We start from the raw sequence: 922,746 nt of genomic DNA on the forward strand, positions 1-922,746 counted from the left end.
GGTGGAGTGGCATCTAGGCGCGTCATCTGAGTCGGTCAACAGGAAAAAACAGGAGCGGGCAAATTTCTTCCCATTGGCGCCCAAAACGGCCGAAAAGCGCCACTTTTATCCCTATCCTGCCACCTCGCCCGGCCAGCTTTCAGTGCCAACCTGCGCTTGCGCCTGCGCATTATAACGCCCGCCCGACGCTGCTCCCGGCGGGAACAGGGCATCGACCGCCGCCAGCACATTGGCGGGCAAATCCAGCGTCAGCGCCGCCACGTCCTCATCCAGATGCGCGATGCTGGTCGTGCCGGGAATCGGCACGATAGTGTCGCCCTTCGACAGCAGCCATGCGAGGCAGAGCTGCGCCGCGCTGCACCCCGCCCCCTGCGCCAGCGTCCGCAATCCTTCATAAAGCGTCATATTATGGGCAAGGTGCGGCGGCCGGAATCGCGGCATGTCCGCGCGCAAGTCGCCCGCATCTACCCCTTCCGCTCCAATCCGCCCGGCAAGCAGCCCCCGCCCAAGCGGCGAAAAGGCGACGAAACCGATGCCCAATTCCGCGCAAACATCCAGCACCGCGATTTCCGGGTTGCGCGTCCATGGCGAATATTCGGTCTGCACCGCCGCGATCGGATGCACGGCATGGGCGCGCCTGATCGTCGCCGCCGACATTTCCGACAGGCCGATCGCACGGATCTTCCCCGCCTCGACCGCGCGCACCAAAGCCCCCATCGACTCCTCGACCGGCACAGCGGGGTCCAGCCTGTGCATATAATAGAGGTCGATCTGCTCCACCCGCAGCCGCCGCAATGCCGCTTCCAGCACGCTGGCGATCGCTTGCGGCGATCCATCCAGCCCCCGCTTGCCGTCAATCTCGCCCAGCACGCACTTGCTCGCCAAGGTAAACTCGCCGCGCCGGTGCATCAATGTGCGGCCCAGCAGCTCTTCATTGCGGCCAAAGCCATAGATTGCGGCGGTATCGAAAAACGTCACCCCCGAATCGAGCGCATGCAGCAGCAGCCTCTCGGCCTGGCCGACATCCGGGCGCGGCATATACCCATGGCTAAGGTTCATGCACCCAAGGCCGATCGCGGAAACGGTGAGCGGGCCAATCTGGCGAGTTGGCAGCGTAGTCGGCATGATGGAATCCCGGAAAAATGCGGTTTTCTGATATATATGCCAGCATTCACCATCGCACCCGGGCGCGCAACATTGATCTTGGTGACGGCCTTTTCCCCCTACCACATGCAAATTCAGCATCGATTGCGGATTTGAAGGATTTCTGCGATAGCATTCCCGATTGAGCTTCAACTTGCCGTGCGGGGTCGGAAATGAACGCAGTAGTGAGCCAGATCGGCGATCTGGCCGAGGCCGGCGAAAAGATGGTCGAAAGGCTGCGCCGCAAGGCTTTTCTGCCTGACAGCCGCAAGGAACTCAACGTTCGCTTTGGCATCGCCGAAGCCGCGCAACTGCTCGGCTGCTCCACGAATCGGATTCGCATGGCGGAGGAAGATGGCCGCCTCCCCCCTGCCCCGCCGACCGAAAATGGCCGACGTCCCGGCTATAAGGTCGAGGAACTGCTCAACATGCGGCAGGTGCTGGGCGCCTCGCCGGAACGCGCCCCGCTCGACATTCCCGCGATCATCGCCGTGCAGAATTTCAAAGGCGGCGTCGGCAAATCCACCGTCACCACGCATCTGGCCCATTATTTCGCGGTGCAGGGCTATCGCGTGCTCGTCGTCGATTGCGACAGCCAGGCGACCACGACCACCCTGTTCGGCTTCAACCCGCACTTCAATATTCAGCGGGAAGAGACGCTTTATCCCTATCTGTCGATCGATCCGACCCAGGTCGACCTTCTCTATGCGGTCAAACATACCGCCTGGCCCAATGTCGATTTGATCCCGTCCAATCTCGAACTATTCGACGTGGAATATGAGCTGGCGGCGGCGGGCAGCGACGGCGGCTCCGTCCTGGCGGCGCGGTTCCGCAAGCTGAAACAGGGCCTGATGGACCTCGCCCGCCATTATGACGTGGTGCTGCTCGATCCCCCGCCAGCGCTCGGCACGATCAGCCTCGCGGTGATGCAGGCGGCCAACGCCCTGCTGGTCCCGCTCGCCGCGACGACGCCCGACTTCTGCTCCACCGTCCAGTTCCTCTCGATGATGGATCAGGTCATCAAGCAGCTGCAAACCGCTGGCATAGAGGTCGACTATCAGTTTATCCGCCTGCTCTGCTCGAAATTCGACAGCAATGATCCGAGCCACTCGATGGTCCGCGCAATCATGGAGCAGAGTTTCGGCCCTGCCCTCCTCCCCGTGCCCATCCTCGACAGTGCGGAAATTAGCCATGCCGCGCTGCGCATGATGACCGTGTACGAACTGGAAAAGCCGATCGGCACGCCGCGCACCCACAAGCGCTGCCGCGCCAATCTCGACGAAGCTATGGGCCAGATCGAAGCGCTCGTCCGCCAAAGCTGGGGCCGCGTCGCCCCCGCGCGTGAGGAGGACATCGTCAATGCGGCTTGATTTCACGCGGAGACGCAGAGGCGCGGAGATGTCGCGCCGCGCCGCAGGCAAATTTGCCGATGCAAGGCCTCAGCTTGGCGCTGTCACCTGCGTCGAACAAGGGACTGCGCCGCTCGCACACCCTCTCTGCGCCTCTGCGCCTCTGCGCGAACAAAAATCAACTCTGTCCTACACAGACATGTTCACCATATGTTCCCCGCGAATCGGAGGACAAGCCCATGGCGCGTAAGCAATCGGATTATCTGGCAGCCCTTTTGTCAGACGAGGCGGAAAGTCCCGCCCCCGTTCCAGCGGCCGACAGCCCGCCTGTGGCCGAGGCCGAAGCGTCGCCCCCCTCCCCTGCCCCGGCTCGCCCCGAACGCGCACGCGGCGCGACACTGCTCGGCCGCGAAACCGCGCTTGCCCGGCTCGCCTCAGGCGAGGTGCGGCAGGTCACGCAATTGCTGCTCGATCCGGCAAAGGTGCGTATCTGGCGCGGCAACGCCCGGCTTTACTCCCATCTGACTGAGGACAATTGCCGCGAACTGATCGACTCAATCATCGCGGAGGGCGGGCAAAAAGTGCCCGCCGTCATCCGCCGTGTCGAAGGCGATCCGGACCATGATTATGAAGTGATCGCGGGCACGCGCCGCCACTTCTCGATCAGCTGGCTGCGGGCACACAGCTATCCCGACATGATGTTCGTGGCGCAGGTCGCCCAGTTGGACGATGAAGCGGCCTTCCGCCTCGCCGATCTGGAAAACCGCGCGCGCAAGGACGTCACCGACCTGGAACGCGCGCGCAACTATGCCGAAGCGCTGGGCGCCCATTATGGCAGCCACCTCACGCGCATGGCCGAACGGCTGAAGCTCTCCAAGGGCTGGCTCAGCAAGATGATCAAGGTCGCGGGTATTCCTGACTACATCATCGACGCCTTCCCTTCGCCCGGCGATGTCCAGCTAAAGCCTGCTTATCCGCTGGCACAGGCGCTGGATGATCCTGCTGCTGCCCCGGCCATCAACGCAGAGGCCGCGCGGCTCATCACGACACAACGGGAACGCCGTTACGCGGGCGCAACGCCCCTCCCCGCTGCCGAAGTATTGAAGCGCCTGCTCGACGCGCCGCGCGTAGCCGTGTCGGAACCGAAGGAAGAGCCCTTCACCTGGACCACGCGCTACGGCCGCCCCGCCCTCACCGTGCAGTCGGTCAACCGCCAGGGCATCACCATCCGTTTCCACGCCGGATCGGGTGCGGACATGGCAACGCTGGCGACCGCGCTCCGCGACACGCTCGAACATCTTGAGCGGCAGGGAATGGGTCTACAGCAGTGACAGGCTCGGGGGGGCACAACATCATCGCGACACAGGGGACGGGCATCTTGCTCGCCCTTGTGTCACGCGCTGTTTCCCCGGGGAAACAAGGCCACCCCAGATCGGGCCACCCTCCCCTCTCCTCCCGCAGACTTCATTCTTTCGCACTAATTCCATCCCCGTTTCCCCGGGGAAACACCCTCGCCACCCTGCCCTTGCCAAGGAGCCGCCCATGACGCGCACCGGCAAGGCCGAGCTTACCGATCAGTTCGAGCTGTTCCTCCCCTATATCGCGGACATGCCGCTGCGCGACCAGCGCGAGATGATGGAGCGCCCCTTCTTCAGCCTCGCCAAGTCGAAGCGCGTCAAGCCGATCGATTACACCTCCCCAGATGGCAAAGCCTGGGTCCATGTGTCCGCCAATCCCGATTACGGCATGGCGACCATCTGGGATGCCGACATCCTCATCTATTGCGCCTCGGTTCTGGCCGACATGGCCCGGCGCGGCATCAATGACGTTCCGCGCAAACTGCACCTCATGCCTTATGACCTGCTGCGCGCCATCCATCGTCCGACCACCGGCCGCGCCTATGAATTGCTCGGCCAGTCGCTCGACCGTCTGGTGTCCACCACGATCAAGACCAACATCCGCGCCGAAAACCGCCGCGAAGCGACCTTCAGCTGGCTCGATGGCTGGACCCAGCTTGTCGATGAACGCACCGAACGGTCGCGCGGCATGACCATTGAACTTAGCAACTGGTTCTACGAAGGCGTGTTGATGCAGGGCGGTGTCCTGTCCATCGATCGCGCCTATTTCGACCTGACGGGCGGGCGCGAACGCTGGCTGTACAAGGTCGCGCGCAAACATGCTGGCGGGGCAGGGGAGGGGGGCTTCTCCATCTCCATGCCAACCCTGTTTGAAAAATCAGGGGCAGAAGGCGCCTATCGCCGTTTCAAGTTCGAGATCGCCAAGATCGCCGAACGCGACCCACTGCCCGGCTACACATTATTGCTCGAACAGCCCCAGGGTAAGCGCGAGCCATCGCTGCGCATGAGCCGCCGGTCGGCCGAAGCCCCACGCGCCTCAAACGACGCCCCATCCAAGAAAGTGGGCATCGCACCCAAGGTCGCGGCTCTGAACGGTACGCTCGCTTCCACCAGCAAAAGTCCAGCGGCCGACCCGCATTCCTTGCTCGACGCCGGGGATGTCATCCGCCGCACGGTCACCAGCCTTTCCTCCCGCGCGACCGCTGGCGAACTCACCGACGCAACCCTTGCCACCCTGCGCACCGAATGTCCGGGTTGGGATTATCAGTCCCTCCATCAGGATTTCCGCAACTGGCTCGACGCTGACCCGACGCGCACGCCGGTCAACTACCAGAAAGCCTTCATCGGCTTCGTGCGCCGTTTCCATGAAAAGAACCGCCACCGCCTTTGACGTTTCGGCCCAAAAGGCCCCCTCGTCAGTCCGGCCTTGCTCGTTAGCGCATAAGCGTTCCCGAAGTGTCGGTTGCTCTACAATGCGTTCGGCGCCTGATTTCCCGAAGCTACTGCCGACTTCAATTCATCCACAGCTTTTGAACGACATTAAGCGGCCGACCAATGCAACTGATTCAATCCCTGCTGAAATTCCCACCTTATCCGGACGCCATCGACACTCCGGGAACGGCCAACGCTCCTTCAGGAACGATCCCCCGACACATCAGGAACACCAGCCTCGACACTCCGGGAACGAAAGCCCGACCTTTCGGGAACAGCCCGGTTCGCCCGACTCGCCTATCCTCGCCACTTTTGCCGCATCCCACGCAGGCTTAACTCTCTAACTTTCTACTAAACCCTATAACCAGAAAGAGATTCTTCTAGTTTTTGGAAGGAAGAGAAGAAGCGAGCTGCGACACCAATTTGGTCGCTCCTTGATGGGAGATGCCGAGCAGGCGCGTGATCGCCACCTTGCTCAAACCCGGATAGGCCAGTTCCAACCGCATCAGCAGGGGCGCCTTGCTCCGCTTCGTCACTGGCAGCTCTTGAGGCAGCTTCTTGAGCCGCGCCTCAAGCCGGCTAAGTTCCGCCAACCCTTGCGCCGCCTGTCGCCCGATCATTTCGATCAGCTGTTCCGCAAGGGTCGTTACATCCCTGCCTGGAAAACGGGGCAGATCAACGAAAGACGGGAGCCGCCGCAATGTCAGCCCGGATGCCTCAAGGGCCGCCGGGATGTGCGCCGCCACCACCCATCCCAAATCTGTCCGACGGGGATCGATTTGCAGCCGCCGTCCATCCGCCGTCGTCAGCAATTGCCCCTCGCTCATAGGCGCCGCCAGCCCCTCCCGCGCCGCGATGAGGCGTTCCGCCACCTCTTCCACGCTCGTTGAAGGGTAGGGGGCCTCCACAACCGCTTGAACCGCCCGCCAGACCGGGCCGAAGCGCACCAGATCGTCCGATGCCCAGATTTCCGCCTCTTTCCTGTCGTCCAGCAGCTGGCGTGATATGTTCAGCGTCGCCCGCGCGATCGGATCACGCTCGCCTTCGCTCGCCGAAAGCACGAAATGAACCAGCGCCGCGATCGACAAGGGGTCGTTCAGCCCCTCGCTATGGCGGGGTGGGGGCGTCCGCCCGCAAATCCAGTCCTGCAAATCTCCGACGGAAATGGGCACCGACGCGACACTGGCCAGCGCGGCAGCCCCTTTAAGGCGCGACCGGGCAAGCCAGATGTCGGTGGCCGGACTGTTGGCAAGCCGCCCATCAAGCCTCCCCAGCAAAAGAAAGGCCTGCTCCGAAGACGATGAAAAATCCAGCATTTCCGGGCTATATCAGCATATTTGATGTAACCAAACACATATGTTGGTTACACATGCTTTTCCCCATTCCAAACGCGATTAATTCACCTTCTCATTCATGAATTGAACCCCATCCAGCTTGAAACCCGCCGCTCCCCGCGCCATCTGTCCGGCGGCCAATTCATTGGAGGGCATGAAAGAAACGCCATGACGAACCCGACCGACGCTGCTCCTGAAACCCGTTCCTTCGAAGCTGACGTAGCCAAATTGCTGCACCTGATGGTGCACTCGGTCTATTCGGACAAGGATGTGTTCCTGCGCGAACTCATCTCCAACGCCGCCGACGCCTGCGAAAAGCTGCGCTATGAAAGCCTGAGCAATCCCGCGCTCGCCGCTGGCGGCAGCCCGCAAGTGACGGTCACACTCGACCCCGACGCCCGCCAGATCGCGATCGAGGATAATGGCATCGGTATGAGCGAGGCCGAGCTTGTCGAAGCGCTCGGCACGATCGCGCGCTCCGGAACAAAGGCATTCATGGAACGCGTCGCCAGCGCCAAGGACGCGGAAGGCACGCAGCTGATCGGCCAATTCGGCGTCGGCTTCTATTCCGCCTTCATGGTCGCCGATCGCGTCGACGTCCTGTCCCGCCGCGCAGGCTCGGACCAGGCGGCGCGCTGGTCATCGAATGGCCTTGGCACCTATACCGTCCAGCCCGCCGAAACAGCCGAAGCGCCGGACCACGGCACCCGCGTCATCCTGCATCTTAAGGAAGACGCCGCGTCCTACACCGAACGCTATCGCGTCCAGCAGATCATCAAGGATCAGTCCGGCCATGTGCCCGTGCCGATCTTCCTCAAGGAAAAGCCCGATGCCGAACCCGAGCAGATCGCGGATGGCGCGGCGCTCTGGACGAAGCCCAAGAGCGAGATCAGCGCGGAGGAATATACCGACTTCTACCGCAGCGTCGCTGGTCAGTTCGACCAGCCCGCGCTGACGCTGCACTATCGGGCCGAGGGTCTGCATGAATATTCCGTGCTGGCCTTCATCCCCGAAATGAAGCCGTTCGACCTGTTCGATCCCGATCGCACCGGCCGCATGAAGCTCTACGTCCGCCGCGTCTTCATCACCGACGAGGCCGAGATATTGCCGCGCTACCTGCGCTTCGTACGCGGCCTGGTGGACTCCAGCGACCTGCCGCTCAACGTGTCGCGCGAAATGATCCAGCAAAGCCCCGTTCTGGCGGCGATCCAGAAAGGCGTCAGCAACCGCATCCTCACCGAACTTGAAAAGCTCTCCGCCAATGATGGCGAAGCCTATATCAAATTCTGGGACAATTTCGGCGCGGTGCTGAAAGAAGGGCTGTACGAGGACTTCGCCCGCCGCGAGCAGTTGCTCGGCCTGGCCCGCTTCAAATCCACTGCTTCGACCGATAGCTGGCGCTCTCTGAAGGATTATGCCGAGGGCATGAAGGAGAACCAGACGGCGATCTACTACGCCACCGGCTCTGATCTCGACCGCCTTGCGTCCTCGCCGCAGCTCGAAGGCTTCCGCGCGCGCGGCATTGAGGTGCTGCTGCTTACTGATCAGGTGGACAGCTTCTGGGTCACCGCTGGCGTCGATTATGATGGCAAGCCCTTCAAATCAGTGACGCAGGGCCTTGCCGACCTCAGCCTCGTGCCTCTGACCGAGGGCGAGACGGCCGCGCCCGCTGCGTCGGAGGAAGTCAGCAGCTTCATCGACTTCGCCAAGGATTTGTTGAAGGATCAGCTGTCCGACGTCCGCGTGTCCGAGCGGCTGACCGAAAGCCCGGTCTGCCTCGTCGCGGCCGAACATGGCATGGATCGCCAGCTGGAAAAGCTGCTGGCGGCCGCCGGTCGCGGCGGCGGGGCTTCGGCTCCTGTGCTAGAACTCAACCCGCGCCACAGCCTGATCGTCCGGCTGAGCAACCTCCAGGACGATAATAGCCTGCGCGAAGATGCCGCCTGGCTGCTATTGGACGAGGCCCGGATTGCCGATGGCGAATTGCCCACCGATCCGCGCGCCTTTGCCGAACGGCTCGGTCGGGTCATGGCGAAGGCTGTGGGCTAAGCGCCGTGGATCAGATCGGCCTTACCCCCTGAAGCCGTTCGCCCTGAGCTTGTCGAAGGGCTCTTCTTTCTCCCAAAGAAGTGAAGCGCTTCGACAGGCTCAGCCCGAACGGATTGTGCATTAAGATTCAACACACTCTGCTTTGGTCGCGGTCGGCTGGCCCGGCCTCATCCACCGGGCCAGTGTATATCAGCCGAGCGTCACGAAGATTTCCGCCTCGATCAGCCACTCGTCCCGAAGCTTGCGCCATTTCGCACTGTAGATGCCGGACGCGGTCGGCTCCTGCGCGTCCGCTGCCACACCCTTCCATTCGCCCTGTTCCATCGCGATCGGTTCGATCGGCGAGATGGTGATGCTAGTGGGCATCCGGACATAGATGGTGCGCTCGGCCGACGCGAACTCGCGCTTCCATGCCATCAGCTGCGCCTTCCGGCCGCTGATCACCCCGCTGTCACTGCCGGTCACCAGTATCGCGGCGGGTGACAGCAGGGGGCCTATCGCGCTCAGGTCCATCTCCGCCAACGCCCGGTTGAATGCCGCCCGCCGCATTCGGATCGCAAGGTCACAGGATTGGGTCACTCTTCTATTCCGATCAGCAGTGGCTGTGTCAGCCGCCTATGATCCAGCCCCGTAGCCGCTGCAAGGAAGCAGCATTGGAGTAAACCCGGCCAACACCCACCCCGATGGCACCGACACATCCCTGCGCCTCACGACGCGCCCGGTCGTTAAGCCATTGCAATGAAGATGCAACCGCCGGGATATTGCGGCGTTATAGCTTCATGATTTTGCGGTGCGGTGCGTCTGATCCTGCCTCGGCAGGCGATGGATTTTGTGACTTGATCGATATGCTGACGGCCGTGCTGACGGAGGCATGGTTGAATGACAGGAATTTTTGATCGCGTTTCGACGGGCAATTCAGGGCTCGATCTGGTGCTGGGGGGAGGTCTGCCTGCCCAAAGACTGTATCTTCTCGAAGGCGCTCCCGGATCAGGAAAGACGACGCTCGCGCTGCAATTCCTGCTCGAAGGCGTGGCGGCGGGCGAGCCAGTCCTCTACGTGACGCTGTCGGAAACCAGCGAAGAATTATCGGTCGTCGCTGCCTCGCACGGCTGGGACCTGAACAACGTCAACCTCTTCGAACTTGCTTCTGCCGATTCAGTGCTGGGCATAGGACGGGACCAATCGATCCTGCACAGCTGGGAAATGGAACTGGGCGGCACCATCGAACTGATCCGGGAAGAGGTGCAACGGTTGAAACCCCGTCGCATCGTGTTCGACAGCCTGTCCGAATTGCGGCTTCTGGCGCAGGACCCGCTCCGCTACCGGCGCCAGCTTCTGTTCCTCAAACAATTCTTCGCGCAGATCGACACCACGGTTCTGCTCGTGGACGACCTGACGGGCGGCGCGGGTATCCGCGACAATCACCTGCACAGCCTTTGCCATGGAGTGATAACGCTCGAGCGGCTGACGCTCGATTTCGGCGCGGCGCGGCGGCGCATGCAAATCCAGAAGATGCGCGGCGTCGATTTTGTCGCCGGTTATCACGACATGATCATCCGGAAGGGCGGCATCGACATATTCCCCCGCCTCATCGCTTCGGACCATCACGCGCCGTTCGTCGGCGAACCGATTGCCAGCAAGGTTCCGGAGCTCGACGCCATTCTGGACGGCGGCCCCCAACGCGGTACCAGCACGCTCATCACTGGTCCTGCGGGCGCGGGCAAAACGACGCTGGCCCTGCAATATGTCATCGCCGCCTGCGAACGCGGCGAAAATGCGGTGATATACGAATTTGATGAGCGGATCGGCACGCTCATTACCAGAGCGCGATTGTTCGGAACGGATCTACAGGCTTTGATGGACGACGGCCGTCTTGTCATCCGCCAGATCGATCCGGCAGAGGTCGCGCCCGGCGAATTCGCCGCCATGGTCAGGCAGGAAGTGGAGGAGCGAAATTCACGCATCATCCTGATCGACAGCCTCAACGGCTATCTGGCCGCCATGCCTCAGGAACAGCAGCTGATCCTGCAATTGCACGAACTTCTGTCTTACCTCAGCCACCGGGGCGTCGTGACCTTGCTTGTCAATCCACAGCAGGGGTTCTTCGGGTCGATGCGAACCGATGAGCTGAATGTGTCCTACATCGCGGACATCGTCATCCTACTGCGCTTTTTCGAGGCAGAGGGGCGCATCCGGAAGGCATTGTCGGTCATCAAGCACCGCAGCGGCGCGCATGAAGACTCCATCCGCGAATTCAGGATCGACGCCCATGGCGTTCGCGTCGGCGCGCCGCTCTCCGATTTCAGGGGCGTGTTGACCGGAACGCCGGAATATCTGGGAGCCTCTACACCACTGATGGAGGATCGCGACGGCCGTGCATAAGGCCGCGACATCCTTAACCCTCCGGGTCATCGTCAGCGCACCCTATGGCAGCGACGCCGACAGCGTGACGCGGCTGCTGCGGGGGGAGGGGCATCGGGTCCAAATCTGCCCCACCTTGACGGAGGTGGCCGACGCGATCGATGAGCAGACGGGCGTCGCGCTGGTCACGGAAGAAGCGTTGTTCACTGACCTTGGCCCCCTGCACCGCGCGCTGGATGCGCAGCCTGCATGGTCGGATGTTCCCTTCATACTGCTCGCCGGACGGCAGGCGGGCCGTTTTGCTTCCAGCGAGGCCATCAGACGCCGACTGCCCGATAACGCGCTCAGCGTCATCCTGCTGGAACGCCCGGTCAGCGGGGAATCACTGATCAGCGCTGTCGCGTCGGGCATAAGGGCCCGGCAGAAACAATTGCAGATCCGCGACCAGTTCGCGGCCATCGATGCAGAACGCGGCCGCCTAAATACATTGCTCGAAAATCTTCCGGTCGGCGTCGCGTTCATAAACACCGACGGCAGCACACTGCTTTCCAACCCCGCATTCCGCCGCTTCCTGCCCAGCGGAGACATCCCCGCCCGGCTGCCTGACGGGGAGGACCGGTGGGAAGGCTATGAAGAGGATGGAAGCCGTATCACGCGGGATCGCTTCGCGACGATGCGCGCTCTGAAGGGCGAACAGGTGCGGGGGATCGAGTTTCTGCATCACCCGACAGAAGGTCCTTCGGTCTGGACCCGGGTAAGCGGCGTGCCGTTGCTCGACCCCGGCAGCTCACGGGTCACCGGCTCGATTTCAGTGATTGTCGATCTAGACGAGCAGAAGAGGAGCCAGCAGGCGCTCGCGGAGGCGGCCCAGCGGCTGGAGCAGGAGGTTGATGCCCGCACGCGCGAATTGCGGGAGGCGCTGCTGCGATTGGAAGCCGAGGCGGAAGAACGCGCCCGGGCCGAGGAAGCGTTGCGCCAGGCGCAGAAGATGGAGGCGGTCGGTCAATTGACCGGCGGGATCGCGCATGACTTCAACAATATGCTGACGGGCATCATTGGAGCCATCGACATCCTGAAGCGTCGGATTTCCAGTGGCCGACTGGACGACCTTGATCGCTTCATGGATGCCGCCAGCACGTCGGCGCAGCGCGCGGCGGCGCTGACGTCCCGATTACTCGCCTTTTCCCGGCGGCAATCGCTCGACAGCCGCCCCACCGACGTCTGCAAGCTCATTCATTCGCTGGAGGACCTGCTCCGCCGCACCATGAATGAATCGATCGAGGTGGAAATCCTTTCCTCCCCCCCGTTGCCGACGGCGCTGGTGGACGCCAATCAGCTGGAAAGCGCGATCATCAACCTTGCGATCAATGCCCGCGACGCGATGCCTGACGGCGGCCGACTGACGCTGTCATGTGAAGAGGTGGAGCTGGATGCGGAGTGTTGCGCGCGCAATCCAGGCATCACGCCGGGCCGCTATATCATGGTTGGGGTGTCTGACACCGGCGTCGGCATCGATGACGACACACTGGACAAGGTGTTCGATCCCTTCTTCACGACCAAACCGATCGGGCAGGGCACGGGTCTCGGCCTGTCGATGGTCTATGGTTTCGCCAAGCAGTCGAATGGCTTGGTGCGCATCAATTCGACGGTGGGCGAAGGGACGGTGGTCAGGATATTCCTGCCGGTCGCGGAACAACAAGTTGAAACCGAATCCGTCGAACATGCTGCCATTCATCATGGCGACGGCCAGTCGGTGCTACTGGTCGAGGATGATGACTCCGTCCGGCTCCTCGTGCGCGATGTGCTTGAGGAATTGGGCTACAAGGCGACCGAGGCCGCCGACGGACAGCAGGCGGTGCGCATATTGGAGTCCGGGCGGCGTTTCGACCTTCTGATCTCCGATGTTGGCTTGCCGGGAATGAACGGGCGGCAATTGGCGGAAATCGCGCGAGCGCATTTGCCTGACCTGCCCATCCTGTTTGTGACGGGCTATGCGGAAGGGGCCGCCGTGCGGGGCGGCTTCCTATCCAACAACATGCAGATGATCACCAAGCCATTTCAGATCGAAATGCTCTCCGCTCGCATCCGCGAAATGCTGGAAAGCTAGCCCGTCAACTCCGGGAATGCCCCGTCTGCGACTAATGAGCGGCCGGGACGTCTACCTGATCGGGGCAGGGCTTTGTAGAAGCAGGCATGTCGGCTATCGGCGGGAAAAATCGCCGATTCAAGGCAATCCGCCCGTCTTGTGTTACGGGGCAGTGGCGGGTCGATGCGGTTCATGGCACGTCAGCGGTTTCGACCGATATAGTCGGCTACCGCATTAACGCTATGGCCGACCTTTTCCACCGCTTCCTCCAATTGGCGCCGAGATGTCTGAAAACGCTGAGACCAATATTGCACCTCCATATCCTCCTTCAGCGACACATGTTTCAGGTCGCGGGGAACGGGCGGGGATGTGCTCTCGACTTGAGGTTGCGGACCTATCGTGGACATGGCGATCTATTTTCCTAACGAGAGCTGCGGCTTTCGAACGCGCGGTGGTGTTCCGAAAGCCTGGCCTCGGTGCAGCTATTGGCGCTGGTGCTCTACTCTCTCTGGTAAGAGCGAGCGCGGCAGGATGATGTTCCAGTACCACTGGTAAAGTCCATAACCTGCATTATGCGGCAGGGATTCATCGCGGCTGAGGACAAGTCGGCGGCGGGGCTCCCCTTGGGTCAACAAAAGGAGCAGGCGCCCGATTTATGACGCAAGAAAAGGCGACGCTGCCGCTTCTAAGTATGTTTCCCCATACCTGCTATAGATGACGCGCCTTAACCTGATGCCTTTGTCGAGGAGGCTATGATGAAGAATATTCTTCTCCTGGTACATGATGATGAGGGTCAGGAAGCTCGACTGCAAGCGGCACTGGATTTGACCCGTGCCCTCGGCGGCCATCTTCAGTGCATCGATGTCACGCCATTTCCGGTTATAGCCGGCGATCTTTATGCAGGTTTTGGCGAAACCGCTGTCATGCTTGATGAGCGCCAGAGCGAAGCCCGGAACAAGACAAAGATCAACGCTCGCCTCGCCAAAGAGGATGTGAGTTGGGACTGGGTCGACATCACAGGGGAGATAGCAAGCTGCCTCCTGAAGGAGGCCGCGCTTGCGGACATCGTCGTCCTCAACCGGCAATTGGACAGCTATCCCCTTCCAGACATGCGGACGATCGTCGGTCAGGTGCTGATGCACGCCCGGGTTCCGGTGTTAGCCGCGCCACAGGAGGTCAATGGCTTCAGCATCAAACGGGCATTGCTGGCCTGGGATGGCCATCCTTCATGCATCGCAACGATGCGAGCCTGCACGCCTTTGCTTGCGCTGGCGGAGGAAGTCGAAGTGCTGACCATAAAGGACGGCTCAATTCAGGCTGAACCCAGTGACGCTGCCCGATATCTCTCGCGTCACAATGTGCACGCGAGCATTCGGGTTCTCAACGATCGCCTTCATCCTGCGGACGCGATAATCGAGGAGGAGGCCGAGCAATGGATGGCGGATTATATTATCATGGGCGCCTACGGCCGCGGAAGGATCATGGAAACATTCGGCGGCGTGACACGGCGTCTGCTTACCCGCAGTAAACGGCCTTTGATACTCGGCCACTGAGCTGGTGCCAGCGCCCCATCCTATGTTGCGCGTGGCGTGAAAGTCAGCCGATCGCGATCCAGGCGGCAAGGCTCGCCGCCGCCGCTGCAAGAGCGACGAACAGCGGTATTGCGGCTCTCAAGCCGCCGTGGCCCCAACCGATGCCCACCGTCATGACGGCTTTGGCCAAAGTGTTGGCCAGAACCGCGCCGCCCAGTACGAAGCCAGCGGTTTGATCGTCGATCGCATGTTGGGGGAGCCCCGCCATCGTCATCACGGCTGCATCGACGTCCGATATGCCGGTGAGGGTGAGGACTACCGCCATGCCCTGCTGCCCAAAATGTTCCAATGCCCAACGCGCGGCGAGCGACAATCCCGCGACGAGGGCAGCCAGCAGGAGCGCGGGGGTAAAGCCCAGGGGATTGGCGACTGCGGCTCCGTTGCCGCCCTTGCCGTGGGCACGCCATGCGGTCAGGGCGAAGGCGACAGCTACAAGCGCTGCCGGAGCCATTGTCAGTGCCAGAGACGGCAGCGCGCGGGGAACGAGGACAAGCGCCACCAACTGCACCCTGACGAACATCACGATTGATGCGACCGCAATGCCTGCCGTCAGCAATCCTCGGCCATCGGGTTCGTCGCGGAGCCGCCTGGCATAATCGGCGGTGACGGCGGTGGACGACACGATGGCCCCGGTAAGCGCGACCAGCAACACGCCGCGATCGCGGCCGAAGCGCCTGGAGATAGCATAACCGGCGAAGGATAGTCCCATCACGAAGACGACCACCATCCAGATCTTCCTGGGGTTCCAGGCGTCGTAAGGGCCATAGGAGGCATCTGGCAGTAGCGGCAGGATGACAAGAGACACCAGCAGGAAGCGGGACACACCCTCAATCTCGCTCTCATCCATTCCCCGAAGCAAAGCGTGCATCGATTGCCGTGAGCTCAAGATCGCAAAGATCGCCGCACCTGTGGCCAGGCCCAGGGCAGGGGAGAGGCGCGTGGCGCAGAAACCGGCACCGAAGGTCAGCAGGCCCGCCAGCGTTGTGGTTGCGGACAGATGATCCTGATCGGCGCTTCGGCTGTAGCCGACCGTCAGCACGGCCGCGACGCCCAGGCCCAGGGCAGCGGCGACCATGTCGGGGGCAAGGCCGCCGAGCCCCCCAAGCAACCCGATCAGCCCGAAGGTGCGAAAGCCCGCGACCCGTCGACCCTTGCCGAAGTTCCGCTGTGTCCAGCCGCGCTCCATCCCTACAAGCAGGCCCACTGCGATCGATGCGATCAGGGAAAGATAGGGGTGAGCGATATTGAACATGGGTTTAGCCAGCCTAAGCGCATCGGAGCAGATCGCGATAGGTATAAGTCGCAGTCAGACCGTCTTCATCTTCACCGGAATTTTGAGATAGCGAACGCCGTTGCTTTCCGCTTCGGGGAAATGACCTGCGCGGATATTGACCTGAATCGAAGGCAATAACAGCCGAGGCACGGGCAGCGTCGCATCACGGGCTTCGCGCATGGCGACGAAACTGTCTTCATCCACTCCGTCATGGATATGGACGCTTGCGCGCCGCTCTTCACCGACAGTCGTTTCCCAACGATAGTCATCGCGACCGGGCGCCTTATAGTCGTGACACAGAAACAGGCGGGTCTCATCGGGCAGGCTCAGCAGCCGGCGGATGGAACGGTAAAGAATGCGAGCGTCGCCACCGGGGAAATCCGCCCGCGCCGTGCCATAGTCAGGCATGAACAATGTGTCGCCGACAAAGGCCGCATCGCCGACCAGATAAGCGATGTCCGCAGGTGTATGCCCCGGAACATGCATGACGGTGAAGCGCAGCATGCCCACTGAAAACTGTTCGCCATCTCGAAACAACCGGTCGAAATCTGAACCATCGATCCGCATGTCGTTGAGTCCGAAGACGGGACGGAAGATTTTCTGCACGTCGCAAATATGCTCGCCAATGCCGATCGGCGCGCCGGTCCTGCCCTTGATAAAGGGTGCTGCGGACAGATGATCGGCATGGGCGTGCGTCTCCAGCACCATAGTGATCCGCCAACCCTGCTTTTCCGCAAAGGCCAGCAGCCGCTCGGCTGAGCGCGTATCGACCTCACCGCTGGCAATGTCGAAATCCATCACCGGGTCGATGACTGCCGCCTCCCGGGTTTCGGGGTCAGCGACCAGATAGCTCACCGTATAGGTCGCCTCGTCGAAAAAGGCTTCGATCAGGGGCTTTGTGTCCATGTCGTCCTCCATTGCTCCTTGACAATATATTACATATATCTAAATTAGCAATATCTAATGGAGTGCATGATGATCCGTCCGTTGATGAACCTCGCCACCTTCGAAAAGAAGGCGGGCGAAGTCTCGAACCTGCTGAAAGCGATGGGCAACGTCCGGCGCCTGATGGTGCTGTGCAAGCTGGTCGAACATGGCGAAATGACCGTGGGCGACCTCGCGCAAGAGGTGGGTTTGTCGCAATCCGCCTTGTCGCAGCATCTCGCCAGGATGCGGGAGGAGGGGCTGGTCGCTTTTCGACGGGAGAGCCAGACGCTCTGGTATCGCATCGCCGATGGGCGGACGGAACAATTGCTCGCCAGTCTCTACACCATTTTCTGCAAGGAATGATCCGATGCCGATCACAACCATTACCCCGCACGACGCGGATAAAGCCGTGGCCAAGGGCGCCACGCTCGTCGATATCCGTGGACCTGACGAACATGCCCGCGAGCATATTCCGGGGGCGATCCATGTCCCGCTCGATCGTCTGGCGGAACTGCCACAGGTGGCCGGGCCAATCATCTTTCACTGCAAGTCAGGCATGCGAACGCAAGCCAATGAGGCGGCGTTGCGGGCGGCGGCGGGCTTCACGCCCTGCCATATACTTCAGGGCGGTCTGGACGGCTGGCGCGCGGCGGGATTGCCGACGCGCCTCGATCGGGCACAGCCGTTGGAGATCATGCGGCAGGTGCAACTGGTGGCCGGTGGTCTTGTGCTGCTGGGCGTCCTGCTCGGCTTCCTCGTCGCTCCTGCCTTTTTCGGCCTGTCGGCCTTTGTGGGCGCGGGGTTGATGATGGCGGGGGCGACCGGCTGGTGCGGCATGGCGAAGCTGTTGCAGGCGATGCCATGGAATCGCCGCGCTCTCGGCGCGTAGGCTGATCATGTCTCCGGCCATGATCGTTGCGGCTCTGGCTTCGGGCGGCCTGATCGGGACTGTGTTGGGTCTGGTCGGGGGCGGCGGCTCAATCCTTGCCGTGCCGCTGCTGGTCTATGTGGTGGGCGTGGGGTCTGCTCATGCCGCCATCGGGACGGCAGCGGTCGCCGTGGCCGCCAATGCGGCTTTCAGCCTGATCGGCCATGCCCGCGCCGGTACGGTGAAATGGCCATGCGCCCTCGTTTTCGCGGGAGCTGGCGTCACTGGCGCGGCGATCGGCGCGGAAATCGGCAAGGCTGTAGACGGCCAGCGATTGCTGATGCTGTTTGGCTTGCTGATGATCGGCGTGGGCCTTTCCATGCTACGGACGAAGCGCGCCGCCGACGCGCCCGATGTACGGCTGTCGCGAGCAACCGCTGGTCGATTGTTGCCACGCCTCGTTCCGATCGGCCTTGGAGTGGGATTGGCCGCTGGTTTTTTCGGGATCGGCGGCGGCTTCCTGATCGTGCCGGGGCTGATGATGGCGACTGCCATGCCACTCAAAAATGCAGTGGGAACGTCGCTCGTCGTCGTCACGGCGCTGGGTCTCACCACTGCGTCTTCCTATGCGCTGTCGGGCTTTGTCGATTGGTCACTCGTGGGGGTATTGATCGCGGGCGGTGTCGGTGGGGCGGCTATAGGTATCGCCCTCGGCCGAAAGATGGCGGCGCGCAAAGGGCTGCTGGAGCGGTTGTTCGCCGTCACGGTGATCGCCGTGGGCGCATATGTCGCGCTGCGCGGCGTCTAAGCTTCCTTTCATCGCGGTCGAACGTCGGTTCTGCTGGTTCGGTCGTCCAGGATGACGACGGGGTGAACGGTTCAACTAAGTGGGGCAAGACCCATCTGCTCTGGCTTGATTGCGCTTGCGTCCGCACATGAGGAAGTGGCAGCCCATCTTCTCGTCCGAAGGCAGCGCGGGCTTGTGTTGGCCCGGAGGCTTCCAACCGAGAGGGGGGCGGCCGCAGAAATAGGGCGAACGCGCCGCAAAGTGGGGCACCTGTCCGGCCGAGAGGTTGACGAAGGCGAGGCTTGCCAGCGCCAGCGCACTAAACCGCATGGCTGAACCGCTTTTCCGCTGGTTGCAGATAGCTGTCGAATGCGGCGGCTATGCTGCGGGCGTAGGGGAGCGCGCCGGGTGTCAGTTGCACTCGGCCTTCGCTCAATCGCAATAGGCCAAGTCGCTCGAAGCGCGACAGGTCCGGCAGGGGCAGGGAAGTGCCCACATGCGCTTCGCCCCGGCAGAGGATCGCCTCGATGATCCGGCCACGACGCCGGTCATCGCCCGTGCGCAGCGTGCCGCGAGTGGCGGAAAGCTCGCCGCGCTCCACGCGTTCGCGCCAAGGTCCGGCCTGCTTCTCATTCTGGACGATGAGGTCCGGGAATTGGCTGATCGCACTGGCGCCCAGACCCAAAAGGATATCGGCAGGATCATCGGTAAAGCCCTGGAAGTTGCGGCGCAGCCGTCCGTCACGTGCTGCTATTGCCAGGCCGTCCTGCGGCAGGGCGAAATGGTCGAAGCCGATCGCCGCATAACCAGCGGCGGTTAACATGCGAAAGCCTTGTGCGGCCATGTCGAAGCGCGCGGCGAGATCGGGCAGATTGCTGCCGTCGATGCGGCGCTGGCGAGGCAAGAGTTGCGGCATATGGGCATAGCCGAACAGGGCGACACGGGCGGGTTGCATCGCGATGCTTGCTTCCAAAGTCGCCGCAAGATCGTCGAGGCTTTGGCCGGGTAGGCCGTACATGAGGTCGAAACCGATCGCGATCCCGGCTGCGCGGAGTTGATCGACGGCTCGCTCCACCATGTCGAGCGGCTGAATGCGGCCGATGGCGGCCTGAACATGCGGGGTGAAGGTCTGTACGCCAAGGTTGACGCGGCTGACGCCCATGGCCGCCATGGTGGAAATCCAGGTGGCGTCGAGGCGGCGCGGGTCGAGTTCGACCGAGATTTCGGCGTGACGCGCATCGAAACAGAGCAGCAATTGCTGAAGCAGGCGGACGAAATCGACGAGCGGCAGCGAATTGGGACTACCGCCGCCGAAGGCGATCCGCGCGACGCGTCCGCGTCTGCGCAAGCGCCCCGCGATGGAAGCCATCTCTCGTTCCAGCGCCTCCACATAAGCGGTCAGCCGCTGGGCGCGATTGGCCGCCCCTGTATTGCAGCCGCAATACCAGCATATGTCGTGGCAATAGGGGATATGGACATAGAGGGAGAGGGGCGCGTCCGTTTCCACCCCGTCCAGCCGGGCTGCAAGATCATCCGCGCCCACATCGGCGGTGAACTGCGCGGCGGTGGGATAGCTGGTGTAGCGCGGCACCGGCTGGGCCAGCAGGTCAGGATAGTAGGTCCACATGGCTGAACCGGATCGCATGGGATAGCGCGCACAGCATTGAGCCAGGTCAAATTGCCGCTTGCGCCGGATCAATGCCGGGCGTGCGGCGCCGGGGCAAAGCCATGTCACCGACAACAGGGACGGAGACTTTGGAAATGCACATCAAGACTATCTTATTTGGAGCAGCGGCTGGTTGCGCCGCCATGTCCGCACCCGCGCAGGCTGCGCAAGGCGACGTGCTGGTGCGGCTGCGCGCCATCATGGTTGCGCCCAATGAACGAAGCGGGAGCGTGCTGCCCGCCTTTCCGGGCGAAAAGGTGAAAGTCGATAACAGCGTGATGCCGGAGATCGACGTGACCTATATGGCGACCGACCATGTAGGCTTTGAGCTGATCGCCGCCACGACCAAGCACAGCGCCAGCGGACGCACTGGAACGACCGGGGCGATCGGCCGTTTGGCATCCACTTGGGTGCTGCCGCCGACGCTGACGGCGCAATATCATTTCCTGCCGGAAGCCAAGATCCGGCCCTATGTCGGGGCGGGGGTCAATTATACGCTGTTCTACAATGAAAAGGCGTCGAACGCGCTGGAGGGTGCGGTGGGCGCGACCAGGGTGCACATGTCGGACAGCTTCGGATGGGCGGCGCAGGCCGGAGTTGATGTCGATTTGACGGACAGCATCTTCCTGAACCTGGATGTCAAATATATCGATATCGATACCACGGCTCGGCTCTCGACCACGGCGGCGGGCGTGCAGAAGGTGCGCGTGCATCTCGATCCGCTGGTCTTTGGCGCGGGTGTGGGCATAAAGTTCTGAAACCCTATGCCGCGGCGAGCGCCTTCACCACGAAGGGCAGGCGCTCGCCATCCGGTTCGGTCAGCGTCAGATAGCTGCCGGGCTGAATCGCATGCGCGTCCAGGCGGAAGAGTCGCTCGTCATCCTCCTCACCCGGCTCATAGGACAGCGCCCAGCCGTTGGAAGTCCGTAGCAGCCAGCCATGCCGGTCGGGTTCATTCGGCCAGAAGCGCCGGACGGTGGCGAGTTCGGGTTTATGCCGATATTCCTGCTCGTCGATCAGCCCGTCCTGGCCCAGCGGCAGGCGCATGACATAGCTGCGAGCTGCCGATCCGTTCGGAAAAGCAGGTGTGCGTGCGAGTTCGAGGCGTATCGTTGTCCATGTCATACCACCCAGATCGGGTTTTCGGGGGACAAAGACTATAAGGACTATCCCGGATGGCGGCGGAGGCCGTCAGATCCTAGCCAGCAAGGACAAGTTACGGTTCCTCGGCAGGAGATGTGAGATGAAATCGATACTGCTTCATATCCATGACGATCGAGGCGCGGAAAGCCGCCTGCAAGCGGCGTGCGACATCGCGCGCGCGACGGGGGCGCACATTCGTTGCGTTCAGGTGACGCAAATGCCCGATATGGTGGCCGCGGACATGTATGGCGGCGCGGCGCTGGCGCCTTCCATCATCAACGAACTGCGTGAAATTGATGAGCGAATCAAGGCGCGCACCGAGGAAAGGCTTCGCGCGGAAGGTGTGAGTTGGGATTGGCGGCAACTCGATGGCGATATCCTTCATGGCCTACTGGCCGCCTCGACATTGACCGATGTCATCGTCGTGACCCTGCCTGAAGGGCCGCGCAGGGTACTCACCGATCCACCGCCGATCGCCGCCGAACTGGCCCTGTCAGGGCCGGTGCCGGTGATGGCCGTCCCGCAATCGGCGAAATCGCTGACGGTAACGGGACGGGCGCTAGTCGCCTGGGATGGATCCCAGGAAGCATCGGCGGCACTGCGGGGCGCGGTGCCGCTGCTGAAGCTCGCGCAGGATGTGCACATCGTGACTGTGGAGGAAGCGAACAAAAATGCCTTCCCCGCGACTGATGCCCCAGAATATCTTGCCCGCCATGGAATCAAAGCGGAAGTCCATAGCTGGCCACGGGACGGCCGAGCTGTGGAGGATGCCCTGATGGCTGCCGTCGAAGCGCTGAAGCCCGACTGGATGGTGATGGGCGCCTATGGTCACAGCCGGTTGCGCCAGTTCGTGTTCGGCGGCGTGACCCGAACGATGCTGCGCGACGGACGCGTGCCTGTCTTGCTGGCGCACTGAAGACGGGGCATTGTAACCCGATGGCGGTGGCGGACGACGATGACACGGAAGGCTTGAGCGAGCGCGAGCATAGCCTGGAACAGGCGCTGCTGGGGTCGATCCTCGCGACGGTGCCCGACGCGCTGATCGTCATCGACATGGCCGGGCGGATCGTGTCGTTCAGCGCGGCGGCGCAGCGCATGTTCCAATATGCCGAAACGGACGTACTGGGCGAAAATATCTCCATGTTGATGCCGTCGCCGGATCGGGAACGGCATGACGGCTATATCGACCATTATCTCAGTACCGGCGAAAAACGGATCATCGGCATCGGCCGCCTGACCAGCGCGCGACGGCGGGATGGATCGACCTTTCCGATCGAATTGTCGGTGGGGGAGGTGCATGACCGGGGACAGCGGCTGTTCACCGGCTTCATCCGCGACCTTACCGAACGGCAGCAGGCCGAGCGGCGCGTCGCCGACCTTCAGGCGGAACTGTCGCATGCCAGCCGGGTGACGGCTATGGGGACGCTGGCGTCCGCGCTGGCGCATGAGTTGAACCAACCGTTGACGGCGATCGCCAACTATCTGGAGGCCGGGCGCGACCTGCTGGACGCCGATGGGCCGGTGGATCGCGAGATGCTGCGCGAGGCGATGGACGAAAGCGCACGCCAGGCGCTGCGCGCGGGCGAGATCATCCGGTCGCTGCGCGAGTTCATCAAGCGCGGCGAGACGATGCGCCAGCCTGAATCGCTGCGCGAGTTGCTGGCCGAAGGGGCGGCGCTCGCTTTTATCGGCATGGACAGTCGGGGCATCGACATGGACATCAGCGTCGATCGGCGCGTGAATAATGTGCTGGTCAACCGCGTGCAGTTGCAGCAGGTGATCATCAACCTCATCAAGAATGCGGTGGAGGCGATGGCGAGCAGCCCCGCGCGCATCCTGCGCCTGTCGGCGGTCCCCGCCGAGGATGGGCGGGTGGAGGTGATCGTCGCGGACAGCGGAATGGGTCTGGACCCCGACATGTCACGCACGCTCTTCAACCCTTTCACCACCACCAAGCCGTCCGGCATGGGCGTCGGCCTGTCGATCAGCCAGACCATCGTCGAAGGGCAGGGCGGGCGCATCTGGGCGCAGCCGTCACAATGGGGCGGCACGGCCCTTCACTTCACCCTGGACAGCGCGGACTGAAAGCATGAGCGAACCTTTCCCCATCTATGTCGTCGATGATGACGAGGCGATCCGCCGGTCGCTGTCCTTCCTGCTGAAGACCAGCGGCTATGCGGTGCGGCTGTTCGAGGGCGGCACGGCGTTTCTGAAGGAAGCGGCGGGACTGGAACCGGGATGCGTGCTGCTGGACGTGCGCATGCCCGACATTGACGGGCTGGAGGTGCAGCGGGAGTTGCGCGCGCGCGGCATCATGCTGCCCGTGGTGATCATGACGGGCCATGGCGACATCGACATGGCGGTCGCGGCGATGAAGGCGGGGGCGAGCGACTTCATTGAAAAGCCGTTCGAGAAGGCAGCGCTGCTGGGATGCGTCGAGGCAGCACGGCTGCTGTCGGCGGCCGATCGTGGGGCCGGAGCGCGGGCGGAGGATGCAAGGGCGCGGCTGAATGTTCTGACCGATCGGGAGCGCGATGTGCTTGACGGGTTGGTCGAAGGACTGCCCAACAAGACGATCGCCTTCGACCTGGGGATCAGTCCGCGAACGGTGGAGATTCATCGCGCCAACCTGATGCAAAAGCTGGAGGTGAAGAGCCTGGCCGAAGCGCTGCGGATCGCCTTTCATGCGGGGGTGGGGTGAGGGTATAGCTGTCGTCACCCCGGGCTTGACCCGGGGTCCCGCTACCTTCAGGCGAGCAGTTCGAACATGTCCCCCCAGTTCGGATTGGCGCGCTCGATAAGCGCGAATTTCCACTGACGTTGCCAGCGCTTCAGGCGCTTCTCATGCTCTATGCATGCCGAGATGTCATCGCTCCGTTCGGCCCAGACCAGTCGGTACAAGCGATAGCGCGCGCAGAAATCGGACCCGGTGCCGGTTTTATGCTGGTGGATGCGGGCGGAAAGGTCTGACGTCACGCCCACATACATCGTTCCGCGATATCGATCGCTCATGATGTAAACCCAACCGCCTTCTCGTGCGCGCTCCATGGTTTTGGCATTGAAGAAGCGGGACCCCGGGTCAAGCCCGGGGTGACGGAGGAGGGGATCGCTAGGGAGATTTACGGATAGGTCTGAAACCCGCATGGCGGCATGCAGCGGGCATGGATATGCAATTTGATCTGGCGCAAAAGGCGCCCGGCGGTGCCGCAATGGCGGCGGTGATGACCCCGGCTGCCGGAGGCTGCGGTGCAGGATATTGCGATCGGTGCGAGGTGCGCGATCAGGCGATCTGCGCCGATCTGGACCCGCAGGAGCGCGCGGCGCTCAACCGGATCGGGCGACGGGTGACGTTGCAGGCCGGGCAGACTGTAATGTGGGAGGGCGATGACAGCATGGTCGTTGCCAATGTGATTGAAGGCACTCTGAAGCTGGCCACATCGACCGGCGACGGGCGCGAACAGATTGTCGGCGTGGTCTATGCATCGGATTTCATCGGGCGGCCCTTCGGCGCGCGCACGCCGCATAGCGTAACGGCGCTCACCGACGCGCGGCTGTGCCTTTACCCGCGCGGCGCTTTTGACGGCTTTGCGCGCCAGCATTCGGAGCTTGAGCATCGGCTGCTCCAGCGGACGCTGGACGACCTTGATCGGACGCGAGCCTGGATGCTCCTGCTGGGGCGAAAGAATGCGCGAGAGAAGGTTGCGTCCTTCCTGCTGGACATGAGCCGACGGCTGCGCGCGGACCCCGACGGCGTGATTGACCTACCTCTGTCGCGCCAGCAGATCGCGGACATATTGGGGCTAACCATAGAAACCGTCTCGCGTCAGATCAGCGACATGAAGCGGCTGGGCGTGATCGCGCTGGCGGGGCGGCGCCGGGTGCGGATTTCCGATGTCGACCGGCTGGAGAGCATGGCCGAGGGCGAGTGATAGCGGGTCTTCGGTTCCGACACTTCCCACGGGAGGGGTTAGGGGTGGGCGCGAGCGAAGCGAGCTTCTCGGCTGGCCTTTGAAAATCAGCATGGATGTTGCGCTGGCCCACCCCCCCCCAGCCCCCTCCCGCCTGCGGGAGGGGGAGTATCAGCGACAATCTGCCTAAGGATATTCCCCTACATACCCGCCGCGCCGCCTTTGCCAGAGGTCAGAGCATAGGGGCGGCGACCGGATGAGGGGCGCTGCAAAGACCTTTCGCGGGGAAATCCGATGGATCGATTGTTGTTGAAATCGGGCGGCTGGTTCGCATTGGCAGTGGTCGCCTTGCTGGCGGCGCTGATGGCGGTGGACAGCGGCTTTGCCGTCCATATGGCCATCGCTTGCGCGGCGGCGCTGCTGATGGTTGTGGTGACGATTGGTGGCGCAGATTATGCCGGAATCGCTCGCGGACTGCTAAAGATGCCCGCCGATCAGGGGAAATATGATGACGATCCGATCCGCTGGGGCGTGATCGCGACGGTCTTCTGGGGATTGGCGGGGTTTCTTGCCGGGCTCTTCATAGCCTTGCAGCTTGCCTTTCCCGCGCTGAACCTCGGCATCGAATATACGAGCTTCGGGAGGTTGCGGCCGCTGCACACCTCGGCAGTGATCTTCGCATTCGGCGGCAATGCTCTGATCGCGACCAGCTTCTATGTCGTGCAGCGCACTTGCCGGGCGCGGCTTGCCTTTCCCTCGCTCGCGCGGTTCGTCTTCTGGGGATACCAGCTGTTCATCGTGCTGGCCGCGACCGGCTATGTCATGGGCATTACCGAAGGCCGGGAATATGCCGAGCCCGAATGGTATGTCGATATCTGGCTAACGATCGTCTGGGTCGCCTATCTGATCGTCTTCGGCGGCACGATCCTGCGCCGCAGCGAGCCGCATATCTATGTGGCGAACTGGTTTTACCTGAGCTTCATCCTGACGATCGCGATGCTGCACATCATCAACAACCTGTCGGTGCCAGTCAGCTTTCTTGGTTCCAAGAGCTATAGCGCTTTCGCTGGCGTGCAGGATGCGCTGACACAATGGTGGTACGGGCATAACGCCGTCGGCTTCTTCCTGACCGCCGGTTTCCTCGCCATGATGTATTATTTCGTGCCCAAGCAGGCGGAGCGGCCGGTCTATAGTTATCGGTTGTCCATCATCCACTTCTGGTCGCTGATCTTCCTCTATATTTGGGCGGGTCCACACCACCTTCACTATACGGCGCTGCCCGACTGGGCGCAGACTTTGGGCATGGTCTTTTCGGTCATGCTGTGGATGCCGAGCTGGGGCGGGATGATCAACGGCCTTATGACGCTGAACGGCGCATGGGACCGCATCCGCACCGATCCGATCATCCGCATGATGGTGATGGCGCTGGCCTTTTACGGCATGAGCACCTTTGAAGGGCCGATGATGTCGGTAAAGGCGGTCAACAGCCTGTCCCACTATACCGATTGGACGATCGGCCATGTGCACAGCGGCGCGTTGGGTTGGAACGGGCTCATCACCTTCGCCTGCCTCTATTATCTGACGCCAAGACTGTGGAAGCGCGAGCGGCTCTATTCGCTACGGCTGGTGAACTGGCACTTCTGGCTCGCGACGCTGGGTATCGTTCTCTACGCCGCGTCGATGTGGGTGGCGGGCATCATGCAGGGCCTGATGTGGCGCGAATATGGGAGTGACGGCTACCTCGTCTATGCCTTCTCCGAAGTCGTGAGCGCCATGTTCCCCATGTATGTGATCCGGGCGGCTGGCGGCCTCATGTACCTCGCCGGAGCGATCATCATGGCCTGGAACATCGGCAAGACCATCGCGGGCAGCCCGCTGCGCGCGGAGAAGCCGATGAGTGATGCGGCCTATGATCCGGCGGCGGATCGGCCGCTTGTCGCCCAGCCTGCTTAAGGGACTCCAAGACATGACAAGCAAGACCAAAGCCAAGTTCTGGGACCATGGCAAGCTGGAGCGGAACGTCTCCCTGTTGGGCATCGCGTCTCTGATCGTAGTTGCCATCGGCGGCATCGTGGAGATCGCACCGCTCTTCTGGATCGACAACACGATCGAGAAGGTGGAGGGCATGCGTCCCTATACGCCGCTGGAGCTGGCGGGGCGGAACATTTACATCCGCGAGGGCTGCTACAATTGCCACAGCCAGATGATCCGGCCGTTCCGCGACGAGACGGAACGATATGGCCATTACAGCCTGGCGGCCGAGAGCATGTATGACCATCCGTTCCAATGGGGATCGAAGCGCACAGGCCCTGACCTGGCGCGGGTGGGCGGCAGATATTCGGACGAATGGCATGTCCAGCATCTGAAGGACCCGCGCGCCGTGGTGCCGGAGTCCATCATGCCGGGCTATGCCTTCCTGGCGGAGCGGGAGTTGAAGTCCGGCGACATGGGCAAGGACCTGACGGCGCTGTCCAATGTCGGCGTGCCTTACAGCAAGGATGCCATCGCCAAGGCCAATGACGACCTGAAGGCGCAGGCCGATCCGGATGCGGACGCCAAAGACCTGATCAAACGCTATCCCAAGGCGCAGGCGCGCGACTTCGATGGCGATCCGGGCAAGGTGACGGAGATGGATGCGCTGGTCGCCTATCTCCAGATGCTGGGCACGCTGGTCGATGTGGAAAGCGCCAAGCCGCAGGAGGTCGAACGATGAGCTACGACGCCTTGCGGCATTTCGCCGACAGCTGGGGGCTGGTCTTCATGGGACTGACCTATGCCGTTCTGATCGGCTGGCATTTCCGGCCAAAGGGGCGGGAGCGCAGCAAGGAGGCCGCGCTCGCCATTTTCGAGACTGAGCATGCGGAGGCGGATCATGGCTGATGACAAGCGGATCGACGCCGCCACCGGCACAGAGATCAAGCATCATGAATGGGACGGCATCCAGGAACTGGACACACCCCTGCCGCGATGGTGGCTGTGGACCTTCTACGCGACGATCCTGTTCGCGATTGGGTATGTGATCGCTTATCCCGCCCTGCCGATGATAGATCGGGCGACGGGCGGCGTGTTGGGCTGGTCCAGCCGGGGGGTGCTCGACAAGGAGCTGGCGGCGCGGGAAGCGCAGATTGCGCCGGTTCGGCAGGCGATCGCCGATACCTCCATCGACGTGCTGCCCACGCGGCCGCAACTGATGCAGGCGGCGGTTGAGGGCGGGCGCGCTGCGTTTCGCGTGCATTGCGTGCAGTGCCACGGATCGGGCGCGGCGGGGTCGAAAGGCTATCCCAACCTGAATGATGACGACTGGTTGTGGGGTGGAAATCTGCCTGCAATCGAAAAGACCATCACCGATGGCGTGCGCAATCCCGATCATGCAGCAACTCGCCAGTCGCTCATGCCTGCTTTCGGTAAGGATCAGTTGCTCACCGCTGCGCAGGTCGACGATGTGGTGGCGCATGTGCGGGTGATTAGCGGGCAAGACCGCCCCAGCCCGGCGTCGCAGCGGGGGGGCAGGGTCTTTACCGACAATTGCGCTGTCTGCCACGGACCGGCGGGCAAGGGGAACCGGGACGTCGGTGCGCCGAACCTGAGCGATGCGATCTGGCTCTATGACGGCGATGCCGAGACCATCCATGAGACCGTCTGGAACAGCCGCCATGGCGTGATGCCGCGCTGGGACGACAAGCTGGACAAGGCGACGATCCGCATGCTGGCCGCCTATGTGCACAGTCTCGGCGGGGGTGAGGCTGTGCCGGTGAAGTTTGCGGCTAAGGTGCCGGGCGATGCCGCGCAATAGCAGCCGCCCCTTCTTCGTCACCCCGGACTTGATCCGGGGTCCCGCTGCCCTTTGGAACGGGCGTGGGGAAGAAGCGGAATTCCGGGTCGAGCCCGGGATGACGGGGAGTGTAGTTGTTCCGGGGAGGCGGGCATGCTGATGTCGGACTCCCCCTCGCTCTACGAGAAGCGCAAGGGCGTCTATCTCAAGGCGGTGGACGGCTTCTATCGCCGCCTGAAATGGGCGATTATGGCGGTGACGCTGGGCATTTATTGGGCGACGCCCTGGCTGCGGTGGGACCGGGGGCCTTATGCGCCGGATCAGGCGGTCCTCGTCGATCTGGCGCATCGTCGCTTCTACATGTTCTCAATCGAAATCTGGCCGCACGAATTTTACTATGTCGCCGGGCTGCTCGTCATGGCGGGAGTTGGCCTGTTCCTCGTTACCTCCGCCGTGGGCCGGGCGTGGTGCGGCTATGCCTGTCCGCAGACGGTGTGGACGGACCTGTACCAGCATGTCGAACGCTTCATCGACGGGGATCGCAACGCGCAGCTGAAGCTAGCCAAGGCCCCCTGGAGCGTCGGCAAGCTGGCGCGACGGCTGGGGAAGTGGAGCCTGTGGCTGGCGATCGCCTTCATCACGGGAGGCGCATGGATTTTCTACTTCGCCGACGCGCCCACACTTCAACAGCAGTTCTGGAGCGGCACCGCAGCGCCGGTCGCCTATGGAACGGTAGCGGTGCTGACCGCCACGACCTTCATCCTGGGCGGATTCATGCGCGAACAGGTATGCATCTATATGTGCCCCTGGCCGCGCATCCAGACCGCGATGCTCGACGAGAAGTCGCTCGTCGTCACCTATAAGGATTGGCGCGGCGAAAAGCGTGGGAGCCTAAAAAAGGCGGAGGCGCATCCGGGAGAGTTTGGCGACTGCATCGATTGCAACCAGTGCGTCGCGGTCTGCCCCACCGGCATCGATATTCGGGAAGGGCCGCAGATCGGCTGCATCACCTGCGCGCTGTGCATCGACGCCTGCGACAAGGTGATGGAACAGATCGGACGGCCTCGCGGGCTGATCGATTATTGCACGCAGGACGATGCGGAAGCGGAGAAGAAGGGTGCGGCGCCAAAACCAGTGCTGAAGACATTGCTGCGCCCGCGGACCATCGCCTATTTCGGCGTGTGGGCGAGCATTGGTGCGGCGATGCTGTTCACGCTGGGTGCGCGGACGCGGCTCGACATCAGTGCGCAGCAGGATCGCAATCCGATCTTCGTGCGCCTGTCGGACGGCGCGATCCGCAACGCTTATACGGTGAAGCTGCGCAATATGGAGGCGCGCCCGCGCGACGTGGAGGTGCGCGTTACGGGTCTGCCCGGCGCAAAGATCTGGACCGACGCCGGATCGCGGGAAAAGGCGAGTGATGCGGTGCGCGCAACGGTCGCTGCCGACAGCGTGACCAAGCTGCGCCTGTTCCTGACGATGCCCTCCGCAGGTCCGGCGCGGCAGGATCTCCGTTTCACCGTGCGCGCCCTGGACCGCGAAGGCGGCGGCGAAAGCGAAGACGCTCGTTTCGAAAGGCCCTGAACATGAAACATGCCCGTCCATTCACCGGCTGGCACATGACCGCGATACTCGTCGCGGGTTTTGCCGTCGTCATCGCCGTGAACACGCTGATGGCGACGATCGCCGTGCGATCCTTCGGCGGGACAGTGGTGGAGAATAGCTATGTCGCCAGCCAGAAGTTCAACGGCTGGCTGGCGCAGGCGCGGGCGCAGGAAAAGCTGGGCTGGCGCGACCGGGTGACGCTGGACCCCGCGCGCCATGTGCGGATGGAGCTGAACGTGCGGGGTGCGCAGATGAGCGCGGTGGCGCAACATCCGCTTGGGCGCGCGCCGGATATCATGTTGCGTCTGCATGAGGCCGCGCCGGGACTTTATGTGAGCGATCGCGCCTTGCCCGGTGGCCGGTGGCAGCTGCGCTTCGACATTCGCCATGGCGGCGGAGAAGAACATTTGCTGCGGGAGATCGACTGATGGCCAGCCAGCCTGTTCTCAACGAGGAAGCTTCGGCTGAAGCAAAGGAAAGCCTGTTCGCGGTGCCGGGCATTCATTGTGCGGGGTGCATCTCGAAGATCGAGAATGGCTTGCCGCTGACGCCCGGCATCCACTCCGCGCGGGTCAATATGAGCGCCAAGCGGGTCGCGATCAGCCATGATCCTGCACTGACCCCGCCGGAAATGAAGGCGGCGATCGTCGCGCTCGGGTTCGACGCGGAGCCGCTCGCTGATCCGGGTCAGGATGTCGCGGCGGCAGAGAGCAAGGCGCTGGTGCGCGCGCTTGCCGTGGCGGGCTTCGCGGCGATGAACATCATGCTGCTGTCGGTGTCGATCTGGTCAGGCGCGGAAGGGGCCACGCGGACGATGTTCCACTGGCTATCGGCGCTGATCGCTTTGCCGACCGTCGCTTATGCCGGCCAGCCTTTCTTCCGTTCCGCCTGGGCGGCGTTGCGACAACGGCGGACGAACATGGACGTGCCCATCAGCATCGGCGTGCTGCTGACCACCGCCATGAGCCTTTTCGAAACCATCAGTGGCGGCAAACATGCCTGGTTTGATGGCGCGGTGATGCTGCTGTTCTTCCTGCTGGCGGGACGTTGCCTGGACAGCATGATGCGCGCGCGCGCGAGGGCGGGCGTTGCGGCGTTGCTGAAACAGACGGCGCCGGGCGCGCTGGTGCTGGGCGAAGGCGGCCGCAGCCAGTGGACAGCGGCCAGTGCGCTGCGTCCCGGGATGCGCATGATCGTCGCGGCGGGCGAAAGGCTGGCCGCCGACGGCCGGGTCGTTGAAGGAGAAAGCGGCATCGACATCGCCTTCCTGACCGGCGAAAGCGCGCCGGTTCGCGTGCGCGCTGGCGACATTGTGCAGGCCGGGGCGATGAATGTCGAAGGACCGATCACGGTCGAGGTGACGGCGGCCGGAGCCGATACGGTGATCGCCGACATTGCCCGGCTGATGGAGGAAGCGGGGCAGGGGAAGTCCCGCTATGTCCAGATCGCCGATCGTGCGGCGCGCTATTATGCGCCCTGTGTCCATCTGCTCGCCGCGCTGTCTTTCGCAGGGTGGATGATTGCGGGTGCCGGCGCGCATCAAGCGCTGTTGATCGCGGTCGCCGTGCTGCTGATCACCTGTCCCTGCGCGCTCGGCCTTGCGGTCCCGGCGGCGCAGATCGTTGCATGCGGAGCGCTGATGCGGCGCGGCGTGCTGGTGAAGGACGGGTCGGCGCTGGAGCGGCTGGCCGAGGTGAGCGAGGCGCTGTTCGACAAGACGGGCACGCTGACGCTGGGCCGTCCGGTGCCGCAGGCGCTCGACCGGCTGGAGTGTGAGGATCAGTCGATCCTGCTGGCGATGGCAAGGGTTTCTCGTCATCCGTTGAGCGACGCGCTGCGGCAGGCGCTGGAGGCTCGGCAAGTCGCTCCGGCATCGCTCGACCAAATCCGCGAAATTCCGGGTGAGGGCATATTCGCCGATCATGGCGGCGTGGCGGTGTCGCTGGCCCGGCCACGAAGCGTCGTCAGCCTGTTCGGCCTTGCGAGCGAATATCGGTTCGGCGAGCGTTCGGTGCTGCTGCACTTTTCCGACGCCCTGCGTCCGGATGCGGCCGAAACGCTGAGGGAGATGCGCTCGATGGGCCTCAAGACGTTGATCGCCAGCGGGGATCGCCCCGAAGCTCTGGAAGAGATCGCCCGCGCGACCGGCACGACGGCGATCGGCCATCTGCGCCCGGCGGATAAGTTGGCGCTGGTGGGGCGGTTACAGGCGCGCGGCGAGAAGGTGTTGATGGTGGGCGACGGGCTGAATGACGGCCCGGCGCTCGCGGCGGGTCATGCCAGCATCGCCCCCGCCTCTGCCAGCGACGCGAGCCAGTTGACGGCCGACGCCGTGTTCCTGGGCGACAGGCTGGCGCCCGTGGCAGTGACGGTTCGCGCGGCGCGCCGGACGATCGCCGTGGTGAAGCAGAATTTTGCGCTGGCCATCGGCTATAATGTGATGGCCGTGCCCCTGGCCGTTGCGGGCAAGGTGACGCCGCTTGTCGCGGCGATCGCCATGTCCACATCTTCGCTGATTGTGATCGCCAACGCCCTCCGCCTGAAGGGAGCCGCGAAATGACCGGCCTTGGATTGTTGATCCCGATCGCCCTGTTCCTCGGCCTGCTGGGCCTTGCCGCCTTTTTCTGGGCGCTGCGCAATGGGCAGTTCGATGACAGCGAAGGCGCAGCGGCGCGGATATTGATTGACGAAGATTGACCGCGGGGTGCTTTGGTGCCTTGTCGACCTTTGGCCAAACCGTAGCTTCAAAGTCTGCGTTCCGTCACCCCGGGCTTGACCCGGGGTCCCGCTACTTTTGAAAATATCACAAAGAGAGCGGGATCCCGGATCAAGTCCGGGATGACGACCCCTGAACATGGCGGGTGCGACAAAGGGACCTGGTCCGAATGGATCAGGCCCCTCTTGCTGCCTTCTGTTGAAGCTCAGGAAATGACCATCGCTTCCGGATCAGGATTGCGTGTCCAGTTCCAGTACTCGGCGAGCTTGAACGGGCAGGACACGTAGTTGCGGCCCTTGCTGTTCAGATAATAGCTTTTGGCCTTGGGGTGGGTCCAGACCATCTGCTTCATCTGCTCATCGACCTTCTCGTTCCAGTCGAGATAGGCCTGCTCGGTCGGCTCGATCGCCTTGCCGCCAGCGGCCACGATCTTGTCGAGCGCTTCGACGATATAGTGGATCTGCGCTTCCAGAACCATGTTGACGCCCGCGGCATGATTGGGCGCGCTGTTCGGCCCCAGCGTCATGAAGAAGTTGGGATAGGCGGGAGCCATCACGCCCAGATAGGCGCGCGCCTCGTCCTTGCCCCACGCCGCCGCCAGATCGCAGCCGCCCCGGCCATAGACCTTGAGCGGGCCGAGCGCGGGGGCCAGTTCAAAGCCGGTGGCGAGCGCAATCACATCGACTTCGTAGCGCTGGCCGCTCTTGGTGACGATCGCATTTTCCTCGACATGATCGATGGGGTCGGTTTCCAGCGTGACATTGGGCTTCAGCAAAGTGTCGAGCCAGCCGCCGTCGGCGTCCAGAACGATGCGCTTGCCAAAGATCGGATAGTCGGGAACGACCTTTTCAATGAGGTCGGGACGGCCCGCCAGCTTGCGATGGATATATTGCAGCGCATAGCTGCGCGCGCCGTCATTCTGGGCAGAGATCGAGACGTCCTGGTTGGGCCAGTTCGGGTCCCTCTTCACATTGCCATAGAGGCCGTCGCCGGTGAACCAGTAAACGCGAAAGCGGAACCATTCCTTGTAATGGGGAATGTTGCGCAGCGCGAAGCGAATATTGTCGTTCACCGGTGCGGTGATTTCCGGGTTATTGAGCACCCAATGTTTGGAGCGCTGAAAGATGACGAGGCTGGAGACCTTGTCAGCGATTGCGGGCGCGAGCTGGGCGGCGCTGGCGCCCGTGCCGATCACCGCCACGCGCTTTCCGGTAAGGTCCATGTCCGGGTCCCATCCGGCGGTGTGCATCTTGGTGCCCTTGAAGCTGTCCAGGCCGGGGATATTGGGGAAGGACCAGCGGTTAAGCACGCCATGGGCGAGTAGCACCGCATTCACCACTTCGACCCGTTCCGCGCCCGTCTTCACATCCTGCAAGGTGACGTGCCAGTTGCTGTCCGCATCGCTCCAGCGGGCGGCGAGCACCTTCGTCCCGAACTGGACATGATCGCGTATGCCATATTTGTCAGCGACGCCGGTCAGATAGCTGTGAATCTCCGGCCCCTTCGGATGGTAGCTGCTCCAATCGGGGTTCAGTTCGAAGGAATAGGAGTAGAAGTGGCTGGGCGTATCGACGCCGACGCCGGGATAGCGGTTTTCCAGCCATGTGCCGCCAAGGTCAGGGTTCTTCTCGATGATCGTATAGTCATAGCCCGCCTCGCCCAACTTGATGCCCGCGGCGATGCCGGTCATGCCGCCGCCGATCACCAGCACGCGGAAGCCGGCGGGCGGATGGATGCGGCCGGGCATGTCCTTGCGCGGCACCGGGCGTTCAAAGCCCATCTGGTCGTAAAGCACCGGCATGATCGTGGGATCGACATCTTCGCCGACGCTGACGCCCATCATCCGACGCAGCAGTTCAGGATCGATCGGGCGTTCCACCGGCGGCGTCGGGTTGGTCAGCAGCGCGAAGAGGCGATCCCGCAGATCCTGCGCCATTTCGTCCGGCACGTTCGACGGCGCTTCTGCCGTGTAGATGCCGGTCAGGTAGGGCGCGAAACTGTCCAGATATTCGCGGTCCTGCGCATAGGTCGTGTAAACCATCAGCAGGCTAGGCAGGTTGGCGTCCTGCAGCGCCCAGCGAAGACCATCGCGGTCGGCGATGGGCAGGGGGCATGTGGTCGCCGGATGTGGCTGGCTATGCGCGTTCATCTTCGCTCCTCTCTTGGTGCGCGGCGGCAGAAATGCCGGTTCGCTCAAGATGTGAGTATATACTTACTTGGCGCGAACAAATTGACGTGCGTCAAAATCGGGCAGTGCATGTGACAGCGGCGGAGCGGCCTGAGGGAAGCTCCGCCGCCAATCACTCAGCTATGGGATTTCAGGCCGCAGCCTTGCTGCCGCGCAGGTCCACGGTGGTATGGACGCCGTTGACCCTCTTCTGGAATTCGGCCGCGCGGGCGCGCGGATTGTAGAATTGGCGATACCATAGCCGTCCCTTGTGAAACGGCCCGTCGTCCGGCACCTGAAGGATGTTGATCGCCGCTTCCTTATATTTCCACAGTTCGAAATCCTGTGAGAAGGCGGCGAGCCCTGCCTCATGATAGGCGCGCGCGGTGGCGCGTTCCTCCACGGTCGCTTCGCCGTTCGCAGCGGTCTGCGCCATCACGGCGAACCAGACCCGAACCTCGCCATCCTCGACCGGCGTGTTGCAGATCATCATGAGCGAGGGATGCTTGCCCTCCATGCGGGACAGCAGGATGCCGGGGCCGGTGTACCAGGTGTCGGTTTCCAGCATTCCGCCGCCATCGACCAGCGTACGGTGACCCGACGCAAAGCGCTGGCGCATGATGGGACCGTCAAATTCATTTTCGAAAAAGACATTGCCCGAGGAGCCATGGACCGGCGCGAAATGGGCATAGTCGGTCATGTTGTCGAGGATTTCCTGCGGGTGAATCGGCAATGTGCCCAAATGATCCACCTGCCAGCGGACCCATCCTTCGCCGGTGCGGTCCCATTCGGCGAAGTCGGGCAGGTCATAGTCGGGTTCGCCCCCTTCCATGTCATGCCACATCCAGATGCAGCCTGCCTTTTCCACGACCTTGTGCGACTTGATGCAGGCGGCCTTGGGGATGTTGTGCGTGGAATAGGGGATGTCGTCGCATTGGCCTTCTGGAGTGAAGCGCCAACCATGGGCGGGGCAGCGGATCGAATCCCCCTCCACCTGATTGCCGTCGCGCACGACATAGGATGTGCTGTTGCGCGCGATGTTGACGCGCATGTGCGGGCAATAAGCGTTCAGCAGCACGACGCGTCCGCTCTTGCCACGATAGAGCGCCATGTCCTGCCCGAAGAAGCGAACGGGCTGCGGCTGCGGCGTCACCTCATCTGCGGTCGCCACCATGAACCAGCCACGGGGGAAGGTCAGTTCGCCCAGGCCATATTCGGCTGTCTTTGCCATGATCCGTGCCCTCCTCTCAAATGAAGCTGTCGCTGTTCGGCCCACCGAGCATGACGCCGCCGAAGTTGCGGCCGACCACGCCCGGATTGTTCGCCACATGGGCTCGCCCAGCATGAATGTCGCAGAAGGCGCGGGCGATCGGATTGCCGCGATAAATGGCTTCCGCGCCGCTGGCCGCGAAGATGCGGCCGATCAGCGCGCAGCAGCGGCCGGAAATCTGCGCTGACTGGAACCGGTAGTGCAGCCGGGTTTCAAGGTCTGCCTGCTCCCCTGCGCGCGCCTTTTCGGTCAGATGCGCGAAGTTGCGGAACAGAATGGTCTTCATCTCATCGATCGCCACGCGGGTTTCGGCGATCACCATCTGCACATCGGGGTCGGCCGAGGCGCTTACCCCGCTATTGGCGCTCCTGCGCTTCGCGCCCTTCTCGACGAAGCAGTCGAGCGCGCCTTGCAGCGCTCCGATGGACGAGGAGGATACGGCGCGGACAAAGACCTGCCCGAACGGCAGCTTGTAGAGCGGGCCGGGGTTGACCTTTGCGCCGGGGTTGGTGGAGGCGAAGCCATCCTTCGACCGATGGGTGCGGTAGGCGGGGACATAGGCGTCCTCCACGGTCACGTCATGGCTGCCCGTGCCGCCAAGGCCGATCGTGTCCCAGATCGACAGCACCTTGAAATCGCCCCGAGGGACCAGGAACGTCCAGAAGTCCGGCTCGCCCGTCTCGGGATCGTTGACCAGGCCGCCCAGAAACGCCCAATCGCAATGATCGACGCCGCTGGAAAATCCCCAGCGCCCGCTGATGCGGTATCCGCCCTCGACCGGCGTGACCTGCGCGCGCGGCATGTAGGAGGAGGAGATGAGCGTGCTGTTATCCTTGCCCCACACATCCTCCTGCGCCTGCGCGTCGAAAAGGGCGAGCTGCCAGTTATGCACGGCGACGACGCCCAGCACCCAGGCGGAAGACATGCAGCCTTCGGCGAGCTTCATCTGCACCGCGTAAAAGGTCTCGATGTCCATCTCATATCCGCCGGACCGGCGAGGCTGGAGTATCTTGAAGAAGCCAGCATCCTGGAAATCGCGGATGGTTTCGTCCGGCACCTTGTTGCCCGCTTCGCAGGCGTCGGCGCGTTCGCGCAGGACCGGCACGAGCGCCGCTGCCCGATCGACGAGATCAGCCATGGCGGGCGCGGCGGTTACATTGGCAAGCGTCATATTCCCTCTCCTTATGATCAGGCCGCGTCGGCCAGTTTCGCCTGTTCGTCGGCACCGAAGCCGACACTGAAATCATGGCCCCACAGGCTGGCCGATGTGCTTTCGAAAACGGTGTGACGGTCCCAGTCCATGACCCGCCCGCCGCAGCCATATTCCAACGCGAAGCCGCCGGGCGTTTCGACGTAGAAGCTGATCATGTGATCATTGGTGTGGCGGCCGAGCGTCGCCATCAGCCGCGCTCCGGCGGCCAGCATGCGGTCATAGGCGTGGCCGACCTCGTCGATCGTCGCGACTTCGACCATCAGATGAACGCAGCCCGATGGCACCTCGCCCTCGAACAGCGCGAGGCTGTGGTGGCGGCCATTGGCGCAGTGCAGGAAATCGATCCGCATTTCGGGTCCGCCATCTCCTGCCGGGCGGTGAACCATGAAATCGGACAGGCCAAGGCCGAGTAGGTCTGCCAGGAAGCGACGCGTCTCGACGATGTTGGGGGCGGGCAGTACCGCATGGCCATAGCCAAGGTCGCCCGTGACGAAGCGAACGCCTTGCGGGGAACAGAAGGGCGCGAAGCTACTGACATAGCCATAGCTGATTTCATGGCGGTTGCCCGAAGGATCGCGGAACCAGACCATGTCGGTCACATGACGCAGCGCGCGTTCCGCCTGCGTCGAATGGGTGTAGGCGACGCCGCGTGCGTCCAGGGTCGCCAAGGCCGCGACATATTGCTGTTCGTTGCGCACTTCCCAGCCGCTGGCGCAATAGCCGTCGCGCTCGCCTTCGATAATGAACAGCCGCCCCGCGCGCTCGTCAATACGCAGCGCCAGTCCGCCCGGAAGCGCATGGACGGAAAATCCCGCGACGTCTTCGGCGAAGCGGACCCATTGCTGAAGATCGCGGGACGTAATGATGCTGTAGGCAAGAGCCGCGACTTCCATGTCGTCCTCCGTGAGTAAGGAGGCCATGATGGACCGGGTCGAGCGGGAGGGAATTGACCATCATCAAATTTCAGGAATTTTCGCTTTCGTGAAGCGACGTATCTCCGATAATTCGCGGTCTAAGTGCTAGTTCAGCGACAACTCTCGTTACAAATAGAACAAAATGCTACGCGCATGTTTGAAATTTGACCTGCCTCAAGGCGCGTGAGGCGACTTCGCCTTCCTATCAGGCGGCCGGGCGTGTTCGAGGCTGCGGCAGAGAGGAACAGCATGAACGTCCAATCGACCATACGCGCAAAGGCGGCGCAGACAATCAGCCACGTTAACCTGCACTATCCCCGGCCCGAAGATGGTCCGGCGGCTGCGTTGCTAGTGGAAACCGCCGGGCTCATGAAGACCCAGCAAATGGAACTGCCGCAAGGCGGCATATTTTATCGCTTCACCACCAATGTCCTTGCTCCCAATGGCGGGGACAACATCGTCTATCTCAGCCCGCTACCGGCGGCGACAGCGGCGCTGCTTATCGCGGCGCGCGAAGCGCTGGGGTTGGGCACCGATAGCGAGCATCCCGCTGTTTCAGCCTATCGGGCAGCACAGGCAGCCGATCCCGAATATGATTTTCATGTTGGGTTCCTCCATGCATCGCTTGAGCAGCTGGAAGATCGCTATCTGGCGCTCCAGGCGCTGGAGGCCAATGACGCGCGCTTTGCCGGGCGATTGAAGTTTCTGGTCAATCGCGCTCAGCCGGGCGACGCGGAGATCGACGCCCGGCTTGATGCATCACCAGTCTATCGAGGCGTCACGCGCTACACCTATGGGCGCAATGGCGTGCAAGCTTTTTGCGAGACAGACCTGATCGTCGATGGCCCTTTGGGCGGCGGCGTGGTTCTGGAGTTCGATTACATCTTCCCAGGCCGTGCGGACCACATCCTTGCGGTTTCGGATGCCAGCCGGTGACGCCAGAACTGCCCCCGTGACATGCGCGGGGGCAGTCAGAATCAGGCGCGAACCATGGCCGACGCCATCGCGTCGAAGGCGCCGCCAATGCGCGCCGCCAGATGTTCTTCGACGCCGCAATCCTCCATCGCCTTCCGCATCGCCGACGTCCATTGAACGGCAACGGCATCGGTGATGGGAAAGCGGGCGTGCAGCGTCATCATGCACTTACCGGGGTTGGCCGCGAACCAGTCGCTGTCGCCACCCAGCCAGCCGCACAGAAAACCGCTCAACGAACGCCGCATAGGCGTCAGGTCATCGGCATGCATCGCCCGCAGGTCGCGATAGGCGGGGACGGAGTCGATGAGGTCATAGAATCGATCCACGATCCTGCTGACCCCTGCGCGTCCGCCCACGGCGTGGAAGGGCGGTTGGCCTTCGCTCAATTCCGGTCGCCGCGCATGGCGTCCTGGATGCTGAGGCCGCCCAGAACGAGCATGAACACGATCATCAGGCCAGCGACGAAATGCGGGAAGTAAAGGCCAAACAACTGATCCATTTAATGTCTCCTTTCCAAAGACATTAAATCTTCAGTCCCGGCGACGAATTGACATGCGTCAAAATCAGCGATTTCAGCGGGACTGAGGGTTTGAGTTCTCGTTCATCGCGATCGAATGTCGGTTCCGCTGATACGGCCGTCCAGCATCGATATCTGCACATCGGCTGCGGCAGCGACGTCGGGATCGTGGGTCACGCACACAACTGCGCGGCCCTGATCATGGGCGAGTGCGCGAAACATTTCGACCACGTGGGCGCTGTTCTGGCTGTCGAGATTGCCGGTGGGCTCGTCACAAAGCACCAGCGCGGGATCGTTCGCGATCGCTCGGGCGATCGCCACGCGCTGCCTTTCGCCGCCCGACAGGCGGTTGGGCGTCTTGTCCATCTTCTTGGCCAAGCCGACGGTGGCCATCAGGCTCTGCGCCTTCTCCCGCGCCTGCGCTGGCGACAGTCGGCCCAGTCTGCGCATCGGTAGCATCACATTTTCGAGTGCGGTGAACTCGGGCAGCAGGAAGTGAAACTGGAACACGAAGCCGAAATGCGTGAGTCGGATCTGCGCGCGCTCGTCGCCGTCCAGCGCGTTCATGTCGCGCCCTTCAAACAGTAGGGACCCTTCGGTCGGGCGGTCCAGCAGCCCCAGTAAATAGAGGAGGGAGGATTTGCCACAGCCCGACGGCCCGACGATGGCGACGAAGCTGCCCGGATCAATCGTCAGCGAAACATCGGCAACCAGCGTTACTGGGGGTGTTCCGGCCAGTTCGCGGGAAAGGCCCTGCGCCTGCATGATCGCGCTCATACGGCGCCCCGCAATATGTCGACGGGATCGACCCGTGCCGCTTTGCGCGCGGGAAGCCAGGCCGCGATCACACCCGAAAACAGCGATGCCGCAGCGGCGATCACATATTGCCGGGCCGATCGATCGAGCGGCAGACGTTCATTGTCCCCGCCAATGGGAAAGTGGAGGGAACCCAGTATCGCCAGCAATCCATATCCGAGCAGCCATCCGACAAAGATTCCGACCAGCGCCAGCGCCAACCCTTCGAACACGAAAATCAGTTGGAGGTCGCCTTCGGAAAAGCCGATGGAGCGCATGATCGCAATGTCGCGTCTCTTGTCCGACACACTGTTCGACACGACGGTGTAGATGCCGAAGCTGGCGACCAGCAGGATCGCCGAGACGACACTGTACATGATGACATTGCGGGTCACGAGTAGCGAGAGAAAGTCTGCGGATCGCTCCTCCCAGCTTTCGGCCTTGTAGGCAAAGCGCTCTTCCAGGCGTCGGCTGATGAGCTGCGCGCCATAGGGATCGTCCAGATGCACGCCGATGCGGTTGATGATGAAGGGGCGGCCGAGCAGAGATTGCGCCTCGCGCAGAAGCACATAGCCGAGCGAAGAAGACAGCTGTGTCTGGCCGCGCTTGAACAGGCCGACGATGCGGAGCGAACGGTTGTTGCCCGATGCCGAGGTTGCACCCACGACATCGCCCATGGCAAGGCCGAGCCGCCGCGCCATTTCCTCGCCGATGATGATGCCGCCTTGCGTGCTTTCCAGATCGCGGAGGCGTCCCGTGCGCAGTTTGTCTTCGATGGCGCTGACCTTCTCCTCGACCGCCGGATCGACGCCAACGATCGTCAACGCCTCCTCCCGCCCGCCGCTGCGCAGGGTGATCGCGCCCGTCAAGCTGGGTGAGCCGACCGCGCCGGGCAGCGCATTGACGGCCCGCAGTATCTCCGGCCAGCCTTTCAGCCCGCGCACTTCGTTGCGGACCTTATAATGGCGTAGGTCTATCGCCGCACCTTTATATAATCTGACGCCCGGTTGCGGCGGCGGGCTTCGCAGCTCGTCGGAAATGATGATGTGCGGGGCCGCATCGATCAACGTCTTGATGAAATCATTCTGGCTGCCAATCATCATCGCGGAGACGGCCAGGAAGAAGCCAACGCCTACCGCAACGCCGCTCACAGCCACCAAAGTCTGTCGGCGCCGACCTACCAGATGCCGGGCGGCGATGCCTGCCAACAGCCGGAGTTGCCCGCTCATCGCGTTACCCGCACCCGCATATTGTCCGAAAGTTTGCCCTCGGGCGCTCTCACGACCGTTTCGCCCTGCGATAGACCTGAAAGGATCTGGACATCGCCGGACCCTGCGATGCCAGTCCGCACCGCTCGCGCATGAGCGCGTCCGTCGCGGATGACCCAGACCTTGCCGTCCTCTATTGCGCTCGTCGGCACCAGCAGCGCGCGATCCGCGCGCCGGGTGACGATGTTGACTTCCAACGTCAGCCCGAGCGGCAGCGCCAGAGGCTGGTCGGTAACGATATAAACGCGGAAGGCGCGCTGTTCAGGATCGCCGCCGGGCGTCACTTCGCGGACCTGGCCATGCAGCACCCGACCGGGCCAGGCGTCGCTCGACATCAGCGCGGCTTGGCCTACGCCAATCCTCGGCACGTCGCGTTCATCGACCGTTGTGGTAATTCGGACGCTGGCGGGATCGCCCAGCGTCATGAGCGTGCGGCCGGGGGTTGCGAGATCGCCCGGTTCCACATCGCGGCGCAGGACGATGCCGTTGATGCCTGACCGCACCACCATCTGATCGAGGCGGGCACGCGCGCCTTCCTCCGCCGCCTTTGCACTGTCGGCTGCGGCAACGGCGGAATCACGAGCGGCCCGCGTGATCCATCCTTTGGTGAACAGCGCGAGCGCGCGCCGCTCCTCCTGCAAGGCAACGCGGCGCTGCGCGGTCGCCTGTTGCACTGCATGGCGCTGTTCCTCGTCATCCAGCAGGACGAGCGGCTGGCCGCGCCCCACGCGCTGCGCTTCGTCCACCAGCACCTGACGGACAGGGGCGGTAAGGCGCGCGGATATGGTGACAGGATGTTCCGCCTCGACAAAGCCGGTGGCATAGACCAGTTCGACCGCATCGCCGACACGAACGGGCATGAGAGTGACGTCGTGCGCTCGCCCGGCGAGCATCCAATAAACTGCTGCCGCCGCCAGCAGCGCCAGCGGCAACAGCCAGAGCGCAATGCGTTTCATGCCCCCTCTATAGCATCATGCTGAAATCATTGCGTGCCCGTATCGGTTCAGCAGTCGCGTTCTACTTCGATCCGATCGGGATCTGGTGTGGCTTGCTTGCCTCAGTCGCGAGACGCGGAACGATGACCTTCAGAAGCCCTTTTTCCAGATGCGCACTGGCTTTGTCGGCATCCGCTTCGAAGGGCAGGGCGACCCGCCGCAAGAAGCTTCCCCGGCTGCGCTCGATCAGATGATAATGCTTCTTTTCGTCCTTCTCTTCGCGATCTTCCTTATGCTCGGCCTTGATGGTGAGTATGCCGTCATGAACATCCAGGGACACATCCTTCTCGTCAAAACCAGGCAGTTCGGCGGTCAATTCAAGGCCGCCGTCCGTCTCGGCGACGTCCACCTTGGGCAGGAGAAAGCCATGGCGGTCGCCAGCATCGCTGGTGATCCAGCCGCGGCCGAAGTCATCGGTCAGGCGATCCATTTCCTTGCGCAGATCGGCGAGCGGATCAAATCCGCTGCGAAACATGCCGGTGCGTCCAAAGGGAATCAGCGAACGAAAGTCGGTCATTGTCCTTCTCCTGCTTTTTTGTGCGCGGCGGTTCGCCCCGTCATTGTCTGGGCTGTTGCGGCTTTTCGGAAGCCACCGGGCTGTGCATCTCGCTGCAATGTTGCATGCCGTCGGGCATCTGCTGAGCTGACCCCATGGCCCCCGATGGCGGGTGCATGCCATCGGAGTGCATCCTGTGGCCGTCTTCATCCTTCATCATGGGGCAATCATGCTGGGGCTCCGCTACCGCAGACGGGGCGCTCTCCGCTGCTTCGGCCGGGTGGTGCCCGGCGTGCGGTTGTGCAGTCTGTGCCGATACACCGGCAATGAACATCAGGTTCAAGAAACCGGCACCGGCGATGAAAAAGCGGCGCATGAACAGTCCTCCCTAACAAGACTCCGGGTGGGAGTGTCGCCCTGCGCGCGAAGTGGCGCCATAAGTAGAGTCACGAACTCATGGATCAGGGCACGAGGACTGCGGCACCCTTGATCTTGCCTGTTCGCAACCGTTGCAGCGCGTCATTCGCATCTTCGAGCGAGAAGGTCTCCGTGACGGTGTGAAGGGGGATGTCACCTGCCAGTTCGAAAAAGGAGGTGCCGTCTTCTCGCGTCAGATTGGCGACCGAGCGTATCTGCCTTTCTTCCCACAAGTCGGCATAGGGGAATGAAGGAATGTCGCTCATGTGGATACCGGCACAGATGACGCGGCCGCCTTTCCTGACCGCTTGCAGGGCACGCGGCACCAACTCTCCTGCGGGTGCGAAGATCAGCGCTGCATCAAGTGGCGCTGGCGGATCGTCGGAAGAACCGCCTGCCCATTCGCAGCCCAGCGAACGCGCAAAAGCCTGTCCATCCTCATCGCCATCCTTGGTGAAGGCATAGACGGTGCGTCCCTGATGCCGGGCGACCTGTGCGAGAATATGCGCCGCGGCGCCAAATCCATACAGGCCGATGACCGGCGCAGGGCCGGCCAGCCGCAGCGCTCTCCAGCCGATCAGGCCGGCGCAAAGGAGCGGCGCTGCTTCCACGTCGGAAAAACGATCGGGCAGGTCGAAGCAGTAATGGGCGTCGGCAATCACATGGCTGGCATAGCCGCCGTCTCGCGTGGCGCCGGTGAAGAGCGGTGCGTCGCAGAGATTTTCCTTTCCTGCCCGGCAATAGGGACATCGACCGCATGTATGTCCCAGCCACGGGACACCCACCCGCTGGTCTATTGCAAAACCTTCCAAGCCGACCCCGATCGCTGCGACGCGACCGACGATTTCGTGTCCTGGTATGATCGGATAACGCGCGGGGATCTCGCCATCGAGCACATGCAGATCGGTTCGGCAAACCCCGCAGGCAGCCACTTCGATCAGCAATTCGCCGGGACCCGGATGGGGCACGGGACGCTCGATCCGGATCAGGGGAGTCCGGACGGTTCTGATCTGCATGGCAATCATTGCGCTCATGCACGGCCTCCTAACGCATCGCCACGCGCTTGAGCGCTTCGGCGGACAGCAGGTAAGCGGCAACCAATATGGTCGTGATGGCGACGATGGGAAGGCCTGGCGCGACGAAGCCCAATGCTGGAGCGATCGGTAGAAAGGGTATCGCGATCGCTGTGCACAGGCAAAGTCCGGCGGTCGTCACCAGCAGCCGATGGGGCCGTTGCCGCCATAACGGCACTGCCGTGCGAATGACAAAAACCACCAATATCTGGGTTGCCATTGACTCGATAAACCATGCGGTGCGAAATGTTGGCACATCGACATGGAAAAGCGCGATCAGCGCGGCAAAGGTCGCGATGTCGAACAGCGACGACAAAGGTCCCATGATTAGTGTGAAGCGGACGATGGCCCGCATGTTCCAGCCATGGGGCGCCGCAAGATCGCTGCTCTCCGCACGGTCGAACGGGATGCCCGTTTGGGAGAGATCATAGAGCATGTTGTTGAGCAGGACTTGCACCGGCGTCAGTGGCAGGAAGGGCAGGAACAGGGACGCGAGCGCCATTGTCAGCATGTTGCCGAAATTGGAGCTGGTGCCCATGCGGATATATTTGAGGATATTGGCATAGGTGCGGCGTCCTTCCGCCACGCCGTCGGTGAGAACGGACAAATCAGGCGCCAGCAGGATCATGTCCGCAGCCTCGCGAGCCACGTCGGTGGCGCCATCCACCGAAAGGCCGACGTCCGCTGCCCTGATCGCGGGCGCGTCGTTGATGCCGTCGCCGAGGAATCCGACAATATGTCCGCGCGCTTGAAGCGCATGCACGATCCTCAATTTCTGGTCGGGGGTGATGCGGGCGAAAAGGTCCGTTTCCACGACACGCACCGCCAGCGCCTCGTCATCGAGCGCGGCGATCTGATCGCCGGTGAGGAGGCCCGAAACCGGCCGTCCAAGCGCGGCCATAAGGTGCTGCACGGCAGCGGCGGAGTCCCCTGAGATGACCTTGGTGGCGACGCCTGCCGCCTCCAGCCGTCCGATCGCGGCGGCAGCCGAGCCTTTGGGCGGATCAAGGAAAAGGCAGAAGCCGACAAATATCAGATGGTCGTCATCGTCCGTTTCGATGCGCTCACGGCCCGCCGCCGCTTTCCAGGCGATGCCCAGCAGACGAAGGCCCTGGCTGGCATTATCGTCATGCAGTGCCATGAGCCGCCCCTTCAACGCGGGGTCCAGCGGCACGATCCTGCCATCTGCCGCTTCGGCCTGATCGCAAAGGGCAAGGATCGTTTCCGGCGCGCCCTTGACGATCTCGACCCTCTCGCTCTCCCATTGCGCCAGCACCGAAACCCGCCGCCGTTCGAAATCGAACGGACGCTCGTCGAGCTTGCGCCATCCGGTGAGCGGATGATGTCCCGTGTGCGCGAGCAGTGCGTCGTCCAGCGGGCTCCGCAGGCCACTTTCGAACCGGGCATTGACCGCGGCCAGTTCGAACACGCGTTCACTGTCGGCGCCGTCTATCCCCGGATGGCCGGTCATCATGATCCGTGCCTCCGTGAGCGTACCCGTCTTGTCGGTACATAATATGTCCATCTCACCCAGGTCGTGGATTGCCGAAAGCCGTTTCACCACCACCTTCGCCGCAGCCATGCGCTGCGCTCCGCGCGCCAGACCGATTGTCATGATCATCGGCAGCAGTTCGGGCGTAAGACCGACCGCCAGCGCCATCGCGAACAGGAAGGATTCCACCGGTGGTCGGCCGAGCGCCAGATGAGCCAGGATGACGAACAGGACGAGGAATATCGTCATCCGTACGATCAGCAGCCCCAGCCTGTGGATTCCTCGCTCAAAGGCGGTCGGTGGCTGTTCATCGCCGAGCGACCGGGCGATCCCGCCGAAATGGGTGCGATCGCCCGTCTGGACGACCAGCATCTGCGCGCTGCCCCCGATCATCGAACTGCCGTGCAGCAGAAGGTTTCTTGCCACGGCCATGGACGCATCGGGTTCCACAATCGGCGACTTTTCGACCGGGAAGGGCTCTCCGGTCAGCGCGGCCTGATTGACCTGAGCCGAGTTGGCTGACAGCACGAGTCCATCGGCGGGTATCAGATCTCCCGCCGCGAGCATGACAACGTCCCCCGGCACCAGATCGCGCACGGGCAGAGTGACAGCTGCCCCATCCCGCAGCGTTCGCGCGGTGAGAGCGATCGCTTCCCTGAGCGCTGCGGCGGTAGCTTCGGCGCGTCGTTCCTGCACCGTGTCGAGGATCGTGGACAGCAGGACCATGGCAAGGATCAGCAGGAAGCTCGCCATGTCGCCCATCACGCCCGCGACGGCAGCGGCGGCAAGCAGCATCAGCACCAACGGGTTGCCAAGCCTTCGCGCCAGATCTGCGGCAACGTGGCGCCGGGATCGTTCGAACAGGATGTTGGGGCCAGCGACCGCCAATCTGCGGTTGGCTTCCTCGGAGGAGAGGCCGCCTCCTTTTGCGACGAGCGCGACAAGGCTTTGCTCAACGGGCATCCGCCAATATTCGGCGGCGACCTGGTTCATTGCGCTGTCAGGATTGATGGCGGCGGAAGAAGGATCGCTGCCCGGCCTTTGATGAGCCGCTTGTCGGAACGGCAAGGGAATGGAAAAAGCCATCGCAGCTCCAAAAAACCAGCGGATCGAGCAGGATGACATGACCCATGCTGATCCCGGCTCTAATCCGTTAAGCTACGTAGCTGTCCGAGGTTCGCCCGGTCGAAGGCTCCCGTAAAGTCGACGGGTCTTTCGGACCACGCTGTTCGCAGTCAGGAGCGCGTGGGTGTCGTCGGGACTGGAGGAGGGTATGGCGTCTGCTCGATGGCGAAGCTGGTTTCTCGCGATCCTTATCGCCGCGGGTCTTATCGCCGCCGTCGCCCACTGGGGAGAGGTGAGGCGGTTCGCGGCCCTGCTGCGTGAAGCCGAGCCGGGCTGGATCGGCCTCGCGCTTGTGCTTCAACTGACAACCTATGCAAGCGTGGCAGGCGGATGGGCGGCAGTGTTGCGGCGTGCGCGGACGCCCCAGCCTTTGCGGCCCCTGATGCGAATCGCCCTGACCAAGCTGTTTGCCGATCAGGTTCTGCCCAGCGCTGGCATGGGTGGGAACATCCTGCTGGTAGATCAACTGAGGGCGCTTGGCGTGCCGAAGGGAACGGCGGTGGCCGCTCTCCTTTTGTCCATGATCGGCTTCTATGCGGCCTATGCCTTCTTCGCGCTCGTGACCCTGATCCTGCTCTGGCTTCACGACCGCGCCACACCGCTGATGGCGGGGGTCGTCACGATCTTTCTCCTCGTTGCCCTCGCGATCCCTTCGCTCGCCTTGTGGCTTCGCCGCCGGGGGAGCAGGCCATTGCCGGACCGGATCGAACATATCGACTTCGTGCGCCGGTTGCTCGAAACCGTCGCGCAGGCGCCAGCCGCGCTCTTGCGAGACACGCGGCTCACCCTGACCGTCACGGCGTGCAATGCGATGATCTTCCTGGCCGATGCCGGGACGCTGTTCGCGTGCTTGCACAGCCTCAATCAGCAGGCGGCGTTCGGGACGGCGTTCATTGCCCTGATCATGGCGTCGGTCATCGCAACGCTGGGGCCAATCCCGCTGGGCCTTGGCAGCTTCGAAGCGACATCGGTCGCGATGCTGCATCTCCTTGGTGTGGAGTTGGAGGCAGCCTTCGCCGCGACCATGCTGCTGCGGCTGTTCACGCTTTGGCTGCCGCTCATGCCCGGCATTGTGATGATCCGTGGCGTCGCGAAAAAGCGGTCTGCACGGAGCAGGCAATTTCGATAGCGATGCTGCGGCCTTCAGCCAGGATCGGCCGCCGCCATGCCTTTTCTGGCGATGCGAATGGTTGGATCGTCGGGATCCACGATCGTGATGAAGCCCAGCTCACGCTCCATGCGCAGCGCCGCGTCATGATCGGCGCACTCGACCGATTCAACCATGTCGATGCCTTCCGATTTTGCATAGCTCAGCACATGTTCGAACAATGTCCAGCTTATCCCCTTGCCTTTACTGTCCGTCCGCGTGGTAAGCGCGATTTCCGCCCGGCTGCGGTCGGGGTCCGTCGCCAGCATGGCGATCGCAATGACCTCTCCACCCTCGTCACCGAAGGCCAGGAAGCTGATCGTCCGGACATAGTCCACCCGTGTCATCATGGTGATCTGCTCATGCCGCACCTTGGGGAGGCCCGACATGAAGCGGAAGCGCAGATCTTCGGCTGAAACATGATCGAAGAAGCTTGCTACAGCCGCCTCGTCGTCCGCCCGTACCGGCCGTACATGAAAACGGACGCCATGCTCCGTCACAAGGTCGGAAGCCCAGCCTCCCGGCGGCGCGCGCAGCACGAGGCGCGATTGAGGCGCTGGCTCGGCGGTGATACGCGCCCGCGCATCCAGCGCGATGACGCCCGCCGCGCTCACCAACAGGGGATTGATGTCGAGTTCGAGCAGGTCGGGCATATCGACCGCCATCGCAGACACGGCATCCAGCACATCGGCGAGGCTCTCCACATCGGCGGGCGGCACGTTGCGGTAGCCAGCCAGCATGGCCGAGATGCGTGTTCGCGCGATCAGGGCACGTGCGCCCGCATGGTCGATGGGAAGAAGGTCGATAGCCTTGTCGCGCAGAAGCTCCGTAGCGGTGCCGCCCGCGCCCGTCATGATGATCGAGCCGAATGTCGGATCGGTCGCGATGCCGACTATCATCTCGGTGCCGCTCTCGGCCTTGAACATGTCTTCCACGGCAAAGCCTTGGATGTGCGCGTCCGGGAAATCGCGTTGGATTCGTCGTTCCATGTCTTGTGCGGCCGCAACTGCCGCATGAGCATCGGGCAGGTTGAGCGCCACGCCGCCCACATCCGATTTGTGCGGTAGATCGCGAGAGACGATCTTGACGGCATAGGGCGCGCTCAGCCAGCAGCAGGCTTCCTCCACTGCTTGCGCGGACGCGGCAAAGCGGGTTGGCGCGATGGGGACACCATAGGCTTCCAGCAGCTGCTTCACCTTTAGCTCGGACAGCAGCGTGCATTTGTCCGCCTGTGCGCTGGCGATAATGGCGCGGGCAGCGGCGCGGTCGGCCTTCACCTCGCGCGTTTGCGCGGGTGCATCGGTCAGGCTTCTGCGAATGCGGCGCGCCTGCGCTAGATAGCCAAAGGCGCGCACGGCGTCATCTGGCGTGGAAAAGACGGGGATGCCTGCCGCCGTAAATATGGACCTTACGGCATTGGCGTTTGCGTCGCCGAGCCAGCAGGCAAGGACGGGCTTGCATATGCGCTCTTGTGCCGCCGTGGCGACTTCCCGGCATATCGCCAGCGCCGTCTCGCCTGCTTCGCTGCGTGCCGTGGGGCAGTTCATGACCAGCACTGCGTCGCTTGCCTCGTCCCGCAAGATGGCTCGCAACGCGACGCTGTATCTGGTCGCGTCGGCATCGCCCAGCACATCAACGGGATTGCTGCGTGACCAATCGGCGGGCATGTCCTTCTCAAATATTGCCTGCGTTTCCGGGGTCAGCTCGGCGAGCTGAGCGCCGGTTCGTGCAAGCGCATCGACCGCCAATATACCCGCTCCCCCGCCATTGGTGAGGATCGCCAGCCTGTTGTCAGCGATGGGCTTGCAGGTGCAAAGGATTTCGGCGGCGTCGAAAAGCTCGGTGAGGCTGTCGACCAACAGGATGCCCGCCCTGGCGAAGGCCGCCTCATAGACATCATAGGCGCCGATCATGGCGCCGGTGTGAGACAGCGTTGCCCGGGCTGCGAGCTCGCTCTTTCCAGCCTTGATCGCGATGATGGGCTTGGTGAGCGCCGCTGCCCGTGCCGCCACCATGAATTCAGCCGCCTGGGTTACGCCCTCGACGTAGAGAAGAATGGCATGGGTGTGCGGGTCGGTTGCAAGAAGATCGATGAGGTCGCCGAGGTCAGCGTCGGCCATGTCTCCGGCCGAGATGATGGCGGAAAACCCTACGCTGCGGGTCTGCGCCCAATCGAGCACGGCGGTAATCAGCGCGCCGCTTTGAGATATGAGGCCCAGATGGCCGGGCTTTGCCGGGGTGCGTGCGAAGGTGGCGTTGATCCTGGCATGGGGAGACATGATGCCGAGACAATTGGGGCCGACGATCCGTAGGTCGTGTCGCTTCGCTGCGTCCAGCACCTCGCCGCGAAGGCCGCCAGCATCGGTCAGCCCGGCTGAAAGGATCACGGCGCAGCGCGTGCCGAGCCTCCCCAACTGATCGATGATCGGAGCTACCGTCGATGCTGGTGTCATGACGATCGCTAGTTCAGGCGCCTCCGGGAGGCTGTCGATGGTCGCGAACCATGTCGCGCCTTGTCGGGCGACCGGATGCGGATTGACGACATAGACTGTGCCTTCAAATCCGTCGGCAAGCAGATTGTCGAGCACCAGGGTGCCGACGGCTCCCTTGCGCTCCGATGCTCCGACCAGAACTATGCTTTTGGCATGAAGAAGGGGCGACAGGTTGCGGATCGTCATGGCTCGTACAGCCTTTCACTCAGATGCGCCGCTGGCGCTTGCCTGAGTGATCCTAGGGGATGCGCTGCTCTGGCCGACATTCGTAAATGCCGCAGGCCAATCCCCCCGAACGAGATTTGAAGAAAGGCTACTTACGGGAAGTTGCGAATAGGGAGGCAGCACGCATTTCCTAAAATCGTCTCGAACAGTGTGGAGGCGATGATGCGGGACTCGAGCGACTTAAAGGCTGGCCTATCGAGCCAGGATCTTGCGCGAGAGATCGTTCACGATCTTCGCAACCCGTTCGCCGTGATCACCTCCATCCAGCATCTGCTAATCAAGAAGCTTTCCGGATCGGAACGAGACAAGCTGCTGCGCGCCCTGGGCGCCGCCGCCGTGCGGGGTGGTGAACTGACTTCCCGGTTGCTCTCGAAGAAGGTTCGGGAGGAGCCTCGCCTGTTGGATGTCGGTGCGCAAGTGGCCGATGCTGCTCCCCTTCTCCAGGCCGTCGTTCGCCCTTCCGCCTGTTTGGAGATCGACACGCAGGTAGCCGTACCAGCCGCTCTTGTGAGCGCCGACCCCGCCGACCTTGAAGCGGTGGTGCTGGAGCTTGTCGCGAACGCACGATCTGCTGGCGCGCGCCGAATAGTGCTTCGATGCCGCAGGATCGGCGATTGGATCTGGCTGGTGGTGGCCGACGATGGCCCTGGACTCCTGATGAATGGCAGCATGCCAGAGGCCGGTGCCAGGCAACCGGGCCGCGGAATGGGACTAAACCGAATTCGGCGGGCAATCCGCGACATGGATGGCAGATTGTTGATCCGCGGCAGTGCCGAGGCAGGAGTCGGTACGGTAGTCGCCATGCTTTTGCCGGTGGCGTTCCGCGCCGTCAGCAAATCACGCGCCCGAGAATGGCGCGCATTCCCCCGGGACAAGGAGAGTTGTGATGAAAACCGACGGACAGTTGCAGCGTGACGTCATGGACGAACTTGAATGGGATCCCAGCGTCGATCACGCAGACATCGGCGTGGCGGTGAACGATGGGGTCGTGACCCTGTCGGGCTATGTGACCAACTATGTTGAAAAGATTGCTGCCGAAAAGGCGACGAGGCGCGTCAGCGGCGTCAAGGCCATCGCCGAGGAAATCCAGGTCCGCTTCAAGTCCGAGCCGCACACGGCCGACCATGAAATCGCCAAGCGTATCCTCGACATGTTTTCCTGGAACGTCGCCATCCCTCACGAGAAAATCAATGTGAAGGTGGAGAAAGGCTGGGTCACGCTTTCCGGCACGGTGGACTTCCATTATCAAAGCGACGAGGCGAGGAAGGCGACCGCTAGAATTTCGGGTGTAACAGGGGTCAGCAACCTGATCGAGGTAAAGAAGCTGCCCGTTACTTCGGACATCCGTGAACGGATCATTGCTGCATTCAAGCGCCAGGCGGATCTGGATGCCGCAGGTGTCACCATTTTTACAGACGGCAATACGGTTCGCCTGGGTGGCCGGGTGAAGGCCTGGCATGAACGTGGCGTCGCCGAGCGGGCGGCCTGGGCTGCTCCTGGCGTGACCAAGGTCGAGGATAATATCTTGGTCAGCTACTGATCGGATAGCCCCCGGTGAACCCAATGGCACTATCGATGACGTTCATCGGGGGCTTGTCCATTTTATCCTGCCTTTTGGCTGTCGGCCGAGTTGATGGAGAACATCATGTCTTTCGTGGATCGCTTGCGGCAATCGGTTGACGCCATCTTCCTCACGGCGCTTTTCTTCGGACTCATGATAGCAATCGTTGCCATGATCGTCGCCAAACTGCCGGGATGACAGGCGACTGCAGCGACGCGCGATCCACCCTCAGAAATATGCTTGGCGCGTGCGTGTCGATCCTCCACCGAACTCACATTATGGAGCGCGCGACCCGGCCTCCTTTGGAAACTTGCCTAAGTCGAGCAACGCTCATCTGCCGTGAACGGTAGTGAGTCGATGAGAAGTACAGCCGTCAGTACGAATCCTATTGGAGCAGAAACTTAGAACTGAAAAATAATCATGTTGATTTTCATAATTTTAAATCGGCATTTATCAGTTCGTATTTCTTGGCGAGCCTGGAAGAGATAGCGTCGTATAAGCGAAGTGAATTCCTTCGACAGGTGAGGCAGTGTTCAAACGGATAACCGCGCCCTTGGCTGGCTTTGCGGCGATTGTCCTCGCTGTTGCAATCGCATCGGCGGTGCGGGCGTTATTAGACCCCTGGATGGGCGACAGGTCGGCCTATATGCCATTTATCGTCGCCGTCATGGCCGTCGCGCTGTGGGTGGGTGAAGGGCCGGCAATCCTTGCCACATTGCTCGGCATCGCCGCGAACTTCCTTTTCATGGGCAGGCCCGCAGTCCAAGTGCGCGACATATTCGAAGTGGTCATGTTTGGCGCCACTGCCGCCATCATCATTCTTGTGATCCGTTTCGTTCATAAGGCCAACCTGCGTTTGGAGCGGGCTGAATTGGCGGCGAAGGCCAGCGAACAGATGGCCATGGAACTGAACCTGTTGATCGACGGTGCTCAAGGCCTGGCCATCTACATGCTTGATCCGATCGGTCATGTCACGATCTGGAACCGCGGGGCCGAGCGGCTCAAGGGATGGACCGAGGAAGAAATCCTGGGCCAGCCAAGCGCCCTCTTCTATCCCAGCGAAGCCGTTGCTGTCGGCAAGCCGCAAGCCGACATCGAGCGTGCACGCAAAGAAGGGAGATTCGAGGAGGAGGATTGGCGTCTTCGCAAGGATGGGTCGGAATTCCTTGCTGCCGTCAGCTGGACGGCTCTTTACGGCGAAGGCGGGGAACTGCGGGGCTTTGCGAAGATCATTTCCGATATCACCGAAAAGCGTTCCGCCGAAGACCGGTTGCGTGCCCACGAAAGCCAATTAACCGCCATCTTGTCTACTGTCCCCGATGCCATGGTGGTCATTGACGAAAGCGGTAAGATGCTTTCGTTCAGCGCCGCAGCAGAGGCGCTTTTCGGTTTCAAGGAATCTGAGGTTTTGGGCAGAAATGTGAGGATGCTCATGCCGTCGCCGGATCGAGAGCGTCATGACAGCTATATCCACCGTTATCTGGAAACCGGTGAAAAGCGTATCATTGGCAAGGGACGGGTGGTCTTTGGCCAGCGGGCCGATGGATCGCTCTTTCCGATGGAATTGTACATCGGGGAAGCGCTGCGGGGAAATGAGCGGATATTCACCGGCTTCGTCCGCGATCTTACCGAGCGGCGTATGATTGAGCAGCAGATGGCGACCTTGCAGGCCGAAATCATCCACGTCACGCGGGTCAGTGCGATGGGCACCATGGCCTCAACGCTGGCGCATGAGCTTAATCAACCGATCGCGGCGGTCGCAAATTATGTCGAGGCGGTCCGCGATCAGATGGCCAGCCCCGACAAAAGCGAATGGCCCATGATGCGGGAAGCGCTGGGGGAAGCCGCCAGCGAAGCTTTGAGGGCAGGGCAGATCGTGCGTCGACTTCGGGAATTTGTTTCGCGAGGCGAAGTGGAAAAGACCATCGAAAGCTTGCCTGACCTTGTGAATGAAGCCTCCGTGCTAGGACTCGCGGGATCGAGGGAGATGGGGATTGAGGCGCATTTCGATCTCGATCCCGGTGCGTCACCCGTGCTGGTCGATAAGGTTCAGATCCAGCAAGTTCTGATCAATCTTATTCGGAATGCGTGCGAAGCGATGGCCGATAGCCCGATTAAAAGGCTCACCATTTCGAGCCGTGCCGAAAAGGAAGGTGACATCCAGGTCACCGTATCGGACACCGGTTGCGGCATGGCGCCAGGCGTCGCCAAGCAGTTGTTTACCGCATTTGTCAGCACCAAACCGGAAGGGATGGGCCTGGGTCTGTCCATATGCCGGACGATCGTGGAAGTGAATGGCGGCAAGATATGGATGGATACGCACAAGGGGAAGGGCACCGATTTCCATTTCACCCTCATTCGAGCGCAGGCGGAGGATGTCTATGACCGACAGGAAGCTCATTCACATCGTTGATGACGATGATTCCGTCCGGCGATCGGTCGGCTACATGCTCAGGACCTCGGGCTATGCGGTCGAGACGTGGCGTTCCGGGGCCGCATTTTTGAAGGATTTGCGATCGGTGGAGGCGGGTTGTGTCCTGCTGGATGTCCGCATGCCCCAGATCGACGGTCTGGAGGTACAGCGGACCATGGCGGAGCGCGGGATCACGATGCCTGTCATCATCATGACCGGCCACGGCGAGGTATCGGTCGCTGTACAGGCGATGAAGGCGGGTGCGGTCGATTTTCTGGAAAAGCCGTTTGAAAAGACCGTATTGATCGACGCGATCGGGCGCGCCTTCGGCCGCGTCCGCTTTGCCCAAGGTGCAGCGGCACAGGCCGCCAGTGCCGACGTAATCATCGGCGCCCTGACGGCACGCGAGCGGGAAGTGCTGGAAGGACTTGCTCAGGGCCTTCCCAACAAGACGATCGCCTATGATCTTGGCATATCTTCGCGAACGGTGGAGGTGCATAGGGCTAACCTCATGACAAAACTGCATGTCCACAGCCTGTCAGATGCGCTGCGGATCGCCTTTGCCGCGAGGATGGGACAGAAGGGCCTGACTGGGATCAATACTTAAAGACGTAGCGACGCCGCCGTGCCACCACTTGGGCATGTTGTTGAATCCTGCGGCGCAAGGCGCGAAGACAATGGCCGACCTACCAATCCCCATAGTCATATTGGACGACGACGCGGGATCGAGGAGGTCGATGCAACTCCTGTTGCAGGGACGAGGGTTTAACGTCCGCTCCTTCGCGATACCGGAATTGCTGATCGCCGAGGTGAAAGCGAATAATCCGGCTTGTCTGGTGACCGATTACCTGATGGCGGGGCATGACGGCCTTCAGGTATTGGCTGCGCTCCGCTCGGCGGGATGGAAGGGGCGGGCCATAATGGTGACCGCGTTCGGTTCGACCGAATTGATGCAGAAGGCAATCGCGCACGGCTTTGATGCAGTGCTCGACAAGCCTTGCAAGGAGTCTTCGCTCGTCAATGCGGTTATCGATGCGACGACGCGGGACGTGGGTTCGCAGGTGTGACCATGACGGGCATAACCAAGAAGCAGCCACAGCGACGCTCTTCCGCTGTCGCCCTGGACCTTTTGACGCGGCGCGAGCGTGAAGTGCTTGTGGCGGTCGCCAATGGCCTTACCAATCGGCAGACCGGCGAGTTGCTGGGCATCAGCCACAGGACCGTCGAAGTCCATCGCGCCAGGTTGATGCGCAAGCTGGAAGTGCGATCGGTTGCCCAGCTTGTTGCGCTTTATCTTCTCAAGGGCTTGCCACGCCCAAGCGTCGACAACGCCCTGACCCCATAGCTGTTCTCAAAGGCAGCCGTCTGCTACCATGCCCGGCCCGCCTGACACTTCGTATATTCCCCAATACCTATTGCCACCGATTTCGCGATCATGGTGCCTGAGTCCATTTGATGGCGTCATGGATTGGAGAAAATCATGACCTATGTGTCGGAAGTCATGCATCCGGGAGTCGATCGGGTGGCGCCGGACACCGGCCTCGCCGAACTGGCCCGGATCATGAGGGAAAAGGATATAGGCGCGATCCCGGTGAGCGATGGCGACACGCCGTTGGGGATCGTGACGGATCGGGACATCGCCTTGCGCGGCTTTGCCGGGAACGGACAGGCGAGAGCGATGACAGCCGCAGACATCATGTCGAAACCGGTCGTCTTCTGTCATGCCGAAGACAGCATCGAGGATGCGATCAGGTTGATGGAAAGCCAACAGGTCCGCCGTCTGCCGGTTGTGGATGATCGATCCAACATGGTCGGCATCCTGTCGCTGGGTGACGTCTCGCACTGTGGTCACCGCGATCTTGCGATTGAAGTCATGGCGGCGGTGAGCAGCCATCACGCCTGAGGGAATGACATCCTGACGATGTGAGGAAGAAGATGACCCAGGCAACGATGTTTGACCGCTCGACCACTCAAGCGCCCGATGAGCTTGTCCAGGCTCTCAGGCACCATGCTGAGCCATTGCCCTCGCCTGACAAGGTGGAGGATTTCGGTGCCTGTTTCGATCGGTTCGGAAATGCCAGGGTCATCCTTCTGGGCGAGGCGACACATGGAAGTTCTGAATTTTATCGTGCGCGCGCCGCGATTACCCGTCGGCTGATAGAACGGCACGGCTTCACGGTCGTGGCGGTAGAAGCGGACTGGCCCGATGCCGCGCGCATTGACGATTATGTGCGGCACCAGGCGCCGCGTCCCAGGCGGGGGGATGTATTCATACGCTTCCCGACATGGATGTGGCGCAACCAGGAAGTGCTGGCCTTCGCCGATTGGCTGCGGGGACATAATCAGGGTTTGGCGGAAGCGCGCCAGGCATCATTCCATGGCCTGGATGTCTACAGCCTCAGCGAATCCATCCATGCCGTGCTTGCCTATCTCGACAAGGCCGATCCGGACGAGGCGGAGGACGCGCGCCGCCGCTATGGATGTCTGACGCCATGGCAGGATGAACCCGCGCACTATGGACGGGCAGTCACTCTTTCCGGCGGCAAAGGATGTGAAGATGGCGTGGTGGCGCAGCTTCGCCAGCTTCTTGACCAGCGGCTGGACCTGCTCAAACAGGATGGCGAGGCGTGGTTCGATGCCTATCAGAACGCCCGCATAGTTCGCGCCGCGGAACGCTATTATCGCGCCATGTACCGCAGCTCGACCGAAAGCTGGAACCTGCGCGACCGGCACATGTTCGAAACGCTCCAGGCGTTGATGGCGCATCGCGGTAGTGGAACCAAAGCGGTCATCTGGGCGCATAACAGCCATGTCGGCAATGCAGCTGCAACGGCGATGGGTTGGCAGGGTGAATTCAACATCGGCCAGCTTTGCCGCCTCGCTTATGGCGACGATGCCGTGTCGATCGGCTTTGGGACTGACACCGGACTTGTCGCGGCGGCCAGCGACTGGGGCGGGGCGATGGAGATCAAGTCCGTCCGTCCCGCACGCCCGGACAGTTATGAACATGCGTTCCGGCGCACAGGCGTCGTCCGCAGCCTGACTGACTGGCGGGGACCGGGCAAGGAAGCGCTGCGGGATTTGCTCGGCCACACGCTTTTGGAGCGCGCGATCGGCGTCGTTTATCGGCCCGAAACGGAGCGGCTCAGCCATTATTTCGAGGCTGTGCTGGCGGAGCAATTCGATGCCTGGGTCTGGTTCGAACAGACCTCGGCGGTAACGCCATTGGGTCCGGAACGCCCTTCAGGCGCGCCGGAAACCTGGCCTTTCGGATTATGACCATGACGCAGATATTGGTGAACCGGCAGGATGTGACAATCGGCAGGCATGGGCTGCGGGCCTTCCTCGACATGCCGGATGGCGCGACGGGGTTGGTGATATTCGCTCATGGCAGCGGCAGCGGGCGGCATAGCCCGCGCAACCAATATGTCGCCGCTGGTTTGCATCGATCACAGCTCGCGACTTTGCTGGTCGACCTGTTGACGCCGCAGGAAGAGCTGGACCGACGCAATGTCTTCGATGTGCAGTTGCTTGCGCGCCGGTTGAGGGAGGCTGCTGACTGGGCCGACGGCATGGCGCCGCTCGCCACGCTGCCGTTGGGCTATTTCGGGGCGAGTACAGGCGCAGCGGCCGCGATCATTGCTGCTTCGATGCCGGATGACAGGGCGGCTGCCCTTGTGTCTCGCGGCGGCAGGCCGGACCTCGCGGGGGCTGAAGCTCTGGGCCGGGTTCGTGCCGCGACGCTCCTGATCGTCGGCAGTCTGGACCGTGATGTGCTGAGCCTGAATCATGACGCAAAGGCGCTCATGACGGCGCCCGCGGAACTGGTCATCGTGCCCGGAGCGAGCCATTTGTTCGAGGAACCCGGAACGCTCGATCAGGTCATCAGCCTCGCCAGACGTTGGTTCAACTCTCACCTGAAGGGGGAGACCCGATGAAACCCCAATCCATGCTGTTTCACGATCGTCGTGATGCAGGCGTCCATTTGGCCAAGGCGCTGGCACGTTTTGCGCCGAGCCATCCGTTGGTGCTTGCCTTGCCGCGAGGAGGCGTGCCAGTCGCCTTCGAGGTGGCAAGAGCGCTTGATGCGGATTTGGATCTTCTCTTCGTGCGCAAGCTCGGCGCGCCGGGCTACGAGGAATTGGGCATCGGCGCGGTGGTCGATGGGGCAGAACCGCAACTTGTCCTCAATGAGGAAATCGTGCGGCAGCTGGCCCCCACGCCGGACTACATCCGTACCGAGATGCGCAAGCAGTTGGCTGAAATCGATCGGCGTCGGCGCGTCTATCTGGGGAATAATGAACCCATTCCGGTAGTAGGCCGTACCGTGATCGTGGTGGATGACGGCATAGCGACCGGAGGCACGATCAAGGCGGCGCTGAAGGGCATGAGCAAGGCGCATCCCGCGCGGCTCATTCTGGCGGTGCCGGTAGCGCCTGCGGCGGTGATCGCAGGTCTGCGGGAGGAATGCGACGACATCATCTGCCTTTACGAACCCCATCCCTTCTATGCGGTCGGGGCGCACTATGTGGTATTCGATCAGACGAGCGATGCCGAAGTGGTCAAGCTGTTGGCTGATGCGCGTCGGCAACGAAATACCCAATCAGCGTGATTGGGCCAAATTCAGCCCAGTTCGTGCTGCAATAGCCCGTTCAGGATGATCCATAGCCATTCTCCGCTGATCAATTGGGCGGCCAGGAAGGTAAGGATCAACGCGGCTGCGACTATGGCCAATATCAGCCATAGACGTGTCGCGGGTCTGTCCCGTTGCGTCATGGTTACTCTCCGGTGGGCCTGGAGCGCATGATCCGGCCTCAAGGACTGGTCCGGCTGGCGACCACGGCCGATCCGTCGGGCTGGATCTGGATAAGATGATAAGCCTTATCCTCGCATTGCGCCCTCCAGGCGGCGGACGGCGCGGTGGTTCCGGGCATCGGGCCGCTGTCGATTACTTGCTGGCAAGGCAGGCCAGCATCCCGGATGGCACGGAAAAACGCCGCATCCCGGGCCTCTTTGGGCAATGCCGCGATCTCTTCGACATAGTTCATCGTCGAACCATTCGTCTGGGGCGCGGGCGCTTCCGTCTCGTTCGCCGGTTTGCACGCGCTGATGACCAGCACAGCGGCCAATAGCGGAAGTGTTCGCATTGCGATGCTCCTTCAACTGACAAGATGGAGAAGCCTATTTCCCACGTCCCGGATGCGTCGCCCATCGGGACATATACTTATTCCAGCCGTCGGGAGGGGCGCATAGCCTCACGGGCATGAAGAGGATCGTCACGCTCACGATGAATCCGGCCATCGATGTCGCCTATGAGGCGGATCGGGTCTTTCACACCCGCAAGATGCGGGCGCGCCAGGAACATTATGATCCGGGCGGGGGTGGCATCAACGTGGCTCGGGTGATTGCGCGGCTGGGCGGCACGGCGCGCGCTTATTATCTGTCCGGTGGAGCAACCGGACCTACGCTCGACGGGCTGCTGGATCAGCATGGGCTGGTCCGGTTCCGCATACCCATTGCAGGCGACACTCGCATCAGCACATCCATCTATGAGCGGGAGACGGGTAAGGAATATCGTGTCGTGCCACAGGGGCCAGAGCTGACGGCCGAGGAATGGCAAGCCGCCCTGCATCATCTCGATGGTCCGCAGGCTGACTTCCTTGTCGCCAGCGGATCGCTGCCTCCCGGCGTGCCGGACGATTTCTACAGTCGAGTGTGTCAGCTGGCGCAACGCCACGGCATGCGCCTCATCCTCGACACTTCAGGCAAGGCGCTGCAAGAGGCGGTCAGCGGCGGGGGCCTCTATCTTGTCAAACCGAGCATCGGTGAGTTGCGGCAACTGGTTGGCCGAGCGTTGATGGAGGAAAGCGAAATCTGCGCCGCCGCGCAGGAGATCGTGGATGGCGGCAAGGCGGAATATGTCGCCGTGACGATGGGTCGCGATGGCGCGATACTGGCTAGTCGCTCAGGGACCTGGCGATTGCCTGCCGTCCCTGTGGAAACCAGGAGCGCGGTGGGGGCTGGCGACAGTTTCCTGGCGGCAATGGTTTTCGCACTCGGCTGTGAGCGTGATCCCGTCGAGGCATTCCGTTACGGAATTGCCGCAGGTGGAGCGGCGGTCCTGACGCCCGGCACTGACCTCTGCCATCGCGAGGATGTCGAGCGCTTGTTGGCCCTCGTGCCGTCCATTGCGCCATCACAGGAAACATGCCGGGCCGACGCCCAAGCGTAGTCCCTGCCATAAGGAAGAAGGATGACTGCCATGAAGGCCAGCGACATCATGACTTTGGGAGCGGCCACGACCACGGCTACAAGTTCCTTGGCGGCTGCCATCAAGTGCATGTCCGATCACCGGATCAGCGCTCTCCCGGTCCTTGACGAGGAGGAACGTCTGGTGGGCATCGTCACGGAGGGAGATTTTTTCCGGCAAGACCTTGGGCCTTTCCGGCTCGATGCCCTGGTTAGCGCCGAGGCGGAGGATCGGGCACGCTCGCTGGCCTCCATGACGGTTGCCGAGATCATGTCGACGCAGCCGATCACCGTTGATGGAGGTGAATCGCTGGAGGAAGCGATTGCCATCATGGAAGGGCGGGCAGTGAAGCGTCTGCCAGTCACATCGAACGGCAAGCTGGTCGGTCTGCTCAGCCGCGCTGACATTCTGCGCTTCCTCGTAGAAAGATGATCTAGACCAGCCCGTTGTCGCGCAGCGCGGCGCCGATCAGGGGCGCGAGATGGGCCTTGTTCGTAGGTCCATCGATACTGTCGCTGCTGAAGATAGGTGCGATGCCCTCTGCCTTCATGATCGCAAGATCCTCGGCACTCGCCAGGCAATGCGTCACGATGGCTTCAACCGATGTCGCGCCTGTGTCGTGCAGAAGCCGCGCCGCCTCGATTAACGTCCGCCCGCTGGCAATCATGTCGTCCACCAATATGGCGCGGCGGCCACGAACCGTTTCGATGTCGGGGATCGCAAGCCTGACCTGCCTGTCGCCCAGCCTTTGCTTTGTCGCCACCAGCGTGCTTAGGCCCAGCGGTGCTGCGACAGCCTTGGTCCACTGACGGGATTCACTGTCCGGCCCGATGATGACGGGATCGTCCCGCGCGTCGATCAGGGTAGCGAGAAGGGGCGCGGCGGATAGGCTGATCGCAGGGATGCCGGGAATGACCTCGCTCAGGGCGGCTATGCGATGGAGATGAGGATCGACCGTCACCAGTCCGTCGAAATGGTCCGCTATCAGGCCGCCGATGACTTTCTGGCTGACGGCTTCTCCGGCGCGGAAGGCTTTGTCCTGCCGCATATAGGCAAGGTAAGGCGCGACAAGGATGACGCGTTCCGCGCCCTGATCGCGCGCCGCCGAGGCCGCCAGCAGCAGTTCGATGATCTTGTGGTCGGGATCGTCGAATGAGCGATAGAAGATGGCGGTTCGAGCGGGCGTCGGTACACGGATCAGGCATTCCTGGTCGGGAAATCGGTGAACCTCGACGGCGATCGTCGGTGTGTCCAACAGTGACCCCAGCCTGCGGGCCGGTGCCATGCCATCGTCGAAGGCGAAAAGGACCGCGCTCATCGAGCGACCTCATATCCGGAATCTTCCATCGCCAGATCGCGCGCGAAGCCGAGACCGGTTCGCGACTGGGCATGGATACGGTAAAGCGCTTGCCCCTTGCGGACATCGCTGCCCACCTTGTGCAGCAGGTCGATGCCCGCGCCCTTGTCCATCGGTGCACCGGCAAGCCGGGCGATGCGCGCTATGCGATGGCAATCAATCGCCTGCACCCGTCCGTCATGGGGGGCCTGAATCTCGTGAACATGCTCGCCCGGCGCATGTTTGGCCGTCTGTCGCCCCTGTGCCTCGATCAGCCGTTCCATCGCCGCAAGTGCTTCGCCCGAGGCGAGCAGTTCCATCGCCCGTGCATAGCCTCTGCCACCTCGCAGCGCGGGATCGAAATCGAGCACTCGTCCGGCCAGAAACAGGGCATGCTCGCGAAGGTCCGGCGGAGCATCGCCGTCGTTGCGCAGCACGGCCATGACATCGCGTGCCTCAAGCACCGGGCCGACTCCGCGCCCGACAGGCTGTGATCCGTCCGTGGTCACGATATCGATCACGAGACCGATCTTGTCGGCGACATGTTCGAACAGTTTGCGCAGCCTGACTGCATCATCCTGCGTGCGGACCTTCGCGGTTGGGCCGACGGGTATGTCGAGCACCAGATGCGTGGAACCCGCCGCCAGTTTCTTGGACAGGATGGACGCGACCATCTGGTCGAACGTGTCGATCCGCAAGGGCCGCTCGACAGAGATCAGCACATCGTCCGCTGGCGACAGGTTCACCCGGCCACCCCACGCCAGCACCGCCTTTTCCCGGGCGACGATAGCCCGCATGTCCGCTTCGCACATGTCGACATTGGCGAGCACTTCCATCGTGTCGGCCGTGCCGGATGGGGAGGTGATCGCGCGTGACGAGGTTTTGGGCATGATGAGGCCGTGAGCCGCTACGATCGGCACGACGATCATCGATGTGCGGTTGCCGGGAATGCCGCCGATGCAGTGCTTGTCCACCACGAGCGGGGCTTTCCAATCGAAACGGTTGCCGACATCCGCCATCGCGCAGGTGACCGCCAGCGTTTCCTGCGTGCTCATGAAGCTGGCGCAGGCGACCAGAAAGGCGCCGATTTCCATAGGGGAATAGCGATGCGCGGCGATGTCCCGGATGATGGCTGAAATCTCGTCATCCTGCAGGGTGTCGCCGTCGATCTTGCGACGGACAAATTCCAGGCTGGCCGGGGGCATTGCCTGCGCGATCGCTACGGGCGAACCTTCGGGCAGGCCGAGCCGCCTGAACGCCTGCTCGCCCAGGCCAATCTCTCCCGGCTTCAGCAGTGTCGGCTCATCCACGAGCGCCAGCGTCGCGAGGATTTCGGCACTGTCCCCGCTGACCCGTATCTTGCGCAGCGCCTGAAACTGCTCCGCGGAATAGCCGTTGCTTTGGCGCAGAAGAAAGGCGGTGTTTTCCGGATAGGTGTCGATTGCCAGACGCTTGATCGTCAGCATGGCCTGCCCACCTCATGTCGTTGCCGTTCGCCCATCGGGAATGTCAGCTTCCGTCGCTCGTGCGTGGGGGCAGGGGCGTTCCAAAGAGTTCCTCGGCCACGCGCGCACAGATGCTGGCGGCGCGATCGCGGACCCGCTGGAGTTGGCCCTCGAAAAAGGCGGCGTCCGCGCTTTCCACCACGTCCCCAATATGCAGCGCCTCGGATGATTGCATCGCAAAGGCGCGAAAGAGGTAGGTGCCCGAAAGCGCGCGAAGCGCCTCTGTCTGACCCTGGGCGTCGAGCCAGTCCTCCGAAGCACCAGAGGTCGTGATAGCGCAGAGATGACCTCTGCCGAGCAGTCCTTCACCCGACTTGTTCTGAACCTGACGCACAGTCGTTCCCGCGCCCAGAACGCGATCGATATAACCGACAAGCATGGCTGGCGGCATGCCGAACCAGATCGGAAAGACGAAGACGACCACATTGGCGCCGCGCAATATATCCAGTTCCGCCGTTACGTCGGGAGACAGGTGGTAGCCCTTGCGATCAGGCCGTTCGCCATGCTTCAGCACCGGGTCGAAATTCATGGCGTAGAGGTCGCGCAGGATAGACTGTTGCCCCGCAGCCTCCACAGCCTGGCAATAGGCATGGGCGATGGCGGCGTTGAAGCTGTGGGGATCAGGGTGCGCGAGCACCACTGCATGCCGGATCGGAGAAGGAGCAGCTCGGGGCATCGGAACCTCCATCTTCACGAATGGCGATGTCTCGCCTCCTCATATTCATCAAGTATGCGCCGCATTTGGGCGAGGGCCTCGCGGCGTGCCCGCTCGTTCTTAATGCGGCCGAGATGCTGTTTGAGATGGGTGATAAAGTCGGCATAGTCATTCTGCCAATCCGGCCCGCTAAGCTGTTCCATGTCCACGCGACCTGTCTGGATGCGCTTCGCCTGCGTTCCCGGCTCAAGCGCATAGACCTCGCCGATCTGCGGCGCGACGATATTTGTGGCGGGATCGTCTGCCTGAACGAGGGTCCGCAACGCTGCCACCGCTTCGGGTTCGCCATGATCGAGGAAAAGGCTGCCGGTTATCGGTCGGCGCCCACTGATCCAGCTGTGCAGTTCGTCGCGGTCGGCATGGGCGGAATAGCTGTCGATCCGCCGAATGCGCGCGCGCACATTAACATCCTCGCCGGAGATACGCACACGCTGCGCGCCGTCGAGAAGGACCCGGCCAAGCGTGCCCTTCGCCTGAAAGCCCACGAACAGGACAGTCGATTCCCGCCGGAAGAGATTATGCTTCAGATGATGGCGGATGCGGCCTGCCTCGCACATGCCCGATGCCGCCATGATGATCGCACCCGACATGGTGTTGAGCCGAACGGATTCCGCGACATCCTCGACATAATGGATCGAGGGATGACGGAAAATATCTTCGCCGCCCGTATCCTCCAACTCCGAGGCATGAGCCGCGAACACCTTGGTCGCCCGGCTGGCGAGCGGCGAGTCCACGAAGATCGGGACGTTAGGAATCCGGTTGGCATCGGCCAGCTTGGCAAGGTCGAGGAGCATTTCCTGCGTTCGCTCGAGCGCAAAGCTGGGGATCACGAGGTTGCCGCCGCGGCTCAAGGCATCCTTGATCTCGGCCTCAAGTTGACTGCGGCGCTGCTCGATCGTGAATTTATCCCGCGCGCGATCGCCATAGGTCGCTTCGCAGACCACATGATCGACGCCGGTCGGCGCTTGCGGGTCGGGATGGAAGGCTTTGTTGACCGGCCCCAGGTCTCCCGACATCAGCAGGCGCACGCCCGCCGCCTCGATTTCCACGGACGCCGCGCCCAATATATGCCCGGCATTCCAGAAGCGCGCGCGAAATCCGGGCGCCGGATCGAACCAGTCGCCCAGCGGCACCGGATGGCTGAGCCGCCACGCATCCAGCGCATCCTCTTCGGTGTAGAGGGGCACGAAGAGGCTCTCGCCCGCGCGGTCGCGGCGTCGGTTACGGCGGTCCGCCTCGCTTTCCTGGATCCTGCCAGCATCCGCCAGCATATATTCCAGCAGGTCAGAGGTCGCGGGCGTGCACCAGATTGGCCTCTTATAACCCTGCGCGGCCATTTTGGGCAAAAGACCGCAATGATCGATATGGGCATGGGTCAGCACGACCGCGTCGATCTTGGCGGGGTCGAAGCTGAAGGCGCCGTGGTTCAAGGTCTCAAGCGTGCGCGATCCCTGGAACAGCCCGCAGTCGACAAGGATGGCTCGGTCGCCCAGCCGTAATTCCATACAAGAACCCGTGACCGTGCCCGCCGCGCCGTGGAATGTCAGAGTCAACGCTGAACTCACGCGAACCTCTCCCGCTCATCTTTTTCCCGATCATAACTCAATAGGCCAAAGAAGGAGAGGCGCAGTCCGTAGTTATACGGATGAGGCGGCCCCCATGCCTGTCATCCGTATCATTCCCAATGTTCCTGATGGCATGGCCTCTGCAAACTCCCGCCCCATGACCACCGAAACGCTAGCTGCGCCCCCGCCCGTCAAGGATGATGTGATCGTCTGGTTCGATGCGCTCGGACGCGCCGATGTCGGGCGCGTGGGTGGCAAGAACGCCTCTCTTGGCGAGATGGTCGCCATACTCGGCAAGGCAGGCGTGCAGGTTCCGCCGGGCTTTGCAACAACGGCGTGGGCCTATTGGGCGTTCATCGACCATAACCGCATTGGGGATCGACTCGCTGCCATCGTGGCGCAGTATCGGAACGGGACGATGCCGCTTTATGAAGCGGGTGAGGCAGCCCGCCGCCTGTTTCTGGATGCGGAACTGCCGCCGCAAATCGCCGAACCCATTATCTCCGCTTATCGCGATTTATCGCGCAATGCCTGCAAGCATGAAGTCGCTGTCGCGGTGCGATCCAGCGCGACCGCAGAGGACCTGCCGGACGCCAGTTTTGCTGGGCAACAGGAGAGTTTTCTCAACGTCGTTGGCGAGCGCGCCTTGCTCGACGCATGCCGCCGTTGTTTCGCCTCGCTCTTCACCGACCGGGCGATCGCCTACCGCGAGGCCAAGGGTTTCGACCATCTGCGGATCGCGCTTTCAATCGGCATCCAGATCATGGTGCGATCCGATCTGGCGGGGTCGGGCGTCATGTTCTCGATCGATACGGAGACCGGATTTCCGCGCGTCGCCGTCATCAGCGCGGCTTGGGGGTTGGGCGAGACCGTGGTGCAGGGCCGCGTCGATCCCGACAGCTATCTGATCTTCAAGCCTTTCCTTTCGGACGGGCGACTGAAGCCGATCGTGGAGAAGCGGATCGGGGCCAAGGCGCAGAAGCTGGTCTACGCGACGGGCGGCAGCGCGCGTACCGAACTGGTCGACTGCAGCCGTCACGAGCGCGAGCATCATGTTCTGGAAGACGAGGAGATACTGGAATTGGCGCGTTGGGCCGTGCTGATCGAGCAGCATTATGGCTGCGCGATGGACATGGAATGGGCCAAGGATGGAGAGAGCGGCAAGCTCTTCATCGTGCAGGCGCGACCGGAAACCGTGCATGGCGCGCGATCCGCCACCGCGCTCAAAACCTGGCGGCTGACGGCCAAGGCGCCCGCGCCGCTCGCCACGGGCGCAGCTGTCGGCGACGCGATCGCTGCTGGTTCGGCCTGCATCATTCGCAGCACCGATGACATAGCGAGCTTTGTCGATGGAGCCATCCTCGTCACCGACAACACCGATCCTGATTGGGTGCCCGTCATGCGGCGCGCGGCGGGCATCGTCACGGATCACGGTGGCCCGACCAGCCATGCGGCCATTGTCAGCCGCGAACTGGGCGTCCCTGCGGTCGTGGGAACCGGCGACGCGACGAGCCGCATCGCGGCGGGCCAGGAAATAACGCTCTCCTGCGCCGAAGGCGACCGGGGTCAGGTCTATCCCGGCCGGTTGCCCTTCACAGGCGAAGAAGTGGATACGGCCAGCCTGCCTGCGACGCAGACGCAGTTGATGCTGAACGTCGCCAGTCCCGCCAAAGCCTTCCGCTGGTGGCGGCTCCCATCTCATGGCGTAGGCCTGGCCCGGATGGAATTCATCATCAGCAATCTCATCCGTGTGCATCCGATGGCGCTTGCCCACCCCGATCAGGTGACGGACATCGCCGAGCGCCGCGAGATTGAAAACCTGACCCGCAGCTACGCCAATCCCCGCGATTATTTCATCGAGACATTGGGGCGGGGCATTGGGAAAATCGCCGCCGCGCATCATCCGCATCCGGTGATCGTGCGCCTATCCGACTTCAAAACCAATGAATATGCCCATCTGCTGGGCGGCGGCGCGTTCGAGCCGCATGAAGAAAATCCTATGCTCGGTTTCCGGGGTGCGTCGCGCTATTATCATGAACGCTATCGCGACGGCTTCGCGCTGGAATGCCGCGCCATCCGCTTCGTGCGGGAAACGATCGGCTTTGAGAATGTCATTGTCATGATCCCCTTCTGCCGGACGCTGGCCGAAGCGGACAAGGTCATCACCGAAATGTCGCGGCATGGGCTGATGCGAGGCGAGCGGGGGTTGCAGCTCTACATGATGGCGGAAATCCCTGCGAATGTTGTCCTCGCTGAACAGTTTGCCGCCCGCTTCGACGGCTTTTCGATCGGCTCCAATGATCTGACGCAACTCGTCCTTGGCGTCGATCGTGATTCCGATCTGCTCGCCCCGCTGTTCGATGAGCGCGATCCGGCGGTAATGCAGATGATCGCAGACCTCATTGCTCGCGCGCGAAAGGCTGGCGTAAAGGTAGGAATATGCGGGCAGGCGCCGAGCAACTATCCCGAATTCGCCGAGTTCCTTGTGCGCGAGGGCATCGATAGCATCTCCCTCAACCCTGACAGCTTCGTTGCTACCCTGAAAATAGTTGCCGTAGCGGAGGCCAGGCAGAAATCCTCGGCTGCATGATGTGCGGACGCTGCTGAGTGTCGGCCCCGATTCCAGATAGCCTTAAATGGTCTTCGGGGGGACAGCTTGATCTTGTCGGCCTCTCCGCGTCACAGGCGCGCGAGCAGCTGGCGGAGGATGGCCCCAACGAGCTGCCCCGGCCCAACCGACGGACGCCCCTGCGCATCGGGATGGAGGTGCTGCGGGAGCCGATGTTTGCCATGCTGCTGGCGGCGGGCGTTGTCTATCTTCTGCTCGGCGACCGCACTGAGGCGCTGATCCTGCTCGGCTTTGCTGGCTTGTCGATCATCATCACGATCGTGCAGGAAGCGCGCACCGAACGCACGCTTGAGGCATTGCGAGACCTTTCGGCACCGCGCGCCCTGGTTGTACGTGACGGCGAAACCCTGCGCATCCCCGGTCGTGAGGTCGTAAATGGCGACATCCTGGTGTTGGAAGCGGGGGACCGGATCGCAGCGGACGCACTGGTGGTCGAGGCACGGGAGCTTGAAGCAGACGAGTCGCTGCTGACTGGCGAGGCTGTGCCGGTTCGCAAGCGGCCTGGGCTCGCCGGGGATGCTGAACGGGCGGAGCCGGGGGGTGATGATACCCCTCATCTCTTTTCGGGAGCCATCGTGACGCACGGCGGGGGCATCGCACGGGTGACGGCTACCGGCACGCACAGCCGCATTGGCCAGATCGGACGGTTCCTCGAAACATTGGAGACAGAGGCTCCGCATCTTCACAAGGAAACCACCCGAATGGTCAGCCTGTGCGCGGTCGGCGGAGTCGCCGTCGCGCTGCTGGTGGTCCTGCTGTACGGATGGCTGAGGGGCGACTGGATGGCCGCGCTGCTGGCTGGGATCGCGACGGCGATGTCGTTGCTGCCTGAAGAGTTTCCGGTGGTCCTCACCATATTCCTCGCCATGGGCGCGTGGCGCATTGCACAGGTCGGCGTGCTCACCCGACGGGCTTCCGCCATAGAGGCTCTGGGCGCGGCCACGGTCCTGTGCACGGACAAGACCGGGACACTGACCCAGAACCGGATGACGGTCACTGAATTGTGGCTGCCGTCAGGTGAGGCGGCGGTCCTTGGCGAGGGATTACCGCAAGCGCAATTCCATGACCTGATCAGCGCGGCCGCCCTGGCGAGCGCTCCCGTGCCGGTCGATCCGATGGAGGTGGCATTCCACACCGCTGCTCGGGATGTCCGGGTTCCCGCCCGCGAAGACTGGCTCCTGGTCCACACCAATGGTCTTCAGCCAGACCTCCTGGCGATGTCCAATGTCTGGCGGCCTGCGAACGCCGGGGAGCCATTGCTGGTCGCCGCGAAGGGCGCGCCGGAAGCGATAGCGCGTCTTTGCCGGCTGGACGACAAAGCTTTTTTGGCCCTTGAGCAGGCGGTTCAGGTCATGGCGGCTCGCGGGATGCGCGTTCTGGGTGTGGCTTCTGCCAATATAGCGGAGCCCAATGTCGGGATAGGGCATGAAGCGCACGCGTTCAGTCTTCTCGGGCTGATCGGCTTGTCCGATCCGCTGCGGGCGGGGGTTCCGGAAGCCGTGGCCCAATGCCACACGGCCGGGATCCGGGTGGTCATGATCACCGGCGACTACCCCGCCACCGCGCAGGCTATTGCGCTACAGGCGGGGATCGGCGCAGGCGCGCTCATGACCGGCGGCGACGTCGCGGCAATGTCCGACGCGGAGCTTTGCGCACGGGTGAAGGACGTGGCTATTTTCGCGCGCACCATGCCGGAACAGAAGTTGCGCATTGTCTTGGCGCTCAAAGCGGCGGGTGAAGTGGTCGCTATGACCGGTGACGGCGTCAACGACGCACCGGCGCTCAAGGCCGCCCATATCGGCATCGCCATGGGCAAGCGTGGCACGGATGTAGCACGGGAGGCTGCGGCCATCGTCCTGGTTGAGGATGATTTCGGTGCCATCGTCGTCGCCATTCGGCTCGGCCGCCGCATCTATGACAATATCCGCAAAGCCATCGGGTTCATCTTCGCCGTGCATGTGCCGATCGCAGGGCTTGCTGTTTCGCCACTTCTGCTGGACCTTCCGCTGGTGCTGGGGCCAATCCAGATAGCCCTTCTTGAAATGATCATCGATCCGGTTTGCGCGCTCGTCTTCGAAGCCGAACGGGAAGAAAACCGTATCATGCGCAGACCACCGCGAAATCCGGACGAACGCCTCTTTTCCGGACGTCTGGTCCTGCCGAGCATCGCTTATGGCGGGATTGCCTTCGCGCTGCTCCTCGCTCTCCACGTCTGCGCAACCGTGTGGGGCTATGACCCTGGCCGCGTACGAGCGCTCCTCTTCTTCGGGCTGGTGACGTCCATCATGGCGTTGGTGCTGGTCAATCGGTCCTTCAGTACATCCCTGACGAGCGCCGTCTGGCGGCACAATGTTTCGCTGCGCTATGTCGCGCTGCTCGTCCTGCTGGCTTGCGCGCTGATATTCATGCTGGAACCTCTGCGCCGGGTTCTGGACTTTGCTCCGTTGAAGCTGACGGATTTAGCCCTCCTGATCCTCATGCCCGCCTGCGTTCTCCTTCTGTGCGAACTGCTCAAGGGGCGCATGGGATGGAGCGCAGGTCGCGCCGCGCGCGCGGATTGACGCACGGTCCATCTCCATGTCAGCTTTTTTGGACCCCGCCGCGGATCAATGCTTGCGCACAAACTCGGCGCGAAGGACCAGGCCTTTGATGCCCTCATAACGGCAATCGATTTCCTGTGGGTCGCCGGTCAGCCTGATCGACTTGATCACGGTGCCTTTGCGCAGCGTCTGCCCGGCGCCCTTCACCTTCAGATCCTTGATCGTGATGACGCTGTCGCCGTCCGCCAGAAGGTTACCGGCGGAATCATGCACTTCAACCCGGTCTGCGAGCTGGTCCTTGGCAGCAGCCTCCGCCGCGGAGATCCACTCGCCCGACGCTTCGTCATATACATACTCGTCGTTCGTATCGGTCATTTCAAATCCCCGGATCTGGTGGTTAGTTGAGCCGCTGGGCTGCGGAAGTTGGTGCGAGAATGATTGCCCTTGCGAGGCGGAGGGCGTCGGGAAAATCATCGCTGAAGATGACGCGCCGATCCGCCGGTCCCAGCGATACCCGCTTGAGCATCGCCATGGGTTGTGCCTGAACGCCTGAAACGATGATCTGCGTCCCGGCGGAGGCTGCTTGCCGGACGATTTCCTCGATCGCCGTCACGCCGCTCGCATCAAGCAGGGGCACCTGCCGCAGCCGAAGGATGATGACCTTCGGCGTGGGGCCGACCCGCCGCAGCGTATCGAGCAATTCATTCGCGACGCCAAAGAAGACCGGGCCATCGACACGGAACACCTCGACACCCGGCGGAAGGGCATCACGCTGGTGGATGTCCTCCCTTTCTTCGGGTGGCGGCGTTCCATTGCCGCTGTCGTTCGCAATCTCCACCGTGCGACTCATGCGCATCATGAACAGCAGCGAAGCCAGTGTCACCCCTACGCCGATCGCCACGGTGAGATCGACCAGAACAGTGAGGCCGAAGGTCAGCAGCAACAGGCCCCGGTCGCCATTGGGCATTCGCAGTAGCTGGATGAAGCGATGATGTTCGCTCATGCCCCAGGCGACCATGAACAGGATGGCGGCGAGCGCTGCCAGCGGTACGAAGGCCATGAGATCCGAGGCGAACAGGATGAACAGCAACAGGAACAGCGCGTGCATCATGCCCGCGATGGGCGTGATGGCGCCCGCCTTGATGTTGGTCGCTGTGCGGGCGATCGCACCCGTCGCTGGCAGGCCACCGAATAATGCGGATGCGATGTTGGCGACACCCTGGCCGACAAGCTCCTGATTGGATCGATGCCTTGATCCGATCATGCCATCGGCCACGACCGCAGACAGAAGTGCCTCGATTCCCGCCAGAAACGCGATCGTGAAGGCAGAGGGGACGACTGCTTGAAGCTTGGCAAGAGAGAAATCTGGCAAAGCGGGTACAGGAATTCCGGTGGGCAGGTTTGGAAAGCGCGATCCGATCGTTTCCACCGGCAACTGAAGCAGCGCCGCCAACGCTGCTGCCAATATGACCGCGATCAGAAAGCCCGGCGCCCGTGGCGCCCATTTGCGCAGGGCGATGATCAGCGCCAGCGACCCGGCGCCGATCGCCAAGCTCAGTATCTGGACGCTGCCCAGCGCAGAGAAATAGGCCTGCCATTTAGGGATGAAATCGGCAGGGACACCGCCGTCTATCCGCAGGCCGAGAAAATCCTTCACCTGGCTCGACGCGATAATGACGGCGATGCCTGCGGTGAAGCCGATGACGACGGGTTGGGGAATGAAGCGGACGAGACTGCCCAGGCCTGAATATCCAGCAATGATCAGCATCAGCCCCGCCATCAGCGTCGCCAGGAGCAGTCCGTCATAGCCATGCTGTGCGATGACCCCGAAAACGACGACGACAAAGGCGCCTGTCGGCCCACCGACCTGAACCCGTGAGCCGCCGAGCGCCGAAATCAGGAAACCGGCTATAACGGCTGTGATGAGTCCCTTGTCAGGAGACGCTCCACTCGCGATCGCCAGCGCCATGGCAAGGGGCAGGGCGACAATCGCGACCGTGAGCCCGGCAATGCAATCGCGCCGCAAGCGATCGGCCGAATAGCCCTCGCGCAGGACCGTGATCAGCTTGGGCGTGAAGGCGAGAAGCCGCGCGTTACGATCCATCGTCTTGGGCCGTCTGATCGAATAGCACGGAGGGCACGCGCCGGGGTTGCTGGCCGGACGCTGTCTCCCTCAGGCGGACACCACGTCCCGCGCCATTACTCTGGGCATTCTCGCCGATAATCTCGATCCCTGCCGCTTCGAGCGCGCTGATCACCTTCACCAATGTATCAACGACGCTTCGCACCTGCCCATCGGAAGCTTCCATGCGCTGAATGGTCGGCAGCGACACGCTCGCCAAAGCGGCGAGTTGGCGCTGATCGATTCCGAGCAACGCTCTCGCGGCCCGCATTTGCTGAGAAGTGATCATTGGCCCTCGAATGATGTATAAAACATCAAATTACATTCTTTGAATGTATATATGCAATGCAATAGGTTAAATCTAGATTTCTTTTATCGGATGGCGAGAGCAGACCCACGTCGCAATCAAGACAAACTTAACAGTCCGGACGACCGTCGTCCTTACGCACCAGTTTCGTCCGCATCAGTTTCTCGCACGGGAGGATGAGCAACCCGAAGCCTCACCTCCCACGAAATGCTGGATTAAACGCCGCATCGGATCGGCGCGACAGCCCTCTTTTACCTTGCGGCAAGCTGGGGCGGCGCTATGAAGAGCGCGCCGGATCGCGCCACAGGGGGCTTGCACGGACAGATCCGGCGAGGCTGGGGGGATAGCCTTGGGCGCTATAGGAAATTTCTGTCGGATCTTGGCCGGGCTGGGCGCTTTGGGCCTGTCATCTGCGCTGGTCGCGCAGTCGGAGCTTGACCGGCCGCTGTTGCAGGACAGCTTTCGCATCGGCAGTGGCGGCGGAGCGCTCTGTCAGGCGCAGAGCGTCAACGGCGACCCGGCAAGCCGCACCATGTTCGATCGCGCCTGGGCTGTCGTTTGCCGCGATGCCGCGCGTCCGGTAGGGCGCATCTACGCGTTCCGGCGGAGCGAGGCCGATAGTGAGGCGGCGCTGCTTGAAAGACTGTCGGCATCGCGACGATCTTCCGTGAACTGCGGCGCGCCGGGCGGCATGACCTTGCCCGATATTGGTGCGGTAACAGTCCGCAATTGCTCCAGCGAAGCGGGCGCTTACCGCATCCTGTCCGTCGAACGGGGCAAGACGCTTTATGTGACGCAGGGCTTCGCGCCCTATGACACGGTCCTGGACCTTGGCCTGCGCACCGTCACGTTGGGCCGCACCGTGCCGGGCAAGATCGACATCGTCACGACCGGTGGCAGCAATGCGGCGGCCTTTGCCCGGATGCAGGCAGCGACCCTCGATCCGCAGACCGTGATGGCGGAGGGCTATCGTCGCAACGCTTCCGGCAACTATGCGGAGGCTGCGGAATTTTTCGACAGCCTGACCGATCGCCTTGCCCGTAATCCCGATACGCAAGCCTTAAGCCCCGCCGAACGGGCCAACCGACAACATGAATATCTCGTGAACCACGGTTTGCAATTGTCCAACCTTGGCCTGTTCGATCAGGCCGATGCGGCTTTTGCTCAGGCTCGCGCCGTGCCGACGGCCGACGCTGTCCAGCTCCGCCTGCGCCGTAATTTCGAAGCGGTGCATCACCTTAATCAGCGCGATCTTCAAGGCGCGCTCGCCTTGCTCGATCAGCCGGTGGAAGGCGGGGCGGCGCTTGCCGCTGGCACGGATGGCGCAGTGACCCTGCCGAGCGACGTAGCGGCGGAATTGAGCAGTGGCGCGCCTGAAACGCGGGCACTGGGTGTACGACAGGATACGGCGCTTACGCCGCGTGAGCGGGCGGCCATACTCGATGCGCAAGCACAGCAATTGCGCGGCACCATCTTGCGCCTGTCGGGCAAGCCTCGGGAGGCGCGCACCGTGCTCACCCGGGCGCTCAACGACGTGCAGCGGGTGCGCGATGGCCGTGTGACCTCGATCACCCGGCTGCGCGCGCAACTGCTGGGCGAGATCGCGCTGACGCACGAAGCGGAGCAGGATTATGGCGGTGCCGAGGCGCGGCTCAATCAGGCCGTCAGCCTGATCGCCGCGCAATATCCCGAAACGATGGCCCTCAACGGCGCGCGTGCCCGGCTGGGCGCCTTCCTCGTGCGGCGCGGGCGGACGGATGAGGCGTTGAAGACCTATCGCGCGATCATGACGTCCACCGTGGCCAATCGTGGCACGCTGACGGCGATGGCGAACCAGTTGCAGCCCTATTTCACGCTGCTCACGTCCGAAATGCCCCGGCGCCCCGAACTTGCGGCGGACCTGTTCGAAGCGTCGCAATTGCTGGTGCGTCCCGGTGCGGCCGAGACGCTGGAATTGCTGAGCCGCGAATTGTCGGCGGGCGACGGAGAGGCCGCGCGCCTGTTCCGCCAGTCGACATCTCTCTCGCGCGATATAGAGCGCGGTCGCATCGCCCTCGCCCAATTACGTGAAGCGGGCAAGGGCGACAGCGCGACCCAGGATGAGATTGCGCGGCGACAGGCAGAGATTGACGCGCTGGCGACCGATCAGGCCGCGACGCTGACAGCACTGGCCGCCTATCCCCAATATCGCGCCGTCAGCCCGCAAGCGCTGACCCTTGGCGAAATGCGCGAAACGTTGAAAGCAGGGGAGGGCTATTACAAGCTCGCGCAGCTTGGCGATTCCCTCTACGCCATGTGGATAGACGGGCAAGGGGCAACGGGCTTCCGCCTGCCAATCAGCGCTCACGAGTTGGCGCGCAAGGTCGCGGCGTTGCGCGATACGATTTCGACCGATGTCGCGGGTGTGCAATCCACCTATGCGCTCGACCTGCCGGTGGCGCGCAGCCTCTATCTCGACCTGTTCGGCCCGATCGATGAGCGGCTGAAGGCCGCGCGCCATCTGATTTTCGAGCCGGACGGCGCGATGCTGCAACTGCCGGTCAACCTGCTGGTTGCCAGCCAGCCGGGCGTCGATACCTATGCCGCGCGGCTGGAGAAGGGCGGGGACGAGTTCGACTTTCGCGGCGTCGATTGGCTCGGCCGCGATCATGCGGTGAGCACCGCCTTGTCGGCCCGCGCTTTTCGCGACGCCCGGCTGACGCCGCCATCGGGCGCACCGCAAAGCTATATCGGCTTTGGCGACAATGCGCCGATCGCCGGGCCAAGGCTGGCCGCGCTGACGCGTGGCGCGCTGCCCGGTCAGGCTGACGATTGCAGCTGGTCGCCTGCCCAATGGAGTCACCCCATTCCGGCGGACGAGTTGCGTCAGGCGGCGCAGGCGGTTGGAACATCGGGCAGCGAACTCGTCACCGGCGCGGCCTTCACAGATGAGGCCGTCAAGGCGCGCAATGACCTCAACCATTTCCGTATCCTGCATTTCGCCACCCACGGCCTTGTCACGCCGCCGCGCGCGGGATGCCCGGCCCGTCCAGCCTTGCTGACCAGCTTTGCGCCCAAGGCCGGGTCTGACGGCCTGCTGCAATTTGGCGAAATCTTCGATCTGCGGCTGGATGCGGACCTTGTCATATTGTCGGCCTGCGACACGGCAGGGGCAGCGGGGGCCGAAACGACCCGCGCGGCGGGCCTGTCGGGCAGCGGCGGAGCGCTCGACGGATTGGTGCGCGCCTTCATCGGTGCGGGTGGCCGTTCCATCATCGCGAGCCATTGGCCTGCGCCCGAAGAATATCGCGCGACCGAAAGGCTGATGGCCGGGCTGTTCGCGGCGGCCCCCGACCAACCAGTGGCTGAGGCGCTGCGTCTGGCCCAGATTCAGCTGATGGACGACGCGGACACTTCGCATCCCTTCTACTGGTCCGGCTTTGCCGTCATAGGCGATGGCGCCCGTCCGTTGATCGCCCGGCGCTGATTCCGATGGCGGCGCGGGGCCTGTTGCGCCGGGGCGCGCGCGTCATGCAGGACGCGGGGCGATGGCGGCTTGCCGGGACGGCGCTGTTATTGCTGCTGGCGTTGTTCGTCGCGGGGTGGAACTGGACCAAGCCATTGGGCGCCGCCGGTTCAGAGCGGGAGATGCCGACCGCCGACGCGGAGCGTGGCCTGTATGATTGGCGCGCGGCCACTTTCGCGCCCCGTGTCGAGCAGGACAAGCGCATCCTGATGGTCGTCTATGACGACCAGACATTGATCGCCACACGCAAACGCTCGCCACTGGACCGCGGTCTTTTGGCGCGGGCGCTGCGCAATCTGGACGCGATGGGCGCAACCTCCATCGGCATCGATATATTGTTCGATCAACCGCAGGATGAAGACGCGCAGCTATTGTCGGCGCTGCATGCGATGCGCACGCCGGTCTGGCTCGGCTATGCCAATTTCGGCGATAACCGCGAACAGATCATCTTCGAACAGCAGCAATATCTGGACCGGTTCATCGCTGAGGCGCGGACCTCCAGGGTCAGGCCCGCGAGCATCCGGTTGGAAACGGATTCCGACAATGTCGCGCGCAGCTGGCCAAAGCCAGTGCCGGGCCAGCCACCGCTGCTGTCGCTGGCGATGCACCCGTCGGCACCCTTTGCGCATTATGGCGGCGCTATCCGTTTTCGCATGCCGAACGCCCAGGCGGACGGATCGGAAGAACCCGTGATTCCGAGCCTTCAGATCGACTTGCTCGCCGATCCCTCCATGGCCGCTGCTCTCGCGCCGATGGTGCGCGGTCGGCATGTGCTGATCGGCGGCGACATCGTCGATATCGATCAGTTCGAAACACCGCTGTCCGGACGGCAGGCGAAGTCCACGATGATCGGGCTGGAAGTCCATGCGGCCATGCTGGCGCAGTTGCTTGATCGCGCTCTGTTGCCTGCGGTCCCCGGCTGGGCATTGTGGATCGCGGCGGCGCTGATCATACTGGCCGCAGCGCTGACCAGCCTCGCGGATTTGCGTTGGTTCTGGCTGGTGCCCGCACTTGGACTTCAAGCCGTGGCCATAGCGGGCTTGCCGCTTTGGTTGCAGGCGAGCGGCTGGGACACCAAGGGGCTGCCCGCCGCCGGGTGGGCGCTGGGCTGGGTCGTCACCTTTGCGGCCGTCAGCGCCGCAGCAAGGGCGGTGAATTCGCAGCAGCGCCGCTTTGCGCAGGCGGCGCTGGGAAAATATCTTCCCCGCGACATCGCCGCGCAGATATTGGCCGAGCCAGAAAAGCTGGCGCTGCACGGCGAAAAGCGGCCCATCTTCACCCTCTTCACCGATCTGGAGGGCTTCACCAAACTGAGCCACGCGATCGCGCCGGAAATGGTCGCGCAATTGCTGAACCGTTACCTCGACATGTTAAGCGACGTCGTCCTGGCGCATGGCGGGACCATCGACAAATTCGTCGGCGATGCGGTCGTCGCATTCTGGGGCGCGCCGATCGCGCGAGAGGATGACGGGCGCAACGCCGCGCTGGCCGCCTATGCCATGTGGCAGGCGGGGGAGGCGTTCCGGCAAGATCTGCCGCCCGGCGTCCCGCCGATCGGTCGAACGCGGGTGGGGTTGCACCATGGCGACGCGATCGTCGGGAATTTCGGCGGCGAAGGGCGCATTCAATATACGGCTCTGGGCGACAGCATGAACACGGCCGCGCGGCTGGAAGCGGCGAATAAAGCGCTGGAAACGTCAGTGCTGGTTTCGCGAGAGGCGATGGAGCGGTCGGGCCTCGACTGGTGGCGGCCGATGGGCCGGGTCCGCCTTCGCGGGCGGTCGACGCCCGTCGACCTGTTTGAACCAGCGCCGGATTTCGTGACCGCCGATCGCGCTCGACTGAGCGCCGCGCTTGCCGCCTTCGACACCGAAGATGCGGAGAAGCGGGCGACAGGGCTGGCCGATCTCAAGGCAGTGGCGCAGGAGCATCCGGATGATGCGGCTCTCGCCAATCTGGTGTATCGCTATGAATATATTGGGGACGGAGGAACTTATGGTCTGGGCTAAGGGGGCGGTGGCGCTCGGGATGGCGGTGGCCCTGGGCGCTGGGACGCCTGCATGGGCCGACAGCCTGGTGGTGCGGTCTTCGGGACCCTCGGCGGGCAGCTATGCGCCGGGCAAGAAGCTCGCGGATGGCGGCGCACTGCTGCTCAAGGCGGGGGACGTTGTGACGTTGCTCGATGCGAAGGGCACGCGAACGCTGCGTGGACCGGGCCGTTTCAACGTGACGGCGGCGGCAACAGTGCCTGCTTCCAATGTGACCATGGCGGCGCTGCTTGATACGAAAAGGGTTCGCCGGGCACGCACCGGGGCCGTCCGAGGGACTTTGGGGGATGCGTCAGCGGTGGCGAAGCGGCCCAATCTGTGGTTGGTCGATGTTGCGCAGCCGGGGCCGCTATGCGTGTCCGATCCCGCCGCCGTGCGTCTGTGGCGGGCCGATGCCAAAAAGTCGGCAACCGTTCGCATCAGCGGCGGTGGCGCGCAGGGTACGGCCAGCTTCGCCGCTGGGGAGGCGATGGCGGCATGGCCCGCAGCGCTCCCGGTCAAGGATGGCGCAACCTATCGGGTGGATGCCGATGGGCGTTCCACCGACATTCGCTTCGCCCTACTGGGAGCGTCCGCTGGCGGGATCGACAGCACGGCATCGGCGCTGATCGCGCATGGATGCCAGGCGCAGCTTGATCTGTTGATCGATACGGCGGCACGCTAGGGACTTGATAAGCCGACGGGCGGCGGGCAGAGCGCTTTCACCCGGACGGTCGCAGCGACAGGGACGACAGGCCATATGGCCGCTCCCGTCGCACTTTGGGGGAATGAGACGACTATGGGGTTTCAGGGGGCAGCAACATCCCGCATGACGGGGCGTGCGCATTGGCGGATGGCGTTGGCACTGACTGCCATGGCGCCAATGCCCGCAATGGCGCAGGTCGCGCCGCGCGCACCGACGCGGGAGGAACTGTCCCCGGGGCAGCAGGCCGCCGACGTCGCGGGCGAGGGAAGCCGTCTGACCGTCGAGGGCGGTGTGGAGCGCGCGCCCTGCCCCCTGGCCGATCCGCGCTTTGCCAATGTCACCGTGAACTTCGCCGATGTGCAGTTTGACGGCCTTCGCGGCGTGGACGCAGCCATCCTGAAGGACAGCTGGGGCGATCTGGCCGGGCGGGATGTGCCGATCGCCAGCCTGTGCGAAGTCCGCGACCGGGCCGCGACGGCCCTGCGGCAGCTGGGCTATCTGGCGGCCGTGCAGGTCCCGCCGCAACGGATCGAGAAAGGCGGCACCGTCCATTTCGACATATTGATGGCGCGGCTGGTCGCTATCGAGGTGCGGGGCGACGCGGGCCGGAGCGAGCGGCTGATTGCCGCGCATATGGAAGCGCTCAAGGGGCAACCGCTGTTCAATGTGCATGAGGCGGAACGGCACCTGCTGCTGGCGCGCGACTTGCCGGGCTATGACGTGCGGCTGGCGCTGCGGCCCGCCGGGACGGCGCCCGGCGAGGTCATCGGCGAAGTGCAGGTGGTGCGTCGCCGGGTGGAAATGGACGTCAATGTCCAGAACCTTGGCAGCAACGCGGTGGGCCGCTTCGGCGGCCTCGCGCGGGTGCGCTTCAACGACCTGACCGGGATGGGGGACAGTACGGTCCTCAGCATCTTCAACACTGTGCAACCGAGCGAGCAGACGGTGTTGCAGGTCGGATACAGCATGGCGCTGGGGAGCGACGGGCTGCGGCTGTCCGGCGACTTCACCTATGCCTGGAGCAAGCCGGACATCGACGGGCTGGACCTGTCGTCCAAAACGATGATCGCCTCGGCCGCGCTCTCCTACCCCCTGGTGCGGCGACAGGTGCACACGCTGTTGGCGAGTGGCGGGCTGGATGTGGTCGATCAGGACCTTCGCATCGGCTCTCTGCCCTTGTCGCGTGACCGGCTGCGCGTGCTGTTTCTTCGGCTGGAGGGAGAGGCGATTGATGCCGACAGCCTGGGCAGTACGACCGGCTATTCGGCGAACGAACCTAAATGGCGGATCGGCGGTAATCTGGAGCTGCGCCACGGGCTCGCCGGGCTGGGGGCGAGCGAGCCTTGCGGCAATCAGGCGGCCTGCATTCCGACGGGGCAGTTGGACGGAGACGCCTCCGCTTTTCTGGTGAGGGCAGGGGTGCAGGCGGAATATCGCCCCACCCCGAAGCTGACCTTCGCGCTGTCGCCCCGCGCGCAATATAGCCCGGACCCGCTGCTGTCCTATGAACAGATGAGCGCGGGCAATTATACGGTCGGGCGCGGCTATGATCCGGGTACGCTGACGGGGGACAGCGGCGTCGGGTTCGGGGCGGAGGTCCGCTACGGGCGGATCACCCCGAAGGGTCCGGGCGCGATCGCGGTGCAGCCTTTCCTTTTCTTAGATGCGGCATGGATGTGGCGCCAAAGCAGCGTCTTTGCCGGGCTTGATCCGCAGAAGCTCTATTCGGCCGGTGGCGGGGTGCGAGCGACCTGGTCCAATCATGCGCGGATCGACGTGACGCTGGCAACGCCGCTGCGGCGCGCGGGGTTGCAGACGGAGCGGGGGGACACGCGGTTGCTGTTGTCGGTTAGCACTCGAATTCTGCCGTGGAGGCGGTGAAGTCATGAAGGAATTGGCGAGAAAAACGCGTTTTTCCAAACTGTGTCGTTACGTTAGTGTAACGGCTTTGGCGGCGGGGTGTTGTGTGCCTGCCACGCGGGCGCAGACGGCGTTTCAGGGGAGCTTCATTTCCAGCACCGGGGCGCCATCGATCACACAAGGGACGTTGGGCGGGACGACCGATGTCATCACGGTAAGCAACCCCGAAACGATCATCAACTGGCAGCCCACGGACACATCGGCCCCGGCGGAGATTGATTTCCTGCCCACCGGCAAAACGGCGTCGTTCGTCAACGGCATGTCGGGCGGCGGCGATTATACGGTGCTGAACCGCATTCTGCCGGTCGATGGCAGCGGGCAAACCGTGTCCAGCATCATCGCCCTGAACGGCACGGTGCAGAGCGGCGCGGACGGCAAGATATGGTTCTACGCGCCGGGCGGGATCGTGGCGGGGCCGGGGGCGGTGTTCAATGTCGGGTCGCTGGTGCTCACCAGCAATGACATTGACACCACCGGCGGGCTTTATGGGATCGGGGGCGAGATCCGTTTTCGCGGTCCCACCAACGTCCTGACATCGGTCGAAGTGAAACCGGGCGCGCAGATCAATGCGCTGTCGAGCGGCAGCTATGTCGCGCTGGTGGCGCCGCGCGTGGTGCAGGGCGGGACGGTTAGCGTTAATGGCGCGGCAGCCTATGTCGGTGCGGAGGCTGCGGACATCAGGATCAACGGCGGCCTGTTCGACATCAGCATCAGCGCGGGCACGACCGACGCCAATGGCGTGGTGCATACGGGCAGCACCGAACAGCCAGTGCCTACGATAACTGATCCGCAGCATATCTTCATGGTCGCTATGCCGAAGAATGATGCGCTCACCATGCTGTTGTCCGGTAATATCGGCTATGAGGCGGCAGCGAATGCCGTTCAGCTAGGTAACGCGGTCGTGCTGGCCGCCGGATATGATGTCGTAGATAACGCTATCGGACCACGCAACACCACGGGCGTTGGAGCGGCCAACGTTAGCCTGACGGCTGCGCGTGAGATAACGGTGCATTCCGGTGCGGGCGGCGCAATTGCGGCGACTGGAAGCATGGACCTGACTGCGGGCGAGGCTATTACACTGCGTGTCGATCAGGGCGGCAGCATCAGCGTTGGCGGCGACCTGACCCTAACCGCCAGGATTGGCGGCGCAGGCGGCAAGATCGACCTGCTGACCTTTGGGGGCAGTGGATCCCCGGGGCAGATCGATGTGACGGGCGCATTGCGGCTGGACGCCAGCGCACAGGGGTTGGGGGACATCAACTTGCCCCAGCTGATCGGCGGGGATGCGACGGGTGGCGCGATCAGTGTCGTCGCGGAGGGCGGATCAATCAGTGCCGGCAGCCTACTGGCCTATGCCAATGCGACGGCCGGTGTTGGCAGCGACAGTTCGGGGAACGCAACGGGTGGATCGATCACCGTAGCGGCGCGAACCGCCCCAGGGCCAAGCGGCTCGCTGGCAGGGGCGATCGACTTTGGCAGCATGACGTTGGGCGCCTCTGCCGCGGTGGGAGATAGTTATTATTCTCCGGTGCTGGCCGGTGGCGACGCGACGGGTGGCGCGATCAACGTCATCGCGGCAGGCGGTTCGATCAGCGCGTTTAGCCTGTCCGCTTATGCCAATGCGACCGCCGGGGTCGGCAGCGACAGCGCGGGCAATGCAACGGGCGGAGCCATCACCGTATCGGCACGAACCGCCGCAGGACCGAGCGGGTCGCTGGCGGGGGCGATCGATTTTGGCACCATGACGTTGAGAGCGACCGGCGGGGTCGAATATAGCTATTCCTCCCCACCTGTCACTGGCGGCAACGCGACAGGCGGGACGATCGACGTCTCTGCGGCGGGTGGCGGCATCACAACCGGCTATTTCGACATATATGCCAGCGCGACCGGCGGCGATGCCAGCGGGGTGGCGGGGACCGGCACGGGGGGCAGCATTACCCTGTCGGCAAGTGCCGCAAACGGGCTGCGCGGCAGTTTCGCGGCCGATTGCACCTTTTATTGCAACGTCACCGCAGATGGCCGGGGCGGCTATGGTGCGAACGGGGCGAATGGCACGGGCGGGTCGATCCTGATCCATGCGACCGACGCGAGCTTTGTGGCCGATGGCAGTCTGTATCTGCAGGCGAAAGGCGTTGGCGGCGGCACGGAATCGTTCGATAGCGTCGCTGGCCGAGGGGGCGACGGGCTGGGCGGCAGCATAGCGGTGGAGAGCCGGGCCGGTGCAGCAGGCGACGCGGTGATGCGTTTCGGCGCACTCTATGCTTCGGCTGATGGCGCTTCCACGGAAGGATCGGAGGGCTTGATGGCCGAGTCGAGTTTCGGTGGCTCTGCGTTCAGTTCGGGAGGTTCGGCCTTTAACGAGGGCGATGGCGGGAACGGCACTGGCGGCTCGGTGAATTTCCTGGTCGCGGGCGGCAGTTTCGACGCGGCTAGCCTTTATGCTGGCGCCAATGGGCAGGGCGGGTCTTCCTCCGTCAACTGCCCGTCATGTGGTGACGGCGTCACGCCGTTTCAGGCGGGCAGCGGGCAGGGCGGATCGGTCCAGTTCCTGATGACCGGCGGCACCGCCAACATCGCCAATCTGGAACTGGGAGCGGGTGGCATCGGCGGCGAAGCGGTCGCGGCGAATGCCAGCGATGAAGTGACCAGCCTGGCCGGTACGGGCACTGGAGGCACGGCGATATTGGAGTCGCGCGGCGGCGTGCTGAATGCGGACAGCATTTTGGTTGAGGCCAATGGCGCGGGCGGCGGCCCCGACCCCTATTATTCCTTCTATTCCTCTAACGGACCCAATGGCGCGGACGGCGGCGCGGGCGTCGGCGGCACGGCGCGGTTGCTGATGGGCGCGGGCGGCACCGGCCAGATCGTCGTGACCGGTGAACTGAGCATCCGGGCACAGGGCCATGGCGGCGCTGGTGGTCAAGCAGGATCGGGTTCGCCCGGCGGCCTGTTTACAGCAGGCGTGGGCGGCAATGGCACTGGCGGCACGGCGGAACTGACGCTGGCGAGCGGAGCGCTGACCGCGCCATCGCTGATGGTGTCGGGGGAAGGCATTGGCGGTGCAGGGGGCGACAATAGTAGCGACCTGGCGGGCGGTGCGGCGGGCAACGGCACGGGCGGCACGGCGCGCGTCGCTTATCTGAGCGAAGGCCATATGATCGGCGCGTTGACCGTGTCGGCGGAAGGCAAGGGCGGCCAGGCGGGGATCAACCGCTACATCAGCGGCTTTGATCAAGTCACAGGCGACCCGATCTATGCCTTTGGCCCCGGTCAGGGCGGTGCGGGTGGCACCGGGACGGGCGGCACGGCGGACATGCTGATCGATGTCGATCCCAGCTTTGCCAGCCTGATCGTCAGCGCCGACGGTATTGGCAGCGCGGGCGCGGATAGCGCCAGCAGTGGCGCGGGCGGCACGGGCACTGGCGGCATCGCGGCGCTCAACATCGGTTTTGGCGCGACCAGCGTCAGTGGCGAGTTGCGCGTGTCGGCTTCCGGCTTTGGCGGTGTTGGCGGAACGGCGTTCAGCGGAGCGGCGGGCCGGGGCGGCGATGCCTTTGGCGGCGCGGCGACGCTGGGGCTGACCGGGGGATCAACCTCTCTCGACGCGGGCGACATCGGCGTGCTGGCCGAAGCACTGGGCGGCGCGGGCGGCACTGGCGCATTCCAGAGCGGGCTTGGGCTGGCAGGCGCGGATGGCGGTGACGCGCAGGGCGGGATGGCGCTGTTCGCGGTGAACGCCGGGGCGAGCGCGGTCACTGGCGCGGGACTGGTGTTGAGCGGTGATGCGACCGGCGGTGCGGGTTCGGCCGGGATTGACGGACTTGCCGGTGGCGCAGGCGGTTCGGGCGGTGATGCGGCTGGCGGGTCGGCCACATTGCGGATCGACGGCGGAAAATTGCGTGTAAGCAACAGCTTTTCGACGCTGCCCGCCTACAGCATCACGGCGGTTGGTCAGGGCGGCGCGGGCGCCAATGGCGGCGTTGCGAGCGACCCGGCGCTGGCCGATGGCGCGGGCGGCAACGGCGGAACGGGGGCGGGCGGTGTCGCCTCCTTCGAAGCGAGCGATGGCGATTTCCTGCTGGGGCCGCTTTCCATCGCCGCGGACGGTGCGGCGGGGCTGGCTGGCGTGGGCGGGATCGACGGCCTGACGAGTGGCGGGACGGCTTCCCTCACCAACGGCGGCGGTGTCGCGCTGGGTGCGGGTGTGCAGCGGCAGCTGGCTTCATTGGCGATGACCGCCAATGGCGATGCGGGCGGCCGGATCAGCTTTGCCGACGGCAGCAGCGCGGCGGGCGGCGGCCTGCGCGTGGCCGGGCCGATGACTTTGCATGCGGCGGGCAAGGTAGTGCCGGGCTTCACCGGCATCAGCTTTGCCGCGTCGGGCAATGTGGTGCAGGTCGATGGCGCGGCCGATTTCCTGACGGAAGGACCGCTGTCCTTTGCGTTCAACGGCGGCGGCGCGCTGGCGGTGACGGGCGCGCTGACCGGCTTTTCGGGCACGAGCATCGCGTTCAGCCATACTGGACGGGCGGCAGGCACGGACAGCCTGTCGGCGGCCAGCATTGCCCTCGACACGCCGGGCAGCATCAGCGCGTCGGGCGCATCGCTGCGTTCGGCGGGATTGCTGACGATGCTGGCGCGGGGCGGCGACATCGGCTTGTCAGGCGGCAGCGCGCTGACGGCGGGCAGTGACCTGCGGCTGTTTGCGCAGGGTAGCATCGATGGCGCGGGCGGCGACCTGCTGTCCGGCGGCCGGGTGGCGATCGGGCTGGGTGGCGCGGGCAGCATCACGCTGGGCAACCTGTCATCGGCCGGGCTGCTCGACATGGCGGACGCGAGCGGCAATGCGCTGGGCGGATCGGGCATCGCGATCGGTGGTGACTTTGTGATCGGCGGCGCGCTGACGATCGGCGCTGGCAGCGGGAGTCTGTCGGCGGCACGGATCAACATCGGCACCTTGAATGCGGACAGCCAGACGCTGACCGCGACGGGTGGTTTGCAGATCGGCAATGCGGTTATGAGCGGCGACCTGATCGTGAACGGCAGCCTGCAACTGGGCGGCAGTGACATTGGCGGCCTATTGCAGCAGCGCGGCGCGGTGCTGCAATTTGGCGGGCAGGTGCTTGCCGGGGCAATCGACATTGACGCGGACAGCATCAGCGGCGCCGTGATGACGGCGCGAACGGGTGATCTGCTGCTGCGGTCGATCGGCGGACTGAACATTGCCGATGCGCAGGCTGCCGGCGGCATCTCCATGACCTCCGGCGGTGCGCTGACCATCGGCAATGCGGTGGCGGGCGGCTCGCTGGCCCTGAACGGATCGGGGATCAGCGCGCAGGCTCTGGCTTCGGGTGGAGCTGCGGCGTTGGATGCGGGAGCCGGTGACCTGGTGGTGAACGACCTGCTGGCGCAGGGTGCGATCACGGCGTTGGGCCGGAATATCAGCCTGGGGTCGAGCGGCGGGATGGCGATCGCCAATGCCGTGGCGAGTGGCGATGTGCTGTTGAATGCCGCAGGGCTGGTGGCAGTGAACGGCCGGGTCAGCGGCCAGGCGGTGACGATCGGTTCTGGCGACATCGCGATTTTAGCCAATGGGCAAGTGAGCGCGGTGGGACTGTTGCGCTTCGATGCCTCGGGTGCGCAGGCGTTCATTGGCGGTGGCGATGCGACGGCGGGCTACAGCCTGTCGGCGGCGGAGCTGGGCCGTGTATCGGCAGGCGGCATTGCGATCGCGGGCGCGGGGGATGTGGCCGTGCGCGACCTGACGATCGGGACCAATGTGCTTCCGGGCGGCGGCGTGATGAGCATTGGCGCGGCCGGGCTGTTGCGTGTGCAGGGCGCGGTGGCGATGACCGGGCGAACGGGCGATGGCGGGCTGACGCTGACGGCGGGAGACGCGTTGGAGGTGATTGCGGGGCTTGGCTCCATCGCGATCAGTGACGGCAATGGCGGGCTGGGCGGCGTGCTGACGCTTGACGCGCCGTCCATCTATGTCGCGACGGCGGAGGCGATTGCTGATGTCCGGGCGGCGGATTCGGTGACGGCGCGGGATTTGCGGCTTGGGCAGAATGATGGGCTGGCGCTGGACGCGGGGATGTTGCAGGCGGGGACGATCCGTCTGGCCGCGACCGACGGCATCTTCATCCAGAATAGCGGGCTGTCGACCAGCTTTGCCGACCGACGCGGCTTTACCGCCAACAGCCTGATCATCAGCAGTGGGAACGGAAGTCCCCAGATCGCGATAAACGGGCGGCTGGCGCTGGCTGGCGGGGGCTTTGCAACCGGGCTCGACACGATCCCGCTGGTGGCGATGGATGGACATTATGCTGCGGGATCGAAGATCAACGGCTGCTTCATCTTCGGGTCGTGCACCGCGTTGAGCTTCGACAGCAGGGACACGTTCGACGGCCTGCTCGATCCCACGGTAGCGGTGTCGCGCATCTTCCCGACGGCGTTCATCGCGTTGCGGGATGTCGTGACGGAGGGCTTTCCTCCACTGATCGACGAGCCGGTGACCGGCGCGGGCAACGAGGATCTGTGGGAAGCGCCATGCGGCGGACCGGGGGAACCGGCCTGCGATGCCCAATAAGCGGAAAGATCAAGCGAAACGGGATTGAAAGGGTAGCGCGGACGCGGCTAGAGCGGTCGCGCGCAAGGGGGCGTGTGAATGGGGGGCTTCAGGAGCTACGGAGTGAGCAGGCGGGCGGCTGGCGTGGTAGTGCTGGGCGCGGCGATGCTGCTCGTGCTGCTGCTGTGCGCCTTGCCGGGGAGCGGCCGGGGGGCGGCTGACGCGGCTCCGGTGGCGCGCGGGTTCACGGGTGTTGCCTCCTGCGCGGGCTCCACCTGTCACGGGCGGATGGAAGGCGACGGCAAGGTCGTGCGCCAGGATGAGCTGATGCGCTGGCAGGAGCCTTCCAGCCCCGGCGGCGCGCATAGTCGCGCTTTTGCGGTGCTGAGCGGCACGCGCGGGCGGCAGATCGCGGCGACGCTGGGCTTGGGCGATGCGACGGCGGCGCCCGCTTGCCTTGGATGCCATTCGACTCCGGCGGCGGGCACGCGGGTGCTGGCGAGCGATGGCGTCGGGTGCGAAGCGTGCCACGGCGCGGCGGGCGGATGGATCGCGTCGCACTATGCGGTCGGGGCGAGCCATGCGTCGAACGTCGCGGCGGGGATGATCCCGCTGGACCGGCCCCAGGCGCGGGCTGCGGTGTGTCTCGATTGCCATTTTGGGAGCGACCGGCCGGGGCAGTTCGTCGATCACCGCATGATGGCGGCGGGGCATCCCCGCGTCTCGTTTGAACTCGACCTTTTCTCCTCGATGCAGGCGCATCATGATGAGGATGCCGACTATGCACGGCGCAAGGGGCGGACGGACAGCCTGAAGCTGTGGGCGGTGGGTCAGGCGATGGCGGTGCAGCGCGCACTGACCCTCTATGCGGGCGCGAAGGGGACGGAAGGGGCTTTCCCGGAATTCTATTTCTTCGATTGCCAGAGCTGCCACCGGCGAATCTATGATCAGGCAGAGCGCAGCAAGACATGGGAAGCGAACCCCGGACGGCCGATCCCGGCGGGCATGCCGCCCTTCAATGACGAGAATATGATCATGCTGTCGGCAGCGGCCAAGGTGATCGCGCCGGAAGCGGCGGCGCGGTTCGATGCGGATAGCAAGGCTTTTCATGCCGCCATCGCGCGGGATCGGGGCGCAACTGTCGCAGCAGCAGGCAAGCTGGCGGCGAGCGCGGGGGCGCTGGCGAGTGGCTTTGCGGGGGCAAAGACGAATGGCGACATGGCGTTTGCCATCGTCAGCGAGATTGCGGGGGGAGCGATCAGCCCGCGCTTCACCGATTATGAAGGGTCGGTGCAGGCGGTAATGGCGATCGATACGCTGCTCAACAGCATGGTGAAGTCGGGCCGCGTGACCGTGGGCGCAGCGGCAGGCATCCGGGCGGACGTCAACCGCGCCTATGCAGCGGTCAAGGAGCCCAACAGCTATCAACCCGCCGCTTTCCGCAGCGCCTTGGGCAGTGCGGCGCGCAGTATCGGAGCATTGCGGTGAGCGGATTGCGGCACAGATTGAGCGCGTTCGCGGCGCTGTCGGCGTTGATGCTGGCGTCCTGCGGCGGTGGCGGCGGCAGCAGTGGCGGAAGCGGCGGGTCGCCCACCCCGACCCCGACGCCCACGCCGACGCGCCTCTATGCCGATCCGGCGCAGGAGGCGCTGACCGTCGCCGATGTGGAGAATGTCTTAGCGCATGCGACCGCTGAGGCTCAGGCGCGGAGCCTGCCTGCGGTGATTGCCGTCACGGATCGCGTGGGCAATGTGCTGGCCGTGTTCCGCATGAACGGTGCGCAGGCCACCGCGACGACCAGCGCCGCACCCAACGGGCAGAATATAGACGCGCAGAATCTGACCGTCCCGGCCGAGGCTGGAGCGATCAGCAAGGCGATCACCGGGGCCTATCTGTCGAGCGGGGGCAATGCCTTTTCGACGCGCACGGCGAGCATGATCGTGCAGGAACATTTCCCGCCCGCGCCGGGGACGGTGGGGCTGGAGAGCGGGCCGCTGTTCGGCGTGCAGTTCAGCCAGCTGCCCTGTTCGGACCTGTCGGCGCGCTACATGTCGTCGGGTTCACAAGCGATGATCGGGCCGAAGCGGTCGCCGCTGGGGCTGGCGGCTGATCCGGGCGGCTTTCCGCTTTACAAGAATGGCGTTGTCGTCGGCGGCGTCGGGGTGATGGCGGACGGGGTCTATGGGTCCGACGCGAATGTCACCGACACGGACAATGATCCCGAGGAATATATCGCGCTGGCCGGGACGCTGGGCTTTGAAGCGCCCGACAGCATCCGTGCCAACCGCATCTTCGTGGACGGGACGTCGCTGCGCTATTCGGACGCGGCCTATGCGGGGTTGATGGCGAGCGGGGGCGCGAGTTTTGCGGCGATCAACGGCAGCGCCGGGTCGCTGGTGGCGGTGCGTGGCTATTATGGCGATCCTGCGCCGATGGTGCTGGCGGGCGTTGCCTATGGCAGCGAGCTTTCGGGCGTGCGCGCTTCAAGGGCGGCGGAATTTTCTAATCGCGACGCCTTCGTGCTGACGGACGGGTCGGGGAATAACCGCTTCCCGATCCGGGCGGCGACCGATGCCGGGGATGTCGCGCAGCCGCTGACCGCCCCAGAGGTGACGGCGGTGCTGGAGGAAGCCTTCACCATCATGAGCCGGGCACGGGCGCAGATCAGGCAGCCGCTCGACAGCCGGGCACAGGTGACGATCAGTGTCGTGGATACGCGGGGCGCAGCGCTGGGGATCGTGCGGTCGCCCGATGCGCCGATCTTCGGCACCGATGTGAGCTTGCAGAAGGCGCGCACGGCGGCTTTCTTCTCGGGCGCTCATGCTGGGCCGGACCTGCTGGCGAGCAGCAGCGCGGATGTGGCGGCGTTCGTGGGCAAGGCGCGGACTTTCCTGAATGATCCGGCGGCGCTGACGGGCACCCATGCCTTTACCGACCGCGCAAATGGCAATCTGTCGCGCCCCTATTTCCCCGATGGCGAAGTGGGGCGTCCCAATGGGCCTTTCTCCCGCCCGATCGCGCAGTTCAATCCTTTCTCCACCGGCTTGCAGTCGGCATTGGTGGTGGGCGACCTCGCGGCGCACTTGGCCTACGTGACGGGCGCGAGTGCGACCGACACGCCGCAACGTTGTTCGGCGGTGACGGGCGTGGGCGCAGGAAACCGCATCCAGAACGGCGTCCAGATCTTTCCCGGCTCCGTGCCCATCTATCGCGGCAATGTGCTGGTTGGCGCGATCGGGGTGTCGGGCGACGGCATTGATCAGGACGACATGATCAGCTTCCTGGGCGCGCATAATGGCGGGCAGCGCGGCGGCGGCATCGGTAACGCACCTGCCGCGATCCGCGCGGATCAGATTGTCGTGGACCTGGGCAATGCGTCGGTGCGGCTGCGCTATGTAAGCTGTCCCTTTGCGCCGTTCCTCGACAGTGGGTCGCAAAATGTGTGTCAGGGGCTGTAAGGGTGGGACTTGCCGCTTTCCTGCCGCTCTTTGCGCTGGCGCAGCCGGGCGAGCCCGTGCCGCCGCCTCCGCCCGATAATTGGGAAGAGATTTTGAACGCGCCCGAAGCGGGTGCCGATGATCAATCGATCGAGGGCCGACGCAGGCCCGGCTATGAAGCGCCGCTGCCCGAAGCAGTGACGCAGGATAATGCGGGGGCCGTGCGCGCGCCGCCGCCTGAGGCTTTTCCGGTCGATCAGGTGCCCATCCCGGATCGCTGGCGGCTGATTGAATCGCTGGGCGTGGTCAAGGAACGCTGGTTCGATCCCTACGGGCAGAACACGCTGAAGGGCGACCGGCCGATCGACCGCGAGAAGGCGAAGTGGCTGCCGATAAAGGGCGACGACTGGTTCTTCGTCGCCAATGCGGTGAGCGACACGGTGATCGAGCCGCGCACCTTTCCCATTCCCGTCGGCGTCCAGACGACCGAGCGGCCGGGCAGCATTAATGTGTTCGGCAAGGATGCCAGCTATGTGCTGAGCCAGACCTTCATCGGCGGGGTGGCATTGATCAAAGGATCGACCGCGTTCAAGCCGCCGGAGATCGAATATCGGCTGACGCTGGCCTATAATATCAACCATGTGAATGTGCCCGAACGGCGGGTGCTGTTCGTGGAGCCATCGAAGCCGAGCCACCGGACCGACCATTTTCTGGGGGTGCAAGAAGCCTTCATCGATTACCATCTGGCGAACACGTCGGATCGTTATGACTTCCGCTCGATCCGCGTCGGCATTCAGCCGTTCCAGTCGGATTTTCGCGGTTTCCTGTTTAACGACCAGCAACTGGGCATTCGGCTGTTCGGCAATCGCGACAATAACCGTTTCCAGTTCAACCTCGCGGCCTTCTGGCGGTTGGAGAAGGATACGAACAGCGGTCTCAACTCCGTGGTGCAGTCGCCACGGCGGGACTGGGTGTTCCTCGCTAACCTCTACCGCCAAGACTTCCTGATCCCCGGCCTCACCAGCCAGATCACCGCCGTCTATAATATGAACCGCGAGGCCGGGCGGATCGAGATTGATGACAATGGCTTTCCGGTGCGGCCAGCCCTGCTCGGCGACCTGCGCGGGCGGGATTATGATGTCGTTTATCTGGGCTATAATGCCGATGGGCGGGTCGGGCGGATCAACCTCACGGCATCTGTTTACGGCGCGCTGGGGGAGGATCGGAACAGCTTCTTCACCTCGGAACCTGCGCAGATCAGGGCGTTCTTCGCCGCTGCCGAAGCGAGCATCGACAAGGACTGGATGCGTTTCCGCCTGTCGGGACTTTATGCGAGCGGCGATGGCGATCCCTATGACAATCGCGAAAATGGCTTCGATGCGATTTTCGAGAACCCGATCTTTGCAGGCGCGGACACCAGCTATTGGATCAGGCAGACCATCCCCTTCGCAGGCGGCGGCCGCGTCATCGGCATCAACGGCCGCAACGGCATATTGAACTCCCTGCGCTCCTCGAAGGAGCAGGGTCAGTCGAATTTCAACAATCCCGGCACGATGCTGCTGGGCGCGGGGGCGGATTTCGATGTGCTGCCCGAACTGCGGCTGTCGGCCAATGCCAACCATCTGTGGTTTGAAAATACAGCCATATTGCAGGCGCTGCGCAACGAGGGGAGCATTCCCAAGTCGATCGGCTGGGACCTGTCCACCGCCGCGATCTGGCGGCCAAAGGCTACGCAGAATATCGTGTTTCGCCTGTCGGGCGCGACCCTGCTGCCGGGCGCGGGCTTCCGCGACCTTTTCACCAATAGCGAGCGCAACCGGAATTATTATTCGGTGCTCGGCAACCTGATCCTGAGTTATTGATGCGGCCTTTCTTCGCCTTTCTGTTGCTGATCCTGGCCGCGATGACGGTGCCGGTGGTGATCCTGCACGCGTCGGATGCGGAGAAGCCGGTGGCGCGCGTCTACGCGGTGACGCCGCCTGCGCCCATGAGCCAGACCGCCGATCAGGTCGCGGCCAAGTCGGATGGCTGCTATAGCTGCCACACCAAGACCGACGAACCGTCGATGCACGCAACCCCGGCGGTGATGCTGGGCTGCGTCGATTGTCATGGCGGCGACGCGACGGTGCGCGGCGATCCCGCCCATGGTTTCGAAGATCCCGCCTATGTCGCGGCGCGGGAAAAGGCGCATGTGCTGCCGCGCTATCCGGAAAGCTGGCATTATCCGTCCTCGGCGAACCCGAAGCGGACTTATGCCCTGCTCAACCGCGAGGCGCCGGAGTTCGTGCGCTTCGTGAACCCCAGCGACTATCGCGTGGCGCGGGAGGCTTGCGGGTCGTGCCATATGCAGACGATCGAGGCGGCGGAGCGGTCCCTGATGGCGTCGGGCGCGATGCTGTGGGGCGGCGCGGCTTATAATAACGGCATCGTGCCGTACAAGAATTACATCTTTGGCGAGGCTTATACCAAGGATGGCAAGCCCGCGAAGATCGTCTCGCCCGGTTCGCCCCCCGGCACGCTGACGGCCGAGCAGAAGGCGCGCGGCGCGCTGGCCGAACTCTATCCGCTACCCAACTGGCAGGTGACGCCGCCCGGCGATGTGTTCCGCGTGTTCGAGCGCGGCGGCCGCAATATCGCGACGCAATTCCCGGAGATCGGCCTGCCCAATCCCACCGGCGCCATCCAGCGGCTGGAGGAACCGGGACGGCCTGACCTGAAGCAATCAAGCCGGGGGCCGGGGACGGGCCTGCGCGTGGCGATCCCGGTGCTGAACCTGCACAAGACGCGCCTCAACGACCCCTATATGTGGTTCATGGGGACCAATGATCAGCCGGGCGACTATCGCCATTCGGGCTGTTCGGGATGCCATGTCGTTTATGCCAACGACCGCGAGCCGAGGCATAGCCTGACCTATGCGCAATATGGGCGCGACGGGCAGACGGCGACGGTGGACCCGACCATCGCAAACAAGATGGAACATGGCGCGCTGAAGGGTGCCCATGACGAAACGCCCGATCATCCCATCGGCGCGGTCAAGGAAAGCGGGCATCCGATCCGCCACGCCTTCACCCGCGCGATCCCGACGGCGCAGTGCATGAATTGCCACATGCACCAGCCCAACATCTTCCTGAACAGCTATCTCGGCTACACCATGTGGGACTATGAATCCGACGCGGCGCTGATGTGGCCGGAGAAGCAGAAATATCCGGACGCGGCAGAGGTTCACAAGACGCTGGAGCGGAACCCGGAAGGGGCCGGGCCGAAGGGCAACTGGTCGGACCTCGACTTCCTGCGCAACGTATATGATCTGAACGACAAGGCGAAGGATACGCAGTTCGCCGACTATCATGGCCATGGCTGGAACTTCCGCGGCGTGTTCAAGCGCGACCGTGAGGGCAATCTGCTCGATGCGGACGGCAAGGTCGTGTCGAACGACGATCCGGAGAAGTGGCGGAAGAAAGGCGAGGGCAAGTTCGTCCAGCCCGGCACCAATCCGGGCAAGTCCGTCCACCTCATGGACATCCACGCCGAAAAGGGCCTGCAATGCGCCGACTGCCATTTCGCGCAGGACAGCCATGGCAACGGCTTCATCTATGGCGAGGTGGCAAACGCGATCGAGATCGGGTGCAAGGATTGCCACGGCACGGCTGACGCCTATCCGACGCTGCTCACTTCGGGACCGGCCGCCCCGCCAAAGGGCACCAACCTGGCGCTGCTGCGCAACCCGGACGGCAAGCGGCGGTTCGAATGGTTTTACGATGCGAGCGGGCGGCGCAAGCTGATCCAGCGATCGATCGTCGATCCCAACCTCGAATGGGAAGTGTCGCTGGTGAAGGACAGCGTCGATCCCGCCAATCCGCATTTCAATGCCAAGGCGGCGCGCGCGAAGCTGATGAGCCGGTCAGGCGCGGAGGATGGCAGCTTCGCCTTCGGTCCCGGCGTGGCGAAGGAGGACCGGGCGCATGGCGATGACTCCATGGCCTGCTTCACCTGCCATTTGAGTTGGACGACAAGTTGCGGCGGCTGCCATCTGCCGATCGAGGCGAACTGGAAAACCTCACTCCACCATTATGACGGCGAGGAAACGCGCAACTTCGCCACCTACAACCCGCAGGTCGCGCGCGACGAGATGTTCCAACTCGGCAAGCATATGACGACCAAGGGGAATGAGACGGCCCCGGTCAGATCGACGTCCGCGTTGGTGCTGTCATCGACCAACATCAACCGTGAGCGCATCTATATCCAACAGCCGCCGATTTCGGGCATCGGCTTTTCGTCGCAGGCGTTCGCGCCGCACTTCCCGCATACCGTGCGAAAGACCGAGACGAAGACCTGCTCCGACTGCCACCTGTCGGCGAAGGACGATAACAACGCGATCATGTCGCAGCTGATGCTGCTCGGCACGAACTTCGTGAACTTCGTCGGCCTCAATGCCTGGACCGGCCTCGAAGGCGGGTTCGAAGCGATCCGCGTCGCCGAATGGGACGAACCGCAGGCGGTGATCGGGTCTTACCTCCAGAAATATGCCTATCCCGACTATTGGAAGCTGCATGTCGAGCAAAATGGCCGCGAGCTGAAAAACTGGGTGCGTGGACGTACCTTCGACAAGAAGGCGTCGGGCGAGACGCACCCGATCGAAGAATTCCGCAATGTCGTAAAGGGCACCGCCGATCGCGTCGGCTGCCTGCAACTGCGCGGCGAATATATGTATGTGGCGGAAGGGAAGGGCGGCTTCCGCGTCTATGACGTCGCGTCAATCGCCAACAAGGGCTTTTCCGAGCCGATCCTCAGCGGGCCTTTCTCGAAGCTAGGCCATAATACGGGCGTAGCGTCGAAGAATGCGACCTGCATGGCGCTCCCGACCAATCAGCCGATCAACCCGTTGCGCAGCACGAAGGAGTTGCGCGAGATCAACCAGGAACAGCCCTTCCTGCCAATCTACAGCTATGCGGCGGTGACGGACAGCGTCGAGGGGCTGATCATGGTCAATATCGAGACCATGGCCGATGGCGAGTTTCGCAACAATTTCCTGAAGCGCGCCGTCACCTGGAACCCGGATGGTGTGTTAAACGGGGCACGACATATCCAGCTTGCCGGGCAAGTCGCCTATATCACCGCTGACGTGGGCCTGGTGGTCGTGGACCTTGCCGATCCGCTGCACCCACGCCTCACCGCCGTCCGCCCGCTCAAGGATGCGCGGGCGAGCGCGATCCAGTTCCGCTACCTCTGGGTCACCGACGCCGACGGGTTGAAACTGTTCGACGTGACGAAGCTCACCGATCCGGTGGCCCTGCCATCCGCGACCGTGCCGCTGAAGGATGCGCGCCGCATCTATCTGGCGCGCACCTATGCCTATGTCGCGGCGAAGGCCGAGGGACTGGCGATCGTCAACATCACCAATCCCTTGAAGCCCAGCCTTTATGCCAAGGAGACATTCGGCGGACAGATGACGGACGTGGAGGATGTCATCGTCGGCACCACCAACGCCTCCCTCTTCGCCTACGTCGCGGACGGCCGGAACGGCATGAAGGTGATCCAGCTGACCAGCCCGGCGAGCCAGCCCAATTTCTACGGCTTCTCCCCCGCGCCCAAGCCCGAACTGATCGCCTGGGCGCGTACGCCCACCCCTGCGGTGGCGCTATCCAAGGGGCTGGATCGCGATCGGGCGGTGGATGAGACGGGCGGGCAGATCGCCGTATTCGGACGACTGGGATCGCGGCCCTTCACCCGGACGGAGATGGAGCGGCTATTCCTGACGTCGAAGGGCGTGCCGTACAAGGTCAGCGATGAAGTGGACATGAAGAGCTGGCGACCGCCTTTGCTGCGGTGAGGGGGATGTGGGTCGCGTTTGCCATCGGCTGCATGATCTGTGCGTTAGCCTGGCGAACCGCCACATCGCTTACGGCACCTATGAGCTAAAGAGCGATCCCCACAGTTTCCAGCCCACGCCCAGGGTGAGGCCGATAAGCGCGGTGACAATGAGCACATCGAGCGCTGACAGATCGTCGTCGTTCCGGGCCATTGGCTGGTCTCCTGCTGCCGCCGATCGTGGCGCCGACGACGGCAGCGCGTGAGCCTATCATGCTTCGGGCGCGAATTGCGATGGGGACGATGGAGTAGGGCGAGAGGGTTTCAATGTTTGGCCTTCGGAGGAGATGACAGGCAGAGCGGCTGTTGATGACCATTAGTGGCCATTGAGAACCAACTGCGCTTGCACCAGAAACAGACATAGCTGGGACACCTATTCCCGGCTTTTTGTCAGCCTGTAGGGGCTGTAATCCTCGTTCAATTCATTCACCTCGGCCCGTGTCGCGAGTGCCATAACAATCTGGTCGGCGGTCGATCCTTGCCAGACGAACCGGCATTCCTTTGGACGGTCGATTGCGTCAACGCATAATCTTTCCCCACCGCGAAACGCTTCCGTAATCCAGCGACCCTCATAAACGCGGTAAGCTCGTTGACACATTCCCATCTGCCAGCGCCCGTCTGCGAAGAATGTTTCATATGGCGGACATCCGCCCCGGAACATCGCATTCACCTTTGCGCCGGGATAGGGTTCGTATGTCGTATCGATGACTATGGTGCGGTCTGAAATCATCGCCGTTATTTGTTGCCCAGTCAGTGGTCGCCATTGTGGTTGTGCCAACCTCAGCGGGAGCGTGTGGAACGTGTGTTCGGCGTTGGCCGGTTCTGCCCTAACTGGTGCCAGCCCATCCCACAGCAGGAGCAAGATGATTGCCGACGCGAGAACCGGAGTACGTTTCATAGGAATAGCGTAGACGATAACTCGTCTGCTTTCCAACAGGTGCGGCATACAAGCAGACAGCCCACTAGCCACCCCATCAGGACATGCCCCTCCGCACGTGGAAAGGGTGGCGGAGGGAGTCGGCGAGCCGCTGCAAAGCAAGGCGAATGTTACTTAAGCCCACCCCCGACCCCTCCCGCCTGCGGGAGGGGAGAAAGTCCGCAATCCGCCCTAACTCCAAAGGTCATGCGGATCGACACGGCCCTCATCCAGCCCGTCATCTTGTACAAGTGATGGCGCCCCAAGGGGCGTCCATTCCTCACGCCCTCCCCATCCGGTTGGGCGCAGCGGCCTTGCTCAGATTCTGGCGGACGCCGCCGTCACGCCGGACGTTCATCCATCAGCATGCGGACCAGCGGCTGCATGCTCGCGTCGAACTTTGCCAGCATCGCCTGATCGCCCGCCGTTTCGAAATGCGTGACAAGGCCATGCTCCGTCCAGCGGTGAAGCGCATAGGCGGGCGCGTCGGAGATGATCATCGGCCGGTTGTCCGGGGCGTCCGGGTCCATTGGCCGAAGGTCCAGCGCCAGTTGCGGGGCGGTTGAGGAGCAGATCGCAACGGTCGTGCCCTGCCACGGCGCGGTTATGGTGCGGTGAAGGTGGCCGCAGAGGAGTGCGGCGATGTTGGGGCGGTTTGCGATTGCGGCGGCGAAACGCTGGACCCAGGGTTCGTCCGGGTGGGTGTTCATCCATTCGATCCCAGCTTCGACCGGGGGATGATGCAGGACGATGAGGGTGGGCGTTTCGGCATCCTCGTCGAGACGAGCCGTTAGCCACTCCGCGCGGGCTTCGCAGAAGGCGCCCCCGTGGCGGCCGGGCTCCAGCGTGTCGAGGATCAGGATGCGGCGGTTTTCCAGCGCGATGACATAGTGTACGAATCCGTCCTGCCGCGGGATGTGCGGGAAATGCTGCGCGAAATTGGCGCGGTCGTCATGATTGCCCATGGCGGGCCAGACCGGGAAGGGGCATTGGGCAAAGGCTTCCGCGAGGGCGCGGTAGCTTTCGGTGTCGCCCCGCTCGGTCAGATCGCCGGTCGCGAGCAGCAGGTCCGGGCGGTTGGGGCCGTCGATCAAAGCGCGCAGCACCTGATCGAGCCGCTGGCGGTTAAGCTCCGCCGGATTGCCGGGGTCAAAGCCGAGATGAATGTCGGTGATCTGGGCGATCAGCATGGTCTTTAGCTCCCCCTTACCCGTCGCGGCCGGTGCGCCGTGGCCTGTCCGCCTGATCCCGTCTGACCGCGCGATCGGCGGGCGTCCATGGCGCGCCGTCGCCGACATGATAGCTGTGGCACATGGCGCAGCCGGACGGCACATCGGCCTTCGCCTTTTCACCGCCATGGCAGGTGCGGCAGCTGTCGATGCCGGGCAGCAGCAATTGGCGCGCGTCATGGCTTTTGGGCGCGGCGTGGCAGCTTTCGCAACTCTCGGTAGCGTGCGCCTTATGATCGAACCAGCCCTTCATCATGTAGCGCATGGGCTGGTGGACGGGTGCGACTTGCCAGCTCGTCCCGCCCCCGGTGACGATGTGGCAGTCATAGCAGGCCCCGCCCTTGGAAAAGACCGCGCGGATGGCGTCGTCGGCGCGAGAGGGTCGAGCGGCCGCTGCGCCGAAATAAGCATGATAGACCCGGCCCTGCGCATAGTCGCCAGGGCGGCGACGGGCCATGCCGCCGAGCGAGAGCGGCGCGGCGGGCGCGGTGGAGCGGTAATAGGCGCGCAGGTCCGCTATCACCTGATCGGGCTGACCATGGCGCAGGGTGCGGACGGTGCCGCCGATCGTCTCGAAAGCGAGGCTGTGGCAGGACTGGCAGTCGCGCTCCATATCGACGGGCAGGAAGCGGACGCCATCGGCGGTCGGCCGGTGGCAATCCTTGCAGGCGAGCGCGTCGCCATAGCCCGATTGCGCACCCAGCGTGCGGGCCATGCGGGCGACGCCGCCGGTCTTTGACAGGTGGATGTCGTGCGGGAATTTTAGGCCGCTGTTGTCCATCGGTTTGGCGTCGAGGGAGGCGCGGGTGAAGCTGGGGTGCTTGCCGGGATTATATTGGACGAGCGCGGTGAATTGGGGGTGATCCGTGCCGAAATCGCTGGCGTTGGCGAGCTTCGTGTCCTTCAGCCGATCCTTCAGGCTGCCGTGGCAGTCGGTGCAGAACGCCTGTGGCGCGGGCTGCATCGGGCCTGCGCCTTCATGTTCGCGATGGCAATCGACGCAGGCGCCTTCGGGCGGCTTGCCAAAGGTCGTGGCGACGAGGTTCAGGAACTTGCCGCCAACGCCCGGCTCCGCGCGCGCCATGGCGATGCGGGCGGCGGGGGCGTGGTCGTGGACGGACTTGTGACAGGTCTGGCAGGCGGTATCGCGGACGGACACGAATGCCTTTTGGTGACAGGTCTCGCATTTGCCTTCGAGCGCGTGGTGGGCTTGGCTCAGGGGGCCGGAGGACCATGCGCCGTCGCCCTTCACGCTGTAGATGTTGCGCGTGTCGTCGGCCGGACGGGTGGCGTAGCTGTAGATCGGGATCGCCAGGAAGCCGATGAGGATGGCCAGCACGAGGCCCCAGGCGGTCAGGCGCTTGGGCGGGGCGAGGCGGGCGAGGGAGAAGACGCGGGCCTCCTCCTTTTCCTCCGACGCATCGGACACGGCATCGACGCGGCGGATGGAGAGGATGGTTGCGCCGTCTTCGGCGCTGACGGTGATGCGGTGGCCGCCGAAGCGCAGTTCCGCGCCCTTGGCGGTGTCGATGTCGGCCGAACGGGTGGTGCGGCCTTCGATGTCGAAGCCCAGCGTGCCGGTGGCGCGAACACGGATGGTGCGCGCGTCGATCTGCTCGATCCGCGCGTGATCGGGTTCGAGCGCGAGGTCGGGGAGGTGAATGTCGTTGGTGGAGGCGCGGCCCAACGTGAGCTGCGGCTTTGCGACCGTCGCACTGCGGACGATCTCGCGACCGTCGGCGGTCAGGCTGATCTGGCGGACTGTGAAGCTCATGGCGCTCACCAGTAGAAAAAGACGCTGACGATATGCGCGGTCAGCGCGGCCAGCAGGGCGAAGGTGGCGGGCACATGGAGGTAGAGCCAGATTTCCAGCAGCGCCTTTAGCCGCAGGTGGCGGCGGAGGCGGGCGAGCATCGCCTGCTTGCGTTCGAGCAGGGCATCGACCTTTTCCAGAGGCTCCTTGCCCGTATCCGGATGGTCGCCGGTCCAATGGCGGAGCGACGCCTGCGCGGCGGCGGTGGCGCAGCGTGGGTAGCGGCCCGAGAGGCGGGCGATCAGGCTGCCGCCGAAGGGATCGTCATTAAGCGACTGGCGAACGAGGCTGGCCTGTTCGTGGGGCAGGGGCTGGGCGGCGTCGTGCAACTGCCGGTCGATGGCCCGGATCGCCTCCAGCATCTGCACCTGCGTCATTTCCGCGCGGTTGTTGCTGAGTGCGGTGGGCAGGGTCGCATAGACGATGATGCCGAACAGGCCGGAGAGGATGACCAGCATCATCAGCACATAGGCGAGCGTATGAACGTTCCAGCCAAGCTGGAAGCCGGTGTGCAGCGTGCCGATGACGATGAGGCTGAGGCCCAGATAGACATGCGCGCTCGTCCATGCCTTGAGCGACCAGCGGCCGCGCGTCATGGCGCGCTTGCGCAGGCCCAGCAGGGTGAGCCAGAGAATGAGGCCGACGCCGATGGTGCCCAGCGTGTAGCCGTACCAGCTGCCGCCATTATGATGGGGCGTGACGTCGATCATCAGGTAAGTGGCGATGACGAGCAGGCAGAGAAGGCAAGCGATCTTCAGCCAGCGGAAATTGGCGTGGCGCAGGAACCCGTCATGGAGGGTTTCGCCTTTGACGCGGCGGGTGGAGGTAGCGCGTGTGGCCATCAGAGGATGACCACTTTGGTTTGCAGCGTCATCGTATCGAGATTAGCTCTCCTCCGTTCGCCCTGTTTGAGCGAGCCACCCGTCTCGCTCAAATGTCGAGGCCCCTTACTCTCTTGAAGAAAAGTGAAGCCCTTCGACAAGCTCAGGGCGAACGGAGGTAGGGGATTCCCATTAGCTGGGAGATCGATCCCCGACTGCGGCGGGATGACGGAAATGATGTAGGCAGAGATAGCCATACTCAATTCGCTTGCCCATCAAGACGGGCGACGGTCAGAAAATCCTCCGGCGACACGCGGATCGCAGCGCCGGTCGGGCAAGCGCGCACGCAAGCCGGGCCGCCATCAATCCCCGAGCACATGTCGCACTTGATCGCTTTCTTGGGCTTCTCGACCCCCGGTTCGGCATGTTTGTAGCGCCATTTCTTGGACGGCTCGCCCGGCCCCGGCCCCGCGCCGAAGAACATCCAGCTTAGCAAGCCCGGCTTCTTCGGCGGCACGCTGTCCATGCGGATCACGCCATAGGGGCAGTTGCGCTGGCAATTGCCGCAGCCGATGCAGGTTTCGTCGATGAAGACTTCGCCGTCCGGGCCGCGATGGATCGCGTTGGGCGGGCAGTCGGCCATGCAGTGCGGATGCTCGCAATGGCGGCAGCTCGTCGGCACATGCAGATGCGCGTAGGTGCGCCCCGCCTCCCGGTCGAGGCGCGACAAGCCCTCATGGCTGTCAGCGCACGCCTTTTCGCAATTGTCGCAGCCGACACAGAGATGTTCGTCGATCAGCAGCACGTCGGTCGCCTCGCCGATACCGTTGTCGACCAGGAACTTTGCCGTCTCTGAATACATATCCACGACGGTGGAGAAGCTGTCCTTGCGGCTTTCGATGAAGGCGTTGACGTCCTGCCGCGCGGCCATGTCGCGGCGGGCACGCTCCAGCAAGGCGGGCTTGGCGGCCATCAGCCGGGCGAAGGCGTCGCCGTTCAGCTTGATGACCTCGGACTTCACCGTCGCCTTGACCGTGGCGGTGCGCGGCCCTCCCGCGATCAGCGCCATTTCGCCGACATAGGAGCCGGCAGGAAGGTAGGAGAGGAAGACGTTCTTCCCCCCGATCTTCTTCTCCACGATCATGGAGCCGACACGGATCACATAGATGTCGTTGCCAAGGTCGCCTTCGGTCAGGATCGCCTCGCCCGCTTTGACGGTCTTGATCTCGGCGCCGTCGAGCACTTCGGTAAGGTCAGCAGGCGTCAGCCCCGCGCCGAACATCTGGAGCAATTGCCGCTCGGTCGATATACGGGTGATCGCGCGCTTGGCGGGCGGGTTGGAGGACATGAGCTTCAGCGCCGCCGTGCGCGACACCTCCACCATGATCGAGTCCGTCCCCGCGCGCACGGTCGAGCCGCGGCGGCGGCCTGAGATAAGGCCGACCTCGCCAAAAATGCTCCCCGCTTCGATCGCAACCTCGGTCCCCGGCGCGACCTCGACCAGCGCTTGCCCAGCCGCGATGCCGAATAGCGAGGAGCCGGGATCATGCTTCTCGAAAATCACCTCGCCGGAGCGGTAGGCGCGAACCTCGCTATCCAGCATGAACTCGCGCATCTGGAGGGGAGACAGCCCCTCCAGGATCGACACATTGGTGCGCAGGTATTCCAGCCATTCCGCGACGCCCTTCTGCCCCGGCAGGGCAGCGAATTTGGCGGCGAGGATCGGTTCGTCCGCAGGTTTCAGGTCGCGATTGCCGTTGATATATTCGACAACGTCATAGCCCTGATTCATGCAGTGCTTGATCAGCGGATAGCCCGCCAGCGCGCCGATAACGAAGATGCCGGGCGCGGTGCTTTCGAACACCGGCGACAGCTTCGGGAAGGCCAGCCGGTCGTTGCTCGCAAATTCGACGCCGCAGCTTTCAACGAAGGCGCGCGGCGGTGCCGACCCCATGCGGGCGATGATGCGGTCGCATGGCACCTTCACCTCGCCATCGCGGCTGTCGAGCGTGATGAAGCCCGGCTCGATCTTCGCCGTGGTCGATTCCGTCATGATCGACAGGCGACCGGCTTCGGCGGCGGCCATCAGCGCCTTGACGTTGGCGGGCTTCGCGCTGGCGAACTCCGTGCCCCGATTGAGGATGGTGACGACATTCCCCTGCGCCTCGTCAGCGGCCAGGCCCATGGCATTTTCAATGCCCGCGTCCCCGGTGCCGACGACGAAGATATGCTCGTCATTATAGTCGGCCGGGTCGTCCAGCTGATATTGCACATGGGGCAGATCCGCGCCCGGAACGCGCATCAGGTTGGGATTGCCCTGCGTCCCGATCGCCATGATCACCGCATCGGCAATAATTTCCCGCCCGTCGGTCAGCGTCAGGCGATAGGGTGGGGCGAGCCGCTGGATTTCCTTGGTATCGGTGGTCCCGTCCCGCTTGCGCTCAACGATCTTCTGGACCGATCCGGGGATGGGATCGCCCGTCCCGCTGATCGCCTTCACCTCTGCATTATAAGCGACGTTCAGGCCCTGCTCGGCGGCCTGCTCGTTCCAGCGGCCAAGGATCGCCTCGCGCTTGCCCGCATCGAAATCGCAATCGGACCGCAGCACGAGCTGGCTGGGCGTCGCCATCACATGCTTGCCCTTCTGATATTTGAAGATCGTGTCGGACAGATGGTCCGTCTTTTCGATCAAAAGGTGGGAAATTCCCAGCTGCGCCGCGCGCGCGGCCGCGCTCATCCCCGCCGGTCCCGACCCGACGATCGCGATACGCACGCGCTCAGTCACTTATTGCCCCCCTCTTGCGAGATCACCCGCAGCCCCGGCGATGCCCCTGCCGGTTTATCGTGCGCGGATCAAGTCTTTGGGCACTCTATCAATTCCGCTGCGTCACGCTAGAGAGCAGTTGAGATTATCGGGGGTGTGGAAGTGGCGAAGCTGAGCGTGGGGCGCATGGCTCTCATCGGAGCGGCGGGGCTGGCGATCGTTTCAGTCGGCTATAATGTCTGGCGCGACCGGCCGGAAAAGGCGGAGACAGCATCCGCGTCGGCCCCCTTCGCCGCGCCCGGCCAGCAGCCCTCCGATCCGGAAAGCGTCATCCGCGGCTTGCAGGAGCGGGTCGGCGCCAATCCCAACGATGCGGAAGGCTGGCAGATGCTCGGCTGGGCCTATTTCGAAAATGGCCGCCACGCCGACGCGGCGCGCGCCTATCGCCGTGCGGTGAAGCTCGCCCCGAACAACGCGACCTTCTGGTCATCGCTCGGCGAAGCGGTCGTGATGGCGAGCGAGCATGACCCGATGCCAAAGGAAGCCGCCGATGCTTTCGACAAGGCGGTGAAGCTCGACCCCAAGGAGCCACGCGCGAGATACTTCCAGGCAGTGCGCAAGGACCTCGCCAAGGATCATGAGGGCGCGATCCGCGATTGGCTGGCCCTGCTCGCCGACACGCCGCCCGGCGCGCCATGGGAAGCGGACCTGCGCCGCACGATCGAGCAGGTGGGGAAGATCAACGGCATCAACGTCGAGGAACGCCTGGCCGCAGTAAAGCCCACCGCGCCGCATCCGCCGATCGGCTCGGTCGCGACAGCGGCAATCCCCGGCCCAAGCCGCGAGCAGATGCAGTCGGCGTCGCAGCTTCCCAAGGGCCAGCAGGACGCGATGATCGAGGGTATGGTGTCGGGGCTGGAGGCCAAGCTCAAGGCCAATCCCGGCAATGTCGACGGCTGGATCATGCTGATGCGCAGCCGGATGACGCTCGGCGAAACGGCCAAGGCGCAGGCGGCGTATGAGGCGGCGCGCAAGGCCAATCCGGGGCAGGCCGCAAGGCTGAAGGACGAGGCGCGGCTGCTGGGAGTGCCGGGCGTTAAATAAATCCTCCCCATCGTCAGATGGGGAGGTGGCAGGCCAACGGCCTGACGGAGGGGAAGGGGCGCAACCTGCGTAATTTCTCTCCTCTCGCCTCCAGCGCGGGAGGACTGACGGGTGCAACGGCTCGACCGGCCCTACGCCCTTCCCGCTCCACCTCTGGGCCGATCCCGCCAATCTGGTGACAATCGCCGCTTGTCCCGATGGAGAATCGGGCTGAAATGCACCAAATCGGTTCCACTTCGGGGCCAAATCGCAAAGACATTGCTCTAGGCCCTAATGCTGGCAGGCGCCATTTTCCATGGCGTGGGGCGGCATGGGGCAAATGGGTTTTAACAGGGTTCTGGATGGGCTGAAGGCGATTGTGGCGGCGGTGGCGCTCGTCACAATGGCCGCTCCCGCAGCGGCGCAGATCGCCGGGCCGGGACAGGCCACGTCGGCGCCAGTCATAGACCGGGACAGGGCCGATCGGGTCGCACCGGGCCTTGCCCCTTCCCCTTCCGTGCCTGTCGCCGCGCCCGCCCCTGCGGTCGGAACGGTGGGCAATGCGGCCGAAAGCGTTCGACTGGCGCGGGTGCATTATTTGGGAAGTTCGCTGCCCGCGCCGCTGCTGGACGAGGCGGTGGCTCCGTTGATCGGACGGCCATTGACGCGTGGGACATTGCAGGCGGTGGCGAAGGCGGTAAGCGATGCCTACGCCCGCAGCGACATCGCCTTTTATTCCGTGTCCATCCCGGCGCAGGTGCCCGCAGGGGGACAGTTGATCGTCAAGATCGTCGAAGGACGGGTGAAGGAATATCGGCTGGCGGGCGTTTCCCCCAGCATGCCGATCCGCCTGATCGACGCGCAGATGCGGCGCCTGAAGCGCGATACGCCGCTGCGCAAGGCGACGCTGGAACGCGCGCTGGGCCTGCTGCGCGACATACCGGGCCAAAGCGTCGAGGCGCGAGTGCGCCAAGGCGGGGGCGAAGGCGACCTGATCCTGGACCTGATAGTCAAGCGGGAGCAAGTGCAGATCGGCATCCTGATCGACAATAGCGCCGTCAACAACGTGATCGACGGCGTGCAGGCGCAATTGTCGGTCACGGCCAATGGGCTACTGCGCGAAGGCGACAGCACTCGGATCGCGGGCTATCTGCCCTTCTACCCCGAGCGCTATCAACTCTTTTCCCTAAGCCACTCCACCCCGATCGGCAGCAACGGCACGACCCTGTCCGCCAATATCGCCCATATGAAAAGCCGCGTCCGCGACCGGCCGATCGAAGGAGAAGCGACGCTGGCGGGGCTGACGATCAGCCACGCGCTGGTCCGCTCCAACAAGACCAACCTGACCGTCACTGCGTCGATCGACGGAATCGACAGCAGCAATTATTTCCTCGATGTCCGATTTGGCGACTATAAATCGCGGGCGGTGCGGCTGGGCGCGTCCTGGTCGCACTCCGATCAGCGGCAAGGGCAGGCCCTGTCGGCGGTCGTCAGCCGGGGCGTGGGCATACTGGGCGCGCGGGCCTTTACCGGCTTTTCGGAAAAAATCTTCACCAAGGTCAATGTGCAGGCGGTGGCCGTGCGCACCCTGTCGAAGCGCGTCGCCCTGAAACTGAATGCAAAGGCGCAATATTCCCGCGACAGGTTGCCGGTGACAGAGCGCTTTTCATTAGGCGGCAGCGGCGCTGGCATGGCGTTCCCGTTGGGGATCAGGACCGCCGAACAGGCCATTGCGGGCGGCGCTGAATTAAGCTGGACCCCCGCGCGATCCGGGGTTTTGCAAAAGGCGACGCTCTTCACCTATGCCGATGGCGCGGTCGCGCATGCGGTGGCCCGACCCCAATACCGCCTGCCTGCGGAGGATTTCTCGCTCGCATCGGCTGGTGGCGGCGTGCGCATCGGCATCGGCAGCAAATGGCGGGCGAGCGCGGAAGTTGCGGTGCCGATCAAGCGCGCCGCCAGCGCAGATTCGCGCCGGGCGCGCTTCTTCTTCGGCATCGGGCGCGCCTTCTGACCCCGTTTTGCGTGTACGCAAAGGAAGGCTTAGATCATGAACAATGTGTGGGAAGTGTGGCCGTCGGCACTGACGGCCGCCGAATGCGATGCCATCGTCAAGCGGGCGGACTTCTATGCCGACCAGTCGGCGACGGTCGGCTTTGCGGACAGCAGTCGCGACGATCAGACCTATCGATCCTCCATCATCCGTTGGTTTGATCCGTTGCGGGAGAAGGACATTATCGACCGGCTGATGCAATTTGTCGGCGCCTCCAACCGGACCAATTTCGGCGTGGACATCGTCGCGCCCTATGAAGTGCAGTTCACCGAATATCACGCCACCCAGCAGGGCAAATATGACTGGCATCAGGATGTGTGGCTGGAATCAGGCCGCCCGTTCGACCGCAAGCTGTCGGTCGTGGTCCAACTGTCCGAGCCGGACGAGTATGAAGGCGGCGCGTTCGAATTTTTCTGCGTGGCTCAACCCGGCGCGACCTTCGCGGCGCGGGGAAGTCTGCTGATCTTTCCGTCCTTCCTCCAACATCGGGTGCTGCCGGTGACGGCGGGGGTGCGGCGGAGCCTGGTGACCTGGGTCGAAGGGCCACGCTGGCGGTGAGGCGAGCTGTCATCGAAGCGCTACAGGCCCCTCTCCCCTTCAGGGGTCGGCCAGAGGCACGTGACTCTGGCCGAGGTGCCGAGCGTAGCGAAGGCGGGAGAGGGGACTGAAAGGCGACGTTGCTCCCCTCTCCCCAACCCTCTCCCCTGAAGGGGAGAGGGAGTAAGGCCGCTCGCCTAATCAGTTCCTCTTCCCACGCCCGCAGACTATATCGGACAGATCGAACCATAATGGACAAAGGTGGACAACGTCGCGAAGCCGCCCTTTTGCGCCGTTCAAAGCCGCCCAACCCCCATTTCCCTTATCCTCGCCCCCACTTTCCACCCAAAAACCACACCCTCGCACCCTTTGCGTACCTAACCCCACGCTTCCCACATCCCCTCCCACACCTCTTCGCCTCCAAAACCCCAATCTCACCAAATCGGTGATTTTAGAAGAAGCCGTAAGGGAATGCCGTGCTTAGCCTTGTGGCCTTGCGATGATGTTCGCATTGAACAGGGAGGTTGTAGCATGTCTTTGGTTGGGCCAGCGCGGTCAGGGCGGCGTCTGCTGCTTTGCGCCACGGCGATTCCGCTTTTCCTACTCGGCGCCTGCTCCGATGGCGTGGGTTTCAGTGTCCGCACGGCAGGCGGCAAGACGCCATCAGGGCCAACCGGTCCCAGCGGCCCCAGCGGCCCCGGTGGCCCAACGGGTCCAGGCGGTCCCACGGGTCCGGGCGGCCCCAGCGGCCCCGGTGGCCCAACGGGTCCAGGCGGTCCCACGGGTCCAGGTGGACCCACCGGCCCGAACGGTCCTACGGGTCCAGGTGGTCCGACAGGCCCCGGCGGCCCAACAGGACCGAACGGCCCGACAGGTCCCGCAGGCCCTACTGGACCCGGTGGCCCCACAGGTCCGACCGGCCCGTCTGGACCCAGTGGCCCGACCGGCCCAACCAGCGGCTCGCTGATCGGCGTCAATCTGGGTAACCAGGCGATCACGGGTCCGACAGGCCCCGGATCATTGGTCGGCCTGAATGTCCTGTCGGACGCCTGGAGCGCAACCGGAACCGTTGCCACGGTCAATCTGCTGAATGGAGATGGCACCGTTGTGCAGGCCACCCTGCCGACCACCGTCGCGGGCGTGCAGCAGGGACTGGCGCCGGTGGGTTCGCTCGCCGGAACCTTGCTGGGCGATCAGGCGGGCGGCACCGTCACCCAGTTGACCGATGGCCTCGCGCCCGTCGTGGCAACGGTGACCTCCGCCGCCACTCAGGTAACGGCGCCACTGCTCGACACGCTGAACGGCGCGCTCGCGCCCATCACGGCTCCGCTTGTCGGCAGCGATGGCGCGCTTGCCCCCGTTACGGGGCTGGTTGAAACCGTCGCGGGCGGCCTGACAGGCGTGCTCGGCGGTGGCGGCGCAGCGCCGGGCGGGTTGCTGGGCGGGCCGCTGATCGGCGCCAATGTCGGGGGCGAGGCGGTAACGGGTCCCTCCACCAGCGGCACGCTGGTCGGGGTCAACCTGTTGCCGTCCACCACGGCCCCGGCGCAGGGTCAGCTGCTGACCGCCGACGTGCTGACGCAGGGGACGATCGTCGATGTGGCGGTGCCCACGACCACGGCGGGCGTGGAGGCCGGACTCGCGCCGGTCGGCAATCTCGTCGGCGGCGTGCTGGGGGCGCAAGCGGGCGCTGCGGTCAATCAGGTCGTGACCGGCACCGCGCCAGTCGTCGCCACGGTGACATCGACCGTCGACAGCGTCGCTTCCGTGCTCGATGCCGTCAACGGACTGGCCCCGGCACTGCCCGCAGGCGGTAGCGGCGGCGGGGAATCGCTGCTGGCGCCAGTAACCGGATTGCTCGGTGGCGCTTCGGCTCCATCGACGGGCGAGCAAAGCCCGATCGCGCCGGTTACCGGCCTGTTGGGAGGCTTGTTGGGTCGCTGAGCCTTCCCACGGAGGGGAGAGGAGGCGGTGGTCGCCGCCTCCTCAAACCTTCCCGTCCCTTTCCTTGTGCGCCGGGTTCACTGAAAGGATCTGCCTTTGACGAAACCCCATCAGGCCGAGCATCTGCTCGTCATAAGTCTCAATAACTTTCCTGCGATCGAAGCGGCCTATGGTGCCGATGCCGCCGGTGGCGCGGTCGATCATCTCACCCATGCGGCCCGTCGGCATCTCGGTCGCATCAACCTTCGCGACGTGGAGGGAGGCCAGATCACGCTGACAGCGCGCTATCCGCTCATGCGATCCCTGCCTGTGGGAAGGCTAGGCGAAAGGCTCTGCGAGGCACTCGACAGCGAACCGTTCCGGTACGAAGGCCGCGACATATTGCTGTCCGTTTCCGCAGGCCATGCCGCCACTGGGGAAGGGGAGGCGCGCGCCCGGCTGACGGCCTCCAGCCTTCATCAGGGGGCCATTGCCATCCGACCCGGCGAGGCCACAGCCTTCTACCGCAAAGACATGGCGCAGGCCGCCGCTCTCTTGCATCAGGTGCAGGACGGCACAGCCTTCATCCGCTGGCGTCCGGTGTCGCGGGCAGAGGATAACCGCGGAACCCTATATCATGAAGCGACGCTGACCGGCGACCAAGCCGACTGCGCCACAAGCTACGCCGCGCTGGAGCGGCTCGGCCTGGCCCACTTGATCGACCGATTGCTGGTGCGCGACGTGCTGCGCGAACTGGAAGGCGATCCGACCGCCTGCCTGTCCGTCGCGCTTTCGCCCCAAAGCCTATCGCTCAACCTGCACGGTGAAGCGGCGGGCTGGGGCGAACTGCTCGACCGGCTAAGGCAAGCGCCACAGGTCGCACGGCGGCTGGTGATCGAGATCAGCGACCATAGCGACATCATCCTGTTTCGCGACGCGCTGGCTTTCGTCAGGACCTTGCGCGCGTTGGGCGTCCGGATATCGGTATCGCGCTTCGGCTCGGGCCGCGCCTCGGTCGGGCAGCTGATGGCGCTATCCCCCGATATGGTGAAGCTGGACAGCCCGTTCCTGCACACGGCCTGTGCATCGGAAAGCAACCGGTCGCGCGTCGCCTATCTTCTGGGTCTTGCCCGGACCATGACATCGACCGTGATCGTCGATGGCGCGGAGTCATCCTATGCCGACCCCGCTTTTGCGTACACGCAAAGAAGGCTCCCGCCGCCCCTCACTCGCACCATTACGGACGCAGTCCAGCGGGCGGGGCAAGGCACATGGCGCTAGTGCAGTCCCGGCAATAGAGGATGGATGGAATGGTGGCCTTGATACGGGAGATGATGGCGACGCTGTCCCGCGATGGCAAAATCGGCCGCGCGGCCATGGTCGAGCAGGAGGCGCTGGGTCGCCTGGACGACCGGCTCACCAGCTTTGCCGAGGCCAGGATCGACAGCCGGGCGCCGATGCTGATCCGGCCGGACGAATGCGTGGTCTGGGACGGCAATCCGCGCGATCAGCCGGGCCTCAATCCCGACAGCTGCCGGTCGCTGATCGAATCCATCGCGGCCGAGGGCGGCAACCGCATTCCCGTGCTGGTGCGGTTGAACACCGGCGCGTCGGAGCAGCCCTATCAATTGCTCGTCGGCAGCCGCCGCCGCTTTGCGATCGACTGGCTCAATCATAATGGCCGCCCTGAATTGCGCCTCAACGCGCTGCTGGTCGAGCTATCCGATGAGGAAGCCTTCCGTCTCGCGGATATAGAGAATCGGGAACGGGCCGACATTTGCGAACTCGACCGCGCGCGCAGTTATCAGCAGGCGGTGGATCGCTTCTATGGCGGCGTCCAGTCGCGCATGGCGCAAGCGCTGGGCCTGTCTAACAGCCAGCTCAGCCGCCTGCTCGCGCTTGCCCAACTGCCCGAAGAGGTGATCCAGGCCTTCGCCACGAAGGAGGATCTGAAGGTCCGCTATTCCGAATTGCTGACCCCCTTGCTGCGCAGGAACGAGCAGCGAGCGGACGTGATCGCCGAAGCGCGGATCATCGCGACAGAGCAGCAGGCGCGCGCGGCCGGTGACGGGCCGATGCTGCCATCCGCAACGGTTCTGTCCCGCCTGCGTCAAGCCGCCGCGCGGCGACCCAGGGATATGGGTGAGATCGTGATCCTCGCAGACGGCGATCGCATCGGGCGAGCACGGGTCGCCAAGGGGGCCGTCATGCTGGACGTCAGCGTCGCCAATGATGCCGATCTCGACGCCTTGCTCGCGACCTTGCGCGAAACCATATCGGCCGCGCGGGCGATGGCCTAAGCGGCCACGGCGCATGATTTCGGGCCTACGCAACGTCGGGATGACGCTGGGCGGCCGTTTCTCCAATGCGCAGTATTAAGGGCCGGTTCAAGCTTATTGGCGATAAGTAACTTGCGCGGGCGGATGGCTTTGCGTAAATTATATGGCAGCAGTTATCGTGGTCGGGCTGATCGCCATATGGTTCATATGGGCGAACGGCCCGTCCTGCTACGTCAGGTAGCGAGTGAGAGGATCAAGAAATGGCGACATCGTCGGACTATCGTCTGGGAGACTTCACCTTTCCGCGTGGCTGGTTCATGGTGGGCGAGAGCGCCGAGGCGACGAGCACGCCCAAGGCGATGCGCTATCTCGGTCAGGACATGGTGATGTACCGTGGCGAGAGCGGCAAGGTCTATGTGACCGAAGCCTATTGTCCGCATATGGGCGCGCATCTGGCGAAGAACACGACGAGCTATATCGTGCGCGATGGCGAGCAGGTGGAGGGCGAATCGATCCGCTGTCCCTTCCATGGCTGGCAATATGGCCCCGACGGTCAGTGCAAGAACATCCCCTATTCCGACTTCGTGCCCAAGGCAGCCAAGCTCAAGACCTTCCCGGCGATGGAACGGGCTGGCACGATCTGGATCTGGCATGATCCTGAAGGGCTCGAACCCAATTTCGACCTGCCCGACTTTGGCGGCCATTATGACGCGCCGGGCTGGGTCAACTGGAAGATCGACTATATGGGCGATCTTGATATCCACCCGATCGAGGTGGTCGACAATATGGCCGACTTTGGCCACTTCATCCCGATCCATGGCGCGAAGGATTTCGTCTACTTCGCCAATGAGTTCAAGGATCATATCGTCCATCAATATTATGCCGCCGGGCACCGCACGCTGGTGCAGAATCCCGATGACGTGCTGACGCTCGACACCTGGTACACCGGCCCCTCGATCCTCCAGTCGGAGATGGCGGGGACGTTCGACAGCTTCATCATGATCACCCACACGCCGATCGAGGATGGCAAGATCCGCGTCTGGCACGGCCTGATGGTGCAGGTGAATGACGGCACCGCGCCCATCACCGATGATCTGCGCGCCGCCGCGCTGGAATATCAGGAAGGCAGCCGCCTGGCCTTCGCCCAGGATGTCGAGATCTGGCAGAATAAGAGGGCGTGCCTCAACCCGCTCGTCATCCCCAATGACGGCCCCTATGGCAAGGTGCGCAGCTGGTACAAGCAGTTCTATAACCCGCGCGACAAGACGCCGGACATGCACAAGCGCACCAATGGCCTGCATGTCACACTCGACAAGCGTAGTTCCACGCAGGCGGCATAATGGCGGATCAGGTTGCGCCAACGGTTGCTTGGCGCAACTAACGGCGTTCAGGATGGATGGCCCGATCGGGCGGATTTTCCACGTAATACGGACCGTGTGAGCGGCCGGATCAGGAGACATGAAATGGCGACGTTGGCGGTAGAGGCACAGGATTGCATGCGTTCGATGGGGCATGTTGCCCTATATTATCCGAATGCGGAGGACGGCCCTGTCGCGGCCAAGCTGCTGACGCTTCTGGGCTTCGTGGAAACGCAGATGCTGCCCTTTCCCCAGGGAAACTTCTATCGTTTCGTGGTGCATAACGACAACCGCAGCCGCGGCGATGGCATCTTTTACCTGGCCGCGCTGCCCGCAGCGCAGGCCGCGCTGAACAAGGCCGCGCGCGAAGCGCTGGGCTATGGCACGGACAAGGAACATGCCGCGGTTGCCGCGCTGCGCGAAGCTGTCGACTCCGATCCCGAATATACGTTCCACATCGGAACGCTGGTCGATTCTTTCGAAGTGATCGAAAAGATGACGCTTGCCCTCATCGACGCGAACGAAAATGATCCGGACCTGAAGGGCCGCCTGAAGGTAAAGGTCAATCGCCCCCGTCAGGGCAATGCGGAAATCGACGCGCAACTGGACGCGTCACCCGCCTTCGGCAACGTCACGCGCTATGCCTATGGCCGCAACGGCCTTCAGCTGTTCGTCGAGACGGATTTGCTGACGAGCGGCCAGATCGGCGACACGCTGATCCTGGAGTTCGACTATGTGTGGCCGGGCTTTGACAGCCACATCCTGTCGGTGGTCGAACTCTGATCTACGGGTAGCAAGGGGAGCCTGCTCGCAGTCGCAGATGGCGGCGCGGGCTGCTCCCTCACCCACCATGATCAGCAGATTTATGCGGCAAGCTGCGCCGTCGCAGCCCCATGCCGACGATGCATGTCACCACTCCGGCGACTAGGGCATGATCATGCTTGCGTACTCGTCACCCCGGACTTGATCCGGGGTCCCGCTTCTGTTCTGAGGCTGTCGAGGCAGCGGGACCCCAGGTAAAGCTCGGGGCGACGGAAAAGCAGCCTTAATGCCGATGCTCCCGTCTAAGACGATCACGCTCAGGGTAGATATTGCGTATCCCGTGGCTTTTATCGCAGCGGCGTTGATCATTTCGCTTGGTTGAATGTTTCTAAATGTTGCTGGTTCCGAATGACCAGCGGCAGCAGCATTAGGGACATGATATGGACCGCATCTTCACCGCCATGGCCACCCGGATCGCCTCGGCCGCTGGCCAGCCGCTCAGCTTTGTGTTCGCGCTGGGGCTCATTCTGATATGGGGCGTGACCGGCCCCTTGTTCGGCTATTCGGACACATGGCAGCTGATCATCAACACCGGCACGACCATCGTCACTTTCCTGATGGTCTTTCTGATCCAGAACAGCCAGAATCGCGACGCCGCCGCCATGCAGGCAAAGCTGGACGAGGTCATCCGCGCTCTGGACGCCGCGCGCGAACAGTTCATCGGCATAGAGCATCGCAGCGCGAACGAGGTCGAAGAAATCCGCGCCGCGCTGGAAAAGGAAGTCGGCTGCGACGAAGGGAAAGCCGGTACAGCCGACGATAGCGTCGAACATGTCCTGCGACGGACCTAGAGCTTCGCACTCCAGATCAGGATCGGTTTCCCGCTCGTATGAGTTTACGCGCTAGGCTCCTTTTCCGTCACCCCGGGCTCGACCCGGGGTCCCGCTGCCTCGGCAGCGTCAGAACAGAAGCGGGACCCCGGAGCAAGTCCGGGGTGACGATCATGCAAACATGATCATGCTCTAGCGGACAGGAAGCGGAAAGGGAGAGGGTGGTAAAACCCTCCCCTAAAAACCTCTCACAAACCGCGCTGCGACAGCATCAGACCCCAAAGCCGCCCGACACCGAAATCACCTGACCCGTCACATAGCGGGCGCGTTCGGATGCGAAGAACACCGCCGCCTGTCCAATATCCTCCGACTGGCCCCAGCGCTTGAGGCAGAGCAGCTTCTTGGTCTCCGCGATCCAATAATCGTCGAACACGCCCTGCGCGGTCAGTTCGTGGAACATGCCCGCGTCGATGACGCCGACCAGCACCGAATTGGCCCGGATCTCATATTTGCCCTCTTCCTTGGCGATGCCCTTGATCAGCGCTTCATTGGCCGCCTTAGGGGCCACCGACAGGCCATCGAGCTTGGGCCACCAGTCATGCCCCGCCGATCCCAGATGGACGAACGACCCACCGCCCTTTTCGCGCATGTGCGGGATGAAGGCGCGGGCGGCATTGTAAAAGCCGAACACCTCGACCTCCATCGCCTGGCGGAACTGCTCGTCGCTCCATTCGGCGATCGCGACCTGCGGCACCAGCGGCCCCGCGCCCCACACGACGCTATGCACGCGGCCATGGGCAGCGGTGGCGGACGCGACGACCGCGTCCACCGAAGCGCGATCGCGCACATCGACCTGATGCAGGCTGGCCTTCACGCCCAGCGCTTCGATCGCCTGCGCTGTCGCTTCGGCCACGTCCTTCTTGCTGCGATAGCAGATGGCGACGTCCGTGCCCGACTTGGCGAACTCGACCGCGACGCCCTTGCCGATCCCGCCGCTCCCGCCAAAGATCAGCGCCGCGCCTTCCGGGAAATCCCTGTTCATTTCTATACTATCCTCTGTTCGTTATGAATGTCATTCGGCCGCTGCGGCTGTCGGCGCCTGATCCAGCCCCTTGGTGGCATGGTCGCCATTGGCGCGGCCCTGATGGCCCGCCGCCTGCGCGCGCGGATTATAGAATTGCCGATACCAGGCGCGGTTGCGGTGGAACGGCCCATCGGTCGGCAGGCGCAATATCTGCAACGCGGGCGCCTTCGTCCGCCAAATCTCGAAATCCTGCGAGAAGGCGGACAGGCCAAGCTGCTGATATTGGCCATGCAAGGTCACATCCTCTGCGGAGGGCGGCACCTGCCGTCCCCGCGTGATGATGCCATGCCACACATGGGTCACGCCATCCTCGACCGGCGTATGCAGCACGATCTGCACCGCATCCGTCTCACCCGAAAAGCGCGCGATCAGGATGCCCGGCCCAGTATAATAAGCATCGACGTCCAGCACGCCGCCCTCGCTGGTCATCGTCTCATGACCTCCGCCGGACAGCTGCCGTCCGGTGACGCCGTCGAAGCGCGAGTTGAAATAGGCGAGCCGTTGCCCGTGGACCGGCCCGAAATGCCGCGCATCGACCAGATTGTCGATAATCTCCTGCGGATGGACGGGTATCTGCCCCAGATCATCATAGATGCAGCGCACCCAGGCGGCATCTTCCCATTCCGGCAGGTCGGGCAGGGGATAGTCCGGCTCCATCTGCTCGGGATCATGCCATGCGAACAGGCATCCGAACCGCTCCTCCACCGGAAAAGCGCGCACGCGCGCGGCGGGCGGCAGCGGCCCGTCGAAATAGGGCACATTGTTGCAAATGCCGTCCGGTCCAAAGCGCCACGCATGATAGGGACAACGGATCGAGTCCCCCTCAATCCGCCGCGCGCCCGCGCCGGAACTTTGCTCGGCCGCCAGATGCGCGCCCATATGCGGGCAATAGGCATCGAGCAGCGCCGCCCGCCCGCTTTCCCCGCGATACAGCACCAGATCGCGCCCGAACATGCGCAGCGCGGTGGGCGCGGCAACGGCATCCTCGGCCCGCGCGATCATGAACCAGCCACGGGGAAAAGTGAATTCGCCCAAGCCATAGTCGGCCGTGGTCGCCATCCGTCCATCCTCTCTCTTATCTCGCGCGCATAGTGGGATAAGGACGCCACCGGATCAATTCACGCTTGCCCTCGGCAATCATTATATGATCCCATGCGATCACCTAACGATCGGACTTCGGACATGCCGCAAAATGAAAGCCCCGGTGTCGCCGCCATATTGGCCCAACTCCGCCACGAACTGCGCGTGCAGGGCGTCCGGGTCGCTGACCTCGCCGCCCGCATGGACGTCGCGGAGCCAACCCTGTGGCGTTGGCTGCGGGGCAGGGGGCTGACGCTCGACAATCTCGACCGCCTTTGCCTCGCCATCGGCATCGACGTGCGCGACCTGCTCGCCCGATCAGCCGACAGCGGCGCGGATCGCTTCACCCTGGCGCAGGAGCGCGTCCTCGCCGCCGACCGCAGCCTCGCGCTGCTCTTCTTCCTCGTCCTCAACGGCGCGCAGCGGGCGGAGTGCCAGTCGACGCTCGGCATCGACACGGCGACCCTGGGCGAAGCGATCGAGCGGCTCCGGCGCCTCGGCCTGGTCGACAGCCTGCCCGGCGGACGCCTGCGCCCCCTCACCAGCCGCGCCGTCCGCTGGCGCCCGGGCGGCCCGCTCGACCAGGCCTTCAACCGCGTGGTGAAGCATTTCTTCCTCGGCCCCTCACTGCTGGAGGGGGATGCGCGCTATGTCTCGGACATGCTCTGGCTCGGCCCCAACGGCCGCGACCGGGTGCAAGCCCTGTTCGAGCGGCTACGCGACGACGCCTATCTGATCGCCCGGCAGGAACGCGAAGCCGCAGCCGACACCGGCGACTGGTCCGCGCTGTTCATGCTCGTCCGCCCCTTGGCAATGGCCCGCGTCACCGAAGACCTTTAAGCCCCAAGCCACCACAGCATCCCGGTCAGCGTGATCGACGCCATCGTCGTCGTCAGCATGACCGCCCATGCGCTCAGTTCCATCGCCCAGCGCCCCGCCTTCCCCGCCAGCACAAAGCTCGACGCGCCGCACGGCATCGCCGCCATCAATATCGCGACCTTCGCCCAAAGCGGCGGGATCGGCGGCAGCATCCACAACAGCCCCGCCGTGATCAGCGGCTGCACAAGCAGCTTCAAAGCAACGACCCGCCCGATCGGTCCGGGCGTCGCGCTGCGCCGGGGCAGCGCGATGAAAATGCCGATCGCCGTCAGCGCGCACGGCGCCGTCGCCTGCGCCAGCGTCTGCATCAATATGTCGGCCGGCCCCGTCAGCGGCAGGCGCAGCACCGACCAGACACACCCCAACACCGCCATCAGGATCAACGGATTGCGCACCGTCGATCGCGCCGCCAGCTTCAACCCGGTGCCCACCCCATGGCCCTGGCTTGCCGTCACCTCGCTCATCACTAGACCGACCGTGAACACGATCGCCGAGTAGATCAGCATCGTCACGGACACCGGCGCGACCGCCTCCGGCCCCCAGGCCAGCGTCGCCACCGGCAGGCCGATAAAGCCCGTATTGCTGAAACAGGCGCACAAAGCCGCGATATTCGCATTCGCCCCCGACCGGCCGAACCGCCGCGCAATCGCAAAGGCCAGCGCATAGGTGATCAGCGCGCCCAGCGTCACGGCGATGAACATGCCCGGCACGGCCAGATTGCTCGGGTCCATATGCGCGATCGAACGAAAGGTGAGGATGGGCAGGGTGATGGCGATGACGAAGCGGTTCAGCACCTCGAACGCGCGATCGCCCAATATGTCATAGCGCCCGCACACATAGCCGATCAGGATCAGCCCAAATACCGGGACCAGCGCACCCAGGATCGTCACGGCCATGAAAAGCGCCCCTCATGCTCGACGGCGTCGCTCCCGCCGCGATGCACCTCCTATGACAGGACCGTTGCGGCGGAAACGCCTTTCTGCGCAATCGTCAGTGCATGCAGGACAATCGATCGCATCTGTATCAAGGCTTCCTTTCCGTCACCCCGGGCCTGACCCGGGCTCCCGCTGCCTCGGCAGCATCAGATAAGAAGCGGGAGCCCGGATCAAGTCCGGGGTGACGATCACTCAAACATGATCATGCCTAAAGGATCAGCGGCCAAATTGCGCCACGCTGCTCTCAAAGCTGCGCCGCGCGGCTTCGGTCAGCGGAAGCTGGCGAAAATCATCGGACAGGATTTCCACGCCATAAGGGCCTTCATAACCGGCCCGACCCATCGCGCGGATAAAGCCCGGCACATCAAACTCACCCTCGCCGCACAGTTTGCGATGGCGCATCGTATCTTCCGTGATCTCGCCCTGCATCGCCATCATCGCATCGCACAGTTCAGCGGCGATGATGAAGCGCGCGGGCAGTTGCGCAACCTCGTCCATCGTGCCGCCCGACCGCATCACATGCCAGATATCGACCAGCAGCCCGCCATTGGCCGCATCCGCCGCAGCCACCATCTCCAACGCGGCACCCAGGTTCGGCAGCGTCGAAAAGGGCAGCATCTCCAGCCCGATCATCACGCCATGATCCGCCGCCTGCGCACACAGCACCGCAAACTCGCCAGCCAGATCGTCACCCGCCGGATCGTCGGGCATGAACGGCGGCATCACCTTGATATGGCGCGCGCCCAGCGCGTCGGCGGCGCGGAACAGCTCCACCCGCGCCGCATCCGACCGAGCGCGACGCTCCCCCGATGCAAACCAATCCGCCAGATATTCCAGCTCGACGACCTTCTGCCCGGCATCATCCAGCAGCCGCTTGAGCGAGCCATAGTCCCGCCCACTCGCCTCCCAGGCAAGCAGGTCGCCCAGCCAAAAGCCCGTCCCCGCATAGCCCGCGCGCGCCGCCGCCTCGATCCGCTGCTCCAGAGGAAAGCGGCCCAGATTGTCCGGCCGGTCGGGCCGGACATTGCCTGCCGTGGTCCAGCAGGTGGCGATCAGTTGCGGCGCGCCCACGGCCTTTCCGGATCAATCCATGCGCGGCGTTTCGACACCGGCGTTGCGGCAGGCATAGTCGAGCAGCGCCGAATAATCCTTGTTCGCATAATCCGTCGCCCGCGCGCCACCAAACGCGGCATGCGCCGCCGCGCCCATGGGCAGGCCGACGCGGTTTTCCGCCGCCGCGTTCATCGCCAGGCTCAAATCCTTGAACGCCAGGTCGATGGTGAAGCCCGGCTCCATATCGCCCTTCAGCACCTTGTTCACCATCAGCACATGGAACTGGCCGTTGCGCGCCGTGGTGTTGCCGGTCACGTCATGCATGGTCTGGATGTCGAGGCCCAGCTTCGTACCCAGCGCCAGCGATTCCGCAACGATCTGCGCCGTCGACAGCAGCATGAAATTGTTGATCACCTTCATGCGGCTGCCCATGCCCGGCTTGCCGCAGCGGAAAATGTCGGTGCCCATCGCCTTCAGCGCCGGTTCGACCCGCGCGAATTCGGCGTCCTCCGCGCCGACCATGAACAACGATTCCCCGCGCTCGGCATGCAGCGCCAGACGGCCGATCGGCGCATCGACAAAGCCGATGCCCTTGGCTGCGCAGGCCGCCGCCACCCGGTCCGTGCCCTTTGCATCGATGGTGGAAAGGTCCATCAGCACCGCACCTGCGTCGATGTTGGCCAGCACGCCGTCCTCGCCCAGCACCACCGCTTCGACATGCTGCGTCGCGGGCAGGACGGTGATAACGATGTCCTGACCCCGGCTCGCCTCGGCGACGGTGGCGGCCTTGGCCGCGCCCAGCGCTGCCACCTTGTCCATCTTCTCCGCGTCGATGTCGTACACCGTGACCGCAAAGCCCTTGCGCTGAAGGTTCGATGACATGGGCAAACCCATGGCGCCCAGGCCGATGAAACCGATCTTGGTGGTCATGCTGTAATCCTCTCAAATCTTGGGCCGGGCGTCCCCGGCATGATGAACTGTTATTTCCCGATCTTTCAAGAGCGAAGCGGAAGGGGGGGGCTCGCTCCCTTCGTCACCCCGGACTTGATCCGGGGTCCCGCTACAGGACGCGCCAGAAAAGAAGCGGGACCCCGGCTTTTGCCGGGGTGACGAAGGGGAAGGGGCCATAATCACCGTCCTCCACGTCTCCGCTTGGAAAAAATCAATGCAGCTTTTCGGCAATTACCCCTGCTTCCACAAGGCCCGCTATCTGGCCTTCGGACAATCCCAGCACGTCGCTCAATACGTCGCGCGTATCTTCCCCCGAACGCGGCGGCGCACGGCGGTAATCGGCGGGCGTCTTGGAAAATTTCCCCGGATAGCCCAGCACCTTGACCGGCGTGCCGTCCGACCGAACCATGTCCTTGATGACGCCACGCGCGGCAATATGCTCGTCGGCAAGAATGTCGGGTATCTCATTGACCCGCCCGCCCGGCAGCTTGGCCGCTTCCATCGCGGCGATCAGATCGTCCGACTTCCACTTGGCAATCGCCGGTCCCATCTCGTCCTGCAAAGCCTTGCGGTTGGGCGACCGGTTGCCATTGTCGATAAAGCGCGGATCGTCCGGCAGGTCCGGCCGCCCGATCAGATCGCAGAAGCTGCGGAACTGCCGGTCGTTGCCCAACGCCACCAATATGTCGCCATCGGAACAGGAGAAATCCTGATAGGGCACGGTATTGGGATGCTCATTGCCCAGCCGCCGGGGGATCATGCCGCCATTCATATAGTTGGACGCCTGATTGGCGAGCAGCGCCACCTGCGTGTCGAGCAGCGACATGTCGATATGCTGGCCCTCGCCCGTGCGGTCCCGATGGGCAAGCGCGGCAAGGATGGAGATCGCCGAATACAGGCCCGTCACCAGATCGCTGATCGGGATGCCGACCTTCATCGGCCCGCCGCCCGCCTCACCGTCGGGACGCCCGGTGATCGACATCAGCCCGCTCATGCCCTGGATCAGGAAGTCGTAACCGCCGCGATCCTTGTACGGTCCATCCTGACCAAATCCGGTGATGGAACAATAGATGAGCTTGGGATTGATCGCGGACAGCGACGCATAATCCAGCCCATATTTATTGAGGCCACCGACGCGGAAATTCTCGACCACGATGTCCGCGCCCAGCGCGATCTCGCGGATCAGGTCGGCGCCACGCGGGTCGGCAAGGTTGATCGCAACCGACTGCTTGTTGCGGTTCGCGCACAGATAATAGGCCGCGTCCTTCGACCCGTCGTCCAGGAAGGGAGGCCCCCAGCGGCGGGTGTCGTCGCCTTGCCCCGGCTGCTCGACCTTGATCACGTCCGCGCCCAGATCGCCCAATATCTGCGTTGTCCACGGCCCCGCCAGCACGCGCGACAGGTCGAGCACCTTGATCCCGGCCAGAGGCCCGGTGGCTGTCTGCTGCTCGCTCACTTGTTTTTGAACTCCGGCGCGCGCTTGCCAAGGAAAGCGGCGATCGCTTCATGATGATCTTCGGTGTAATGGGCCAGCGACTGATAGCCCGCCGCCATTTCCAATAGCGTGGTCAGCTTCATGTCGGCCCCTTCGCGCATCAGCCGCTTGGCCATGCGGGTGGAGTGGCCAGGATTGGCGGCGATCTTGCCCGCCAGTTCCAGCGCCCGGTCCATCAGCTTGTCGGCGGGCAGCACTTCGGCGACGAGGCCATATTCCAGCGCGGTCTTGGCGTCGATCGCGTCGCCGGTCAGCGTCATGATATTGGCGCGCTGCGGCCCGATCAGGCGCGGCAACAGCCACCCGCCACCGCCGCCCGGAATGATGCCCAGCTTCACATAGCTTTCGGCGACCACGGCCGTGTCGGCCATCAGGCGGATGTCGCACATGCAACTGATGTCCAGGCCAAGGCCGATCGCCGGGCCATTGATCGCCGCGATGATGGGCACTTCCAGTTCATGGATAGCCGGGCCAATCATCTGCACGCTGGTGCGATAGGCGTTGCGGATTTCATAGGGCGTGCCGCCGAACATGCCGCTGCGCTCGGCCATATATTTGACATTGCCGCCCGCGCTGAACGCCTTGCCATTGCCGGTCAGGACGATCGCGCGCACCGAATTGTCCCGCACCATCTGGCGGCAGAAATCGACGATCTCCTCGCTATGCGCGACCTCGGTGATCGTGTTGCGTTCTTCGGGGCGGTTGAAACGGGCGATGACGACGGGGCCGTCGCGCTCGACGAGAAGAAACGGGTCCAAGCGGGGCTCTCCCAATCCAAACATGAAAAGATCGCAGGACGCTAGGCGCTCGCTTTCTATCAAGCTAATATTGATTTTCGATTGTTCGATATATGGAAGCTATCATGGAACTGCGCCAGCTCCGCTATTTTGTCATGCTTGCCGAAACCGGCAACTTCCACCGTGCAGCGGAGCGGCTCAACATGTCGCAGCCGCCGTTGACGGTCGCCATCCGCAAGCTGGAGGAAGAATTGGGTGCCGCCCTGTTCTTGCGAAGCGCGCGCGGCGTCACGCTGACTGCTGCGGGCCGCGCCTCGCTCGACATGGCGCGGGCGACCCTGGCGCAGGCGGACCGCTTCCGGGAAGCCGCGCGGGAAGGCGCGGCGGGGGAACGCGGTCAGTTGCGGGTGGGCTTTGTCGGGTCGGCGACCTTCGAATTGCTCCCCCGTCTCATCGCCGAATATCGCCGCCGCTATCCCGCCGTCGAACTGGTGCTGGAGGAAGCGACCAGCGCCGACATCGCGCGAAAGCTCGCCGCCGCCGAGCTGGACGTCGGGCTTGTCCGCCTGCCGCTGCTCCAGATCGCGGCCGTGGACACGCAGGTCATCGACCCCGACGAACTGCACGCGGCCTTGCCCGAAGGCAGCTCCTTCGCCGACGCGGACAGCGTGGAATTAAGCGATCTGGCGCAGCAACCCTTCATCCTGCAAAGCCGCATCAGCGTCCTCCATTCGATCACGCTCACCGCCTGCCAAAAGGCCGGGTTCATGCCCATCGTCGCGCAGGAAGCCGCGCAATTGAGCGCCGTCCTCGCTCTCGTCCGCTCCGGCCTCGGCGTCGCGCTCGTCCCCTCCCGCGCGGCAGGCTCGGTGCCCCAAGGCGTCCGCCTCGTCCGCCTCGCCAACAAGGTGCCCGTCCTCACCGGCGTAGCCCTCCCCCGCGACGCAGCGAGTCCGCTCGCCAAAAACTTCGCCGCCATCGCCTCCGATAGCCATTGAATATCGAATAACCGAAATTCGATATTGGACTATAAAGTCACAAAACGCGATCTATTCGCCACTTCCTTAACGGTTTCACGAGGCCGGCTTGTTCGAAACACTGACCCTTTCCACCCTCCCGCCCGAGGATGAGGCGATCCGCCCAGCCCTCCGCGCGCTGATCCAGGAAGCCATCGCCGAACTGCCGGTACACCGCCGCGCCCGATCCTGGCAGGGTTTCGACGCCGCCTTCAGCCGCAAGCTGGGTCAGGCCGGTTATCTCGGCCTCTCGCTGCCCAAGGAATATGGCGGCGTCGGCCGCGGCCCCTTCACCCGCTTCGTCGTGGTCGAAGAACTGCTCTCCGCAGGTGCCCCGGTCGCCGGGCACTGGATCGCCGACCGCCAGAGCGGCCCGCTGATCCTGCATTACGGCACCGAAGAACAGCGCCGCTTCTACCTCCCCCGCATCTCGAAGGGCGAAGCGCTTTTCTGCATCGGCATGAGCGAGCCGGGCTCCGGTTCCGACCTCGCCAGCGTCCGCAGCCGCGCCGATCAGCAGGCCGACGGCAGCTGGCTGCTGAACGGCCAGAAGATCTGGACCACCAACGCGATGCACAGCGATTATATGATCGCTCTCGTCCGCACATCGGGCACCAGCGCCGATCGGCAACAGGGCCTGTCCCAGCTGATCGTGGATCTGAAAGCCCCCGGCATCACGATCCGCCCGATCATCGACCTCACCGGCGACGCACATTTCGCCGAAGTCTTCTTCGAAGACGTCCGCCTCGCTCCCGACGCCCTCATCGGCGCGGAAGGGCAGGGGTGGAAGCAGGTCACGGCCGAGCTGGCCTTCGAACGCAGCGGGCCAGAGCGCATCTATTCCTCCGTCGTGCTGATCGACGCCTGGGTCCGCCATCTCGAAGCGGTTGGCCGCAAGGACAGCGCCACGCTGCGCCTCGTCGGATCGCTGATGGCGCAGCAGGCGGTACTGCGCGAAATGTCGCTGGCCGTTACCGCCCGACTGGTGGCGGGTGAAAGCCCGGTTGTCGAAGCCTCGCTGATGAAGGACCTCGGCACCAGCTTCGAGCAGGCGGTGCCGCAGCTGATCGGTGACGATCTGGCCGCCAATCCGGACGAGCCAGTCGATCCCGAACTCTACCGCACTTTGCTTTACGTCACCCATATCGCGCCCAGCTTCTCGCTGCGCGGCGGCACGCGTGAAATCCTGCGCGGCATCATCGCCCGCGGCCTTGGCCTGCGCTGAAGGGAGCCAATTCATGGACATGTCCGAACTGATCGATCCCTTCGCCCGCCTGATCGAAGATGTCTGCACCCCCGCCGCGATCCGCGAGATCGAGCAGGGCGGTGACAGCAGCGCGATGTGGAATGCCTTTGTCGAATCCGGTTTCCTTGACGCCCTCGTCGCTGAAGAGTCGGGCGGGGCAGGGCTCTCGTTGGAGGACGCCGCGCCACTGATCGCTTTGCTCGGCCGCCATGCCGTGCCGCTGCCGGTCGGTGACACGATGATCGCCCGCGCACTGCTCGCCGCAGCTGGCCTTGATGCGCCCGAAGGTCCGATCGCGATCGCCACCGGCGCAGGCGCAGTGCCCTTCGCCGTAGTCGCCTCCCACATCCTGTCGGGCACCCCGGACGCGCCGGTGCTGACTACCGCAAAGGTCGAGGCTACGGGGGTCCTCCATGACGCGGACGCCTATGCTTCAGGGCTGAACGGGGCTGCATTGCGCCCCATCGCTGCTGTGCTTCGGGCGCAGCTCATTTCCGGCGCGGCTGGCCGGGTCATGGAAATGACCGTCGCCTACGCCAATGAGCGTGTCCAATTCGGCAAGCCCATCGGCAAGCAGCAGGCAGTGCAGCAGCAATTGTCCGTCCTCGCCGAACAGGCCGTAGCCGCCCGCATCGCCGCCGCGATCGGCGCGCGCTCGGGGCTTGAACCCAAGCTCACCGACGCCGCGATCGCCAAGCACGGCACCAGCCTCGCGGCAGGGCAGGTCGCCGCCATCGCCCATGCGGTTCATGGCGCGATCGGCATCAGCGAGGAATATGACCTCCAATTGCTGACCCGCCGCCTGCACGGATGGCGGCTGGCCGATGGCTCGGAAAGCTATTGGGCCGGTGTTCTGGGCGAATTGAGGCTGGCGTCCGCCGCATCGCCGACCGCCGACTTCATTCGCGGGGCCTGAACGGGCCATTCACTGGCGGCTGGGTCTTGTCCCCTCCATGGCGAGAGGGGTAAGAGGCCGCCAACTAATGCGCGCGCAGCTGTCCAGTGGATGTGCTGTGCGGCGCAAGTCGGACCCTGGAGGATCAAGCACATGACCAATTCGACGCCCCGTCCCATCATCGACGGTCAGGAACGCAGCCAAGGTTCGCTCGGCACGATGCAGCTGGTCAACCCGGCGACTGAGGAACTGATCGCGACGCTGCCGTCCTGCGGCGCGGCCGAAGCTGCCGAGGCCGCACGGCTTTCGGTTGAAGGCTTCGCGCAATGGTCCGCCATCTCGCCCTTCGAACGCAGCAAGGTCTTGCGCCGCGCCGCTGACCTGATGCGCGCCGAGGCTGACGAAGCCGCCGCTGAAATGACGCGCGAGGGCGGCAAGCCGCTGGCGCAGGCGCGGGGCGAATGGCTGGGATCGGCCGACCTGCTCGATTGGTATGCGGAAGAAGGCCGCCGCGCTTATGGACGTCTGATCCCCACGCGCGCCAGCGACATGCGCTGGGCGGTACAGCGCCGCCCCGTCGGTCCCGTGGCCGCCTTCACCCCCTGGAATTTCCCGGCCTGGACCGTCATGCAAAAGGTCGCACCAGCACTGGCGGCAGGTTGTTCGGTCATTCTGAAGTGCGCCGAAGAAACGCCGAGCGCCGGGTGGCGCATCGGTCGGGCGCTGCTGGCCGCTGGCCTGCCGCCCCGCGCGATCAGCGTGATCTGGGGTGACCCGGCGGCGATTTCCGCCACCCTTTGCGCTGCGCCGGAAATCCACAAGGTGACGCTGACCGGATCGACCCGCGTCGGCCGCTTGCTTGCAAGCGCCGCCGGGCAGCACCTCAAGAAGGTGACGATGGAGCTTGGCGGACATAATCCGGTGATCGTCGCGCGCGATGCTGATCTTGCCACCGTCGTTCCGCTCGCGACCGAATTCAAGTTCCGAAATGCGGGGCAGGTATGCGTCTCGCCCACGCGCTTCCTGGTTGAGAAGCCGCTCTATGCCGATTTCGTCGCGGGCGTGACCGAAGTGGCCAGCAAGCTGCGCGTCGGTGACGGCATGGCTGCGGACACGCAGATGGGGCCGCTAACGACAGCAGGTCAGCTTTCCAAGATTGAGGCGCTGGCGGCTGACGCGGTACAGCGTGGTGCGAAGATCGAAACCGGCGGGTCCCGGATCGGCAATCGCGGCTATTTCTTCCAGCCAACCGTCCTGTCAGGCATGACGCCCGAAATGGACGCGATGAATGAGGAGCCGTTTGGTCCCCTCATGCTCGTGATGCCGGTCGATGATATCGACGCCGCGCTGACAGAGGCGAACCGGCTGCCCTATGGCCTTGCGTCCTATGCCTTCACCAACAGCATGAGCACCGAACGCAAGATTTCCGAAGGAATCCATGCGGGCATGCTGGGCATCAACCATTTCGCGATGGCGATGCCGGAAACGCCCTTTGGTGGCGTCGGCGACAGCGGCATGGGGTCCGAAGGCGGCAGCGAAGGCATGGAAGCCTATCTCCGGCCCTTCCTCATCTCCGCCAAAATCGGATGAAATAGCCTTCGTGCCCCCGGCGCGAAGGGGCCGCCTAATGCTGATCGAATGATGCTGCCCCGTGCCTGTCAAAAGGTGCGGGGCAGTTTTCGTTCGCCCTGCATTCGGCCCGCCGTCAGCCGCTTCTCTTCTTGACTCGGAAACTGATTGGTTTACCAGTTTCGCCGAACAAAAAAGTGAGGAGAGGACGTCATGAGCGATTCCCAAGGCGCGGGCGCGAATCCGGATCAGCAAAATTCCGCAACCATGCCGCTGGCGCGCGTTCATGGCGTTGGCGACATGCGCGTCGATCAGGTTGCGATACCGGTCGTCGGTCCCCATGATGTGCTGGTGCGCATCAGCGCTACCGGCGTGTGCGGCAGCGACCTGGGATATGTTGCCGCAGGTGGCCTGGGCGGCGGCGCTCCGCTCGCGGAACCCCTGCCGATCGGCCATGAATTTGCAGGCATCGTGGAAAAGGTGGGCACGCAAGTGCACGGCATTCAGCCGGGTCAGCGCTGCGCCGTCAATCCCGACGCGGGGCTGATCGGCGGGGGCGGGCCGACGGGCGCCTTCGCTTCGTTCATCCTTGTGCCCGATGCGCGCGCTGGATCAGACATCTGCCCCATCCCCGACAGCCTCCCGCTTGAAAAGGCCGCGCTGGCCGAGCCCCTGTCCGTGGGCCTGCATGGCGTGAACATCGGCCGGGTGCAGCCGGGCGACAAGGTGGTGATACTCGGCGCGGGTCCGATTGGCCTGTGCACAATCATCTGCCTCCGCCATCGTGGCGTGAAGGACATATTGATCGCAGATTTGTCCGATGCCCGGCTCGAACGCGCTCGACAGCTTGGCGCTGCCGTCACCGTCAATCCCTCGCGCGAACCGCTGGTCGAGGCGATCGGGAAGGCGCACGGAACCGGTGAGAGGTTCGGCATGCCCTTTGTCGGCACGGATGTCATTATCGACGCCGCCGGAGCGCAGCCGCCGCTGGCTGAGTTGCTCGACGTCGCCAAATTCCGCGCGCGGATCGTGATCGTCGCGCTCCACAAAAAGCCGATGCCGGTCAATCTGTGGAAGATGATGGCCAATGAGTTCAGCATTTCCGGGTCGATCGCAACCGACCGCGAGGATGAGTTCAACGAATGCCTCCAGATGCTGGCGAGCGGCGAGATCAATGTCGATCCGCTGATCAGCCATCGTATCGCGTTCGACAAATTGGACGAGGCCTTCCGCATCGCCGCCGACACCGAAGCATCGGCCAAGGTCATCGTCACTTTCCCCCAGACTGCGTGAAGCTGGCTCCAGCCGCGCCAAAGGATCAACAATGAGCGAAACCATGCAGCCCGAGCCGCAGGAAATTCATATCGACGACATGGCGGAGCCGATTGTCACGCCAATGATCGAGGCGGCCCGCCAGGGACCTGCCGACCGGCCCGACCATATGACGGTGGATCAGGTTCTGGCCCAGGCCATCGCCAATTCCGGCGGCCTTGATGATTTCGGTGAGGATCAGAGCTTTCGCGAACGCATGGCGGTGACGCTTCAGGCGTGGGATGAGGATGAAGGCCTGACCCGTGGCGGCCGGATCACCCTGCTCGACCATCTGGTGCGCGTCATGGTGAACCGCCTGCGGATCGAGGATATCGTCAAGCGGCACCCGGAAATCCTCGACATCCAGATCGATCGCCCGCTGTTCATCGCGGGGCTGCCGCGTTCGGGCACGACGCACCTCGTCAACTGGCTCGCTCGCGATGAGCGATTGCGATCGCTGACACTCTGGGAAGCCGAGGAGCCCGTCCAGGTGCGCGAACTTGCGCCCGGCGAAGTTGACCCGCGTATCACCCGCAGTGCCGAACTATGGAGCGCGTTCGAAGCGATGCTGCCCCACATGGCGGCGATGCACGGCATGGATGCAGCATCGATCCATGAGGATAATGAGCTGCTTTACATGGATCTCAACTGCTACAGCTGGGAATTCCAGTCCCGCATTCCGCGTTGGATCGACCATTATTTCGCTCATGACCGCACCCCCAGCTATGCCTATGAAAAGAAGGTGCTGCAGGTGCTGACCTGGCATCGGGGGCCTAATCGTTGGCTGTTGAAATCACCGCAACACATGGAAAATCTGGCCGCGATCAAGGCCGTTTTCCCTGATGCCACGATGGTTATCACGCACCGCGATCCCATTGCTGTTCTGCGCTCGCTGACCACCATGCTAGGTTATAGCGACCGTATCCGCCGCGACCCGATCGATCCGCCTGCGCTCGCCCGCCTGTGGCTGGACCGGATCGAACGGTTGCTGCGCGCCTGTGTCGATCAGCGGGACGCATGGGGGCCGGAACAATCGGTCGACCTGTTGTTCCATGAATATATGGCCGATCAGGAACGGGTGATGCGGGAGGTTTACGCGCTGGCTGGACTGGAATTGACTCCAGAGGTCGAGAATCAGCTGCTTGGCTATCTCAACGAAAATCCGCGGAACAAGCATGGCAAGGTGATCTACGACCTCGAAGGCGTGTTCGGCCTGAACGAAGCCGCCGCGCGGGGACGCTTCGCCTTTTATTATGACCGTTTTCCAGTGCGGCATGAGGCATGATGGGGACGTCCGCAACCGCATCTGCTGAAGTTGAGCCAGTGCCTGTCCCGGCGCGGATAGGCCGGGCAGACCAGACGCTCGCGAAGAAGCGCCGTCTGCTCCAGATCGCGCGCGAGGAGTTCATCCGCCAAGGCTATCGTGCGGTCACGATGGATGCGATCGCACAGGCGGCAGGCGTGTCCAAGCGTTCCCTCTACCTCTGGCATGAAGACAAGGCGGCCCTTTTCCGGGCCTGCCTTGCCGCCGGGGTAGAACGTTTCCCGCTGCCTCAATTTAGCGATCCAGCCGAGCCTGAAGCTGATCTACGGGCTTTTGGCGTTGCGTTGCTGACGGAATTCACCAGGCCATCGACCGTAGACATGGCGCGGCTGTTGATGCGCGAAGCACATGAGTTCACCGAATTCGGACCCATGATCCGGCAGAGCCAGGATGATTATCTCATCCTTCCCTTGGCCAGCCATCTTGAGCGGGCCAGGGTTGCGAAAGGGGACAGTATGGCAGCGGCGAAGTTGCTGCTCTCCATGCTCCTGATGCCGGTTCATAATTATCTGCTGATCGACGCTGCGCTCCCGGATGAAACGGAATGTGCGGCTCATGTCGGGATGGCTGTGCGCACCTTTCTTCAAGGGTGCTCGGGCTGCGAAGGCAGGGTCGCTTGACTCAAAAAGCAGCCCCTATTATCCACAAGTGAGCATTCACTTACAAATATAGTGAGTCGGAGAGGACCCTAGGACGATGGCTGAACATGTGGATGGCGCGGTAATGGCACGGGACTGGCACGATCGCAGCCTGCCGCTTACCGATAGCGAAGAACTGCGCGTCGCGCTGGAGGAAGCGAATATCCAGACGCTGCTGATGGTCTATGTGCATCTGACCCATGACGCGGCGATGCTGGACATTTTCGGCAACTATATCAAACCGCCTTTCTCGGTTCCCAACACCGAAATCCCCGCCGAATATAGCCAGGAACTGCGTACCAAGCTGCTCCACGTGCTGACGACCCCCGGCGCCGCGCGCGAGGACGATCCGTCCGACGCGTTGATGAAGCGGATGATGAGCGTCGGCGTGGGCGAGGAAGTGGCCGACGAATTCCTGCCGCTGCTGTTCGACCAGATCGGTTTTAAACTGCCCAAGCCGCGCAAGGAAATCGAAGGGCGCACGCCGCCGCCGACAGATTTCAAGGTGCTGGTCATCGGCGCCGGCATGACCGGCCTTGCCGCCTCGCTGAAGCTGGAAGAAGGCGGTTACGAGCATATCGTGATCGAAAAGAATCCCGAAGTTGGCGGCACCTGGTACGAAAACCGCTATCCCGGCGTGGGCGTCGATACGCCCAGCCACTTCTATTCCTATTCCTTCGAAATCACGCCCGAATGGTCGCATTACCATCCCAAGGGCGTCGATATGCAGAAATATCTGCTGCACGTAGCCGACAAATATGACCTGCGCCGCAATATCCGCTTCAATACCGAAGTGGTCGCCCTGCGCTATGACGATGCAGAGGCGGTGTGGAACGTCACGGTGCGCGGCAAGGACGGCACGGAAGAAATCATCCGCGCCAATGCCGTCATCAACGCTCACGGCCCAGTGAACCGCTGGAAATGGCCTGATATCCCGGGCCGCGAAGAGTTCCAGGGCAAAATGATGCACACCGCGACCTGGGATCCGTCCGTCCGGATCGAGGGCAAGCGCGTCGGCATCATCGGCACCGGCGCCAGCGCCGCGCAGTTGATCGGCGCGATCGCGGATCAGGTCAGCGATCTCACCGTGTTCATGCGCACGCGCTACTGGTCGATCTACAATCCCGAGATCAATCATGAAGTGTCGCCGGGCATGAAGTTCGCCCTGCGCTACATCCCGCATTTCCGCGAATGGTTCCGCTTCCGCGTTTATTGGTTCGCGGCCGACGGCCTCTACGCCAATGTCGTGAAGGACCCCGAATGGCCGGTCGATAGCCCGTCCGTCTCGGCGGCTAATGAAGGCGCGCGGCAATGGGCGCTGGCCCATCTGGAAGCGAAGTTCCACGACCGTCCCGACCTCAAGGAAAAGCTGACGCCGGACTTCCCGATCTTTTCCAAGCGCATCATCCTGGACGCTGGCTGGTTTGACGCGCTCAAGCAGCCCAATGTCACGCTGGAAGATGGCGGCATCGAATGCTTCACGCCCAAGGGCATCCGCACCAAGGACGGCAAGGAGTATGAATTCGACATCATCGTCTGCGCCACTGGCTTCGACGTCGCCAACATGATGGGCAAGCTGGAAATCCACGGTAAGGGCGGCCGATCGCTGCGCGACGAATGGGGTAAGGACGATCCGCGTTCCTATCTGGGCGTGACCGTGCCGGGCTATCCCAATTACTTCATGACCGTCGGACCCAACAGCGCGCCCAACCATGCTGCGGGCCAGAACCTGATTTCCGAAGCGCAGGTCAACTACATCATCGAATGCCTGGACTGGATCAACGAAAGCGGCGCTCGTGCTGTCGAACCCACACAGCAGGCGTTCGAACAGTGGAACCGGGAGGTCGAGGAACAGATGAAGAATATGATCTGGACCCACCCGCGGGCGAACAGCTATTATAATAACTCGACAGGCCGAGTATTCCTGTCATGGCCGTGGCGACTGGTGGACCTTTGGAACCAGACACGTGGTCCCGCCAAGGATAATTTCGAACTGCACTGATCGCGGGTCGAAAGGAATGACATAGGATAAGAGCCGGTCTGGAAGGACCGGCTCTTATCGCTTCTGCACTTTTCGTATCGATTAGAGCTTCGTGCTTTAATCGGCTCCACCTCTATTAATGCCGTTCGCCCTGAGCCTGTCGAAGGGTTCTACTTCTTTTTAGGAAGAGGAGGGCTTCGACATTTGAACGAGGCAAGTGACTCATTCAAACAAGCCCGAACGGGGTTAGGTGATTCAGATTAAAGGCACGATGCTCCCGGCGGGGGATCAGCCGGAAACTGTGTACCCGCCGTCAACGGCCAGCGTCTGACCCGTGATCCACGCTGCGCCGGGGCTCGACAGGAAAAGGATCGCGTTGGCGATATCTTCGGGCGCGCCCGGTCGACCCAGGGGCGTCCTTGCGAGCGTGGGCGCCATCCAGTCTTCTTGCGCGAAGGTCCCTTCGGTCATGCGGCTGCGCGTCAGCCCTGCCGCGACCGCGTTGACGCGGATGCCGCGCTCCCCCCATTTGACCGCGAGTGACCGGGTCAGGCCGAGCAGGCCGGTCTTGGCGGCGCCATAGCCCGGCACGATCGGAATACCGAAATAGCTGCTCATCGATGCGATGCTGACGACGCTTGCGCCGCCTGCGATCTTGCTTTGTGCCAGCAGGTCCGCGCTCTGCCGCGCCATGCGGAAAGCGCCCACCAGCAGCATGTTGACGGCGCGGGCGAATATCTCGGGCTCATATTCGTCAAGGCCGAGACTGGGCAGCGCCACCCCGGCATTGTTCACCAGAATGTCCAACTCATCGAGGCTAGCGGCCACAGCGTCGATGCTCTTGCCATCCTCTATGTCCATCTGAAGATAGCGGTAGCCGGACAGGTCGCCGTCATAGTCGGCGGCACTGCCGCGCGTGCCGGTAATCGTCACATTCGCCCCGGCTTCAAGATAGGCGGCAGCGGCGGCGGCACCTATGCCGCTGGTGCCGCCGGTGACGAGGACATGCGCCCCGGAAAAATCATAGGATGGGTTCGTCATACTGTCTCCACTTCGATCCAACGGCCTTCCGCCGCCGAAAGGCGCGCGGCATCGAGTACGGCTTGTCCTGCCGCCGCATCATGAAAATCGCCCGCCGGATCAGGCAGGGGCGGCGTGCGCCCTTCGATTCTTGCCTTCAACTGGCGGAACAGCTTGGCATAAGGGGCAACATCGAACCCCTGCGTGTGCCAGCGATCCATTTCCGTCTGGATCAGCTCCGCGACGGCAAAGGGTTCGGGCGCGGGATTGACCAGTTCGGCAGGCATCGGCACCTGCCGCGCGCCGTCCGCATCCTTGATCCACACCTCTTCGGGATCGCCAAAGGCGCTGCCCGACTGGATCCACGCGGCGCCCTTAGTCCCCGCCACCTTGGTCGCCATGACGAAGGGTCCGGGAAAGTTCATTGCGGCCTCGACCACGCCCATGCATCCGCTCGCAGTCCTGAACTGCACATTATAATAATCGTCGGATGTCATAGCGGGGCGGGTCGTGGTCAGCTTGCGCAAGATCGCGTTGACCGCCACGATCTCGCCCAAGGTCGAACGAACCTGATCGATCATGTGCGTCCCGAAGGCGCCCAGGAAGCCGCCGCCCTGCGCCGCATCGGTCCACCAATCGGCCAGCGGTTCTTCCTCGCCCGTGCCCGGCTGCTGGTAGATGCGGCTGAACATCAGTGGATCGCCGATCAGGCCATCCTGCACCACGCGGCGCAGCAACGCCTGCGCGCTGTCGAACCGGAACTCCGCGCCCAGTGCGTGGACGACGCCAGCCTTGTTCGCCGCGTCCAGCATCTCGCGCGCCTGCGCCAGATCGCGCGCAAAGGGCTTCTCGCACATGACATTACGCCCGGCGGCAATGGCCTGCATGACCGGCGTGTAATGCGCATGCGGCGGCGTTGCGACCGTCACCAGTCGGATCGCCGGATCGTCGGCAAGCACCTGTTCCAGATTATCCGACGCCAGCGGGATGCCGAGGGGCGCCGCACGCTCAGCCGTACGTTCCCGGTTGCGCCCGACAATGGCGCGAACCTCAAAACCCGCTTCCCGCAGCGCCCTGACATGCGTGAACAGGCCAAAGCCCGTGCCTACGACCACCGCGCCTATCGGCGTTTCTTCTCCACTCATTATATTTCTCTGGCCTTTCTGATGATGTCGCGGGCTGCTGGCGCCCATGAGGCGATGGCTTCGCCCATCGGCGCTGCACTGGTCGCAGCGGAAAAAATCTCGACCGAAATAGGCGCTGTCGCCTCGATCCGATCGAGCGTGCGGATGAAACGGGTGAGGTCGAAGCTGCCCTGTCCCGGCACAAGACGGGCCGTCATGGTCTCGTGCATCAGGTCCGATTGGGGCTCTGCGGGCGCGTCGTTTATCTGGATGGTGTGGATGCGCGACCCCGGAATGCTCTCCAGCAAGTCGAAGTTCGCTCCGCTCCGGAAGAAATGCCAGCTGTCGAGGGTCAGGCCGCCATTCGGCCTGGCCGCCGCCTGAACGATTGCCCAGGCGCTGGCAAGATCGGAGATGCCGCCAAAGGGAAGGAACTCGATATGCGCCTTCATGCCATGGCGGGCGGCCAGGTCGCACAAATCGGCAAAGGCGTCCGCAGCCTCATCGAGTGACGGCGTGACGCCCATCATCTCCACCGCCGTGACGGAGGGTGACCCGATGCGCGCGGCGGTTTCCACCACGCGGTCGGGCGTCATCGAGCGGAGCAGGGCGGCCATAGGGACATCATCCCCAGCGCTGCGATGGCTGGGCAGCCAGCAGGCCGTGCAATCCATCTCCATGATTGCCAAGCCGTGGTCCGCTATCCGCATGCCGATGTCGGCGGCATTCATCCCCGCCTCTTCCAAAGCCCAGATGTCGCCGGGCATCAGCGATATGGCGGAAAACCCGGCTGCCCGCGCGGGCGCCAGCCGTTCCAGCAGCGGAACATGGATGAAGGGCGGGGCTGACAGGACAAGCATCGGATCGTTCGTCATGTCTGATCCAGACGGAAATTCAGTTCCAGGATGATCCCGTTCCGCTCTTCCACGAATAGTTGGCAGAGGTTAGCGGGCGGATAGTCCTTGCGCACGACGCCAAGGCCTGCGGTTTCCAGCCGTGACAGCATCGTGGGCAGGTCGTCGCATTCCAACGCCACATGATGCACAGCGCCGCTGCCTCGCGCAGGGGTGAAGGGAAACGCATCATCACTGGGATAGCGGCCCTCGACAGGGCCGATATGAATGATCGGACGACCGTCAGGATCGTGTATCCAGCAGCCCTTGTCGATCGACTCCGCCCCCGGCGCGACACCCGCGCGAAGGCCAAGCACGTCGCGGAAAAAGGCGGCCGTTCCGGGCACGTCCGCTGTACGGATGTTCACATGGTCAAGCGTTCGTACGGCCATTGCATCAATCCACAAACTGGCCGGTCAGGATCGCTGCGCCCGGATCCAGCGCGGCCGTGCCCTCTGCTTCCAAGCGCGCAAGCGGCAGGCGCCACAGATTTACTTCCGCGGTGCTTTCTGTCCGCACCAGCCGAAGCCCCCAAATGCCCCGCTCATGCCCATAGCTATTCACCCAGTTGCCGCCGAGGCCGGGATCGCGTTCGGCTATGACGATGCGGACCCGGCCATCAGGCTCTGCAACGAAACGATAATTGTTCACCCATCCGTTGCCATCCTCGAACGTGTCGAGATTTTCCTGCCACATGTTGCAGATCTGGAAGTTCCAATATTCGCACTCAGGCGGCACGAATTCCAGCACCAGCGCTTCGTCCAGCCCCTTTTCCCATCCGCCGAACGCGACGTGGCGATCGGGGACGCCACCGTTCGACAGATATTGCGCGCGGCTATAGTCCAGCCGGTTCAGCTTCGCCGCGAAATTGCCCTGCGTGCCGTTCCACCAGTTGCGCACCAGTTCGGCATAGCCCAACACGCCCTGCGCGGCCCAGGCCAGATTGTTCGCCATCAACGCTGGCGTGATGGGTTCAGGCGCCGCGCCGTCCATTCGCTCGATACGCAGGCCCGGGGCGATTTCCTTTTCCCGGTCGCTCCAGACCAGCCGGATGAGGATGCAGTTGGTATCGGGTTGCAGCTTCAGCCAGTTCTTTCCTTCGCCCGGATCATTTTGCGACATGATGATCTCGAACGTCCCATCAGCCTCGATATGAAGCTGCTGACTGCCCAGGAAGCCGGTGGTTTTGAGGTTGGACGGATCGAACTGCTTCAATCCCTCCACGCCGAGCTGCGCCCAATCACGCGCGCCCAAATCGTCGGGCGCTGGCGCGGTCAATATGGCGAGGACGAAATAGGGTATGGTCCCGCGCGTGCCGATGATCCGGTAATCGCGGGCTTCATCGAACTGGCACATCAGATGGTCCTGATCGACCGTCTGGACGTTGATCGACTGGCGCCATACCATGTCGCGCAGGCGCGGCCGGGTGGGTTCGGCGTTCTCGATCAGCCGCTCGAAGCTCGACCGGGCGACTCGCGTCAGAAAACGATACCATTCGGCCCGGTCGAGATCGGACGGATCATCGCCGAACCGGTCTATCATCCGGCCAGCGACTTTCAGGACGTCGCAAAAATCTTCCCACGACTGGCCCGATAGCAGCCGCTGCGCGGCCTGCGTTTCAATCGCGCGCTTGTCGATCAGTTCTTTCAAGGCGTCAGTCATCGCGCCGCATCCTCTCCTGATTTGAGGCAGGAAGGTGCCACCATCCCTGTCACGCGGCCAGTCAATCTTCTGTCGATACCGTGCCATTATCCTTCCTGTGTGACGCAAAACATCCCGACCGGGGCCGACGGACATTTCCATGCCAACCAGGATTGACGAAAAAGTTATAATACGATAACTTTACAGCGTTCAAAGGTGGATGGAATGATTCGCCCGACGTTTGGAGAGGAGTTGCAAAAATCATGTTGAGCAATGAGCAGAAGCGGCGGTTGTCCGACATGCTGCAGCCTGTTTCCCCGCCTCGTGAGGTAAGCAACGTATATACCGAGGATCAACGTCGGCGGCTGCTGGATGTCGTCCATAGCGGCGCCTGGAAGCTCATCATCGCGCAGCATTTTCCGACGCCGGAATCTCTGATCGCCACCTTCGCGGGCGGTTTTCCGGAAGGGTTCGAGCCGACGCTCGACATGTTCCTGACGCCGACATTCCGCGGCTTCTACGCCAATTATTCGACCTGCATGTACCCGGAGATTCAGGATACCTTCTACAATCCGACGTTCCTGGAATATGCCAAATCCTATTGGAATGCGGACTACGCCAAGCCGCAGATGATGCTGTTCAACGTGAACGGCCCCTGCGGCAATACTGATCCGGGCCATCTGGATTCGCCCAGCTTCCGTGGCGTTCGCTATGAAAACTCGCCCACATGGCTATGTTCGATCATGGGCCGGTCGGGACTGTTCCAGGACTATCTGATCAAGATGGCCCAGGTGATCACCTGGTTCAGCCATGATCCCAATAGCGGCTTCACCTATTGGCCCAAGGGTCCGCTGGAAAAGCCCGCGCGGTTGCAGCCGCCCGTCTATAATCGTGGTGTGGTTGTGCAGAATGAAATGCTCGTCCATCGCGGCGAAGCCAATGGCCCGATCGAGCGCCGCAAGCCGCAGGGCCTGGGCTTTGACTCCCTGTTTAGCGGCGAACCGGGCAACCCCGATGGCTGGCTGGTAAAGACCGGCGACGAAGTCATCGAGCGTTATCATACCGACGATTTGCGCTTCCTCGTCCACTGGTCGGCCGAAGTGTTCGAAGATTATGCCGAGCTTAAGAAGAACATGGATGGGTCTGACAACCTCAGCTATGATCAGGTGTTCGACACGCTGATCAAGGATGTGCGCTCGCGCGGTTTCCAGATCGAGACGCCGACCGATCCGATCAACGATCCGGTTTTCATCAAGGCGCTGAACGCCGCTTATGACTATGGTGGCCCGGCCGAATATCCGGCCGAAGCGCCGCGTGAGCTGGTCGCCGCCTGAGCGCGAGCGGACAGCAAGAGCAGGAAAAAGGGGCGTCCCGTCAGGGCGCCCCTTTTTTCATGGCCTCCGTTCAGGGGGCTGGTTCCATGTCCTCGGGCCCCCAATAGGCCTTCAGGCTGGTGATCTTTCCCTCTCCATCGAACGTGCAGACATCCAGCGACCGGATCAGCAGGCGCGGGCCTTCCGGCGGCTGAAACGTCACATCAAACACGAGCGCGGCCGCATTGGCATGCGATCCCCGGATCGGTGCCACCGGCCGGATATGTGTGTCAAAAGCGATCGTGTCGCTAAACCATGCACGGATTTCCTCGCCCGTCTTGGGCGGAGAACCAACCGGGTCCTCGATCACCGCATCACGCGCGAACAGCGCCAGCACGCCGTCCCGATCGCCCGCGTTGATGCGATCCACATAGGCCTGAAGCGCGGCCCGCATGTGCGTTTGGTCAGGTCCCGGTACGCGGGGTGGAGAGGATTCGGACATATCCTGTTTACCTCGTTATCCATAGAGTCATAACGGCTATGAATCGCGCATTTAACATATGAACTTGCCTTTATAATGATGTTTTGCGTAGAAAGCGGAAGATTTCAAAAAGGCTATAAGCGAGGCTGTGACTCGCCGCATTAGCTGCTAATTTGCCATGGGCAGTGAGAGGATCAAGAAATGGCGACATCGTCGGACTATCGTCTGGGAGACTTCACCTTTCCGCGTGGCTGGTTCATGGTGGGTGAGAGCGCTGAGGCGACGAGCACGCCCAAGGCGATGCGCTATCTGGGTCAGGACATGGTGATGTACCGTGGCGAGAGCGGCAAGGTCTATGTGACGGAGGCCTACTGCCCGCACATGGGCGCGCATCTGGCGAAGAACACGACGAGCTACATCGTGCGCGACGGTGAGCAGGTGGAGGGCGAGTCGATCCGCTGCCCGTTCCACGGCTGGCAATATGGCCCCGACGGCCAGTGCAAGAACATCCCCTATTCCGACTTCGTGCCCAAGGCAGCCAAGCTCAAGACCTTCCCGGCGATGGAGCGGGCGGGCACGATCTGGATCTGGCATGATCCCGAAGGTCTGGAACCCAATTTCGACCTGCCCGACTTTGGCGGCCATTATGACGCGCCGGGCTGGGTCAACTGGAAGATCGACTATATGGGCGATCTTGATATCCACCCGATCGAGGTGGTCGACAATATGGCCGACTTTGGCCACTTCATCCCGATCCATGGCGCGAAGGATTTCGTCTACTTCGCCAATGAGTTCAAGGATCATATCGTCCATCAATATTATGCCGCCGGGCACCGCACGCTGGTGCAGAATCCCGATGACGTGCTGACGCTCGACACCTGGTACACCGGCCCCTCGATCCTCCAGTCGGAGATGGCGGGTACGTTCGACAGCTTCATCATGATCACCCACACCCCGATCGAGGATGGCAAGATCCGCGTCTGGCATGGCCTGATGGTGCAGGTGAATGACGGCACCGCGCCGGTGACGGACGAGCTACGCGCCGCAGCGCTGGAATATCAGGAAGGCAGCCGCCTCGCCTTCGCCCAGGATGTCGAGATCTGGCAGAATAAGCGGGCCTGTTTGAACCCGCTCGTCATCCCCAATGACGGCCCCTATGGCAAGGTGCGCAGCTGGTACAAGCAGTTCTACAACCCCCGCGACAAGACGCCCGACATGCACAAGCGCACCAACGGCCTGCATGTCACACTCGACAAGCGTAGTTCCACGCAGGCGGCCTGAAGGAGAAAATAAAATGGAGAGAAGTGAACGTCCGGTCGCCATCGTCACTGGCGCCAGCCGTGGCGCGGGTCGTGGCATTGCGGTGGCGCTGGGAGAGAAAGGCTATCGCGTCTATGTGACGGGCCGCTCCGTTCGCGAAGGCGATGCGGAACTGCCCGGCACCATCGGCGCGACTGCGGCGCAGGTTGATGCAGCCGGCGGCGAAGGCCGCGCGGTGCAGGTCGACCATGCCGATGACGCAGCCATCGCCGCGCTGTTCGAGCGTGTGCGTGACGAAAGCGGCCGCCTCGACATATTGGTCAACAATGTCGCCGCCCTGAACGACGATCTCGTCAAGCCCGGTCCCTTCTGGGAAAAATCGACCGGGCTTGTGGATATATTGAACGTCGGCCTGCGCTCCCATTATCTCGCCAGCTGGCATGCCGCGCGCATGATGGTTCCGGCGGGCAGCGGCCTTATCGCCTTCACCTCATCCTTCGGGTCGGTCTGCTACATGCACGGCGCAGCCTATGGCGCGCAGAAAGCGGGCGTGGACAAGTTCGCCGCCGACATGGGTGTGGACTTCCGGGGTACGGGCGTTACCGCAATTGCGCTCTGGATGGGGCCGCTGATGACGGAACGCAGCGCGCGGACGCTGGGCGAGCATCCGGAGCAATATGAGAAGTTCATGGCCGATGCCGAGACGCCTGAATTCAACGGCCGGGTCATCGCCGCCATCCATGACGATCCAAACCGGGACGAACTGAACGGCCAGACGCTGATCACGGCAGAGATTGCGCAGCGATATGGCATCACCGAAGCTGGCGGGCGCACCCCGCCATCCTATCGGGCGATGCTGGGCGATCCGCGCATCCCGCACCCCGCCATCGTGGCGTAAAGGAGCTGACGATGGATTTAGGGCGCCGATTTGCAGGCAAGTCGATCATTGTAACCGGAGCCGCATCCGGCATAGGACGCGCCACCGCCATCCGGCTGGCTGTCGAAGGCGGCCGGGTGCTCGCGGTGGACCTGGATGAAAAGGGGCTGGAAACGCTAAGGCAGGAACAGCCCGGCATTGCCATCCGCGCGGGATCGGTGGCTGACGAACCGACCGCCCGCTCGATCGTGGCGCAGTGGGTGGAGGAGGCCGGGCAACTCGACGTCCTCGTCAACATGGCGGGCATCATCCGATCAAGCCATGCGGCAACGACCGACTATGAAGCCTTCATGTCCATCATCGCGGTCAACATGGGCAGCACCTTTCTGATGTGCCGCGAAGCCTTGCCGCATCTGGAAAAGGCGAAGGGCAACATCGTCAACGCCGCGTCCACCTCCAGCCATTTCGGCCATCCATTCCTCACCGGCTACGCCGCCAGCAAGGGCGCGGTCGCCGCCTACACCCAGAGCCTGGCCTGGGAATATGTGAAGCGCGGCGTGCGGGTAAATGCGGTTGCGCCCGGCGGCATCGAAACGCCGCTCGCCAACAGCGTCCAAACCGGCATGGTGGAAGGCGCCGATTGGGAGTTGTATAATCATCTCGGCCCGATCAATGGATTTGCGACCCCGGACAAGATCGCGGGTGTCATCGCCATGCTGGCGAGTGAGGATGGAGGGCACATGAATGGCGCAATCGTGCGTATCGACGGGGGCGTTCACGCCTGAACCATCAGGCGTGGCAGGGGACTGGTTTTCATGACGCCTCCTGAAAATGGCTTTTGCCTGGACCATCTTTCGCTGGTGAACCTCGACGCCCTGACGGTGATCGAGGCGGCCGCCAGCGCAGGCTTCACCGCCGTCAGCCTGTTCGTGACGCCGATCCCGATCAGCCCGACGCCTGACCTCATTCTGGACAAGAGCGCCCGCAAGGCGGTGATTTCCGCATTGCGCGACACCGGCCTTCGAGCCGGCGTCATCGAGCCTTTCATGCTCGATGCCGACCCCGATTGGGGGCTGCTGGAAAGCAGCGCGGAACTGACCGCCGCGTTGGACGGGACTGTCAATATATTGGGTCTCGACCCGGATCATGCACGGCTGCGGGAGTCGCTGGCGCGCATGGTGGAGATTTGCCAGCGGGCGGGTGTTCCCGCCATTATCGAACCCTATCCGCTATCCTCGATCCGTTCGCCTTCACAAGCGCTTGAGATCGCCCATTCCCTGGGCGCTGAGGTGGGCCTGTGCATCGACACGCTCCACGTCATCCGCAGCGGCGGAGGCTGGGACGATGTGGCCTGCCTGCCGCCTGAGCGTATCCGCCATGTCCAACTGAACGACGGCCCGATCGAGCCGCCGCATGACCGGGTCAATGAAGCCGTGTTCGACCGCTTGCTGCCCGGCGAAGGTGAATTCGGCCTTGGGGCGCTGCTCCCGCTGCTTCCGGCCCATGCCACCATAGCCGTGGAAGCGCCGTCGCGGGCGTTGGCGACCGGGGATCCGCACGAACGCGCGGCGCGGCTGATGCAAGCGATGGTGGATTTGTACGCTTCGGGCTAGCCTATCGTCCTATATCAGCACTACAACTACCCCCGTTCGGGCTGAGCTTGTCGAAGCCCTTCTTCTTTAAGAAGTGAAGCCCTTCGACAGGCTCAGGGCGAACGGGGTTGGGTGATGCTCTACAACTGCAACGCAGCGCCACTCAGCCGCTCGCAGCATTCCCGGGCGGAGCGCACTGCCCCGCCCGGACAATCCATCATTCCGCCGCCAGCGTCGCCTGCTCACGGAAATAGGGGATGACCTTCTCGCCGATATTGCGGATGGTCTCCATGATCACTTCATGCGGGATGCCGCCCATCTGGAACATGAAGAGGATTTCGTCGGCGCCCGCATCCTGCAAACGCTTGACCTGCCGGATGCAATCTTCCGGCGTGCCATAGGCGTCTTCGACAACCTCGAAGCTTTCGGTGTGGTGGCCACCGATGGTGATCTTCTCTTCCGACAGCCAGGCCACCGTCTCTTCCTTGTGACGCTGAAGCGCGGCAAGGCTTTCGCTGGCGTCCAGGTCCTCCACATCGGGAGCGGGGCCGCCAGAATACCAGTGGCCCAGCGATTCCACGAAGAAGCGCTGTCCACGAAGCCCGATGCGGCGTGCCTTCTCCCGGTCTTCCAGAACCACGGCGGGGCAAAGCGCCGCGAGATGTTCGGTCGGGCGGTAGCCGACCTGATCCTCGGCCTTCCGGTTCTTGAAAGCCTCACGATAAATGGCGTTCTTCTGCGCGATGTCGCTCGGCCCGGCGAAACCGAGGACCAGTGCGCCGATGCCGCGCGATCCGGCGGTGGTCAGCGTGTCGGCGCGGGTGCAGGCCATGTAGATCGGCGGATGCGGGTCCTGCATCGGGCTGGGATGGATCGGGCGGAAGGGGATCTTCACGAACTGGCCATCATGTTCGATCTCGCCATGCTTCAGGATCTTGGGGATCAGGTACATGCTCTCATCGATCATCGGCGGCAGGTCTTCGAGATTATAGCCGAAGGTGCCCGCTTCCTGCTGCGTTCCGCCCTTGCCCATGCCGAAATGGACGCGGCCATTCGATAGAATGTCCAGCGTGGCGATGCGTTCAGCGACCTTGACCGGATGGTTCATCGCGGGCGGCAGGCAGACGACGCCATGGCCAATGCCGATGCGCGACGTGCGCCCGGCGAGATAGGCCAGGAAAGTTTCCGGTGCGGACATGTGCGCATATTGGGTCAGCGCGGTATGTTCGACGGCCCAGATCGTGTCGAAGCCCATTTCCTCGGCATGGATGGCTTGCTCGATAATGTCGCGGAACACCTGCTGTTCGTTCTGGCGCGACGTGTCCGCCATCTGCGCTTCGTAAATGATCGAGAATTTCATCATCTTCTCCACAAAACTTTCTTTCGTGGAGGCAGGCTAAGCCGAGTGCCGTGCCGCTACATCATCCAAATGGATCAGATTTCAGACTCGCTGCCGATGGAACGTAGCAGCGTAACCAGTTCGACCTGCCGATGTGTGTTGGTCTTGGCAAATATCGCGCGCAGATGGGATCGCGTCGTGTTGTAGGCGATGCCCAAAGCGTCCGCGGCGTCCGCCAACGTGGCGCCCTGCGCCAGATGAACGGCAAGTCCCGCTTCCGCCCGCGTGAGGTGAAAGCGCTCGCGCAACAGCTCTTCCGATGGACCGGCGGGTCGGCTGGGGTCGGCGATGAACAGGGCGATCCATGCCCCGTCGCCATAGGCGGAGGAAGGGATGGCCCGCGCCCGCGCATGCAGCGGCTGTCCGACGGTAGAAGCGATCTCGAACAGGATTTCCTCGCCCAGTGGCGGCGGGGAGGAAAGGATGCGATTGATCGCCGCAGCGCTGGAGCCGGTTCTCGCCTCCAGCTTGCCATGCTGCTCAGCAATGACGCTGCCTTCTTCCAGCATCTGCATAGCGAGCGTGTTGCGGCGCAGAATGCGGCCTTCCCGATCAAGGATCAGGGTCGCTACCGCCAAACCAGCCATCGCGCTGCTGAACAGCTGGCTTTCCGCCTGCGTGCTTGTGAGCCGCGCGTGAAGGTCGAGCGCGATGCGCAGGTGCGGGATCAGCCGTTCGAGCAATTCCCGTTCGGTATCGCCAAATTGCGCTTGGCCTTCGTCCCGCGTCAGGCGCAGCCGGACGGCGATATCAGGCAGACGATGCAGGTCTACGCCCAGAATTTCGCTGCTGCGCGCCACGTCCAGCCAGTCGCGGAAGCGCGCCGGGACATGGCTGACGAAATCACGGAAGGAAACGACTCGCCCCTCGGGCAGGCCGACGAAGGGATCGGCCTGCGAGATGCGCTGATATTCCTGCGTGCGCTCCGGGTCCGCGCCGGGGGTGACATGGGCATCGATCCCGGCGCTCCCCCGACCGATCAGCAGCGTGGCGAAGGTCGTGTCGGTGATGGCCGCCAGCGCCCGCAGGAAATCCTCCCACGGCGGGGACCGCGTCAGCCCGCCGTAGAGCGTCTGCAACAGGTCGGCAAAGGCGGTATCATCGCTCATCATTCAGATTCCCGCCTTCAGCCTCGACGATGGCAGCCACCGTCGAGGCCGTACCCGGTTCAGCGTCGCAGGGCCAGCGTCACGCTGTAGCGACGGGGCGGCGAATAATAAGCCTCCGTAAAGCCGAAGCTGGTCGATGCATCATAGCCCGCCGTGATGATACGGCGATCGGTGATGTTATCGACGCCCACGCGCACCGACACGCCGCTGTCCGCAAAGCGCAGTTCGGCGCTGGCGTTGAGGATCGCATGATCGGGCTGCCGCAGCAGCGGCGTGTTTTCCGCATCGACAAAGACCTGGCTTTTATAGGCTGCGTCCAGCCTCAGCACGCCCTCTACATTGTCGCTGAGCGGTGCTTGATAGACCGCGCTGGCATTGGCCGTGATATCCGGCGCCTGCTTCAGCTTGCGGTTGCTGACGTCGGTCGGCACGTTGTTGATGATCGAAACATATTCCAGATATTTGGCATCCAGCAAGCCGAGCGCGCCGGTAACGGTAAAGCGCGGCGAAACCTTGAACGCGCCTTCCAGTTCGATGCCCTGAATACGGGAACGGCCCGCATTTTCGTTGCGGACGACGATCAGGCCGGTGGGACTGAGGGTGGATACCAATATCTGCTGGTCGCGATATTCGTTGCGGAACACGGCAAGGTTGATGGTAGCGATGCGGCCGAAACCCGCTTTCACCCCAGCTTCGTAAGAGGTCAGATGTTCCGGATCATAGGAACCGATTTCCTCGAGCGACGTAGGCCGCCCGTTGAACCCGCCCGACCGGAAGCCGCGCGAATAGGACACATAGGTCATCAGGTTCGGCCGAAACTTGTAGGAAAGCGAGGCGCGGGGCGTAAAGGCATCCCAGCTTTTTTCCAGCGTATAGCTGGGCGTCCCCGCCAGCAGCGGCTCGCCCGAATAAATGCGCATGGCCGACTGGAAGAAATTCTTCTTCTCCCAGGTATAACGGGCGCCCAATTCCAGCGAGAGGCCGTCGGTCAGCTCATAATTGCCGTTAGCGAACAGCGCGAGATTGTCGGTGCGCTGCCGGTTGCGGAAATCGATGTTGAAGTCCAGCGACGACGCAGGAAGTGACAGGCCGGGTGCGATCGGGAAGGGATCAAGCCCCGCCGCCACCAGCGCGTCATACAGCCCGTCCGCGACGATCAGCCGCGTATTGTCCCGCGTCTTTTCACGATAGGCGAATGCGCCCAGCAGCAATGTGCCGCGTCCGCCAAGATCGAGCGACAGCTGCAATTCCTGACTGATCTGCCGCGCCCGCTCGTCATGAATGTCACCGGCATAATTGACCGTCGACGACGCATCGCCATCACGCCCGAACAGCGCATCGACATAGCGATAGGCCGTGATCGACTTCAACGTCGCCCCGCCAAGCTCCTTTGTCAGCGTCAGCGATGCGTTCACCGCATCGGTCTGATCCTTGTTCAGCTCGGAATTGCTGTCGGTACGGTCGATATCGCCGGGCACGGTGCAGCAGGGCGTCAGGAAGGTCGATTGCAGGAAGGAGAAGAAGGTCGGCGTGAAGGCGATCATGCTATGCGGCGCGCTGTGCTGCCGCCGGTGCAGACCATCGACTTGCAGGACCGCGTCCAGCCCTTCGCCGTCATAGTGCAGCGCCAGCTTCCCCGCGACCACATTGCGGTTGCCGAGATTGTCGCCGGACGGGATTTTCTGCCACCCCTCGCCAAACTCGCCCAGCGCCGCGACGCCCAGCGACCAGCTGTCCGACAGCGGCGTTTCGGCATAGACGCGCCCGCGCACCGTATTGAACGATCCGTATCGCAGGTCGGCTTCGATCTTCTGTTCGCGGCCCGGCACCGCCGACACGATATTGATCGCGCCGCCCACCGTATTCTTGCCGAACAACGTGCCCTGCGGCCCGCGCAGCACTTCGATGCGGTCGATGCCCAGCAATTCGGTCGTCGCGCCAAATGTGCGGGCGACATAGACGCCATCGATATAGACGCCGACCGCAGGATCGGACGTGATGATGAAGTCATTTTCGCCGACGCCCCGGATGAACGGCGCGATGCCACCGCTATTGCCGCCCTGGCCCGGCGTGAACTGGATATTGGGCGCGATCTGGCTGATCTGCGTCACATTGTCGAGGCCCCGGCTGTTCAGAGCCGAAGCATCGACCGCGCTGACCGCGATCGGCACATCCTGCAACCGTTCTTCGCGGCGGCGGGCCGTGACGACAATGTCACTGTCGCTGGCGGCGTCTGCTCCCGCCGCTGCCGTTTGCGACAGCGCAGCCCCCGGTGCGGCCAAAGCGATCAACGATGCGATCGGATATAGCGTCTTGCGCATGCTTTCCTCCCCAAAAAAAGCGTCATTCTGTTATTGCGGGCGACTATAACGCCGCCCGCCTTGTTCTTCAGCAGTCCGCCGCAAAAATGCCGCAGCTGTTGCGTTCATGCATCATTCGTTGGCTCAGGCCGCTTCCCACTCGATCAAATGGCTGATGTCGCTGCGTTCTTCCGGCTTGCGGCCAGCGGTGGCAAGGTGGTGCGAGGTGATTTGCGCGTCGGCGGCCAGCGGGCGGATCATCTCGAACACGCGGTCATATTCCGTGCGCGCGATCTTCCATACGCCATCTTCGCGCCGATAGACGTCGCGGTAAATGGCGCTGCCGATGGTGTGGCTGCTGCGCTCCACGTCGATGAAGATATCCTCCAGATACCAGATCCCTTCGGCGTCATTTTCGCCGGTCAGGGTGATTTCGGGCATATGGCCGTGATGCATGGCAACCGCGCCGGAATGGAAGCTGTTCGCCAGAAACTCCAGCATATTGTCGCGGCCCGCCAGCCGGACGCGATAGGTGCCGCCACGATAATCGACGGTCAGGTCTTCCGTGAACAGGGTGCCGAGCAGCGTCAGATCGGCCGTGTCGATTCCCCGGAAATAACGATGCTTGAGGGTCCGGATATCTTCCAGATCGCTGAGCTGCTGCACAGTGTAAGCCATCAAACCTCTCCATATGTGACGCGATATGCGATTATTATGCGTCCCCTATACCTGATATGCGTAACAATCTGCAATGACCACTGCATTATGTCTGGCGAAGGATGGTGCAGATTGAGTATGGGGCCTATCCATGCGATGCGCCCGCTGCGCATTTCTCGAAAAAGGAAAGGATAGGGCCGTGGGCGAAACGGGAGTTGGCAAGGTTGCGATCGTCACAGGCGGCACGCGCGGTATCGGCGCGGCGATCGTCCGGCGTTTGCTGGCCGAAGGCTATGCAGTAGCGACCTGCGGCCGCACCGCACCGGATGAGCCGATCGGGGCCGATGGGAAAACGGCGGAATTCGCATCCTGCGACATTCGCGATCCTGCGGCGGTGTCGGACTGGATTGCCCAGCTTGTCGCGCGCCATGGCCGCATCGACCTGGTCGTCAACAATGCAGGCGGATCGCCGCAGGCCGACGCTGCGACGGCCAGCCCGCGCTTTTCCGAACGCATCCTGCAACTCAATCTGCTCGCGCCGCTGCATGTCGCGCAGGCCGCCTATCCGCATCTGAAGGCCGTGGGCGGATCGATCGTCAACATCGCCAGCGTCTCCGGCGCACGTCCCTCGCCCGACACGGCGATCTATGGCGCGGCGAAGGCTGGCCTGCTCAGCCTCACCACCAGCCTGGCGCAGGAATGGGGTCCGGAGGTGCGGGTCAACGCGATCATCGTCGGCCTGATCGAGACCGAGACGGCTGAAATGACCTATGGCACGCAGGCGGCGCAGGATCGGATCGCGTCATCGATTCCGCTGAAGCGCATGGGCCGGGGCAGCGACATCGCCGAAGCGGTGGTGTTCCTGGGTTCGCCAGCCGCCGCCTATGTCAGCGGCGCGCGCCTTGAAGTCCATGGCGGCGGTGAACGGCCGCTGTTCCTGGAAATCGTCAAGGAAGAGGCCGCGAAGGCCTGATAAAGAAGGGCCGGGCGAGCCTGAACCCGCCCGGCCTTTGCTTCAGATACCCAGCAGCGCGCGCTGCTGCTCGCCCAGTTCCGGATTGCTCTGTTCCTGGAAGAAGGCAATGCGGCCAGCGACCGCCTGCTCGGTCATTTCCGGCTGGCTCGAAATCCAGAATTTGCGCGCGGCAAGACCCTCTACAAAGACGCGGCAGCCTTCGTCCAGATCCATGCCGTAATTGGCCATCATATGGGCCATCGTCGCACGGTGCCCCGCAGCGCTCTCCGGCTCGCCAACGCCTGCATCGGCGTCAAAGATGCTGGTCTTCAGCATGCCCGGAATGATCGAGCAGACGTTGATCGGCGCCTTGGCGACCTGCATCTCCAGATAGAGGCATTCGCTGAACGACTGGATGGCGTGCTTGCTCATGATATAGGCCGCCTGTGTCGGCATCTGGCCGAAGGAACCGATGGAGGCGAGGTTCGCGATCCATGCTTCCTGACCCACGCGCAGCATGTGCGGAACGAATGCGCGGACGCCATGCACGACGCCATGGATGTTGACGTTCAGCGTCGTTTCCCAACGCGCCGTGGGGATTTCCCAGACATTGCCGATGGTTTCGATGCCCGCATTATTGATCAGCAGGCGAACCGCGCCATGCCGGTCGAACACATCCTGCGCCAGCGCATCGAGCGCTTCGGGCTTTGACACGTCAAGCTGGATCGCCTCCGCCTTGCCGCCCGCCGCGATGATCTCGGCGGCGACCTTGTCGGCGCGGCCCTTGTCGATGTCGGTGACGACGACGGTCATGCCGATCTGGCCGCAGCGGCGGGCAAAGCCCATGCCGATGCCAGCGCCCGCGCCGGTGATGACGGCGACGCCGCCCGAAAAGACCTTTTCTTCTTCAGTCATGTTCAAGTTTCTCCGAGAGGGAAGGAATTACATCGAGGTCAGCGAAGCCGGCGCCGCGGGCAGATAATGGTGATAATAGCCAGCCGCCCAGCCGCCATCGACCGCAAGTTCAGCGCCGCAAATGTAGCTGGCCTCGTCCGAGCAGAGGAACAGGCTTGCGGCGGCGATTTCCTCGGGCTCGCCAATCCGCTGCAATGGTACGCGCTCATAGCCTGCATTCTTCGCTTCACCTTCTAGCGCCTGCGGGTTGCCCATGGCCGTGTTGACCCCGCCCGGATGCACCGAATTAACGCGCACGCCCTGATGGCCAAATTCCAGCGCCGCGCTCTTGGTAAAGCCGCGCACCGCCCATTTGGAACTGCTGTAGAGCGAAACCGAATTGACGCCGCGAAGGCCGTCCACCGACGATATGTTCACGATGGCCCCGCGCTTGGCCGCACACATCTTCGCCCCGACATGCTTCAGCCCCAGCATCGTGCCTTTGACGTTGATGCCCAGAACGCGGTCGATATCTGCAACGGTCAGGTCGATGATCGGGCCGAAAGCCACGACGGCCGCATTGTTGACCAGCGCATCGATCCGGCCATGGCGGGCGATCACGGCATCGACTAGCGCGGTCCAGCTGGCTTCGTCCGACACGTCGAGGCGCTGGAACATCGCGGCATCGCCGATATCGGCGGCTAATGCCTGACCTTCAGCCTCCAGCACGTCGGCGATGACCACCTTTGCGCCCTCGCGCGCGAACAGGCGGATCGTCCCTTCGCCCATACCACGCGCACCGCCGGTGACGATGGCGACCTTGTCTTGCAACCTGCCAGTCATGATTTCTGCTCTTTCTCGCTGATCAAACTTATTGAATAAAGGCCTTGAACGCGCCCCAGGGCACGTCCGAGGTGTAGAGGGCGGCTTCGTCCATCGACCCAGCCGGAATATGGAAACCGCTCGTGTCCATCACTGTATCGAATTGTGCAAGCGCCGTTTCGGGGGTCCAGTCCTTGTCGGTCGCGCGATAGCCCCGGGTGACGCCCGCGAACACGCGCGTATAGCCGCCACCGCCAGCCGTGAACATCTCGCCATTGCACGGCGCACTATCATGGGCCAGCATCGCTACGACCGGCGCAACCGCCCGCGCGGGGAAGTCTCGCTCCATCAGGCCGTGGATTTCCGGTCCCATCAGCTGCGTCATCCGGCTGCCCGCGATCGGCATGACGGCATTGATCTTGACGTCCTTGCCCTGCGCCTGCGTCGCTGCGGCGAGGCCACGCGTCATGGCCCACACCGCACCCTTGGCGGCGGGATAGGGCACCGCGCTGCCCATGCCGAACCATGATCCGGACGAGATGTTGACGATCCGCCCGAAGTTGCGCCCCAGCATTCCTTCCCAGACGGCGCGGCACAGGTAAAAGGTGCCGCTGGCCGACACGGCCATATCCTTGTCCCACTGCTCATCGGTCACCGTCGACAATGTACCCGACGCACTGACGATGCCCGCATTGTTGACCAATATGTCGACGCGGCCCCATCGCGTCAGCGCGTCCTGCACGATCGCTTCCGCGCCTGCCGATGTCGCGACACTGTCGCCATTGGCCTCTGCAATGCCGCCAGCGTCGCGGAGCTCGCGGGCAGCGGCGTCGGCATAGCCCTGATCCTTGCCCTCGCCCTGGAAATTGCCGCCAAGATCGTTGACCAGCACCTTGGCCCCGCGCGCGGCGAGCAGGGCGGCATAGGCCTTGCCCAAGCCACCTCCCGCACCCGTGACGATCGCCACCTTATCGTCGAAACGCAGCTCAGACATCGGCCTCTCCTTTATCTTCCCGATCGCAACAGCGTCAGGCTTTCAAGATCATGTCGGCGGCCTTTTCGGCCACCATCATCGTGGGGACGTTGGTGTTACCGCCGGGGACGCGGGGCATGACCGATGCATCGACGACGCGCAGCCCCGCCACTCCGTGGACACGCAACTGGGGATCGACCACCGCCATCGGGTCATGCCCCATGCGGCAGGTGCCCACGGCGTGAATGTCGGAAATGGCGGTCTCGCGCAGATAGGCGTCCAGTTCATCATCCGACTGGATATTTGCGCCCGGCGCCAGTTCCTCGCCCCGGAAAGGATCGAAGGGAGCCTGCGCGAAAATGTTGCGCACCGCACGGATCGCTGCGCGGCCCATCGCCATGTCGTTGGCGGTCGACAGGATGTTGGGATCGATCGACAGCGGCGCGGACGCATCTGCTCCCGTCAGCTTTATCTCGCCCACGCTTTCCGGGTTCAGCAGGTCGATATGCGCGAAATAGCCATGGTCCATGATCAGCTTGCGCCCCATCGCCTCATAGAGCGCCATGGCGAAATGCACCTTCACATCGGGATATTCCGCGCCCGGCATGGTCTTCAGGTACGCGCCGATCTCCGCCGGAGGACTGGCCAGCGGCCCCTTCCGGAACAGCAGGAAGTTCGCGACCGCCTTGGCCGCGACAACCGGGTGGAAGACGTTGAAGAGGGACACCGGCTGCGTGCAATATTGCTTCACGCTGACCGCCACATGATCGCGGTAGTTCTGGCCGACGCCCGGCAGGTCATGCACCACCTGCACTCCCGTCTGGCGCAGATGATCCGCTGGCCCGATCCCCGACAGCATCAATATCCAGGGCGAATGGATGGCGCCTGCCGACAGAATAACCTCGCGCGTCGCGTTCGCCTGTTCAAGCTGTCCCGCTCGCCGCCAGCTGACGCCGGTCGCGCGCCCGTCCTCCAAGATCACCCGCTCGACATTGGCGCCGGTGATGACGCGCAGGTTCGGCCGCTTGCGCGCAGGTGTCAGATAAGCGCGCGCCGCGCTCCATCGCCGCCCGGCCGACGCGGTGACATCGGCGGGCACCACGCCCTCGCGCTGCGATCCACTGGGGTCGTCATTATAGGGCACGCCCGCCGCGATCGATGCATCGCGAAACGCCTTGGCAAGCGGATTGTGGATGCCCGGTCGCGAGACCAGCACCGGCCCGCCCCGGCCATGATAGCCTTCCTCGCCGCCGGGCTGGAAATCCTCCAGCTTCTTGAAATAGGGTAGCACATCGTCATAGCTCCACCCTTCATTCCCCAGCTGGCGCCAGCCATCATAGTCCGCCGCCGCGCCCCGGTCATAGACCATGCCGTTGATGGAGGAGGAGCCGCCCAGCACCTTGCCGCGCGGCGTGTACATCTGCCGTCCGCCCGCATTGGCCTGCGGCACGCTGACATGCATCCACTGGAACATGCCGCGATACATGATCGGCAGCAGCCCGCCCGGCGCATGGATGAAGACGCTGTTATCCTTGCCCCCGGCCTCCAGCAGCAGCACGCGGTTGCGCGGATTTTCCGACAGGCGCCCGGCCAGTGCGCATCCCGCCGACCCGCCGCCCGCGATGATGAAGTCGTAACTATCGGCCATTATCTCTCCCGCGCGTCATGCTGACGTCTGTTGTGCTGTGCGATGCCGACGCCGCAGGGACTCGGCCGAATATGCCGGTGCAAGCGGGGTCGCATATGATGTCTTGCGTGCTGAATTGGTCAATATGATACGCAGGTCAAGCCGGATTTGCCCGGCCGCCCGCCATTGACCCGCGAACTACCGCTGCTATTGTCTACGCAAACAAACGCGCCATTCAGCGGAATCGGCGGCATTCGCGTCGCCAAAATGCGGTACCACGCTTGCCGGTTTGCACATATCAAGGAGAATAGGATGTCCACCGAAACCCTGACCGCTGATCGCTTCGATCCCTTCAAACTTTATGATCCCGAGACGCTGGTCGCATCCGACCCCATGGAAATCGACGCGCCCGCAATGGTGGTGTGGAAAATCCTGACCGATATGTCGCGTTATGGCGAATGGAATCCCTTCTGCGTCTGGGCGGAATCCACGCTGGAGATGGGCGCGCCGGTTCACATGCGACTCGTCAACTATGCCAATCCCGGCTCGCTGGCGCCCAATTGCGAATATGTCTGCGCGTTCGAACCGGGCCGCCTCCTATCCTGGGAACTGAAGGATAGTGAAGCCTGGCCCTATCCCGCCCGCCGCGACCAGATCATCGAAGAACTTGGGGCCGAAAAGTGCCGCTATCAATCGACCGACGCCTTCACCGGCCCGAACGGCATCCATGTCATGCGTTTCTGCGGCCCATGGGTAACGCGCGCCTTCAACGACTCGGCCAAGGCGCTCAAGGCCCGCGCCGAGGCGATGCACCGCGGCGAAATAAGCTGATCGCCGCTGCCAAGGGGTGAGGATAACCCTCCGCCAGATCGCGGTATTCGAAGCCGTCGCCCGCACCGGCAGCGTGGCGGGTGCGGCTGACGAAATCGGCCTCAGTCCTTCGGCGGCCAGCATGTCGCTCAAGGATCTGGAAACCCATCTGGGCGTGCAGCTGTTCGCCCGTTCCGGCCGCCGCATGCTCCTGACCGATCGGGGCCGCCCGATGCTGGAAATGGCGCGCGGCATATTGGTGCAGGTCGCGGACCTTGAATCCCTGTCCCTACCCGAAGAAGTGCGGGGGCGGCTGCGCATCGGCGCGGCGGTCCCGGTGGGCGACTATGTGCTGCCCGGCCTGTGCGCCGCCTTCATGCGCCTGCACCCGGGCGTTCGCGTCGAAATGCGTATCATGCCCTCCCATGAGGTGATGGAGGGCGTGCGCAACATGGCGCTGGACGTTGGCTTCGTCGGCGCGCCGGTCAATTCGAGCTATCTGGAGGCGGAGCCTTGGCTGCGCGACCGGCTGGTGGTGTGCGCCGCCCCGGACCACCCCCTCGCCGGGCGTCCCACGGTGCCGCTCGCGGACCTTGGCGACCAGCCATGGGCGCTGGAAAAGACGCTCTCCAGCGAACGCATCTCCTTCACGGTTGAGACGCTCAAATCCATGAACTCGCTCAACATCGTGTTCGAAGGCGAAAGCGTCGAAGCGATCAAGCGTATCGTTCGCGACGGCGCGGTACTCGCCTGCCTGTCCAGCCTGACGGTTGCAGACGAATTGGCGCGCGGCGAACTGGTCGAACTGGCCGTCCCTGAACTGCACTTCACCCGCATCATAAGCCTCGTGAATCGCCGCGACACCCAGCAACCTCAAGCCTGCCGCGCCTTTCACGAATTTGCCCGCCAGTGGGGCGAATCAGGAAAATAGCTTCTCCAACCGCCGATCCATCAGTTTTTCTGATGCCATGCGTCGGAATTACGAATTGGTAGCATCGCCTCCAAAGGCCTAAATCAGGTCTCACACGCCCGGTAGGTGTGTTCAAGGAGAGTGATGTGAAAGCCATGATCTGCACCGCGTTCGCGCCGGTCGAAGAGTTGCAACATGGCGATTTCCCCGAGCCTCAAGCAGGGGCGGGGGAAGTGGTGATCGACGTGGCGGCCGTCGGGGTAAATTATCCCGACGTGCTGATCGTGCAGGGCAAATATCAAACCAAACCAGCCCTGCCGTTCGTCCCCGGCAGTGAAGCAGCGGGGCGCATCGCCGCCGTTGGACCTGATGTGACAGGCTTCACTGCCGGGGACCGCGTCATCGCCTTCACCGGCAGCGGCGCCTTTGCCGAGCAGGTGCGCGTCCCCGCGACGCAGGTCTGGCCGGTGCCCGACGGCGTCGATCTGGAGGTCGCGGCGGGCATCTCCATCACCTATGGCACCTCCTATCATGCGCTGAAGGACCGCGCGCAGTTGAAGCCCGGCGAAACGCTGCTGGTGCTGGGCGCGGGCGGCGGCGTGGGCCTCACCGCCGTAGAACTTGGCAAGCATATGGGCGCGCGCGTCATCGCCGCCGCCTCCAGCCCCGAAAAGCTGGCTCTGGCGAAGGCCCAGGGCGCGGACGACCTCATCGACTATGCGCAGGAGGATCTGCGCGAACGCATCAAGCAACTGACCGATGGGAAGGGCGTCGATGTCGTCTATGATCCGGTCGGCGGCCCCATGAACCTGACGGCGGTCAAAAGCCTCGCCTGGGGCGGCCGCCTGCTCATCATCGGCTTTGCGGGCGGCGAAATCCCCTCCATCCCCGCCAATCTGCTGTTGCTCAAAAGCGCGTCGGCGGTCGGCGTCCTCTGGGGCAACAGCGTCCGCGCCGATCCGGTCGCGCAGGGCGAAAACATGCACCAGCTGCTCGCCTGGCTGGCGGACGGCTCACTGAAGCCCGTCATCGACACGCGCTTTGCCCTGCCCGACGCAGTGGCCGCGCTCCAGCATCTCGAAAAACGCAAGGTGAAGGGCAAGGTGCTCCTGACCCTCCAGCCCGCATCCTGAACAGGAAATCGCCCATGTCCGAAACAGTCAGCTTCCACACCCACGGCGCGATTGCCGAAGCGGTGATCGATAACCCCCCGGTCAACGCGACCTCCGCCAGCGTGCGGCAGGGTCTTGCCGAAGCCATCCGCAAGCTGGAATCCGATCCCGGCCTCACTGCGCTCGTCATCCGCTGCGAAGGCAAGACCTTCATCGCGGGCGCGGACATCAAGGAATTTGGCAAGCCCATGGCCGATCCGGGCCTGCCGCTCGTCATGGAAATGATGGACCATTCGACCAAGCCGATCATCGCCGCCGTCCATGGCACGGTGCTGGGCGGCGGGCTGGAAGTCGCTCTCGCCTGCCATTACCGCATCGCCGCACCGGGCACGAAGTTCGGCTTTCCGGAAGTGAAGCTCGGCCTCATGCCCGGCGGCGGCGGCACGCAGCGCACGCCCCGCCTCGCTGGCCTCGCCACCGCGATCACGCTGGTGACGCAAGGCAATCCAATCGGCACGGACGACGCGCTGAAGTCCAACCTCATCGATGCCGTGGCTTCAGGCGGCGATCTCGCCGCCGAAGCACGCAGCTTTGCCGAAAAGCTGGTCGCGGAAGGGAAGGGGTCGCGCAGCTCCTCCACCCTGCCCATGCCCGCCGATGACCCGGCCTTGTTCGAAGAAGCGCGCAAGACCGTCGCCAAGAAGATGCGCGGCCAAACCGCACCCCTGCGCGCGCTGGAAGCCATGCGCCTCGGCTATGAACTGCCCTTCGACGAGGCGGTCAAACAGGAACTCGCAATCTTCCGCGAATGCATGAACGGCTCGCAGTCCAAAGCGCTGCGCCACCTCTTCGCCGCCGAACGCGAAGTCGCCCGCATCCCCGGGCTCGGGCCCGATACCCTGACCCGCAATATCGAGCGAGTGGGCGTCATCGGCCTCGGCGTCATGGGACGCGGCATCGTCATGGCGGTCGTCAGCGTCGGCATCCCCGTCATCGCCGTCGGCCTTGATCAACCGAACATCGACGCCGCGATGAGAGCCATCACCAAAATGTGGTCCTCCTCCGTCGCCAAGGGCAGCATGTCGCAAGAGACGATGGACAAGCGCCTCGCCCTCATCACCACCAGTGCCGATCCGCGCGACCTGTCGCCCACGCAGCTGGTGGTCGAGGCTGTGACCGAGGATCTGGAAACCAAAAAGGCCGTCTTCGCGAAATTGGGTGAGGTGACGCCCGCCGGAACCATCCTCGCCTCCAACACCAGCTTCCTCAATATCGACACGCTGGCCGAGGCGTCAGGCCGCCCCGAAGATGTCTGCGGCATGCACTTCTTCAACCCCGCCAATGTCATGCGCCTGCTGGAAAATGTCCGCGCGGCAAAGACCGACCCCGAAGTCGTCGCGACGATCATGGCGCTGGGCAAGCGCATCGGCAAATTGCCGGTGCTGTCGGGCGTATGCGACGGCTTCATCGTCAACCGCATGCTCTCCAAGCGGTCGCGCGAGGGCTTCTTCCTTGTCGAGGAGGGCGCGAAGCCCGCCGCCATCGACAAGGTGCTGCTATCCTACGGCTTCCCCATGGGGCCTTTCGCGCTGGGCGATCTCGCCGGGCTGGACGTGCAGGCGGCAGCGCGCAAGGCCCGCGCCGCCAGCGCGACGGAACGCGAATTGCGCGCCGACTTCCCCGAACAGATGGTCGCCGCCGGAAGGCTCGGCCAAAAGACCGGCTCCGGCTGGTACAGCTATGACGAAAACCGCAAGGCCAGCGCCAACCCGCTGACCGACGAAATGATCGCCGCCCATGCTGAACGCCACGGTCTCAAACTCCGCGACATCGGCGAGGACGAAATCCGCGAACGCCTGCTCTACGCCATGGTCAACGAAGGCGCGAAGCTACTGAGTGAAGGCATCGTACCCCGCCCGCATGAAATCGACGTCGCGCTGGTGAACGGTCTCGGCTGGCCCAGCTACACCGGCGGCCCGATGCATTGGGCTGACCAGATCGGCCTCGACAAGCTGCTCGCCACCATCGAAAAGTTCCGCGCCGAGCAGGGCGACGCCTATTGGACCCCCGCGCCGCTGCTCGTCCAATATGCGCGTGAGGGCAGGGGCTTCTACGCATGAGCTACGAACCCAACGCGAAGACGGCGGACCTGCTCACCCGCCTGCGCGCCTTCATGGACGCGCACATCTATCCCAATGAGAAAGCCTATTATGAGGAGGTCGCGACCGGCGACCGCTGGGCGCACGTCACGCTGATCGACAGGCTGAAGCCGCTGGCGAAGGAAGCAGGCCTCTGGAACCTGTTCCTCCCCGAAAGCACCCATGGCGCTGGCCTGACGAACCTCGAATATGCCCCACTCTGCGAGGAAATGGGCCGCGTCCACTGGTGCCCCGCCGTCTTCAATTGCGCCGCGCCCGACACCGGCAACATGGAGACGATCGAACGCTTCGGCACGGCCGAGCATAAGGCGCGTTGGCTGGAACCTATGCTCGCGGGCGAGATGCGATCCGCCTTCGCCATGACGGAACCGCAGGTGGCTTCCTCCGACGCGACCAACATCGAAAGCTCGATCGTCCGCGACGGCGATGAATATGTCATCAACGGCCGCAAATGGTGGATTTCCGGCATGGGCGAGGCCGATTGCGCGCTCATGATCTTCATGGGCAAGACTGACCCGTCAGCGCCCAAGCACAAGCAGCAGTCGATGATCCTCGTGCCCCGCGACACGCCCGGCATCACCGTCCTGCGTCCCATGACCGTGCTCGGCTATGACGACGCGCCGCATGGCCACATGGAAATCTTGTTCGAAAATGTCCGCGTGCCCGCCTCCAACATGCTGCTGGGCGAAGGGCGCGGCTTCGAGATCGCGCAGGCGCGCCTCGGCCCCGGCCGCATCCATCATTGCATGCGCATGATCGGCATGGCCGAACGCGCGCTCGAAGCCATGTGCCGCCGCGTGAAGTCGCGCGTCGCCTTCGGCAAGCCGCTCGCCGAACAGGGCGTCATCATCGAACGCATCGCCAATTCGCGCATCATGATCGATCAGGCGCGCCTCCTCACCCTCCACGCCGCCCACCGCATGGATACGGTCGGCAACAAGGTGGCAAAGGCCGACATTGCGATGATCAAGGTCGCCGCCCCCAACATGGCCTGCCAGGTCATCGACTGGGCGATACAGGCCCATGGCGCGGCGGGCATCAGCCAGGATTTCTTCCTCGCCAACTACTATGCCCACGCCCGTAAGATCCGCTTCGCCGACGGCCCGGACGAGGTGCACCGCCACCAGCTCGGCCGCCTCGAACTCGCCAAATATGACTGACATCCGCACGCTCGACACCAGCCGCCTCGGCCCATGGCTCCACGCCCATGTGTCGGGCGCGGACGGCGAGATCGGCGCGGAAAAATTCGCAGGCGGCCAGTCAAACCCCACCTATCTCCTGTCGGTAAACGGCCAACCCCGCTTCGTCCTGCGCCGCAAGCCCGACGGCGTCCTGCTCCCCTCCGCCCACGCGATCGAGCGCGAATATCGCGTCACCGACGCGCTGAAGGACAGCGCCGTCCCCGTCGCCCGCCCGCTCGCTCTGTGTGAAGACGCTAGCATAGTCGGCACGCCCTTCTTCATCATGGACTATGCGAAGGGCCGCAACTTCTGGGACGCCCGCCTTCCAGACCTCACACCCGCCGACCGCGCCGCCATCTATGACGAGATGAACCGCGTCCTCGCCGCCCTCCACGCCATCGACCCGGCGCAGGTCGGCCTCACCGACTATGGCAAACCCGGCAATTATTTCGCCCGCCAAGTCGCCCGCTGGACCAAACAATATCGCGCCACGCAAACACAGCAGCTCGACGCGATGGAGCAGCTAATCGACTGGCTCCCCGCCAACGACCCCGGCGTCGAAGCCAGCCGCATCGTCCACGGCGACTATCGCAACGACAATATGATCTTCGCCGCTGACGAGCCGCGCATCATCGCCGTCCTCGACTGGGAGCTATCCACGCTAGGCCATCCCCTCGCCGACCTCGCCCAGCATCTGATGGCATGGCGCGTGCCCAAGGAAGGCTATCGCGGCCTGTCCGACGCAGACCTCCCCGCGCTCGGCATCCCATCCGAAGCCGACTATCTCCAACGCTATGCAGAGCGCAGCGGCGCGCAGGCCGTCGACCCGGCCCATTGGCGCTATGCCCTCGCCTTCGCCATGTTCCGCAACGCCGCCATCCGTCAGGGCGTCTATCACCGCGCGATCAGCGGCAATGCATCCAGCGAAGCGGCCGCCATCCACGGCGCCCGTGCCGGAGAAATAGCAAGCCTCGCATGGCGGATCGCCCGCGGGGAAGAGGATGCCCATCTATGACAGAGAAACTAATCGACGTAGGCGGCTACCACCTCCGCGCCGTGGAGCAGGGGGAGGGGCCGCTGGTCCTCATGATCCACGGCTTCCCCGGCCTCGCCTGGTCATGGCGGCATCAGATGGAACCGCTTGCCCAAGCGGGCTTCCGCGCCGTCGCCATCGACAGCCTCGGCTATGGCGGCAGCGACCGCCCCACCGATCCCGCCGCCTATGATGCCGACCATATGCAGGCCTATCTCATCGCCCTGCTCGACCATTATGAAGCGGACAAAGCCGTCATCGTCGGTCAGGATTTCGGCGCACAATATGCCTGGAACCTCGCCGTCCGCGCGCCTGATCGGGTGGCGGGCCTCATCGCCACCATCCCCTATGACTATGACATGGCCGGACGCGCCATGTTGGGCAGCGCCCCACGCCTCCCAGCGGATGCGCCCGCCCAGCCAGAAGCATCCTCGCCCGATCGCCTCCCCAGCGAACGCTTCGCCGCCATGGCCGCCGAGCATTTCGTCCACTTCCACTATTTCATGGAAGCAGGCCCCGCCGAACGCGAACTCGCCGACCGAGCCCCCGACTTCCTCGCCCGCCTCTTCTACGCCCTCTCATCAAAGGGCGATCTCTGGAGCTGGAAAACGGTCTCATCGGTAGGCAGCGGTTATCTAGACGTCCTGCCACCCGCGCCGCCGCTCCCCTGGCCCTGGCTCTCCCAGGCAGAGTTCGACCGCTTCGTCAGCGAATATGTCGATGCCGCCCCGATGCTGCGCTTCATCGGCGGCCTCAACAGCTACCGCACCGCCGACGCAAACTGGCGCATCGGCGAAAAATGGGCCGACCATGATGTCGAAACGCCCACCCTGTTCCTCTATGGCGAAAAAGACCCGTCCTTCGGCTTCTTCACCGATTGGGAAGAGCGGATGCGCCAGCGAGTCCCCGGCCTCCGCGACATCATAGCCATCCCGGAAGCAGGCCATTTCGTGCAGCAGGAACAGCCCGCCGCCTTCAACAAGGCGCTAATCGACTTCGCCCGCTCGGTGACCCAATGACCGGCCGCTGGCCCATCGGCGGCCATCTCGGCCTCAGCTCCCCCGACCGGCCGATGCTCGCGCATCTCGCCCGCTCTACCAACTCTCTCGACCAGATCGACGCGCTCGCCGACCATGGCTTTCGCGGCGTGCAAGACCTGTTCATGATGCTACGGCCCGAGGCTGAGCAAGTCGCGATGGCCGACCGGATGGCGAGCCGTGGCCTCGTCCTCTCCAGCTTCAGCGACCTAAAATATTGGAACCAGCCCGTCTGGAGCGCCGAAGATGAAACTGGCCTAGAACATCTACGCAGCAGCGTGGACCTCAGCATCGAGATCGCCACTCGCTTCAACGGCGGCAGCGTCGTCTGCGTGGCTGGCCTCGACAACCAGCGCCCCCGCAAGGCGCAACTCGACGCCATGACGGAAAATCTGAAGCGCCATGCCGAACAGGCCGCACGCAGCGGATTGACGCTGCTCGTCGAACCCATCGCCGCCAGCCGTATCCCCGGCCTCCTGCTCAACCAGCTGGAGGACGCGGTGGAGATGGTCCGCGCCGTCGCCATGCCGTCAGTCCGCCTGCTGTTCGACACCGGCCATGTCGCGATGATGGGCCATGACGTGCCTTCCTCCTTCGCCTCCTGCGCCAAGGAGACCGGCCTTATCCAGTTCGCCGACGTGCCCAATCGCGTCGACCCAGGCCTCGGAGAACTGGACTGGCCCGCGATCCTCCAAGCCATTGGCGGCTATGACGGTATGATCGAACTTGAGTTCGAACCCGCCGACCCGACCGCGACCGGCGAAACCCAAATGCTCGACCGCCTGAAAGCGCTCGGCATCTTCTGACCGGCAGCCCAAAGTCAGTACCAATGTCCTGATCTGCTCCTGATGACGCATTTTGCTCCTTCCCGGCAATAGGCCACCGATCACCGATTTGGTAAAAGGCGGCAACGAAGATCAGGAGAGTCTGCCTCGATGAGAGTGGTTGCCAATCTTGCCCAATGTCAGGGGCACGCCAGATGCGAAGACCTGTGCCCGGAGGTGTTTTCCACCGACGCGATGGAGGGCAAAGTCGTCATAGAACAACCCGAATTTCCCCCGGAGCTTGAGGAAAAAGTCCGGCTTGCCGTGCGTAATTGCCCCGAAGGCGCGCTGCGTATCACAAAGGGGACGGGGGCATGACCGTCACCTATTTCCCCGCCGCGCCAACCCATGTCCCTGAAGACCTGATCCACGACTTCGACTTCTTCGACATGCCCGCCGACATCTCCGACCCGGTGCAGATTTGGCACGGCCTTATCCAAAAAGGTGTGCCGCCCATCTTCTACACGCCGCGCAACGGCGGCCACTGGGTGTTCCTGCGTTACGCCGACATTGCCGAAGCCTATCGCAATCACGAGATTTTCTCGACGCACAAGGCGCAGATTCCGCCGCTGGAACCCTATCCGGTTCTTCAGCCCAATGGCGTCGATCCGCCCCAGCATGACGTGTTCCGCAAATTGCTGGCCCCCATGTTCACCCCGCTTGCCGTCCGCCGGATGACTGACGGATTGCACAGCCGCGCCGAAAGGCTCATCTCCGGTTTCGCCGGGAACGGCGGGTGCGATTTCGTCAAGGATTATGCCGCCAAATTCCCGACCGGCACTTTCCTTGAACTGTTCGGCCTGCCCGAAGAGCGCCTGCCGGAATTTCTCCGCATCTCCGACACCTTCTTCCGCAGCACCGACCCGGATATTCGCGCCGCAAACCTGCTCGAAATCTATGACGTGCTGGAAGAACTCTTCCGAGAGAAGGAGCGCAATCCCGGCAGCGACATAGCCTCTACCGTCGTGCAGTCGCGCGACGCGGACGGCAATCCCTTCCCTTGGCAAGACATCATCAATTGCGGCTTCCTGCTCTTCGTCGCGGGGCTCGACACGGTCACCAACACCATGACCTATGTCTGGCGCTATCTCGCGACATCACCGGACGCGCGGCAGAAATTCCGCGACCGGCTGGACGATCCGTCCGCATTCCTCCTCGCGATTGAGGAACTGATGCGGATCAACGCGGTCTCCAACATTTACCGCCGCGTCACCCATGATTGCGAGTATAAGGGCGTGCAGTTCCGCCGTAACGATCGGGTTGTCCTGCCCAACACAGTGGCCAATCGCGACCCGCGCACGTTCAGCGATCCGCAGACCATCGACCTCGATCGCAAGGTCAATAACCATGTCACCTTCGGCCTCGGGCCGCACCGCTGCATCGGGTCGCACCTCGCCAAGCGGGAAATCATGATCTCGCTACAGGAATGGCTGCGGCAAATTCCCGAATTCGAACTGGACCCGGATCAGGACGCCGAATCCGTCTTCGGCGGCCCGGTCATGGGCTTTACCTCGCTCAAACTGCGCTGGTGAGGAAGGGCGTGGAGGGCTGCGCATCAGCCCTCCGCGCCCTTCAATCCATCAAAGCCGCCGACCGCTGCCGATATTCGCGCGGCGACAATCCCGTCGCCCGCCGAAACGCCCGCGCAAAGCTATTCCCGTGCGAAAATCCGGCTTGCTCCGCGACCTGCTTCATCGGCACATCACCACGCGCCAGCAGCAGCTTCGACTGCTCGATACGATAGGTTTCAATATAGTCCGAAATGGTCTTGCCGGTCAGCGCCAGGAATTGCCGATGCAAATGCCGGGTACTGATCCCGCACAGCGCCGCAAGTTCGGCAACGCCGGGCATGGGCGCACCCGCCTCGATCCGCTCGCGAATACGGCGGAACTGCCATGGGGCAAGGCGGCTCGCCGTCGCAGCACTCGCGGCCTGTTGGAACACCCGGCCCAGTTCCACCCGCACCAGCTGGAAAAACGCCTCCATCGCCTCGGCTGATCGATCCAGCGGATTGATCAACTCCCGATGCGCCAGCCGCATCAGGCTACGCAGCGCGTCGTTACGGATGTTCAGCAGCCCTTGCAGGAATGGCAGCGAAGGTTCGCCCGAGCCGATAATCGCCGCGCCATGCGGCTCATCGAAAACGCACCGGATCACGCGGATCTGCCTGCCTTCCGATCGCCCGCCGATCGCGACGCCCGGATGCCGCACGAACAACGCTCCCATGAAGCAGCGGCGCTCGGGATCAATGTCCGGGAAATAGGCTGAAGCATCGGCGGCCATCGGGGGGAGCGACATTTCCAGCATCAACTGCTGCTCGGTCCGCTCGAAACTGACGATATCGGGCCAATGCCATTCCACCAGTTCGAACCGCCCGCCCGAAACAGGGCAGGATTCGATGATCGTGGCGGTGAAGTCGATCTCGCTCATTGATCTTGGTCCTTAGAACGTCTCTTTCCCGGTTTGAACCATCCGTTCAAGACCACTTTTCCTCCGTTCGCCCTGAGCTTGTCGAAGGGCTCTACTTCTTCATAGGCTTCACGTCAGAGGGGAAGTGAAGGGCTTCGAATAGCTCAGCCCGAACGGAGGTAGGTTATATCCCTCCCCTCACCGCATCAACACCCGCCAGGCCCCAGGCGGCCGCCCAGTCTCGCGCCTGAAGGCAGCGCAAAAAGACGGCGCCCCCGCATAGCCCAACGCCCGCGCAACCTCCTCAATCGACCCCTTATCCTCGGTCAGCATTGCCTTCGCCCGATCGATCCTCCGCCGCCGGATCGCCGCACCCGGACTGATGCCCGTCGTCTGATGAAAGCAGCGGATGAAATGATCCCGGCTGATCCCGCACCGCTCCGCCATCGCATCGATCGACGGTGCATCACCAGGCGCATCGATCATCGCCAGCGCCACCCGCAACGCCCGCGCGGAAAGCCCGCCGCGCCGCCGCCCCGCGCGCTCCGCCGCTTGAGCGAGAAACCGCCGCAAATCGAGCAGGATCAGCGACACCAGAGCCTCTCCAATATCCGCGCTGTCACTTCCGGGATGCTCGACCTCTGCCGCCAGCCGCAGCATCGCCTCCTCAATGGGCGGCGCATGCATGTCGAAACAGGCGCTCAGCGTCGCATCGTCAAAACCGATCCCCGCCAGCGCTGGCGCTATCCGCCGATCCTCAAAGCGAATGCGGAGGGTATCGAACGCGCCCTGCGCGACATGAAACTCCATCGGCACCCCAGCCGGCCGCAGCGCCAGCGCCCCCATGCGCGCGAACGGACGGCGCGGATCACCCGCCTTCCGCCCCTCCGACCCAGTCAGCAGCCGCGAAAGGCCCAACATCAAAACCGACTGCGGCTCGACCATCTGCACCGTTTCTTCCCGCACTTCGGGAAAAGCGCATATTTCAACAACTGCGCCATCAAGCCCAAGCGACCGCCGCACAATGTCGGCGCTCTGCCGCGCCTGCCGGATCGATATGGCATCCATCACCGCCACTTATCACAAAGCGTGAAATATTACGAGATCATGCGACAATCATGCGGCATTCTCCCGACGCTTCTTGAGCCCGCTCTCCCGCACCGGATAGCAATAAAGCCAAGGAGAGTGCCGTCATGAATCGCCCAACCGGACCCATCGTCCCCGCCACCAACACAATCGCGCAGGAAGAAGCGCGCTGGCAGCAGGAGACGCGCGGCCCCGCCATCGATGGGCGGCCGGAGCGCCGCGACCCCTTTGTGACGCAGGCGCTTAAATGGCCGATCAAGCCGCTCTACACGCCCGCCGATCTCGATGCGGTAGGCTTCGACTATAGCGCAGACCTCGGCTTCCCCGGCGAATATCCTTATACCCGCTCGACCCGCCCGAACGGCCATCGCTCCGATTTCTGGACGATGACCCAGGTCACCGGCTTCGGCAAAGGCGAGGACTGGGCAAAGCGCGCCCGCTACATGCTGGATCAGGGCCTCTCCGGCCTCATCCTCGAATATGACCTAGCCACCACCAACGGCTATGACAGCGACGATCCCGTAGTGGAGGGCGAAGTCGGCCGCGCAGGGATGGCGCTCGACAGCCTCGAAGACCTTGAAAAAGCCTTCGACCTCCCCTTCGACAAGCTCAAATATCTGATGAGCGTGTGCAATGCGCCGCAGCCGGTCAACCTAGCCATGATCATCGCCGCGCTGGAGAAAAAAGGCGTCGATCCGCAGGACTTTGTGCTGCACATCGTGAACGGCATCCTGATCGAATATACCTGCGTCGGCCGCTACATATATCCGCCTGAACATGGATTGCGGATCGCCACCGACTGCATCGAATATATCATCCGCAACCATCCCAATTGGGCGCCGATCTCCATCATCTCCGCCCAGCTTCAGCCCGCCAAGGCGAACCCGGTGCAGGAGATTGCCTATTCGCTTAGCATAGCCTGCGCGCATATCGACGCGGTGCTGGAGCGCGGTCTCGATATCGACACGGTCGCGCCCTACATCAATCACTTCGTCGTCAATGTGGACATGGATTTCTTCGAAGGCGTCTGCAAGCTGCGCGCCTTCCGCAAATGCTGGGCGCGGCTGATGAGGGAGCGCTATGGCGCGACCAAGCCCGAAGCGCTCAAAATCCGCATGATGACGTCCCCCACCACCATAGCGCTCACCCTCCAGCAGCCGCTCAACAACATCGCCCGGCTCGGCATCATGGCGACCGCCTGCGCGCTCGGCGGGGCAGGGGAGGCGATGACGACCCCCCTCTATGACGAGGCCCACGCCCTCCCAGCCGAAAACGCCATCCGCGTCGGCGCCGCGATCCAGCATATCGTCGCCCACGAAACCGGCGTCGCCGAGACCATCGATCCGCTGGCAGGCTCCTACTATGTCGAAACCCTCACCAAGCAGATGGAGGATGCCGCCTTCGCCGAAATGGACAAGATCTTCGCCATGGGCGGTGCACTGAAAGCCATCGAAACCGGCTATATCCAGCGCGCGCTCGGCCGCGAACAATATGAGCGCAACAAGGACGTAGAGGAGGGCCGCCGCAAATGGGTCGGCGTCAACCACCTCACTCGCGAGGATGAGGAGCGCGAAATCGAAATCTTCCGCCTCGACGATGCGATGGAGGAAGAGCAGATCCGCAAGGTCCGCGACCTGCGCGCCCGCCGCGACCAGCCCGCCGTCGACGCAGCCCTCAAGAAAGTCCGCGAAGCCGCCCGCACCGGCGCCAACATGGTCCCCCCCTGCCTCGAGGCGGTAAAGCTCTACGCCACGCACGGCGAAATCTGCAACGCGATGCGCGACGTCTTCGGCGTCCACAGCGCCGACAGCCAGTTGATGGGGATTTGACGCGTATGACCACATTCAAGCGCCCCCTGCGCGTCCTGCTCGCCAAGCTCGGCATGGACACGCACACCGTCGGCGTCACCGTCATCGGCCACGCCCTGCGCGAAGCGGGCATGGAGGTCATCTTCACCGGCCTCAAGCAAACCCCCGAAATGGTCTGCGCCGCCGCCGTGCAGGAGGATGTCGACGTCGTCGGCATCTCCACCCTGTCCGCCGGTCACACCCGTAGCCTGCCCAAGCTCGCCCGCCTGCTCCGCGAAGCAGGCGCGGGCGACAAGCTGCTGGTCGCGGGCGGCGTCATCCCCGAAGAGGACAAGCCGATCCTCGAAGACGCAGGCGTCGATCGCATCTTCACCATGGGTTCCGACACGCGCGACATTGTCGCCTATCTCGAAAGCTGGTGGGCGCAGCGACTGGCGGAGGACGCCGCCTGATGCCGCAGGGCGCGGCTGACATAGCCGACCGCCTTCTCGCCGGAGAAGTCGCGGCAGGCGCACGCGCCATCCGCTGGCTGGATGATCGCGACCCGCGCGGCGCGCAAGTGCTGGCCGCCATCTACCCGCACACCGGCCGCGCCCAGCTGGTCGGCGTCACCGGCCCGCCCGGCGCTGGCAAGTCCACCCTTACCGACGCTCTCGTCGCCGAATGGCGCAAGCGCGAACAGCGCGTCGCCGTCATCGCCGTCGATCCGTCCAGCCCCTTCACCGGCGGCGCGATCCTCGGCGACCGCGTCCGCATGAGCCGCCACGCGCTCGACCCCGGCGTCTTCATCCGCTCCCTCGGTACGCGGGGGCAGGCAGGCGGCCTGTCCCGCTCCACCCATGATGCGTGCCTCGTCTTCGACGCCATGGGCTATGACATCGTCCTGGTCGAAACCGTGGGAGTAGGGCAGGACGAAATCGACGTCGTGAACCTCGCCCACACCACCGTCATCGTCGCGGTTCCGGGCCTCGGCGACGAAATCCAGGCGGTGAAGGCGGGCCTTATGGAGGCAGGCGACATCTTCGTCGTCAATAAAGCCGACCGCGACGGCTATGACGCCACCCACCGCCAGATGGAACTGATGCTCCACCTGCGCGCCCAAACCGTCACGGACCAGCGCTGGGACGTGCCACTACTACGCGCCGTCGCCGCAAGAGGGGAGGGGGCGGACGCCATCGCCGACGCCATCGCCACCCATCGCGACTTCCTGCAAGAACATGGGGATTTCACCGCGCGCAGCCGCCTGCGCGCGAGGGAACAGGTCTTCTCGCTAGTCCGCGACGCCCTCGCATCCCGTGCAATGGCGCTATGCGGCGAGACCATACTCGATCAGGTCGAAACGCGGCAGCTTGATCCCTACGCCGCCGCAGAGCAAATTGTCACAGCCCTTTCTGCAAAGAGTGCCGCCGCATGACCAAGTCCATCTGTGCCCTCGCACATAAGCCGGGCACCACTCGCGAAGATTTCCAGCTTTATTATGAGGAAAATCACGCTCCGCTGGCGATCAGCTATTTCCCCTTCTCTGCCTACGCCCGCAACCACGTCACCGCAGACCAGTCATTCGGCTGGGACACGATCAGCGAATTCTGGGCCGACGATATAGAGGCAGCGGCGGCACTCATGGCCGGACCAGTGGGAAAGATCATGGCCGCTGATGAGGAACGCTTCATGAACCGGCCCCTCATCGCCTCGGCTGGGGTCGAAGAAGTCATCCTTTCCCCCGGAGACCCCGCCGGAACCGACGGCCGCCGAACCGCCTTGCTCGTTCAAAATTCCTCCGAAGGCGTCGATCTGCGCTTAACGGTGATGAAGTGGGCGGAGGGATTCGCCAAGGACATGCCCGGCGTTTCGATCGATTTTACGACCAACTGGACCGACCTCGCCTTTCCGGCAAAAGCCGTCCTGTGGCTGCCGGGATGCCAAGCCCAGGCCGCCATTCCGTACGGTCTTTCCACTCAAGCGCTGCTGCTCCGCCATGTCGCAACTCCGGCCGCGCAGTTGCCGGGCGGCCATTCCGCCCCTCGTTAGGCGCTAAGATTGCCGGTGTGCAAATGTGCAACAGCGTAGATATAAACGTCAGATAATACGCAGATTGACGCAATCATCCTTGATGTAAGCGATAATTGCGACTAACGGAGCTGCATCGGACATGTTTATCCATGTTCGGGGTCAACAGGCGCTTTTTCCCGTGTGGCGCATGCAGATAACGATAAAGACCGGGACTGTTGACTAAGAGCAGCATGTGTTTGGGAGGATGTATGAAGTCCATATTGCTTGCGGGGGTTACCGCAATTTTGGTGCCGTTTTCGGTTTCGGCGAACGCTCAGGAACAAAGCGCCGCGCAGGAACCATCGACCACTCTCGGTGACATCGTCGTAACTGCGCGCCGTTCCGCGGAAACGCTGCAGAACGTCCCTGTCGCCGTTACCGCGCTCAGCGGCGACTTCATCGAACGGCAGAACATCTCTGACCCGACCGATGTCCCCAATTTCGCGCCGAACATCACGATCGAACAGCAGCCGTCCAGCCTTTCGGCCGCGACCATCTACATTCGCGGCATCGGCAACAACGAACCTTCGGCCGTGTCTGAACAGGGCGTGGGCGTCTATCTCGACGGCGTTTACCTCGCCCGTGCCGCCGGTGCCGTGTTCGACCTTATCGATCTGGAACGGATCGAAGTGTTGCGCGGCCCCCAGGGCACGCTGTTCGGCCGCAACACCATCGGCGGCGCGCTCCAGCTGATCACCAAGAAGCCTGCCAACGACATGCATGTCACCGCGAAGGCGGGCTACGGCCGCTTCAACGAATGGTATGCCCGCGCGCGGCTGGACACCGGCTATATTCTGGGCGACGTGCTCAAGGCGTCGATCGCCTATCAGCATCGCCAGGGCGACGGCTATGTGAACAACACGCTCACCCCGGCTTCGCAGGACCCCGGCTCACTGAATGCGGATTCGGTCGCGATCGGTTTGCAGGCCGATCTGGGCGACCTGACGGTCAATTACAGCTTCGATTATGACAATCGTAAGGGCACGCCTGCCTTCTTCCAGATCGTCGCTGCCACCCCGTTGGCGCAGGACTATTATTCGCAGTCGCCCAGCTTCGGCGGCGCGCCGTTCCTCGTCAGCCCCGATCGCCAGGGCACGGTTCAGCAGGCGGGCTTCACCGACCGCAACGGCAACTTCCGCTATGGCAGCAAGACGCGCGTTCAGGGCCACGGGTTGACCCTCAGCTATGAAGCTATTCCTGAGCTTACGGTCAAGTCGATCACCGGCTACCGGAAGTTCTTCCAGGACACGATCCTGAACTTGTCGGGTAATGGCGTGCTGCGCGGGCCAGTGGTCAATTTTGGTTCTACAGACGTCACGATCGGTGATGTCGTGCCCTATACGGGTAACAACGCACCGCAGAAGCAATGGCAGTTCAGCCAGGAATTCCAGGCGCTCGGCAAGGTCGGTGATTTAAGCTACCTGCTCGGCATGTATTATTTCTACGAAAAATCGTCGGAATATAACCAGCAGGCGCTGACGGTTCTTACACCGATCGCCGGTCTACCCTTCCTTGGATTTTCGCAGACGGATACCGATCAAATTGCTGCGGCCAATCCAGGCCTCGCTACCGTTGGCGTAAACCTCGCTCCCGTTCAGGCATTCGGCGGCACGTCACAGTCGATGGCTGTGTTCGGTCAGGTTAGCTGGAAGCCGTCCTCGCTCGACGATAAACTGGAAGTCACGCTGGGCGGCCGTCACACCGCTGACGACAAGACCATCTATCTTAATGATGCCATCAATCCGATACAGCGTGGCCGTCGGAGCTTCGACAACTTCTCTTGGCTGGCGTCGGTCAGCTATGAGGTGATGGACGATGTCATGGTCTATGGCCGCGTATCGACCGGCTATCGTTCCGGCGGCATTAACCCGCGCGCCGGTGTCATCAACGGCTTCGATCCTGAAAAGGCGACGTCTTATGAAGCAGGCTTCAAGTCGCAATGGTTCGACAATCGCCTGCGCCTGAACGTCGCTGGCTACATCACCGACTATAACGATCTTCAGGTCCAGCAGTTCGCCGCAGGCAGCGGCGGCGCTACCTCGTTGATCGTCAATGCGGGCAAGGTGCGCCTGTCGGGCTTCGAAGCGGAACTGACGGCGGCCCCCTTCCGTGGCTTCCAGATCGACGGCTCGGTCGGTTATGTGAAACATGACTATAAGACCTTCCTCTTCCGCGATCCGGGCACCAACACGGTGGTCGATGTCGCTGACGAGGCACGGCCGCTCTACACGCCAAAGTGGAATGTCCATGTCGGCGCTGAATATTCGCACCCGATCGGCGGGGGTGACACGCTCGTGCGTCTGCGTGGCGACTATTCCTATCGCACGAAGATCTACTTCAACGCGCTCGACAACACTGCGCCGTTCAACGAACAGATCGTTTCGCCCAGCCAGACCAACGTAAAGGCGCGTCTGTCTGTCGAAGGCTTCGACCTTGGCGGCGGCAAGCTTGACGTAGGCATCTGGGGCGACAATCTGCTGAACCAGAAGCGGCTCGTTTACGGCATCGACTTCGGCGCCCTGGGCTTCGCAGGCGCGACGTTCAACAAGCCGACCTCCTACGGCGTGGATGCCAAGATCGCCTTCTGATCAGACCTCAAAATCCTCCCCGCGCGAAGCGTGGGGAGGGGGACCAGCCGCAGGCCGGTGGAGGGGAAATGGCACGACCTGTGAGATTTCCCCTCCACCCTTCGCTTCGCGAACGGTCCCCCTCCCCATCTCACGATGGGGAGGATCAATGTGCGCAAGCCACCTTTACTAAAGAACTGCCTTGCACTGCTCAGCCCGAACCGGGTCAAATGAACAACTAGAGCGGCGTGCTTTTTATCTGAATCCCTCAACCCCGTTCGGGCTGAGCTTGTCGAAGCCCTCTACTTTCTAAGAAGTGAAGCCGTTGGCTTCGCTGACCTTCGGTTCAACAGGCTCAGGGCGAGCGGTAAAGGGAGGTGGTGCCGATTTAACGCAGCGCGCTCTAAAAGACGCCCCCCTAACTAATCGTCGATCCGCCATCCACCGCGATGCACTGACCACTGATCCACTCACCGTCCCGGCTCGCCAACAACGCGACCATCGCCGCGATATCCTCCACCAGCCCAAGGCGCGGAGACCGCCCTTCCTCCAGCACCTGCTGCTGGAAATCCGTCGGCATCGTGGCGCGAAGCTCGGGCGTGATCACCAACCCCGGCATGATGGCATTGGCGCGAATACCCTGCTTGCCCCAGCCGCTGGCGACATGGCGCACCAGCGCGTTGATCCCGGCCTTCGCCATCGCGTAGCAGGGGCGCACCGGCTCCCCCGCGATCGCCGCGCCCGATGAGGTATAGATCATGGCCCCGCCGCCGCGCTCCAGCAGCTTGGGCAGGGCATGGCGCGTGATCCGCATCATGCCCTTCAAATTGACATCCAATGTGCGCTCCATCACCTCGTCGGTCACGGTCAGCGCGTTGGTGTCGGAAAACAGGATTTGCAGGTCGGCGAAATTGGCATGTACCGCGTCGATCCCGCCATATGTCTTCGCGGCCATATCGATCAGCGCCGCAATCGACGCGTCATCGGTCGCATCGAACGCGCATCCGGTCGCGCGGCTGCCCATCGCGGCGACCTCATCGACCAGGCTGTCGATCTTGTCCTTGTGATTGCCGGGCGCCGCGACGATCAGGGTCGCGCCCTCCGCCGCCAGCCGTAAAGCGGTCCCCCGCCCGATGCCGGTGGACGCGCCCGCAACGACGACGACCTTGTCCACCAGACGGCGGCAACCCATGGCCAAATCCGCGCTCATCCTGCCTCTCCTATTTTATTTCTATCCGTGATGAACTCGCCTCAGCGGCTGATCATCCCCTGCCACCCAAGCCCCAGCGCCTTCTGCACATTGATAAAGCTGACCGTCAGCCCCGCCGCCGCCTGAACCCTCGCCTGCGAAGCCGCCAAGACCAGACGACGTTGCTTCAAATAATCTATTCCTGAAATCGTCCCCGCCTGACTCCGTTGCCGCGCAAGCTCCGCTCCCATTGCCGCCTGCCGTTCGGCCCGCGCCAGATCGGACAGGCTCTCACGCTGCCGCTGAAAACGCGCCAGCGAACCCTCGGCATCCTGCAACGCGTTCAGCACCGCCGCGCGATAATCCGCCGCCGCTTCATCCCGCTGCGCCTCCGCCGCATCGATCCGCGCGCGGGCTTTTCCGAAATCCAGGAAAGACCAGCTGATGCGCGGCACCGCCGCCACCGTGAACTTGTCCAGATCGACCAAATCCTCCGGCGACGACCCGCCAAGCCCGATAAGCCCCAGGAAGCTGATGTGCGGAAAGCGCGCCGCATCCGCCACGCCGATCCGTGCGGTCTGGGCGGCCAGCTTGCGTTCCGCCGCCCTTATGTCGGGACGGCGCTGCAACAGGGCGGCCGGATCACTCACTGCGACCTCAGCGGGGGGCAGCGGCAAAGCAGCCGACGGATCGAGCAAGCTGTCCAGCGTCCCGGGAACAGCGCCGGTCAGCACCGCCAGCTTGTCCTTCAGCGCGTCGATATCGGCCCGCATCGGCGCCAACTGCGCGCGCGCTCGATCCCGGTCGGACTCCTGTTGCAGCAGCTCGCCTCGCGCAATCGTGCCCCGTTCAAAACGTTGCCGGGTGAGGGCGACCTCCTCATCCTGCAAAGCCAACGCCTCGACACCCAGAGACAGGCGCTGCTGCCGATCGCGTAGCTCGACATAGCTTTGCGCGACTTCCGCCGACAGGCTGACGCGGGCGTCGTCCAGCCCTGCCTCGCTCGCCGCGACATCGGCCCGCGTCGCCTCGACGGCTCGGCGGCTGCCGCCGAAAAGATCCAGTTCCCAACTTGCGTCGAAACCGACATTGTACAGGTCGAGCGTGGTGGCGCTCCCATCCTCCGACTGTCCGGGCAAGCGCGCCTTGGCATAGATGACTGAGCCGTTGACCGTTGGCAGCTCTTCCGCCCTCTTTTGGCGCAGGGCCGCGCGCGCCTGCCGGATGCGCGCCGCTGCGGCGTCCAGGCGAGGGTTCCCGGCCAGCGCCTGATCCATCAACTGGTTCAGCACCGGATCGCCAAGGCTCGTCCACCATGGCGCGGCCGCCTCCACTGACCCGGACCCGGCATCTCCCCGGACGAAATGCGGCGGTGGGGCAGGGGCCACGTCCGCAGGGCCGCGATAGTTGGGGCCAGCGGTGCAGGCCGTGGTCAGGAGCAAGGCAAAGGCAAAGGCGGATCGGTTACGCATCGACAATCTCAATGAGCGGCCACAGGCGCGGCATGCTGTGGCAGCGGGCGGAGGAAAAAGACGAGCGGCGCGGTGCACAGGATGGCGATGATCAGCATCCAGAACAGGTCGATAAAGGTCATGGTCAGCGCCTGCGTCTGAATGCCCTGTTCGATAATGCGGAACGCCGCATCGCGGCCGCCCAGCGCGAGCGCCTGCGCATCGACATAATGTTGAAGGTCAAGGCCATTGGCCGCCAGATTCTCCTCCATCCTGCGCGCATGAAGCCACAGCCGCTGGTCCTGCACTACCGCGATGCCAGCCAGCGCAAAGGAGCCGCCCAGATTGCGCGCGGCGTTGTAGAGGCCCGACGCGTCCGCAGCCAAAGACATGGGCACGGAACGGATCGCCGCCTGGTTCAGGAACATCATGACGCAGATGGTGCCGACGCCGCGCATCAACTGGGAATCGACGAAATCGGCGCCTGTGGACACCGACGTCAGTGATGTTTCGATATAGGTGCTGAGGATCAGCAGGACCAATCCGATCAGGACCGAAAGATGGATCGGTATGGTGCGGATCGCCCATGGCATGAACGGCATCATCAGCACCATCGGTACGCCCGACAGCAGTACGATCTGCCCCGACTGCAGCGCATTATAGCCTGCGATCAGCGTGAGGAATTGCGGGATCACATAGGATGTGCCGTAAATCACCATGCCGATCATCATCGCCATGATGAACACTGCGCCAAACTGCCGGTCCAGCAGCAGCCGCAGCCGGATCACCGGCCGTTTCGCCAGCAACTGCCCGGCCAGCAGCATGGCGAACCCCGCCACGGCCGTGATGGTCAGCCATATGATGGTCGATGACTCGAACCACTGCTCCCGCTCGCCCTCCTCCAGCACGACGGTAAGCCCGCCCAGCCCCAGGATAAGGCCGAACACGCCCAACCAGTCCGCCTCGCCGATAAGGTCAAGGCGCGGCCGCTCATAGGGAAGTGCGACCAGCAGCAGAAGCAGCAGAGCGATCCCGACCGGCAGGTTGAGGAAGAAGGCATAATGCCAACTGATATTCTCGGTCAGCCAGCCCCCCAGCACCGGCCCCATGATAGGCCCCAGGATCGCCGTGGCCCCGAACAGGGAATTACCCACAGCTTGCTGATGGCGCGGCAAGCGCGTCGCGATGATGGTCATCGCCGTGGGGATCAGCGCCCCGCCCGTAATGCCCTGACCGATCCGCCCCCCGATCATGACCGGCAATGTCTGCGCCATGCCGCAGATCATCGAAAAGCCCACAAAACCCACGGTGGCGATGAGTAGGAAATTGCGCAGGCCCAAAAGCCGCTGCAACCAGCCCGCCAAGGGAATGATGATGATTTCCGCGACGATGAACGACGTCGCGATCCAGGTTCCTTCCGTCCCGCTGGCGCCTATTTCGCCCTGGATGATCGGCAGGGCGGAATTGACGATGGAAATGTCGAGCATCGCCATCATCGCACCCAGCGTGCCAGCCGCCACCGCGAGCCAGTCCGCGACGCTTGCGCGCTCGGCTGTCTCAGGCTGGCCTGCGGTCACTTGGCGGCTTCCGGCCGAACCTGCTTGCTATTCTTCAGCCGTTCCACTTCTTCGCGGGCCGACCGGGTGTCCACCGAAACCTCCACCGACATGCCGGGCAGCAACAGCTTCTTGATCGACGGGTCGGCATCTATGGCGATGCGCACGGGCACGCGCTGCACGATCTTGGTGAAGTTGCCCGTCGCATTTTGCGGAGGCAGCAGCGAAAATTGCGCCCCGGTGCCGGGCGCAAGGCTGGCGACATGGCCATGCAGCGTCACCCCCGGCAAAGCGTCCACATCGATCTCCGCCGGTTGCCCCTGACGCATCAGGCCCAGTTGCGTTTCCTTGAAATTCGCTTCCAGATAAAGCTGCTCCACCGGCACGACCGACATCAGGCGCAGGCCGGGCTGCACGAACTGGCCGATGCGCGCCGAAAGATCGCCCACCCGCCCGGCGATGCTGGCGCGTATCACCATGTCCCGGACGTTGCGCTGCGCCGCGTCCAGCTGAGCCCGAGCGCTCTGGCCTTGCGCTTTCGCCTGCGCGATCTGGGCGCGCAGGCTGGCGATCCGCCGCTCCGCGCCCTGCGTCGATGCTTTCTGCGCCGCCACATCCTGCGCCGCCTGCGCCGCCTGGGTGCGAAGCGTCGCCAGCTTTTCAGCGGGTTCCGCGCCACTCGCCGCGAGCGGACTGTATCGCACAACTTCGGACGCTGCGTACCGCGCCTTCGTCTGCGCCGCCGCCAGCATCGCCCGCGCCTGCTCGATCGCCGCTTCCTGTTCCCCGATCATCGCTTCCGCATTGGCAGCGTTCGCCTGCGCCAGATTGATCTGCGCTTGCCCCTGCGCCGCCTGCGCCGGATAATCGGGCGCCTCGATCCGCAACAATGGCTGACCGGGCTTCACATCCTGATTTTCACGGACCAGCACTTCACTGACGTAACCGGACACCCGCGCCGAAACGGTGACGCTGTCGGCCTGCAAATAGGCGTCCTGCGTGCTTTGCTGATATTTGCCGTACAGCTGGTAACGAGCAAACCAGAACGCACCGGCTATAAGAACAACCACGGCCGCAATGCCCAGAACCAGGCCCAGCCTCCGCCGCTTCGGGCGGCTTGCCCCTTCGCCAATCGCATCGTCGGGGAGGGGCTCTGCATCGACCGCATCGGCCAACGACCCCTTTGGTTCTTTCATGGAAATCCTACCGTCTGGGCTTCGAAGCGATGACTTAAAGTTTGCCGCAGGCGGAAGGCAAGTTTTTTCCGACGCGGAATCGGAAATGAAATTATGTCAGCAGAAGGATGACGCTGAATCCCACTAGCGCGGACAGGCCGCTGGCCAGGCACAGCAATCGAAATGGACAGAGCAGAAATACCGAGCTGTCAGGTTCCATCCTCTTCCCCATTTTCTTCGGCGGGGTTGGATGGTTTATAGGCGATTTACGACCCATCGCCAAATGATTTGGACGGCCAGCAGTCGCCCTGTCGCGAAAATGGCAGACGGGCTCTTTTGCGCTTTCCTTACCGTCGGGATGGCGGCTATTCCGCTCACTTGACGATAATATGCCGGCAACCGCCCGGTAATGGAGAGATAGATGTCGCAGCCATTGCTCGACCGGATTGCACTACATGATCTGGTCATGCGCTATTGCCGTGGATGTGATCGCCGCGACTTCGCCTTGGTGCGAACGCTGTATCATGATGACGCGATCGACGATCACGGGGCAATGTTTCAGGGAGGTCCCGACGACTTCGTTGCCTGGCTACCCGAAATCACCGCGCATTGGGACCTCACTCGCCACAATATTACGAACAGCCTGTTCGTAATCGATGGCGACCATGCCGAGGGTGAACATTATGTGGAGGCATGGCACCGGACCCACGGGCCGGGCGCAAAGCTGTTCATCGCCCTTGGCCGCTATCTCGATCGATATGAACGGCGGGATGGCGAGTGGAAATTCACATATCGCAGCCTGGTGTTCGATCATGGATCGATCGTGCCGGTTGATGAAGAGGCTTTTGAACGCATGAGCAAGGACGCACCCAATGGCCGCGCGGATCGGGACGATCCCTCCTTCCGTTATCCCCTGCTGGCGGGGTTGAGCGCATGAGGGCCGCAGTCTGGGATGGGCAGTCGCTCTTTGTCAGCGACCAGTTGACGCTTCGCCCCGTCGGTCCGGGCGAGGTGCGCATCCGCGTGCTGCGTTCGGGCATCTGTCATAGCGACATCGCGATGCTCACGCCGCATCTGCCTAACTTGCCGGTCGTCCTGGGCCATGAAGCGGCCGGCGAGATCGCGGAGCTGGGGCCGGGCGTCGAAGGCTGGACCATAGGGGATTACGTCTGCGTGGGTACGCAAACGCCTTGTGGGGAGTGCCGTGAATGCCAGCGTGGCGAGCCGCATAATTGCGACATCAATTGGGGCATGGCACCGGGCTTCCCCTTCACGCTGGATGGAAAGCCCGTTGCGTCCTTTGCCAACGTCTCCTCCTTCGCCAGCGAAATCGTGGTGAAGGCGTCGCAGCTCTTCGCCATCGATGATCTTCCTTTGGATCAAGGCGCGCTGATCGGGTGCGCGGTCTCGACAGGTGTCTGCGCCGCCCGCGTTCTGGGCCGCGTGCGTGCCGGGGACACCGTGGCCGTTTTTGGTGTCGGCGGCATCGGCGTCAACGCGATCCAGGGCGCCGCCCGGAACGGCGCCCATGTAATCGCTGTCGACGCCAATCCTGCGAAGGAAGCGACGGCGCGGCAATTCGGCGCGACCGCCTTTGTCCTCGCAGACCCCACGCAGGACAGTGAGACGGCCGCCGCCGCTTTGGCTGGCAAATATGGCCCTATCGATGTGGTGGTGGAATGCAGCGGCGCAGTCGGTGCCATCAACACCGCCTTGCGCTGCACGAAGCGCGGGGGCCGGGTGGTGCTGATCGGCATGTCACGCCCCGGCGCGGAAGCGGCGCTGCCGCTCGGCAGCTTCGTCATGGGTGGCGAGGTGATCGCAACGATGAACGGCGGCGCGCTGCCCAACCGCGATTATCCCGAACTCATCGCACAGGCGCGCGACGGCCGGTTGAACATCGCCGACCAGATCAGCGGCATCTGGCCGCTCGATCAGATCAACGATGCCATCGCCGCGCTGAAGGCGGGGGAAGTAACCCGCGCCGTCATCGACCACGAAATGTGATTGAGAGCATCCTACTCCCTTCCGTCATCCCGGGCTCGACCCGGGGTCCCGCTTCTTTTCCGACGCTGCTGAGGTAGCGGGACCCCGGATCCAGTCCGGGGTGACGATCATTCAAACCCGACCATGCTTTAGGATGTGTGGGGATTCAGTTCAGGGCGAGGCGAAAATGGTGAATTTCGAGAACCGGCGCGCAGCGTACTTCAGTACGTGAGCACCGGAAGCGCAGAAAGTCGCCATTTGCAGGCCGTCATGGGCTGAATCCCCACACATCCTACGCGTTCAGCATCTGTAGCAACTCAATCCTGTGGCCTTGGGGGTCGAGGATATAGGCCATCCGCAAACCATGTTCGGGTACGTCGGTCGCACCGAGTTCTATCGTCGCACCGGCGGCGGTCGCAACCGCCAGGGTCGCGTGAAGATCATCCACCACGAACCCCGTTGTCGCCTCTCCGGTGGCGGGGCAATTCCGGTTGGGATAGCTGACCAGAATGAAGTTGGGGGCGGGCGGCTGAGCGCCAGCAGTCTTGAGGATCACCTCGTTCATCAACTCTTCGCCTTCGCCAAGATTGATATACCCCACCACCTCAAGGCCGAACAGCTGAGTGTAGAAGCGTTCGGCAGCGGCAAGATCCTTAACGATGATCTTGGTGAAACTGAAGGCTAATGCCGTCATTCCTCAACCCCTTTCATGTTACGCATTTATGTGAGACAATCTCCATATCAGCGCCTGAAAATGGCGTAAACCAATCCATCTAATACGCATATAGGAGAGTATGGTGACCGGACAGGAAGGTGGAGAATTGCGGTTGTCGGCCGTCTGGCGGACTTTCTGCGACCAGCTGGCACAAGCGGGCGACGTTCTGGACCGCCCCAGCGCGCCCGGCACCGCGATCGACCAGGCGGAGGGATTGCGTTATCTTTCCCGGCTCACGCGGTCGGCGCTCAACATGCTGGTCGATTCCAGCGATCCGGATTTTCCGCGCATTTTCCTGCTGACCGATGACGCGATCAAGATTGGGGCCGATAATCCGGACAATCTCTATCAGCAAATCGTCGTCCGGGGTGATCGCGACTATCGCATCACCGGCAAGCGGAACAGCGTGCCCTATTTTTCCATCGGATCGAAGGCAAACCGTTACGCGATCGACGGCACGATGGCCTCCACGGGCGAGATCGAACTTGCCGACATGCAGGTCGGGCCGGATGGCAGCTTCGAGATCATCGTCAGCAAGACGCAAAAGCCCGGCAACTGGCTGCCGATGGCGGACGACACAACGCTGCTGATCATCCGTCAGACCTTCAATGACAAGCGCGCGGAAGTCGCTGCCGATGTGCATATCGAACGGATCAGCGAGGGGCCTGCCGTGCCCGTCATTCTCGCGCCCGAAACGATCGAGGCGCAGTTGAACGGCGCTGCTGCATGGGTGCGCGGAACAGCGAACACCTTCGCGGACTGGTCGCAATGGTTCATGGAACAGCCCAACCGCATCTATGATGGCAAGGAACAGCCTTTTTACCAGCGCGCCGGGGGCGACCCGAAAATCTGGTATGGTCACATCTATTACGACCTTGCGCCTGATGAAGCGCTGGTCATCACAGCCAAGCCGCCCCGCTGCCGCTTCTGGAACTTCCAGATCGACAATTGGTGGATGGAATCCATGGACCATGTGAACCGCAAGGTGTGGGTCAACGGCGCGCAGGCCAAATATGAGGATGATGGCAGCGTCATCCTTGTCTGCGCGGACAAGGACCCGGGCTACGGCAACTGGATCGACCTGTCCGGCCATCGCCAGGGCACCGGCCTTTGGCGCTGGATTGAGGCTGACGAGCATCCGGTGCCGCAATGCAAGGTCGTAAAGCTCTGACCGCCTCGGCCGATCTCGCCGCGCGTATCGCCATCCTTGAAGACCGGGAGGCGATACGCGACCTGATCGCAAGCTATGGCCCGCTGGCAGACGCGGGCGATTGCGCCGGTGCCGCCGCTCTGTGGACCGAGGATGGCGTCTACGAAGTCGGCGGGTTCGGCAGCTACACGGGCCGTGCCGCGATCCAGGCTTTGCTCGAGGGTGAAAGCCACCAGAGCTTGATCCATGGCGGCGCCGCCCATGTCCTTAGCCCGCCGGTCATCGATCTGGACGGCGACAGGGCAACCGCCCGGACCTATTCCGTCGTCTTCCGCAAGGCGGACGACATATGGGAAGCCCATCGCGCCTCCGCCAATAGCTGGCACCTCGTGAGGGTCGGCACGGAATGGAAGGTGGCGCGGCGCATCAACCGCTTGCTTGACGGATCGGCTGAAGCGCGTGCGCTGATCGGCGGACGATAACGGCGGGGGTAACGTCCCGCCGTGGATGTTGAGAGCATCGTGCGCAAAAGTGGGAACCGGTTTTGCGCTTAAAACGATGCGATAACAAAAAACTAGAGCGCGCGATCTGCGTCCGATTAAACGCAGCGCGCTCTAGAGTTTGATCATGCTCAAGGGATCGTCACCCCGAACTTGATCCGGGGTCCCGCTTTATCTGACGCTGTCCAAGCAGCGGGACCCCGGGTCAAGCCCGGGGTGACGGAAAAGGGGCTTTAATACGATGCTTCCGGCTCTAGAGCATGATCCGATCAGATTGGATCGGATCATGCTCTATTTGTCTTTTGTTTCCCGCATTTTCCGAGCCAGCAGATGATGCCATCTGCTTCGAAAATGCTCTAGCCGAAGGGCGGCTCCAGCTTTTCTAGGGCCGCCCTTCGGCTTATGCGGTCAAGCGGTCTGACGGGCAGCCGCAAACTGCTTTTTCGCAAAGGCGCAGGCATCCGCCATCGCCTCCTGCGCGCCCGGCAGGAAACCGATCCATGACACGAACCCATGCACCATGCCGGGATAGCGCTTCACTTGAACTTCCACCCCGGCCTTTTCCAGCACCGGGGCATAGGCTTCCACTGCGTCGCGGATAGGGTCGCATTCGGCGCTGGCGATAAAGGCGGGCGCCAGGCCCTGGTGGCTCGTCGCCTTCATCGGACTGGCGCGAAAATCGTCGTAATCGCTTTCGTCCTTGATGTGCAGTTCCCAGAAATAATGCGCATCTTCCAGGCGCAGCACCGGGCCGTTCGCAAATTCAAGCGCGGACCCCTCTTCCGGGATAGGATGAATGCCGGGGCCATACCAGTTGATCTGCGCCGCGATACGGGGCGCGCCCGCGTCTCGTGCGAGGAGGGCGCAGGCGCTCGCCAGCACGCCGCCCGCGCTATCGCCAGCAACCGCGATCAGGGCGGGATCGCCCCCCAGTTCGGCCGCATTAGCCGCGACCCACTGCGTCGCAGCCCAGCAATCCTCGAACGCCGCCGGGAACTTATGCTCGGGCGCAAGGCGATAGTCGACGGACACCACGATGGTCTCCGCGCCCGCCGCCAGCCCGCGCGCGATCATGTCCTGCGTGTCGAGATCGCCCACCACGAACCCGCCGCCATGGAAATAGGCAGTGACTGGGAAAGGTCCCGCGCCCTCGGGCGTATAGATGCGCACCGGTATCTCACCGTTCGGCCCCGCAATGGTCCGATCGGCGATCGAGGCAAGGGATACAGCAGGGGGCGGAAGCTGGATCGAACTCGACCGCACCGCCTCCCGCAACGCAGCAACCGGAATAGTCCGGATCGGCGGCCATTCCGGCTGATTGGCGAACATGGCCTCAAGTTGTGGGTCGAGCGGCATCCCTATTCTCCTCGTTTCAATTGTGCATCTTCTTCTTTAATTCGAGAGCGCCGCCAGAGCGACGCACTGAATATTCCTCATCCTCTGGGTTCTCTTGGCATAGCTAATCCGCGTTCGGCGATGATGTTGCGCTGGATCTGGTCTGTACCGGCGTAGATGGTATCGGACCGAGACATGAGGTGCATGGTTGTGAGGGAGCCCATGCGTTCGTCGTTGATGCCTATTTCGCCCTCTTGTCCCATGACCGCCATGGCGAGGTCGCCTAGCGCCACGTGCCAACGGGACCAATAGAGTTTGTAGGTATAGGCGGCGCCTGTGAGTTCGGGGTTGGCTTCGCTGCCTGAGAGCATGCGCAGGGCGTTGTAGCGCATGATCTTGAGGCCCGCATGGGCGGTGGCGATCTTCTGACGGATGAGCGGGTCGCTCGCCTTGCCGTTGGCCTTGGCGATGGCGATGATGTCGTCCAGTTCGTTTTTGAACTGCATTTGCTGGGCCAGCGTGGATACCCCGCGTTCGAACCCGAGCAGGGCCATGGCGACCTTCCAGCCTTCGCCTTCTTCGCCAATGCGGTCGATCGCGAGGGCTTCCGCGCCATCGAAGAACACTTCTGCAAACTCGGCCTCGCCGGTCATCTGGCGGATCGGGCGGGGGGTGACCCCGGGCTGGTCCATCGGGACCATGAGGAACGAGAGGCCCTTGTTGCCCACGCTTCCCGGCTGCGTGCGGGCAACGACGAAGCACCAGTCGGCGATCGTGCCCATCGAGGTCCAGATCTTCTGCCCGTCGATGATGTACTTATCGCCTTCGAGGCGGGCTTTGGTCTTGACGTTGGCAAGGTCCGATCCCGCGCCGGGTTCAGAATAGCCCTGGCACCAGATCGCCTTGCCGGTGGCGATGTCGGGGAGGAACCGGGCCTTCTGCTCTTCGCTGCCCATCGCGATCAGCGTCGGCCCGAGCAGCTCGACCCCTAAGTGCCCGGCGCGCGGCGGGCCTTTTGCGCGGGCATATTCCTCGGCGAAGATGATCTGCTGGGCGATCGAGGCACCCCGCCCGCCCCATTGCTCAGGCCAGCCAATGACGCTCCAGCGCGCTTCACCCAGGGCCGCTTCCCAGGCGCGGCGTAGCTCGACATTGTCGACCTGGTTGGTCTGGCCACAAATGGCCTTGAAGGGACCTGCGAGCTGCTCGTTGAGCCAGCTCGCGGCCTCCTCGCGGAAGGCTTTCAGTTCAGGGGCGAAGGCGAGCTGCATGGATCAGGCGACCTCGAACAGACCGGCAGCGCCCATGCCGCCCGCGACGCACATGGAGACGACCACATATTTGACGCCGCGGCGCTTGCCTTCGATGAGGGCATGGCCAGCAAGGCGCGAGCCGGTCATGGCGAACGGGTGGCCGATGGCGATGCCGCCGCCATTGACGTTGAGCTTGTCCGGATCGATGCCCAAGGTGCGCTGGCAGTAGATCGCCTGGTTGGCAAAGGCTTCGTTGAGTTCCCACAGGCCGATGTCGTCGATCTTGAGGCCTGCGCGCTCGAGCAGCTTGGGGATGGCGAACACCGGGCCAATGCCCATTTCGTCCGCGCCGCAGCCTGCGACCTGGAACCCGCGATAGATGCCGAGGATGGGGAGGTTTTCCTTCTGCGCGGTGGCCAGGTCCATGACGACCTGGGCCGAGGCGCCGTCGGAGAGCTGGCTGGCATTGCCCGCGGTGACGTGCTTGCCTTCCTTGATGACCTGTCCGTTCTTGAACACGGGCTTCAGCTCCGCGAGCTTTTCGTAGGTGGTACCCGCGCGGATGCCCTCGTCACGGTCAAGCGTCAGCTCTTCCTTGCCGGTCTCATTGCCTTCCTTGTCGAACAGGGCCTTGGTGACCGTGATCGGGACGATCTCGTCATCGAACTTGCCTGCGGCCTGGGCGGCGGCGGCGCGCTGCTGCGACTGGGCGGCAAAGCGGTCCTGATCCTCGCGGGAGATGCCGTAACGCTCGGCGACGATCTCGGCGGTCTCGATCATCACCATATAGGCGTTGGGATCGCGCGCCTTGATGAACTCGGAGCGGTTGCGGAAGGCGGGATAATGCTTGTCGATGGTGAGCGAGACATTCTCGACGCCGCCCGAGACGGCGCAGTCAATCTCATTGGCGATGATGCCGCGTGCGGCGAACGCCAGCGCATTGAGGCCGGACGAGCATTTGCGGTCCATCGAGAAGCCGCTGGTGGTGTCGGGCAGGACCGAACCGTGGACGGTCAGACGCCCGACATTGTAGCTTTGCGTGTTCCACTGGTTGGCAACGCCCAGATACACGTCATCGACGCGCGCGGGGTCGATCCCGGCGCGGGCGATGGCGGCGTCCACGACGTGCGAGGACATGAACGGCGCTTCGGTGTCGTTGAACGCGCCGCGATAGGCTTTGCCAACGCCAGTGCGGGCGGTCGAGATGATGGCTGCTTCACGCATGGGTAAATGTCCTTGTCTATTTCTATGTTTCGCGCCCGCCGGGAGAAGGTGGGCGGCTTAGAAGCCGTGCATGTTGGTGGGGCCCCAGAAGGCGCGCATTTCAATCACTTCATTGGCGGCGTTGAAGCGGAAGGTGTCGATGACGTCGATGCGCTTGTGGCCGCCATCATAGTTGAGGTTCACCGAGAAGGGGAAGACGGCATAATCGCCTGCCACGCGCACCGGGCCTTCGAGCTTCAATTTCGCGCCGGTCTTCATCGATTGCGCGTAAAAGGCGCGAATGGCTTCGCGGCCCTTGTGGATGGGCGAGCCGATCGGGTCTTCAACGGTTGCATCCTGCGCATAGAGGGCGGCGACCTGGTCGGCGCTGCCCGCTTCGAACGCGGCGACATAGGCGTGGACGGCGGCTTCCATCTTGACGGGATCGGGCATGGTTTTGGCTCCAGCTGGGGTAGCGGCGAGAAGGCTCAATGTGAGGGCGAGGATGGCGCGGGCCAAGGCCGTTATTCCGGAAAATAGCGGTTGATGGTGTCGACCACGCAGGCGGGCTTGTCTTTTCCTTCGATCTCGACGGTGACGCGGATCACCGCCTGGATCGCGCCGCCCTTCACTTCCTCGACCGAGACGATTTCGCCGGTGCCGCGAATGCGCGAGCCAACGACCACCGGATTGAGGAAGCGGGTCCTGTCCATGCCGACATTGACCCCTGCGGAGAAGCGCCGGACCTCGACGATCTGGGGCATGAACAGGTTGACCAGACTGAGCGTCAGATAGCCATGCGCGATGGTCGCGCCGAACGGGCCGTCCTTGGCGCGGACCGGATCGACATGGATCCACTGATGATCGCCGGTGCAGTCGGCAAAGGCGTCGATGCGCGACTGGTCGATGGTGAGCCAGTCGGCGGTGTCGAGCTTGGTGCCTTCCTTGCCGAGCAGGTCGCGGGGATTCTCGAAGATGGTCGCCATCTTACGCCCGCTGGCTGGAGACCGCGACGATCTCGCCGGTCATGTAGGAGGAGAGGTCAGAGGCGAGGAACATCATCACATTGGCGATTTCCCAGACCTCGGCGGGGCGCTTGAACGCTTCCTTCTCGACCAGCTTGTCCAAAGCTTCCTGGGTGGTCACCTTGGCGAGGAAGGGGTGCATGGCAAGGGATGGCGAGACCGCATTGATGCGCACGCCATGTTCGGCCGCCTCGATCGCGGCGCAGCGGGTGAAGGCCATCACCCCTGCCTTTGCGGCGGCATAATGGGCCTGGCCCTTTTGCGCGCGCCAGCCCAGCACCGAGGCGTTGTTGACCATGACGCCCGACTTGTTGGCATACATTGACGGCAGGAAGGCGCGGGTCATGCGGAACAGCGAGGTCAAGGTGACGTCGAACACGCGCGCCCACTGCTCGTCGGTCATATCGACGATGTCGGCCTCGCCGCCCAGGCCCGCATTGTTGATGAGGACATCGACCTTGCCCAATGCGGAGAGCGACGCATCGCGCAAGCCCTGCACGGCTTCCTCGCTGGTGACATCGCAGACGAACAGGGCGGGACGCTCGACCTTCGCCTCGTCAGCGATGCGGTCGGCCGCTTCATTGAGGCGCCGTTCATGGAAGTCGCTGATGAGGAGCTTTGCCCCTTCTTCGGCGGCGCGCTTGGCGGCGGCAAAGCCGATGCCGGTGCCGGCCGCGGCGGTGACGACCACGGTCTTGCCCTTGAGCATGCCCAGCGGGGTGGGATAGGGGGGCACGGGAGAAGTCGGGGTCATGCGGCATCCTTCATGATGATCTGGGCGAGGGCTTCGCGATGCTGGTCGGGGGTTCCGAGCCAGCTGGCGCAAGCTCTGGCGCGCTTGAAATAGAGATGGGCGTGATGTTCCCAGGTGAAGCCGATGCCGCCATGAAGCTGGATGGCGTCGCCCGTGACCGAGCAATAGGCGTCGGAGACATAGGCGCGCGCGGCATGGGCCGCCTCGGCCAGTTCCTCGCCATTTTCATCGATCGCGGCGGCGGCATAATAGGCGGCCGAGCGGGAGGCTTCGACCAGCAACATCATGTCGGCGAGCATATGCTTGTACGCCTGGAAGGAGCCGATGAGGCGGCCGAACTGGACGCGCTGTTTGGCATAGTCGACCGTGGCGTCGAGGCTGTACTGCATGCCGCCGGTCTGTTCGGCGGTGAGCAGGCCAGCGCCGATGGTGAGGGTACGCTCGATCGCGGTCTTGGCGCTGCCGGGCGCGCCGAGGATCATGCTGTCGGTCACTTCGCAAGCGAAGGTCAGCGTCGCAAAGCGGCGGGTGCGGTCGAGCGCGGGCAGGGCTTCGATGACGAGGCCGGGGGTGTCGGCGTCGAGGACGATGAGGCTCTCGTCAGCGGTGGCCACCACGATCAGCTCTGCCACATGGCCGAAGGTCACGAACTGCGCGGTGCCCGTCAGCTTGCCGTTGGTGAGGGTCGGGCGGCTTGCGGTGCCAGCGAAACTCGCGCGCGTGCCCGACGCGAGGCGGGGGAGCAGCGCTGCCTTCTGTTTCTCGCTGCCTGCCGCCAGGATGGCTTGCACGGCGAGCACGGCGGTTTCGAAGAAGGGCACGGGCGCGAGGACCCGGCCGGTTTCTTCGAGGACCAGCGCCATTTCGACCGCGCCCAGGCCCAGGCCACCCAGGCTTTCCGGGATCATCAGCCCGGTAAAGCCCAGCTCGCCAAGGCTCGACCACAGGCTCTCGTCAAAGCCGCTCGTCCCTTCGACGGCGGCGCGGATGACATCCGGGTTGGCGGCGTCGGTCAGGAAGTCACGCGCCGCTTCCTGGATCGCGCGCTGGTCGTCGCTGAGCGCGAAGTCCATCAGGCGGCTCCGTAAACGGGCTTTGCAGGCTCGCGGGTTTGGAGGAGTTTGCGCACGATCGCGTCCATTTCGCTTGGCTCCAGGCGCGCGCCCTTGTCGAAGGCGGGGCTGTCGGTCCAGCCTTGCGAGAGGAAGACCTGCCCGCCCTTCAATTCAAACACCTGGCCGGTCACGCCCTTCGACTGTTCGGAGACCAGATAGGCGACCAGCGGCGCCATGTTTTCCGGCGCGAACAGGTCGAACTCGCCTTCTTTCGCCTCCATGTCGAACGCGCCGGTATTGGTCATGCGGGTGCGGGCATTGGGCGCGAGCGCATTGGCGGTGATGCCCAGGCGGCCAAGCTCGGCGGCCTGCACAAGGGTGAGCGTGGCGATGCCGCCCTTGGCGGTCGAGTAGGCCGACTGGCCGACCGAGCCCTGCAAGCCCGCGCCAGAGGTCGTGTTGATGATGCGCGCATCGACCGGGTTGCCGGCCTTGCTTTGCGCGCGCCAATATTCAGCGGCGTGGCGCGAGGTGCAGAAATGGCCGCGCAGATGGACGCGGATCACCGCATCCCATTCTTCCGGGCTACAGGTGAAGAACATGCGGTCGCGCACGAAGCCTGCGTTGTTGACTACGGCATGAAGCGCCCCAAAGCTGTCGAGCGCCTGTTCGACCATGCGCTTGCCTGAGTCCCATTCAGCGACATCGTCGGTGTTGGCGACGGCCTCGCCGCCCATGGCGCGGATCTCATCGACCACCTGCTCGGCCGCGCCCTTGGTCTCGCCCGCCTCGCCATGGGTGCCAACGCCAAGGTCGTTGACCACGACCTTGCAGCCTTGCGCCGCGAGACCCAGCGCATAGGCTTTGCCCAGCCCATTGCCCGCCCCGGTCACGATCGCAACACGTCCTTCGCAGATACCCACTTGCCTTACTCCTTCATTGCGCTGCGACGGGGATCAGCAGATGCTGGTTCAAGTCCCCAACGAGATCGAGCAGGGAATAATCCCGCCCGGAAAAATGCCATGCCCCGTCCATATAGGTGAAGCTGTCATGATAGCGGCCCGCGCAGATCGCCTGGAGCGGCAGGTCCTGCGTTGCCTGAAACACGGTATAATAGGATCGGCAGGTCGCGGTGCCTGCTTCCTCGTCCACCTCGACGATGGGATTGGTGATGACATGCTTGGTGCGCGGCGTGCCATCGTCATGGATGCGTATATGGGCTTGCCACAGCGCCAGCATCGGCGCTGCGCCTTCGACCATTTCGCCGCCGCCGGCCTTGATCCGGGCGCGCTCGAACAGGGCGGCGACGCCTTCGAGGTCGCCCGCGTCCATCAGTTCGGCATAAAGGTAGAGGAGGTTGGTGATGGCGGTGGCGCTGCTCATGATGTGCCTTTCCGCTGCGCCGCCCGCTGCTCGCGATGCTGCGCGGTGCTGCCCGAAAGGCGCACGGCGATGGCGTCGGAGGCAATGCGCTGCGCCTGCCGCTCGGCGCTGGCTTGGCTGAGCGGCTCTGCCTCGATGAGGTCAGTGAGCGCGGCGCGGGCGAGCTTCTGATACTCCCCCTCGCCATTGTTGCGCCAGGTGACCTGATGCGGCTCGAAGGTCTTGACCACCTTGGCCGGATTGCCGACGACCAGGCTGCGTGGCGGGGTCACCGTGTCGGACTTCACAAGGGCAAGGGCGGCGACGAGATTTTCGTCACCTATGACGGCGTTGTCGAGGATCACCGCGTTCATGCCGATCAGCGCATTCTCGCCAATCTCGCAGCCATGGATGATCGACCCATGGGCGATGGTCGCTCCCCGGCGGATGACCGTGTCGCGCAACTGGTTGGCATGCACCGACACATTGTCCTGGATCGAGCTGTCGCCCTCCACCACGATCCGCCCGAAATCGCCCCTCAGGCTCGCGCCGGGCGCGATGAAGCAGCCCGGCCCGACGATCACGTCGCCAATCAGCGACGCCAGCGGATGGACGTAGCTGGTCGGATCGACAACGGGAACAATCCCCTGATAGGCGTAGGCGGGCATCGGGGCTGGGTCCCTTAGAGCCGCTCGATGATGGTGACGTTGGCCTGGCCGCCGCCTTCGCACATGGTCTGGAGGCCATAGCGGCCGCCGGTGCGTTCAAGGGCGCCCAGCAGCGTGGTCATCAGCCGCGCGCCGGTAGCCCCGATCGGATGGCCGAGCGCGATCGCGCCGCCCTGCACATTGACCTTGTCGTGCGGGATAGCGAGTTCCTTCATCCAGGCCATGGTGACGCTGGCAAAGGCCTCGTTGCATTCGAACAGATCGATGTCGCTGATCGACATGCCCGCCTTCTTGAGCGCATATTGGGTGGCGGGGATCGGGCCGGTCAGCATCCACACCGGGTTGGCGGCGCGGACCGAGAGATGATGGATGCGCGCGCGGGGCTTGAGGCCATGGTCCTTGACCGCCTGCTCGCTGGCGATGAGGAGGGCGGCGGCCGCGTCGCAATTCTGGCTGGCGACCCCTGCGGTGACGATGCCGCCTTCATTGACGGGCTTCAAGGACGCGAGGCCCTCAAGCGAGGTGGTGGGGCGGATGGTTTCGTCGCGGGTGAGGCCCTCGAGCGGTGCGACTTCATGATCGAACCAGCCATTGTCCCAGGCGGCCTGCGCGCGCTGATGGCTGGCGAGGGCGAAGGCTTCCATCGCTTCGCGGCTGATGCCCCATTTGTCGGCGATCATCTCGGCCGACTTGATCTGGTTGACCTCTTCCATGCCATAGCGCTCGACCCAGCCCTTCGACCCGTGGAAGGGGCTGTCGAAGCCATATTGGGCGCCCGCGATCATCGCGGCCATGATCGGGATCTGGTTCATCGCCTGGCTGCCGCCCGCGACCACCAGATCCTGGGTGCCGCTCATCACGCCTTGCGCGGCGAAGTGGACGGCCTGCTGCGAAGAGCCGCACTGGCGGTCGACGGTGACGCCGGGGATTTCCTCCGGCAGGCCTGCGACCAGCCATGCGGTGCGGCCGATATCGCCTGCTTGGCCGCCGATCGTCTCGGTGCAGCCCCACACCACGTCATCGACGCCTGACGGGTCGATGCCGGTGCGCTTGACCAGTTCGCGGATCGGGTGCGCGCCAAGGTCGGCGGGATGGACGGCGGCGAGGCTGCCCTTCTTGCGGCCGATGGGGGTGCGGACGGCGTCGACGATATAGGCTTCAGGCATTTTCAAGCTTCCTGCTTTTGTCCAGCGTCTCTGGCAAAGGTCTGGTCCGGCCCCATGGGCTGGGTGAAGATGCGCGTGGCGATGCGCGCGCGGTGATGGGCGGGGGTGCCCCATGTTTGCGTCAGGGCAAGGGCGCGCTTCAAGAAGAGGTGGACGTCCACCTCCCAGCTGTAACCCATCGCGCCATGCACCTGGATCGAGGCGCGGGCGGCCTTGTCGGCGGCCTCAAGGGCCACCAGCTTGGCATGGCTGACACGGGCGCGGGCTTGCGTGTCGCGCGCGCCGATTTCGGCGGCCGCCGCTGCCACTACGGGCTTGGCGAACTCGATCGCCACCTGGGCGGAAGCCAGATGATGCTTGACCGCCTGATAGCTGCCGATGGGCTTTCCGAACTGCTGGCGTTCCTTGGCATAATCGACGGCGAGGTCGACCGAGCGTTGGGCGAGGCCGAGGCCAAAGGCGGCGTTGAAGAGCGCGGCGCGGTCGAAGGCGAGGTCCCAGTCGGCCTTGCCGAGGGCCGTCGCCTTGTCCTTGCTCCACTCGACCGAGAAGAGGCGGCGGAAGGGATCGATGCTCGGCTGCGCGGTGAGCGTCACCTGGTCGGGCGTGGCGAGATACGCCTCGCCATCGGCATGCAGCAGGATCGCCGCGGCGCTGTCGGCGTTCGCCACATAGGGGTTGGCCGGATGCGCGATCGCGATGGTGGCCATCGGGTCGCTCAGCAGCGCATGATCGGGCGCGAGCGCGGCGAGCATCGGCGCGGCGACGCCTGCGCTCTCGACCAGCGGCTCGGGCAGGGCGACATAACCCGCCTCTTGTGCGATCAGGGCAAAGTCGGTCTCGGCCAGATCGATGCCGCCCGCACTTTCGGGGAGCAGGATGAGGGTGAGGCCGGTCTCGACGATCGAGGCCCAGCGGGCGGGATCGATCGCCTCGCCCGCTTCCATCATCTTGCGCCAATGATCGGGCGTGCAGCTGTCGGCGAACAGGGTGCGCGCCGTTTCCGCAAACATCAGCTGTTCGTCGCTGAGGGTGAAATCCATCTCTTTATTCCCCCTTAGCGTGGCAGGCCGAGCATGCGCTCGGCGATGATGTTGCGCTGGATCTCGTTCGACCCGGCATAGATCGGGCCTGCGAGCGCGAAGATATAGTCGTCGATCCAGTCGACGGGGTTCGCGTCCGGCGCTTCGTGCGTCAATTCCGCCTGCGGCCCCAGGATGTTGAGCGCGGTTTGCGTCAGGTGAATGTCGAGTTCGGACCAGAAGATCTTGTTGGTCGAGGCTTCCGGCCCGATCTTCGCGCCTGCCATCAGCCGCGAGGCGGTCTGGTAGATGTTGAGCGCATAGGCGTCGGCATTCATGTGCGCGCGTACGACATCGGCTTCGAGCGCGGGGTCGGCCGTTTCCTTGTTCGCGGTCCACAGTTCTGCGAGCTTCTTGGCCGCCACCTGGTAGCGGGCGGGCGAGCGCAGCATGAGGCCGCGCTCGAAACCGGCGGTCGCCATGCAGATATGCCAGCCTTGGCCCTCGTCGCCGAGGCGATTGAAGGCGGGGACGCGGACATTTTCCAGGAAAATCTCGGCAAAGCCGACATGGCCGTTGATCTTCTTGATGGCGTTCACTGTCACGCCGGGTGCATCGAGCGGGAAGAAGATGAGGCTCATCCCCTTATGCCGCTCGCTGCCCGGCTCGCGGAACAGGCCGAACGCCCAGTCGGCGAACACCGCGCGGCTCGACCAGATCTTGTGGCCATTGAGGATATAGTCGTCGCCCTCGCGGACGGCGGTGGCGCGCACGCCAGCAAGGTCCGAGCCTGCCATCGGTTCGGACCAGGCCTGCGCCCAGATTTCCTCGCCCGACGCCATTTTGGGGAGGAAGCGCTGCTTCTGCTCATGGGTGCCGAATTCGATGAGCGTGGGCCCAAGCAGGAAAATGCCATTCTGGTTGACGCGGCCGGGCGCGCCTGCGCGATAATATTCTTCCTCGAAAATCAGCCACTGGATGAGGTCGAGGCCGCGCCCGCCATATTCGCGTGGCCAGGTCACCATGCCCCAGTCGCCGGACTTCAAGGTCTTTTCCCATTCCCGGTGCGCCTCGAAACCCTCGCGCGTGGCGTCGAAATGTTCCAGCGGCTCGCCGGGCACATGGGCGTCGAGCCAGGCGCGGACTTCGGCGCGGAACGCCTGCTGCTCAGGGGTATAAGTCAGGTCCATCAGAATTTCGCCGCGCCCTTGTTGTCGACGAAGGCGTCGCGCGCCTTCTGGCTGTCTTCATGCATGTACATTTCGAGCGTGAAGCCCTGCTCGATCCGGTAATGGGCCGAGGGGTCGGTGGGCTCGATGAGATTGAGCGCCTGCTTGGCGATGACCAGGGCCGCGCGGCTCTTGGACGCGATGATTTCGCAGAAAGCGTAGGCCTCGTCCTTGAGCTTCTCCAAGGGCACGACCTTGTGTACCGAGCCGTGGCGATAGGCATCCTCAACCGGGATGCGCCCGCCGGTGAAGAAATTGGCGCGCACCATCTGGACCGGCAGCATGCGGCTCATGAAGGCGGCTCCCCCCATCGCGCCGCGATCGATCTCGGGCAGCGAGAAATAGGCCCCTTCCGCCGCGATCAGCGCGTCGCAGGCGCCCGCGATATTGACGCCGCCGCCGATGACGAAGCCATGCAGCGCGCCGACCACGGGGATCGCGCATTCGCGGATCGCCTTGAAGGTCAGGTAATTATCCTTGTTCAATTTGGCGATGCGCTCGGGATGGGCCTGCATCTCCTTGATGTCGACGCCGCCGCAGAAACCGCGGCCTTCGGCGCGGATCAGGATGCACTTCACATCTTCGTTCGCCGCCGCTTTGTAAACCATGGCCGGGATCGATTCCCAACCCTTGGTGTCGAAGGCGTTGACCGGCGGATGGTCGAACAGGATTTCGGCGATGGCGCCCTTGACGGTCAGCGTAATCGGCATTGTCTTCCCTCTTCTTCAGGCGGCGCTGGCGGTCTCGCGGCCCATCGCGGCGAGCGCGGCCAGGCGCTCATGCGCCTCGGCGACGATGCGATCGACCAGTTCCTGGCAGCTGGGTATTTCAACGATGCGTCCGCCGACCACGCCGGTCGCCATCACGCCATGTTCGATGTCGCCCTCGACCACCGCCTTCTGGATCAGCATCGGCATGGTCGCGGCCATCATCGCCTGCTTGAGCGGCACCTGGCCATGGCCGGTCATGCCCTTGGCCGACTTGATCATGTCGAGCCAGCTGGCCCCGCTCAGCTTCTTCATCGCCGCGCTCGCTTCGAGCGCGCGCAGCCACATGGCGAGCTTTCCGGATTTCTCGATCTTGTCCATCAGGCGGGTGCGCACCATCCGCTGCGGGATGCCGTCGAGCTTGGTCGTGACGACGATGCGGTCGGTCGAGGCCTTGAGATATTCCGCCTTGGCGCTGTCGGGGACCGGGCTTTCCTTGGTGAGGAGGAAACGCGTGCCCATGGCGATGCCGACCGCGCCATAGGCGAGCGCCGCCGCCAGCCCGCGCCCGTCGGCAAAGCCGCCGCTGGCGATTACCGGCACCTTGACCGCGTCCAGCACCTGGGGGAGCAGCACGGTGGTCGGCACGGAGCCTGTATGCCCACCGCCTTCGCCGCCCTGGACATTGACCATGTCAACGCCGAGCTCGACCATCTTCTGCGCATGCTTGACCGCGCCGACGGTGGGGACGCAGAGGATGCCTGCATCCTTGAAGCGGCCGATCATTTTGGCATTGGGACCGCGGCCGAAGGAGACGGCGCGCACCTGATCCTTGTTGGCGAGGATCAGCTCGACGATTGCGTCAGCGCCGGGCTGAAAGCTGTGGAAGTTGACGCCGAAGGGCTTGTCCGTGCCATTGCGCACGGCCAGAATCTTCGCGCGTGCTTCGTCGGGCGTCATCACCGCTGCGCCCAGAAAACCGAACGCGCCTGCATTGCTCGACCCGATCACCAGCGAAGGCTCGGCGACCCAGCCCATCGCGGTCTGGATGATCGGCCAGCGGCAGCCAAGCCGTTCGGTCAATATGGTGTGCAGCGGATCGCCCATCATTCGCTCGCCTGTTTCTTATTGGCTTCCGCCATCTTCTTGGCGTTCAGCCCCGCGATCGAGCTGCCCTGGACGAGGTCATTCTGGGCATGGGCGAAATGGTGCATATGATATTGCGCGTCCATTGCGTTGCGCTTGCCCATCAGCTCCTCGACATGGTTGATCGCCTGCTTGGTAAGCCAGTTGCCAAGGCGGGGTTGGGCCACCAGCTTGGCCGCCATCGCGGCAACCGTTTCGCGCAGCGCCTCGCGGGGCACGATCTTGTTGACCATGCCGAAGCTTTCGGCCCGCTGCGCGCTCATCCGCTCGCCCAGTAGCAGGAATTCCTTGGCGATGCGCGGGGGGAGTTCATAGGCATGGGCGAAATATTCGACGCCCGGGATGCCCATGCGGTTGACCGGGTCCTGGAAGAAGGCGTCGTCGGTCGCGACGATGAGGTCGCACACCCAGGCGAGCATGAGGCCGCCCGCGACGCAGGCCCCCTGCACCATGGCGATGGTGGGCTTGGGCGCATCGCGCCAGCGCCGGCACATGCCGACATATTGCTCCTTCTCGCGGGTGTAGAGCAGTTCGGCCGCGGGCTTGTTGACATGGCCGGGCACCAGCAGCCGGTTCTCGAAATGCTGGTGCACGTCGCGGCCCGGCGTGCCGATGTCATGGCCAGCGGAGAAATGCTTGCCGTTGCCGCCCAGCACGATCGCGCGCACATCGTCATCGTTCACGGCGCGTACGAACGCGTCATCAAGGGCATAGGTCATCTGGCCGTTCTGGGCGTTGTTGAAGCCCGGACGGTTCATCATGATCCACGCGACATGGTCGATCACCTCATAGGTGACCGGCTCATCCGTTTCGTAAACAATGTCGACCTGCTGCGGTTCGACCAGGCGGTCGGTCTCGTTCATCGTCAGGCTGCCCTTCTGTCTCCGGCCGGATTGTCCTTGAACACGGTCGCGCGGACATTATTGGGGTCGATCCTGGCGATCAGCTCCAGCTGCTCGGCCGTTGGCGCGGGCGTGGTGGGGATTTCGCCATCGATTTTTGCCAGCGGGAAGCCGGTATTGTCCTGCACTTCCTCGAACGTCACACCCGGATGCAGCGAGATCACGCGGATCTGGTGATCCGGCCCGCCGAAATCCATCACGCAAAGGTTGGTGATGATGCGGCGCAAGTCCAGGCCCTGGGGCGCAGCGCCATTGCGGTAGCGCGCCGGGTTGTAGCCCGCCATGCACACGAAATCGACCTCGCCTTCCACGAACGCACGCTTGTTGTGGTTGGCAAAGAAGAAGCTGTTGGGATGGCTGATCGAGTTGCCGGGGAAGCCGCGCGCGCCGAGCATCGCTGCCTTGGGCTTCTTATGGTCGCCGATCACCGAGATGTTCGCCTGACCATAACGGTCGATCTGCACCGGGCCAACCAGCGCATGGCGGCGGCCGCTCCAGAGCGCCGAGAAGACGCGGTCATAATTGGCGATGCCTTCAAATTCCGGCTCGGCGGTGCGCTTGCCCGGGCCGACCGGCTCGCTGGTGTACCAGGCCTCGCCATCGGTGGTCTGGATCGCGGGCGCGAAGCTCAGTTTGGCAAGGCCAGCGCCGATGCGGGGGAGGGGGCCGATGCCGGTCGCCATCACTTCGCCATCCTCGCGCCAGACTTCGGCGCAGGCGGCGATGACGAGTTCAGCGAGCGAATAGCTGTTCTGGGTCATGGGTCTCTCGCTTAGTAAATGGGGACGGGGAGCTGCTTGACGGCGTCCGCGCCGCCGATCGCTGCCTGATAATCGGCTTCCGACACGTCGATATATTTCGCCTTATACTCGGCCCAGGCTTCGGGCGAGGCGGCGCTTTCGACATAGGTCTTGATGTGCTTGAGATCGAGCTGATAGTCGGGGTCAGCGCTCGAGGGATGCGCGCCCAAGGGTGCCTCGGCAACGCCGGTGATCATCGCGCGCTCGACGAGGTTGTAGCGGCTGTTCTTCTTCATATCGAGCTCAGCCGTCGGCACGATCTTCTCGACCGTCGCGTAGCTTTTCTTGGCTGCGCGCACGAGCAGTTCATCGAAGATCGGATCGACCGAGAGGGTGAGGATATTGCCGCGCTCGTCGGAACGATGGGCATGGATCAGGGCGATGTCGGGCACCAGCGCTGGCATGGCGACGAATTCCTCGCCATCGGCATAGGGGCTCTTCACGAATTTGAAGTCGAAGCCGTCCTGCGTGATGATGTCGGTGCCGATGCCCACGCGCGTCGGCAGGAAGGGCAGCTTCATCGCGCCTGCGCGCAGACCCCAATGATACATGCCCTCGTCAAGCTCGAGCACCTCGAAGGCGCCCGCCTGACGGGCGTTGCGGAAATGGGGTTCGAGCGGATAATGGTCGAGGCTGGCAAAGGCGAAGACCAGCTTCCTGATCTTGCCGGTGGCGGCGAGCAGGCCGATGTCCATGCCGCCATAGCCCGCCATGACGGTCAGGTCTTTCAGGTTCGAGCGGGCGATGGCGCGGATCAGCGCCATGGGCTTGCGGCGCGTGGCCCACCCGCCGATGCCGATGGTCATCCCGTCGGAAATCTGGTCGACGATGTCGTCGACGCTCATGCGCTTGTCGAGCATAATGTCAGTCATCCTTTTGCGTCAGTCCTGCTCGTGAGCCCATTTATGGCCCCAGTCGCTTACAGAAAGGCTGGTGGTGGGGACCCAGGTCGCCGGGTCGATTACAAGGCCGTTCCAGCCATATTCGATGTCGAAGCCGCCGGGCGTCTGCATGTAGAAGCTGGTCATCTTGTCATTCACATGACGGCCCAGCGTTGCCGAGAGCGGCACCTTGCCCTTGCTCTTCAAAACCCGGTCATAGGCGCGGCCGACATCCTCGAGGGAGCCGACCTCGAGCATCATGTGGACAGCGCCATTGGGGCTTTCGGGCAGCTGGCCAAGCGCCAGGCTGTGGTGGCGCGGGTTGCAGTGCAGGAAGGCAAAGCCCACGCCCGGATCATCCTCGCCCCCGCCCATCAGGTAGAAGCGGCCAAGGTCGGTGTCGCCAAAGCCCATGACCTCTTTGTAGAAGGCGTGGGTCTCGTCGAAATTGGGCGCGGTCAGCACGACATGGCCCATCCCCATGTCGCCGTCCGCGCCATGGGGGCTGCCGGTCACGAAGCGGCTGACGCCCGCGGGCGAGACGAAGGGGGCGTAGTCGACGAAGCGGCCGTAGAAGAGCTCCATCGGGTTACCCGCCGGGTCGGACGAGCGGGCCAGTTCATAGACCTGACGGCCACGCGCTTCCATGACCCCCGCCCGTTCCACCGGACGGCCCGCCGCCTCGAGGCGGGCCAGCACCGATTCGAAAGCGTCACGATTCGCGCATTCCCAGCCTGGCGCCACGAAGCGGTCGGCCGCGCCTTTCTGCACCCGCAGGCGCCAGGGGCGGTCGTCCATGCGGAACAGCGCGACGTCCTCGTCCGGCGAAGGGGCCGCCATCAGTCCTGCGATATTGCAGGCAAAATCCTGCCAGGCGCCCAGGTCCCGCGCCTCGATCACCACATAGCCTAGCGATATCACTGCCATTTCAAGCGCCTCGCCTTCTTTCCTGTCTGCCAGCCATGCTCTGCCGCAGAGCGTTGCAAAATGACCTTCCCCATACGCATATGGCAAGCGCTGCCGCCTGTTTCGCGCTTGGCAAGGAGGGGCAGTTAAGCGCGCTCACGAGCTTATGGCAATTCGTTCCCAATCCGCCTATAAGCAACGGCCCAAATGCGCAAGCCCTGTTTGCCTTGACAGTTTGCGTAATAGCAGTTTACATAAACTACGCATATAGCAAATCTGAAGTAGAGTCGCCTACAATGGAGAAGATCATGACCGGGGCAGTAGCAAGCCGACCCATTGACGAGGCGAATGCCGGGATACCTTCACCCGAAAGTCTGATCGCCAAAGCCAAGGCGATGATCCCGGTGCTGCGCCAGCGCGCGCGCGCCTGCACCATCGCCCATGACGTGCCCCCCGAGACCGTCGCCGAGATGAAGGCGGCCGGCTTCTTCCGCGTGCTCCAGCCCAAGCGCTACGGCGGCTATGAGATGCACCCCAATGTCTTCTTCGAGATCCAGAAGGCGCTGGCCGAAGGCTGCATGTCGACAGGCTGGATCTACGGCGTGCTGGGCTGCCACCCCTATGAACTCGCCCTCTTCCATGACGAGGCGCAGAAGGAAGTGTGGGGCGATGATCCCGACATGCTCGTCTCCTCCACCTATCAGCCGGTCGGCAAGGTGGAGAAGGTCGAAGGCGGCTTCTACCTGTCGGGCCGCTGGGGCTTCTCCTCAGGCTCCTCCCATTGCGGTTGGGTGCTGCTTGGCGCGATCAATTTCGACACCGATGGCGGCCCGCCCGACATGCGCACATTCCTGCTGCCGCGCTCCGACTATCAGGTGATCGAAGGCACCTGGGACACGTTCGGCCTTCAGGGCACCGGCAGCTTCGACATCGTCGTCGAGCGCGTGTTCGTGCCCGAACACCGCACCCACAAGGCCAGCGACGGCTTTGCCGGGACCAATCCGGGCCAGGAAACCAACACCGCCCCGCTCTACCGCATCCCCTGGGCGCAGCTCTTCATCCGCTCGGTCTCCAGCGCCGCCTTTGGCGGCATCCGCGCCGCCACTGGCGCGGCGATGGAAATCATGGGCAACCGCGTCTCGACCAACACCGGCAAGGCGTCCAAGGCCGACCCCAATCTCCACGCCGCCATCGCCCGCGCGATCGCCGAGACCAATGAGATGGAACTCACCCACCGCACGACCTTCAATGAGCTGATGGACTATGCGGGCCGCAATGAGCCCGTGCCGATGGAAAAGCGCGCGCTCTTTGCCTACCAGTCCGCCAGCGTCGTGCGCCGCATGGCCGAACTGGCCGACGGCATGGTCAAGCTGCTGGGCGGCCGGGCGGTCTATATGTCGAGCCCGATCCTCCAGCCCTGGCTCGACCTCCACGCCGCGCGCGCCCATGTCGCCAATGACCCGGCCAACCGCACCAGCGATGTCATCGGCACGATCAATGGCGAACCGCCCGCCTTCACCTTCATCTGAAGCGAGCATCTGACCATCTGACATCTGGACAGCATCGGGCCAGGACAAAAGAGGATATCCATGGGCAGTGAATTGATCCGCAAGACCTATAGCGTTGCGGGCGGATATGAGATTTCGATCGCGGAAATCGCAGGGGCGCAGGCAAACGCCCCCACCGTCATCTTCATCCATGGCAGCGGTCCCGGCGCATCGGGCGCGTCCAACTTCCGCAACAATGCGCAAGATTTTGCCGATGCCGGTTACCGCGTCATCCTGCCCGACCTCATCGGCTATGGCGCCTCCTCCAAGCCCGAGACCGACTATCCCCTCGAGCTGTTTACCCAGACCCTGCTCGATGCCCTCGCGCAGCATGGGATCACCGGCGGCCACCTCATCGGCAATTCGCTGGGCGGCGGCATCGCCCTCCAGATCGCGCTCGACCACCCTGAATTCACCATCGGCAAGCTCGTCCTGATGGCGCCGGGCTGCGTGGCGGAACAGATGAGCTATTTCACCATGCCCGGCATCGCCAAGATGCGCTCGGGCTTTGGTAGCCCTGAATTCAACATCGAGGAACAGCGCCGCCTGATCGGCAACCTCATGCACCCATCCTCGGCGCACCAGGTCACCGACGCGCTGGTCGAGGAACGTTTTGCCGTCGCGCGCACCCAGCCCAAGGATGTGCTCGCGCGGGTCAAGACCCCCGACCTTGGGCCGCGCCTGGGCGAGGTCAAGCAGCCCATCTTCGTCCTCTGGGGCCTCAATGACGAATTCTGTCCCGAAAGCCACGCCCGTCTCTTCCTCGACGCCTGCCCCGACGTGCGCTGCCTCACCTTCTCGCAGACCGGCCATTGGGTGCAGGTCGAGCGGGCGGCAGAGTTCAACCGCTACTCGCTGGACTTCCTGAAGAATGGCTGACGCTGCTCCTGCGCAATCCGTGCCTGTTCCAGAGCCCGTCGATGTCACCGCTGGCCTTAAGGGCGCGATGCGCCGCCTGCCCTCGGGCGTGGCGATCGTCACCGCGCTGGGCGAGGGCAAGACGCCGGTCGGCATGGCCGCGACCTCGATCACCTCACTCACCATGGATCCGCCCGCCGTCCTCGTCTGCGTCAACCAGACAGCGGGCATCCACGCCCATCTCTCGCCCGGCTGTCCGGTCAGCATCAACCTCCTCTCGCGCCACCAGCGCGAAGTGTCGGCAGCATTCGGCGGCGCGGTGGCGCGCGAGGCGCGCTTTGGCGTTGGCAGCTGGACCCCCGATGCCCATGGCCTTCCCATCCTCGATGAAGCGCAGGCCAACCTCTCCTGCACGATCGAGAGCATGACCCCCTTTGGCACCCACAGCATCGTCATCGCCCGGGTCAAGGCGGTGCGCCTGTCCGACGCGGTCGATCCCCTCATCTTCCAGGACGGAGCCTATCTGTGAGCGATAGCCTGAACGAAACATTGGCGGACGAGCTCTACCAGGCGCTGCGCGAGGGGCGCACCGTGCCGCCGCTGATGGCGCGTTACCCGCAGCTTGGCATCGATGACGCCTATGCGATCTCGCTTGGCGCGCTCGAACGCCGCAAGGGTGATGGCGAGCGCGTCATCGGCAAGAAGATCGGCGTCACCTCCAAGGCCGTGCAGGACATGCTGGGCGTGCACCAGCCCGATTTCGGTTTCCTGACCGACCGCATGTATATCGAGGGCGATATCGATGTCGCGGCAAACGGCCTCATCGCGCCGCGCGCCGAGGCGGAGATCGGCTTCATCCTGAAAGACAGCCTCAAGGGGCCGGGCGTCACGGCGGAAGATGTGATCGCTGCGACGGAGAGCATCGTTCCCTGTTTCGAGATCGTCGATAGCCGCATCCAGGACTGGAAGATCGGCATCGTCGACACTGTCGCTGACAATGCCTCCTGCGGCGTCTATGTGCTGGGCGAGGCGCGCGCAAACCCACGCGACCATGACCTCCCCAATCTCCATGTCACCGTCACCAAGAATGGACAGCCCCTGTCGGAAGGCTATGGCCATGCGGTGCAGGGATCGCCAGCGCAGGCGGTCGCCTGGCTCGCCAACACGCTCGGCGCCTATGGGGTAACGCTCGACGCCGGGGATGTGATATTGTCGGGCAGTCTGGTGCCGCTCGAACCGGCGCGGCCAGGCGATATATTCGAGATGCAGCTCCACGGGGTTGGCAGCTGTACCGCGCGCTTTATCTGAATATGAAAAGTGGCGCATCGCTTGCGGGCGATGCCGTGAGGAGTAAGTAATGACGGGCAAGGTCAAGGCGGCGATCATCGGGTCGGGCAATATCGGCACCGACCTCATGATCAAGATGATCAAATATCCGCAGAATATGGAACTGGTGGCCGTGGTCGGCATCGACGAGGCGTCCGAGGGCCTCGCCATGGCGCGCGAGCGCGGCGTCGCCACCACCCATGAGGGGCTGGAAGGCCTCATGAAGATGGACGTCTACCCTGAGATCGGCATCGTGTTCGACGCGACCAGTGCCTATGCCCACAAGGTCCATGACGAAGCGCTGCGCAAGGACGGCAAGCAGGTGGTCGACCTCACCCCCGCCGCGATCGGCCCCTATACCATCCCGACGGTCAACGGCGAAGCCAATCTCGATGCTGGCAACGTCAACATGGTGACCTGCGGCGGGCAGGCGACGATCCCGATGGTTGCCGCCGTCTCCCAGGTCGCGACCGTCCATTATGCCGAGATCGTCGCGTCGGTCTCCTCGCGCTCGGCGGGTCCGGGCACCCGCGCCAATATCGACGAGTTCACCCGCACCACCGCAGGCGCCATCGAAAAGGTCGGCGGCGCGGCGCAGGGCAAGGCGATCATCATCCTCAATCCCGCCGAACCGCCGATGATCATGCGCGACACGGTGTTCACTTTGTCGGAAGGCGCGGATGAAGAGACGATCCGCGCCTCGGTCGAGGCGATGGTCAAGAAGGTGCAGGCCTATGTGCCGGGCTATCGCCTCAAGCAGGAAGTGCAGTTCGAGCGCTTTGGCGACAACAACAAGCTCACCATCCCCGGTCGCGGCGAGTTCACCGGGGTCAAGACCATGATCCTGCTCGAGGTCGAAGGCGCGGGCGATTATCTGCCGAGCTATTCGGGCAATCTCGACATCATGACCGCCGCCGCCAAGGCGACCGGCGAGCTGCTCGCGCAGCGCATCGCCCAGGGCAAGACGGTCGCCGCTTGAAGCGCGCGCCTACGGAGTATCAAGACATGACCAGCACATTCAACGTCGAGGCGGGCGACAAGCTCTATATCCAGGACGTGACGCTACGCGATGGCATGCACGCCATCCGCCACATGTACGGCATCGACCATGTGAAATCGATCGCCAAGGCGCTGGATGACGCAGGGGTCGACGCGATCGAGGTTGCCCATGGCGACGGCCTCAATGGCGCGAGCTTCAACTATGGTTTCGGCGCGCATACCGATTGGGAATGGCTCGAGGCGGTCGCCTCGGTGCTGACCAAATCCGTGCTCACCACGCTGATCCTGCCGGGCGTCGGCACGGTCGAGGAACTGCGCCGCGCCTATGACATCGGCGTGCGCTCGGTGCGGGTCGCGACCCATTGCACCGAGGCCGACGTCTCGAAACAGCATATCGGCATCGCCCGCGATCTTGGCATGGACGTCTCGGGGTTCCTGATGATGAGCCACATGATCGAGCCGGAGAAGCTGGCGAGCCAGGCGGCCCTCATGGAAAGCTATGGCGCGCAGTGCGTCTATGTGACCGACAGCGGCGGCGCGCTCGACATGGACGGGGTCAAGGCCCGGTTCGAAGCCTATGACCGGGTCTTGAAGCCCGAAACCCAGCGCGGCATCCACGCCCACCATAATCTCTCGCTCGGCGTCGCCAACTCTATCGTCGCGGCGCAGTGCGGCGCGGTGCGGATCGACGCCTCGCTGACCGGTATGGGTGCGGGCGCGGGCAACGCGCCGCTCGAGGTGTTCATCGCCGCTGCCGAGCGCAAGGGCTGGAACCATGGCTGCAACGTCATGGCGCTGATGGACGCGGCCGAGGATCTGGTTCGCCCCTTGCAGGACCGGCCGGTTCGGGTCGACCGCGAGACCCTCGCGCTGGGCTATGCCGGGGTTTATTCCTCCTTCCTGCGTCATGCGGAAAAGGCCGCCGAAACCTACGGCCTCGACACCCGCACCATCCTCGTGGAACTGGGCCGTCGCAAGATGGTCGGCGGGCAGGAAGACATGATCGTCGACGTCGCCCTCGACATGGTCAAGGAACGCGAAGCCGCCGCCTGACACGCCGCCGGGCGCGGCCCCCGCGCCCGGTTCACACATAACAGGAGGAGAGGATATGGCCGACAAGCGCCTGTCGCTCGACCATATCACCGTCACCGACACCACGCCCTGGCAGCTTGCCGAAATCGCCGCAGAGGTGGGGTGCGAAGGCATCTGCCCGTTCCTCCATTCCATGGAGGTGCTGCCCGCCATGCCCGCCTATGACCTGGTGCGCGACCCCCAGGCGCTGCGCCAGACCCGCGCCGCGCTCGCCGCCACCGGGGTCACGGTCGACCTTGTCTACCCCTTCACCATGGCGGGGCGCACCAATCCCGCTGACTTCATCCCCGCGCTCGAGGCCGGCGCCGCGCTCGGCGCGCCCCTCGCCAATGTGCTCTGCTACGACCGCGATCCCATCCGCCGCACCGAGAAGCTCGTCGAACTGGCCGAGCTCGCCGCCCCGTTCGACATCGCCCTCGCAATCGAATTTTATCCCCCCTCCCAGGTCCAAACCTTAAGCGCCGCCCTTGAGGAAATAGCCCGCTCCGGCCGATCCGACATCAAGGTCACAGCCGACCTCCTCCACATCATGCGTGGACCCGAACCAGACACCAGCTTCGCCCTCCTCAACCACCCCGCCATCGCCATCGCCCAGATAGCCGACGGCCCAACAACCATCGATCCCGACCAGATCGAACGCGAAGCCGGTATCCAGCGCCAACTCCCCGGACAAGGCGCGTTCAACATCCCCAAGTTCGTCAACGCCCTCAATCCCAACACACCAATCAGCGTCGAAATACCCCAGCAAAACGCCATCGATCAAGGCAGCAACCCGCAAATGCGGGCGCAAATGGCGGTGGATTGCGTGAAGGAAGTGGTGAAAAGAACGCACTGAAAAACAAGAAATAGGAAAATAGGAAAAATAGGAGAGTATGATGCGTGACTTGATCGACCCCACCCTGTTGCCGGGGTTGGAGTTCATGCCGGCGTTGGACATCACGGCCGAGAGTCTGCCCGTGATACGCGAGGGTATGGAGCAGATGACCGCGCTGGCGCCCGAGCCGCAGGATAGTGGTGTCGAATGGCGGGAGGAGCGGATCACCGCGCCCGATGGGCATGAGCTGCTGGTCAGGATCTATCGTCTGGCCGATGCGCAAGGGACTCTGCCCGCGATCCTGCATATCCATGGCGGCGGCTATGTGCTGGGGTCGGTGCGTACCAATCACCTTTCCAACATCGAGCTTACGCTTTCCGCTTCCGCCCTCGTCGTTTCGGTCGATTATCGGCTCGCGCCGGAAACGGTGGCGCCGGGCGCGGTCGAGGATTGTTACGCGGCGCTGCAATGGTTGCATGACGGCGCGGCGCAGCTGGGCGTCGATCCCAAGAGGATCGCCATTCGCGGCGAGAGCGCGGGCGGCGGGTTGGCTGCGGCCCTCGCGCTGCTGGCACGTGACCGGGGCGGCCCGGCGATTGCGCACCAGAACCTGATCTATCCGATGCTGGACGACCGCACCTGCATCACTCGCCAGCCCGAACATCTGGGCGCATTCGTGTGGACGCCGCAGGCCAATGTCTTTGGCTGGCGATCCCTGCTGGGTAAGGAGCCCGGATCGGCGGACGTATCGCCCTATGCCGCACCTGCGCGGGCGGAGAGCCTGGCTGGTTTGCCGCCCGCCTTCATCTGCGTGGGCGCGCTCGATCTCTTCCTGGTGGAGGACATGGATTATGCCCGGCGGCTGATCGAAGCAGGCGTTGCGGCAGAACTGCACGTCTATCCGGGGGCCTATCACGGTTTTGACGTGACGCCCGACGCCGCGCCAGTCCGCCAGATGAAGCGCGACGCGGTCGCGGCCCTTCGCAAGGCGCTGCATCCCGCCGAAACACGGTAGGATGAGCGGCAGATAGCCGCGCAAATTGCGGCGGCATCAGCTTTGACACTGGTGCTGCCCGCAAGTGCGCGCTATTAAACCGGCTACATTTTTGAAGGCGGGGCAAGAATGCAGATCAGAAGCGGGCGGAAAACGACGCCGCCATCGCTGGATACTCTCGATACGAATATCATAGAGATACTCCGGACCAACGGCCGCGCAACCAATCAGGAAATTGCAGAACGGCTGTCCGTTACCGCTGCCACCGTTTCAGCCCGGCTGCAAAAGATGGACGACGGGAAAGCGATGCGCGTTGTTGCCGTCACCGATTTTGCGGCCCATGGCTATAATGTGATCATCGCCTTGGGCGTGAAGGTCCAGGGCCGCAATGTTCAGGAGGTTGGCCGCGATCTGGCCGATCTTCCCGAAGTGCTGAGCGTCAATGTTATGAGCGGCGACCATGATGTGGAATTGCTCGTCGCGCTGAGGGATTTTGGCGAGGTGCAGGAGATGTTGTTCGAGCATATCGCCAGCGTGGACGGGGTCGTTCACATCACATCAGGGGTGGCGGTGGATATCGTGAAATATGAATTCAACGTGGTGCCGCTGTGACCGGGAAGGCCGATTGGGCACGCCTGGACAAGCTGGACCAGGGGATCGTCGAAAAGCTCGCCCGCGACGCGCGCATTTCCAACCGCGCCATCGCCGCCGAACTGGGCGTGACGGAGGGCACCATTCGCACACGCGTCAAGCGGTTGCAGAATGAAGGGCTGATCCAGTTCACCGTCGTCACCGATTTCCGCATGGCGGGATCGCCGAACCTTTGCATGATGGGGATCGATGCCGATCCATCCCATGTGTCGGAGTTGGCGCGCCGTCTATCCGAAATTCCGGAAATCACCTGCGTTATCGTTCTGCTGGGCCGTTACAGCCTGTTGGCGATGGGGCTGTTCACCAATATCGAGCAATTGAACGACCTGGTGACGGAGCGCATTCGGCCCATGCCGGGCGTCCAGCGGGTGGAAACGTCCGTGTCCGTCCATAATTTGAAATATGAGGCTGGCATCGCAAAGATTACGCGAGAAGCGCCCTAAAACAGGCGGGGACGGTCGATCTGTCCAACCGCAGAAAAACGGGGGGAGGTTCAACCCCTGAGGAGAGTATCATGTCGATCAATCTGGAAGAGCTTGCCGCCCGCGTGACGGCATTGGAGGACGTCAACGCCATCCGTCAGTTGAAGGCGCGTTACCTGCGCGCCTGCGACCTGAAGCTGGTGGACGAATTGCGTGAGACGTTTCTGCCGCAGGGCATAAGGCTGGATTACCAGAATTTCCCGCTATTCACGGATCGCGACGAGTTTATCGCCATATTCCAGAAAATGGCGATGGCAGGCGGCGTTTATGACATTCACCATGCGACCAATGCGGATATTGAATTGGTGAGCGCGGATGAAGCGCGTGGGCTGTGGTCGCTCAATTTCCGGACGATCATTCTCGCCACGCGGTCGGTGACCCGGCTTGCGGTGGAATATCAGGATGTCTATCGCAAGCAGGACGGGCGCTGGTGGATCGCGGAGTCGGTGAGCCGCGTCACGTCCATCCTGACCGAAGAGATTGGCGAGGATGGTACGCCGCGTTATCTGGCCTGGGGTGAGATGCCCGCTGCGGCTTGAGTTCGCGAGGGCAGGGGCGCGACCGTTGCTCCTGCACTCCATTTGAGGACTAGAGCGTGATCCGATCAGATCGGATCGGATCACGCTCTATTTGTCTTTTGTTTTCCGCATTTTCCGAGCCAGCAGATGACGCCATCTGCTTCGAAAATGCTCTAGCTGGCACTTCCGAACCGGAGAATTGCAGCTTCTGGCAAATTGGGGATTGTATGGCCGCCTCTGTCAAAATGCAGATCATGCAGATGGCGCGCTATCATGGTTGGGCGACTGAACGCCTTTTGAAGGCCGTGGCGTCGATACCCGACGAACCTTACCATAAGTCATGCGGCCTCTTTTTCGGATCGATCCACGGAACGCTCAATCATCTGCTGCTGACAGACAGCGAGATTTGGTATCCGAGATTTACGCAGGCGCAGACAACGGCTCTTTCCCTCGATGCAGAGTTGGAGAGCAATCGCGCGCTACTCGCGTCCCGCTTGATCGCGGCAACGACCCGCTGGCGCGGCTATGTCGATAATCTGGACGAGGCCGCATTGGCTGACGATCTTCGCTATATAATGACGACGGGGCAGGCTCGCGCGCTTCCGATGTCAAGCGCGCTGCTCCATGTCTTCAATCATGCCACGCATCACAGAGGCCAAATTACCGCTGCGATTTCAATGCTGGGCTTCCAGTATGAACCGCTTGATCTGCCTTTCCTGATATTTTCCGAACAGGTGTAGACGGCGACGAGCTTCGCCTGACCCTGCCACTCGCATGATCGTGTCAGGGCGCCATCCAATGGCCGCCGTTTACGTCCAGCGCCGCGCCGGTGACGACTGCCGCATAATCGGAAAGCATCATCAGTACCGCGCGGGCGCAGTCATCCTGGGGCGGGATGATGCCGAGGGGAATGTCCTTGGTCACGGCCGCGATGACGTCTTCCGCGCTGGTTCCTTCCGTCACGAGGGAGTCGATATAGGCTTGCACGGGCGCGCCGTATATCCAGCCCATGCGGCAGCTGTTCACTCGTATTCCGAACCGGCCGAGATCGGCGGCCATATATTTGGTGAGGACGTTGAGGCCGCCTTTCGACACGGCATAACCCATTTCCATGCCATGTTCGCCGCCAGCGGGCCGAAGCGTGCCGATGGTCGAAACATTGACCACCGCGCCGCCGCCTTTCAGATGGGGCACGCAAGCGCGTGTCAGGCGCAGTGCGCCGAGGCAGTTGACGTCATAGATTTTGGCCCATTGGGCTTCGTCCGCATTGTCAACGAAAGTCCATTCGCCGTGATAATAAGCGCTGTTGATGAGGCCGTGGATGCGCCCGCCAAATGTCGTGGTCGCCTTTTCAGCGAGATCGCGGCATTGCCCTTCATCGCTGACGTCGCATTTAACGGCTATGGCTTGTCCGCCCTGATCCGCGATTTCGGTGCGCACCTGTTCGAGATAATCGATGTTGCGGGCGCCCATGACGACCTTTGCGCCTTCCTGCGCGGCGAGTTTTGCGAGCGCCTGACCCATGCCGGGGCCGACGCCGCTGATCACGATCACCTTGTCCTTCAACAGCATCGCTGCGCCCTCCTTTCCGGGATTTGTGGCGCCTTTTGAGACCAAGGCCCGATTCCGGTTGCCCTTGTTCTTGCGTCGGTTTATCCACGCGTATCAAGATGCCTGCGAAGAAATAACGCCAGAATGCGTATCGCGGTGCGGAAAATTTTTTGGAGAGGCAGGGCGAATGGGCCGTTTGCGGGGTAAGGTTGCGATCATCACCGGGGGCGCTCGCGGCATGGGCGCCGCCACCAGCCGCCTCTTTGTCGAGGAGGGTGCGAAGGTCGCCATCACCGATGTGCTGGACGAGGTCGGCACGCAACTGGCGACCGAACTGGGTAAGGCGGCGCGCTTCTATCATCATGACGTGACGAGCGAGCAGGGCTGGGCCGAACTGGTCGGCGCCGTCGAAGCAGATCTGGGGCCGGTCGACATATTGGTGAACAATGCGGGCATATTGCTGTTCCGCACGCTGCTGGACACCAGCCTTGCCGAATATGAGCGGGTGTTGAAGGTCAATTTGACCGGCGAATTTCTGGGCATCAAGGCCGTTGCGCCGGGGATGATCGCCCGTGGCAAGGGCGCGATCGTCAACATTTCCTCCGTCGATGGGATGAAGGGCGCGAACGGACTTGCCGCCTATTCGTCCAGCAAATGGGGCGTGCGGGGGCTGACCCGTGTTGCTGCGCTGGAGCTTGGTCATCGGGGCATTCGCGTCAATTCGGTGCATCCGGGCGGCGTGGATACGGTGATGACCAATCATGACGGATCGACGCGGGAAAAGGTGAGCGAGCGGTTCGGCAATGTGCCGCTGCAACGTGTCGGCGCGCCGGAGGAAGTGGCGCGCGCGACGCTGTTCCTGGCGAGCGACGAGGCATCCTATCTGGCGGGCGCGGAGATCGCCGTGGATGGCGGCATGCTGACCGGGCAATATTATGCACAATTTCCCGGTGCGCCGGGCGTGGATTGAATAGCGGGCGTGTGAACAACAAGACCGCGACATAAGGAGAAATGCCATGATCCGTATCGACTTACCCGAACAGGATGCCGCCGACCCCTATGGCTATGCATCGCGTAATTATGCGCGTGAGATCATGGGTGCGGCGGGCGGCTTTTCCAAGGCGGTGTATCAGCACAGCCTGTTGTCGCTGCGGGAATTTGAAGGTGCGCGGTCGCGGACGGCGCAGATAAACGGTTGTGTCATCTGCCAGCAATTTCGCGCAGCGCGGGACGTTCAATCGATGTTTGCCGCGTCGGGGCAGCGGCCGGGGCATACGGTCGCCGACAATGGATCAGCGCCGGATGAAGACTTTTATGCGGCGATCGAGAATTGGCGGACGTCGCCTGTCTTCAGTCCTCGCGAGCGGACGGCAATTGAATTTGCGGAGCGCTTTGCGCAGGAGCCGAAGTCGATCGCGCAGGATGAGGATTTCTGGGAGCGGGCGCGTGCGCTGTTTTCCGACGAGGAGATTGTCGACCTGGCGCATAGCGTGGCGGCGTGGGTCGGATTGGGCCGCGTGGCACATGTGCTGGGGTTCGACAGCGTGTGTCTGCCCTTTGCCGAGGTGGCGTGAGGTGAGGGCGCTATCCATTATTTAAACGCTTAAATCCGTTCGTGCAGAGCCTGTCGAAGGGTTTCACATCTCTTTAGAAGAAGAAGGCTTCGACAAGCTCAGCCCGAACGGTGATAGGGAGTGGTGTTGGGCTCAAGCCCTGACTTATCAGCCGAGATTGCCGGGTTCAGCGTGCAGGATCATCGGGTCGCCCGTATGCGCGGCCCAGATCGCGTCGCGGCGGACGATGCGCCAGCCTTCGGCGCGCCTTTCCCACTGATCGACATATTCGCCGTTGGAATCGAAAATGGGTCCGGCGGGGTCGTTCGCCCGCTGGTGCCGGGCCTGCACATAGGATCGGCTCGTCGCGCGGTCGCCATCGACATCGACCAGGATGCTGCCGATGAGATGCTGCGTGCCGCCGCAGCGGTCGAGGAAGCGGCGCATGTTGGCGGTGAGCGCCGCCATACCGTGCTGGTCGCCGCCGGTGCCATAGTCGAAGCTGATGTCCTGCGCGAAGACGTCGCTCAAGCGGTCCCACTGTTTATTGTCGAGGATGCGGGCGAAGCGGGACAGGCCTCGTATGATTTCCCGTTCGTCCAGCAATGCCTGGAGGGTGATGGCGTTGGGCATGTCTGCGCCTTTTTCATCGACCACCAGCATACGCGTTGCCGTGCGGTCGAGGAAGTTTTCCTCATCCTGCGCGATCTGGTTGGCGATGTACTCTTGCGCGGCGGCGGCGGTGAAGCGGTCATAGGCTTCGCGGTCGGCGAGCCAGATTTCGGTGATCACGTCGAAGTCGATCGGCGCGGCGCCCGGAAACAGGAAGGCGCCCTCCAGCTCCACATAGTTGCGCCGATAATCGACTATGCCCGGCAGCAGGCGCCGTATCAGGGGCGCGTGCTGGGTTTCATAATAAGCGATAAAGTCTTCGCGCGAGAGATCCGGCCTGCGTTTCAGTAGTGCGATGCATTTGAACATGGGCGCACCTCCTTGACGATTAGGGCGCCATCCACTGGCCGCCGTTGACGTCCAGCGATGCCCCGCTGACAACGCGCGAATAGTCGGAGATCATCATCAGCACGGCGCGGGCGCAGTCATCTTCTGGTGGGATGATGCCGATGGGGATATTCTTGGTGACGCCCGCGATCACGTCATCACGCTTGAAACCGGCGTCGACCTGCGAGGCGATGAAGCCTTCGACCGGCTCGCCATGAATCCAGCCCATGCGGCAGGTGTTGACGCGGATGCCGTGGCGGCCAAGGTCGGACGCCATATATTTGCCCAGCGTGTTGAGCGCGCCCTTTGCCACCGCATAGGGCATTTCCATGCCGCCTTCGGTGCCATAGGGATTGACCGTCGCCATGGTGGACACGTTCACGACCGCGCCGCCGTCGCGCAGATAGGGGACGCAGGCGCGCGTGAGGCGAAGGGCGCCGAGGCAGTTGACGTCGAACGCCTTGGCGAAGTCGCCCAGGTCGGCATTATCGACAAAGCACCAGTCGCCGTGGAAATAGGCGCTGTTGACGAGGCCGTGGACGCGCCCGCCAAATTCGGCGGCGGCGCGTTCGGCCAGCGTCTTGCACTGCGCTTCATCGCTGACGTCGCAGGGGACGGCGATGGCCTTGCCGCCCTTTGCCTTGATGTCGCTGCACACTTCATCGAGGAAGGCCTGGTTACGGGCGGCGAGCACGACGCTCGCGCCTTCGGCGGCGGCTATCCGGGCCAGCGCCTGACCCATGCCGGGGCCAACGCCACTGACGATCACGACCTTGTCCTTGAGAAGCATCCTCTTTCCTTTCCTGATCCTTTGGCCGCCTGCCCGTCATGCGGGGTGCAGCTTTGGCGCATAGGATAGGTGAAAAAAACAATTGATCAATGCGCTTTTTGCAACGCTGTATGCCATTTACGCCGACATATGCGTAGCAGCGAGCGCGAATGCGCACGAACCGGATCATAGGCGGAGTTGACTGAATTTCCCGCTGAAGGGATAAGGTCGAAAGCATCGGGTCTGATCGGCGCAGCCCGCCGGACCTGAGAATAATATGTGGAAGGAGAGGACGATGCGCTTTCATCTGGGCGAGTCGATGACCGCGATCCAATATTACGCGCCGCTGGCAAAGGCGGCCGAAGCGGCGGGCTATGCAGGGTTCACGGTGCCCGATAGCCTGATCTACCCGCAAAGTTCCGGCACCAAATATAGCTATACCGACGATGGCGGGCGCGAATTCCTGGAGAACAAGCCGTTCCTCGAGTCGTTCATCCATGTGACTGCGATGCTCGCCGCGACGCAGACGCTGGAGGTGACGACCAATGTCGTGAAGTTGCCGGTGCGGCCGCCACTCTATGTCGCAAAGATCGTGGCGTCGATCGAGGCCTTGTTCGACAACCGCTTCAACTTTGGCGTGGGCCTGAGCGTATGGCCGGAAGATTATGCGGTCATGGGCGTGCCGTGGGAAGGGCGGGGCAAGCGGTTCGATGAGTGCATCGATATCGTGCGCGGCCTCACCAATGGCGGCTATTTCGAATATCATGGCGAGTTTTTCGACTTGCCGCCGGTGAAGCTCAATCCCGTTCCGACAAAGCCGGTGCCGATCCTGATCGGCGGCCATTCCGACCCTGCGCTGAAGCGCGCGGCGCGCAATGATGGCTGGATGTTTGCGGGGGGTGGCATGGATATGATGCTGCCGATGTTGGAGAAGCTGGCGGCGTATCGGGAGGAACTTGGGCGCAAGGATGCCCCGTTCCGCATCTTCGGTTCGGCCATGGGGGAGGTCGATCTGGATATGATTCGTCGGCAGGAGGATGCGGGCGTGACTGATGTCGTCGCCTCTTTCCGCAATCTGTACGCGGTGGAAGAAGATAGTCAGCCGTTGCAGGAGAAGATCGACGATCTCAACCGCTTTGCCGAGAAGATCATCAGCCGCTACTGATCGGCGTTTCCCGGCCGCCCTGGCGCAGTTCGCGCCAGCGGCTAGGCGATGATCCTGTCCATTGCTGGAAAGCGCGGCGGAAGGCGCCGGTGTCGCTGAACTGCGTGCGGCGGCCCACTTCGGTGATGGTGAGGCGGGGGTCGTCCAGGAGCCGGGTTGCGAGGGCGCGGCGTGCTTCGGTCTTGAGTTGCACCAGTGATGTGCCTTCATCGGCGAGGCGGCGTTTCAACGTGGCGACGCTGATGCTGAACTGGCGGGCAAGTTGGGACGCGGTTGCGGGCGCCTCGCCACTTCCGAGCATGGCGCTGAACATGTGCTGGATGCGCTCCGACAGGGGCGCGTCCAGCGATTGCGGCTGTTCGACGTCGAAGGGGAAGCGTTCGAGCAGATGCTCCAGTTCATGATGGCTGCGCAGGACCGGGCGGTCGAGATAGCTGGCGGGGAAACGCAGGCTGTTTTCCGGTGCGCCATGCTGCATGGGCACGGGCATGAGATAGGAAATGGTCTGCTCGTCCAGCAGGGGCGGGTAGCGCATCGCCGCACCGAGCAGCGGAATATCCTCGCCGATCAGCCAGCCGAATAGCCGGTAATAGGTGGAGAGGCCCGCAAGGTCGGACACATAGGCGCTGGCGTTCCTGATCTGGCGCGGGGTCGCCATGTCGAGCCGCGCGACGCCGTCATCGACCTTCAGCCGCAGCCGCCCTGCGCGTGGCCCGATAAGCTCGGAAAAGCGATCCGTGCGATCGATCACGTCCGCCAATGTGCGGCAGGTGATGATGCAGTGGCAGAGCATGTCCACCCCCGCCTTGGTCAGAGGCTCGCGTCCTTCCTGCCGGGCTGCCTGCGCATCGAGAGCCCAGGTGCAATGGGCGTAGAGGCGGGTGAAATCATCCTGCGAAAGCCCGCGCTGCGCGGCGGTTCCGCCGATCGGCGGCCCTATGAGGTGGGACAGGCTCGCTTGGCGGAGAAGCTCTGCCGGATCGACGCCGATTTCCGCCACCAGCCGTAGCAGATCGCGGGCGATGGCGACGGGGACACGCGTCGCCACCGGACGCGACAGATGTTTGGTGTTGAGCCGTTTTGTCATGACCTTTGAGCTATTCTGGCATTTCCAGAGGCAGGGAGAAAGGGGAAACAAACGGTCCAAATAGAAAGGATCGAGAGGGTGGCGGACGAGAGCCTGATTGCGCGCATAGACCGACTGGAATCGCTGGATGCGATCCGTCAGCTGGCCGCGAAATATTCGCTGGCGCTGGACATGCGCGATTCCGACGCCTGGGTGAACCTGTTTCCTGAGGATGTGAAGGTCGGCGGCGGCAAGCAGGGGCGCAAGGAACTGCGCGACTGGTTCGACGAAACCCATTCGATGCAGTTTGATGGCACGTCCCACCATATTGGCGGCCACATCATCGATTTCGACGATCCCGACCATGCGCAGGGCGTCGTCTATTCAAAGAATGAGCATGAGACCGGCGCCGAATGGGTCATCATGCAGATGATGTATTTCGATAAATATGAGCGGATCGACGGCCGCTGGTATTTCCGCCGCCGCTTGCCGCTTTATTGGTACGCGACGGACCTCAACAAGCCGCCGATCGGTGATCGCAAGATGCGCTGGCCGGGCGTGCAGCCCTATCATGGCAGTTTCCACGACCTGTTCCCGAGCTGGAAAAGCTATTGGGACCGGCATGGGCAGCCGCATGATGGCCCGGTCGATGCGCCCGCGCCGCTGGAAAAATTCATTGAAACGATGCGGCGCGGCGCTCCGCTGCCCAAGCCGCGCGTACGGAGCTGATTTGCTATGACGGATATTTTCTCGCCCGTGACATTGGGTGACATTACGCTGTCCAACCGGATCGTCATGGCGCCGATGACCCGCGACCGGGCGGGGCCGGGCGACGTGCCGACCGACATCATGGTCGAATATTATCGCCAGCGCGCAAGCGCCGGGCTGATCGTGACGGAGGGAACGCAGCCTTCGCCCGTCGGCAAGGGATATTGGCGGACGCCCGGCATCCATAGCGCGGCGCAGGTCGAAGGATGGCGTAAGGTCGCCGACGCCGTGCATGGCGGGGGCGGAAAGATCGTCATGCAGCTGATGCATGTCGGCCGCGCCGCCGTGCAGGCGAACAAGGATGCGGACGCAGAGACGATTTCGCCGTCAGCCATTCAGTGCCCGGACAAGATCCCCGGACCCGACGGCGTGCCGGTGGAAACGGTCGTGCCGCGCGCGCTGGAAACGGATGAGATTCCCGGCGTCATTGCGGAATATGTGACGGCGGCGCGCAACGCGATCGCCGCTGGTCTGGACGGGATCGAGCTGCATTGCGCCAGCGGTTACCTGCCGATGCAGTTCCTGTCATCGAACAGCAATCACCGGACCGACCGCTATGGCGGGTCGGTGGAGAACCGCATTCGTTTCGTGGTCGAGTTGCTGGAGGCGCTGGCCGACGCCGTGGGTGCGGGCCGGGTCGGCTTCCGTATCTGTCCGGGCGTCAAGTTCAACGGCATGGATGATGCGAACCCGCATGAAACCTATGCGGCGTTGTTGAACGCTATCGACGGCATGGGCCTGGCCTACTGCCATCTGATCCACATTCCGCTCGAAGGGCAGGACGCGCTGGAGTTGGTCCGCGCCAACTGGAGCGGCGCGGTGATCGAGAATGGCGGCCTGAACCTGGAGAAGGCTTCGGCGGTGGTCGAGCAAGGGAAGGCCGAGGCCGTGTCCTTCGGCTATCTCTACATCGCCAATCCCGATCTGGTGGAGCGTTTCCAGACGGGGGCAGCGCTCAACAAGGCCAACAAGGCCAGCTTCTACACGGGCAGTGGCGACGATCGGGTCGGTTATCTGGATTATGCGCTGCTGGACGCATGAGCGGCGGGTAGGGTCACAAGACTATAAGGAGAGGTAATATGGCAAAGCTGCTGGAAGGGCGCACGGCGCTCGTCACCGGGGGTGGGCAGGGTGTTGGTCAGGGCATCGTGCGGGCGCTGGCCGCTGCCGGGGCGAATGTCGCGATCGCGCAGCGCAAGGCTGATCAGGGCGAGGAAGAGGCGCAATATCTGCGCGACACGCATGGGGTTGATGCTTTTTTCATCCGCACCGATGTGACGCAGCGCGCCGAGGTGGAAGCCATGGTTGAGGCCGTGCACCAGCGGTTCGGGCGGCTCGACATATTGGTCAACAATGCGGGCGCCAGCTTCCCCAAGCGGATCGAGAAGCATAGCGACGAGGATATGGAGGGATCCTTCGCCCTCAACTATTATGCTGTGTTCTGGGCCATGAAGGCGGCTTTCCCGATCATGAAGGCGCAAGGCTATGGCCGCGTGATCAACCTGGGATCGCTGAATGGCGTCAACGCGCACATGTTCACCGTGGCCTATAATGCCAGCAAGGAAGCGATGCGGGCGCTGACCCGGACGGCGGCGGTGGAGTGGGGGCCGCATGGCATCACCTGCAACACCATTTGTCCTTCCGCGACGAGTCCGCAGGCTAAGGATTATTTCGCGGCCAATCCTGAGATGACGCAGGCGATCCTGCAACAGGTTCCGGCCGGGCGCTTTGGCGACGCGGAAGCGGATATTGGTCCGATCGCGGTGTTCCTCGCTAGCGAGGGCGGCGGCTATATGAGCGGCAACACCCTCTTTGCCGATGGTGGCGCGCATGTGAACGGCGTCGCCTGGCGTCCTGAAGTAGAGGATTGATCTCCATGGAACGGCTGAAAGGAAAACGCGCTGTCGTGACCGGCGGCGCGCAGGGGATTGGTGCGGCTATTGCGCGGCGCCTCGCTGCCGAAGGGGCGACGGTCGCGATACTTGATCTGGATGCGGCGGCGGCTGGCGCGGTGCTGCCTGCGCCGCATGTGGGGATTGCCTGCAACGTTGCGGACACAGCTTCAGTGGACAGGGCCTTTGCGCAGGTGAAGGAGGCGCTGGGCGGCGTCGACGTGCTGGTCAACAATGCCGGGCGGGGTAGCGCGGCAGGCGACGGCATGGACCGCTATTATGCGGCGCAGGGGGAGCGGGCTGAGCAAATCGCGCGGGGCGAGGCGCCGACGACCTTTGTCGATCAGACGATCCATTGCGGGGATGAGGGCTGGTCCGGCGTGCTGGCCGTGACGTTGGACGGTACGTTCAAATGCAGCCGGGCGGCGGTTCGGTTGATGGCGGAACAGGGGACTGGCGGGAGCATCGTCAACATCGGATCGACGTCTGGCGTGAAGGGCGATGGGCCTATCCCTTATTGCGCGGCGAAGGCAGCAGTGCTGGGCATGACGCGGGCGATGGCGCGGGAGCTGGCGGATCGCGGCATCCGGGTCAATGCGGTTAATCCCGGTGCAACCGAGACGCCGATCTATGCCACTTTGCCTGCGGAGATGAAGGACATGATCGCGGCGGATAGCCTGATGAAGCGGCTGGCCCATCCGGACGAGATTGCGGGCGCCGTGGCGTTTCTGGCAGGCGATGACGGCAGCTTTGCCACGGGCAGCATCGTGACCGTGAATGGCGGGGCCTACTTCACATAATGAGAGTGGATCGGAGCAGGACATGAAGGCACTGGAAGGCAAGGCAGCGATCGTAACCGGCGGCGCGCGCGGGGTGGCCAAAGGTGTGGCGACGGCCTTCGTCAAGGCGGGAGCCCGCGTGCTGATCGTCGATCGGGAGGAGGAGCTTGGCCGCGCGACCGAGGCGGAATTGCGGGCGCTGGGAGGCGAGGTGCATTTCATGGCCGTCGATCTGGCGCAGCGGGCGGAGTTGCCGAAGATCGTCGAGGCGGCGGTCGGGCATTTCGGCGGTTTGGATGTGCTGGTGAACGCGGCGCAGGCTTCGCGCCAGTTGCCGATGGCCGAAACGACCGACGAGGCCATGGAACTGGCTTTCGACACCGGCTTCTGGCCGACTTTCGTGTTGATGCGTGAAGCCTATCCGCATCTGGTTAGAGCCAAGGGGTCGGTCATCAACTTCTCGACAGGCGCGGCGTTCGATGCGATCCCGACGCAGGGGTCTTACTGCGCGGCGAAGGAAGCGATCCGCGCCATTTCCAAGATCGCGGCCAGCGAATGGGGCGCGGAGGCGGTGCGGGTGAACATCATTTGCCCGTTCGCCAATTCGCCGGGCGTGATGGCGTGGAAGGAATGGGCGCCCGCCGATTATGATACGCAGATCAGCAAGGTTTCACTGAAGCGTATCGGCGATTGCGAAAAAGATATCGGAGCAGCCGCCGTATTCTTGGCAAGCGACGCGGCAGGTTATATCACCGGCCAAACGCTGATGGTGGATGGGGGGCAGACAAAGGCCTTCTGACCCCGATCGCATAAGGAGAGGACAGTTTTTCGTGACCGACATTTCGCTTCATCGCCCCTATCCCGCCAGCAAGGTCGAACGGTGGGATTTCGAAACCGACGTCGCGGTGATCGGCTTTGGCGCGACGGGTGCGTGCGCCGCGATCGAAGCGGCGGCGGGAGGCGCGCGGGTCATGCTGTTCGAACGTGGTTCGGGCAGTGGCGGCGCGTCGGCCTTGTCGGGCGGTGAGATTTATATCGGCGGCAGCGGTGGGACGGATGCCCAGCGCGCGGCGGGGTTCGAGGACAGCACGGAGGATATGGCCGCCTATCTGAAGGCGGCGGGCGGGCCTTGCGCGGACGAGGCGAAGTGCGACCTTTATGCGCAGGAATCGCTCGGCCACTATGCCTGGCTGAAGGAGCAGGGCATCCCCTATCGCGGCAATTATCTGCCCGGCAAGCATATCGAGCCGACGGACGATTCCACCCTGATCTGGTCGGGCAGCGAAGCGGCATGGCCCTTTTGCGAGAAGGCAAAGCCTGCGCCGCGCGGGCATGTGATCGCGCATATGGGTTGGGGCGGCGGGCGGCCGATGGTCGATCTGCTGGAGGCTCGCGCGAAGGCGCTTGGCGTTGAAGTGACGACCGATGCCCGCGCCGTGGCGCTGGTGCAGGATGAAGCGCGGCGGGTCGTCGGGGTCATCGTGCGCATCGACAATGTCAACCGCTTCGTTCGGGCGGCGAAGGGCGTTATCCTCTGCACGGGCGGCTTTGCCTTCAACGAAGATATGCGCCGCCGTTATTGCCCGGAAACGTTCAAGATCAGCAGCCCGATCGGCGATCAGGATGATGGCGTGGGGATCGAACTGGGCGTCAGCGCGGGCGGTGACGCCGTCCATATGGAGCAGTTCTTCACAACCTGTCCCTGGACCATGCCGGAGCCGCAGGCCTATGGCGTTTTCGTCAATCAGATGGGCCAGCGCTTCATCAATGAGGATTGCTATCACGGCCGGGTCAGTCGCGCTGCGATCGACCAGTTGGGGGATCGAGTATATCTGCTGCTCGACATCGCCCATTTTGACGAGCCGCTGCCCATGGCGGGGATGACGATCGCGGGGACTGGCGACAGCTGGGAAGAGGTGGAAGCCGAACTGGAAATGGCGCCGGGCACGCTGTCGGCTACCATGGCCTTCTATAATGAACATGCGCGGGAGGGGCGTGATCCGCTGTTCCACAAGCGCGCGCCGATTCTGATGCCCCTGGATCAGGGGCCGTTCGTGGCGCTGGAGTTGAATTTCGCGACCAGCTATTTCAGCTTCTTCACGCTGGGGGGCTTGAGGACATCGACCGATGGCGAGGTGCTGGACCGGGCTGGCGTGCCGGTCGCGGGCCTGTTCGCGGCGGGGCGCTGCACTTCGGGTCTTCCGGCATGGGGGCATGGTTATAGTTCCGGCCTTAGCCTTGCGGACTGCACTTTCTTCGGACGGCAGGCCGGGCGGAAGGCTGCGCGGGGCTGATCTTCGCCTGTCGGTCAAGACCTGATCCATTTGCATGATGTGCGGCGTTGCCCGTCGCATCATCATAATGGTCAGAAACACAACCGACAGGAGAGTGACTTGTCCATCGATCAGGGCCGCAAAGGTCTGCGCTTCGCCGTTATTGGAGCGGGCATGGCGGGCATCCTTGCCGCCATCCGCCTGCGCCAGGCGGGCGAGGATTTCACCGTTTATGAAAAGGCCGGGCGCCTGGGCGGCACCTGGCGGGAAAACCGCTATCCGGGCCTTACCTGCGACGTGCCAGCGCACGCCTATACCTATAGTTTCGAGCCGTACGCGGAATGGGACGCCTATTATGCCAAGGGCGGTGAAATACAGAGATATTTCGAAAAGACGGCCGACAAATATGGCATCATGCCGCACGTCCGTTTCAACAGCGAAGTCATATCGACGGCTTGGGACGAGGGCGCTGGCCTCTGGCGGCTGGGGCTGATCACCGGCGAAGAGGTTGAGGCCGAGGTCGTGATTGCCGCTTCTGGTGTGCTGCACCATCCCAAGTTGCCCGATATTGAGGGATTGGACAGTTTCGAGGGACGGGCTTTCCACAGTGCCCGTTGGCAGGATGATGCACCGGTCGATGGCGCGCGGGTCGGTGTGATCGGCAATGGGTCTACCGGCGTGCAGATCATCACGGCACTCAATATGCGTGCGTCGAAACTGGTGCATTTCCAGCGGTCGCCGCAGTGGATCATGCCTGTTCCCTATTTCCAGTATAGCGAGGAAGAGAAGGAAGCATTCCGTCGTGATCCCGCGTTGATCGACGACATTCGCAACAACAAGGAATATTGGGACAACATCTTCCGCTTTACTCACGCGATCACGGACACGCATGGCCCTGAGATCGCGGCGATCGAGCAATACTGCCTCGACAATCTGGAAAACAGCATTCGCGATCCTGAGCTGAAGGAAAAGCTGCGGCCCAATTATCGCGCGGCGTGCAAGCGGCTGATCTACAGCTGGTCCTATTATGATGCCGTCCAGCACCCGAATGTCGAGGTGGAGCGTGACCGCATTGCCCGTGTGGAAGCGAAGGGCGTACGGATGGAGGACGGGCGGCTGCACGAATTCGATACGCTGGTGTTGGCGACGGGCTTTCATGCAGACCGCTTCATCCGCCCGACAACGGTGGTGGGCCGCGATGGCGTTTCGCTGGACGATGTGTGGTCCGTTCGTCCGACCGCTTATTATGCTGTGACGATCCCGGGCTTTCCGAACTTCTTCATGTTGAATGGGCCGACGGGACCTGTCGGCAACTTCTCCCTGATCGACATTGCGGAGAAGCAATGGGCCTATGTTGATCAGTTGCTGGACCTCCTTCGCTCCGGAGAGGCGCGGACGGTTGAACCGAGTGCTGACGCTCATGCGGATTATGAGGAAAGGCGCATCGCGGCGGCGCGCACGACGATCTTCGGATCGGGTTGTAACAGCTGGTATCTGGATGCGACTGGCGTTCCGGCAAGCTGGCCGTGGAGCTATGAGGCGTTTGCCGATGCCATGGCGGCGCCGGTGATGGCGGATTATCGGGTTGAGGCTGGGGCGGAATTGGTTGAGCGGTGAGGGGTTTTTAATCCCTCAAATCCGTTCGGGCTGAGCTTGTCGAAGCCCTTCACTGCTAAAAGGAAGTAAAGCCCTTCGACAGGCTCAGGGCGAACGGGGAGAGGTGGTCAAGATAAGGGCCGCCTAGATACAAAAAGGGGAGCGTTGCGGCGCTCCCCTTTTCTTTGACGTTCAAAGTCCGATCAGCGGCCCATGGCGGCTACGGCTTCAGCCGCGCCACGGATCGCGCCTTCGATGTAGGTGACGCCGGTGCCGTCGCCGACCTCCACCACATCATGGCCCTGTGCGCGAAGCGCGTTGGCGAGGGTGGAGTCGCCGTGGGCGCCCATGGCAACCACCACATGGTCGGCAGCTATGCTCTTCTGCTCCCCGTCTGCACTGGTGAAGGTGACGCTGTTCTTGCCGATCGCGATGCCGCTCGCGCCGGGGAACATGGCCACGCCATGTTCGCGCAGCTCGGCTAGCAGGCGCATGCGGCGCACCAGCAGCAGGCCACCGCCGAACCGGGGGGCTTCGCCGATGACCGTTACCTCTCGGCCACGTTCCATCAGGAATTCGGCCAGCTCCACGCCGACCAGTTCGCCGCCGATGATGACGACGCGCTTGCCGAGCGGCATCCAGGCGTGGGTCGCCTTGCGCACCAGATCAAGATTGGCGGTTGCGCCGGTTGCCGCGCCGAGCTTTGTCGCGACGCGGGTCGTCCAGCTAGTCTTGCGGCGGATTTCAGCGGAGTCCTCGCCCAGCATCATGCCGCGCAGGTCGTCGCCCGACAGAACGAAGTCCTGATCATTGCCGGGGATCGGCGGCATGTCGCGCACAGCGCCGGTCGCGACGATGACCTTGTCGGGCATCAGGCTGGCGATCAGTTCCGGGGTCGCCACCGTCTTCAGGCGCACATCGACCTTAGACTGGCCGATCTGGTCGCGCAGCCAGTTGAGCAGCCGCTCATTGGGTTCATAGGCGAGACCTGCGAAGCGCAGCGTGCCGCCGAGACGATCGGACTTTTCAATGAGCGTGACCTTGGCGCCCGCAAGGTCCAGCCTGCGCGCGGCCTCCATGCCGCCGGGGCCACCGCCGACGATCACGACATGGCCCGGAACCTTGGCTGGGGACCAATCGAGGTCCTCATAGCCGGTTTCCGATCGGACGGCGCAGCGCACCTGTTCGCGCAGATAGGCGGTGCTGACGCAGGTATAGCAGTAGATGCAGGGACGGATGTCGGCGACCCGGCCCTCCGTCAGCTTGCGGGGCAGGTCCGGGTCCGCAAGCAGTTTGCGGCCCATGGCGAGGAAGTCGAATTCGCCCTGCGCCGATCCCTTTTCGCCCCGGTCGATTTCCACCCGGCCCGATGCGATCACCGGGATGGAAACGACCTTCCGGATGGCGGCGGCGGCCTCCAGATTGAAGGCGGGTTCGTGCGGGATGTTGGAGCCCGAATGAAGTTTGCCCTGGCCCACATCATGATAGGCGGTGATGGTGAGCGCGTCGGCGCCCGCTGCTTCGACCAGCGGCGCAAGTTCCAGGGCATGGTCGATGGTGATGCCGTTCTTCTTGCCCAGTTCGCGCGAGTCCATCTTGACCCACATCGGGAAGTCGGGACCGACCGCCGCACGAACGGCGCGCACGACCTCCAGCAACAGGCGCGCGCGGCCCGCCACGTCGCCGCCATATTCATCCTGGCGCGTGTTGGTGGAGGGGGAGACGAAGGAGGAGAGCAGGTAGCCATGGCCGCCATGGATTTCCAGACCGTCCATTCCGGCGCGCTTGGCGCGGAGCGCTGCGTCGGCGAACTGGCGGACGGCGACGTCTATGTCGGCTTTCTCCAGAACCTTCACCTGCGGTTCGACGCCGCCAGCGAATGCCGCCATTTCTTCGGGCAGGAAATAGTCGGGGAAGTCGCCTGCAAAGGGGGGCGGATAGGCCGGAGCCCAAAGGGGATGGCCGTCCTGCGCGCTATGCCCGGCGACGAGGCCGCCATGGTGAAGCTGTGCCGCGATCCGTCCGCCAGCTGCGTGGACGGCCTCGGTGAGTTTCGTGAGGCCCGGCAGGAAGCGGTCGTCCGAGATTGCGGTCTGGTTGGGCTGAACCGCGCCCACTGGCCAAGCGACGCCGGTGACGCCCATGATGATCAGGCCCGCGCCCCCCTTTGCCTGTGCGACATGATAATCGATCAGGCGCTGGCTGACCGTGCCGTCTGCTTCGGCCAGGCTGACGCCCATGGCGGTGACGATGATTCGGTTGGGGAGGGTCAGCGCGCCGATCTGGCCCGGCGTGGTGAGAGATGCAGGCGCTGCGCCCGACCGTGATTGTGAGAGGGCAGGGGCAGCGGTCATCATCATCTCCTACATTTGCCACATGCGTATCGTCTTATCGCCTTTTACCGCTTCATTCGCGGTTAGTCAGGCAAAAATAATGGTGATCGCGTAAGAATTTGTACAATCCGTTTCAGATTGATCGCTTCGCGCAAATTTGATCAGGATGAACAATAAAAAAGGGGGCGATCACCCGATCGCCCCCTTTCATTCCTTTTACGCTGAGGAAGATCAGCCGATCTTCAGCGCCGCTACTTCGTCAGCCGACAGTGTGAGCGAGGCGGCCTTGACGGCTTCCTCGATACGGGCCGGGCTGGACGCGCCGAAGATGGGGATCACCTGCTGCGGCTGGTTCAGGAGATAGGCCAGCGCCACGTCCGAAACGCTGACGCCATGCTTGGCGGCGACGTCCTTGGCGGCGGCCAGACGGTCCTTGTTGACCGGGTTGTCATAGAAGCCCTGAAGATGCTCGGGAACTTCGCCCTTTTCGGCGAAGGCGAAGTAGCCGCGGCTCTGCGAGCAATAGGGGATGATGGCGAGGCCAGCATCCTTGAGCTTGCCGCCATGATCTTCGAAATACATCTGGTAGCCCTGAGCGGTGGCAGCCTCTTCATTGGGCTTGGCGAGGCCCCAGAAGGGTTCGACGGCGACAAAGCCGGCCTTGCCGTTCGCCTTGGCGTATTCATTGGCTTCGAGCACGCGGGCGTCCGACCAGTTGGATGCGCCGAAATAGCGGATCTTGCCCGCATTCTTGGCATCGTTCAGGAAGTCGATCAGTTCGGCAACCGGGGTTTCCGGATTGTCCATGTGGACCCAGTAGAGGTCGATCGTGTCGACGCCCAGATGCTCAAGGCTCTCATTGAGGTCGCTGCCGATGTCGGTGGCGTTGACGCGGTTGCGATAGTCGCCCGCACGCATGTCGAAATGACCGCCCTTGGTCGCGACGATGACGTCTTCGCGCTTCTTGCCCTTCAGCCAGGCGCCGATGGCGCGTTCGCTGGCGCCCTTGGGCGCGTCGGGCATCCAGTCGCCATAGGAACGGGCGGTGTCGACGAAATTGCCGCCAAGCTCCAGGAACTTGTCGAGGATCGCGTTGCTGCGGTCCTGGTCGATCGACCAGCCCAGCATGTTGGTGCCGTAGCACAGACGGCTGACCGAGAGGTCGGTATTGGCGAGCGTGACCTTTGAAAGCATGGCTAACTCCTGCATGGCGGCGTCTCTTGCGGGTGCAAAAGCGTGCCCTAAACTACCCCGCGGACATCCGAACTAGCGCTCATCGCCGTTCCGGACATCCCGCGACGCGCGGACAATCAATGTTGCGCGCGCGTCATGGCGAGAGCGGACAGTTACGCAGCCGTCGGCGAAAAGGAAAGGGGGATTGTTGATATTCGTAGCTGTTACGGCAGGGCGGGCAGCCGGGCCGGTCAATAGCTGCCATTGGTGACGATCACCGTTGCGCCGAGCGTGGTCGAAGGCAAGGGGATAAAGGTGGCGTAGCGCATAAGCGGCGACCCGCTCATGTCGTAGCGGACCTGCACCTTGAATTGCCCGACGCCGTCTGGCGCGGCCTGAATGTCGGGCGTCCCTCCCGAGCCAAGCAGCGTGCCATAGCCGTTGATGACAGCCTGTGCGCGGGTGCGGGCCAGTGTGGCTCGTTCGCTGGAGGAAAGCCCCGCCATCGCGGCGCGCGCGCCTTCCGCAGCGGCATGGCGGACGCCGAGCAGGGCCGAGAACCAGAAGGAATAGATGATGATCGCGAAGATGAGCATCAGCAGCGCTGGAGCGACGAGCGCGAATTCCAGCGCCGCGATGCCCTTCTGACAGTGGAGGAGCCGGGACGCGGGCGCGCGGCTCCTCCTGCGATGGGCTTTCATCGGGGGTTTAGGTGACGCTGTTGAACAGGGACGTGAAGGCGCCGTCCAGCGCTGCGGTGAAGTCGCCGCGTAGTGCAGAGATGGCGGCTACGACCACGCCGCCCAGCACGGCATATTCCACGGCGGTGAGGCCTTTTTCGTCGCGCGCCAGGCGCTTCATGAACTTTCGTGCGACATCAATGATCATCGTCTTTCTCCTCAAATCCCTCCGGTCATGATCGGGCGGCGCGTGGAGGGGACCGCGCCGCCGGTCTCCTTAAATCAGCACCGGCACACCGCACCGGACGCCCGTGACCCATACGGTCGCATGGCCAAGCTGGATGCCGAGCGCGGCGAGCAGGTTGTCGAGCAGCGGGTCGGCGGTGTTGCCGATGAGCGCGGCCAGCGGGGTGGTGATTGCGCCGAGCAGCTGGGACCGCGTGGCGCCTGTGTCGCAGACCGGCCAGATGCAGAGGTTGAGCGGCTTCACCTGAAGGCCGTTCGGGCCGCTGAGGCTGTTGGTGAGGGACGTTAGCAGTGGCCCCGTTTGCGACCCGTTGCCGATGGTGGCGGGTGTTCCGGGCGTGCCGGGGCGGCCAATCGTCCCCTGACCGCCTGGCCCGAAAAGCAGCGTTCCGCTATTGCCCATCACCGGCTGCGCGACCGCGCGGGCGTCGGCGGTGATGAGGTTGAGGACGCTCAGGATCCGTGCGGGGGCTATGTCGCTGGCGGAAAGCGGCGGCATCGGGCGGCTCATGGCGTTGGCGGGCGCCTGACCGATATAGGCGTTGACGAGGCCGGAGCTGGCCAGAATGCTCACCCGGCTGTCGCGCGCCTGCTCCGCCGTGCTGGCGCAATCGATCGCGCTGACTTCGGCACGGGCTGCGGCGACGTCGATAAGCAACGGGACGGATTCGACGCCGATCCCCAGGATGTTGAGGTTGAGGCCAAGGTTCAACTGCAACCGTAACGCCGATGTGCTGGCGCTCGTCTCGCCCGCTGGTCCGAAGGAGAAGCGCGGCCTGTCGATCGGGCCGGTCGCGACGGCGGCGAGGCGGATCGTGCTGCCCGATGCGACGCGGCTGATGGCGTCGGACAGGTCGATGCTGCCATTGCCCGCCTGAACGGCGAAGGCGAAAAGCTGATAGGCGTTCAGTCCCGCGCGCAGGCCGGGTTGCTCGTCCGCCTCGCCGACGGGCATGTTCTTCCATACGCCAAGGCCGAACAGGCCCTGCAAAGGCACGGAGTAGCTATTGCTCACCCGGCCTGCGACGAGGGTCAGGGTGGCGGCGGTGGCTGGTTGGTCGGCCGCGCTTGCCGCCGCCAGCATCAGGTCGCGCAATCCCACGCTGCGGCTGGTCAGGGCGCCATAGGTGCCCGTTTCGCCGACGCGCTGCGCCAGTGCGTCGAAGAAGCGGCCAGCATCGACATAGCCGCCCATAAGCGTCTGGACGTCGCTGGCTCCCAACTGCAACTGGATACCAAGCAGCCCGCCGAGCAGGTCGTTGACGCTGTTCACCAGCGAACTGGTGACGGTGAGGATGCCGGAGCTGACGCCGACACCCGCTTCGTCGATGCGCGCGGCGGTGGCGGTGGCGGCGAGTTCGGGGATGGGATTGGCGCCACCGAGGACGCGGGTGAAGAACTGGCGGCTGGGCTTGCCGGTGCGGATGCGGATGGCATTGGGCTGGCCATTGCCGGGGCAGCGGGTGAAGCTGGCGTCGAACCGCTGGGGCGCGGAAAGGGCCGCGTCGGCGCAATAGCGGCCAAGTTCCACCGAACGCAGGATCGCGGGATCATAGCCGTTGCGGATGAGGCTGGCGCGTGCGCGCGCCTCTGCTTGCGCGGGATACATGGCGGCGGCGAGGGCGGCGCTTTCCGTGGCGGCGCGCAGGTCGCGGCTCCCGGCATAATAGAGGCCCGCGTCGAGGGCGAAGCCCATCGCCCCGACCAGCACGGCGCCGAATGCCGCAACCATCGGCACCACGGCTGCGCGCCGGTCGTGCCACAGCGGATGGAGGCGGCGGAGCAGCATCATGGGATGGGCATGGAGTCCTGATCGGCGGAGCGGGGCAGGCGTTGGCCGATGGATTCTAGGTAGCGGTTGCGGATGACCTCAGCTTCTTCCGCGCTGAGGCCGGCGCTTTCTTGCGCGCGGGGTGGTGAGCGTAGCTGCCATTCGATCACGCGGCGTGCCTGATCGGCCTCAGGGAGCGTGTGGGCGGAAGCCAATAGAAGGCAAAGGCAGAGCATCAGCGGTCCTTTGGTGCGGGGAGACGAGCGGCTTGCGCGGCGATCTGGCGGCGGAGGGCGTCACGCTGAGGCTCATCGCGGATGGTGGAGAGGAGGGTTTCCGCCTCGGCATTTTGACCGGCTGCCTTCAATGCGAGCAGGAGGTTGTTGCGGATCACTGGGGTGCCCGGCGACAGGTCCAGCGCGCCGCGCAGGCTTTCCGCCGCTTCCGCTGCTAGCCCCGCGCGTAGCTGGGCGAAGCCGAGGGCGTTGCGGAGCATGGGGTCGGCGGGGCTTGCCTGAACCGCTTGGCTGTAGGGCGCGATGGCTTCGGACCAGCGTCCGCGCGCAGCGAGCAGGTGGCCGCGCACTGCGCTGCCGCCGCCATCGGGGAGCGCTGCGGCTGCTGCTTCGGCTCCATTGAGATCATTGAGATCTAGCAGGCTGTTGACGCGCAGGATGCGTGCGTCGCGGTCGCCGGGATAGCGGCGGTCGAAATCGTCCAGATAGGCGAGGGCGGCGCGGGGCCTGCCATCGGCGCGCGCCTGATGGATGAGTTGCAGATAGAGGCTGCGGGTCGAACCGGATGTGTCGGCGGCTGCGAGGAGCAGGGGGAGGAGCCACATCATCGCGCACTCGCCCGCAAGGTGTCGAGGATGGCGACGACCGGCGGCCCGCCCAGAACGATGAACAGGGCGGGCATGAAGAAGAGGATCATCAGCACGACCATGCGGACGGTGATGCCGCCCATCGCTTCGCGCGCGCGGGCGACGCGGCGCTGGGTGAATTCACGGGCGAATTCGCGCAGGGCTGGGGCAAGCTCGATCCCCTGGAACATGGCCTGGCGGAACAGGGCGGCGAGTTCTTTCGCCCCGCTGACCGCCACGCGCGCGGCCCAGCGATCTAGCGCCAGTTCGTAGCGCATGCCCCGGTCTAGGTCGGTGACGAGCAAGGCGATTAGTTGGCCGTGGTGCGGCACCGCGACCTGTTCGTCGCGGGCGATCGAACGGAAGCATTGGTCGAGCGAGACGCCGCTTTCCAGCATCATCAGCATGAGGTCGAGCAGGAAGGGAAATTCGGCGGTGATCTTCCTTGCCCGGCTGGAGGCGAGCAGGTTCAGCGCTTGGCGCGCGCCCACGAAGGCTAGCCCTGCGGCAATGACGATCAGCATCGGGCGTGATAGCCAGCCGTGCCAGAGGATGCGGCACAGGAACGCGGCCAGCAGCGCGGCTAGCAGGGTTGCGGCTAGGCGCAGCCAGAGGAAGTGGTTGATGGCGCGTGGGTCTTGATAGCCTGCGAGCTGTAACTGGCGTTCGAGGCTCGACCGGTTGCGGCCTTCGGCTCCGAGTATGGTGGGTAGGCGCAGCGAGGGCTTGGCTTGTCCGATTGGCGTAAACCGGGCGAGCCGTGCCTCCAGCCGTCGATCGGCGATCAGCATCCGGCCGCCGAGCAAGGCTACGCCGAGCCCAATGAGCGCCATGAGGAGGCAGGCGAGGAGAAAGGCCGAGGGCATCAGAAGGCGAGCCTCATCACCCGGCGCATGACCAGCATGCCTGCGATCTGAAGTCCGATGGCGATGAATGCCATGCGGTGCCCGCGCGCGTCGTCTAGGAAGAAGTCGATATAGGCCGGGTTGGACGCCATCAGCAGCGCCATCGCGACGATCGGCATGGCGATCAGCACGCGGGAGCTGACCTTGGCTTCGGACGTTGCGGCTTTCAGTTCGCGCGCGATGCGGATGCGTTCGCGCAGGATTGCGGACAGGTTCGACAGCACCGCGCTGACGGGGCCGCCATAGCGCATGTTGGTGCGGATTGCGGCGGCCAGCATCGACATTTCAGGAACGCGCAGGCGGTCGGCGAGCTGCTGCATCGCCTCGCTGACCGGGGCGCCGAGTTCGAGGCGGCGTGCGGCTGGGGCTAGATAGCTGCGGACGATGCCGGGTGCGTCGGTGAGCGATCTTTCCAGTGCTTGCGGCAGGGAGCTGCCGACCGCCTGCATCTGGCGCACGGCATCGATGTAGAAGGGCAGGGCTTCGATAAGGGCGTTCACGCGGCGCTGCGCCCGTGCCCTGATCCACAGGAACAATAGGGCTGGCGGGAGCGGTAGCAGGATGACTGTCATCACCGGCCCGGTTGCCAGCAATGTGGCGAGGGTGAATAATGCCATGCAGCCGCCGAAGATGCTTATCGCGCGCGTGGTGATCTCCAGTTGCGCGCGGGCCAGCAGTGGCGCGGCGAGGCTGGGGACGGTCAGGCGGACGCTTTGGCGGGACGCGGGGGCATTGCCGGGCGCGATTGCCGCCAGCCGCCGCGACAGGCGCGCCTGTTCCCGCGCGCGCAGGGCGAGCAGCGGGGAGGCCGTCGCCGCCAGCGTCAACAGCGCGAGCAGGAGGAACGCTGCCGCCTTCACACTATGCCCTGCCGGACGGCGCCCGGCGCATAGTCGCGCAGGCGTGGGGCGAAATAGGGGCGGGGCGAGTGGCTGCGAAATTCGCCCATGCCGGACATGGCGGGCTGTTCGTGAAAGCTGAACAGCTCGTTGAAGGAATAGGCTTCGCCCTCGATGCCGGTGACTTCGGTCACGCCGGTGACGCGGCGGCTGCCGTTCGACAGGCGCTGGATATGCACCACGACATGGACGCTGCTGGCGATGAAGCGGCGGATCGCGCGGATGTCATTCTGGACCCCGGCAAAGCCCATCAGCATTTCAAGACGCGCGAAGGCGTCGCGTGGGGAATTGCCGTGCAGCGTCGCCATCGATCCGTCGTGGCCTGTGGACATGGCTTGCAGCATCTCCACCACCTCGACCCCGCGCACCTCGCCCAGGATGATGCGGTCGGGCCGCATGCGCAGCGCGTTGCGGACGAGCTCGCGCGCGCTGATCTCTCGATTGCCATCGACATTGGGCGGGCGGGTTTCCAGCCGGACGACATGGTCCTGCCGCAACTGCAACTCGGCGGCATCCTCTATGGTGATCAGCCGCTCGCGGTCGCTGATGAAGTGGGACAGCATGTTGAGCAGGGTGGATTTGCCCGCACCCGTACCGCCGCAGATCAGGATGTTCAGCCGCGACCGGACGGCGGCGGCGAGATAGGCGGCCATTTCAGCGCTCATCACCTGACGGTTGATGAAATCCTCTATACCCAGCGCCTGCATGCGGAATTTGCGGATCGACAGCATCGGGCCGTCGAGCGCGACCGGCGGGATGACGATATTGACGCGGGAGCCGTCGGAAAGGCGCGCGTCGACATAGGGGCTGGCTTCATCCACGCGGCGGCCGATCGGGCCGACGATACGCTGGATGATGTTCATGAGATGGGCGTCGTCGCGGAAGCGCCGGTCGACCTTTTCCAGCAGGCCGCTGCGTTCTACATAGATGGTGCCGGAGCCGTTGACGATGATGTCATCGATGCTGCCATCGCGGAGCAGTGGGGCTAGCGGGCCGAGTCCGGCGACTTCGTCCTCCACATCCTCGATCAACAGCAGCCGTTCTGCCGTGTTGAGCGCGAGTTGCCCGCGCCTGCTGCGGCTGGTGATGACCTGTTCTATTTCGGCGCGCAGTGCCCGTGCGCCGAGCGTTTCGGCTGTGCTCCCGCGTGCTTCCAGCTGTTCGATGACCTGCGCGCAGGTCTGCGCCATCACCGCCTGATAGCTGTCGCTCATCCGCTGGGCGGCTGGCTGCGCGACGGGGGCGGGCCTAGCCGTGCCGCGTGGCAGGTTGGTGTCGAAGAGCAGGCTCATGCCGCTGGTTCCACGGGGCACTGGAGGAGGCGGCGGAGGCGCTCCAGGTTCTTGGACGATCGCTGTGGTTCGATGCCGCAGGCGGTGCGGATGGCGCGCATGTAGCGGTCTGGTGCGGCCTCCATGGCGAGCGGGCGGCCTGCATTCAGGGCGTTGCGCATGCGTATCTGATCGATGGGGAGCGGCAGGGTGCTGCCGGTGCGCAAGATGTCGCTCATGCGGCGGCTGTCGAGCAATATGGCGGGCTGATGATCCCAGACGAGCAGGCGTGTGCGTGACAGGCTTGCCTCATCGTCTCCGATGCGATCGAGCAGGCGGCGGCAGGCGTCCATTTCGCGGATGGATTGCGCGCAGACCAGCTCGATGCGATCGGCGAGCAAAGCCAGTGTGCGCAGGAGGCCCGGATGGCGCAGGCTGCCCGCGCAGAGGATCAGGTCGCCGCAACAGGCGCGCAGCAGGCGGACGAGCGCGGCTATGCCGGTAGGGGCGATGCCCGCAGGCTCCGTGCCTGCCCCGCCGTCCAGCGTCAGCAGCATGAGGCCGCTTGGATCATGCCGGGCGAGCGCGCTGGACAGCAGGCTTGCGTCCAGACGCTCTATGTCGGCGATGGCCGAGGCGATGCCGTAGCTTACAGGCAGGTCGAGATAGGCCTCTGCCGCGCTGGTCGGCATTGTGAAGTCGATCAGGAGTGTGGACGACCCCGCGCGGGCGCGGTTGACCGCCATGTCGGTCGCGACCATCGCGGCGTTTTCCGCATCCGCGCCGAGGACCAGCGTCAGGCGTCCGCCCTTGCCATGATCGGCGGTTGAGCGGTTGAGGAGGTGTCCGAGGATCGCGGCGATTTCGTCACCCTCCGCCGCGCGGGGGATGACATCGTCCGCGCCGGAACGGATGGCGTGCAATATCTCGTCTGCGCCTGTTTCGCCGGTGACAAGCACGATCGGGCGTCCGGTCGCGCCTTCGGCCACTGTCGACAGGGCTGTTGCTATCGAGCGTTCTGGAGGGATCGCGTCCCGGTCCACCAGGATTACGCAAGGCCCCTCGACCATATCCGGCATCACGGATTGCGTCAGGTCGACTGTCGCGCGGCCTTGCATGGCTTCGCCGATCCGCGCCGCAAGGCTGTGATCGACCGACAGGAGGATGATGCGCGCCATTGTCATGGCCTCACCACGCCGAACGGCACGACTGGGTCTTTGGTGTCGAGCAGCGATCCGGGCAGGGCGGGCACATCCTTGGCCTGCACCGGCCCCACCAGCCGCGGCGTTGCGACGATGACCAGTTCCTGCCGCTCCTTCTGGGTCTGCTGGCGGCGGAAGAAGGCGCCGATTACCGGAATGTCGCCTAGCAACGGTGTCTTTTCTCGCGTGGTCGATTGGCTGGAATAGCTTAGACCCGCGATCACGAAGCTCTGGCCGCTGCCCAGTTCGACCGTGGTTTCGGCCGATCGGCGGCGCAGGCCGGGCACGACATAGCCCTGCAACTGGACGCCGCTATTATAGTCGAGTTCGCTGACCTCCGGCGCGATTTTCAGCACGATCTGGTCGGGTGACAGGACGAAGGGGGTGACGGACAGGCGGACGCCGAATTCCTTATATTGAATGGAGATGGCGTTGCCGTTGCCCGATGCCTGCGGCACGGGCACGGGGATCTCGCCGCCCGCGAGGAAGCTCGCCTGCTCGCCCGATCGGACCAGCAGGGTGGGTTGGGCCAGCAATTCGGACAGGCCGTTGGAGGAAAGGGCGCTCAGCACCGCGTTGATGCCGCGATTGGGGGCGGACAGGAACAGGTTGAACGCATTCTGGATGGGCACGCTGGCGTCGAGCGAGGAGCCGCCGGGCGAGAAGCTGGCGCTCTTGAAACTGCTGGGGGAGACGACCGCTCCCTGAATGTCGCCGCTGAGTTTGGAGAAGTTGAACCCCAAAGCCTTGAGCGTGGAGGAGGATACGGCGGCGAATTGCACATCGACGGCGACGACCTGTTCGCCAGCGACGATGCGGGGGCTCATGAGCGCGCCCGGCTCCCGTGCGGTTGCGCCGGAGGACGACACGGCAAAGCGCGTTTCCGCCATCAGCGATCCGTCGCGGCCGAATATGCTGATCGTTGTGCTGCCCGCGCCTATTCCGGTGACGCTCAAGGACCGGGCGGTGGGCGCGGCGACTGATATGACATCGTCGCGATCCACTTCTATCCGGCCGATGGGGCGGGGGTAGGTGAGCGTCCGCTTCTGCTGGATCGACAGCGACCTTTGGTCCTGCGCCTGGGCGGGAGGTGCTGCGGCGAGCGCTACTGCGAGGGCGAGGATGAGTTTCAACGCCGGGCGCTCCCCGAATAGATGGTTTCGCGGCGGTCGCCGATGACCAGCTCGATCGGCTGGCGGGGAGCAGGGGCGGGACGAGCCTGCGCGGCCATGGGCGCAGGGCGTGCGGGTAGGGCCTGGGCGAGCGGGGAGGGGTCGGCGCCGTTGGAATTGGCTGGTGCGACCGCGACCTGCTCACTGTCCACCGGGTTGCGAAGGGAAAGAGTGAGCGCGCCCGTGCTCTTTGCCAGCGACAGGATGGAGACCTGCCGCGGATCGAGCGCGAGCGTCACGGTTCGGGCGGGCGGTGGCGGGGAGGATAGCTGGTCTTTCCTCCCTGATGCTGGCGTCGTACCGAGGACCGCCTCACCCACGGCGAGCACTTGAACCATCTGGAGCAATGTCTGGGCGCGGCTGCGGCCTGCGCCGCGCGCGCCGCTGATGGCGTCGGCGCCGGGATAGACGACCTGCACGTCCACGCGGTCGCCGGGGCGGACGAGGCCCGCCACCGCGATTTCGGCCGTGGTGTCGATGCTGATCGCCCGCATGCCGACCGGCACGCGGATCGCGAGCTTTTCCTCGCCGCCGACCGCGTCCCTGGGGATGAGCGCGCCTGCGGCGATGGCGCGAGTGGCGACCTTGCCGATCAGTTCGGCTGGCGCGGCGGCGGCGGGATGGCGAGAGGGGTCAGCTATCGCATTGCGGATCATGGCGGCGGTGATCGTCTCGCCCGTCCGGATCGGGCGGGCGGCGGATGCAAGGATTACGGGTTGGGGGGATCGACTGTCCGCTGCCGACCGGATCGGTGGGACCGTCGCGGCTGATGACCGCTGCATTTCGCGAACGCCCAGCAGCAGGAACAGCATGGCGGCAACCATGCCCGCAACCATCATGATCCTGGCTTTCCACCCCAATTGCATCAATTCCCCCCTTGATCTTGCGTCCACGCAAATCGCCCCGCATCGAGGCAAGACCCTGTAGCTTCGGGGAATCTATGCTTTATCGGCGGCCGAGGGGACCGGAGATGCCGCCGATATGATGGGACCAGAGGGGTAAAGATTGCCCGGCGTTAACTTCTTCGCCCGGCATTTGCGTGGCGCCGCGCGCGCAAGGGCTTTTTTTGCGCGTGATCGACCGCGCGAAAGGTTCAATTTGGCGCAATCTCTCCGGATCGGAGCTTCGCTGCGGCCTCGTCAGTGCGCCAGCAACAGCGGAACATGCGCCTCGCGCAGCATCGTGCGGGTTACGCCGCCGAAGACGAGTTCGCGCCAGCGGCTGTGCCCGAACGCGCCCATCACCATCCAGTCGGGCTTCAGCACATTGATCGCGGCTTTCAGGGTAGCCTCCACAGTGCGGCCATCCTGCGGCCATGTATGGAATTGCGTCCTGACGCCATGACGGGAGAGATATTCGGGCGCATCGGTCGCGGGGAAGGGGTATTTGCCCGCCTCCTCAACGGTCACCACATCCACTTCTGCGGCATGCTTCAGCAGCGGTACGGCCAACCGGAGCGCCGCCGATGCCTCGCGCGATCCTTCCCAGGCGACGAGCGCCCGGCCCGTGATCATCATGCCCCGCGCGTCCTCCGGCACGGCGAGGACCGGCGTGCGACCGCCCATCGCCAGATCGGCGGCGAGATGCAACGGATCGCTCATTTCCCGCCGAGGGCCAGCGGGCAGCGTCACGATCATGAAGTCGCATAGGGCGGACGCTGAAAGCAGGCCGTGAACAATGTCACCATCGGCCTGCCGCCAATCCCAATTCACGTCTTCGCGTTGCAGCCGTTGTTCTACCTTAACACGCATGCGCGCATCGATCTGGTGCAGTTCGGCCATGATCGCGGGGGCGATGGACGCCCCGCCATAAAGATCCCCGGCGACAAGGTTAGGCATGGAGGTGACCTGTACGCAGTGGATATGCGCGTCGAGCGCGCGGGCAATGTCACTGGCGGCCTGGAGTCGGCTCTCCATGGCGCTATCGTCGTGAATGTGGAGCAGAATGGATGTCATCGCACCTCTCCATGCTCTTAAGACCGCGAAAATGGTCGCCTTCTTATACCCTTCTTTGCCCATCGCGGTTAATAGCATTTATGTTATATATCCAAAGGCGGGTGTGGACGCCGTGCGCCGGGAAGGCGCATCGGCGAATGGGGGAAGCATCATGCCTGGAATCTTTTCAGCTTCAATAACAGGACTGTGGCGCGATCGTGGAGGCGCTACGGCTGCCGAATATGCGCTTTTGCTGGCCATCATCGGCGGCGGGATGGTCGGGGCAACCTGGCTGTTGGGACAGGCGGTAGGCAGTCAGATGAACCAGCAGGTAGCCCTGTTCGCATCATCCGCAGGGAGTAGCTCGACGAGTTCGTCAAGCTCATCCAGCGGCGGATCGAGTGCTGGTGGCGGCTCATCGACCGGCGGAAGTAGCAGCACCGGCGGAGGTGGCACCACGACGACGAGCACTGGCGGGACTACGACGGGCGGCACCAGCTCGGGCAATGGAAGCTCCGGAAATGGCAGCTCCGGCAACGGGAGTTCGGGGAACGGCAGTTCCGGGAATGGAAGCTCGGGCAACGGAAACGGCAAGAAGTAAGCCGTCGCGAGTGGAACGAGGAGGCCCGCTCCGCTCGCTTCGACAGAGTTCGCGGCGGGGCGCGCGCATCGCCAAGGTGCCCGCGTCCCGCAGGCAGTTTATCGTGAAATATCCGGATGGTCAGGAATAATTTTTACAGTCATTCAATTTTGTAGGACTATTTTTGCGGGCTCGCGCGTATTATATTCGTAACATGACTACTGCGGCGGGAGTCGTCAGTGACGAAAAGCGAACTGTTTTCGAGCTTCACCCGGAATTTTGACGAACGGCGTCAAGCCGAGATGTCGATTGAGGATTATTTGCTGGGATGCCGCAATGATCCTCTGATGCATGCATCAGCACCGGAGCGCCTGCTGGCGGCGATCGGCGAGCCGGAGATCATAGACACGTCCCGTGATCAGCGGCTCGGGCGGATCTTTATGAACCGCACCATCCGCCGATACAAAAGCTTCGCCAATTTCTACGGCATGGAAGCGACGATCGAACATATCGTCAGCTTCCTGCGCCATGCCAGCCAGGGTCTGGAGGAGCGCAAGCAGATCCTCTATCTGCTCGGCCCGGTCGGCGGCGGCAAATCCTCGCTGGCTGAACGGCTCAAGGCGTTGATGGAAACGCACCCCATCTATGCGCTGAAGGCCGGGGATGAGATCAGCCCGATCTTCGAAAGCCCGCTGGCCCTGTTCGATGCGGAAACGCACGGCGCGTTCATCGAGGAAAATTACAGCATTCCCCGCCGCCGCCTGACCGGCATGATCAGCCCATGGGCGCGCAAGCGGCTGGACGAGTTTTCCGGCGACATCTCGCAGTTCAAGGTCATTCGCCTGATGCCTTCGCGCATGCGGCAGATCGCCATCGCCAAGACCGAGCCGGGCGATGAGAATAACCAGGACATCAGCTCGCTGGTCGGCAAGGTCGACATACGCAAGCTGGAGATGCTGTCGCAGAATGATCCCGATGCCTACAGCTATTCGGGCGGCCTTAATCGCGCGAACCAGGGGATGCTTGAGTTCGTCGAGATGTTCAAGGCGCCGATCAAGATGCTCCACCCGCTGCTGACCGCGACGCAGGAGGGCAATTATATCGGCACCGAGAATATCGGGGCCATCCCCTTTAACGGCATCATCATGGCCCATTCCAATGAATCGGAATGGTCGAATTTCAAGAATAACAAGAATAATGAAGCTTTCATCGACCGCATCTATGTCATCAAGGTGCCTTATAGCTTGCAGGCCACCGAAGAACGGCATGTCTATGAAAAGCTGTTGAGGGAATCGGACCTCAGCAAGGCGCCTTGCGCTCCGGGGACACTGGACATGCTGGCGCGCTTTTCTGTCCTCACGCGGTTGCGGGAACATGAGAACAGCAATCTCTATTCCAAGATGCGCGTCTATGACGGGGAAATGCTGCGGGAGATTGATCCGCGGGCCAAGAGCATGCAGGAATATCGCGATGCCGCCGGGGTGGACGAGGGCATGTCGGGCACATCGACCCGCTTTGCCTTCAAGGCGCTGTCGGCGACCTTCAACCATGACAGCAGCGAAATAGCCGCCGATCCCGTCCACCTCATGTATGTGCTGGAAGGGATGGTCCGGCAGGAACAATTCCCCGCCGATGTGGAAGCCAAATATCTGGAATTCATCAAGGGCGAGCTTGCGCCGCGCTATGCCGAATTTATCGGCAATGAAATCCAGAAGGCTTATCTGGAATCCTACAATGACTATGGCCAGAACCTGTTCGACCGCTATGTCGCCTATGCCGACGCGTGGATCGAGGACCTGGATTTCAAGGACCCGGACACGGGGCAGCTTCTGGACCGGGAAATCATCAACCAGGAATTGTCCAAGACCGAAAAGCCCGCCGGGATCGCCAATCCCAAGGACTTCCGGAACGAGGTCGTGAAGTTCGCGCTGCGCATGCGGGCCAGCAACGACGGGCGCAATCCCAGCTGGACGAGCTATGAGAAAATCCGCGAAGTCATCGAAAAGCGGATGTTCAGCCAGGTCGAGGACCTTCTGCCGGTCATCAGCTTCGGGTCCAAGAAGGACGGCGACACGGCGGGCAAGCATGACGAGTTCGTCGCGCGGATGATCGAACGAGGCTACACCGAACGGCAGGTCCGTCGGCTGGTGGAATGGTATATAAGGGTCAAGCAGGCCGGGTAAACGGATGGAGGTGCTTAGGCCACCATGCACATAGTCGACAGAAGGCTGAACCCAGGGGGCAAGAGCCTTGTCAACCGGCAACGGTTCCTGAGGAGGGCGAAAGCCTATGTCAGCCAGGCGGTGCGCGACAGCCTGAAGGACCGCAGCATCAGGGATCTTGCCGGAGAAGGCGAAATCACCATCCGCCGCGACGTCATTCACGAACCCACGCTGCATCGATCGGCAAAGGGCGGCGACCGTGAACGCGTGCTGCCGGGCAATCGAGAGTTTCTGGAAGGCGACCGGATCAAGCGCCCTGACGGCGGCGGCGGTGCCGGGTCGCAGGCGGGGGAGGGCGAGGATCAGGATGATTTCCGCTTCGCGCTCAGCCGGGAGGAGTTTCTCGACCTTTTCCTGGACGATCTTGAACTGCCCGACATGGCCAAGAAGAAGCTGGTCGCGGGCAAGATAGAGGGTATGCGCCGCGCGGGTTATTCGACGATCGGCAACCCGTCCAACCTGTCCGTCCCGCGCACGATGCAAAAGGCCATGTCCCGCCGCATCGCACTACGTCGCCCGAGTGGCCGTGATCTCAGCCGGATTGACGAGGCCATCGCCGAGATCGAGGCGCGTGCGGTGCCCCTGCCCGACGATGCCGTAGCGCTGGAAAAGCTGAAGGAGGAACGGGCGCACATCATTCGCCGTCGCAACCTCATCGCCTATATCGACCCCGTCGATCTGCGCTTCCGCCGTTTCGAGCCTGTCCCCCGGCCCGTGGCCCAGGCTGTGATGTTCTGCCTGATGGACGTATCAGGCTCCATGACGGCGCATATGAAGGATCTCGCCAAACGCTTCTTTGCGCTGCTGCACCTGTTCCTGTCGCGCTGTTATGAGCATGTCGATGTGGTGTTCATCCACCATACCGACCGCGCGGCCGAAGTGGACGAGGAAACCTTCTTCTACAGCACGGTGACGGGCGGCACGCTGGTATCGAGCGCGCTCGACAAGCTCATCGAGGTGGTCAAGGATCGGTACAGCCCCACCGACTGGAACATCTATGTCGCGCAGGCCTCGGACGGCGATACGCTGGCGTCGGACAATGCGCGGGTGGCCAACCTGATGCAGAATGAAATCCTGCCCTTCTGCCAATATTTCGCCTATTTGGAAGTGGGTCGGGAAGAGTTCGCCTCTATCGAAGCGGCAACCTCCGCCACGGGGCTTTGGGACGCCTATGCGCCCGTCAGCCAGGCAAATCGGCAATTCACGATGCGCAAGGTGTCGCACCGGCGGGAAATATATCCGGTGTTCCGTGAACTGTTCCAGCGGCGCGGTGTCGGCGAAGGGACGCCCGCTTGACGGGGGAGCGCGCATCCGCCCCGCTGTTCACCGGCAGCGACTGGGACTTTTCGCTGATCAACCGCATTTATGAAGTGATCGAACCGATCGCGCTTCAGGAGATGAAGCTCAATATCTATCCCAATCAGATAGAGATTATCAGCGCCGAACAGATGCTGGATGCCTATTCGTCCATCGGTATGCCGCTATTTTACAAACATTGGTCGTTCGGCAAGCAGTTCGTGACCAATGAAATGCTCTACCGCAAAGGGCTTCGCGGCCTTGCCTATGAGCTGGTGATCAACAGCGATCCCTGCATCAACTATCTGATGCAGGAAAACAGCGCGACCATGCAGACGCTGGTCATCGCCCATGCCGCGTTCGGGCATAATCACTTCTTCAAGAATAATTATGTCTTCCGCCAATGGACCGATGCGGAAGGCATTCTAGACTATCTGGAGTTCGCCAAAGGCTACATCGCCAGTTGCGAAGAGCGTTTTGGCCAGCTCGCCGTCGAACGGGTGCTGGACGCTGCTCATGCGCTGATGAATCAGGGCGTGCATCGCTATCCGCGCATTCGTCCCCGCGATTTGAAGGCGGAGGCCGAGCGGGAGGCGGAGCGTCAGGCCTATCGCGATCGCATTTATGACGACCTCTGGCGCACGGTGCCGGTGGGCGCGAAGGCGGCCGCCGTCCCCTCGGATGAGCGCCGCGCCGCGCTTGGCCTGCCGCAGGAGAATATCCTCTATTTCCTCGAAAAGACCGGCCCGCTGCTTCAAAGCTGGCAGCGCGAGATATTGCGCATCGTCCGCCTGATCGCCCAATATTTCTACCCCCAGCGCCAGACCAAGGCGATGAACGAGGGCTGCGCGACCTACACCCATTATCGCATCATGACGATCCTGCACGATCGCGGCTGGATCACCGATGGCGCGTTCATGGAATTTATCCAGTCGCACACAGGCGTCGTTTATCAGCCGACGTTCGATTCCGGCCATTTCGGGGGCTTCAATCCCTATGCGCTGGGCTTTGGCATCATGTCCGATATAGAGCGGATCTGCATGGACCCGACGCCGGAGGATCGCGAATGGTTCAGCGACATCGCCGGTTCGCGTGATCCGGTGGAGGTGCTGAAGGATATCTGGGCCAATTATCGCGACGAAAGCTTCATATCGCAGTTCCTCAGCCCGCACCTTATCCGCCAGTGGCGCCTGTTCAAGCTGATCGACAAGGAAAGCGAGTCGGAACTGCGCGTGGATGCCATTCATGACGAGCGCGGCTATCGCCGTATCCGCCGCGCCCTTGCGCGCGAGCATGACATTGCCCGGCAGGAGCCCGATATCCAGGTGGTGGATGTCGATCTGGCGGGCGACCGGACGCTGATGCTGGAACATGCGGTCATCGATGGCGTGGTGCTGGACGCGTCCGACGCGACGATGGTGTTACAAAGCCTCGCCAATCTATGGGGTTATGAAGTGGCGTTGAGCGAAGTTCATGCCGAAAGTCGTAAGGAGTTGAAAAGCCATCGTTGCCAGCCGCAGCAGGGCTGGATCGGCTGAAGCGGTGCGCCGTGGCGGCCAGCTCCCGGGGTTACGAAGATTCCATTTCCAAAGCAGGGCTGAAAAGCGTAAATTCTGCCGCGTTTCGCGAGTGGCTCCAGCGATCGGTCGCATCCTGCGATGCATGGAGCGCTCAAAAAGAAGCAGGAGAGCATTTCATGACTCATGCCCTCAATGCACAAGAATGTCTTGAACGAGCCCGGATGCATGAACAGCTCGCGGCGACAACCGCCGATGCGTCCGCGCGGACCATGCATCAGGCAATGGCCGCCGAATTTCGTCGTCGCGCCGCGATGGGGACGATCGACGGAGTTAGCCCGGTGATCAGCAAACCGGTAATCGAGCTGACCGTCAACGCCGCCTGAAGCGCGTTTTCCTCAGGCGTCCCGGCGCAGCAGATACACGTCCATGATCCATCCATGCCGCTGGCGCAGCTGTGCCCGGCGGTCGATGATTTCCGGTCCTGTCACGGTCAAAGGACCGTGGGCTAACGACTGATGCTCCATGCCCAGATAGGCGCCCCACCAGATCGTTATCCCCTCCGGCTCCAGCGTCTGGAATGCGCAATGACCGTCCAGCATCACGATCACATCGCGCATGCCAGCGGGCCAGCCGCGTTCGCGCAATTGCCGTCCGGTGGTGATCAACACCGGGTCGGCCAGGCGGTTGAGGCAGATGCCATGCGCGGCCGTCAGCGCCTGAACGCTGGTGATGCCGGGCACGACGCTGATCTCGACCGAGGGCCCGAGCCGTTCTGCGATCCGCAGGCTGCTATCGTAGAGCGAAGGGTCGCCCCAGACGAGCAGCGCAACCGTGCCGCCATCGGGCAGGTGACGGGCGATTTGCTTCATCCAGATGGCGGCGATTGCATCATGCCAGTCGATGACCGCCTCGACATAGGCGGCCTGATCCGCGCGCTTGGGCATGTCGAACTCGACGACCCGTGCGGGACCGGTCAGTAGTTGTGCACAGATGGACCGGCGCAGGTCGATCAGGTCGGACTTGGCCTCTCCCTTGCGCGGCAGCAGGATCAGGTCAGCCTCGTTCATCGCCCGAATGGCGGCGAGCGTCAGATGGTCGGGATTGCCCGTGCCGATACCGATCAGTGACAAGCGGATCATGCGGCACCCGCGATAAGATGGAAGAAGCTGCCCGTCACGCGCCCCCGGCGCGATCCAGTCGCGGCGACCGCAGCGCCCACCGCATCCACGACATGGGCGAGCGGTTCGTCGGGCTGATCGACGATCGTCGAATAGTGAAACTCATGCCCGCGTAGCGCCGCTCCCGCCTCATGGCCGCCCATCGGGGCCAGCAGCCGGGCCTGCCGATAGCCCAGTTGCAAGCGCCGCTCCGCGAAGCTGGAAACCAGCCCGAGCAGCCCCGCCATCGCATGCGACCGCCCCCGCGCATCGATGATCGCCTGTCCCAACACCATATAGCCGCCGCATTCGCCGTGGATTGGGCGATCCTGCGCATGGCGGCGCAGGCCCTCCAGAAACCGCGCGGCATTGGCGATCTGAGCCGCATGCAGTTCAGGATAGCCACCGGGTAGCCAGATGGCGTCGGCTTGCCGGTCCGGCGCCTCGTCGGCCAAGGGGGAAAAGGACAGTATCTCCGCCCCCGCCGCGCGCCAGCCGTTCAGCATATGGCCGTAGGTGAAGGAAAAGGCGGCATCCTGCGCCAGTGCAATCCGCTGCCCCGGTGGCTGGCAGCGATAGGGGGGCGCTGATGTGCCGGGCAATGCGTCGGCCGCCTTTTGAAGAGCCGCAAGATCGACATGCGCCTCGACCATATCCGCGATCGCGTCGATCGTCCGCTCGACCTCCGCCTGCTCGCCCGATTGCACAAGGCCAAGGTGCCGTTCAGGGATGGACAGGGCATCGGATCGCGGGACCGCGCCCAGCACGGGCATGGCGATATCCTCCATGGCCTGCCGGATCATCGCCTCATGGCGCGGGCTGGCGAGGCGGTTGAGGATGACGCCTGCCACCCGCACGTCCGGCCGGAGCATGCGGAAACCATGCGCGATGGCGGCGGCTGATTGGCTCTGTCCCGACACATCGATGATCAGCACCCCCGGCCAGCCAAGCGCAGCCGCTATGTCGCCGCTGCTCCCATTTCCGCTCGCGCCGCGCGCCGGAGCACCGTCGAACAGGCCCATCACGCCCTCCGCGATGATCAGGTTGGCGTCGGCTGCCTCCCCCGCCAGACCGTGGAGCAGCGCCGCATCCATCGCCCAGCTGTCGAGGTTGAAAGCCGGGCGTCCGCTCGCCAGCCGGTGATAGCCCGTGTCGATATAGTCCGGCCCGCATTTATAGGACTGAACGCACACGCCCTGCCGCTTCAACGCCCTGAGCAGGCCGAGCGTGATGACCGTCTTGCCCGATCCGGATCGCGGCGCGGCGATAAGGATGCCGGGCGTCATTCTTCCGATCCGGCGAAACGCGATTCCGCCGTGGCCGGACGAAATCGCCGGTCATAGCCGGGCGCATAAAGCTGGCTCTCGGCGAAATCTCCCTCCCCCAGCACTGGTCCTACGAGAATGAGGGCGGTGCGTTCCGGCCCGCCTGCCGCCTGCTCCTCTATCGTCGTTAGCGTCCCGCGCACGATGCGTTGGTCCGGCCAGCTTGCCCGCCACACGATCGCCGCCGGGCAGTCCTCGCCATAGAGTGGCACCAGATCCGCGACCACCTTCGCCAGATTGTGGACGGACAAGTGGATCGCCAGCGTCGCGCCGGTCGCGCCAAAGGCCGCCAGCGTCTCGCCAGGCGGCATGGCGCTCGCCCGCCCCGGCGTGCGCGTGAGGACAAGCGACTGGCCAAGTCCGGGCAACGTCAGTTCCGCTTCCAGCGCCGCCGCCGCCGCCGCGAAGGACGGAACGCCGGGCGTCACCGTATAGCCGACGCCCAGTGCCTTGAGGCGGCGGATTTGCTCGCCCATCGCCGACCAGATCGACAGGTCGCCCGAATGCAGCCGCGCGACATCCTGTCCTGCGGCGTCCGCCTCTGCGATGATGGCTATGATCTCGTCGAGCGTCAGCGGCGCGCTGTTCACGATCCGCGCTCCGGCCGGGCAATGATCGAGCAGCGCGCGAGGGACCAGCGATCCGGCATAGAGGCAGACGGGAGAGGCGGCGATCAGGTCGCGGCCACGCAGCGTCAGCAGGTCGGGCGCCCCCGGCCCGGCGCCGATGAAATGAACGGTCATGGCGATACTCCTTGGGCCAGCGCGCAGGTGGCTTGCCCATCCGGCGAGATGATGCGGGCGGCGATCAGTCGCGCGCCCGGTCCCGCCGCCGTCAGCGCGACCGCTTCGGCGACGCTGCCGGTGCCGTAGGCCGCCAGACTGGCGGCGGAGCGCGTGGGCGTTTCCACGCCCTCGACCGCGCAAGGATCGATCAGGATCAGCGGCAAGTCCAAGGTGCGGGCGAGGGGGGCAAGCAGCGCTTCCTTATGCGCCAAGGTCGCCAGTGCAGTGACGCCATTGCCATGCACGCCTAGCGCTGTTCGCAAGGCTTGCTCCGTCGCTCCACTGCGGCAGCCAAAGCCAGCGACGATCATAGCGTCACGCTCCACTGCACCAGCGGATAGGCGGCTTTCCACCCCCGCCGCCTGCCGATCGGCGCGGCGCTCGCCATCTCGATCCGCAGCAGTTCGCCGCCCAGCCGCTCATGCCAACGCGCCAGTAGTGCTTCGGATTCCAGCGTCACCGCATTGGCGACCAGCCTTGTGCGCTCGCCCGGCAGGGCGATGATCGCTTCCATCATCGCCTCGCTCAGCCCGCCGCCGATGAAGATGGCGTCAGGCCGGACGCGGCCGGCCAGCACCGCCGGAGCGCGCCCCTCGACCAGCGTCAGCCGATCGACGCCCAGCCGCTGCGCATTGCCCTTCGCCCGCGCGGCACGCACCGGGTCGGCCTCAAATGCCACGGCCTGCGTGGAAGCATGGCTCAACAGCCATTCGATCGCGATCGATCCCGATCCCGCGCCGATGTCCCACAAAGTCTCGCCGGGACGCGGGGCCAGCGCCGACAGTGTCAGCGCCCGCACCGGCCGCTTGCTGATCTGCCCGTCATGATCGAACCAGTCATCCACCAGTCCGCTGACGCAGGGCATCACCTCGCCGTCGCCCGCTACTTGTATCCCCACCGCCACAGGGTGCGCAATATCGTCAAGGCTAATCTGATCGGCGCGCGCCTGCCGCACCCGCTCGCGCGGCCCGCCCAGCGCTTCCATGACGTGCAGGCTGGACGCGCCAAAGCCCGCCTCCGCCAGGTAGGAACCAAGCGCATGCACCGCTGCCCCATCGCGCAGCAGCACAATGGCGCGGCACCCCCGCGCCAGCATGGGCCTCAACCGCGTCAACGGCGCGGCGTGTAGGCCATGACAGGCCACATCCTGCAAAGCCCAGCCCAGCCGTGAAGCTGCTAGCGAGAAACTCGACGACGCAGGATGCGACACCCATTCCTCAGGCCGCAAATGCCGCGTGACACTCATCCCCGCTCCGAACCAGAAGGGATCGCCTGACGCCAGCATCACCACCGGCTCCCCCCGCCGGGCGAGCAGCGCCTCCACGCCATCCTCAAAGGGCACTGGCCAGCTCAGCCGTTCGGTTCTAAGGGGTGGCAACAGCGCCAGATGGCGCGGCGCGCCGATGATCATGCGAGCCTGTTCCAGTGCGGCGCGCGCAACGTCGGACAGGCCCGCCGCTCCATCCTCGCCTATGCCGATGATCGTCAGCCAGGGACCTTCAGCCACCATGCGCCACATCCTGATCCTTGGCGGCACGACCGAAGCGAGCGCCCTCGCCAAGTCCCTTGCCGAGCGCGGTGAGCGCGCCATGTTGAGCTATGCCGGACGCACCGGCAACCCGCGCGCGCAGCCGTTGCCGGTGCGCGTAGGCGGCTTTGGCGGCGCTGCTGGACTGGCGGTATTCCTGAAGGCGGAGGGGTTTACACACCTGATCGACGCGACCCACCCCTTCGCCGCGACGATCAGCGCCAATGCCGCCGCCGCCTCGCGAGAGGCGGGCGTCGCGCACCTGATGTTCACCCGCCCGGAATGGATAGGGGGAGAGGGCGACCGCTGGACCCATGTTCCCGACATCCCGAGCGCTGTCCGTGCGCTCGACGGACCGCCCCGGCGCGTCATGCTGGCGCTCGGACGCATGCATGTCGAAGCTTTCGCCGCCCAGCCGCAGCATAATTATCTGCTCCGCTTTGTCGATGCGCCCGATGCGCCGCCCGCGTTGCCGCGTCATCAGCTGTTCGTGGATCGCGGCCCTTTCACGCTGGAGGGTGATCTCGCCCTGATGAGCGCCCACGGCATAGACTTGGTCGTCGCCAAAAATGCTGGAGGCGCAGGCGCGCGTGCGAAGATCGATGCGGCGCGAACGCTCGGCTTGCCTGTTATCATGATCGACCGGCCCGCAATGCCACAGGCGCAGGCCGTCCATGACATCGCCGATGTGCTGGCGTGGATCGATCATTCGGCCCATCGCGGTGTGTAGAGGATCGGGCGGGCAGCCCCCTCGATAAGGCGGGTGCGGCTTGAACCCACGATCACCATCGTGCGCATGTCCGCCATGTCGGCGCTTGCCTCGCCCAGCGTGACGACCCGCAATTGCTCGTCCGGCGTCGATATAGCGCGCGCGAAGAGGATCAGCCGGTCGTCCCCACATTCCTCGCGCAATATGTCGAGCGCCCGCGCAAAGCCCTCCGGCCGCGCCTTCGACCGGGGATTGTAGAAGGCCATCGCGAAGTCGGCCTGCGCGGCGAGACGCAGGCGCCGCTCGATCAGCGCCCAGGGCTTCAGATTGTCCGACAGGTTGATCGCGCAGAAATCATGGCCCAGCGGAGCGCCCGCCCGCGCCGCGGCGGCCAGCATGGCGGTAATGCCGGGCAGGATGCGAATGTCGATCTCGCGCCACGCACGCGGCCCAGCCTCCAACGCCTCGAACAGCGCCGACGCCATCGCGAACACGCCCGGATCTCCGGAGGATGCGACCACCACGCGCCTCCCCGCCGCCGCCATTTCCAACGCATGGGCGGCGCGCTCCAGCTCCACCCGATTGTCCGACGCATGGCGCAAAAGGCCGGGGTGATCCGCCACCCGCGCGACATAGGGCGCATAGCCCACCAAATCGGTCGCCTCGGCCAGTGCCTGCGTCACTTCGGGCGTCACGAGCGCTTCAGCGCCCGGTCCCAGTCCCGCCACCGCCACCCATCCGCTCATGGCCGCCGTCCCTGACCATGGATCAGCAGGATGGAAAAATAGCTGGTGATCGCCTCTGCCTCGGCCAGCGGAGTGATCTTCTGATCTGCCATCGTCGCATATTCGACCAGCCAGGCGCAGTCTTGCTTGCTCGCCGCCTCTACTGCGCGGCGCAGCTTGGCCAGATTGCGGCCGATCTTCATGACGACCAGCGCATTGCTGTCATGGATGCGCCGGGCCAGTTCCTCTTCGGGCAGGGTCGCCATCAGCACCGTCAGCACATCGTCGCCCCAGCTGATCGGCGTGCCGCTCGCTGTCCAGGCGCCCGACATGCCGGTGATGCCCGGCACGATCCGCACGGGCGCGAGTGGCGACAGGCGGCTGTGCAGATGCATGAAGCTGCCGTAGAAAAAGGGGTCGCCTTCGCACAGTACGACCACATCCTCGCCCGCCAATGCCAGTCCATGCAGATGTGCGGTGCACTCGGCATAAAAGGCGGAGAGGCGCTGGTTGTATCGAGGATTGGTGACAGGAATTTCGGTCGTTACCGGATATTCCATCGCATATTCGACGGCATCGGGACGCAGCAGCCCATCGACGATCTTGCGCGCATGACCCGCGCGGCCGGGCTTGCGGAAATAGGCGATGTGGCGTGCGTCGCGGATCAGTCGGTCGGCGCGCACGCTCATCAGGTCCTGCGCGCCGGGGCCAAGGCCCACGCCATGGATCGTGCCGCTCATTCGGCTGCACTCGCCAGCGCGTTGACGGCCGCGACGGTGATCGCGCTGCCGCCCAGCCGCCCTTCGACGATGCAGCAAGGCACCGGCTGCGCCTGCCACAGTGCCTCCTTCGATTCCGCCGCGCCGACGAAGCCGACCGGGCAGCCGATGATCGCCGCCGGGCGTGGGCATGCCGGGTCTTCCAGCATGTTGAGCAGGTGGAACAGCGCGGTCGGGGCGTTGCCGATTGCGACCACTGCTCCCGCGAGATGGGGCCGCCACAGCTCCAATGCCGCCGCCGATCGCGTGTTTGCCATAGTCCGGGCAAGATCAACTTGGCTGTTATTCAAGGTGCAGATGATCGCATTGCCAGCGGGCAGGCGCGCACGCGTGATCCCTTCTGACACCATTCGAGCGTCACACAGGATCGGGGCGCCTGCTTCCAGCGCGGTGGTCGCGGCTTTGGCAAATCCGGGCGAAAAGCGGACATGCGGCGCAAGGCCGACCATTCCAGCGGCATGGATCATGCGGACGGCAACCCGCTCTTCCTCTGCCGCAAAGCGGTCGAGCACCGCCTCCGCCCGGATCATGCGGAAGGATTGGCGATAGATTTCCGCGCCGTCGGTTTCATAGAGATGCGGCATCAATTGGCTCCGAAAAGGGCGAGTATCTGATCGGGCGACAGGCCCGTTTGCAGCGGCGGCGCACCCGCGCACGCATTGTGGGCAAGGTCGAAACGGCCCTCCCGCCCGGTGAGGACCAGCGCCGCCTGCGAAGGCTGTGCGCACCCCTTGGCGCAACCGGACACATGCAGCCCGCGAACATGCGGCGCCAGCCGAGCGGCCAGATCACGCGTCGTGACGCTCGCCTGCGGGCAGGCTGGCGCACCGGGGCAGCAATCGGTCGAAAGGCGCGGATCGGTTGGGTCATCGGCAGGCGCGTCGCTGCCTTCCAGCACCAGTCCCCGCCAAGGGGTGAGCCGCACCGCCTCCACGCAGTCCGCCATCACGGCAAGCAGCGCAGGCGCCTCGATCCTGCCAAAGGGCGCTGCATGGAAAGGGCCGGGCGCAGCGGCCAGGGCAGCAGCGCGAGGCCGGGCGGGGGCAGGGGCCTCAGTCGCTACATCAGGCAGCGGGGCCGAATGCCGCGCCATGCGCCCCGCCTGCGCGCCACCGCTGGCTACGTACCAATGGGCATGACGGATCAACCCCTCGGCTGCGTCCTCTGCACTCACGCCCACGCCATGCGCGCGCCCGTCGGAGCGCAGGATAAGCCCGCCGCTCGTCCCTCTTTCGATCCGGAAATCAGCCGGAACATCGCTCAGCACCGGCGCAGGCCCCGCATCGATCGCAAAGCCGACCTTTGCGGGCAGATCGGGCAGCTCGGCCATGCGCTCGATCAAGGCGGCGGCTATGACCGAACTGTCATCGCCCGGCAGCCAGTCGGGGCTGATCAGGACAGGAATCTGCCTGTCCCGATCCGCATCGGCATCCGCCAACTCAATCGCGACGAGCCTCTCCATCAGCGTGCCATGGCTCGCTTGCGGCACGCCCCTGATTTGCAAGGCGGCGCGATTGGTGATGTCAATATGGCCATTGCCCAGCGCGAGAGATGCCTCGCACAACCCCACAACCTGCGCGCGGGTCATCCGGCCTAGCGGCGGGCGCACCCGGACCAGCAGCCCGTCGCCGGCCATCATCGGCCGCCATGCCGTCGGGCACCAGCCGCGCACGCCATGGGCCGGGCGTGAAACAGCGTCGGCACGTTGCGCCTGCTCCAGCATTGCTCCTGCACTCCCCGCACCAGCGCCACGACACGCGGACGGCACGCACAGGCAGGCGGACAGGCCGCACGCCTGCACGGCCGTAGCCGCACGAAATTCGTCGCTCAAACGGAGAACCGAGCCGTGACCATCCCCTGGATCATGGCAAGAGCGACCTTTGCTCCGGCAGGTCTCCTGGCTTGCGGGTCACAGCTTGGCATGGGGCCTTCCCGGATCGCTCCAGTGGCTGGCCGCCCCATTCTCAGGGTCGGCCGGTCCATGCCTCGCTCGCCGCTCACAGTTGCAGGGACAGCCACGGATTAGGGAGGAAATCCTCCCGCACCGCGTTCCCATTTAAGCCCCTTGCGGGGCACCGGCGCGATCGATGAACCGGGACGAACCCGGCTCGACGCGCTTCATAGGGGGGATGCAGGCGAAAGGGAAGTGGCCAAGGGCCGCTTCCTTGCGTCAACCCAATGTCACCGCTACGCCTTCATCAACGATTGTAGAATGGAGAGGAAAAAATGAGCGATTTCAACTTCGAAGCGACCAGCCGCTTCCTGGAAACGGACAAGGGGCGGCTCCATTATCATGAAGCCGGATCAGGTCCCGCGCTGCTGTTGCTTCACGGCTCAGGCCCCGGTGTTACTGGCTGGGCGAATTTTCAGGGTAACCTGCCCTTCTTCTCCCAGCATTTCCGCACCATCATCCTGGACGCGCCCGGTTATGGGAAAAGCGATCCCGTTGATGGCGATCCGGTGGGCGTGGCGCGCGACGCTGTTGTCGCCCTGATGGACGGCCTTGGCATCGACCGCGCCCATGTGGTCGGCAACAGCTATGGCGGGATCGTGGGCGGGCATCTGGCGGCGTCCCATCCTGACCGCGTGCTGCGCTACATCACGATTGGCGGGATCGGTTTCAACATTACCTCCACCTTCCCTAATGAAGGGCTGACCCGTCTCGTCGATTTCATCGAGGACCCGACGCGGGAAAACATCATCGCCTGGCTGGAATCCATGGTCTACGACAAATCGATCATCACCGACGAACTGATCGACATGCGTTACAAGGCGGCGCTGGAGCCGGTGACGATGGAAAGCAGCCGCAAAATGTACACGCGCGCGGCACTAGGCTTCATCGCCCAGTCGATGAGCGGGCCGGGCGTATCTCAGCGTATCGATTATCTGGGCAGGATTCAGGCGCCCACGCTGATCATGTGGGGCCGCGATGACAAGGTCAGCCCGCTCGACGGCGCGCTGTTGCCCATGCGCATCATCCCCAATGCGGAGTTGCATGTATTTCCGCGCTGCGGCCATTGGACGATGATCGAACACAAGGACCGGTTTGAAACACTAGCGCTGGATTTCTTGCGGGGGTGAGAGAGTTACCTTTTCCCCGTTCGGGCTGAGCTTGTCGAAGCCCTTCACTTTATCTCGAAGAAGTGGAGCCCTTCGACAAGCTCAGGGCGAACGGAGGAGGGCCGGACTCGTTACCGCCGCACCACCACCGAATGCCAATCCGTGCGCTCTTCCCATCCCCGCCGTTCCAGCTCCGGCACATCCTCCTCGCTCACCGGTCGGCCAAGGCACAGCAGCCCCAGACAATCCCAGCCCTCCGGAATATCCAGCATCGCGTCCACGCCTTCGGGCTCCATGATCGACACCCACCCCATGCCGATCCGCCGCGTCTGCGCCGCCAGCCACAGCGTATGGACCGCCATCACGCAACTATAGCGCCGCGCCTCAGGCATGGTGACCGCGCCCAGATGATGGCCGGTCTCCGTCCCATCGTCGCAATAGACGGCGAACAGCACCGGCGCCTCACGCAGCCCATGAAGTTTCAGGCTGCGATAGAGCCGGTCCTGATCCCCGTCATATTCCTTGCCCGCTTCCCTGACTTGGCGGTCGACATGGCACGCCAGCCCCTCGCGCAACTCCGCCGTCTCGATCCGCACGAAACGCCAAGGCTGAGACAGGCCGACGGACGGCGCGCGATGCGCCATGCTCAACAGCCATTCGACATCCGCTTCGTCGATCGGGTCGGTCCTGAAATGGCGAATGTCCCGCCGCGCCCGCACCAGCGCCTCGAACTGCGCGCTGTCGATCGGGGTAATAGCGGGTCCGCTCATCAAAATTCGATCCCTGCCTGCGCCTTCACGCCGCTGCGGAAGGGGTGTTTGATTAGCGTCATTTCCGTCACAAGGTTCGCCGCCTCGACCAGAGCCTCGGGCGCGTTGCGGCCAGTGATGATGACATGCTTCATCTCGTCCCTGCTCGCCACGGCCTCAAGCACCTCATCAACGGGCAGATAGTCGTAGCGCAGGACGATATTAAGCTCATCTGCCAGCACCATATCATAGGCGGGATCGGCGATCATCCGCTTTACCTCGTCCCAGGCTTCACGGGCGAGGGCGATGTCGCGGGTCTTGTCCTGCGTGTTCCAGGTAAAGCCTTCGCCCATCGGCTTGAATATGACATTGTCGGGAAACGCATCGAACACCACTTTTTCTCCGGTGGTCATCGCGCCCTTCACGAACTGGACCACGCCGACCTTCTTGCCATGACCGATGGCGCGCACGACCATGCCCAGCGCAGCGGTCGTCTTGCCCTTGCCCTTGCCGGTATGGACGATCAGCAGGCCCTTCTCCTGCGTCTTGGTCGCCATGATCTTGTCATGGGCGGCCTGCTTCTTCTTCATCTTCTCGGCATGTTGTTCGGGCGTGCGTTCGATCATGATGGGTCCTTCAGTTGGGCGAGGAGCATGGCGGCGCTGTTCGACCGTGGCCGCCACAGCCCCCGGTCCAGCGCTTCGTGGAGGCGCGCGGCGGTCTCGCGCAGCGCGGCGGGATTGGCGTCGGCCATGAAGGCGCGCACCGCTTTATCCTCGATGAAAGCGGCGTGGACGGCATCGAAATGATGGTCCTTCACGCCATGGGTCGTGGCGGCGAAGGCGAACAGATAATCGACCGAAGCGGCAATCTCGAACGCGCCCTTATAGCCGTGGCGCATCATGCCCGTGATCCATTTGGGGTTGGTGACGCGCGCCCGCACCACCCGGCCGATCTCATCCTCCAGCGTGCGGACGACGGGCCGCTCGGGCCTGCTATGGTCGTTGTGATAGCTTAGCGGCTGGCGGCCCGACAAATGCTCGACGGCGGCGGCGATGCCACCTTCGAACTGATAATAATCGTCGCTGTCGAGCAGGTCATGCTCGCGGTTATCCTGATTTTGGATCAGCGCGTCGGCTTCAGTCAGCCGCTGGGCGAAGAGGTCGCGCTCTGTATCACCCTCGACCCCGCCGCCATAGGCATAGCCGCCCCAATCCAGATAGATCTTCGCCAAGTCCGATCGATCATGCCACAGCCGCTCGTCGATCATCGCCTGCAAACCCGCGCCATAAGCGCCGGGCTTCGACCCAAAGACGCGCGCCCCCGCGCGCCGCATCGCCGCCTTCTCAGGCGTCCCTTCCGCGATCAGCGCAGCGGCCTCCGCCCGATGACGCGCGGCGGCGGGATTATCTTCGTCCGGCTCATCCAGCGCCATAACGGCGCGCGCGGCGCTGTCGATCAGGTCGATCTGTTCCGGGAAGGCGTCGCGGAAGAAGCCCGACACGCGTAGCGTCACATCCACGCGCGGCCGGTTCAGCTCGGCGATCGTCATCACCTCAAAGCCCACGACCCGACCCGAAGCCCACTCCCATCGCGGCCGCACGCCCATCAACGCCAGCGCCTGCGCGATGTCGTCGCCGCCCGTCCGCATGTTCGCCGTGCCCCAGGCTGACAGAGCGATGGCGCGCGGATAATCGCCCTCCCGCTGAAGATAATCCTGCACGATGAGGTCGGCGGATCGCTGGCCCAAATTCCAGGCGGCCACGGTCGGCACCGCGCGCGTATCGACCGAATAGAAGTTCCGCCCGGTCGGCAGCACATCGGGCCGCCCCCGCGTCGGCGCGCCGGACGGGCCGGGCAGCACGAACTTACCGTCGAGCGCCTGAAGCAGCGCAGCCTTCTCTGCCTCTCCGCAAGCATCCACGCGGGGACCAAGGTCGCTGCGTATCACCTCCAGAACGCGCCCGCTCGACGGCCCCGGCGCGGCCTCGCCCGTGTCGAGCAGCTGCATGGCATAGAGCTCCAGCCGCTCCACCGTATCGCCGGTGCTGCGCCATGCATCCTGCGCCACGCCTGCCAGCACGTCCGGGCGCGGCCCATCCCAAGGCTTACCCATGCCGCAGTCGAGCGGATCGAAACCCAAATCCAGATCGTCCGCCAGAGCCCGCAGCAGCGATTGCTGATCCTCCTCCAAACCTCTCGGGCACCGGGCAAGGGAGATCAGCAGGTCTCGCCGCAACGTCCCTTCTGGCGACCGGGTAAAGATATGCAGTCCGTCACGAATCTGCATTTCTTTCAGTTCACAGAGATAGTTGTCGATCGCGGCTAAGGCATCGTCCCCGCTGCCTTCCGCGCCCGCATCCTTGTCCAGTCCCTGGCTTGCCGCCAATGCCAATATGTCCCGGCGCAACGTTTCCAGCCTGCGCGGGTCCATCCCCGCCGCCAGATAATATTCATCGACCAGCGCCTCCAGTTCCTTGAGCGGCCCATAGGTCTCGGCTCGGGTGAGGGGGGGCGTCAGATGGTCGATGATGCATGCCCCGATCCGGCGTTTCGCCTGCGTGCCTTCGCCCGGATCGTTGACGATGAACGGATAGATTTGCGGGATCGGCCCGGCGCATATTTCGGGAAAGCAGCTCTCCGACAGCGCGATCGCCTTGCCCGGCAGCCACTCCAGATTGCCATGCTTGCCCACATGCACCACCGCATGCGCGGCGAATGCGCGCGCCAGCCAGATATGGAAGGCGAGATAGGCATGCGGCGGCGGCAGCGCCGGATCATGATAGCTGCTCTTCGGATCGACATCATAGCCGCGCGAAGGCTGCACCGCGACGGCGACCTGACCGAAGCGATGCACCCGAAGGGAGAAGGCCTCACCCTGACAGAAGGGATCATCCTCCGGCTCGCCCCATCGCTCGATAACGGCTGTACGAACGCTTTCGGGAAAGTCATCAAATGCCGCACGATAGTCGGCCAGCGCGAGCGAGCAGGGGGCGTCCCCTCCGGTCATATGCCCCATCAACGCCGCACCATCGGTCGGCGCGTCGCCCGTCCGATAGCCAGCCTCCGCCAGCGCGCGCAGGATCGCCGCCGCGCTTTCCGGCGTGTCGAGGCCCACGCCATTGCCGATCCGTCCATCCCGGTTCGGATAATTGGCAAGGACCAGCGCCACATGCCGACCCTTAACCGGCGTCCGGCCTAATCTGGCCCAGTTTGCAGCCAGTTGGGAAACAAAGTGCACACGATCAGCCAGAAGCTGCGGCACCACGATGCTGCATTCCGTCCGCGTATCGAAGCGGGCGGCGGCCTTGAAAGCGACCGCGCGGGTGAAGATGCGCCCATCCACTTCGGGCAAGGCAATATGCATCGCCAAGTCGCGCGGACCCAGCCCCCGCGCGCTATCCTGCCACGCCGCCTGTTCGGCGCTGGCGAACAAGGTCTGAAGAATCGGGCAATCGGCCTGCTCCAATATGGATGGCGTGCGCGGTTCGCCGGGCGCCGATGCGGCAAAGGCGGTGGCGTTCAGAATGACGTCCGGTCGAGCTACCCCGATCACTCCTTCCAGAAAGTCGCGCGCAAAGGGTTCCCGCAACGCCCGTACATGGACCGGCAGGACATTAAGCCCCGCAGCCCGCAATCCCGCGATCATCGCGTCCACCGCCTCCAGCGTTCCGGCGATCAACAAGGCGCGGTAGAAAAGGAACAGCGCTGTCGGCTGGCCGGATGTCCAACCGGCCTTCACCTGTTCCAGCGTTGGGCGTTCGACACCGGGAAGATACAGGCCCGCGTCGGCGACCGGAACCGGCGCGTCAGGCGCGCCCGCGTCCAACCCTGCAATCCGCGCGGCGGTCCTTAAAAAAGCCGTGGCATTGGCAACGCCGCCCTGCCGCAGATAATCGCGCAGCCGGTCGCATATTTCCGGGGGCAGGGTGGACGCCATCCGCAGTTCGGGATCATCCTCCCGCCCGTCCGCGATGGCGGCGAAAGCAATGCCCCTGTCGCGCGCGACATTGGCGATTTCTTCAATGCCATAGGGCCAATAGCTCTTACCCCCCAACAGTACCACGCAGACGAATTTCGCGTGGGAAATCACATTCTCGACATAGAGATCGACCGAATAGGGATGCTTGAGCTGAAGGAGATTGGCCAGCCTGATCGACGGCCCGCCTTCCCCCAGAATGGCGGCGGCGCTCGCAAAGCAGGCAAGGTCGCTGTCCGCCACGGTCAGCAGCACGATGTCGCCCGGCGATTGGCCAAGGTCGATCGCTTCGTCCCCGTTGGAGACGGTGCCGGGCGTGGCGGTCAGCAAATGCATCAGGCGACCGCCATCTGCTGGATGAATGCCCGTTCGATCGCCGCCCGGTCCAGCCCCGCCTGCCCGATCACCACCAGTCGCGATCGGCGCTCCTCATGCACCTGCCAGTGCCGGTCATAATGATGCTGGATGCGTGGCCCGACCGCCTGAATGACCAGCCTTGCCGGACGGCCCGCAATGGCGACGAAGCCCTTCACCCGCAATATGTCGTGATCGGCTATGACCTGCTTCAGAGCATCCAGCAGCGGCGCAGGATTGCCCAATTCCCCCAACTCCATGACGAAGCTGTCGAAATCCTCATGATCATGATCCTCCTCCTCGTCATGGTGGGAGGGGCGGGCGTCAATCTGGTCCTCGACCCCGGCATCAAGGCCGAGCAGGACCGCCGGGTCGATCTCCCCCCGCGCGGTGCGGACGATACGCACGCCCGGCCGGATTTCCGCCGCCAGATCCCGCTCCAGTTCCGCAAGCCTTTCCGGCGCGACCAGGTCTGTCTTGTTCAGCAGCACAAGGTCGGCACAGGCCAGCTGATCCTCGAAAAGCTCCTCGATCGGGCTGTCATGGTCCAGCGTCGGATCAGCCGCACGAGCGGCAGCCAGCGCTTCCTCGTCATGGGCGAAGCGGCCCGCCGCCAGTGCATCGGCATCGATGAGTGCAATCACCCCGTCCACCGTCGCCCGTGTCCGGATATCGGGCCACTGAAACGCCTTCACCAGCGGCTTTGGCAGGGCAAGGCCCGAAGTCTCGATAATGATATGATCGGGCGGCACATCCCGGTCGAGCAGCCGCTGCATCGTCGGCAGGAAATCGTCCGCCACGGTGCAGCAGATGCAGCCATTGGCCAGCTCGATAATATCCTCATCCGGGCAAGCCTCATCGCCGCACCCCTTCACCAGCGATCCATCGACGCCGACATCGCCAAATTCGTTGATGATGAGGGCAAGCCGCCGCCCACCCGCATTTTCGATCAGGTGGCGGATCAGCGTCGTCTTACCGGCGCCCAGAAATCCCGTGATGACGGTGGCGGGAACCTTGCTCATAAAGTCTGTCCTTGATTGGAGAGGAGCACCTCGATCTCGTCGAAGCGCTTCCAGCGGTAGATGATCCAGCTCACCAGCCAGCAGGCGGCGAACAGGCCGATGATGAAGAAGCCCAGGCTGTTGAAATGCTCGCCCAGATTGGCGGCCACCGACCAGACGCCGCCCGTCAGGCCCAGCTTGTCGCCCAGCAGCGCCGCCGCCTCGATCCCGCCGATGACGATTGCGACCAGCGCGGACACCGATGTGATGGTAATGTTGTAGTAGAGCTTGCGGATCGGCTTCACGAACGCCCATTGATAGGCGCCCATCATCAATGCACCGTCTGCCGTGTCGATCAGCGCCATGCCCGCCGCGAACAGCAGGGGGAAGATGAGCACGGTGGCGATCGAAAGGCCGCTCGCCGCTTGCCCCGCGGACAGGCCGAGGATGGCGACTTCGGTCGCTGTGTCGAAGCCCAGGCCGAACAGAAAGCCCAGCGGCGCCATGTGCCAACTGCGCGTGACCAAGCGGAACAATGGCCGGAACAGACGCGCCAGCATGCCGCGGTTGCCCAGCAATATGTCCATGTCTTCATCGACATAGGTGCCGCCGCTGCGAACATGGTTAAACGTCTTCAGGACCGATCTCAGGATGATCAGGTTCATCGCGGCAATGGCAAAGAGGAAAGTGGCGGATATGATCGTCGCGATCGTCCCGCCGATATCGCCCGCCGCCTCTACGCTGCTCAGCGCGCTGGCGGCGAAAGCGATTCCGACGGCGGCGATCAGCACGATTCCGCTATGGCCGATCGCGAACCAGAGGCCGACGGTCAGCGGCCGCTGACCTTCCTGCATCAGCTTGCGGGTCACATTGTCGATCGCAGCGATATGGTCTGCATCGACCGCATGGCGCAGCCCCAGGCTCCAGGCGAGCAGGGCCGTGCCCAGCATCATCGTGTCGCCCGCAAAGATCAGCAAGGCGCACAGCCATAACGCGATGTTGGCGGCGATCAGCGCGCTGAACATGAACGTGGCACGGCGACGAAGCGCCGGAAATTGCATAACCATTGGAGACATGGCTCCCGTCAGCGTCAGCGAGACTGGACGGGACCTCCGCTAAGCGGCCGACATCACACGCCGGACGGACGCGATGAAGCGTCCGGCACATGAAGCCGGTGCGGTCCCGCCGCACGCGTCGCTCAGACGGAATACCGTGCCCCGGCCATCCCCTGGGCCAAAGCAAGAGCGACCAGACGCCGACAGGTCTCCTGGCTTGCGGGTCATCGCTCGACACATGGCCTTCCCAGGCCTCGCATGATTTAGCGTCCGGCCCAGTGGCTGACCCTCCGATCGGGACGGAAGGTCGCTATGCATCTCACTCACCGCTTACAGTTGCAGGGACAGCCGCGGATTTGGGCGCCTTGTGAGCAGCCCGCACCGCATTCCCTTTAAAGCCCTTTCGGGCACCGGCGCGATCGAGGCCGTGCATAGATGGCTTGGCCGCCAAAGGGAAGCGGCAGTTGCATGACCGCGTCCATTTGCCTCCCACACCATATTGCCGGGCGCACATTGCCCGCCTAGACCGGCCTTATGACTTCGCCTTTTTCCTTTACCCGCATCACGCCCGACGGCGAGGCGTCGCCCGTGACGCGCGAGTTGGCGGAGGAAGTGCCCGTCGCGATCGAGTTCAACGGCGTTGGCTATGCCGTGTTGATGGCGACGCCGACCAATGTTGCGGAACTGGTGCAGGGGTTCGCGCTGGCCGAGCGGCTGGTCATCCCATCCGACGCGCCGCTCGACGTCGATGTCCATGCTACGGAGCAGGGCTTGGTCGCACGGGCTACGCTGCCGGAAGACCGCGTCGAGGGGCTGCTGGGCCGGGTCCGTCATCGCGTCTCCGATTCTTCCTGTGGTCTGTGCGGCGTTGAAAATCTGGAGCAGGCGATGCGGCCCTTGCCTGTCGTGACCGCCCGATCGAAAGCGAGCCGGGAAGCGATCTTCGGCGCGCTGCACGATCTTGCCGCGCATCAGCCGCTCAACCGGCAAACCGGCGCGGTCCATGTTGCTGCGCTGGCCGGGGCGGATGGTGCGATCCGCCTCGCCTATGAGGATGTGGGCCGCCACAATGCCTTCGACAAGCTGATCGGGGCCATGCGGCGGCGGCAAATGTCCTGGGATGGCGGCTTCGCGCTGCTGTCTTCCCGCTGTTCCTTTGAGCTGGTGGAAAAGGCGGCGCTCGCCAATTGCCCGCTGCTCGTCACCATCTCCGCCCCGACCCGTCTCGCAGCCGAGCGTGCGGCCAGCGCCGGATTGCCGATCGTCGTGCTTGCCCGGCCCGATGCCGTGCTCGCGGCGGGCGACCTGCCCGACTGACGAAGCGCCGCTCCATCTACCGCTTGCGGAGGCGCCGTTGCCTCTTTATCAGCAGCCCCGCGACAGGTTCCCCTCGGGGATCAAAAGGGAAGTCGGGTGTAATGCCCGCGCTGCCCCTGCAACTGTAAGCGGTGAGTGGACCGGCCACGCAGCCATTGGAGGAACTTTCCCCCGAGAAGGCGGCCGGTGCGCAGCGACCCGTGAGCCAGGAGACCTGCCTGCCGCAGTCGTTCTTCGACCGGACAGGGTGTGCCGGACGAACGGGGTTCCCCTCGCGGACGACAGCCACCGCCTTGCTCGCCATACGGCCGGGCAGGGCTGTTTGCGGTTCGATTTTGCGGGGAGGACCATGATGACGGTCTTTCATGTTCACATGGTTATGGAAGCGCGCCGTTGATGTTGTGCGCGGTCGAAAATAGAGCTTCGGTGGTGGTCTGCTCGACCTGCCGCCTGTCCGCCGATCAGCGGGAAGATGGAGCAGGACGACGCGGCGGCGCGCTGCTGGTTGAGGCCATGCGCGATCTTCAGGCGGCCGAGCCTGCCTATGAAGCGGTTGCCGTGCAGGACATGCCATGCCTCTTCGCCTGCCAGCGTCATTGCACCGTCCATGTGCGTGGTCCCGGCAAGGTCGGCTATGTGCTGGGCGATTTTACCCCGGACGCAGAGGCCGCCCGCGCGATCCTCGATTACGCCCTGCGCCACGCCGCCAGCGAAGAAGGCGTCGTGCGCTACGCCGAATGGCCGCAGGGGGTGAAGGGCCATTTCATCGTCCGTACGCCGCCCGAAGGCTTTGTTTGCACATGATCCGCTTTCAGGATCGCGCTGCTTTTCAGGCCGCGCTCGCCAATCTCCCCGAACCTCATGCGGCGGCGATCGAAGCCGCAGCGGCGCGGCAGGCATCTTTGACGAAACCCGCCGGATCGCTCGGCCGGCTGGAGGAGATCGCCCTCTTCATGGCAGGCTGGCAAGGTCGCGAACGCCCGCGCGCCGATCGCATCCGCGCCGCCATCTTCGCGGGCAATCATGGCGTCGCCGCGCGTGGCGTCAGTGCCTTCCCGCCTTCCGTCACCGCGCAGATGGTCGCGAACTTCCAGACGGGCGGCGCGGCGATCAACGCGCTTGCGGGCGCCTGCCGAGCCGAGCTGGTCATTGTCCCGCTCGCCCTCGACAATCCCACCGCCGACATATGCGAAGCCTCCGCGATGACGGAAGCGGAGTGCCTCGACGCCCTGAACGCGGGCGCCGCCGCCGTCGTGCAAGATTGCGACCTGTTCTTCGCAGGTGAAATGGGCATCGCCAACACCACTTCTGCCGCCGCACTGTGCCTTGAATCCTTTGATGGCGAGGCGCAGGACTGGACGGGGAGGGGCACCGGCATCGACGCAGCCGCCCTCACTCGCAAGACGCAGGCCGTCCAGATCGCGCATACGCTGCACGGTCCCCATTGCACCGACGCCTTCGAAACCCTCCGCCGTCTCGGCGGGCGAGAGATCGCGGCGATGGCAGGCGCCATCCTCGCCGCGCGCATGATGCGCGTGCCGGTGCTGCTCGACGGCTTTATCTGCGGCGCGGCCATCGCCCCTCTGGCGCACGACAATCCCGCCATCACCGCCCACTGCCTCGCCGCCCACTGCTCCGCCGAAGCAGGCCATGCCCGGCTGCTCGAAAAGCTCGGCCTGAACCCCTTGCTTCACCTCGACATGCGCCTCGGCGAAGGCAGCGGCGCAGCCGTCGCGGCGCAACTCATCCGCTCGGCCCTCGCCGCGCACGACCAGATGGCAACCTTCGCCGAAGCCGCCGTGGCTAACGCGCTATGAGCCCGCTCACGCTCCACCTGATGCGCCACGCAGCGCCACAAACGCCCGGCCTCCTGCTCGGTCACATGGATATGCCCCCCGACCCGGCCGCCATGCAGCTATGCATCGAACGATCCCGCGCGCTTGTATTCGACCGCTTGATCAGCTCCGACCTCAATCGCGCCCACGCTCCGGCCGCCCTGATCGCAACCAACAGGCAAGTGCCGCACGACGTCGACGCGCGCTGGCGGGAGCTGCACTTCGGCGCGTGGGAAGGCACCGATCCCGCAACTCTCCCTACCGAGGAAATTGGTCGCTTCTGGTCATCCCCGGAAGACCATCCTCCGCCGGGAGGGGAAGGCTGGTCCAGCCTTTGCCTGCGCGTAAAGGCGGCACTTGGCGAAATCGACCGACCCTCGCTGGTCCTCACCCATGCCGGTGCGATCCGTGGCGCGCTGACTACCCTGTGCGGCTTCACTTACCAGCAGGCCTGGGCAATCGACCTTCCCTATGGCGCCTTGCTCAGCCTGCGTATCTGGCCGGGAGACAATCCCAGCGCGCAGATCACCGGGCTTGTAACATGACCCGCCTCATCCTCGCGCTGCAACTCATGACCCGCCTGCCGTTCCCGCAAGTGCGGGCGGAGGAGGAGGACTTCGCCGCCGCGATCCGCTGGTTTCCCGCGACCGGCATCATCGTCGGCCTTGCCGTCGCCGCCGCCATGACGATCGGCCTGATCGTCGATCCCTGGATGGCCGCCTTGCTCGGCCTGATCGCCTGGGTCGCCATCACCGGGGCGCTTCATCTCGACGGTCTTGGCGACATCGCTGACGGGGTAGGGGCAGCCCATGGCGACCCGGCAAAGCTGTCCGCCGTTCTTGCCGACCCGCATATCGGGAGCTTCGGCGTCGTCGCGATCGTCCTGCAACTGCTGGCGAAGCTCGTCCTGCTGCGTCTCTGCGCGGAACATGTCGCGCCGATCGCCATCATCGCCGTGCCCTTCGTCGCGCGGATCGGCCCGCTGGCATGGACCCTCTGGCTCCCGCCGCTCCATGAGGGCTTGGCCAGCCGCTTCCGTGAAAGCATCAGCCCGGCGCATCTGCTCGGCTGGACGATGCTGGCCCTAGCTTTCTGCCTGATCATTCCCGCCCTCCTGTCCGCCGCTATCCTCGTCCCGCTTTGGGGATGGTGGCTGCGTAGCCGGATCGGCGGCATTTCTGGCGATGGTCATGGTGCCGGGATCGAACTCATCGAAAGCGGCCTGCTAGCCGCACTGGTGCTGGCACGATGAGTGGTATCTTCCATTGGCATGGTGGTCGTCTGGCTGCGGCGCGTCAGCATTATGAGACGCGCCTTCCCTGGATTGATCTTTCCACCGGCATAAATCCGCTCGCCTGGCCCGGCACCGCCACGATCAACCCGGACTGGCAATCCCTCCCCGATCCCGCGGCACTTGCCGATCTCGAACAGGCTGCCGCCACATATTTCGGCGTGTCCCCCGATCACATCTGCGCACTGCCGGGCAGCGAAACCGGCCTGCGCCTGCTTGGCCACCTGATCGATACGCCCGCCTGCCATATCCTGCCGTCTTACCGCACCCATGCGCAGGTTTTCCCGAATTCGCGCCCGTTGCAGCGACCCGAAGACGCGCCACCGGGCACCGCGCTCCTGCTCGCCAATCCTAACAATCCCGATGGCCGCCTCTATACGCAGGCGCAAATGCAGCAGCTTCTAACTCAACAGGAAAGGGAAGGCGGCTGGCTGGTCGTCGATGAGGCCTTTGCTGACTGCCTGCCCGGCGCCAGCATGGCGGTCGAAGTCGCGGATTCCCGCCGCCTGCTCATCTTCCGTTCCTTCGGCAAATTCTTCGGGCTCGCTGGTGTCCGCCTCGGCTTCCTCCTCGGCCCGGCCTCCATCATTGCCGCCTGCCGCAGGCTGCTGGGAGACTGGCCCCTTTCCGCAGCCGCGATCGACTTTGGCCGCGCCGCCTGTCGAGACCAGCGCTGGATTGACGAGACGATCGCGACCCTCCCCGCCCGCGCCGCCAGCCTCGATGCGCTACTTATCCGCCACGGCTTCATCCCGCGCGGCGATTGCCCGCTATTCCGCCTGATCGACACGCCGAACGCCGCCGCCCTGTTCGACCGCCTCGCGTGCCACGCCATTCTCACCCGTCCGTTCGAGGACCGGCCGAACTGGCTCCGCTTCGGTCTGCCCGCCGATGATGCGGCGATGGCCCGGCTGGACGAAGCGCTTGGTTGAGCTGGCCGCGCTGATCCTTGACGCGGCGCTAGGCTGGCCAGCCCGGTTGCACGCCCGTATCGGCCACCCGGTCGGAGCCTTCGCCGGGATCATCACCGCTTGCGAGCGCCGTTTGAACCAGCGCCACTTCGGCACAGCGCGTCGCCGTTTCGGCGGTATCGTCACGCTGCTACTCCTCCTCACGACCACCATCGCAGCGGGCTGGGCCGCAGAATTCATCATCCGCCACTTGCTCGGCTCCTGGGCTTGGGCAGGGCTTGCGCTTGCCGCTTGGCCAGCACTTGCGCAGCGCAGTCTGTACGACCATGTCCTGCCCGTCGTTCAGGCTCTAGAAGCAGGCAATCTCTTCGCTGCCCGCCGCGCGGTCAGCCAGATCGTCGGACGCGATACCGCCACTCTTGATGAAGCAGGCGTTGCACGAGCCGCCATAGAAAGCCTTGCTGAAAGCTTTTGCGATGGCGTCGTCGCGCCGCTCTTCTGGCTGCTCGTCGGCGGCCTGCCCGGAATCTGGGCCTATAAGGCGGTCAACACCGCCGACAGCCTGATCGGCCACCGGGAGGAGCCGTTCGCGGCTTTCGGCTGGGCCGCCGCTCGCTTCGATGACCTGCTGAACCTGATTCCCGCGCGGCTGTCCGGCTTCCTGATCTGCGTCGCGGGCATGGGCGGCTGGCGCATCCTCTGGCGCGACCATGGCCGTCACGCATCGCCCAATGCAGGTTGGCCGGAGGCGGCGATGGCAGGCGCACTGGACATCCGCCTTGCCGGGCCGGTCGCCTATGAAGGCCAATATCATGCCAAGCCATGGATCGGCGGGGAAGGGGACGAAGCCACGCCCGCTTTCGCCCGCGCCGCGTTGGCGCTCTACGTCCGGGCCTGTGCCCTGCTCTGGCTCGCGACGACGCTGATCGGAGGGATCGGGCGATGACCGCTTTCCAGAAGCTGCTCGTGCTAGGCGGCGCCCGTTCGGGCAAGAGCCGCCATGCCGAAGCGCAGTGCGAAGCCCTGCCCGGCGTCATGACCTACATCGCCACGGCTGAGGCGTATGATGCTGAAATGCACGAACGGATTGCCACGCATCGCGCCCGCCGCAACGCGCGCTGGCGAACGATCGAAGCCCCAATCGAACTGCCCGCCGCGATCCGGAATGCCCACGCGCGTACGCCATCTGGCCCGATCCTTGTCGATTGCCTTACCCTGTGGTTGTCCAACCTGCTGCTGGCTGGCGAAGACATTGCCCGGTGGAGCGAAGAACTGATCGCCGCCATCACCGGCTGCACCGTTCCCATTGTGCTGGTCGCCAATGAGGTCGGCCTCTCCATCGTCCCGGAAAATGCACTTGCCCGCCGTTTCAGAGACGAAGCGGGCCTGCTTAGTCAGCATGTGGCGGCCGCTTGCGACAGTGTGGTATTTGTCGCTGCTGGCCTGCCCCTGACACTCAAGCAAGGCGGATGAAGAAGAGCGCGGCTGCAAGCGATTTTGAAAATCGCTGATGCCCGCAGCCCTACTTGTCGTAGAGGTTGAATAAATTCGTTGCGCGAATCGACTATGTGATAAATTGCTCTGACCGGCTTGCCTGCGATGTATTGGATCAATATGGCACGCTTAATAGTGCGTGGAGGGATTTTATAGGAGCCAGCGATCATGGCAGGGGCAATAAGCTCCGAACCCGTGCGAAATTGGAAGATCGCCAGGGTTTCTTGATAGGATCGCGGTTTCTGGACAGGGGATAAGTCAGTGAACGCTTTCAATGCAGATTATCTGTTCGTCTTCATATTGGCGGCCTTTTTGGGTTTTCAGCTGATCAAGAAGGTATCGCCGCTTTTGCACTCGCCATTGATGTCGCTGACCAATGCGATTGCGGCGGTGGTGATTGTGGGGGCGATCACGATTACGGGTGAGGCGGGGGCGACGCCTCTAGCGAAGACGCTGGGCTTCATCGCGGTGTTCTGCGCGACGGTGAACCTGGTCAGCGGGTTCATGATCACCGATCGCATGCTCAAGATGTTCAAGCCGCGGGGGAAGTAAGAGATGAACGCTTTCGTACCCTTCGCGGCGATTGTCGCGTCCGCTTTGTTCATCCTGTCGCTGATGTGGATGAGCCATCCATCGACCGCCCGTCGCGGCGTGCGCGCGGGCGAGATCGGCATGGTCATCGCCATCATCGGCGCCCTCGTCCAGCATGAGGTGGTGGATTATAACCTGATCATCATCGCGATGGTCGCGGGCGCGGCGGCGGGCATTCCGATGGCGCTGCTGATGCCGATGACGGCGATCCCGCAGCGAACCGCCATCTCCCACGCTTTTGGCGCGCTGGCCGTCGGCCTGATCGGCGCCGCGGAATATTACAAGCATGCCCATGCGGAATATGCGGGCGGCTTCATCCTGTGGGCGCTGATGTTCGAGATGCTGCTGGGTTTCCTGACCTGCACCGCCTCGATCATCGCCTTTGCCAAGCTTCAGGAACTGATGGGCAGCCGCCCGGTGTCCTTCCCCGGTCAGCGCATCGTCAATGGCGCGGTGGCGCTGGCGACGGTGGCGATCGGCGTGACGCTGGCGCTTGACCCGACGCAGACCTGGCTGTTCCCGCTGTTCGCAGGCCTTGCGCTGCTCTTCGGCATCCTGCTGGTGATCCCGATCGGCGGCGCGGACATGCCGACCGTCATCGCGCTCTTGAACAGCTATGCGGGTCTTGCCGCATCCGCGATGGGCTTTGCGCTGGGCAACAAGCTGCTGATCGTCGCAGGCGCGCTCGATGGCGCATCGGGCTTCATCCTGGCGCTGGTGATGTGCAAGGCGATGAACCGCAGCTTTGCCAACGTCATGTTCGGCGGCTTCGGCAAGGTGGTCGCGGGCGTTGCGGGCGGCAAGGACGACCGGGTGGTGCGCTCCGCCTCTGCCGAGGAAGCCGCGATGCAGCTGGAAAATGCCAGCAGCGTGGTCATCATTCCCGGCTATGGCATGGCGGTCGCGCAGGCGCAGCACAAGGTTAGCGAGCTTTACCAGGCGCTCACCAAGAAGGGCGTGGACGTCAAGTTCGCGATCCATCCGGTGGCGGGCCGCATGCCCGGCCACATGAATGTGCTGCTGGCCGAAGCCAACGTTCCCTATGAACAGCTGGTCGACCTGGACGACATCAACCCTGAACTGCCGCAGGCGGACGTTGCGGTGATCATCGGCGCGAACGACACCGTGAACCCATCGGCGCGCGACGATCCGCAGAGCGCGATCGCGGGCATGCCGATCATCGAGGCGGACCGCGCCAAGTCGGTGTTCGTGATCAAACGCTCGATGAACGCGGGCTTTGCCGGGATCGACAATCCGATCTATTATAACAGCAACACCCAGATGCTGTTCGGCGACGCCAAGGACATGGTCGGCTCCATCGCCAAGGAACTCAGCGGCGGCGGCTCAGGCCTCCACTGATCGGCCCGAATAGCGCCAAGATACAGAAGCCCGCTGCCCCCAAGTAGCGGGCTTTTGTCATGGGGGTTCGCCCGCAGCCTGTGGGAGAAGCATTGCGCTAGCGGCTGCTCAGTCGAGCGATGCGTCGTCTACGAGCATGTAAATTACTGCAAAAATGCAGACCCAATTTGCGAATATGAGATGTTGATTGCACAATCGCGCCCGCGCATGGACAGCACAGCTCCATGGCGATTGGCACGACTGCTGTGCTTTTTGGAATATCGGTGCTGGGAAACACGGCCAGATCACGCGCGGGATCATCATCGGAGACGCTCCGCGCGTGCAGGGAAAAGATATGACTGACCAGCTGATCCTCTCGGTCGAAAATGGCGTGGGCCGCATCCGGCTGAACCGTCCCAAGGCTATCCACGCGCTGACCCCGGAGATGTGCGAGGCAATCAATCAGGTGCTGCTGGACTGGCGCGACGACCCGGCGGTACTCATGGTCATGATCGACCATGCCGAAGGGCGCGGATTCTGTGCCGGAGGTGACATCGCGCTTATTGCCAATAGCGCAAAAACGGACTGCGCAGCGGCCGAGCATTTCTTCCGCGTCGAATATCGAATGAACCATCTGCTGTTCGTCTACGATAAGCCCATCGTTGCCTTCATCGATGGGATTGTGATGGGCGGCGGCGTCGGTCTCTCACTGCCTTGCCGATATCGTGTCGCGACGGAGCGTACGACCTTCGCGATGCCTGAAACCGGAATTGGCCTTTTTCCAGATGTGGGCGGAGGCTGGTTTCTGCCTCGGCTGCCGGGACGGATCGGTACATGGCTTGCCGCGACTGGAGCACGTCTGGATGGCGCGGATTGCGTCGCGATCGGGATTGCGACCCATTATGTCGGATCTGACAGGCTGGATGCGCTCAAGGCGGAAATCCTTACGTATCCCTCCGATGTTGCGACCATCCTCGATCAGGCAAATGAACTTGCTCCGGAGTCCCGGTTGATGGCGCAGCGGGACGGGATTGATCGCCTTTTCGCGAGCGATGCCCTGGAGGATATCCTTGCTGCCCTCCAGGCGGACGGGTCGGAATGGGCGGACAAGCAGTTGGCGGTGCTCGCAACCAAATCGCCACAAGCGGTCAAGGTCGCCCTGCGCCAACTGGTGGAAGGCGCTGGCTTCACCGACTTTGCGGACAATATGCGGAACGAATATCGCCTGGCCTGCCACATCATTCGCCGTCCCGATTTCATCGAGGGTGTGCGCGCGGTGATCTTTGACAAGGACAATGCTCCGAAATGGTCCCCGGCGACGCCCGAGGAGGTCGATGGCACCTTGATAGATAGTCTCTTCGCGCCTCTGCCGCAGGACAAGGAATGGACCCCTCTGCCTCAAACGGAAATCTCTCATGACCTTTGAAACCATTATCGTCGAACAGCATGACGCCGTTACACTAATCACGCTCAACCGGCCGCAAGCGCTCAATGCACTCAATAGCCAGGTGCTCAAGGATCTGAGCGCTGCATTCGCCGCCTATGACGCCGATCCGGCACAACGGTGCGCGGTGCTGACCGGAAGCGGTGAGAAGGCCTTTGCGGCAGGCGCCGACATCAAGGAGATGGTCGAGAAGCAGGCGGCGGACTTCTTCCTGGAGGATTTCTTTTCTGGCTGGCAAACTGGCGTGGTGGCAACGCGCAAGCCGTGGATCGCGGCTGTGCAGGGCTTTGCGCTGGGCGGCGGTTGCGAATTGGCGATGATGGCGGATTTCATCATCGCAGGCGACACGGCAAAGTTCGGCCAGCCCGAAATCAAGTTGGGCGTCGCCCCTGGCATGGGCGGTTCCCAGCGCCTGACCCGCGCCGTGGGCAAGGCGAAGGCGATGGAGATGTGCCTGACCGGCCGCATGATGGATGCCGCCGAAGCGGAGCGTTCCGGATTGGTAAGTCGCATCGTGCCTGCTGCGCAGCTGTTGGAAGAGGCGCTCAAAACCGCCGCCGCCATCGCCTCGATGCCGCCAATGGCAGCAATGGTGAACAAGGAGATGGTGAACATCGCCTTTGAAACGGGGCTGGCTCAAGGCATCCTGACCGAGCGGCGTCTTTTCCAGATCCTTACCGCTACCGAGGACAGGGCAGAAGGCATGAGCGCTTTTGTGGAGAAGCGCGCGGGGGTGTGGCGCGGTCGCTGATCAGGCGATCAGTCGCTGGCTTGTTTGTTGGAGAATTCCTTGGCTCGTGCCAGCCGCAATTTGGTGCGACAGGCACGAGCTTCCGGATAGAACCGCTTTAGAAGCGCGCGGACAGGGAAACGCCCCATGTCCGGCCCGTGATGGGGTTCGCGAACTCGACCAATGAACCCGGACTCTCACCCGACGTTATGCCATCGTAAGTGGTGTTGTCGGTGACGTTCTTCACGAAACCGGAAATTTCCAACTTGGTGGCATCACTGACCGGCAGTTGGTAACGGATGCCTACATCCATTCGGGCAACAGGCGGGATCGATCCTCGCGGATCGTTCAATGCGTCCGTCTCATATCGTGAAGTATAGTATAGCGCAGCGTTCAGACCGAATGTCCCGGTTCCGGCGTCAACTGTATAGTCGGAAACGAGGCCAGCGGTCCATTTGGGCGTGCGACGTAGGCGGAGTACCGACAGGTCAGCGTCCCCCTGCCCAAGGTTACCCCTGAACTCTGAATATTTGGCGTGCAGATAGCCGCCTGTCGCGAGTATCGTCCAGTTCCGAGTGGGCACGAGGGTCAACTCTGCCTCGACCCCCGTATATTTCGCCTTCGCGACATTTAAGGTGCTGGACAAGAGACGCGATCCATCAACCTGGAGAACATTCTCTTGCTTGTTGTCGAGAATATTATGGAATGCCGCGATGTTGAAGCGGACACGATGATCGAAGAGCTCACTTTTGAACCCGATTTCAAATGCATCCATTACTTCGGGGTCATAGGGCTGAACGGCTGTTACAATGTTACCCGTGCGGCCGCTGAAACCTCCCGTATTGTAACCTCGGCTATAGCTCGCATAGGCTAGTATGTCGGGATTGAACTTATACTGGACGTTGACCTTTGGCGTGAACTTCTGAAAGCTCACCCCAGCAGAGACGTCGCCCACCAGCGGTCCCAGAACGCTCATGTCCCGCACCGTTCCCGGCACGGCCGAATAGAGGACATAATGCGTTTTCTTGCGGTCCCAGGTCTGGCGCCCACCGACAGTCAGGCGAAGCTGGTCCGTCAGGTCATAATCGGCCTGAAAGAATAGCGCGGTCGACCGGTTATGTTGGTTGGTGACATAGGCATCCACCGAATTGAGGTAGGCAAAACCCGGCGGCAGCCAATCGGGCAATCCCGTGGCGATGGGAGGCAAGGCGGCGAGGTCCACCGACAAGTTGGTTTTCTGGGTATATTCATAGTTCATGTAGAAGAAGCCGCCGACGAGATTGAAGGGGCCATTGAAAGACGTTTCGAACCTTAGTTCCTCGGAAAATTGATGTGCCTTCAAATTGCTCTCATTGCGCGCCAGGGCGAAGCGTGTGGAGTCATAGTCTCCGAGCGTATATTCCTTGAACTCGCGAAGGCCGGTCAGGCTGACGAGCCGAACATCATCTGTTGCCTGATATGAAATTTCGCCGGTCAGGGCATTAAGCCGCAGGGAGCCGGGGAACGGCCTCGATTCGACAACATTCTTGTCTTTGGTGAGAGGCGTGCAGATCGAAGCCGTATAGGGATTGAGGCAAGGCGAGTTGGCGCCGCCGAAATAACCCGGCACCTTGTAGGTGATCAGATTTGGCGTCAGCAATTGGGAATAGGGCGGCAAGTCGCTGTCATTTTCCACCCGATCCAGCGCGAGATACAGGTTGAGCTTGTCCGTTGGCGTAGCGACGAACGCCAATCCGAACGTGCGGACGTCCCGATCTCCATTGCGTCCACCCGTCACGATATTTCTGAACTGGCCGTTATTCTTTCGTACCGTGATCGAGCCCTTGACCGCCAACAGGTCATTGACGATCGGCGCCATTATGACGCCTTCATAATCATTTTCGCCAAAGCTGCCGATGGTGAAGCGAACCTTGCCGGTTGCGTCGGCTGCCGGGTCGGGCCGTGAGCGGATGACGTTGATGGTGCCGCCCGTCGTGTTCTTGCCATTCAAGACACCCTGCGGGCCGCGAAGCACTTCGATCCGCTCAATATCATAGGCGTCCATGAGCGATCCGCGCTGGAAGGCGATCGGGATGCCGTCAACTGTAAAGCCGATGCTGGATTCAAGGCTGGGCAGCACGTCCTGAATGGACATGCCGCGCAAGCTAAGCTGGGGAACGTCCACGGACGCGCCGGATCGGTTGATCGTCAACCCCGGCACCAGTCCGCGCAGTCCGGTCAGGTTATCCAGACGCGCATGCTCCAATGTTTCGCTGTTGAAAGCGGAAACAGCAACAGGCACCGATTGCAGTGGCTCGGCACGTTTTTGGGCCGTGACGATAATATCTTGCAGCATTCCCGCGCCTGAAGGCTGGTCCTCCGACTGCGGGGTTTGCGCGTGGGCCATGGCCGGAAACAGCGGCGCAGAGGCCAATAGCGCCCACTTCCTGACAGACATATTCAATTCCCCTCCAATGCATTTTCCGACATATTCTTCAGGCCTCATTCGAGCCTTTCGGAAATGCTCTCCCAATGCGCCATTTGATGATAGTAGCATACGGTTAGATAGCGAACTGATATGTTCCAACGGCGTCTGGGAAGAGTATATCGGGGGAAACACAGCGATCGGTTGGAAAACGGCCCGCTGCGCCCTTCAATCAGTGGAGTGACCATTGTGCCATCGGATCTGACAACCGCGCAAACAGCTGTTTTCCGGAACCTTGACGTGCCAATGCGCGATGGCGTTGATCTGGCCGCCGACCTCTACCTGCCGATGGCGTCGGGACAGGTGGATCCGGATGTCGGTTATCCCGTGGTTGTTATCCGTACGCCTTATAACAAGCTGTTTGTGCAGGGTTCGTTCGGCACACCCGCTTATCTGACCCGGCGAGGCTACGCTGTTCTGGTTCAGGATGTGCGCGGTACGAACGGATCGGGTGGCGTGTTCGACCCGATGATGAATGAGGGGTGGGGCGAACGGCAGGACGGCATCGATACTGTCCGCTGGATCAAGCAGCAAGGTTGGTGCAACGGGAAGGTCGGCACTACTGGCCAGTCCTATATGGGCGGGACGCAGCTGCTGCACCTCCAGGCCGAAGATAATGAGATCGGCGCCGCGTTCGTTCAGGTTCCGGCCGTCAACCAGTTCAACAATGGCTGGGTCTATAAAGGGGGCGTGATGGATAGCACGGCCTTGTGCTGGACCATGGGCATGGCGTTCACCGCCGCGGCACGGATGGGCGAAGAGGTGACCGCAGCGATCAAGGCCGACGCTCGGGCGGCCGGCTTGCCCAGCGGCTTTGCGGCTCCGCAAATGTTAATGGCATCTCCAGACCTGGCATTCGAGATCGCGCGCGGGCACGCGCTGAAGGACGTCCCGATTAACCGGCATATGCCATTCTGGAACGCTTGGCTCGACAACAGGGATAATCCGGAATTCTTCGCCCCGAATGACGCAGCCTCGCGGTTTGACCGGGTGAAAGTGCCGGTTCTGCATTTCACCGGGTGGTACGATCTGTTCAACCGCAATTCGCTGGACGCGTTCGTCAATATCTCTCGCCATGGTGCTACTGAAGCAGCGCGTCAGGGTCAGCGGCTGATCATAGGGCCATGGGGTCACGTCGCGAACGGGATGTTGTGTCATTTCCCCAATGCGCTGGTCGATGACGTCGCCATGATGGGGGCGTGGATGGACCGCCACCTTCTGGGGGGCGCGGGGGAAGGGGACGACCATCGGGTTATGCTGTACGTGATGGGCGAAAATCGTTGGCGGGCCGAGCAGGATTGGCCGCTTCCCGATGCTCGGCCGACGCTGTTCTACTTGCACAGCGATGGTAACGCGAACGGCGCAGAGGGCGGCGGGCTGCTGTCTCAGGCCGCTCCGAGCGCGGATGAACCCGCTGACCATTATGTCAGCGATCCTGCTAATCCCGTGCCTTCGCTGGGCGGGCATTCGTTGCACGGTGGGCCTGCGGATCAACGGCCGAATGACCATCGGCCGGATATTCTTGTCTATACGACGGCGACGCTGGAAGAGGATATGGAGGTGACGGGCGCGATCCGGGTCATCCTCCATGCGCAATCGTCGGCAACGGACTGCGACTGGTTTGTGAAGCTGATCGACCTGTTTCCGGACGGCCGTTCCTGCAATCTGGCGAGCGGCATGGTGCGGGCGCGCTATCGTAAATCGCGCACGGCTCCGGAAGGGCTGATGCCGGATGCCGTCGAGAAATATGAGATCGAGCTGGCGCCAACCAGCAACCAGTTCAAAAAGGGGCACCGCGTTCGCATCGTCATTTCGAGCAGCGATTATCCGAACAGCGAGGTGAACCCCCAGGATTTCATCGACCTTTCCACCGCTGCTCCAAAAGATTATCGGATCGCGCGCCAGACGATCCATCACGATGCCGCACGGCCATCGGCGATCGAGTTGCCTGTGGTGCCTGCCGATCGGCCGAGGCAATGGATAGACACGCCTTTCCCCTCGGGCGAGACCGGCCGATTTTACACCCGGCCCATTCCGGTTGAGGAGGCGCCGCCTGTAGAGATGCCATTGTCTCGGCTACCCTATGGCTGACCGGGGATCATCCCGCAGCTAGGCGGGCTTCCCAGATCATCGGGCATCATCTCGTGGTCAGCGTCGGCAGCTCAGGCAACGAGGCCGATATCCGTACCCGACAGAGCTTGCAGGCCGACGATGGCCCGCTGTTCCAGCATGACCGCGTTTTGCTGACGCGCGATGGTCAGCGCCTGTTCCAGGCAACGGCGCGCCTCGCTTTTGTCCGGCCCCCAGCGTGCGTGCAACTGTCCGGTCAAGCGCCAATATTCCGCTTCCCATATCCGCTCGTCATGCTGGGCCATGAACGTCGCGGACAAACCGGTATGGTGCAGGCCTTTTTCGTAATGGCCCATTTCGTCGCAGATATCAGCGGCGAGCAGGTGCAGGCAGGATGTGAGATAATGCTCAGAGAAGGCCTTCGTATGGGCCAGGAGCTGATCCAGATGTGACGGATCACGCGTCGAATGGAACGACGCCCATGACAGACATGCTCGTCCGAACGGTTGCCAGAACCGGCAAAGCTGCTGCGAGCATAGCTCTTGAAGCCGTTCATTATAGGAGTGGATACGGCCGTAATCCCTTTCGCAAACCGCGTGGAAGAGCAGCCATACCAGCACCAGTGACAAAGTTGCCGGGTGGCCAAGGGTTTCCGCCATGGCCAAGGCGCGCTCAGCCTCTCGCCTCCCCTGTTCAGGATTGCCGGTGTGCCAATGCACCCAGGAAAGATAGGCCGTAGAGGCCGCACCGGGATTATAGCCGAAGCTGCGGCCGTGTTGCGCGGGATCATAGACAGCGACCACGCGCTCGAAGTGCGTTCGGGCTGCGGCAAAGTCTCCCCGGAATGCCGCGCCAGCGCCCAGCAGGCGCCCTCCTTCCGCTTCCAGGCGGGCATTTGGTCGCAGTGAATGAATGAACTGGTCGAACTCAATTGCCAACAGGTCGGCATGCTTCCAGCGCCCACGGCCCGCCGCCACGGTCCAAAGCCCATGCAGGCTAGCGGCCAGCGCTTCAGGCCGTCCGACCTCCTCCGCCAGCAGGTGCGCGCGCTGGTAAATTTGCTTCAAGTCCGGGGCGTAATAGCCTTCCGCTTCCCGAACAGTTGCCCCCAACTCCAACAGAGCGTCGAGTTCACGTTCGCTTCGTCCGATACTTGGCGAAATCGATGCAAGGGTTTCGATAGCCGCGCGATAGTTCGCGCTTGCTTCGGCGAGGGCATATCTTTGTGCCGCTTTGCGGCCAGCATCAAGCCAGAAGGATACCGCTTCGTCGAAACGCCCCGCATGGCGCATATGTCCAGCGATTATTTCGGGGTGATCGGCTGCGATTTCCGGGAAATAGTCAACCAGGATGTCGGCAGTTCGAGAATGCAGGTCCTGACGATCTGCGTCCATCATCGACGTGTAGGCCGCGTCGCGGAGCAACGCGTGCCGAAAGGCATATCGACCTTTGCCGTTGGAGCGACCGCGCGTCAGAATGCCGGCGGCCAGCAGCTGGTCGATCGCAGCGGCCACCCGCTGATCTTCATCGCCGACCAGAGCCTTCAATATCTCGCCAGGGAAGTCCCGTCCTATTATGGAAGCCACCTGCGCAACCCGGCGTGCAAAGCCCATGCAGCCGAGCTGAGATGCCAGCAAGTCGTTCAGGCTATCGGGCACTGTCGACAGATCGCCCTTCCCAACATTCTGGGCGAGCAGGAGCTTCGTCAGTTCCTCCAGATAGAGCGGCACCCCGTCGGCTTTGTCGATAATCGTGTCCCGCGCCGGGATTGGCAACGCCGCATCCCCCGCAATGCCGTCAATTATCCGGCTGCAATCCTGGCGGGATAATCGGGTGAGACGAAGAACAGTAACCGGTTGTCCCGGTCCAAAGAGCGCCGCGCACCCTGACCTGCCCGTCATCAGCAGGTAGAGCCGTAAATCCTGGCATGCCGACGCGGCAAATCCAATCAGCTCCAGCGTCGTGGGGTCCGCCCAATGTATGTCTTCGACAAGAAGGATAACTGGTCTGCGGTTACATAAGGCAGAAAGGATGGCGATCAGAAGCTGAAGCGTCTTCTCTTTCTTTTCGCTCGCCGACGGAAGGATGCCCTCCATATTTTCGTCCACATCCGCCTGAGCGAGCAATGTTTGAAGAAGTGCCCTGTTGATCGGCCCGTCCAAACCGACTCGCTCAAGAAATCGACCCAGCACGGCGTTTGATGGATCGTTCCCTGCCATCAACCGGCGGAGGATTTGGATAACGGGATAAAGTGCGCTGTTGCTGTGGTGCGCAGAGCATTGCAGGCGGATTTGATAGCCCCTGGGCCGCAGCCGTTTGATCAATGCTTCGGACAAACAGGATTTGCCGATACCTGCTTCACCTTCGACGATGACGGATTGCCCCTCTCCAGCGGAAGCCAGGAGCCAACGGTTGCGTAGCAGGTCCAATTCAGCGCCCCGGCCGATGATGTCGGCCGACGGAGCATCTTGCTTGGCTAGAAAGCATGTTGTCGATCTGGGGCTCAGCAGCCGCCAAAGAAGAATCTGGTGCCCATCCTCGCCTTCTATTGCTCCAGCCGGAATGGTTTCAAATGCGGTGCGTGAATGTTGGCGGGTCTCTTCCGAAACGAGAATGGCGTTAGATGGCGTGTGATCGATTATCTGTAGGGCAATGGTGGGTACGTCACCTAATATCAGCGGCTGTTCCAGACAAGGTCGTGAGAGAACCTTGCCTGTATCAATGGCTACACGGACCTCACAATTATCTCCATGTTCACGCCGCGCATAGGCAATGATTTCCGTTGCCGCTGTCATGGCCCGTCCCGAAGCATCTTCCAGCGAGGTGGGCCAGCCGAAATAAACGGTCAGCCGGGCCGTTGCCCCCTTCTCCATGACACCGCCCAATTGCGTCATGGTCGAGGAAAAATATGCGTGGAAGCGGTCGAATTCTTCAAGGAACTCGGCCGTCAGTTGGGAAATGCCTCTTAACCGGAAAGAGCAGGATAATACCGTTACCCTGCGCAGTTCCATATGCGAAGGTAAATCCGGGTTCGCAGCCTTTGCAGGAGCGTCATCGTCTCGCTCAACAATTTCCGATTGTTCCGTCTTGCGTTGGAAACTCGGGACATATCCTCCTTTAGGAATGACAATCTGAATGGTGTCGGATTGGCCATGGTTGATCTGATAGCTTGTCAGCAGGCGGCGCAGGCGTCCTGCCTCCACCCGGACAGTCGCGCTGGTGCCGGGATCGAAATCCTGAGGCTTGTCAAAAACCCCAAGCGCAATACTATATTCCTTCAGGAGTGATCCGCGCCCCGCGAACATCTCCTCGCAGAGATAGCGCAAAAATCGCTGCATACGGGGGCTGCGTTCAAAGACGGGGCTCATCAGCACTTTGTTTAAATGCGCCTGCATCTCCTGTTCGCCAGGAGGAGGAACGCTGCGCGCGTCAATGGATGATCGCCTCATTGTCACCGTGCCTCTCCGTCATTTGTCGGTTTATCGATCCTTGCCCGGCTCAGGAACATTGCCTGACTTTAGTCGCAAAGCAACGGAAAGGTGAGGCGGCTCACAGGCAAGTGCCTAACAGTAGCATACTTGAAGAGGCGACCCTGTCCGCGACAATCAGGTTGCTTATGCAATTTGTCGCTGCGGAACCGCAGCCAATATTCGAGAGGAGTATGCCAGTGGCCCTGAGGGGATGTGGAAAGTGAGCGCTCTCAGCTACGTCCGGGGTAGAATGGATCCCCCGCTGCTGGATTTGACGATAGGACAGGCTCTGGCGGACGCTGCCGCTCGGTGGGGTGATCGCGATGCTTTGGTTTCGGTGGAACAGAATATCCGCTGGACCTATGACGATCTACTTGCTCTTGCCGATAAGCTGGCTGCCGGTCTCTTGAAACTCGGCTTGCAGCCTGGGGATCGTATCGGCATCTGGTCGCCTAACTGCGCGGAGTGGACCTTGACGCAGTTCGCAGCCGCCCGAGCCGGTTTGATCCTGGTAACGATAAACCCCGCCTATCGATTGTCGGAAGTCGAATATACGATCAACAATGTCGGCCTGCGTGCGCTGATTGCAGCCGAACGGTTCAAGACCAGTGCCTATGCCGATATGATCGAGACGCTGGCTCCGGAGCTGCCCGGCTGCGTACCGGGGCAATTGGAAGCAAAGCGGCTGCCGACGCTCAAAGCGGCCATCCTTATCAGTGAACAGCCGCGTCCGGGCTGGCTGCGGTTTGACGACCTGCTATCGTCGGCTCCGTCTCTGGATCATCTGCGTTCAATCGAGCCGCAAATTCGGGCGGAGGACGCGGTGAACATTCAGTTCACCAGCGGCACTACAGGTTTGCCGAAGGGCGCTACGCTCAGCCATCGTGGCATCCTTAACAATGGTTATTTTGTCGGCAGCGCCATGGGCCTGACCCCCGGCGACCGCATTTGCATACCTGTGCCGCTGTACCATTGTTTCGGGATGGTAATGGGCAACCTTGCCGCCATCACGCATGGATCGGCCATGATCTATCCGTCGAGCGCGTTCGATCCTGCGGCGGTGCTGCGTACGGTGGCGGAAGAACGCTGTACTGCTCTCTATGGCGTTCCGACGATGTTCATTGCGGTCCTGGCGCGGCTCGATGCGGATGCCACCGATACATCGTCATTGCGTACGGGATGCATGGCTGGGGCGCTTTGTCCGGAGCCATTGATGCGGGACGTTGTGGATCGCCTCAACATGCGAAATGTGACGATCGCCTACGGGATGACGGAGACCAGCCCCGTCAGTTTCCAGACCGTGCCCGGAGATTCGATCGAACGTCGAACCACCACCATCGGCCAGGTCCAACCACACCTCGAATGCAAGATCGTCGATGCCGACGGCGCGATCGTCCCGCGTGGAACGCCGGGAGAATTATGTACGAGAGGCTATTCCGTCATGATGGGATATTGGAACGATCCCGTGCAGACGGCGGCAGCCATCGATTCAGACGGATGGATGCACAGCGGCGATCTGGCCGTCCTGGACGACGCTGGCTATGGAAGCATCGTAGGCCGGATAAAGGACATGATCATTCGTGGGGGGGAGAATATATATCCCCGTGAGATCGAGGATTTTCTGCGGATGCACCCCGCCGTCGAGGATGTCTCCGTCGTGGGCGTGCCGGACGATCATATGGGGGAGGAAGTCTGTGCGTGGATAACATTGCGCGCCGACGAAAAACTGGCCGAAGATGAGGTCAGGGCATTTTGTGTGAACCAGATATCCCACTATAAAATACCCCGGTTCATACGGATCGTTGACGCGTTTCCGACCACGGTGACAGGAAAGGTGCAGAAGTATCTGATCCGTCAGGCGATGGTGGAGGAATTTGAGGGGCAAAGCTAGGGCCGATCGACATTCAGTTCTGGCGGCCTGCAAATGGCGGTTCTCCGCGCTTCCGGTGCTCACGTACTTTGAGTACGCTGCGTTGAAGCGAGGCGCGTGACTCGTTTCAAGGCTCACGGAAAACCACCATTTTACCTTCGGTGGCCTTCGGCTCGGCTCGCCATCTCCTGAATGTCGATCGGCCCTAAGGCAAGACAGTCGTTTCGATGCTTGCCCCCGATGGCAGGATGGGAGCCCTCGGCGTAGGACCGAGGGCTCATCGGCGAGGTGTAGAAAGGAGCTTCAAAGCTTCTGGTTCAGCTCCGGCACGACCTTGAACAGGTCGCCCACCAGACCGATGTCGGCGACCTGGAAGATCGGCGCATCCTCGTCCTTGTTGATGGCGATGATGGTCTTGCTGTCCTTCATCCCCGCCAGATGCTGGATCGCCCCGGAGATACCAACAGCGATATAGACTTCAGGAGCCACGATCTTACCGGTCTGCCCAACCTGATAGTCGTTCGGCACGTAGCCCGCATCAACAGCGGCGCGCGAAGCACCAACCGCCGCACCCAGCTTGTCCGCCAGCGGGAAGATCACCTGCTCGAACGTCTCACCATCCTTCAGCGCACGGCCACCCGACACGATGATCTTGGCCGAAGTCAGCTCCGGACGCTCCTGCTTGGCGATCTCAGCACCGAAAAAGCTCGACAGACCCTTGTCGCCGGTCGAAGCAACGGCTTCCACCGCGCCCGAACCGCCCTCACGAGCCGCCTTCTCGAAAGCGGTGCCACGCACGGTGATGACCTTCTTCGCATCCTTCGACTTGACGGTCGCGATCGCGTTGCCCGCATAGATCGGGCGCGTGAACGTGTCTTCGCTCTCAACCGACAGGATGTCGCTGATCTGCATCACGTCCAGCAGAGCCGCGACGCGCGGTGCGATATTCTTGCCATTGCTGGTGGCGGGCGCGACGAAGGCGTCATGGCTGCCCATCAGTTCAACGACCAGCGGCGCGACATTCTCTGCCAACGCATGACCGAAAGCCGCGTCATCGGCGACATGGACCTTGCCCACGCCCGCGATCTTCGCGGCAGCTTCACCCACGCCGCCAACGCCAGCGCCAGCGACCAGCAGATGCACTTCACCCAGCTTGCCAGCAGCGGTGACGGCGGAAAGGGTCGCGTCCTTGACGGCGCCGCCCTCATGTTCAACCCATACCAGAGTCTTCATAATCTCGATCCTCTATCCCCGTTCGCCTGAGCTTGTCGAAGGGCCTTTCTTCTCTTCAAAGAAGGAAGCAGGCTTCGACAGGCTCAGCCCGAACGGGCTTGGAATGATGGTCAGGCGGCGACGCCCAAAGCTTTCAGCTTCGCGACCAGTTCATCGACATCGGCCACCTTGACGCCAGCCGAACGCTTGGCGGGCTCGGTGACCTTCAGCGTCTCCAGACGGGCGCTGATGTCCACGCCATAGTCAGCAGGCGTCTTGGCCGCGAGGGGCTTGCTCTTTGCCTTCATGATGTTGGGCAACGAAGCATAGCGCGGCTCATTGAGACGCAGGTCGGTGGTGACGATCGCGGGGACGTTGAGCTTCACCGTCTCCAAACCGCCATCGACTTCGCGGGTCACGCTGACCTTGTCGCCCTCAACCTCGACCTTCGATGCGAAGGTGCCCTGCGGCAGATTAAGCAGCGCGGCCAGCATCTGGCCGGTCTGGTTGCTGTCATCGTCGATCGCCTGCTTGCCCAGGATGATCAGGCCAGCGCCTTCCTCTTCCTGCACCTTGGCGAGCAGCTTGGCGACGCCCAGCGGTTCGACTTCGTCATCCGTCTGGATCAGGATCGCACGATCCGCGCCCCTGGCGAGCGCGGTACGCAGCGTCTCTTGCGCCTTCGCAACGCCGATCGACACGGCGACGACCTCGGTCGCCACGCCCTTTTCCTTCAGGCGGATGGCTTCCTCGACCGCGATCTCGTCGAACGGGTTCATGCTCATCTTGACGTTCGCCAGATCAACGCCCGTCCCATCCGCCTTCACACGCGGCTTCACATTATAGTCAATGACCCGCTTCACGGGCACAAGAATCTTCATGCATCCCTCCATAAGTATGCAAGCATACGGTCATATATAACACGAATATCCGGTCGTAAAGCCGACTGTATCGAATAAGACCCTTGCGTAACGTAATCTAGCGAACTAAATGAGTCTTCGGCTGAATTTGGCCGTCACGGTGAGCGACGGCAGGCGGCAGGGTGCCGCGTCCTTGAGCAGGTGAGGTGAATGACTCAACTCGGCATTTCGCGCTACGGCGCTTATATTCCCCGGCTTCGGCTGGATCGTTCCTTGATAGCGGAAGCGCATGGTTGGATGGCGCCGGGCCTGCGTGGGCAGGCGAAAGGCAGCAGGGCGTTCACCAGTTGGGATGAGGACGCCATCACTATGGGCGTCGAAGCTGCCCGCGATGCCCTGGCTGATACCAGCCTTGATAACGTAAAGGCCGTACGGCTGGCATCGACCAGCCTGCCTTATGCTGACCTTCAGAATGCGGCGATCATGGCACGGGCGATCGGTGCTCCGGCGAGTGTCGCTACGTCGGATGCGGCTGGCTCACAGCGGGCAGGAACATCCGCCTTGCTGCAGGCGCTCAAGGGCGCGGAAGCAACGCTTGTGGTCGCATCCGACAATCCCTTTGCAAAGCCTGCCAGTGCGCAGGAAATGAGCTTTGGCGCAGGGGCGGCCGCCTTTGTGATTTCCGATCATGACGTGGTGGCGCGGTTAATCGGATCAGCGTCTCTCACCGAAGTTTTCGTCGATCATTTCCGGTCGGCGAACGCCCAGAGCGATTATGGCTGGGAAGAACGGTGGGTCCGCGACGAAGGTTACGCGAAGATCGTGCCCCAAGCTGTCAGGGCGGCGCTGGATCAGGCGCAACTCTCCATCGGCGACATTCAGCATTTCGTTATGCCCTCCTATCTGAAGGGTGCGGCGGACATGGTGGCCAAGGCGCTGAAGTTTGGAGGCGCTGTAGCCGGGGCGTTGGACGACGGCGTAGGTTATGCGGGCGCGGCCCATGCGCTGCTGATGTTCTCGGCGACGCTGGAAAAGGCGCAGCCGGGCGACCGGATTTTGCTGGTCGGTTTCGGTCAGGGCGCCGATGTCCTTATATTCCAGGCGACAGAGGCCATCGCGTCAGTCCGCCCGGCGCGGGGCGTCGCGGGTTCCATCGCGGATGCCTTGCGGACGGACAGCTATCTGCGGATGCTGTCATTCTACGGCGGGATCGACAATGAATGGGGCATGCGTTCGGAGAAGAGCGCCAAGACGGCTCTGACCGAGCAGTATCGCTCCGCCGCCCAACTCGAAGGTTTCAATGCCGGTAAGTGCGGCAATTGCGGCGCGGTTCAGTTCCCCCAGATGCAATATTGCGTGCAATGTCATGCACCGGGGGAGCAGTTCACCGACGTTCCCTTGCGGAACAAGACTGCGGAAGTCCTGACATCGACCGCTGATTGGTTGTCCTATCATCCTTCACCACCGCTGTGGGTCGGCTTCGTCAAGTTCGACAATGGCGCGCGGGTCCTGATGGAGATGGTGGATATCGGCCCTGACGGGATCGACACGGGCGATCAGGTTCGCATGGTCTTCCGCATCAAGGAGAAGGACCGCCAGCGGGGATATAACCGCTACTTCTGGAAATCGACGCCGCTGAGCGCGGCCTGAGGAGTTCGCGACATGGCGACGGGTATCAAGGATAAGGTGGCCCTTCTGGGGATGGGCTGCTCGAAATTCGGCGAACGATGGGACATGGGGTCGGCTGACCTGATGAAGGAAGCGTTCGAGGAAGCGCTCGCCGATGCGGGGATCGCGCGCAACCAGATCGAGGCGGCATGGTTCGGATGCTGGGGCGATAGCGTCAATGTCGGCAACAGCTCCATTCCCGCCGCGATGGCGCTGCGGCTTGAAGGCATTCCCGTGAGCCGCGTCGAAAATATGTGCGCGACCGGAACCGAAGCGCTGCGCGGAGCCGCTTATGCTGTGGCGTCGGGCGCGGTGGATATCGCGCTGGCGATCGGGTCGGAAAAGCTGAAGGACACGGGCTTTGGCGGCCTGCCTCCTGCCTTCAAAGGGACCTTCAACGACCTGTGGATGCCGATGGGCTCCGCACCAGCCGGCTTTGCTCAGCTCGCGCCCTATTACCGGGCAAAATACGGCACGACCAAGGAGGACTTGAAGCGCGCCATCAGCCATGTGTCTTGGAAGAGCCACCAGAACGGCGTTCACAGTCCCAAGGCGCATTTCCAGAAGGCGGTGCCGATGGAAACCATCATGAACGCGCCGATGATCTCCGATCCGCTGGGCCTGTTTGACTGTTCGGGCGTGTCGGACGGGTCGGCCTGCGCGATTGTGACCACGCCGGAAATCGCGCGGGCTCTGGGCAAGACGGACCTGGTGACGATCAAGGCATTGCAATTGTCGACCAGTTCCGGCCGCGAGACCCAGACCAATGAGTGGGACGGCAGCTATGTCGCCACCACCCGCAACGCGGCGGCGCGGGCGTATAAGGAAGCAGGGATCACCGATCCCAAGCGCCAGGTGAACCTCAGCGAAGTGCATGACTGTTTCTCCATCACCGAACTGGTGACGATGGAAGACCTTGGCTTTTCCGACGATGGCCGGGCGGTTTTCGACATATTGGACGGGCGCTACGACCGGGATGGGGCGATGCCCTGCCAGATCGACGGGGGTCTCAAATGTTTCGGGCACCCGATCGGCGCTTCGGGTCTGCGCATGGCCTATGAGGTCTACAGCCAGTTGCTGGGCCGGGCAGGGGAGCGGCAATTGTCGAACCCGTCCATCGGACTGACGCACAATCTGGGCGGTGTTCCCTATCAGGGCATCGCCGCCATCTCTATCCTGGGACTTGCGTGATGCCTGGAGTCTGGTTTGACGAGCTTGAAATCGGCATGCTGTTCGAGCATCCCATCCGCCGCACCATCACCGAAACAGACAATGTTCTGTTTTCCTGCATGACCCATAATCCGGCGCTGCTGCACCTGGATGAGGAATATATGAAGGGCACGCCCTTCGGGCAGCGGCTGGTCAATTCGGCCTTCACGCTTGGCCTTATGGTGGGCATTTCTGTCGGGGACACGACGCTGGGTACTGCGGTCGCGAACCTTGGCTGGGACGAGGTGCGCTTCCCGAACCCGCTGTTCCATGGCGACACCATCCACGTCACGAGCGAGGTCATCGACCTGCGCGAGTCAAGGTCGCGACCCGAAGCTGGGATCGTCAAATTCTTTCACAAAGCCTATAATCAGAAAGATGAACTGGTGGCGTCGTGCAAGCGATCCGGCCTCCAGCTCAAGAGGCCCGCGTCATGACGTTGCCGATCCGTTCCTTCCTCTTCATCCCCGGCGACAGCGAGAAGAAGCTGGGCAAGGTCGATGGCGTCGCTGCCGATGCCTTCATCCTGGACCTGGAAGATGCCGTCGCCGTCGCGCGCAAGCCAGTGGCGCGGGAGATGGTTCCGGCCTTTATCAAGGAACGTCCGCGCGCTGCACGAAAGTCGCAGCTATGGGTGCGCGTCAATCCGCTGGACACGCCCTGGACTCTGGAAGACTTGGCCGCGATCGTGCCTGTCGCGCCCGACGGCATCATGCTGCCCAAGGTCAACGGGCCGGAGGATGTGGCTCAGGTTAGCCATTATCTGAGCGCGCTGGAAGCCGCATCCGGTGTCAAACAGGGTTCGATCCGCATCCTGCCGGTGGCGACCGAAACCGCAGTCTCCCCCTTCCGGCTGGGCGATTATGCGGCGGCGGGTCTGGACCGGCTTTACGGGCTGACATGGGGCGCGGAGGATCTGAGTTCAGCGATCGGCGCGAGCGGCAACACCGACGCGAATGGCGAATGGACGCACACCTACAAGATGGTGCGTTCGCTCTGCCTGCTCGGCGCGCATGCTGCTGGCGGCGAAGCGGTGGACACGCTTTACGTCGATTTTCGTGATCCCGAAGGTCTGCGCGCTTCATGCAAGGCCGCGCGGGCAGAAGGCTTTTCAGGCCGCGTGGCGATACATCCCGCGCAGGTGGACATCATCAACGAAAGCTTCTCGCCCTCCGCTGATGAGGTGGATTTCGCCCGGCGAGTGGTCGACCTGTTCGCCGCCAACCCGGATTCCGGAACCTTGGGACTCGACGGCAAGATGTTGGACATCCCTCATCTGAAACAGGCGGAAAGAACATTGGCAATGCATGAGGCGCGCCGTGGTTGAAGCGCAGCACCCCAGCGAAGGCGGACGCGGCATCTTTTCCGCCGAGCATGAACAATTTCGCGAAACGGTGGCCCGGTTCGTGGATGAGGAACTGGTTCCCAACCATCATCAGTGGGAAAAGGATGAGGTCGTCCCCCGCGAGGTTTGGAAGCGGGCGGGCGAGGTGGGCATCCTTTGCCCCAACATCCCTGAGGAATATGGCGGCTTTGGCGCGGATTGGCTCTACAATGTCGTCGTCATCGAGGAACTGGCGAAGAAGGGGATCACCGGCCCCGGCTTCATGGTGCATTCGGAAATGGTCGCGCCCTATATCCTGACGGCAGGCACTGAGGAGCTGAAACGCGAGGTCCTGCCCCGCATGGTCGCGGGCGAATATATCGGCGCGCTTGGGTTGACCGAGCCGGGTGCTGGTTCGGACGTAAAGGAAGTCCGCACCCGCGCCATTCGCGAGGGCGATGATTATGTACTGAACGGGCAGAAGGTCTATATTTCCAACGGCCAGCTGGCCGACATAATGGTCTGCGCGTGCAAGACCGACCCGGCGGCGGGCGCCAAGGGCGTCAGCCTGATCGCGATCGACACGCATCAAGCGGGCTTCAAGCGCGGCCGCAATCTTGAGAAGATTGGCCTGAAAGCACAGGATACGTCGGAAATTTTCCTGGAGGACGCGCGCGCGGAATCCTGGAGGCTTCTGGGCCGCGAGGGTGGCGGCTTCGGGATCATGATGGGCAAGCTGGCGCAGGAAAGGCTGACGCAGGCGGTGCGTAGCATCTGCGTGGCGGAAGCCGCGCTGGAATGGACGGTCGCCTATACCGCCGAACGCAAGATGTTCGGTCAGACCCTGGCTGATTTCCAGAACACCCAATTCGTGCTCGCCGAACTGTCGGCCGAAATCCTGTCGGCGCGGACCTTTACCGATTGGTGCATCAAGCGCTTCCTTGCGGGAGAGTTGACAGGCGTCGAAGCGGCGAAGGTGAAGCTGGTGGTCACCAACCTGCATGTTAAGGTCGTGGACCAATGTCTGCAATTTTTCGGCGGCTATGGCTATATGACCGAATATCCGATCGCGCGGGCCTATATCGACGCCCGTATCGTGCGCATCGCGGGCGGCGCGGCGGAGGTCATGAAGCAGATCATCGGCCGCGACCTGTTCGGCAAATGAAGGCGGTTGCCAGATCATGGTTGGTCAGCATAGAGAGGCTATGAGACATCATACGCCTGCTGATCATCGGGTTCGCTATCATACGCTATTGCAATAGTGGGCGAATTATAGAGCATCAGGTGAAGCTGATGCACTGAATTGCCTTTAACTGGATGGTGAGAATGACGAACACGCTGAAAGCTGCCGCACCGAAAAAGAAGACGCCGAAACGGCCCTCTGCGAAACAGTTCACGTTCGGCTATCTGGTTCATGACGTATCGCGTATCCGGCGCACCGTGATGGACTTGCTGATGCGGCCTTACGGGATCACCCGGTCGCAATGGTCGGTGCTGAGCACTTTGTCGCGAGCAGGCAATGACGGGATGATGCAGGTCGATCTCGCCCGGCTGATGGAAGTGGGCAAGGTGACCGTCGGCGGGTTGATAGATCGGCTTGAAGCGTCGGGCCATGTCGAACGCCGGGCAGATGCCAATGATCGCCGGGCCAAGCGCGTGTTCATCACGGAAAAGGGGTTCGATGTGATCGGCCTCATGATCGAACTGGCCGCGACGATGAACCGCCGTATCCTGGAAGGCGTGTCGGACGCCGACAGGGGAGTGTGCGAGGAAGTGCTGTTGCAGGTGAAGCAGAATTTGAAGGATGTCCTGCGAGAGCAGGGTGGTTCGAGCCTGATCGAGGGCGAAGACTAAAAATCAGCGACGGGAAGGCGGGAAGATCATGTTTTTCATCGTTCTGGCCGCCGATAAGCCCGGCGCCCTGCCGCTTCGGCTGGAGCATCGGCAGCGCCATCTGGATTATTGGCTGGAACAGGGTGCTGCGGTGAAAGTCGCTGGCGCGATGCTGGATGGAGACAAGCCGGACTCAAGCCCTCAAGGCAGTTCCTTCCTTTTGGAGGCCGAAGATGAGGCCGCAGTCCGCGCGCTGCTCGCGGGCGACCCCTTCACCAAGGAAGGCGTGTTCACGGGCGATTTCGTCGTTCAGCCGGTGCGGCCTGCCATAGGCGAGTGGCGGCCCGACTGAACGCGAGCGCAGTTCCAGAAGCCGCTAATCCTCGCCAATATAGACCAGTGTCTTGGGCGCGTTGCTATCAGCAAAAAGCGCTTCAAGGGCGCCACTGACCCGGTCGATGCCGGGTTCGACATGGTCGTGAAATTTGAGTTCGCCGTTCAGCACCATGTCGCTCAGCTTTTCCACGGCTTCGGGAAAACGGGCGACATGATCGAAGATGACGAACCCACCGCAAAGAAGCGCGCGCATCAATATCTCGCGCTCGTTTCGAAGGCCGGTCGGCGGAGGATTCCAACTGGGCGTGGCGGCGGTGCCGCAATGCACGATCCGTCCGTGCCTCGCCATGGCGCGGATCGCCGTGTCCAGGATCGGGCCTCCGGTATTGTCGAAATAGATGTTGAAGCCGCCGGGGCGAGCCTCCGCGAGGGTGGCCGCCAGATCGACCGACTTGTAATTATAGGCGACGTCATAGCCATAGTCGCGAACGCAGCTTTCCACCTTCTCATCGCTGCCGGTCAGGCCGACGACGAAGGCGCCGGCGCGCTGTCCGATCTGGCCCACGACACTGCCCACCGTACCTGCCGCCGTTGAGACAAGCATGGCCGCGCCCTCATAGGGTGGAGCGATGTCTTGCAAGGCGAGCCATGCCGTCACGCCGGGCATGCCAAGCACCCCGGCATAGGCGGAAAGCGGTGCGCGCGGATGGGGGATGTGCGACAACAGGTCGCCGCGTGTCGCGACCTTGTAATCCTGCCAACCAAAAAAGCCGTAGACCACATCGCCTGATCGGATTCCATCATCGCGGCTTTCCACGACCACGCCGACAGCAAGGGAACGCATCGGCTCACCCAGTGGCGTGAGGGCCTCGTTGGCCGCCCAACCGCGCTGGACCGGGTCCGCCGCAAGATAGAGGTTGCGCACCAGAAATTGGCCCTCTTCGGGCGATGCAATGCTGACGTCTTTCCGGGCGAAATCGACAGCGACGGGGCTGGCCGCCGGACGGCGTGCAAGGATGACCTGCCGGTTCGTCAGGCGGGTGCTGAACGGAGGAATAAAGTCCGGCACGCAAGCTCCATATCAGGCGTCAATAACTGGTATCCCTGCAATCTATATCCCCGTGCCAAAGGTTGTCAAATCAGATATAATGCGTATGGTACTATAACGCACCATATAACGCCACTGGGCTGTTGAGTGGTCTTGAAACGCCATTGGAGGGATGACGCTTGGACATTGAGAAAATCAGGAACCTGACGATTGAGCCCATCGTCCAATCCTATGACAAACGCGACACGATCCTCCATGCGCTGGGGCTGGGCTATGGTCTGGACCCGCTTGATGAGGCAGAGCTGCCGTTCGTCTATGAAAAAGACCTGCGTTCCTTGCCCTGCTTCGCGAACATTCTGTGTCATCCCGGCTTTTGGGCGCAACGGCCGGAATTCGGCATCGACTGGGTGAAAATTCTGCACGCTGAGCAGCATCTGACGATGCACAAGCCACTGCCCCCGACGGGCACCATAAGGGGCGAATATCGCGTGGCGGGGGTCGAGGACAAAGGTGAAGGGCGCGGGGCGCTGCTCCATCAGGAGAAGGCGCTGTATGATACGGCCACGGGGGATCATCTGGCGACCGTGCGATCGACGCTGTTCATGCGCGGCAATGGTGGGGAGGGCGGTTTCGGCAATGCCATCCCGGCCGCTGATCCGGTGCCGGAAGGAAAGCCCGATGCGGTGGTGGAAATTGCCACCCGTCCGGGACAGGCCCTGATCTATCGTTTGAGCGGGGACTGGAATCCGTTGCATGCAGAGCCGGCGATTGCACGAAAGGCGGGGTTCGACCGGCCGATCCTGCATGGCCTGTGTACCAAGGGCTTGGCCAATCGCGCGGTGCTGGCGCATTATTGCGACAATGACGTGGCGCGCTTCAAGGGCATGTTCGTCCGCTTCAGCAAGCCGGTCATGCCGGGCGAGACGATCCGCTTTGAATTTTACGAGCAGGGCGGCGGCCAGCTGCGTTTCCGCGCCGTCGCGGCGGAACGGGATGTGGTGGTACTCGACCGCTGCTCGGCGCAGGTGAGCGAGGCTTAGGGGCAGGAGCGGCGCGCACGGATTAGCTCCGTGCGCGCCGACGCCCGGCTTATTCCCCGCTCAGGAATTGCTTGCGGATCAGCCCGCGCTGGACCTTCCCCGACGCTGTGCGGGGAAGCGCAACGCCTAGTTCGATCCGGCGCGGAATTTTGTAGGCGGCCAGCGACTGCCGCGCGAAGGCGATGAGTTCTTCCGTATCAAGCGCATGACCCGGACGAACTTCCACCGCCGCCGTCACTCCTTCGCCCCATTTGGGATGCGGCAATCCGAACACGGCGCAGTCCATCACCGCCGGATGATCGCGCAGCACAGCCTCGACCTCGGCCGGATACACATTCTCCCCGCCCGAAACGATCATGTCCTTGATCCGGTCGGTCAGGAACAGATAACCGTCCTTGTCCAGCCTTCCCCCGTCACCCGATCGATACCAGCCGTCGATCAGCGCTTCCGACGTGGCCTTCGGGTTGTTCCAATATTCGATCAGCAGGCTGGGCGACCTGACCCAGATTTCGCCTGGCTGGTCCACGGGCAAAAGTTGGCCCTGCGCATCGCGGATCGCAATGCTGAAACCGGGCAACGGCCGCCCCACCGACCGGAGCAGATGAGCGCGATGGATGTCATGTTCTTGCGGCCCAAGGATCGACATCGTCCCGGTGTTTTCGGTCATGCCGTAATATTGCAGGAAGTGGCAGGAGAAGCGATCGACCGATCGTTCCAACAGACCGGGGTCCATCGACGCGGCGCCATAGTGGATGCCACGCAGTGTCGGTACGCGTACATTGCGTGCGTCCATCTCCGCTATCAGCCCGCGCACCAGCGTCGGCACGATGAAAGTGCGGGTAACGCCAAATTCCAGGCAGGCGTCCAGGATGGTCGCAGGCGCTGTGTCGGCGATGATGTGAACGGTCGCACCGCGCACCAGGGCTGTGCATACCCATGACATTCCGCCGATGTGAAAGGTGGGGAGGGGGGAAAGCAAAACCTCGTCATCGCCCCAGTCGGCGAAATAGCCGGACACATTCTCGACATGGCGGTGGATGCCGAATGCATATTGGGATGTGACGACGCCCTTGGGGCGCCCGGTGGTGCCACTGGTGTAGAGTTGCAGGCAGGGTGCGTGCGGGTCCAGTGGCTTGCGAGGCGTTGGCTGTGCCGCTGCGATCCGGCTGCGAAGACCTTGCGGCCCTTCATCATCCACGACCAGCGTCGGAAGGCCTCGCTTGTCCGCTTCCCTGAGCAGCGGAAGGAACTCGCTATCCGCAATGACGAGGCTGACCTCGCTATCCTCCAGCACATAGGCCGTTTCCGGAGCCGTATTGCGCCAGTTGATTGGCACGAGAACGGCGCCAGCACGAATGGCCCCGATCAAGATGAGGAAGAAAAGGTCGTTATTCTTGCCGAGATAAGCGAAGCGGCCACCCTGTCCGACGCCATGCTCGCCGAGCAATGTGACGACAGCATCGCAGCCCCGGTCCAGCTGAGCATAAGTCCAGCTATGATCGCCGAATAGGATGGCTGGCTTGTCGGGCGTGGCGGCGGCAGCGACATTGGGATAATCGGACGGCAGGATGAGGCCGCTGTCATCGAGCGGCGCCCCTTCCGCGAGCGCCAGACCCTGCGACAGCAGCCCGCCGATCGCTTCACCGTCAGAATGCGACATCGTCTCCACCCTTTGTCTGCATCAGGGCGCGGGCTTCGTCCGCCGTGGCCACGGTCAGGCTGAGTTCTTCCAGCACGCGGCGGATTTTCGCCACCTGTTCGGCGTTGGACGTCGCCAGCTTGCCCCTGCCCGCATAAAGGCTGTCTTCCAGACCCACGCGCACCGATCCACCCAGCAGCGCGGACAAGGTGACGAGCCGCATCTGGTGCTTTCCTGCGGCAAGCGCGGAAAAGATGAAGTCCTCGCCGAACAGCCTGTCCGCCGTCGTCTTCATGTGCATGACATTTTCAGGATCGGGGCCAATGCCGCCCAATATGCCGAACACGCCCTGAATGAAGAAGGGCGGCTCCACCATCTTGCGGTCGACGAAATGGGCAAGATTGTAAAGATGCGCGACGTCATAGCATTCGAACTCGAACCGCGTGCCCTGGTCCGACAATTGCGTCATCGCCTGCTCGATCTGGGCAAAGGTATTCGACAGGATAAAGTCTTTGGTCATTTCCAGATAGGGCAGTTCCCAATCATACTGCCAATCCGAAATCTTGGCCCCGGCCCCGGAAATATTGAAGTTCACCGATCCCATGTTCATCGAACAGACTTCGGGCCGGAACATCTTTGCGGGCGCCAGCCGGTCAGCCAGGCTCATGCCCAGACCGCCGCCGGTGGTGATGTTGACGATGGCGTCTGTGGACTGCTTGATCCGCGGGAGGAACTGCCGGAAGAGTTCGGGATCTTGTGATGGCTGCCCGGTTTCGGGATTGCGGGCGTGCAGATGAACCATCGCGGCTCCTGCCTCTGCCGCCGCGATCGCCTCAGCGGCGATCTGGTCAGCAGTGATCGGCAGATGGGGGCTCATGCTCGGCGTATGGATCGACCCCGTGACGGCGCAGGTAATGATGACCTTGTCGGTGCGTTTCATATGATTTTCGGCTTTGCGCCGCCTCTCCAGAGATGACAGTTCTTATCAATAATTCGTCAGATAATCTCGCCCAGCACGGTGCCCACGGGATAGGTTTCCCCGATTTCCTTGAAAATCTTCAGCGTGCCCGATGCAGGTGCTTCCACTTCCTGCGTGGACTTGTCGCTTTCCAGAGCGAATAGCGGCTCTCCGGCCGTTACTGCCCCACCATCGGCCACGAGCCATTCGGACAGCAGCCCTTCATTCATCGAAAAGCCGAGCTTGGGCAGCAGGATTTCAGTCGACATGATATTTTCTCCTTGGGCGGCGCTACCGTGACGCCGAAGATGATCGATTTAGCGTGGTGGCGAATGAACGACGTCCGCGTCCATCGCCATGATATTTGTCTCTCAGACGGAACACCCCGATGCGCTGAAAGCAGGATAGTCCGTGTAACCTCGTTCCTCTCCGACATAGGCATAGTCGAAATTCGCCTCCGCAAGCGGAAGGCTGCTCCTTATCCGGGCGACGAGGTCAGGGTTGGCGATGTAGGGACGGCCAAAGGAAATGGCGTCCGCCTTGCCCTTGGCAATGGCGTCGCCCGCAGCGGGGCCGTCGAAGCTGCCATTCTGAATGATTGTTCCTGAAAAGACGGCGCGCAACCGTTCGATGACCGGGTAATCGGGCTTTTCCATGAAGCCCGAGGCGATGGGCTCGATCAGGTGAATATAGGCAAGCCCGCTCTGCTGCGCGAGGCGGCCGATCGCCTCGGTCAAAGCGCCCGGGTCCGCATCGCCCATGCCCTTGCGCTCGCTGGTAGGGCTGACGCGAAGGCCCACTCGGGCGGGATCGACCTCGGCCGTCACCGCATCGATGACCTCACGCAACAGCCTGACGCGGTTTTCCACACTGCCGCCATAGCCATCCTGCCGATGGTTGCTTTTTGATTGCAGGAACTGGTCGATGACATAGCCATTGGCGCCGTGGATTTCGACGCCATCGAAGCCCGCGCGCTTTGCGTTTCTTGCTCCCCGGCCATAGGCGGCGACAAGCTGGCCGATATCCGCCTGCGTCATTTCGCGCGGTACTACATAGGCCTTCATCGGCAGGAAACCGCCCTGATAGTCTTCAGGAGGCGGAGCCATCGTTTCACCTTCGCCGGCAATGGGCGATGGAGCGATCGGCTGCTGCCCACCGATATAATCCGGCAACACCAATCGGCCCATGTGCCAAAGCTGGCAATAGATGCGCCCGCCCGCCGCATGGACACGCTGCATGACGGCTTTCCAGGCCGTCGTCATCTCGTCCGACCAAATACCCGGAGCGCGATACCAGCCCATGCCTAGCGGATCGACCGCAGTCGCCTCCGAAATGATGAGGCCTGCATCCGCCCGCTGCGCATAATATTCGCCTTGAAGCGGGGTGGGCACGTGCCGGTCGTCCGCACGGGCACGGGTCAGGGGCGCCATGACCACCCGGTTGGGAATGTCCAGCGACCCGATCGTCAGTGGTTCAAATAAAGCGTCCAGAGACATTGCGATATTCCTGCGAGCTTACCCATCCAAAGAGGCGGCGGACGTTCGACGGCCCGCCGCCGTCACGCTGCTATTAGGGATCGAGCCATTCGCCCGGGTTGATCCCGGCGTTCGAACGAGCGAATTTCAAGATCTTGGAGACGCGTTCGCCGAGCACCGTCGGGTCCTTCGACGCTTCGCAGCTCGGACCATGCTGCCAGCTTTCCGCGACAGTGATGCCGTATCCCCAAACTTCGAACACGCGGCCACTCACCTGGCTTGCCTCGGCGCTGGCGAGCCAGGCGACGAATCCCGCAATCCATTCGGGGTCGCGGCGTTCCAGCTGCTCGGGCGTCCATTCGCGCAACCCCGCCGTCATGCGCGTTTCGGCACGCGGCGCGATAGCATTTACGGTGACGCCGATCCGCTGCAACTCGCGTGCGGCGACCTGGCTGAAGCTCGCAATGCCGCCCTTGGCTGCGGCATAGTTCGCCTGGCCGATATTGGCGAACAGGGCCGAGTGCGACGTCGTGTTGATGACACGAGCGTCCGGCTGGCGCCCCGCCTTGCTTTCCGTGCGCCAGTAATTGGCGGCGTGGTGCGTCGGTGCGAAGGTGCCCTTCAGATGCACCTTGACCACGATGTCCCATTCCTCTTCGGTCATGTTGACCAGCATGCGGTCGCGCAGGATGCCCGCATTGTTGATGAGGATGTCGAGGCGGCCGAAGGTTTCGACGGCCTGGCTGACCATCTCCCGGGCATTGTCCCAGTTGGAAACATCACCGCCATTGACGATGGCCTCGCCGCCCAGAGCCTTGATCTCGTTGACGACCTCTTGCGCGGGGGTCAGGTCTTCGCCGCCGCTGCCCGCTGCGTCGCCGCCCAGATCGTTGACCACGACCTTCGCCCCATGCTGTGCAAGCTTGAGCGCATAGGTGCGGCCGACACCACGCCCGCCGCCCGTAACGATCGCCACTCTGCCTTCTAGAAAACTCATGCCCTCTTCCTTGCTTACCTAGGAAATATGTTTGTGCGCGGTGGCCGAACGAGCGTCGCGTACGCCTAGCCCGTCCTTGCCTCTTTACGCATCTAATCCGTATGCGTACTATATGCTTTAGATCGTTTATGCAACATCTGTCAGCACCGAGGGCGGTGTCACAGGAATAAAAGTGACATATGTCGTGTATTGGTGGCTGCGGCAATGTTCAGCAGACAGGGGAAGGCCCGGTGGGAGAGGCGGCAATGGGAAGGTTGGAACGGAAGGTCATCATCATCACGGGCGCGGGTTCGGGCCTTGGCCGGGCGGCAGCAATCCGCTGTGCGCAGGATGGCGCGCAGTTGGCGTTGGTCGACGTGAACGCCAAGGGTCTGGAAGAAACGAACGGCGCCATCCTGGAGCTTTGTCCGGAGGCAGAAATTCTCCTGGCGCAAGCTGATGTGTCGCAGGAAGATCAGGTGCGCGCCTATGTGGAAAAGACCGTGACCCGCTTCGGCACGATCGACGGTTTCTTCAACAATGCGGGCATCGAAGACCGGCAGGTGGCTACCGAGGATGTCGATGTTGAATTTTTCGATCGCATCATGGCGGTCAACGCCAAAGGCGTCCTGCTGGGCCTGAAGCATGTGCTGAAAGTGATGGCGAGGCAGGGACATGGCCGGATCGTCAATACTGCCTCCGCGCTGGGTATTCGCGGCTCGGGGCGGCAGGCCGGTTACACCGCCAGCAAACATGCGATCGTGGGCCTGACCCGCAACGCAGCGCTGGAATATGGCGCGATGGGCATCGGCATCAACGCGGTTGCTCCGGGCGCTATCCTGACGCCATTGGTCGAAGCATCGCTGCGCCAAATAAATCCCGATGACTGGCAGGAAGCCGCCGCGCAGTTCGTCGCGCATAATCCGATGCGCCGCATGGGCGCTCCAGACGAGGTCGCGTCGGTCGTGGCCTTCCTGCTGTCCGCCGACTCATCATTCGTGAACGGCGCTGTCATCCCGATCGATGGTGGTCAGTCTGCGCAATATTGATGGGGGAAGAGAAAGGTTAGTCGTATGAATATCACCGGCAAGATCGCGCTCGTCACGGGAGCGGGGCAGGGTGTAGGGCGGGGTATCGCCCTGGCTTTGGCGGCGGGCGGAGCGATTGTGATATTAGCAGGCCGCACAAAGGCCAAGCTGGACGCCGTGCAAGCCGAGATAGCGGCTGCGGGTGGCCAATCGGACGTGGCTCCGCCCGCCGACGTCCGGAACGCGGCGGAGATAGAGGCTCTCTTCGCCTATGCCGTCGATCGCCATGGCGGCGTCGATATCCTGGTCAACAATGCACAGCAGGCGGTGCTGGCGCCGCTGCTCGACATCGATGATGAGGGGCTTTTGCTGACCTTCGAGAGCGGACCGTTCGCGGCGTTCCGCATGATGAAGGCGGTTCACCCCCATATGAAGCGGCGCGGTGGCGGAGCGATCATCAACATCGTCTCTTCGACCGCCATCAACTGGGACACGAGCGGGACCGCCGCTTATTCGGCCGCGAAGCAGGCCATCAGCGCGATCACGCGGGCGGCGGCATCCGAATGGGGACCAGACGGCATCCGCGTGAACAATATTGCGCCACTTGCCGGGTCGCCCGCCATGCTCGCCTGGCTGGACGCCAAGCCGGAGGGACCGGACGCCTATCTGTCCACCATCCCCATGCGGCGGATCGGTGATCCCCAGTCCGATATCGGACGCGCGGTCCTTTTCCTCGCGAGCGAAGATGCCGCCTACATCACCGGCGCGACGATCCCGGTGGATGGCGGTCAGGCGAACTGGAACTGAAGCGATGGCAAGGGAAAAGCAATGAAGGATGAACCGGCAAGCGGCATCGTGCGGGCGTTGCTCGTAATTGGTGGAAACTTTCATGATTTCGACATGGTGCGCCGCCGCTTGCTGGAGCGGTTGGGGGAGCATGAGCGCATCAGGACGACATGCACCAACGATTTTCATGATCTGGACGCGCTGAGGACCGCTGATTTTCTGGTGACCTACACGACGAACATCTTCCCCACTGGCGAAGCGCTGTCAGAATTGGAGCAATTCCTGGCGCGCGGCGGAAGGTGGCTCGCCGTCCATGGCAGCGCGGCGTACATCGAGTTTTCCGGCCCAGCGGTGGAGATTGGCGGCATAAAACTGCCCGGCCTTACGGACACGCCAGACCGGCATCCGGCCTATATGGATCTTTTGGGCTGCCGCTTTCTCTCCCACCTCGCGCCCCAGCCCTTTACCGTGCGCTCCGTATCCGACCACCCGATCGTAGCGGGCCTGCCGCCTTTCGAGGTGGTGGACGAACCCTATATTCTGGAACTGCGAGGGGAGAGCGAAATCCTGCTCGAGTCCCGCTATACTGGCGATGCCCCCGGCTATGTGAAGGGGCCATGGCTAGAGGATGCGCCGCGTCCGCAAGCGGTGCTGCATCGTCACGGCGCGGGCGAGGCGCTGTTCCTGGCGCCGGGCCACAGCTGTGGACGATATGATATGCAGCCCTTTATCGCGGAGATTGAGCCGCAGGTGGGGCCGTGGGACAGTCCCGTCTATATGGAGGTCATCCGGCGGGCGATCCGCTGGGGTGCGCGCATGTCGGTTAGCGCGCCATGACCCATCCCAACACTACCGAAGCGGTATTGAAGGCCGCATATATTCTCGACGAAGCCGTTGATGCGAAAGATTGGCGGCGCGTAAGACGCAGTTTCACGCCCATGGTCATTGTGAGGATAGGGGTTCTGGTAGGCGATGAGGCTGCGGTCGTGCCTGTGGACGAGTTGGTGGCAGGGATCGCGTCGCTCAATCCTCCCGCCAAGACGTCCTGCCACATGTTGCTCAACCCGATCGTTTCCGTGACGGCCGAACATGCGACCCTGCGGGCAAAACGCTACGGCTGGGCCAGCTGCGAAGAGTTGACGCCGCCGCTTCATGAGCTTTGGGGCCTGCTATCTTATGGCTTCAGGTTGGCAGACGGAGAGTGGCTGATCGAAGAAATGGGCCTTGTTACGCTGCGTGAAGCGGGGAATCAGGACGTTGCCCTGTTTCGCGATGTCGCCCAATCCTAACGACCTTCTACCTCGTCCGTCGCTTGAGCGAAGCGAGCAAGATGCATATCGGCGTCGCCAAACTGCCGCGCGATGACGAAGAGGCGGCGATAATGGTGGCTGATGTTCAGTTCCTCGGTCACGCCGATCCCGCCGTGAAGCTGGATCGCCTGCTGTCCGACGAACAGCCCTCCCGTAGACGCCTGAACCTTGGCCGCTGACACGGCGGCAGTCCTGATCGCCTCTTCCTCCTCCATCGCCCCCAGCGCATTGAACAGCGCGGAGCGCGTCATCTCCACCTCTATCAGCATGTCTGCCATGCGATGCTGAAGAGCCTGGAAATTGCTGATGGTCGTGCCGAACTGCTTGCGGACCTTGAGATAGTCACGCGTCGCCCAGAGTGCAGCGTCCATGATGCCCAGCGCTTCGCCGCAAACGGCAAGGATGGCATGATCAACGGCCAGCGCGACGGCACGTTCGGCCTCAGCGCCCTCCATGAGCAATTCGGCCGACGCACCCTCCAGATGGATGTCGCAGACCCGCCGATTGTCCAGGGTACGATAGCGGCGCAAATCGACACCAGCCTGACCCTGTTTAACGAGATAAATGCCGACCTGATCGTCATGCCGGGCGGTCACGAGGAGCCAGTCTGCGTGGTTCGCGCCCTCGACCAGAGATTTCACCCCGGTGAGGAGCCGCGAGGACCCCGAACCTTCCGCGCGCGTTTCGACAATCCGCCAGTCGCCACGCCCTTGAGGCTCCTGCAAGGCGACAGCGGCGCGCTTCTCGCCCATGATCAGGTCCGCGAGTAGGGCGCCTGCCCTGTCCGATCCAATAGCCGCCAGCAATTGGGTGGCGAGGACATGGCCGATAAAAGGTTCGGTCACCAGACCGCGCCCCAGTTCCTCGGCTATTAGCGCATTTTCTGTGACGCCGCCGCCAAAACCGCCCGCCTCTTCCGTCAGTCCCGCGCCAAGCCAGCCCAGTTCAGCGAAGGCTCCCCAATGATCCGGCGCGGCTCCGTCCGCCGATCGGATGATGGCGAACCGCTTTTCCCAGTCATATTCCCGTTCGACGAAGCGCCGGACGCTGTCCCGCAGAGCGTCCTGCTCGGCTGTATAGTTGAAATCCATGATGTCACAGCTCCAGGACGGTCTTGGCGATCAGTGTGCGCTGAATCTCGTTCGCCCCGCCATAAATGGTGGTGGCGCGGCGGAACATCGCCTTGGCCGCAACGCCGATGCCATGTTCCGGCGTGGGGCTGGCGCAATGGTCCTGATCGTACAGGCGATATTCCGCGTCGCCATCGGTACTGACGACTATGCCATAATCGCCCAAGGCTTCGGCGGCGAGGTCGGCCACGCGCTGGCGCAGTTCCGACCCGCGAACCTTGACCAAAGACGCGACGGACGCGCTGCCGTGATTGTCGGAGGTCAGTGCGCGCAGCACCGCGATTTCCAGCGATTTCGTGTCGATCTCGATACGGGCCAGCTTTGCGCGAAAGAGCGGGTCTTCGATCAACGGACGCCCGTTCTTCCTCTCGATCCGAGCGATTTCGCGAAGCTGCGCGATGTCACGCCGGGTGTGCGGGACTTCGGCGCTGTTGGTGCGCTCATTCCCCAGCAGGAACTTGGCGTGGGTCCAGCCCTGTCCTTCCTCTCCGATGAGGTTTTCCACCGGCACGCGCACATCGTCGAAGAAGAATTCGTTGACCGTCAATCCCTCGTCCAATGTCCAGATCGGGCGGCGGGTGATGCCGGGCGTCTTCAGGTCCACGACCAGCGACGATATACCAGCCTGCGGCTTGACGTCAGGGTTGGACCGCACCAGCATGAACATCATGTCGGCATGATGCCCTTCGGTGGTCCAGGTCTTTTGCCCGTTGACGATATAATGGTCGCCATCCCTCACCGCGCGCGTGCGCAGCGAGGACAGATCGGAGCCCGCGCCCGGCTCCGAAAATCCCTGCGCCCAGAATGTCTCGCCCAGCCTTATGCCGGGAAGATAGGCCTGCCGCTGCTCTTCGGAACCAAAGGTGTAGATGACAGGCGCGACCAGTTCGGCACCGATCCGGTCTGCGGTTGGCGCATAGGCGCGGCGCGTCTCATCCTCGAAGATGAACCGCTGAACCGCGCTCCAGCCGGGACCGCCATGGGCGGCGGGCCAGTGCGGCATCGACCATCCCCGCTCGGCGAGAATGCGCGTCCATGCCGCCTGATCCTCGCGGTGGGGATGAAAGTCGTGGCGGCCGCGCCGGGCGAGCTCCGCTGGAAGGTTGGCTTCCACAAACACACGGATTTCAGCTCTGAACGCCTTATCCTCTTCACTGTAGGCGGGATCCATCGGCTCAACCTAGCCCTATATAGTGTGTATCAATACCATATGCATACATACGTCATGCAGGGGAACGCAAGATGGAAAGCGCCCAATCCTTCGAGCCGCCATCAACGGCCAGTGAAGGACGGGTGCCGCTTTTCGCGAACCGCACGCAACGCTTCGCCGAAATCGGCGGTGTAGGTCGCCAGTCCTTCATAAGCGACGCCAGCTTCGAACACGGAACTGAACAACTGCCGCAGGGCGATGTTGGTGACCGATTTGGTGTAACGTATTGCCGATTGCGCGCCGCGAGCGAGGCGTTCCGCATATTTGGCGACATAGCCGTCCAGTTCGGCCGCCGGAACCACGAAGCTGATCAGATTGCATCTTTCCGCTTCCACCGCGCCGATTGCTTCGCCGGTCAGCAGATAATGCTTCGCCTTGCCGAAACCGATCAGTTGCGGCCAGATCAGAGCGCCCCCGTCACCGGCCACAAGGCCCAGCTTAACGTGGGGGTCGGCGAAGCGGGCATGATCGGCGGCGATGACGATGTCGCACAACAGGGCAATAGACGCGCCGAATCCGATCGCGTCGCCATTCACTTTGGCGATCACCGGCTTGGGGCAGTCGAGCAGGCCCATGACGATGCGCCGCATGCTCTTTGCATCATTGACGAATGGTTCACGGCGGCCTGCGGCCTGGTCTTCCAGCCACTCCAGGTCGCCGCCTGCGGAAAAGGCGTTGCCTGATCCGGTCAGGACGATGATGTCGCTCTCGGCGTCGTCCGCAGCGTCGAAGAAGACGCGTGCCATTTCCTCGTGGAGAGCCGAACTGACGGCGTTCAGCACGTCTGGGCGGTTCATCCTTATGGTCAGAATCCGTCCTTCACGCTCGAAAGCCAGGGTTTCATAATGCTCGAACTTCATGTCCTCTCCCAGTGATGCTTGGGTTCGCTCGACCTTGTAACAACAGATAGCAGAACTTAGAACGCTAGCATACTATCGACCGCAAAAATATGCGAACGGCGCGGAATTTGCCTCAGTCCAATACCTCCGTTCCGCCCGCGTCGATCGGCAAGCTGCCTGACAGGAGTCGGTTTGACTCCTCCAGAAGGTCCGTCAGCATAGCGATTCGTTCGAACCCCAGCTTTCGCGAAAGCAGCTCGTCCTGCTCCACCGCGCCGATCTTCAACGGCTGGTGCAATGTCTGCCCTTTGGCGGTCAGATGGACCATTACCAGTCGCCGATCGGCCGCGACCCGCCGCCGCTCTATTATGCCTGCTTTCTCAAGCCTCTGAAGCGTCTGTCCGATTGTGGCTTTGCCAATCTCGAGTCTTCGCGACAATTCTACCTGAGAGAGAGGTTCTTCCAGCCATAATTCTCCAAGAACATAGGCTTGCGCGGGCGCTATTCCTGTCATCCTGATTCTCTCAAGATAATCCGCTTGCGTGATACGGGCCAGCAATTGCGCCTGATATGCCAATGTCTTCTTGAACATCGGGAATGAGCATTGTTGCGCGTCGTTATCCGACTTTTCCGCCCGCTTCATCTTGTCACTGCTTCTCGCCACCCTCATCCCCCCTTGTTCCGTGCCGGATGCCGCTGCGAATCATGCCGACGTTTGGCGGTGACCTTGTCCCATCATCTTGCATCATGGCCCTGCCTGCATCAATAAATGACATTTGTATGTTTATGCGCCATATTGTAGTGACGATTGTCAAGGAGCGTTGAGCGATACTCAAACGCGATCTGCCAGAATCAGGAGAGAAGCACGTGAAGGGAAATGTGGACACGCAATGGCCTGCTGATGGCATCGCATTGATCACGGTGGGCGATGGCGGCGTATCGGGAAGCCTTACCACCTGCGCCACGGTGAGCCTGCTTGCGGACGCGTTAGAGGCGGCGATTGAGCAAAAGGCCCGCGTCATCGTGCTCGCGTCATCCATGGAGGGGCACTGGCTCGAACATGCCTATCTGAGCGACATCGTGAATCTGGTCGAAGGGAAGGCGGCCACCGGCGATCCCGCCGGGTGGTTCCGCTCGCTCCAGCTTCTCAACCGTGGGCCTGCGGTCACGATTGCCGCGATCAACGGTGACACATCGGGCGGCGGTTGTGAGCTGGGCTGGGGATGCGACCTGCGGGTTGCCGAGGAGCAGGCGCGCTTCAGCCAGCCGGAAGTAGCCATTGGCGCAGGCACCGGGATCGGAGGAACGTCCCGTCTGATGCGTCTGATAGGACGGACGGCCACTGCCGAAGTCGTCCTGACAGGGCGCCCCCTGACCGCGCAACGGCTATATGAGCTTGGCGGCCTTAATCGCGTGGTTCCCAAAGGCAAAGCGGTTGAAGAGGCGCTTGCGCTCGCCCGGCATATCGCATCGCTCCCGCCGCAGTCGGTCGCCGGGATGAAGAAGATGCTGGGCGAAGCGGAAGATCTCAACCAGAGCCAAGGCATTGAGAACGACCAGCTGATCAGCCAGGGGCTGTTCGCGCACCCCGACAGCGTGGCCAGCATGAAGGCGATTCAGGCGCGCTTCGACGCTGGCGAAGGCATGGATCAACTTTACTGGAAAAATGACTAATGTCGGCTATTGAAAATAGTATGCTAGCATAGTAATGATGATGGGGCGCGGAGGCCGGTCGTTCGGCTTTGCCAGTCATTATCCAAAAATGGGAGAGGGTTCATGGATCTGGGCTTGTCAGGATTGAAGGTCATCATGGGCGGCGCGACCCGCGGGATCAGCCGCGCCGCTGCCGAACTGTTCGCTGCGGAAGGCGCGCAGTTGGGCCTCTTCTCGCGCAACGGAGACGCGCTGGAGGAATTTAACAGCGAGTTGGGCGGCAAGGCCGTCACGCGGGAGTTCACGCTGGAGGATCGCGAAGGTTATAAGGCGATGCTGACGGGCCTCGCCGAAGAACTTGGCGGGTGCGACATATTCATCCATTCGATCAGTTCATCGGGTGCGCAAGGCGCCATGGACTGGGACGAAAGCTATCGTATCGATATGCTGGGCGCGGTCGATGCATGCGAAGCACTCGAGCCATATCTTGAAAAGTCGCAAGCTGGCTCGGTCATCTTCATGTCGAGCACGGCTGCAATCGAGACATTCCTGATGCCCCAGGCGTTCAACGCCATCAAGGCGGCGCTGATCACCTACGGCAAACAGCTGTCGCAGGTTTGGGCGGCGAAGGGCGTGCGTGTGAACATGGTGACGCCTGGCCCGATCAGCTATCCGGGCGGGAACTGGGAAGGGGCCAAGGCGCTCATGCCGGACCTCTATAACGGCATCGTTGCCCAGATCCCCATGGGGCGGCTGGGATCACCGGAGGAGGTTGCGAAGTCGATCGTATTCCTCGCCAGCCCGGCGGCCGACTACGTTACAGGAGCCAATCTGGTCATCGACGGCGGCTTTACGAAGCGTGTCCAGTTCTGATCCGGGGGTACTCAGGAGTAAGATAAATGGCGGCCAATGCTCGCTACGCGGAAATCCGGTTCAACGACCGTCCGATTAAAGAACAACTGTCTGATCCGGAAAGCTTTATCCTGGAGCCGGGGGAAGTCACCGCCGACTTTGAAAAAAAGTCGCCTTGGCGTCTGGAAGACCTCCACCCTAATATCGCCGATTATCGTACCGTCAAAACCAGCAGGTCCATCGATCCGGCGGTGATGGCGGCCGAGGAGGAGCGGTTGTGGAGCAAGGTCTGGCTGCTGGCGGGGGTTTCCAGCGATATTCCCAATGTCGGCGACTGGTTTCGGTTCGACGTCGGCAAGCAGTCCATGATCATTGTCCGCAACAAGGAAGGCGTGGCGGCCTTCTACAATGTATGCAAACATCGCGGAAACGAACTGGTACAGGATGATTTCGGCCACGGCGCCACGTCCTTTACCTGCATCGTGCACAGTTGGCGGTTCAACCTGAACGGTAAGAATGTACGCGTGACCGACCGGGAGACATTCCGTGAGGAGGCGCTGTGCCAGAACCTGGACCTGACCCCGGTCCATGTCAGGGAATGGGGCGGATTGGTGTTCGTCAGCATGAATCCCGATCCGATGCCGTTTGAGGAATATTACGCCGATCTTCTCCCGATGCTGGCTTCCTACAAGATTGAGGAGATGTTCGTCGTCAAGCATTTGACGGTCGATATCCCCGCCAACTGGAAGACGATGTACTCGGCGTTCAATGAGACCTATCACGCGCACGCGACGCATCCCCAGATCAAACCTTATGTTGATGACCATTATGTCCAGTACGACTTCTACCGTAACGGGCATAATCGCAATCTGTTCTCGGTAGGCTCTGTCAGCCCTCGCTGGCCGGACAATCGCTTCGTCAATGTCGGTCTCGCCTATTTTCTTCAGGAAGCGGGCGTGAAGATGTCGGCCCTTAAAGGCGACGCGCGGCATGTCCGCCGGGCGTTGCAGCAGGCCAAGCGCAGCGAGAATAATCCCTTTGGCGTCGATTATTCCGGCTATACCGACAATCAGCTGACCGATGACTGGAACCCGTCGCTGTTCCCGAACGTGACGATGAACATGCATCCCGAAGGCATATTGCTCCAGCGGTTCCGGCCTCATCCGACCGACCCGGAACGCGGATATCAGGATGTCTTCGTCTTGTCTGCCAAGCTGGCGGAAGGTCGGCGGCCGCCAGCCTATATGGGCGTGGAGGACGATGTCGACGTTTCGGGCAAGGTTCGCCCCCCGATCCGTCGTTCCACCCACGAAAACCCCATGGCAGGTGAAGTGGTCGAGCAGGACATCGCCAACATGGTGACGATGCAGCGCGGCATGCGATCAAAGGGACTGAACGGCACCATCGTCTTTTCCGAGCAGGAGCGCCGGATCCAGCATTTCTATGCTGAGCTGGATCTCTATCTTGAAGGCAAAAAGGGGGGCTGAGCCACGGTATTTCGCCAGAAATGGCATGGTAAGGCCAAAGGGGCCGCGCATCGGATGATACGCGGCCCCTGTCTTGTCAGCTGCGGGTCAGATCGTAGGAGGAGAGAAGGCAGCGCCGCTTTCCAGTTCCTGCGCCAGGCGGGTGAGGAAATCGCCCGCAGGAGCGCCATCAATGATCCGGTGATCGACGGTCAGCGACAAGCCCATAACCGGCCTCACCACGATCGTCTCGCCATCTTCCGCTACCCAGGGCTTGGCCGTCATGCGCCCCAGACCGATGATCGCTTGCTGAGGATAGCTGAGGATCGGTGTGAAATGCTCGACGCGGGTGAGGCCCAGATTGGTGACGGTTACTGTGGCACCTGTGAGTTCGGCGATGGTGAGCTTGTTCACCCTTGCCCGCGCCACCAGGTCCGCGCGTCGCTCCGCAATGTCGGGCAGGGAAAGGTTGCCTGCATCGAAAATGGCGGGTGCGACCAGCGCGCCGGGCAGCGCGATCGCGCAGCCGACGTGAATCTGCTCCTGCGGCTCCACGCCACGATCCGTCTCCACCGCATTGAACAGGGGAAAATCGCGCAGGATGGATGTCAGGGCGGCGATGATCAGATCTTCATAGCCCAATTTCGTGTCGGCCGCTTTCCAGCTATTGCGGGCAGCGACAAGCGCGGATGCGTCAATGTCGCAGAAGAAGCTGAGCTGGGCGGTCTTTTGCAGACTTTCACTCATCTTCTGCGCGATGATTCCCCTGATGCCCGTCAGCGGGAGTATGTTCTCAGACGCCATTATATGCCCTCAATATCAGTGATTGGATCGCACTTCGCCGCACATGCTGTCAGCCGCGGAGCGCCCGGAAGCAGTCGCGGAGTTCGCGCACGAAGATGTCGGGTTGTTCCCAGGCGGCGAAGTGGCCGCCCTTATCGACATTGTTCCAGTGAATGATGTTTTCAAAGTAACGGTCCGCCCATGCGCGGGCAGGCCAGATGATCTCCCGCGGAAAGTGGCTGTAACCCAGCGGCACCCGGACATTTCTGGGCCGGAAGCCGCTCATGCTTTCCCAATAAAGCCGCGCGGACGACGCGCCGCTGTTGGTCAGCCAATAAAGGGTGATGTTGTCCAGCATCTCGTCCAGAGAAAAGACGCTTTCGGGTACGCCGTCGCAATCGGACCAGCGTTGCAGCTTTTCATAAATCCACGCTGCCTGGCCGATCGGGGAGTCCGCCAGCGCAAAGCCGATCGTTTGCGGCTTGGTTGCCTGAAGCCGGGCATAGGCGGATTCCACGTCATTAAACTGCCGCATCGATTCCAGCGCTGTCTGCGCTTCAGGATCGAGAGAGCCCCCCAGATCGGGCGGCACGATGGAGAGCATGTTGAAGTGGACGGCCGCCAACTCCGCAGGCTCATCGACAGCTAGGCACATCGTCACCAACGAACCCCAATCCCCGCCCTGCGCCACATAACGGTCATAACCTAACCGCCGCATCAACTCGCCCCAGGCTTTGGCGATCCGTTCCACCCCCCATCCAGTGACGGGAGGCTTTTCGGAAAACCCATAACCGGGGAGAGAGGGTATGATGAGGTGGAATGCGTCTGAAGCCTTCCCGCCATGGGAAAGCGGATCGGTCAGCGGGCCGATGACGTTGCGGAACTCCAGCACCGAACCAGGCCAGCCATGTGTCAGCAGGAGCGGCATCGCGTCCGGCTCGGCCGAACGGATGTGGAGGAAATGGATGTCCAACCCGTCGATACGCGTCCGGAATTGGCCAAGGCTGTTGAGCAGCGCCTCGCATTTCCGCCAATCGTAATTTGTCCGCCAATGGTCGGCCAAGGCCCGCAGCCGGGCTGATGGCACGCCCTGTTCCCAGCCTGATACAGGCTCCTCGTCCGGCCAGCGCGTCCGCTCCAGTCGCTGGCCCAGATCGTCAAGCTGCTCCTGCGGAACGTGAAGCGCGAACGGTTCTACGAGGCGCATCACGAACGCTTCAGCACGGAATGCAACACCAGGGCGATGCGGTGCATCAGCCGCTGGGTGAAATGCGCCCCTGCGCTTGCAACCAATATGTCGTCGCTCAGACCCTTCTCAAAGGTATCGCGCCCGCCCTTGAGCACCAGATTCATGAGCCGTAATCCGGCACGTAGAGCGAAATAATCGATCTGCCTCTGCGGAATGTCGAGGCCGCCCGCAGAGCGATACGCGTCCATGAAACTTTCCCAGTCAGTCGCCGCGATTACGACCGGGTAACAATAGCCGAGGTCCTCACCCGGATGACCGATCGCCGCCTGCTCCCAGTCAAGAACCGCGGTGATGTTGCCGTTCTCGGCCAGGACATTATGAAAAATCATGTCATTGTGGACGATCGATCGCCGGTCATCCAGGCAGTCGACATTGGCGCGCAGCCAGGAAATGGCGGCCGACATGGTAATGGAAGGCCAGCGGGCAAGGGCGTGCCATTCGCTCGCCATCTCTGTCAGTTCCGCCTGCCAGCTTTCAGTGTCGAATGAACTGCGCGAAGGGCGCAGGCCCTGTCCCACCTCTTCGACCGGCTGCTTGTGCAGGATCGCCATCTGCCTGGCCAGATCCAGCACTACATTGCGGTCAGCGACTGGCAGCCAATATTCCGGTTGCGCTGTCGTGCCCGGAGCATGCTCGACCAGCATGAAGGGGGCATCGAGCCACGCGGGGTCCGTTTCGACCATAACCGGGGCTGGCACGCGCATGCCCGCCTTATGCAGCAGGTCCAGCAAATTGAACTGTGTCAGCTCGTCCAGGAAGCTGTCATCGGTGGCAAGATTGGGGATGCCGCGCTGGATGACCAGCCGGGCAGGCAGATCACCCATATCTGTTAGGCCAAGGAGCGCCGTCTGGCGCGACCTGCCGCCGACGACCAGCTTGAACGAATCGACGCGCAATCCTTCGCGTCCGGTTCGCTGCCGGAGATAGGCTTCCAATCTTTTGGGGTCGATGGAGTCCTTATCTGCTCCCACCTGCCGGGGCGCGGCGCGCTCGACATCGTCCATGCGCGCGACGGCTGACTCCAGAAGTCCGCGCTCACCGGCTATCGCGTCCCTGAAAGCGGTAAGTTGATCGCCCCGGTCCAGACATCCGGCCACGTCTGTGATGACCGCGCCCGTCGTTCGATAGGCGGCGGCGTTTTCAGCGGGGCCTCCTAATCGGTCTGTGTCAACGAGCTGCACCGGACTGGGCGAGTCCATGAAGGCAGAAGGCCCCATTTCCAATCCATTGGCCGTAGCGGTCAGGACTCGTATGCCATTGTCCAGCGTGGCGCGTGCATCGCTGTCGGTGACGAAGGGGCGGACCTCTCGCTGCAAGGCTTCGGCCACGGCCCAAATATGACGTGCGTTTGTCATTGGCTTCCTCTTTAGAGCGCATGCATATGGTACGATGACATATTAATCAACAGACGCATTGCAGGAGGTCAAAATCCATCCTTTTCCGCGCCACCCCTCAGCGCGCTTGACATAGGGAGTGGAGCATATAGTAATATCGCGTACCAATGTTTAGGCGCGCTTGAATCGGCAAGCCCCGCGCAAAGAGAGCAGTGCAGTGGATATAAGCTTATCAGAAGAACAGGAAGCCATCCGTGACAGTGTCCGGAAGGTGTGCGACCAGTTCGGCGACGATTATTGGTCCCGCTGCGAAGATGAAAAGACCTTCCCATCCGAATTCCACAAGGCGATGGCTGATGCCGGATGGTTGGGCATCACCATGCCGGAGGAATTTGGCGGCGCCAATCTGGGCGTAACCGAAGCCGCCATCATGATGCACGAAGTGTCGGCAAGCGCAGGCGGCTATTCGGCGGCGAGCACGATCCACCTCAACATCTTCGGCCCCCATGCCGTGGTGGTTCACGGCACGGCCGAGCAGAAGAAGCGGATGCTCGAACCGCTGATCGCGGGCACGGATCGCGCCTGCTTCGGCGTGACGGAGCCGGACGCCGGGCTCGACACCACAAGCATCAAGACCTTCGCGACGAAGGTGCCGGGCGGATATCGCGTCACTGGCCGCAAAATCTGGACATCGTCCGGGCAGGTCGCGAACAAAATCCTGCTGCTGACCCGCACGACGCCCAAGGAACAATGCAAGAAGCCGACCGACGGCATGACGCTGTTCTACACCGACCTCGACAAGAGTCAGATTGAGGTGCGCCGTATCCCCAAGATGGGCCGGAACGCGGTGGATTCCAACGCCACCTTCATCGATGATTATTTCGTGCCGGATGAGGACAGGATCGGTGAAGAGGGCAAGGGGTTCCATTACATCCTGCACAGCCTCAATCCCGAACGCATACTCGTTGGCATCGAAGCGGTCGGGCTGGGCCGGGGAGCATTGGCGCGAGCGGCCAAATATGCCGGCGAGCGGAAGGTGTTCGGCCGCTATATCGGCCAGAATCAGGGCATCCAACATCCGCTGGCGGAAAACTGGACCTATCTGGAATCCGCCTACTGGATGATCATGCGGGCGGCGCACCTGTATGACACGGGTAAATCCTGCGGCGCGGAGGCCAATGCGGGCAAGTTCCTGGGCGGCCGCGCTGCCTTTGACGCTTGCACTCGCGCCGTCATGACGCATGGCGGCATGGGCTATTCGACCGAATATCAGGTGGAAAGGCTGTTCCGCGAGTCGATCCTGATGCGGATCGCGCCGATCACCGAGCAACTGATCCTGAGCTTCATCGCCGAAAAAGTTCTGGATCTGCCGAAGTCCTATTAAGAAAATCAGCTGGAGTGGATGACATGTCCAATTGGCCAAAACCAGACGCGGCAACGCTCCTGGAAATCTATCGCAAGGCAACGCTCATCAAGCAGAATGACGAACATGTCATCAAGCAGATGATGGCGGGCAAGCTGGTGATGCCCTATTACAGCCCACGCGGGCAGGAAATCATCCCCTCGGCGATTTCCGTCAGCCTGGATGATGACGATTATATCTGCACCATCTATCGCGGCATCCACGACATGCTCGCCAAGGGTTTTCCTCTGGATGAGCTATGGGCGGAACTTGCAGGCAAGGTAACCGGCACGTGCAAGGGCAAGGGTGGGCCGATGCACCTGACCTGCCCTGGAAAGGGCATGATGGTGACGACCGGCATCGTGGGATCGTCCATGCCGATCGCCACCGGCCTTGGCTGGGCAGCGAAGCTCGACGGCCGCAACCGGGTTTCCGTCGCGAACTTTGGCGACGGGGCTACCAACATCGGCGCCTTCCATGAATCGATGAACATGGCGGCCGTGTGGAAGCTGCCCGTCATTTTCCTGTGCCAGAACAACCATTATGCCGAACATACGGCTCCCGAATATTCGCGGGCGATCGACCGCATTTCGGATCGGGCTGCGGCTTACGGCATGCCCGGTGTGACCGTGGACGGGAACGATCCGGATGAGATGTACGGCGCTGCCAAGGTTGCAATCGAACGCGCCCGGGCAGGGGAGGGGCCGACGCTGATCGAGGCCATGACCTTCCGCTTCAATGGTCATATCCTCGGGGAGGCGGGCCATTATATGGACAAGGCCATCTATGCCGAGGCGCAGACCAAGGACCCGATGCCAGTCCTGCGCGCCCGGCTGCTGTCGGAAGGCATCGCCACGGAAGCGGACCTGGCTGAGATCGAAAAGGACGCGGACAGCCGGATCGTGGCCGCGATCGAAGCCGCCATGGCGGCAGACTTCCCCGACGTCGCCGAACTGAAGCGTGACGTGTTCGCTGAAGAAATCGCTTGAGGTAATGGCAATGACCGACACAATCACTGCATCCGCCGCGCAGGCTTCACCCGCGTCGCAGGACACCGAACCCAAGAAGATGACGATGGTGGAAGCCATCAACCTGGCGCTTCACGATGCCATGGAGGCCGATTCCAAGGTGATCGTCCTTGGCGAGGATGTCGCCGATCCGCAGGATGGCGGCGTCATGGGCGTGACCAAGGGTCTATCCACCCGCTTCGGCGAAGAGCGCGTCAAATCCACGCCCATATCCGAACAGGCGATCATCGGCGCGGCGATCGGCGCGGCCGTGGGCGGGTACAAGCCGGTGGCCGAGATCATGCTGATGAACTTCATCGCGGTCCCGATGGACATGATCTTCAACCATGCGGCAAAGCTTCGCTTCATGTCGGGCGGCCAGACCGGCGTGCCCATGGTCATCCGCACAATGACGGGGTCGGGCTTCTCGACCGGCGGCCAGCATAGTGACTATCTTGAGGCATGGTTCGCCCATACGGCAGGCATAAAGGTGGTCGCCCCCTCGACCCCTGACGATGCCTATGGCCTGATGCGGGCGGCGATCGACGACCCCGATCCGGTGCTGTTCATCGAGAATATGCCAAGCTACTGGACCCCCGCGCCGGTGACCAAGCAGCTGGTGCCGATCGGCAAGGCGCGCATCGCTCGCGAAGGCGCCAATGTGACGATCATCGCGCATTCTCTGATGGTGACGCTCAGCCTGGCCGTGGCGGACGCACTGGCAGCGGAGGGAATCTCGGTCGAGGTCATCGACCTGCGCACCATCTCGCCCTGGGATCGCGAAACCGTGCTTGCCTCCGTGCGCAAGACCGGCCGGGCGGTTGTCGTGCATGAGGCGGTGAAGCAGTTCGGCATCGGCGCCGAAATCGCATCGGTCATCTCCGAGGAACTGTGGGGCACGCTTAAAGGCCCGGTCCAGCGGGTGGGGGCAGCCTATTGCGCCGTGCCATTTTCCAAACCGCTGGAGCAGGCGTTCGCGCCCAGCGCCGATACGATCCAGGCCGCCGTTCGCAAAGCGCTGGCCTGATCAGCAGGGAAGGAATATCGGGCATGCTTCAATCGGCGCCGGACGAAAGCTATCTGGTCGATTTGGAAGATGGCGTCCTGCGTCTGTCATTCAACCGGCCGCAACAGGGCAACGCCATTCCCAAGGCGATGGTGCCGCTGCTGACTGAACTTTTCCGCGCGGCGCAGGCGGATCGAACCGTGCGCTGCATCCTGGTCCGGGGCGAGGGCAAGGTTTTTTCGGCGGGCGGCGACGTCGCAAGCTTTGCAGAGTCGATCAAGCAGGAGGTGGAGATGCGGCAGGCGGACTTCGCGCGCCGCCTGCCCTTGGCCCGACACTTGGTGGAGGCCGTCGTCGCGTTCGATCGGCCAATCCTTGTCTCGGTACGGGGAGCGGTCGCGGGCGCGGGACTGTTCTACCCCCTGATCGCCGACTATGCGATTGGCGACGAAAGCGCGACTTTCGTCTTCGCCCACCAGCGTGTCGGACTCAGTCCCGATGGCGGCGTGACAGCGGTGCTTCCGCAGGTGGTGGGAACGCGCATGGCCCGCATGCTGCTGCTGACGGGGGCAAAGGTCGATGCCGCTGAAGCGCACCGCTTGGGCATGCTCCACAAGATCGTTGAAGCAGAAGCGCTGGAAGGGGAAGCGATGAAGATCGCCCGCCGCCTCGCGCAGGCGCCGCAGCGCGCCGTCGTGGCCGCGAAAAAGCTGGTCAATGAAGCGGCCGCGCGCAGCCTTGCGCAGGTCCTTGATGCAGAAACAGACGGCATCGTCGCCTGCGTCGGCGACGCTGATTTCGAAGAGGGCGTGACAGCCTTTCTCGAAAAGCGCGCGCCGGTGTTTCCCTCCGTCCGCTAAAGGCGTGGGCGCTCCCCCTGCGTTGGAGAAGATCATGCACATCCCGCTGAAGGAAACGCCTTGGGAGGGCGCCTTTCCCGATATCGACAATTGGAGCGAGAATTTCTGCCTCGCCGGGTTCGATCCGCAATCGGGCGTGGGCCTCTGGTTCCACATCGGCCGTTGGCATCATGACCTAACCCTCTTTCGTGAGGTCGTCATCATCCGCTTGCCCGACAACACGGTGATCGCCCATCGAGCGATCGGCAATGCGCATGCCGCTGAGGACGGGCCGGGCGGCCCTCATCTGGCGGTGCGGATCGTGGAGCCTGGACGCAAGCTGACCTACCGCTTCAACGGTGGCGTGATGCGTGTTCCCGCCGCGCAGATGCTCGACGGGCTGGTGGGAGACGGACGACGCACGCCTGCTTCGTTCGACCTGACCTTCACATCGACCGCCGACATCTGGGATCTCCATAAGGTGGGCGCGTTGCAGGAATTTCTCCCCGCTGGCCACATCGAACAGCCCGGTCTTCTTTCAGGATCAATCCGCGTCGGCAGCGAGCAGTTCACCTTCAACGCGATGGCGAACCGGGATCATAGCCTTGGCGGGCGCGACAACCGCAATCTGCACAGCCATCAGTGGTTTCAGGGCTATTTTGAAAACGGCTTGTCCTTCCTGCTCTTCGATGCGGAAATCGATCCGGGTGAACAGGTCGTGTTTTCAGAGGCCGTCATCTACGAGGATGGCAAGAGCTTCGAAGCCAGGATCGAACAGATCGAACGATGCAACCATGTGGGTGACGACCAAAAGCTGATCCGGACGGTGCTGAGTTATGAGAACGGCACGCTGGTCATCGACACGGCCGCATTCCACGGCAGCTCCTACCTGTCGCTCGCCTCGCCCAACGACACATATGTCGGCGTCTATCCTACCGATCCGGGTCCAACGCGCGTGGTTGACGAGCAGTCCGTCAGCCTCCTTCTCAACGGGACGGTGAAGGGCTATGGCTGCTACGAACGGACGATCCCCGGCGCTCATATTCGGGAGGCTTAGAGGGACGCGCCATCCGGCATATATTTCCAGCCGGAGGGCGTGTCAGCGCTTCATACGTCCTTCAATGTGCCGATCTCGACATTGGCCAGACCTTCCTCGCCGGTCTCTTCACACCTCACCCGGCACATATTTTCGACATTATAATAGACCTTGGCACCGGGCTTCTGCGAATGCAGCGGCAGGCGGGCGAAGGCGTTGCCGACATCAGCGGTCAGGGTGAATGTCTCGCCGCCAAGCGTCATGGTGTGGAATATGACCTTGTCGGGCATCCCTTCCGGCCCTTCGCCGACATTCTCGATCCTGAGCGTCTTGATGACCTCATTCCCCTCCGGCCGCGCGATATAGCCTTCCGCCGTCATATTCTCAGGACGAACGATGTTACGCACCGTGAAAAGGTGGAAGCCCATGGAAGGGAAATTGAAGAAGGACCAATTGTGATCCATCACAATCTGGTCATTGCGCATGCCCCAGCTGTGGTCGCGATAGCCCGATCCATCGACGTCAACAGACACACCCGCAAGCTCTCCTGTCTTGAAGGTCACCTTGCCGGTTGCATTCATGCATTGACCCTGATGGCGAAAGCCGGATTTATCGAGCGCGGTATTCTCCGAAATGGAGAACTGGTCAGGATTGACGTCCGCGCAGGCGAGGAAGTCGAACAAATGCATGCGCCGGGTAAACCGCAGTGATGCCGCAACATTCTCGTCCTCATATTCAACAAGAAACTCTTCCTGCGGCTTCAGGAAATGCACCGTCTGATTGCCGTAGCGCAGCAGCTTCTGATGTTCGAACGGCTGGGGCAGAGGAACCTCGCCGCTATGGCTAACCTTCACATCCTTATGCAGCACGGTAAAGGAGGCAAAAGCCCGGTCAAAGGTCGGCTCTGCCGTACTATGCGCAAGGCAGCATAGGTCGCGATCGGGGTCCATGAAGACCCAGAAGTAATTTTCTTTCCAACGCAACCAGGCTCGGGCTGGAACTGTGTGGGGGTAATCTTCGTGTAGGAGCATAATCGCCTCCAAAAAGCGGGAAAAGGGCGCAAAGGCACCCTGTCGACCATAGATATGGCGATACCGGCTATGTTCATGACCCGCGCCAGTTTAACCTGGCGCGGGTCATCCTTTTATTTTTCAGCAACCATGCAGGCGCCCGTGATCAGAGATCGAAGCGGACTTCGACCCCGTACGTCCGCGGATCACCAACGCCGCCCAGATCACCGGCGGGCGTATCGGTCTGCGGAATTTCGTTGTTGAAATATTTCTCATTGGTGAGGTTCGCGCCCCACAAGCGGAAGGTCAGCTTGTCATTGAATTCCGGCTTGAACGAGATGCTGCCGTTGAACAGGGTCAGCTTCGGTTCCGTCAATATGTTGTCGGGATCCCACTTCAGGCTGGAACGATAGGACATTTGACCGGCAAAGCTGAACTGACCGACAGAGGTTGGCAGGTCATAGTTGAAACCAGCGTTGATCTTCCACTTCGGGGTCTGAGAGAGCCGGTTTCCACCCACATCGCCGACTGCCAGGGCGACGCCCCAAGGCGAGGCGAAGACGGGAACGTTGATCGGCGCACTGTCAAAGCTGAGGAATTTCGCCCAGAGATACTGCCCCGCCAGGTCGAGCGTCAGCCGCTCGGTCACCAGAAATGTCGTGTCGAATTCGAAACCTTTGGTCCGCGCCTTTTCTGCATTGGCAAAGGCGACGAAGGGTGTTGGCCCAGCTGGCGTGTCCACGAGCTGGACGAGCTGGACCTGTGGGTCCTTGATGTCGTTGCGGAACGCGGCAAAGTTAGCGCGCACCCTGCGATCGAACAGGGTCATCTTCAAACCCGCCTCGTAGGACGTCACCGTTTCCGGATTGGTCGGCGGGGCGGCCAGCGGAATGGTATTGAACGTACCCGACTTGTAGCCGCGACTCCATGTCGCATACGCCATGATATCGTCGGTAAATTTGTGATCGACTGAAACTTTGTAGGTCCATTTGTCGAAGTTGGCGACCTGATGATAGCTTCCAGCTGGAATGTCGGCCCCAACTAGCGGTGTCAGCGAAACACGGCCGTTCCCTTCCACGCGATCTTTCGTGTAGCGCAGGCCAAGCGTGACATTCGTCTTGTCATCCACGACGGGGAAGGTCGCTTGTGCGAAGGGAGCCAGAGACTCGATCCTTTGCTGGCTACCAATATTCTGGCTGGCAAGACCGTTCAGAGTGAGGGCGTCACCATTGAGAGCGATATTCACGTCGGTGCGCGAATTCATGTAGAAAAGGCCCAATATCCAGCTGATCTTCGATGAAGGCAAAGACTTCAACTGAAGTTCCTGGGTAATCTGCCGGTCTCCGATCTTGATCGGAAATGCCAGCCAGTTCAATTCGGTATGATCGCCCTCATAATTCAGTAATTCCTTGGCTTTCCGGTAGGAAGTGATGCTGGTGAAATCCGCAAAGCCCAGTTCCTGGTCGATTTTGAGCGCACCACCCCAACCGCGCAGACGATGGAAAATCTCGGTATTCTCGTTGATATCGTAAAAGCCCGGCGGATCGAAATATTGGGTGCCCTCAAGTGGTGAGCCCAGAGGATAGCCACGGGTCGTTCCCGGATAGATACGGACCGAATTGCCCTGATTCTGCCGCTGATAGGTATAAAAGCCGCTCAGGCGGATCTTTGTCGTGTCGCTCGGTTCAAACACGACCTTCGATCGGATATTATAGAATTTGCGGCGGTACGTATCCTTGCCGGTGAACAGGTTTTTGCCCCATCCATCGCCCTGGTTCAAACCGCTGAAGGAGATTCCGGCTGCCACGCCTTCGCCCAATGGCGTCGCCGCATAAAGCTTGCCGCTGATCGTGTCGTAATTTGCATAGCCCAGCGTTGCCGAAAGATCAGTGGTGTCGCCGGGATCGCGCGTGAATACCTGCATCAGGCCGCCAGTTGAATTGCGGCCGAACAACGTGCCTTGCGGGCCTTTTAGAACTTCAACGCGCTCGATGTTCGCCAGTTCAAGATAGGCGCTCGCAAGACGTGAATAATAGACGTCGTCAATATATACAGGAACACTTGCCTCATTACCCGGTGTCGATGCACCGGGATTTCCGACGCCGCGCAGGAATGGCACAACAACGCCGGACATCTGTGAGACGAACAGTGAAGAGTCGGCCTGTTGGAGGTCCGACACGCGGAAAATGCCCTTTGTTTCCAGAGCTTCTCCCGTAAACGCCGTTACCGCGACGGGGACATCCTGCAAATTCTGACTACGGCGCTGAGCCGTGACGATGATCTCCTGAAGACCTACTGGCGAGGACGTCGACGCTGCGTCACCTTGTGGGGCTGCATCCGTCTGGGCAAGCAGGGGCACGGGGGCCACGCTCGCCAATAACAAACCAACGATCGAAAATGCCTTCTTCTTCATTGATCTTCCCCTCGACTAAATATTATAATTATAAGTTATTCGACCGAAATTGTGGCAAGGCGAATATTATGTTTTCTTTGTCTGGCCTTGTTATGAAGTAGTACCATTTCCGGCCGCTTCGCATTGGGTGCTAATTGCTGCACCTCTATCAGGCAGCGCATTCCAGCACCATCAACGACGGCTGTCAAGTAAGTAAACATGCGAACGATAAATATATGTATCTATTTTTGGGATGCCTATCTGCGGTTCGTCCTGACCGCAGCCTCTCGGCCAGCGATATGGCCGAAGACCAGTGCCGGGCCGATCGTTCCGCCCGCTCCGGGATAAGCCATGCCGGTAATGCTCGCGGCGGCATTGCCAGCCGCATAGAGGCCAGGGATGTTACCTCCCCGCAAATTCTGCACTTCCGCTCTGACGCTGATTTTCGGGCCGCCCTTCGTTCCCAGAACGCCGGGATACACCCGGCAGGCATAATAGGGCGCCTGATCCAGCGGCCCGACGGTTTGCAATGCGCCGTCCAGCGACCAATCCCCATGGTATCGATCATATTGGCTCTCGCCCCGGTGAAAGGCGGGGTCGCTCCCCTCACGAGCTGATCTGTTGAACTGCTCGACCGTATGTTCCAGCCCATCGGCGTCCACACAGATCTGCTCGGCAAGGGCGCGCAGCGACGCCGCCTGTATCATCCAATTCGGCAAGGGATCGCCCGGATAACGCGTGAGCACTGGGTATTTGTCCAGATAGGCCTGATGGAAAATGATCCACGCCTCCCGATTGGGATAGTCGAACGTCTGAGCGTCGAACTGGAAAAAGGAGCGGCCAAGATCATTATAATTGCATGCTTCATTCACGAACCGCTGCCCTTTGCGGTTCACCATGATCGACCCTGGCTTTGTAAGTTCGGTTACCGCGAAACGGATTGCGGGATTGCCATCATATTCCTCGCCCGGAATCTTCATGATCGGCATCCACCATGCCTCATCGGTGTTCGCCAGGGCAGCCCCGGCCTCCGCCGCCATCAACAGGCCATCGCCCTCATTGTCCGGCGGACTCGCCGCTCCCTCATGTGGACCGCGCAGCAGGTCCTTCACCAGACCGGCATTCCACTCAAAGCCACCGCTGGCGATTATGACGCCACGCCGCGCACGCATCTCGAAAGGTTCGCCGTCCTTGCTGCCGGCAACGCCCGTGACCGCGCCTTCATGCATGACCAAGCTTTGCGCCCGCATGCCGAACAGGATGCGCACGCCTTTCTCAACCACGCTGGCGGTTAGCCCCGCCACAAGCGCGTTGCCGACGCCCACCAGCCCCTTTTCCAGCCGGTCGCCGATTATGGCAGGGTCGAAGATATCGACGCCGTCCTCAAGGTCGTTGCTCGACACCGGAATGGGAAAGGTCAGGCTGCTCCGCAATCTCGACCGTAATTCCCCCAACCTGTTACCGGGAAACAACCCCGCCGACAGGGACCGTCCGAATGTCCCGCCGGGCAGCTCGGGATGATAATCGGGCCATTTGAGCGCCCTAAATCGAATGTCCGTCAGTGCTTCGATGAATTTGATGACGTCTGCGCCCTGATCGACATAGGTTTCGATCATCTCGTCATCCATGCGGCCCAAGGACTGACGGCGCATGTAGGTGAGCGCCGCCTCGCGGCTGTCGCTGGTCCCGACTTCATGCATATGGTGGTTGCATGGAATCCAGGGGACGCCCCCCGACATCGCCGTGGTCCCGCCCAGTTTTTCCGAACGTTCCAGAATGACGACATCTGCTCCCGCGTGGCGCGCGCTCAGGGCAGCTGCTAGCCCCGCAGCGCCCGAGCCGATCACGATGACGTCGGTCTCTTCAATCCCATCCTGCTCGGGCACCCTGTCCTCCTGAAACTGTCATATGGTCCTTGCAGCAGCGCCCGTTTGAGGACACCGCCACGGCCGATCAGGCATTTTCCCGTGCCAGCGCGAACTGGCGCGCGACGGCGTCGAAGGATCGCTTCGCTGCTTCCTCCGGCTCAAGCGCGCGGAATTCGTGCGACAATATCTCGATCCCGTAGCAGCCGTCATAGCCGGTCGCCGCGATGGCTCGCAGAAATGCCGGTACATCGAAGCTGCCTTCGCCCGGCAGCAGGCGATTGTCGGTCGAGTCATCGAAAAGACCGCCAACGACTTCAGCCGCCGCGTCGTCCAGCTCGACATGCTTGATATAGCTGGCGGGAAGGGCGGCCACCTCTTCATAGGGTATGCCCGGACGCGTCATGTGCCAGATGTCGATCAACAGCCCGCCATTATCGGTCCCGGCCATTTCGATAAGTTGCCGCCCCGACTTGAGGTCCCGAATATTCGCCAGGGGAAAGACCTCGATCGATACATGGGCGCCCACCTCCGCAGCCTGGTCGCAGAGCAGCCGGAAGTCGGCGGCCATGGTCTCCATCGACACGCCGCTATCGCTGATGTCTCCGACGATCTTGATATGCTTGGTCCCGATCTCGACGGCGGTATCCAGCCATAGGCGACGCATCTTGTCAGAAGCGGCCCGCGCTTCGCCCTGCGCGAACCAGTCCGTCAGGCACTCAATTTCCAGAAACTGGACACCGGCATCGTCCAGGATGCGGCGAATGCCCGCCGTGCCATGCAAGGCAACATTCGCGGCCAGATCATCGCCTGACAGGCCCATGCCGTAATAGCCCGCAGCAACCGCAGCAGCGGCGCGCCGTTCCAGCGGAAAAGGGCTGGCGACCGGCGCGCCGGGATAAGCATCGCCCGCGATCGTGTAATAGGTCGCGACAATTTTCGGATCATTCATGATGAAATTCCTTCGTCAGCATCGCGGGAAGGGCGTGGCCGCTTCCGCGCGACAGGGTGTTCAGAAGCGGTTTGATCCGCACGCGGCTTCACGGCCAGCAATGTGGCCGAAGGTCAGCGCGGGGCCGAGCGTCGCACCGCCCCCTGGATACGCCATGCCCATGATGCTCGCCATGGCGTTGCCCGCCGCGTAAAGGCCGGGGACGATGCCGCCCGAAAGGCTCAGCACTTCGGCCCGCTCGTTGGTGCGCGGGCCGCCTTTCGTCCCGATCGTTCCGATCTTGGTTTCGACCGCATAATAGGGACCGCGTTCGAGTGGCCCCAGCGTCTTCGCGGCGCCCTCTGCCTGAGCATCGCCCCAATACAGTTCATAGACGCTTTCACCGCGATGGAAGTCGGGATCGACGCCCTTGCGGGCATTATCGTTAAAGCGCGCTACCTCTGCCTCCAGCCCGGCGGGATCAACCCCGATCTTGCCCGCCAGTTCGGCCAGTGTGTTGGCGCTTGCCATCCAGGATGGCACCGGATCGCCCGGATAGCGCGTCAGGAAGGGGAAGCGATCCATATAATCCTGGCTGACGATGTGCCAGGCGGGCAGGTTGGGATAGTCGAAGTTCACAGGATCGAAGGCTTGGAACACGCGCCCGATATCATTGTAGTTGCAGGCTTCGTTGACGAAGCGGCGGCCGGTCCGGTTGACGATGATCGATCCGGGACCGCAGCGTTCGATGCCGGTCAGCCGGACGAGCGGCCGCCCGTCATATTCTTCGCCCGGTATCGTCACTGATGGCTGCCACCATGCCTCCGACATGTTGCCGAGCGACGCGCCTGCCTGGATCGCCATCTTCAGCCCATCGCCTTCGTTCCAGGGCGGGCTGTGGGGGCCATGCATCGGGCCGCGCAGGAACTGCCGGGTCATGTCCTCGTTCCACTCATACCCGCCGCAGGCCAGGATCACCCCTTTCCTCGCGCCGATACGCAGGGGCTTGCCGTCATTGTCCGCCTCTATGCCGACCACGACATCGCCTTCCTGCACAAGCCGCAGGACGCGGACATCGCGCCTGATCCGGACGCCATGGTCCATGGCCCCCTTGAGCAGGCCCGCCATCAACGCGCCGCCCATGCCGACCATATCTTCGTTGAGGCGCCCGCCGATAATCTCGGAATCCAGCACGTTGATGCCGTCCTCCACATCGGCGATGGAAATGGGGATAGGGAAATGCGCGCTGGCCCGCAGCGCGGGCCGCAATTCGCCAAGCTGCCCAGCGGGGAAAATCCCCGCAGTCACCGAACGGCCGATATTGCCGCCGGGAAATTCAGGATGATAGTCCGGCATCTGGAGCGCGCGGAAGCGAAGATCGGTCTCCTTTTCGAGGAACAGCAGCACCTGCGGCGCCGTGTCCACAAAGGTTTCGATCATGACGTCGTCCATCTTGCCCAGCGAAATGCGGCGAAGATAGGTGAGGGCCTGCTCGCGGGAATCGCTGCGCCCGATCTCCTGCATATGATGGTTGTTGGGGATCCACGGCACGCCGCCTGAAACCGCGCTCGTGCCGCCCAGCTTGTCCGTGCGTTCGACCAGCAGCACTTCGGCACCAGCCGTCCGGGCCGCCAGCGCCGCAGAGCAACCGGCCGCGCCGGAGCCTACCACCAGAACGTCTGTTTCCTCATCCCATTGGGTCGTCACGATTATCTCTCCTGCATTCTATCCTTTGGCTGGCCGCGCACGCCCTTTGCGGGTCTTGCGCGCGGCTGCCCTACGTCGCCTTCAGCGTGCGTCTTCGAGGATCAGCGATGACGCATGCCAGGCCATCGCCATTACCGGTGCATTGGTGTTGCCCGATGTCAGGTTGGGCATGATCGAACAGTCGATCACCCGCAGGCCGTCCACTCCGCGAACGCGTGTGCGTGGATCGACCACGGATTCATCATCGCTGCCCATCCGGCACGTTGCCACGGCATGGGTGCCGCAGCTCAGATGGCGGCGCACCGCCGTCAGTATCTGGTCATCGCTGTCATTACCGTTCAGCCCCGGCGCGATCTCGCGAGTCACGAAGGGCGCGATGGCGGGCTGCGTCATCAACTTGCGCACGAAACGCACCATCGCAACCGCCGTCTCGCAATCCTCCTGCGTCGTCAGCCAGTTGGGATGGATGCGCAAAGGATCGTCGGCATTGGGCGACGTAATGGTAAGACAACCCTCGCTGGTGGCCCGCAGCATCGCCGTGGCGATCATCATGCCAGGCGTCTTGTTGACGCCGTTGGTCGGAACCGCAACATCCGCCTCGCCCTGCGCCAGGGTGACGCCACCAACGAAGCACTGAATGTCCGGACGGGCTACGCTCGGACGGCTGCGGGCAAAGATGCCGACTTCCTGCGGGACCGTCGCCATCGGACCGCCCTTGAACAGGAAATATTCGGCCAGGCTGCGGGCCAGACCCAGGCCGCGATAGCGATGGTTCAGGCCCTTCTCGCCCTGCAAGTCGTAGTTGATGCCGTAGATGGGATGCTCCTGCATCCGTCGGCCTACGTCCGGGCTGTCCACGATGACATCGACGCCTGCGGCTTTCAAATCCTCGGCTGGTCCGATCCCCGAAAGCTGGAGCAGCTTGGGGGATGCGATCGCGCCTGCCGACACGATGACTTCGCCCCGGCACCGGAACTCCGTCTTGCGCCCGCCGAGCCTGCACATGACGCCTTTGGCCCGGCGCTGTTCGATGATGATGCGGTCAACCTGTACGCCCGTCCGGATCACCAGATTGGGCCGATGGCGTATCGGGTCCAGAAAAGCGACCGCCGCGCTCTGCCTGCGCCCGTTCTTGATATTATAATGATAATAGCCGACGCCTTCCCGGCTCCCGGCGTTGAAATCGTCGTTGCGTGGCAAGCCCATTTGCTTGCCCGCCTCGATCATCCGATCTGCAAGCGGATAATGGAACTTGGAGGTCGAGACATGCACAGGACCACCGACGCCATGCTCGTTGGATGCGCCAAGCTCATGATCTTCAATGGCGTTGAAGGACCGCAGCATGGTGTTCCAACCCCATCCCTTCGCGCCGCGCTCTTCCCACTGCTCGTAATCTTCAGGCTGGCCCCGGATATAGATCATGCCGTTAATGGCGGAAGATCCGCCCAGTCCTCTGCCCCGCAGCCAGATCTCGCTTGCGTCCAGTCCTTCTTCACGCGGCTGCTGGACAGGGAAATATTGTGCGAATGTCGGGTCGCCGACCAGCTTCGCCACGCCCTTTGGCATGCGAACGAACATGTGCTTGTTCTCGCCACCGGCCTCCAGAAGCAGCACCCGATTCGATGAATTTTCGGAAAGCTTGTTTGCAAGTACGCAACCGGCGCTGCCCGCGCCCACAATGATGAAGTCGAACTCCTCAGTCATGACCTCTCCAGAAATTAAATGACATTCGTCTTATATACGCTTCTATGACACGGCGGATTGGCAGACACAATGGCCTTTCCCTATCTGTCAGCCCGACCGCATATCAAGGACATATGCGGGCAGTATTGACAGTTTGTCAGACATTAGTCACGTAATGACACCGTAAGACGCCGTCTTGTGAAGACGGCTGGCCCGGCCTCAAGCGTCGGGCAATTGATTGGGAGAGGTGTGAGATGGCTGTATTGGACGGGAAGGTTGCGCTGGTGACCGGCGCCTCGGGAGGCATCGGGCGGCAGATCGCCGTTGCCCTGGCGCGAAGCGGCGCGCGGATCGTCGCGCACTATTCTTCTCGCCGTGAAGGCGCCGAACGGACGGCGGCCGAAGTGCGCGAAGCAGGCGGCGATGCGGTGATTGTGCAGGCGGACCTCAGCCATTCCGAAGGGGTGAGGCAGCTGTTCCAGCAGTTTGACGAACAGGCTGGAGGGCAGCTTGATATTCTGGTCAATAATGCTGGCGCGGGACGAACCTCTCCAATCACCACGATCGATGAAGAAGAAATCGACAGCATGTATCGGGTCAACTTCAAGTCGCCGATACTGGTCACCCAACAGGCGTTGAAGCGGTTCAATGATGGTGGCGCGATCGTCAATATCTCGTCGATGAGCGGGCTGATGGCGCAGCCCCCCGGCTTCGCCTATGCCATGAGCAAAGCGGCGGTGAATTCGTTCACGGTTTCGATGGCGGTAGAGCTTGCGCCGCGCAATATTCGCGTCAATGCTGTCGCCCCTGGACCGGTCGATACCGACCTCATCAACGGCTATCGGGACAGTGAGGAGGCAATGCGCATGTTCAAAAGCATGGCCGCGCTGGGCCGTATCGGCACCGCCGACGACATTGCGCAGATCGTTCTGTTCCTCGCATCCCCGGCCTCGGGCTGGCTCACCGGACAGATCATTCAGGCGAGCGGCGGCATGAGGTTGTAATCGGACGCTGGCGGAAAAGCGGATTGTGCGGATCGATGATGAACTACGGCGCGGAAATATCTTCGAAGGAAATGATGGCGTGAGAGATGAAATGATTTCCCAAGATGGTCAGCCGGTGATTTCCATCGACAATGCGGACATGTTCCAATGGGACGACACGGCTGACGTCGTCGTGGTCGGCTATGGCGGTGCGGGAATTTGTGCAGCGCTCGAACTGGTGGAAAACGGCGCCAGCGTGATTGCCATAGACCGCTTCAATGGCGGCGGCGCAACGGCCTTCAGCGGCGGCGTCGTTTATGCCGCAGGGACCGACATTCAACGGCAAAACGGCGTTGAGGATGATCCCGACAACATGCTGAAATATCTTCGGCTGGAGGTCGGCGATGTCGTTCAGCCGGAGACACTGAAACGCTTTTGCGATCAAAGCGCAGGCAATCTGCAATGGTTGCAGTCGCATGGCGTCGTGTTCGGGACCAAACTTTACACCGGAAAGACGACCTATCCGCCGGAAGGCTATTTCCTGCAATATTCCGGCAATGAGAAGGTGGAGGCCTATTGCCGCGACGCCCGGCCCGCACCGCGAGGGCACCGGACGCTGGGGCGCGGCTTTACCGGAAACAAGCTGTATCGCGCCTTGCGCGAGACCGCGGATCGGTCAGCCATTCGCAAGAAGCTGCATACGATCGTCCAGAGCCTCGTGATCGATGGTGATGGGCGCGTCGTCGGCGTCGCTGCGCTTGAGCTTCCCACCGCCAAGCATGCCGAGCATCAGAAATATTACGACAAGTTCCCACCTACCGCTCCGTTCAAGGAGAGCAAGGCCGAGGCTGCGAGCAAGGCGGCACGCGTCATGGAGCGCGAACATGGCCAGTTGCGCTATATCAGAGCGAAGACTGGCGTTATCCTTTCGACGGGCGGTTTCGTCTTCAATCTCGACATGCTCGGCCAACATGCGCCCATGTTGAGCAAGCATTACAAGACCATGATGCGCCTCGGCACTCTGGGTGACGATGGCACGGCCGTGCAGCTGGGCACGGCGCTGGGCGCGGATACCGTGGGCATGGACGCGATGTTCGTCGGCCGGGTCCAATCTCCTCCGGCGGCGTTGCTGGATGGCATTCTCGTCAATCAGGCAGGGGAGCGGTTTGCCAACGAAGCCGTCTATGTCGGCACGCTGGGCCGAGCCATTGCCGATCAGCCGGAGGGCAAGGCGTGGCTGATCATGTCCACCAAAGACATTCGCAAGGCGATGCGCCAGGTGGCGACGGACGGCCTGGACGCATTCATGCGTTTTGGCGCTCCCGCCATGCTGAACCTCATGCTCGGCGGCACTAAGCGCGCGAGGGACCTGGACGTGCTTGCGGAAAAATGCGGCATCAATCCCAATCGTCTGCGCCAGACTGTACGTCGCTATGAAGACATGGTCCGCAACCGGCATGACGACGACTTTTCAAAGCTGAAGGATCATCTGAAGTCGCTCGGCAACGGTCCTTATGTCGCCATGAATGTGTCCCTTGCCAACCGCTACAGCTTCATCACCTTCCATACTTTGGGAGGGTTGGCGCTCGAAGAGGCGACAGGCGCTGTGCGACGCGCCGATGGCAGTATCATAGCGGGCCTTTATGCTGCGGGGCGGGCCACCGGAAGCATACCATCGCGCACCTACATTAGCGGCCTTTCCCTCGCGGATTGCGTGTTCACAGGCCGCAGGGCTGCTCAGTCCTGCCTGCGCGAGGCGGAGCAGGACGCGCTCGCTCCCGCCTGAACAGCGGATTGACTAACATCTGTCAATCTACAGTCTATGCTGTTATTGACAGATGTCGGTTACTTCGAAATATACCCAGCTCCCATCTGCACATTCCCGCCCGCAAGGGTGATATTTTATGGAGAGAGTTTCATGTTTTCGCACATCGTGCTTGGCAGCAATGACATAGAGAAATCAAAGCGCTTCTATGACGCGACGCTTGGGGCGCTGGGCGGCGCACAGGCCTTCGTCGATGATAACGGACGGCTGATCTACATGCACAACGGCCTGTCGCTGCTGATCACCAAGCCCATTGACGGCCAGCCCGCAACGCATGCCAATGGCGGCACAATCGGTTTCGCCGTTCAGGGTCCTGAGCAAGCGGACGCGTGGCATGCGGCTGGGGTAGCCAATGGCGGCGTTTCCATTGAGGATGCCCCGGGCGTGCGCGAAGGGCCGATGGGCGCTCTGTACCTTGCCTATCTGCGCGACCCGGACGGTAACAAGCTCTGCGCGCTGCACCAGCTTCCGCAGTAAGATCAATCGACCCATGAGCGAGGCGCAGCGCTGCCACCTTCGGTAGCGGTTGCGCCTCTCTTCCTTTCATGGGACAATGTCGGCGGGAGTGACTGCATCGATAAAGTGATGGAGAGGTACCCATGACAAACGCAGGCGACGCCCGCCCTGGCGCATGTTCCGCGCGTGGTCGGCCTACGGTCTCCGACAACCGCGAAGTGTCGAACGAACTGCTCCATGCAATGGAGCATGGCTTGCGGAACAAGAGTCATCTGGATCTGACGACGCGGGAGATCGCGTCCGCCGCCGGGACCAATGCCGGCATGATCCACTATTATTATCACGGCAAGAACGGCCTGATCGACGCGGCGCTGGACAATCTGAGCAGCGACATCGCGCAGATACTCAATGACCTCAACAGCTTGTTCCTGACCGACTGCCAGGACGCCACGCGCAAGATTGTCAGTGCCTGGATGAAGGTGCTGGAAACTCACCGGGGCACGGCCAGCGTGGTCCTGATCGAAAGTTTCCGCCCCTATTCGACCGTGTGGCATTCCTACCGGCAGAAGAAATCACAAGGCAGCTTCATCCGGATGCAGGAATTGATCCGGACATTGGTGAGCCAGGGATATTATCGGGCGGACACCGACCCGCAAGTTGCGGCCTTTTCCATCATCTCCATTGTCCTTTCACCGATGCTGGTGGGGCAGATCATGTCGGAGATCGGCCACCAGATCAGTCACATATTGGACAATTGGGAAGAAGAGGCCGTCCAGCTTATCGACGAGCGATACCGCCAAATTTGACGGCGGTGCTTTAATCGTGCGTTAAAAAGGAAGGGGAGCTTTGACCGGAGCCGCCCGATCGGGGAAGATCGTAATATTGAGCGGCCAATCGGAGAATCCATGATCCCGCTCCCCTTCAAAATGTGCCCCGCCTCGTCAGGCGGCGCACATCATCCCGGCGCCTGCCTCCGCAACGGCTTCGTCAAATTGCTCGCGAACACCCCAGCGGGCGAGCCTGCGCATGATTTCCATGGCATCATGCGGATAGCCCAGCCCTTCATAAGCGATGCAGCCCAGTGGTGAGAGGCGTTGCGCCCCTCGCAACATGCATCGGTCGGCAATTTCCGCTTGCGCCGCATTGGGATAGATGCCGATCGTCTGGGTGTGAATGGTAACGGCGGCCACTGCGGCATCCAGGTCCGGCACGGGAATGATATTGATGACGCGCCCGCCGATCCGGTCGCTGAACTCAACCGCCTCTGCCTGCTGCGACACGATAACGCCGCCCTCATTCGCCTTGACGCCGAACACGCGATAATCGTCGGAATAGCGGATGCCCTCTATCTCGTCGCGCAACACCGGGTCGAACGCGGGGTGGGGGGAGCTGTAGGCGGCGGGCAGCGCCTGCAACGCCTCATGCACCAACCGGCCAAAGCGGTTCAGCCGGTCGAGCGACGCATCATCACTGCCGCACACGACATAGGCGAGGCGGCTGTTGCCGCAGCCTTCCTGATTGAAATAGCCGAAATCCTTGGCCAGCTGCTGCGCGACCCAGCCCATCTGCTCCTCTGATTCCAACGCTTCCGCGCCTATGATCGAGGCGCTGACCTTGGGATCGAGCGCGATCAGGTCGAGGCCGGAGGTCAGATGCTGGCGGATGTGGTTCATCGACGCAGGGCCGCCCCAGGCAACGATCTTGTCGATGTTGCGCGTGTCATACAGCTTCTTCTCAAAGCCGAGGTCCCCGCCCTTCCAATAGGCGACGGTCATGTGGCGGGTGATTGGGTGGTCGGGGTCCATCGCGATCATCGTCTTCGCGATGGCGACGGCGGTGAAAGGGTCGTTCGACGGGCTTTTGACGATATTGTCACACCGCAGCACGGCCCCGTTGATCACCGCGTGCAACGCCACATTGGGTGCGTTGCCTGCGTTCAGGTGAACGATGCGCGATCCAAAGGCGCGCACCATCGCGTCGCGATCGTGCAGTGGTCTCGCCTTCCAGCCTTCCAGATAGTCGCGGCCGATATTCTGATCGACGGCTTCCTCGACGATGGTCCGGCGCAGATTGGCGGCAAAGGAGACATAGGCGGTGCGCAATATGTCGGGCGACTGGCCCGACGACTGCATGTTCATTTCCAGCGCCAATCGAATGTCGGGATTCGTGTCCGGGTGCAGCCTGCGGCCCAATTCCTCCAGGAAGTCGAGAATATTGTCCAGGCTGACGGAATAATAATCCTGAAGATCGGCGCCATTGCGCAGGACGATCTGGTCCAGATATTTGTTCACGTCGGGGGTCAGGAACGCGATTTCGCCCCGGCGTCCTTCAAAGCGGACCAGGTCATCTTCTATGATGCGGCCCCGGATGATGAGCGGGATAGTATATTCTTTCATCTTCGATACTCCGAGACAGATTGGGTCAGGACGCCTTGGCCAGGAAATCTTCCAGGCTCTGGAAGGCCTGCGGCGTGCGGGCGCACACGATCTTGTCGTCGCCGCCATTCAGTTCCGAAATGCGGTTGATGTCATTGTCCATGAACGGACCCTTGCGCCCGCATGCGCATCCGCCGTCGAAATGGACCGTCACCTGATCGCCCGTGATGACCCCGGCCCAGAAGGTGGTGGGCATGGGATCGAACACGACCATGCGTCCGGTCTGCGTGCCGGTGCGCGGTAGCGATTGACCGGTTGCCGGGTCCATCAGGTGCGTGATGCCCCAGGGCAGGGGATGCAGCTTGTCATGGGGGCAACAGACCGCCGTCGAGCTGGATTCGGTCATGCCATAGACTTCCTTGACGCGCCCCGGCACATGATGCGGGAACCGCTCGGCGACGACATCGCGCCACCCTTCGGGGAAGTTGAACCCTTTGCTCCCGCCGCCGGTCATGATCATGGAATCGGGATGCCATTCGACGAAGATGTCCATCTTCCGGCACGCCTCGGCCATGAGGTAGAGGTTCATGAGAGCCCCGTAAAACATGACCTTCTGGCCTTTCAGGTCAACCACGGCATGTTCGATGAAGCGGGTCCATCGTTCATCCGCATTGGACGCACGGGTTGCGAGCGCACTGGCGATTGCCTGCTCGGCCGGACTCAGCTCCAATTCCTCGCCCAGCGCCTGTGCCCGTTGCAGCCGTCCGTTCAGCCACATCTCGTCAGCGGTCAGCGTGCCATCATCCAGCGTGATGAACATGTCCTCCCGGCCGTCGTAGCAATTTTCCTTCAGGACACGCATGATGAGCGGGATGTTGTGACGGCCGTAACGCGAAGGCCAGGGACAGACGAAAACATATTCGCCGCTCTTTGCGTAAATACCCGGTTCGTCGCGATATGGCTCGACGATATAGGTGTTCTTGTCAACGAACAGGGTTTCTTCGACGGTACTGAGGGGGAAGAGCGAAATCTTGCCACTCGTTCCCGATGAGGTGACGGGCCGCAGGGGCGTCGAGCGCTCGACTTCCAGCAACCATTGTTCGATCGACTCGCAATGTTCGGCATGCACCCCCGACAGGTCGTGCGTGGTAAGCGCCTGAAGCCAGCGGGTCAGCTTGTCGAAGCGCGCTTTCTGCACGTCCAGCGCGGAATAGGATTTGAACATGGTGTGCGGCATCGCTAGGCGCGTGAGGTCATCGAACCCGCTGATTTCCTCTAGTCCGACTTCCTCGGCCAGACGCTGGAGCGCGCGCAATTTGGGCTTCAAATCGCGGAACCGCCGCTGGAACAGGGCGAGCTGAATCTTTTCGACTTCGGCATAATCCAGGTCGAACAGTTCCTCCTGGCTAAGCTCCAGGAAGCGCCAGGGATCTTCTTCCAATCTTTCGTAGAGATTGGCCGTCGGGGTGGATGTCATGAAATGCTCCTGAAATGATAGGTATATGAGGGGCGGCCGATCGTTCGCGCGTGATCAGGCGACATCTGCCGGTAATTCGGGGCGCTTCGACCCGGGATCGAGAGCGTGGCGGAGGGGTTCGGCGGCGGCGGCCTTGCCCGCCCTGCGTCCGAAGAAGGTCGCGCCGCCGATCAGCAGACCGCTCGCATAGCCCCAGCCTTCCACCGAGAGATTGGGGGCCACCTGACCGACCGCGTAAAGGCCGGGAACAGGCGTGCCATCGGCTTTCAGCGCCCGCCCATCGACGTCAGTGTCAACGCCGCCCAGGCTGATGCAACAGAAATAGGCCGAACCCACCGAACAATCGATCGCGGCATAGGGTATCTCCGAAATCGGGGCGAGCCACTTGGGATTCTTGCGGAATTCCTCATCATATCCTGTCGCGGCATAGCGATTATAATTGCCGATCGTCTCCACCAGCGACCCTTCAGGCATGCCAAGGTCGGCTTCCATTTCCGGTATATTGTCCCAGGCATCGACGACCTCATGCTTGCGCTCGGATCGGATGTCGCCAAGCTCCGGCCTGCCGAAATTGACATTGTCGCAGATCAGGTAAGCCTTGCCCTCGGGCTGGTTCAAAATCGCGTCGGTGGACCAGGCGTGATAGACGTCCTCCGCCACGAAGCGGCGGCCCGCGCTGTTCACCAATATGCCTTTGACCAGGCTGGCGGGCGGATAGAAGGGCGATGTAATCATGCTCTGATCCAGCCCGACGGTCGCCGCGTCCATGCTCTGGCCCAGCGCTATGCCTGATCCGTCGGCAGTCGGCACGCCCAGCGGAGCGATGCCCTCCCGCCCAGCTTTCGATCCATGGGCAAGGCCGAGTTCCCGGTCCCACTCGCAACCGCCGGTCGCCAGCACCACGCCCTTGCGCGCCGCCACCGCCATGTTGCGGCCTTCCTGCCGATACTGGACGCCAACGACCGCGCCTGCGTCGTCCCGGACCAGCGCGTTGACCGCTGCATCGTAGATCACACGCACCTTGAGTTCATGCAGGCGCTGGAGCAACCGGTCGAACAACAAATGTCCGACAAATCCGCCCCCCGGCTTGTGACCACGCGGGAAAGGCTCTGCCGCTTCAGACAGGGGCCAGCATGCTTCGCTTCCCGTCCACACCAGCGTTTCATCGCTATGGGGGTGGAAATGCTTGCCGTCGAAATAGCGTTCGTTGAACGTGACGCCCAGCGACATCAGCCAGTCATAATGGCCGACGCTACCCTCGCAATAGGCCTCGATCTTGTCCACGGCCGCCTTCGGCTGAGTGGCCTTTAAAAACCGGGCCATATTCTCCGGCGTGTCGGCAAAGCCATTGGCCTTTTGCGGAGGCGTGCCGCCGCCCAGATAGATGAACCCACCGGACATGGCGGTGGAGCCTCCCCCGCCAGAGGTCCTTTCAATGACCAGAACCTCTGCGCCCGCTTCGGCCGCGGCGATCGCGGCGGAAGCGCCAGCCCCTCCCAGCCCCGCGATTACAACATCCGCCGTCGTCGCGAACGTAACTTCGTCCAGCGTCTTGGCTGCCTCTGTCTTCACTGTGATCCTCCCACTTGTGCGGCCGGGCCGTCTTTGAGTTCCAGCATGCGGACGGGATCAGTCCCGTCCCAATCTTGCGCGGCTTGCGCCACGTCGCGGAACAGGTTGATCAACACCGGCTCTGCGGGCACCAGTTCCAGCATGCAGCCCAGTTCATTGCGGGTGTCGGCATAGGCGACCTGCGCCCCGCCGACCGACCGGAACTCGCTCGCCATCTCTATGCCTCGCGCTCTCAGGCGCCCGATTTCTTCGCCGACATTGTGAACTATCCGGCACATGTGATGAAAGCCGATCTGGCCTTCGGGAACCATGTCGCGATAGGCGGACGGCCCCTTGCTCGTCTGCTGGATCAGTTCGATCTGAACCGGCCCCGCCTGCGCCAGCGCCGCCTTGAAAGCGAGCGGCTCGGGCCGCCCGCGATACAATGCGTCAGGATAGTCGGAGTCGCGCCGGAAAAACGGCCCGACCCCCATGGACAGCCACCGCTCCATCGCATCGTCCAGGTCCGGCACGACCCAGCAATTCTGCAACAGAGCCATCCTCTCATTGCGCGGGATGAGTTCTTCCAATCCCATCAGAAGTCTGCCGCCAGAGACACGCCCCAGGTCCTGCCGACCGACGGAATCGCAAAGTCAATGAACGACCCGATCGTGTTGCTGGACGTGAATCCGTCATAAGTGGTGTTGTTCGTCACATTCTTGACGAAGCCAGTCAGCGTCAGGTCGAGTTTGTCATGCACCGGGAACTGGTAACGCATGGCCAGATCGACCTTGGTCACCGGGGGAATGGACCCGCGTGGATCGTTGAGAACGCTCGTCTCATAACGCGACGTATGATAGAGCGCGGCATTAAGTCCCGCTCGGCCTGCCCCCAGATCGAAAGCATAGTCGGAGATCAGGCCCGCAGTCCATTTAGGCGTACGGCGCAGCTTCAGGTCCGAGAGGTCCGCAAGGCCCTGACCCGCAAGGTTCCCGACGAAACTCAGATATTTCGCGTCCAGATAGCCCCCCGATCCGGTGATCGTCCATCCGGCGACAGGGACCACCGCCAGTTCGGCTTCCACGCCCTTGTATCGGGCCTTGGCAGCATTCACCGTCGCGGTGACAATGCCGCCGCCCGGTGCGACCGTCAGGACATCTTCCTGCTTGTCCTTCAGCGTGTTGTGGAATGCCGCGACGTTCAGGCGAACCCGATGGTTGAACCCTTCGCTCTTGAAGCCGACTTCATAGGCATCCATGATTTCAGGACGATAGGGAATGACGGCGTTGACGATGCTTCCCGCGCGGCCGTTGAACCCGCCCGCATTATAGCCCCGGCTCCAGTTGGCGTAGACCAGCAGGTCGGGCTGGATCTTATATTGCAGCCCGATGCGCGGCGTCAGCTCGTCGAACTTGACCGAGGCGCTCACCGGCCCTTGCTGCGGGCCAAGCACGAACTGATCGCGGATCGGCTGCTGTAGCCTTCCCCACAGCGTGAAGTTCGTCTGCTTGCGATCCCATGTCTGCCGCGCACCTGCCGTCAGGCGCAGCTTGTCCGTAATGTCCCAGTCACCCTGAAAGAAGACCGCGAAGGAACGGCTCTTTTGCCGGATGCGATAGGCGTTGAGCGAGTTGAAGTAGGCCGTGCCCGGCGCTGTAGTCGCCGACAGCCCGGCAAAATCGACCGACGGGAACTGCCGCGCGGTGAACGCATATTCGATGAAGAATGCACCAGCCACGAAGTTGATCGGGCCGTCGAACTGCGTTTCCGCACGCAACTCCTGCGAAAACTGCCAGGAGCTTTCTCGCTTGTCGTTACGCTGTATCGCAAAACGGGTCGCGTCAAAGTCACCAAGCTGATCTTCTTCGTCCTCGCGATAACCCGACAGGCTGACCAACTTGACGCCATCAAGTTCGTGCGCGACCTCCAGCGTCACTGCATTAAGATTGTAATAGGCCGGAAACTGAGTCGTCTCGACATCATTACGCTTCTTGCTGAGCGGCCTGCAAACGATCGAGGTCGCAGGATTGAGACATTGTATATTCTGCCCGGTGACATAAGTCGGATATCCCAGCGTGCCCAGACCATTGGCCGTCAGCAGCTTGGGGCCGGTCAGCGGAATAAGGTCGGGGGTCAGGACCGGCACATAGGGCGGCACTTCGCTATCATCCTCCATCCGCTCGAGCGAAAGGTAGATGCTGGTCCGATCTGAAGGGGTAGCGACCAGCGACAGCATATAATCCCGCATATCGCGTTTGCCTTCGCGATCGCCGGTGATGCTGTTGCGGAACTCGCCATTATGCTTCTTGATCGCGATCGCGCCCTTGACCGCCAACAGGCCGGGGATGATCGGCGCCATCACGACACCTTCAAAGTCCGTTCGTCCGAAACTGCCCACCGTCGCGCGCAGCCTGCCGCTTGTAGGAGCGTCGGGATCGGGACGGGAGCGGATGACGTTCACCGTTCCGCCCGTCGTGTTGCGACCAAACAGCAGGCCCTGCGGACCACGCAAAATCTCCAGTCGTTCGATGTCGAACGCGTCGAGCAGCGTACCGCGTTGAAATGCCAGCGGAATGCCGTCGATGGTGAAACCGATGCCGGATTCAACGGCGCGGTTGGGATCTTGAAGCGAGATGCCGCGCAGGCTGATCTGCGGCGTGTTGAGCGCAGCGCCGGAGCGCGAGATCGTCATGCCCGGCACCATGCCGCGCAGCCCGGTCAACGCATCCAGGTTGGACGCGCGCATAGCCTCGCCGGTGAAAGCCGTCACGGCGACGGGGACATCCTGCAACGGCACGGCCCGTTTCTGGGCGGTGACGATGATGTCCGCCAGCTCAGCCGACGAGGACTGTTTCGAGTCCGCCGAAGCTTGCGCCAAGGCGCTACCGGGTGCCATTACGCCCAAACTGAGCGCCAATAGCGAAGTTCCTGTAAAGGTCCGCATGTTATCCCCTCCATTTATGTCTGTTGTCGGTTTTCCGTTTGTCGCGTCATTTTTCGCGCGACTATAAATCTGATTACCGATGGCTCGTCCTGGGACAGCCACGGATCATATGAAAACCCATTCCGGACATAATGGAAAGTTGGATAATAGGCCGTAGGACCAAGCCGGTGATCGCCGACCAATATCTGACGCTTGTCGGACGTTGAAAAGTAAGGGCAAAGGGGGGCAAGGGAGCCGCGCCGCCGCTCACCGCGTCGGCGCGGAACAATGCCGTAATCGGACAGATGCCGGGTTACGGAGATGTGGCGGTGATGGGAAGGCGAACGACTCGTCCTTCACCGCCACCCGCCCAGCAGTCGTGTACGCTGGGCCGGGGAACTTCAGCGCCGGGGAACTTCAGCGAAAGTGCCGACACAGCGTCGGCATTGCTCAATTCAGGCTTTCTTGCGACGCCTCGCTGCGGGCTTGGCCGCCAATTTGGTGACCGTGGACGCGAGCAATTCGATCTGCGCCGTGGCCATCTCAATGAGTGCCGGGTCGTCGTGCGCGGCCAGGGTTCGGGCGGCCGCCATTATTCTGTCTTCCGGCGTGGGCTCTGCGGTCGTGGTTTCTTCCGGCGCCGCACCGTAACGCGCTTCGGCCCGGGCGAGAAAATCCAGCGCGACTTCTGTCGCCTGCTTTACCGCCAGATCCGTTATCTTGCCCTGCTGCTGGATGCTGGCTTCGAAAATGGCTGACTGGATGATGACAAGGGTACGAAACGGGTCTTCTTCCGACAGCGGTTCGATCGCCCAGCCCGTATGCCACAAAGTATGGTAGGGCAGGGCAGCAACCTTGTCGAAATCCCGCACCAAATGGCGGGATTCGAACGGAATGTGACGGGCCAGCGCGCCTGGCTTTGCTGGACTTGGTTGGTTGAAATAATCCTGGATTCCCTTGATCATCAACGTGACCAATTGCTCCAGGCTTTCCGGCTTGCGCCGCCGAACATAGCGTTCCACTTCGACGCCAGTCTGCTGGACAAACCGGATCGCGATCTGGCCCAATATCTCCTCGACGCTGGCGAAGTGGGAATAGATGGATGTCCGGGTGATGCCGCCATGGTCGGCGATCATGGCGATGGAGATGTCAGCTGGCTTATGCGCCTTGAGCAGTTCAATCGTCGCTTCGATGATCCGGTCGACGCGGGCTCTGCCCGGCGCGCGCTGCCCCAGCTTCTCCCGTTCGGAAAGCAACTCGCTTTGAAGAAACTGAAGGGTATTGGGCTCGGAATCTGTTTTCAAACTGTGAGGTTTGATCTTCGCCGATATTTTCTCCGCTTTACCTTTGAGCGGCGCCAGTCCCTGTTTTTTCATCATTGAACCATATCATAGCGGGGTGAGGTTTCAAGTGAAGTCGGTTCGAAAACAGCTGTCAACTCCGATGTTGCAAAAATAGTATCCTAGCGCACGATATCGCTTTACAGCTTTCCGCTGGCGCGATAGATGGTCCTTATATGACATTTGTCTGTCTCTGAAAGGCTGTGGTGGTCGACCACGCCGGGTATGGAGCGGACTGTAGGGAGAGGTGCGTTGGGCAGTCGACTGTCTGGCAAGACGGCAATTATCACAGGCGCTGGCTCGATGCACGGCATGGGCGCGGCAACTGCCCGCCTGTTCGCTCGGGAAGGTGCGTCGGTGATCCTGACGGACCTTGACGAAGCGGGTGCTGCGGCGGTCGCGGCATCCATCACGCAGGAAGGCGGCATTGCGTTGTCCCGATCGCAGGATGTCCGTCAGGAAGAGGGATGGCAGGAACTCGCCGCCGATGCCCTCAAACGGTTCGGGCACATCGACATTCTCGTGAACAATGCGGGCATCTATCATGCGGCATATGTTTCTGACACACCCGTCGCCATGCTTGACCGCCTTTTCGAAATCAATTTGCGGGGCACGTTCCTGGGTTGCCAGGCGGTGATCCCGCACATGCGCGCCAATGGCGGCGGTTCCATCGTCAATATCTCGTCCATTGCCGCATTGACGGGCGTTCACAGAAGCGCTGCCTATGCCGCTACCAAGGGGGCAGTTCGTGCGCTGACCAAAAGTGTCGCGCTCGATGAAGCGCCCTATGGCATCCGGTGCAATTCGGTGCACCCCGGTACGATCGAAACGCCGATGGTCGATCAATTGCTTCAGGGCGATCCGGCCGCTATCGACGCCGCCACTGCGCCGATCCCGCTCGGTCGCTTGGGCCGACCGGAAGATGTCGCGAACATGTCCCTGTTCCTGGCATCGCAAGAGGCGTCCTATGTGACGGGTGCCGAATTTGTCGTTGATGGAGGCTTGACCATAGCATGAGCGCCGACTTCCTTCCCGTCGCTGCGGCCGCCGATCTGCCGAACAACAGCAGCAAGCCGATAACAGTGAACGGCTTGGACCTTCTGCTGTGTCATGCGGACGGAGAGTTTTTCTGTGTGCAGAATGAATGCACGCATCGCGCTTTTTCCCTGGCAGCCGGACGCATCAGGCGCTGCATGGTGCTGTGCCCCGAACATGGCATGCCCTTCGACCTGCGAACCGGAAATCCCAAGGGTCAGCTGACGGACAAGCCGCTCCGCACGTTCGAAACACGTGTCGTGGATGGCCAGGTAGAGGTCGCGGTGCCTGCGGAGGTAAGTTGAGACAGCTGCGGTCGGCCGCCATTGCGTAATGTGACAAGGGTCGCATAAAGTGGATCGGGGCGCATCACGGCGTCCGGGGAAAAATTGGGGCGAAATGCGTCCTGGAGGAGTAGGATCGTTGCAAGGTCATTTGCATTTCCGCCACTGTGCGCTGGTCGGCTGTTGCGGCGCGGCTCCCCTTAACGATGGACGGACCTCGTTGCCGGAGTACGCGCATTGAACGCGGACTATATCGTTGTTGGCGCGGGAGCGGCGGGCTGCGCCGTCGCCAACCGTCTGTCGGAAGACAGTCGCCACAAGGTAATCCTGCTTGAGGCGGGGGGCACTGACCGTGATCCCCTCATCCATGCGCCCGGCGGGCTGATGCCGCTTTTGACGTCGGGCAAGCATAGCTGGAACTACAGGAGCGCGCCGCAGGAGGAGCTGAACGACCGCGTCCTTTTCCTCCCCCGTGGCAAGGTTCTGGGCGGCGGCAGCTCGATCAACGGCATGATCTATGATCGAGGCACGCCGAGCGATTACGATCGGTGGGCGGCGCTGGGCAATTCCGGCTGGTCCTATGAGGACGTGCTACCCTATTTCAAGCGGGCCGAAAGTTACGAGCCGGGCGGCGATGCGCGGTGGCACGGTCACTCCGGGCCGGTCAGGATCAGCCGCCCCGGCGTCCACAATCCACTCGCCAAGGCGTTCCTGCAAGCCTGCGAAGAAGCTGGCTACCCTTATAATGACGACACCAACGGCGCGGTTCGCGATGGCGCCGGTCCCGTCGACATGTTCGTCAGCCGGGGCCGCCGGTGGAGCGCGGCGACCGCCTACATAAAGCCGTTCCGCTCGCGCTCGAACCTGGAGGTGCGTCTGGGCGCGCAAGTGCTCAAGATATTGGTCGAAAATGGCCGCGCCGTCGGCGTTCGCATCCGGGAAAAAGGGCAGGAGCTTGACCTCCGTGCGGGCGGCGAGGTGATCCTCTGCGGTGGCGGCATCAATTCGCCCCAGCTTCTGATGCTGTCCGGCATCGGTGACGCTTCGGCCCTGTCGCAGGTCGGCGTGAACCCGGTCCATAACCTGCCCGGCGTCGGTCAAAATCTTCAGGACCATCTGTCCACCTATGTGAAGCAGGCGGTGACGCAGCCGGTGTCCCACTATCAATATGTCAGCCCGCTGAAGGGGGCGCTGGCCTTTGCGCAATATCTGGCTTTCCGCACGGGGCCGCTCGCCAGCACCGGCATGGAAGCGGTCGCCTATGTGCGATCGCAACCGGACCTCGCTGAGCCGGACATAAAGCTGTCGCTCGTGCTGGCGCTGATGAATGACACGCTGACAGGCCTGATGCCGCGTCATGGCTTCATGGCGCATGTCTGCGTCGTCCGGCCCCACAGCCGTGGCCATGTGACGCTGGCCTCGCCCGACCCGCATGCCGCGCCGGTCGTGGATCACCGCTACCTCAGCGATGCCCGCGACATGGTCGACTTCCGCAACGGCATCCGCGTGTGCCGCCAGATTTTCGGACAGGCCGCCTTCGATCCCTATCGCGGCGATGAATTGTCGCCGGGCGCGTCCGTACAGACCGACAGCCAGATCGACGCCTTCATCCGTGCCAACGCAAGTGCGGATTATCACACGGCCGGTACGTGCAAGATGGGATCGGACGATGATAGCGTCGTCGATGCCCGCCTGCGGGTCCGGGGCATTGGCGGGCTACGGGTCGCCGACACGTCTGTGATGCCGACGCTCGTCGGCGGAAATACGAACATGCCCGCCATCATGATTGGCGAAAAGGCGGCGGACCTGATCAAGGGACGCAGCCATGCGTGACAAGTGCGAACGACATAGGAAGCGGCGCGAACCGCGAGCGACTGGAGAGCTATAATGCCGGTATGGGATGAGGTTTTCGACGTGGTGGTCATGGGCTCCGGCGCGGCGGGCGTGTCGGCGGCGATCGCGGCACAGCATCGCGGTTGCAAGACGCTGGTGCTGGAGCGCAGCGACAAGCTGGGCGGGACGAGCGCCGTGTCGGGCGGCGTGCCGTGGATCCCCAACAATCACCACATGCACGAGGTTGGAACGACCGACTCGCGCGAACAGGCGCTCACCTATCTTCGCAGCCTTTCGCTCGGCAAAATGGACATCGAACTGGCCGAAACCTATGTCGATGAAGCGCCAGGCGTGTTGCGTTACCTTGAGCAAGAGACCCAGCTGGCGTTCCGGGCGCTCAAGACGCCTGACTATCACCCAGAACATCCCGGCGGCACCTTCGGTCGCTCCGTAAGCCCCGGCCTGTTCCCGGCGGGCGAGTTGGGTGAACTGCGCGCGCATCTGCGTTCGGCCCCCTGCTTCCCGCTGCCTGTCGCGATGACCGACATTGATGACGGAACCAATATGCTGGACCCCGAGATCATCGGCGACCGCCTTGCCAAGGGCATGGTGGGCACCGGCATGGCGCTGATGGCTGGCCTCATCAAGGGCGCGGTGGACAAGGGCGTGGAGTTTCGCCGCAACGCCCGTGGCCGCCGCCTGGTGATCGACGATGGCGCGATTGTCGGTATTGAGGTCGAACAGGATGGCCGCATGGTCAGGATCGGCGCCCGCCGCGCCGTCATTCTGGCAAGCGGGGGCTTTGAATGGAACAAGGACATGGCGACCGACCTGATGGGCGCTCCCATCGAAGGTCCGCTCAGCCCGCCTTTCAATGAGGGCGATGGCCTCATCATGGCGGCCGAGGCGCAGGCGAGCATGGCCAACGCCCATGAAGCCTGGTGGATGCCGATGATCCGCATCCCCGGTGACGAATATGAAGGGCAGCAGCTCAACCGCATGGTGGTCGGCGAAAGAGCCTCGCCCGGTTCGATCATGGTAAACCGCGCGGGCAAGCGCTTCGTCAACGAAGCCCACAATTATAATGACGTTGGCCGCTCCTTCCGCAACTTCGACCCAGTGGCGTTCGACTATCCGAACCTGCCCGCCTGGATCATCCTCGATTCGACTTTCCTCGACAAATATCCGTTCGGCACGCGTTATCCGGGCGATCCGATTCCGGCATGGCTCGAATCCGCGCCGACGCTGCGCGAACTGGCCGAGAAAATCGGCGTAAATCCCGATGGCCTTGAAGACACGGTCACACGCTTCAACGCGAATGTCGAACGGGGTGAGGACCCCGACTTCCACCGTGGCCGGAGCAAATATGATCGTCATTATGGCGACCCGTCACGCGAAGGAGCACTCCAATCGCTGGGGCCGATCCAGCAAGGCCCCTTCTACGCCTGCCGTGTCTATTCCGGCGTTCTCGGCACAAAGGGCGGTCCGAAGATCAACGCCAAGTCCGAAGTGGTGAACGTCAGGGGCGGCCGCATCCCCGGCCTTTACGCGGCGGGCAACGTCTCCGGCGGCTTCACCGGCATGGCCTATCCGGGCGCCGGGGCCACGATCGGGCCGGGCCTGGTTTTCGGCCACATCGCCGGACGCGAGGCGGCGTCCAGCGTCAACAGGTTCTGAAAAGGAGGCGATATTGCCCGAAGTCGAACATACCACAACGGTCACCGCCTCCCTGCCTCAGGTCTGGAATTTCGTCGAGGACATGGACAATTGGGCGCCGTTCCTCACAGGCTATCAGCGCCACGAGAAGATCAACCGCGATGAATCCATCTGGGTTGTGAAGGGCGAACTGGGCGGCCTGACCCGCAGCGCGGAGTTCAAGGTTCAGGTCACGGAATGGAACGAGCCTAGCCGCGTCACCTTCGTGATGCAGGGTTTGCAGGAGCCTGTCACCGGATCGGGCGAGTTTCTGGCGATCGACCTGGGCGGCGGCATGGCGAATGCCGCGCCACCCGCTGCCGTCCCCGCGCATTCTCCTTCCGGCGGCTGGCTGAGCAGATTGTGGGAACGCCTGTCCCGCTGGTTGCTGCGGCGCGTCACCAACAGTGTCGATGTGCAAGCGGCAGCGCCCGTGGCAGATGCGGGCGATCCGAACACGCAGATCACTTTCCGGCTGAACGTTCAGGCGGGCGGAGCCACCGGGCCGGTTCTCAACCTGCTGTTGGGACCAATGCTGAAGCCGGTTGCTGAAGATCTGGCGATGAAGATTGCTCAGGCGGTGGACAAGCCGTCACAGGCATAAATCTTTCGCGGGGTCTGCCGTAAAGGCGTGGACTCCGCGAGGGAATGATACTCCGCTATTGACGGACAAATGTCCGTTATGCATGATCGTCCGGAACCTGGCCGCCGTTTGCCTACGCGTAAAGCGGGCCGTTGGATGTAGCTGGACGATTGGAAACAGGGTCAGCGCGCCGGGATGCGCCTGGATTGAATCGACAGGAGATGGAAATGACGGAAAATCTGGTCGCCGAGGCAGGAGCCGGACGTTCTTCGAAACTTCAGGGTTGGCGCTATTTCGACCGCGACTTCGCGGGGCGGGAGTGGGACGCAGTCTGGACCAAGAGCTGGCTCGTGGTGTGCCGCGAAGACCAGATTCCTGAGCCGGGTGACTTCCTGGTGGAAGAGGTTGGCACGGAATCCATCCTTGTGGTGCGTCAGGAAGATGGTGGCATCAAGGCTTTCTACAATGTCTGCCAGCATCGGGGGAACAAGCTGGTGTCCGTGGCGGAAGGGTCCATGCCATCCTTCACCTGCGCCTATCATAGCTGGAAATGGTCACTGGAAGGCGAATGCATCGGCGCGCAGGACCCGGAGGACTTCTCCGCAGGCTCCCCATGCGGACGCAAGCGGCTTGCCGAGATCAACAGCGAGACCTTCGCCAGCTTCGTCTGGGTGAACATGGACGCCAACCCGATGCCTCTCAAGGAGTATCTGGGCGAACTGTACGAGCCATTGGCGCGCTATCCCTTTGAGCAGATGCACTGTACCCAGGCCATATCAGTGCGGATGCCCTGCAACTGGAAAATCATTTCGGACAATTTCCGCGAAACATATCACATCCCCACCGCGCATCCGGAGGGGTTGTATGTGAACGAGCCCTATTATGTGACAGCGGTCATCGAAACGCTCAAGAACGGCCATGCGCGCCTTGTGACGCCGGGCAGCCAGCCTTCGCGCTATCTGCCCGATGGCAAGCTGGCGATCGACGAGTATCTGATCCAGGATCTCAAGACCTGGGAATTGCAGCCGGAAGATTTCAAGGACAAGCCGCTGGCGATCCGGGAAGCGATCATCGCGCAAAAGCGGAAGCTGGGCGTCGAGCGCGGCCATAGCCATTATGATCGGATGGAAGACGCGCAGCTGACGGATACCTTCCTCTATTCGATCTTCCCCAACCTGACGCTGACCTGTTTTTCGGACGGCATGCTGTTCCTGCGCGCTTGGCCGCATCCGACCGACCCGGAAAAATGCACCTTCGACACCTGGTTCTATGCGACGGGTTCAGAGGATTTCTTTACCAAGATGCTGACCTCGGCGGGCGGCGTTGCCGACACCGTGCGTGCGCCTGTAGAACGCGAATGGCGCAACTTCGGCGAAGGAAGCCTTGGCATCACGCTCGATGGCGATGCGGGCATCATGGAGGCGCAGCAGCGCGGCATGCATTCGCGCGGGTGGAATGGCGCGGAACTGGCTGGTCAGGAAAAGCGGATTTCCCATTATCACGACCGCATCGATCAACTGATCGCCGAAAATGGGATGTCCATCGCCGCTGAATGACGAACGGCGCTGCGGGCGTACGCGTCCGCAGCGCCGATAGGCGTGGCAGCTTCGGTCAGCGGTTGCCGAAATGTAAAAACCTGCGCCCGCATCATCGGGCGGCGAACCGACGATTGCCGATTAAAAGGAGAGGCTCGATGTTCCTGGACCCTGTTTCAGGCCAACTCAAGAAGGTGCGGCAGATCGCATTCGTCGTACCGGACGCGATCGAATGGGCGCGCCGACACATGGCCCGCTTCGGCTCTGGCCCCTTCTTTGTGCTCGCGCACCTTCCCCATGACCTGCAAACCTATCGCGGCAAGGAAATCGACCTCGATACGACAGGTGTCGTCGGCCAGTGGGGCGATGTGATGGTCGAACTGGTGGAACAGCATTGTGACACGCCATCGGCCTACAGCGAACTTTATCCGACGGGTGGTCCCGGCCTGCACCATATGACGGTGTTCGTTGACGACATTCACGCGGCGATCAAGGATTATGAAAGCAAGGGCTTTGATAATATCCTTTATTCCGTCGTGTCACCGCTCGGCGACTCCAAACCCAGCCCCTATGCGATGATGGACACGCGCAAGGAGTTCGGCATGCTGACCGAATTCTATGAAGAGGCCGTTGTCAGCGACTTTTACAAGATGGTGCGCGATGCCGCCGAAGGCTGGGACGGGTCCGATCCCATCCGCTACATATATGGCCAACCCTGAAGGGGATATTCTCGACATGGAAAAGCGTAATCTCGGGAAATCCGACCTTAAAGTCTCTATTGCCGGTCTTGGCTGCAATAATTTCGGCTGGTTTCTGGACAAGGAAAAATCCCTTGAGGTGATCTCGGCTGCACTGGACGCCGGGATCAACTTCTTCGACACCGCCAACAACTATGGTTTTCCTCCCGGAGAATCGGAACGCATTCTCGGCGAAGCTTTTCGCGGTCGCCGGGATTCCGTGATCATCGCCACGAAAGTCGGCGACAAGGTTGGCGACAGCGACGATAATCAGGGTGCGGCCCCTGCCTATGTGCGGCAGGCTCTGGAAGAGAGCCTTGCCAATTTGGGCACTGATTATGTCGATCTCTACCAACTGCATTATCCCGATCCGAAGGTGCCCATCAGCGAAACGCTGGCCGCATTCGACCAGCTGATTCAGGAGGGCAAGGTGCGCTATGTCGGCTGTGCGAACCACAGTGCCGCCCAGCTGGCCGAAGCACTGGACGCAGCCGGAGCCAGCAATCGTGCGGCTTTCATATCATGCCAATCCGAATACAGCCTGCTGGCACGCGATGTCGAAAGCGAACTTGCGCCCTTGATGGTCGCCAATGGTGTCGGGTTTCTCCCTTATTTCCCCCTCGCCAACGGGTTGCTGACGGGCAAATATCTGGGTGGCGACGACAGTTCGGGCCGTCTGGAAACCCTCAAGCAGATACCTTTCTTCGACAAGTTCCTGACGCCGGAAAGGTTTGAGAAAGTCAGCCGTCTCGGGGAGATTTCCCGCAAATCGAGCATTCCGATGGTGAAGCTGGCCCTCGGCTGGCTCGCCGCAAAGCCCTTCGTCTCATCCGTGATCGCCGGGGCGACAAAGCCCGAACAGGTTTACGCCAATGCGCAGGCCTGCATGACAGTCTTGCCGCAAGACATAATGGCCGAGCTGGATCAGCTTTAATTAACGACGGTCCCCGGTCACTGCGGCCGGGAGCGGCGCTATGAAACGGCGGGAAGCTCTAAGCCTCCCGCCGTTTCATTTTCAGCTCTGCGTCAATGCGCCGGTGAATAGGGCGCTGCATCAGCGAAGATTAGCGTTTCCTTCGCACCGCTCCGGCAGATTTCCTGATAGATTTTGCCACCTTCAGGCGCGCTCGCCATGGCCTGGATGCCGGCATCGAAAGCATTCATGTCGGGCAATTTCCAAAGATGGATGACGGTATTGGCCCGCCCGATCTTGGTGACGAGCCCGGCGATCATCTCCCAACCCGCGCCTTCGGCGATGCGCTTCATCTCAGGAACTATGTTCAAAAAGACGGGAAGCGTCTCATAATCGAGTTCCAACGTTGCCTGAAGATAAACGCTCATCTGATATCCACTCCTTGCGATCGCGGCCGGAGCCTGGCTCTCACCGCACATTCGTACGATAAATGACGAACGTCTGATATTCAAGCGACGACATGACGCATCAAAGACTGGTCGCTCGCGTGACAGGGATAGCCGCTTAACCCGCCACGAAATGAAAAAATAACCGTCATATGTCAGATAAAAATGCTCACAAGCGCTTGCTGCGCATGCTTCACTGTTGACCCTCCGGCGAAAAGCAGTTAGCTAGCACACTTGTGTAGCGACAAGTCGATTCAGAAAGAGTCGCGGCCACATCGGATTAAAAATCAGCGTTGAATGGGGAGGGCATATGCGAGGCCTGGCATTTTCGTCGGCGATAGCGATCGCAACTGCGTTGGGCGGCTTTCAGGCGGCATTGGCCGCGGAGCCGCAGCAAGCGCCGGACGCGACCGCAGCCAATCAGCCGCAGCAATCCGAAGGACTTTCGGACATCATCGTAACCGCGCAAAAGCGTGCTGAGCCACTTCAAAGTGTGCCTGTCTCCGTTTCCGCGTTCAGCAATGACACGCTTCAAAAGGCCCGCGTCGACGGCCTGACCGGCCTTCGCGGCCTCGTGCCGGGCATGACCGTCACGCGTTCAGGCGCAGCCGTCGACGTGCCCCAGATCAGCTTGCGCGGCATTTCCATTCAGGACGTCCTGCCCAGCGTCGAGGCCGGTATCGGCATCACGCTAGATGGCATTCCGATCGCGTTCCAGCGCGGCGCGCTCATCGATGCGTACGATGTCCAGCGCGTGGAGGTTCTGCGCGGCCCGCAGGGCGTTCTGAACGGCAAGAACACGACCGGCGGGGTGATCAACGTGATCCGCCTCCGGCCCGACCCGTCGGCGGACACGACGGGCAAGGCGCGCGTCACGGTGGGCAGCTTCGGCCAGAACGACTACGAAGGCTACATTATGGCCCCGGTGATCAAGGACGTGCTTGCGGTCAAGGCGACCGTTTCGGTGCGCAAGGATAATGGCCAGTTCCGCAACATCGTGACCGGCGGACGGGAGGGCGATCGTGATGTCCGGCAATACTCGCTCGCCGCTGTTGCAACCCCCACCGATCGCCTGAACATCTATTTGGCATTCGACCGGCTGGAAAACGACAGCCAGATTCCGCCTTATACGCCCCTTAACGTCCCCGATTTCATCCCTTATCCGTTGCCGGGCTATGTCGGTGGCGCAAACGCGACCTGTTACAATCCGGCGACGAGCATCGTCTGCGGCCCGCTTGCCAATCTCGACAAGGGCAAGAATGTCGTCGAAACGACCCAGCTTCCCGCATCTCTGCGCATGACTGCGGTGACCGGTGAAGTGTCGTACGATTTGACCGATCAGGTCAAATTCGTTTCGCTGACCGGCTATCGCGAGTTCCACGAACGGCAGACCAGCGATTTCGACGCAACCCGCTTTGCGCTGTTCCGCGACAAGGCCCGGGTCGATGCCAAGCAGTTCTCGCAGGAGGCCCGCTTCGCAACGTCGTTCGAGGGGCCGTTCAACGTCGTTGCCGGCGCATTTTACATGAACTACTCCTATACGGAGGTGCAAGATCCGTCGCTTGACGTGTCGATGCTGCCCGACGGGTTTCTCACCACGGGGAGTCCGATCCTCACGAACGGCTTGCCGACTTTCTCGACTCCGCCGGGCGTAGGCTTCCTCAATTCACTCAACCGCTACGATACGCATCAGACCAACAAGACCTTCGCCTTGTTCTTCCAGGCGGACTATGACATCACCGAAAAACTGCAGTTGTCGGTTGGTGCCCGTCAGACCTGGGACAGGAAGACGACTGCCTATAGTTTGTGGGACCCCGTATTTTCTACCGTGCGGGACAATGATGTTATCGGGCCGCTGGTCGGAAGCGTTGCAGGGCGCGCCAAGTTCAAAAAGTTTACGCCGAAGGTGAACCTGCAATACAAGTTTACGCCCGACGTCATGGCCTATGCCCAATACAGCCGTGGTTACAACACCGGCGGCTTCAACGGTCGTCCTGGCAACCTGGTTACCGCAACACAGGCCTATTTGCCCGAAACGATGGATGCGTTCGAGGTCGGCCTCAAGACCGAATTCCTCAATAACCGGGTTCGCCTGAACCTTTCCGCGTTCCACAACACGCTGAGCGACAAGCAGGAAAATATCCTGCAGGTCGTCGGAACCACGAACGTCACCAACACCCTGAACGCCGCCAAGGCTCGCTATCAGGGCCTCGAAGCCGAATTGGCCGTTGCGCCGATGCGGGGGTGGACGATCTCCGGATCGCTCGGCTATCTTGAAGCGAAGTATCTGAACTTCATCGGTAATCTGGGGCAGGGAACGACAGACCTTTCCGGATTGAAGCTGCGGCGCACCCCGAAATGGACCGGTGGTCTGATTTCGGACTACAGCTTCAACGCCGGTCCGGGGACCATCGGCCTGAACGCGGCCCTGTTCCATACGTCGAGCTACCAAACGGACGTGATCAACGACCCGCGTGCGTCGATCCCGCCGGTGACGAAGATCGACCTCGGTGTACGCTACGAATTCCCGGTGAGCGGCAACACCACGCTCGAGGTCTCGGGCTTCGTCAAGAACGTGACCGACAACACCACGTACGACGGTTACACGTCGGGCGAGGCGGTATTCACCTTCATCGACTGGGCCAACCCGTCGCCGGGCCGGACCTGGGGCGCGTCGCTGACCGCGCGCTTCTGACACGACATGGCGGGCCGCCTCGTCAGCCTGGCGAGGCGGCCCGGCCTTTTTCGCTTTTCATCAGGCTGCGGCGGGGCACCGAAAATCCCAGGAGTTGAATATGAGGCTTGAAGGAAAAGTAGCACTGGTCACCGGCGCCGCGGGCGAACAGAACATGGCCCAGAAGATCGCCGAGCGCCTCGCCCAGGAAGGCGCGAAGGTCGTCGTGACCGGTCGTCACGAAGAGCCGTTGCGCAAGCTCGCGGCAGAGATCGGCGGCAGCTACATATTGATGGACATCACCAGCAAGGCCGATGTCGATGCCGCCGCTGACTTTGCCGTCAAAACCTATGGCAAACTGGACGTCGCGGTGAACGCGACTGGCTGGGGCCTGATGAAGCCGACCCATGAAACGACGGAAGCTGATCTCGACAAGATCATGGACATCCAGTTCAAAGGCCCCTTCTTCTTCATCCAGGCGATGTTGCGGGTAATGGGGCAGGGCGGATCGATCATTCAGATTTCCTCCGCAACGGCGACCATCATGCTGGAAAATCACGCCGCCTATATGGGCACCAAGGCCGGAATCGACCATGTGATCCGTACCGTGGCGAACGAATATGGCGCGCGGGGCATCCGGGCGAACTCCATTTCGCCGGGCCTCACCGAAACGCCGATGGCTGGCGACAGCTTCAGCGTGAAGGAACTGATCGACGCCTTTGCAAAGGAATATCCGCTCGGCCGCCTTGGCACGCGCGAAGACATTGCGGCTGCCGTTGTGTGGCTGGCATCCGACGAATGTTTCATGACCGGCCAGAATCTTCAGGTAAATGGCGGGCTCACGCTCCGCCGCAACCCGATCCTGTCCGAACTGGGCGAGGTGGCCGCGCGTGCCACGGCGCATCTGAGCAGCTGACAACGACACAGCGGTGCGGGCGGGAGCATCGCTTCCGTCCGCAAACGCGCAGGGAATGCAGAAAGGGAGGGTAGCGCTGGCTACCCTCCCTATTTCGCTGCTGGCAGCATTTCGATCCCGGCCTGTCGCGGACAGTGCCGAGTTGGCACCGCCTGAACAACCCCTTTGCTACACGTGATAGCCGCCCCGACCTGTCAGCTGCCGGGGCGGCTCTACCTCGTCTTAAAGGTCGGTGAACTGCATCCGGCGGATCGGATCGGTTCCATCAAATCCTTCCGCGGACTTCTTCATATGATCATAGAAGGGACGGGTGCCCTCTTCTTCATAAAGTTCAGTCATCACGCCAAGTTGTTTCGACGTATCCATGATGGCGTAGCGGCCCATACCATTAGGGAAGGTTTCGCCATAAAGAGCAGCCTCGCAGCCTTCAGCTTCATATTGAGCCATCCGCTTGTCCAGATCATCGACGAACATGGCGAAATGATGAATCCGCGACTCGCCCTTCTTCACCAGGTCGCGATAGGCGGACGGTTCATCATCATGCTGCTGCACGAATTCGGCGGTGATATTGCCCCACTGACCATAGACGGAGGTGACGTCGATGACGCTGTCCTTGCCGCGATAGCGATGCACGTGAAGCGGATAATGTTCGACTGCCCAAAACGGCCCCGATCCATAACGGCGGGAATGGGCACGGGCCGCTTCGATGGCGTCTGGCACCACAAAAGCGATCTGCGTGATCGCGAGGGCGGGTGTGAAGATAAAATCACTCATGGCGTTGCTTCCTTCAAAGACAATTGTCAGATGATTGATTCGATGATGAGGGTAATCGCGCGAGGGATCCGATCTTCGCCGACGGCATTGGACCATGTCGGCCGCCGGTGCCCAAGGACATGCCGCAGGTCCGAAAACCAGCGTATTTCCTGGCCCTTGAGCGAGCTGGCCCTCCGCTATGCAGCGCTTTTGGTGACCTTTTGATGATCATTCATCCTCTACCCGGAGCGGCTCATGCCCTGCTCCTCCGTCGCTGATTTCTCGACAAACGACAAATGTCTGCTAACGAATATGCCTCCATTCGTCAAATTGATAAATGGCGGCGTCGACTGAATGGGGCGGGGGAGGCGGCCCTTTGGGTGGCGGGGCAGCGCATTGGTCATTGACTAAATGAACGACAACCGTCAGGTAATATGCCAACACCTTTGGCGCTGACGGGCGTTCGCTGGCGGATTGGGTGCTTGCAACGCGGACCTATGGAGAGGAAAAATGACCTATAATTTGACGGTGCGGCGCGAAGGTGCCGTGTTCATCATCGGCGGAACCGGCGGCGCGGGGTCGGCGATCGTGCGCGCCTTTGCAAAGACTGGCGCCAATATCGCCTTCACCTACAACAGCAATGAAACCAAGGCGAATGCGTTGGTGAATGAACTGGAAAGCGAAGGCATAACGGCATCAGCCAGCAAGCTGGACATAACCGACTTGCAGGCTGTCGAACAATGTATCAGCGGCGTGGTGAAGCGTTTCGGCCATATCCACACGGTCATCTATGCGTCCGGTCCGATGTGGGACAACACTTTGCAACTGGCCGACGTGAAGCCCAGCTTCATGGAGTTTCTCGTCAAGACCGAACTGTTCGGCTTCTTCAACGTGATCAGCGCCACCAAGGAACAGATGCGCGCCAACAAGGGCGTCATCACTGTTTGCACCAGCTTCGGCAACGCCCGTCGCTTCGATCGCGACGGTCAGTCGGCGGTGCCAAAGGCGGGTCTGGAAAGCATGGCGCTTTATCTGGCGGCGGAAGAGGCTGTCTATGGAGTGCGCGCGAATGTCGTCCGCCTGGGCTGGTTCAACTTCGGCATGGGTGCGATCGACAAGACGGAGGCTTCGCTCGATGATCCGGGTCGTGCCATGACCGGCGGCGACGCTGGGGCCGAAGCGCTGGAATGGATGACCAGCCGCATTCGTCTGGGCAATCGGCCGGGTCGGGGCGAGGAGCTTGCCAGCATGGTGCTCTACCTTTCGTCTGAACAGGCGTCCTATGTCACCGGCCAGATCACCTGCGTGGATGGCGGCATTTCGCTTTGAACCTTTGGCAGGCGCCAGTCTTCATGACGGCGCCTGCTCCATGACGGCCCGCTGCACACACACCTGCGTGGGCTGCATCGATAATTGACATATGTCAGATAACATGTATCACTGGCGCGGCCCGCGAAGGCTGAATCGGGCTACTCCCCCATAGCGAGGCATATCAGCTGCGGTGATCGTTGTCCGGCTGACTGAGGCAGAGAGAGGATCGATGGTAAATATTTCCGTCCTGGCCGGACAGGTGGCTGGTGAACATCGTGTAGCCATGACGCCTTCGATTGTCGCCCGATATGCAAAGCTCGGCCTGTCGACGCTGGTCGAAAGCGGTGCAGGTCTTGCGGCGGGTTTCTCCGATGACGCCTATGCCGCGCAGGGTGCCCTGATCGTGGATCGCAAGGAAGCGCTGGCGCAGGCGGATGTCGTGGTCACGGTGCGTCCTCCGGCTGCCGCTGAACTGCTCGGGGTTCGTCGGGGAACGAAGCTAGTCGGTGGCTTGGCACCCTTTGCAGATCCGGGCAGGATCGCCGCCTATGCCGATCTGGGGGTCGAAGCGATGGCGCTTGAACTGCTCCCGCGCACGACCCGCGCGCAGGCAATGGATATATTGTCCAGCCAGGCCAATCTCGCTGGCTATCATGCCGTTGCGCGGGCCACGACCGAACTCAATCGCTGCCTGCCGATGATGACGACGGCCGCAGGCTCGATCGCGGCGGCCAAGGCGTTCGTCATGGGCGTGGGCGTCGCGGGCCTTCAGGCGATCGCGACCGCGCGGCGACTGGGCGCGGTCGTCTCCGCCACCGATGTGCGGCCCGAAACGCGCGAGCAGATCATGTCTCTGGGCGCCAAGCCCATATTCGAAGAGATTCAGGACGGCGACCAGTTGACCGCAGCGGTGGGCGGCTATGCCGGGGAAATGAGCGAAGCCTATCGGCAGCGTCAGGCGGCCTTGGTCAGCGGGCATATCGCCGGGCAGGACATGGTCGTCACGACCGCCCTCATCCCCGGACGGCCCGCTCCGCGCCTGATCAGCGACGCGCAGATCGCAAGCATGAAACCGGGCAGCGTGATCGTCGATCTGGCCGCCGAAAACGGCGGCAATGTCGAAGGTGTCATCGCCGGGGAAATGGTGCTGCGTCATGGCGTCAAGCTCATCGGGCTTGTCGATGGAGCGGCGAGGGTCGCCGTGGACGCGTCGAACCTGTTCGCGCGCAACTGCTATAATTTCATCGAAGCCTATTGGGACAAGGCGGAAAAGAGGTTGACGATGCCCGCCGACGACGCGCTGATCGAAGCGGTAACGCTGACCCGCCATGGCGAGATCGTCCACCCGCGCTTCGTGCAGGCAGCGGCGGCCTGAACACAGGGGATAAGTCAGTGAACGCTTTCAATGCAGATTATCTGTTCGTCTTCATATTGGCGGCCTTTTTGGGTTTTCAGCTAATCAAGAAGGTATCGCCGCTTTTGCACTCGCCGCTGATGTCGCTGACCAATGCGATTGCGGCTGTGGTCATCGTGGGGGCGATCACGATTACAGGTGAGGCAGGCGCGACGCCTCTGGCGAAGACGCTGGGCTTCATCGCGGTGTTCTGCGCGACGGTGAACCTTGTGAGCGGTTTCATGATCACCGATCGCATGCTCAAGATGTTCAAGCCGCGGGGGAAGTAAGAGATGAACGCTTTCGTACCCTTCGCGGCGATTGTCGCGTCCGCTTTGTTCATCCTGTCGCTGATGTGGATGAGCCATCCCTCGACCGCCCGGCGCGGCGTGCGCGCGGGCGAGATTGGCATGGTCATCGCCATCATCGGCGCCCTCGTCCAGCATGAGGTGGTGGATTACAACCTGATCATCATCGCGATGGTCGCGGGCGCGGCGGCGGGCATTCCGATGGCGCTGCTGATGCCGATGACGGCGATCCCGCAGCGAACCGCCATCTCCCACGCATTCGGCGCGCTCGCCGTCGGCCTGATCGGTGCCGCTGAATATTACAAGCATGCCCATGCGGAATATGCGGGCGGCTTCATCCTGTGGGCGCTGATGTTCGAGATGCTGCTGGGTTTCCTGACCTGCACGGCCTCGATCATCGCCTTTGCCAAGCTGCAGGAACTGATGGGCAGCCGTCCGGTGTCCTTCCCCGGTCAGCGCATCGTCAATGGCGCGGTGGCGCTGGCGACGGTGGCGATCGGCGTGACGCTGGCGCTTGACCCGACGCAGACCTGGCTGTTCCCGCTGTTCGCGGGCCTGGCGCTGCTCTTCGGCATCCTGCTGGTCATCCCGATCGGCGGCGCGGACATGCCGACGGTCATCGCGCTCTTGAACAGCTATGCGGGTCTTGCAGCATCCGCGATGGGCTTTGCGCTGGGCAACAAGCTGCTGATCGTGGCGGGCGCGCTCGATGGCGCATCGGGCTTCATCCTGGCGCTGGTGATGTGCAAGGCGATGAACCGCAGCTTTGCCAACGTGATGTTCGGCGGCTTTGGCAAGGTGGTCGCGGGCGTTGCGGGCGGCAAGGACGACCGAGTGGTCCGCTCCGCCTCGGCCGAGGAAGCCGCGATGCAGCTGGAAAATGCCAGCAGCGTCGTCATCATCCCCGGCTACGGCATGGCGGTCGCGCAGGCGCAGCACAAGGTTAGCGAGCTGTATCAGGCGCTCACCAAGAAGGGCGTGGACGTCAAGTTCGCGATCCATCCGGTGGCGGGCCGCATGCCCGGCCACATGAACGTGCTGCTGGCCGAAGCCAACGTTCCCTATGAGCAACTGGTCGATCTTGACGACATCAACCCCGAACTGCCGCAGGCGGACGTTGCGGTGATCATCGGCGCGAACGACACGGTGAACCCGTCGGCGCGCGACGATCCCAATAGCGCGATCGCGGGCATGCCGATCATCGAGGCGGACAGGGCCAAGTCTGTGTTCGTGATCAAACGCTCGATGAACGCGGGCTTCGCCGGGATTGACAATCCGATCTACTATAACAGCAACACCCAGATGCTGTTCGGCGATGCCAAGGACATGGTCGGCTCCATCGCCAAGGAACTGGCGGGCGGCGGCTCAGGCCTCCACTGAACGCCATCCACTTTCCCTCAACTACCCCACCGACCAAAGTGCCAACAATGACACTTTACCCTCGGGCAAAGTGTCATTCGCGACAAAAGCGACCAATTCCCAACGCAAGGGATTCACATTGGCCTCCACCTGTGCTTGATTCATCCCCGTTATGTTTCACGGTTCGATCAAGCCTCCTTCTTCGGCCAGTGGCGATCTTTCCGCCCTGCTGGACCGGCTTGCCCATGTCAGCACGCGGCCACGTTACGCCTTCATGCTGCTGACCCTGATTGCCGAAGCGGCGCGCCCGGACGGCAGCGCCGGGCCGTTAGTGGCGAAAGAGGGCGGCTTGCGGCCCCTGCGCGACTGGCTGTGCGACGCGCTGACCCCGATGGGGGGCCGCGATCCCCGCCGCATGGCGCTGACCGCGCGCGTGCGCGCCGAACTGGCCGTACAGGGGCGCCTTCCCGCCGATCCGGACGCCGCCAGCTTCGCGGTCGAAGAGGAGGTGAAGCTGCGCGTCCGAGCCTCGGGCAAGACCAACCTTAGCCGCGCCGTATCGGAAATGGTCGCGGCGGGACTGCTGCGCCGTCATTATCAGGGCTACCGCGTCGATCACCATAATCGCGGCGCACAGCGGCAGGCCGTCTATACGCTGACCGGCCTCGCTCGCATTCTGATAGCATCCGCCGCCATGCCGCCCATACAGCCGCCGCCTTCCCCGCCAATATCCACGCCAGTGCGCCCGCGGCAGGGAGAACTTGGTCTCTGACCGCCCCGACCGCACCACCGATGGAACAGGCCCACGGCGTCCGTCGATACTCTGCTTAGAGCATCGTGCCTTAAATCAGAATCTTCCTCTGTTACCGTTCGCCCTGAGCTTGTCGAAAGGCTTTCCTTCTTTTTAGAAAGGTAAGGGCTTCGACAAGCTCAGCCCGAACGGGGTTGAGTGATCCAGATAAAAGGCGCGACGCTCTAATTCCCCGCGTTCGACGCTCCTTTGTCAGCCCCCCAATGACGCGCATATGCTGACGCGGGCAATGCTCCATCGCCACCGGGCGAAAGACAAAACTTGCTCGCCTGGCTTAAGACGAACCGGTTCAGGTTGACCACCACATGTGGACCCTTTCGCCTCCAACATCGTTTCCCATCCGTTCATATTAACCTTTGCAGGCAAAATCGATGCTTCTGGAGGTCGGTGAAATGGGACAGGCATTCCCAATGAAGTACTTGCCGCTATCCATGACAATTAAAAGCGGCTTGCGGTCCATTGATGCGCCCCGGTTCAGAAAGCCGTTCGCGATGGCGCGGTTGATCGGCAAACGCGCTGTCATCAACCCGGTCGTCCAGCCATGACCGTCATCACCCGCCTGTCCGCTCCCGCGCGTCCCGCTATCCGCAGGCTCTCCGCGCTTGCCGCTCTCGATCAGGACGCGGAGGCAGCGCTGGCCGATGCCGCCCTGCGCAGCCGCATATTGAAGCCCGCGCGCGAACTGATCGCGGAGGGCGCGCCTATTTCGAACCCGCTGCTGATCCTCAATGGCTGGGCCGCTCGAACGCGCTTCCTGCCCGATGGACGGCGGCAGATCATGAGCATAATCCTGCCCGGCGACCTCATCGGCAATTGCCATCATGACCGCCCCTTGTCGGTATCGACCGTCGTCGCGCTAAGCCAGCTGACGGTCTGCGCCGCGCCGTCCATCGGCTCCCCGGCGCTTCAGCAGGCCTATCGAATAAGCCACGCCCTCGACGAAGCCTATCTGCTTGCCCAGATCACGCGCCTCGGCCGCCTTAGCGCGGAGGAACGGATCGCGGATCTCATGCTGGAATTGCGCGACCGTCTGGCGCTGTGCGGTCTGGTGAGCGAGGGCAGCTTTGCATGGCCGCTGACGCAGAACGCCCTTGCCGATGCCCTCGGCCTGACGTCCGTTCACGTCAACCGCACCCTGCAACAGATGCGGCGGCGTGGCGATGTCATCCTGCGATCGGGACGTCTGCAACTGACCGATGCGGCTGAACTCGCCAAGCGGGTGGGCCATGTACCGGTACGCGTAACCGCTGCTGACGAATGACCATCGACTGACGAAGAACGGGCCATTGCGCCAACCGCAACGGCCCGTCCATTATCTCGAAAAGGAAGGAAGCGTCAGCTCTTGGCTTCGGCCCCGGCCGGTGCCGCCTTTGCGCGAGGCTTGCGTGCTGCCTTGGCCGCCTTGGGCTGCGCGCCGTCAGCCGCCTTTGCCGAAGCGGCGGCAGGCTTTGCGGCGGGCTTCGCCGCTGCCTTGGCGGGCTTTGCAGCCTTCGCCGCCTTGCCCGCGGGCGCCTTGGCACTTGCAGCGGCACCGGGTGCTTTCGGCGCGGCCTTGTCGCCTGTATTCGCCTGCTGGGGTGCGGCTGCCTTCACGCCGTTCGCTGTCGCGGGTTTGCGTCCCAGGCCAAGGCGCGTGGCAACGGCGCGGCGCGCTTCGGAATAGCTGGGAGCAACCAGCGGATAGGATTTGGGCAGATTGTAGCGCTGGCGATATTCGTCCGGCGAAAGGCCATTCGTCGCCAAATGGCGCTTCAGCGTCTTGTACGGCTTGCCGTCGATCATGCTCAGGATGTGGTCGGGTGACGACAGGCTTTTGCGAACGGAAACGGCCGGTGTGTAAGTCGCTGCCTGCGCATCGGCAGACTCCGCCGCCGGATCTTCAGTCAAGGCGATCCGGGTTGTCCGGATAAGCTCGGCGAGCCCCTCGCTCGTAACCGAATTGTTGGAGACAAACGCACTCAAAAGCTGAACTGTGAGCGTCGTGATGTCGGGCTGCGAATTTTCAGACATTGGCACGCTTCTCCGCACTGAATAACTGTGGCGACCTTCTGCGCGCTTTCAACTCAAATGTAAATCACCTTCACTTCTTTAGTGTGGCGATATCTGTCCCTATGATGGACGCTTCTGATGTTCCGCTGCTGTGGCGCCCGTAGTAGAGGGCTGATCTTGTCCCGGCTCATTATCGACATGATGGGTGAAGATGTTGATTGAATGCGGCTCTACCCACAATTTGGGCCGTAACCATCTTATATATTGTCGCCAGGAGAGGACCGCGGAATACGCATCCAAAATACGCCGCCATCGCCGAAAGTAACCGGCCGTCGCGCTGCGGGCCAAAAAAAGGGCCGGTCCAAAAAGGACCGGCCTAATGAGTTTTAGGAGAGGATGCCTGAAAGGCAGGGCGGCATTTGCCGCCGCGACCCTCTCCTGACAATTGTTTAGATCGGCATGTCGATTGCACGTCATGCAATCGTAACATTCGCGACGCCCCGTTCCTTGCCGGAAGGGGCGCCCGGCCTGTTAGCCGTTCAGCTGATCCTTGACCGCCTTTGCGGGCGTGAAGGTCAGCTTCTTCGATGCTGCGATCTGGATGGTTGCGCCGGTCGACGGATTGCGGCCTTCACGTGCCGGCTGATCCTTGACCTTGAACTTCCCAAAGCCGCTCAGCGAAACTTCGTCACCCTTGGCAGCGGCGCCAGCGATAGCGGCAAACACGCCGTCCACATATTTGCGGGCGTCGGCCTTGGTCAGGCCATGCTCGGCTGCAACTGCTTCGGCGAGTTCGGTATTGTTCATCGATCGTCTCCCTTTCGTGGACGACGGGTCTTAACCTGTCTCATCGCCCGCAACTAGGGGTGTTTTTGCCCATTAACCGATATTTTCGTGCCGGATTCGAGATATTTTGGGGGTTGGCGAGGTCCATGCGCCTGCTCGTGCCGCGCGAATCTCTCTCCGCGCGCCTTCATGCCGCAGACTCGAGGCCCCTACCGACAGCCTCAATCGGCACGCTTCCGCCGCCACAGTCGTCCGCCCAGCGCCATGTCCTTCATTACGACACGCGCGGCATTATGCCCCGGCGCGCCCGTCACTCCGCCGCCCGGATGGGCGCCCGCGCCGCACATATAGAGCCCCTCGGCAGGTCCGCGATAACCGGCATGGCCCAGCACCGGCCTTGCCGCCCACAATTGGTCCAGCGTCATCGCGCCATGCATGATGTCGCCACCCACCATCCCGAACTTCCGTTCAAGGTCCAGCGGCGACAATATGTCCCGCGCGATCACGGACGCAGCAAAGCCCGGCGCATAAGCGTCCACCGTCGCGATCACGTCGTCCGCCGCTTGCCCCCGCGCCTCGTCCCAGCTTCGGCCATCGGGTAGCTGCGGCGCGAACTGTTGGCAGAACAGGCTCGCCACATGGCATCCCGGCGGCGCCAGGCTGTCGTCGATGATCGACGGGATCAGCATTTCGACGATCGGGGCGGATGACCAGCCCCTGGCCTTCGCATCGGTAAAGGCGCGGTCCATATAGTCCATGTCCGGCGCGATGATGATCCCGGCCTGCAAATGCTCGCCCGGTCCCGGCAGGCAGGCAAAGTCCGGCAGCGCCGACAGCGCGACATTCATGCGGAAACTGCCCGACGCCGTCCTGAAACCCCGGATGCGCTTGCGGAAATCGGGCGGCAGGTCGGCCGAGTCCATCATCCGTTCGTACAGCAGCTTGGGACCGACATTGGCTATCACCGCCGCCGCCATGACCTCCTCCCCGCTTTCCAGCCTGACGCCGACGGCCCGTCCGCCGTCCACCAGCACTCGCTCGACCGGCGCTTCCACGCTGATCTCCACGCCCATCGCGCGGACGACCTTCGCCATGATCTGCGTGATCGCGCCCATGCCGCCAACGCAATGGCCCCATGCGCCCTTCTTGCCGTTCACCTGTCCCATGACGTGGTGCAACAGGACATAGGCGCTGCCGGGCGTATCGGGCGACGCATAATTGCCGACCACCGCGTCAAAGGCGAAGGCCGCCTTCACCGCCTCGCTCTCGAACCAGCCGTCCAGAAAGGCGCGCGCCGATTTCAGGAACAGGTCCAGCATGTCGCGCTGCTCGTCCAGCGACAATGCGCCGACGCGCCGTCCCTGCGACAATGCCGCTGTCAGCATCGACAGCCCGTCGCCGACATTGGGCGGTGCCTTCAGCATCATGTCGCGCAGCAGATCCGCTATCGCCTCCAGCCCGTCCTGATAATGGGGCAGGGCAGCCGCATCTTTCGCGCTGAACCTGGCGAACTCCGCCTGCGTCTTTTCGATGCCGCCGCCCACTTTCAGATAGCGTCCGTCCGGCTGCGGCAGGAAATTGGCGATCGGCCGCTCGATCACGCGATAGCCATGGTCGGCCAGCGCCATGTCCGCGATGACCTTGGGATGCAGCAGGCTTACAGTATAGCTGGCGACCGAATTGCGGAAACCGGGATGGAACTCCTCCGTCACCGCCGCGCCGCCTACGACGTGCCGCCGCTCCAATATGCGGACCCGGTAACCCGCGCGCGCCAGATAAAATGCGCACACCAGCCCATTATGCCCGCCCCCGATAATGACCGCGTCATACTTATACATATGTACAACAACTCACGGGCCTTCGGAAAATCCCGTTCTATTCGCCATTTCCTTCACGACTTCCATAACGCCGCGCCAGTCCGGCACAAACCATCAACTGAATCTGGTGAAACAACATCAACGGCAACAATATCGGTCCCACCGCACTTGCTGGAAACAAAACCCCGGCAATCGGCACCCCCGTCGCCAAACTCTTCTTCGACCCACAAAATTGCAGCACCACCGCATCTTCCCGCGACAATCCCAGCAAGCGCCCCAGGCCCCATGTAAACAGCAGCACCACCACCAAAATCGCAATCGACAACAGCGCCAGCAACAACAGTTCTTCCCGCGACACCTTATGCCAAAGCCCCTCGACCACCGCCGCGCTGAACGCGGAATAGACGATCAGCAGGATCGAACCCCGATCCACTCGCCCCAACATCGCCTTGTGCCGCGACACAAATCCACCAATCCACGGCCGCGCCAGATGCCCCAGCAGGAAAGGCAGCAGCAACTGCAACACAATCCCCTCCACTGCCGACAGGGAGATCAGACCGCCGGTCCCCCCGAGGCTCTTCTGCATCAGCAGCGCCACCAGCAACGGCGTCAGAACGATCCCCAGCAAGTTGGAAAAGGACGCACTCACCACCGCCGCCGCGACATTGCCCCGCGCTATCGCCGTGAAGGCGATCGACGACTGCACCGTCGATGGCAACAGCGTCAGGAACAGCAACCCCGCTCGCATCTGTCCGGGGATCGCTTCCACCTGCTGCGTCGCCAGACCGATCAGCGGAAACAGCGCGAATGTCGTTCCCAGCGTCGCCAGATGCAGCTTCCACGCCATCGCCCCGCCCCAGATCGCTTCGCGCGATAGCTTCGCCCCATGCAGGAAGAACAGCAGCACGATGCCAGCGTCCGCAAGGATGCCAACGATATGCGCACCCTCGCCCCGCGCGGGAAGGACGGAGGCCAGCGCTACCATGGCGATCAGCAGCAGCAGGAAGGGGTCGGCGATTTCCCGTAGACGGCTCATGCCAGGGCTGTAGGCAGTCTAACGGAAAAAGGATAGACGCCCGGCCGATCGACACATTAGTGGGGGCTTAGGAAACGGAGGCGGTCATGACCAACGGGATCGAAATCATCGAACAGGGCGGCGTCCTGGAAATCCACATCGATCGCCCCGATAAGAAGAACGCGCTTACCGCAGCCATGTACGACAGCATGACCGCAGCCCTTGCCGAGGCGTCGGCGCGGAGCGACATCGGCGCTGTCCTGATCGCAGGAAAGGGTGACGCCTTCTGCGCAGGCAATGACCTTAAGGACTTCACTCAAGGACCGCAGGGTGGCGCGGCTGCATTCGCATTCATCCGCGCCATTGCAGACTTCGACAAGCCGCTGATCGCTGCCGTCCAGGGCCTGGCCGTGGGCGTGGGCACGACGATGCTGTTCCATTGCGACCTTGTCTATGCGGCGCCCGACGCGCGATTCATCATGCCCTTCGTCAATCTGGGCATCGTGCCGGAAGCTGGCTCAAGCCTGCTCGCGCCCGCGACGCTGGGCCATGCAAAAGCAGCGGCGATGCTGTTGCTGGGCGAGCCAATGGACGCCCAAACCGCTGACCGGTCAGGTCTGGTGACCGCAATCCTGCCCACCGAAGAACTACTTGGTCACGCTCGGGCGAAGGCGGCCACCCTCATGAAGAAGCCGCCCAAGGCACTGGCGGCCACCCGGCGGCTGCTAAAGGGCGATCCCGCCGCGCTGCTCGACAGGATCGAAGAGGAGGCGCGGCTTTTTGAACAGATGCTGGAATCCGAAGAGGCTCAGGAAGCCTTCGCTGCCTTCTTCGAAAAGCGCGCCCCTATATTCCGTCGCGATTGAACTTGGCGTGAGCCCCCGGCTGCCTGATAGCCATAAGTCTATTTAAATCGAAACCCTTGCTGGAAAACTCCAGGACGTTCAGCAATATTCTGTCCCTGTGCCGCACAAGACAAGTGTTCAGCGTGAAACGAGACCAAGGCAGATGAGCGACAAGGCCGTAACCACAGCTGAAACCGCGACTTCAGGGGCGGGCCGCTTCGCCCTTTTGGAGCCATTGCGCCAGCGGACCTACCGCACAATCTGGATCGCCAGCCTTTTTTCGAACTTCGGGCAACTTATACAAGGCGTCGGTGCGGCTTGGCTTATGACGCGGCTGAGTTCGTCGCCGCAGATGGTGGCGCTGGTCCAAACGGCCCTCATGCTGCCGTTGATGCTCGTCGCGTTGCCCGCTGGGGCGATCGCGGACATGATCGACCGGCGCAAGGTGGCGCTGGCTGGCCTTGTCTTCGCATCACTGATGGCGATCTGCCTCACGCTGCTTGCCGGTGCGGAACTGCTCTCTCCTTGGACATTGCTGCTCTTCTGCTTCCTGATCGGCACGGGGGTCGCCTTATATGGGCCTGCCTGGCAAGCCTCGATCGGTGAGCAGGTAAGCGGCGAGCATCTGCCTGCCGCGATCGCCCTCGGCACGATCAGCTACAATGTGGCGCGCAGCTTCGGCCCCGCGATCGGCGGCATCATCGTTGCCTCGCTGGGCGCAATGGCGGCCTTTGCAGCCAACGCTTTCTTCTATCTGCCGCTGATCCTTGCCTTCCTGATGTGGCAGCGGGAACATAAGCCTTCGCGCTTGCCCCCGGAAAGGATCGATCGGGCGATCGTCTCGGGCGTGCGCTATGCGGTGCATTCGCCCCCAATCCGGGTCGTGCTTATCCGCACACATGTCGTGGGTCTGGCGGGGGCATCAGTGTCCGCACTCACACCTTTGATCGCAAAGGACCTGCTGCACGGGTCGGCAAGCACCTATGGCTTGTTATTGGGCGCCTATGGCGTGGGCGCGGTGCTGGGCGCCACCGGGCTTGATCTGGTGCGTCGGCGTCTGCGGCCGGAGCAGGCTGCGGGATTGTTGTCGATATTGCTGGGCGCAATGATCATCCTCGCCGGGATCAGCAGCTACACCGTTCTGACTTGCGGGGCACTGCTGGTCGCGGGCTTTGCCTGGATGATCCTGGTCGCACAGTTCAACGTCGCTGTGCAAATGTCAGCACCGCGTTGGGTCACGGCGCGCGCGCTTGCCTGCTATGGCTCGGCGTTGACGGGTGGGCTCGCTCTGGGTGCGTGGCTGTGGGGCTCGATCGCCACCGCTCTAGGAACAGGTGAAGCGATGATGATGTCGGGGGCAGCGATGGTGTTCAGCACCATTCTCGGTCTCGTCTTTCCGTTGGCGCGATCGCTCCCCGATGGATTGGAACAAAGCATTCTCAGTCATCAGCCGCAGGTTGGCCTTGCACTGACCTCGCGCAGTGGTCCCATAGTCGTGGAAATCGATTATCGGGTAGATACTGACAAGGCGCGCGACTTCTATGCCGCGATGCAGAAGGTGCGCAGCGCCCGCCTCCGAAGTGGTGCCTTTGGCTGGTCCGTGGCACGCGACATCGCAGATCCCGAACTCTGGACCGAACATTATCATTGTCCGACCTGGGGAGATTATCTGCACCAGCGCGATCGTATGACGATGAGCGACCGCCAGATCGAGGACGCCGCTAATGCCTTCCACATGGGGAGCGGCGAGGGGCGGGTACGGCGGCGCCTCGAACGGCCGACCGGATCGGTGCGGTGGCGGGCGGACACGCCTGACCGCCGAGACGAGGCGATCGATATAATCTACCCTTAGAACAATCGGTTCGTGCAGGAGCGCAAGCAATCGTTGTCAATATAAATAGGCGCGCTAGAATCGCGTTGAAATCGAATTTGGAGAGCGGAATGCCGAGGCAGGCGAAACGGACGGTAGGGCGTCCCCGAAGGCTGACGCTGGAAATGATTGTCGATGCCGCCTGCGAGGTCGGCATCGCCAAGCTGGAGATGAGTCTGGTTGCCGAAAGGCTGAATACCGGTGTTGCCACGCTATATGGCTATGTGCGGGGGCGGGAACATCTGCTGCAACTCGTGGCACAGCGTCTAGTAGGGCAAGCGCTGATCAAGGATGAAGGACAGAGTTGGCAGGATATATTGCGCGAACATGCGACAGTTACCTATCGTCTCTTCCGGTCCCTGCCTCACCTCATCACCAATCTGATTGGAAAAGAACCCGAACAGCATTCGTTCGACTATTCGCAGAGGGTGCTCACGATGCTGGAGGCGAGGGGGCTTCCTCCCGCTGTGGCCCTGAACGTTTATATCGAGATTAATCAGGTCGTGATCGGTGCTGCGATCAGCATGATGCGGAGGGAGGTGCTGATCCAACTCCCTGAGTACGAGACTGAAAATTGGGGACCGCTACCGGAAATCCTTGGCGATTATTGCACAACACTGGAGCGGATCATCTCTGGCTATGAGGTGGAACTGAGGTTGGGTGAAGACGAAGCGTCGCCTCAAAATGCCTGAAAAGTCGGCTCGCGCTCTTGCCGCTGATTAAATTTTCGTCGTGCGGTAATGGAAGAAATATCTCTCTCCCATCTGGGAGGTTTGATGATTCGCGCCTTCTGTCATCTGGGTCTGCGAAAGGCTGGACAAGACGATGACAGATACAAAAACGCTCACCCACCTGGCGCGCCTGGAAGCGGAGAGCATACATATTCTGAGAGAGGTTGTGGCCGAGGCTGAAAAGCCAGTCATGTTATACAGCGTGGGCAAGGACAGCGCGGTGATGCTGCACCTGGCTCGCAAGGCATTCTATCCCTCGCCGCCGCCATTTCCCCTGCTGCACGTCGATACGACGTGGAAGTTCCAGGAAATGTACAAGCTGCGCGATCGCATGGCCAAGGAAAGCGGCATGGAGCTGCTGGTCTATCACAATCCGGAAGCGCAGGAGCGCGGGATCAACCCGTTCGACCACGGCGCGCTGCACACCGACATGTGGAAGACCGAAGGTCTGAAGCAGGCGCTCGACCTTTATGGCTTCGACGCAGCCTTTGGCGGCGCACGCCGTGACGAGGAAAAGAGCCGCGCCAAGGAGCGCATCTTCTCCTTCCGTACCGCCTCGCATGGCTGGGACCCGAAGAACCAGCGGCCGGAACTGTGGAACCTCTACAACGCCAAGAAGAACAAGGGTGAGAGCATCCGCGTCTTCCCGATCAGCAACTGGACCGAGCTGGACATCTGGCAGTATATCCACCTCAACAATGTGCCGATCGTGCCGCTCTATTTCGCCGAGCAGCGCCCGACCGTTGAGCGCGACGGCATGCTGCTGATGGTGGACGACGAACGCTTCCCGTTGAAGGAAGGCGAAGCGCCGGTAATGCGCTCGATCCGCTTCCGCACGCTGGGCTGCTACCCGCTGACCGGCGCAGTGGAGAGCGAGGCCAAGACGCTGCCCGAGGTCATCCAGGAAACGCTGCTGACCACCACGTCCGAACGCCAGGGCCGCGCCATCGACAAGGATGCAGGCGGCGCGGGCATGGAGAAGAAGAAACAGGAAGGGTATTTCTGACGCGCCACGGGATGCGCAAGCGTTCCGAAGCGTCAGCCCCAGCGCAGGCTGGGGTCTCGGGCCTCCTGGTAGACCATTTGAGGCTCGGCCCTTCCCCAGATCAACGAGATCCCAGCTTGCGCTGGGATGACGGGACAGATGACATGACCGACACTCTCGACGAACCCATTTACAAGACCGACGCCCTCATCTCAGAGGACATCGACGAATATCTGAAGGTGCATGAGCACAAGACGATGCTGCGCTTCATCACCTGCGGGTCGGTGGACGATGGCAAGTCCACCCTGATTGGCCGCCTGCTTTATGACAGCAAGATGATCTTCGAGGATCAGCTGGCGGCACTGGAGGCGGACTCCAAGAAGGTCGGCACGCAGGGCCAGGAAATCGACTTCGCGCTGCTGGTCGATGGCCTCGCCGCCGAGCGCGAGCAGGGCATCACGATCGACGTGGCTTATCGCTTCTTCGGGACCGAAAAGCGCAAGTTCATTGTCGCCGACACGCCCGGCCACGAACAATATACGCGCAACATGGTGACCGGCGCGTCCACCGCTGACCTCGCCGTCATCCTGATCGATGCGCGCAAGGGCGTGCTGACGCAGACGAAGCGCCACAGCTATCTGGCGCACCTGATCGGCATCAAGAATATCGTGCTGGCGGTGAACAAGATGGACTTGGTCGATTATGACCAGGCGGTCTATGACGGTATCGTCAAGGATTACACCGAATTCGCGCGCTCGATCGGCATTCAGCATTTCGTGCCGATGCCGATTTCCGGCTTCAAGGGCGACAATATCACTGGCCCTTCGGAGAACACGCCCTGGTACAAGGGTCCGGCGCTGATCGAGCATCTGGAAACCGTCGAAGTCAACAGCGCGACCGACGCGGAAAAGCCGTTCCGCATGCCCGTGCAATGGGTCAACCGCCCGAACCTCGACTTCCGCGGCTTTTCCGGCCTGATTGCCACCGGCACCGTGAAGCCGGGCGATGCGATCCGCGTGCTGCCTTCGGGCAAGACCAGCACGGTGACGCGTATTGTGACGCTGGACGGCGATCTGGATCAGGCTGTCGCGGGGCAGTCGGTGACGATCTGCTTCGCTGACGAGATCGACTGCTCGCGCGGCGACGTCATCGCGCTGGCCGACAATCCTCCGCAGGCTGCCGACCAGTTCGAAGCCACCATCGTGTGGATGGCTGACGAGGAAATGCTGCCGGGCCGTCCTTATTGGCTGAAGATCGGGACGCAGACCGTCACCGCGACGGTGCAGCACCCGAAATATCAGGTGAACGTTAACACGATGGAGCATCTGGCGGCCAAGACGCTGGACCTCAACGCCATCGGTGTCGCTAATCTGTCCACCGATAAGCAGATCGTGTTCGAGTCCTATGAGCAGAACCGGACGCTGGGCGGCTTCATCCTGATCGACAAGATCACGAACGCCACCGTGGCGGCGGGCATGCTGCACTTCTCGCTGCGGCGGGCGCAGAATGTCCACTGGCAGGCGACCGACGTTACCCGTGAGTTCCATGCGGGCCTCAAGAACCAGAAGCCTGCCGTGCTGTGGTTCACCGGGCTTTCTGGCGCGGGCAAGTCGACCATCGCCAATCTGGTGGAAAAGAGACTGGCGCGGATGAACCGGCACACTTTCCTGCTGGATGGCGACAATGTACGCCACGGCCTGAACAAGGATCTGGGCTTCACCGATGCCGACCGCGTGGAGAATATCCGTCGCGTGGGCGAGGTTGCCAAGCTGATGACCGACGCGGGCCTGATCGTCATTACCGCCTTCATCTCGCCCTTCCGGTCGGAGCGCGAAATGGTGCGGCAGATGATGCAGCCGGGCGAGTTCATCGAGGTGCACATCGATACGCCGCTTGCTGAAGCAGAGGCACGGGACGTCAAGGGCCTCTACAAGAAGGCGCGTGCCGGGGATCTCAAGAACTTCACCGGCATTGACAGCCCCTATGAGCCGCCAGAGGATCCGGAAATCCGCATCGACACAACGGCCATGACCGCCGAGGAAGCGGCCGACGCCATCGTAGCCAGGCTGATCCCATGAGCGGCGGGATGAGCGATGCCGACCTTGCGGCGCATCTTGCCGAAACCGCCGGGCGCATCCTGCTTGAGGTGCGCGCCAGCGGCATGTTCAGCGCCAAGGCGCTGGGCAAGGCGGGCGATCAAACGGCCAACCAGTTCCTTGTTCACGCCCTGCGTGAACAACGGGGCGAGGACGGGTTGCTGTCTGAGGAAGAGAAGGACAATGCCGAGCGGCTGAGCCAAAGCCGCGTCTGGATCGTGGATCCTGTCGATGGCACCCGCGAATATGGCGAGGAGCGATCCGATTGGGCGGTCCATGTCGGTCTGGCGATCGATGGGCAGCCGGAGATCGGCGCTGTAGCGCTGCCGGGCCTTGACCTGACCGGAACAGGGCAGGGTACAATAGTTCGGTCGGATCAGCCGCAGCCGATCCCGCCTGCACCCGAAAAGCTGCGCATGGTGGTCAGCCGCACCCGCCCGGCAGCCGAAGCTGTCGCGGTTGCGGAAAAGCTGGGCGCCGAACTTGTTCCGATGGGCTCGGCCGGCGCCAAGGCGATGGCGGTGATATTGGGACAGGCAGACATTTACCTGCATTCCGGCGGCCAATATGAATGGGACAGTATGGCACCCGTCGCCGTGGCGAAGGCGCATGGCCTGCACTGCTCGCGAATTGATGGCAGCCCGCTGATCTACAATCAGGCAAATGTGTATCTGCCTGACCTGCTCATTTGCAGAAAAGAACATGCTCAGCAGTTATTGGCCCTTATCAGCGAAGTTCAGGTCAGCGCCTGATAATCAAAACTGAGGACTGCCAATGCCTGTTGAGTGAGGATCGAGCCATGCCGCGCACAACGCGGCGTGGTTCGAAGCTCATTTCGTCAAAGCGAACTGCAAGGAAACTGTCGCGCCTAAAGTCAGTCGTCCCGGTTTGACCGAACTTGGTGGAGCGGGCGGTGGCGGCGCTTCCCGCCATACGGTTCGTCACCGTTAGGGCTGAACCGAGTAAACTCCTAAAAATCGGCACCGATTGCGCGATAGAGGGATATACGGTTTAGCAACAGTTCAAGGTCTGTCGCAATCGCGCTCCGCCGGGCGGAATAGAGCGAGCGTTGGTTCACAAGTGTGGTCAGGAACGGATCGATTCCCGCACGATAACGCTGTTCGGACAAGGCATAGGCATTCTCATTCGAGACGACCAGAGCTCGCTGAGCCTGCTGCTGTTCACCTATGGTGCCTGCGCGTGCCAAGGCATCGGCGACTTCACGAAAGGCGCTCTGGATGGCGTTCTCATAGCTGGCTAGAGCAGCCTGTTGCTGCGCCTTGCTATATTCGACATTGCCTTTTACTCCGCCGCCGAAAATGGGAAGGCTCGCCGAAGGAGCTGCTGTCCAACTGAATGCGCCGCCCGTGAAAAGCGACGACAGTGCTGAACTGGCGACACCGATCGCCGACGTCAGACTGATCTTCGGGAACATCGCGGCCCTTGCGGCGCCGATATTCGCATTTGCAGCCTGTAAACGGTGTTCGGCCTGCAGCACATCTGGCCGCTGGAGCAGGACATCTGATGAAATTCCGGCAGGGACTTGCGCAGTCGAGCCGATCAGAGTGGAGAGTGACAGCGGGAGTAGAACTTCTTCTACCGGCGCCCCGGCGAGCAGATCCAGCGCGTTGCGATCCTGCGCTACCTGCGTAACTGCGGCCGCGACATCGGACCTCGCCTGTTCGACGATCGTTTCCGCCTGATGGACGTCGAGCTTGCCGGAAAGACCGACGCCGTTGAGCGATCGTGTAAGCGCGAGCGTCCGTTCGGCGCTGCTGAGCGTATCGCGAGCTACGGCGAGCAATTGCTGGTCCGCAGCAAGCGTTGCATAGGCGCTGGCCGTTTCCGCGACGAGCGCGATGCGCGCGGCGCGCGCGCCCTCCTGGCTTGCGAGATAGGATTGAAGGGCGGATTCACTCAAATTGCGCAGGCGGCCGAACAGATCGATTTCGAAAGCGCTAAAACCGATGTCCGCGCTGTAATTGTCCTGACGCTGGTCATTCCGGTGCGTGAGCGTCGCGTTGGCATCCGCCGTAACCGTAGGCATCTGCGCGGCCCGCTGAATGCGATATTGGGCGCGCGCCGCGAGAAGGTTGGCCAGAGTTACGCGAAGATCCCGATTGTTGATCAGCGCCCGATCAATGATCGTACGCAGCCGTTCGTCGCCGACCAAAGCCGTCCAGGGCAAACCTGCCACTTCTGTAGGAAGGGCGGTTGAATATGCGGATCCATTTGGCCAAGCGGGCGGAACGGGCGCGGTGGGCCGCTCATATGCGGGCGCCAGATTGCAGGCGGTCAGCGTCACGGACAGGCCGAGGGGGAGCAAGCGCCTCATGCGGGCACCTCCGATCCGGTGACAGATGAATGGTCCTTGCGTCTGAAAAGCCGCATGATCGTGAAGAAAAACAGCGGCACATAAAAGATGGCAAGCAAGGTTCCGGTCAGCATGCCGCCAGCAACCGCCGTGCCGATGGCGATGCGGCTTTGTGCGCCAGCGCCATGAGCGAGCGCCAGCGGCATAACGCCCGCAATGAAGGCGAGCGAGGTCATTATGATCGGTCGGAAACGGAGCCTGGCCGCTTCGATCGCCGCGCTCATCGCGTCCTTGCCATCGCGATAGGCAAACTCGGCGAATTCAACGATGAGGATTGCGTTCTTGGCCGCCAGCCCCATCGTGGTGAGGAGCCCTACCTGGAAGAATACATTATTCTCCAGCCCGCGCGCCCAAACGGCGACGACTGCCCCGATCAGGCCCAGCGGGATTACGAACAATACTGCGAGTGGTACCGACCAGCTTTCATAAAGTGCCGCGAGGCAGAGAAAGACGACCAGTACGGAGAGAGAATAAAGCAAGGGCGCCTGTCCGCCGGACAATTGTTCCTGATAGGAAAGGCCGCTCCAAGCATAACTGGTTCCGGTCGGCAATTGCTGCTGCAAACGCACCATTTCATCCATGGCCTCTCCCGAACTCGCGCCGGGTGCGGCCTGTCCCTGTATTTCATAGGAGGATTGGCCGTTGAAGCGCGACACTGTTGTCGGACCCATTTCCCAATGGGTGGTGGCGAAAGCGGAGAATGGAACCATTTCGCCCGTGGCGGCAGAGCGCACTTGCCAGTTTTCAATGTCGGTCGGCAAAGCTCGATAAGGCGCGTCTGCCTGCATAAAGACGCGTTTTACGCGTCCGCGATCAATGAAGTCGTTGATATAGCTGCTTCCCCAGGCGGAACTTAGAACATCGTCCACATCATTTTGTGTAAGTCCAAGCACAGCAAGCTTTTCATTATCGATATCGACCTTCAACTGGGGCGTGTCCTCAAGCGTAGCGGCACGCACACCCGCGAGCAGAGGGCTTTGCGAAGCTGCAGCGAGCAGCTGGTTGCGCACGGCCAGGAACTTGTCTCGGCTGAGGCCGCCTGTGTTGAGCAGCTCGAAGGTAAAGCCGTTCGACTGGCCCAGGCCACGGATGGCGGGCGGCGTCATGGCCAGAATTTTCGCATCACGTACGGCTGCGAGCTGCTTTGTAGCGCGGTTCGCGATCTCGGTCGCGCTATTCGCCTTACCCTTCCGGTCTTCCCAAGGATTGAGATTGATGAAACCCTGCGCGGTATTTTCGCCCTGTCCTGCAAAACTGAAACCTTGGGCAATGAATATGTTGCCGACGTTATTTCCTTCTTCGCTTTGGAAGTAGCTGCGAACACTCTCGACCACTTGCGCGGTTCGCGTGGACTTGGCGCCAGCGGGAAGGGTCATCTGCACCATGACCTGGCCCTGATCCTCTACGGGGAGGAAGCTGGTCGGCAAGCGGACAAAGATCAGCGCAAGGACGCCCAATATCAGCAGATAGATCGTCCAGAAGAGGGCGCGCCGATGCATGATTGCCTCAAGCCGCCGCATATAGCCGCCGGTCACGCGCCCAAACCAGCGGTTGAACCGGCCCGCCCATCCCTGGTGACGGCGCTCCTCACTGGCCGATTTCAACAATGTGGCGCACAGGGCGGGCGACAGGATGAGCGCAACCACCACGGACAGAAGCATGGAGGACACAATGGTGATGGAGAACTGCCGGTAAATAACCCCCGTCGAACCGCCGAAGAAGGCCATGGGCAGGAGAACGGCCGAAAGGACAAGGGCTATGCCGACCAGCGCACTGCCTATCTCTTCCATCGATTTGATTGTGGCGGCGCGCGCGTCAAGCCCCTCATCGTGCATCAGCCGTTCGACATTCTCGACGACTACGATCGCGTCATCGACCAGAAGGCCGATGGACAACACCATGCCGAACAGTGTGAGCGTGTTGATGGAATAGCCGAAAAGGGCTAGCACGCCGAAGGTCCCGAGCAGGACGACCGGAACCGCCACCGCAGGGATCAGCGTCGCGCGCCAGCTTTGCAGAAAGACGAACATGACCACGACGACCAGCCCGACGGCTTCGATAAGTGTCTTGATGACCTCATCCACGGAAAGCCGGATGAAGGGTGTCGTATCGCGCGGGAATGCGATGCTGTACCCGTGGGGCAGGTTCGTGGACAGCTCTGCGACCTTTGCCTTGACGAGTTCGGCGGTCTTCAGAGCGTCGGCGCCGGGAGCGAGTTGGAGTGCGATGCCCGATCCAGGATGTCCGTTCAGCGCGGCTGAAAAGGTGTAACTTTCATTCCCAAGTTCGACCCGAGCAACATCGGAGAGGTGAACGACGGACCCATCGCTTTGAGTTTTCACTATGATGTTGCGAAATTCTTCGGGAGTCTGGAGGCGTGCACGCGCGCGAACGGTGGCATTCAGTTGCTGTCCGGCGGGCGCCGGATCAGCGCCGATCTGACCGGCGGAAACCTCGACATTCTGCGACCGGATCGCGTTTTCGACGTCCGACGGCATGAGCTTGACGGTGGCGAGTTTGTAGGGATCCAGCCATATGCGCATGGCATATTGGGATCCAAAAATCTGAACGTCGCCGATACCTTCCAAGCGGGAGATGGGGTCCTGAAAATTATTGACCAGGTAATCGGAGATATCAGTCTGGGTGGCTCGATCGGTACGATCGTACAGCGCAACCAGCATCAGGAAATCGGTCTGCGATTTAGTGACGGTCAGGCCCTGCTGCTGAACTGCATTGGGCAACCGGCTTAACGCCTGCTGCACCTTATTTTGAACCTGGACCTGCGCAGTATCGGGGTCGGTGCCTTTGTCAAAGGTGACAGTGATACGCGACTGGCCATTGGCGGTGGATGTCGAGGAGAAATACATCAGGCCATCGATGCCAGTCAGTTGCTGCTCGATGACCTGCGTGACGCTTGTCTCTACAGTATCGGCCGAAGCGCCTGGATAATTTGCTCTGATGTTGACCGCAGGCGGCGCGATATCTGGATACTGAGCAATAGGCAGCGACAGCATGGCGCCAAGTCCAGCCAGCATGATGCCGATCGCGATCACCCAGGCGAAGATTGGCCGATCGATGAAAAAGCGGCTGAGCATCGGAGGACCTAGCTCCCTTGGCCGACGGTTGCGGAGCGGACGGTATCGCCCGGTTTCACCTTGTCAGTTCCTTCGACGATCAGCCGATCACCGGACTTGAGGCCTGCGGTCACAAGCCATTTGTCCCCTATCGCCTGCGCCGTAGTGACGGTGCGCTGCTCCACCTTGTTTGCCCGATTGACGACAAGTGCGGTGGCATTGCCCTTGGGATCACGGCTGATCCCCTGCTGGGGCGCGAGTATGCCGTTGGGCACGACGGCCTGCGGGGCCACCACGCGCACGAACATCCCGGGAAGGAGGAGGCTGTCAGGATTGGGGAAGCGCGCGCGCAGGGTAATGGTGCCGCTATTGGGGTCCACGATAGGCTCGGCAAATTCTATACGGCCTTCAAGCGGATAGTCGCTGCCGTCGTCCAGTTTCAGCCGGATGGTGGCACTGGCAGGTAGTGCTTTACCCGCGGCCAGATTGCGGCGCAGCGCCAGGAGCTGCGCGCTGGACTGCGTAATGTCGACAAAGATGGGGTCAAGCTGCTGGATTGTGGCAAGCGGGGCAGCTTGACTAGCTGTGACCAATGCGCCCGGCGTAACCGAAGAACGGCCAATGCGCCCGCTGATCGGTGCCCGAACTTCGGTGAAGCGCAGGTTTATGCTGGCAGTCTGAAGCGACGCGCGCGCTTGTTGAATGGCGGCGCTTGCTTGCCGCGAAGATGCCACCACGTCGTCCCGCTCCTGCGCGCTCACGGCCTCTGTCTGCCCGAGCGCCTGATAGCGGCGCGCCTTGGCTTGCGCCGCGACCGCTGTCGCCTGCGCATTGGCTAGCGAAGCTTGCGCTTCATCGCGAGAGGCGCGGTAGAGGGACGGATCAATCTGATATAATGGCTGGCCCGCATGCACATAGGAGCCTTCGGTAAAGAGGCGCTTTTGAACGACGCCAGCAACTTGAGGCCGCACCTCAGACATCAGCGTCGACGCGGTGCGTCCGGGTAGCTCTGTCGATACGGTAACGTCCTGCGCCTGAAGCGTGACTACGCCCACTTCGACCTGCTTTTTCTCAGGCGGTTTGCTTTGGCTGCATGCGGTGGCGAGCAAACAAATGGCCGCGCCTAATTGAGCGTAGCGGGATGAAGAGAGTGCAGAGCGCAGCGGCATGGCGGCAGGTTATCCAGTGGGGAGTCCAGCAGTGGGGAAACTTCACCCGGCGCAGGGGGAGGGGGAGCGCCGGGTGAAGGACGGGCCAGCTATCTGACCGGCTCCGACGCCCCCTATTCGCGTCTTGGCAGGGGTTTGAAAAGGCCGAACATGTGCCATTGTGCATCGCAATATGTCGAAATGTATCAGCGCGTATCAGGGGCTCTGACGAAGGCAGACTTTTAATGCTGAACACCGTAAAAGGCGGCGATGCCAGACCAGATGAACAGCCGCCAAGCACGCCTGATCGTAGTCGATGATGACCCCGATATTCGGGATTTGATTGTTCAGCAGTTGCGGCAGGAACATTATGAGGTGGTAGCCGCAGGCAGCTTGGGAGAGCTTTATCAGGCCCTTTCGGTGCATGCGGCCGACCTCATCGTGCTTGATCTCAACCTCCCGGACGGTGACGGGCTCACCCTGTGCCGGGAGTTGCGGGCCGAAGGAAATGACGTCCCTATCATCATGGTGTCCGCCAGAGGCAGTGCGATCGACCGGGTGCTCGGGCTGGAACTGGGAGCGGATGACTATCTCACAAAGCCGTTCGAGCCACGCGAATTGCTCGTTCGCATACGCAACCTGTTACGCCGGTCCCATGCTGACGAACCCGACCGGCAGCGCGACAAAGGCGTGCGCATCGCCAGCTTCGGTCCCTGGCGTCTCGACCTCTTCCAGCGCAGGCTGATCGCTGAAGATGGCCGACTGGTGATGCTTTCGTCTGCGGAGTTCCGTTTGCTGTCCCGGTTTATCGAGGAGCCCAATGTGGTCCTCTCACGGGAAAGCCTTGTGCCTGAACGTCGAGCGACTGCTGCATTCGACCGCTCGACCGATCTACAGGTGAGCCGATTGAGGCAGAAACTGGCGACCATGCCGGGGGGTGAGGAACTCATTCTGACGGTGCGGGGCGAAGGGTATGTACTCGCCAGTCCGGTGTCCTACGAATGATTGAGCGTCTTTGGAGCCGTGTTCGAGGCTTTTTGCGCTCGCTGGCAGGACAGATATTCCTGCTGCTGACGATTGGCATGTCGTTGGCCGCGATGCTGGCTTTGCTGATCGCTGAACAAAGCAGGAGCCATGACTTTCAGCAATGGCGCATGCAGCGGGTGGTGGCGAGCGCCGAGGACATCGGTCATCGCCTTCAGCGTGATCCCAAGCGGGTCGAGGCCATGCTGGCGGCCCAGCAAATCATGGGCGCGGCGTTGGCACCGGAGGGCATTGCGGTGGCTGAACCGGATGCTGAGCTTGCAAAAGCGCTCAGGGCGCGGTTCGGCCCCGGGTCGAACCCGGAGGCTAGTCAGGTTCCTGCAGGATTTTGCTTTCCGCGCCTGCGTTATGATCCATCGGCGGGCGCCGCTGGGGTGGTCAACGCGCCGCGCCCGTCATGCTGGATCGTACGATTTACCGATAGCACTGGTGCTCGACGATCCATGGCGCTCAACCTGCCGCGCATGGAGCGTCCGCCCAGTATGATGGCCAACCCGCTCTATATGCTCCTGATCATCGCCGCATCTGCTGGTCTTGCTATCATCGTGTCCCGGATCGTAACCCAACCATTGCGGCGCCTTGAGCACGCGGCGGAGTCCTTCTCCCTGTCGCTCGACCCGGAGGAAATTCCTGAAAACGGGCCTGAAGAAGTGCGTGCGGCGCTATCGACCTTCAACCTCATGCAACGGCGCGCGCGTGCTGGTTTTGCCGAGCGTACGCAATTGCTGGCGGCCATCAGCCACGATTTGCAGACGCCGCTTACCCGGCTGAGGTTACGGCTTGAACTCGTCGAAAATGAGGAGTTGCGTGCGCGGCTATTGCAGGACCATCAGGCGATGCAAACCTTGGTAAAAGAGGGACTGGATCTCGCCGCCAGTACCGAGACGCAGGAAGAATGGTCAGTCATTGATATCGATTCCATGCTGGAAAGCATGGTCGAGGATGCGCAGGATCTGGGCGCTCCATTGCGGTTCGCGGGAGGGTGTGGCGGGACGATCCGGGCCAAGCCCAATGCACTGAGCCGATGCATCACTAATCTGGTCAGTAACGCCCTCAAATATGGTGGCGAGGCCGAAATCGGATGTTTCCGCCAGGGATGCCGACTTGTCATACACATCCGGGACAAAGGGCCGGGCATACCGGCGGAACAGCTAGATCAGATGTTTGAGCCCTTCACTCGCGGTGCTTCAGGGCAGCCGGGCGGGCGGCCCGGCACGGGCATCGGTCTGACTATAGCGCGGTCACTGGCGCTCACCTTCGACGCGTCCGTCCGGCTGATGAATGCGGACGATGGCGGGCTGGTCGCCCTTATCGAAATGAAGGCGTAAGTTCGATCTTTCGCGTTGCCAGACGGTCGGCTTCGTCTGGATTATGGGTGACATAGATTATCGGGAGCCGAAGCTCGTCCCGTATGCGCAGGACAACATCCATGATGTCTTCCCGGCGAGCGGGGTCTATGGAGGCGAGAGGCTCGTCCATGAGCAAGGCTCGGGCGCCAGACAGCAGAGCGCGGCCAATGGCAACGCGTTGTGCTTCGCCGCCCGACAATGTGCGTGGCCAGCGGCTGAGCAGATGTTCAATCCCGAGAAAATCGACGACCGCTTGTAGAGACATCCATCTGTCCTGCGGCGTCGCAAGCCGATAGCCATAGAGCAGGTTCGCCCGCACCCGAAGATGGGGGAAAAGGCGGCCATCCTGGAAAACATATCCGATGCGACGACGATAGGAGGGCAAATCGATGGCGGCATCGGCATCGAACAATATTTCTCCATCGACGCTGATATGACCCTGATCCGGGCGCAGCAGACCAGCGATCATGTTGAGGATCGATGTCTTCCCTACGCCGGAGGGTCCCCAGAGCAGGGTGATGCCATCTGATGCTGCAAAGCGCGCCGTAACGAGGGTGGGGCCGAGAACCTTGCGGACGTCGATGTTAAAGGACATGGCTGGACCTATCCGCCGATATCCGGCGGCTGAGCGCTTCTGAAAGCAACAGTGCGCCTAGCGACAAGCAGATCGAAATCACGGCGAGCCGCCATACGACGGCGTCGGCGCCGGGGATTTGGAGGGCGCTGTAGATCGCGAGCGACAGGGTGCGGGTTTCTCCCGGAATGTTTGATACAAAACTGATGGTCGCGCCGAATTCGCCGAGCGATCGCGCAAAACCAAGAATGAATGCCGCAGCTAATCCGGGTAGAGACAGGGGGAGGAGGATCGTCAGGAAGCACCAGGCGGGGCTGGCGCCGAGGGTTTGGGCGGCTTCTTCCAGACGATGATCTACAGCTTCGATCGACAGGCGGATCGCGCGCACCATTAGGGGAAGCGCCATGATGCCGGCAGCGATGGCGGCGCCGGTCCAGCGGAACATGACGGTCACACCGAACCAGCGTTCCATTATGCTTCCTACGGGGCCGGCAGGTCCGAGGGTCAGGAGAAGCAGCCAACCGATCACTACCGGCGGCAGGACAAGCGGGAGGTGAACCGCCGCGTCGAGCAGCAGCTTGCCGGGAAAGCGCCAGCGCGCGAGGACCCAGGCGAGGGCGAAGGCCAAGGGGAGAGCGAAGAGCATGGCCGCGAAGCTGACCTTCAAGGACAGCTGGACGATCTCCCATTCTTCCGGGCTCAAGACGGTCACCGTCAACGCGTTCCAAAACCGTAGCGGCGGAAGATCGCCTTGCCGCGTGGAGACAGGAGAAAGCGGTGAAATCCTGCCGCTTCCGGATGGGTGGAGCGGCTTAGCAGTGCCAGCGGATAGGTGATTTTCGGGTGATTGGCCGCAGGAAAGATGCCCACTATACGGACGGCGGTCGTGGCCCGCGCATCGGTTTCATAGACGATGCCATAGGGCGCCTGCCGCCGCTCCACCATTGCAAGAGCCGCCCGGACGTTTTCCGCCGCCGCCACTTTACCAGATAGCGCTGGCCAAACGCCGAGTGCCACAAGCGCCGCCTTGCCATATTTTCCGGCAGGAACGCTGTCCGGGTCAGCCATTGCGAGGCGGCCAGTGCCGATCGCACGGGCGAGAGGGAATCCACGGCGGATCGCCATTTTCGTGCCGCTGCCCGCTGGAGCGATCAGGACGAGGCGGTTGGTAAGCAGCGGAACACGGGTTCCACGGCGGACGAGTCCTTTCGCGGCGATGGCATCCATCCAGGGTTCATCCGCCGACAAGAACAGGTCGGCAGGCGCCCCGGCCTCTATTTGCCGGGCGAGAGCGGAAGACGCGGCGAAGGACAGGACTGGCCGGTCATGCCCCTGCGCCGTCCAGGCATCGGCTGCGGCGGTCAGCGATTCCTGGAGGCTGGCGGCGGCCAATATCAAAGGCCCGCGTTCGCGCGCTTCAGCGGGTTCAACCGCAAAGCCGGTAATGAGCAGAAGGAGCAGAACAAGGAACCGATGCATGCGACGCCTGACGCTTAAGGTATATATGCCGCTATACAGCGGTTGGCGGTCAAGGCGAGGCCAAATTCAGCGCGGTGCAAGAAGGCGGCGGCGTTGCGCGGCAAGGGCTTCGCCGGTGAGCGGCGGCCGTTCGCTCGCTCCCTTGCCTTTGCGCAGGCGCTGGCGATCCTTCTCGCGGGGCTCGGCAAGCCTGACGCGCACGGCGCTTTGCCCCTGATTGCGTATTCCGAGTGCTTCCGCCGCTCCTCGGGAAAGGTCGATGATCCGCCCGCGCGTGAAGGGACCCCGATCGTTGACCCGAACCAGTACGGTTCGGCCGCTGCCAAGCTCCGTCACCTCTACATAGGAAGGCAGCGGCAAGGTGGGATGGGCCGCGCTGATCCCGCCCGGCCGGAACTTCTCTCCGCGCGCTGTACGGTTGCCTGATTCAGTTCCATACCAGCTGGCATAGCCGACTTCATCATAGCCCGGTTGTTGGGCGGGAACATAGGTGACGCCGCGCACCGTATAGGGCGGCCCGACACGAACCGGCGTGTCCGATACGGGCTGGTACGAAGCGCACCCAGCGATGAACAGGGCAGGCAGGAGCGGCAAAAGGGAGGATCGCATGGTTGCGTCATAACGGCACAGCGGCGGCCTGCTCAAGCCCTGCTGATATCGGGATAGTCAGGCGCGATTCCATGGGGATAGCGTGGCTTTCCGTCAACTCTCCTAAAGGAGATTTGGCGTCGTCCCAAATCGCCGGACTGGCAGCATTAAGCGTCAGTGTTTGCAGAGGCGCACCATTGTAGAATGCTGCTCAGTCGCCGGTGCTCGGGGAGCCTGCGGCTTCCGCGAGATCCCCAAATTTCGTGGAACCGGGTCCGGTTGCCCCGACCATTATAAGGTCGAAGCTTTACAGCCGGACCCGACTTTCCTTTAGCCCTGTGTGGGCCGGGACAATGGGCGGCCAATCATGGTTTGGGACGGCGGTCCTTTTCGCGGTCGGCTTCATCGATCGCCTTTATCAGATCGTCGAAGGCGCCGTCGCGCGGGAGCGGGAAGAGCCGGGAAAAACTTTCGCCAAGCCGATGAATATCGTTCTGCGTCAGCAGCCCTATCGCAACAATCTCTTCACGGGTGTCCATTCAAGACCCCTCCTGAATGACGATAACGATGCAAAGTCGATCTGGTGCCAAGCTATTGGCGGAAAGCGGCAAAAATCCTTATCTTTTTGGCGGGTTGATCGATCATGACGCGCGCCAGCGTTCGAGCGCGGTGTCATATTTGCGGCGTTCGTTTTCCACGCGGCGGGCCAACAGCCGATAGGCGACCTGCTGCTGCTGGCGCAACTGTTCGATCTGGGCGCGAAGCTGTGCCTGTTTCTCTTCGAGTTTTTTCAACGCCGCCCTGTCTTCTTCCTCCTGCAGGGCGAGGGCTTCTTCCGCCCTGTCGAGTGGTTCACGACTGGGTCGTGGTGTTGCAGGGGATGCGCGCTTCGGCGGGGAGTTGGGAGGAGTCGCTTTTCCCGGACGGGATTTCGCCCCGCCGGGTTGCTGCGGTGATTTGGCAAGGGAGGCCAAATGTTCCGCCTCACTGCCGCGTGGTCGTTTGATGACCTTGCCGGGATTGGCGAGGGGTTCCCGCATTAATTCTGCTTCGGTGACTTGCTCGGCAGAACCGCGCGCGAAAAGATTGGCGTCGGCGCCCCACGCTTCCAGCGCCGCCTTTTGACTGGGCGTAGCGACATAGGCGTCGTGGAAGCCGATAGGGGTGCGATAGACCTTGAGCGCGCGTGCCATGGTGGCTGAACGCCTTCGATGGCATTGGGGTGCCGCTAACCGACATGCCCTTGTTAGCGCCAGCTTCGCTCATGGATATCTGCTGCCGTCGCGGCGTTGATCAAGGATAGCAGCAAAAGGAAGAGTCGATGCAGCAGAACAGGAAGAGCGGCCAATCATCTGACCAACCGGCAGAAGGAAGGGACGATACACCGCCGCCGGAACGGGGATCACCGCTGGCCGGTGGCGATCAGGAAAGCGGCGAAGCGGAGAAAAGGATCGAAAAAGGCGAAGTGAAGGAGCCCAACCCGCTGGCACCGCCAGTTAATACGCAAGCAGGCAGTTGATGAGATTGGCCTGAATGGCGGGCCGTCACTTCAGCCGCTGATCACCGGATAACGCATTCTAAGGTCATCCATCAGCCCTTCGATCACCGAAACTTCGTGGAAGGTGCCCGTTGGCGTGATCGTCCAGTTGCAATGCGGATGGGTAGCGCGGCTGTAGAGGCGAACGGCGCCGAGTACCTTGCGCCAGTGATGCTTGCTGCGGCCGTGGTCGCGAACAAGGCGGGCGACGAGAAGATCGGTGATTTTGTCAGACGTCATCTTCGGCTTTCTCTCCGCCGATCCAGCGGCCGGGCAATTCGATATAGGCTTCCAGTTCGCGCCAGTGGCGGTCCCAACCGGGGCCACGGCGATTCTCCGGCACATAAGCCTCAACCATGCGACGGGCGCGGGCCACGACATTGTCGGGCGGCGTGCGCAGGCGATCGAGAATGTGGCGGATATCCTCGCTCATGACGGGCTGATAGCCTGTCCTCGGCCAACGCGCCAGTCGCCGGGAGAGGGGCCATTATAGTAACTCTTCGTGGACAAAGCGCGCGCCAGGTTACATTCATCGTTGTAATTGAGATGCTGATTGCAGCCGAGGGGATAGAAATGAGCCAGAAATCGACCATTCTCATCGTCGGGGGCACCGGTAAGACGGGTCGTCGTCTGGCCGATCGTTTGACGGCTCTTGGTCACACTGTCCGCATTGGTTCACGGAGCGCGGAGCAGCCGTTTCTGTGGGAAGAGGAGGCCAGCTGGAAACCCCTGCTGGAGGGCGCGGACGGCCTATATATCGCGCATCATGACAATACGCATCCCCATGCTGGCGCGCAGATTGGGCGGCTTGCACAGCTTGCGCTGGATTGCGGGGTAAAGCGGCAGGTGCTGCTTTCCGGCCGAGCAGATGAGGCATTTCTGGATGCGGTTGAAGGCGGATTCAGGGCAAGTGCGGCGGACTGGACAGTCGTTCGTCCGGCATGGTTCATGCAGAATTTCTCGGAAATGTTCTTCCTCGACGCGGTGTTGGCGGGCGAGATCGTACTGCCGGTCGGTGACGCGACCGAACCGTTTATCGATATCGAAGATGTCGCTGCTGTCGCGGCAGAGGCGTTATTGGACGGTCGGCATAGTGGACAGGTTTATGAGCTGACCGGGCCGGAATCGATAGGCTTTGAAGCCGCCGCCGACGCGTTGACGAAGGCGACGGGACGGAAGATCAGCTTCACCCCCATTCCCTTCGACACATTTCGGGAGTCGATCCTGTCGAACGGTTTGCCTGAAGAATATGCCTATACCTATTCTGGTATCGCCGACGGCAAGTTGGCCTATGTCACGGATGATGTTGAGCGGGTATTAGGCCGGAAACCGAGACGCTTTTCCGAATATGCGCACGATGCGGCGGCTAGCGGCGTTTGGGATGTGTGATTGATTGGCGGGGCTTAGAGCGGGACCCCCGATTAAGGCCCGTTCACTCTCCGAGTTCGGGAAGCGGCGTCCATTCCCTGTCCGGTGAGAGTGGTGCGAAGATGCTGTCGATAAGCGCATTCGTCACCTCTTCGGGAGTGGCCGGGTTCCATTTCGGCGCATTGTCCTTGTCGAAGATGACGGCGCGCACGCCTTCGATGAAGTCGGGGCGGCGGATGACGTGGCAGGCGATGCGATATTCATTGCGCATGTTGGCCGCGAAGTCGGTAAAGGCCGCTCCCTCTGCCATTTGCCGCAGGGCGACCTTGATCGTCTGGGGCGATTTGGTGGCGAGAACCGCCAGCTGCGCGCGCGCCCATTCCGATCCGTCAGTGCGCAGGGCGTCGAGGATGTCTTCGTAGTGGTTGGAGGCGAACAGCCGGTCAATGTTGGCCCGCTGTGCTTCCCATGGGCAGGGTGGCGGTGGTTCGCTCATCTCGTCTAGGATTTCGCCGATGCCGTCGGGGTCGGCGATGATCCGGGCCTTGACCGCGTCGAGCTTTTCCGAGGCCATATAATGGGTGGCGATGCCGATCGCTGCGCAGTCCGCTCCATTGATGCGGGCTCCGGTGGTGGCGAGCCATGTGCCGGTGCGGCCAGGCATGCGCGGCAGGAACCAGCCACCGCCGACGTCAGGGAAAAGGCCGATGCCTGTTTCGGGCATGGCGTAGACGGTTCGCTCGGTCGCGATGCGGAAGCGCGCCGGATCGGATATGCCGACGCCTCCGCCCATGACTATGCCGTCGATGAAGGCGATGATGGGCTTTTCATATGTGAACAGCAGATGGTTCAGCCGATACTCGGTGTGGAAGAAGCGCTCCGCGTCCGAAAAGTCGCCTTTCGCGCTGTTGGCGATCATGGCGATGTCGCCGCCTGCGCAGAAGCCGCGTGACAATTTGGGGTCGCCATCGGGGGATGGGGCGTGATCGAGCATGACGGCGGACACATCATCATCGTGACGCCAGGCGAGCAGGGCGTCGATCATGGCGGCGCACATTTCGGTCGTCAGCGCATGGATCGCCCTTGGCCGGTTCAGGCGGATGCGGCCGACGCCATTTTGCACGAAGATGATCAACTGATCCGTCATTCCTTATCCCACCTATTTCGCTGCGCCGCATGATGCTGTTATCGGTTCAGATCGTTCCGGGGAAGGGGCTGCGGCTTGTTGGGAAGAGATGAACAACTACAGATAGATCGGCAGCGAAGTTGTCAGCCCCCATCTTTTTTTGGCCACAAATGTTTGACCTGACGCGATAATTCGGTTAAATAATCCCCAAGGCAGAGAAGCGCGCTGCGGCGAGTGATCTGACGAAAAGGCAAACTGCTGGTGACGGCAGGACGCAAAGCTTCCGGTCTCTTGATTGAGACAGCGGGGTTACCGAAACAGGACATGACGCGATGGAACCGCTTATCCCTTTTTCTCCATTCCTGAAATTTGGGCCGCCTGGCTACATAATTTGCCGTCGGGGCTAAATTAGTCATCCGTTCGGGCTGGCGCAGGATATCGATCGAGCCTGCCGGTCCCGGTTACAGACATACCGCGATTATGCGCGGGATAGTCCCGCCATGTCGCGCTGCCTCAACTCCCTCGGGTCGCACTGTGGGAGAGAAGCACAGCGTCCCAAAGACCCATCTCCCCACCTGGGGCGCTGTGCTTCACTCATTCCGGACGTCGGATCGACACGAAATAGGACCGTCGAGATAGCGGGCAAGCGCCTCGCTGGCTTCCGGCGTCAAGTGTAGGCCGAGCTTGCTGCGGCGGTAGAAAATGTCCTCTGGGGTCTGTGCCCATTCTTCCCTGACAAGATAGTCGACTTCGGCACGGCTGAGGTCGCCGCCGAATATCTCCCCCAGATCGTCCAGCGTTTCAGCTGCGCCCAGCAGCTTCAGCGCGCATGTGCCGTAGGCGCGGGCAAGGCGGTGGAGGAGCGAATGGGGCAGGGCGGGATATTGGCGCTCCAATTCTTGCACGAAGGCGCTGAAGTCCCCGTCGGGCATGTCCTCGCCCGGAAGCGGTGCGTTCGCGGTCCAGGCGCCTCGCATCTCGACCCCTTGGGACGCGAGGAGGTCGAGCGCCTGCTCGGCCAGTTTCCGGTAGGTGGTGATCTTGCCACCGAAGATGCTGAGAAGAGGAGCGCCTTCGCTGTCGAGGTCGAGGACATAGTCGCGGGTGACGGCGGAGGCGTTGCCTGCCTGATCGTCATAAAGCGGGCGGATGCCTGAATAGGACCAGATGATGTCTTCGCGCGCGATTTTCCGGGCGAAGTAGCTGTTTGCCACGTCGAGCAGATAGTCGATCTCGGTCTCACTTATTTGTGGCTTGCCCGGTGGATCGTGCCACTCTTGCTCGGTGGTGCCGATCAGCGTGAAGCGATGCTCATAGGGAATGGCGAAGATGATGCGGCCGTCAATATGCTGGAGCGTGAGGGCATGGTCCCCTTCGTGGAGGCGCGGCACGACGATATGACTGCCCTTTACGAGGCGGACTTTCCGCTGACTCTCCAGACCGGAGCGGGCGATGATGTCGGCGACCCATGGACCTGCGGCATTGACCAATATGCGTGCGCGCACTTCCTTCACGCCATGCGCATCCTCGATGGCGGCCGACCAGACTGACCCGTCCCGGCGGGCGTGGAGCAGACGGGTGCGGGTTTCGATATGCGCGCCGCGTTTGGCCGCGTCCATCGCGTTCAGCACTACCAGGCGGCTGTCCTCGACCCAGCAGTCCGAATAGAGGAAGCCCCGTCCCTTGCGGTTTGCAAGGCCATTTCCCAAGGGCGATCGATCGAGCGCGATCGTCCGCGTGCCGGGTAGGTTCCGTCGGCCGCCGAGATGATCGTAGATAAAGAGGCCGAGGCGCACCAACCATGCCGGGCGCGTCGAGAGGTTCTGCGGCATCAGGAAGGCAAGCGGCCAGATGATGTGAGGCGCCATGCGCCATAGCCGTTCCCGTTCGATCAGGGATTCACGGACTAGCCGAAACTCGCCATATTCCAGGTAACGCAAGCCGCCGTGGATCAACTTGGTCGAGGCGGAGGAGGTTTGGCTGGCCAGATCGTCCTGCTCCACCAGAAGGAGCCGGTAGCCGCGCCCGGCCGCGTCGCGCGCGATGCCGACGCCGTTTATTCCTCCGCCCACGATCAGCATGTCATAAAGAGGTGGCGTGGCCAAGATCCTCTACCTCCGCGCTTCTGAAACATGGAGGCGGCGGGGCTGCTTCAGTTTCACGAAAGTTCCGAGTTCCCGGCGCAGCATGCCCAGCATCCAGAGCCGATGGCTTGCGATATATTCGGGAAAGCCGTCCGGTTTGGTGGGGTCGAAGACGGGCACCTGCCAGTCCGCAGGCTGTTCTTCATAGGTGGTTTCGATCTGGGCGGCGCCGTCATCGGGAGCATCGACGTGGCTGCCCAGATAGCTGTTGCCCTTGAACCGGAAGGACTTCGTTGGATCAAAGCCAGCCTTGATCAGATAGTCAGGGCCGTTGCGCCCAATCTCGCTGCCATAGCGGGCAGTCCCCGCGACCTTGAACACATTGCTGCGGAAGCGGACGCCGCGCGCCCAGCCGTCCCATTGGGTCGCGACGACCATCTGCACGTCCATCGCCTTTCCGACATGGACGACATTTTTCTCGATCAGCGCGTCTGACACATTGCCCGCGATCTGGAATATGCGCGTGCCGTCATTGTGGCTGACATTGAAGCGGGCGACTGTCCCGTGATTGCCGATATTGGCGCTGTCGTCCTGGCCGGGCGAACAGATGAGCAGAAAGCCGCCTGCATTGTCATGGCTGTAGTTGTAGAGGAACGTGGTGCGGCGGGAGTTGAAATCGGAATCGAAGCCCTGACCATCGTAGCGGGTTCGGGTATAGGCGGCCTCGTTAAGCTGTATCAGGCTGTTGTCCGTGCTCCATTGCCAGATGCCTGCATTATAGCCGGGCGCGCGGCTGCCCGCATAACGCACGATATTATGTTCGATGAGCGCGCCATTGGTGCCACGGGGCACGATGCCGTCGCCGCCAACATCCTCCACATAATTGTCGCGGATGACGACTTTTTCGCTGGGAAACCAGTTGGAGGATGTCACCTGATCGCTGATCCCGGCTATACCGGATCGATCGACGCGCCAGACTATGTTGCGTTCGATGATGAGATCGTCGAACCGGGTCGGTAGCTTTTGCCCGGCGGCGCGGAAGACTATGCCGCCATTATCCTTTCGGTCGTTGGTCCCGCGCACATCGTGAATGTACATGTCGCGAATACGGATACCGCGCGTGATGCCGCGATTCTCCGCCGATATGAGAAGGCCGGTGCGGTGGGCGGGAAGCGGGCTGTCGTTCGTGATTTCGAGGCCGCTGACCGTCACATAATCGGCATTGATGATGCCGACGGCATGGGGAGACACTCCGCCTGCGTCAATGCGCGCGCGGGGGCCTGTTCCGTCAGAGGTGACGGTGATGGGTGCCTTTTCACTTCCGGAACGGGTGAGGGTAAGAGGCTCCCGCCATACCGATCCCGCCATCAGCTTGACCTGATCGCCCGGTTGCAGCGGGAAAGTCGATAGGCGGAAGAGAGAGCGCCACGGCTGCGTTGGTGCGGTGCCGTTGAAGCTGTCGTCGCCCTGCGTCGAACTGACATAATAGGTTTCGGCATTGGCTGTCGCAACGAAGCCTGAAGACAGGACAAGAAAGGATGCGGCGGCCAATGATTTCAGCAAGTTCGGCGTATCCCTTCGCAATAGGTCAGCTTCTTGTTTTAGCGCAATGAGGCTGAATGCGAAGTGAAATGATCGCCGAGGTCAGGCAGAAAAAGGCCCCGCCTCCGGGAGGAGGCGGGGCATGGGAGGGCGGGATGGCCCCGGAAAGCGTTAGAATTTCGCGCCGACGGTGATGCCGTAGGTCCGCGGTTCGGCATAATATCCCCCCGCATAGCCGAGCTGGCCGAAGTCGATGCCGCGAGCAAAATCCTTCGCGTTGGTGAGGTTCTTCACCCACAGGCGGACTTCGCCTTCGCCCGTCCCCAGCGGAATGCCGTCAACGCTGATCTGTGCGTCGATCAGGTCGATATTATCGCCCTTGATCTGTTCGTTGAACGGCGAACCGAGGCTGCTGCTGAAATTATATTTGCCGTCTTCATGCGTATAGCCGATCCGGCCGCGCAGGGTGGCACTGCCCCAGTTCAGCGGGAATTGCGCGTTCAGTGCCACATTGGCGGTGAGCGGTGACGTATAGCCGGGCGTTGCGATCGACGCGATATTGACCGGCGGCTCCCCGGCCACGGGCGACTGTCCGGCCAGGAACTCCTTATATTTTATGTCGATATAGCCGATGCTACCGTCGACCGAGAAGTTGTCGGAAAGGACTGCCTGCGCTTCCGCTTCCACGCCATTATAGACCACCTTGCCCGCGTTGATGATGCGGGTGGCGAACGTGCCCGCTGGAGCGTCGGTAACGGGGCCGATGACAGCGAGGTTGTCGTAGATGTTGTGATAGGCCGCGACGTTCAGGCGCAGGCGGCGGTTGAACAATTCCGTCTTTGCGCCGATTTCGTAGGAAGTCACCTTCTCGGGTTCGAAGCTGCCCAGCTGGTTCGTGCCGGTGAGTGCGGGGTCCTGAGAATTGAAGCCACCCGAGCGATAGCCGGTGGCCGCGCGCGCATAGAGGTTGATGCCATCGGCGACGTCGTAACCGGCCATCAGGTTCCAGGTGAACTTGCTGAACTTGGCAGCGCCATATTCCGGGACGGGAGGCGGCGTCGCACCGTTCTGGAGACGGATCATCTTCTTTTCGTCCCAGGTGTAGCGGCCGCCAGCGGTCAGGCGGATGCCGCTGTCACGACCACCCGGATAGAAGGTGAACTGGCCGTAGAGCGCGGTGCTCTCGCTCGATGTCGTGTAGTTAAGCCGGGCAAGCGTCTGGACGAGCCGGTAACGGGCCGGATTGGCTGCGGCGAAGCCCGGTCCAAGAGGACCGAAATTGGCGAGGAAGACCGAATTGGTGTCGAGGATGAAGCCGCTATTTTGACGACCATTCTCGGACCCCTTCTCCCAGAAGTAGAAGCCGCCGACGACCCAGTCCAGCGAGCTACTGTCGCCGGAAATTTCAATTTCCTGGCTGAACTGCTTGTGGCGCCGCTTATTGTCTACGAAGAACAAATCCTGGCTGACTGTCGGCACCGGCGCTGCGGAAATGAACGGAATGGCGGCAGCCGGTATGGTGGGAATTTGTTGAAGCAGGAATGCAGGCATGCCGTTGAATAGTGTCGCGTTGGAGAAGGCCGGGCCACTAAACGCGCCGATCCCGTCTAGATCGGTAATGCCATCGCTGTTCCAGAAACGATAGCCGGTCGTTGTCTTGACCTTGAAGCCGCCAAAATCATTCTGGACTTGCAGATTATGACCCCAGGTCTTGTCAGTAGCGCTGCTGAGGATGTTGTTGCAGACCTTATGACGATAGGTGCGCGAGGGGACCGCCAGTGCCGCGCATTCCGGGTCCGCGAAGGTTGCCCCCGCCAGATATTGGGCTACCGGCGCCTGCTGCGTCACCACCGCCAGCCGACCATCGACAGTGATCGGGGCGTTGGGCGTACCATCCGCCACGTGGGTCAGGATGAAGGGGAGCGGCGTGCCCTTGATACGGTTCCAGTCGAAAACATATTGGATGCTGCCAGTCCCGCCCAGGTCGATTTTGGCGCCAGCGCGAAAAGCGTCGGACTTTCGCGCACCCGGATCGCGGGAATCGCGGGGTTGCAGGATGTTGTCGATAACCCCGTCACGTTCGCTATGGCTGTAGGAGAAGGTGGTCGAGATGCCTGCAATCTCACCCGGATCGACGGAGATCTTGCCGTTCCACGCGTTGAAATTGCCGTAGCCAGCCTCCGCCTTCAGCCGGAAGGTGGATGAAGGCGCGCGGGAAATGAAGTGGATCGCGCCGCCCGTTGTGTTGCGGCCGAACAGGGTGCCCTGCGGCCCGCGCAGAACCTCTACCCGTTCAATGTCCATGACGTTGAGGCCCATGGCGCCGCCGCGCGCGATATACACGCCATCCACGTAAAGGCCGTTCGCTGCATCGATGCCGAAGCTCTCGCTGCCGCCGTTCGAGATGCCGCGCATGGAAAAGACCGCCGCGCTGTTGCTGGTGGTGCCCTGCGTCACGACGACGTTGGGCGCAAGGCCGCTCAGGTCCCGGCTATCGCGAATGCCGAGCTGTTCCACCTTTTCGGAGCTGATCGCGCTGATGGCGATGGGGACATCCTGAAGATTCTGGGCGCGCTTCTGGGCAGTGACGACGATTTCATCGAGGCCCGGCTCCGAAGGTGTCGCGGTGGTCTGCGCCATTGATTGGCTGGCAAGAGCCAGGCCGCTGACCCCGATGATCAGTTTTAGCGCTGCACATGTATATGTCTTGGCCATCAATATCTCTCCCATAGATATAATAAGGTTTTTAGTTGTGACGAATGCGACCGCGCTGAAGTCTATTTGCGTGTGCCGGACTATTCAGTTCTGGATGCCGCTGGTTGGGGCCTTAGCTGGGCATGTAAAGTTGAGCCGCCTTCCCGCCATCGACGGGTAGAGCTGTTCCCGTGATGTAACTTGCAGCGTCGGACAGCATGAAGACGATGGCATGAGCCAATTCTTCGGGCTGGCCCCCACGCTGCATGGGTATGGCGGCTGTTATACGGGTGGCAGTGTCCGCTGCGCGTGCCGAAAAAAGTTCAGTTGGTGCTGTTTGCACCTGGCCGGGAATGATCGCGTTTATCCTGATTCCGAGTGGCGCAGCCTCCATCGCGGCGGCGGCGGTGAAGTGGACGAGCGCAGCCTTTGAGGCGGAATAGCTTGCCATGTTCACGGTCGCGCGGATGCCGCAGGTCGAGGCGATGTTGACGATCGATCCCTTGCCCGCCTGAGCCATCACTTTCAGGGCGGCCTTGGTGCTGACGAAGGCGGCGTCGCTGTTGACGGCAAAATCCTTGCGCCAATGTTCCAGCGTCAGTTTGCTGATCGGCGCATAATGGGTGGACATGGCATTGTTCACCAGCATGTCGAGGCGCCCATATTTTTGCGCGGTGCCTTCGACCATCGCCGCAAGGGCATCGGTGTCAGTGACGTCGAGCTGGATTGCTTCGATCCGGCCGCCTTGTGCAGAGATGCTGTCGCGCGCGCTGTCGAGTAGCGCCTGCCTGCGGCCGCAAATGACGACCTGAGCGCCGCGCTGCGCCAACAGGGTGGCGGTCGCGAGGCCGATGCCATCGCTGCCGCCCGTGATGATGGCGACGCGGCCTTGAAAATCCTCGCTCATTCGACGTCCAGAACCTCACCTAAACAGAATCACACTCTTGCCGAAGCCGGTGCGATGCGACTCAGGATCATTCAGAATTCGTAATTTGTAAATCTATAAATTACGAATATGGATGTTTCGAGGCGTCGTAATGAACATATGGCGGCTTCGGAATGATGCTGCGATCCGCCATTGTCTAAGCCGAGATTGCGCGAAAATCATTTTGGTTTCAGGGTATTTCAGCGACTTCCTCGCTTGCGGAAGCAGCATGAACGGCTGTCTGAAATGTGCGGAAAAATAATATTGTTGAATTACGCGAATGACGGAATAAAGTTGGCCTCAACAAAAGCAGGCGACGAGTCGAGGATAGAGGATGTCGGGAATGAGCGGGGCTGCGGCTCCGGCGAAAACTCCCGTCGAGAAAATTCCACGGCGGTAGAGTGATCCCCAAGGATAGCATGAGCAAGATCGACCCAATTTTCGCGACAGTCACCGCGCCAGGAACGCCTTTTGAGATTGGCGAGCAGGATGGGCTGCGCTTTTTCGTGAACGCGCCGTCGGACCTCAATCAATTGATAGAAGGCGCGCGCCGCTTTGGAGAGCAGGTCTGTATCGTTGATTTCGACGGGCCAGAGGGTGAGCGGCGGCTGAGCTTTGCGGACATGTTCGCTTGGCGGGATGAGTTGGCAGCCCGATTGGGCATAGAGCGGGGGCAGCGGGTCGCGATCTGCATGCGCAACCGCGCGGAGTGGATGGTGGCGTTTCTGGCGGTTGTGAAGCAGGGCGGCGTTGCAGCATTGCTCAACAGCCGTGGGTCGCCCGCCGAACTTCATGCCATGGTCGAGGAGGTTACGCCTGACCTCGTTCTGGCGGACACTGAAAGAGCGGCGTTGCTGCGCGACGGAGGCTATGCGGGGCGTCTGATCGACGTGACGCAGCCGTTGGGTGATGAGACGTCACCGATCGCGAACAATGCGGCTGCGGAACCGGGCGATCCGTGTGCCATATTGTTCACGTCGGGAACGACCGGGCGGGTAAAGGGCGCGGTGCTTTCCCACCGCAGCCTGATTACCGGATTGCTGGGCACGCAACTGACCGGAATGATGGTGCTGCACAATATGGCGCGCGAATATGGGGTTCCGGTGGAGGCCATCGCAGCGCAGGTGCCGCCTCAGGCGATTTTGCTGGTTTATCCACTCTTCCACATTTCGGGGTTGGGCGCTGGCTTCCTTGCGCCATTCCTGTCGGGCGGCAAGATCGTCGTGATGCGCCGCTGGGACGCAGAGGAGGCTGTGCGCCTGATCGAGCGGGAGCGGGTGACGCAGCTTTCCACCGTCCCCACCATGTTGTGGGACATGGTGCATCGCGCGCGCAGCAAAGATGCCGACCTTAGTTCCGTGCGGAACATTGGATCGGGTGGGCAGGCGCTGCCGCTCAACCTGCTGGAAGAGGTGCGGGCGCTCTGCCCGCATGCGATGATTGGCGTTGGCTATGGCATGACGGAAACATCGGGCGCGATCGCGCAGGCCGTGGGAGCGGACTTTCTGGCTGCTCGTGCTTCGGCGGGACGGGTGTTGCCGCTGGTAGATTTGCGGATCGAGCGCGAGGACGGCGCGGTCTGTGGTCCGAATGAAACCGGCGAGATCATCGTGCGCAGTGCCATGATCATGAATGGCTACTGGAACAGGCCGGAGGATACGGCAAAGAGCCTTACGCCCGATGGCTGGCTGCGCACTGGCGACATCGGCTATCAGGATGAGGAAGGCTATATCTTCATCGTCGACCGCGCCAAGGACATGGTGATTTCAGGCGGCGAGAATATCTATTGCGCCGAAGTCGAGCGCGTCCTCAGCGAAATGCCGCAGATCACCGAATGCGCGACCTTTGGGATCGCGGACGATCGACTGGGCGAGGCGCTGGTCGCGGTGGTTCAGGCGGATGGTCTGGATGAACGCAGCATCATCGATTGGGTGGCGGGCAGGCTTGCACCCTATAAGGCGCCGGTGCGCGTCGCCTTTTCGGCCAAGCCCCTGCCGCGCAACCAGTCGCAGAAAATCAACAAGATCGCGCTTCGTGCGCTCTGGCCCGAGTTGGCCGAAAACAACTGAACAGGAGAGTTCCCATGGGCATTCCCAAGGACATAAAGATAATCGATTGCATGCTGGGTATTCCGGACGCGGAAGACCGCTCCGCCTGGTTCGATCCCTTCCGGCCGCTGATCAAGGATCAGCAGACGCTCCAGCAATTCGCGATGCCGGCGCAATATATGTTCAAGGACATTCCGCAGACAGGCAAGGTCGATGATTTCGTGTCCTGGACTGTCGAGCAGATGGACCAATATGGCATCGACAAGGCGCTTGTCGGGTGGAACGACAATCCCACATCCTATCGCGCCAAGGAAATGTTCGGGGATCGTTTCTTCTTCGACCTGCCCTGTGACCCCAACAAGGGTATGGAGGAAGTTCGCCGGATCAAGCGCATCCATGCCGAAGTCGGCCTGTCGGCGATCAGCGTGTTCCCGGCGGGCACGCTGCCGCAAGTGGCGATCAACCACAAATATATGTTCCCGCTCTATACGGTTGCCGCCGAGCTGGGTCTGCCCGTGCTGCTCAATGCCGGTATTCCGGGGCCGCGTATTCCGATGGAAACGCAGAAGGTTGAGCATCTGGATGAAGTGTGCTGGTTCTTCCCTGACCTGAAAGTCGTCATGCGCCATGGCGCGGAGCCGTGGGAAGCTTTGGCGGTCAAGCTGATGCTCAAATGGCCGAACCTATATTATTCGACGAGTGCCTTTGCGCCCAAACATTATCCCAAGGCGATCATCGACTACGCCAACACGCGTGGCGCGGACAAGATCATCTATGCGGGGTACTTCCCCATGGGTCTCAGTCTGGAACGGATCTTCAGCGACATGCAGAACGTCCCCTTCAAGGACGAAGTCTGGCCGAAGTTCCTGCGCGAAAACGCCCTCAAGGTCTTTGACCTCAAATAATCTGACGGAGCCTTTCCATGTCGAACCCTGAAACCGCCGCCGCATCCGACGCGCGCACCCCGCCGGTTGCCGTATGGCAGATACTTGAGAAGCTGAAGGGGCAGGACCTGCTTGATTGGCGGCTGGCCGAAGTAAAGGACCGCGCATCAATCGAAGAGCGCAACCTGGATATCGGCATTCCTTTTGGCTGGTATCCGATCCTCTTGTCCTCGGAATTGCAGGTCGGCGAAGTGAAGCCGCTGCGCTATTTCTCCAAGGATCTGGCGATCTGGCGCGGCGAGGATGGCAAGGTCCGCATGCTGGACGCCTATTGCAAGCATCTGGGCGCGCATATGGGCCATGGCGGCAAGGTGCATGGCAATCTGCTGGAGTGCCCCTTTCACGCTTGGCGCTATGACGGCGACGAGGCGGTGGTGAAGGACGTGCCCTATGCTCGCAATATCCCGCCGCAGGTGAAGCGCAAGTGCACGCGCAACTGGCACATCACCGAAGCGAACCGCTTTATCTGGGCCTGGTATCATCCCCAGGATGAAGCGCCGCTGTTCGACGTGGCGGTACTGCCGGAGGCGAGCGACCCTGAATGGACCGATTATGAGGTCCATGAATGGAATGTCTGGGGTTCGCTCCAGAATATGGCGGAAAATGGCGTCGACGTTGCGCATTTCCGGTTCATTCACGGGACTGCCAACGTGCCGTTGGGCGAACTGCGCTGGGGCGATTGGGGCCGTGGCGCGGACGTGAAGGCCAAGATGGGCACGCCGTGGGGCGAGGTGGATGGCTGCATCAGCTATGACACGATGGGGCCGGGGCAAAGCTGGACGCGCTTTACCGGCATTTCAGAGACGCTGCTGGTTGCCTGCCTAGCACCGGTCGAGCTGGATCATGTGCATGTCCGCTTCTGCTTCACCCAGCCCAAGGCGCAGGCTGAAGGCGAGCGGGCGGGCGTTGCCAAGGCGATCATCCGCGACATCTGCAAGCAATTTGATCAGGACAAGGTGGTGTGGGACCGGCAGAAGTTCGAGCCGAACCCGATCATCTGCGATGGTGACGGCCCGATCCCGCAGTTCCGCAAATATTATGCGCGCTATTATGCGGATCAGAGCGCGACAGTAGAGGCATAGCGCGGATACGACCGGCTACACCCACCAGCCCCGTTCGGGCTGAGCCTGTCGAAGCCCTCTTCCTTCTTCAAAAAAAGAGAGTGAGGCCCTTCGACAGGCTCAGGGCGAACGGGGCGGGGGTAGATGATCCCCTAGACTGTCACGCCAAAAGAACCTCTTGGAGAGATAGAAATGGACATGACACGCCGGGAAACAGTGGCAGGCGGTGCGGCGCTTGTGGGGTTGGCGGGCATTGGCAAGGCTGCGACGCCGCGTTCCACTCCGCTCGACACGCACGACGCCATGGGTCTGGCTGAACTTGTCGCCAAGAAGCAGGTATCGCCCGGCGAGTTGCTGGAGGCGGCGATTGGCAAGGCGGAGGTGCTGAACCCGCGGTTCAACTTCATGGCGCAGAAACATTATGACTATGGCCGTACCGCAATCGCAAAGGGTCTGCCGCAAGGGCCGTTTAGCGGCGTTCCCTGGCTGTTGAAGGACCTGAACACCTATATTGCGGGCCTGCCGACTGAGAATGGGAGCCGCTTCTACAAGGGATACAAGCCTGAGGTAACGTCCGAGCTGGTGCGACGCATTGAGAAGGCGGGCTTTGTCATCTTCGGCAAGACGACGGTGCCGGAACTGGGCCTGACCGGCACGACCGAGAACAAGCTGACCGGCGACACGCGCAACCCCTGGGACGTGAGCCGGATTACGGGTGGATCGTCGGGCGGTGCGGCGGCGGCGGTGGCTGCGGGGGTTCTGCCCGCCGCTCACGCGACTGACGGGGGCGGGTCGATCCGTATCCCGGCGTCCTGCTGTGGGCTGTTCGGATTGAAGCCTAGCCGGGGGCGCGTGCCGATGGGGCCGCCACGCACCGAAGGCTGGGGTGGACTATCAGTGCATCATGCCGTCACCCGCAGCGTTCGGGATTCCGCCGCTATTTTGGATGCGACGCAGGGTCCAGAGCCGGGCGGCCGCTATGCAGCGCCGACGCCGGGCGAGACTTTCCTGTCGCAAGTCGGGAAAGCGCCGGGGCGTTTGCGGATAGCGTTGATGCTGAATGCGCCTGCTGGATCGCCGGTCGACCCGGAATGCGTGAAGGCGGCGCGCAAGGCAGCGCGGCTGTGCGAGAGCTTGGGCCATCATGTCGAGGAAGCGGCGCCCAAGCTGGACATCGCGGCGATGGGGGCGGCGAGTTTCGTGTTGATCGGCTCATCCGTGGCTGCGGACATGATGGATCGCGCGAAGGCGACCGGCATCGCGATCGGGCCGGATGTGCTGGAGCCGATTACGCTGGGCTTTGTCGGCTACGGGCAGAAGACGACTGGCATGGACTTCGCTCGCGCGAACAATACGTTGCAGGCGGCGGCGATCACCATGGCGCAGTTCATGGCGAATTATGATGTGATCCTTTCGCCGACATTGGCCGCTCCCCCGCTGAAGCTGGGGCAGATCAACCTGACGCCTGATGTGGATTTTGCCGCATGGGGACAACGCGCGGCGGTCTTCTCGCCCTTTACCCAGGTTGCGAACATGACCGGCCAGCCTGCCATGTCGGTGCCACTTGCCATGTCATCGGCGGGTCTGCCGATCGGGGTGATGTTTATGGGACGCTATGGCGACGAGGCGCTGCTGTTCAGGCTTGCGGGGCAGCTGGAAAGTGCTGCGCCCTGGAAGAACAGGCGTCCGGCGATTTAATATATTGGAGAATATGATGCGCGGATTGGAAGGCAAGGCGGGGATCGTCGCAGGCGGCGGGCGCGGTATCGGCGCGGCCACGGCGCGGCGGTTAGTGGCTGAGGGCGCATCAGTCGTGATCGGCGACATTGTCGGCGAGTGGGCGCAAGAGACCGCGCGCTCCATTCGCGAGCAGGGCGGACGGGCGATCGGCGTGGTGCTTGACGGCACGAAGGCGGCGTCTCAGGCGGCGATCGTTGAGGCCGCCTTGTCCGAGTTCGGGCGGCTCGACTTCTACCACAGCAATCTGGCGGGCGGCACCGAAGGCGACATCGATGTGCTGAACTGTTCGGAAGAGGTGCTGGATCGGTCCTTCGCGATCAATGCCAAGAGCCATTTCCTGGCGACGCAGGCTGCGCTTCCAGTGCTGTTGGAGCGTGAGGGTGGCGCGATGATCTACACCTCCTCCGGCGCAGCGATTTCGGGAAACCCGATGCAGGTCGCCTATCCGATGACGAAGAATGCTTTACATGCGCTCGTCCGGCACGTCGCCCGAAAGTTCGGGAAGCAGGGCATCCGCGCCAATGGCATTTGCCCTGGGGTCGTCCTGACCGAAGCGGTGGCCCAGCATCTGACGCAGGATTATGTGGACAATATGCTGGAGAATTTGCCTCACCGTCGCCTAGGCAAGCCCGATGATATTGCGGGCGCGGTCGCGTTCCTCGCGTCCGACGATGGGGAATGGGTTAACGGGCAGCTCTGGCATGTGAATGGCGGATCGCTTTTGCGAGACTGAAGGCATGCGCCCTGCTTCCAACCCTAAGGTGGCGCTCGCGATGTTGCTGGCCGGAGGATGCGCTTTCGATTCGACCTTCTGGCCCTTTGCTGGCAAGAGCAGCGGTTGAAAGAGGTTGAGTGGGTATATGAGCGAGACGTTTGCGTTCGACGAGACGGACCGGAAGATTGTCGAACAGCTGCGGCAAAATGGCCGGGCCACCAATCAGCAGATCGCGGAATCCCTCAACCTGATTGCTTCCACCGTTTCGACGCGCATCCGGCGGATGGAGGATGCGGGCATGCTGCGCGTTGTAGCCGTGTCCGACTTTGCGGTGCATGGCTATCATGTCCTGATCCACCTGGCGGTGCAGGTGAGTGGGCGGTCGGCATTGGACGTTGCGGAAGAACTGGCTGTATTTCCTGAAGTCTTCGCTGCGCATCTGGTGACGGGTAATTATGAGATTAGCCTGCTCCTGACGCTCCGTGACATTGATGAGCTTCCCTCACTGATCACGGATCGTTTGTCGAAGGTGCGGGGAATAAGATCGATGACACCCGCGATTGGGCTCGACATTGTCCGCTATGGCCTGGATACCGCTCCGATCGATCGCAGGAGGCTTGCATGAGGAGGCCGGACCTCGACGAGCTGGATCACCAGCTGATCGACATATTGGCGCAGGACGCGCGCGTGTCCAACCGCAAGATCGCGGCCGATCTGGGCGTGAATGAGGGCACGGTCAGGGGCCGCATCAAGCGGTTGCAGCAGGAAAAGCTGATCGCTTTCACCGCCCTGACGGGGTTGAAGCTGGAGAAGGCGACCAATGTGGCTTTCGTCGCGGTGCAGGCGGATGTCAGCCATGTCCGCCAGATCGCGCGTGACATCGCGCATATACCGCTGGTCAAGGCCGTGATGATCACATTGGGGCCGTGCAACATCATGGCTACGTGCCTGTATGATGACCTTGACAACCTTCACAAGATGGCGTCGGGGCAGATTCTGTCGATGGAGGGGGTAAATCACGTCGAAACCTCCCTGGCGGTCAGGACTGTGAAGTTCAGCAACCGCGTAGTTCGGATCACGGACGCGCAGACGGTCAGCAGCTTGTAAGGTTCAAGTGAACAGTTAAATTCGGAATTTAAATATTTTCAAATTCCGCATATGAGCGCTTGAAAAGGAAAATGACCTCATATAGCAGGATGTGAGCGGCGTTTGGCAGTATATGGCTGCCGATCGTCAATGGCAGGAGAGAGCCGCCGCGTCATTGGATGGCTGATGTCTCGCACCGTTGGGTGTCGGGGCAAGGATCTCCGCCAGCATATTTAAAGGCGGCCGAGATGGAATTCGCATTTACCGACGAACAACAAATGATCGCGGAGACGGCGCGCAGCTTCTTCGCGGAGAATGCCACCAGCGAGCGTACGCGCAAGGCGATGGCGGGCGACGGCATCGATCGGGCGCTTTGGCAGGCTTTCTGTCAGGAACTGGGGCTATCCGGCATCGGACTTCCGGAAAGCGCGGGCGGTGCGGGCCTAGGCATGGTGGAGCTGGCGATCATCGCTGAGGCGGCAGGCGCTCAGGTGGCGGCATTGCCTATGCTGAGCAGCTTGGCGCAGGCTGCGCAGGCCATCGCAGCTGGCGGTGACTCGGAGCAGCAGGACCAGTGGCTACCGCGCCTGATCTCTGGAGAGGCGATCGGTGGTTATTTCTATGGCGCGGACATTCAGTCGGATGGCGACCGGCTGACGGGCGGATCGCGTTTCGTCGCCCACGGCGCCTGTGCGGACATGTTTGTGGTGACGAACATACGGCAGGTCTGGATTGTCCGCGCGGATGCGCCCGGCGTGAGGGTGACGAGCCAAACGAGCATGGACCAGACCCGGCCCTTGGCTCATGTGCGGCTGGACAATGTGGCGGGCGAGCGGCTTGCCGATCCGGAAGCTGCGCTGGCCGCTGTCCATCGCGCTGGGTTCATCGCGGCGGCTGCGGAGGCGCTGGGCGGCGCGCAGGCGTGCCTCGACCGGACTGTTGACTATTCCAAGGAGCGTATCCAGTTCGGTCGGCCGATCGGGTCTTTCCAAGCCTATAAGCACAGGCTGGCGGACATGATGGTGGAGATCGAGCAGGCCCGGTCGGCGGTATATTGGGCCGCCTGCGCCGTGGATGAGGGCGCTGAGGAGGCGGAGATGGCCATTCATGCCGCCAAATCCTTTGCCACCGACACCTATTTCCGCTGCGCCGGTGATATGATCCAGCTGCATGGCGGTATCGGTTTCACCTGGGAGCATGACGCGCATCTGTTTTTCAAGCGCGCCCGTGCGCTTCAGACGATGCTTGGCAACAACGTCTGGCATCGTGAGAAGATCGCCATGATGATTCTGGGAGAAGCGGCATGAAACTCGGATTTTCCCCAGAAGAAGAACTGTTCCGGAAGGAGTGCGCCGACTGGCTGAATGGCCAGATGGCGGGCGAATTTCGCGACATCAAGGGCATCACCAAGCTGACCGGCAGACCGGAACGGCGGAAGGAGTGGGAGCAACAGCTTGCCGCGCATCGCTGGTCCTGCATCGGTTGGCCCTCGCAATGGGGCGGGCGCAACGCGACATTGGCGCAGCAGGTGATCTTTGCCGAGGAATATGCCCGGGCGGGTGTTCCGGGGCGCGTCAACCATATCGGCATCGAGCTTGCTGGTCCCACAATCCTGACATTCGGCACCGAGGAGCAGAAGCAGCGCTTTCTGCCCGGCATTGCGGGCGGCAAGACCATTTTCTGCCAGGGCTTTTCCGAGCCCAATGCCGGTTCGGACCTTGCCAGCGTGCGGACGAAGGCGCGGCTTGAAGACGGCGAATGGGTGGTGAACGGCCAGAAGATCTGGACCAGCCTCGCCCATATTTCCGATTGGATCTTCGTCGTGACGCGCACGGAGGAAGGATCGCAGGGGCCGAAGGGCCTCACCTTCCTGATGATGCCCATCGATCAGCCGGGTATCGAGATACGCGGTATCCGCCAGATCAATGGTGATGCGGAGTTCAACGAAACCTTCTTCACTGACGCGCGGTGTCCGGCCGACAGCCTGATCGGCGCGGTGGGCGATGGGTGGCGGATCGCGATGGGCCTGCTGGCCTTTGAGCGGGGCGTGTCGACGCTGGGTCAGCAAATGGGGTTCCGCAATGAACTTGACGAGATCATCGCGGCGGCCAAGGCCAATGGAGCAGCGAATGATCCCTTGATCCGTCAGCGCCTCGCCAAAGCGGAAGTGGGCCTGCGCCTGATGCGGTACGGAGCGTTGCGCATGTTGTCGCAAACTGATCATTCCAAGATCGATGGCGCTGCGCTGACCTACAAGATTCAGTGGGCCAGCTGGCGCCGCGACCTTGGGGAACTCGCCATGGACGTGCTGGGCCAAGTCGGCGAGATCAGCGATCACGCAGAATATGAATGGGATACGCTGCCTAACCTGTTCCTCTTCTCTCGGGCCGACACCATTTACGGTGGCACCAACCAGATTCAGCGCAACCTGATCGCGGAGCGGGGGCTGGGCCTGCCGCGTGAACCGCGCGGGAACGCCTGAACGGTGGAGGAGGAAGATGCCTTCGAGCGATTGAAGAACCTGCCGCCGCGGGGGCATCATGCGTTGCTGGGCATCTATAATGTCGATCATGGACCGGACTGGGCGGAACTGGCGTGTCCCTTCGCTCCCGGGTTTCTGATGGATGCCGATGCGGGTCTGGTATCGTCCGGCCCCATCATTTCGCTGGTCGATGCGGCAGCAGGTTCCGCCATCATCGCGCGCACGCGCCAGTGGCGGGGGATGGCTACGCTCGACCTGCATATCGATTATCTGCGGCCAGCAAGGGCAGGGCACAGCCTTCATGCGCGCGCCCATTGCCATCATTTAACGCGCAAGGTCGCTTTCACCCGTTGTGACGTTCATGATGGTGACCCGCAGGCGCCGATCGCCACGGCAACCGCCAGCTTCTTCTTTACGGACGAGTCATGATCGTTCGCACCCCCTATGCGCAGATGCTGGGCATCCGGAGCGTTGCGCTGGATGGCGAAACGGCCGTCCTGATGATGCCCGCTGCTCCTTCGCTCGAAGGACGGTCGGGGTTTCTATATGGTGGCGTCATCGCCAGTCTGCTGGAACTCGCATGTCTTGAGGCCGTCGCGCAGGATCGGAGGGAGCCTTGGCCCAAGCCGATCAACATGTCGTTCGACTTCCTGCGTGGAGGACTGATGATCGACAGCTATGCGCAGGCCCGGCTCATCCGTGTGGGGCGAAGGGTCGTGAACGCCGATGCGATTTGCTGGCAGGCGGATCGGGACAAGCCCATAGCGACGGGTCGCATGCACCTGCTGCTGGACTGAAGCAAAGGGCGCGGGGCGGCACGGGCGGTCGACCAAAACCGCCGGGCGAGCGGGATGCTTATGTGGCCGATGCCGCGAGAAAGGAGCCTTGATTGTCATATGACAGGCAACTTTTTCGTCCCTCATGACTTGGCATGATCATCAACCCGCGAGCGATCAGCAAGGGAGAAGTTCATGGCGCAGACTCGTGAGCAGCGTGGCGAAAAGGAAACCAAAGCGGCTGTCGCCAAGGTGAAAAAGACAGGCAAGGTCACCGATGGCGCGCGAGGAGGGATCACCGCGCCGGTTACGCCCTCTCCTGAGCTGGCCGACATTATTGGCGATAGCAAGATTCCGCGAAGCGAAGTGGTCAAGAAGATCTGGGCCTACATCAAGGCGAATGACCTCCAAAATCCAAAGGACAAGCGAGAGATACTGGCCGATGACAAGCTGGAAAAGATATTCGGAGGCAAGAAGGCCAGCATGTTCGAAATGAACAAGCATTTGGCGAAGCATCTCAAGGCTTGAGATGGATATTCAGACGAACTGTGTGAAATGGGAGGAAGGCCCTCTGCGCTGATTGCGAAGAGGGCCTTTCTTATAGCGCATTAGCGTAGGTTGCGTGTCACGCCCGGCCGAACTGGGCGATCAGCAACCACGTTCCGCCCGCAATCAGCAGGAAGAGAATAAGCGCGGACCAGGCCGATGCGAACCGCAGCGTTGGCCGATCTCCTGACCATTTCCGCGTTCCGCTGATCATTGGTCCGACAAGATTGTCGCGCCGATGGACAAGGTAGAAAAGAACGGCGACGACATGAAGAGCCGTGAGGGCAAGAATGGCGTTGAAGATGAAGGCGTGCCATTCCGCCGCGACCCGGCCAGTTTCGAAATCGACCAGATAGGAAAAGGGACCGGACTCCATGCCGTCGATATCCACGGAAAAGAAGCCGAGCCCCACCTGCACCGCGAGGATGGTGATCATCGCGATCACACTCCAGCCGCCAACCGGATTATGGCCAGCGGCTGGCGTCGCGGCCCGATTGAACATGTGGCCGCGGACATAGTTAAGCAGGGTCGATGGGCCGCCAACGAAGTTGGAGAAACGGGCCGTGCTGCTCCCCGCGAAACCCCAGATCAGGCGGAAGAGCAGCAGTGCGAAAATGCTGTAACCGGCTAGCCGATGCCAATCCAGCATGCGTTCTTCAGCCGTCCACCAGGCGAAACCCAGCAGCGGCACCAGCGTCCAGTGAAATAGACGGATCGGCAGATCCCAGATACGCAGACGCACCGGCGCGCCGCTCATTTCCGCATCCACCATCAAAGTTCCGCGCGGAAACGATCGTGGCAGCTTTTGCAGGTGCCGCCAAGGCTGGTGCGCGCCGCGCCAAGGCCAGCGACATTGCCGCTGGCGGCGGCGGCATCCAGGGCCTTTGCAGCCGTGATCATGTCGCCCTGAAGCTTCACGAAGGCCGCGTTATCCTTCCAGATTTCAGGCTTCGCGCGCGTCTTGATGCCCGATTCCGAACCGCTGCCCTTCGGGAAATATTTGGGCAACAAGGCGGCGCGAGTGGCGATATCACGCGCCAGCGGGCGGACGCTGTTCATATCGGGCGATCCGGACTTCAGCTCATCATTGATGCTTTTGAAAGCTCCGCCAATCTCCTTGTAGCTGGCCTGGCGCGCCTTGATCGCGTTGGTGACCGCAGGTGTGGCGGCATAGGCCGCGTAGCTCGCGGCCAAACCGAGGGTTGCCAAAGCCAGGGAGTAGGGAAGCTTCATATTCTGCCTCATTCTTTCTGTGATCGTCACGCCAATATTTCGCCGATGGGCCGCTTCGTATTCATGGCATCCATGCCCCATGAGTCGACTGAAATTCCCATAACCTGCTGAAGTGTCAAGCCGACACGGCTTATTGACTCTCCATTGCCATGGACGTGGATGCCGGATTTGACCTTTCCGCCTGCGCGCCCGGCCAGCATCACCGGAATGCCCAGAACATCATGGTTCTTGGCATAGGATACGTCCGAATGCGCAAATACCAGTGTGTTGTCGAGCAGGGTGCCGTCGCCTTCCTTGATCGCGGCGAGGGCCGACACGAAATCCGCCCAGGCTTCCATGCTGCGGGTGGCGAAGAAATCTACGGTCGGCTGATAGCCGATGGCCCGGTCGATCATTTCTTCGTGCGTGTTCTGGTGATACCCCGTCGTCTGACCCGCTTGACGCAGATCGGACGCCGCTGTCGAGAAATTCATGTTGAACACGCGCGTCTGGTTGCAGGCCAACGCCATCGCCAGCATCTGCGCCATCAGCTTGTGATTGATCTTGCGCTGCTGGACATCGGTGATGTCGCCTGACATGGCCGGTGCTTCTGCGGGCACGACACAGGCTTCGGCCGGGGGTGGCTTCTGCAGCTGTAGCGCGAGCTTTCCTTCCATCTCGCGGACGGAAGTGAAATATTGGTCCAGACGGGCCTTGTCGGTTGCACCCAAGCTGGTTTCCAGCGCGCGGCGTTGTTCGGTAACCCCGGACAATACGCTCCGGCGCACCATGATGCGTGGATCGGGCTTGAAATCGGCCTTGTTGGGATCGTTGAAATCCGGGCCGAAAATCTTGCGGTAGAATTCGACCGGGCTGGGCGTGGCGGCATTCATGCTGCGTCCGTCGCGGAATGAATAGCTGGTGCGGGCATTGCCGTCCGCCGAGAGATCGAGCGAACGGAAGAAAGAGCCGCCGCCGATCGCATCGCCGATCAGGACGTCAAGCGTAGGTGCCCGGATGGCGAGCCAATCGTCCGCTGGCGCGCCCGTGCGGACGGCGGTGTTGCCCGACAGATGAGGCAGATTGCCCTTGCCATCCAGCATCACGTCGAAGCCGGTCAGGACGCTTACATGCTGCTTCACGGCGGCAATGGGCGCAAGTTGCGGGGGCAGGTCGTAATCGGCCCCCATGGACTTTGGCTGCCAGCGATCAGGGATCATCCCGCATCCCCAGAACCATGTGCCGAAGCGCACAGGCAGGCGCCCGCCCCCCAGCGTCGCGGCAAAGGCGGTGCCGTTATTGTCCAGAAACGCGTCCAGCAGGGGCAGCCCCAACGTAACTGCACCGCCGCCCAATATCCCGCGCAGCAGGAAACCGCGCCGTGTCGTTCCATTCATCAACATCAGCCAGTCTCCTTCGATCTGCGAACCGTTGCCACGCGACTTTCAGGAGCCAGGCGCGGCATGGCGTAAAATGCGGGGTCCAGCGCGATGGCGCGCATCAGGGATGGGAAGCGATAGCCGCTCGCCGAGAAGCCCTGACTGAGCCGCGCTATCCCGGCTCCGTCTGCTTCCGCCGGATTGCGTCCATTGGCGTAGCGCCATGCCGACTGGACGAGGCAACTGCTGACGCGCGGGCTGTCGTGGAACAGTTGCCCAAGAGCAGCGGCGCCGTTGTAGGCCTGCTTTTCGAAATCGCCGGTGACGTCGATCACCTCGTCATGTTCGACCTTTCGGAACTGGCCGACGCCGTCAAACTGCTCCAGCCCCAAGCCTATAGGATCGGTGCGGCGGTGGCAGCTGGCGCATTCCTCGTCATCAAGGTGCGCCTGAAGCCGGGCGCGGGTCGTCTTGAGCGTCGGGTTGTCGACATTCTGCACCACCGCGAAATTGACGTTGGCGGGCGGGGCAGGGATCTTTTCGCAAAGGAATATCTCGCGCAGCGCTACCCCGCGAAGTGTCGGTGAGGTGCGGCCCGGATGCGAATGCTGCGAAAGCAGGCTGGCATGGGTGAGCAGCCCGGTTCGCGGATCACCCTGCGGAAATTCATAAATGTACCAGTCGGCTTTGGTCACTGGCACGTCGTAGATCGGGCCGAGCGTGCGGTTCATTGCGATGGACCGCGTCGTGAAGAGATCGCGATAGTCGCCCTTCCGATCCACCAGCAACCAGTTGATGGTGCGCAGCGTCTGATCTCGCAGCGAAGTGCCGACGGCCTGCGAATAGGCGGGATAGATAAGGGTGTCCTTCGCCAGATCGTCCATTCCGTCCAAGCGCAGATAATCGGTGAAAAAGGCGCGAACACCCTCCTGGAACCGTGGCGAGGCGATCAGGCGATCGACGGCCTTGGCAAGTCCTGCCTGGGTGTCGAGCGCGCCGCTGCGTGCTTCGTCGAGCAATGTTTGGTCGGGCGTGCTGTTCCACAACAGGAAGGACAGGCGGCTTGCTTTCGACCATGCATCGACGCTCCGGCGCGAGGGGGCAGGGCGATCTATGCGGAAGAGAAATTCGGGGCTGGTCAGCATTCCGCCAAGCGTTGTCGCCAGACCTGCATGGAAATTCCCGAGCGTAGCGGTCGCCTCTGTCGCTGACCTTGTAAGAGCCGCAACTTCGCCTTCGCTCAAGGGCCGTCGATAGAGCTGCGAGCCGACACGTTGAATAAACTGGCGGGCACACGCGGAGCCATCCTTGTCCGCTGGAGTAGGCGCGCAACCGATCAGTTTTTCGCGGTGCTGCTCGTCCGTCACCTGCGTCGCGATGCTGCGGGCTAACGTCTCATATTGTTCAAGGCCCGCTGCCGTGACGGAGACTGCGCTCGTGCCGACCGCCTGAAGTCCGTCGATGCGCAGATCTGGCTCAAACCGGCCGACAATCTTGATGTCGGGGCCGAAAATATCGCCGATGACGCTGCGATACTGGCTTTCCGTCAATCGCCGGATCTGGCTGGGAGGTGTGTCCGCGTGCGTTTCATCGGCGCGCGCTCCATTGAGGGCGATGCTGAGGCCAAGGGTGAGGCAGGCGCCAGCTAGGGCGAGCGAGGGAAGGGCGCGGACCTTCATGGACGCACCTCGCTTTGTGCGACTTGGCTGGGCGGAGCAAGGAAGGCTTTGACGCCGACGAAATCATAGGCCGACGATATGGCAGTGAAGCGACCCGTGCGCGGATCACGATAGCCGTCGGCGAAACGATCGATCGCCTTGCGAATGCCGGGGCAGGATACTCGCGTCAGATTGGCGCCATTCTGCGTCATCTGTTCAATCGAGTCATAGTAGCTGTCCAATGTGTAATAGCCAAAGATGCTGCCTTCTATCGAGCCATCAGGATTGAACTTGGCGCGCAGCCGGGCGCCCCGGATGTGACGGGGCGCATCCACTATCTGTTCTTTGTAGTTCATGGTCAGATCGACGGGGTCGGTCGTCAGGATGCCGCCCGTAATGCGGCCTGATACCGTGGCGCGAAGCCGGGGATCAGGGTCGGGCGTAAAGGTGGCGCGTGCGAGCGGGCCGCCACGGCCGTCGCGGGTCAGCGGTTCACTGACAGCAAGAATGGTGACGCTCACTTCAGGGTCATCCTGAAGGCTGTCGATGCCGCGAAGCTCGATTACAGTAGGCGCCCGGGCCGAGATCATGGTCTTACCCGCAACTTCTTCCTTGCCGTTTTCGCGAAAGGTGGAAACGCAGCCGACGGCACGCCAAAGCCGGTTATCGACGCCGTTCGTGCCATCTGGCCCTTCGAAATCCAACTTTCCTGCCTTGCCATCCAGGTTGATACCGGCGGCAACCTTGCCCTCATAGGTTTTGAAGTTCTTCGCCAAGGCCGGGAAATCGGCGGGGTTGGAGCAGGCGCTGTAAACCACTTCGCGCTTCTGGAAGGCGAGCCGTCCGGCGCCTTTGGGTAAGCCGTTCAGGGCGCCGATCGCCGCCGCCAGCTCCTGCGTCGGCTCTGCCTTTGGATTGTAGCCCGGCGGGAAATGCACGGAAGATGAGCGATCGCCGCGAAGAAATATTCTGCGGAATTTGAAATATTCGTTCATCCGCTGCTCAAGTTCCTGCCGTTTCTCCTTACCGGCATATTTGGTCTGCTCGGCAGGCGGCAGCATGGCATAGAATCGATCGAGGTCCCCGCTATCGGGCACGGGACAGCTGTCTTTCTCCCCACCCTGGGCAAGATAGACATTGCTGAGTACGAAGGCGTGGACGCCGGTTTCACCGCCGGTGGGCGCGTCGGCGCCGATGAGGGACGCCGCGATCAGGGGCAGGGCCACATATGTTCTGGTCGGCCGACCGCCGGTCGATCCCAATCTGCCCTTCATATATTCCTCTCTAATGCCGCTTTAGGCGGGTGCTTCAGATTTCATGACTCTTCCTGCATTTTGCCACCACCCCAAAATCGATCATGTGGCGCGGCAATTTCGCGCATCCATTCTGCACCAACACCGGAAACAGAAAGATTTATCCTGGGTGCCGGATCGACTAGGTTGATCGAAAATCAAGGGAAGTATAAATGCGGCCATTACAGACGGAATCCGGCGAATGGCATCTTGCCGAGAGCGTGGCTGAGCGCGTGCTCGCCATTTATGCCGAAGCGTTCGGGTCCACTGAACCACTTTTTGCCCATGTAGGCCGGTCGGTCGATGGGGGAAGTTCGTTGAGAACCTTGCCGGTTGCCGATCTTGCGCGGATGACCAGCCAGGCGATTAACGAACTGGCGCGCCGGGACGCGGTGATGATAGGACGCCGGGGGCTAGGCCCATGTGATTGGCGCGTCATAATGTACAGCCTGACGAGCGCACGAACCTTGCGTGAAGCGATAATGCGTTGCTGCGATTGTTTTGAAGCCATCGACTGGCGATGTGGCAAGATGGCGCTGCGGACCTATGGGGACAGGGCTGAACTTCAATTGGAAGCGATGCGAACCGGCGGATCGACGTCAGCGGGCTGCTTGATCGACCTTTTCGGTGTGATGGAAATACATGGCCTATTTGGTTGGCTGATCGATCATGCGATCCCAGCACGCAATGCCTGGTTGAACCATGCTCCGGAAATATTCGAGGTGCTGAATTTGCCATCATTGCCCTTCCCGGTGCGGCTGAACGGAGGCTGGAGCGGCTTTGATTTCAGTGCGTCGCTGCTGGATTATCCCGTAATGCGCAACTGGGAAGACCAGCATCGTCGACCGCTCAGTAACCTCCTGTTCGTTTCCAACCCTCAGGAAGCCGAGCGGACGCCAACAGGAATACGTGTTCGCGGCATTGCAATGGCAGCGCTGAGCAATGACCGGCGGCTGCCTTCCTTCGGAGAGATCGTGAGCGCACTTGGCGGAAGTGAGGCTACACTTCGCCGCCAGCTGGCGCGTGAAGGAACAAGCTATCGCCAGGTGCGCGAAAGCTGCCGCCGCGAACTGGCGCTGCATTTACTGCGCCGAACAGAGATATCGATCGAGGATATAGCGGCCAGGCTCGACTATTGCGATTCAGATGCTTTCCGTCAGGCGTTCCGCGCATGGACGGGTCATTCGCCGACTGCTTATCGACATGAAGGCGGGACCGCCATGTTTCGGCCAGAAGCTATGGCAAGATAAGGCTTGCCATCAAAATAGCGGCTAGGGCTGGGGTCGTTGAAGCTAGCGCTACCTTGAAGCGCCATGAGACGGCGTGAAGGGCATGTGTTAGAAAATGCTGACTGGTTCCGGATCGAGGACCCCACACATTTTTTTAAAGATGGAGGCCTCCACGCTCCGCGAGGAGCATGGAGGCCAGCCTGTATTTACCACTTGAAGTTGAGGGTGGCACCAAATTCACGTGGGTTCATGACATTGACTACGCTGTAGCCCGACTGGAATGCGCCTGCGACGACAGCATTGGTCTGTACTTCACCCAGCCCGATATTGGTAATCCGGTTCTGGTTGAGCACATTCTTCGCGAAAATGTCGAGTTCCCACTTGTCGTCATTTGAACGTACGCCGACAAACAAGTTGACGAGTTCACGATGCTTGAAGCGGTATTGCGACTGCCACCAGTTGTAGCTGGGCGTATAGGTGAGCAGGCCCCGCACGAATGGCGTGACGCTATCCATAGGGAAACGCATTTCCGTGTTGGCGTTCAAGCTGAAGTCAGGCGTATTCGCTAACCTATCGCTTATATTGCAGTAACTAACATTGCCGGATCCAGTGACGGCTGGCAGACCCGTAGTGTTGGGTGTTCCAGTACCCGCATAGTCATTGCAGGGCAATCTGGCGTTATCCCATCTCGCCTTCGTATAGGCTGCGGCAACGTTCAGGTCCCAGTTCGGTGTTGGGCGCGCATCGATTGACGCCTCAATACCCTTAATCGTAGCATCGCCATTATAGTTGAAGTCAAAACCGCCGGTAGTTTGACCTGGATTGGTGGGCGAGGACCAGAAAATGCTGTTGAAACGGCTGAGAAAACCATCGAGTTTCTGATAGAATGCCGCAACGGTGTAATTCAGCTTTCGATCAAATAGCGCTCCCTTCAAGCCCACTTCGACCGAGTCTGTCTTTTCCGGCCGCGTCTGAATGAGATCGGCGGATACAACAGCCGGACCCGCGACCTTTGTACTACCTTGACGGAAGGAATGGCCATATGCGGCATAGACATTCAGTTCTGGCGTCACTTCATAGTTGATAGTCGCACCTCCAGTGATCGGAGTGTTCCGGGTGCGTTGAAGTGATGTCGGGATGATTTCTACCGGCGGTGAATTGATGAAGCCGGAGAGCCCTTGCTGCGTCGTCTGCACATTTTTAATGATCGAATAGCGTAGACCGGCTTGGATAGTTAGCGGACCAGCCTTGTATCTTAGATTGCCGCTGAATGACCATGTCTGCGCGTACACAGGCACAGTTACCAAAGCCGTGAGCGGCAACTGATTGGGAATTGTATAGGGCGCGAAGTCTCCCGGACAACCGGCGGCTGCCCCGCCGACCAATGCACAAGGCGGGTTGACTTGCGCGGTAGGTGCTACGGTGTAGAGAAGCAGGCTGCTGTCTTGGGCAACTGTTGTGGTGCCAGTTTGCTTCGAATAGAACGCGCCAACACCCCAGCCAAGACCTTCATCATTGTTCGAGCTTAAACGCAGTTCGGCGGTATCGACCTTGTAAGGCGTCACTACATCCGAAGGCTGAACGTAGCCGGGAATGGCGTTGGCAACATCCAGGTCACGGGAAATCTTCAATTTGCTATACTGATGCGCTCCGACGAAGGAGAGTGTCGCAGGCCCAAGGTCATAGTCGAACTGGAGATTGACTAGGTGCGTTTCGTTCTGATTGCGGAAGATGCCTTCCTGCACCGAACCGCGATCGGAAACGCTTAGCGGTGGACCGGACATTACGCTTGTGTCTGTAGCGAAGGGGCCGCCCCCAAATGCTGGAGGCACGAAGATTGACGGTATACCAAATACTGTGCCGTAAATGCCCAGTGGGGTATTGCCGTTACCGACCACCTGCTGAAATATTCGATTGTCCGCATGCAGATATTGATAGGTCAGGTAAGCGGTGAAGTCGGTGCTGGGTTGCCAACCAAGGGTAACGCGTGCGCTTTCCGTACGGCTGCGCGAATATTCATCACTATTGACGTTTCGCACCTGATTGAGGCGGTTTCCATCGACCACACCCGCTACGCGGATAGCTAGTGTATCGGAGAAAGGCAGAGAAACGCCGCCTTGAACGTTGTAAGCGTGTCGGTCGGTGCCGGTGGCCTGTAAATTCCCTTCGATGCGGTCGAATACGGGCTTGCGAGTAGCGATCGTTATCGAACCCGCTGGCGCTGACAGGCCGCGGAGCAGTCCCTGAGGACCGCGCAGCACTTCGATCTGCTGTATGTCGTAGATTGCAGTGAAGACTGTCTGCGCATCCGCCGGAATTTCGTTATAATAGACTTGGACTGCGGGTCCGGTGCCCTGATCAGGGTCGAAAGTGACACCGCGCAGGGTCGTGGTGTTGTTACGGCCGGTCGTGTTGGTCAGTTCCAAGCCTGGTGCGAGTTGGGAGACGTCCTTGATGTCGAAGATCTTGAATTTTTCAAGCTGTTCGCCAGTTGCGACGTTCACCGACATCGGCACGTCCTGAAGTTTTTCCGCCCGGCGCGTGGCGGTTACGATGATGTCGCTTGAGCTATTTTCAGCTCCGGCCTGGGCATAAGCCAGCGCGGGTACAGCAAAAGCAGAAACGCCAGCGCACAGAAGCGCTGCGCGTGAGACACGCTTAATTCGCATCGATAATCCTCCCCTGAGGGTGTTGCTGTTAAACGGCTCTCGTTAATTTGGGCCGTTTCGTGCACTATATTCGAGTGGACAACGCTGGCAACGCTTTTCTGAACGGCGACGTGCGAAATGAACCGGATGAGCAAAATTGCTTGGCCGGTTGGATGGGCCGAACGGGAAGTGTAACCCTAATCTTCTGTCAGCAGCTTTGCGTTGGCGCCAAGATGCCGCCGCAAAACAGGCCGGTCAAACGGCGTGCATGAGCATTGAGATGGGCCGGATCGATGCGGTTTTCGGCCTCGCCCTGGAAAAAGCGGCGATGGGATTCAGAGAGGATGAGGCTGGTGAGAGACTCAGCCGCGAAGGCCACATCCTGATCGGGGATGGTTCCCCGGTCGACCAGCGACTGTAGAAATGCGATCATCGGATCGAGATAGCGGCGCACGACGACCTGTTCGATATGAGGGCGGGCTTCTTCCATGAAGGAGGGGTTTAGCATCAATAGACGGCGCATGCCGGTGGCATAGGGTTCGCACACTTCGACAAGGCATCCCTGCACGAATGCGAGCAGGCTTTCCTGCCAGTCTGAGCAGGGAGGGACGATCATGGGCTCCAGACCATAATTCAGCATTTGCCGGACGACTGCGGCAAATAGCGCGGATTTGTTGGGATAATGGGCGTAGACGGTTTTCCGCGACAGGCCGGATGCGGCGATGATCGAGTTCATCGTCAGGTTCGGCCCATGTTCGACGAGCAGCTGCATCGCGGTATCGACCAGGCGCTGCTCGACGTCGCCGCTTTCTTCGCGGCGGGGGCGGCCGGGGCGGCGGATGGGGGGAGTGGAAACCATGAAGGAAAGCATTGGCAAAAAAAGCTCCGGTTGAAAATAAACAATCTTGTTTCTTTTTTTCGCCGCGCTATCCGTGTCGCTGTCGATCAAGGTTGGAGTCATTCCGCTTGCCGCTTTCTGGCCCGCGCCGTTCCTCGTTTATGCTCTGTGCGTTGCTGTCGGCCTGCGCGCCGTCGATCGAACTCGCGCGACCCAGGATCGCGTTGCCCGAGCGGTTCGAAACGGCACCTGCCCCGGCCGCCGAGGAAAGGCTGGACCGTTGGTGGAGCCGTTTCAACGACGCGCAACTTTCCGCATTTGTGGAACAGGCGCTGGCGCAGAATACCGACGCCCGGTCAGCCTATTTCCGGCTGCGTGAGGCGCGCGCGATTCGCGATCAATCGCTGTCGCAGCGCCTGCCGACAGGCGCCATCAGCGGATCGGCCAAGATACAGGATGGCAGCCAGCTGTCGGGAACCGATCTGTTCGGGTCCACCGCGCGCAGTGACAGCCAGTCGCTGGCCTTCAGCCCCAGCTGGGAACTCGACCTGTTCGGCAGGCTGGGCGCGATCGGGCAAGGGGCGCGGGCGACCTATGTGGCGGCGGCCTATGATTATCATGCGGCTCGGTTGAGCCTGGCCGCCGATGTCGCGAGCGCGCTGTTCGAGGCGCGAGGATTGGCTGTCCAACGCGACGACGCGCAGGAGGGGCTGCGCATCGCGAGAGAATTGGAACGGGCGTCGCAGCTCGGCCGGGATCGCGGGCTGGTGGCGGCTTCGGAAACGGCTCGGCTGGAAGGCGACGCAGCAACGGCGCAGGCAGAGCTGACGCGGATCGAGACGGCGCTGCGAAACGCCAAGCGGTCATTACTGGTCCTGATCGGAACGTCGGACGCCCCGACCGATAGCCTGCCGATAGAGGCGCGGCTCGACACGGCGCCGCCGGTCCCGCCGCTGCTGCCCGCGTCGCTGCTGGCGCGGCGACCGGACATATTGGCCGCCGAGGCGCGGGTTGCGGCAGCGACGAGCGCCGTCAAGGTCGACAGGTTGGCGCTGTTCCCCCGCTTCACGCTTCAGGGCAATGGCAGCATCAGCCGCACGTCCGGGGTGGCAGGCGGCATTTCGAGCCTCTGGTCCATCGCCGCCGGATTGAGCCTGCCGATTCTGGACCGTACGCGCCTGATGGCGCAATTGCGCGCGACAGAGGCGCAGGGCGAACGCGCTGTGGTGAGCTATGAGGCGGCGGTGCAGGCGGCCTTCCGAGATGCCGACATCGCGCTGGCTCTTGTCGCCGCCGATCGGGTGCGGCTCGCCGACCTTGGCCTTGCCGAGGAACGGGCGCGCTTTGCGTTTGATGCCGGGCACAAGGGCTATCGCGCGGGCCTGATCGACCTTACCACGCTGATCCAGTCGGAACAGACATGGCGCGCGGCACGCCGGGCGCTCACCAACGCGCGGACACAGGCGCTGGGCAATGCCGTTGGCGCGTTCCGTGCGCTGGGCGGCGGGTGGAGCCCGGATGATCCCGCGACGGCGCCTGAACAGCCGCCGGTCGCCCTGCCTATTCAATCCAAGGAAATGCCGTGACCTTCAAGCCGCGTCCCCTTGCCATGGCGCTTCCCCTCGCCCTGCTGCTTGCCGCCTGCGGTGGGGGGAAGGAAGCGGCCAAGGAGCCGCCGCCGCCGACCGTGACGGTGGCCATGGTCGATCAGCGGCCGCTGGAAGGCGGCCTCAGCGCCTCGGGCCGCCTGATCCCGCGTGAGGAAGTGGCGGTCGCGCCGGAGCTTTCGGGCTACCGCGTCGCGCGCGTGCTGGTGGAAGAAGATGCCAGGGTAGGCGCTGGACAGGTTTTGGCAGTGCTGGACGATACGCTGCTGCGTTCGCAGATCGACCAGGCGCGCGCGCAGTTGAGCCAGCAGCAGGTCGCCTATGAGCGAGCTCGAATGGATGCTGGCCGTGTGGCGGGCCTCGACAATCAGGGCGTGCTGTCGCAGGAGGCGATAGACCAGCGGCGCATTGCCGCGCGATCGGCGCAGGCCGCCGTGGGCGTTGCGAAGGCGCAGCTTGACGACCTGCTGACCCGCCAGAGCCGGTTGATCATCCGATCGCCCGTGGCGGGCCGTGTTCTCCAGCGATCCGCGCGGCCGGGCGAGCCGTCCGCATCGGGCACGGTGCTGTTCACCATCGCGCGCGACGATCTGGTCGAACTGGACGCCGAAGTTGCGGAAGCCGCCATGGGAACCCTTTCCATCGGTGATCCCGCGACGGTCACATTGGCGTCGGGGACCAAGCTGTCGGGCAAGATCAGGCTGCTGGGCGCGCGCGTCGATAATCAGACAGGGCTTTCGAGCGCGCGCATCGCTTTGCCGGTGAACCCGCAATTGCGGCCCGGCGGATTTGCCAAGGCGGAGTTCGTCAAAGCCAGCGGCACCGTGTTGGCCGCGCCTGAAGCCGCGGTGCATTATGATGCCGACGGCGCTTATATGCTGTTGCTCGACAAAGCCGACCGGGTCCATCGCGCTTCGGTGCGGACAGGGCGGCGCGCGGGCGGCATGGTTGAGATATTGAGCGGCGCGAAGCCCGGCGTGCGGGCGGTGCTGGGCGGCGGCGCTTTTCTGCTGGAGGGTGACCGGGTGCGGATCGCCGCTGGCAGGGGCAAGTAACCATGCGTATTTCCGCCTGGGCCATCCGCAATCCGATTCCGGTCGTTTCGCTTTTCATCCTGCTGACGATCGCGGGGATCGTGGCGTATATCGGTCTGCCCATAAAGCAGTTTCCCAACGTCAACTTCCCTGTCGTCAGCGTGACGGTGACGCAAAATGGCGCGGCGCCCAGCGAAGTCGAGAACCAGATCACCCGGCCGATCGAAAATGCGTTGAGCAGCGTGGCGGGGGTCAAGCATATCAGTTCGACGGCCGTGCTGGGATCGTCCACGACGACAGTCGAGTTCGAACTGCACAGCGACATGCAGAAGGCGACGGACGATGTCCGTACCGCCGTGGAGCGCGCGCGCATCGATTTGCCACCGGGGATCGACCCGCCGCTGGTGCAGCGACTGGACATTGATGCCGCGCCCATTCTGACCTATGCGGTGAGCGCGCCCGCGATGGGCAACACGGAATTGTCGCGCTTCGTCGACAAGGTGGTCACGCGCGCATTGCAGGCCCAACAAGGCGTAGCGCAGGTTCACCGCATCGGCGGCGCGGATCGGGAAATCAACATCGTGCTGGACGCGCAGCGCATGGCGGCACGGGGCGTGACGGCGCCGCAGGTGAGCAACGCACTCGCCGCGTTTCATAGCGACGATCCGGGCGGTCGTGCCGATGTGGGCGCGGTCGAACAGACGATCCGTGTCCTTGGGTCATCCATGACCATCGACAGGTTGCGCGACCTGGCGATCCCGGTTCAGGGCCGTTATGTCCGCCTGGGCGACATTGCCGAGATCGGCGATGGCGCGGCCGAACAGCGAGGATTTGCGCGGTTGGACGGCAGGCCCGTGACCGCGATCCAGATCAGCAAGACGCGCGAAGCGAGCGACATCAGTGTCGAGGACCGGGCGGTGAAGGCCATAGCGCAGATTCAGGCCGAACATCCGGGCGTCACCTTCACCAAGCTGGTGTCCACGGTGGATTCGACACGGCGGACCTTTGCATCGACCCAGCATGTGCTGATCGAGGGCATTTTTCTGGCGGTGATCGTCGTCTACCTCTTCCTGCGCAACTGGCGCGCGACGATCATCGCGGCGGTGGCCATGCCGTTATCCCTGATCCCCACTTTCGTCCTGATGTCGGCCATGGGGTTCAGCCTCAACAGCATCACGCTGCTGGCGCTGACATTGGTCATCGGCATCTTGGTCGATGACGCGATCGTGGAGGTCGAGAATATCGAGAAGCGGATCGAGACCGGCGAGACGCCCTATCGCGCCGCGTTGATCGGCGCGGATGCCATCGGTCTGGCCGTGATCGCGACGACTGCGACGATCATCGCCGTGTTCGCGCCGGTATCGTTGATTCCAGGGCAGGCGGGGCAGTTTTTCCGCGAGTTCGGTTTGACCGTGGCTGTCGCCGTGCTCTTCTCCCTGGTCGTGGCGCGTTTGTTGACCCCGCTGATGGCGGCCTATTTCCTCGTGCCGCTCAAGGATCGGGTGCATCGGGAAAAGCGGCCCGTAAACCCGATCTATGGCCGCATATTGGATTGGGCCTTGGCACACCGATGGATGACCATGGCGATCGGTGGCGGGATTTTCCTTCTGTCGCTCCTGCTGGCGAGCCTTACGCCGGTGGGATTTCAGCCGGTCGGCAATCCGGGCTATCTCTACATCGCGGTGCAGGGTCCGCCCGGCGCGACGCGTGACGACATGGCGCGGGCGGTCAACGACGCGACCCGCATGCTGTCGGCGGAGCCCGCTGTGGAACGGGTTTTTGCCCAGGTGGGGTCAACGTCCGGCGGCTTCAGCGCGGGCGACGACATGCGAACGGGCACGCTGACGGTGGTGCTGAAACATGATCGCGACGTCACGACGGACGAGTTCCGGCAGATCATAAGGCCGAAATTGCGCGATATTCCGGACGTGCGCCTGTCCAATCAGGGCACGTTCGGTTCGGCTGGCGTCAACATCGTGCTGGCCGGGGAAGACGGGCAGGCGTTGGAGCGCACGCAAATCGAACTGTTGCGGCAAATGCGCAACGTGCGGTCGATTTCCGACCCACGCCCTGCGCCGCCGCCCGCAGGCCCGGAGTTGATCGTGACGCCCCGGCCGGAGGAGGCGTCGCGCCTTAACGTCGATAGCCGGACGCTGGCCCAGGTGCTGCGCATCGCGACTATCGGCGACATCGATGCGAGCGTGGCGAAATATTCGGATGGCGACGAACGCGTGCCGATCCGCGTCCGCCTGCCGGAAGGATCGCGTCAGGATCTGGAGACGATCGCAAATCTTCGCGTGCCGACTATCGATGGGCAGACGACGCCCTTGTCGGCGGTTGCGGATATTCGGTTCAAGGCGGGACCCGGCAAGATCGTGCGCTATGACCGGGAGCGGCGCGTGTCGGTGGAGGCGGATCTGGTCGCCGGGCGGACATTGGGTCAGGCTTTGCAGGAAGTGAACGCATTGCCAGTCATGCGTAACCTGCCCAACGGGGTCCAGGAAGCGAAGACGGGCGATTCGGAAGCGATGTCCGAGCTGTTTGGCGGCTTCATGCTGGCGATCGTGGGGGGCATCGGGCTGACCTTTTCGGTGCTGGTGCTGCTGTTCAAGGGCTTCTTCAAGCCGGTGGTCATCCTGGCCGCGCTTCCGCTGTCGCTGCTTGGTGCCTTTGCTGCACTGACGCTGTTCGGCAAGACGCTGGATTTGCCCGCCATGATCGGCCTGCTCATGCTGCTTGGCCTATGCGCAAAGAATTCGATCCTGCTGGTGGAATTTGCGATCGAGGAGGAACGGGCGGGGACGCCGATGACCGAGGCGCTGCGCAATGCATGCCGTGAACGTGCGCGGCCGATCGTCATGACGACGGTGGCGATGGCGGCGGGCATGCTGCCGACGGCGTTGGGCATTGGCGAAGGCGCGGAATTTCGCCAGCCGATGGCGCTGGCGGTGATCGGCGGCCTCATCACGTCAACGGCGTTGTCGCTGATCTTCGTGCCGGTGATCTATGAGATCGTCGAAAGCATCGAAAGATGGATCGCGCCAAGGGCCGCGCGTCTGGTGACGCCGCGTCAGCCGGGGGATGACGATCCTTTTCCCATATGATGGAAATGTTGACAGGCGCTCGCCGGTCGCTTGACTTATCGAACATGCATGTTCAATTAGGTGCGCCTTTTAGGCACTCTCCTACACCTACCTGGGCCGGCCACAAACCGGCCCTTTCTTTTATGTGGCGGTAGGGGTGCCCAACAGAAAAAGGGCGCTTGCGCGCCCTTTTCCCTCAATAATGCCTGAGCTTTTGCCGTTAGGGCAGCTTGGCCAGATCGGCGTCGATCGCCGCCAGACGGGCGTCGGTGACATCGTCAGGCGCATATTGCTGAATCGCCTTCAGCGTCATGGCGCGGGCCATGTCGACCTGATCATTGCTGGTCATGCCGGGAATATACTTCTCGACAATCGCCTTGGCAGCGGGGTTGTCGAGCAGGACACCCAGTTCGGTGTCGGCAGAGGTGTACTTGGCGGTAGCAGCAGTTTCCGCCAGCGCCGGAGTGGCGAGCGACAGAGCAGCGGCAGCAAGAATCAAAAATCGCATGGAACAGGATCCTCCGTTTGTGATATTTCCTATATCGCACGATGTCGTGCTAAATTCAAGTCACCAGCTTTTGCGGGCCGCCATCAAAAGATCGACGGTTTTCCGGGCGGCGCCTAACAGTTCGGCTTCGACGATCGGACCGGCGCTGCTTTCCTGCAATTCCCACCCGGTGATGGCGGCTACAAGCTGTCGAGCGATCGCGGACGGGTCGCGGGCAGGAATGCCGTCGCGCACGGCGGCTTGGCTGATGTCGTCGCTGATGAGGCGCACGATGTAGAGATAGCCTGCTTCATACATGGCGCGGGCGAGTTCGGGGAAGCGTTCACGATTGGCGAGCGTCAAGAGCTGGAACGCGTGCACTTCCCGCTGAAGCAGCGACCGCGCGATGACTTGCGCGTGATGGTGGAGGCGTTCGGCAATGTCATCGGTCAGCAGATGATCCTGGCTTGCCGATATAAGCGACCATTGCTTGACGCGATCATGGATGACGGTCGTGAACAACGCTTCCTTCGAGGGATAGCGGGCGTAAAGCGTGCCCTTGGAAACGCCGGTGGCCGCAGCGATATTTTCCATCGCCACGCCGTCATAACCCTGGTCCAGGAACATGCGGGTGGCGGTGGCCAAGATGGCGCGATCGATCGCGGCGACCTGTTTCGCGTCGGGTCGGCCCCGTTTTGGGGTGAATGCTTTCTCGGTCTTTGTAGCTGGCATGACCGCATCTCTGACTCAAGCCATGGGCGGAAGCAATGGCCTTCTGAAATAAATCGAACGACACCGATCGAATATTGACGTGTGCGCTCCTGGAACGTAAGAATGTAAACTGCCGACAATCGGAAAATGTCCCCCCAGCGGAGAGGCTGCACATCATGAAGAATTCCTCATCCATCCTGTTGCTTGCTGCCGCGGGGACGATGCTGACGCCGGTCGGGGGACATGCCCGCGATACCCGGAATTCACCTGAGCGCAGAGCGGCTGAGACCCTGTCGAAAATGACGGGCGAGGAGAAGGTCCGGCTCATCCACGGCCCCATTACAGGCATGGTGAGTCCGTCAAAGCGGCCGCAGGGAATACCGGTAGGTGCGGGATATATTGAAGGAGTGGAGCGCCTTGGCGTTCCTATGCTGGTGGAAAGCGACGCAAGCCTTGGCGTGTCCAACCTGATGGAAATGCGCAAGGGCGATGTGGCGACGGCATTGCCCTCAGGGCTTTCGCTTGCGTCCACATGGGATCCGGAAATCGCCCGCGCGGGCGGTGCGATGATCGGCGCGGAGGCGCGGGCCAAGGGTTTCAACGTGATGCTGGTGGGCGGCGTCAATCTGGTGCGCGATCCGCGCGGCGGCCGCAATTTCGAATATCTGGGCGAAGACCCGATGCTGGCTGGGGAACTGGTCGGAAGTCAGATCAGTGGCGTGCAGTCCAACGACATCATCGGCACGATCAAGCATTTCGCGCTCAACAATCAGGAAACCGGTCGCAACATCGCATCGGTGAACATGGATGAGCAGGCGATGCGCGAGAGCGATCTGCTGGCTTTCCAGATCGGCATGGAACGCGGCAAGCCTGGGTCCGTGATGTGCGGCTATAACCGCATTGGCGGTACTTTCGCTTGTGAGCACCCTTTCCTGCTGAACGACGTGCTGCGGCGTGATTGGGGCTTCAAGGGTTATGTGATGTCGGACTGGGGCGCGGTGCATTCCACCGAGGCCATCATCGCCGGCCTCGACCAGCAATCAGGCGAACAGATCGACGGCAAGCGCTATTTTTCCGACCTGATGGTGGAAGCGGTCAAGGCGGGGAAGGTGCCGCAGTCGGCGGTCGACAAGGCGGCCGGACGCGTGCTCTACGCCATCTATGCCCATGGCGTGGCCGACAAGCCGCTACAGCCGGGCCAGTCGATCGATTATGACGCCAACGCCGAGGTAGCGCAGCGTGCGGCGGAACAGGGGATCGTCCTGCTGCGCAATGAGGGTGGCATCTTGCCGCTGGCCGCTTCGGCGAAGACGATCCTGGTGGTCGGAGGCAATGCCGATGTTGGCGTGCCGAGCGGCGGCGGTTCGAGCCAGGTCAATCCCGTGGGTGGACTGAAGCGCGTTTCCAAGGGCGCGGAAAGCGGCCCTGCCGCTGGCTTTGCCCGTCGCGGCTATGGGGGCACGGCTCCGCTCGATGCGCTGCGCGCCGAGTTTCCGAATGCGGCCGTCAGCTATCTGGACGGCAAGGATGTGCCAGCCGCTGTCCAGGCAGCGAAGTCGGCCGACATCGTTGTCGTTTTCGCGGAGAAGTACGCGACCGAGGCCATCGACCATAAGGACCTGTCGCTGGGCGAGGGTCAGGACGACCTGATCGACGCGGTGGCAAGCGCGAACGGAAAGACCGTCGTCGTACTGGAAACCGGCAACCCTGTCCTGATGCCCTGGCAGGCCAAGGTCCCGGCCATCCTGTCGGCATGGTATGGTGGCCAGCGTGGCGGCGCTGCCATTGCGCGGGTTCTGACCGGAAAGGTCAACCCGTCCGGTCATCTGCCCGTGACCTTCCCCGCCTCTGTCTATCAGTTGCCCAATCCAGTGCTGCCCGGCTCCGACGCGCCGCCAGCGGATAAGGAAACGCGCGCCGTCTATGGTCTTCAGGCGGGTTTGAAGCCGTTCGACATCGTCTATCCGGAAGGATCGGACGCGGGTTATCGCTGGTTCGACAAGAAGGGGCTGAAGCCGCTTTATCCCTTCGGCTACGGTCTTAGCTACACGCAGTTCCGCTATGAAGGGCTGAAGGTGACGGGCGGAAAGGCGCTGACGGTGCACTTCACCGTGGTGAATGAGGGTCAGCGGGAGGGTGCGGACGTGCCGCAGGTCTACGTCACCCGGCCGGGCAAGGCCAAACGGCTGATCGGATGGGCGAAGCCCAATCTCAAGCCCGGCGAAAGCAAGGAGGTCACGGTTACGGCAGACATGCGCGTGCTCGCGGACTTCGATGCAAAGGCGCAGCGTTGGGTGGTGCCAGCGGGTGACGTCAAGGTAGAGGTGGGCACATCCGCCGCTGATCCGGTGCTGACCGGCACGGCGCGGCTGAACCGCATGATCCGGAGGCCCTGAGCCATGACAGCGAAGCGTTTGATGAAGAACTGCCTGCTGGCGGCAACAGCTATGCTTGCACTTGTCGAGGCTCCGGCTTTTGCAGGTCCGCTGGACGATCATTTCCAGAGCCCGCCCGTCGATGCTCGGCCCCGGCTGCGTTGGTGGTGGCCGGGCGATGCGGTGACGGATCAGGAATTGCAGCGTGAGCTGAAGCTGATGGCGGACACCGGATTTGCCGGTGCGGAGATTCAGTCGTTCACGCCCAATTTCGTGACGCTTACGCCGGACGAGAAGGCACGCGTCGATCAATATGCCGAGCCGTCCTTCTTCGCCCATGTACGCGCCGCGGGGGAGGCGGCGAAGGCGTTGGGCCTGACGCTGGACTATACGCTGGGTTCGTCCTGGCCGTCCGGCGGCGGCTTTGCCATCCCGCCGGAACTGGCGTTCACCGAACTCGCCATGGCCAGCACCCAGGTCAAGGGCGGCGAGGCTGGTCCGATCAAGCTCAATATCCCCAAGCGCACAAAGCGGCTGGGCGCGCTCAGTATGTTCGATGCGCGCGTCAAGGACCCAAAGGTAGCAGACTGGGGCAAGAGGATGGAGGGCCGGGCGCGCACCGTCGCGGTCGTTGCGGTCAAGGGCAGTGCGCCGGTGCTTCACCCTGCCGTGCCGGGCGCGATGGGCATGACATTGACGCCGTGGCGGGATGTGGTGACGGCAGGCACGCTGGACCCGGCAAGCAGCGTGCTCCTGACCAGCAAGTTGCGTGATGATGGCACGCTCGACTGGACGCCGCCGCCCGGCGACTGGCAAATCTTCGTGTTCCGCCAATATGCCTCCGACGTCGGTGTGCTAGGCGCGGCCGGGCAGGGGCCGCAGCTGATACTGGATCATATGAACCCGCAAGCCTTTGCGGCGCATGCGGCGCGCGTCGGTGATCCGTTGGGGAATGACCCGGTCGGAATCCGATCGACATTCGTGGACAGCCTGGAATTGATGCAGGATATTCAGTGGGGACCTGAATTGCTGCAACAGTTCAGGAAGAGGCGCGGCTATGACCTGACGCCCTATCTGCCCTTCGTCGTCCAGCCCGGTTGGATGCAGGCGTGGAGCGAGCATTGGTCGCCGCCCTATTTCGACACGGCGAACAGCGATGTGGCGGAACGGGTTCGCGCCGACTATCGCCGCACGGTGTCCGACATGATGATCGAGGGGTTCATCCAACCCTTCGTCGCGTGGAACCATGCGCATGGCCTGAAGGCCAAGTTCCAGGCGCATGGCGGCGCTTTTGATACGATCCGGGGATATGGTCTGGCCGACATACCGGAGACCGAGGATTTGCCGGGCGCGGGCGATCCGTTTTTCATGCGCATGGCCCGGTCGGGTGCGCATCTTTATGGGCGTCCAATTGTATCGGCGGAAAGTCTGGCATGGGGGAATCGCCCCTATGATGTGACGCCCGACGAAATGCGGCGGCGGGTCGATGCCTTCATGGCGGGCGGCGTCAACTCCATGATCCTGCATGGTTATAATTATCGCTTCCATGCCGACGATTGGCCCGGCTGGCACGCTTTCCAGCCAAGCCCCTTCGCTGGCGGCTTTTCCAGCATGTTGAACGAGACCAACCCGGTGTGGCCCGCAATGAAGCCTTTGGCGGGCTATATCGGCCGATTGCAGGCTGTCATGCAGGCAGGTGAAGCGGTGGTTCCGGTCGCCTATTTCTATGGCCGCTACGGCTATTATGTCGGCATCGAGGATGACGGCGCGGGCAAGCAGGCAGCGGAAAAGGCGTTCCTGGCGGGAGGCTATGATTTCGACCGGATCAACCCGGATTCGATCGCTCATGCGCGGATCGAAGGGAAGCAGCTCGTTTCGCAGGGCGGCCAACGCTATCCGGTGCTGGTGTTGCCGCCGATCGACGGCATTCAGGCAGAGACAGCCGAGGCGATCGCGCGTTTTGCCAAGGCGGGACTGCCGGTTTTCTTCACCGATCGAGCGCCGAGCCGGGATGAAGGGCTCGCCCGGGCTCGCCAGCGTGATGCGAGGGTGAAGAAGGCAGTCGCCGCCGCGCTGAAATCCGGAGCGAAGATCGTTCCCGCCGCTGGCATGACTGATGCGCTGCGAGCAGCGGCGATTCCGGCCAATCTGCGCTTTTCCGGTGACGCTTCCGATCTTTACTTCGTCCAGCGGAAGATCGAGGGCCGTACCGCGACCTTTGTGTACAACAGAGGAGAAGCCACACGGCAGGTGACGCTGACGCTGCCCGAAGTGGGGGGCGTGACGCGGTGGAATGCGATGGACGGCACGGTTGCGCCTGTGTCGGCGCGCGCCGCTGGGCAGGCGACCGACGTGCCTCTTAGCCTTGGGGCGGGGGAAAGCGCGCTGCTGATGCTCGATCCCACGACGCAGGCTGTCACCGTTCCGGCATCCGCTACCGTGGCCAGCATGACGCTGCCCTTGGATGGATGGCGGCTTCAGGCGACCGGTCATGTCCAGCGCAAGCCCTACAGCCAGGATTTCGCCTCTATCAGTTTGAAGGACTGGCAACAGGTGCCTGAACTGGCGCGCTTTGCAGGGACGGGAACCTACATGCGCACGATCAATGTCGATGCGGGCTGGCTGACCAAGGGAACGAGCGTCATGCTGGATCTGGGCAAAGTGCATGACGTCGCCACGGTGACGGTCAACGGACAAAGCCTGCCCACCCTGTTCAGCGCACCGTTTCGCGTCGATGTGACGAAGCTGGTGCGGGCAGGCAAGAATGACATCAGCGTTGTTGTCGCCAACGCACCCCAGAATGCGATGATCGATCCCAAGGATACGATTTACAAGAAGCTGAAGCCGGTTCCGGCCGGATGGCTGGGGCCAGCGAAACTGGAGGCGCAACGGTGAGAGGGCGGCGTTTCGCAGCCGCGCTCGCATCCTGCCTGCTGATCGCAGCGGCGCCGGTCGTAACTTCTCCAGAAGCGGGATTGAAGTCGGTCAATCCGGAGTTGCGGCCGGTCGCGCGCGGCATCATGCAGGCGCAGCGGAGCGGGGCGATGTACAAGCCTGCCAAGCCCGGCCCACTGCCCGCAGGGGTTGAGGAGCGGCAGGCACCCGGATCGCGCGGACATCCGCCGGTGCCGGTCTATGTCGTGAACGCTGGTGCCGAGCAGGGGGCGCCGCGCGGCGCCATCTTCTTCGTTCATGGTGGCGGTTTCATCGGCGGCGATGCGCGGGACAATCTGCCCGCGCTCAAGAGCCTGGCCGAGCGGCTGAACTGTGTGATCGTGTCGGTGCAATATCGGTTGGCGCCGGAGACGCATTTCCCCGGACCTCTGGAAGATGCCTATGCGGGTTTGAAATGGCTGCACGGCAATGCCGCCGCGCTGGGCGTCGATCCGGGTCGGATTGTCGTCATGGGTGAAAGCGCGGGTGGCGGTCTGGCTGCCATGCTGACGATTGCGGCGCGTGACAGGGGCGAGGTGCCGGTCGCGTTTCAGGCGCTTATCTACCCCATGCTGGACGATCGGACGGGTTCTTCGCGTCCGGTGCCGCCGCATATCGGCCAGCTGATCTGGACGGCGGAGTGGAACCGGAAGGGCTGGCAGGCGCTGCTTGGGCGGCGGCCTGGCGCTGCCACTCAGCCTGAAGGCGCGGTGCCTGCGCGGGTGAAGAACCTCAAAGGGCTTCCGCCGACCTTTATCGGGGTCGGGTCCATCGACCTGTTCGTGAACGAGGATGTCGAGTTTGCCCGCCGCCTGATCGATGCGGATGTCCCTACCGAATTGCTGGTGATACCGGGCGCTTTCCACGGATTCCAGCTGATCGTGCCGCGCGCGGCCATATCCCAGCAATTCAATGCCGCGCTCGATGCAGCGTTGGCCCGCGCCCTTTCGCCGGAGAAAAAATGATGACGATGCGCACATTGCTGGCGGCTTTGCTGATGTTGGGCGCTGCGCCCGCCGCTATCGCTCAGACTGGTGGCGCTGAGGGCTGGATCAGTCATGCGGAGGCGGGGCCGACGGTGCGGCCGATCGTCCTGCATTTCCGTCGTGCGTTCGCCCTGCCCGGCAAACCAAGCTCTTATAAGGTACGAGTAACGGCTGATAATAGGTTCATATTATTTGTGAATGGCGCACGTGTGGCGGCGGGGCCTTCGACGGGCGACATCGCCCATTGGCGCGAGGAGAGCATCGACCTTGCGCCCTATATGAAGCGAGGCGTCAACGTCATCGCGGCGACGGTGTGGAACGGTGTCCAGCCACTGAAGCTGCCCGCCAATGCCACGCCCGCGCAGGTTTCGGCGGCTCAGGGCAGTTCGCTGTTCACCAATACCGCGCCGCTGTTCCAACAGAGCGTCGCGACCGGGTTTCGCCTGATCGGCGAAGGCGAGGCGGCAGAGCTTTCGACTGACCGGCAGGGTTGGCGAGTGAAGCGCGACCAAGGCCGTGGCTTCGCCAATGGCTGGGGGCAGGTGAAGCGATGGTATTATGTCGCGGGCAACCCCGAGAAGATCGATGCGGCGAAGGCTGATTTCGATGCCGCTGGGCCGCAGGAAAAGGGCGAGGGCTGGCAGGACGCGGTGCCCGCTCCCGATGCGGCGAAGCGGACGCTGGTGGCCGAACGGCTGCCGCAGCAATCCTATACGCCTGTGGCAGCGGGCAAGGTGGTGCGGACTGATCTGCCTGCCGCCATGGCCTTTCCCGCGCGGGCAGTGACGATCCCGGCCAACAGCAAGGCGACCTTGCTTATTCAGCGCGATGCGATGGTGTCGGCCTATCCTCAGTTGGACGTGTCCGGCGGCAAGGGTGCGGCGATCAAGCTGCTGTGGACCGAGGCGCTGTACGATGCGCAGGGCCGCAAGGGCGACCGCAACCTGATCGAGGATCGCAAGCCGATCGGCATTTGGGACAGCTTCATCGCCGACGGAGAAAAGCGCAGTTTTGCCCCGCTATGGTGGCGGACATGGCGTTATGCCGAAATCACGGTCGAGACCAAGGATCAGCCGTTGGTGCTGGAGGGGCTGCGCGCGTACGAGACGGGCTATCCGTTCCAACAAGTCGGTAAGTTCCAAAGCGATGATCCTGAACTTGCACGGATTTTCGATATAGGATGGCGCACGGCGCGGGTCGATGCGCATGAAACCTATATGGACACAGCCTATTGGGAACAGCTGCAATATGCGGGCGACACGCGCCTTCAGATGCTGATTTCCTATGCCGTGTCGGGTGACCCTCGTCTGGCGGAGCAGGCGATCGATGCCTTTGCTGCGTCCGATGTCGATGGCGGGCTGATGGAGGGCGCCTGGCCGACGCGTGGCAATAATGTGATCGCGCCCTTCGCGCTGATGTGGGTCGGCATGCTGGATGACTGGCGATTGCGCCAGCCCGATCCCGCGCCCATCGTCCGTAACATCCCGCGCATGCGCCGTGTTCTGGACTGGTTCGAAACCTACCGCCGTCCGAGTGGCCTATTGGGCAAGAACCCGCAATGGAACTTCATCGATTGGGTCGGCCAGTCCGCCACCGACCGGACCATCTTTCCTTCCTATGGCAAGACGGATGAAAGCTGTTTGATGAGCGTCAACTGGCTCGGCGCTCTCCAGCAGGGAGCAGCGATTGAGGCAGCCTTTGGCGACGCCAGCCAGGCGCAGCGCTATGCCGCGCGTGCCGAGACGGTGAAGGCAGCGATCCGCAACCGGTGCTGGGTTCCGGCGCGCGGTCTTTATGCCGATAATCCTGACGGCGACCGAATCAGCCAGCATATGAACGCGCTGGCTGTCCTTTATAATGTTGCGAGCCGCGACGAGGCCGGGGCCATCATTGACCGGATAATGGTGCCGGGCAAAGGGATAGACGCGCCGGAAGGGATCACCAGCGTCAGCTATTATTTCTCCTGGTATCTGGCGCAGGCGCTGGTCCATGCGGGCAAGAGCGACCGTTATCTCGACATGCTCAAGACGTGGCGTGATCTGCTGGCGATGCACTATACGACCTGGCCGGAAGAGCGCGACGACGCGGGACAGGGGGGCAAGGGCCAATCGACGCGATCGGACAGCCATGCATGGAGTGCGCATCCCAGCGCGGATTTATTGGGTATCGTGGCCGGGATTGGACCTGATGCGCCGGGCTATGCGCGGCTGAAGGTTGAGCCCGCACTGGGATCGCTCAAGAGCCTGTCCGCAACCGCTGCCACGCCTCAGGGGCCGGTCAGCGTCCGCTACCGGATTTCGGGAAGCACCTTGAATGCCGAGATCACCCGGCCGACGGGGTTGCCGGGCGATTTCCGGTGGAATGGCAAGCGCTATCCGCTTACCCGCGCCACCACCAAGCTGAAGGTGCCGGTGCGCTGAGCGGGTTGACGAACTCAGCGCTTAGGGGCTTCCTTTGCGCCGAAGCCGTTGAGGTCGATCCAGCGGAACAACGCTTCCGTCCACCCTTGCGTGGCCGTGCCCTTGTCACCCAGGCCGAAACCATGACCGCCACGTTGATAGGCGTGGAACTCGATCGGGCGGCGAGCAGCGATCCAGCTTTCGATGAGCGCATAGCCCGCGCGTCCTGACAGCGGGTCGTCGGTCGCCATCGCCACGAAGGCGGGTGGCGCGTCGGTGGGCACGTCCACCTTTTCCATCGGCGGATAGAGCATGACGGAGAAGGCTGGACGGTCGGCGGGCGACGCGTCGATGGTCACGCGGATCGTCGTTCGCGCTCCGGCAGAAAAGCCGATCATGCCCACCTTGGCGGGATCGACATGCCATTGGGCTGCGCGCGCGCGGACGAGCTTCAGTGCCGCGATCCCATCGGCGATCGCATAAGGGGGTGTGACGATGCGCAGACCTTCGCCGGGCTTGCCGACCCATTCGGTCATTCTGCCCTGCATCATCTTGCCGAAAGCTGGCCAGTCGCGCGGGGTCGGGTCCAGCCGGTATTTGAGCACGAAGGCGGCGATGCCCTGATCGGCCAGCAGGCGAGCGACCTCCATCCCCTCATGATCCCAGGAAAGCGTCATGAAGCCGCCGCCCGGCGCAATGACCATGGCAGTGCCGGTCGCTTTTGCCGGGTCGGGGAGGACGGGCAGCAAGGCGGCTTCGCTGGTATTGCGGACGCTCATGTTGCCGGATTTGCCGAACCAGATTTCAGGGCCGTTGCCACCGGGCACGAGACCGGTGCCAAGCGGTATCGCCTGCTGTAATTCCGACGGGGCGGGCAACTGCGCAGCCGCCGCCGTGGCGCCCAAGATCCATGCGATAGCCAAGCATTTCAGCTGATTTTTCATCCCACCTCTCCTTCTATCTTGTTCCGCTCAACCGGCGGCGTCGCCCCATACCTGCGTGAAGAAGGGATTGCGCGCCGCCTCCGCTTCATAGGTGGCGGTATCGAGCATGGTGACGGGGCACCAATGACCGCCCTGGAGGTATAGACGTGGCGTCATCGTGAAGCGATGGCCTACAGCGGACTGCCATTCCACGGGTACGTCCGGGCCATCGAAAGAGTTGCCGAGATATTTGCCGCCGCGATATTCCGCCGCTGCCTTCAAATCATCGATCCGCCAATCTTCCGGCGAACGGCTTTCATCATAGCCATGATCGAGCAAGGTCGGTTCCCGCGAAGGCTGGGCGAAGCGGAAGTCGTCCCAATTGCGGGGAATGGCTTCCCATGCCGTGCGTGATCCGAAATAAGCGCGGATCTTGGCTTCATTATTGGTGGCGAACCAGTTGAGGCTGCCGTCCGGCCCGTTGGCCAGCTTTTCGATCTGTTTTGAAACGACGCCCGGCATCAGCTTGGGCACAATGCGGGCGATCCACGGCATATGCCGTGGGGCTTCGCGGAAATACTCATCGAGCGATTGTTCACGGAAGGGCACCAAGGCTTCGAGCCGGTCGGAGTCAGCATACCATTGGCCGTGGAAATTGCGGGTGGCAAACCAGTGCGGTTTCAGCACCTTGCGGTAATTGGGCATGGATTTCTCCATGAACTCATGATTCACCACGCGCGATGACGCGCCACCGCCAAGATTGTAGAAATTGCGCCAAAATGCATCCGGCACATTGTCGCCGCATAGTGCCGCCATCAAGCGGCCGCTGTCATTGGCGGTAGACCATTCGAACACGCCATTGAGCGGATTATGGAACATGATCGGATCGAAAATCTTCCACATTTCGAAATGCGCCATCCCGCTTTGGCGCACCGATGCCCAATGGGTGATGCCGCTCTGTGCGACGATCGCTTCCGCCTGTGTCTTTGTAACGGCATAATGATCATAGGCGCTGATCTTGATTGGATCGCCCGTCCGCCCCCAATGCACAGGTGCATTGCGGCTGCCGGTTTCGGCGATGGTGCCGATATAGATGAGCCGTGTCTGCTTGGGATCGCCCACTGCGTGGATCGCATCGACGATATTCTGCGCGCCTCCGACGTTGACACGGGTCACAAGCTCGGCCGGAAGGCGATCCGCAAGCGGTGACACCAGAGCGCCGACATGGAGCACAACATCGGCGCCCTCGACCCCCTTACGGATCGACATAGGGTCGGTGAGGTCGCCCCATATCACCTCGGCCAAGCCACGGCGCTGAACGTCCTTGACAACGGGGTGGGACTTTTCCTCTGGCCTTACCAATATTCGCAGGCGCAGCGTGTCCGCCTTTTCCGCAATGCGCTTCACCGTTTCGCGGCCCATATTGCCGGTGGCCCCGGTCAGGAAAATTGTCTTGCGGCTGTCAGTCATACGGCTCCCTCGAACAAGACCGATGCAATCGCACTTTGCCGTACCAATAACAAGGATGTAGTTGATATGCTCTTCCTGACGGGGACAGGTGATAGCCATCGTGTCAACGAAGAAAGCTATCAGATGAAAATCGGTTCATCTGTATGCGTATGTATAGGTCAGATTTTAGACGTAAATTAGGGAAATGGCCTAACCTCACTGTTGCCCATAAAGCACGGGTTCGTGCGAAAATTTACAAAACATGACTCACCGGATTGCGGGGTGGCCGCACGACCGTTAGCGGCCCTCAACATCGTTGGGACCAAGTCCCTGCTAATCAAGGAAAGGACGTCATGAAGAAGGTGAATGGAATCTCTGCGTTGTTGTGCGGCGCAGCGCTGATCGTCCCCGTCGCTGCCTGGGCGCAGGATGTCGCCAGCGGCGAAGCGGATGGAACGGCTGAAATCGTCGTCACTGCGACGCGCGAGTCAAGATCGCTCCAGTCGGTGCCGATGGCCGTCAACGTCGCGACCGGCGAACAGCTCCAGAAGTTCAACATTTTCGACGCGAAGGACGTGCAGCAGCTTGCACCTGGTCTTGAACTGACCAACACCTCGGGCCGCAACAACACAACCACCCTGCGTGGCGTGACCTTCGATCCCGATCAGGGCACCAGCCCGGCGGTTCAGGTCTATTACAACGAAATCCCGACCGACGCGCAGACCGTCTATACCGCTCTTTATGACATTCAGCAGATCGAAGTGCTGCGTGGTCCGCAGGGCTTGCTGCGCGGTCTGTCTTCGCCGGCTGGTTCCATCACCATCGCGACCCGCCGCCCGAACTTCGACGAAATCGAGGGCTACGCGCAGGCGACCGCTACCTCGCGCGATGGCTACAACGTGCAGGCTGGCGTTTCCCTGCCTTTCAACGACACGCTTGCGATCCGCGTCGCTGGCCTGGTCGATGGCAACCGCCTGAACAACGTCCGCAACATCACGACGGGCGAGCGCTCACGCAGCCGCACCGAAAGCGCGCGCGTAACGCTGGGCTGGCGGCCGAGCAGCGACTTCACTGCCTACCTGAGCTACCAGTATCTGTTTGCGGACAACAGCCAGTTTCAGCAGGTTGTCGGTGCTGGCAATGTGCCGGACGGCTTTAACCCGTCGGGGCCGGCTCTTTCTGAGGCGGATTACGCTGCGGTGTCGGACGGCCGGTTCCGCAACCAGAATGAGAGCCACATCGTCAATCTGGCCTTCGATTATGATCTTGGTCCGGCCACCTTGTCCTTCGCAGGCGCTCACCAGTACAGCAGGCTGAAGGCGGAACGCGATCTCGACACGGGCAACGCGATCCCCGATTATGTGCAAACGTCTACCATTGACACGCCCTATAAGGTGGACTCGGCGGAACTGCGCCTGGCGTCCAACAACAAGGAAGGTTTCGGCTGGGGTGTAGGTGCGTTCTACACGAAGCAGACTGGCACCGTTGTGACCAATCAGCGAGCTGACCAGTTCTTTACTCCGCTTCCTGTCGCGTTTGGCGTGTATCTGCCGATCGATACAGAGGTGTTCACTCCGGTGAATGCGCAGACATGGTCGTTCAACGGCAATTTGCGTTACCGTTCCAACGGCTTCTCGATCGAAGGCGGTTTGCGCTATTCCATTATCAAGAATGTGCAAACGACGGACATCTTCCTGACTTCTCCGGGTTATGCCGGTTTCGGCATACCTGCTTTTGAACGATTTGAGGAAGGCGTTCCTGCTGATCTGCAGCGGTTTACGAACAAGCCTCTGACAGGCGGCCTGACGGTTTCCTATGAGTTCAATCCGCGCCTCAACGTGTATCTGGCCTATGGCCACTCCTATCGGGCCGGTAGCACGGGGGTCGCTGTTCCCGCGGGGGTGAGCCGGGACCTGATCCGTACACAACCCGAAAAGACCGATTCTTTCGAAGCCGGTCTGAAGGGCAAGCTGTTCGACAATCGGGTGAATTTCACAGTATCGGCGTTTTACCAGACGCTTGAAAATTATCTGAGCCGGTTCACGGGCATCCAGTATAACTGCCCTGAATTGAACGGGGCCTGCAGTGTCAATGGAACGGCGATCGCCCCTGGAGAACCGACCAACGGCGGCTTCGACTTCAATTATAATGGCGATGCCAAGATCAAGGGCGTGGAAGCTTCCATCGATGGTCGCATCAACGATAATTGGAACTTGGGCATTAGCGCATCCTATGTTCGTGCGCGTTTCGAAGATGCTCGCGTACCTTGCAATGACTACGCAGGTACGGGCGTTCCCAACCAGGACGCTCCTTCACCCGTCATCACTGGCCCGGGCAATGTCAGCTATTGCGTGACCAACGGTCGCCTGTCCCAAACGCCGGACTTCACCCTCACCGCGAATACGGAAATCCGTTTCCCGATGGGTGAATTCACCCCGTTCGTGCGGGCGCTCGTCAACTATCGTCCGGGCTTCTATGCCGACCAGGTCGATTATGACTACCGTTCGCGCACCCTGCTGAACGTTTTTGCGGGCTTCCGCACGGAAGACGATCGGTTCGAGCTGACCGCTTTCGCGAAGAATTTGCTGAACCAGAAGCGGATCACCAACATCAGCCTGGGCACCGCCCAGATCAACACGGCTGCTGGTATCCCCTATGAGTCCGGTTATCGCATCGTGAACGTGACCAATCCGCGCGAATTCGGCCTGACCGGAATGTTCCGGTTCTAATCTTGATCCTGTCGTTCGTTTAGGATCACAGAGGGCCAGTGGAGACTATCCACTGGCCCTTTTCTTGTATCTTTCGTGGAGTAGGATGAATGACCTCGCATTTTGGTTTTACAAAGCTTGTGGTGCAAGACCTGGAGGGCACCGCCGCCTTCTACAAGGATGTCGCGGGCCTGGTTGAAATGGCGCGGATTCAGGATACGGTCGGCGATCGGCAGATCGATGAAATCCTGTTCAATGCTACGGGCGAAGGCGGCGCTACCTTCGTTTTGTTCAAGTTTCTGGATCGGGATGCCCCCGCACAGGATGAGGTGATCCTGGGATTCCAGACGAGCGATCTTGAGGCATTTGTCGAGCGGGTCCAAAAGGCTGGCGGCAAAGTTGTCCAACCGATTGAAGTCAGGGAAGCTCATGGTGTGAAGGTCGCCTTCGTGACCGATACCGAGGGGCATCTGATCGAGGTTGTGGAATTGCTGGCCAGGTAAAAAAGGCGGCGCGAGGTGATCACGCGGCCACCAACCATTTTCCGCTCTATGTGCCCGTGGCGGATCGGCTATCCGCAGTGGGACGACGGCTCCTGTCGCGTCGGTCCTGGCGATCAACGGGGTGGGCGCTCGCTAAGATTGTGCGGGGGAGGTTGCGACAGGAGCTTGAAGAGCAGGGTGTCATGGCCCAATTAAGGGGCTTCCCTAGCCCGTTTGGGCTGCCCAAGCCAAGAGTAGCCATGACTTCGCTCAACCCCCTCCTTGCCGACACCGACCTGCCCGATTTCGCCGCCATCGAGGCAGCCCATGTGGTTCCCGCCATAGAGGAAGCGATTGACCAGCACCGCGCGGCGATCGAGCGGATTACGGCTGGGCAAGCCGATGACTTCGGCAGCGTCATATTGGCGGCGGAGCGGGCGGACTTTCTCCTGTCGCGCACATGGTCGCCCATCGGTCATCTTGCAGGGGTAGCCGACACCCCGGAATTGCGGGAAGCACACGCTTCGGCACAGGCCTTGATGACGGCTTATCTGATGGAGGCGGGGCAGAACCGGGCGCATCATGATGCGGTCGCGCGCGTGGCCGGCCGGCCCGATTTTGCCGATTTGGGTCCTGCGCAGAAGCGGGCCGTCGAATTGGCGCTGCGTGCCTTCCGTCTGGCAGGCGTGGCTTTGGAGGGCGAGGCCCGCCAGCGTTTCCTTGATATTGGCGTGGCGTTGAGCGACCTTAGCACCCGCTTTGGAAATGCCGTGCTGGACGCGACGGAAGCGTGGAGCGAGCATGTGACCGACGAGGCGGCGCTGGCCGGGGTGCCGGAAAGCGACAAGGCCATTCTTGCCGCCTTTGCGCAGGAAAAGGGCCTGCCGGGTTGGTTGATCACTCTGCGCCAGCCCAGCGTGCTGGCGATCCTGCTTCACGCCGACGATCGGGCATTGCGGGAGCGCGTTTATCGCGCCCACAATACACGCGCGTCTGATCAGTCAAATGATCGCAGCCATGATAATAGCGAGCGGATCGACCAGATCATGGCGCTGAGGCATGAAGCGGCGCAGATATTGGGCTTCAACGATTCCGCCGCGCACTCGCTTGAAACCAAGATGGCGGCGGATGCGGACGAGGCGCTGGCCTTCCTGGCTGACCTTGCCCAGCGTGCCCGCCCGGTCGGCGAGAAGGAACTGGGGGAGGCGCGAGCCTTTGCCGCTGAGCATTTTGCTTTGACCGAACTTTATCCGTGGCACCTGTCCTACGTCGCCGAAGCGATGCGGCGGACGTTGCATGGGGTCGATCAGGAAGCGCTGAAAGCCTATTTCCCGCTGCCTCGTGTGCTGGCGGGTACGCAGAAACTGATCGAGCGGCTTTTCGATGTGCGCCTGATCGAACGGGAAGCTGTTTCGACATGGCATCCCGATGTCCTGTTCTATGACGTGCTGGATGCGAGCGGCGAGATTGTGGCGGGGGTCTATCTCGACCTGTTCGCGCGGGCGGGTAAGCGTGGTGGGGCGTGGATGGATGTGTGCCGGGCGCGGTTCCGGGATGCCGATGCCTTTCACCGGCCGATTGCCTATCTGACCACCAACTTCGCACCGCCTGCGGGCGATCGTCCCTCGTTGGTGACGCATAATGATGTGGTGACGCTGTTCCATGAATTTGGCCATGTGCTGCACCATCTGCTGACGGAGGTCGATCTGCCGTCGGTCGGCGGCATTTCCGGCGTCGAATGGGATGCGGTCGAGCTGCCCAGCCAGTTCATGGAGAATTTCGCCTGGGAAAAGGACACGCTGATCGGCCTGTCCGGGCATGTGGATACGGGCGAGCCGTTGCCTGAGCCTCTATTTGACCGGCTGCTTGCTGCGCGGCAGTTTCAGGCGGGGCTGGCATTGTTGCGTCAGATCGAGTTTGCGACCTTCGACCTCCTGCTTCATCGCGACTATGATCCGGCGCAGGGCGCGCGGGTGTTGCAGACGCTGGAACAGGTGCGGGCGGCGGTGGCTGTTGTTCATCCGCCCGAATGGAACCGCTTTGCCCATGCGTTCAGCCATATTTTTGCGGGCGGATATGCGGCGGGCTATTATTCCTACCTTTGGGCCGAACTTCTGTCGGCCGACGCTTTCGAGATATTCTCTCATGCCGATCTGCCGGGGGGAGGCGCCACCGCCTTCCGCCGCGAGATATTGGCGGCGGGCGCCAGCCGTTCCGCAGCCGAGAATTTTCGGGCTTTCGCCGGACGCGCGCCAGAAGTCGATGCCTTGCTTCGATCACGCGGGCTGGCGGCCTAAACAGAAGGCCATTACAGCATGGACGGACCCCTTGTGATCAGTTGCCCGGCCTGCGCTACGCTGAACCGTGTGCCGAAGGAACGGTTGGGCGAGGGGCGTTGCGGGCGGTGCAAGCAGGCATTGTTCCAGGGTCGGCCGGTGACGCTGACCAGCGCCAATTTTTCGCAGCATGCGGTGAGCAGCGACGTCCCGCTCATCATCGATTTCTGGGCGAGCTGGTGCGGTCCCTGCCGCCAGATGGCGCCAGCCTTCGAAGCCGCCGCCGCGCAGCTGGAACCACATGCCCGGCTGGGGAAGATTGATACGGAAGCGGACGCCGATCTTGCCGCCCGCTATGCGATACGCAGCATTCCTTCGCTGGTCATCGTCTACAAGGGACGGGAAATCGCGCGCAATCCGGGCGCTATGCCGATGGCCGCGATCGTCAGTTGGGCGCGGCATCATCTGCCTGCGTGATCAGGCGGGCTCCTTGACCCGCTGGACGATGCTGCTGGCGAGTTTCGGCGCGACTTCCGCAAGATGATCGAAATGCGCTTCGAAATGAGCCATGCCCTGGCTCATCGAACGGATTTCCGCCTCCAGCCCTTGCAGTCCCGCTTCCGGTAGCAGGACTTCAATCACATCCCAGGCCGACCAACCTTCGCGGCTCGTCATCCGCAGCATTTGACCGCGACGGCTCGCCACGGCGGAGGTGATGCGGGATGATGCGGTGCCTGGCGTCATGATCGTCACATGCGCGACCGGCTCCAGCAGATAGGGGGAGGCGGCGGTCAGCGCGTCGCTCATCGCTATCCGTCCGGCGGTGCGGAAAGCGAGTTCGGAGCTGTCGACGCTGTGAAAGGAGCCATCGACCAAAGTCGCCGCGACATCGACCACGGGAAAGCCGAGAGGGCCTTTTGCCTGGGCGTCATGCACGCCTTTTTCGACGGCGGGAATCCACTGCTTGGGTATCGCGCCCCCCGTGATCCGTTCCTCGAAACGAAGGCCCTCTCCCCGTTCCAGAGGGCGCACTTCCAGCACGACATCGCCGAACTGACCATGGCCGCCGGACTGTTTTTTGTGCCGCCCGCGTTGCGTGACCGCTTTTCGGATCGATTCCCTGTAGGCGATCGTCGGCGGCTGTACCGATACCGCCACGCCATAGCGGCGCTTCAGACGGGCCAGCGCGACGTTCAGATGCTCGTCACTCACGCCGTGAAGCAAGGTCTCTCGTGATGCTTCGTCCTGGCTCCAGTGGAGGGCGTGATCTTCCTCCGCCAGCCGATTGAGGGCGGTGGACAGGCGCACCTCGTCCTTATGATCCTTCGCGGCGATCGCTACCGCGCAATTGGTTGCCGGTCGATCAGCGAGCAGCCCGTCGCCGCCGGGTTTGGCCGCGATGCCGATCAGGTCACCTGCCTTTATCGTGTCGATCTTGGCAATGCCGACGATCGCGCCCGGTTCGGCGGCGGCGATCTTGGTTGTGGCAAGACCCTGGAGTGCAAATATCCCGCCCGCGCGCAGGGATTGACCGCCATTGTCCTGGAGGTCGGCGCCGTCGTGCAAATTGCCGGCGAACAGCCGCGCGATCGCCAGGCGGCCTACCGTTGCCGCATGGGAAATCTTCAGCACCTGTGCCGCTGCTCCGGTGATGCCCAGTCGCTCCGCCGTTTTCGCGGGGGCAGGTGTGTCATGCCGTAGCATCTTGAGCAGGCGGCGGATACCAAAGCCATTGGCGGCGGAACCGAACAGCACCGGCACGATGAGACCGCTGGCGGTTTCCTGTGCGAGATCGGCGAAGATGGTTTGAAGGCTTGGCTGTTCGTCCGACAAGAGCTGTTCAAGCAGGATGTCGTCATGATCGGCCAGTTGTTCCAGCATATGGAAGCGCGCCTGGCTTTCATCAGCCTTCAACTCTTCGGCGAGTGCGATCTGCTGCGATTGCTTGCCTGCCTCATAATGATAGGCCCGTTCCAGCGCGAGATCGACGAAGCCGTCGACCCGATCGCCCGACCGGATCGGGATTTGCCGGGCGACGAGCGCGGCGGCGCTCATCGGGGCGACGGCCGTAAGCAGATCCTGGATGCTGCCACGCGCCTGCTCAATCTTATTGACGAACAGGGCGTGCGGAACGCCTGCGCGTTCGAGCTTGCGTAGCGTGGGTTCTGCCAGAGGGGCGCGGGCCGGGTCGGGATCGATCACGACGATGGCGAGGTCGACCGCATTGAGAGCGATGGCTGCATCATCGGCAAAGCTGGGCGAGCCCGGAATATCGACGAGGGAGAAATGATCTCCCATCCATTCGAACTGCATGAGGTTGAGTTCGGTGGAGCTTCCCCGCTCTCGCGCTTCCGGACTTGCATCGCCGACGCTGGTGCCAGCTTCGACCGATCCCTGTCGCGAAACAGCCCCGCTGATGTGCATGATAGCTTCCGCGAGGCTGGTTTTACCCGCTCCGGCGGGGCCGATCAGCGCAATGGAGCGCGATTGCGTGCCGCTCATCCTTGCTCTCCTCATCCCGTCTTTCGTGGCGAAGACGGTTCTTCTGACGGAGCGATGTTCTGCCTATCGCGGGGGGAACGCAAGGGGGCTTCGACCGGATCGCGCCACCGCCCGGCTAAGCGCACATGCAGTTGCGAGATGTGCATTGCGATCATTCATAATAGTCGTCCTTATCTGCCGGAACTGGTTCAACCGCCGTTCGATTAATTAAAGCGCGGAGAAAGGTGAGCTGATGCCCAAGGATGAAGAGCGGCGGCAGCGGCGAAATGCCAAGCGATGGCTGTGGGCGATCGTTGCTGCGGGTCTGGCTCTGGCCGCGCTGATAGCTTATACCAGCCTGCGTGCACCCGATCCGGCATCGCGAAGGTCAGATGTGGCGGTCCCGGCCTCTGCAACCGCAGCACCAGTTGGGGACGACACCCGGAACGAATCGCCGCATCGGTAATTGCAATCTTTGCGATCCCTGCACGAGGGACCGATCTTCCTCATTTTCAGGAGTTTGATCGATGTCGCTAACCGGACTTACTGCCATCATCATCCTGATCGCTGCGGCCCTGCTCGGCCTGGTGCTTTATGCGCGTAATCGGGGGAGGTTGAGTAGCGGAGCCGCGTTAATCGCGGCCCTCGTCATCATCGCTGCGGCTTCCGTCACGATGATGTATCCGTCTTTCCTGACCGCGACGCACGCGGATCGGCCGGTGCCTTGAGCCGCATGATTGTTCCCGATCAAGCGCCGGATTCACGAAGCGTTGCACTTCACTATGATGAGCTTGACCTCGCCTATCGTCGCATCTGGGGCGATCATGTTCACCACGGATATTGGCGCACCGGGACCGAAACGCCTGAGCGGGCCGCTGCCGAGTTGGTGGCTGCGGTGGAGCAAAGGCTTGGCATAGAGGCTGGGCACCGTATTTGCGACATTGGTTGCGGATATGGGGCGGCAGCGGCCGATATCCTGACACGCCATGATGTGTCGATCGTCGGCCTGACGCTATCGGCGGCCCAGCACGCAATTGCGCAAGAGCGTTCGCCACGCTTTACCTGTCTGGTGCGGGATTGGTTGGACAACGGCCTGGAAACGGCGTCGTTCGACCGCGCTTATGCGATCGAAAGTTCCGAGCATATGACGGATAAGCCGCGCTTCTTCACCGAGGCAAGACGCATATTGCGGCCGGGCGGCCGTCTGGTCGTGTGCGCCTGGCTGGAGGGGGAGGGGGCGTCCGCTTGGGAGGTGCGGCATTTGCTCCTGCCGATATGCAAGGAGGGCAGGTTGCCCAGCATGGGAAGCCGGGAAGATTATCTGACATTGGCCTCTGACGCTGGATTTCGCCTGGTGGATTATCGGGACATCAGCCGGGAGGTGCGCCGGACTTGGTCGATATGCCTTGGTCGTTTGGCGAAGAGCGTGTTGAGCGACCGGGACATCCGTCGGCTTGCGATTGGCCGCGCCACGATGAGCCGCGATTTCGTATTGAGCCTTCCGCGCCTCATCCTTGCGCTACGCACAGGGGCGATGCGGTATGGGATATTCCAGTGGGAAGCGGTCTAGCCGCCGTGGGTCCAGCGTCGCGATTCACAGATGAATAGCACGCAGCCGGTGAGCTTCAGCGATCCGTCAGGGTTGCGCGCCAGTGACGAGCGATAGCTCTTGCCGCTTTTCGGATCATAGGCCCGCCCGCCCGTCCATGTGGAACCGGATCGGTTGAAATCCCAGAGGGTAAGAAGGCCCGCCAGAGGCCGCGCGCGAAGGCGAGGGTTCGGGTTGTGCACGTCTGTCTTGGGGACATCGGCACCCGTATCGAGCACTCGCACGATACGACCGCACAGTTTCGCGCCGCACGGCTCGATCCTGACAAGGCCCTTGCCATCGTCCGTCACCCATAGACCGGCTACGTCGGTTGCAGGAACCGCAGCCGAAGAGGCGAGCAAGAGGAGGGAAGCCGCCAGCATTGTCATACTCCTATCCGCCCCCGCCCTTGCACGGTGAGACAAAAACTGTGGCGCATCAACTGCTTTCTCCGTGGTAGAATGATCGCGGGAGAAGACGAGACATGGTAAAGCTCATCACAAGATCGCGTCAGGAAGAGCAGATGGACGCGCCCGATCTCGATCCGGCGGTATATGAGCGGGTTCTGCATGATCTGGCGCGGGTCAATCGATGGACGTTCACAGCCTGGCCCACCATCGCCTTTCTCCAACGCGCGGTAGGACAGGCAAGACATTTCCGCCTGCTCGATGTCGGATTTGGCGACGGCGATGTTCTGCGCGCGATTGCCCGATGGGCGCGGCGCCGGGGTATCGATGCTGAGCTGATCGGCGTGGACCTGAATGAAAAGAGTTTGCAGGCGGCCCGGCATGCGACCCCGTCCGACCTGTCGATCGATTATCGGGCTGGCGACTATCTCGATCAGCCGGAACCGTTCGACTTCATCATTTCAAGCCAGGTCACGCATCATATGACCGACTCGCAACTGATGACCTTCCTGCGTCATATGGAAGCGAAAGCGAGGATGGGCTGGTTGATCTGCGACCTGCACCGCCATGGTTTTGCGCATTGGGGCTTCCCCATTCTGGCGCGACTGCTGCGCGTCCACAGGATCGTGCGGGAAGACGGTCAATTATCGATCGCCCGATCGTTCCGGCGTCGGGAATGGGTCGATCTGCTGGCGCAGGCTGGCATATCCGAGGATCAGGTGCGGATAGTGCGCCGTTTCGCCTTTCGCCTGTGCGTGGAGCGCGTGCGGGAGACGCCGCTTACCCTTTCCTGATCCGGGTGAGGGATGCGGCGCCCGTTCCCAATCGAGGCGCGAACCGTAACAGCGACATGAGGATATTGCGGGTCAGGGGCGCTGCGGCGCCATGGCGCAGGGCTTCGGCAATGCCGACAGGCCGCTCGCATTGCCGCCGCCATTTGTCCTGCCATGCCGGTGAGGCTTCTGGTCCTGCGGCCAGCATCGCCTCGGCGGCGCTCGCGCCGCTGGCCAGGGCGATGGCGATACCGTCGCCTGCGAGGGAGGCTATGACGGCGCTCTGATCGCCGATCCGAAAGACGCCTTTGTGGCTTTGCGGCGCGCGCCAGCCATAGGGAACACCCGCGACAGCATCGAAATGGGCGGGGACGCCTTGAAGCCGTTCGCTGAGCAGTGGCGCCTCCTGTTGCAACTCGTCCAGCAGCGCGGGAACGCTCCCCGCTGTAGTGAGCCGATCTCTGCTTACCGACAGGCAGAGATTGACCGATCCATCCTCCTGCAACAGCAGTCCTGCATAGCCTTTATCGAACAGGTGCAGTTCAACGAAGCCCGACAGCGTGCCATGCAATGCGGAGGACGTAGGGAGAGAGGTGCGTAGCCCGATCGATGAGCTTGAGAAATCCCGGGCGACGCCGCGCAGCTCATGCTTGCCGACGCCTATGAACAGGGCGTCTGTGGCAAGTGTCTCGCCATTGTCGAAGCGCACGGCGCGGCTATCTGGATCGGCCATGCGGGCTGTTCGGCCTCGGCTGACGATAGCACCGGCGTCGGCCGCTGCCTGCATAAGGGCATTGTCCAGGACGTGGCGGGAAATGCCGCCGGCTGTGGCGGGCAGGGCGGCTTCGACGCAGCGTGTCCCCGTGGCCAGCCTGAAGCGGCTTATGGGCCGCGCCCCAAGCTTCCAGGGGTCCACTCCCAATTCCATAAGGCCAGCGATCGCGTCCCAGCCAAGGAAGCCGCCGCATACGCCAGCGCGGGCAGCGGCATGGCGTTCAATCAGATGCGGCCTCATTCCGGCGCGGGCGAGGGTGATGGCGGTGGCCGATCCTGACGGGCCGCCGCCTATGATGAGCGCCTCCAGCTTGGCCGCTCCTGTCATCATCCGGCCCGCGAAAAGCGGAACCCTTCCGCAGCGACACCCGGTCCGAAGGCGAGCGCGACGCCGGGGCCGGGGCTCCCTTCATCGAGCAGATCGCTCAGGATAAACATCAGCGTTGCGGACGACATGTTGCCGTGGCGCGCGAGGATGCCGCGAGACACAGCCAGCGCATCGGGTTGCAGGTCCATGCCGTTTTCGACTGCGTCCAATATGGACCGGCCCCCGGCATGAACCGCCCAATTCGCGACCGATGCGGGATCAGTCGAACCGCAAATCCGGTCCCTGACGCAATTGTCTCGTAGAGCGGTCTGAATGCGGCTCGGGACTTCGCCCGACAGGTGCATGACGAAACCGGCGTCGCCGATCTCCCAACGGATGAGATCGGCAGAACCTTCCAGATTGATCGCGAAGGGCGCATCCATCGCGAAACCGCGATCCTGCGCGCTGACCAGTGCCGCTGCCGCGCCATCGCCGAATTGCAGCATCATCAGCAATCTTTCGACCTGCTGTTCCCGCTGAAGGTGAAGCGAGGACAGTTCGACGGTGACCACCAGCACGCGCGCGTCGGGCTCCGACCGCACGATATGCCGCGCAGTCCGAAGCGCCGCGACCGCTGCGTAACAGCCCATGAAACCTACAAGTGTCCGCTCCACACTGACCAGACCCAGCGCGTCGGCGATGATCTGATCGACGCCGGGAGCGACGAAGCCGGTGCAACTGGCAACGACCAGATGGGTAATGCCATCGAGAACTATCTTTGCGCGCAAGGCGTCGATGGCTCGCAGGGCCAATTCAGGGGCGTAGCGATGATAGAGTTGCATGCGTTGCGATGTCGAAGGCGTGGCGTCCGCATAAAAGCCGCCGGGATCGACAGGTGAGGCTTCCGCGTCCACTTGGGGAAGGACCGACCAGCGATGATTGATGCCGCTGCGCTCTGCCATGCGGACGAACAGGCTGCGCGCCCGTTCATCCACTAATTGCTGACTGGCCCATCGAATGAAAGGGGAATGCACATCCTGGTCAGGAACGGCGCAACCTATCGCGTTTATGCAGGCACGTCTTTCGTTCATCGCATTCCACTTTGTTGCCGGGGTCTATAACGCCGACGATGCGATATATGATCCGGGCTGGACAGGGTCCAACATGTGTAGCGCGATTTTGATTGCTTCCCAATGAATTGGGATTGGCGTCAGCCGTGACGAACCGTCACGGGCACCATTTCCTCCCACAACAGTTCGAGCTTGCGCCGCGTAAAGCGCCACGCGTCACCATCACGACGCCATTCATCGAGATAACGGATCGTCCAGCGCAAAATCTGGTCCGCGTCGGTGAGCAGATGATCGGCGGTGCAATAGGTCTCACCGCTGGCTCTGTCATCGTCGATCATAACTGTTTGGTTATGGATGCGATGGAAGGTCGAGCGGAACATCTGCGCGAGTCCGTCGATCGACATCAATGTCGCCTCCAGTCCTTCTGTGACGAAGCCCGGCCCTTCAATCCGGCAGTCATTCGCCAGCACGGATCGCCACAGCTGCTTGTCCTTCCGATCCGCACCCTGAGCGTAGATTTCCGCCGTGCGCCGGAGTGCTGCCTCATCGATCAGCTTGTTCATCGCGCCGCTCACAAGTTCATTCCGTTGCCAGTAACGATCGGCATGTTGGTCCAGGTCCCGTTTATATCACGAATCCATCCGGCCGCTGCCAGCGAACCGCCATCGACATTGATGGCTGTTCCCGTGACCCAGGACGCGAGCGGGCTGGCGAGGTAAAGCGCTGCACCTGCGCAGTCGTCCGGATGGCCGAAGCGGCCGAGCGGCACCCATCTTTGCACATGTTCGCGGTTTTCCGGCGGCACCATATAATTGATCGGGGTTTGGGGTGTGTCCGTGGTTTCCGGCGCGATGTCATTCACCCTGATGCCGAGCGGCGCGAGTTCGAGCGCGAGGCTCTTGGTGAAGCCCGTTATCCCCCATTTGGCGGCGGCATAGACGGAGCAGTTGGGAATGCCGCGATAGGCTTCGATGGAGGTGATGTTGATGATCGAACTGCCGGGGGCCGATGCCTTCAGTAGCGGGAGCAGGCGGTTCGTCACGTGCATGAGGCTGATCAGGTTGAGACCGACAATTTCCTGCATCTCATCACGTGAAAGATCGGAAAATGCTTTGGCATGAAGGAAATGGCCGACATTGTTCACAAGAATATCGAGCTTCCCGCCCGTTTCCTGTTTCAGTCGGTCGGCCAGCGCATCAACCTGTTGCGGATCATTGACGTCGCATTGGATTGCCCTACCGACGGTGAAATTGGCGCAGCGTTCCGGATCGATCTCTGCAATGAAGACCTGTGCGCCTTGCCGTGCAAAAGCATCGGCGCAGGCGCGTCCGATCCCCGCGCCGCCACCAGTCACCAAAACCGTCTTGCCCGTGAAATCCAGCATCATCCTGTCCTCGATTATTCTGTCCGTTGATCAGGCGCCGCCCAGTAGGTCCGGATTGCGCCGCAGTTCCTGTCCGCCATCGACCGCGAAGGATTGCCCGGTGACCCAGGACGCAGCGGGGCTGGCGAGATAGGCCACCGCCGAGGCGATATCTTCCGGCTCTCCCGTCCGTTTGAGCGGCGTTTGCTCCAGAAAGCGATCAATGACCGCCGGGCTGGCGAACATGTCCGCCGTCGCGTCGCTGCGGGTGAGGCCGGGGCGAACCGCGTTCACGCGAATACCGAGCGCGCCCAGTTCGTCCGCCACCGTCCGGATCAATGCTTCCAGCCCGGCTTTGCTGGCGCAATAGGTGGCGAGCGCGGGGAAGGGGAGGGTCGCGGCGGTGGACGATATGCACACGATCGACCCGCCTTCGCGCATTAACCTGGCTCCGGCCTGCATCGCGATGAAAGCGCTGGTGATGTTGAGGTCAAGATCCCGGCGCAAATCCTCCACACTGATCGAGAGGAAGGGGCCGAAGCCGCCGCCTCCGACCGCAGGCACCAGAATGTCGAGGCGATCTGCCATGGCATAGGCTTGCGCAAGCGCGTCGCCGACATCCTTTTCGGACGTAGCATCACCAGCGAAGGTCGCGACCTGGGCGTCCGGAAAATCGCTGATTATGCGGGCGCGCGCTGCGTTCAGCGCTTCCTGCCTGCGCCCCGTGATGAGCACGCGCGCGCCATCGGCAACCAGCGCCCGTGCGCAAGCCGTGCCGATACCGCCGCTGCCCCCTGTAACGACCGCCGTTTGGCCCGCCAGAGGAGCCATACTCATTTTGCCGACCGGAACTGATCGACGACTTCCTGCACCGCACGCGCGACATCGTTGCGGCGGTAGCGAAGGTCAGCCAGCGTCTTGGCGTCGGGCTCGTACCGCACGACGTTTCCGCGCCCGGTGACGATCGCGACGTCCGGCAGCAGGGGATGTTCCTGGTCCAGCGCAGGCACATCCACGTCGTTCCCGGCGGCCCGGAAGAACAGCTTGAAATAGTCCGCGAAACTCAGATTTTCGTCGCCGACCAGATAGGCTTTGCCATTTTCGCCCCGTTCCAAAGCGGTCTCGACCGCTTCGGACAAGGATTGGGTGGAAATGAAGTTGGTGCCGCCAGCAGGGCCGAAAGGCGGGATGCCAAGCTGTCCTTCGGCATAACGGGTATATGCTTCGAACATCGGCAAGCTCATGCCCGGAACGGTGCCAACAACGAACGGCGCATCCAGGCTGACAACGTGGAAGCTATCGTCCGCCAGCGCGGCAATACCGTCGGTGGCTAGCTTGCGGGCGCGGATATAGACGTTTGTTTCCAGCAGTTCCGGTGCAATATGCGGGTAGAAGCTGCCGATATGGATGAAGTGGCGCACGCCCGCCTGCTTGGCAAGCGCGGCGAACTGCGGCACCGCTTCGGCGTTCGCGCGCAGGACATGAGCGTCATAATCGGCCCCTTGCGGAACATGGCGGATATCGTTGCCCGCCGCGAAGACGATGGCGTCAAAGCCGGTCAAGTCCTGCGTCGTGAAGCTACCCTCAACATAATCGCCCTGCAAAAAAGGCAGGCGCGACAATTCAGTGCTTTGTTGCGGGGGCTTGCGGCCCGAGACGGTAACATCATGCCCCTGCGAAGCAAGATGAAGGGCCGCATGGCCGCCGATCATGCCGGTGCCGCCGATAACAAGAATTTTCATGATAGCTTCCTCTCCACGGGCGCCTCGCGCCTCCTGATGAAAAAGGGCTACCGATTCTAGTTTCGATTTGCAACAAGGCACCGATTAGGTATTAGGTATCTTATGGATACCAAAGTGGACCCGCAAACCGCCCTGCAGATTCTCGAACTGGTCGGGAACAAGTGGACAATGCTCGTCACCTACAGACTGGGTGATGGCGAGATGCGCTTTTCCGATCTCAAGCGCTGCGCAGCGCCTATCAGCTCCAAGATGCTGACCCAGACGCTGCGCGAACTTGAGCGTTTCGGGATGGTGTCAAGGGAAGTCCGGCCGACCATGCCGCCGAGCGTGGAATATCGACTGACAGATCTGGGCAGGGGTTTCCTGGGGACAGTCAGTCAGATTTGTAACTGGATCGGCGACAATCATGAAGCGCTGGAACAGGCGCGCCAGCGCGAGGCTGCAAGGTCGCAGGACAGTCGTGTGGCGTTCATCGGCGTTTGACCTGCTGTCTGGATCAACGAGTCATATTCAAGATTTCCTGAAAGCGTCGCGACTCATAGCAGCGATCACCGGGTCAAAGGCTTCTACGATGTTTCCGCTGATTTGTGTTTCGACGCGCCGTTCAATACGCCAGCCGATTTCGAGCCGACGGTAGGTCACCTGATAGTAGCCAGCCGCGTGGCGTTGGCCGCTATGCGTTGCCCCGGGCCGGAATATGCCGATCCACTGGAAGTGGACCTGGCCCCAAGCCATGTCTCCGTCAATGCGAAGGCGGGGCGCGGTGTTAAAATGGAGCCCCTGATAATATTCACTGACTTCCGCGCAAAACCCCGCAAGTTCCTCTGTTCCTGTCACTAGGCGGGTTGGCTGGTCGCCGGATTTGGTAATCTCGAACACTCCGTCCGGGGTGAAGACGTCCGCCCAACCATCTGTGTCTCCGCTATCCCAGGCGCGGGAATATTCTGCTTCCAGATCGATAATCTCTAACCGGTCTTCTGCGGCCGCGAGACGTCGTTCGAATGTGGCAAATGCGTTTTCCATGATTTGATCCCGAAAAGAGGTGAGCGCGATTGCGCCCTCAATTTGATGTCTTCATGCGAGCTGCAACTCTTCAAGCGTTCAGCATCATATCCGCCGCCTTTTCCGCGATCATGATGATCGAGGCATTGGGATCACCAGTCGTGATCCGCGGCATGACGGAACCATCGACCACGCGTAGCCCGTCAATGCCATGCACACGCAGTTGATCATCGACAACGGCAAGCTCGTCATGACCCATGCGGCAGGTGCCGACCGCTTCGTAGTTGACGTGGCAGTCACGGGGGAAAAAGGCATCAAGCTCTGCATCGGTGGAACAATCAGCGCCCGGATGATATTCCTCGCCGCGATATTTGGCGTAGGCGGGTTGTTTGAAGATTTCCCGCGCGATCCGAACGCCGCGCCGTAGCGCATCGCGGTCGCGTTCCTCGGCCAGATAGTTGGCGTCGATGATCGGCTGCGCGAACGGATCGGACGATCGCAACTTCAACTCCCCGCGGCTTTCCGGGCGGGTCAGGATGACGAGATTGGTAAAGCCATGTTGGCGAACGATCTGCGCGCCATCACCCGACAGGATCGGCAGGAAATAATATTTGAGGTCAAGTTCGTCATGCCCTGGCGCACCTGATCGCAGATAGGCGATGACGTCCGTGCTGAAGCCCGCAAGCGGCCCGGTGTGCGTCGTCATGTAGCGCAAAGCTGCCGCCGCGATCCGCAAGGGGTTCGAGATGAACTTATAATCCGACACCGGTTCGGGACTGATTATCTGAACCTGAGAGCCGATATGGTCGTGCAGATTCTGACCGACGCCCTTGAGGTCTGCAACCGCTCTGATCCCGACCGACCGGAGATGGTCGCCATCGCCGATGCCCGACAGCATAAGCAGTTGGGCTGACTGGAAAGTACCGCCGCTACTGATGACCTCGCGAACGGCGCGGACCTGTGCGATGCGGCCTTTCTGGCGATATTCGACCCCTACAGCGCGATGGCCGTCCATAATGATGCGGGTGACGTGGGCTTTCGTACGGACCGTCAGGTTCGGCCGCTTGTTTGCGGGCCGAAGATAGGTGACCGCCGTGCTCATTCGGCGACCTTTGCGGATCGTATATTCGCATGGACCGAAACCCTCCGGCGCGGCGCCATTATGGTCGTCGCTATAGGGGAAGCCTGCCTGCTGGGCGGCTTCAAGCCATGCCTTGTGGCCCGGGTTGGTCACCTTGGCGTGCGTGACTGGCAGAGGGCCGCTGCCGCCGTGAAATTCATTCTCCCCACGCCAGCTGCATTCCGCCCGCTTGAAATAGGGCAGGACATCCGAATAGGACCAGCCGCTGTTGCCAAGATCAGCCCACAGGTCGAAGATTTCCGGGCTGCCCCGGCTATAGCACATGCCGTTGATCGAACTGCTGCCGCCCAGAACCTTGCCGCGCGCATCATTCAGGACGCGGTTGTCCAGATGCTTCTGGGGCGCGGTTTGATACTTCCAACTGACCATTCCGGCCTGAAGCATCGGGAAGAAACCCGCAGGCATGTGGATCAGCGGATTAATGTCCCGTCCCCCGGCTTCAAGCAACAGCACATTGATCGACGGGTCTGCGGAAAGCCGGTTGGCAAGGACACATCCGGCCGAACCAGCACCGACCACGATATAATCAAATTCTTCAGCGGTCTTCACGAACTTCCTCCCGTCAGCGTGCAGGATTGGGCAGGCTTGCGATGGCCTTGATCTCGACGAGGGAGCCCGGATAGCCGAGCGCCGCGACGCCCACCGCCGTCCAGCAACAAATGGCGCCATTCAGGAAGCTGGCCTTGGCGGCCATGAAGGCTTCCATATGGTCGGGGAAGCCGACATGGAAGGTGGTGAGGTCAACGATGTCGCTCGCCTTGCTTCCGTGACGCGCAAGGACTTCGGCTAGCGCGTCGAAGGCGAGGGTAAACTGGCGTGACGGGTCTGCGGGCACGGTTTCGTCGGCCTCCACACCGATCTGGCCGGAGCAGAACAGCAGTTCGCCCACCACCTTCGCTGCACACAATCCATAGCTTTCAGCGCCTTCAATATCAGACATGTCTTCTCCTCCTCCGCGCGGCGATCCGCTGCGACCAATGCGCTTTGTCATAAACGATACAAAATGTCTTGTTAAATAAAAAACGCTGTGCCAATTGCCTTCGCCAAGAACAGGAACGGGCTCAGACGAGTCCAAAAATTAGGGGAGTATTGGCATGAGAGTTGGACTCTGTTCGCGCTACGCGTTGCTGGCGGGGGTGGCATGGAGCGTGACCCCGGCATGGGCGGCCGCACCACAGGAGCAGGCCGCGACACCGGTCGCGCAGGGCGAGGGCTCCCGTCTGGAAACCATTGTAGTGACGGCACGGCGGACACGCGAAAACCTCCAGAACACGCCAGTCGCCGTGACCGCGATGTCTGGCGAATTGCTGGACAGGCTGAACATCCGTGACGTCGTTGCCACCGCCCAATTCACGCCTAATCTGGGCATCAGCCAGCAGCCCGCGTCGATCACCGCCGCATCGGTGTTCATCCGCGGCATCGGCAACGCGTCGCCCAGCGCGGTGTCCGAGCAGGGGGTCGGCATCTATCTGGACGGCGTCTACATCGCCCGATCGGCCGGCGCGGTTTTCGATCTGGTCGATCTGGAGCGGATCGAAGTATTGCGTGGACCGCAGGGGACGTTGTTCGGTCGTAACAGTGTTGGCGGTGCCGTCCAACTGATCAGCCGCAAGCCTGCCGATCATGCAGGCTTCGAAGGCAAGGCGGGCTATGGCAGCTTCGACGACTGGTATGCTCGGGCGCGCTTCGATACGGGATATATCGCTGGAACGCCGATCAAGGCGTCCGTTTCCTATATGCACCGGCAGCGCGACGGCTATTTCGACAATGTCCTGGCGCCGTCCAACCAGGACCCTGGCGCACTCAACAGTGAAGCCGTCACGGCTGCGGTTCAGGGAGACTTTGGTGACCTGACCGTCAACTATGGTTTCGACTACAACACGCGCACCGGCATTCCGGCCTTCTTCCAGGTCGTCAATGCCACCGACGATGTGCGCAACTATTTTGGTGCGTCGCCGCTGTTCGGGGGCTCATCTTTCCAGATTGGCGCGGACGGACTGCGCAAGGGCGAACAGCAGCCCGCGCTCGACCTGGATGGCAATCCTACCTTCGGGGTGAAGGCGAGAGTTTATGGTCATACGCTGACACTGAACTATCAGTTGATCCCGGAACTCGCGATCAAGTCGATCACAGCCTATCGCTCCTACCGCCAGGATGGCGCGAACGGCCTGTCGGGCAATGGCACGCTGCGCGGCTTTACGCTTAGCCCGATCCTGTTCGTCGATGGCACCGTCGTGCCGACGGGAGTGCAGCCGGTTACGCCCTATGATGGTTACACGACGCAACGCCAGCATCAGTTTTCGCAGGAAGTGCAATTGCTGGGTGAAGCCGGTGAATTCAAATATGTCGGCGGCGCATTCTATTTCAGCGAGAAGTCTTCGGAAGCCAATTATCAGCAGCTGACCTATGTGCTTCCGGGTGGCGAGGCGGGCGTCAACCTCTCCCCCTTTCAGGCATTTTGGGGCAAGGCGCGTTCCTATGCGCTGTTCGGTCAGATCAGCTACACGCCGGAAGGCAGCGGCCTCGAACTCACAGGTGGCGTTCGCTATACGCGAGACAAGAAATGGCTGACGCTGGCGGGCGATGTACAGCCCAATCTGGATGGGCAGGTTTCCTATCGCAATCTTTCATGGCTGACGTCGGCTAATTACCGACTTCGGCAGGATTTGATGGGCTATGTCCGTGTGTCCAGTGGTTTCCGGTCGGGCGGCATCAATCCTTCCGCTTCGGAGATCAATGTCTTCGCGCCAGAGAAGGTGGTCGCATATGAGGCGGGGCTGAAGGGTGAGTGGTTCGACCATATGCTACGGACCAATTTGTCCGCTTTCTATGTCGATTACCGCGACCTTCAGATCTCGCAATTTCTGGCTAGCACGGGCGGCGCGACTTCGGCGATCGTCAATGCGGGACGCGTGGCGTATCGGGGTGTCGAGGCCGAAATCACCGCCATTCCGGTGCAGGGACTGACGATAGATGCGTCGTTGGGCTACACATCGCCCAAGTATAAAAGCTATCTTTATCGTGATCCTGCGACCAACGAATTGGTCAATGTCGCGTCCGAAGCACGCCTGTCGCAAGCGGCGAAGCTTAACACGCATATCGGCGTTCAATATGATTATAGTCTTCCGATCGGAAAGCTGTCGCTACGCGCCGACTATCCTATCGCAGCACGGTTTACTGGTTCACGATCGATCGATTGAATCTGTTCAATCGCGATATCCGGTCTCGCCCGGATCATAATCTGCGTGCCCGCATTTCGCTGGCGGATATTGCCGCAGGTGGAGGCAAGCTGGACGTCGGCGTGTGGGGCGACAACCTCACCAATCAGCGCAATATCGATTTCGGCATCGACTTTGGCAGTCTTGGCTATGGCAGCGCCTCGTTCAAGAAAAAGCGCACATTCGGGGTGGATGCGAAGTTCACTTATTGAGCGATCGGCAGCCGGGGGAAGGGCGAACCTTCTCCCCGGCCGTCGGCAAGTCAGCCTTTCACCCCTGGGATCTCGCATCCCCTGATCAGCAGGTTCGTCAGTTGCTCCAGATGATCGTCATCCGGCCGGTCCTTCGCGATCACGATCAGGCCCGCTATCGATGTGAACAATGTCGCGATCACCATCGTGATGTCCACATCGGGGCGGATCAATCCCGCGCGCTGCGCCTCACGAAGCGGTTCCCCCATGTCATGCGAGATAGACAGCCACTGGCGCCTCGTTTCCTGGTTGAGGAAGCCGGGTCCAAGGCTGGCGATCAGGCCATTGATGGCGATTTCATCCGGTTCCGAGGAAAAGTCGCGAAATGCCGTGGCAATCGCGCGCAGATGATCGCGCCAGTCGGACCTGGGCTCTACCTGGAATGTCGAATTATGCGTCGTCAACGCCTCTGCGATCAGCGCCTCTTTGCTGGGCCAGCGCGCATAAATGGTCGACCGCGCAATGCCGGACTGTTCCGCCACATCCAGCATCGAAAACTCGGTCGCCCCGCTCTTGATGAGGTGAAGAACGGTCGCGGCAACGCTCTGCCTGACCCTTTCCGTGCGCCCTCCGGGGCGGATGTTGCCGCGCGTCATGCGCTTTCCTTATCGGGCCGCGACTGTCCGGTTCAAGTGCCATTTCATGGAACATGAGAGATTATATATGCAGGCGACCGGGCAGAATGCGGTGTCGGAAGGAGAGGCGATGTCCCCAGATGAGCCGTGGGGACTGCTGCTCATCCTCTCGACGATCGGCTTTCTGCTGATCGGGGGCATGCTGACGTCGCTCAGCGTCTATGTCTCGGTGATGCAGGCACATTTTGGCTGGAGCGAAGCGTCAATGGGTGGCGGGCCGGTCATGCTGCTGCTTGGCATGAGCATCGGCAATCTGAGCGTCGGCGCGCTCATGCGGCGTTTGGGGGTGAGGGGGCTGTTTCTCGTCGGTGTGAGCATTGCCCTGTGCGGCTGGGTGGCGGCCGGGTTCGTCGGGTCTCTGGCCGAATTCATGGCGGCAATGGCACTGTCGGGCATCGGCACGGGCGTCGCGACGATCGTGCCGGGCATCGCCGTGATTTCGCAATGCTTTCATCGGCGAAGGGGATTGGCGGTGGCGCTGTTCATTGGGGCCAGCGCTCTTGCCAGTTCCACCATGCCAATCGCCAGCCGTTGGCTGATCGACGCTGCGGGATGGCGGCAGGCTTTCTGGATCTTCGGATCAGTCGTCGGCCTGATCGGGCTGCCTTTCTCGTGCCGCTTGCCTCGCAACGTCAACGGCGATCAGCTTCATAAGCATCAGGCGTCGGGCCTCACGGTAGAACAGGGCCTGAGACTGCCCGCCTTCTGGATATTGACCCTGGTCCTGACAATTAGCCAGTTCGGAATGAACGCCATATTGTTCAATCTCATCGCCTATCTGCGCAAGGCCGGATTTTCGGGCAGCGATGCCGTCACCCTTTTCGGCATTGCCAATTTCATGAGCCTGCCCGGCCTGATGATAGGCGGTTACCTGTCCGATCGGGTGAGCGGGCGCATTCTCCTGCCGCTGATCCTGCTAATTCAAAGCGTGGGCACATTGGCGCTGCTCGGCGTCGGGCACGGCTATGCTGCTATTCTGCTGTTCATCCTGTGCTGGGGCGGCGTTGCAGGATTACCCGCGCAGGCCGGTTCGATGTTGCTGAGCGAGATCATCGGGCAGCGGGCCTATGCCGCGATGCTGGGCATCGTTTTCACGGCGAATGGCTTTCTCGCCGCGCTGGCACCGGCGGTCGTGGGCTGGGCCTATGAAGCGACCGGCGGATATTCCCGGCCGATACTCGTCATCGCGGCGCTCTGTCTGCTCGCTGCCTGCGCCTCGACCTTCTGCCGTGCAAGACCTGCGCGCGATGAATCTCTCCTCTGTCTGGAAATATGATCATGTCGAACAACGAAGCCTATGAACGGGGGGAAGTGCCTGTAGCGAGCAGCGGCTGGACAAGACCACAGGGGCTGGCGAGAGCATGGCCGAGCCTGTTGGATGATGTTTCGACTGATGTCGTGGTGATCGGCGCCGGGCTGGCGGGCGCTTCTCTAGCGCTTCACTTGGCGGAGGCGGGGATCGGCGTGGCCGTGCTGGAGGCACGACAGCCCGGCTGGGGCGCCTCCGGGCGTAATGCCGGTCATGTGCTACCGATCCTGCGCGACGTGAAGGTCGTCGAGCGCTTTCCAGAAGGGGGTAAGCGGTTCCTGGAACTATTCCGCGAGCATCACACCATCCCCTTCGATCTTTCCGCCCGACATGGGATCGACTGCGACGCGGTTCGGTCGGGCTATATCAATGGCATGAAGACACGTAGAGCCTTTGACGCCTTCGTCCGGACCTTCGCCTATCTGGAGACGAGCGGGCTTCAGCGGCTGACGGTTGCGTCCGGCTCGGAGATGAAGGCGCGAACCGGGTCAGATGCCTATCCCTTTGGCGTGATCTTTGAAGATGGCGGCCGGGTGAACCCCTATCTCTTCACCAACGGCATGATCGCGACGGCGGCCCGGCTGGGCGCGCAAATTCATGGAGACAGCGAAGCTCTGTCACTTGAACCGGCGCAGGGCCGGTGGCGGGTGCGGACCCGGAACGGCAGCGTGATGGCCGATCGTGTAATTTTCTGCACGGCAGCCTGTCCGGGGGCCATTGAACCGGCGTTTCGTAAAGCCTTCTATCCCCTGACCGCCTATGCATTGACGACGAAACCGCTGCCACAGGAAGCGCTAGGCATTATCCTGCCCGGCGGGGGCACGTTCGCGCAGGCGCCGGTCGATCTTAATCCGATGGTCCGCGATTGCCACAACCGATTGATCCTCTCCTCCATTCCTCGTGTTGGGGGTGCCCATGATGCGGCATGGCATTTCCGATCCCAATTGCGATGGTTGCACCGGGTCTGGCCAGAAGCTCGCGGCATGGGAATTAAGATGGAGGATTATTGGACCGGCCGTGTCGCGATGCGAAAGGCGCAATTTCCGGGCGTGTTCGAATTGGCGAACAATGTCTTTGGCCTCATGTATTTCAATGCCTGGGGCAATGTCATGGCGCCGCTGATGGGCAAGATCATGGCGGACGCGCTGGCGCGCGATGCCATGCACGCCTTACCCTTCCCGTTGGAAAAGCCGGAACCTGTCTCGTTCAACCGGAAATATGAGGTGCTGATCCGCCATCTTCTGCTGCCAGCTGCCCGGGTGGGACAGCGCTGGGGTGTTCTGTAGCGTCAGTCCGCTGCCGCCACGCCGCGTAACCCATCAGCGTCGGTCAGTTCGATACGGCCATAGCCCAGCCGGATCAGCCCCAGCCGCTCGAACGCGGCGAGATGCAGGTTAATCGTCTTGCGCGTGACGCCGATCATCTCCCCCAGAGCCTGCTGGCTCAGCCGGACGACGAGTCCGTCGTCCGAAGGGATTGCCGATGCCAGCAGGCGAGAGGCTATGCGTTGTCTGGGCGGGAGCGCCATCAGCTCCGCAAGCATATGCAGGGTCCGGCGCATATTGGTGTAGGCAAAGTCAGCGATAGCCCGCCAGATTTCGGGGCGCTTCTCGGCAATTCGCTCCAACGCACTCTCACTGATTTCCAGCAACATGCTTGGTTCGACCGATATAGCGGTCACCAGCCGCGGACCGCCGCTGAACCGTGTCGCATGGCCCAGCACCGATCCGGGGCCGGATGGGCCGATCATCACCTGCCTGTCGCCCGGCGCGGTGCAGAAGGAATGAAATAATCCGTCGATCACCACGAAAAGGCCGCTTCGATCATCCCCTTGCGCCTGCGCCCATTGGCCCGTGTCCAGATGAATGATCCGACCGTGCGCCAGAAGCTCCTCCGCCAACGCCGCAGGATACTCCCGCAGCCAGTCCGTGCTGCGCAACAGGCGGAGTGCCGGTGCATGTTCGCTCTTTTTCATAGTTCAAATGTAACCTTTGTGACATTCATTCGCCACCCGTTCCTATATCCTTCCAGACAGAAAATGATGGAGAGGATGCCATGACCGCCGCGTCAGATAAGATCGTCAGAATAGGCGGGGCGACCGCATCCTTTTCCGATACCGCATTGTCCGTACCGCAGTTGCTGGATGGCGGGCAGCTCGACTATCTGGTCTTCGATTATCTGGCCGAAGGTTCGATGGGCATTTTCGGCCGGATGCAGGCCGCCGATCCGACTGCCGGATTTGGCACTGATTTCCTGACCGCCCATGTCGGACCTCATCTGCGCCAGATCGCGGCTCAGGGCGTGAAGGTGGTCGCCAACGCAGGTGGCGTCAATCCGGCGGGGCTGGCCGCCGCGCTGGAGCGCATGATCGATGAGGAGGGTCTTTCCCTTACCGTTGCCTATGTCGAGGGCGACGATCTGCGCGCAAGGGTCGAGCAGTTGAGGGCCGCCGGGCATCGCGACATGTTTGCTGGTGCTGCTTTCCCGGAAAACATCATCAGCGCCAATGCTTATCTCGGTGCCTTTCCCATCGCGGCGGCGCTGGACAAGGGCGCGGACATCGTCATCACCGGGCGTGTGGTGGACAGTGCCGTAGTGCTGGGACCACTGATCCACGAATTCGGTTGGGGGGCAGGGGATTTCGACCTGTTGGCGGCCGGGACGCTGGCGGGTCATTTGCTGGAGTGTGGAGCGCAGGTCACCGGAGGCACCTTCACCGATTGGCGCGAGGTTCCGGATTGGGCGAATATCGGTTTCCCGGTTGGCGAATGTCATGCGGACGGGACGATAATCATTACCAAGCCGGAGGGCACGGGCGGTCTGGTGTCCATCGGCACCGTCGCCGAACAGCTGCTTTATGAGGTAAGCGATCCAGCCGACTATATCGTGGCCGATGTCCGCTGCGATTTCAGTGGCGTGAAGCTGGAGCAGCAGGGCAAGGATCGGGTGAAGGTGACCGGCGCAAAAGGGCGCCCGCCCACCGACAGCTACAAGGTGTGCATCACGTCGGACGGCGGATGGCGGGCCGTCGCGTACCAGCCAATCCTTGGCGAGGACGCCGCAGAAAAGGCCATGCGGCAGGCAGAGGCACTATATGCGCGCGGCAGGGCGCTGCTGCGTGCTCATAATCTGGCCGATTTCACGGATACCGACACTGTCATCATCGGTGAAGGAGCCAGCTTCGGACCTCATGGTGGCGGCCGTGAGGCGCGGGAAGTCATTTGCAAGATGGTCGTCGATCACCCCGATCGCCGTGGGACAGATATATTTGCCCGCGAACAATGGGCAGGTATCAGCGGCATGGCGGTCGGCACCACCATCAACCTTGCGACCAGCGTACTGCCCAAGACCGAGATATTCCTGTTCCTCGTCGACAAGAAGGGGATCGTGCCGCAGGTGACTGTTCGTGGTGAGACATGGCCTGTGTCCATACCCGAGGGCGAGCCTGTCTCGATCCTGCCTCAAGCGTCGCAGCCGGTTCATGATGCACCACCCGGCGGGGTTGCGGTGGACTTGATCCGCCTCGCCTGGGCGCGCAGTGGCGACAAAGGGCATCTGTTCAACGTAGCTGTCATCGCGCGCGAGCCGGAATATTTGCCTTGGTTACGGCGAGCGCTGACGCCCGAGGCGGTCGCGGATTGGTATCGCCATCTTGCGCCGGGAAATGAGCTTCCACACGTCGATCGCTATGACGCGCCGGGGCTGCATGCACTCAATTTCGTGGTTCATGATGCTCTGGCAGGGGGCATCAACGCCAGCACCCGGCTCGATCCGGCCGCCAAGGGAATGGCGCAAATGCTTATGCGCTTTCCCATCCTCGTTCCTCCCGATCTGGCCGCCAGGATCGCCGGGTCTGACCCATTCAGAGGAGTTCGTTGAAATGGCCGACTATTCCTATTTGATGAAAGGCATCAGGTCGGTGGAAACCGACAGCAGCGTGCTCATCAGCTCCTCTCGCTATCTGAATGATGCGCGCGTCCGGGATTGGGTGGCGACACATTTGCTGCGACGAAATGGACCTGATGTGCCGACCCCTTCGGATTCCATCCAGCTCGTCCAGATCCTGCGCGAGGTGCAGGACATCGACCATATCAACGCCCTGTTCGCGGCGGAGCGGCAGAAGAATCCGGCCCTCGACGCATGGTTCCGTGAAGGCTTCGTCTCAACCTTTGGGCGGGATGACCTCAAACATTATGAGCCGGACACGGTAGGCGGCATCTTCTACGCGCAACTGACGGGCAATGACCTTCAGGTCGATATCGTGCCGCCATTTACCCCACGCAATGATTTCGAATATTTCCAGCTACGCGCCGGGCAAACCCACGATTTCGAACATATATTGGGCGGTGGGGGCTTCGATTTCATCGGAGAGCTGGTGCCTTATTATATGCGGCTCACCAATTTGTTCGTGCACATGAGTCCGGAGTTGGCGGGCGAGCTTTCGGTCTTCTCCATTCTCGGTTCGACGCGCATTATTACGCGCGCGGTTCTCCATTATCCTGAGACCTGGTTGGTGGTGCAGAATGCTGTGGAACGGGGTGCCAGGGTCGGTCGTGAATCCGACCCGATTTATATGATGCGCTATGAAGATGTATTGGCGTTGACGCCCGACCAAGCCCGCAGGAAGTTGGGTATTAACGGCGTACAAATCGCTGATACTGCGGAAGCATCGATGCAGTGGCAATGAATATCACCGGGTTCTCGATGATTGGATATGCCGTCTGCAAAAGGCCCAACCCGAATTTGGTCTGGTGACCAGCTGTGAGGGGGCGGACGTGCCGCCCCCAACCTTGAGCCTCAATAGGTGGATAATTTTATGCGAAGGAGCGCGGGCTCTTCGTTGAAATTGAAGCCGTAGGAAATCTGGTCGCCGTTCCAGCGGCGCCGTGCTTCCCACTGGCCGTTCACGAACGTCCCTTCTTCCGCGCTGAGGACCTGCCCGTTGACAGCCGAATCCGTGGGCGTGAACTGGAACCGGCTATATTGTCCCGCGACCAAAAATTCGTTGGGAGCCAACTGAGCAACGACCCCTCCGCCGACCGGTTCCTTGGCCCAGGGCGGCGGTTCCATGCCTGGCCAGGCGGGCACGTCGAAGTTGTTGTGACCGTAGGTCACCGAAATCTTCCAGCTGCCCATAGTGGTGGAGTCTTCGCCCGCGCTATTCTTCGCAGTGCCCCAAGTGGACCTTTTGCTGGCGATCGCCGCCCAGTCGCTCGCGATTGGACGGAACAAGCGATAGGGCGCGGCAAAGGCTTCGATTGTGGCTGCGTCCAGCTTCCGTGCACCCAGCGGATAGTTTGAATAGCTGGTCGCATCCATGCCGAACGGCGCGTAGCCAATAGCTCCACGACCTAGTGCCGACCAGAAGTAGCGCGCTGCCCAAGTCGCGTTGCTCGTTTCCGGAACGAATAGTGCATTGTCAGGGCGGGTATAACGATCCAGCAGGCCTAGATAGGTCTTCTCCAAGGGCAGATAGAGATCAGGACCTATGAGGTCTAGCGCGGGCGCAACGGTTTTCCATATGGGCAACACATTCCAATTGGGGCCTCCGCTCGCAACCTGAGCCGCCATGGCCGTCCCCGTGGCGTCGAACACTGCTGCGTTCGTGTAGAGGGGAAGGTTCTTCTCGGCCTTGCCCGCGACGGCAACCTGCTGGACGAAGCGCGCATAGGTCCATGCCGCAAATGCCTGATCCGCCTCCTTGCCGAAGGCTTCCGCCCAAGTACCCGCAGGCTTGCCGGACGCAACGCGGACATCTTCAGGCACTGGCTGCGCGAACAGTTGCTCTGCTGCGGCCGAATAGTCACGCGCGACACCATGGCTGCCGATCTCATTTTCGACCTGGACCATGATCACCGTGTGCTTGGCGTCCGCCTCACGCAAGTGCCGCATCAGTGCCGTGAAGGCCTTGCGATCCGCCTTGAGCGTCTCTTCGCCCAACGGCGACAAGGTCATTGTCGGGCGGCCATCGCGGCGTATCAGGCGGGGGAAGCGCTTGGTATCGTTCTTCACCCATTCCGGCGTGTAGGTTGATTCTCCATTCTTCCAGCTGCCAAACCATAGCAGCACGACGCGCATGTCGTTCTGGCGGGCCTGGGTCAGCAGCGTATCGACCCAGCTGTAGTCGAACTTGCCTTCGGTCGGTTCGAACTGTTCCCAGGCGACCGGAATCTCGATCGTGTTGGCGCTCAACGCCTGCATCACCGGCCACACCTGCGGCAGTACCGAAGGATAATTGCTGGAATTATGAACCTGCGCGCCCAGCATCAGATAGGGCTTGCCGTCAACCATCAGCGCATGGCGGCCATTTTCCGTGCGCAGGCGCGGTATTTCACCAGCGGTAGACTGTCCAGCGAGCGTAACGCCGCAAAGCATGAGCGTCAGATAACGGAAGGGGTGGCGCACGTGATCTCCTCGTCGACTTTCATTAGGCCCGTTTCAGGCAAGACCATTCGTAGGCCTTGCTACTTGCCACTGGGCCAGGCGTGACAGGCCTTGTCCGGTCGTCGGCATGGCGAGCGCAGCCCTGTAAGCTACATCATTAGGGGCGGTTTTAGTGTGCGAGGTCGATAATGTAAACAACTACGTTTCATTTATGAACGCGAGTCACATGTCCTCGTTCTGGCTACCCGATAGAATGATCATCCCTCTCCCGGCCTGATCGCCGTTGCAGAGGGCTATGATGCGCGGAGCATATTGCCCAGGGGCTGGGCAATGGGTGGTGGGGAAGGGGCGTGGCATTCGGGAAGATGCGCCGCCATCGGAAAGGAAACCGCGGTCCTTATGCTCATCCCCTTTGGGAGGAGATGTTGCCGCCATCGACGACAATTTCCGACGCGGTGATATAGCTTGCCTCATCGGACAAAAGGAAGCGTACAACCCGCGCCACTTCCTCTGGATCGCCAAGACGATTGAGCAGGATGCGCTTTTCGAAATGCCCATGGGGCAGGGCTTCGACTGCGGGACGCATCATGGGCGTCATGATCTGGCCCGGTGATACCGAATTGATGCGGACGCCATCTTGGGCCAGCCGATCGGCCAGTGATCTTACGAGCGACAATATTCCGCCTTTCGCCGCGCTATAGATCGGGTTCATGGCATTGCCGAGAGTTGCGTTGATGGAAGCTATCGCCACGATTGCGGAGCCCGGCTGCGCCGCCAAATCCTGATGGAGCGCCTGAACGATGAAAGCGAGGGAACGGAGATGAATCGCGATCCCGCTGTCCCAGCTTTCCGCCGTAAGCCCGTCCAGCGATGCTGTATCAACAACGCCAGCAGCATGGACCAGTCCGCCCGGCCTGCCGATCGCTTTCCGCGTCGCCGCCAAGGCAGCTTCGATGCCACCAAGTTCACGCAGATCAATCGCAATGCCCGTGGACGCTGTGCCATGTTCCTCCGCGATGGCGCGTGCCGCTGCCGATGCCTTGTCGCCGTCGATGTCCCACAGAGCAACAGGACGGCCCATGACGGCCAGCGCATGAGCGGACGCAAGGCCTATGCCTGATGCGCCACCGGTGATGATGACGGGAGAGGAAGGGGAGGCAATGGCGGGGGCGAGTGACATGCAAGAGAATTCCTTTAACCGAGCGACGAACCCTATTTGTCTAAAAAGCTGGCGAGACGGACGTTGCTAATTCGCAGCGGGCCGTCCGACAGCGGATGGTTCCATATGCCGGTGAGTCCATAATGAGAGATGGATAGTTGTTCGCAACTAACGTTGCCGACAAGCTCCATCGGAAACACTGCCAATGTCGAAAATTTTTCACAGATTGAATTGGCATTTCATCGACGGCGCCCGCATGTCTAACGTGAAGTTACCATACGGGCTCACCAATTGATCCGACACGGAAAATGGGGATGGAGCTTTTGCTGGCACCAGCTTGGGTGCGGCATCGCTATTTTGGCGCAACGTCCCCATGAATGGTGAGACGAAGCCCTCGGTGAGGTTCAGCGGTGGATGATCCTGGGCGGATCGCCAAATGACTTCGGGGAATGTCATTGACCAATTACACACTAATGTGTAATATATTCTCATCGAGTCCGAAAGCGGACACATAAGAGGAGAAACGGGATGCACGAACGGGTGCTGGACATGAATGCCAGGGTCGATGCCGCGATCGATGCGCTGGACCCCACCATGGCGCTGATGGCGTTGATCCAGATGACCGGCAATCGGACGCTGCTGAACCGCTATTGGGATGCGATCGACGGCCGCCAGGAAGATCTGGTCGAGACGTTCGTCGATATCCATGCGCATGAAGAACGGCCTGCCATCGATCCGGCCGTGGTCGCCGAGATCCGCGATCGCCTGCGCGTGGCGGTAAAGGCCGGGAAGCCTCCGGTCATGCCACAGCTGGACCGGCCGATGTTCAAGCGGATGAGCCGTTTGCTGCTGGGTCAGGACCTTCCCGAAATGTCGGTGGATGTCGCGTTCCAGCATGCCGGGTTCACCACCGACACGCGCATTCGCAAGGCGGCCGATGTCCCGCCCGCCGATTTCAAGGTGCTGGTTGTGGGCGCGGGCATGATGGGCATCAACGCGGCCATCAAATTGCAGCAGGCGGGATTTGACTTCACCGTGCTGGAGGCGATGGACACGGTTGGCGGCAACTGGCTGACCAACACTTATCCGGGCGCGGCGGTCGACACGCCGAGCCGCATCTATTCCTTCTCCTTCGAGCCCAATGCTTCGTGGACGCAATTCTACCCGCGCGGCCAGGAATTCCTGTCCTATCTGGATCGCGTCACCGACAAATATGGCCTTCGCGACCGGATCCGGTTCGGCACCTGGGTCGAGGGCGCGGAATGGGACGAGAAGCGCAAGATCTGGACGGTGAAGGCGATCCGGAACGGCAAGCCGGAAAGCCATGAGTGCAACGTGCTCATCATGGCGGTGGGACCCAACAACAATCCCAATTATCCCAAGGTGAAGAATCTCGACAGCTTCAAGGGGCCGGTCATTCATTCGGCCGCCTGGGACCATTCGGTCGATCTGACGGGCAAGAAGGTCGTCCTGGTCGGCACGGGCTGTTCAGGCGTGCAGGTGGCGACGGCTATTGCCGACAAGGTTGGCGAACTGGTGATCGTGCAGCGCCAGCCGGAACATATCATCCCCAATCCGCAGGCGCATGCGCCGGTGGCGGAACTCGAGCGCTGGGCGATGGAATATGTGCCCTTCGTCGCGCAGTGGAAGCGTCTGCAAAGCCTGCACAGCCAGATGCGCGACATGCACGGCATGATCATGAAGGATGAGGACTATGCCGCGAAGACGGGCGGCTTTGGCCCGATCAACGACGGCATGCGCATGATGTGCGAAGGCTATCTGAAGAGTCATTTCCCGGACGATCCGGAGATGGTGGAATTGCTGACACCCAACTTCCCGGTTTTCGCGAAACGACCGATCCTGGATTGCGGTTTTTACGACACGCTCAAAAAGCCCAATGTATCGATCGTGCGCGGCGAACTGGCCGAGGCCGAGCAGGACGCGGTGATCCTGGCCGATGGCACGCGGATCGAATGCGACGTGCTGCTGCTGTCGACCGGCTATAATCTGCATTTCGGGCGGCAGTTCGACATTCGCGGCGTCGGCGGCGAAACTTTGACGGACGCGTTCGACCCGCATCCCTTCTCCTATGAAGGCATGCTGATCACCGGCTTCCCCAACTTCGTCTTCATGGGCGCGCCCTACAGCTATCTGGTCGCCAACCATGCGGTGGTGAGCGAGCAGCAGGTCCATTATATCATCGAACTGCTGCAATGGATGGTGGACGATCATCTGTCGTCCTTCGATGTGTCGCCAGAGGCGACGCAGGCGTTCATCGACGATGTCGACGCGAACCTGGCCAAGACCGCCTGGGTCCAGTGCGGCAGCGCCCATGGCTATTATCGCGACAAGGGCGCCGACGGGCAGAAGAAGGTCATCCTGGCCATCCCGCGCCACAACTCGCGCATCTGGCATGTCCTGCGCTCGCCCCGCGAAGAAGACTTCAACGTCACGCGCGCCGGTGATGCCGTTAAACCCGCACCGCGCGAAATGGAAATGCTGACCATCTGATCCGCTTCCGCAAACAGGAAACGGATGAAAACCGAATGATATTGGGAGACTAGATGATGCTTCGTGATCTCGCAGAGCAGTTCCGCCCTGTCGCACCTCCGCAGCTGATCGATAAAGCCTATACGGACGATCAGCATGCACGTTTGTTGAGTGTTGCTCGTAACAATGGTCCTTGGCCGTTGATGCTGGCGGAAAACTTCAAGACGCCGGAGGAGGTTATCGCCACGACCTCAGGCGCAGGCAAGAAATTGCCGGAAGGGGTCAAGCTGACCTGGGACATGATTGGCATCTATCCCGGATTTCGAGGATATTTGGCGCGCGGGGGCACCTGCTTCTACCCGGAGATCGAGGACTGCTATTACAACTCCCGCTTTCTCGAGCTGGTGCGTAATTATTACGACTGCCAATATGCCGAGCCGGAGACCTTCCTCTTCAATATCCAGGGACCAACCCCCCTTGGCGGGCCACCCCATCTGGATGGCACGGTCTTCCGTGGTTTGACGATGGAAAACACGCCGCTCTGGCTGCTGCTGACCATGGCGAAGTCCTGCCTGTTCAATCGCTGGCGCTCGAAGAAGGGCCAGGTGATCGCCTGGTATTATAAAGGTAAGATCGGCGGCGGCTTCAACTGCTGGCCTGATGGGCCGAGCGGTGAGGCCATGCAGATCAACGCCCCCATGTGGGGCCGTGCAGTGGTCGTCGAAAATGAGATGACGTTCCACCATGGACAGGCTGCGGGTCCGGTCGCCATGCGCAGGCCGCAAGGGCTCGACATCAGTTCGACCTTTGGCCCTGATGCGCAGGATCCGACCGGCTGGCAGATCGAAACTTTTGGCAAGGTCACCCAGAAGGTGCCGGAAGAGGAAATGCGCTTCCTGGTCCATTGGGGCGCCCGCCTGTTCAAGGACATGGACGATTTCAAGCTGACCTACGATCACCGAGACGACATCACCCATGAGCAGGCGATCAACATGCTGATCGAGGACATGAAGAAGCGTGGTGTCCAGTTCGAAGTGCCGACCGACCCCATGAACGACAATGCGTTCGTCGGACTGCTGGCCACGGTCTATGATATTGGTGGTCCTACGAACATCCCGCCCGATGCAATGGATCAAGCTGCCTAAGGGCGGCTTCATCCACCGCTTCACGCAGTTCGGCGACCAGTCAATCGCTGTGCGAGAATGTCAGAATAGGAGACAAAACGTGGCTATACCCTTTGGCAAGAACGGCAACACCGATTTCATGTTCACCAAACTCCAGGTCAAGGACCTGGACAAGGCGGTGTCCTTCTATTCCTCGGCCATCGGTCTGGTCGAGATGAACCGCGTTGAAGCGGAAATCAATGGGCGGAAAGTCAGCGAAGTCGTGTTTATGCCGACCTACGAGGGTGGGCCGCTGTTCATTCTTGCTCAGTTCCACGACACCCAGACGCCTGCCGCACACGAGTTAATTCTGGGCCTGGCAACGAAGGATATCGCCGACCTGATCGCCCGAGTGGAAAAAGCCGGTGGACGTGTTCTGGAACCAGCGCGGGAAGTTCCCGGCATGGGCGGCATGCAGGTCGCCTTTGTTGCCGATCCGGAGGGTCACATGCTTCAGCTGAGCCAGAACGGCGGTTGATTTTGCAGGAAACAGGCTCGCGAGGAGCGATGGCGCTTTTCGCGAGCCATGTGCCGGTCTGAGCAGTCGCAGCGCCTTATCCCATAGGCGGATCTGCCTCCCCGGTCAGCGCCACGGCGCGGCCCAGCGCCTCGCGGCATTCGCCCACGATGCGCTCGATCAGTTCGGCGCATGTCGGAATATCGTCCATCAGGCCGATGCCAAGCCCTGCCCAGACCAGCCCGCCATCCACTTCGCCACTCTCCAGCGCAGCGCGCCCACGCGCACCGGCGACCAGCGGCCGAATATCCTCAAACGTCGCGCCGGGCTCCCGTTCCTTGACGTTCACCTCCTCCGCGACGGCATTGCGGAACACGCGGGCCGTGTTGCGCAGCTGGCGGAAGATCAGCGTCGTGTCGCGCTCCGTCCCCTGCACCACCGCCTGCTTGATCGCCTCATGGATCGGCGCTTCCTTGGTCAGCATGAAACGGGTGCCCATGGTCACGCCTTCCGCGCCCAGGGCCAGAGCCGCCGCCATGCTGCGCCCGGTCGCCATGCCGCCCGCCGCCAGGATCGGAATGTCCAGCGCCCGCGCCGCAGCGGGGATCAGCACCATGCCCGGAATATCATCCTCGCCCGGATGCCCGGCCGCTTCGAACCCGTCGATCGATACGGCATCGACGCCTGCACGCTGGGCCGACAGCGCATGGCGGACGGCAGTGCATTTGTGGACGATCTTGACGCCCGCCTGCTTGAACCGAGCGATGAACTCGGCGGGACTGCGCCCGGCGGTCTCGACCACGCCAACGCCTGATCCGGCGATGACTTCCGCATAGGCTTCGTAGGGAACCGGCTGCGCGGTCGGCAATATGGTCAGGTTCACGCCGAACGGCTTGTCCGTCATCGTGCGGCACCGCTCGATCTCGGCGGCCAGCGCCTCGGGCGTCGGCTGGGTCAGCGCCGTCAGGATGCCCAGACCGCCAGCATTGGACACCGCCGAAGCCAGCTCCGCGCGGCCCACCCACTGCATGCCACCCTGGATAATGGGATAGCGCGTGCCGGTAAGCTCGGTAATCCGGGTCTTCATTCCACCATTCCCCTTTGATCAGGCCGCTTCCGCCTCGCCTTTATCCTGCGTCCCAACCGCCAGCACTTGTATGCGGCAGACAGCCCAGCGCTTCTGCTTAATTTTCGAAGGTAAGAGCAAGGATGAGAATCTTCACGACGCCAAGGCTCTACCGCCCTGTGTCCGGCTCATCCAAGCAAAGTTGATAGCCGCCCCGAAAGATAGAGCCATGAGCAGCAGCATCGCCACATGATAGTTGTTCGTCGTATCTCGCAGCCAACCTGCGGCCGGAGCGCCGAACGTGAAAGGCAGGGTGAAAGCGCCGAGAAATCCTATAGTGCGCGGAAATGCCGCTACCCCGAATATCTGGGCGACGAGAACCGCAACCAGCGGGAAAATGGCCGCTCCCGATATGCCCATGATTATCATCGCCAGCGCCAATGCTGGAAACCAGCCACTTGCTGAAATTAGGATCCAACTGACGGTCAATCCTGCACCGGCAGCACTCAATGTGCGGGCGGGGCCAAATTTATCACAAGCCAGTCCTGCCAGGATGGACCCGAATATGCTTGCAAAGCCCTTGATGGACAGGAGCAGCGCTCCCCAGCGGGCTGCGACCCCATATTCGGTTGCGATGGCAACGATATGGGCAGACCCGGTGATGGTACTCGCCTGAAGGACACCCTCGCCGATCAACACCCCCCAGAACAGCGGATGCGAGAGGATGGAAGGTCGTGAGCCCGCAGCCACTGTGGCGCTTTCGGGGCAATCGCTCTGCGGTGGCTCCGAAATGCCCAGCAGTACGGGCAGGAGCAAAATGTGCAGTACCGCTAGGGTCACGAAGAATGCCGGCAGACCAAATCTTTGTATGACTGCAAGGCCGAGCAGGGGAATGACAGTGACGAATAGCGGAATATACGCAATCCCGACCGCCCTTCCTCGCGCCTGTGGATGCCAATTCCCGGCCAATATACTAGGCGGCAAGCCTCCGAGCAGAGAAGCGCCAGGGCCGATCGCGAGCGTGCATACGATAAGTGTAGCCTCAATCGATTGCACCAAGGCAAGCAGAAGATAGCCCGTTATCGAAAGCACAGCACCGGTCATCATGGTGTTGCGCAGGCCGATCCGGGAAATCATTCCCGCGACGATCAGACCCAGCCCGCTCATCGCCAGCACCGTGAGGGCAAGGACCATCGCGGCCATGCTCCGCGTCGTGTCGAAACGGGCCTGAATCGCCAATATGCTGACCGCAAAGCCGCCAAACGCGCACCCTGTGGCTGTGTTCTGCGCGAGAAATGCCCGGACGAGCATCATGCGCGCTGTCCGCCTGTTCGGGTCAGCGGCGGCGCGCCGTTGCGCAAGGCTGCTCATATTATGGCGATCCCAAAAAAGTGGAGAAGGCGAGCGTAGCCGTCACGTCAACTGTGACGAGCGGCTACCTTTGCTCACAATAGCTGCCTCATTTTTCCCGTAACGATGCGTTATCGATGACGAATCGGTAACGCACGTCGCCCTTTTCCATGCGCTCATAAGCGGCATTGATGTCCTGAATGTCGATCAGTTCGATGTCGCTCGCGATGCCATGCTCTGCGCAGAAATCGAGCATCTCCTGCGTCTCGGCGATCCCGCCGACATTGGAGCTGGCGACCGACTTGCGGCCCATCATCAGCGACACATTGTGCAACGGCGGATCGATCGGGCCGAGCAGTCCCAGCAGGATGAGTGTCCCGTTCCACGCAAGTGTCGCGACATAGGGATTCACGTCATGCGCGTTGGGAACAGTGTCGAGGATGAAGTCAAAGCTGTTGGCCGCCGCCGCCATCTGCGCCTCGTCAGTTGACAGCACGACATGGTCGGCGCCCAGACGTCGCGCCTCTTCCTCCTTGCCCGGGCTGCGGGTGAAGAGCGTCACTTCGGCGCCCATCGCCTTGGCGAACTTCAGCCCCATATGACCCAGGCCGCCAAGGCCGATCACCGCCACCTTGTGTTCCGCGCCGACCTTCCAGTGACGCAACGGCGAATAAGTGGTGATGCCTGCGCACAGCAGTGGCGCGGCCGCCTTCGGGTCCAGGCCGTCGGGGATGCGTACCGTGAATTTTTCCGACACGACGATATTTTCGGAATAGCCGCCTTGCGATGGCATGCCGTCATGCCGATCCGCGAACCCATAGGTGGGCGTGGCATATTCCACGCAATAGGGTTCTTCGCCCGCGTTGCATGGCTTGCACTTCTGGCAGGAGTCCACATAGCAGCCCACCCCAACCATGTCGCCGGGCTGGAATTTGCTGACGCTGCTCCCGACAGCCGCCACCCGGCCAACGATCTCGTGGCCAGGAACAGTCGGATAGGTGACATACCCTCCGTGATTGCGGACGTGATGCAGGTCAGAATGGCACACGCCGCAATAGAGGATATCGATCGCCACGTCGTCGGCACGAAGATCCCGGCGGGCGAAGGAGAAGGGCTCCAGATCGGTATCGGAGGCCAGCGCGGCATAGCCTTTGGTCAATTTGGTCATGACTGTGTCTATTGTCCTTAGATGAGGCCGAGACCGGAGAGGTCAGCCAGATATTTGCCGATCAGTTCGCGCGACAGATGCGGGACATCCTTGGCAGCGCCCACTTCATGCCGGATCACATCCGCGCGGAAGCGGGCGGAAGGAACGCTGGTCCCGAATTCTCCCGGCATCTGATATTGTAGCTGGTGCAGCAGCGGCAGCGACGAATGTTGCCGCCGATCCTCGGGCAGCGCACGCATGGCGGTGCCGAAACGTTCGAGCCAGTCGGCGTAATCCTCGATCCGTTGGACCGGATATCCGGCGGCGTCTATCCAATCGACGAAGCTGTCCAGCGAAATGCCGTCATCATGGGAATTGATGACATGGTAGGTGCGATAGCCGCTCGTCGCCTTGGCCCCCAGGACGGCGATGGCCTCTGCCGTGAAGTCCACCGGCAGCCCGGGATAATGTGGCTTGGCCGTGCCGCTGTAGAAAGACCGCGGCGCCAGCCCCGTCACTACGATGCTGAGCAGCAAGCGGGTGAACATGTCGGGGACGTTGAGTTGCCCTTCATAACGGCTGTGCGCCAGGATCATGTCCGACCGGAAGGTCGCGACCGGCAGGCCGAAGCGGTCATGCGCATCCCGCAACAGAACCTCAGCCGCCCATTTGCTGTTGGCATAGCCATCGGCATAGCCCTCGCTCGACAGCGGCCGGACGGGGGACGTCGTGCGCACGTCGGCGTCTTCGTCGATCATCACGCCGTCCGGCGTATGGGCCGCCGCCACGGTCGAGACATTGTTGATGGGCTTTAGCCTATGCGTGATGCCCAAGCGGATGACCTCCGCCGTGCCTGCGACATTGGGGCCGAACAGCTGATGATAGGGCAGGACGTGGTTCACCAGTGCGCCTGGATGGACGATCAGATCCACATCCTGGGCCAACCGCTTCCAATCGGCATCGGCAAGGCCAAGCTGCGGTTCGCCAAGATCGCCTGCCAGAACCTCCAGATGCGCGTCGGCGAGTGCCTCGAAGCGGCTCTTAAGTTGCGGGTCGCTGCTGAAGACCTGCGCGATGCGCTGCCGTGCCGCTGCTGCGTCGCGACCACGCGCGACGCAGATCAGCTTGCCGCCTACGTCGGCCATGCGCTCCAGCCATTCCAGGCTTAGGAACCGCCCCAAAAAGCCGTTCGCTCCGGTGAGGAAAACCGTCCGCACTTCCGTCGAAGGAGGCGAGGCGTTGCGCGCCGCGTCGAGGACACTGCCATCGATGAAGCGATCCAGCGTCAGGTCGCTCGCGCGGATCTCCTTCGCACCGGCGCCGTGCACCGAAGCAAAGGTCGTTCCCTTCGCCTCGCCACTCCGACCCCGTTCGATGAACTGGGCGAGGTCCTGCATGCTTCCGGCAGGGCTGTTGATGACCGATACCGGCACATCGATGCCGTAAATATCTTCAAGCAGCAGCGAGCAGGACACGGCCGAGAGCGAGTCTCCACCCAGATCGGAGAAGCTCATCCGCTTGGAAAGATCGACATCCTCCAATCCGAGCGTCGCCTTGACGGCGCGGGCGACGGCTTCGAGCACGGGAAGCTCCTTGCCTTCACGGCGCAGCGCCTCAAGCTCATCCTGCTGGCTTGCCGCGATCCTGTCGTAAACGGCTTCAAGCGCGCCGGTATAGCGTTCCTTGAACTTGGGCCGCTGATATTTGCCGATGCCCGCCAGCAGGCCGTTCTCTGCGCTGAAGGGCTCATGCTCGACGATGAAGTCGCGCGGCACTTCATAAGGTTGCAACTGTTCGGCGCGTGCGATGTTCTGGATCGCTTCGCGCAACGCGTCCTTGATCGCAGCCGGGTCATCGGCGATGCCCATCTGCTGGAGCGTCGCTTCATTGGGCACAAAGACACCCACCAGAAATGCGCGCTCGCTGCTGCCGTATAGATAGACTTGCCGGATGAGCGGATCGCCGTTGGTGAAGATCGCCTCCAACCGGGCAATGGCGACGAACTCGCCCTGCGCGAGCTTCAGCACATTGTTGCGGCGATCGATGTACACCAGATGGTCGGGTGCGATCTCCTGCATGATGTCGCCGGTCTTGTAATATCCGTCTTCGTCGAAAACTTCGGCGGTCACATCAGGTCGCTTGTAATAACCAAGCATGATGCTCGACGTCTTGATCCGCAACTCACCGCGCGGATAAGGCTTATCGGTCTTGAAATATCCAAGCTCAGGCACGTCATCCAGCTTATAGTCGATCACTGGCGGACGAACGACCCGGTTGTCGGTCAGCACTGCGGCGACTTCGGTGGCGCCATAATTATTGCCGAGCTTGTAGCCCAGACATTCTTCCATGAACTGCGATAGTTCAGGGGCGAGCGGGGCCGAGGCGAATGAAGCGACGAGCAGCCGCCCGCCGAGGAGAATATCGCGGGTTTCGCGCAGCAACTCGGCCTTGACCGTGTCCAGGTCCGCGCCGGGTACGGAGCGCCGGTCGAGCGCGACCTGATATTGCTGGTAAATCATTTCGCACACGCGCGGGACCAGCATCATGTAGCTCGGTCGACAGATGCGCATGTCGTCGAACAGTTCGGACAGGTCCTTCTTGCCCGTGAAATAGCCAATGCCGCCCAGCCCCAGGAGCGAGAAGACGATGCTCCGCCCTGACGTGTGGTTCATCGGCATGTAGATGAGGTTGATCATCGGCATGGGCGAATCGACGAGCCACAGCTGCTTGATCATCCGCTCAGGCAGCATCGCGCCCTTGGGCAGGCCGGTGCTTCCTGATGTGTAGTAGATGGTGGAGAGCCGCTCTCCGTCCGCCTTATCGAACAGTGGCGCGGGCGGCATCGCGCTGCCCTCCGCCAGAGCCATTTCCAGCGTGACCAGCAAATGCGACAGACCCGCATCGGCGAGCTTTGCCCGGGCGGCCTCGAACCGCTCGCGCTCGTCATCAACCTCCGGATGATAATCGAACAGCAGCACACCGCGCGGACGATGGCCCTGGATGACCAGTTCGGCGGCCGTTTCGATATATTCCAGGCTGACCGCCAGCCAACTGGGCGCCACCTCGTTGAAGATGGACAGCGATTGCTGGAACGCGCCATTGGCCTGAAGGGGAACCGCCACTGCCCCATTGTGGATCGCGGCAAGATCGACCGTCGCAAAGTCCACGCTGCCAAAGGCAAGAAGGCAGAGAAACTCATCGGCTCCCAGCGACTGATCAGGATTATTGTGCCAGAAGGCGGCAAGTCGACGCGCCCGGTCCCATAACGTGGCGTAGCTTGTCGTTTCGAAATGCTTCTGGATCTCCCGCGTGGTGCGCCCGGTCGCGGGATCGACCTTCAGTTCCACCGCGCGCTCGGCCAACGCAGGTCGGTCAGCATAGCCCTCCATGCAAATCGCCACGATCTGGGCGAAACCGAGACCACTGAGACGCTTTGCAGTGTTGATTGCAGGGTCCGGTATCGCTGCCGCGACTTGCGGATCGGTTTCGATCAATAACTTAAGCCGTGTTGCAATGCCTTCGGCATAATCGTCCATCGACACCGTGTATTGCGAGCGATCCAGCTTGTCCTGAATACCCATATCACCTCTCGAAATTATCTTATTCAGAACAATATCATTCTATTGCCCGGAACATCTTTCTTCAGTTCATCCATCTAACGATGAGGACGATCGAAATTGCAGCCGATGCACAGCTTGGCTGCGGTGCCTACTTTCGCCTTGCGTCGTGAAACTACGACTCCTGCCGCCGGGCAATTCCGTCGTCAGAAGCATGGCCTGAATATTTGGCAATCACCAAGTTTTGTCAATGACCGTTTTTTGAGCAGTGCGCATTTCTCACACGCACGCAAAGGCAGGCCTGAAAAGGCCGTGTTTCTGGTCATCCCATTTCCGTTTGGCGCCCTGCGCGTCAGCCCTGCTTGGCCGGGGATTTAGCGCCTGTCTTGGGGAGTTTCGATATGTCTCGCGGAGTGATCGTTTTTGCTAGCTCTACCAAGCCCTTGACCGCGATATTCTTGACGCCGGGCATGTCGGATGCCCATGGCCGCCCAAAGCCCGAAAACATCGTCATTCCATCCGTCGCGCCATATATGAATATGGCTACCACTGCTGCATCCTCATGGCTCAACGCGGGGTTCAACCGCTCCACGAAAGAGGTGATCATCTGATGGACATGGCGATGCAGTGCTCCCAGCCTATCCGCCACCAATTTGTTATGGTTGGCCATGGCCCAAAGCTCGGTAAACAGATGCGCGGTCTGCTTCGTGCTGACGTCATCAAGAATATGGGCGATCAATCGCGCCAACCCATCCTCTGCGGAAAGGCTGGGCTGTTCCATCGCTCCGTTGACCTGGGTTTCGCCCGCAACAAGAATCTCGTCGAGCAGGACCTCGACCAACAGCTCCTTGCGCGGAAAGTGATGATTGACGTGTCCGACTTTCAAGCCGCATTCGGTGGCGATGCGTTGGAGCGTAAAGGCGCTGGCGCCTTCCTCGACCAATACATGCAGCGCCGCCTTAAGGATGGCGTTCACCGTTTCGGCTCCGCGCGAATAGACGCCAGGTTTCCGGCGCTTGGTTCCAATACGGTCATCGTTCATGGGCCGCTTATATCTCTGGCTGGGCGGCGATCAACCGACGAAACGGAAATGGGGTAATAGATTAAGCGACCCGGGCGTCTCGCGGTGAGACGACCGAATCGCGCTGCTCCCTTACGATTGTCCGGGGCACCTGATTTTCCCCATTGACAAAACCTTGTCATCCACCAAGTATTTGACGCGGGCGCATGTTGCTCAGCGGGGAGGTAGAGGAAAGGAGCCGATATCCCGGGGAGTTAGAAAGAAAAGTGTCTCCTCGGGTGATTCTATCTCCGATTCGGAATGATCTTACTGAGTTCTATATCGGCGAGATGAGTTTCGAAACGCGATTATAGGTTGATAATACTGACGTGATTCAAGTCATAACCATTTTGGTTCATGGCATGAGTTTCTGCATCTATGAATTGACGATTAACTTCGTAACTATGCTGTCCATTCGACAATTGCGAAATTTTTGAAAAATATCACTAAACAAAAAGGGGAGATTCCATGATTGCGCGACACTTATTTCTCATTCGAACCTTGATGGGGAGTGTAGCTCTCGCAGGCTGCGCTGGAACGGCCTTTGCTCAGACGTCGACGGGACCGGGTGAGCCCACGGCAGCGGCAAGCGGTCCTGCGGCCTCCGGTCTGTCGGAAATCATCGTGACGGCACGCAGGCGGGCCGAACGGCTTCAAAATGTCCCGATCTCTGCCACGGCCTTTGATGCTGGCTCGCTCACGCAGCGAAATATTTCAAACACGCAGGACTTGCTCGGACAAGTGCCGTCGCTCGTTGTCGGCGGCTCTGGCCAGCAGCGCAATAGCGAGAACGTGACCATCCGTGGCCAAGGCGCGACTTTCAATGCAGCCCCAGGCGTGGTGCTCTATTCGGCCGAGGTTCCGATCATCGCCGATCAGCGCAATAATGCGCAGAATGGCGGTGGCCTCAATTATTATGACCTCGCCAGCCTGCAGGTATTGCGCGGGCCGCAAGGCACGCTGTTCGGCCGCAACACGACAGGCGGCGCCGTCTTGTTCGAGCCGCAGCGTCCAACCGATCGGCTCGAAGGCTATGGCCAGATCCAATATGGCAATTACGATTCGATCGAATTGCGCGGTGCTGTCAACGTGCCAATTGTTGAAGACAAACTCTTGCTGCGTGTCGCCGGCATTTATCAAAAGCGGGACGGCTTCACGCACGAGATCACCACTGACACAGACTTGGACAATCGCAACCGTTATTCATTCCGCGCAGGACTGACTTGGCGCCCGGCGGACGGGATTGAGAATTATCTTCTTGCGACCTTCGCTCGCGTTCAGGAACATGGCACCGGGACGGTGCTCAACGCCGTTCCCGCCGGTGTCGATCCTCAAACGGGGCTGCCGTTCAGCACATATCTGCAGCAACAGATTGATCGCGGAATCCGTTCGGTAGCCCTTAGCCCACTGCTCTTTAGCGAACGCACGCGCTATTTCTCCGTGACAGATATCTTTTCGGCAGAACTCACGGATGCTTTGACCTTCCGCAACATCGCCAATTATCAGCATCTGAAGAACAGCGCGCCTTTTGATGGTGACGGCTATCCCGACGATCACAGGCCGCCATCCGCACAAGGCGGAACTTTGATCGGGGGGGATGAGATTAGTCCCGGTGGATTTTCGAAATATAACTATTACACTGACGCACGCCAATATTCGATCGAACCTCAGATTCAAGGCAATTTGGGTGAAGACGCGCTCAACTTCACGGTAGGCGCTTACTACCAGAATGTTAAGCCGACAGGTCCGCAGCTTGTCAGCGCGTCTAATCCGACAAGAAGAGGTCAAAGTTCAGACAGCAAAGCGCTTTATGCGCAGGGAACGTTATCGTTCGGCAGTTTCTCTGACAGTCTTGATGGACTACGGTTGACAGTCGGCTATCGCTATACATGGGACAAGCTGACGGCCTTCTCAAACTTCGGCCTCCCTGACGCTCCGGTTACGTCATCGAGCGCCAAATTCAAGGCGCCAAACTGGACAGCGGGCCTCGACTACAATGTCGACAAGAATGTGTTGTTGTACGCAAAGGTCAGTCGTGGATACAAGACAGGCGGCGTGGGCACTGCAACGCCCGCCCCTGAACTACGCTCGTTCCAGCCCGAATTCGTAACGGCTTATGAAGCAGGCATAAAAGCCGATTGGCACATCGGCAGCATTCCGATCCGCACGAATATCAATTATTACTACACGGATTATAAGGATCTGCAGAGGACAGGCGGAACCGCCTATTTCTATAATGGGCAACAGGTCTTTGGCGCGCAGACCAGCAATGCGGGGAAAGCACATATCCAGGGTGTGGAGTTCGAAGGCGAGTTGCGGCCCGCTAGCTGGCTCACGCTATCGGGAACCTATTCGCACATCGCTGCGAAATATGACAAATATGCAACGCCATCGCTGTTTCCTGACGGCATTCCCGCCTTCGGCCTGCCGCCCGGCTTCGATTGCGGCGTGGGCGTTCCGTTCAATGGCGCAACGGGCCAGTGCGTCCTGACTGGCATACCTTTCCAGTTCACGCCGAAGAACCAGTTCAGCATTACCGGCAGGGTGGATTTGCCGCTGGATGAGTCCATCGGGAAGGTCAGCATTTCCGCTACCTATTCCTATATCGACGCTCAATACACGTCGCCTTCCAAGGCGCCGGTCGACGAACCGTTCGCCTATATCGGCGGAAACTGCCCCCGCCTGAATTCCGGTGCCTATGCCGGGTCAGTCCAGTGCGGCCCAGGAGATGGTTATGGCTTGCTCAGCATGAACTTGCAGTGGCAGAATGTCGCAGGATCGAACTTTGACCTCGGCGCGTTCGCAACCAACCTTACCAACGTAAAGTATATCATCAGTAGCCAGGGCGCATCCTATCAGAATGGCTTCAACTCCTACATATATGGGGAGCCCCGAATGTACGGCGTATCGATCCGATATCATTTCGGTAGTTGAGTAAGGCGAAGCGCCATCGCCCAATGGGGCCGGTGGCGCTTCGAGCCGAACATCCGTTTCTCCATTTTGGCCCTCCGATTCTAGTCGGGAGCCATGAGAGCAGAAACCGCCAGCGGAACGGTTCGGGGATTTGTAGCGCCGTTCAGGGCCAGCACCGATAGGATTAGCGCCGTTGCGCCATTGCGGATCGCTGCCGCTGCTGCCGGTGCATAGAGTGGCGAATGGTTGGTGGGCGGCGCCATCCCGCGCGCCTTATAATCGGCAAGTGTTTCGGGCCGGTCGCCTCCGACCATGAGATAGGCGGAGGGGATGCCCCTTGCAGCGAATTCGGAAAAATCCTCGCTACCGGAAAAGCCAGGGGCACTGGCGGGGATCGAGATCACGCCAGAGCCGAATGCAGCCTTCAAAATGGGTGCGATCTTGCCCATGAGGCTGGCATCATTGAGCGTTGATGCCGTTCCGTTCAGCTGGGTGATCGTTGGTGCCGGTGCGCCTGCCATGAGCGACACCGCACGCGCGGTCCTATCCACGCCGCTAAGCAGGAGGGCGCGCACCTCCGGCGTGAAGGAGCGCAGGCTAAGTCGGAGCGTCGCTGTGTCCGGGATGATGTTGCCGACGCTGCCTGCGTGAAAAGCGCCGACCGTGAGGACGCCAAACGTCGCCGCTTCCTTCTGTCGGCTGATAATTGTCTGTACGTCGCTGACGAAATGCGCGCCCATGACGATCGGGTCGATGGACGAACTGGGCGCCGATCCGTGCGCGCCACGACCGTTGAAGGTGATTTCCAACGCGTCGGACGCAGATAGGATGACTCCATCCTTCATCACGACTGCGCCAAGCGGCAAGCCGCCGCCAACATGCGCCGCTAGCGCATAATCCGGCTTGGGGAAGCGGGAGAAGAGGCCGTCATCCAACATTGCCTTGGCGCCACCCAATGGTTCTTCGGCGGGCTGGGCGATGAAGAGCAATGTGCCGCGCCATCGATGCTTTATCGAAACCAGCGCCTGCGCTGTGCCGACCCACCACGCCATGTGTACATCGTGGCCGCAGCTGTGCGCTACGAAGCTCTGCTTGCCATCAAGCTCAGCCTTTGCGCGGCTGGAGAAAGTAAGTCCCGTCTTTTCCTCCATTGGCAATGCGTCCATTTCAGTTCGCACCAGTGTCACCGGCCCGGGTCCATTCCGGTAAATGGCGACTACGCCTGTCTTGCCTACATTCTCTGTCACGTCGAAGCCGAGCGCGCGCATTTTCTTGGCTAGCAACTTCGCCGTTCTGCGCTCTTGGAAGCCAAGTTCAGGATGCTGGTGGATATCGCGATAAAGCGCTTCCAACCGGGGCATTGCGCCTTCCAGCATCCGGTCAATCACTGCTTTGTTGTCTCCACCGCCGTTGGGGTCTGGGACCCTGGGGATGGCGGTCGTCTCCGCAAGGGCTCCCGCCGACGAGAGCAGCAGTGTCAAGGTGGTGAGAGCGGCGATGCGCTTCATAGCTTCCTCCGGTTCTGATTATGGATGCAGAGCAACATAGCCGTGCCCGCCGAACCGCGCCCTTATCGTCTGTTCATCCCTATAACCTGGAGTGATAGCGCTATTGCAGGGACGCGCGGATGGCCTTAGCCAACAGCGCGCCGCTGGGTGTCAGCAGCTCTTCGTCCCTTTGAATAAGCGCAATATGCATTTCAGGCAGGTCAATGCCGAGATCAACCTTGGTCAGCGCGCCACTCTCGAACCTGTGATCAAGATGCGCATTCTTGATATCGGCCCAATGACTGATGAGCGCCTGTTGCTCTGCAAGCTTGAAGTAAACTGCAATAGACGTGCAACGGGAAATCCGCTTTGGAACATTACAGCCCAGCCGGTCGGCGAGGACGGGGATATATCCGTGATGATAGTCGGCCAAGTCGCCGGTGATCCATTCAAGCGCCATCAGCTGGTCGATTGTCTCGGGCAGTATAGGGCCTTGTCCTCCAACCGCCAGCATCGTCGGATAGCTTCTCAACGCAGCGTATTGCAGACCCGCGAGATCCAAACTGCCATAATGGTGGACGATGCCGAGATCGAGTGTTCCGCTGCGCACCGCATCAAAAATATGTGCAGGTCTCAATTCTAGCAAAGTCAGTTCCACAGACGGTTGGCGCTCGCGAAAGCTAGCAAATACGTCCGCGATATTCGTGCCTGCAATCGGCGGTGAAATGCCGATCAGCAACCGCCCTCCCAGCGTACCCTTCAGCCAGTCGACTTCCTCATGGGCTTTATCCAGCTCCTTCTGAATGCTGTCATGGCGTTTTGCCAGGATTGCACCAAAAGGTGTCAAGGTGGCACCCTGCACATTGCGGACAACTAGCGATACGCCGAGCTGGCGCTCCAATTCGCGGATCGATTTACTCAGTGCGGGCTGCGAAACATGCATGGCGCGCGCTGCACGCTGGATGCTTCCGGCCCTGGCAACCTCCGCTAGCGCGCGCAATTGATGAAGTTTCATCGACTTTTGCCTCTCGCCCTACCATTCCGGCACCTTAATAATGGTTTTGCCAAAGTCGGCGCTCCTTGGTTTGTGGCTTGAAATCGTTGCGATCAGAAATTTGACCGCTCAATAGCAGGATGTGGAATGGCGTTGCCACTCCCGCTTTGGTAATCGACCTTCCCCGTTTGGCGAGGCCTTGGCCGGGGACGGCTTTAGCCAAGGTGGCTTCCGTAAGTTGGTCGTCGTTTATCCGCTTTCGCATACAGGCTTTGCATAGCTCAGTGCGATTTCTGTACTTTTCGGCGTAGGCCGATGGCAGATAGTGTCTTACAAAATCGCATTTATCGGGATTGAAATGGGCACTGCCGCACAGGAAGAGACGTTTTCAGACATTCGTGATGGCATCCGCCGTCTTTGTGCGCGGTTCCCCGGAGCCTATTGGCAGGAGCTGGATGCTGAGCGGCGCTATCCCACGGAGTTCGTGACCGCGCTGGCCAGCGAGGGTTGGCTATCTGTCCTCATCCCGGAAGAATATGGCGGCTCGGGGCTTGGGCTGGCTGCGGCGACGGCGGTACTGGAAGAGGTGCATCGCTCAGGCTGCAATGGCGGTGCGGCGCACGCGCAAATGTACACGATGGGCACCGTCCTGCGGCATGGGTCGGAGGAGCAGAAGGCGCGCTATTTGCCCAAGATCGCGTCGGGGGAACTGCGCCTACAGGCATTCGGCGTCACCGAGCCGACGAGCGGCACTGATACCACCCGCATTCGGACATTCGCCAAGCGAGACGGCGATGACTATGTCGTCAACGGGCAGAAGATCTGGATCAGCCGCGCTGAACATTCCGATCTCATGGTCCTGCTGGTGCGCACGACGCCGCGCGAGGAATGCGCCAAACCCACCGACGGGATCAGCGTGCTGCTGGTCGACATGCGCGAGGCGGTGGGCAATGGCCTCACCATCCGGCCGATCCGGACCATGCTGAACCATGCGACGACGGAGCTGTTCTTCGACGATCTGCGGGTGCCAGCGGAGAATTTGATCGGCGAGGAAGGAAAGGGCTTCCGTTACATCCTGTCGGGCATGAACGCCGAACGCATACTGATCGCATCCGAATGCATCGGGGACGCGCGCTTCTTCATCGACCGCGCCAGCGCTTATGCGAAGGACAGGTCGGTATTCGGTCGTCCGATCGGTCAGAATCAGGGTATCCAGTTCCCGATCGCGCGCGCCTATGTGCAGACGACCGCCGCCGCTGCCATGGTGGATAAAGCGGCAGCGTTGTTCGATGCGGGCGTGCAGCCGGGCACGGAGGCGAACATGGCTAAGATGCTGGCGTCTGAAGCATCCTGGTTTGCCGCCGACATGTGCGTTCAGACCCATGGCGGCTTTGGCTTCGCGGAAGAATATGACATCGAACGCAAGTTCCGCGAAACCCGCCTGTATCAGGTTGCGCCCATCTCGACGAACCTGATCCTCAGCCATGTGGCGACGCATGTGCTGGGCCTGCCGAAGAGCTTCTGATGGGAAAGGTGCTCGAAGGCCTGTTGGTCGTCTCGCTCGAGCAGGCGGTGGCCGCGCCGCTATGCACCAGCCGCCTTGCCGAGGCTGGCGCGCGAGTCATCAAGCTGGAGCGCGCGGAGGGTGATTTTGCGCGCGGCTACGATTCCGTCGTCCATGGCGAGAGCGCCTATTTCGTCTGGCTCAACCGTGGCAAGCAGTCGTTGCGCATTGACCTCAAGGACCCGGCCGACGCGGCGCTGGTCGAACGGATGCTGTCGAAGGCGGACGTGTTCGTCCAGAATCTTGCGCCCGGTGCGGCGGCGCGATCGGGGTTCGGATCGGCTGATCTGCGCGCCCGCTATCCGCGCCTCATCACCTGCGACATCACCGGCTATGGCGAAAGCGGCGAAGCGGCGGGGATGAAGGCCTATGACTTCCTGATACAGTGCGAAGCCGGGCTGGCGAGCATCACCGGCACGGCCGATGATCCCGCGCGCGTGGGCGTGTCGGTCGCCGACATCGCCTGCGGGATGAACGCGCATGCCGCGATCCTCCAGGCGCTGATCGAGCGGGAGCAGACGGGCAAGGGGCGGGGCATCGCCGTGTCTCTGTTCGACGGGCTGGCCGACTGGATGACGGTGCCGCTGCTGCATTATGATTATGGCGGCAAGGCTCCGTCGCGCGCTGGTCTGAAGCATCCCTCGATTACGCCCTATGGCGCCTTTGCGACGGCGGACGGATCGCAGATCGTGGTGTCGATCCAGAACGAGCGGGAATGGGCGAAATTCTGCGCCACGGTACTCGGCGACGCGAGCCTTGCGACTGACCCGCGCTATGCGTCCAACACGCTGCGCTGCGCCAATCGCCCTGAGCTGGATGCGCTGGTCGGCCGTGTTTTTGCAGCCGAAATGCCGGAAGCGCTGATCGCCCGGCTGGAAGCGGCTGGCACCGCGTGGGCGCGGCTGAACGGCGTCGACGGCCTGTCGCGGCACAGCCAGCTTCGCCGCGTTACCGCCGAAACGCCGACGGGGCCAGTCGCCTTGCCAGCCTCGCCTATAAGATGGGATGGGGAGGAAGCGGTGGCGCTGCCGGTTCCGGCATTGGGTGGCGATGATGAAGCGATCCGCGCGGAGTTTATGTGAGCGAAGTGGTGGAACATCGCAGGGACGTAGCCGCCGCCCGTCAGGCACATTTGCTTGCCGCGCTGCTCGATCATGAGACGCCGCCGTGGCGGGCGGGAGAATTGCCGCCGCTCGCCCATTGGCTGCTGTTTCCGCCTGATACGCGGCAGTCCGGTATCGGGCCGGACGGTCATCCGCTGCGGGAGGATGATGGCCTGCCGCGCCGGATGTGGGCGGGCAGCCGTGTCCGCTTCCTTGCGCCGATCTTGCTCGGCAGAGAAGTGGAGCGGGAGACCAGCCCGACTGCGGTCAATGACAAGCAGGGGCGATCGGGGCGGATGCGCTTCGTCACCTTGCGTCACCTGTTGAAGGTGGACGGCCAAGTCTGCGTCGAGGAAGAGCAGGACATCGTTTATCGCGAAGCCGGGCGGAATGGGGCTCCTCTTCCGCCCGAAAGGGTGACTCCTGCGCCGCCCGTAACGCGTGTTGTCACGATCGATCCTGTGCAGCTTTTCCGCTTCTCCGCTCTCACCTTCAATGCGCACCGCATTCATTATGACCTGCCCTACACTCGGGATGTCGAAGGCTATCCGGGGCTGGTCGTCCATGGCCCCTTCATTGCGACCTTGCTGATGGATCATTTCCTGCGCCACACCCCGGCCGCGCAGGTGGTGAGCTTCTCCTTCCGCGCGCAGCGGCCGATTTTTGCGGGAGAGCCATTCACGCTGGGGCTGTCGGGCGGCGACTTGATGGCGATTGATCATGCGGGCGGGCTGGCCATGCAGGCGCGGGTGGAAGCCCGATAGCCCTATCCTATGCCGCCAGATTCGTCAGCCCTCCAACATCCGGTAGAGAGGCGAGATCAAGTGCAGCCGTGGCGAGCGCGTCCGCCTTGTCGTTCACGAGTGCGCCATTGAGCAACGCTGCGCCCGCCGGGGGCATAGGCCGCCGCATCACCAGACACTCTCGCGGTGCCATTGCCCATGCCCATTGCGGCCACCGTTGCGAGCAAGGGTGGGGCTACCGCCGCCTCACCGCGCGCGCGCGCGATGCTGCCGATGAGGTCGAGCAGGAGGAGGGGGGGTGCGCTCGACAACTTCTGGCGGGAGGGAAGAAATCGAGACGGTGGCACAAAAGTTCGCCAAGGCTTCCGTGATTTTCATCATCTCACCGGATGACGAACGGGTTCGACACGGGCGAGCCAAGGTCGATCCACACGCTCTTGGTCTGGAGATATTCGTCCATCGCCTCCTGCCCGTTTTCGCGCCCGATGCCGCTGCGCTTCATGCCGCCGAAGGGCGCCATGAAACTGACGGCGCGATAGGTGTTGACCCAGACGGTGCCTGCTTCGACCCGTTCCGACATGCGAATGGCGCGGCCGATATCTTGCGTCCATACCCCAGCGGCGAGACCATAAGGGCTGTCATTCGCGATCGACAGCGCCTCCTCCTCATCATCGAACGGGATGATGGCGAGCACCGGCCCGAACACTTCCTCGCGCGCGATCGGCATCTGGTTGGTGACGCCGGTGAAGATGGTGGGCTGCACGAACCAGCCACCCTCCAAGCCTGCAACGGTGGGTTGGCCGCCGCCCAGCACGCATTCGGCGCCTGACTGGCGCGCGCTTGCGATATGATCGAGCACCTTGCCTCGCTGGGCGAGGGTTGTCACCGGCCCGACCTGCGTATCGGCAAGCTTCGGATCGCCGATACGGGCCGTGCCTGCCAAGGCGATCAGGCGCTCCACCACCTCGTCATGGACGTCGCGCTGCACGAGCAGACGCGATCCCGCGATGCAGGTTTGACCCGATGCCGCGAATATGCCGGACACCGCGCCATAGACTGCGCGCTCAAGGTCCGCATCGCCGAAGATGATGTTGGGCGACTTGCCGCCCAGTTCCAGCGTAACCTTTTTCAGGTTTTCGGCAGCGGAGCGATAGACCGCAATGCCGCCGGGCTCGCCTCCGGTGAAGGCGATTTTGGCAATGTCGGGATGCTTGACCAAGGGCTCGCCGCACTCCTGGGGCAGGCCGGTCACGGTATTGACCACGCCCGCCGGGAACCCCGCGCGTTCGAACAGCTCGACAAAGGCGAGGGTCGAACAGGAGGCATGTTCGGACGGCTTGATGACAGCCGTATTGCCTGCCGCCAGCAACGGCGCCAGCTTCCACGCAAGCAGCAAAAGCGGAGAGTTCCACGGCGTGATGCAGGCGATCACGCCTAGCGGCTCGAGGCGGGTGAAGGCATGCATCGACGGCTTGTCGATGGGCAGGACATGGCCCTCAATCTTGTCGGCCAGACCAGCAAAATAGCGGTAGTAGGCGGGGAGATAGCCAAGCTGCGCGCGCATCTCCACGATCAGCTTGCCATTGTCATGGGTCTCGATCTGCGCCAGCCGCTCGGTTTCTTCAGCCAGTATGTCGGCAAAGCGGTAGAGCAGGGTACCACGCGCGGTTGCTGTCAGGCCGCGCCACTCGAGCGAGCGGAAGGCGGTGCGCGCCGCCTCCACCGCTGAATCGACGTCGGCAGAGGTGCAACGGGGGATAAGCGCCCATGCCTCACCCGTCGCAGGATCAAGGCTCTCAAGCCATTCGCCGCCCGTTGCGTCGCGCACGTTACCCGCCAGCAGATTGCGGAACCGGACCAGATCATCAGCCATCACACATTCTCCCCAAGCCGACGTGGGCTGCTGCTTCAGTTTGGCCCAAAGCCTAGATGCTCCCGCATGCGCGCCTTCAGCCATACACCGTCGCGCGCGGGCAGGGCACGCGGCGTTTCTTCATGGACAATGCGGATGACGATCAGGCGCGGCCCTTCGCCGATGGTGCCGATCGCTTCACGCGCCCGGGCAATGCCAGCCTCGTCCGTGATCTCGAAACATTCGGTGAAGCCGCAGACGCGCGCCAGTTCGGCCAGGTTGATGCCTGCGCCCGCATGGCTCATCTGGCCGCCCGTCTCGCCATAATGGCCGTTGTCCAGCACGACGATCGACAGGTTCTTCGGCTGCTGTACGCCGATGGTGGCAAGTCCGCCAATGCCCATCAGTTGCTCGCCATCGCCAGTGACGACCGTCACCGGACGATCCGGCTGCGCCAGGGCAAGGCCAAGCCCGGTCAGCGCCGCGCCGCCCATCGCGCCCCAGAGGTAGAAGTTGCCGGGATGGTCGCCCGCTGCAAAGACATCGTAGGTCGGCGAACCTAGGCCAGTGACGACCAGCATATCCTTGCGATCGGCGAGCAGGTCGGCCACGGCCGCGCGGCGGTGGAGACGGTTCACTTCAGCCATTTCTTGGCTCCCAGCATGCTTTGCGACAACAGGATGGCGATCGGCTGATCGCTTTCAAACGCCATGATGGCGGCGGAGGCCATCATGGGGGCAAGGTCTTCCAGCCGGTCGATGCGGATGGTGGTGACGCCCATGATCTCAAGCGCGGCGGGCGTCGCACGGCCCATCGACACCTGCCACGGATTGAATTCCTGAAACTCGCCGCGCATCGTGACGATGGTCAGGAACGGCACGCGGCAGCTCGCCAGCAGCGAGAGCATGTTGACGCAGTTGCCAACGCCGCTCGACTGCATGAGGAGAGCGCTGCGCTCCCCGCCAAGCCATGCGCCGGTGCAAAGAGCGATGCCCTCTTCCTCGGTAGTAAGAACAACGCTCTTCATGTTCTCGGCAGCGCTGCACATGCGGATCAGGCGCGCATGGCCTGCGTCCGGAACATAGCTGACCTGCCGGATATTTGCCTGCTGCAAGGCGTCAAAGATTATCGGTGCCCAGGGGGAGTCGGCATGCGCCCCTGTTTCCGTCTCGCTAATGGCTGACATGCGGTCCTCGAAGTGGATTTCGCAAAGCCTATTGCCGGATTTGCTAAACCAATAGGAACAATCTACGCGTCCAGCTATGTCGGTTAGGCATGATAAAAAGGGTGTGAGCAGGTGGACTTCCGGCGGCTTGAACATTTCCTGAAAATCGCTGAACTCGGATCACTCAGCCGGGCAGCTGACAGGATGCGGATTGCCCAGCCTGCCCTCAGCCGCCAGATGCGCATCTTGGAGGAAGAGGCTGGCACGCCGCTTTTCTACCGCCACCGCCGGGGCATGCAGCTCACCCCGGCTGGTGAGGAATTGCGCCAGCATATCGCAGGGCCGGTACGGCAGGTCCGGCAGGCCTTTGACGATATACGGAACCAATCGGCGGAAGGGGGCGGCCAGATCGCCCTCGGGGTTCCGCCTACGGTCAGCTATATTCTGGCCGGGCGGCTTGCCCGCCGTGTCGCGGAGCAGGCGCCCAATATATCGCTGCGGATCGTCGAGGGCTATGCAGGGCACCTCATCGACTGGCTGCAACGGGGGGAGATCGACGTCGCGCTTCTGTACGGCCCGGCTTCGGATTTCCAGATGAACGTCGCGGAAATGCTGTATGAGGAGTTGGTGCTCGTAGGCCCGTCTTCCTCCGACCTCGATCCCGCGACGCGAATCCCTGTACAGGAACTCGTCAAGCTCCCCATCGTGCTGCCTAGCCAGTCGCACGGCCTTCGCCTGATCGTGGAGGCCGCGGCGCGCAAGGTCGGCGTGCCACTCAATGTTCGATTTGAAGCAGACTCGTTCCTGGTGCTCAAAGAGCTGGTTGAGTTTGGTCTCGGCTACACTGTGTTGCCGCTCTCATCCTTGAACCGGGAAGTCGACGCTGGCATCCTGCGCTACGCACCGATCGGTAATCCGCCCGTTGTTCGCCAGCTGGTGCTCGGCATGCCCCGAGAGGAGCAGTTGACCCGTTCAACGCAAATCATCGTTCGGCTGGTGCGCGAAGAGATCAAGCATCTGGTGGATAGCGGCGTCTGGAAGGCGCAGCTGCAATATTGATTTTCTGGTGCCAGCGCGGTTCGGACATATCGATCCGGCATAGGTGGCGATAGCTGTTCTATGACTATGAACGCCACTGTGGAGCTATTTTGCCGCGACGCAGGAACATGAGAATATGGGGAGGATCAGGGTTGAATAGGCGGCAAGCCGAGCCATCGGCCCGGATGAAGCGAAAGGCAGCAGGCGTCCTTTCGCTTGGCGACTATGAAGCCCTTGCGTACGCGCATCTGCCACGCCCGTTGTTCGGCTATGTCGCGGGGGCATGTGAGGATAATCTGACCGTATCGGCCAATCGGGAAGCGATGCGCCGCGTCACTTTCGTCCCGCGCGCTTTGCGGGACATGGCGGGCCGCAGCCAGCACGCCTCCTTGTTCGGTGAGAACTGGTCTTCCCCGTTCGGCATAGCTCCGATGGGGCTGTCCGCGCTGGTCGCCATGCGCGGAGACATTGCTCTCGCACGTGCCGCCCATGCCGAAAATGTGCCGATGCTGCTCAGCGCAACATCGCTCATCCGGCTTGAGGAGGTGCGCGCCGTTTCGCCCTCCTGCTGGTTCCAGGCCTATCTTCCTGCTGACCGCGACTGGATCGACGGCGTGATCGACCGGGTTGCGGCGGCAGGTTTCGGAACGCTCGTCATTTCCGTCGATGTGCCGGTGCTGGGCAATCGCGAAAATTTGATCCGCGAACGTTTCTCCACGCCGATCAAACCCTCGCTTCGGCTGGCGCTGGATGGCCTGTTGCACCCACGTTGGCTGCTCGGGACCTTTGCACCGACCTTGATCCGCCACGGCATGCCAGCGTTCGAAAATTCCAGCGCGACACGCGGCGCGCCCGTGATCGCCCGCAATGCCGAGCGCAGTTTCGGACAGCGCGACCGGCTGACCTGGGACGGCATCAGATATATTCGGGACCGCTGGCGCGGCAATCTGGTCATAAAGGGGCTGCTTCACGCCGAAGATGCAAGGCTGGCCCGCAGCGTTGGCGCGGACGCGATCATCCTGTCGAACCATGGCGGGCGGCAGCTCGATGGCGCCATCGGCACGCTCGACGCCTTGCCCGCCGCCGTCGCCGCCGCAGGTGACATGCCCGTCCTGATCGACAGCGGCTTCCGGCGCGGCAGCGACATATTGAAGGCCATTGCGCTCGGTGCGCGCATGGTGCTGATCGGCCGTCCCTTCCTCTATGCTGCGGCGGTTCATGGGGAAGCGGGGGTGCGCCACGCCATCGGGCTGCTCCGTGCGGAGATCGACCGGAACATGGCACTCCTCGGCACCAACTCGCTCGATGAGCTTGGGCCGGACTATCTCCACCGTACGGATGGAGCAGCCATATGACAGATATCAGCCAGCCGCGTCCTTGCCCCGGCCCGCCAGCTGAGCAGAGCTCGCCAACCCGCTTCGTGATGCCCGCAGGCGCGATCGACACGCATTGCCATGTCATCGGCGCGCCGCCCGAATATCCGCTGGTGCCGGAGCGGTCCTACACCCCGCCGCCCGCCAGCGCAGAGACGTATCTTGCGATGCTGGATGCTGTGGGTTTCGCCAAGGGCGTCCTCATTCAGGTCAGTGTGCATGGCACGGACAACCGCCTGCTCTTCGACACGCTGGCCGCGCATCGCGAGCGGCTGCGCGGGGTTGCTGTAATGCCCGCCGATCTACCCGGCCGAGCCTATGCCGAGGCGCATGGGGCGGGTGTGCGCGGACTTCGTCTCAACGACTTCATCCGCGATGGCGGGGGACTCTACGGCGGAGGAATAGGATTCAAGGATCTGGAGCGGTTCGATGCGCTAGCCTGCGAGATGGGCTGGCATCTCCAACTCCTGCTCGACGGCCGGAACCTCATGGATCTCGCCCCGCGCATCGCCCGTCTTCGCTGTCCCTGGATCATCGATCATATGGGGCACATCCCTTACACAGCGGGCATCGATCATCCGGGTTTCCAGACGCTGGTCCAACTCGTCGCCGACGGCGGATGGGTCAAGATTTCCGACGCATTCCGCATGTCGGAACAGCCGGACTATCGCGATTCCATCCCCTTCGCACAGGCGCTGGTAGCCGCCGCCCAGGATCGCTGCGTCTGGGGATCAGACTGGCCCCATGTCGCGCAATGGCGGCCAATGCCCACGGTATCGGGACTGCTCGACCTGCTCGCCGAGTGGGTGCCCGACGAAACGGTGCGCAACCGCATCCTGGTGGACAATCCGGCACGTTTCTACGGCTTCTGAAAAGGTCCCGATAATGGCGCGCCTGAGTGGCAAGACTGCGGTGATTACGGGAGCAAGAGCTGGTATAGGCGCAGCCACCTCATCACTCTAGCTTCTGTAATCTTCCACCGGCGATGGCGCGCGCTGCCCGACGACCGGAATATATGCAATCGGCGAAGCTGAGACCGCTCACATAGAGATTGGAGCAGATGCCGATGGCGGTGCGCCCGGCGGCATACAGCCCCGGTACGACCCCGCCCGCCAATGCCTTCACCGCGCCGCTGGCCTCATCCACCCGCAGACCGCCCACCGTCATGCAGGACAAGGGAAACAGCCGCGCGTCGGTCGAGGCGTCTACCGCATAGAAGGGGCCTGTGGCCAGTTCGGCCATTTCCTCGGGCACCTTGTGAAACGCATCCGGCGTCTCGCCGCGCGCGGCGCCATTATAGGCCGCCAACGATTCCGCGAAGCGGGCCGGTGAAAAGCCCATTTTTTTAGCCAACGCCTCCGGCGTGGCGCCCTTTTTCGCGCCGAACAGACCGTTGATGAGGGTGATATCTCGCTGGAACGTCAGCACATCTTCACCGAATGCGTCCTTGAGCGACTGCCGCCATAGCTTACGATCCATGATGATGTAGGCGCGTCCCCCATGTCGCTCGACCATCCCGTCGCCGATGCGCGCGCCATACCATGTCTCGTTCACATAGCGGCATCCTTCACCATCGACGACCATGGCCCGCCCCCATGCCTGCGGCGGTGAGAGGAACCGCCAGGCAGACACACGCTCCATCAGCCCGGTTTCCCCGCCTGCCGATACGCCCAGCATGATGCCGCTGCCGTTGTCACCGAGCGTGCCGTTCGGCAGTGCCGCTGCGACGTGCGGAGCGAAATGCTGCACCATCGCCTTGTTGCAGATAAAGCCGCCCGCACTCAGCACCACGCCCTTGCGGGCGCGCAGCCACTCGCTGCTTCGCGCAGAGGACGCCAGAGCATCCGCCTTGCGGAGGAGCCTGTAGCCGATCGACACCGTAACCTGTGCGCCCGGCAGCGTCGAGGGGAGCATGGAGAGCCATTTGTTGGCCTTGGCCACGAGTTTCGAATGTCGTTCGCGTATGGCAGGATCGGCCAGCCGCTCGACGCGAACGCCTATGACGCGGCCCGCCCTGTCCAGCGCGAGCTGGCGCACATCGGCATGAGAATGGAATTCCAGCCCGCGCGCAAGTGCCGCCGCCTTGAGTGGCCCATAAACGCCTACGCCAAGACCGAAGGGGTTCTTGCCGTTGCGATGCACCGTGCGATGCCCGCGCGCCGCCGGTCGGGTAAAATCGCGGAACGGTCCAGCAAGGCTGCTATCGGGGTGGTAGAGAAACTTGTCGAGCGGCGGATAGGATGTCTTTTTAGAGTATAGGGCGGCGCTGAACGGCGCGCCATGTCGGCGCAGCCACTCGAATGTCTCGGCGCTTGTCTCGCAAAAATCGCGCAGCGTATCGGGCGCGACGACATTGCCGACCTCGAACCGGAGATAATCCTCCATAAGCTTTGCGTCGTCCTCGACGCCCGCCTCCTGCTGTATGGACGTGCCACCGCCAGCGTAATAGACACCACCATTGGCCGCGGTCGAACCGCCGCCCTCATACAGGTCGAGCGCGATTACGGAGAGGCCCTGCTCAAGGCCTTCCAACGCGGCCGCAACTCCAGCTCCGCCCAGCCCGACAACAATCATATCGGCTTCGCCCTGCCACGCATGCGTGTCGGGTTCGTCGATCTGGAGGGGGGCATCAATGGCAAGTCCCCAATCGGTGATCGCGCCGCCGGACGTCGGCACCGGCGCGGGCGCGCGAAGCCCCCAAGGGTCCGGCGGGATAAATCCGGCCGCTTCGGGGTTCATCGGGCTTGCCATCTGTCGCCTCCATCCTCTGGGCGCTGCCGCACCTGATTGGTGATGACAGTCAAACATGGCCATAAAGATAAACTTGTCCGATGGTCAAGTAAATCACCAGTTGCCCATGTCCGGGGCGACATGCCCGCTTTACCGGCCCGCGTTATTTATGCCATTGGCGATCAGATGAGCCGGTCAAATTCAGCTTTGCCGGGCATAAAGCCCACAGCTCGTAGGGGAGGCCGACCCGGCATCGCAGAGGCGGCGCGTTTGACCAAGGCGATCCTCGCCGCCGCTGAGGCTGCGTTCCTCAAGCAGGGCTTTAGCAAGACCAGTATCGCGGCAATCGCGGCGGCGGCAGGAACGAGCAAGCAAACGGTCCATGCGCGCTTTGGCAGTAAGGAACGATTGTTCATCGCAGTCAGCGACGCATTGCTACGCGAACGTTTCTCGACGCCCGCTCCAAAAGGATTGTCACTGCGCGACAGCCTGATCGCGGTAGCCATACAGGCGCTGGATGCGATGCTCGACCCGAAGATGGTGATGATGACCGCGATCATCATGGGGGAGGCAAAGCGTTTTCCCGAACTCGCCCGTCTGGCCGACAACGATGCCAGCTTTCCCGGACGCGAAATGATGTTCGTGCTGATTGCCGACGCCGTGAACGCTGGGGAGCTTGTCTGCGATGACCCGCGACGGGCCATGCTGATGCTTCAGGATATGGTGCTTGGCACGCCCCTCCGCGCTGCGACCCTGGGGGGAGATAGCCTTGATAGCCAGGAGCGGCGCGACTGGGCCGTTGATGCCGTGGACCTGTTCCTTGAAGGCGCGCGGGTCACCCGGCAGAAGGCGGAACGTGAGAAATAGGGTGTCTACTGCCAGACTGCTTTATTAAGATCAGGACTCACTGATTGAGCCAGAAGATGACCACCCCATCAAGTCCAGACGCATCCGATTGGATAAATCGCTTGCTCGATTTGAAGGTCTTGACGGCCACAAGCGATCGTCCAAGCCGTGCTGCTAAAACCGGCATAGTTGGATCGGCAGAGGTCCGGCGAACGTAGGATTCCGTTCGTCCACGCGATCCAATCGGCGACCAGATTATGCGTTTCCGATCCTCGCTGGCCACAGGTTGCTGCAGCGCCTGCATCGCGCAGTAACGTCAGTCGAAACAGCGAGTAGAGGTCGAGCGCGCAATGCCGACTTCGTTTACCGCGTCGACGGCGACGCAATAACCCTTCCCAAGGTTCAGGCTGCCAATCTCCAGCGACGTCAACCCGTCGTAGACCTGAAAATTTTGGTTCATCAGATCGGGGCGACGCCCGACGCGAACGATATGAAATTCGGCGCCGGGGGCCGCCTGCCAAGTAACCGTCACGCGCCGGGGGTCCGCTGTGCTCCGGCTCGCCTTCACTGCGGATACGCGCCCAGGGCGTCGGCCTGTGCCTTTACCGAACACGCGCAGGTCGTAGAGAGAGAAGTTGCCGCCGTCCGGCGCCTGTACATTGCGCAGCCGCACGAAGCGAGCGTTCTGCGCTTGGGGCAGCACCTGATAGTCATGCGGCGCGTCACGCCCATCGTGGGCGTGGTCGATAGCTGTGCGCCAGCGTTGGCCATCATCCGACAGCTCTAGCACATAGCGGTAGCTATCCCGGCTGATCCCGCGGCCCTGGCTGCCCTGATCGGCAAAGTTGATCTGAATCGCTTCGATGCGCTTTTTCGATCCCAGATCGATCTGGAACCATTCTTCACCGCCCGATCGCGCCGACCACAATGTCCTCGAATCCTCATCGACGGCGTTTTCAACCGGAAAACCGTCCAGTGTGGAGGACGCGGTGGCAGCCTTGCCGCGCGAAAGAAGCATCCATCCCGTCAGGTCACGATTGCCGCTGAAGTAACGCGGATAATCCCCCAGATAGGTATCCGACAGAACTTCGCCCGTCCGTGTAAAACGGGCCGGGAACAGTCCCAGCCGCCGTTCGAAAATATGGCGCTGCGAGATAGTCATGGTGCCTGCGTGCCACCACCGTCCCGTCGCATCCTTGAAGGTGTTCCCATGCCCCGCGCCGGTAATGAAGCCGGTGGGCTTTACAGCGAAGGGGCTGTAATCCTGATAGACGAATGGCCCCATCGGATCGTCCGCAACGAGGACGCCGTTAGCATAGGTCTTGAACTCAGTGCCCGGCGCTGAATATTCCAGATAATAGCGGCCGTCATGCTTGGTCATCCACGATCCTTCGACGAAGGAGGGTGCGCCGGGTTTTTCATTATTGTCGCCCGGCACCTCCCACCCGCGGCCATCCTTGTCGCGGGACTGCGGGATGTACGCAGTCCTGATGACGAGGAACGTGCTGGTATCGAGCTCATCCACGCGCAGCGGGCCCTTCGATGCCAGACCGCTGTACATGTACAGGCGGCCATCATCGTCGAGGAACATGTCCGGATCCTCATAACGCTGTTCGATGACGGCGGCTTCATACCAGCGCCCGGACTTTGGATCGTCGGTCGTCCAAATGCGGCGCGTACTTTCGCTTGTGGCCAAATACATCCGGTCCCGGATCACGACGACGGTCGGAGCGAACTTGTCCACGGCGTAGCCGCTCGCTTCCACGAAAGTCCAGTGCTGGAGGTCTGGCGAATGCCAATAGCCCTTCGAATGCGATGCGAAGAGGTAGTACAGGCCTTTATATGTGATGATCGTGGGATCGGCCGCTTCCCGATAGGCTTCGCCGAGCTTGAGCTGGATTTGCGGGATCTTGACGGGCGTCTGGTAACGATAGGGTAGATCAACAGGATTTGCATAGGTCGCCATGCGCGACCTGCCTGCTGCCTCTGCCGGGACGAACGGGACCAACGCCATAACGGACAGGCTCGCCGCTACCCAGTGCAGAGCCTTACATATCGCCCCGTTTCGTACCGAACTTCCCACAAGACTACCCCACTGATGCGTCAGATACCCCGTGGCATAGGCCAGGCTGGCAAATAAGTATACAGATACGTTGCATTAATCCGGCGGTGGAGTATGGCCTGCTTCTGGAAATATCTGGCGAGGCAGCGCAGTAATGCGAGCGTGCGCGGCTAAAGATGCAGGGAGAATAAAATGGCAAATTCAGAGGCGTTGAAGCTTGCCTGCGCTGCGGCACTGTATTTCACCACATCTCACGCGGCCTTGGCGTCGGACACCTTGCTTGATGGTTTCCGCGCTCCGCCGCTAGCGGCCAAGCCCAGAGTGTGGTGGCACTGGAACAGTGGGCAGATCAGTTCCGCCGGCATCGCCGCCGACCTCGACTGGATGGAGCGCATCGGCCTGGGCGGGTATCAGGCTTTCGACGTGGACTTGGGCGCCCCGCGCGTGGTGGAAACGCCGCTTCCCTACATGAGCGATGGCTGGAAGGCGATGTTCGGCGAAGCCGTGGAGCAAAGCATTCGCAAAGGCTTCGACATCGGGATCGCCGGTTCGCCCGGTTGGAGCGAGAGCGGCGGCCCTTGGGTCAAACCCGAACAGGGCATGAAGAAATATGTGTGGAGCGAGACCCAGGTCACCGGGGGACGACGCTTCACCGGCCAGCTCGTCCAACCGCCGGGTTCCGCAGGACTGTTTCAGAACAATGCCAGCGGGCTTGGCGTAAAGACGTTCTACCGCGATGCGAAACTGGTGGCGTTCCGCACGTCCAATGGCGCGAAGCTGCCCACCCCCACGGTCAGCGCCAGCGGTGGAAACTTCACCGCGCAGATGTTGAGCGACGGCGATGTCGTGAAAAGCACGGAGTTGACCCCCGGCCCCGATGGCGATGCCTGGCTGCGATTTGACTATGGTCGCGCCGTCACCGTCCGTGCGGTCACGACCGCAACCGGCAGCTACGCCCATTTCGGAGGTCGCGGCGGTGCGGGCCTTGGGTCGGGCGCACGGCTGGAAGCAAGCGATGACGGCCGCAGCTGGAATCAGGTCGGGATGATCGAAACGGCAGGCCCGCAACGGACCGCGACCGTGCCGACGACGACCGCGCGCTGGTTTCGGGTACTGGTTCCGGCAGGAGCGGGTCCCAAAGCCAAGATTGGCGGCGCGAGCATGGCGGGGCCTCCCGGCGGCAAGCTGCTGGTATCGGAGCTGGTTCTGCGCGGTGCCCCGATGGTCAACGCATGGGAAACCAAGGTTGGTTTCGCGCTGTCGTCCGACTATTACGCCCTGGCCACCCCGGGCGGGCAGGGCGCGATCCGCGGGCGGGAGGTCGTCGACCTCACATCACGCATGCGCCCCGACGGCACCTTGGACTGGACTCCGCCAAAGGGCGAATGGACCGTCCTGCGCATCGGCTACTCCCTGACCGGCCAACGCAACGCTCCGGCTCAGCCTTCCGGTTCCGGGCTGGAGGTGGACAAGCTCAGCGGCGCGGACGTGACCAGCTACATTACCCAATATCTTGACCGCTATCGTCAGGCGAGCGGCGGGCGGTTGGGCGCTGGCGGCGTCACCAACATGATCTTCGACAGCTGGGAAGCAGGGGAAGCGAACTGGACGCCCGCCATTCTGGAAAAATTCCAGCGCCTGCGCGGCTACGACGCCACGCCGTTTCTGCCGGTGCTGGCAGGCTATGTGGTGGACAGCGCCGAGGCGAGCGACCGTTTCCTGTGGGATTTCCGCCGCACGCTGCAGGACCTGCTGAAGACCGAGCATTACGACACCCTGACTGCCGAACTGCACAAGGTCGGCATGATCCGCTACGGCGAATCGCATGAAGGCCGCCCCGCCGCCATGGGTGACGGGATGGAGATGAAGGCGTCGGCGGACGTGCCGATGGCGGCATTCTGGCACAAGCGGACGCCCGGCGTCTTCCAGCCTGGCCCTTTCGCCGACATCCGCGAATCCGCCTCCGTCGCCAATATCTGGGGCCAGAACATCGTCGCCGCCGAAGCGCTGACCGCCAGCGGCTCGCCCTGGTCGATCGCGCCGCGCATGTTGAAGCCGGACGCCGACCTGATGATGGTTGCGGGCATCAACCGGTTCATCCTGCACAGTTCGGTGCATCAGCCACTGATCGGCAAGGCGCCTGGGCTGGTGCTCGGTCCCTTCGGCCACTGGTTCAACCGCAACGATACCTGGGCGGAACAGGCAGGCCCCTGGATCAGCTATCTCGGTCGCGCCTCGTACCTGTTGCAACAGGGGCATGCGGTGAACGACGTGGCGATCTTCTACGGCGAGGGTGCCTCGATCACCGGGCTTTTCGGCGAAAATCCACCTGCCGTGCCGGACGGGTTGCAATATGATTATGTGAACGCCGATGCGCTCAAAACTCGCATCGCGGTGAAGGACGGACGTCTCGTTACGCCGGACGACATGTCCTGGCGGCTTCTTTACATGAGTGGCCAAACGCGGTGGCTCACCTTGCCAACGCTCGAACGCCTGCGCTCTCTTGTCCATGACGGCGCGATCCTCGTGGGTGACAGGCCCCAGGGCTCACCAAGCCTCAGCGACGACCCGGAGCAGGTCCGCGCCATCATAACTGAGCTTTGGCCGATGGCATCTGGCGCTCACACGGTAGGGGCAGGTAAGGTTTACGCAACGAATAGCCTTGCCGCTCCGTTGGCAGCGGAAGGGGTAACGGCCGATTTCGAAATCGTGGGCGGAGAGGCGGACGGCGCAATCCGTTTCAGGCATCGCCAGACACCGGACCGCGACATCTATTTCGTCTCGAATAGTCACAACAAAGCGCAGTCGGTGGTGGCCGCCTTCCGGGTGACGGGCAAGACCGCAGAGATTTGGGATCCTGTAAGCGGCCAGACACGACCTGCAAGCTATCGGTATGAGAAGGGCCGCACTCTGGTCGATATCCCGCTTGCCCCCTTCGGCTCAACCTTTGTGATGTTCCGCAACGGTGGTCCGGAAAGCCAGCAGCTTCCAGTCCCAACCGTTCAGCCGCTGGCTGATGTGTCTGATAAATGGTCGATCGCGTTCCCGCCCGACCGAGGCGCACCGGCAAAGCTCGAACTCGGCCGGTTGCGCGACCTGAGCAAGGACGTCGACCCTGGGGTGAAGTATTTTTCCGGCACTGCCAACTATAGCCGGACGCTCCGGGTGCCGCGTTCCTGGATGCAGGATGGCGGGCGCTTGCAACTCGATCTCGGCACGGTTGAGGTGGTCGCCGAAGTGCTGGTCAACGGCCGTTCGGCGGGCATAGTGTGGACGGCGCCATACCGCGTTGATGTTACCAACCTGCTGAAGACCGGGCGCAACAAGATTGAGGTTCGGGTCAGTAACTTGTGGGTCAATCGCGTCGTTGGTGACCGTCAAGCCGGCGTGACGAAACGGATCGCCTTCACGCATGAGGACGCGGCAAGCCTAGGCATCAAGCAGCCGCGTAGCGTGTTCGACACAGTAGGGCCGGGCGGAACGCCCTTCGGCGCCACACCCTACACCGCCTCTACGCCAGTGCCGCCATCGGGGTTGATAGGCCCAGTACGGCTGGAGCGTCAGATGCCCTAGGCTCTCAGACAAGCTCGATAAGTGCTACACCCTCCGGCGGCAAGTCGAGCGTAAGCTGAGCATGCTCATCTAGCGTCATCCTTTCAGGGGCCGCCAGTTCCGCTGCCCTGCGAATGGTATCTAACTGCTCGCGGGTGGGATATTGCGGCGATCCCATGGCGCGCCAAGCTGGATAAGGAGATCCGCGCTCCTGATCCACATAGCTGACCTGGACGGCTTGGGCGGCAGCGGCGCCCTGCAGCCGAACGGTTAGCGTCTTGCGGTCGCCGATGATCCGGCGCTCCCTGCTGGCGCCTGGGATGCCCGGGGCCTGCTGGACGTCTGCGAGGTTCCAGACCAAAGCCGCGCACCCGCCGTCCCGCGTGCGCGAGGCCAGCGCAGGACCCTTCGCGGCCAATCTGCGGTCGCCAAGCCGATGTAGCAGCTTGTAAGTGTTGAATTCCGGCTTGGCCACGCTCCCCCGGGCGAGCATGCCCCAACCGTTCTGACCTTCCTTGAAGATCCAGTTGGCAACCATATTCTCTTCATACTCGCCGCTGATCTGCCACTGGCACATAGCCTGGCAGTGGGGGAGGCTCTCTTTGATGGCGTGGGCGATCATGGCCGGACTATCGGATGACCATTCATTGATCCACAATGCCGTCCCCTTATAGCGGGTGGCATCGATCTGTTTCCGGGCCAGCGCGGCTGCGGCAGGCACGACATCATACTCCTTATGCAGACCTGCTTTCCCGAAAATCAAGGCCTGATCGTCTCCGGGATAGACATGGGTCGAAACGAAATCGACCGGCAGATTATTCTGTGCACAGAATTGGAGGAACTGCGGAATCCACTGTATTGCTGATGTTGCAGGCCCCCCCACCTTCAAAGAAGGATCGACCGCCTTCACTGCCTGAGCAGCTGCCTTATAAAGCGCGAAATATTCCTCCTGCGTTCCAGTCCAAAACCAGGATTTCAGATTTGGTTCGTTCCAGACCTCAAAATACCATTGTCGCACTTCCTCTGCGCCATAGCGCTGAACGAGATGGCGGACGAACTTCCCGACGAGTTCCGCCCATTTGTCCAACGATGAGGGTGGAGTTACATTGGCGCGGTAAAAGCCAAATTCCTTCGCCCCGCTTGCCAACGAGCGGGGCATGAAACTGAGTTCGACGAACGGCTGGACGCCACGTTCTAGCAGGCCATCATATACGGCATCGACGTTCTGGAAATTACCATTTGCTCCGACCCCCATCTCGTCATTGAAGATGCCGTGAAAACGGATGCGTTGCAGACCGGCCTCATTCTTGAACCGCGCCAAGTCCTTGCGCCAGGGCTCCCGAAGAGTGATGGCAGCACGATCTGAGCCCATGCAGCGCGACCAAATATGATCGAGAGGACCGGCGTCTTTTCGGATATCGATATCGATGAAATTGTCGGGCGTGCGGCCCCAGGCCGGAGAAGTCAGAGCCGCCACGCCCATCGCGCCCCCCATCGCGGAGAATTCACGGCGCGTCCACATCTTGTCATCCATAGATTTTCACCACTCGCAAGCCAAGCCCATCTTGACGGGCAATTTCCCCGAAATTGATGAGCCGACCATGGATCTTCGCTCTATTAAATGCAACGTTATTGTTTACTTTTTGAGCCATGGGGAGGACCTTGGCCGCCGCGTGCCTTTTCAAATTTGCCTTACGAACGAATGACAAGCGCCCCTCCAGGGGAGAGCATATGCTGCGCTCTGATCGTGCTTTCGTGCTGCTTTACGTGAGCGCCGCTGCTGCGGATATGCCGCGGCTTAATGTGAGGATGGAGGGCTCGCGTTGCCATAAAGCCTTTAACGCGAATAGGATCAAAGCGCCTGTATCATGGAAGCAGTTCGAACCAGTCGGAGGGACAGGATCACCATTGTTCGCGGGCGAACAATATGAGATCCACTATCTTCTTCCCATGTGTCTCGATATCTTTTGCGGAGAGCTTGCGAACGAGGTCATACTGTAAAAACCAGCCATATACCGATGTGAGAATGTGCTCGGCGACTGCTTCTGGTCGCTCCACGGGGATCGCGTCCCTGTGCGCAGCGGCGCGAATATCCTCCGCCAGCAGCCGAACTGCGTTGAGATAACCCAGTTCGTGCATCAGTGGCGCGAGATCTGGAAAGCGATGGCGATTGAGAAGAATTAACGAATGAAGTCCGCGAAAGAGGGGATCGACCAACAGAGACGCCATGTCGGCAACGCGTAGGTGCAGAACCTCTCTCAGATCGGTAACGCCATGGGTGGATTTGACTCGGGAAACCGCATACCAGCGGGCCAGCGTTTCCCTTACGACCGCACGGAAAAGATCCGCCTTGGTCGCGTAGCGGGCGTAAAGCGTGGTGCGGGTTATGCCGGTCGCCGCGGCAATCTTCTCCATAGAAACGCCATCGAACCCATCGACCAGAAACATGCCTCGGGCGGTGCCAAGTATGGCTTGCTCGATCAGCGCCACCTCCGTTGACGAGGGACGCCCTCTCTTGAGGGCAAGCTTTGCAGGAGTGGCGGTTCGACGGATCATCAGTGCCTTCTGATATAGGAGCACCGCCATGGCAATGAGATGCTGAAATCGACCCGTTATCTAAATTTGGCGAGATCCTTATCAATTGCAGCCAGCTGCCTGTCGCTGATCTTGCCCTGGGAGAAGCGCTGGATTCCTTTCAGCGTCAGGCCGCGTGCGAGGAAGATCCTGCTGTCGGTCGATGTGTTGGGGATATGCCTGTCCACGATTGCGCGTGTGCGAGGATCATCCAGCAGCGTGCCGATGGGCGTACTCGAGCTACTGTAGCGCGGTGCGACAGCTGGCGCGTTCTTGCGCGCAGGGATTGCCGCCAAAGAGGTTGCAGAGAGGGCGGTGAGGGCCGCGAAAAGAAGAAGATTTTTCTTCATGGGGTCTTTCAGTCGAGATGGGCGGGCGTGTTTGCAGCCGTTGTCTGAGCGGATGGACCCGGCCAGATTTGAGCGAAAAATGGATTCGACGCGGCAACTAGCGGATAACTACCGATATCGGTCTGGCAGGTGGGACACCAATGGCCGCCCGCCAGATAGAGGTTGGGAGACATGGTGAAGCGGTGGCCAAGACTGCATTCCCAATCTACGGGGGAGAATGGGTCATCAACCTTGCTTGCATGGCATTTGGCCCCGCGGAAGTCAGCGGCGCCGCGAAGATCCTCGGCTGCCCATTGGTTCTTCGGCTTGGAATCGTCATAGCCATGATCGAGCGCTATCGGGTCTCGCGAAGGCTGCGCCAATGGGAAGTCATCCCAGTCATCGGGAATTTGTTCCCATGCCTCGCGCGATCCGAAATAGGCGTTGATATGTTCCCTGTCATTGGTGCGGATCCAGCTGGCAGGCCCCCCAGAGCCCTCCGCAACCGCACGAATCTGCTTGCGGGCAAGGCCCGGGAACAAGCGCATTATGGTGCGGATCATCCAGGGAATGCGACGGGGTAGTTCGGTGAAAAAGTCGTCGATCGAAAAGCGCCGATAGGGCACGAGCTCTTCCAAACGATCGGAATCGAGATACCACTGTCCATGGAAGTTTCGCGTTGCCAGCCATTTTGGATTGAGAATGCGCCGGAAATCCTTGACGCCCATGGCGGCCATCATCTTGACCATCAACTGATGGTTGACGAGCCGCGCGGATTCTCCGCCGCCAATATTATAGAAGTGACGCCAGAAATTCTCTGGAACGTCATCGCCGCACAACGCTGCCATCAAGCGCGCCGAGTCCTCCACGGTTGACCACTCCATGACTCCGTTAGGAGGGTTATGGAACATGATCGGCCCCTGGGTCTTCCACATGTCGTAATGGGCCATACCGGTCTGGCGGATCGATACCCAATATTTAAGGCCGGACTCGGCTACGACGGCCTCTGCACGGGCCTTGGTGCCAGCATAATGCCCGTTATAGCCGATGCAGATCGGATCGCCGGCACGTCCCCAGTGGATCGGAGGATTGCGGCTGCCAGTCTGCGCCACGGTGCCGATGTAGACAAGGCGGATCTGATCAGCATTGGGCTGGCTTCGGATGGCGTTCACGACATTTTGCGTACCGCCGACATTCACCTTTTCAACGACAGCGGGCGGGAGTTCGTCGGCGAGAGGGGACACGAGAGCGCCCATGTGCAGGACCATGTCCACGCCAGCGACTGCCCGGTCCACGGAGGCGGCGTCGGTGAGGTCGCCCCATGCAAAATCCACGCTATGCTGCTTTTGCAGGCGGCGAATAACGGGATGAGATTTCTCTTCTGGACGCACGAGTACGCGGACGGTCAATGCGGGCATTTGCGAAAGTGCATGGACAACGGCTCTGCCCATATTGCCTGTCGCGCCCGTCACCAGGACCAGCTTTCCAGTTGCTGCCATTTTAGTTCCTTTCGCCGTTCTAAGAAATGCGACTTAGCCCCGGGATTTGTGAATGCCAATTGAAATATACATTAATGTCCATTTATAGGGGAGGGAGATTCAGGAGATCAATTATGACTCGTCCGCACGGTGAACCTCGCCCTGGCGACCCCCATTGGAACAGCGACGTCGAAGCGCCGCTTGTCATCGAGGATGCTGACGCCTTCGAATGGGACGGCGCAGAAGATGTGATCATCGTGGGCTATGGCGGCGCGGGCGTCGCGGCAGCGATCCAGGCGCATGAAGAGGGCATGTCGGTCCTGGCCATCGATCGTGCGGATGGAGGAGGCGCGACGCGCATCAACGGAGGCATATTCTACGGAGGCGGCGGCACGCCGGCTCAGTTGGATGCAGGTGTCGAGGACAGCGTTGAAGACATGTTCAGCTATCTTCGTTTGGAGACCCAAGGCGTTGTCAGCGACCAAACGCTCCGGATCTTCTGCGAAGAGAGCGCAGATACGGCGCGTTGGCTGGCCGGACATGGCGTCCGTTTCGCGGGGCGCGTCTATGAGAAAAAGACAAGCTATCCGCACACCGACTATTCCCTCTATCATTCCGACAACAGCCTTGCGCCCAACTACAAGGCCGTGGCGAAACCTGCTCCGAGAGGGCATCGCGCCCTGGTCGACAAGCTGGATGCACCGATGGGATACGGGAAAGGTCTTTATGATCCGCTGCGGAAGTCAGCGGAGCGTTTGGGGATCAAGTCCTTGCCCTCCACCAAGGTGAGGCAGCTCGTGATGGATCACGATGGTCGCGTGGTCGGCGTGGTTGCCATCCAGATGCAGCCCGGCACCGCCGAGGGGAAGCGCTATGACGCCTTGATGCGTCGCGCGACGGCTATGGTACTTCGCCTGCCGCCCTCGATGCCGGGCGCGCCCATCATCGCGCACCTGGCGTCACGGCTGTTTAAAAAAGCGGGGGCTTTGGAGCGTAAGGCGGGTGTTAAGCGCGTGATTCGCGCGCGTCGCGGCGTATGCCTTGCAGCGGGCGGCTTCATTTTCAATCGAAAGATGGTTGAGCATTATGCGCCCAAGTATCTCAAGGGCATGCCGCTTGGCACTCCCGGCGATGATGGAAGCGGTATTCGGCTCGGGCAGAGCGCGGGCGGTGACGTATCGCGCCTTCAGCATGTCAGCGCTTGGCGTTTCATCAACCCGCCCATCGCCTGGGCGCAGGGCATGGTCGTAAACCGGCAGGGCCAGCGATATGTCAACGAGATGCTCTATGGCGCGTCTATCGGTATGCCGATGGTGGAAGATCATGAGGGTGTGTGCTGGATCATCCTGGACGATGATGGCTATCGAACGGCCAAGCTCCAGTCGAAGAGCAAGGCCATTCTGGGCTTTCAGCGTTACCCCGCACTAGCCGCCATGCTCCTGGGGTCGAAAAAGGCAGGCTCGATCAAGAGCCTGGCCGGAAAGTGCGGGATCGCGCCGGAAGGTCTTGAAGCAGCGGTCGCCGACTATAATCGGCTCGCCGAAACAGGGGTGGTCGACCCACTGGGGAAAGCCTCCGAGGATATCGTGCCGATCGTCAAAGCGCCTTTTTACGCCATCAACATGTCCATCGACGCCAAATTGGGTTTCCTCCCCGTTCTGACGCTGGGAGGCCTCAAGGTGCAGGAGCATAGTGGCGCAGTCTTGAACGAAGAGGGTGAGCCGATCCGCGGACTTTATGCGGCCGGCCGGAATGCTGTCGGCATCTGCTCCAATATTTATGTCAGCGGCTTGTCGGTTGCGGATTGCATCTTCTCCGGACGCCGTGCCGCGCGGTCGCTGGCGAGGTCGGACTAAAGCCGTTGGGTTTGATAGCACGCCCGAGCAACGCGCTAATGCTACCAGAGCGTTTACTTAATTGCCGGATTGCTTATGTTGAGCATCGGTCGAATCGAGATGACCACTATTTGGATCATGTTTGCCGTGCGGATTGAGGGACTCTCGCCGCATCGGTGCTGCGCTCTGGGCCGAACTGCACGGCGGCCCAGAGCGCATTGCCTTGAGGCCGCATTTGCCCGCATCAGCAAGTTGGCTGTGTTGTAAAATATGCAGTTAAGCACATTTATACAGCGCGGCCATCTATACGCACTTGCTCCGATGACCGATAAACGGCGTCGCCATGACGGTTGGCGGTAGCGGCCTGGCGATCCAGAGGTCGCCAGGCTTTGGGCAACCCGCTATCCCTGCATCGCCTCCAACTCTATCCCCTTGGTTTCCTGAACCGTCATAAAGACGAACAGCAGGGATAGCAGGGCAAAGGTGGTATATGCGCCATAGGTGACGGGCAGCCCGATATTCTTCGCCAGCCAAGGGAAGCTTGAACTGACAAGAAAGTTCGCGAGCCACTGCGCAGCGCCTGCCACGGCGAGGGCCGACCCGCGCATCTGGTTGGGAAACATTTCGCCAAGCATGACCCACATGACCGGACCCCAACTGAGGTTGAAGAATATCACGTAGATGTTGGCAGCGAGCAGCGCGACGAGGCCGAGCCCTGCCGGCAAGCGAAGGGCGCCGTCGACCATGGCCGCATTGCCAAAGCACCAGGCCAGCGTTGCGAGCGTGGCTGTCATGCCTGCGGAGCCGATCAGAAGAAGCGGCCGCCGCCCGATCCGGTCGATGAGCAGGATCGATACGAGGCATGCGAGGATCGATACGGCCCCAGACGCGATATTGATCTTCAGAGCGTCGCTTTCTGTGAAACCCACGGCCTGCCAGAGTACCGCGCCGTAGTAGAAGACGACATTGATCCCGACGAGTTGCTGGAACACGGCCAGGCCAATGCCGACCCAGACGATCTTGCGCCAACCGCCGCCCGGCTTGCGAATATCGGCCAGGCTGGGCTGGTGATCGTGAGAAAGCGATGCGCTAATTTCGTTCATTTTCTCGGCTGCGGCTTGTGGGCCGAGCAGGCGATCCAGAACCAGCCTGGCCTGTTGCAGTCGCCCCTTGGCGATTAGGAAGCGGGGGCTTTCCGGGATGCCGAATAGCGCCACCAGGAACAATAGGGCCGGTACGGCTTGAACCCAGAACATCCATCTCCAGGCAGGCTGCCCGGCCCAAGCCGTTCCAAGCGAGGACCCCGCGATGCCCGCGAGATAATAATTGGCGAAAAAGGCTCCGGTCAGACCCGAGATGATCATCACCTGCTGCATGCTGGACAGCCTTCCGCGTATATGCGCGGGCGTAACTTCGCTGATGTAGGCGGGGGAAAGGACGCTTGCCGCGCCCACCGCCATTCCAGCGAAGAAGCGGGCGATGGCGAGGACTGTTGCGCTGAATGCTCCGCCGGAGGCGACGGCGCTGATGATGAAGAGGATCGCCGCGACGATCATGACGGTACGACGGCCCCAGATATCCGCGAAGCGGCCCGCGAGGAAGGCGCCCAATGCACAGCCTGGCAACAAAGCGCTGACCGTCAGGCCAAGCTGAGCCTCGTCAAGTCCGAAGGTGTGGCGAAGCCCCTCCTGCGTGCCGTTGATTGCCCCGGAGTCATATCCGAACATGAAGCCGCCGATCGTGGCAACCGCGACTATACGGCCGATCAAAGCCAGATTGATCTGCTCCTGTGCAACCCGATGCATAGCTGAACCTCTCCTATTGTGAGCGCTACCATGGCAAAGTTGTGGACGTGGTCAAGTCTTTAGCTGGGGCGCTGCATCAGATCCGCGGACGACCAGTTCGTAATCAAGTTTTACATGTTGAGGCTGAGCGCGCGCCAAGGGGCGCTTGGATCGCACGGCCTGGGCAAGAATTTCAATCGCAACGCTGGCCATAGCCGAAATCGGTTGGCGTATCGTGGTGAGTTCGGGCCATATTGTCGTGGCGATGGCGGTATCGTCGAACCCGCAAACGGTGAGATCGCTGGGCACATCCAGTCCTCGCTGGTGCGCGGCGCTAACCACGCCCGCCGCCATGTCGTCATTGGCTGCGAAGATGGCGCTGGGCGGCGATGTGATGTCGAGTAGCGTGGCTGCTCCGGAAAGCCCGCCTCGGTAGGTGAAATTTCCCTGCGCGACCAACTTCTTGTCTGGCTTGATCCCCGCCAAATGCAGAGCGCGTTCATAGCCTTGTCGCCGCAGATGACTGGCGGTTTGGTTGGGGTCGCCCGCGACGAATCCGATACGGCGATGTCCGCGCGCCAGGATATGCTGAGTCATTGTGAACGCCGCTTCCTCATCATCTATGAGCACGGCGTGAGAGGAAGGCGATGGCTGTCCGGATGCAACCTGAGCGGCCGCGAGACCGCATTTTTGCAGAGCGCTGAGCAGTTCTGCGTCGTCGCAGAGCGGCGGCGGCAATAACACCGCATCGACCCTGTGTGCGACAAGTCTGGCAGCGAGCATGACGGGCTTTTCCAGCGGGTCAATTTTATCGACGATCAGTTCGACGTCATTCTCTCGGGCAGAGCCGAGGCTTCCGAGAAGAAATTCGCTTAGGTAGGCGGCGCTGGGATTGCCGTATAGCAAGACGATGCGGCATTGCCGTGCCCCCGCCAAAGCGCGTGCTGCAGCGTTCGGGACATAACCCAAGGCGGCAACGGCCACTTCGACCTTTTTGCGAGTCGTGTCCTTCACCCGCTGATCATGGTTGATAACGCGGGACACAGTCATTGGGGACACGCCCGCCGCGTCCGCGACATCAGCAACTGTGGGTCCTTCGGTTCTGCGGCGCGAACCTCTTTTGACGACCATCTTCTGCATTTCCCCTTTTGCATCGCCTATTCGGAAGGGAGAGGTTGAGCAAGCCTCTTGCATGATGACGGATGTTAGCGCTACCTACGCAGGTTAGGAGAGGGTGTAGCGAGATGTTTCTCGGCATAGATATTGGCACATCGGGCGTTAAAGCCGTGATAGCCGCGCAGGATGGCAAAGTGCTGGCGACTGGGAACGCGCCGTTAAATGTATCACGGCCTTTCCCTTTATGGTCTGAGCAAGATCCCCAGGACTGGTGGCAGGCAACCGAAGCCGCCATTCTTGCGCTGCCTGATGACCTGCGCGCGCGGGTGCAGGGCATCGGACTCGCCGGGCAAATGCATGGCGCGACGCTGCTGGGAGCGGACCATAAGCCGCTTCGCCCCGCCATCCTGTGGAATGACGGGCGCAGCTTTCAATTATGCCGAAAGCTAGAGGATGAGATTCCGGAATCGCGCGCGATTACGGGGAATCTTGCCATGCCAGGCTTCACGGCGCCAAAGTTGATGTGGTTGAGGGAGCATGAGCCTGAAGTTTTCGATCGGGTCCACAAGGTGCTGCTGCCCAAGGATTATGTCCGCCTTTGCATGACCGGCGAGATGGCGTCCGATCTGTCGGATAGCGCCGGGACATTGTGGCTTGATGTGGGGGCACGCGACTGGAGCGACGTTATGCTGGCCGCCACCGGGCTTTCGCGGCAGCATATGCCTGTCCTTTTCGAGGGCAATGGGATCACGGGCGTGTTGCGTCCCGAAGTGGCCGCGCGGTGGGGCATGGCTGCCGTGCCCGTGGCGGCTGGGGGTGGTGACAACGCAGCGGGCGCCGCTGGCATTGGAGTGGTCAACGAAGGGGACGCACTGTTGTCGCTTGGCACTTCAGGCGTGATTTTCGTCGCTACAAGCGCGTTTCGGCCGAACCCCGATGGAGCGGTACATGCCTTCTGCCACTGCCTGCCAGCGATGTGGCACCAGATGAGCGTACATTTGTCCGCCGCGTCCTGCATCGACTGGGGCGTGAAGGCGGTAGGGGCGGACGGCCCCGCGGATTTCTTTGCGTTGGCGCAAGAGGCTGGCAGCGGAGTGGGGCCTGAACTGTTTTTACCGTATCTTTCGGGCGAGCGTACGCCACACAATGACTCGCATATTCGCGGCGCTGTGCTGGGTATCGACAATGAAACGGATCGAAGGCGCATTGCAGCGGCCGTTCTGGAAGGCGTGGCCTTCGCGCATGCAGACGGTATTGCCGTACTGCGCCAGGCGGGTACGACGATCGAGGAGCTTGCGGTCATCGGCGGCGGCGCGCGATCGCGCTATTGGGGTTCGATCATCTCAGCCGCATTGAACGTGCGCCTTGCCTATTTGGAAGGTGGAGAAGTGGGGCCTGCGCTGGGGGCGGCTAAGCTTGCCCTCATGGCCGTGACCGGAGCAAGCGCCGCTGAAGCTTGTACCCGCCCATCTATTTCGGACGTCATAGAACCCGATGCGGCGCTCGCCGATCGTCTCGCGCCGCGGCTTGCCCGCTTCAGAGCGGCCTATTCGGCCCTCAAGTCTTTGTAAGGAGAAATTCGTGTCCGCCAGTTATTTCGCTGAATTCCCGACCATCGGCTATGAAGGGCCGGAAAGCGCCAATGACCTTGCCTACCGCTGGTATGACAAGGATCGCGTCATATTGGGCAAGCGCATGGAAGACCATCTGCGCTTCGCCGTGTGCTTCTGGCACAGCTTCTGCTGGCCGGGGAGCGATGTTTTCGGTGGCGGCACCTTCCGGCGCCCCTGGCATGCAGGTGCCAACGACGCGTCGGCGGCGCGATCGAAGCGAGAGGCAGCGCTCTCTTTCATCGAAAAGCTCGACGTGCCTTTCTACTGCTTCCACGATGTCGATGTGATGGCGGATGCCGACACGATCGGCGATTTTCGCAAAAGTTTTGCCGAGGCTGTTGATCATCTGGAGCAACTGCAAGCCCACCATGGCCGCAAGCTGTTGTGGGGCACGGCCAACCTGTTCAGCCATCCCCGCTATATGGCGGGCGCGGCAACCAATCCGGATCCCGAAGTCTACGCCTGGGCCGCGAGCCAGGTTCGAGACGCGTTGGAAGCCACCCATCGTTTGGGCGGAGCCAACTATGTATTGTGGGGCGGTCGCGAAGGTTATGATACGATCCTCAATACGGAAATCGGGATTGAGCAGGAAAATTTCGGCCGTTTCTTGAGCCTGGTCGTCGATCATAAACATCGCATTGGCTTCAAAGGAACGATCCTGATTGAGCCCAAGCCGCATGAGCCGACCAAGCATCAATATGATTTCGATACTCAGACCGTTTATGGCTTTTTGAAGCGCTTCGGCCTGGAAGGTGAAGTTCGCGTGAACATTGAGGCGAACCACGCCACTTTGTCAGGCCACACATTTGAGCATGAAATCGCCATGGCACGGGCGCTTGGCCTCTTTGGATCGATCGATGCAAACCGCGGCGATCACCAAAATGGATGGGACACGGACCAATTTCCCAATTCGGTCGAGGAGCTGACCCTGGCCATGCTGGAGATTATCCGCGCCGGAGGCTTCAATGACGGGGGCTTCAATTTCGACGCAAAGGTGCGGAGGCAGAGCGTAGACGCGGCCGACCTTTTCCACGGCCACATTGGCGGGATCGACACGGTTGCGCATGCGCTCATCAAGGCGGCGGCGATCATTGAGGATGGCCGCGTCGATGCGTTCCGTGCGGAACGCTATTCTGGCTGGAAGGAAGATTTGGGGCAGGCCGTTCATTCCAATAATGCGACGCTCGCTTCGATCGCGGATATTGCGGTTTCCCGCGATCTGGCGCCGCAGTTGCGATCGGGTCGCCAGGAGTGGCTGGAAAATATGGTGAACCGCTTCTGATGGAGATCCGAGCAGGCGATTACCGCCTTTTGTTGGAGCCGGAACGTGGCGGCTCGATCTTGGCGTTCGAGTGGCGGGGTGAAGCGTTGCTTCGCCCCGCCTGCGGTCCTGCAATATTGGACGTTGCCTGTTTTCCATTAGTGCCCTTTTCAAACCGGATCGCCTTTGGCCGCTTCCAGGCCAATGGGCGCGAAGTGCAGCTGAGACCGAACTTCCCCGGTTCAGACCATCCGCATACACTGCATGGATTTGGATGGTTGGCGCCTTGGACTGTTGAACACTCTGATGTGAACAGCGTGACGCTTGGCCATCATTATTTGGAAGGGGAATGGCCCTGGCCATATTATGCCGAGCAGCAGTTTGAACTAACGGAGGAAGGGCTAACGATCGGGCTGCAAATAATAAATCATGGTCAAAGCCTGATGCCCGCAGGACTGGGACTTCATCCTTATTTCCCTCGGGATTGCAACACGGTCTATTATGGGCTGCATCATGGCGAGTGGCGAAATGATGGAGACTGTCTCCCGCAAGACTTGGACCTTAAAGACCGGGGAATTGATTGGTGGGGCGGCCGCAGCGTGGAAGAGCGCCGAGTGGATACTGTTTACACGAACCGGCAGGGGGCCTTATCAATTTCATGGCCTTCCCGTAATTTGTCGCTCGTAATCCAACCAGGAGATGCGCTGCCTCATACGGTAGTCTACACGCCGGAGGGACAGAATTTTATCTGCGTCGAGCCAGTTAGCCACGCGACTAACGCTCTCAACTCTTCACCTGATGACGTCAAATGGCTAAAGCCGGGGGAAAGCTTTGCGGCAGTGACGTCGTTTCGCGCCACTAGGAACGGAAGCAAGCCCTATTCTTAGGTTTCGGCGCTAGGCAAACTGCATGGGTGAGCGGAAATGGTTAAGGGCTCGTCGAGCCACTGCTTTTGTTGGCAAATAGCAACACCCAGAAAAAAATGTCCGGCCCAGTTTACTTTTGCACTTGGTTGCGTCAGGATTCTTCCGTCACACAAAAAAAGGGGAATCAACGAGAGGCTAACGTTACGCTTCGATTATAAAGATAGCGCTACCAAAGCCTGTCCTAAGAGGCGTAGGTGTCAAGTGCAAAGCGCGCTTAGGCACGTCAAGCGACAGCGGTTTCTCAGGTCATGTGCGGCGACACAGCAGTATTGGTTAAGTTTGCGCTTTTTGGGTGAAGCTGAAAAGCGGTGCTTTCGGCAAAGTCCAGCCAGACGTGAAAAGTTAAGTTTGAACAATCTATGGGGAGAGGATGATGCAAAGGAATTTGCGTACACACACATTGTCGCTGTTGCTCGCAACCAGCGCAGCTTGCGGCCTGTCGGCGCCCGTCTGGGCTCAGGAAGCGAATGGCAACGTCTCGACAGGGGCTAATCAATCCAGCGCCGAAATCGTCGTGACCGCGACACGCCGGGCCGAGTCGTTGCAGAATGTTCCGATGAGCATCAACGTCGCGACAGGCGAGCAGATCGAACGCCTTAAAATTTTCGATGTCAAGGATGTGCAGCAGCTTGCTCCGGGCCTTGAGCTGCGCAACGACAATGGTCGTGCGAACTCCGCAACGCTGCGTGGCGTAAACTTCGACCCTGACCAGGGGACCGGACCGGCAGTTGATCTTTACTTCAATGAAGTTCCAATCGATGCGCAAACGGCTTTCACTGCTATTTACGACATCGATCAGATCGAAGTCTTGCGCGGACCGCAGGGCGGCCTGCGCGGCCGTACGGCTCCATCGGGCGCCATTACCATTCGGACCCGCCGTGCAAACCTCAATAAGATCGAGGGCTATGTGCAGGGCAGCGCGACCGAAGATGCCGGCTACAACGTGCAGGGCGGCGTATCGCTGCCGGTAATCGAGGACAAGCTTGCCATACGCGCCTCGATGCTGGTCGATGGCAACCGTTTGAACCAGGTGCGCAATATCGTTCGTGGCGACCGTTCGCAAAGTCGAACCGAAAGCGCCCGGCTGTCGGTTGCGTTTCAGCCGACGGACGGCTTCGACATCAACGTGATGTATCAGTATCTGAATGCTGATAATATTCTGTACCCGCAGGTCTTTGGTCCGGGCAATCCTGTAATTGGCAATCCGCCGGTCGGATTGGATGATCGCTATACCTTGGCAGAAGGGCGCAGCCGCTTCATTAATAATAGCCATCTGCTCACCCTGGATGCGAAATATGATCTGGGTCCCGTCACCCTGTCATTCGTCGGCGGACATCAGGAGACCAAACTCACCCAATATGGGGAGTTTGACGCGGGGAATGCGATCCACAACTATGCGCCAACCCAGATCACGCGTACGCCCTATAATGTCGACTCTGGTGAACTGCGGTTGATGTCCAACAATGATGGCTTCTTCAACTGGACGATCGGCGGTACTTACAGCAAGAATACCGGCAATGTGACAGTCGATAAACCGTTGGATTACATTCCCAGCGTACCCGGTGTCCCCGTTCCTGTGCTTCCCATTTTTCCTGTCCCCGGCGTGATCAACATACCTGTTAGTGGTGAAAGCTACTCTGTGGCGGGCAGCGTTCGACTCCAGCCTACTGACAAGCTGACCTTTGAAGCGGCGGGCCGTTATTCGGTTATCAGCGGAAAGCAGTTCGCAACCATCTCCATTCCGGGCGCTGGAACATTCCCGATCGTAGATTTCGAGAAGAAATCGCATCCATTCACTGGATCTGCCACGCTGACTTACAAAGCTACCCCGGATCTCACCGTTTACGGAGCATATGGGCGTTCATTCCGTGCCCCGACGGCAGGCGTCGGCGTACCGCAGAATGTCAGTCAGGATCTGGCAATCAGCAAAGCGGAGCATGCCGATACTTTTGAAGTTGGGCTTAAGTCGGCTTTCTTCGATCGTCGCCTGTCGCTCGATGTGGCTGCCTTCTATCAGAAGTTTGATAATTTCATCTCCCGCTTCACTGGCATAGCTACTGATCAGGGAAGCCAGCCCTTTCCTGGCTTCTTCGCTGGACCGCCGGATGGCACCGTCGACACCAATGCTGATTATAATTATAACGGCAAAGCTACGGTCAAGGGCGTCGAGGCGACGCTCGCGGGGCGGCCGACGGACAATTGGGACGTCTCAGTCAGCATGTCGTACGTGAAGGCGCGTTATAAAAATGCGCTCCTGCCGTGCAACACGGTGGATCCGGTGACCAATCAGTCCATCGTTGTTCCCAATCCGGCATTCGGCGGAGTCAACAACGTTAGCTATTGTCAGCGCAACTCGCGTCTTGCGGACGTGCCTGATTTCAGCCTCACTGCGAACAGCGAATACCGCTTCGGAACTGGGCCGATCCAGCCGTTCATTCGTGGCCTGATCACCTATCGCCCGAGCGTTTATTCTTATAATCAGCAGTACCGTTATCCTCATCGCGAACTCATCAACCTGTTCGTCGGTTTGCGAGGTGGAGATACGAACAAGTGGGAAGTATCAGCTTTTGTCCGCAACCTGCTGAATCAGAACAAGGTCACTAACATCAGCATCAACAATGCGACTATCACCGGGAACAACGTCCTGGGCGGTCCTGGTGTGATCTTCGATTCAGGATATCGCTCTGTGAACCTCACCAATCCACGGGAGTTCGGTATCTCCGGGTCGTTCCGTTTCTAAACTCTCCACTCCCGCCAGCGTTATGCGCTGGCGGGTCTTTTCGTGCTCCGACGCTGGAAAAATCGTTGGCGCAAGGATATAATGGTACGGCCCTGTTTACTTTTCCCCTCTTCCTGTTGTAAGATTTTCATATGACGATCCGCCCACTACGTTGCGGGACGCCTATGACTTTTTGAACGGAGGATTCCTTGGCTGATCGGCTCGCCCTTACGCGGCGCATGTTCATCGCTTCAACCGCTCTGGCGATGCCAGTTACGGCCATGGCCGACGTTGCGGGCAAGCCCCGATATCGCGACGCGAAAGCTCCCATCGAAGAGCGCGTACGCGATTTGTTGAGCCGGATGACTTTGGAAGAAAAAGCCGCGCAGATGCGGTCGATCGCCTACACAAAATCGCTGTTTCTAGAGGGCGACCTATTTTCGCCGGAGAAGGCCAAGCAGGTCTTCGTGAACGGCATCGGTCAGATCGGTAACCCGAGTGATACCAACGGAACGGCGCGTGTAGCCAAGGACAATTACCGTTCACCTGGAGAGACGATCGACCTCGTCAACGCCATTCAACGACATCTGGTCGAAAATACGCGTCTGGGCATTCCCGCACTGTTCCATGAGGAGACGGCTCATGGTCTTAAGGCGAGGGACGCGACGATCTTCCCAATTCCGCTGGGCCTCGGCAGTACGTGGGACCCAGCTTTGGTTGAGCAGGCTTACGAACTTGCGGGGCGCGAGGCTCGGATGCGGGGCGCAACGGTTGCGCTTAGTCCCGTCCTCGACCTGGCCCGTGATCCACGATTCGGCCGGGTGGAGGAGTTTTTCAGCGAAGATCCCTATCTGGTGAGTCAAATGGGTATCGCGTCCGTGCGTGGCCAGCAGGGGACACGCCCCTTGGCGGCGGACAAGGTATTCGTGACGCTCAAGCATTTCATACACGGGGCGCCCGAGGGTGGGCTTAATACCGCGCCCGCCGACATGAGCGAGCGGACGCTGCGCGAAAATTTCCTCGTGCCCTTTGCCCAGGTGATCAAGAAAGCCGACCCGGCCGTCATCATGCCGTCCTATAACGAGCTTGAGGGCGTTCCCTCACATGCCAGTTATGAACTGCTCCAGCGCACGGGCCGAGAGCGACTGGGTTTTCGCGGCGCCTATTTCAGCGACTATGGCGGCATCACCAATCTCGTCACCCAACATTACATGGCAGCGAATGATGATGAGGCCGCGGTGATGGCGGTACATGCGGGCGTCGATGCTGAATTGCCTGAGGGCCAAGCCTACGCCCGTTTACCCGAACTAGTGCGTTCCGGGCGCATCCCCGAAGCGAGTCTGGATGTAGCTGTTTCCCGCATTCTGGCGCTGAAATTTGAAGCCGGTCTGTTCGAAAATCCCTATGTCAGCAAACCGCGCGCGCTGCGCCAGGTCAATGCGCCGGCGAGTAAGGCGCTTGCCCGCAAAGTCGCGCAGAAATCGATAGTGCTCCTCAAGAATGACGGCCTATTGCCGATCAATACCGCCAGGCCGCAAAGGATTGCGGTGATCGGACCCAATGCGGTCGAGCCGTTGTTTGGGGGATATTCCTCGGTGAACGCTCAAGCCGTGGGGATTTTGGAAGGTGTGAAAGCGGCTGCTGGTCCGGCGGTATCCGTCGAACATGCTGAAGGTGTTCAGATCACCAAGCCTGACCCAACGGGCCAGCATTTGCCGGCTCGCGCTGCCCGGTATCCCGATCCTGCTGAGAACGCCGCGCGCATCATTCAGGCAGTGGAGGTTGCAAAGCGGGCAGACGTAATACTGCTCGTCGTTGGCGACGTTCCGGAAATCACGCGAGAAGCGATTCACGGAGGTGCGCCGGGCGATCGCAACACCCTCAACCTCTTCGGCGATCAGGATGCGCTGGTCGAAGCCATGATCGCGACGGGGAAACCCATAATCGCCTTGTTGATCAATGGACGCCCTCTTTCGGTCAATCGCTTGGCTGAGAAGGCCAATGCTTTGATCGAGGGCTGGTACCTTGGACAGGAAGGCGGGAACGCGTTCGCCGATGTGCTGTTTGGGAAGATCAACCCGGGCGGGAAGCTGCCGGTCACTTTCCCGCGCTCGGTCGGTGACCTGCCGATGTTCTACAATCAGCATCCATCGGCCAAGACGGGCAAGCGCTATGTTGAGAACAAAATAACGCCGCTCTTCCCCTTCGGCTATGGCCTCAGCTACACGACATTCGACATTTCCGCGCCTCGCCTCGCGAAATCCACGATCGCAATCGGGGAAACGGCCATAGTGGAAGTGGATGTCACCAACAGCGGTCCCAGAACAGGCGATGAGGTCGTCCAGCTTTATGTTCGTGACGATGTAAGTTCCGTGCCGCGCCCGGTTTTGGAACTGCGGGGGTTTGAACGTGTGACATTGAAGCCCGGCGAGAAACGCACGGTAAAGTTCAGTCTTGATCCCGATAGCCTGGCCTTCTGGAACATCGATATGGCTTATGTCGTCGAACCGGGAACTTTCACCATCCACGCGGGGTCGAGTTCAGCCAGCCTGAAATCGGTAAAGCTCACGGTCGTTTGATCGGCGAAGTTGGAGAGGGCGCCGTAACGCGGCTGCCTGAGGAGTAAAAGTGATGTGGGACCGCCGAGAAATAATTGGGGCCGGTGCGGCAGCTTTGGCAGCTTCTGCTGTGGCCAGGCCAGCGTTTGGGCAAATTGCTACCGAACATGTCGAGATCGATCTGCGCCGCGACGCGGGTGCGCTTGATCATATCTGGTCCCGTTGCGCCGGATCGGATCGTGCGTCCGTAACGCTGCGCGAAAGCTGGCGCCACGATCTCGAGCGCTTCCATAATGAAACGGGGCTTGAGCGCGTACGTTTCCACGGCATCTTCAACGATGATCTGGGTGTCTGGCCTGGCGGCATGAACGGCAAGGACCCCAACTTCCAGAACGTCGATGATGTCTATGACGGCGTGCTGGCAAGAGGTGTCCAGCCCTTTGTCGAATTGAGCTTCATGCCCAAGAAGCTCGCCAGCGCGAATAAGAAGCTCAATTTCACCTATGATGCCAACATCAGTCCACCGGCCTCTCCAGAGGCGTGGGGCGCCTTCATTCAGGTTTTCGTGCGTCACTTGCTGGATCGTTACGGGGCCTCTGCGGTGCGCCAATGGTATTTCGAGGTCTGGAACGAGCCCAATCTCAACTGGTTCTTCAGCGGCACGCAGGCTGACTATTTCGCCATGTACAAAGCCGCAGCACGGGCAATCAAGGAAGTTGATCCCAAGCTGCGCGTCGGCGGGCCATCTTCTGCGGCGGCGCAGTGGATTCCCGAGTTCCTGGGCTTCTGTGCGCAGGAAAATCTGCCTGTCGATTTCGTGTCAACGCACATCTATGCCGGGGACGATCAGAAGGAGCTGTTCGGCGAGGTCAATCGCTATCCTCACAAGGACGTGATTCCGGCGGCCATGGCCAAGGTCAGAAGCCAGATCGACGCGACGCGATACAAGGGCGCCGAACTATGGCTGTCCGAATGGTCGTCAGACAGCCCGGCGATGATTGCGCATATCATCAGCAATTGCCTGCCCTACTGCCATGCCATGGCGCAATGGTGCATCAGCAATGTGTTTGAGGAAATCAACTTCCCCAACTTCATACTTAAGGAAGGTGATGGTGGGTGGGGCATGCTGGCCCAACGCGGCATCGCGCGGCCGGCTTTCAATAGCTACAAATTGTTGCACCGGCTCGGCCAGCGCCGACTATCAGCGACGGGGCCGACTCTGGCGAGCAAGACGCGAAACGGGGCAGCGGCTTTGGTGTGGAACCTGGCCGAGGTGAAGCAGCCTGCGGGCATCCCAGGCATGAGCAACCAGCGGATCGTCACGGGAGAGCGTAAAAAAATCGAGGTCAAACTCAAGGGAGCCGCTCCGGGCAAGAGCGTGCAAGTCAGCTATGTCGATCAGGAGCGGGGTTCGCCTCTTCCCAAATGGCGCGAGCTGGGTTCGCCGCAATATCCCAAAAAGGACCAGATCGAGCAGATTCGCCGATCGGCCGAACTCGCTCCGCCGGAAACGCGGCGCCTGGATGGGCAGGGCGTCCTGACGCTGGATCTGCCGCCTGAAGGTTTGGCCCTGATCGAATTGACGGCCTGATCTGCTTTGTTGAATACAGGCCGTCCATCGACCTTGGACGGCTTGCTGCTCAAGCGATATGTTCATAAGTGGATACGCCTAACGAAAACGGGACATGCGGGTGAAGGAAGCGAAGAAATGCGGTTCAGGGAGAGGCGCAGAATCTAATTCCGGATGCGCGCCCGTTAGACGCATGGGACGCCCACCGAATAAAAAGGCGGGCGAGATCGAAGAGGCTATTTTATCGGCAGCGAAGGAATTATTTCTTTCGGTCGGTTACGAAACCACCTCGATGGAAGCCGTGGCACAAGCTGCGGGGGTTTCAAAAAGAACCCTATATATTCGGCATTCGACCAAGGATGCACTGATGAAGGCAGTCGTCGAAGATCGTGTCCGTACATGGTCTGACGAAGCCAGCAGACGTAATAGTGACATACCAGAAGAGTTTTCGGAAAGTCTGCGGCGACACGCGCAAACCTTTATCCATATGCTCGCCAGTCCTGAAGTTCAGAAATTTAGCCAGTTAATTGCAACAACAGCGCACCGATTTCCTGAAATTGCTGAAACATTCTATCAGGTAGGCTATAACTACGAAGTCGAATTTCTGACCGAGGAAATAATAAGAGGTACGCGGAACGATCCTGTACCTCCAAAGGACCCCAGGCGAACGGCTATACAATTGTTGAGCATGATACAGGGGTGGCGCAGGACCGAGGAAACGGTACGGACCATCAGTCCAGCCGAAGCAGCGGAATTTGCTTCACAAGCCGTAGACGTTCTGCTGCGCGGCAGGGAAAGTTGGTGATGCCTTAAACGGCACGAGCAGGACTGGCCGGATATTCATCCCCGGCCCACCGAATAGAGCATAAACCGATCACATCGGATCGGATTATGCTCTATTTATCTTTTGTTTTCCGCGTCCTCCAAGCCAGCAGGCGACTTCATCTGCTTCGAAAACGCTCCAGCCTCACTTAGCCTTCAGCTTGGCAAGGTCTACGTCGATTTCGGTAAGCACCTTGTCGGTGATCTGATCGGGCGAATATTGTTGGATATCCTTCAGCGTCATCGACCGGGCCATATCGACCTGGTCGTTGGTGGTCATGCCAGGAACATGCCTTTCCAGAATAGCCTTTGCCGCAGGATCGTCCAGCAGCGTGCCGATTTCCGTCGTCGAGCTTGAATAAGCCGTTTGAGCGAAAGCGGGGAGGGGGGCCATAGCCAGGACTGTCGCGGCTAGAATCAATTGCTTCATCATCCAACTCTCCATCAACGAATGGCAGCACATCTAACAGGAACTCGAAAAAATGCAACGAGACTGTTTACTTGCATGTAGATGTATGAGTATGCCTTGCTCGCTGCTGAATGACACTAATCTCGTGGGAGAGAGACGGCCGAGGCGACGGCTAAGGGTAGGAGCCGAAGCATCCCGATATGATCGCTGGCGCGATCGCCTGGGCGGCTGGCTGGAAGGACCGCGCTGCGCCAACGGCAAGGAAATCAGCTCGTAAAGAGCGCTCGCCACACCTGCCTTTTTTATTGGAGTTTGCCCGAGATGTTCCGCGATACCACCATCAGCCGCCGATCTGTCCTGATCAGCTCCGCATGCCTTTTCGCATGGCAGGCATCGGGCATCCCCGCGGCGATGGGGGCTGTACGCCGCCCGCTGTCGAGCCGCGTGAAATCGCTGATCGCGCAGATGACGATCGAAGAGAAGGCGGGGCAGCTGACGCTGATGCCAACCCCCTGGACCTCCGCCGCCGCAGCCAAGATCAACCCCGCTGCCGCAGTCAAGAATGTCGAAAATCTTGTTAGCGACGCGCAGGCGGGACGATTGGGCGGCGTTTTCAACGGCTTTGGCGTGGATGCGCATCGCAAGTTGCAGGCTGCCGCGATGAAGGGACGGCTCGGCATCCCCATGATCTTCGCGGGCGATGTCATTCACGGCTATCGCACGGTTTTCCCGGTTCCACTGGCTGAGGCGGCGAGTTTCGACCCCGACCTTGCCGAGCGCACTGCCCGTGCAGCAGCGGAGGAGATGGCGGCAACCGGGTTCGACTGGGTCTTCGCACCGATGGTCGATGTGGGCCGCGATGCCCGTTGGGGCCGGACAGTCGAAGGCGCTGGCGAAGATGTGCTTCTGTCCATGGACATGGCCCGCGCCCGGACGCGGGGATTTCAGGGCCGTTCGCTCTCGAACGATGCATCGGTTGCTGCGTGCATGAAGCATTTCGTCGCTTATGGCGCTGCGGAAAGTGGGCTGGATTATAATACAGCCGACATTTCGGAGCGGACGCTACGGGAAGTCTATCTTCCGCCGTTTCAGGCAGCCATCGACGCGGGCTGCGCCACCGTCATGGCCGCGTTTGAGGATATCGCGGGGCGTCCCATTCATGGTGGCCGCGAATATCTGACCGACATATTGCGCGGCGAGATGGGGTTCGATGGACTGGTCGTTGGCGACTATAACGGCGATGTGGAGATCGCGGCCCGTGGTTTGGCCGCCGACGCCCGCGACGCCGCGCGGATCGCAATCATGGCCGGACTCGACATGAGCATGGCGAGCGGCATCTATCGCGACCATCTGCCCTCGCTGGTGCAGGCGGGCGAAGTGCCGATGGAGCGGGTTGATGAGGCGGTCGGCCGCGTCCTCGCGCTGAAGGAACAGCTTGGCCTGTTCGAGGATCCGTTCCGGCGCATGGACCTGAAGCGCCAGCAGACGCGCATGCGCACAAAGCCTGCGCTGTCGCTCGCGCGCGAGGCAGCCAGGCGATCGATCGTCATGTTGAAGAACGAGGGAGATTTGCTGCCCCTGCCACGCAAGGGCAAGCGCATCGCCATCATCGGGCCGTTTGCCGAGGGGCCGAGCAACTTGCACGGTCCCTGGACGCTGTTTGCGGACAACAAGGAAGCAGTCGATCTGGCTAGCGCGGTGCGGACGGCCGTTGCCGACGCTTCGATGGTCAGCATCGTAAAAGGCAGCGAGATTACCAGCCCCATTGAAGGCGGTATTGACGCCGCCGTCGCAGCTGCCCGTGCCGCTGACATCGTCATCCTTGCAGTGGGAGAACGCGAAGCGATGTCGGGCGAGGCCGCATCGCGCGATCTGATTGTCGTGCCCCCCGCGCAACAGGCCCTTGCAGAGGCGGTCGCCGCAGTCGGCAAGCCGATGATAGTCGCCTTGCGGAATGGAAGGGCACTGGCATTGGAAGGGGCGATCCTTGATGCTCCGGCGATTCTGGTCACCTGGTTTCTGGGCTCCGAAACGGGCAATGCCACTGCCGATATCCTGTTCGGCGCGACTGGCCCGTCCGGCCGCCTGCCGGTCAGCTTCCCCATCTCGGCGGGGCAGGTGCCCTATTATTATGCGCACCGGCGGCCGGGCCGCCCAAACAACACGCGCTATATCACGTCGAAATATGAGGCGCGCTTTCCATTCGGCCATGGCCTGACCTATGGAAAGATCAGCTATTCCGATCTCGTCCTTTCCTCCAAGAAAATCGGGATGGACGGCCAGCTGCGCGTCACGGTCACGGTCAGCAACCATGGGCAATATGCTGCCCGGGAATTGGTGCAGCTCTACGTACAGGATGTCGTCGCATCCGTCACCCAGCCTATCCGTGAGCTGAAGGCCTACCGGCATGTCGAACTGGCGCCGGGCCAATCGCAACAGGTGACGCTGGATTTGCGGGCCGCAGACCTTGCCTTCATCGGCGTCGATCTGAAGCCCTTGATCGAGGCTGGCCGTTTCAAATTATGGATCGCGCAGTCCGCTGAGGCGGCAGGGCTGGCGGAAGAGTTTGAGGTCGCTTGATCTGACGGCGCACCTAGGGCGTTTTTGAGCAGATGGAATCCTTTCTGGACTTGTAACGGCCGCGCTCAGGACCGAGATGGTCGCGCGCGGCGTATGGGCCAACATCAAGCCCAGCGGCGCCACCCGATACGACAAGCGCGACAACAACTTCCTCGCCTCAGTCCAACTCGCTTCCATCCGCATATGGTTGCGACATAATGAGTCGGGCCCCCTAGTCACCTGAATCCGAAGTTCGGTTCATTATTTTTTGGCAGAAGCGTTTGACCGAGGCGAGGATCTCGTCGGCTGACTTCACCCATTTGTATGGCTTGGGGTTTTCATTGTGAGCCGCAATGAACGCCATGATGTCAGCTTCGAGTTCCGCCGTCGATCGGTGGGCACGCGCTGCAACTGCTTGCGCGTCAATTCGGCGAACCAACGCTCAACCTGATTGATCCAAGAGGCCGATGTTGGTGTAAAATGGACATGCCAATGGGGACGACGCGCTAGCCAGGCCTTGATCTTCGGTGTCTTGTGAGTGGCATAGTTGTCCATCACAAGGTGCACGTCTGGTCCCTTGGGCATCTCGGCATCGATCCGCTTGAGGAAGTCGAGGAACTCGGTTGCGCGGTGTCGTTTGTAGCACTTGCCGATCACCGCGCCGGTGGCGATATCGAGCGCTGCGAACAATGATGTCGTACCGTTGCGGATGTAAGTATGAGTGCGCTGCTCAGGCACGCCGGGCGCCATGGGCAAGACCGGCTGCTCGCGATCCAGCGCCTGGATCTGCGACTTTTCATCCACGCACAGCACGGCCGCCCGGTTCGGTGGCGACATGTACAGGCCAACTATGTCCTGCACCTTGTCGACGAACAGCGGATCGCTCGACAGCTTGAATGTCTCTGACCGGTGCGGCTGCAGGCCAAATGCACTCCAGATTCGGCGGATGGTGGTGTGCGACAACCCAGAATCGGCTGCCATGGAGCGGATCGACCAGTGGGTGGCATCCTTCGGCGTTGGTGTTCAGCGTGCGCTCGATCACCCCAGCCACCGGTCCATCCGATACTGAACGGGGTCGACCCGCCCGGTACTCATCGGCCAGCCCCTCAATGCCATCCTGCACGAGCCGACGCCGCCATTTGCCCACCGTATGCTCGTGGACATTGAGACGTGCGGCCACCTCCTTGCTCTGCAGCCCCTCCGCACAGAGCAGAACCATTCGGCACCGGTCGGATAGGGAACGCGGTGCTTTGCGACGCCGGACCTGACCTTCGAGAAAGGACCGGTCCGCCGCGCTCAAAACCACCAAATCCGCTTGCTTACCCACCATCTCTCATGCCTCCGCCGCCTGATCGACATAGGCACCATACAATGATGCTTACTTCAGTTCCAGGTGACTAGGGGGCAACAACAAGGAAGATGCGCGCTGGATAAAGCACAAGGGGAAGCGCGCTGGAGCTGTTTTCGCTGTTCATCGACGTGGTTGGGGAAGTGAATGTCGGCCTGGATGCCGATCCGTTGCTTCAATATGGGCAGGTGCCCCGCAGCAACTGACTTGCCCTGACTGCTCGTGCGGCCACTAAGCCACGCGAGGGACGGATATGGTCCGTTGAACGTCCGGTGAGGAGCCAGCCGTCATCATATTGGCTGCGCGGACGGTATTCGACAGGAGACATGCGATGGTCATGGGTCCGACGCCGCCGGGCACAGGGGTGACGGCCGCGGCGTGATCCAGCTCGGAAGTCACCGCATCACCCACGATGATGCTCCGGCCATCCTTGTCGATAATCTTGTTGATGCCAATATCTATCACGATCGCTCCGGGCTTGACCCAGCCGCCGCGCACCAGGCCGGGACTGCCTGCGGCCACGATCACGATGTCGGCGGTTGAGACGATGGACGGCAGATTACGCGTGTTGATGTGCGTGACGGTGACGGTGCATTCTCTTTCCAGCAAAAGCAGGGCTACAGGCTTGCCCACGATGTTGGACTTTCCGATGACGACTGCCTTGAGGCCGCAAAAGTCTTGCACCACGCTTTCAAGCAGAAGAAGACAACCGAGCGGCGTGCAGGGGATCAGTCCCTGAGTGCCCGTAGAGAGCCGGCCGACATTCACGGGGTGGAAGCCGTCAACATCCTTCGACGGGCAAATGCGGTCCAGCACCACGCTTGCGTCAATGTGCTGCGGCAGCGGTAGCTGGACCAATATGCCATGCACGGAGGGATCGATGTTCAGCGCATCGATCTCCGCCAGAAGGGCGTCCTGGGTCGTTTCGCAGGGAAGGCGTCGCTCGATCGACGCTATGCCGACCCGCTTGGAGGCCTTCAACTTGCGCGAGACATAGACATGGCTCGCCGGATCATCACCCACCAGAATGACCGCCAAGGTGGGCGCGATGCCGCAGCGCGTCCGAAAGGCGTCCACATCGTGGCGAACGGTCTCCAGAATGCCCTCGGCCATCATTTTGCCGTCAATGATCTTCGCCATGGTCAGCCTTGTCATTCGGGTGTTGTGGACGGCCGGGCGCTGTCCGTGATTTCAGCCGACGCGATCGGCGGCGTAGCTGTCCGGGCTGGCGGGAAAAACGATCGTCCGGTCGCCATTCACAAATACGCGATGATGTATGTGGGCGTGGATCGCGCGGGCCAATGTGCGGCTCTCTACGTCCCGTCCGATAGATACATAATCGTCTGCGCTCTGCGCATGGGTGACTGCTATGGTTTCCTGCTCGATGATCGGGCCTTCATCCAGTTCCGCGGTAACGTAATGGGCGGTGGCGCCGATGAGTTTCACGCCGCGCTTGTGGGCCTGGTGATATGGCTTCGCCCCCTTGAATCCGGGCAGGAAGCTGTGATGGATGTTGATGACCCGGCCCGGCATCCTGCGGCATAGTTCGTCGGAAAGCACCTGCATATAGCGGGCAAGGACGATGAGGTCGGCTTGCGTGCGCTCGACGATCGCCATCAGCTCGGCTTCGGCTTCAGCCTTATTATCCTTGGTCACCTTGATATGGTGAAACGGCAGGTCGTGACTCAGCACCAGATGCTGATAATCGAAATGGTTGGAGATGACGCCCACGATGTCGATCGGCAGCATGCCGATCTTCCATCGATACAGAATGTCATTCAGGCAATGTCCAAAGCGGGACACCATCAGGATGACCTTCATCCTGACTGTGGAATCATGAAACTCGAAATTCATATTCCATTCTGCGCCGATCGGCGTGAAGCCCTCCGCGATCTCCGAAAGCGCCTTCCCCTCTTCGGAGATGAAGCTGACCCGCATGAAGAAGGTGCCGGTTTCCACATCATCGAATTGCGATGAATCCGAGATGCTGCAACCCTGGCTTGCCAGGTAGCTGGAAATGGCGGCCACGATCCCGCGCTTTGACGGACAGGATACGGTGAGGATATCGGTCGTCACATTCTTCTCCAAAATTCTATGCCCAGTTGCGCGGCGTGGGCTTCACAGCTTTGCGGTCAGTTCAGGGACGGCGGTGAAAAGATCGGCGACGAGCCCGATATCGGCGACCTGAAAAATCGGCGCGTCCACATCCTGATTGATGGCGATGATGGTCTTGCTGTCCTTCATGCCAGCCAGATGCTGTATCGCGCCCGATATGCCGACCGCGATATAAAGTTCGGGAGCAACGATCTTGCCCGTTTGCCCCACCTGATAGTCGTTGGGCGCATAGCCCGCGTCGACGGCGGCGCGGCTGGCGCCTACGCCCGCGCCGAGCTTGTCGGCCAATGGCATGATGATCTGCTCGAACGTTTCCGCATCCTTGAGCGCGCGACCGCCAGAAACCACTATCTTGGCGGAGGTCAGTTCAGGGCGTTCCAGCTTTGCGATTTCCGCACCCACAAAAGTGGACAGACCGGCGTCCGCCCCGATGGAAACCTCCTCGATGGCGGCGGAACCGCCTGTCGTGGGTGCCATGGGAAAGGCCGAACCCCGCACGGTGATCACCAGCTTGGAATCTGTGGTTTCGACGGTCGCGATGACATTTCCGGCGTAGATCGCGCGGGTGAAGATTCTTTCTCCTTCCACGGAGAGGATCTCCGAAATCTGCATGACATCGAGCAGCGCGGCGACGCGTGGCGCCACATTCTTCCCCATGCTTGTCGCTGGGGCGAAAAATGCGTCGTGGTCGGTCATGAGGGCCGCCACCAGCGGCGCGACATTCTCCGGCAACGCGTGCTCGTAACAGGCGTGATCGGCCAGAAGGACTTTATCGACGCCCGTGATCCGTGCAGCCGCCTCTGCCACGCCACGGCACGCAAATCCGGCCACCAGCAGGTCGACGGGGCCGAGTTTGGCGGCGGCCGTGACGGCGGGCAGGGTGGCGTCCTTAACCGCGCCGTTGTCATGCTCGACCAAAAGGAGAGTTCTCATCTCAGGCAACTCCCATTTCCTTGATTTTAACGGCCAGAGCGTCCGTATCGGTGACTTTGATACCGGCGGAGCGGGCAGGCGGCTCGGCCAGCTTCAGGGTCTTGATGCGCGGGGTGCAATCCACCCCGTAATCTGCCGGACTCTTTATCGCGACCGGCTGCTTTTTCGCCTTCATGATGTTGGGAAGTGAGGCGTAGCGAGGATCGTTCAGCCTGAGATCGGCAGTGATGATCGCTGGAAGGGGTAGCCTTACCGTTTCCTGGCCACCGTCGATCTCCCGCGTCACCTCGATTGCGTCGCCATCGACGCTGATCCGGCTCGCAAAGGCGCCCTGCGGTCGGCCCAGCAGGCCCGCTAGCATCTGTCCGGTCTGGTTTGCATCGTCGTCGATCGCCTGTTTTCCGAGGATGACGAGACCTGGGTCGGTCTCCGCCACGATCTCTTTCAGAATTTTCGCGACGGCGAGCGGTTCGACTTCCGCGTCGGTCTCGACAAGGATGGCGCGATCCGCCCCCATGGCCAATGCCGTACGTAGGGTGTCCTGCGCCTTGGCGGGGCCGATGGAAACGGCGATGACCTCGGCCGCCTGACCCGATTCCTTGAGGCGGATCGCTTCCTCAAGGGCGATTTCGTCGAAGGGGTTCATGGCCATCTTGACGTTGGCAAGGTCAACGCCGCTTCCGTCCGCCTTGACCCTGGGCCTTACATTGAAATCTATGACTCGCTTCACGGGAACGAGAATGCGCATGATATCCTCCCGGCGACGCTAAAGCGCCTTCAATGGGTGTAGCTGTTGTTGCGAGAATGCTGGCTTGAGCGGCTCACGCCTTGATGCGCAGGCCCTTTGGATCATACCAGGGGCCTAACTGCGCCTCCACCTCATGCCGCTTCCATGCAATCTCGACCTCGAAGCTACTCGCTTCCAGAAACGCCTTGTCGACGCCATCCTCGTGATGGACATAACCCATCCCCAGCGAAGCCCCGATGCGATGGCCATAAGCTCCCGAAGAGATGTCGCCGACTATCCGGTCACCGATCCACAGCGGTTCGTTGTGGAAGACGAACGGGGCGTCGGGATCCTTCAGCTTGAACTGGATGAGGCGTTTGGTGAGCTTGCCTGCTTCCTTCTGACGCAGGAGTGCATCGCGGCCGATGAAGCCGCCTGGCTTGTCCAGCGCGACCGCGAAACCCAGGCCACCCTCCAGCGGAGTATCCTCCTCGCCGATGTCGTGCGCCCAGTGGCGATACCCCTTTTCCATGCGGAGGGAGTTGAGGGCGAAAAAGCCAGCGTCGCGAAGTCCGAACTCCGTTCCCGCTTCGACAAGGACATCATAGACATGCTGAGCGAACTCGGTCGGCATGTAGAGTTCCCAACCCAGTTCACCTACAAAGGTGACGCGGCTGGCGCGGACCTTCGCATAGCCAAGATCGATTTCCTGGCTGGTGCCGAAAGGAAAGGCTTCGTTGGAGAAGTCGGCGGGCGAAATCTTCTGCAGCAATTCGCGCGACTTGGGTCCCATCACCGCCAGCATCGGCATTCCAGACGTGATGTCGACCACATGGGCATGCGCGTCATCCGGGATATGCCGCTTCAGCCAGGCCATGTCGCGGCGCTGCGACGCAGCGATCGTGACGATCATGAAGGACGTTTCGGACAGGCGCGTGATTGTGACATCGGCCTCGATGCCGCCCTTGGGATTGAGCCACTGGGTATAGACCAGCTTACCGACCGGGACGTCGATTTCATTGGCGGAAAGCTTGTTGAGCACCTTGAGAGCGTCGCGGCCCTCCATCAGATATTTCACATAGCAGCTGAGGTCGAAGACTGACACATTCTCCGCCGTGTTGCGGCATTCGGCAGCAGTGTCGTCGAACCAGCTCGGCTTATGATAGGAATATTCTACTTTCGGTGTCGTTCCTGCGCCGCCGAAAAAGCCGGGTCGTTCATACCCGTTCATTTCGGTCATCCATGCACCCTTGGCGATCAGGCGGTCGTGGAAGGGGCTGCGACGAACGTTGCGCGCGGTCTCCATCTGGAGGTTGGGCCAATGCATGTTGTACATTGCGCCGAGCGTTTCCGTCGTCCGGTCGTGAAGATATTTCTTGTTGGTCTGGAACGAGACCGTGCGACGGACATCGACATCGACCAGTTCCACCGGCGGCATGCCGTCGTTGATCCAGTCCGCAAGAACCTTGCCGACGCCGCCCGAAGACAGGATGCCCACCGAATTGAACCCGCAAGCGGTGAACAGGCCGCGCACCTCTGGCGTTTCGCCCAGCAGGTAGCGGTCGTCGGGGGTAAAGCTTTCAGGCCCGTTGAAAAACAGCTGGATACCCGCATTGGCCAGCAACGGCACACGGTTCACCGCGAGTTCGAGGATCGGTTCGAAATGGTCGAAATCTTCGGGCAGCGTATCGAAACAGAAATCGGGTGAGATGCCGTTCATGCCCCAAGGCTTGGCGTTCGGCTCAAAGCAGCCGAGCAGGAGCTTCCCTGCATCCTCCTTATAATAGGCGTGCTCGTCGGTGACGAACATGACAGGCAGGTTGCGCGGAAGTTCCGGGATAGCCTCGGTGACGATGTAGAAATGCTCTGCGGCATGCAGGGGCAGGCTTACGCCGATTTGCGCCGCCAGGTCGCGCGACCACATGCCGCCGGTGATGACGACCTTCTTCGCCCGGATTTCGCCTTGCTCGGTCATGACGCCGACGGCCTTGCCGCCTTCGACGATGATGTTCTTGACGAGGCATTGTTCAAGGATCTTGGCGCCGCCCATGCGCGCGCCCTTTGCATAAGCCATCGTTACGTCGATGGGATTGACCTGACCGTCATTGGGAAACCAGAAACCGCCGACGATGCCGTCGATGTTTACCGGCGACCAGCGCTCCTTGATCTGGCCGGGAGTGACAGGTTCGACAGGCAAGCCGAAATTCCGTCCCATTGATGCCCCGCGGGCAAGCTCTTCAAGCCGCTCCGGCGTCTTGGCGAGGCGCAGCGAACCCCGCTGCATATAACCGGTTGCCATGCCCGTCTCGGCTTCCAGCTGTCCGAACAGCTGCCCCGTATAATAGGCAAGCTCTGTCATCCGCCGGTTTGCGCGGAGCTGGGTCACCAGTCCGGCGGCATGCCAGGTTGTGCCACAGGTCAGTTGCTTGCGCTCGCATAGCACAACGTCGGAAATGCCCAGCTTGGTCAAATGGTAAGCTATGGAGCATCCTGCGATGCCGCCACCTACGATTACGACTTCGGCGGAACTCGGATATGACGTCACGAAAAACACTCCAGATGTCTGCGATATGGCGAGTGCGCAGAGGTATTCACATGCGCATGTGAAGAGGTGCACCGGTCTCTCAAGTCATCGCCCGGCACCAGGTTTGTAAATTTTAATCGGAGCGTTTGATCGTCCGGCAAACTGTTTATCCGCCATTGGAACGACGCACCCATCAGGAAGAAATCTATTGTATAAATGGCATAATGCTGATGATGGACTGGTGTAACAATACCCCGCTCGGGGTAGTATCTGTGCAGGCCGGCTAGGGGGCATGGGCCATTTAAAGGCCGCGCGAACGGGAAATGCGGCTGCTTTGGGCCACCATCAGTTAGACGTGTGGCATCCGTCTCTCGTAACCCTACTTCTCGCACGCCGCATATCTCAAGGGCAGCAATGGCAGAAGGTAAAGTCTGCGACTGTAATCCGGCAACTACTCCGATGAGGGTAGGAGCATGGCCAGCACTCACCAGCTATATATTCGTCATGGTGAACCGATGGCGGGCTTCTGTACCCAGAACTGATTTGGGATGCGGATCAAGCCCAGCACCTTTCCATCTAATTGGATGAACAGCACAAATCTGCGGATGCGCCGTTGCGAGAAAGGCGTTGGTAGGATGGGCAAATGAGGGGACGAGGAGCATGAGAGAACATGATCTCCGCAAGCGGGTCGTCGAAGAAATGCATTTGCGGCGCTGGCCAAGGCTTTCAGCGCCGATGGAGATCGTGCAGATACTCAACATTCTGGATGAAGGCGATCGGGCGCGGGAACGCGATTTTGTCGCCCAGTTCAGCGGGAATCCGGCTTGCCTAACCGGCGCCAGCCATGTTTCGGGAACGCTGCATAGCGGGATAGCCTACACTTGGGAGCGTCACAGCGAAGCAAGCACCGTCACTCTTTTTATAGACTCCGGCCAGTCGGAATCGGCGTACCACGCTGTTTCGAAAATGGAAAAATTGCCGGGCGCCGCGATACGCGCAACCAGGATCAAGATCGTCGAAGACGAGGAGAATGCTCAGGCCCGCTTGGAGGATATGGCGTTCGTCGGCGATGAATTGATATCCTGCCATGTGGGCGACGGTATTCGCATCTGGTCCGATTTTCGTATCGGCCCTGAAGGCTATGGCAGGCTTCTGGTAGCCGCAAATGGCGCCAGTGACGGCGACCTCACGCGTACCGTGCAGCGGTTTCAGGAACTAGGAAATTACCGCAATCTGGCCCTTATGGGTTTGCCGGTGGCCCAGGCGCAATCGCGATTGCTGCATGAAGCAGAGGCGAAGCTGGGGGACCTTGGTCAACTGCTGAGTCATCCAGAAGTCCGCGACGACGATCTACTGAGCGAGCTGTGTCAGCTCTCTTTAGAGATCGGCGCCCTCGCTGGCGCAACAAACTATAGAATGAGTGCGACCGCAGCATACGCTCAGCTGGTTGATGAGCGGCTGGCCGAACTGGCTCCCCGGCCGATAAGGGGATGCCAGTCGCTCACTGATTTCACGCAACGCCGCTTTCTTCCAGCGGTGCGCACATGTGCGAGTTTCACCAAAAGGTCGCGGCAGATCGCCAATCTGGCGGCCCATCTTTCCAGTTTGCTGAGGACCCGGATCGAAACGCGGATCGAAAATCAGAACGCAAGACTTCTGGCCTCGCTCGAACAAAACACCAGCATGACCCTGAGACTTCAGCAGTTGGTGGAGGGATTGTCCGTGGTCGCCATCAGCTATTATGGCGTGTCGCTGCTGGGGCATATGCTTGAGGGAATCGAGCCCTTCGCGCCTGCTCTCCACGCTTCGGCGATCGTGTCCGTCGCGACACCGCTCATATTGACCGGGACCTGGTTTTGCTTGCACCGCCTCCGCAAAGCGCTGCTGAGGCAGTCGGGAGCGGGAAGCAATCCAGAGCAACTGGAGCGGAAGTCGCGGTAATAAAAGAACTATCCGTTTCCCGATGGCAAGAGAGCACTGTTCAGACAAGCATAAGCTACCCTTCGCAGGGTATTGTATGATAGTTTCTTCCGCCTGATCTTCAGGCCGTCTTAAATTTGGCGACCGGGACCTCGCCCAACAACGATCCGGGGGTTTATCCAATGGCTTATCACAACAGCTTCTATGCTTTGCAATCCTTGAGTAAAGGGCAAGATCTTTTCCAGACATGCGGTGTGCGCGCGATGCGGGCTTCGATAGCAGCGCTGGCAATCGGTATCTGCATGGTTCCTGCCTATGCTATGGCCCAACAGGGTGGAAAGGACGCCAATGCGAGTGCTCCCCAGCCCGATGGCTTGGGCGGTGACATCGTGGTGACCGCGCAGCGCCGTGAGCAGCGGCTGGACAAGGTCGGCCTTTCGATCTCTGCCTTCTCGTCCGACCAGATGCAGGCGATGGGGGTCCAGTCGGCCACTGAACTGGCCTCCAAAGTTCCGGGCGTCGTGCTTGAATCGAGCGGCGGTTCAGGGCTGAACGGCAATCTGACGATGCGGGGCGTCGCGGCGACCGACTTTTCGACCAATCAGGAATCGCCCAACGCCATCTATTTCGACGATATCTATGTCAGCTCGCCTTATGAAACCAACTTCCCGGTCTATGATCTGGAGCGTGTAGAAATTCTGCGTGGCCCGCAGGGGACGCTGTTCGGTCGAAATTCCACTGGCGGCCTCGCCAACTTCATCACCAAGAAGCCGACAGAGCAGTTTGAAGGGTTCGTGTCGGCCACGATCGGCAACTATGATCAGAAGCGCCTGGAGGCCGCAGTTGGTGGCCCGCTGGATGACAAGACGCAGTTTCGTATTTCGGGCATGCTCGACTATTCGGATGGCTGGTGGAAGAACGCGGCCGGTCCAAACACGAATGCGCAAAAATTCTTTGGCGTGCGCGCGCAGATCCAGCGGGACCTGAGCGACAATTTCAAAGCCTATTTCGCAATCTCCTATGATCGCAATCCGCGTGCAAGGATCGGGACCTATGACTCCCAGCCAGCCTATTTGGTGAATGGCACGCCGGAACTCCTCCCCGCCGATGTCGATGCATATGGCACCGGCCCGGGGAACGACGCCACGGGATATCGCGATCCGTATCCAGACGCGCGCAAGACTGCGTTCAACGCCGTCGGCTATCTGAAGAAAGAGCGGATTTCACCGACCTTGCGCCTTGAATGGAACGCCTCGGACGAAATTAGTCTGATTTCTCTTACCAACTACACGCACTTCAAATTTGCCTATGCAGAGGATTGCGATGGTACACCTCTGAATGCCTGCTATTTTCCCAGCGGACAGAATTTGAACCAATGGTCCGAAGAGCTTCGCGTGTCGAAAGTGGGCGACAGATTTAACTTCACCGGTGGCGTATATTTCCTGGATATAAAACAGTCTAATTATCAGAATTATTCATTCCCCGCATATGCTGGCACGGAGTTCGCGTTTGATATCAGCAACGTCTTCGACCAGCATGTCCGTTCCTATTCGGCATTCGCACAGGGTGACTATGCACTTACCGATCGCCTGAAGCTGACCGTCGGCGGGCGAGTGCTTCATGACACCAAGAGCTTTTCTTCGCAGGTATATTATAATGAGTTGGGAGACGGGGTCACCAACACCGTCTACAATCCTCCGCTGCTCGGATATGATTTTTCGGAGGCGACTGTCGGCCGCGCCGCGAAGAAGAAAGAATGGCTGTGGAGCGGTCGCCTTCAGCTCGATTACACCGTCAGTGATGACGCGCTGCTCTATGCCAGTGTCTCGCGAGGCGTGAAGGGCAGCGGTTTCAATAGCAACGCGGGCGGAACCACATCTCTCGCGCAGACGCCCTTTGGCGCTGAAACAATGATCGCCTATGAAGCAGGATCAAAACTGAAGCTATTTGATCGTGCCGTTCGCCTAAATCTCAGCACATTCTATTATGATTATTCCGGCTTCCAGGCATTCCAGCTTCAGGGTCTGACATCGTTTGTCACCAACAATGATGCTTACATGTATGGTGGTGAAATGGAACTGTCTATTACACCTATGCGAGGCCTTGATCTCCAATTTGGTGTAGCAAATCTTCATACGAAGATTTACGATGTAAACACCAGCTACAGCGGCGTAATTGACCAGGGTGCTGTTAATGCGCCCAAATGGACCGTCAATGGCCTGGCTCGCAAGTCGTTCGACATCGGCAACGGCCAGCTCGCCTTCGTATATGATTTCAGCTATCAGTCGAAGCGTTACTCATCGGTCGACAACAATGCGATGAACCTGCTTCCCGCCGCTACGCTGCATAACGCTCGCATAAGTTATTCGCGCAATGGCTTCGAAATCGCCGCCTTTGTGAAGAACTTTACCAATGCGGCGAAGCAGGTATCCGCGTTCGATTATATCGCGCTGTTCGGAACCAGAATTGTCACATACGTCCCTCCGCGTCGTTATGGCATTGAGCTTCGCAAAGATTTCTGACGTTTCATCTCCTCTCTGATTGGCGGCCCTTCCGGACTCATTCGGAAGGGCCGTTTTTCTTTGGCTGCGCACTGGCGCCGCATGTTATTCTGGACTGGGATGCATTCGCAGGTCTTGCGACTGCCGGGTCCGGTCAGCAAGTTTGAGCAGCCCCAACGCGATCGCGAGGATAGTGGCCGCAATCACGGGCATGTGCCACTTTCCCTCTCGCGCGATAAAGTTCTGAGCGACCACGAAAATGAGAAGCAGCGCTCCGGCAGCCGGTGGCGCCAAATGTGCGAAGCTGGCGACGGATTCCCGGCGCAGGATCAGGATCGCGCCCAGGCTGATCAGGAAATAGGGCAGCAGCCAGAAATTGATCACGATGCTGGCCAGTGTGGTGATGGCTTCGATAGGGCTTTCGGCCCCGCTCAGCCGTATCAGCATCGGCACGATCGCGCCGATAATGCCTACCAGCAAAATTGCGCGGCGGATTTCGGTGTCAGCGGAGCGCACAGCCATGCTGGACGCCGCCGTTTTTGATCTTCTGAAATGTTTATCGGATGATCCGCGCAATGCTGAACTGGTGGACCGAGGTGAAAATGTGGCGCTCGCGGCTGGAGCCGTCGTGGCTGCCCTGGACATTCAGGCGAGCAGCGGGCCCTCGCTCGACACACGAACCTATCTCTTTCGAAAAGCGCGTGAATATATCCTGGACAAGATTACCGAGGACTTCAGCGTCGCAGAGCTTTGTGAAGCTCTACGCGTCAGTCAGCGCACCTTGGAATATAGCTTTGCCGATATAAAGGCTTTAAGTCCGAAACGATATATTCTGACGCAAAGGTTGAACCGTGTACGTTCAGATATCCTGGGAACAGGCGCTGCGGCTGACGTGCTCGATCTTGCGTATAAATGGGGGTTCCACCATCCGAGCCGCTTTTCCCAGCAGTATCGGCGTCATTTCCACGAGCTTCCTTCCGCTACCAAAGGCCGCCTGATCGGCCGTCTCGGCAACGCGGAGAGAGGGAGGGTGTCCAAGTAAGAAAAAGACCGAGGTGCTTGGTCCCGTGGACTCGCTGCCTTTGCCGAAGGGCAGGGCTTCGGTGATACCCTCGCAGAGGTATTGCCGATCAACGCCGCCACCGGCACAATCGGACGAATAAGCTATGGTCGTCTTCTAGTCGCAAATAGAAGTCGGCCTTCCAGCAGCTATAGCAATTTCGCGGCCTTGAAGGCGCGCACTCTTAAAAAAGAACAGAGTTTTCATAACTTTGGAAGTTAGAGGATCAGGCGGCGCGTGAACACGATCGATTTGTTCAAGCTCGATGGGAGAGTGGCTCTCGTAACGGGTGGCGCGCGCGGTATCGGCTTTGAGCTGGCTACGGCCCTTTCGCACGCCGGCGCGATTGTTTACTGTGCCGATATCGATGGCGCGGGCGCTGAAGAGGCGGCTGAACGGATTGCCGCGGATGGCGATTGCGCCGCCCATGGAATACAGGTGGACGTGTCTCAGGAGGCGTCGGTCGCCAGCATGGTTGATGTCGTCATGAAACGGCACGGACGCCTTGATGTGTGTATCGCCAACGCAGGCATCGCTGAACCGAATCTTCCTATATCGTGGGAGGATTACACGGCGGATCTCTGGCGTCGGCTGATCGATGTCAATCTGTCGGGCGTCTTCTTTACCGACATGGCGGCGGCCAAGGCCATGAAGGGTCGTGGCGGAGGGTCCATCATCAACATCGCGTCCATCGTCGGTGTGACTGCGGACTCGCAATGGGGCTGCATCGGCTACGCGGCGGCGAAAGGCGGGGTCGTGCAGCTTACGCGCCAGTTGGGGGCCATGCTGGCTCCCGAGGGTATCCGGGTAAATTCGATAGCCCCCGGTTATGTTGCCACAGGATTGAGCGAAGGTGAGCAGCTGGATCATCCCGATCCAGAAGTGCGCCGCCTCCAGGCCGAACTGTTAGCTCGCACGCCGATGAAGCGCTACGCCAAGCCGCAGGAACTGCGGGGCGCAGCTCTCTTCCTGGCGTCCGAAGCTTCATCATATTGCACGGGCTACACCTATGCCGTCGATGGGGGCTGGCTCGGTGCGTGATCGTGCGCGTGGGAGCGAAGCGCAACTGAACTTTACCATAGTCTTTCTGGGAGCATTTTGATGTCCGGGTTCAAGCCATTTGCCGACTATAGCAACCATATTCTGGTGAACGGAGAACTGCGGCGAAGTGCTTCGACGACCGCGCTTGATGTAATTGATCCCGCCACGGAACAGGTGGTTGCGAGCGTATCGGACGCGACTGACGCTGAACTCGATCAGGCGGTCGCGAGCGCGAAGCAGGCGCAACGCGCATGGCTCAAGCTTTCGGCGCTGGAACGTACCGAAGCGCTTCACAAGGTCGCGCAGGCGATTGAGGACAACCGGCCGCTGCTGGCTGAATCGATGACTCGCGAAATGGGCAAGCCGTACAAGGAAGCCTTCGACGAGGTTACATGGTCCGTATGGGCGTTCCGCTATTATGCAGAAGTGTCCCGCCATGATCATGGCCGGGTCGTCGGGCCGGTCGTGGGCGGCCATATGAATCTGGTCACCAAGCATCCACTTGGCGTCGTCGGCATCATCATGGCGTTCAATTTCCCCTACTGCCTCTATTCCTGGGAAGCGGCGGCGGCGCTGGGCGCCGGGAACGCCGTGATCCTGAAGCCGTCCGACCACACGTCGGTCTCGTCAATTCTGTTCCTCAAGGCGATGATGCCGCACCTCCCGGCTGGTCTGATCGGCCTCGTCACGGGTGGCGTTCGCGTCGGCACCGCGATGGTGGCGCATAAGGACATTCATGGCATCGCCTTCACTGGCAGCGTGGGCGCAGGCCGGGCCGTTGCGAAGGGATGTGCGGAAAATTTCAAAAAGGCTCTGATTGAGACTTCGGGCAACGACCCGTTCATCGTCATGCCGTCGGCCAATCTCGACATTGCGGCGCGCGCCGCCGTCTTCGCCGCCAATCTCAATGCGGGTCAGGTCTGCACGTCGGGTGAGCGCTTTTATATCCATCAGGACATCCACGATGCCTTCATCGACAAGGTGGTCGGACTGACGCGGAAGATTCGTATCGGCAACGGTCTGGACAAGGTCGATATGGGTCCGATGGTGTCGGAGCGCGAACGGAGCCGCTACGAAGGACTGGTCTCACGCGCGATCGAGGCGGGAGCCCGAGTGGCGACCGGCGGCGCCCGCCCGTCTCACCTCAACGCTGGCTACTTCGTTGAACCCACGGTCTTGACGGAGGTCCAGCCGGACGCCGAAATCCTGAATGTGGAAAGCTTCGGTCCGGTGATGTCCATCTGCCGCGTCGCTGATTTCGACGAAGCCCTCACGCTCGCCAATCGGTCGGACTATGGCCTGGGATCGACGGTCTACACCACGGACCTTGGTGAAACGCACCGCGCCATCGAAGAGCTTGAAAGCGGCATGACCTGGATCAATGCCCCGCTGATGGACAATAACGCCGCGCCTTTCGGTGGCCGCAAGATCTCCGGCATGGGTAGTCAGCTAGGCGCGGAGGGCCTGGACCAGTTCCGGCACTCGAAGATGGTGATGATTGATCCGACCTGCTCGTCCCATGATTTCTGGTGGTTCCCCTATGCAGATGCGGAAGCGTTTGGCGGCCAGAAGTGAAATCCAGTTTTATTTTAAATTCATGAAAGAAGTTACAGAAAGGCTAGTCAATGAGCTTCGTCAAAACAGACCAGGAAGTCGCAGAAATTGAGGGTTTGCTGTCGAAGGGGCAGTTTACAACCGAATCTCTGACGATTGAGTTCAAAACCACGCAGGAATTTCTGCGTAAGGTTCTCCCGCCTTGCTTCGACCTTCCCGACGAGCCGATCGCCTACGCCAACGTGTCGCACTGGCAGTCGGCGCTTTGCGGTGAATTCGACTGCGGCATCATTTATCTGTCGTGCAAATATAAGGGTGAAGCTGGCACCACCATGCTGACCTTGTTCGTCAGTGGCGACATGCCTGTCACCATCGGACGTGAGATGTGGGGCGAAGGCAAGAAGACCGGTAATGCCCGCCTGTATGTCGATGGTCATGAAGTCTACGCTTATGCTGAACGCAACAGTGTGCGCCTGATAGAAATTCAGGCCGAACTCGGTCCTGACCTCGGCCCGGCGCAAAACAACGTCAAGGATTTCGAGCTGAAGGCGCAGCCGCACACGACCGGCAAGGGCTTCCAGAACAAGGTGGTGTTGAGCTGCCTTGATACCGCGGAGGACTTCCGTGTCACGCGGCAGGGCACAGGCACGCTCAAGCTCGCCGGCACCGCGGTCGATCCGCTCGACACCATCCCGGTGGTCGAAGTGGGCGGCGTTTCCTATGGGGAGGGCGCCTCCTGCTGGACCATACCCTTCTGGGAAGAACTGGATGACGGTCATGACTATCGGCCGTATATCTACGGTCAGAAATATGACGATTTCCGGTTGTTCAACAAGGCTCGCCGCTTCACGAAGTAAGAATGAAGGCATCTTGGACTCGCGCAAAAGTGGCGGCCGGTCTTGCACGGGCCGAGACAAAATTGGCATGGCGGGCTGCGTCTGATTTGATGCAGCCCGCTCTAGGCTCCCCGCGCTGACGGACGTCGAACGGAGTGATCAGGTGATAGAGAAAAAGCAGCCAGACTTCCGCGCATGGGTGGCTCTGGCCCTCTGCTTCGTAGCGACGGTCATTATCTTTCTTCCCTATGTGGGCTATTCGACCCAGATCGCGACAATGATGAGCGATCTTTCCATGGACTATACCATGGCCGGCGCCCTGGCATCGGGGACGGCCCTGTCGGGCGGCATCGTCGTTTATTCGGCCGGAGGGCTTTTCAACCGTTGGGGGCCCAAGAATGTCTGCGTCGCAGGACTTGTCTTGTCCGCTCTCGGGCAGTGTTTATTCTCATTCGCCTCAACCTATCAAATGATGTTTGCCGTGCGCATTCTTCAGGGTGCCGCCATTCCGCTGCTTTTTGTCGGACCTTATACCATCGCCATGCATTGGGCGGAGCATTCCAAGAGGCTTGGCGTCTTCATGGGCATCATGCTTTCCACCGATGGTATTGGCACAGTGTTTGCCGGATATGCCTATTCGCACGTCCTCGAAACCTGGGGCTGGCGCATCGGATCGCTGTGGGGAGCGGCGGCGCTTCTGATTATCGCTGGTCTGGTCTGGCTGCTTCTGCGCGAGCCGGAGTCCACCGCGCGGGCCGATCCTTCGGCGCGGGTGGACAAACCTTCTCAGCTTGCTCAATATCTCTCCGTGCTGCGCCAAACCAATGTGCGAGTGGCCGCGCTCTTTCTCACCGGAGTGTGGGGCACATATTCGATCGCTGTCTATTGGGTTCCCACGCTTCTGATCGAGGAAGGCCATTGGTCCGAAGCCGCTGCCGGGTTTGCCGGTGCGCTCTATCCGTTTGCCGGGGTCGTTTCGGCCGTGACCTTTGGCCTGCTGTCAGATCGCCTTGGGTATCGGAAACCGCTGATGCTGATTTCCGGTATAGGGATGGTCTTCTCCTTCATGGGCGCGGCGATGGCGGTCGATCAGCATCGATATGATTTGTTGGCGATGACGCTGCCGCTGGGCGGATTGTTCGCCTATGGCGGGTTACCGCTGGCTTATTGTCTTGCGGCTGATGCCGTCGGGCTGGAAATGGCCGGAATGGCGACGGGCTGTATCATGGGCACCGGATTGATATTCGGGGGCGTTATCTACCCCCTCGTCCTGGGATATGTTCGCGATCAAACGGGTCTTTACACGCTTGGCTTTGTTTCGGCCGCCGGGTCTCTTCTGATATTCAATTTTATCGCAGTTCTGTTCGGGCGCGATGTTGTTCGATCCAGTCAGGGCGCGGATCATGGTACGCCTGTCCAGTCAGCTGTGTAGCGCGGGATTCTTGACCTCCCACGAGTAAAAGGAAGGGCCTCGATGGAAATTTCAGTAGTCACCGGGGCAGGCTCAGGCATCGGCGCTGGCGTCGCCATGAAGCTCGCCGCACGCGGGAGCTTTATCGCTCTGGCCGACCGAAATGCCGATGGGGTCAGGGAGACGCTTGAGCAGATCGAACGCGCTGGCGGACAGGGCATAGCCGCGACTGTTGATGTGACTGACGAAAATCAACTTGCCGGTTTCATCCAAAGCGTCGCGAAGGATTTCGGACGGCCCTCGACTGCGGTCGCCTGTGCGGGCATCGCTGCGACGGGCACGGTTGTAGATACGTCGGCCGAGCTGTTTCGGAAGATGATCGATGTCAATCTTACAGGCGTGTTCTTCTTCGCGAAAGCAATCATCCCGTTCCTAGAGAATGGGGGTGGGACTTTCACCGCCATCGCGTCGGACGCTGGCCTGAATGGCTTCCAGGGCTATGCCGCCTATTGCGCGTCGAAGCATGCCGTCGCAGGACTTGTAAAGAGCATGGCCCTGGACCACGGCCCGAAGGGCGTCCGCTGCAACGCCATTTGCCCCGGTTATGTTGAAACGCCGATGCTCGATCAGTTGCTGGCGGAAATTGGTTGGCCGTTCGATGATGCACAAAAGGCGGTGCCGTTGGCCCGTTTCGCGAAGGTGAATGACGTCGCCAATCTTGTCGATTTCGTATCGTCAGAACTTGGCGGATACATCAATGGGGCTCTTATACCGATCGACGGCGGAGGCTCTGCGGGGCCTTTTGCGCCAGCGTGATCACTGGGCCGACCACCAGATATGGCCTGCTGCCGGATTGGTGGACGCCGAGATAAGGTATTTTTACCTATCGGAGACCAGCCAATCGGCTGGGTCGACAGAGTAGTTGAGTAGCACACCGCATTTATCATCGCGCGCCCATATGATGGTTGCCAGGAGTTCGCGCCCGTCTGTGATGATCGAGACCTGCGATCCAAGCGGTGGAGCGTACTGAACCGACAGCATCGCGCCGTAGCTTGATATGTTCTTGATTGTAGCCGGCACGCCGACACCATCATGGAACAGTGTGGCGGGGATGTTCGCCTCGTGACGCAGTTCAACGCGTTCTTCGCATTGCCTCAGTGCGATCCTCATGTTTTTTCTCCGGTTTCCCCCCGGCTCAAGGCGACACTGATCGGCAAGAATGAACACGCGCTTTCCAATCATGGTAAGCGCGCACTTCGGAGCGCCCATATCACCACACAGGCCGGATGATTTCAGGCGAAGAGTTGAAGTAGCGGAAAGGGCTAGCGGGCTTACGGGGGCAGGGCATGAACCTGCTTACCAGCGCTATCATAACGAGCGGTGCATTTGCTCTAGCAGTGCCGTTCGAACGAAGAAGGGGGATAGCCTTAACAGCTATCCCCCTTTCTCTTACCTCCCGTAATTCACCGACAACGTCACGCCATAGTAGCGAGGACGCGTATAGATGCTTTCCAGGAAGCCCAGGCTCGAAACATCAAGCGCGTAGGTGCGGTATTTCTCCGCCGTCACGTTCTTCGCAAACGCGGTCAGCGTGAAAGGATCGAACTTGTAGCTCAGGCTCGCATCCAGCGTCTGATACGCCTTTTCGCGCTCCACCGGGGCGCACACGACGCTGAAGCAGAAGCCGCTGGTGAATGTGCCATCCAGGCGGGCGGTCAGGTCTCCGCTGCCCACCGGCAGAGTGTAGCTGATGCTGGCATTGCCGGACAAGCGGGGCGCCTGGGGCAAGCGGCTGTCGGTGGTTGTGCCGTCGGGCAGGCCGATACCCTTGACCTTGCTCTTGAGATAGGAAAGGCCGCCCGAAATGTTGAGGCCCTCGACCGGCACCGCCGTTATCTCCAGTTCGCCGCCATAAACCCAGGCGTCATGGTTGCTGATCGTCTGAACGAGGTCGATCAGCGAAAAGGCCTGGTAGTTATGATAGTCATAATAGAAGGCGGAAGCGTTGATCCGCAGGCGATTGTCCAGGAATTTGGACTTTAAGCCGGTTTCATAGGACCACAGCACTTCCGGCCCATGCGGTAGGCGCGACACCACTACCGGCGCGGAAACCGGTGCCGAAAAATTCCCTGACTTCGTGCCGCGCGTAACACCTGCGAACAGCAAGATGTCATCCGTTGGCGAATAATCCAGCTGCAACTTGCCCGAATAGAGATTGTAGCGCTTGCGTGCCTCATCGGGATTGAGCGTCGGGTTGAACTCGATGATCTGATTGTCGGTCACGCCACCACTGGTCGATGTGAAGTCGAGACGGTAGTCGTCGGTCTTCTTGTCGCGGGTATAGCGTGCACCGGCCGTCAACTTCAGCTTTTCGGTCAGCGCATATGTACCTTGCGCGAATATCGACGGCGATTTGGTACGGATCGAATAGTCGGAATTGCCGGTCGAAAAATAATCCAGCCCGATCAGATTATATTCGGCATGTGACTGGTAATGCCCGTCAATGTCGATGTAGTTGACGCCCGCGACCCAACGGAGTTTTCCGGTGTCACCTTCGGCGCGTATTTCCTGTGAAAACTGGCGAAGATTGGTCCGTGGAGCGAAGACGCAGCCATTTAGTGGCGTGCCGTCGCAATCCTCCTGATAGAATTTTCGCATCCGCTGATAATCGGTGATCGAGATAATCGTCACGTCTCCAACGGACCAGTCGATCCGGCCGGTATAGGCTTGGATCGTTCGGCTAAAGACGGACGGGATATTGTTGTTGTTTTCATACAGGCCGTAGCTTGCCGGCTTCACATAGCCGTTCGGATCGACGCCGGGGCCGGTGCCCCAGAAATCATCGGTAGGCGACTGTGTCACGCCGCGGCCATGATCGGCGGGGACGGCGGGCGTGTAGGTGTAGGTGCCGCCCGCGATTGAATTGTCATCGCGCGATCGCATGGCGCGCAGCAGTATTTTCAGGCTGGGCGTGGGTTTCCAGAGAAGCTGGACACGGCCCGCAAACTGATCGGTTTCGCCGCTGTCGCCGATCGCCGGATTGTTGCTTTTGACGAAGCCATCCCTCTGCACTCGCGCAATGGCGAAACGGGCCGCAAGCGTGTCGGAAACAGCGCCGCCAGCGCCTATCTCCGTCGCGTAGCCGCCGTCGCTGAACCATGTGGCCGAAGCATCGAGGGAAAAATCGTTGGTGGGCTTGCGCGAGATATACTGGATGGCGCCACCGGTTGCGTTGCGGCCGAAAAGCGTCCCTTGAGGGCCGCGCAGGACTTCCACGCGTTCAATATCGAACAGGGGGAAGCCCGCTGTCGCCATGGAACTTAGATAGGAGTCGTCCTGATATACTGCGACAGGTGGTTCCAGCTGATCGGAATAGTCGTTCTGCGATACGCCGCGAAGATTATAGACGGTCGTGGAAGGACTATAGGCATTATATTTGAGAGCGGGGACAAGCTTGACTATGTCTGTGCTGTCCACGATCGCCCTGGCTTGCAGATCCGATCCCGACAAAGCGGTGACCGACACCGGCACTTTTTGAAGATTTTCCTCGCGGCGCTGCGCGGTGACCACGATTTCCTGGATGCCCTGAGCGGGAGCAGGTGCTGCCGCCGGTTCTTCGGTTTGCTGTGCCAGCGCCACGGCTGGGAAGGCCATCACCATGGCGAGCGCTCCAAGGCTGGAACTGCCACGCCTGCACAATCGGTTTTTCAACTTCGACATACCCTTCGCTCCCTTTGTTGATCGAGCAGATATCAACAAGCGCAGGTTCGACTCCTGCATCTCTTATTGTGAACGTATGTTCGTATCTAAAAACCAATCTGTCAATATGCGATGTTACCGCATTGGATTCTGTGCGAATGAGGCGTATATTAGGCAAATCCGCAGTGATCTCTGGGCAAAATCCACCGATTGACAATTTGCCTCGAATCCGATTAGCATGAATGAATATTCGTATTAACTCGCGAATTTCAGGTTGCCGCTCCATGGAGTGGAGCTTGTATCGGAACTGGGTAGGGGATCGTTTGGTGAGGATGCGCAGAAGCTTTGATGCCGCAGCCGCGCGCAGGCCGAGGTTTCTGGCGAACCCCCGAGAATTGGGATTGATCGACGCGAGCGAAGCGTCTCGGAATTTCGTCAAGGCAGACGGCCTACGGCGTTGTTCGGGATGGCCCGGCAAGATCGCCTGTAACTGACTCGAGAGGACTGGAGCGATGTCATTGGATTTCTTTCCCACGATCGCGAACCGCGAATGGCGTGAAGGCAAGGTGGAAGCGGTTATCGAGCCTGCGACCGGGGATCAGATCGCCGAAATGGTCGATGTCGGCGAAGCTGGGGTGGAGGCGGCTGTAGGCGCGGCCAAGGATGCGCGCCGATCATGGGCGGCCACCACGCCGAAGGATCGCGCGGCGATGCTGTTGCGCCTGGCCGACGCGCTTGAAGCGAATGCCGATCAGTTCGCGGAACTGGAAGCGCGCGACGTGGGCAAGCCTTTGGCCGACGCGCGGGCGGAAATGTTCTCCGCAGCCGATAAGTATCGGTTCTTCGCGGGTGCGGGCAGGGCGCTGACCGCGCCTGTATGCGATGAATATAAGCCGGGCATCACCAGCCTGGTGCGGCGCGAGCCCTTGGGCATCGTCGCCGCGATTGCGCCCTGGAACTATCCCATGGGGTTGACGAGCTGGAAGATTGGCCCGGCACTGATGGCGGGCAATACCGTGGTGCTCAAGCCGACGAACGAAACCCCGCTGACATCCCTTCTGCTCGGCCGCATCGCTGCGGACATATTCCCCGCTGGCGTCCTGAATGTCGTGACGGGCGGTGGGGACAGTGTCGGCAAGGCGCTGGTGCGGCACCCCGACGTTGCCATGGTTTCGCTGACCGGCGGCACCAGCACCGGCAAGACCATCATGCGCGACGCCGCCGACATGGTGAAGAAGGTCCATCTGGAACTGGGCGGCAAGGCGCCAGTGCTCCTGTTCGACGATGCCGATCTCGAAAAGTTCGTGGCGACGATGCGCGGCGCTGCGTTCCGCAACTCAGGTCAGGACTGCACGGCGGCAACCCGCGTCTATGTGTCGAAGGCGCTGTTCGGCGAAGTGACCGAACGGCTCGTGCAGATGGCGGAAGGACTAACCGTCGGCAACGGCTTCCTCGACCCGGCGGTCCAGATGGGGCCGGTGGTGTCCCAGCGCCATCGCGACAGCATTGCGCGGCAGGTGGAAAGAGCGGTGGGCGAGGGCGCCCGGATCGTCACCGGCGGCGAGGGTAGCGGCGCTTTCTATACGCCCACGATCGTCACCGGGGCGGACCAGCGTTCGGCCATCGTCCAGGAGGAATTGTTCGGCCCCGTACTGGTCGTCAACACCTTTGATGACGAAGATGACGCGATCGCAAAGGCCAATGACGTTGCCTACGGCCTGGCGGCGTCGATCTGGACGCGGGACATCAATCGCGCCGTCAAATGCGCTGCGTTGATCGAAGCCGGGACGGTCTGGATCAACGATCATGGCCCGACTGCGGCGGAGATGCCCTTTGGCGGTTTCAAGCTGTCGGGCATCGGCCGCGACATGTCGATCCATGCGATCGAGGAACATACGGCGCTCAAGCATGTCGCCATCAGCCATGGATATCAGCTGTGACGGTCGCGTCTGGCATGAAGCTTGGCTTCGCGCCGGGAATTGGTCCGGCGCTGCAGGAACAGGTGACTGGCATCCTGTCCCAGTGGACGCTCCCTGATCTTGCTGACGATTATCAGGTCAGCGCGATGAGCGGGGGTGGCAGCAACGTCAATCTGAAGCTGGAAGGATCACGCCACGCGCTCGCACTGCGCGTCTGCGCACCCGAACCGGAGCGTTGGGGCGTTGACCGCGCTGCATCCATCCAGGCGCAGAGCGATGCGGCGCGAGCGGACCTTGCGCCCAATATCCTGGCCTCGACATTGCCGGAGGGGCATTTCCTGTGCCCGTTCCTGAACGGTGGCGTGATGACGCCCACGCGCATGCGGGAAGAGGGACTGCTGGGCGATGTCGTGGAAACGCTGCGCAGCCTCCATGCGCAGCCGACCTCCGGCCGCGCCTTTTCGCCCTTCGAGGATGCGGCGCATTTCGTGAAACTGGGCGATGCGGAAGGTGCGGTACGACCCGCCGAGTTTCCGGAAATGTATGATCGTGTCAGGCAGATCGCGCAGCTTTTCGCCGCTATCGATGCCCCGCGGGCATTCTGTCACAGCGATCTCGTGCCGCAGAATTTCATCGTCGGCGACCGGCTGCGCCTTATCGACTGGGATTATGCCGGGATGGGCTGGGTCGCATTCGAAATGGCGAGCTTCGCCTGTCAGGCCACCCTTACGGACGGAGAGACGGAAATATTTCTGCGCCTGTACGATCCCCAGCTCGATGATAGTCAGCGCGCCCGTGTTGGGCTGATGCGCGCGGTCGCGGGGGTCCGGGAGGCGGCCTGGGCGGCCATGGCCGAACCGATCCTGTCTGCCCATACGACGCCGCTCGATGGCTGGACCTATCAGGGCTATGCCAATTCCAACCTGACCGAAGCGCGCAAGGCTTGGGAGAAGGGGAGTTTTGCCGAGATGCTGAAAGCTGCGGCTCATGTGCGAGAAGGGGCGCGTTTCTGATGCCGCCTTTCGAAACACTTTGGCATGCGCTTCGTCATTGGGCGGACGAAACGCCGGGACGGATCGCCCTGCGTCAGGGTGAAAGATCGGTCGAATATCATGATCTCGCCGCCAAGGCGGAAGACTATGCGCGTTTCCTTCGCTCGTCCGGCGTACAGAGCGGAGACCGGGTAATCATCGTCGGCCTCAACATCATCGAATGGGTCGTCGCCTATCTCGCCGTCATGCGTCTCGGCGCCATCGCCGTGCCCGCCAACAATCGCATCAGTGCGTTGCAGATGGCTGGCCTGGTCAACTTGCTTGAGGCGCGCGTAGCGATTGCGGACGAACGCCACGCATCGCTTCTTGCCCAAGCGTCGATCTTGGTGCTCCCGCTGGAAATGGCCACGGCCATGACGGCGCAGGGGGATCTGCCCGATTTCGTGACGGGAGAAGCGCCCGCCCTGATCAGCTTCAGTTCCGGAACGACTGGCGAACCAAAGGGCGCGCTGCTCAGCACCGCAGCCTTGTGCATGACGTCGGAAGTCTTTCGCCAATTCTTCCGCGCGACCAGCGCCGACAGCACTGTTGTGATCGCCCCCATGTTCCACAATACAGGCTTCATCGACCAGTTCGGCCAGATGCTGCTGGCGGGCGGGGAGACGATGCTGGTGGAGGAATTTCACCGCAAGGAAGCGATCGCCGCCTTCAAGGCCGCGCCCGCCACCTTCGTCACCGCCGTGCCCAGCGTGCTGCGCATGCTGATGATATTGGACGATGCCGACGCGGTGTTCGGACCGGCCCGAACCGTCTTGTTCGGCGGATCGCCGATGCCCGCTGCCTGGTCCCGGGAGATGCTGGAACGCTGGCCCCATCTTGAGCTGGTCCATGGCTATGGGCTGACGGAATTTGGCTGCGCGTGCAGCTTCCTCCCGCCCGCGATGATCACGGACTTTGGCGAATCCGTCGGCTTTGCCGCCCCCTTCGCAGAGCTGCGGGTGGTGGGCGAAGACGGCCGGGATGTCGCGCAAGGGGAGTCTGGCGAAGTCTGGGTCGCGGGGCCGACCCGCATGACGGAATATTGGCGGCGCCCCGAGGCTAATGCTGAAAAATTGTCGGGCAAATGGTTGCGGACAGGCGACCTTGGCCGGTTCGATGATGCTGGCCGCCTGTATCTGGACGGGCGGCGGGACGATGTCATCAACCGTGGCGGCGAGAAGATACTGCCGTCCCATCTGGAGTGCCTGCTCGCGGAATTGCCAGAGATTGGCTATTGCGTGGTAATCGGCATTCCCGATCCGGTGTTGCAGGAAGTGCCCGTCGCGGCGCTTGAAATCCGGCCGGGCCGGACGTTCGATGAAAATAGTGCGCGTGCTTTCCTGGCCGCGCGGCTGCCCGCCTATGCGATGCCGGTTCACTTCATCCTTTTTGATCCCTTCCCGCGCATTGCGTCCGGGAAGGTGGACCGCCGGAACGTGCGCGATGCCGTCATCGCGATGCTGAACGATCAAGGCCCAAATTCGGGAGAGACTGATGAAACGTGAATTCGATGTCGTGGTGATCGGGGCTGGAGGACGCCAGGCGCAAGCCATGCTTGCGGCGGCCGCGCGGGGCACCGATGTCACGCGCTGGCTCGCGCTCGATCGCGCCTGGCGGTCCGAAACGCTGGCTGCAACGCAGGCACTTGGCATGCAGACGAGAGAACAGGACCCGCTGTCCGATGCCGACACGCTGGACGCGCTGATGCGTTCGACGTCGATCGTCGCGAATCTGGCAGGCCCCTATTACCGCACGGGCTTTACCGTACTGGACGCAGCGATCGCGGCCGGAACCGATTATCTCGATATCTGCGATGACGCCGACATCACGGTTCCGATCCTGTCGCGCGACGAAGCCGCCAAGGCGGCGGGCGTTACGGCGATCATCGGGCTGGGTTCGACGCCGGGCGTGTCGAACATCCTCATCCGTCTAGCGGTCGATCATCTGAATGGCGCGGACGATGTCGAGATTGCCTGGGTGGTCGATGCCAAAGACATGACCGAGGCGGCGACCAAGCATTTCTGGCATTGCTTCAACCTTGTCGACTTCGACGGGACGGTTCATCCCGTTCCGCTTCCCGGCGAGATGCATTCGCGCGTCGTCGATTTCCCCGGAACGGTCGGCCGACAGACGGTGGTAAAGCTGGCCCATCCCGAACCGCTTACCCTCCCCCGCTTCCTGCCCGTCAAACGAGCGGTCAACTATGGAGCGATCGCCCCGATCGACGCGCATGCGGTGGCAGCGGCCCTTGCCGCCGTCGCGGATGAGCAGCAGCCCGGCAGCTCGGGTGAACGCACCGACATGCTGGTCAAGGCGTTCCAGCAATTCCTCGCCCGCTTCGAAGGTGGGGAACGGATCGGAAGCGGGTTGCAGATCGACGTCCATACCAACGGCAACGGGCTTCGCTACGCTTCGGGCGCGGACACCAGCATGGAAGAGGCCACTGGCGTTCCAGCCGCCGCAGGGGTGCTGATGCTTGCGGAAGGTGATACGCCGCGCGGCGGCGTGTTCGCGCCCGAAGCACTGTCGCCCGAAAAGTTCTTCTCCACTCTTCGGCGCGTCAGTCTCGGCGGTGGCGGGCTGGGCGTCTATCGTCTCGAAAACGGACGCCAGGGTGAAAGGCTGCGTATTCGCGACCTGATGGCGGGAACATCGGAGGCTGCATGAGCGAGGATCTGGCAGGCAGGGTCGCGCTGGTCACGGGCGGAGGCCGGGGACTGGGCGAAGGTATCGCCCTAACCTTGGCAAAACGTGGAGCGGCGGTCGTCTTGAGCGGGCGCAACCCCGTTGATCTTCAGGCTACCGCGAAGACGATCGAGAGCATTGGCGGCAGGGCGAGCGTGCAACCGGGCGATGTTTCATTGACCAGCGACGTCGAAAAGGTCGTGTCCGGCGCGTTGGAAACCCATGGGCGCCTGGACATTCTGGTCAACAATGCGGGAATTGCCGACGAAGCGGCGTTCCTCGACATTGACGAGGCGGCATGGCGGCGGGTGATCGACGTCAACCTGAACGGCGTCTTCTTCATGACGCAAAGGGTAGCGCGGCAGATGCGCAGCCAGGGTAACGGCGGCGCCATCATCAACATTGGGTCGATCGAAGCGCATGCGGCGGATGGCCCCTTCGCCAGCTATGTTGCCGCCAAGTTCGGACTGCGCGGCATGACCATGAGCGCGGCGATCGAGCTGGCCGAATATGGCATTCGCGTCAATTCCGTCAGTCCCGGCTGGGTGCACACCAAGATGGTGGAAGAAGCGCTTCGGCCCGCGATGCTGCAACACATGCTGCATGATTTCAGACGCGTACCCATGAAGCGCATGGTCACCGTCGATGAGGTTGCAGGCGCGGTCGCCTTCCTCGCCAGCGATGCCGCATCGGGCATAACCGGCACCGACCTGGTGGTCGATGGCGGCACCCTCGCGGACATCCATGTCCATCGTTCGCTTCCCACTGATGAGGATAAGCAGTGACCCGTCCCCGAATCGCCATCATCGGCGCTGGCACCGCCGGTTGCGGCGCCGCCCTTCGTGCCGCGGAACTTGGCGCGGACGTCATCGTCCTGGAGCGGGAGGCGCCCGCCAGCGGGTCGTCCGGTCGTTCCGCTGGCGTCTATAATTATCAAACGCTCAACCCGCTGGACATCGAGATTCGCATCCGCGCCAAGGAACTGTTCCTGCGGCTGGAGCGAGAGCGTGGACTGCCGCTCGCCAAGATCGGCAATGTCCGCGTTGCCTATACCGACGAGCAGATGGACCGGCTCGCCGCCGCGGTTAAGGTGCAGCGCGAACTGGGCGGCATGGATTCCCGGCTGATCGATCGGGAGGGCCTCCGTCAACTGGTGCCCGACATGCGGGTGGATGATCTGGCGGGCGGTCTGCTTGGTCCTACCGACGGGCATCTGGATGGCTATCTTCTGTGCACGACGCTTCTTGAAGAGGCCAAGGAGAAGGGCGCGCGTGTCAGTGTTCAGACCGATGTGCTTTCTCATTCCAAGGCGGGCGGGGTGCATCGGCTGGAAACCAGCAAGGGCGTGGTCGAAGCCGACATCGTTATAAATGCGGCTGGCGCATGGGCGGGGAATGTCGGCAAGCTGCTGGGTCATGCGGTGCCGATCAAGCCGCAAGTACATGAAGTCTTTCTGGTCCGATTGCCACGGGACCTTGGCTATACCGTTCCGATGGTCAATCTCTATATGCCGGGGCAGGAGGGCGAGGGTCTTTATTTCAGGCAGGATGGTCCCGACAGCCTGATCGCCGGGCTTCACACCTATGAAGCTATCGACGGACTCGATGTCGACCCCGACAGCTTCAGCCCGCCGTCTGGCGACGATCATCTGATCACTGTCGCAACTCTTCTGACCGAACGGATGGGCATGGATGATTTCGGCTTTTCCAACGGCTGGTTCGGCCTCTATCCCATCAGCATGGACGATCGTTTTCAGGTCGGGCCGTTCGAAGCCGATCCTTCCGTGCTGGTGGTCGGCGGGCTTGGCGGTGTTGGCGTTACGTCTGGCTCGGTCCTGGGCATGTGTGCGGCGGAATGGGCGCTATCCGGCAAGCCTGCGACCGTGCCCGGCGTAGAGGCGCTTCGGCCCGACCGCCCCAGTTTGAGCAGCTTTCGATGAGCGAGGTTATCATGGACGTTCTGTTGACGAACGATGACGGGTATCAGGCGGGCGGCATGGCTGCCATCCGGGACGCGATGATCAATGCGGGGCTCAACGTGCTGTCTGTGGCGCCTGACGGGCCACGCAGCGGCACGTCCCGGTCGGCCTCTTTCCGCAAGCCGGTGGTGATGACGCGCGATGGGGGTGACGATCGCAACCCGATCTATCGCGCCGACGGGACGCCCGTCGATTGCGTGCGCGCCGCGATCTTGTCCGGCTTGGCAAAGGATGTCCGTCTGGTCGTTTCCGGCATCAATGAAGGCGCTAATCTGGGCGACGACGCCACCTATTCGTCCACCTTCGGATCTGCGGCGGAAGGCGCATTGCTCGGCCTGCCAGCGCTGTCGATTTCGCAGCAGGCGCGTGACGGGCGCTTCCGCTTGGTCGATCTCACCGATTATGACTATGGCTGGTGCAGTGAGGTCGGCGCTGAATTGGCGGCGTGGATGATAGCCAGCCCGCCGCCGCCGCGCAGCATCCTCAATGTCAATGCGCCTGGCATGTTGAAGGACCGCCGCCTCAAGATCACCGCGCTCGACCATCGCGTCTGGGACCCCGGCCATTATGAGGCGGTGGAAACGGACACCGGCCACGGCTGGTACACATTCCTTACTAATGTCGATCGCGATCCCGTGTTCACGATGCGGCCGGGGTCCGACGCCAGCGCCGTTGCGGCGGGCCATGTTTCGGTCACGCCGGTCAGCTTCGATTTTGGCGATGTCCGCGCGGCCGGTCGCCTGCGCCGCTGGCTCAGGCAGTCGGTGGAGATTATCGATCCGCGCCTGGGCGCCAGCGACGGTGAGTGCGGGAGCGGCTGCTGTGGATGAATGGCCGGTCGCCCTGGTAACCGGGGCAGGGGGCGAACTGGGTCGGGCCATCAGCCAGCGGCTGGCGGATGCTGGCCATGCGCTCGCCTTGTTTGAACGCGACGAAGCCACGGCTGCGGCCCTGCGCCAGGACATGCCGGACGATTGCCTCGTCCTAGCGGCGGATCAAACCGACCGAGGTGCGATCGATCAGGCGATGGATGAGGTACGCGCCCATTTCGGCCGCCTTGACGTCGCGGTCGCCAATGCCGGATACGCCAAGTTCACCGGCTTTCTGGAGATGGAGCCGACCGTCTGGGACCGGCATGTCGCGATCAACCTGAGCGGCACCTTTCACATTTGCCAGGCAGCCGCCCGGCTGATCGCGGAGGGCCGCAGGGGTGGGTCGATCGCGGTCATCTCATCCTCGCTGGGGCTTAGGCATGCCGATCAGATCGGCGCTTACTGCGCGACCAAGTCTGCCCTGTTGATGCTGGTCCAGACCATGGCGGCGGAACTGGGCATTCACCGTATCAGGGCGAATGCTATCCTGCCGGGCGTCATAGAAACGGCCATGACCAAATGGATGGTCGAAAAGCCCGGTGTCCGCCGCGACCTTTTGCAGAAAACGCCGATCGGCCGCCTGGGCCTGACCGACGACATTGCGGAGGCTGTCGCATTCCTGTGTTCTGACAAGGCAGGCTTCATCACCGGCGCCAACCTGTCGGTTGATGGCGGGCAGTCCATCTATGGGCAACCGGCATGGACGCGTCAGGATCGCTCGACACCCTTTGAGCCGGAGTGGACGGCTGGCCTCGGCGACGAGGCGTGAAAGGAAGAATGTGACGAACATCCCGGCATATTGATCGCCGGGATGGTGTCAGGCGTGCGGCTAACGGTCGCGCCAATCGACGGGGGCGATCGCGATAAAGACGGTCGCCTGCTCCCCTTCATAGCGCAATTCAGTTCCGTTCCCGATCCACAGCATGTCCCCGGGTCCAAGTTCGTGGACCTCTTCCCCCGTGCGCAGGCGGAACTTGCCCGACAGGCAAAGGATCATTTCGTCGTATCGCACGGTCCATGGCACAGACCGGCCATCGAACGTCGCGAAATAAGCGCCCATCGTCTGGCTGCTATCAGGCCCGATCAATCGAGCGATGCTGGCCGAACCCTGACCATCACCATAATCCGACATGGGTGTATCCTGCAGGCGGAACAGGCGGATGTCGGCGGTCACAGCAGAGCTCCTTCAAGCGCGTGCAGCTTCGTATCGGACGGCGCCGCAGCCGCCTCGGCCGCTGCCTTATCCTCCTCCTCGAAGCGCAAGGCGCGTGGCACTGACAGCCAGCGCGCGACCAGAATGCCGCAGATAGCCCCGACCAGCTTGCCGAACATCAAAGGGACGATCAGCGAAGGCTGGAAATTCGCGATAAAGGCGAGGGAGTCTCCCAATATCCAGGAACCGCACACCGCATAGGCGATAGTCATCACCTTGTTGCGCGCATCCATCTCCGGGATCAGTCTGAATAGGGTCAGCGGGTTGGCGGTGGTCGCAATCAGCCCGCCGCTTCCGACCGCGCTGAAGCCGGTCAGCTTGCCGAGCTTCTCGATGGCTTTGCCGCAATAACGGCGCAGCGCGTAGACCATCGGAAAGGCACCGGCCAGCATGATGCCGATATATCCGGCGATCTCCAGCCCCCTTATGGAATTGGCCGGGTCGGCCAGCAGCGGGTCAAACGGCCATCCGCCGAACAGATGGCTGAAAACGCCCGTGAAATACTGGACGATACAAGCGCCGAAGATGAGCTTTATCGCGGCATCGGCAAGGCGACCGAAGCCCATGAACCCACGGACCATGAGGTCCGGGATGAACCGCAGGCCCGCCACGATAGCGCCCACGATGATGGTCAGTGGGAAAAGATCGTGCAGTATCTGGCCAAATGTCATGGCGAGGCGGAATGTCGCCGGGCCGCCGGTCGCGACCGTGGGCCGGATGAGCGGGTGGGTCATTGCGACGACGCTTAATCCCACGAACAGCGCGATCGGTATGGTGATAAGGCCCGCCATCATGCCCAGGGCCAGATAACGATGGTCTTTCTTGGGCAGCATCGCCAGCGCGACAGGGATGGTGAAGACGACATGCGGCCCCAACAGAAATCCGTTGAACGATGCAATAATCCAGTTCTCACGGCTGGCAGCCATGGCGTCGGCCATCTGATAGCCACCCATATCGACGGAAATCAGGGTCGTTGCCGCCATCGCCCTGTCTGCCCCAACAAAGGAAAAGAGGGGGGCAATCGCATGGGTGATGGCTGCGGACAGGACGGGGGCGGCTGCGAGAACGGCACCAACTGGAAGGAAGAGGACTCCAGTCGTGCGGATCCCCTCCATGAATTCCCAGCCCATGCCTGTGCTATCGTCCCGAACGGCGGCGATCGCGCCCCACATCGCGAACAGCATCACGACGCCGATCACATATTGACCCAACCCGCTCATTTTCGAGTCTTCCCGCCGTCATTAATACGAATGTTCATTCATATTAACCCGCCCTGCGATCTCGTCAAGTGTCTTCGGGTCAGTCAACCTTTAGCATGTTACGGGCAAGTTCCGACATACGTCGAGCCACTTTTTCCGGGCTGTCCGACCCGCCCGGGCGATACCACATTAAAACATTGTCGCACATCGTGCCTATGGCCAGCGCGCAAATGCGTGGATCCAGCGCGTTATCGGATCGTCCGGCCAAAATGTCCCGTACAATCTGGGTGAGGATGTCGAGGTAGCGGCGCATATGTGAACGTATTTCCTGCTTTGCGCCAGGACTTCCGATCCTTTCCAGCATCGCCGAATCTATCAGCCGGTCGTTCGCCTTGGCGAAGGCGGCGTTGGAAATCTGATACAGCACATGACGGCGGATGAGTGCGTTCATCCGTTCGACCGGCAGCATGTCCTCTTCGTCATTGTCCACCACTTCGCTGTTGAACATGTCGAGGGCAGCAAGAACCGCCGAAACGAGCAATTCATCCTTCGATTTAAAGTGGTTATAGAAGGCGGGCGGCTTCAGCCCAACCTCCGCCGTGATGTCCCGCAACGACACCGCTTCATAGCCGCGAGAACCGAACAGCTCCACCGCAGCCTTCAGCAACTCTTCCCGCATTCCCGATTTGCGACGGGTCCTTTTCGGCCGGACGCGGTGCGCCGAGGCGATCGGAGCCGCCGTAGCATCGCCGACCTTTGCGGAGTTCGTTTGCAGCGGTTTAACGTTACTATCCTTCACTGACACGCTTCGATGCCCCAGTCGCGAATGTATAAATGCAAACGGTCTTTCATATTAATGCATATGCCCTGTCGGACGGCGCCGTTCAAATGGAAACTATTTCTCTCGGATCGCGGACCACGTTGATGCGCGACATCTGCCTGGCGAGCACTCGCGTGCTTTTTGGCCGATTAGGCGTATAAGTTGGCCATCAACCCGCTTCGCGCCAGACGTCATTGTGCCATAAGGACGGAACACGGCCACTTCGCAGTTTCAGACGTGGCCCCGAAATTTTCCTTCGGAAGCGTGGACCCTCAGGGCGCACGCTCTAAGGACAGTGAGACTTCCAACGGGTTGGAGGAGCATTCACTTGGTTGACATTAGTAGACATACCAGCGCCGTCCATGTGCTTGCCCGCAACTTCGTCGAAGGCGACGCCATCTCGGCGCATTCGCATCCAAACGGCCAGTTCGTTCACGCTGTTTCAGGTGTCATGGAAATCAGGGCGGATCACAAACTGTGGGTTGTTCCGCCACAACGCGCCGTATGGATCCCGCCCGGGACCGTACATGAATTCCGGGCGCGAACGCCTGTTCTGCTACGTACGCTCTATATCGCGTCGGATCGAACGCCGCCCCGTCTGGGCGAAAGGGCGGGAGGATTCGTCGTCACACCGCTCGTGCGTGAACTCATATTGCGAGCGATCGACCAGGCCGTTCCCAGCTGGGATTCGGCGCGCACTCTTCGCCTGCACGCGCTGTTGCTGGACGAACTGAACGATCTACCGGCGGACGCCGTGATGCTGGCGATGCCGTCCGATCCTCGCCTTGTCCGCGCATGCGAGCAGATTCTCGATAGCCCTGGTGGCCCCGATATCGAGGAGCTTGCACGGTCATCGGGTGCTTCGGCGAGAACATTGTCGCGTCTGGCCCGCGATGAATTGGGTTGCCCTCTTTCCGTCTGGCGGCAGCAAGCGCGGATCGTCGCGGCACTGCCCAAACTCATCGCCGGAGAGCCCATCCTGAGCACGGCCTTGTCGCTGGGATACGAAACGCCCAGCGCTTTCACCGCGATGTTCAAACGCTTGATAGGAACAACGCCGACCGCCTTTGTCACCGAACGGAGCGGTTTCGCAGTGAGGCCGGAGAGATGAAGCCGTTGGATTGAAACGGGGGTTGGCGAGTGGCCACCCATCATAAACGAACAGTTGCTGCCAACAGAAACAAACGTTAATTATTATATCTGTCCGAGCGCTCCTCGGCTTTGCAAAAGCGGAAGCGATACGTCGATGAACATCCTGTTGACCAACGCGGAAGGTTACGACGCACCGGGCATCGCTGCCCTGCGCAGCGCGTTGCTACTGTCCGGCTTCAACGTGCTGACCGTGGCGCCCGCAGCCCCGCAGGTCTGGCTTTCAAAAGCGATTTCGGACCGCGAGCCAGTGTTGGTGGAAAGGTCGGGCGGTGATGATCGTCACCCGCTGTATCGCGCGCACGGCACGGCGCCCGATTGCGTCCGCATCGCGATCCTGTCGGGCCTTGCAAGCAAGGTGTCCGCCATCGTGGTTGGAATTGGCGAAGAAGCCAATGTCGGAGAGGATGCAAGCAATAGCTCGACATTGGGGGCCGCCCTGGAAGGCGGGATGCTGGGATATCCGGCCATGGCCATCTCGCAACAGGCGCATGGGACTCACTCATGCTGCGGGAGCAGGAGTACCCCCGACTTCGCATGGGCGAGCGCGGTCGGTGCGGAGCTTGCCGCCTGGTTGGCCGCCTCGCCGCCGCCCGATCGCAGCGTTCTGAACATAAATGTACCGGCTCATCTGGCAGACAGGCATATCAAGCTGACCTCCTTCAGTGAATGCATTTGGGAACCGCTGGATTGCCAACGGGCGGACGCTGAATCTGACGGTAGCTGGCTGGTGCAGCCCTACGCCAATGGGCTCCCCCGTTTCGCGAAAGAGCCGGGGTCGGACGCATGGGCGCTGGACAAAGGCCATGTCTCGGTGACGCCGCTCAGCTTCGATCGTGGGATTGGCCGATCGGCGGTGAAGCTGCGCGCATGGACGCGGTCCATCATCCAGCAGGTCGATCCCCGGCTGGGCGCTACGGACGGCACATGTTCTGCGAGCTGCTGCGGATAGATGAATGAGTGAGATTTGCGCGGCACATGCCGTTGCGGATGGACGGATTACTTAGCGTAGGAGTGAAAAATGGTTAAGATTGATTGGGATAGAGTTGGGAAAGGTGTCGCTCGCGAAAATGAGCGGATGATCTGGCGACCCTACGGCGCGCCTATCGTTCTAGATCTGGAACATTCCGCGTTCCACGATGCGCCGATCTCCGTTCCGTGGAATATCCCTGAAACCCTGGCGGTATCCGTTGCCATTACCGGCGCGTTCTTCCGCCGCTCGCAGAATCCGAACCAGCCTTACACGCCGGAAGAAATCCGCAATTCTGCCCGCGAATGCCTTGAGGCAGGGGCGAGCACGGTTCACATCCATGTTCGCGACGATGAAGGCTATAATGTTCTCTCGCTCGATCGCTTCGAACAGGTCGTTGCGCCGCTGAAGAAGGACTATCCCGACCTGTCGGTCGACGGCTGCCTTGTCCCGGCGCTCGAAGGCGAGTGGGCTGAAATGAAGCGGGTGCTGGCGACCGGTCTGCTGGACGGTGCGCCGATCAACACCACGACGACCTATATCGGCGATTCTCTGTTCAGCAAGCCCGCGCCGGTCATGATTGAAAAGGTGCGCCTCATTTTGGAAAATGGCGGCATTCCTGAAATCGCCGTCTACACCGACGCCGACGTTGCCAATGCCGATCGTTTCCTGATCAAGAGCGGCCTCATCAAGGGACCGGCCTTCTGGCTGATCCTTCCCGCCTTGCCGGGTTGCAGCCCCATGGAAAATCCACGCCAGATGGTCGAAGGCCTGATGCGTACCGTCACCACGATCCGCGACGTCGATCCTGACGGCGTGATCATGGTGTGTGCTGCTGGCCGCGCGTCCATGTATGTCGCGACGCTCGCAGCCGCGATGGGCCTGCACATCCGCGTGGGCATGGAAGATACCTATTGGCTCTGGCCGCATCGCGATGATCGCATCCAGTCGAACCTGCAGACCTTCGAACTTGGCGCGAAGCTGGGTGAGGTTCTGGGCCGCCGGGTCGCGACGCGTCAGGAATATACCGACATGCTGAGATCCTGCGCCCAGGGATAACCGGCTGCGGAGTTAAAGAGACGGCCATGCTCCAGTGGACGGGAGCATGGCCGTTCCTATGCCGATGATAGGGTTCGCTTCAGTGGCGGTAGTGGTCGGCTTCGACGCGACCTATTGACAACCCGCTCTGATGGGCACGGAGAGACACCGCCTCATTTTTGCCAGTGCTTGACGAGCATCGACGTCAAGGAATCAGGCAACCCGGTGTTACCTGTCGATGCCAAGCATCCGCCTTGCCAAGTCCCAATAAGTCGCGACGAGATTGTCGTCAGCTGCCTTTGAGGTGGAAACGTACCAGCGTCCGACCTGATCATACATGGTCGATATGGCGCTCGACACGATCCTGTAGTCTGCCTTCACCGACGACTCTTCGACAAGCAGAGACACCAGCTTTGTCACCTCGCGCAGATATAGCCGCAGCCGGTCCTGGATGGCCTGCTGGAATGTTATTTCGCCGACGCGCTGAAGCAAATTGTGTGCCATCAAAATGTCGAAGGCCCTGGCGATGACCGGGTTGTCCAATTGGTAGCGGATGTGCCGCTCCAAAATCCCTTCCAACGCTTCTACATTCGATTCGCGGGGGTCGCGAGGACCCAGGACCCGCTCGTTGAAGTCCTCCATTGCCCACAGCAGAGCTTCGCCCAGCAAGGCTTCCTTCGACTTGAAGTGATTGTAGATGGCGGGCGCCTTGATACCTGCGAACTGCGCCAGGTCACGCATCGTCGAAGCTTCGAAGCCGTTCTTCGAAAACAGGTCGAGCGCCGCGACCAGGAGCCGTGCCCGGGTATCCGATCGCGTGGCGCGGTTCTCCCGCTCGATCGCCAGCTCTTCGGATTCGGCCAGCCTGGCCTCGTATCCAGCGCGCTTTCGCAGGACCTTCGTCTGATTTGTCGGTGAAGTCATTCTGCTGGTTCCTTAATACTCTCCGAAGCCCGATGGCAACCATCGATGCAACCTCCTGCGATGTTGCTTGGCTCCTGATCCCTCACCGCAACTCCAACCTCGCACTTGCATTAACAAATGTTCGCTATTATAATACAGCCGAAAATGCGATAGTATTCCGTAATTGGACGGGAATGACCAGATACTGACGGGGTTTAAAATGGCGATCTGGCCTGATTGCGACTCTCAATCGAAGCGGCTCTACGAACGCGGGCTCAAGGTCTATCCGGGCGGAATTACACGTCTAGTTCCATGGCTTGAGCCTTTCCCGGTCTATGCGAAGTTCGGCAAGGGCGCCTATGTCACCGATGTCGATGGCACCTCGCGGCTCGATCTGCTCAACAATTTCGCGTCGCTCATTCACGGTCATGCCAATCCGGCCATCATAGATGCTGTTTCCAGGCAGTTGGTGCTGGGAACGGCCTACACCAACCCGACCGAGGTTGAGATCGAACTCGCTGAACTGCTGTGCGACCGTATAGAGACGGCTGAAAATGTCCGGTTCAGCAATAGCGGTTCGGAAGCGGTGATGTCCGCGATCAAGGCTGCACGCGCGTACACCGGCCGACCCGCGATAGTAAAAGTCGAAGGCAGCTATCATGGCTCCTATGACTATGCCGAAGTCAGCCTGGACACGCCCAAAGAGGAGTTCGCCACGCCGCCAAAGTCGGTTGGCTACGCTGCGGGCGTACCTGACCAACTTCTGGAAGATGTCTATGTCATCCCGTTCAATGATCCTGAAACTGCCGCCCAGATCATCCGTGCGCATAAGGATCGCATCGGGGCGATCCTGCTTGACGCCGCGCCCAGCTATCTCGGCTTCACCCATGTAACGCCGGAGTTCACGGCGACGTTACGGGAGCTGGCGACCGAGATCGGCGCTGTGTTCATCCTCGACGAAGTCATATCCTTCCGCTTGGACCATGGCGGAGCCCAGAAGCGATTTGGAATAAAGCCGGACCTCACCGTCCTCGGCAAGATCATCGGCGGCGGCTTTCCTGTCGGTGCACTGGTCGGATCGAAAGAGGTGATGAAAGTCTTCGATCATCATTCGGGCAGGCCGTTGGTGCCCTGGAGCGGGACTTTCTCGGCCAATCCCATAACCATGACGGCGGGCAGGGTGACGCTGGAACTCCTGACCCCCGCGTTGGTCGCGCATATCAACATGCTCGGCGATCGCGTCCGCGCCCGGTTGACGCAAGCCTTCGCCTCGTCAGGGTTTCCAGGGCAGGTGACGGGCGTCGGGTCGATGTTCAAGATCATCACGCATCCGCGGCCTGTCTATGACTATAGGAGCCAGCAGCACACGCCCGCCGAAAGCGCTGCGATGGTCGTGCTGCAACGGCTGCTCGTGCTCAAGGGCTTCCATGTGTCGGGGGCGGGCATGGGGTTCCTTTCCACCGCCATGGTTGACGAGGACATCGACAATTTCTGTGCGGCTACAGAGGAATGCCTCCGTCATCTTCCCCATCCTGGCAGCGTGGAATGACCCATATGTTCAAACATGAACGTCGGAAGGGAACATCGGATGCTTCGCCAGAGCACCGCTCGTCACCGGCGCGATATCGGGCGGGAAGTCGCGCTGCGGCATGCCGAACGGTGTGCGATGCTCTGCCGGGTGGGGCCTAATGAAGGCGCGGCGGAAACATTGTGCGCCCATATTGTAGATATGGCAGCGACAAAATCTGTGGTCACTACAAGCCCTGGTGCCCCCCCCACGGCCTCTGCACTTCAATGCACAAGGAAGATATGGTTGAATTTTAGAAAAGTTGGTCGAGATCATGCGTTGGGCCGTGTGTCGACGTCAAAACTACTGGAATCTGGCGCCAACATTGTCCTGGGCGACCTCAACGAAGCCGCACCCGCCGTATTTGTCCGCCTCGCTTCCTCGACACGACGGAACAGGACCTTGACAGGAACCTCACGCGGAATACCAAGAGCATTTTCCTTGGCATAAAACATCAGATCGGCGATGATCGGCATGAGCGCACCGCTGCGGTGTAGTTTGCGCGCAGCATTGAAGAATGTGAGCTTTAGATGATCGGGACGATGATGGATTTTGAGCTGACGATAGGCTCTATCCTGCTGCATGCGGACCGGTTTCACGGGAATCGCGAAATCGTGTCGCGCCAGCCCGACGGCAGCATCGTTCGTAGCTCCTATTCGCAGGTTCTCAACCGCTCCCGGCAGCTGTGCAGTGCGCTGACCAGCCTGGGTGTCGTCGCGGGAGACCGGGTCGCCACGCTGGCCACCAACTCCTTGCGGCATCTGGAGGTGTATTTCGCCGTCCCCGCCATGGGCGCGATCATCCATACCGTGAATCCTCGCCTGTTCCCGGAACAGGTCGAATTCATCATCAATCACGCGCAGGACAAGGTCCTGTTGGTCGAGCCGCAATTCGTTCCGCTTGTCGAGCAGATCAGGGGAAGCCTGAAAGGCGTTCGTCACATTGTGGTCATGGGTTCAGACGGCGGGGACGCTGCGGGGCTGCTGCCTTATGACGAATTGGTCGAAGCAGCGTCCCCTGTCTTCGACTTTCCGGTGATCGCCGAACGAACCGGGTCGGCGCTCTGCTATACCTCGGGCACGACCGGTGCCCCCAAGGGAGTCCTTTATTCCCATCGCTCGGTCGTGCTGCAATCGCTGGTGATTTCGGGCATCGACTGGTTCGCGGTTCGGCGCCGGGACAGCCTGCTTCCCATAGTCCCCATGTATCATGTTAATGCATGGACGCTGCCTTTTGCCGCAGCGATGAACGGGTCGAAGCTGGTCCTTCCGGGCAGCGCTCTCGATTCACGCAGCCTGTTCGAACTGATCAGCACGGAACAGGTGACGCTGGCCGCAGGGGTGCCCACGATCTGGAGCGACCTGATCCAGTTTCTGGAAGCGCAGGACGAACGCGTCGACTCGCTTGAGCGCGTTATCGTCGGCGGGACGGCTCCCACGCCGTCGATGATCAAGACGCTGGAGGAAAAATACGGCGTTCAGACCTGCCATGGATGGGGAATGACCGAAACCAGTGCTGGCGGCCTTTTCAACGCTCCACATGATTGGGATCATCTGGACAATGAAGACAGGCGCGTCATGCTTGGAAAGCAGGGACGCACTCCCTACCCGTTCAACATTCGCATCGTCGATGCAGACGGGGAGGAGGCTCCCTGGGATGGGAAGACTTTCGGCAGCCTGCAAATCCGGGGTCCCAGCGTAACGTCCAGCTATTATAACGGCAACGGTCCTCCCATCGAGGCCGCGCGCGAAGGGTGGCTTCCGACCGGCGACATCGCCGTCGTTGATCCCGCGGGCTATGTCGAGATTGTGGATCGCGAAAAGGACGTCATCAAGTCAGGCGGGGAATGGATCAGTTCCATCGCGCTGGAAAATATCGCGGCGTCTCATCCCGATGTTGCGGAAGCGGCTGTCATCGGCATCCCGCATCCGCGATGGGACGAAAGGCCGCTGTTGGTCGTAGTTCCCCGCGCTGGCTGTCGACCGGCTCCGGCCGATCTCCTCGCTTATTTCGCAGGCAAGTGCGCGAAATGGTGGATTCCCGAGGAGGCCGTATTGGTGGACAACATCCCAAGGCAGGCGACGGGCAAGGTCTTCAAGGCGCGACTGCGCGAAGCCTATGCAAAGGCCGGAACGGAGAGCCCGTCTGTGGAAGCCGGTTCAGGGCCGGTCTGAAACCGACGGTACTGTCAGACCAAGGCGAACCAGTCTCCACATGATGTAGTTCGGTGGGCAAGGGTAGGCTTAGCTCGCGAGCAATTGCTTAGGGTCCAAACCCAATCAGGGTCTTGAAAATCTGCGGCCATATTGATTCAGAGAGCCTCCACTGAAGCAGGAGGTCCTTGGATTTCGCGTTCGTTGTTCTGGCTGTCGGATGAAGCATGGACGGCAATTGAGCCCCACCTGCCGAAGAACCAGCCAGGCGCGCGGCGGGTTGATGACCGACGAGTGATCTCGGACATCATTCACATGCTCAAGTGCGGTGGCCGCTGGGCGGATTGTCTGGGAGAATACGGCCCCGCGACGACCGTCTACAACCGCTCGAACAGGGGGCCGCCGGGGCATCTGGACACGCATCGGCCGCTCCGCCTTGTCCTGACGCCCGGCAACACATCCGATGTGAAGGGCGCCGACCTGCTCATCGGCGAAACGGCCGGAATGAAACGGGTGATCGCCGATCGTGGCTATGACGCCAACCGCATCAGGGCTGCCTTGCGCGAGCAGGGCACGATCCCCGTGATCCCGGGCCGCCGCAACCGCAAGCGCCCGATCCATTATGATGAACGCCGCTACAAAGACCGCTGGCGGCTCGAGGCCATGTTGTGCCGTTTGAAGGACTTTCGCCGGATTGCCACCCGCTACGACAAGCTCGCCCGGAACTTCCTATTCGCCGTAAGCCTCGCCGCGGCCGTCGCTTTCTGGCTCTGAACGAGTCTGGATCCTAGCTGCTTTGGATCAAATACTCGCATAATGGTGTCACGCGAACGAGAAAATCACAGATAGACCATACCAATTTTCCCGATATCACACAGTCAAATTGACATTTGAAGAAAGTATATAATTGGCAATATATGATATATTACTTATTTCATATAGCAGTCTCGCAACGATATATTTGACGATAATTATTAATATTGGATCGCATGCACTCTTGTAAATTGCTATATATTTCCTATATGAATGTTATCAAGGGCATAGGCAATGTAGGCGTTCTTGACTGAGAGACCATCGCGCTCCCGCTTACGAGGGAATTCGCACATGGATCTCAATCGACTTTATTCCGAGCATCAGGTTTCGCTGATGCGTGCCGCTGACGCACATAGCGAGTCGGCCCGGCGCAAACATCTGTGTGCCGCCGGGGTTGTCGGCGGTCAAATCTTCGACTTACTCTCTTCAAAGAACGCTCCCGCCTCGGCGGATTGGCTGTTCTGGAACCGTCAATTGGCCCCTGCAGTAGGCCTGGCTGTTCCCGCATGACAGTGGATGCAACCGCGCCCGCACGCCCACGAAGGCGAGTATTCGTCAACCGCGAGATGAAGCTCTCTCCTGAGCAGGCAAGGCGGCAAGGCTTGATCACTCACCTTGCATTCGTACTTCTCGGTCAGAAGGAGGCAATCCGCTTTCTGAACACCCACAACGCATCTTTGGGCGCAAGGCCACTCGATCTGGCGATCGCCGATCCGACCGGATACTCAACGGTTGAAAATGCAGTTAAGCTCCTTGCCCAGCCCACGGCCGGCGGCCGCCAGTGATCTCGTCAGTCAACCCTCGCTCGTGACGATCGGAGAGAAAATGACTGTGGAACCTGTAGACGACACCGAACTCATGGCTCGCTATTGCATCACGAAGGTGCCTGTGTATCGTTTTCATTATCGGGATTGGCGGTACTCGACTTTGAACGATGCGGTCGCGCAGGCGAAGCGGGACGAAGCCACCGCTCGAAGTAAATAGAATGGGGTGCCCGTAGCCATTTCCAACGCGTTGGCACGACGCAAATATTGTAAGAGTGAAGCGCGGTGGCAGATCTCGATAGATGGTGCAATTGATCCGCCCGCCTCAATTTTGCATTTTCCTCAAGCTGTGCTATCAACATGTTGCTGAACGTCGCGTTTTGACGGATATCGGGCCACTTCGGCTCTCCTTGTCCCCACATTGCCTCTTTTAAGCCGGGATGAGCGAATGGTCGCATTCCCAGGACATGCGACAAGGAGACCGAGCATGATCACCGGAACAGTCAAATTCTTCAACGCCGACAAGGGCTATGGCTTCATCGCCCCTGAAGATGGCAGCAGCGATGCTTTCGTACATATCTCTGCCGTTGAACAGGCAGGCATGCGCACCCTCGAAAAGGATCAGCGCGTCACTTATGATCTGGAGCAGGACCGCCGCGGCAAGACCTCGGCCGTCAACCTCCAGGTAGCCTGAAAATGGCGCCGGGCGGTTGACGCTGCCCGGCGGCTTCAGGCGAATGCTTTAGCACAGGACATTTCCCTGCATGAAAAGATATAAAGAGCCATCCTTCCAGGAGCGTATCGCCTCAGCGGCGCGTGCCCGGACGGAGGGTCTCCAGCAACTGCACAACAAACCGCCGGTTGACCAAACCGCTGCGGCCGCGAAGGCGGAACTCCGGCAGACCAAAGAGGCCGCTGCCCGCGAAAAGCGCCAAAAGGCTCTGCTCATGGCCCAGCAACAAAAGGCCGCGAAACGTGCGCAAGAGCTTGAAGCGACCGCTGCGAATGCCCCACGGCATAAGCCCATCCTCACGGAAGCTGAACAAAAGGCTGCACGCGATGCGCGGTATCTCGCGCGGAAGAAGCGTGCATCATCCTGACGACGCCGTGCCTGCACCTATGGTGAAGCGGCATCGGGAGATGAATTCTGGAGCCCTCCTGCATGCGGACGTTGCCGTAACCGAACATATCGGGCCGCTTAATTTGGCCGGTTCAGCTGCAAGCTATCTGTCATTACTCGCTTCAGGCTCAGCATCGCTGCGGCCCTTGCGCGCGAACTCCAACTAAGAATAATGCGGCCTACGCCGCGAGGTTATAAATGAATAGTATCTTTCCGACCAGTAAACGCACCACCCTCCATCTGCCCTTTAGCCAAGGACTAGCGCCGCGATCCGTCCAGGTTCGGGCGGCGGTTTTGTCCACTAGTGAGCTAAAGCAGATCGTTGCGGCGATGCTTGGCTGAACGTGCATATAACGGCAGCCGGACATGCTGCCGATCTTTCGCAACCTCGTAAGGAGACATCATGAGCCGAGAAAAAGTCGCCCCCTTCCTCATCACGAAGGACGAGGATGGAAATTTCCGGCTCACGGTCCGCGAAACACGGTATAATTCGCAGGGCTATCCGCTCGTGACATCTCACTTGCAGGAGGAGAGTTTCAAGACGGCGGCTTCAGTCCGAACCCATGCGCGCCTCGTGTTCAGGGCTCAGCCCGGGCAGTTTGCCACCAAGTGAATCTCGTGGCTCCATGGCGCACCAAAAATTCGACCTGACACTACCTTCGTCTTGAGGATGGAGGATCGCGGTCGGCGTCCTGTATATGCGCGCCGTAGCACTAAAGGAAAAAGCCGTGTTGGCATCACCTGACGAATGCGCGACGATTTCGATCGAACTGATCGGCATGGCAGAACTACCCGATGGAGGCCGGCTGCGCCTCTTACGCCGGGGTGAGGACTACTCCATCAGGTTCGGCGATAACGAACTAATGGGAAACCAAGTACGTCATTCGGAAGAAGCGCTCGCTACCCTGACATGTCAGCGCTTGGCCGGACGGAATGCTCAAGTTCTCATTGGCGGTTTGGGCATGGGCTTCACGCTCGGCGCTGCCTTGCAGTCACTGCCACCGACGGCCGAGATCAAGGTAGCAGAACTCATCCCTGAGATCGTGAACTGGGCGAAAGGCCCTTTGGCCCATCTCTTCCATGATTATCTCTTGGACCCCCGTGTCGTTCTTGAACTGGGCGACGTTCATGATGTGATTGCAAACGCCGAAGCCAGGTTCGACGCCATTATGTTGGACGTCGATAATGGCCCTGACGGGTTGATCCATGTTGCGAACGAACGCCTCTATTGCAATTGGGGCCTGCGCACGGCTCATGCAGCGCTCAAGCCTGGGGGCATCCTGGCGATCTGGTCGGCCTATAATGACGATGCATTTGTTGCGCGCCTCGAAAATAACGGCTTCGATGTTGATGAAGTTGATGTGGCGGCGGTCGTCGACGGAGAAAACACTATCCACACTGTGTGGCTTGCTTCAAAGCGGCCTTAACCCGGCCCTTCAGGGGCGAAGTCGCTTGGCTGCCTCCCGCGTTTCCCGACGGATTACATCGATGATTTTCCCCAGAGCATGGGAATGCTCTTCATACCGGCTCCTCTTTTGGGAACAAGATGATGCCGATGCCTGTTTCAGCGCGGAAATTCTGTGAGATTGGAGCGATTGATCCTATCCATGGCCTACCTCCGCCGCTTGCAAGGGGGAGCTGCAGCGCGATATGCGACGGCGAGCGGGTGACTTCGCCCGAAATTAGTTTGTTTTTCATCAGGGCACGAAATGCTTCAGCGTCCCAGGGTCTGACCTGAAGATTTTTCATCACGGGCTACGCTGAAAATGCGGTGATCGGCCATCGCTTGGAGAGGGCCAGCTAAATCCGGGAACAGCTCGTAGATCGCGGATGCCGCCGCTCAAAGGGCGCGTTATAGGCGATGATCGCTCCCCTATGCGCTTCGTTCTTTGTCCCGCGCCAATGAAGCCATTGCCAGCGGGGCCGTCATCCGCGAAATCACGCCGGTTGCGGTGCCCGGCAGGGGCGGCGAGATAATAGTCGATACCGATGAGCAGCCAGGTAAGGCGGCCCCATATGATTTCCTCACTGAAGCCCGCCTTTGACAAGGACGGCACCATCACCGCCGCTAAGGCATCCTCCATTTCCGACGGCGCCGCGGCGCTCGTCATGACCGGGAGGAGCGTTGCGGACAGGCTCGGCCTTCCTATTATCGCCCGAGTCGTCGCAACGGCCGCCCATGCCCAGAAGCCCGATGCCTTCACCACTGCGCCGGGGCCCGCGATGCGCAAGGTGCTGGCGAAGGCGGGCTGGGCAGTGGATGACGTCGATCTGTTCGAAGTCAACGAAGCCTTCGCCGTGGTAGCGATGATCGCCGCTAATGATCTCGGCATTCCGGCGGACAAGCTCAATGTGAACGGCGGTGCGACCGCGCTCGGACATCCAATCGGCGCATCGGGCGCGCGCATTCTTGCGACATTGATGGGTGCCTGCGGCATGGGGTCTGATGCGCGGCGTCGCCAGCCTGTGCATTGGACTGCCCGGATCGCGGTGGTCAGATAATTATGATAAATCGCAGCCAAATAAGGGCCTCGCAAAGGCGAGGGCGGTGCTCTGCTCAGGCATGATAATGATCGGTGGATCGAAGTGATTGGGCCAGCAACTCTCCTACGACGAGTTCTCTGTAAAAGCTCGATTTCGGTGAGGTCCAATCATAGGATTGGCCGATGGCAGACCAGATTCAATCATATGGTCAATCTCTGGCTCCGAAATTGCGCCATCACCCTTTGATAAGGCGTGATGGCGCATGATCACTCAGTGTCCGAAATGATATCGAACAGAAATCCCGTACATTCTGGGCTCACCATAAATGTAGGAGTTGAATCCGCTCTGGTATGAGGTCCCATTACTGCTAATGATATAGTCTTCGTTAGTCAGATTGGTCGCGAATGCGCTGAGATCGAAATTCGACCCTGCAACATTTTGCCACTGTATTTTGGCGCTCAGCAAGCCATAGCCATCGCCCGGGCCGCACTGAACGGCACCGACATTGGGTCCCGACTGCAGGCGGGGACAGTTACCGCCGTTATAGGCAAACGGCTCATCGACAGGTGCCTTGGATGCCGACTGATATTGAGCGCTGATATAGGCATATGTAGCGGAGACGGCGACCTTCCCGAACGATTCATCGACTGGCAAATCGATGTGACCGGTAAGGCTGAACTGGTTCTTCGCCGTATTTTGGAACGGTATCCCGGTCAGGATACATTGGCCCGTTGCGCCGTTGAACGGAACGCCTGAACCGCAGTCGAAGCCGGGCGGCAGGCCGAAAGCAGGAATGCCTGCGGGGAACAGGGAGGGCGCAGTATATTCATCATATTTGGCAGCAGTGTGGGAATAGGTCCCCGATAGCGTGAGCCAGTTGGCGGGTCGTATCTCGCCTTCAAACTCCACGCCTTGGATGTGCGCTCGTCCAGCATTGCTGGTTTGCGCGCCGAAGACCGGTTGACCATTGAATATGTAGGCGGTTCCGCCGGTCCTCTGCAGATCTTTATAGTCCGTATAGTAATAACTTAGATTGGTTCGGATTGGCACACCGCCGAGATGCCAATCTGCCTTTATGCCGCCTTCATAGGAGGTGACAAATTCAGGCCGAAAGGATCGTAGTTCTGGTGCTGGGGTGGCAGTGCCGATCCCTCCCGATTTATAGCCGCGACTGATCTTGGCGTAGAGTAGCACATTTTGCATGGCATCATAGTCAAGACCGACCGTCCAGTTCGGCGCCTTGAACTTGGCGCGCTCCGAGATGACTGGTGCACCGGGCAATCCGAAGTTGGAGAATGCCGTCAGGCTGTCCCATGTATAGCGATAGCCAGCGGTCAGCCGCAGCCCATCAAGGCTGTTCGAAAAGCTGCCGAATGACAGCGTCCCCTGCGCATACAGCGCCTGGCTGGTTGATCTCTGGCCTCTGCGGGTCTGATTGGTTGCCGAAACCAGCTGTTGTCCTAGCGGCTTAACACTTTCATAGTAGGCACCCACGGTGAAGTTGAGCGCGTCTCCACCAACCTTGCCCTGAAGCTGAGGCTCGAACGAGTACTGACGGACATCGGTGTAGTAATTGTAATTGGGAAGGCCGCCCGGATCAATCTCTTGGGCGCCGATCGAGCCCCCACCGTCCGTGGACAATGGCGGACGGTGATCATCAGGAATCCCATCGCCGTCGAACGGAGCGCTGTTCTTCAGACGCTGATAATTGGCGATGTTGCGGAACGTCAGGTTGTCCGTAAGTTCCGCCGAGAGGATGTCCGTTATGGAGAAATAACGCGTCCGCTCGCTAAAGAGCAGCGGGCTGAGCGCGACTGAACGGATACCACGCTCGATCTGCTCCTCCAGATAATCGCTGTAGGGCACACCATTTTGCGGATTGACCCCCGCTGGAACCGCGTTGAGCACTGTCCCGGTGCCATGTTCCTGTACGCGACCGACGGTTGCGAGCAGGTAATTCTCGATCCCTGGCGCTGGACGCCAGGTCAGGCCTGCGCGGAAGGAATAGCGGTTGCGATTGTCGAGATCGGTGTCCGTGGTGATCTCGTGCGTGAAGCCATCGCGCTTCTGATACATGCCAGCGACGCGCAGCAGCAGCGTGTCTTCCACGATCGGCACGTTGAGCGCGCCGCGCATTTCAATAGAGTCATAATTGCCGTACTGGATCTGGCCGTAGCCCTCGAACCGATCAGTCGGACGCTGAGGTTCGAAAAGGACAGCGCCGCCGGTCGTATTACGACCAAACAGCGTGCCTTGCGGCCCACGCAGAACCTGCAAGCTGGCAAGATCATAATAGTTGAGGCCGCCGCCATTTTGCGCATTGTTGCGCTGGTCGGCAATAAGCGGAACTTCGGCCGAATACAGCACCACGCCCGGCGCGGCATTGAAGGTCGCACCTTGCCCGCGGATCGTGATATTTTCGGTGCTGCGCTGCTGCCCTGACCCACCCACGACGAGCGACGGAACTTGTCCGAGCAGGTCCTGCGTGTTCGAAATATTCCGTTGCGCGAGCGAATTAGCATCGAATGCACTGGCAGAAATCGGAACCTGCTGCAGTCGCTCAGCCCGGCGGCGTGCCGTGACAACAATCTCCGAAAGACCTGTGCCTTCGACAGCAGTTGCAGTACCATTCACACCCGTCGAAGCAGTAGGTGGTTGTACCTGCGCTAGCGCGTCGCCACCGAAGGCCATCATCGCGGCGCCCCCCATTAAAGTTCTGGCAAACAATTTAGGCATCTTATCCCCTCCGTTCATAATTTTTTCGTAGAATGAAATAGATTTATATTCTGATTAATCATCTGCGTAGTGATTCCGACATTTATTATGCCCCGTTGTTCATTACTTGATGAAGAATCAATGACTGTCGTTTTTCATTGACGCGATATAATTTGTCGACTTGCCAAAACGATTTGGGCGCCTTTGATCCGGTCAAGACGTCGAACTAATTTTTGCAAAGTCCCAATAATTATTTAGTATGTGCCATTTCATAGGCTCTGATCATTATATTGATCGGTATAATTATTTTACCGTGTCCTCACAGCTAGCGTTTCGCATAAACAGATTTCTTGTGGTGTTTCTGACCAATTTTGGCATAGTCAAAATTCCCTGTTCATAAATCGTGACGCATACGCCATCGCCACGAAAGACATGGAGAATTTATCCCTGCTCAACCTGACTCGGCACAATGCCCCCCCAACACCAAATCAATTTTAATTTTCAGCGACGATGCCTATCACCGCCTAGATTTTCTTCTTAAATTTCACACCATGCCAACGCGAAAACCCAATAATTTTGCATCGGACATCTGATTTTCATGCCGATTACGGCACCAGCATTTGATAGCTTCCGCCGCGCTCGTTCGGTAGCCCCCAAATACGAAATGAACTGTTACATTCTGCGTAACGAATACAGCTGCGGAATGCCCAGATCGTGGGCTTCAGGCGGTTTTGTTTGATGGTCGCTCGACATCTTAAAGGTAGCATCGAGAAACATAAGGAAGCTCCGCAGCTTGCCGGTCTGGTAAGCAGACCGCTGGTAAACTGCGAATATGCCCTCGTTGCCGGTACGGGGCTGGATAATCTTATGGTTGGGCAACAGGCGGATCAGGCTCCCGTCTGCTATTTCTCGCTCAATCTCTTCCAGCGGCATGATTCCGATTCCGACGCCCGTAAGCAGCGCGCTGCGGTTCATTCCTCCATCATTCACGCTCAATTGTCCCGAAGGCATAACCCGCGCGGTGGTGCCGTCAGGGCCAGCGAACTCCCAAACCGTCTTTTCAGACTTGGAGCCGTACAAGATCGCCGAGTGGTCGGATAAATCGTTGACCACCGACGGAGCGGGTCGTTTGGCAAGATAGGCTGGCGAAGCCAAAAGCACCAACTGAGTCATCGGCCCTAGGCGCCGGGCAACCAACTCGCCGCTATCGGGAAGATCGAAGCGAATATCGACATCGATATTCTCGGCAACGAGGTCCATCTTCTCATCGGTGGAAATTTGTAGGTCGATCTGAACGCTTGGATGCGCTTCCAAAAATGCTGGCAATGCGGGCATAACCCGTTGAGATGCAATTAAACCGCGAATTGCAACACGGAGCAAACCTCGCGGTTCTGCTTCTAACAGCGAAACGCTGTCGAATATCTCGTCCATCTCACCCAGCAGCGGAAGCAGACGCGCAAGTAGAATTTGGCCAGCCTCGGTGAGTGTCAGAGCACGCGCTCCCCGATTAAAGAGCCTGACGGACAAACTTTTTTCGAGCGCACTTATTTGCCGAGACATAGACGCGTTGGAGAGCTGAGCTTGGCGAGCGGCCGCTGCAAAGCTTTTATTCTGTGCCGCAAGAACGAACAGTCTCAAGCCTGACAGATCGCGCAATATATCTCCTCCCGCCCCGAAACCACCCGCTTTGGAAACGCTCTAGCGAACGCGGATGGTCACGCGGCCGATTTTTGCGCCTTCGATCGGATAGCCAAGCCTCGCATCGGCGGGATAGCTACCCACCGGCGCTCCCGTGTCCAAGCCTACACCAAAGGTTTCGTGTATGCTGAACATATAAGGGGTGGCAGGAATGTTGTCGGAGGAGACCTGCTGATCGTCCACCACCATCTTCAGTGTGCCGCCCTTCCCATAGCCGCCTCCGACATAGTCGAAGTCCACCTGAATGGAATGCTTGCCCGGTGTCAGTGGGCCTGGACCTACAAGATCGACAGTTTTGACGTCAAACAGACGATAGGTGAATTTCGGCCTTCCATCGCCATCCAGATACAACGCCATCCCGGAGTCCGTGCCGCCCAAGGCCGCGACGACGCCACGCGCCCGATCAGTCGTGTCGATCGTCGCGCGCATGGTCCAGGAACGACTGAACATGCGGGGAAGAGCTACCTCTGGCACGCCGATATCGCCTTGGCGGTAATCGATTGACTCGCGGCCCCCTGATGGGTCCGGCAGATTGCCCTTGCCCGGCGCCTGACCACCCAACGGCAGCACCTGGTTTGCAGACGCTTCTGCCATGAAGAGCGCCTTCAACTCCTCGAGCTTCTTCGGGTTCTTCGCGGCAAGATCCCTGGACTGCGAGAAGTCAGTCCGAAGATCATATAATTCCCATTTGTCCTCTTCGAAAGGACGTCCATTGTCCGCTAACGCGGTCCAAGGATAGCGGCTGTGGAAGGCCGATGCCATCCAGCCTTCATGATAGATGGATCGGTGACCAAAGACTTCGAAATACTGCGTCGAATGCCGTTCCTGAGCTTTCGGGTCGTTGAACGTGTAGGCGAGGCTGACGCCATTCATTGGCTTTTGCGGCACGCCGTCCACCTCTGCAGGGGTGGGGATGCCGGTGACTTCCAATATTGTCGGAACGATGTCGTTCACATGGCCGAACTGGCTGCGCATGCCTCCCTCTCGCTTTATCCGGGTCGGCCAGCTGAGCACCATGGCATTGCGCGTTCCCCCTAGATGGGACGCGACCGCCTTGGTCCACTGGAAGGGGGCGTCTGAAGCCCAGGCCCAGGCCGAGTTGACGTGGGCATAAGTTGACGGTCCGCCAATCTCGTCCTCACGAGCGAAGGCCTTTGCGTCCGGCGCGGGAGAAATGCCGGTTAGCCTACCCATATAATCCAGGCTGCCTTCCAGTCCGCCTTCAGCGCTGGCACCATTGTCGCCTACCACATAGATGAAAAGCGTGTTGTCAAACTCGCCGTTCGCCTTGAGGTCGTCTACCAGTTTGCCGACCTGGGCATCGGTATGCGCAAGATATGCGGCGTAGGATTCCATCAAGCGCGAGGAAAAACGCTTTTGTTCGGGCGTCAGGCTGTCCCAGGCCGGAAGCTCTGCCGGACGAGGCGTCAATTTGGTGTTGGCCGGGATCACCCCCAACTTCTTCTGACGCGCGAAAACTTCTTCGCGTAACTTGTCCCAGCCCTGGTCAAACTTGCCGCGATATTTATCGATCCATTCCTTGGGAACCTGGATCGGGGCGTGGATGCCGCCGGTCGCGAAGTAGAGGAAGAAGGGTCGCCGGGCGCCTGATGTGCGCACGGTGTGGAGCCAATTTACCGCACGGTTGGCGAGATCTTCGGTCAGGTGATAATTGTCGCCTGCGGGCCGCATCACCGGGGCCGTGCCTTGATATAATGTGGGGTTGAACTGATCCGTTTCCCCACCCTGGAAGCCGTAGAAGGTGTCGAAACCTTCGCCCGTCGGCCAGCGATCGAACGGCCCAGCCTGCGTCAGTTCCCAGTCAGGGGTCTGATGCCATTTGCCAAAAGCCCCGGTGGCATAGCCATTTTCGCGCAGGATCGTGGCGATCGTGGCGGTGTCCTTCCCCTGGAACCCGCTGTAACCCGGCCGCGCATCCGACGAGTTCATGACAGCGCCGATGCCTGCGGCATGGGGGTTCCGCCCGGTAAGCAGGGACGCCCGTGTCGGCGAGCAGATGGCCGTCGTGTGAAAGCGATTATAGCGCAGCCCATCGCGCGCAAGCCGGTCGAGCGTGGTTGTCTGCGCCGGACCGCCGAAGGTCGAGGGGGCTCCAAAGCCGACATCGTCGAGCAGCACCAGGACGATATTGGGGGCGCCCTTGGGAGCCTGTCGCACATATTCAGGGGCCGCGGACGTCGTTGAAGATGCCGGAGAAGCCGCCGGGACCTGAGCATGGGCCATCGCCGCGATACCGCTGACCGACAAAGCCAAAAATCTGAGGATTCGTCCGCTTTTCGTGCTCATTTCGCATCCATCCTTTATCGATCCGTTTGATCGAAAAATGCCAGATCTGCTCTGGTCTTGAGTTTGCCCCCAATATTGTGGCGGGGCCTTCAGGTTAAACAGAATATTACCGCATCAATTGCGGCGCTTCACTTTGAAGTCCAACCGCGCCGAGTGAGATGTCTACGCGCTGGACCCCATTGAATACGCCACCTTCGGGATAGTCCGAAGTCATCTGGGTTGAGGTGTCCATGCCGACGTCCAAGGTGTCAGTCATTTCGACAAGTCGGGAAATCGATTTGTCGATACGACCCCGCATAATCTCCTGCCCATCGCGCGAAATGCGCATTTCACCGCCGCCATTGACGCCGCCATCATAATCAAAATTGTAGGTCAACGTAGTGCGCCCCGGTGGGAGCGCCTGCGTCGCGGCGACCCGGAACTGATCTTCGCGATGTTGCGATGCCGCCACCATTGCGACTGGCCGATTGTCCTTGAGATAGAAACCCCATCCGCCGAACGCGCCGCCAAGAGCAAGGATGGAGCCGGAAACAGGCTGTTGCGGAACAATGATATCGGCCCTCAAGGTGAAGGAACGGTTGAACAAGGGCGCGGCCTGTCCTGAAGGAATGGATACGCCCGAACCCCAGTAGGTATAGTGATCACGTTGTGGTTTTGCGCTGTGCGCCGCAAGGAAACGCTCTGCGGTCATCCTGTCGTCGAGCGGAAACACATTGTTCTTCTTTGCCTCAGAAACGAATATAGCCTGCATTTCGCGTAGCTTGTCCGGTTGTTTCGTGGCCAGGTTATCAGCCTGCGCAAAATCGCGCTTCAGGTCGTACAGTTCCCATTTATAATCGCTCGGAAGTCCACTGCTCTTGTTCCATGTCCAGGGGAGTCGGCCAGGCGTTGTATTTGCCCACCAACCATCATGATAAATGGCCTGATTGCCCATCATTTCAAAATATTGCGTCGTCTTGCGTTCCGGCGCTTTGGGCTGGTCGAACGTGTAGGCGAAACTTATCCCGTCCATTCGCTGCTGCAGAGCGCCATTGACCGTAGCGGGCGCGGTGAGGCCGACCTCTTCCAATATGGTAGGCACGATGTCTGTGACGTGAGTGAACTGCGATCGCGTTCCGCCGCCCTGAATATGCCCTGGCCATGACACGACCAGGCCATTGCGCGTTCCGCCCAAATGCGAGGCATATTGTTTGAATAAGGGGAAAGGGGTGCTCGTCAGCCAGGCCCAGCCAAAACCAAGACTAAGATTGGCTTTCGGGCCACCAAAGTCGTCAATGGCAGCCAGAAGCTGTTCGTCTGTTTCCTGAAACCCGTTAAAACCTGCCAAGGCGTTGGTGGCGCCATTCACGTCACCTTCGGCAGCGGCGCCATTATCGCCCTCGATGAAGAAGATCAGCGTGTTTTTCCCCTCGCCGGTGCGATCGAGTTCGTCCAGGATGCGGCCCATCTGTGCGTCCTGATAGGCCAGCATCCCGGCATACACCTCCATGGCGCGCGCATTGACCTTTTTGAGTGACGGCGAGAGAGTTGACCAGGCCGGGATCTCCGCAGGCCGCGGCTGCGATCTGGTACCCTTGGGAACCAGTCCCTGCTTTTCCTGCCGCGCCCGAATCTCCTTGCTCAGTAGGTCCCAACCGGCGTCGAATTTGCCGCGAAACCTGGCGATCCATTCTGCCGGAGCCTGCAGCGGCGCGTGGGTCGATCCGGTCGCATAATAGAGGAAGAATGGCTTGTCCGGCGCGGCCGCGTTCTGGTTGCGGATCCAATTGATCGCATCATCAGCAAGGGCCTTATCCAGCACACCGTCCTCCAAAGTCGGTATCGGCGTTATTCCGCGATAGAGGGCAGGCTTGAACTGGTTGGTCTCGGCGGCGACGAAGCCATAAAAATAATCGAAGCCCAAGCGGGTCGGCCAGTTATCGAACGGCCCAGCTGCTGAAACGACGCTTTCCGGACCCATATGATGCTTGCCAAACATGGCCGTATTAAAGCCGTTGAGCCGCAATGTCTCGGCGATGGTGGCCGCGCTGCGCGGCATTTCCGACCAGTAGCCGGGGAACCCTGTCGTCAGATTGGCCACGATGCCATTACCAACCGCATGATGATTGCGCCCGGTTAGCAACGCTGCGCGGGTGGGAGAACACATCGCTGTCGTGTGAAAGCGGTTATACCGAAGGCCCTGGCTTGCCAGGCGGTCGAGATTAGGCGTGGGGACCAGCCCGCCAAAGGTGCTGGCGGCGCCAAAGCCCACGTCATCCGTCATGAATATCACCACATTGGGTGCGTTGGAGGGCGCGGCGACGGGTTTGGGAAATGCCGGTTCAGAATTGGAATAGTTGGTGCCGATAACGCCGCCAAAGGGCGCAGGGGGGGCGGGCAGCGCGACAGGGCTGCTCGCACTCGTCTGGGCAATAGCCGGTACAAACGGCAACGTAAAAATAGGGGCCCCGGATAGCGCCGCCTTGAGCCATTTCTTCATGCTTGTCTGCTCCCCGTGATCCTGCCGCGCGCAGTTCCAAATAGCTTCCCAGCTTTTCTGTGTGGAAATGCCTATGCAATATGCTGTCTTGCTGTACTGGAAATTATCGTACATATCAATGGCTGGTCTTCAGCGCTGGCGATCCGACGCGAGAGGTGGCACCGAGCGGTCCAAATTATTGGAGCGGGCAATTTATGGCTGATACAGCCGACGAACGTTTGAAGGCCGTCGCCCGTCAGCTTTTCCTGCGGAGCGGCTTTGAAGAGACCGGGATTGATCTGATCGCTCGTGAGGCGCGCGTTAGCAAACAGAGCATGTACGAACTTTATCCGACGAAGGTCGATCTGTTCGGTGCGGTCATGCGAGACGTGATTGCGTCGATTTCAGCCGAAATACCTTCAGAGCTTTCGATTGCGAGCGGCGACCCGGCGACGGTGATCGGCGATGTCATGAAGAGCTATCTCGCACATTTTCTGTCTCCCGAGAATATGGGCCTCACGCGCGCGCAACTGGTCGCCACCCGATGTTTTCCGCATCTCTCGACCGAACTGCATAACCGCACGATCAAAGGCGCGCCCGCATTGGCTCATTACCTGGCGTCGCTTATGCAAGATGGCATATTGCAGGAATGGGATCCCGCAGCATTGGCTCGCCGGTTCGGGAGCGTTGCGACCCAAGGCACCCGCTTCCTTATGGGATTCCCGATCCATCGGCAGCGGCAATATGATCAGGCCGGATCTTCGATTGATCTGCTCCTCAACGGCTACCGGAGAGCCGCTCAGTTCAGTGATGCGACACTGGACGATCCCCTAAGGGAGGAGCCCCGGTTTGACGAAATCCAGAAGAAGCGAAGAATAGCGCCCGAGCGCATCGAGGATTTGATGGATGCGGCCAGTGATGAGTTCCTCAATCAAGGATTTCGCGGCGCGAGGATTGATCATATCGTTGAAAAGTCGGGGGTGGGCGCTGCGACCATTTATCGCCAGTTTGGCGACAAACGGGGCCTTTTCCAACAAGTGCTGATCCACCTCGGCAGGCCAAGTGATGTTACAGACGCGCCCAGAGCAGAATCGACGGTTGGGGCCACCCTCCAGCGGCTTGCCCGATGGTTGCTGGATCGGCATCTTCACCCGCGTAATCTCTTGTATCAAAGGCTTATTATATGCGAAGCCGAACGTTATCCTGACATTGCCCGATGGGCGTATGATGGCCAGGTGGCCTCCACAGCCTCAGCCCTGACCCAACGACTGGTTGAGTTCGGCATGCCCATACCTTCCCTCCTTGCAAGTCGGACCTTCTACACCTTGGCAACGTTCGGGGTGCGGTTCGTGGTGACGGCCGAAAATCCCGACTCCTCGCAGCGAGCCGCTCTTTCGCGCGAGGCGACAACGCTTTTTCTCAACGGCACTCGTGAACGTTCGCGATGAAGCCTGCGTAAAGGTGATCTAATTCCGTTGGTATAGGAGGGCTGGAGGACTATCCGACCCAAGCCTCGCTTCTTCAATTTAGGCGCTTAAGGCGTAAGCGTTTCAATTGGGTCGAACAGATGCTTGTATAAGGCGGACGAGTTCCAGCATAGCAGGGACGGTGCAGGAGCAGCAGAGCGTACGTCTAGAGCGTCGTGCCCTTTATCTGAATCCCTCAACCCCGTTCGGGCTGAGCTTGTCGAAGCCCTCTACTTTCTAAAAAAGAAGTGGAGCCCTTCGACAGGCTCAGGGCGAACGTCAAAAAAGGTGATGCCGGTTTAGAGCTCGAAGCTCTAGTCGGTGGGACAGCTGCTCTGGGGCGCGGCTCTTCGCAGCGTCAGTGCAAGCGATTTGATCACGATGGCAGAAGCGGCGCTTACGGCGACAGCTGCCCCCCTATTTACCGCGCTGGCCGGACCACGCAGCGGAAGCCGACATGGCTTGTGGTTGTGTCGATCGGCTGGGCGTACCGGGCGGCGGGTCGGTAACGCTGGCAATAATTTTCCGCGCAGAGGTGCGAGCCGCCCTTCATAACCTTGCGCGGGATGCGCGCGAGCGCACGCTTGTCGAAGCTGCCGCCGCGTGTTCCGCCGCGCGGATTTGCCGGAATGCAGCAAGCGCCCCTTGGCTTGCGCTCGATTTTGGGCTGGGCATACCAGTCGGCGGTCCATTCCCACACATTGCCGATCATGTCATAAATGCCGTGGCCGTTGCAGGCATAAGTCCGCACTGGCGAAGTGCGTAGATATCCATCGTCAAGCTGGTTGTCGCGGGGGAAATCGCCTTGCCAATAATTGGCCATGAATTTCCCTCCGGGCGCTAGCTCGTCACCCCAGGCATAGTCTGCGCCGTCCAGTCCGCCACGCGCGGCGAATTCCCACTCCGCCTCGGTCGGCAGCGCCTTGCCCGCCCATGCGGCAAAGGCTTCCGCGTCCGCATAGGCGATGTGAACGACGGGATGATCCTCGATCCCCTTAATCGAACTGCCAGGTCCGATCGGCGCGCGCCAGTTTGCGCCGATGCGGAACTCCCACCAATCGGGCGCCGCAAAGTCGACGGGTCCGGCGCTCATCTCAAAAACCGCCGAGCCCGGCTGTGCCAGTTCCGGCAGCAAATCAGGATAATCCCTGCAATCAGGCGCGATTTCGGCGAGGGTGACATATCCCGTAGCATTAATGAAAACGGCGAAGGCGGCGTTGGTGACTGGCGTCTCATCGATCCAGAAGGCATCAACCCGGACCCGACGAGCAGGTTTCTCCTCAGGATACCAGTTGTCGGCCCCCATCTGGAAACTGCCGGCAGGGATGAAACGCATGTCGGAATAGACTTCCTTATCCATATGTCTTGTCTAACGAGGAGGGCACGGCATTACAAATTTGAACTCGCGCTCGCGGCTGCACCTTCAAAATCACTCTGCCGCTCGCGGCGGTAAGACGCCTAAGGGTGATCTGGCACCCACGGTCGACGACATGACGCCTCAGACTAAGCAGCCCGCAGCTGATGCACCGGCTCCCAATCCCACACCGGCCGCCATCGCCGCGCCAGCCGCGCGCACCAAGACCGCCCTGGTGCTCGAGATGCTCCGCCGGACTAGCGGGGCCACGCTCGATGAGCTGACGAGCGCCACCAGCAGGCTGCCACATACCACCCGCGCCGCGCTAGCCGGCCCGCGCAAGAAGGGTCACGCGACCGATAAGCGGAAGCGCGGTGAGGTGACCTGCTATCATCTGGAAGGCCAGGCCTGATGCGGGGGCTAGTGACACGCGTCGCCGAAATCGAGGCGATGAAACCGACAGCGATCAAGGCCGAGTGGGAGAGGGTGCATGGGCAGGAGCCGCCGCCCATCGCTTCAAGCCTGCTCGCTAGTGCGCTCGCCTTTGACGCGCAGTGCGCGGCCCAAAGGCGGGGCAGGGGCAAAGATGCGCCGGCGACTAAGCGGGGCAGGGGGGACGCGCGTCGCCTCCGCGCCCGCCTTGGCGCCGGGCACACAGCTGGTGCGCGAATGGGCGGGGCCTCGCATCTTCGGGGTGAAGCAATGACGCAAAAAAAAAGCGGCTGCGCTGCGCCATCTACACTCGCAAATCCACGGAGGAAGGACTCGACTAGGCGTTCAACAGCCTAGACGTGCAGCGCGAGGCGTGCGCGGCTTATCCGGTGATCAAACTCCTCAAGTATGCCGAGCATGACGCGGAACATTTCTCGCGCAGCCGAGGGTAGCGACGCAGTGACCGCATCATCGATCAGCTCGCCAAGCTGCGCTACCCAGCTCGGCCCTTTCGGAGCAACCCAGCCATACTCAGCCATGTGCCCCCTAATCGCATTGATCGTTTGCGTGCGTTGCCGGACAAGTAGATCGCGGGTCCGGAACACCAGTGCCGAGGCTTGCTGCTCCTCGCTCTTCACCGTCACAAACCGCATGTTCGGGCGCTGCGCAGCTTCGCAAATGGCCTCGGCATCAGCGGCATCGTTCTTTTGTCGCTTTACGAACGGCTTCACGTAGGCTGGCGCAATCAACCAAAAAACATCATGTCCCATACGCATCAGTTCCCGAGCCCAGTGATGTGCCCCGCCGCAAGCTTCCAGCGCCACTAGGCACTTTGGCTGAGCAGCAAAGAACGACAGCACTTTACCTCGCGTAACCCGTCGACTGAAAACCTGAAGCCCGTTCGCATCGGCCCCGTGCGCATGGAACACATTCTTTGCGATATCCAAACCGATCGTGCTAATCTCCGACATGGACGCCTCCTCAAGTGGTGTTCAACACCTCCACTATGGCACATCGATGCCTCGGGGGGCGTCCACCCCATCAAGTCCACTTCGCTGCTGCCAGCGCAGCCAGGAGCTCATCTTCGCTGGCAGCGGTCTCGCACTCCTCGAAAGCCAGTTCCATCTGATCGAGCAGATGGCGCGTGCGCTCGGAGCGCTGGCCGAAAAGGGTGCGGCGCATCTTCTCATTCTGCAGTTCCAGAAGGGCGTTACGGGCTTCCAGGTCGGCGTTGATCGACTTGATCCGCGCGACTTCAGCGGCAACAGCCTCGGCAGCGGCGAGCCGCTCGCGAAGGCTATCGATCTGTGCTTGCGCCTCGTCCCCCATGCCGGAGCGTATGCAGAAAAGCGCCGAAATCCCTACCTTTTTAGGCAATATCGACCTTTTATCCGGCCAATGTCGGGCGCCATGTGGCCTGCGGATTACGCCAGTCGATCGCCTCCAACATGCAGGCCATCTGTGAGGGAGAAATGGCAATCACCCCGTCCACGGCCGAAGGCCAGATATACTTCCCGCGCTCCAAGCGCTTGGCATAAAGCGACATGCCCACGCCGTCATGCCATATGATCTTGCAGAGGTCGCCACGACGACCTCTGAAAATATAGAGGTCGCCCGCGAACGATCACGTCCAAAGCTCTGCTGCACCTGCAGGGCCAAGCTGCGCATCCCGCGCCGCATGTCCGTATGCCCCGTTGCGATCCATATCCGAACGCCAGTGGGAACTGGGATCACGGCTTGACCGACCGCAGCACGGCTGACGCCAGCCCAGGCGATGCGCCAGCGGGAATACGCACGATCGCCCGCGCAAACTCCACGGTGATGGCCGATCCGGTCACTGGCACCAGATCAGCTTGCACCTGCACCTCAGCAAAGCTCTGTGCTGCCTGCTCTATCTGTCGCCGCCACCTGTAGATCTGGTTCGGCCGAAGATCAGCACGCGGACAATCTCCGCCATGTTCGCGCCGGGCGCCGAAACCGCCGCGACCAGTTCGCGCTTCTGCTGGTCGTTCCATACCCGCCGCCGCTCCGACCCCGAAATTACCGTGATCTGACTCATCGCACCGCCCTTAGTATCGGTGTAAACACCGGCGCTTGCACCGGTGCCATTTCGAAATATCAGCCGATCACCGCAAGGCGGCCCTCATCGGAGCGATACTCTTGTTCGCCAACGCGATCGCCATCAGCATCTTCGGCTTCCGCGAGGTGATAGCCGATCGTCGATAGGATCTCACCCAAAGCTGCGGCGGCAAGTCCGAGGCTCGCCTTTTGCATGAAGGCCGCGAGGCCGAAAACGGCGCCCTCCGCCCTTATGCCGGAATGCCATTCGCCATATTCGACGGTGTCAGGCATCATGGACCAGAAACCAAGAAACGCCGCTCCAGAGCCGAAGCCGGCAAAAATGAGCGATATCAGCACGGTTTCCGGGGCTTCGGGAAGTACCCAGAGCAACGCTGACCCGCTCCATCCAACAAACGCTCCAGTGATCCACATGATGCGCTTGGAGGTGCGTTTCATCACCATAGTCAACATTGGTATCGAAACCATCACGGACAAGGCGAGGAGGCCGAGCGCGGGACCGATGAGGTCCTCCCGGTCGAGCCGGCATTTCATGAAATAAGGCAGGGTTTTCTGGAAGAAGGTGATGCTGATCGAACCCAGCAGCATGGCAGTGCTGACGACCCAGAAAGCTCGATTGCTGCGCAGCATTGTGATTATGTCCCGCGCCGAGGGGCGGTGTTCTTTGATGGCGTCCACGACCTCGCACGTATTTTTGAATACGACCAACAGGATCGCGGTCGCGAGCAGGCCGTAGATGATCGCTGTCCAAAAGAAACCGGTCTGCCCGCCACCCAGAAAATTCACCAGTTTCAACGTCATGATCGCCCCGAAAAGGCCGCCGCCGGCGCCCGCGATCACCCTTATTCCTGCAAGCGAACCGCGTTCGGCGCTATCGCTGGTCAGTGCCGCCGACAGAGCTAAAAAAGGCATTTTGACGACAGCGCACATCGTGCGAAAGACAATGTGAGACGACACCGCAAAAAGAACAGCGCGGACCCTGTAAGGCGGGCGGCAGGAAAATAAGCGCCCAGGACGCTGCAAGCGGAAGTGCGCCCAGAGCAATATAGGGCCTGTAGCTGCCCCAGCGAGTGCGGGTTCGGCTGGCCAAATAGCCGATCAGCGGGTCGAACAGCGCGTCCCAGACCAGCGCGGTTGCGGATACCCAGCCTGCGGTGGCGGGAGGCAGGCCAGGAATATCGGTATAATAGAACAATAGGTAGATGCTTGCTGTCGTGAAAAAAAGATTGAACGAGAAGTCCCCGACGCCGTACCCAAGCCGCTGCCTGGTTTAGAGACGCCAACGACTGGCGCGGTACGAGGTTACTTTCGCGTAACCCGAAGAACGAGACGTCCCCATGAGGCCGCTTCGACATGGAGGGATGCACCGTCGCGCCGTGCCGATCCACCTTTGACCGACCATTCAAAGCCATGGGGATATTGCACCTCGCCTAAGTAGATCTCGCTGGGCTCGATGATTTGCGCATCGAACTCGATTTCAGCCTCGAAAAGGCCGCTTGCGCGGTCAAACCTCTGGCTGATGATAGTCCCTTGGGCGAGACGGACATAGGGTCGGCAAAAGCCTCCATCGCCCGGCCACCAGATCCAATGTCGTGCGGATTACCAACCTGATCCGCAGACCAGATCGACAGATCTTCCTGGTTCCAGCCGTCGCCAATCATGGGATCATTGCTGTTCGAAACGGTGTAGTTCCATTGCGTCGATGACAGCAGCAGGCGGTCGATGGCGTTGTACATCAAGTCGAGCGCTGTCGTCTGAGCCTCCCAGATCGCTGGATCGCGTTCACCAGCGGCCCAGCGCCGGTAAGCTTCTGCGCTGTTCACGTCATATTGGATTCCGCATTCGCCCAAAAGAGCTGGCGAGCCGCGGCCATCGTTCAGGACAGTCGATAGCGACGCGATCAGCGTCATTTCCTCGACATATCCTTCCTCGATCGCTTCGGTGCCCTCGCGGTGAACACCCGACAGGACGTGCGTCATTCCTGTGGCGTCGAACTGCTTGGTGACCATTGCGGTCAAGTCATACCAGTGGCTCGCGTTGACGGTGCGATCCGGCGCATCTTCGGGAAAGCCGTGACCTGCGATCATTTCGAAGGGATCGACTTCTGCGAACAGTAGCCAGTCGGGGCGAACGGCGCGGGCCGTCGCAGTGGCTTGCGCGAAGAAGGGCCCCATATAATCCTGGTTGATCTCGATGTCCCGGCCATCGACCCGCTGGAAATGGTCGTTTTTGAGCGCTACGGGCACGCCGTCCTTCAAATCCCAGACCCCTTCGGCCTGGAATGGGTCTTCCCGGCCGGGTAGCCAGATCGATATCCCTTCCTCGTTCAGCTTTTCCGATCGATGACGCCTTGCCCTGGCGCGATGACCTTCAGTTCGCGCGGCACGCCTGCGGCTAGGGCGAGGCCGTCGAGTACCGACCAGATCGGTCCGCGATAGCGCACGATCGCTGCGTCAAGCGCTGAGCCGATATAGCCGGCGCTGGGTTCATTGAGTGTGTCGAAGCCAATGACATGGTCGAAATCCGCGAGCCGCTCAGCCAAGGTTCGCATTGCGCCGAAATAATGATCCTGGAGATAGTCTTGGACGTTACGCCTTTCCACCTGACACGACGGAGCGAAATCCCGCCCACCGAAGAACAGCGACCACATGATTCCGTTCGCCGGACGGGCGTAGTTGCCGCTCCAGCTCATCACCGAATAGGAGTCCTGCCGCCCACCCAAAGCGGGGTCATAGCGGTATTGCATGAGGTGAGCGGCGCCCGAGGAACCGAATTTCGTGAAGTCGAGCCCGACTACATCGAACGTCCATCCCGGGGCGCCGTCCCCTCCTGACATTCGGGACCACGCATCCTGATGGAAATCGACAAACAGGTGGAGGTTGTGGCGGCCCGCGCGTCGGCACACTTCTGCAAAATAATCGAGATAAGCCTCGTCATACTCGCCCGGCCCGGCATGCTCGACCGCCTCCCAGGTAGTCAGCAAGCGGAGGCAGTTGAACCCCCAATGGCTAATCCGGCTGAAATGAAGGTCCACCTCATCGAGCGGGGCTGGCCGCCCCACAAAGCTGACGACACGATGGTCCGAAAAGTCGGTAGGGCGATAGGTATGCCCGTCCGGCGCGTAGGGAACTTTGGAGTCCCCACCAAAATTGACTCCCCGCAGGATCGTTTGGCGGCCAGCGCGATCACGGAAGGTCGTCCCTTCGATGCTGATTTTGCTGACCATGAATGACCTCCAACCCTAAGCTGCGCGACGGTTTTTGATAGCAGCTTCGCCTCAACGGACGCCACGAATGAAAAAAGCGCTGACCCCCGCAGCAAAAGCCATCACGGCGCCAAACAGATAGAGCGCACTATAGCCGAAGGTTAGGATCAGAGTCCCGGATATTGCGGGCGAGACAAGTTGCGGCGCTGCTGTCGCGACTGCCAACAATCCCATGTCGCGGCCCGCCGACTCCTCTTCCGGCAGGACGAAAGACATGAGCGCCATGTCGATTGCCATGTAGGTGCCGAAAAACATCCCGTTCAGCACCGAATAGAGCAGCATGCCATGCCAACTAGGAGAGATGATCGGCACCATCAGCGATAGGCCCATTCCGATAGCTGAGATCCCGACGATCAGCTTGTGTCGCTGAAACCGGTCGGCAAGCCAGCCTGACAGGAAGATCGCGCCTATCCAAGCTACCATATTTACCGTGCTCAAAATGCTGATGGCAACTTTCACGCTTCGCTGCGGGAGGGTTGCGAGCCCGACGCGGTCCTGCACAAAATAGAAGAGAAAGCCGCTCACCGAAAAGTAGGCGATGAAAAGCAGTGCCCGGGATAGAAATGCAAAGGTGAAATCTGGTGAGCGGAAGCTGGCGAAAAAGCCGCTGATACGGCTCAACAGGGGCAGCTTTTTCACGACCGGAGCGACCCTTTCCGCCCAATATGGCCCTTCCGGTGCGAATACGAGAAAGATGGCCGTCAACACCACGAGCGCCGCCGCAATGATGGCATAGCTGCCGGTCGTATCGGCACGCGCAGCGACATTCACGCCCAATACAATGCCCAGTGGCACGCTGAGCCCGACCATGGCCGACGCGAGGCCCCGCTTCGCCGGAGCGATGCGGTCCGGCAGCACGGCGGTAATCGCGCCCTGATAGAAGTTCGCCGTGAACCACAGCGCGATATAGATGAGGGCGAAGGCCACTAACGAAGCCGCCTTGCTCATCAGCATCATCAAAAGTGCGGACAGCAGCGCCATTGCCGCGAGCCACGGCGTCCGCCGCCCCCAGCGGGAGCGTGTCCGGTCGGACACCGAGCCACCCATGGGTAGCGAAATTACAGCAGCTATTGCGCTGAGCGTCGTGAGGAGGCCGAGATTTGCCACTTTGTCGGCAGGGTCCATCGCCTCCATCTGCGCGGGGATCAGAATCTGTTGCAACCCCTGGAATGTTGCGTACATCGCGACGCCGGGCAGGATCAACAGAGCGATCAGGCGTCGATCACGGCCCTTTGATCTCTGGCTGCGGGAACGTTGGGGACGCGTGCCTCCGTCCCCTGTGTCGATCATGGCACCCTCGCGCTGAACTTGCCCTTCTCCAACTGTCATAACCCAGATTTTCCTCGCGCTGCTTCAGACACCTTGCCTGTTCCTGTTGCGCACTTCACCAAGGCAAAATTGTTATTGGCGTTGCGTGCAGACTGCTTGATGCGGGGCGCGCGCAACGCTAACCATAAAGTAGTGTAACGGCGTCTCTTGAACGAATTAGAAACTGCGTTTCACAGTAACGCCGTATTCCCTAGGGTCGCTCCACCAAGCGAATGCGATTCCGAAGGCGGAATTATACAAATCATTGGCCCAAAGCTTATACCGCTTATTGGTAATGTTCCGGATGTAGCCAGAAATCTCCCAGTCATCATTTTCCGACTTATAGGAGATTCGGACGTTTACCAGGCTTATTGCATTTTGCGTATTATAGCTTGTCGGTGTCGGATTGAACGCTACCTTGTCACGATAGGAGTAATCCACACGCGCGATGATTTCGCCATTCATCGATGGTGCTGGGATAGTATATTGTACACCCAATGAAGCTGTCCATTTGGGAACGAACGTCACGACACTATCAAGCGTGATGTCCGTGACAGACGGATCAATGTCAGTGAACTTGGCGTCGGTATAGCCGACATTGCCCTCGATCTGGAGTTCCGGTGTGAGGATCGCTGTCAATTCGGCTTCAAACCCCTTAACATCGACGCTGGCCGCGTTCGCGACGACAGGCGCGAATGTGGTTGTACCAGGCACGAACCGCAGGATTGTCTGCTGCCGGTCCTTATAGTCGGACTTGAACGCCGCCAGGTTCAGCCGGACGCGATTGTCGAGGAATTGCGATTTGAGGCCGAGTTCGTAGCTCCACACATATTCGGGGTTATAGGGTGTGCTGACCGCGAGAATCGTTTCTGCACGACCATTAAACCCACCCGACCGGTAGCCGCGTGATGCCGAGGCATAGATCAGCGCGTCAGGGCTAACCTTGTAATCCAGGCCGAATTTCGGAGTCCATACGCCCCAGCTCGCGGGGGTAGTCGTCAACGGAACCTGGTCGAATGTGGCAGAATTGATTGACTTGCGACCGCCAGTGAACAGCTTCTTGTCCTTCGTATAACGAATGTCGGCGGTAACCCGCAGTGCGTCCGTGACTTCGAAACTTGTGTGGAGGAAGCCAGCGTATGATTTCGACGTCTGGCGGTTGTCATGCTCCCATCCGCCAGTCCCGCCTAAGCCATCGAACACGTAGGGGGCCAGTACGGATTCGAAGGTCGAACCCTTCTCCCAGAAATAATAGATGCCCGCTACATAATCGAGACGATCACCAAAGGCCTTGCCGTCCAGGCGGAATTCCTGCGTGAATTGCCTGGCCTTGGTGAAGCTGGGCACTTCGGCATATTCCGCTCGCGACCCGTCGGAATTTTCAATCGAGCGCGCACTTACCCGTCGGAAGGCCGAAATGGAATGCAGCGTCGCGCCGCCAAGTTCATATTGGAGGTGCAGGGATGCGCCGAACCCGTTGAGGGTGGAGTCCGTCGGCTGGTTGCCTTCGGTCGCATAGGGATTGCTCGACGCAATTTCCGGATTTCTGTTCAGCAATTGCGGCCCAGGCGCCGTGCCGGCGAGCACTCTGGCATTATAGTCCTGAATTCCCGCCGCGTCGGGGTTATAGGCGATGATGCCGTGGGGCAGGGAATGCTGGCGGCTGCGCGTCACATCGAGGATGAGATCGGCTGTAAAGGCGCCTTCCGGCTTGTACCGCAGGAAAGTTCGGCCCGATTGGATGGAGATGTCGCCATAGCAGGCCCGGTCGCTCGGACGATTATAGAGGCACCCGCGATTGCGCGAAAGGGCGCTGACCTTGACCGCGAGACCGTCTGCAAGTCCGATATCCACCGAACCTCCGGCATCGATGCGGCCATAATTGCCGGCCGTCAGCGCCAATTGGCCTGAACCGTCGCCGACCGGCGCGCGGCTCACGATATTGATGGCGCCGCCGATGGTGTTCTTGCCGAACAGGGTGCCTTGGGGACCACGCAGCACTTCCACGCGTTCCAAATCGAGCAGGTCCATGACGCCGCCCTGCGAGCGGCCATAATAGACGCCGTCCACATAGATGCCGACACCGGGGTCCCCGGTAATCATACCTTCGGCTTGTCCGATGCCGCGAATGAACACTGCTGCCTGATGCGGACTTGCTGCGCCGATATTGGAGAAATATATGTTTGGCGTGAACCGACCGACATCACGCAGGTCCGCCATGGACCGGCTTTCCAGGTCTTCGTTGCTAAGAGCGGTGATGGCGACAGGAACGTCTTGCAGGCGTTCTTCTGTCTTGCGCGCCGTAACGACGATATCAGACAAGCCGTTTGGCCCAGCAGTTCCCGTTCCCGAACTCGTTTGAGCAAAGCCCTGAACAGGCAATACCGCACAGGTGGCCAGCAACACCGCCCGGAAACCCAGCGCTGCAAATCCTCCGATTTTATTCATCCCCATTCCTCTCCTGGATGCCGATCGCTGTTGGCCTACGTCTCGGCATTGGAATGATGATAGCACAAAGCCAGACAATGGAAATACCATTCGCCGTATCGGTCTTCTAGAATTTATCATCCAGTCCGGCGGACGGAAAAATATCGCTATTTCAAATTGGTATATGCACTTCCGGCAAATGAGCATCAGATCTGAAATGTCACATTGCCAGCAACGAATTTCCAAATTCTAAGATTATCAGATTTTCATCTCCGGTGAGCCATGCGATTCGCCTGTGGCGACCTGAGCCGAGATGTCCCACGTCGTGAACGAAACGGCAGCAGGATCGTGCCTAATGAAATACAGGAGCGTTAAAGCTGCTCTGTATCTGCCCGTTAAAAAAGCTGGAATTGTTTTTTACGCCAAAGAATGTAAATTCCAAACGAGGATCAAAGTGGGGACTGAACCATATGCCACCCCAGGCCGGTCCAATGCTGACACTCAAGGGGGAAGGGCATCTATGCCAGAAAAAATAGCACAGCCACGCGAGTTGGAGGAGTTTCTTGAAACGATCCGAGCGCGCTATGATGAACTGAGCGACCGTCTTCAGCGGATAGCCCGGCATATTCTGGACGAGCCCAATGACATCGCGTTCGAAACCCTCGCAGTAGTCGCGGAGCGCAGCAACGTGCAGCCATCTGCTATCGTTCGCTTCGCCCAGGCTTTTGGCTTTTCCGGCGCCAGCCCAATGCAGCGCCTGGTCCGCGACGGCTTACTGCGCGAAGATCGCTCGGTTGGCTATGCCGAGCGCATCCGCCAGCATCGATATGCAGCTTCCGGCGAGCCGGAGGGACCTCGTGAGCTGTTGTCGGAGTTCGTGCAGGGCAACATCCTGGCTTTGGAGAATCTCAATCACGCGGTTGGTTCGCGCGAATTGTCCGAAGCGATAAAAATGCTTCATGAAGCAGAGACCATATTCATTGCCGGGTTCCGCCGTTCCTTTCCTGTGGCCTCCTATCTTGCCTATATGTTGGGACAGGCGGGAAAACGGACAGTGCTGGTGGACGGCCTGGCAGGTTTGCAGATCCAGCAGGTCGGCGGCCTTCGTGCTGGTGATCTGATGCTGGCTATCAGCTTTTCACCCTATAGCCATGAGACATTGAGCCTAGTGGAGATAGCGAAGGGAAAATGTCCGGTGGTGGCCATTACCGACAGCGTCATTGGTCCGATAGCCAAGGACGCTGACCTGATCCTCCAGGTCCGCGAATCGGAGGTGCGGGGATTTCGTTCCCTGGCAGCATGCATGTGTCTCGCGCAATCACTTGCCATCGGTACGGCCGCGCGTCGCGATGAGGCCGCCTCCGCGCAACAGCCTTCAAAAAGCTCTGCACCATCGATTTGAGTGCTTGCACAGAATGTTCTGACCAGATATACCGTGGAATGTAATTTCCATAGGAGAGGTATGGTGGGGCAGCCGGTTGGCGCGGGCGCTGATTTTGCGGAGGAAGTTGGAGCTGCCCAAATCGCGGATTGGCGGCCCGTGGATACCCTTTTTGAAAACGCTGTAGGACGGAGCCTACTAAGTGGTGGGGTGACGGCGGCCTGGCATCGCGGTGCCGCCGCCCACGCCAGCGCGACAGGGTGGCGGGATGTGGCTGCACGTGAAACTATGCGGGCGGACGGCATCTTCAGGATCTACTCGATGACCAAGCCGGTGACGGCGGTTGCGATGATGATCCTTTGGGACGAAGGCAAATGGTCGCCATCCGACCTGATTGCTGATCATCTTCCGGAACTGGCCCATCTACAGGTTATGGAGGATGGTGCGACCGCAGACGCACCTGTTCTCGTTCCCGCCGCTACACCGCCGACGATGGAACATCTGATGACCCATCAGGCCGGTTTCACCTATGGGTTTACCAGCGAGCCAATCGACATTCTTTTCCGCGCGGAGCAGGTCCCGACTATTCCGCATGATGTAAGCACAGACGAGTATCTGGCGCGGCTGGCGCGGGTACCGCTGGCATTTCAGCCCGGCGCTGGCTGGCGCTACGGCGCGTCGATGGACATACAGGGCATCATCGTCGAACGCCTGAGTGGCATGAGCCTTCGCGACTTCATGCGGCAGCGCATTTTCGAGCCGCTCGGGATGATCGACACCGATTTCATCGTTCCGGAAGAAAAGTGGCATAGGCTGGCCACGCTCTATTCCTTGGCGGGCGATACGCTGGTGGAGCTGGACAGAAATGCCGAGCGGCTGGAATATGACACTATCGCAGGTCTATCACCGCGCGATGTGGTTCTGCCCTATGACAGCATTCCCCTGATGGCTTCGGGGGGAGGGGGCTTGGTGTCCACCGCGGCCGACTATCTGCGTTTTGGACGCATGCTGCTGGGGCAGGGTGCGCTGGAAGGGCAACGGATCATAAGCCGCGAAGCCGCTGCTTTGATGATGCGCAGTCATACGCCCGCCCATTTGCTGACGGGCGCGTTCGGTACGGCGCCACACTTGCTGCGTCCCGGCTATGAATATGCCTATAATGGCGTCGTGATCACCGATCCGCAGAAGGCGGGCGTGCGCCTCGGGCGTGATACATATTTCTGGGACGGTGCGGCCGGTTCCTGGTTCTGGATCGATCCGCAGAATGACGTTGTTTTCGTATCCATGATCCAGTCGCTGACCGATATGGAGCGCCTGTCGCTTCAGTTCCGCAGCCGCGGGATTGTTGCTGATATTTTGGAGGGGATTGACGCCCGGGATAGTTTGCCAGATGACGCGATCCACAGCGGGGATGAGCAATGAACCGCGCCGCGAACAGCGTGCGCGCTCTGGAGCTCATCACTCTCGGCCGATCGGGGGTGGACCTGTATGGTGAGCAGGTCGGCGGCCTGCTCGAGGATATGGGCTCTTTCGCCAAATATGTGGGCGGCAGTCCGACGAACAGCGCCATTGGCGCGGCGCGGCTGGGGTTGAATACCGGCATCATTACCCGGGTTGGTTCGGATCATATGGGGCGTTTCATCCGCCATCAGCTGGAGGCGGAGGGCGTTGACGTTGCGGGCGTCGTCGATGATCCGGAACGGCTGACGGCGCTCGTCATTCTGGGCATCCGCGATCCGGAAAGATTCCCGCTGATTTTCTATCGTGAAAATTGCGCCGACATGGCGTTGTGTGAGGAGGATATCGATCCTGGCTATGTGGCGTCTGCCCGGGCGCTGCTGATCAATGGCACCCATCTGTCGCAGCCGAATGTCCGGGCCGCGACGCTAAAGGCAGTGCGGGCGATAAAGGATGCGGGCGGGCGCGTCGTCTTCGACATTGATTACCGCCCGGTTCTGTGGGGGCTGGCAACGAAGGATAATGGCGAGGACCGTTTCGTTTCCAGCGAGCAGGTCACACAGCAGCTGCAGCAAATCCTGCCGTTGTGCGATCTGATCGTCGGAACGGAAGAGGAAATCCATATCCTGGGCGGAACGACCGACACGGTCGCCGCCTTGCGCAAGATCCGCGAGAACAGCGGCGCGCTTCTGGTGTGCAAGCGAGGTCCCGATGGATGCGTCGCTTTCCCGGCGGCGGTGCCCGATCAGTTGGATCAAGGTGTTGTCGGCAAGGGCTTTGCGATCGAGGTTTTCAACGTATTGGGCGCGGGGGACGCGTTCATGGCTGGGTTCCTTCGCGGCTGGCTGCGCGACGAAAGCATTGAGCAGTGTTGCACCTATGGCAATGCGTGCGGCGCCATCGTGGTGTCACGCCATGGCTGCGCTCCGGCCCAGCCGAGCGCCGAGGAACTGCGCGTGTTTCTCTCCCGCAATGACTGGCCGCTGCGGTTACGCGACAGCGCGGCGCTGGAACATGTCCATTGGGCGACCAATCGTCTGACCGGCTATGACAAGCTGACTGTGCTGGCGATCGACCATCGCGCCCAGTTCGATGAGCTAGTCGAAGAGCTTGGTACCAACAATCTGGATCGCGTGACCGAGTTCAAGGAACTGGCGTTGCGCGCCATGGCTCAGGTTGCGGAGGGCGAAGACGGCTTCGGCCTGCTTGCTGACGGGCGCTATGGTCGCTCCGCGCTGGAGAAGGCCGCTGGTGGCCGCTACTGGATCGGCCGTCCGATCGAGCTGCCGGGATCGAGGCCGCTGCGGTTCGAAGGTGGGCGGGAAGCCGCGACGATCCTTGCCGACTGGCCACTCGACCATGTCGTCAAATGTCTGGTCTTCTATCATCCCGACGATCCGGCGGACCTTTGCGCCGAACAGGATCGGCAGATATTGAGCCTGTTCGAAGCATGCCGGGCCACCCGTCATGAGCTGTTGCTGGAAGTCATTGCGTCCAAGCACGGCCCGGTCGGCACTGATACCCTGGCGCGGGTGATCGAACACATCTACGGCTTGGGCGTTTATCCCGATTGGTGGAAGCTGGAACCGGCGGTCGATCCTGCCACCTGGACGGCGATTGAAAAGGTCATAGCGGCGAACGACCCCTATTGCCGGGGCATATTGCTGCTGGGGCTGGCATCTGATGAAAAGTCGCTGCTGGCCGGCTTTGCCGCAGCGGCCAACAGTCCGATGGTCAAGGGCTTTGCCGTTGGCCGCACCATATGGGTGGAGCCCGCCATGCGTTGGTTCAAGGACGAGATTGACGATCACATGGTCATTGCTGAGATGGCGGCCAGCTTCAGCGTGCTGGCGCGGGCATGGCGCGACGCAAGGCAGGACCCAGCATCATGAGCGGAGAAACCATCAGGCTGACGATGGCGCAGGCGCTCGTCCGGTGGATGGCGGCGCAACGCGTCGACATTGAGGGCACAGAACAACCCTTCTTCGCAGGGGTGTGGGCGATCTTCGGACATGGCAATGTCGCGGGCGTGGGAGAGGCGCTGGCGGAGATCGGCGACGCCCTTCCCACCTATCGCGCGCATAATGAGCAGGGGATGGCGCATGCCGCCATCGCCTTTGCCAAGGCCAACCGCCGCCAGCGCGTGATGGCGTGCACTACTTCGATCGGGCCGGGCGCCACGAATATGGTGACCGCCGCCGCGCTCGCGCATGTGAACCGTCTGCCGGTGCTGTTCCTGCCCGGTGACGTCTATGGCAGTCGCCTGCCCGATCCGGTGCTTCAGCAGATCGAGGATTTTGGTGACGGAACGGCGAGCGCAAGCGACTGCTTTCGCCCGGTCAGCCGCTATTTCGACCGCATCACCCGGCCCGAACAGATATTGGACGCCGCGCCGCGTGCCATGGCGGTGATGACGGACCCGGCACGGTGCGGCCCCGTCACGCTGTCGCTGTGCCAGGATGTTCAGGCGGAGGCTTTCGACTGCCCGGTCAGCTTCCTTGAGCCGCGCGTGTGGCGGCAGCGGCGTCTTCATCCGGACGTGGGCGAGTTCAGTGCGCTGGTGCAGGCAATCCGCGCGGCGCAGCGGCCGCTGATCGTCGCGGGGGGCGGTGTTCTTTATTCCCGGGCTGAAGAGGCGCTGGCGGCGCTGGCGCAAGCCACCGGCATTCCGGTCGCGGAAACTCAGGCGGGCAAGGGCAGTCTGGTCGCCAGCCACGCTCAGGCGCTGGGATCGATCGGCGTTACCGGCACCGGCGCCGCCAATCGCGCGGCGCGGGACGCTGATCTCGTGATTGGCCTTGGCACCCGGTTGCAGGATTTCACCACCGGATCGCGCACGCTGTTCCCGGCCCAACTGTTCCAGGTCAATGTGGCCGCGCACGATGCGCACAAGCATGGGGCCAAGAGCGTCGTGGGTGATGCGCGTGAAGTGATAGAGGAGCTGGCATTATCGCTGGGCAAGTGGCGTGTGCCACAGGCTTGGGAGCAGGCTAACGAAACCGCGCGGGCCGAATGGAACCATGCGGCGGATGCTGTCATGGCGCCATCGGACGCGCTGCCTTCCGATGCGCAGGTCATCGGCGCGGTTACCCGCAATGCCTCCGAAAACGCCGTGGTGGTCTGCGCCGCCGGGGGCCTGCCGGGTGAACTGCACAAGCTGTGGCGTGTCCGCAAGCCGGGCGGCTATCATGTCGAATATGGCTTTTCCTGCATGGGCTATGAGATTGCGGGTGGCCTGGGCGTCAAGATGGCCGATCCCAGCCGGGAGGTCTTCGTACTCGTTGGCGATGGCAGCTATTTGATGCTCAATTCCGAGCTCGCGACTTCGGTCATGCTGGGGATGAAGATCACCGTCGTGCTGCTGGACAATGGCGGTTATGGCTGCATCAACCGCTTGCAACAGGCGACTGGCGGCAGGCCGTTCAACAACCTGCTCGCGGATTCCAGGCAAGAGGTTCTGCCGCCTGTCGATTTCGCCGCCCATGCCCGCAGCCTTGGCGCGCAGGCGGAAAAGGTGTCGGGGATCGCGGCGCTGGAAGAGGCGCTGGGTCGCGCCGCCGCGTCAAGCAGCAGCTATGTCATCGTGCTGGAAACCGACCCCGCAATCACGACGCAATCGGGGGGGCACTGGTGGGATGTCGCGGTGCCGCAGGTGTCTTCGCGAGCGGAAGTCGTTGAGGCGCGTGCCCGCTATGAGGATATGAAGAAGAGGCAAATGCCATGACGATACGCTGGGGCGTAAGCCCGATCGCCTGGGCGAATGACGACATGCCCGAACTTGGGGGCGACATCACGCTGGACACGCTGTTGAACGAGGCGCGGCAGATCGGTTTCGAGGGGGTGGAACTTGGCTGCAAGTTCCCGCGGGATGCCGCCACCCTTAAGCCCATCATGACCTCCCACGGGCTGGACATCATCGGCGGCTGGTATTCCACCAATCTGCTGGTCCGGGACGCCGAAGCCGAGATCGAGGCGATGGCCGATCACCTCGCCCTGCTGGAGGCGATGGGGTCGCAGGTTTTCATCGCCGCTGAAACATCCAACGCCATCCACTGCGATCGCTCCCGGCCGCTGGACGCCCATCCCCGGATCGACGATCAGGCGTGGGAACAGTTTGGAGCGCGGCTGAACGCGGTCGCCGCCTATGTGAATGAGCGCGGGCTGCGTTTTGCCTATCATCATCATCTGGGCACGGTGGTGGAGACAGGCGATGAATTGCGGCGCTTCTTCGAAGTTACGAGCGATCATGTCGGCCTGACGCTCGACACGGGTCATTCTCTTTGCGGCGGCATCGATCCGCTGAAGGTCATAAGCGAACGGCCCGAGCGGGTGAGCCACGTCCATTGCAAGGATGTGCGGCGGAACCGGTACAATCGCCTCCGGGCTGGCGGCGCGAGCTTCCTTGATGGCGTGGTCAGCGGCATGTTCACCGCACCGGGTGATGGCATTTATGATTATGAGCCGTTCCTCGGTGCTCTCGCTAGCGTTGGCTATGATGGCTGGATCGTCATCGAGGCTGAGCAGGATCCGGCCGTCGCCAATCCCTATACCTATCAGCAGCTTGGCCTTCGCACGCTGCGGAATATTGCGGCTGAAGTAGGGCTGGCGGCATGAGCCTCAAGGTTCGCAGCCACGAACCCGATGCGCAGGGCGTGGTGCTCGACATCACGCCGGAAAGCGCTGGATGGCGCTATGTTGGCTTCAAGATTGTCCGTCTCGCCGCAGGGCAAGTCCATGATGGGGGTGAAGAGGGCCGCGAAGCATGCCTGGTCATCCTGTCCGGCATCGTTGATGTGACCGCCGGAGAGGAGTGCTTCGAGCGGATTGGTGGGCGGGCTGATGTATTCGCAGGACCTGCGACCTCGGCCTATGTCCCCGCAGGAACCTTCTACAGCATCCGGGCAGCGAGCGATGCGGAAGTCGCGATCTGCACTGCTCCGGGCGGTGGCAACCGTCGTCCGCGTGTCATCGCGCCCGAAGACGTAAGGTTGGAAACGCGGGGGGAGGGCACAAATCAGCGTTTCGTACGCAACATCCTGGATGATGCTGGCGATGCGGAAAGCCTGCTGGTCGTGGAAGTCATCACTCCCGGCGGTCATTGGTCGAGCTATCCGCCGCACAAGCATGATCGAGACGCCTGGCCGCAGGAAACCTTCCTTGAGGAAACCTATTATCACCGCCTGTCGCCGCCGCAGGGCTTTGCCTTTCAGCGGGTCTATACCGACGACCGCTCGATCGACGAGACCATGGCCGTCGAAGATGGTGACGTGGTGCAGGTGCCGCGCGGCTACCATCCCGTCGGCGCGCCGCACGGCTACGACCTTTATTATCTGAACGTCATGGCTGGCCCACGTCGCGACTGGGTGTTCGCCAATGACCCCGCGCATGAGTGGATCGCGCGCGGCGCGCCGTCAGGGCCTGACACGGGAGAATGAGTTGCTGCCTTCGTTCGTCTGCTTGCCGAGCGAAGTGAACCAAAAGTTTTGACGTCTATCGCCTGTCCAGCCCCGCCGGTGGAGATCTGCACTTTATCCATGGCGGCGGCTGGGCGCCCGTGAGGGCAGGGAGCATCCCCGCCCTCAATCTACGCGACGGCGTTGTGCAAAGATGATGAGGAAGATTTGACCATGACCGTAGAAGCCGAAACGCGAAACATTCCCCACTTCATCGGGGGGCGTGCGGTGACTGCTACCGCGTCTCGCACCAGTGATGTGTTCGACCCGAATTGCGGACAGGTGCAGGCGCGCGTGGGGCTGGGAACCGCCAGCGAATTGCAGCAGGCGGTCGATGCCGCTCAAGCGGCGCAGCCCGCATGGGCGGCCGTCAATCCTCAGCGTCGGGCTCGCGTCATGTTCGAGTTCAAGCGGCTGGTCGAACGCGACATGGACGAACTTGCCCGCCTGCTGGCGTCCGAACATGGCAAGGTGGTCGCCGACGCCAAGGGCGACATTCAGCGCGGCCTTGATGTCGTGGAGTTCGCTTGCGGCATTCCTCATTTGCTTAAGGGTGAACATACGCAGGGCGCAGGCCCCGGGATCGACGTCTATTCGATGCGCCAGCCCATCGGCATCGGCGCAGGGATCACCCCCTTCAATTTCCCGGCGATGATCCCGCTTTGGATGAGCGCCGTCGCGATGGCCTGCGGCAACGCCTTCATCCTGAAGCCCTCGGAACGCGATCCGTCCGTTCCGATCCGCCTGGCGGAACTTTTTATGGAGGCCGGGCTGCCTGCGGGCATTTTCCAGGTCGTTCAGGGTGACAAGGAAATGGTGGATGCCATCCTTGATCATCCGGCGATCAGCGCGGTCAGCTTCGTCGGCTCCTCCGACATCGCCCATTATGTCTACAAGCGCGGCGTCGACAACGGCAAGCGCGTCCAAGCGATGGGCGGCGCCAAGAACCACGGCATCGTCATGCCCGACGCCGATCTCGACCAGACGGTAGCTGATCTTTGCGGAGCGGCCTTTGGGTCGGCGGGCGAGCGCTGCATGGCTTTGCCGGTCGTGGTTCCGGTTGGGCAGGACACAGCCGAGCGGCTGAAGGCGAAGCTGATCCCCGCCATCGAGGCTCTGCGCGTAGGCGTCTCCACCGATGCGGAGGCGCATTATGGTCCTGTGGTGACCGCGCAGCACAAGGCGCGCATCGAACAGTGGATTCAGACCGGTGTGGATGAGGGCGCGGAGTTGGTCGTCGATGGGCGCGGCTTCTCGCTTCAGGGGCATGAGGACGGCTTTTTCGTCGGCCCGACCCTGTTCGATCATGTGACGCCGGGCATGAGCGCTTACCGGGAGGAGATTTTCGGCCCCGTGTTGCAGATGGTGCGGGCCGACAGCTTTGAAGACGCGCTGGCTCTCCCGTCCAGCCATCAATATGGCAATGGCGTTGCCATCTTCACGCGCAATGGTCACGCCGCACGGGAATTTGCCGCGCGGGTGAATGTCGGCATGGTTGGTATCAACGTGCCGATACCGGTGCCGGTCGCCTATCACAGCTTTGGCGGTTGGAAGCGCTCGGGCTTTGGCGACCATAACCAGCATGGCGAAGAGGGCGTCCGTTTCTGGACGAAGGTGAAGACCGTGACGCAGCGCTGGCCGAACGCATCGGGTGCCGCTTCGGGATCGTCGCTGTCCGATGCCTTTATGATCCCGACGATGAAATGATGTTTCCGTCGGCCCGGTTCACGCCGGGTCGGCAATCAGGTGAGCAGCTTCTCATGACCACGCAAGAACTCAGCCAAGTTGTCGGAGCTTCGCAACCTTGCTTGCGTGACGATACGATCGGCGAAGCGCTCGACCGCGCCGGACAGCGCTGGCCCGATGAGGATGCGCTCGTCGCACGGCACGGTAATGATCGCTACAGCTGGTCGGAACTGAAGGCCGCCACGGATGACTTTGCCGCAGGCCTGCTGGCGTTGGGGGTGAGGCCGGGAGACCGGGTTGGCATATGGGCGCCTAACTGCGCCGAATGGACCATCGCGCAGCTGGCGACTGCCCGTGCGGGTATGATCCTGGTCAATATCAACCCGGCCTATCGCGTCGCGGAGTTGGAATATACGCTGGCCAAGGTGGAAGTGACGGCGCTGATCTGCGCGGCCTCGTTCAAGACCAGTGATTATCTGGCCATGACGGAGACGTTCGTCACGCACTTTGGCGGGCAACCGGGAGAGATTGTGTCGGTTGGCCTTCCAGCGTTCCGCTATGCCATCAAGATCGGCGGCGATCCGCGCCCGGGCTGGTTGGATTTTAAAGAGGTTGCGGACCTGCGGACGGCAGATTCGGAAGCGGAACTCATCGGCGTCGCTGCAACGCTGAAGGCGGACGATCCGATCAACATCCAGTTTACCAGTGGAACCACAGGGGCGCCAAAAGGCGTGACCCTTTCGCACCACAACATTCTCAACAACGCGTTCATGTGTGGCCGTGAGATGGGCCTAGTGCCAGGGGACCGCATTTGCATAGCGGTGCCGCTTTACCATTGCTTTGGCATGGTGATGGGCAACCTTATGAGCATGCTCCATGGCGTCACCATGGTCTATCCCTCACCAGGCTTCGATCCGCTCGCGGTGCTGGAAGCCGTGGAAGCAGAACGCTGCACGATATTGCACGGTGTGCCCACGATGTTCATCGCGGAACTGGAGCATCCTGAATTCTCGCACTTCGATCTGTCCTCCTTGCGGACCGGGTTGATGGCAGGCTCGCCCTGTCCAGAAGAACTGATGCGCAAGGTGATGACGCGGATGCACATGCGGGACATCGGCATCGGCTACGGCATGACTGAAACCAGCCCGTTGAGCTTTCAGACCTCGCTGGACGATCCGGTCGAAGCCAGGGTCGCCACGATCGGGCGCATTCAGCCCCATATTGAAGCCAAGATCGTGCATCCCGAAACCGGCGAGATTGTCGCGCGCGGGGAGCCGGGCGAACTCTGCGTTCGCGGTTATTCCGTGATGCTTGGCTATTGGGGCGATCCTGAAAGGACCGCGGAGGCAGTCCGCGACGGCTGGATGCACACCGGTGATCTGGCGACCATCGATGACGCGGGCTATGCGCGGATCGTGGGGCGGATCAAGGATATGATCATTCGCGGCGGCGAGAATATCTATCCGCGCGAACTGGAAGAGCTGCTTTACCTCCACCCATCCGTGCTGGACGTGCAGGTCGTCGGCATCATGGACGATCGGTTCGGCGAAGAGGTAATGGCCTGCGTGAAGCTCCGCCACGGCGAGCAGGAAGATGCTGAATCGATCATCACATTCTGCCGGGAGCGCGTGGCCCATCATAAGGTGCCGCGCTACGTTCGCTTCATCGATAGTTTTCCCATGACCGTATCCGGAAAGGTGCAGAAGGCCCGGCTGCGCGAGATGATGGAGGATGAGCTGGCGAAAGCCCGCCAATAGAGAAAATGAGCGCTCTGTTTCAGCGCGTAAACAACAATATCCTGTTTTAGGAAAGGTATTCCATGTCTCAAATCGCTCTGATTGGCGCTGGCAGGATTGGCAAGATCCACGCTGCGAACATCGCCGCCAATCCTCGCTTGACGTTGTCGCGCATCGTTGATCCGTTCGGTGGGGCGGAAGAACTGGCCGAGCGCTACGGCGCCCGCGTATCGACGGTGGACGAAGTTTGGGCCGACCCTGCGATCAGCGGCGTCGTAATCGCAAGCGCGACTGACACCCATCTAGAATATACGCTGGAATCCATCCGCGCTGGAAAGCACGTCTTTTGTGAAAAGCCGCTGGACCAGGATGCGGGCCGCGCCGCGCGTGTCCAGCAGGCAGTCGCCGGGAGCGACAGGCACGTCCTGCTGGGCTTTAACCGGCGGTTCGATCCCAGCTTCGCCAGCCTGCAGCGACGCTTGAAGCAGGGCGAGATCGGCGCGCTCGAGACGCTGCACATCATCAGTCACGATCCAGCGCCGCCGCCCGCATCCTATGTCGCTGTATCGGGCGGCATCTTCAAGGACATGTCGATCCATGATTTCGACATGGCCAGCTGGCTGCTGGATGAAGAGATCGAAAGCGTCTTTGCTTCGGGCGCTGTGCTGATCGATCCTGAAATTGGCGCGGCGGGCGATTTCGACACCGCCAAAATCCTGCTGCGCACGGTCAGCGGCAAGATCTGCGTCATCTCCAACAGCCGCCGCAGCGGCTATGGCTATGACCAACGCATCGAAGCCTTCGGGTCGAAGGGCATGATCCGGGCCGAGAACAAGCTGGAAAGCAGCGTCCAGACCTGGACTGAGGGGGGCGCACGGTCGGACTGCTTCCAGAATTTCTTCCTCGATCGTTACGCCGAAGCCTACGCCATCGAGGTCGAGCACTTTGCCGACATCATCGAGGGCAAGGCAACGCCCGTCGCCGATGAAAGCGACGGCATCAAAGCGCTCATCCTTGCCGAAGCCGCCGACCAGTCGGCTCGCAGCGGGTCGGTCGTCAAGCTGGCCCGCTCTGCGGACCGCTGAAGAAAGCACAATGAAGGAGATACTGATATGGCCTTAGACCCCGTATTGCAGCAGATCGTAGCGCAACTTCCCTTGCCCACGTCCGACAAGATCGACCACGAAGTAATGCGCCGCGATATGGAAGCTTTGATACCGCTCTTCTACGGGCCGGACGGTCCCATCGACGCTGCGTCGGTGGAGAATGTGGCTATTGATGGCGAGGACGGGCCGGTACCGCTTCGCATCATTCGCCCCCTGGCAGCTCCTACCGGAACATTGCATCTTCTGCACGGTGGCGGTTGGGCGTTCGGCAGCATCGAATTCATCGAGCCGTTGGCGCGGCGGCTTGCGCGAAACCTCTCGATGGTTGTCGTGGCAAGTGGTTATCGGCTCGCTCCTGAAAATCCCTTTCCCGCCGGGTTCAATGATTGCTTGGCCGCTGCGCGTTGGACCATAGAGCATGCGGCTGAACTCGGGGGTGCCGGAAACCCGGTAGTAATTGCGGGAGAGAGCGCCGGAGCAAATCTGGCGACCGCAGTGGCCCTGGAATTTGCAGGAACGGGTAGCGAGAATTTCGACGCTCAATTGCTTTTCTTCCCGGCGGTCGATTTGCGAAAGGAATCGGCGAATTATCCTTCCCGGATCGCCAATGCAGATCCGACGCTTCGCACGGGAACGCTGCCTCAGATGATGAAGGATTATTGCGGTGAGCATGATCCAGCGGATCCCCGCCTTTCGCCAATCACCTCCGAACGGTTGGATGCGGCACCGCCTGCGGTCATCGTCGTGCTGGAGGTCGATCCGCTCCGCGACGAAGCCGTCGCCTATACTGATCGGTTGCGAGAGGCGGGCGTCGATGTCGAATTGGTGGAGTTCGACAATCTGACCCATGGTTTCCCCAATCTGTCCGCACTGGTTCCAGCTGCGGCCGAGGCCACAGAGGTGGTTGGGCAGCGCCTCAAGAAGTTGCTGGCCCGAACCGTCCACGGCTGAAACGCCATACCGGCAGTAAATACGTAAAAGCTGTGTCGATTGAAGACACGATATTCTCGTTGAGGAGGTCCTTCATGGACGACGGGGCACAATATAAGGGCCTGCCCAGCAGCAATGGTTCCACGTTCGATTTGTCGCAGGCGCTGGCAGTGTTGGATTTTGACGAGACCGGCCATACCAATGCGGCGGTGATATGTTGCGACCGGCACGCGGCGGACAAATCGCGGGTCGCGTTGCGTCATCGCGGGCTTGATGGGGTTACGCAGGAGTGGACGTTCGCGCGGCTGGCCCATGATAGCGCGAGGCTCGCGGCCGCGCTGGCATCTTTGGGTGTGAGCAAAGGCGACCGGGTGGCCGGACTGCTGCCGCGTTCGCCCGAACTGCTGATCCTGATCCTGGCGACCTGGCGGCTCGGAGCGGTCTACCAGCCTTTGTTTACGGCCTTCGGGTCCAAGGCGATCGAATATCGGCTTGAGGTGGCCAACGCTCGCTTGATCGTGGCCGATCAGGATAATCTTTCCAAGATCGCCGATGTTCCCCCGTCGATCGCGCAGATTGTGGTGGGGGCCGGAGAAGCAAGCGCCCAGCGCGACTTCTGGAGCATGATCGAAGGCGAGAAGGAAGGTCATCCTGCTGTGCCTTGTGGCTTGGACGATCCCTTTCTCATCATGTTCACCTCTGGAACCACCGGACCTGCCAAGCCTTTGCTGGTTCCGGTGAGGGCGATTGCTGCCTTCGCCGCCTATATGCGCGATGCGGTGGGATTGCGCCCAGATGACCGTTTCTGGAACTTTGCCGATCCGGGCTGGGCCTATGGCCTCTATTACGCTGTGACCGGCCCGCTTGCGCTCGGCATTGCCACGACGTTCAACCAGCGCGGTTTCGACGTCGACGATGCCTATGACACAATCGCCGACCTAGGCATCACCAATGTCGCGGGATCACCAACAGCTTACCGGCTGCTGCTCGCTGGCGGCCCGGAAAAAGCCGAGCGAGTGAAAGACCAGCTTCGCGCCGTCAGCAGCGCGGGCGAACCGCTCAACCCCGAGATCATTCGTTGGTTCGGCGAGCATTTACATGCCCCCATCTATGACCATTATGGGCAGACCGAGATCGGCATGGTGCTCTGCAATCATCACGGCATCGATCATCCGGTCCATATCGGATCGGCTGGTTTTGCTTCGCCTGGGCACCGCGTCGTCGTCTGCTCGCCCGAAGGAGAGGAACTGCCTAAAGGAGAGCCGGGGATACTCGCGCTGGACCGCAAGGCATCGCCAATGATGTGGTTTTCCGGCTATCTGGGACGGGAAACCGCGGCGTTCGTCGGCGACTATTATATGAGCGGTGACACGGTGGAGCAGAATGAAGATGGAAGCATCTCATTTATCGGTCGGGCCGATGATGTCATCACCACCTCTGGCTACCGTGTTGGCCCGTTCGACGTCGAGAGCGCGCTGCTCGAACATGAGGCGGTGATGGAGTCCGCAGTGATCGGTAAGCCCGATCCTGAACGGACAGAAATTATCAAGGCGTTCATCGTATTGAACCAGGGCTATAGGGCGGAAGACCCGGATTTGGCGTCTTCGATCCAGCGCTATGTAAAAACGCGGTTGTCCGCCCACGCCTACCCGCGCGAGATCGCATTTGTGGAGTCCTTGCCCAAGACGCCAAGCGGCAAGCTACAGCGTTTCCTGCTCCGAAATGAGGAAGTCGCCAAACAGCGACAGGCAAACAGCTGACGTTTCCAGATCGGACGCTTCATGGAGAGGCGTCTTGGCCCGGCTTCTGCAAACCACATTGCATGATCCCATGGGCCTGGAGAGTGGTGGGCGCGACACGCGATTAACAACCGATAGAATTAAGAGATTGAGCATGGACATCAATGGAATGGCCGCCGTCGTCACGGGCGGCGCGTCCGGATTGGGGAAGGCGACGGCGCATATGCTGGCCGAGCAGGGCGCAAAGGTTGCAATTTTCGATTTGAACGAGGAAGCGGGACGGGCAACTGCCGAAGCCTTGGGCGGTATTTTCGTCGCAGCCAACATCGCCGACGACGCCAGCGTAACGGCTGCTCTGGAAGCTGCCGAGCGTGCGCATGGCGTGGCGCGCATCCTCGTCAACTGCGCTGGTATCGCTCCGGCTGTAAAGACAGTAGGCAGCGAAAATGCGCCGCATCCGCTGGACATTTTTGTCAGGACGGTGACGGCCAATCTGATCGGCAGCTTCAATGTCATCGCCAAATTCTCCGCCCGGCTCGCTGCGGCGGACGAGATTGACGGCGAAAGAGGCGTCATCGTAAACACCGCGTCGGTCGCCGCCTATGACGGGCAGATCGGCCAGGCAGCCTATAGCGCGTCGAAAGGCGGGGTGGTCGGCATGACCCTTCCGATCGCGCGCGACCTCGCCCAGCATAAGATCCGAGTAATGACGATCGCTCCTGGTATCTTCCTGACGCCGATGCTGGAGTCCTTTCCCCAGACGGTTCAGGATGCTTTGGGTGCGCAGGTGCCGCATCCTAGCCGCTTGGGGAAGCCGACCGAATATGCGCAGCTGGTGGAAAGCATAATCCGCAATCCCATGTTGAATGGCGAAGTGATCCGACTGGATGGTGCAATCCGGATGGCGCCGCGCTGATTAAGCCTTCGGGGCGTCATGTACGGTTAGGTCGGGCTGCGAGTGTATCGGATCGGCCCCGCCTGACACAGGATGAGATCGCGCTCGCTCAAAAGCGGGAGGCGCCGTTGCTTTTCGTCCTCTCTTATAGACGCTGCACAACCAGAGGCGGTTGGACCTGTCCACCCGTAAAACAAACATTTCGTTCCAAAATATAAATTGACGAAATTCAAATTCCATTTATAAAATGGTCAGAAGGGGCATGCTGCTGGGGGGCAGCATGACAGTCCCATTCTAGGAGAGATAGGATGCACTTGAGGGGTTGTTTGCTTGGTACCGTTGCCAGCTTGGTCGCGATGCCTGCTTTTTCGACATATGCACAGGCACAGGACGCTGTTGGTGATCCGAATCCGCAGATCGCGCAATCCGTCGCGGCGTCTGCTAATTCTGCGCCAACAGGTGCGCAGGTTGAGGCATCGGGCCAAGGGCTGAAGGACATCATCGTAACGGCTCGCCGCCGCAGCGAGAGCGCGCAGACTGTGCCAGTCGCCGTCAGCGTCGCATCGGCGGAGTCACTGGAACAGCATCAAGTTCTCAACGCCTATCAGCTAGTCAATCTGACCCCGAGCTTGCAGACGCGATCGACCAATCAGCAGGCAGGTGCTGTCAATTTCACGATCCGTGGCGTCGGAACATCCGTGTTCGGGCCGCAGATTGAGCAAAGTGTTGGCATCGTAATCGATGATGTCGTGATGAGCCGTCCTCAGCTCGGTAATGTGCAGTTCTTCGATCTTGATCGCGTTGAAGTACTGCGTGGGCCGCAGGGTATGCTGTTCGGCAAGAACGCAGCGGCCGGCCTGATCAACATCGTTACGGCGCAGCCGCGACTAAATCAGTCGGAATTTCTGGCCAATATTCTTTATGGCGACACGACCGCGCCTGGCTCGGGCAATCTTGCAACCTTGCAAGTTGCAGGCAACACGCCGCTTAGCTCTAATGCCGCTCTCCGGCTTTCTGCCTTCGTGACCCGCCAAGATGCATTTACGAAAGACATCGCCCTCCGCCAGAATTTGGGAAATACCGCATATGGCGGTCGGCTAAAGATTCTATGGGAACCTAGTGACGCGTTGCGTCTGACAATTGCCGGCGACTATCAGCATTCGAATGGTCCGGGTGAGGGCGTGCTTGTGCGGCGATTTAATGCGCGAGGCGGGTTGATCGAGAGCATCGATGCGGCAAACGGGATCGTTGCGTCGCCAAACAATACGCTGTTGGCCAGTGACGTCCGGAACACGAACGATTCCACTGTATACGGTGTGTCTCTGAAGGCAGAGTGGGACATTGGCGGAGGGTACACGTTGACCAACGTGCTGGCCCATCGGCGATCGCGCATGCGTACCTCCATCGATACGGACACCACCACCGCAGATCTTTTCAACGTCAATACCGGTGGACTTACGCGGCGCCAGACTACCGAAGAGTTGCGGCTCACATCGCCAAGCGACGGACGCTTCAGCTACCAAGTTGGTCTCTTCTATTTGGACCTCGTCGCCCGGGAATATCTGTTGCAAGGCGCAAATCTGGGGATTCCTATACTGGTTCCGGGACTTTCCAACTTCGGAGGTTATGCGGACGGCATTTCTCCAACGAAGAGCTATGCTGGATTCTTCGAAGGGCAATATAAGATCAGCGACAGCCTGCGCGTCACCGCTGGCGGCCGTTACACTCACGACAACATCCGTTACGGCATCGATCTAACAAATCCCGCAGCAGTGATTGGGCTTTACGGGCCTGACATATCGTTCGATCGGCAAGTCAAAAAGAACAACTTCTCTTATCGAGTTGGCCTGGACTATAGCATCAATCCGGACGTACTTGCCTACTTCACTTATACCAGAGGGTATAAGGGACCGACCTTCGATCAACTGTCCGGGTCGCCTGTGGCTCCAGAAATTCCAAAGAGCTTTGAGGTCGGCGTCAAATCGACGCTGTTTGATCGCAAGCTTCGTCTTAACGTCGCCCTTTTCGACACGACATTCGATGGCTTTCAGACCCAGGCACAGCGGCCGGGAACTGCGGCCGGGTTCACGACCCTCAATGCAGGACAGCTGAAGTCCCGCGGGGTGGAATTGGAATTCACGGCTCTCCCGTTCGAAGGGCTGACGATCAGTGGTGGTACGACATATAATGAGACGGAATACCGCAACCTTTCCGGTGTGCCCTGCTACACCGGGCAGCCTGCGGGGACTAGCGGCACAAATGTGTGCTTGCCGAACGGCACGACCGATGTGAGCGGAAACCAGCTAGAAAACGCGCCAAAATGGACCACGACGATTACTGCGCGTTATGAGCATCCTGTGTCCAGCAATTGGGTTGGATTCCTGCAAGGCGATGTTTACCACCGTAGCGCCTTCAGTTTCAGCCAGACGCGTGATCCCCAGCTTCGGGTCCGCGCGAATGCGATCGCAGGTTTGTCGGCGGGGGTTCACACAGCGGATGACAAGCTTTCAATCTCCGCTTTCGTCCGTAATCTCTTCGACAAGAGGGTTCCAAGCTATATCTTCGCCGATCCGGTGTCTGCCTTTTATGTCGGTTCTTCCGGCCAAAGCGACGCAGCGCTTGGGGGCAACTATTGGCAGAGCTTTGGACCAAACTCGTTCCGGACTATTGGAGTGAGCTTGAACTATAAGATGTGAGCTCGATGCCGCGGCCATGCATAAGCGGTGCGCATCAATCTGAAAGTATATGATCACAGAATAGAGATCGGTTCCTCAGCCGAGGCTGAGGAACCTCTTCACTGGATCTACTCAGGCGATATGGCCGCCGTGTCGAAGCAGGAGGCCGAGGGTAAAAGCCCTACCGCTTTGAAGTGGCAATCCGCCCCCACGCTGACTAGGCGGCCAGTATGCCCGAATTCCCGTTGCATCACGAATGCAGCAGGGGCCTTGAAGATGTGCCGAACCTCGTCAGCGGGCCGCTATGATCGATGGCAATGTCGGAATGGGGACCGGTCGACTGATACGAAGGATGGACGGAGTGGCTGTTGAACAAACCTGTGTGGAAGCGGATATCCCCGGCGTGTCAGGAATGCGGAGTTCGCGACGTCTCGCGGTTCTCCTATTCCTTGCATACGCTTCTCTGATCGCTGTTTTCCAGGGCATCTTGAATGTTCTTCTGCCGCCGGTTGTTGCGAGACTTGCCCCCGATGCCAAGGTGGGTACACTGGCATTCCTCTCCACGATCGCGGCGATCGCATCGGTCATTGCGCTTTTCGCTGGAGGCGCAGTCTCTGATCGCACGAGATCCCGCTGGGGAAAGCGGACTCCGTCCCTCCTCGTAACCTTATTCGCGAGCATCGCTTTGATGCCCTTGGTCGGAAGCGCAACCTCCATCGTCCAACTGACGATCTTGCTGCCGCTTTTATGGTTCACACTTAATTATTATCAGTCCGTACTGCTGGCCGCTTTGCCCGACCGAATTCCTGCACATGATTTGAGCTTCGCTTCGGCAGCGATTGGCTTGGGTGCGCCCGTGGGAATTTTCGTCGGCGTCAACATCGCGACAATAGCTTCCACGACGATGATGGGCTATGTGCTTCTTGCGGTCCCACTGACCATTTTGACCTGTGCTTTTATTTTGGTGGAACCGGAAGCGTCTTCTCTCGGACTGCCGGTAGAAGAACGGCGACCCTTCAGTTGGAAGGGGTGCCGGGCACAATTTGCGAGTTTCTCGCATCGCAACTACTCGCTCGCGGCGATATCAAGGGCGCTGCTTTTCCTCTGCTACTTCAGCATAACTGGCTATATATTCTTCCTGCTCCAGGATTATGTGGGGCAAGGACAGCTTCCCTATCGAAGCCTCAGCACCGGGATCAGCATCTTCTCCAGCGTCATGACAGCTGCCTGGCTTTTCGTCACCCTCGTGACAGGGTGGTTGGCCAGTCGATTCCAGCGAACCGTTATGATCGTCGCTACCGTTTCCATCTTGGCGGGCGTCGTGACGTTGCTACCGGCGTTTTCGAATAGCTGGACCATCTTCCTGCTCTTCGGCCTTGGAACCGGCCTCATGTTTGGCAGCTACTTCGTCCTGGACCTGAAGCTCGCCACCCTTGTCCTGCCTGACGAAAAGACCGCAGGCCGGGATCTTGGGATCCTGCTCGCCGCGGGCTCGGCGCCCGGAGTGATCGCCCCCGCAGTTGCAGGCGCGATCATCGCGGCGAGCGGCTATCCTGCGCTCTTCCTCTTTGGCGCAGGGGTAGCATTTATTGGAGGTCTGTGTGTGGCCTTCATCAGGCTTCGGTGATGGCGCCGGTGCGCTCCTCCTGGCGAGGACTTTAGTTCTGTGACGCGACGCACGACGATACCCTTTCTGCGAGGCCTTGATGATGACCGGACAACAGGCGATCTGCCGAGCGGATGAACCGGCTCCCTCGGCTTATGCGTTTCCGCTTCTTCTGAAGCATTTGTTGGCATCAGGTCTCGCACGCGCGCCTGAACAGGAGATCGTCTACCGCGATGTGGCACGGTTCAATTATCGAACATTTGCCAACCGTGTTGGGAGGCTGGCCAATGGTCTTTCGAATCTTGGCATAAAGGCCGACGACACGGTCGGCGTGCTGGATTGGGACAGCAACCGCTATCTGGAAAGCTACTTCGCCATTCCGGGAATGGGGGCGGTGCTCCACATGGTGAACATACGCCTGTCGCCGGAGCAGATACTATATACAATCAACCATGCACGCGACGATGCGCTTCTCGTCCATGCCGATTTCCTTCCGCTGCTGGAAAGCATATGGGATCGGATCAAGCATGTTCGAACCGTCATAGTCCTTACCGACACGGGAGAAGTGCCGGTATCGACGCTCCCGGTCATTACCGAATATGAAGGGTTGCTGGCAGGCGCCGCGCCGGATTACGATTTCCCGGATTTTGACGAGAATAGCCGCGCCACTACTTTTTATACTACAGGCACCACCGGCTCGCCAAAGGGCGTGTTCTTCAGCCATCGCCAGCTTGTTCTTCACTCATTGGTGATGGCAGGTGCGATGGCAGCTTCCCAGGTTCAAGGGCGCCTGCATCGCGCCGACGTGTATATGCCGATCACGCCTATGTTCCACGTCCATGCCTGGGGCATGCCATTCATCGCAACGATGCTCGGACTGAAGCAGGTTTACCCGGGGCGCTATGCCGCCGCGACCCTGCTGGGGCTGCAACAGTCCGAGGGGGTGACCTTCTCCCATTGCGTGCCGACCTTGCTGCACATGTTGCTGACCTCTGCCGAAGCGGCTGACGCCGACCTTACAGGGTGGAAGATCGTGATCGGGGGGGCTGCTTTGCCCAAAGGGCTCGTCCATGCTGCGCTCGCCCGGGGCATCGACATTTTTGCAGGCTACGGCATGTCGGAAACCTGCCCCATTCTCAGCATAGCACAGATGACGGCGGAGCAATTGGCGGACGGGTCGGCTGAAGAGGTGGAGGCCCGCACGCGTGCGGGTGCGGCGGTGCCTCTTGTCGATCTGCGCATCGTTGACCCAGGCATGAATCCCCTTCCGCGCGATGGGAAAAGTGCAGGGGAGATTGTCGTGCGCGCTCCTTGGCTGACGCAAGGATATCTAGGTGACTCGCACTCTTCCGAGATGCTCTGGGAAGGGGGATATATGCATACCGGCGACGTCGGCGTCCTCCATCCCGACGGGGTGCTGCAGATCACCGACCGCATCAAGGATGTGATCAAGACGGGTGGTGAATGGATTTCATCGCTAGAAATCGAAGATATCATCTCGCAGCTTGAAGGCGTTAGTGAAGTGGCCGTCATTGGAGTGCCAGACCCAAGATGGAGCGAACGTCCTCTGGCAATCGTGGTCCCAAAGGCTGGCTTTGAGGCCCTTACGGAGTGCTCGGTTAAGGCGCATGTCAAAACATTTTCCGACCGCGGACAAATCTCGCAATGGGCTGTGCCCGAGCGAGTGATGTTTCAAACCTCGCTGGAAAAGACAAGCGTAGGCAAGTTGGACAAGAAAACACTTCGGCAACGCTATTCCCCTTCTGCTGGATCCGTACATCAGGACCAATCAGTAGACCGTGAGTGCTGATGATCCGCCGCTTTTTGAATGGCGCTAGTGAGCTATTGTCGTGGAAGACGGCAAGAGCTGGTCAGAAGAGGCGAACGAGACACGGTCAAGTTTCTCAAGGAAATAGCGCGTCGAACTGCCTCGTGCAGCGGCAATCGCGATGCCCAGCAAGGTGCCCATCAAATTATGTTAGACGAAAATCAGTTGGCGAGCCGGGATATGGTGAGGAGTTTCGCCCAAGCGGAAATCCGACCCCATAGCGCGCGCTTCGAAAAGTAAGGCGGCTACCCCAGTGCTCTGTTCGAGGAAATGGCCGCATTGGGCCTATGGGGCATGATTGCGCCCGACATATATGGCGGAGCGGGAGCGGATGCTGTGTCCTACGCTCTGGCGCTGATGGAAATTGCGGCGGCCGATGGAGCGCTGTCCACCATCGTTTCGATCCAGAACAGCATCACCGCCGCTAACGCATCCTCCATTTCCGATGGCGCCGCCGCGCTCCTCATGACCCGGAAAAGTGTTGCGGACAGGCTCGGCCTTCCCGTCATCGCTCGCGTCGTTGCAACGGCCGCCCATGCCCAGGAGCCCGCTGCCTTCACCACTGCTCCGGTGCCCGCGATGCGCAAGGTGCTGCAGAAGGCGGATTGGGCGGTAGATGATGTTGATCTGTTCGAGGTCAACGAAGCCTTCGCCGTTGTGGCTATGATTGCCGCCAAGGATCTCGGCATTCCGGCGGAGAAGCTCAATGTGAACGGCGGCGCGACCGCGCTCGGTCATCCGATCGGCGCGTCGGGCGCGCGCATCCTGACGACATTGCTGGGCGCCCTGCAGCATCGCGGCCTGAAGCGCGGCGTCGCCAGCCTATGCATCGGCGGCGGCGAGGCGACAGCCATGGCGATAGAACTGATCTGATCGGCGCTGACCGGTATTTCTCTGAGGAGTGTGATTGCTGATCGCCTCCATCACGGTGCGGGGGGAGCGCCGCCTGGCTCCGAGCGCCGATGCCGTCATCCCCCGCGCGACTCAAACAAAGGGCCGATGTTGAATTTACTTCGCCTGCATTTTCAACAAGCCGCGATCTTCCATCCAGGCGAGCATTTCCTCTGCCCACATGCCTGCGGCTGCGGTCTTTGCGTTCATGCCGAAGCCGTGCCCGCCGGTCTCGTAAAAGTGCGCTTCGACCGGCCGCTTCGCGGCCCGCCATGAATTTAGAAGACCAAGTTGTCCGCGCGCCACAATAGGATCGTCCAGCGCGAGCGCGAAAAAGATAGGTGGTGCGTCGGCGGGCACGGCTACCGCCTCGGGCGAACCGTAGATCGGTACTATGAAGTCGGGACGATCCGCTGTTTCAGGCGCAAGCCCCATGCCCATGGTCAGGACGGCGCCCGCAGAGAAACCCAAGAAGCCTATGCGCTGAGGATCGACTCCCCAGGTTTTAGCTTGGCTTCGGACCAGCTTGAGTGCTGCCTGACCATCTTCGAAAGATGCTTTAGGAAGCGTGGGCGCAGCTTGTGGAAGGTTTGCAGGGTCCGTCATTGCCTTCGCCGCTTCCATCATCATGGCATCGAAGTCCTTTGCATTTCGTGGCGTTGGCTCGGTACGATATTTCAGGACGAAGGCGGCTATGCCGTGCGCGGCCAGCCAGTGGGCCACATCATATCCCTCATTGTTGATCGAGAGGTACTTGAAGGCCCCGCCGGGCGCCACGATTACTGCAGCGCCGGTGGCCGTGCTCGCGGCGGGCAGCACAGGGGTGAGTGTCGCCCGAGATACATTGCGTACGCCGCGCACTCCGAAAATCGTTCCCCATTGCTCTGTATCGGGCCCTGACGATATGCCCAGGTTTATCTCGCCCGCTTTGACCGAAGCGCGATGATCAGTCGCTACATGAGCCTTATGCGCGTGGTGTTGAGCTACCGCGGCAACGCTTGTCCCCGGTGCCATGAGCAGCATGGCAGTTGAAATGAATCGTTGAAGTTTCATGTCTCGCAATCTCCGTGTGCAGAGGTTTAGGGAAATGCACGAATGAGGATCGATATGGAAGTTTTGTTCCATATATCCTACTCAACAACATTTATGGAATGGCGACGGGCCAAATTTGAAAGGCGGACCGAAGTCATCGGCCGGCCTTGCAATGCTTCTGTCCAAGAAGGAGTGCCTAAAAGCGGACAGGATCCGAAGCGGCTCTCGGCGAAGGAGAAATCTTTTTGTAATAAACTATACTTTGGGATCCTGTGGCGCTTGGCGGTTCCGTCTCTTCAAGGTTGAAGCTGTCCTGAGTGCCCTTGATGCTTGGCGCCGCAGACATGTGTCATATCTCGGCGACGCCCTTCGACTGTAGACAGAATATTAATGCCGAAATAAATATTGACAGATTATATATTCTATATTAATTCTCGCTGGATTCGATAATATGAGGAGGGGAATCCGTGACGCATCTAAAAGGCGTTCTTGGTTGCGTGCTTCTAAATAGCGCTGCGCTTCCGTTTGCTATTTCGGGAGCGGCCGCGCAAGAAGTCGGGCAGGAGCCAGGAAGCTCACCGGCGACAGCTCAATCCACTGCCGTCAGTGAAATTATCGTGACCGCCACGCGGCGCGCTGAGCGTTTGCAGGACGTTCCGATTTCCGTGACTGCGGTGCGCGGAGATGAACTGGCGCGGCGAGGGGTGAACGACCCTGATCGGCTGTCGGCGGTGTCGCCGAGCTTGCAAACGCAAAACGGCGGCGCGAAATCGCAAGGCAGCAATTTCTCCATTCGCGGCGTAGGGACAACGAGCTTCCAACGTACCATCGACAGCAGCGTGGCGCTGGTGATCGACGATGTGGCTCTGGCGCGGACGGAAATGGGGGTTGTAAATTTTTCTGACGTCAGCCAGATTGAAGTTCTCAACGGCCCACAGGGCATGCTGTTCGGACGAAACGCATCGGCCGGTCTTGTCCACATCCGCACCAATGATCCGGTTATCGGGGAAGCAAGTGGACGGTTGAACTCCGAATATAGCGATCTACACACAGGGAACGGCACGCATCAGTTTCGCGTCAATGGAATATTGAATTTGCCGGTGTCCGCTGATGCCGCCGTTCGATTGAACGCATATTACCGGGATAATTCTCCTATTCTTCGGAATGTTGTCCCCAATCCACATCTAGACCTTGGCTTGCGGCAAATCGGTGGGTCCGGCAAGATCCTGTGGAAGCCAAGTGACCGACTATCGATCTATCTTGGCGCTGACTACATGGACTCGAAGGGCCTCAACACGGGGGCGTCGTCGATCAGGTCAGTATCACCAGGCAATCCCGTGGCTCCTATTGTCGCCTCAGTTGGGATCGAGCCGGGGCCAGGCAATACGCGCGTGAGCTTCGACACACCGTCGTTCGAAAATTCTAAGGTCGGTGGTGCGCAGATCAAGATCCAGTATGATCTTAGCGATGATGTTCAGCTGACCAATATAGCAGCCGCCCGCTTCTATAAGGTCGGTGTCGAGTTCGATCCCGATTTCCTTCCTGTGCCGTTGCTCGACAGGTTCACTGAGCCCAAGAAGTTTCGGCAGTTCTCAAACGAACTCCGTGTTGCTTCCACAGGTGGAGGAGCGATCGACTATCAGTTCGGTCTATATGTGCTGAATGCTCGTATCCAACAATTCAACTTCATCACTGGCAATTTGGGTTCGACCCCGCCGCCGGGCGTCCCATATTTACTGGGGAACTCAGTCAACCAGGTCCAGAATCTTCGCAGTTATGCAGGCTTCGGCCAAATCACCGGCAGGCTGACTGATAAGCTCCGTTTGATCGGCGGTGCTCGCTTGACCTATGACGAAGTGGATATCCAATACTCATCGGACGGGTTGGGAGCGCCGATCCAAATCATTCCTGTAGCTAACACGCCGACCGTCGAGCGGCACAATACCGACCTGTCTTGGCGGGGGACGCTGCAATATGACGTCACGCGTGACCACATGATTTATGCCACTGCTTCTCGAGGTTATAAGGGCCCGGGTTTCGCCCAGTTCTCGACGATCTATGTACGGCCCGAAATTTCCCGGCACTATGAATTGGGGTTGAAGTCGCAGTTCTTTGATAGACGCTTAACCTTCAACGCTGCGCTATATCATACTTCCTTCCGTGATTTTCAGGCGCAAGCCTTTGATCCGCGGACGCTCTCCATTTTTGTCCAAAATGCCGGCGAGCTCGTGACAAAAGGCTTTGAGCTGCAACTGGCGGCACAGCCAGTTGATGGGCTAACGATATCGGGCGGGCTTGCCCATGCCAATGCAAGGTTCAAAGAGTTCAAGGGAGATATCTGCTATACTGGTCAGCCGGATTGTGTCGGCGGGGTGACCGATTCGAGCGGACGGCGACTTCCCAATGCTCCTGCCTGGACTGGATTGCTGAGCGTACGATATGAGCGGCCAGTTACAGCGGGCCTGGTGGCGAGCATCGGAAGCTCTCTATATTCACGCTCTGCCGTCAACTACACGTCGAATGGCGATCCCGACACGAAACAAGAGGGTTATACGACGGTTGACTTCGATCTGGGTCTGAGGGCCGCTGACAGCAAATGGCGCTTTAGCGTGTTCTGTCGCAACTGCACCGACAAACGTTTCGTCGGTTATATCCAGGGCGCGCCTCTCACCGGAGGTGTTCTAACTCAGCAGTTTACCTACGGCTCATTCAGGTCGATCGGTTTGTCTGCTGAGTTGAACTTCTAAACAGAGTTGTTATCATCTTCTCCCCGCTACACAGCGGGGAGAAGGTTGCGCGGCGAGGTGAACAGCTGCGCAACCCGATGTGCGGGATGCGCTCCATCTGCAAGTGTTCTGTTTGTATTACGCCGTCTTGAACTGATGCGGTGGATGCCTCCCTTCGCCCGGCATCGTATGATGCTGACTAGCGCCATGGTGGCGCGCGAAGGAGGAGCATATGTCGGACGCACACATGCTGGCGTCGATCTGGCAAAGCGGAGCTTCCAGGTCTGCGCGACCGATCAAGCAGGGTCGGTTCTATATAATCGGACGGTCTCTCGGTCCAAACTGGAGGCTTTGTTCAAGGGTCAGCCTCGCTGCATCGTCGCGATGGAGGCTTGCGCGACGAGCCACTTCTGGGGCCGGTTTGCGGGCGCAGAAGGTCATGAGGTTCGGTTGATCCCACCGATCTATGTAAAACCGTTCGTGAAGAGGCAGAAAAACGACGCGGCAGATGCGGCGGCCATTGCCGAAGCAGCTGTGCGCCCGAACCTGCATTTCGTGGCGGTAAAGAGTGCGGAACATCAAGCGCGGGCGGTTGCCTACCGAACCCACCAATGTTTTGTCAGTCAGCGTACGCAGACCATCAATGCCCTGCGAGGGCACCTGGCCGAATTCGGTCTGGTATTCCCCCAAGGCGTTCCTCACCTGAAAGATATCCGCGCGACGGTGGACAACGATAACATCGACGTGCCTGCCAGTATCCGGGATATCGCACGCCTTTACCTGGAGCACATCGACGCCCTCTCTGCCAAAATCGACGAACTTTCGTTCAGATTACGAGAGGCTATAACGGTCAGCGCCGAGCTTCGCCGCCTCTGCACGGTACCGGGTGTCGGACCAGTGACCGCCGGTGCGATCATGGCCTTCGCGCCAGACCTGCGCACATTTGGCAGCGGCAGAAACTTTGCGGCATGGGTCGGCCTGGTACCGAAGCAGCGATCGATGGGTGGGAAGGCGCGGCTCGGGTCCATGAGCAAAATGGGACAAAGCGACATTCGCAAGCTTCTCGTTGTCGGTGCGATGAGCAGGATTCGATGGATTGTTCGCAAAGGCGTTCTCCCCGACAACTGGCTGGGACGCCTGATGGCCCGCAGACCGCGGATGGTGGTTGCCGTCGCGCTGGCGAACAAAATGGCGCGGACAATCTGGGCGATGATGACACGCGAGGAAGACTACCGTTTGGCGTGAATGGCGTAACCGCCATAGCGCTCGGGGCCTTGGTCCCGGCAAGGAGATCGACTGATATTATGCGACAAGGACTTCAATGTTCACGGTGCGGCTAACCAGTCCCGGGGCGAGAGCGAACCAAGCTCGCTGAACCGATGTGGCCCGGATCGTTCGAACTGCATAACGGCCCGTGGCGTCAGCAAGCCACACCAGAGGCCTGACACACGACCGATGAAGCGCTCTGCCGAGCAAAGTCAGAAAATCACCTTGCAATCTGGGAGGCATCCACACACGACCCTGCTTGATCGGTCGCGCAGACCTGGAAGCTCCGCTTTGCCAGATCGACGCCAGCATGTGTGCGTCCGACATATGCTCCTCCTTCGCGCGCCACCATGGCGCTAGTCAGCATCATACGATGCCGGGCGAAGGGAGGCATCCACCGCATCAGTTCAATGCCGATAGATCACGCCAAGAGCGGGCGAGCCGTCAAGTTGGCGGAGATTTTCGCGGACTATATCCACGGAAATTGCGGCGCCATGAAAATAGGTGGTCAGCATGCTCCGCAGGCTTCTGGCCGTTCAGCTCTTGCCGACGACTGACAGCCTGAACTGAGCGCTCCGCAATCCTTCCGATCCGACACTGATGGTCGTCGTGCCCGAACCCGTGGGCCGGATGATCGCCAGTGCGCGGCCATGCCAGCTTTTCGCCACCGGTTGCCGGAAGCTCGCCAAGCCGCGCGGGTTGGCGTTGCCGAATGCGGCAAGTTCGGCGCTTCCGCTCAGCGAAAGCCGCAGAACATGCGCGGCGTCAGGCACCAGCCGGCCATTGGCGTCGACGACCTCCACGGTGACATGGGCGAGATCGTTCCGGTCGGCGGCTATCTTGGGACGATCGAGCTTAAGCCGCAGGGCTGCTGCAGCGCCCGCAGTCTCTAATTTGCGGCTTCCGATCTTCCGCCCCGCCAAATAGGCGGTCACGACCAGCCGTCCGGGCTCATAGACCACTGGGATCCGCGCTGAGGATGTATTTTCGGGTGTCATCGCCCGGTCCTCGATCATCTTGCCATTCAGTTCGATCGTGACGCGGTCAGCAGGAGTGAAGATGCTGACGTCGAGCGGCTTGCCCTCGGCACCCGGCCAGGTCCAGCTTTCAAGCTCATCGCGCCAGCCCCACAGGAAAGGCCGCTCCTGCTTGCCTTCCGGGATCGGCCGCTGGACCGCAACCTCAAGTGGGCTGAGGCCCCAAATAACGTCGCGGGCGAGCGACTGCGGCCGCTGTTGGCCGATCAGGTCGAGATCGCCGCAGGACGCCCCGAACCACGGATATTCATCCGGGCCGAACGTCTCTCCGGACAGGAGCGTGCGGCCGATCGCCGCCTCGCCCAGATAATCCATTGCCGTCCATACGAAGTCGCCGATCAGGTATGGCGAGCGATCGGTGAGGCGCCACACCTTGTCCACGTCGGCCGGGAAGCTTTCCGTTCCCACCATGACCCTGTCGGGGAATTTTGCATGGTCTCGTTCGTAGTTGCTGAATTTATAATTATAGCCGGCAACGTCGAGGAACTGGGCGGCGGCCTGATCCGGTCGTCCATCCGGACCGGTCACATCGGGGCCGGGGCTGCCGTTGATCGCCTGCGTCACCGGACGGGTCGGGTCAAGCCGGTGCAACTCGTCGCTCAACATTTTCGCTATCGCAACGCCTTCAGGCTGGCCGCGCTCGGGGATCTCGTTGCCGAAGCTCCACATGATTACGCTAGGATGATTGCCGTCGCGCCGGACCATCGCCTCCAGATCCCGCTGCCACCAGCCATCGAAATAAAGGCTGTAGTCGTCCGGATTCTTGGCCACCCGCCACATGTCGAAGGATTCCTCCATCACCAGTATGCCGAGCCGGTCGCAGGCGTCGAGAAAGGCGGGAGAGGGTGGATTGTGCGATGTCCGGAGCGCGTTGAAACCTCGCGCCTTGAGCATTTCGACCTTGCGATATTCCGCGCGGTCGATCGCCACGGCGCCAAGGATGCCGTTGTCGTGGTGAACACAGCCGCCACGCAACTTATATGGCTTGCCGTTGATGCGCAGGCCATTCTGGGCGTCGATCTCGACCCGGCGGATGCCGAGGGGAGCCGTCATCCGATCGATGACTTCGCCGCCCGCCTGCAACGTGCATTCCACCTGATGGAGATGGGGCGCGTCCGGCGACCACAGCCGGGGACGTGCCATTTCCAGCGACGTTGTCACACGGTCACCGGCCGCCACGGTCTTTTCGGCGACGGCTTTTCCTGCATCGTCGAGGATGCGGGTCGTCACCATGCCGCCGGTCTGCGATCCCTCGATCCGGGTCACGACCTCCACGGTGGCCTTTTCTTGCGACACGCTGGGTGTGGTGACCGTAACGCCCCATTGTTCGAAACGGAACGCGCGCGTGATGTCGAGCCACACATGCCGGTAAATGCCCGAGCCCGCATACCAGCGGCTGTTGCGGCCGATATTGGCCGCGCGCACCGCCAGCACATTGTCGCCTGATGGTGAAAGGTGCGGGGTCAGATCGTATGCGAAGGGGACATATCCGTTGGGCCGCTGGCCGAGCAGGACGCCGTTCAACCAGACCTGGGCATTCATGTGAACGCCGTCGAAGACGATCTGGACGCGGGCGTCAGGGCTAAGCGGCGGCAATTTGAAGCGCTTGCGATACCAGCCGACGCCACCGACGGTGAAGCCGGTGGGCGCGCCGCTGGCGCTGCGGGCATAGCCCAGATTGTCGTTCAATCCGGCATCGAACGGGCCGATGAGGCGGGGCACGTCCTTCGACGGCACCTTCTGCCACAAGGGGGCGCTATCGACCGAGCGAAGCACCGCATTGAGGGCTGGATCGCTTCCCGGACGGTCCTCAATGCTCCAGTCATGCGGCAACTCGACCCGGCGCCATGCCGAATCGTCATAGGCGGGCTTCGCAACGTCCGCGCCGTCGCCGAGCAGGAAGCTCCATCCATCGTCGAAAACTTGGCCCCGACGGTCGAGCGTCAACGGGGCGGGCGATAGGCGAGGGACAAGGGAAAACGCGCGGGAAGCAGGGATCAGCACTGCGGCGCTCACCGACAGGCGCAGGAGCGTCCGCCGGGAAAGACCAGCGCCAAATCGCACGTTCATCGCTCTATACTCCTGCAATCATTGTCGGTGTCGCGGCGGCGGCTGCTCGCAATGATGCCCGAGCCCAGTTGGGACGTCACAAAGCCATTCGCTGAAAGCTCTCCACCGCTTGTTTATTAGTATGAGTATATCCGGCACCAGAAGGCGTCAATCCAGTGCCGTCCTGTCCGGGCCGACGAGTTGGCGATCGCCGGGCCATGCATCCCTATCGGCTTGGGGCAGGACGCGCGCAGGGTTTCCTGGCCGCGGCCCAGGAGATCGCGCTTTCCAGCATCGTCCGGTAGGTTGGGTCGGAATAGGTCTGCGGCCGATGGCCGATCGCCGAATAAAAGGATCGCCCCCGGCCGACGCAGCGGGTCCATGCGATGGGATGATCCCCCATGCGCAGGTCCTGCTTCATCATGCCGATCGGCGAATAGCTGCCTTCATCCAACGTGGCGAGGACATGGGCTCCCGACAGGCGGGGGCTTGCCTTGAAGGAATACCATTCGTCTTTCATCGTCCATGCCGTCGGCAGCCCGGCTGCGACCGGATGTTTCGGATCATCCAGCCGGATTTGCGCATCCTGAAATTGCGGCCCCATCGGATGACCGATGAACCGCGCGCCGATCAGTGTGTCCGCATACCAGTCCCAGAAATAGGCGGGGTCCCCGGCTGAACCATGGACCGCGACGAAGCCGCCGCCGCGCTCGATATAAGACTTGAGCGCCTCGCGCTGGGTCAGGGTCAGCACATCGCCGCTGACGTTGTTCCATATCACGGCATCGAACCGGCTGAGGATCGCCGGAGAGATCGCGCCGCCGCGATCCGTGGCCACCATCGCCCAGCCGTGACGCTTCGCCATGTCGAGGAACGCCGCATGGGCGGCCTCCACCGAGGGGCCGTCGCGAAATCCGGTCATCTTTTCGAACAACAGGATGCGCGGCTTGCCCTTGGGCAGGATGAAGGTCGGCCGGTCGTCGTCATAGCGGGCGCAGCGCGCTACGCGATCCGCATCCGTCACGCTGATGGCCTTCAGCCGATCCGCTATGCTGGCCATCTTGTCCGCGCTGATCCGCAGCATCGCCCCGGCTTCGCGCACTGAAAGAATCGCCGAAAAACTGGGCGCGGTGGTGCTCGTGAACATCGGCGGCAGCTTCGCGAGGATGCCCGGCGCTTCCGTTTCGACAGCGGCGCGCGCCGCGGGGTTCAGCAATATGTCCATGAACGGTGACGCGAGCGAGAATGGCGCGTCGCGCAGCGGGCAATCCAGTGTCGCGGCCGATGCCGGGGCTACGGTGCTGATCAGCGCCAGCAGCGCGATGAGAAGACGCTTGGTCATGCGATTGCGGTCTCCATTGCGAGCGCATTGGCCGACCTACTGCCCCCAAGCACGCAGAACGGCACATATAGCTCACATGCCGCCATCAAGAAAAAACTGTTTCGCAACAGGGCGCTGCCCCCTCGCGTGAGATGCCGAACATTCAAGTTCAATGGATTGGCCAAGGCACGTCCGCTCGTTGATATTTAATTAGTATGAGTATATATGATCCTTGACGGCGTCAATCGCCCGACGCCGCTCAAGAAAGACTGCAATGACCGCCAGCACCCACGGAGGCCGATCAACCGCCTGGTTCGACAACTCCGAGAATATGGAGACGACCGTCCCGCTTGAGCGCCGCCTGAACTTTGACCCCAGCTTGGCGGAGTGTCGGCTTGGCAAGGGCGGCTATCCCTATCCGACCTCGCAGACCTTGGGCCTGCCCCGCGACAATCATTGATGGAGAATGCACAAGTGATCGACGGCAGCGTTCTGGTGGGCGGCGACGCACGCCAGCAGGAAGAGCGGTTCAAGGGTATCGATCCGACAACGGATCTGCCACTTGCCCAGAGCTATTCACAAGCCTCGCCAGAGGACGTCGCGGACGCATGCGCCCTGGCGGCTGATGCGGCGCCGTCCTTTGCCGCCCTGACGCCGGACGCGAGAGCGCGCTTTCTCGAAGCCGTGGCCGAGCGGATCGATGCGATCGGCGATTTGCTTATCGAAACGGCTATGGCGGAAACGGGCTTGCCCCGCATGCGTCTCGAAGGCGAGCGCGGGCGCACAACCGGGCAGCTTCGGCTGTTCGCTTCTGAATTGCGGGCCGGCTACTGGCTGGACGTGACGATCGATCGCGCCTTGCCGGGTCGCGCCCCGCCGCGTCCCGACCTTCGCCGCATGAATGTGCCGCTCGGCCCGGTAGCGGTGTTCGGCGCGTCCAATTTTCCGCTCGCTTTTTCCGTGGCTGGCGGCGATACCGCGTCGGCGCTCGCGGCGGGATGTCCGGTGGTGGTCAAGGGGCATCCGGGTCACCCCGGAACCGGAGAGTTCATCGCTCGCGCCGTGACCCAAGCTGTGACGGACTGCGGTCTTCATCCGGGCGTTTTTTCCTATCTGCCCGGCACTGGCAATGCGCTTGGCGCTGCCGTTGTGGCCGATCCACGCATCCGCGCGGTCGGCTTTACAGGATCGCGGGCGGGCGGACTTGCGCTCGCCGAGATAGCGGCCCGGCGTCCTGAACCTATCCCCGTTTATGCCGAAATGAGCGCGGTCAATCCCGTCATATTGATGCCGGGCGCTCTCAAAACCCGCGCCGAGACGCTTGGGACGGCATTTGTGGGCTCTCTGACGCAGGGGGCAGGACAGTTTTGCACGAATCCCGGACTGGTCATCGCGATCGACGGACCGGACCTCGACCGCTTCCTCGCTTCGGCCACTTCGGCCGTTAGCGAGGCGTCGCCGCTGGTAATGCTGACGCCCGCCATTCGAGCCGCTTTCACCAATGGCGTAGCCAAGCTGGAGACCATGCCGGGCGCCAGGTTGATCGCACAGGCCCAAGCCCCGGAAGGGCGTGCCGGTGCGGCGTTGTTCGAAAGCTACGCTGAGCAAATCGCTCTTGAACCGGCCCTTGCCGAAGAGGTGTTCGGTGCATCGTCCGTGGTGATCCGTTGCAAGGATGCCGATGCGCTGGCGCAGGTCATCTCCGGACTGGAGGGGCAGTTGACCGCAACGATCCACATGGATGATTCTGATGCTGCCGACGCGGCCGCCATACTTCCTCTTCTCGCGCAAAAGGCGGGCAGGGTCCTGGCGAACGGCTGGCCGACGGGTGTCGAAGTGACCTGGGCGATGGTTCATGGCGGGCCATTCCCCGCCACCATAGACGGAAGGTCCACCTCGGTCGGCACCCTCGCCATGTCTCGCTTCCTGCGGCCGGTCTGCTTTCAGGATATCGGCGCAAAGCTGATCCCGCCGCCATTGCAGGACGCTAACCCCTGGCGCTTGCCGCGCCGCCTTGATGGCAAGATGGAGATCACCCGATGATCCGTTCCCTCGTCCAATATGAACAGGATGGCCGGCGCGGCGTAGCCGCTCTGGACGAGAGCGGAGCAGCCCTGATCGTGCGTGACACGGCTTCCGTGCGGATGCTGGCTGGCGATGCGTTGGCGTCGTCCACCACGCTTGCCGCTCTTGCCGAGGAACGCGCAGGGGCTTCGATCGATTTGGCCGCTGTTACCTTGCTGCCACCGATCGATCATGAAGATCCCGCGCATTTGCTGGTCAGCGGCACCGGCCTCACGCATCTGGGCTCCGCCGAAGGCCGCGACAAGATGCACAAGGCCGCCGCCGCCGGTCAGGCCACCGATTCCATGCGCATGTTCCTGATGGGCGAGGAGGGTGGAAAGCCAGCCGCCGGAACTGAGGGTGTGCAGCCCGAATGGTTCTACAAGGGCGACGGGTCGATCCTGGTGCCGCCGGGCGCACCTTTCCGCAAACCTGCTTTCGCGGGAGATGGGGGCGAGGAGCCGGAAATCGCCGGCATCTACTTCAATGCGCCGGATGGTACGCCGGTTCGCCTGGGCTTTTCAATCGGGAATGAGTTTTCGGACCATGTGACCGAACGGGTCAATTATCTCTGGCTCGCCCATTCCAAGCTACGTCAGGCGTCGCTGGGCGCGGAATTGCTGCTGGGCGACCTGCCCGCCGATGTTCGCGGCGCCAGCAGGATTATCCGCGACGGTGCGATCTTGTGGGAAAGTAGTTTCTTTTCTGGCGAGACGAACATGTCTCACAGCATCGAGAATCTTGAGCATCATCATTTCAAATATGACTTGTTCAGACGTGCCGGCGACGTGCATGTGCATTTCTTCGGCACGGCGACCCTCTCCTTTACCGACCAGGTGGAAACGCGCGCGGGCGATATATTCGAGATTGAGGCGGATGCCTTCACCATGCCACTTCGCAATCCTCTGATGGAAGCAACCGAAGAAGGATTGGCTAAAGTGAGGGTGCTATGACCAGCACGCGCTAGGCCTGCCTGTTCGGTGTCGGCATGCTGCCAACGCCGCGACATACCAGGCGAGGAGCTGACCGTCTCGTCAGTCGCAATGCATATCTTTACCGCAAAAATGCCCCTACAAAACCACCGGACAATTTTACTACGGAGAATGGCTCGGGATGCAGCCTCAGGAAGAAGCCAAGAGGTTGCGAATCCATCAGGCACTCGCGCGGCAGATCGGCATAGCTATCGTTTCGGGTGAGCACCCTCCAGGCTATGGTTTCGGGGCGGAGATAGAAGAGGCGCAAGCTCTCGGCGTGTCTCGGACCGCCTATCGGGAGGCGATGCGCATTTTAACGGCAAAGGGCCTTCTCGAAAGCAGGCCCAAAGCCGGAACGCGTGTGACGCTTCGTTCCCGATGGAATGTGTTGGATCCGGACATCCTTGCCTGGATGTTCTCATCAGATCACCCTGATGAGCGCTTCGTTCGGGACTTGTTTGAACTGCGCGGCCTTATCGAGCCTGCGGCGGCGGCCTGGGCGGCTACACGGCGCTCGCCTGAGCAATTGGAAAAAATGCGTGCGGCGCTTGAAGCAATGGCGCGGTACGGCTTATCGACGGAGAGCGGCCGAGAAGCGGATCAGCGTTTCCATGGCGCCATCCTGGAAGCGAGCGACAATGAGCCGCTTGCATCTTTGTCTAGTTCGGTGGGCGCCGCGCTCACCTGGACGACGCGTTTCAAGCAGATGAAGTTTGCGCATCCGCGCGATCCGATCGGTGAACATGAAGCAGTATTTGCAGCTATTGCGGCGAGAGACGCGGACGGGGCGCGATCGGCTATGACAGAGCTACTTCGTCTCGCGCTCGATGATATGGGCTTGTCGTCAATTCGTAGTTGAATGTCTGCCTCTCGGATGGAGGCATGGATGCAAAAGTCAGTACCTCGAAGAAGGCGCTCTCTTCGAGCGCATCGGCTTGGTCAGCAACCAAGGCATGGAGCGATGTCGTCGTCAGCCCAGCCTTCGCGGCTGCGGCTTCGAAGCTGGCATAATCCATCGTCATCAGCGCCGCGACATAATCAAGCGCCTGCGCGATCACCTCGCGGCGCGCCTGCGGATTACGCCCTAGCTTGGTTTCCACCAGCACGATGTCGCCCCGGGGGTGATAAAGAGATTGTCGATGAAGCCGTGCCCGCAGGCCATCTCCCGTACCACCGCGATGGGTGCGCCAAAGCCCGGTTCAATCTGCGCGATGGGGAGGATTTCAGGATGGTCGTGGATCAGCTGCTGCAGCCACGCCTCCTTGAACCCACCCGCCGATCCGAGTTCGACCGGCTCCAGCTTGTGGCTCGTTCCATCCGTCCCGAGCAGGAAGGGCGCGCCAAGTGCCTTGCGGGCGGGCAAGGGGATCATCTGAGTCACAGGACCAGGGCCCTACTGAGGGAAGCGGCCCGCTCCGGCAGTGGACATCCTCTGCTCCCTCCCGATGTGAGATTGATTTCACTCGTTAATTCCAGCCTCACAGTGCGTCTCCTGTCGACAATCAGTAACGGACACACACGCTCTCAGCCCAAGGGAAGTCAAGGCAAATGTCACTGATCGTCTGTAGATCAATCAGTGACATGGGCGCTCTAAGATTGCGGTGGATATTCGCGCGCGCCTTGGATCTAATGTTCGCCGCCTCCGGGAGGAGAAGGGCTGGAGCCAAGAGGATTATGCCGACCGCGCCGAAATCCACCGCACCTATGTGAGCGACATCGAGCGCGGGCGGCGCAATCCCACCATCACCGTGGTTGAGAAGCTGGCGGTGCCATTCGGGATCGCGCCGGGGGATCTGCTGAACTGAGGAGCGGTCGGCACGCGGACCGGCAGCTATCCAGGCGGCTCTCGACCAATGTAAGACGTTCCGATATTGAGTGGGGATGTCGGCTCATGCCGGAACCAGCTGTTCAAACATTTAACAGCAGCCCGCCAGCCAAGCACCATTCTCCGTCGTTCGGAACCAGAGCTGTGGTACCTAGAACCGGTCGTGCGCAGTCAGCCCCTGGCGCAGGCGGTGCGATCGCGCTAAGCGCTGGCAGATAGCCGATGAATGGTATTCCTTCACCAGCAACCCTCGCGCCACCGACTCAACCATCCTCGCGACGCTTGATGAAAAAAGCTACGATCCGGTCGGTATGCCCGGGCGGGATCTACGCATGGGCGATCATCCGATCGCATGGACACGCTGTGTCGGACGGGGACGCGTTTTCTATTCTGCCATCGGTCATCTTCCCCAAATCTATTCGGACCCGCGCTATGTAACGCTGCTCCAAAATGCGGTCGGCTGGACGGCTAAGGGGCGGAAACATGACTGCAGCGCGGCTGGTCAGCGGTGATACCGGAATGCCGCTTCGCCTGGTCGCCGTGAACCTGCTGCAATATTTCTCAGGGAACGGCGCACGCTGTGACCGCGCACAATGCGCGCCGTAGCGGCCGACCTTTGATGCGAGATCGGCATGATCCATCAGTATGAAATTTAGTTGCCTTAAAAATTCACCCGTCTATAGATTTGCGCCTTTTCATCGATGGGCGGGGTGGCCGTGGATAGTGTAGTGAAGAGCGTCTGCTGCCTCGGCAGCCAGCTATCGTGTGGATGGCAAATATGAACGCGATACTGCCCGTCGCCAATGTCCCCGTGACGGGGAATCGAGCGCTACGCGTGCGCCTGTTCATCATGATGGCGCTACAAATGGCGGTGTGGGGCGCTTGGGCGCCCAAGCTGTTTCCCTATATGACGATGCTCGGCTTCACCGCGAGCCAGCAGGCGCTGGTCGGCAGTTGCTGGGGCATCGCGTCGATCCTCGGCATCTTCTTTTCCAACCAGTTCGCCGACCGCAATTTCGCGGCAGAACGGATGCTGGCGTTCAGCCATGCGATCGGCGGCGCTTGTCTGTTGGGCGCGGCCTTTTCGACTGCGTTCCTTCCCTTCTTCCTGTTCTTCCTGGGGTACAGCCTGCTCTATGTGCCGACGCTGTCGGTCGCCAACACGATCAGCTTTGCCAACCTGCGCGATCCGGCTCGCGACTTTGGTAAGGTACGCATGGGCGGCACCGTCGGTTGGGTCATTGCCAGCTGGCCGTTCATCTTCCTGTTGAGCGCCCATGCGGACGTGACGCAGGTGCGGTGGATTTTGGTCGTATCGGCCATCGCGTCCTTTGCAATGGCGCTGTATTCCCTGACGCTGCCTCATACGCCGCCGTGTCGGGACCGTAATTCCGATTCGCTCGCATGGCGTGAAACATTCGGCCTGCTCCGGCAGCCCGCGATCCTAGTGCTGTTCATCGTCACCTTCATCGATTCCGTGGTCCACAACGGCTATTTCGTCGTGTCCGACGCCTTTTTGACTAACCGGGTGGGCATTGCGGGCAATCTGTCGATGGTCGTGCTGAGCCTCGGCCAGGTGGCCGAGGTGGTGACGATGGGCGTGTTGGGGGTCGTGCTTGCCCGACTAGGCTGGCGCACCACGATGATTGTCGGCATTCTGGGCCATGCCGCGCGGTTCGGTGTCTTTGCGCTGTTCCCTGACAGCGTGACGGCGGTGGTCGCGGTTCAGTTGCTGCATGGCGTCTGCTACGCCTTCTTCTTTGCAACCGTATACATCTTCGTCGATGACGCCTTTCCAAAGGATGTGCGGGTGAGCGCGCAGGGGCTTTTCAACCTGTTGATCCTGGGCGTCGGCAATGTGGTCGCCAGCTTCCTGTTCCCGATGCTGGTCGCGCGGCTGACCATCCGTCCGGGAACCGCGCTGGTCCCGCCCGAGGTCGATTATTCGACCCTGTTCATGGTGCCGACGGGGCTTGCTTTGTTTGGTGCGCTACTGCTGGCGGTAGCCTTTCGCCCCGCTCAGCGAGGCCCCGCGCCGGTAGCGAAATCGGAGGATAGCTGACTCATGACCGGTGCAACACGCCCGATCCGCCTCGCCATGGTCGGAGGCGGCCCCGATGCCTTCATCGGCCCGATTCACAAGATGGCTGCCGAACTGGATGGCCGTTTCCGCCTTGTCGCGGGCGCGTTTAGCCGTGACGCAGAAAAATCGCGGAGCGCTGCGCGAGGCTGGGCGCTGGACGAGGCGCGGGGATATCCCGACTTTCAGACCATGATCGCTCAGGAGGCAGGCCGCGAGGACGGGGTGGAGGCTGTGGCGATCGTCACCCCTAATCACCTGCATCTGCCCGTCGCGCGGGCGGCTTTGACGGCGGGACTGCATGTCATCAGTGACAAGCCCGCCACGGCGACCCTGGCCGAGGCGCTGGAGTTGCGGGACATCGTCGGGACGGCTCGCGCGCATTATGCGCTGACCTACACCTATACCGGCTATGCCATGATCCGTCAGGCGCGGGAGATGGTGGAGCGGGGCGACATCGGCCGAGTGCGCAAGGTGGTTGTGGAATATAGCCAAGGCTGGCTCGCCACGGGCGACGACGCGAGCAACAAGCAGGCCGCGTGGCGCGTAGACCCCCGTCTCGCGGGGGCGGGCGGATGCAGCGGCGACATCGGCGTCCATGCCTTTGATCTGGTGGAGTTCGTCACCGGGATACGGGTCGAGAGCCTGTGCGTCAGCCTGTCGGCCCTGGTGGAGGGGCGGGTGCTGGACGATGACTGCAACGCTCTGATGAAGCTGGAGGGCGGCGTGCCGGGCGTGCTGGTGACGTCACAGGTAGCGACCGGTGACCGCAACGGGCTGCGCCTGCGCGTCTATGGCGAAAAGGCGGGGCTGGACTGGAGCCATGAACAGCCTGATCGGCTGATCGTCAACCCGGCGGATGGCCCAACGCAGATTTTGCACAGCGGCGCGCCCTATCTTGGCGGGTCGAGCCTGGCCGCGTCCCGCCTGCCGACCGGCCATCCTGAAGGCTTTATCGAGGCGTTCGCTACACTCTATCGCGATTTCGCCGACCTCATCCAAGGCCGTCCCCTCAGCGCGCCGTTGCCGGACATCGACAATGGCGTACGGAGCCTCGCCTTCGTGACAGCGGCGGTGCGTTCGAGCATCAACGGGTCGACTTGGGTTTCCATCGGAGACGTGGCGTAATGAAGACCATCAAGGGACCGGGCATCTTCCTGGCGCAGTTCGTGGGTGACAAGCCGCCGTTCGATACGCTCGAAAACCTCGCCAGTTGGGCCGCCGATCTTGGCTATGCGGGTCTGCAAATTCCCACCGGCGTGGGCGGGCTGTTCGACGTCGCATTGGGTGCCGAAAGCCAGACCTATTGTGACGATGTGAAGGGCATGCTGGCGGATCGCGGGCTGGCGATCACCGAACTTTCCACCCATCTGCAAGGCCAGCTGGTGGCAGTACATCCGGCCTATGACGCGCTGTTCGACGGGTTCGCGCCGCCGGAAGTGAGGGGTAATTCGGCCGCACGGCAAGAATGGGCTGTGTCGCAGATGCGCGCCGCTGCTGCGGCCAGCCGGCGGCTGGGCCTGAGCGCGCACGCCACTTTCTCAGGCGCGCTGGCCTGGCCCTATGTTTATCCCTGGCCTCAACGCCCTGCTGGGCTGATCGAGGAGGCGTTCGCGGAACTGGCGAAGCGCTGGCATCCGATCCTTGACGCGTTCGAGGATGCCGGGGTCGATCTCTGCTATGAAATCCACCCCGGTGAGGATTTGCATGACGGCGCGACGTTCGAGCGGTTCCTGGACGCGGTAGGCGGTCATCGCCGCGCCAATATCCTTTACGATCCCAGCCATTTCGTCCTGCAACAACTGGACTATCTGGCGTTCATCGACCTTTACCATGAGCGCATCCGCGCATTCCATGTGAAGGATGCCGAATTTCGTGCCGATGGCCGGTCGGGCGTCTATGGCGGCTATCAGGGCTGGGTTGATCGGCCCGGGCGTTTCCGCTCACCCGGCCATGGGGAGGTCGATTTCGGCGCCATCTTCTCCAAGATGGCAGCGAACGATTATCCCGGCTGGGCGGTGTTGGAATGGGAATGCGCGCTCCTTCACCCGGAGGAAGGGGCAAGGCAGGGCGCGCCGTTCATTCGCGACCATATCATCCGCGTGACCGATCGTGCGTTCGACGACTTTGCCGCAAGCGGCGTTGACGCGGACCGCAATCGGCAACTGCTCGGCCTGAAGCGCGCCTCGGCGGAAAATGGGGGTAGGGGGTGAGCCTCTTCGCTACTACAAAGCGCCTGTCGCCAAAAATGGCGATCCTTGGCGCCCTTGGTCTCGCCGCCTGCGCCACCGGAGGCGTCGCCACCCTCACAGGGTCCACGCAAGGGTCCGGGGTATCGCTGGGGCAGGATCAAGCGGGCGACCACTTTTATACGCTCGATCAGATCAAGCCCGCCAACGTCGCCCAGCTGCAAGTTGCATGGACCTATGAAACCGGCGCGGGTGGACTGCAGACGACCCCGCTGTTTCGCGACGGCCGCCTCTATATTGTCACGCCAACCCAGCAGGTCGCTGCGCTGGACCCCGAAACCGGCGACGAAATCTGGAAGGCCAGCGCGGCGGTGCGGGGCCAGCAGCCGGTCCGCGGCCTTTCCTATTGGCAGGACGGGTCGGAACGCCGGCTTTTTTCTTCCCTCGGCAGCACGCTGATCGCGCTCGACGCGGATAGTGGCAAGCCGATTGCGGGTTTCGGCAAGGATGGCGCCATCGACCTGCGCGAGAATCTGGGGCGCGATCCTGCGACGATGGCGACTTTCCTGACGTCGCCTGGGATGGTGTTCGGCGACCTCATCATCGTCGGTTTCCGCACATCGGAAACGCGCCCTGCCGCGCCGGGGACCATACGCGCCTATGACGTGCGGACCGGGCAGCTGCGCTGGTCCTTCAATACCATTCCCCATCCCGGGGAGGCGGGGCATGACAGCTGGCCCGAGGACGCGTGGAAAGATGCAGGCGGCGCCAATGCTTGGGCCGGGATGGCGCTCGATGAAAAGCGCGGGATCATCTATGTGCCGACTGGATCGGCGGTGGACGACTTTTACGGCGCGGACCGAAAGGGCGACAATCTCTTCGCCAACTCGCTGCTGGCGCTCGACGCGCGCACCGGCAAGCGGCTTTGGCATTTCCAGGCCGTTCATCACGATTTGTGGGATCGCGACCTGTCCAGCCCGCCCGCACTGGTCACCGTTACGCGTAACGGGCGGCGCATCGACGCCGTTGTGCAGCCGTCCAAGCAGGGTTTCCTGTATATCCTCGACCGTGTGACCGGAAAGCCGGTCTTTCCGATTGAAGAGCGCCCCGTTCCGGCCAGCGACATGCCGGGCGAGTTCGCCTCTCCCACCCAGCCGTTCGTCACCACGCCCGCCCCATTCGCGCGGCAGCGCCTGACAGCCGATATGCTGACCAAACGCACGCCCGAGGCACATGAGGCGGCGTTGAAAGCCTTTGCGAAGATGCGGAGCGAGGGACCGTTCATCCCGTTCACGACGAAGGCGCCGACCGTGATGTTCCCCGGTTTTGACGGCGGCGCCGAATGGGGTGGCCCTGCCATTGATCGCAAGCGGGGTATACTGTTCATCAACAGCAATGATGTTGCCTGGACCGGCCAGCTTGCGGCCCGCAAGGCGACGCCTGCCGTCGCAACGGCCACACCAGCCCGAGGGGCCGGACTCTATCAGGAGCAGTGCGCGGCTTGTCATGGTCAGGATCTCAAGGGGTCGCCGCCCGCTTTCCCGGGCCTGGTTGATGTAGGCAAGCAGCTTTCGGCGGCCAAAATCAACGAAATCATCCAGCAGGGGCGGGGACGTATGCCCGGCTTCCCGCAGATATCCGCTGCCGATCGCAGCGCGATCACTTCCTATTTGCTCGGCGAACAGGAACAGGCCGGCGCCTCGGACAAGCGGGAGGTTGCCGCTCCCGCCGATGCGAAGTCCGCGCGTTCGCCCTATTATCTCACCGGTTACCGCAAGTTCGTGGACATTGACGGCTACCCCGCCGTTGCGCCGCCTTGGGGTACGCTGAACGCCATTGATCTCAACAGCGGCAAATATCTCTGGAAGATACCGCTTGGCGAATACCCCGAACTCATCGCCAAAGGCGAGCCGCCGACCGGAAGCGAAAATTACGGCGGCCCGCTCATCACCAACTCCGGCCTGCTCTTTATCGGGGCGACGATCCATGATCGCAAATTCCGCGCCTTCGATAGCCGCACCGGACGCCTGCTCTGGCAGACCGTGCTGCCTTACGCCGGTGTAGCCACGCCTACGACATTCATGTCCGGCGGTCGCCAGTTCATCGTGATCGCCACAAGTAACCAGCGCAATCCGAAGGCGCGGCAAGGCTCCGCCTATGTTGCCTTTGCACTGCCCACGAAATGAAAGAAGGCCGCATGTCACCTTATACCCTGTTGATCAGCCTGTCCCTCGTTGCTGTAGCGTCACCCGCGCTTGCCGCCGATGGCGCCAAGCTGTTTCAGTCCCAGTGCGCGATGTGTCACAAGCCTGCGGTCAGCACACCGCTGGCACCCGCACTGAAAGATGTGGTCGGACGCAAGATTGCGAGCCGGCCCGATTTTACTTATTCCAGCGGCCTAAAGGCGAAGCAAGGGGACAAGTGGACAGAGCAGAATCTGGACGCCTTCCTTGCGGCTCCCGTCAAATTCGCGCCGGGCACACGCATGCCGATGAATGTGGCCAACGTGGCAAATAGGGCAGCTTTGATCGCTTATCTCAAAACGATAAAATAAGCGTCGGACTGCATCTCACTTTGAAAGATCATAGCTTCGACAGAGTTGCGGTTGCCAGCCCTCCCACGAGCGTGTTGACGTCGGGCAATGCGCGGGACGGGGCGTTCATTGCCGTCGGTCAGCATTGCCAAGGAGCAGATCGATCTCGGTTGCCAGCGCGGCCGCCATATCGATCGACCGATCAACCAGCCAGCGCACCTGCAGGCCATCCGACTGCGCGATCAACATCATTGCGGCATGATCTGCATTGAGTGTCGATGTGACGGTGCCTGCTGCCTGCCGCTTGCGGATTTCATCTGCGATGTACCCCTGCAGCGCGGTGAAACGAGCGCCGAAGAAGGCGTGTGCCGGATGTGACGGATCGGCAGCTTCGGCTGCGAAAGCGGTGTAGAGTTGGACCAGGCCCGGCGTGGTCGTGTTGCGTCGTGCCGTTTCTACCAGAGAGGCGAAGATATCCTTGTCAGCTGTCAGGCTGGCGACATTGCCCTCGTCCCACATGCGCAGCACTTCTTGCAGCAGAACTTCGCGCGACGAGAAATAGTAGATGATGTGCGCGCCATCGATCCCGATACTGCGTCCGATCTGGCTTAGCGACGCCCCACGATAGCCATCACGGCTGATGACCTCGACAGCGGCACGCAGGATTTCGTCCCGCCGTTCCTGTCCTTTCGCGTATGGTCCGCGCCTTTTCATTCTGTGCTCGTAACAGCAGCGTCACTGAAAATACAAGGTCACGATATGACGATCAAGGCTGATCCGACCGAGTTTGCAGGCAAGCGCGTGGCCATCAGCGGTGGCGCCAAGGTTCTGGGCCGATCGGCGGGGTCAAGTTCGTCCAGGCCAACCTCAGTACTGCAGAAGCAGCAAAGCGCTAGCGGACGCTGCGCTTGGCGGGAGCGTCTGCTCTCGCCGTAAGCCGTCATTCAATCTAGGAACCTGGAACGGCGGCAATGTCCCACGAGCTTTCGGCAAGAAGCGACCAAGTCGGGCCGTTCCCCCACCAAAGCCAGAACGGCTGCTTTTGCCGAAACCCGCCATCCCGGGTTCATTGAGCAGACCGGCAGCTACGCGCCAAGGTCGGTCGCTTAGGCGGGGCTAGCTGCATCCTGAAACCGGTCATTCCCATAGGGTGTAACAATTGGGACTCGGCTCGCGCGACCGGACGGGCCGAGCTCCTACAATTAAATTTCGATGCCTTCTGCCAACGTAAGGGCATCCTCTATATCGATGCCGAGATATCGGACCGTGTTCTCGATCTTGGTATGCCCGAGCAAGATTTGGACTGCGCGAAGATTGCCCGTCGCCTTATAAATGATGGACGCCTTTGTTCTACGCAGAGAGTGCGTGCCATACTCCTCTGCCCGCAGACCGACCCCGGTGACCCACTCATCCACCAACCGGGCATATTGCCGGGTGCTGAGGTGGTTCGCGTGATCTGTTCGGCTTGGGAAGCAAAATCATCGACCGATCCTCCTCGGCGTTCGAGCCATGCCAAAAGGCTGGCCCGGGTCGTGTCCGTCAACTCAAACTGCACCGGGCGACCCGTCTTTTGCTGAATAACGATTGCGCGCGAGCGCACCGCGCCACCGCTCACCAGGTCTCCAATCCTGATCTTGACAATGTCGCAGCCGCGCAGTTTGCTGTCGATCGCAAGATCGAAAAGGGCGCGATCGCGGAGCCGCCTCTCTCTATCGAGCCAGAAGCGAATCTCCCAAATCTGCTTTGGCTTCAAGGCGCGCTTCGAACCAACCTTCCTGCCGGCGTTCCAGGCGGGGCGTTCTCCAAAAGCGGGGTCATATACTGAATGTCCCATGACACATCTCCATCGGCCAATGTGGCCGCAGGAGAAACGGTGGCTACGATTCCTATATGCACGTTGGAACGATCGCATAGGCCTGAATCCGGTTGGCAACTCAAATCAGATGGAGGCCCGCCTCGCACGATATCAGCAGGCCAGCCGCGCCGAGGGCAATCGCCACCAGCCGACGAGCGCCGAAGCTGCCTGCGCTGGAAAATATGAGCATGCTGCCTTCTTCCTGCTCGATTGTCCGGAGTGCGGCGGCATAGCTCTCCTCTTGATGATGGAGACGGTGCGCAATAAAGCTGGTGCCCACCAACACAATGCCCGCTATGAATCGCACGGCGATCCACCATGAAGGCCGACTGATCGCAATCGCCGTTGCGGCGCCGGCCATGATCGCGAGGTTGGTCGCGATCACTAGGAAATAGAGCCTGCCGAAATGGAGGCGATGATCTGCCAGCACCCGATATTGGACCAATCTGGCCCCCAGTTTATCCATCGTTTCTCCTTCGGATGTTCATCATCCCTTGACCACCCCATGACAGACGAAGATTAATAGAGCCGAGAGTCGCTAATTTGTATATCCTTCTGGTGAACGTCCCCCATCCGGCAATCGGAAGCCGCATCCCCAAGGAGCAACTGCCTCCCTTCGGCTTGCTCTGTGTGGGTGGCCCCCTCATCGATGATGGCCACCGCGTGGAACTGATCGACGCTGAGTTTGGTCCGATGCCGCTGGACGATCTCATTGCGGAGGTCGTTCGGCGTTCGCCGGACGCGGTCCTGTTCGGTCATTCCGGTTCATCATCGGGACACCCGATCATTTCAAGGGTGTCGGCCGCCGTTTCGTTGGCACTGCCCAAGGCCGCCATAATTTATGGCGGCGTTCACCCGACCTATTTCTGGCGCGAAATTCTCGCGCAGGAACCGCATGTCCACGCGATTGTGCGGGGAGAAGGCGAAGAGACGGGCCGCCGCCTGATGCAGGCAATTTCGCGGAACGAACCTCTGAAGGAGGTTCCCGGTATCGCCTATCGCCAGGATGGTGTGCCTGTCGCTACCGAGGCAGCGCCCGTGATCACCGATCTGGACGCCTATCGCGTAGGTTGGGAACTCATCGATCATGCGCGCTACAGCTATTGGGGTGGCAAGCGCGCGGTCGTGCTCCAGTTTTCCCGAGGATGCCCTCATCTGTGCAACTATTGCGGTCAACGTGGCTTCTGGACGCGCTGGCGCCACCGCGATCCGGTTCTGCTCGCTCGAGAAATTGCAGGGCTCCATCGTGATCATGGCGTGGAGGTGTTCAATTTCGCGGACGAGAATCCCAGCGCTGGCAGGAAGCCATGGAAGGCCTTTCTGGAAGCACTGATCGCCGAGGACATATCGGTGACGCTGGTTGGATCAACCCGGGCTGACGACATCGTCCGCGATGCGGACATTCTTCACCTTTACAAGAAGGCCGGGTTCGAGCGGTTCCTGATGGGAATGGAGAATACGGACGAGGCGACGTTGAAGCTGATCAGAAAGGGGGGCGCGACGGCCAGCGACCGCGAAGCGATCCGACTGCTCCGCCGCCACGGCATTCTTTCGATGGTTACCTGGGTGGCAGGATTTGACGACCAGGCGGACGTAGACATGTTTCGCGGCCTCAGGCAGCTTGTTTCCTATGACGCCGACCAGATCCAGGCGCTCTATGTAACCCCACACCGCTGGACGCCCTTCTTCCGTATCGCGAAAGATCGTCCCGTGGTGCAGTCCGACCCCACCAAATGGGATTATAAACATCAGGTTCTTGGCATGGCGAAAATGGCGCCATTGCGCCTGTTCCTATGGGTGAAGCTGATCGAAGCGGTGGCACAGCTACGCCCCCGCGCTCTGCTTCGGTGGGCCTGGCACCCCGATCCCAAAATTCGCCATGCCATCCGTTGGTATTATCGAATGGGCCGGCGGGTGTGGCTACATGAGGTGTTCGGCTTCCTTTTTCGCGATCGCGTGCGAGCAGATGGCCAAACCGTTGCCGGTCACCTTGGGGCGCCGCAGGACCATGAGGAAGAGGCGTCGCTTGCAGTCAGCCGACGGCCAATCCGGCGCCATGACATGGCGGCGCGGGAAGGCCATTCTGAAGCAGCGCGGCAAAGAGCGGTAAGCTGACCAGCGACGCGCCCGTCTCATATGCTGCGGCAGTGTCCGATAACGGCCGTTGCATAGCAATGGTCTGGCGCTAAGTTGGCTGCATGACGCTTCGCCTAGAGGCGATGGAAGCCGCCGGTTGGCACGCGACCAGTTCTTGCATTTCAAAGCTATTTCAAGCCTGCCCATAGCGGACACGCTTGCCATGTGCTTTACTTCCGCAATGGGTCGATCGAGAAAGCTCATTGCTGCGGTCGCAGTGCCATTCGCCACAACATTTCTTAGCGGTTGCACTTCCCCGATTTCCGATCCTGTGATGCTCCGCGCGATAGAAGGCGAAGCCCAATCATTGATGATAGATTATCCGATCAGCCCGCCGAACGGATGGGTAAATATCCCGATAAGGAAGTTGCCATCGAAGATAGCGGGCCTCAAACCGAAGATGGTGACAGTACATCGTTGGGGCGTTGATATTATGGTGAAGCCGGGCCTTGATGGTGGCTACGGCTATGCGGTCCCAAAAAGACAGGAAGACCTACCAATGCCAGCAAAATGCTACTCCGAACTTCGTCATGGCCTCTTCTGGCATGCCCCCTGTTGATCCCCATCGTTTCGTATGACGACCACTTGCGGACACCTCATAGGAAAGCGATAAGGCTCAGATGCCGCCACGACCGCCTCGATATGGAATGCCTCGTCGGATAACGGTCGGCGCGCTGGGCATTCTCATCCTCGCATTTCTTGGCTGGAACGTCTGTGACGGTGCTATTTACTTGCGCGGAAATGGTGTTGCTCGCGCGGAACACCCATTCGCCTTTTGGTTTGAAGCCGTCGCTATCTGCATCGCTGGGATTGCCATAATATATTGGGCCGTATTTACAGCAGGTGGCGACCGAACAGATCATTAGACGTGCCGTCAGCTTTTGAATGTTTTTCTCTGAAACCCGCCAGTCCGCAAGCCACCCGGCATCGTCGTTCCCTGTCCGCAAATCGATCCCTGTTGCCGCTAAGCCGTTGGTCAGCTTCCTGGCGGGTAAGCCGCCCGAGTAAAATCGACCACTTGCGGACATTCATGTATCTCGAATAAATGGTGAAACCATTCAAAGCCCGGGTGTGAATGCTCCGTCCTCTCGCTTACTTCATCGGCCATGCGACGATCAGCCTTGGCTTCGTAGTATTATCTATGCTGATCGGACCGTCTCAAACGCACGGCGATGTTCCTGTGAGGGTTCTGCTTTTTGTAACCATTCAACTGGTTTCGGTCGGCATCATCGTTGCATACACAGCTATAGGCGGCAGATGGTTTCCATTAGTGCTTGCACTGCCCGCCACGTTGTGGACACTTTGGTGCGGGTTCATTGCAATGATGGCCTACTCCGGTGTCTGGCTTTGACCGCTACTCCACCCAAATCGGACATAACTGCGTCTTCTTAACGAAACCGAAAATCCCAGTTATGCGCGGTTTTTGTCATCTACAATCTATGCGACTTGCTCGAAAGGGGCACATGATCTTCAGCCGACATTATGCTTAGGAGAAAAATAGCCTAGGGAAAATGTCGCCCGCTCTGAGGGGGGTGATGACAGGTTATCGGCATGCACTGCAAACGGGGCATTAATGGATGTTAAAATGATCGCGTGTAACGGATATGACGCCGAAACAGGAATCCGAGCCGAAATTGGACATAGAAAAATCGCACCGTTGGGCCTTCTGGATCGCACTCGCTACGATCTTTTTGGTGCTGGGCTGTATTTTCCTCATTGGCCGGTCTGGAAGCCGTCCCACTGACCCGTTCTTCAAGGATGAGCCTACGAGAAGGCTCACCGACGCTGATGTGGCTTCCATAGCCACCAAATTCGACGATCCGAAAAACAACAACCATGGCCGCTTACGGCTGGGGACGCATAATGGCGTGATGGTCTTGGATGATCACCTTTGTGGCGACATTTGCCCAGACTATACGATCTCCATTGTTCACTACGACGCAGAGCCGGGAGCCTCATGCGAAAAGATCGGCGGCATCACCAAAGATGCAGTTGTTCCCGCTGCTGCTTCGATTGGAACGCAGTCATTCTGTATTCCTGCGCCTCTCGCTGCGGCTCAATGTAAACTCCTGTTGGAGCAATGGCGGAAGTCGCAAAAACAGGGGGCGCGCGGGTTAACGAAGCCAAGCTGTTAAGCGACCACACAAAACCGCAGAAATGCGCGACTTTCCGTAGATTTTTGTCCTCTACAATCTATGCGACTTGCTCCCGTTAACCATGCCCTAGCAAGGTATGCCCCACTTCTAGTGAGGCGTCCGCAAACGACCATTTGTGGTCATTCACACATCGAATAGAATGCGCCAGCTACGTACATTAACTTTCTAACGGCACTTCTAATGATAAGCCGCAATCATGATCCGCAAAGCTTTCATTCTCGCAGTCAGCTTGGCTTGCGTAGGCTGCGAAAAGAGTCCCATGCCTTCACACGTCTACAAGCTGGCGAAAGTCACATTTGTTGACGACAGCCGAATTCATATTCAGCGGCTGGGCAAATTAACTATAAGGCCCACCACAAAATTCTGCTCGTTGCGCGAGGCGTTCACATTTGATGGCCACCTCCTTATCGATGCGCTGGAACATCATAGGCAAAGTGGGTCTACCGAGCGGACCAACGGCATCGTCGGAGGGACCGGTTGTGAGGCCCCAGATACAATTTTCATTTATGGATTCAAATCGGACAATCGGCATGGGCGTCCCTACACGCTAACCTATGCGGTGTGGCAGGGACAATCGGCATCGGTGGCAACGCTGACGCGACCGGATGGCGCCCGCCCCGGCCTCAAAATTGTGCCCGTCGGTGCCTACATCGGGTTATTTTCTGATGCCAACGCAGAGCGACTTGAGCAGACATCTATCAGACTAGATGCGCGGGATATTACTGCGGCGTTGCTAAAAGGCATGGAGTGGGAGTATTAAAAGAACTTTTCCACGTTGATCAATCTTGAACCAGACATTCCGCTCTCCACCCACCATCGTCATGCGCAGGTTGCGGATCAGTCTGTGATGGCGATAACCTACTATTCCGGTTCAGGCTCGGCGAGCTTACAGGCGGCACGGCGACCATTTGCTGTCTTGTAGCCTGCCTACGGCGTAGCTCTGAAGCAGACATAGGAATGACGCGCTAGCCTAGGTCAAACCACCTCGCGCGAACGGTCGCGCACCCAAGTCACATGATCAGGCGCTCGTCTCCAGAACTCCAGGACTTGTAATTCGGTAAACCCCATGGATTCCCCACCACAGTATTCTTCAACATCGGAAGCGTGCGACGGAGGATCATCGTGATACGGGAAACCTTCAACTCCGAAACGTTTGTCTGGGGAGTATTGGCCAACATCGAACTGTTTATATCACATCTGGCATTCGACCCGCATCAGAACTGCCTCGCGGGCATAGACATTGAGATCGTTGGGCGCGAACCTGCGATAACGAGGAAATCCATACAGCCACCAGATCGGCGCTTTGGAAATTTTATCAATGATGTCGTCATATCTGATATGCATTAGGCCCTCCCAGTGCCGCAAGCGAACGTCAGCCATTATTATATTGCTCACCAAAACTGGAAAGTCTCCTTGCCACCCTGGGCTGTCGCTCCCGACCGCGAATGGCCTTGCGCCGCCGGTAAGCGGGTCGTCCGCTTCGGGCTCGGAAATCTGCCTGTCAGCTGCCCCGCTCGCGAAAGGACTATCGGCTTCTCAGTAAAATGACGCAATTCAGGGCTGGGGAATGACGACGCTGGGTGGTTTGCGGAATGGCGGCTATCAGGCGGGAATTGGTAGGAAGCCGCCGTTGATGTGGTAGCGCTTCGCCTTCGACTTCCTTATCACGTCCGTTATGAGCCGAGACGCAAAGCTATTCTTCAAACGCGCCCTTATGTCCGCCGTATTGGGCAGTGCGGTGGCAGCCATTGCATACTCCACGTTCCTACTGCTCTTTGGGCAGGTAAGAGGCAGCGTGGCATGGCTTCCCGTCGCCTTACTCCTTTTTGGTCCACCGGCCTTCTTCCTAGGGACGCCGATTACCTTGATCGTAATGGGCCTTGTCGTGGCACCTTGCACTTGGCCCCTACGCCGTTTGCTCGTTCGACATCGCCATGCCTCGACCGTCTTGTTGGGCATTTCCGGTTGGCTGTTAGGTAAAGCGATCTCCGTGCAATGGCTGAGGGACGGGGCTCCCTCGATGCCCTACGACCCTGATGGATATGCGGGGCCGATCTTTGGCTTAATGTGCTGTGCAACGTGGGCCATAATGATGCCAGCTACATCATGCGGTTTGTCCACCGAAACGGGCTTGGAGAAAGGATGACCTTCCTGGCGACGTGCGCGGCGCCCTGTCCGACGTCCGCTTTCTGCATGGACGCTTAGCCACTCAAATGAACAACTTTGGTCGATAGCTACTCGTCATCTAGGGCTCGCGTCCAGTGACCGGATTCGCGCATGATCATAAGTCGTTTGCCAGTCCGGCGATGCGAACCGCGAAAACCGGTAACCACATAATTGCAAAAGGCGCGTCCAGCCCCTTTGGCACTGCATCTGAGATTGAAGATCGCCTGAGGACTACCCGAGAAATCCGGATCAGTGGCCCCATCATTTCCAACGATACCCAACATCGCCGCTTGCCAATCTGCGCGCTCGGCCCTCAGGACATCCGCTGCCCTAGGCAACGGCGTCTTTGCTGGGCTCGAGGCCCCCTGGATGGCAAACAATACCGCCGCGACTACAGCATATCTCCCCATGCGACGATCCTGAGGTTATGGCCGCTTTTAGGCAAGGAGCTTTAGTCATTCAGCGGCAGCAACTGGTCGTCAGCGGCCTGTGCGTCGATCTTCGCCATTGCTGCCGAGCCAATCGATCACCCCCCAGAAGGCGGCGGTCGCCGCTAACGCCCACAGCGTCATTCTATCGCTTTGCCAGAAAAATCCCACCACGCCCAACAGCATCGCGAACCCTAACGCGAACCTAAAGGAGCGAATGAATGTCAGCATTGCGGCAGCCTGCCAAATGACATTGCCGTCCACAAGTGGTCTTTTGCTCGGGCAGCTTTGGCGCGGGCGATCTTGCCGACATTCACGATCACCCGAGCATTGCTAATTCCTCGCGTGTCTCATCGAGCGTCGGCGGCCTGCTGTCATCCTCAATAAAAACTATTGCCTCCCGCACGGCCTCATCAGCGAAGTGGAAATCGTCGCTAATGATGATGCAGTCTGCGAGATAGTTCGCTAGCCGAAAAGGCAATCGCTCTTCAGCTACGGCAGATAGCAATCGCTTTGCACCCTCTCAGGTCACTTGGAAAGAGGTGCCGTCGGTGATGATGATGTAGCCGTTTTCACCAGCTTGAACCGCTGAATTGCAAGCCGCCACTTCTACGGCGATCTCCTCGCCAACTGCTTCTGGCGAAAGGCGGCCTGTCAAAAATGCGACGAGGGATGCATGCTTGATACAGTCAGGTTGCCTCGCTGAATGAATGTCTGCAATCGGGAAACGCCGAACTACCTCTGCATGGCAAAAAATGGTCGACCTCCGTAACAGAATACCAGCGCGACCCGGCAAATTTACTCTGGAGTTATCAAGCCTTTTGCGGCAAGTTCAGATCGTAATGGGGGGCCTATGAAGCTGAAATATCTTGTATTCACCTCAGCTGCTACCCTGATCTCGCAGCCACCGCTGTTCGCTCAAACGCCGCCCAGTGCTCAGGGTGATGTTTCCGTTACCATTTACAACAACAACCTTGCGCTGGTGCAGGATGTGCGCCGCGTCAGCCTGCCCCCTGGGCGCTCACGCCAAGAATTTCCCGATGTTTCCGCGCAGATCCGGCCGGAGACCGTCACGCTGGCGGGCGAAGGCGTAGGTGTCGTTGAGCAGAATTTTGACTATGATCTGCTCTCGCCGGCCTCCCTGATGCAGAAGGCCGTAGGCCAGACCATAACCCTGTTGCGCACCAATCCAGTCACAGGTGTGGAGACACGGGAGCAGGCGACGGTGCTGGCGGCCAATGGCGGTGTCGTGCTGAAGATTGCTGACCAGATCGAAGTGCTCCGAGACGATGGCTTACCGGTTAGGGTGATATTCTCCTCGATCCCGCCGAATCTGCGTGCCCGACCGACGCTGAGCATCACCCTTGACGCTGCGCAAGGGGGCGGGGTGCGCCCGGTGACGCTCAGCTATCTGACGCCGGGCATGGGATGGAAATCGGATTATGTCGCGCTGTTTGACGAGAAAGCAGGCAAGCTCGACCTGCAGGGCTGGATCACGCTCAACAACAGCACGGGAACGACCTTCACCAATGCCCGTGCCCTGCTGGTTGCGGGGGAAGTGGGCCAAGTGCAGCAGCGCTACAATGGCTATGATAGCCGTCGCCCTCAGCCGCGCGGCAATCAGGCCGGGATCGAGAGTGGTGAGGGCGAGCAACTGGGCGACTTCCACGTCTATCCGATCGAGGGACGCACCACGATCGCCAATGCCCAGACAAAGCAGGTGAGTTTCCTCGACGCGTCGGGTGTCGCCGCAGCGCGCGGTTATGAATATCGCAACGACTGGATGGTGAGCAAGGAACAGGGCGAAAGCGCGGCGTCGGTGCTGAAATTCTCCAATGCCAAAGCGGCCGGGATCGGCGAGGCGCTGCCTGCCGGAACGGTGCGCGTCTATATGCGCGACACGCGCGGGCAAGCGCAGTTCGTAGGTGAAAGCGCCATCCCTCACACGCCGGGCGGTTCGGCACTGGCGTTGCGGACGGGCGATGCCTTTGATGTAAAAGTGCAGCCAGTGGTGGAAAAGCGCGGTGTCATCACCAGCGATGAGTGGACGCAGACGGATCGCTGGCGGGTCATTTATTCCGATGGCCGCAAGCTGGAAAGCTATAGAGAGCGGCCGGACAAATATTACCGCACGCAGATGCGCTACATCGTTACCAACGCCAAACCGGTGCCGGTAAATGTCGATGTCGTCCAGTCCGGCCTTGGGCGCTGGTGGTGGTGGCGCGACCTGCGCGTGACAGACGAGAGCATCAAGGGGGTACAGGAGACGGCAGACATGAGACATTGGGTGGTGCCGGTGCCTGCCAACGGCAAGATCGAGCTGACCGCCACTTTCCTGACCCCTTGGTAATTGCCGTGATGCGCCGGGTTGCGCGACCGTTTTTGCAGCTGCTCCTGATCCCGCTATTGTGGGGGCCCTCCATCGCGGGCGCGCAACCGCCGGTGGTGATATCGTCCGCGCCGGACAAGGTGGCGGTGACCCTCTATCGCGATCCTGACCGGCAGGAGGACGCGATCGATCGCGATCAGCCCGGCGCCTTTGCGCTGGTGGCGGAGACACGTACGGTCACGCTGCCACCCGGCCCGACAGTGGTCCGGTTCGAAGGTGTGGCAAGCGGCATCGTGCCGCAGTCCGCCATATTGTTCGGGACGTCCCCACGTGAGCGAAACCGGGATGCGGCGCTGCTATCGCAAAGGGGGCTGGTGGACGCTTTTACCGGGCAGCAGGTGATCTTGCGCCGCACGAACCCGGCGACGGGCAAGCCGGTGGAGGAAAAGGCTACGGTTCGCTCCGCCGCCGATCGCCTGGTGGTGACAACGCCTCGCGGAGTGGAGGCGCTCTATTGTTCGGGCCTCCGCCAGACGTTGCTGTATCCTGGTGCACCGCCGACCCTGTCGGCCAAACCGGTGCTGACGATGACGACGAAGGATCAGCCGGGAGGGTCGGCGACCATTACGCTGGCCTATATCGCCACGGGCTTCGACTGGGATGCGACTTATGTCGGCACGTTGGCGCCGGACGGGCAGTCATTGGAGATCATCGGTTGGTTGACGCTCGTCAGCGCCGACGACACCAGCTTTCCCGACGCGAAAGCCTCTGCGGTGGCGGGAAGAGTGAACCGTTCGGAAGATAGCCGCGACGATACGGGGGAACGCGGATTCGACAAGGCGCGCGATCTGAACAGGTTCAGCGACTGCTGGCCAGCCGGGACGACGAGTGATGTTGGCTATCAATCGCCGCCTCCATCGCCGCTCTTAGCACCTGTGGCCATGATGATGGGTGCCGACGATATCATCGTAACTGCGCAACGGCGTCAGGAAGCTATGCAGTCGGCCCCGATGGCCTTTTCCGTCGTGGCGAAGGCGGAAAATCTCGGTGATCTCAAACTCTATCGCATTCCGGTTTCCGTCACCATCGCTTCGCGGTCACAGAAGCAGGTGGCCTTTCTGGCCAAGAACAAGGTGAAGGGCAGCCTCATTTATCGCGCCCAGATGGAGTGGGATGAGCCGGGCGAGGTCCAGATGCTGTTCCGTTTCCGCAATCGCAAGCAAGATGGTTTAGGCGATCCGCTCCCGGCAGGACGTTCGGTGCTTTACCAGAAAAGTCGATGGGGACGCATGTATGTCGGTGAAAGCGCGGCGGGCGACAAGGCTGTGGACGAGGAGGTCGAATGGCCCTTTGGCGAGGCGAGCAACGTCACGCTGGAGCAGAAGCAGATCAAGGATGGTAAAGGCGGTTTCCGCCACACGCTGGTCGTGCGCAATGCCAACCCCTTTCCGGTACGGTTCGAGATGGATTTCCCGCTGAATGGCGGCAGGGTCTTCAGCAGCTTTACTGGACGGGTGATGGACAAACCAGGTAAGAAAGTCTGGGCGATGACGGTGCCAGCAAGCAACGGGGTCGAGATGCGGTTCCAATCCAGCCGCCGGGAGTAGGAATGGTTGTTAGCACAGCAACTTAAGGTCTGGTCAGATACCCGCTGATCGGACTCCCTCACATAATCAGATACCCGGGGCGATAATTGACCGCTAAATGTCCGGAACTGGTCGGCATCAGCCCCAGCCGCTATTTTCCAGCATTTCCTTACGCTCATCGTCGGCAAGCATTGCCATCTGGCCAAGGCTGATACGGCCTTTCCCAAACGCCAGGACGGCAATGATGCTGTCTGTCAATTCGGCCTCCGACGATGCCGGTAGCTCCTCCATTGCGACCTTTTGCAGCTTCTTCCAAGCCGCATGGTAATCATCCACCAGCCATTCAGGTAATCTTGGATTATTGGGATTATGACGTGCCTCTTCGATAGTCGCCACCAAGGCGTAGGTATTCCAATCGGGGACGGCTCGCATTTCATGCATCTCCGCGAGCAATGGCACAGCGGCATAAGACGCCTCTCCAACATCGCCTTGATGATACAGTTCCTGCCAAAGCTCGCCCCATGCAATCTTAGCGTCCCCGTCGCGCAGTTTGCCGATTGCGTTGCGTGGATCATAAGGCGTGCGATAACCGCCGCAAAGTCCTGCCCACCGCCCTTCGTCAGCTATTCTCACCTCCAAGCCCTACATAATCGGCAAGTCTAGGGAACCAAGGACCATGGCCACCATCTTCTTCTGGTCGCCTGCAGATGAGCCGTTTTGGCCTTGAGTGGAATCGCTCGATGTTGAGTAGTCGTCACTCACCCGACGCCAGATTTCCGATGAACTCAAAAGGCTTTTCTGTCTCGGTCATATCTACCCCCTCCCGCCGTAAGAAAAAGCCTCACGCTTTCGATCGGATCCGGCAGATGATGTCGATACCACTCAGGATGTTCGCTAATTGAGTTCATGACAGCCATAGGCCAATCGGCCCAAGGCAAGTTCATCCTCAAAGCATCAAGCCGCGCACGAACGTCCCTGAGGATCAGTCGATCTGCATCCTTCTTGTACGTCAGCGTAGGTTATCTATGAAGGCGAGCATGAAGCCATCATCGATCAGGCGCTGTGGGACGCGATGCAGGACAAGCGCTAGGCTGCGATTGGGATCAAGCGCGAGCGCGGCAATGGCCGGCATGGCAGTCTACTTACCGGCTTGATCCGCGACCATCTCGATCGGCCTATGTCGCCCAGCCATGCGGTCAAGAAGCAGCGGCGCTACCGCTATTATGTCTCCAGCATGGCGGCCGCCGTTGATGATGCGGGCATGAAGGCCGCCGCGCTTCGTCTGTCGGCGGCGGAACTGGAGCGCGCGGTGATAGATGCGACCAGCAGCTTGCTTGCCGACGAGCGGACCATCATGACACTGCCACAGGTCGAGGCGCAGGCGATTGTGCGGCGCCGCCATGTCGCGCAGGTCGTAGCCGCGAAGATGGAAAAAGCGAGCAAAGCCGAGCTGCGGCAGCAGCTGCAATCGCTGGGCATCGCGATCCGCGTTCATCCCGATCGGATCGAGGGCTCGATCAGCCAGCGACTGCTGGTTGCGTTGTTGGAGAAGGCAGCGCCCCCGGCCGAAGATGATGGCGTTCGCATCCCAATCGTCATTCCGACCAAGCCGGATCGCCATGGGCATAATCTGAAGCTCGTGCTGCGCACCGAAAAGGAAGGGCCACCCAAGGTCAACCCGACCCTTGTTGCGCTGCTGGCGAAGGCGGAGGCGGCGCGGCAGCAGCTGTTCGCGGTCGGCGCGGGATCGCGCGATCGCAAGCTGGAGCGGGTGGCGCTGCTCGCCTTCCTCGCGCCTGACATCGTGAGCGCGATCGTCGAGGGGCGGCATCCGCCAGCTCTCACCACACGCCGCTTGATGCAGCTGCCCCGAATCCCGCTTGAATGGCAGAGCCAGCGGAAGGCGCTCGGCTTTTAACGCCGCCACTTCAAAAATCGTGTACCACCTGAAAGGGCCTCGTGAGACGCGGGGCCTTTTTTGTGGTTCTAGCGGGCGAACACCCGTGTCTCTGTGTACCGGATTTCGAATCCACCACCAAAAGCGCGCGGAACCGCGCCATTCTCGACCGCGTCGCAGAGCCGGGCTGGAAGTGGCTGAACATGCAGGATAGTTGGCTGAGGAACCAGTCCTGAGCGAACCCCTCTCCGTCTGTAAATTCCCTGCTCCAAGCCCTTTTACAGCGAATTTCCGAAAATTCATGCCATTCGCGGCGACTGAGGCATGCGCACACGCCCGGATTCAGGCGGTTTTCAGAGCAAATTCCCTAAAGCGGCTAACAGGGAAAATCTTGTCGATAACAGGGGGTTTACAGTCGGGAACTGGCAGCGGCCGACCAGAAACAGGGCGGCGCGCGATCAGGTGAAATAGGGGAGGGGCTTGCCGCGTCCCCGCGGGCCGACGCAAAAGATCAGGGCGCTTTTAGAAGCGCTCACATGCATAGTATGTTTCAGTGAAGAGGTGACGTCGCCTAATAAAAGCGATTGACATAAAAAGTAAGAAGTCGTGAATATAGTACAATATTTCTGCATTTTTTCAACTTTTATATTTCTCTTTAGCCATCTTGATCCGTTTTACATTTTCCCTGAGCCTATAGGCGCTGGCGAGGAGCCAGTGTGGACGCTGGAGGGAGACGGCCGTTCACTTCCTTCTATGTGGAACTGAACATGACTAACTCTCGAACCAAAGCTGCTCTCGCAACTCCCGCTTCCGCGATCCATGTGGACTGCGGTCCAATTGCAATGCGCGCGCCCGCCGAGCTGATCGCTTATGAACGCAACCCGCGTAAACATCCTGAAAAGCAGATGACGGAGCTGATGGCGTCGATGCGCCGGCACGGCTTCAACCAGCCGGTGCTGGTGACGGGCAGCGGTGAGATCATCGCGGGGCACGCGCGGGTGGAAGCGGCCAGGCGGCTGCAATTGCTCGCCATACCCATGATCTGCCTTGATCATCTGACGCCCGCCCAGGTGCGCGAATATCGCCTTGCGGACAATCAGCTGGGCACGCTCAGCCAGTGGGACATGGAATTGCTCAGCGACGAGCTGCGCGCGATCATCGAGATTGACGAGATCAGCTGCGTCGAAACCATGGGCTGGGACATCCCCGAGGTCGAGATCCTGCTTGATGCCTCGCCCTCCGTTGCGCAAGCCAAGGCCGATCCCGCCGATGAGCAACTGCCCTTGTCCGCCGACGTCGTCGCGCGGCCGGGCGACCTGTGGCTGTTGGGCAAGCACCGTCTCCTGTGCGGTTCGAGCCTGGAGGCAGAAAACTGGGTGCGGCTGCTGAACGGCGAGCAGGCGCTGATGTCCTTCGTGGATCCGCCCTACAACGTGCCCGTCAATGGCTTTGTGTGCGGCAGCGGCAAGGTCAAGCACCAGGAGTTCCAAATGGCCTCAGGGGAGATGAGCGAGGCGGAGTTTATCGAATTCCTAGCGACGTTCCTCGAACGCATGACCGCGCACATGGTCGACGGTTCCATCACTGCCGCGGCCATGGACTTCCGGCACATGTATGAGTTGCAGACTGCCGCGCGCAGGGTGGGGTTGTCGCTGCTCAACATGTGCGTTTGGAACAAGTCCAACGGGGGGATGGGGAGCCTTTATAGATCAAAGCATGAGCTCATCTTCATATTCAAAAAGGGTCGCGCCCCGCACATCAACAATGTCATGCTGGGCGTGCACGGAAGATATCGCGCGAACGTCTGGGATTTCCCCGGCATTAACAGCTTCGGCAAGGGCCGGATGGAGGATCTGGAATCTCATCCCACGGTCAAGCCCGTGGCACTGGTTGCTGAGTGCATCCGCGACATATCGCATCCAGGGCAGATCGTCACCGACGCTTTCCTCGGCTCGGGCACGACATTGTTGGCCGCCGAGCGGACCGGGCGGCGCTGCTTTGGGGTCGAGATCGAGCCCAAATATGTCGATCTGGCGATCCGTCGTTGGGAGACGCTGAACGGAGACAGCGCCATCCGCGAGAGTGACGGGCGCAGCTATGACGAACAATGAAACAGGCGCCGTCGATAAGGACGGCGCCGCCTCCCGCCCTGCCGCGATTGTCGCGCGACCGCGCCGCAGGATCGTTCCCGCCAAGCGAACACCGGGCGCGCCGCCGCCTGCTTCAGCCGCCGAACCTCATCGGGCCTACGAGGTCGGCTATGGCAAGCCGCCGAGGAAAAACCAGTTCAAGAAGGGCCAGTCGGGCAATCCCAAGGGCCAGCCCAAAGGTGCCAAGAGCCTGAAGACGATCGCGCGCAAGCTGCTCACTGAAAAGATCAGCGTCCGCACCGCGCGCGGCGAAAACCGCGTCACCCGCATCGAAGCGATGATGATGAAGCTCATCGAGTCTGCTTCCAAGGGCGAGTTCAGGGCGTTCCAGTCGATGTTCGCGCTCTACCAGCAGGTCATGCCCGACGAGCCGATCGACCTGCCGGTCGACGAGGCGCCGCTCAGCGCCACCGACGCGGCGACGCTCGCCATGTTCGTGGCGGAAATTCAGCGGCCGGGGAGCGCCATATCATGACGCGGCAAATCAATGTGCTGGCGGCCTTGCGCCGCCAGCACCTGCTGCCCTTCCTCATGAAGGTCTTCGAGACGCTGCATCCAGGCGAGCGGCCGCTGGACACAGCCTGGTATCTTCACGCCATGTGCCACGGACTTGAAGGAGTAGGGCAGGGGGCGCGCACCCGCTATCTGATCGCGGTTCCCCCGCGGCATTTGAAGTCGATCACGACCGCGGTGGCCTTTGCCGCCTGGATGCTCGGGCATCGGCCCTCGATGAAGATCATGGTGGCGACCTATAGCCAGGACCTGGCGCAAACACGCCGATGGCTGCCGCACCATCATGGAGAGCGGCTGGTATCAGACCCTGTTTCCGGGCACGCGGATCAAGGATGGCGGCAACCGGCAGCTGGAAACCGTGACCACGGCGGGCGGGGTGCGCAAGGCGGTGTCGCTCGGTGGTTCGGTGACGGGCCATGGCGCCGACCTCATCATCGTCGATGACCTCATGATGGCCGATGAAGCCTTCAGCCCGGCCGCGCGCGAACATGTGCGGCGCTGGTTCGACAATACGCTGCTGAGTCGTCTCAACGACAAGCGTTCGGGCGCGATCATCTCGATCCAGCAGCGGTTGCATGAGGATGACCTGCCTGCCTATCTAATGGAGAAGGGTTATGAGACGCTGATCCTGCCCGCCAGAGCTGAGAAGGACGAGAGGATCGCCATTGGTCCGGGCCGCTTTCATCAGCGGGGCGTGGGCGAACTCCTCAATCCCAACCGGGAGAATGAAGAAGATCTCGCGCGCATCCGCCGCGAGATGGGCCCACAAGCTTTCTCAGCTCAATATCAGCAGAACCCGGTACTGCCTGAAGGTAATCTCGTTCGGATCGAGTGGTTCGTCCGAGTGGACGAACTGCTATGAGCCTCAGCCTCACCGGCGGGAATCGATACAGGGAAGGTGCTTCAGGAGCTTCAGCAGTTGCAGGGGGTGGAAGCCGTGCATGACCTGCACATCTGGGGAATGAGTACGACCGAAACTGCGCTCACAGCGCATCTTGTTATGATGCCGCAGCCTGCGCACTGCAATCCGATCTGGTGATCTAGAGGCTGTTGGGCGGTGCCGACCTCAGCTTATGGAAGAGCATAAGCGACGACAGAATCTCCCACTGGCGTCTCCATGAAATGGTGGCCGCCCGCATCGATCACGAGATATTCGCGCCCACGCGCCTCGTAAACCATTGGTGTCGCCTGGCCTCCGGCAGGCAGTTTCCGTTGCCAAAGGGTTCTGCCCGTGGCGAGGTCGATGGCGCGGATCAGGTTGTCAGTCGCCGCAGCGATGAAAATGAGACCGCTCGCGGTCACGACTGCGCCGCCATTATTGGGCGTGCCGATGGTGATCGGCAGCATCGAGGGTATGCCGAAAGGACCATTTGTTCGTGCAGTGCCAAAGGGCCGATCCCAAATCGTCCGGCCGCTCGCCATGTCAATCGCGCGAATGCCGCCATAGGGCGGCTGCTTGCATAGCATGCCGGTGAATTTCAGCCGCCATCCAGCATTCACGTCGATCGCATAGGGAGTATGGGCCTGCGGATCGCCCGCTCCCTCCGCCCCGCCGATTTTGCCCCGCGCCTGCTGGCGCGGCGCCCATCCTTTTTTGTTCGCCTCCTTGCGAGGGACCAGACGCACATAATTTGGCATGTCGTTATAGTTGGCAACGATCACGCCGCGCCGGGGATCGACGGCAATGCCGCCCCAATCCGTCCCGCCATTATAGCCTGGATATTGGATGGACCGCCTGTTGCTCTCGGGTGGCGTGTAGAAGCCCTTGTAGCTCGCTTGGCGGAACTGGATCCGGCAGATCATCTGGTCGATCGGCGACATGCCCCACATGTCGCGTTCGGTAAGATCCGGTTTACGCAGCGTGTGCCAGCCGGAATAGATCTGGACCGGCGAGCGCTGCCCCGGCTCGACGCCGCCGACCGGCGCGCGCATCACGCCCACGGGCGTCAGCGGCTTACCGGTGCGGCGATCGAGGATGTAGATGTCACCCTGCTTACTTGGCAGGACCAAAGCGGGCGTGCCGCGATAATCGACCAGCGTCGCCTGCGCGCCGAAGTCATAATCCCACACGTCCTTGCGCACGGCCTGGAACCGCCAGCGTGGCTGACCCGTGTTCGCGTCCAGCGCCACCAGCGATGTCGCATAGAAATTCTCCGGCGGACGGCGCAGGCCGCTATAATAGTCTGCGGCCGCATTGCCCATGGGCAGATAGACAAGGCCCAGTTGCTCGTCACCGCTTGCGATCGTCCACATGTTGGGCGTGCCGCGCGCCCAGGTCTGTCCCGGCGGGGGATAGCCATCCCAGTCGGGATGCATCATGTCCCATGCCCAGCGCAGCTTCCCCGTCACTGCATCGAAGCCCCGGATCACCCCGGAAGGCGCCCAGCGATCCTGCCCGTCCAGCACCTGATGCCCCGTCACAACGACGCCGCGCACGATGGTCGGAGGTGAGTTGATCGAGACATAGCCGGCTGGCGTTTCGCCCATGCCGATCTTGGTGTCGACTTGGCCGTTCGACCCGAAATCCTCACACGGCCTTCCGGTTTGCGCGTCTATCGCGAACAGGCGCGCGTCCAGCGTTCCCCAAATGATCCTTCTGCCGCAGGCCTGGCCCGCCGCCGCGCCGGGCACCTCATAATAGCTGACGCCCCGGCAGGCGGCGGTGTAGGGAATGGCCGTATCGGGCACGCGGGGATCAAAACGCCAGCGTTGATGTCCGGTGGCTGGATCGAGCGCGACGACGATGCTCTTGGGCGTGCAGACATAGAGCATGTTGCCGACCTTCAGCGGCGTGTTCTCTGCGCCATAGGTCCCCTTGGCAGCCTTTGACGGCATGTCGCCCGTGTGCGTCAGCCAGACTTGCTCCAGCGAGGATACATTGGCGGGGGTGATCTGCGTGAGGGGCGTGAAGCGCCGGGCGCTTTCCGATCCCCCGTAGGCGGGCCAGTCGGCACCCGCCTGTCGCAGTGCCGGGTCGCTCATCATGGTGGATGCGGCGGGCAGGGCGGCCAGCACCTCATGTTCGTTGACGTCGCTCAGCGTGAAGCCGGTGACGGCAGTCAGGAGGATGACGGCGGCAATCGCCCCGCCTGCCAGCTTCCAGCGATCCGCGCGAAATGACATTAGCGGCATGACGAGCAGAACGGCGACCAACAAGATCAGCGGCGCGATCACGCGGGGGACGAGCGCCCAGCCGTTTGCGCCGACTTCCCAAAAAGCCCAGGCAATGGTTGCGGCGACCACCGCGACATAGAGCCATGCGCCCAGCATTCGGCGGCTGTACAGCAGCCAGCCCGAGGCGATCATCGCCACGCCCGTGATCAGATAATAGGGCGACCCGCCAAGGATCAGCAGCCATGCCCCGCCAATGGCAAGCGCAAGGCCGATCATGCCGATCAGGCATCCGACGATTGTGGTAGCCCATTGTGATCGGGCGCGGGCGGGCGACGCAGCATTCAGCATGGTACATCCGTTTATCGTGGGAGCTACCACTCTAACGGAGAAAGGCTGTCCGATGTTCCCGTCGCTGCCTCCAGACTATCCTTTGTCTCGGCTCTGCGGCAGCCCTGTTCACGCCCCGCACGATCAGGCGGAAAGCAGCTTGGCGACCCACCGGCTCCTGTCGAAATGATCGCATATGATGACGACTGAGGTTGTTAAGGGAACGGCGATCAGCGTCCCCGCGATGCCCCACATCCAGCCCCAAAAGGTCATGGCGACGACAATGACGAGCGGCGAAAGCGACAAGCGGCGTCCCTGCAGGATCGGATAGACGAAATTGCTGATGATGATCTGCAACGCGGCAAAGCCTGCGAACACCAGGACTGGCATGCCGATGCCGTGAAATTGCAACGCCGCATAGAGTGTCGGCGGAATGATGCCGATGATGTTGCCGATGACGGGGAACGAAGTTCAGCAGGAAATTGAGCAGACCCCAGACAATCGGAAGGTCCAGCCCGGTTGCCAGAGCCCACAGGGTCGATGCCATCCCGGTCAGCAGGCTTGTCGCCAGCGTCGTGCTGAAATAGCGCCTCACCTGCTCGGATATGGAGATGATAGTCGAACGCAATTGGCCACGCGTCTCCAACTCCAGCTCGGCCCGCATCTTGTCCTGCATACGAGCCACTTCAGGCAGTCCCAGAATCACGAACAGCCCGATGAACCCTACATAGGTGACGAAACTGTAGATGCTTGACGCCAGCATCTGCGCGAAGGCAACAATGCGCTGCTGATCGAGCAGCCGCGCGTCAAGTGTCACACCCCAATCCCGAGCCTTGTCGGCTGCCGCATCATAGAGAGACAGGAGCTTGGGCCACTGTGCGCCCAGTACGCTCATCAATTGTCCAAGTGAGAGATAGACCGCCGCGACGAAGACGGTCAGAATGATGACGAGTGTTGCGACTGTCAGTATATAGCTCAGCCAGCTCGGCAGTCGCTTGTCCAGCCACAGTTTGAGCGGCCATAACGCCGCAACGATGATCGCCGCGAATAGGATCGGCATAGTCACGGCATAGCTTGCCCGCAAAGCCGCCAGGATCAGGATCAGCGCGATCACCCACAGCAACTGGCCTGCGCTTGGTCTCGTCCCCGGCACGGTCACGCCGCGCCGCCCAACCAGCTGAAGTCATCGCGCAGTCTCCGCCGGTGATCGGGCTTGGCCAGGGCGTCGCGCAAAACGTTGGCGCGTTCGGCCACGACCTGGCTGTTCAGGCGATCCAGCTTGCTTCCGGCAAGCCTCGCGATTTTGTCGATATGAGTCCTGACGGCCGCTAGTCTTTCGCGGTCCTCGCATGCGACCGCCACCTCGCCCAGCGAACTCAGGAAATGGAGAGCCGCCACCCGGTCGCCTGCGCAATATTGCGCCAGAGAGCCGAAGCTCCGTTCGAGAAAATCCCCAAAGCGCTGCGGGTGGGCGATGACGCGCAGCGCCCCGTGGGCATCCTGCCGTAGATGGAAGGGGATCTCGCGTCCCGACAGGTCAGACATGGCCGCGCCGAGCCAGTCCAGGCAGGTGATCGCGGTGAACGGGTCGTTGATGCCCGGCGACAGGGCCCGCGCCGCGATTTCGACCAGCTCGTCGATCAGAAAGCGCAGGTCCTGCAAGGCCGTGCGCTGCGATCCGATGGCAAAGGCGTCGGCCAACGCCTGGCTGGCCTCTTCATCGCAACGCTCCGCTGGGAAGACGAGGATCAGCGCGCGCCCGGCATGCACGAAATCCCCCGGCTGATAGCGCAGGCGGAGCACCAGATCATGGCGCGACGCCAGCTGGAGCAGGTCCTCGTCGCGGACCAGTTGGATATAGCCCGTATGGCTCGCCGTCACCAGCCGCACCGGCGCAGCCGCTTCCGCTTCGCCATCCTGCCGAAAGGGTTCGGGCACGATAGTGTCGCCTGTGTGACGACCCCGATCGGCGGGTTCGCCCAGGAAGCGCGGGAAACGATGGCCTACCTCCCGAAGCAGGCGCTTCCCGACATCCTCGATCACATTGTTGATGTGGATCTTGCTGGGGACGTGATGGATGAAGAAGATCAGCACGGCGATGGAGCAGAGCGCTAGCAGCACCGCGACCAGCAGGGCGATGTTCGGCACGAAGCCCACGCCGCCGGACTCCTCGGGCGAACGCACCGTTCGCAGGACGATGAGGCAGTAGAGGAAGGTGGCGATGAAGGTGCCGAGCGTGACCTGATTACCCCGGTCCCGCATGAAGTTGCTGAGCAAGCGGGGTCCATATTGGCCGGAGGCATAGACTACCGCCGCGATCGTCACGGAAAATACAGTGCCCGCGACGGTAATCATCGAACCGCCGATGGCCGACAGAAGCTGCCGCGCCCCGCTCGGGCGCGAGGCGCGCAACCAGGCGAAGCGGTCCATCCAAACCGAGCCTTCATAACTGTCCCGCCAGATCATGCCTCCTGCCAGCAATATCGCGCCGCAGGCCATGATGGAGGGCAGGAACCAGTAGCTTTGCCGCAGCATATCGGCCAAGCGGAGCAGACGAGCCTTCACGACCCACGCTCCTGCGGCCATGCGGTTCGTGCCCCGGCACGATCGCGCGCGATGACGCTCAGGCTGCCGTCTGTTTCCAGCACGACCGCGGCTACATCCGAAAGGTCGCCCACCCCCGCGCCGCGAACGGCCGCCTTCACCTCGTCCGGCGATATGCGCTCCTCGCGCAGAGCATCTTCCAGAATATGGCCATCAGCAAGAAGGATCCTGGGATCGGATTTGGCGAACCGCGCGACAATGCGGAAGCGGCACGCACTCCAGGCAACGAGAAATTGCAGTAGCGCCAGCAAGACAAAGGCAACCATTCCCTCGAACAGCGCGACGTCCTTGGTCAGCAGCACCGTCGCAAGCGTCGATCCGAGCGCCACGGTCACGACAAGATCGAATGCGTTCAGCTTTGCCAGCGTCCGCTTGCCGCTGAACCGGAGCACGATGACCAACGCGGCATAGGCGGCGGTGCCCACCAGCATCACTCGCCAGAGACCACACCAATTATCGAAGAACATAGCGGTCCTTTCCCTCGTCGCCGGTGCGATATCCCGCCGTGAAAACGGAGGTGGGTCCACCGCATCGTTCCGGGGCGGGGAACGCGGTATCCGGCCAAGCCGTCCGGTGCCATCATTGTCGCCGTTGATTCTATAACCGGGGAGGCGGCTGCTCGTTCCGCCTGCGGAGGGAGCCAAATCGTCGACAAGCCGTTCATCGACAATGAGGAATTCGAAGTTTCGCTCCTTCTTTCTGCCTTTTGTCGCGATTTCCGCCAGCGGTCTGCCACATCGTCCGGCGCTGTCAGCTGTCCAGCCCCCCTCCGCGACGGCCATGGACGTTGCCGCGTTGGGCGAGGAACTGCGCGCCGCCGCCCGGGATGAAAATGTCCGTCGCTTCTATGAAGTGGCGGGGTGGCGCGCATGCTGGTCACTTACGGCCGAACAGGAACTGCTCAGCGCTTTGGATCGGCGATCGCAACATGGCCTTGATCAAATTAACTTTGGCGCGCGGCCGTCCGCGTCCGACAGCGCGCTCCAGCGTGAACTGAAGCTCACCCGACTTGCGCTCGCCTATGCATCGGCGCTCGCGCGCGGCGTCGTCAATCCCGCCTCCCTGCGCGAAATCTACACCTTGCCCAGGCCAGCGGCAGATGTGCCCGCTGGACTGGCAGGGGCCATGAAGGAAGAGGGAGTTGGCGCTTGGCTCGCCAGCCTAGCGCCCCAGACCGACGAGTATCGCCGGCTGTCGACGGCCTATCGCGAATATTCCGCCAAAGCGCTGGAAGATGCACGCAAGCCTTTGCCCGACGATGGGCTCATCCATGTCGGCGACCGGGACGCTCGAATCCCTGCCATCGCGGCGCAGCTTGCGGACAATGACTATCTCCTGTCCCGGGTCGGCGCGGGGTCGCGCCCGGCAACTGTCGATGAAGGTGCGCTCTACACCTTCTCGATGGAAAGCGCGGTCAAGCGCCTTCAGGAGGACTACGGCATAGCGGCAGATGGCATTATCGGCCCTGACACATTCAGCGTCCTCAATCTGCGGGCACCGGACCGTGCACGCGCGCTTGCCGTTGCGATGGAGCGGCGGCGCTGGATGCCCCGGTCGCAGCCAGCGACGCGTATCGATGTCAACATCGCGGCCGCGCGCATGCAATATATCCGTGATGGCGTAGTCGTGGATCAGCGCAAAGTGGTTGCGGGCCGCCCCGACCGGCCGACACCCTTGCTCGGCTCGCCGATATTCCGGCTGGTCGCCAATCCGACATGGACCGTGCCGAAATCCATCCAGAACACGGAGCTGGCGCATGTGGATGCCGCCTATCTCCAGCGCAACAACATGGTTCTGCGCGGCGGCTGGATCGTCCAGCAGCCAGGGCCGGACAATGCGCTGGGGCAGGTGAAGTTCGACATGCGCAACGGTCATGCCATCTATCTGCACGACACGTCCGCGCCCGCCCTGTTCGACAGGAGCGAACGGCATCTCAGCCATGGCTGCGTCCGGGTCGAAGATGCGCTTGGTTTTGCGGAGATGCTCGCGTCCGATGAGGGTGTCCTCGATCAATGGCTGACGGCGCGTCAATCCGGGCAGGAGCAGTTTGTCGCCTTGCCGCGCGAGATTCCGGTGCGCCTGCTCTACTGCAATGTCTTTATGAGGCCTTCGGGCGACATCGCCTTCCGCGCGGACCCCTATGGCTGGAACGATGCAGTCGCACAGCGCCTGGGCTTCACCGGCGCAGGCCGCAAGTCACAGCCAGAGGCGATCGACATCGGCCCCTAGGCCGTCGCCAATGCCGTCACGTCGGCGCCGGTCGGACGCTGGAACAGTCGCAGGTCGAAATCGGGCAGGATGGCGATCAGGTGGTCGAATATGTCGCCTTGAATGCCTTCATATTCATCCCAGACCGTGCTGGTGGCGAAGGCATAGATTTCCATCGGCAGGCCGTTCTCGCTAGGCGCGAGCTGACGCACCAGCAACGTCTTGTCCTGCGCGATGTCGCTGCGGGATTGCAGATAGGCCAGCACATAGGCACGGAAAGTGCCGACATTGGTCAATCGTCGGCCATTGACGGTGCCGTCCGCGCCCTGCTCGCTATTCCAGCGCTCGATCTCCTGTCTCTTCGCTTCGAGATAGGGTTGCAGCACTGCGAATTGCGCCATCGTCTCAATGTCACTGTCATCCAGAAAACGGACGCTGCGCTGGTCGATCATCAGCGAGCGCATGATGCGTCGCCCGCCCGATTGCGACATGCCGCGCCAGTTACGGAAGCTGTCGGAAATCAGTCGATGGGTCGGGATCGTCGTGATCGTCTTGTCGAAATTCTGGATCTTTACCGTGTGCAGCGCGATGTCGATCACGTCGCCATCCGCGTTGAACTGCGGCATCTCTATCCAGTCGCCGACGCGCACCATGTCGTTGGAACCGATCTGGACCGACGCCACCAGCGACAGGATCGTGTCCTTGAACACCAGCATCAGCACCGCGGCCATCGCGCCCAGGCCCGACAGCAGCAGCAGCGGAGACTGGTCCATCAATGCGGCGATGATCAGGATCGCCGCCGCGCCGTAGAGCAGCAGCTTGCCCAACTGCACATAGCCCTTGATCGGCCGGTTGGCGGCGTTCGGGCGGCGCTGATACAGGTCATTGAGCAGCGTCAGGAAGCCGCTGAGCGCGATCGCGATGGTCAGGATGATGAAGGCGGTGGACAGGCTGCGGACGAATGTGACGGCTTGCGCAGGCAGATGCGGAACAGTGCCAATGCCGACCTGTATCACCAGCGCGGGGACGATGTTCGACAGCCGCGCGACGATCGCGCCGATATGTTTCCCCTCAATACGGAAGGGCAGGTGATGGAGCAGGCGGAGCAGTAGCCGCAGCACGATGCGCTTGGCCACCCAGTTGGCCGCCCATGCGACTATGCCGAGCAGCAGCAGCGCCAGCCCGCTCTGCATCCACGGCTCGTTCACATAGCCGCGCGTCAAGGTCGAGATGCTGTCGTTGGAAACCGGAAGGTGGGTAATCAAGCCTGCTTCTCCGCGAAGGGATCGTCATAAAGGGATCTGCCAGCCGTCTCGGGCATGAAGCGCAGCGCGATCAGCCCGACGATGCAGGCTGCGATCATGTAGAAGGCCGGCATCAGCTCATTGCCGGTGTAGCTGATCAGACCGCTGCCGATCGCGGGCGCCGTCCCGCCAAAGATGCTGGTCGCGAGATTATAGGCGATGGCGAAGCCCGCAAAGCGCACCTGTGTCGGGAACAGCGCCGGAAAGGTCGCCGAAATCGTCGCCAGCTGCGGCACGTAAAGGAGCCCCAAGAGGACGAAGCCCGCGATCGCTCCCGCCAGCCCCGTTGCCATCAGCATGTAGAGCGGCACCACCGCGATCAGCAGCCCGACCAGCGACACCCGCCACATCACCCGCCGCCCAACCCTGTCCGACAGCGCGCCGGCAAAGGGCAGGAACAGCATCATCAGCAGCATGCCGATGATCGGCACGATCAACGCTTCGTCATTCGACAGTCCGATGCGCCGCTGCAAATAGGTCGGCATGTAGCTGAGCAGCGTGTAGTTGACGACGTTGAGCGCGACCACCAGCCCGCCGACCACCAGCATCGGCCGCCAGTGCCGCCGCATCAGCAGCGACAGGCCGGGGGAGGGCGGCCCGCTGTCATGCAGCGCCGCCGCCGCGCGGAAAACGGGCGTGTCCTCCATCTTCGAGCGCAGGTACATGCCGACCAGCCCCATCGGCGCCGCCACAAGGAAAGGCACGCGCCATCCCCACGCATGCATCGCCGCATCCCCCAGCATCAGCGAGAAACCCAGCATCAAAGCCGCGCCCAGCGAGAACCCCGCCAGCGTCCCGAACTCCAGAAAGCTGCCATAGAATCCGCGCCGATCATCGGGCGCATATTCCGCCATGAAGGTCGCCGCCCCGCCATATTCGCCGCCGGTCGAAAATCCCTGCACCATGCGCAACAGGATCAGCAGCAGGGGCGCCCAGAAGCCGATCGTCGCATGATCCGGGATCAGCCCGACACAGAGCGTCGCCCCCGACATCAGCAAGATGGTCAGCGCCAGCACCGACTTGCGCCCCAGCCGATCGCCCAGCGGCCCCCAGAACAGCCCGCCCAATGGGCGCACGAGAAAGGAAATGGCGAACGTCGCCAGCGCGAACAGCACCGCTTCCTCCGTGCTGCCGGGAAATAACGCGGCCGAGATATAGGTCACGCCGTAGGCATAGATACCATAATCGAACCACTCGGTCGCGTTGCCCATGGCGGACGCGGCAATCGCGCGGCGCAGCGTGGCGTCCTGGCTTGGCGCGGGATCGGCTGCGGCGGTGGCGGAAATGGCGGTCATGTGGTTTGTCCTTCATCGACGCTGTTGGGGTCCAGCAGCGCGGCCATGGGTGTAGTGCGCGGTACGATCTGGAACTCCTGCTGATACATGTCCGGCACCGGTTCGGACGCGCGCTGCCGCCATAGCCCGACCATCATGGCGACCCCCGCGCAGCAGGCGATGAACAGGAACAGCCCGCCGGTGCCCGCCGCCGTCATGAATCCCGCGGCCAGCACTGGCCCCAGCGCCGCGCCGATCGAATAGAGCAGCACCAGCCGCCCGCTCGCCGCCACCCGCTCCGTTTCCAGCAGCCGATCGTTGCAATGCGCGACACACAGCGGATAGAGCGCGAAGCTCAAGCCCCCGAACAATGCGCCCAGGCTTATCAGCAGCACGCCGCCGCCGCTGATCAGCGACAGCGCGATACTGACCAACGCCGCGACCGCAAAGCTGCCGACGATCACCCGACGCCGGTCGTGCCGGTCGGACAAGCGCCCCAGCGGCCATTGCAGCGCCACGCCGCCCAGAATGACGATCATCATGAAATGCGCGGTTTCAGCAAGGTCCAGCCCCAGCCGCCGCACATGCACCGCCGCCATCCCATAAAATGCGCCCAGCATCAGCCCCGTCGCCACTGCGCCCCAAGCGCCCAGCGGCGATGCCGCCAGCAAGGATCGGAGTGAAAAGGCGCTTGCCTCCACAGGCGCAGGCGCGGAACTGCGCGTCAGGCATAGCGGGATGATGGCCAGCGAAATCAGGATCGACGCGATCTGGAAAGGAATGGCGGGCAGCGACCCGCTCGCCCCCAACAGCAATTGCCCGATCGCCTGCCCTGAATAGAGGGCGACCATGTAAGCCGCCAGCACGCTGCCACGCATCTCCGGCTCGGCCCGGTCGTTGAGCCAGCTTTCCAGGCACACGAACACACCCGCGACGCAAATGCCATCGATCAGCCGCAGCAGCATCCAGAACAGCGGCTGCGTCCACAGCGCATAGGATAATGTGCTGGCCGACAGCAGCGCGACGAAAGCGGCAAAGGCGCGGATATGCCCCACGCGCCGCACGATACCGCCCGCGCGCAGCGACCCGATGATCAGCCCGCCGAAATAGGCAGTGGCGACGATGCCTATGGTCATCGTGCCACTGCCCGCCCGATTGAGCCGCAGGCTGATCAGGGTCGCCAGAAATCCGCTGCCCGCCATCAGCATGAAGATGGACAGCAACAGGCTGCGTACGGGTTGAATGGCCAATAGCATGACAGGTCGATCAGCCGCCGATCAGGCGGCGCGCTTCCCCGTCGCCGCCATCTCTTCGCGTTCGACCAAAGCGCTGTGCAGCGCCCGGACGGCAGCATCATAATGCCCGACATCGACGATGAACTGCACATCGACATTTCGGATCTGGTGCTGCATCGCGATGACCCCAACGCCTTCATCGGCCAGCGCGCGCAACGCATCGGCGACCAGCGCAGGCCGGGATATGTCGCTCCCGATCACCGACACCATCGCCACCGGATGGGCGGAGATTGACGCATCCGGATAGCGTATCTGGAGATCGTCGATCACCCGCTTCACCGTCGCCGCAGCAGCCGACAGATAATGGGTGATGGTATTGGCGTTGGACGATTTGCTGACGATCCATGCGTGATGCCGTGTCAGCGCCTCCAATATGGCGGCGTCATAGCCCTTCACGCCCACCATGTCCTGTTCGAAGAACTGGAGGGCCTGCGCATGACGAACGCCGGTCACGATCTCGACCCTTGGACTTTCGGACACATAATCGCCGCAGATCAGCGTCCCGCCATCTTCCCGGTCGAACGTATTGCGCACGCGCAACGGAATATTGGTCTGGCGTAGCCCGCGCCCGGCGCCCGGATGGATGGCCTCCATGCCCAGATTGGCGAGCTGATCGGCGACGTCATAATTGGTGCGCCCGATCTTGCGCGCCTTGTCTGTTCCGACCAGCTTCGGATCGGCGCTCGACAGGTGAAATTCCTTGTGGATGATCGCCTCGCGCGCCCTGGTCAGCACCGCGATCCGCGAGAAGGTCATTTCCGAATAGCCTCGAGCGTAACGGCGCACCATGCCTTCGCTGCATCCCGCATAGCCAGTGACGATCGGCATGGTTGAAGACAGGTCGATGGGCTCCAACGCCTCCACGATCCGCTCGTCCAGCTTCTGCATGTTCTGCTGGTGCCACGGCGTCAGGTCCACGAAGGCGGCATCGACGCCGCGGTCGCGCAGCAACAGGGCGGTGCTGTGGGCGCTATGCGCCTCGCCCAGCCCCGCTAGCATTTCGCGCACGGTCGCCAGCTGCTCCTTGACACAGAAGCGCCCATGGCTGCGCAGCCGCGCTAGATCGTTCAGACAGGCCGCCGCGGCATCGATCCGCATATCGACGAAGGCATCGGCTTCGCGTCGGCTGTCCGCCCGCGCGAACATCTGCGCATTACGCGATTGCATAGCGGTTCGCACCGCTTCCATCGCCTCGCGCCATCCGTCGACGCCTTCGTCCGCGACGAAGCGGCCATAGACGCCCGGCTGGCCGCTTTTCTTATGCTCCAGCAGCAGGTCGGTCATCCCGGCATAGGCGGACACGACGAAGATGCGATTATAAAGATCCGCGCCCTTTCGGCCTCCGATCAGGACATTGTCGAACAGCGTGGCCGTCTCGGCCATTGACGTGCCGCCGATCTTCTCGACGCTATGGCGGTTCATATCAGGGTCTCCTCGGCCAGCGGACCTGTTTCGGGCACGATTGGCTGTGGCTCGCCGCGCGTCGCGATGAACTCCGGGCGCGGCTTGTCGACGCCAAAGGGCGTGCCTAGCCGGTTGCTGACGGCATTATAGACCAGAAAGGCGTTGGCGCGGGGGAAGGGCGTGATGTTGCCGTTCGACCCATGCATGATGTTGCAATCGAATATCACGACCGACCCCGGTTTGCCCGTCGGTGCGACAATGCCATGCTTATGCGCCAGCTCGGCCAGGCTATCCTCGTCCGGCACGCCATATTCCTGACGCCTCAACGACATGCGGTAATGATCCTCGGGCGTTTGCCCGACACAGGTCAGGAAGCGGCGATGCGATCCGGGGATCAGCATCAGCGGCCCATTGTGAGCGGTATTTTCCGCCAGCAGCACCGACATGGACAGCGCCCGCATGCGCGGCATCCCATCCTCGACATGCCAGGTCTCGAAATCGCTGTGCCAGTAGAATTCCTTGCCCTGAAATCCGGGCTTATAGTTGAGGCGCGACTGGTGAATATAGACCTGGTCGCCCAATAGGAAGCGCGCGACATCGGCCAGCCGTTGGTCGGCCGCGAGCCGCGCGACAACTGGACTCTGCGCGTGAATGCGAAAGATAGAACGAATTTCCCGGCTGCCCGGTTCGCTGATGACTGTCTCTTCTTCCAGCGCGTCAGGGTCTGACAACAGCTTGCCAGCTTCGCGCTGGAGGAAGGCGACCTCGCCTTCGGAAAATAGGTCTTCCAACACCAGATAGCCGTCGCGATCGAACTGCGCGGCTTGGGCTTTGCTGATGGGCGCGTCCTCGTTCCAGTCGCTGTGAACGACCGGGTCTAGGCGCGGCAAAAACTCCGCCGTCTTCGCATGGCGGGATGGGTAGATGTCTTGCAAGGGACTTCCCCCTATTTGTCAGGTTCAATTGCTAAGAGCGGCCTCGCGGACCATCTCCGCCTCGGCTGGATAGGCGCCGTTTTCGTCATGCACTTCCTTACCCGTCACCGGCGGATTAAAGACGCAGGCGCAAAGGATATCGGTGTCGGGCCGCACGATATGCTTGTCATGGGCGTTGAGCGCATACATGACGCCCGACGCCAGCTGATGCGTGATGCCGGTGCCCAGATCCTCGATCGTGCCATTGCCTTTCAGCACCAGTACCGCTTCCAGATGGTTCTGGTAGTGCATGTGGATTTCTTCGCCAGCATACATGGTCGTGATGTGGAACGAGAATCCCATATCATCGTCCTTCAGCAGCAAGCGTGCGCTTTCCCACTGTTCCGACTTCACGTTCCTGTCGGACTTACGGATGTCCTGAAGTTTGCGAACAATCATGATATCTCCATTATTCCGCGGCGACGCCGTACGGGACGGCCAGCGCTTCACGGACGCAAGTTTCCAATATGTCGATCCCTGCCGAAAGCTGGGCATCGTCTATGACGAGCGGGGCGAGGATCTTGACGATCTCGTCATGCGCGCCGCTGGTTTCGATGATGAGGCCGCGATCGAAGCAGGCGGCGGTGACGGCGGCGGCAATTTCGCCCGACCCGACGTCGATGCCGCGCATCATGCCCCGCCCGCGCGTGGACAGGCCATGTTCCGCCGCCATCGCTTCCAACCGGCACGCGATCAGCGTTCCACGGCGGGCGATGTCCTGCTGGAACTGGCCATCGCTCCAGAAATGGCGCAGCGCGGCGGTGGCGGTCACGAAGGCGTGGTTGTTGCCCCGGAACGTGCCATTATGTTCGCCCGGCGCCCACTGGTCGAATTCCGGCTTGAGCAGCGTAAGCGCGAACGGCAACCCCATGCCCGAAAGCGATTTTGCCAGCGTCACGATGTCGGGCGTGAAGCCCATGCCTTCGAAGCTGAAGAAGCTGCCGGTGCGGCCGCAGCCCGTCTGTATGTCGTCCACGATCATCAATGCGCCGTGGCGCTTGGCGATGACGCTGATCTTGCGCAGCCATTCCGGACACGCGGCGTTGAGGCCGCCTTCGCCCTGGACGGTTTCGACCAGGATCGCGGCCGGGGCGTCCAGTCCGCTCGACGGATCGGACAAGCGCCGCTCCAGCATATCGGCGGTGTCTACCTCAGAACCGTGATAGCCGTCATAGGGTTCATGCGCGACGTGGGACAGCGGCACGCCCGCGCCGCCCCGCTTGGCGGCATTGCCCGTGCAGGCAAGCGCGCCCAGCGTCATGCCGTGGAAACCATTGGTGAAGGCGATCACCAGTTCACGCCCCGTCACCTTGCGGGCAAGCTTGATCGCCGCCTCTACCGCGTTGGTGCCGGTCGGGCCGGTGAACATCGCCCGATAATCCAGCCCGCGCGGCTTCAGGATCACGCTCTCCAGCGTATTCAGAAACTCAGCCTTGGCATCGGTGTGCAGATCGAGACCGTGAGCGATGCCGTCCGCCGTAATATAGTCGAGCAGCGCCTGCTTCAGGACCGGGTGGTTGTGACCGTAATTGAGGGTCGAACAACCCGAGAGGAAGTCGAGATAGCGGCCCCCTTGATTATCATGCATCCAGACGTCTTGCGCCACGTTGAACTGGCGCGGCATGGAACGGGCGTAGCTGCGCACGGCGGACTCGCGCCGCTCGTACAACGTGATGTCGGGTTTTCGACTTGTGGGTCGGGGAAGGGTGGTGATCATATCGCCATTTCTCCTTGTGCTGTGCCACCGCTCATGCGCGGCAGCGGGCCGATGCGGGCAAGCCATTCGGTTGCATGGGCACCGGCAAAATGGGTGTCGCGATGGAACAGCGCGCTTTTCGAAAGTGCGGTGCTCCACTGTTTCGCCAGGCCTCCGAACAAGGCCCAGGACGGCAGATTGTCGTCGGTCACCGTGGTGATGAGATGGGTCACGCCGTCCGCAGACGGGCGGCTCAGCAGCGCCTCGATCATGCGGCCGCCCAGCCGTTGTCCTCGGGCGGCGGGCGCGACGGCGACCTGCCAGACGAAGAAGCTGTCCGGCTCGGACGGCGGCCGGTATCCCGAAACCCATCCGGCCAAGGCCCCGTTTTGCTCGGCAATCACGCAGCTGTCGGCGAAATGCGTGCATTGCAGAAGGTTGCAATAGGCCGAATTGGGATCGAGCGGCGGGCATTGCGCGATCAGCGCGCTGACCGCGGCGCCGTCCGTTGCCGTAGGCTTGCGGAACAGCAACTTGGATGAACGCGCGGGTGAAAGGCGCGCAAATGCCCGTGGCGGTCTCGTCGCCGCATCGGAATCTGACCTAAAGATGCTTTATCGCCCGAATTATAATTTTGCGGTATGCTTGATCCACCCCCTGATGCGAGACAGGCATTTAGAGCAATTCCTCGCATTTTTCAACCAGAAGGCCGCTTTAGGATTCTTTGGCGCATAAAGAATCCATAAAAATACTTTGTCTACCGAAGGAATTTGCATGGCTTCAAACCCCCGTCTTTTCTATGTTTCCTTCATGAGTTCCGACATCGCCTCCCTCACGCTCCGCGCGCTCCGCCGCGTCCTGCGCGCCACTGAAATCGGCAGCCGCCGCCTCGCCAACGCAACCGGCCTGACCCCTTCGCAATGGCTCGTCCTGCGCGAAATCGCCTCCCGCGATTCGGCCACGCCCAGTGAGATCGCGCAGGCGCTGCAATTCAGCCAGGCGACCATCACCACGGTCGTCGATCGGCTTCAGGAACTGGGCTTTGTCCAGCGCCAACGCAATGAACGGGACAAGCGGCAGTTCATCCTGACCACGCTTCCGCCCGGCATCGCGGCGCTGGCCGATGCTCCCGACCTGCTGCAAACCACATTCACGGAGCGGTTTGACTGCCTGCCTTCTTGGGAACAGGCGATGGTGCTGGCGGCAGTGGAGCGGCTGGCCATGCTGATGGACGCAGAGGACATCGATGCCGCGCCCTTGCTCGACAGTGGCCTTATCGACCGATCCGGACCCGCCTGATCAGCCGGGGAAGGCGATGGTCGACAGCAGCGCTATCGCTTCTGGCCGGGCGTCGAGCCGCGTATGCTGCACCACGATCGGCACATCGGACCGGATGACGCTGGCATAATCCGTGTCCAGCGGAATCGGCTCCGGATCCTCAAGGTCGTTGAACCGCAGATGCAGCGTCCGCCGCGCTTCCAGGCTGACGCGATAGGGGCCGACGGGCTCGCGGTCCGTGAAGTAGAGCATGATCTCCACATTCGCCCGCGCGTCCAATGTATTAAGCATGCAGGCCGCTTCATGGCTGGTGAGCGCTCGGTCTGCGCGGGCCCCCTCGCCTCCGGGGATATAGCCCTCCGGAATGACCCAGAGGCGTGAACCTATCGCTTCGCCCATCCTGTTTTTCTCCTGATCAGACTGGGGAACGCACGGGTCGGCGATCCGTTACCCCTTAACCGCCCCGACATCTGACCTGGAGAGCTGCCATGACGCAGACCGTGAGCGATTTCTTTTGGGAACGACTGCGGCAATGGGGCGTGCGCCGAATATTCGGTTACCGCTGCCTGCGCCGCCCTCATTCACGGGGCTGGCCCTCACAGGGCTTGGAGCGCTGAAAATGATGGAGAGGGCAAGGCGTGGCTGATCCTTTCCCGGATTATGACGTGCTCTCCAAGCGCGGCAGCCTAAGCTGGAACAGGCAGACCCGGGCCGTGATCGACGAGCGTCTGGCGATGCGCGAAGCCGTTGAAGCGCTTGGGGTCGCCGAACTGGAAACCTTGCATGTGCTGGTCGCGCATGTCGCGCCCGAACCGGAAGGGCGGCCGCCCACGAATACCGTCGTCCTTCTCCTCCAGAGGACAATGGCAGCGACGGCTATCGCCCCGCAGGAATGCCGCAGACCCAGACAGCATGGCGTCTCGCGCTCGCAGGGCTGGAGGCGGAGGCGCGCGCGATGGAGCGCTCCTTTCGCGCAGCTGACGGGCGGGCAGATCGACATGCTGCTGACCGACATGCGCGAGGGACGGGCGCTCACCGCCGGCTGGGCGGGCGTCAATCCAGCCCTGCTATGGGCGTGGCGCGTGCTGCCCGACATCGTCTCGGCGCATTGGGCGCATCCCTCCGCCTGGAGCGCCATGGGCTTCGGCGGGTCGGCCAGTCCGCGCGGCTACGCGCGGACCTATCCTGACGGGCTGCCATTGCCCTAAGATTCGGCCGACGGCGGCGACGCCAGAAAGCTTGCACACCCTCGATATTCCACTCGACTTCGCTGGCGAACGGAGCGAACGCTATGGTCATGGAAACGACGCGGCCCCGGAGCGGTCGCTGCCCCGAACGGTGACACGCCACGGGGCTTTGGGTGGTGGGAGCGGCACTGGAGCCGCTTTCGAACCAGGAGACCACCCATGAACAGCCTCGTCCGCTTGACCGACATCCAGCTGGTGCTGCTCGCGACCGCCGCCCAGCGTGACAATGGCAGCCTGCTGCCGCCACCCGAGACGCTCGGCGACGGACCCGCCCGCATTCGCAAGGCGCTCGAATCCCTGATCCGCCGCGGCTTGGCCCAAGAGGTGCCGATCAAGAAGAGCCCCGATGCCTGGCGCACCGAAGGGCGGCGCGCGATAGGGGTGATCATTACTGACGCGGGCCGTGCCGCGATCGCGGTCGAGGCGGATGAGCCGGGCGCAGGGGAGCCCGACGCGTCCACGGGGCATCTTGCACCCACGACGGCCGACGACATGACGCTTCAGATGGAGCAGCCCACTACCGCCGATCCGGCTCCCACCCCGGCAGCCGCGCCAGCGGCGCACACCAAAACCGCCCTGGTGCTCGACATGCTCCGCCGGGAGAGCGGCGCGACGCTCGATGAACTGACCGGCGCCACGAGCTGGCTGCCGCACACCACGCGGGCGGCGCTGACGGGCCTGCGCAAGAAGGGGCATGCCATCGACAAGTGCAAGCGCGGCGCTGTGACTTGCTACCATCTGGCGGGACAGGTCTGATGCGGGGGCTTGCGGCACGCGTCGCGGAGATCGAGGCGATGAAGCCTACCGTGCTCAAGGCGGAGTGGGAGAGGGTGCATGGGGCAAAGCCGCCCTCCATCGCTGCTAGCCTGCTTGCCAGGGCGCTCGCCTTTGACGCGCAGTGCGCGGCGCAAGGCGGGGCCAGGGAGAAGATGCGGCAGCGGCTGAGCGGGGCGGGGTTGGCGCGGGCCGCCCCCGCAGCTGTCTTGGCGCCCGGCACAAAGCTGGTGCGCGAATGGGGCGGTGAGAGCCATCATGTGCTGGTCGGAGAAAGGCCGCTGCAGCTATAGGGGCCAGAGCTTCGCGTCGCTCACCGCCGTCGCCCGCCACATCACTGGCGCCCACTGGTCAGGACCCCGCTTCTTTGGAGTGAAGCCATGACCCAGAAGAAGCGGCTGCGCTGCGCCATCTATACGCGCAAGTCCACCGAGGAGGGGCTCGACCAGGCGTTCAACAGCTTGGACGCGCAGCGGGAGGCGTGCGCCGCTTATGCGCTGAGCCAAAAGAGCGAGGGTTGGTCGGTGCTGCCCACCCTCTATGATGATGGCGGCTTCTCGGGCGGCAGCATGGAGCGGCCGACCCTGGCGCGGCTGCTTGCCGATGTGCGGTCGGGCAGGGTGGATGTGGTGATCGTCTATAAGGTTGATCGCCTGACCCGAGCCCTCAATGACTTTGCCCGCATTGTCGATGTGTTCAATGCAGCGGGCGTGTCGTTCGTGTCGGTCACCCAGCAGTTCAACACCACAACCAGCATGGGACGGCTGACGCTCAACGTGCTGCTAAGCTTCGCCCAGTTCGAGCGGGAGGTCATCGCCGAACGGGGGCGCGACAAGATCGCCCAGTCCAAGGCCAAGGGCATGTGGATGGGCGGCACGGTGCCGTTCGGCTATCAGGTCATCGACAAAAAGCTGGTGCCGCACCCGAACGAAGCGAAGACGCTCGTCCATATCTATCGCCGCTATCTCGCGTCGCCATTGGTCATGGCGCTGATGGAGGAACTGAAGGTCGAAGGCATCTTCAATCGCCCCTCGAAAGGCAGCGGGCAAAGCCAGCCGTTCGTTCGTGGGCCGCTGCATTATCTTCTCTCTAATCCCACTTATCTCGGCAAGATCCGGCACAAAGGTCAGATTTACCAAGGTGAGCATGAAGCCATCATCGACCAGGCCTTATGGGATGCGGTGCAGGAGAAGCGCGCCGCCGCGATCGGCCTCAAGCGCGAGCGCGGCAATGGTCACCATGGCAGTTTGCTCACCGGCATGATCCGCGACCATTGCGATCGGCCGATGTCGCCCAGCCATGCGGTGAAGAAGCAGCGGCGCTATCGCTATTATGTCTCCAGCACGGCGGCGGCCCTTGAGGATGCCAACACGAAGGCGTCCGCGCTTCGTCTGCCGGCCACCGAACTGGAGCGAGCGGTGGTCGATGCGACCAGCGGCTTGCTTGCCGACGAGCGGACCATCATGGCCTTGCCTCAGGTAGAGGCGCAGGCGATTGTTCGGCGTGCCCATGCGGCGCAAGCGCTCGCCGCGAAGATGGAAAAAGCGAGCAAAGCCGAGCTGCGGCAACAGCTTCAATCGCTCGGCCTGGCGCTCCGCGTTCATCCCGACAGGATCGAGGGCTCGATCAGCCAGCGACTGCTGGTTGCGTTGTTGGAGAAGGCAGCGCCCCCCGGCCGAAGATGATGGCGTTCGCATCCCAATCGTCATTCCGACCAAGCCGGATCGCCATGGGCATAATCTGAAGCTCGTGCTGCGCACCGCAAAGGATCGTCCGCCCAAGGTCAACCCGGCGCTTGTTGCGCTGCTGGCGAAGGCGGAGGCAGCGCGGCAGCGGCTGTTCGCGGTCGGCGCGGGATCGCGCGATCGCAAGCTGGAGCGCGTGGCGCGGCTCGCCTTCCTGGCGCCCGATATCGTGAGCGCGATCGTCGAGGGGCGGCATCCGCCAGCTCTCACCACACGCCGCTTGATGCAGCTGCCCCGAATCCCGCTTGAATGGCAGAGCCAGCGGAAGGCGCTCGGCTTCTAACGCCGCCACTTCAAAAATCGTGTACTACCTGAAACGGCTCCGTGAGACGCGGGGCCTTTTTTGTGGTTCTAGCGGGCGAACACCCGTATCTCTGTGTACCGGATTTCGAAGCCACCACCAAAAGCGCGCGGAACCGCGCCATTCTCGACCGCGTCACAGAGCCGGGCCGAAAGTGGTTGAACATTCAGGATAGTTGGCTGGGGCGGCAGGATTCGAACCTGCGCATGGCGGCATCAAAAGCCGCTGCCTTACCGCTTGGCGACGCCCCAGCATGTGTGCGGCGACCGCCGCGCGGGACGGCATATAGCGTCTGTTGCGCGAAAGGAAAGCCTAGTCATGTCACTATGGCTTCGCCAATATGCGGGCTTCGAAATCTTCCTGGACGCCTCGCATGAATGCAAACAGTTCGCCTGCCAACGCACCGGTTTCGCAGATCACGCCTGCGTCGCCTCTCTTCCTGCGGGAGGATGAGATTCGGCGGGGGATCGAGATGCTGTATTTCGGCTATTCCGCACTTACCCGGTCGATCGATGACGGGCTTGCGGCACAGGGGCTAGGGCGTGCGCATCATCGCGCGCTGTATTTTATTTCGCGTCAGCCGGACCTGACGGTGAAGGAGTTGCTGCGCCTGCTGTCCATCACCAAGCAGTCGCTGGGCCGGGTGCTCAATGACCTTATAGAGCGTGGCTATATTGAAACGCGGCAGGGGGCGAGCGACCGGCGGCAGAAGCTGTTGCGGCTCAGCGCGTCGGGCAAGATGCTGGAGGCCGAGTTGTTCCGCGCGCTGCGTGAAAAGATGGCGGCGGCTTATGCGCAGGCGGGGCAGGGGTCGGTGACGGGCTTCTGGCGGGTGCTGGAGGGGCTGATCCCCGACGCGGATCGATCCATGGTTTCCGGCCTGCGCAGCCGCTGATCCAAAGGCAACCATAAGGCTGGCTAACGGTTTGGCTCATGCGTTTGACAGCAAGATGAGGGAAGCATGAAAGCATCAATTGTGGCCGCTTTGGTGATTGTCGCGGGGATGGGCCTGTCCGCCTGCTCGGAAAAGGCAGCTGACAGCCTCGAGAATGCGGGATCGACGATTGGCAATGACGTCAGCCGGGCGGTCGATCAGGCAGGAGCGAAGATCGACAATGGTCTCGATCATGCCGAGCGGGCGATCGACAGGGGCACGAACGAGATCGGTGCGGCGACGACTAACGCCACACAGGATGCAAGGCGCGAAGCCCGGGAAGCGAAGGAAGATGCGGGCGCCGCTATGGAACGCGCGGGGAATGACTTGAAGACGGATTGAACAAGTGGCGTGAGTCTCATGGCCAAGATCCTCTCGCCCGATCACTCACGCCGGAGATTGGCCCGATAACCGGCTGAGCGCTGCGGCAACATAGCGGCGGCGCTCAGGGTCCCGACTGATCTCCAGCAGGGCGCACAGGCTCCCGCGGGCGCCTTCCACCTCGCCATGTTCCAACTGCAGTCGGGCAAGCGCCCACCAGCCTGCATCATGTTCGGGTGCAACCACCGTCATGCGCTCATAAATCGAGCAGGCCCGCCATGTGTCGCTCGCCTGTTCCGCCCGAGTGGCCTGATTGAGGAGCAGGCGCACAAGTGTCATGCGGTTCGACATCGGCTCAAGGGTCGAAACGTCTTGCCTGCCCGCCGACGCGGCGACCGTGAGAAGCCCGGCCACTTGCCCGGCCTGCACCAGCGCGCCGCTGCGGAAAGGATCGATGATGGCCGTAGCCTCATCAGGCCCGATGCTGACCAGGACATGGCCGGGCGTGTTCAGCGCATGCGCTTGCCATCCGGCGCGCCGGGCGGCGGCGACATAGAGGATGGAAAGGCTGACCGGCAGCCCCCTACGACGATCCAGCACCCGGATCATGTCGCCATTCAAAGGTGCGTCGTAGGTCAGGCTATCGCCTTCAAAGCCGAACTGGCCGCTGAATATATGCGCGAGAAGGGCACCCTGTGCTGCTCCCGTTTGCAGATCATCGTCGTCGATGTCCGCCCGTTCCGCCTGGATCGCGTCGCCGATCTCGCGCAGCAGAGCCAGATAAGGTTCGACGTCGATCCCTTCATGGTCAAGAGCGCTCAGCATCAAGGCGGCGCTGTCCAGCTCGATCTCTTCGTCAGCCAGCAGGCCGATATAAGCGATGCTCTCGTTCATGCGTGCACCGGGCAGTGAGCCGTAGGCGACAGCCGATGGGATCGGAAGAAAGCGGCAGTGAATTTTTCCATGCCTCCTACATGGTGGCTGTTGCGCGAATTTGCACCATCTATGGTAGGAAAGGGCATGGCGAAGCGGAAAAGACAATATCTGACAGCAACGATGCCGGATGGATATGTGAAGCGGATCGGGCCGACGACCGACCCCTTCACCCATTATTGGCGGATCGTTGCCGAACTGGAGAATGGCAAAACGGAAATATTCTGGGGACATGTCAAATCGCTCGCCGAAGCGAAGAGGAAACGCGCGGCGGCAGAGGAGGCTTCAAAGATGCGCGGGTGGCGCAGTTTCCTGTTCGAAATCGCCGAACTGACTGTCAAGCCCGCCTGAAACAGCCCCACTATTTTCCTCACACAGCTTGCCACTACAATGCAATAATGCCTTAGGATCAAAAGGTTTACTGATCAGCAGCCGATCCTGAAACCGTTCAGGAAGGCTTTCGCGCCCATACCCTGTGACGAAGGCGAAAGGTATCTCCCTTTCCGACAGCGCAGCCGCAACATCGTCGACCGGCATACCTTGCAGATTGCCATCCAGCAGCGCCGCGTCAAAGCCCGCATGCTGCATCAACGCCACAGCCTCTTGCGCACATCCCGCTATGGTGACGGAGGCCGCGCCATCCTCCAAAATGCTGGCAATCTCCATCGCCACAAGCGGTTCGTCCTCGATAATGAGGAAACTGCGCCCCGCTATCGCGCCGCCTTGCACAGCCAATGCCTCTTCGCTCACGTTCAAGACGGAACTGGCGGTATTGATCCGGCTGATCCGTGGCCCGCACGGCAGCGTCATGGTCCAGCAAACCCCGCTCTCCTGATATTCCACGCTCGCCTGCCCGCCTTCCGCCTTCAGGCTGCGTTCGATGAGGGCCGTGCCAAACCCTCTGCGTGATGGTGGAGCGACGGGCGGCCCGCCGCTTTCCACCCAGCGTATCAAAAGCCGGTCCCGCTCCACCTTCCACGACAGCGAAACCGTGCCCGCCGGAATGCAAAGCGCGCCATATTTATGCGCGTTGGTCACCAGCTCATGCAGGATGAGTGCGACGTGCAAAGCCAGTTCAGGCGCCAGTTCCAGTTCCGGCCCCTCGATGGTCAGCTGCCCAAGATCGATAGCGCCAATGTCGATCTGCCCATTGACCAGTTCCCGCAGCGACGCGCCTTGCCATGTCGTGCTGCTCAGCAATGAGTGCGCGCGGGCGAGGGCATGGATGCGCCCGGTGAAGGTTGGAGCAAAATCCGACGGACCCGATGAATGCCGCAATGTCTGCACCGCGATCGCCTGAACCGAGGCGAGGGTGTTTTTAACCCGATGGTTGAGTTCTCCGATCAGCAGGCGCTGCGTATCCTCGGCCCGCTTCCTTTCAGTGACGTCCAGCACCTGGACGTTGACCGACACGAGCCGCCCCTGACCATTGAGCAGCGCAGAGCAATAGCATTCGCATTCCAGCGTCGGCCCCTCGGCCGTCCGCATGCGCAGATGCTGGACCGCGCGAACGGATCGCCCGGCGATAAGGTCACTCATCAGGCTGTCGAACGTGGCCTCGTCTTCCGGGTCGATCCATTTCAGCTCGTCCGCCTTGAAGCCAGCGACTTCGGGCGCCCGCCATCCAAACAGCCGCTCTGCCCCGTTGGACCAGGCCACGATGTGCCGCCCGGCATCGAATTCGATGATCGCCAGCGGAGAGTTGTCACTATGGGCATGCAGCCGGGCGAGGGCGGCGGCAATCTCGTCACGCTGCCGGGCCAGTTCCTGCCGCTGCCCGAACAGCTCGACGAAAACCGCCGTCTTGTTGCGCAGGATATGTGCATCGACCGGCTTCAGCAGATAATCGACCGCGCCTGCTTCATACCCGCGAAAGCGCCGCCGTTCATCGGTCGCGACCGCTGTCAGGAAGATGATCGGAACCCTGCGTGTCCGTTCGGTGCCGCGCATCAGTTCGGCGAGTTCAAAGCCGTCCATGCCCGGCATCTGCACGTCCAGCAGCGCGAGCGCCACATCATGCACCAGCAGCAGTTCGAGTGCCTGCACCCCTGAACGCGCCTTGAGCAATTCGACGCCTTCCCCGGCGAACAGGGCATCCAGCGCCGTCAGATTTTCCTCAACATCATCGACAGCCAGGATCTTGGGCTTTTCAGGCGGCATGGCGCAGATCCTCCATATCCTTGACGTTGCGGCGGTAGATTTTTTCAGCCTCGTGGAAGTCGGCAAACGCTTCAGAATATCGGGAAAAACGTAGCGTTTCCTTCGACCCAAGCCCGAGGAACCCGCCGCGCACCAGCGATCCGCCGAACAGCCCAAGCGCACGGTCCTGCAATTCCCGATCGAAATAGATCAGCACATTGCGGCTCGACACCAGCTGCACTTCGGCAAACACCTCGTCACTGGCGAGATTATGCTCGGCGAACACCGCGCGGCGGCGCAGCGTCTTGTCGAACACGGCCGCGCCATAGGCTGCGGTATAATAGTCGGACAGCGATTGCTTGCCGCCAGCCAGCCGGTGATTTTCCGTGAACTGCGCGATGCGGTCGAGGTCATATATCCCGGCCTCGGCCTTCTTGAGCGCGGCGGGGCTGATGTCCGTGCAATAGAAGATCGTGCGATCCTCCAATCCTTCTTCCCGGAACAGGATCGCCAGCGAATAAAATTCCTCGCCATTGGCGCAGCCTGCGATCCAGATCTTGAGCGAAGGATAGGTGCGAAGATGCGGCACCACCATTTCCCGCAACGCCCGGAAATAGGCAGGGTCGCGGAACATCTCGCTCACCTGGATGGTCAGGAAACCCATAAGGTCTGCGAACACCGCCGGGTCGCGCAGCAGCAGATGCTGGAGTTGCGACAGGCTTTCGCATTCATGCCGTTGCTGCGCGCGGGCAAGCCGCCTGTGCAGCGAACCACGCGAATAGCCGCGAAAATCATAATGATAATGCCGCCAGAGCGCCTCAAGCAGCAAATCGAGTTCCAGCTCCTGGTGGGGTGCGAAAACCTCCTCGCTCATCGCGGCATCCACACGCGCGTGAGGCTCAGCAGCTTGTCGACATCGAGCGGCTTGGCGAGATAGTCGTTCGCGCCCGCGTCCAGGCAATCCTGCTGGTCGCGCGCCATCGCCTTGGCGGTCAGCGCGATGATCGGCATCTGCCTGCCCCAAGGCTGCGAGCGGATTTCGCGCGTGGCGGTCAGGCCGTCCATCTCCGGCATCATCACGTCCATCAGCACCAGATCGACCGGATCGGAAAGCCCGCGCGCCGCCTCGTCCAGCGTCTGGAGCGCCTCGCGCCCGTTGCGCGCGATACGTACCTTCGCCCCATGCGGCTCGAATATGGAGGTGAGGGCATAGACGTTGCGAATATCGTCTTCGACCACCAAGATTTCGCGTCCATCCAGCGCGGCGTCGCGGTTCAATGACTTGGCGATCAGCGCCTGTTGCGGTTCGGGCAGGTCCGACACGACCTGATGCAGGAACAGCGTCACCTCATCCAGCAGCCGTTCGGGCGACTTCGCGCCCTTGACGATGATCGACTTGCTGTAGCGCCGCAGCCGCATCTCCTCTTCCTGGGCGAGGTCGCGCCCGGTGTAGACGATCACGGGCGGGAAGCCGACGGCTTCGTCAGCGCTCAAACGCTCCAGCAGGTCGAGGCCGGAGGCGTCGGGCAGATTGAGGTCCAGCACCATGCAGTCGAATGTTTCGCGGCCAAGCAGTTCGAAACATCGCGCGGCGGAATGCGCCTCCACCGTTTCGACATCGCGCGACGCCAGCAGCAGCTTGACGCTTTCGGCCTGCTGGGCATCATCCTCCACCACCAGCACGCGGCGCATGCGCTGCGCCATGCGTGCTTCCAGCCCTTCGAGCATCTCGACCAGCGCGTCGCGCTTCACCGGCTTGAACAGATAACCGATGGCGCCGCTTGAAAGGGCTGCCTGACTGTCATCATCCACCGACACCACATGAACTGGGATATGGCGGGTGCGCACGTCCCGCTTGATCCGGTCCAGCACGGACAGGCCGGTATGATCGGGCAGGTTCATGTCCAGAATGACGGCATTGGGCACATATTGCCGCGCCATCAGAGCGCCCTCATCCGCGGTGCTGGCGATCAGGCACTGAAAATTCAGTTCGTGCGCCACATCGCAGAGGATTTTGGCGAAGACAGGATCATCCTCAACGATCAGGATGACGCGGGCGTCCCCAGACAATCTTTCGCGATCATCCTGCGCAGCGGGGCCTCGGCGCGGGCGGCTGGGCTTGGGATTGGATGGCGCGGATCGGAACTGCTCGGCAGGCCGTATCCTGTCCGCCGCCGCCGCCGCCGCGCCGTCATATCGCTCGGGCAGGATCAGCGTGAAGGCGCTGCCTTCGCCTGCGGTGCTTTCCACCTGCACTTCGCCGCCCAGCAACCGGGCGAGTTCACGCGAGATGGAGAGGCCAAGGCCAGTCCCGCCATATTTCCGGCTGACCGTGCCGTCCGCTTGGCGGAACGCTTCGAAAATCACCTGCTGCTGCTCGGCCGGGATGCCGACGCCTGTGTCGCGCACGGTAAACGCAATGCGCCCATCGGGCGTGCTGTTCACGCTCAGCTTGACCGATCCGCGCTCGGTGAACTTGATCGCGTTCGACAGGAAATTCTTCAGCACTTGCTCGATCCGCTGAGGATCGCTTTCCATCTCGGCTGGCGCGTTGGGGGAGGGGCTTGCGTCAAAGGTCAGCCCCTTGGACTGGGCGGAGGGCGCGAATATCGCTTCCATCTTCTCGGTGAGCGCGCGGATGCTCATGCGGCGGGGCTGCAATTCCAGCTTGCCTGCCTCGATCTTCGAAATGTCGAGAATGTCGTTGATCAAGGTCAGGAGATCATTGCCCGACGTTTCGATCGTCTCGGCGTGGCGGACCTGGTCGGGGGAGAGATTGCCGCCGCGATTTTCGGCCAGCAACCTCGCCATGATCAACAGCGAATTCAATGGGGTGCGCAGTTCATGGCTCATGTTCGCCAAAAACTCGGATTTATAGTGGCTCGCCTGTTCCAGTTCGCCAGCTTGGTTCTCCAGCGACCGCTGTGTGCGCGTCAGGTCGTCGCGCTGGATTTCCAGCTGCCGCGCCTGTTCTTCCAGCTGGGCATTGGTCTGTTCCAGCTCCGCCTGTTGTGTTTCCAGCCTTGTGGCCGATTCCTGCAACTGACGGCTTTGCTGCTCCAACTCCTCATTATTGGCGCGCAGCTCCTCGCTCTGCGCCTGCAATTCCTCCGCCTGCTGCTGTGTTTCCTCCAGCAATTCGCGCAGGCGCGCACGATATTTGCCGGAACGAATGGCGACACCCAATTGCCCCGCAATCCTGTCGAGCAAGGCCAGCGCATCGCCATCGGCGTCCTTGGGAAGGCCGAGTTCTATGACGGCATTTATCGTGCCGTCAGCCTGCGTGGTGCTGATCAGCAGGCTGTCCGGTTTCGATTGGCCCAGCGCCGACCCATAGGACAGATAGCCCTCGGGCACGTCTTTCAGGAAAAAGCTGCGGCGATCACTCACCGCCTGTCCGAGCAATCCGTCTCCCACCGAAAAGCGTTCGGGCAGGGGCGCATCGGCGGGAACGGCGTAGGTGGCGTAGCGGCGGAAGCCCTCGCCATTGGCGATATAGAGCGCCCCTGCCTGCGCCTTAAGATAATCGGCCATGAACGTAAGAGCGCTCGACGCTAGCGTATCCAGCGGCTGCTCCCCGCCCACTGCCTTGGCAAGGCCGACTTGCCCATTTTGCAACCATTCCTCCCGCGATATCGCGAGCCGGTTGCGGATGAACAGGACGCCGACAATCGCCAGAATCCAGCAGGTCACGCCCGCCAGCGAACGGTTGGTGATGGCGACTTGAGAATCGACACCGACCGGGGCGAGGGTGAAGCCGACGATCATTAATAGTGTCGCGGCTGTTGCAACAACGATCGGGACTAGTGGACGCCGGGCAACATAGGACAGCACGAGCGGCAGCAAATATGCCACCCATACGGCGGTTCCCAACGGAAAGATTATATCGGCGAGAAAGGGGAGCGCGAGCAGGACGGCCAACGCCGCATAAAGCCCGGCCTGCGTGATCGACGATTTGATTTGCTGCATTTTAAAAAAAGAGTCCTTGTTACGCTCCAAGCGCACAGGAAGCTCGCTCCCCCCATTAGACCCATTCCGTGATCGAACATCCAGACCCTGCAATACAGGGCTATTAATTCCATCCCGGCGGTCTCCAACGACCCAAGCGAATATTGGTTCCCCGATAATCAGGCTTTACCAATTCACGCCCTTGTTCACTCGGGCCGTTCGCCTCTATGCAGGCGTCTTGGAGCAGGAAGGGCAGGAGGGGCTATGCTGACCGGGACGAACGAACCGGCCGTTGCGGCGACATCTGGCGTCAGCAAGCGCGAACTACGGACGGTCGTGGGCGCCAGTCTGATCGGCACGATGATCGAATGGTTCGACTTCTTCATCTATGGCGTGGCTTCGGCGCTGGTGTTCAATCGACTGTTCTTCCCGTCTTTCGATCCATTGACCGGCACGTTGCTCGCCTTCTCGACCTATGCCCTCGGCTTCCTCGCCCGGCCGCTCGGCGGCGTGGTCTTCGGCCACTTCGGCGACCGGATCGGGCGCAAGACGCTTCTCATGATCAGCCTGCTCACCATGGGCCTGTCGACCACGGCCATCGGTTTGCTGCCGACCTATCAGCAGATCGGAACCTGGGCGCCGATATTGCTCGTCCTGCTCCGGCTGCTCCAGGGCTTCGCCGTCGGTGGGGAGTGGGGCGGGGCGGTTCTGATTGTGGCGGAGGTCGCGCCTGCTTCGCAACGCGGTTTCTGGACCAGCTGGCCGCAGGTCGGCGCCCCTGCAGGCAATCTACTGGCCGCTGCCGTATTCGCCACATCATCCGCACTGCTGACGGAAGCGGACTTCATGGCCTGGGGCTGGCGCATCCCGTTCCTGCTGTCGATCGTGCTGGTACTGGTGGGTTGGTGGCTCCGCCGCGCCGTTTCGGAAAGCATGGTTTTCGCCCGCGAAGCGGCCGCAGGCGGGGTCGAGCGCTTCCCGGCGGTAGAAGCGATCCGGCGCAAGGGCCGCGCCTTGCTCACCGGAGCCGGGCTCCGCTTTGGTGAGAATATCTGCTACTATGTCGCCGCGACCTTCTCGATAACCTATTGGACCGAAATAAGGGGCGGTGACCGGTCGCTCGTCCTTAACGCCGTGCTGATCGGCTCTGCCCTTGAATGCCTGACCATGCCCTTCTTCGCCGCACTGTCGGACAGGATCGGACGCAGGCTCGTATATGGCGCGGGCGCGATATGCGTTGCAGCCTGGTTCACGATCTTCTTCTCCCTGCTGGACAGCGGAACGATCTGGACCGTCGGACTGGCAATCACCATCGCGATGGTAGCGCACGGCGCCATGTACGCGCCCCAGGGCGCGATGATCACCGAACTTTTCCCGACGCGCCTGCGCTATTCGGGCGCCAGCATCGCCTATCAGGCGACCTCCATCGTGGCGGGGTCTCTCGCCCCCATCATCGCCCTGTCATTATACAAGGCGAGCGGCGGAACGGGCTTGGTCGCCGCCTATGTGATAGGCGGTATGCTCCTCACGTTTGTCGCCGTGGCTGCCGCTCCCGAAACGCGCGGAGTGGATTTGAACAGCGTGACCTGATGAGAGACGCTCTGCTTCTTCTAGGCTGGTGACGGAACAAGCTGAAGGTCCAGCTGTTCAATATCCACCTGGAGGAGGTACAAGATGGCCGAAGTACATAAAGATCCCTATACCGGAGACCGCGTGGTCGTTCACAAGAGCAGCGGCGGGCGCACTGTTGCGATCGTGCTGGTCGTCATTCTGGCAATTGTCGGCATCCTGTTTGCCACTGGCTTCTGGAAGGCCGACGTATCTGGCGGCGATGTTCCGGAAGTCAGCGTGAAGGGCGGAGAACTTCCCAAGGTCGACGTGGATTCGAAGGCAGTAGTCGTTGGCTCCAAAAAGGAAACCATCGACGTCCCGACCGTTGGCGTGAAGGACAATGGCGAGGAGTAATCCTCGCCCGATCAAGCATTTTTGAATAGATAAACGGGCGAGATGCCGCGATGGCCGAAAAAGCTGTCGGGATGTCTCGCCCGCTCTGTTCTATGATAGCAGGCAGCACTGGTGATCAAACTTCAGCGATGATCACCCTCACCCCGGCTTTATCCAGCATTGCCATCGCTGCCGGTGCGACGCCCGGATCCGTCACGACGATATCCACCTCATTCAAGCCGCAAACGATCGCGCCCGATGAAGAGGTGAATTTGCTACTGTCGACCAGCAATATCACCTGTTCCGCCCGATCAATCAGGCGGCGTTCGGCGGCAACCAGAATGACATCCTGTTGCATCACCCCCTGTGGCCCCACCGCCGCCGCGCCCATGAAGAGCTTGGGCGCATGGAAACGCGGCATCGATTCTTCACCCGCAGGCGCGAGAATGATGTTCTGCTCCCTGAACAATGTCCCGGAAGGCAGCAATATCTGCGTTCCCGACTGAGGCAGCAGCGCATTGGCGATGTGCAGCGAATTGGTCAGCACCGACAGGTCCAGGCCGCCGATATGCGGGCACATCTGCAACGTCGTCGTGCCGCCGTCGATCATGATGCCTTCGCCATGCTGGCATAGCTGGGCGGCGGCCCGCCCAATCGATCGCTTTTCCGACAGATGTTCCGTGATCGACTGGGCAAAGGGGGTGCCCGCGAGCCGGGCGGCGCCTTCAGGCTTGCCGCCATGGCTTTCCGTCAACCTTGCACCACCACGAACGCGGTGGATTACCCCCTCTTCCTCAAGGCGGGTCAGGTCGCGGCGGATGGTGGCGGGGGACGCCGCAAGCCGCGATTCCAGAGCGCGATAGCTGACGAAGCCGGTAAGGCCCATTGCTTCGATGATCAGCCTTTCGCGTTCCTCCGCGTGCATTGTCCCCAAACCCCCTTGATCAGGCAGCCGCCCGTTCAGCTTCAAGCTGTTCCAGCGACTTGCCTTGGTTACGTGGCGCCCAAAGGGTGCCGATCACGCCGCTTATGACGAGGAAGCCTGTCAAAATCCACGCCAGTGTTGTGAAGCCGGTAGCGCTCAGCATCGGCACGAAGAAGCTGAATATGCCAAGGCTGATGCGGACGATGGCGAAACATAGCCCCTGCGCCGTGGACCGCAGCATCGTCGGGAACATCTCCGAACTCCACAGCTGGAAGAAGCTCTGCGCGCCGAAACCGCCGCCGAACTGGAGCAGGAACACGTAGAGCAGCGCCACCGGGATAGTCAGCGGGAAGATGGCGAGCAACGCCATGCCGACGATCTGGATGACCGCGGAAATCGCGAACATCGTGCGCTGGTTCACCTTGTCGGCATAGCGCATGAAGACGAGACCGATGGAAACCATGCCGATCGCAAAGGACAGCGCCTGGATCGCAACCGACTGCGCCTGTGTGGCAGCGCCAACCGTGCGCAGGATATAGGGGAAGAAGAAGCCGTTGGTTCCCGCCCACAGGTTCCAGAAACCATACATGCCAACCAGCCCCAGGATGGAGGCGAGATATTTAGGCTGGAACAGCGTGGACACCGGCAATTTGGGTGTGCCTTCCTTCTGCGCGGCTTCCCAGCGTTCGGATTCCTTCATGCGTGACCGCAGGAAGGTAAGGCCAAGGGCAATCACCAACAGATGAGCAAAGACGATGCGCGCGCCCAATTCGCCAAGGCTGGTCAGCGCCAGGCTCAGCAGCAGCACGACCACCGGCCCCAGATACCACAGCACCTGCGCGACGCCTGAATGCTTGCCGCGTCGGTCATCGGGCGCCTGCTCCGCGATCAGCGACCAGGATGCCGGGATGTCGGCGCCAACCGCGACGCCAACGATAAGGAAGCCGACCACGATCATCCAGGGCGCGAAGGCAAAGACCAGCAGCGCCATGCCGACCGCGTAGACGAGCATGTCCCACTGATAGATTTTTTTCCGGCCCAGCTTGTCGCACAGCCGCCCGCCGACATAGGCGCCGACGCCCGCGCCGATCGCGTTCGGGCCGAACGCACCGATCAGGCCGATGAAGTCGTTCGACAGCTTATAATGTTCCTGCCAAAGCGCGAGTGCGGCAGAGCCTGCAACGATCGAACCAGCGTCGATATAGTTGGCAAGACCCGCAAGGATCGTATCCCGCCAATTGTCCTTCTGTGCTCCCGCACTCATTTCACGTCCCTCCCGGCCAAAATGCTCTGGTCTATGTCGGCGATATTGGAGCAGCCGGTGAGCGCCATCGCCACGCGCATTTCGGCTTCAATTAATTGCAGCATCTTCGTAACGCCCGCTTCCCCCTGCGCGGCCAGCGCATAGGCCCAGGCCCGCCCGAGCAGCACGCCCTTGGCGCCCAGCGCCAGCATGCGCACCACGTCCAGACCCGATCGGACACCGCCATCGGCCAGCACGGTCAGCTTGTCGCCAACTGCCTCGGCAATCGGGGGCAGGGCGCGGGCCGTGGACAGCACGCCGTCCAATTGTCGCCCGCCATGGTTGGACACGATGATCCCGTCCGCGCCCAGCGCAGCGGCCTCCCGCGCGTCCTCGGGATCGAGCAGGCCCTTGATGATCAACGGCCCCTTCCATTCCGATCGGATGAAATCCAGATCGCGCCAGTTGATCGACGGGTCGAAATTATTGCGCATCCAGGCGAAGAAATCCTCGATCCCGGTCTTGCCCTTGAGCACGGGAGCGACATTGCCCAACGTATGGGGACGGCCGCGAACGCCCACATCCCATGCCCAACCGGGCTTCATGGCGGCTTGAGCGGCACGCCAGATCGCACCCTTCAGGCCGTCCGCTCCGGCAAGCCCGCTATGATAGTCGCGATAGCGGCTACCGGGCACCGGCATATCCACGGTGAAGACAAGCGCCGAACAGTTGGCTGCCGCCGCCTGGGCCAGCAGGTCCTTCATAAAGGCCCGGTCTCGGATCATGTACAGCTGGAACCAGAAAGGACGCGATGCCGCGCGTGCGACTTCGTCGAGCGAACAGGCGCCTACGGTTGACAGGGTGAAGGGGACGCCAGCGCCTTCGGCCGCCTTAAGCGCCTGGCATTCGCCCCGCCGCGCATTCAGCCCGGCAAGCCCGATCGGCGCGAGCGCCACCGGCAGCGCCAACTTTTGCCCGAACAGGTGGGTCGAAAGATCGAGTTCAGACACATCGCGCAACACCCGCTGGCGAAGCGCGATATCGCTCAACTCGCTCACATTCTTGCGTAGCGTCACTTCGGCGTACGAACCGCCATCAATATATTCGAACAGGAACCGGGGCAGGCGGCGACGGGCCGCCTCGCGGAAATCGGCAACGCTGGCTATCGGCATTCGCGGAAACCTTTAAGAAACCATCTCACCAATCCCAGCCAACCAACTGGAACGGTAAGAGGAAATATCCTGATCCAGCGGTTTGACAAGGCTGAGCGATCCCTGCGGCTTTAGGCTCGGATCGATCAGGCGCAGCGCACCGAAGGACACATCATTATGGGCGTTGGCGGTATAGACCTGCATTTCGGGCCGCAGCGAAGCCAGAGCCCGCACGAACACCTCCGCATCGGCAAAGCGTCCCTCGACCAGCAGTCGATCGCGTGAGCCGATCAGGTCCAGCATCGTCTCGGCCACCAATGCGGCATATAGGCAGACCGCAGCGCGCCGCTGATACCAATCTTCCGGCCGTGCGATCCAGTTGCCGCTGCCGGTGGGGTAGGGGCCAAAGCCCTGCGCCAACGTCGGCAGCAACATCGCACCCGATTGTACGACCTCGGACACAGCGGCCAGCAAGGCTGGTTGATCGGGTTTGATATCGACGCGGCGCGTGTCAAATTCGATCACCGTCTCGATTTCACGGCCACCCATGAAGCGGGCCGAGGGCACGGCGCATCCATAGGCATCGACGTTCACCAGGCAATCGCGTCCTTCGGCAAGGCTGCTGGTCGCCAAAGCTTCTTTCGGCAAGCGCATCGCGATGAACCAGGTGCCGGTGGACAGGATCGTTGAATCGCCTTGTGCGATCTCGCCAAATCCGCGCGCGGCAAGCAGCGCCGCGTTGGAATCGTGCAGCCCGGCAAGAACGCGGATATTGGGAGAAAGGCCGGTGCGCTCCGCCAGCTCGGGCCGGATAGTGCCCAGGCTGTCCGCCGCCTTGACCAGCGGCGCAAAGCGCGCCGCCCAGCCGAGCCGTTCGGCCAGCGGCGAGAAACGGGCCTGATCGGGCGTCCATAGGTCGCTGTGGCAGCCGAGGCTTGTCACTTCCGTCGCTGCGGCGCCCGACAGGAACCAGCCCCAATATTGCGCCCAGGGCAGCAGCGTCGCCGCCGCCATCTCGGCAGGGTAGAGGCGATCAAGCCAGTAAAGTTGTGACCCGATGTTAAGGCCGTCGGGCAGGGCGGGCGAACCGGTGATCGCAAAGGCATCTCGCTCCTTGCGATAGGCGTCCATGATCTCGTCCGGAATAGACTGCTCATAATCGAGCGGTGCGAAGGCAAGTTCATCGCCGACAAGCGCGGCCACGCCCGCGCCATGCGCGACGGGGACGATCACTTCCACGGGACTCGACGCGTAGCGCGACAGTGATTCTGTGAGCCAATCGGCAATGCCCGCAGTGTCGAGGCGGCGAATCCCGTCCTCGATCCGCACCTCGTTCGGGCGGACCTGGCGGTCAAGAATCTGGCCGTCACGTGACCAAAGGGACACTTTGCTCAGCGTTTTGCCGATATCGACGATGATGGCGAAGCCGCGGTTCAGTTCGTCCTCCCGCATGAAACTTTTCTCATGTTGTTTGATCGAATATGATCGATTAGTAACGCAAAGGATTGATCGAGGAAAGCGCAAATGATAGTAGGAGCGCCATGAACATGCAAAATCCAGTCTCGTCGGCGGCCATTCCCTTTGCCGTCCCCTCCAGCCGCTGGGATGACGGCGTCGCCGCGACTCTCAGCCCTTCCGAATTGCTCCTCTATCGGTCGAACCTGCTCGGTTCGGACCTGACGGTGACCAATTTCGGCGGCGGCAACACCTCCGCCAAGATCGTGGAGACAGATCCCCTGACGGGCGCGCAGACCGAAGTGCTGTGGGTAAAGGGTTCCGGCGGCGACATCGGTTCGATGAAGCTGGATGGGTTTTCAACGCTCTATCAGGAAAAGCTGCTAGGCCTTGAGAAGCATTATGGCGGCCCCGAGGACGACGACAAGATGGTCGGCTACCTGCCCCATTGCACGTTCAACCTGAACCCTCGCGCCGCCTCCATCGACACCCCGCTGCATTCGCTACTTCCTTTTGCACATGTCGATCACGTTCATCCCGACGCCATCATCGCACTGGCCGCTTCTTCGGGCGGCGAAGCCGCGACCAAGGAAATCTGGGGCGGCAAGATCGGTTGGCTGCCGTGGAAGCGCCCCGGCTACACGCTGGGCGTACAGCTGCGCGACTATGTGAAGGCGAACCCAGGCGTCGAAGGTGTAATGCTCGCGGGTCACGGCATCATCTGCTGGGCCGACAGCGCCAAGTCCTGCTACGAACATACGGTCGAGCTGATCGCGGATGCGGCGAATTATCTGAACGCCAAGCTGGCCGAAAAGCCTGCCTTTGGTGGTCAGGTCGTTGCTCCCAATGCCGATCGTGCGGCGATCGCCGCCGACCTGATGCCCCGCTTGCGCGGCCTGATGACCGGCGCGCGCACCAAGGTCGGCCACTATTCGGACGACGCCGAAGCCCTGGAATTTGTCGGCTCGGCCGAATTCCTCCGCCTTGCCGGACTGGGCACATCCTGCCCCGACCATTTCCTGCGTACCAAGATCGCGCCGCTGCCGCTCGATCCTGCGAAGTTGCAGGACGACGTCTATCTGGCGGAGCAGATCGCGGCCTATCGCGACATGTATGCGGCTTATTATGAGCGTTGCAAGCGGTCCAATTCGCCCGCGATGCGCGATGCCAACCCGATCGTCGTGCTGGTGCCGGGCGTCGGCCGCATCACCTTCGCCGGTGACAAGACCACCGCGCGCCTGGCTGGCGAGTTCTACGGCAACGCGATCAACGTCATGCGCGGCGCCGAAGCGATCGGCGAATATATCGCGCTGGACGAGCAGGAAGCGTTCGACATCGAATATTGGCTGCTGGAAGAAGCAAAGCTCCAGCGCATGCCCAAGCCCAAGCCGCTGGTCGGCAAGATCGCCCTGGTGACGGGTGGCGCGGGCGGCATCGGGGCCGCGACCGCCGCGCGTCTGCTGGCGGACGGCGCCTGCGTCATGCTGGCCGACCGTGCCGCCGACGCGATCGAGGAAGTGCGCGCTGGTTTCGCCAAGCAGTTCGGCAAGGATGTGATCCGCGCCGCCGTGTGCGACGTGACCGACGAAGCGCAGGTCCAGGCCGCGTTCGATAATTGCGCCCGTGAGTTCGGCGGCCTTGACATTCTGGTCGCCAATGCGGGCATCGCGTCGTCGGCACCGATCGAGGAAACCACCGTTGCCCTGTGGCGCAAGAATTACGACGTGCTGGCCGAGGGCTATTTCCTCACCGCCCGCGCAGCCTTCCCGCTGATGAAGCGGATGAAGGAGCAGGGCGGCGCATCGATCGTGTTCATCGGTTCGAAGAATGGCGTTGCCGCTGCGACCAACGCGTCGGCCTATGCGTCGGCCAAGGCAGCCGCCAACCATCTGGCGCGCTGTCTGGCGCTGGAGGGCGCGCCCTTCGGCATCCGCGTCAACACGGTGAATCCGGACGCTGTCATCAAGGGCAGCAAGATCTGGGACGGCGACTGGCGCAAGGAGCGCGCCGGTGCGCATGGCATTGACTCGGGCAAGGAGCTGGAGGAGCATTACCGTCAGCGTTCGATGCTGAAGCGCGACGTGCTGCCGTCCGACATCGCCGAAGCGGTTTACTTCCTGGCTGGCGACATGTCGGCCAAGTCGACCGGCAACATGATCAATGTCGATGCGGGCAACGCCCAGGCGTTCACGCGCTGATCGGCAACGGAGAGGCTAATATCATGACCAACCTGCCCATTTCCGCTGAACTCATTGCGGAATCCAATGCCCGCGACGCGCAAGCACTGGAAGAAGATTATGCCGCGCTCGGCCGCAAGCTGTCGCGCACCGGCATCGACATCGACGCAATCAAGGACCGCGTCGCGGGCTTTTCCGTTGCCGTGCCCAGCTGGGGCGCGGGACGGGGTGGCACCCGCTTCGCCAAGTTCCCGATCGCGGGCGAGCCAACCAACATCCATGAGAAGCTGGAAGATTGCGCCGTCATCAACCAGCTGAGCCGCGTTACGCCACGCGTCTCGCCGCACTTTCCCTGGGACAAGGTAAGCGATTACAAAGGCCTGCTCGAGGAAGCTCAGAGCCTTGGTTTGGGTTTTGATGCCGTCAATTCCAACACTTTCCAGGATCAGGTTGGACAGGCTCAGACCTACGCCACGGGATCACTGTCCTCGACCGTGGAAGCGACCCGCCAGCAGGCGGTTGAGCATAATATCGAGTGCATCGAGATCGGCCGTCAGCTGGGTTCCACCGATCTGACCGTCTGGGTTGGCGACGGAACCAACTTCCCGGGCCAGCAGGACTTCGCCCGCAGCTTGGACCGCTATCTGGAAGCGGCTGCTCAGGTCTATGCGGCACTGCCCGGCGATTGGCGGATGCTGCTGGAACATAAGATGTTCGAGCCGGCCTTTTATTCGACGGTGATTTCGGATTGGGGTTCGTCCATCCTGGCGGCACAGGAACTGGGTCCGAAGGCCAAGTGCCTGGTCGACCTTGGCCACCATGCGCCCAACGTCAATATCGAACAGATCGTGGCGCGCCTGCACCGCTTCGGCAAGCTGGGCGGCTTCCACTTCAACGACAGCAAATATGGCGACGACGATCTGGACAGCGGCTCGATCAATCCCCACCAATTGTATCTGGTCTTCAATGAGCTGGTCGAGGCGGAAATGCACCCGCGCGACGGGTTCAACCCCAGCTACATGATCGACCAGTCGCACAATGTGACCGACCCGATCGAATCCATGCTGTCGTCTGCCGAGACAATCACGGCTTGCTACGCCAAGGCGCTGCTGGTCGATCGCGAGGCGCTCCACGCCGCGCAGGAAGGCAATGACACGATGATGGCGTTCCAGGCGTTGCGTCGTGCTTACAATGTCGACGTAGCACCGATCCTTGCCAAGGCGCGGCTTGAAGCTGGCGGCGCGATTGATGTCCTTGCAACCTACCGCGCCAGCCTATGGCGCGAGCGCAAGGCGCAGGAGCGCAAGCCCGTCGGCTTGGGCGCGGGGATCGTCTAATCTGAAAATTTGAAAGGGCGCGGTCAGAATATGACTGTGTCCTTTCTATCATCTACCCCTTCCCATTCAGATTATATTTAACATAAGATATATTATCGAATAAATTTCGTGTAAGCGGTGGATTCTAATTCGAAGTGCGAAATCCTAGGATTTATAGGGATTTGATCCCCTTTCCAGGACGGCACGCAGTGAACGGCTATCAGCATCTGAGTTTGGACGAGCGGCGGGACATTTATCGATTGGTCGACGGTCTGTGCGGCAGGTTGTGGACGCGCTGCGGCGCCATCCATCGACGATTTATCGCAGACGGATTGCGGGTTACTTGCGGGCGTCATCAGGGCAACCGGGACGCGGTGTGCCACCTGGCGGTTGCCCGCCGTTCGCGCCGACAACGCTACGCTACGCTCGTAAGCCACGCGGTCTCCATATTACTGTGGTCAATACGATCGGCGCACGACCGCCGGAAATTGCGGATCGCAGCAAATTCGGACATTGGGAAGGCCATCTTCTGATTTTTAGGAGAGAGTATGGCAAAGCCAATCTCACCTCGCTAGTCGAACGCCGCAGCCGCTTCACTTTCCTCGCGCATAATCCGAGCCGGCATTCCGCTGGGGTCATGGCCGGCATCGATCGGCGTTTGCGGGGCATCCCCCCTGCCCTCCGGCGCAGCATCACCTTCGATCGGGGCACGGAATTTGCCGCTTTTGCGACACTGCGAAACAGGCTCGGCATCACCAGCTATTTCTGCCTGCCGTCCACGCCCTGGCAGAAAGGTGGCGTGGAAAATTGCAATGGACGGATACGGCGCTTCCTGCCCTCCAACACATTGCGCTGCTGTCGGACAAGGAAATCCACAAGCCGTCGCTGATCGCCTCAACAGCACAGCCCTCCAGTGCCTGGGCTATCGCGTCCCGCACAAGGTCGTGGGAGAACAGATCGCCCTCCTTAAGCCCGGATGAAATGCTATGCATCACCCCGGGTGTCGCACTTCAAATCGTAACCGCCGGAAGGGATAGCCATTTTCTGACGAGGAAGGCGGTATACCCGTCCGTTGCAATAAGACATGGAGTGTGTGTCGACAATAACGAAGCAGCCGACACACACACTTGAAGTTCAGAACGCGATACCGACGTCGATCCCGTATGTGCGCGGAGCCTGGAAGGTGCCGAGTACCCACGTATCGAAGATCGGAAACAGAAACTCTGGCTTATCCGAATTGTTGAGATTTTTGCCCCAGAGGGAAATCTTGCCCTTGGCGTTGCCTACCGGGATTTCGGCAAAGGTGAACCGTGCGCCTATTTCCCAAGTTGCCCTTATAACCAACTGGTCGTCGAGCACGGGATCACCAGCACCGATACAACCGTCCGTCGCCGATTGCGTGGCGCCGACCGGGCACTGCAACCGGAAATGATCGCCCTTATACTGGCCATCAATGCGGAAGCTCATCTTGGTGCCATCTGGAAATTCGGGGAACTCATATTGCGCAGCGACATAGCCGGTGCGCCGGGGTTGATATGTACGCACCGGGGTAGCTGCCGGATTAGCCGTCTGTGGCTTTGCATTGACGTCCGTAAAGCCATAGGTGCCGGTCAAAGTAAGGCCGTCGACCGGCAGGATCGTGGCTTCAATTTCGTAGCCCCGCGCTCTTTCGCTACCGGCATTCAGCAGGATGTTGCCACCCTGATTGGGATCAAAGCCCGTCACCTGGAGGCCTTTTCGATCCGCCTGGAATAAAGCGACGTTAAGTCGGACGCGCCGATCAAGAAATTCAGACTTCACGCCCGCTTCGTAGGATTTAATTGTTTCCGGCTGGAATTCCGCGCCATGGAAGATACCCCCCGAAACGAAACCGGTGGCAAATTTCGCATAGACATTGCTGCTCTGGGCAAACTGATATTTCAATGATGCGTCATAATCGACGCGATCCTGCTTGGCGTTGAAGCTGCCGCGCTGAACCGTGGGGGTCCGATCCGCATCAATCAGATCATTCTCCGTGCGATCATCTTTAGAATAGCGGATGCCGCCGCCCAGTTCGAGCGCATCGGTCAACCTGAGATTGGCATGGGCATAAGCCGCGTAAGATTTGTTGAGCACCTTAAGCAGGTCGCCACCCGCAAGATAGCTGCCGGGATTGTCGATGGGGATTGGGACGCCCGGCTGGCTGACCTGTCCGAAGATGGTCGGGCTGTTGAGGTAGGCCTTTTCGCGATAATAAAATAGGCCACCCACAAAATCCAAACTGCCGGTCTGACCAAGGAGTTGCAGTTCGTGGGACGACTGCCGCTGCTTTGCATAGCGCTCGGCTGCAAGCGCCTGAAAATACCCACCCGTCCCGCCATAAGGGTCCACCAGCGAATTTCCGTCGAGATCAGACGATGAGTTCAGCGTAAACCCACGCAGTCCGCCAATATATTTGACGCTCAAGGAATCGCTAAGCTCATAAACAGCCGTAAGACTGTGGCCCCAGGTTTTCTGGGTAGCTGGAGAAAGGCCATCGATCGGAATGCGGTCGAGCCGCGTCAGGCTCTCCACCATCGTGCCGCCAAGTGCAGGCTGGTTCGGGAAGTTGGTGATGCCGCTAAATGCGTCGCCGCTGTGCAGCAATTGCATGGCGTCGAGCGTGGTTACCATGTCGGTATAGTTGAAGCGATAATCGAGCGTCAGGCCATCGATCCCGGCATAGCGGATTGCTGCGAAAAACGACTCGGTGTTGTTCGCGCCAAAGCTCTTCGCACTGGTCGACGGCCCGAACGGTTCCGGATAAAGGAATGTACGCTGTGGGGCGGAATTCTTCACATAACCGTCATTTTCGTCATGAACATATGTGAACCGCGCCGAGAGACCAGCCCATTCAGGCGTGTTGACCGTTATCCGCCCGCGATGGCGATGGTAGTTTCCTAGCGTTCCTTCGGCCTCGACACCGAATTTACCGGTCGGGCTGGCCGTCACAAATGCGATTGCGCCGCCGGTAGAGTTGCGGCCAAAGAGTGTGCCCTGTGGACCGCGCAGGACTTCGAGATGTTCAAGATCGGCCAGATCGAAGGCGGAGTTGCCGGGTCGGCCAAGATAAACGCCATCTACATAGAGCGCGACGCCGGAATCGACCTGGAAGTTGATAGAACCGGACGAAACGCCGCGAATATTGAACTGCGGCGCGCTGGGCGAGCCTGCCTGCTTCTGGATATTGACGTTTGGCGCGGTCTTGCCGACGTCCTGGAAGCTCTTGATCTGATAATCCGCAATTTGAAGCGCACCGAGAGCTGTTACGGCTGTTGGGACATTTTGCAGGTTTTCAGAACGCTTCCGCGCAGTAACCACGATGTCCTGAAGACCCACGCCCTGCGTCGCTTGGGCGGGTGCTGCTGGTGAAGAATCCTGCGCATTTGCCTGTGACGCTACCAGAGCAAGCATCAATGCCGAACCAGCAAGATAATGATATTTTCCGTAAGCCATCTTCGGTATCCCCTCGGTTCTGTCCGCTTTGGCGCGGATCCTGTGGGGTTGAGCATCGCCCTGCTAAGCGCGTTGCAATACCTTCAAATCAATTAGGTTGGATAATTTAGCGGCGAACGACGGCGAGTTCGGGCAGACTGGTGTGGATGAGATGCACAAGCTGTGATTGGCGGGTCGCGCCCGTCTTGGCAAAGATAGAGCGGAGATGCGCGCGCACGGTGTTTTCGGCAATGCCCAGCCGATGCGCGGTCTCGATCACCGACACGCCGTTTGCAAGCGAAGCCGCGATCGACGCCTCTGTCGGGGTAAAGGCGAACAATTCCCTCAGGGCATCGCTGGTCACGACGCACTGACGTTCCGGATCGCCCAGGAAAAGCGCGATGGCCGGCGTTGTGCCGCCATGCATGAAATTAGGAATAGTGATTGACCGAATGACGATTCCGATGTCCCGGTGGCCCGATGGACGTTCGACCAGGAATACTGAAGGAGATGATCCTGGCGCGACGTTCACCGCATCCTTGAGTTGCTGGCGAAATTCGCGGTCACGGTTGGAATTGGCGATCGCCAGACGCTGCCCCACGATGCTTATCCCATCCCCATCGGCCAGGATGGATGCGGCAAGTTCGTTCATCTTGAGAACATTCAGATTATGATCGAGCATCACGGTGCCGACAGCGAACTGTTCGATGGCGCCGGTCATCACTGCCTGCTCCGAACGGGACACCTCCAGTCGGCGATAGAGTTCGACCGCCTGCCGCAGATGGGGCACGATTTCTTCTATACGGCCGCGCTCTTCAGTATCGAAAGGCGCGCCATGAGGCGCCCTCGTCAGCCGAAGTCGGGCTTCCAGGCCATTGCTTATGCGCAGATCCACGCCAAGAACGTGCGAACCGTCGATGCCTTCCAGCCACCCTTTATAATAGGCTGAATTTTTGAGTTTCGCCTCGGCCACATATTCATACAACGCCACGACCTTGCCTTCGGGCAGGCCGACAAAGGGGTCGATCTGCATAAAGCGGTCAAGATATTCCTGAATCGCAGGCGGTGGTGCGGTGGGCGTTATCATTGTGCCCAAACCATCCATATTGGGCGGCGTGAGGATCAGCGTTGCCCATTTTGCGTTCACATGATCGCGAAGCAGCAGCAGAAAGTCTCGCCATGGATCTTCGCTGACCAGCGAAGCATTGAGTGCCAGGATCATACGCGAAAAGCAGGCGACCTCATTCGCGTGTGCGACCATCCTATTATCTCCTTCGCGCTCCTTTACCGGATGCGTCTGATGGAGAGCGTAGTCGGTTGCGCGAGGCTTGCCAATCGTCACCATGTCTTTGGCAAGCATCATGCCTCAGCGATCATATACCCGCCGCTCGCCACCAGACATTCCCCCGTCACAAACCGCGCAGCCGCACTGGCGAGGAACAGGGTCGGCCCTGCTATGTCGTCTGGTGTTCCCCAGCGGCCAAGCGCCATCCGCTGCGCCGTGCCGGGACCATAGACAGGATCATCGGCGTAGCGCTCCGTCATCGGCGTGCGAACCGGACCGGGCGCCACGGCGTTGATCCGCACGCCCTTTGCCCCCCACCCTTGCGCCAGCGATTTGGTCAGTAGCAGAAGGCCAGCCTTGGCCGCGCTATATCCGGGGAACATGGAGTTGCCAAAGATCGCCATCATCGAGGCGATCGTCACGACCGCGCCGCCGCCGTCGTGCCGACTTTGCACCAGCAGCGGCAGGCAGGCGATCGTCAACGCATGGACGCCTTTCAGATTGGCGTCGATGGCTGCGTCGAAATCCTCCGGGACGGACGTACCGCCCGCATTGTTAATGAGGATGTCCAACGCCCCCAAACCCGCTACCAAGGCGTCGATGCTAAGCCGGTCGCCAAGACGAAGGGGGCAATAGGTGGCACCCGGCGGAATGTCTTCATAATCCGCTTCTGTCGGCCGTGTACCCGTGACGATAACATGTGCGCCCGCAGCGATGAAGGCAGCAGCGATGCCCGCGCCGATCCCGCTGGTCCCGCCGGTGACGAGCACGTGCCGTCCGGTAAAGTCGAACATCGCCATTCCTTTCTTCAAATATCAATCACGGCGTCGGCCGCATCCTGCATCGCACCTTCGATATAGCCTACACCATTGGCGTCGCCGATGCTGCGCACACTGAATCCGGCCGCTTTCAGTTGGTCGGCCAAACGAGAGTCGCCTTGCGCGCCCTTGGCGACGATCACCTGGTCGGCAGCCACCGTTCTCACTTGTCCGAAGCTGTTGCGGTAGCTGACGTTCTTATCGCCAATCGCAATGTCCCCGGCGTTCGGCAGGAGCGTGACGCCCAGATGATGAAGTTCATCAAGCACCCGCCAGCGGCGCACGACCTGAAGACCCGCACCCATCTTGGCCGCTTCGTCGATCACGACGACCTTTCGGCCGCGCTTGGCAAGGAATTCGGCCAGTTCCAGCCCAACCAGTTCGCCGCCGATAATCACCACGCGTTCGCCAAAGGGCATAAAATAGGTGCTGGCAGCGCGGATGAAACCGGGCCGCCCCGTCAGGCCGGTGACACGACCTGCACGCATCATCAGCCGCGTCTTGGTATCGACCTTGCGCGCCAGCTTGCCCAGATCCTGCCCCAGCATCAAACTGCGCATTTCGTCGCCGCTGAACACGTTGTTGCGATCCGCGCCGGGAATGGGGGGCAGCGCACGTCGCGCGCCGGTGGCGACGACGACTTCGTCGGGGGCCAGGGTAGTGAGCAGTTCGGGCGTCGCCTTCGTGCTCAGTTGCACGGTGATATTCGGCTCGCCTTTCACTTCCCGTTTCAGCCAATCGACAATGCCCTGGTTCGGGGCATAGGCGATCGATGCGAAGCGGGCGGTCCCGCCTAAAGAGTCTGTTGCCTCCAGCAGCGTGACCCGATGGCCCCGCTTTGCCAGCCGACGCGCCGCCTCCATTCCGGCTGGTCCACCGCCGATCACGACAATATCGCGAGCGGCGGCGGCAGGAACGAGCGCGCGCTCACGCTCAAAGCCCGTTTCGGGATTGACCGCGCATTTCACCGGACGACTGAAAAATATCTGGCTAATGCAGGTGTAGCAGTAGACGCAGGGGCGAATCTGATCGGCCTTCCCCGCGGCCAGCTTGGCCGGCAAATGAGGGTCGGCCAACAGCTTGCGGCCCATCGTCACGAAATCTAGCTTCCCATCAGCGATGAAGCGGTCGGCATCTTCCGGCTCGATCCGGCCGGGGCAGATGATCGGTATAGTCACATGTGCCTTGATCCGCGCTGCCGCCTCGACAAACCCGTTGCGCGTGTCGGTTGCATGTCCGGTCGAATAGGTAAGGCCCCGACCCGGATGGCCATCGGCCGATATGTGGATGGCGTCTGCTCCTGCCTCCTGCGCCAGCCGGGCGGTCGCGGCCGCGTCCTCCACTGTGATGCCGCCGTCGATCAGGAAATGCTGGCTGTCCAGGCGCGGCCATATCGGCATGTCGGGGCCGACGGCAGCGCGCACGCCGCGAATGATATCGCATAGCAAGCGCGAGCGGTTCTCGATCGAGCCGCCATAATCGTCGTCGCGCTGGTTAATCAATGGATTGAGGAACGATGAGATCAGGTAACCGTGACCGGCATGCAGTTCGACCGCATCGACGCCTGCGCGCTGGGCGCGTTGCGCGGCGCTGGCGAACATCTGGACCAGTTGCTCGATATCCTGCACGGTCATGACGCGGTAGTTGGGCGCACCCATGGCAGCAAATGGCGCGGTAAAGATGGCCAGTTCATCCTCCAGGAAGCCGTCCATCATATCGCCATCGCTCTTGCCGACCGCCGGGATCGAAGGCGTCCAGATCGGTCGTCCAGCCAGCATGTCATTCATCGCGACCAGACCAGCGTGCTGAAGCTGCATCGCGAGTTTCGCGCCATGAGCGTGGACCGCATCGGCCAGCGCCCGCACGCCCGGCACATGGCGCTCGTGCGAAATCGCCTCGTTGCGCCAGTTGCCGGAGCCTTCGGGATAGCCGATCGATACCGATCCCATCATGATCAGCGCCGCGCCGCCCTTTGCGCGTTCCTCATAATAAGCGTGCAGCCGTTCGCCGGTGATCCCGTCCTCGTCCGCAAGGTTGGACCCCATCGGCGTCATGAATATCCGATTGCGCAAGTCCATCGCGCCGATACGTCCCGGTGCGAGCAGATGGCTATAGGCCATGTGGCGATCCTCCTTCACCCTGCTCGGATGGCAGGTGCTAAACATCCTGATTGGTGGTTACGCATCAGGCGCGCATCATCAATTTGTAGGGGATCAGCGCCGTTCCAGCATGGTTATGAGCCTGTCCTTCATCGGATCGACCCATTCCGCCTTAAGCGTGGGGCTGAGCAGACCCGCATCCTCCAGCTCATCGCACAGGCGCATCTGGTGGGCGATGTCGAACAGATCATATTGCGATGAAAATTTCCCGCCGCCGCCATAGGTGATCAGCGATACGCCATGGGTCTCGTAAAACCCTCCGTCCGCTCGTCGGCCGGGGCCGCGATTGACCCAGTGACTGATGATCCGATCATCCGCGATCGCCCAGTCCAATATGGGGAAGGTCCAGCCCTCCCATCCTGAACCGACATCCATGTCGCGGCCATAATGGGTCCGTCTTATCGCCTCGCGTCCTTCCGCACGGACGGGCATCGCGCCACCATAGGGACAGATATAGAGGCAGTCCTCATGGTAGAGTTCGTCGGCGATCCATGCCCAGTCGTTACGCGCCTCCGCTTCGACAAAGGCGTCGCGCAGGCGGGTGATGGCGGCCTCGACCTCTTGTTGTGGATAGGATGCCATGCCTAGAGGCCGTAGCCACCCGATACGTTGATCTGCTGCCCGGTAACATAGGCGGCGCGGTTGGATGCAAGGAACACCGCCGCCTCACCGATCTCTTCCGGCTGGCCCCAGCGCTTGAGGGCAAGACCCTTTTGCACTTCCGCCACCCATTCGGGACCGAACACGCCCTGTTTCGTCAGTTCCAGGAACATACCGGCCTCAATCACGCCGACGAGCACGCTGTTCGCACGGATGCCGTGCCGTCCCTCTTCCCGCGCAATGCCGCGGACGAGCGATTCATTGCTCGCCTTGGGCGCGACAGACAAACCGTCTTTCTCCGGCCAGCGCATCTGCCCCGCCGATCCCAGCGTGACGAACGATCCGCCGCCCTGTTCTCGAAAATGCGGCAAGGCAGCCTGCACGGCATTGAAGAAGCCATGGACCTCTATGTCGATCGCGCGACGCCATTGTTCGTGGGTGGTATCGCCCAGCATGACCTGATCGACCAGTGGTCCGGCGCCCCAGACTACCGTGTGGATGCGTCCGTGCGCTGCGACCGCCGCTGCGAACGCCGCCTCGACCTGTTCACGATCGCGCACATCGGCACAATGCGTTGATGCCTTCTGCCCCTCGCTCTCAATCGCGCTGGCCAGCATTGCGGCGGCATCTGCCTTCGAATGATAGCCGATCGCCACGTCCGTTCCGGCTTCTGCGAAACATTGCGCCACACTGCGACCGATCCCGCCGCTGCCGCCGAACACCAAAGCTGCTCCTGCGGGAAATTGTACCTTGCCCATCGTCATCCTCTCAATGCTTTTTCAGGCCGCCGCGCTGCTGCCGCGCGTGTCATATGTCGTGATCTTGCCGCCCACCCGATCCTGAAATTCACTGGCGCGGGCGCGCGGGTTGTAAAATTGTCGATACCAGATGCGCACCTTGCCAAACGGCCCGTCCGCCGGAATTTGGAGTGGGTTGAAACAGGGACGCTTGTTGGCCCAGATTTCAAAATCCTGCGCGAGCGCCAGCCGTCCCGCCTCGGCATAACCATATGCGATTGCGATGTCGTCCTGCGTTGGCGGCGTGTTGGCAGCCTTCGACATCAGTGCATGCCAAACCATTACCACGCCATCCTCGACTGGCGTATGGCAGATCAGCATCAGCGAGGGGTACGCCCCGGTCAGTCGCGCCTGAAGGATTGCAGGCCCGGTATACCATGTGTCGGTTTCCAGCACTGCATCGCTGCTGACCAGCGTACGGTGGCCCGCGCCGAACGTCTGGTGAAGGATCGGCCCATTAAAGGCGTTTTCGAAATAGGCGCAGTCGGTCGATCCGTGGACCGGAACCATGTGCGCGGCGTCCGCCATATTGTCGAGTATCTCCTGCGGATGGCAGGGGATGATGCCCAGATGATCGACCCGCCAGCGCACCCAGCTTGGATCGTCCCATTCCGCAAAGGGGGGCAATTCGATATCCGGCTCCTGGCCTTCTGGGTCGTGCCAGTACCAGATGATGCCCGCGCGCTCGATGATCCGGTGGGTCGGCAGGCAGGCAGCTTTAGGGACGAACTTTGAATAGGGGATGTCGTCGCACGCACCATCCGGGCCGAAACGCCATCCATGATAAGGGCAGCGGATCGATTCGCCCTCCACCTGCTGTCCATCGCGCACGATGTACGAGGTCGTGTTCTTGGCCAGGTGCGCGCCAAGATGAGGACAATAGGCATCGACCATGTGCGCCGTACCACTTTCGCCGCGATACAGGACGAAGTCCCGGCCGAAATAGTGGATCGTGCTTGGGGTTGCCGAGACTTCGCTCCCTTCGGCAACCATGAACCAGCCGCGGGGGAATGTATATTCGCCCAACCCATAGTCTGCGGTTTGTGCCATCTTCGCTCTCCAATCCGACTTTTGACCGCTATTTGTGACCTTCGATCCGGCCGCCGATACCTCGAAATAGACTAGGCCGTGCGTGCGCCGCCCGTTTCGCTCCACCCGGCATTCTCACCGAGCACCTGCGACACGACCTGAGGGTTCACATATTCGCGCCAGCGCGTGATCCGGCCTTCGGCGAAATCAAGAATGCTGACATATCGGTTGGAATAGGGTTCGCCCGTCGGAATATAGCGGCTGTGCGAGCTATATTCGGCAATCAGCCGATCCTCGGCGGCCAGATCGTGGATGACCTCAATGCGATAGGCGTAAGGATCAAAATCGCGCCAGCTCGCTTCCAACGCATCGCGAAACCAGCGCGCACCACGGTGTTCGAGCGGAAATCCCTCCATAACGGGAAAGGGCCATTCGAGCTGTATGTCGTCGGCAAGGCAGGATTCGAACGTATCGAAATCCTTGATGCCAAGCGCCGTCAGCATCCGAACGAACAAATCACGGTTGGCGGTACTGGTCATCGATCCTCTCCTTTTGCCTGGCGCTAACCGATTTTCGAAAGTCGCGATTACTTGATTTGGGGGGAGGACCGGGACGCGGCGTAAGATAATGACGGGCGAGATAGGAGAGAGGCAATGACCAGTAATAAAATCGTGGTCGTCACAGGCGCGAGCCGAGGCGCGGGCAAGGGGATCGCGATCGCACTGGGGGGCACGGGCGCTATGGTCTATGTTACCGGTCGTTCGCTGAGCGACGAGGGGCTGCCGCTCCCCGGCACGATCGGTGCCACCGCGCGCGCCGTAGATGAGGCGGGCGGACAAGGTGTCGCGGTCGCACTCGATCATCGCGATGATGCGGCGGTGGAAGCCTTTTTTTCGCGCGTCGCGGATGAGGCGGGCCATATCGACATTCTCGTCCACAGCGCCACCGCGCTTTCCGACGATCTGGTAAAGCCGGGACCTTTCTGGGAGAAGTCCGGCGATCTGGCCGATATTCTAGATGTCGGACTGCGTTCCGCCTATATCGCGACACGCGCGGCCGCTCCGTTGCTGCTAAAGGCGCAGGCCGGGCTGGTCGTCGCGGTCTCGTCACCGGGCGCGCATTGCTACATGCATGGTCCGGGCTATGGCGCGCAAAAGGCGGGCCTCGACAAGATGATGTTCGACATGGCGCACGACTTCCGCCCGTTCGGCGTCGCCACATTGTCGATCTGGCCGGGACCGATGCGGACCGAACGGCTGGAACTGGGGCGAAAAGAACGGCCCGAAGTCTATGGCCAGATGTATGACGCCGCCGAAACGCCCCAATTGCAAGGGCTGGTGATCGATGCGGTTGCGCGTGATCGGGACCGGATGGCGCTATCGGGCAAGGCCTTTTACACTGCGGATCTCGCCATGCGTTATGACCTTACCGATATCGATGGCCGTGAACCCGCCTCCTTCGCAGCGATGCTTGGCGAGCCACGTCCCTTCCATCCGGCCGTCATCGAATAGCGCTTCTCAATTTGCGCCCGTTGCATCGCGGGCGGCGATGTAGGCGAAGGTCATCGCCGGGCCGATCGTCGATCCCGCACCGGGATAGGATCGGCCCATCACCGAAGCGGCGCTGTTACCGACCGCATAGAGTCCGGCAACGGGCTGGCCCGCTGCATCAAGCACGCGCGCGCTGGCATCGGTGGCAAGGCCGCCGCTGGTGCCGATATCGCCCGCATTGATTGGCAGCGCGTAGAAAGGCGCTTTTTCGAGCGGCAGGAGATTGGGATTGGGCTTCACCTTCTGATCGCCATAATAGCGGTCATAGGGCTGCTGCCCACGGCCGAAATCAGGGTCCTGCCCAACCCGCGCATTTTCGTTGTAGCGGATGACGGTCGTTTCCAGCACGGTCGGGTCGACACCGATCTTCCTTGCCAGTTCCGCGATGGTGTCCGCCTTGCGCATGAGTGCGCGGACAGCGGATGAATGCATCCAGTCCGGTATCATCGGCATCAACGGCCCCATCGGATAGCGCCAGCGGAACCGTGCATCGAGCAGGATCCAGGCCTGCCCCCCGCCTGCAGCGCGCATCGCTTCGCCAGCCTTGTGATAGGAGGCAGCTTCGTTGAGGAATCGCTTGCCGGAACGGTCGACGATCATTGATCCAGGCAGGGAGCGTTCGAAGAAGAGCGGCCGGGCGCGATCTTCGCCCGGAACCTTGATCGTGGGCGCCCACCACGCCGAATCCATCCGTGTCGTGACCGCGCCAACGGCCTCCGCCGCGCGGATCGCGTCGCCGGTATTACCGCTCTGGCTGCCCGACCAGTCGGGGTTGGGCGAGCCGGTGAGATAGCGTGCCCGCATTTGTGCATCACGTTCGAACCCACCGGCGGCCAGGATCACGCCCTTGCGCGCGCGGATACGCCGCTCGCCCGCGTCCGTTTGCACCACCGCGCCCTCGACGCGGCCGTCGCGCTGGATCAGGGACAGGAGTGCATGGCGATAGCGAATATCCACCTTGCGCGTGTCGAGCGACAATTTCAGCCGGGCGAGCAGCGCGTTGCCAGAGGTCAGGAAGCGGCTGCGCTTCGATCGCAGGCGCTGGCCGAAATCGGTATAATGGCGCCACAAGGCCTTCGTCAGCATCTTTTGCCAACCGGGCATCCGCGTGATCAGCGGCGCGGCCTCGGCGGCGGTCCAGCTTATCCGGCCGAACAACAGCCCAGCGGGATGCGTCGGCCGCAAGCGATCAAGATCATCGCCCAGCGCGCGGCCATCGATCGGTTGTGGATCATGGCTGCGCCACCCCATTTTGCCACCTGGAAGTTCGGCGTGATAATCGGTGTAAGGGATCGAAGCGTAGCGCACCTGCGTCTCGCGTTCGAGGTAGGCCAGCATTGCCGGGGCATTGTCGACAAAGGCCGTGATCTGATCCGCGTCGACTTCATCACCGGCAAGCGCGGTGATGTAGCGCGCGGCTTCTTCGGGGCTGTCGTTCGCGCCGGCGGCTTTCGCCAGGTGGCTCGCAGGAATCCAGATCACGCCGCCCGATGTGGCGGACGTACCACCGAACTGGTCGCTTTTTTCAACGATGGCGACCGTCGCATGGTTATCCGCAGCCACGATCGCAGCCGTCAGCGCACCGGCCCCTGATCCCACGATCAGGATATCGACCTCTTCATCAAATCCGTTCATCGCGCTCATGACTTCTCCATCGTCAGCATCACTTTCAGGGCTTCCGGCGCGCATTGCGCGGCAAATGCCGCTGCCGCCTGGTCGATCGGGAATTGATGGGAGACCAGCCCCCCCCGATCGACTCGTCCCTCGGCCATCATCGCCAGCGCCTCGACCAGTTCTTCCGGCGCATACCCGTTCGATCCCATGATCGTCGGCTGCTTCTGGATCACCGGACCGAAGTCGATCGTCATGCGATCCTCATAGCCGCCGAAACATACGATCCGCCCGCCATCCAGTGCGATCAACCTCAGCGCCGTTTCCAGGGGCGGCGGGCCGGGCATATGCTTGATGTATCCGGCGCAATCGAACACCACGCCGATCCGGGCCGAGATGCCGTTATAGCCCTCCTCAATACCAGTGAGAGCGGCAATCTGATCGAACACATCACCATCGCGCGCGTTGATCGCCGCGGTCGCGCCGACTGCCACGGCCGCTTCAAGCCGCGCAGCATGCACATCCACCGCGATCAATGAGCCGGTCTCTATGCCCCTGGCGCGAATCGCCTGGATGACGCCCAGCCCGATGATGCCAACGCCGAATATGACGACATTCTCTCGGCTTCGAATTGCCGCCTTGCGCACCATCTGGAGCGCATCTGCCATTGGCTCCGTGGTTGCCGCTTCGATGAAGCCAACCGCGTCCGGTACGCGCACAAGCTGGTATGGATTGACCGGCACCGCGACAAAGTCGGCCATGCCGCCACCCATGCCGGTAACGCCGACGACCCGGTCGCCGATCGACCAGCCCGTCACACCTCCGCCCAGGGCGGCGATGGTGCCCGCAAACTCATGGCCGGGGACATGATATCCCTCCGGTGTCGATCGGACGAGTTGGTCGCGATAGGCGCCGTTACGGAACATGTGCAGGTCGGACCCGCAGATTCCGCAGGCCGCGACCGCTACTATGACCTCGCCGGTGGCAGGCGCAGGGATCGATGCATCGCGCCGTGCATCGACCGTGCCCGGCTCCACGAAATCGGCGGCGCGCATCACGCGTGGTTCGGCAGATGAATGCATAACGGTCCTGTTCCTCACCCTGGCATGAACTCGCCACCATTGATGTCGAGGCTTGCGCCTGTGACTACCGAACAATAATCCGACAGCAGCATGATGATCGGCCGTGCGCACTCGCGATCGGTCGGCATTCGGCGCAGCGCGATGTTCGCTTCCTGTGCTGCCTTCAGTTCCGCCACCGACTGGCCGCTTTCCTTCGCCATATGGTCGAACGCCTGCTCGACCGAATGACCCCACATCCACCCCATGAAGGTCGAATTGACCCGGATGTTCCACTGCCCGACTTCGGTCGCCATCTGCATCGTCGCCATCGCCATTGCGGCTTTGGACGTGGCATAGGCGGCCTGCTGCACCCACGGCTTGCGCGTCACCTGTGTGTTTACATTGACTATCGATCCGCCCCCTGTCTCGCGCATCTCCCGTATGACTGACTGGCAAAGGTCCAGTGTTCCGAACAGGTTGACGTCGAAGGTGCGTCGCCACTCGTCGAAATCAGCATCCACGACATCGGTGAAGGCGCCGGGAATATAGGCGCTGTTGATCAGGCCATCGATACGTCCGAAACGCTCTTTGGTAGCGGCGACCAGCCGTGCGACATCCTCGCGCCGGGAAATGTCGGTTGGAACTTTAAGTACCTCGACATCATGCCCCGCTTCTCGGATCAGCGCTTCGGCTGCGTCCAGCTTTGCAGAAGTGCGCGCGGCCATCACGACATGGCCGCCTTCGGCCGCCACCAGAGAGGATAGTTCCTGCCCCAGCCCCGGACCAATGCCCGAAACGATCACCACCTTGTCCTTAAGAATCATGTTCATCTCCATATGTCTTGAAACAATGTCAGTCAGCCGCGCGGCGCGCGCGACGCTCGACCAACAGGAAAATACAGGCGGCCAGGCCGAAGCCGGCGATTTGCAGCATGATCGGCGTCCAGTAACTGCCGGTGGCGTCGAACAGCGCGCTCGCCAGCGGTGAAATACCGAAGGTGAACGGGACGGTGAACAGTGTCACAAGGCCCATTGCGCGGGCAAAATTACGGATGCCGAAGAGCCGGGTCAGCAGCACGCCCTGCGCTGCCGCAATCCCGCCACCGCACGCACCCACTATAATCGCATCCAGCACCAGCAGCGAATAGCCGACCGGCTGGAGGAAGATGAACCAGACGATGCCCTGGACAAGGCAGTTGAGCGCCAGAGCTTGCCCCGGCCCGAGCCTGTCGGCAAGCCAACCGAACACAATCGCGCCCAATATGCCTGTACCGCCGGAAATGGCGAACAAGAAGGATGCTTCTTCCAGCGGCCAACCCTGTCCCATGACGAGTGGCACCAGATGAGCGGCTTTCAGGATGCCACCCCCAACGGCGATGCCGATGGCGGCGGTGACGAACCAGGTCACCGGTCGGGACAGCATATCCCGCGCGGATAGCAATGACCGCGCCTCGACCGGATTGTTGGCTTCGTCATGACCGAGCGGAACCTGGCCAACCTGTTCGGGCCGATCGATCACCAACGGCATGACTGGCAGGACGATGAGATGGGCAAGACCAAGCCCGATGAGCACGGCATCAAGTCCGAACCGCTGGAGTGCCCATGAACTGATCATTGGCACGATCATCACGAACACCGGCATGGTGACGAAGCCCAGTGCACGGCCCTGTCCTCGAATGAACCAGTTGCTTGTCAGGATGTTGGACGGCATCACGCCCAGCAACAAGACTCCGGGCGACACGAGCAGACCGAACAACGCAAGGAACATACCGATGCCCGTAGACAACGGCAGCAGCACATAGCCGCTAGCGGCAAGCAATGCGCCGATCGTCATCATGCGGCGGATCGACATACGCACAAGGAGCATGCCGATCATCGGCGCACCGAGCGATAGGACCAGAATGGTCAGCGAAATGGCCAGCGTTGAAAGCGTTCGCGTCGTCGCAAAACGCTGCTCGATGGCAAGGACGAGCGTACCGAAAGACCCGAAGGTTAATCCGACCGCAACATTCTGCGTCAACGCGGCGATCCACACCATGCGCCACCCCAGAAAGCGGGATGGCCTGCCCCCTGTCGGCAAGAAGGCTGCTTCACTATCAAATCGCTGCGGCTGCATCGTCTGACCCGTGCTCGCGGTCATTGTGAGCCAGCTCGCCGCTCGGCATGGAAAGCCTCGGCACGGGCCTTGAGCGCACGGGCGGTATCGTCGAAGGCCCGTTTCACCCACGGACCGCAAAAGCGCATCACATGAACGCCGTTTTCACCCAGAAACGCGTCGGTCGACCAATATCGGCAATTTCCTCCCTCAACAGGCTCGATCATCTGGTCGCGACGTGCGGCATAGGGCCATGCCTCGTGCCAGGGCGCCTCCCACGCCAGTCGCCGCTCTGGCTCAAACGCGCAGACATATTCGCAATTCACCAGCAGCGCGCCGGGATTGGGATAGTTGACAAGGCTCATATGGACCGGCGCGCCGATTTCGAGCGTGGATGCCGCCTTCACGCAAAAGGGGTTCCATTCCCCATAACGGTCCAGATCGACCAGAATCTCCCACACTATTCCGGCAGGCGCCTCGATCGTGACCTTGTCGGAACTCACGACATTGGCCGGATCAAAGCCGGTTTTCTGATCGAAGGCGGTGTCGAGCATGGTTGGTCCTTTGTTCAGTTGGCGTCTGGGGCGGTCGGAAAGGCGGACAGCAGCGCTGCGTCGACAAGCTGCGCCTGCCCGTTGATTGCCGCCGATGCCGGTCCCATCAGGAACAGCGCGACTTCCGCCACCATCTGCGGCGTCAGTTCACCACGGTAGGTCGGCGGTGTGATATTTTCGGGCGGCAGAAGCTCATCCTGTGGAGGTGCGCCTACCATTGGCGTCTGCACCGGGCCGGGACAAATCGCATTGACCCGCAGGCCGCGCGCGGCAAATTCACGCGCTGCGGCGCGGACTAGGCCGACGACGCCATGCTTGGCGGCAGTATACCCCACGGCATCGGAAAAGCCGAGCAACGCGGCTGCAGAGGCCGTTACAACCGCCGCGCCGCCGGGGCGCAGTCGCCGCTGCGCCTGTCGCAGACCCAGGAAAGGCCCGCGCAGATTGATTGCAATCATCCGGTCGAACTGGTCGACCGTGATCGTGTCGAAGGGACCATAGTCCTGCAACGCCCCAGCGTTGAGAAAAGCCATGTCCAACCCATCAAGCGCCGTTTCGGCTTCGTCGAAAAAGCGGACAGTATCGGCTTCGCAGGACACATCGCCCGCGATGGCGATAGCATGGCCGCCGCGCTTCGTGATCAAATCAACGATGCGCTGCCCTTCGCCTGCCCGGATATCAACGATCGCAACGCGGCAACCTTCCTCGGCAAGACGCATGGCCGCGGCGGCGCCGATTCCCGAACCGCCGCCCGTGATCAACGCGGACCTGTTTTTGAACATCATGAAACCGCCCGATCCTCATCCTATGCTGGTCATATCGCCAGTTCTGTTCCGGCAACATGCTCCGTTGGAAAAGCCGGTGCCTCATCCAAACAGAGGAGGCGCTGTAAATCACGGTCTAGTCAATTTGGGGGTGGAGCGACGCCGCCTTTTGGATCAGCCAATGGAGATCGGATGCGCCGCACGACATCCGCTCAAGGAGAAGATGTTTGGAACAGCTACGCTATGACGGCCAGGTCGCCATCGTCACCGGTGCGGGGCGGGGTTTGGGCAGAAGCTATGCCCGGATACTGGCTGCGCGTGGCGCAAAGGTCATCGTCAACGATCTGGGCGGATCGACTACAGGTGGTGGAAAATCGTCGGACCTGGCCGAGGCCGTGGTCGGCGACATCATGGCGCTGGGCGGGGAAGCAATCGCCGATGCTGGCGACGTGACGGACCCCTCGACCGCGCAACGCCTTGTCGCGCTTGCACTCGATCGTTGGGGCCGGGTCGATATCGTCATCAACAACGCCGGCAGCATTGCGCCAGACGTGACACAATCCTTCGCTGAGATGGAGTTGGCGCAGTTCGACCATCAGATGCAGATCCATGCCTATGCCCCCTTCCATCTCGTACACGCCGCATGGCCAGCGATGCTGCGTCAACAGTACGGGCGCATCGTCTGCACATTGTCGGATTCGATGTTCGGGATGGGTGGAGGCGCCGGAATCGGCTACCCGGTGGCAAAGATGGCGATGATGGGGTTCGTGCGGGCGTTGGCCATGGAGGGCGCGCCGCACGGGATTACGTGCAATGCGATCTCGCCAGCCGCCTTTACCCGACTGGTCGCCATGCATCTTCCCGACAGCGACATTCGCGACTGGATGGAAAAGGCCGCCACACCCGAACGCGTGGCGTCAGTGGTCGCCTGGCTGGTCCATCGCGATGCAACATGCACCGGCCAGTCGATCGCTGCATCCTCTGGCCGTTTCGCCAAAATCGTGACCGGCTTTTCAAAAGGTTATGCCGGTGGCGACCTGACCATCGAAGAGGTGCGCGACCATTTCGATGAAGCCATCGCGACGGACCATATCGATCTCATCGAAAATACCGGCGATGCGATCGCGCTATACCTTAGTGCGCTCAAGGAACGACGGCTGTCCGAGTTGAACAGTCCGCCCGAATGGGTCGCCTGAACGCCCATGCCACAGAACCACCAAGACCAGATCGAAAGCGTACCGACTCATGGCTAAACAGGAAATGGAAACCGGCCACCGCAGATTACGGTTTGCGATAATTGGCGCGGGCATGGCCGGACTGCTAGCCGGGATTCGGCTGGACCAGAAGGGTGATGCAGATTTCACCATCTACGAAAAAGGCGACACCGTCGGTGGCACATGGCGGGAAAACCGTTATCCGGGCCTGACCTGCGACGTTCCCGCCCATGCCTATACCTATAGTTTCGCGCCCAACCCGGAATGGACGCATTTTTTCTCCCCCGGTCCGGAGATTCAGCATTATTTCGAACGGGTCGCGGACGATTATCGGCTCCGTGACCGCATCCGCTTCAATTCGGAAGTGACGGACTGCCGCTACGTCGATGGCCGCTGGCATATCGAGACATCCGATGGCTGCAAAGACATCGTCGATGTCATCATTGCCGCGACCGGCGTGTTGCATCACCCCAATATCCCGACCATTCCCGGCCTGGAGGACTTCGGGGGCAATAGCTTTCACAGCGCACGCTGGGACGACAGCGTAGCGCTCGACGGCCGACGCATCGGCGTGATTGGCAATGGTTCGACCGGCGTCCAGATCGTCTCGGCCCTGTCGACCCGCGCCAGCACGCTTGTCCATTTCCAGCGGTCGCCACAATGGATCATGCCGGTCCAGAACTTCATCTATTCGGAAACCGACCGCCACGCCTTTCGTTCGGATGTGTCCCGGATCGACGCGATCCGCTTCGGCGAGGAATATTGGGCCGGCATCCGGCGGTTCAACAAGGCGATCATCGAGGTGGATTCGCCCGAAATGGCGGAAATAGAAGGCGTGGTCCTCCGTAATCTGGAGGACAATATTCAGGACCCGGTCCTCCGCGAAAAACTCCGGCCTGATTATCGCGCTGCCTGCAAGCGGCTGATCTATTCGCCCGACTATTATGAGGCGGTGCAACGTCCCGGTGTGATCGTTGAGACGGGGGCAATCGAACGGGTCGAGGTCACAGGCGTCCGCATGAAAGATGGCACGCTGCACGAACTGGACGTGTTGGTATTGGCAACAGGCTTCAAGACCGATCGTTTCGTGCGCCCCATTAAGGTAATCGGACGAGGCGGTAATAACCTCGATGAAGCCTGGGCGCTGCGCCCGACCGCTTATTACGCAATCACCGTGCCTGATTTCCCCAACCTGTTCCTGCTCAACGGCCCCACCGCACCAGTGGGCAATTTTTCGCTGATCGACATCGCTGAGCGGCAATGGGACTATATCGACCAACTCCTCGATCTTTTGCGCGACGGAACCTGTTCCGCGATCGCTGCAAAGCCCGAAGCCATGGCTGATTATGAGGAGCGCCGTATCGCGGCCGCGAAGCGGACGATTTTCGGCTCGGGGTGCACGAGCTGGTATCTAGACGCGCAGGGCGTGCCCCAGACATGGCCATGGAGCTACGACCATTTCGCCAAATCGATGGCCGCACCACGGATGGAGGATTTCGAACTGGCGTAATCGCGCGCGCAGTCCACCAGTTTGGGCGACTTACCCCAAATGAAGGTGGATGATCGCCAGAGCCACCAGTAATCTCGATGGCGCGGCAAAAGACCGCAAAAGGAATTAAAATGACCGGCGAGGACTATTTCGAGATACAGAATCTCATTTTCACCTACCCCATGCTGCTCGACGGGGGCGATTTCGACGCGGTCGGGCGCCTTTTTGAACATGCTGTCGTTTACAGCGCGGGGATGCTGATGGCCGACCGCGATCCTGCCGCGATGGCGGCCTCGTTCCGCGACTGGGTCATTACCTATTCGGACGGAACGCCACGGACGCGCCATTTCATAAGCAATGTCATCATTAGGCCGAAGGACGAGGGCACGGCCGTCGTCTCATCCTATGTGATGGTCTTCCAGCAAACCGACACGCTGCCGCTCCAGCCCGTCATTGGCGGAGATTACCGCGACACCGTGGCAAAGGTAGATGGCCAGTGGCGCTTCATCGAACGCCATATGGGCAATGATCTCATCGGCACGCTGACCGATCATGGACGCGATCTGCGCGCGATAACGCCCACGCGAGCGAACTGAACAGGAGCGGAGCTCATGCGATATAAAGACAAGGTCGTCATCGTAACCGGTGCCGCATCGGGCATCGGCCGTGCCACCGCCCGGCGGATGGCATCAGAAGGCGCGATACTTGTGCTTGGTGATCTCAACGAAGCGGGCGCAAAGGCCGTCGCTGACACGCTCGATACCCTGACCACGCCAGTGGTGATCGGGTTCGATGCGGGCGATCCCGATTCCTGCCGCGCCTTCATCGCTGACGCAGCAAAGGCGGCGGGCCGCATTGACATGCTGTGCAACATCGCGGGCATCATGGACTGGGCGCCGCTCGCCCGTTTCGACGACAGCCGCTGGGAGCGGATGGTACGCGTCAATCTGAGCAGCATATTTTACCTCTGCCAGGCGGCGATGCCCCACCTGATCGCCGCGAAGGGCAATATCGTCAACATCAGTTCGGCGGCGGGCCTCGTCGGCATCGCCTACACCACAGCCTACTGCGCCACCAAGCATGGCGTGATCGGCATCACCAAGTCGTTGGCAGTCGAATTCGCAAGCACTGGCGTTCGCGTTAATGCCATCTGTCCGACCGGCGTGAAAACGGCGATGACCGGGGAACTCGTCTGGCCAGATGATGTCGATGTCAGCCTGCTGACGCGCAATGCATCGAAGATGGGCGACATGATCGACGCCGAGGAAGTCGCCGCTGCTATCGCCTTTCTGGGATCGGACGACGCGCGGAGCGTCAGCGGTATCGCCATGCCCGTCGATGGGGCGCAGACGGCGGGATAACGCACGCGCGTCTTGCCGCAAACAACCAAATGGGAAGAGGGCCAATGTCGGAGCCAAATTCAGAACTCGTCGAGACGATGTTCTCGCGCATGGCGGTATCGCGCGCGATCGAACGGTTAATGCTGCGCCACACGCGGGATCATAAATTCTCCGGCTGGTGGCATCCGGGCGAAGGACAGGAGGCTGCGCCTATCGGCGCGTCCGCCGCTCTCGCGACATCGGATTATCTTTGGTATCAGGGACGCGGCGCTGCCTGGGCGATTGGCAAGGGGATGGCGCCCGGCCCCATCCTTGGCGACCTGCTCGGCAAGATGTCGGGCGCGACACGCGGCAAAGGTGGCGGTGTTCCTCATTGGGCCGACTATTCGATCGGCGTAATGGGCGAAGGCGCGACGCTGGGCAGCGTCTATCCTTTGGCTGGCGGGTCAGCGCTTGCGTCCAAGATCCGAAAGGACGGGCGGGTCTCGCTGGCAAATTTCGGCGACGGCACGTCCGCAAGGGGCACGTTTCACGAAACCATGGTCCACGCTGCTGCATGGAAATTGCCGCTGATCTATTTCTGCGAGAATAATGGCCTGCTGGTTGGTACGCGTCTGGGATCGGTCAACCCGACGACGGACATCGCTGACTACGCGGCGGGCTATCATATTCCCAGTGTCATCGTCGACGGCCAGGATGCGATCGAAGTCTATGCGGCGACCTGTGAAGCGGTCGATCGCGCGCGCCGGGGCGACGGGCCGACGCTGATCGAAGCCAAGGTCACGCGCCGTCGCGGGCATTATGCGGGCGATCCCCAAAATTATCGCAGCGACAGCGAATTCGACGATTATCGCGATCCGCTGGACGTTCTGGCCGCGCGGCTTTCGGGAAATGCCGCTGCACGGCTGATCGAGGGGGCGGAAGCCATCGTGGATGCAGCCTATCGGGAGGCAAAGGCTGCGCCCGACCCCGACATGTCGGTTATCGAACGGGATCTTTATTATGTCGACTGAAACGATGGGCTATAATGCGGCGATGGGCCTTGCCCTGGTTGAAGAAATGCGCGCCGACGACAGCATATTCGTACTGGGGCAAGGTGTCGCCACGGGCGGATGGTTCGGCACGGAAAAGGGGCTGATCGACGAGTTCGGCGTCGACCGGGTTCTGGATAGCAATATTTCCGAAGCGTTCGAGGCGGGCCTCGCCACCGGGGCGGCGATTGCGGGAATGAAGCCCGTCATCAATATGGGCTTTGGCGACTTCGCCCTGATTGCTGGCGATGAAATTTATCATAAGCTGGCCAAATGGCGCTATATGCACGGCCTGAATGTGCCGATGACTGCCGTCATCATTTTCCCGATCGGAGCGATGGGCGGCGCTGGACCGGAACACTCAAGCTGCACCGAAGTCTTGGGGATGCATTTTCCGGGATTGAAGGTGGTCGTACCTTCGACGCCGGAAGATGCAAAGGGGCTTATGAAAGCGGCGCTGCGCGAACCCAACCCCGTATTGTTTCACAGTGTCCAGAGCCTGGGGTGGAGCAAGGGATCTGTCCCGCTCGACCCTGAATTCATCGTTCCGATCGGCAAGGCCGCGATCCGCCGCCAAGGCGACAGCATGACGCTGATAACCTATGGGTCGATGGTATCTCGCTCACTTGCTGCGGCCGATCAGCTCGCCGCCGACGGCATCGATGTCGAGGTGATCGATCTTCGCAGCCTTGTGCCACTGGACTGGGACTGCGTGCTCGGATCGGTGCGCAAGACGCATCGTGCAATGGTCGTCCATGAAGCGGCCAAGACCGCTGGCCCCGGCGCGGAAATCGCGGCGCAGATACAGGAAACCGCATTTTTCGATCTGGAAGCACCAATCCTGCGCCTTGGCGCGAAGGATTTTCCGTTGCCCCAGCACAGTGATCTAGAAGCCCTTTCGATCCCGTCCATCGATGCCATCGCACAGATGGCACGGGACCTGACGAGCCTTTGAGGAAATGCCAATGTCCATTCTACACACCCTCAACATTCCGCAAATGGGCTCGGTAGAGAATGCCAAGATCCTTGAATGGCGAATTTCGGAAGGCGACAGTTTCAAAGAAGGCGATATCCTCTACGAGGTGGAGACGGACAAGACCGCAACGGAAGTCGAAGCGGTCGAGGCCGGGATACTCGCCCGACAGATCGGTCGGACAGACGACGAGATGAAGATTGGCGACAAGGTTGGCCTCTGGGTTCCGCCCGGCACGTCACCGACCGCGATCGCGGAGGCGCTGGCGGCAATTGATGAGGCTGGCCCGGCCACAGTTGCGGAACAGGCCGTTGCGTCCACGACCGCAACGGCCGACCCGACTGACATGAAAGGCATTGCGGGACGGATAAGCCCGCTGGTTCGCAAACTTGCAAAGGATCATGGCGTTGACCTGTCGGCCGTGACCGGAACCGGGCCCGGCGGCAAAGTCACGCAGGACGACGTTCTTGCCGCAGGCGGCGGCGATCGGCCGACGCTCGCGCTGCACTCGATGCGGCGAAAGGCCATTGCCCAAACGCTGACGAAAGCGGCGGCGGTGCCTTCGTTGACGGCGGATATGCAGATCGATCTTTCGGCGCTGTTCGCAAGGCGCGCCGCCCTGAAAGAGGCGGGGCAACCCACGCCTTCCATTCTGGGCTATATCGCCCATGTCACTGCGACAACCATTCTCAAACATCCAAAGTTAAATGCGACTTGGGGCGAGCAGGAACTGTCGCTTTGGCCAACGGTCAATCTGGGGATCGCGGTCGATGCGGAAGATGGCCTGATAGTGCCGGTGATCCGTAACGCGGAACAGCAAGACCCGATGGCGCTCACTCAGGCAATCGCCGCATTGGCGGAGAGCGTCCGTACCGGATCGGTCAGGCAAGCGGATCTGGAAGGTGGAACGTTTACGATCTCCAATCCCGGCTCTGTCGGACCTGTCATGCGCGCCGAAGCCTTGCTGAATGTTCCGCAAGTTGCGCTGCTGGGCGTGGGCGGCATCGTTCACTCGCCTCGCGCAGCGATGGTAGACGGTGAATGGACTGTGGCGGTGAAGCCGATGGTCTGTTTTTCACTGACCTTCGACCACCGCGCGATCGACGGAGGCCCCGTCATCGCTTTCCTCAATGCACTGAAAGCCGGGATCGAGGCGCTGTGAGGTCCAACAGGACAATAGGCAGTCCCTCCGTCCAGCCATGTGCAGGAACACATGTTGATGGAAAATGATCTCGGCGAAGCGCAAATCATCGCTGGCAAGGTGGAAGCTTTCGTCAGGAATGTCGTCATCCCTTTTGAGGCGGATTATCACCAGGGAGGTCATGGGCCATCCGATGCGTTGGTCCAGGAGATGCGGGCCAAGGCCATCGCTTCGGGGCTGCTGACCCCGCATGTTCGACCAGATGGGTCTCACTTCACACACCGCGGAACCGCACTGATCCTGCGCGCGTCGGGCCTGTCACCGCTCGGACCCGTCGCTTTGAACACATCCGCGCCGGATGAGGGCAATATCTACCTTCTGGGCCACGTCGCAACGACAGAGCAGAAAGCGCGTTTCCTTGAACCGCTGATCGCGGGGCACAGCCGCTCCTGCTTCCTGATGACGGAACCGGCGGAAGAGGGCGGCGCCGGGTCCGATCCCTCGATGATGATGACGATGGCGCGGCAGGACGGCGACTACTGGATCGTGAACGGGCGCAAGGCGTTCGCGACGGGCTTCGAAGGCGCCGCGTTCGCGATCCTGATGGCAAAGACGGTGCGCGACGGCAAGGATACCGCGACCATGTTTCTGGTCGATCTTCCGCATCCGGCGATCAAGTTCGATCGGCTGATCGAGACGATCGACAGTTCGATGCCGGGCGGCCACGCGGTCGTCACGATCAACGATTTACGCCTGCCGACGAGCGCCATCCTCGGTGCGCCGCACGAAGGGTTCGCCTACGCACAGATACGCCTCAGCCCGGCCCGGCTGACACATTGTATGCGCTGGTTGGGGAGCGCTATGCGTGCCAACGAAATTGCGACAGCCTATGCGCTCAAACGCAAGGCCTTCGGCCAGTTGCTGATCGATCACGAAGGCGTCGGCTTCATGCTTGCGGAAAATTTGATCGACCTCAAGCAGAGTGAATTGATCATCGACTGGTGCGCCGATGCACTCGACCGCGGAGACAAAGCTGTGACTGAAAGCTCTATGACAAAGGTTGCGGTGTCGGAGGCGCTCTACCGCGTCGCTGACCGTTGCGTACAGATATTGGGCGGCACGGGGGTATCGCGCGATACGGTCGTTGAGCAGGTCTTTCGAGAAATCCGGGCTTTTCGCATTTATGACGGTCCGACAGAAGTTCATAAATGGTCGCTGGCCAAAAAAATCAAGCGCACCTTCGCGATTGCGAATATCGAATGAGCACCGATACGCAGTCCAATGTGGGCACGACCCCGGTACGCGCGGGTCAGGGCTTCGATGAGCAGGCGATGGCCCGCTGGATGAAGTCGAATGTCGCGGGTTTCACCGGTCCGTTGAGTGTTGACCAGTTCAAGGGTGGGCAATCCAACCCGACTTACCGGCTTATGACGCCTGGCCGGGCTTATGTTCTGCGCTGTAAGCCTATGGGGCAGTTACTGGCCGGGGCGCACGCGATCGAACGCGAGGCGCAGGTATTGACCGGCCTCGAAAAAGCCGGCTTCCCGGTGGCGCACGTCTATGGGCTGTGCACTGACGATAGCGTGATCGGCCGATGGTTCTATGTCATGGAATTGGTCGAAGGGCGCATCTTCTGGGATGCTACGCTGCCAGAGGTTAATGTTGCCGACCGCCCGGCCTATTTCGATGCGATGAACGCTGCTATGGCCCAGCTTCACGGAGTTGATTACCACGCCGTAGGGCTGGGTGAATATGGCCGACCTGGCAATTACTTCGCACGCCAGATCGACCGCTGGTCGCGGCAGTACCTTGGAGATGTCGAGGCCGGACGCGATCCGAACATGGATCGACTGATCGAATGGCTGCCCGCTAATATTCCGCCCGACGACGAGTCATCGATCGTGCATGGCGACTTCCGCGTTGACAATATGATCTTCCACCCAACGGAACCGCGGGTTGTGGCCGTTCTCGATTGGGAACTGTCGACGCTCGGTAATCCGCTCGCGGACTTCGCCTATAACGCGATGATGTACCGTATGCCGCCCCACATTGTGGCGGGGTTGGGCGGCGTCGACCTTGCCGCATTCAATATTCCAACTGAGGACGAATATGTCGCAGCTTATTGTAAGCGGACAGGCAGAGCCTCTATTCCCAATTACCATTTCTATATTGCGTTCAATTTCTTTCGGTTGGCGGCCATCTTTCACGGCATCAAAGGCCGCGTCATCCGCGGCACGGCGTCATCCGTGCAAGCAGCGGATCGGGCCGAAGCATTTCCGGAGCTTGCACGATTAGCGTGGCAGCAAATACAAGAGTTTCGCTTAGCTACATCTACACCGGACTATGGCGATTGTGGGTCTGCAACCTAAGGCCTGTGGGGATTCATCGCGAGTTGATGACGGCGGCGGGGAGGCAGATCATGGCCTCGAAGCTTTGATCTGTTTTGCAGGCGCGCATGGCGATGCGCTTGAACTCTTTGAGTTTGCAGAAAAAGTTTTCGATCAAATGCCGCCACTTGTACATCTCGCTACCGAGCGGGATGGGCTTGCTTCGACGTGGGTTTGAAAACATCGGCTTTGCGCCAGCCGCGGAATCGTCGGAACACCGTGCTCCAGTTACCGAACACCGCAGGAAGGTCGCGCCATGGACTGCCTGTCCGGACAATCCACAGCACGGCCTCCATAAATAGCCGGCTGTTTCTCCCGCTCCGCCCTCGGTCAGTCGGCTTCCCAGACAATGCGGTTCCATCTTCGCCCATTGGGCGTCGGTCAATACGAAGCGATCCATCCAAAGCGTGAATCACATCTTCGCCAAAATGGGAATCTTAAATCCCCATAGGCCTTATTGCGCCTCGCCTCGCCGCGGAGGGACACTGCCTTCAGCCTGCGACCCAGATGAGCCCCCTGCCCGCCCGTCAAGCGCTCGGCGCGCCCTTCCTGATAGGGGCGGATGAAAGACCCAAAAACTGGAGCGTCGAACTGGATCAGCGGACGGGTTCAAGGAGGCGTTGCTTCGGCAGTTGATCCACGACAATCCTGAAATCCTCCCAATCACGCAGGAGGGCGGCCATCGCTGGAACAAGATATCTGAAATTGATATTTCTATTACTCATGAATCTTTTCTATGATACATATGCATCATGCATCCGACCGATACCAGCCTTTGGCTTGCCCTCCTGCATCAGCTTCCTGCGAAGCCGCCCTATCTCCGGGTAAAAATCTGGCGGCGATTGCAAGCGATTGGCGCCGTTCCTCTCAAAAATGCCGTCCATGTCCTGCCGCGCTCGGCCGAGGGTGAGGCGGCGTTCCGGGAGCTTCTGAACGAGATCACGGAAAATGGCGGCGAAGCGACCGTCATCGAGGCCCGTCTGTTGGTTGGCCAGACCGACCTAGACGTCCGCACGCTGTTCGATACCGCGCGAGACGCGGACTATGACGAGATCGCGCAGGCCGCTCGCCGGTTGCTGGAAACGGGACCGGCCAGCGGCGCCGATATCGCGCGCCTGCAAAAGCGGATGAAAGAGGCCAGCCGATTGGACTTCTTTGGCGCTCATGGTCGTCAGGACGCCGAGGCGGCGCTGGCGGAGCTGGACCGCCAACGTTATCAGCATCCCGATGTGAGCCGAGCCGAACCGGCGGACGCGCCACAGCCGATCGACCTTATCGGCCGCACCTGGATCACGCGCAGCGGCATCCATGTCGATCGCATCGCCTGCGCCTGGTTGATCCGGCGCTTCATCGACCCGAACGCCCGGTTCAAATTCGTCGACGGCCGCCATTATGATCCCGTCGAGGGCGAACTCCGCTTCGACATGGTCGATGCCGAATTCACGCATGAAGGCGGCCGTTGCAGCTTCGAGACGCTGCTCATGCGCGCTGACCTGATAAATGATCATGCGCTCGTGGCGATCGGTGAGATCATCCATGAACTGGACATTGGCGACGGCAAGTTCGCCCGGCCGGAAACGGCGGGCGTCGGCGCCATGCTGTCGGGCGTTTGCGCATCGACTGACGACGATCTCCAGCGCATCGCCACCGCCAGCGAGGCGCTCAACCAGTTCCACGCCTATTTCAGCACAAGAAAGTCCGACCGATGAGCGCCACCATCACCGATCTTGACGAAGGCGTCGCTGTTACGCCCCGAGATCATGGAATCGCCTTTGGTGAGGCCGTGCGCGTCTGGGCGCGGATCGCCGCGCTGAGTTTCGGCGGACCGGCAGGTCAGATCGCAGTCATGCACCGCATCCTTGTCGATGAGAAACGCTGGATCGGTGAGGAACGCTTCCTGCACGCACTCAACTATTGCATGTTACTGCCTGGTCCAGAGGCGCAGCAACTGGCGTCCTATATTGGCTGGCTGTTGCACCAAACCAAGGGCGGGTTGGTCGCCGGAGCCCTGTTTGTCCTCCCCGGCTTCCTGGCGATCCTGGCGCTGAGCTACATCTATGTGCTGCTCGGTCATGCGCCTCTGATCGAAGGCCTTTTCTTCGGCCTCAAAGCCGCTGTTTTGGCGGTCGTCGTTCAGGCAGTTGTTCGCGTCGGCTCCCGCGCGCTCAAGAACAACGTGATGCGGGGCATGGCGGTCGCAGCTTTCGCAGCGATCTTCTTCCTGGGCGCGCCCTTCCCCGTCATCATATTGGCGGCCGCACTTGGCGGCTATATCGGCGGCCGGGCGGGTCTTCCCGCGTTCAGGGGCGGCGGCAGCCACGGATCGGGCGGCGGCAACATTGTCCATGATCGCGACACCGCACTTGGCGAAGGCCTGCCGGATCACGCCCGGCCCAACCTTTCCTGGTCGCTCAAGATTTCGACAACCTTGCTGTTCCTCTGGCTCGCACCCGTGGTCCTGCTGTTTGTTTTCGCGGGACCCAATGATGTCTTCACCAAAATCGCGGCCTTCTTCAGCCAGATGGCGGTCGTGACCTTCGGCGGAGCCTACGCGGTGTTGGCCTATGTGGCGCAAGAGGCGGTGGGCACCTTCGGCTGGTTGCGCCCCGGCGAGATGCTGGATGGTCTGGGGCTGGCGGAAACGACGCCCGGTCCGCTCATCATGGTGACGCAGTTCGTCGGCTTCCTCGCGGCATTTCGCGAAGCGACCGGGTTGAACCCGCTCGTGGCGGCAACGCTGGGGGCAATCCTCACCACCTGGGTTACGTTCGTGCCTTGCTTCCTTTGGATTTTCGCGGGCGCGCCCTTTGTCGAAGGGCTGAGAGGGAACCGGGCACTTTCGGCGTCTCTTGGCGCAATCACTGCCGCCGTGGTCGGGGTTATCCTGAACCTGGCGCTGTGGTTTGCGATCCATACCCTGTTCCGCGAAGTACGGCCGGTCCATTTCCTGGGCAGCAGTTTCGATATGCCCGTTCTGGCGTCGCTGAACCTTCCGGCGCTTGTTTTGGCAGTGGGCGCAGCGATCGCCGTCTTCCGCTTCAAAGTCGGCATGATCCCGGTCCTGTTTACGTGCGCTGGGTTGGGGGCGGCCTATGTCCTCCTCGTCTGAGGGGAAGACAATGGCCGAATTAAATTTGTGCAGCGCAAAAAAATGCTTGCGACTCCGATGAATCGATGACAGCTTGCTTTTGATCGAAGCAGGGGCGCTTCGATCCTTAGGTTGAGCCGAGCCGATGACGGCGGGGTTCAATTACGATCCTGGAATGGATTTGCACGGCAATGACGCCGCCCGGATAGGTCGATCGACCTGTATCCTGGCGGCTTTTTTATTTGGTTTTCCGCTGGCGGCCTGGATGCTGCCGGGCGGCTCTCAACATCATCTTCAAACGCCGGAACGCATTTCCGGCGACGGCTGGCTGCGCCTTTCGTGCAGCCGAAGCGCACAACAGGGAAGGAATTTGGGGAATGGCAGAGGTGGACAATCCGAATGGCGTCAGTCGGCGCGGGCTGCTCAAGACGACCGGAACTGCGGCCCTTTTTGCCGCAGTGCAACAGGCATTTCCGTCCGGCGCCTTTGCTGCTGGAGCCGGGCCGGAAGTAACCGGCGCCAAGCTCGGCTTCATTGCGCTGACGGATGCGGCGCCGCTGATCATTGCCAAGGAACTGGGCCTTTTCGCCAAATATGGCATGCCTGATGTGCAGGTCACGAAGCAGGCGAGTTGGGGCGCGACGCGGGACAATCTGGTGTTGGGCAGCGCCGCTGGCGGCATTGATGGCGCGCATATCCTGACCCCCATGCCCTATCTTTTGACGCTGGGCCGGATCGGCAAGGCAACGCCAATGAGCATTCTTGCCCGCCTCAACGTCAACGGCCAGGGCATTTCGGTGTCCAAGGAATATCTGGGTGCCAAGGCCGATATCAACGCCGCCAAGATAAAGGGCGTGATCGCGCAGCGCAAGGGCGCGGGCAAGAAGATCACCATGGCCATGACCTTCCCCGGCGGGACGCATGACCTGTGGATCCGCTATTGGCTGGCGGCGGGCGGCATCGATCCCGACAAGGATGTGGAATTGATCACCATTCCGCCGGCGCAGATGGTCGCGAACATGAAGGCGGACACGATGGACGCCTTCTGCGTGGGTGAGCCGTGGAACGACCAGTTGGTCGCGCAACAACTGGGCTATACCGCCGTATCGACTGGCCAGATGTGGATGAACCATCCCGAAAAAAGCTTTGCGATGCGTTCCGACTGGGTCGCCAAATATCCCCGCGCAGCGTTGGCGATCACGGCGGCAGTGCTGGAGGCGCAGCGCTGGGCCGACAATCCGAACAATGTCACGCGACTTGCCGGGGCTATCGCTGGCCGCGATTATCTGAAATGTCCGATCACCGACATTGCCGACCGGTTGCAGGGGAATTTCGCCATGGGCGACGGGCGGAAATATCCGAATGCACCGTTCAAGATGAAGTTCTGGAACGGCTATGCCAGCTTCCCTTACAAGAGCCATGACCTGTGGTTCCTGACCGAAGAGCAGCGCTGGGGCAAGCTGCCCATGACGCTCGACACCACGGGCACGATCGCCAAGGTCAACCGATCCGACATCTGGCGCAAGGCGGCCGCGATGCTGGGGGGCAAGGGTCCGGCCAGTGACAGCCGCGGTGTCGAGAAATTCTTCGACGGCAAGACATTCAATCCCGCCAATCCCAAGGCCTATCTGGCCAGCCTGGCGATCAAGCGCGTCTGATTGAGGGAGAAAGCCATGGCTTCACCGTCATCCAACGGCAAAAGCGTACCGTCGGCTTCGGCCGCCGGTGCCGCTACAGCCGCCACCGAATTGGGGGTCATCCTGCCCTATCCTGAAGAAGCGATTGCGCGCCGCAGTTTCGAACCAGTCGCGGCGCCAGTCCATCCGCTGGTGAAGGCGGCGCGGACCGTGGTCGCCACTGTTCTGCCGACGCTGGTGATGCTGGTCGGGTTGCTCGCCTTCTGGCAGCTGCTGTGCAGTTCACCCGACACGACCTTCCCCAGCCCGCTCAAGGTCTGGCAGGAAAGTCATGAGGTGATCGTCCATCCGTTCAAGGGCGTGGACGTCGGCCTCACCCATTTCAGCATTCAGGACGGCGGCGATGTCGGCATTGCTGGGCATGTGCTGACCAGCCTCAGCCGTGTGCTGATCGGTTACAGCCTGGCCTCGATCGTCGGCGTGGCGCTGGGCATTTTGATTGGGCAGAGCATATTTGCCTTCCGGGCGCTCGATCCGCTGTTCCAGGTGCTACGGACAGTACCGCCGCTGGCATGGCTGCCGATCAGCCTCGCCATTTTCCAGCAGGCGCAGCCCTCGGCGATCTTCCTGATCTTCATCACCGCAATCTGGCCGGTCATCCTGAATACCGCCGCGGGCGTGCAAACCATTCCGGTGGCCTATCGCAATGTCGCCAAGGTGCTGGCGCTCAATCCAATCGAATATTTTACCCGCATCATGCTGCCTGCCACGGTGCCGCACATGTTCACCGGCCTGCGCATCGGCGTCGGCATGAGCTGGCTCGCCATCGTGGCGGCTGAAATGGTGCAGGGCGGCACCGGCGTCGGCTTCTTCATCTGGGACAGTTACAACAGTTCGCTGCTAACCGACACCATCGTGGCGCTGATCTGGATCGGGCTGGTGGGCTTTGCGCTGGACCGCATCGTCGCCTTTGCGGGCCGCATCATCGGCCGCGCAGGCTGAACAAGGGAGGCGTTCATGAAACAACGCAGCTATCTCGCACTAGAAGGCATCACCGTCGAATTTCCGACCAAGGCGGGACGCTTCTGCGCGCTCGACGGAATCGATCTGGAAGTTGAAAAGGGACAGTTTGTCGCGCTGATCGGCCATTCGGGCTGCGGCAAGTCGACCCTGCTCAATGCCGTGGCGGGCCTGGTCAAGCCGACGCGCGGCGCCATCTTCCTAGATGGGGAAGTGGTGGATGCGCCGGGACCGGATCGGGCGGTGGTCTTTCAGGACCATTCGCTGCTGCCCTGGTTGACGGTCGAGGAAAATGTGCGGCTGGCGGTCGACAAGACGGCGCAGGGCAAGAGCAAGGCCGAACGCAAGGATTGGGTCATGCATAATCTGGAACTGGTCCAGATGGCGCATGCCCCCGCCAAGCGGCCGGGCGAGCTTTCGGGCGGCATGAAACAGCGCGTCGGCATTGCCCGTGCTATCGCCATGAACCCCCGCGTGCTGTTGATGGACGAACCGTTCGGCGCGCTCGACGCGCTGACGCGAGCCGCGTTGCAGGATGTGGTCATGGATTTGCAGGCGCGGCTCAACAACACCGTGTTGATGATCACCCATGACGTGGATGAAGCCGTGCTGTTGGCGGACCGGGTGGTGATGATGACCAACGGCCCGGCGGCGCGCATCGGTGAGGATCGCACCATCGCGCTCGCCAGGCCGCGCAACCGGCTCGAAGCCATCGATACGCCCGAATATGCCGAGGCGCGATCGGCCGTCATCCACTTCCTGCACGAGCGCTACCGCAATCCAGCAACGCTCGCCGCCTGAGATTTCACCAACAATAGTCCAGCTTGGAGAGGATGCTCTGAAAAGGCCGAAAAAAGCCATCGGGAGCAATTTTAAGGGGGATTTATGGGTAGAATTTCATTTCTGTTGTCGGCAACGGCCTTGACTGCCATCGCAGGACCGGCGCTGGCGCAGGACATTGTGTTCAAGCCGATCATCGAGGCGCGTCTGCGGTATGAGACGGTGGACCAGGATGGTCCTGCGCCGCTCACCAGCAGCCGCGATGCCGATGCGGTGACTGTGCGTCTGCGCGCGGGTGGCGAGATTTCCAAGGGGCCGTTCGCCTTCCTGGCCGAGGGGGAAGGCACGCTGGCGATCGACGAGGATTATAACAGCGGCGTCAATGGCAAGACGCTCTATCCGGTGGTGCCAGACCCGGAAAATGTCGAGCTGAACCGCCTCCAGCTCCAGTATCGCACCAAGCCGCTAGTGGTGACGGTCGGGCGTCAGCGGATCAATCTGGACGATCAGCGTTTCGTCGGATCGGTCGCCTGGCGCCAGAATGAACAGACGTTCGATGCCGTGCGCATCGAATATATGGGCGTCAAAAATCTGAAGGTCGACGTGACCTACGCCATTTCAGCCCGGACCATCTGGGGCATCGACGGCGGCAAGTTCGGCGCGACCAACCGGCCGACCCAAATCGACGGCGACGATATCTTCGCCAATGTTTCGTACAAGACCAAGTACGGCACGCTGACCGGCTTTGCCTATCTGGTCGATGAGGATGAAGCCGTGGCGGCGCTGCGCCGGAACAGCAGCCAGACCTATGGTGCGCGGTTCGCGGGCGCGATGCCGCTGTCGAAGAAGGTGAAGCTCAGCTACCTCGCCAGCTATGCGCATCAAAGCGACTATAGCGGCAATCCTGTCGATTATTCGGCGGATTACGCTGCAGCGGAACTGGGGCTGGATGTCGCTGCGTTCAAGCTGACCGGCGGATATGAACTGCTCGGCTCCGATGCGGGCGCGACGGGGATTGCTGGCGGCTTCGCCTTCCAGACGCCCTTCGCGACGCTGCATAAGTTCAACGGCTGGGCCGACAAGTTCCTGACGACGCCGGGGACGGGCATTCAGGACTATTATGCGGGCATCGGCTATACCGTGCCCAAGATTGGCCAGGCGGGGCCGCTTGTCGCGTCCTTCACCTATCATCATTTCAGCAGCGACCGGCTGTCGATCCATTATGGCGACGAGTATAATGCGCAGGTCACGCTGAAGATTAACAAGCATCTAAACGCGCTCGTCAAATATGCCGATTATGATCGCAAGGGTGTCGCCAGCTTCACCGGTGACGCTGACACGAAGAAATTCTGGGCGCAGATCGACTACGCGCTCTGAACGGATAGCTGACTATTTCAGGCGCGCGACTTCTGGTTCGACCGACATCCCCGTGAGCGAGTTTCGTGAAACGTGGGACACAAGGTTGGCACGGAGCGCGCGCCCAAACCCCGCCCAATCTGGGCAATCCGCTTCTTTCTGATTAAAATGGACGGATCCGGGATCGGGTAGGCTCCTTTCCGAAATACGCTGACAGAGATTTTGGAAAACCGTCCGTCCATGTTCATAGAGTTTGTCTGTTCAGCCTCAGAGCATTGGTGACGACGCTGACGGATGACAGCGCCATCACCGCCGCTGCAATCATGGGTGAAAGCAGGATGCCGAATAGCGGATAGAGCAGGCCCGCCGCGATCGGGATGCCGGCAGCATTGTAGATGAAGGCGAAGGCGAGGTTTTGCCGGATATTCGACATGGTCGCCCGACTAAGTAGGCGGGCACGCACGATGCCGTTGAGGTCGCCCTTGAGCAAGGTCACGCCTGCGCTCTCGATGGCGACATCTGTTCCAGAGCCCATGGCTATGCCGACATCGGCGGCGGCAAGGGCTGGAGCGTCGTTCACGCCATCACCGGCCATGGCGACCACCCGGCCCTCACTCTTGAGCTTGGCGATGACCGCGCTCTTTTGATCGGGCAGCACGTCCGCCTCGACTTCGTCGATGCCCAGCCGTGCCGCCACCGCCTGCGCCGTTGTCTTGTTGTCGCCGGTCAGCATCACGACGCGGATTCCCTCTTTACGCAGTGCGGCGAGCGCTTCCGGGGTGGTCTGCTTGACGGGATCTGCGATGGCAATAATGCCAGCCGCTTCGCCGTCGATACCAACGAAGATCGCAGTTGCGCCGTCCCTCCGCAGATCGTCAGCGGCAGCGGCGAGCGCACTGGTATCGACGCCCTGATAATCAAGAAATGACGCGTTGCCCAGGACGATCCTGCGCCCTTCGACGATGCCGGTCGCTCCGCGTCCGGTCGGAGAATCGAACGCGCCAACCTCGGGCAAGACCATCGACCGGCCCCGGGCGGCTTCGACAATGGCAAGAGCAAGCGGATGCTCCGAAGCCCGTTCGACCGAGGCGGCGAAGCGTAGTAACTCAGCCTCCATCTGGCCCGCAGTCGGCACTATGGCGGTCACCGCGGGACGCCCTTGCGTAAGCGTGCCGGTCTTGTCGACGACCAGTGTGTCGACCTTCTCCATATGCTCCAGCGCCTCGGCATTCTTGATGAGAACGCCCAGGCCCGCGCCCCGGCCCACGCCCACCATGATAGACATCGGGGTTGCCAGGCCCAGCGCACAGGGGCAGGCGATAATGAGTACCGCAACAGCCGCGACGAGACCGTAGGCGAAGCGAGGCTCCGGCCCCCAGATACCCCAACCGGCGAAAGCAAGGACAGCGACGGCGATGACGACCGGCACGAACCAGCCCGAAACCTGATCGGCCATACGCTGGATCGGCGCGCGCGACCGCTGTGCCTCGGCGACCATCTGCACGATGCGAGCCAGCATCGTGTCGCGGCCAACCTTGGTCGCCACGACGACAAGCGCGCCGGTCTGGTTGAGTGTACCGCCGATGACGCTGTCGCCCTTGGCCTTGGTGACCGGCATGGATTCTCCCGTCACCATGGACTCGTCCAGTGATGAACGTCCGTCCTCGACGGTGCCATCTACCGGCACCTTTTCGCCCGGTCGTACCCGAAGACGGTCGCCGACGCCGACGAGATCAAGACTGACCTCCTCATCCTCGCCATTTGCGAGCAGACGGCGGGCCGTCTTGGGCGCAAGGCGGAGAAGTGCCTTGATCGCACCTGACGTTCGCTCGCGCGCGCGCAGTTCGAGAAGCTGGCCAAGCAGGACGAGCACAGTGATCACCGCCGCAGCCTCGAAATACACGGCCACCATGCCATCGGCGTTGCGGAAGGCTGGAGGGAACAGCTCGGGGGCCAGTGCAGCGACCATGCTGTAAGCCCATGCGACACCCGTGCCCATGGCAATCAGGGTGAACATGTTCAGGTTGCGGCTCTTGAGTGAGGCCCAGCCCCGCGTAAAAAACGGCCATCCGGCCCAAAGCACGACGGGCGTCGCCAGCACTAGCTGAATCCCCGTTGAAACCGGCATGGGCACGAAATGATGAAGAGCGGGAAACAGATGCCCGCCCATTTCCAGCACGAACACGGGAAAGGCGAGGATGAGGCCAATCCAGAAGCGACGTGTCATGTCAGCCAGTTCCGGACTAGGGCCGATCTCCGCGCGCGTCATTTCCGGTTCGAGAGCCATGCCGCAGATCGGACAGGCGCCGGGATGATCCTGTCGCACTTCCGGATGCATTGGGCAGGTCCAGATAGTGCCCTCGGGATTGGCGTTCGGGATGGGCGGCGTTCCGCCGATATGGCGTAGGGGATCGGCCGCGAACTTTGCCTGGCACTTGCTGCTGCAAAAATAGAAAGTCTTGCCGCCATGCTCGGCGCGATGTGCAGTGCCATGCGGATCGACCGTCATACCGCAGACGGGATCGCGCACGTCCTGCTCCACCATGGAGGGGTGATGATCGTGACGGGCATGGTCCATCTCAATTCCTCGTCTGATCTACGTCCCTGCTTCTCCACGGCATGTTGAAGTCAATAAGCCAAGGCCGAGGCTTTTACGCCGATAGTGACATCACGCTCATCGCTACAGCGGCAAGCCCGACTGTGTCGCGGCGGAGCGCTTCTTACACATCGAATATCGGTTGAACTATCTGCGGTTCATTTATGAAAAGCCAAACGTGACGCGTGCCAATGGAGATGATCTGCCATGAAGGTGGAAATGAAGTAATAGCTGTGATCATACCCTTCTCGAATGTTGAGGGTGAGATCGATATTCGCTGCGGCGCAGGCGTCCTTCAGCAGATGCGGGCGCAGTTCCTGATCCAGAAACATGTCTGCCCCGCCTTGGTCTACCAGCAGCGCGCTGACCCTCGCGCCGTCCTCGATCAAGGCTACCGCATCATGCTTCCGCCAGGCGTTGCGGTCGTTGCCGAGATATCCTGACAAAGCCTTCTGCCCCCACGGAACCTGACTTGGGGCAACGATGGGGGCGAAGGCAGAAACTGCCGCATATCGATCCGGGTGGCGCAGTCCGATGGTCAGGGCGCCATGACCGCCCATCGAATGGCCCATGATCGACTGCCGGGTCATATCGGCGGGGAAATTGTCCGCGATCACTCGCGGCAGTTCGTCTGTAAGATAGGACCACATCTTATAATGGCGGTTGTAGGGCGCTTCGGTCGCATCGACGTAGAAACCCGCGCCAAGGCCGAAATCATAAGCGCCCGCCGGATCGTCCGGCACATCATTGCCGCGCGGCGATGTATCGGGCGCTACGAAGATCAGGCCAAGATCGGCGCATGCGCGGCGAAACTCGCCCTTTTCCGTCACATTTGCGTGGGTGCAGGTCAGCCCGGACAGATACCAGACAATGGGGAGCTTCCGCCCTTCCGCCTGTGGTGGAACGAAGACCGAAAAGGTCATCTCCGTTCCGGTCGCGCTCGACGCGTGCTTGTACACGCCTTGCACGCCTTCGAACGAACGACTGGCGCTGACCTGCTCTATGCTCATTGGTCAGTGCCCGCCGGATCGCGAAAGAGGGCGACGTCGCCATCGTCGGAGATTACTGCCATCTGGATATTCCGCTCCCGTTGACGCTGTGTTTTCAGAAAAGGACCACCGACCTGATGCTTTCGCCCGCGTGCATGAGGTCAAAGCCTTTGTTGATTTCATCCAGCGTCAGAAGATGGGTGATCATCGGGTCGATCTGAATATGCCCGTTCATGTACCAGTCGACGATCTTGGGAACATCGGTCCGGCCTTTCGCGCCGCCGAAAGCCGTCCCCTTCCAGACCCGGCCGGTGACGAGCTGGAACGGGCGGGTGCTGATTTCCTTCCCGGCCTCAGCCACGCCGATGATGATGCTTTCACCCCAGCCGCGATGGCAGCATTCCAACGCCGTGCGCATGACTTCGGTGTTGCCGGTGGCGTCGAAGCTATAGTCGGCCCCGCCATCCGTGACCTCAAGGATCTTCGCCACGGTTTCGTCACGCGAAAGGCCCTTGCTGTTGATGAAATGGGTCATGCCAAACTTGCGGCCCCACTCCTCACGGTCGGCATTGATGTCGATGCCGATGATCTTGCCCGCGCCCACCATCTTGGCGCCCTGGATCACATTGAGGCCGATGCCGCCAAGGCCGAAGACGACCACATTCTCGCCCGCCTTCACCTTTGCGGTGTTGACGACCGCGCCGACCCCAGTGGTGACGCCGCAGCCAATATAGCAGCTCGACTGGAACGGCGCGTCCTCCCTGATTTTCGCCACCGCGATTTCCGGCAGAACGGTGAAGTTGGAGAAGGTCGAGCAGCCCATATAGTGGAAGATCGGCTGCCCCTTGTAGGAAAAGCGGGTCGTGCCATCGGGCATGAGGCCCTTGCCCTGGGTGGCGCGGATGGCGGTACACAGGTTGGTCTTGCCCGAGAGGCAGCTTTTGCACTGGCGGCATTCCGGGGTGTATAGGGGGATGACGTGATCGCCGGGCTTTACGGACGTTACGCCGACCCCGACCTCCCGAACTATCCCTGCCCCCTCATGGCCCAGGATCGAGGGGAAGATGCCTTCGCTGTCGAAACCATCGAGCGTGTAGGCATCCGTGTGGCAGATCCCCGTCGCCATGATTTCCACCAGGACCTCGCTAGCCTTTGGTCCCTCCAGGTCCAGCTCCACTATCTCAAGGGGCTTTTTGGCTTCGAAAGCGACGGCGGCGCGGGTTTTCATTGAATTTCCTCGATCCGAAATGACATTGCGCCTCTTAGCACTAGGCCAATAAGGCGGTAATAGGGTTTTTCCTCAGTACACTATTGCGTGGGAGGGATAGTTATGTCGTCCTGGGACGGGTTCGACGAATTTCTGGCTGTGGCGTCCACAGGGTCGTTCACGCGCGCAGCCCAGTTGATCGGCATTGTCCGTCGTCAGAACATTCGGCACACGTCTCGTCGTAATTAGCGGAGTGCCGATCCGTCTGGGTTTTGATGTCAGGCGGCGAGCTTGCGGTGTTGCAAGCGCCGATACATCCAGCCCCACCCGATGATCTTGAAGTAGGTGAAGTCGGTTTGCCACATCTCGTTCGGCCAGGTGGTCTTGGTATGGAACTGATCAGCGGCCTTGATCGCGACATAAGCCGCGCTGGTGATCAGGTCATGGGCCTTCAAAAGGCGGTAAACCAAGGCTTCCGACACGAAGTAGCGTTTTTCGTCGGTGAAGCGCACCGCCAGTTCGCGTGGTGACAACTCGCTGTAATCCAGCGCCATCTCGACGATCTGATGCTGGATATCGTCGCCGATGCGGTTCCACACCCGGCTTGACGCCGATGGCCGATCTTCCAGCGCTTCCGGCCCGCCTTCGACGAAGCGATCATACCAGCGATAGAACGTCCGACGGGCAATACCGCAATCTCGTCGAACGCTTCTTCAGCAAACTCAAGCAGTTCCGCGCGGTGCCACCCGATACGACAAGCGCGACGACAACTTCCTCGCCTCAGTCCAACTCGCTTCCATCCGCATATGGTTGCGACATAATGAATCGGCCCCCTGAGGCATTTTCGAAGCAGATGGCATCATCTTCTGGCTCGGAAAATGCGGAAAACAAAAGACAAATAGAGCACGAGCAGTCAGGGCAAGTCAGTTGCTGCGGGGCACCTGCCCATATTGGAGCAACGGATCGGCATCCAGGCCGACATTCACTTCCCCAACCACGTCGATGAACAGCGAAAACAGCTCCGCCATCGAACTGATATCCAGCTTGGCGTAAATATTCCTCCGATGCACCTTCGCCGTGCCCTCGGCCATTTTCAGCCGTTTGGCGATCACATCTATCGGATATCCCCTAAGCATCATCTGAACGACTTCGAACTCCCGATCGGTCAACAAGGAACGGCCGAAATTATCGCGGGCTCTTTTCAGATCGTCGTGCAGCTTCACTTCTTCGGGCGAAGGAGGAACAAATAGTTTCGGATCGGCAAAATGTCGCCAGCTCGAAGAAAGCGTACCGAAGACAATCGGAGCAATCGCCTTGGCCAGTTCCAATTCCTCATCCGAATAACGCCCCGCATCACGGGACCGGGCGAAAGAAAGCAATATGTGCCCACCCTGCCCCTCCGACATGCAATAGCACATCTCGTCGACAAGATCGGTGTCGACATAGTGCCGAACGAAAAAATCGCTCGTTTGAAAATCATCCTGATCCACCACGTCCTTAAGACTGATCGCCTGATTTTCGATGGACCGCTCAATGGCGAGATAGAATGGATCGGTAAGGTAAAATCCGTTTTTATAGTCGTTGATCTGCTGCTGCCTGACAGATTTGGACGTACGATGTTCCACGACCTCTGGCCCTACATTTTCGCGAAAATGAAACAGCATCATCTCATCTGATCGGAGCGCGGCCGAGAACAGGTCAAACAGCGCCTCTGCTCTCGCCTTACCTTCCAAAGCGATAAGCTGGGCGATCTTGCCATTCCACTCAGGGGAAGCCAGATATTCCAGTGACAACATTTCAGACATTTCCCCCTGCCCTGACTTCAAAACGAAACATGTTCAGGCAAACGCGTCCCGGCCAGCCTGTCGAAGACGCGCTCAATATGCCGGGTCCGCACTGAATTGCGCCGCGAGCCAGCGTCTGAAACGGACGATTGATGGGTCCGACCACCGATTGGCGGGACCCCTGAAAACATAGGCTCCCAGTGTCACAGGCGCGAATTCCTTTTCACGAGGCACCACCTTCACCAGTCTACCCGCCGCAAGATCTTCGGCAATGAGATAGTGATTGCCAAGCGCGATCCCCTGCCCCGCGCGCGCGGCGGCCAGCGCCAGATGAGCATGGCCGTATCTGCCGGTCGGGATGTTCGGCGGAAGATCGATAGATTGCGCCTTCATCCACATGCGCCATTCCACATCACTGCGTTCCTCGATCAGCGGCAATGTAGCCAGGTCTTCCGCCGAACGGATCTTGTCGCCCCAGCGAGAAACGAACATCGGCGAGGCCAACGGAAAGACATGCGGCCTCGCCAGTTCAAGCGTTCTCACCCCACGCTTCCGGTCCAGCGTCTGGCTATCGCCAATATATCGAATATCGCCATCAACGGCGTTGTTCGAAAGGTCAAGGAGACCTTCTTCGGATCGAAGATCGACCGGCGGCATTCCGTTTCGACCCGAAGACATTGCGAGCCGCGTAGCCAGCCAATGCAATGCCAACCCCCCGACGCAGGATATTACGAGCTTGCCATCGGTCCTGCCCTGAACGGCATCCGTTGCTTCCCTCAATTCATTGAAAACCTTCACCAAACGGCCATGATAATCAACGCCGACCGCTGTCAGCTGCCCGCTTTCCCGGTCCAGCAAGGTAACGCCCAGGCGCTCTTCCAGCCCCCTTACGTGACGGCTGACTATGGCATGGCTCACGCCAAGGGCCTTCGCTGCGCGCCGAATACCGCCCAATCGGCCCACTGCCTCAAAGGCCCTGAGAGCGGAGAAAGGAGGCAATGGTGAATTCATCGCGTTCAGCCATAGGAGTAGATGGTGACCTCAGGTTACCAAAGCGGCCGCCGAAAGCAACTGCTTCCGGACGGCGGAATCCCCTAATGTGTCAGCATCAAGACAGATTCCAGAAACCATTATTGAAGGTCGTCAGATGCGGAACGCCGAATATAACGCCCGTCGCAAGGAAGCCATCCCGCAGGGCGTCGCCACCGCCACCAATATTATCGCAAGCAGGGCCGAGAACGCCACCATCTGGGATGTCGAAGGCAATGCCTATATCGATTTTGCGGGCGGGATCGCGGTTCTCAACGTGGGCCATCGTCACCCCAGGGTGATCGCGGCGGTTCGCGACCAGATCGACAAATACACGCACACGGCATTTCAGGTGGTTGCCTATCCGCCTTATATCGAATTGGCTGAGCGGCTGAACGCTTTGGCGCCCGTCGATGGCGATGCCAAAACCATCTTTTTCACGACCGGCGCGGAAGCGACCGAAAACGCAGTCAAGATCGCACGCGCAGCCACCGGGCGCCCCGGCATCATCGCCTTTGCGGGCGGCTTCCATGGCCGGACCCTGCTGACGTCTGCCATGACCGGCAAGGTTTCGCCCTACAAGAAGGGCCTTGGACCCTTTCCTGGGGAAATCTACCATCTCCCCTATCCCAGCCGGACCACAGGGGTCAGCGTTGAGGAAACGCTCAAGGCTCTCAATTTCCTGTTCGCGGCCGACATCGAACCAGAACGTATCGCGGCCTTCATTATCGAGCCGGTTCAGGGCGAAGGCGGCTTTCACAGCCCGCCGCCTGAATTTTTCCAGGCGCTGGATGATATCCGTCGCCGTCATGGCATATTGGTGATCGCGGATGAGGTTCAGACCGGCTTCGGGCGAACCGGCAAGATGTTCGGCATCGAACATATGCCGATCAAGCCCGACCTCCTTACCGTCGCGAAGTCGCTAGGCGGAGGCTTTCCGATTTCCGGGGTCATAGGACGCGCTGATGTGATGGACGTCATCGGCCCGGGCGGTCTGGGGGGCACCTATGGCGGCTCTCCCGTCGGGCTGGCTGCAGCCTTGGCCGTGCTGGATGTTATCGAGGATGAACGTCTCCTCGACCGTGCCAATGTCATCGGCCACAGAATTCGGGAACGCATTACGCAGTTCGCTGGGAACAAGAATCTGGTGAAGATCACCGGCCTGCGCGGCCCCGGGGCGATGATTGCCTTCGACATCGTCGATGAACATGGCCAGCCCGACGGCGTTGAGGCAAAGCGCGTCTGCTCTCGCGCGCTCGAACAAGGGCTGATATTGCTAAGCTGCGGCCAGTCCGGTCAGGCTATAAGGATATTGGTGCCGCTAACTGTTGAGGACGAAACATTGGAGCAAGGCCTGAATATTCTGGAGAAGGCGCTGACAGTTTCCGCGAGGGAGGTGGCGTGACCTTCCCTCACACTCTCTCTCGGCCCGGCCTGCTCAAGGAAGCGGCTTTCATCGACGGGCAGTGGGTCGAGGGAGCGGCGAAGATCGCCGTCACCAATCCCGCGGACGGCTCTGAATTGGGGACTGTGCCCAATTTGGGCGCGGACGAAACAAAACAGGCGGTTGCTTCCGCCTGGCGGGCGCAAGTCGATTGGCGCAAGCTGGCTGCAAAGGCGCGCGGCGCCATATTGCGGCGCTGGGGCGAACTGATGCTCACGCACCAAGACGATCTGGCCACAATTTTGACGCTGGAGCAGGGCAAGCCTTTTGCCGAGGCCAAAGGCGAGGTCGCCTATGCAGCGTCTTTTCTGGAATGGTTCGCGGAGGAAGCACGCCGGATCAATGGCGAACTGATCCAGCCGCACGCATCCGATCGCCGTCTGGCCGTACGTAAGGAGCCGGTTGGCGTCGTCGCCGCTGTCACGCCCTGGAACTTTCCCCTCGCCATGATCACGCGCAAGGCCGGACCCGCTTTGGCCGCCGGTTGCTCGATGGTGCTCAAGCCCTCCGAGCTCACACCCTTTTCGGCACTGGCGCTCGCCGTGTTGGCGGAGGAAGCCGGGGTGCCCGCCGGGATATTCAACGTCGTGACCGGCGATGCAGCGCCGATCGGGGAAATCCTGACCACGGACCCGCGAGTGCGAAAATTCACGTTTACGGGTTCGACGGGCGTGGGCAAAATGCTGGCGGCACGTTGCATGTCGACAGTGAAGCGTGTTTCCCTGGAACTAGGCGGCAACGCACCCTTCATCGTCTTCGATGACGCCGATGTCGAAAGCGCGGTTGAAGGCGCTCTTATGTCGAAATTTCGCAACACCGGCCAAACCTGCGTCTGCGCAAACCGCTTTCTGGTCCAGGACGGCATTTTCGAAGCCTTTGCAGAGCGCCTCGCCGAACGCGTCAGCCAATTTGTGGTGGGCGCGGGCATGAGCGGACCCACAGACCAAGGCCCCCTGATTGACGGGCGGGCAGTGGCCAAGGCCTCCGCTCATGTCGATGACGCAGTGACGCGTGGGGCGCATATTCTGACCGGCGGTCACGCGATCGAGGGCGAAGGCAATTTTTTCCTTCCCACGGTATTGGCGAATGTTTCCGCAGACGCGCTGCTTTGTAAGGAGGAAACTTTCGGCCCGGTCGCCGGTCTGGTACGGTTCCAAAGCGAGGCGGAGGCGATCGCGATGGCCAACGACACTCCGGCTGGCCTTGCCAGCTACGTCTACACGCGAGATCTGGATCGAAGCATCCGCGTTTCGGAAGCGCTGGAATATGGAATGGTCGGCCTTAACAGCGGACTGATCTCTACGGAGGTCGCGCCCTTCGGCGGCGTCAAGGAATCAGGTCTTGGGCGCGAAGGCTCCCACTGGGGCATCGATGACTATGTTGAATTGAAGTTGATCTGCACGGGCGTAAACAGCGCCTTCTGAACGCAGAAGGCGCTGCGCCGTATCTTCTATATTCTCGCGACATTCGCGGTGCGTCTCTTCACGCACACTGCCCCCGGCGCCGCTCAATTTGTGACACGATCCAGGTTGAGCGGCATCGAAGATCAGCAGAGCGCCTGTTATTGCGACGCCGCCCCACCTTCTCCCATCTGTCGCCCATAAACCGGCACCACGTCATCGCTCGCACGACCGTGCAGCGCCTCAATCTCCGCCTCACGCTGCTTCAGATACAGCTCGCGATACGCCGCATAAGGATCATCCTCCTTGCGGATTTTCTGGACGGTATCGTCAAAGGCAGCGCGCTCGCCAAGCTGGTTGAGGATCGTCGCCGGAATGACATATGCAGGCTTTGTGAAGGGCTTTCCGATCAGGAAAGGCACCGCCATCTTGTCCACCGTATCGCCGATGATATCGCGTAACGTGGTCGGCCCGACGATGGGCAGATACATATATGGCCCCGGACGTACGCCATAATAGCCAAGCACGTTGGCGAGACCGTTGGGCCGATAGGGCAGGAAAAAGGGCTTGCGCTTGGCGACGTCGAACAGGCCCGCGACCCCCAGCGTCGTGTTGATGGTGAAGCGCCCCACCGTTTCCACCGCCTTGCCGGGCTTCAGCTGGAGCATATAAGCGGCGAACACCACCGGCTCCTGCAAATTGGCGAAGAAGTTACGGAAGCCCTTCCGAACGGGCTTGGGCAGTCCCTTATTATAGGCCTTCGCCACTGGCTCGACCACGGCCTTGTCAACCGACTGAACCGCTTCAAAGCTTTTTGCATTGAGATGCTCAAGCGGGTCGCCCGGTGGGGCTCGATCTGCGCCGGTCACCACGATGTCGGTGGGCTGTTCCTCCGCGCCGTTTTCCGATTTGGGAGCCAAGGATATGTTCAGCGCGGCCGCAGCGCTTGCAACATCCACCGTCGGCGACGCCTCGGGTGGCGGCGCGTCGACCGTTGCCGCCTGTGCGCCCATCATCAACATTCCCGCGGCGATGCCCGGCAGCAGCATAGTCCAGTCCTTTGCAGCGGCCGATCGCCACATCCGGCTGGGCCATCGAAGTCCAGATCGCGTCGCGGTTCATTCCGTGAGTTGTCCAGCCCCGCGCGGGCTAAATGCGATATGGCGCGCCGTCAATAGACTGATTTCGTGGAAAAGCGGAGCACCTCCGGGAGCCATTCAGAACCAGGATGCCGCCCCGCTCTTATCGCTTTTCGCAATCCCAAAGATGGGGAAAATGCTAAATCGCCGACGCCGCTTGCGCAGCCTCACCGTCACTCGGCGAATAGGGGAACGACAGCGTGACAAGCAATCCGGGTTCCGCGTCACCCAGCACGAGCGCGCCGCCGTGGAGCCGCGCGACAGCGGCGGCGAGCGAAAGGCCAAGACCCGCGCCCGCGATGTGGCGGGACAGGTCCAACCGGGCAAAGCGGCTGAGCGCACGCTCGCGATGCTCCTCTGGAACGCCGGGACCATTGTCGGACACCTGGATCAACATCGATCCGGCTTCAAGGCGCGCGGAAAGCCCAATGCGATCGCCACCATATTTCAGCGCATTATCGATCAGGTTCGAAAGCGCCTGCCCCAGCATCTCTCGATTGGAAAACAGGAACAGGCCTGGTTCAGCCTCAACGGAAATGGTAACATCCCGGTCTTCCGCCAAGGCGCCGTACATGTCCTGAAAATCATGGAGCAGCGCAGCTATATCGACCGGCATGAAGCTGTCCCGGCCTATTCCGGCTTCGGCCCGGCTGATGAGCAGGGCGGTGTCCAGCATGCGCAGCAGCGTGTCGCTTTCCTCAACCGCGCGTTCAAGTGCGCTGACGCTGGCCTCATCATGACTTTGCTTGACCGCTCCGTCCAGCACGGCACGCAAGCGAGTGAGCGGCGAACGCAGGTCATGGGCAAGGCCGTCAGTCACCAGACGCAGTTCATCGACCAGCCCGGTAATCCGGTCCAACATGGCGTTGATCGCCTGGCCCAGCGTATCGAACATGTCTCCGCTGCCGGTCAGGGCGATGCGGCGTTCCATGTCGCCTGTTTTCACCGCGCTTGCCGTATCGGCCACGGCGTGCAGTCGCCTCCGCATGATGGAGGCCGAAAGCCAGGCGGCCCCCGCCGCAAGGGGAACCGCGATCAGGACAGCGCTCAACAGCGCGGCTTCCAGATAGCCGCCGAAACGCAGGTCGCTTTCCACCACATGTCCGGTCAGCAAGCGCGTGCCATCGGGAAAGCGGGTACTGACGATGCCCATGACCTGCGGATCGCCATGCTGGCGGGGAGCGTGCAGCAGATTCACCAAACGCCAGGATTCAGCCGTGCCGACATGATCGGGCCATTTATCGAGATTCCCCGCGATGCGGCGACCGTCGGGTCCCATGAGCAGCAGGATGGAGTCGCCAACCGGATCGGCGGCAATGCGGCTGCGCACCGTCGCCCCGGCGGCGGCTAATCCGGCAGCGGCGTAGGTGGCCGATATGTCGTCGCGCAGGCCGACCGCGATCTCGCGGCTGGCATGGTTGACTGACTGGCTAGTGAAGCGATGGACTGCCCAAAGCGACACCAGCACGCAGGCGATCTGCATCAGGAAGATCAGCAGAGCAAAGCGCCAGATGACCGAATAGCGCCAGCGCATGATGCGCATCAGCCATTCTCGCTCAGGCGATAGCCCGCGCCGCGCACCGTGTGGATCAACGGCCGCTCGCCATCTTCATCGATCTTGCGCCGCAAACGGCTGATATGGACGTCGATGACATTGGTGCCGGGATCGAAATGATAATCCCACACGCCCTCCAGCAACATGGTCCGCGTCACGACCTCGCCCCTGTGGCGCATCATATATTCGAGCAGGCGGAACTCGCGCGGTTGCAGGTCGACCGACCGGCTCCCGCGCATGGCCTTCCTTGAAAGCAGATCCACCTCCAGATCGCCGCATGTCAGCCGGGTTTCGGCCTGCCCTGCCTTCCCCCGCCGCAACATGATCCGCAGCCGCGCCAGCAATTCGGCGAAGGCAAACGGCTTGGCGAGATAATCATCCGATCCGCTGGTCAATCCCTTGACCCGTTCGTCAGCCGTCGCGAGCGCGGACAGGATCATGACCGGCGTCTCGATGCCCGCCGCTCGTAACGCCGCGAGCACGGCCATGCCATCCATGCCCGGCAGCATCCGGTCGAGGATGATGGCGTCATGGCTTGCCTCGGTCGCCATGAACAGTCCCTCCCGCCCATCCTCGGCGCGGTCGATGGTGAAGCCCTCTTCGGCAAGGCCCTTTGCGATATAGTCGGCCGTCGTGGCGTCATCCTCGACGAGCAGCACTTTGTAACTCATGGTCGCCCTATCGGACATCCAAAGCCCTCCGTCCAGCATTCCGCATCCGGCTGACGGCGCTTCTTGGCCCGCCTTCGATAAGGCGCTGAAGGTCCAGCATGGCCCGCAGCATCGACAACCCCTGCGGCCCGGCGATGAAGCGCGGCTCCCAGGACGGTGTGAACTTCGCCTTATAGGCGCGGAGGCCCTTGAAGCCGTAGAGGCTGCCGCCATGCTTGAAAATCAGCGCTCCCGCCTTCACCCAGATGGGCGAGAGCCGACGCGCCTCCAGTCCCGACAGCGGCGCCATGCCGAGCGTGAACCAACAGTAGCCTTGCGCCTTTCCCCAAAGCATGAGGCGGCAAAAGAGGAAGTCCATCATGCCCGCGGGCATGTCTGCATCATGCCGCATCAGGTCCACGGACAATTCCCCATGATCGGCGGTGGCCCATATGTTCGCAAAGGCGATGATCCTGCCCTCCCGTCGCACGACCGCACAATCGAAACGCTGCAAGTAGGCCGGGTCGAACCGGCCGACGCTGAACGCTTTTTCGGCACCCCCCTTGGCTTTGAGCCACCGGCGCGACACTGCTTCCATCTGATCGATCAGCAGGGCGACGTCAGCGGCTGGCACGATCTCGAAAGTCACGCCTTCCCCTTCGGCTCGGCGTAACGCGTGGCGGAATGGCTTGCCCTTGGGTCCGTCGATCGTGAAGCGAGACAGGTCGACGCGCGCCTCCTCCCCATATTTGACGAGCGACAGGCCAAGATCGATGGCAAGGGGCAGACCATCAAGGCTAAGCTGATAAAGCAGAAGCCGCCCCTGCGCCGCGTCCGCCCGCTCACGCAGTTCCCAAAGCAGGCTGCCCCATTCGCTCGGGTCCCCGACCGGGTCACTCATGACAATCCAGCTATGACCCTGAATCTGATACATCAGGAATGCCCTGCCCGATGGGGACGTCAGGAACAGCTTATCACCGGTCAGCGACAGGAACGCGTCGGTTTTCCGGGCTGACGCCAGCGCCTCCTGACTGGGGCTGGTCGAGATGACCGGCCCGGCGAAGGGCGATGCCGGACGGAGCAATTGCCACAAGGCCGCCCAAATCAGCAGGACGCCGGTCGCAAGGGCTGCGCGCAGGAAGCGGGATGCGTCATGGTGTCGACCGAACTGCCACCATAGGTCATTCTGATAATCGACATGCTTGAAAGCAAAGAAGCCGATCCAGACCGAAATGCCGATCGCCACCGCCAGCGCAATGATCCAGCCCGGCGCAAGCATGGCAGAGGTCAGGCTGGTCTTGCGGTAAAAGGCGGGACGGCTCCATTGCAACAGGCCGGTAATGACGATCAGGACCGCCGCTTCCTCATAATCCAGCCCCTTCATCAGGGAGAAGCCAGCCCCCGCCAGCAACAGCAGCCGGGTCAGCCAGAACGCGCCATCCTGCCGTCGGTAGAGGCCCGATGCGAGCAGCACCAGCATCGCCCCGATCATGCTGGCGGCCAGGTGAGACGCCTCGACAAAGGGCATAGGAAGGATGCTGCTCACGGCCCTGAACCGGGCCGGTATGGCGGGCAGCGATCCGGACACCAGCAGGACGATGCCACCGGCCGCCGCCAGCATCGCCAGAACCGCAGGGGCAATCTCCCGACCCAGACTTTCCGCTCCACTAAGCACGCGTCGAACCGGGCTTTGCCATGCGTGTCGTTCATGCAAAACTATAAGGAATGCCGCTGCCGCCAAGGGCAGCAGATAATAGACTAGGCGATAGGCGAGCAGCGCTGCGAACAGCGAAGGCCGCGCGACCTGCGGCACGGTAGCGAGGACCACGGCCTCGAACAGCCCGACGCCGCCCGGCACATGGCTGATCAAGGCGATGATGATGCCCAGCGTATAGGCCAGGAAGAAGGCCGGAAAGAGCGTGATGGCGATATGAGGCAGCAGCACAAACAGCGCCGCGCTAGACAGCGTGAGGTCAACACAGGCGATGCCGATCTGTGCCGCCGCCTGTCCGCGCGATGGCAACATGAGCGTCCATCCGAATAACCGGACGGGATGCGGCGTGCGCCTTAGCGCAGCCAAGGCCACCGCGACTCCCGCGAGCATGCAAAAGCCAAGCAGTTGGAGAGCCGAGGCATCAATGGGAAAAGCCTTGATGGCGATCGGCATCGGATCGACCGCCAGGAACAGAGCCGCCATCGTCATCACCCCACCCCAGAAGGACAGGCTGGCCGAAGCGATCACTCGGGCGACATCGCCCGGTCCCAATCCCGCCGCGCCATAGATGCGCATGCGCGCCGATCCGCCGGTCAGCAGCGAAAGCCCCAGATTGTGGCTGAGTGTGTAGCTGCAAAAGGATGCGAGCGCCGCCGTGCGCCAAGCGATCCGCTTGCCGATGATGCGCAGCGCCATATGGTCATACAGCGTCAGCGAAAGATAGCTGAGGATCGTCAGCGCCAATGCGCCGGCGAGCGCGCCCGGCGTGATGGCCCGGATCGCGCCGCGCAGGTCATGGCCATGCACCTCTGACAGGAGGTGGAACACCATCGCCAACCCTAAACCCATCATCATCAGGAGGAGCGCGACGGAAAGGGCGCGCCGATGTCTGGCAGAGGAGAGCGCCGCGATCATGGCGCTATGCCGGATGGACGGGCGAGGCCAGCGTCCGGTCTATAGCCTGCAACAATATCCCGCTCGCGCTGTCCGCATCATGGTGCAGCTCATGTCCGCCGGGCAGGCGGACGGTCGTCGCATTGCGCTGGCGGAGCGCAGGGCAAAGACTCGACCGTTCCTCCGCGCCATGGATGCAAAGCAGCGGCACCCAACTCAATTTGCGGCCCGCGAGAGAGGCATCTTCTTCCGGCTCCCCGATCGAGAATATCTCCGAGGGCGACGCGCGCCACTCGCGTGTTCCACCCGGGACAATCAGGCCGACAAAGGCGATCCGGCGGCGCAGTTCGTTCGGCACATAGGGCAGGGATGGCGCGATGACATCGGCCCCGAAGGATTGGCCTAGCAGCAGCAGCCGGGCCTGAGGATCGATCGCGATCGCGCGCCGCAACCCGTCGGCTATCATTGCGCCGGTCTGCTCGGGCGTACGGCGGACGCGGAAGAAGTGCAGGCTGTTCTCGGCGACCACGGGGATACCATGATCCGTCAGGTGATCGGCAATCGCCGGGCCAAGTCCCGCATGGAAGCCCATGTCACCAGATAGGTAAAGCGCGACCGCATGCCGATCAGCCTTCCGCTCGGCCTTGGCAGGCATGACGTCGAACAGATGCCCGCCCACATATCCCAGATACCAGAAGGACAGGACAATGGCTCCGCATAACAGCAGCAATGTGCGCGCCAGCGATTTCACGCCGCCTTGTTCCATGCCGCCATATCCTCCGCCGCGCCGCCCGATGCCTGCACCCGGCCGCTCCGCTCCAACTTACCCCATCCGACCCATGGCCCTAATATGGCGGTCGCGGTGGCACGGATCACGACGCCGTACATGATCTGGCGATAGACAAAGCGCTGTGCCACCAGCAGCAAGGCAGGGTAGCGCCGCTCGCGCGGTTCGAGCTTGTAGGCGACAGCGCCGCACAGCACGTCGATGGCGCAGAAGGCGAGCCAATAGAGACCCATGCGCAGCACATCGGTTTGCGTCTGTGCCCAGCCATGCTGATGGATGCGTACCGCCGTATCGATGCTGCTGGCGACCAAGGCGAGGTCGATGATCGGCGACACCAGCGCAAAGCCGATCTGGAACAGCCAGGCCTGCGGCAATCCGACCCAGCTCAAACCCGCTGGCTTGCCATCGCGCCAGATGCCGCGATGCTTCCACAGGCACTGCAACGTGCCATAGGCCCAGCGGAAACGCTGCTTGGCAAGCGCGCGGAAACTTTCAGGGGCCTCGGTCCACGCGACGGCTTCGGTATCATAGGCGACCAGCCAGCCCGCGCGCTGAACCGCGATGGTCAGGTCCTGATCCTCCGCCAGCGTGTCGAGCGGATAGCCGCCCACCTCGTCCAGCGCCGCCCGCCGCCATGCCCCGACCGCGCCCGGCACGACCGTGATCGCGCCGAACCGCGCCAGCGCCCGCCGCTCCAGATTTTGCGCGGTCACATACTCCACCGCCTGCCAGCGGGTGACGAGGTTCACGCGGTTGCCGACCATCGCATTGCCCGCCACCGCGCCCACATCCTCATCTGCGAACCAACGGGCGAGCCGGGCGATGGTCAGGGGTTCGAACTGCGTGTCTGCATCAAGCGCGACGATGATCGGCGCGCGCGCCAGCTCCAGCGCGCGGTTGAGTGCCGCAGCCTTGCCACCATTGGTGAGGGTAAGCAGCCGGACGCGATCGTCCCCGGCGAAGGCGCGTGTGACGATCGCGCTCGTTCCGTCGGTGGAGCCATCGTCCACAACAATAACGTCCAGCGTCACCTGTTCGCTCGCGAGCACGCGGCGCACCGACGCCTCGATCACCTTGGCCTCATTGAAGGCAGGGATAATCACCGACACAAAAGTGTTGGGCTGCATCGCTGGTGGTTCGACCCGGTTGGAACGCAGACGACTGCCAAGCGCCAGCGCCGCCAGCATCAGCGCCCGGCCGATGCCGAACAGGATGACCGCGAAGAACAGCCATTTAAGCGTTGCCGCGATCGCGGCCAGCACAAGGAAGACCGCAACGTCGATCCGCACCGCCACCAAATCTGCGCCGCCGATCCGTGGCATCACCTTGTCCGGTGTCAGCCCTGCGAGGGTGGATATGGTGACGAAGCGATAGCCCTTCGCCTCCAGCCGCTTGATGATGCGGGGCAACGCCGCGACCGTCTGCGCCCGGTCCCCGCCGCTGTCGTGCAGCAGGACAACCTGTGCTGAGCGGTCAGCGTCCCCGGCTTCAACTTGCTGAACCGTGCGGTCGACGATTGCATCGACGCCCGGCCGCGTCCAATCGCCCGGATCGACATGCAAGCCGACATTCAGATAACCGGCGCGCTGCGCCTCCAGCGCGGGACCGATCTCGTCCGCACTGGTGGGTTCGGCGTCCCCAAAATAAGGCGCGCGGAATAGGCGCATGGCCCGGCCGGTATAGGCTTCCACCAGCCGCTGCGTGCTGTTCAGTTCCAGCGAGACGCCGCGTGGCGAAACCTGGGCCAGATTGGGGTGGGTGTAGCTATGGCTGCCGATTTCGCTGCCCTGCGCAATGATCTCGCGCAGCAGCGAAGGATGCATGATCGCATTTTCGCCTATGACGAAGAAGGTGGCGGGCACGTGCGCGCGCTTCAATATGTCGAGGATCGGCGGCGTCCACACCGCGTCCGGCCCATCATCGAAGGTAAGCGCAAGCATATGCGGGCGGTAGCCCGTCCGCCGAATGACATAAGGGGTGGGCAGACTGGCATAATGTTCGTCGATGATCAGCCCGCTTAGCGGCCTTGAACCCATGCGCACCGTTCGATGACCGATGGTGGGCACATCGTCGATCCGCAGGATTTCGCCATTGCCCTCGACATCGACGGAATTGAAGCTGGTCAGCCGTCCGAGCCCCTCCACCTTGCCCTTCTTTCCAGCGAGCGCGGACCAGAAGCCGGGGTCCTCCGACCCCAGGCGCCACAGCGCGATCCCGCCTGCGCCGGTGATCCGCGCGGCCCGCACCTGGTTCCAGGCGCTAGCCGCGTCCAGCATCCAGACATGATGGACAACGCCATCCTCGGAATAGTCGAAGGTCGCGTTGCCGCTTCTGGCGTCAAAGCGGATCGGAGCGCCGGAGTCATGCGCCGTCAGCCATGCATCTTCGATCGACAGGATCGAAGCCGGGCCTCCGCCTTGTTTCCAGTCATAGGCATAGTTGCCGATCGCCACGATCGCCTTGGATGCTGGGACGGCACGCAGTGCAGCGCGCAAGCGGCCCACGAACCAGGGCTGCGCTGCGATCGGACCCGGTTGATCGCCGATGAAATGCTGGTCATAGTCCATCAGGAAAAGGCGGTCGGCCACACGCGCATAGGCATGCAGGTTCCAACGCGCATCATCCACGGGCACGGTCAGCATCATTTGCTGATTTTGACTGTGCAGCAGTTGTTCTGCTTCCTTGAGGAACGACAGATAATCGGCGTGCGCGCTAGGCGGCAGCGCTTCCAGATCGAATATGACTCCTGATGCTTTGAGCGCTTTCAGCGACTGAGCCAGGCGCAGGAGCAGCGCCTTCCGCGCCGCGCGGTCGTGCAGCAGCGCCGACGTCCCGGCACCATCCCAATCGCCATCATCGGCATTCTGCACGACCGGCATGACACGCGGGCGATGAGCCGAGGTACGGATGAGCGACGTGAAAACCGGATCATTCGTGACGCGCAGATCATGGCGCGGGCCGGTAACCGACAGCAAGGTCGGGGCCACCCAGTCGATCTGGCCGATATGCTGGCGTAAAGACGCCCGGCTTGCGTCGTCCCATGGTACATAGAAGGCGACGCTGACAGCCTTACCATCGGCGCCCGGGCCGCGATGGGGCAGCCATTCTGACAGGCGATGGCGAACCGAAGCCTGGAAATGGTTCAGGCGCTGACCGATGCCTTCCGGACGGCGGCGCTCCATCTGCAAAGGAACGGCAGGCGGGATGGGCACATTGATGATGGTATAGGCAAAGGCCATTCCGGCGGTGAGAATGACCATTATCAGGCAGAATAAAGTCGGCAGCGTCAAGCGGCGCCTGCGGCCGGTGGCATCGTAGAAAACTGGCCTGTGCATCGTTCGCCCATCCGACTGGAGAGGCGACGCAACAGGGGTGAGCGCCGCCTCTCACTTACGTGGCCACCATGTGAGCCGCTGCACGGGATAGCGGGCATGGCCTAACCGACGCATGGTCGGCAGATTACAACTTTGTCATGGGAGGGGCCTGAGCATGCCGTGTGGCAGGAAATGGCGTTGATCGACGCAGCGCCGATGAGGAATCCGCCGCACATTATCCCCGGCCCATCATGGCCGTTTCGGACATGAACCGGGCGAGTGCTTCTGCGCAGTTTACAGGATCATAGGCAGCTTCCCTCAATAACTGCTCAACTTCGGGATAATTCACTTGAGCAGGTACGACATAGGCCAGCGACCAGGTGACGAACCGTCGGTGGGGATAGACGCCTTCGGCGATGGTGCGGATATTTTCATGCCTCAAGTCATCGAGGATGAGACGCTGCAACACTTCCACGGCGTCTGCTGGTCCTTCGAGATATTGCGCGAAACTGCGGCCGGTAAACAGGAGCGCGCCCGTCACGTGAAGGCGGTGATTACGCGGGACGGAATCCCTGACGATATCCGCGGCCAGCTCATCGGCCTCATCCTCGGCGAGCCTGCTGGCGCTGATGTAGAACCATCTGAAGACCATCGACGCGAACTCCGGAAGGCCGCTGGTCCTCATTATAGAGGCGGCTATCCGTTCGTCGCCAACTCACAGGGGTTAAACACAAAGCCCCGGCCCCTGCCGCCATTCAAACGCCGCTGCCCCCTCGCTCAAGAGCAAGTTAGCAGCGACGTATGGCGATTGGGTCGAGACCTTGCCGGAGTAATGCGGATGATTGGCCCCGTCCTTCGGAGCCTTTCACCGTCGCAATTGCCTTCAGCGCTTAACGAGGAAGGTCGCTGACGCCCATCAGGTGCAGATCGACTGCGCGAGCGCACTGTCGGCCCTCGCGAATGGCCCAGACGACCAGTGATTGGCCGCGGCGCATGTCGCCACAGGCGAACACCGACGTCTGGCTGGTGGCATAGTCGATCATGTTGGCCTTAACATTGCCGCGCGCATCGAGGTCGGCACCGGATTGTTCAACCATGCCTGCCTTGCGAGGGCCAACGAAGCCCATCGCCAAGAGGACGAGGTCGGCCTTCAGTTGGAATTCGCTGCCCGCGATTTCCTGCATCTTGCCGTCAACCCATTCGACGCGCACGCATTCGAGCGCCTCGATCTGGCCGTTCTTGCCGATCGCCCGCCGGGTGGTGACCGCCCAGTCGCGATCACACCCTTCCTGATGAGAGGAAGACGTGCGCAACTTGAGCGGCCAATTGGGCCAGCTGAGCGACTTTTCCTCCCTCTCGGGTGGCTTTGGCATGATCTCCAATTGGGTGACCGATGCTGCGCCCTGCCGGTTGGATGTGCCAACACAGTCCGAACCCGTGTCGCCGCCGCCGATGACGACGACATGCTTACCCTGCGCGGACAAGGTGCCGCGCGGCGCGGCGCGCAGTTCATCGTCGCCCGCATTGCGCTTGTTCTGCTGCGTCAGGAATTCCATCGCCAATCGAACGCCGGCCAGTTCGCTGCCCGGAATATCCAGCGTGCGCGGATGTTCGGCGCCACCGGACAGAACCACGGCGTCATAATTGCTACGCAGCGCATCCATCGAGATGGCGACGCCGATCTCCGTCGAAGTGCGGAATTCGACACCTTCCGCTTCCATCTGCTGGGCGCGGCGATTGATCAGGTGCTTTTCCATCTTGAAGTCGGGGATGCCGTAACGCAGCAATCCACCGACCCGGTCATTCTTTTCGAACACGGTCACGGTGTGACCAGCCCGTGCAAGTTGTTGCGCGCAGGCCAGGCCAGCGGGGCCGGAACCGACGACGGCAACACGCTTGCCGGTCTTGCGCGCTGGCAGCTGCGGTTCGATCCAGCCTTCACGCCAACCGCGATCGACGATTTCGCATTCGATCGACTTGATGGTGACGGGAGAGTCCACGATGTTCAGCGTGCAGCTCGCCTCGCACGGGGCGGGACAGACGCGGCCGGTGAATTCCGGGAAGTTATTGGTGCTGTGCAGCGTTTCCAGCGCCGTCTTCCAATCGTCTTCATAGACGAGATGGTTCCAGTCCGGGATGATGTTGTTCACCGGACAGCCATTGTGACAGAAGGGAATGCCGCAGGCCATGCAGCGCGCGGCCTGGTCGCGGATCTCTTCCTTCGACAGCGGGACGATGAACTCGTTCCAGTGCTTCAGACGCTCTTCGGGCGCGGTGTAGCTGCGATCTTTGCGCTCAACCTCGAGGAAACCGGTGGGCTTGCCCAAACTCTTTCTCCAAACTTCTCAATCTTGTCGCTTGCGAGGGAGTAATGCCCTCGCCCCATGAAGCCTATTCGGCGGCCACGGGGGCTACGGCAACGCGTTCATCTTCCATGCTCTGCAGAGCCTTGCGATAATCCTTCGGCATGACCCGGACGAAGTTCGCAAGCGTGCCCTGCCAGTCGGCCAGCAGCGCCTCGGCGCGTTCCGAGCCCGTGTACAGCTTATGCCGTTCGAGCAGGATGCGCAGGCGGTCGGCGTCATGGCGAAGCATGTCGCCCATACCCCAGTCATGCACGTCCACGCCGCGTTGCAGCGGACGGCCAAGGCCATCGTCGTCCGAAGCCATTGCCGGGACCGGATCAACATCGACCATCGCGGGATTGACCTTCGACCGGAAGCTGCCGTCGGGATCGTAGACATAGGCGATGCCGCCCGACATGCCCGCCGCGAAGTTGCGACCGGTTTGCCCCAGCACAACGACCACGCCGCCGGTCATATATTCGCAGCCATGATCGCCGACGCCCTCGACGACGGCGATCGCGCCCGAGTTGCGGACAGCGAAACGTTCACCACCAACACCGCGGAAGAAGGCTTCGCCGGAGATCGCGCCATAGAGGACGGTGTTGCCAACGATAATATTGTCGGCGGGGACGCGCTTCGTATCTTCCGGCGGACGGACGATGATGCGGCCGCCGGACAGGCCCTTGCCGACATAGTCGTTCGCATCGCCGGTCAGGTCCAGCGTCACGCCATGCGCCAGGAACGCGCCGAAGCTCTGGCCCGCAACGCCTTGCAGCTTCACCAAGATGCTGTTGTCGGGCAGACCGGCATGGCCAAAGCGACGGGCAACCTCGCCCGACAGCATTGCGCCGACGGTGCGGTTGACGTTGCGGATCGGCCGCTCGATGCGAACCGGATCGCGCCTTTCCAGCGCGTCCATCGACGCCTTGATCAATTCCTGATCCAGCGCGGCGTCCAGACCATGATCCTGGCCCTCGGTGTTGCGCAGGACCAGATCCTGATCCGGTGCGACCTGATGGAGCAGGCGGCTGAGGTCGACGCCCTTGGCCTTCCAGTGATCGATGGCGTCGCGCATGTCGAGCCGATCGACGCGGCCGACCATTTCCTCGATCGTGCGGAAACCGAGCTGCGCCATGATGGTACGCAGTTCTTCCGCGACGAAGAAGAAATAGTTGATCACATGTTCCGGCTGGCCAGTGAAACGCTTGCGCAGTTCGGGGTCCTGGGTTGCGACGCCGACCGGGCAAGTGTTGAGGTGGCACTTGCGCATCATGATGCAGCCCGCTGCGATCAGCGGGGCGGTGGCAAAGCCGAATTCGTCCGCGCCGAGCAAGGCGCCGATGGCAACGTCACGGCCGGTCCGAAGACCGCCATCAACCTGCACGGCTATACGGGTGCGCAGGCCGTTGAGCAGCAGCGTCTGCTGGGTTTCGGCGAGGCCAATTTCCCATGGGCTACCCGCATGGGTCAGCGACGTCAGCGGCGACGCGCCTGTGCCGCCTTCATAGCCCGAGATGGTGACATGGTCTGCCCGAGCTTTGCTGACGCCCGCCGCGACCGTGCCCACGCCGACTTCCGACACCAGCTTCACGGAGATGCGGGCGCCCGGATTGACGTTCTTCAGGTCGTGGATCAGCTGCGCCAGATCCTCGATCGAATAGATGTCATGGTGCGGCGGCGGCGAGATGAGGCCGACGCCCGGCGTTGAGTGCCGCGTCTTGCCGATGGTCTTGTCGACCTTGTCACCCGGCAGCTGCCCGCCTTCGCCCGGCTTTGCGCCCTGCGCCATCTTGATCTGCACATCGTCGGCATTAACCAGATATTCGGTCGTCACGCCGAAGCGGCCCGATGCCACTTGCTTGATCGCGGAACGCATGGAATCGCCGTTGGGTAGCGGCTTGAACCGCTTGGGGTCCTCGCCGCCCTCGCCCGTGTTCGACTTGCCGCCGATACGGTTCATGGCGACCGCCAAGGTGGTGTGGGCTTCCCAGCTGATCGACCCATAGCTCATCGCGCCAGTCGCGAAACGCTTCACGATAGCACTGGCCGGTTCGACCTCTTCAAGCGGAATAGCCTGATCCGCGAACCTGAACTTCATGAGGCCGCGAATGGTCAGCAGCCGCTCATTCTGTTGATTGATGGACGCGGCGAAGGCTTCATATTCCTTCGGATTGTTGCCGCGCACCGCATGCTGGAGCGAAGCGACGCTCTGCGGCGTCCAGGCATGTTCCTCGCCACGGACGCGATAGGCGTAGGCGCCACCGACATCCAGCATGTTGCGGTAGATCGGATTGTCGCCGAACGCCTCGCGATGGCGGTTGACCGTTTCCTCCGCGATTTCGGCAAGGCCGATGCCCTCGATGGTGGTCGCGGTGCCGGTGAAGTAGCGCTCCAGGAAGGCGGAATTGAGGCCGACCGCGTCGAAAATCTGCGCGCCGCAATAGCTCTGATAGGTCGAAATGCCCATCTTGGACATGACCTTCAGGATGCCCTTGCCGACCGCCTTGATATAGTTTTTCTGAACTTCGTAGGCGGACAGCGGCAGGTTCTGCTTCACGCGGATCTGCTCAAGCGTCTCGAACGCGAGATAGGGGTTAACCGCCTCCGCGCCATAACCGGCAAGGACGCAGAAATGATGCACTTCGCGCGCTTCGCCGGTTTCGACAACCAGGCCGGTCTGCATGCGCAGGCCCTGGCGGATGAGGTGATGGTGGACCGCTGCGGTTGCCAACGCGGCCGGGATGCCGATGCGCTCGGCTGAAACGTTGCGGTCGGACAGGATCAGGATGTTCTGGTCCGCGAGCACCGCTTCAGTCGCTTCGTTACAGATGCGATCGAGCGCGCGCTCCAGACCGGCGGCTCCTTCCGTCGTCGGCCAGCTGATGTCGATCGTCTGCGTGCGGAACGCACCGTCCAGCGCATCATGGATGCCGCGAATCTTGGCAAGGTCTTCGTCGGTCAGCACCGGCTGAAGAGTTTCCAGCCGCTTGTGCGTGCCAGCATGATGGCCAAGCAGGTTCGGACGCGGGCCGATCATCGACACCAGGCTCATCACCAGTTCCTCGCGGATCGGGTCGATCGGCGGGTTGGTGACCTGGGCGAAATTCTGCTTGAAATAGTCGTAGAGCAGCCGCGATTTTTGGCTGAGCACGGCGATGGGCGTGTCGATGCCCATGGACCCGATGGGGTCTTCCGCATTGCGCGCCATCGGCTCCAGGAACTTCAGCACGTCTTCCTGTGTGTAGCCGAAAGCCTGCTGGCGATCGAGGAACGCCGCCGCGTCGTTGCCGCGCGATGGCAGCAGGTCCTCGCCAAGGGTCGCGGGCAGCTCTTCCAGCTTGTACTGCGTTTCCTTCAGCCACTCCTCATAGGGATGTTCATCCGCGAGTTGGGCCTTGATCTCCTCGTCCTCGATGATGCGGCCCTGCTCCAAGTCGATGAGCAGCATCTTGCCCGGCTGAAGCCGCCACTTGCGGACGATATTCTCTTCCTTGAAGGGCAGGACGCCGCTTTCCGATGCCAGGACGATATGATCGTCATCTGTCACGATGAAGCGCGCCGGACGCAGGCCGTTGCGGTCGAGCGTCGCGCCAATCTGGCGCCCGTCGGTGAAGGCGATGGCGGCGGGGCCGTCCCACGGCTCCATCAGCGCCGCGAAATATTCGTAGAATGCCTTACGCTTCGGGTCCATCAGCGGATTGCCCGCCCATGCTTCCGGGATCAGCATCATTACCGCCTGCGCCAGCGGGTAGCCACCGGCGACCAGCAGTTCGAGCGCATTGTCGAGGCAAGCCGTGTCCGACTGACCATGCGGGATCAGCGGCCACATCTTGTCGAGGTCCGCGCCCAGCAGCGGCGATTCGAGCGTGCGGCGGCGCGCGTTCATCCAGTTAACATTGCCGCGAACCGTGTTGATCTCGCCATTATGCGCGATGAAGCGATAGGGGTGCGCGAGCTTCCACGACGGGAAGGTGTTGGTCGAAAAGCGCTGGTGAACCAGCGCCAGCGCCGATTGCGTCAGCGGGTTGCGCAGATCATCATAGAAGCTGCCGACCTGATCACAGAGGAGCAGACCCTTGTAGACGACCGTGCGGGTGGAAAAGGACGGCACGTAGAAATCGGCGAGCGCCTCCAGCCCCTGCTTCTGCGACAATTCCTTCAGCGGATTTTGCGTCTGCTTGCGGATGGCGAGCAGCTTGCGCTCGAACGCGTCCTGATCCTTCGTTCCGGCGCCTCGGCCCACGAAGCACTGACGGATGGTCGGCATCTCGTCCAGCACCGTCTGGCCCAGCCCGTCGAGGGTCACCGGCACGTCGCGCCAACCCAGGAGGACCTGGCCTTCCTTCAGGATAAAGCGCTCAAGCTGCTGCATGGCGGCGGCTTCGGCATCCCCGTCACGCGGCAGGAAGCACATGGCAACACCATAATCGCCGGGCTGCGGCAGATCGATGCCCGCGCCGGTGGCCCAATCGCGATACAGCGAATCAGGAATCTGAATCAGAATGCCCGCGCCGTCACCCACCAAAGGGTCCGCGCCGACTGCGCCACGATGGTCGATATTGCGCAGAATGTCCAAGCCACGAAGAACAATATCGTGGGTTTTTAATCCCTTTATGTTGGCGATGAAGCCGACGCCGCACGCGTCATGCTCATTACCGGGATCATATAAACCTTGCTTGCTTGGGTAAGCCATTCACATTCCATTCCGTGCGATCTTGCGAGCGCGCCATTACACGCGCGGCGGACGGCAGGGAATAGCTTTGGCGCGATTCCCCGACGGCGATCGATCAAAAAATCCGCATTTTAAGCAGAATCAGGCGAACTTGTCTGCGCACAGTCCGCCACCTGACCGTTCGAATCGGCCATAAATGTCTCATGCAATGCTGACAATAGGCGAGAGAAGATCGTGACGGAACACAACTCGCCACAGCTCGCCACGCCTTCAGACACGCCCTATTGACCCCGCAATTGCACCAGTTCCACGATTACGCCATCGGCATCGCGCACCACGCTGTTGATTACCGGCCCCTTCTCGTCCGCCGCAGCGATCCTGACGATGGGAAAACCTGCCGTCTGTACGCGCAGCGCGGCGGCCCGACTGTCACTGACCCGAATGCCAACCTTGGCCCCCGTCGAACGGTTCTGGGTGGCGTTTGGCTTTTCATAGTGAATGAGGATCAACAGCGGTTCGCTGGACCGGGGATCACCGGAAAAATTGAATGCGATCTTTTCGGCAGGATCACCCGGCTTGCTGATCGTGAAGACCGGCTTCATGCCGAGCGCATCGACATAGAAGGATCGGGCGCGGGCCATGTCGGCCACCTCCAGCGACAGGAAACTGAACCCTGACATCGTAGGCTGACCTTGCGTCTGCGCGTAAGCGGGCACTGTTGCCAACAGCGTGGAGAGCGCAATCATCGCGGCGCGCTTCATGCCATGATCTCCGACAAGCTGCGCGACGTCCGCATGGCTTCCGTGCCCCAGGCATCGACGGGAACCCCCATCAACTGCTGCATGGTGAGGCCGACGCGCGAAATCGGGTCGCCCTGCCCTGCTATATGGATGCCGCTCTTCACCTTCCCGCCTGCCCGTCCGGCCAGCATTACGGGAATGCCGTTCACATCGTGGTTCTTCGCGTAGCTGACCTCGGAATGAGCGACGACCAGCATGTTGTCGAGCAAGGTGCCGCCCCCTTCCTTGATCGCCGACATTGCGGTTACGAAGTCGGCCCATCCCTGCATGCTCTGCGTGGAAAAGGCATCGACCGTCGGCTGATAGCCCTTTGTCCGGTCCACCTGTTCCTCATGCGTAGCCTGATGATAAGCGGTGGGCGATCCAGCCTGCCGCAGGTCGGCGGTGGCGGTGGAAAAGACCATGTTGAACACCTTTGTCTGGTTGCAGGCGACGGCCATCGCCAGCAGTTCCGCCATCAGCTTGTGCGACTGCTGGCGGGCGGTGACGTCCGTGCTGGCGGGCAGGTCGGCAGGCTGCGCTGGCACGATGCACGCCTCTGCCCGGGGCGGCTTTTCCAGTTGCAGCGCCAGCTTGTTCTCGACTTCACGGATGGAGGTGAAATAGCTATCGACCCGCGCCTTGTCCTCCGCCCCCAGCTTGCCCAGCATCCTGCGGCGCTCGTCGGTCACGGCGGACAACACGCTGCGACGCGCCATCACCTTGGGGTCGGGGGTAAATTCCGCCGCGTTGGGATCGCGGAAATCAGCGCCGAAGATGCGGCGGTACAGTTCCATGGGCGATGCGACGCTGGGGTTCATTTCCGTCCCGCTGCGATAGGAAAAGCTGGTGCGCGCATTGCCATCGGCACTCAGTTCCAGGCTGCGGAACAGCGTACCCGCGCCGATCGCGTCCGCGATGCTGACGTCGAATGTCGGGCCAACGAGCTGCTGCCATGTGTCGCTGGGCGTCCCCGTTCGAAGGCCCACATTGCCCGAGATATGCGGCTGGTTGCTCTTGCCGCCCAAGGTGACACCGAAGCCTGAAAGGACGGAAACCTTGTCCTGCACCGGCTTGATCGGCACGAGTTCAGGCGGCAGGTCGTAATTGGCGCCAGCCGTCTTGGGGTTCCAGCGATCGGGGATCATCCCACAGCCCCAGAACCATGTGCCAAAGCGCACCGGCAAGCGGCCTCCGCCATAGGTCGCGGCCACCGCCGCGCCATTATTGTCCAGGAAATAGTCGAGGAACGGCAGGCCTACGGCCACCGCGCCGCCGCTGAGCATGCCGCGCAACAAAAAGCCGCGCCTGTCGAACTGCGTCATCAACCTTTCCTTCCTGACGATGGCTTGCCCGCGATCCGCGACGCCGCTGGCGCCCGGACGGCAAAGAATTGGGGATCGATGACGATCCGCCGGAACAGCGGCCGGATGCGAAATCCAGCCTGGGCAAAATCGTCATGCAGGCGCGTCGTCAAAGGCTCTTCGGACGGAAGCAGCGACCGCCCCGCCGCGTAACGCCACGCGGATTGCGCCACGCACTGCGTCACCTTTGGATTGTCATGCAACGCCTTGCCCAGACCCGCGCTGTCGGTGAACGACACCTTGTCCAGCATGCCCGTCGTGTCGATCGGCACGCCATTTTCCGTAGGCCGAAACTGTCCAGCGCCGTCGAAACTGTCGAGCGTCAGGCCCATCGGGTCAGTCAGCTTATGGCAGCTCGCGCATTCCTCATCGTCGAGATGCGCCTTCAATCGCTCGCGCGTAGTGCGGAAGGCGGGATTGCTCGTGTCCTGAACGATTGTGAAGTTCACATTGGCGGGCGGGGTCGGCACATGTTCGCACATCAGCACTTCGCGCAGCGCCTTGCCCCGCAAAGTGGGCGAAGACCGCCCCTCATGCGAATGCAGCGCAAGGAAACTGATCTGCGTCAGCAGCCCGACGCGCGGATCATCGTCAGGCAGAGTGATCATCGACCAGTCTCTCGGAGCATAGGGTATGCGATAGAGCGGGCTCAATTGCCGGTTCATCGCCACCCGACGGGTGGTGAACAGGTCGCGATAATCGCCATTTTCCTCCACCAGCAGTGTCGTGATGGTGCGCAGCGTCTGTTCCCGCGCGGCGGGCGCGGCGAAAGAACGGAAGGCCGGGTAGATGATCCCGTCCTTGGACAGCGACATCATCCCTTCCAACTGAAGGAAATCGTCGAAGAAGGACCGCACACCGGTTTCAAACCGGGGAGAGGCCATCAGCCGATCGACCTGCCGGATAAGCCCCGCCTTCGTCATCAGGCTACCGTCGGCCGCCGCCTGCAGCAGCTGTTCGTCTGGCGTGCTGTTCCAAAGAAAGTAGCTGAGCTTGCTGGCGCGCGACCAGGCATCGATCGTCTGCCCGCCCGGAGCACTGGGGTCGGCCACCTCCCGGTCGGTCTGGAACAGGAAGGGCAGGTCCGACAGCATCGCCGTCAACATGATCGCCAGCCCGCCGTGGAAATCCTTCACCGTCGCGGCCGCCGCCAACGTCTGCGCGACGGCGAGCTTCACCTCCCCATCAGTCAGCGGCCGACGGTAGATCCTGAGGCCGATCCGCTTGAAGAAATCCGCCGCGCAGGCCGCGCCTTGCGGATCGGATGCCGACGGCGCGCACCCGACCAGCCGATCGCGATGTTTCGCATCGACTACCTGTTCGGCGATGCCGCGCGCAATCTGCTCATATTGCTCCGCCCCCGCCGGGGTAAGCGAGACTGCGCTGGTGCCCGCCGCCAGCAAACCGCCGACCCGCATGTCCGGTTCGAACCGGCCGCTCACCTTGATGTCAGGCCCGAATATATCGGCGATGGTCGCGCGATATTGCGCCTCGGTCAGCCGCCGGAACTTGGGCACCTGTGGTTGCTGCGCCTGCTGCTGCGCTGGCGCATCCGCCTGTCCGGCGCTGGCGGCCATCAGAATTGCGCCGATGGAACAGAGCGCCGTGACTGCGGACAGCGCGCGAAGGACGCGCGATGAATTCACCGGCCCGCTCACTGCTGCACCCCTTGCGCCACTTGCTGCGCTTTGATGAGGAAGACGGGCACACCCTTGAACCGCAATGCCGATGAAATGGCCGTGTTGCGCCCCGTCTTCGGGTCAGGGAAGGCATCGGCATAGCGGCGCACCGCCTTGATCAGCGCGGGGCAGGACATCCGCGTCAGATTGGCGCCCACCTGGGTCGATTGATGATAATTGTCCTCGATGCTCGCCAAAGTGTGATAGCCGTAAATGCCACCCTCTATGGCTTCGCCCGGCTTGATCTTCGCCTGAATGCGCGCCTGCCGGACCTCGCGATAGCTGTCGATGATCTGCTCACGCAACCGCAACCGTAAGTCGAACGGTTCAGTTAGCAGTTCGCCGTTGCGGATTTTTCCTTTGGCCTGCGCCATGAAGCGGCGATTCGGATCAACATCCAGACTGGCCCATGCCAGCGGCTTCCCCGCACCCGACAATTCCAAAGGATTGGCGCTGGCATAAAGGCGCACCGTCACATCATCGTCGTTGACCGGATCATCGACGCCGCTGACCTCGACCAGCGTGGGCGACGACATCGATGTGATCACCTCGTCCGCTACCTTGGGCGTGCCGAAATCGCGCGTGGAAAAAGTGCATCCCACCGCCCGGATCAGCTGGTTATCGACGCCCGGCTTCTTATCAGGGCTGACATAATCGTCCTTGCTCGCGCGGCCGTCCAGATCGATGCCGTAGGCGATTGGCCCCCGATAATCCTCATTCCCCTTTTCCATGAAGGGGAAGTCTTCCGGATTGGTGCAGCTGTCATAGGCGAAACGGGTGCCCAGGAAGGCAGCTGTGCCCTTCCCCTTGGGTATATGATATTTCTGGCGCAAGGCTTCCTGTTCCGCTTCGCTCAGTTGAGCCATGCTGCCATTGGAACCGGAAGGCTTGCCGGTAGGCACCATTTTGAAGCCCAGCCGCTGGCCCATCAGTTTGTGCAACTCTTGCAACTTGTCGGGCGCCTCATATTTCGCGCGCTCGGCGCGCGGCAGGCTATTCAGAAACAGGTCGGACGAACTGAGCGACAGCGCGCGACACGCCTTTTCATCTTCGTAAGCCGCGACATAGATGTTGGTCAGCGCGAAGGAAAAGCTCTGCTGCTGCGGCGCGGACGCGCCAATCGCCATCATGCTGCTCACTACCAGCAATCCCGCCGCGACCCGCCTGTCGCGCACATGGGATCTCATATCTTTCATCACCCTCTCCTGCCGCCCGCGCTGTTACGCCGGTGTTTCTTCGTCCGTTATCATGCAGCCGCGCAGGCGTGCGCCACGGCGTTACTGTTCACCGAAGCGGCAGAAGTGATCCGAAATGTCTGGTAAGGCTGGCTTTAGACAGATCAGGCTGATCAGAAACTCTGCATCGCGATTTCCACACTCATCCGCTGCGCCGCGCTGATCAACGCAGGCCCCAACTCGTCCAGCCGGGCGCGGGTAAGATGAGACGACCGATCCGAAATCGACAGTGACCCCTTGGGCAGCCCGTAGCGGTCCTTGACCACCGCCGCAACGCAGCGCAGCCCGTCGCTATGCTCTTCGTCGTCCAGCGCATATCCGCGCGCCCTGATCTGCGCCAACTCGCTGCGCAGACGGTCCCCGTCGATGATGCTACGCGCTGTGCGGGCCTTGAGCGGCGTGCTGTCCAGATAGCGATCGAACTCCGGCCGGGACCATTGCGCCATCAGCACCTTGCCCGACGCCGTGCTATGCAGCGGCAGCACAGCACCCGGCCGCGCCGCAGTCTGGCGAAAACCGTTGGTCGCGGCCTGCCCGACATAACAGACACCCGCCCCCTCGGGCACGGCGATGTTCACGCAATGCTGTACTTCCGACATCAGTGACCGCATGATCGTGTGGCCCAACTGGCCCAAGTCCCGCGTCTGAGCGAAAACCGCACCCACGGTGAAGGCCTGGACACCGACCGACCAGCCATTTTTCCGCCGGTCGAAAGCGACATAGCGCAACGCTTCCATGGTCGTCAGCAGGCGATGGGTAGTAGATCGCGGCAGGCCCACGGCACGGGAAAGGTCGCTGAGCGTCATATGATCGCTCTTGGCCAATTCATCGAGAATGCCGAATGCCCGCACCAGCGACTGGACTCGCCCAAGCAGACCGTCCTCCGGCTCTTGCTGACTATCGGTCACATCCTGTTCCTCGCCCTGCTGAGCTGTCGTCGCGCGAACGCCAGCCTTAGAGAAACTGGTATGACCTGTTTGCTCGCCTTTGTCGATATGCTTTGCGTCGGGCTTCGATCGGCCCTTATCCATCATCCGCGTCCGGGAAACATCAGGTCGGCATCGCCGTCCCACATCATGGGATGATCGATTGTGGATCGACGGCCTTGGGCTAAGGATCGGGCAAAGCTGAGGAGAGGACCATGCCCGACATCTTGCCGCTCGATCGCCGCACGGCATTGACGTTGGGGGCCGGTGCGCTGCTGTCCAGTATTGAGCCCGCCTTTGCCCGCAAAATCGGACAAAGCGGCGCGCCGGACTGGGCGAGCGAAACTATGCGTTGGTTCCAGCTTGCCTTTACCGAAGATGATCCGGGCCGTTACGATCAGGCCTTCTGGATCGAATATTTCCAGCAGATTCACGCCGATGGCGTCTGCCTGAGCGCTGGGGGAGGCATCGCCTTCTACCCAACGGCCATTCCCTATCATGGCATGGCGCAGGGCATCGGCAAGGGCGTGAACCCGTTCGGCGACATGGTCGCTGCGTGCAAGAAGCTGGGCATGCGCGTGCTCGCCCGTATCGATCCGCACGCAATGAACGCGGCCGCCGCCGCTGCCCATCCCGAATGGGCGTTGACCGGCCCGGATGGCAAGATCAAGCGCCATGGCAGCGCCCCGGACCTGACCCTGACCTGCGCCTATGGCCCCTATAATTTCGAGCTGATGCCCAAGGTGATCGAGGAAATCGCCCAGCGCTATCCGGTCGATGGCTTCTTCGGCAACCGCTGGAATGGCAGCGGCACCTGCTATTGCCAAAGCTGCCGGACGCTCTACCGCGCCGCGTCAGGGCAGGAGATTCCGGCTGACCCCGACCCTTCCAAACCGGAAGGGCGCCGATATGCGGCTTGGGTTGAAGACCGGCTCTTCGCCCTCATGGACCTTTGGAATGCGGCTGCGCGCAAGCACCGGCCCCAAGCCTTCTTTATCCCAGGCGGTGACCGCCGGGGACTGGTCGATCTGAACGGCCCCGCCCTGTCAAAGCGTCTACCGCTCGCCTTTTGCGATCGCCAGGCACGCTCGTCCGACGATTCGGGCTGGGGCACGGGTCCCGAGGTCTGGGGTGCGGGCCGCTACACCCGCGAACTGCGCGCGTTCATGAAGGACAAACCGGTCGGCCATATCATCTCCGTGGGAGTGGAAGAGGCCTATCGCTGGAAGGATTCGGTGCAAAGCCCGGCCGAAATCCGAATCTGGGCCGCTGGCGCGATCGCTCAGGGCGCGCGTCCTTGGATCACCAAGTTCAATGCCAAGCCGCTCGACCTCCGCTGGATGGACGTGGTCCGGCAGATCTACAGCTGGCACCACGCCAACGAAGCCTATCTGCGCAACAGCGGTAATCTGGCGCGGGTCGCGATCGTCCATTCGCCCAGGACGACTGCCTATCTGGGCGGCTGGAATCAGCGCGGGCAGCTGGAGGGTCATTCGCGCGGCTTCTACCAGGCTGCGCTTGAATCGCGCGTGCCCTTCGACCTGATCGACGAGGATTTTCTGGACGATACCAGCCTGTCGCGCTTCCGCACCATCATTCTCGCCAATGCGGCGGTGCTGTCGGACGCGCAATGCGATCAGATACGCGCGTTTGTGAAGCGGGGTGGCAATCTCATCGCCACGTACCAGACCTCTCTCTATGATGGTGATGGACGGCAACGGGCGGACTTCGGCCTCGCGGACCTGTTCGGCTGCTCCGTCGCCGGAAAGGCTGAGGGACCGCTCAAGAACGCCTATCTTACTCTGCGTCATGCCCACCCGGCAATCAGCGGACTGCTCGACATCAATCGCACCATCGGCCCGCTCTTCCGCCAGCCTGTCACCGCGCGCGACCAGAGAGAAGTCGCATTGACGCTGGTGCCGAGCTATCCCGACCTGCCAATGGAACGCGTCTTCACTGACAAGACGGAGACCAACCTGCCGATGGCGATCTGCCGTCAAGTCGGCCGTGGCCGCGTCGCCTATCTGCCCATGGACATCGACCGCACCTTTGCAGAGCTTGGTCATGGTGATCATCTGACATTGCTGCACGCAATGCTCGACTGGACCCATCAGGAAGCGCATCCACTAAAGATTGAAGGGCCGGGCCTGCTGGACATCGCCTGCTGGCGCCAGGACAAATCGATGACCGCGCATCTGGTCAATCTCAACAACCCCATGACGATGCGGGGCAGCTATCGCGAGGCGATCAGAACCGGCCCCTACCGGGTCCGCATGCAACTGCCACAGGGCAAACGGGCGGCGCAGGCCCGGCTGCTGACGGCAGGGACAGCCGTGCCACACGGGGCGGCGGACGGCTGGGTCGAAGTCGATGTGCCGTACATAGACTTCCACGAAGTCGTCGCGATCGACTTAATTTAAGAACGGACACTTCTGCAAACCTAAACTCCGTTCGCACTGAGCCTGTCGAAGGGCTCTACTTCTTTGAAGAACAAGAAGAGGCTTCGACAAGCTCAGCCGGAACGGAATTGAAATGGTCCCATGTAACTCAGGTCGCTTTCGACCAAGAAAAGGAACAAGCCGCCATGATCGAGCGCCGCGATATGCTAGCCCTGAGCGCGCTTGGGGCGCTCGCCCTGGGCACGGCTTCCCGCGCTGATGCTGCTGCCGTAACCCCCGATCAGACCAGTCTTTCCCTGCACGGACGCGAACTGCACATCCTCGACCTCACGCACAAGCTGACGCGGGCCTTCGCCTTCACCCCTGGCCGCCTGACCATGGAGGCCGTGGAAGGATCGGGAACGAAAGCAGGGATGGCGCTCAACCGCATATCGATCGTCGAACATACGGGCACGCATCTCGACGCCCCCCGCCATTTCGCGCCTGATGGGGCATCGGTCGGCGACATACCCGTCAGCCAGTTGATCGTTCCGATCGTCGTGATCGACATAAGGGACAAGGTGAAAGCCGATCGCGACGCTCGGGTGGAACCGCGGGATGTCGTCGCATGGGAACGCCGCCACGGCCGCATCCCGTCCGGTTCCTGCGTCGCCATGCTCTCGGGCTGGGATCCGCTGAAAGCCTTTTCAAGCTTTGGCAGCCTGCCCCCCGCCGAACGGCGCAAGAGCCCCGGCTTCGATCCTGCCGTAATGGACATTCTGATGAAGCGGGATGTGCGTGGCATCGGCGTCGATACCATGTCAATCGATGCGGGTGAGGCGATGCCCGCCTTCCCCGTTCATCAGGCATGGCTGCGCAGCGGGCGCTGGGCGTTGGAGGGGCTCGCCAATCTCGACCGCGCACCTGCTGCGGGCGGGTTGCTGTTCGCAGGCGTCGCGCCGCTGGAAAACGCCACCGGCATGCCCGCGCGCGTGATCGCGCTCTTTTGAACAAGCGCTGCGGCGTCCGCCCGTGCAGAAGCGAGCGCCGCAGCCAGTGCCGTCATGCGCGCATCAGCGATCCGCCATTGACGTCATAGATCGCACCGTTGATCCAGCGGCCATCCTCCGACAACAGCATCGCGACGACGCCGGCATGGTCTTCGGATTGGCCAAGCCGGGTGTGTGGGGTGCGTGACATGAAATAGTCGGCCCACTTGGTGGCTTCCTCGGCGTTCGCTTCCATCGCCGCCTTCATCTCGCCGGTCACAGTGAAACCGGGCGCGAGCACATTGGCGGTGATGCCTTCCTTGCCCCAGCGCGCACCGACGTGGCGCGCCAGCGCATTCACGCCCGCCTTCGCCATGGCATAGCAGGGCCGCGTCGGTTCACCACCATGCGCCGAGCCGGAGCTGGTGTAGACAATCGCGCCCTTACCGCTCTTAACGAGGTGCGGCACGACCGCGCGGGTGCACAGCAGGTGGCCGCGCAGGTTCACCGCGATCGTGCGGTCAAATGTGGAAAGGTCGATGGCCAGCGCGTCGCTATCCTCCATGATAACGCGCAGGTCTGCCGCATTGATATGCGCCCCGTCGAGGCCGCCGAAGCGGTTCACCGCCTCTTCCGTCGCCTTCTGCACAGATGCCTCGTCGGAAATATCGACATGAACCGCAAAGGTTTCGCCGCCCGCTTCCTGCGCCACCTGCGTCGCGCCCTCAATGTTGATGTCGGCCGCGCAGACCCGCGCGCCCTCCTCGGCCAGGCGCTTCACAGTGGCAGCGCCGATGCCGGTCGCGCTGCCGAACACGATGATACGGCGGTCTTTGAGACGATTATTGGTCATGAGCATCCTCCGGAAGAGCTGTTGGTGTTGGAAACATTCTCGGTTGAGTAACCACTCACCATGTGGTTAGCAGCTCGTTCGAGCGTCGTCACCATCGCGCTGTGATCCTTTTCCGCATCGCCGTGCGCTACGCAACTGTTGAAAAGTTGCTGCGCATTTGCCGTTGCGGGCAGCGCAACTCCCAGTGAACGCGCACCTGAGAGCGCCAGATTCAAATCCTTCTGGTGGAGCCGGATGCGAAAGCCGGGGTCGAAGGTTCGGTCGATCATCCGCTGGCCATGCACCTCCAGAATGCGCGATGCCGCAAAACCGCCCATCAACGCTTCGCGCACCCGCGCCGGGTCCGCGCCCGCCTTCGATGCGAAGACCAGCGCTTCGGAAACGGCTTCGATATTCAGCGCGACGATGATCTGGTTGGCGACCTTGGTCACCTGCCCCGCCCCAACGTCACCCACCAGCGTGATGCTCTTGCCCATCAGTTCCAGCAGCGGCCGGACCTTTTCGAACACATCCGCCTTGCCCCCGCACATGATGGTAAGCGCCGCATTCTTCGCCCCCACCTCGCCGCCGGAAACCGGCGCATCGACATAAGCGCAGCCCAGCGCCTCGATCCGCTCCGCAAAGTCACGGGTCGCGATCGGGTCGATGGAACTCATGTCGATGACGATCGTGCCGGGCTTCAACCGCTGCGCCGCGCCGTCCGCACCGAACAGCACGAATTCGACGTCCGGCGTGTCGGGCAGCATCAGGATCAGGCATTCGGCCTCGGCCGCCACATCCGCAGGCGTGGCGCAGTCGACCGCGCCGCCTTCGCGCAGCTCATCCGGCATCGGCGTGCGGTTCGCGCAACTGTAGATCGCATGGCCCGCCGCCTGTAGATGCCCGGCCATGGGACGGCCCATGATGCCGAGGCCAATGAAACCAATCTTCATGTCACGCTCTCCCGGATTTCAGATAATCGCGCGCCCAGCCAAGGCCCGCCTTCGTGTCGCCCGCAGGCCGGTATTCGCATCCGATCCACCCGCCATAGCCCAGCGCGTCGATGTGGCTCAGCAGCCAGGGATAATTGATCTCGCCGGTGCCGGGTTCGGCACGGCCCGGATTGTCGGCCAGCTGCATATGGCCGATGCGGGGCAACAGCCGTTCGATCGTGCGGGCAAGGTCGCCTTCCATGATCTGCATATGATAGATGTCATATTGTAGGCGGACATTTGTGCGACCCGCCTCGTCGATCACTGACAGCGCCGCGTCTGTCGTGCCATAGAAATAGCCGGGGATATCGACGCGCGTGTTGATCGGTTCGATCAATATCTCGATGCCATCGGCCGCCGCCAGATCGGCTGTGTAAGCGATATTGTCCACCAATGCAGTCCGACACTCCGCGCTCGCGGGTGCCTTCCCTGCCATCAGGTGAAGGCGCGGGCAGCCCAGCGCTTTGGCATAGTCCAGCCCTTTAGCGACGCCCGCGCGAAACTCCTCCACGCGATCAGGCAGCGCAGCGATGCCCCGCTCTCCGCCGGCCCAATCGCCAGCGGGCAGGTTGAACAGCACGACCTCCAGCCCGCATCGCCGCGCCCGTTCAGCCGCCTCTTCCGTGCCATGATCATAGGGAAACATGAACTCGACGCCGGAAAAGCCAGCCTCCGCCGCCGCATCGAAGCGGTCGAGAAAGGGCAGGTCCTGGAACATCATCGACAAATTGGCGGCCAGCTTGACCATGTCTCTTCCTCTCTTTTCAATTCGCGCCCGGTCAGAAGGCGAGGCCCAGCACCAGATCCATGACATTGGTGCCGGTGGGTCCGGTGCGGAACAGGTCGCCCGTCGCCTCGAACAAGCGATGACTGTCATTGCGCGCCAACATCTCCGCCGGGTCGATCCCCGCCGCCCGCGCACGCTCGTGAAGCCCGCCATCGGCAAAAGCCCCCGCCGCATCGGTTGGCCCGTCGGTGCCATCGGTGCCAGCGGCAAGCAGGACGGCATTGTCCTGCCCAGCCAGCGCCATGGCGGCGACCAGGGCAAATTCCTGGTTACGTCCGCCCAGCCCGTCGCCCGTCACCTGAAGTGTGGTTTCCCCAGCCGACACCAACAGCATGGGGCGATCCTGCGACGGTACTACGCGCAGGGCAGCGGCCATCGCCAGCGCCGCGTCATGAGTGTTGCCCGCCATCGCCGTATCCATATCTCGCACGGCCACCCCCTCCCGCGCCGCAATGCGATGCACAGCATCCACCAGCGTGGCGCTGTCGGCCAGCAGCAATGTCTCGCGCCGTCCCACCGTTTGGGGTACGGGATGCACGCCCTTGGCAAGCGCACGCCGGATCGATGCGGGCACAGTATCTTGCAGCCCATATCGCGCGAGAATAGCGACCGGGTCCTCCTGTCCTTCCCCGCCCGCAAGAGTCGGCCCCGATCCGATCATGCAGAGGTCGCCGCTCGGCACGTCGGATATCAGCAAGGTCAGCACCGATGCGGGGCCGATATGGTCCAGAAGCCCGCCGCCCTTCACCCGCGACAGGCGCTTGCGCACGGCGTTGATCTCCTCGATCGATGCTCCCGAACGCAGCAGCATTTCCGTTGTCGCCGCCTTCTCCTCCAGCGTAACGCCATCAACCGGAGCAACCATCAAGGCGGACGCGCCGCCGGTCAGCAACACGATCACGCTGTCACGCTCGGTCAGCCCTTCGACCGTGCGCAGCATTTCGGCGGTGGCTTCCATCCCCTGCGCGTCAGGAATCGGATGCCCCGCCTGAAGCTGCCGGATGCGCGTGAGCGGCTCATCATGACCGTGCTTGACGATGATGCAGCCATCCGAAATCCGTTCTCCCAGCAGCGTTTCCAGCCCCTTCGCGAGCGACCCCACGGCCTTTCCCGCACCGATCACGACGATGCGGCCATCTGAAGCCAGTGGCCAGTCTATGGTTTTGCCCTGGTGGCATATGGACCAATGGTCACCCTCTGGAACGCCAAGCGATGCGACCAGCCTCTCGCCGCGCACCGACTGCAGCGCCTCAAGATAGATGCTTTCCAGCAGAACGCGGGCGGCGGCCGTCTGCATAATAGGCGCCACCTCAGGGAACCAGAAGAGTGAAGGGATAGACATAGGCTTGCAGCATCACGAACAGCCCAATCAGCGAGCCCAGCACCAGGCTGTGAACGAAGACATGGCGCAATATGCGGCCTTCCTGACCGAACCATTGGGTGGCGGTGGAGGCGACGACGATGCTCTGCGCGTCTATCATCTTGCCCATGACCCCGCCCGCGCTGTTCGCACTCGCCATCAGCACGGGCGAAAGGTTCAACTGTTCGGCGGTGATCTTCTGCAATCCGCCGAACAGGACATTGGAGGCCGTATCCGATCCGGTGACGGCAACGCCCAGCCACCCCAGCATGGTGCCGAAGAAAGGATAGAGCACCCCCGTCGCCGCAAAGGCTAGGCCCATGGACGCGTCTATGCCGCCATAACGGGTAAGATAGCCAAGCCCCAACATCGCCGCGATGGTGAGCAGCGATGGCAGCACCAGCTTCCACGTGCGCAGATAGACGCGACCGACCGTGCGCAGAGGGACCCGCAACAGCAGCGCGGAGGCAAGGGCGGCCACCAATATCGCCGTGCCCGTCGCCGACAACAGGTTGAGATTGTAGACCGCCTTTTCAAACTCCGGCGCGGTGACGACAGGGGGCAGGCGCTGGATCACCCCGTCCAGACCGGCAAAGGGCAGGCGCAGCGCGAAGATGGCGTCCAGCCCCTGCTTCATGAAGGGCAGGCCCCACAGGAAGACACACGCCGTCAGGATGATCCACGGCATCCAGGCACGCCGAACGGCAGCGGGATCGTGCAGGGGCCGCGCATGGGCGGCGTCCACGGTCGCGGCCACGTCCCGCTCGTCACCCGGCGCGAGCTTCGCTTCGTTGACATGCATGATCCGCGCGGGCTGCCATATCCGCAGGAAAGCGATAAGCGCCGTGATCGACGCAAGCGCCGCACCGATGGAGGTCAGCCAAGGGCCATGAAGGTTGGAGATGAGAAGCTGCACCAGCGCGAAACTGATGCCTGCGACCAACACGGCGGGCAGCACCTCCATCGTCCGCCGCCACCCGCAATAGGCGACCAGCAGCCAAAAGGGCACGATGATGGCGAACGGCGTCATCTGCCGCCCCACCATCGCCGATAGTTCGAGCAGCGGCAGACCGGTCACGCCAGACAGCGTGACGAGCGGCGTACCGAGTGCGCCAAAGGCGACGGGCGCGGTGTTGGCGATCAGCGACAGGCCGGACGCCTGCAACCGTGTAAAGCCAAGGCCGATCAGCATCGCGCCCGTGACCGCGACCGGCGTCCCGAACCCCGCAGCTCCTTCGAAGAAGGCACCGAAGCAGAAGGCGATCAGCAGCAGCTGCAACCGGCTGTCCGCGGTGATCGACGTGATCGCGCCGCGCAGGATGTGGAACTGCCCGGTCGTTTCCGTCAGCTGGTATAGGAAGATGATGTTGAGCACGATCCAGCCGATCGGCAGTAGCCCATAGGCCGCACCGAAACCGGCTGCGCGCACCGCCAGGCCCGGAGGCATGCCGAATGCCAGCACCGCGACTGCAAGGCCCGCCCCCAACCCCATCAGGGCGGCGATATGCGCCCGCACATGAAAAAGGCCGATCGCCCCCAGCAGCACGACGACGGGGACGGCCGCGACCAGAGCCGACAGCAAACCATTGCCGAAAGGGTCGTAATTTTGTGCCCAGATCATGGCGCCATCCCTGCCCATTTCCTATCACGGTCTATTTCAAATCATGCGGAATTTCCGTGGTATCGCCACTCGCCCCGCTGTTAGCCGTTCGACCGTCGCTAAGGAGGATGACAGGCAAGAGATACCCGCCTTTCCGCGATGCGGAACAGACACTGCGGCGGGCGGGGTACCGTTCCATATCGCGGAACGGCGTCGGCGGCATCATTGTCCATCCAGGCACGCCGGTGCAGACTGACATTCCAATCTTTCAATTCAGGAGCATGAGGAGGATGGACTTGAAAGCGAACGGCGGGATCTCGCGCCGCGATCTCGTACGCGCCTTGCCCACGGCAGCTATGATGAGCGCCATTCCCGGCCCGGGCTGGTCCGCCCTGAACATCGGCGGCTTTAATCGGCGCGAATGGTGGAAGCATGAATATCGCATAGTCCAGACCAACCTGCGCGAAATCGACGCCCTGGAGGATCCGCGAGAGATCGCCCGGCAAACCCGCGCCTTCGGTGCGAACATGATCGTCTCGAACATCGGCGGGATCGTTGCCTTCTATCCCACTGAGCTGCCGCTCCACTATCGCAACCCCTATCTGAAAAACGATTTCGCAGGCGAGATGGTCGCCGCCGCCCATGCCGAAGGGCTGGCCTATATCGGCCGCTTTGACCTGTCCAAGGCGATGAAGCCTGCCTATGACGCACATCCCGAATGGTTCATGCGCAACCGCGATGGCAGTCCGCGTGAATATGCCGGGACCTACCAAGCCTGCCCCAATGGCGGTTGGGCGCAGGATTACAGCCTTCAGATATTGAAGGAAGGGGTCGAACGCCATGATGTGGACGGTATGTTCTTCAACATGACCGGCTTCGTCCGCACCGACTATTCCGATGTCGATCATGGCATTTGCGTATGCGACAATTGCAAGCGACGCTTCCGGGAACTGTACAAGCTGGACCTACCCAAAACCGAAGACGGCACCGATCCCAATTGGGATGCTTATCAGCAGTTTCAAACACGCGTCATGACAGAGCTTTCCGCAAAGGCACGCGCAGTCATCGAGGCGGCACGGCCCCATGTGCCTTTGATGGATTTTTTCGGCGGCGTCGTTGCGCGCGGAGAGGTGCAGCGCCGGGTGTCGCGCAAGGCGCCCGAATGGCCATACGCCATGGGCGAACAGACACGGGCGCTCATGGCGCTTGCGCCGGGCAAGGCCTTTTCCGCAACCTCCACTGCGCATATCGACTATCCTTGGCGGCAGGTGACGGAAAGCACCGAAAACCACATGCTGCGTTTCGCGCAGGCGCTTGGCACGGGCGCCAAGCTCGACCTTTATCTAATGGGGACGCTCAACGATCAGGACGATCCTCGGTTTCTGCCTCCCGTCTCGCGCCTTTTCCACTGGCACGCCGCCAATGAACAGCATTATGCCGGGCTGACCCCGGCTGCCCGCGTCGCGATCTACAATGTGGGATCGATTTTCCAGTCACCCGGCGCCGGGCTGGCGCGGTATGGCACCGGTGCGCAGCGTGGGGTCTATCAGGCGCTGGTTGATGCCCGCCTCCCCTTCTGGATGACTAACGGAATGCAGGTGCGCAACGCCACGCGCGACAAAGCCTATGACGTCATCATCATGCCGCATATCATGACCTTGAGCGATGAGGATGCCGATGCGCTCGACGCCTTTGTCGAAGCCGGCGGCCTGCTCATCGCGACCGGCTATACCGGCGCACAGGAACAAGGGGGAAAGCCGCGCTCCGTCTCGGCGATGAAGTCCAGCCCGGTGAGCAGCTTCGGTCAGCCGCGCGATGGCCATGGCTGGTCGCTCGACATGAGCAAGGCCGCCATCCCCATGGGACCCGGCCGCATGCCGATCGATGCGGACTTCTTCCCCGTCACAGCGCGCAGCGGCGCGTCGAGCCTGATCCCCTTCGCGCCCGATCAGCGTTTCGGCCCGCCCGAATTTTCCTATGCGCGACCGGGCGAAGCGGCGCGCGCCGACGCTGGCGCGCTGGTCATGGCCTATGGCAAGGGGCACCATGTGCACATCCCCTGGCTGCCCGACTGGCTTTATTATCGCGATGGGCTGGATGCACATCGGGTGCTGTTTGAAAGCCTGATCGCCCGCTATGCACCGCCACCGCCATTGGTGCTGGAAGGGCCGGGACCGATGGAGATGATGGCGATGCAGCAGCTCGCGACGGGCAAGATGCTGGTGCATGTCATCAACTATTCGGGCCAGCGCAACACCCATTATGGCGATCCCGTCATCGCCCACGGCCTGAAGCTGGGCGTGCGCGGATCAGTGGGCAGCACGGCGCAAATGCTGGTGGCGGGAAAATCGGTAAAGGGTAAGCGACGGAATGGAGATGGCGACCATCTGTGGTTCGACCTGCCGCCGGTCGATACGTTTGAAGCGGTGCAGTTGACGCTTGCTTGATTGCGGGATTGGGGAGGCAACTCTCAGTTCCTCCCCAATCCGCTACGATCAAAAGTCCGGCGCCAGGTCCATCAATACGATGCCCTGCCCCACGCCCGCGTCGATCACGTCCGCCGACCCCACTTGCGCAGCGATCATCCGGCCATCGGGCCGCACGACCGGATTGCCATATTTCCATCCGCCATATTGCACGATGTTCGTCATGCGCGTGTAGCGCGGCTTTTTTGGATCAAGATCAAGGACGCACAGGTCCATGCCTTTGGCGCGATCCTGTGCGCATTCCACCAATGTCCGCTTGCCATCCGGGAAAATCCCTTCGACTTCGCTATAAAGGGTGGAAGGCGTCGGATATTCGGTGATCTTTTTGGTCGCGAAATCTACGGACAACACCTTTGTCTCCACACCCGTCGGCCCCTTGCCAAAACCATAGCAGGGCATGACCAGCCCCTTATCGCCCGGCAGGAAGTCTTGCGCTTCGACGAAGCATTCAGTCGTTGTCACGATTTCCCGTACATCTTCCAACTTCGCTGATTGCGCGTTAACGGCAACGCGCCCCGTATAAATGGTGGTCGATGCCGGTTTGCCACCTGCTGCAGGCTTTACCTGGCTCCAGGCGATCATGTTGCTGCGTGGGCTGAGCGCTATCCCTTCGAACACCGTGATGCCCAGCGGCACTGGTGCGCGCATCGCCTGCGGGTCCATCCAGAATAGTTCGATGCGGCCGTGGCGCGTCTCTTCCCTTGTCTTTCCCAATATACGGGGGCCGAGCAGCGCGTAGCTGCCATCAGCAAGATAATGCACCCGCAAATAACCTTCGCTCGGCGCATGGCCTGTCAAGTTGCGGGTACGCCCCGTCGTCATGTCATATTCGAAAGCGTCACCGTAGGATTTGCCGATGAAAGCCAGCTTGTCGCCCGTGGGCGAAAAGACCGGCCGCTCTCCGAAGGCTGAAATCAGCCGCTGTCCGGGGGGCATGTCCTGGATTGGATTGCCGGGCTTGTTCCCCAGCGGCATCGCAGCAGGAACGGCCTCGCCCCGCGTAAAGGTCTGCGCGGGAAGCGCAGACAGGGGCAGCACCGCGAGCATAACGGATAACGAGAGATATTTTGCCTTCATCGATCTGTCTCCTTGTCCCTGCGCAAGCAACGTGATGGTCGTAATAAGTCAAGCAGGGCCTGTTGCCGTTTCACTATGTGGACAGCCAGACTAACCACTGGTCAGCAGCGCTTGCGGGCGATAAAGCCGCACGATGACCATGGAGTGCGCTACTCTAGCCTCAGAGCCAGAAAGTTCCGGATATCGCCGGGTGCTTGCCCATTTGCGCGATCTGCTGGTGAATGGCGGCGTCCAGACCGGTCACCGCCTACCGGGTGAACGGGAACTCGCGCTCAGCCTAGGGGTAAGCCGCCCGGCCGTGCGCGAAGCCGTGCGCGCGATGGAGATGATCGGCGTGCTGGAAACACGCCACGGCCGCGCCAGCACCGTGCGCGTTCCCGATGCATCGGTGCTGGGCGAGTTCTTCTCGCTCGCTCTGGCGCAGCAACCGGCAATCATCGACGATATTGTCGAGGTGCGGATCGCGCTCGAACGGCAGGCGCTACGGCTGGCCTGCGCCCGCGCCACGGAAGAAGATCGCCAGAACCTTGAACAGGCGCTGGAGGATATAGAAGCGACGATCGGCGATGTCGCCAAAGGTGGTCATGCCGACCTCAATTTCCATACGCAACTGGTCGCGGCGGCGCACTCACCTGCACTGTCTACCGTCTACGGCACGATCACGCACCTGCTGGAACGGTCCCATGTCGAACGGCGCCAGCGCATTGCGGACAGCCCGATGGCGCGGGAATATCTGGTCGATCATCACCGCCGCATCTATGAAGCTGTCCGCGCGGGCGACGCGCTGATGGCGGACGACTTGATCCTCAGCCATTTCGCCATCGGCGCGGCCTGGAAAATTCATGGGGCTCCCACCGACTGACGTTCCGCATGTGGGCTCACCCGTCGATCAGGATAGCGCGAAAATCATTGACGTTGGTGCGCGTCGGCCCGGTAAACACCAGATCCCCCAACGCGTTGAAGAAGCCGAAGCTGTTATTTTCGCGCAGCATTCCGCTTGCCGACATGCCCGCGGCACGAGCCCGCGCCAAAGTGCTTTCATCGACGATGGCCCCCGCATGGCCGCCCACGCCATCGATGCCATCGGTATCGCACGCCAGCGCCGATATGCCCGGCGCGGCGTCCAGCGACATGGCGAGGCTCAGCATATATTCGCTGTTGCGCCCGCCACTACCTGACGGATTGCCGACCAGCACGGTGGTTTCGCCACCAGACAGCAGCGCCCATCGTCCGCCCTTCCGCTGATGATGCAGGGCGAGCGCAGCGTGGACGATGCCGAGTTCGGTCGCGTCCCCTTCCAGATCGTCACCCAAATAGACGGGCTTGTATCCCGCCGCCCTGGCGACTTCCCCTGCGGCTTCCAGCGCCATGCGGTTGCGCGCGACGATCCGCGTATCGGCCCGCGCGAACTCTGGCGACCCCGGCCTCGGCGTCGCATGCCGATCGTCGCTCAACACTGCCATCACATTGTCTGGAACGGTGATGCGATAGCGTTCGATCACCCGCCGCGCGTCGGCCAGTGTCGTCCGGTCGGCAACGGTAGGACCTGAAGCGATCAAGGCTGGATCGTCGCCCGGCACGTCGGAAAAGGCCAATGTGACCACTTGCGCGGGATACGCCAGCGCGGCCAGACGCCCGCCCTTGACCTGCGACAAGTGCGTGCGCACGCAGTTTATCTGCGAAATGGTAGCGCCGCAAAACAGCAGCTCGCGCGTTACGCGGCGCTTATCATCCAGCGATACACCATCGACCGGCAATGCCAACAACGCAGAGCCACCGCCAGAGATCAGCGCCAGCAATTGATCCTCTTCGCCAAGGTCTCGCACGGCTTCCTGGATCATCTGCGCCGCGCGCTGACCATGCTCGTCGGGCAAGGGATGCCCGGCCTCGATCACAAGGGCGTCGGCGGGGAAGGTTCCGGGCGGCAGGCCGTGACCGTAGGGCGTAAGGATGATCGTTTGCGTCCCCGGTGGAGAGTGGCGAAGCGCTACGTCCGCCATCGCCGCGCCCGCCTTGCCCACTGCAAGCACCAGCCGCCGTCCTTTCGGCGGGGATGGCATATGCGAAGGCAGGCATCTCTCCGCAGATACCGCGGACAGCGCGACGTCGAACATCTCCCGCGCCAGCGCGATCCGCGCCTTTTTCATACCGTCGCCGTCCGCCAAAACCTGTTCCCTCGCCGCCGTTCTGCATTGGACTTACAAATCGGCAATGAAAGCTGCAATTTACAACTTGCGCGGAAACTGCAATTCCGCCTGGCGGAACAGGAAATCGGCCACCCCTTATTTGCGCTTGCCCAGCAGCAGGCGCGCCTGCGTGCCCCAGCTGCCAACGAACAAGTCCTCCACGCCGTCTCCGTTGACGTCGCCTTTAGCCATGCTCCAACTGCGCGCGACGGTCGCGGCAGGCATGACCGAAGCCGTCACGTCGGTGAAGCGGCCCTTCCCGTCATTGGCATAGGCGCGCAGCTGCAACGGCTTGAACCCCGGCACGTCGATCGCGCCAACGATCAGGTCGGGATGGCCGTCATGATTGAAATCCATCACCATCCCGCCCCAGCTGGAAAAGCGGTTGGCAGGCAGGCGCGTCTTGGTTTCGTCACGGAACTTGCCCCGCCCCTTGTTGATCAGCAACCGCGCCTGCGGATCCTTGTCCCACTTTTTGTTGTTGCTGGTCAGGTTCAGGAACAGAATGTCCGGACGCTTGTCGCCATTGGCGTCGAACACATGCACTTCGCGCGTTTCCAGCGGGGTGAGAAGCTGAAGCGCCTTGGGCGCCTCGCGAAAATGCCCCTTGCCATCGTTCATCAGCACGCGGTTGGGCGGGCTTTCGTTCGCGACCACCATGTCGAGGTCGCCGTCACCGTCCAGGTCGGCCAGCGCGATGTCCTGCGTATCGTCTTCATAAGCGGGCAGGTTCGTCGCCGTCGCATCAATGAAAGTGCCGGGCTGTTTGGGATCGTTCAGCCACAGGAAGTTCTGCCCCGACGCGCGCAGCTTGTTCCAGCGCTCCTCCCCCGAATTGCCGATCACGATGTCCGGCAGGCCGTCACCATTGACGTCGCCCACCGCAAGACCATTGCCCTCGCTCATTTTCGGCAGCCGATCCGACGCGTCGGTAAATTCGCCCCCCGGTCCGCCCAGAAACAGCTGGTGCGCATGGTCCTCTTCCGCGACGAAGATCAGGTCGGGATAGCCATCACGGTTGAAGTCGGCGGACAGCACATGTTCCGTATCATGCGCCTTGGTGCCGAGCGCACCCTGCTTCCAGGTGAAGTGGCCCTGCCCATCATTGATATAGAGCCGGTTCGCACCCATTTCGACCGCGATCGCCGCGTCCAGACCGCCGTCGCCATCCACATCCACCAGCGCGACGTCCAGCGCGTGGAGATATTTGGAAACGGGCACTTGCGTGTCAGTCACATCGTCGAACAGCAGGGCTGACGCCGCATCATCCTGCGCCTGTCCCGGCACGGCTGCGGCGATCAGTGAGGCGAAGATTGCCGTGCGGGTCATCAGGCGGCAGTTCATCGTGCAGTCTCCAGCGTGCGAAGGTAGGCAAGGCTCTTCTTCAGCGAGTCGATGCGCGCGCCGGAGAATGGGGGCTCCTGCTCGACAAAGAAGTTGCGCACGCCCGCAGTCTGCGCCGCCTTCAGGATGGCGGGCCAATCCATCGTGCCCGATCCCACCTCCGTCGGCTTCTGTTGCATATGATAATTGACCTGGGTCCCAGCCGCGATGTCCTTCACATGCATTTGGGTAAAGCGCCCGCGATAGCGTTTGAGCCAAGCGACCGGGTCCTGCCCGCCCGCCGCCAGCCAGCCCGCATCCATTTCGAAATCGACGATGCGCGGGTCGGTCTTTTCCAGCAGGATCTGAAGGCCGGTCTTCTCCCCGAGCGGAGCCAACTCGCCATTATGATTGTGATAGCCGATGCGAATGCCATGCTTCTTGAGGACGGAACCCTTTTCATTAAGGAAGTCGGCCATGCGTTCATAGCGCTCGGCGGGCACCGGCGGGCCACCCGGCTTCATCAGCGACATGAAGGACACCGGCGGACCCCATTTCGGGTCCTTGGGGAACTGGAACAGCGGCAGCACGGCGTTGCGTGATCCCAATATGTTCAGATCCTCGACCAGTTTGTCCAGATTGTCGAAGTTCAGCCCGCTCGCGCCGGGCACCGACGATGAAGCAGCGACATGGGCACTGCGGCATTTCAAACCTGCCTTGTCCAGGGCAGCGCGGAACTGTGTCGGCGTATTACGGTGCAGCGAGGCAAGCTCCACCGATCGCACACCTGCCGCAGCGATCGCGGCGAGCGTACCGTCAAGGTCACGGTGCAGGCCGGGTTCAAACATATAGAGCTGCACGCCCGGACCATCTTCCCCCAGCAGGGGAGCAGATTTCCGCCGTGCAGCCGCAGGAACACCGGCTGCGAGCATCAGGAGAGCAGAGGATTTGAGCAGGTCGCGACGGTTCATTGGCAATCTCTTTCAGCTTTTCGAAGTTTCAGGCGAGCACGGCCTGGCGGCTCGCCTCTCGCAGGGATGTTTCAGGGTAGCGCATCATGCACAGGACTACGCCCAGCGAAAAGAGCGCTGGCACGATGCCGATCAAGCTACGCAGCGGCAGGGCGTTGCGCGGGTCACCGGCATGGGCAGGATCGAAGCCGAGCCAGGCGAGCAACAGGAAGGCTAGGCCCACCGCCAGCCCCAACGCCAGCTTCATCGATCCATTGAGCGTCGCATAGAGCAGCCCGGTACGGTCGACCCCGAAGCGCGCGCGCGTAGCGTCGGCGACATCGGCCATCAACGCACGGGGCAGGAACCAGGCGATCGGGATGCAGAGGCCAAGCGCCGCGACATTGGCCGCCGTCAGCCAGAAGGAATTGGCGGGCTGCATCGCCATCCCCAATTGCAGCAACGCCTGGATCAACGCTCCCGCCTGCAACGCCCGCGCCTTGCCGATCCGCCCGGCCAGCTTGGCGAACAATGGCGTCCCGGCAAAGGCGGCGGCATAGGCGATGAGGATCAGTGTGCTGGCCGCTGCCCGATCGAAACCAAGCTGCCCCATGTAGAAGAACAATGCCACCGCATTGGCGACGCCCGTGGACAAGGCGATCAGCAGGTCGGCCAGCACCAGTCGAACGACCGGCCCTTGCGAGAACAGCGCGATATAATCCCGTATCGCGAGCGCGGCCTGAGCACCTGCCGCAGGTGGCTTTTCCGGCGTGGTCCGCAGCGCCAGCAAGATCGCGCCGGGGATCAACACGATCATGACCCATCCCGCCGCGTGCATGCCGGCCCCTGGATCGCCGGGATAGGCACTGGCGACCACCGGCAATATGGCGAGGATCGAAAACTGCCCTGCCGTCGCGAAAACCTGCCACCAGGCGAAAATGCGCGTCCGCTCCGTGGATCCCGTGGACAGGGTCGCCGTCCAGGCCAGATGCGACAGCACGATCATCGAAAAGCCGATGAAGGCGATGAACAGCCAGGCCCAAAGATAAGCCATGCCGACCCCTCGCTCCGCCTGAAACAGGGCGTAAGTCGACAGCATGAGAATTGGCGCGCTCGCCGCCAACCAGGGACGGTAGCGCCCCCAACGCGATCGCGTCGCGTCCATCATTCCGCCCAGCAGCGGATCGATCATCAGGTCCAACACCCGCACCGTCATGAAGGCGGCGCCGACCGCACCGACCGGCAGAGCCAGCGCATTGGCGTAGAATTCGGGCAGGAACACCGTGACCAGCGTCGCATAAGCCTGGATCGCGAGCGCGGTGACGCAAAAGGCCGCCAGCCTTCCACGCCCCATCGCATCCTCCCTGCCACGCGTCATTCGGTCCTCCCCCTTGATCGGATTCCAAACTGGTAATACCACAGTGCAATCAAAGCGCCAGTGGGCAGGTTCGATTCTGTCGGTGAAATGCTGCGAGAGCGGCACTGGCGGGGAATTCGGGGGATCGATGCGCAAGCCAGAAACATTGTCGGGGGACGAACAGCATATACCTTTCCGGGACGTCATCGGCTTTGCCAACGACCATGCCGGTTTCCCGCTGCGCCCGCCAGTGCTGGATCTGCTAGGCCGCCACAGCGGCCGCATCATCGACGTCGGCGCGCAGTCGGAAGAGCCTGTCGACTTTCCCGACATTACCCGCCGGGCGGTACAAACCATCCTGGATGGGGAGACCGATCGCGTCATCCTGCTGTGCGGCACGGGCGCTGGGGCATGCATCGCCGCTAACAAGGTTCGCGGCATCCGAGCCGCTGTCGCGCACGACACCTATGTCGCGCGGCAGGCGGTGGTGCATGACGACGTCAATGTATTGTGCATCGGCGCGTGGATCACCGGCCCGCAGATAGCCCTCGACATCGTTCGCCATTTCCTGGCCGCGCAGTTCAGCGACGAAGAACATTTCCGCCGTCGCGTTGCCAAGCTTGCATTGCTGGAGCAAGGCGGATGACGACGGCGCGCGCGGGCAAGGTCGTGGTGCTGGGCAGCATCAATCTCGACCTTCTGGTCACCGCTCCGCGTCTGCCCTGCGCGGGTGAAACCGTGTCAGGGACAAATCTGACGCGCCAGCTGGGCGGAAAAGGCGCGAACCAGGCCGTCGGCGCAGCGCGTGCGGGTGCGCATTGCATCCTGTTGGGCGCGGTCGGGGCGGACGAGGACGGCGCGCAGATGGTCGCGGCGCTTGCCGATCATGGCATCGATGTGAGCCGGGTGCGCACCACTTCCTCCCCCACCGGTTGCGCGCTGGTGGCGACATCGCCGCAGGACAATCAGATCATTCATGTCGCCGGGGCAAATGCGGATGTCGATGCCACCTTCGCCGAGATTGATCTTGGCCCGGATGATGTCTGCCTCGCCCAGATGGAAACGCCCGTTCCCGCTACGTTAGCGCTGTTTCAGTATGCTCGCGCCACTGGAGCCAGCACCATCCTCAACGCTGCGCCCGCATCAACCGCTGCGCGCCAGCTGCTGCCGCTCTGCCATCTGCTGATTGTCAATGAAAGCGAGTTGGCCTTGCTGACGGGTGCTGAGGGCGTCCCTAGGCTGGACAACGCAGGATTGCTGTCGAGCAAGACCATGCTTGGCCTGGACCATGGCCAAACCCTGTTGGTGACATTAGGCGCGGATGGCGTGGCGATCGTTGCGGCCAGCGGCGTCCAGCGCATAGCGGGACGGCCCACGGCTGTGGTCGACACAACCGGAGCAGGCGACTGCTTCTGTGGCTATCTCGCCGCCGGCCTCGCGCGGGGCGATCGCATCGAACATGCTGCGGCGGAGGCGAACATGGCGGCATCGATCGCCGTTCAGTCACTCGGCGCGGCGGCCTCCATCCCGGATCGCATTGCCGTGCTGCATGGTCTGGATACGGCCATTGCACACACCAGCTAGAATATTGAACTCAAGGAGCCTGAACGTGACGAACCTTATCAAGCGCAGGAAGTCCAGCATTGCTGCTCAACTTCTGAGCGCGGCGCTGTTGACCGCTGTCCTGCCGCTGACGGCAGCGTCTGCCGCCACGGCCAAGGATACGAAAATCGACTATCTGACTGCCCCCTTCCATCAGGAACGCCTCCTGGACTGGGGCAACCGGCCCAACTGGTCGCCCGATGGCCGTCGCATTGCCTTCACCAAAGACGATCTGGTCGACAGCCCGGCGTATGAAATCGACGTACGCACGAAAAAAGTGCGTTGCCTCACCTGTAAATTCGGTGAAACGCAGTTCGTCACCCGCATATTTTATCTGCCCGACAACAGCTTCCTGATCGAAGCGGCGCCGGGCATGAAGGGGGGCAGCGGCGGCGCGGCCGATGCCACCCGGACCCAGCTGTTCTGGATGTCGAAGTCGCTGGCCCGTCCGGTTTCGCTCAACAGTGGGGCGATGGGCGACATCGCCATAGCGCGTGAACCCAACGCCGATGGATCGATCAACCTATCCTGGTCGCGTCCTTCGGCGACTGGCCTGGACCTGACCGTGGCCCGGCTGGTTCGTGACGGCAGGACCGCGCGGCTTGCCGACATGCAGGCCGCCTATAGCTACCGCCCCGGCCAGCCCGGCCCGGCAAGCTTCCCCGAGGCCTATGACTTCATCGATGGCGGGCGCAGCGTCATGTTCTGGACCACCGAAATGGCGGCGCTGGACAGCGAAATGTATAAGGTCGACATCGCGACCAAGGCAGTGAGCAAGGTCTATGCCACTCCCTCCCATAACGAAACCCACGTATTTCCCGACGAACGCTATGGCCTGGAGGAAGCGAATATTCATTCCGATCCGGATGGCCCCTATCGCGGAATAAGCGGGCATATCAGGCCAGGCGTCGAGCAGATTTTGCGCTTCAAGGGCGAAAGCCGCGCAGCGGAGATCGCCGCGGCGAATTCCGGCAAGGGCTTCGATATCTTCGTCATCACCATGGATGGCAAATCACGCCGGGCGCTGACCAACATCAGCCCGTCCGGCGCGCAGGCGCATCAATCGACGGTGTCCCCCGACGGCCGCCGCATTGCCTTCGCGATCAAGGACCCCTCCGGAAAGTCGGGCCATCAGGCGGGACTCTATATCGGAACGTTCGGCAAATAATGATGAGGGTTCTCGTTCCTGTTCCACATGGTGGAATGGCCGCTTCTGGCGACATGCTCCCATCTTGGCTCAGGACCTATTAAATCTCTTGCGGGGACAGCGATCGGTGGATTCAATGGCGGCGTGAGGAGGCGTCGCCGTGAGTGATCTGATCTGGCTGTCGGAAGCGCAGACGGGACGGATCGAACCGTATTTCCCGCTGTCGCACGGCGTGGTCTCCCCTTGCCGTCACACTCTGGTCCAATAAGCGCTAGGGAATTTCCTCGTTCAACTCTGGAGGAAAAGAGCGAGCATATTCGCTTGTCGGCGCGAGAAGTAGCGCCCGGAAACCATCCGGGCGCTACGCCCCCTTTAGAAGCGGTAATTCATCGTTATGCCAAATTCGCGCGGCGGATTGACCGACACTGCCGAATATCCCGAGCGGAAGGGCGTGGGGTTGCCCGCCGGCCCAGGAACCAGGAAGCGCGTCGCGATCTGCAACTCTGCGCTGGTCGCATTGGTGATCTGCGTGGAATTAAAGAGGTTCTTGACGAACGCAGTCAATTCCCATCCCGCGTCGGGCGAACGGACGCCAGCGAACAGGTTCACATTGGTGATCGCCTTGTAGTGATAGTCCGCGCTTTGCGCATAGAAGCCCGGCCGGTAAGTCAGCAGCCCTCGAATGAACGGCTGCAATGCCCCAGCCGAAAAGCGCAATTCGCTATTGGCGCTCAGCGCGAAGCGGGGGATGTTGGCCAGGCGCTCATTGCTGGTGCAAAAGGCAACTTGCTGCCCGATCGGCACCGCTGGCTGGCCCGTGTCCGGCACCCCATCACCATTGGAATCGCGGCAGGGAACGGTTGCATTGTCATAGTGCGAGTTGGCGTAGGACGCGTTGATCGAAATGTCCCACTCGTCGATCGGACGGGCATCCAATTGCATTTCCACACCCTTGGAAATCGCATCCCCATTGAAGCTTATCGATGCCGCCGACCCATCGATTACACCGTCTCTTGCCGATGCGGTCGGCGCCGTCACCAGACCCACGAAGCCATCGAATTTCTGGTAGAAAGCAGCCAGGTTCAACGACACGCGCTTGTCCAGCAATTGCGCTTTCAGGCCGACTTCGATCGCGTCCGACCGTTCGGGTTCCAGCACCAGCAAATCGGAATCGAGCGGGGAGTTGACCCCCAACTGCGCCGATCCACGGCGGTAGGAACGGCCATAGGTGGCATAGGTCGTGATGTCGGGCGTCCAGTCATAGCTGACGCTGGCCGTCCCGGTGAGCGGATGATTGACCTGACGCACGAAATCGGGATCGACTGTCGCGGCGCGCGGCACCACGACCCCAGCGGGTACGGGCAATCCGACGCCGCCCGTGGTCGTTACCTCAAGGAAGCTCTGCGCCGTAGCCACAGTGCGCGTATAGCGTGCGCCCAGCTCTACCCTCAGCTTGTCAGTCAGCTTCAGCCGGGTCTGACCAAAGAACGCAAGGTCGCTGGTCTTGTTGGTGATGTCGACTTCCGCCAACAGGGGCAGGGCAAACATATTCGCTGGGAAGGGTGTGTTGGGCACCCGATTGGCAAAGAAGCTATCGACGCGAATGGAAGACAGACCGCCCGCTTTCGTCTGATTGTAGAATACGCCCAGCGTATAGTTGAACATCCCCTCAAACGCTGAAGAGATACGCGCTTCGGCCGTGTAGACACGCGTAGGGTCAGGAACCGTCAGCACCTGATCATATCCCTGCACCGCATTGCCCACATCCTGGTCGGTGCGCGAATGGAGCGATGAATCCTGGAAGCCGCCCAGCACCGAAATCAGATGGGTGCCAAGGTCATAAGACGCATCCGCCGTCACCAGATGAGTGCGGTTGGTGTAGAAAGACAATCCCTCATGCACCGCCAGCCGGTCGGACGCGCTGATCGCGGGTCCGCTGACGAACGGCGAAAACAGACTGGGTCGGTTGCCCGGTCCCTGAACGGCTCGGTTTTGCAGCAGATCGCTTTCCAGATATTGATACACGATATTCCCGCGCAACTGCTCGGTCGGCGCGAAGGACAGCGTGGCGCGAACACTTTCGGTTTCCTGGTTCGACCATTCGTCACGGTTAATGTTGTAGACGTGGTTTGCCCGGTTGCGGTCGAGTACGGCTGCGACGCGGATTGCCAGTTTGTCCTGGATCAGCGGTGTAGACGCCGCGATCTGGAAGTTACGCGCATGCTTGTTGGTGACGGTCGCTTGCAGATAGCCTTCCGGCTCGCTCAGGTCCGCGCGCCGTGTGGTCACCGTAATTGCGCCAGCAGGAGCGGTGCGCCCGCGCAGCGTCCCTTGGGGTCCGCGCAGTACTTCCACCTGACCAATGTCGTAAATAGCGGTGGTGACGGTCTGAATATCGACCGGCACTTCGTTGTAATAGACCGCGACCGCAGCGGGTCCGCCAATGTCGGGGTTGAACGAGATGCCGCGCAGCGTGGCGACGCTGACGCGCCCCGACGTGTTGGCGATCTGAAGTCCCGGCGCAAGTGCGGGAACGTCCTTGAAATCAAACAGGTTGAACTTTTCAATCTGCTCGCCCGTCGCGACGTCCACCGCCATCGGAACGTCTTTCAGCTTTTCCTCGCGCTTGCCCGCGGTAACGATGATGTCCGATGGCAAGGCTTCCGACCCTGCCGCCGAAACGGACTGAGCATCGGCGTCCGGAGCCGCGACAAAGGCTGCGCCTGCCATAAGTAGACTGACATATCTGGTGAAACGATGTTTCAGCATCCCCACTCCCCACAATTTACGATTGTTATCGCCTCGACCAAAATCCCGCATCGCTATGCTTAAATCGTGCAATGCTCGGATTCCGGTCGAACGGAACTTTGAAGTTTCATGCATCTGGGATCAAATAGATCACGGTTTAATTCCATGATGTGGAACAGGCACGATCATGCCCGTCATTGACTCGCCGCCGTCGTTAGATTTTCTTGGCGGCGAGAAGAGAGGATGATGGACAAGATCGTCGTGCACGAAGCCGCGCCCCGAGGAGGATGCGATCAAGACCGTGGTCCGCTTTCCAGCGACATCGGGCAGCCAGGCCATCACATCGTGGCGCGCCTTCTTCGCCTTATCGCACGACGCGGGGGAAATGCGGTCGGCGTCTTGAGGGTCAACGGGTTTGACGAGCCGCTCGACCGGTTTCTGATCGCCACCCTCCCGTCTCTGGACATCGCCAGCCTGCAAAAGCTGTCGTCCCGTGCCAGCGTGGAACTGTCCGATATGCAGGCCTACGCCACCGGACGGCTCCCTTTTCGCGGCGGCGACTGGCGGCTGCTTTTCTACTGCCTGGTCGGTAGCCGCTCCCTGCGCGAAGCCATCATGCGAACAGAGGAACTGCTGCTGGCGATCGACGGACGCATGGGCAATATGACGTTGAAGCGGACAAGCGGACAGGCGTGCCTGTCATATACGGGCGCGCGCAGCGATGATGAAGAAATGGACTTCATCGTCATTCTGCACGGCCAATTGATGTTCCACTCCATTTTCAGCTGGCTCATCGGCAAGCCGCTGGAAGGCACACTGGCTCTCGATTTCCCCGAATTCGCCCGACGGCATCTGGACGGCCAACTGCTGCCGTTCGATCTGCTGCTGGACGCAGACCAGCTGGAAATGCGCTTTGCGGCAGCCCTCCTCGATCAGCCGGTTATCCGCACAATGGCCGATTGCGAAGCGTTGCCGACGCTCAATTTCCTGTTCGGGTTGCGGTCGGGTGAGGATCCGCTGGAAATCGTTCGCCGTTCGCGTCACTTCATGGCGATGGCATTGCGGGAAAGGCGCAAGCTCCCCTCACTCGAAGAACTGGCGCGGCACCTGGCCGTGGGGGCGATGACGCTGCGGCGCAGGCTGCATAGCGCTGGCACCTCCTTCCGTGCGATCCGGGACGAACTGCGCCATGAAATGGCCATCGACATGCTGACCAACAGCCGCTTGTCGATAGAGGACATAGCCGAACGGCTCGACCTTTGCGATTCCAACGCGCTGCGTCGTGCCTGTCGCGGATGGACCGGCATGGCCCCAACCGAATTCCGCCGCAAATTGCTTCAGCTATCAGATGGCGGGTGAGGCTGCTTTCACGCTGCAAGCGGCGAACTCCTGCGCTTCGTGAAGGTCTTCCAAATTAGGCGGACGCTATTGCAATCATGGACGCCGCGCCTAGCATGATGATATTGCAGGGGGAGCAGTGTGATGAATGCGCGAGAGGATGCCTTGGTCGCCAGTGTGGCGGCCGATCAGCGTTATGTTGACCTGGTAGCAAGGCGCTCGCGTCTTGGCTGGTGGCTGTCCGCCATCATCTTCCTTGCGTTCGTCGGCTATCTGCTGCTGATCGCCTTCGACAAGGCAGCGCTTGGCGCACCTATTGCTGGTGGCGTGACGTCGGTCGGAATACCCGTTGGCCTTGGCCTCATCCTTCTGGCGATCGCGCTTACCGGAATCTACGTCGCGTACGCCAATCGTCATCATGACGAACAAATGGCTGCAATTCTTCAGGAACACCGCCGAAAGGACCATAGCGCGTGATGGGGCGTTTGTTAGCGATCGCCCTGGCTTCGATAACGCTGGCCCCGCTCCCCGCTTTTGCGGCCGCGCTGGAAGGACAGGCTCAACGCCAACCCGTCAACTGGATCGCGATCTGCATGTTCGTCGCTTTCGTCGGGCTGACGCTGTGGATCACGAAGGTGGCGGCTGCGCGCACGCGCACAGCATCGGACTTCTACACGGCGGGCGGAGGCATTAGCGGCTTTCAGAACGGCCTCGCGATGGCGGGCGATTATATGTCGGCCGCGTCCTTCCTCGGCATTTCAGCGCAGATCTACTTCGACGGATATGACGGGCTCATCTATTCCACCGGCTTTCTGGTGGGCTGGCCGATCCTGCTGTTCCTGATGGCGGAGCGGCTGCGCAACCTCGGACGCTTTACCTTCGCCGATGTAGCCTCCTACCGCTTTGCCCAGCCGCCGGTTCGCAGCTTTGCAGCGGTCAGCACGCTTCTGGTCGTCAGCTTCTACCTGATCGCTCAGATGGTGGGGGCAGGACAGCTCATCAAATTGCTGTTCGGCCTGCCTTATGCGGTTGCGGTGGTGATCGTTGGCACGCTGATGATGCTCTACGTCCTGTTCGGTGGCATGCGCGCGACCACCTGGGTCCAGATAATCAAGGCCGTGCTGCTGCTTGGCGGCGCCACCTTCATGGCGGTGATGGTGTTGGCCCAGTTCGGCTTCTCGTTGGAGGCGCTCTTCGCCAGGGCCGTTGAGGTCAAGACGGCGGCGGCGTTCGATGCGGGCGCCAGCGCTGCCGATGCTGCTGATAAAGGGCGTTCGATCATGGCGCCGGGCAACTTCATCAAGGACCCAGTGTCCGCGATTTCCTTCGGCCTCGCGCTGATGCTTGGAACGGCGGGCTTGCCCCACATATTGATGCGCTTCTTCACAGTGCCTGATGCAAAGGAAGCGCGCAAATCCGTGCTGTGGGCGACCGGCTGGATCGGATATTTCTATATCCTCACCTTCATCATCGGCTTTGGTGCGATCGTGCTAGTCGGGACGCAGCCTGCCTATCTGGATGCCGGAGGCGCGCTGCGGGGTGGAGGCAATATGGCGGCGATCCATCTTGGCCATGCGATCGGCGGGAATCTCCTCCTCGGCTTCATATCCGCGGTCGCCTTTGCGACTATTCTTGCGGTGGTCGCGGGGCTGACCCTGTCGGCTGCCTCCGCGATCAGCCATGACCTATATGCAACCGTGCTGAAACATGGCGAGGCGAACCCGGCTAACGAATTGCGCGTGTCGCGTTTGACCACGCTCGCGCTGGGCGCGTTGGCGGTGTTGCTCGGTCTCCTGTTCGAAAAGCAGAATGTGGCCTTCATGGTCAGCCTTGCCTTCGCATTGGCCGCGTCGGGTAATTTCCCCGTGCTGATCCTTTCCCTTCTCTGGAATGGCTGCACCACGCGTGGCGCGGCAATGGGCGGCACGATTGGCCTGCTTACCGCTTTCATCGTCACGCTGCTGTCGCCGACGGTCTGGACAAGCACCTTCAACCTTGGTCCGGCTCCTTTCCCGTACAGCTCTGCTGCGATATTTTCAGTGCCAGCTGGCTTCCTTGCTATCTGGCTGATCTCGCACTTCGATCGTTCTTCACGCGGGGTGATCGACAGGGCTGGCTATGCCGCGCAGCGCGTACGGGCCGAGACCGGCATCGGCGCCTTCGCCGCTAACGAACACTGATCGGTGGGGGGCTTCCGGCATTTTGTCACGGTCGGTTGCTGGTAGAACATCGAGCACCAGAACAGATCGGCCGGTCCAACGCAAACGCTGTTGAACCGGCCGGGGATACTGAATGGGGGCGGCCGTCATGGCCGCCGTCCCGTTTTTTAAGCCTTATTCTCCGCCGAAACGATAGCGAAGCTTGAGGCCATACATGCGCGGCTCGCCGTAGATCGTTGCCCAGGAGAGCAACGAGCCGCCCTGGTACACGTCTGTGTTGCTGATCCGGTAGAGCTTGTTCGTGGCATTGGTGACGTACAAGCCTGCATCCAGGCCGGAACCTGCGATGTTGTTCCAATCCAGCGACATGTTCAGCAAGCCAAAGGCGTCCAGCTTCTCCCCCGGCTGCTGCGGCGCAACGACCGTGGCTTCGGTATGCTGCGACGAATTGTGCGCATAGTTCACGAAGAAGGACAGGTCTCCCAGCCTTTCCGCGATGGGCAGGTTCACCGCTACGTGGAAGCTGTAGATGTACGGCACGACATACTGACCGGGCAGGCAGGTCAGGTCCGTGGGCGTTCCAGGCGGCAGCGCCGTGCCGGAACAATCCGCCAGGAAGCCGTTCGATGGCAACGTATATTCGGTATATTTAAAGCGCGTATAGCTGAAATTGCCACCGATCTCGATCGGCTTCCACGGCCGGATGGACGCGTCGACCTCGACACCTGAAACATGGGCCTTCGCCGCGTTGATCCGCGCGCCGCTGGCCAAGGTTACGGGATTGAAATCCCCGGTTGCCTTCTGGATATTCTGGTAATTCAGGTAATAATAGGAAGCATTCAACCGGGCAGGCACGCTGGCGATCTGAAAGTCCGATTTGAACCCCGCCTCATAGGAAGTGACCTTTTCCGGTTCGAAGGTACGGGTGGTCTCGCGAACCGCGTAAGGATTGAACCCGCCTGCCTTGTAGCCACGGCTGACTTTGGCAAACACCATCAGGTCGCGAACCGGCTTGTAATCAAGCCCGACGAGCCAGGTGGCCGCCTTGCTCTTCAGCGAAGCGGTGAAGTTGCAATCCGAAATCGCGCCCACCAACGTCGAGTCCGCCGAGCAGATAAACTGACCGGTGAGCGTCGGAGTATAGCTTTGCGAGAAGCCTTTGATCTTGTCCCAGGTATAGCGGAAACCGCCGGTAAGCCGCAGGCTGTCGAGAGACGGCGTCATCGCCCCGAAATCGAACGTGCCCTGCGCATAGAGCGCCTTTGAGGTCGTCGCGACATAGCCCGGTGTTGCGTTGGAGACACAAGCAGGTGCCCTGGCGATCGTGCCGTCGGGCTTGAAGGTTGCAGGTATCGGGGTGCCTGTAAAAAACGCCGGGCAATAGTTGACGGCACTGCCTGCCTGGTCGCCGTCCGGCTTTTGACTGTAGTAGAAGCCGCCCGCCGTGAAGGTCAGCTTGTTTTCCAGATAAGTGCCCTGGATCTGAAATTCTTCGGTGAACTGCTTGTAGCTGTCACGCGGCAGCGCAATCGGCGATGTGTTATTGTAGACTATGGGCGTGCCAGCGCCGGGAAGCGTAACCTGTCCTGGAGCGGGCAGCTTGTAGGGATCGACATCATATTGCTGCAACACGGTGCCGTCGCCGTCATACCGATAGAAGCTCTTGAACTTCTGATAGCTGACGATGTTGCGCAGCACGAGTTCATCGTTGAGATCAAACGATAGGGTGTCGGTGATACCCCAGGTCTTGGTCTTCTGATAGTCATCGACGCCGTGCGCGGTCTGCCGTGGACCAAGCGCGTCGGCTTGAGCCGTGGCCGCGCGGTAGACATCGCATGGAGCAGTGAAAGGGGTAGGCGTATCTGCGCATAATCCCAACTGAGCCAGACCGGCGGTGCCGTCGATATTGAATCCTTTATGGATAAGCCCCGTGCCGTTGAAGCGCGAGTAGGAGCCATAGGCCATCAGGTAATTTTCGATGCGCTCGGTCGGGCGGAAGGTGATGCCGATGCGGCCCGAATACCAATGCGTATCGTCGCGATCCTTGTTCCAGATCACATCATGGGTATAGCCGTCGCGATCATGATAGGCGCCGACGACGCGGACGAGCAGCTTGTCCTCGACCACGGGCACGTTGATAACGCCCTCAATCTCCTTGGCGTCGTAATTACCATATTTCGCAAGCAGCGAGCCGGAAAAGTCGTTCGTCGGCTTATGCGGCACGAGAAGGATCGCGCCACCTGTGGTGTTACGACCGAACAACGTGCCCTGCGGACCGGCGAGCACCTGAAGATTTTCAAGATCGACAAAGTTGCCGGGCCCGCCCTGCTGGCTGAGTGTGATCGGGGCAGGTAGCGGCACTTCGTTCAGGTAAAGGACGACGCCAGGCGACGCCTGGAACGTGGCCCCCTGGCCGCGCAGCGTAAAGGTTTGGGAGTCGCGTGAGCCCTGCCCCGCCGACCCGACGACCAGCGACGGGACGCTGGCGTTCAAATCCTGCGACTGGGTGATGTTTTGTTGCTGAAGGCGTTCGGGCGAAAAAGCCGTAATCGCAATGGGCACATCCTGCGCACGTTCGGCGCGGCGTTGAGCCGTCACGATGATGTCGGCGGTTGCACCGAGTTGGGTGCCTGACGCGTCCTGCGCCAAGGCAGGTGTGGCTATCAGAACCGCGCATGATGCTACGCTGTTGAAAAGCAGTGCGGAATGCTTCTTCAAAATCCCCTCCTATTTTAGTTCGCCGCCTTTGTTCAGGCGGTCGATCTTCAGAGTAGAATATGGAAACAAACTACGCAATTGAGCAATGCACAATTGTGATGCACTTTTGTCACTATTGCAGGAAGAATGATCAATCTGGGTGCTGACGATTTCCGAATTCCAGACTTACCGGGCGCATGACCCCATCCGGCCTGATCCTGACGCGCACCAGACCCTGCTCGTCCGCGTCCGCCAATCGGCGCGACAAAGACATCACATTAGCTTGCGACGTGAACAATATGCCGGAATCCAATCCCCGCACCTCGCGCCGCGTGCCAATCGAAGCACGAACGATAATCGCGCACCCCGTTATTTGCTGAGCATCGGGACGACCTGGAATGGGATTTAATTGGCGAACCCTGGCAATATGCGGCGCGGTGCCCTGAATGCATAATTCAGGTGCAAGCGATGCATCAAAGGAAGTCTTGCCGCCGTTGTGACCGTCGCGCGATGCCTCCACGGGCCAGTCATACCGATACTGAATATAGTGCCCGCGAAGCAAATCCCTTGGATCATAACCCCGAATAGGAATGAGCCATTCTTGCCCTTGCTGCGCAAGGCGATAGGTCGCGATCCAACTGTAAGCCAAGGCCATGATCGGCAGCAGCAGGGCGGCAGCGAGCAGAAGGCGGGGCGATGCCGCAAGCCTTTTCATGCCGCCATCCCTCCCGCCGGTGCATAGCGTTTCGAGATACGGACAGTCGACCACGCCACCGCAATGGCGAAAGCCCCGGAAAATATAAGGCCCGCCCCGCTTTCAAGCAGGCTGTCATTAAGTTCGAAGCTCAAAATAATGATGCGCAGCGCCACCAGTGCGATCGCCCCCTGGAACAGCCGCCGCCACTGGGCGAAGATAGCCGCTGCGGCCACGGCACCCCACAGCATGACGAAGAATGACGCTCCGATCCAGGGGCTGCGGATCGGGCCGTGCAGATCGACCAGCAAGGCCTGCGCCAAATGCAGCAGCGCCCCAGCGGCCAATATCCCCGCCGTCGCTGTTCCGGATCGTGTGGGCGTGACGCGGAATATGATCGCGGCGGCACCGATCAGGGCCAGACTCTGTATGGCGATGCTGCCGAGGGCAGCGTGGGTCCGGCTGCCCCAGCCGCCCGCTATGATGGCGATGCTAATGCCCGCAAGGATCACGCTGATCGCCAGTTGTTCCAGCAAGCGCCAGAAGGCGGGCCGGTCGCTCCGGCCCCGCATGAACGCGGCGAAGGCAGCCACTACCATGGGCGGGCAAACGATCAGGCCCCAATAGAGTGTTGGAAAAGCAGGTTGGGGTACATGCTGCGCCCATGCCCACGCATGACCATATTCGTCGGCGTGAGACCATGCCGTGCCGACTACCGCTGCCAGCCAGAGGCCCGCGATCGGCCAGCCTCTTCCAAACAAAAGCAGCAGCGGCGAAAAAATGACCAGCCATGCCAGCAGCGGCTGCCAGATCGGCGAGGAGGTCTGATACACCTGCCCGACATGGCCAAAGAAGGCGAGACCCAGAACCGCAGCCACGAACAGCAATCCATCGCTGAAATAATTGTTCTTCGCCGCTGCCCTGGGCAGATAGCACCAGAGCAGCCCCGCAAGACCGGCCATCAGGACAAAGTGGATCGCCAGACGCGTTTCACCGGGTATCGCGTCCCAATTAGCGGCTACGACGGAGATGATCCCCAGACCGATCGTCAACGCACCCAGGCCGACGATCGCCCACAATCCGATAGGCCGACTATGGGCCAACTCCCACGCGCGAATGCGTTCGGCGGTTTCGGCGTCGATCAGCCCCGCGTCCTGCCACGCCTTCAACTGCCGTTCGGACATGGTTTATTTCCCCTGTTCAGTGTCCGGGCGGTTCCATTCCACCCTGTGGATCTTGGGCGCGCTGGAATCGGAAACCATCAGAAAATAGCCCTGAGCACCGATCGGCAATGCAGGCGGAGGAACAGACGAGATGAAATCAAGATATTTCAACCGCGTAAGCCCTATCCGTCAGTATGTGCCAGCATGCCCGAAAATCCTTGGGAGCTCCAGTGGCATTCTGGCCGCCCGAGTCACGCAGCTAATCCTCGCGGCGACCACGGCATCGCTGGGAAATTGCTTAATCTTAACTTTCGGGTTAATAAACTTACTCCGCCGACATCGGTTCGTCGCATGAAGCAGTCCTACCAGCCCCCGCAGTGGAGCGCGACCGGGCGCGTTCATCTCCGCGAAAGGTTGGGCTGAACAGGCAGGACGCCCATGCTGTTCAGGTGCGGCCGAATACCGCGCGTCATAATGAGACTACATGGAGGGGGTTCTGACAGCCGTTACGACATCACGGATGCGGCGGTCGGACGAGAAGCTGCGATCACGCAGGCCCGCCCGATCGAGTTTGAAGGAGTAGCGCAATGAGTAACATTTTAAAAAGCCCGAAACTTTTCTTACTGTTGTCCGTGGCGGCCGGGACCGCTTCAGCCGGTTTCGCGCAGGAAGCGCAGCAGGAGGCGCCTGAAGCCAATCTGTCGGCGACCTACAGCGCCCCTGCGCCCGAAGCGGCGCAGCTGGCCGAAGGGCCGGAGGTCGAAGGCCTCATTTCTGCGCGCAACGGCGATAAATTGCAGGTTACCGCGGCCGACGGCACCAACACTGTCGTCACCATCAATGACGCGACCCGTGTCAAGTCCAGCGGCGGTTTCCTTGGCCTTAGCCGCAGCAAGCTTGCCACAGCCTCGCTGCTGAACGGTCTGCCGGTTTCCATCAAGACGCTTCAGTCGGGTGCTGACCTGATCGCCAGTCAGATCGATCTGAAGAGCAAGGACCTGAAGACCGCATCTATGATCCGCAGCGGCACTGCCCAAGGCTTTGCCGAACAGACCGCCGCGACGGAAGCCTTGCGCAGCCGCGTGGGCGACATCGATAAATATAATGTCAAAAGCACGACCAACGTGAACTTCGACATCGGCAAGGCGGTATTGTCCGAGCAGGCGAAGAGCGACCTGTGCGCCACTGCGTCAGCGGCCGATGGCATGAACAACGCCCTATTGCTCGTCGTGGGCTATACCGATTCCACCGGCAGCGACGACTTCAATCAGGCGCTTAGCGAAAAGCGGGCCAGCCGGGTGGTCAACTATCTTCAGCAGACCTGCGGCTGGAAGCCCTATCGCATGCTGACTCCCACTGGCATGTCCGAAGCGGACCCGCTCAGCAGCAATGATACGGTCGAAGGCAAGGCGCAAAACCGCCGCGTCGCGGTGAATGTGCTCGTCAGCAAAGGCCTCGATGGACTCTAAAGTGCAAGGGGCGGGCAACAGTCCGCCCCTGTTTACTGATGATCGTGGTTTGAACGAAGGCTGCGCCTTAACCAATAGCGGCGATCACTTATCAGTCTTGCTCTCCAGCGCCCGTGCCATTTTCAGATGCCCCTCTACCACCGGAGCGATCTCGCCCGCTGCCGCCTTCAACGCCGCGTCCGTCCCGCCCGACACGTAGGAACGCATCAGCGCAAGAGCGTCTTCATGCGCATCGACCTGGCCATCGATATATTCCTCGTCAAACGCCGCGCCCTTCTTCCGACGCAGTTCGTCCAAATCCTTCTTCTGCCCAGCGGTAAGGTCAGGGTTCGGTATAACGGCAGGCCGTGCCTTGCCCGCTGCCAACTTGATCTTCGCGGTGGACTCTGAATGGGCCTTGATCATCTGAACGGCGAAGGCCTTTACCTCAGCGGACGTGGCGTTGGCGGAAGCCAGCTTCGCAGCCGCAATCTCGAACGCATCGCTCCTGGCTGCGAGGTTCACGAAATCCTGCGCATCAGGGGTTGGTTTCAATGCATCGATTGCGTTCTCCGCCGCCTTCTCGACCCTGTCGCCAGCATTTTCAGCAACGTTCTTCGCCGCATTCAATGCGTCGGCATTGCGCTGCTCACTCGCCTGATTACAGGCCGCCAGCGTCAATCCTGCGGCCAGGACCATCGACGTGATACGCGCCATTTTCATTCTCCCTGAAATTCAGGACGCAAACGCGCCTTCGGTCCAGGCGTTCCTTCTTACCACGGGAGGCTGCACAGCATTTTTGGACCCGTTGCGCTGACGGCGCCGACAGGCCGTTCGACAACTGGCGACGTCAGGACGCGATCTGTTGACGATATCGGTTCGGACTGCTTCCGGCCTCACGCTTGAATGCCGCTGAAAAGGCACTGGCATTCGCGAAGCCCAGACGGTGCGCTATCCCTTTCAAGGGAAGCGATCGGTCGGCGAGGAGCATCTTTGCCCTTTCGAGCCGAATGCCATCGACATAGGCGCTGACGGAAGTTCCCGTGCTGGCCTTGAACAGGCGACGCAAATGCGGCGCGCTGATACCGCATTCATCGGCCAATTGGCGGACGGTGATTGGCCGTCCTTCGATGGTTTCCACGATATCGCGGATCCGGCGAAGCTGCCATGAGGCGAGCTTACCACCCTCGCCAGCGCGCGCATTGGTGTGCGTATCGTCAAGCTGCCGCACCAATTCCACGAGGATCAACCGGCACAAGGAATCCACCTTCACGGCATGGGAAAAACCGGGGGCACGAAGCTCATCCGCAAGAAGCTTCAACGCCTGTTGAGAGACATTCCCATTCTCGCAATATAGCAGCTGCTCTACATGGTTGAGCGGCTCTATGCCCGTGGTCTCGTTGAAATATTCCTTCTCAAAATCGCAGAAGATTGCGGGTTTCAGGGGACCGGAATTTTCGACTTCGGCGATCCAGTTGATATCGGCGGGGACAAAGGTAGCCTGTTTCAATTCATGATAGTGGGACTGGGTGGCGTAGCGAAACCGGCCGCGCGGCCTGTAAATGCTCGACGTCCACATGCCGACCTGATGAGTAGGCTCCCGGCCTGCGAGATGCTGTGGGAAACTCCCCCCGTGCGGCAGGTTCAGCCGAACGACGACACCGGGAATGCGAGACGTGGCAAGACGCTCCTCTGTCCAGGTGACATATTCGTGCACTGCTGCGCTCTCCATGCGCCGCGCCATATGCGTGGCGAGTCTTCCTCCTCTCTTATGGGAAAGACGCGGCGGCGGCGACAAGATTGATCGGCCGCCGCCCGCCCGAGCTTATTTTGGCAAAGCGTAGGCGACGAGGGAATCGCCCAGCTTCGTGCCGAGGAATTTATGCCCGCCTGCGGCAATCACGACATATTGGCGGCCATCCTTCTTCAGGCGGTAGGTCATGGGCGAGGCCTGCCCGCCCGCAGGCAGGCGAACGCGCCAGACGACCTTGCCGGACCTAATGTCATAGGCCCGCAGATAATTGTCCGTGGTCGCGCCAAGGAACACCAGTCCCGAAGCCGTGGCGACGCTGCCGCCAAGGTTCGGCACGCCAAGCTTCAGCCACATGGGCGGCGGCGCCTGGTCGCGCGTGGTGCCAAGCGGCACGTTCCACAGCGTCCTGCCAGCCTTCAGGTCGATCGCGGTCAGGCGGCCCCAAGACGGCCGGTTGCATGGCGCGCCAAAGGGAGACAGCATGGGCTTCAGTTGCAGGCCGTAGGGCGCGCCCTTGGTCGGCAGGATGGCCTCTCCCGCAGCGGTGCGGGACGCGATTTCGGCCTGCGGGATCAGCTTCATGATCGCGCCCACCTGCGTCGTGTTGGCGATCAGGATACCGCGCTGCGGGTCAACGGTCACGCCACCCCAGTTGGACGCGCCCTCAAAGCTTGGCCATTGCAGCCATCCCTTTGTCGAGGGAGGGGTGAAAACGCCCTTATAGTTCACGGATCGGAACAGCTCCCGGCACTTATATTTGTCATAGGGGGTAAAGCCCCACATATCTTCTTCGCGCAGGTCCGGATCGCGGATGATGAACGCCGGATTGGCGGGGAATGGTTGCGTGGGCGACAGCTTTTCGCCCGTCACCTTGCCCTCCTGCGGCACGGAGCGTTCGACCACGGGGAAGATCGGCTTGCCGGTACGCCGGTCGAGGATGAAGATATGCCCGACCTTCGTGGTCTGCGCGAGCGCGGGGACAGGCCCGTTCGCCGTGGGCAGGTCAAACAACACCGGCTGCGCGGGAATGTCATAATCCCACACGTCGTTATGAACCGTCTGGAACCGCCACTTGACCTGACCTGTCGTCCCATCGAGCGCCACGACCGAACTTGCATAATAGTCGAGGCCCGCCCGGTTGGCGGCATAGTGGTCGGGCGGCGCGTTGCCCATGGGCACATAGACAAGGTTAAGCTTGGGATCGACCGCCATGGGCGCCCAGCTATTGGGCGTCCTCCGCACGAATTGCTCGCCCTTTGGCGCGTTCTGCGCATCACTCATCCCCGGCGGAAGGCCGTTCCAGGACCAGAGGGGCTTGCCAGAATGAATGTCGAACGCCCGGATCGCTCCAGCGGGCATGTCTACCCGCATATTGTCGGTAAGCCGTCCATTCACGACGATGGCATTGCCGATCACGACGGGCGGTGAAGAGATCGATAAGTCGCCCCGCTCTATCTTGCCCAGACCCGGCTTCAGATCGACCACGGAATTGTGCCCGAAGGAGCGGCACTCGCGGCCCGTGGCGGAGTCAAGCGCCACCAGCCGCCCGTCCAGTGTCCCGGCAAAGATCCGTCCCGCGCATTCAGCGCCCGCTGGCACGCTTTCGTCACGCGCATAGGTGACGCCACGGCAGTTCAGAAGGTAGGTGCTGAAATTGTCCGAGCTTGGCTGCTTCGTCCAGATTTCCTTGCCAGTCTCCGGGTCCACCGCCGCGATGCGGCCATTGCCGGAGCAGAGATAAAGCCGGTTTTCCGCGATGATCGGGGTCGCCTGGAATGTCGGGGAAAGCGGCTCAGGCGCCGTCACCATGCCGATATGATAGGTCCAGGCAGGCTTCAGCGCCCAGACATTTTCCGGCGTGATCTGCGTCAGCGGCGAATAGCGCGTCCCGCCCGCATCCCCGCCATAATAGCTCCAGCCCGCCGTCGGCCCGGAATAATCGATGGCTGGCGCAGGGCGGAACAGGTTCCCGCTATAGGCCCAATATCCCCCGCCCAGGATCGCGATGGCGCCAGCAGCGATTAGGACAGTGCGGCGCCATCCACGGCGGCGCTTCTTTCCGCGCGTCCCGTTGCCGCCGCCTGACGAGGCAGGCTCTGCATCCTGAAAGGAAAAGCGTGTATCAGTCTGGTTCATATGGCCTCGATCATCGATGTTTGCGGACCACAGCGCGCATCCCTCCGCTGGCTCCGTTTGAAAACAGACCGGGCCTTCACCCGGCTATCGCCTCCACCGCCTGTGCAGCGCCGCGCATTGCGCCTTCGATATAACCAACCCCTTTGGCATCGCCGAGGACGTGAACAGTAAAGCCCTGCGCCTGCAACTGATCGGCGAGCGTCAGGTCACCCGTCGCGCCTTTCGCGACGATCACATGGTCGGCGGCGGCAGCCTGCTCCGCTCCGCCCTTGTCGATGAAGCGGACAGCGTCGCGCTCGATCCGGATGGCGCTCGACGCCGGATAGAGCTGAACGCCATGTTCCTTCAGTTCCGCCAGCAACCGCATCCGGCGGACGATCGTCAGACCCGCGCCCAATCGCGGCGCATCGTCCACCACTACCACCTGGCGTCCACGTTCATTCAGAAACTCCGCCAGTTCCAGGCCGACCAGTTCGCCCCCCAATGATGACGATCCGCTTGCCGAGCGGCATCCATTGGTGCGTCGCCTTGCGCACGAAATCGAGATTGGCGGTCATGCCCGTTATGGAGCCGAGCTTCGTCGCCGCTCGGGTCAGCAACCCGGTCTTGCGCTTGAGTTCATCGGAACTTTGGCCAAGCACCATCCGGCGCATGTCGACTCGCCACTCCAATGAGATGGACCAAACTTGTCCCCACCGATTTCTCTCCTGCCTCTCCAAAAGCCTTATACCCTACCCCCTCTCGGCCGACGATGCCTACCGCAGGCGCCCGTGCGTCATCAGCCCCATTTTATGTCGTGAAGCGCCCATAATTATGCGGATCAATCATCCTTCACCGCCTCCTTTGCGCCGCGCCACCGGATCGACGGCTGATCCTTCCAACGCTATGGGTCGGGCCATGAGCAGCGACAATCTTGAATCTTCCTCTGTTGAGGTGGAGGAGCCGCCACCCACTCCCCGCACTGTCGGGCGGCCGCGCCGGTTGACCTTGTCTCAAATACTCGACGCCGCGATCGACATGGGGCTCGATGGCCTCAGGATCGCGGCGCTCGCCGATCGGCTCGGCGTCCGCCCGGCGGTGCTGTACACCTATGTCACCGGCCGCAAGGAGCTGGTGCGGCTCGCAGCGCAGCGTGCTTCGGGGGCGGCCACCTTCCCGGAGGATGAGGGTCAGTCATGGCGCGAATATGCCACCCAATATGCCGAAGCGCTGCACAAGCTGGTGGAGGAAGGGCGGCTCGTCTCCACCCTCGTCAGCGGCAATTTGGGACCAGCGGTCGAGATCGACAGTTCCGAACAATGGCTGCAAGCCATGCTGGCACGCGGGTTCGACCTGCCCGACGCGCTGGACCTGCTGCGCTCCATCGACCTGATCGTGCTCGGGGGCGCGTTCCTCTCCTCCTATGCCCGTGCGGTTGCAGGCGGCGAAGCGGAATATCGCGAAGCCGTGCGCTCCTCGATCAGGCAGCGTTCGGCGGAAGACGTACCGGTCATCGCCGCGCATCCTGACCGCTATGCCGACACCGCCCTCCCCCGCTGGCGCACCACATTGGCGCTGGCGCTCGACGGAGTGGCCGCACGGCGCGGCGAATAGTCGAACATATTTTCGGAAATTATTGCCAGCGAAGCGGTGATGGGATATTCCCGTCTTCAGACCCTGCCGTTCGCGCCGGGAAATTGCTTGCTGGAGAGAGCCTATGCCCGCCGATGTCGCTTCCACTTTCCTGCCCGTCGCGCCGCCCAGGATCGTCGACAATCTTTATACCGAAGACCAACATCAGCGGGTTCTGGACGTCGTCCGCCGGGAAGGCCCCTGGTCGCTGATCCTGGCGCAATATTTCGCTTCGCCCGAGGAGGTGATCGCGACATCCACCGGCTCCATTCCAGAAGGCTTCACGCCGACCTGGGAGATGTTCATGAACCCGGTTTTCCGGGGCTACCTCGCCGACAATGGCGTCAATCGCTATCCGGAACTGGACGATTGCTTCTATAACAAGAAGTTCCTCGACATGGCGCGCGCTTATTGGAACACGCCCTATGTCGAATGTGACCAGCTAATGTTCAACCTTCAGGGTCCAAGCTCGGCCGGCGGATCGCCGCATGTCGATGGCACGCATTTTCGCGGACTATACGAAGTCAACTGCCCGATCTGGCTGCTGAACATCATGGCCAAGTCCGGGCTGTTCCGGCGCTGGCAGGCGAAAAAGGCGCAGGTCATCGCCTGGTATTATCAGGGTTCGATCGGCGGCGGCTTCCACTATTGGCCGAACGGGCCGCAAAATGATCCGGTCTGCCTCGAAGCGCCGATGTGGGGACGCGGCGTCGTGGTCGAAAATGAAATGATGTTCCACACCGCGCAGGGCTGCGGACCGGTCGATCAGCGCAAACCTGCGGGCCTCGCGATCAATTCGACCATGTCGGCCGATCCCGATGTGGCTGCCGGATGGCGGATCATGACCGGCGACGATGTCGTGGCCAAGATCCCCGAGCAGGAATTTCGCCTGCTACTCCATTGGAATGCACAGGTTTACACCGACCTCAACGACCTGCGAATTTCGCGCGACCATAGCGACGACATTACGACCGACATGGCGTTCGAGATATTCGTGAAGAACCTCCGCACGCGGGGCGAAATCTTCGAGATGCCGAGCGATCCGCTGCACGACACCAATTTCATTCGCCTGCTGACCCGAGTCTATGATGTGGGAACGCCCAAGGGCGTGCCGCAGGACCCGGTCGAGCCACGACTGGTCGCCTGACGTCCTCGACTGGATCTGGGGCGCTTCAACTGATCGGAGCGCCCCCGCCTAGCAGCTCTTCCGATCTTTCCCGCAGCATGTCGGACACGGCGAGGATGCGGGCGAGCTTCGTCATTTCCGGATGCGTCACCAGCCAGAAGGATCGCGCAATCTCCACCTCTTCCGGGAAAAGCCGCACCAGCTTCTCATCATCCGCGACGATGAAGTCCGGCAGCACGCCGATCCCGGCGCCATCCAGTATCAGCTGGCGCTGCATGCCGATGCTGCTCGATCGGAGCGACGCTTCCAGTCCCGCATAGACCTCGTCCAGATAGTCTAGTTCCGGCGAGTAGAGAAACTCAGGCACGTAGCCGATCAGCACATGCTCATGCAGCCGCTCGCGCGACACTGGAGCACCCCGCGCCGCGAGATAGCCGGGCGACGCATAAAGGTGCAGCTTGTAATCAGCCAGCTTTCGCACCGCCAAATGCCCCCGTTGCGGCCGCGCCAGCATCACCGCCATGTCCGCTTCCCGTTTCGACGGATTTAGAAATCCCGACGCGGTAATCACGTCCAGCCGGATGCCTGGATGGCGGGCGTGAAATTCGGGGATCGCAGGGGCCAATATCCACCGGCCAAAACCCTCGGCAACCGACAGCCGCACCTGCCCGTTCAGACTGTGCCTTTCCCCCTTCACATCGACGATCGCCGACATCGCAGCGCTTTCGATACTTTCAGCATGGCGGAGCAAGGCGGCGCCATGTTCCGTCAGCGCCCTTTCTGCGCCAGTCTGTTCGAATAATTGCGCGTCGAGCGCCTGCGACAATCGCCCCAAGCGCCGGGAAATCGTCGTCGCATCAATGCCGAGTGCCCGCGCCGCCGGAGCCACCTTCTTCAGCCGCGCGACCGTCAGAAATATGCGCAAATCATCCCAATCGAACATCCGGTCCTACCCATGCAAAAATGCAGATCAACTCTGCAACAAAGGGGAATTGAATGCATTATCGCCTTTCGGCATGATAAGGCAAATCTCATCGAGAGGGTGCCATGCGCGAAATTTCCCACAAGCTCGCCTTTGCTCATAACAGCGAAGCGCCGCGCTACAGTGATGTGTTCAATCCCAATGATGGGCAGGTTCAGGCCCGTGTGGCCCTGGGCGACCGCGCCCTCCTCGACCGCGCGGTAGAGGCGGCGAAGGCGGCGCAGCCCGCCTGGGCGGCAGTCAATCCGCAGCGGCGCGCTCGCGTCATGTTCAACTTCAAGACGCTGGTCGAGAAGAATATGGACGAACTGGCGCATCTGCTTTCGTCCGAACATGGCAAGGTGATCGCGGATTCGCGCGGCGATATCCAGCGCGGGCTGGAAGTCATCGAATTTTGCTGCGGCATCCCCCATGCACTGAAGGGCGAATATACGCAGGGCGCAGGCCCGGGCATCGACGTCTATTCCATGCGCCAACCGATAGGCATCGGCGCTGGCATCACGCCCTTCAACTTCCCCGCGATGATCCCGCTCTGGATGTCGGGGGTCGCCATCGCGACGGGCAACGCCTTCATCATGAAGCCTTCCGAGCGCGATCCGTCCGTCCCCGTGCGCCTTGCCGAACTCTTCCTTGAAGCCGGTCTGCCCGAAGGCATTCTGCAGGTCGTGCAGGGTGACAAGGAGATGGTCGATGCCATCCTCGATCATCCGGACATTGGCGCGATCAGCTTTGTCGGCTCTTCCGACATCGCCCATTATGTCTACAAGCGCGGCGTCGATAACGGCAAGCGCGTGCAGGCGATGGGCGGCGCGAAGAACCATGGCATCGTCATGCCGGATGCCGATCTGGACCAAGTCGTCAACGACCTGTCGGGCGCGGCCTTCGGCTCTGCTGGCGAACGCTGCATGGCGCTGCCCGTCGTGGTGCCGGTGGGCGAGAAGACCGCCCTTGCCCTTCGCGAAAAGCTGATCCCCGCCATTCAAGCGCTGCGCGTCGGCGTTTCGACCGATCCCGAAGCGCATTATGGCCCGGTCGTCACCGCCGCGCACAAGGCGAAGATCGAAAACTATATCCAGATGGGTATCGATGAAGGCGCCGAGCTGGTGGTCGATGGCCGCGGCTTCACCCTGCAAGGGCATGAGCAGGGCTTCTTCGTCGGCCCTACGCTGTTCGATCACGTCAAGCCCAGCATGCGGACTTATCAGGAAGAGATTTTCGGCCCCGTGTTGCAAATGGTGCGCGCCGAAAGCTTCGAGGACGCAATCGCGCTGCCCAGCCAGCATCAATATGGCAATGGCGTCGCGATCTTCACTCGTAACGGCCACGCCGCGCGCGAATTCGCCGCGCGGGTGAATGTCGGCATGGTCGGCATCAACGTGCCGATCCCGGTGCCCGTCGCTTATCACACATTCGGCGGCTGGAAGCGCTCTGCCTTTGGCGACACGAACCAGCACGGCATGGAAGGCATCAAATTCTGGACGAAGGTGAAGACCATCACCCAGCGCTGGCCCGATGGCGGCGCGTCCGGCGACAGCGCCTTCGTCATCCCCACCATGGGGTGACAGCTGCGAGGGGAGAGCGCATGCTCTCCCTCAAGACGCTTGGCGCACGCCATCGCCGCAACAGGATGCATGATGACCCAGTTCGACCTTACCGACGACCAACGCCAGATCCAGGACATGGCTCGGCGCTTTACCGCCGACGCGATCACGCCGCATGCGGCCGAATGGGATGAGAAGCATATCTTCCCGCGCGACACGATCCGCGCGGCGGCCGAGCTGGGCTTTGGCGGCATTTATGTGTCGGAAGAGTCGGGCGGCATCGGCCTTGGCCGTCTGGAATCCGCGCTGATCATGGAGGCCATGGCCTATGGCTGCCCGTCGACCAGCGCGTTCATATCGATCCACAACATGGCCGCCTGGATGATCGACCGTTTCGGCGCACAAACGGTCAAGGACAAATATCTCCCCTCGATGGTGCCGATGGAACAGATGGGCAGCTATTGCCTGACCGAAGCGGGATCGGGATCAGACGCCGCCGCGCTCAAGACACGCGCCGTGAAGGACGGCAGCGACTATCTCGTCACCGGCTCCAAGCAGTTCATCTCCGGCGGCGGCGAAAATGACATCTATGTAACCATGGTCCGCACGGGCGAGGATGGCCCCAAGGGCATAAGCTGCCTCGTCATCGAAAAGGATATGCCCGGCGTCAGCTTCGGCGCGCAGGAGCGCAAGCTTGGCTGGCATTCGCAACCCACTGCGCAGGTCAATTTCGACAATGTCCGCGTGCCTGCGGAAAATCTATTGGGAGCAGAGGGCGAAGGCTTCCGCATCGCGATGATGGGCCTTGATGGTGGACGGCTCAACATCGGCGCCTGCTCGCTCGGCGGGGCACAGCGCTGCCTTGATGAAGCGGTCGCCTATAGCAAGGATCGCAAGCAGTTCGGGCAGGCCATCGCGGATTTCCAGAACACGCAGTTCACCCTTGCCGACATGGAGACCGAACTTCAGGCGGCGCGCGCGCTACTCTACATGGCAGCGGTCAAGGTGACGGAAAACGCGCCTGACAAGACACGCTTCGCCGCGATGGCAAAGCGGCTCGCCACCGACGCCGGGTCCACCATCGCCGACCGCGCGCTGCAATTGCATGGCGGCTACGGCTATCTGATGGATTATCCGATCGAACGCTTCTGGCGCGACCTGCGTGTTCACTCGATCCTTGAAGGCACCAATCAGGTGATGCGCATGATCGTCGCCCGCGACCTGCTGCGCCCATGAAGGCGGCCAGACAATCAACAGAAGGAAGTCGGCATGACTGAGACTATCGCCTTCATCGGCTTGGGTAATATGGGTGGCGGAATGGCCGCCAATCTCGTCAAGAACGGCTTTGCCGTGCGCGCCTTCGATCTTTCCGACGCGGCCCTCGCCAAGGCCGAGGCGGCTGGCGCGACCGGCGCCAGCAGCGCGGCCGAAGCTGTAGCGGGGGCGGATGCGGTGGTCACGATGCTACCGGCGGGCAAGCATGTCGAAGCAGTCTATAATGACGAGGTTTTCGGTACTGCAAAGGCAGGAGCGTTGTTCCTCGATTGTTCGACCATCGACGTGGCGACCGCTCGCCGCGTCATCGCCGCGGCGAAGGCAAAGGGTTTCCTGATGGCCGACGCGCCGGTCTCCGGAGGGATCGCCGCTGCAAATGGGGGATCGCTAACCTTCATGGTGGGCGGCGACGATGAAGCCTTTGCAAAGGCAAAGCCCATCCTGTCCGCCATGGGCAAGGCCGTAATCCACGCCGGTAGTGACGGCAACGGCCAGGCGGCCAAGATCTGCAACAACATGCTGCTGGGCGCGACCATGGTCGCAACGTGCGAAGCCTTTGCCATGGCGGAGAAGATCGGGCTCGACGCCCAGACCTTCTACGACATTTCCAGCGTTTCGTCGGGACAAAGCTGGTCCATGACAAGCTACTGCCCCGTGCCCGGCGTTGGTCCGCAATCCCCTGCGGACAACGGCTATAGCGGCGGCTTTGCCGTTGCCCTGATGCTGAAGGACCTGAAACTCGCGCTGGAAGCGGCGGCTTCCGTCAACGCCAGCGTACCCATGGGCGCGCAGGCGGAAAGCCTTTATCAATTGCTGGCCAATAAGGGCGAAACTAGTCAGGATTTCTCCTCGATCATCAAATTCCTGTCCTGATCAGCATGTAAGTCACGCAGCCGCCAAGCCAAGCGGCGATGCCGATGCCGATGCCGATGAAACTGAACGCCTCGCCTTCCGTTAACAAGGATAGGTCGTAAAAAAGTGAGGCAATTCAATGCGGATGGAAAGCGCGACGGGCTGGTCGGCAACCTACAGCTACTCTCCACTATATCGGGAGGATGAGCCCAATCATTGTCCCGGATGTGACAGGCAACATTGGATCATAGGGCGCATGACCGCCGAATGCAGTTTCTGCGGATCGGCCATGCCCCTTGAACACTTCAGCACCTATAGCGCGTCACCACGGATCGAGTGCCGTAATCATGCTGCCGATGAACTACCGGAATATCTGCGGCCAGTCGCCTGAACCAAAGCATCTGATCTCAACCGCAAAAAGCCCCACCTCCGAAAAAGAAGGCAGGGCAGTTTGGGTCGCACTGCAGGATAACCTGCTCTCAGCTAACCAGCTTTGCTGGCTACGGTTCCGGCTGCGAACCGCCCGCAAAACTTTCGCATTGGTTCCACACCTTTGAATTGTCCCGAAAACTCGGGCGTTTCACGCAAGGTATAACAAACGCTATAATCAGAAATATCATGCCGTTCGCTGACCTTTTCTGCGCTCAGCCGCGTGCCACCGCCTGATTGGTCGCAGCATAGCTGCGCAATCCGGACCATGCGGCGAGGGCAGCGGTTAGCGATGCGCATAGGCCCACGGTCGCCAACGCGGGGCCGATCTGACCACGGCCATCGAACAAGGCGTTGTCGATCAACGGCACGATCGCTGTTCCGAGCGACAAGCCTACGAGACTGTTCGCCAAAAGGAACAGCGCGGCTCCGGTTGCCCGCATGCTGGGCGGCGTCGCGAGTTGGATCGCAGCCAGCGAGCAACCGAAATAGCCGTTGAAGCAGAAGGTCAGGATTGAAAAGAGCAACAGCAGCAGCGTTGAGGAAGGCATGACCGGCGCAAGCGTCGCCGGAATAACGCACAGAAAGGCGAGGATCATCGCCATCCTCAAATTGGCATCGCGCACGCCTTTCAGCGAAAGCCTCTCCGCCGCGAAACCGCCCGCCAAGGAACCCAAGCTCCCAAGCAGCAGGTAGATCAGCCCCAGACGGAGCGAGGCCTGTCCGGGCGTCATGTCAAAGGTCCGGATGAGCAATGTCGGATACCATGCCGACAGGCCATAACCCATGGTCCCCAGCAAGGTGGAATTGGCATAGATCGCCGCGAATGTCCGCCAATGCGCGCGCAGGTGAGACAGTGCCGCGCGAAACGGCATACCCGCCTCACCCACCCCGCGCGGCGTGCCGGTTCACGGGCCACGAAAACCAGCGCCGTCACCAACAGGCCGGGCAAGGCCACAAGCAGGAATGCCGCCCGCCAGGTAGGCATCGGCCCGATGCCGGGCAGCACCAGCGCACCCTGCGCCGCGACCATATCGACAACGGCGCCCCCGACCAGCAGCGCTAGCCCGCCACCAATGGTAATGCCCAGATTATAGATCGCCATCGCCCGCGAAAGCTGCGCTGGCGGGTAGGCGTCACTCAGCCAGCTGTGAGCCGAAGGGGATAGCGATGCCTCCCCCAAACCGACGCCCATGCGCGCGACGAACAGATGCGCATAGCTGCCCGCAAAGCCGCAAAGTGCGGTGCAGGCGCTCCAGAACAGGACGCCCACGGCGATGATCCGGCGGCGGCTGATCCGATCGGCCAGCATTCCGATGGGAATGCCGACCACTGCATAGAGCAGGGCAAAGGCCAATCCCTGAAGCAACCCGACCTGCAAATCGCTAAGGCCCAGATCCTGTTTGATCGGCTCGACCATCAGGCTCAATATCTGCCGGTCGATGAAGGAAAGGATGTAGGCTACGAGAAATATGCCGAGCGCGACATGGCCTTGCCTCAGGCTGGCCCTGCCGCCCGCGACGGCAGAATGTTCGTGGCTCAATTCCTCATCCCCTCGTCCCATGCATTTCTCTTCTTTTTGACCGCCCCCCGATGCCGAGCGAGCTCTTTTTAAACCCGCAGAACGACCTTCCCGATGGATGCGCCCGTTTCGACCAGCTCATGCGCGGCCTTCAGGCTGGCGGCACTCATCGGTCCTAGATCGCGCGTCATCGTTCCCTGCAAAACCCCTTCATCCACCAGCCGCGCAATCTCGGACAATATGCGATGCTGTTCGATCATGTCCGGGGTTTCGTAGATGGAGCGCGTGAAAACACCCTCCCACGCGACGGTGATCGACTTTTGCCGGAGGGCCACGATGTCGAAGCTCTTCACATCATCGATAACCGCCAGGCTTCCTTGAGGCGCGATGATGCGGGCATAGGCTGGTAGATGCTGTTCGCTCGCAGCCAGACTTGCCACGAAGTTGACCGCCTTGACGCCGATCGCGGCAAGCCCTTCATTCAAGGGCTTGCGGTGGTCGATCACATCATGCGCGCCCATCTGCTTCACCCAGGCGATGGTTTCCGGGCGCGAAGCGGTAGCGATCACGCGCAGCTTGGTCAGCTGCCGCGCGAATTGCACCAGCATCGAACCAACGCCGCCAGCACCGTTGACGATCAGGATCGTCTGCGCTTCACCGCCGCCTTGTGACACGCGCAAACGATCGAACAGCAGCTCCCATGCCGTAAGCCCGGTCAGCGGGAGCGCGGCCGCCTGCGCGAAGTCGAAGGAACGCGGCTTTGGCCCGACAATCCGCTCATCGACGACATGCAGTTCCGAATTGGTCCCCGGCCGCTTGATGGTGCCAGCATAGAAGACTTCGTCACCCGGCGCGAAAAGCGTAACGTCAGCGCCGACGGCTTCCACCACGCCCGCCGCGTCATAGCCCAGAACCATCGGCTCCTCAGCGGGCTTGGCGCCGCCGCGCACTTTCGTGTCGACCGGATTGACGGACACAGCATGCACACGAACGAGCAGATCGCGAGGGCCGGGCGACGGATCGGCGACCTCAATGTCGATCAGCGAGTCCTCCCGCTCCAGCGGGCCGCCTTGCCTGAATCCCACCGCCTTCATCCAGCGCCTGCCTCTCGATAGTTGATCTCAGGGCGAGAGGCTTATTGTTGCCCGGCTGAAAAGGAAAGGTGCCAATGCGTCAGGCGAGCTCAAACGCCATCGCTGTCGCTTCGCCACCGCCGATGCACAGGCTTGCCACGCCGCGCTTGAGACCACGCTCCTCCAGCGCACCCAGCAGGGTGGCAATGATCCGCGCGCCCGAGGCCCCGATCGGATGCCCCAGCGCAGTCGCACCGCCATTAACGTTCAACTTGTCGGCGGGGATGCCAAGATCCTTGGCCGCGATCATCGCAACAACGGCGAAGGCTTCGTTCACCTCAAACAGATCGACGTCGGCCACAGACCAGCCAGCCTTGGCCAGCAGCTTACGCATCGCCGGAACGGGCGCGGTCGTAAAGCGTGCCGGTTCATGGGCGTGCGCGGCGCTGGCCACTACCGTGGCTATTACCGGCAGGCCCATACGCTCCGCCACACTGCGCCGCGTCATCACCAGTGCCGCGGCCCCGTCGGAGATGGACGAACTGTTCGCCGCGGTGATAGTGCCATCGGCAACGAAAGCGGGCTTCAGCGAAGGGATCTTGTCCGGACGGGCCTTGCCCGGCTGCTCGTCGGTATCCACCAACGTATCGCCGCCACGCCCGGGCACTGTCACTGCTGCGATCTCGCGCTGGAAAGCGCCGCTCGCGATGGCCGCCTGCGCCCGTTCCAAGGATCGGATCGCATAGCCGTCCTGCTCCGCGCGCGTGAACTGATAATCACGCACCGCCTCCTCGGCAAAGACACCCATCGCCTTGCCGGGTTGATAGGCGTCCTCCAGCCCGTCCGTCATCATCGTATCGATGATCCGATCGTGACCGATACGTGCGCCGGACCGGTGCTTGGGCAGCGCATAGGGCGCGTTCGTCATGCTTTCCATGCCACCCGCCACAATCAGGTCGGCCGCGCCTGCCTGCAGCGCCTCCTGCGCCATGATGGCGGCCTGCATGCCCGAACCACACATCTTGTTCACGGTGGTCGCCTGCGTGTTGAGGCCAAGGCCCGCGCCCAACGCCGCCTGCCGCGCGGGCGCCTGCCCCAAGCCCGCTGGCAGGACGCAGCCCATGTAGATACGGTCGATCGCATCCACAGGCGCACCCGCGCGCTCGACCGCCGCCTTGACCGCAGCCGCGCCCAGATCGGTCGCCTTTAAAGGGGAGAATATCCCCTGAAACCCACCCATCGGCGTGCGGGCATAACCAGCGATGACAACAGGATCATTCTGCATGACAATTTCCTTCAAAAGCCAGCTAGGGTTGGCGCAACGCCGCTACTGCAGATAAAATCATATAGGTGCGCGCCTATGATCATGCACCGCCGCCCTTGATCAACGTCATGCGCAAACACTGGCATACCAGCTCGTCCCGCTGGTTCAGCATCCGGTGCGAAAAGGTGACAACGCCCGAACCCGGCCGGGATTTGCTCGGCCGTAACTCCACGACTTCGGTCTCCGCCCGCAACGTGTCACCCAGAAATACGGGCTTTGGCATAACGAGCTTGTCATAGCCCAGATTGGCGATCAACGTCCCCAGCGTCGTGTCGCCCACGGACAGCCCGATCATCAATGCAAAGGTGAAGGTGCCGTTGACCAGTATCTGGCCGAATTCGCTCGCCTTGGCCGCTTCGACATCCAGATGCAGCGGCTGCGGATTATGCGTCATCGTCGAAAAAAGCAGGTTATCGGTTTCCGTAACCGTCCGCCGGATTTCGTGAACAAGGGTCTGCCCCACTTCCCATTGTTCGAAAAACTTCCCGGCCATCAACCTTCCTCCGCTTTTGCTATTTTGACGAGCAGCGTGCCTTCACTCACCTGTCCGCCTTCAACGCCGTGCAGTTCGACGACTTCCCCATCGAACGGCGCGACAAGGCCATGTTCCATCTTCATGGCCTCCAACGTCAACAGCTTCTGCCCCTTCGTCACCTTGTCTCCCGCCGCGACGGACACGGAAATGATCCGCCCCGGCATTGGCGAGAGGATCGCGCCATCGGACGCCTCACCGCCTCCCAGCCCGCCAGTTCGCCAAGGCGTCAGCTGCCAACTCTGGCCGCCCTCCGCGACGATCACGCTACGTCCAGTCCTGGCCCCGCTCGAAACCGCCAGCGCAACCTTCACCGGCGCTCCATCCAGCAGGAACCAGCCGTCGCGCCGCGCCTCCGCATTCAGGCGAAAGCCAGCCATCGGCCCCGGCGCCGCGAGCCTGGACGCCGCATCTTCCAAAGCCGCCGTTGAGGGCAAGGCAGACGGCAACAGCGCCTCCCCCTCACGCCCGATCAGTCCGGTATCTACCCGGCCGTCAGCGAAATCGGGATGTTGGAGCGCCTTCGCCAGAAAGCCAGCATTGGTCTTGAGCGGCCATATGACCGTCTCCTCCAGCGTTTGCGACAAGCCCAGCCGCGCGGCGTCGCGATCTGAACCCCAGGCGATCAGCTTCGCGATCATCGGATCGTAGAAGGACGATATCTCCGCCCCCTGCTCCACTCCGGTATCGACACGATAACATGGTCCGACATCGAAGCGGTCGAGCCTGCCGATCGAAGGCAGGAAGCCCTTCGCCGGGTCCTCCGCATAAAGCCGCGCTTCCATCGCCCAGCCGCTGATCGACAGTTCATCCTGCGCCTTGGGCAAAGGCTCGCCCGACGCCACCCTCAACTGCCATTCGACCAAGTCCTGCCCGGTAATCTCCTCCGTCACCGGATGCTCGACCTGAAGGCGCGTGTTCATTTCCATGAACCAGATGCGGTCGGCCCTAAGCCCTTCGGAGCCGTCCGCGATGAACTCGATCGTCCCCGCCCCGACATAATCCACCGCCTTGGCAGCGCGCACCGCCGCCTGGCAGATCGCCTCCCGCGTCCGTTCATCCATGCCCGGCGCGGGCGCTTCCTCGATCACCTTCTGGTGCCGCCGCTGGAGCGAGCAGTCGCGTTCGAACAGGTGGACTACATTGCCGTGGCGATCGCCGAATATCTGCACCTCGATATGGCGCGGGTTCGTTACCCATTTTTCCAGCAGCACCTGATCATTGCCAAAGGAAGACGCCGCCTCGCGCTGGCAGGACAGTAGCGCATCGGCAAAGTCCGCCGCGCTATCGACCTTGCGCATTCCCTTGCCGCCACCGCCAGCGACCGCCTTGATCAACACGGGATAGCCGATAGCGTCCGCCTCGGCTTTCAGCCTGTCGGGACTCTGATCCTCCCCCAGATAGCCGGGCGTCGTCGGCACGCCCGCCTCGCTCATCAGCTTCTTCGCCGCATCCTTGAGGCCCATGGCCGTGATGCTCGCGGGATTGGGTCCGACCCAGATCAATCCGGCCTCTATCACCGCCTGAGCAAACTCGGCATTTTCCGACAGGAAACCATAACCGGGGTGAATAGCCTGCGCGCCGGTCTGCCGAGCTGCTTCGATAATGCGCTCCGCCAACAGATAGCTTTCGCGCACCGGCGACGCGCCGATATGCACCGCCTCGTCAGCAGAACGGACGTGCAGCGCATCAGCATCCGCGTCCGAATATACTGCGACGGTATGAATGCCCAGCCGCCGCGCGGTACGGATGATCCGGCATGCGATCTCGCCACGATTGGCGATGAGAAGGGACTGGATCATCGTCATCACATCCGGAAAACGCCGAACGACGGGCGCTCGGCTACAGGAGCGTTCAGCGTCGCCGCAAAGGCAAGGCCCAGCACATCGCGCGTCTGGGCTGGATCGATGACGCCATCATCCCACAGCCGCGCGGTCGCATGATAGGGATTGCCCTCATCCTCATATTTCTGGCGGATCGGCGCCTTGAAGGCTTCCGCTTCTTCCGCCGTCCATGTCGCCGCGTCCCGATGCACCGTCGCCAGCACGCTCGCCGCCTGCTCGCCGCCCATCACCGATATTCGACTGTTGGGCCAAGTGAACAGGAAGCGGGGACTATAGGCCCTGCCGCACATGCCATAATTGCCCGCGCCAAAGCTGCCGCCGATCAGCAGGGTAATTTTCGGCACGCTCGCGGTCGCAACCGCCGTCACCAGCTTCGCGCCATTTTTGGCGATACCCTCGGCCTCATATTTGCCCCCGACCATGAAGCCGGAGATATTTTGCAGGAACAGCAGCGGTATCCGCCGCTGGCACGCCAATTCTATGAAATGCGCGCCTTTGACTGCGCTCTCACTGAACAGCACGCCATTATTGGCGAGGATCGCCACCGGCATGCCCCAGATATGCGCGAAACCGCATACCAGCGTCGTCCCGTACAGCGCCTTGAACTCATGAAATTCGCTGCCATCCACGATGCGCGCGATGACCTCGCGCACATCATAGGGCGCGCGGACGTCCTGCGGCACGATCCCATAAAGTTCCTGCGGATCAAATTTCGGCGGCACCGGCTCGCGCATGTTAACGTCGATCGCGGGTGCGGGCTGAAGCGTCGATATGATGTCCCGGACGATGCTTAGCGCATGCTCGTCATTCTCCGCGACATGATCCACCACGCCGGACTTGCGGCCATGCAGGTCGCCGCCGCCCAGATCCTCCGCGCTGATGACCTCTCCCGTCGCCGCTTGCACCAGCGGCGGCCCGGCAAGGAAGATCGTCCCCTGATTGCGCACGATCACCGTCTCGTCCGACATTGCGGGGACATAGGCCCCACCCGCCGTACAGCTGCCCATGACGCAGGCAATTTGCGGAATGCCGCGCGCGGACATCTGCGCCTGATTGTAGAAGATGCGCCCAAAATGCTCCCGGTCGGGAAATACTTCGGCCTGATTGGGCAGGTTCGCACCGCCGCTATCGACCAGATAGACGCAAGGCAGCCGGTTTTCGAGCGCGATCTCCTGCGCCCGCAAATGCTTCTTGACCGTCAGAGGATAATAGGTGCCACCCTTCACCGTCGCGTCATTGCAGACGATCATCACCTGCCGCCCCTCGACGCGGCCTATCCCAGTGATCAGCCCAGCGCCCGGCACCTCGCCATGATACATGTCATTGGCAGCGAGTTGCCCGATCTCCAGAAAAGGACTGCCGGGATCAAGCAACCGCTCCACACGTTCGCGGGGCAACAGCTTGCCGCGCCCGACATGCTTATCCCGCGCCTTGGCTGGCCCACCGATCGCAGCAGCGGCAACCTTCGCCCGCAGCTCCTCGACCAGCGCGCGATTATGGGCTGCATTGGTGCGAAACCCATCCGCCTGCGATGACAGCTTGGTGTCGAGCGCTGGCCCGCTCATGCGCCGATCAGCTCCCGGCCGATCAGCATGCGGCGAATCTCATTGGTTCCAGCCCCGATATCCAGCAGCTTGGCATCGCGCATATAGCGTTCCACCGGCCAATCCTTCGTATAACCCGCGCCGCCCAGCGCCTGCACCGCCTCCAGCGATACCCGCACCGCATTCTCGCTCGCCAGCAATATCGCGCCCGCCGCGTCGAAGCGCGTCGTCCTGCCCGCATCACACGCCCGCGCCACCGCATAGACATAGGCGCGTGCCGAATTGAGCGCGACATACATGTCTGCCACCTTGGCCTGCATCAACTGGAATGCGCCGATCGGCTTACCGAACTGATGGCGCTCCCGAACATAGGGCACCACGGTGTCGAGGCATGCCTGCATGATACCAAGCTGAATGCCCGCCAGCACCGTGCGCTCATAATCCAGACCCGACATAAGCACGCCAGCGCCGCCGTTCAGCGGACCCATGATATTCTCTTCCGGGACTTCGCAATCCTCGAACACCAGTTCCGCGGTTGGTGAACCACGCATCCCAACCTTGTCGATCTTCTGCCCGATCGAAAAGCCCTTGAAGCCCTTTTCGATCAGGAAGGTCGTGATCCCCTTCGATCCCTCTCCCGTCCTGGCATAGACAACCAGCGTATCGGCATAGGGCGCGTTGGTGATCCAATATTTCGTGCCATTCAGGATATAGCGGTCGCCCTTCTTTTCCGCCTTCAGCTTCATCGAAATGACATCGGACCCAGCACCTGCTTCCGACATGGCCAGGCTGCCGACATGCTTGCCGGAAATCAGCTTGGGCAGATAGCGCGCCTTCTGCTCGGCATTGCCCCAGCGGCGGATCTGATTGACACACAGGTTGGAATGCGCACCATAGCTCAGCCCGATGGAGGCAGAGGCCCGCGCCACTTCCTCCTGCGCGACCACATGCTCCAGATAGCCGAGGCCAAGGCCCCCATCTTCTTCCGCAACGGTAATGCCGTGCAGGCCAAGCGCGCCCATGGCAGGCCACAATTCGTCACGCGGAAACCAATCCTCCGCATCGATCCGCACGGCCAGTGGCGCGATCAAATCCGTCGCAAAGCGGTGGGTCGTTTCCCGGATCATCTGGGCATTGTCACCCAGAGCGAAATCGAAATCGGGCGTCATGGCCTCTCCTGAATATCTTGCGCCCTTCTATCATGCCCTGGGACGGCTGGAAAATTGACCAGACACTAATGATATCATAGATACGGTCTATGATTGAACGCTACCTCATCCACTATTTTCTGGCAGTGGTGGATCACGGCAACTTCTCCCGCGCGGCCCAACAATGCGGCGTGTCGCAACCCACCTTGTCCGTGGGCATCGCCAAGCTGGAAGCGCAGATCGGGCACGTCCTGTTCCATCGCACCAATCGCCGCGTGGAACTGACCCCGGCAGGCAGCCGGTTTGCCGCCCACGCCCGCCGCATAGAAGCGGAATTCGCCCGCGCCCAGCAGGCCATGGCGGAAAATGACAGCAGCAAGCTCATTCGCCTCGGCATAATATCGACATTGCCATCCCACTGGATCGAACAAGCCACGCGCGAAGCCTGTCAGGCGGAGGGGGAAAGGCTGGAAATCGTTGAAGGACGCATGCGGGAATTGCTGCCGCGTCTTGAACGTGGCCGGATCGATGCCGTCATTGGCGTGCTGGACAATGATGCGCGCGCCCGAGAAACCCTGTTCGAGGAAGGCTACGCGCTCGCCCTGTCGGACAGGCATCCACTGGCCGATCGAGAAAGGCTGGACGCGGATGAGGTCGCAGGCATGGACATGATCGTCCGCCGCAATTGCGAAGCGCTTGCCGCGGTCAGCCGCTTCTTCACACAGCGCGGCGTCCGCCCCTTCTTCACCGCCCGCACGGTGAGCGACGACCGCGCGATCGCCTTCCTCCGCGCCGGGCTGGGCATCACCGTCATGCCCCGTTGTTTCCTGCAACCCGGCATAGCGATGCCCGCGCTTTCCGGTTTCGACCAACGTCGCAAGATCGGGATATTGATCGACCCGGCAAGCAGCGGACGGGTTGAAGCGAGCGAAACCCTGCGCCGTTTTTCTTCCGAATTGCGACGCCTACACGCCGCCTGACCCCTTATTTCGAAAGCTCGCCGCCGGCACAGCGCGGTCCTTCCAGCCCCGCCGCCCAGGCAATAGCCCCGCCGATCATCTTGCGATGTAGCGGCTCGCCATAGGCGGACGCGGCATGACCCAGCGCGGAATAAAATGCGCGCCCGTCGCCCACGCAATGAGTCCACACCATCGGATGGTCGGCGCCCATGCGGATGTCCTTGGGCTTGGCGAAGGGGAGCAGCTTTTCAAACGGACTGTAGCTCTTCTCGTCGATGGTGACGAGGATGCGGTAGCCCTTGTCGCGGGGATTTGAGGCGAAGGAATACCATTCGTCCGTCCGTCGCCAGACCTTGGGCAAATCGCGCGTTGCGGGATGATCGCGATCCTCGACATTCAGGTTCGCCGCCTGAAATTGCGGGTCCATGATATGCCCGATGAACTGCGCGCCGATCAGATCATCGACATACCAGCGCCACGCATATTGCGGATCACCGCCAGCGCCATGCAAACCAACGAAGCCGCCGCCCTTTTCCAGCCACGCGCGAAAGGCGCTGCGCTGCTCTGGCGTCAGCACGTCGCCGCTGACGCTGTTCCACACCACCGCCTTGAACCGGGCGAGCTGCGCCGGATTGAATATCGCGGCATTTTCCGTCGTGTAGCTGCTCCAGCCACGCGCCTTTGCAATCTCCTCCAACGCGCGATTTGCGGCGACGATCGACTCATCATCGCGAAAGCCATTCGTCTTTGAAAAGATGAGGATGGTATTGCCCGGCAGCTTGGCGGGTAGCTGCGGCGAGGTCTTGTCATAGCCCGCGCCAATGCCGAAGACGAGGCGGCCCGCATTACCCGGCCCCACCGCCATCGTGAACATGACCGCCAACGCGATCACCGCCAGGACGATGAACGCCATTAGCCATTTGAGGACGCGCATCGCCATGCTCTTGCCCCTCGCCATCAACCTCTCTCCCGCCCTTTAATATCACCGCCGAGCGTCTTGAAACATGCTCTGGCCAATCAGCCGCACCGCCGCGACATCGGTCAGACCGACATATATCCACGCCGCCCGCTCGAATCTTGGGTAAGATATGTTCCCATCCATTCCTGCGGCGTGGTTGTTCAGCAGCGAGCAAGGCATAGCCGTATATCCGTGGCGAAGTAAACATATGCGTTGCATTTTTACAAAGGTGCATTACCCCCAAAGTGGCTTACAAACGGAGAGTATGATGAAGAACTGGATGATCGCCGCCGCCTTGATTGCCATGTCGCCTATGCCTGCCTTGGCGCAGACGGCCTATTCCTCCTCTACGACGGAAATCGGCACCCTGCTCGATGATCCCGCAGCCAAGGCAGTGCTGGCAAAGCATATTCCCGAAATGACGACCAGCGATCAGGTCGACATGGCCCGCGCGATGACCCTCAAGGATATTCAGCAATATTCGCCTGATGCGATCACGGACAAGGTTCTCGCCGACATTGACGCAGACTTGGCGAAACTCCCAAAGAAATAAGACGGAAAATGCTACTGGCCGGGGTTATCAGTCCCGGCCAGTTTATTATCATCCAGTTCTGAACCGCTCCCGCTTTGGGTGGACGATTACCAGCTGTCCCGCCCGCGTAACAGGACATCGACGGCATCGTCAGCGAAACTCGCTGCTTCTTCCAGGCTCAAGACCCGTATCGTTTCCTCTGTCCGGCGCCATCCCTGGATCATGCTCAGCAATTGCCGGGCGACGCGCTGTGGATTTGCGGCGGGAACCGGGTCGTTCTTCGTTCCCTCGGTAATTTCGTCGGTCAGGAACTGAAGTTCGTAACAATATCCGATCTTGTAGAAGGTTTCGGCGATTTCGGGAAATCGCGAAGCTGTTGCCAGGATCAGTCGATCGAACTGCTGAATTTCCGGGTTTCCCAATGAAGCCATCGCAGTCCGGACATGATGTTTCAGGCGTTCGGAAAATTCCTGCGGAAGATCGACATTATTGGCGCTTGCTTCATTCGACCATCTACGCACACGGTCTTCCACAACCGCTTTCATGAGCGCTTCCTTGGTCGAATGGCGCGCATATAGGGTTCTTTTGGAAACCCCTGCCCCCTGCGCTACCGCCTCCATGGTCGTCGCCTCATATCCGACCGACAAGAACAGATCCCGCGCCGCGCTCAAGATCGCCTCATCGATCTGGCCCGCCTTTTTATTAGGCGGCCGACCGGTTCGGCGATTGGGCGTCAGCCGATCGGCGGCCTTTGCCTCACCGGAATCCGCCTTTTCTATCGTCTTTCCCGTAAGCGGCATGTTCCACCCAAAGCTTAAACTCTATGCCCCTTATGTCCTTTCGAATTATCATCACAAGTAAACTCTCCACGCTGCACCGGGATCAAAGCCCGGTGCAGTCGGCGCCGACCGCCGTGGCTCTTGTGCCATCGGTCGATCGGCATCCTCCATGCCCGCCCAGATACAGCAGCTTTCAGGCTCGGGCCTCCAGACAGATCAAGGTCGATGCAGTCAGCGACCTTGACCGGATGAAGTCTTCGCGGATTGGAGCGGCGCAACGATCTGGCGGCATGCATCTCCAGGAGTGATGTCTTCGCACCATTCGCGCAGAATATTGTCGACCCAGATTATCGCGGGCAGCAGTCCACTATCCCTCAATGCCTGATCCGAACGGTTCTGCATGGATGCCCAGACATCTGCCGGAACCTGATCAAGGACACCGGCGATTATGTCCAGGATCGTGCAGATCGCTGTAGAATAGAGCGAGGCCTTATATTGCAGGCGTAGTTCGACGGGATCCAACAGGACTCCGGACTTTTCCTCCAGTTCAGCCGTGAAGGTCCGAAAGACCAGGTCGACCAGTTCCCCGTATCTTTCCGGCTCCGGCATCATCATCATGCCGCTCAACGCCTGCGCGATGCTCATTTGGCCCGCGCCTCCCCAATCGAGCAACCCGACCTTGAGCTCTCCCGATGGTTCGCGCCAATACCACGCGTTATCCACGTTCAGATTTGGATGGCAAAGGCCAGTATAATCGCGGTCCTCGTGCAGGTAAGCAATAACCGCGTCCTTATGCTCCAGCCCGAACAGCACATCCTCTCGCCAACGTGCCATGAAGTCTGGATCGGACACCTCATCTATGAATAGATGTGGCGCGGTACGTGTGACGAATTTCTCGAGCGTTGCGATCTTGGCGGTGGCATCCGGTATCGGATCGAAGTCGCGCGCGGCTTCTCCAAAGGGAAATATTTTCTCGATGTCCGACCCGAGCGCGCCGCGTTTTTGCGCCGCCACCAAATGTGCCAACGATCGTGCGAGCAGCATATAATGATCCTCGACATTGCGGATCTCGTGATCATATCCTTTGCGGTGAGCCGGCTCGATCGGCGCCACGCCGAAGGCGATACGCTCTGTAATCAGGATGTAATTGGTCGTGCTGCCAGAATAGTCACCGAAATAATATTTCGCCGTCGTGACCGGAAGATCAACTTCAAGCGCAAGGCGCTGCATGTCGATCTCGCCGCCACCCAGGCGGATCAGGCCAAATTTATGATCAGCATCCGCCGGTGGAAACTTGGCGAACAGTTCGGTGTGCAATCCTTCTTCGTCCCGCGCATAGGCTACGGTAAGAAGCGCCCGTTCGGACGCTCCCGGAACACTGATCGGATTCAGCGCGACTATTGCCGTGACTTCATTGTCGGCGGACATGACCCCCGAAGCCCGGAAGGCCTCTGTCAGAAACGCCGCACCGAATTCCGCCAGCATTTCTGGAGAGATGGGGAATGCAAGACCATAATGATCGCCCGGCGCAACCGTCCGGTGCAATTGGTCGAACAGCTTGCGATCAGGCAGCGATCTACGGTGCATCAGCATATTTCCCTGCATAACCACTCAGCCGTGCCGCTGACTGATCTGAAGGAGATGCCCTTCAAGATCCTTCACAAAAGCGTGACGCCCCACGTCAGGAATCGATCGATCTTCCAACACGGTTCCGCCAGCCTTCTCGATGCGCTGCAAGCAAGCGTCGAAATCTCCGCTCGCAAAGCCGATGATCGATTCATTGCGAGCAGGTTGCGTGTCGTCGGGAAAGCTCGCCAGAATGAACAGCGGGCCGCCCTTGTAAGTCGGCTGGTAGACGATTTCCACAACCGCCCGACCAGCGATATTCGCTTCCATTCGGTTCATTTCGACGAGCCCGAACACGGATTTATAGAAGGCGTCAGACTTTTCTATGTCGTGAACGATCAACTTCGTGAACATGAAGTCGATCTCTTGCTCCGCACCGAAAGGAAGTTCCATTACATCTCTCCTTGTTTGATTGTCCGCCACTGTCCCTGATCAGATGGTCAGCATTTCCATTTCGCGCGGTGCGGGCTTGACGGCATCATCGGCGGGCGTGACGTTGAAGTCTTCTTCGCGGGGCGAGCGCAGGACATGCCAGATGCGCGAGTTGTGGCGCGGGATGGCCAGGATGACCTTCTTCTGCCCGTCGGCGCCCTTGTCGCGATAATAGCCATGGGCGCTGCCGCACTGGACCCAGGCGGTCTTGGCCAGGTTCGCGTCGACATCGTCGATGAACGCCTGCGTCGCCTCTGGCGACACATCGAAGGACGACAGATGATCGTCCACCATCCATTGCAGCAGTTCGATGATATAATGGACCTGCTGCTCGCTCACCACCGCATGGTTGGCGACCAGATAGCTGTAGGGCGCGCCCATGAAGACGAAGTTGGGGAAGCCGGTGATCAGCATGCCTTCATAGGAGAAGGGATGCGGGTCGAACGCGTCCGTCAAAGTTTCGCCGCCGACGCCGCGAATGTCGAACTGCCGCCCGAAATGCAGATTATAGCCGGTCGACAGCAGCAGCACGTCGCATTCGATCCGCGTGCCATCGGCCAGGATCACCGCGTCCTGCTCGGCCTCGGCCAGTTCGCCGCGCACGATCGATACATTGGGCTTTTTGAGCGTGTCGTAAAAACCGCAATCCAGGATCGGTCGTTTCGCGAAAACCGGGAAGTTGGGTGTCAGCAATTCCACCATCTCCGGATCGTCCGGGAAATGACTCTTCAGATAGCCTTCGCACATCATGCGCATGCCGTCGTTGATCGGGCCAAAGCCGCCCGTCTTCGCGGCATAGTCCTCATCCTTCATGATCATGCCGTGCATGTCGCGCATCTGGCTGTGCAGGCTTTGCAGACGCTTCCACTGCGCGACGAAGGGCACATATTCCATCGCCCAGCGCTCGAGTTCCGCCACCGGCGCATGCGCCTGCGGATTGGGGATGATATGTTCCGGCTGGCGCTGCACGATCACCAGTTCGCCAACCTTGTCGGCAATAGCCGTCGCCACCTGCACGCCTGAACAGCCCGTGCCGACCAGGACGACCTTCTTGCCCGTCAGATCGACCGAATGGTCCCAGGCGGCCGAATGAATGACCGGCCCCTTGAAGCTGTCGAGATTCTTCACCTTGGGATAATTGGGATTGTTGTTGGGTCCCACCGCCATGATGAGCACGTTGCACTCATGGCTTTCCGGCTTGCCGTTCCGGATCGCCTTCACCGTCCAGATCTTGCGCTTCTCGTCCCATTCCGCGCCCTCGACCCAGGTGCCGAACCGGATCCGGTCGCGAAGGCCATATTTGTCGGTGACGCGATCCAGATAGGACAGGAATTCCTGGCCGCGCGGGTAGAATTGCGTCCACGAAGCATTGGGCTCGAAGGAGAAGGAATAGATGCGGCTCGGCGTGTCGACCGCCGCGCCCGGATAAGTGTTGGTCAGCCAGTTGCCGCCAACCGTGTCCATCGCCTCCAGCACGGTGAAGTCAAATCCCGCCTGCTGCAATTTGATGGCCGCGTTGATGCCCATCATGCCCGCGCCCACAACCAGCACCTTGAAATCGGCGGGCGGGACATCGGCCGCCTTGCGAATGCGCGTGTCGGTGGTGAACCCGGCATGCTGGAACGCGACATCCACCGACATTTCGGGAAGGTCCTGACCCAGCAGCAAACGGCTCATCCGCTTGAACATCGGCCGGTCCAGCTGTGGCATGACCGGAGGCTTCCCGGCCTTTACCGCCACGCGCAGGCGATCGCGGATCTCGGCGACCACGGCCGGATCGATGGCAGGCCGTTCTTCATGCGCATGGATATCGACGAACGTCTCGACCAGATCTTCCTGGCGGCCGTCGATCGCATCCCAATAGCGGTTCAGCAGCGTCCGATTGCCGGTCATCTGGATCAACGCCATCAGCGCCATGGTGGGGTCCAGCGCATCGATCGCGGCATCGACCCTGGCATTCATGTCCAGCACCCGTTCGTGCATCCCGTTTCTCCTCTTATGTGTCCGCTTTCGGACTCGATGAGAATATATTACACATTAGTGTGTAATTGGTCAATGACAACTCTGCTTGCCATTGCTCTTCCGCTGCGCGACGAGGCAAAAGATGAATGAAACGAGCACCAAGAGGCGAGCGGGCCGCCCGACGGCGGAGGCGGCCGAACAGAAGCGCATGAACCTGATTCTCATCGCGGTGGAGGAATTTGCCCGTGCAGGCTTTCACGCGGCCTCCTTGCGCGACATCGCGGAAAAGGCGCAGGTTTCTAGCCGCACCCTCTACAATCATTTCCCCGACAAACTGGCGCTTTTTGCCGCCTGCCTCGAATATTCGGGCGCACAGCTTCAGCCGGACGTCCCCGAGCTACAGGGTGACCTGCACACGCGCCTTGTCACCTACGCGACGGAAATGCAGCGCCAGCTTTCCTCGACCCGCAGCATGCGGATTTCCCGGCTTATCTACCGGGAAGGCGGAGAGTTCGACGAACTGCGAAAGATCGCTCGTCACCAGTTTGAACGGTATCAGGTCAGTCCGGTTGCGGCGATGTTGAAGAAAGAAGGCGCCTCCGCCGCGGAAAGCCGCAGCTTCGCCATGCAATTCGTCGCCATGGCCTTTGGCGAATGGCAACGCCGCTTATTGTTCGGCGAGCCTCCGCTTACGCTCAGCGAAATGGCCGCGCATGCACAGTTGGTCACGGGACTGTTCCTGAACGGCATCCGTTCAAACCTGGGTAAAACGGACAGCTGACCTTCCCATCCCTTCAGAGAAATGCGATAACGGGACCCGACACGCCACTCACCGCGTTTTGCCCTCATGATGGGAGAAACGTGCATGGAGCACATGGAGTTGGGGGCACCGGCGGCGTTCGAGCCATCGGAAGAAGATGGCATGGATGGGGACATCGCGGCTGGCGACGGCCGGGCAGCCGTTCTGCTTGATCTGCTACACGTCCTGAAGAACCGTGGATATAGTTTCGTCACCCCCACGCCCGCCACGCATGCACGGGTTGTCGAACGAGCGTCACGTCGGTCTGCCCATGACCTGCGGGATATTTTCGGCTGGTCGCTACCGTTCGATCCGGAGCTGCTGGACCCGGAACTTGCTCGCATCCTGACAAAGGCCAACGCACTGGAAAGACATGGCGACGGCCTGAAAAGCCGCTTCCGCGTGTCATCGCTTGGGAACGACCTGCTCCTTCACTCCGCTTATCCGACTGATTGTCAGGAAGCGGTATTCTTCGGACCTGACAGCTATCGCTTCGCGCGATTGATCAGCGATGAATTGTCTCGATGCCCGCAAAAGAAGGGCGCGCGGCTTGTCGATATCGGCACAGGCGCCGGGGTAGGCGGGATAGTGGCCGGTCATCTTTGCCCTGCTGTCGATATTTTGATGACCGACATCAATCCCCTCGCGCTTTATCTCGCCCGCATCAACGCGCAGGCCGCCGGTATCACGGCCCGCTTCCGCCAGACCGGCGATCTGTCCGCGGCACATGGGACGTTCGACCTCCTGCTCGCGAACCCTCCTTATATCATGGACGCCGCAGGCCGCGCCTATCGTGACGGCGGGGGCATGCACGGTGCTGAAGTATCGCTGACGATGGCACAGCAGGCCCTTCCCCGGCTGACCGCTGACGGGCGTTTCATTCTTTATACTGGTAGCGCGATCGTCGACGGCCGCGACACGCTGAAGGACCGCTTGGCCGATCTTGCAACGGCGCGGAACTGCGCACTACGCTACACCGAAATCGACCCGGATGTGTTTGGCGAAGAACTGGAAAATCAGGTTTATTCCGATGTCGACCGCATCGCGCTCATAGCCGCGATCATCGAACGGAAGGACAGCGCAGCTTGATCGCGGTGAAGGGTCGGCCGTTGCACCTTCTTGCCGGTCTTCTCATCGGCCTAATTGCAGGCATCGCCACCAGTGGGCCGGCACAGGAGTTCGTCGGCAAAATCCTGCTGCCCATCGGCGGTCTGTGGCTCGATGCCCTAACCATGACAGTGGTCCCGCTGATCTTCGGCCTGCTCGTCACCGGCATCGCCTCCGCCTCCCGCAATGCCGCTGCTGGCAGCATCGCGACCCGCGCCCTCATCCTCTTCGCCCTGATGCTGGCCGCCGCCTCCGTAACAGCGGCATTATTGGCAGAAGGGCTGTTGCGGCTCTGGCCCGTCACTCAAGGATTGGTGGAGGCCGGAGGCACCTCCCCTCTCCCTCCTTCACAAAGCGAATGGTTTCGCGGAATCATTCCTGCCAATCCTCTGAAGGCGGCCGCCGAAACTGCCATGGTGCCGCTCGTCACATTCGCGATATTCTTCGGCTTCGCCATCTCCCGCATCAGCACGGACCTGGCCGATCCACTGCTTGGACTGCTGCGCGGACTGGTCGAAACCATGCTGATCATCGTGGGTTGGGTGCTGGCGGTTGCGCCTGTCGGCGTAGCCGCCTTGGCATTCGGCGCGGGCGCGAAGCTGGGCGTCGGCGTGGTCGGCGCCTTTGCCCAATATGTGGCGGTTGTCATAGCCTGCTGCCTTGCCGCCACGCTGCTCGCCTATATCTGGGCTGCGATGGCAGGCGGTCGCTCCCCGTTGCGCTTCGGGCGATCGGCCTTGGCCGCTCAGGCGGTAGCACTGGGCACCCAATCATCACTCGCGACCTTGCCGGTAATGGTGGATGCGGCCCGCGAGCTGGATGTTCCCGAAGAAACAACTGCCATCGTGCTGCCGATGGCGGTTTCGCTATTCCGCGCGGCCAGCGTGGCCGCAAACGTCGCGGTCACCATCTATCTCGGGCATATGCACGGCATCTTTCCCGGGGCCGCGACCCTCGCGCTGATCGCGTTGGTCGCCGTTCCCATCAGCCTCGGCGCGGTAGGTCTTCCGGCCCAAATATCCTTTTTCGCGACGATCGCCCCTGTCTGCATCGCTGCGGGCATTCCCGTCACAGCGCTGCCGTTGCTCCTCGCGATTGAGTCGATACCGGACCTGTTTCGCACGGTGGGCAACGTGACCAACGATCTCGCCGCCGCCTGCGCCATCAGGCCAAAGCCGTCACTATCCGCAGAGCAGACCCCGTGAAAGTCAGGTCGGCCCCAGGGGCACCACATTGAATTCATATTTCACGATATCCACCGCGATACCGGAATCGATATGGGCTACACCCTCGATGCCGGAAATATGATCGTAGAGGAATTGCTGAACCTCGGAAAAATCGTGCAGCGCCACCATCAGTTCCAGGTCATACCCGCCGTTCATGGCGTTGACGCTCAGCACCTCGGGGAATTTCGCCAGATCGCGGCCCACATCCTGAATGCCGCGCCCCTGCACCCTGACGCCCACGGCCAGGATGACATTATATCCCCTGGCGGCGAAGTCGGTCACGGCGACCACGCGCATGGCGCGCGCATCTTCCATCTTCTGCAACCGTGCCGAAACGGTCGCGGCGGTCACCGATAGCTGCTGCGCAATATCCTGATTGGTCGCTCGCCCATTGGTCCGCAGGATTTCGATGATATTATTGTCCAGCGCGTCCAATGAGGGCGGCGCTGTCATCCGCCCATTCCTTATCTGCATGCCGCCATGACTCCCGTCGATCCACGAAGGTATAGCGTGTGGAAATGGAGAGTGCCACATGAGGCGTGTGAAGCCGACGGCATACGCCTTAACGCGTTTCGCGAGGACGCAATGCTATCATGTAAACCTCGCCGAATATTACGACGGAGATCATCGCTCAGCGACCCGATGCGTAAGAAACGCGCAATTTAGCTATGTAAAAAAATCTGCGGCGCCACCCTAGGTTACCGTCGCCGTTTCAGAACGCTCCGTGCCGCATCCACCGCCATTTGCGCCCGCATTTGTGGGTTGCTGCCTTTGTCGATGGCGTTTTGCTGGGGTATTTCGACGCTGAGGGGTGTGTTGGGATTGAGGGCGTTGACGAACTTGGGGATGTTGAACGCGCCTTGTCCGGGGAGTTGGCGCTGGATACCGGCTTCGCGTTCGATCTGGTCGGGATCGATGGTTGTTGGGCCGTCGGCTATCTGGGCGATGGCGATGGCGGGGTGGTTGAGGAGGGCGAAGCTGGTGTCTGGTTCGGGTCCACGCATGATGTGGAGGAGGTCGGCTGTGACCTTGATGTCGGATCGGCCGGAGCGGGCTATTTCCTCAAGGGCGGCGCTTAAGGTTTGGACCTGGGAGGGGGGATAAAATTCGATTGCGAGGGCGATGTCGAACGGGGCGGCGAGCTCGGCCAGTTCGACGAGCTTCTCGGTGCGGCGGATGGGATCGCGGTCGTAGCAGAGCACATTGGCGAGGGGCGCGCCGAGCGCGGCGCCGGCCTCGAGCGCGGGGATGAAGTCAGCGGGATTGGTGCGCCCCGCCATGGTGAAGGGGTAGACAAGGTCGACCGTGACCCCGGTGGCGGCGAGCGCGGCGCGGGTCTGGCGCAGCGCCTGGGGGTCGCGCACCAGGTCATAGGCGGGCATGGCGGGCAGCACCTCCATGGAATGGAGGAACGGGCAGATGCCTTCGCACCCCACCTCTGCGGCGATTTCGGCAAGCTGCCAGGGCGTGGTGTCGGTGACGGTGATATGGTCGAGCGACAGGCGCTTGTCGGCCATATCCTCTCCTCCTGTTATGTGTGAACCGGGCGCGGGGGCCGCGCCCGGCGGCGTGTCAGGCGGCGGCTTCGCGTTCCTTGACCATGTCGAGGGCGACGTCGACGATCATGTCTTCCTGCCCGCCGACCATCTTGCGACGGCCCAGTTCCACGAGGATGGTGCGGGTGTCGAGGCCGTAGGTTTCGGCGGCCTTTTCCGCATGACGCAGGAAGGAGGAATAAACCCCGGCATAGCCCAGCGCGAGGGTCTCGCGGTCGACCCGAACCGGCCGGTCCTGCAAGGGGCGAACCAGATCCTCGGCCGCGTCCATCAGCGCCATGACGTTGCAGCCATGGTTCCAGCCCTTGCGCTCGGCAGCGGCGATGAACACCTCGAGCGGCGCGTTGCCCGCGCCCGCACCCATACCGGTCAGCGAGGCGTCGATCCGCACCGCGCCGCACTGCGCCGCGACGATAGAGTTGGCGACGCCGAGCGAGAGATTATGGTGGGCGTGGATGCCGCGCTGGGTTTCGGGCTTCAAGACCCGGTCATAGGCTTCGAACCGGGCCTTGACCCCGTCCATGTCGAGCGCGCCGCCGCTGTCGGTCACATAGACGCACTGCGCGCCATAGCTTTCCATGAGGGCCGCCTGGCTCGCCAGCTTCTCCGGCTCGATCATGTGGCTCATCATCAGGAACCCCGAGACGTCCATGCCAAGATCGCGGGCGATGCCGATATGCTGTTTCGAGACGTCGGCCTCGGTGCAATGGGTCGCGACCCGCACCGAGCGCACGCCGATGTCATAGGCGCGGCGCAGTTCCTCGACCGTGCCGACGCCCGGCAGGATCAGCGTGGTGAGCACGGATTTGGTCAGCACCGAGGCGACCGCCTCGAGCCATTCCCAATCGGTATGCGCGCCGAAACCATAGTTGAAGCTCGCGCCATTGAGGCCGTCGCCATGGGCAACCTCGATCGCGTCGACCCCTGCGTCATCCAGCGCCTTGGCGATCGATTTCACATGGTCGATGCCGTACATGTGGCGGATGGCGTGCATGCCATCGCGTAGCGTCACGTCCTGGATATAGAGCTTGTCGCCCGCCTCGACGTTGAATGTGCTGGTCATGTCTTGATACTCCGTAGGCGCGCGCTTCAAGCGGCGACCGTCTTGCCCTGGGCGATGCGCTGCGCGAGCAGCTCGCCGGTCGCCTTGGCGGCGGCGGTCATGATGTCGAGATTGCCCGAATAGCTCGGCAGATAATCGCCCGCGCCTTCGACCTCGAGCAGGATCATGGTCTTGACCCCGGTGAACTCGCCGCGACCGGGGATGGTGAGCTTGTTGTTGTCGCCAAAGCGCTCGAACTGCACTTCCTGCTTGAGGCGATAGCCCGGCACATAGGCCTGCACCTTCTTGACCATCGCCTCGACCGAGGCGCGGATCGTCTCTTCATCCGCGCCTTCCGACAAAGTGAACACCGTGTCGCGCATGATCATCGGCGGTTCGGCGGGATTGAGGATGATGATCGCCTTGCCCTGCGCCGCGCCGCCGACCTTTTCGATGGCGCCTGCGGTGGTGCGGGTGAACTCGTCGATATTGGCGCGGGTGCCCGGACCCGCCGAGCGCGAGGAGACCGACGCGACGATCTCGGCATAATGGACGGTCGCGACCTGGGAGACGGCGGCAACCATCGGGATCGTCGCCTGCCCGCCGCAGGTCACCATGTTGACGTTGCCAGCATCGAGATTGGCTTCGCCGTTGACCGTCGGGATGGTATAGGGGCCGATCGCGGCGGGGGTGAGGTCGACCACCTGCTTGCCGTCCTTGCGCAGCGCTTCGTCATGGACCTTGTGGGCATAGGCACTGGTCGCGTCGAACACGATGCCGATCTCAGGGTAGACGTCCATCTTCATGAGGCCTTCCAGCCCCTCATGGGTGGTGGCGACGCCGCGCTCGCGCGCCATGGCGAGGCCCTCGGACGCCTCGTCGATGCCGACCACGGCCACCAGTTCCATATTCTGCGGATATTTGATCATCTTGATCATGAGGTCGGTGCCGATATTGCCCGACCCGATGATCGCCGCCTTGACCTTGCCCGTCATTACTTACTCCTCACGGCATCGCCCGCAAGCGATGCGCCACTTTTCATATTCAGATAAAGCGCGCGGTACAGCTGCCAACCCCGTGGAGCTGCATCTCGAATATATCGCCTGGCCGCGCCGGTTCGAGCGGCACCAGACTGCCCGACAATATCACATCCCCGGCGTCGAGCGTTACCCCATAGGCGCCGAGCGTGTTGGCGAGCCAGGCGACCGCCTGCGCTGGCGATCCCTGCACCGCATGGCCATAGCCTTCCGACAGGGGCTGTCCATTCTTGGTGACGGTGACATGGAGATTGGGGAGGTCATGGTCGCGTGGGTTTGCGCGCGCCTCGCCCAGCACATAGACGCCGCAGGAGGCATTGTCAGCGACAGTGTCGACGATGCCGATCTTCCAGTCCTGGATGCGGCTATCGACGATCTCGAAACAGGGAACGATGCTCTCCGTCGCAGCGATCACATCTTCCGCCGTGACGCCCGGCCCCTTGAGGCTGTCTTTCAGGATGAAGCCGATCTCCGCCTCGGCGCGCGGCGCGATGAGGCCGTTTGCCGCGACATCGATATCGCCCTCGATATACATGCGGTCGGTCAGGAAACCGAAATCGGGCTGGTGCACGCCCAGCATGTCCTGCACGGCCTTGGAGGTGACGCCGATCTTCTTGCCGATGACGCGCTCGCCATCACCCTTGCGGCGTTCGAGCGCGCCAAGCGAGATCGCATAGGCGTCATCGATGCCAAGCTGCGGGTAACGCGCCATCAGCGGCGGCACGGTGCGCCCCTCGCGCAGCGCCTGGTAGAGCTCGTCCGCCAATGTTTCGTTCAGGCTATCGCTCACAGATAGGCTCCGTCCTGGAAGATGAGGGGATCGACCGCGTCGGACAGGCGCACCGCCTTGACCCGGGCGATGACGATGCTGTGGGTGCCAAAGGGGGTCATGCTCTCGATCGTGCAGGAGAGGTTGGCCTGCGCTTCATCGAGGATGGGAAGGCCATGGGCATCGGGGGTCCAGCTGCCAACGCCAAAGCGCGCCTCGCGCGCCACCGCGCCGCCGAATGCTGCCGACACTTCGCGCTGGTGGCGCGAGAGGAGGTTGATGCTGACCGGACAGCCGGGCGAGAGATGGGCGTGGATGCCCGCTGTCTGGTTGACGCAGACGAGGACGGCGGGCGGATCCATGGTGAGTGAGGTGATCGAGGTCGCGGCCATGCCGACCGGCGTCTTGCCCTCGCCCAGCGCGGTGACGATCGCCACGCCCGAGGGCAGGCGGCGCATCGCGCCCTTAAGGCCAGCGGTGACATCGACGGGCTCTGGAACAGGCACGGATTGCGCAGGAGCAGCGTCAGCCATTCTTCAGGAAGTCCAGCGAGTAGCGGTTGAACTCTGCCGCCCGCTCGACCTGCACCCAATGGCCGGTCTGCGAGAAGGTGAGGCAGCGCACGTCGGGGCAGGCGTCGAGGAAGAGACGGGCGTGGCTTTCGGGACAGAATTCGTCATTGAGGCCCCAGAGGACGAAGATGGGCTGCTTGACCTCGCCCAGGCGCGGCCCAAGGTCGGGGGTCTTGACCCGCGCGAGCACATCCTTGGGCTGGGTGCGCGCGACGGCAAAACGTTCCTCGACCAGCGCGTCGGTGACCTGGTGCGCCGAGGATGGGTGCATGAGGTTGCCGATCAGGCGGCGCTGTTCCTCGATGTTGAATTCAGGGCTACCAAAGCCCGAGCGCATCTTGGCGATGCCGGGCATGGTGAAATAGCTCATCTGTTCCGCCACGCAGCCCGGCGCCATCAGGACGAGCTTGCCGATGGTGAATTCAGGGTGGTCGAGCGCGATCTGGAGGGCGATGCCGCCGCCCAGCGAATTGCCGATGAGGTGGCCGCCGGTGATCCCATGCTGCGCGAGGGCATCGAGCAGGGTCTGGGTAAACAGCTCGAGGGGATAGTCGGTCTCGGGCTTGGAGGAGGCGCCATAGCCGATGAGGTCGGGCAGGATGACGCGGTAACCGGCATCGGCAAAATCTTGCGCATTGTTGCGGAAGTTGGACGCGCCCGATGCGCCGGGACCGCTGCCATGGATGAAGATGACGGTGGGGGCGTTTGCCTGCGCCCCTGCGATTTCCGCGATCGAAATCTCATATCCGCCCGCAACGCTATAGGTCTTGCGGATCAATTCACTGCCCATGGATATCCTCTTTTGTCCTGGCCCGATGCTGTCCAGATGTCAGATGGTCAGATGCTCGCTTCAGATGAAGGTGAAGGCGGGCGGTTCGCCATTGATCGTGCCGATGACATCGCTGGTGCGGTTGGCCGGGTCATTGGCGACATGGGCGCGCGCGGCGTGGAGGTCGAGCCAGGGCTGGAGGATCGGGCTCGACATATAGACCGCCCGGCCGCCCAGCAGCTTGACCATGCCGTCGGCCAGTTCGGCCATGCGGCGCACGACGCTGGCGGACTGGTAGGCAAAGAGCGCGCGCTTTTCCATCGGCACGGGCTCATTGCGGCCCGCATAGTCCATCAGCTCATTGAAGGTCGTGCGGTGGGTGAGTTCCATCTCATTGGTCTCGGCGATCGCGCGGGCGATGGCGGCGTGGAGATTGGGGTCGGCCTTGGACGCCTTGCCGGTGTTGGTCGAGACGCGGTTGCCCATGATTTCCATCGCCGCGCCAGTGGCGGCGCGGATGCCGCCAAAGGCGGCGCTGGAGACCGAGCGGATGAAGAGCTGCGCCCAGGGGATGCGGTAGAGCGGGGCGGTGTTGGTTTCCTGGCCCGGATTGGTCCCGGCAAAGCCGTCGCTGGCCTTGTGGGTGCGGTGTTCGGGCACGAACACGCGCTCGACGACGATGTCGAAGCTGCCGGTGCCCTGAAGGCCGAACGTGTCCCAGGTGCCTTCGATCACCTGATAGTCGGAGCGCGGCAGCAGGAATGTGCGCATGTCGGGCGGGCCGCCATCGGTGTCGAAATTGATCGCGCCAAGCAGCACCCAACCGCAATGGGAGGAGCCTGAGGAGAAGCCCCAGCGGCCCGACAGGTAGAAGCCGCCTTCGACCTTCTCCACCTTGCCGACCGGCTGATAGGTGGAGGAGACGAGCATGTCGGGATCATCGCCCCACACTTCCTTCTGCGCCTCGTCATGGAAGAGGGCGAGTTCATAGGGGTGGCAGCCCAGCACGCCGTAGATCCAGCCTGTCGACATGCAGCCTTCGGCCAGCGCCTTCTGGATCTCGAAGAAGACATTGGGGTGCATCTCATAGCCGCCGTAGCGCTTGGGCTGGAGCACGCGGAAGAAGCCGGCCGCCTTCATCTCGGCGACGGTCTCGGGGGGCACGTCATGGGCGATGGTGCAGGCGCGCGCGCGCTGGCGCAGCACCGGGATCATCGCCTTGGCTTTGGCGATCAGACTTTCGGGTGAAGGTATCCCGGCATTCGCCTCGTCAATGGGTCGGCTTGCTACTGCCCCGGTCATGATCTTCTCCATTGTAGGCGACTCTACTTCAGATTTGCTATATGCGTAGTTTATGTAAACTGCTATTACGCAAACTGTCAAGGCAAACAGGGCTTGCGCATTTGGGCCGTTGCTTATAGGCGGATTGGGAACGAATTGCCATAAGCTCGTGAGCGCGCTTAACTGCCCCTCCTTGCCAAGCGCGAAACAGGCGGCAGCGCTTGCCATATGCGTATGGGGAAGGTCATTTTGCAACGCTCTGCGGCAGAGCATGGCTGGCAGACAGGAAAGAAGGCGAGGCGCTTGAAATGGCAGTGATATCGCTAGGCTATGTGGTGATCGAGGCGCGGGACCTGGGCGCCTGGCAGGATTTTGCCTGCAATATCGCAGGACTGATGGCGGCCCCTTCGCCGGACGAGGACGTCGCGCTGTTCCGCATGGACGACCGCCCCTGGCGCCTGCGGGTGCAGAAAGGCGCGGCCGACCGCTTCGTGGCGCCAGGCTGGGAATGCGCGAATCGTGACGCTTTCGAATCGGTGCTGGCCCGCCTCGAGGCGGCGGGCCGTCCGGTGGAACGGGCGGGGGTCATGGAAGCGCGTGGCCGTCAGGTCTATGAACTGGCCCGCTCGTCCGACCCGGCGGGTAACCCGATGGAGCTCTTCTACGGCCGCTTCGTCGACTACGCCCCCTTCGTCTCGCCCGCGGGCGTCAGCCGCTTCGTGACCGGCAGCCCCCATGGCGCGGACGGCGACATGGGGATGGGCCATGTCGTGCTGACCGCGCCCAATTTCGACGAGACCCACGCCTTCTACAAAGAGGTCATGGGCTTTGGCGACACCGACCTTGGCCGCTTCTACCTGATGGGCGGGGGCGAGGATGATCCGGGCGTGGGCTTTGCCTTCCTGCACTGCAACCCGCGCCACCACAGCCTGGCGCTTGGCCAGCTGCCCGAAAGCCCCAATGGCGCTGTCCACATGATGCTCGAGGTCGGCTCCCTCGAGGATGTCGGCCGCGCCTATGACCGGGTTTTGAAGAGCAAGGGCAAGGTGCCGCTCTCGGCAACGCTGGGCCGTCATGTGAATGACAAGATGACCAGCTTCTACATGCAGACGCCCGGCGGCTTCGACATCGAATATGGCTGGAACGGCCTTGTAATCGACCCGGCGACCTGGGTCCCCACCACCAGCCTTTCTGTAAGCGACTGGGGCCATAAATGGGCTCACGAGCAGGACTGACGCAAAAGGATGACTGACATTATGCTCGACAAGCGCATGAGCGTCGACGACATCGTCGACCAGATTTCCGACGGGATGACCATCGGCATCGGCGGGTGGGCCACGCGCCGCAAGCCCATGGCGCTGATCCGCGCCATCGCCCGCTCGAACCTGAAAGACCTGACCGTCATGGCGGGCTATGGCGGCATGGACATCGGCCTGCTCGCCGCCACCGGCAAGATCAGGAAGCTGGTCTTCGCCTTTGCCAGCCTCGACCATTATCCGCTCGAACCCCATTTCCGCAACGCCCGTCAGGCGGGCGCCTTCGAGGTGCTCGAGCTTGACGAGGGCATGTATCATTGGGGTCTGCGCGCAGGCGCGATGAAGCTGCCCTTCCTGCCGACGCGCGTGGGCATCGGCACCGACATCATCACGCAGGACGGCTTCGACTTCAAATTCGTGAAGAGCCCCTATGCCGATGGCGAGGAATTCGTCGCCATGCCAGCGCTGGTGCCCGACATCGCCCTGATCCATGCCCATCGTTCCGACGAGCGCGGCAATATCCTCACCCTCTCGGTCGATCCGATCTTCGATGAACTGCTCGTGCGCGCAGCCAAGAAAAGCTACGCGACGGTCGAGAAGATCGTGCCGACGGCTGAGCTCGATATGAAGAAGAACAGCCGCTACAACCTCGTCGAGCGCGCGATGATCACCGGCGTTGCCGAGGCACCCTTGGGCGCGCATCCCTCGAGCGCTGACCCCGACTATCAGCTCGATCTCAAGCACATCAAGACCTATGTCGAAAGCGCCGCCTCGCCCGAAGCCTGGGCCGAGTATAAGGCGAAATATATCGACGTGTCGGAAGCCGATTATCAGGCAGCGATCGGCGGCGCGGACGCCGTCAAGCAGCTCCCCGTCCCCATTTACTAAGCGAGAGACCCATGACCCAGAACAGCTATTCGCTCGCTGAACTCGTCATCGCCGCCTGCGCCGAAGTCTGGCGCGAGGATGGCGAAGTGATGGCGACCGGCATCGGCCCCCTCCCCCGCATCGGCGCTGGCCTTGCCAAACTGAGCTTCGCGCCCGCGATCCAGACCACCGATGGCGAGGCCTGGTACACCAGCGAGCCGGTCGGCCCGGGCAAGCGCACCGCCGAGCCGGAATTTGAAGGCATCGCCAATTATGACCGCGTCTTCTCGGCGCTCTGGAGCGGCCGCCGCCATGCGCTGGTTGGCCCGGTGCAGATCGACCGTTATGGTCAGGCGAACATCTCGGTGATCGGCGACCATAAGAAGCCCAAGGCAGCGATGCTCGGCGCGCGCGGCTTCCCCGGCAACTCGATCAGCCATCCCAACAGCTTCTTCTTTGCCAACCACAACAAGCGTGCGTTCGTGGAAGGCGAGGTCGATTTCGTGTGCATGGCGGGCTACAACCCGGCGCGCTACCGCAATGGCGCTGCGCCCCAGGGCCTGGACTTGCGCCGCATCATCACCAACCTTTGCGTGATGGATTTCGGCGGGCCGGATCACCAGATCCGCGTGATCTCGCTGCATCCGGGTGTGACGTTCGAGGAAGTGCAGGACAATACCGGCTTCCCGCTGGCAAAAATCGATGGCGAAATCCCCACCACGCCCGCGCCAACGGCCGAGCAGCTGGAGCTGATCGCCAGGATCGACCCCAATAATGTCCGCGCGACCGTGTTCAAGGACAATCCGGCCGGAGACAGAAGGGCAGCCTGACGATGAACGAGACCGACCGCCTGGTCGAACCGCAGCAGGTCGACATTGTTTACGAAACGGATGAGCCGGTCACCTATGAGGTGATCGACCATGTCGCGTGGATCATGATGAACCGTCCGGGCTTCAACAACGCCCAGAACGGCCAGATGACCTATGCCCTTGATGACGCGTTCGTACGCGCCGTGAACGATGACGATGTGCGCGCGATCGTGCTGGGCGGCAACGGCAAGCATTTCTCCGCTGGCCATGACATCGGCACGCCGGGCCGCGACGTGCACCAGCATTTCGAGAACCGGCTGCTGGTGCCCGGCCATGTCAACAAGCCCGCGGCCGAACTGCTCTACACCCGCGAGAAGGAGCAATATGTCGGCATGTGCCGGCGCTGGCGCGATGCGCCCAAGCCCACCATCGCCATGGTGCAGGGGGCCTGCGTCGCGGGCGGCCTCATGCTCGCCTGGGTGTGCGACCTCATCGTCGCGACCGACGACGCCTTCTTCCAGGACCCGGTCAACCGCATGGGCATCCCGGGCGTCGAATATTTCGCCCATGCCTATGAACTCCCCCCGCGCATCGCCAAGGAATTCCTGCTACTGGGCGAGCGGATGAGCGCGCAGCGGGCCGAAAGCTTCGGCATGGTCAACAAGATCGTGCCCCGCGAGGCGCTGCGCGAAACGGTTGCCGCGATGGCGGCCAAGCTGGTGGCCCAACCCCGCCTTGGCAACTGGCTTACCAAGCAGGCGATCAACCATGTCGAGGAGCTGATGGGCAAGCGCAACGCAATGGACGCGCAATATCATATGCACCATTTCGCCCATGCCCAGAATGACCTCGTCCAGGGCAGCTCGATCGCGGGGCTGAACGCCAAGAAGATGGCGGAAGCCAATAAGAAACAGGCGAGCGAATGATGGGCGATCCGCTGCACACCATATTGACCGAACGGCTTGGCTGCCGCTGGCCGATCATCCAGACCGCGATGGGCTGGGTCGCCGAGCCTTCGCTGGTGATCGGGTCGAGCAATGCAGGCGCGTTCGGTTTTCTGGGCGCAGCGGTGATGACGCCCGACGAAGCACGCGCGAAGATTCTGGCCGTGCGCAATGGCACGGACAAGCCCTTCGGCGTCAACTTCCACAGCTTTCAGCCCGGCGCTGACGCAATCGTCGAGCTGATCCTCGCCAACAAGGATCAGGTGCGCGCCGTCTCCTTCGGCCGCGGTCCCAATGCCAAAATGATCGGCCGCTTCAAGGATGCAGGCATCCTCTGCGTCCCCACCGTCGGCGCGGTCAAGCATGCGCAGAAGATGGTCGAGCTCGGCGTTGACATGGTCAATGTCCAGGGCGGCGAAGGCGGTGGGCATACAGGCTCCGTGCCGACCACCGTGCTGCTCCCCCAGGTGCTGGACGCGGTCAAGGTGCCGGTAATCGCCAGCGGCGGCTTTGCCGACGGGCGCGGGCTGGCGGCGGCGCTCGCCTATGGCGCGGTCGGCATCGCCATGGGCACGCGTTTCCTCCTCACCAAGGAAAGCCCGGTCCCCGACAGCGCCAAGGCGGAATATCTCAAGGCCTCGACCGACCGCATCGTCGTCACGACCAAGCTCGACGGCATCCCGCAGCGGATGGTGCGCACCCGCCTGATGGACAAGATCGAGAAATCCGGAAAGCTCGCCATGTGGCTGCGCGCGCTCGAAGCGAGCGCGGCGATGAAGAAGCTGAGCGGGGCCAGCTGGCTCGACATGATCAAGTCGGCCAAGGGCATGACCGGCCATGGCCAGGTGCCGCTCAAGCAGGCGATGATGGCCGCGACCATGCCGATGCTGATCCAGAAGGCGGTGGTCGAGGGCGACATCGAACATGGCGTGATGGCGACCGGCGTGGTCGGCGGACGCATCGTTGAAATACCCAGCTGCCAGGAACTGGTCGATCGCATCGTCGCCGAGGCGCATGAGCGCCTGGCCGCGCTCGCCGCGATGGGCCGCGAGACCGCCAGCGCCGCCTGAAGAAGAGGGAAGACAATGCCGATTACGCTGACCGTCAAGGGCGCCATCGCCGAAATCCTGTTCGACCATCCGCCGGTCAACGCCTTCGACACCAAGGGTTGGGAATCGATCCCGGCCATGGTTTACAAAGCGGCGGCGAACGAAGATGTGAAGTGCATCCTGATCCGCGCCGAAGGCCGCGGTTTCTGCGGCGGCGTCGACATCAAGGAGATGCAGGCCCATCCCGAGCGCATCGCCAAATTGAACAAGGATAATTACCTGACCTTCAAGGCGATCCGCGAATGCGCGATCCCCGTGGTCGGCGCGCTGCATGGCTTCGTCATCGGCGGCGGCGTCAATATCGCGGGCGCCTGCGACGCGCTGATCGCGGCGGAAGGGGCCTATTTCTCGCTGCCCGAGATCGATCGCGGCGCGATGGGGGGAGCCGCCTTCATGAGCCGCATGCTGCCGGTCCAGATGGTGCGCGCCAATTTCTTCACCGGCGGGCGCATCCCGGTTGAGGATGCCTATCGCCACGGCTCGGTACACAAGGTCGTGCCCTTGGAGAAGCTCAAGGACGAGGCCTACGCTTTCTGCGAAATCATCGCGTCCAAGAGCCGCGCGGCCCTGGTCATCGCCAAGCAGGCGCTCAATCTCATCGAGCCCACCGACCCCTCGGCCCATTACCGGATCGAGCAGGGCTTCACGCTCGAAATGTACATGCATGAAGACAGCCAGAAGGCGCGCGACGCCTTCGTCGACAACAAGGGCGCGGCGAAATTCTGATGGACCTGACTTATACCCCTGAGCAGCAGGCGTTCCGCGCCGAAGTCCGCGCCTGGCTCGACGCCCATGTGCCCGGCGAGCCGCTGGAACATTTCGACGCCACGCGCGAGGGTTTCGAGGCGCACCGGGAATGGGAAAAGACCTTGAAGTCCGGCGACTGGGGCATGGTGACCTGGCCACGCGAATATGGCGGGCGCGGCCTCGACCTCATCCAGTGGCTGATTTTCGAGGAAGAATATTATCGCGCAGGCGCGCCCGGCCGCGTCAACCAGAATGGCATTTTCCTGCTTGGGCCCACGCTCATCGAATTCGGCACCCATGAGCAGAAGCAGCGCTTCCTCCCCAAAATGGCGTCGGGCGAGGAAATCTGGGCGCAGGCCTGGTCCGAACCGATGGCAGGCTCGGACCTTGCTGGCGTGCGCGCCACCGCCGTCCGCGAGGGCGACGACTATATCCTCAATGGCCACAAGATCTGGTCGAGCCGCGCGGTGTTCGCCGACTGGGCGTTCGGCCTGTTCCGCGAGCCGGGCAGCGAGCGGCATAAGGGGATGAGCCTCATCTTCTTCCCGCTCGATGCACCCGGCGTGACAGTGAACGCCATCAAGAAGATCAACGGCCATGTCGGCTTTGCCGAGATTTTCCTGGAAAATGTCCGCGTCCCCGCCTTCAATCGCCTCGGCGACGAGGGCCAAGGCTGGCATATCTGCATGGCGACCGCCGGTTTCGAGCGCGGCCTCATGCTGCGCTCGCCCGCCCGCTACCAGGTGGCGGCCAAGAAGCTCGCAGAACTGTGGACCGCGAACAAGGAAACGGCCGACCCCGCGCTCGAAGCCGATGTCGTACGCGCGCACATGAATGCCGACGCCTATGCGCTCAACATCTACCAGACCGCCTCGCGGCTGATGGCAGGCGCGAAGATCGGGCCGGAAGCCTCGACCAACAAGATCTTCTGGTCCGAACTCGACATTCACCTGACGCAAACCGCGCTCAACATCCTGGGGCCGCAGGCGGAATTGACGCACGAAGCGCCGGACGCGAACCCCGTCGACTGGATCGACGACTATATCTTCGCGCTCGCAGGCCCGATCTATGCCGGGTCGAACGAGATCCAGCGCAACATCATCGCCGAGCGCATGCTCGGCCTGCCACGCTAAGGGGGAATAAAGAGATGGATTTCACCCTCAGCGACGAACAGCTGATGTTTGCGGAAACGGCGCGCACCCTGTTCGCCGACAGCTGCACGCCCGATCATTGGCGCAAGATGATGGAAGCGGGCGAGGCGATCGATCCCGCCCGCTGGGCCTCGATCGTCGAGACCGGCCTCACCCTCATCCTGCTCCCCGAAAGTGCGGGCGGCATCGATCTGGCCGAGACCGACTTTGCCCTGATCGCACAAGAGGCGGGTTATGTCGCCCTGCCCGAGCCGCTGGTCGAGAGCGCAGGCGTCGCCGCGCCGATGCTCGCCGCGCTCGCGCCCGATCATGCGCTGCTGAGCGACCCGATGGCCACCATCGCGATCGCGCATCCGGCCAACCCCTATGTGGCGAACGCCGACAGCGCCGCGGCGATCCTGCTGCATGCCGATGGCGAGGCGTATCTCGCCACGCCCGACCAGGTGACGCTCACCGCGCAGCCGAGCATCGATCCCTTCCGCCGCCTCTTCTCGGTCGAGTGGAGCAAGGACAAGGCGACGGCCCTCGGCAAGGCCGACTGGGACCTCGCCTTCGACCGCGCCGCGCTCTTCAACGCCGCCTTTGGCCTCGGCCTCGCCCAACGCTCGGTCGACCTCGCCGTCGATTATGCCAAGGAACGCCAGCAGTTCGGAAAGCCCATCGGCAGCTATCAGGCGGTCAAGCATCATCTGGCTTCCGCCCAGGTGGCGATCGAGTTCGCCAAGCCCGTAGTGGCAGCGGCGGCCGCCGAAATCGGCGCGCGCGACACGCAAGCCCGCGCCCGTGTCAGCCATGCCAAGCTGGTGGCCCTTGAGGCCGCCGACAAGGCCGCCCGCGCCTCGATCCAGGTGCATGGCGCGATGGGTTACAGCTGGGAGGTGGACGTCCACCTCTTCTTGAAGCGCGCCCTTGCCCTGACGCAAACATGGGGCACCCCCGCCCATCACCGCGCGCGCATCGCCACGCGCATCTTCACCCAGCCCATGGGGCCGGACCAGACCTTTGCCAGAGACGCTGGACAAAAGCAGGAAGCTTGAAAATGCCTGAAGCCTATATCGTCGACGCCGTCCGCACCCCCATCGGCCGCAAGAAGGGCAGCCTCGCCGCCGTCCATCCCGCCGACCTTGGCGCGCACCCGATCCGCGAACTGGTCAAGCGCACCGGCATCGACCCGTCAGGCGTCGATGACGTGGTGTGGGGCTGCACCGAGACGATCGGCGGCCAAGCAGGCGATATCGGCCGCACCGCATGGCTGGTCGCAGGCCTGCCGGAGGAAATCCCCGGCGTCACCGTCGACCGCCAGTGCGGCTCTTCGCAGCAGGCCGTCCACTTCGCCGCGCAAGGCGTGATGAGCGGCACCCAGGATCTGGTGGTCGCGGGCGGCAGCCAGGCGATGAACCAGATCCCGATCATGGCCGCGATGATCGCGGGCGCCCAATATGGCTTCGACAGCCCCTTCCACGGGTCGAAGGGCTGGGTCGAGCGCTATGGCATGGAAGAGGTCAACCAGATCAAGTCGGCCGAGATGATCGCCGACAAATGGGGCATCAGCCGCGAAGCGATGGAAGCCTTCGCCCTCGCCAGCCATCAGCGCGCGCAGGCCGCCTGGGACAATGGCTGGTTCGATCATGAAGTCGCACCGCTCGAGGGCCTCACCCGCGACGAAACCATCCGCCCCACCACCTCGCTTGAGGGCCTCGCGTCCTTGAAGCCCGTCAATGAAGGCGGCATCGTCACCGCAGGGGTCGCCAGCCAGAATTGCGACGCGGCCGCCGCCCTCCTCATCGCCAGCGAGCAGGCGGTCAAGGACCATGGCCTCAAGCCCCGCGCGCGCATCCATCATCTCTCGGTCCGCGCCGCCAACCCGGTGTGGATGCTGACCGGCCCGATCCCCGCCACCCAATATGCGCTCAAGAAGGCGGGCATGTCGATCAGCGACATCGATCTGTTCGAATGCAACGAGGCCTTTGCCAGCGTCACCATGGCCTGGATGAAGGAACTCGCTATCCCGCACGACAAGGTCAATGTGCAGGGCGGCGCGATCGCGCTCGGCCATCCGATCGGGGCTACCGGCGCGCGGCTGATGACCACGCTGCTGGGCGCCCTTGAACGCACCGGCGGCCGCTATGGCCTCCAGACCATGTGCGAAGGCGGCGGCCAGGCCAACGTCACCATCATCGAGCGGCTCTAAGGGACCCAGCCCCGATGCCCGCCTACGCCTATCAGGGGATTGTTCCCGTTGTCGATCCGACCAGCTACGTCCATCCGCTGGCGTCGCTGATTGGCGACGTGATCGTCGGGCCGGGCTGCTTCATCGCGCCCGGCGCGAGCCTGAGGGGCGATTTCGGGCGGATCGTGGTGGAGGGCGACAGCTCGATCCAGGACAATGTGTCGGTGCATGCCAACCAGTTGCGCGACACGGTCATCCGCCGGGGAGCGACCATCGCCCATGGGTCGATCATCCATGGCTGCGAGATTGGCGAGAATGCGCTGATCGGCATGAACGCGGTGATCCTCGACAACGCCGTCATAGGTGACGAAAATCTCGTCGCCGCCCTTGCCCTTGTGAAGTCCGACACGGTGACCCCGCCACGCAGCCTGGTCGTCGGCAATCCGGCCAAGGTGGTCAAGACCTTCGAGCCGCATCAGGTCACCTGGCGCAACAATGGCGAGGGGGAGTATCAGAAGCTCGCCCGCGCCGCGCTCACTGACCTCATCGAGGCAGAGCCGCTCAGCCAAGCCAGCGCCGAGCGGCAGGCGCAGCGCATTGCCTCCGACGCCATCGCCGTGCGCCTTTCGGGCAGCACCGCGCAGCATCGCGAGCAGCGGGCGGCGCAGCGGAAAGGCACATCATGAGCAGCGCCACCGCCATCACCAACCTCCTCTACCTTTATGCCGAACTGATGGACGCGGGCGACCTCGAAGGCGTCGCCGCCCTGTTCGAGCGCGCCCGGATCAAGGCCGGCGGCGGCGAAATGGTCGAAGGCGCAGCGCCGATGCTGGCGCTGTGGCAAGCCCATATACGCATCCATGACGATGGCACGCCGCGCACCAAGCATGTCATCACCAATCCCATCGTCGAGGTGGACGAGGAAGCAGGCACCGCGACCTGCCGATCCTATTATACCGTGTTTCAGGCAACGCAGGACCTGCCGCTCCAGGCGATCTGCGCGGGCCGCTATCATGACAGCTTCACCTATATGGACGGGGCATGGCATTTTTCCGGGCGGGATTATTCCCTGCTCGATCTCGTTGGGGACTTGAACCAGCATCTGCTGATCCCCGTCGCAGCGCAATGAAGGAGTAAGGCAAGTGGGTATCTGCGAAGGACGTGTTGCGATCGTGACCGGGGCGGGCAATGGGCTGGGCAAAGCCTATGCGCTGGGTCTCGCGGCGCAAGGCTGCAAGGTCGTGGTCAACGACCTTGGCGTTGGCACCCATGGCGAGGCGGGCGAGACCAAGGGCGCGGCCGAGCAGGTGGTCGATGAGATCCGCGCCATGGGCGGCGAGGCCGTCGCCAACACCGACGATGTCGCTGAATGGGACTCAGGCAAGCGCATGGTCGAACAGGCGCTCGACAGCTTTGGGGCGCTTCATGCCGTAGTCAACAACGCAGGCTTCGTGCGCGACCGCATGTTCTTCACCTGTAGCCCGGAAGAATGGGATGCGGTGATCCGCGTCCATCTGCGCGGCCATTTCTGCACCTCGCGCCACGCCGCTGAATATTGGCGCGCGCAAAGCAAGGCCGGCAACCCGGTCGATGCGCGCATCATCAACACGACCTCTGGCGCGGGCTTGCAGGGCTCGGTCGGCCAGTCGGCCTACTCGACCGCCAAGGGCGGCATCGCCACGCTCACCCTTGTGCAGGCCGCCGAGCTTGGCCGCCTGGGCATCACCGCCAATGCGCTCGCGCCCAATGCCCGCACCCGCATGACCAATACCGGCGCGTTCGACATGGAGGCGAAAGAAGGCGAGTTCGACCTGTTCGCGCCGGAAAACATGGCGCCGCTGGTCGCCTATCTGGTCTCCGAACAGTCGAAGGGCGTGACCGGCCAGGTGTTTGAATTGAAGGGCGGGCAGGTCTTCCTCTCGCAAGGCTGGACCGACAGCCCCGCCTTCGACAAGGGCGCGCGCCTGGAGCCAAGCGAAATGGACGCGATCGTGCGCAAACTCCTCCAAACCCGCGAGCCTGCAAAGCCCGTTTACGGAGCCGCCTGATGGACTTCGCGCTCAGCGACGACCAGCGCGCGATCCAGGAAGCGGCGCGTGACTTCCTGACCGACGCCGCCAACCCGGATGTCATCCGCGCCGCCGTCGAAGGGACGAGCGGCTTTGACGAGAGCCTGTGGTCGAGCCTTGGCGAGCTGGGCTTTACCGGGCTGATGATCCCGGAAAGCCTGGGTGGCCTGGGCCTGGGCGCGGTCGAAATGGCGCTGGTCCTCGAAGAAACCGGCCGGGTCCTCGCGCCCGTGCCCTTCTTCGAAACCGCCGTGCTCGCCGTGCAAGCCATCCTGGCGGCAGGCAGCGAGAAACAGAAGGCAGCGCTGCTCCCCCGCCTCGCGTCGGGCACGCGCGCGAGTTTCGCTGGCACCGCAAGCCGCCCGACCCTCACCAACGGCAAGCTGACGGGCACCGCGCAGTTCGTGACCTTCGGCCATGTGGCAGAGCTGATCGTGGTGGCCACCGCTGACGAGAGCCTCATCGTCCTCGACGCCGACACCCCCGGCCTCGTCATCGAAGCCCTGCCCGCGCTCGACCGCACCCGCCGCTTTGCGACGCTGACCTTCGCTTGCGAAGTGACCGACAGCATGATCCTCGGCGCGCCCGGCAGCGCCAAGACCGCGATCGAGCGTACCCTCACCATCGGCGCTGGCCTGCTCACCGCCGAACAGACCGGCGGCATGCAGTACAGCCTCGACGCCACGGTCGACTATGCCAAACAGCGCGTCCAGTTCGGCCGCCTCATCGGCTCCTTCCAGGCGTACAAGCATATGCTCGCCGACATGATGTTGCTGGTCGAAGCCTCCCGCTCGGCCGCCTATTATGCCGCCGCCGCGATCGATGAAAATGGCGAGGAACTGGCCGAGGCGGCCCATGCCGCGCGCGCCTATGTCTCCGACGCCTATTGCTCGGTCACGGGCGACGCCATCCAGCTTCATGGCGGCATCGGCTTCACCTGGGAACATCACGCCCATCTCTATTTCAAGCGCGCCAGAGCTTGCGCCAGCTGGCTCGGAACCCCCGACCAGCATCGCGAAGCCCTCGCCCAGATCATCATGAAGGATGCCGCATGACCCCGACTTCTCCCGTGCCCCCCTATCCCACCCCGCTGGGCATGCTCAAGGGCAAGACCGTGGTCGTCACCGCCGCGGCCGGCACCGGCATCGGCTTTGCCGCCGCCAAGCGCGCCGCCGAAGAAGGGGCAAAGCTCCTCATCAGCGACTTCCATGAACGGCGCCTCAATGAAGCGGCCGACCGCATCGCTGACGAGGCGAAGGTCGAGCGTCCCGCCCTGTTCGTCTGCGATGTCACCAGCGAGGAAGCCGTGCAGGGCTTGCGCGATGCGTCGCTCTCCGCATTGGGCAAGGTCGATGTCCTCATCAACAATGCGGGCCTGGGCGGCGAGGCCGACATCGTCGATATGACCGACGAGCAGTGGGCGCGCGTGTTCGACGTCACCTTGACCTCGCTGTTCCGCATGACCCGCGCCTTCCTGCCGTCAATGTATGCCAACAAGTCGGGCGTCATGGTCAACAACGCCTCGGTGCTGGGCTGGCGCGCGCAAAAGGGCCAGGCCCATTATGCCGCCGCAAAGGCAGGGGTGATGGCCTTCACCCGCTGCGCCGCGATCGAGGCGGCCGAACATGGCGTGCGCATCAATGCGGTCTCGCCATCCCTTGCCATGCACCCCTTCCTCGCCAAGGTGACCACCCAGGAAGCTTTGGACAAGCTGGTCGAGAAGGAAGCGTTCAAGCGCCCCGCCGAGGTCTGGGAAATCGCCAATGTGATGATGTTCCTCGCCTCTGACCTCTCCTCCTACATGACCGGCGAGATCGTCGCGGTCTCCAGCCAGCGGGCGTAAGATGGCGACCATCTTCGAGAATCCCCGCGACCTGCTCGGCAAGGAAGGCACCAAGCTCGACACCGCCGACTGGCTCACCATCGACCAGTCGCGCATCGACGCCTTTGCCGACTGCACCGGCGATCATCAGTGGATCCATGTCGATCCGGTCCGCGCCAAGGACGGCCCGTTCGGCGCGACCATCGCGCATGGCTATCTGACGCTCAGTCTGGTCAACCTGTTCATGCCCCAGATCGTCGAGGTCCGGCGCTTCTCCGCAGGGGTCAATGTCGGCATGGACAGGACCCGCTTCCTCAATCCGGTGGTCGTTGGCTCGCGCATTCGCGGCACCGGCGAAATCGTCTCGGTCGAGGAAGTGAAGGGCGGCGCGATCCAGGCGGTGATCCGCGTCACCGTCGAGATCGAAGGAAAAGACAAGCCCGCCTGCGTGGTCGACACCATCAACCGCTATTTTCCGGAATAACGGCCTTGGCCCGCGCCATCCTCGCCCTCACATTGAGCCTTCTCGCCGCTACCCCAGCTGGAGCCAAAACCATGCCCGATCCCGTCAAGATGGAAGCCGCCGTCCACGCCTATGTCGCCGCGTTCGAAGCGGGCAGCGCCGACCAGGTCGCCGCCCTCTATGCGCAGGATGCAACCGTTGAAGACCCGATCGGCTCGCCCATCCACAAGGGCCGCGAAGCCATTCGCGCCTTTTACGCGCAATCGATGAAGACCGGCGCGAAATTGAAGCTCGAAGGCCCGGTGCGCGTGGCAGGCGATTATGCCGTCTTCCCCTTCTCGGTGAACCTCAACTATGATGGCGGCCACAAGCGCATCGACGTCATCGACACCTTCCGCTTCAACGCCGCCAATGAAGTGATTGAAATGCGCGCCTTCTGGGGCCCCACCAACATGCACGGCTTCTAAGCCGCCCACCTTCTCCCGGCGGGCGCGAAACATAGAAATAGACAAGGACATTTACCCATGCGTGAAGCAGCCATCATCTCGACCGCCCGCACTGGCGTTGGCAAAGCCTATCGCGGCGCGTTCAACGACACCGAAGCGCCGTTCATGTCCTCGCACGTCGTGGACGCCGCCATCGCCCGCGCCGGGATCGACCCCGCGCGCGTCGATGACGTGTATCTGGGCGTTGCCAACCAGTGGAACACGCAAAGCTACAATGTCGGGCGTCTGACCGTCCACGGTTCGGTCCTGCCCGACACCACCAGCGGCTTCTCGATGGACCGCAAATGCTCGTCCGGCCTCAATGCGCTGGCGTTCGCCGCACGCGGCATCATCGCCAATGAGATTGACTGCGCCGTCTCGGGCGGCGTCGAGAATGTCTCGCTCACCATCGACAAGCATTATCCCGCCTTCCGCAACCGCTCCGAGTTCATCAAGGCGCGCGATCCCAACGCCTATATGGTGATGATCGAGACCGCCGAGATCGTCGCCGAGCGTTACGGCATCTCCCGCGAGGATCAGGACCGCTTTGCCGCCCAGTCGCAGCAGCGCGCCGCCGCCGCCCAGGCCGCAGGCAAGTTCGATGACGAGATCGTCCCGATCACGGTCACCAAGGCCCTGTTCGACAAGGAAGGCAATGAGACCGGCAAGGAAGAGCTGACGCTTGACCGTGACGAGGGCATCCGCGCGGGTACCACCTACGAAAAGCTCGCGGAGCTGAAGCCCGTGTTCAAGAACGGACAGGTCATCAAGGAAGGCAAGCACGTCACCGCGGGCAATGCCAGCCAGCTCTCCGACGGCGCCTCGGCCCAGGTCGTCATGGACCTGGCCACCGCGCAGAAGGAAAACCTCCCCATCCTCGGCATCTATCGCGGGTTCCAGGTCGCAGGCTGCGGCGCGGACGAAATGGGCATTGGCCCGGTGTTCGCCATCCCCAAGCTGCTCGAGCGCGCAGGCCTCAAGATCGACGACATCGGCCTGTGGGAACTCAACGAAGCCTTTGCCAACCAGGCGATCTACTGCCAGCGCACCTTGGGCATCGATCCGGACAAGCTCAACGTCAATGGCGGCGGCATCGCCATCGGCCACCCGTTCGCCATGACCGGCTCGCGCCTTGCTGGCCATGCCCTCATCGAAGGCAAGCGCCGCGGCGTCAAATATGTGGTCGTCTCCATGTGCGTCGCGGGCGGCATGGGCGCTGCCGGTCTGTTCGAGGTCGCCTGATCCATGCAGCTCGCCTTCGCCCCTGAACTGAAAGCCTTCCGCGAGGAGGCCGCGAGCTGGCTCAACGAGCAGCTCGCAGGTCCCTTCAAGGCCATTTGTGGCCAGACCAACCAGGTCGACAATGTCGAGCTACGCCGCGCCTGGGAAGCGGCCCTGGGTGAAGCGCGCTGGAGCGTCATTGGCTGGCCTGAGCAATGGGGCGGGCGGGGTGCCTCGATCGCCCAGCAGATCATCTTCGCCGAGGAATATGCCCGCGCAAAAGGCCCGCCGCGCGCCGGGCACTTAGGGGTCGAGCTGCTCGGGCCGACGCTGATCGCGATGGGCAGCGAAGAGCAGAAGGCCCGGTTCCTCCCCGACATCGCCACCGGCAAGGCGATCTGGTGCCAGGGCTATTCTGAACCCGGCGCGGGATCGGACCTTGCCAACGTCAAGACCAAAGCCCGCCTCGAAGGCGATAAGTACATCATCGACGGGCAGAAGATCTGGACCTCGATGGGCACGATCGCCGACTGGTGCTTCGTCGTTGCCCGCACGCAGCCGGGAAGCGTGGGCAACAAGGGCCTCTCGTTCCTCATGGTCCCGATGGACCAGCCCGGGGTCACCCCCCGCCCGATCCGCCAGATGACCGGCGAGGCCGAGTTTGCAGAAGTGTTCTTCGATGGCGCGGAAGCCCTCGCGATCGACCGCATTGGCGAAGAAGGCGAAGGCTGGAAGGTCGCCATGGCCCTGCTCGGGTTCGAACGCGGGGTATCCACGCTGGCCCAGCAAATGCAGTTCAAAAACGAACTGGACGACATCATCGCCATCGCCAAGGCCAACGGCAAGGCGAGCGACCCGCTCATCCGTCAGAAGATCGCCACCGCCCATGCGGGCCTCAAGATCATGCGCTACAACGCCCTGCGCATGCTCTCAGGCAGCGAAGCCAACCCCGAACTCACAGGCGCCGCCTATACCTACAAACTCTATTGGTCCCGTTGGCACGTGGCGCTAGGCGACCTCGCCATGGCGGTCATGGGACAAGAGGGCGAAATAGGCATCAACGACGAACGCATGGGCTCCCTCACAACCATGCACCTCATGTCTCGGTCCGATACCATCTACGCCGGAACCGACCAGATACAACGCAACATCATCGCTGAACGCGGATTAGCTATGCCAAGAGAACCTAGAGGATGAGGAATATCCGGCGGCCACATAAGAGCCGCCGGAGCCACCCGATCAGATGATCTTCGATTCTTGCAGTTCGGCGATGCGCGCTTCGTCATAGCCTAGTTCGCCCAGCACCTCGGCGCTATGTTCGCCAAGAAGCGGCGGCGCGCGGCGGATCGTCGCCGGAGACTCCGACATATTGGCCAGCGGACTTCCGATCAGGTCGACCGTACCGGCCTCCGCCCAGGGATGCGGCGTCGTAACACGAAGGCCGCGATGCTGGACCTGCGGATCTTCCCAAACCTCAGGCAGCTCATTGTAGCGCGCTGCGGGAATGCTCACCTCATCAAACTTCGCCTGAAGCTCTTCCGAAGTGAAGCCACGGCTCCATTCATTGATGATGTCCATCAACTCCAACCGGTTCAACTTGCCGCGCTTGAAATTCTCATCGAAGCGGGGGTCCTGATATAGTTCAGGCTGGCCCATCAGCACCGTCAAACGCCGCCAATGCTCATCACCGCCAGCGGTGAGATACAGCATGCCATCCTTGGTATGGATGAGATCGGCGGGGCCGCCGCCATTGCCGCCATTGCCAAGGCGCGGCGGGACCACGCCACTCAACAGATAATCCTGCATGATATGGCTGACCATCGCCACAGAACTATCCAGAAGGGCGATATCGATATGCTGCCCTTCACCAGTCTGGTTACGATGCTGGAGTGCCGCCAATATGGAAATGGCGACATTATGGCCGGTGATGAAATCGACGAGGCTAGGACCAGCCTTGAGCGGCCCGGCTCCCGGCTGCCCGTCCGGAATGCCGGTGACGGCCATCATCCCGCCCGTCGCCTGGAACAAACCATCATAGCCCGGCCGCGCAGCCATCGGTCCCGTTTGGCCAAAGCCCGTGACCGAACAATAGATAAGGCGCGGATTGATCGCCTTCAGGCTCTCATAATCCAGCCCGAACCGCTTCAGATCGCCCACCTTGTAATTTTCGATCAGGACGTCCGCGGTCTCTACCAGCTTGCGCAGGATTCCCTGCCCCTCAGGCTTGCTATGGTTCAGCGTGATCGATCGTTTATTGCGGTTAGCCGCCGTGAAAAAGCCCGCTTGGCGGACATTCATTCCATCTTTGCCCTTCACCTCGGCAAGACCATATACCCGGCCATCATCTCCAACGCCCGGACGTTCCACCTTGATCACGTCGGCGCCCAGGTCGCCCAATATCTGCGCGCCCACGGGGCCTGCGAGCACGCGAGTCATGTCAATGACGCGGATGCCTTCGAGGGCTGCCTTCTTATTGCTCATAGTCGCCTGCCCCTCCAAATTGATATGCGTAGCGTTGGGCGGCCCTTTATCCACTTTTCCGTCAAAGCGCCAGACGACAGGCCGCGAAACTTGCAGTCGAACGATGAAAAATCTGCAGTTTCAAAACAGCGGACATGGCCAGATCGCACGCCATCATGCAAAGGGCGCCAGCCCCGTGAGGATCAGCCGCACCAGATCCGCTTGCCCCTTCGCCCCCGTCTTTTCATATATCCGCTTCGAATAATTACGCGCCGTTTCCGTGGTCAGATTAAGCTGCTCACCCGCTCCAACGATGCTCTCGCCCAAACTCAGCGCGTGAGCGAGTGCCGCCTCGCTGCCCGACAAGCCGTGCAGCGCCGCCAAAGTCCCCGCCGCCGCCTGCGCAGGCTCGCGACGGGCGGTACGCACTATGCCGATCACAGCGGGCAAGGCGCATGGTTCGCTTAAGGCCAGGTCCGACTTGCGCAGCAACAGGTCGATATCCCTGCTATCGTCGATCCGTATCACCCGCGTCGCGCCCGGCGGTGCTGACGCCATTTCCGCGCAGGCCCGGTTAAGCGCATGGGTAGCGTCGGGCAACAACTGCAACCGCCGCTCCGGACTCGGACCAGGCTTCACAGTAAAGCTAAGCATCGCCTCGGCCGCAGGATCAGCAGCCATCACCCGACCGCCCCAATCGAACGCCAGTTGCGCGACGCCCAACCGCGACAGCGCGCCCTGCGCCATGGCAACCTGCAATCGCGCCTCGATCAACGCCACCAGCGTCCGCAGCGCAGCGGCGAAATGCGGCACGATGCTCGACAGCACGGCAACGGCAGAGGCGGAAAAATCCTCCCGCTCTCTCACCAGCAGGAAATGTGCATCAGCTACCCCGCCCGCCGCCACACGCATCCATCGGCCATAGCGGATGTTCATTTCGTTCAGCGCCTCGCGCTGCCGCACCAATTCATCCGCGTCATCGTAATTCAGCATCTCGTCCAGCGCATAGACGCGCCCCGGACGCAGCGATCCATAAGGATGCAGGCGCAACGCATCCAGCCGCCGGAAGTCCAAAGGCGGCTCCTGCGACGCGCGCGGCGCGGCGATGTGGATGACGGTCGGTTCCTGCTCAGGCATGGCATTGGCCAGAGAGATGATCAGAAAAGCCCGCCGCGCATAAGTGCGCCCCACCAGATTTCGGATGAAGGCGCCAAAAGGCGGGCTTTCATGAATCCCGTCCACCAGAGGAAGGAACAGCTCATTCTGATCGGCCCAGAGAGAACCCATTCCCACCCTCTCCCATATGGGAGAGGGACCGTCAAGCGGGACAGATCAGGGTCAACAGCGTGCCAGCAGCGCCTGCGCTTTCTTAAGGTGAGGGCGGTCGATCATTTTGCCATCCAATGTCAGGACCCCCGCGCCGGGATTGGCCGCAAAGGCATCAACTACCGCCTGCGCCCGCGCAATCTCCTCTTCCGACGGCGTAAAGGCGGCATTGATCACGGGCACCTGGTCAGGGTGCACGGCCATCATGCCCAGAAAACCGTCGCGCGCGCCGCGCTGCGCATAGGCCGCGAGACCATCCAGATCCCGAATCGCCGGATATACCGTCTCGATCGGCGGCACATCGGCGGCGCAGGCTGCAAATAGCGTGAGCGCACGCGCTATCTCATAGGGTGACGTATAGCTGCCATCGGCATGCCGTGCCGAAAGGGCGCCGATCGCGGCGGGCAAATCCTCCGCCCCCCATGTCAGGCCCGCCAACCGCTCCGACACATCACCATATTCACCCAACCGAAAGATCGCCTTGGGGGTTTCCGTGGCGATAGGCAGGATCAGCGCCCGATCATCGCCTCGTTGGCGCAATCGCTGGTCCAAATCCCTGATCGACGCCGCGCCCTCCGCCTTGGGCAACATGATCCCGGCCGGGCGGCCCCCGATCACCGCGTCGAGGTCCGCATCCGTGAGTCCGCCGTCGAGCGGATTTACCCGGACGAAAAGCATGACTTCGCTATCCGCAGCTTCGTTCAGGAATGCCGCCACCTCTTCCCGCGCCCCGGCCTTGGCACTGATAGCGACAGAATCCTCAAGATCGAGGATCAGCGCGTCCGCACCGCTTGCCAACGCCTTGCGCATCCGCTCGGGTCGGTCGCCAGGTACGAACAGCAATGATCGCAAGCGCCGCGACCGGGGGGGTCCAGTTTCATCGCCCATCAGGCGGCTACCTCCTGCTTGATCATGCCATAAAGCGTCGTGCGCTGCCGGGCGAAACGGCCCGCCGCCTCGGCGGTGCGGTGCATACGCTCCACATCGAAAAATTGCCCATGCGTGCCACCTGCCGCACGCGTGATCGACTCGTCCATCAACACGCCCCCTAGATCATTGACCCCCGCGCCGAGTGCAGCAATCACGCCCTCCTCGCCCAGTTTCACCCAACTCGCCTGAATGTTCGGGATGGCGCCATGCAACGCGATCCGCGCCACCGCCTGCATCAGCATCGCTTCACGGAAGCTCGGGCCGGATCGCGCCTTGCCCTTTCGCCACATCGGCGCTTCCATATGGACGAAGGGCAGCGGCACGAACTCGGTAAAGCCGCCCGTCTCCGCCTGAAGATCGCGCACCACCCGCAAATGCCGCGCCCAGTGGCGATAATCGTCGACATGGCCAAACATGATGGTCGCCGTGCTTTTCAGGCCGACCCGATGCGCGGCGCGCATGACGGCGACCCACTCATCCGCCGACAGCTTGTCGGGACAGATGATCGCCCGCACTTCCTCATGCAGTATTTCGGCCGCCGTGCCGGGCAAGGTCGACAGCCCCGCCTCCTTCAACATCGCCAGATAGGGTTCCAGCCCCATGCCGAGCGTCGATGCGCCGTGCGTAATCTCCAGCGGGGAAAAGGCATGGACATGGATCCCCGGCGCCGCATCCCGCACCGCCTTCACAATCGACAGATAGGTGTGGCCGTCATAGTCCGGATGGATGCCGCCCTGCAGGCACACTTCGGTCGCGCCCCGCGCCTGCGCCTCTGCCGCGCGACGTCCCACTTCGTCCAGATCGAGCCGGTAGGCAGGACCCCGCAGCGCCTTCGCCGTCCCCTTGGAAAAGGCGCAGAAGCCGCATTTATAGGTGCAAATGTTCGTATAATTGATGTTGCGGTTGATGACATAAGTGACCGCGTCACCCACCGCCTCGCGCCGCAATGCATCGGCGGCATCCATCACTCGCCGCACATCCGGGCCGGTAGCCTTGAACAGCGTGACGATCTCGCTCTCGTCCAGCCCCTGCCCCGCCGCCGCCTTGCCCAATATCGCCTCAATCCGCTTGGCCGACAGCGTCCGTCCGCCAAGCGGCAACAGCGGCGGCACCTCACCCGCTCCCGCACGCCACCGCTCGACGATAGGCAGGCCCCGCGCATCCACCGCCCGCCGGACCTTCACCGCGATTTCCGGCTCCAGCCAACGCTCCGGCTCCTTGGCATAGACCGGCCCCACCGCCAGCCTTTCTGTCAGCACGCGCCCGGCCGCCGCCGTCGCCGCGCCAAGCGCCATCAGATGCGGCCATGGCGCTTCCGGGTTCACATGGTCCGGCGTTACCGGCGACACCCCACCCCAATCATTGACCCCCGCGCGCATCAACGCCGCAAGGCCATCGGGCTGGAGATTGGGCGGCGCCTGGATGGTCATATCCGGCCCCAAAATCAACCGCGCGGCGGCGACCGTCCACAGATGTTCTTCCAACGGCGGTTCGGCATGATCGGCCATCCGCGTATCCGGCTTAGCCCGGAAGTTCTGGATGATAACTTCCTGAATATGCCCGTGCCGCGCATGCGCATCCCGGATCGCCAGCAACGCCTCGATCCGCTCCATCCGCGTCTCGCCGATGCCGATCAGCAGCCCGGTGGTAAAGGGCACCCGCGCGCGCCCCGCCGCCTCGATCGCCTCCAGCCGCACCGCCGGAACCTTATCGGGCGAACCATGATGTGGCCCGCCCTTTTCGCACAGCCGCGTCGCCGTGCTTTCCAGCATCAGCCCCATCGATGCCGCGACCGGCCGCAGCATCGCCAGATCATCGTCACCCATGATGCCGGGGTTCAGATGCGGCAACAGGCGCGTCTCCATCAGCACCGCAGCCGCCGCCTCACGCAGATAGCTCAGCGTCGTGTCATGACCCAGCGCCGCCAGCCCATTCCGCGCCACCGTATAGCGATCCTCCGGCCGGTCCCCCAGCGTGAACAGCGCCTCCCGGCATCCCGCCGCCTCGCCCGCGCGCGCAATCTCCAGCACCTGTTCGATCGACAGATAGGGCGCCCCCGCATGGCGCGGCGCCTTGGCAAAGGTGCAATAATGGCAGACATCGCGGCACAGGTGAGTCAGCGGGATGAAAACCTTGCGCGAATAGGTGACGGTCGCCCCGAATGCGGCCAAGGTCATTGCCTCAGCCTGTTCGATCAACGACTCCACCGGCTGCCGGATCAGCGCATGCGCCCATCCCTCGGCCGCTCCGGCCTCTTCTATCCTCATTCCTCGCCTCTTATTATCCGCGTCGATTGCACAGCAGCGTTTAGCTTGGCCCTGCAACCGGGTGGCACAGCTTTTACCGCCCTGACCCTTGCGGCCCACCAAATCAAGCTTTCGACGCCCTGGATGCCGAAATCACCGATTTTCCCCTTGCCCCGAGCGCCATCCCATGCACAAAGCTTGCCAATTGCCTCGGCCGCGCGAGTATTTTACTTGACGCTAACCATGTCGCAGCAAGGGTGAGTAATGGACGACGTCGTGATTCAGGATAGACAAAGCGCCAGCAGGCGCATGTCAGCTCAGGAAGTGAGCGACGGACTGTCCGTCGTCTCCATCGCCAAAAGCTATGACAAGCGCGCCGTCCTGACCGATGTTTCGCTGACGGTCGGGAAGGGTGAGGTTGTCGGCCTGCTCGGCCCCAATGGCGCGGGCAAAACGACCTGCTTCTATTCCGTCATGGGTCTTGTGCGCCCCGATCATGGCCGCATCATCCTTGACGGTGAGGACATTACCGGCCTGCCCATGTACCGCCGCGCGATCCTGGGCCTTGGCTATCTGCCGCAGGAAACATCCATCTTCCGTGGCCTCACCGTCGCCCAGAATATCAGCGCCGTGCTGGAACTGGCGGAGCCCGACAAGTCCGCCCGCGACGCCCGCCTTGCGCAATTGCTCGACGAATTCGGTCTCACCCGGCTCGCCAACTCGTCCGCCATGGCGCTGTCCGGCGGTGAACGCCGCCGCTGCGAAATCGCGCGCGCCCTCGCTGCCAACCCGTCCATCGTCCTGCTCGACGAGCCTTTCGCGGGCATCGACCCCCTGTCCATCGCCGACATTCGCGACCTAGTAAAGCAGCTCAAGACGCGGGGAATCGGCGTCCTCATCACCGACCATAATGTGCGCGAGACGCTGGAAATCGTCGATCGCGCCTGCATCATCTATGGCGGGCAAGTGCTCTTCACAGGCAGCCCGACTGAACTCGTCGCCAATGCCGAAGTCCGCCGCCTCTATCTGGGCGAGAATTTTTCGCTCTGAGATGACTGGCCCCCGCCCTTCCCTTCAGCATGACGGCAAGGGCTCCGGCTGATGGCGCTCGGGCCTCGTCTCGACCTGCGGCAAAGCCAGTCACTGGTAATGACGCCGCAGCTTCAGCAGGCGATCAAACTGCTGGCCCTCTCCAATCTCGAAATCGACGCCTTCGTCGCCGCCGAGCTGGAAAAGAATCCGTTGCTGGAGACGGGCGGCCCCATCGACAACACTCCCGCCGCCGATGGCATAGACGCGCAGATCGACCTCCCGTCGCTCGCTCCCGAAACCGGGGGGATCGACTCTCTGATCGGCCAGGGCCGCGCCGAATCCGACGCACCGCTCGACGTCGATTATGGCGCGGAAACCTTCATCGACGATGGCCCTTCCGACCGCACCGTCAGCGCCGTGGGATCAGGCGGCCACGACATGCTTCAGGGCGGCGGCGAAGCGATCGACTTCGACAGCTTCGCCAATCCGGAAATCGGCCTTCAGGAACATCTGATGGACCAGGCGCGCAGCGCGCTGGGCGGCATGGATCTGCTCATCGCCACCCAATTGATCGGCCAGATTGACGAAGCGGGCTATCTGGAAGCCAACCTCCTCGAAATCGCCCACGCGTTGGGCGTCCCGCTCGCGCAGGCCGAACAGGTCCTCGGCGTCATCCACAGCTTCGATCCCACGGGCGTCGGCGCCCGCTCGCTCTCCGAATGCCTGACACTTCAGGCGAAGGAAGCGGATCGATACGACCCCTGCATGGCGAAACTGCTCGCCAATCTCGACCTGCTCGCCCGTGGCGCCATCCCCCAACTGCGCCGCATTTGCGCCGTGGATGAGGAGGATATGGCCGACATGATCCGCGAATTGCGCGGCTATGATCCAAAGCCCGGCCTGCGCTATTCCACCGATCGCGCCGCGCCGGTAACTCCGGACATCTTCGTCAATCCGGCGCGCGATGGCTGGTCGATCGAAATCAACAGCGCAACCCTCCCCCGCCTGCTCATCAACCGCAGCTATTATGTCGAACTCGCGTCCGGCCCGCAAAACGGCGCCTCAAAGGCGTGGCTCGCCGACTGCCTCGCCAGCGCGAACTGGCTGGTAAAGGCGCTCGACCAGCGGCAAAAGACGATCATCAAGGTCGCGACCGAAATCGTCCGCTGCCAGGAGGACTTCTTCCGCAAGGGCGTCGCGCACCTAAAGCCCCTGACGCTCAAGATGGTGGCCGAAGCAATCGGCATGCACGAATCCACCGTCAGCCGCGTGACATCGAACAAATATCTATCCTGCCCGCGCGGCGTCTATGAACTCAAATATTTCTTCACCAGCGGCGTCGCGGCGGCCGGTGGCGACGGCGCGGTGTCGGCCGAAGCGGTAAAGAGCCACATCAAGGCGCTGATCGCTGCCGAAGCGCCCGACGCGATCCTGTCAGACGACACGCTGGTCGACCTGCTCCGCGCCAAAGGCATGGACCTCGCCCGCCGCACGGTCGCGAAATATCGGGAAGCGTTGGGGATTGGGTCTTCGGTGCAGAGACGCCGCCATAAGGCGCTTCAAGGCAAAGCGGCCTAATAGCCCCTTTCGCCCTCAAACCCGTCGAACAACCTGAGTGCCCAACGGCACCACCCCTCCGCCGTTCGCCCTGAGCCTGTCGAAGGGCTCTACTTCTTCATAGCCCTGAAAGAAGAAGAAAACGGCTTCGACATTTGAAAGAGGCAAGCGCTCTTTCAAACAGCCCGAACCGGAGGGGGAGGAATCTCTGGCAGTCTGAACGGAAACGAAGGTTGCTAACCAAAACCCCCTCAAACCAACCCCAACCGCGCCAACTCCCCCAGCATCGCGGGCGGCATAGCGTCCAGATCATCTACCTCGCCCGACCCCAGATCAGGCGGCGCATCCTTCCCCTCCAGATAGCGCCACCCCTGATGCGCCCGCTTCGGCGCACCCCGCACCGCGATCAACCGGGGTTCCAGCCTGATCCAGAACCGCCCCTGCCCCGTTTCCTGAAACCCGATCAACGGACTGCGTCCCACCAGCCTGTGCTGATGTATCCAGTAAAGCGACCCGCCCTCCATCTCCGTCACCCGCTTGGGCAAATAGCGCGTCGTCAGCCGCGCCTCTTCGCCATGACTTTCCAGCCAGGCACGCAGCGTCGCAGGGCTTTCGCTGCCAAAGGCGATCTTGGTGAGATGAAGCGGCATCAGCAGAAGATGGGCGCTGAACGCAAACGGTCAAGCCCCGTCACAAACCCCAGATCGTGGCCAATCCCAGAAAGGAAAAGAAGCCCATCACATCGGTCATCGTCGTCACGAACACCGCCGAAGACACCGCCGGATCGATATCGAACCGGTCGAGCGTCACTGGCACCAATATGCCCGCCAACCCCGCGACCAGATTATTGATCAGCATCGCCATGGCAATGACAAGGCCAAGGTCATGATTGCCGTAGATCAGCCCCACCGCGACGCCGATCAATATTCCCAGCGCCGTGCCATTGGCGCTCGCAATGCGGAATTCGCGCGCGATCTGCCGTATCGTATTCGAACTGGTCAGCTGGTTTGTCGCCAACGCGCGCACGGCCACCGCCATGGTCTGCGTCCCCGCATTGCCGCCCATGCCGGACACGATCGGCATCAGCACCGCCAGCACCACATATTTCGAGATGGTGGCCTGAAACAGCCCAACCACCGAAGCCGCCAGCACCGCCGTGCCCAAATTCACCACCAGCCAGGACAGTCGCGTCCGCACCGTTTCCAGGATCGGCTGGTTGATGTCGCCCTCGCCCGCACCCGACAGGCGCAGGATATCCTCGCCCGCTTCCTCGGAAATAATGTGGACGATGTCATCGACCGTGATCATGCCGACCAGTCGCCCGCTCGCATCCACAACAGCGGCGGAAATCAGCGCATATTTCTGGAAGCGCAGCGCCACTTCTTCCTGATCCATATCGACCGGGATCAGCGTCTGCTCACGCTTCATGACGTCCGCCATCGCGATGGAACGCGGGCAGGTGAGTATCCAGCTCAGCTGGCAGGTGCCGATCGGCTTATGCGCCTCGTCCACCACAAAGATTTCCCAGAAATCGGTGGTGAGGTCGCGATTGTCGCGCAGATAGTCGATCACCTGCCCGACCGTCATATGCTCGGGCACCGCGACCAAGTCGCGCTGCATCAGGCGGCCGGCGGATTCTTCCGGATAGGACAGCGCGTTTTCGATCGCGGCGCGATCTTCCGGCTCCATCGCATCGAGGACGGCCTGCTGATCGGCCTCCTCCATGTCCTCGATGATCGCGACCGCGTCGTCGGTGTCCAGTTCGGCGGCGAATTCGGCCACCTGCTTGGGCTCCAGCGCATCGAGCAGGTCGTCGCGGACATAGTCGTTAAGCTCGGACAGCACCTCCGCGCCCACTAGGTCGCCCAGCGCCGCCGCCACTTCCCCGCGCCGGTCGGAGGGGGTGAGTTCCAGAAGGTCGGCAATGTCGGCGGGGTGCAGCGGCGAAACCAGTTCGCGCGCGCGATCGCGGTCCTCATCTTCCACCGCGTCCAGCACGGCGGAAACAAATGCAGGCTTCAGCCGGTCATCCTCGTCATGACGGGATTCAGGCTGTTCAACGATCTTGTCGTCAACAGGCAGGTCGTCGGGCCGGGGTTCGGCCATATCGGCTCGCTCGCTCATCGCGTCCCCTACTGTCCGGTTCCTGTAACATTTGGCTGCTTTTGCTCATGAATGAATTAAAAGCAATGCCCCAAAGATTGATTGAGGCGCTTCCATCCCCGCCCCAACGCTCTATATGGACCAACATTTCCCCACTCCCCCTCAAGAGGAGATTTCCATGGCCGACGAAACGCTCACCCTTACCCTCGACAGCGGCGGCGACGTCGTGATCAAGCTGCGTCCCGATCTGGCGCCCGGTCACGTCGAACGCATCTCTCAGCTCGCGAAGGAAGGCTTTTACGACGGCGTCGTCTTCCACCGCGTCATCCCCGGCTTCATGGCGCAGGGCGGCGATCCGACCGGCACCGGCATGGGCGGATCGAAGCTCCCGGACATCAAGGCTGAATTCAGCCGCGAACCGCATGTCCGTGGCGTCTGCTCCATGGCCCGTTCGTCGAACCCGAACAGCGCGAACAGCCAGTTCTTCATCTGCTTCGACGACGCGACTTTCCTCGACGGCCAGTACACCGTTTGGGGCGAAGTCACCTCCGGCATGGAACATGTCGACGCCCTGCCCAAGGGCGAACCGCCCCGCACGCCGGGCAAGATCCTGAAAGCTGCCGTTTCCTGATATAAGGCGCAAGGGCGAGCGGAGCTATCTCCGCTCGCCCCGATATCATCGCGCCGCTGAAGCGTTGTTCCCGACCTCAGCCTCACCCTCAACCGGCGCAACATAAGCCCCGATCGTCTCGATATGCCACCGCCGGTCAGACTCGCTCGACCCCGGCACGTCATTGACGCGGCGCAGCGTCACCTGACGCAGCATGTACCAGGGCTTCCCATTGGCCGCGAGTCGCCCGTAAACCTGCACCGGCACCGTCACATAAAGCGACCCCGCCGCGCCCTCCATATCGCTGGGCGCGCCGACATGCGCATGGATTTCGCTGAAATTACGGAATCGCCGGGCAAAGGCATCGTCATCCTCCGCACCAACCGCGCCCTTCTGGTTCCAAAGGTCCTGCCCGTCGTCGAAGCGACGTTCCTCCAGCAAGCCATAATAGCCCTGCACCACCTGCGCAGCGCCCTGCGGCCCCTTGGGATCGATCGACCCTTCCTCGATTGGCGCGGCGTCCGGCGGCAATCCACCCGGCGTGCCCGGTTCAGGCGGCCTTAGCGGTTCCAGCGCCGCCTGCGCCTCGGCGCGGAAGCTGTTTTCCACCTGCGTCGCATTGGCGCCATTGGCGAGATTGTCGATCGCGCTTTCCTCCCGCCCGTCACAGGCGGCGAGCGAGAGGCATGCGATAAGCGTTACAGCGCCCCACCCAGCCCGCATCAGCGACGCAACGTCCCGCGCCAGTGATTCCCATCGGAACTGCCATTGCCGGAGTTGGAACCCGAACCTGAGCCTGTTCCTGACCCGGATCGGCCGCCGCCCCAGCTCCCGCGCGGACTACCCGCGCGCGGCTGGCTCTGAACTGGCGGAGGAGCAGCCGTGGCATCATTCCGGTCCCGCCCGCGCCAGCGCCCATCTCTCGCGGGGCGTCCATCGCGATAGAGTCGGCCATCTTCCGGCCGCGCCAAACTGCCGCGCCAATGATCGCCTTGCTGCCCGCGTCGGCCTTCCCAATAACGGCGCTGATCATCATTCCAGCGATGGCGGCGTCCGCCCCGGTCAAACACATAATAGCCGCTGCCGGGATAATAATAATCCCCGTACCAGCCATAGCCGGGACCGTAATAGCCCGAACCATAATAGCCGGGGCCATAATAATCATCGTAATAGCCACCGCCGTAATAGCCTGATCCCACGCTCACGCCGCCATAATAGCCGTCATCATAGGCGCAGCCGCCCAGTGCCACCGCACCGGCAAGGCTAATCGCAGCCAGAAACTTCTGTCCGGACCACGTCATTGCCTTTCTCCTTTTCTCCAATACAGACAGGATAACGTCCGCAGGTTGAATTGGTTGTGAATGAAAGCCAGACTCTGCTCGTCGCGTGTCGGCATTCATGTTCATCCGACCTTCATCTCATTGGATAGATTAGCATTTCGGACATCGGGCACGTATCGACGCGCCCCTCATTATCGGCTCGCGCCTCCCTTCAGGGGGAGGTCAGGGGTTCGGGGCGGCATGGACTGCAGCCGCCCCGAATTCCCCCGATCACCCACTGTTGCGCAGCGCCGTGGCGATCGCGTTGATCGACAGCTCGATCCCTTCCTTAATGCGCGGATCATCCTCCCCGCTGCGATGGCGCTTCATCAACTCCACCTGCAACAGGTTCAGCGGCTCGATATAGGGCAGCCGCAACCGGATCGATTCATCAAGCTTCGGATTCTTTTCCAGCAACCGCGATTGCCCGCTCGCCGCCAGCAGGCCGTCATGCGTCAGCTGCCATCCCTCGCGAATTCGCTCGAATATCGCGCCGCCCGCCGCCTGATCCTCGACGAGCGGCAGATAATGAGCCGCAATCCCCAAATCCGACTTCGCCAGCACCATCTCCAGATTGGCGAGCGCCGATTGCAGGAAGGACCAGCTCTGCGCCATGTCCGCCAACAGCGCCTGGTCCTTGAACGCCGCAAACGCCTGCCCCATCCCATACCAGCCCGGCAGCATCACCCGCGCCTGTGCCCAGCTGAACACCCAGGGTATCGCGCGCAAATCCTCGATCCGCGTGCTCTTCGTCCGGCTGGCGGGCCGCGAGCCGATCTTCAGGCCCGAAATCTCCTGGATCGGCGTCAGCTGGCGGAAGAATTCCTTGAACCCCTCCGTCCCGTAAACAAGGTCGCGATAAGCAGCAAAGGCCGTCTTCGACAGCTCATCCATAGCCCCCGCAAATCGCGCCGCATCCCGATCGGAAATTCCCTCCGGCTCCAGACTGGCGAGCAAAGTCGCGCTCGTCATCGCCTCCAAATTGGTCATCGCCACATCGCGCGTGCCGAACTTCGCCGCGATCACCTCGCCCTGTTCAGTGATCCGGATGCGCCCCTGCACCGTGCCGCGCGGCTGCGCCTGTATCGCCGCGAAGGATGATCCGCCGCCACGCCCCACCGCGCCACCCCGACCGTGGAACAGCTGCATCCCCGTCCAGCCATCCTCGAACACCGGGGCCAGCGCCTTGCTCGCCTGATAAAGCGACCAGGTGGAGGTGATATAGCCGCCATCCTTGTTGCTGTCGGAATAGCCGATCATCACTTCCTGATGACCCCGCTCGCGCACGACGCCCGCAATCTCGGGCAGCCCAAAATAGGCCGCCATGATATCCGGAGCCGCCTCAAGGTCGGCAATCGTCTCGAACAACGGCACCGCCATGATCGCCGCCATTGCCGGGCCGCCGTCCTTCCCCGCGCGCCACAACCCCGCTTCCTTCAGCAGCAGGTTCACTTCCAAAAGGTCCGAAACGCTCTCCGCCTTGGAAATGATGTAGTGGCTGATGCAGGCAGGCCCGTAAGTCCTGTGCGCATCCGCCGCCGCCTGCACGATCGCCAGTTCGGACGCCGTCTCTTCGGAATATTCCGAAAAGCGCGACCCCAGCGGCCGGTTGCTGGCCAACTCCTCGCGCAGCAAGGCAACCCGAGCATCCTCGTCCAACGCGGCATAATCTTCCGCCACGCCCCCAACCTTCAGCAACTCGGCAACGACGCGTTGATGCACATCGCTATTCTGCCGCATGTCGAGCGTCGCGAGGTGAAAACCAAACGTTTCCACCGCCCGGATCAACCGCCCCAGCGCCCCGCCGGTCGCCAAAGCGCCGTCGCCCTCACTCGCCAGCCCCTGCGCCACGGTCACCAGATCGCGCCGCAAATCGCCCGGCAGCGCATAGGCCTCGCCCGTCAGCCGCGAAGGACGCGGCGGCTCCTTCCCCACCAATGCCCGATAGGTCGCCGCCAGCCGCGCATAAATACCCGACAGCGCCCGGCGATAAGGCTCATCCCCCCGGCTCGGCGAGCTGTCCCCGCTCGCTTCCGCCAGATCCAGCACCGCCTGCGGCACCTGCGCGAGTTCCGTCGATAACGACAACTCCGCCCCCAACGCATGCACCGCATCCAGATAATAGGCCAGCGCCGCCTCACACCCGCGCCCCAGCGCCGACCGCAGCTGCGGCGCCTGCACGAAGGGATTGCCGTCCCGGTCCCCGCCGATCCAGTTGCCCACCCGCAGGAAGCTGGGCGGCCGCCCCCCCAGCACCCGCTCCCACCGCGCGTACAACGCAGGCAGAACCGGCAGGAACACATCCCGGAAATAGGTCAGGACATTGTCGATCTCATCCTGCACGAACAGCTTCTGCCGCCGCAGCGGCCGCGTCTGCCACAGCAGGGCAATCTGCCGCGCGATGGCCTCGTCCAGATTCTCGCCGTCATCTGTCTCGCTAAGCCCCGCATCCTTCAGCAGCATCAGGTCGGCGATACGGTTCTTATGATCAATCATGCTCTTGCGCCGCACCTCGGTCGGGTGAGCGGTGAGCACCGGTACGATCAGCGCATGGTCGAGCAGCGCCATCACGGCATCCCGCCCAATCCCATGCGATTCCAGCCGCTCGATGGCCGACTTCACATCGGCGTCGGGATCGGCCTCCACCCCCTGCCGATCCTCGGCCAAATTGGCGAGCATCGAAAACAGCATGAACCCGCGCACGAACGACAATGTGTCGTCCAGGCTCAACGCCTCCAGCCCGGTATCCACTACATCGGCGCCATGAATGCCCCGCGCCCGGTCCACTGAGGCAGAACGAATATATTCCGTCTGCCGATAAAGCCTCTCGCCGCCATAAGCCCGGATCACATCGCCAAGCAGTCGGCCAAGATAACGAATGTCCGGATTTTGCGTGACCGGAGGAACAGGGGATGAAAGAGTCGCCATATGCCAGACGCTGCATCGCAACAATCGATGGGTCAAGCGGAACCGCGCGCCAGCTCTCGCCCCTCCGCCGCACACCCACCCCACCCCGTTCGGGCTGAGCTTGTCGAAGCCCCTTACTCCCTTTGAAGAAAAGAAAAGCCCTTCGACAGGCTCAGGGCGAACGGAGGAGTGAGACATAGCCACACCACCCTTGCGCGAATCCCACCGCATGGGCCAAAGGACATATGTGACCGCCACCATCAGCATAGGAACCGACGGCAACGGCAACCCCGTTCCGATCGACGTAGAGGAATTGCTCGCCACCCGCCTGCTCGTTCAGGGCAATTCGGGTTCCGGCAAGTCGCACCTCCTCCGCCGCCTGCTGGAGGAAAGCGCCGCCCTGGTCCAACAGGTCGTCATCGACCCCGAAGGCGATTTCGTCACGCTCGCCGATGAATATGGCCACGTCGTCATCGACGCTGGCGATTATAACGAACGCGAGATCGTCAAGATGGCCGCGCGCATCCGCGAACATCGCGCCTCGGTCATCCTCAGCCTCGAAAGCCTCGAACTGGAAGCGCAGATGAAATGCGCCGCGACCTTCCTCTCGACCCTGTTCGACGCCCCGCGCGACCATTGGTATCCCGCCCTCGTCGTCGTGGACGAAGCGCAGATGTTCGCCCCCGTCGCCGCCGGAGACGTCTCCGACGAAGTCCGCCGCCTCTCGCTCGCCGCCATGACCAACCTCATGTGCCGTGGCCGAAAGCGCGGCCTCGCTGGCGTCATCGCCACCCAGCGCCTTGCCAAGCTCGCCAAGAATGTCGCGGCCGAAGCGTCCAACTTCCTGATGGGCCGCACCTTCCTCGACATCGACATGGCGCGCGCCGCCGACCTGCTCGGCATGGAGCGGCGTCAGGCCGAACAGATACGCGACCTTGAACGCGGCCGCTTCCTCGCGCTCGGCCCCGCCATCTGCCGCCGCCCCGTTGCGGTGAAAATCGGGACGGTCAAAACGAGCACCCGCGGCGGCACCCACAAGCTGATGCCGCCCCCCACCGCCGCGACCGAAAATATGCAGGAACTGCTCTTCGCCAGCACGGGCGAGGACGACGCGCTTCCCCCTCCTCCGCCCCGCGCCGAACCGCCGCCGCTCCCCGCCGAAGAATTGATGCGCGCCCTCGCCGCCGCGCCCCTCGCCAAGCCCGCCGCGCCCGAGCTCGACTTCGGCCAGAACGAACCCGTCGTCATCGCCGTCTTGGAAGAAATCGTCGCCGACCTCGGCGATGCGCAGCCTAGCGTCGCCAGCCTCTATCAGGATTTTGGCGTCCGCTGCCGCATGAAGGGCATGCGAACGCCCCCGCTCGACCTCGCCGCCTTCCGCAAGCGTTTCGCCATGGCGCAGGCAGGCATGTTCGACGCCGCCGACCCGCGCTGGGACGACGCGATGAAGGCCGCCCAGCCGCTGCCCGAAGACATGCTCGCCCCCTTCCTCCTCATCGCCCGCGCCGCGATGCAGGGCCTCCCCTGCCCCGACGACACCGCTCTCGCCCGCGCCTATGGCACCAGTTCGCCCGGCCGCGTCCGCCGCCTGATCGATTATATGGAAAAGATCGGCGTCATCGTCGCCCGCACCGATTTCGGCGGCCGCCGCTCGATCGGCGTACCCCAACTCGGCCTCTCGACGGCAGCAGCCGAAGGATGAGCGTCTCCGTCCTCTTCGTCTGCCTCGGCAATATCTGCCGCTCGCCGCTGGCCGAAGCCGCCCTACGCGCCGAAGCGGAACTCGCGGGCCTACCCATCAAGGTGGATTCAGCAGGCACGGGCGACTGGCATGTAGGCTCCCCACCCGACAGCCGCGCGCAGGCCGTGGCGCTGCGCAACGGCATCGACATATCCACCTATCGCGGCCGTCAGGTCTCGGTCCAAGACTTCCACAGCTTCGACCACATCTTCGCCCTCGATGCGGAAAACCTCAAAAACCTCCGCAGCATCCGCCCGTCAAATGGCACCGCCGACCTCCGCCTCCTCATGGACCTGATCCCCGGTCGCGAAGGCACCAGCGTCACCGACCCCTATTTCGGCGAAGATGAATGCTTCGATGAAACGTGGTCGGACGTAACCCAAGCCGCAAAAGCACTGATCGAGCGGCTTACACGCTAAGAAGCTAAGTGCTCCTGCGCAGGAGCACAACGCAGACTCACGCAGAGACCAGAGATCGCAGAACACCCATCCAAAACCCTCTGCGAACTCTGCGCCTCTGCGCGAAAACCAAAGCCCGAACGGCCGTTCAAGCAGGCATCTTCACCCGCGCCCGATAGGCGTGCAGCAGCGGCTCGGTATAACCGTTAGGCTGCGCCACGCCCTCAAACACCAGCGCCCGCGCCGCCTGAAACGCCAGACTGCTCTCCTCCCGCCCGCTCATCGGCTGGTACAGCGGATCGCCCGCATTCTGCGCATCGACCTTGGCCGCCATCCGCCGCAGCGCCGCGTCAACCTCGTCAGCCGAACACACCCCATGCAACAGCCAATTGGCGATATGCTGTGAAGAAATCCGCAACGTCGCCCGGTCCTCCATCAGCCCCACATCATGAATATCCGGAACCTTCGAACAGCCCACGCCCTGATCCACCCAGCGCACGACATAGCCCAATATCCCCTGCGCATTATTGTCCAGCTCGTCGCGAACATCCTGCGCCGACCAGTTCACCCCCGCCGCCAATGGGATCGTCAGCAGCGCGTCCAGCCCCGCCACCGCTTCAGCCTTCCGCTCCTCCTGCCGGGCAAAAACATCGACCGCATGATAGTGCGTCGCGTGCAAAGTCGCGGCAGTCGGCGAAGGCACCCAAGCCGTATTCGCCCCCGTCATCGGGTGCCCGACCTTCTGCTCGAGCATGTCCGCCATCCGATCGGGAGCCGCCCACATGCCCTTGCCGATCTGCGCCCTGCCCGACAGCCCGCAGGCAAGCCCGATCTGCACATTGCGATCTTCATAAGCCTTGATCCACGCCGCGCTCTTCATCTCGCCCTTGCGGATCATCGGCCCCGCGCGCATCGACGTATGGATTTCGTCCCCCGTGCGATCCAGAAAGCCGGTGTTGATGAACACGATCCGGTCCCGCACCGCATGGATACAGGCGGCGAGGTTTGCCGAAGTCCGCCGCTCCTCGTCCATCACGCCAACCTTCAGCTGATGCCGCTCCAGCCCCAGCAAATCCTCGATCGCGTCGAACAGTTCGTTGGTAAAGGCGACCTCTTCCGGCCCGTGCATCTTGGGCTTCACGATATAGATGCTGCCCGCCCGGCTGTTGACGAAACGCCCGTTCCTCCGAATGTCGTGCAGGGCGATCAGGCTGGTAACGATCCCATCCAATATCCCTTCCGGAGCCTCCGCCCCGCTGGCTAACCGCACCGCAGGCGTCGTCATCAGATGCCCGACATTGCGCACGAACAGCAAAGACCGTCCCGGCAGCGTGAACGCACTTCCATCCGGCGCCACATAGCTGCGGTCCCCATTCAACCGCCGCGTCATCATCGCGCCATTCTTCTCGAAGCTGTCCTCCAGATCGCCCTTCATCAGGCCGAGCCAGTTGGCATAGGCCGCGACCTTGTCCGCAGCATCCACCGCCGCAACGGAATCCTCCAGATCGCAAATGGTGGACAGCGCCGATTCCAGCACAACGTCCGCCAGATGCGCCGGGTCATCCCGCCCGATCGGATGGCTTGCGTCGATCACCAGCTCAATATGCAGCCCATTGTTACGAAGCAGGATGTTATCCCCTGCCCGCCCGGCCAGTTGCGCGGGGTCGCGCAAGACCGGCGTGCCACCCGCCCAATCCGCCCAGCTTCCCTCCGCCAGAGGAACCGCCCGATCCAGGAACGCCTTGGCCCACCCAATCACCTGTGCGCCGCGCGCCGGATCATAGCCCTTGCCCACCGCCGCGCCGGGGATCGCATCGGTCCCATACAGCGCATCATAAAGGCTGCCCCAACGCGCATTGGCCGCGTTCAACAGGAACCGCGCATTGAGGATAGGCACCACCAACTGCGGCCCCGCCAAGGTCGCCAGCTCTGCATCCACCCGACCCGACCCGATGGAAAAAGGCGCGGGTTCCGGCACCAGATAGCCGATCTGGGTCAGGAAAGCCCGATAAGCCTCCGCATCAAAGGGCTGCCCCGCTTGCTCGCCATGCCAGCTGTCGATCTGCGCCTGAATAGCATCGCGCTTTTCCAGCAGAGCCGCATTAAGCGGCGCAAACCGCGCGAAAATCGCAGCCGCGCCCTTCCAAAACGCCTCCGCCGCGATCCCCGTCCCCGGCAGGACTTCCCCATCGATAAAGCGCGCCAGCTCGGCGGCAACCATCAGGCCCGATTTCTCGATCATGCCGTCCATGGGCAACTCTCCATCCAAAATACTGTGACGAAAGCCTATAGACCCCTCTCCATCCTCGCACTAGACAACAAGAACTCAAAACATCTGTTCCTCATAGGAAAAGATCATCGATGGATCCCGATTATCTTCTCTTCGCCCGCGCGGTGGATGCAGGCAGCCTTTCGGCGGCAGGCCGCATATTGAACATCTCGCCCGCCATGATGTCGAAACGCATCTCCCGGCTGGAAGCGCGCCTCGGCGTCCGCCTCATCCATCGCACCACGCGCCGCCTTGCCCTGACGGAGGAAGGCGTCGGCCTGCACCGCGACCTTGTCGCCATCCTCGACGCCATCCAGCAGGCGGAGCAACGCGTCACCAGTCGGCATCGGAGCGCGTCCGGGCCGCTGCGCATTTCGGCTCCCACCTCCTTCGGCCGCCTGCATGTGGCGCCCCATGTTGGCCGCTTTCTGGACCTCCATCCGCGCGTCGATCTCGAACTCAACCTGTCCGACGCCTATGAAGACCTGCTCGCCGAGCGCATCGACGTGGCGATCCGTATCACCAGCGACATTCCTCTCCATCTGGAGGGACATCATCTCGCCACCAACCGCCGCATCCTCTGCGCCAGCCCCGCCTATCTTGCCGCGCATGGCATTCCGGACAAGATCGCCGACCTCCCCCGCCACCGCCTGCTCGCGGCCGATGGACAATTGCCATGGCGGCTGATGAATGGCCGCGCGCGCAAGCTGATCGATGGCCAAAGCCATGTCCGCACCAACAGCAGCGAAATCGTGCGCGAACTCGCCCTTACCGGGGTCGGGATCGCCTTGCGCTCGCTCTGGGACGTGGGCGACCTGATCGCGGAAGGCAGCCTCGTCCGCGTCCTCGATAGCTGGGAAGGCCCCGCTGACCTCGCCGTTCACGCCGTCCACCCCCGCGCCGCAGGCCGTCCCGCCGCCGTTGATGCCTTCATCGGCTTCCTGCGCGAAATCTTCCGCGATGCATCGTGGAACCGGGGCGGCTGATAGCATGAAGCCCCTTAGCGCCATCCGCTCAACTGCTTGAAAAGCGCAGAAATCCCTTCCTGAAATCATTTGCAAGCAGGCTGTCAAAAAACAGAAGCTTTCCGGAGTTAACCTGCGTAATGGCAGCGGGAAACAGGCCGATGTTATCGTTCGAGCCATAAGAAATTGAGAGAGGATAAGGGCCATGCGCCCCAATAACGCATCACATTTTTCCGCCTGCGCCGCCCAGGAAGCGCGGCAGGCCAGGGAAGCCCGCCTTCGCGGCGCAGACCAGGCCACCATCGCCCTCCACAATGAACGCGCCGTCCGCTACCAAGCCATGGCCCTACGCCTCCAGCGCGAGCGCGGCGCGACGCTGAACTAATCCATCAACGCCAAGCGGCTACGCCAGCGTCCCACCACGTACCGTCATGCCAGCGAAAGCTGGCATCTCAGGCGACCACGCGCCTCCTAGCAAGGGGATCCCAGCTTCCGCTGGGATGACAAACGGAAAAATGAGGGACACGCCCATTCCCTCTCCCCTTCAGGGGAGAGGGTGCCGAGCGTAGCGAAGGCGGGAGAGGGGAACGCAAAGCACGACCGCCGCTCCCCTCTCCCCAACCCTCTCCCCTGAAGGGGAGAGGGAGCAAGTTACCTCACCCCACCCCCCTACCCACCCCCCTTGCCCAACCCCCACACCTCCGCTATCGCCCCGTCACCCAGGCAACCCCTGGGAAAATGATCGCGCCGGTGCCTCGAAAGAGGCTTAAAAGGGAACATGGTAAAGGAGGCATCCGCCTCCCCAAGCCAAGGCTGTCCCTGCAACTGTAAGCGGCGAGCGCGATGCACATCGCCCCACCTCCTAGGCGGGATGGGGCAAGTCACTGAGCCGGACGCTAAATCCTGCGAGGCCCGGGAAGGCCGTGCATCAAGCGATGACCCGCGAGCCAGGAGACCTGCCAGCGTCTGGTCGCTCTTGCCTTGGTCCAGGGGATGGCCGCGGCACGGTAGTTTCCGTCTGAGCGACGAACGAGCGGCGAGAGGCCGCTTCGGTGACGCTGGCGGTCGCCTTGGGGGCGTCCGGCCGTCGGCGCGCGCCGGTCGCCGTCTGGCGGCAGGTCTCTCGCCGAGTGTCGCCAGACGCCCGGAGTGCATCAAGTGAAACTACCCAATCAACTCCACCGCGCTGCCTGCGCGCTGACCGCCACGCTCCTCCCATTCCCCGCCTTCGCTGCCGATGCGAATGACGCGGGCGAGGATGCGAACACCATCGTCGTCTTCGGCCGGGGAGAGGACAAGATCGGCACCGCTCATGCGGCAAGCGAGGGCAGCGTCGGCGGCGCGGACCTTCTCGTCCGCCCGCTGCTGCGCGTCGCCGAACTGCTCGAAGCGGTGCCCGGCATGGTCGCGGCCCAACATTCGGGCAGCGGCAAGGCCAATCAGTATTTCCTGCGCGGCTTCAATCTCGACCATGGGTCGGACTTCACCACCTATATCGACGGCGTTCAGATGAACTTCCGCAGCCACGGCCATGGCCAAGGCTATCTCGACTTGAACGGCCTCATCCCCGAAATCATCGCGAGAGAGGATTTTCGCAAAGGCCCCTATCGCGCCGATGGCGGCGACTTCGCACTCGCGGGCGCGGCCTATATGACCACGATCGATGGCTATGACCGTCCATGGGGCGCGGCGGAGGGCGGCTCCTTCGGCTGGCGCAGACTGGCGGTGGGCGGCACGGTAAAGGCAGGCGCAGGCAATCTCACCCTCGTCGCCCAGGCCAAGGCTTATGACGGCCCGTGGCAGGAGGCCGAACATCTGCGCCACTATGCAGGTTTCGCCAAATATACGCTTCCCGCCGGGGCCGGTAAGATCGACGCCACGCTCCACGCCTATCGCGCGACATGGCGCCCGACCGAGCAGATACCCGAACGGATCATCGGCACGCCGCTCTGCCCCGATGTCTTCTGTTCGCCCGATCCGTCCGCGCGCGGCGAAACGACGCGCATCATCGGCAATATCGCTACCCTCCAGCCGACATGGCGCGCCAATCTCTACGCGCAATTCTATGACTGGACGATGTTCTCCAACCCCACCTACACCGATCCCGACGGCACCAGCGCGCAAATCGAGCAGTTCGATCGACGCTGGGTACTGGGCTTCACCGGCGAAAAGCGCTGGGACATCGCCTCCGCTCTGCAACTGAAGCTCGGCACGGAAAATCGCTATGACGCGATCGGCAATGTCGGCGTCAATCGCACGTCGAACCGCACCTCCCTATCCTCGCTCGGCCGCTATCGCGTAAAGCAGGGTTCAGCCGCGCTCTATGGCGAAGCCACCGTCACGCCGCTGCCGGGCTTGCGAGTCACTGGCGGCCTGCGCGGCGACTATTATCATTACGACGTCCGCGCCCGCGACGCCGTCGCCGCTGCGCTGGGCGAAGGCAGCGGATCGGACACGCTCGTCTCTCCCAAGGCATCTGCGGCCTGGGCAATCACGCCGCATGTCGAACTTTATGCCAATTGGGGCCGGGGCTTTCATTCCAACGATGCGCGCGGCGCGGTCAATGTCGACACGCCTGTCCCGATGCTCGTGCGCGGCACGGGCAAGGAATTGGGCGGCCGCCTGCAACTACCCGGCTTCACCTTCACCGCAACCTATTGGTGGCTGAACGTCGGGAGCGAGTTGCGCTTCATCGGCGACTCCAACGCGGTCGAACCCAGCGGAGCCAGCCGCCGCCACGGCTATGAGCTTGTCGCCTTCTGGCGCCCGCTCCCCTGGCTCGCCTTCGACGGCAATTACACCGCCAGCCACAGCCGCTATACCAATGGCGACCATATCCCTAACGCCTTCAAAAACGCCGCGTCCGCTGGCGCAGCCATCGTGCTTGACCCATGGGAAGCCAGCATCCGCGTCCGTCACCTTGGCCCCTCGCCGCTGATCGAGGACAATAGCGTGCGCGATTCCGGTAGCACGGTCGTCAACGCGCGCGCCGCCTGGAAGGGGAAGCGGGTGCAAGTCTATGCCGAACTGCTCAACATCCTTGGCAGCGGGGACAAGGACATCGCTTATTATTACGAGTCCTACCTTCCCGCCGCAGATGCGGAGCCTGTCGAAGGGAGGCTAAGCCGCGTGGTCGAACCGCGAACGGTGAGAGGCGGCATCAAGTTCAGCTTCTAATGCTGGGGAAGGCCGCATCTACAAAGACCCTGCGGCCTTCCCAATCAATGGCTTACATAATGAACGGCGATGTTCATAAAGTAAAAGTGGATAGGGCAACGGTCAAACTACAATAGAATACATGTTAAATACCCGTGGAAATTTTGAGACGTAGTTGACCTCTTTTCGCCGCTATGCAATTTTCCCCCTCGGCAATCTGGACAAAGAATCAGTAGCCTGGAGAGGATGCCAATGAAGCACGCACCATTAAGGGGCGCCGTTTTTCACGCGATATTGCGTGACTGCCTGGAAGCACAGCGCGCCCCCAAGGAAACAGAAATACAACTGATTGCCTGCAAAATATGGCAGGACAGTTTCGCGGCGATCACGCACAAGAACTGGCACGACCTCGTACCGGGCGGCGAGGAGTATGAATACACCATCAACGCCGCGCGCATGGCCTTCGGCCTGCACGCGACCAACACCGCCGCCTAAATGGATAGCCCAATCCGCTTACGCCGACGATTGCCGGATCAAAGCTGGAACTGGGTTATCCATTCGCAGATGAGCGCGGGCTTGCTCTCGCCTTCTATCTCTACCGTTGCTTCGGTGGTCAGCTGAATCTGCCCCGGCCGCTTTTCGACGATCTCCAGCGGCTTGAACCTTCCGCGCACACGTTTGCCGGATCGTACGGGCGCCAGAAAACGCAGCTTGTTGCTGCCATAATTGATCTCCGTGGCGCCGTCGGGAACGATGTCGCCTCGCGCATCGGCGCATAGATGCGGCAGGAGTGAAAGCGTCAGGAAACCATGAGCAATCGTCCCGCCGAAGGGTGACTGCTTCGCGCGCTCCGGATCGACATGGATATATTGATGATCCTTGGTCGCTTCGGCGAACTGGTCGATCATCTCCTGACTGACCAGGAACCAGTCCGACACGTCTTCCTCGTCCGCCCGCGCCTGAAGATAATCGAGAAACTGGCTCATTCCATTCACCCCCCATGCTGCTCCAAGAGCAAAACTATGCACAAGCATGCGCGAATGCGATAGGAAAATACTCTAGTGGTGATGAGGATCAGTTGGACCTTGTCAGCGGCGTCGAGTTACTTACCCTTCCCAAAAGAATAAGCTGGAGAGGCCATGACTGGAGAAGACAAGAAGCTTCGGCTGCACGAAAGCCGTGCAGCCGAAGAGTCGAGGGATGGATATCGATCGCGGAACCATCCACGATCAAACATCGCGGAATATGATCTAGCGCCGTGGTCGGCCCACATCATCCTTGCAGCGTGGGAAGGGATCATCTGATGAGCCCCTCTCATCCGTCCAACGACCCTTTCGGAATGGAACATGAGCTGCTGCTGGCGGCGCTCCGACGGCGGCTACGAGCAGCGGGCCTGACCCAGGCCGACGTCTCGAAAAAGCTTGGCGTGGGCACCGCCACCGTCAAACGATGGCTGCATGGCCGTGGGCTGGGCCTGCGCACCTTGTCGCAACTGTGCGCACTCGCCGACACCACGCTCACCGAAATCGCCGAAGAGGCCGCCGTGCGCGATCGGTCATCCGACAAGCTGACGCTGGCGCAGGAAAAGGCGCTGACCACAAGCCCCGAACTATCCACCATTTTCTTCATCATCGTCACGGGTTGGCCGGTGTCCGAAGCCGAGGAAGGCTTTGGCATACCGCCCGAACATATCGCGCAACATGTCGAACGGCTGGAAAGGTTGGCGCTGATCGATCGCCTGCCGGGAGGACGTCTACGTGCGCGGCTGGACCCGGCCCATGTGTGGCAACGCGAGCCCATGCGCAGGCATTTCGAACAGCATATGAAGCATCTGTTCTTCAATCTGAACTATGGCGACCCAGATACGATCTTCGGCGTGGAAACGGTCAAGCTGTCGCCCGTGGGCGTCGCGCGTGTCGCGGAAAGGATCGAGCGTTTCAGGGCCGAACTGCGGGAAATCGCGCAGGCGGATCGTCGCACCTCGGCTCTTCCGGGAGAATGGCACGCTGTTCTTGCAGTGGCATGTCCGGTGGCGCCGCTGAAACCTCGCTGATTGTGGATGGCCCTTGACGAAGGGATCATTTCAAGACACGCTGCATGCAAACAAGATAGCTCGGCCGAAGAGCTGATCGGTGGCCGAAGCTGTCAGGAGAGGATGCAGAAAGGGCTCGCGGCCATGCGCCGCAGATCAGGCTGCATCATGAACAATATAATGGCGGAACACCGCCAAACGTCCGTTTTCGGATGCGCGTACGCGTGTTCGGCCCCGGATGGTGGACCGAGTTCTAAACGGAGCACGGCCGTATCGAGGGATGGCATCGCCCGACGAAAGGAAGGGGATTGCCATGCGTTCATCTATTGCCGTTGCGTTAGCGGGCATATCATCGTTCGCCACGACAGCGGCTCTGGCGCAGACTGCCGACCCGGCCACGCAGGCTGCGGTTCAGGGGCAGCTGGCCGACATCATAGTGACGGCGCAGCGGCGCGAGGAAAGCCTGCAAAAGGTGCCCGTCGCCGTGACCGCCATCGGCGCGGACCAGCTTGACCAGTTGCGCGTCACCAATGTGCGCAACCTCGCTGGCCTGGCGCCCAGCCTTCAGATCAATACGCAGGGCCTGCAATCCAATCCCACAATCATCATTCGCGGCGTGGCGTCCGGCACGTCCAACAATGCGGTCGATCCAAAGGTTGGCATCTATCTGGACGGCGTCTATATCGGCCGCACGGTCGGCTCGATCTTCGACCTGTCCGACATCCAGCGTGTAGAAGTGCTGCGCGGCCCGCAGGGAACGCTGTTCGGCCGCAACGCGACAAGCGGCGCGATCAGCCTTGTGACGGCTGCTCCAACGGGCGAGTTCGGCGTTCGCGGTACGGTATCCTATGGCAATTACGACGCGTTCCGGACGAAAGTATCCGTCGACCTGCCCGCCTTTGGCCCCTTGTCGGTCAAGCTGTCCTACCTTCATGACGAGATTGAGGGTGATTATCGCAACCTCCTGGGCGGCCGCACCATAGATCTGCGTCAGCGCGACCCGTCATTCGGCGTGCAACGCATCGCCGACCGGCTAGGCGAACGCAATGTCGATGGCGTAGGCGTCGCGGCACGACTGGATCTGGGCGACCTGACCGCCGACTATCGCTTCGACTATACCGATGCGCGTTCGACCGGCCGGGCGATACAGAGCTATGGCGTCATCCCGGATGCATCAGGCCAGTTGTTGGCGCCGATTGTCGCCTTCCAGCCGCTATTCGGCGGCATCACCAATATTTCGACTGATCGCCTGACGTCAGTCGCCAATGCGACCAGTCCCGAACATGTAGTGACGCAAGGGCATAGCCTCACCTTCACCTATCCCGTGAGCGATGAGATTACGCTCAAGAGCATCACTGCCTATCGCAAGTTCCGGCAGGATCCGAACATCTACGACCTTGGCGCGACCGGAGGTTTGCGTTTCACGACCGCGCAATTCCAGGCACTGCTGGCGGGTGATGTTGCAGCCATCCTGGATCCTGCCAATGCGCCGGGACCCAATGACTCATTCTTTTCCCTGCTGACGTCGCGATCCACCAGCCAAAAGCAGTTCAGCCAGGAATTTCAGGTCCAAGTCACTTCTGAAGCATTCGACCTGACGGCGGGCCTTTTCTACTTCCATGAAAATACCCCCGCGACCGACATACTGGGTATTTTCCAACCCGTCGCGAACGGCGTTGTGCTGGACACATCCACCGTCGGAGTGATCCCCGGCCTGCCGGTCGGGCAGCTGCCCTTCGACATCAACGGCGACGGCGTGGTCAATGCGGCCGACTTCAACCCATCGCTCGACAGCATATTCGGCAGCGGACTGACGCGGACGCGCGCCATCAATGACAGCTACGCAGCCTATGGGCAGCTCACCTATCATCTGACTGATACGATCGATTTGACGGGCGGCATTCGCTACACGATCGACAAGCGGGAAAACCGGATCTTCGCAGTATCCGGCGGGCAGGGCGGCCAGTTGGGCGTCGGCGACTACAAGGTCGATTACAAAAAGGCCACCTGGGCGGCGATCGTCACCTGGCGGCCGACCAACCAGGTGACGGCTTATGGCAAAGTGTCCACCGGCTATGTGGCTGGCGGCATATTGAGCGGCATCCCCTATAAACCCGAAACGTTGACAGCCTATGAGCTCGGCCTGAAGACGCAAAGCTGGGGCAACCGGCTGCGGACCAATATCGCTTTGTTCTACAGCGATTATAAGGATCTTCAGACCCAGAACTTCATCAATGGCCGCCAATTCTTTGACAATGCAGGAAAGGCGAGCATCAAGGGTTTTGAACTTGAGGCGGATCTGGTGCCGGTGCGCGGGCTAACATTGAGCGGCAATCTGAGCTATACTGACCTTGATTATAAGAGCTTCATCCTGAACGGGGTCGAAGTTGCCGACATTGCCCGCACCACCTTTGCCTCCAAATGGCAGGGCCGCGCCTCGGTCCAATATGACAGCCCTGACATGAACATGGGCGGCCATATCTCGGCACGGGTGGACGGTCGTTATCGCAGCCGCGCGCCGCTGGTCTCGACGCCCTTCTTCGACCTTGCGGGCAATAGCGCGGACCTGAACCGATATGCCTACACCAAGGCATATTGGCTGGTTGATGGCAGGATCGGCTGGGTGGACATGCCCTTGGGCGGGACAAAGGCGTCTCTGTCGCTGTTCGGCCAAAACCTGTTCAACGAACATTATAATCCGTTCGGATCGCCCGTGCTGCAACTGATAGCCAGCTACGAACGCGGGCGGACCTATGGTGTCGAACTTGGGGTGAGTTTCTAAAAGACAGAATGAAGAGGAGAGACATGATGGAAAACGAGATTGCGGCGCGCGTAAGCAGCGCGGATTTTGAATATTATAATGGATCGGGGCCGGGCTTCACGACCGAAAGCTCCGTCTTGATCAGTTCTTCGCCCTATCTCAACCACCCGCAACTGCGCGCGCTGATCGCTCAGGAGATGCTGCGGCGGAATGGGGCTGAACTGCCTAACACCGCCTATATTCCCGATGTCGTTAAGATATTGATGGAACTGGAAAACTGGCCCCGTATCTTCCAGCTGTTCGAGGAAGAAAAGGCGCGGCTTCCTGAATTCAAGACATGGTTGGACGGCAAAAAAGTCTCGCTGTTCAAGAATGAGGAACTGGCCGGTGCCGAGCCGGGCACGCTACGTGCCGTGATCTACGATTTCGTGGTCAATAGCGGCTATAATATGGACCATTTCTTCCAGGGGATGGAGATAGAGACCGATTTCGACTTCTACATGAAGGAACGGACCCATACCCATGACATCGAACATATGATCACGGGTTTTGAAACCAATCATGCCGGTGAAATAGCGCTGCTGGCAGCGAACATGCGCGCGCTTTATAAATATTTCACGCCCGAACTCGCATCCTTCTTCAACCGCGTCAGTTCCTATCTGCGCGCCAAGACGATGATGAAGAGCGGGCTTTTCTATCCTGAGTCGGTGAAGATAGAGCTGGACGCTGAAGACATTGGCGCAGCACAAGGGCGTAATTGGAAGCATCCCCTCTTCCTCATTCCCTATCGCGATTATCTCGACTGGCAGGTGACAGATATTCGCGAGGAATTCGGCATCACTAATCCGCCAAAGCCCGGTGAATGGGCATGGACCACCGCAATCAGCGAAGACCCAAGGCCAAGCCATCAGGGCATGCCCTCCATGGCGGCGGAGTAAGATCAGGATTGGCGCTGCCCCTCTGATGAGGGGCAGCCGCCTACTACATTGCCGCGAAGTCGATCACCGTTACAGCATCGCTGCCGTCCCAGTCGCGGGCCGCCACGATCCCCGCTTCGCACATGCCGCGCATATCGGGGCCGCAGATAAACTCGAACAATTGGCCAGGCTCGCCGGGGACGCGCAAATAGGCGACGCGCGTGGCAGGGTTATGCGCCGTGAAAAGCACTTCCATGCCTCCCGCCACCGCCATTTCAACGGCAGCGTCCAGATCATCGACTATGCGAGCGATGTGGTGAAGGCCCAGCAAGCGCGACCCATCATCAGCCCGATAGGGTGACGGGGCGTCGTTCGTGGCCTCGATCAACTCAATTTGCACGCCATCCTGATAGGATAATCCGACGTGCATGGTGACGCGCGTCGGTTCGCCACGATATTGGCCATCCAGCGCGACATTGCGGAATACGGTCCATGGACCCACGCCCGAATGACTGATCCAGCGATTTATGCTGGCATCGAGATCGTCCACCAATATCCCGATCTGGTCGATCGCACCGAATTTTGCCAAATTCATATTCCCATTTGCAAGGACAGGGTGCGAACGGCCTGCACCGCCCGCACCCTTTTTCTTTATTCAGCGGCTTCCAACGAAGCCAGCGCGTCATTCGCCGCGGCGGTGGGCACCAGATATTCGCCCGGACGGGCGCCGGTATAGCGGTTGCCGTCGAAGGTCTTGACCCCATTCACCAGCGTAAGCCGCATGGGCGCAGCCGGACGAGTGAAGCGCCATGTCGTACCGCCATCGCCATCGGGCACGTCGAACCGCTTCTCCATATTGCGATATTCGACCTCGCTCAGGTTGAAGACGGCAATGTCGGCGCGTCGCCCGACCTTGATCTCGCCCGTATCATGGAGGCCGAAGAAATTGGCGAGCTTGCCCGTCTTTACATGGATCGCCTGCTCCAGAGTGAGCAGCCCTTCCCGCACATATTTGGTGAAGAGAAGGATATTCTCGCCGCCACCGCACAGCATCTGAAGATGCGCGCCCGCGTCGGAGATATTCCCCACCGTCTGCGGGTCCAGCATCAGCTGGATGGTCAGGTCCTCATCCTTCGGGAAGGGCGCCATATGCACGGTGGATTTGGTGCCATTCTCAAGAATCCACTGCGCCATTGCGTCCGAACGGTGCAGGCCACGCGACTCCGCAAATTCCTTCAACGTACCGCCCACGGGGCCGATGCCATTTTCGCTATCCAGCAGATACAGGTCCTGCGGATTATTCATCGGCGAATGCGGCCACGCCTTGGTGTCCCAACTCTCCCGCGCCCGCGCCCGCCAATCGGGATCAGCAAGCAAGCGTGCCTTTTCCTCATGCGTTTCGGCAAGGACGACTTCATGCCAGACATAGTCATTGGACTGGGCGAAGATCAGCGACTTGACGAGGCTCAGCGTGCTGGTCGGCGAGACATGCGCATAGCCGGGCCAGACATCGATCCCTTCTTCCTTCAGCTTCGCAAGGGTGTCCTGCAACCGGGGCAGAATATCCTTCTGGAATTCCAGCGTCGGAATGCCACCCGCCACCTGCATACGGATAGCCCGGCCTTTCGCCAGCCGGCCAAGCCGCTCCAGGCTTTCCGGTCCGGTCTTGCGCATGAAGGTATCGATGATGACCTGATAAGTCGTGCCGGGGTAACGCTCCATAACCGCAAATAGCGCTTCGAACTCCGCATCATCGGCGAGCAATGTGGGGATGGCGCGGTCGTCGCCATCATGATCGTGCAGATTGTCCGACAATCCAAGAGCGCCAGCGGCCAGCGCATCCTCCAGCAGTTCGGCCATGCGCGCAATCTCTTCAGCCGTTGCCGCGCGATCCCATGCTTCAACGCCCATCGCAGCGAGACGCAGGGCAATATGACCAACGAACGCAGAGTAATTGGCAGGCAAGCTGATGTTGCGCGCCATCGAAGCCTTATATTCCGACCACTTCTCCCAGTCCCATGGGACGTTCTGGAGGAAGGGCTTCAACGGAATATCCTCGAAGAAGGAGAAAATCTTGATCATCTCCAACTGCGCGGCCTTCTCCTTCGAAAGCGGCGCTGCGCTAAAGCCGCAATTGCCCAGAATTACCGTGGTCGCTCCGTTGCCGGGCAAGGGGTCCAGATCCGGTTGCCACCACATCGTCGCGTCATAATGGGTATGGCTTTCGATGAAGCCCGGCGTCACATAGCACCCACTGGCATCCACCACTTCCTCACCGGCGACGGCGGTCAGACCCGCGCCGATCTCGGTGATCCTGCCGCCTGCCACGCGCACGTTAGCAGCATAGCCGGGCGCGCCTGTGCCATCGACCACCGTGCCGCCACGGATCAACATGTCCGTCATCTCTCTCTCCTCTTGAGGCTTGTTTTCCCTCGAGCCGAAGCCATTGCATCTGTGTCGCCCGTTCACCGGCGATCGTGCTGGATGCAGGCTATCGCGACCCGGCCGACCACCGCAAGTTCACTGCCGGACAAGTGGGTGACAGGATCATCGAGTGATCCCGATCGGGATTGATGGGTGATCCCATCCATCGGGACCAGGATGCATCGGTCAACTGGAGGCCATCAAGGCCCGGCGGCGCAAAGCGCCCTGACCAGGACGATAACGCTTCCCTATCAAGCCGCCGATTGAAGCCCTCCGTCGACTCCCTGATCCGCAATGCCCGTAGCTGTAGAGAGCCGTTCAGGCTCCATCATAAGTGCGACAAAATGCCACCACGCAGGAGTAGCGGGGCGCAGTGCCAACAACTGCCCCTGGCGACGCACCGCAACCCAGCGGCCATCTTCGCGTTCAAATTTCCACTGGGGATCGCAGTTGAGCGGCACCTGTTCGAATTCAGGCGCACCATTCTGCCGAGGACCGATCGCCCGGAGCTGACTGGGAACTTCGTGGCAGACGCCTCCGGGAAACTCGACGAGAACGGACATGATCTACTCCATGCCAGCGGGTGGTCAAACCGCCGCCTCGTCCAAACGCACGACAAATGATTGAGTTCTCGAAATAAGGATAGAACATGACGCATCATGTTCGGGATAGGGCCGTCGAGAGCAGCAGAGCCGCTCTCCTACAGGCATCGACAATCACGCCGAACCCCGAATGTCGGGGGTTCGGCGTGACATTCAATCGTCAGTCGACATTCTCGATCACCAGCGCGATGCCCTGACCGCCGCCGATGCACATGGTGATAAGGGCATAGCGGCCGCCGATCCGCTTCAGTTCATAAGCCGCCTTGATCGTCAGGATTGCGCCGGTCGCGCCGACAGGATGACCAAGCGCGATGCCCGACCCGTTCGGGTTCAGCTTTTCCCCATCGAACTGCAACGCGTTGGCTACCGAAAGAGCCTGCGCCGCGAAGGCTTCGTTGGCTTCGATCACGTCCATCTGATCCAGCGTCAGCCCGGCCCGTTTCAGGGCAACCGGCACCGCCTTGATCGGGCCTTCACCCATATATTCCGGTTCCACGCCCGCATGGCCCCAGGCAAGTATCTTCGCCAGCGGCTTCAGCCCGCGCCGTTCCACTTCGCTTGCCGTCGCCAGGACGACGGCGGCCGCGCCATCATTGATGCCGGACGCGTTGCCTGCGGTAACCGTCCCATCCTTCTTGAACGCAGGACGCATGGCGGCCAGCGTCTCGGCGCTGGTGTCGGCGCGGGGATGTTCGTCCGTGTCGAAAATGGTCACGCCCTTGCGCGTCTTGACCTCGACCGGCACGATCTGCTCCTTGAACCGGCCTTCCGCGATAGCCCGCACCGCGCGCTGATGCCCTTCGGCCGCCAGCGCATCCTGCTGTTCGCGCGTGATGCCATGCCGTTCGGCGCAGTTTTCCGCCGTCACGCCCATATGGTATCCGCCGATCGCATCCTGAAGCCCGCAGACCAGCGCGTCCTCTACCGGATTGTCGCCCATCTTCCGGCCCCAGCGCGTGCCATGATCATGATAAGGCACATTGGACATCGATTCAGCGCCACCCGCGACGGTGATCGACGCTTCACCCAGCTTCATCATCTGCGCGGCCGATACGATCGCCTGTACGCCCGATCCGCAAAGCCTGTTCAGTGTCAGCGCCGGAACCTCAAACGGAACCCCTGCCTGCAAGGCGATGGCGCGCGACAGCATGCCATCGCGGGCACTGGTCGGCATCACCTGACCCATCACGACATGCTCAACGTCGGAAGCCGACACACCGGCACGGGACAGCGCTTCCTTCACGACAATGCTGCCGAGCTGCGAAGGCATGAAGGGCTTCAGCGAGCCGCCGAAATCGCCAATCGCCGTCCTGACGCCGCTGACAATATAAATATCTTCCATCTCTGATCCTCTGAGCAATGGGATGCGCCGTTCCGCACTTGCAGGCGCTCATGCGCCCCCACACGCAACTGTCAAGGACAATGCGCACCGTGCCACATGGGTGGCGGCGGCGCCTGACCATATAGGAATGGCTATGCTTGCCGACCAGATCAGCCACGACATATGGCCAAATCCCGGTCGGCCCGTTACGAACAAACCCATGACCAGCACCGCCCAGCGCGCCATCAGCGAACATGTCGTCCAACGCACCAGCAAGGGCCAGCGCACCGCCGACCGCTTGCTCGACACGGCGGAACTGCTGTTCGCGCAGAAGGGCTATGAGGCGACCGCATTACGCGACATCGCAGCGGCGGCAAATATCCAGCAGCCCGGCCTGTACAAGCATTTCGAAAGCAAGGACGCCCTGTACCGGCAGGTTCTGCAACGGGCGCTCCAACCCTTGGCGGACGAGATGGAAGCGACCATCAGCCGGTCGCCGCGAGAAGCCTCCTTTCGCACGCTGTCCGACAAGCTGATCGATGTGCTGGCACAGCATCCCAATGTGTCCATGCTGCTTATCCGGTCGATCCTGTCGCCCCCATCGGATCGGGACGAGATCGGCATGGCCTGGGTGGAACGGCTGATGGATTATGGACGGCGGATCACACGCGCGGCCGAGGTCGAGCCTCCGGCCGAGGATCTGATCCTCCAGATCGTTGCCATCTTCAACATGATGTTCGGCTATTTCTGGGCCGCCCCTCTTTCTCGAGGATTGGCAGGCATTGACCCGCTGTCTCCAGAGATGATCGAGCGGCAAAAGGCGCTGCTAAGCCGATTTATCGCGACGATCGAACAGGACCAGCCTGACGGGAAAGTCACGGCAGGCGCCTCACCGGAATAGCGGTCAACGTGCATCTGCCTTGTTTCCGATCCGTAACGCCTTAAACTGCCTTCTCACATTTTTCGCGAGGCGGGACGCCGATCGCCCAGCCTGGTCCCGGAGTAATAGTACAAACGATGTCCGCCACCCGTCTTTCCAGCGTCGGTCGCCGCGCTTCCATCATTGCAGCGGCCAGGGCGGTTTTCGCGCGCCACGGGTTAGAGGGCGCGCGGACGCAGCAGATCGCCCGCGCCGCTGGTGTGTCGGAAGCCCTGCTGTTCCGCCATTTTCCAACCAAGACGCACATTTATCGGGCCGTATTGCGCGAGGTGATCGCAGACCAGAATAAGGTCTTCCGATCATTCGGTGACGCCGAAGCCAGCACAGAGGGCTTGCTCGAAATTTTGCGGCGTACCTTCAGATATGCGACCGCCGGGATGTACGCCCTCAATGCAGAAGGCTTGCGCATGGTCTTAGGCAGCCTTGCCGGCGACGGAGGCTACGCTCGCCTCGTCTATCGCCGGGCCTTGCGCCTGACACTGCCCAATCTGGAAAAGGCGTTGCAGGCGGCACGGGCCGACGGGGGAATACCCGGAGAGGCGCTTTCGACAACGAATGTCGGCGCTTTCATAGAACATATCAGCACGATGATGCTGGTGGCGCGCTGCCATGAAAAGACTGCGATACCCTATGAGGAAGATCGCGTGTTGCGCGACGCGATCCTCTTCTGCGCACGCGGGCTTGGCGTCGCGGAACCACGCATCCAGCGATTCCTGGAGCAGATGAAATCATGCGAGCCCGAAACCGCGGCATTCATCCGATCGGGAACGCCTGTCACGCCGTAGGATGTGAATTGGGAACCTTCTTCACCAGCTTCGGTGGATTCGAGATAGGCTCAAAGCACTGCCACGAACCCCCGCAGGAACATCAACGCCGCACGTTCCGCATAATGCCGCCGTTCAAGCTTTGAGATGGAATGCCCGCCCGCCAGCAGACGATTGCCACGCATCGCAAGCACCAATAGTTGGCGCGCGTGCCAGTCCGCACTCTCCTTGATGCCCAGGCTTTCCAGCCAGGGGATCAACCCCGTCACCCACGGCCTTCGCAGGATAAGGTAGACGTCCCGCGCCAATGCAGCGTCCCGGCGAGACTGACTGATGACGACGCGGTGCAACCGGATTGAGCGACTGGAAGCCAGGTTATCCAAGGCCGCTTCCACATATCGGCTTAATGCCGCCGGATCGGCTTCACCCGACGGCAACGCTGGCGACTGTGCCCCGCGCGCGCAGTCTTCGGCCATTATACGCATTGCAGCCGCAAACAGCCCGGCCTTGCTGGCGAAATGCCGGTAGAGCGTACCCCGCCCAACCCGTGCCTCTTCCCCGATAAGGTTCAGGTTGGCGCCTTCAAAGCCCTCATCCAGAAAATGGCGCCCTGCTACATCGAGCAAGGTCCGGATATGAGGAAGCGGCTCCTCACGCAGTGGCGGCTCGGCGTCGAATAACGGCTCCGGCGAAGGCAAGCCATTCGACTCTCCCGGCCGGATACCCTGAACGAAAAGCGCCACCGATTGTTGCACTATCCGCTCGCGATGTTCTGGCGAAGCGGGAGGAAAGCCCATGAGGACAACCGGGCCTTCCACCGCAAGCGATCCGAAATCCAGCGCCAGTTCCAGCGGCACCGGGCGGTCAACGCCCTTCTCCCTCGCATAATCCTCCAGCGCTAGCCGCACCGGCTCCAGCCGCATGCCCTGCCCGTTCTGCAACGACGACGCCAGGTCCGGCATCTTGTGCGCGACGCCAGCCGCAACCCAGAGCGCGCCGAACATTCCCTGATCCAGCGCCGAATCCAGAATCGCCCGTGCAAGTCCCGCCAGTTCGGACCCGCCTGTCGCGGCACTTTCATGCGCCGCCGCCGCGCGAGCATCGAACTCCGCGCCCTGCGCATCCAGCGCCGCCCGGAACAGCGCTTCCTTGTCGGGGAAGTAGCGGTAGATTGTTTCCTTGCTGACACCTGCGGTGCGGGCGATCGAATCGATGCTCACCGCGTCAAAACCGCGCTCGACAAACTGGGCGCACGCCGACGACAGCAAATGCCGGACGCGCGGCGACGCCAGTTGGCTCCCGGCCTCCGCTACCACTTTCATTCAGCATCCCCGCACATTGGAACCTGCTATAACAGGCTCAGGCACCGATGCACCCATGCTTCTTGACGAAAACCGAACGGTTCGATACCGTTCGGTCATATAGAAAGATGGAGAGCGATAAAATGGCATTGCCATGGACGGAGCGGCCGCTCGAACCGTTCGGCGTCGAAATCGGCCTTCGGCTGCAATGGCCGCTGCCCGACGGATTCGAACAAAGGCTGACCGAGCTATTTGATCGCCACAAGCTCATCCTGTTCCGCAATCAGAAGCTCAGCGAGGCCGATCAGGTCCGGCTGCTCGAAAATTTCGGCCGCGTCCTGGGATCGCACGGTGAATATCGCGAAATCTCCAGCGATGGCGCCCTCGGATCGGGGCCGCTCACCTGGCACAGCGATCTGGCTTTCACCGAAGAACCCTTCAAGATCATCTCGCTGCATGCCGTGGCCGTAAATGACGGACAAAGCTGGACCGACTTCGCCAACGGCGCGGCTGCGGCCGCCGCCCTGCCGCCCCAGCTGAAAGCCGCCGTCGCAGGCCGGGAGGCAGTCACGGTGATCGCCCCGATCCAAACGCACCGTACGGTCGGCTACGACAGTTCGACCGACCTGCCGCATCAGATACGCCCGGTCATCATCCCCCACCCCCGGACCGGCGAGTCCATCCTCTATATCAGCGACATGCAAACCGCCCGCATCACCGGCATGGACCAGCCGGAAAGCGACGCCACGCTCAACGCCCTGTTCGCCCAACTCTATCGCGAAGATCGCATCTATCGCCACCACTGGAACAATGGCGACCTCGTCATCTGGGACAATATCGCCCTCCAGCATGCCCGCTGCGACCTCACCGGCATGACGCCCCGCCGCCTCCAGCGCATCGTCGTCGCGGACAAGAGCTTCTTCGACCTGCTGCCGCAATTCAAGGTGGGGGATGAACGGATCAGCGCCTGGGGTTCAGGCAACAAGCAATTGGTACTTGATTGAAGGAACGACAAAAGATGGTCGACATTCCCTATCTCGCACGCGGCCTGATGCCCGTCGAAACGGACAGCAGCATACTCATCTCATCGTCCAAATATCTCAACAATCCGCGCCTGCGCGAATGGCTGGCGATGATCCTGTTGCGGCGAAACGGTCCCGACGTGCCCCCGCCTGCGGAAATGTACGAGTTCCTCCCGATCCTGGATTCACTCCGCGACTTCGACGCGATCGAGGACATGTTCACGCAGGAGAGAAAGGTAAATCCCGAACTGGACGCCTGGTTCAGCGAAGGCTTCATCTCCACCTACAAGATCGAAGATTTCCAACAATATGAACACGGCTCCTTGGGCGGCATCTTCTACCAGCAGATGACCGCCGGAGATTATGAGATCCAGATCACGCCCTGGAAGGAACCGGAAACGCAGCTCCAATATTATAATCTGCGCTCGGGCCAGACCCACGACTTCGAACATATCCTATGCGGCGGCGGCTTCAATTTCATGGGTGAGCTGGTGCCCTATTGGTATCGCCTGACCAACGTGCCAAAGCATATGCGCAACCCGCATCTGGCGGCGGAGGTCAACATGATCCAGATTTTCGGATCGCTCCGCTACACCGTACGCACGATGCTGCATTATCCCGAAGTGTGGCCGACCGCCGTCAACGCGATCCAGCGCGGCATGAAGGTGGGGCAACAAAGCGACGCCCTCTTCATGAAAAAGCTCGAAACCGTATTCCACCTGCCGCTGGCCGAAGCGCGGGAAGCGCTAGGCGTGCGCGGCGTCGAAGAGGTCGATACGTCACAAGAAGGCGCCTTCTGGGCATCGGACGGCAAGACCAGCCTCGAACCCATCGCGAGGGCAGCCGAATGAACGCATGCGACCTGCTGATCCGTGGCGGCACCATCGTCGACGGCAGCGGCGGCGAGCCCTTCATTGGCGATGTCGCCATCCATGATGGAAAAATCGTCAGCGTCGGCGGCTTTACCGGCGAAGCCCGCGAAGTCATCGATGCGACGGGCCTCACCGTCACGCCCGGCTTCGTCGATATCCATACCCATTATGATGGTCAGGCCATCTGGTCGGAGGAACTCTCCCCCTCCTCCTCCCATGGCGTGACCACGGTCGTGATCGGCAATTGCGGCGTGGGCTTTGCGCCTTGCCGCCCTGCTGATCACGACCGTTTGATCCGCTTGATGGAGGGTGTCGAAGACATCCCCGGCGTCGTCATGGCCGAAGGGCTCAGCTGGGATTGGGAAAGCTTCCCAGACTATCTGAACGCCCTCGAAAGCCGCCCCCGCGACATCGACATTGCCGCCCTTCTGCCGCACAGCCCCTTACGCGTATTCGTGATGGGCGAACGAGGCGCGCAGCGCGAGGCCGCGACCCCTGCCGACCTGCAAAAGATGCAGGCCCTCACCCGCGAAGCCTTGGACGCGGGCGCGATCGGCTTTGCAACCTCGCGCCTCCTCATCCATCGCACAAAGGCCGGAGAGAATATCCCCAGCTATCAGGCCGATATCGAGGAACTCAAAGCCATTACGGGCGCCATGCGGGACGCCGACACCGGCGTCTTGCAGATGGTGCTGGACGCCCCCTTCTCCAGCTGGACTGACGAACTTGCCCACCTTCTCACCGTCGCAAAGGCAGCGAACCGGCCAGCCACCTTCACGCTCGGCACCTCCAACACGGGTGAGCCCGTCTGGCAGGACGCGCTACGCATCTGCGAGGAAGCCAATGCGCAGGGCCTCAAAATCAGCCCACAAATACTCCCCCGCCCCGTCGGCATGATCTGCGGCTTTGAACTGTCCAGCCACCCCTTCTCGCTCTGCCCAAGCTATGAGGCGATCGCCGCCCTGCCGCTCGATCAACAACTCATGCATCTGCGCGACCCGGAATTTCGCGCAAAACTTATCACCGAACAGCCCCATGAGGGCCATCCCCTGGCGATGATGACCCGCAACTGGGACTGGATCTTCCCCCTGTCCGACCCGCCCAACTATGAACCTCCGGCGGAAAGCAGCGTCGGAGCGCAAGCGCGCAGCCTGAACCTCACCCCAGAAGAGGTCGCCTACGACCTCATGATGAACGGCGGCGATGGCAGGGGGATGCTCTACAACACGCTCGGCAACTTTTATAATGGCAGCCTCGACACGGTGCATGACCTGATCACGCATCCGGACACGGTGATGGGGCTGGGTGATGGCGGCGCCCATTATGCGGCAATCTGCGACGCAAGCTATCCCACCTTCCTGCTGACCTATTGGACCCGCGATCGCGCAGGGCCAAAGCTCAGCATCCCTCAGGCCGTCCGCGCCCTCACCTCACGTCCGGCCGAGACGATGGGCCTGCGCGACCGGGGCAGGATTGCGCCCGGCTACAAGGCGGATATCAACATCCTCGATCTTGAGACCCTGCGCCTCCACGCTCCTCATATACGCTATGATCTGCCGGGAGGCGGCAGGCGGCTGGACCAGAAAGCCACCGGCTTCGTCGCCACCATCGTCTCGGGCGAAGCCATCCGCCGCACCGACAACGCGACCGGCGCGCGGCCGGGGCGGCTCGTCAGGGGCGCTCAAACCGCACCAGCTAACATGGTGGAGGAATATGCCAGGGCGTTGTAACGTGGGTCACTGACCCACGGGAGAGATGCAAATGGCAACAGCGGTACATGTCCCGCAAGCTGACTGGTCCGCCCTGCGCGCCATGTTCGGCGATCGGTTCAGCGATAGCGCTGCCATCCGCGATCATCATGGCCGGGCAGAGACCTTCTACCCGGCCATGCCCCCGGACGCGGTTGTCTTCCCCCTCAGCACGGAGGAAGTCGCCGCAGCGGTCATTTTCTGCAAGGAACAGGGCATCGCCGTCACGCCTTACGGCACGGGCACATCGCTGGAGGGCAATTTTCTGGCGGCAAGAGGCGGTCTTTGTATCGACCTCTCCCGCATGAATCAGGTGCTGCGCGTCAGTCCAGAAGACCTGGACTGCACCGTGCAGGCGGGCGTCACCCGAAAGCAGCTGAACGCCGAGTTGCGCGACACGGGCCTGTTCTTCCCCGTCGATCCGGGCGCCGACGCATCTCTCGGCGGCATGGCTTCCACCCGCGCCTCCGGCACCAACGCGGTTCGCTACGGCACGATGCGGCAGAATGTGCTGGGACTGAAGGTGGTGCTTGCCGATGGCCGGATCATCCACACCGGCGGGCGCGCGCGTAAATCCGCGGCCGGGTACAACCTCACCGGGCTATTCGTCGGGTCCGAAGGCACGCTCGGCATCATTACCGAAGTCACCTTGCGCCTTTACGGTCAACCCGAAGCGGTTTCCGCCGCTGTCTGCGAATTTGAAACATTGCGCGGCGCGGTGAACGCAGTAATCCAGACAATCCAGATCGGCCTTCCCGTCGCCCGTATCGAATTGCTCGATCCGCTACAGATCCGCGCGATAAATGCCTACAGTCGGACAAACTATCGCGAATGCCCGACGCTGTTCCTCGAATTTCACGGCACGCCTGCGGGCGTTGCGGAACAGGCGGAAAACTTCGGCCAGATCGCCACCGACAATGGCGGCGGACAATTCACCTGGGCGACGAAGACGGAGGACCGAACCGCCCTCTGGGAAGCACGCCACAAGGTCCATTATGCCAATCTCGCGCTGCGGCCAGGGTGCAAGGCAATCGCAACGGATGTCTGCGTCCCGATTTCGCGGCTTTGCGACTGTATAGAGGAAACGCGCAGCGCCATTGAGGCAAGTGGCCTTACCGCACCGATCGTGGGTCATGTCGGCGACGGAAACTTCCATGTCATCCTCATCTTCGATCCGAACTCGGCCGAGGAAACGCAAAAGGCGAAGGCATTATCCGAACGGATCGTAGGCATCGCTCTCGCCATGGAGGGCAGCTGCACTGGCGAACATGGCATCGGCATTGGCAAGAAAGCCCATCTCGTTACGGAGCATGGCGCCGCTGTCGAGGTGATGCGCCAGATCAAGCGGGCACTCGACCCGGATGGCATCATGAACCCTGAAAAGGTTATCGACCTTTGATGCAACCCTCATTCATCGGAATCTGAGGATCAAGCGGAAGGCAGGCGGCTTTCAGCGTCCAGCCTTCCGCTTCTGCTCCCGCGCTTCCAGCTGATCACAATGATCGACAGCAAATGTCCAACGGCGGGACCGATCGCAAAGAACAGATGTACGCCCGCCACCCCTTCCGATCCTGAAGACCTTGGATCAAATCCGAGCAAGCCCACGACGGACAAGGCGATGCCCACGGCCACCGCATAGGCTGCGTTGGTCGTCACATTGAACACGGACGAAAACAGCCCGGCCCGCTCCACGCCGCTACCCTCTCGATGACGATCCGCGACATCATAGATCATCGACCGCAACATCAGGTTGCCCGATCCCTGCGTCAGCCCCTGTCCCACGATCAGCAGGATGAACAGCCACATGCGATCCGGTGTCAGGAACAGGACCATCAGGTTGATCGCAACCTGCACGCCCTCGGCCATGATCAGCGTTCTTAGCCTCCCGAACCGGTAACTGATCCGCGCCCATAGCGGCGCTGCGAACATGCCGAATGCATATTGCAGCATCAGCAGCATGGCCGGTGAAGCCATGCCCATGTAACGCGTCACGAAGAACAGGAACACGGCAGTGCGAAAACCCTGCCCCAGCGCGACGAAGAAATCCGACGCCACGATCCGCCAAAGCGCTGCATCGGTCAGCACCGCCTTCATCCCCTGCCGCCAGTTCGCGCCTGCGGGTGCGCGTTCCGGCAGTGACGGCTCGCGAAAGAGAAAGGCGATCAGCACCATACCAACAGCGAGGACAGCGGCGACGAGCGCCCCCATCGATCCGACCCGAACCTCAGGATTGCCCCGGCCCAGCGCGTCCAGCACGGCAGGCAATACCAGCACCAGAAAGATGCCGATGGACGACCCTGTCTGGATATAGGCTTGGATACGCGCTCGCTCGACCGGCGATGAGGCCATCTCCCCGCCCCAGGCGTAAAGCGGCGTGGAGGTCGCAGTCCACCCCAGGCACAGCAGCAAAAGCCACCCACCAAGATAGAGCGGCGTGGCTCCGGCAGGCGGGGAAAAGACCGCGAGCAGGGACAGAAGGAACAGCACACCGCCGCCCAAAATCCAGGGTTTCCGCCTTCCAATGCGTGTGCGTGTGTGGTCCGAAGCCCATCCGATCACCGGATCGGCCGCCGCGCTCCACAGGCGACTGATCATGAAGACCAGCCCGACGGTCGCCAGGTCCATGCCGATCACCGTCGCGTAAAAGGCAGGCAAATAGGTCTGGAGCGGAATATTGAACCCGCCGGTCGCGATGCTCGTCACGGAAAATGCCGCGAGGCGCGGCCCCGACTCACGCGCCTGCCCGGTCATGCGAACCGACATTCGTGAAGGTGGAAAAGCACACCAATCATCCCGGCTGAAACCTCCCCATTCCATTCATTAGGCGCTGTCAGCCGCCGATCCCATCCCATATCCGCCAAATTCCGAACCCGAAACGCAAATTGCATTTTTTGCAACACAGGGTGTCTTATTATTCGTTTTACAGCGTGCTATCGGCCCCTTGTCTATCCACAAGGGGATTATCATGAAGCTTTCTTTTGCCTTCGCGGCGGCTCTGTCGCTCTCGCTTTCCGCTGCGGCGATCGCCGCTGACGCGCCCGCGATCAAGACCAATGCACTTGTGAAGACGGTCGACGGCCGCAAGGTCGGCTTTATCGACCGCATCCTGAAGAACAACGCTGGCGAAACGACCGGCGTCCAGATCATCTACAGCGGCCGTTTCGTGGTTATTCCCGTGACCACGCTCAGCACGGCGGAAAAGGGTCTGGTCACCAGCCTGACCGCCAAGGAAGTGAACCGCCTCTAAGGCGTGCCGGGGCGCTGCATGGGGTCGGCTGGCTGACCTGACCGCAGCGCCCTCTTCCCTAGCGCGGTGCGATGGCAATCCTATTGCCGTTGCGAGTTGATGTTGCCGCCGTCCACGACGATCTCCGCGCCCGTCATGTAACTCGCTTCATCCGACATCAGGAAACGGATGACGCGTCCCAGTTCTTCCGGCGCGCCATAGCGGCCCAGCATGATCCGCCGCTCGAAATGCCCCGGCAAATGCGCCTTGGTCTCCGCAATGATCGGCGTATCGATCATGCCGGGACTCACCGCGTTGATGCGCACCCCATCAGCCGCCAGTTCATCCGCCATCGAATGGACCAGCGATATCACCGCACCCTTCGCGGCGCTGTAGATCGGGATCATCCCGTTGCCCAGCGTCGCGTTGATGGATGACAATGCGACAATGGCGCTCCCCGGCGACTTACGCAGGTCTTCGCGGAAAGCCTGGGTCATCAGGACGATCGACCGGACATGCAGCGCCAGTCCCGCATCCCAGTTTTCCGGCGTCACTCCGTCGATGCCCGTGGCTTCGGCCGTGCCCGCACAATGCACGATGCCACCGATCGCGCCGATCGCCGCCCGTGTCGCGATGGCGGCGGGGGTTACGGCCTGCGGGTTGCGCAGATCGACGCTGAAACCCGCCGCGCGCACGCCATAGCGGCTCTCGATGATGCTCGCCGATCCTGCCGCACCTTCCGCATTGATGTCCCACAGGGCGACCGGCCGACCGACGGCAGCCAGCGCATGTGCCGCCGCCAGTCCGATACCGGAAGCTCCGCCCGTGATCACGACGCCAGTGCCGGGCGATCCCAGCCGGGGCGTGAAGTCGGCGTCATTGTCCAATATCGGCATGGCAGCGTCCTCCTTATTGCTTCTCCAGATCGCGATAGGCCGCCGCGACAATCTCTGGCCGCATGCTGCCGTTCAACCAGGTCGGCCAATATTGGGTGAGATAGAGGAGGAAGAACTTGCGTTCGGGGTCCATCCAGCATGCCGTCCCCGCAGCACCCGGCCAACCGAACACACCCGCTGGCACCGAACCCGGCCAGTCAAAGAAGCTGTTGGTCTGCTCACTCGCCTTCAGCGATACGGACATGCCTGCGCCCATGCCGACGTTCGACAGCGTATAACCGATCGGCACGTCCACATGCGTCACCGCGTCGGGCAGCAGGTTCGATCGTGCGATCCGCACCGTCTCCGGCTTCAGAATGCGTACGCCGTCCAGCTCCCCCTCGTTGAGCAGCATGGCGGCAAAACGCGAATAATCATGCGCCGTCGACACCATGCCGCCGCCGCCCGACGGATAATAAGGCCGCGCATAGAGGCTGTCCGCCGCATCATCGGCCAATGCCCATGTCCCGTCCTCCTCCTGCTGGGGAAGATCGGCAAAGCGGGCGGCCTGATCCGCCGTGATGGCAAAGCCCGTATCCACCATGCCCAGTGGATCGAACAGGCGCGTCTTCAGGAAGGTTTCGAACGGCATGCCCGACGCGACTTCGATCACCAGCCCAAGCACGTCCAGCGCGACGCTGTAATCGAACCGTGTGCCGGGATCGGTCGCCAAGGGCAGGGCGGCAATACGCTCGCCCAATTCGGCAAGCGTTGCCGGCACCGGGAGATCCCCCGGACCCGGCACCCAGTCCCGCGAACCCGGCGCCACGCCATGCTTCGTATAAAGCTCGCCCAATGTCATGCCGTCCATGCCAAAGCCCGCCGTATGGGTCAGCAGGTGGCGGACAGTGATCGGGCGAACCGCTGGCCGCGTCACTTCCGGGTCATCACCCTCGATGACGCGCATCTCGGCGAAAGCGGGCAATATCTCCCCGATCGGCTGGTCCAGACCAATGACGCCATCCTCGATCAGCATCATCGCGCCGATGCCGGTGATCGGCTTCGACTGGGAAAAGACGCGGAAGATGGACCGCTCGTCCACGCCATCCTTGCGCGCATAGCCCAGCACACCTTCGCCATGGTAGCGAACCGGACCATCCGCGGTTCCCCACGCAAGGATGCCGCCCGATATGACGCCCTGCTCGACAAATTCGCGCAGCTTAGCCTCGGTTTCCGGCAGGCTGATGACGTCCGGGCTAGTCTCGATCATGGCAGCAATCCTTCTTAGATGGCGAACGGTCAGCGCGGTCCCATGCGGATCGCGCCGTCCAGACGGATCACCTCTCCGTTCAGCATCGGATTTTCAATGATATTCTGAACCAGCTTCGCAAATTCTGCTGGTTTACCCAGCCGCGACGGGTGCGGCACCTGCTTGCCCAGCGAATCCTGCGTCGCCTGCGGCAGGCCTTGCAGCATCGGCGTCAGGAAAATGCCCGGCGCGATCGTCATCACCCGAATGCGATGTTGCGCCAGATCGCGCGCGATCGGCAACGTCATGCCCACGACACCGCCTTTGGACGCTGCGTAAGCAGCCTGGCCGATCTGCCCATCAAAGGCAGCGACGGACGCCGTATTGACGATCACGCCCGCTTCTTCGCCATCCACTCCTGCGGCGGAGAGCAGGGCGGCAAAGCGCGAAATGACGTTGAAGCTGCCGATCAGGTTGATCTCGACAGCCTTGCGGAACGCGTCCAGCGGATGGGGCGAACCATCCTTACCCACGACACGAAAGCCCGGCGCCACGCCGGCGCAGTTCACCAGCACACGCGGCGTCCCCAGCTTCGCTTCGGCCGCTGCCAGGCCCGCATCGACGGACTCGGCGCTGGTCACATCGACCTTATGGAAGCTGCCGCCCAACCGTTCGGCGAGCGACGCGCCAGCTTCCTCGTTCAAGTCGAAGATCGCCACGCGAGCGCCAAGCTCGGACAGCCTTTCCGCAGTCGCACTGCCCAGTCCCGAAGCGCCGCCGGTGACGACAGCGCACAAATTCTTAATGTCCACGACCGTTCCTCCGTGGCTTAGAAATCAAGGCTGAACGACTGGTCGAACTGAACGAAGCGGCGCGCGATCTTCCACCCGTCGCTTGTCTTCACCACCGTATCCCGCTGACGGCCGGTTACGACGATCTTGGCGCTCATCGGCGCATGCCCTGCGTTGACGTTCATGAAGGCATATTCCGCATATACTGCGTCGTCCTTCTCGAACACGATCATGTTGAAGTTATAGTGGCGGTTCTTGCCTTCGGTCTGGTTGGCCGACTCCTTGGCATGTTCAACCTGAGCCTCGACGCCTTCATAGCGGATGGGCAGGCCCTCCATCTCCGTCACAACCTCGGGCGTGAAGAGGGAGGCAACGCCTTCCCAATCGCCAAAGTCGGAACAGCGGGTGAAACGCGCGACCAGTTCCTGAATCGCGATCTTGTCTTCCAGCGTGATCATCTCAATTCTCTCCGTTGATTTATTTATCGCCATACCAAGGGAAGAAGGACGGCATTTGCGACGCCTTCCCCGTGAAATCCGCTGGCCGTTTTTCATTGAAGGCGCGAACCCCTTCGCGGCCGTCCGCCTGACTGGTGTAGAATACCGCCAGCGATTCCGTCAGATGCGCCTGCCACGGATCGGGCTGCGCGCTGTTGCGGTTCAGCATCTGGCGGATCAGTGCGATCGAAACGGGCGAACGGTCCTTGACCAGTGATCGGGCAAAGGCCTTCGCCTCCTCAACCAGCGTCTCGGCCGGGAACACGCCGCGCACCAGTCCCTTGTCATGCGCTTCGGCGGCATCGAAGATATCGGCCTTGTACGCCCACTCCATCGCCTGCTCCAAACCGACAATGCGCGGCAGGAAGAAGGACGAGCACGCCTCCATCGTGATGCCCAGCCGTCCAAAGACAAAGCCGAAGCGCGCCTTGTCCGATGCGAAGCGGAAATCCATCGGCAGCAGCATGGTCGAGCCGATACCCACCGCCGCACCATTCACCGCGCCCACGATCGGCTTCAGGCAATCATACATCGCCATCGCGACGCGCCCACCCGTATCCCGCACGCCTTTCAGGATCGCCGGATCATCGCCACGCTCGCGCAGATCCTCCATGGTCGGCGTCATGCTTTCATCCAGGCCAAAGACATTGCCGCCCACCGACAGATCCATGCCCGCACAGAAGGCACGGCCCTCGCCCGTCACCACGATCACGCGCACCGCATCATCCTGGCTCGCCCGGCCATAGGCGTCGACCAGCTCTTCGCACATCTCGACCGTAAAGGCGTTCAGCTTGTCCGGCCGGTTCAGCGTCAGCAGCAGGACGCCGTCATCCTCGACCTCATAGCGAATTGTATTGTAGCTCATGTTCATGCCTCCCCGGTCAGCGCCACGGCGCGGCCCAGCGCCTCGCGGCATTCGCCCACGATGCGCTCGATCAGTTCGGCGCATGTCGGAATGTCGTCCATCAAACCGATGCCAAGCCCTGCCCAGACCAGCCCGCCATCCACTTCGCCACTCTCCAGCGCAGCGCGACCACGCGCACCGGCGACCAGCGGCCGAATATCCTCGAAGGTCGCGCCGGGCTCTCGTTCCTTGACGTTCACCTCCTCCGCGACGGCATTGCGGAACACGCGGGCCGTGTTGCGCAGCTGGCGGAAGATCAGCGTCGTGTCGCGCTCCGTCCCCTGCACCACCGCCTGCTTGATCGCCTCATGGATCGGCGCTTCCTTGGTCAGCATGAAACGGGTGCCCATGGTCACACCCTCCGCGCCCAGGGCCAGAGCCGCCGCCATGCTGCGCCCGGTCGCCATGCCGCCCGCCGCCAGGATCGGGATGTCCAGCGCCCGCGCCGCAGCGGGGATCAGCACCATGCCCGGAATATCATCCTCGCCCGGATGACCCGCCGCTTCGAACCCGTCGATCGACACGGCATCGACGCCTGCACGCTGGGCCGACAGCGCATGGCGGACGGCGGTGCATTTGTGCACGATCTTGACGCCCGCCTGCTTGAAACGAGCGATGAACTCGGCGGGACTGCGCCCGGCTGTCTCGACCACGCCAACGCCCGATCCAGCAATGACTTCGGCATAGGCTTCGTAGGGAACCGGCTGCGCGGTCGGCAATATGGTCAGGTTCACGCCGAACGGCTTGTCCGTCATCGTGCGGCACCGCTCGATCTCGGCGGCCAGCGCCTCGGGCGTCGGCTGGGTCAGCGCCGTCAGTATGCCGAGGCCACCGGCATTGGACACCGCCGAAGCCAACTCGGCGCGGCCCACCCACTGCATGCCACCCTGGATGATGGGATAGCGCGTGCCAGTAAGCTCGGTAATCCGGGTCTTCATTCCACCATTCCCCTTTGATCAGGCCGCTTCCGCCTCGCTCCATCCCAATTGGGCGAGCAGGGGATATTGCGCCGCCAGTTCTTCTGCATGCGCCGATGCGGCCGTTCCGCGTAGTGCCCTTGCCTTAATGCCATGATAGATGGCCGCAAGCCGGAAAAGAGCGAAAGCGCGGTAAAAGCCCATATGGTCGATCCCGTCCCGCCCGGTCCTGCGGCAATAGGCGGCGATATACTCCTCCTCGGGCATCAGTTTCAGCGCGGCGAAATCGGCACCCCGCAGCCCCGAAAGGATGGCGGGCGGCAGCCGGTACATCATCAGGTGATTGACGAAATCCGCCAACGGATGACCAAGCGTCGAAAGCTCCCAATCCAGCACCGCCACGACGCGCGGCTCGGTCGGATGGAACACCATATTATCGGCGCGATAATCGCCATGGACGATCCGGCTTTCATCCCCAGCGGGAATATTCGCTGGCAGCCATTCGATCAACCGGTCCATATTGACGTCGCGGCCAGCCGCCTCGTCATTCAGATATTGGCGCGACCATCGCGCGATCTGCCGCTCGAAATAATTGCCCTTCTTCCCGAAATCATCGAGGCCCAGAGCCACGGGATCGAAATTGTGAAGCTGCGCCAAAGTCGCGTTCATAGCGTCGAAATAGGCGACCCGCTCTTCCGCCGCGACATTCTCGAAACGCGAACTCCAGAAAACGCGCCCTTCGACGCACTCCATGACATAGAACCAGCTGCCGATCACCGCATCGTCCGTGCAAAGCCCGTAGATGCGGGGCACCGGAAAACCTTCCTGGCCCAGCGCCGCAATCACCCGCGCCTCGCGATCCACGGCATGGGCGCCCGGCACCGTCACGCCGGGCGGCTTGCGGCGCATGACGAAGGAACGGCCCGGAACGTCCAATCGGAAGGTCGGATTGGACTGCCCACCCTTGAACTGCCGCACGGTCAGCGGCCCTTCCGCCTCGGGCACATGCTCCTTCAGCCACGCCCGCAACGCGCCCTCATCGAACCGATGCGCCTCGCGCACTTCGGACAGCCCGGCGTTCAGCTCCTCGGCATTCATGACTTTGCCAGCGCCTCGCGCTTGATCTTCTTGGCGAGCGACCATTTATGCACCTGCGTCGGCCCGTCATAAATGCGGAAGGCGCGGATTTCGCGGAACACCTGCTCCACGATCGTGTCATGGCTGACCCCGGTTCCGCCCATCACCTGGACGCACCGGTCAGCCACCCGAAACAGCGTCTCCGACACAGCCACCTTCGCCATGGAGCTTTCCGTGATCGCCTTGTCCCCGGCGTCCAGCACATCCGCGCACCAATCGATCATCAATTCGCATTGTTTCAGGTCGATCAGATTGTCCGCCAGCATGAAGCCAACGCCCTCATGGTCGATCAGCGGCTTGCCGAACGCCTGCCGCTTGACCGCATAGTCCGTCGCAATCTCATTCGCGCGCGTCGCAGCGCCCAGCCAACGCATGCAATGGGTGAGCCGCGCGGGAGCCAGCCGGACCTGCGCATAGGCGAACCCTTCATGCGGCGCGCCCAGCACGGCCTCGGGCGGCAGGCGCAAATTCTCGACCTTCACCACCGCATGACCGCCGGGCATCGAGCTATCGATCGTGCCGATCAGCCGTTCCTGCACCAGCGCGGGGTGCGGCAGCGGCACCAGGAACATAGTCGCAGCCGCCGCGCCGTCATCCCACTCCGTCTTCGCCATCAGGATAGCAAAGCTGGCTCCAGCAAATCCGGTCGCGAAAGCCTTGCGTCCATTGATCACCCATTCACCGCCCTCCAGCTGCGCCCGGGTCTGCATCATCGACGGGTCCGACCCAGTCCCGCCTTCCGTCGCAAGTTCGGTCATCAGGAAACAGGAGCGCTCATTCCCCGCAACCATCGGATCGAGGTAGCGGCTCTTCTGCTCTGCCGTAGCGACCTTGCCCAACAGGAACATATTGCCTTCGTCGGGCGCATTGGTGTTGCAGGCGAGCGGCCCCAGCGGCGACAATCCCGAAGCGCGCAGCACCCGCGCCGTCGCCCGGTGGCTAAGATGCGTTCCGTCCGCGCGGATATGCGGCGTCAGGACACCCGCCTCCCGCGCTTTGGCCCGCATTTCCTGCACCAGCGCATCCAGCGGACCATGATCGTCCCGACGGCCATCCGTTTCATAAGGAACGACCACGTCGCGGACGAAATTCTCGACCCTTCGAGCAATCGCCGCATCACCCTCATGATCTGCCATGGCTTGTCTCCGCGCCTCTCGTTTCTTGGCGCTTGCCAAGGGAAGAACCGCAATGCAAGGTGTAATTAGAAAGCCATATAAGAGCTTTCGTGCCCGTCATAGCAGGGCAGGTCGCACGGAGAGGACCGATAAAGAGATGAAGCATCTGCAACTCCGCAAGGAAGTGCATCACGGCAGGCTGGTCAATTGTCATCAGGATCGCCCCGCAGATATTTACGCCATGTTCCTGGACGCCGTCAGCCGGTCACCCGACGCGATCGCACTGGTCGACGGCGACGATCGGTGGAGCTACGCCGTTCTCGCCGCCCGCGTAGCCGCCTGCGCCGCGCGTTTGACATCTCTCGGCCTCGCGACGGGCGACAGGCTCGCCATCCTGCTGTCCAACCGCGCCGATTATTCCACCCTGCTACTGGCGGCAGCAAGACACGGCCTGATCGCCGTGCCCATGAATATCCGCCAGCGCGCGCCGGAAACCGCTTATGTGCTGGACGACAGCGGCGCCGCAGCCATCATTTATGACGACGCGCTGGAAGACCAGTTGCCCGGCCGCTCCGACCACCCCCAACTGCGCCACTGGCTCCGCTATTCCGACGAAGCTGCCCATTGGTCCAACGCCACACCCGAAGCGCTGACCGACGCCCCACACCGATCGGCCGTCAGCGAAGATGACCCCTTCTGCATCCTCTACACCTCGGGCACCACCGGCCGCCCCAAGGGCGCGGTTCTCACGCATCTCGGCATCGTCACCATCTGCATCGGCAGCCAGCAGCACCTGCAATTGAAGGATGGCGAGTCGATGGTCCTCGCGGTCCCTGCCTCGCACGTCACCGGGATCGGCCTCATCCTGATGCTCAGCATCCGGGTCGCGGGGAAGGTGGTGATGCAGCAGGCGTTCAAGGCCCGCCCCTTCCTGGAACTCGCGCAGGCCGAACGCATGAGCTACGTCGTCATGGTCCCGGCCATGTACAAGCTATGCCTGATGGAGCCCGACTTCGCGGACTTCGGCCTGTCGAGCTGGCGCATTGGCGCGTTCGGCGGGGCGCCCATGGCCGAATCCAGCATCGAAACACTTGCCGTACAGCTCCCGCAACTAACGCTGGTGAACATCTACGGATCGACCGAAACCTCCTCCCCGGCCGTCATGATGCCGCTTGGCGACTGTCCCGCTCATCCGGACAAGGTCGGCAAGGCCCTGCCTTATGCCGACATCATCATCATGGATGGGGAAGGCCGCGAACTCCCACGCGGGGATCAGGGAGAAATCTGGATCGCGGGCGCGATGACGATACCGCGCTACTGGAACAACCCCGAAGCAACGGAACGGGGCTTTACCGCCGGCTATTGGAAATCGGGTGACATCGGTACGATGGACGCGAACGGCTATATCCGCGTGCTCGACCGTATGAAGGACATGATCAATCGCGGCGGCTTCAAAATCTATTCGATCGAGGTCGAAAACATGCTCATGTCGCATGAGGCCGTCACCGAGGCCGTCGTGATCGGCAGGCCCTGCCCTGTCCTGGGCGAACGGGTCGAAGCGTTCGTTGTCGCACCCGACCAGGCAGACGGCGCAATCCTGCGCGACTTCTGCGCACGGCATCTGTCTGACTACAAGGTGCCCGACCATGTCTACATCGTGGAGGGGCCGCTTCCCCGCAATGCCAACGGCAAGCTGTTGAAAAGCGCAGTTCGCGAATGGCTGCCCCAAACGCCGGTCAGCGGCCCCACATGAAATACATCAATCGTTGTCATAACTTGCAGCGAGGGCCGGAATAAGTTAGGACTCACTTGGTTAGCGAGCCGCCTCAGCTTTCCCTGTCTACAAATTAAGGGGCGGTCGGCGATGCAGGTACTCAGGAGAGTTCACATGACCACCCAGTTCCGCCCAGTGGCCCCGCCCCAGATCATCGAAAGCGCCTATACCGACGACCAGCATCGCCGCATGCTGAACGTCGTGCGGGAAAACGGCCCCTGGTCGTTGATCCTGGCACAACATTTCAAGTCACCCGAAGAAGTCGTTGCGACGACCTCGGGCGGCCTTCCCCCAGGGTTTACCCCCACATGGGACATGTTCCTTTCGCCGGTATTCCGTGGCTATCTCGCGCAAGGATCGACGGTCCAGCATCCCGATATCGAAGACTGCTTCTTCAACAAGAAATTCCTCGATCTGGTTCGGGGATATTGGAAGGCCGAATACGCCCGGCCCGAAAATATGCTGTTCAACATTCAGGGGCCGTGTCCCGGCGCTGGGGCGCCCCATGTCGACGGCACCCGCTTCCGTGGCATCTCCATGCAGACATCGCCGGTATGGCTGATGAACATCATGGTGAAGTCCGGCCTGTTCGAACATTGGCGCGCGAAAAAGGCGCAGGTGATCACCTGGTATTATAAGGGCAAGGTCGGCGGCGGCTTCAACTACTGGCCCGATGGCCCGCAGGGCCAGCCCGCCCAGATCAAGGCGCCGATGTGGAGCCGCGCGGTCGTCGTTGAAAATGAAATGATGTACCACACGGCAGAAGCCAGCGGCCCCGCCGCCCTGCGCCGACCCGAAGGACTCGCGATCAATTCGCTCATGAGCGCCGATCCCGAAGATCCCAATGGCTGGCAGATCACCACGGACGGCAAAGTCATCCAGAAGATACCGGAAGACGAGTTCCGCTTCCTCATCCACTGGGGCGCGGACATCTTCATGGACTATCGTGAACTCAAACAGTCGCTCGACCACACCGACGACATCAGCCATGATCAGGTGTTCGACATGCTGATCACCGATCTTCGCGCACGCGGCGCCACTTTCGAGCTGCCCAGCGATCCGCTCACCGATCAACAGTTCATCCGCTTGCTGGTCCAGACCTATGATCCCGGCAAGCCGTCCATCTTCCCGCCGGAACCGGAAGAAGCGTTGGCAGCCTGATGCCTCTCTCCTTCGGCCTGGCGGGCAGGACCGCGCTCATCACCGGGGCGAGCAGCGGACTCGGCGCGCATTTCGCGCGCACGCTCGCTGCTGAGGGCGTTCAGCTGGTCCTGGCCGCCCGTCGGGGCGACCAGTTGGAAAGCCTTGCCGCATCGCTCCCCCACGCGCGCGTCATCTCGCTCGACGTACAGGACGCCGCCTCCGTCGATCGCTTGTGGGAAGAAGTCGGCGCCGTCGACGTCCTGATCAACAATGCTGGCGTCGTAAGCGCTGGTCCAATGCTTGATCAGGATGCGTCGCAATGGGATCGCGTCATGGATACCAATGCACGCGGTGCTTATCTGGTCGCGCGCGGGGCGGCGCACGCCATGATTGCGGCAGGTCGGCCGGGCAGCATCATCAACATCGCGTCCATCCTTGGCCTTCGGCAGGGCGCACAGCTTGGCCCCTATGCCATTTCAAAGGCCGCCTTGGTGCAGATGACCAAGGTCATGGCGCTGGAATGGGCGCGCTACGATATCCGCGTGAACGCCCTGTGCCCCGGCTACATCGTAACGCCCTTGAATGAGCATTTCTGGGGAACGGACGCGGGCAAGGCGATGATCAACCGGATACCGCAGCGCCGGATAGGAAGCCCGGAAAATCTGGACGGCGCCCTGCTCCTGCTCGCGTCGGACCTTGGCTCCTACATCACGGGCGCGGAACTGGTCGTAGACGGCGGCCACCTCGTCAGCTCGCTTTAACCGCCTCCGCCTCTCCGGAACCCATGGCTGGACTCTTGACGCCGGGTGGATCGCTGTTGCTTCCTGCCGCGCGGAAGGAACCCGATGCGCATTCTCGTCCTCGGCGCGACCGGCTATCTCGGATCGCACATCGCCCGGCACCTTACGGCGTCCGGCCATCAGCTGAGCGGCCTCAGCCGCACAAGCGAAGGCGATCGCGCGCTTATCGATCATGGCATAACCCATCTACGGGGTGATTTGTCGCATCTGGACGCCGTCATCGACATGCTGCGCCAGCACGACGCCACCATCTACGCCGCCCAACTGCTCCTTCAGCAGGAACATGACACCGTCAGGCGCTTGCTCAATGCAGCTGACGGACGCGGTCATCAGTTCATCTTCACCAGCGGCACCGGCCTTCTGTCGCAACGCACGGACGGCCTGTGGAGCGAAGACAGTTTCGCCGAGGATGACCCGTTCGAACCCTCCAAATATATCGGCCTCCGGTTCGACACGGAAAATATGGTCCGCCGCGCAGGATCATCGGGCGGAGTGCGCGCCATGGTGATCAGGCCCCCGATGATCTGGGGGCATGGCGGGTGCGGCCATCTGCGCATGTTCTACAACGACGCCGGACGCACAGGCGAAGTCGGCTATCTTGGGCAGGGCCTCAACCTCTATTCCAACGTCCATGTCGATGATCTGGCGGAAGTGTATCGCCTCGCGCTGGACCGGGGTTCACCCGGCACCCTTTATCACGCCGTCGCAGGCGAACTGAACAACCGCACTCTGGCACAGGCAGTCGCCCGCGACCTCGGCATTCAGGCGCGCAGCATCGATTTTTCCGAAGGCGTCCGCCGCTGGGGAAAATTCGGAACGCTGATCGGCATGGCGACATGCAGCCGCTCCCGCAGCCCCCGCACCCGCCGGGACCTCGGCTGGACACCCCGCCACCTCGATGTGCTGAGCGACATAGGCCATCCCGCCTATCGAGCGCTTGCCGGTCGATAGCTTCCGCCAACCCGGAAGAGGCGCAGCGCCGCTTTAACCGCGCCTCGTTGCGCGCTTCAGTAAAGCCACATTCCGGCGCGCGGCCCTTCCCGCCAGCAGCGCCATCATAGGAGAAGAGGCCCATGCAAAGCTGCGAAACCTTGTACGAACGGGCTGACATAGCCCGCGCCGACCGTCCCATACGCCTCGGCTCCCTGCTCTTCACCATGGTCGAGCCGCGCCCCGGCCATGAGGTAGCCTATAATCGCTGGTATGAGCGCGATCATTTCTACAGCGGCTGCATGATCGGCGCCTACACCGTCTCGGGCGCGCGCTATGTCGCTACCCGCGCGGAAAAGGCGAAGCGCTTCGGTTCAGGCACCATGGACCTGTCAAAGGGCTCCTATCTCGCGCTCTATTGGATTTTGGACGGGCATCATAAGGATTGGGACGCATGGGCCGTTCGTCAGGTCAACGACCTCCACGCCACCGGCCGCATGTTCAAGGAACGCGACCATATCCACACCAGCTTCTACAATTTCGACGCGGAATATAATGCGCCGGGCAGCAGCATGCCGATCGAACTGGCGCTCGATCGCCCCTATGGCGGGCTCATCGCCTTCATCGTCGATCTCAATCCGGGCAAGACCAGCGCGGACCTCTCCGCCCTGCTCCGCGCCCGCGACCTGCCGGGCGATGTGGCGCTGACCGGCTCGCCCCTGCCGCTCGATCCCACCAGCCCCAAGGATGTACCGGTTGAGGAGAACGACCGCGCCGTCTTCCTCAGCTTCTCGATCGAGGACCCCAAAGCCGTCTGGGACACCGCCTATGCACCGCTCGCCCAAGCCATCGAGGAAAGCGGCATCGGCCGCATCGCGATAGCCTCGCCCTTCATACCCACGATCCCGGGCACCGACAGCTACACCGACCAGCTTTGAAAACTAGGGCCGATCGACATTCAGGAGATGGCGAGCCGAAAATGGTGGTTTTCCGCGACCCGGAGCGCAGCGTACTCACAGTACGTGAGCACCGGAAGCGCGGAGAGCCGCCATTTGCAGGCCGCCAGAACTGAATGTCGATCGGCCCTAAGGGGCGGCACAGGAAAGGCCGTCCCCTTATTGGATGCTCGCCGCCCCGTTCCGGCGAATGCGATCATTATAGCGGTAGATGACCGACTGCATGCCCGACAGCATCTGCCGCACATCATTGTCGTTCACGAACAGCGGATCGCCCACCACGCCAATGGCGTAGGAAGCGACGCCGTGCGGCACCCGCAGCGGCATGGCGATCGAGTCCACCGGAATGGTCGCGCTCCGGCGGCACAGCGCAAACCCACGCGCCCGCGTCGTTGAAATCCGGTCCACCAGATGTTTCATCAGCGTCGGCCCCTTCGGACCCAGGCCCAGCCGCTGCGTCCGTGTCGCGAGCTGGATGATGTCGACATTGGATTGCTGCGCCAGCATCGCCGCGGCAAAATTGGTGCCCGGCCGCCAGCTATTGTGCTGGAAACAGATCATCTCAGTGGAATAATAGGGTTCAGCGTCAGGCTTCGCCGCCCAGCCGCCGGACATTTCAGCGACACTCTCCGACCAGCAGTCATTTTGCTGCGTGACGAAGACTGATCCGCCGGTCTCCCGCCGCATATCCTCCATCACTTCATTGATCCGGCCGCTTCCAAAAAAGCTCTGCTCGATCGACGAAGCATTCGCGACCAGCTTGTAGGACGGCGCATAGAGCTTCGTCGCCTGATTATAGGTGAGATAGCCAGTGCTCGCGAGCGTCCGCAAGATCTCGTCAGCGCTTGAATTGGGGATGCCCAATGCTTCGCTGATCTCGATCGTGCGTGCAGGCTCGCCCGACTTCATGAAATATTCCAACACCTCCAGCGTCCGCAGGCACGACTTCACGCTGCCCCTGCCGCCAGACCTGCCTTCCGCCTGTGAGTTAGCGCTCATCCCGCCTCCTATAACGTCCTTGCGGGCGCCGGTTCTGCCGGTCACCGGAATTTTGGTGGCAACTACCATATTCCGGGCGCCGCATCGATTCAAGCGTCCGGAATCCGCCACGGCGGCAACGATTACGGGCATATGGAAAGCCGTCATTGCGGGTCGCCAGCGCGCTTTCAATACCCTCTATATTCGAACAATGCACGACAGACAAAGTCGCCCCCACATCAGGACGAAGCCTGTAAAGCGCCGCTTTCGCGATGGCCGCATGCCGCTCAGCTATACCGAATGGACGCATGAAGGCGCGCCGCTCGCCATCCTCCTTCATGGCAGCCGGGACCATAGCCGCAGCTGGGACGCGCTGGCGAATGCCCTGCTTCCCGATTACCATGTGATCGCCCCCGACCTTCGCGGCCATGGCGACAGCGGCTGGTCGCAGGACGGGCGCTACGACTTCGCCGCCTATCTGTCCGATCTCGCCGCGCTTGCCGAACAATTGGCGCTGGGTCCGCAGCGTCAGGCCATCCTGATTGGCCACTCCCTCGGCGCGCACATCGCCTTGCGCTTTGCCGCAATCTATCCCGAAACGATAACACGCATCGTCGCGATCGAAGCCGTTGGCGCGCCTCCCGATATCGAAGCCTATCGCTTCAGCCAAAGCATCGAACAAACGACCCGCAACTGGCTTGAAGAGCGCCGCGCCGCTTCCCTCGCCGCCCCGCGCATCTTCGCATCCGTCGATGAAGCGATTAAGCGGATGTGCGAACGCCATGCCTTCCTTACGCCTGCGCAGGCACGACACATGACGCGCCATGGTCTGCGTCGGGCTGGCAAGGCTGGATGGCAGTGGAAGCATGATCCCTATCTCGCCGTATGGGCATTTCCCGACATCTCCATGGCGGATGTCCGGGCATTGTGGCGCAACATCGCCTGCCCGACCCTCCTCCTTTATGGCGACCGCAGCTGGCCTTCCGGCCTCCCCGCCGACCTACTCGCCCATCTCCCTGACGTGCGGCAAGTCCGCCTGCCCGGCAGCGGCCACTGGCCCCAGCATGACGCCTTCGACGCATGCCTGGCGGCGATAATGCCCTTCCTGGCCGAGTAAACCGCTATTCGTTGCTCTTTTTGGTTGCCATTACTCTTGGATCGAAATGGTTGGCGGCCATCCACCCGCCATCCACGAACAGGCTGTGACCCGTCACATATTTCGACAGTCCCGACGCCAGAAACAGCACAGCCCCAGCCACGTCCCGCGTCGTCCCCGGCCGCCCGATCGGCAGCACGCTCGCCTCCATCAACGCCCGCGATTCCGCCGTTTCAGGCAATCGTGGCGTGGTGATACTCCCCGGAGCCACGGCATTGGCGCGAATGCCATGCCGCCCCCATTCGGTCGCCATCGACTTCACCAGATGCATGAGGCCCGCCTTGGCCGCGCCATAGGGCGCATGCATCGGCGACCCAACCGCGCCATCGACCGACCCGATGCAGATCAGCGAACCGCCCACCCCGCGCGCAATCATGGACTGGGCGACCGCGCGCGCCGTCACGAAGAAATAGCGCAGGTTCCGGGATTGATCATGATCCCATTCCTCCAGCGTCACGTCGAGCAGCGGCTTGAACAGCGCCTGCCCCACGATCGTCACCAATATGTCCAGCCCGCCCAGCGCCCCTTCCGCATCCGCCACGGCTTTCTTGACCGATGCCTCATCCAAAATATCAGCCTCGATCGCTATACCCGCGCGCCCAATCGTCCGCACCTCGCTCGCGACCTGCTCGGCCCGCTCCATGACGCTGTCCAGCACGGCGACATCGCACCCCGCCTCCGCCAGCAACAGCGCGCTCGCCTCGCCCATGCCACGGCCGCCCCCAACGATCAGCGCCTTCTTTCCTTCCAGGCCCAGCAATGACACGCTCATCCTTCACATCCTCTTCGTTGCGCGCGCCCGCTCATGCGGCGTGGGCCAGGAACATCTTCTTGATTTCGGTCAGGCTGACCTTCAGCGACGGCGTGCGCGGCAGCGCGTCGACGATCCGGATTTCCACCGGCACATGCGTCGGCGGCAGTTCCGCCCGCACATGCGCCAGCAGCGCCTGTTCATCCACCGCCCCGGCGCTCCGGCTCAGTTCGACCGCCGCCACCGGCACCGCGCCCAACCGCGCGTCAGGGATACCCACCACCGAAGCATCGACAACAGCCGGATGCTGGCGCAGCACATCGACCACCCGTTCAGGCAATATCTTGAAGCCCCCGCGCACGATCGCTCCGTCATGCCGCCCGCGATGGAAGACATATCCGTCCTCATCAATCATCACCAGATCAGTGGTCCGTACCCAGTCAGGCCGCACGGACGGGCAATGCACTTCCAGCAATCCTTCCGCCCCGCGCGCCACCTCCGCGCCGCTTTCCGGATCAACGGCCCGTATCTCCACGCCCGGCATGGGAAGGCCCGTGCTGCCCCGCTTGCTGTCCCCGCGCTCCGCCCGCATCTGCGGCGTCCAGCGAACGATGGTGCCGCAAAATTCCGTCGCGCCCATGCCCCACAGGATCGGCAGATTGTAACGCTGTTCAAACCGCTCCTGAAGATCGGGGCCCAGATAGGCCGATCCCCCCGACACGCTCTTCACGCTCGCCATGTCCTCTGGCGACACATTCGCGTCCATGATCATTGCGATCGCCGTGGGATTAAGGCCCAGCGTATCAGGCCGGTGACGGCGCAGTGCATCCACCAGCCCATCGACCGTGAACCGCTCCATCAGCACCAGCGGCGTATTATTGACCGCAGCGCCCGTCAGCAGGCACACGCCCCCCACACCGCCCAGCGGCCAGATATTGATCTGCACCGGCGGAGCGCTGCCGGACTCGGCCCCCGGCGCGCTCATCACCGCCCGCTCCAGCAGCTTCAGCGGCATCGGAATGCGCTTGGGCGTCCCCGTCGTCCCGCTCGACAGCACTTCGATTCCGCCATCGGGCAAGGCATCGTCGAACGAGGATCGCCTGCACTTCTCCAGTCCATCGACCAGCATGGGCACGTCATCGATCCCCCCAAAGGCGATCCCCGCGCAACCAGCCTGCCCCGCAGCCTCCCAAAAGTTCGGCCAGTCCTGCTCATCGGCCAATATCGCGGCCGCTCCGAGGCTCTCGATATTGTCCGAAATCGCCGTCGCGGGAAGGAAGGGATAGACGAAACTCACCGACCGCCTGTGCGCCAACAGCCCCACCACCGCCGCCGCATGGGCCAGCCGGTTGCGGATGATGATGCCGACCTTCGCCGATGGCGGGCACCCGGCGGCGTCGAGCAGCGCGACAACGGCATCGCCATAGCGCGCCACCTCGCCCCAACTCACCCACCGGCCCTCAAACTCGATGCCGCGATCATCTTGATGGTCGCGCAGATTGGCGCGAAGCTGCTCGATAACGTCCTTGCTCACTTGGCGTCGTCCTTAATTGCGCACGCCTTCCAACAGGCCCTTGAGGTTCGACGACATCACCATTTCCTTCTCCGCCATCGAATAGCTCGTCAATTCATGAAGGAAATCGAGTGGGTGTTCAGTCCCCTCCGGATGCGGATAGTCACTCCCGAACAATATCCGGTTCACCTGCATATGTTCTCGCAGTTGCCCGAAATCATCCTCGACAAAGGGCGTCACGAAGATATTCCGATGAAATTGGTCAACGGGATCATTCATGAATTTCTGCGGCATCTGCCCATAAACATGCTTCAACTGTTCGATCAGCGGAATGACCCACTTCGCGCCATTCTCGACACTCACCACCCGAACCCCGGGGAAGCGGTCGAAAACGCCACCACAAATGATCGCCGCGATCGTATCGGAAATCGCCCGCTCGATAATCCGCAGGCAGTTGACGAACGGATCGGATTCAAACGGCAGCCACTCGGCCCCACCCGTCCACATTTCGATCAGATGATCATAATCGGAATTGGACGCATGGATCGACACGAAGATCTTCGCTTCCTCGATCCGCGCCCAGAAGGCATCGAAGTCCTTCAGCCCCATCGACCGCCCGCCGCGATAGCCCGGCACCGGAGATGGCCGGATGCAGATTGTCCGCGCGCCCTGCTTGATCAGCCAGTCCGTCTCGGCCAGCGCCCGATCCATGTCGGCAAGCGACACCACCGGCACGCCGAACAGCCGGTTCTCCCGCGCAAAGCCCCACTCCTCGCTCGTCCACTGGTTGAGCGCGTGGAGTGCATCATGCAGAAACTCATGGTCATAGCTCATCCACTTTTCGATCACCGAAAAGAGCGTCGGAAACATGAGCGCCGCATGCACATTATGCCCGTCCAGCACCGCCAGCCGCTCCTTGCCCGTCCGCCAGGATTCCGGCGGAGCGATCGGCTTCCCCGTCATCTGCCGCATCGTCAGCCCTTCGGGATTGTCGGCCTTATAATATTTGACGTGCGTCCCGGGCGCCGCCACCCGCTCGAAGGTCGGATTGGGGATATAGTCGGAAATCTGCCCCTTGATCGCCAGCCGCTTGCGGCCATCCACTTCCACGAAACGGAAATCCTTGTGCCACTTCTTGGGCAAATGCCGGAACAGCGCATCCTCCGGCTCGTAGAAATGATTGTCCGCGTCATAAACGGGGAACGGAAGGCTGGGCGTCGTCATCGCAATGTCTTTCGGTCAGCTATGATAAGTTGGTACTTGTTGTCCTGCACCCGCCCGCGTCTGGCAATTAAGCGGGACGGCTTTCCGGCTACGCGGAATCCTCGGAGCCAGTAGATTTCAGCGCTGTCACAAAGCCCGCAATCGCCGCGACCGCATCCCGCGCTTCGCTGGTTTCAGGCGCCAGCAAAGGCCAGACATGGCCCATGCCCGGCGCAACATGCAGCGTGACCCGCCGATCCGCCAGCGCCAGCCGCTTGGCAAAGGCAACCGCCTCATCCAGCAACACTTCCGCGCCGCCCGTCAGCACCAATGTCGGCGGAAAGTCAGCGGGGTCAGCCTCCAGCGCCGAAACCAGCGGATCGCGCGGATCATGCCCCTGCAAATACAGCCCCGCGCTATCCAACACGGCCGCCTTGGAAAACATTGGATCACGCGCCGCATTGCGATCAAGGCTCTCGCCCCGCGCCGTCAAATCCAGCATCGGCGACACCAGAACAGCACCCGCAGGCCGCTCACCAGCACGCGCCGCCATAATGCACAGCGCCGCCGCCAACCCGCCCCCGGCAGAGTCCCCTGCGACCACCACCGACTGCCGGTCCTCCAACCCGCGATACAGCGCCACAACAGCATGCAGAGCCGCCGGAAAAGGATGCTCAGGCGCAAGCGGATAAAAGGGCAGGATGATCCGCCGCCCCGCCGCATCCGCGATCCTTTGCGCATAATCCACATAGGCGAGCGGCGACCCCAGCCGATATCCCCCGCCATGCAGGTAGATCATCTCGCCCTGCGCATCATGCTCGCACGGCTCAATGACCAAACAACGCACGCCACCAATAACCGCCTCGCCCGCGCGTGCCGCAGCATCGGCTGGACCCGCCGCCCGCGCCCGCCGCTCGACCAGAGCCTCATCGGCGGCATAGCCCGCCCGCAACGGCGGCAGGTCCCAGGCGTCGGCTTGCGTCACAGCACAAACACCCCGCGCGCCAGCTTCCCTTCCTCCAGATCGTGGAAGGCCCGTTCGAAGTCGGCAAGATCATAACGCTGCGTAACCAGCTCATCCAGCAGCAGCTTACCCTGCCGATATTGCGCAATATAGGACGGGATATCCTGATGCGGCCGCGACGCCCCATAGCGCGCGCCCATCACCCCGCGATCGACAAAGGAGAGCGGCGTCAATGATACCTCCGCCATCGTCCCCATCGCGGTCGTCCCGACGATCACGCAATTGCCGCCCCAACCAAGGCTCGCCATCGCATCGTTCAGCACCCGCGTACTACCGACGCATTCGAACGCCCAATCGACGCCGCTGCCGTGATCGGGATTGCCGCCCGACACGATGTCCTTGATCCGCTGCGGCACATCGCCCTTGGAAGCGTCGATGAAATCGGTCGCGCCGAACTCCCGCGCCTTCTCCTCGCGCGTTGCCAACAAGTCGATCGCGATGATCCGGCTCGCTCCCGAAAGCCGCAAGCCCTGCAACACGTTAAGCCCAATGCCGCCGATGCCGAACACCGCCGCCGTCTCGCCCGGCTTCACACGCGCCCGGTTGACGACTGATCCCACCCCGGTCAGCACGCCGCAACCCACGACGCAGGCAATGTCGAGCGGCACCGTCGGATCAATCCTGACCGCCTGATTGGCCTTCACCACCGTCTTCTCGACAAAGGTCGACGTCGCCGCAAAGCTAGACACCGGCTCTCCATTGCGACTGAACGGCTGGGCGCGATTGCCATAGGATTGGCGGCAATGGGTCGGCCTGCCACTCTCGCACGGCCCGCAGCGCCCGCAATTGGCCAGCGTATGCAGCGCCACATGGTCGCCCACCGCCAGTTCAGTGACGCCCGGCCCCAGCTTTTCGACGATGCCCGCCCCTTCATGGCCCAGCACCGCAGGCGCAGGCCAGTCGATCGTGCCGTTGATGACCGAAATGTCGGAATGGCAAATGCCGCTCGCCACGATGCGCACCAGCACCTCGCCGGCGCCCGGCTCCCGCACTTCGACATCCTCGACAAAACGGATCTTGCCCGGCCCTTCATAGATCAGCGCCCGCATGTTCAGCCTCTCCCAACTTCATTCATCTGCTTTTCCGGCTCGTCCGGCGTCGCACTCGCCGCCCGGCAATGCCGCGCGACGGCTTCGCCCAGAGCAGCGATCCGGCTCAGCGGCAAAGGCCGGTCAAAACCGAACAGCGACAAAGTACACAACACCACACCATCCGCACCAAATACGGGGGCGGATATCATCATCACCGGATGCAGCCGGTCGGGCTGCGCCTCGATCATCAGATAATCCTCGCCCATCTGCCCGATCCGCTCGGCAACGCGCTTCTGCCAGTCTCCGGCCAGCGGCTCTTCCGCCATGCCAAGCACGGCCAGCCCGGCCGCCGCCTGCTCGGGGCTGCGTTGCGTCACGGCATAGCCGCGCTGCCGCACCATCGCGAGCGACTGGCGCAGCCGGTCAGCATCGATCGCCCCCGCCGCCTTAGCGAGCCAGCCATCCACCTCCTGCTCATTCGCCCAGGCAAGAAAGGGCGTGCCAAGCGGCGGGATCAGCGGAACCCGCTGACCGACCGCGAGACCCGGCATACGTCCCGGCCCCTCCGATGCAAGCGCGATCAGCTGGTCATCCAGCCGCGCGGTCAGCAGGCTGTCCAGGTCCAGTTCGGCGGACAGCAGCGCGATCTGGTTCCGCGCAGCCGCCACCACCGGATGGCATTGCAGAGCGGCATGCCCAATCGCGATCAACGCCGGGCCAAGCCTATAAACCCGCCCCCGTTGCGCCCTGACGAGATATCCGTCCCGCGTCATCGCGCCCAACAAGGCGTGGCAGGATGCGGGATTGAGGTCCAGCTGCCGCACCAACTCCGTCAGCGAATAGCCGCGCAACGGCGCCGCCGCCATGAAGTTCAATATGTCGATGGCGCGTGACGCGGCCAAGGCCGGACGGGGCATCGCTATTCCCTCAGCTGAGGTCCAGATCGTCCCAATTCACCACCGTGCACATGCGGTGATAATCGGGGCTAAGCCACGGCGCGTTGACCTGAAGCCTGCGATGCTCGCGGTTCACATAATAATTCTTCTCGATACCCCCCTCGGGCGTCATCTGAAGCCAGCCCTGCGCCTCGGCATCCAGTTCACAATTATAGCGCTCGAAAGCCTCAGCCTTCACATCGACGCGCCACTTTTCTTCCTTCAACATGCGCATGACGCACTGCGCGGCATAGCTCGCCCAGATCAGCCACCATTGCGGCAGGCCCGTGCCCCCCGTCAGCGGCTGCGAATTGGGGCCGTACAGCATGAACAGGTTCGGGAATTGCGGCACCATCATCGACAGATAAGCGCGCGGCCCATCGCCCGCGTCCCATGTGTCGTGCAGGTCCTTGCCCTCCAGCCCCTTGTACCGCGCGGGCCAGAGATATTTGAGCACATCGAACCCCGTCGCGGCTATGACAACGTCGAAGTCCCGCTCCGTCCCATCCGCCATCACAAAGCCCGTCTTCGTGAACCGCTCCACCGATCCGGTCAGCAACTCCACATTGTCGCGGGTCAGTGCGCGATACCATCCATTGTCGACCACCGGACGCCGCGACATGGGCGCATAGTCAGGGATCAGCTTTTCGATCAGGTCCTCGCGGCCGCCCGTCTCCTGCCGGATATAGTTAGTCAGGAAGGCGCGCATGTCGTCATTCGCCTTGCTGACCTTACCCCCCTGCGCCTGCCATTCGCGATCGACACGCTGCAACCGGTCGATGTCGAACAACGGCATCGTCGCGGTATAGCGCGACCAGTTCCAGTATCCCGGCATATTCTCGTTGAGCCACGCCAGTTCCGGCTCGATCGGCGCGCCATATTTTTCGCGCGGGCTGATCCATTGCGGGGTCCGCTGCACGACGCTGACATGCCCCGCCTTTTGCGCGACAGCGCTCAGCAATTGCACCCCGGTCGATCCATTGCCGATGATGGCGACCCGCTTACCGGTCAGGTCCAACCCCTCCGGCCAGGCGGACGGATGGATAATCTGCCCGCCAAAATCATGCACGCCCTCAATGTCGGGCAGCTGCGCATTGGCAAAGGTGCCGCAAGCGGTGATCACCACATTGGCGACAATCTCCTGACGCCCATCCGGTGTTTCGACGTCCAGCGTCCAGATATTGCGGCCTTCATCAAACACCGCACCCTTCACATCATGGCCGAACCGGCTGTTCGCCATCACCCCATATTTGCGCGAGACATGTTGCAGATATTCGCGAACATCCTCGCCCCGGTTGAAATGCTCGCCCCACGGGTAGAGCTTCTCGAAACTATATTCATAGGTGATGGACGGCGTATCGACCCGCACATCGGGATAGCGGTTGATCGTCCACGTACCCCCCGCCTCAGGCTGACGATCCAGCAACAGATAGGGCAGGCCGAGCAACTCACACTGCACGCCCGCCGCGATCCCCGCCGGGCCGCTGCCGATGATGACGATCCGGAAACCTTCTGGAATCTCCGGCTTCTCACCCTGCCATTCGACGGCGCAAGGAACAGCACGGAAAGCCGGAAGGTCACGCCGCGCTTCGAACTCGACATCGGTCATCTCGCCCGACAACATCGTCATCAGGCGGCGCAATTCGGCCTCAGGCGGCTCCGGCAAATCCACCGCACCGGCATTATCCGCCAGCCACTCGACCGCGCGCGCCTTCAGCAGCGATTTCTGCCCTTCGCTCATCTGCGCAGCGGCAGGCAGGGCGGCAATCTCCTCATCCCCGCTATTCTGGTAGAGCGCGATCCGCAGCGCGTTCAGGTCCGCCAGTTCAACCGCCCGCCGGATGCTGTCAGTGTCGATCGCCTGTGCCGCCGTCGCCATTCATCCCATCCCATCTGCTGTCGAGCGCATGCGAGCGCGCCCATCTTGTTTTTTGCAATATCGAATCTTTGACGCGAGGTAAGCCGAACCCGCCCCAATTCCGCCATGCCGGAACAGGTGCCAATTGCGGCTCGTCAGTAACCGAGAAAATTGGACTCGCGCCGCTCCATAAAGGCCCGCGCCGCCTCGCTCGCATCATGTGAAAACAAGCTGATCTGCGCGTTCGCAGCCGCCTCCTGCGCCATGCTTTCCTCCAGCGCGACAACCCCCGCCGCATTGAGGTTACGCTTCGTCGCCGCAAAGGCCGCTGTCGGCCCGCCCGCCAGCTTCGCCGCCAAAGCCGCGCACTCCGCCTCAAGCGCCTCATCCTCGACCAGCCGATTGACCAACCTGCTCGCCAACGCTTCATCCCCCAGCATCGGCTCGTCCAGCAGGAACATCTCCCGCGCCCGCGCCGCGCCCAGCAGCCGGGTAAGCAGATAGCTCCCCCCCGGATCGCCGCACCGCCCGGCGCTGGCGAAAGCGAGCTTGAACTTCACCGTCCGCGACGCAATCCGCAAGTCGCACGCCGCCGCCATCACCAGCCCGCTCCCCGCCACCGGCCCACGCAAGCAAGCGACCGTCGGCTTGGGCATGCGATGAAGCAGCTGCGGAATTTCGCCATGAATGCTCATCCGCGCCGCCGCCTCATCGGCCCGCATAGGCTCGGCCCGCGCCGCCTTGTCATCGCCCGACAAATCATAGCCCGCACAAAAACCGCGCCCCGCCCCCGCCAGCACAACACAGCGCACCGCGGGATCAACAGACCACCCACGCAGCGTCAGCGCAATCTCATCCAGCATCGCCTCCGTCACCGCGTTAAGCCGATCCGGCCGGTTCAGCGTCAACGTGGCGACACCCCCGTCCATCTGCGTCAGGATGCTCATGAGTGCGACTTCACCTTGTCCATGCCCGCAACGATGAACTCGCCCGTCTGGCCATAGGCCGACGCATGGCCCAGCTGGTGAATATCGAAACAGCTTTGCAGCGCCGCGCTCTGCCCCATGATGTCCAGCGTCTGGTTCACCGCGCGCTTTGCCATGGCCAGCGCATGCGGGTGCATCTGCGCAATCTCACGAGCGAGCGCCAATGCCTCTGCATCCAGATCCGCGCGCGGCACGACCCGGTTCACCATGCCCCGCCGCTCCGCCTCATGCGCGTCGATCGGCTTGGCGGTGAACAACATCTCCTTCGCCTTGCGCGGCCCCAGCTCCCATGTGTGGCCATGATATTCGACCCCGCCAATGCCCATCAGCACCACCGGATCGGAAAAGCGCGCATCATCGGCCGCGATGATCAGGTCGCACGGCCATGCCAGCAGCAGCCCGCCCGCGATGCAGGCCCCCTGAACCGCCGCGATCGAAGGCTTTGGAATATCGCGCCAACGCTTGGAATAGCCGAGATAATGTTTGGCCTCCCATTCATGGATGCCCAGCAGCCCGCGCTCCGGGATCGTGTCGCGAATACGGTTGAACGACCCGTCACGAATGGCCTCCGCGCTCACATCATGCCCGGCGGAAAAATGCTTGCCCTCCGCCCGCAAAAGGATGACGCGCACTGCCTCATCCGCCGCCGCCTTTTCCCACGCCTCGTTCAACTGCTGCAAAAAGGGTTCATTCTGCGCGTTCGCCCGGTCGGCGCGATCCAGCGTGATCGTCGCGACCCGTTCCTCGACCGCGTAACGGATATATTCTACCATCTGCCTTACTCCCGGACCGCTGGTTGCGCGCGATCGGCGCTGCGGGCATCCGCTACCAGCGCCCTTCCGCACTGCCGGAAGCGCGCCGCCGCCAAATTGACATCCTACGCTTCAGGATGGCCAAGCAGGAAGGCGCGAACAAGATGGAATTGGCATGAACCTCGAACTCAGCGAACAGCAGGCGATGATGCAGGAAGCGGCCCTGCGCTTCTTCGATCGCGAAGAAGTGGTGCAGGCCGCCCGCACGTCGAAGGGCGCAGTCGATGCCAGCCTCTGGAGCGAGGCCGCGCAGATGGGCTTCATCACCATGCGCGCGCCCGAAGATCGCGGCGGCCTTGGCATGGGCCTCATGGAAGCAGCGCTGATCTGCGAAGCGGCGGGCCGGGGCGCGGCGCCTCTCCCGATCGCGGACGGCATCGCCGCCTGCGCGCTTCTGGGCCAGCTTGAAGGCAAAGCCGCCGCCGCGCTGCTCGAACAAGCAACTTCCACCCCCATCAGCCTCGACGCGCAGGACGGCTACATCCAGCTAAGCTGGGAATCCGACGCCATCTACGCCCTACTGCCGACCGGCGAAACGCGCGCCATCGCCAGCGGCAACGCGGCAAGGCAGTCCTTCGAAGCCGCCCTCACCGAACGAACGCTGCTGCGCTCAGCATGGCTCGTCGGCGCAGGCACCCGCGCCATCGAAATGGCCGCCGCCTACGCCACCGATCGCAAACAGTTCGATCAGCCGATCGGCGCGTTTCAGGGCGTCGCCTTCCCCCTCGCCGACTCCATCACCGACCTGGAGGGAGGCCGTCTCCTGCTGTGGCGCACCATCTGGGGCGTAGCGCAGCAACAGTCCGAAGCAGGCGCGCTCGCCGCCCTGACCAGCTGGTGGACCGCCGCCGCCGCCCGCGCTGCCGTGCGCCGGGCGTTACGCACCTTCGGCGGCTACGGCCTCTCCGACGAATATGACATCCACCTCTATTTCCTCGCGATCGATCGCGTAGCCTTGGCGGAAGGCGACCCCGAAGACCGGCTGGTCGATGCAGGCGACCGGCTCTGGGCCGGTGCAACGACCCCCCTGCCCGATACAGGCGATCCCGGCATCGAAATGGGCTTCACCGCAGGCGAAGAAGCCTTCGCGGCGCTAGTGCGCGCCTTCCTCGAAACCGCCGTCACCCCCGAACTGCGCGCCGCCGCCGCCGCATCCACCGACGGCCACCTCCCCGAACTCCACCGCCAGCTTGCCGCCGCAGGCCTCGCTTATCCCGACTGGCCGCGCGAGTGGGGCGGACAGAACCGCAGCCCCATGGAAGTAACCGCGCTCGGCCGCGTCTTCGAGGAATTCGGCCTCTCCCGCATTCCCATCGGCTGCACCAACATGGGCGCGCGCATGACGATGAAGTTCGGCTCGCCTAAACTAAAGGCCGAAGTCCTGCCGCGCCTCGCCGATGGCTCCGCCCTCGCCTGCCTCGGCTTTACCGAGCCAGCATCAGGATCGGACATGTACGCCGCCCGCACCCGCGCGGTGCGCGACGGCGATGACTGGATCATCACCGGGCAAAAGATGTTCACGACCGGCGCGCATATCTCCGACTATATATTGATGCTCGCCCGCACCGATCCCGATGCGCCCAAGCATAAGGGGATCACCATCTTTTTCTTTCCCATGAACCTGCCGGGCATCACGATCCAGCCGGTCGATACGCTCCCGGATGAACGCACCAACATCACCTTCTACGACGAAGTCCGCGTGCCCGACCGCTATCGCCTCGGCGAAGTCAATGGCGGCCTCAAGGTCATGGCCGCCGCCATGGAAATCGAACATGGCGGCGAAGGCTATCATATCTATCATCACAGCCTGATGCGCGCCGCGCTCGACTGGGCCAGCAGCAGCGACGCGTCGGGCAAGCGCCCGATCGACAAGCCAGCCGTCCGCGCCCGCCTTGCCCGCGCGCGCGCGCATCTGGAAATCGCCGACCTCCTATGCCGCCGCGTCACCTGGGCGATCGAAGCGGGCCGGATGACCCGCGCCATCGGCCCCATGGCCAAGATGTTCACCACCGAAATCTACATGGCAGATGCCGCCGATCTCGCCGCCCTCGCCGCGCCCGGCACGCTCACCCACCAAACGCCCGCCTTGGCGAAGATCGAGGAATCCTACCGCCAGTCCATCGGCCAGACCATCTATGGCGGCACCAGCGAAGTGCATCGCACCATCATCGCCCAGCATCATCTCGGCCTGCCGCGCGCCTGACCTGCGGGCTTCCATATGCGCGGAAAGTTGCGCGCCCGCATTGATCCTGACCGCGATCCGATGATCTTGGCTCCCATGACCTAAGCCGTTGCGCAAGACGGCGGCTCCATGGGAGACAAGCTGATGACGAACCCGGCACCGCTGACCATGTCGGACGCGCTCCCAGCGGCTGGCCCCGATGCGCTCCCAGCATCAGCACCGCTCAAGGTGCAACGCCGCACAGCGATGCTGCTGATGCTCGCCTTCATCTACAGCCTCAACTATCTCGACCGCCAGATCGTCGTCATCCTTCAGGAACCGATAAAGGCCGACTTCCAGCTCGCCGACTGGGAACTCGGCCTGCTGACCGGCGGCGCCTTCGGGATATTCTACACCTTGATGGGCATTCCCATCGCCCAACTGATCGATCGGGGCGTCAATCGCGTACGGCTGATCGCGCTGTTCACCGCCAGCTGGAG

General features: G+C 61.7%; 782 protein-coding genes, 1 tRNA gene, 14 pseudogenes and 5 riboswitches (1 of these 802 running past the window's edge). Of the genes and pseudogenes, 411 read left to right on the forward strand and 386 right to left on the reverse strand.

What is annotated here, in order from left to right:
- Window positions 1-111 precede the first annotated feature (111 nt).
- On the reverse strand, window positions 112-1,125 hold the full coding sequence (locus ACZ5ZH_RS13170; protein ID WP_464773191.1) for an aldo/keto reductase: 1,014 nt from the start codon (window positions 1,123-1,125) through the stop codon (window positions 112-114).
- Between the two features lie 191 nt (window positions 1,126-1,316).
- Here ACZ5ZH_RS13170 and ACZ5ZH_RS13175 point away from each other — a divergent pair, with 191 nt between their 5' ends.
- The 3 genes from ACZ5ZH_RS13175 to ACZ5ZH_RS13185 all read left to right on the forward strand — a co-directional run bounded on the left by ACZ5ZH_RS13175 (window position 1,317) and on the right by ACZ5ZH_RS13185 (window position 5,240).
- A complete protein-coding gene (locus ACZ5ZH_RS13175; protein WP_449469649.1) occupies window positions 1,317-2,513 on the forward strand; it encodes an AAA family ATPase in 1,197 nt (398 codons plus the stop codon).
- A gap of 218 nt (window positions 2,514-2,731) precedes the next feature.
- On the forward strand, window positions 2,732-3,823 hold the full coding sequence (locus tag ACZ5ZH_RS13180) for a ParB/RepB/Spo0J family partition protein (protein WP_464773192.1): 1,092 nt from the start codon (window positions 2,732-2,734) through the stop codon (window positions 3,821-3,823).
- A 211-nt stretch (window positions 3,824-4,034) separates the two neighbouring features.
- Window positions 4,035-5,240 (forward strand): replication initiator protein A, encoded by a 1,206-nt coding sequence (locus ACZ5ZH_RS13185; protein WP_464773193.1) that lies wholly within the window; start codon window positions 4,035-4,037, stop codon window positions 5,238-5,240.
- Between the two features lie 421 nt (window positions 5,241-5,661).
- On the opposite strand, the gene ACZ5ZH_RS13190 is transcribed toward ACZ5ZH_RS13185, so the two are convergent.
- Window positions 5,662-6,558 (reverse strand): hypothetical protein, encoded by an 897-nt coding sequence (locus ACZ5ZH_RS13190; protein ID WP_464773194.1) that lies wholly within the window; start codon window positions 6,556-6,558, stop codon window positions 5,662-5,664.
- Between the two features lie 225 nt (window positions 6,559-6,783).
- Here ACZ5ZH_RS13190 and htpG point away from each other — a divergent pair, with 225 nt between their 5' ends.
- A complete protein-coding gene (gene htpG / locus ACZ5ZH_RS13195) occupies window positions 6,784-8,664 on the forward strand; it encodes a molecular chaperone HtpG (protein ID WP_464773195.1) in 1,881 nt (626 codons plus the stop codon).
- A 189-nt stretch (window positions 8,665-8,853) separates the two neighbouring features.
- Here the strand turns inward: htpG and ACZ5ZH_RS13200 are convergent, their stop codons facing one another.
- Window positions 8,854-9,243 carry a nuclear transport factor 2 family protein gene (locus ACZ5ZH_RS13200; protein WP_464773196.1) on the reverse strand — a complete coding sequence of 130 codons (390 nt, stop codon included), beginning with the start codon at window positions 9,241-9,243 and terminating at the stop codon, window positions 8,854-8,856.
- Between the two features lie 300 nt (window positions 9,244-9,543).
- Here ACZ5ZH_RS13200 and ACZ5ZH_RS13205 point away from each other — a divergent pair, with 300 nt between their 5' ends.
- The gene (locus ACZ5ZH_RS13205; RefSeq protein WP_460988534.1) at window positions 9,544-11,046 is read left to right on the forward strand and encodes an ATPase domain-containing protein; all 1,503 of its coding nucleotides are present in this window, start codon (window positions 9,544-9,546) and stop codon (window positions 11,044-11,046) included.
- Window positions 11,039-13,132 (forward strand): hybrid sensor histidine kinase/response regulator, encoded by a 2,094-nt coding sequence (locus tag ACZ5ZH_RS13210; protein WP_464775240.1) that lies wholly within the window; start codon window positions 11,039-11,041, stop codon window positions 13,130-13,132. Before ACZ5ZH_RS13205 ends, ACZ5ZH_RS13210 begins: the two co-directional genes overlap by 8 nt.
- A gap of 179 nt (window positions 13,133-13,311) precedes the next feature.
- On the opposite strand, the gene ACZ5ZH_RS13215 is transcribed toward ACZ5ZH_RS13210, so the two are convergent.
- The gene (locus ACZ5ZH_RS13215; protein WP_449469633.1) at window positions 13,312-13,518 is read right to left on the reverse strand and encodes a DUF3606 domain-containing protein; all 207 of its coding nucleotides are present in this window, start codon (window positions 13,516-13,518) and stop codon (window positions 13,312-13,314) included.
- Window positions 13,519-13,863: 345 nt separating this feature from the next.
- Here ACZ5ZH_RS13215 and ACZ5ZH_RS13220 point away from each other — a divergent pair, with 345 nt between their 5' ends.
- Complete coding sequence (locus ACZ5ZH_RS13220; protein ID WP_464773197.1) at window positions 13,864-14,664, forward strand: universal stress protein; 801 nt, start codon at window positions 13,864-13,866, stop codon at window positions 14,662-14,664.
- A 43-nt stretch (window positions 14,665-14,707) separates the two neighbouring features.
- Here the strand turns inward: ACZ5ZH_RS13220 and ACZ5ZH_RS13225 are convergent, their stop codons facing one another.
- Both ACZ5ZH_RS13225 and ACZ5ZH_RS13230 read right to left on the reverse strand, forming a co-directional pair.
- Entirely contained in the window at window positions 14,708-15,955 is a 1,248-nt protein-coding gene (locus tag ACZ5ZH_RS13225; RefSeq protein ID WP_464773198.1) for an MgtC/SapB family protein, read from the reverse strand.
- Window positions 15,956-16,009: 54 nt separating this feature from the next.
- Window positions 16,010-16,882, reverse strand: coding sequence for an MBL fold metallo-hydrolase (locus ACZ5ZH_RS13230; RefSeq protein ID WP_464773199.1), 873 nt, complete (start codon window positions 16,880-16,882; stop codon window positions 16,010-16,012).
- 66 nt (window positions 16,883-16,948) lie between these two features.
- On the opposite strand from ACZ5ZH_RS13230, the gene ACZ5ZH_RS13235 reads away from it, so the two are divergent.
- Genes ACZ5ZH_RS13235 through ACZ5ZH_RS13245 form a run of 3 tightly spaced genes read left to right on the forward strand, consistent with a single transcriptional unit; the run spans window position 16,949 to window position 18,579 of the window.
- Entirely contained in the window at window positions 16,949-17,266 is a 318-nt protein-coding gene (locus ACZ5ZH_RS13235) for an ArsR/SmtB family transcription factor (RefSeq protein ID WP_464773200.1), read from the forward strand.
- Window positions 17,267-17,270: 4 nt separating this feature from the next.
- Window positions 17,271-17,792, forward strand: coding sequence for a rhodanese-like domain-containing protein (locus tag ACZ5ZH_RS13240; protein WP_464773201.1), 522 nt, complete (start codon window positions 17,271-17,273; stop codon window positions 17,790-17,792).
- A gap of 7 nt (window positions 17,793-17,799) precedes the next feature.
- Complete coding sequence (locus ACZ5ZH_RS13245; RefSeq protein WP_464773202.1) at window positions 17,800-18,579, forward strand: sulfite exporter TauE/SafE family protein; 780 nt, start codon at window positions 17,800-17,802, stop codon at window positions 18,577-18,579.
- Between the two features lie 298 nt (window positions 18,580-18,877).
- Here ACZ5ZH_RS13245 and hemN read toward each other — a convergent pair whose 3' ends face one another.
- Complete coding sequence (gene hemN, locus ACZ5ZH_RS13250; protein WP_460989116.1) at window positions 18,878-20,185, reverse strand: oxygen-independent coproporphyrinogen III oxidase; 1,308 nt, start codon at window positions 20,183-20,185, stop codon at window positions 18,878-18,880.
- Between the two features lie 134 nt (window positions 20,186-20,319).
- On the opposite strand from hemN, the gene ACZ5ZH_RS13255 reads away from it, so the two are divergent.
- Entirely contained in the window at window positions 20,320-20,982 is a 663-nt protein-coding gene (locus ACZ5ZH_RS13255; protein ID WP_464773203.1) for an OmpW/AlkL family protein, read from the forward strand.
- A 4-nt stretch (window positions 20,983-20,986) separates the two neighbouring features.
- Here ACZ5ZH_RS13255 and ACZ5ZH_RS13260 read toward each other — a convergent pair whose 3' ends face one another.
- Window positions 20,987-21,349, reverse strand: coding sequence for a hypothetical protein (locus tag ACZ5ZH_RS13260; protein ID WP_449469617.1), 363 nt, complete (start codon window positions 21,347-21,349; stop codon window positions 20,987-20,989).
- Between the two features lie 118 nt (window positions 21,350-21,467).
- Here ACZ5ZH_RS13260 and ACZ5ZH_RS13265 point away from each other — a divergent pair, with 118 nt between their 5' ends.
- The 3 genes from ACZ5ZH_RS13265 to fixJ are packed head-to-tail and all read left to right on the forward strand — an operon-like array spanning window position 21,468 to window position 24,068.
- Window positions 21,468-22,283 (forward strand): universal stress protein, encoded by an 816-nt coding sequence (locus ACZ5ZH_RS13265; RefSeq protein ID WP_464773204.1) that lies wholly within the window; start codon window positions 21,468-21,470, stop codon window positions 22,281-22,283.
- Window positions 22,284-22,303: 20 nt separating this feature from the next.
- Window positions 22,304-23,452, forward strand: coding sequence for a sensor histidine kinase (locus ACZ5ZH_RS13270; RefSeq protein WP_449469613.1), 1,149 nt, complete (start codon window positions 22,304-22,306; stop codon window positions 23,450-23,452).
- Window positions 23,453-23,456: 4 nt separating this feature from the next.
- The gene (gene fixJ, locus ACZ5ZH_RS13275; protein WP_449469611.1) at window positions 23,457-24,068 is read left to right on the forward strand and encodes a response regulator FixJ; all 612 of its coding nucleotides are present in this window, start codon (window positions 23,457-23,459) and stop codon (window positions 24,066-24,068) included.
- 47 nt (window positions 24,069-24,115) lie between these two features.
- Here the strand turns inward: fixJ and ACZ5ZH_RS13280 are convergent, their stop codons facing one another.
- The gene (locus tag ACZ5ZH_RS13280; RefSeq protein WP_464773205.1) at window positions 24,116-24,415 is read right to left on the reverse strand and encodes a GIY-YIG nuclease family protein; all 300 of its coding nucleotides are present in this window, start codon (window positions 24,413-24,415) and stop codon (window positions 24,116-24,118) included.
- 113 nt (window positions 24,416-24,528) lie between these two features.
- On the opposite strand from ACZ5ZH_RS13280, the gene ACZ5ZH_RS13285 reads away from it, so the two are divergent.
- The 9 genes from ACZ5ZH_RS13285 to ccoS all read left to right on the forward strand — a co-directional run bounded on the left by ACZ5ZH_RS13285 (window position 24,529) and on the right by ccoS (window position 33,349).
- Window positions 24,529-25,296 (forward strand): Crp/Fnr family transcriptional regulator, encoded by a 768-nt coding sequence (locus ACZ5ZH_RS13285; protein WP_464773206.1) that lies wholly within the window; start codon window positions 24,529-24,531, stop codon window positions 25,294-25,296.
- 273 nt (window positions 25,297-25,569) lie between these two features.
- Window positions 25,570-27,228: a cytochrome-c oxidase, cbb3-type subunit I gene (gene ccoN, locus ACZ5ZH_RS13290; protein WP_464773207.1), complete on the forward strand. Its 1,659-nt coding sequence runs from the start codon at window positions 25,570-25,572 to the stop codon at window positions 27,226-27,228.
- A gap of 13 nt (window positions 27,229-27,241) precedes the next feature.
- On the forward strand, window positions 27,242-27,988 hold the full coding sequence (gene ccoO / locus ACZ5ZH_RS13295; RefSeq protein ID WP_464773208.1) for a cytochrome-c oxidase, cbb3-type subunit II: 747 nt from the start codon (window positions 27,242-27,244) through the stop codon (window positions 27,986-27,988).
- Window positions 27,985-28,155, forward strand: coding sequence for a cbb3-type cytochrome c oxidase subunit 3 (locus tag ACZ5ZH_RS13300; RefSeq protein ID WP_464773209.1), 171 nt, complete (start codon window positions 27,985-27,987; stop codon window positions 28,153-28,155). Before ccoO ends, ACZ5ZH_RS13300 begins: the two co-directional genes overlap by 4 nt.
- Complete coding sequence (gene ccoP / locus ACZ5ZH_RS13305; RefSeq protein ID WP_464773210.1) at window positions 28,148-29,068, forward strand: cytochrome-c oxidase, cbb3-type subunit III; 921 nt, start codon at window positions 28,148-28,150, stop codon at window positions 29,066-29,068. The genes ACZ5ZH_RS13300 and ccoP overlap by 8 nt, the downstream gene beginning before the upstream one ends.
- 132 nt (window positions 29,069-29,200) lie before the next feature.
- Window positions 29,201-30,631: a cytochrome c oxidase accessory protein CcoG gene (gene ccoG, locus ACZ5ZH_RS13310; protein ID WP_464773211.1), complete on the forward strand. Its 1,431-nt coding sequence runs from the start codon at window positions 29,201-29,203 to the stop codon at window positions 30,629-30,631.
- 2 nt (window positions 30,632-30,633) lie between these two features.
- The gene (locus ACZ5ZH_RS13315; RefSeq protein ID WP_464773212.1) at window positions 30,634-31,080 is read left to right on the forward strand and encodes a FixH family protein; all 447 of its coding nucleotides are present in this window, start codon (window positions 30,634-30,636) and stop codon (window positions 31,078-31,080) included.
- Entirely contained in the window at window positions 31,080-33,212 is a 2,133-nt protein-coding gene (locus ACZ5ZH_RS13320; protein WP_464773213.1) for a heavy metal translocating P-type ATPase, read from the forward strand. The genes ACZ5ZH_RS13315 and ACZ5ZH_RS13320 overlap by 1 nt, the downstream gene beginning before the upstream one ends.
- On the forward strand, window positions 33,209-33,349 hold the full coding sequence (gene ccoS, locus ACZ5ZH_RS13325) for a cbb3-type cytochrome oxidase assembly protein CcoS (RefSeq protein WP_196226890.1): 141 nt from the start codon (window positions 33,209-33,211) through the stop codon (window positions 33,347-33,349). The genes ACZ5ZH_RS13320 and ccoS overlap by 4 nt, the downstream gene beginning before the upstream one ends.
- 224 nt (window positions 33,350-33,573) lie before the next feature.
- Here ccoS and ACZ5ZH_RS13330 read toward each other — a convergent pair whose 3' ends face one another.
- From ACZ5ZH_RS13330 to ACZ5ZH_RS13345, 4 genes are all read right to left on the reverse strand, one after another.
- Window positions 33,574-35,517: a flavin-containing monooxygenase gene (locus ACZ5ZH_RS13330; RefSeq protein ID WP_464773214.1), complete on the reverse strand. Its 1,944-nt coding sequence runs from the start codon at window positions 35,515-35,517 to the stop codon at window positions 33,574-33,576.
- A 169-nt stretch (window positions 35,518-35,686) separates the two neighbouring features.
- Entirely contained in the window at window positions 35,687-36,766 is a 1,080-nt protein-coding gene (locus tag ACZ5ZH_RS13335; protein ID WP_464773215.1) for a Rieske 2Fe-2S domain-containing protein, read from the reverse strand.
- 16 nt (window positions 36,767-36,782) lie between these two features.
- The gene (locus ACZ5ZH_RS13340; RefSeq protein WP_464773216.1) at window positions 36,783-37,976 is read right to left on the reverse strand and encodes a flavin-dependent monooxygenase; all 1,194 of its coding nucleotides are present in this window, start codon (window positions 37,974-37,976) and stop codon (window positions 36,783-36,785) included.
- Between the two features lie 17 nt (window positions 37,977-37,993).
- Complete coding sequence (locus ACZ5ZH_RS13345) at window positions 37,994-38,911, reverse strand: VOC family protein (RefSeq protein ID WP_464775241.1); 918 nt, start codon at window positions 38,909-38,911, stop codon at window positions 37,994-37,996.
- Between the two features lie 270 nt (window positions 38,912-39,181).
- Between ACZ5ZH_RS13345 and ACZ5ZH_RS13350 the strand changes: the two genes are divergently transcribed.
- Window positions 39,182-39,868 carry a hypothetical protein gene (locus tag ACZ5ZH_RS13350; RefSeq protein ID WP_464775242.1) on the forward strand — a complete coding sequence of 229 codons (687 nt, stop codon included), beginning with the start codon at window positions 39,182-39,184 and terminating at the stop codon, window positions 39,866-39,868.
- Between the two features lie 41 nt (window positions 39,869-39,909).
- On the opposite strand, the gene ACZ5ZH_RS13355 is transcribed toward ACZ5ZH_RS13350, so the two are convergent.
- The 8 genes from ACZ5ZH_RS13355 to mgtA form a co-directional block, all read right to left on the reverse strand.
- Window positions 39,910-40,293, reverse strand: coding sequence for a group II truncated hemoglobin (locus tag ACZ5ZH_RS13355; RefSeq protein ID WP_464773219.1), 384 nt, complete (start codon window positions 40,291-40,293; stop codon window positions 39,910-39,912).
- A gap of 215 nt (window positions 40,294-40,508) precedes the next feature.
- Entirely contained in the window at window positions 40,509-41,201 is a 693-nt protein-coding gene (locus tag ACZ5ZH_RS13360; protein ID WP_449469586.1) for an ABC transporter ATP-binding protein, read from the reverse strand.
- Window positions 41,198-42,448 carry an ABC transporter permease gene (locus ACZ5ZH_RS13365; RefSeq protein ID WP_464773220.1) on the reverse strand — a complete coding sequence of 417 codons (1,251 nt, stop codon included), beginning with the start codon at window positions 42,446-42,448 and terminating at the stop codon, window positions 41,198-41,200. The genes ACZ5ZH_RS13360 and ACZ5ZH_RS13365 overlap by 4 nt, the downstream gene beginning before the upstream one ends.
- Complete coding sequence (locus tag ACZ5ZH_RS13370; protein WP_464773221.1) at window positions 42,445-43,443, reverse strand: efflux RND transporter periplasmic adaptor subunit; 999 nt, start codon at window positions 43,441-43,443, stop codon at window positions 42,445-42,447. The genes ACZ5ZH_RS13365 and ACZ5ZH_RS13370 overlap by 4 nt, the downstream gene beginning before the upstream one ends.
- Window positions 43,444-43,504: 61 nt before the next feature.
- Window positions 43,505-43,999: an Hsp20/alpha crystallin family protein gene (locus tag ACZ5ZH_RS13375; protein WP_464773222.1), complete on the reverse strand. Its 495-nt coding sequence runs from the start codon at window positions 43,997-43,999 to the stop codon at window positions 43,505-43,507.
- 40 nt (window positions 44,000-44,039) lie between these two features.
- A complete protein-coding gene (locus ACZ5ZH_RS13380) occupies window positions 44,040-44,354 on the reverse strand; it encodes a hypothetical protein (protein WP_464773223.1) in 315 nt (104 codons plus the stop codon).
- An 85-nt stretch (window positions 44,355-44,439) separates the two neighbouring features.
- Complete coding sequence (locus ACZ5ZH_RS13385) at window positions 44,440-45,420, reverse strand: zinc-dependent alcohol dehydrogenase family protein (RefSeq protein ID WP_464773279.1); 981 nt, start codon at window positions 45,418-45,420, stop codon at window positions 44,440-44,442.
- 19 nt (window positions 45,421-45,439) lie between these two features.
- Window positions 45,440-48,046, reverse strand: a complete 2,607-nt coding sequence (gene mgtA, locus ACZ5ZH_RS13390; protein WP_464773224.1) for a magnesium-translocating P-type ATPase — start codon at window positions 48,044-48,046, stop codon at window positions 45,440-45,442.
- Window positions 48,047-48,233: 187 nt separating this feature from the next.
- On the opposite strand from mgtA, the gene ACZ5ZH_RS13395 reads away from it, so the two are divergent.
- Window positions 48,234-49,214, forward strand: a complete 981-nt coding sequence (locus ACZ5ZH_RS13395) for a lysylphosphatidylglycerol synthase transmembrane domain-containing protein (RefSeq protein WP_464775243.1) — start codon at window positions 48,234-48,236, stop codon at window positions 49,212-49,214.
- A 14-nt stretch (window positions 49,215-49,228) separates the two neighbouring features.
- Here the strand turns inward: ACZ5ZH_RS13395 and ACZ5ZH_RS13400 are convergent, their stop codons facing one another.
- Window positions 49,229-51,910, reverse strand: a complete 2,682-nt coding sequence (locus ACZ5ZH_RS13400) for a bifunctional acetate--CoA ligase family protein/GNAT family N-acetyltransferase (protein ID WP_464773225.1) — start codon at window positions 51,908-51,910, stop codon at window positions 49,229-49,231.
- A 198-nt stretch (window positions 51,911-52,108) separates the two neighbouring features.
- Between ACZ5ZH_RS13400 and ACZ5ZH_RS13405 the strand changes: the two genes are divergently transcribed.
- From ACZ5ZH_RS13405 to ACZ5ZH_RS13450, 10 genes are all read left to right on the forward strand, one after another.
- On the forward strand, window positions 52,109-52,864 hold the full coding sequence (locus ACZ5ZH_RS13405) for an ATP-binding protein (RefSeq protein ID WP_464773226.1): 756 nt from the start codon (window positions 52,109-52,111) through the stop codon (window positions 52,862-52,864).
- Entirely contained in the window at window positions 52,836-53,489 is a 654-nt protein-coding gene (locus ACZ5ZH_RS13410; protein WP_196226904.1) for a BON domain-containing protein, read from the forward strand. The genes ACZ5ZH_RS13405 and ACZ5ZH_RS13410 overlap by 29 nt, the downstream gene beginning before the upstream one ends.
- Window positions 53,490-54,039: 550 nt before the next feature.
- Window positions 54,040-55,923 carry a PAS domain S-box protein gene (locus tag ACZ5ZH_RS13415; protein WP_464773227.1) on the forward strand — a complete coding sequence of 628 codons (1,884 nt, stop codon included), beginning with the start codon at window positions 54,040-54,042 and terminating at the stop codon, window positions 55,921-55,923.
- Complete coding sequence (locus tag ACZ5ZH_RS13420) at window positions 55,892-56,530, forward strand: response regulator transcription factor (RefSeq protein ID WP_464773228.1); 639 nt, start codon at window positions 55,892-55,894, stop codon at window positions 56,528-56,530. The genes ACZ5ZH_RS13415 and ACZ5ZH_RS13420 overlap by 32 nt, the downstream gene beginning before the upstream one ends.
- 70 nt (window positions 56,531-56,600) lie before the next feature.
- Complete coding sequence (locus ACZ5ZH_RS13425; RefSeq protein WP_460988575.1) at window positions 56,601-56,990, forward strand: response regulator; 390 nt, start codon at window positions 56,601-56,603, stop codon at window positions 56,988-56,990.
- Between the two features lie 2 nt (window positions 56,991-56,992).
- Complete coding sequence (locus ACZ5ZH_RS13430; RefSeq protein WP_449469565.1) at window positions 56,993-57,268, forward strand: response regulator transcription factor; 276 nt, start codon at window positions 56,993-56,995, stop codon at window positions 57,266-57,268.
- 135 nt (window positions 57,269-57,403) lie between these two features.
- The gene (locus ACZ5ZH_RS13435; RefSeq protein ID WP_449469564.1) at window positions 57,404-57,826 is read left to right on the forward strand and encodes a CBS domain-containing protein; all 423 of its coding nucleotides are present in this window, start codon (window positions 57,404-57,406) and stop codon (window positions 57,824-57,826) included.
- 32 nt (window positions 57,827-57,858) lie between these two features.
- Window positions 57,859-59,202 (forward strand): erythromycin esterase family protein, encoded by a 1,344-nt coding sequence (locus ACZ5ZH_RS13440; RefSeq protein ID WP_449469562.1) that lies wholly within the window; start codon window positions 57,859-57,861, stop codon window positions 59,200-59,202.
- A 2-nt stretch (window positions 59,203-59,204) separates the two neighbouring features.
- Window positions 59,205-59,861, forward strand: a complete 657-nt coding sequence (locus ACZ5ZH_RS13445) for a dienelactone hydrolase family protein (protein ID WP_464775244.1) — start codon at window positions 59,205-59,207, stop codon at window positions 59,859-59,861.
- Window positions 59,858-60,535 carry a phosphoribosyltransferase gene (locus tag ACZ5ZH_RS13450; RefSeq protein ID WP_464773229.1) on the forward strand — a complete coding sequence of 226 codons (678 nt, stop codon included), beginning with the start codon at window positions 59,858-59,860 and terminating at the stop codon, window positions 60,533-60,535. The genes ACZ5ZH_RS13445 and ACZ5ZH_RS13450 overlap by 4 nt, the downstream gene beginning before the upstream one ends.
- Before the next feature lie 11 nt (window positions 60,536-60,546).
- On the opposite strand, the gene ACZ5ZH_RS13455 is transcribed toward ACZ5ZH_RS13450, so the two are convergent.
- Window positions 60,547-60,699 carry a hypothetical protein gene (locus ACZ5ZH_RS13455; RefSeq protein WP_460988580.1) on the reverse strand — a complete coding sequence of 51 codons (153 nt, stop codon included), beginning with the start codon at window positions 60,697-60,699 and terminating at the stop codon, window positions 60,547-60,549.
- 38 nt (window positions 60,700-60,737) lie between these two features.
- On the reverse strand, window positions 60,738-61,070 hold the full coding sequence (locus ACZ5ZH_RS13460; protein WP_460988581.1) for a hypothetical protein: 333 nt from the start codon (window positions 61,068-61,070) through the stop codon (window positions 60,738-60,740).
- A gap of 116 nt (window positions 61,071-61,186) precedes the next feature.
- Between ACZ5ZH_RS13460 and ACZ5ZH_RS13465 the strand changes: the two genes are divergently transcribed.
- Window positions 61,187-62,155, forward strand: coding sequence for a 1-phosphofructokinase family hexose kinase (locus ACZ5ZH_RS13465; protein WP_464773230.1), 969 nt, complete (start codon window positions 61,187-61,189; stop codon window positions 62,153-62,155).
- Window positions 62,156-62,176: 21 nt separating this feature from the next.
- Window positions 62,177-62,605 carry a CBS domain-containing protein gene (locus tag ACZ5ZH_RS13470; protein WP_464773231.1) on the forward strand — a complete coding sequence of 143 codons (429 nt, stop codon included), beginning with the start codon at window positions 62,177-62,179 and terminating at the stop codon, window positions 62,603-62,605.
- A 1-nt stretch (window position 62,606) separates the two neighbouring features.
- Here the strand turns inward: ACZ5ZH_RS13470 and ACZ5ZH_RS13475 are convergent, their stop codons facing one another.
- Genes ACZ5ZH_RS13475 through ACZ5ZH_RS13490 form a run of 4 tightly spaced genes read right to left on the reverse strand, consistent with a single transcriptional unit; the run spans window position 62,607 to window position 67,294 of the window.
- A complete protein-coding gene (locus tag ACZ5ZH_RS13475; RefSeq protein WP_464773232.1) occupies window positions 62,607-63,491 on the reverse strand; it encodes a ribose-phosphate diphosphokinase in 885 nt (294 codons plus the stop codon).
- Window positions 63,488-64,975, reverse strand: a complete 1,488-nt coding sequence (locus ACZ5ZH_RS13480) for a thymidine phosphorylase family protein (RefSeq protein WP_464773233.1) — start codon at window positions 64,973-64,975, stop codon at window positions 63,488-63,490. The genes ACZ5ZH_RS13475 and ACZ5ZH_RS13480 overlap by 4 nt, the downstream gene beginning before the upstream one ends.
- Before the next feature lie 43 nt (window positions 64,976-65,018).
- Complete coding sequence (locus tag ACZ5ZH_RS13485; protein ID WP_464775245.1) at window positions 65,019-65,690, reverse strand: NAD(P)H-dependent oxidoreductase; 672 nt, start codon at window positions 65,688-65,690, stop codon at window positions 65,019-65,021.
- A 14-nt stretch (window positions 65,691-65,704) separates the two neighbouring features.
- Window positions 65,705-67,294 (reverse strand): MBL fold metallo-hydrolase, encoded by a 1,590-nt coding sequence (locus tag ACZ5ZH_RS13490; RefSeq protein ID WP_464773234.1) that lies wholly within the window; start codon window positions 67,292-67,294, stop codon window positions 65,705-65,707.
- A gap of 157 nt (window positions 67,295-67,451) precedes the next feature.
- On the opposite strand from ACZ5ZH_RS13490, the gene ppsA reads away from it, so the two are divergent.
- Both ppsA and ACZ5ZH_RS13500 read left to right on the forward strand, forming a co-directional pair.
- Window positions 67,452-69,884: a phosphoenolpyruvate synthase gene (gene ppsA, locus ACZ5ZH_RS13495; protein WP_464773281.1), complete on the forward strand. Its 2,433-nt coding sequence runs from the start codon at window positions 67,452-67,454 to the stop codon at window positions 69,882-69,884.
- 17 nt (window positions 69,885-69,901) lie between these two features.
- Entirely contained in the window at window positions 69,902-72,484 is a 2,583-nt protein-coding gene (locus ACZ5ZH_RS13500; protein WP_464773235.1) for a cation-translocating P-type ATPase, read from the forward strand.
- Between the two features lie 45 nt (window positions 72,485-72,529).
- Here ACZ5ZH_RS13500 and ACZ5ZH_RS13505 read toward each other — a convergent pair whose 3' ends face one another.
- Genes ACZ5ZH_RS13505 through ACZ5ZH_RS13515 form a run of 3 tightly spaced genes read right to left on the reverse strand, consistent with a single transcriptional unit; the run spans window position 72,530 to window position 74,874 of the window.
- Window positions 72,530-72,838, reverse strand: a complete 309-nt coding sequence (locus ACZ5ZH_RS13505) for an alkylphosphonate utilization protein (RefSeq protein ID WP_449469547.1) — start codon at window positions 72,836-72,838, stop codon at window positions 72,530-72,532.
- Between the two features lie 22 nt (window positions 72,839-72,860).
- Window positions 72,861-74,567, reverse strand: a complete 1,707-nt coding sequence (locus ACZ5ZH_RS13510; RefSeq protein WP_464773236.1) for a SulP family inorganic anion transporter — start codon at window positions 74,565-74,567, stop codon at window positions 72,861-72,863.
- The gene (locus ACZ5ZH_RS13515) at window positions 74,557-74,874 is read right to left on the reverse strand and encodes a helix-turn-helix domain-containing protein (protein ID WP_464773237.1); all 318 of its coding nucleotides are present in this window, start codon (window positions 74,872-74,874) and stop codon (window positions 74,557-74,559) included. Before ACZ5ZH_RS13515 ends, ACZ5ZH_RS13510 begins: the two co-directional genes overlap by 11 nt.
- Window positions 74,875-75,271: 397 nt before the next feature.
- Here ACZ5ZH_RS13515 and ACZ5ZH_RS13520 point away from each other — a divergent pair, with 397 nt between their 5' ends.
- From ACZ5ZH_RS13520 to ACZ5ZH_RS13560, 9 genes are all read left to right on the forward strand, one after another.
- Entirely contained in the window at window positions 75,272-78,358 is a 3,087-nt protein-coding gene (locus ACZ5ZH_RS13520) for a CHAT domain-containing protein (protein ID WP_464775246.1), read from the forward strand.
- A 5-nt stretch (window positions 78,359-78,363) separates the two neighbouring features.
- Entirely contained in the window at window positions 78,364-80,406 is a 2,043-nt protein-coding gene (locus tag ACZ5ZH_RS13525) for a CHASE2 domain-containing protein (protein WP_464773238.1), read from the forward strand.
- Entirely contained in the window at window positions 80,393-81,109 is a 717-nt protein-coding gene (locus ACZ5ZH_RS13530; protein ID WP_464773239.1) for a hypothetical protein, read from the forward strand. Before ACZ5ZH_RS13525 ends, ACZ5ZH_RS13530 begins: the two co-directional genes overlap by 14 nt.
- Before the next feature lie 144 nt (window positions 81,110-81,253).
- Window positions 81,254-83,011, forward strand: a complete 1,758-nt coding sequence (locus ACZ5ZH_RS13535) for a ShlB/FhaC/HecB family hemolysin secretion/activation protein (protein WP_464773240.1) — start codon at window positions 81,254-81,256, stop codon at window positions 83,009-83,011.
- Between the two features lie 85 nt (window positions 83,012-83,096).
- Window positions 83,097-89,639, forward strand: a complete 6,543-nt coding sequence (locus tag ACZ5ZH_RS13540; RefSeq protein ID WP_464773241.1) for a histidine kinase — start codon at window positions 83,097-83,099, stop codon at window positions 89,637-89,639.
- Window positions 89,640-89,783: 144 nt separating this feature from the next.
- The gene (locus ACZ5ZH_RS13545; RefSeq protein WP_464773283.1) at window positions 89,784-91,106 is read left to right on the forward strand and encodes a multiheme c-type cytochrome; all 1,323 of its coding nucleotides are present in this window, start codon (window positions 89,784-89,786) and stop codon (window positions 91,104-91,106) included.
- Between the two features lie 47 nt (window positions 91,107-91,153).
- Entirely contained in the window at window positions 91,154-93,076 is a 1,923-nt protein-coding gene (locus tag ACZ5ZH_RS13550; RefSeq protein ID WP_464773284.1) for a heme-binding protein, read from the forward strand.
- Window positions 93,077-93,078: 2 nt separating this feature from the next.
- Entirely contained in the window at window positions 93,079-94,917 is a 1,839-nt protein-coding gene (locus ACZ5ZH_RS13555) for a hypothetical protein (RefSeq protein WP_464773242.1), read from the forward strand.
- Window positions 94,917-98,885 carry an LVIVD repeat-containing protein gene (locus ACZ5ZH_RS13560; RefSeq protein ID WP_464773243.1) on the forward strand — a complete coding sequence of 1,323 codons (3,969 nt, stop codon included), beginning with the start codon at window positions 94,917-94,919 and terminating at the stop codon, window positions 98,883-98,885. The genes ACZ5ZH_RS13555 and ACZ5ZH_RS13560 overlap by 1 nt, the downstream gene beginning before the upstream one ends.
- Window positions 98,886-99,296: 411 nt before the next feature.
- On the opposite strand, the gene ACZ5ZH_RS13565 is transcribed toward ACZ5ZH_RS13560, so the two are convergent.
- The 5 genes from ACZ5ZH_RS13565 to ACZ5ZH_RS13585 all read right to left on the reverse strand — a co-directional run bounded on the left by ACZ5ZH_RS13565 (window position 99,297) and on the right by ACZ5ZH_RS13585 (window position 106,439).
- On the reverse strand, window positions 99,297-99,869 hold the full coding sequence (locus ACZ5ZH_RS13565) for a hypothetical protein (RefSeq protein ID WP_464773244.1): 573 nt from the start codon (window positions 99,867-99,869) through the stop codon (window positions 99,297-99,299).
- Window positions 99,870-100,180: 311 nt separating this feature from the next.
- Entirely contained in the window at window positions 100,181-101,029 is an 849-nt protein-coding gene (locus tag ACZ5ZH_RS13570) for a phosphodiesterase (protein ID WP_464773245.1), read from the reverse strand.
- Window positions 101,030-101,045: 16 nt separating this feature from the next.
- Window positions 101,046-102,842 (reverse strand): cytochrome c3 family protein, encoded by a 1,797-nt coding sequence (locus tag ACZ5ZH_RS13575; protein WP_464773246.1) that lies wholly within the window; start codon window positions 102,840-102,842, stop codon window positions 101,046-101,048.
- Window positions 102,843-102,847: 5 nt separating this feature from the next.
- Complete coding sequence (locus ACZ5ZH_RS13580) at window positions 102,848-103,723, reverse strand: hypothetical protein (RefSeq protein ID WP_464773247.1); 876 nt, start codon at window positions 103,721-103,723, stop codon at window positions 102,848-102,850.
- Window positions 103,724-103,961: 238 nt separating this feature from the next.
- Window positions 103,962-106,439, reverse strand: a complete 2,478-nt coding sequence (locus ACZ5ZH_RS13585; protein ID WP_464773285.1) for a cyclic nucleotide-binding domain-containing protein — start codon at window positions 106,437-106,439, stop codon at window positions 103,962-103,964.
- Window positions 106,440-106,628: 189 nt separating this feature from the next.
- Between ACZ5ZH_RS13585 and ACZ5ZH_RS13590 the strand changes: the two genes are divergently transcribed.
- From ACZ5ZH_RS13590 to ACZ5ZH_RS13630, 9 genes are all read left to right on the forward strand, one after another.
- Entirely contained in the window at window positions 106,629-107,570 is a 942-nt protein-coding gene (locus ACZ5ZH_RS13590) for a tetratricopeptide repeat protein (protein ID WP_464773248.1), read from the forward strand.
- Window positions 107,571-107,889: 319 nt separating this feature from the next.
- Entirely contained in the window at window positions 107,890-109,563 is a 1,674-nt protein-coding gene (locus ACZ5ZH_RS13595; RefSeq protein WP_464775247.1) for a ShlB/FhaC/HecB family hemolysin secretion/activation protein, read from the forward strand.
- Between the two features lie 36 nt (window positions 109,564-109,599).
- Complete coding sequence (locus ACZ5ZH_RS13600) at window positions 109,600-110,160, forward strand: 2OG-Fe(II) oxygenase (RefSeq protein ID WP_464773250.1); 561 nt, start codon at window positions 109,600-109,602, stop codon at window positions 110,158-110,160.
- Between the two features lie 510 nt (window positions 110,161-110,670).
- Window positions 110,671-112,083, forward strand: coding sequence for a hypothetical protein (locus ACZ5ZH_RS13605; RefSeq protein ID WP_464773251.1), 1,413 nt, complete (start codon window positions 110,671-110,673; stop codon window positions 112,081-112,083).
- 96 nt (window positions 112,084-112,179) lie between these two features.
- The gene (locus ACZ5ZH_RS13610; RefSeq protein ID WP_464773252.1) at window positions 112,180-113,343 is read left to right on the forward strand and encodes an EAL domain-containing protein; all 1,164 of its coding nucleotides are present in this window, start codon (window positions 112,180-112,182) and stop codon (window positions 113,341-113,343) included.
- 29 nt (window positions 113,344-113,372) lie between these two features.
- Entirely contained in the window at window positions 113,373-114,362 is a 990-nt protein-coding gene (locus tag ACZ5ZH_RS13615) for a ParB/RepB/Spo0J family partition protein (RefSeq protein WP_464773253.1), read from the forward strand.
- Window positions 114,363-114,601: 239 nt separating this feature from the next.
- Window positions 114,602-115,681, forward strand: coding sequence for a Rieske 2Fe-2S domain-containing protein (locus ACZ5ZH_RS13620; protein ID WP_464773254.1), 1,080 nt, complete (start codon window positions 114,602-114,604; stop codon window positions 115,679-115,681).
- A gap of 123 nt (window positions 115,682-115,804) precedes the next feature.
- Complete coding sequence (locus ACZ5ZH_RS13625) at window positions 115,805-116,482, forward strand: hypothetical protein (protein ID WP_449469519.1); 678 nt, start codon at window positions 115,805-115,807, stop codon at window positions 116,480-116,482.
- A 419-nt stretch (window positions 116,483-116,901) separates the two neighbouring features.
- Window positions 116,902-117,312 carry a low affinity iron permease family protein gene (locus tag ACZ5ZH_RS13630; RefSeq protein ID WP_449469518.1) on the forward strand — a complete coding sequence of 137 codons (411 nt, stop codon included), beginning with the start codon at window positions 116,902-116,904 and terminating at the stop codon, window positions 117,310-117,312.
- 250 nt (window positions 117,313-117,562) lie between these two features.
- On the opposite strand, the gene ACZ5ZH_RS13635 is transcribed toward ACZ5ZH_RS13630, so the two are convergent.
- Both ACZ5ZH_RS13635 and ACZ5ZH_RS13640 read right to left on the reverse strand, forming a co-directional pair.
- The gene (locus tag ACZ5ZH_RS13635; protein WP_464773255.1) at window positions 117,563-118,333 is read right to left on the reverse strand and encodes an SDR family NAD(P)-dependent oxidoreductase; all 771 of its coding nucleotides are present in this window, start codon (window positions 118,331-118,333) and stop codon (window positions 117,563-117,565) included.
- Between the two features lie 30 nt (window positions 118,334-118,363).
- Window positions 118,364-119,434: a Rieske 2Fe-2S domain-containing protein gene (locus ACZ5ZH_RS13640; RefSeq protein ID WP_464773256.1), complete on the reverse strand. Its 1,071-nt coding sequence runs from the start codon at window positions 119,432-119,434 to the stop codon at window positions 118,364-118,366.
- Window positions 119,435-119,557: 123 nt separating this feature from the next.
- On the opposite strand from ACZ5ZH_RS13640, the gene ACZ5ZH_RS13645 reads away from it, so the two are divergent.
- On the forward strand, window positions 119,558-120,295 hold the full coding sequence (locus ACZ5ZH_RS13645; RefSeq protein ID WP_464775248.1) for a helix-turn-helix domain-containing protein: 738 nt from the start codon (window positions 119,558-119,560) through the stop codon (window positions 120,293-120,295).
- On the opposite strand, the gene ACZ5ZH_RS13650 is transcribed toward ACZ5ZH_RS13645, so the two are convergent.
- The 5 genes from ACZ5ZH_RS13650 to ACZ5ZH_RS13670 all read right to left on the reverse strand — a co-directional run bounded on the left by ACZ5ZH_RS13650 (window position 120,292) and on the right by ACZ5ZH_RS13670 (window position 125,526).
- Window positions 120,292-121,230, reverse strand: coding sequence for an AEC family transporter (locus tag ACZ5ZH_RS13650; protein ID WP_464773258.1), 939 nt, complete (start codon window positions 121,228-121,230; stop codon window positions 120,292-120,294). The genes ACZ5ZH_RS13645 and ACZ5ZH_RS13650 overlap by 4 nt on opposite strands.
- A 255-nt stretch (window positions 121,231-121,485) precedes the next feature.
- Window positions 121,486-122,340 (reverse strand): sugar phosphate isomerase/epimerase family protein, encoded by an 855-nt coding sequence (locus ACZ5ZH_RS13655; protein WP_464773259.1) that lies wholly within the window; start codon window positions 122,338-122,340, stop codon window positions 121,486-121,488.
- A gap of 12 nt (window positions 122,341-122,352) precedes the next feature.
- Window positions 122,353-123,252: an NAD(P)-dependent oxidoreductase gene (locus ACZ5ZH_RS13660; protein ID WP_460988624.1), complete on the reverse strand. Its 900-nt coding sequence runs from the start codon at window positions 123,250-123,252 to the stop codon at window positions 122,353-122,355.
- A gap of 232 nt (window positions 123,253-123,484) precedes the next feature.
- Window positions 123,485-124,729: a CaiB/BaiF CoA transferase family protein gene (locus ACZ5ZH_RS13665; protein WP_464773260.1), complete on the reverse strand. Its 1,245-nt coding sequence runs from the start codon at window positions 124,727-124,729 to the stop codon at window positions 123,485-123,487.
- Window positions 124,726-125,526: a crotonase/enoyl-CoA hydratase family protein gene (locus tag ACZ5ZH_RS13670; protein WP_464773261.1), complete on the reverse strand. Its 801-nt coding sequence runs from the start codon at window positions 125,524-125,526 to the stop codon at window positions 124,726-124,728. The genes ACZ5ZH_RS13665 and ACZ5ZH_RS13670 overlap by 4 nt, the downstream gene beginning before the upstream one ends.
- Before the next feature lie 104 nt (window positions 125,527-125,630).
- Here ACZ5ZH_RS13670 and ACZ5ZH_RS13675 point away from each other — a divergent pair, with 104 nt between their 5' ends.
- From ACZ5ZH_RS13675 to ACZ5ZH_RS13710, 8 genes are all read left to right on the forward strand, one after another.
- Complete coding sequence (locus ACZ5ZH_RS13675; RefSeq protein ID WP_464773262.1) at window positions 125,631-126,503, forward strand: LysR family transcriptional regulator; 873 nt, start codon at window positions 125,631-125,633, stop codon at window positions 126,501-126,503.
- An 88-nt stretch (window positions 126,504-126,591) separates the two neighbouring features.
- The gene (locus tag ACZ5ZH_RS13680; RefSeq protein ID WP_449469504.1) at window positions 126,592-127,746 is read left to right on the forward strand and encodes an acyl-CoA dehydrogenase family protein; all 1,155 of its coding nucleotides are present in this window, start codon (window positions 126,592-126,594) and stop codon (window positions 127,744-127,746) included.
- 13 nt (window positions 127,747-127,759) lie between these two features.
- Window positions 127,760-128,683, forward strand: a complete 924-nt coding sequence (locus ACZ5ZH_RS13685; protein ID WP_464773263.1) for an acyl-CoA dehydrogenase family protein — start codon at window positions 127,760-127,762, stop codon at window positions 128,681-128,683.
- A gap of 132 nt (window positions 128,684-128,815) precedes the next feature.
- Window positions 128,816-130,252 (forward strand): NAD-dependent succinate-semialdehyde dehydrogenase, encoded by a 1,437-nt coding sequence (locus ACZ5ZH_RS13690; protein WP_464773264.1) that lies wholly within the window; start codon window positions 128,816-128,818, stop codon window positions 130,250-130,252.
- A gap of 192 nt (window positions 130,253-130,444) precedes the next feature.
- Complete coding sequence (locus ACZ5ZH_RS13695) at window positions 130,445-131,524, forward strand: zinc-dependent alcohol dehydrogenase (protein WP_464773265.1); 1,080 nt, start codon at window positions 130,445-130,447, stop codon at window positions 131,522-131,524.
- 31 nt (window positions 131,525-131,555) lie between these two features.
- Entirely contained in the window at window positions 131,556-132,827 is a 1,272-nt protein-coding gene (locus ACZ5ZH_RS13700; protein ID WP_464773266.1) for a sulfotransferase family protein, read from the forward strand.
- Entirely contained in the window at window positions 132,824-133,486 is a 663-nt protein-coding gene (locus ACZ5ZH_RS13705) for a TetR/AcrR family transcriptional regulator (RefSeq protein WP_464773267.1), read from the forward strand. Before ACZ5ZH_RS13700 ends, ACZ5ZH_RS13705 begins: the two co-directional genes overlap by 4 nt.
- 76 nt (window positions 133,487-133,562) lie before the next feature.
- On the forward strand, window positions 133,563-135,506 hold the full coding sequence (locus ACZ5ZH_RS13710) for a flavin-containing monooxygenase (protein ID WP_464773268.1): 1,944 nt from the start codon (window positions 133,563-133,565) through the stop codon (window positions 135,504-135,506).
- A 267-nt stretch (window positions 135,507-135,773) separates the two neighbouring features.
- On the opposite strand, the gene ACZ5ZH_RS13715 is transcribed toward ACZ5ZH_RS13710, so the two are convergent.
- Genes ACZ5ZH_RS13715 through ACZ5ZH_RS13735 form a run of 5 tightly spaced genes read right to left on the reverse strand, consistent with a single transcriptional unit; the run spans window position 135,774 to window position 140,184 of the window.
- Window positions 135,774-136,526 carry an SDR family NAD(P)-dependent oxidoreductase gene (locus ACZ5ZH_RS13715; protein WP_464773269.1) on the reverse strand — a complete coding sequence of 251 codons (753 nt, stop codon included), beginning with the start codon at window positions 136,524-136,526 and terminating at the stop codon, window positions 135,774-135,776.
- On the reverse strand, window positions 136,523-137,650 hold the full coding sequence (locus ACZ5ZH_RS13720; protein ID WP_464773270.1) for a Gfo/Idh/MocA family protein: 1,128 nt from the start codon (window positions 137,648-137,650) through the stop codon (window positions 136,523-136,525). The genes ACZ5ZH_RS13715 and ACZ5ZH_RS13720 overlap by 4 nt, the downstream gene beginning before the upstream one ends.
- Window positions 137,650-138,504, reverse strand: coding sequence for a sugar phosphate isomerase/epimerase family protein (locus ACZ5ZH_RS13725; protein ID WP_464773271.1), 855 nt, complete (start codon window positions 138,502-138,504; stop codon window positions 137,650-137,652). Before ACZ5ZH_RS13725 ends, ACZ5ZH_RS13720 begins: the two co-directional genes overlap by 1 nt.
- The gene (locus ACZ5ZH_RS13730; protein WP_449469490.1) at window positions 138,501-138,914 is read right to left on the reverse strand and encodes a VOC family protein; all 414 of its coding nucleotides are present in this window, start codon (window positions 138,912-138,914) and stop codon (window positions 138,501-138,503) included. The genes ACZ5ZH_RS13725 and ACZ5ZH_RS13730 overlap by 4 nt, the downstream gene beginning before the upstream one ends.
- A 4-nt stretch (window positions 138,915-138,918) precedes the next feature.
- A complete protein-coding gene (locus ACZ5ZH_RS13735) occupies window positions 138,919-140,184 on the reverse strand; it encodes a DUF1214 domain-containing protein (protein ID WP_464773272.1) in 1,266 nt (421 codons plus the stop codon).
- A gap of 242 nt (window positions 140,185-140,426) precedes the next feature.
- On the opposite strand from ACZ5ZH_RS13735, the gene ACZ5ZH_RS13740 reads away from it, so the two are divergent.
- Complete coding sequence (locus ACZ5ZH_RS13740) at window positions 140,427-141,497, forward strand: hypothetical protein (RefSeq protein WP_464773273.1); 1,071 nt, start codon at window positions 140,427-140,429, stop codon at window positions 141,495-141,497.
- A 70-nt stretch (window positions 141,498-141,567) separates the two neighbouring features.
- Here ACZ5ZH_RS13740 and ACZ5ZH_RS13745 read toward each other — a convergent pair whose 3' ends face one another.
- On the reverse strand, window positions 141,568-141,978 hold the full coding sequence (locus ACZ5ZH_RS13745; protein WP_460988651.1) for a nuclear transport factor 2 family protein: 411 nt from the start codon (window positions 141,976-141,978) through the stop codon (window positions 141,568-141,570).
- Window positions 141,979-142,158: 180 nt separating this feature from the next.
- Here ACZ5ZH_RS13745 and ACZ5ZH_RS13750 point away from each other — a divergent pair, with 180 nt between their 5' ends.
- Genes ACZ5ZH_RS13750 through ACZ5ZH_RS13765 form a run of 4 tightly spaced genes read left to right on the forward strand, consistent with a single transcriptional unit; the run spans window position 142,159 to window position 145,707 of the window.
- Complete coding sequence (locus ACZ5ZH_RS13750; RefSeq protein WP_464773274.1) at window positions 142,159-143,238, forward strand: Rieske 2Fe-2S domain-containing protein; 1,080 nt, start codon at window positions 142,159-142,161, stop codon at window positions 143,236-143,238.
- Between the two features lie 13 nt (window positions 143,239-143,251).
- Entirely contained in the window at window positions 143,252-144,115 is an 864-nt protein-coding gene (locus ACZ5ZH_RS13755) for an SDR family NAD(P)-dependent oxidoreductase (protein WP_464773275.1), read from the forward strand.
- Between the two features lie 11 nt (window positions 144,116-144,126).
- Entirely contained in the window at window positions 144,127-144,879 is a 753-nt protein-coding gene (locus ACZ5ZH_RS13760) for an SDR family NAD(P)-dependent oxidoreductase (RefSeq protein WP_464772664.1), read from the forward strand.
- A 30-nt stretch (window positions 144,880-144,909) separates the two neighbouring features.
- A complete protein-coding gene (locus tag ACZ5ZH_RS13765) occupies window positions 144,910-145,707 on the forward strand; it encodes a sugar phosphate isomerase/epimerase family protein (protein ID WP_464772665.1) in 798 nt (265 codons plus the stop codon).
- 196 nt (window positions 145,708-145,903) lie between these two features.
- Here the strand turns inward: ACZ5ZH_RS13765 and ACZ5ZH_RS13770 are convergent, their stop codons facing one another.
- The 4 genes from ACZ5ZH_RS13770 to ACZ5ZH_RS13785 all read right to left on the reverse strand — a co-directional run bounded on the left by ACZ5ZH_RS13770 (window position 145,904) and on the right by ACZ5ZH_RS13785 (window position 151,172).
- Entirely contained in the window at window positions 145,904-147,046 is a 1,143-nt protein-coding gene (locus tag ACZ5ZH_RS13770) for an LLM class flavin-dependent oxidoreductase (protein ID WP_460988658.1), read from the reverse strand.
- A 74-nt stretch (window positions 147,047-147,120) separates the two neighbouring features.
- Window positions 147,121-148,197 (reverse strand): helix-turn-helix transcriptional regulator, encoded by a 1,077-nt coding sequence (locus ACZ5ZH_RS13775; RefSeq protein ID WP_449469479.1) that lies wholly within the window; start codon window positions 148,195-148,197, stop codon window positions 147,121-147,123.
- A 56-nt stretch (window positions 148,198-148,253) separates the two neighbouring features.
- Window positions 148,254-150,515 (reverse strand): TonB-dependent receptor, encoded by a 2,262-nt coding sequence (locus ACZ5ZH_RS13780; protein WP_464772666.1) that lies wholly within the window; start codon window positions 150,513-150,515, stop codon window positions 148,254-148,256.
- A 123-nt stretch (window positions 150,516-150,638) separates the two neighbouring features.
- Complete coding sequence (locus ACZ5ZH_RS13785; RefSeq protein ID WP_464772667.1) at window positions 150,639-151,172, reverse strand: nuclear transport factor 2 family protein; 534 nt, start codon at window positions 151,170-151,172, stop codon at window positions 150,639-150,641.
- 178 nt (window positions 151,173-151,350) lie between these two features.
- Between ACZ5ZH_RS13785 and ACZ5ZH_RS13790 the strand changes: the two genes are divergently transcribed.
- Window positions 151,351-152,124 carry an SDR family oxidoreductase gene (locus ACZ5ZH_RS13790; RefSeq protein WP_464772668.1) on the forward strand — a complete coding sequence of 258 codons (774 nt, stop codon included), beginning with the start codon at window positions 151,351-151,353 and terminating at the stop codon, window positions 152,122-152,124.
- 42 nt (window positions 152,125-152,166) lie between these two features.
- Here the strand turns inward: ACZ5ZH_RS13790 and ACZ5ZH_RS13795 are convergent, their stop codons facing one another.
- Genes ACZ5ZH_RS13795 through ACZ5ZH_RS13810 form a run of 4 tightly spaced genes read right to left on the reverse strand, consistent with a single transcriptional unit; the run spans window position 152,167 to window position 156,443 of the window.
- Window positions 152,167-153,021 carry an SDR family NAD(P)-dependent oxidoreductase gene (locus tag ACZ5ZH_RS13795; RefSeq protein ID WP_460988670.1) on the reverse strand — a complete coding sequence of 285 codons (855 nt, stop codon included), beginning with the start codon at window positions 153,019-153,021 and terminating at the stop codon, window positions 152,167-152,169.
- Between the two features lie 27 nt (window positions 153,022-153,048).
- The gene (locus ACZ5ZH_RS13800; RefSeq protein ID WP_464772669.1) at window positions 153,049-153,843 is read right to left on the reverse strand and encodes a glucose 1-dehydrogenase; all 795 of its coding nucleotides are present in this window, start codon (window positions 153,841-153,843) and stop codon (window positions 153,049-153,051) included.
- A gap of 28 nt (window positions 153,844-153,871) precedes the next feature.
- Window positions 153,872-154,816, reverse strand: a complete 945-nt coding sequence (locus tag ACZ5ZH_RS13805; protein ID WP_464772670.1) for an SDR family NAD(P)-dependent oxidoreductase — start codon at window positions 154,814-154,816, stop codon at window positions 153,872-153,874.
- Between the two features lie 34 nt (window positions 154,817-154,850).
- Complete coding sequence (locus tag ACZ5ZH_RS13810; protein ID WP_464772671.1) at window positions 154,851-156,443, reverse strand: GMC family oxidoreductase; 1,593 nt, start codon at window positions 156,441-156,443, stop codon at window positions 154,851-154,853.
- Window positions 156,444-156,734: 291 nt separating this feature from the next.
- Here ACZ5ZH_RS13810 and ACZ5ZH_RS13815 point away from each other — a divergent pair, with 291 nt between their 5' ends.
- From ACZ5ZH_RS13815 to ACZ5ZH_RS13860, 10 genes are all read left to right on the forward strand, one after another.
- The gene (locus ACZ5ZH_RS13815) at window positions 156,735-157,253 is read left to right on the forward strand and encodes an SRPBCC domain-containing protein (protein WP_464772672.1); all 519 of its coding nucleotides are present in this window, start codon (window positions 156,735-156,737) and stop codon (window positions 157,251-157,253) included.
- Window positions 157,254-157,269: 16 nt separating this feature from the next.
- The gene (locus tag ACZ5ZH_RS13820) at window positions 157,270-158,163 is read left to right on the forward strand and encodes a LysR substrate-binding domain-containing protein (protein ID WP_464772673.1); all 894 of its coding nucleotides are present in this window, start codon (window positions 157,270-157,272) and stop codon (window positions 158,161-158,163) included.
- A gap of 125 nt (window positions 158,164-158,288) precedes the next feature.
- Window positions 158,289-159,275: an NADPH:quinone oxidoreductase family protein gene (locus ACZ5ZH_RS13825; RefSeq protein ID WP_464772674.1), complete on the forward strand. Its 987-nt coding sequence runs from the start codon at window positions 158,289-158,291 to the stop codon at window positions 159,273-159,275.
- Window positions 159,276-159,289: 14 nt separating this feature from the next.
- Window positions 159,290-161,374 (forward strand): 3-hydroxyacyl-CoA dehydrogenase NAD-binding domain-containing protein, encoded by a 2,085-nt coding sequence (locus tag ACZ5ZH_RS13830; RefSeq protein WP_464772675.1) that lies wholly within the window; start codon window positions 159,290-159,292, stop codon window positions 161,372-161,374.
- Window positions 161,371-162,573 (forward strand): acyl-CoA dehydrogenase family protein, encoded by a 1,203-nt coding sequence (locus ACZ5ZH_RS13835; protein WP_464772676.1) that lies wholly within the window; start codon window positions 161,371-161,373, stop codon window positions 162,571-162,573. Before ACZ5ZH_RS13830 ends, ACZ5ZH_RS13835 begins: the two co-directional genes overlap by 4 nt.
- The gene (locus ACZ5ZH_RS13840; protein ID WP_460988683.1) at window positions 162,566-163,609 is read left to right on the forward strand and encodes a phosphotransferase family protein; all 1,044 of its coding nucleotides are present in this window, start codon (window positions 162,566-162,568) and stop codon (window positions 163,607-163,609) included. Before ACZ5ZH_RS13835 ends, ACZ5ZH_RS13840 begins: the two co-directional genes overlap by 8 nt.
- On the forward strand, window positions 163,606-164,646 hold the full coding sequence (locus ACZ5ZH_RS13845) for an alpha/beta fold hydrolase (protein WP_464772677.1): 1,041 nt from the start codon (window positions 163,606-163,608) through the stop codon (window positions 164,644-164,646). The genes ACZ5ZH_RS13840 and ACZ5ZH_RS13845 overlap by 4 nt, the downstream gene beginning before the upstream one ends.
- Window positions 164,643-165,470 (forward strand): TIM barrel protein, encoded by an 828-nt coding sequence (locus tag ACZ5ZH_RS13850; protein WP_464772678.1) that lies wholly within the window; start codon window positions 164,643-164,645, stop codon window positions 165,468-165,470. The genes ACZ5ZH_RS13845 and ACZ5ZH_RS13850 overlap by 4 nt, the downstream gene beginning before the upstream one ends.
- Before the next feature lie 129 nt (window positions 165,471-165,599).
- The gene (locus ACZ5ZH_RS13855) at window positions 165,600-165,806 is read left to right on the forward strand and encodes a ferredoxin (protein WP_464772679.1); all 207 of its coding nucleotides are present in this window, start codon (window positions 165,600-165,602) and stop codon (window positions 165,804-165,806) included.
- The gene (locus ACZ5ZH_RS13860; RefSeq protein WP_464772680.1) at window positions 165,803-167,020 is read left to right on the forward strand and encodes a cytochrome P450; all 1,218 of its coding nucleotides are present in this window, start codon (window positions 165,803-165,805) and stop codon (window positions 167,018-167,020) included. The genes ACZ5ZH_RS13855 and ACZ5ZH_RS13860 overlap by 4 nt, the downstream gene beginning before the upstream one ends.
- Window positions 167,021-167,060: 40 nt before the next feature.
- Here the strand turns inward: ACZ5ZH_RS13860 and ACZ5ZH_RS13865 are convergent, their stop codons facing one another.
- Both ACZ5ZH_RS13865 and ACZ5ZH_RS13870 read right to left on the reverse strand, forming a co-directional pair.
- Complete coding sequence (locus ACZ5ZH_RS13865; RefSeq protein WP_464772681.1) at window positions 167,061-167,918, reverse strand: helix-turn-helix transcriptional regulator; 858 nt, start codon at window positions 167,916-167,918, stop codon at window positions 167,061-167,063.
- A gap of 177 nt (window positions 167,919-168,095) precedes the next feature.
- Window positions 168,096-168,965 (reverse strand): helix-turn-helix domain-containing protein, encoded by an 870-nt coding sequence (locus ACZ5ZH_RS13870; protein WP_464772682.1) that lies wholly within the window; start codon window positions 168,963-168,965, stop codon window positions 168,096-168,098.
- Between the two features lie 125 nt (window positions 168,966-169,090).
- Here ACZ5ZH_RS13870 and ACZ5ZH_RS13875 point away from each other — a divergent pair, with 125 nt between their 5' ends.
- The 5 genes from ACZ5ZH_RS13875 to ACZ5ZH_RS13895 all read left to right on the forward strand — a co-directional run bounded on the left by ACZ5ZH_RS13875 (window position 169,091) and on the right by ACZ5ZH_RS13895 (window position 175,428).
- Window positions 169,091-170,812 (forward strand): methylmalonyl-CoA mutase family protein, encoded by a 1,722-nt coding sequence (locus ACZ5ZH_RS13875; RefSeq protein WP_464772683.1) that lies wholly within the window; start codon window positions 169,091-169,093, stop codon window positions 170,810-170,812.
- Between the two features lie 5 nt (window positions 170,813-170,817).
- Window positions 170,818-171,243 (forward strand): cobalamin B12-binding domain-containing protein, encoded by a 426-nt coding sequence (locus tag ACZ5ZH_RS13880; protein ID WP_460988696.1) that lies wholly within the window; start codon window positions 170,818-170,820, stop codon window positions 171,241-171,243.
- The gene (meaB, locus tag ACZ5ZH_RS13885; protein WP_460988698.1) at window positions 171,243-172,205 is read left to right on the forward strand and encodes a methylmalonyl Co-A mutase-associated GTPase MeaB; all 963 of its coding nucleotides are present in this window, start codon (window positions 171,243-171,245) and stop codon (window positions 172,203-172,205) included. Before ACZ5ZH_RS13880 ends, meaB begins: the two co-directional genes overlap by 1 nt.
- Window positions 172,202-172,819: an EthD domain-containing protein gene (locus ACZ5ZH_RS13890; RefSeq protein ID WP_460988700.1), complete on the forward strand. Its 618-nt coding sequence runs from the start codon at window positions 172,202-172,204 to the stop codon at window positions 172,817-172,819. The genes meaB and ACZ5ZH_RS13890 overlap by 4 nt, the downstream gene beginning before the upstream one ends.
- A gap of 230 nt (window positions 172,820-173,049) precedes the next feature.
- Window positions 173,050-175,428: a TonB-dependent receptor gene (locus ACZ5ZH_RS13895; protein WP_464772684.1), complete on the forward strand. Its 2,379-nt coding sequence runs from the start codon at window positions 173,050-173,052 to the stop codon at window positions 175,426-175,428.
- A gap of 397 nt (window positions 175,429-175,825) precedes the next feature.
- Here the strand turns inward: ACZ5ZH_RS13895 and ACZ5ZH_RS13900 are convergent, their stop codons facing one another.
- From ACZ5ZH_RS13900 to ACZ5ZH_RS13915, 4 genes are read right to left on the reverse strand one after another with little or no spacing between them, the layout of a single operon-like run.
- Complete coding sequence (locus ACZ5ZH_RS13900) at window positions 175,826-176,617, reverse strand: SDR family NAD(P)-dependent oxidoreductase (RefSeq protein ID WP_464772685.1); 792 nt, start codon at window positions 176,615-176,617, stop codon at window positions 175,826-175,828.
- A 41-nt stretch (window positions 176,618-176,658) separates the two neighbouring features.
- Window positions 176,659-178,068: an efflux transporter outer membrane subunit gene (locus tag ACZ5ZH_RS13905; RefSeq protein WP_464772686.1), complete on the reverse strand. Its 1,410-nt coding sequence runs from the start codon at window positions 178,066-178,068 to the stop codon at window positions 176,659-176,661.
- Between the two features lie 8 nt (window positions 178,069-178,076).
- The gene (locus ACZ5ZH_RS13910) at window positions 178,077-179,624 is read right to left on the reverse strand and encodes an MDR family MFS transporter (protein ID WP_464772687.1); all 1,548 of its coding nucleotides are present in this window, start codon (window positions 179,622-179,624) and stop codon (window positions 178,077-178,079) included.
- Window positions 179,621-180,799: an HlyD family secretion protein gene (locus ACZ5ZH_RS13915; protein WP_464772688.1), complete on the reverse strand. Its 1,179-nt coding sequence runs from the start codon at window positions 180,797-180,799 to the stop codon at window positions 179,621-179,623. Before ACZ5ZH_RS13915 ends, ACZ5ZH_RS13910 begins: the two co-directional genes overlap by 4 nt.
- A 400-nt stretch (window positions 180,800-181,199) precedes the next feature.
- On the opposite strand from ACZ5ZH_RS13915, the gene ACZ5ZH_RS13920 reads away from it, so the two are divergent.
- On the forward strand, window positions 181,200-181,715 hold the full coding sequence (locus tag ACZ5ZH_RS13920) for a nuclear transport factor 2 family protein (protein WP_464772689.1): 516 nt from the start codon (window positions 181,200-181,202) through the stop codon (window positions 181,713-181,715).
- Window positions 181,712-182,785 carry an alcohol dehydrogenase catalytic domain-containing protein gene (locus tag ACZ5ZH_RS13925; RefSeq protein ID WP_464772690.1) on the forward strand — a complete coding sequence of 358 codons (1,074 nt, stop codon included), beginning with the start codon at window positions 181,712-181,714 and terminating at the stop codon, window positions 182,783-182,785. The genes ACZ5ZH_RS13920 and ACZ5ZH_RS13925 overlap by 4 nt, the downstream gene beginning before the upstream one ends.
- Window positions 182,786-183,056: 271 nt before the next feature.
- Here the strand turns inward: ACZ5ZH_RS13925 and ACZ5ZH_RS13930 are convergent, their stop codons facing one another.
- Window positions 183,057-183,458 carry a VOC family protein gene (locus tag ACZ5ZH_RS13930; protein WP_464772691.1) on the reverse strand — a complete coding sequence of 134 codons (402 nt, stop codon included), beginning with the start codon at window positions 183,456-183,458 and terminating at the stop codon, window positions 183,057-183,059.
- Window positions 183,459-183,558: 100 nt separating this feature from the next.
- On the opposite strand from ACZ5ZH_RS13930, the gene ACZ5ZH_RS13935 reads away from it, so the two are divergent.
- Complete coding sequence (locus ACZ5ZH_RS13935) at window positions 183,559-184,650, forward strand: DUF1214 domain-containing protein (RefSeq protein ID WP_464772692.1); 1,092 nt, start codon at window positions 183,559-183,561, stop codon at window positions 184,648-184,650.
- Complete coding sequence (locus tag ACZ5ZH_RS13940) at window positions 184,629-185,111, forward strand: nuclear transport factor 2 family protein (protein ID WP_464772693.1); 483 nt, start codon at window positions 184,629-184,631, stop codon at window positions 185,109-185,111. The genes ACZ5ZH_RS13935 and ACZ5ZH_RS13940 overlap by 22 nt, the downstream gene beginning before the upstream one ends.
- 426 nt (window positions 185,112-185,537) lie before the next feature.
- Here ACZ5ZH_RS13940 and ACZ5ZH_RS13945 read toward each other — a convergent pair whose 3' ends face one another.
- From ACZ5ZH_RS13945 to ACZ5ZH_RS14035, 19 genes are all read right to left on the reverse strand, one after another.
- Window positions 185,538-186,485, reverse strand: coding sequence for an alpha/beta hydrolase (locus ACZ5ZH_RS13945; protein WP_464772694.1), 948 nt, complete (start codon window positions 186,483-186,485; stop codon window positions 185,538-185,540).
- 77 nt (window positions 186,486-186,562) lie between these two features.
- Window positions 186,563-187,735 carry an acyl-CoA dehydrogenase family protein gene (locus tag ACZ5ZH_RS13950; RefSeq protein ID WP_464772695.1) on the reverse strand — a complete coding sequence of 391 codons (1,173 nt, stop codon included), beginning with the start codon at window positions 187,733-187,735 and terminating at the stop codon, window positions 186,563-186,565.
- 3 nt (window positions 187,736-187,738) lie between these two features.
- On the reverse strand, window positions 187,739-188,941 hold the full coding sequence (locus ACZ5ZH_RS13955) for an acetyl-CoA C-acyltransferase (RefSeq protein ID WP_464772696.1): 1,203 nt from the start codon (window positions 188,939-188,941) through the stop codon (window positions 187,739-187,741).
- A 57-nt stretch (window positions 188,942-188,998) separates the two neighbouring features.
- A complete protein-coding gene (locus ACZ5ZH_RS13960) occupies window positions 188,999-189,373 on the reverse strand; it encodes a steroid Delta-isomerase (RefSeq protein ID WP_464772697.1) in 375 nt (124 codons plus the stop codon).
- A gap of 71 nt (window positions 189,374-189,444) precedes the next feature.
- Window positions 189,445-189,906: a MaoC family dehydratase gene (locus tag ACZ5ZH_RS13965; protein ID WP_464772698.1), complete on the reverse strand. Its 462-nt coding sequence runs from the start codon at window positions 189,904-189,906 to the stop codon at window positions 189,445-189,447.
- Between the two features lies 1 nt (window position 189,907).
- Window positions 189,908-190,699, reverse strand: a complete 792-nt coding sequence (locus ACZ5ZH_RS13970; RefSeq protein WP_464772699.1) for an SDR family oxidoreductase — start codon at window positions 190,697-190,699, stop codon at window positions 189,908-189,910.
- Window positions 190,696-191,772 (reverse strand): acyl-CoA dehydrogenase family protein, encoded by a 1,077-nt coding sequence (locus tag ACZ5ZH_RS13975; RefSeq protein ID WP_464772700.1) that lies wholly within the window; start codon window positions 191,770-191,772, stop codon window positions 190,696-190,698. The genes ACZ5ZH_RS13970 and ACZ5ZH_RS13975 overlap by 4 nt, the downstream gene beginning before the upstream one ends.
- Window positions 191,772-192,677 (reverse strand): SDR family oxidoreductase, encoded by a 906-nt coding sequence (locus ACZ5ZH_RS13980; RefSeq protein WP_464772701.1) that lies wholly within the window; start codon window positions 192,675-192,677, stop codon window positions 191,772-191,774. The genes ACZ5ZH_RS13975 and ACZ5ZH_RS13980 overlap by 1 nt, the downstream gene beginning before the upstream one ends.
- Before the next feature lie 13 nt (window positions 192,678-192,690).
- The gene (locus ACZ5ZH_RS13985) at window positions 192,691-193,137 is read right to left on the reverse strand and encodes a nuclear transport factor 2 family protein (protein WP_464772702.1); all 447 of its coding nucleotides are present in this window, start codon (window positions 193,135-193,137) and stop codon (window positions 192,691-192,693) included.
- A complete protein-coding gene (locus ACZ5ZH_RS13990) occupies window positions 193,134-193,784 on the reverse strand; it encodes a gamma carbonic anhydrase family protein (RefSeq protein WP_460988724.1) in 651 nt (216 codons plus the stop codon). The genes ACZ5ZH_RS13985 and ACZ5ZH_RS13990 overlap by 4 nt, the downstream gene beginning before the upstream one ends.
- Before the next feature lie 14 nt (window positions 193,785-193,798).
- A complete protein-coding gene (locus tag ACZ5ZH_RS13995) occupies window positions 193,799-194,950 on the reverse strand; it encodes an acetyl-CoA C-acetyltransferase (RefSeq protein ID WP_460988409.1) in 1,152 nt (383 codons plus the stop codon).
- Window positions 194,951-194,952: 2 nt separating this feature from the next.
- Window positions 194,953-195,993: an acyl-CoA dehydrogenase family protein gene (locus ACZ5ZH_RS14000; RefSeq protein ID WP_464772703.1), complete on the reverse strand. Its 1,041-nt coding sequence runs from the start codon at window positions 195,991-195,993 to the stop codon at window positions 194,953-194,955.
- Between the two features lie 14 nt (window positions 195,994-196,007).
- A complete protein-coding gene (locus ACZ5ZH_RS14005) occupies window positions 196,008-197,162 on the reverse strand; it encodes an acyl-CoA dehydrogenase (RefSeq protein ID WP_460988407.1) in 1,155 nt (384 codons plus the stop codon).
- Window positions 197,162-197,911 (reverse strand): enoyl-CoA hydratase family protein, encoded by a 750-nt coding sequence (locus ACZ5ZH_RS14010; RefSeq protein ID WP_464772704.1) that lies wholly within the window; start codon window positions 197,909-197,911, stop codon window positions 197,162-197,164. The genes ACZ5ZH_RS14005 and ACZ5ZH_RS14010 overlap by 1 nt, the downstream gene beginning before the upstream one ends.
- Before the next feature lie 15 nt (window positions 197,912-197,926).
- On the reverse strand, window positions 197,927-199,015 hold the full coding sequence (locus tag ACZ5ZH_RS14015) for an NAD(P)H-dependent flavin oxidoreductase (protein WP_464773286.1): 1,089 nt from the start codon (window positions 199,013-199,015) through the stop codon (window positions 197,927-197,929).
- Complete coding sequence (locus ACZ5ZH_RS14020) at window positions 199,015-199,917, reverse strand: enoyl-CoA hydratase (RefSeq protein WP_464772705.1); 903 nt, start codon at window positions 199,915-199,917, stop codon at window positions 199,015-199,017. The genes ACZ5ZH_RS14015 and ACZ5ZH_RS14020 overlap by 1 nt, the downstream gene beginning before the upstream one ends.
- A 2-nt stretch (window positions 199,918-199,919) precedes the next feature.
- Complete coding sequence (locus ACZ5ZH_RS14025; protein ID WP_460988404.1) at window positions 199,920-200,717, reverse strand: CoA-transferase subunit beta; 798 nt, start codon at window positions 200,715-200,717, stop codon at window positions 199,920-199,922.
- An 11-nt stretch (window positions 200,718-200,728) separates the two neighbouring features.
- Window positions 200,729-201,628: a CoA transferase subunit A gene (locus ACZ5ZH_RS14030; protein ID WP_449468756.1), complete on the reverse strand. Its 900-nt coding sequence runs from the start codon at window positions 201,626-201,628 to the stop codon at window positions 200,729-200,731.
- Between the two features lie 9 nt (window positions 201,629-201,637).
- Window positions 201,638-202,564 carry a VOC family protein gene (locus ACZ5ZH_RS14035; protein WP_464772706.1) on the reverse strand — a complete coding sequence of 309 codons (927 nt, stop codon included), beginning with the start codon at window positions 202,562-202,564 and terminating at the stop codon, window positions 201,638-201,640.
- 287 nt (window positions 202,565-202,851) lie between these two features.
- Between ACZ5ZH_RS14035 and ACZ5ZH_RS14040 the strand changes: the two genes are divergently transcribed.
- From ACZ5ZH_RS14040 to ACZ5ZH_RS14095, 12 genes are all read left to right on the forward strand, one after another.
- Window positions 202,852-204,072: an acyl-CoA dehydrogenase family protein gene (locus ACZ5ZH_RS14040; protein ID WP_464772707.1), complete on the forward strand. Its 1,221-nt coding sequence runs from the start codon at window positions 202,852-202,854 to the stop codon at window positions 204,070-204,072.
- Window positions 204,073-204,132: 60 nt separating this feature from the next.
- Complete coding sequence (locus ACZ5ZH_RS14045) at window positions 204,133-204,969, forward strand: alpha/beta fold hydrolase (protein WP_464772708.1); 837 nt, start codon at window positions 204,133-204,135, stop codon at window positions 204,967-204,969.
- Window positions 204,962-205,477: a flavin reductase family protein gene (locus ACZ5ZH_RS14050; protein WP_449468763.1), complete on the forward strand. Its 516-nt coding sequence runs from the start codon at window positions 204,962-204,964 to the stop codon at window positions 205,475-205,477. The genes ACZ5ZH_RS14045 and ACZ5ZH_RS14050 overlap by 8 nt, the downstream gene beginning before the upstream one ends.
- Window positions 205,474-206,256, forward strand: coding sequence for a fumarylacetoacetate hydrolase family protein (locus tag ACZ5ZH_RS14055; RefSeq protein WP_464772709.1), 783 nt, complete (start codon window positions 205,474-205,476; stop codon window positions 206,254-206,256). Before ACZ5ZH_RS14050 ends, ACZ5ZH_RS14055 begins: the two co-directional genes overlap by 4 nt.
- Window positions 206,257-206,305: 49 nt before the next feature.
- Window positions 206,306-207,253 (forward strand): acetaldehyde dehydrogenase (acetylating), encoded by a 948-nt coding sequence (locus ACZ5ZH_RS14060; RefSeq protein ID WP_464772710.1) that lies wholly within the window; start codon window positions 206,306-206,308, stop codon window positions 207,251-207,253.
- Between the two features lie 26 nt (window positions 207,254-207,279).
- A complete protein-coding gene (gene dmpG / locus ACZ5ZH_RS14065; protein ID WP_464772711.1) occupies window positions 207,280-208,326 on the forward strand; it encodes a 4-hydroxy-2-oxovalerate aldolase in 1,047 nt (348 codons plus the stop codon).
- 55 nt (window positions 208,327-208,381) lie between these two features.
- Window positions 208,382-209,200: a sugar phosphate isomerase/epimerase family protein gene (locus tag ACZ5ZH_RS14070; protein WP_464772712.1), complete on the forward strand. Its 819-nt coding sequence runs from the start codon at window positions 208,382-208,384 to the stop codon at window positions 209,198-209,200.
- 37 nt (window positions 209,201-209,237) lie between these two features.
- A complete protein-coding gene (locus ACZ5ZH_RS14075) occupies window positions 209,238-210,194 on the forward strand; it encodes an alpha/beta hydrolase (RefSeq protein WP_464772713.1) in 957 nt (318 codons plus the stop codon).
- A 108-nt stretch (window positions 210,195-210,302) separates the two neighbouring features.
- Window positions 210,303-210,785 (forward strand): Lrp/AsnC family transcriptional regulator, encoded by a 483-nt coding sequence (locus ACZ5ZH_RS14080; protein WP_196227017.1) that lies wholly within the window; start codon window positions 210,303-210,305, stop codon window positions 210,783-210,785.
- A complete protein-coding gene (locus tag ACZ5ZH_RS14085) occupies window positions 210,782-211,267 on the forward strand; it encodes an Lrp/AsnC family transcriptional regulator (protein WP_464772714.1) in 486 nt (161 codons plus the stop codon). The genes ACZ5ZH_RS14080 and ACZ5ZH_RS14085 overlap by 4 nt, the downstream gene beginning before the upstream one ends.
- Window positions 211,268-211,338: 71 nt before the next feature.
- Window positions 211,339-211,845: a nuclear transport factor 2 family protein gene (locus ACZ5ZH_RS14090; protein WP_449468775.1), complete on the forward strand. Its 507-nt coding sequence runs from the start codon at window positions 211,339-211,341 to the stop codon at window positions 211,843-211,845.
- 206 nt (window positions 211,846-212,051) lie between these two features.
- Window positions 212,052-212,564: a DinB family protein gene (locus ACZ5ZH_RS14095; protein ID WP_464775249.1), complete on the forward strand. Its 513-nt coding sequence runs from the start codon at window positions 212,052-212,054 to the stop codon at window positions 212,562-212,564.
- Window positions 212,565-212,607: 43 nt separating this feature from the next.
- On the opposite strand, the gene ACZ5ZH_RS14100 is transcribed toward ACZ5ZH_RS14095, so the two are convergent.
- Window positions 212,608-213,396: an SDR family oxidoreductase gene (locus tag ACZ5ZH_RS14100; RefSeq protein ID WP_460988732.1), complete on the reverse strand. Its 789-nt coding sequence runs from the start codon at window positions 213,394-213,396 to the stop codon at window positions 212,608-212,610.
- Between the two features lie 166 nt (window positions 213,397-213,562).
- Between ACZ5ZH_RS14100 and ACZ5ZH_RS14105 the strand changes: the two genes are divergently transcribed.
- Window positions 213,563-214,345, forward strand: a complete 783-nt coding sequence (locus tag ACZ5ZH_RS14105; protein ID WP_464772716.1) for a glucose 1-dehydrogenase — start codon at window positions 213,563-213,565, stop codon at window positions 214,343-214,345.
- A gap of 46 nt (window positions 214,346-214,391) precedes the next feature.
- Window positions 214,392-214,949, forward strand: a complete 558-nt coding sequence (locus tag ACZ5ZH_RS14110) for a carboxymuconolactone decarboxylase family protein (protein ID WP_464772717.1) — start codon at window positions 214,392-214,394, stop codon at window positions 214,947-214,949.
- A gap of 147 nt (window positions 214,950-215,096) precedes the next feature.
- Here the strand turns inward: ACZ5ZH_RS14110 and ACZ5ZH_RS14115 are convergent, their stop codons facing one another.
- Together ACZ5ZH_RS14115 and ACZ5ZH_RS14120 are read right to left on the reverse strand one after the other, a co-directional pair.
- Entirely contained in the window at window positions 215,097-215,909 is an 813-nt protein-coding gene (locus ACZ5ZH_RS14115; protein ID WP_464772718.1) for a nuclear transport factor 2 family protein, read from the reverse strand.
- 19 nt (window positions 215,910-215,928) lie between these two features.
- Complete coding sequence (locus ACZ5ZH_RS14120) at window positions 215,929-216,717, reverse strand: SDR family oxidoreductase (RefSeq protein WP_460988738.1); 789 nt, start codon at window positions 216,715-216,717, stop codon at window positions 215,929-215,931.
- A gap of 274 nt (window positions 216,718-216,991) precedes the next feature.
- Between ACZ5ZH_RS14120 and ACZ5ZH_RS14125 the strand changes: the two genes are divergently transcribed.
- On the forward strand, window positions 216,992-217,861 hold the full coding sequence (locus ACZ5ZH_RS14125; RefSeq protein WP_464772719.1) for an LLM class flavin-dependent oxidoreductase: 870 nt from the start codon (window positions 216,992-216,994) through the stop codon (window positions 217,859-217,861).
- Here ACZ5ZH_RS14125 and ACZ5ZH_RS14130 read toward each other — a convergent pair.
- Window positions 217,848-218,948 carry a helix-turn-helix transcriptional regulator gene (locus tag ACZ5ZH_RS14130; protein ID WP_464772720.1) on the reverse strand — a complete coding sequence of 367 codons (1,101 nt, stop codon included), beginning with the start codon at window positions 218,946-218,948 and terminating at the stop codon, window positions 217,848-217,850. The genes ACZ5ZH_RS14125 and ACZ5ZH_RS14130 overlap by 14 nt on opposite strands.
- A gap of 78 nt (window positions 218,949-219,026) precedes the next feature.
- Here ACZ5ZH_RS14130 and ACZ5ZH_RS14135 point away from each other — a divergent pair, with 78 nt between their 5' ends.
- From ACZ5ZH_RS14135 to ACZ5ZH_RS14165, 7 genes are all read left to right on the forward strand, one after another.
- Complete coding sequence (locus ACZ5ZH_RS14135) at window positions 219,027-219,656, forward strand: nuclear transport factor 2 family protein (protein ID WP_460988744.1); 630 nt, start codon at window positions 219,027-219,029, stop codon at window positions 219,654-219,656.
- A 6-nt stretch (window positions 219,657-219,662) separates the two neighbouring features.
- Window positions 219,663-220,736: an alkene reductase gene (locus ACZ5ZH_RS14140; protein WP_464772721.1), complete on the forward strand. Its 1,074-nt coding sequence runs from the start codon at window positions 219,663-219,665 to the stop codon at window positions 220,734-220,736.
- A gap of 38 nt (window positions 220,737-220,774) precedes the next feature.
- The gene (locus ACZ5ZH_RS14145; RefSeq protein ID WP_464772722.1) at window positions 220,775-221,566 is read left to right on the forward strand and encodes an SDR family NAD(P)-dependent oxidoreductase; all 792 of its coding nucleotides are present in this window, start codon (window positions 220,775-220,777) and stop codon (window positions 221,564-221,566) included.
- A gap of 5 nt (window positions 221,567-221,571) precedes the next feature.
- The gene (locus ACZ5ZH_RS14150) at window positions 221,572-222,387 is read left to right on the forward strand and encodes an SDR family NAD(P)-dependent oxidoreductase (RefSeq protein ID WP_464772723.1); all 816 of its coding nucleotides are present in this window, start codon (window positions 221,572-221,574) and stop codon (window positions 222,385-222,387) included.
- Window positions 222,388-222,409: 22 nt separating this feature from the next.
- Window positions 222,410-223,165, forward strand: coding sequence for an SDR family NAD(P)-dependent oxidoreductase (locus ACZ5ZH_RS14155; protein WP_464772724.1), 756 nt, complete (start codon window positions 222,410-222,412; stop codon window positions 223,163-223,165).
- A 31-nt stretch (window positions 223,166-223,196) separates the two neighbouring features.
- Window positions 223,197-224,660: an FAD-dependent oxidoreductase gene (locus ACZ5ZH_RS14160; RefSeq protein WP_464772725.1), complete on the forward strand. Its 1,464-nt coding sequence runs from the start codon at window positions 223,197-223,199 to the stop codon at window positions 224,658-224,660.
- A gap of 99 nt (window positions 224,661-224,759) precedes the next feature.
- A complete protein-coding gene (locus ACZ5ZH_RS14165) occupies window positions 224,760-226,256 on the forward strand; it encodes a flavin-containing monooxygenase (protein ID WP_464772726.1) in 1,497 nt (498 codons plus the stop codon).
- A gap of 182 nt (window positions 226,257-226,438) precedes the next feature.
- Here ACZ5ZH_RS14165 and ACZ5ZH_RS14170 read toward each other — a convergent pair whose 3' ends face one another.
- The 14 genes from ACZ5ZH_RS14170 to ACZ5ZH_RS14235 form a co-directional block, all read right to left on the reverse strand.
- Window positions 226,439-228,595 (reverse strand): oxidoreductase, encoded by a 2,157-nt coding sequence (locus tag ACZ5ZH_RS14170; RefSeq protein ID WP_464775250.1) that lies wholly within the window; start codon window positions 228,593-228,595, stop codon window positions 226,439-226,441.
- A 204-nt stretch (window positions 228,596-228,799) separates the two neighbouring features.
- Window positions 228,800-229,762 (reverse strand): aldo/keto reductase, encoded by a 963-nt coding sequence (locus ACZ5ZH_RS14175; RefSeq protein ID WP_464772728.1) that lies wholly within the window; start codon window positions 229,760-229,762, stop codon window positions 228,800-228,802.
- A gap of 230 nt (window positions 229,763-229,992) precedes the next feature.
- Window positions 229,993-230,442 (reverse strand): TadE family protein, encoded by a 450-nt coding sequence (locus tag ACZ5ZH_RS14180; RefSeq protein ID WP_464772729.1) that lies wholly within the window; start codon window positions 230,440-230,442, stop codon window positions 229,993-229,995.
- A gap of 7 nt (window positions 230,443-230,449) precedes the next feature.
- A complete protein-coding gene (locus ACZ5ZH_RS14185; RefSeq protein ID WP_449468804.1) occupies window positions 230,450-230,629 on the reverse strand; it encodes a Flp family type IVb pilin in 180 nt (59 codons plus the stop codon).
- Window positions 230,630-230,698: 69 nt separating this feature from the next.
- Window positions 230,699-232,459: a TadG family pilus assembly protein gene (locus ACZ5ZH_RS14190; protein ID WP_464772730.1), complete on the reverse strand. Its 1,761-nt coding sequence runs from the start codon at window positions 232,457-232,459 to the stop codon at window positions 230,699-230,701.
- A 214-nt stretch (window positions 232,460-232,673) separates the two neighbouring features.
- Entirely contained in the window at window positions 232,674-233,282 is a 609-nt protein-coding gene (locus ACZ5ZH_RS14195) for a tetratricopeptide repeat protein (RefSeq protein ID WP_464772731.1), read from the reverse strand.
- Complete coding sequence (locus ACZ5ZH_RS14200) at window positions 233,279-234,166, reverse strand: type II secretion system F family protein (RefSeq protein WP_464772732.1); 888 nt, start codon at window positions 234,164-234,166, stop codon at window positions 233,279-233,281. Before ACZ5ZH_RS14200 ends, ACZ5ZH_RS14195 begins: the two co-directional genes overlap by 4 nt.
- Complete coding sequence (locus tag ACZ5ZH_RS14205) at window positions 234,166-235,065, reverse strand: type II secretion system F family protein (RefSeq protein WP_464772733.1); 900 nt, start codon at window positions 235,063-235,065, stop codon at window positions 234,166-234,168. The genes ACZ5ZH_RS14200 and ACZ5ZH_RS14205 overlap by 1 nt, the downstream gene beginning before the upstream one ends.
- Window positions 235,062-236,396 (reverse strand): CpaF family protein, encoded by a 1,335-nt coding sequence (locus ACZ5ZH_RS14210; protein ID WP_464772734.1) that lies wholly within the window; start codon window positions 236,394-236,396, stop codon window positions 235,062-235,064. The genes ACZ5ZH_RS14205 and ACZ5ZH_RS14210 overlap by 4 nt, the downstream gene beginning before the upstream one ends.
- Window positions 236,393-237,553 (reverse strand): AAA family ATPase, encoded by a 1,161-nt coding sequence (locus ACZ5ZH_RS14215; protein WP_464772735.1) that lies wholly within the window; start codon window positions 237,551-237,553, stop codon window positions 236,393-236,395. Before ACZ5ZH_RS14215 ends, ACZ5ZH_RS14210 begins: the two co-directional genes overlap by 4 nt.
- Before the next feature lie 2 nt (window positions 237,554-237,555).
- Window positions 237,556-238,710, reverse strand: a complete 1,155-nt coding sequence (locus ACZ5ZH_RS14220; RefSeq protein ID WP_464772736.1) for a type II and III secretion system protein family protein — start codon at window positions 238,708-238,710, stop codon at window positions 237,556-237,558.
- Window positions 238,707-239,615: a Flp pilus assembly protein CpaB gene (gene cpaB / locus ACZ5ZH_RS14225; RefSeq protein WP_464772737.1), complete on the reverse strand. Its 909-nt coding sequence runs from the start codon at window positions 239,613-239,615 to the stop codon at window positions 238,707-238,709. The genes ACZ5ZH_RS14220 and cpaB overlap by 4 nt, the downstream gene beginning before the upstream one ends.
- Before the next feature lie 273 nt (window positions 239,616-239,888).
- Window positions 239,889-240,704: a universal stress protein gene (locus tag ACZ5ZH_RS14230; protein WP_464772738.1), complete on the reverse strand. Its 816-nt coding sequence runs from the start codon at window positions 240,702-240,704 to the stop codon at window positions 239,889-239,891.
- Window positions 240,705-240,998: 294 nt separating this feature from the next.
- Complete coding sequence (locus ACZ5ZH_RS14235) at window positions 240,999-241,190, reverse strand: hypothetical protein (RefSeq protein WP_460988783.1); 192 nt, start codon at window positions 241,188-241,190, stop codon at window positions 240,999-241,001.
- 312 nt (window positions 241,191-241,502) lie between these two features.
- On the opposite strand from ACZ5ZH_RS14235, the gene ACZ5ZH_RS14240 reads away from it, so the two are divergent.
- From ACZ5ZH_RS14240 to ACZ5ZH_RS14255, 4 genes are read left to right on the forward strand one after another with little or no spacing between them, the layout of a single operon-like run.
- A complete protein-coding gene (locus ACZ5ZH_RS14240; protein WP_449468819.1) occupies window positions 241,503-243,446 on the forward strand; it encodes a PrkA family serine protein kinase in 1,944 nt (647 codons plus the stop codon).
- Window positions 243,447-243,470: 24 nt separating this feature from the next.
- Window positions 243,471-244,781 carry a YeaH/YhbH family protein gene (locus tag ACZ5ZH_RS14245; RefSeq protein ID WP_464772740.1) on the forward strand — a complete coding sequence of 437 codons (1,311 nt, stop codon included), beginning with the start codon at window positions 243,471-243,473 and terminating at the stop codon, window positions 244,779-244,781.
- Window positions 244,778-246,319: a SpoVR family protein gene (locus ACZ5ZH_RS14250; protein ID WP_460988789.1), complete on the forward strand. Its 1,542-nt coding sequence runs from the start codon at window positions 244,778-244,780 to the stop codon at window positions 246,317-246,319. Before ACZ5ZH_RS14245 ends, ACZ5ZH_RS14250 begins: the two co-directional genes overlap by 4 nt.
- A gap of 11 nt (window positions 246,320-246,330) precedes the next feature.
- Window positions 246,331-246,684, forward strand: coding sequence for a hypothetical protein (locus ACZ5ZH_RS14255; RefSeq protein WP_460988791.1), 354 nt, complete (start codon window positions 246,331-246,333; stop codon window positions 246,682-246,684).
- A 12-nt stretch (window positions 246,685-246,696) separates the two neighbouring features.
- Here ACZ5ZH_RS14255 and cobF read toward each other — a convergent pair whose 3' ends face one another.
- The 5 genes from cobF to cbiE are packed head-to-tail and all read right to left on the reverse strand — an operon-like array spanning window position 246,697 to window position 251,078.
- Window positions 246,697-247,440 carry a precorrin-6A synthase (deacetylating) gene (gene cobF / locus ACZ5ZH_RS14260; RefSeq protein ID WP_464772741.1) on the reverse strand — a complete coding sequence of 248 codons (744 nt, stop codon included), beginning with the start codon at window positions 247,438-247,440 and terminating at the stop codon, window positions 246,697-246,699.
- Window positions 247,437-248,744 (reverse strand): cobyrinate a,c-diamide synthase, encoded by a 1,308-nt coding sequence (locus ACZ5ZH_RS14265; RefSeq protein WP_464772742.1) that lies wholly within the window; start codon window positions 248,742-248,744, stop codon window positions 247,437-247,439. The genes cobF and ACZ5ZH_RS14265 overlap by 4 nt, the downstream gene beginning before the upstream one ends.
- Window positions 248,741-249,526 carry a precorrin-4 C(11)-methyltransferase gene (gene cobM / locus ACZ5ZH_RS14270; RefSeq protein ID WP_460988797.1) on the reverse strand — a complete coding sequence of 262 codons (786 nt, stop codon included), beginning with the start codon at window positions 249,524-249,526 and terminating at the stop codon, window positions 248,741-248,743. Before cobM ends, ACZ5ZH_RS14265 begins: the two co-directional genes overlap by 4 nt.
- On the reverse strand, window positions 249,523-249,879 hold the full coding sequence (locus ACZ5ZH_RS14275) for a cobalamin biosynthesis protein (protein WP_460988799.1): 357 nt from the start codon (window positions 249,877-249,879) through the stop codon (window positions 249,523-249,525). The genes cobM and ACZ5ZH_RS14275 overlap by 4 nt, the downstream gene beginning before the upstream one ends.
- Entirely contained in the window at window positions 249,876-251,078 is a 1,203-nt protein-coding gene (gene cbiE / locus ACZ5ZH_RS14280) for a precorrin-6y C5,15-methyltransferase (decarboxylating) subunit CbiE (protein ID WP_464772743.1), read from the reverse strand. The genes ACZ5ZH_RS14275 and cbiE overlap by 4 nt, the downstream gene beginning before the upstream one ends.
- On the opposite strand from cbiE, the gene ACZ5ZH_RS14285 reads away from it, so the two are divergent.
- Window positions 251,077-251,826, forward strand: a complete 750-nt coding sequence (locus ACZ5ZH_RS14285; RefSeq protein WP_464772744.1) for a cobalt-precorrin-6A reductase — start codon at window positions 251,077-251,079, stop codon at window positions 251,824-251,826. The genes cbiE and ACZ5ZH_RS14285 overlap by 2 nt on opposite strands.
- On the opposite strand, the gene cobJ is transcribed toward ACZ5ZH_RS14285, so the two are convergent.
- From cobJ to ACZ5ZH_RS14305, 4 genes are read right to left on the reverse strand one after another with little or no spacing between them, the layout of a single operon-like run.
- On the reverse strand, window positions 251,802-252,551 hold the full coding sequence (cobJ, locus tag ACZ5ZH_RS14290; protein ID WP_464772745.1) for a precorrin-3B C(17)-methyltransferase: 750 nt from the start codon (window positions 252,549-252,551) through the stop codon (window positions 251,802-251,804). The two genes, ACZ5ZH_RS14285 and cobJ, sit on opposite strands and share 25 nt — an antisense overlap.
- Entirely contained in the window at window positions 252,548-253,270 is a 723-nt protein-coding gene (gene cobI, locus ACZ5ZH_RS14295) for a precorrin-2 C(20)-methyltransferase (RefSeq protein WP_464772746.1), read from the reverse strand. The genes cobJ and cobI overlap by 4 nt, the downstream gene beginning before the upstream one ends.
- Complete coding sequence (locus tag ACZ5ZH_RS14300) at window positions 253,267-253,893, reverse strand: precorrin-8X methylmutase (RefSeq protein ID WP_464772747.1); 627 nt, start codon at window positions 253,891-253,893, stop codon at window positions 253,267-253,269. The genes cobI and ACZ5ZH_RS14300 overlap by 4 nt, the downstream gene beginning before the upstream one ends.
- Entirely contained in the window at window positions 253,893-254,948 is a 1,056-nt protein-coding gene (locus ACZ5ZH_RS14305) for a cobalamin biosynthesis protein CobG (protein ID WP_464773287.1), read from the reverse strand. The genes ACZ5ZH_RS14300 and ACZ5ZH_RS14305 overlap by 1 nt, the downstream gene beginning before the upstream one ends.
- A 231-nt stretch (window positions 254,949-255,179) precedes the next feature.
- Window positions 255,180-255,404: riboswitch (cobalamin riboswitch) on the reverse strand.
- 131 nt (window positions 255,405-255,535) lie between these two features.
- Between ACZ5ZH_RS14305 and ACZ5ZH_RS14310 the strand changes: the two genes are divergently transcribed.
- On the forward strand, window positions 255,536-256,390 hold the full coding sequence (locus tag ACZ5ZH_RS14310; protein WP_464772748.1) for an alpha/beta fold hydrolase: 855 nt from the start codon (window positions 255,536-255,538) through the stop codon (window positions 256,388-256,390).
- A 110-nt stretch (window positions 256,391-256,500) separates the two neighbouring features.
- On the opposite strand, the gene bluB is transcribed toward ACZ5ZH_RS14310, so the two are convergent.
- The 5 genes from bluB to ACZ5ZH_RS14335 are packed head-to-tail and all read right to left on the reverse strand — an operon-like array spanning window position 256,501 to window position 263,519.
- Window positions 256,501-257,139 (reverse strand): 5,6-dimethylbenzimidazole synthase, encoded by a 639-nt coding sequence (gene bluB / locus ACZ5ZH_RS14315; protein WP_464772749.1) that lies wholly within the window; start codon window positions 257,137-257,139, stop codon window positions 256,501-256,503.
- A complete protein-coding gene (gene cobO / locus ACZ5ZH_RS14320) occupies window positions 257,139-257,744 on the reverse strand; it encodes a cob(I)yrinic acid a,c-diamide adenosyltransferase (RefSeq protein ID WP_464772750.1) in 606 nt (201 codons plus the stop codon). Before cobO ends, bluB begins: the two co-directional genes overlap by 1 nt.
- Window positions 257,741-261,433 carry a cobaltochelatase subunit CobN gene (gene cobN / locus ACZ5ZH_RS14325; RefSeq protein WP_464772751.1) on the reverse strand — a complete coding sequence of 1,231 codons (3,693 nt, stop codon included), beginning with the start codon at window positions 261,431-261,433 and terminating at the stop codon, window positions 257,741-257,743. Before cobN ends, cobO begins: the two co-directional genes overlap by 4 nt.
- On the reverse strand, window positions 261,433-262,473 hold the full coding sequence (cobW, locus tag ACZ5ZH_RS14330) for a cobalamin biosynthesis protein CobW (protein ID WP_460988819.1): 1,041 nt from the start codon (window positions 262,471-262,473) through the stop codon (window positions 261,433-261,435). Before cobW ends, cobN begins: the two co-directional genes overlap by 1 nt.
- Entirely contained in the window at window positions 262,470-263,519 is a 1,050-nt protein-coding gene (locus ACZ5ZH_RS14335; protein ID WP_464775251.1) for a HoxN/HupN/NixA family nickel/cobalt transporter, read from the reverse strand. Before ACZ5ZH_RS14335 ends, cobW begins: the two co-directional genes overlap by 4 nt.
- A gap of 173 nt (window positions 263,520-263,692) precedes the next feature.
- Window positions 263,693-263,937, reverse strand: a riboswitch (cobalamin riboswitch).
- A 104-nt stretch (window positions 263,938-264,041) separates the two neighbouring features.
- On the opposite strand from ACZ5ZH_RS14335, the gene fdhD reads away from it, so the two are divergent.
- The 12 genes from fdhD (at window position 264,042) to ACZ5ZH_RS14395 (ending at window position 274,479) form a co-directional block, all read left to right on the forward strand.
- Window positions 264,042-264,824, forward strand: a complete 783-nt coding sequence (fdhD, locus tag ACZ5ZH_RS14340; RefSeq protein WP_464772753.1) for a formate dehydrogenase accessory sulfurtransferase FdhD — start codon at window positions 264,042-264,044, stop codon at window positions 264,822-264,824.
- A 47-nt stretch (window positions 264,825-264,871) separates the two neighbouring features.
- Window positions 264,872-265,060: riboswitch (cobalamin riboswitch) on the forward strand.
- A gap of 160 nt (window positions 265,061-265,220) precedes the next feature.
- Entirely contained in the window at window positions 265,221-265,628 is a 408-nt protein-coding gene (locus ACZ5ZH_RS14345; RefSeq protein ID WP_464772754.1) for a DUF1636 domain-containing protein, read from the forward strand.
- The gene (gene cobT / locus ACZ5ZH_RS14350) at window positions 265,625-266,641 is read left to right on the forward strand and encodes a nicotinate-nucleotide--dimethylbenzimidazole phosphoribosyltransferase (RefSeq protein ID WP_464772755.1); all 1,017 of its coding nucleotides are present in this window, start codon (window positions 265,625-265,627) and stop codon (window positions 266,639-266,641) included. Before ACZ5ZH_RS14345 ends, cobT begins: the two co-directional genes overlap by 4 nt.
- The gene (locus ACZ5ZH_RS14355; RefSeq protein WP_464772756.1) at window positions 266,638-267,204 is read left to right on the forward strand and encodes a histidine phosphatase family protein; all 567 of its coding nucleotides are present in this window, start codon (window positions 266,638-266,640) and stop codon (window positions 267,202-267,204) included. Before cobT ends, ACZ5ZH_RS14355 begins: the two co-directional genes overlap by 4 nt.
- Window positions 267,201-267,911 carry an adenosylcobinamide-GDP ribazoletransferase gene (locus tag ACZ5ZH_RS14360; protein ID WP_464772757.1) on the forward strand — a complete coding sequence of 237 codons (711 nt, stop codon included), beginning with the start codon at window positions 267,201-267,203 and terminating at the stop codon, window positions 267,909-267,911. The genes ACZ5ZH_RS14355 and ACZ5ZH_RS14360 overlap by 4 nt, the downstream gene beginning before the upstream one ends.
- On the forward strand, window positions 267,908-268,882 hold the full coding sequence (locus ACZ5ZH_RS14365; protein WP_464772758.1) for a threonine-phosphate decarboxylase: 975 nt from the start codon (window positions 267,908-267,910) through the stop codon (window positions 268,880-268,882). The genes ACZ5ZH_RS14360 and ACZ5ZH_RS14365 overlap by 4 nt, the downstream gene beginning before the upstream one ends.
- Window positions 268,845-269,807 (forward strand): adenosylcobinamide-phosphate synthase CbiB, encoded by a 963-nt coding sequence (gene cbiB / locus ACZ5ZH_RS14370; protein WP_464773288.1) that lies wholly within the window; start codon window positions 268,845-268,847, stop codon window positions 269,805-269,807. The genes ACZ5ZH_RS14365 and cbiB overlap by 38 nt, the downstream gene beginning before the upstream one ends.
- Entirely contained in the window at window positions 269,804-270,334 is a 531-nt protein-coding gene (cobU, locus tag ACZ5ZH_RS14375; RefSeq protein ID WP_464772759.1) for a bifunctional adenosylcobinamide kinase/adenosylcobinamide-phosphate guanylyltransferase, read from the forward strand. The genes cbiB and cobU overlap by 4 nt, the downstream gene beginning before the upstream one ends.
- A gap of 282 nt (window positions 270,335-270,616) precedes the next feature.
- A complete protein-coding gene (locus ACZ5ZH_RS14380) occupies window positions 270,617-270,907 on the forward strand; it encodes an NAD(P) transhydrogenase subunit alpha part 2 (RefSeq protein ID WP_196227069.1) in 291 nt (96 codons plus the stop codon).
- A gap of 3 nt (window positions 270,908-270,910) precedes the next feature.
- Complete coding sequence (locus tag ACZ5ZH_RS14385) at window positions 270,911-272,305, forward strand: NAD(P)(+) transhydrogenase (Re/Si-specific) subunit beta (RefSeq protein ID WP_464772760.1); 1,395 nt, start codon at window positions 270,911-270,913, stop codon at window positions 272,303-272,305.
- Window positions 272,306-272,639: 334 nt separating this feature from the next.
- Complete coding sequence (locus ACZ5ZH_RS14390) at window positions 272,640-273,710, forward strand: enoyl-CoA hydratase/isomerase family protein (RefSeq protein ID WP_464772761.1); 1,071 nt, start codon at window positions 272,640-272,642, stop codon at window positions 273,708-273,710.
- On the forward strand, window positions 273,700-274,479 hold the full coding sequence (locus ACZ5ZH_RS14395) for an enoyl-CoA hydratase-related protein (RefSeq protein WP_464772762.1): 780 nt from the start codon (window positions 273,700-273,702) through the stop codon (window positions 274,477-274,479). The genes ACZ5ZH_RS14390 and ACZ5ZH_RS14395 overlap by 11 nt, the downstream gene beginning before the upstream one ends.
- A 97-nt stretch (window positions 274,480-274,576) precedes the next feature.
- Here the strand turns inward: ACZ5ZH_RS14395 and ACZ5ZH_RS14400 are convergent, their stop codons facing one another.
- Window positions 274,577-276,895, reverse strand: coding sequence for a TonB-dependent receptor (locus ACZ5ZH_RS14400; RefSeq protein ID WP_464772763.1), 2,319 nt, complete (start codon window positions 276,893-276,895; stop codon window positions 274,577-274,579).
- Between the two features lie 273 nt (window positions 276,896-277,168).
- On the opposite strand from ACZ5ZH_RS14400, the gene ACZ5ZH_RS14405 reads away from it, so the two are divergent.
- Window positions 277,169-279,013, forward strand: a complete 1,845-nt coding sequence (locus tag ACZ5ZH_RS14405; protein ID WP_464773289.1) for a CocE/NonD family hydrolase — start codon at window positions 277,169-277,171, stop codon at window positions 279,011-279,013.
- A 71-nt stretch (window positions 279,014-279,084) separates the two neighbouring features.
- On the opposite strand, the gene ACZ5ZH_RS14410 is transcribed toward ACZ5ZH_RS14405, so the two are convergent.
- Window positions 279,085-282,330 (reverse strand): ATP-binding protein, encoded by a 3,246-nt coding sequence (locus ACZ5ZH_RS14410; RefSeq protein ID WP_464772764.1) that lies wholly within the window; start codon window positions 282,328-282,330, stop codon window positions 279,085-279,087.
- Between the two features lie 382 nt (window positions 282,331-282,712).
- On the opposite strand from ACZ5ZH_RS14410, the gene ACZ5ZH_RS14415 reads away from it, so the two are divergent.
- Window positions 282,713-284,353 carry an AMP-binding protein gene (locus ACZ5ZH_RS14415; RefSeq protein WP_464772765.1) on the forward strand — a complete coding sequence of 547 codons (1,641 nt, stop codon included), beginning with the start codon at window positions 282,713-282,715 and terminating at the stop codon, window positions 284,351-284,353.
- A 282-nt stretch (window positions 284,354-284,635) separates the two neighbouring features.
- Here ACZ5ZH_RS14415 and ACZ5ZH_RS14420 read toward each other — a convergent pair whose 3' ends face one another.
- On the reverse strand, window positions 284,636-285,565 hold the full coding sequence (locus tag ACZ5ZH_RS14420; protein ID WP_464772766.1) for an electron transfer flavoprotein subunit alpha/FixB family protein: 930 nt from the start codon (window positions 285,563-285,565) through the stop codon (window positions 284,636-284,638).
- Window positions 285,566-285,675: 110 nt separating this feature from the next.
- Entirely contained in the window at window positions 285,676-286,425 is a 750-nt protein-coding gene (locus ACZ5ZH_RS14425) for an electron transfer flavoprotein subunit beta/FixA family protein (RefSeq protein ID WP_464772767.1), read from the reverse strand.
- Between the two features lie 189 nt (window positions 286,426-286,614).
- Between ACZ5ZH_RS14425 and ACZ5ZH_RS14430 the strand changes: the two genes are divergently transcribed.
- The 7 genes from ACZ5ZH_RS14430 to ACZ5ZH_RS14460 all read left to right on the forward strand — a co-directional run bounded on the left by ACZ5ZH_RS14430 (window position 286,615) and on the right by ACZ5ZH_RS14460 (window position 292,790).
- Window positions 286,615-288,054 (forward strand): hydroxymethylglutaryl-CoA synthase family protein, encoded by a 1,440-nt coding sequence (locus tag ACZ5ZH_RS14430; RefSeq protein ID WP_464772768.1) that lies wholly within the window; start codon window positions 286,615-286,617, stop codon window positions 288,052-288,054.
- 12 nt (window positions 288,055-288,066) lie between these two features.
- The gene (locus ACZ5ZH_RS14435; protein WP_464772769.1) at window positions 288,067-289,263 is read left to right on the forward strand and encodes an acetyl-CoA acetyltransferase; all 1,197 of its coding nucleotides are present in this window, start codon (window positions 288,067-288,069) and stop codon (window positions 289,261-289,263) included.
- On the forward strand, window positions 289,263-289,718 hold the full coding sequence (locus ACZ5ZH_RS14440) for a MaoC family dehydratase (RefSeq protein WP_460988856.1): 456 nt from the start codon (window positions 289,263-289,265) through the stop codon (window positions 289,716-289,718). Before ACZ5ZH_RS14435 ends, ACZ5ZH_RS14440 begins: the two co-directional genes overlap by 1 nt.
- A complete protein-coding gene (locus ACZ5ZH_RS14445; protein ID WP_464772770.1) occupies window positions 289,715-290,608 on the forward strand; it encodes an HpcH/HpaI aldolase/citrate lyase family protein in 894 nt (297 codons plus the stop codon). Before ACZ5ZH_RS14440 ends, ACZ5ZH_RS14445 begins: the two co-directional genes overlap by 4 nt.
- Window positions 290,589-291,770, forward strand: a complete 1,182-nt coding sequence (locus ACZ5ZH_RS14450) for an acyl-CoA dehydrogenase family protein (RefSeq protein WP_464775252.1) — start codon at window positions 290,589-290,591, stop codon at window positions 291,768-291,770. The genes ACZ5ZH_RS14445 and ACZ5ZH_RS14450 overlap by 20 nt, the downstream gene beginning before the upstream one ends.
- Window positions 291,771-291,931: 161 nt before the next feature.
- Window positions 291,932-292,459 carry a MarR family winged helix-turn-helix transcriptional regulator gene (locus tag ACZ5ZH_RS14455; RefSeq protein WP_449468879.1) on the forward strand — a complete coding sequence of 176 codons (528 nt, stop codon included), beginning with the start codon at window positions 291,932-291,934 and terminating at the stop codon, window positions 292,457-292,459.
- A gap of 28 nt (window positions 292,460-292,487) precedes the next feature.
- A complete protein-coding gene (locus tag ACZ5ZH_RS14460) occupies window positions 292,488-292,790 on the forward strand; it encodes a YciI family protein (protein WP_449468880.1) in 303 nt (100 codons plus the stop codon).
- Between the two features lie 24 nt (window positions 292,791-292,814).
- On the opposite strand, the gene ACZ5ZH_RS14465 is transcribed toward ACZ5ZH_RS14460, so the two are convergent.
- Window positions 292,815-293,843, reverse strand: a complete 1,029-nt coding sequence (locus tag ACZ5ZH_RS14465; RefSeq protein ID WP_464772772.1) for a zinc-binding dehydrogenase — start codon at window positions 293,841-293,843, stop codon at window positions 292,815-292,817.
- Window positions 293,844-294,001: 158 nt separating this feature from the next.
- Here ACZ5ZH_RS14465 and ACZ5ZH_RS14470 point away from each other — a divergent pair, with 158 nt between their 5' ends.
- Entirely contained in the window at window positions 294,002-294,862 is an 861-nt protein-coding gene (locus ACZ5ZH_RS14470) for a MaoC/PaaZ C-terminal domain-containing protein (RefSeq protein ID WP_464772773.1), read from the forward strand.
- Window positions 294,863-294,911: 49 nt separating this feature from the next.
- On the opposite strand, the gene ACZ5ZH_RS14475 is transcribed toward ACZ5ZH_RS14470, so the two are convergent.
- From ACZ5ZH_RS14475 to ACZ5ZH_RS14495, 5 genes are all read right to left on the reverse strand, one after another.
- Entirely contained in the window at window positions 294,912-296,522 is a 1,611-nt protein-coding gene (locus ACZ5ZH_RS14475; RefSeq protein WP_464772774.1) for a class I adenylate-forming enzyme family protein, read from the reverse strand.
- Window positions 296,509-297,441: a 3,5-dioxohexanoate:acetyl-CoA acetone transferase gene (gene kce, locus ACZ5ZH_RS14480; RefSeq protein ID WP_460988868.1), complete on the reverse strand. Its 933-nt coding sequence runs from the start codon at window positions 297,439-297,441 to the stop codon at window positions 296,509-296,511. Before kce ends, ACZ5ZH_RS14475 begins: the two co-directional genes overlap by 14 nt.
- Before the next feature lie 56 nt (window positions 297,442-297,497).
- Complete coding sequence (locus ACZ5ZH_RS14485) at window positions 297,498-297,728, reverse strand: biotin/lipoyl-containing protein (RefSeq protein WP_196227089.1); 231 nt, start codon at window positions 297,726-297,728, stop codon at window positions 297,498-297,500.
- Window positions 297,729-297,830: 102 nt separating this feature from the next.
- On the reverse strand, window positions 297,831-298,955 hold the full coding sequence (locus ACZ5ZH_RS14490; RefSeq protein ID WP_460988870.1) for an alkene reductase: 1,125 nt from the start codon (window positions 298,953-298,955) through the stop codon (window positions 297,831-297,833).
- 73 nt (window positions 298,956-299,028) lie between these two features.
- The gene (locus tag ACZ5ZH_RS14495; RefSeq protein WP_460988872.1) at window positions 299,029-299,931 is read right to left on the reverse strand and encodes an SDR family NAD(P)-dependent oxidoreductase; all 903 of its coding nucleotides are present in this window, start codon (window positions 299,929-299,931) and stop codon (window positions 299,029-299,031) included.
- A gap of 245 nt (window positions 299,932-300,176) precedes the next feature.
- Here ACZ5ZH_RS14495 and ACZ5ZH_RS14500 point away from each other — a divergent pair, with 245 nt between their 5' ends.
- From ACZ5ZH_RS14500 to ACZ5ZH_RS14515, 4 genes are read left to right on the forward strand one after another with little or no spacing between them, the layout of a single operon-like run.
- The gene (locus tag ACZ5ZH_RS14500) at window positions 300,177-300,959 is read left to right on the forward strand and encodes a glucose 1-dehydrogenase (RefSeq protein WP_464772775.1); all 783 of its coding nucleotides are present in this window, start codon (window positions 300,177-300,179) and stop codon (window positions 300,957-300,959) included.
- A 24-nt stretch (window positions 300,960-300,983) separates the two neighbouring features.
- Entirely contained in the window at window positions 300,984-301,745 is a 762-nt protein-coding gene (locus ACZ5ZH_RS14505; RefSeq protein ID WP_464772776.1) for an SDR family NAD(P)-dependent oxidoreductase, read from the forward strand.
- A 21-nt stretch (window positions 301,746-301,766) separates the two neighbouring features.
- Window positions 301,767-302,561, forward strand: coding sequence for a ThuA domain-containing protein (locus ACZ5ZH_RS14510; RefSeq protein WP_464772777.1), 795 nt, complete (start codon window positions 301,767-301,769; stop codon window positions 302,559-302,561).
- On the forward strand, window positions 302,558-303,013 hold the full coding sequence (locus ACZ5ZH_RS14515; protein ID WP_464772778.1) for a nuclear transport factor 2 family protein: 456 nt from the start codon (window positions 302,558-302,560) through the stop codon (window positions 303,011-303,013). The genes ACZ5ZH_RS14510 and ACZ5ZH_RS14515 overlap by 4 nt, the downstream gene beginning before the upstream one ends.
- Here ACZ5ZH_RS14515 and ACZ5ZH_RS14520 read toward each other — a convergent pair.
- From ACZ5ZH_RS14520 to ACZ5ZH_RS14535, 4 genes are all read right to left on the reverse strand, one after another.
- A complete protein-coding gene (locus ACZ5ZH_RS14520; RefSeq protein WP_464772779.1) occupies window positions 303,010-304,125 on the reverse strand; it encodes an acyl-CoA dehydrogenase family protein in 1,116 nt (371 codons plus the stop codon). The two genes, ACZ5ZH_RS14515 and ACZ5ZH_RS14520, sit on opposite strands and share 4 nt — an antisense overlap.
- Before the next feature lie 4 nt (window positions 304,126-304,129).
- Window positions 304,130-305,335, reverse strand: coding sequence for an acyl-CoA dehydrogenase family protein (locus ACZ5ZH_RS14525; protein ID WP_464772780.1), 1,206 nt, complete (start codon window positions 305,333-305,335; stop codon window positions 304,130-304,132).
- A 101-nt stretch (window positions 305,336-305,436) separates the two neighbouring features.
- Window positions 305,437-306,234, reverse strand: a complete 798-nt coding sequence (locus tag ACZ5ZH_RS14530; RefSeq protein ID WP_464772781.1) for an enoyl-CoA hydratase/isomerase family protein — start codon at window positions 306,232-306,234, stop codon at window positions 305,437-305,439.
- 112 nt (window positions 306,235-306,346) lie between these two features.
- Window positions 306,347-306,877 (reverse strand): MarR family winged helix-turn-helix transcriptional regulator, encoded by a 531-nt coding sequence (locus ACZ5ZH_RS14535; protein WP_464772782.1) that lies wholly within the window; start codon window positions 306,875-306,877, stop codon window positions 306,347-306,349.
- A gap of 203 nt (window positions 306,878-307,080) precedes the next feature.
- Here ACZ5ZH_RS14535 and ACZ5ZH_RS14540 point away from each other — a divergent pair, with 203 nt between their 5' ends.
- The 3 genes from ACZ5ZH_RS14540 to ACZ5ZH_RS14550 all read left to right on the forward strand — a co-directional run bounded on the left by ACZ5ZH_RS14540 (window position 307,081) and on the right by ACZ5ZH_RS14550 (window position 310,205).
- The gene (locus ACZ5ZH_RS14540; RefSeq protein ID WP_464772783.1) at window positions 307,081-307,887 is read left to right on the forward strand and encodes an enoyl-CoA hydratase/isomerase family protein; all 807 of its coding nucleotides are present in this window, start codon (window positions 307,081-307,083) and stop codon (window positions 307,885-307,887) included.
- 102 nt (window positions 307,888-307,989) lie between these two features.
- Window positions 307,990-308,739 (forward strand): SDR family NAD(P)-dependent oxidoreductase, encoded by a 750-nt coding sequence (locus ACZ5ZH_RS14545; protein WP_464772784.1) that lies wholly within the window; start codon window positions 307,990-307,992, stop codon window positions 308,737-308,739.
- 26 nt (window positions 308,740-308,765) lie between these two features.
- On the forward strand, window positions 308,766-310,205 hold the full coding sequence (locus ACZ5ZH_RS14550; protein WP_464772785.1) for an aromatic ring-hydroxylating oxygenase subunit alpha: 1,440 nt from the start codon (window positions 308,766-308,768) through the stop codon (window positions 310,203-310,205).
- An 87-nt stretch (window positions 310,206-310,292) separates the two neighbouring features.
- Here ACZ5ZH_RS14550 and ACZ5ZH_RS14555 read toward each other — a convergent pair whose 3' ends face one another.
- The 3 genes from ACZ5ZH_RS14555 to ACZ5ZH_RS14565 are packed head-to-tail and all read right to left on the reverse strand — an operon-like array spanning window position 310,293 to window position 313,571.
- Window positions 310,293-310,988: a 2-oxo acid dehydrogenase subunit E2 gene (locus tag ACZ5ZH_RS14555; protein WP_449468903.1), complete on the reverse strand. Its 696-nt coding sequence runs from the start codon at window positions 310,986-310,988 to the stop codon at window positions 310,293-310,295.
- Window positions 310,989-311,037: 49 nt separating this feature from the next.
- On the reverse strand, window positions 311,038-312,174 hold the full coding sequence (locus tag ACZ5ZH_RS14560) for an epoxide hydrolase family protein (protein WP_464772786.1): 1,137 nt from the start codon (window positions 312,172-312,174) through the stop codon (window positions 311,038-311,040).
- Complete coding sequence (locus ACZ5ZH_RS14565; RefSeq protein ID WP_464772787.1) at window positions 312,174-313,571, reverse strand: phosphotransferase family protein; 1,398 nt, start codon at window positions 313,569-313,571, stop codon at window positions 312,174-312,176. Before ACZ5ZH_RS14565 ends, ACZ5ZH_RS14560 begins: the two co-directional genes overlap by 1 nt.
- A 196-nt stretch (window positions 313,572-313,767) precedes the next feature.
- Between ACZ5ZH_RS14565 and ACZ5ZH_RS14570 the strand changes: the two genes are divergently transcribed.
- The 5 genes from ACZ5ZH_RS14570 (at window position 313,768) to ACZ5ZH_RS14590 (ending at window position 318,861) form a co-directional block, all read left to right on the forward strand.
- Window positions 313,768-314,934: an acyl-CoA dehydrogenase family protein gene (locus ACZ5ZH_RS14570; protein WP_449468906.1), complete on the forward strand. Its 1,167-nt coding sequence runs from the start codon at window positions 313,768-313,770 to the stop codon at window positions 314,932-314,934.
- A gap of 23 nt (window positions 314,935-314,957) precedes the next feature.
- Window positions 314,958-315,941 carry a thiamine pyrophosphate-dependent dehydrogenase E1 component subunit alpha gene (locus ACZ5ZH_RS14575; protein WP_464772788.1) on the forward strand — a complete coding sequence of 328 codons (984 nt, stop codon included), beginning with the start codon at window positions 314,958-314,960 and terminating at the stop codon, window positions 315,939-315,941.
- Between the two features lie 79 nt (window positions 315,942-316,020).
- Window positions 316,021-316,986, forward strand: coding sequence for an alpha-ketoacid dehydrogenase subunit beta (locus tag ACZ5ZH_RS14580; RefSeq protein WP_464773290.1), 966 nt, complete (start codon window positions 316,021-316,023; stop codon window positions 316,984-316,986).
- Between the two features lie 23 nt (window positions 316,987-317,009).
- Window positions 317,010-317,825 (forward strand): enoyl-CoA hydratase/isomerase family protein, encoded by an 816-nt coding sequence (locus ACZ5ZH_RS14585; protein ID WP_464772789.1) that lies wholly within the window; start codon window positions 317,010-317,012, stop codon window positions 317,823-317,825.
- 34 nt (window positions 317,826-317,859) lie between these two features.
- Window positions 317,860-318,861 carry a hypothetical protein gene (locus ACZ5ZH_RS14590; RefSeq protein ID WP_464772790.1) on the forward strand — a complete coding sequence of 334 codons (1,002 nt, stop codon included), beginning with the start codon at window positions 317,860-317,862 and terminating at the stop codon, window positions 318,859-318,861.
- 50 nt (window positions 318,862-318,911) lie between these two features.
- Here ACZ5ZH_RS14590 and ACZ5ZH_RS14595 read toward each other — a convergent pair whose 3' ends face one another.
- The 6 genes from ACZ5ZH_RS14595 to ACZ5ZH_RS14620 all read right to left on the reverse strand — a co-directional run bounded on the left by ACZ5ZH_RS14595 (window position 318,912) and on the right by ACZ5ZH_RS14620 (window position 328,449).
- Window positions 318,912-319,790, reverse strand: a complete 879-nt coding sequence (locus ACZ5ZH_RS14595) for a hypothetical protein (RefSeq protein ID WP_464772791.1) — start codon at window positions 319,788-319,790, stop codon at window positions 318,912-318,914.
- 226 nt (window positions 319,791-320,016) lie between these two features.
- Window positions 320,017-322,263, reverse strand: a complete 2,247-nt coding sequence (locus tag ACZ5ZH_RS14600; protein ID WP_464772792.1) for a TonB-dependent receptor — start codon at window positions 322,261-322,263, stop codon at window positions 320,017-320,019.
- A 236-nt stretch (window positions 322,264-322,499) separates the two neighbouring features.
- A complete protein-coding gene (locus ACZ5ZH_RS14605; protein ID WP_464772793.1) occupies window positions 322,500-324,128 on the reverse strand; it encodes an FAD-dependent oxidoreductase in 1,629 nt (542 codons plus the stop codon).
- Between the two features lie 67 nt (window positions 324,129-324,195).
- A complete protein-coding gene (locus ACZ5ZH_RS14610) occupies window positions 324,196-325,059 on the reverse strand; it encodes a sugar phosphate isomerase/epimerase family protein (RefSeq protein ID WP_464772794.1) in 864 nt (287 codons plus the stop codon).
- 60 nt (window positions 325,060-325,119) lie between these two features.
- Window positions 325,120-326,745, reverse strand: a complete 1,626-nt coding sequence (locus ACZ5ZH_RS14615) for an FAD-dependent oxidoreductase (protein WP_464772795.1) — start codon at window positions 326,743-326,745, stop codon at window positions 325,120-325,122.
- An 81-nt stretch (window positions 326,746-326,826) separates the two neighbouring features.
- Window positions 326,827-328,449, reverse strand: coding sequence for a GMC family oxidoreductase (locus tag ACZ5ZH_RS14620; RefSeq protein WP_464772796.1), 1,623 nt, complete (start codon window positions 328,447-328,449; stop codon window positions 326,827-326,829).
- Between the two features lie 233 nt (window positions 328,450-328,682).
- Between ACZ5ZH_RS14620 and ACZ5ZH_RS14625 the strand changes: the two genes are divergently transcribed.
- From ACZ5ZH_RS14625 to ACZ5ZH_RS14640, 4 genes are all read left to right on the forward strand, one after another.
- Entirely contained in the window at window positions 328,683-329,432 is a 750-nt protein-coding gene (locus tag ACZ5ZH_RS14625) for an SDR family NAD(P)-dependent oxidoreductase (RefSeq protein WP_464772797.1), read from the forward strand.
- Window positions 329,433-329,523: 91 nt separating this feature from the next.
- Entirely contained in the window at window positions 329,524-331,197 is a 1,674-nt protein-coding gene (locus tag ACZ5ZH_RS14630) for an FAD-binding protein (RefSeq protein ID WP_464772798.1), read from the forward strand.
- Between the two features lie 132 nt (window positions 331,198-331,329).
- Window positions 331,330-331,713 carry a VOC family protein gene (locus ACZ5ZH_RS14635; protein ID WP_460988908.1) on the forward strand — a complete coding sequence of 128 codons (384 nt, stop codon included), beginning with the start codon at window positions 331,330-331,332 and terminating at the stop codon, window positions 331,711-331,713.
- Window positions 331,714-331,835: 122 nt separating this feature from the next.
- Complete coding sequence (locus tag ACZ5ZH_RS14640; RefSeq protein WP_449468926.1) at window positions 331,836-332,498, forward strand: TetR/AcrR family transcriptional regulator; 663 nt, start codon at window positions 331,836-331,838, stop codon at window positions 332,496-332,498.
- Window positions 332,499-332,633: 135 nt separating this feature from the next.
- Here ACZ5ZH_RS14640 and ACZ5ZH_RS14645 read toward each other — a convergent pair whose 3' ends face one another.
- From ACZ5ZH_RS14645 to ACZ5ZH_RS14670, 6 genes are all read right to left on the reverse strand, one after another.
- Window positions 332,634-334,088, reverse strand: coding sequence for an acyl-CoA reductase (locus tag ACZ5ZH_RS14645; protein ID WP_464772799.1), 1,455 nt, complete (start codon window positions 334,086-334,088; stop codon window positions 332,634-332,636).
- Window positions 334,089-334,113: 25 nt separating this feature from the next.
- A complete protein-coding gene (locus ACZ5ZH_RS14650; protein WP_464772800.1) occupies window positions 334,114-335,544 on the reverse strand; it encodes a long-chain-fatty-acid--protein ligase in 1,431 nt (476 codons plus the stop codon).
- Window positions 335,545-335,598: 54 nt separating this feature from the next.
- On the reverse strand, window positions 335,599-337,116 hold the full coding sequence (locus ACZ5ZH_RS14655) for an FAD-dependent oxidoreductase (protein ID WP_464772801.1): 1,518 nt from the start codon (window positions 337,114-337,116) through the stop codon (window positions 335,599-335,601).
- Window positions 337,113-337,691, reverse strand: a complete 579-nt coding sequence (locus tag ACZ5ZH_RS14660) for a VOC family protein (protein ID WP_464772802.1) — start codon at window positions 337,689-337,691, stop codon at window positions 337,113-337,115. The genes ACZ5ZH_RS14655 and ACZ5ZH_RS14660 overlap by 4 nt, the downstream gene beginning before the upstream one ends.
- Window positions 337,691-340,039, reverse strand: a complete 2,349-nt coding sequence (locus tag ACZ5ZH_RS14665; RefSeq protein WP_464772803.1) for a TonB-dependent receptor — start codon at window positions 340,037-340,039, stop codon at window positions 337,691-337,693. The genes ACZ5ZH_RS14660 and ACZ5ZH_RS14665 overlap by 1 nt, the downstream gene beginning before the upstream one ends.
- Before the next feature lie 434 nt (window positions 340,040-340,473).
- Entirely contained in the window at window positions 340,474-341,322 is an 849-nt protein-coding gene (locus ACZ5ZH_RS14670) for a TetR/AcrR family transcriptional regulator (RefSeq protein WP_460988914.1), read from the reverse strand.
- Window positions 341,323-341,583: 261 nt separating this feature from the next.
- Here ACZ5ZH_RS14670 and ACZ5ZH_RS14675 point away from each other — a divergent pair, with 261 nt between their 5' ends.
- The 8 genes from ACZ5ZH_RS14675 (at window position 341,584) to ACZ5ZH_RS14710 (ending at window position 349,994) form a co-directional block, all read left to right on the forward strand.
- Window positions 341,584-342,375 (forward strand): SDR family NAD(P)-dependent oxidoreductase, encoded by a 792-nt coding sequence (locus ACZ5ZH_RS14675; RefSeq protein ID WP_464775256.1) that lies wholly within the window; start codon window positions 341,584-341,586, stop codon window positions 342,373-342,375.
- Window positions 342,372-342,698, forward strand: a complete 327-nt coding sequence (locus ACZ5ZH_RS14680; protein WP_196227127.1) for a Rieske (2Fe-2S) protein — start codon at window positions 342,372-342,374, stop codon at window positions 342,696-342,698. The genes ACZ5ZH_RS14675 and ACZ5ZH_RS14680 overlap by 4 nt, the downstream gene beginning before the upstream one ends.
- A 216-nt stretch (window positions 342,699-342,914) precedes the next feature.
- Window positions 342,915-344,510, forward strand: coding sequence for a GMC family oxidoreductase (locus ACZ5ZH_RS14685; protein WP_464772805.1), 1,596 nt, complete (start codon window positions 342,915-342,917; stop codon window positions 344,508-344,510).
- 54 nt (window positions 344,511-344,564) lie between these two features.
- A complete protein-coding gene (locus ACZ5ZH_RS14690; protein WP_449468940.1) occupies window positions 344,565-346,187 on the forward strand; it encodes an FAD-dependent oxidoreductase in 1,623 nt (540 codons plus the stop codon).
- Between the two features lie 13 nt (window positions 346,188-346,200).
- Window positions 346,201-346,809: a CoxG family protein gene (locus ACZ5ZH_RS14695; RefSeq protein ID WP_464772806.1), complete on the forward strand. Its 609-nt coding sequence runs from the start codon at window positions 346,201-346,203 to the stop codon at window positions 346,807-346,809.
- Window positions 346,810-347,015: 206 nt separating this feature from the next.
- On the forward strand, window positions 347,016-348,344 hold the full coding sequence (locus ACZ5ZH_RS14700) for an aromatic ring-hydroxylating oxygenase subunit alpha (protein ID WP_464772807.1): 1,329 nt from the start codon (window positions 347,016-347,018) through the stop codon (window positions 348,342-348,344).
- Between the two features lie 137 nt (window positions 348,345-348,481).
- The gene (locus ACZ5ZH_RS14705) at window positions 348,482-349,042 is read left to right on the forward strand and encodes a VOC family protein (protein WP_449468945.1); all 561 of its coding nucleotides are present in this window, start codon (window positions 348,482-348,484) and stop codon (window positions 349,040-349,042) included.
- 16 nt (window positions 349,043-349,058) lie between these two features.
- Window positions 349,059-349,994: an aldo/keto reductase gene (locus ACZ5ZH_RS14710; RefSeq protein ID WP_464775253.1), complete on the forward strand. Its 936-nt coding sequence runs from the start codon at window positions 349,059-349,061 to the stop codon at window positions 349,992-349,994.
- Window positions 349,995-350,086: 92 nt separating this feature from the next.
- On the opposite strand, the gene ACZ5ZH_RS14715 is transcribed toward ACZ5ZH_RS14710, so the two are convergent.
- Complete coding sequence (locus tag ACZ5ZH_RS14715) at window positions 350,087-350,401, reverse strand: NIPSNAP family protein (protein WP_196227133.1); 315 nt, start codon at window positions 350,399-350,401, stop codon at window positions 350,087-350,089.
- A 328-nt stretch (window positions 350,402-350,729) separates the two neighbouring features.
- Here ACZ5ZH_RS14715 and ACZ5ZH_RS14720 point away from each other — a divergent pair, with 328 nt between their 5' ends.
- Together ACZ5ZH_RS14720 and ACZ5ZH_RS14725 are read left to right on the forward strand one after the other, a co-directional pair.
- Entirely contained in the window at window positions 350,730-353,114 is a 2,385-nt protein-coding gene (locus ACZ5ZH_RS14720) for a TonB-dependent receptor (protein WP_464772809.1), read from the forward strand.
- Window positions 353,115-353,214: 100 nt separating this feature from the next.
- Window positions 353,215-354,009 carry an SDR family oxidoreductase gene (locus ACZ5ZH_RS14725; RefSeq protein ID WP_460988923.1) on the forward strand — a complete coding sequence of 265 codons (795 nt, stop codon included), beginning with the start codon at window positions 353,215-353,217 and terminating at the stop codon, window positions 354,007-354,009.
- Between the two features lie 222 nt (window positions 354,010-354,231).
- Here the strand turns inward: ACZ5ZH_RS14725 and ACZ5ZH_RS14730 are convergent, their stop codons facing one another.
- Window positions 354,232-354,783, reverse strand: coding sequence for a VOC family protein (locus tag ACZ5ZH_RS14730; RefSeq protein ID WP_449468953.1), 552 nt, complete (start codon window positions 354,781-354,783; stop codon window positions 354,232-354,234).
- A gap of 489 nt (window positions 354,784-355,272) precedes the next feature.
- On the opposite strand from ACZ5ZH_RS14730, the gene ACZ5ZH_RS14735 reads away from it, so the two are divergent.
- The 5 genes from ACZ5ZH_RS14735 to ACZ5ZH_RS14755 all read left to right on the forward strand — a co-directional run bounded on the left by ACZ5ZH_RS14735 (window position 355,273) and on the right by ACZ5ZH_RS14755 (window position 359,905).
- A complete protein-coding gene (locus ACZ5ZH_RS14735; RefSeq protein WP_464772810.1) occupies window positions 355,273-356,091 on the forward strand; it encodes an SDR family NAD(P)-dependent oxidoreductase in 819 nt (272 codons plus the stop codon).
- A 211-nt stretch (window positions 356,092-356,302) separates the two neighbouring features.
- Complete coding sequence (locus tag ACZ5ZH_RS14740) at window positions 356,303-357,448, forward strand: NAD(P) transhydrogenase subunit alpha (protein ID WP_464772811.1); 1,146 nt, start codon at window positions 356,303-356,305, stop codon at window positions 357,446-357,448.
- A gap of 17 nt (window positions 357,449-357,465) precedes the next feature.
- Window positions 357,466-357,756 carry an NAD(P) transhydrogenase subunit alpha part 2 gene (locus ACZ5ZH_RS14745; protein ID WP_196227069.1) on the forward strand — a complete coding sequence of 97 codons (291 nt, stop codon included), beginning with the start codon at window positions 357,466-357,468 and terminating at the stop codon, window positions 357,754-357,756.
- Window positions 357,757-357,759: 3 nt separating this feature from the next.
- A complete protein-coding gene (locus ACZ5ZH_RS14750; protein ID WP_464772812.1) occupies window positions 357,760-359,154 on the forward strand; it encodes an NAD(P)(+) transhydrogenase (Re/Si-specific) subunit beta in 1,395 nt (464 codons plus the stop codon).
- 151 nt (window positions 359,155-359,305) lie between these two features.
- Entirely contained in the window at window positions 359,306-359,905 is a 600-nt protein-coding gene (locus ACZ5ZH_RS14755; RefSeq protein ID WP_464772813.1) for a hypothetical protein, read from the forward strand.
- 388 nt (window positions 359,906-360,293) lie between these two features.
- Here the strand turns inward: ACZ5ZH_RS14755 and ACZ5ZH_RS14760 are convergent, their stop codons facing one another.
- The gene (locus ACZ5ZH_RS14760) at window positions 360,294-360,467 is read right to left on the reverse strand and encodes a hypothetical protein (RefSeq protein WP_460988929.1); all 174 of its coding nucleotides are present in this window, start codon (window positions 360,465-360,467) and stop codon (window positions 360,294-360,296) included.
- An 18-nt stretch (window positions 360,468-360,485) separates the two neighbouring features.
- On the opposite strand from ACZ5ZH_RS14760, the gene ACZ5ZH_RS14765 reads away from it, so the two are divergent.
- Window positions 360,486-361,205, forward strand: coding sequence for a Crp/Fnr family transcriptional regulator (locus ACZ5ZH_RS14765; RefSeq protein WP_464772814.1), 720 nt, complete (start codon window positions 360,486-360,488; stop codon window positions 361,203-361,205).
- A 74-nt stretch (window positions 361,206-361,279) separates the two neighbouring features.
- Here ACZ5ZH_RS14765 and ACZ5ZH_RS14770 read toward each other — a convergent pair whose 3' ends face one another.
- From ACZ5ZH_RS14770 to ACZ5ZH_RS14785, 4 genes are all read right to left on the reverse strand, one after another.
- Complete coding sequence (locus ACZ5ZH_RS14770) at window positions 361,280-361,954, reverse strand: Ros/MucR family transcriptional regulator (protein ID WP_464772815.1); 675 nt, start codon at window positions 361,952-361,954, stop codon at window positions 361,280-361,282.
- Between the two features lie 510 nt (window positions 361,955-362,464).
- Window positions 362,465-362,740: an HU family DNA-binding protein gene (locus tag ACZ5ZH_RS14775; RefSeq protein WP_097093579.1), complete on the reverse strand. Its 276-nt coding sequence runs from the start codon at window positions 362,738-362,740 to the stop codon at window positions 362,465-362,467.
- Window positions 362,741-362,940: 200 nt separating this feature from the next.
- Window positions 362,941-364,557, reverse strand: coding sequence for a phytoene desaturase family protein (locus ACZ5ZH_RS14780; protein ID WP_464772816.1), 1,617 nt, complete (start codon window positions 364,555-364,557; stop codon window positions 362,941-362,943).
- Window positions 364,558-364,594: 37 nt separating this feature from the next.
- Complete coding sequence (locus tag ACZ5ZH_RS14785; protein WP_464772817.1) at window positions 364,595-365,572, reverse strand: bile acid:sodium symporter family protein; 978 nt, start codon at window positions 365,570-365,572, stop codon at window positions 364,595-364,597.
- An 86-nt stretch (window positions 365,573-365,658) separates the two neighbouring features.
- On the opposite strand from ACZ5ZH_RS14785, the gene ACZ5ZH_RS14790 reads away from it, so the two are divergent.
- The 6 genes from ACZ5ZH_RS14790 (at window position 365,659) to ACZ5ZH_RS14815 (ending at window position 372,830) form a co-directional block, all read left to right on the forward strand.
- Window positions 365,659-366,417 (forward strand): enoyl-CoA hydratase, encoded by a 759-nt coding sequence (locus ACZ5ZH_RS14790; RefSeq protein ID WP_460988934.1) that lies wholly within the window; start codon window positions 365,659-365,661, stop codon window positions 366,415-366,417.
- 142 nt (window positions 366,418-366,559) lie between these two features.
- Window positions 366,560-368,248 carry an MFS transporter gene (locus tag ACZ5ZH_RS14795; RefSeq protein ID WP_464772818.1) on the forward strand — a complete coding sequence of 563 codons (1,689 nt, stop codon included), beginning with the start codon at window positions 366,560-366,562 and terminating at the stop codon, window positions 368,246-368,248.
- Between the two features lie 89 nt (window positions 368,249-368,337).
- The gene (locus ACZ5ZH_RS14800; RefSeq protein ID WP_460988936.1) at window positions 368,338-368,958 is read left to right on the forward strand and encodes a TetR family transcriptional regulator; all 621 of its coding nucleotides are present in this window, start codon (window positions 368,338-368,340) and stop codon (window positions 368,956-368,958) included.
- Window positions 368,959-369,091: 133 nt separating this feature from the next.
- Window positions 369,092-370,003 (forward strand): sulfate adenylyltransferase subunit CysD, encoded by a 912-nt coding sequence (cysD, locus tag ACZ5ZH_RS14805; protein WP_464772819.1) that lies wholly within the window; start codon window positions 369,092-369,094, stop codon window positions 370,001-370,003.
- 143 nt (window positions 370,004-370,146) lie between these two features.
- Window positions 370,147-372,060, forward strand: a complete 1,914-nt coding sequence (gene cysN / locus ACZ5ZH_RS14810; protein ID WP_449468976.1) for a sulfate adenylyltransferase subunit CysN — start codon at window positions 370,147-370,149, stop codon at window positions 372,058-372,060.
- 8 nt (window positions 372,061-372,068) lie between these two features.
- Window positions 372,069-372,830, forward strand: a complete 762-nt coding sequence (locus ACZ5ZH_RS14815) for a 3'(2'),5'-bisphosphate nucleotidase CysQ (RefSeq protein WP_464772820.1) — start codon at window positions 372,069-372,071, stop codon at window positions 372,828-372,830.
- Between the two features lie 218 nt (window positions 372,831-373,048).
- Here ACZ5ZH_RS14815 and ACZ5ZH_RS14820 read toward each other — a convergent pair whose 3' ends face one another.
- From ACZ5ZH_RS14820 to ACZ5ZH_RS14830, 3 genes are read right to left on the reverse strand one after another with little or no spacing between them, the layout of a single operon-like run.
- Window positions 373,049-374,413, reverse strand: a complete 1,365-nt coding sequence (locus ACZ5ZH_RS14820) for an efflux transporter outer membrane subunit (RefSeq protein WP_464772821.1) — start codon at window positions 374,411-374,413, stop codon at window positions 373,049-373,051.
- Window positions 374,410-377,547: an efflux RND transporter permease subunit gene (locus ACZ5ZH_RS14825; RefSeq protein WP_460988941.1), complete on the reverse strand. Its 3,138-nt coding sequence runs from the start codon at window positions 377,545-377,547 to the stop codon at window positions 374,410-374,412. Before ACZ5ZH_RS14825 ends, ACZ5ZH_RS14820 begins: the two co-directional genes overlap by 4 nt.
- An 8-nt stretch (window positions 377,548-377,555) precedes the next feature.
- Complete coding sequence (locus tag ACZ5ZH_RS14830) at window positions 377,556-378,695, reverse strand: efflux RND transporter periplasmic adaptor subunit (RefSeq protein WP_460988942.1); 1,140 nt, start codon at window positions 378,693-378,695, stop codon at window positions 377,556-377,558.
- A gap of 249 nt (window positions 378,696-378,944) precedes the next feature.
- Here ACZ5ZH_RS14830 and ACZ5ZH_RS14835 point away from each other — a divergent pair, with 249 nt between their 5' ends.
- Complete coding sequence (locus ACZ5ZH_RS14835; RefSeq protein WP_464772822.1) at window positions 378,945-379,679, forward strand: response regulator; 735 nt, start codon at window positions 378,945-378,947, stop codon at window positions 379,677-379,679.
- On the forward strand, window positions 379,676-381,046 hold the full coding sequence (locus ACZ5ZH_RS14840; protein ID WP_464772823.1) for an ATP-binding protein: 1,371 nt from the start codon (window positions 379,676-379,678) through the stop codon (window positions 381,044-381,046). The genes ACZ5ZH_RS14835 and ACZ5ZH_RS14840 overlap by 4 nt, the downstream gene beginning before the upstream one ends.
- On the opposite strand, the gene ACZ5ZH_RS14845 is transcribed toward ACZ5ZH_RS14840, so the two are convergent.
- The 8 genes from ACZ5ZH_RS14845 to ACZ5ZH_RS14880 all read right to left on the reverse strand — a co-directional run bounded on the left by ACZ5ZH_RS14845 (window position 381,027) and on the right by ACZ5ZH_RS14880 (window position 385,678).
- On the reverse strand, window positions 381,027-381,662 hold the full coding sequence (locus tag ACZ5ZH_RS14845) for an ATP-binding cassette domain-containing protein (protein WP_460988945.1): 636 nt from the start codon (window positions 381,660-381,662) through the stop codon (window positions 381,027-381,029). The genes ACZ5ZH_RS14840 and ACZ5ZH_RS14845 overlap by 20 nt on opposite strands.
- Window positions 381,652-382,353: a molybdate ABC transporter permease subunit gene (modB, locus tag ACZ5ZH_RS14850; protein ID WP_460988946.1), complete on the reverse strand. Its 702-nt coding sequence runs from the start codon at window positions 382,351-382,353 to the stop codon at window positions 381,652-381,654. Before modB ends, ACZ5ZH_RS14845 begins: the two co-directional genes overlap by 11 nt.
- Window positions 382,354-382,355: 2 nt before the next feature.
- Entirely contained in the window at window positions 382,356-383,120 is a 765-nt protein-coding gene (modA, locus tag ACZ5ZH_RS14855; RefSeq protein WP_460988947.1) for a molybdate ABC transporter substrate-binding protein, read from the reverse strand.
- 66 nt (window positions 383,121-383,186) lie between these two features.
- Complete coding sequence (locus tag ACZ5ZH_RS14860) at window positions 383,187-383,729, reverse strand: septal ring lytic transglycosylase RlpA family protein (RefSeq protein WP_460988948.1); 543 nt, start codon at window positions 383,727-383,729, stop codon at window positions 383,187-383,189.
- A 344-nt stretch (window positions 383,730-384,073) separates the two neighbouring features.
- A complete protein-coding gene (locus ACZ5ZH_RS14865; protein ID WP_460988949.1) occupies window positions 384,074-384,247 on the reverse strand; it encodes a hypothetical protein in 174 nt (57 codons plus the stop codon).
- Window positions 384,248-384,349: 102 nt separating this feature from the next.
- Window positions 384,350-384,901 (reverse strand): hypothetical protein, encoded by a 552-nt coding sequence (locus ACZ5ZH_RS14870; protein ID WP_460988950.1) that lies wholly within the window; start codon window positions 384,899-384,901, stop codon window positions 384,350-384,352.
- A gap of 356 nt (window positions 384,902-385,257) precedes the next feature.
- Entirely contained in the window at window positions 385,258-385,485 is a 228-nt protein-coding gene (locus tag ACZ5ZH_RS14875) for a hypothetical protein (protein WP_196227162.1), read from the reverse strand.
- Complete coding sequence (locus ACZ5ZH_RS14880; RefSeq protein WP_460988952.1) at window positions 385,475-385,678, reverse strand: hypothetical protein; 204 nt, start codon at window positions 385,676-385,678, stop codon at window positions 385,475-385,477. Before ACZ5ZH_RS14880 ends, ACZ5ZH_RS14875 begins: the two co-directional genes overlap by 11 nt.
- A gap of 140 nt (window positions 385,679-385,818) precedes the next feature.
- On the opposite strand from ACZ5ZH_RS14880, the gene ACZ5ZH_RS14885 reads away from it, so the two are divergent.
- Entirely contained in the window at window positions 385,819-386,634 is an 816-nt protein-coding gene (locus ACZ5ZH_RS14885; protein ID WP_464772824.1) for an NmrA family NAD(P)-binding protein, read from the forward strand.
- 43 nt (window positions 386,635-386,677) lie between these two features.
- Here the strand turns inward: ACZ5ZH_RS14885 and ACZ5ZH_RS14890 are convergent, their stop codons facing one another.
- The 5 genes from ACZ5ZH_RS14890 to ACZ5ZH_RS14910 all read right to left on the reverse strand — a co-directional run bounded on the left by ACZ5ZH_RS14890 (window position 386,678) and on the right by ACZ5ZH_RS14910 (window position 394,966).
- Entirely contained in the window at window positions 386,678-387,760 is a 1,083-nt protein-coding gene (locus ACZ5ZH_RS14890) for an enoyl-CoA hydratase/isomerase family protein (protein ID WP_464772825.1), read from the reverse strand.
- A 218-nt stretch (window positions 387,761-387,978) separates the two neighbouring features.
- Window positions 387,979-388,056: riboswitch (cyclic di-GMP riboswitch) on the forward strand.
- A 273-nt stretch (window positions 388,057-388,329) separates the two neighbouring features.
- On the reverse strand, window positions 388,330-389,820 hold the full coding sequence (locus ACZ5ZH_RS14895) for a glycerol-3-phosphate dehydrogenase (protein ID WP_464773291.1): 1,491 nt from the start codon (window positions 389,818-389,820) through the stop codon (window positions 388,330-388,332).
- Between the two features lie 30 nt (window positions 389,821-389,850).
- The gene (locus ACZ5ZH_RS14900) at window positions 389,851-391,386 is read right to left on the reverse strand and encodes a right-handed parallel beta-helix repeat-containing protein (RefSeq protein WP_464772826.1); all 1,536 of its coding nucleotides are present in this window, start codon (window positions 391,384-391,386) and stop codon (window positions 389,851-389,853) included.
- Between the two features lie 150 nt (window positions 391,387-391,536).
- Complete coding sequence (locus ACZ5ZH_RS14905) at window positions 391,537-394,080, reverse strand: TonB-dependent receptor (protein WP_464772827.1); 2,544 nt, start codon at window positions 394,078-394,080, stop codon at window positions 391,537-391,539.
- Window positions 394,081-394,192: 112 nt separating this feature from the next.
- Window positions 394,193-394,966: an SDR family NAD(P)-dependent oxidoreductase gene (locus ACZ5ZH_RS14910; protein WP_464772828.1), complete on the reverse strand. Its 774-nt coding sequence runs from the start codon at window positions 394,964-394,966 to the stop codon at window positions 394,193-394,195.
- A gap of 437 nt (window positions 394,967-395,403) precedes the next feature.
- Here ACZ5ZH_RS14910 and ACZ5ZH_RS14915 point away from each other — a divergent pair, with 437 nt between their 5' ends.
- From ACZ5ZH_RS14915 to ACZ5ZH_RS14970, 12 genes are all read left to right on the forward strand, one after another.
- Window positions 395,404-397,053, forward strand: a complete 1,650-nt coding sequence (locus ACZ5ZH_RS14915) for a class I adenylate-forming enzyme family protein (RefSeq protein ID WP_464772829.1) — start codon at window positions 395,404-395,406, stop codon at window positions 397,051-397,053.
- Between the two features lie 14 nt (window positions 397,054-397,067).
- Window positions 397,068-397,937, forward strand: a complete 870-nt coding sequence (locus tag ACZ5ZH_RS14920; RefSeq protein WP_464772830.1) for an amidohydrolase family protein — start codon at window positions 397,068-397,070, stop codon at window positions 397,935-397,937.
- A 17-nt stretch (window positions 397,938-397,954) separates the two neighbouring features.
- The gene (locus ACZ5ZH_RS14925) at window positions 397,955-399,058 is read left to right on the forward strand and encodes a Rieske 2Fe-2S domain-containing protein (RefSeq protein ID WP_464772831.1); all 1,104 of its coding nucleotides are present in this window, start codon (window positions 397,955-397,957) and stop codon (window positions 399,056-399,058) included.
- A gap of 171 nt (window positions 399,059-399,229) precedes the next feature.
- Window positions 399,230-400,735, forward strand: coding sequence for an amidase (locus ACZ5ZH_RS14930; RefSeq protein ID WP_464772832.1), 1,506 nt, complete (start codon window positions 399,230-399,232; stop codon window positions 400,733-400,735).
- 13 nt (window positions 400,736-400,748) lie between these two features.
- Entirely contained in the window at window positions 400,749-401,510 is a 762-nt protein-coding gene (locus ACZ5ZH_RS14935; RefSeq protein ID WP_464772833.1) for an SDR family NAD(P)-dependent oxidoreductase, read from the forward strand.
- Window positions 401,511-401,637: 127 nt separating this feature from the next.
- Window positions 401,638-402,117: an Lrp/AsnC family transcriptional regulator gene (locus tag ACZ5ZH_RS14940; RefSeq protein ID WP_196227172.1), complete on the forward strand. Its 480-nt coding sequence runs from the start codon at window positions 401,638-401,640 to the stop codon at window positions 402,115-402,117.
- Window positions 402,114-402,599 (forward strand): Lrp/AsnC family transcriptional regulator, encoded by a 486-nt coding sequence (locus ACZ5ZH_RS14945; RefSeq protein WP_460988963.1) that lies wholly within the window; start codon window positions 402,114-402,116, stop codon window positions 402,597-402,599. The genes ACZ5ZH_RS14940 and ACZ5ZH_RS14945 overlap by 4 nt, the downstream gene beginning before the upstream one ends.
- 227 nt (window positions 402,600-402,826) lie before the next feature.
- Complete coding sequence (locus ACZ5ZH_RS14950; RefSeq protein ID WP_460988964.1) at window positions 402,827-403,885, forward strand: acyl-CoA dehydrogenase family protein; 1,059 nt, start codon at window positions 402,827-402,829, stop codon at window positions 403,883-403,885.
- Window positions 403,882-405,060 (forward strand): acyl-CoA dehydrogenase family protein, encoded by a 1,179-nt coding sequence (locus ACZ5ZH_RS14955; protein WP_464772834.1) that lies wholly within the window; start codon window positions 403,882-403,884, stop codon window positions 405,058-405,060. The genes ACZ5ZH_RS14950 and ACZ5ZH_RS14955 overlap by 4 nt, the downstream gene beginning before the upstream one ends.
- Window positions 405,061-405,063: 3 nt before the next feature.
- Window positions 405,064-405,489, forward strand: a complete 426-nt coding sequence (locus ACZ5ZH_RS14960; RefSeq protein WP_464772835.1) for a PaaI family thioesterase — start codon at window positions 405,064-405,066, stop codon at window positions 405,487-405,489.
- A complete protein-coding gene (locus ACZ5ZH_RS14965; protein WP_464772836.1) occupies window positions 405,486-405,857 on the forward strand; it encodes a PaaI family thioesterase in 372 nt (123 codons plus the stop codon). The genes ACZ5ZH_RS14960 and ACZ5ZH_RS14965 overlap by 4 nt, the downstream gene beginning before the upstream one ends.
- Window positions 405,858-406,031: 174 nt before the next feature.
- Window positions 406,032-406,364 carry an SWIB/MDM2 domain-containing protein gene (locus tag ACZ5ZH_RS14970; protein ID WP_449469031.1) on the forward strand — a complete coding sequence of 111 codons (333 nt, stop codon included), beginning with the start codon at window positions 406,032-406,034 and terminating at the stop codon, window positions 406,362-406,364.
- Between the two features lie 97 nt (window positions 406,365-406,461).
- On the opposite strand, the gene ACZ5ZH_RS14975 is transcribed toward ACZ5ZH_RS14970, so the two are convergent.
- The 5 genes from ACZ5ZH_RS14975 to ACZ5ZH_RS14995 are packed head-to-tail and all read right to left on the reverse strand — an operon-like array spanning window position 406,462 to window position 411,905.
- The gene (locus ACZ5ZH_RS14975) at window positions 406,462-407,154 is read right to left on the reverse strand and encodes a cytochrome b/b6 domain-containing protein (protein ID WP_464772837.1); all 693 of its coding nucleotides are present in this window, start codon (window positions 407,152-407,154) and stop codon (window positions 406,462-406,464) included.
- The gene (locus tag ACZ5ZH_RS14980) at window positions 407,154-407,615 is read right to left on the reverse strand and encodes a c-type cytochrome (RefSeq protein ID WP_464772838.1); all 462 of its coding nucleotides are present in this window, start codon (window positions 407,613-407,615) and stop codon (window positions 407,154-407,156) included. Before ACZ5ZH_RS14980 ends, ACZ5ZH_RS14975 begins: the two co-directional genes overlap by 1 nt.
- 26 nt (window positions 407,616-407,641) lie before the next feature.
- The gene (locus ACZ5ZH_RS14985) at window positions 407,642-408,997 is read right to left on the reverse strand and encodes a DUF1552 domain-containing protein (protein ID WP_464772839.1); all 1,356 of its coding nucleotides are present in this window, start codon (window positions 408,995-408,997) and stop codon (window positions 407,642-407,644) included.
- Complete coding sequence (locus ACZ5ZH_RS14990) at window positions 408,997-410,652, reverse strand: DUF1592 domain-containing protein (RefSeq protein WP_464772840.1); 1,656 nt, start codon at window positions 410,650-410,652, stop codon at window positions 408,997-408,999. Before ACZ5ZH_RS14990 ends, ACZ5ZH_RS14985 begins: the two co-directional genes overlap by 1 nt.
- Window positions 410,649-411,905 (reverse strand): hypothetical protein, encoded by a 1,257-nt coding sequence (locus ACZ5ZH_RS14995; RefSeq protein ID WP_464772841.1) that lies wholly within the window; start codon window positions 411,903-411,905, stop codon window positions 410,649-410,651. Before ACZ5ZH_RS14995 ends, ACZ5ZH_RS14990 begins: the two co-directional genes overlap by 4 nt.
- Before the next feature lie 191 nt (window positions 411,906-412,096).
- Here ACZ5ZH_RS14995 and ACZ5ZH_RS15000 point away from each other — a divergent pair, with 191 nt between their 5' ends.
- Complete coding sequence (locus tag ACZ5ZH_RS15000) at window positions 412,097-413,173, forward strand: helix-turn-helix domain-containing protein (RefSeq protein WP_464772842.1); 1,077 nt, start codon at window positions 412,097-412,099, stop codon at window positions 413,171-413,173.
- Window positions 413,174-413,358: 185 nt separating this feature from the next.
- Here the strand turns inward: ACZ5ZH_RS15000 and ACZ5ZH_RS15005 are convergent, their stop codons facing one another.
- On the reverse strand, window positions 413,359-415,821 hold the full coding sequence (locus ACZ5ZH_RS15005) for a TonB-dependent receptor (protein WP_464772843.1): 2,463 nt from the start codon (window positions 415,819-415,821) through the stop codon (window positions 413,359-413,361).
- Between the two features lie 187 nt (window positions 415,822-416,008).
- Window positions 416,009-416,659, reverse strand: a complete 651-nt coding sequence (locus ACZ5ZH_RS15010; RefSeq protein ID WP_449469044.1) for a TetR/AcrR family transcriptional regulator — start codon at window positions 416,657-416,659, stop codon at window positions 416,009-416,011.
- 107 nt (window positions 416,660-416,766) lie between these two features.
- Here ACZ5ZH_RS15010 and ACZ5ZH_RS15015 point away from each other — a divergent pair, with 107 nt between their 5' ends.
- Genes ACZ5ZH_RS15015 through ACZ5ZH_RS15025 form a run of 3 tightly spaced genes read left to right on the forward strand, consistent with a single transcriptional unit; the run spans window position 416,767 to window position 422,383 of the window.
- A complete protein-coding gene (locus ACZ5ZH_RS15015; protein ID WP_464775254.1) occupies window positions 416,767-418,224 on the forward strand; it encodes an efflux transporter outer membrane subunit in 1,458 nt (485 codons plus the stop codon).
- On the forward strand, window positions 418,221-419,300 hold the full coding sequence (locus tag ACZ5ZH_RS15020) for an efflux RND transporter periplasmic adaptor subunit (RefSeq protein ID WP_464772845.1): 1,080 nt from the start codon (window positions 418,221-418,223) through the stop codon (window positions 419,298-419,300). Before ACZ5ZH_RS15015 ends, ACZ5ZH_RS15020 begins: the two co-directional genes overlap by 4 nt.
- A 2-nt stretch (window positions 419,301-419,302) precedes the next feature.
- Window positions 419,303-422,383: an efflux RND transporter permease subunit gene (locus ACZ5ZH_RS15025; RefSeq protein WP_464772846.1), complete on the forward strand. Its 3,081-nt coding sequence runs from the start codon at window positions 419,303-419,305 to the stop codon at window positions 422,381-422,383.
- A 199-nt stretch (window positions 422,384-422,582) separates the two neighbouring features.
- Here the strand turns inward: ACZ5ZH_RS15025 and ACZ5ZH_RS15030 are convergent, their stop codons facing one another.
- The gene (locus ACZ5ZH_RS15030) at window positions 422,583-422,870 is read right to left on the reverse strand and encodes a hypothetical protein (protein WP_449469050.1); all 288 of its coding nucleotides are present in this window, start codon (window positions 422,868-422,870) and stop codon (window positions 422,583-422,585) included.
- 60 nt (window positions 422,871-422,930) lie between these two features.
- On the reverse strand, window positions 422,931-423,581 hold the full coding sequence (locus ACZ5ZH_RS15035) for a TetR/AcrR family transcriptional regulator (protein WP_460988978.1): 651 nt from the start codon (window positions 423,579-423,581) through the stop codon (window positions 422,931-422,933).
- Window positions 423,582-423,736: 155 nt separating this feature from the next.
- On the opposite strand from ACZ5ZH_RS15035, the gene ACZ5ZH_RS15040 reads away from it, so the two are divergent.
- Genes ACZ5ZH_RS15040 through ACZ5ZH_RS15055 form a run of 4 tightly spaced genes read left to right on the forward strand, consistent with a single transcriptional unit; the run spans window position 423,737 to window position 432,275 of the window.
- Window positions 423,737-425,956 carry a glycoside hydrolase family 3 C-terminal domain-containing protein gene (locus tag ACZ5ZH_RS15040; protein WP_464772847.1) on the forward strand — a complete coding sequence of 740 codons (2,220 nt, stop codon included), beginning with the start codon at window positions 423,737-423,739 and terminating at the stop codon, window positions 425,954-425,956.
- A 3-nt stretch (window positions 425,957-425,959) separates the two neighbouring features.
- Window positions 425,960-428,830, forward strand: a complete 2,871-nt coding sequence (locus ACZ5ZH_RS15045; protein ID WP_464772848.1) for a glycosyl hydrolase — start codon at window positions 425,960-425,962, stop codon at window positions 428,828-428,830.
- Window positions 428,827-429,834, forward strand: a complete 1,008-nt coding sequence (locus tag ACZ5ZH_RS15050) for an alpha/beta hydrolase (RefSeq protein ID WP_464775255.1) — start codon at window positions 428,827-428,829, stop codon at window positions 429,832-429,834. The genes ACZ5ZH_RS15045 and ACZ5ZH_RS15050 overlap by 4 nt, the downstream gene beginning before the upstream one ends.
- On the forward strand, window positions 429,831-432,275 hold the full coding sequence (locus tag ACZ5ZH_RS15055; RefSeq protein ID WP_464772850.1) for an alpha-L-rhamnosidase-related protein: 2,445 nt from the start codon (window positions 429,831-429,833) through the stop codon (window positions 432,273-432,275). Before ACZ5ZH_RS15050 ends, ACZ5ZH_RS15055 begins: the two co-directional genes overlap by 4 nt.
- A 14-nt stretch (window positions 432,276-432,289) precedes the next feature.
- Here ACZ5ZH_RS15055 and ACZ5ZH_RS15060 read toward each other — a convergent pair whose 3' ends face one another.
- Together ACZ5ZH_RS15060 and ACZ5ZH_RS15065 are read right to left on the reverse strand one after the other, a co-directional pair.
- The gene (locus ACZ5ZH_RS15060; protein WP_464772851.1) at window positions 432,290-433,198 is read right to left on the reverse strand and encodes an alpha/beta hydrolase; all 909 of its coding nucleotides are present in this window, start codon (window positions 433,196-433,198) and stop codon (window positions 432,290-432,292) included.
- Between the two features lie 27 nt (window positions 433,199-433,225).
- Window positions 433,226-434,647 carry an NAD-dependent epimerase/dehydratase family protein gene (locus tag ACZ5ZH_RS15065; RefSeq protein ID WP_464772852.1) on the reverse strand — a complete coding sequence of 474 codons (1,422 nt, stop codon included), beginning with the start codon at window positions 434,645-434,647 and terminating at the stop codon, window positions 433,226-433,228.
- A gap of 332 nt (window positions 434,648-434,979) precedes the next feature.
- On the opposite strand from ACZ5ZH_RS15065, the gene ACZ5ZH_RS15070 reads away from it, so the two are divergent.
- The 4 genes from ACZ5ZH_RS15070 (at window position 434,980) to trxC (ending at window position 440,569) form a co-directional block, all read left to right on the forward strand.
- On the forward strand, window positions 434,980-437,355 hold the full coding sequence (locus tag ACZ5ZH_RS15070; protein ID WP_460988985.1) for a TonB-dependent receptor: 2,376 nt from the start codon (window positions 434,980-434,982) through the stop codon (window positions 437,353-437,355).
- Window positions 437,356-437,444: 89 nt separating this feature from the next.
- Window positions 437,445-437,837: a VOC family protein gene (locus ACZ5ZH_RS15075; protein WP_464772853.1), complete on the forward strand. Its 393-nt coding sequence runs from the start codon at window positions 437,445-437,447 to the stop codon at window positions 437,835-437,837.
- A 239-nt stretch (window positions 437,838-438,076) separates the two neighbouring features.
- The gene (locus ACZ5ZH_RS15080) at window positions 438,077-440,113 is read left to right on the forward strand and encodes a M3 family metallopeptidase (protein WP_464772854.1); all 2,037 of its coding nucleotides are present in this window, start codon (window positions 438,077-438,079) and stop codon (window positions 440,111-440,113) included.
- 18 nt (window positions 440,114-440,131) lie between these two features.
- Window positions 440,132-440,569: a thioredoxin TrxC gene (gene trxC / locus ACZ5ZH_RS15085; RefSeq protein ID WP_460988988.1), complete on the forward strand. Its 438-nt coding sequence runs from the start codon at window positions 440,132-440,134 to the stop codon at window positions 440,567-440,569.
- Here the strand turns inward: trxC and ACZ5ZH_RS15090 are convergent, their stop codons facing one another.
- Complete coding sequence (locus ACZ5ZH_RS15090) at window positions 440,570-442,594, reverse strand: elongation factor G (RefSeq protein WP_460988989.1); 2,025 nt, start codon at window positions 442,592-442,594, stop codon at window positions 440,570-440,572.
- 232 nt (window positions 442,595-442,826) lie between these two features.
- On the opposite strand from ACZ5ZH_RS15090, the gene ACZ5ZH_RS15095 reads away from it, so the two are divergent.
- The 3 genes from ACZ5ZH_RS15095 (at window position 442,827) to ACZ5ZH_RS15105 (ending at window position 444,143) form a co-directional block, all read left to right on the forward strand.
- Window positions 442,827-443,039: a hypothetical protein gene (locus tag ACZ5ZH_RS15095; RefSeq protein WP_449469069.1), complete on the forward strand. Its 213-nt coding sequence runs from the start codon at window positions 442,827-442,829 to the stop codon at window positions 443,037-443,039.
- Between the two features lie 61 nt (window positions 443,040-443,100).
- Window positions 443,101-443,301 carry a hypothetical protein gene (locus ACZ5ZH_RS15100; RefSeq protein ID WP_460988990.1) on the forward strand — a complete coding sequence of 67 codons (201 nt, stop codon included), beginning with the start codon at window positions 443,101-443,103 and terminating at the stop codon, window positions 443,299-443,301.
- A gap of 5 nt (window positions 443,302-443,306) precedes the next feature.
- Window positions 443,307-444,143, forward strand: coding sequence for an SAM-dependent methyltransferase (locus ACZ5ZH_RS15105; protein WP_460989125.1), 837 nt, complete (start codon window positions 443,307-443,309; stop codon window positions 444,141-444,143).
- Here the strand turns inward: ACZ5ZH_RS15105 and ACZ5ZH_RS15110 are convergent.
- Entirely contained in the window at window positions 444,140-444,544 is a 405-nt protein-coding gene (locus tag ACZ5ZH_RS15110; protein ID WP_460988991.1) for a DUF2147 domain-containing protein, read from the reverse strand. The two genes, ACZ5ZH_RS15105 and ACZ5ZH_RS15110, sit on opposite strands and share 4 nt — an antisense overlap.
- Window positions 444,545-444,645: 101 nt before the next feature.
- Here ACZ5ZH_RS15110 and ACZ5ZH_RS15115 point away from each other — a divergent pair, with 101 nt between their 5' ends.
- Window positions 444,646-445,362 carry a methyltransferase domain-containing protein gene (locus ACZ5ZH_RS15115; RefSeq protein ID WP_464772855.1) on the forward strand — a complete coding sequence of 239 codons (717 nt, stop codon included), beginning with the start codon at window positions 444,646-444,648 and terminating at the stop codon, window positions 445,360-445,362.
- On the opposite strand, the gene ACZ5ZH_RS15120 is transcribed toward ACZ5ZH_RS15115, so the two are convergent.
- The 6 genes from ACZ5ZH_RS15120 to ACZ5ZH_RS15145 form a co-directional block, all read right to left on the reverse strand.
- Window positions 445,349-446,446, reverse strand: a complete 1,098-nt coding sequence (locus tag ACZ5ZH_RS15120) for an NAD(P)/FAD-dependent oxidoreductase (protein ID WP_464772856.1) — start codon at window positions 446,444-446,446, stop codon at window positions 445,349-445,351. The two genes, ACZ5ZH_RS15115 and ACZ5ZH_RS15120, sit on opposite strands and share 14 nt — an antisense overlap.
- The gene (locus ACZ5ZH_RS15125) at window positions 446,443-447,513 is read right to left on the reverse strand and encodes a type III polyketide synthase (RefSeq protein WP_464772857.1); all 1,071 of its coding nucleotides are present in this window, start codon (window positions 447,511-447,513) and stop codon (window positions 446,443-446,445) included. Before ACZ5ZH_RS15125 ends, ACZ5ZH_RS15120 begins: the two co-directional genes overlap by 4 nt.
- Window positions 447,514-447,632: 119 nt before the next feature.
- A complete protein-coding gene (locus tag ACZ5ZH_RS15130; RefSeq protein ID WP_464772858.1) occupies window positions 447,633-448,055 on the reverse strand; it encodes a nuclear transport factor 2 family protein in 423 nt (140 codons plus the stop codon).
- Between the two features lie 8 nt (window positions 448,056-448,063).
- Window positions 448,064-448,876, reverse strand: a complete 813-nt coding sequence (locus ACZ5ZH_RS15135; protein ID WP_464773292.1) for an SDR family NAD(P)-dependent oxidoreductase — start codon at window positions 448,874-448,876, stop codon at window positions 448,064-448,066.
- Between the two features lie 30 nt (window positions 448,877-448,906).
- Window positions 448,907-449,686 (reverse strand): SDR family NAD(P)-dependent oxidoreductase, encoded by a 780-nt coding sequence (locus ACZ5ZH_RS15140; RefSeq protein WP_464772859.1) that lies wholly within the window; start codon window positions 449,684-449,686, stop codon window positions 448,907-448,909.
- A gap of 2 nt (window positions 449,687-449,688) precedes the next feature.
- Window positions 449,689-450,597: an NAD-dependent epimerase/dehydratase family protein gene (locus ACZ5ZH_RS15145; protein ID WP_464772860.1), complete on the reverse strand. Its 909-nt coding sequence runs from the start codon at window positions 450,595-450,597 to the stop codon at window positions 449,689-449,691.
- A 102-nt stretch (window positions 450,598-450,699) separates the two neighbouring features.
- Between ACZ5ZH_RS15145 and ACZ5ZH_RS15150 the strand changes: the two genes are divergently transcribed.
- Window positions 450,700-451,080, forward strand: coding sequence for a winged helix-turn-helix transcriptional regulator (locus ACZ5ZH_RS15150; RefSeq protein WP_464772861.1), 381 nt, complete (start codon window positions 450,700-450,702; stop codon window positions 451,078-451,080).
- Window positions 451,081-451,107: 27 nt separating this feature from the next.
- On the opposite strand, the gene ACZ5ZH_RS15155 is transcribed toward ACZ5ZH_RS15150, so the two are convergent.
- From ACZ5ZH_RS15155 to ACZ5ZH_RS15165, 3 genes are all read right to left on the reverse strand, one after another.
- Window positions 451,108-451,620, reverse strand: a complete 513-nt coding sequence (locus ACZ5ZH_RS15155) for a nuclear transport factor 2 family protein (protein WP_464772862.1) — start codon at window positions 451,618-451,620, stop codon at window positions 451,108-451,110.
- Window positions 451,621-451,690: 70 nt separating this feature from the next.
- Window positions 451,691-453,289 (reverse strand): GMC family oxidoreductase, encoded by a 1,599-nt coding sequence (locus ACZ5ZH_RS15160; protein ID WP_464772863.1) that lies wholly within the window; start codon window positions 453,287-453,289, stop codon window positions 451,691-451,693.
- Between the two features lie 13 nt (window positions 453,290-453,302).
- Window positions 453,303-453,680, reverse strand: a complete 378-nt coding sequence (locus ACZ5ZH_RS15165; protein WP_464772864.1) for a RidA family protein — start codon at window positions 453,678-453,680, stop codon at window positions 453,303-453,305.
- A gap of 154 nt (window positions 453,681-453,834) precedes the next feature.
- On the opposite strand from ACZ5ZH_RS15165, the gene ACZ5ZH_RS15170 reads away from it, so the two are divergent.
- Together ACZ5ZH_RS15170 and ACZ5ZH_RS15175 are read left to right on the forward strand one after the other, a co-directional pair.
- Window positions 453,835-455,940: a TonB-dependent receptor gene (locus tag ACZ5ZH_RS15170; RefSeq protein ID WP_464772865.1), complete on the forward strand. Its 2,106-nt coding sequence runs from the start codon at window positions 453,835-453,837 to the stop codon at window positions 455,938-455,940.
- Window positions 455,937-456,170, forward strand: a complete 234-nt coding sequence (locus ACZ5ZH_RS15175) for a hypothetical protein (RefSeq protein ID WP_464772866.1) — start codon at window positions 455,937-455,939, stop codon at window positions 456,168-456,170. Before ACZ5ZH_RS15170 ends, ACZ5ZH_RS15175 begins: the two co-directional genes overlap by 4 nt.
- Before the next feature lie 50 nt (window positions 456,171-456,220).
- On the opposite strand, the gene ACZ5ZH_RS15180 is transcribed toward ACZ5ZH_RS15175, so the two are convergent.
- Window positions 456,221-456,805, reverse strand: coding sequence for a TetR/AcrR family transcriptional regulator (locus tag ACZ5ZH_RS15180; protein WP_464772867.1), 585 nt, complete (start codon window positions 456,803-456,805; stop codon window positions 456,221-456,223).
- Between the two features lie 67 nt (window positions 456,806-456,872).
- Between ACZ5ZH_RS15180 and ACZ5ZH_RS15185 the strand changes: the two genes are divergently transcribed.
- Together ACZ5ZH_RS15185 and ACZ5ZH_RS15190 are read left to right on the forward strand one after the other, a co-directional pair.
- Entirely contained in the window at window positions 456,873-458,120 is a 1,248-nt protein-coding gene (locus ACZ5ZH_RS15185) for an MFS transporter (RefSeq protein WP_464775222.1), read from the forward strand.
- Between the two features lie 2 nt (window positions 458,121-458,122).
- On the forward strand, window positions 458,123-459,439 hold the full coding sequence (locus ACZ5ZH_RS15190) for an NAD(P)/FAD-dependent oxidoreductase (RefSeq protein WP_464772869.1): 1,317 nt from the start codon (window positions 458,123-458,125) through the stop codon (window positions 459,437-459,439).
- A 2-nt stretch (window positions 459,440-459,441) separates the two neighbouring features.
- Here ACZ5ZH_RS15190 and ACZ5ZH_RS15195 read toward each other — a convergent pair whose 3' ends face one another.
- A complete protein-coding gene (locus tag ACZ5ZH_RS15195) occupies window positions 459,442-460,128 on the reverse strand; it encodes a Crp/Fnr family transcriptional regulator (protein WP_464772870.1) in 687 nt (228 codons plus the stop codon).
- An 80-nt stretch (window positions 460,129-460,208) separates the two neighbouring features.
- Between ACZ5ZH_RS15195 and ACZ5ZH_RS15200 the strand changes: the two genes are divergently transcribed.
- On the forward strand, window positions 460,209-462,032 hold the full coding sequence (locus ACZ5ZH_RS15200; protein WP_464772871.1) for an acyclic terpene utilization AtuA family protein: 1,824 nt from the start codon (window positions 460,209-460,211) through the stop codon (window positions 462,030-462,032).
- A 1-nt stretch (window position 462,033) separates the two neighbouring features.
- On the forward strand, window positions 462,034-462,840 hold the full coding sequence (locus tag ACZ5ZH_RS15205) for a Coq4 family protein (RefSeq protein WP_464772872.1): 807 nt from the start codon (window positions 462,034-462,036) through the stop codon (window positions 462,838-462,840).
- 110 nt (window positions 462,841-462,950) lie between these two features.
- On the opposite strand, the gene ACZ5ZH_RS15210 is transcribed toward ACZ5ZH_RS15205, so the two are convergent.
- The gene (locus ACZ5ZH_RS15210; protein WP_464772873.1) at window positions 462,951-464,558 is read right to left on the reverse strand and encodes a DUF5597 domain-containing protein; all 1,608 of its coding nucleotides are present in this window, start codon (window positions 464,556-464,558) and stop codon (window positions 462,951-462,953) included.
- Between the two features lie 382 nt (window positions 464,559-464,940).
- A complete protein-coding gene (locus ACZ5ZH_RS15215) occupies window positions 464,941-465,717 on the reverse strand; it encodes an SDR family NAD(P)-dependent oxidoreductase (protein ID WP_464772874.1) in 777 nt (258 codons plus the stop codon).
- A gap of 507 nt (window positions 465,718-466,224) precedes the next feature.
- Between ACZ5ZH_RS15215 and ACZ5ZH_RS15220 the strand changes: the two genes are divergently transcribed.
- Genes ACZ5ZH_RS15220 through ACZ5ZH_RS15230 form a run of 3 tightly spaced genes read left to right on the forward strand, consistent with a single transcriptional unit; the run spans window position 466,225 to window position 469,827 of the window.
- Window positions 466,225-468,207 carry a flavin-containing monooxygenase gene (locus tag ACZ5ZH_RS15220; protein ID WP_464772876.1) on the forward strand — a complete coding sequence of 661 codons (1,983 nt, stop codon included), beginning with the start codon at window positions 466,225-466,227 and terminating at the stop codon, window positions 468,205-468,207.
- A 53-nt stretch (window positions 468,208-468,260) separates the two neighbouring features.
- On the forward strand, window positions 468,261-469,331 hold the full coding sequence (locus ACZ5ZH_RS15225) for a hypothetical protein (RefSeq protein WP_464772877.1): 1,071 nt from the start codon (window positions 468,261-468,263) through the stop codon (window positions 469,329-469,331).
- Window positions 469,309-469,827 (forward strand): VOC family protein, encoded by a 519-nt coding sequence (locus ACZ5ZH_RS15230; protein WP_464772878.1) that lies wholly within the window; start codon window positions 469,309-469,311, stop codon window positions 469,825-469,827. Before ACZ5ZH_RS15225 ends, ACZ5ZH_RS15230 begins: the two co-directional genes overlap by 23 nt.
- 76 nt (window positions 469,828-469,903) lie before the next feature.
- Here ACZ5ZH_RS15230 and ACZ5ZH_RS15235 read toward each other — a convergent pair whose 3' ends face one another.
- From ACZ5ZH_RS15235 to ACZ5ZH_RS15255, 5 genes are all read right to left on the reverse strand, one after another.
- Window positions 469,904-470,893, reverse strand: coding sequence for an NAD(P)H-dependent flavin oxidoreductase (locus tag ACZ5ZH_RS15235; RefSeq protein WP_460988389.1), 990 nt, complete (start codon window positions 470,891-470,893; stop codon window positions 469,904-469,906).
- Between the two features lie 132 nt (window positions 470,894-471,025).
- On the reverse strand, window positions 471,026-472,243 hold the full coding sequence (locus tag ACZ5ZH_RS15240; RefSeq protein ID WP_449469110.1) for an MFS transporter: 1,218 nt from the start codon (window positions 472,241-472,243) through the stop codon (window positions 471,026-471,028).
- A gap of 88 nt (window positions 472,244-472,331) precedes the next feature.
- The gene (locus ACZ5ZH_RS15245) at window positions 472,332-473,390 is read right to left on the reverse strand and encodes an NAD(P)-dependent alcohol dehydrogenase (RefSeq protein ID WP_464772879.1); all 1,059 of its coding nucleotides are present in this window, start codon (window positions 473,388-473,390) and stop codon (window positions 472,332-472,334) included.
- 17 nt (window positions 473,391-473,407) lie between these two features.
- Window positions 473,408-476,905, reverse strand: a complete 3,498-nt coding sequence (gene car, locus ACZ5ZH_RS15250) for a carboxylic acid reductase (protein ID WP_464773293.1) — start codon at window positions 476,903-476,905, stop codon at window positions 473,408-473,410.
- 373 nt (window positions 476,906-477,278) lie between these two features.
- Window positions 477,279-477,968 carry a TetR/AcrR family transcriptional regulator gene (locus tag ACZ5ZH_RS15255; protein WP_464772880.1) on the reverse strand — a complete coding sequence of 230 codons (690 nt, stop codon included), beginning with the start codon at window positions 477,966-477,968 and terminating at the stop codon, window positions 477,279-477,281.
- Between the two features lie 522 nt (window positions 477,969-478,490).
- Here ACZ5ZH_RS15255 and ACZ5ZH_RS15260 point away from each other — a divergent pair.
- Window positions 478,491-478,916, forward strand: a pseudogene (locus tag ACZ5ZH_RS15260) (TonB-dependent receptor plug domain-containing protein); the annotation flags it as partial.
- A gap of 63 nt (window positions 478,917-478,979) precedes the next feature.
- The gene (locus ACZ5ZH_RS15265; RefSeq protein WP_464773294.1) at window positions 478,980-480,920 is read left to right on the forward strand and encodes a TonB-dependent receptor; all 1,941 of its coding nucleotides are present in this window, start codon (window positions 478,980-478,982) and stop codon (window positions 480,918-480,920) included.
- Window positions 480,921-481,000: 80 nt separating this feature from the next.
- Here ACZ5ZH_RS15265 and ACZ5ZH_RS15270 read toward each other — a convergent pair whose 3' ends face one another.
- Window positions 481,001-482,407, reverse strand: coding sequence for an amidohydrolase (locus ACZ5ZH_RS15270; protein WP_464772881.1), 1,407 nt, complete (start codon window positions 482,405-482,407; stop codon window positions 481,001-481,003).
- 100 nt (window positions 482,408-482,507) lie between these two features.
- Window positions 482,508-483,401 (reverse strand): LysR family transcriptional regulator, encoded by an 894-nt coding sequence (locus ACZ5ZH_RS15275; protein ID WP_460988384.1) that lies wholly within the window; start codon window positions 483,399-483,401, stop codon window positions 482,508-482,510.
- A 337-nt stretch (window positions 483,402-483,738) separates the two neighbouring features.
- Here ACZ5ZH_RS15275 and ACZ5ZH_RS15280 point away from each other — a divergent pair, with 337 nt between their 5' ends.
- The 3 genes from ACZ5ZH_RS15280 to ACZ5ZH_RS15290 are packed head-to-tail and all read left to right on the forward strand — an operon-like array spanning window position 483,739 to window position 486,811.
- Window positions 483,739-484,905: an acyl-CoA dehydrogenase family protein gene (locus tag ACZ5ZH_RS15280; RefSeq protein WP_464773295.1), complete on the forward strand. Its 1,167-nt coding sequence runs from the start codon at window positions 483,739-483,741 to the stop codon at window positions 484,903-484,905.
- Window positions 484,905-486,026 (forward strand): CaiB/BaiF CoA transferase family protein, encoded by a 1,122-nt coding sequence (locus ACZ5ZH_RS15285; protein WP_464772882.1) that lies wholly within the window; start codon window positions 484,905-484,907, stop codon window positions 486,024-486,026. The genes ACZ5ZH_RS15280 and ACZ5ZH_RS15285 overlap by 1 nt, the downstream gene beginning before the upstream one ends.
- A complete protein-coding gene (locus ACZ5ZH_RS15290) occupies window positions 486,023-486,811 on the forward strand; it encodes an HTD2 family dehydratase (RefSeq protein ID WP_464772883.1) in 789 nt (262 codons plus the stop codon). Before ACZ5ZH_RS15285 ends, ACZ5ZH_RS15290 begins: the two co-directional genes overlap by 4 nt.
- Before the next feature lie 56 nt (window positions 486,812-486,867).
- Here ACZ5ZH_RS15290 and ACZ5ZH_RS15295 read toward each other — a convergent pair whose 3' ends face one another.
- The 4 genes from ACZ5ZH_RS15295 to ACZ5ZH_RS15310 form a co-directional block, all read right to left on the reverse strand.
- Window positions 486,868-487,101 (reverse strand): hypothetical protein, encoded by a 234-nt coding sequence (locus tag ACZ5ZH_RS15295; RefSeq protein WP_464772884.1) that lies wholly within the window; start codon window positions 487,099-487,101, stop codon window positions 486,868-486,870.
- Window positions 487,102-487,172: 71 nt separating this feature from the next.
- Window positions 487,173-488,663, reverse strand: a complete 1,491-nt coding sequence (locus ACZ5ZH_RS15300) for an aldehyde dehydrogenase (RefSeq protein WP_464772885.1) — start codon at window positions 488,661-488,663, stop codon at window positions 487,173-487,175.
- A gap of 35 nt (window positions 488,664-488,698) precedes the next feature.
- The gene (locus ACZ5ZH_RS15305; protein ID WP_464772886.1) at window positions 488,699-489,289 is read right to left on the reverse strand and encodes a thiamine pyrophosphate-dependent enzyme; all 591 of its coding nucleotides are present in this window, start codon (window positions 489,287-489,289) and stop codon (window positions 488,699-488,701) included.
- A complete protein-coding gene (locus ACZ5ZH_RS15310) occupies window positions 489,277-489,828 on the reverse strand; it encodes a hypothetical protein (RefSeq protein WP_464772887.1) in 552 nt (183 codons plus the stop codon). The genes ACZ5ZH_RS15305 and ACZ5ZH_RS15310 overlap by 13 nt, the downstream gene beginning before the upstream one ends.
- 111 nt (window positions 489,829-489,939) lie before the next feature.
- Between ACZ5ZH_RS15310 and ACZ5ZH_RS15315 the strand changes: the two genes are divergently transcribed.
- The 3 genes from ACZ5ZH_RS15315 (at window position 489,940) to ACZ5ZH_RS15325 (ending at window position 493,090) form a co-directional block, all read left to right on the forward strand.
- Complete coding sequence (locus tag ACZ5ZH_RS15315) at window positions 489,940-490,866, forward strand: LysR family transcriptional regulator (RefSeq protein WP_464772888.1); 927 nt, start codon at window positions 489,940-489,942, stop codon at window positions 490,864-490,866.
- Between the two features lie 164 nt (window positions 490,867-491,030).
- Window positions 491,031-492,200: an alpha-hydroxy acid oxidase gene (locus ACZ5ZH_RS15320; RefSeq protein WP_464772889.1), complete on the forward strand. Its 1,170-nt coding sequence runs from the start codon at window positions 491,031-491,033 to the stop codon at window positions 492,198-492,200.
- 5 nt (window positions 492,201-492,205) lie between these two features.
- A complete protein-coding gene (locus ACZ5ZH_RS15325) occupies window positions 492,206-493,090 on the forward strand; it encodes an amidohydrolase family protein (protein ID WP_464773296.1) in 885 nt (294 codons plus the stop codon).
- Between the two features lie 82 nt (window positions 493,091-493,172).
- Here the strand turns inward: ACZ5ZH_RS15325 and ACZ5ZH_RS15330 are convergent, their stop codons facing one another.
- Window positions 493,173-494,969 (reverse strand): FAD-binding protein, encoded by a 1,797-nt coding sequence (locus tag ACZ5ZH_RS15330; RefSeq protein WP_464772890.1) that lies wholly within the window; start codon window positions 494,967-494,969, stop codon window positions 493,173-493,175.
- Between the two features lie 249 nt (window positions 494,970-495,218).
- Between ACZ5ZH_RS15330 and ACZ5ZH_RS15335 the strand changes: the two genes are divergently transcribed.
- On the forward strand, window positions 495,219-495,815 hold the full coding sequence (locus tag ACZ5ZH_RS15335) for a TetR/AcrR family transcriptional regulator C-terminal domain-containing protein (RefSeq protein WP_464772891.1): 597 nt from the start codon (window positions 495,219-495,221) through the stop codon (window positions 495,813-495,815).
- Window positions 495,816-496,110: 295 nt separating this feature from the next.
- On the opposite strand, the gene ACZ5ZH_RS15340 is transcribed toward ACZ5ZH_RS15335, so the two are convergent.
- The gene (locus tag ACZ5ZH_RS15340; protein ID WP_464772892.1) at window positions 496,111-497,760 is read right to left on the reverse strand and encodes a family 43 glycosylhydrolase; all 1,650 of its coding nucleotides are present in this window, start codon (window positions 497,758-497,760) and stop codon (window positions 496,111-496,113) included.
- Between the two features lie 288 nt (window positions 497,761-498,048).
- On the opposite strand from ACZ5ZH_RS15340, the gene ACZ5ZH_RS15345 reads away from it, so the two are divergent.
- Complete coding sequence (locus ACZ5ZH_RS15345; RefSeq protein WP_464772893.1) at window positions 498,049-501,429, forward strand: glycosyl hydrolase; 3,381 nt, start codon at window positions 498,049-498,051, stop codon at window positions 501,427-501,429.
- A 4-nt stretch (window positions 501,430-501,433) separates the two neighbouring features.
- On the opposite strand, the gene ACZ5ZH_RS15350 is transcribed toward ACZ5ZH_RS15345, so the two are convergent.
- The 4 genes from ACZ5ZH_RS15350 to ACZ5ZH_RS15365 all read right to left on the reverse strand — a co-directional run bounded on the left by ACZ5ZH_RS15350 (window position 501,434) and on the right by ACZ5ZH_RS15365 (window position 505,810).
- Entirely contained in the window at window positions 501,434-502,930 is a 1,497-nt protein-coding gene (locus ACZ5ZH_RS15350) for a GH39 family glycosyl hydrolase (RefSeq protein WP_464775223.1), read from the reverse strand.
- 380 nt (window positions 502,931-503,310) lie between these two features.
- Window positions 503,311-503,898, reverse strand: coding sequence for a TetR/AcrR family transcriptional regulator (locus tag ACZ5ZH_RS15355; protein WP_449469145.1), 588 nt, complete (start codon window positions 503,896-503,898; stop codon window positions 503,311-503,313).
- Window positions 503,899-504,020: 122 nt separating this feature from the next.
- Window positions 504,021-504,332, reverse strand: a complete 312-nt coding sequence (locus ACZ5ZH_RS15360; protein WP_449469146.1) for a hypothetical protein — start codon at window positions 504,330-504,332, stop codon at window positions 504,021-504,023.
- Window positions 504,333-504,340: 8 nt separating this feature from the next.
- On the reverse strand, window positions 504,341-505,810 hold the full coding sequence (locus tag ACZ5ZH_RS15365) for an NAD-dependent epimerase/dehydratase family protein (RefSeq protein WP_464772895.1): 1,470 nt from the start codon (window positions 505,808-505,810) through the stop codon (window positions 504,341-504,343).
- A gap of 113 nt (window positions 505,811-505,923) precedes the next feature.
- Between ACZ5ZH_RS15365 and ACZ5ZH_RS15370 the strand changes: the two genes are divergently transcribed.
- Window positions 505,924-507,645, forward strand: coding sequence for an FAD-binding protein (locus tag ACZ5ZH_RS15370; RefSeq protein ID WP_464772896.1), 1,722 nt, complete (start codon window positions 505,924-505,926; stop codon window positions 507,643-507,645).
- A gap of 380 nt (window positions 507,646-508,025) precedes the next feature.
- Here ACZ5ZH_RS15370 and ACZ5ZH_RS15375 read toward each other — a convergent pair whose 3' ends face one another.
- Both ACZ5ZH_RS15375 and ACZ5ZH_RS15380 read right to left on the reverse strand, forming a co-directional pair.
- Window positions 508,026-509,429, reverse strand: coding sequence for a sugar porter family MFS transporter (locus ACZ5ZH_RS15375; RefSeq protein ID WP_464772897.1), 1,404 nt, complete (start codon window positions 509,427-509,429; stop codon window positions 508,026-508,028).
- A 51-nt stretch (window positions 509,430-509,480) separates the two neighbouring features.
- A complete protein-coding gene (locus tag ACZ5ZH_RS15380; RefSeq protein ID WP_464772898.1) occupies window positions 509,481-510,539 on the reverse strand; it encodes a LacI family DNA-binding transcriptional regulator in 1,059 nt (352 codons plus the stop codon).
- 113 nt (window positions 510,540-510,652) lie between these two features.
- Here ACZ5ZH_RS15380 and xylB point away from each other — a divergent pair, with 113 nt between their 5' ends.
- From xylB to ACZ5ZH_RS15415, 7 genes are all read left to right on the forward strand, one after another.
- Complete coding sequence (gene xylB / locus ACZ5ZH_RS15385; RefSeq protein WP_464772899.1) at window positions 510,653-512,095, forward strand: xylulokinase; 1,443 nt, start codon at window positions 510,653-510,655, stop codon at window positions 512,093-512,095.
- A 10-nt stretch (window positions 512,096-512,105) separates the two neighbouring features.
- Entirely contained in the window at window positions 512,106-513,419 is a 1,314-nt protein-coding gene (gene xylA, locus ACZ5ZH_RS15390; protein ID WP_464772900.1) for a xylose isomerase, read from the forward strand.
- The gene (locus ACZ5ZH_RS15395) at window positions 513,389-514,285 is read left to right on the forward strand and encodes an aldose 1-epimerase (RefSeq protein ID WP_464772901.1); all 897 of its coding nucleotides are present in this window, start codon (window positions 513,389-513,391) and stop codon (window positions 514,283-514,285) included. Before xylA ends, ACZ5ZH_RS15395 begins: the two co-directional genes overlap by 31 nt.
- A 409-nt stretch (window positions 514,286-514,694) precedes the next feature.
- Window positions 514,695-517,064 (forward strand): TonB-dependent receptor, encoded by a 2,370-nt coding sequence (locus tag ACZ5ZH_RS15400; protein ID WP_464775224.1) that lies wholly within the window; start codon window positions 514,695-514,697, stop codon window positions 517,062-517,064.
- A gap of 188 nt (window positions 517,065-517,252) precedes the next feature.
- Window positions 517,253-519,622, forward strand: a complete 2,370-nt coding sequence (locus ACZ5ZH_RS15405; protein ID WP_464772903.1) for a glycoside hydrolase family 3 N-terminal domain-containing protein — start codon at window positions 517,253-517,255, stop codon at window positions 519,620-519,622.
- A gap of 109 nt (window positions 519,623-519,731) precedes the next feature.
- Window positions 519,732-521,192, forward strand: a complete 1,461-nt coding sequence (locus ACZ5ZH_RS15410) for a GH39 family glycosyl hydrolase (protein ID WP_464772904.1) — start codon at window positions 519,732-519,734, stop codon at window positions 521,190-521,192.
- Between the two features lie 94 nt (window positions 521,193-521,286).
- Window positions 521,287-521,976, forward strand: coding sequence for a TetR/AcrR family transcriptional regulator (locus tag ACZ5ZH_RS15415; protein ID WP_464775225.1), 690 nt, complete (start codon window positions 521,287-521,289; stop codon window positions 521,974-521,976).
- Window positions 521,977-522,138: 162 nt separating this feature from the next.
- Here ACZ5ZH_RS15415 and ACZ5ZH_RS15420 read toward each other — a convergent pair whose 3' ends face one another.
- Window positions 522,139-522,426: a hypothetical protein gene (locus ACZ5ZH_RS15420; RefSeq protein WP_464772906.1), complete on the reverse strand. Its 288-nt coding sequence runs from the start codon at window positions 522,424-522,426 to the stop codon at window positions 522,139-522,141.
- Window positions 522,427-522,723: 297 nt separating this feature from the next.
- Between ACZ5ZH_RS15420 and ACZ5ZH_RS15425 the strand changes: the two genes are divergently transcribed.
- Window positions 522,724-524,982 (forward strand): glycoside hydrolase family 3 N-terminal domain-containing protein, encoded by a 2,259-nt coding sequence (locus ACZ5ZH_RS15425; RefSeq protein WP_464772907.1) that lies wholly within the window; start codon window positions 522,724-522,726, stop codon window positions 524,980-524,982.
- Between the two features lie 211 nt (window positions 524,983-525,193).
- Here the strand turns inward: ACZ5ZH_RS15425 and ACZ5ZH_RS15430 are convergent.
- The 6 genes and pseudogenes from ACZ5ZH_RS15430 to ACZ5ZH_RS15455 form a co-directional block, all read right to left on the reverse strand.
- A pseudogene (locus ACZ5ZH_RS15430) lies at window positions 525,194-526,291 on the reverse strand (IS630 family transposase).
- A gap of 249 nt (window positions 526,292-526,540) precedes the next feature.
- Window positions 526,541-527,449, reverse strand: a complete 909-nt coding sequence (locus ACZ5ZH_RS15435; protein ID WP_464773297.1) for a bifunctional 5,10-methylenetetrahydrofolate dehydrogenase/5,10-methenyltetrahydrofolate cyclohydrolase — start codon at window positions 527,447-527,449, stop codon at window positions 526,541-526,543.
- A 51-nt stretch (window positions 527,450-527,500) separates the two neighbouring features.
- Window positions 527,501-528,385, reverse strand: coding sequence for a formyltetrahydrofolate deformylase (gene purU / locus ACZ5ZH_RS15440; RefSeq protein WP_464772908.1), 885 nt, complete (start codon window positions 528,383-528,385; stop codon window positions 527,501-527,503).
- 42 nt (window positions 528,386-528,427) lie between these two features.
- Window positions 528,428-529,357 (reverse strand): electron transfer flavoprotein subunit alpha/FixB family protein, encoded by a 930-nt coding sequence (locus ACZ5ZH_RS15445; protein ID WP_464772909.1) that lies wholly within the window; start codon window positions 529,355-529,357, stop codon window positions 528,428-528,430.
- A 1-nt stretch (window position 529,358) separates the two neighbouring features.
- A complete protein-coding gene (locus ACZ5ZH_RS15450; protein WP_449469170.1) occupies window positions 529,359-530,105 on the reverse strand; it encodes an electron transfer flavoprotein subunit beta/FixA family protein in 747 nt (248 codons plus the stop codon).
- A gap of 73 nt (window positions 530,106-530,178) precedes the next feature.
- Window positions 530,179-532,629 (reverse strand): GcvT family protein, encoded by a 2,451-nt coding sequence (locus tag ACZ5ZH_RS15455; RefSeq protein ID WP_464772910.1) that lies wholly within the window; start codon window positions 532,627-532,629, stop codon window positions 530,179-530,181.
- A gap of 639 nt (window positions 532,630-533,268) precedes the next feature.
- Between ACZ5ZH_RS15455 and ACZ5ZH_RS15460 the strand changes: the two genes are divergently transcribed.
- The gene (locus ACZ5ZH_RS15460; protein WP_464772911.1) at window positions 533,269-534,549 is read left to right on the forward strand and encodes a DUF3422 domain-containing protein; all 1,281 of its coding nucleotides are present in this window, start codon (window positions 533,269-533,271) and stop codon (window positions 534,547-534,549) included.
- A gap of 242 nt (window positions 534,550-534,791) precedes the next feature.
- On the forward strand, window positions 534,792-537,050 hold the full coding sequence (locus ACZ5ZH_RS15465) for a TonB-dependent receptor (protein ID WP_464775226.1): 2,259 nt from the start codon (window positions 534,792-534,794) through the stop codon (window positions 537,048-537,050).
- 84 nt (window positions 537,051-537,134) lie between these two features.
- On the opposite strand, the gene ACZ5ZH_RS15470 is transcribed toward ACZ5ZH_RS15465, so the two are convergent.
- Entirely contained in the window at window positions 537,135-537,551 is a 417-nt protein-coding gene (locus ACZ5ZH_RS15470; RefSeq protein ID WP_464772913.1) for a hypothetical protein, read from the reverse strand.
- Between ACZ5ZH_RS15470 and ACZ5ZH_RS15475 the strand changes: the two genes are divergently transcribed.
- The 6 genes from ACZ5ZH_RS15475 (at window position 537,550) to ACZ5ZH_RS15500 (ending at window position 543,747) form a co-directional block, all read left to right on the forward strand.
- Window positions 537,550-538,071 (forward strand): helix-turn-helix domain-containing protein, encoded by a 522-nt coding sequence (locus ACZ5ZH_RS15475; protein ID WP_464772914.1) that lies wholly within the window; start codon window positions 537,550-537,552, stop codon window positions 538,069-538,071. The genes ACZ5ZH_RS15470 and ACZ5ZH_RS15475 overlap by 2 nt on opposite strands.
- A gap of 255 nt (window positions 538,072-538,326) precedes the next feature.
- Window positions 538,327-539,130, forward strand: coding sequence for an SDR family NAD(P)-dependent oxidoreductase (locus ACZ5ZH_RS15480; RefSeq protein ID WP_460988344.1), 804 nt, complete (start codon window positions 538,327-538,329; stop codon window positions 539,128-539,130).
- Between the two features lie 60 nt (window positions 539,131-539,190).
- Window positions 539,191-540,705, forward strand: a complete 1,515-nt coding sequence (locus ACZ5ZH_RS15485; RefSeq protein ID WP_464772915.1) for an aldehyde dehydrogenase family protein — start codon at window positions 539,191-539,193, stop codon at window positions 540,703-540,705.
- Window positions 540,706-540,755: 50 nt separating this feature from the next.
- A complete protein-coding gene (locus ACZ5ZH_RS15490) occupies window positions 540,756-541,541 on the forward strand; it encodes an acetoacetate decarboxylase family protein (RefSeq protein ID WP_464772916.1) in 786 nt (261 codons plus the stop codon).
- A gap of 142 nt (window positions 541,542-541,683) precedes the next feature.
- Complete coding sequence (locus ACZ5ZH_RS15495) at window positions 541,684-542,952, forward strand: MFS transporter (protein ID WP_464772917.1); 1,269 nt, start codon at window positions 541,684-541,686, stop codon at window positions 542,950-542,952.
- Between the two features lie 42 nt (window positions 542,953-542,994).
- Window positions 542,995-543,747: an SDR family NAD(P)-dependent oxidoreductase gene (locus ACZ5ZH_RS15500; protein ID WP_464772918.1), complete on the forward strand. Its 753-nt coding sequence runs from the start codon at window positions 542,995-542,997 to the stop codon at window positions 543,745-543,747.
- Window positions 543,748-543,810: 63 nt separating this feature from the next.
- Here ACZ5ZH_RS15500 and ACZ5ZH_RS15505 read toward each other — a convergent pair whose 3' ends face one another.
- Together ACZ5ZH_RS15505 and ACZ5ZH_RS15510 are read right to left on the reverse strand one after the other, a co-directional pair.
- Window positions 543,811-544,101: a PilZ domain-containing protein gene (locus ACZ5ZH_RS15505; protein ID WP_464772919.1), complete on the reverse strand. Its 291-nt coding sequence runs from the start codon at window positions 544,099-544,101 to the stop codon at window positions 543,811-543,813.
- Window positions 544,102-544,380: 279 nt separating this feature from the next.
- On the reverse strand, window positions 544,381-546,651 hold the full coding sequence (locus ACZ5ZH_RS15510; RefSeq protein WP_464772920.1) for a TonB-dependent receptor: 2,271 nt from the start codon (window positions 546,649-546,651) through the stop codon (window positions 544,381-544,383).
- 491 nt (window positions 546,652-547,142) lie between these two features.
- On the opposite strand from ACZ5ZH_RS15510, the gene ACZ5ZH_RS15515 reads away from it, so the two are divergent.
- From ACZ5ZH_RS15515 to ACZ5ZH_RS15550, 8 genes are read left to right on the forward strand one after another with little or no spacing between them, the layout of a single operon-like run.
- Window positions 547,143-548,570 carry an aldehyde dehydrogenase family protein gene (locus ACZ5ZH_RS15515; protein WP_464772921.1) on the forward strand — a complete coding sequence of 476 codons (1,428 nt, stop codon included), beginning with the start codon at window positions 547,143-547,145 and terminating at the stop codon, window positions 548,568-548,570.
- On the forward strand, window positions 548,567-549,562 hold the full coding sequence (locus ACZ5ZH_RS15520; RefSeq protein WP_464772922.1) for a phosphotransferase: 996 nt from the start codon (window positions 548,567-548,569) through the stop codon (window positions 549,560-549,562). The genes ACZ5ZH_RS15515 and ACZ5ZH_RS15520 overlap by 4 nt, the downstream gene beginning before the upstream one ends.
- Window positions 549,562-551,085 (forward strand): class I adenylate-forming enzyme family protein, encoded by a 1,524-nt coding sequence (locus ACZ5ZH_RS15525; RefSeq protein WP_464772923.1) that lies wholly within the window; start codon window positions 549,562-549,564, stop codon window positions 551,083-551,085. Before ACZ5ZH_RS15520 ends, ACZ5ZH_RS15525 begins: the two co-directional genes overlap by 1 nt.
- Window positions 551,075-552,247, forward strand: coding sequence for a saccharopine dehydrogenase family protein (locus tag ACZ5ZH_RS15530; RefSeq protein WP_464772924.1), 1,173 nt, complete (start codon window positions 551,075-551,077; stop codon window positions 552,245-552,247). Before ACZ5ZH_RS15525 ends, ACZ5ZH_RS15530 begins: the two co-directional genes overlap by 11 nt.
- On the forward strand, window positions 552,244-553,050 hold the full coding sequence (locus ACZ5ZH_RS15535) for an SDR family NAD(P)-dependent oxidoreductase (protein WP_464772925.1): 807 nt from the start codon (window positions 552,244-552,246) through the stop codon (window positions 553,048-553,050). Before ACZ5ZH_RS15530 ends, ACZ5ZH_RS15535 begins: the two co-directional genes overlap by 4 nt.
- Window positions 553,047-554,204: an NAD(P)/FAD-dependent oxidoreductase gene (locus ACZ5ZH_RS15540; RefSeq protein WP_460988331.1), complete on the forward strand. Its 1,158-nt coding sequence runs from the start codon at window positions 553,047-553,049 to the stop codon at window positions 554,202-554,204. Before ACZ5ZH_RS15535 ends, ACZ5ZH_RS15540 begins: the two co-directional genes overlap by 4 nt.
- Complete coding sequence (gene surE / locus ACZ5ZH_RS15545; protein ID WP_460988330.1) at window positions 554,201-555,073, forward strand: 5'/3'-nucleotidase SurE; 873 nt, start codon at window positions 554,201-554,203, stop codon at window positions 555,071-555,073. Before ACZ5ZH_RS15540 ends, surE (ACZ5ZH_RS15545) begins: the two co-directional genes overlap by 4 nt.
- Complete coding sequence (locus ACZ5ZH_RS15550) at window positions 555,066-555,884, forward strand: SDR family NAD(P)-dependent oxidoreductase (protein WP_464772926.1); 819 nt, start codon at window positions 555,066-555,068, stop codon at window positions 555,882-555,884. Before surE (ACZ5ZH_RS15545) ends, ACZ5ZH_RS15550 begins: the two co-directional genes overlap by 8 nt.
- Window positions 555,885-555,944: 60 nt before the next feature.
- On the opposite strand, the gene ACZ5ZH_RS15555 is transcribed toward ACZ5ZH_RS15550, so the two are convergent.
- The 3 genes from ACZ5ZH_RS15555 to ACZ5ZH_RS15565 all read right to left on the reverse strand — a co-directional run bounded on the left by ACZ5ZH_RS15555 (window position 555,945) and on the right by ACZ5ZH_RS15565 (window position 558,206).
- Entirely contained in the window at window positions 555,945-556,289 is a 345-nt protein-coding gene (locus tag ACZ5ZH_RS15555; protein WP_464772927.1) for a hypothetical protein, read from the reverse strand.
- Window positions 556,286-557,548: an ethanolamine utilization protein EutH gene (locus ACZ5ZH_RS15560; protein WP_464772928.1), complete on the reverse strand. Its 1,263-nt coding sequence runs from the start codon at window positions 557,546-557,548 to the stop codon at window positions 556,286-556,288. The genes ACZ5ZH_RS15555 and ACZ5ZH_RS15560 overlap by 4 nt, the downstream gene beginning before the upstream one ends.
- Before the next feature lie 79 nt (window positions 557,549-557,627).
- A complete protein-coding gene (locus ACZ5ZH_RS15565) occupies window positions 557,628-558,206 on the reverse strand; it encodes a TetR/AcrR family transcriptional regulator (protein ID WP_464775227.1) in 579 nt (192 codons plus the stop codon).
- A gap of 469 nt (window positions 558,207-558,675) precedes the next feature.
- On the opposite strand from ACZ5ZH_RS15565, the gene ACZ5ZH_RS15570 reads away from it, so the two are divergent.
- The 3 genes from ACZ5ZH_RS15570 to ACZ5ZH_RS15580 all read left to right on the forward strand — a co-directional run bounded on the left by ACZ5ZH_RS15570 (window position 558,676) and on the right by ACZ5ZH_RS15580 (window position 561,525).
- Window positions 558,676-559,458 carry an AraC family transcriptional regulator gene (locus tag ACZ5ZH_RS15570; protein WP_464772930.1) on the forward strand — a complete coding sequence of 261 codons (783 nt, stop codon included), beginning with the start codon at window positions 558,676-558,678 and terminating at the stop codon, window positions 559,456-559,458.
- Window positions 559,459-559,593: 135 nt separating this feature from the next.
- On the forward strand, window positions 559,594-560,448 hold the full coding sequence (gene surE / locus ACZ5ZH_RS15575; RefSeq protein WP_464772931.1) for a 5'/3'-nucleotidase SurE: 855 nt from the start codon (window positions 559,594-559,596) through the stop codon (window positions 560,446-560,448).
- Window positions 560,449-560,574: 126 nt separating this feature from the next.
- Window positions 560,575-561,525: a beta-keto acid cleavage family enzyme gene (locus ACZ5ZH_RS15580; RefSeq protein ID WP_464772932.1), complete on the forward strand. Its 951-nt coding sequence runs from the start codon at window positions 560,575-560,577 to the stop codon at window positions 561,523-561,525.
- A 207-nt stretch (window positions 561,526-561,732) separates the two neighbouring features.
- Here the strand turns inward: ACZ5ZH_RS15580 and ACZ5ZH_RS15585 are convergent, their stop codons facing one another.
- Window positions 561,733-562,428, reverse strand: coding sequence for a TetR/AcrR family transcriptional regulator (locus ACZ5ZH_RS15585; RefSeq protein WP_464772933.1), 696 nt, complete (start codon window positions 562,426-562,428; stop codon window positions 561,733-561,735).
- 199 nt (window positions 562,429-562,627) lie between these two features.
- Here ACZ5ZH_RS15585 and ACZ5ZH_RS15590 point away from each other — a divergent pair, with 199 nt between their 5' ends.
- From ACZ5ZH_RS15590 to ACZ5ZH_RS15635, 10 genes and pseudogenes are all read left to right on the forward strand, one after another.
- Window positions 562,628-563,956 (forward strand): aspartate aminotransferase family protein, encoded by a 1,329-nt coding sequence (locus ACZ5ZH_RS15590; RefSeq protein WP_464772934.1) that lies wholly within the window; start codon window positions 562,628-562,630, stop codon window positions 563,954-563,956.
- Window positions 563,957-564,516: 560 nt separating this feature from the next.
- The gene (locus tag ACZ5ZH_RS15595; protein WP_464772936.1) at window positions 564,517-566,148 is read left to right on the forward strand and encodes a long-chain fatty acid--CoA ligase; all 1,632 of its coding nucleotides are present in this window, start codon (window positions 564,517-564,519) and stop codon (window positions 566,146-566,148) included.
- A 171-nt stretch (window positions 566,149-566,319) separates the two neighbouring features.
- Window positions 566,320-566,901, forward strand: a complete 582-nt coding sequence (locus tag ACZ5ZH_RS15600; protein ID WP_464773298.1) for an IS5 family transposase — start codon at window positions 566,320-566,322, stop codon at window positions 566,899-566,901.
- A gap of 330 nt (window positions 566,902-567,231) precedes the next feature.
- Window positions 567,232-567,450, forward strand: a complete 219-nt coding sequence (locus ACZ5ZH_RS15605) for a hypothetical protein (RefSeq protein ID WP_460988320.1) — start codon at window positions 567,232-567,234, stop codon at window positions 567,448-567,450.
- Complete coding sequence (locus ACZ5ZH_RS15610) at window positions 567,447-567,725, forward strand: hypothetical protein (protein WP_460988319.1); 279 nt, start codon at window positions 567,447-567,449, stop codon at window positions 567,723-567,725. Before ACZ5ZH_RS15605 ends, ACZ5ZH_RS15610 begins: the two co-directional genes overlap by 4 nt.
- Before the next feature lie 466 nt (window positions 567,726-568,191).
- Window positions 568,192-568,398, forward strand: a complete 207-nt coding sequence (locus ACZ5ZH_RS15615) for a cold-shock protein (RefSeq protein ID WP_460988317.1) — start codon at window positions 568,192-568,194, stop codon at window positions 568,396-568,398.
- Window positions 568,399-568,468: 70 nt separating this feature from the next.
- Window positions 568,469-568,804, forward strand: coding sequence for a DUF6481 family protein (locus ACZ5ZH_RS15620; protein WP_460988316.1), 336 nt, complete (start codon window positions 568,469-568,471; stop codon window positions 568,802-568,804).
- 423 nt (window positions 568,805-569,227) lie between these two features.
- Window positions 569,228-569,437 (forward strand): hypothetical protein, encoded by a 210-nt coding sequence (locus ACZ5ZH_RS15625; protein ID WP_460988315.1) that lies wholly within the window; start codon window positions 569,228-569,230, stop codon window positions 569,435-569,437.
- Window positions 569,438-569,522: 85 nt separating this feature from the next.
- Window positions 569,523-570,251, forward strand: coding sequence for a polyamine aminopropyltransferase (locus tag ACZ5ZH_RS15630; protein WP_460988313.1), 729 nt, complete (start codon window positions 569,523-569,525; stop codon window positions 570,249-570,251).
- A 447-nt stretch (window positions 570,252-570,698) separates the two neighbouring features.
- Window positions 570,699-571,300 (forward strand): annotated as a pseudogene (locus tag ACZ5ZH_RS15635) (thiolase family protein); the annotation flags it as partial.
- 278 nt (window positions 571,301-571,578) lie between these two features.
- On the opposite strand, the gene ACZ5ZH_RS15640 reads toward ACZ5ZH_RS15635, so the two are convergent.
- The 4 genes from ACZ5ZH_RS15640 to ACZ5ZH_RS15655 all read right to left on the reverse strand — a co-directional run bounded on the left by ACZ5ZH_RS15640 (window position 571,579) and on the right by ACZ5ZH_RS15655 (window position 580,507).
- Entirely contained in the window at window positions 571,579-574,044 is a 2,466-nt protein-coding gene (locus ACZ5ZH_RS15640; RefSeq protein WP_460988311.1) for a TonB-dependent receptor, read from the reverse strand.
- Between the two features lie 651 nt (window positions 574,045-574,695).
- On the reverse strand, window positions 574,696-575,679 hold the full coding sequence (locus ACZ5ZH_RS15645) for a LysR family transcriptional regulator (RefSeq protein ID WP_464772937.1): 984 nt from the start codon (window positions 575,677-575,679) through the stop codon (window positions 574,696-574,698).
- Between the two features lie 42 nt (window positions 575,680-575,721).
- On the reverse strand, window positions 575,722-578,028 hold the full coding sequence (locus tag ACZ5ZH_RS15650; RefSeq protein WP_464772938.1) for a sulfatase-like hydrolase/transferase: 2,307 nt from the start codon (window positions 578,026-578,028) through the stop codon (window positions 575,722-575,724).
- Window positions 578,029-578,134: 106 nt separating this feature from the next.
- Window positions 578,135-580,507: an arylsulfatase gene (locus ACZ5ZH_RS15655; RefSeq protein ID WP_464772939.1), complete on the reverse strand. Its 2,373-nt coding sequence runs from the start codon at window positions 580,505-580,507 to the stop codon at window positions 578,135-578,137.
- A gap of 194 nt (window positions 580,508-580,701) precedes the next feature.
- Between ACZ5ZH_RS15655 and ACZ5ZH_RS15660 the strand changes: the two genes are divergently transcribed.
- On the forward strand, window positions 580,702-581,934 hold the full coding sequence (locus ACZ5ZH_RS15660) for a TetR/AcrR family transcriptional regulator (RefSeq protein WP_464772940.1): 1,233 nt from the start codon (window positions 580,702-580,704) through the stop codon (window positions 581,932-581,934).
- Window positions 581,935-582,373: 439 nt separating this feature from the next.
- Here ACZ5ZH_RS15660 and ACZ5ZH_RS15665 read toward each other — a convergent pair whose 3' ends face one another.
- The gene (locus ACZ5ZH_RS15665) at window positions 582,374-583,288 is read right to left on the reverse strand and encodes a formylglycine-generating enzyme family protein (protein WP_464773299.1); all 915 of its coding nucleotides are present in this window, start codon (window positions 583,286-583,288) and stop codon (window positions 582,374-582,376) included.
- A gap of 154 nt (window positions 583,289-583,442) precedes the next feature.
- Between ACZ5ZH_RS15665 and ACZ5ZH_RS15670 the strand changes: the two genes are divergently transcribed.
- Window positions 583,443-583,718, forward strand: coding sequence for a DUF3489 domain-containing protein (locus ACZ5ZH_RS15670; RefSeq protein WP_464772941.1), 276 nt, complete (start codon window positions 583,443-583,445; stop codon window positions 583,716-583,718).
- Between the two features lie 403 nt (window positions 583,719-584,121).
- Here the strand turns inward: ACZ5ZH_RS15670 and ACZ5ZH_RS15675 are convergent.
- The 10 genes and pseudogenes from ACZ5ZH_RS15675 to ACZ5ZH_RS15720 all read right to left on the reverse strand — a co-directional run.
- Window positions 584,122-584,709: pseudogene (locus tag ACZ5ZH_RS15675) on the reverse strand (IS110 family RNA-guided transposase); the annotation flags it as partial.
- Between the two features lie 70 nt (window positions 584,710-584,779).
- A complete protein-coding gene (locus tag ACZ5ZH_RS15680; RefSeq protein WP_460988303.1) occupies window positions 584,780-585,067 on the reverse strand; it encodes a transposase domain-containing protein in 288 nt (95 codons plus the stop codon).
- Between the two features lie 58 nt (window positions 585,068-585,125).
- A pseudogene (gene tnpB, locus ACZ5ZH_RS15685) lies at window positions 585,126-585,472 on the reverse strand (IS66 family insertion sequence element accessory protein TnpB).
- A complete protein-coding gene (locus ACZ5ZH_RS15690) occupies window positions 585,469-585,753 on the reverse strand; it encodes a hypothetical protein (protein WP_460988300.1) in 285 nt (94 codons plus the stop codon). The pseudogene tnpB and the gene ACZ5ZH_RS15690 overlap by 4 nt, the downstream one beginning before the upstream one ends.
- A gap of 103 nt (window positions 585,754-585,856) precedes the next feature.
- A pseudogene (locus ACZ5ZH_RS15695) lies at window positions 585,857-587,012 on the reverse strand (MFS transporter).
- Window positions 587,013-587,119: 107 nt separating this feature from the next.
- A complete protein-coding gene (locus ACZ5ZH_RS15700) occupies window positions 587,120-587,341 on the reverse strand; it encodes a hypothetical protein (protein WP_464773300.1) in 222 nt (73 codons plus the stop codon).
- Entirely contained in the window at window positions 587,248-588,075 is an 828-nt protein-coding gene (locus ACZ5ZH_RS15705; RefSeq protein ID WP_464772942.1) for a hypothetical protein, read from the reverse strand. The genes ACZ5ZH_RS15700 and ACZ5ZH_RS15705 overlap by 94 nt, the downstream gene beginning before the upstream one ends.
- 68 nt (window positions 588,076-588,143) lie before the next feature.
- The gene (locus tag ACZ5ZH_RS15710) at window positions 588,144-589,043 is read right to left on the reverse strand and encodes a cellulase family glycosylhydrolase (RefSeq protein WP_464772943.1); all 900 of its coding nucleotides are present in this window, start codon (window positions 589,041-589,043) and stop codon (window positions 588,144-588,146) included.
- 51 nt (window positions 589,044-589,094) lie between these two features.
- Window positions 589,095-590,411: an MFS transporter gene (locus ACZ5ZH_RS15715; protein WP_464772944.1), complete on the reverse strand. Its 1,317-nt coding sequence runs from the start codon at window positions 590,409-590,411 to the stop codon at window positions 589,095-589,097.
- 156 nt (window positions 590,412-590,567) lie between these two features.
- Entirely contained in the window at window positions 590,568-592,838 is a 2,271-nt protein-coding gene (locus ACZ5ZH_RS15720) for a TonB-dependent receptor (RefSeq protein WP_464772945.1), read from the reverse strand.
- A gap of 334 nt (window positions 592,839-593,172) precedes the next feature.
- On the opposite strand from ACZ5ZH_RS15720, the gene ACZ5ZH_RS15725 reads away from it, so the two are divergent.
- The 16 genes from ACZ5ZH_RS15725 to ACZ5ZH_RS15800 all read left to right on the forward strand — a co-directional run bounded on the left by ACZ5ZH_RS15725 (window position 593,173) and on the right by ACZ5ZH_RS15800 (window position 616,183).
- On the forward strand, window positions 593,173-594,219 hold the full coding sequence (locus ACZ5ZH_RS15725) for a MurR/RpiR family transcriptional regulator (protein ID WP_460988297.1): 1,047 nt from the start codon (window positions 593,173-593,175) through the stop codon (window positions 594,217-594,219).
- Window positions 594,220-594,279: 60 nt separating this feature from the next.
- The gene (locus tag ACZ5ZH_RS15730; protein WP_464772946.1) at window positions 594,280-595,620 is read left to right on the forward strand and encodes a serine hydrolase domain-containing protein; all 1,341 of its coding nucleotides are present in this window, start codon (window positions 594,280-594,282) and stop codon (window positions 595,618-595,620) included.
- Complete coding sequence (locus ACZ5ZH_RS15735) at window positions 595,617-597,548, forward strand: bifunctional 5-dehydro-2-deoxygluconokinase/5-dehydro-2-deoxyphosphogluconate aldolase (protein WP_464772947.1); 1,932 nt, start codon at window positions 595,617-595,619, stop codon at window positions 597,546-597,548. Before ACZ5ZH_RS15730 ends, ACZ5ZH_RS15735 begins: the two co-directional genes overlap by 4 nt.
- Window positions 597,545-599,380 (forward strand): 3D-(3,5/4)-trihydroxycyclohexane-1,2-dione acylhydrolase (decyclizing), encoded by a 1,836-nt coding sequence (iolD, locus tag ACZ5ZH_RS15740; RefSeq protein WP_460988292.1) that lies wholly within the window; start codon window positions 597,545-597,547, stop codon window positions 599,378-599,380. The genes ACZ5ZH_RS15735 and iolD overlap by 4 nt, the downstream gene beginning before the upstream one ends.
- On the forward strand, window positions 599,377-600,270 hold the full coding sequence (gene iolE / locus ACZ5ZH_RS15745) for a myo-inosose-2 dehydratase (RefSeq protein ID WP_460988291.1): 894 nt from the start codon (window positions 599,377-599,379) through the stop codon (window positions 600,268-600,270). Before iolD ends, iolE begins: the two co-directional genes overlap by 4 nt.
- Window positions 600,267-601,091, forward strand: coding sequence for a 5-deoxy-glucuronate isomerase (gene iolB / locus ACZ5ZH_RS15750; protein WP_460988290.1), 825 nt, complete (start codon window positions 600,267-600,269; stop codon window positions 601,089-601,091). Before iolE ends, iolB begins: the two co-directional genes overlap by 4 nt.
- A gap of 192 nt (window positions 601,092-601,283) precedes the next feature.
- Complete coding sequence (locus ACZ5ZH_RS15755; RefSeq protein ID WP_460988289.1) at window positions 601,284-602,816, forward strand: CoA-acylating methylmalonate-semialdehyde dehydrogenase; 1,533 nt, start codon at window positions 601,284-601,286, stop codon at window positions 602,814-602,816.
- A gap of 101 nt (window positions 602,817-602,917) precedes the next feature.
- Window positions 602,918-604,552 carry an AMP-binding protein gene (locus tag ACZ5ZH_RS15760; RefSeq protein ID WP_464772948.1) on the forward strand — a complete coding sequence of 545 codons (1,635 nt, stop codon included), beginning with the start codon at window positions 602,918-602,920 and terminating at the stop codon, window positions 604,550-604,552.
- Window positions 604,553-604,614: 62 nt separating this feature from the next.
- Window positions 604,615-605,616 (forward strand): inositol 2-dehydrogenase, encoded by a 1,002-nt coding sequence (gene iolG, locus ACZ5ZH_RS15765; RefSeq protein ID WP_464772949.1) that lies wholly within the window; start codon window positions 604,615-604,617, stop codon window positions 605,614-605,616.
- 27 nt (window positions 605,617-605,643) lie between these two features.
- A complete protein-coding gene (locus ACZ5ZH_RS15770) occupies window positions 605,644-606,588 on the forward strand; it encodes an alpha/beta hydrolase (RefSeq protein WP_464772950.1) in 945 nt (314 codons plus the stop codon).
- A gap of 74 nt (window positions 606,589-606,662) precedes the next feature.
- The gene (locus ACZ5ZH_RS15775) at window positions 606,663-608,327 is read left to right on the forward strand and encodes an AMP-binding protein (RefSeq protein ID WP_464772951.1); all 1,665 of its coding nucleotides are present in this window, start codon (window positions 606,663-606,665) and stop codon (window positions 608,325-608,327) included.
- Between the two features lie 133 nt (window positions 608,328-608,460).
- Entirely contained in the window at window positions 608,461-609,222 is a 762-nt protein-coding gene (locus ACZ5ZH_RS15780; protein WP_464772952.1) for an SDR family NAD(P)-dependent oxidoreductase, read from the forward strand.
- A gap of 305 nt (window positions 609,223-609,527) precedes the next feature.
- Window positions 609,528-611,897: a TonB-dependent receptor gene (locus ACZ5ZH_RS15785; protein WP_464775228.1), complete on the forward strand. Its 2,370-nt coding sequence runs from the start codon at window positions 609,528-609,530 to the stop codon at window positions 611,895-611,897.
- A 340-nt stretch (window positions 611,898-612,237) separates the two neighbouring features.
- Window positions 612,238-613,503, forward strand: coding sequence for an MFS transporter (locus tag ACZ5ZH_RS15790; protein ID WP_460988281.1), 1,266 nt, complete (start codon window positions 612,238-612,240; stop codon window positions 613,501-613,503).
- 79 nt (window positions 613,504-613,582) lie between these two features.
- Window positions 613,583-615,292 carry a long-chain fatty acid--CoA ligase gene (locus ACZ5ZH_RS15795; RefSeq protein WP_464772955.1) on the forward strand — a complete coding sequence of 570 codons (1,710 nt, stop codon included), beginning with the start codon at window positions 613,583-613,585 and terminating at the stop codon, window positions 615,290-615,292.
- Between the two features lie 288 nt (window positions 615,293-615,580).
- Window positions 615,581-616,183 carry an acyl-CoA dehydrogenase family protein gene (locus ACZ5ZH_RS15800; RefSeq protein ID WP_464772956.1) on the forward strand — a complete coding sequence of 201 codons (603 nt, stop codon included), beginning with the start codon at window positions 615,581-615,583 and terminating at the stop codon, window positions 616,181-616,183.
- 135 nt (window positions 616,184-616,318) lie between these two features.
- Here the strand turns inward: ACZ5ZH_RS15800 and ACZ5ZH_RS15805 are convergent, their stop codons facing one another.
- Entirely contained in the window at window positions 616,319-617,254 is a 936-nt protein-coding gene (locus ACZ5ZH_RS15805; RefSeq protein WP_460988279.1) for an alpha/beta hydrolase, read from the reverse strand.
- A 446-nt stretch (window positions 617,255-617,700) separates the two neighbouring features.
- Here ACZ5ZH_RS15805 and ACZ5ZH_RS15810 point away from each other — a divergent pair, with 446 nt between their 5' ends.
- Both ACZ5ZH_RS15810 and ACZ5ZH_RS15815 read left to right on the forward strand, forming a co-directional pair.
- Complete coding sequence (locus tag ACZ5ZH_RS15810) at window positions 617,701-619,980, forward strand: TonB-dependent receptor (protein WP_464772957.1); 2,280 nt, start codon at window positions 617,701-617,703, stop codon at window positions 619,978-619,980.
- A gap of 186 nt (window positions 619,981-620,166) precedes the next feature.
- The gene (locus ACZ5ZH_RS15815) at window positions 620,167-621,204 is read left to right on the forward strand and encodes an IS110 family RNA-guided transposase (RefSeq protein WP_464772958.1); all 1,038 of its coding nucleotides are present in this window, start codon (window positions 620,167-620,169) and stop codon (window positions 621,202-621,204) included.
- A 557-nt stretch (window positions 621,205-621,761) separates the two neighbouring features.
- Here the strand turns inward: ACZ5ZH_RS15815 and ACZ5ZH_RS15820 are convergent.
- Both ACZ5ZH_RS15820 and ACZ5ZH_RS15825 read right to left on the reverse strand, forming a co-directional pair.
- Window positions 621,762-624,332, reverse strand: coding sequence for a glycoside hydrolase family 2 TIM barrel-domain containing protein (locus ACZ5ZH_RS15820; protein WP_464772959.1), 2,571 nt, complete (start codon window positions 624,330-624,332; stop codon window positions 621,762-621,764).
- A 205-nt stretch (window positions 624,333-624,537) separates the two neighbouring features.
- Complete coding sequence (locus ACZ5ZH_RS15825; protein WP_460988231.1) at window positions 624,538-625,653, reverse strand: ThuA domain-containing protein; 1,116 nt, start codon at window positions 625,651-625,653, stop codon at window positions 624,538-624,540.
- Between the two features lie 253 nt (window positions 625,654-625,906).
- Here ACZ5ZH_RS15825 and ACZ5ZH_RS15830 point away from each other — a divergent pair, with 253 nt between their 5' ends.
- The 4 genes from ACZ5ZH_RS15830 (at window position 625,907) to ACZ5ZH_RS15845 (ending at window position 629,529) form a co-directional block, all read left to right on the forward strand.
- Window positions 625,907-626,092 (forward strand): hypothetical protein, encoded by a 186-nt coding sequence (locus ACZ5ZH_RS15830; protein WP_464772960.1) that lies wholly within the window; start codon window positions 625,907-625,909, stop codon window positions 626,090-626,092.
- A 14-nt stretch (window positions 626,093-626,106) separates the two neighbouring features.
- The gene (locus ACZ5ZH_RS15835; RefSeq protein ID WP_464773301.1) at window positions 626,107-627,675 is read left to right on the forward strand and encodes an aldehyde dehydrogenase (NADP(+)); all 1,569 of its coding nucleotides are present in this window, start codon (window positions 626,107-626,109) and stop codon (window positions 627,673-627,675) included.
- Window positions 627,672-628,649, forward strand: coding sequence for an AraD1 family protein (araD1, locus tag ACZ5ZH_RS15840; RefSeq protein WP_464772961.1), 978 nt, complete (start codon window positions 627,672-627,674; stop codon window positions 628,647-628,649). Before ACZ5ZH_RS15835 ends, araD1 begins: the two co-directional genes overlap by 4 nt.
- Window positions 628,650-628,809: 160 nt before the next feature.
- Window positions 628,810-629,529 (forward strand): FadR/GntR family transcriptional regulator, encoded by a 720-nt coding sequence (locus ACZ5ZH_RS15845; RefSeq protein WP_464772962.1) that lies wholly within the window; start codon window positions 628,810-628,812, stop codon window positions 629,527-629,529.
- A gap of 225 nt (window positions 629,530-629,754) precedes the next feature.
- Here ACZ5ZH_RS15845 and ACZ5ZH_RS15850 read toward each other — a convergent pair whose 3' ends face one another.
- Complete coding sequence (locus ACZ5ZH_RS15850) at window positions 629,755-630,051, reverse strand: hypothetical protein (RefSeq protein ID WP_464772963.1); 297 nt, start codon at window positions 630,049-630,051, stop codon at window positions 629,755-629,757.
- Window positions 630,052-630,271: 220 nt separating this feature from the next.
- On the opposite strand from ACZ5ZH_RS15850, the gene ACZ5ZH_RS15855 reads away from it, so the two are divergent.
- The 7 genes from ACZ5ZH_RS15855 to ACZ5ZH_RS15885 all read left to right on the forward strand — a co-directional run bounded on the left by ACZ5ZH_RS15855 (window position 630,272) and on the right by ACZ5ZH_RS15885 (window position 637,318).
- Window positions 630,272-630,475 (forward strand): helix-turn-helix domain-containing protein, encoded by a 204-nt coding sequence (locus ACZ5ZH_RS15855; protein WP_449469228.1) that lies wholly within the window; start codon window positions 630,272-630,274, stop codon window positions 630,473-630,475.
- 235 nt (window positions 630,476-630,710) lie between these two features.
- Window positions 630,711-631,007, forward strand: coding sequence for a ThuA domain-containing protein (locus ACZ5ZH_RS15860; RefSeq protein ID WP_464773302.1), 297 nt, complete (start codon window positions 630,711-630,713; stop codon window positions 631,005-631,007).
- 266 nt (window positions 631,008-631,273) lie between these two features.
- The gene (locus ACZ5ZH_RS15865; protein WP_464772964.1) at window positions 631,274-632,557 is read left to right on the forward strand and encodes an MFS transporter; all 1,284 of its coding nucleotides are present in this window, start codon (window positions 631,274-631,276) and stop codon (window positions 632,555-632,557) included.
- Between the two features lie 3 nt (window positions 632,558-632,560).
- Window positions 632,561-633,703 (forward strand): Gfo/Idh/MocA family protein, encoded by a 1,143-nt coding sequence (locus ACZ5ZH_RS15870; protein ID WP_464772965.1) that lies wholly within the window; start codon window positions 632,561-632,563, stop codon window positions 633,701-633,703.
- Window positions 633,703-634,788, forward strand: a complete 1,086-nt coding sequence (locus ACZ5ZH_RS15875) for a sugar phosphate isomerase/epimerase family protein (protein WP_464772966.1) — start codon at window positions 633,703-633,705, stop codon at window positions 634,786-634,788. Before ACZ5ZH_RS15870 ends, ACZ5ZH_RS15875 begins: the two co-directional genes overlap by 1 nt.
- Window positions 634,785-636,950 carry an outer membrane protein assembly factor BamB family protein gene (locus ACZ5ZH_RS15880; RefSeq protein WP_464772967.1) on the forward strand — a complete coding sequence of 722 codons (2,166 nt, stop codon included), beginning with the start codon at window positions 634,785-634,787 and terminating at the stop codon, window positions 636,948-636,950. Before ACZ5ZH_RS15875 ends, ACZ5ZH_RS15880 begins: the two co-directional genes overlap by 4 nt.
- Window positions 636,947-637,318 (forward strand): c-type cytochrome, encoded by a 372-nt coding sequence (locus ACZ5ZH_RS15885; RefSeq protein WP_464772968.1) that lies wholly within the window; start codon window positions 636,947-636,949, stop codon window positions 637,316-637,318. The genes ACZ5ZH_RS15880 and ACZ5ZH_RS15885 overlap by 4 nt, the downstream gene beginning before the upstream one ends.
- 105 nt (window positions 637,319-637,423) lie before the next feature.
- On the opposite strand, the gene ACZ5ZH_RS15890 is transcribed toward ACZ5ZH_RS15885, so the two are convergent.
- The 3 genes and pseudogenes from ACZ5ZH_RS15890 to ACZ5ZH_RS15900 all read right to left on the reverse strand — a co-directional run bounded on the left by ACZ5ZH_RS15890 (window position 637,424) and on the right by ACZ5ZH_RS15900 (window position 639,618).
- Entirely contained in the window at window positions 637,424-638,011 is a 588-nt protein-coding gene (locus ACZ5ZH_RS15890; protein ID WP_464772969.1) for a TetR/AcrR family transcriptional regulator, read from the reverse strand.
- Window positions 638,012-638,499: 488 nt separating this feature from the next.
- Window positions 638,500-639,131 (reverse strand): annotated as a pseudogene (locus ACZ5ZH_RS15895) (tyrosine-type recombinase/integrase).
- Window positions 639,132-639,231: 100 nt separating this feature from the next.
- The gene (locus tag ACZ5ZH_RS15900; protein ID WP_464772970.1) at window positions 639,232-639,618 is read right to left on the reverse strand and encodes a hypothetical protein; all 387 of its coding nucleotides are present in this window, start codon (window positions 639,616-639,618) and stop codon (window positions 639,232-639,234) included.
- Window positions 639,619-639,695: 77 nt separating this feature from the next.
- Here ACZ5ZH_RS15900 and bchE point away from each other — a divergent pair, with 77 nt between their 5' ends.
- Complete coding sequence (gene bchE, locus ACZ5ZH_RS15905; protein WP_464772971.1) at window positions 639,696-641,267, forward strand: magnesium-protoporphyrin IX monomethyl ester anaerobic oxidative cyclase; 1,572 nt, start codon at window positions 639,696-639,698, stop codon at window positions 641,265-641,267.
- A 118-nt stretch (window positions 641,268-641,385) separates the two neighbouring features.
- Window positions 641,386-641,847 carry a hypothetical protein gene (locus ACZ5ZH_RS15910; RefSeq protein ID WP_464772972.1) on the forward strand — a complete coding sequence of 154 codons (462 nt, stop codon included), beginning with the start codon at window positions 641,386-641,388 and terminating at the stop codon, window positions 641,845-641,847.
- A gap of 37 nt (window positions 641,848-641,884) precedes the next feature.
- Here ACZ5ZH_RS15910 and ACZ5ZH_RS15915 read toward each other — a convergent pair whose 3' ends face one another.
- Window positions 641,885-642,316 carry a hypothetical protein gene (locus tag ACZ5ZH_RS15915; protein WP_464772973.1) on the reverse strand — a complete coding sequence of 144 codons (432 nt, stop codon included), beginning with the start codon at window positions 642,314-642,316 and terminating at the stop codon, window positions 641,885-641,887.
- Window positions 642,317-642,892: 576 nt separating this feature from the next.
- On the opposite strand from ACZ5ZH_RS15915, the gene ACZ5ZH_RS15920 reads away from it, so the two are divergent.
- Together ACZ5ZH_RS15920 and ACZ5ZH_RS15925 are read left to right on the forward strand one after the other, a co-directional pair.
- Window positions 642,893-643,423, forward strand: a complete 531-nt coding sequence (locus tag ACZ5ZH_RS15920; protein ID WP_464772975.1) for a hypothetical protein — start codon at window positions 642,893-642,895, stop codon at window positions 643,421-643,423.
- Window positions 643,424-643,640: 217 nt separating this feature from the next.
- Window positions 643,641-644,204, forward strand: coding sequence for a hypothetical protein (locus ACZ5ZH_RS15925; protein ID WP_464772976.1), 564 nt, complete (start codon window positions 643,641-643,643; stop codon window positions 644,202-644,204).
- 431 nt (window positions 644,205-644,635) lie between these two features.
- Here the strand turns inward: ACZ5ZH_RS15925 and ACZ5ZH_RS15930 are convergent, their stop codons facing one another.
- From ACZ5ZH_RS15930 to ACZ5ZH_RS15940, 3 genes are all read right to left on the reverse strand, one after another.
- Window positions 644,636-644,824, reverse strand: a complete 189-nt coding sequence (locus ACZ5ZH_RS15930; protein ID WP_464772977.1) for a hypothetical protein — start codon at window positions 644,822-644,824, stop codon at window positions 644,636-644,638.
- A 222-nt stretch (window positions 644,825-645,046) separates the two neighbouring features.
- A complete protein-coding gene (locus ACZ5ZH_RS15935) occupies window positions 645,047-645,193 on the reverse strand; it encodes a hypothetical protein (protein WP_464772978.1) in 147 nt (48 codons plus the stop codon).
- Window positions 645,194-646,089: 896 nt separating this feature from the next.
- Window positions 646,090-646,302 (reverse strand): hypothetical protein, encoded by a 213-nt coding sequence (locus tag ACZ5ZH_RS15940; RefSeq protein WP_464772979.1) that lies wholly within the window; start codon window positions 646,300-646,302, stop codon window positions 646,090-646,092.
- 589 nt (window positions 646,303-646,891) lie between these two features.
- Between ACZ5ZH_RS15940 and ACZ5ZH_RS15945 the strand changes: the two genes are divergently transcribed.
- Entirely contained in the window at window positions 646,892-648,388 is a 1,497-nt protein-coding gene (locus ACZ5ZH_RS15945) for a DUF4139 domain-containing protein (RefSeq protein ID WP_464772980.1), read from the forward strand.
- Window positions 648,389-648,444: 56 nt separating this feature from the next.
- The gene (locus ACZ5ZH_RS15950; protein ID WP_464775229.1) at window positions 648,445-649,974 is read left to right on the forward strand and encodes a DUF4139 domain-containing protein; all 1,530 of its coding nucleotides are present in this window, start codon (window positions 648,445-648,447) and stop codon (window positions 649,972-649,974) included.
- A 117-nt stretch (window positions 649,975-650,091) separates the two neighbouring features.
- Here the strand turns inward: ACZ5ZH_RS15950 and ACZ5ZH_RS15955 are convergent, their stop codons facing one another.
- Window positions 650,092-650,586 (reverse strand): hypothetical protein, encoded by a 495-nt coding sequence (locus tag ACZ5ZH_RS15955; RefSeq protein WP_464772982.1) that lies wholly within the window; start codon window positions 650,584-650,586, stop codon window positions 650,092-650,094.
- Window positions 650,587-650,962: 376 nt separating this feature from the next.
- Entirely contained in the window at window positions 650,963-651,085 is a 123-nt protein-coding gene (locus tag ACZ5ZH_RS15960; protein WP_464772983.1) for a hypothetical protein, read from the reverse strand.
- Between the two features lie 18 nt (window positions 651,086-651,103).
- On the opposite strand from ACZ5ZH_RS15960, the gene ACZ5ZH_RS15965 reads away from it, so the two are divergent.
- From ACZ5ZH_RS15965 to ACZ5ZH_RS15985, 5 genes and pseudogenes are all read left to right on the forward strand, one after another.
- Window positions 651,104-651,871: a hypothetical protein gene (locus tag ACZ5ZH_RS15965; protein WP_464775230.1), complete on the forward strand. Its 768-nt coding sequence runs from the start codon at window positions 651,104-651,106 to the stop codon at window positions 651,869-651,871.
- An 821-nt stretch (window positions 651,872-652,692) separates the two neighbouring features.
- Window positions 652,693-653,961, forward strand: a complete 1,269-nt coding sequence (locus tag ACZ5ZH_RS15970) for a site-specific DNA-methyltransferase (RefSeq protein WP_464772985.1) — start codon at window positions 652,693-652,695, stop codon at window positions 653,959-653,961.
- Window positions 653,948-654,475: a DUF5681 domain-containing protein gene (locus ACZ5ZH_RS15975; protein WP_464772986.1), complete on the forward strand. Its 528-nt coding sequence runs from the start codon at window positions 653,948-653,950 to the stop codon at window positions 654,473-654,475. The genes ACZ5ZH_RS15970 and ACZ5ZH_RS15975 overlap by 14 nt, the downstream gene beginning before the upstream one ends.
- A 321-nt stretch (window positions 654,476-654,796) precedes the next feature.
- Window positions 654,797-655,375 (forward strand): hypothetical protein, encoded by a 579-nt coding sequence (locus ACZ5ZH_RS15980; RefSeq protein WP_464772987.1) that lies wholly within the window; start codon window positions 654,797-654,799, stop codon window positions 655,373-655,375.
- A 6-nt stretch (window positions 655,376-655,381) separates the two neighbouring features.
- Window positions 655,382-655,516: pseudogene (locus ACZ5ZH_RS15985) on the forward strand (cation transporter dimerization domain-containing protein); the annotation flags it as partial.
- A gap of 68 nt (window positions 655,517-655,584) precedes the next feature.
- On the opposite strand, the gene ACZ5ZH_RS15990 reads toward ACZ5ZH_RS15985, so the two are convergent.
- Genes ACZ5ZH_RS15990 through ACZ5ZH_RS16005 form a run of 4 tightly spaced genes read right to left on the reverse strand, consistent with a single transcriptional unit; the run spans window position 655,585 to window position 661,025 of the window.
- A complete protein-coding gene (locus ACZ5ZH_RS15990) occupies window positions 655,585-657,975 on the reverse strand; it encodes a membrane-bound PQQ-dependent dehydrogenase, glucose/quinate/shikimate family (RefSeq protein ID WP_464772988.1) in 2,391 nt (796 codons plus the stop codon).
- Between the two features lie 31 nt (window positions 657,976-658,006).
- Entirely contained in the window at window positions 658,007-659,113 is a 1,107-nt protein-coding gene (locus tag ACZ5ZH_RS15995; protein WP_464772989.1) for an AI-2E family transporter, read from the reverse strand.
- Complete coding sequence (locus tag ACZ5ZH_RS16000; protein WP_464772990.1) at window positions 659,110-660,519, reverse strand: DUF2254 domain-containing protein; 1,410 nt, start codon at window positions 660,517-660,519, stop codon at window positions 659,110-659,112. Before ACZ5ZH_RS16000 ends, ACZ5ZH_RS15995 begins: the two co-directional genes overlap by 4 nt.
- Window positions 660,516-661,025, reverse strand: a complete 510-nt coding sequence (locus tag ACZ5ZH_RS16005) for a DUF421 domain-containing protein (protein ID WP_449469202.1) — start codon at window positions 661,023-661,025, stop codon at window positions 660,516-660,518. The genes ACZ5ZH_RS16000 and ACZ5ZH_RS16005 overlap by 4 nt, the downstream gene beginning before the upstream one ends.
- Before the next feature lie 202 nt (window positions 661,026-661,227).
- On the opposite strand from ACZ5ZH_RS16005, the gene ACZ5ZH_RS16010 reads away from it, so the two are divergent.
- Window positions 661,228-662,787: a L,D-transpeptidase family protein gene (locus ACZ5ZH_RS16010; protein WP_464775231.1), complete on the forward strand. Its 1,560-nt coding sequence runs from the start codon at window positions 661,228-661,230 to the stop codon at window positions 662,785-662,787.
- Here ACZ5ZH_RS16010 and ACZ5ZH_RS16015 read toward each other — a convergent pair.
- The 8 genes from ACZ5ZH_RS16015 to ectA are packed head-to-tail and all read right to left on the reverse strand — an operon-like array spanning window position 662,784 to window position 671,243.
- The gene (locus ACZ5ZH_RS16015; protein ID WP_460988242.1) at window positions 662,784-664,031 is read right to left on the reverse strand and encodes a mechanosensitive ion channel family protein; all 1,248 of its coding nucleotides are present in this window, start codon (window positions 664,029-664,031) and stop codon (window positions 662,784-662,786) included. The two genes, ACZ5ZH_RS16010 and ACZ5ZH_RS16015, sit on opposite strands and share 4 nt — an antisense overlap.
- On the reverse strand, window positions 664,028-665,365 hold the full coding sequence (locus ACZ5ZH_RS16020) for an MFS transporter (RefSeq protein ID WP_464772992.1): 1,338 nt from the start codon (window positions 665,363-665,365) through the stop codon (window positions 664,028-664,030). Before ACZ5ZH_RS16020 ends, ACZ5ZH_RS16015 begins: the two co-directional genes overlap by 4 nt.
- The gene (locus ACZ5ZH_RS16025; protein ID WP_460988240.1) at window positions 665,362-666,600 is read right to left on the reverse strand and encodes an MFS transporter; all 1,239 of its coding nucleotides are present in this window, start codon (window positions 666,598-666,600) and stop codon (window positions 665,362-665,364) included. The genes ACZ5ZH_RS16020 and ACZ5ZH_RS16025 overlap by 4 nt, the downstream gene beginning before the upstream one ends.
- Window positions 666,601-666,621: 21 nt before the next feature.
- Complete coding sequence (locus ACZ5ZH_RS16030; RefSeq protein ID WP_460988239.1) at window positions 666,622-668,061, reverse strand: aspartate kinase; 1,440 nt, start codon at window positions 668,059-668,061, stop codon at window positions 666,622-666,624.
- The gene (gene thpD / locus ACZ5ZH_RS16035; protein ID WP_460988238.1) at window positions 668,058-668,978 is read right to left on the reverse strand and encodes an ectoine hydroxylase; all 921 of its coding nucleotides are present in this window, start codon (window positions 668,976-668,978) and stop codon (window positions 668,058-668,060) included. The genes ACZ5ZH_RS16030 and thpD overlap by 4 nt, the downstream gene beginning before the upstream one ends.
- A 24-nt stretch (window positions 668,979-669,002) precedes the next feature.
- Window positions 669,003-669,416 carry an ectoine synthase gene (locus ACZ5ZH_RS16040; RefSeq protein WP_449469213.1) on the reverse strand — a complete coding sequence of 138 codons (414 nt, stop codon included), beginning with the start codon at window positions 669,414-669,416 and terminating at the stop codon, window positions 669,003-669,005.
- Window positions 669,417-669,426: 10 nt separating this feature from the next.
- Window positions 669,427-670,734, reverse strand: coding sequence for a diaminobutyrate--2-oxoglutarate transaminase (gene ectB, locus ACZ5ZH_RS16045; RefSeq protein WP_460988236.1), 1,308 nt, complete (start codon window positions 670,732-670,734; stop codon window positions 669,427-669,429).
- Window positions 670,731-671,243, reverse strand: a complete 513-nt coding sequence (gene ectA / locus ACZ5ZH_RS16050) for a diaminobutyrate acetyltransferase (RefSeq protein ID WP_460989106.1) — start codon at window positions 671,241-671,243, stop codon at window positions 670,731-670,733. The genes ectB and ectA overlap by 4 nt, the downstream gene beginning before the upstream one ends.
- A 244-nt stretch (window positions 671,244-671,487) precedes the next feature.
- Between ectA and ACZ5ZH_RS16055 the strand changes: the two genes are divergently transcribed.
- The gene (locus ACZ5ZH_RS16055; RefSeq protein ID WP_464775232.1) at window positions 671,488-672,012 is read left to right on the forward strand and encodes a MarR family winged helix-turn-helix transcriptional regulator; all 525 of its coding nucleotides are present in this window, start codon (window positions 671,488-671,490) and stop codon (window positions 672,010-672,012) included.
- On the opposite strand, the gene ACZ5ZH_RS16060 is transcribed toward ACZ5ZH_RS16055, so the two are convergent.
- On the reverse strand, window positions 672,013-672,390 hold the full coding sequence (locus ACZ5ZH_RS16060; RefSeq protein WP_464772994.1) for a sensory rhodopsin transducer: 378 nt from the start codon (window positions 672,388-672,390) through the stop codon (window positions 672,013-672,015).
- A gap of 239 nt (window positions 672,391-672,629) precedes the next feature.
- Here ACZ5ZH_RS16060 and ACZ5ZH_RS16065 point away from each other — a divergent pair, with 239 nt between their 5' ends.
- The 5 genes and pseudogenes from ACZ5ZH_RS16065 (at window position 672,630) to ACZ5ZH_RS16085 (ending at window position 676,040) form a co-directional block, all read left to right on the forward strand.
- Entirely contained in the window at window positions 672,630-673,199 is a 570-nt protein-coding gene (locus ACZ5ZH_RS16065) for a hypothetical protein (RefSeq protein ID WP_464772995.1), read from the forward strand.
- Window positions 673,200-673,397: 198 nt separating this feature from the next.
- Window positions 673,398-673,994: a DUF3489 domain-containing protein gene (locus ACZ5ZH_RS16070; protein ID WP_464772996.1), complete on the forward strand. Its 597-nt coding sequence runs from the start codon at window positions 673,398-673,400 to the stop codon at window positions 673,992-673,994.
- 38 nt (window positions 673,995-674,032) lie between these two features.
- A pseudogene (locus ACZ5ZH_RS16075) lies at window positions 674,033-674,396 on the forward strand (DUF2924 domain-containing protein).
- Window positions 674,393-675,697 carry a recombinase family protein gene (locus tag ACZ5ZH_RS16080; RefSeq protein ID WP_464772997.1) on the forward strand — a complete coding sequence of 435 codons (1,305 nt, stop codon included), beginning with the start codon at window positions 674,393-674,395 and terminating at the stop codon, window positions 675,695-675,697. Before ACZ5ZH_RS16075 ends, ACZ5ZH_RS16080 begins: the two are co-directional and overlap by 4 nt.
- Before the next feature lie 64 nt (window positions 675,698-675,761).
- Window positions 675,762-676,040, forward strand: a complete 279-nt coding sequence (locus tag ACZ5ZH_RS16085; RefSeq protein ID WP_464772998.1) for a hypothetical protein — start codon at window positions 675,762-675,764, stop codon at window positions 676,038-676,040.
- Between the two features lie 194 nt (window positions 676,041-676,234).
- Here ACZ5ZH_RS16085 and ACZ5ZH_RS16090 read toward each other — a convergent pair.
- Window positions 676,235-676,309 (reverse strand) — tRNA-Gln (locus ACZ5ZH_RS16090).
- A gap of 122 nt (window positions 676,310-676,431) precedes the next feature.
- On the opposite strand from ACZ5ZH_RS16090, the gene ACZ5ZH_RS16095 reads away from it, so the two are divergent.
- Together ACZ5ZH_RS16095 and ACZ5ZH_RS16100 are read left to right on the forward strand one after the other, a co-directional pair.
- The gene (locus ACZ5ZH_RS16095; RefSeq protein WP_449469244.1) at window positions 676,432-676,953 is read left to right on the forward strand and encodes a MarR family winged helix-turn-helix transcriptional regulator; all 522 of its coding nucleotides are present in this window, start codon (window positions 676,432-676,434) and stop codon (window positions 676,951-676,953) included.
- Between the two features lie 66 nt (window positions 676,954-677,019).
- Entirely contained in the window at window positions 677,020-677,334 is a 315-nt protein-coding gene (locus ACZ5ZH_RS16100) for a hypothetical protein (protein WP_460988216.1), read from the forward strand.
- A 45-nt stretch (window positions 677,335-677,379) separates the two neighbouring features.
- On the opposite strand, the gene ACZ5ZH_RS16105 is transcribed toward ACZ5ZH_RS16100, so the two are convergent.
- A complete protein-coding gene (locus tag ACZ5ZH_RS16105; RefSeq protein ID WP_460988215.1) occupies window positions 677,380-678,207 on the reverse strand; it encodes a transglutaminase family protein in 828 nt (275 codons plus the stop codon).
- Between the two features lie 126 nt (window positions 678,208-678,333).
- On the opposite strand from ACZ5ZH_RS16105, the gene ACZ5ZH_RS16110 reads away from it, so the two are divergent.
- Window positions 678,334-678,597 (forward strand): hypothetical protein, encoded by a 264-nt coding sequence (locus ACZ5ZH_RS16110; RefSeq protein ID WP_464772999.1) that lies wholly within the window; start codon window positions 678,334-678,336, stop codon window positions 678,595-678,597.
- On the opposite strand, the gene ACZ5ZH_RS16115 is transcribed toward ACZ5ZH_RS16110, so the two are convergent.
- Genes ACZ5ZH_RS16115 through ACZ5ZH_RS16125 form a run of 3 tightly spaced genes read right to left on the reverse strand, consistent with a single transcriptional unit; the run spans window position 678,532 to window position 684,354 of the window.
- Window positions 678,532-680,406, reverse strand: a complete 1,875-nt coding sequence (locus ACZ5ZH_RS16115) for a response regulator (RefSeq protein ID WP_464773000.1) — start codon at window positions 680,404-680,406, stop codon at window positions 678,532-678,534. The two genes, ACZ5ZH_RS16110 and ACZ5ZH_RS16115, sit on opposite strands and share 66 nt — an antisense overlap.
- Entirely contained in the window at window positions 680,396-681,259 is an 864-nt protein-coding gene (locus tag ACZ5ZH_RS16120; RefSeq protein WP_464773001.1) for a CheR family methyltransferase, read from the reverse strand. Before ACZ5ZH_RS16120 ends, ACZ5ZH_RS16115 begins: the two co-directional genes overlap by 11 nt.
- Window positions 681,256-684,354 (reverse strand): response regulator, encoded by a 3,099-nt coding sequence (locus ACZ5ZH_RS16125; RefSeq protein ID WP_464773002.1) that lies wholly within the window; start codon window positions 684,352-684,354, stop codon window positions 681,256-681,258. The genes ACZ5ZH_RS16120 and ACZ5ZH_RS16125 overlap by 4 nt, the downstream gene beginning before the upstream one ends.
- 243 nt (window positions 684,355-684,597) lie before the next feature.
- Here ACZ5ZH_RS16125 and ACZ5ZH_RS16130 point away from each other — a divergent pair, with 243 nt between their 5' ends.
- Window positions 684,598-685,923, forward strand: coding sequence for an MFS transporter (locus tag ACZ5ZH_RS16130; RefSeq protein WP_464773003.1), 1,326 nt, complete (start codon window positions 684,598-684,600; stop codon window positions 685,921-685,923).
- A gap of 84 nt (window positions 685,924-686,007) precedes the next feature.
- The gene (locus ACZ5ZH_RS16135; RefSeq protein WP_449469254.1) at window positions 686,008-686,298 is read left to right on the forward strand and encodes a hypothetical protein; all 291 of its coding nucleotides are present in this window, start codon (window positions 686,008-686,010) and stop codon (window positions 686,296-686,298) included.
- Between the two features lie 115 nt (window positions 686,299-686,413).
- Here ACZ5ZH_RS16135 and ACZ5ZH_RS16140 read toward each other — a convergent pair whose 3' ends face one another.
- From ACZ5ZH_RS16140 to ACZ5ZH_RS16155, 4 genes are read right to left on the reverse strand one after another with little or no spacing between them, the layout of a single operon-like run.
- Window positions 686,414-687,202: a DeoR/GlpR family DNA-binding transcription regulator gene (locus ACZ5ZH_RS16140; RefSeq protein ID WP_464773004.1), complete on the reverse strand. Its 789-nt coding sequence runs from the start codon at window positions 687,200-687,202 to the stop codon at window positions 686,414-686,416.
- Between the two features lie 19 nt (window positions 687,203-687,221).
- Window positions 687,222-688,466 (reverse strand): MFS transporter, encoded by a 1,245-nt coding sequence (locus ACZ5ZH_RS16145; protein ID WP_449469258.1) that lies wholly within the window; start codon window positions 688,464-688,466, stop codon window positions 687,222-687,224.
- Window positions 688,463-689,617, reverse strand: coding sequence for an FMN-dependent L-lactate dehydrogenase LldD (gene lldD / locus ACZ5ZH_RS16150; protein ID WP_460988208.1), 1,155 nt, complete (start codon window positions 689,615-689,617; stop codon window positions 688,463-688,465). Before lldD ends, ACZ5ZH_RS16145 begins: the two co-directional genes overlap by 4 nt.
- A gap of 12 nt (window positions 689,618-689,629) precedes the next feature.
- Window positions 689,630-691,048, reverse strand: coding sequence for an FGGY-family carbohydrate kinase (locus ACZ5ZH_RS16155; protein WP_464773005.1), 1,419 nt, complete (start codon window positions 691,046-691,048; stop codon window positions 689,630-689,632).
- 89 nt (window positions 691,049-691,137) lie between these two features.
- Here ACZ5ZH_RS16155 and ACZ5ZH_RS16160 point away from each other — a divergent pair, with 89 nt between their 5' ends.
- The 3 genes and pseudogenes from ACZ5ZH_RS16160 to ACZ5ZH_RS16170 all read left to right on the forward strand — a co-directional run bounded on the left by ACZ5ZH_RS16160 (window position 691,138) and on the right by ACZ5ZH_RS16170 (window position 695,524).
- Window positions 691,138-693,249: a bifunctional rhamnulose-1-phosphate aldolase/short-chain dehydrogenase gene (locus ACZ5ZH_RS16160; RefSeq protein ID WP_464773006.1), complete on the forward strand. Its 2,112-nt coding sequence runs from the start codon at window positions 691,138-691,140 to the stop codon at window positions 693,247-693,249.
- A gap of 23 nt (window positions 693,250-693,272) precedes the next feature.
- Window positions 693,273-694,565 (forward strand): L-rhamnose catabolism isomerase, encoded by a 1,293-nt coding sequence (gene rhaI / locus ACZ5ZH_RS16165; RefSeq protein ID WP_464773007.1) that lies wholly within the window; start codon window positions 693,273-693,275, stop codon window positions 694,563-694,565.
- Window positions 694,566-694,753: 188 nt separating this feature from the next.
- A pseudogene (locus tag ACZ5ZH_RS16170) lies at window positions 694,754-695,524 on the forward strand (IS30 family transposase).
- A 154-nt stretch (window positions 695,525-695,678) separates the two neighbouring features.
- Here ACZ5ZH_RS16170 and ACZ5ZH_RS16175 read toward each other — a convergent pair.
- From ACZ5ZH_RS16175 to ACZ5ZH_RS16210, 8 genes are all read right to left on the reverse strand, one after another.
- The gene (locus ACZ5ZH_RS16175; protein ID WP_464773008.1) at window positions 695,679-698,018 is read right to left on the reverse strand and encodes a TonB-dependent receptor; all 2,340 of its coding nucleotides are present in this window, start codon (window positions 698,016-698,018) and stop codon (window positions 695,679-695,681) included.
- A 106-nt stretch (window positions 698,019-698,124) separates the two neighbouring features.
- Entirely contained in the window at window positions 698,125-699,258 is a 1,134-nt protein-coding gene (locus ACZ5ZH_RS16180) for a helix-turn-helix transcriptional regulator (RefSeq protein WP_460989101.1), read from the reverse strand.
- 98 nt (window positions 699,259-699,356) lie between these two features.
- Window positions 699,357-700,076, reverse strand: coding sequence for an SDR family NAD(P)-dependent oxidoreductase (locus ACZ5ZH_RS16185; protein ID WP_449469271.1), 720 nt, complete (start codon window positions 700,074-700,076; stop codon window positions 699,357-699,359).
- A 14-nt stretch (window positions 700,077-700,090) separates the two neighbouring features.
- Window positions 700,091-702,220 (reverse strand): FAD-dependent oxidoreductase, encoded by a 2,130-nt coding sequence (locus ACZ5ZH_RS16190; RefSeq protein WP_464773009.1) that lies wholly within the window; start codon window positions 702,218-702,220, stop codon window positions 700,091-700,093.
- A gap of 93 nt (window positions 702,221-702,313) precedes the next feature.
- Window positions 702,314-702,841 (reverse strand): nuclear transport factor 2 family protein, encoded by a 528-nt coding sequence (locus ACZ5ZH_RS16195; RefSeq protein ID WP_464773010.1) that lies wholly within the window; start codon window positions 702,839-702,841, stop codon window positions 702,314-702,316.
- A gap of 2 nt (window positions 702,842-702,843) precedes the next feature.
- Complete coding sequence (locus ACZ5ZH_RS16200) at window positions 702,844-703,617, reverse strand: SDR family NAD(P)-dependent oxidoreductase (RefSeq protein WP_464773011.1); 774 nt, start codon at window positions 703,615-703,617, stop codon at window positions 702,844-702,846.
- Window positions 703,618-703,638: 21 nt separating this feature from the next.
- A complete protein-coding gene (locus ACZ5ZH_RS16205) occupies window positions 703,639-704,706 on the reverse strand; it encodes a Rieske 2Fe-2S domain-containing protein (RefSeq protein ID WP_464773012.1) in 1,068 nt (355 codons plus the stop codon).
- 71 nt (window positions 704,707-704,777) lie between these two features.
- On the reverse strand, window positions 704,778-705,224 hold the full coding sequence (locus ACZ5ZH_RS16210; protein WP_464773013.1) for a nuclear transport factor 2 family protein: 447 nt from the start codon (window positions 705,222-705,224) through the stop codon (window positions 704,778-704,780).
- 114 nt (window positions 705,225-705,338) lie between these two features.
- Here ACZ5ZH_RS16210 and ACZ5ZH_RS16215 point away from each other — a divergent pair, with 114 nt between their 5' ends.
- Window positions 705,339-706,196: an SDR family NAD(P)-dependent oxidoreductase gene (locus tag ACZ5ZH_RS16215; protein WP_464773014.1), complete on the forward strand. Its 858-nt coding sequence runs from the start codon at window positions 705,339-705,341 to the stop codon at window positions 706,194-706,196.
- A gap of 6 nt (window positions 706,197-706,202) precedes the next feature.
- On the opposite strand, the gene ACZ5ZH_RS16220 is transcribed toward ACZ5ZH_RS16215, so the two are convergent.
- The 6 genes from ACZ5ZH_RS16220 to ACZ5ZH_RS16245 are packed head-to-tail and all read right to left on the reverse strand — an operon-like array spanning window position 706,203 to window position 712,340.
- A complete protein-coding gene (locus ACZ5ZH_RS16220) occupies window positions 706,203-707,879 on the reverse strand; it encodes an FAD-dependent oxidoreductase (RefSeq protein WP_464773015.1) in 1,677 nt (558 codons plus the stop codon).
- Window positions 707,876-708,928 (reverse strand): zinc-dependent alcohol dehydrogenase, encoded by a 1,053-nt coding sequence (locus ACZ5ZH_RS16225; protein ID WP_464773016.1) that lies wholly within the window; start codon window positions 708,926-708,928, stop codon window positions 707,876-707,878. The genes ACZ5ZH_RS16220 and ACZ5ZH_RS16225 overlap by 4 nt, the downstream gene beginning before the upstream one ends.
- Window positions 708,929-708,942: 14 nt before the next feature.
- Window positions 708,943-709,731: an SDR family NAD(P)-dependent oxidoreductase gene (locus tag ACZ5ZH_RS16230; RefSeq protein ID WP_464773017.1), complete on the reverse strand. Its 789-nt coding sequence runs from the start codon at window positions 709,729-709,731 to the stop codon at window positions 708,943-708,945.
- Window positions 709,732-709,759: 28 nt separating this feature from the next.
- Window positions 709,760-711,046 (reverse strand): MFS transporter, encoded by a 1,287-nt coding sequence (locus ACZ5ZH_RS16235; RefSeq protein ID WP_464773018.1) that lies wholly within the window; start codon window positions 711,044-711,046, stop codon window positions 709,760-709,762.
- The gene (locus ACZ5ZH_RS16240; protein WP_464773019.1) at window positions 711,043-711,555 is read right to left on the reverse strand and encodes an SRPBCC domain-containing protein; all 513 of its coding nucleotides are present in this window, start codon (window positions 711,553-711,555) and stop codon (window positions 711,043-711,045) included. Before ACZ5ZH_RS16240 ends, ACZ5ZH_RS16235 begins: the two co-directional genes overlap by 4 nt.
- 14 nt (window positions 711,556-711,569) lie before the next feature.
- Complete coding sequence (locus tag ACZ5ZH_RS16245) at window positions 711,570-712,340, reverse strand: SDR family NAD(P)-dependent oxidoreductase (protein WP_464773020.1); 771 nt, start codon at window positions 712,338-712,340, stop codon at window positions 711,570-711,572.
- A gap of 206 nt (window positions 712,341-712,546) precedes the next feature.
- On the opposite strand from ACZ5ZH_RS16245, the gene ACZ5ZH_RS16250 reads away from it, so the two are divergent.
- The 9 genes from ACZ5ZH_RS16250 (at window position 712,547) to ACZ5ZH_RS16290 (ending at window position 721,876) form a co-directional block, all read left to right on the forward strand.
- Window positions 712,547-713,515 (forward strand): SDR family oxidoreductase, encoded by a 969-nt coding sequence (locus ACZ5ZH_RS16250; protein ID WP_449469288.1) that lies wholly within the window; start codon window positions 712,547-712,549, stop codon window positions 713,513-713,515.
- 49 nt (window positions 713,516-713,564) lie between these two features.
- Complete coding sequence (locus tag ACZ5ZH_RS16255; RefSeq protein WP_464773021.1) at window positions 713,565-715,043, forward strand: flavin-containing monooxygenase; 1,479 nt, start codon at window positions 713,565-713,567, stop codon at window positions 715,041-715,043.
- A gap of 110 nt (window positions 715,044-715,153) precedes the next feature.
- Window positions 715,154-715,618, forward strand: a complete 465-nt coding sequence (locus ACZ5ZH_RS16260; RefSeq protein ID WP_449469292.1) for a nuclear transport factor 2 family protein — start codon at window positions 715,154-715,156, stop codon at window positions 715,616-715,618.
- Between the two features lie 15 nt (window positions 715,619-715,633).
- Window positions 715,634-716,383: an SDR family NAD(P)-dependent oxidoreductase gene (locus ACZ5ZH_RS16265; RefSeq protein WP_464773022.1), complete on the forward strand. Its 750-nt coding sequence runs from the start codon at window positions 715,634-715,636 to the stop codon at window positions 716,381-716,383.
- A 44-nt stretch (window positions 716,384-716,427) separates the two neighbouring features.
- Window positions 716,428-717,375: a thiamine pyrophosphate-dependent dehydrogenase E1 component subunit alpha gene (locus ACZ5ZH_RS16270; protein WP_464773023.1), complete on the forward strand. Its 948-nt coding sequence runs from the start codon at window positions 716,428-716,430 to the stop codon at window positions 717,373-717,375.
- Entirely contained in the window at window positions 717,365-718,348 is a 984-nt protein-coding gene (locus ACZ5ZH_RS16275; protein ID WP_464773024.1) for an alpha-ketoacid dehydrogenase subunit beta, read from the forward strand. The genes ACZ5ZH_RS16270 and ACZ5ZH_RS16275 overlap by 11 nt, the downstream gene beginning before the upstream one ends.
- Before the next feature lie 10 nt (window positions 718,349-718,358).
- Window positions 718,359-719,528, forward strand: coding sequence for a dihydrolipoamide acetyltransferase family protein (locus ACZ5ZH_RS16280; RefSeq protein WP_464773025.1), 1,170 nt, complete (start codon window positions 718,359-718,361; stop codon window positions 719,526-719,528).
- A 57-nt stretch (window positions 719,529-719,585) separates the two neighbouring features.
- Window positions 719,586-720,770 (forward strand): acyl-CoA dehydrogenase family protein, encoded by a 1,185-nt coding sequence (locus ACZ5ZH_RS16285; protein ID WP_464773026.1) that lies wholly within the window; start codon window positions 719,586-719,588, stop codon window positions 720,768-720,770.
- On the forward strand, window positions 720,767-721,876 hold the full coding sequence (locus ACZ5ZH_RS16290; RefSeq protein ID WP_464773027.1) for a phosphotransferase: 1,110 nt from the start codon (window positions 720,767-720,769) through the stop codon (window positions 721,874-721,876). Before ACZ5ZH_RS16285 ends, ACZ5ZH_RS16290 begins: the two co-directional genes overlap by 4 nt.
- A gap of 13 nt (window positions 721,877-721,889) precedes the next feature.
- On the opposite strand, the pseudogene ACZ5ZH_RS16295 reads toward ACZ5ZH_RS16290, so the two are convergent.
- A pseudogene (locus ACZ5ZH_RS16295) lies at window positions 721,890-722,294 on the reverse strand (transposase).
- Between the two features lie 352 nt (window positions 722,295-722,646).
- Between ACZ5ZH_RS16295 and ACZ5ZH_RS16300 the strand changes: the two are divergent.
- The 6 genes from ACZ5ZH_RS16300 (at window position 722,647) to ACZ5ZH_RS16325 (ending at window position 729,796) form a co-directional block, all read left to right on the forward strand.
- Window positions 722,647-723,603, forward strand: coding sequence for a chromate resistance protein ChrB domain-containing protein (locus ACZ5ZH_RS16300; protein WP_464773028.1), 957 nt, complete (start codon window positions 722,647-722,649; stop codon window positions 723,601-723,603).
- The gene (gene chrA, locus ACZ5ZH_RS16305; RefSeq protein ID WP_449469304.1) at window positions 723,600-725,003 is read left to right on the forward strand and encodes a chromate efflux transporter; all 1,404 of its coding nucleotides are present in this window, start codon (window positions 723,600-723,602) and stop codon (window positions 725,001-725,003) included. The genes ACZ5ZH_RS16300 and chrA overlap by 4 nt, the downstream gene beginning before the upstream one ends.
- Before the next feature lie 356 nt (window positions 725,004-725,359).
- Entirely contained in the window at window positions 725,360-726,640 is a 1,281-nt protein-coding gene (locus ACZ5ZH_RS16310) for a CmpA/NrtA family ABC transporter substrate-binding protein (RefSeq protein WP_464773029.1), read from the forward strand.
- Between the two features lie 15 nt (window positions 726,641-726,655).
- Window positions 726,656-727,621: a nitrate ABC transporter permease gene (ntrB, locus tag ACZ5ZH_RS16315; protein WP_464773030.1), complete on the forward strand. Its 966-nt coding sequence runs from the start codon at window positions 726,656-726,658 to the stop codon at window positions 727,619-727,621.
- 15 nt (window positions 727,622-727,636) lie between these two features.
- Window positions 727,637-728,440: an ABC transporter ATP-binding protein gene (locus ACZ5ZH_RS16320; RefSeq protein ID WP_460989077.1), complete on the forward strand. Its 804-nt coding sequence runs from the start codon at window positions 727,637-727,639 to the stop codon at window positions 728,438-728,440.
- An 84-nt stretch (window positions 728,441-728,524) separates the two neighbouring features.
- On the forward strand, window positions 728,525-729,796 hold the full coding sequence (locus ACZ5ZH_RS16325) for an alginate export family protein (RefSeq protein ID WP_464773031.1): 1,272 nt from the start codon (window positions 728,525-728,527) through the stop codon (window positions 729,794-729,796).
- Between the two features lie 223 nt (window positions 729,797-730,019).
- Here the strand turns inward: ACZ5ZH_RS16325 and ACZ5ZH_RS16330 are convergent, their stop codons facing one another.
- From ACZ5ZH_RS16330 to ACZ5ZH_RS16345, 4 genes and pseudogenes are all read right to left on the reverse strand, one after another.
- Window positions 730,020-732,353 carry a heavy metal translocating P-type ATPase gene (locus ACZ5ZH_RS16330; RefSeq protein ID WP_464773032.1) on the reverse strand — a complete coding sequence of 778 codons (2,334 nt, stop codon included), beginning with the start codon at window positions 732,351-732,353 and terminating at the stop codon, window positions 730,020-730,022.
- A gap of 176 nt (window positions 732,354-732,529) precedes the next feature.
- A complete protein-coding gene (gene fghA / locus ACZ5ZH_RS16335; RefSeq protein ID WP_464773033.1) occupies window positions 732,530-733,381 on the reverse strand; it encodes an S-formylglutathione hydrolase in 852 nt (283 codons plus the stop codon).
- Between the two features lie 94 nt (window positions 733,382-733,475).
- Complete coding sequence (locus ACZ5ZH_RS16340; protein ID WP_464773034.1) at window positions 733,476-734,588, reverse strand: S-(hydroxymethyl)glutathione dehydrogenase/class III alcohol dehydrogenase; 1,113 nt, start codon at window positions 734,586-734,588, stop codon at window positions 733,476-733,478.
- Between the two features lie 290 nt (window positions 734,589-734,878).
- Window positions 734,879-735,259 (reverse strand): annotated as a pseudogene (locus ACZ5ZH_RS16345) (helix-turn-helix domain-containing protein); the annotation flags it as partial.
- Here ACZ5ZH_RS16345 and ACZ5ZH_RS16350 point away from each other — a divergent pair.
- A pseudogene (locus ACZ5ZH_RS16350) lies at window positions 735,259-735,404 on the forward strand (IS5/IS1182 family transposase); the annotation flags it as partial. The pseudogenes ACZ5ZH_RS16345 and ACZ5ZH_RS16350 overlap by 1 nt on opposite strands.
- Before the next feature lie 86 nt (window positions 735,405-735,490).
- Here ACZ5ZH_RS16350 and ACZ5ZH_RS16355 read toward each other — a convergent pair.
- Together ACZ5ZH_RS16355 and ACZ5ZH_RS16360 are read right to left on the reverse strand one after the other, a co-directional pair.
- Window positions 735,491-736,372 carry a helix-turn-helix transcriptional regulator gene (locus ACZ5ZH_RS16355; protein WP_464773035.1) on the reverse strand — a complete coding sequence of 294 codons (882 nt, stop codon included), beginning with the start codon at window positions 736,370-736,372 and terminating at the stop codon, window positions 735,491-735,493.
- Between the two features lie 72 nt (window positions 736,373-736,444).
- Complete coding sequence (locus tag ACZ5ZH_RS16360) at window positions 736,445-737,362, reverse strand: LysR family transcriptional regulator (RefSeq protein WP_464773036.1); 918 nt, start codon at window positions 737,360-737,362, stop codon at window positions 736,445-736,447.
- A gap of 136 nt (window positions 737,363-737,498) precedes the next feature.
- Between ACZ5ZH_RS16360 and gabT the strand changes: the two genes are divergently transcribed.
- Window positions 737,499-738,785 carry a 4-aminobutyrate--2-oxoglutarate transaminase gene (gene gabT, locus ACZ5ZH_RS16365; RefSeq protein WP_464773037.1) on the forward strand — a complete coding sequence of 429 codons (1,287 nt, stop codon included), beginning with the start codon at window positions 737,499-737,501 and terminating at the stop codon, window positions 738,783-738,785.
- Complete coding sequence (locus ACZ5ZH_RS16370; protein WP_449469319.1) at window positions 738,782-740,248, forward strand: NAD-dependent succinate-semialdehyde dehydrogenase; 1,467 nt, start codon at window positions 738,782-738,784, stop codon at window positions 740,246-740,248. The genes gabT and ACZ5ZH_RS16370 overlap by 4 nt, the downstream gene beginning before the upstream one ends.
- Window positions 740,249-740,385: 137 nt before the next feature.
- Here ACZ5ZH_RS16370 and ACZ5ZH_RS16375 read toward each other — a convergent pair whose 3' ends face one another.
- The 14 genes from ACZ5ZH_RS16375 to ACZ5ZH_RS16440 form a co-directional block, all read right to left on the reverse strand.
- Window positions 740,386-741,273 carry an MlaA family lipoprotein gene (locus ACZ5ZH_RS16375; RefSeq protein ID WP_460989068.1) on the reverse strand — a complete coding sequence of 296 codons (888 nt, stop codon included), beginning with the start codon at window positions 741,271-741,273 and terminating at the stop codon, window positions 740,386-740,388.
- Window positions 741,274-741,502: 229 nt separating this feature from the next.
- Window positions 741,503-742,906 (reverse strand): sensor histidine kinase, encoded by a 1,404-nt coding sequence (locus ACZ5ZH_RS16380; protein WP_460989067.1) that lies wholly within the window; start codon window positions 742,904-742,906, stop codon window positions 741,503-741,505.
- Entirely contained in the window at window positions 742,906-743,589 is a 684-nt protein-coding gene (locus tag ACZ5ZH_RS16385) for a winged helix-turn-helix domain-containing protein (protein WP_460989066.1), read from the reverse strand. Before ACZ5ZH_RS16385 ends, ACZ5ZH_RS16380 begins: the two co-directional genes overlap by 1 nt.
- Before the next feature lie 7 nt (window positions 743,590-743,596).
- Window positions 743,597-746,197, reverse strand: a complete 2,601-nt coding sequence (gene mprF / locus ACZ5ZH_RS16390; protein ID WP_464773039.1) for a bifunctional lysylphosphatidylglycerol flippase/synthetase MprF — start codon at window positions 746,195-746,197, stop codon at window positions 743,597-743,599.
- A gap of 4 nt (window positions 746,198-746,201) precedes the next feature.
- Window positions 746,202-746,942 carry an AcvB/VirJ family lysyl-phosphatidylglycerol hydrolase gene (locus ACZ5ZH_RS16395; protein WP_464773040.1) on the reverse strand — a complete coding sequence of 247 codons (741 nt, stop codon included), beginning with the start codon at window positions 746,940-746,942 and terminating at the stop codon, window positions 746,202-746,204.
- Entirely contained in the window at window positions 746,924-750,298 is a 3,375-nt protein-coding gene (locus ACZ5ZH_RS16400) for a glycosyltransferase (protein ID WP_464773041.1), read from the reverse strand. The genes ACZ5ZH_RS16395 and ACZ5ZH_RS16400 overlap by 19 nt, the downstream gene beginning before the upstream one ends.
- A 214-nt stretch (window positions 750,299-750,512) precedes the next feature.
- Window positions 750,513-750,929 carry a BLUF domain-containing protein gene (locus ACZ5ZH_RS16405; protein WP_460989062.1) on the reverse strand — a complete coding sequence of 139 codons (417 nt, stop codon included), beginning with the start codon at window positions 750,927-750,929 and terminating at the stop codon, window positions 750,513-750,515.
- Between the two features lie 238 nt (window positions 750,930-751,167).
- Window positions 751,168-752,604 carry a glutamate synthase subunit beta gene (locus ACZ5ZH_RS16410; protein WP_464773042.1) on the reverse strand — a complete coding sequence of 479 codons (1,437 nt, stop codon included), beginning with the start codon at window positions 752,602-752,604 and terminating at the stop codon, window positions 751,168-751,170.
- 64 nt (window positions 752,605-752,668) lie between these two features.
- Window positions 752,669-757,315: a glutamate synthase large subunit gene (gene gltB / locus ACZ5ZH_RS16415; RefSeq protein WP_464773043.1), complete on the reverse strand. Its 4,647-nt coding sequence runs from the start codon at window positions 757,313-757,315 to the stop codon at window positions 752,669-752,671.
- 260 nt (window positions 757,316-757,575) lie between these two features.
- The gene (locus tag ACZ5ZH_RS16420; protein ID WP_464773044.1) at window positions 757,576-758,055 is read right to left on the reverse strand and encodes a VOC family protein; all 480 of its coding nucleotides are present in this window, start codon (window positions 758,053-758,055) and stop codon (window positions 757,576-757,578) included.
- The gene (locus ACZ5ZH_RS16425; protein ID WP_464773045.1) at window positions 758,052-759,398 is read right to left on the reverse strand and encodes a DUF1552 domain-containing protein; all 1,347 of its coding nucleotides are present in this window, start codon (window positions 759,396-759,398) and stop codon (window positions 758,052-758,054) included. Before ACZ5ZH_RS16425 ends, ACZ5ZH_RS16420 begins: the two co-directional genes overlap by 4 nt.
- Window positions 759,398-761,095: a DUF1592 domain-containing protein gene (locus ACZ5ZH_RS16430; protein WP_464773046.1), complete on the reverse strand. Its 1,698-nt coding sequence runs from the start codon at window positions 761,093-761,095 to the stop codon at window positions 759,398-759,400. Before ACZ5ZH_RS16430 ends, ACZ5ZH_RS16425 begins: the two co-directional genes overlap by 1 nt.
- Window positions 761,092-762,312: a hypothetical protein gene (locus ACZ5ZH_RS16435; protein ID WP_464773047.1), complete on the reverse strand. Its 1,221-nt coding sequence runs from the start codon at window positions 762,310-762,312 to the stop codon at window positions 761,092-761,094. The genes ACZ5ZH_RS16430 and ACZ5ZH_RS16435 overlap by 4 nt, the downstream gene beginning before the upstream one ends.
- Before the next feature lie 152 nt (window positions 762,313-762,464).
- Complete coding sequence (locus ACZ5ZH_RS16440) at window positions 762,465-763,385, reverse strand: IclR family transcriptional regulator (RefSeq protein WP_464773048.1); 921 nt, start codon at window positions 763,383-763,385, stop codon at window positions 762,465-762,467.
- 107 nt (window positions 763,386-763,492) lie between these two features.
- Between ACZ5ZH_RS16440 and ACZ5ZH_RS16445 the strand changes: the two genes are divergently transcribed.
- Both ACZ5ZH_RS16445 and ACZ5ZH_RS16450 read left to right on the forward strand, forming a co-directional pair.
- Window positions 763,493-765,697 carry an alpha-amylase family protein gene (locus ACZ5ZH_RS16445; RefSeq protein ID WP_464773049.1) on the forward strand — a complete coding sequence of 735 codons (2,205 nt, stop codon included), beginning with the start codon at window positions 763,493-763,495 and terminating at the stop codon, window positions 765,695-765,697.
- Between the two features lie 164 nt (window positions 765,698-765,861).
- Window positions 765,862-766,665 carry a cyclase family protein gene (locus tag ACZ5ZH_RS16450; protein ID WP_464773050.1) on the forward strand — a complete coding sequence of 268 codons (804 nt, stop codon included), beginning with the start codon at window positions 765,862-765,864 and terminating at the stop codon, window positions 766,663-766,665.
- 52 nt (window positions 766,666-766,717) lie between these two features.
- Here the strand turns inward: ACZ5ZH_RS16450 and ACZ5ZH_RS16455 are convergent, their stop codons facing one another.
- From ACZ5ZH_RS16455 to ACZ5ZH_RS16475, 5 genes are read right to left on the reverse strand one after another with little or no spacing between them, the layout of a single operon-like run.
- Complete coding sequence (locus tag ACZ5ZH_RS16455) at window positions 766,718-767,497, reverse strand: SDR family NAD(P)-dependent oxidoreductase (RefSeq protein WP_464773051.1); 780 nt, start codon at window positions 767,495-767,497, stop codon at window positions 766,718-766,720.
- The gene (locus ACZ5ZH_RS16460) at window positions 767,494-768,429 is read right to left on the reverse strand and encodes a 2-hydroxy-3-oxopropionate reductase (protein ID WP_464773052.1); all 936 of its coding nucleotides are present in this window, start codon (window positions 768,427-768,429) and stop codon (window positions 767,494-767,496) included. Before ACZ5ZH_RS16460 ends, ACZ5ZH_RS16455 begins: the two co-directional genes overlap by 4 nt.
- Window position 768,430: 1 nt before the next feature.
- Entirely contained in the window at window positions 768,431-769,216 is a 786-nt protein-coding gene (gene otnI, locus ACZ5ZH_RS16465) for a 2-oxo-tetronate isomerase (RefSeq protein WP_464773053.1), read from the reverse strand.
- Window positions 769,217-769,247: 31 nt separating this feature from the next.
- Window positions 769,248-770,552 (reverse strand): glycerate kinase type-2 family protein, encoded by a 1,305-nt coding sequence (locus ACZ5ZH_RS16470; RefSeq protein ID WP_464773054.1) that lies wholly within the window; start codon window positions 770,550-770,552, stop codon window positions 769,248-769,250.
- A 13-nt stretch (window positions 770,553-770,565) separates the two neighbouring features.
- A complete protein-coding gene (locus tag ACZ5ZH_RS16475) occupies window positions 770,566-772,236 on the reverse strand; it encodes an L-lactate permease (protein WP_464773055.1) in 1,671 nt (556 codons plus the stop codon).
- A gap of 269 nt (window positions 772,237-772,505) precedes the next feature.
- Here ACZ5ZH_RS16475 and ACZ5ZH_RS16480 point away from each other — a divergent pair, with 269 nt between their 5' ends.
- A complete protein-coding gene (locus ACZ5ZH_RS16480; protein ID WP_464773056.1) occupies window positions 772,506-774,662 on the forward strand; it encodes an alpha-amylase family protein in 2,157 nt (718 codons plus the stop codon).
- A gap of 48 nt (window positions 774,663-774,710) precedes the next feature.
- Here ACZ5ZH_RS16480 and ACZ5ZH_RS16485 read toward each other — a convergent pair whose 3' ends face one another.
- Entirely contained in the window at window positions 774,711-775,778 is a 1,068-nt protein-coding gene (locus ACZ5ZH_RS16485; RefSeq protein ID WP_464773057.1) for a TolB-like translocation protein, read from the reverse strand.
- Between the two features lie 190 nt (window positions 775,779-775,968).
- Between ACZ5ZH_RS16485 and ACZ5ZH_RS16490 the strand changes: the two genes are divergently transcribed.
- Window positions 775,969-776,640, forward strand: a complete 672-nt coding sequence (locus ACZ5ZH_RS16490; protein WP_464773058.1) for a FadR/GntR family transcriptional regulator — start codon at window positions 775,969-775,971, stop codon at window positions 776,638-776,640.
- 16 nt (window positions 776,641-776,656) lie between these two features.
- Here the strand turns inward: ACZ5ZH_RS16490 and ACZ5ZH_RS16495 are convergent, their stop codons facing one another.
- The 4 genes from ACZ5ZH_RS16495 to ACZ5ZH_RS16510 all read right to left on the reverse strand — a co-directional run bounded on the left by ACZ5ZH_RS16495 (window position 776,657) and on the right by ACZ5ZH_RS16510 (window position 781,615).
- Entirely contained in the window at window positions 776,657-777,925 is a 1,269-nt protein-coding gene (locus ACZ5ZH_RS16495; RefSeq protein ID WP_464775233.1) for a glycerate kinase type-2 family protein, read from the reverse strand.
- Between the two features lie 135 nt (window positions 777,926-778,060).
- On the reverse strand, window positions 778,061-779,308 hold the full coding sequence (locus tag ACZ5ZH_RS16500) for an FG-GAP repeat domain-containing protein (RefSeq protein WP_464773060.1): 1,248 nt from the start codon (window positions 779,306-779,308) through the stop codon (window positions 778,061-778,063).
- Window positions 779,305-780,258 (reverse strand): sugar phosphate isomerase/epimerase family protein, encoded by a 954-nt coding sequence (locus ACZ5ZH_RS16505; RefSeq protein ID WP_464773061.1) that lies wholly within the window; start codon window positions 780,256-780,258, stop codon window positions 779,305-779,307. Before ACZ5ZH_RS16505 ends, ACZ5ZH_RS16500 begins: the two co-directional genes overlap by 4 nt.
- Window positions 780,259-780,286: 28 nt before the next feature.
- Complete coding sequence (locus ACZ5ZH_RS16510; RefSeq protein ID WP_464773062.1) at window positions 780,287-781,615, reverse strand: MFS transporter; 1,329 nt, start codon at window positions 781,613-781,615, stop codon at window positions 780,287-780,289.
- A 127-nt stretch (window positions 781,616-781,742) separates the two neighbouring features.
- On the opposite strand from ACZ5ZH_RS16510, the gene ACZ5ZH_RS16515 reads away from it, so the two are divergent.
- Genes ACZ5ZH_RS16515 through ACZ5ZH_RS16525 form a run of 3 tightly spaced genes read left to right on the forward strand, consistent with a single transcriptional unit; the run spans window position 781,743 to window position 784,364 of the window.
- Complete coding sequence (locus ACZ5ZH_RS16515; RefSeq protein ID WP_464773063.1) at window positions 781,743-782,240, forward strand: RpiB/LacA/LacB family sugar-phosphate isomerase; 498 nt, start codon at window positions 781,743-781,745, stop codon at window positions 782,238-782,240.
- Window positions 782,237-783,178, forward strand: coding sequence for a ribokinase (locus ACZ5ZH_RS16520; RefSeq protein WP_464773064.1), 942 nt, complete (start codon window positions 782,237-782,239; stop codon window positions 783,176-783,178). Before ACZ5ZH_RS16515 ends, ACZ5ZH_RS16520 begins: the two co-directional genes overlap by 4 nt.
- 25 nt (window positions 783,179-783,203) lie before the next feature.
- Window positions 783,204-784,364, forward strand: coding sequence for a hypothetical protein (locus ACZ5ZH_RS16525; protein WP_464773065.1), 1,161 nt, complete (start codon window positions 783,204-783,206; stop codon window positions 784,362-784,364).
- Between the two features lie 351 nt (window positions 784,365-784,715).
- Here ACZ5ZH_RS16525 and ACZ5ZH_RS16530 read toward each other — a convergent pair whose 3' ends face one another.
- Entirely contained in the window at window positions 784,716-787,112 is a 2,397-nt protein-coding gene (locus ACZ5ZH_RS16530) for a TonB-dependent receptor (RefSeq protein WP_464773066.1), read from the reverse strand.
- Window positions 787,113-787,334: 222 nt separating this feature from the next.
- Between ACZ5ZH_RS16530 and ACZ5ZH_RS16535 the strand changes: the two genes are divergently transcribed.
- The 3 genes from ACZ5ZH_RS16535 to ACZ5ZH_RS16545 all read left to right on the forward strand — a co-directional run bounded on the left by ACZ5ZH_RS16535 (window position 787,335) and on the right by ACZ5ZH_RS16545 (window position 790,609).
- Window positions 787,335-788,450, forward strand: coding sequence for a helix-turn-helix domain-containing protein (locus tag ACZ5ZH_RS16535; protein WP_464775234.1), 1,116 nt, complete (start codon window positions 787,335-787,337; stop codon window positions 788,448-788,450).
- Window positions 788,451-788,573: 123 nt separating this feature from the next.
- Window positions 788,574-788,906, forward strand: coding sequence for a DUF485 domain-containing protein (locus ACZ5ZH_RS16540; RefSeq protein ID WP_449469843.1), 333 nt, complete (start codon window positions 788,574-788,576; stop codon window positions 788,904-788,906).
- Window positions 788,906-790,609: a cation acetate symporter gene (locus ACZ5ZH_RS16545; protein WP_464773303.1), complete on the forward strand. Its 1,704-nt coding sequence runs from the start codon at window positions 788,906-788,908 to the stop codon at window positions 790,607-790,609. Before ACZ5ZH_RS16540 ends, ACZ5ZH_RS16545 begins: the two co-directional genes overlap by 1 nt.
- Before the next feature lie 153 nt (window positions 790,610-790,762).
- Here ACZ5ZH_RS16545 and ACZ5ZH_RS16550 read toward each other — a convergent pair whose 3' ends face one another.
- From ACZ5ZH_RS16550 to ACZ5ZH_RS16560, 3 genes are all read right to left on the reverse strand, one after another.
- Complete coding sequence (locus ACZ5ZH_RS16550; protein WP_464773069.1) at window positions 790,763-793,306, reverse strand: TonB-dependent receptor; 2,544 nt, start codon at window positions 793,304-793,306, stop codon at window positions 790,763-790,765.
- 130 nt (window positions 793,307-793,436) lie between these two features.
- Window positions 793,437-794,000, reverse strand: coding sequence for a GDYXXLXY domain-containing protein (locus ACZ5ZH_RS16555; protein ID WP_464773070.1), 564 nt, complete (start codon window positions 793,998-794,000; stop codon window positions 793,437-793,439).
- Window positions 793,997-795,163: a DUF2157 domain-containing protein gene (locus tag ACZ5ZH_RS16560; protein WP_464773071.1), complete on the reverse strand. Its 1,167-nt coding sequence runs from the start codon at window positions 795,161-795,163 to the stop codon at window positions 793,997-793,999. Before ACZ5ZH_RS16560 ends, ACZ5ZH_RS16555 begins: the two co-directional genes overlap by 4 nt.
- Window positions 795,164-795,729: 566 nt before the next feature.
- Here ACZ5ZH_RS16560 and ACZ5ZH_RS16565 point away from each other — a divergent pair.
- On the forward strand, window positions 795,730-796,611 hold the full coding sequence (locus ACZ5ZH_RS16565; RefSeq protein WP_464773072.1) for an OmpA family protein: 882 nt from the start codon (window positions 795,730-795,732) through the stop codon (window positions 796,609-796,611).
- An 84-nt stretch (window positions 796,612-796,695) separates the two neighbouring features.
- Here ACZ5ZH_RS16565 and ACZ5ZH_RS16570 read toward each other — a convergent pair whose 3' ends face one another.
- From ACZ5ZH_RS16570 to ACZ5ZH_RS16590, 5 genes are all read right to left on the reverse strand, one after another.
- The gene (locus tag ACZ5ZH_RS16570; protein ID WP_460989032.1) at window positions 796,696-797,307 is read right to left on the reverse strand and encodes a DUF4142 domain-containing protein; all 612 of its coding nucleotides are present in this window, start codon (window positions 797,305-797,307) and stop codon (window positions 796,696-796,698) included.
- Between the two features lie 133 nt (window positions 797,308-797,440).
- Window positions 797,441-798,322 carry a helix-turn-helix domain-containing protein gene (locus ACZ5ZH_RS16575; protein WP_464775235.1) on the reverse strand — a complete coding sequence of 294 codons (882 nt, stop codon included), beginning with the start codon at window positions 798,320-798,322 and terminating at the stop codon, window positions 797,441-797,443.
- A gap of 93 nt (window positions 798,323-798,415) precedes the next feature.
- Window positions 798,416-800,479, reverse strand: a complete 2,064-nt coding sequence (locus tag ACZ5ZH_RS16580; protein WP_464773074.1) for a pyrroloquinoline quinone-dependent dehydrogenase — start codon at window positions 800,477-800,479, stop codon at window positions 798,416-798,418.
- A gap of 76 nt (window positions 800,480-800,555) precedes the next feature.
- Window positions 800,556-800,963, reverse strand: coding sequence for an FAD-dependent oxidoreductase (locus tag ACZ5ZH_RS16585; RefSeq protein WP_464773075.1), 408 nt, complete (start codon window positions 800,961-800,963; stop codon window positions 800,556-800,558).
- A complete protein-coding gene (locus ACZ5ZH_RS16590; protein WP_464773076.1) occupies window positions 800,917-801,132 on the reverse strand; it encodes a hypothetical protein in 216 nt (71 codons plus the stop codon). The genes ACZ5ZH_RS16585 and ACZ5ZH_RS16590 overlap by 47 nt, the downstream gene beginning before the upstream one ends.
- A 244-nt stretch (window positions 801,133-801,376) precedes the next feature.
- On the opposite strand from ACZ5ZH_RS16590, the gene ACZ5ZH_RS16595 reads away from it, so the two are divergent.
- Window positions 801,377-802,072, forward strand: a complete 696-nt coding sequence (locus tag ACZ5ZH_RS16595) for a TetR family transcriptional regulator (RefSeq protein ID WP_464773077.1) — start codon at window positions 801,377-801,379, stop codon at window positions 802,070-802,072.
- A 103-nt stretch (window positions 802,073-802,175) separates the two neighbouring features.
- On the forward strand, window positions 802,176-803,237 hold the full coding sequence (locus tag ACZ5ZH_RS16600) for a hypothetical protein (RefSeq protein WP_464773078.1): 1,062 nt from the start codon (window positions 802,176-802,178) through the stop codon (window positions 803,235-803,237).
- 25 nt (window positions 803,238-803,262) lie between these two features.
- Here the strand turns inward: ACZ5ZH_RS16600 and ACZ5ZH_RS16605 are convergent, their stop codons facing one another.
- On the reverse strand, window positions 803,263-804,159 hold the full coding sequence (locus ACZ5ZH_RS16605; protein WP_464773079.1) for a LysR family transcriptional regulator: 897 nt from the start codon (window positions 804,157-804,159) through the stop codon (window positions 803,263-803,265).
- Between the two features lie 104 nt (window positions 804,160-804,263).
- On the opposite strand from ACZ5ZH_RS16605, the gene ACZ5ZH_RS16610 reads away from it, so the two are divergent.
- The 4 genes from ACZ5ZH_RS16610 to ACZ5ZH_RS16625 all read left to right on the forward strand — a co-directional run bounded on the left by ACZ5ZH_RS16610 (window position 804,264) and on the right by ACZ5ZH_RS16625 (window position 808,257).
- Window positions 804,264-805,760, forward strand: a complete 1,497-nt coding sequence (locus ACZ5ZH_RS16610; RefSeq protein WP_464773080.1) for a CoA-acylating methylmalonate-semialdehyde dehydrogenase — start codon at window positions 804,264-804,266, stop codon at window positions 805,758-805,760.
- 69 nt (window positions 805,761-805,829) lie between these two features.
- The gene (locus ACZ5ZH_RS16615; protein ID WP_464773081.1) at window positions 805,830-806,975 is read left to right on the forward strand and encodes an acyl-CoA dehydrogenase family protein; all 1,146 of its coding nucleotides are present in this window, start codon (window positions 805,830-805,832) and stop codon (window positions 806,973-806,975) included.
- A 33-nt stretch (window positions 806,976-807,008) separates the two neighbouring features.
- Window positions 807,009-807,887: a 3-hydroxyisobutyrate dehydrogenase gene (mmsB, locus tag ACZ5ZH_RS16620; protein ID WP_464773082.1), complete on the forward strand. Its 879-nt coding sequence runs from the start codon at window positions 807,009-807,011 to the stop codon at window positions 807,885-807,887.
- Window positions 807,888-808,005: 118 nt separating this feature from the next.
- Window positions 808,006-808,257, forward strand: a complete 252-nt coding sequence (locus ACZ5ZH_RS16625; protein ID WP_464773083.1) for a hypothetical protein — start codon at window positions 808,006-808,008, stop codon at window positions 808,255-808,257.
- Window positions 808,258-808,510: 253 nt separating this feature from the next.
- On the opposite strand, the pseudogene ACZ5ZH_RS16630 reads toward ACZ5ZH_RS16625, so the two are convergent.
- The 7 genes and pseudogenes from ACZ5ZH_RS16630 to ACZ5ZH_RS16660 all read right to left on the reverse strand — a co-directional run bounded on the left by ACZ5ZH_RS16630 (window position 808,511) and on the right by ACZ5ZH_RS16660 (window position 817,303).
- Window positions 808,511-809,859, reverse strand: a pseudogene (locus ACZ5ZH_RS16630) (MFS transporter).
- 47 nt (window positions 809,860-809,906) lie between these two features.
- Window positions 809,907-810,911: a zinc-binding alcohol dehydrogenase family protein gene (locus ACZ5ZH_RS16635; RefSeq protein WP_464773084.1), complete on the reverse strand. Its 1,005-nt coding sequence runs from the start codon at window positions 810,909-810,911 to the stop codon at window positions 809,907-809,909.
- 79 nt (window positions 810,912-810,990) lie between these two features.
- A complete protein-coding gene (locus ACZ5ZH_RS16640; RefSeq protein ID WP_464773085.1) occupies window positions 810,991-812,175 on the reverse strand; it encodes an acetyl-CoA C-acyltransferase in 1,185 nt (394 codons plus the stop codon).
- A 79-nt stretch (window positions 812,176-812,254) separates the two neighbouring features.
- Entirely contained in the window at window positions 812,255-812,707 is a 453-nt protein-coding gene (locus ACZ5ZH_RS16645; RefSeq protein WP_464773086.1) for a MaoC family dehydratase, read from the reverse strand.
- Entirely contained in the window at window positions 812,707-814,548 is a 1,842-nt protein-coding gene (locus tag ACZ5ZH_RS16650) for an acetyl/propionyl/methylcrotonyl-CoA carboxylase subunit alpha (protein WP_464773087.1), read from the reverse strand. Before ACZ5ZH_RS16650 ends, ACZ5ZH_RS16645 begins: the two co-directional genes overlap by 1 nt.
- A gap of 5 nt (window positions 814,549-814,553) precedes the next feature.
- Window positions 814,554-816,155 carry a carboxyl transferase domain-containing protein gene (locus tag ACZ5ZH_RS16655; RefSeq protein ID WP_464773088.1) on the reverse strand — a complete coding sequence of 534 codons (1,602 nt, stop codon included), beginning with the start codon at window positions 816,153-816,155 and terminating at the stop codon, window positions 814,554-814,556.
- Complete coding sequence (locus ACZ5ZH_RS16660) at window positions 816,152-817,303, reverse strand: acyl-CoA dehydrogenase family protein (protein ID WP_464773089.1); 1,152 nt, start codon at window positions 817,301-817,303, stop codon at window positions 816,152-816,154. Before ACZ5ZH_RS16660 ends, ACZ5ZH_RS16655 begins: the two co-directional genes overlap by 4 nt.
- An 89-nt stretch (window positions 817,304-817,392) precedes the next feature.
- Here ACZ5ZH_RS16660 and ACZ5ZH_RS16665 point away from each other — a divergent pair, with 89 nt between their 5' ends.
- Window positions 817,393-818,262 carry a LysR family transcriptional regulator gene (locus ACZ5ZH_RS16665; RefSeq protein ID WP_464773090.1) on the forward strand — a complete coding sequence of 290 codons (870 nt, stop codon included), beginning with the start codon at window positions 817,393-817,395 and terminating at the stop codon, window positions 818,260-818,262.
- A 4-nt stretch (window positions 818,263-818,266) separates the two neighbouring features.
- On the opposite strand, the gene ACZ5ZH_RS16670 is transcribed toward ACZ5ZH_RS16665, so the two are convergent.
- A complete protein-coding gene (locus tag ACZ5ZH_RS16670) occupies window positions 818,267-819,199 on the reverse strand; it encodes a ThuA domain-containing protein (protein WP_464773091.1) in 933 nt (310 codons plus the stop codon).
- Between the two features lie 265 nt (window positions 819,200-819,464).
- Here ACZ5ZH_RS16670 and ACZ5ZH_RS16675 point away from each other — a divergent pair, with 265 nt between their 5' ends.
- Complete coding sequence (locus ACZ5ZH_RS16675) at window positions 819,465-819,752, forward strand: hypothetical protein (protein WP_464773092.1); 288 nt, start codon at window positions 819,465-819,467, stop codon at window positions 819,750-819,752.
- Window positions 819,753-819,838: 86 nt separating this feature from the next.
- Here ACZ5ZH_RS16675 and ACZ5ZH_RS16680 read toward each other — a convergent pair whose 3' ends face one another.
- The 4 genes from ACZ5ZH_RS16680 to ACZ5ZH_RS16695 all read right to left on the reverse strand — a co-directional run bounded on the left by ACZ5ZH_RS16680 (window position 819,839) and on the right by ACZ5ZH_RS16695 (window position 824,551).
- Window positions 819,839-820,531 carry a TetR/AcrR family transcriptional regulator gene (locus tag ACZ5ZH_RS16680; protein ID WP_464773093.1) on the reverse strand — a complete coding sequence of 231 codons (693 nt, stop codon included), beginning with the start codon at window positions 820,529-820,531 and terminating at the stop codon, window positions 819,839-819,841.
- 210 nt (window positions 820,532-820,741) lie between these two features.
- Window positions 820,742-822,097, reverse strand: a complete 1,356-nt coding sequence (locus tag ACZ5ZH_RS16685; protein ID WP_464773094.1) for a hypothetical protein — start codon at window positions 822,095-822,097, stop codon at window positions 820,742-820,744.
- Window positions 822,098-822,121: 24 nt separating this feature from the next.
- A complete protein-coding gene (locus ACZ5ZH_RS16690) occupies window positions 822,122-822,529 on the reverse strand; it encodes a VOC family protein (RefSeq protein WP_464773095.1) in 408 nt (135 codons plus the stop codon).
- A 39-nt stretch (window positions 822,530-822,568) separates the two neighbouring features.
- Window positions 822,569-824,551, reverse strand: a complete 1,983-nt coding sequence (locus ACZ5ZH_RS16695; protein WP_464773096.1) for a flavin-containing monooxygenase — start codon at window positions 824,549-824,551, stop codon at window positions 822,569-822,571.
- A gap of 121 nt (window positions 824,552-824,672) precedes the next feature.
- Here ACZ5ZH_RS16695 and ACZ5ZH_RS16700 point away from each other — a divergent pair, with 121 nt between their 5' ends.
- The 3 genes from ACZ5ZH_RS16700 (at window position 824,673) to ACZ5ZH_RS16710 (ending at window position 827,641) form a co-directional block, all read left to right on the forward strand.
- Window positions 824,673-825,311, forward strand: coding sequence for a TetR/AcrR family transcriptional regulator (locus tag ACZ5ZH_RS16700; RefSeq protein ID WP_464773097.1), 639 nt, complete (start codon window positions 824,673-824,675; stop codon window positions 825,309-825,311).
- 84 nt (window positions 825,312-825,395) lie between these two features.
- The gene (locus ACZ5ZH_RS16705) at window positions 825,396-826,418 is read left to right on the forward strand and encodes a methyltransferase (RefSeq protein WP_464773098.1); all 1,023 of its coding nucleotides are present in this window, start codon (window positions 825,396-825,398) and stop codon (window positions 826,416-826,418) included.
- A gap of 5 nt (window positions 826,419-826,423) precedes the next feature.
- A complete protein-coding gene (locus tag ACZ5ZH_RS16710) occupies window positions 826,424-827,641 on the forward strand; it encodes a dicarboxylate/amino acid:cation symporter (protein WP_464773304.1) in 1,218 nt (405 codons plus the stop codon).
- Window positions 827,642-827,644: 3 nt separating this feature from the next.
- Here ACZ5ZH_RS16710 and ACZ5ZH_RS16715 read toward each other — a convergent pair whose 3' ends face one another.
- The 8 genes from ACZ5ZH_RS16715 to ACZ5ZH_RS16750 all read right to left on the reverse strand — a co-directional run bounded on the left by ACZ5ZH_RS16715 (window position 827,645) and on the right by ACZ5ZH_RS16750 (window position 834,709).
- Window positions 827,645-828,115: an Lrp/AsnC family transcriptional regulator gene (locus tag ACZ5ZH_RS16715; RefSeq protein ID WP_196227476.1), complete on the reverse strand. Its 471-nt coding sequence runs from the start codon at window positions 828,113-828,115 to the stop codon at window positions 827,645-827,647.
- 245 nt (window positions 828,116-828,360) lie between these two features.
- A complete protein-coding gene (locus ACZ5ZH_RS16720; protein WP_464773099.1) occupies window positions 828,361-829,179 on the reverse strand; it encodes a sugar phosphate isomerase/epimerase family protein in 819 nt (272 codons plus the stop codon).
- A 55-nt stretch (window positions 829,180-829,234) separates the two neighbouring features.
- Window positions 829,235-830,281: a 4-hydroxy-2-oxovalerate aldolase gene (gene dmpG, locus ACZ5ZH_RS16725; protein ID WP_464772711.1), complete on the reverse strand. Its 1,047-nt coding sequence runs from the start codon at window positions 830,279-830,281 to the stop codon at window positions 829,235-829,237.
- Window positions 830,282-830,307: 26 nt separating this feature from the next.
- The gene (locus ACZ5ZH_RS16730) at window positions 830,308-831,255 is read right to left on the reverse strand and encodes an acetaldehyde dehydrogenase (acetylating) (protein WP_464772710.1); all 948 of its coding nucleotides are present in this window, start codon (window positions 831,253-831,255) and stop codon (window positions 830,308-830,310) included.
- A gap of 49 nt (window positions 831,256-831,304) precedes the next feature.
- Window positions 831,305-832,087, reverse strand: a complete 783-nt coding sequence (locus ACZ5ZH_RS16735) for a fumarylacetoacetate hydrolase family protein (protein ID WP_464772709.1) — start codon at window positions 832,085-832,087, stop codon at window positions 831,305-831,307.
- Window positions 832,084-832,599 (reverse strand): flavin reductase family protein, encoded by a 516-nt coding sequence (locus ACZ5ZH_RS16740; RefSeq protein ID WP_449468763.1) that lies wholly within the window; start codon window positions 832,597-832,599, stop codon window positions 832,084-832,086. The genes ACZ5ZH_RS16735 and ACZ5ZH_RS16740 overlap by 4 nt, the downstream gene beginning before the upstream one ends.
- On the reverse strand, window positions 832,592-833,428 hold the full coding sequence (locus ACZ5ZH_RS16745) for an alpha/beta fold hydrolase (protein ID WP_464772708.1): 837 nt from the start codon (window positions 833,426-833,428) through the stop codon (window positions 832,592-832,594). Before ACZ5ZH_RS16745 ends, ACZ5ZH_RS16740 begins: the two co-directional genes overlap by 8 nt.
- Window positions 833,429-833,488: 60 nt before the next feature.
- Entirely contained in the window at window positions 833,489-834,709 is a 1,221-nt protein-coding gene (locus tag ACZ5ZH_RS16750) for an acyl-CoA dehydrogenase family protein (RefSeq protein WP_464772707.1), read from the reverse strand.
- A gap of 287 nt (window positions 834,710-834,996) precedes the next feature.
- Here ACZ5ZH_RS16750 and ACZ5ZH_RS16755 point away from each other — a divergent pair, with 287 nt between their 5' ends.
- From ACZ5ZH_RS16755 to ACZ5ZH_RS16840, 18 genes are all read left to right on the forward strand, one after another.
- The gene (locus tag ACZ5ZH_RS16755) at window positions 834,997-835,923 is read left to right on the forward strand and encodes a VOC family protein (RefSeq protein ID WP_464772706.1); all 927 of its coding nucleotides are present in this window, start codon (window positions 834,997-834,999) and stop codon (window positions 835,921-835,923) included.
- Window positions 835,924-835,932: 9 nt separating this feature from the next.
- On the forward strand, window positions 835,933-836,832 hold the full coding sequence (locus tag ACZ5ZH_RS16760) for a CoA transferase subunit A (RefSeq protein ID WP_449468756.1): 900 nt from the start codon (window positions 835,933-835,935) through the stop codon (window positions 836,830-836,832).
- Between the two features lie 11 nt (window positions 836,833-836,843).
- Window positions 836,844-837,641 carry a CoA-transferase subunit beta gene (locus tag ACZ5ZH_RS16765; protein ID WP_460988404.1) on the forward strand — a complete coding sequence of 266 codons (798 nt, stop codon included), beginning with the start codon at window positions 836,844-836,846 and terminating at the stop codon, window positions 837,639-837,641.
- Between the two features lie 2 nt (window positions 837,642-837,643).
- Window positions 837,644-838,546: an enoyl-CoA hydratase gene (locus ACZ5ZH_RS16770; protein ID WP_464772705.1), complete on the forward strand. Its 903-nt coding sequence runs from the start codon at window positions 837,644-837,646 to the stop codon at window positions 838,544-838,546.
- A complete protein-coding gene (locus ACZ5ZH_RS16775; protein WP_464773286.1) occupies window positions 838,546-839,634 on the forward strand; it encodes an NAD(P)H-dependent flavin oxidoreductase in 1,089 nt (362 codons plus the stop codon). The genes ACZ5ZH_RS16770 and ACZ5ZH_RS16775 overlap by 1 nt, the downstream gene beginning before the upstream one ends.
- A 15-nt stretch (window positions 839,635-839,649) precedes the next feature.
- Entirely contained in the window at window positions 839,650-840,399 is a 750-nt protein-coding gene (locus ACZ5ZH_RS16780; RefSeq protein ID WP_464772704.1) for an enoyl-CoA hydratase family protein, read from the forward strand.
- Entirely contained in the window at window positions 840,399-841,553 is a 1,155-nt protein-coding gene (locus ACZ5ZH_RS16785) for an acyl-CoA dehydrogenase (protein ID WP_460988407.1), read from the forward strand. The genes ACZ5ZH_RS16780 and ACZ5ZH_RS16785 overlap by 1 nt, the downstream gene beginning before the upstream one ends.
- A 14-nt stretch (window positions 841,554-841,567) precedes the next feature.
- Window positions 841,568-842,608, forward strand: a complete 1,041-nt coding sequence (locus ACZ5ZH_RS16790; protein WP_464772703.1) for an acyl-CoA dehydrogenase family protein — start codon at window positions 841,568-841,570, stop codon at window positions 842,606-842,608.
- A 2-nt stretch (window positions 842,609-842,610) separates the two neighbouring features.
- On the forward strand, window positions 842,611-843,762 hold the full coding sequence (locus tag ACZ5ZH_RS16795) for an acetyl-CoA C-acetyltransferase (RefSeq protein WP_460988409.1): 1,152 nt from the start codon (window positions 842,611-842,613) through the stop codon (window positions 843,760-843,762).
- Window positions 843,763-843,776: 14 nt separating this feature from the next.
- Complete coding sequence (locus ACZ5ZH_RS16800; protein WP_460988724.1) at window positions 843,777-844,427, forward strand: gamma carbonic anhydrase family protein; 651 nt, start codon at window positions 843,777-843,779, stop codon at window positions 844,425-844,427.
- Window positions 844,424-844,870, forward strand: coding sequence for a nuclear transport factor 2 family protein (locus ACZ5ZH_RS16805; protein ID WP_464772702.1), 447 nt, complete (start codon window positions 844,424-844,426; stop codon window positions 844,868-844,870). The genes ACZ5ZH_RS16800 and ACZ5ZH_RS16805 overlap by 4 nt, the downstream gene beginning before the upstream one ends.
- Before the next feature lie 13 nt (window positions 844,871-844,883).
- A complete protein-coding gene (locus ACZ5ZH_RS16810; RefSeq protein ID WP_464772701.1) occupies window positions 844,884-845,789 on the forward strand; it encodes an SDR family oxidoreductase in 906 nt (301 codons plus the stop codon).
- The gene (locus ACZ5ZH_RS16815) at window positions 845,789-846,865 is read left to right on the forward strand and encodes an acyl-CoA dehydrogenase family protein (RefSeq protein ID WP_464772700.1); all 1,077 of its coding nucleotides are present in this window, start codon (window positions 845,789-845,791) and stop codon (window positions 846,863-846,865) included. The genes ACZ5ZH_RS16810 and ACZ5ZH_RS16815 overlap by 1 nt, the downstream gene beginning before the upstream one ends.
- Entirely contained in the window at window positions 846,862-847,653 is a 792-nt protein-coding gene (locus tag ACZ5ZH_RS16820) for an SDR family oxidoreductase (protein ID WP_464772699.1), read from the forward strand. The genes ACZ5ZH_RS16815 and ACZ5ZH_RS16820 overlap by 4 nt, the downstream gene beginning before the upstream one ends.
- A 1-nt stretch (window position 847,654) precedes the next feature.
- Window positions 847,655-848,116 (forward strand): MaoC family dehydratase, encoded by a 462-nt coding sequence (locus tag ACZ5ZH_RS16825; RefSeq protein WP_464772698.1) that lies wholly within the window; start codon window positions 847,655-847,657, stop codon window positions 848,114-848,116.
- Between the two features lie 71 nt (window positions 848,117-848,187).
- Window positions 848,188-848,562 (forward strand): steroid Delta-isomerase, encoded by a 375-nt coding sequence (locus ACZ5ZH_RS16830; protein ID WP_464772697.1) that lies wholly within the window; start codon window positions 848,188-848,190, stop codon window positions 848,560-848,562.
- Between the two features lie 57 nt (window positions 848,563-848,619).
- On the forward strand, window positions 848,620-849,822 hold the full coding sequence (locus tag ACZ5ZH_RS16835; protein ID WP_464772696.1) for an acetyl-CoA C-acyltransferase: 1,203 nt from the start codon (window positions 848,620-848,622) through the stop codon (window positions 849,820-849,822).
- A 3-nt stretch (window positions 849,823-849,825) separates the two neighbouring features.
- Window positions 849,826-850,998 carry an acyl-CoA dehydrogenase family protein gene (locus ACZ5ZH_RS16840; RefSeq protein WP_464772695.1) on the forward strand — a complete coding sequence of 391 codons (1,173 nt, stop codon included), beginning with the start codon at window positions 849,826-849,828 and terminating at the stop codon, window positions 850,996-850,998.
- A 42-nt stretch (window positions 850,999-851,040) separates the two neighbouring features.
- Here the strand turns inward: ACZ5ZH_RS16840 and ACZ5ZH_RS16845 are convergent, their stop codons facing one another.
- From ACZ5ZH_RS16845 to cofH, 4 genes are all read right to left on the reverse strand, one after another.
- Window positions 851,041-852,282 (reverse strand): CaiB/BaiF CoA transferase family protein, encoded by a 1,242-nt coding sequence (locus ACZ5ZH_RS16845; protein WP_464773100.1) that lies wholly within the window; start codon window positions 852,280-852,282, stop codon window positions 851,041-851,043.
- A 153-nt stretch (window positions 852,283-852,435) separates the two neighbouring features.
- Window positions 852,436-853,548, reverse strand: a complete 1,113-nt coding sequence (locus tag ACZ5ZH_RS16850) for a helix-turn-helix transcriptional regulator (RefSeq protein ID WP_464773101.1) — start codon at window positions 853,546-853,548, stop codon at window positions 852,436-852,438.
- 51 nt (window positions 853,549-853,599) lie between these two features.
- A complete protein-coding gene (locus tag ACZ5ZH_RS16855; RefSeq protein WP_464773102.1) occupies window positions 853,600-854,475 on the reverse strand; it encodes an HpcH/HpaI aldolase/citrate lyase family protein in 876 nt (291 codons plus the stop codon).
- A complete protein-coding gene (gene cofH / locus ACZ5ZH_RS16860; RefSeq protein WP_464773103.1) occupies window positions 854,475-856,784 on the reverse strand; it encodes a 5-amino-6-(D-ribitylamino)uracil--L-tyrosine 4-hydroxyphenyl transferase CofH in 2,310 nt (769 codons plus the stop codon). Before cofH ends, ACZ5ZH_RS16855 begins: the two co-directional genes overlap by 1 nt.
- A 243-nt stretch (window positions 856,785-857,027) precedes the next feature.
- Here cofH and lptB point away from each other — a divergent pair, with 243 nt between their 5' ends.
- Together lptB and rpoN are read left to right on the forward strand one after the other, a co-directional pair.
- Window positions 857,028-857,813 carry an LPS export ABC transporter ATP-binding protein gene (lptB, locus tag ACZ5ZH_RS16865; protein ID WP_460988423.1) on the forward strand — a complete coding sequence of 262 codons (786 nt, stop codon included), beginning with the start codon at window positions 857,028-857,030 and terminating at the stop codon, window positions 857,811-857,813.
- 51 nt (window positions 857,814-857,864) lie between these two features.
- A complete protein-coding gene (gene rpoN, locus ACZ5ZH_RS16870) occupies window positions 857,865-859,373 on the forward strand; it encodes an RNA polymerase factor sigma-54 (protein ID WP_464773104.1) in 1,509 nt (502 codons plus the stop codon).
- A gap of 230 nt (window positions 859,374-859,603) precedes the next feature.
- On the opposite strand, the gene ACZ5ZH_RS16875 is transcribed toward rpoN, so the two are convergent.
- Together ACZ5ZH_RS16875 and mgtE are read right to left on the reverse strand one after the other, a co-directional pair.
- Window positions 859,604-860,002 (reverse strand): DUF1489 family protein, encoded by a 399-nt coding sequence (locus ACZ5ZH_RS16875; RefSeq protein ID WP_464773105.1) that lies wholly within the window; start codon window positions 860,000-860,002, stop codon window positions 859,604-859,606.
- 40 nt (window positions 860,003-860,042) lie between these two features.
- Complete coding sequence (mgtE, locus tag ACZ5ZH_RS16880) at window positions 860,043-861,476, reverse strand: magnesium transporter (RefSeq protein WP_464773106.1); 1,434 nt, start codon at window positions 861,474-861,476, stop codon at window positions 860,043-860,045.
- Window positions 861,477-861,633: 157 nt separating this feature from the next.
- Here mgtE and ACZ5ZH_RS16885 point away from each other — a divergent pair, with 157 nt between their 5' ends.
- Window positions 861,634-862,086 carry a peptidylprolyl isomerase gene (locus tag ACZ5ZH_RS16885; RefSeq protein WP_449469813.1) on the forward strand — a complete coding sequence of 151 codons (453 nt, stop codon included), beginning with the start codon at window positions 861,634-861,636 and terminating at the stop codon, window positions 862,084-862,086.
- A 45-nt stretch (window positions 862,087-862,131) separates the two neighbouring features.
- On the opposite strand, the gene ACZ5ZH_RS16890 is transcribed toward ACZ5ZH_RS16885, so the two are convergent.
- The 3 genes from ACZ5ZH_RS16890 to ppc form a co-directional block, all read right to left on the reverse strand.
- Window positions 862,132-862,788, reverse strand: coding sequence for a hypothetical protein (locus tag ACZ5ZH_RS16890; RefSeq protein ID WP_460988425.1), 657 nt, complete (start codon window positions 862,786-862,788; stop codon window positions 862,132-862,134).
- Window positions 862,788-863,366, reverse strand: a complete 579-nt coding sequence (locus tag ACZ5ZH_RS16895) for a hypothetical protein (protein ID WP_449469811.1) — start codon at window positions 863,364-863,366, stop codon at window positions 862,788-862,790. The genes ACZ5ZH_RS16890 and ACZ5ZH_RS16895 overlap by 1 nt, the downstream gene beginning before the upstream one ends.
- A gap of 249 nt (window positions 863,367-863,615) precedes the next feature.
- The gene (gene ppc, locus ACZ5ZH_RS16900; protein ID WP_464773107.1) at window positions 863,616-866,312 is read right to left on the reverse strand and encodes a phosphoenolpyruvate carboxylase; all 2,697 of its coding nucleotides are present in this window, start codon (window positions 866,310-866,312) and stop codon (window positions 863,616-863,618) included.
- A 226-nt stretch (window positions 866,313-866,538) separates the two neighbouring features.
- Between ppc and ACZ5ZH_RS16905 the strand changes: the two genes are divergently transcribed.
- Window positions 866,539-867,993, forward strand: a complete 1,455-nt coding sequence (locus tag ACZ5ZH_RS16905) for a helicase HerA domain-containing protein (protein WP_464773108.1) — start codon at window positions 866,539-866,541, stop codon at window positions 867,991-867,993.
- Complete coding sequence (locus tag ACZ5ZH_RS16910) at window positions 867,990-868,451, forward strand: low molecular weight protein-tyrosine-phosphatase (RefSeq protein WP_464773109.1); 462 nt, start codon at window positions 867,990-867,992, stop codon at window positions 868,449-868,451. The genes ACZ5ZH_RS16905 and ACZ5ZH_RS16910 overlap by 4 nt, the downstream gene beginning before the upstream one ends.
- 127 nt (window positions 868,452-868,578) lie before the next feature.
- On the opposite strand, the gene ACZ5ZH_RS16915 is transcribed toward ACZ5ZH_RS16910, so the two are convergent.
- Window positions 868,579-870,681, reverse strand: coding sequence for a malate synthase G (locus ACZ5ZH_RS16915; protein ID WP_464773110.1), 2,103 nt, complete (start codon window positions 870,679-870,681; stop codon window positions 868,579-868,581).
- 110 nt (window positions 870,682-870,791) lie between these two features.
- Here ACZ5ZH_RS16915 and ACZ5ZH_RS16920 point away from each other — a divergent pair, with 110 nt between their 5' ends.
- The 4 genes from ACZ5ZH_RS16920 to ACZ5ZH_RS16935 all read left to right on the forward strand — a co-directional run bounded on the left by ACZ5ZH_RS16920 (window position 870,792) and on the right by ACZ5ZH_RS16935 (window position 875,315).
- Window positions 870,792-871,685 (forward strand): LysR family transcriptional regulator, encoded by an 894-nt coding sequence (locus tag ACZ5ZH_RS16920; protein WP_464773111.1) that lies wholly within the window; start codon window positions 870,792-870,794, stop codon window positions 871,683-871,685.
- 184 nt (window positions 871,686-871,869) lie between these two features.
- Complete coding sequence (locus tag ACZ5ZH_RS16925; protein ID WP_464773112.1) at window positions 871,870-872,049, forward strand: hypothetical protein; 180 nt, start codon at window positions 871,870-871,872, stop codon at window positions 872,047-872,049.
- A gap of 346 nt (window positions 872,050-872,395) precedes the next feature.
- Window positions 872,396-872,642, forward strand: a riboswitch (cobalamin riboswitch).
- Between the two features lie 219 nt (window positions 872,643-872,861).
- Window positions 872,862-874,841 (forward strand): TonB-dependent receptor, encoded by a 1,980-nt coding sequence (locus tag ACZ5ZH_RS16930; protein WP_464773276.1) that lies wholly within the window; start codon window positions 872,862-872,864, stop codon window positions 874,839-874,841.
- Window positions 874,842-875,072: 231 nt separating this feature from the next.
- Window positions 875,073-875,315, forward strand: a complete 243-nt coding sequence (locus ACZ5ZH_RS16935; protein WP_449469799.1) for a hypothetical protein — start codon at window positions 875,073-875,075, stop codon at window positions 875,313-875,315.
- 38 nt (window positions 875,316-875,353) lie between these two features.
- On the opposite strand, the gene ACZ5ZH_RS16940 is transcribed toward ACZ5ZH_RS16935, so the two are convergent.
- On the reverse strand, window positions 875,354-875,806 hold the full coding sequence (locus ACZ5ZH_RS16940) for a MaoC family dehydratase (protein WP_449469797.1): 453 nt from the start codon (window positions 875,804-875,806) through the stop codon (window positions 875,354-875,356).
- Between the two features lie 317 nt (window positions 875,807-876,123).
- On the opposite strand from ACZ5ZH_RS16940, the gene ACZ5ZH_RS16945 reads away from it, so the two are divergent.
- From ACZ5ZH_RS16945 to ACZ5ZH_RS16955, 3 genes are all read left to right on the forward strand, one after another.
- Window positions 876,124-876,873, forward strand: a complete 750-nt coding sequence (locus ACZ5ZH_RS16945) for a helix-turn-helix domain-containing protein (protein WP_449469795.1) — start codon at window positions 876,124-876,126, stop codon at window positions 876,871-876,873.
- 292 nt (window positions 876,874-877,165) lie between these two features.
- A complete protein-coding gene (locus ACZ5ZH_RS16950) occupies window positions 877,166-879,634 on the forward strand; it encodes a TonB-dependent receptor (protein ID WP_464773113.1) in 2,469 nt (822 codons plus the stop codon).
- Window positions 879,635-879,657: 23 nt separating this feature from the next.
- Complete coding sequence (locus ACZ5ZH_RS16955; protein WP_449469791.1) at window positions 879,658-880,551, forward strand: hypothetical protein; 894 nt, start codon at window positions 879,658-879,660, stop codon at window positions 880,549-880,551.
- A 43-nt stretch (window positions 880,552-880,594) separates the two neighbouring features.
- On the opposite strand, the gene ACZ5ZH_RS16960 is transcribed toward ACZ5ZH_RS16955, so the two are convergent.
- The 4 genes from ACZ5ZH_RS16960 to bktB all read right to left on the reverse strand — a co-directional run bounded on the left by ACZ5ZH_RS16960 (window position 880,595) and on the right by bktB (window position 884,898).
- On the reverse strand, window positions 880,595-881,125 hold the full coding sequence (locus ACZ5ZH_RS16960; protein ID WP_464773114.1) for a VOC family protein: 531 nt from the start codon (window positions 881,123-881,125) through the stop codon (window positions 880,595-880,597).
- Between the two features lie 56 nt (window positions 881,126-881,181).
- A complete protein-coding gene (locus ACZ5ZH_RS16965; protein WP_464773115.1) occupies window positions 881,182-882,933 on the reverse strand; it encodes an N-acyl-D-amino-acid deacylase family protein in 1,752 nt (583 codons plus the stop codon).
- A gap of 272 nt (window positions 882,934-883,205) precedes the next feature.
- Window positions 883,206-883,517 carry a hypothetical protein gene (locus ACZ5ZH_RS16970; protein WP_464773116.1) on the reverse strand — a complete coding sequence of 104 codons (312 nt, stop codon included), beginning with the start codon at window positions 883,515-883,517 and terminating at the stop codon, window positions 883,206-883,208.
- Between the two features lie 199 nt (window positions 883,518-883,716).
- On the reverse strand, window positions 883,717-884,898 hold the full coding sequence (gene bktB / locus ACZ5ZH_RS16975) for a beta-ketothiolase BktB (RefSeq protein ID WP_464773117.1): 1,182 nt from the start codon (window positions 884,896-884,898) through the stop codon (window positions 883,717-883,719).
- Between the two features lie 199 nt (window positions 884,899-885,097).
- Here bktB and ACZ5ZH_RS16980 point away from each other — a divergent pair, with 199 nt between their 5' ends.
- Window positions 885,098-885,778 (forward strand): TetR/AcrR family transcriptional regulator, encoded by a 681-nt coding sequence (locus ACZ5ZH_RS16980; RefSeq protein ID WP_464773118.1) that lies wholly within the window; start codon window positions 885,098-885,100, stop codon window positions 885,776-885,778.
- A gap of 116 nt (window positions 885,779-885,894) precedes the next feature.
- Window positions 885,895-886,602, forward strand: coding sequence for a TetR/AcrR family transcriptional regulator (locus ACZ5ZH_RS16985; protein WP_464773119.1), 708 nt, complete (start codon window positions 885,895-885,897; stop codon window positions 886,600-886,602).
- A gap of 50 nt (window positions 886,603-886,652) precedes the next feature.
- Here ACZ5ZH_RS16985 and ACZ5ZH_RS16990 read toward each other — a convergent pair whose 3' ends face one another.
- A complete protein-coding gene (locus tag ACZ5ZH_RS16990; protein ID WP_464773120.1) occupies window positions 886,653-887,903 on the reverse strand; it encodes a TetR/AcrR family transcriptional regulator in 1,251 nt (416 codons plus the stop codon).
- A 122-nt stretch (window positions 887,904-888,025) separates the two neighbouring features.
- Between ACZ5ZH_RS16990 and ACZ5ZH_RS16995 the strand changes: the two genes are divergently transcribed.
- From ACZ5ZH_RS16995 to ACZ5ZH_RS17010, 4 genes are read left to right on the forward strand one after another with little or no spacing between them, the layout of a single operon-like run.
- Entirely contained in the window at window positions 888,026-888,886 is an 861-nt protein-coding gene (locus ACZ5ZH_RS16995; RefSeq protein ID WP_464773121.1) for a TauD/TfdA dioxygenase family protein, read from the forward strand.
- A gap of 14 nt (window positions 888,887-888,900) precedes the next feature.
- Window positions 888,901-889,755 carry a hypothetical protein gene (locus ACZ5ZH_RS17000; protein ID WP_464773122.1) on the forward strand — a complete coding sequence of 285 codons (855 nt, stop codon included), beginning with the start codon at window positions 888,901-888,903 and terminating at the stop codon, window positions 889,753-889,755.
- The gene (locus tag ACZ5ZH_RS17005; RefSeq protein WP_464773123.1) at window positions 889,752-891,506 is read left to right on the forward strand and encodes an N-acyl-D-amino-acid deacylase family protein; all 1,755 of its coding nucleotides are present in this window, start codon (window positions 889,752-889,754) and stop codon (window positions 891,504-891,506) included. The genes ACZ5ZH_RS17000 and ACZ5ZH_RS17005 overlap by 4 nt, the downstream gene beginning before the upstream one ends.
- A gap of 31 nt (window positions 891,507-891,537) precedes the next feature.
- Complete coding sequence (locus ACZ5ZH_RS17010; protein WP_464773124.1) at window positions 891,538-892,923, forward strand: FAD-binding oxidoreductase; 1,386 nt, start codon at window positions 891,538-891,540, stop codon at window positions 892,921-892,923.
- A gap of 29 nt (window positions 892,924-892,952) precedes the next feature.
- On the opposite strand, the gene ACZ5ZH_RS17015 is transcribed toward ACZ5ZH_RS17010, so the two are convergent.
- Window positions 892,953-894,275, reverse strand: a complete 1,323-nt coding sequence (locus tag ACZ5ZH_RS17015) for an MFS transporter (protein ID WP_464773125.1) — start codon at window positions 894,273-894,275, stop codon at window positions 892,953-892,955.
- A gap of 214 nt (window positions 894,276-894,489) precedes the next feature.
- On the opposite strand from ACZ5ZH_RS17015, the gene ACZ5ZH_RS17020 reads away from it, so the two are divergent.
- Window positions 894,490-894,771: a hypothetical protein gene (locus ACZ5ZH_RS17020; RefSeq protein ID WP_460988447.1), complete on the forward strand. Its 282-nt coding sequence runs from the start codon at window positions 894,490-894,492 to the stop codon at window positions 894,769-894,771.
- A gap of 80 nt (window positions 894,772-894,851) precedes the next feature.
- Here ACZ5ZH_RS17020 and ACZ5ZH_RS17025 read toward each other — a convergent pair whose 3' ends face one another.
- Genes ACZ5ZH_RS17025 through ACZ5ZH_RS17060 form a run of 8 tightly spaced genes read right to left on the reverse strand, consistent with a single transcriptional unit; the run spans window position 894,852 to window position 902,256 of the window.
- Window positions 894,852-895,646, reverse strand: a complete 795-nt coding sequence (locus ACZ5ZH_RS17025; protein WP_464773126.1) for an SDR family NAD(P)-dependent oxidoreductase — start codon at window positions 895,644-895,646, stop codon at window positions 894,852-894,854.
- A 13-nt stretch (window positions 895,647-895,659) separates the two neighbouring features.
- Window positions 895,660-896,895: a serine hydrolase domain-containing protein gene (locus tag ACZ5ZH_RS17030; protein WP_464773127.1), complete on the reverse strand. Its 1,236-nt coding sequence runs from the start codon at window positions 896,893-896,895 to the stop codon at window positions 895,660-895,662.
- A 29-nt stretch (window positions 896,896-896,924) separates the two neighbouring features.
- Window positions 896,925-897,686, reverse strand: a complete 762-nt coding sequence (locus tag ACZ5ZH_RS17035) for a 3-hydroxyacyl-CoA dehydrogenase (protein WP_464773128.1) — start codon at window positions 897,684-897,686, stop codon at window positions 896,925-896,927.
- Between the two features lie 17 nt (window positions 897,687-897,703).
- On the reverse strand, window positions 897,704-898,123 hold the full coding sequence (locus ACZ5ZH_RS17040) for a nuclear transport factor 2 family protein (protein WP_464773129.1): 420 nt from the start codon (window positions 898,121-898,123) through the stop codon (window positions 897,704-897,706).
- Between the two features lie 19 nt (window positions 898,124-898,142).
- Window positions 898,143-899,027: a crotonase/enoyl-CoA hydratase family protein gene (locus tag ACZ5ZH_RS17045; RefSeq protein WP_464773130.1), complete on the reverse strand. Its 885-nt coding sequence runs from the start codon at window positions 899,025-899,027 to the stop codon at window positions 898,143-898,145.
- A 2-nt stretch (window positions 899,028-899,029) separates the two neighbouring features.
- On the reverse strand, window positions 899,030-900,004 hold the full coding sequence (locus tag ACZ5ZH_RS17050) for an NAD(P)H-dependent flavin oxidoreductase (RefSeq protein WP_449469763.1): 975 nt from the start codon (window positions 900,002-900,004) through the stop codon (window positions 899,030-899,032).
- 18 nt (window positions 900,005-900,022) lie between these two features.
- Window positions 900,023-901,081 (reverse strand): phosphotransferase, encoded by a 1,059-nt coding sequence (locus ACZ5ZH_RS17055; protein ID WP_464773131.1) that lies wholly within the window; start codon window positions 901,079-901,081, stop codon window positions 900,023-900,025.
- Window positions 901,078-902,256 carry an acyl-CoA dehydrogenase family protein gene (locus ACZ5ZH_RS17060; protein WP_464773132.1) on the reverse strand — a complete coding sequence of 393 codons (1,179 nt, stop codon included), beginning with the start codon at window positions 902,254-902,256 and terminating at the stop codon, window positions 901,078-901,080. Before ACZ5ZH_RS17060 ends, ACZ5ZH_RS17055 begins: the two co-directional genes overlap by 4 nt.
- 136 nt (window positions 902,257-902,392) lie before the next feature.
- Here ACZ5ZH_RS17060 and ACZ5ZH_RS17065 point away from each other — a divergent pair, with 136 nt between their 5' ends.
- The 5 genes from ACZ5ZH_RS17065 (at window position 902,393) to ACZ5ZH_RS17085 (ending at window position 907,820) form a co-directional block, all read left to right on the forward strand.
- Entirely contained in the window at window positions 902,393-903,988 is a 1,596-nt protein-coding gene (locus ACZ5ZH_RS17065; protein WP_464773133.1) for a class I adenylate-forming enzyme family protein, read from the forward strand.
- Window positions 903,989-904,123: 135 nt separating this feature from the next.
- Window positions 904,124-905,170, forward strand: a complete 1,047-nt coding sequence (locus ACZ5ZH_RS17070; RefSeq protein ID WP_464773134.1) for a hypothetical protein — start codon at window positions 904,124-904,126, stop codon at window positions 905,168-905,170.
- On the forward strand, window positions 905,170-905,913 hold the full coding sequence (locus ACZ5ZH_RS17075) for a glucose 1-dehydrogenase (RefSeq protein WP_464773135.1): 744 nt from the start codon (window positions 905,170-905,172) through the stop codon (window positions 905,911-905,913). The genes ACZ5ZH_RS17070 and ACZ5ZH_RS17075 overlap by 1 nt, the downstream gene beginning before the upstream one ends.
- An 84-nt stretch (window positions 905,914-905,997) precedes the next feature.
- Window positions 905,998-906,903, forward strand: coding sequence for an NAD-dependent epimerase/dehydratase family protein (locus tag ACZ5ZH_RS17080; protein WP_464773136.1), 906 nt, complete (start codon window positions 905,998-906,000; stop codon window positions 906,901-906,903).
- Window positions 906,904-907,025: 122 nt separating this feature from the next.
- On the forward strand, window positions 907,026-907,820 hold the full coding sequence (locus ACZ5ZH_RS17085) for a hypothetical protein (RefSeq protein ID WP_460988462.1): 795 nt from the start codon (window positions 907,026-907,028) through the stop codon (window positions 907,818-907,820).
- Between the two features lie 177 nt (window positions 907,821-907,997).
- Here the strand turns inward: ACZ5ZH_RS17085 and ACZ5ZH_RS17090 are convergent, their stop codons facing one another.
- Complete coding sequence (locus ACZ5ZH_RS17090; protein ID WP_464773137.1) at window positions 907,998-908,837, reverse strand: helix-turn-helix domain-containing protein; 840 nt, start codon at window positions 908,835-908,837, stop codon at window positions 907,998-908,000.
- Window positions 908,838-909,096: 259 nt separating this feature from the next.
- On the opposite strand from ACZ5ZH_RS17090, the gene ACZ5ZH_RS17095 reads away from it, so the two are divergent.
- A complete protein-coding gene (locus tag ACZ5ZH_RS17095; RefSeq protein ID WP_464775236.1) occupies window positions 909,097-909,933 on the forward strand; it encodes an alpha/beta fold hydrolase in 837 nt (278 codons plus the stop codon).
- Between the two features lie 4 nt (window positions 909,934-909,937).
- On the opposite strand, the gene ACZ5ZH_RS17100 is transcribed toward ACZ5ZH_RS17095, so the two are convergent.
- The 9 genes from ACZ5ZH_RS17100 to ACZ5ZH_RS17140 all read right to left on the reverse strand — a co-directional run bounded on the left by ACZ5ZH_RS17100 (window position 909,938) and on the right by ACZ5ZH_RS17140 (window position 920,046).
- Window positions 909,938-910,744, reverse strand: coding sequence for an SDR family NAD(P)-dependent oxidoreductase (locus ACZ5ZH_RS17100; RefSeq protein WP_464773139.1), 807 nt, complete (start codon window positions 910,742-910,744; stop codon window positions 909,938-909,940).
- A 31-nt stretch (window positions 910,745-910,775) separates the two neighbouring features.
- Window positions 910,776-912,257, reverse strand: coding sequence for a class I adenylate-forming enzyme family protein (locus tag ACZ5ZH_RS17105; protein ID WP_464773140.1), 1,482 nt, complete (start codon window positions 912,255-912,257; stop codon window positions 910,776-910,778).
- Window positions 912,258-912,269: 12 nt separating this feature from the next.
- Entirely contained in the window at window positions 912,270-913,460 is a 1,191-nt protein-coding gene (locus ACZ5ZH_RS17110) for an amidohydrolase family protein (RefSeq protein WP_464773141.1), read from the reverse strand.
- An 88-nt stretch (window positions 913,461-913,548) separates the two neighbouring features.
- A complete protein-coding gene (locus ACZ5ZH_RS17115) occupies window positions 913,549-914,424 on the reverse strand; it encodes an alpha/beta hydrolase (RefSeq protein ID WP_464773142.1) in 876 nt (291 codons plus the stop codon).
- On the reverse strand, window positions 914,421-915,512 hold the full coding sequence (locus ACZ5ZH_RS17120; protein WP_464773143.1) for a Zn-dependent alcohol dehydrogenase: 1,092 nt from the start codon (window positions 915,510-915,512) through the stop codon (window positions 914,421-914,423). Before ACZ5ZH_RS17120 ends, ACZ5ZH_RS17115 begins: the two co-directional genes overlap by 4 nt.
- Before the next feature lie 2 nt (window positions 915,513-915,514).
- Window positions 915,515-916,411, reverse strand: coding sequence for an IclR family transcriptional regulator (locus tag ACZ5ZH_RS17125; protein ID WP_464773144.1), 897 nt, complete (start codon window positions 916,409-916,411; stop codon window positions 915,515-915,517).
- Window positions 916,412-916,421: 10 nt separating this feature from the next.
- Window positions 916,422-918,308, reverse strand: a complete 1,887-nt coding sequence (locus ACZ5ZH_RS17130; protein WP_464773145.1) for a flavin-containing monooxygenase — start codon at window positions 918,306-918,308, stop codon at window positions 916,422-916,424.
- A gap of 134 nt (window positions 918,309-918,442) precedes the next feature.
- Window positions 918,443-919,234, reverse strand: a complete 792-nt coding sequence (locus ACZ5ZH_RS17135) for an enoyl-CoA hydratase-related protein (RefSeq protein WP_464773146.1) — start codon at window positions 919,232-919,234, stop codon at window positions 918,443-918,445.
- Window positions 919,231-920,046, reverse strand: coding sequence for an enoyl-CoA hydratase (locus ACZ5ZH_RS17140; protein WP_464773147.1), 816 nt, complete (start codon window positions 920,044-920,046; stop codon window positions 919,231-919,233). Before ACZ5ZH_RS17140 ends, ACZ5ZH_RS17135 begins: the two co-directional genes overlap by 4 nt.
- A gap of 154 nt (window positions 920,047-920,200) precedes the next feature.
- Between ACZ5ZH_RS17140 and ACZ5ZH_RS17145 the strand changes: the two genes are divergently transcribed.
- On the forward strand, window positions 920,201-922,288 hold the full coding sequence (locus ACZ5ZH_RS17145; protein WP_464773149.1) for an acyl-CoA dehydrogenase family protein: 2,088 nt from the start codon (window positions 920,201-920,203) through the stop codon (window positions 922,286-922,288).
- A gap of 108 nt (window positions 922,289-922,396) precedes the next feature.
- Window positions 922,397-922,746, forward strand: the start of a protein-coding gene (locus tag ACZ5ZH_RS17150; protein WP_464775237.1) for a spinster family MFS transporter. The gene runs 1,039 nt beyond the window's last position; only the first 350 of its 1,389 coding nucleotides appear in the window; the start codon lies at window positions 922,397-922,399; its stop codon lies off the right edge, out of view.

It is taken from the genome of Sphingobium sp. TomMM7A (genome assembly GCF_055397305.1).

Excerpts from the sequence above, each read along its gene's own strand:
- ACZ5ZH_RS13605 (WP_464773251.1), top strand. The coding sequence starts at position 110,671 with ATGTCTTTGGTTGGGCCAGCGCGGTCAGGGCGGCGTCTGCTGCTTTGC.
- ACZ5ZH_RS13875 (WP_464772683.1), top strand. The coding sequence starts at position 169,091 with ATGAATCGCCCAACCGGACCCATCGTCCCCGCCACCAACACAATCGCG.
- ACZ5ZH_RS14890 (WP_464772825.1), bottom strand. The coding sequence starts at position 387,760 with ATGACGGATCAGTTGATCATCTTCGTGCAAAATGGCGTCGGCCGCATC.
- ACZ5ZH_RS15815 (WP_464772958.1), top strand. The coding sequence starts at position 620,167 with ATGGTGGCGCGCGAAGGAGGAGCATATGTCGGACGCACACATGCTGGC.
- ccoS (WP_196226890.1), top strand. The coding sequence starts at position 33,209 with ATGACCGGCCTTGGATTGTTGATCCCGATCGCCCTGTTCCTCGGCCTG.
- ACZ5ZH_RS15275 (WP_460988384.1), bottom strand. The coding sequence starts at position 483,401 with ATGAAACTTCATCAATTGCGCGCGCTAGCGGAGGTTGCCAGGGCCGGA.
- ACZ5ZH_RS15105 (WP_460989125.1), top strand. The coding sequence starts at position 443,307 with ATGATTGTTCCCGATCAAGCGCCGGATTCACGAAGCGTTGCACTTCAC.
- ACZ5ZH_RS16275 (WP_464773024.1), top strand. The coding sequence starts at position 717,365 with ATGTCGACTGAAACGATGGGCTATAATGCGGCGATGGGCCTTGCCCTG.
- ACZ5ZH_RS14590 (WP_464772790.1), top strand. The coding sequence starts at position 317,860 with ATGCACATCCCGCTGAAGGAAACGCCTTGGGAGGGCGCCTTTCCCGAT.
- ACZ5ZH_RS15615 (WP_460988317.1), top strand. The coding sequence starts at position 568,192 with ATGATCACCGGAACAGTCAAATTCTTCAACGCCGACAAGGGCTATGGC.
- bluB (WP_464772749.1), bottom strand. The coding sequence starts at position 257,139 with ATGAGCGGACCCGCTATTACCCCGATCGACAGCGCGCAGTTCGAGGCG.
- ACZ5ZH_RS15110 (WP_460988991.1), bottom strand. The coding sequence starts at position 444,544 with ATGCTGGCGGCTTCCCTCCTCTTGCTCGCCTCTTCGGCTGCGGTTCCT.
- ACZ5ZH_RS17145 (WP_464773149.1), top strand. The coding sequence starts at position 920,201 with ATGAACCTCGAACTCAGCGAACAGCAGGCGATGATGCAGGAAGCGGCC.
- ACZ5ZH_RS14410 (WP_464772764.1), bottom strand. The coding sequence starts at position 282,330 with ATGCAGCGATTTTTGCGCTATCTCTGCGAGGAGATGTTCGCGGGGCGC.
- ACZ5ZH_RS15640 (WP_460988311.1), bottom strand. The coding sequence starts at position 574,044 with ATGCCTAAATTGTTTGCCAGAACTTTAATGGGGGGCGCCGCGATGATG.
- ACZ5ZH_RS14915 (WP_464772829.1), top strand. The coding sequence starts at position 395,404 with ATGAGCAAGATCGACCCAATTTTCGCGACAGTCACCGCGCCAGGAACG.
- ACZ5ZH_RS13905 (WP_464772686.1), bottom strand. The coding sequence starts at position 178,068 with ATGCGTAACCGATCCGCCTTTGCCTTTGCCTTGCTCCTGACCACGGCC.
- ACZ5ZH_RS14145 (WP_464772722.1), top strand. The coding sequence starts at position 220,775 with ATGGCAAAGCTGCTGGAAGGGCGCACGGCGCTCGTCACCGGGGGTGGG.
- ACZ5ZH_RS15330 (WP_464772890.1), bottom strand. The coding sequence starts at position 494,969 with ATGGCAAGCCCGATGAACCCCGAAGCGGCCGGATTTATCCCGCCGGAC.
- ACZ5ZH_RS14880 (WP_460988952.1), bottom strand. The coding sequence starts at position 385,678 with ATGAGCGAGGATATCCGCCACATTCTCGATCGCCTGCGCACGCCGCCC.
- ACZ5ZH_RS13765 (WP_464772665.1), top strand. The coding sequence starts at position 144,910 with ATGACGCCTCCTGAAAATGGCTTTTGCCTGGACCATCTTTCGCTGGTG.
- ACZ5ZH_RS14210 (WP_464772734.1), bottom strand. The coding sequence starts at position 236,396 with ATGAGCCTGCTCTTCGACACCAACCTGCCACGCGGCACGGCTAGGCCC.
- ACZ5ZH_RS16755 (WP_464772706.1), top strand. The coding sequence starts at position 834,997 with ATGGCAGTGATATCGCTAGGCTATGTGGTGATCGAGGCGCGGGACCTG.
- ectB (WP_460988236.1), bottom strand. The coding sequence starts at position 670,734 with ATGATCACCACCCTTCCCCGACCCACAAGTCGAAAACCCGACATCACG.
- ACZ5ZH_RS15400 (WP_464775224.1), top strand. The coding sequence starts at position 514,695 with ATGATGCAAAGGAATTTGCGTACACACACATTGTCGCTGTTGCTCGCA.
- ACZ5ZH_RS13865 (WP_464772681.1), bottom strand. The coding sequence starts at position 167,918 with ATGAGCGAGATCGACTTCACCGCCACGATCATCGAATCCTGCCCTGTT.
- ACZ5ZH_RS14075 (WP_464772713.1), top strand. The coding sequence starts at position 209,238 with ATGATGCGTGACTTGATCGACCCCACCCTGTTGCCGGGGTTGGAGTTC.
- ACZ5ZH_RS14910 (WP_464772828.1), bottom strand. The coding sequence starts at position 394,966 with ATGAGCGAGGATTTTCAAGGCCGCGTCGCCATCATCACGGGCGGCAGC.
- ACZ5ZH_RS13600 (WP_464773250.1), top strand. The coding sequence starts at position 109,600 with ATGAACAATGTGTGGGAAGTGTGGCCGTCGGCACTGACGGCCGCCGAA.
- ACZ5ZH_RS13550 (WP_464773284.1), top strand. The coding sequence starts at position 91,154 with ATGCTGGCGTCCTGCGGCGGTGGCGGCGGCAGCAGTGGCGGAAGCGGC.
- ACZ5ZH_RS15580 (WP_464772932.1), top strand. The coding sequence starts at position 560,575 with ATGATCTGGCGACCCTACGGCGCGCCTATCGTTCTAGATCTGGAACAT.
- ACZ5ZH_RS16140 (WP_464773004.1), bottom strand. The coding sequence starts at position 687,202 with ATGCACGCGGAGGAACGCGAAAGGCTGATCATCGAAGCAATGGGCCTT.
- ACZ5ZH_RS15755 (WP_460988289.1), top strand. The coding sequence starts at position 601,284 with ATGACCGTAGAAGCCGAAACGCGAAACATTCCCCACTTCATCGGGGGG.
- ACZ5ZH_RS15960 (WP_464772983.1), bottom strand. The coding sequence starts at position 651,085 with ATGCCGGCCATTGCCGCGCTCGCGCTTGATCCCAATCGCAGCCTAGCG.
- ACZ5ZH_RS13420 (WP_464773228.1), top strand. The coding sequence starts at position 55,892 with ATGACCGACAGGAAGCTCATTCACATCGTTGATGACGATGATTCCGTC.
- ACZ5ZH_RS14660 (WP_464772802.1), bottom strand. The coding sequence starts at position 337,691 with ATGGGATTGGAAGAACTCATCCCGCGCAATGAGAGGATGGCTCTGTTG.
- ACZ5ZH_RS15190 (WP_464772869.1), top strand. The coding sequence starts at position 458,123 with ATGTCGAACAACGAAGCCTATGAACGGGGGGAAGTGCCTGTAGCGAGC.
- ACZ5ZH_RS14070 (WP_464772712.1), top strand. The coding sequence starts at position 208,382 with ATGGCCGACAAGCGCCTGTCGCTCGACCATATCACCGTCACCGACACC.
- ACZ5ZH_RS14365 (WP_464772758.1), top strand. The coding sequence starts at position 267,908 with ATGAGTGGTATCTTCCATTGGCATGGTGGTCGTCTGGCTGCGGCGCGT.
- ACZ5ZH_RS14580 (WP_464773290.1), top strand. The coding sequence starts at position 316,021 with ATGACGATGGTGGAAGCCATCAACCTGGCGCTTCACGATGCCATGGAG.
- ACZ5ZH_RS13395 (WP_464775243.1), top strand. The coding sequence starts at position 48,234 with ATGGCGTCTGCTCGATGGCGAAGCTGGTTTCTCGCGATCCTTATCGCC.
- ACZ5ZH_RS14730 (WP_449468953.1), bottom strand. The coding sequence starts at position 354,783 with ATGAGTGATTTTATCTTCACACCCGCCCTCGCGATCACGCAGATCGCT.
- ACZ5ZH_RS15510 (WP_464772920.1), bottom strand. The coding sequence starts at position 546,651 with ATGTCGAAGTTGAAAAACCGATTGTGCAGGCGTGGCAGTTCCAGCCTT.
- cpaB (WP_464772737.1), bottom strand. The coding sequence starts at position 239,615 with ATGCAATTGGGGTGGAAAGCCAGGATCATGATGGTTGCGGGCATGGTT.
- ACZ5ZH_RS15620 (WP_460988316.1), top strand. The coding sequence starts at position 568,469 with ATGAAAAGATATAAAGAGCCATCCTTCCAGGAGCGTATCGCCTCAGCG.
- ACZ5ZH_RS13380 (WP_464773223.1), bottom strand. The coding sequence starts at position 44,354 with ATGCGCCGCTTTTTCATCGCCGGTGCCGGTTTCTTGAACCTGATGTTC.
- ACZ5ZH_RS15070 (WP_460988985.1), top strand. The coding sequence starts at position 434,980 with ATGAAGAAGGTGAATGGAATCTCTGCGTTGTTGTGCGGCGCAGCGCTG.
- ACZ5ZH_RS16200 (WP_464773011.1), bottom strand. The coding sequence starts at position 703,617 with ATGGGCAAGGTACAATTTCCCGCAGGAGCAGCTTTGGTGTTCGGCGGC.
- ACZ5ZH_RS15975 (WP_464772986.1), top strand. The coding sequence starts at position 653,948 with ATGACGAACAATGAAACAGGCGCCGTCGATAAGGACGGCGCCGCCTCC.
- ACZ5ZH_RS14010 (WP_464772704.1), bottom strand. The coding sequence starts at position 197,911 with ATGCCGATTACGCTGACCGTCAAGGGCGCCATCGCCGAAATCCTGTTC.
- ACZ5ZH_RS15140 (WP_464772859.1), bottom strand. The coding sequence starts at position 449,686 with ATGGCTCCTCTGGCGGGCCAAACGGCGGTCGTTACAGGGGGCAGCGGC.
- ACZ5ZH_RS14520 (WP_464772779.1), bottom strand. The coding sequence starts at position 304,125 with ATGGATTTCAACTATACAGCCGAGCAGGACGCTCTGCGGGACAGCGTC.
- iolG (WP_464772949.1), top strand. The coding sequence starts at position 604,615 with ATGTCTCAAATCGCTCTGATTGGCGCTGGCAGGATTGGCAAGATCCAC.
- ACZ5ZH_RS15655 (WP_464772939.1), bottom strand. The coding sequence starts at position 580,507 with ATGAAGAAATGGCTCAAGGCGGCGCTATCCGGGGCCCCTATTTTTACG.
- mgtE (WP_464773106.1), bottom strand. The coding sequence starts at position 861,476 with ATGAGCGAGCGAGCCGATATGGCCGAACCCCGGCCCGACGACCTGCCT.
- ACZ5ZH_RS17120 (WP_464773143.1), bottom strand. The coding sequence starts at position 915,512 with ATGCGGGCGCTGATCTATGAAGGGCCGGGCAAGATCCGTTTTGTCGAG.
- ACZ5ZH_RS15780 (WP_464772952.1), top strand. The coding sequence starts at position 608,461 with ATGGACATCAATGGAATGGCCGCCGTCGTCACGGGCGGCGCGTCCGGA.
- ACZ5ZH_RS14080 (WP_196227017.1), top strand. The coding sequence starts at position 210,303 with ATGCAGATCAGAAGCGGGCGGAAAACGACGCCGCCATCGCTGGATACT.
- ACZ5ZH_RS13595 (WP_464775247.1), top strand. The coding sequence starts at position 107,890 with ATGGGTTTTAACAGGGTTCTGGATGGGCTGAAGGCGATTGTGGCGGCG.
- ACZ5ZH_RS13950 (WP_464772695.1), bottom strand. The coding sequence starts at position 187,735 with ATGCAGCTCGCCTTCGCCCCTGAACTGAAAGCCTTCCGCGAGGAGGCC.
- ACZ5ZH_RS13485 (WP_464775245.1), bottom strand. The coding sequence starts at position 65,690 with ATGCCCCGAGCTGCTCCTTCTCCGATCCGGCATGCAGTGGTGCTCGCG.
- ACZ5ZH_RS16300 (WP_464773028.1), top strand. The coding sequence starts at position 722,647 with ATGCATCCGACCGATACCAGCCTTTGGCTTGCCCTCCTGCATCAGCTT.
- kce (WP_460988868.1), bottom strand. The coding sequence starts at position 297,441 with ATGAAACGCACCGACAAGGTCATCATTACCTGCGCCGTCACGGGGTCG.
- ACZ5ZH_RS14025 (WP_460988404.1), bottom strand. The coding sequence starts at position 200,717 with ATGACCCAGAACAGCTATTCGCTCGCTGAACTCGTCATCGCCGCCTGC.
- cysN (WP_449468976.1), top strand. The coding sequence starts at position 370,147 with ATGACCGACACTCTCGACGAACCCATTTACAAGACCGACGCCCTCATC.
- ACZ5ZH_RS14385 (WP_464772760.1), top strand. The coding sequence starts at position 270,911 with ATGAACGCTTTCGTACCCTTCGCGGCGATTGTCGCGTCCGCTTTGTTC.
- ACZ5ZH_RS16180 (WP_460989101.1), bottom strand. The coding sequence starts at position 699,258 with ATGGTCGCACACGCGAATGAGGTCGCCTGCTTTTCGCGTATGATCCTG.
- ACZ5ZH_RS14995 (WP_464772841.1), bottom strand. The coding sequence starts at position 411,905 with ATGAAGGGCAGATTGGGATCGACCGGCGGTCGGCCGACCAGAACATAT.
- ACZ5ZH_RS15350 (WP_464775223.1), bottom strand. The coding sequence starts at position 502,930 with ATGTGGACGCGCCGTGAATTCTCCGCGATGGGGGGCGCGATGGGCGTG.
- ACZ5ZH_RS13170 (WP_464773191.1), bottom strand. The coding sequence starts at position 1,125 with ATGCCGACTACGCTGCCAACTCGCCAGATTGGCCCGCTCACCGTTTCC.
- ACZ5ZH_RS16530 (WP_464773066.1), bottom strand. The coding sequence starts at position 787,112 with ATGCTGAAACATCGTTTCACCAGATATGTCAGTCTACTTATGGCAGGC.
- ACZ5ZH_RS14725 (WP_460988923.1), top strand. The coding sequence starts at position 353,215 with ATGAGGCTTGAAGGAAAAGTAGCACTGGTCACCGGCGCCGCGGGCGAA.
- ACZ5ZH_RS15490 (WP_464772916.1), top strand. The coding sequence starts at position 540,756 with ATGAGCTTCGTCAAAACAGACCAGGAAGTCGCAGAAATTGAGGGTTTG.
- ACZ5ZH_RS17130 (WP_464773145.1), bottom strand. The coding sequence starts at position 918,308 with ATGGCGACGGCGGCACAGGCGATCGACACTGACAGCATCCGGCGGGCG.
- ACZ5ZH_RS16280 (WP_464773025.1), top strand. The coding sequence starts at position 718,359 with ATGTCCATTCTACACACCCTCAACATTCCGCAAATGGGCTCGGTAGAG.
- ACZ5ZH_RS16635 (WP_464773084.1), bottom strand. The coding sequence starts at position 810,911 with ATGAAGGCGGTGGGATTCAGGCAAGGCGGCCCGCTGGAGCGGGAGGAC.
- ACZ5ZH_RS14870 (WP_460988950.1), bottom strand. The coding sequence starts at position 384,901 with ATGGCACGCGCGCTCAAGGTCTATCGCACCCCTATCGGCTTCCACGAC.
- ACZ5ZH_RS14920 (WP_464772830.1), top strand. The coding sequence starts at position 397,068 with ATGGGCATTCCCAAGGACATAAAGATAATCGATTGCATGCTGGGTATT.
- ACZ5ZH_RS14035 (WP_464772706.1), bottom strand. The coding sequence starts at position 202,564 with ATGGCAGTGATATCGCTAGGCTATGTGGTGATCGAGGCGCGGGACCTG.
- ACZ5ZH_RS13475 (WP_464773232.1), bottom strand. The coding sequence starts at position 63,491 with ATGAGCGCGGTCCTTTTCGCCTTCGACGATGGCATGGCACCGGCCCGC.
- ACZ5ZH_RS16965 (WP_464773115.1), bottom strand. The coding sequence starts at position 882,933 with ATGACGGACATGTTGATCCGTGGCGGCACGGTGGTCGATGGCACAGGC.
- ACZ5ZH_RS17090 (WP_464773137.1), bottom strand. The coding sequence starts at position 908,837 with ATGAGCGCTAACTCACAGGCGGAAGGCAGGTCTGGCGGCAGGGGCAGC.
- ACZ5ZH_RS13260 (WP_449469617.1), bottom strand. The coding sequence starts at position 21,349 with ATGACATGGACAACGATACGCCTCGAACTCGCACGCACACCTGCTTTT.
- ACZ5ZH_RS14985 (WP_464772839.1), bottom strand. The coding sequence starts at position 408,997 with ATGTTGATGAATGGAACGACACGGCGCGGTTTCCTGCTGCGCGGGATA.
- ACZ5ZH_RS15010 (WP_449469044.1), bottom strand. The coding sequence starts at position 416,659 with ATGGTTTCCACTCCCCCCATCCGCCGCCCCGGCCGCCCCCGCCGCGAA.
- ACZ5ZH_RS13705 (WP_464773267.1), top strand. The coding sequence starts at position 132,824 with ATGATGGGGACGTCCGCAACCGCATCTGCTGAAGTTGAGCCAGTGCCT.
- ACZ5ZH_RS14620 (WP_464772796.1), bottom strand. The coding sequence starts at position 328,449 with ATGACTGAGGAGTTCGACTTCATCATTGTGGGCGCGGGCAGCGCCGGT.
- ACZ5ZH_RS14450 (WP_464775252.1), top strand. The coding sequence starts at position 290,589 with ATGAGGCGCGCCGTGGTTGAAGCGCAGCACCCCAGCGAAGGCGGACGC.
- ACZ5ZH_RS15610 (WP_460988319.1), top strand. The coding sequence starts at position 567,447 with ATGACAGTGGATGCAACCGCGCCCGCACGCCCACGAAGGCGAGTATTC.
- ACZ5ZH_RS16615 (WP_464773081.1), top strand. The coding sequence starts at position 805,830 with ATGATGACCCAGTTCGACCTTACCGACGACCAACGCCAGATCCAGGAC.
- ACZ5ZH_RS13505 (WP_449469547.1), bottom strand. The coding sequence starts at position 72,838 with ATGACCGATACGAACGACGAGTATGTATATGACGAAGCGTCGGGCGAG.
- ACZ5ZH_RS15630 (WP_460988313.1), top strand. The coding sequence starts at position 569,523 with ATGCGCGCCGTAGCACTAAAGGAAAAAGCCGTGTTGGCATCACCTGAC.
- ACZ5ZH_RS15485 (WP_464772915.1), top strand. The coding sequence starts at position 539,191 with ATGTCCGGGTTCAAGCCATTTGCCGACTATAGCAACCATATTCTGGTG.
- ACZ5ZH_RS14185 (WP_449468804.1), bottom strand. The coding sequence starts at position 230,629 with ATGATCATTGATGTCGCACGAAAGTTCATGAAGCGCCTGGCGCGCGAC.
- lptB (WP_460988423.1), top strand. The coding sequence starts at position 857,028 with ATGGACGACGTCGTGATTCAGGATAGACAAAGCGCCAGCAGGCGCATG.
- ACZ5ZH_RS14770 (WP_464772815.1), bottom strand. The coding sequence starts at position 361,954 with ATGTCTGAAAATTCGCAGCCCGACATCACGACGCTCACAGTTCAGCTT.
- otnI (WP_464773053.1), bottom strand. The coding sequence starts at position 769,216 with ATGGTCAAGCTGGCCGCCAATTTGTCGATGATGTTCCAGGACCTGCCC.
- ACZ5ZH_RS13215 (WP_449469633.1), bottom strand. The coding sequence starts at position 13,518 with ATGTCCACGATAGGTCCGCAACCTCAAGTCGAGAGCACATCCCCGCCC.
- ACZ5ZH_RS15245 (WP_464772879.1), bottom strand. The coding sequence starts at position 473,390 with ATGACCAAATTGACCAAAGGCTATGCCGCGCTGGCCTCCGATACCGAT.
- ACZ5ZH_RS15055 (WP_464772850.1), top strand. The coding sequence starts at position 429,831 with ATGATGACGATGCGCACATTGCTGGCGGCTTTGCTGATGTTGGGCGCT.
- ACZ5ZH_RS14195 (WP_464772731.1), bottom strand. The coding sequence starts at position 233,282 with ATGATGTGGCTCCTCCCCCTGCTCCTCGCAGCCGCCGACACATCCGGT.
- cofH (WP_464773103.1), bottom strand. The coding sequence starts at position 856,784 with ATGAGGATAGAAGAGGCCGGAGCGGCCGAGGGATGGGCGCATGCGCTG.
- araD1 (WP_464772961.1), top strand. The coding sequence starts at position 627,672 with ATGATCCGTTCCCTCGTCCAATATGAACAGGATGGCCGGCGCGGCGTA.
- ACZ5ZH_RS16920 (WP_464773111.1), top strand. The coding sequence starts at position 870,792 with ATGGATCCCGATTATCTTCTCTTCGCCCGCGCGGTGGATGCAGGCAGC.
- ACZ5ZH_RS14130 (WP_464772720.1), bottom strand. The coding sequence starts at position 218,948 with ATGACAAAACGGCTCAACACCAAACATCTGTCGCGTCCGGTGGCGACG.
- mmsB (WP_464773082.1), top strand. The coding sequence starts at position 807,009 with ATGACTGAGACTATCGCCTTCATCGGCTTGGGTAATATGGGTGGCGGA.
- ACZ5ZH_RS15065 (WP_464772852.1), bottom strand. The coding sequence starts at position 434,647 with ATGACTGACAGCCGCAAGACAATTTTCCTGACCGGGGCCACCGGCAAT.
- ACZ5ZH_RS13840 (WP_460988683.1), top strand. The coding sequence starts at position 162,566 with ATGACTGACATCCGCACGCTCGACACCAGCCGCCTCGGCCCATGGCTC.
- ACZ5ZH_RS16575 (WP_464775235.1), bottom strand. The coding sequence starts at position 798,322 with ATGGAGAGCGCAGCAGTGCACGAATATGTCACCTGGACAGAGGAGCGT.
- cobJ (WP_464772745.1), bottom strand. The coding sequence starts at position 252,551 with ATGAGCGGATGGGTGGCGGTGGCGGGACTGGGACCGGGCGCTGAAGCG.
- ACZ5ZH_RS15375 (WP_464772897.1), bottom strand. The coding sequence starts at position 509,429 with ATGCATCGGGTTGCACAGGAGCAGATCAATCTGGCTTTGATCGGCCGT.
- ACZ5ZH_RS16005 (WP_449469202.1), bottom strand. The coding sequence starts at position 661,025 with ATGTTCTTCGATAATTGGTGTGGTCTCTGGCGAGTGATGCTGGTGGGC.
- ACZ5ZH_RS15380 (WP_464772898.1), bottom strand. The coding sequence starts at position 510,539 with ATGGTCGTCAAAAGAGGTTCGCGCCGCAGAACCGAAGGACCCACAGTT.
- ACZ5ZH_RS16110 (WP_464772999.1), top strand. The coding sequence starts at position 678,334 with ATGGCGAAGCGGAAAAGACAATATCTGACAGCAACGATGCCGGATGGA.
- ACZ5ZH_RS13580 (WP_464773247.1), bottom strand. The coding sequence starts at position 103,723 with ATGGCCACACGCGCTACCTCCACCCGCCGCGTCAAAGGCGAAACCCTC.
- ACZ5ZH_RS15650 (WP_464772938.1), bottom strand. The coding sequence starts at position 578,028 with ATGAGCACGAAAAGCGGACGAATCCTCAGATTTTTGGCTTTGTCGGTC.
- ACZ5ZH_RS16760 (WP_449468756.1), top strand. The coding sequence starts at position 835,933 with ATGACTGACATTATGCTCGACAAGCGCATGAGCGTCGACGACATCGTC.
- ACZ5ZH_RS15450 (WP_449469170.1), bottom strand. The coding sequence starts at position 530,105 with ATGCGCATTCTCGTTCCCGTGAAGCGAGTCATAGATTTCAATGTAAGG.
- ACZ5ZH_RS15930 (WP_464772977.1), bottom strand. The coding sequence starts at position 644,824 with ATGGCTGACGTTCGCTTGCGGCACTGGGAGGGCCTAATGCATATCAGA.
- ACZ5ZH_RS15730 (WP_464772946.1), top strand. The coding sequence starts at position 594,280 with ATGGTGGGGCAGCCGGTTGGCGCGGGCGCTGATTTTGCGGAGGAAGTT.
- ACZ5ZH_RS16070 (WP_464772996.1), top strand. The coding sequence starts at position 673,398 with ATGAACAGCCTCGTCCGCTTGACCGACATCCAGCTGGTGCTGCTCGCG.
- ACZ5ZH_RS15775 (WP_464772951.1), top strand. The coding sequence starts at position 606,663 with ATGGACGACGGGGCACAATATAAGGGCCTGCCCAGCAGCAATGGTTCC.
- ACZ5ZH_RS14720 (WP_464772809.1), top strand. The coding sequence starts at position 350,730 with ATGCGAGGCCTGGCATTTTCGTCGGCGATAGCGATCGCAACTGCGTTG.
- ACZ5ZH_RS13760 (WP_464772664.1), top strand. The coding sequence starts at position 144,127 with ATGGATTTAGGGCGCCGATTTGCAGGCAAGTCGATCATTGTAACCGGA.
- ACZ5ZH_RS14980 (WP_464772838.1), bottom strand. The coding sequence starts at position 407,615 with ATGAAGCTTCCCTACTCCCTGGCTTTGGCAACCCTCGGTTTGGCCGCG.
- ACZ5ZH_RS16740 (WP_449468763.1), bottom strand. The coding sequence starts at position 832,599 with ATGGCTGACGCTGCTCCTGCGCAATCCGTGCCTGTTCCAGAGCCCGTC.
- ACZ5ZH_RS14275 (WP_460988799.1), bottom strand. The coding sequence starts at position 249,879 with ATGATCGTCGCTGGCTTTGGCTGCCGCAGTGGAGCGACGGAGCAAGCC.
- ACZ5ZH_RS16800 (WP_460988724.1), top strand. The coding sequence starts at position 843,777 with ATGCCCGCCTACGCCTATCAGGGGATTGTTCCCGTTGTCGATCCGACC.
- ACZ5ZH_RS15915 (WP_464772973.1), bottom strand. The coding sequence starts at position 642,316 with ATGTCCGCAAGTGGTCGATTTTACTCGGGCGGCTTACCCGCCAGGAAG.
- ACZ5ZH_RS14510 (WP_464772777.1), top strand. The coding sequence starts at position 301,767 with ATGAAGGATGAACCGGCAAGCGGCATCGTGCGGGCGTTGCTCGTAATT.
- ACZ5ZH_RS13805 (WP_464772670.1), bottom strand. The coding sequence starts at position 154,816 with ATGTCTGAGCTGCGTTTCGACGATAAGGTGGCGATCGTCACGGGTGCG.
- ACZ5ZH_RS16270 (WP_464773023.1), top strand. The coding sequence starts at position 716,428 with ATGTCGGAGCCAAATTCAGAACTCGTCGAGACGATGTTCTCGCGCATG.
- car (WP_464773293.1), bottom strand. The coding sequence starts at position 476,905 with ATGGACGATTATGCCGAAGGCATTGCAACACGGCTTAAGTTATTGATC.
- ACZ5ZH_RS16875 (WP_464773105.1), bottom strand. The coding sequence starts at position 860,002 with ATGCCGCTTCATCTCACCAAGATCGCCTTTGGCAGCGAAAGCCCTGCG.
- ACZ5ZH_RS16425 (WP_464773045.1), bottom strand. The coding sequence starts at position 759,398 with ATGACGCAGTTCGACAGGCGCGGCTTTTTGTTGCGCGGCATGCTCAGC.
- ACZ5ZH_RS14965 (WP_464772836.1), top strand. The coding sequence starts at position 405,486 with ATGATCGTTCGCACCCCCTATGCGCAGATGCTGGGCATCCGGAGCGTT.
- ACZ5ZH_RS17080 (WP_464773136.1), top strand. The coding sequence starts at position 905,998 with ATGCGCATTCTCGTCCTCGGCGCGACCGGCTATCTCGGATCGCACATC.
- ACZ5ZH_RS15625 (WP_460988315.1), top strand. The coding sequence starts at position 569,228 with ATGAGCCGAGAAAAAGTCGCCCCCTTCCTCATCACGAAGGACGAGGAT.
- ACZ5ZH_RS14105 (WP_464772716.1), top strand. The coding sequence starts at position 213,563 with ATGGGCCGTTTGCGGGGTAAGGTTGCGATCATCACCGGGGGCGCTCGC.
- ACZ5ZH_RS14970 (WP_449469031.1), top strand. The coding sequence starts at position 406,032 with ATGGCGCAGACTCGTGAGCAGCGTGGCGAAAAGGAAACCAAAGCGGCT.
- ACZ5ZH_RS16330 (WP_464773032.1), bottom strand. The coding sequence starts at position 732,353 with ATGGACCATGCCCGTCACGATCATCACCCCTCCATGGTGGAGCAGGAC.
- ACZ5ZH_RS15670 (WP_464772941.1), top strand. The coding sequence starts at position 583,443 with ATGACGCCTCAGACTAAGCAGCCCGCAGCTGATGCACCGGCTCCCAAT.
- ACZ5ZH_RS15925 (WP_464772976.1), top strand. The coding sequence starts at position 643,641 with ATGATCCGCAAAGCTTTCATTCTCGCAGTCAGCTTGGCTTGCGTAGGC.
- ACZ5ZH_RS14740 (WP_464772811.1), top strand. The coding sequence starts at position 356,303 with ATGGTAAATATTTCCGTCCTGGCCGGACAGGTGGCTGGTGAACATCGT.
- ACZ5ZH_RS13205 (WP_460988534.1), top strand. The coding sequence starts at position 9,544 with ATGACAGGAATTTTTGATCGCGTTTCGACGGGCAATTCAGGGCTCGAT.
- ACZ5ZH_RS14750 (WP_464772812.1), top strand. The coding sequence starts at position 357,760 with ATGAACGCTTTCGTACCCTTCGCGGCGATTGTCGCGTCCGCTTTGTTC.
- ACZ5ZH_RS16310 (WP_464773029.1), top strand. The coding sequence starts at position 725,360 with ATGGCAGAGGTGGACAATCCGAATGGCGTCAGTCGGCGCGGGCTGCTC.
- ACZ5ZH_RS15040 (WP_464772847.1), top strand. The coding sequence starts at position 423,737 with ATGAAGAATTCCTCATCCATCCTGTTGCTTGCTGCCGCGGGGACGATG.
- ACZ5ZH_RS15235 (WP_460988389.1), bottom strand. The coding sequence starts at position 470,893 with ATGAAGACCCGGATTACCGAGCTTACCGGCACGCGCTATCCCATTATC.
- ACZ5ZH_RS16845 (WP_464773100.1), bottom strand. The coding sequence starts at position 852,282 with ATGAGCAATAAGAAGGCAGCCCTCGAAGGCATCCGCGTCATTGACATG.
- ACZ5ZH_RS15180 (WP_464772867.1), bottom strand. The coding sequence starts at position 456,805 with ATGACGCGCGGCAACATCCGCCCCGGAGGGCGCACGGAAAGGGTCAGG.
- ACZ5ZH_RS13570 (WP_464773245.1), bottom strand. The coding sequence starts at position 101,029 with ATGCTGATCGCCCAGATCACCGACATTCATCTCGGCTTTGACCCCGGC.
- fdhD (WP_464772753.1), top strand. The coding sequence starts at position 264,042 with ATGACTTCGCCTTTTTCCTTTACCCGCATCACGCCCGACGGCGAGGCG.
- ACZ5ZH_RS14795 (WP_464772818.1), top strand. The coding sequence starts at position 366,560 with ATGAGCGACAAGGCCGTAACCACAGCTGAAACCGCGACTTCAGGGGCG.
- ACZ5ZH_RS13350 (WP_464775242.1), top strand. The coding sequence starts at position 39,182 with ATGAACGTCCAATCGACCATACGCGCAAAGGCGGCGCAGACAATCAGC.
- ACZ5ZH_RS15165 (WP_464772864.1), bottom strand. The coding sequence starts at position 453,680 with ATGTCTGATATTGAAGGCGCTGAAAGCTATGGATTGTGTGCAGCGAAG.
- ACZ5ZH_RS16235 (WP_464773018.1), bottom strand. The coding sequence starts at position 711,046 with ATGACCGCGAGCACGGGTCAGACGATGCAGCCGCAGCGATTTGATAGT.
- ACZ5ZH_RS13370 (WP_464773221.1), bottom strand. The coding sequence starts at position 43,443 with ATGAAACGCATTGCGCTCTGGCTGTTGCCGCTGGCGCTGCTGGCGGCG.
- ACZ5ZH_RS15115 (WP_464772855.1), top strand. The coding sequence starts at position 444,646 with ATGGTAAAGCTCATCACAAGATCGCGTCAGGAAGAGCAGATGGACGCG.
- ACZ5ZH_RS15045 (WP_464772848.1), top strand. The coding sequence starts at position 425,960 with ATGACAGCGAAGCGTTTGATGAAGAACTGCCTGCTGGCGGCAACAGCT.
- ACZ5ZH_RS13545 (WP_464773283.1), top strand. The coding sequence starts at position 89,784 with ATGCTGCTCGTGCTGCTGCTGTGCGCCTTGCCGGGGAGCGGCCGGGGG.
- ACZ5ZH_RS14860 (WP_460988948.1), bottom strand. The coding sequence starts at position 383,729 with ATGCGATCCTCCCTTTTGCCGCTCCTGCCTGCCCTGTTCATCGCTGGG.
- ACZ5ZH_RS14395 (WP_464772762.1), top strand. The coding sequence starts at position 273,700 with ATGACCTTTGAAACCATTATCGTCGAACAGCATGACGCCGTTACACTA.
- ACZ5ZH_RS14040 (WP_464772707.1), top strand. The coding sequence starts at position 202,852 with ATGACCGGGGCAGTAGCAAGCCGACCCATTGACGAGGCGAATGCCGGG.
- ACZ5ZH_RS16720 (WP_464773099.1), bottom strand. The coding sequence starts at position 829,179 with ATGGCCGACAAGCGCCTGTCGCTCGACCATATCACCGTCACCGACACC.
- cbiE (WP_464772743.1), bottom strand. The coding sequence starts at position 251,078 with ATGGTGGCTGAAGGTCCCTGGCTGACGATCATCGGCATAGGCGAGGAT.
- ACZ5ZH_RS16405 (WP_460989062.1), bottom strand. The coding sequence starts at position 750,929 with ATGGTCTTCAGATGGTTCTACATCAGCGCCAGCAGGCTCGCCGAGGAT.
- ACZ5ZH_RS16775 (WP_464773286.1), top strand. The coding sequence starts at position 838,546 with ATGGGCGATCCGCTGCACACCATATTGACCGAACGGCTTGGCTGCCGC.
- hemN (WP_460989116.1), bottom strand. The coding sequence starts at position 20,185 with ATGTGGACCTACTATCCTGACCTGCTGGCCCAGCCGGTGCCGCGCTAC.
- ACZ5ZH_RS14665 (WP_464772803.1), bottom strand. The coding sequence starts at position 340,039 with ATGCGGACCTTTACAGGAACTTCGCTATTGGCGCTCAGTTTGGGCGTA.
- ACZ5ZH_RS15535 (WP_464772925.1), top strand. The coding sequence starts at position 552,244 with ATGAGCGAGGATCTGGCAGGCAGGGTCGCGCTGGTCACGGGCGGAGGC.
- ACZ5ZH_RS16360 (WP_464773036.1), bottom strand. The coding sequence starts at position 737,362 with ATGAATTCACCATTGCCTCCTTTCTCCGCTCTCAGGGCCTTTGAGGCA.
- ACZ5ZH_RS16495 (WP_464775233.1), bottom strand. The coding sequence starts at position 777,925 with ATGAAAAAGGCGCGGATCGCGCTGGCGCGGGAGATGTTCGACGTCGCG.
- ACZ5ZH_RS16910 (WP_464773109.1), top strand. The coding sequence starts at position 867,990 with ATGAGCGTCTCCGTCCTCTTCGTCTGCCTCGGCAATATCTGCCGCTCG.
- ACZ5ZH_RS13745 (WP_460988651.1), bottom strand. The coding sequence starts at position 141,978 with ATGTCCGAATCCTCTCCACCCCGCGTACCGGGACCTGACCAAACGCAC.
- ACZ5ZH_RS13815 (WP_464772672.1), top strand. The coding sequence starts at position 156,735 with ATGTCCACCGAAACCCTGACCGCTGATCGCTTCGATCCCTTCAAACTT.
- ACZ5ZH_RS16805 (WP_464772702.1), top strand. The coding sequence starts at position 844,424 with ATGAGCAGCGCCACCGCCATCACCAACCTCCTCTACCTTTATGCCGAA.
- ACZ5ZH_RS15935 (WP_464772978.1), bottom strand. The coding sequence starts at position 645,193 with ATGGCTGCCACCGCACTGCCCAATACGGCGGACATAAGGGCGCGTTTG.
- ACZ5ZH_RS15300 (WP_464772885.1), bottom strand. The coding sequence starts at position 488,663 with ATGGCTGATGATCTGGTCCGGTTCCGCAATCTGCTGGCGGGTAACGTG.
- ACZ5ZH_RS15280 (WP_464773295.1), top strand. The coding sequence starts at position 483,739 with ATGGGCACTGCCGCACAGGAAGAGACGTTTTCAGACATTCGTGATGGC.
- ACZ5ZH_RS17055 (WP_464773131.1), bottom strand. The coding sequence starts at position 901,081 with ATGAATGCCGAGGAGCTGAACGCCGGGCTGTCCGAAGTGCGCGAGGCG.
- ACZ5ZH_RS14565 (WP_464772787.1), bottom strand. The coding sequence starts at position 313,571 with ATGACAAACGCACGTCATATTTGGGCCGTGGCCGAAGCCTTGCAGCGA.
- ACZ5ZH_RS16095 (WP_449469244.1), top strand. The coding sequence starts at position 676,432 with ATGAATGCAAACAGTTCGCCTGCCAACGCACCGGTTTCGCAGATCACG.
- ACZ5ZH_RS15205 (WP_464772872.1), top strand. The coding sequence starts at position 462,034 with ATGGCCGACTATTCCTATTTGATGAAAGGCATCAGGTCGGTGGAAACC.
- ACZ5ZH_RS13985 (WP_464772702.1), bottom strand. The coding sequence starts at position 193,137 with ATGAGCAGCGCCACCGCCATCACCAACCTCCTCTACCTTTATGCCGAA.
- ACZ5ZH_RS13270 (WP_449469613.1), top strand. The coding sequence starts at position 22,304 with ATGGCGGTGGCGGACGACGATGACACGGAAGGCTTGAGCGAGCGCGAG.
- ACZ5ZH_RS16540 (WP_449469843.1), top strand. The coding sequence starts at position 788,574 with ATGAATGCGCGAGAGGATGCCTTGGTCGCCAGTGTGGCGGCCGATCAG.
- ACZ5ZH_RS13965 (WP_464772698.1), bottom strand. The coding sequence starts at position 189,906 with ATGGCGACCATCTTCGAGAATCCCCGCGACCTGCTCGGCAAGGAAGGC.
- ACZ5ZH_RS15030 (WP_449469050.1), bottom strand. The coding sequence starts at position 422,870 with ATGCGATTTTTGATTCTTGCTGCCGCTGCTCTGTCGCTCGCCACTCCG.
- ntrB (WP_464773030.1), top strand. The coding sequence starts at position 726,656 with ATGGCTTCACCGTCATCCAACGGCAAAAGCGTACCGTCGGCTTCGGCC.
- ACZ5ZH_RS15865 (WP_464772964.1), top strand. The coding sequence starts at position 631,274 with ATGAACGCGATACTGCCCGTCGCCAATGTCCCCGTGACGGGGAATCGA.
- ACZ5ZH_RS14700 (WP_464772807.1), top strand. The coding sequence starts at position 347,016 with ATGACGGAAAATCTGGTCGCCGAGGCAGGAGCCGGACGTTCTTCGAAA.
- ACZ5ZH_RS13735 (WP_464773272.1), bottom strand. The coding sequence starts at position 140,184 with ATGACTGACGCCTTGAAAGAACTGATCGACAAGCGCGCGATTGAAACG.
- ACZ5ZH_RS16240 (WP_464773019.1), bottom strand. The coding sequence starts at position 711,555 with ATGCTCGACACCGCCTTCGATCAGAAAACCGGCTTTGATCCGGCCAAT.
- ACZ5ZH_RS16655 (WP_464773088.1), bottom strand. The coding sequence starts at position 816,155 with ATGAGCGGGCCAGCGCTCGACACCAAGCTGTCATCGCAGGCGGATGGG.
- ACZ5ZH_RS15130 (WP_464772858.1), bottom strand. The coding sequence starts at position 448,055 with ATGAACAAGCTGATCGATGAGGCAGCACTCCGGCGCACGGCGGAAATC.
- ACZ5ZH_RS17060 (WP_464773132.1), bottom strand. The coding sequence starts at position 902,256 with ATGGCAGATCATGAGGGTGATGCGGCGATTGCTCGAAGGGTCGAGAAT.
- ACZ5ZH_RS13975 (WP_464772700.1), bottom strand. The coding sequence starts at position 191,772 with ATGGACTTCGCGCTCAGCGACGACCAGCGCGCGATCCAGGAAGCGGCG.
- ACZ5ZH_RS16945 (WP_449469795.1), top strand. The coding sequence starts at position 876,124 with ATGAGCCCCTCTCATCCGTCCAACGACCCTTTCGGAATGGAACATGAG.
- ACZ5ZH_RS14475 (WP_464772774.1), bottom strand. The coding sequence starts at position 296,522 with ATGTCGCATTCTGACGGTGAAGCGATCGGCGGGCTGCTGTCGCAGGGT.
- cysD (WP_464772819.1), top strand. The coding sequence starts at position 369,092 with ATGACAGATACAAAAACGCTCACCCACCTGGCGCGCCTGGAAGCGGAG.
- ACZ5ZH_RS13770 (WP_460988658.1), bottom strand. The coding sequence starts at position 147,046 with ATGAAATTCTCGATCATTTACGAAGCGCAGATGGCGGACACGTCGCGC.
- ACZ5ZH_RS15825 (WP_460988231.1), bottom strand. The coding sequence starts at position 625,653 with ATGACCAAGCGTCTTCTCATCGCGCTGCTGGCGCTGATCAGCACCGTA.
- ACZ5ZH_RS16155 (WP_464773005.1), bottom strand. The coding sequence starts at position 691,048 with ATGCGGGAGGACGAACTGAACCGCGGCTTCGCCATCATCGTCGATATC.
- ACZ5ZH_RS14715 (WP_196227133.1), bottom strand. The coding sequence starts at position 350,401 with ATGAGCGTTTATCTTCAGGCAACGTTGGAACTCGATTATGAGACGCTT.
- modA (WP_460988947.1), bottom strand. The coding sequence starts at position 383,120 with ATGCATCGGTTCCTTGTTCTGCTCCTTCTGCTCATTACCGGCTTTGCG.
- ACZ5ZH_RS17050 (WP_449469763.1), bottom strand. The coding sequence starts at position 900,004 with ATGAAGACCCGGATTACCGAGCTTACTGGCACGCGCTATCCCATCATC.
- ACZ5ZH_RS17040 (WP_464773129.1), bottom strand. The coding sequence starts at position 898,123 with ATGATCACGCTGGAAGACAAGATCGCGATTCAGGAACTGGTCGCGCGT.
- ACZ5ZH_RS15560 (WP_464772928.1), bottom strand. The coding sequence starts at position 557,548 with ATGAGCGGGTTGGGTCAATATGTGATCGGCGTCGTGATGCTGTTCGCG.
- ACZ5ZH_RS13535 (WP_464773240.1), top strand. The coding sequence starts at position 81,254 with ATGACGGGGCGTGCGCATTGGCGGATGGCGTTGGCACTGACTGCCATG.
- ACZ5ZH_RS15255 (WP_464772880.1), bottom strand. The coding sequence starts at position 477,968 with ATGAACGATGACCGTATTGGAACCAAGCGCCGGAAACCTGGCGTCTAT.
- dmpG (WP_464772711.1), top strand. The coding sequence starts at position 207,280 with ATGACCAGCACATTCAACGTCGAGGCGGGCGACAAGCTCTATATCCAG.
- ACZ5ZH_RS17140 (WP_464773147.1), bottom strand. The coding sequence starts at position 920,046 with ATGGTAGAATATATCCGTTACGCGGTCGAGGAACGGGTCGCGACGATC.
- ACZ5ZH_RS16675 (WP_464773092.1), top strand. The coding sequence starts at position 819,465 with ATGATGAAGAACTGGATGATCGCCGCCGCCTTGATTGCCATGTCGCCT.
- ACZ5ZH_RS14420 (WP_464772766.1), bottom strand. The coding sequence starts at position 285,565 with ATGAAGACTCTGGTATGGGTTGAACATGAGGGCGGCGCCGTCAAGGAC.
- ACZ5ZH_RS14550 (WP_464772785.1), top strand. The coding sequence starts at position 308,766 with ATGGCGGCCAATGCTCGCTACGCGGAAATCCGGTTCAACGACCGTCCG.
- ACZ5ZH_RS14190 (WP_464772730.1), bottom strand. The coding sequence starts at position 232,459 with ATGATGCTGCTCCGCCGCCTCCATCCGCTGTGGCACGACCGGCGCGCA.
- ACZ5ZH_RS14050 (WP_449468763.1), top strand. The coding sequence starts at position 204,962 with ATGGCTGACGCTGCTCCTGCGCAATCCGTGCCTGTTCCAGAGCCCGTC.
- ACZ5ZH_RS13440 (WP_449469562.1), top strand. The coding sequence starts at position 57,859 with ATGACCCAGGCAACGATGTTTGACCGCTCGACCACTCAAGCGCCCGAT.
- ACZ5ZH_RS16985 (WP_464773119.1), top strand. The coding sequence starts at position 885,895 with ATGTCCGCCACCCGTCTTTCCAGCGTCGGTCGCCGCGCTTCCATCATT.
- ACZ5ZH_RS14100 (WP_460988732.1), bottom strand. The coding sequence starts at position 213,396 with ATGCTGTTGAAGGACAAGGTGATCGTGATCAGCGGCGTCGGCCCCGGC.
- ACZ5ZH_RS14775 (WP_097093579.1), bottom strand. The coding sequence starts at position 362,740 with ATGAACAATACCGAACTCGCCGAAGCAGTTGCAGCCGAGCATGGCCTG.
- cobW (WP_460988819.1), bottom strand. The coding sequence starts at position 262,473 with ATGAGCAAGGTTCCCGCCACCGTCATCACGGGATTTCTGGGCGCCGGT.
- ACZ5ZH_RS14310 (WP_464772748.1), top strand. The coding sequence starts at position 255,536 with ATGAGCGATTTCAACTTCGAAGCGACCAGCCGCTTCCTGGAAACGGAC.
- ACZ5ZH_RS14505 (WP_464772776.1), top strand. The coding sequence starts at position 300,984 with ATGAATATCACCGGCAAGATCGCGCTCGTCACGGGAGCGGGGCAGGGT.
- ACZ5ZH_RS16265 (WP_464773022.1), top strand. The coding sequence starts at position 715,634 with ATGCGATATAAAGACAAGGTCGTCATCGTAACCGGTGCCGCATCGGGC.
- ACZ5ZH_RS14690 (WP_449468940.1), top strand. The coding sequence starts at position 344,565 with ATGCCGGTATGGGATGAGGTTTTCGACGTGGTGGTCATGGGCTCCGGC.
- ACZ5ZH_RS16030 (WP_460988239.1), bottom strand. The coding sequence starts at position 668,061 with ATGAACCGCCATAGCGTCGAGAAGATCGGCGGCACGTCAATGGCCGAG.
- ACZ5ZH_RS16950 (WP_464773113.1), top strand. The coding sequence starts at position 877,166 with ATGCGTTCATCTATTGCCGTTGCGTTAGCGGGCATATCATCGTTCGCC.
- ACZ5ZH_RS14495 (WP_460988872.1), bottom strand. The coding sequence starts at position 299,931 with ATGAGTTTTCTAGAAGGCAGAGTGGCGATCGTTACGGGCGGCGGGCGT.
- ACZ5ZH_RS14645 (WP_464772799.1), bottom strand. The coding sequence starts at position 334,088 with ATGAAAGAATATACTATCCCGCTCATCATCCGGGGCCGCATCATAGAA.
- ACZ5ZH_RS14560 (WP_464772786.1), bottom strand. The coding sequence starts at position 312,174 with ATGCGCCTCGTAGAACCGTTCGCGCTTCACGTTCCGCAGGAGCAGCTT.
- ACZ5ZH_RS16885 (WP_449469813.1), top strand. The coding sequence starts at position 861,634 with ATGGCCGACGAAACGCTCACCCTTACCCTCGACAGCGGCGGCGACGTC.
- ACZ5ZH_RS15660 (WP_464772940.1), top strand. The coding sequence starts at position 580,702 with ATGGCTGATACAGCCGACGAACGTTTGAAGGCCGTCGCCCGTCAGCTT.
- ACZ5ZH_RS14445 (WP_464772770.1), top strand. The coding sequence starts at position 289,715 with ATGACGTTGCCGATCCGTTCCTTCCTCTTCATCCCCGGCGACAGCGAG.
- ACZ5ZH_RS13525 (WP_464773238.1), top strand. The coding sequence starts at position 78,364 with ATGGCGGCGCGGGGCCTGTTGCGCCGGGGCGCGCGCGTCATGCAGGAC.
- surE (WP_460988330.1), top strand. The coding sequence starts at position 554,201 with ATGAGCGAGGTTATCATGGACGTTCTGTTGACGAACGATGACGGGTAT.
- ACZ5ZH_RS16825 (WP_464772698.1), top strand. The coding sequence starts at position 847,655 with ATGGCGACCATCTTCGAGAATCCCCGCGACCTGCTCGGCAAGGAAGGC.
- ACZ5ZH_RS16625 (WP_464773083.1), top strand. The coding sequence starts at position 808,006 with ATGCGGATGGAAAGCGCGACGGGCTGGTCGGCAACCTACAGCTACTCT.
- ACZ5ZH_RS13435 (WP_449469564.1), top strand. The coding sequence starts at position 57,404 with ATGACCTATGTGTCGGAAGTCATGCATCCGGGAGTCGATCGGGTGGCG.
- ACZ5ZH_RS14030 (WP_449468756.1), bottom strand. The coding sequence starts at position 201,628 with ATGACTGACATTATGCTCGACAAGCGCATGAGCGTCGACGACATCGTC.
- ACZ5ZH_RS14455 (WP_449468879.1), top strand. The coding sequence starts at position 291,932 with ATGACGAACACGCTGAAAGCTGCCGCACCGAAAAAGAAGACGCCGAAA.
- ACZ5ZH_RS16765 (WP_460988404.1), top strand. The coding sequence starts at position 836,844 with ATGACCCAGAACAGCTATTCGCTCGCTGAACTCGTCATCGCCGCCTGC.
- ACZ5ZH_RS14595 (WP_464772791.1), bottom strand. The coding sequence starts at position 319,790 with ATGGACCCCGATCGCGACCTATGCTGCCTTGCGCATAGTACGGCAGAG.
- ACZ5ZH_RS17135 (WP_464773146.1), bottom strand. The coding sequence starts at position 919,234 with ATGAGCATCCTGACGCAGATGGACGGGGGTGTCGCCACGTTGACGCTG.
- ACZ5ZH_RS15345 (WP_464772893.1), top strand. The coding sequence starts at position 498,049 with ATGGCAAATTCAGAGGCGTTGAAGCTTGCCTGCGCTGCGGCACTGTAT.
- ACZ5ZH_RS14020 (WP_464772705.1), bottom strand. The coding sequence starts at position 199,917 with ATGAACGAGACCGACCGCCTGGTCGAACCGCAGCAGGTCGACATTGTT.
- ACZ5ZH_RS13265 (WP_464773204.1), top strand. The coding sequence starts at position 21,468 with ATGAAATCGATACTGCTTCATATCCATGACGATCGAGGCGCGGAAAGC.
- ACZ5ZH_RS13625 (WP_449469519.1), top strand. The coding sequence starts at position 115,805 with ATGGCGACGTTGGCGGTAGAGGCACAGGATTGCATGCGTTCGATGGGG.
- ACZ5ZH_RS16355 (WP_464773035.1), bottom strand. The coding sequence starts at position 736,372 with ATGTCTGAAATGTTGTCACTGGAATATCTGGCTTCCCCTGAGTGGAAT.
- ACZ5ZH_RS15830 (WP_464772960.1), top strand. The coding sequence starts at position 625,907 with ATGACCGCCAGCACCCACGGAGGCCGATCAACCGCCTGGTTCGACAAC.
- ACZ5ZH_RS15605 (WP_460988320.1), top strand. The coding sequence starts at position 567,232 with ATGGATCTCAATCGACTTTATTCCGAGCATCAGGTTTCGCTGATGCGT.
- ACZ5ZH_RS15125 (WP_464772857.1), bottom strand. The coding sequence starts at position 447,513 with ATGAACGAAAGACGTGCCTGCATAAACGCGATAGGTTGCGCCGTTCCT.
- ACZ5ZH_RS15720 (WP_464772945.1), bottom strand. The coding sequence starts at position 592,838 with ATGAATAAAATCGGAGGATTTGCAGCGCTGGGTTTCCGGGCGGTGTTG.
- ACZ5ZH_RS14180 (WP_464772729.1), bottom strand. The coding sequence starts at position 230,442 with ATGAAAGCCCATCGCAGGAGGAGCCGCGCGCCCGCGTCCCGGCTCCTC.
- ACZ5ZH_RS13560 (WP_464773243.1), top strand. The coding sequence starts at position 94,917 with ATGCGGCCTTTCTTCGCCTTTCTGTTGCTGATCCTGGCCGCGATGACG.
- ACZ5ZH_RS15420 (WP_464772906.1), bottom strand. The coding sequence starts at position 522,426 with ATGATGAAGCAATTGATTCTAGCCGCGACAGTCCTGGCTATGGCCCCC.
- ACZ5ZH_RS16380 (WP_460989067.1), bottom strand. The coding sequence starts at position 742,906 with ATGCGCATCATGCGCTGGCGCTATTCGGTCATCTGGCGCTTTGCTCTG.
- ACZ5ZH_RS16595 (WP_464773077.1), top strand. The coding sequence starts at position 801,377 with ATGAGCAGCGACAATCTTGAATCTTCCTCTGTTGAGGTGGAGGAGCCG.
- ACZ5ZH_RS13710 (WP_464773268.1), top strand. The coding sequence starts at position 133,563 with ATGGCTGAACATGTGGATGGCGCGGTAATGGCACGGGACTGGCACGAT.
- rpoN (WP_464773104.1), top strand. The coding sequence starts at position 857,865 with ATGGCGCTCGGGCCTCGTCTCGACCTGCGGCAAAGCCAGTCACTGGTA.
- ACZ5ZH_RS16605 (WP_464773079.1), bottom strand. The coding sequence starts at position 804,159 with ATGTTCGATTGGGATGATTTGCGCATATTTCTGACGGTCGCGCGGCTG.
- ACZ5ZH_RS16705 (WP_464773098.1), top strand. The coding sequence starts at position 825,396 with ATGGAGCACATGGAGTTGGGGGCACCGGCGGCGTTCGAGCCATCGGAA.
- cobU (WP_464772759.1), top strand. The coding sequence starts at position 269,804 with ATGACCGCTTTCCAGAAGCTGCTCGTGCTAGGCGGCGCCCGTTCGGGC.
- ACZ5ZH_RS13455 (WP_460988580.1), bottom strand. The coding sequence starts at position 60,699 with ATGACGCAACGGGACAGACCCGCGACACGTCTATGGCTGATATTGGCC.
- iolD (WP_460988292.1), top strand. The coding sequence starts at position 597,545 with ATGAGCGGAGAAACCATCAGGCTGACGATGGCGCAGGCGCTCGTCCGG.
- ACZ5ZH_RS13315 (WP_464773212.1), top strand. The coding sequence starts at position 30,634 with ATGAAACATGCCCGTCCATTCACCGGCTGGCACATGACCGCGATACTC.
- ACZ5ZH_RS14825 (WP_460988941.1), bottom strand. The coding sequence starts at position 377,547 with ATGCTCAGCCGCTTTTTCATCGATCGGCCAATCTTCGCCTGGGTGATC.
- ACZ5ZH_RS16820 (WP_464772699.1), top strand. The coding sequence starts at position 846,862 with ATGACCCCGACTTCTCCCGTGCCCCCCTATCCCACCCCGCTGGGCATG.
- ACZ5ZH_RS15900 (WP_464772970.1), bottom strand. The coding sequence starts at position 639,618 with ATGGATAAACTGGGGGCCAGATTGGTCCAATATCGGGTGCTGGCAGAT.
- ACZ5ZH_RS15945 (WP_464772980.1), top strand. The coding sequence starts at position 646,892 with ATGAAGCTGAAATATCTTGTATTCACCTCAGCTGCTACCCTGATCTCG.
- ACZ5ZH_RS16795 (WP_460988409.1), top strand. The coding sequence starts at position 842,611 with ATGCCTGAAGCCTATATCGTCGACGCCGTCCGCACCCCCATCGGCCGC.
- ACZ5ZH_RS15425 (WP_464772907.1), top strand. The coding sequence starts at position 522,724 with ATGTTCCGCGATACCACCATCAGCCGCCGATCTGTCCTGATCAGCTCC.
- ACZ5ZH_RS16835 (WP_464772696.1), top strand. The coding sequence starts at position 848,620 with ATGCGTGAAGCAGCCATCATCTCGACCGCCCGCACTGGCGTTGGCAAA.
- ACZ5ZH_RS16175 (WP_464773008.1), bottom strand. The coding sequence starts at position 698,018 with ATGGCTTACGGAAAATATCATTATCTTGCTGGTTCGGCATTGATGCTT.
- ACZ5ZH_RS13720 (WP_464773270.1), bottom strand. The coding sequence starts at position 137,650 with ATGAGTGGAGAAGAAACGCCGATAGGCGCGGTGGTCGTAGGCACGGGC.
- mgtA (WP_464773224.1), bottom strand. The coding sequence starts at position 48,046 with ATGGCTTTTTCCATTCCCTTGCCGTTCCGACAAGCGGCTCATCAAAGG.
- ACZ5ZH_RS13410 (WP_196226904.1), top strand. The coding sequence starts at position 52,836 with ATGAAAACCGACGGACAGTTGCAGCGTGACGTCATGGACGAACTTGAA.
- ACZ5ZH_RS17000 (WP_464773122.1), top strand. The coding sequence starts at position 888,901 with ATGGTCGACATTCCCTATCTCGCACGCGGCCTGATGCCCGTCGAAACG.
- ACZ5ZH_RS16120 (WP_464773001.1), bottom strand. The coding sequence starts at position 681,259 with ATGAGCGAGGAGGTTTTCGCACCCCACCAGGAGCTGGAACTCGATTTG.
- ACZ5ZH_RS14285 (WP_464772744.1), top strand. The coding sequence starts at position 251,077 with ATGCGCCACATCCTGATCCTTGGCGGCACGACCGAAGCGAGCGCCCTC.
- ACZ5ZH_RS16080 (WP_464772997.1), top strand. The coding sequence starts at position 674,393 with ATGACCCAGAAGAAGCGGCTGCGCTGCGCCATCTATACGCGCAAGTCC.
- rhaI (WP_464773007.1), top strand. The coding sequence starts at position 693,273 with ATGACCAACCTGCCCATTTCCGCTGAACTCATTGCGGAATCCAATGCC.
- ACZ5ZH_RS15515 (WP_464772921.1), top strand. The coding sequence starts at position 547,143 with ATGTCATTGGATTTCTTTCCCACGATCGCGAACCGCGAATGGCGTGAA.
- ACZ5ZH_RS14830 (WP_460988942.1), bottom strand. The coding sequence starts at position 378,695 with ATGCCGCTGCGCTCTGCACTCTCTTCATCCCGCTACGCTCAATTAGGC.
- ACZ5ZH_RS15120 (WP_464772856.1), bottom strand. The coding sequence starts at position 446,446 with ATGATGACAGGAGCGGCCAAGCTGGAGGCGCTCATCATAGGCGGCGGC.
- ACZ5ZH_RS16935 (WP_449469799.1), top strand. The coding sequence starts at position 875,073 with ATGAAGCACGCACCATTAAGGGGCGCCGTTTTTCACGCGATATTGCGT.
- ACZ5ZH_RS14415 (WP_464772765.1), top strand. The coding sequence starts at position 282,713 with ATGGATCCCCCGCTGCTGGATTTGACGATAGGACAGGCTCTGGCGGAC.
- ACZ5ZH_RS15970 (WP_464772985.1), top strand. The coding sequence starts at position 652,693 with ATGCGCGCGCCCGCCGAGCTGATCGCTTATGAACGCAACCCGCGTAAA.
- ACZ5ZH_RS13425 (WP_460988575.1), top strand. The coding sequence starts at position 56,601 with ATGGCCGACCTACCAATCCCCATAGTCATATTGGACGACGACGCGGGA.
- ACZ5ZH_RS16570 (WP_460989032.1), bottom strand. The coding sequence starts at position 797,307 with ATGGCGCGTATCACGTCGATGGTCCTGGCCGCAGGATTGACGCTGGCG.
- ACZ5ZH_RS14680 (WP_196227127.1), top strand. The coding sequence starts at position 342,372 with ATGAGCGCCGACTTCCTTCCCGTCGCTGCGGCCGCCGATCTGCCGAAC.
- ppsA (WP_464773281.1), top strand. The coding sequence starts at position 67,452 with ATGACCACCGAAACGCTAGCTGCGCCCCCGCCCGTCAAGGATGATGTG.
- ACZ5ZH_RS15360 (WP_449469146.1), bottom strand. The coding sequence starts at position 504,332 with ATGAAGAAAAATCTTCTTCTTTTCGCGGCCCTCACCGCCCTCTCTGCA.
- ACZ5ZH_RS15565 (WP_464775227.1), bottom strand. The coding sequence starts at position 558,206 with ATGCGGGAAGAGTTGCTGAAGGCTGCGGTGGAGCTGTTCGGTTCTCGC.
- ACZ5ZH_RS16915 (WP_464773110.1), bottom strand. The coding sequence starts at position 870,681 with ATGGACGGCATGATCGAGAAATCGGGCCTGATGGTTGCCGCCGAGCTG.
- fghA (WP_464773033.1), bottom strand. The coding sequence starts at position 733,381 with ATGAGCATAGAGCAGGTCAGCGCCAGTCGTTCGTTCGAAGGCGTGCAA.
- ACZ5ZH_RS16055 (WP_464775232.1), top strand. The coding sequence starts at position 671,488 with ATGGCTTCAAACCCCCGTCTTTTCTATGTTTCCTTCATGAGTTCCGAC.
- ACZ5ZH_RS15805 (WP_460988279.1), bottom strand. The coding sequence starts at position 617,254 with ATGAAACTTCAACGATTCATTTCAACTGCCATGCTGCTCATGGCACCG.
- ACZ5ZH_RS14150 (WP_464772723.1), top strand. The coding sequence starts at position 221,572 with ATGGAACGGCTGAAAGGAAAACGCGCTGTCGTGACCGGCGGCGCGCAG.
- ACZ5ZH_RS13345 (WP_464775241.1), bottom strand. The coding sequence starts at position 38,911 with ATGGAAGTCGCGGCTCTTGCCTACAGCATCATTACGTCCCGCGATCTT.
- ACZ5ZH_RS13945 (WP_464772694.1), bottom strand. The coding sequence starts at position 186,485 with ATGCCGCTCGACCCACAACTTGAGGCCATGTTCGCCAATCAGCCGGAA.
- ACZ5ZH_RS15690 (WP_460988300.1), bottom strand. The coding sequence starts at position 585,753 with ATGGAACGACCAGCAGAAGCGCGAACTGGTCGCGGCGGTTTCGGCGCC.
- ACZ5ZH_RS16420 (WP_464773044.1), bottom strand. The coding sequence starts at position 758,055 with ATGAAGCGCGCCGCGATGATTGCGCTCTCCACGCTGTTGGCAACAGTG.
- ACZ5ZH_RS16790 (WP_464772703.1), top strand. The coding sequence starts at position 841,568 with ATGGATTTCACCCTCAGCGACGAACAGCTGATGTTTGCGGAAACGGCG.
- ACZ5ZH_RS14140 (WP_464772721.1), top strand. The coding sequence starts at position 219,663 with ATGACGGATATTTTCTCGCCCGTGACATTGGGTGACATTACGCTGTCC.
- ACZ5ZH_RS13470 (WP_464773231.1), top strand. The coding sequence starts at position 62,177 with ATGACTGCCATGAAGGCCAGCGACATCATGACTTTGGGAGCGGCCACG.
- ACZ5ZH_RS13935 (WP_464772692.1), top strand. The coding sequence starts at position 183,559 with ATGGTGACCGGACAGGAAGGTGGAGAATTGCGGTTGTCGGCCGTCTGG.
- ACZ5ZH_RS13920 (WP_464772689.1), top strand. The coding sequence starts at position 181,200 with ATGTCGCAGCCATTGCTCGACCGGATTGCACTACATGATCTGGTCATG.
- ACZ5ZH_RS13375 (WP_464773222.1), bottom strand. The coding sequence starts at position 43,999 with ATGACCGACTTTCGTTCGCTGATTCCCTTTGGACGCACCGGCATGTTT.
- ACZ5ZH_RS15195 (WP_464772870.1), bottom strand. The coding sequence starts at position 460,128 with ATGAAAAAGAGCGAACATGCACCGGCACTCCGCCTGTTGCGCAGCACG.
- ACZ5ZH_RS16445 (WP_464773049.1), top strand. The coding sequence starts at position 763,493 with ATGCCCGACATCTTGCCGCTCGATCGCCGCACGGCATTGACGTTGGGG.
- ACZ5ZH_RS13725 (WP_464773271.1), bottom strand. The coding sequence starts at position 138,504 with ATGACGAACGATCCGATGCTTGTCCTGTCAGCCCCGCCCTTCATCCAT.
- ACZ5ZH_RS13890 (WP_460988700.1), top strand. The coding sequence starts at position 172,202 with ATGACCAAGTCCATCTGTGCCCTCGCACATAAGCCGGGCACCACTCGC.
- ACZ5ZH_RS15215 (WP_464772874.1), bottom strand. The coding sequence starts at position 465,717 with ATGTCACTCGCCCCCGCCATTGCCTCCCCTTCCTCTCCCGTCATCATC.
- ACZ5ZH_RS13995 (WP_460988409.1), bottom strand. The coding sequence starts at position 194,950 with ATGCCTGAAGCCTATATCGTCGACGCCGTCCGCACCCCCATCGGCCGC.
- ACZ5ZH_RS15530 (WP_464772924.1), top strand. The coding sequence starts at position 551,075 with ATGAAACGTGAATTCGATGTCGTGGTGATCGGGGCTGGAGGACGCCAG.
- ACZ5ZH_RS14610 (WP_464772794.1), bottom strand. The coding sequence starts at position 325,059 with ATGAATGATCCGAAAATTGTCGCGACCTATTACACGATCGCGGGCGAT.
- ACZ5ZH_RS14115 (WP_464772718.1), bottom strand. The coding sequence starts at position 215,909 with ATGTTCAAATGCATCGCACTACTGAAACGCAGGCCGGATCTCTCGCGC.
- ACZ5ZH_RS14835 (WP_464772822.1), top strand. The coding sequence starts at position 378,945 with ATGCCAGACCAGATGAACAGCCGCCAAGCACGCCTGATCGTAGTCGAT.
- ACZ5ZH_RS14490 (WP_460988870.1), bottom strand. The coding sequence starts at position 298,955 with ATGTCTCTGGACGCTTTATTTGAACCACTGACGATCGGGTCGCTGGAC.
- ACZ5ZH_RS16545 (WP_464773303.1), top strand. The coding sequence starts at position 788,906 with ATGGGGCGTTTGTTAGCGATCGCCCTGGCTTCGATAACGCTGGCCCCG.
- ACZ5ZH_RS16505 (WP_464773061.1), bottom strand. The coding sequence starts at position 780,258 with ATGAACCGTCGCGACCTGCTCAAATCCTCTGCTCTCCTGATGCTCGCA.
- ACZ5ZH_RS15885 (WP_464772968.1), top strand. The coding sequence starts at position 636,947 with ATGAAAGAAGGCCGCATGTCACCTTATACCCTGTTGATCAGCCTGTCC.
- ACZ5ZH_RS17095 (WP_464775236.1), top strand. The coding sequence starts at position 909,097 with ATGCCGCTCAGCTATACCGAATGGACGCATGAAGGCGCGCCGCTCGCC.
- ACZ5ZH_RS13785 (WP_464772667.1), bottom strand. The coding sequence starts at position 151,172 with ATGGCTTACACTGTGCAGCAGCTCAGCGATCTGGAAGATATCCGGACC.
- ACZ5ZH_RS16160 (WP_464773006.1), top strand. The coding sequence starts at position 691,138 with ATGAACATGCAAAATCCAGTCTCGTCGGCGGCCATTCCCTTTGCCGTC.
- ACZ5ZH_RS14440 (WP_460988856.1), top strand. The coding sequence starts at position 289,263 with ATGCCTGGAGTCTGGTTTGACGAGCTTGAAATCGGCATGCTGTTCGAG.
- ACZ5ZH_RS14300 (WP_464772747.1), bottom strand. The coding sequence starts at position 253,893 with ATGCCGCATCTCTATGAAACCGACGGCGCGGAAATCTATCGCCAATCC.
- ACZ5ZH_RS14940 (WP_196227172.1), top strand. The coding sequence starts at position 401,638 with ATGAGCGAGACGTTTGCGTTCGACGAGACGGACCGGAAGATTGTCGAA.
- ACZ5ZH_RS15795 (WP_464772955.1), top strand. The coding sequence starts at position 613,583 with ATGATGACCGGACAACAGGCGATCTGCCGAGCGGATGAACCGGCTCCC.
- ACZ5ZH_RS13515 (WP_464773237.1), bottom strand. The coding sequence starts at position 74,874 with ATGATCACTTCTCAGCAAATGCGGGCCGCGAGAGCGTTGCTCGGAATC.
- ACZ5ZH_RS14435 (WP_464772769.1), top strand. The coding sequence starts at position 288,067 with ATGGCGACGGGTATCAAGGATAAGGTGGCCCTTCTGGGGATGGGCTGC.
- ACZ5ZH_RS13620 (WP_464773254.1), top strand. The coding sequence starts at position 114,602 with ATGGCGACATCGTCGGACTATCGTCTGGGAGACTTCACCTTTCCGCGT.
- ACZ5ZH_RS13930 (WP_464772691.1), bottom strand. The coding sequence starts at position 183,458 with ATGACGGCATTAGCCTTCAGTTTCACCAAGATCATCGTTAAGGATCTT.
- ACZ5ZH_RS15370 (WP_464772896.1), top strand. The coding sequence starts at position 505,924 with ATGACTCGTCCGCACGGTGAACCTCGCCCTGGCGACCCCCATTGGAAC.
- ACZ5ZH_RS15005 (WP_464772843.1), bottom strand. The coding sequence starts at position 415,821 with ATGCGAATTAAGCGTGTCTCACGCGCAGCGCTTCTGTGCGCTGGCGTT.
- ACZ5ZH_RS15920 (WP_464772975.1), top strand. The coding sequence starts at position 642,893 with ATGACGCCGAAACAGGAATCCGAGCCGAAATTGGACATAGAAAAATCG.
- ACZ5ZH_RS16435 (WP_464773047.1), bottom strand. The coding sequence starts at position 762,312 with ATGAAAGATATGAGATCCCATGTGCGCGACAGGCGGGTCGCGGCGGGA.
- ACZ5ZH_RS15980 (WP_464772987.1), top strand. The coding sequence starts at position 654,797 with ATGGAGAGCGGCTGGTATCAGACCCTGTTTCCGGGCACGCGGATCAAG.
- ACZ5ZH_RS16230 (WP_464773017.1), bottom strand. The coding sequence starts at position 709,731 with ATGATTCTTAAGGACAAGGTGGTGATCGTTTCGGGCATTGGTCCGGGG.
- ACZ5ZH_RS15135 (WP_464773292.1), bottom strand. The coding sequence starts at position 448,876 with ATGCTGGATTTCACGGGCAAGACGGTTTTGGTGACTGGTGGCGGCGCG.
- ACZ5ZH_RS17010 (WP_464773124.1), top strand. The coding sequence starts at position 891,538 with ATGGCAACAGCGGTACATGTCCCGCAAGCTGACTGGTCCGCCCTGCGC.
- ACZ5ZH_RS17030 (WP_464773127.1), bottom strand. The coding sequence starts at position 896,895 with ATGATCGAGACTAGCCCGGACGTCATCAGCCTGCCGGAAACCGAGGCT.
- ACZ5ZH_RS17025 (WP_464773126.1), bottom strand. The coding sequence starts at position 895,646 with ATGCCGATATTGGACAATGACGCCGACTTCACGCCCCGGCTGGGATCG.
- ACZ5ZH_RS17085 (WP_460988462.1), top strand. The coding sequence starts at position 907,026 with ATGCAAAGCTGCGAAACCTTGTACGAACGGGCTGACATAGCCCGCGCC.
- ACZ5ZH_RS16485 (WP_464773057.1), bottom strand. The coding sequence starts at position 775,778 with ATGAAGGCAAAATATCTCTCGTTATCCGTTATGCTCGCGGTGCTGCCC.
- ACZ5ZH_RS14555 (WP_449468903.1), bottom strand. The coding sequence starts at position 310,988 with ATGGCGTCTGAGAACATACTCCCGCTGACGGGCATCAGGGGAATCATC.
- ACZ5ZH_RS13225 (WP_464773198.1), bottom strand. The coding sequence starts at position 15,955 with ATGTTCAATATCGCTCACCCCTATCTTTCCCTGATCGCATCGATCGCA.
- ACZ5ZH_RS13970 (WP_464772699.1), bottom strand. The coding sequence starts at position 190,699 with ATGACCCCGACTTCTCCCGTGCCCCCCTATCCCACCCCGCTGGGCATG.
- ACZ5ZH_RS15340 (WP_464772892.1), bottom strand. The coding sequence starts at position 497,760 with ATGGCGACCTATGCAAATCCTGTTGATCTACCCTATCGTTACCAGACG.
- ACZ5ZH_RS14060 (WP_464772710.1), top strand. The coding sequence starts at position 206,306 with ATGACGGGCAAGGTCAAGGCGGCGATCATCGGGTCGGGCAATATCGGC.
- ACZ5ZH_RS15145 (WP_464772860.1), bottom strand. The coding sequence starts at position 450,597 with ATGAAAATTCTTGTTATCGGCGGCACCGGCATGATCGGCGGCCATGCG.
- ACZ5ZH_RS16440 (WP_464773048.1), bottom strand. The coding sequence starts at position 763,385 with ATGATGGATAAGGGCCGATCGAAGCCCGACGCAAAGCATATCGACAAA.
- bktB (WP_464773117.1), bottom strand. The coding sequence starts at position 884,898 with ATGGAAGATATTTATATTGTCAGCGGCGTCAGGACGGCGATTGGCGAT.
- ACZ5ZH_RS13730 (WP_449469490.1), bottom strand. The coding sequence starts at position 138,914 with ATGGCCGTACGAACGCTTGACCATGTGAACATCCGTACAGCGGACGTG.
- ACZ5ZH_RS13850 (WP_464772678.1), top strand. The coding sequence starts at position 164,643 with ATGACCGGCCGCTGGCCCATCGGCGGCCATCTCGGCCTCAGCTCCCCC.
- ACZ5ZH_RS14045 (WP_464772708.1), top strand. The coding sequence starts at position 204,133 with ATGGGCAGTGAATTGATCCGCAAGACCTATAGCGTTGCGGGCGGATAT.
- ACZ5ZH_RS15475 (WP_464772914.1), top strand. The coding sequence starts at position 537,550 with ATGCTGGACGCCGCCGTTTTTGATCTTCTGAAATGTTTATCGGATGAT.
- ACZ5ZH_RS16475 (WP_464773055.1), bottom strand. The coding sequence starts at position 772,236 with ATGATCTGGGCACAAAATTACGACCCTTTCGGCAATGGTTTGCTGTCG.
- ACZ5ZH_RS15225 (WP_464772877.1), top strand. The coding sequence starts at position 468,261 with ATGATGCTTCGTGATCTCGCAGAGCAGTTCCGCCCTGTCGCACCTCCG.
- ACZ5ZH_RS13925 (WP_464772690.1), top strand. The coding sequence starts at position 181,712 with ATGAGGGCCGCAGTCTGGGATGGGCAGTCGCTCTTTGTCAGCGACCAG.
- cbiB (WP_464773288.1), top strand. The coding sequence starts at position 268,845 with ATGCGGCGATGGCCCGGCTGGACGAAGCGCTTGGTTGAGCTGGCCGCG.
- ACZ5ZH_RS15590 (WP_464772934.1), top strand. The coding sequence starts at position 562,628 with ATGGCGATCTGGCCTGATTGCGACTCTCAATCGAAGCGGCTCTACGAA.
- ACZ5ZH_RS13860 (WP_464772680.1), top strand. The coding sequence starts at position 165,803 with ATGACCGTCACCTATTTCCCCGCCGCGCCAACCCATGTCCCTGAAGAC.
- ACZ5ZH_RS16480 (WP_464773056.1), top strand. The coding sequence starts at position 772,506 with ATGGACTTGAAAGCGAACGGCGGGATCTCGCGCCGCGATCTCGTACGC.
- ACZ5ZH_RS16640 (WP_464773085.1), bottom strand. The coding sequence starts at position 812,175 with ATGCAGAATGATCCTGTTGTCATCGCTGGTTATGCCCGCACGCCGATG.
- ACZ5ZH_RS15220 (WP_464772876.1), top strand. The coding sequence starts at position 466,225 with ATGCACGAACGGGTGCTGGACATGAATGCCAGGGTCGATGCCGCGATC.
- ACZ5ZH_RS16815 (WP_464772700.1), top strand. The coding sequence starts at position 845,789 with ATGGACTTCGCGCTCAGCGACGACCAGCGCGCGATCCAGGAAGCGGCG.
- ACZ5ZH_RS14705 (WP_449468945.1), top strand. The coding sequence starts at position 348,482 with ATGTTCCTGGACCCTGTTTCAGGCCAACTCAAGAAGGTGCGGCAGATC.
- ACZ5ZH_RS13335 (WP_464773215.1), bottom strand. The coding sequence starts at position 36,766 with ATGGCAAAGACAGCCGAATATGGCCTGGGCGAACTGACCTTCCCCCGT.
- ACZ5ZH_RS15465 (WP_464775226.1), top strand. The coding sequence starts at position 534,792 with ATGCGGGCTTCGATAGCAGCGCTGGCAATCGGTATCTGCATGGTTCCT.
- ACZ5ZH_RS15155 (WP_464772862.1), bottom strand. The coding sequence starts at position 451,620 with ATGGAAAACGCATTTGCCACATTCGAACGACGTCTCGCGGCCGCAGAA.
- ACZ5ZH_RS15890 (WP_464772969.1), bottom strand. The coding sequence starts at position 638,011 with ATGAAAAGGCGCGGACCATACGCGAAAGGACAGGAACGGCGGGACGAA.
- ACZ5ZH_RS13300 (WP_464773209.1), top strand. The coding sequence starts at position 27,985 with ATGAGCTACGACGCCTTGCGGCATTTCGCCGACAGCTGGGGGCTGGTC.
- ACZ5ZH_RS15270 (WP_464772881.1), bottom strand. The coding sequence starts at position 482,407 with ATGAAGCGCATCGCCGCTCTCACCACCTTGACACTGCTGCTCTCGTCG.
- ACZ5ZH_RS17015 (WP_464773125.1), bottom strand. The coding sequence starts at position 894,275 with ATGACCGGGCAGGCGCGTGAGTCGGGGCCGCGCCTCGCGGCATTTTCC.
- ACZ5ZH_RS16690 (WP_464773095.1), bottom strand. The coding sequence starts at position 822,529 with ATGGAACTTCCTTTCGGTGCGGAGCAAGAGATCGACTTCATGTTCACG.
- ACZ5ZH_RS16260 (WP_449469292.1), top strand. The coding sequence starts at position 715,154 with ATGACCGGCGAGGACTATTTCGAGATACAGAATCTCATTTTCACCTAC.
- ACZ5ZH_RS13480 (WP_464773233.1), bottom strand. The coding sequence starts at position 64,975 with ATGCTGACGATCAAGCGTCTGGCAATCGACACCTATCCGGAAAACACC.
- ACZ5ZH_RS13280 (WP_464773205.1), bottom strand. The coding sequence starts at position 24,415 with ATGGAGCGCGCACGAGAAGGCGGTTGGGTTTACATCATGAGCGATCGA.
- ACZ5ZH_RS13645 (WP_464775248.1), top strand. The coding sequence starts at position 119,558 with ATGCCGCAAAATGAAAGCCCCGGTGTCGCCGCCATATTGGCCCAACTC.
- ACZ5ZH_RS15585 (WP_464772933.1), bottom strand. The coding sequence starts at position 562,428 with ATGACTTCACCGACAAATCAGACGAAGGTCCTGCGAAAGCGCGCTGGA.
- ACZ5ZH_RS17020 (WP_460988447.1), top strand. The coding sequence starts at position 894,490 with ATGAAGCTTTCTTTTGCCTTCGCGGCGGCTCTGTCGCTCTCGCTTTCC.
- ACZ5ZH_RS14125 (WP_464772719.1), top strand. The coding sequence starts at position 216,992 with ATGCGCTTTCATCTGGGCGAGTCGATGACCGCGATCCAATATTACGCG.
- ACZ5ZH_RS16890 (WP_460988425.1), bottom strand. The coding sequence starts at position 862,788 with ATGCGGGCTGGGTGGGGCGCTGTAACGCTTATCGCATGCCTCTCGCTC.
- ACZ5ZH_RS14090 (WP_449468775.1), top strand. The coding sequence starts at position 211,339 with ATGTCGATCAATCTGGAAGAGCTTGCCGCCCGCGTGACGGCATTGGAG.
- ACZ5ZH_RS16855 (WP_464773102.1), bottom strand. The coding sequence starts at position 854,475 with ATGGGCGATGAAACTGGACCCCCCCGGTCGCGGCGCTTGCGATCATTG.
- ACZ5ZH_RS14765 (WP_464772814.1), top strand. The coding sequence starts at position 360,486 with ATGACCGTCATCACCCGCCTGTCCGCTCCCGCGCGTCCCGCTATCCGC.
- ACZ5ZH_RS14935 (WP_464772833.1), top strand. The coding sequence starts at position 400,749 with ATGATGCGCGGATTGGAAGGCAAGGCGGGGATCGTCGCAGGCGGCGGG.
- ACZ5ZH_RS13340 (WP_464773216.1), bottom strand. The coding sequence starts at position 37,976 with ATGACGCTTGCCAATGTAACCGCCGCGCCCGCCATGGCTGATCTCGTC.
- ACZ5ZH_RS14955 (WP_464772834.1), top strand. The coding sequence starts at position 403,882 with ATGAAACTCGGATTTTCCCCAGAAGAAGAACTGTTCCGGAAGGAGTGC.
- ACZ5ZH_RS15725 (WP_460988297.1), top strand. The coding sequence starts at position 593,173 with ATGAAATACAGGAGCGTTAAAGCTGCTCTGTATCTGCCCGTTAAAAAA.
- ACZ5ZH_RS16025 (WP_460988240.1), bottom strand. The coding sequence starts at position 666,600 with ATGCTATTGGCCATTCAACCCGTACGCAGCCTGTTGCTGTCCATCTTC.
- ACZ5ZH_RS15470 (WP_464772913.1), bottom strand. The coding sequence starts at position 537,551 with ATGGCTGTGCGCTCCGCTGACACCGAAATCCGCCGCGCAATTTTGCTG.
- ACZ5ZH_RS16115 (WP_464773000.1), bottom strand. The coding sequence starts at position 680,406 with ATGCCGCCTGAAAAGCCCAAGATCCTGGCTGTCGATGATGTTGAGGAA.
- ACZ5ZH_RS17005 (WP_464773123.1), top strand. The coding sequence starts at position 889,752 with ATGAACGCATGCGACCTGCTGATCCGTGGCGGCACCATCGTCGACGGC.
- meaB (WP_460988698.1), top strand. The coding sequence starts at position 171,243 with ATGCCGCAGGGCGCGGCTGACATAGCCGACCGCCTTCTCGCCGGAGAA.
- ACZ5ZH_RS14335 (WP_464775251.1), bottom strand. The coding sequence starts at position 263,519 with ATGGTTATGCAATTTCCGGCGCTTCGTCGCCGTGCCACGTTCATGTTC.
- ACZ5ZH_RS13400 (WP_464773225.1), bottom strand. The coding sequence starts at position 51,910 with ATGACGATCCGCAACCTGTCGCCCCTTCTTCATGCCAAAAGCATAGTT.
- ACZ5ZH_RS13775 (WP_449469479.1), bottom strand. The coding sequence starts at position 148,197 with ATGATGAGCGATGATACCGCCTTTGCCGACCTGTTGCAGACGCTCTAC.
- ACZ5ZH_RS14575 (WP_464772788.1), top strand. The coding sequence starts at position 314,958 with ATGTCCAATTGGCCAAAACCAGACGCGGCAACGCTCCTGGAAATCTAT.
- ACZ5ZH_RS13585 (WP_464773285.1), bottom strand. The coding sequence starts at position 106,439 with ATGAGCGCGGCCGCGCGCGCGGCGCAGCTGGGAATTTCCCACCTTTTG.
- ACZ5ZH_RS14095 (WP_464775249.1), top strand. The coding sequence starts at position 212,052 with ATGGCCGCCTCTGTCAAAATGCAGATCATGCAGATGGCGCGCTATCAT.
- ACZ5ZH_RS13565 (WP_464773244.1), bottom strand. The coding sequence starts at position 99,869 with ATGCCGCACCTGTTGGAAAGCAGACGAGTTATCGTCTACGCTATTCCT.
- ACZ5ZH_RS16285 (WP_464773026.1), top strand. The coding sequence starts at position 719,586 with ATGGAAAATGATCTCGGCGAAGCGCAAATCATCGCTGGCAAGGTGGAA.
- ACZ5ZH_RS14230 (WP_464772738.1), bottom strand. The coding sequence starts at position 240,704 with ATGACATCCATTCTGCTCCACATTCACGACGATAGCGCCATGGAGAGC.
- ACZ5ZH_RS16700 (WP_464773097.1), top strand. The coding sequence starts at position 824,673 with ATGAATGAAACGAGCACCAAGAGGCGAGCGGGCCGCCCGACGGCGGAG.
- ACZ5ZH_RS16670 (WP_464773091.1), bottom strand. The coding sequence starts at position 819,199 with ATGGCGAGGGGCAAGAGCATGGCGATGCGCGTCCTCAAATGGCTAATG.
- ACZ5ZH_RS17100 (WP_464773139.1), bottom strand. The coding sequence starts at position 910,744 with ATGAGCGTGTCATTGCTGGGCCTGGAAGGAAAGAAGGCGCTGATCGTT.
- ACZ5ZH_RS16560 (WP_464773071.1), bottom strand. The coding sequence starts at position 795,163 with ATGTCCGAACGGCAGTTGAAGGCGTGGCAGGACGCGGGGCTGATCGAC.
- ACZ5ZH_RS14265 (WP_464772742.1), bottom strand. The coding sequence starts at position 248,744 with ATGACGCCCGGCATCCTTATCGCCGCGCCGCGATCCGGATCGGGCAAG.
- ACZ5ZH_RS14780 (WP_464772816.1), bottom strand. The coding sequence starts at position 364,557 with ATGTATAAGTATGACGCGGTCATTATCGGGGGCGGGCATAATGGGCTG.
- ACZ5ZH_RS16695 (WP_464773096.1), bottom strand. The coding sequence starts at position 824,551 with ATGCACGAACGGGTGCTGGACATGAATGCCAGGGTCGATGCCGCGATC.
- xylB (WP_464772899.1), top strand. The coding sequence starts at position 510,653 with ATGTTTCTCGGCATAGATATTGGCACATCGGGCGTTAAAGCCGTGATA.
- ACZ5ZH_RS13700 (WP_464773266.1), top strand. The coding sequence starts at position 131,556 with ATGAGCGAAACCATGCAGCCCGAGCCGCAGGAAATTCATATCGACGAC.
- ACZ5ZH_RS16195 (WP_464773010.1), bottom strand. The coding sequence starts at position 702,841 with ATGGCATCCTATCCACAACAAGAGGTCGAGGCCGCCATCACCCGCCTG.
- ACZ5ZH_RS14360 (WP_464772757.1), top strand. The coding sequence starts at position 267,201 with ATGACCCGCCTCATCCTCGCGCTGCAACTCATGACCCGCCTGCCGTTC.
- ACZ5ZH_RS17070 (WP_464773134.1), top strand. The coding sequence starts at position 904,124 with ATGACCACCCAGTTCCGCCCAGTGGCCCCGCCCCAGATCATCGAAAGC.
- ACZ5ZH_RS13780 (WP_464772666.1), bottom strand. The coding sequence starts at position 150,515 with ATGCGCAAGACGCTATATCCGATCGCATCGTTGATCGCTTTGGCCGCA.
- ACZ5ZH_RS13835 (WP_464772676.1), top strand. The coding sequence starts at position 161,371 with ATGAGCTACGAACCCAACGCGAAGACGGCGGACCTGCTCACCCGCCTG.
- ACZ5ZH_RS14635 (WP_460988908.1), top strand. The coding sequence starts at position 331,330 with ATGTTTTCGCACATCGTGCTTGGCAGCAATGACATAGAGAAATCAAAG.
- ACZ5ZH_RS13740 (WP_464773273.1), top strand. The coding sequence starts at position 140,427 with ATGTTGAGCAATGAGCAGAAGCGGCGGTTGTCCGACATGCTGCAGCCT.
- chrA (WP_449469304.1), top strand. The coding sequence starts at position 723,600 with ATGAGCGCCACCATCACCGATCTTGACGAAGGCGTCGCTGTTACGCCC.
- ACZ5ZH_RS13445 (WP_464775244.1), top strand. The coding sequence starts at position 59,205 with ATGACGCAGATATTGGTGAACCGGCAGGATGTGACAATCGGCAGGCAT.
- ACZ5ZH_RS14405 (WP_464773289.1), top strand. The coding sequence starts at position 277,169 with ATGCGCGATGGCGTTGATCTGGCCGCCGACCTCTACCTGCCGATGGCG.
- ACZ5ZH_RS15090 (WP_460988989.1), bottom strand. The coding sequence starts at position 442,594 with ATGAGCGGCACGCAATCGCGCTCCATTGCGCTGATCGGCCCCGCCGGA.
- ACZ5ZH_RS14585 (WP_464772789.1), top strand. The coding sequence starts at position 317,010 with ATGCTTCAATCGGCGCCGGACGAAAGCTATCTGGTCGATTTGGAAGAT.
- ACZ5ZH_RS13855 (WP_464772679.1), top strand. The coding sequence starts at position 165,600 with ATGAGAGTGGTTGCCAATCTTGCCCAATGTCAGGGGCACGCCAGATGC.
- ACZ5ZH_RS16105 (WP_460988215.1), bottom strand. The coding sequence starts at position 678,207 with ATGAACGAGAGCATCGCTTATATCGGCCTGCTGGCTGACGAAGAGATC.
- ACZ5ZH_RS14430 (WP_464772768.1), top strand. The coding sequence starts at position 286,615 with ATGACTCAACTCGGCATTTCGCGCTACGGCGCTTATATTCCCCGGCTT.
- ACZ5ZH_RS16685 (WP_464773094.1), bottom strand. The coding sequence starts at position 822,097 with ATGCACCGTAGATCGCTGCCTGATCGCAAGCTGTTCGACCAATTGCAC.
- ACZ5ZH_RS16995 (WP_464773121.1), top strand. The coding sequence starts at position 888,026 with ATGGCATTGCCATGGACGGAGCGGCCGCTCGAACCGTTCGGCGTCGAA.
- ACZ5ZH_RS14200 (WP_464772732.1), bottom strand. The coding sequence starts at position 234,166 with ATGCCCTCGGCCTTTCTCCTCGCCTGCCTCCTCATGGCGCTCATTGGG.
- ACZ5ZH_RS16255 (WP_464773021.1), top strand. The coding sequence starts at position 713,565 with ATGGCTAAACAGGAAATGGAAACCGGCCACCGCAGATTACGGTTTGCG.
- ACZ5ZH_RS14215 (WP_464772735.1), bottom strand. The coding sequence starts at position 237,553 with ATGGCGCGCATCATCCTCCTGTCGGTCGATCACAGCCTTGCGGCGCGG.
- ACZ5ZH_RS15200 (WP_464772871.1), top strand. The coding sequence starts at position 460,209 with ATGACCGCCGCGTCAGATAAGATCGTCAGAATAGGCGGGGCGACCGCA.
- ACZ5ZH_RS17065 (WP_464773133.1), top strand. The coding sequence starts at position 902,393 with ATGAAGCATCTGCAACTCCGCAAGGAAGTGCATCACGGCAGGCTGGTC.
- ACZ5ZH_RS15305 (WP_464772886.1), bottom strand. The coding sequence starts at position 489,289 with ATGGCTGAAGTGAACCGTCTCCACCGCCGCGCGGCCGTGGCCGACCTG.
- ACZ5ZH_RS15875 (WP_464772966.1), top strand. The coding sequence starts at position 633,703 with ATGAAGACCATCAAGGGACCGGGCATCTTCCTGGCGCAGTTCGTGGGT.
- ACZ5ZH_RS16785 (WP_460988407.1), top strand. The coding sequence starts at position 840,399 with ATGGACCTGACTTATACCCCTGAGCAGCAGGCGTTCCGCGCCGAAGTC.
- ACZ5ZH_RS16650 (WP_464773087.1), bottom strand. The coding sequence starts at position 814,548 with ATGATCCAGTCCCTTCTCATCGCCAATCGTGGCGAGATCGCATGCCGG.
- iolE (WP_460988291.1), top strand. The coding sequence starts at position 599,377 with ATGACGATACGCTGGGGCGTAAGCCCGATCGCCTGGGCGAATGACGAC.
- ACZ5ZH_RS13615 (WP_464773253.1), top strand. The coding sequence starts at position 113,373 with ATGGTGGCCTTGATACGGGAGATGATGGCGACGCTGTCCCGCGATGGC.
- ACZ5ZH_RS14815 (WP_464772820.1), top strand. The coding sequence starts at position 372,069 with ATGAGCGATGCCGACCTTGCGGCGCATCTTGCCGAAACCGCCGGGCGC.
- ACZ5ZH_RS13180 (WP_464773192.1), top strand. The coding sequence starts at position 2,732 with ATGGCGCGTAAGCAATCGGATTATCTGGCAGCCCTTTTGTCAGACGAG.
- ACZ5ZH_RS16750 (WP_464772707.1), bottom strand. The coding sequence starts at position 834,709 with ATGACCGGGGCAGTAGCAAGCCGACCCATTGACGAGGCGAATGCCGGG.
- ACZ5ZH_RS14515 (WP_464772778.1), top strand. The coding sequence starts at position 302,558 with ATGACCCATCCCAACACTACCGAAGCGGTATTGAAGGCCGCATATATT.
- ACZ5ZH_RS15170 (WP_464772865.1), top strand. The coding sequence starts at position 453,835 with ATGAGAGTTGGACTCTGTTCGCGCTACGCGTTGCTGGCGGGGGTGGCA.
- ACZ5ZH_RS16510 (WP_464773062.1), bottom strand. The coding sequence starts at position 781,615 with ATGACGCGTGGCAGGGAGGATGCGATGGGGCGTGGAAGGCTGGCGGCC.
- ACZ5ZH_RS15285 (WP_464772882.1), top strand. The coding sequence starts at position 484,905 with ATGGGAAAGGTGCTCGAAGGCCTGTTGGTCGTCTCGCTCGAGCAGGCG.
- ACZ5ZH_RS16010 (WP_464775231.1), top strand. The coding sequence starts at position 661,228 with ATGAGGAATTCGAAGTTTCGCTCCTTCTTTCTGCCTTTTGTCGCGATT.
- ACZ5ZH_RS16780 (WP_464772704.1), top strand. The coding sequence starts at position 839,650 with ATGCCGATTACGCTGACCGTCAAGGGCGCCATCGCCGAAATCCTGTTC.
- ACZ5ZH_RS16970 (WP_464773116.1), bottom strand. The coding sequence starts at position 883,517 with ATGTCCGTTCTCGTCGAGTTTCCCGGAGGCGTCTGCCACGAAGTTCCC.
- ACZ5ZH_RS17045 (WP_464773130.1), bottom strand. The coding sequence starts at position 899,027 with ATGAGCTACAATACAATTCGCTATGAGGTCGAGGATGACGGCGTCCTG.
- ACZ5ZH_RS13365 (WP_464773220.1), bottom strand. The coding sequence starts at position 42,448 with ATGAGCGGGCAACTCCGGCTGTTGGCAGGCATCGCCGCCCGGCATCTG.
- ACZ5ZH_RS14800 (WP_460988936.1), top strand. The coding sequence starts at position 368,338 with ATGCCGAGGCAGGCGAAACGGACGGTAGGGCGTCCCCGAAGGCTGACG.
- ACZ5ZH_RS13915 (WP_464772688.1), bottom strand. The coding sequence starts at position 180,799 with ATGAAAGAACCAAAGGGGTCGTTGGCCGATGCGGTCGATGCAGAGCCC.
- ACZ5ZH_RS13650 (WP_464773258.1), bottom strand. The coding sequence starts at position 121,230 with ATGGCCGTGACGATCCTGGGTGCGCTGGTCCCGGTATTTGGGCTGATC.
- ACZ5ZH_RS13675 (WP_464773262.1), top strand. The coding sequence starts at position 125,631 with ATGGAACTGCGCCAGCTCCGCTATTTTGTCATGCTTGCCGAAACCGGC.
- ACZ5ZH_RS14625 (WP_464772797.1), top strand. The coding sequence starts at position 328,683 with ATGGCTGTATTGGACGGGAAGGTTGCGCTGGTGACCGGCGCCTCGGGA.
- ACZ5ZH_RS16830 (WP_464772697.1), top strand. The coding sequence starts at position 848,188 with ATGCCCGATCCCGTCAAGATGGAAGCCGCCGTCCACGCCTATGTCGCC.
- ACZ5ZH_RS13695 (WP_464773265.1), top strand. The coding sequence starts at position 130,445 with ATGAGCGATTCCCAAGGCGCGGGCGCGAATCCGGATCAGCAAAATTCC.
- ACZ5ZH_RS16660 (WP_464773089.1), bottom strand. The coding sequence starts at position 817,303 with ATGACGCCCGATTTCGATTTCGCTCTGGGTGACAATGCCCAGATGATC.
- ACZ5ZH_RS15035 (WP_460988978.1), bottom strand. The coding sequence starts at position 423,581 with ATGCCAGCTACAAAGACCGAGAAAGCATTCACCCCAAAACGGGGCCGA.
- ACZ5ZH_RS14865 (WP_460988949.1), bottom strand. The coding sequence starts at position 384,247 with ATGGACACCCGTGAAGAGATTGTTGCGATAGGGCTGCTGACGCAGAAC.
- ACZ5ZH_RS17125 (WP_464773144.1), bottom strand. The coding sequence starts at position 916,411 with ATGCCCCGTCCGGCCTTGGCCGCGTCACGCGCCATCGACATATTGAAC.
- ACZ5ZH_RS15240 (WP_449469110.1), bottom strand. The coding sequence starts at position 472,243 with ATGAGCAGCCTTGCGCAACGGCGCGCCGCCGCTGACCCGAACAGGCGG.
- ACZ5ZH_RS16135 (WP_449469254.1), top strand. The coding sequence starts at position 686,008 with ATGGCCGAAGTACATAAAGATCCCTATACCGGAGACCGCGTGGTCGTT.
- ACZ5ZH_RS15435 (WP_464773297.1), bottom strand. The coding sequence starts at position 527,449 with ATGGCGAAGATCATTGACGGCAAAATGATGGCCGAGGGCATTCTGGAG.
- ACZ5ZH_RS14630 (WP_464772798.1), top strand. The coding sequence starts at position 329,524 with ATGATTTCCCAAGATGGTCAGCCGGTGATTTCCATCGACAATGCGGAC.
- ACZ5ZH_RS16340 (WP_464773034.1), bottom strand. The coding sequence starts at position 734,588 with ATGAAAACCCGCGCCGCCGTCGCTTTCGAAGCCAAAAAGCCCCTTGAG.
- gabT (WP_464773037.1), top strand. The coding sequence starts at position 737,499 with ATGCGGAACGCCGAATATAACGCCCGTCGCAAGGAAGCCATCCCGCAG.
- ACZ5ZH_RS14400 (WP_464772763.1), bottom strand. The coding sequence starts at position 276,895 with ATGTCTGTCAGGAAGTGGGCGCTATTGGCCTCTGCGCCGCTGTTTCCG.
- ACZ5ZH_RS15820 (WP_464772959.1), bottom strand. The coding sequence starts at position 624,332 with ATGAACGTGCGATTTGGCGCTGGTCTTTCCCGGCGGACGCTCCTGCGC.
- ACZ5ZH_RS16460 (WP_464773052.1), bottom strand. The coding sequence starts at position 768,429 with ATGAAGATTGGTTTCATTGGCCTCGGCATCATGGGCCGTCCCATGGCC.
- ACZ5ZH_RS15100 (WP_460988990.1), top strand. The coding sequence starts at position 443,101 with ATGTCGCTAACCGGACTTACTGCCATCATCATCCTGATCGCTGCGGCC.
- ACZ5ZH_RS13450 (WP_464773229.1), top strand. The coding sequence starts at position 59,858 with ATGAAACCCCAATCCATGCTGTTTCACGATCGTCGTGATGCAGGCGTC.
- ACZ5ZH_RS15505 (WP_464772919.1), bottom strand. The coding sequence starts at position 544,101 with ATGAGGATCGCACTGAGGCAATGCGAAGAACGCGTTGAACTGCGTCAC.
- ACZ5ZH_RS16770 (WP_464772705.1), top strand. The coding sequence starts at position 837,644 with ATGAACGAGACCGACCGCCTGGTCGAACCGCAGCAGGTCGACATTGTT.
- gltB (WP_464773043.1), bottom strand. The coding sequence starts at position 757,315 with ATGGCTTACCCAAGCAAGCAAGGTTTATATGATCCCGGTAATGAGCAT.
- lldD (WP_460988208.1), bottom strand. The coding sequence starts at position 689,617 with ATGCCGATAGCCAGCGTTGCCGATTTCCGCGAGGCGGCCCGTCGCCGC.
- iolB (WP_460988290.1), top strand. The coding sequence starts at position 600,267 with ATGAGCCTCAAGGTTCGCAGCCACGAACCCGATGCGCAGGGCGTGGTG.
- ACZ5ZH_RS16990 (WP_464773120.1), bottom strand. The coding sequence starts at position 887,903 with ATGAAAGTGGTAGCGGAGGCCGGGAGCCAACTGGCGTCGCCGCGCGTC.
- ccoP (WP_464773210.1), top strand. The coding sequence starts at position 28,148 with ATGGCTGATGACAAGCGGATCGACGCCGCCACCGGCACAGAGATCAAG.
- ACZ5ZH_RS15075 (WP_464772853.1), top strand. The coding sequence starts at position 437,445 with ATGACCTCGCATTTTGGTTTTACAAAGCTTGTGGTGCAAGACCTGGAG.
- ACZ5ZH_RS15000 (WP_464772842.1), top strand. The coding sequence starts at position 412,097 with ATGCGGCCATTACAGACGGAATCCGGCGAATGGCATCTTGCCGAGAGC.
- ACZ5ZH_RS14975 (WP_464772837.1), bottom strand. The coding sequence starts at position 407,154 with ATGGTGGATGCGGAAATGAGCGGCGCGCCGGTGCGTCTGCGTATCTGG.
- ACZ5ZH_RS13530 (WP_464773239.1), top strand. The coding sequence starts at position 80,393 with ATGGTCTGGGCTAAGGGGGCGGTGGCGCTCGGGATGGCGGTGGCCCTG.
- ACZ5ZH_RS16100 (WP_460988216.1), top strand. The coding sequence starts at position 677,020 with ATGAAAGCATCAATTGTGGCCGCTTTGGTGATTGTCGCGGGGATGGGC.
- ACZ5ZH_RS13465 (WP_464773230.1), top strand. The coding sequence starts at position 61,187 with ATGAAGAGGATCGTCACGCTCACGATGAATCCGGCCATCGATGTCGCC.
- ACZ5ZH_RS14925 (WP_464772831.1), top strand. The coding sequence starts at position 397,955 with ATGTCGAACCCTGAAACCGCCGCCGCATCCGACGCGCGCACCCCGCCG.
- ACZ5ZH_RS14005 (WP_460988407.1), bottom strand. The coding sequence starts at position 197,162 with ATGGACCTGACTTATACCCCTGAGCAGCAGGCGTTCCGCGCCGAAGTC.
- ACZ5ZH_RS15845 (WP_464772962.1), top strand. The coding sequence starts at position 628,810 with ATGCAGCCTCAGGAAGAAGCCAAGAGGTTGCGAATCCATCAGGCACTC.
- ACZ5ZH_RS16535 (WP_464775234.1), top strand. The coding sequence starts at position 787,335 with ATGATGGACAAGATCGTCGTGCACGAAGCCGCGCCCCGAGGAGGATGC.
- ACZ5ZH_RS16895 (WP_449469811.1), bottom strand. The coding sequence starts at position 863,366 with ATGACGTGGTCCGGACAGAAGTTTCTGGCTGCGATTAGCCTTGCCGGT.
- ACZ5ZH_RS14640 (WP_449468926.1), top strand. The coding sequence starts at position 331,836 with ATGACAAACGCAGGCGACGCCCGCCCTGGCGCATGTTCCGCGCGTGGT.
- ccoN (WP_464773207.1), top strand. The coding sequence starts at position 25,570 with ATGGATCGATTGTTGTTGAAATCGGGCGGCTGGTTCGCATTGGCAGTG.
- ACZ5ZH_RS14600 (WP_464772792.1), bottom strand. The coding sequence starts at position 322,263 with ATGAAGAAGAAGGCATTTTCGATCGTTGGTTTGTTATTGGCGAGCGTG.
- ACZ5ZH_RS16590 (WP_464773076.1), bottom strand. The coding sequence starts at position 801,132 with ATGCGCCGGATGGTGCTTGGCCAAAGTTCCGATGAACTCAAGCGCAAG.
- ACZ5ZH_RS14390 (WP_464772761.1), top strand. The coding sequence starts at position 272,640 with ATGACTGACCAGCTGATCCTCTCGGTCGAAAATGGCGTGGGCCGCATC.
- ACZ5ZH_RS14460 (WP_449468880.1), top strand. The coding sequence starts at position 292,488 with ATGTTTTTCATCGTTCTGGCCGCCGATAAGCCCGGCGCCCTGCCGCTT.
- ACZ5ZH_RS13245 (WP_464773202.1), top strand. The coding sequence starts at position 17,800 with ATGTCTCCGGCCATGATCGTTGCGGCTCTGGCTTCGGGCGGCCTGATC.
- ACZ5ZH_RS13575 (WP_464773246.1), bottom strand. The coding sequence starts at position 102,842 with ATGAGCTTCACAGTCCGCCAGATCAGCCTGACCGCCGACGGTCGCGAG.
- ACZ5ZH_RS16555 (WP_464773070.1), bottom strand. The coding sequence starts at position 794,000 with ATGAAAAGGCTTGCGGCATCGCCCCGCCTTCTGCTCGCTGCCGCCCTG.
- ACZ5ZH_RS16645 (WP_464773086.1), bottom strand. The coding sequence starts at position 812,707 with ATGGCCGGGAAGTTTTTCGAACAATGGGAAGTGGGGCAGACCCTTGTT.
- ACZ5ZH_RS14820 (WP_464772821.1), bottom strand. The coding sequence starts at position 374,413 with ATGAGGCGCTTGCTCCCCCTCGGCCTGTCCGTGACGCTGACCGCCTGC.
- ACZ5ZH_RS13830 (WP_464772675.1), top strand. The coding sequence starts at position 159,290 with ATGTCCGAAACAGTCAGCTTCCACACCCACGGCGCGATTGCCGAAGCG.
- ACZ5ZH_RS15715 (WP_464772944.1), bottom strand. The coding sequence starts at position 590,411 with ATGACAGTTGGAGAAGGGCAAGTTCAGCGCGAGGGTGCCATGATCGAC.
- ACZ5ZH_RS13360 (WP_449469586.1), bottom strand. The coding sequence starts at position 41,201 with ATGAGCGCGATCATGCAGGCGCAGGGCCTTTCCCGCGAACTGGCCGGA.
- ACZ5ZH_RS15500 (WP_464772918.1), top strand. The coding sequence starts at position 542,995 with ATGGAAATTTCAGTAGTCACCGGGGCAGGCTCAGGCATCGGCGCTGGC.
- dmpG (WP_464772711.1), bottom strand. The coding sequence starts at position 830,281 with ATGACCAGCACATTCAACGTCGAGGCGGGCGACAAGCTCTATATCCAG.
- cobI (WP_464772746.1), bottom strand. The coding sequence starts at position 253,270 with ATGAGCGGCACGATCCATGGCGTGGGCCTTGGCCCCGGCGCGCAGGAC.
- ACZ5ZH_RS15150 (WP_464772861.1), top strand. The coding sequence starts at position 450,700 with ATGGATACCAAAGTGGACCCGCAAACCGCCCTGCAGATTCTCGAACTG.
- ACZ5ZH_RS13960 (WP_464772697.1), bottom strand. The coding sequence starts at position 189,373 with ATGCCCGATCCCGTCAAGATGGAAGCCGCCGTCCACGCCTATGTCGCC.
- ACZ5ZH_RS15460 (WP_464772911.1), top strand. The coding sequence starts at position 533,269 with ATGAGAGAACATGATCTCCGCAAGCGGGTCGTCGAAGAAATGCATTTG.
- ACZ5ZH_RS14500 (WP_464772775.1), top strand. The coding sequence starts at position 300,177 with ATGGGAAGGTTGGAACGGAAGGTCATCATCATCACGGGCGCGGGTTCG.
- ACZ5ZH_RS14305 (WP_464773287.1), bottom strand. The coding sequence starts at position 254,948 with ATGATGGCCGGCGACGGGCTGCTGGTCCGGGTGCGCCCGCCGCTAGGC.
- ACZ5ZH_RS15990 (WP_464772988.1), bottom strand. The coding sequence starts at position 657,975 with ATGCTGAATGCTGCGTCGCCCGCCCGCGCCCGATCACAATGGGCTACC.
- ACZ5ZH_RS13810 (WP_464772671.1), bottom strand. The coding sequence starts at position 156,443 with ATGGCCGATAGTTACGACTTCATCATCGCGGGCGGCGGGTCGGCGGGA.
- ACZ5ZH_RS13715 (WP_464773269.1), bottom strand. The coding sequence starts at position 136,526 with ATGACGAACCCATCCTATGATTTTTCCGGGGCGCATGTCCTCGTCACC.
- ccoG (WP_464773211.1), top strand. The coding sequence starts at position 29,201 with ATGCTGATGTCGGACTCCCCCTCGCTCTACGAGAAGCGCAAGGGCGTC.
- ACZ5ZH_RS16145 (WP_449469258.1), bottom strand. The coding sequence starts at position 688,466 with ATGAGTGCGGGAGCACAGAAGGACAATTGGCGGGATACGATCCTTGCG.
- ACZ5ZH_RS16580 (WP_464773074.1), bottom strand. The coding sequence starts at position 800,479 with ATGAACCAGACTGATACACGCTTTTCCTTTCAGGATGCAGAGCCTGCC.
- ACZ5ZH_RS14355 (WP_464772756.1), top strand. The coding sequence starts at position 266,638 with ATGAGCCCGCTCACGCTCCACCTGATGCGCCACGCAGCGCCACAAACG.
- ACZ5ZH_RS16520 (WP_464773064.1), top strand. The coding sequence starts at position 782,237 with ATGACGACGGCGCGCGCGGGCAAGGTCGTGGTGCTGGGCAGCATCAAT.
- ACZ5ZH_RS15870 (WP_464772965.1), top strand. The coding sequence starts at position 632,561 with ATGACCGGTGCAACACGCCCGATCCGCCTCGCCATGGTCGGAGGCGGC.
- ACZ5ZH_RS13870 (WP_464772682.1), bottom strand. The coding sequence starts at position 168,965 with ATGGATGCCATATCGATCCGGCAGGCGCGGCAGAGCGCCGACATTGTG.
- ACZ5ZH_RS16125 (WP_464773002.1), bottom strand. The coding sequence starts at position 684,354 with ATGCAGCAAATCAAATCGTCGATCACGCAGGCCGGGCTTTATGCGGCG.
- ACZ5ZH_RS16715 (WP_196227476.1), bottom strand. The coding sequence starts at position 828,115 with ATGACAGCGCCGCCCTCATTGGACGCGCTGGACAATAATATCATCGAA.
- ACZ5ZH_RS14945 (WP_460988963.1), top strand. The coding sequence starts at position 402,114 with ATGAGGAGGCCGGACCTCGACGAGCTGGATCACCAGCTGATCGACATA.
- ACZ5ZH_RS16040 (WP_449469213.1), bottom strand. The coding sequence starts at position 669,416 with ATGATTGTTCGCAAACTTCAGGACATCCGTAAGTCCGACAGGAACGTG.
- ppc (WP_464773107.1), bottom strand. The coding sequence starts at position 866,312 with ATGGCGACTCTTTCATCCCCTGTTCCTCCGGTCACGCAAAATCCGGAC.
- ACZ5ZH_RS17110 (WP_464773141.1), bottom strand. The coding sequence starts at position 913,460 with ATGACGACGCCCAGCCTTCCGTTCCCCGTTTATGACGCGGACAATCAT.
- ACZ5ZH_RS14345 (WP_464772754.1), top strand. The coding sequence starts at position 265,221 with ATGTTGTGCGCGGTCGAAAATAGAGCTTCGGTGGTGGTCTGCTCGACC.
- ACZ5ZH_RS14525 (WP_464772780.1), bottom strand. The coding sequence starts at position 305,335 with ATGGATCCCGCCTACAGTGAAGAGGATAAGGCGTTCAGAGCTGAAATC.
- ACZ5ZH_RS13690 (WP_464773264.1), top strand. The coding sequence starts at position 128,816 with ATGACCAATTCGACGCCCCGTCCCATCATCGACGGTCAGGAACGCAGC.
- ACZ5ZH_RS15095 (WP_449469069.1), top strand. The coding sequence starts at position 442,827 with ATGCCCAAGGATGAAGAGCGGCGGCAGCGGCGAAATGCCAAGCGATGG.
- ACZ5ZH_RS13405 (WP_464773226.1), top strand. The coding sequence starts at position 52,109 with ATGATGCGGGACTCGAGCGACTTAAAGGCTGGCCTATCGAGCCAGGAT.
- ACZ5ZH_RS13235 (WP_464773200.1), top strand. The coding sequence starts at position 16,949 with ATGATGATCCGTCCGTTGATGAACCTCGCCACCTTCGAAAAGAAGGCG.
- ACZ5ZH_RS13955 (WP_464772696.1), bottom strand. The coding sequence starts at position 188,941 with ATGCGTGAAGCAGCCATCATCTCGACCGCCCGCACTGGCGTTGGCAAA.
- mprF (WP_464773039.1), bottom strand. The coding sequence starts at position 746,197 with ATGATCGCGGCGCTCTCCTCTGCCAGACATCGGCGCGCCCTTTCCGTC.
- ACZ5ZH_RS16130 (WP_464773003.1), top strand. The coding sequence starts at position 684,598 with ATGCTGACCGGGACGAACGAACCGGCCGTTGCGGCGACATCTGGCGTC.
- surE (WP_464772931.1), top strand. The coding sequence starts at position 559,594 with ATGAACATCCTGTTGACCAACGCGGAAGGTTACGACGCACCGGGCATC.
- cobF (WP_464772741.1), bottom strand. The coding sequence starts at position 247,440 with ATGATCCGCTTGTCACTGATCGGTATCGGCACGGGCAATCCCGACCAT.
- ACZ5ZH_RS16610 (WP_464773080.1), top strand. The coding sequence starts at position 804,264 with ATGCGCGAAATTTCCCACAAGCTCGCCTTTGCTCATAACAGCGAAGCG.
- ACZ5ZH_RS14675 (WP_464775256.1), top strand. The coding sequence starts at position 341,584 with ATGGAGCGGACTGTAGGGAGAGGTGCGTTGGGCAGTCGACTGTCTGGC.
- ACZ5ZH_RS15665 (WP_464773299.1), bottom strand. The coding sequence starts at position 583,288 with ATGCGTTTCATCCCTGCCGGCAGTTTCCAGATGGGGGCCGACAACTGG.
- ACZ5ZH_RS16185 (WP_449469271.1), bottom strand. The coding sequence starts at position 700,076 with ATGTTCGACTTTACCGGACGGCACGTGCTCGTCACCGGCGGGACCAGC.
- ACZ5ZH_RS16060 (WP_464772994.1), bottom strand. The coding sequence starts at position 672,390 with ATGGGCGAAGCGATAGGTTCACGCCTCTGGGTCATTCCGGAGGGCTAT.
- ACZ5ZH_RS13185 (WP_464773193.1), top strand. The coding sequence starts at position 4,035 with ATGACGCGCACCGGCAAGGCCGAGCTTACCGATCAGTTCGAGCTGTTC.
- ACZ5ZH_RS14950 (WP_460988964.1), top strand. The coding sequence starts at position 402,827 with ATGGAATTCGCATTTACCGACGAACAACAAATGATCGCGGAGACGGCG.
- ACZ5ZH_RS13430 (WP_449469565.1), top strand. The coding sequence starts at position 56,993 with ATGACGGGCATAACCAAGAAGCAGCCACAGCGACGCTCTTCCGCTGTC.
- ACZ5ZH_RS13845 (WP_464772677.1), top strand. The coding sequence starts at position 163,606 with ATGACAGAGAAACTAATCGACGTAGGCGGCTACCACCTCCGCGCCGTG.
- ACZ5ZH_RS16400 (WP_464773041.1), bottom strand. The coding sequence starts at position 750,298 with ATGCACAGGCCAGTTTTCTACGATGCCACCGGCCGCAGGCGCCGCTTG.
- ACZ5ZH_RS14755 (WP_464772813.1), top strand. The coding sequence starts at position 359,306 with ATGTTTCACGGTTCGATCAAGCCTCCTTCTTCGGCCAGTGGCGATCTT.
- ACZ5ZH_RS16925 (WP_464773112.1), top strand. The coding sequence starts at position 871,870 with ATGCGCCCCAATAACGCATCACATTTTTCCGCCTGCGCCGCCCAGGAA.
- ACZ5ZH_RS14930 (WP_464772832.1), top strand. The coding sequence starts at position 399,230 with ATGGACATGACACGCCGGGAAACAGTGGCAGGCGGTGCGGCGCTTGTG.
- ACZ5ZH_RS16215 (WP_464773014.1), top strand. The coding sequence starts at position 705,339 with ATGACCAGTAATAAAATCGTGGTCGTCACAGGCGCGAGCCGAGGCGCG.
- ACZ5ZH_RS16960 (WP_464773114.1), bottom strand. The coding sequence starts at position 881,125 with ATGAATTTGGCAAAATTCGGTGCGATCGACCAGATCGGGATATTGGTG.
- ACZ5ZH_RS15415 (WP_464775225.1), top strand. The coding sequence starts at position 521,287 with ATGCGGGTGAAGGAAGCGAAGAAATGCGGTTCAGGGAGAGGCGCAGAA.
- ACZ5ZH_RS16375 (WP_460989068.1), bottom strand. The coding sequence starts at position 741,273 with ATGCTGCTGCCGGGCATCGCCGCGGGAATGTTGATGATGGGCGCACAG.
- ACZ5ZH_RS16190 (WP_464773009.1), bottom strand. The coding sequence starts at position 702,220 with ATGGCCTATAGCCATCTGCTCGCACCGGGACGTATCGGCGCGATGGAC.
- ACZ5ZH_RS14760 (WP_460988929.1), bottom strand. The coding sequence starts at position 360,467 with ATGACAGCGCGTTTGCCGATCAACCGCGCCATCGCGAACGGCTTTCTG.
- ACZ5ZH_RS16210 (WP_464773013.1), bottom strand. The coding sequence starts at position 705,224 with ATGACCAGTACCGCCAACCGTGATTTGTTCGTTCGGATGCTGACGGCG.
- ACZ5ZH_RS16020 (WP_464772992.1), bottom strand. The coding sequence starts at position 665,365 with ATGACCGCCATTTCCGCCACCGCCGCAGCCGATCCCGCGCCAAGCCAG.
- ACZ5ZH_RS15770 (WP_464772950.1), top strand. The coding sequence starts at position 605,644 with ATGGCCTTAGACCCCGTATTGCAGCAGATCGTAGCGCAACTTCCCTTG.
- ACZ5ZH_RS14110 (WP_464772717.1), top strand. The coding sequence starts at position 214,392 with ATGATCCGTATCGACTTACCCGAACAGGATGCCGCCGACCCCTATGGC.
- ACZ5ZH_RS15710 (WP_464772943.1), bottom strand. The coding sequence starts at position 589,043 with ATGGTCAGCAAAATCAGCATCGAAGGGACGACCTTCCGTGATCGCGCT.
- ACZ5ZH_RS16730 (WP_464772710.1), bottom strand. The coding sequence starts at position 831,255 with ATGACGGGCAAGGTCAAGGCGGCGATCATCGGGTCGGGCAATATCGGC.
- ACZ5ZH_RS14845 (WP_460988945.1), bottom strand. The coding sequence starts at position 381,662 with ATGTCCTTTAACATCGACGTCCGCAAGGTTCTCGGCCCCACCCTCGTT.
- ACZ5ZH_RS14885 (WP_464772824.1), top strand. The coding sequence starts at position 385,819 with ATGAGCCAGAAATCGACCATTCTCATCGTCGGGGGCACCGGTAAGACG.
- ACZ5ZH_RS14015 (WP_464773286.1), bottom strand. The coding sequence starts at position 199,015 with ATGGGCGATCCGCTGCACACCATATTGACCGAACGGCTTGGCTGCCGC.
- ACZ5ZH_RS16980 (WP_464773118.1), top strand. The coding sequence starts at position 885,098 with ATGACCAGCACCGCCCAGCGCGCCATCAGCGAACATGTCGTCCAACGC.
- ACZ5ZH_RS13220 (WP_464773197.1), top strand. The coding sequence starts at position 13,864 with ATGATGAAGAATATTCTTCTCCTGGTACATGATGATGAGGGTCAGGAA.
- ACZ5ZH_RS13755 (WP_464773275.1), top strand. The coding sequence starts at position 143,252 with ATGGAGAGAAGTGAACGTCCGGTCGCCATCGTCACTGGCGCCAGCCGT.
- ACZ5ZH_RS13630 (WP_449469518.1), top strand. The coding sequence starts at position 116,902 with ATGGACCGCATCTTCACCGCCATGGCCACCCGGATCGCCTCGGCCGCT.
- ACZ5ZH_RS15310 (WP_464772887.1), bottom strand. The coding sequence starts at position 489,828 with ATGTCAGCCATTAGCGAGACGGAAACAGGGGCGCATGCCGACTCCCCC.
- ACZ5ZH_RS13175 (WP_449469649.1), top strand. The coding sequence starts at position 1,317 with ATGAACGCAGTAGTGAGCCAGATCGGCGATCTGGCCGAGGCCGGCGAA.
- ACZ5ZH_RS14895 (WP_464773291.1), bottom strand. The coding sequence starts at position 389,820 with ATGCTGATCGTGGGCGGAGGAATAAACGGCGTCGGCATCGCGCGCGAC.
- ACZ5ZH_RS13255 (WP_464773203.1), top strand. The coding sequence starts at position 20,320 with ATGCACATCAAGACTATCTTATTTGGAGCAGCGGCTGGTTGCGCCGCC.
- ACZ5ZH_RS13230 (WP_464773199.1), bottom strand. The coding sequence starts at position 16,882 with ATGGACACAAAGCCCCTGATCGAAGCCTTTTTCGACGAGGCGACCTAT.
- ACZ5ZH_RS14990 (WP_464772840.1), bottom strand. The coding sequence starts at position 410,652 with ATGAAGGTCCGCGCCCTTCCCTCGCTCGCCCTAGCTGGCGCCTGCCTC.
- ACZ5ZH_RS16665 (WP_464773090.1), top strand. The coding sequence starts at position 817,393 with ATGATTGAACGCTACCTCATCCACTATTTTCTGGCAGTGGTGGATCAC.
- ACZ5ZH_RS16955 (WP_449469791.1), top strand. The coding sequence starts at position 879,658 with ATGATGGAAAACGAGATTGCGGCGCGCGTAAGCAGCGCGGATTTTGAA.
- ACZ5ZH_RS14485 (WP_196227089.1), bottom strand. The coding sequence starts at position 297,728 with ATGTCGACTGAAATCCTGCTGCCCAAGCTCGGCTTTTCGATGAATGAA.
- ACZ5ZH_RS16325 (WP_464773031.1), top strand. The coding sequence starts at position 728,525 with ATGGGTAGAATTTCATTTCTGTTGTCGGCAACGGCCTTGACTGCCATC.
- ACZ5ZH_RS16220 (WP_464773015.1), bottom strand. The coding sequence starts at position 707,879 with ATGAGCGCGATGAACGGATTTGATGAAGAGGTCGATATCCTGATCGTG.
- ACZ5ZH_RS14170 (WP_464775250.1), bottom strand. The coding sequence starts at position 228,595 with ATGATGATGACCGCTGCCCCTGCCCTCTCACAATCACGGTCGGGCGCA.
- ACZ5ZH_RS13510 (WP_464773236.1), bottom strand. The coding sequence starts at position 74,567 with ATGGATCGTAACGCGCGGCTTCTCGCCTTCACGCCCAAGCTGATCACG.
- ACZ5ZH_RS13330 (WP_464773214.1), bottom strand. The coding sequence starts at position 35,517 with ATGAACGCGCATAGCCAGCCACATCCGGCGACCACATGCCCCCTGCCC.
- ACZ5ZH_RS15365 (WP_464772895.1), bottom strand. The coding sequence starts at position 505,810 with ATGGCAGCAACTGGAAAGCTGGTCCTGGTGACGGGCGCGACAGGCAAT.
- ACZ5ZH_RS14785 (WP_464772817.1), bottom strand. The coding sequence starts at position 365,572 with ATGAGCCGTCTACGGGAAATCGCCGACCCCTTCCTGCTGCTGCTGATC.
- ACZ5ZH_RS16515 (WP_464773063.1), top strand. The coding sequence starts at position 781,743 with ATGCGCAAGCCAGAAACATTGTCGGGGGACGAACAGCATATACCTTTC.
- cobT (WP_464772755.1), top strand. The coding sequence starts at position 265,625 with ATGATCCGCTTTCAGGATCGCGCTGCTTTTCAGGCCGCGCTCGCCAAT.
- ACZ5ZH_RS13895 (WP_464772684.1), top strand. The coding sequence starts at position 173,050 with ATGAAGTCCATATTGCTTGCGGGGGTTACCGCAATTTTGGTGCCGTTT.
- ACZ5ZH_RS14875 (WP_196227162.1), bottom strand. The coding sequence starts at position 385,485 with ATGACGTCTGACAAAATCACCGATCTTCTCGTCGCCCGCCTTGTTCGC.
- ccoO (WP_464773208.1), top strand. The coding sequence starts at position 27,242 with ATGACAAGCAAGACCAAAGCCAAGTTCTGGGACCATGGCAAGCTGGAG.
- ACZ5ZH_RS16565 (WP_464773072.1), top strand. The coding sequence starts at position 795,730 with ATGAGTAACATTTTAAAAAGCCCGAAACTTTTCTTACTGTTGTCCGTG.
- ACZ5ZH_RS14425 (WP_464772767.1), bottom strand. The coding sequence starts at position 286,425 with ATGAAGATTCTTGTGCCCGTGAAGCGGGTCATTGACTATAATGTGAAG.
- cobN (WP_464772751.1), bottom strand. The coding sequence starts at position 261,433 with ATGCATTTGCTGACCGCCACGCCCGGCACCGTCTCCAACGGGGACGAA.
- ACZ5ZH_RS14735 (WP_464772810.1), top strand. The coding sequence starts at position 355,273 with ATGACCTATAATTTGACGGTGCGGCGCGAAGGTGCCGTGTTCATCATC.
- ACZ5ZH_RS14710 (WP_464775253.1), top strand. The coding sequence starts at position 349,059 with ATGGAAAAGCGTAATCTCGGGAAATCCGACCTTAAAGTCTCTATTGCC.
- cobO (WP_464772750.1), bottom strand. The coding sequence starts at position 257,744 with ATGATCGAACGCACGCCCGAACAACATGCCGAGAAGATGAAGAAGAAG.
- ACZ5ZH_RS16385 (WP_460989066.1), bottom strand. The coding sequence starts at position 743,589 with ATGAGTTACAAAGTGCTGCTCGTCGAGGATGACGCCACGACGGCCGAC.
- ACZ5ZH_RS13800 (WP_464772669.1), bottom strand. The coding sequence starts at position 153,843 with ATGACTGGCAGGTTGCAAGACAAGGTCGCCATCGTCACCGGCGGTGCG.
- ACZ5ZH_RS13640 (WP_464773256.1), bottom strand. The coding sequence starts at position 119,434 with ATGGCGACCACGGCCGACTATGGCTTGGGCGAATTCACTTTTCCCCGT.
- ACZ5ZH_RS16290 (WP_464773027.1), top strand. The coding sequence starts at position 720,767 with ATGAGCACCGATACGCAGTCCAATGTGGGCACGACCCCGGTACGCGCG.
- ACZ5ZH_RS16470 (WP_464773054.1), bottom strand. The coding sequence starts at position 770,552 with ATGCAGACGGCCGCCGCCCGCGTTCTGCTGGAAAGCATCTATCTTGAG.
- ACZ5ZH_RS13940 (WP_464772693.1), top strand. The coding sequence starts at position 184,629 with ATGCAAGGTCGTAAAGCTCTGACCGCCTCGGCCGATCTCGCCGCGCGT.
- ACZ5ZH_RS13990 (WP_460988724.1), bottom strand. The coding sequence starts at position 193,784 with ATGCCCGCCTACGCCTATCAGGGGATTGTTCCCGTTGTCGATCCGACC.
- ACZ5ZH_RS15595 (WP_464772936.1), top strand. The coding sequence starts at position 564,517 with ATGATGGATTTTGAGCTGACGATAGGCTCTATCCTGCTGCATGCGGAC.
- ACZ5ZH_RS16205 (WP_464773012.1), bottom strand. The coding sequence starts at position 704,706 with ATGGCACAAACCGCAGACTATGGGTTGGGCGAATATACATTCCCCCGC.
- ACZ5ZH_RS13795 (WP_460988670.1), bottom strand. The coding sequence starts at position 153,021 with ATGACTGAAGAAGAAAAGGTCTTTTCGGGCGGCGTCGCCGTCATCACC.
- ACZ5ZH_RS13460 (WP_460988581.1), bottom strand. The coding sequence starts at position 61,070 with ATGCGAACACTTCCGCTATTGGCCGCTGTGCTGGTCATCAGCGCGTGC.
- ACZ5ZH_RS15080 (WP_464772854.1), top strand. The coding sequence starts at position 438,077 with ATGACTTCGCTCAACCCCCTCCTTGCCGACACCGACCTGCCCGATTTC.
- ACZ5ZH_RS15320 (WP_464772889.1), top strand. The coding sequence starts at position 491,031 with ATGAAGCGAAAGGCAGCAGGCGTCCTTTCGCTTGGCGACTATGAAGCC.
- ACZ5ZH_RS16680 (WP_464773093.1), bottom strand. The coding sequence starts at position 820,531 with ATGCCGCTTACGGGAAAGACGATAGAAAAGGCGGATTCCGGTGAGGCA.
- ACZ5ZH_RS14790 (WP_460988934.1), top strand. The coding sequence starts at position 365,659 with ATGACCAACGGGATCGAAATCATCGAACAGGGCGGCGTCCTGGAAATC.
- ACZ5ZH_RS16320 (WP_460989077.1), top strand. The coding sequence starts at position 727,637 with ATGAAACAACGCAGCTATCTCGCACTAGAAGGCATCACCGTCGAATTT.
- ACZ5ZH_RS16745 (WP_464772708.1), bottom strand. The coding sequence starts at position 833,428 with ATGGGCAGTGAATTGATCCGCAAGACCTATAGCGTTGCGGGCGGATAT.
- ACZ5ZH_RS13900 (WP_464772685.1), bottom strand. The coding sequence starts at position 176,617 with ATGAGCGCGGATTTGGCCATGGGTTGCCGCCGTCTGGTGGACAAGGTC.
- ACZ5ZH_RS13880 (WP_460988696.1), top strand. The coding sequence starts at position 170,818 with ATGACCACATTCAAGCGCCCCCTGCGCGTCCTGCTCGCCAAGCTCGGC.
- ACZ5ZH_RS14245 (WP_464772740.1), top strand. The coding sequence starts at position 243,471 with ATGCACATAGTCGACAGAAGGCTGAACCCAGGGGGCAAGAGCCTTGTC.
- ACZ5ZH_RS15185 (WP_464775222.1), top strand. The coding sequence starts at position 456,873 with ATGCAGGCGACCGGGCAGAATGCGGTGTCGGAAGGAGAGGCGATGTCC.
- fixJ (WP_449469611.1), top strand. The coding sequence starts at position 23,457 with ATGAGCGAACCTTTCCCCATCTATGTCGTCGATGATGACGAGGCGATC.
- ACZ5ZH_RS14840 (WP_464772823.1), top strand. The coding sequence starts at position 379,676 with ATGATTGAGCGTCTTTGGAGCCGTGTTCGAGGCTTTTTGCGCTCGCTG.
- ACZ5ZH_RS16225 (WP_464773016.1), bottom strand. The coding sequence starts at position 708,928 with ATGCATTCATCTGCCGAACCACGCGTGATGCGCGCCGCCGATTTCGTG.
- ACZ5ZH_RS15060 (WP_464772851.1), bottom strand. The coding sequence starts at position 433,198 with ATGAAAAATCAGCTGAAATGCTTGGCTATCGCATGGATCTTGGGCGCC.
- ACZ5ZH_RS14120 (WP_460988738.1), bottom strand. The coding sequence starts at position 216,717 with ATGCTTCTCAAGGACAAGGTCGTGATCGTCAGTGGCGTTGGCCCCGGC.
- ACZ5ZH_RS13320 (WP_464773213.1), top strand. The coding sequence starts at position 31,080 with ATGGCCAGCCAGCCTGTTCTCAACGAGGAAGCTTCGGCTGAAGCAAAG.
- ACZ5ZH_RS14175 (WP_464772728.1), bottom strand. The coding sequence starts at position 229,762 with ATGCTTTCAAAGGTCACGCTCGCCAATACCGACCTCTCGGTCAGCCGT.
- htpG (WP_464773195.1), top strand. The coding sequence starts at position 6,784 with ATGACGAACCCGACCGACGCTGCTCCTGAAACCCGTTCCTTCGAAGCT.
- ACZ5ZH_RS17075 (WP_464773135.1), top strand. The coding sequence starts at position 905,170 with ATGCCTCTCTCCTTCGGCCTGGCGGGCAGGACCGCGCTCATCACCGGG.
- ACZ5ZH_RS15025 (WP_464772846.1), top strand. The coding sequence starts at position 419,303 with ATGCGTATTTCCGCCTGGGCCATCCGCAATCCGATTCCGGTCGTTTCG.
- ACZ5ZH_RS14530 (WP_464772781.1), bottom strand. The coding sequence starts at position 306,234 with ATGAAGTTCGAGCATTATGAAACCCTGGCTTTCGAGCGTGAAGGACGG.
- ACZ5ZH_RS14545 (WP_464772784.1), top strand. The coding sequence starts at position 307,990 with ATGGATCTGGGCTTGTCAGGATTGAAGGTCATCATGGGCGGCGCGACC.
- ACZ5ZH_RS16395 (WP_464773040.1), bottom strand. The coding sequence starts at position 746,942 with ATGGAACAAGGCGGCGTGAAATCGCTGGCGCGCACATTGCTGCTGTTA.
- ACZ5ZH_RS13685 (WP_464773263.1), top strand. The coding sequence starts at position 127,760 with ATGGACATGTCCGAACTGATCGATCCCTTCGCCCGCCTGATCGAAGAT.
- ACZ5ZH_RS16840 (WP_464772695.1), top strand. The coding sequence starts at position 849,826 with ATGCAGCTCGCCTTCGCCCCTGAACTGAAAGCCTTCCGCGAGGAGGCC.
- ACZ5ZH_RS14905 (WP_464772827.1), bottom strand. The coding sequence starts at position 394,080 with ATGGCCAAGACATATACATGTGCAGCGCTAAAACTGATCATCGGGGTC.
- cobM (WP_460988797.1), bottom strand. The coding sequence starts at position 249,526 with ATGACCGTTCATTTCATCGGCGCCGGGCCGGGGGCGCCCGACCTGCTG.
- ACZ5ZH_RS13240 (WP_464773201.1), top strand. The coding sequence starts at position 17,271 with ATGCCGATCACAACCATTACCCCGCACGACGCGGATAAAGCCGTGGCC.
- ACZ5ZH_RS15525 (WP_464772923.1), top strand. The coding sequence starts at position 549,562 with ATGCCGCCTTTCGAAACACTTTGGCATGCGCTTCGTCATTGGGCGGAC.
- ACZ5ZH_RS16455 (WP_464773051.1), bottom strand. The coding sequence starts at position 767,497 with ATGACCAATAATCGTCTCAAAGACCGCCGTATCATCGTGTTCGGCAGC.
- ACZ5ZH_RS15230 (WP_464772878.1), top strand. The coding sequence starts at position 469,309 with ATGCAATGGATCAAGCTGCCTAAGGGCGGCTTCATCCACCGCTTCACG.
- ACZ5ZH_RS13635 (WP_464773255.1), bottom strand. The coding sequence starts at position 118,333 with ATGAACAGGGATTTCCCGGAAGGCGCGGCGCTGATCTTTGGCGGGAGC.
- ACZ5ZH_RS16245 (WP_464773020.1), bottom strand. The coding sequence starts at position 712,340 with ATGATGTTCAAAAACAGGTCCGCGTTGATCACGGGCGGCGGTTCGGGA.
- ACZ5ZH_RS16450 (WP_464773050.1), top strand. The coding sequence starts at position 765,862 with ATGATCGAGCGCCGCGATATGCTAGCCCTGAGCGCGCTTGGGGCGCTC.
- ACZ5ZH_RS13385 (WP_464773279.1), bottom strand. The coding sequence starts at position 45,420 with ATGATTGCCATGCAGATCAGAACCGTCCGGACTCCCCTGATCCGGATC.
- ACZ5ZH_RS16940 (WP_449469797.1), bottom strand. The coding sequence starts at position 875,806 with ATGAGCCAGTTTCTCGATTATCTTCAGGCGCGGGCGGACGAGGAAGAC.
- ACZ5ZH_RS14650 (WP_464772800.1), bottom strand. The coding sequence starts at position 335,544 with ATGACATCCACCCCGACGGCCAATCTCTACGAAAGATTGGAAGAAGAT.
- ACZ5ZH_RS16500 (WP_464773060.1), bottom strand. The coding sequence starts at position 779,308 with ATGAACTGCCGCCTGATGACCCGCACGGCAATCTTCGCCTCACTGATC.
- ACZ5ZH_RS15445 (WP_464772909.1), bottom strand. The coding sequence starts at position 529,357 with ATGAGAACTCTCCTTTTGGTCGAGCATGACAACGGCGCGGTTAAGGAC.
- ACZ5ZH_RS13285 (WP_464773206.1), top strand. The coding sequence starts at position 24,529 with ATGGATATGCAATTTGATCTGGCGCAAAAGGCGCCCGGCGGTGCCGCA.
- ACZ5ZH_RS15735 (WP_464772947.1), top strand. The coding sequence starts at position 595,617 with ATGAACCGCGCCGCGAACAGCGTGCGCGCTCTGGAGCTCATCACTCTC.
- ACZ5ZH_RS13750 (WP_464773274.1), top strand. The coding sequence starts at position 142,159 with ATGGCGACATCGTCGGACTATCGTCTGGGAGACTTCACCTTTCCGCGT.
- ACZ5ZH_RS15800 (WP_464772956.1), top strand. The coding sequence starts at position 615,581 with ATGGCCGCATTGGGCCTATGGGGCATGATTGCGCCCGACATATATGGC.
- trxC (WP_460988988.1), top strand. The coding sequence starts at position 440,132 with ATGGACGGACCCCTTGTGATCAGTTGCCCGGCCTGCGCTACGCTGAAC.
- ACZ5ZH_RS13660 (WP_460988624.1), bottom strand. The coding sequence starts at position 123,252 with ATGACCACCAAGATCGGTTTCATCGGCCTGGGCGCCATGGGTTTGCCC.
- ACZ5ZH_RS16850 (WP_464773101.1), bottom strand. The coding sequence starts at position 853,548 with ATGGGTTCTCTCTGGGCCGATCAGAATGAGCTGTTCCTTCCTCTGGTG.
- ACZ5ZH_RS14155 (WP_464772724.1), top strand. The coding sequence starts at position 222,410 with ATGAAGGCACTGGAAGGCAAGGCAGCGATCGTAACCGGCGGCGCGCGC.
- ACZ5ZH_RS15680 (WP_460988303.1), bottom strand. The coding sequence starts at position 585,067 with ATGGGGGACGAGGCGCAAGCACAGATCGATAGCCTTCGCGAGCGGCTC.
- ACZ5ZH_RS16600 (WP_464773078.1), top strand. The coding sequence starts at position 802,176 with ATGCCCGCCGATGTCGCTTCCACTTTCCTGCCCGTCGCGCCGCCCAGG.
- ACZ5ZH_RS14000 (WP_464772703.1), bottom strand. The coding sequence starts at position 195,993 with ATGGATTTCACCCTCAGCGACGAACAGCTGATGTTTGCGGAAACGGCG.